This window comes from Shewanella psychrophila, from assembly GCF_002005305.1.
GTDB classification, from domain to species: Bacteria; Pseudomonadota; Gammaproteobacteria; order Enterobacterales; family Shewanellaceae; genus Shewanella; species Shewanella psychrophila.
In genome coordinates, this window is the sequence record NZ_CP014782.1 from 3,690,974 (window position 1) to 4,613,719 (window position 922,746).

At 44.0% G+C, this 922,746-nt stretch carries 795 protein-coding genes, 14 tRNA genes, 6 rRNA genes, 1 other RNA gene and 21 pseudogenes (2 of these 837 only partly in view); 350 read left to right on the top strand and 487 right to left on the bottom strand.

Annotation, left to right across the window (positions count from 1 at the left end; genetic code table 11):
• Positions 1–1,137, top strand: partial view of a S9 family peptidase gene (locus tag sps_RS15820; protein ID WP_077753403.1) — the 3' portion only. 930 nt of this gene lie to the left of the window's left edge; the window shows 1,137 of its 2,067 coding nt (coding positions 931–2,067); its start codon lies beyond the left edge, outside the window; the stop codon is at positions 1,135–1,137.
• A 48-nt stretch (positions 1,138–1,185) separates the two neighbouring features.
• Here the strand turns inward: sps_RS15820 and nhaC are convergent, their stop codons facing one another.
• Complete coding sequence (gene nhaC / locus sps_RS15825) at positions 1,186–2,679, bottom strand: Na+/H+ antiporter NhaC (protein WP_179948377.1); 1,494 nt, start codon at positions 2,677–2,679, stop codon at positions 1,186–1,188.
• Between the two features lie 219 nt (positions 2,680–2,898).
• Positions 2,899–5,274 (bottom strand): aminotransferase class III-fold pyridoxal phosphate-dependent enzyme, encoded by a 2,376-nt coding sequence (locus tag sps_RS15830; RefSeq protein WP_237157853.1) that lies wholly within the window; start codon positions 5,272–5,274, stop codon positions 2,899–2,901.
• A 151-nt stretch (positions 5,275–5,425) separates the two neighbouring features.
• Between sps_RS15830 and sps_RS15835 the strand changes: the two genes are divergently transcribed.
• The 3 genes from sps_RS15835 to sps_RS15845 all read left to right on the top strand — a co-directional run bounded on the left by sps_RS15835 (position 5,426) and on the right by sps_RS15845 (position 8,548).
• Positions 5,426–6,532 carry a saccharopine dehydrogenase gene (locus sps_RS15835; protein WP_077753406.1) on the top strand — a complete coding sequence of 369 codons (1,107 nt, stop codon included), beginning with the start codon at positions 5,426–5,428 and terminating at the stop codon, positions 6,530–6,532.
• A 24-nt stretch (positions 6,533–6,556) separates the two neighbouring features.
• On the top strand, positions 6,557–7,717 hold the full coding sequence (locus sps_RS15840) for a saccharopine dehydrogenase family protein (RefSeq protein ID WP_077753407.1): 1,161 nt from the start codon (positions 6,557–6,559) through the stop codon (positions 7,715–7,717).
• Positions 7,718–7,969: 252 nt separating this feature from the next.
• A complete protein-coding gene (locus sps_RS15845) occupies positions 7,970–8,548 on the top strand; it encodes a nucleoside triphosphate pyrophosphohydrolase family protein (protein WP_077753408.1) in 579 nt (192 codons plus the stop codon).
• Between the two features lie 377 nt (positions 8,549–8,925).
• Here sps_RS15845 and sps_RS15850 read toward each other — a convergent pair whose 3' ends face one another.
• From sps_RS15850 to cyaB, 4 genes are all read right to left on the bottom strand, one after another.
• Entirely contained in the window at positions 8,926–9,471 is a 546-nt protein-coding gene (locus tag sps_RS15850; protein WP_077753409.1) for a porin family protein, read from the bottom strand.
• Positions 9,472–10,446: 975 nt separating this feature from the next.
• On the bottom strand, positions 10,447–11,214 hold the full coding sequence (locus sps_RS15855) for a ParA family protein (RefSeq protein WP_169915787.1): 768 nt from the start codon (positions 11,212–11,214) through the stop codon (positions 10,447–10,449).
• A 283-nt stretch (positions 11,215–11,497) separates the two neighbouring features.
• Positions 11,498–12,559, bottom strand: a complete 1,062-nt coding sequence (locus sps_RS15860) for an NAD(P)H-dependent flavin oxidoreductase (protein ID WP_169915789.1) — start codon at positions 12,557–12,559, stop codon at positions 11,498–11,500.
• Positions 12,560–12,595: 36 nt separating this feature from the next.
• Positions 12,596–13,144: a class IV adenylate cyclase gene (cyaB, locus tag sps_RS15865; protein ID WP_077753411.1), complete on the bottom strand. Its 549-nt coding sequence runs from the start codon at positions 13,142–13,144 to the stop codon at positions 12,596–12,598.
• A 356-nt stretch (positions 13,145–13,500) separates the two neighbouring features.
• Here cyaB and sps_RS15870 point away from each other — a divergent pair, with 356 nt between their 5' ends.
• Positions 13,501–14,220 (top strand): hypothetical protein, encoded by a 720-nt coding sequence (locus tag sps_RS15870; protein ID WP_077753412.1) that lies wholly within the window; start codon positions 13,501–13,503, stop codon positions 14,218–14,220.
• Between the two features lie 205 nt (positions 14,221–14,425).
• On the opposite strand, the gene sps_RS15875 is transcribed toward sps_RS15870, so the two are convergent.
• The 4 genes from sps_RS15875 to sps_RS15890 form a co-directional block, all read right to left on the bottom strand.
• Positions 14,426–15,052 carry a glutathione S-transferase family protein gene (locus sps_RS15875; RefSeq protein WP_077753413.1) on the bottom strand — a complete coding sequence of 209 codons (627 nt, stop codon included), beginning with the start codon at positions 15,050–15,052 and terminating at the stop codon, positions 14,426–14,428.
• 11 nt (positions 15,053–15,063) lie between these two features.
• The gene (locus sps_RS15880; protein WP_077753414.1) at positions 15,064–15,744 is read right to left on the bottom strand and encodes a type 1 glutamine amidotransferase domain-containing protein; all 681 of its coding nucleotides are present in this window, start codon (positions 15,742–15,744) and stop codon (positions 15,064–15,066) included.
• A gap of 103 nt (positions 15,745–15,847) precedes the next feature.
• Complete coding sequence (locus tag sps_RS15885) at positions 15,848–17,005, bottom strand: iron-containing alcohol dehydrogenase (RefSeq protein WP_077753415.1); 1,158 nt, start codon at positions 17,003–17,005, stop codon at positions 15,848–15,850.
• A gap of 148 nt (positions 17,006–17,153) precedes the next feature.
• On the bottom strand, positions 17,154–17,756 hold the full coding sequence (locus sps_RS15890) for a TetR/AcrR family transcriptional regulator (RefSeq protein WP_077753416.1): 603 nt from the start codon (positions 17,754–17,756) through the stop codon (positions 17,154–17,156).
• Positions 17,757–18,447: 691 nt separating this feature from the next.
• On the opposite strand from sps_RS15890, the gene sps_RS15895 reads away from it, so the two are divergent.
• The 7 genes from sps_RS15895 (at position 18,448) to sps_RS15925 (ending at position 25,330) form a co-directional block, all read left to right on the top strand.
• Positions 18,448–18,798 carry a phasin family protein gene (locus sps_RS15895; protein WP_077753417.1) on the top strand — a complete coding sequence of 117 codons (351 nt, stop codon included), beginning with the start codon at positions 18,448–18,450 and terminating at the stop codon, positions 18,796–18,798.
• A 54-nt stretch (positions 18,799–18,852) separates the two neighbouring features.
• Entirely contained in the window at positions 18,853–20,628 is a 1,776-nt protein-coding gene (phaC, locus tag sps_RS15900) for a class I poly(R)-hydroxyalkanoic acid synthase (protein ID WP_077753418.1), read from the top strand.
• The gene (locus sps_RS15905) at positions 20,618–21,022 is read left to right on the top strand and encodes a MaoC family dehydratase (protein WP_077753419.1); all 405 of its coding nucleotides are present in this window, start codon (positions 20,618–20,620) and stop codon (positions 21,020–21,022) included. Before phaC ends, sps_RS15905 begins: the two co-directional genes overlap by 11 nt.
• Before the next feature lie 202 nt (positions 21,023–21,224).
• On the top strand, positions 21,225–22,748 hold the full coding sequence (locus tag sps_RS15910; RefSeq protein ID WP_077753420.1) for a YifB family Mg chelatase-like AAA ATPase: 1,524 nt from the start codon (positions 21,225–21,227) through the stop codon (positions 22,746–22,748).
• Positions 22,749–22,884: 136 nt separating this feature from the next.
• The gene (locus tag sps_RS15915; protein WP_077753421.1) at positions 22,885–23,790 is read left to right on the top strand and encodes an acyltransferase; all 906 of its coding nucleotides are present in this window, start codon (positions 22,885–22,887) and stop codon (positions 23,788–23,790) included.
• 7 nt (positions 23,791–23,797) lie between these two features.
• The gene (locus sps_RS15920) at positions 23,798–24,724 is read left to right on the top strand and encodes an acyltransferase (RefSeq protein WP_077753422.1); all 927 of its coding nucleotides are present in this window, start codon (positions 23,798–23,800) and stop codon (positions 24,722–24,724) included.
• Between the two features lie 195 nt (positions 24,725–24,919).
• Positions 24,920–25,330: a hypothetical protein gene (locus sps_RS15925; protein WP_077753423.1), complete on the top strand. Its 411-nt coding sequence runs from the start codon at positions 24,920–24,922 to the stop codon at positions 25,328–25,330.
• 81 nt (positions 25,331–25,411) lie between these two features.
• Here sps_RS15925 and sps_RS15930 read toward each other — a convergent pair whose 3' ends face one another.
• Both sps_RS15930 and sps_RS15935 read right to left on the bottom strand, forming a co-directional pair.
• Complete coding sequence (locus tag sps_RS15930) at positions 25,412–26,500, bottom strand: branched-chain amino acid aminotransferase (protein ID WP_077753424.1); 1,089 nt, start codon at positions 26,498–26,500, stop codon at positions 25,412–25,414.
• Positions 26,501–26,621: 121 nt separating this feature from the next.
• Positions 26,622–27,983: an esterase/lipase family protein gene (locus sps_RS15935; RefSeq protein ID WP_077753425.1), complete on the bottom strand. Its 1,362-nt coding sequence runs from the start codon at positions 27,981–27,983 to the stop codon at positions 26,622–26,624.
• A gap of 225 nt (positions 27,984–28,208) precedes the next feature.
• On the opposite strand from sps_RS15935, the gene sps_RS28215 reads away from it, so the two are divergent.
• From sps_RS28215 to sps_RS15955, 5 genes are all read left to right on the top strand, one after another.
• The gene (locus tag sps_RS28215) at positions 28,209–28,373 is read left to right on the top strand and encodes a hypothetical protein (RefSeq protein ID WP_179948378.1); all 165 of its coding nucleotides are present in this window, start codon (positions 28,209–28,211) and stop codon (positions 28,371–28,373) included.
• A 257-nt stretch (positions 28,374–28,630) separates the two neighbouring features.
• Positions 28,631–29,221, top strand: coding sequence for an outer membrane beta-barrel protein (locus sps_RS15940; RefSeq protein ID WP_077753426.1), 591 nt, complete (start codon positions 28,631–28,633; stop codon positions 29,219–29,221).
• Positions 29,222–29,576: 355 nt separating this feature from the next.
• Positions 29,577–30,152, top strand: a complete 576-nt coding sequence (locus tag sps_RS15945) for an outer membrane beta-barrel protein (RefSeq protein WP_077753427.1) — start codon at positions 29,577–29,579, stop codon at positions 30,150–30,152.
• A gap of 186 nt (positions 30,153–30,338) precedes the next feature.
• Positions 30,339–30,599 carry a Rho-binding antiterminator gene (locus sps_RS15950; RefSeq protein ID WP_077753428.1) on the top strand — a complete coding sequence of 87 codons (261 nt, stop codon included), beginning with the start codon at positions 30,339–30,341 and terminating at the stop codon, positions 30,597–30,599.
• Between the two features lie 276 nt (positions 30,600–30,875).
• Positions 30,876–31,079 (top strand): cell division protein ZapB, encoded by a 204-nt coding sequence (locus sps_RS15955; protein ID WP_077753429.1) that lies wholly within the window; start codon positions 30,876–30,878, stop codon positions 31,077–31,079.
• A 48-nt stretch (positions 31,080–31,127) separates the two neighbouring features.
• On the opposite strand, the gene sps_RS15960 is transcribed toward sps_RS15955, so the two are convergent.
• The 6 genes from sps_RS15960 to sps_RS15985 form a co-directional block, all read right to left on the bottom strand.
• Positions 31,128–31,340, bottom strand: a complete 213-nt coding sequence (locus tag sps_RS15960) for a DUF1107 domain-containing protein (RefSeq protein ID WP_077753430.1) — start codon at positions 31,338–31,340, stop codon at positions 31,128–31,130.
• 751 nt (positions 31,341–32,091) lie between these two features.
• Positions 32,092–32,703: a thiol:disulfide interchange protein DsbA/DsbL gene (locus sps_RS15965; RefSeq protein ID WP_077753431.1), complete on the bottom strand. Its 612-nt coding sequence runs from the start codon at positions 32,701–32,703 to the stop codon at positions 32,092–32,094.
• Positions 32,704–32,838: 135 nt separating this feature from the next.
• On the bottom strand, positions 32,839–33,843 hold the full coding sequence (locus sps_RS15970; protein ID WP_077753432.1) for a serine/threonine protein kinase: 1,005 nt from the start codon (positions 33,841–33,843) through the stop codon (positions 32,839–32,841).
• Entirely contained in the window at positions 33,840–34,133 is a 294-nt protein-coding gene (locus sps_RS15975) for a DUF3630 family protein (RefSeq protein ID WP_077753433.1), read from the bottom strand. The genes sps_RS15970 and sps_RS15975 overlap by 4 nt, the downstream gene beginning before the upstream one ends.
• Positions 34,134–34,263: 130 nt before the next feature.
• Complete coding sequence (locus sps_RS15980) at positions 34,264–34,563, bottom strand: hypothetical protein (protein WP_077753434.1); 300 nt, start codon at positions 34,561–34,563, stop codon at positions 34,264–34,266.
• A 101-nt stretch (positions 34,564–34,664) separates the two neighbouring features.
• Positions 34,665–35,546 carry a hypothetical protein gene (locus tag sps_RS15985; protein ID WP_077753435.1) on the bottom strand — a complete coding sequence of 294 codons (882 nt, stop codon included), beginning with the start codon at positions 35,544–35,546 and terminating at the stop codon, positions 34,665–34,667.
• A 340-nt stretch (positions 35,547–35,886) separates the two neighbouring features.
• Here sps_RS15985 and sps_RS15990 point away from each other — a divergent pair, with 340 nt between their 5' ends.
• The 4 genes from sps_RS15990 to sps_RS16005 all read left to right on the top strand — a co-directional run bounded on the left by sps_RS15990 (position 35,887) and on the right by sps_RS16005 (position 40,475).
• A complete protein-coding gene (locus sps_RS15990) occupies positions 35,887–36,282 on the top strand; it encodes a nitrous oxide-stimulated promoter family protein (RefSeq protein WP_077753436.1) in 396 nt (131 codons plus the stop codon).
• A gap of 371 nt (positions 36,283–36,653) precedes the next feature.
• Positions 36,654–37,568 (top strand): hypothetical protein, encoded by a 915-nt coding sequence (locus tag sps_RS15995; protein ID WP_077753437.1) that lies wholly within the window; start codon positions 36,654–36,656, stop codon positions 37,566–37,568.
• A 111-nt stretch (positions 37,569–37,679) separates the two neighbouring features.
• Positions 37,680–39,743, top strand: coding sequence for a S9 family peptidase (locus sps_RS16000; protein ID WP_077753438.1), 2,064 nt, complete (start codon positions 37,680–37,682; stop codon positions 39,741–39,743).
• 165 nt (positions 39,744–39,908) lie between these two features.
• Complete coding sequence (locus sps_RS16005) at positions 39,909–40,475, top strand: lipid-binding SYLF domain-containing protein (protein WP_077753439.1); 567 nt, start codon at positions 39,909–39,911, stop codon at positions 40,473–40,475.
• A gap of 426 nt (positions 40,476–40,901) precedes the next feature.
• On the opposite strand, the gene sps_RS16010 is transcribed toward sps_RS16005, so the two are convergent.
• Entirely contained in the window at positions 40,902–41,429 is a 528-nt protein-coding gene (locus tag sps_RS16010; RefSeq protein ID WP_077753440.1) for a DEAD/DEAH box helicase family protein, read from the bottom strand.
• Between the two features lie 282 nt (positions 41,430–41,711).
• On the opposite strand from sps_RS16010, the gene sps_RS28520 reads away from it, so the two are divergent.
• A complete protein-coding gene (locus sps_RS28520) occupies positions 41,712–41,864 on the top strand; it encodes a hypothetical protein (protein WP_169915791.1) in 153 nt (50 codons plus the stop codon).
• 22 nt (positions 41,865–41,886) lie between these two features.
• Here sps_RS28520 and sps_RS16015 read toward each other — a convergent pair whose 3' ends face one another.
• Positions 41,887–42,477, bottom strand: coding sequence for a hypothetical protein (locus tag sps_RS16015; protein ID WP_077753441.1), 591 nt, complete (start codon positions 42,475–42,477; stop codon positions 41,887–41,889).
• Between the two features lie 96 nt (positions 42,478–42,573).
• Positions 42,574–43,491: a LysR family transcriptional regulator gene (locus sps_RS16020; RefSeq protein WP_237157854.1), complete on the bottom strand. Its 918-nt coding sequence runs from the start codon at positions 43,489–43,491 to the stop codon at positions 42,574–42,576.
• A gap of 89 nt (positions 43,492–43,580) precedes the next feature.
• On the opposite strand from sps_RS16020, the gene sps_RS16025 reads away from it, so the two are divergent.
• Entirely contained in the window at positions 43,581–44,522 is a 942-nt protein-coding gene (locus sps_RS16025) for a cysteine hydrolase family protein (protein ID WP_077753442.1), read from the top strand.
• Here sps_RS16025 and sps_RS16030 read toward each other — a convergent pair.
• From sps_RS16030 to sps_RS16040, 3 genes are all read right to left on the bottom strand, one after another.
• Positions 44,519–44,866 carry a YkvA family protein gene (locus sps_RS16030; protein WP_077753443.1) on the bottom strand — a complete coding sequence of 116 codons (348 nt, stop codon included), beginning with the start codon at positions 44,864–44,866 and terminating at the stop codon, positions 44,519–44,521. The genes sps_RS16025 and sps_RS16030 overlap by 4 nt on opposite strands.
• A gap of 83 nt (positions 44,867–44,949) precedes the next feature.
• Entirely contained in the window at positions 44,950–47,250 is a 2,301-nt protein-coding gene (locus sps_RS16035; protein ID WP_077753444.1) for a YgiQ family radical SAM protein, read from the bottom strand.
• A 248-nt stretch (positions 47,251–47,498) separates the two neighbouring features.
• Positions 47,499–47,912: an MAPEG family protein gene (locus tag sps_RS16040; protein ID WP_077753445.1), complete on the bottom strand. Its 414-nt coding sequence runs from the start codon at positions 47,910–47,912 to the stop codon at positions 47,499–47,501.
• A gap of 161 nt (positions 47,913–48,073) precedes the next feature.
• Between sps_RS16040 and sps_RS16045 the strand changes: the two genes are divergently transcribed.
• Positions 48,074–49,294: a threonine/serine exporter family protein gene (locus sps_RS16045; RefSeq protein WP_077753446.1), complete on the top strand. Its 1,221-nt coding sequence runs from the start codon at positions 48,074–48,076 to the stop codon at positions 49,292–49,294.
• Between the two features lie 386 nt (positions 49,295–49,680).
• On the top strand, positions 49,681–51,270 hold the full coding sequence (locus sps_RS16050) for a BamA/TamA family outer membrane protein (RefSeq protein WP_077755725.1): 1,590 nt from the start codon (positions 49,681–49,683) through the stop codon (positions 51,268–51,270).
• Positions 51,271–51,445: 175 nt separating this feature from the next.
• Here sps_RS16050 and sps_RS16055 read toward each other — a convergent pair whose 3' ends face one another.
• Positions 51,446–51,892, bottom strand: a complete 447-nt coding sequence (locus sps_RS16055; protein ID WP_077753447.1) for a hypothetical protein — start codon at positions 51,890–51,892, stop codon at positions 51,446–51,448.
• A gap of 388 nt (positions 51,893–52,280) precedes the next feature.
• Between sps_RS16055 and sps_RS16060 the strand changes: the two genes are divergently transcribed.
• Complete coding sequence (locus tag sps_RS16060) at positions 52,281–53,720, top strand: mannose-1-phosphate guanylyltransferase/mannose-6-phosphate isomerase (RefSeq protein WP_077753448.1); 1,440 nt, start codon at positions 52,281–52,283, stop codon at positions 53,718–53,720.
• A 126-nt stretch (positions 53,721–53,846) separates the two neighbouring features.
• Positions 53,847–55,289 (top strand): phosphomannomutase, encoded by a 1,443-nt coding sequence (locus sps_RS16065; RefSeq protein ID WP_077753449.1) that lies wholly within the window; start codon positions 53,847–53,849, stop codon positions 55,287–55,289.
• A gap of 306 nt (positions 55,290–55,595) precedes the next feature.
• Here sps_RS16065 and rrf (sps_RS16070) read toward each other — a convergent pair.
• The 7 genes from rrf (sps_RS16070) to sps_RS16100 form a co-directional block, all read right to left on the bottom strand.
• A 5S ribosomal RNA gene (gene rrf / locus sps_RS16070) occupies positions 55,596–55,711 on the bottom strand.
• Positions 55,712–55,937: 226 nt separating this feature from the next.
• A 23S ribosomal RNA gene (locus sps_RS16075) occupies positions 55,938–58,842 on the bottom strand.
• 350 nt (positions 58,843–59,192) lie between these two features.
• Positions 59,193–59,268 (bottom strand) — tRNA-Ala (locus sps_RS16080).
• A gap of 137 nt (positions 59,269–59,405) precedes the next feature.
• Positions 59,406–59,482, bottom strand: a tRNA-Ile gene (locus tag sps_RS16085).
• A gap of 88 nt (positions 59,483–59,570) precedes the next feature.
• Positions 59,571–61,115, bottom strand: a 16S ribosomal RNA gene (locus tag sps_RS16090).
• Together the 16S, 23S and 5S rRNA genes with 2 tRNA genes alongside form the textbook arrangement of a ribosomal RNA operon.
• Before the next feature lie 698 nt (positions 61,116–61,813).
• A complete protein-coding gene (gene secA, locus sps_RS16095; protein ID WP_077753450.1) occupies positions 61,814–64,537 on the bottom strand; it encodes a preprotein translocase subunit SecA in 2,724 nt (907 codons plus the stop codon).
• A 60-nt stretch (positions 64,538–64,597) separates the two neighbouring features.
• Complete coding sequence (locus sps_RS16100; RefSeq protein ID WP_077753451.1) at positions 64,598–65,497, bottom strand: M23 family metallopeptidase; 900 nt, start codon at positions 65,495–65,497, stop codon at positions 64,598–64,600.
• A gap of 27 nt (positions 65,498–65,524) precedes the next feature.
• Between sps_RS16100 and sps_RS16105 the strand changes: the two genes are divergently transcribed.
• On the top strand, positions 65,525–65,977 hold the full coding sequence (locus sps_RS16105; RefSeq protein WP_077753452.1) for a DUF721 domain-containing protein: 453 nt from the start codon (positions 65,525–65,527) through the stop codon (positions 65,975–65,977).
• Between the two features lie 9 nt (positions 65,978–65,986).
• Here the strand turns inward: sps_RS16105 and lpxC are convergent, their stop codons facing one another.
• The 15 genes from lpxC to mraZ all read right to left on the bottom strand — a co-directional run bounded on the left by lpxC (position 65,987) and on the right by mraZ (position 83,145).
• Positions 65,987–66,907 carry a UDP-3-O-acyl-N-acetylglucosamine deacetylase gene (gene lpxC, locus sps_RS16110; protein ID WP_077753453.1) on the bottom strand — a complete coding sequence of 307 codons (921 nt, stop codon included), beginning with the start codon at positions 66,905–66,907 and terminating at the stop codon, positions 65,987–65,989.
• Between the two features lie 168 nt (positions 66,908–67,075).
• The gene (ftsZ, locus tag sps_RS16115) at positions 67,076–68,248 is read right to left on the bottom strand and encodes a cell division protein FtsZ (protein ID WP_077753454.1); all 1,173 of its coding nucleotides are present in this window, start codon (positions 68,246–68,248) and stop codon (positions 67,076–67,078) included.
• A 74-nt stretch (positions 68,249–68,322) separates the two neighbouring features.
• Complete coding sequence (gene ftsA, locus sps_RS16120; protein ID WP_077753455.1) at positions 68,323–69,558, bottom strand: cell division protein FtsA; 1,236 nt, start codon at positions 69,556–69,558, stop codon at positions 68,323–68,325.
• The gene (locus sps_RS16125; protein ID WP_149027291.1) at positions 69,558–70,325 is read right to left on the bottom strand and encodes a cell division protein FtsQ/DivIB; all 768 of its coding nucleotides are present in this window, start codon (positions 70,323–70,325) and stop codon (positions 69,558–69,560) included. The genes ftsA and sps_RS16125 overlap by 1 nt, the downstream gene beginning before the upstream one ends.
• Before the next feature lie 128 nt (positions 70,326–70,453).
• Positions 70,454–71,923, bottom strand: a complete 1,470-nt coding sequence (gene murC, locus sps_RS16130) for a UDP-N-acetylmuramate--L-alanine ligase (protein WP_077753456.1) — start codon at positions 71,921–71,923, stop codon at positions 70,454–70,456.
• Position 71,924: 1 nt separating this feature from the next.
• The gene (gene murG / locus sps_RS16135; protein ID WP_077753457.1) at positions 71,925–73,022 is read right to left on the bottom strand and encodes an undecaprenyldiphospho-muramoylpentapeptide beta-N-acetylglucosaminyltransferase; all 1,098 of its coding nucleotides are present in this window, start codon (positions 73,020–73,022) and stop codon (positions 71,925–71,927) included.
• Positions 73,019–74,236 (bottom strand): cell division protein FtsW, encoded by a 1,218-nt coding sequence (gene ftsW, locus sps_RS16140; protein WP_077753458.1) that lies wholly within the window; start codon positions 74,234–74,236, stop codon positions 73,019–73,021. The genes murG and ftsW overlap by 4 nt, the downstream gene beginning before the upstream one ends.
• A complete protein-coding gene (gene murD / locus sps_RS16145; protein WP_077753459.1) occupies positions 74,229–75,578 on the bottom strand; it encodes a UDP-N-acetylmuramoyl-L-alanine--D-glutamate ligase in 1,350 nt (449 codons plus the stop codon). Before murD ends, ftsW begins: the two co-directional genes overlap by 8 nt.
• Positions 75,579–75,584: 6 nt before the next feature.
• Positions 75,585–76,667 (bottom strand): phospho-N-acetylmuramoyl-pentapeptide-transferase, encoded by a 1,083-nt coding sequence (mraY, locus tag sps_RS16150; protein WP_077753460.1) that lies wholly within the window; start codon positions 76,665–76,667, stop codon positions 75,585–75,587.
• Complete coding sequence (locus sps_RS16155) at positions 76,667–78,034, bottom strand: UDP-N-acetylmuramoyl-tripeptide--D-alanyl-D-alanine ligase (RefSeq protein ID WP_077753461.1); 1,368 nt, start codon at positions 78,032–78,034, stop codon at positions 76,667–76,669. The genes mraY and sps_RS16155 overlap by 1 nt, the downstream gene beginning before the upstream one ends.
• Positions 78,031–79,509 (bottom strand): UDP-N-acetylmuramoyl-L-alanyl-D-glutamate--2,6-diaminopimelate ligase, encoded by a 1,479-nt coding sequence (gene murE / locus sps_RS16160; RefSeq protein WP_179948379.1) that lies wholly within the window; start codon positions 79,507–79,509, stop codon positions 78,031–78,033. The genes sps_RS16155 and murE overlap by 4 nt, the downstream gene beginning before the upstream one ends.
• Complete coding sequence (locus sps_RS16165; protein WP_077753463.1) at positions 79,509–81,251, bottom strand: peptidoglycan D,D-transpeptidase FtsI family protein; 1,743 nt, start codon at positions 81,249–81,251, stop codon at positions 79,509–79,511. The genes murE and sps_RS16165 overlap by 1 nt, the downstream gene beginning before the upstream one ends.
• Before the next feature lie 77 nt (positions 81,252–81,328).
• Entirely contained in the window at positions 81,329–81,643 is a 315-nt protein-coding gene (ftsL, locus tag sps_RS16170) for a cell division protein FtsL (protein ID WP_077753464.1), read from the bottom strand.
• Positions 81,644–81,713: 70 nt separating this feature from the next.
• Complete coding sequence (rsmH, locus tag sps_RS16175; protein WP_077753465.1) at positions 81,714–82,655, bottom strand: 16S rRNA (cytosine(1402)-N(4))-methyltransferase RsmH; 942 nt, start codon at positions 82,653–82,655, stop codon at positions 81,714–81,716.
• 31 nt (positions 82,656–82,686) lie between these two features.
• Entirely contained in the window at positions 82,687–83,145 is a 459-nt protein-coding gene (gene mraZ / locus sps_RS16180) for a division/cell wall cluster transcriptional repressor MraZ (RefSeq protein WP_077753466.1), read from the bottom strand.
• Between the two features lie 490 nt (positions 83,146–83,635).
• On the opposite strand from mraZ, the gene sps_RS16185 reads away from it, so the two are divergent.
• Positions 83,636–83,938, top strand: a complete 303-nt coding sequence (locus sps_RS16185; protein WP_077753467.1) for a hypothetical protein — start codon at positions 83,636–83,638, stop codon at positions 83,936–83,938.
• 33 nt (positions 83,939–83,971) lie between these two features.
• Here sps_RS16185 and glpK read toward each other — a convergent pair whose 3' ends face one another.
• From glpK to leuA, 7 genes are all read right to left on the bottom strand, one after another.
• Positions 83,972–85,465, bottom strand: coding sequence for a glycerol kinase GlpK (gene glpK, locus sps_RS16190; protein ID WP_077753468.1), 1,494 nt, complete (start codon positions 85,463–85,465; stop codon positions 83,972–83,974).
• 55 nt (positions 85,466–85,520) lie between these two features.
• Positions 85,521–86,030 (bottom strand): nuclear transport factor 2 family protein, encoded by a 510-nt coding sequence (locus tag sps_RS16195; protein ID WP_077753469.1) that lies wholly within the window; start codon positions 86,028–86,030, stop codon positions 85,521–85,523.
• A gap of 301 nt (positions 86,031–86,331) precedes the next feature.
• Entirely contained in the window at positions 86,332–87,684 is a 1,353-nt protein-coding gene (locus tag sps_RS16200) for an outer membrane protein transport protein (RefSeq protein ID WP_077755726.1), read from the bottom strand.
• 515 nt (positions 87,685–88,199) lie between these two features.
• Positions 88,200–88,805, bottom strand: coding sequence for a 3-isopropylmalate dehydratase small subunit (gene leuD, locus sps_RS16205; protein ID WP_077753470.1), 606 nt, complete (start codon positions 88,803–88,805; stop codon positions 88,200–88,202).
• 11 nt (positions 88,806–88,816) lie between these two features.
• Positions 88,817–90,217, bottom strand: coding sequence for a 3-isopropylmalate dehydratase large subunit (leuC, locus tag sps_RS16210; protein WP_077753471.1), 1,401 nt, complete (start codon positions 90,215–90,217; stop codon positions 88,817–88,819).
• Between the two features lie 88 nt (positions 90,218–90,305).
• Positions 90,306–91,400, bottom strand: coding sequence for a 3-isopropylmalate dehydrogenase (leuB, locus tag sps_RS16215; RefSeq protein WP_077753472.1), 1,095 nt, complete (start codon positions 91,398–91,400; stop codon positions 90,306–90,308).
• 53 nt (positions 91,401–91,453) lie between these two features.
• On the bottom strand, positions 91,454–93,025 hold the full coding sequence (leuA, locus tag sps_RS16220; protein ID WP_077753473.1) for a 2-isopropylmalate synthase: 1,572 nt from the start codon (positions 93,023–93,025) through the stop codon (positions 91,454–91,456).
• 515 nt (positions 93,026–93,540) lie between these two features.
• Between leuA and sps_RS16225 the strand changes: the two genes are divergently transcribed.
• Positions 93,541–95,292, top strand: coding sequence for a histidine kinase (locus tag sps_RS16225; protein WP_077753474.1), 1,752 nt, complete (start codon positions 93,541–93,543; stop codon positions 95,290–95,292).
• Positions 95,293–95,396: 104 nt separating this feature from the next.
• Here the strand turns inward: sps_RS16225 and recQ are convergent, their stop codons facing one another.
• Positions 95,397–97,223, bottom strand: coding sequence for a DNA helicase RecQ (gene recQ, locus sps_RS16230; protein WP_237157855.1), 1,827 nt, complete (start codon positions 97,221–97,223; stop codon positions 95,397–95,399).
• A gap of 170 nt (positions 97,224–97,393) precedes the next feature.
• On the opposite strand from recQ, the gene sps_RS16235 reads away from it, so the two are divergent.
• Positions 97,394–97,858, top strand: coding sequence for a thioesterase family protein (locus sps_RS16235; RefSeq protein WP_077753476.1), 465 nt, complete (start codon positions 97,394–97,396; stop codon positions 97,856–97,858).
• Between the two features lie 215 nt (positions 97,859–98,073).
• A complete protein-coding gene (rarD, locus tag sps_RS16240) occupies positions 98,074–98,958 on the top strand; it encodes an EamA family transporter RarD (protein ID WP_077753477.1) in 885 nt (294 codons plus the stop codon).
• A 78-nt stretch (positions 98,959–99,036) separates the two neighbouring features.
• Here rarD and sps_RS16245 read toward each other — a convergent pair whose 3' ends face one another.
• Entirely contained in the window at positions 99,037–101,439 is a 2,403-nt protein-coding gene (locus tag sps_RS16245; RefSeq protein ID WP_077753478.1) for a TonB-dependent receptor, read from the bottom strand.
• Positions 101,440–101,545: 106 nt separating this feature from the next.
• Positions 101,546–102,859, bottom strand: coding sequence for a hypothetical protein (locus sps_RS16250; protein WP_237157856.1), 1,314 nt, complete (start codon positions 102,857–102,859; stop codon positions 101,546–101,548).
• 165 nt (positions 102,860–103,024) lie between these two features.
• On the opposite strand from sps_RS16250, the gene sps_RS16255 reads away from it, so the two are divergent.
• Entirely contained in the window at positions 103,025–103,735 is a 711-nt protein-coding gene (locus tag sps_RS16255; protein ID WP_077753480.1) for a Crp/Fnr family transcriptional regulator, read from the top strand.
• A 57-nt stretch (positions 103,736–103,792) separates the two neighbouring features.
• Here sps_RS16255 and argA read toward each other — a convergent pair whose 3' ends face one another.
• The 4 genes from argA to radC all read right to left on the bottom strand — a co-directional run bounded on the left by argA (position 103,793) and on the right by radC (position 106,640).
• Positions 103,793–105,112: an amino-acid N-acetyltransferase gene (gene argA / locus sps_RS16260; RefSeq protein ID WP_077755727.1), complete on the bottom strand. Its 1,320-nt coding sequence runs from the start codon at positions 105,110–105,112 to the stop codon at positions 103,793–103,795.
• A 306-nt stretch (positions 105,113–105,418) separates the two neighbouring features.
• Complete coding sequence (rpmG, locus tag sps_RS16265; protein ID WP_013053319.1) at positions 105,419–105,592, bottom strand: 50S ribosomal protein L33; 174 nt, start codon at positions 105,590–105,592, stop codon at positions 105,419–105,421.
• A 6-nt stretch (positions 105,593–105,598) separates the two neighbouring features.
• Positions 105,599–105,835 (bottom strand): 50S ribosomal protein L28, encoded by a 237-nt coding sequence (gene rpmB / locus sps_RS16270; RefSeq protein WP_077753481.1) that lies wholly within the window; start codon positions 105,833–105,835, stop codon positions 105,599–105,601.
• 127 nt (positions 105,836–105,962) lie between these two features.
• Complete coding sequence (gene radC, locus sps_RS16275; protein ID WP_077753482.1) at positions 105,963–106,640, bottom strand: RadC family protein; 678 nt, start codon at positions 106,638–106,640, stop codon at positions 105,963–105,965.
• Positions 106,641–106,806: 166 nt separating this feature from the next.
• Between radC and coaBC the strand changes: the two genes are divergently transcribed.
• From coaBC to folE, 5 genes are all read left to right on the top strand, one after another.
• Positions 106,807–108,036 (top strand): bifunctional phosphopantothenoylcysteine decarboxylase/phosphopantothenate--cysteine ligase CoaBC, encoded by a 1,230-nt coding sequence (gene coaBC, locus sps_RS16280; RefSeq protein WP_077753483.1) that lies wholly within the window; start codon positions 106,807–106,809, stop codon positions 108,034–108,036.
• Complete coding sequence (gene dut / locus sps_RS16285) at positions 108,033–108,491, top strand: dUTP diphosphatase (protein WP_077753484.1); 459 nt, start codon at positions 108,033–108,035, stop codon at positions 108,489–108,491. The genes coaBC and dut overlap by 4 nt, the downstream gene beginning before the upstream one ends.
• A gap of 133 nt (positions 108,492–108,624) precedes the next feature.
• The gene (gene slmA, locus sps_RS16290) at positions 108,625–109,218 is read left to right on the top strand and encodes a nucleoid occlusion factor SlmA (protein ID WP_077753485.1); all 594 of its coding nucleotides are present in this window, start codon (positions 108,625–108,627) and stop codon (positions 109,216–109,218) included.
• Between the two features lie 451 nt (positions 109,219–109,669).
• A complete protein-coding gene (locus sps_RS16295) occupies positions 109,670–111,634 on the top strand; it encodes an alpha/beta hydrolase family protein (protein WP_077753486.1) in 1,965 nt (654 codons plus the stop codon).
• Between the two features lie 226 nt (positions 111,635–111,860).
• Positions 111,861–112,520: a GTP cyclohydrolase I FolE gene (folE, locus tag sps_RS16300; RefSeq protein WP_077753487.1), complete on the top strand. Its 660-nt coding sequence runs from the start codon at positions 111,861–111,863 to the stop codon at positions 112,518–112,520.
• A gap of 174 nt (positions 112,521–112,694) precedes the next feature.
• Here the strand turns inward: folE and pyrE are convergent, their stop codons facing one another.
• Together pyrE and rph are read right to left on the bottom strand one after the other, a co-directional pair.
• Positions 112,695–113,336: an orotate phosphoribosyltransferase gene (gene pyrE, locus sps_RS16305; RefSeq protein ID WP_077753488.1), complete on the bottom strand. Its 642-nt coding sequence runs from the start codon at positions 113,334–113,336 to the stop codon at positions 112,695–112,697.
• Between the two features lie 94 nt (positions 113,337–113,430).
• Positions 113,431–114,144: a ribonuclease PH gene (rph, locus tag sps_RS16310; protein ID WP_077753489.1), complete on the bottom strand. Its 714-nt coding sequence runs from the start codon at positions 114,142–114,144 to the stop codon at positions 113,431–113,433.
• A 179-nt stretch (positions 114,145–114,323) separates the two neighbouring features.
• Between rph and sps_RS16315 the strand changes: the two genes are divergently transcribed.
• Positions 114,324–115,187: a YicC/YloC family endoribonuclease gene (locus sps_RS16315; protein WP_077753490.1), complete on the top strand. Its 864-nt coding sequence runs from the start codon at positions 114,324–114,326 to the stop codon at positions 115,185–115,187.
• A gap of 145 nt (positions 115,188–115,332) precedes the next feature.
• Here sps_RS16315 and sps_RS16320 read toward each other — a convergent pair whose 3' ends face one another.
• On the bottom strand, positions 115,333–116,058 hold the full coding sequence (locus sps_RS16320) for an amino acid adenylation (protein WP_237157857.1): 726 nt from the start codon (positions 116,056–116,058) through the stop codon (positions 115,333–115,335).
• 134 nt (positions 116,059–116,192) lie between these two features.
• Between sps_RS16320 and sps_RS16325 the strand changes: the two genes are divergently transcribed.
• The 3 genes from sps_RS16325 to sps_RS16335 all read left to right on the top strand — a co-directional run bounded on the left by sps_RS16325 (position 116,193) and on the right by sps_RS16335 (position 120,494).
• Entirely contained in the window at positions 116,193–116,516 is a 324-nt protein-coding gene (locus sps_RS16325; RefSeq protein ID WP_077753491.1) for an ERCC4 domain-containing protein, read from the top strand.
• Between the two features lie 271 nt (positions 116,517–116,787).
• Entirely contained in the window at positions 116,788–119,637 is a 2,850-nt protein-coding gene (locus sps_RS16330; protein ID WP_077753492.1) for a hypothetical protein, read from the top strand.
• 155 nt (positions 119,638–119,792) lie between these two features.
• Positions 119,793–120,494 (top strand): SOS response-associated peptidase family protein, encoded by a 702-nt coding sequence (locus sps_RS16335; protein ID WP_077753493.1) that lies wholly within the window; start codon positions 119,793–119,795, stop codon positions 120,492–120,494.
• A gap of 4 nt (positions 120,495–120,498) precedes the next feature.
• Here the strand turns inward: sps_RS16335 and sps_RS16340 are convergent, their stop codons facing one another.
• The 3 genes from sps_RS16340 to sps_RS16350 form a co-directional block, all read right to left on the bottom strand.
• Positions 120,499–121,566, bottom strand: a complete 1,068-nt coding sequence (locus sps_RS16340; RefSeq protein ID WP_077753494.1) for a phosphotransferase enzyme family protein — start codon at positions 121,564–121,566, stop codon at positions 120,499–120,501.
• Positions 121,563–122,534 carry an NTP transferase domain-containing protein gene (locus sps_RS16345; RefSeq protein ID WP_077753495.1) on the bottom strand — a complete coding sequence of 324 codons (972 nt, stop codon included), beginning with the start codon at positions 122,532–122,534 and terminating at the stop codon, positions 121,563–121,565. Before sps_RS16345 ends, sps_RS16340 begins: the two co-directional genes overlap by 4 nt.
• Before the next feature lie 88 nt (positions 122,535–122,622).
• Positions 122,623–123,711: a DUF805 domain-containing protein gene (locus tag sps_RS16350; protein WP_077753496.1), complete on the bottom strand. Its 1,089-nt coding sequence runs from the start codon at positions 123,709–123,711 to the stop codon at positions 122,623–122,625.
• A 339-nt stretch (positions 123,712–124,050) separates the two neighbouring features.
• On the opposite strand from sps_RS16350, the gene gmk reads away from it, so the two are divergent.
• The 31 genes from gmk to sps_RS16510 all read left to right on the top strand — a co-directional run bounded on the left by gmk (position 124,051) and on the right by sps_RS16510 (position 155,697).
• Entirely contained in the window at positions 124,051–124,674 is a 624-nt protein-coding gene (gmk, locus tag sps_RS16355) for a guanylate kinase (RefSeq protein ID WP_077753497.1), read from the top strand.
• A gap of 56 nt (positions 124,675–124,730) precedes the next feature.
• Positions 124,731–125,015 (top strand): DNA-directed RNA polymerase subunit omega, encoded by a 285-nt coding sequence (gene rpoZ / locus sps_RS16360; RefSeq protein ID WP_012004474.1) that lies wholly within the window; start codon positions 124,731–124,733, stop codon positions 125,013–125,015.
• A 13-nt stretch (positions 125,016–125,028) separates the two neighbouring features.
• Entirely contained in the window at positions 125,029–127,134 is a 2,106-nt protein-coding gene (spoT, locus tag sps_RS16365; protein WP_077753498.1) for a bifunctional GTP diphosphokinase/guanosine-3',5'-bis pyrophosphate 3'-pyrophosphohydrolase, read from the top strand.
• A gap of 32 nt (positions 127,135–127,166) precedes the next feature.
• Positions 127,167–127,550, top strand: coding sequence for a RidA family protein (locus sps_RS16370; protein ID WP_077753499.1), 384 nt, complete (start codon positions 127,167–127,169; stop codon positions 127,548–127,550).
• A gap of 67 nt (positions 127,551–127,617) precedes the next feature.
• Entirely contained in the window at positions 127,618–128,316 is a 699-nt protein-coding gene (trmH, locus tag sps_RS16375; protein ID WP_077753500.1) for a tRNA (guanosine(18)-2'-O)-methyltransferase TrmH, read from the top strand.
• Between the two features lie 876 nt (positions 128,317–129,192).
• Complete coding sequence (locus sps_RS16385; RefSeq protein ID WP_077753502.1) at positions 129,193–130,851, top strand: AMP-binding protein; 1,659 nt, start codon at positions 129,193–129,195, stop codon at positions 130,849–130,851.
• A 191-nt stretch (positions 130,852–131,042) separates the two neighbouring features.
• Complete coding sequence (locus sps_RS16390) at positions 131,043–131,975, top strand: calcium/sodium antiporter (protein WP_077753503.1); 933 nt, start codon at positions 131,043–131,045, stop codon at positions 131,973–131,975.
• 149 nt (positions 131,976–132,124) lie between these two features.
• Positions 132,125–132,823: a hypothetical protein gene (locus tag sps_RS16395; protein ID WP_077753504.1), complete on the top strand. Its 699-nt coding sequence runs from the start codon at positions 132,125–132,127 to the stop codon at positions 132,821–132,823.
• Between the two features lie 56 nt (positions 132,824–132,879).
• Positions 132,880–133,977, top strand: coding sequence for a sensor histidine kinase (locus tag sps_RS16400; RefSeq protein ID WP_077753505.1), 1,098 nt, complete (start codon positions 132,880–132,882; stop codon positions 133,975–133,977).
• Between the two features lie 14 nt (positions 133,978–133,991).
• On the top strand, positions 133,992–134,591 hold the full coding sequence (locus tag sps_RS16405; protein WP_077753506.1) for a response regulator transcription factor: 600 nt from the start codon (positions 133,992–133,994) through the stop codon (positions 134,589–134,591).
• Between the two features lie 117 nt (positions 134,592–134,708).
• Positions 134,709–136,784, top strand: a complete 2,076-nt coding sequence (gene recG / locus sps_RS16410) for an ATP-dependent DNA helicase RecG (protein WP_077755729.1) — start codon at positions 134,709–134,711, stop codon at positions 136,782–136,784.
• A 139-nt stretch (positions 136,785–136,923) separates the two neighbouring features.
• Positions 136,924–137,778, top strand: a complete 855-nt coding sequence (locus tag sps_RS16415; protein WP_077753507.1) for a DUF3014 domain-containing protein — start codon at positions 136,924–136,926, stop codon at positions 137,776–137,778.
• Between the two features lie 227 nt (positions 137,779–138,005).
• Positions 138,006–138,722, top strand: a complete 717-nt coding sequence (locus tag sps_RS16420; protein WP_077753508.1) for a beta-ketoacyl synthase chain length factor — start codon at positions 138,006–138,008, stop codon at positions 138,720–138,722.
• Between the two features lies 1 nt (position 138,723).
• Complete coding sequence (locus sps_RS16425) at positions 138,724–139,521, top strand: lysophospholipid acyltransferase family protein (protein WP_237158123.1); 798 nt, start codon at positions 138,724–138,726, stop codon at positions 139,519–139,521.
• Complete coding sequence (locus sps_RS16430; RefSeq protein WP_077753510.1) at positions 139,508–139,762, top strand: phosphopantetheine-binding protein; 255 nt, start codon at positions 139,508–139,510, stop codon at positions 139,760–139,762. Before sps_RS16425 ends, sps_RS16430 begins: the two co-directional genes overlap by 14 nt.
• A gap of 8 nt (positions 139,763–139,770) precedes the next feature.
• Positions 139,771–140,019, top strand: a complete 249-nt coding sequence (locus sps_RS16435; protein ID WP_077753511.1) for an acyl carrier protein — start codon at positions 139,771–139,773, stop codon at positions 140,017–140,019.
• A complete protein-coding gene (locus sps_RS16440; RefSeq protein ID WP_077753512.1) occupies positions 140,019–140,567 on the top strand; it encodes a COG4648 family protein in 549 nt (182 codons plus the stop codon). The genes sps_RS16435 and sps_RS16440 overlap by 1 nt, the downstream gene beginning before the upstream one ends.
• Positions 140,564–141,928 carry an AMP-binding protein gene (locus sps_RS16445; protein ID WP_077753513.1) on the top strand — a complete coding sequence of 455 codons (1,365 nt, stop codon included), beginning with the start codon at positions 140,564–140,566 and terminating at the stop codon, positions 141,926–141,928. The genes sps_RS16440 and sps_RS16445 overlap by 4 nt, the downstream gene beginning before the upstream one ends.
• Positions 141,921–142,298, top strand: coding sequence for an ApeI family dehydratase (locus tag sps_RS16450; RefSeq protein WP_077753514.1), 378 nt, complete (start codon positions 141,921–141,923; stop codon positions 142,296–142,298). The genes sps_RS16445 and sps_RS16450 overlap by 8 nt, the downstream gene beginning before the upstream one ends.
• Positions 142,298–144,013: a glycosyltransferase family 2 protein gene (locus sps_RS16455; protein ID WP_077753515.1), complete on the top strand. Its 1,716-nt coding sequence runs from the start codon at positions 142,298–142,300 to the stop codon at positions 144,011–144,013. The genes sps_RS16450 and sps_RS16455 overlap by 1 nt, the downstream gene beginning before the upstream one ends.
• Positions 144,014–145,576, top strand: a complete 1,563-nt coding sequence (locus sps_RS16460; RefSeq protein WP_077753516.1) for an HAL/PAL/TAL family ammonia-lyase — start codon at positions 144,014–144,016, stop codon at positions 145,574–145,576.
• On the top strand, positions 145,573–146,070 hold the full coding sequence (locus sps_RS16465; protein WP_077753517.1) for an acyl-CoA thioesterase: 498 nt from the start codon (positions 145,573–145,575) through the stop codon (positions 146,068–146,070). The genes sps_RS16460 and sps_RS16465 overlap by 4 nt, the downstream gene beginning before the upstream one ends.
• Complete coding sequence (locus tag sps_RS16470; protein ID WP_077753518.1) at positions 146,067–146,876, top strand: outer membrane lipoprotein carrier protein LolA; 810 nt, start codon at positions 146,067–146,069, stop codon at positions 146,874–146,876. Before sps_RS16465 ends, sps_RS16470 begins: the two co-directional genes overlap by 4 nt.
• A complete protein-coding gene (locus tag sps_RS16475; protein WP_077753519.1) occupies positions 146,873–149,269 on the top strand; it encodes an MMPL family transporter in 2,397 nt (798 codons plus the stop codon). The genes sps_RS16470 and sps_RS16475 overlap by 4 nt, the downstream gene beginning before the upstream one ends.
• Positions 149,269–150,531 (top strand): NAD(P)/FAD-dependent oxidoreductase, encoded by a 1,263-nt coding sequence (locus tag sps_RS16480; protein WP_077753520.1) that lies wholly within the window; start codon positions 149,269–149,271, stop codon positions 150,529–150,531. The genes sps_RS16475 and sps_RS16480 overlap by 1 nt, the downstream gene beginning before the upstream one ends.
• A 10-nt stretch (positions 150,532–150,541) precedes the next feature.
• Positions 150,542–151,207 (top strand): DUF3261 domain-containing protein, encoded by a 666-nt coding sequence (locus sps_RS16485; RefSeq protein ID WP_077753521.1) that lies wholly within the window; start codon positions 150,542–150,544, stop codon positions 151,205–151,207.
• Between the two features lie 55 nt (positions 151,208–151,262).
• Positions 151,263–152,474 (top strand): beta-ketoacyl-[acyl-carrier-protein] synthase family protein, encoded by a 1,212-nt coding sequence (locus sps_RS16490; protein ID WP_077753522.1) that lies wholly within the window; start codon positions 151,263–151,265, stop codon positions 152,472–152,474.
• Complete coding sequence (locus sps_RS16495; protein WP_237157858.1) at positions 152,474–152,974, top strand: hotdog family protein; 501 nt, start codon at positions 152,474–152,476, stop codon at positions 152,972–152,974. The genes sps_RS16490 and sps_RS16495 overlap by 1 nt, the downstream gene beginning before the upstream one ends.
• A complete protein-coding gene (locus tag sps_RS16500) occupies positions 152,971–153,705 on the top strand; it encodes a 3-ketoacyl-ACP reductase FabG2 (protein ID WP_077753523.1) in 735 nt (244 codons plus the stop codon). Before sps_RS16495 ends, sps_RS16500 begins: the two co-directional genes overlap by 4 nt.
• Positions 153,705–154,940: a beta-ketoacyl-ACP synthase gene (locus tag sps_RS16505; protein ID WP_077753524.1), complete on the top strand. Its 1,236-nt coding sequence runs from the start codon at positions 153,705–153,707 to the stop codon at positions 154,938–154,940. Before sps_RS16500 ends, sps_RS16505 begins: the two co-directional genes overlap by 1 nt.
• Before the next feature lie 13 nt (positions 154,941–154,953).
• Positions 154,954–155,697 carry a hypothetical protein gene (locus sps_RS16510; protein WP_077753525.1) on the top strand — a complete coding sequence of 248 codons (744 nt, stop codon included), beginning with the start codon at positions 154,954–154,956 and terminating at the stop codon, positions 155,695–155,697.
• Between the two features lie 72 nt (positions 155,698–155,769).
• Here the strand turns inward: sps_RS16510 and sps_RS16515 are convergent, their stop codons facing one another.
• The gene (locus tag sps_RS16515) at positions 155,770–156,363 is read right to left on the bottom strand and encodes an FMN-dependent NADH-azoreductase (RefSeq protein ID WP_077753526.1); all 594 of its coding nucleotides are present in this window, start codon (positions 156,361–156,363) and stop codon (positions 155,770–155,772) included.
• A gap of 366 nt (positions 156,364–156,729) precedes the next feature.
• On the opposite strand from sps_RS16515, the gene sps_RS16520 reads away from it, so the two are divergent.
• The gene (locus sps_RS16520; RefSeq protein WP_077753527.1) at positions 156,730–157,323 is read left to right on the top strand and encodes a 2OG-Fe(II) oxygenase; all 594 of its coding nucleotides are present in this window, start codon (positions 156,730–156,732) and stop codon (positions 157,321–157,323) included.
• A 33-nt stretch (positions 157,324–157,356) separates the two neighbouring features.
• Here the strand turns inward: sps_RS16520 and sps_RS16525 are convergent, their stop codons facing one another.
• The 5 genes from sps_RS16525 to sps_RS16545 all read right to left on the bottom strand — a co-directional run bounded on the left by sps_RS16525 (position 157,357) and on the right by sps_RS16545 (position 160,844).
• Positions 157,357–157,806 (bottom strand): thioesterase domain-containing protein, encoded by a 450-nt coding sequence (locus sps_RS16525; RefSeq protein WP_077755731.1) that lies wholly within the window; start codon positions 157,804–157,806, stop codon positions 157,357–157,359.
• A gap of 65 nt (positions 157,807–157,871) precedes the next feature.
• On the bottom strand, positions 157,872–158,309 hold the full coding sequence (gene dtd / locus sps_RS16530; protein ID WP_077753528.1) for a D-aminoacyl-tRNA deacylase: 438 nt from the start codon (positions 158,307–158,309) through the stop codon (positions 157,872–157,874).
• Positions 158,310–158,373: 64 nt separating this feature from the next.
• Positions 158,374–158,943 carry a hypothetical protein gene (locus tag sps_RS16535; RefSeq protein ID WP_077753529.1) on the bottom strand — a complete coding sequence of 190 codons (570 nt, stop codon included), beginning with the start codon at positions 158,941–158,943 and terminating at the stop codon, positions 158,374–158,376.
• Positions 158,944–159,891, bottom strand: a complete 948-nt coding sequence (locus sps_RS16540) for an alpha/beta fold hydrolase (protein ID WP_077753530.1) — start codon at positions 159,889–159,891, stop codon at positions 158,944–158,946.
• Positions 159,888–160,844: a virulence factor BrkB family protein gene (locus sps_RS16545; protein WP_237158124.1), complete on the bottom strand. Its 957-nt coding sequence runs from the start codon at positions 160,842–160,844 to the stop codon at positions 159,888–159,890. Before sps_RS16545 ends, sps_RS16540 begins: the two co-directional genes overlap by 4 nt.
• Before the next feature lie 162 nt (positions 160,845–161,006).
• Between sps_RS16545 and sps_RS16550 the strand changes: the two genes are divergently transcribed.
• From sps_RS16550 to sps_RS16560, 3 genes are all read left to right on the top strand, one after another.
• Positions 161,007–161,228: a hypothetical protein gene (locus sps_RS16550; RefSeq protein WP_077753532.1), complete on the top strand. Its 222-nt coding sequence runs from the start codon at positions 161,007–161,009 to the stop codon at positions 161,226–161,228.
• A gap of 53 nt (positions 161,229–161,281) precedes the next feature.
• Positions 161,282–161,929 (top strand): DUF2959 domain-containing protein, encoded by a 648-nt coding sequence (locus sps_RS16555; protein WP_077753533.1) that lies wholly within the window; start codon positions 161,282–161,284, stop codon positions 161,927–161,929.
• Between the two features lie 249 nt (positions 161,930–162,178).
• On the top strand, positions 162,179–163,393 hold the full coding sequence (locus tag sps_RS16560; RefSeq protein ID WP_077753534.1) for a 4Fe-4S binding protein: 1,215 nt from the start codon (positions 162,179–162,181) through the stop codon (positions 163,391–163,393).
• Between the two features lie 502 nt (positions 163,394–163,895).
• Here the strand turns inward: sps_RS16560 and typA are convergent.
• Complete coding sequence (gene typA / locus sps_RS16565; RefSeq protein WP_077753535.1) at positions 163,896–165,725, bottom strand: translational GTPase TypA; 1,830 nt, start codon at positions 165,723–165,725, stop codon at positions 163,896–163,898.
• Between the two features lie 357 nt (positions 165,726–166,082).
• Between typA and glnA the strand changes: the two genes are divergently transcribed.
• From glnA to glnG, 6 genes are all read left to right on the top strand, one after another.
• Entirely contained in the window at positions 166,083–167,492 is a 1,410-nt protein-coding gene (gene glnA, locus sps_RS16570) for a glutamate--ammonia ligase (protein WP_077753536.1), read from the top strand.
• Between the two features lie 208 nt (positions 167,493–167,700).
• Positions 167,701–169,893, top strand: a complete 2,193-nt coding sequence (locus tag sps_RS16575) for a carbohydrate-binding family V/XII (RefSeq protein ID WP_237157859.1) — start codon at positions 167,701–167,703, stop codon at positions 169,891–169,893.
• Positions 169,894–170,057: 164 nt separating this feature from the next.
• Entirely contained in the window at positions 170,058–171,287 is a 1,230-nt protein-coding gene (locus sps_RS16580) for a dicarboxylate/amino acid:cation symporter (protein WP_077753538.1), read from the top strand.
• An 89-nt stretch (positions 171,288–171,376) separates the two neighbouring features.
• Complete coding sequence (locus sps_RS16585; RefSeq protein ID WP_077753539.1) at positions 171,377–171,916, top strand: DUF4124 domain-containing protein; 540 nt, start codon at positions 171,377–171,379, stop codon at positions 171,914–171,916.
• Between the two features lie 119 nt (positions 171,917–172,035).
• Positions 172,036–173,079 carry a nitrogen regulation protein NR(II) gene (gene glnL / locus sps_RS16590; RefSeq protein WP_077753540.1) on the top strand — a complete coding sequence of 348 codons (1,044 nt, stop codon included), beginning with the start codon at positions 172,036–172,038 and terminating at the stop codon, positions 173,077–173,079.
• Positions 173,080–173,149: 70 nt separating this feature from the next.
• The gene (gene glnG / locus sps_RS16595; RefSeq protein WP_077753541.1) at positions 173,150–174,559 is read left to right on the top strand and encodes a nitrogen regulation protein NR(I); all 1,410 of its coding nucleotides are present in this window, start codon (positions 173,150–173,152) and stop codon (positions 174,557–174,559) included.
• A 66-nt stretch (positions 174,560–174,625) separates the two neighbouring features.
• On the opposite strand, the gene sps_RS16600 is transcribed toward glnG, so the two are convergent.
• Positions 174,626–175,531, bottom strand: coding sequence for a LysR family transcriptional regulator (locus tag sps_RS16600; RefSeq protein WP_077753542.1), 906 nt, complete (start codon positions 175,529–175,531; stop codon positions 174,626–174,628).
• 221 nt (positions 175,532–175,752) lie between these two features.
• On the opposite strand from sps_RS16600, the gene sps_RS28220 reads away from it, so the two are divergent.
• The gene (locus sps_RS28220) at positions 175,753–175,962 is read left to right on the top strand and encodes a hypothetical protein (RefSeq protein WP_149027294.1); all 210 of its coding nucleotides are present in this window, start codon (positions 175,753–175,755) and stop codon (positions 175,960–175,962) included.
• A gap of 58 nt (positions 175,963–176,020) precedes the next feature.
• Positions 176,021–176,512 (top strand): chorismate--pyruvate lyase family protein, encoded by a 492-nt coding sequence (locus sps_RS16605; protein ID WP_077753543.1) that lies wholly within the window; start codon positions 176,021–176,023, stop codon positions 176,510–176,512.
• Here the strand turns inward: sps_RS16605 and sps_RS16610 are convergent.
• The 12 genes and pseudogenes from sps_RS16610 to gmhB form a co-directional block, all read right to left on the bottom strand.
• Positions 176,513–177,535 (bottom strand): annotated as a pseudogene (locus sps_RS16610) (IS630 family transposase).
• Between the two features lie 259 nt (positions 177,536–177,794).
• Positions 177,795–178,827 (bottom strand): IS630 family transposase gene (locus tag sps_RS16615; protein ID WP_169915688.1). Its coding sequence is split into 2 segments (ribosomal slippage): positions 177,795–178,362 and positions 178,361–178,827, totalling 1,035 coding nucleotides; the frame shifts between segments, so codons are not numbered across the junction.
• Between the two features lie 267 nt (positions 178,828–179,094).
• Positions 179,095–179,210: ribosomal RNA gene (gene rrf, locus sps_RS16620) — 5S ribosomal RNA — on the bottom strand.
• Between the two features lie 189 nt (positions 179,211–179,399).
• Positions 179,400–182,304 (bottom strand): 23S ribosomal RNA (locus tag sps_RS16625).
• 370 nt (positions 182,305–182,674) lie between these two features.
• Positions 182,675–182,750 (bottom strand) — tRNA-Ala (locus sps_RS16630).
• Positions 182,751–182,887: 137 nt separating this feature from the next.
• A tRNA-Ile gene (locus tag sps_RS16635) sits at positions 182,888–182,964 on the bottom strand.
• A gap of 250 nt (positions 182,965–183,214) precedes the next feature.
• A 16S ribosomal RNA gene (locus sps_RS16640) occupies positions 183,215–184,759 on the bottom strand.
• A gap of 509 nt (positions 184,760–185,268) precedes the next feature.
• The gene (locus sps_RS16645; protein WP_218919597.1) at positions 185,269–185,817 is read right to left on the bottom strand and encodes an OmpA family protein; all 549 of its coding nucleotides are present in this window, start codon (positions 185,815–185,817) and stop codon (positions 185,269–185,271) included.
• Between the two features lie 9 nt (positions 185,818–185,826).
• On the bottom strand, positions 185,827–186,009 hold the full coding sequence (locus tag sps_RS28890) for a hypothetical protein (RefSeq protein WP_237157860.1): 183 nt from the start codon (positions 186,007–186,009) through the stop codon (positions 185,827–185,829).
• Positions 185,988–189,413 (bottom strand): hypothetical protein, encoded by a 3,426-nt coding sequence (locus sps_RS16650; RefSeq protein ID WP_237157861.1) that lies wholly within the window; start codon positions 189,411–189,413, stop codon positions 185,988–185,990. Before sps_RS16650 ends, sps_RS28890 begins: the two co-directional genes overlap by 22 nt.
• 126 nt (positions 189,414–189,539) lie before the next feature.
• Positions 189,540–201,644 (bottom strand): DUF11 domain-containing protein, encoded by a 12,105-nt coding sequence (locus sps_RS16655; RefSeq protein ID WP_169915794.1) that lies wholly within the window; start codon positions 201,642–201,644, stop codon positions 189,540–189,542.
• A gap of 1,104 nt (positions 201,645–202,748) precedes the next feature.
• Complete coding sequence (gene gmhB, locus sps_RS16660; protein ID WP_077753545.1) at positions 202,749–203,300, bottom strand: D-glycero-beta-D-manno-heptose 1,7-bisphosphate 7-phosphatase; 552 nt, start codon at positions 203,298–203,300, stop codon at positions 202,749–202,751.
• 259 nt (positions 203,301–203,559) lie between these two features.
• Between gmhB and sps_RS16665 the strand changes: the two genes are divergently transcribed.
• Positions 203,560–204,876 carry an aminopeptidase P N-terminal domain-containing protein gene (locus tag sps_RS16665; protein WP_077753546.1) on the top strand — a complete coding sequence of 439 codons (1,317 nt, stop codon included), beginning with the start codon at positions 203,560–203,562 and terminating at the stop codon, positions 204,874–204,876.
• Positions 204,877–205,137: 261 nt separating this feature from the next.
• Here the strand turns inward: sps_RS16665 and sps_RS16670 are convergent, their stop codons facing one another.
• The gene (locus tag sps_RS16670; RefSeq protein WP_077753547.1) at positions 205,138–205,638 is read right to left on the bottom strand and encodes a class I SAM-dependent methyltransferase; all 501 of its coding nucleotides are present in this window, start codon (positions 205,636–205,638) and stop codon (positions 205,138–205,140) included.
• Positions 205,639–205,725: 87 nt separating this feature from the next.
• Between sps_RS16670 and sps_RS16675 the strand changes: the two genes are divergently transcribed.
• The 4 genes from sps_RS16675 (at position 205,726) to sps_RS16690 (ending at position 211,941) form a co-directional block, all read left to right on the top strand.
• Positions 205,726–206,853, top strand: coding sequence for an ISAs1 family transposase (locus tag sps_RS16675; RefSeq protein ID WP_077751231.1), 1,128 nt, complete (start codon positions 205,726–205,728; stop codon positions 206,851–206,853).
• 742 nt (positions 206,854–207,595) lie between these two features.
• On the top strand, positions 207,596–208,024 hold the full coding sequence (locus sps_RS16680; RefSeq protein ID WP_077753548.1) for a CesT family type III secretion system chaperone: 429 nt from the start codon (positions 207,596–207,598) through the stop codon (positions 208,022–208,024).
• Complete coding sequence (locus sps_RS16685) at positions 208,021–210,591, top strand: hypothetical protein (protein ID WP_077753549.1); 2,571 nt, start codon at positions 208,021–208,023, stop codon at positions 210,589–210,591. The genes sps_RS16680 and sps_RS16685 overlap by 4 nt, the downstream gene beginning before the upstream one ends.
• A 207-nt stretch (positions 210,592–210,798) precedes the next feature.
• Positions 210,799–211,941, top strand: a complete 1,143-nt coding sequence (locus sps_RS16690) for an IS4 family transposase (RefSeq protein ID WP_077751384.1) — start codon at positions 210,799–210,801, stop codon at positions 211,939–211,941.
• A 108-nt stretch (positions 211,942–212,049) separates the two neighbouring features.
• Here sps_RS16690 and sps_RS16695 read toward each other — a convergent pair whose 3' ends face one another.
• Both sps_RS16695 and sps_RS16700 read right to left on the bottom strand, forming a co-directional pair.
• Positions 212,050–212,415, bottom strand: a complete 366-nt coding sequence (locus tag sps_RS16695) for a VOC family protein (protein WP_077753550.1) — start codon at positions 212,413–212,415, stop codon at positions 212,050–212,052.
• Positions 212,416–212,527: 112 nt separating this feature from the next.
• The gene (locus sps_RS16700) at positions 212,528–212,968 is read right to left on the bottom strand and encodes a low molecular weight protein tyrosine phosphatase family protein (protein ID WP_237157862.1); all 441 of its coding nucleotides are present in this window, start codon (positions 212,966–212,968) and stop codon (positions 212,528–212,530) included.
• Between the two features lie 298 nt (positions 212,969–213,266).
• Between sps_RS16700 and sps_RS16705 the strand changes: the two are divergent.
• A pseudogene (locus sps_RS16705) lies at positions 213,267–213,434 on the top strand (IS4 family transposase); the annotation flags it as partial.
• Between the two features lie 637 nt (positions 213,435–214,071).
• Here sps_RS16705 and sps_RS16715 read toward each other — a convergent pair.
• Entirely contained in the window at positions 214,072–214,437 is a 366-nt protein-coding gene (locus sps_RS16715; RefSeq protein WP_077753552.1) for a hypothetical protein, read from the bottom strand.
• Between the two features lie 386 nt (positions 214,438–214,823).
• Between sps_RS16715 and sps_RS16720 the strand changes: the two genes are divergently transcribed.
• Complete coding sequence (locus sps_RS16720) at positions 214,824–215,096, top strand: hypothetical protein (RefSeq protein ID WP_077753553.1); 273 nt, start codon at positions 214,824–214,826, stop codon at positions 215,094–215,096.
• A 212-nt stretch (positions 215,097–215,308) separates the two neighbouring features.
• Here the strand turns inward: sps_RS16720 and sps_RS16725 are convergent, their stop codons facing one another.
• Positions 215,309–215,896, bottom strand: coding sequence for a class I SAM-dependent DNA methyltransferase (locus sps_RS16725; protein ID WP_077753554.1), 588 nt, complete (start codon positions 215,894–215,896; stop codon positions 215,309–215,311).
• Between the two features lie 169 nt (positions 215,897–216,065).
• Between sps_RS16725 and sps_RS16730 the strand changes: the two are divergent.
• The 4 genes and pseudogenes from sps_RS16730 to sps_RS16740 all read left to right on the top strand — a co-directional run.
• Positions 216,066–216,308: pseudogene (locus tag sps_RS16730) on the top strand (IS110 family transposase); the annotation flags it as partial.
• A gap of 756 nt (positions 216,309–217,064) precedes the next feature.
• Positions 217,065–217,253: pseudogene (locus sps_RS29075) on the top strand (phage integrase N-terminal SAM-like domain-containing protein); the annotation flags it as partial.
• Positions 217,245–217,880: a tyrosine-type recombinase/integrase gene (locus tag sps_RS16735; protein ID WP_237158126.1), complete on the top strand. Its 636-nt coding sequence runs from the start codon at positions 217,245–217,247 to the stop codon at positions 217,878–217,880. The pseudogene sps_RS29075 and the gene sps_RS16735, both read left to right, overlap by 9 nt.
• Positions 217,877–218,989 (top strand): IS91 family transposase, encoded by a 1,113-nt coding sequence (locus sps_RS16740; RefSeq protein ID WP_077753555.1) that lies wholly within the window; start codon positions 217,877–217,879, stop codon positions 218,987–218,989. Before sps_RS16735 ends, sps_RS16740 begins: the two co-directional genes overlap by 4 nt.
• A gap of 269 nt (positions 218,990–219,258) precedes the next feature.
• Here sps_RS16740 and sps_RS16745 read toward each other — a convergent pair whose 3' ends face one another.
• Complete coding sequence (locus sps_RS16745; protein WP_077753556.1) at positions 219,259–219,654, bottom strand: hypothetical protein; 396 nt, start codon at positions 219,652–219,654, stop codon at positions 219,259–219,261.
• Positions 219,655–220,272: 618 nt separating this feature from the next.
• Between sps_RS16745 and ltrA the strand changes: the two genes are divergently transcribed.
• Positions 220,273–221,613, top strand: coding sequence for a group II intron reverse transcriptase/maturase (gene ltrA / locus sps_RS16750; RefSeq protein WP_077753557.1), 1,341 nt, complete (start codon positions 220,273–220,275; stop codon positions 221,611–221,613).
• 129 nt (positions 221,614–221,742) lie between these two features.
• Here the strand turns inward: ltrA and sps_RS16755 are convergent, their stop codons facing one another.
• Complete coding sequence (locus sps_RS16755) at positions 221,743–222,066, bottom strand: barstar family protein (protein ID WP_077755734.1); 324 nt, start codon at positions 222,064–222,066, stop codon at positions 221,743–221,745.
• Positions 222,067–222,396: 330 nt separating this feature from the next.
• Between sps_RS16755 and sps_RS16760 the strand changes: the two genes are divergently transcribed.
• Positions 222,397–223,353, top strand: a complete 957-nt coding sequence (locus tag sps_RS16760) for an integron integrase (RefSeq protein WP_077753558.1) — start codon at positions 222,397–222,399, stop codon at positions 223,351–223,353.
• 342 nt (positions 223,354–223,695) lie between these two features.
• Here the strand turns inward: sps_RS16760 and sps_RS16765 are convergent, their stop codons facing one another.
• On the bottom strand, positions 223,696–224,961 hold the full coding sequence (locus sps_RS16765) for an NAD(P)/FAD-dependent oxidoreductase (protein ID WP_077753559.1): 1,266 nt from the start codon (positions 224,959–224,961) through the stop codon (positions 223,696–223,698).
• Between the two features lie 33 nt (positions 224,962–224,994).
• Positions 224,995–226,035, bottom strand: coding sequence for a proline racemase family protein (locus tag sps_RS16770; RefSeq protein ID WP_077753560.1), 1,041 nt, complete (start codon positions 226,033–226,035; stop codon positions 224,995–224,997).
• Positions 226,036–226,237: 202 nt separating this feature from the next.
• On the opposite strand from sps_RS16770, the gene sps_RS16775 reads away from it, so the two are divergent.
• The 6 genes and pseudogenes from sps_RS16775 to sps_RS16805 all read left to right on the top strand — a co-directional run bounded on the left by sps_RS16775 (position 226,238) and on the right by sps_RS16805 (position 233,198).
• Positions 226,238–227,152 (top strand): dihydrodipicolinate synthase family protein, encoded by a 915-nt coding sequence (locus sps_RS16775; RefSeq protein WP_077753561.1) that lies wholly within the window; start codon positions 226,238–226,240, stop codon positions 227,150–227,152.
• A gap of 137 nt (positions 227,153–227,289) precedes the next feature.
• Positions 227,290–228,291 (top strand): 4-hydroxyproline epimerase, encoded by a 1,002-nt coding sequence (locus sps_RS16780; protein WP_077753562.1) that lies wholly within the window; start codon positions 227,290–227,292, stop codon positions 228,289–228,291.
• A 66-nt stretch (positions 228,292–228,357) separates the two neighbouring features.
• Positions 228,358–229,923 carry an aldehyde dehydrogenase (NADP(+)) gene (locus sps_RS16785; protein ID WP_077753563.1) on the top strand — a complete coding sequence of 522 codons (1,566 nt, stop codon included), beginning with the start codon at positions 228,358–228,360 and terminating at the stop codon, positions 229,921–229,923.
• Positions 229,924–230,040: 117 nt separating this feature from the next.
• Positions 230,041–230,712 (top strand): GntR family transcriptional regulator, encoded by a 672-nt coding sequence (locus tag sps_RS16790; protein ID WP_077753564.1) that lies wholly within the window; start codon positions 230,041–230,043, stop codon positions 230,710–230,712.
• A 93-nt stretch (positions 230,713–230,805) separates the two neighbouring features.
• Positions 230,806–231,870, top strand: coding sequence for a ketoacyl-ACP synthase III (locus sps_RS16795; RefSeq protein ID WP_077755735.1), 1,065 nt, complete (start codon positions 230,806–230,808; stop codon positions 231,868–231,870).
• Positions 231,871–232,191: 321 nt separating this feature from the next.
• Positions 232,192–233,198 (top strand): annotated as a pseudogene (locus tag sps_RS16805) (IS630 family transposase).
• 11 nt (positions 233,199–233,209) lie between these two features.
• Here sps_RS16805 and sps_RS16810 read toward each other — a convergent pair.
• Positions 233,210–233,609: pseudogene (locus tag sps_RS16810) on the bottom strand (IS6 family transposase); the annotation flags it as partial.
• A gap of 116 nt (positions 233,610–233,725) precedes the next feature.
• Positions 233,726–235,066, bottom strand: coding sequence for a sphingomyelin phosphodiesterase (locus sps_RS16815; protein WP_077753566.1), 1,341 nt, complete (start codon positions 235,064–235,066; stop codon positions 233,726–233,728).
• 468 nt (positions 235,067–235,534) lie between these two features.
• Here sps_RS16815 and sps_RS16820 point away from each other — a divergent pair, with 468 nt between their 5' ends.
• Positions 235,535–237,394: a M4 family metallopeptidase gene (locus sps_RS16820; protein WP_077753567.1), complete on the top strand. Its 1,860-nt coding sequence runs from the start codon at positions 235,535–235,537 to the stop codon at positions 237,392–237,394.
• Between the two features lie 203 nt (positions 237,395–237,597).
• On the opposite strand, the pseudogene sps_RS16825 reads toward sps_RS16820, so the two are convergent.
• The 4 genes and pseudogenes from sps_RS16825 to sps_RS16840 all read right to left on the bottom strand — a co-directional run bounded on the left by sps_RS16825 (position 237,598) and on the right by sps_RS16840 (position 241,251).
• Positions 237,598–238,480: pseudogene (locus sps_RS16825) on the bottom strand (IS5 family transposase).
• A gap of 216 nt (positions 238,481–238,696) precedes the next feature.
• Complete coding sequence (locus sps_RS16830) at positions 238,697–239,665, bottom strand: hypothetical protein (RefSeq protein ID WP_077753568.1); 969 nt, start codon at positions 239,663–239,665, stop codon at positions 238,697–238,699.
• Between the two features lie 363 nt (positions 239,666–240,028).
• Positions 240,029–240,463, bottom strand: coding sequence for an META domain-containing protein (locus sps_RS16835; protein WP_169915796.1), 435 nt, complete (start codon positions 240,461–240,463; stop codon positions 240,029–240,031).
• Between the two features lie 35 nt (positions 240,464–240,498).
• Positions 240,499–241,251: a hypothetical protein gene (locus sps_RS16840; RefSeq protein ID WP_179948381.1), complete on the bottom strand. Its 753-nt coding sequence runs from the start codon at positions 241,249–241,251 to the stop codon at positions 240,499–240,501.
• A 246-nt stretch (positions 241,252–241,497) separates the two neighbouring features.
• Here sps_RS16840 and sps_RS16845 point away from each other — a divergent pair.
• Positions 241,498–242,643: pseudogene (locus tag sps_RS16845) on the top strand (IS3 family transposase).
• Between the two features lie 17 nt (positions 242,644–242,660).
• Here sps_RS16845 and sps_RS16850 read toward each other — a convergent pair.
• The 17 genes and pseudogenes from sps_RS16850 to sps_RS16930 form a co-directional block, all read right to left on the bottom strand.
• A pseudogene (locus tag sps_RS16850) lies at positions 242,661–243,635 on the bottom strand (IS256 family transposase); the annotation flags it as partial.
• 144 nt (positions 243,636–243,779) lie between these two features.
• Positions 243,780–243,959 carry a hypothetical protein gene (locus sps_RS16855; protein WP_077753570.1) on the bottom strand — a complete coding sequence of 60 codons (180 nt, stop codon included), beginning with the start codon at positions 243,957–243,959 and terminating at the stop codon, positions 243,780–243,782.
• Positions 243,960–244,439: 480 nt separating this feature from the next.
• Entirely contained in the window at positions 244,440–246,470 is a 2,031-nt protein-coding gene (locus tag sps_RS16860) for a PhoX family protein (RefSeq protein WP_077755737.1), read from the bottom strand.
• Between the two features lie 282 nt (positions 246,471–246,752).
• Positions 246,753–247,742 carry an XdhC family protein gene (locus sps_RS16865; protein ID WP_077753571.1) on the bottom strand — a complete coding sequence of 330 codons (990 nt, stop codon included), beginning with the start codon at positions 247,740–247,742 and terminating at the stop codon, positions 246,753–246,755.
• On the bottom strand, positions 247,729–248,961 hold the full coding sequence (locus tag sps_RS16870; protein WP_077753572.1) for a c-type cytochrome: 1,233 nt from the start codon (positions 248,959–248,961) through the stop codon (positions 247,729–247,731). The genes sps_RS16865 and sps_RS16870 overlap by 14 nt, the downstream gene beginning before the upstream one ends.
• A complete protein-coding gene (locus tag sps_RS16875) occupies positions 248,958–249,491 on the bottom strand; it encodes a (2Fe-2S)-binding protein (RefSeq protein ID WP_077753573.1) in 534 nt (177 codons plus the stop codon). The genes sps_RS16870 and sps_RS16875 overlap by 4 nt, the downstream gene beginning before the upstream one ends.
• Positions 249,488–252,328: a xanthine dehydrogenase family protein molybdopterin-binding subunit gene (locus tag sps_RS16880; RefSeq protein ID WP_077753574.1), complete on the bottom strand. Its 2,841-nt coding sequence runs from the start codon at positions 252,326–252,328 to the stop codon at positions 249,488–249,490. The genes sps_RS16875 and sps_RS16880 overlap by 4 nt, the downstream gene beginning before the upstream one ends.
• A gap of 439 nt (positions 252,329–252,767) precedes the next feature.
• Positions 252,768–254,168, bottom strand: a complete 1,401-nt coding sequence (pntB, locus tag sps_RS16885; protein ID WP_077753575.1) for a Re/Si-specific NAD(P)(+) transhydrogenase subunit beta — start codon at positions 254,166–254,168, stop codon at positions 252,768–252,770.
• A 14-nt stretch (positions 254,169–254,182) separates the two neighbouring features.
• On the bottom strand, positions 254,183–255,730 hold the full coding sequence (locus tag sps_RS16890; protein ID WP_077753576.1) for a Re/Si-specific NAD(P)(+) transhydrogenase subunit alpha: 1,548 nt from the start codon (positions 255,728–255,730) through the stop codon (positions 254,183–254,185).
• A 426-nt stretch (positions 255,731–256,156) separates the two neighbouring features.
• The gene (locus sps_RS16895; RefSeq protein WP_077753577.1) at positions 256,157–256,738 is read right to left on the bottom strand and encodes a DUF778 domain-containing protein; all 582 of its coding nucleotides are present in this window, start codon (positions 256,736–256,738) and stop codon (positions 256,157–256,159) included.
• Positions 256,739–256,842: 104 nt separating this feature from the next.
• Positions 256,843–257,526: an exonuclease domain-containing protein gene (locus tag sps_RS16900; protein WP_077753578.1), complete on the bottom strand. Its 684-nt coding sequence runs from the start codon at positions 257,524–257,526 to the stop codon at positions 256,843–256,845.
• 137 nt (positions 257,527–257,663) lie between these two features.
• Complete coding sequence (locus tag sps_RS16905) at positions 257,664–259,511, bottom strand: DUF294 nucleotidyltransferase-like domain-containing protein (protein WP_077753579.1); 1,848 nt, start codon at positions 259,509–259,511, stop codon at positions 257,664–257,666.
• 95 nt (positions 259,512–259,606) lie between these two features.
• On the bottom strand, positions 259,607–260,476 hold the full coding sequence (locus sps_RS16910; RefSeq protein ID WP_237158127.1) for a tetratricopeptide repeat protein: 870 nt from the start codon (positions 260,474–260,476) through the stop codon (positions 259,607–259,609).
• 31 nt (positions 260,477–260,507) lie between these two features.
• Positions 260,508–263,930 (bottom strand): DNRLRE domain-containing protein, encoded by a 3,423-nt coding sequence (locus sps_RS16915; RefSeq protein WP_169915798.1) that lies wholly within the window; start codon positions 263,928–263,930, stop codon positions 260,508–260,510.
• Positions 263,931–264,224: 294 nt separating this feature from the next.
• On the bottom strand, positions 264,225–266,018 hold the full coding sequence (locus sps_RS16920; RefSeq protein ID WP_237157863.1) for an amidohydrolase: 1,794 nt from the start codon (positions 266,016–266,018) through the stop codon (positions 264,225–264,227).
• Between the two features lie 409 nt (positions 266,019–266,427).
• Positions 266,428–268,146: a sodium:solute symporter family protein gene (locus tag sps_RS16925; protein WP_077753581.1), complete on the bottom strand. Its 1,719-nt coding sequence runs from the start codon at positions 268,144–268,146 to the stop codon at positions 266,428–266,430.
• Between the two features lie 27 nt (positions 268,147–268,173).
• Positions 268,174–268,440, bottom strand: a complete 267-nt coding sequence (locus tag sps_RS16930; protein WP_005502042.1) for a DUF4212 domain-containing protein — start codon at positions 268,438–268,440, stop codon at positions 268,174–268,176.
• Between the two features lie 651 nt (positions 268,441–269,091).
• Here sps_RS16930 and sps_RS16935 point away from each other — a divergent pair.
• Both sps_RS16935 and sps_RS16940 read left to right on the top strand, forming a co-directional pair.
• Entirely contained in the window at positions 269,092–270,123 is a 1,032-nt protein-coding gene (locus sps_RS16935) for a hypothetical protein (RefSeq protein WP_077753582.1), read from the top strand.
• Positions 270,124–270,494: 371 nt separating this feature from the next.
• Positions 270,495–271,361 (top strand): hypothetical protein, encoded by an 867-nt coding sequence (locus tag sps_RS16940; RefSeq protein ID WP_077753583.1) that lies wholly within the window; start codon positions 270,495–270,497, stop codon positions 271,359–271,361.
• 263 nt (positions 271,362–271,624) lie between these two features.
• Here the strand turns inward: sps_RS16940 and sps_RS16945 are convergent, their stop codons facing one another.
• From sps_RS16945 to sps_RS17115, 35 genes are all read right to left on the bottom strand, one after another.
• Positions 271,625–274,126 (bottom strand): host specificity factor TipJ family phage tail protein, encoded by a 2,502-nt coding sequence (locus sps_RS16945; protein WP_077753584.1) that lies wholly within the window; start codon positions 274,124–274,126, stop codon positions 271,625–271,627.
• Positions 274,123–274,530, bottom strand: coding sequence for a hypothetical protein (locus sps_RS16950; protein ID WP_077753585.1), 408 nt, complete (start codon positions 274,528–274,530; stop codon positions 274,123–274,125). The genes sps_RS16945 and sps_RS16950 overlap by 4 nt, the downstream gene beginning before the upstream one ends.
• Entirely contained in the window at positions 274,530–277,541 is a 3,012-nt protein-coding gene (locus tag sps_RS16955) for a DUF1833 family protein (protein WP_077753586.1), read from the bottom strand. The genes sps_RS16950 and sps_RS16955 overlap by 1 nt, the downstream gene beginning before the upstream one ends.
• A complete protein-coding gene (locus sps_RS16960) occupies positions 277,541–277,912 on the bottom strand; it encodes a hypothetical protein (protein WP_077753587.1) in 372 nt (123 codons plus the stop codon). Before sps_RS16960 ends, sps_RS16955 begins: the two co-directional genes overlap by 1 nt.
• The gene (locus sps_RS16965) at positions 277,905–280,817 is read right to left on the bottom strand and encodes a tape measure protein (protein ID WP_077753588.1); all 2,913 of its coding nucleotides are present in this window, start codon (positions 280,815–280,817) and stop codon (positions 277,905–277,907) included. The genes sps_RS16960 and sps_RS16965 overlap by 8 nt, the downstream gene beginning before the upstream one ends.
• A 2-nt stretch (positions 280,818–280,819) precedes the next feature.
• Complete coding sequence (locus tag sps_RS16970; RefSeq protein WP_077753589.1) at positions 280,820–281,155, bottom strand: hypothetical protein; 336 nt, start codon at positions 281,153–281,155, stop codon at positions 280,820–280,822.
• Between the two features lie 5 nt (positions 281,156–281,160).
• Positions 281,161–281,493: a hypothetical protein gene (locus sps_RS16975; RefSeq protein ID WP_077753590.1), complete on the bottom strand. Its 333-nt coding sequence runs from the start codon at positions 281,491–281,493 to the stop codon at positions 281,161–281,163.
• A 63-nt stretch (positions 281,494–281,556) separates the two neighbouring features.
• Positions 281,557–282,462, bottom strand: a complete 906-nt coding sequence (locus tag sps_RS16980) for a phage tail tube protein (RefSeq protein ID WP_077753591.1) — start codon at positions 282,460–282,462, stop codon at positions 281,557–281,559.
• Between the two features lie 14 nt (positions 282,463–282,476).
• Entirely contained in the window at positions 282,477–282,893 is a 417-nt protein-coding gene (locus tag sps_RS16985) for a phage tail terminator protein (protein ID WP_077753592.1), read from the bottom strand.
• On the bottom strand, positions 282,893–283,330 hold the full coding sequence (locus sps_RS16990) for a gp436 family protein (protein ID WP_077753593.1): 438 nt from the start codon (positions 283,328–283,330) through the stop codon (positions 282,893–282,895). Before sps_RS16990 ends, sps_RS16985 begins: the two co-directional genes overlap by 1 nt.
• Positions 283,330–283,851: an HI1506-related protein gene (locus sps_RS16995; protein WP_077753594.1), complete on the bottom strand. Its 522-nt coding sequence runs from the start codon at positions 283,849–283,851 to the stop codon at positions 283,330–283,332. The genes sps_RS16990 and sps_RS16995 overlap by 1 nt, the downstream gene beginning before the upstream one ends.
• 77 nt (positions 283,852–283,928) lie before the next feature.
• Positions 283,929–284,822: a Mu-like prophage major head subunit gpT family protein gene (locus sps_RS17000; protein ID WP_077753595.1), complete on the bottom strand. Its 894-nt coding sequence runs from the start codon at positions 284,820–284,822 to the stop codon at positions 283,929–283,931.
• Positions 284,823–284,875: 53 nt separating this feature from the next.
• Positions 284,876–285,271, bottom strand: a complete 396-nt coding sequence (locus sps_RS17005; protein WP_077753596.1) for a hypothetical protein — start codon at positions 285,269–285,271, stop codon at positions 284,876–284,878.
• A complete protein-coding gene (locus tag sps_RS17010; protein WP_077753597.1) occupies positions 285,265–286,527 on the bottom strand; it encodes a phage protease in 1,263 nt (420 codons plus the stop codon). Before sps_RS17010 ends, sps_RS17005 begins: the two co-directional genes overlap by 7 nt.
• A 52-nt stretch (positions 286,528–286,579) precedes the next feature.
• Entirely contained in the window at positions 286,580–287,461 is an 882-nt protein-coding gene (locus sps_RS17015) for an AbiTii domain-containing protein (protein WP_077753598.1), read from the bottom strand.
• A 269-nt stretch (positions 287,462–287,730) separates the two neighbouring features.
• The gene (locus tag sps_RS17020) at positions 287,731–288,648 is read right to left on the bottom strand and encodes a hypothetical protein (RefSeq protein ID WP_077753599.1); all 918 of its coding nucleotides are present in this window, start codon (positions 288,646–288,648) and stop codon (positions 287,731–287,733) included.
• Between the two features lie 103 nt (positions 288,649–288,751).
• The gene (locus sps_RS17025) at positions 288,752–289,117 is read right to left on the bottom strand and encodes a hypothetical protein (protein ID WP_077753600.1); all 366 of its coding nucleotides are present in this window, start codon (positions 289,115–289,117) and stop codon (positions 288,752–288,754) included.
• Between the two features lie 43 nt (positions 289,118–289,160).
• The gene (locus sps_RS17030; protein WP_077753601.1) at positions 289,161–289,562 is read right to left on the bottom strand and encodes a hypothetical protein; all 402 of its coding nucleotides are present in this window, start codon (positions 289,560–289,562) and stop codon (positions 289,161–289,163) included.
• A 2-nt stretch (positions 289,563–289,564) separates the two neighbouring features.
• Positions 289,565–289,756 carry a hypothetical protein gene (locus tag sps_RS17035; RefSeq protein ID WP_077753602.1) on the bottom strand — a complete coding sequence of 64 codons (192 nt, stop codon included), beginning with the start codon at positions 289,754–289,756 and terminating at the stop codon, positions 289,565–289,567.
• Positions 289,757–289,949: 193 nt separating this feature from the next.
• On the bottom strand, positions 289,950–290,414 hold the full coding sequence (locus sps_RS17040; protein WP_077753603.1) for a phage virion morphogenesis protein: 465 nt from the start codon (positions 290,412–290,414) through the stop codon (positions 289,950–289,952).
• Positions 290,414–290,686: a hypothetical protein gene (locus tag sps_RS17045; protein WP_077753604.1), complete on the bottom strand. Its 273-nt coding sequence runs from the start codon at positions 290,684–290,686 to the stop codon at positions 290,414–290,416. Before sps_RS17045 ends, sps_RS17040 begins: the two co-directional genes overlap by 1 nt.
• Entirely contained in the window at positions 290,679–292,121 is a 1,443-nt protein-coding gene (locus sps_RS17050; RefSeq protein ID WP_077753605.1) for a phage minor head protein, read from the bottom strand. The genes sps_RS17045 and sps_RS17050 overlap by 8 nt, the downstream gene beginning before the upstream one ends.
• A 2-nt stretch (positions 292,122–292,123) precedes the next feature.
• Positions 292,124–293,779, bottom strand: coding sequence for a DUF935 domain-containing protein (locus sps_RS17055; protein ID WP_077753606.1), 1,656 nt, complete (start codon positions 293,777–293,779; stop codon positions 292,124–292,126).
• 2 nt (positions 293,780–293,781) lie between these two features.
• The gene (locus tag sps_RS17060; RefSeq protein WP_077753607.1) at positions 293,782–295,359 is read right to left on the bottom strand and encodes a terminase large subunit domain-containing protein; all 1,578 of its coding nucleotides are present in this window, start codon (positions 295,357–295,359) and stop codon (positions 293,782–293,784) included.
• A complete protein-coding gene (locus sps_RS17065; protein WP_077753608.1) occupies positions 295,359–295,925 on the bottom strand; it encodes a DUF3486 family protein in 567 nt (188 codons plus the stop codon). The genes sps_RS17060 and sps_RS17065 overlap by 1 nt, the downstream gene beginning before the upstream one ends.
• A gap of 2 nt (positions 295,926–295,927) precedes the next feature.
• Positions 295,928–296,224: a VpaChn25_0724 family phage protein gene (locus tag sps_RS17070; protein WP_077753609.1), complete on the bottom strand. Its 297-nt coding sequence runs from the start codon at positions 296,222–296,224 to the stop codon at positions 295,928–295,930.
• Positions 296,225–296,554, bottom strand: a complete 330-nt coding sequence (locus tag sps_RS17075; protein WP_077753610.1) for a DUF2730 family protein — start codon at positions 296,552–296,554, stop codon at positions 296,225–296,227. It lies immediately after the preceding gene.
• Complete coding sequence (locus sps_RS17080) at positions 296,547–296,777, bottom strand: TraR/DksA C4-type zinc finger protein (RefSeq protein WP_077753611.1); 231 nt, start codon at positions 296,775–296,777, stop codon at positions 296,547–296,549. The genes sps_RS17075 and sps_RS17080 overlap by 8 nt, the downstream gene beginning before the upstream one ends.
• Positions 296,774–297,373 carry a hypothetical protein gene (locus tag sps_RS17085; RefSeq protein WP_077753612.1) on the bottom strand — a complete coding sequence of 200 codons (600 nt, stop codon included), beginning with the start codon at positions 297,371–297,373 and terminating at the stop codon, positions 296,774–296,776. The genes sps_RS17080 and sps_RS17085 overlap by 4 nt, the downstream gene beginning before the upstream one ends.
• Positions 297,370–297,648: a hypothetical protein gene (locus tag sps_RS17090; protein ID WP_077753613.1), complete on the bottom strand. Its 279-nt coding sequence runs from the start codon at positions 297,646–297,648 to the stop codon at positions 297,370–297,372. The genes sps_RS17085 and sps_RS17090 overlap by 4 nt, the downstream gene beginning before the upstream one ends.
• Entirely contained in the window at positions 297,645–298,229 is a 585-nt protein-coding gene (locus sps_RS17095; RefSeq protein WP_077753614.1) for a glycoside hydrolase family 108 protein, read from the bottom strand. Before sps_RS17095 ends, sps_RS17090 begins: the two co-directional genes overlap by 4 nt.
• A gap of 187 nt (positions 298,230–298,416) precedes the next feature.
• A complete protein-coding gene (locus sps_RS17100; protein ID WP_077753615.1) occupies positions 298,417–298,914 on the bottom strand; it encodes a hypothetical protein in 498 nt (165 codons plus the stop codon).
• A gap of 5 nt (positions 298,915–298,919) precedes the next feature.
• Positions 298,920–299,678, bottom strand: a complete 759-nt coding sequence (locus sps_RS17105) for an Imm49 family immunity protein (protein ID WP_077753616.1) — start codon at positions 299,676–299,678, stop codon at positions 298,920–298,922.
• Between the two features lie 92 nt (positions 299,679–299,770).
• Entirely contained in the window at positions 299,771–300,436 is a 666-nt protein-coding gene (locus sps_RS17110) for a GAD-like domain-containing protein (RefSeq protein ID WP_077753617.1), read from the bottom strand.
• 1 nt (position 300,437) lies between these two features.
• Positions 300,438–302,474 (bottom strand): polymorphic toxin type 15 domain-containing protein, encoded by a 2,037-nt coding sequence (locus sps_RS17115; RefSeq protein WP_077753618.1) that lies wholly within the window; start codon positions 302,472–302,474, stop codon positions 300,438–300,440.
• A 54-nt stretch (positions 302,475–302,528) separates the two neighbouring features.
• On the opposite strand from sps_RS17115, the gene sps_RS17120 reads away from it, so the two are divergent.
• The gene (locus sps_RS17120; RefSeq protein ID WP_077753619.1) at positions 302,529–302,708 is read left to right on the top strand and encodes a hypothetical protein; all 180 of its coding nucleotides are present in this window, start codon (positions 302,529–302,531) and stop codon (positions 302,706–302,708) included.
• A gap of 55 nt (positions 302,709–302,763) precedes the next feature.
• Here the strand turns inward: sps_RS17120 and sps_RS17125 are convergent, their stop codons facing one another.
• The 8 genes from sps_RS17125 to sps_RS17165 form a co-directional block, all read right to left on the bottom strand.
• Complete coding sequence (locus sps_RS17125) at positions 302,764–303,192, bottom strand: Mor transcription activator family protein (protein WP_077753620.1); 429 nt, start codon at positions 303,190–303,192, stop codon at positions 302,764–302,766.
• Complete coding sequence (locus sps_RS17130; RefSeq protein ID WP_077753621.1) at positions 303,182–303,814, bottom strand: gp16 family protein; 633 nt, start codon at positions 303,812–303,814, stop codon at positions 303,182–303,184. Before sps_RS17130 ends, sps_RS17125 begins: the two co-directional genes overlap by 11 nt.
• A 56-nt stretch (positions 303,815–303,870) precedes the next feature.
• Positions 303,871–304,494, bottom strand: coding sequence for a DUF3164 family protein (locus sps_RS17135; RefSeq protein WP_077753622.1), 624 nt, complete (start codon positions 304,492–304,494; stop codon positions 303,871–303,873).
• Between the two features lie 193 nt (positions 304,495–304,687).
• Complete coding sequence (locus sps_RS17145) at positions 304,688–305,245, bottom strand: helix-turn-helix domain-containing protein (protein ID WP_149027297.1); 558 nt, start codon at positions 305,243–305,245, stop codon at positions 304,688–304,690.
• A complete protein-coding gene (locus sps_RS28230; protein WP_149027298.1) occupies positions 305,235–305,534 on the bottom strand; it encodes a hypothetical protein in 300 nt (99 codons plus the stop codon). The genes sps_RS17145 and sps_RS28230 overlap by 11 nt, the downstream gene beginning before the upstream one ends.
• Positions 305,535–305,865: 331 nt before the next feature.
• Positions 305,866–306,594 (bottom strand): AAA family ATPase, encoded by a 729-nt coding sequence (locus tag sps_RS17155; RefSeq protein ID WP_077753626.1) that lies wholly within the window; start codon positions 306,592–306,594, stop codon positions 305,866–305,868.
• Positions 306,595–306,670: 76 nt separating this feature from the next.
• Positions 306,671–308,893 (bottom strand): DDE-type integrase/transposase/recombinase, encoded by a 2,223-nt coding sequence (locus sps_RS17160; protein ID WP_077753627.1) that lies wholly within the window; start codon positions 308,891–308,893, stop codon positions 306,671–306,673.
• Positions 308,886–309,113, bottom strand: a complete 228-nt coding sequence (locus tag sps_RS17165; protein WP_077753628.1) for a helix-turn-helix domain-containing protein — start codon at positions 309,111–309,113, stop codon at positions 308,886–308,888. Before sps_RS17165 ends, sps_RS17160 begins: the two co-directional genes overlap by 8 nt.
• Before the next feature lie 191 nt (positions 309,114–309,304).
• On the opposite strand from sps_RS17165, the gene sps_RS17170 reads away from it, so the two are divergent.
• The 5 genes from sps_RS17170 to sps_RS17190 all read left to right on the top strand — a co-directional run bounded on the left by sps_RS17170 (position 309,305) and on the right by sps_RS17190 (position 312,934).
• A complete protein-coding gene (locus sps_RS17170; protein ID WP_149027299.1) occupies positions 309,305–310,039 on the top strand; it encodes an XRE family transcriptional regulator in 735 nt (244 codons plus the stop codon).
• Between the two features lie 360 nt (positions 310,040–310,399).
• Positions 310,400–310,660: a hypothetical protein gene (locus sps_RS17175; protein ID WP_077753630.1), complete on the top strand. Its 261-nt coding sequence runs from the start codon at positions 310,400–310,402 to the stop codon at positions 310,658–310,660.
• 106 nt (positions 310,661–310,766) lie between these two features.
• Entirely contained in the window at positions 310,767–311,879 is a 1,113-nt protein-coding gene (locus tag sps_RS17180) for a hypothetical protein (RefSeq protein ID WP_077753631.1), read from the top strand.
• A complete protein-coding gene (locus sps_RS17185) occupies positions 311,857–312,264 on the top strand; it encodes a hypothetical protein (protein ID WP_077753632.1) in 408 nt (135 codons plus the stop codon). Before sps_RS17180 ends, sps_RS17185 begins: the two co-directional genes overlap by 23 nt.
• Positions 312,254–312,934: a hypothetical protein gene (locus sps_RS17190; RefSeq protein WP_149027300.1), complete on the top strand. Its 681-nt coding sequence runs from the start codon at positions 312,254–312,256 to the stop codon at positions 312,932–312,934. The genes sps_RS17185 and sps_RS17190 overlap by 11 nt, the downstream gene beginning before the upstream one ends.
• A 263-nt stretch (positions 312,935–313,197) precedes the next feature.
• Here the strand turns inward: sps_RS17190 and sps_RS17195 are convergent, their stop codons facing one another.
• A complete protein-coding gene (locus tag sps_RS17195) occupies positions 313,198–314,061 on the bottom strand; it encodes a host specificity factor TipJ family phage tail protein (RefSeq protein WP_335695450.1) in 864 nt (287 codons plus the stop codon).
• Between the two features lie 315 nt (positions 314,062–314,376).
• Here sps_RS17195 and sps_RS17200 point away from each other — a divergent pair.
• The 3 genes and pseudogenes from sps_RS17200 to sps_RS17205 all read left to right on the top strand — a co-directional run bounded on the left by sps_RS17200 (position 314,377) and on the right by sps_RS17205 (position 316,277).
• Positions 314,377–315,555 (top strand): annotated as a pseudogene (locus sps_RS17200) (IS3 family transposase).
• A gap of 9 nt (positions 315,556–315,564) precedes the next feature.
• Positions 315,565–315,688 (top strand): annotated as a pseudogene (locus tag sps_RS28235) (DDE-type integrase/transposase/recombinase); the annotation flags it as partial.
• Between the two features lie 64 nt (positions 315,689–315,752).
• On the top strand, positions 315,753–316,277 hold the full coding sequence (locus tag sps_RS17205) for a hypothetical protein (protein ID WP_077753635.1): 525 nt from the start codon (positions 315,753–315,755) through the stop codon (positions 316,275–316,277).
• 1,140 nt (positions 316,278–317,417) lie between these two features.
• On the opposite strand, the gene sps_RS17210 is transcribed toward sps_RS17205, so the two are convergent.
• The 5 genes from sps_RS17210 to sps_RS28900 all read right to left on the bottom strand — a co-directional run bounded on the left by sps_RS17210 (position 317,418) and on the right by sps_RS28900 (position 320,594).
• Positions 317,418–318,092 carry a GAD-like domain-containing protein gene (locus tag sps_RS17210; protein ID WP_077753636.1) on the bottom strand — a complete coding sequence of 225 codons (675 nt, stop codon included), beginning with the start codon at positions 318,090–318,092 and terminating at the stop codon, positions 317,418–317,420.
• A 4-nt stretch (positions 318,093–318,096) separates the two neighbouring features.
• Complete coding sequence (locus tag sps_RS17215; protein WP_077753637.1) at positions 318,097–318,660, bottom strand: polymorphic toxin type 15 domain-containing protein; 564 nt, start codon at positions 318,658–318,660, stop codon at positions 318,097–318,099.
• A gap of 98 nt (positions 318,661–318,758) precedes the next feature.
• Positions 318,759–319,694 (bottom strand): hypothetical protein, encoded by a 936-nt coding sequence (locus sps_RS17220; RefSeq protein ID WP_077753638.1) that lies wholly within the window; start codon positions 319,692–319,694, stop codon positions 318,759–318,761.
• A gap of 116 nt (positions 319,695–319,810) precedes the next feature.
• The gene (locus tag sps_RS17225; RefSeq protein ID WP_077753639.1) at positions 319,811–320,185 is read right to left on the bottom strand and encodes a hypothetical protein; all 375 of its coding nucleotides are present in this window, start codon (positions 320,183–320,185) and stop codon (positions 319,811–319,813) included.
• A 259-nt stretch (positions 320,186–320,444) separates the two neighbouring features.
• Positions 320,445–320,594 (bottom strand): Mor transcription activator family protein, encoded by a 150-nt coding sequence (locus tag sps_RS28900; protein WP_335695451.1) that lies wholly within the window; start codon positions 320,592–320,594, stop codon positions 320,445–320,447.
• Between the two features lie 230 nt (positions 320,595–320,824).
• Between sps_RS28900 and sps_RS17235 the strand changes: the two genes are divergently transcribed.
• Positions 320,825–321,244, top strand: a complete 420-nt coding sequence (locus tag sps_RS17235) for a GNAT family N-acetyltransferase (RefSeq protein WP_077753640.1) — start codon at positions 320,825–320,827, stop codon at positions 321,242–321,244.
• Positions 321,245–321,747: 503 nt separating this feature from the next.
• Here sps_RS17235 and sps_RS17240 read toward each other — a convergent pair.
• The 3 genes from sps_RS17240 to sps_RS17255 form a co-directional block, all read right to left on the bottom strand.
• Complete coding sequence (locus sps_RS17240) at positions 321,748–322,461, bottom strand: SDR family NAD(P)-dependent oxidoreductase (protein WP_077753641.1); 714 nt, start codon at positions 322,459–322,461, stop codon at positions 321,748–321,750.
• Between the two features lie 194 nt (positions 322,462–322,655).
• Positions 322,656–322,979, bottom strand: a complete 324-nt coding sequence (locus sps_RS17245) for a DUF2845 domain-containing protein (protein WP_077753642.1) — start codon at positions 322,977–322,979, stop codon at positions 322,656–322,658.
• Positions 322,980–323,438: 459 nt separating this feature from the next.
• A complete protein-coding gene (locus sps_RS17255) occupies positions 323,439–323,954 on the bottom strand; it encodes a chemotaxis protein CheW (protein WP_169915800.1) in 516 nt (171 codons plus the stop codon).
• A gap of 124 nt (positions 323,955–324,078) precedes the next feature.
• On the opposite strand from sps_RS17255, the gene sps_RS17260 reads away from it, so the two are divergent.
• On the top strand, positions 324,079–324,258 hold the full coding sequence (locus sps_RS17260) for a hypothetical protein (RefSeq protein ID WP_077753645.1): 180 nt from the start codon (positions 324,079–324,081) through the stop codon (positions 324,256–324,258).
• A gap of 135 nt (positions 324,259–324,393) precedes the next feature.
• Here sps_RS17260 and sps_RS28525 read toward each other — a convergent pair whose 3' ends face one another.
• A complete protein-coding gene (locus sps_RS28525) occupies positions 324,394–324,570 on the bottom strand; it encodes a hypothetical protein (protein ID WP_169915802.1) in 177 nt (58 codons plus the stop codon).
• A gap of 762 nt (positions 324,571–325,332) precedes the next feature.
• Here sps_RS28525 and tpx point away from each other — a divergent pair.
• Positions 325,333–325,842, top strand: coding sequence for a thiol peroxidase (gene tpx, locus sps_RS17270; protein WP_077753647.1), 510 nt, complete (start codon positions 325,333–325,335; stop codon positions 325,840–325,842).
• Positions 325,843–326,083: 241 nt separating this feature from the next.
• Positions 326,084–326,494, top strand: coding sequence for a response regulator (locus tag sps_RS17275; RefSeq protein ID WP_077753648.1), 411 nt, complete (start codon positions 326,084–326,086; stop codon positions 326,492–326,494).
• 127 nt (positions 326,495–326,621) lie between these two features.
• Here sps_RS17275 and sps_RS17280 read toward each other — a convergent pair whose 3' ends face one another.
• Positions 326,622–327,161, bottom strand: coding sequence for an isochorismatase family protein (locus sps_RS17280; protein ID WP_077753649.1), 540 nt, complete (start codon positions 327,159–327,161; stop codon positions 326,622–326,624).
• Positions 327,162–327,560: 399 nt separating this feature from the next.
• Here sps_RS17280 and sps_RS17285 point away from each other — a divergent pair, with 399 nt between their 5' ends.
• Both sps_RS17285 and sps_RS17290 read left to right on the top strand, forming a co-directional pair.
• Positions 327,561–328,604 (top strand): ethylbenzene dehydrogenase-related protein, encoded by a 1,044-nt coding sequence (locus sps_RS17285; RefSeq protein ID WP_077753650.1) that lies wholly within the window; start codon positions 327,561–327,563, stop codon positions 328,602–328,604.
• 63 nt (positions 328,605–328,667) lie between these two features.
• The gene (locus sps_RS17290; protein WP_077753651.1) at positions 328,668–330,344 is read left to right on the top strand and encodes an NADPH oxidase family protein; all 1,677 of its coding nucleotides are present in this window, start codon (positions 328,668–328,670) and stop codon (positions 330,342–330,344) included.
• A gap of 96 nt (positions 330,345–330,440) precedes the next feature.
• Here sps_RS17290 and sps_RS17295 read toward each other — a convergent pair whose 3' ends face one another.
• The 10 genes from sps_RS17295 to sps_RS17340 all read right to left on the bottom strand — a co-directional run bounded on the left by sps_RS17295 (position 330,441) and on the right by sps_RS17340 (position 344,031).
• Positions 330,441–331,289 (bottom strand): MBL fold metallo-hydrolase, encoded by an 849-nt coding sequence (locus sps_RS17295; protein ID WP_335695432.1) that lies wholly within the window; start codon positions 331,287–331,289, stop codon positions 330,441–330,443.
• An 83-nt stretch (positions 331,290–331,372) separates the two neighbouring features.
• Positions 331,373–331,813 (bottom strand): GFA family protein, encoded by a 441-nt coding sequence (locus sps_RS17300; protein WP_335695433.1) that lies wholly within the window; start codon positions 331,811–331,813, stop codon positions 331,373–331,375.
• Positions 331,814–331,966: 153 nt separating this feature from the next.
• Positions 331,967–332,506, bottom strand: coding sequence for an AAA family ATPase (locus sps_RS17305; RefSeq protein WP_077753654.1), 540 nt, complete (start codon positions 332,504–332,506; stop codon positions 331,967–331,969).
• Between the two features lie 608 nt (positions 332,507–333,114).
• Positions 333,115–333,732 carry a thiol:disulfide interchange protein DsbA/DsbL gene (locus tag sps_RS17310; protein WP_077753655.1) on the bottom strand — a complete coding sequence of 206 codons (618 nt, stop codon included), beginning with the start codon at positions 333,730–333,732 and terminating at the stop codon, positions 333,115–333,117.
• 105 nt (positions 333,733–333,837) lie between these two features.
• Entirely contained in the window at positions 333,838–334,713 is an 876-nt protein-coding gene (locus sps_RS17315) for an SDR family oxidoreductase (RefSeq protein ID WP_077753656.1), read from the bottom strand.
• A gap of 66 nt (positions 334,714–334,779) precedes the next feature.
• Positions 334,780–335,982, bottom strand: coding sequence for an HD-GYP domain-containing protein (locus sps_RS17320; RefSeq protein ID WP_077755740.1), 1,203 nt, complete (start codon positions 335,980–335,982; stop codon positions 334,780–334,782).
• 728 nt (positions 335,983–336,710) lie between these two features.
• On the bottom strand, positions 336,711–337,223 hold the full coding sequence (locus tag sps_RS17325) for a DUF2919 domain-containing protein (RefSeq protein ID WP_077753657.1): 513 nt from the start codon (positions 337,221–337,223) through the stop codon (positions 336,711–336,713).
• Between the two features lie 141 nt (positions 337,224–337,364).
• Positions 337,365–339,413, bottom strand: a complete 2,049-nt coding sequence (ligA, locus tag sps_RS17330; protein WP_077753658.1) for an NAD-dependent DNA ligase LigA — start codon at positions 339,411–339,413, stop codon at positions 337,365–337,367.
• A 72-nt stretch (positions 339,414–339,485) separates the two neighbouring features.
• Complete coding sequence (gene zipA, locus sps_RS17335; RefSeq protein ID WP_077753659.1) at positions 339,486–340,598, bottom strand: cell division protein ZipA; 1,113 nt, start codon at positions 340,596–340,598, stop codon at positions 339,486–339,488.
• 22 nt (positions 340,599–340,620) lie between these two features.
• Entirely contained in the window at positions 340,621–344,031 is a 3,411-nt protein-coding gene (locus sps_RS17340; RefSeq protein ID WP_077753660.1) for a chromosome segregation protein SMC, read from the bottom strand.
• Positions 344,032–344,243: 212 nt separating this feature from the next.
• Here sps_RS17340 and cysZ point away from each other — a divergent pair, with 212 nt between their 5' ends.
• Entirely contained in the window at positions 344,244–345,020 is a 777-nt protein-coding gene (cysZ, locus tag sps_RS17345) for a sulfate transporter CysZ (RefSeq protein ID WP_077753661.1), read from the top strand.
• 481 nt (positions 345,021–345,501) lie between these two features.
• Here the strand turns inward: cysZ and sps_RS17350 are convergent, their stop codons facing one another.
• The 3 genes from sps_RS17350 to sps_RS28910 all read right to left on the bottom strand — a co-directional run bounded on the left by sps_RS17350 (position 345,502) and on the right by sps_RS28910 (position 347,014).
• Complete coding sequence (locus tag sps_RS17350; RefSeq protein ID WP_237158130.1) at positions 345,502–345,978, bottom strand: NAD(P)H-binding protein; 477 nt, start codon at positions 345,976–345,978, stop codon at positions 345,502–345,504.
• A complete protein-coding gene (locus tag sps_RS28905; RefSeq protein ID WP_237157864.1) occupies positions 345,929–346,132 on the bottom strand; it encodes an SDR family NAD(P)-dependent oxidoreductase in 204 nt (67 codons plus the stop codon). The genes sps_RS17350 and sps_RS28905 overlap by 50 nt, the downstream gene beginning before the upstream one ends.
• A gap of 354 nt (positions 346,133–346,486) precedes the next feature.
• Positions 346,487–347,014, bottom strand: a complete 528-nt coding sequence (locus tag sps_RS28910) for a hypothetical protein (protein ID WP_237157865.1) — start codon at positions 347,012–347,014, stop codon at positions 346,487–346,489.
• 864 nt (positions 347,015–347,878) lie between these two features.
• On the opposite strand from sps_RS28910, the gene sps_RS17360 reads away from it, so the two are divergent.
• Complete coding sequence (locus sps_RS17360; protein WP_077753662.1) at positions 347,879–348,478, top strand: DUF2913 family protein; 600 nt, start codon at positions 347,879–347,881, stop codon at positions 348,476–348,478.
• Positions 348,479–348,650: 172 nt separating this feature from the next.
• Here sps_RS17360 and sps_RS17365 read toward each other — a convergent pair whose 3' ends face one another.
• The 5 genes from sps_RS17365 to sps_RS17385 form a co-directional block, all read right to left on the bottom strand.
• Complete coding sequence (locus tag sps_RS17365; RefSeq protein ID WP_077753663.1) at positions 348,651–350,708, bottom strand: M4 family metallopeptidase; 2,058 nt, start codon at positions 350,706–350,708, stop codon at positions 348,651–348,653.
• A 226-nt stretch (positions 350,709–350,934) separates the two neighbouring features.
• The gene (locus tag sps_RS17370; protein WP_169915803.1) at positions 350,935–351,756 is read right to left on the bottom strand and encodes a PepSY domain-containing protein; all 822 of its coding nucleotides are present in this window, start codon (positions 351,754–351,756) and stop codon (positions 350,935–350,937) included.
• Positions 351,757–352,216: 460 nt separating this feature from the next.
• On the bottom strand, positions 352,217–352,795 hold the full coding sequence (gene lpcA, locus sps_RS17375; protein ID WP_077753665.1) for a D-sedoheptulose 7-phosphate isomerase: 579 nt from the start codon (positions 352,793–352,795) through the stop codon (positions 352,217–352,219).
• A 220-nt stretch (positions 352,796–353,015) separates the two neighbouring features.
• Positions 353,016–353,369, bottom strand: coding sequence for a YkgJ family cysteine cluster protein (locus sps_RS17380; protein WP_077753666.1), 354 nt, complete (start codon positions 353,367–353,369; stop codon positions 353,016–353,018).
• 231 nt (positions 353,370–353,600) lie between these two features.
• Entirely contained in the window at positions 353,601–354,494 is an 894-nt protein-coding gene (locus tag sps_RS17385; protein WP_077753667.1) for an EamA family transporter, read from the bottom strand.
• Between the two features lie 124 nt (positions 354,495–354,618).
• Between sps_RS17385 and sps_RS17390 the strand changes: the two genes are divergently transcribed.
• Positions 354,619–355,077, top strand: coding sequence for an Lrp/AsnC family transcriptional regulator (locus sps_RS17390; protein ID WP_077753668.1), 459 nt, complete (start codon positions 354,619–354,621; stop codon positions 355,075–355,077).
• Positions 355,078–355,130: 53 nt separating this feature from the next.
• On the opposite strand, the gene sps_RS17395 is transcribed toward sps_RS17390, so the two are convergent.
• From sps_RS17395 to sps_RS29080, 6 genes are all read right to left on the bottom strand, one after another.
• Positions 355,131–355,994, bottom strand: a complete 864-nt coding sequence (locus sps_RS17395; protein ID WP_077753669.1) for a DMT family transporter — start codon at positions 355,992–355,994, stop codon at positions 355,131–355,133.
• A 2-nt stretch (positions 355,995–355,996) separates the two neighbouring features.
• Entirely contained in the window at positions 355,997–356,464 is a 468-nt protein-coding gene (locus tag sps_RS17400) for a GNAT family N-acetyltransferase (RefSeq protein ID WP_077753670.1), read from the bottom strand.
• 59 nt (positions 356,465–356,523) lie between these two features.
• Positions 356,524–357,066: a Crp/Fnr family transcriptional regulator gene (locus sps_RS17405; protein ID WP_077753671.1), complete on the bottom strand. Its 543-nt coding sequence runs from the start codon at positions 357,064–357,066 to the stop codon at positions 356,524–356,526.
• Positions 357,067–357,238: 172 nt separating this feature from the next.
• Positions 357,239–357,529 (bottom strand): hypothetical protein, encoded by a 291-nt coding sequence (locus tag sps_RS17410; protein WP_077753672.1) that lies wholly within the window; start codon positions 357,527–357,529, stop codon positions 357,239–357,241.
• Between the two features lie 213 nt (positions 357,530–357,742).
• Positions 357,743–359,929 (bottom strand): OsmC domain/YcaO domain-containing protein, encoded by a 2,187-nt coding sequence (locus sps_RS17415; RefSeq protein WP_077753673.1) that lies wholly within the window; start codon positions 359,927–359,929, stop codon positions 357,743–357,745.
• Positions 359,930–360,228: 299 nt separating this feature from the next.
• Complete coding sequence (locus sps_RS29080; protein WP_257788635.1) at positions 360,229–360,354, bottom strand: hypothetical protein; 126 nt, start codon at positions 360,352–360,354, stop codon at positions 360,229–360,231.
• 57 nt (positions 360,355–360,411) lie between these two features.
• Between sps_RS29080 and sps_RS17425 the strand changes: the two genes are divergently transcribed.
• The 7 genes from sps_RS17425 (at position 360,412) to sps_RS17455 (ending at position 367,744) form a co-directional block, all read left to right on the top strand.
• A complete protein-coding gene (locus tag sps_RS17425; RefSeq protein WP_169915623.1) occupies positions 360,412–360,669 on the top strand; it encodes a hypothetical protein in 258 nt (85 codons plus the stop codon).
• A 494-nt stretch (positions 360,670–361,163) separates the two neighbouring features.
• Positions 361,164–361,769, top strand: a complete 606-nt coding sequence (betI, locus tag sps_RS17430) for a transcriptional regulator BetI (protein WP_077753674.1) — start codon at positions 361,164–361,166, stop codon at positions 361,767–361,769.
• A complete protein-coding gene (gene betB / locus sps_RS17435; protein ID WP_077753675.1) occupies positions 361,760–363,223 on the top strand; it encodes a betaine-aldehyde dehydrogenase in 1,464 nt (487 codons plus the stop codon). The genes betI and betB overlap by 10 nt, the downstream gene beginning before the upstream one ends.
• A gap of 9 nt (positions 363,224–363,232) precedes the next feature.
• Positions 363,233–364,927, top strand: a complete 1,695-nt coding sequence (betA, locus tag sps_RS17440; protein ID WP_237157867.1) for a choline dehydrogenase — start codon at positions 363,233–363,235, stop codon at positions 364,925–364,927.
• Between the two features lie 245 nt (positions 364,928–365,172).
• A complete protein-coding gene (locus tag sps_RS17445) occupies positions 365,173–366,390 on the top strand; it encodes a choline transporter (RefSeq protein ID WP_077753677.1) in 1,218 nt (405 codons plus the stop codon).
• Between the two features lie 29 nt (positions 366,391–366,419).
• Positions 366,420–367,124 carry a TorF family putative porin gene (locus sps_RS17450; RefSeq protein ID WP_077753678.1) on the top strand — a complete coding sequence of 235 codons (705 nt, stop codon included), beginning with the start codon at positions 366,420–366,422 and terminating at the stop codon, positions 367,122–367,124.
• Between the two features lie 143 nt (positions 367,125–367,267).
• Positions 367,268–367,744 carry a MarR family winged helix-turn-helix transcriptional regulator gene (locus sps_RS17455; RefSeq protein ID WP_077753679.1) on the top strand — a complete coding sequence of 159 codons (477 nt, stop codon included), beginning with the start codon at positions 367,268–367,270 and terminating at the stop codon, positions 367,742–367,744.
• A gap of 16 nt (positions 367,745–367,760) precedes the next feature.
• Here sps_RS17455 and sps_RS17460 read toward each other — a convergent pair whose 3' ends face one another.
• Positions 367,761–369,002 (bottom strand): diguanylate cyclase, encoded by a 1,242-nt coding sequence (locus tag sps_RS17460; protein WP_077753680.1) that lies wholly within the window; start codon positions 369,000–369,002, stop codon positions 367,761–367,763.
• A 292-nt stretch (positions 369,003–369,294) separates the two neighbouring features.
• Positions 369,295–370,506, bottom strand: coding sequence for an RDD family protein (locus sps_RS17465; RefSeq protein ID WP_077753681.1), 1,212 nt, complete (start codon positions 370,504–370,506; stop codon positions 369,295–369,297).
• A 313-nt stretch (positions 370,507–370,819) separates the two neighbouring features.
• Here sps_RS17465 and cysK point away from each other — a divergent pair, with 313 nt between their 5' ends.
• The gene (gene cysK, locus sps_RS17470; protein WP_077755742.1) at positions 370,820–371,788 is read left to right on the top strand and encodes a cysteine synthase A; all 969 of its coding nucleotides are present in this window, start codon (positions 370,820–370,822) and stop codon (positions 371,786–371,788) included.
• A gap of 61 nt (positions 371,789–371,849) precedes the next feature.
• Here the strand turns inward: cysK and sps_RS17475 are convergent, their stop codons facing one another.
• The gene (locus tag sps_RS17475) at positions 371,850–372,542 is read right to left on the bottom strand and encodes a TetR/AcrR family transcriptional regulator (protein ID WP_077753682.1); all 693 of its coding nucleotides are present in this window, start codon (positions 372,540–372,542) and stop codon (positions 371,850–371,852) included.
• Between the two features lie 285 nt (positions 372,543–372,827).
• On the opposite strand from sps_RS17475, the gene sps_RS17480 reads away from it, so the two are divergent.
• The 17 genes from sps_RS17480 (at position 372,828) to sps_RS17560 (ending at position 394,463) form a co-directional block, all read left to right on the top strand.
• On the top strand, positions 372,828–373,259 hold the full coding sequence (locus sps_RS17480) for a CBS domain-containing protein (protein ID WP_077753683.1): 432 nt from the start codon (positions 372,828–372,830) through the stop codon (positions 373,257–373,259).
• A 239-nt stretch (positions 373,260–373,498) separates the two neighbouring features.
• Positions 373,499–373,870, top strand: coding sequence for an NADH-quinone oxidoreductase subunit A (locus sps_RS17485; RefSeq protein WP_077753684.1), 372 nt, complete (start codon positions 373,499–373,501; stop codon positions 373,868–373,870).
• Positions 373,870–374,526 (top strand): NuoB/complex I 20 kDa subunit family protein, encoded by a 657-nt coding sequence (locus sps_RS17490; protein WP_077753685.1) that lies wholly within the window; start codon positions 373,870–373,872, stop codon positions 374,524–374,526. Before sps_RS17485 ends, sps_RS17490 begins: the two co-directional genes overlap by 1 nt.
• Before the next feature lie 2 nt (positions 374,527–374,528).
• Positions 374,529–376,319: an NADH-quinone oxidoreductase subunit C/D gene (gene nuoC, locus sps_RS17495; RefSeq protein WP_077753686.1), complete on the top strand. Its 1,791-nt coding sequence runs from the start codon at positions 374,529–374,531 to the stop codon at positions 376,317–376,319.
• Between the two features lie 7 nt (positions 376,320–376,326).
• Positions 376,327–377,058: an NADH-quinone oxidoreductase subunit NuoE gene (nuoE, locus tag sps_RS17500; protein ID WP_237157868.1), complete on the top strand. Its 732-nt coding sequence runs from the start codon at positions 376,327–376,329 to the stop codon at positions 377,056–377,058.
• Positions 377,055–378,425, top strand: a complete 1,371-nt coding sequence (gene nuoF, locus sps_RS17505) for an NADH-quinone oxidoreductase subunit NuoF (RefSeq protein ID WP_077753687.1) — start codon at positions 377,055–377,057, stop codon at positions 378,423–378,425. The genes nuoE and nuoF overlap by 4 nt, the downstream gene beginning before the upstream one ends.
• Positions 378,425–381,382, top strand: a complete 2,958-nt coding sequence (gene nuoG, locus sps_RS17510) for an NADH-quinone oxidoreductase subunit NuoG (protein ID WP_077753688.1) — start codon at positions 378,425–378,427, stop codon at positions 381,380–381,382. The genes nuoF and nuoG overlap by 1 nt, the downstream gene beginning before the upstream one ends.
• Positions 381,366–382,322, top strand: a complete 957-nt coding sequence (gene nuoH, locus sps_RS17515) for an NADH-quinone oxidoreductase subunit NuoH (protein ID WP_077753689.1) — start codon at positions 381,366–381,368, stop codon at positions 382,320–382,322. Before nuoG ends, nuoH begins: the two co-directional genes overlap by 17 nt.
• Positions 382,323–382,336: 14 nt before the next feature.
• Entirely contained in the window at positions 382,337–382,852 is a 516-nt protein-coding gene (gene nuoI, locus sps_RS17520) for an NADH-quinone oxidoreductase subunit NuoI (protein WP_077753690.1), read from the top strand.
• Positions 382,849–383,484, top strand: coding sequence for an NADH-quinone oxidoreductase subunit J family protein (locus sps_RS17525; protein WP_077753691.1), 636 nt, complete (start codon positions 382,849–382,851; stop codon positions 383,482–383,484). The genes nuoI and sps_RS17525 overlap by 4 nt, the downstream gene beginning before the upstream one ends.
• Positions 383,481–383,783, top strand: coding sequence for an NADH-quinone oxidoreductase subunit NuoK (gene nuoK, locus sps_RS17530; RefSeq protein WP_077753692.1), 303 nt, complete (start codon positions 383,481–383,483; stop codon positions 383,781–383,783). The genes sps_RS17525 and nuoK overlap by 4 nt, the downstream gene beginning before the upstream one ends.
• Position 383,784: 1 nt before the next feature.
• Positions 383,785–385,674, top strand: a complete 1,890-nt coding sequence (gene nuoL, locus sps_RS17535) for an NADH-quinone oxidoreductase subunit L (protein ID WP_237157869.1) — start codon at positions 383,785–383,787, stop codon at positions 385,672–385,674.
• Positions 385,671–387,275, top strand: a complete 1,605-nt coding sequence (locus tag sps_RS17540) for a complex I subunit 4 family protein (protein ID WP_077753693.1) — start codon at positions 385,671–385,673, stop codon at positions 387,273–387,275. The genes nuoL and sps_RS17540 overlap by 4 nt, the downstream gene beginning before the upstream one ends.
• Complete coding sequence (locus sps_RS17545; protein WP_077753694.1) at positions 387,272–388,744, top strand: NADH-quinone oxidoreductase subunit N; 1,473 nt, start codon at positions 387,272–387,274, stop codon at positions 388,742–388,744. Before sps_RS17540 ends, sps_RS17545 begins: the two co-directional genes overlap by 4 nt.
• 145 nt (positions 388,745–388,889) lie before the next feature.
• Positions 388,890–389,963 (top strand): methyltransferase, encoded by a 1,074-nt coding sequence (locus tag sps_RS17550; protein WP_077753695.1) that lies wholly within the window; start codon positions 388,890–388,892, stop codon positions 389,961–389,963.
• Positions 389,964–390,108: 145 nt separating this feature from the next.
• The gene (locus tag sps_RS17555; RefSeq protein WP_077753696.1) at positions 390,109–391,095 is read left to right on the top strand and encodes a TDT family transporter; all 987 of its coding nucleotides are present in this window, start codon (positions 390,109–390,111) and stop codon (positions 391,093–391,095) included.
• 677 nt (positions 391,096–391,772) lie between these two features.
• Entirely contained in the window at positions 391,773–394,463 is a 2,691-nt protein-coding gene (locus sps_RS17560) for a TonB-dependent receptor domain-containing protein (RefSeq protein WP_077753697.1), read from the top strand.
• 90 nt (positions 394,464–394,553) lie between these two features.
• Here sps_RS17560 and yfcC read toward each other — a convergent pair whose 3' ends face one another.
• A complete protein-coding gene (gene yfcC, locus sps_RS17565; RefSeq protein ID WP_077753698.1) occupies positions 394,554–396,092 on the bottom strand; it encodes a putative basic amino acid antiporter YfcC in 1,539 nt (512 codons plus the stop codon).
• Positions 396,093–396,828: 736 nt separating this feature from the next.
• Between yfcC and focA the strand changes: the two genes are divergently transcribed.
• The 3 genes from focA (at position 396,829) to pflA (ending at position 400,856) form a co-directional block, all read left to right on the top strand.
• Positions 396,829–397,710, top strand: a complete 882-nt coding sequence (focA, locus tag sps_RS17570; protein ID WP_077753699.1) for a formate transporter FocA — start codon at positions 396,829–396,831, stop codon at positions 397,708–397,710.
• A 24-nt stretch (positions 397,711–397,734) separates the two neighbouring features.
• Positions 397,735–400,017 (top strand): formate C-acetyltransferase, encoded by a 2,283-nt coding sequence (gene pflB, locus sps_RS17575; protein WP_077753700.1) that lies wholly within the window; start codon positions 397,735–397,737, stop codon positions 400,015–400,017.
• Between the two features lie 98 nt (positions 400,018–400,115).
• The gene (pflA, locus tag sps_RS17580; RefSeq protein WP_077753701.1) at positions 400,116–400,856 is read left to right on the top strand and encodes a pyruvate formate lyase 1-activating protein; all 741 of its coding nucleotides are present in this window, start codon (positions 400,116–400,118) and stop codon (positions 400,854–400,856) included.
• A 39-nt stretch (positions 400,857–400,895) separates the two neighbouring features.
• On the opposite strand, the gene yfbV is transcribed toward pflA, so the two are convergent.
• Positions 400,896–401,339 carry a terminus macrodomain insulation protein YfbV gene (gene yfbV, locus sps_RS17585; RefSeq protein ID WP_077753702.1) on the bottom strand — a complete coding sequence of 148 codons (444 nt, stop codon included), beginning with the start codon at positions 401,337–401,339 and terminating at the stop codon, positions 400,896–400,898.
• Between the two features lie 17 nt (positions 401,340–401,356).
• Between yfbV and sps_RS28530 the strand changes: the two genes are divergently transcribed.
• The 4 genes from sps_RS28530 (at position 401,357) to sps_RS17600 (ending at position 405,790) form a co-directional block, all read left to right on the top strand.
• Complete coding sequence (locus sps_RS28530; RefSeq protein ID WP_169915815.1) at positions 401,357–401,506, top strand: hypothetical protein; 150 nt, start codon at positions 401,357–401,359, stop codon at positions 401,504–401,506.
• A 25-nt stretch (positions 401,507–401,531) separates the two neighbouring features.
• On the top strand, positions 401,532–402,728 hold the full coding sequence (gene ackA / locus sps_RS17590) for an acetate kinase (RefSeq protein WP_077753703.1): 1,197 nt from the start codon (positions 401,532–401,534) through the stop codon (positions 402,726–402,728).
• A gap of 125 nt (positions 402,729–402,853) precedes the next feature.
• Positions 402,854–405,001, top strand: coding sequence for a phosphate acetyltransferase (gene pta / locus sps_RS17595; protein ID WP_077755745.1), 2,148 nt, complete (start codon positions 402,854–402,856; stop codon positions 404,999–405,001).
• 366 nt (positions 405,002–405,367) lie between these two features.
• Complete coding sequence (locus tag sps_RS17600; protein ID WP_077753704.1) at positions 405,368–405,790, top strand: hypothetical protein; 423 nt, start codon at positions 405,368–405,370, stop codon at positions 405,788–405,790.
• A gap of 97 nt (positions 405,791–405,887) precedes the next feature.
• On the opposite strand, the gene sps_RS29085 is transcribed toward sps_RS17600, so the two are convergent.
• Complete coding sequence (locus tag sps_RS29085) at positions 405,888–406,022, bottom strand: hypothetical protein (protein WP_257788636.1); 135 nt, start codon at positions 406,020–406,022, stop codon at positions 405,888–405,890.
• 326 nt (positions 406,023–406,348) lie between these two features.
• Between sps_RS29085 and sps_RS17605 the strand changes: the two genes are divergently transcribed.
• On the top strand, positions 406,349–406,573 hold the full coding sequence (locus sps_RS17605; protein ID WP_077753705.1) for a hypothetical protein: 225 nt from the start codon (positions 406,349–406,351) through the stop codon (positions 406,571–406,573).
• A gap of 100 nt (positions 406,574–406,673) precedes the next feature.
• Here sps_RS17605 and sps_RS17610 read toward each other — a convergent pair whose 3' ends face one another.
• Together sps_RS17610 and sps_RS17615 are read right to left on the bottom strand one after the other, a co-directional pair.
• On the bottom strand, positions 406,674–407,588 hold the full coding sequence (locus sps_RS17610; protein WP_077753706.1) for a class I SAM-dependent methyltransferase: 915 nt from the start codon (positions 407,586–407,588) through the stop codon (positions 406,674–406,676).
• Between the two features lie 85 nt (positions 407,589–407,673).
• Positions 407,674–408,753, bottom strand: a complete 1,080-nt coding sequence (locus tag sps_RS17615; RefSeq protein WP_077753707.1) for an AI-2E family transporter — start codon at positions 408,751–408,753, stop codon at positions 407,674–407,676.
• Between the two features lie 95 nt (positions 408,754–408,848).
• Here sps_RS17615 and folX point away from each other — a divergent pair, with 95 nt between their 5' ends.
• Both folX and sps_RS17625 read left to right on the top strand, forming a co-directional pair.
• On the top strand, positions 408,849–409,223 hold the full coding sequence (folX, locus tag sps_RS17620; protein WP_077753708.1) for a dihydroneopterin triphosphate 2'-epimerase: 375 nt from the start codon (positions 408,849–408,851) through the stop codon (positions 409,221–409,223).
• A gap of 222 nt (positions 409,224–409,445) precedes the next feature.
• Entirely contained in the window at positions 409,446–410,360 is a 915-nt protein-coding gene (locus sps_RS17625) for a TIGR01777 family oxidoreductase (RefSeq protein ID WP_077753709.1), read from the top strand.
• Between the two features lie 45 nt (positions 410,361–410,405).
• Here sps_RS17625 and sps_RS17630 read toward each other — a convergent pair whose 3' ends face one another.
• The 3 genes from sps_RS17630 to sps_RS17640 form a co-directional block, all read right to left on the bottom strand.
• The gene (locus tag sps_RS17630; protein ID WP_077753710.1) at positions 410,406–411,059 is read right to left on the bottom strand and encodes an START domain-containing protein; all 654 of its coding nucleotides are present in this window, start codon (positions 411,057–411,059) and stop codon (positions 410,406–410,408) included.
• Positions 411,060–411,260: 201 nt separating this feature from the next.
• Positions 411,261–413,714, bottom strand: coding sequence for an ABC transporter permease (locus sps_RS17635; protein ID WP_077753711.1), 2,454 nt, complete (start codon positions 413,712–413,714; stop codon positions 411,261–411,263).
• Positions 413,714–414,466, bottom strand: coding sequence for an ABC transporter ATP-binding protein (locus tag sps_RS17640; protein ID WP_077753712.1), 753 nt, complete (start codon positions 414,464–414,466; stop codon positions 413,714–413,716). Before sps_RS17640 ends, sps_RS17635 begins: the two co-directional genes overlap by 1 nt.
• Here sps_RS17640 and sps_RS17645 point away from each other — a divergent pair.
• From sps_RS17645 to sps_RS17665, 5 genes are all read left to right on the top strand, one after another.
• Positions 414,444–415,085 (top strand): arylesterase, encoded by a 642-nt coding sequence (locus tag sps_RS17645; protein ID WP_418346670.1) that lies wholly within the window; start codon positions 414,444–414,446, stop codon positions 415,083–415,085. The genes sps_RS17640 and sps_RS17645 overlap by 23 nt on opposite strands.
• A 194-nt stretch (positions 415,086–415,279) precedes the next feature.
• The gene (locus sps_RS17650) at positions 415,280–416,398 is read left to right on the top strand and encodes a DUF481 domain-containing protein (protein ID WP_077753713.1); all 1,119 of its coding nucleotides are present in this window, start codon (positions 415,280–415,282) and stop codon (positions 416,396–416,398) included.
• A 212-nt stretch (positions 416,399–416,610) separates the two neighbouring features.
• Positions 416,611–418,407, top strand: coding sequence for a two-component system response regulator (locus sps_RS17655; RefSeq protein WP_077753714.1), 1,797 nt, complete (start codon positions 416,611–416,613; stop codon positions 418,405–418,407).
• A 347-nt stretch (positions 418,408–418,754) separates the two neighbouring features.
• On the top strand, positions 418,755–421,394 hold the full coding sequence (locus sps_RS17660; RefSeq protein ID WP_077753715.1) for a parallel beta-helix domain-containing protein: 2,640 nt from the start codon (positions 418,755–418,757) through the stop codon (positions 421,392–421,394).
• Positions 421,395–421,510: 116 nt separating this feature from the next.
• The gene (locus tag sps_RS17665; RefSeq protein ID WP_077753716.1) at positions 421,511–422,713 is read left to right on the top strand and encodes an SO2930 family diheme c-type cytochrome; all 1,203 of its coding nucleotides are present in this window, start codon (positions 421,511–421,513) and stop codon (positions 422,711–422,713) included.
• A 64-nt stretch (positions 422,714–422,777) separates the two neighbouring features.
• On the opposite strand, the gene sps_RS17670 is transcribed toward sps_RS17665, so the two are convergent.
• From sps_RS17670 to trmJ, 13 genes are all read right to left on the bottom strand, one after another.
• Positions 422,778–423,803: an AraC family transcriptional regulator gene (locus tag sps_RS17670; RefSeq protein WP_169915817.1), complete on the bottom strand. Its 1,026-nt coding sequence runs from the start codon at positions 423,801–423,803 to the stop codon at positions 422,778–422,780.
• A gap of 191 nt (positions 423,804–423,994) precedes the next feature.
• Positions 423,995–426,679: a TonB-dependent receptor gene (locus sps_RS17675; protein ID WP_077753717.1), complete on the bottom strand. Its 2,685-nt coding sequence runs from the start codon at positions 426,677–426,679 to the stop codon at positions 423,995–423,997.
• 852 nt (positions 426,680–427,531) lie between these two features.
• Entirely contained in the window at positions 427,532–427,963 is a 432-nt protein-coding gene (gene ndk / locus sps_RS17680) for a nucleoside-diphosphate kinase (RefSeq protein ID WP_077753718.1), read from the bottom strand.
• A 187-nt stretch (positions 427,964–428,150) separates the two neighbouring features.
• Positions 428,151–428,348 (bottom strand): Fe-S cluster assembly protein IscX, encoded by a 198-nt coding sequence (gene iscX, locus sps_RS17685; protein ID WP_077753719.1) that lies wholly within the window; start codon positions 428,346–428,348, stop codon positions 428,151–428,153.
• Between the two features lie 131 nt (positions 428,349–428,479).
• Positions 428,480–428,818 carry an ISC system 2Fe-2S type ferredoxin gene (gene fdx, locus sps_RS17690; protein WP_077753720.1) on the bottom strand — a complete coding sequence of 113 codons (339 nt, stop codon included), beginning with the start codon at positions 428,816–428,818 and terminating at the stop codon, positions 428,480–428,482.
• Between the two features lie 41 nt (positions 428,819–428,859).
• Positions 428,860–430,722 (bottom strand): Fe-S protein assembly chaperone HscA, encoded by a 1,863-nt coding sequence (hscA, locus tag sps_RS17695; protein WP_077753721.1) that lies wholly within the window; start codon positions 430,720–430,722, stop codon positions 428,860–428,862.
• A 66-nt stretch (positions 430,723–430,788) separates the two neighbouring features.
• Positions 430,789–431,313 (bottom strand): co-chaperone HscB, encoded by a 525-nt coding sequence (hscB, locus tag sps_RS17700; protein ID WP_077753722.1) that lies wholly within the window; start codon positions 431,311–431,313, stop codon positions 430,789–430,791.
• 20 nt (positions 431,314–431,333) lie between these two features.
• On the bottom strand, positions 431,334–431,657 hold the full coding sequence (gene iscA / locus sps_RS17705) for an iron-sulfur cluster assembly protein IscA (RefSeq protein WP_077753723.1): 324 nt from the start codon (positions 431,655–431,657) through the stop codon (positions 431,334–431,336).
• A gap of 14 nt (positions 431,658–431,671) precedes the next feature.
• On the bottom strand, positions 431,672–432,055 hold the full coding sequence (iscU, locus tag sps_RS17710) for a Fe-S cluster assembly scaffold IscU (RefSeq protein WP_077753724.1): 384 nt from the start codon (positions 432,053–432,055) through the stop codon (positions 431,672–431,674).
• A 37-nt stretch (positions 432,056–432,092) separates the two neighbouring features.
• Positions 432,093–433,307 (bottom strand): IscS subfamily cysteine desulfurase, encoded by a 1,215-nt coding sequence (locus sps_RS17715; protein WP_077753725.1) that lies wholly within the window; start codon positions 433,305–433,307, stop codon positions 432,093–432,095.
• A gap of 75 nt (positions 433,308–433,382) precedes the next feature.
• Entirely contained in the window at positions 433,383–433,844 is a 462-nt protein-coding gene (gene iscR / locus sps_RS17720; protein WP_077755748.1) for a Fe-S cluster assembly transcriptional regulator IscR, read from the bottom strand.
• Between the two features lie 194 nt (positions 433,845–434,038).
• Positions 434,039–434,860, bottom strand: a complete 822-nt coding sequence (gene cysE / locus sps_RS17725) for a serine O-acetyltransferase (protein WP_077753726.1) — start codon at positions 434,858–434,860, stop codon at positions 434,039–434,041.
• Between the two features lie 11 nt (positions 434,861–434,871).
• Positions 434,872–435,636, bottom strand: coding sequence for a tRNA (cytosine(32)/uridine(32)-2'-O)-methyltransferase TrmJ (gene trmJ, locus sps_RS17730; RefSeq protein ID WP_077753727.1), 765 nt, complete (start codon positions 435,634–435,636; stop codon positions 434,872–434,874).
• 154 nt (positions 435,637–435,790) lie between these two features.
• Here trmJ and suhB point away from each other — a divergent pair, with 154 nt between their 5' ends.
• The 5 genes from suhB (at position 435,791) to sps_RS17755 (ending at position 438,819) form a co-directional block, all read left to right on the top strand.
• The gene (gene suhB / locus sps_RS17735) at positions 435,791–436,594 is read left to right on the top strand and encodes an inositol-1-monophosphatase (RefSeq protein WP_077753728.1); all 804 of its coding nucleotides are present in this window, start codon (positions 435,791–435,793) and stop codon (positions 436,592–436,594) included.
• Positions 436,595–436,806: 212 nt separating this feature from the next.
• Positions 436,807–437,208: a phosphate-starvation-inducible protein PsiE gene (locus tag sps_RS17740; protein ID WP_077753729.1), complete on the top strand. Its 402-nt coding sequence runs from the start codon at positions 436,807–436,809 to the stop codon at positions 437,206–437,208.
• 180 nt (positions 437,209–437,388) lie between these two features.
• Entirely contained in the window at positions 437,389–437,691 is a 303-nt protein-coding gene (locus tag sps_RS17745) for a PilZ domain-containing protein (RefSeq protein ID WP_077753730.1), read from the top strand.
• A gap of 125 nt (positions 437,692–437,816) precedes the next feature.
• Complete coding sequence (locus sps_RS17750; RefSeq protein WP_077753731.1) at positions 437,817–438,485, top strand: AAA family ATPase; 669 nt, start codon at positions 437,817–437,819, stop codon at positions 438,483–438,485.
• Positions 438,472–438,819 (top strand): replication protein RepA, encoded by a 348-nt coding sequence (locus sps_RS17755; RefSeq protein ID WP_077753732.1) that lies wholly within the window; start codon positions 438,472–438,474, stop codon positions 438,817–438,819. The genes sps_RS17750 and sps_RS17755 overlap by 14 nt, the downstream gene beginning before the upstream one ends.
• A gap of 189 nt (positions 438,820–439,008) precedes the next feature.
• Here sps_RS17755 and sps_RS17760 read toward each other — a convergent pair whose 3' ends face one another.
• The 9 genes from sps_RS17760 to sps_RS28535 form a co-directional block, all read right to left on the bottom strand.
• Positions 439,009–439,554 carry a YaeQ family protein gene (locus sps_RS17760; protein ID WP_077755749.1) on the bottom strand — a complete coding sequence of 182 codons (546 nt, stop codon included), beginning with the start codon at positions 439,552–439,554 and terminating at the stop codon, positions 439,009–439,011.
• 103 nt (positions 439,555–439,657) lie between these two features.
• The gene (locus sps_RS17765; protein WP_077753733.1) at positions 439,658–440,569 is read right to left on the bottom strand and encodes a precorrin-2 dehydrogenase/sirohydrochlorin ferrochelatase family protein; all 912 of its coding nucleotides are present in this window, start codon (positions 440,567–440,569) and stop codon (positions 439,658–439,660) included.
• Positions 440,570–440,730: 161 nt separating this feature from the next.
• Positions 440,731–441,048 (bottom strand): putative signal transducing protein, encoded by a 318-nt coding sequence (locus sps_RS17770; protein WP_077753734.1) that lies wholly within the window; start codon positions 441,046–441,048, stop codon positions 440,731–440,733.
• Between the two features lie 262 nt (positions 441,049–441,310).
• On the bottom strand, positions 441,311–442,258 hold the full coding sequence (gene secF / locus sps_RS17775) for a protein translocase subunit SecF (RefSeq protein ID WP_077753735.1): 948 nt from the start codon (positions 442,256–442,258) through the stop codon (positions 441,311–441,313).
• 12 nt (positions 442,259–442,270) lie between these two features.
• A complete protein-coding gene (gene secD, locus sps_RS17780; RefSeq protein ID WP_077753736.1) occupies positions 442,271–444,121 on the bottom strand; it encodes a protein translocase subunit SecD in 1,851 nt (616 codons plus the stop codon).
• 17 nt (positions 444,122–444,138) lie between these two features.
• Positions 444,139–444,465, bottom strand: a complete 327-nt coding sequence (gene yajC / locus sps_RS17785; protein ID WP_077753737.1) for a preprotein translocase subunit YajC — start codon at positions 444,463–444,465, stop codon at positions 444,139–444,141.
• A gap of 32 nt (positions 444,466–444,497) precedes the next feature.
• Entirely contained in the window at positions 444,498–445,622 is a 1,125-nt protein-coding gene (tgt, locus tag sps_RS17790) for a tRNA guanosine(34) transglycosylase Tgt (protein WP_077753738.1), read from the bottom strand.
• A gap of 199 nt (positions 445,623–445,821) precedes the next feature.
• Positions 445,822–446,859 carry a tRNA preQ1(34) S-adenosylmethionine ribosyltransferase-isomerase QueA gene (gene queA, locus sps_RS17795; protein ID WP_077753739.1) on the bottom strand — a complete coding sequence of 346 codons (1,038 nt, stop codon included), beginning with the start codon at positions 446,857–446,859 and terminating at the stop codon, positions 445,822–445,824.
• A 64-nt stretch (positions 446,860–446,923) separates the two neighbouring features.
• A complete protein-coding gene (locus tag sps_RS28535; RefSeq protein WP_169915820.1) occupies positions 446,924–447,082 on the bottom strand; it encodes a hypothetical protein in 159 nt (52 codons plus the stop codon).
• A 166-nt stretch (positions 447,083–447,248) separates the two neighbouring features.
• On the opposite strand from sps_RS28535, the gene sps_RS17800 reads away from it, so the two are divergent.
• Together sps_RS17800 and sps_RS17805 are read left to right on the top strand one after the other, a co-directional pair.
• Entirely contained in the window at positions 447,249–447,842 is a 594-nt protein-coding gene (locus sps_RS17800; RefSeq protein ID WP_077753740.1) for an acyl carrier protein phosphodiesterase, read from the top strand.
• Between the two features lie 93 nt (positions 447,843–447,935).
• Complete coding sequence (locus sps_RS17805; RefSeq protein ID WP_077753741.1) at positions 447,936–448,628, top strand: pseudouridine synthase; 693 nt, start codon at positions 447,936–447,938, stop codon at positions 448,626–448,628.
• A 77-nt stretch (positions 448,629–448,705) separates the two neighbouring features.
• On the opposite strand, the gene sps_RS17810 is transcribed toward sps_RS17805, so the two are convergent.
• Complete coding sequence (locus sps_RS17810) at positions 448,706–449,107, bottom strand: hypothetical protein (protein ID WP_077753742.1); 402 nt, start codon at positions 449,105–449,107, stop codon at positions 448,706–448,708.
• Positions 449,108–449,503: 396 nt separating this feature from the next.
• Between sps_RS17810 and sps_RS17815 the strand changes: the two genes are divergently transcribed.
• From sps_RS17815 to sps_RS17895, 17 genes are all read left to right on the top strand, one after another.
• A complete protein-coding gene (locus sps_RS17815) occupies positions 449,504–450,556 on the top strand; it encodes an acyltransferase family protein (protein ID WP_077753743.1) in 1,053 nt (350 codons plus the stop codon).
• A 114-nt stretch (positions 450,557–450,670) separates the two neighbouring features.
• Positions 450,671–451,951 (top strand): glycosyltransferase family 4 protein, encoded by a 1,281-nt coding sequence (locus sps_RS17820; protein ID WP_077753744.1) that lies wholly within the window; start codon positions 450,671–450,673, stop codon positions 451,949–451,951.
• Positions 451,938–453,119, top strand: a complete 1,182-nt coding sequence (locus sps_RS17825; RefSeq protein WP_077753745.1) for a hypothetical protein — start codon at positions 451,938–451,940, stop codon at positions 453,117–453,119. Before sps_RS17820 ends, sps_RS17825 begins: the two co-directional genes overlap by 14 nt.
• The gene (locus sps_RS17830) at positions 453,116–453,964 is read left to right on the top strand and encodes a polysaccharide deacetylase family protein (protein ID WP_077753746.1); all 849 of its coding nucleotides are present in this window, start codon (positions 453,116–453,118) and stop codon (positions 453,962–453,964) included. The genes sps_RS17825 and sps_RS17830 overlap by 4 nt, the downstream gene beginning before the upstream one ends.
• Positions 453,957–455,054, top strand: a complete 1,098-nt coding sequence (locus tag sps_RS17835) for a glycosyltransferase family 2 protein (RefSeq protein ID WP_237157870.1) — start codon at positions 453,957–453,959, stop codon at positions 455,052–455,054. The genes sps_RS17830 and sps_RS17835 overlap by 8 nt, the downstream gene beginning before the upstream one ends.
• 242 nt (positions 455,055–455,296) lie before the next feature.
• Entirely contained in the window at positions 455,297–456,559 is a 1,263-nt protein-coding gene (locus sps_RS17840; protein ID WP_237157871.1) for a glycosyltransferase family 4 protein, read from the top strand.
• A gap of 68 nt (positions 456,560–456,627) precedes the next feature.
• On the top strand, positions 456,628–457,779 hold the full coding sequence (locus sps_RS17845) for a glycosyltransferase family 4 protein (RefSeq protein WP_237157872.1): 1,152 nt from the start codon (positions 456,628–456,630) through the stop codon (positions 457,777–457,779).
• A 56-nt stretch (positions 457,780–457,835) separates the two neighbouring features.
• Complete coding sequence (locus tag sps_RS17850; RefSeq protein WP_077753748.1) at positions 457,836–459,056, top strand: glycosyltransferase; 1,221 nt, start codon at positions 457,836–457,838, stop codon at positions 459,054–459,056.
• Entirely contained in the window at positions 459,049–460,191 is a 1,143-nt protein-coding gene (locus sps_RS17855) for an alkaline phosphatase family protein (protein ID WP_077753749.1), read from the top strand. The genes sps_RS17850 and sps_RS17855 overlap by 8 nt, the downstream gene beginning before the upstream one ends.
• Positions 460,175–462,172, top strand: a complete 1,998-nt coding sequence (locus tag sps_RS17860; protein ID WP_077753750.1) for an exopolysaccharide transport family protein — start codon at positions 460,175–460,177, stop codon at positions 462,170–462,172. The genes sps_RS17855 and sps_RS17860 overlap by 17 nt, the downstream gene beginning before the upstream one ends.
• Positions 462,165–463,238: a polysaccharide biosynthesis/export family protein gene (locus sps_RS17865; RefSeq protein WP_077753751.1), complete on the top strand. Its 1,074-nt coding sequence runs from the start codon at positions 462,165–462,167 to the stop codon at positions 463,236–463,238. The genes sps_RS17860 and sps_RS17865 overlap by 8 nt, the downstream gene beginning before the upstream one ends.
• Positions 463,239–463,334: 96 nt before the next feature.
• The gene (locus sps_RS17870) at positions 463,335–464,690 is read left to right on the top strand and encodes an O-antigen ligase family protein (protein WP_077753752.1); all 1,356 of its coding nucleotides are present in this window, start codon (positions 463,335–463,337) and stop codon (positions 464,688–464,690) included.
• Complete coding sequence (locus sps_RS17875) at positions 464,662–465,069, top strand: hypothetical protein (protein ID WP_077753753.1); 408 nt, start codon at positions 464,662–464,664, stop codon at positions 465,067–465,069. Before sps_RS17870 ends, sps_RS17875 begins: the two co-directional genes overlap by 29 nt.
• Positions 465,066–466,259, top strand: a complete 1,194-nt coding sequence (locus sps_RS17880) for a glycosyltransferase family 4 protein (RefSeq protein ID WP_077753754.1) — start codon at positions 465,066–465,068, stop codon at positions 466,257–466,259. The genes sps_RS17875 and sps_RS17880 overlap by 4 nt, the downstream gene beginning before the upstream one ends.
• Positions 466,238–467,773: a lipopolysaccharide biosynthesis protein gene (locus sps_RS17885; protein ID WP_077753755.1), complete on the top strand. Its 1,536-nt coding sequence runs from the start codon at positions 466,238–466,240 to the stop codon at positions 467,771–467,773. Before sps_RS17880 ends, sps_RS17885 begins: the two co-directional genes overlap by 22 nt.
• Positions 467,774–467,851: 78 nt before the next feature.
• Positions 467,852–469,084, top strand: coding sequence for a glycosyltransferase family 4 protein (locus sps_RS17890; protein ID WP_077753756.1), 1,233 nt, complete (start codon positions 467,852–467,854; stop codon positions 469,082–469,084).
• The gene (locus tag sps_RS17895; RefSeq protein WP_077753757.1) at positions 469,081–469,857 is read left to right on the top strand and encodes an OmpA family protein; all 777 of its coding nucleotides are present in this window, start codon (positions 469,081–469,083) and stop codon (positions 469,855–469,857) included. Before sps_RS17890 ends, sps_RS17895 begins: the two co-directional genes overlap by 4 nt.
• A 36-nt stretch (positions 469,858–469,893) precedes the next feature.
• Here sps_RS17895 and sstT read toward each other — a convergent pair whose 3' ends face one another.
• From sstT to sps_RS17930, 7 genes are all read right to left on the bottom strand, one after another.
• On the bottom strand, positions 469,894–471,123 hold the full coding sequence (gene sstT, locus sps_RS17900; RefSeq protein WP_077753758.1) for a serine/threonine transporter SstT: 1,230 nt from the start codon (positions 471,121–471,123) through the stop codon (positions 469,894–469,896).
• Between the two features lie 187 nt (positions 471,124–471,310).
• Entirely contained in the window at positions 471,311–472,207 is an 897-nt protein-coding gene (locus sps_RS17905) for a chemotaxis protein CheV (protein WP_077753759.1), read from the bottom strand.
• A 92-nt stretch (positions 472,208–472,299) separates the two neighbouring features.
• The gene (locus sps_RS17910; RefSeq protein ID WP_149027302.1) at positions 472,300–473,826 is read right to left on the bottom strand and encodes a phospholipase D family protein; all 1,527 of its coding nucleotides are present in this window, start codon (positions 473,824–473,826) and stop codon (positions 472,300–472,302) included.
• A 35-nt stretch (positions 473,827–473,861) separates the two neighbouring features.
• Positions 473,862–474,332 (bottom strand): phosphatase domain-containing protein, encoded by a 471-nt coding sequence (locus sps_RS17915; RefSeq protein WP_077753760.1) that lies wholly within the window; start codon positions 474,330–474,332, stop codon positions 473,862–473,864.
• 139 nt (positions 474,333–474,471) lie between these two features.
• The gene (locus tag sps_RS17920; RefSeq protein WP_077753761.1) at positions 474,472–475,767 is read right to left on the bottom strand and encodes a DEAD/DEAH box helicase; all 1,296 of its coding nucleotides are present in this window, start codon (positions 475,765–475,767) and stop codon (positions 474,472–474,474) included.
• Positions 475,768–475,922: 155 nt separating this feature from the next.
• A complete protein-coding gene (locus tag sps_RS17925) occupies positions 475,923–476,486 on the bottom strand; it encodes a methylated-DNA--[protein]-cysteine S-methyltransferase (RefSeq protein WP_418346671.1) in 564 nt (187 codons plus the stop codon).
• Positions 476,483–478,015 carry a DNA-3-methyladenine glycosylase 2 family protein gene (locus sps_RS17930; protein ID WP_077753763.1) on the bottom strand — a complete coding sequence of 511 codons (1,533 nt, stop codon included), beginning with the start codon at positions 478,013–478,015 and terminating at the stop codon, positions 476,483–476,485. Before sps_RS17930 ends, sps_RS17925 begins: the two co-directional genes overlap by 4 nt.
• A gap of 168 nt (positions 478,016–478,183) precedes the next feature.
• Here sps_RS17930 and sps_RS17935 point away from each other — a divergent pair, with 168 nt between their 5' ends.
• On the top strand, positions 478,184–480,013 hold the full coding sequence (locus tag sps_RS17935; RefSeq protein WP_077753764.1) for an ABC transporter ATP-binding protein: 1,830 nt from the start codon (positions 478,184–478,186) through the stop codon (positions 480,011–480,013).
• Positions 480,014–480,174: 161 nt separating this feature from the next.
• A pseudogene (locus sps_RS17940) lies at positions 480,175–481,099 on the top strand (IS982 family transposase).
• On the opposite strand, the gene sps_RS17945 reads toward sps_RS17940, so the two are convergent.
• The 8 genes from sps_RS17945 to gltX form a co-directional block, all read right to left on the bottom strand.
• A protein-coding gene (locus sps_RS17945; protein WP_169915688.1) for an IS630 family transposase occupies positions 481,041–482,073 on the bottom strand; the annotation gives its coding sequence in 2 pieces (ribosomal slippage) (positions 481,041–481,608 and positions 481,607–482,073; 1,035 coding nt in all). The pseudogene sps_RS17940 and the gene sps_RS17945 sit on opposite strands and share 59 nt — an antisense overlap.
• 307 nt (positions 482,074–482,380) lie before the next feature.
• Positions 482,381–482,456, bottom strand: a tRNA-Ala gene (locus tag sps_RS17950).
• 39 nt (positions 482,457–482,495) lie between these two features.
• A tRNA-Glu gene (locus sps_RS17955) sits at positions 482,496–482,571 on the bottom strand.
• Positions 482,572–482,721: 150 nt separating this feature from the next.
• Positions 482,722–482,797 (bottom strand) — tRNA-Glu (locus sps_RS17960).
• Positions 482,798–482,934: 137 nt separating this feature from the next.
• A tRNA-Glu gene (locus tag sps_RS17965) sits at positions 482,935–483,010 on the bottom strand.
• A gap of 138 nt (positions 483,011–483,148) precedes the next feature.
• Positions 483,149–483,224, bottom strand: a tRNA-Glu gene (locus tag sps_RS17970).
• 151 nt (positions 483,225–483,375) lie between these two features.
• Positions 483,376–483,451, bottom strand: a tRNA-Ala gene (locus sps_RS17975).
• A gap of 110 nt (positions 483,452–483,561) precedes the next feature.
• Positions 483,562–484,971, bottom strand: coding sequence for a glutamate--tRNA ligase (gltX, locus tag sps_RS17980; RefSeq protein WP_077753765.1), 1,410 nt, complete (start codon positions 484,969–484,971; stop codon positions 483,562–483,564).
• A 569-nt stretch (positions 484,972–485,540) separates the two neighbouring features.
• Here gltX and sps_RS17985 point away from each other — a divergent pair.
• From sps_RS17985 to sps_RS18030, 10 genes are all read left to right on the top strand, one after another.
• Positions 485,541–485,616, top strand: a tRNA-Val gene (locus tag sps_RS17985).
• Between the two features lie 46 nt (positions 485,617–485,662).
• Positions 485,663–485,738 (top strand) — tRNA-Val (locus sps_RS17990).
• Between the two features lie 48 nt (positions 485,739–485,786).
• A tRNA-Val gene (locus tag sps_RS17995) sits at positions 485,787–485,862 on the top strand.
• Between the two features lie 208 nt (positions 485,863–486,070).
• A complete protein-coding gene (locus sps_RS18000) occupies positions 486,071–486,298 on the top strand; it encodes a hypothetical protein (RefSeq protein WP_077753766.1) in 228 nt (75 codons plus the stop codon).
• A 99-nt stretch (positions 486,299–486,397) separates the two neighbouring features.
• Positions 486,398–487,669, top strand: coding sequence for an MFS transporter (locus sps_RS18005; RefSeq protein WP_077755752.1), 1,272 nt, complete (start codon positions 486,398–486,400; stop codon positions 487,667–487,669).
• A 248-nt stretch (positions 487,670–487,917) separates the two neighbouring features.
• Complete coding sequence (locus sps_RS18010) at positions 487,918–488,949, top strand: TRAP transporter substrate-binding protein (RefSeq protein ID WP_077753767.1); 1,032 nt, start codon at positions 487,918–487,920, stop codon at positions 488,947–488,949.
• Positions 488,950–489,052: 103 nt separating this feature from the next.
• Complete coding sequence (locus sps_RS18015; protein WP_077753768.1) at positions 489,053–489,721, top strand: TRAP transporter small permease; 669 nt, start codon at positions 489,053–489,055, stop codon at positions 489,719–489,721.
• A complete protein-coding gene (locus tag sps_RS18020; protein ID WP_077753769.1) occupies positions 489,721–491,118 on the top strand; it encodes a TRAP transporter large permease in 1,398 nt (465 codons plus the stop codon). Before sps_RS18015 ends, sps_RS18020 begins: the two co-directional genes overlap by 1 nt.
• A 134-nt stretch (positions 491,119–491,252) precedes the next feature.
• Positions 491,253–493,058 (top strand): sensor histidine kinase, encoded by a 1,806-nt coding sequence (locus tag sps_RS18025; RefSeq protein WP_077753770.1) that lies wholly within the window; start codon positions 491,253–491,255, stop codon positions 493,056–493,058.
• 16 nt (positions 493,059–493,074) lie between these two features.
• Complete coding sequence (locus sps_RS18030; protein ID WP_077753771.1) at positions 493,075–494,454, top strand: sigma-54-dependent transcriptional regulator; 1,380 nt, start codon at positions 493,075–493,077, stop codon at positions 494,452–494,454.
• A gap of 36 nt (positions 494,455–494,490) precedes the next feature.
• On the opposite strand, the gene sps_RS18035 is transcribed toward sps_RS18030, so the two are convergent.
• A complete protein-coding gene (locus sps_RS18035) occupies positions 494,491–495,729 on the bottom strand; it encodes an MFS transporter (RefSeq protein WP_077753772.1) in 1,239 nt (412 codons plus the stop codon).
• 97 nt (positions 495,730–495,826) lie between these two features.
• On the opposite strand from sps_RS18035, the gene sps_RS18040 reads away from it, so the two are divergent.
• Positions 495,827–496,714, top strand: a complete 888-nt coding sequence (locus sps_RS18040) for a LysR family transcriptional regulator (protein WP_077753773.1) — start codon at positions 495,827–495,829, stop codon at positions 496,712–496,714.
• 90 nt (positions 496,715–496,804) lie between these two features.
• On the top strand, positions 496,805–497,146 hold the full coding sequence (locus sps_RS18045) for an FKBP-type peptidyl-prolyl cis-trans isomerase (RefSeq protein WP_077753774.1): 342 nt from the start codon (positions 496,805–496,807) through the stop codon (positions 497,144–497,146).
• Between the two features lie 133 nt (positions 497,147–497,279).
• Here the strand turns inward: sps_RS18045 and maiA are convergent, their stop codons facing one another.
• The 5 genes from maiA to phhA form a co-directional block, all read right to left on the bottom strand.
• Positions 497,280–497,933 carry a maleylacetoacetate isomerase gene (maiA, locus tag sps_RS18050; protein ID WP_077755753.1) on the bottom strand — a complete coding sequence of 218 codons (654 nt, stop codon included), beginning with the start codon at positions 497,931–497,933 and terminating at the stop codon, positions 497,280–497,282.
• 85 nt (positions 497,934–498,018) lie between these two features.
• Positions 498,019–499,005, bottom strand: coding sequence for a fumarylacetoacetate hydrolase family protein (locus sps_RS18055; protein WP_077753775.1), 987 nt, complete (start codon positions 499,003–499,005; stop codon positions 498,019–498,021).
• Between the two features lie 535 nt (positions 499,006–499,540).
• Positions 499,541–501,079 (bottom strand): transcriptional regulator TyrR, encoded by a 1,539-nt coding sequence (gene tyrR / locus sps_RS18060; protein ID WP_077755754.1) that lies wholly within the window; start codon positions 501,077–501,079, stop codon positions 499,541–499,543.
• Between the two features lie 222 nt (positions 501,080–501,301).
• On the bottom strand, positions 501,302–501,640 hold the full coding sequence (locus tag sps_RS18065; RefSeq protein WP_077753776.1) for a 4a-hydroxytetrahydrobiopterin dehydratase: 339 nt from the start codon (positions 501,638–501,640) through the stop codon (positions 501,302–501,304).
• 126 nt (positions 501,641–501,766) lie between these two features.
• On the bottom strand, positions 501,767–502,564 hold the full coding sequence (phhA, locus tag sps_RS18070) for a phenylalanine 4-monooxygenase (protein WP_077753777.1): 798 nt from the start codon (positions 502,562–502,564) through the stop codon (positions 501,767–501,769).
• 364 nt (positions 502,565–502,928) lie between these two features.
• Between phhA and galU the strand changes: the two genes are divergently transcribed.
• The 4 genes from galU (at position 502,929) to sps_RS18090 (ending at position 505,990) form a co-directional block, all read left to right on the top strand.
• On the top strand, positions 502,929–503,852 hold the full coding sequence (galU, locus tag sps_RS18075) for a UTP--glucose-1-phosphate uridylyltransferase GalU (protein ID WP_077753778.1): 924 nt from the start codon (positions 502,929–502,931) through the stop codon (positions 503,850–503,852).
• The gene (gene galE / locus sps_RS18080; RefSeq protein WP_077753779.1) at positions 503,849–504,862 is read left to right on the top strand and encodes a UDP-glucose 4-epimerase GalE; all 1,014 of its coding nucleotides are present in this window, start codon (positions 503,849–503,851) and stop codon (positions 504,860–504,862) included. The genes galU and galE overlap by 4 nt, the downstream gene beginning before the upstream one ends.
• An 87-nt stretch (positions 504,863–504,949) precedes the next feature.
• Positions 504,950–505,435 (top strand): ferredoxin-type protein NapF, encoded by a 486-nt coding sequence (gene napF, locus sps_RS18085; protein ID WP_077753780.1) that lies wholly within the window; start codon positions 504,950–504,952, stop codon positions 505,433–505,435.
• A gap of 135 nt (positions 505,436–505,570) precedes the next feature.
• Positions 505,571–505,990, top strand: coding sequence for a bactofilin family protein (locus tag sps_RS18090; RefSeq protein WP_077753781.1), 420 nt, complete (start codon positions 505,571–505,573; stop codon positions 505,988–505,990).
• Positions 505,991–506,045: 55 nt separating this feature from the next.
• Here the strand turns inward: sps_RS18090 and sps_RS18095 are convergent, their stop codons facing one another.
• From sps_RS18095 to sps_RS29240, 5 genes are all read right to left on the bottom strand, one after another.
• Positions 506,046–506,723 carry a DUF2982 domain-containing protein gene (locus sps_RS18095; protein ID WP_077753782.1) on the bottom strand — a complete coding sequence of 226 codons (678 nt, stop codon included), beginning with the start codon at positions 506,721–506,723 and terminating at the stop codon, positions 506,046–506,048.
• 323 nt (positions 506,724–507,046) lie between these two features.
• Complete coding sequence (locus tag sps_RS18100) at positions 507,047–507,817, bottom strand: YdcF family protein (protein WP_077753783.1); 771 nt, start codon at positions 507,815–507,817, stop codon at positions 507,047–507,049.
• Between the two features lie 76 nt (positions 507,818–507,893).
• Entirely contained in the window at positions 507,894–508,784 is an 891-nt protein-coding gene (gene mak / locus sps_RS18105) for a fructokinase (protein WP_077755755.1), read from the bottom strand.
• Positions 508,785–509,205: 421 nt separating this feature from the next.
• Positions 509,206–509,796, bottom strand: coding sequence for a putative glycoside hydrolase (locus sps_RS29235; RefSeq protein WP_237157873.1), 591 nt, complete (start codon positions 509,794–509,796; stop codon positions 509,206–509,208).
• 20 nt (positions 509,797–509,816) lie between these two features.
• Positions 509,817–510,635 (bottom strand): glycoside hydrolase family 3 protein, encoded by an 819-nt coding sequence (locus sps_RS29240; protein WP_418346673.1) that lies wholly within the window; start codon positions 510,633–510,635, stop codon positions 509,817–509,819.
• 144 nt (positions 510,636–510,779) lie between these two features.
• On the opposite strand from sps_RS29240, the pseudogene sps_RS28930 reads away from it, so the two are divergent.
• The 8 genes and pseudogenes from sps_RS28930 (at position 510,780) to sps_RS18130 (ending at position 516,040) form a co-directional block, all read left to right on the top strand.
• Positions 510,780–511,162 (top strand): annotated as a pseudogene (locus sps_RS28930) (MFS transporter).
• 2 nt (positions 511,163–511,164) lie between these two features.
• Complete coding sequence (locus sps_RS28935; RefSeq protein WP_237157874.1) at positions 511,165–511,407, top strand: hypothetical protein; 243 nt, start codon at positions 511,165–511,167, stop codon at positions 511,405–511,407.
• Positions 511,407–511,850 (top strand): annotated as a pseudogene (locus sps_RS29045) (MFS transporter); the annotation flags it as partial. The gene sps_RS28935 and the pseudogene sps_RS29045, both read left to right, overlap by 1 nt.
• Positions 511,851–511,962: 112 nt before the next feature.
• A complete protein-coding gene (locus sps_RS29050) occupies positions 511,963–512,157 on the top strand; it encodes a hypothetical protein (protein WP_250638022.1) in 195 nt (64 codons plus the stop codon).
• A 286-nt stretch (positions 512,158–512,443) separates the two neighbouring features.
• Entirely contained in the window at positions 512,444–513,451 is a 1,008-nt protein-coding gene (locus sps_RS18120; RefSeq protein ID WP_077753784.1) for a LacI family DNA-binding transcriptional regulator, read from the top strand.
• Between the two features lie 421 nt (positions 513,452–513,872).
• A pseudogene (locus sps_RS29090) lies at positions 513,873–514,064 on the top strand (tryptophan 7-halogenase); the annotation flags it as partial.
• A 24-nt stretch (positions 514,065–514,088) separates the two neighbouring features.
• The gene (locus sps_RS29095) at positions 514,089–514,337 is read left to right on the top strand and encodes a tryptophan 7-halogenase (RefSeq protein ID WP_257788648.1); all 249 of its coding nucleotides are present in this window, start codon (positions 514,089–514,091) and stop codon (positions 514,335–514,337) included.
• A gap of 248 nt (positions 514,338–514,585) precedes the next feature.
• Positions 514,586–516,040, top strand: a complete 1,455-nt coding sequence (locus sps_RS18130; RefSeq protein ID WP_077753785.1) for a capsule assembly Wzi family protein — start codon at positions 514,586–514,588, stop codon at positions 516,038–516,040.
• A gap of 187 nt (positions 516,041–516,227) precedes the next feature.
• Here sps_RS18130 and sps_RS18135 read toward each other — a convergent pair whose 3' ends face one another.
• From sps_RS18135 to sps_RS18150, 4 genes are all read right to left on the bottom strand, one after another.
• Entirely contained in the window at positions 516,228–516,968 is a 741-nt protein-coding gene (locus tag sps_RS18135; protein WP_077753786.1) for a phosphatase, read from the bottom strand.
• A gap of 68 nt (positions 516,969–517,036) precedes the next feature.
• Positions 517,037–518,539: a sigma-54-dependent transcriptional regulator gene (locus tag sps_RS18140; RefSeq protein ID WP_077753787.1), complete on the bottom strand. Its 1,503-nt coding sequence runs from the start codon at positions 518,537–518,539 to the stop codon at positions 517,037–517,039.
• Between the two features lie 137 nt (positions 518,540–518,676).
• A complete protein-coding gene (locus sps_RS18145; RefSeq protein WP_077753788.1) occupies positions 518,677–522,213 on the bottom strand; it encodes a PAS domain S-box protein in 3,537 nt (1,178 codons plus the stop codon).
• Between the two features lie 42 nt (positions 522,214–522,255).
• Positions 522,256–523,134: a phosphate/phosphite/phosphonate ABC transporter substrate-binding protein gene (locus tag sps_RS18150; protein ID WP_077753789.1), complete on the bottom strand. Its 879-nt coding sequence runs from the start codon at positions 523,132–523,134 to the stop codon at positions 522,256–522,258.
• A gap of 339 nt (positions 523,135–523,473) precedes the next feature.
• Between sps_RS18150 and sps_RS18155 the strand changes: the two genes are divergently transcribed.
• From sps_RS18155 to sps_RS18195, 9 genes are all read left to right on the top strand, one after another.
• Positions 523,474–524,754, top strand: coding sequence for a PP2C family protein-serine/threonine phosphatase (locus tag sps_RS18155; RefSeq protein ID WP_077755756.1), 1,281 nt, complete (start codon positions 523,474–523,476; stop codon positions 524,752–524,754).
• Positions 524,755–524,886: 132 nt separating this feature from the next.
• Positions 524,887–525,276 (top strand): ATP-binding protein, encoded by a 390-nt coding sequence (locus sps_RS18160; protein WP_077753790.1) that lies wholly within the window; start codon positions 524,887–524,889, stop codon positions 525,274–525,276.
• A 591-nt stretch (positions 525,277–525,867) separates the two neighbouring features.
• Entirely contained in the window at positions 525,868–526,209 is a 342-nt protein-coding gene (locus sps_RS18165) for an STAS domain-containing protein (protein WP_077753791.1), read from the top strand.
• A 78-nt stretch (positions 526,210–526,287) separates the two neighbouring features.
• Positions 526,288–526,503 (top strand): hypothetical protein, encoded by a 216-nt coding sequence (locus sps_RS18170; RefSeq protein ID WP_077753792.1) that lies wholly within the window; start codon positions 526,288–526,290, stop codon positions 526,501–526,503.
• 270 nt (positions 526,504–526,773) lie between these two features.
• A complete protein-coding gene (locus sps_RS18175; RefSeq protein WP_077755757.1) occupies positions 526,774–528,357 on the top strand; it encodes an oligosaccharide flippase family protein in 1,584 nt (527 codons plus the stop codon).
• Complete coding sequence (locus tag sps_RS18180) at positions 528,347–529,390, top strand: glycosyltransferase family 2 protein (RefSeq protein ID WP_077753793.1); 1,044 nt, start codon at positions 528,347–528,349, stop codon at positions 529,388–529,390. Before sps_RS18175 ends, sps_RS18180 begins: the two co-directional genes overlap by 11 nt.
• A 290-nt stretch (positions 529,391–529,680) precedes the next feature.
• On the top strand, positions 529,681–531,804 hold the full coding sequence (locus tag sps_RS18185; RefSeq protein ID WP_077755758.1) for a WecB/TagA/CpsF family glycosyltransferase: 2,124 nt from the start codon (positions 529,681–529,683) through the stop codon (positions 531,802–531,804).
• Between the two features lie 185 nt (positions 531,805–531,989).
• On the top strand, positions 531,990–533,408 hold the full coding sequence (locus sps_RS18190) for a nucleotidyltransferase family protein (protein WP_077753794.1): 1,419 nt from the start codon (positions 531,990–531,992) through the stop codon (positions 533,406–533,408).
• A gap of 32 nt (positions 533,409–533,440) precedes the next feature.
• Positions 533,441–534,808 (top strand): CDP-glycerol glycerophosphotransferase family protein, encoded by a 1,368-nt coding sequence (locus sps_RS18195; protein WP_077753795.1) that lies wholly within the window; start codon positions 533,441–533,443, stop codon positions 534,806–534,808.
• Between the two features lie 119 nt (positions 534,809–534,927).
• Here the strand turns inward: sps_RS18195 and rfbA (sps_RS18200) are convergent, their stop codons facing one another.
• Positions 534,928–535,818, bottom strand: a complete 891-nt coding sequence (gene rfbA / locus sps_RS18200; protein WP_077753796.1) for a glucose-1-phosphate thymidylyltransferase RfbA — start codon at positions 535,816–535,818, stop codon at positions 534,928–534,930.
• Between the two features lie 269 nt (positions 535,819–536,087).
• On the opposite strand from rfbA (sps_RS18200), the gene sps_RS18205 reads away from it, so the two are divergent.
• Entirely contained in the window at positions 536,088–536,543 is a 456-nt protein-coding gene (locus sps_RS18205) for an REP-associated tyrosine transposase (RefSeq protein ID WP_077753797.1), read from the top strand.
• Positions 536,544–536,675: 132 nt separating this feature from the next.
• Here sps_RS18205 and sps_RS18210 read toward each other — a convergent pair whose 3' ends face one another.
• The 13 genes from sps_RS18210 to sps_RS18275 all read right to left on the bottom strand — a co-directional run bounded on the left by sps_RS18210 (position 536,676) and on the right by sps_RS18275 (position 559,918).
• Positions 536,676–537,632, bottom strand: coding sequence for a DHHA1 domain-containing protein (locus tag sps_RS18210; protein WP_077753798.1), 957 nt, complete (start codon positions 537,630–537,632; stop codon positions 536,676–536,678).
• Positions 537,633–537,871: 239 nt separating this feature from the next.
• Positions 537,872–538,534 carry an adenylyl-sulfate kinase gene (cysC, locus tag sps_RS18215; RefSeq protein WP_237157878.1) on the bottom strand — a complete coding sequence of 221 codons (663 nt, stop codon included), beginning with the start codon at positions 538,532–538,534 and terminating at the stop codon, positions 537,872–537,874.
• Positions 538,535–538,879: 345 nt separating this feature from the next.
• Positions 538,880–540,607 carry an SLC13 family permease gene (locus sps_RS18220; protein ID WP_077753800.1) on the bottom strand — a complete coding sequence of 576 codons (1,728 nt, stop codon included), beginning with the start codon at positions 540,605–540,607 and terminating at the stop codon, positions 538,880–538,882.
• 114 nt (positions 540,608–540,721) lie between these two features.
• Positions 540,722–542,155 (bottom strand): sulfate adenylyltransferase subunit CysN, encoded by a 1,434-nt coding sequence (cysN, locus tag sps_RS18225; protein WP_077753801.1) that lies wholly within the window; start codon positions 542,153–542,155, stop codon positions 540,722–540,724.
• A gap of 76 nt (positions 542,156–542,231) precedes the next feature.
• Entirely contained in the window at positions 542,232–542,579 is a 348-nt protein-coding gene (locus sps_RS18230; protein WP_077753802.1) for a four helix bundle protein, read from the bottom strand.
• 186 nt (positions 542,580–542,765) lie between these two features.
• Positions 542,766–543,671 carry a sulfate adenylyltransferase subunit CysD gene (gene cysD / locus sps_RS18235; protein ID WP_077753803.1) on the bottom strand — a complete coding sequence of 302 codons (906 nt, stop codon included), beginning with the start codon at positions 543,669–543,671 and terminating at the stop codon, positions 542,766–542,768.
• A 484-nt stretch (positions 543,672–544,155) separates the two neighbouring features.
• A complete protein-coding gene (locus tag sps_RS18240; RefSeq protein WP_077753804.1) occupies positions 544,156–546,093 on the bottom strand; it encodes a polysaccharide biosynthesis protein in 1,938 nt (645 codons plus the stop codon).
• Positions 546,094–546,336: 243 nt separating this feature from the next.
• A complete protein-coding gene (locus tag sps_RS18245) occupies positions 546,337–548,754 on the bottom strand; it encodes a thioredoxin domain-containing protein (protein WP_169915822.1) in 2,418 nt (805 codons plus the stop codon).
• A 655-nt stretch (positions 548,755–549,409) separates the two neighbouring features.
• Complete coding sequence (locus sps_RS18255) at positions 549,410–552,628, bottom strand: CRTAC1 family protein (RefSeq protein WP_077753806.1); 3,219 nt, start codon at positions 552,626–552,628, stop codon at positions 549,410–549,412.
• 430 nt (positions 552,629–553,058) lie between these two features.
• Positions 553,059–557,408 (bottom strand): Ig-like domain-containing protein, encoded by a 4,350-nt coding sequence (locus sps_RS18260; protein WP_077753807.1) that lies wholly within the window; start codon positions 557,406–557,408, stop codon positions 553,059–553,061.
• Positions 557,409–557,410: 2 nt separating this feature from the next.
• Entirely contained in the window at positions 557,411–558,553 is a 1,143-nt protein-coding gene (locus tag sps_RS18265) for an IS4 family transposase (RefSeq protein WP_077751384.1), read from the bottom strand.
• 35 nt (positions 558,554–558,588) lie between these two features.
• Positions 558,589–559,158, bottom strand: coding sequence for a DUF7933 domain-containing protein (locus sps_RS18270; protein WP_077753808.1), 570 nt, complete (start codon positions 559,156–559,158; stop codon positions 558,589–558,591).
• Positions 559,159–559,180: 22 nt separating this feature from the next.
• Positions 559,181–559,918: a DUF7933 domain-containing protein gene (locus tag sps_RS18275; RefSeq protein ID WP_077753809.1), complete on the bottom strand. Its 738-nt coding sequence runs from the start codon at positions 559,916–559,918 to the stop codon at positions 559,181–559,183.
• A 374-nt stretch (positions 559,919–560,292) separates the two neighbouring features.
• Here sps_RS18275 and sps_RS18280 point away from each other — a divergent pair, with 374 nt between their 5' ends.
• Positions 560,293–560,802 (top strand): hypothetical protein, encoded by a 510-nt coding sequence (locus sps_RS18280; protein WP_077753810.1) that lies wholly within the window; start codon positions 560,293–560,295, stop codon positions 560,800–560,802.
• A gap of 44 nt (positions 560,803–560,846) precedes the next feature.
• The gene (locus sps_RS18285) at positions 560,847–562,223 is read left to right on the top strand and encodes a tail fiber domain-containing protein (protein WP_077753811.1); all 1,377 of its coding nucleotides are present in this window, start codon (positions 560,847–560,849) and stop codon (positions 562,221–562,223) included.
• A gap of 53 nt (positions 562,224–562,276) precedes the next feature.
• Here sps_RS18285 and sps_RS18290 read toward each other — a convergent pair whose 3' ends face one another.
• The 34 genes from sps_RS18290 to rfaH all read right to left on the bottom strand — a co-directional run bounded on the left by sps_RS18290 (position 562,277) and on the right by rfaH (position 597,083).
• Positions 562,277–563,464, bottom strand: coding sequence for a DegT/DnrJ/EryC1/StrS family aminotransferase (locus tag sps_RS18290; RefSeq protein ID WP_077753812.1), 1,188 nt, complete (start codon positions 563,462–563,464; stop codon positions 562,277–562,279).
• A 10-nt stretch (positions 563,465–563,474) separates the two neighbouring features.
• Positions 563,475–564,107: an acetyltransferase gene (locus sps_RS18295; RefSeq protein WP_149027426.1), complete on the bottom strand. Its 633-nt coding sequence runs from the start codon at positions 564,105–564,107 to the stop codon at positions 563,475–563,477.
• Complete coding sequence (locus tag sps_RS18300; protein WP_335695434.1) at positions 564,094–564,594, bottom strand: sugar transferase; 501 nt, start codon at positions 564,592–564,594, stop codon at positions 564,094–564,096. Before sps_RS18300 ends, sps_RS18295 begins: the two co-directional genes overlap by 14 nt.
• A 108-nt stretch (positions 564,595–564,702) precedes the next feature.
• Positions 564,703–565,854, bottom strand: coding sequence for a glycosyltransferase (locus tag sps_RS18305; RefSeq protein ID WP_077753813.1), 1,152 nt, complete (start codon positions 565,852–565,854; stop codon positions 564,703–564,705).
• Between the two features lie 39 nt (positions 565,855–565,893).
• The gene (locus sps_RS18310) at positions 565,894–566,847 is read right to left on the bottom strand and encodes an NAD-dependent epimerase/dehydratase family protein (protein ID WP_077753814.1); all 954 of its coding nucleotides are present in this window, start codon (positions 566,845–566,847) and stop codon (positions 565,894–565,896) included.
• The gene (locus sps_RS18315) at positions 566,844–567,860 is read right to left on the bottom strand and encodes a hypothetical protein (RefSeq protein WP_077753815.1); all 1,017 of its coding nucleotides are present in this window, start codon (positions 567,858–567,860) and stop codon (positions 566,844–566,846) included. The genes sps_RS18310 and sps_RS18315 overlap by 4 nt, the downstream gene beginning before the upstream one ends.
• A gap of 87 nt (positions 567,861–567,947) precedes the next feature.
• A complete protein-coding gene (locus tag sps_RS18320) occupies positions 567,948–568,751 on the bottom strand; it encodes a glycosyltransferase family 2 protein (protein ID WP_077753816.1) in 804 nt (267 codons plus the stop codon).
• The gene (locus tag sps_RS18325; protein WP_077753817.1) at positions 568,748–569,677 is read right to left on the bottom strand and encodes an NAD-dependent epimerase/dehydratase family protein; all 930 of its coding nucleotides are present in this window, start codon (positions 569,675–569,677) and stop codon (positions 568,748–568,750) included. The genes sps_RS18320 and sps_RS18325 overlap by 4 nt, the downstream gene beginning before the upstream one ends.
• Position 569,678: 1 nt before the next feature.
• On the bottom strand, positions 569,679–570,110 hold the full coding sequence (locus tag sps_RS18330) for a dTDP-4-dehydrorhamnose 3,5-epimerase (RefSeq protein WP_077753818.1): 432 nt from the start codon (positions 570,108–570,110) through the stop codon (positions 569,679–569,681).
• 1 nt (position 570,111) lies between these two features.
• Positions 570,112–571,239: a CDP-glucose 4,6-dehydratase gene (rfbG, locus tag sps_RS18335; RefSeq protein ID WP_237157879.1), complete on the bottom strand. Its 1,128-nt coding sequence runs from the start codon at positions 571,237–571,239 to the stop codon at positions 570,112–570,114.
• Positions 571,214–571,984: a glucose-1-phosphate cytidylyltransferase gene (gene rfbF / locus sps_RS18340; protein WP_077753820.1), complete on the bottom strand. Its 771-nt coding sequence runs from the start codon at positions 571,982–571,984 to the stop codon at positions 571,214–571,216. Before rfbF ends, rfbG begins: the two co-directional genes overlap by 26 nt.
• A gap of 20 nt (positions 571,985–572,004) precedes the next feature.
• Positions 572,005–573,231, bottom strand: coding sequence for a glycosyltransferase family 4 protein (locus tag sps_RS18345; RefSeq protein WP_149027304.1), 1,227 nt, complete (start codon positions 573,229–573,231; stop codon positions 572,005–572,007).
• Complete coding sequence (locus sps_RS18350; RefSeq protein WP_077753822.1) at positions 573,228–574,331, bottom strand: DegT/DnrJ/EryC1/StrS family aminotransferase; 1,104 nt, start codon at positions 574,329–574,331, stop codon at positions 573,228–573,230. The genes sps_RS18345 and sps_RS18350 overlap by 4 nt, the downstream gene beginning before the upstream one ends.
• A gap of 2 nt (positions 574,332–574,333) precedes the next feature.
• Positions 574,334–574,795, bottom strand: a complete 462-nt coding sequence (locus sps_RS18355) for an acyltransferase (protein WP_077753823.1) — start codon at positions 574,793–574,795, stop codon at positions 574,334–574,336.
• Positions 574,792–575,193: a sugar 3,4-ketoisomerase gene (locus sps_RS18360; RefSeq protein ID WP_077753824.1), complete on the bottom strand. Its 402-nt coding sequence runs from the start codon at positions 575,191–575,193 to the stop codon at positions 574,792–574,794. Before sps_RS18360 ends, sps_RS18355 begins: the two co-directional genes overlap by 4 nt.
• Positions 575,190–576,137, bottom strand: a complete 948-nt coding sequence (gene rfbA, locus sps_RS18365) for a glucose-1-phosphate thymidylyltransferase RfbA (protein ID WP_077753825.1) — start codon at positions 576,135–576,137, stop codon at positions 575,190–575,192. The genes sps_RS18360 and rfbA (sps_RS18365) overlap by 4 nt, the downstream gene beginning before the upstream one ends.
• A 329-nt stretch (positions 576,138–576,466) precedes the next feature.
• A complete protein-coding gene (locus tag sps_RS18370) occupies positions 576,467–577,612 on the bottom strand; it encodes a hypothetical protein (RefSeq protein WP_077753826.1) in 1,146 nt (381 codons plus the stop codon).
• A 77-nt stretch (positions 577,613–577,689) separates the two neighbouring features.
• Positions 577,690–579,195 carry a lipopolysaccharide biosynthesis protein gene (locus sps_RS18375; RefSeq protein WP_218919598.1) on the bottom strand — a complete coding sequence of 502 codons (1,506 nt, stop codon included), beginning with the start codon at positions 579,193–579,195 and terminating at the stop codon, positions 577,690–577,692.
• Positions 579,192–579,743, bottom strand: a complete 552-nt coding sequence (locus sps_RS18380; RefSeq protein ID WP_077753827.1) for an acyltransferase — start codon at positions 579,741–579,743, stop codon at positions 579,192–579,194. The genes sps_RS18375 and sps_RS18380 overlap by 4 nt, the downstream gene beginning before the upstream one ends.
• A 2-nt stretch (positions 579,744–579,745) precedes the next feature.
• Complete coding sequence (gene rfbB / locus sps_RS18385; RefSeq protein ID WP_149027305.1) at positions 579,746–580,825, bottom strand: dTDP-glucose 4,6-dehydratase; 1,080 nt, start codon at positions 580,823–580,825, stop codon at positions 579,746–579,748.
• 9 nt (positions 580,826–580,834) lie between these two features.
• Positions 580,835–581,605, bottom strand: a complete 771-nt coding sequence (locus sps_RS18390; RefSeq protein ID WP_077753829.1) for an oxidoreductase — start codon at positions 581,603–581,605, stop codon at positions 580,835–580,837.
• Entirely contained in the window at positions 581,605–582,294 is a 690-nt protein-coding gene (locus sps_RS18395; RefSeq protein WP_077753830.1) for an acylneuraminate cytidylyltransferase family protein, read from the bottom strand. Before sps_RS18395 ends, sps_RS18390 begins: the two co-directional genes overlap by 1 nt.
• A gap of 1 nt (position 582,295) precedes the next feature.
• Positions 582,296–583,273: a Gfo/Idh/MocA family protein gene (locus sps_RS18400; RefSeq protein ID WP_077753831.1), complete on the bottom strand. Its 978-nt coding sequence runs from the start codon at positions 583,271–583,273 to the stop codon at positions 582,296–582,298.
• A gap of 2 nt (positions 583,274–583,275) precedes the next feature.
• A complete protein-coding gene (locus sps_RS18405; RefSeq protein ID WP_077753832.1) occupies positions 583,276–584,337 on the bottom strand; it encodes a nucleotidyltransferase family protein in 1,062 nt (353 codons plus the stop codon).
• Positions 584,330–585,262 carry a methionyl-tRNA formyltransferase gene (locus tag sps_RS18410; protein ID WP_077753833.1) on the bottom strand — a complete coding sequence of 311 codons (933 nt, stop codon included), beginning with the start codon at positions 585,260–585,262 and terminating at the stop codon, positions 584,330–584,332. The genes sps_RS18405 and sps_RS18410 overlap by 8 nt, the downstream gene beginning before the upstream one ends.
• Complete coding sequence (gene neuB, locus sps_RS18415) at positions 585,262–586,329, bottom strand: N-acetylneuraminate synthase (RefSeq protein WP_077753834.1); 1,068 nt, start codon at positions 586,327–586,329, stop codon at positions 585,262–585,264. Before neuB ends, sps_RS18410 begins: the two co-directional genes overlap by 1 nt.
• Positions 586,326–586,994: a PIG-L deacetylase family protein gene (locus sps_RS18420; protein ID WP_077753835.1), complete on the bottom strand. Its 669-nt coding sequence runs from the start codon at positions 586,992–586,994 to the stop codon at positions 586,326–586,328. Before sps_RS18420 ends, neuB begins: the two co-directional genes overlap by 4 nt.
• Positions 586,991–587,878 (bottom strand): formyltransferase family protein, encoded by an 888-nt coding sequence (locus sps_RS18425; protein ID WP_077753836.1) that lies wholly within the window; start codon positions 587,876–587,878, stop codon positions 586,991–586,993. Before sps_RS18425 ends, sps_RS18420 begins: the two co-directional genes overlap by 4 nt.
• 10 nt (positions 587,879–587,888) lie before the next feature.
• Complete coding sequence (neuC, locus tag sps_RS18430; RefSeq protein ID WP_077753837.1) at positions 587,889–589,049, bottom strand: UDP-N-acetylglucosamine 2-epimerase; 1,161 nt, start codon at positions 589,047–589,049, stop codon at positions 587,889–587,891.
• Entirely contained in the window at positions 589,046–590,197 is a 1,152-nt protein-coding gene (locus tag sps_RS18435) for a LegC family aminotransferase (protein WP_077753838.1), read from the bottom strand. Before sps_RS18435 ends, neuC begins: the two co-directional genes overlap by 4 nt.
• Before the next feature lie 68 nt (positions 590,198–590,265).
• Positions 590,266–591,456 (bottom strand): UDP-N-acetylglucosamine 4,6-dehydratase, encoded by a 1,191-nt coding sequence (locus tag sps_RS18440; RefSeq protein ID WP_077753839.1) that lies wholly within the window; start codon positions 591,454–591,456, stop codon positions 590,266–590,268.
• A 263-nt stretch (positions 591,457–591,719) separates the two neighbouring features.
• The gene (locus sps_RS18445) at positions 591,720–592,679 is read right to left on the bottom strand and encodes a Wzz/FepE/Etk N-terminal domain-containing protein (RefSeq protein ID WP_077753840.1); all 960 of its coding nucleotides are present in this window, start codon (positions 592,677–592,679) and stop codon (positions 591,720–591,722) included.
• 138 nt (positions 592,680–592,817) lie between these two features.
• The gene (locus sps_RS18450) at positions 592,818–595,577 is read right to left on the bottom strand and encodes an SLBB domain-containing protein (RefSeq protein WP_077753841.1); all 2,760 of its coding nucleotides are present in this window, start codon (positions 595,575–595,577) and stop codon (positions 592,818–592,820) included.
• A 963-nt stretch (positions 595,578–596,540) separates the two neighbouring features.
• Positions 596,541–597,083 (bottom strand): transcription/translation regulatory transformer protein RfaH, encoded by a 543-nt coding sequence (gene rfaH, locus sps_RS18455; RefSeq protein WP_077753842.1) that lies wholly within the window; start codon positions 597,081–597,083, stop codon positions 596,541–596,543.
• Positions 597,084–597,660: 577 nt separating this feature from the next.
• On the opposite strand from rfaH, the gene sps_RS18465 reads away from it, so the two are divergent.
• Complete coding sequence (locus sps_RS18465) at positions 597,661–599,244, top strand: MBL fold metallo-hydrolase RNA specificity domain-containing protein (protein WP_077753844.1); 1,584 nt, start codon at positions 597,661–597,663, stop codon at positions 599,242–599,244.
• A gap of 612 nt (positions 599,245–599,856) precedes the next feature.
• Entirely contained in the window at positions 599,857–601,335 is a 1,479-nt protein-coding gene (locus sps_RS18470) for a peptide MFS transporter (RefSeq protein ID WP_077753845.1), read from the top strand.
• A 788-nt stretch (positions 601,336–602,123) separates the two neighbouring features.
• On the opposite strand, the gene sps_RS18475 is transcribed toward sps_RS18470, so the two are convergent.
• Both sps_RS18475 and sps_RS18480 read right to left on the bottom strand, forming a co-directional pair.
• Positions 602,124–603,227, bottom strand: coding sequence for a response regulator (locus sps_RS18475; protein ID WP_077753846.1), 1,104 nt, complete (start codon positions 603,225–603,227; stop codon positions 602,124–602,126).
• A gap of 66 nt (positions 603,228–603,293) precedes the next feature.
• Entirely contained in the window at positions 603,294–604,214 is a 921-nt protein-coding gene (locus tag sps_RS18480) for an MlaA family lipoprotein (protein WP_149027306.1), read from the bottom strand.
• Between the two features lie 376 nt (positions 604,215–604,590).
• Here sps_RS18480 and sps_RS18485 point away from each other — a divergent pair, with 376 nt between their 5' ends.
• Both sps_RS18485 and sps_RS18490 read left to right on the top strand, forming a co-directional pair.
• A complete protein-coding gene (locus tag sps_RS18485) occupies positions 604,591–606,723 on the top strand; it encodes a hypothetical protein (protein ID WP_077753847.1) in 2,133 nt (710 codons plus the stop codon).
• Between the two features lie 142 nt (positions 606,724–606,865).
• Positions 606,866–607,210, top strand: coding sequence for an EscU/YscU/HrcU family type III secretion system export apparatus switch protein (locus sps_RS18490; protein ID WP_077753848.1), 345 nt, complete (start codon positions 606,866–606,868; stop codon positions 607,208–607,210).
• A gap of 43 nt (positions 607,211–607,253) precedes the next feature.
• On the opposite strand, the gene sps_RS18495 is transcribed toward sps_RS18490, so the two are convergent.
• The 52 genes from sps_RS18495 to sps_RS18750 form a co-directional block, all read right to left on the bottom strand.
• Positions 607,254–607,658, bottom strand: coding sequence for a DUF2802 domain-containing protein (locus tag sps_RS18495; RefSeq protein WP_077753849.1), 405 nt, complete (start codon positions 607,656–607,658; stop codon positions 607,254–607,256).
• A 92-nt stretch (positions 607,659–607,750) separates the two neighbouring features.
• Complete coding sequence (locus sps_RS18500; RefSeq protein ID WP_077753850.1) at positions 607,751–608,242, bottom strand: chemotaxis protein CheW; 492 nt, start codon at positions 608,240–608,242, stop codon at positions 607,751–607,753.
• 7 nt (positions 608,243–608,249) lie between these two features.
• On the bottom strand, positions 608,250–609,251 hold the full coding sequence (locus sps_RS18505; RefSeq protein WP_077753851.1) for a chemotaxis protein CheW: 1,002 nt from the start codon (positions 609,249–609,251) through the stop codon (positions 608,250–608,252).
• Positions 609,235–610,026 carry a ParA family protein gene (locus sps_RS18510; RefSeq protein WP_077753852.1) on the bottom strand — a complete coding sequence of 264 codons (792 nt, stop codon included), beginning with the start codon at positions 610,024–610,026 and terminating at the stop codon, positions 609,235–609,237. Before sps_RS18510 ends, sps_RS18505 begins: the two co-directional genes overlap by 17 nt.
• Positions 610,027–610,059: 33 nt before the next feature.
• On the bottom strand, positions 610,060–610,731 hold the full coding sequence (locus tag sps_RS18515) for a hypothetical protein (RefSeq protein ID WP_077753853.1): 672 nt from the start codon (positions 610,729–610,731) through the stop codon (positions 610,060–610,062).
• Positions 610,724–611,842, bottom strand: coding sequence for a protein-glutamate methylesterase/protein-glutamine glutaminase (locus tag sps_RS18520; RefSeq protein ID WP_077753854.1), 1,119 nt, complete (start codon positions 611,840–611,842; stop codon positions 610,724–610,726). Before sps_RS18520 ends, sps_RS18515 begins: the two co-directional genes overlap by 8 nt.
• Before the next feature lie 26 nt (positions 611,843–611,868).
• Positions 611,869–614,040 carry a chemotaxis protein CheA gene (locus tag sps_RS18525; RefSeq protein ID WP_077753855.1) on the bottom strand — a complete coding sequence of 724 codons (2,172 nt, stop codon included), beginning with the start codon at positions 614,038–614,040 and terminating at the stop codon, positions 611,869–611,871.
• Between the two features lie 15 nt (positions 614,041–614,055).
• Complete coding sequence (locus tag sps_RS18530) at positions 614,056–614,793, bottom strand: protein phosphatase CheZ (protein WP_077753856.1); 738 nt, start codon at positions 614,791–614,793, stop codon at positions 614,056–614,058.
• Between the two features lie 13 nt (positions 614,794–614,806).
• Positions 614,807–615,190, bottom strand: a complete 384-nt coding sequence (gene cheY, locus sps_RS18535) for a chemotaxis response regulator CheY (RefSeq protein ID WP_012324268.1) — start codon at positions 615,188–615,190, stop codon at positions 614,807–614,809.
• 41 nt (positions 615,191–615,231) lie between these two features.
• Positions 615,232–615,951, bottom strand: a complete 720-nt coding sequence (locus sps_RS18540) for an RNA polymerase sigma factor FliA (protein WP_077753857.1) — start codon at positions 615,949–615,951, stop codon at positions 615,232–615,234.
• Positions 615,944–616,825 carry a MinD/ParA family protein gene (locus tag sps_RS18545; RefSeq protein ID WP_077755762.1) on the bottom strand — a complete coding sequence of 294 codons (882 nt, stop codon included), beginning with the start codon at positions 616,823–616,825 and terminating at the stop codon, positions 615,944–615,946. Before sps_RS18545 ends, sps_RS18540 begins: the two co-directional genes overlap by 8 nt.
• A gap of 4 nt (positions 616,826–616,829) precedes the next feature.
• Complete coding sequence (gene flhF, locus sps_RS18550; RefSeq protein ID WP_077753858.1) at positions 616,830–618,224, bottom strand: flagellar biosynthesis protein FlhF; 1,395 nt, start codon at positions 618,222–618,224, stop codon at positions 616,830–616,832.
• An 11-nt stretch (positions 618,225–618,235) separates the two neighbouring features.
• On the bottom strand, positions 618,236–620,335 hold the full coding sequence (gene flhA, locus sps_RS18555) for a flagellar biosynthesis protein FlhA (protein ID WP_077753859.1): 2,100 nt from the start codon (positions 620,333–620,335) through the stop codon (positions 618,236–618,238).
• Positions 620,336–620,624: 289 nt separating this feature from the next.
• Positions 620,625–621,758: a flagellar biosynthesis protein FlhB gene (flhB, locus tag sps_RS18560; RefSeq protein WP_077753860.1), complete on the bottom strand. Its 1,134-nt coding sequence runs from the start codon at positions 621,756–621,758 to the stop codon at positions 620,625–620,627.
• 48 nt (positions 621,759–621,806) lie between these two features.
• Positions 621,807–622,604, bottom strand: coding sequence for a flagellar biosynthetic protein FliR (gene fliR, locus sps_RS18565; protein ID WP_077753861.1), 798 nt, complete (start codon positions 622,602–622,604; stop codon positions 621,807–621,809).
• 5 nt (positions 622,605–622,609) lie between these two features.
• Complete coding sequence (locus tag sps_RS28540; RefSeq protein ID WP_077753862.1) at positions 622,610–622,828, bottom strand: hypothetical protein; 219 nt, start codon at positions 622,826–622,828, stop codon at positions 622,610–622,612.
• Positions 622,829–622,839: 11 nt separating this feature from the next.
• A complete protein-coding gene (locus sps_RS18575) occupies positions 622,840–623,109 on the bottom strand; it encodes a flagellar biosynthetic protein FliQ (protein WP_077753863.1) in 270 nt (89 codons plus the stop codon).
• Positions 623,110–623,117: 8 nt separating this feature from the next.
• Positions 623,118–623,864, bottom strand: a complete 747-nt coding sequence (gene fliP / locus sps_RS18580) for a flagellar type III secretion system pore protein FliP (protein WP_077753864.1) — start codon at positions 623,862–623,864, stop codon at positions 623,118–623,120.
• A 2-nt stretch (positions 623,865–623,866) separates the two neighbouring features.
• The gene (gene fliO, locus sps_RS18585) at positions 623,867–624,238 is read right to left on the bottom strand and encodes a flagellar biosynthetic protein FliO (protein ID WP_077753865.1); all 372 of its coding nucleotides are present in this window, start codon (positions 624,236–624,238) and stop codon (positions 623,867–623,869) included.
• 7 nt (positions 624,239–624,245) lie between these two features.
• Entirely contained in the window at positions 624,246–624,629 is a 384-nt protein-coding gene (gene fliN, locus sps_RS18590) for a flagellar motor switch protein FliN (protein WP_077753866.1), read from the bottom strand.
• Between the two features lie 68 nt (positions 624,630–624,697).
• Complete coding sequence (gene fliM, locus sps_RS18595; protein ID WP_077753867.1) at positions 624,698–625,732, bottom strand: flagellar motor switch protein FliM; 1,035 nt, start codon at positions 625,730–625,732, stop codon at positions 624,698–624,700.
• A gap of 116 nt (positions 625,733–625,848) precedes the next feature.
• Positions 625,849–626,370: a flagellar basal body-associated protein FliL gene (gene fliL, locus sps_RS18600; protein ID WP_077753868.1), complete on the bottom strand. Its 522-nt coding sequence runs from the start codon at positions 626,368–626,370 to the stop codon at positions 625,849–625,851.
• 104 nt (positions 626,371–626,474) lie between these two features.
• On the bottom strand, positions 626,475–628,073 hold the full coding sequence (locus tag sps_RS18605; RefSeq protein WP_237157880.1) for a flagellar hook-length control protein FliK: 1,599 nt from the start codon (positions 628,071–628,073) through the stop codon (positions 626,475–626,477).
• A 203-nt stretch (positions 628,074–628,276) separates the two neighbouring features.
• A complete protein-coding gene (gene fliJ / locus sps_RS18610) occupies positions 628,277–628,723 on the bottom strand; it encodes a flagellar export protein FliJ (RefSeq protein ID WP_077753870.1) in 447 nt (148 codons plus the stop codon).
• A 41-nt stretch (positions 628,724–628,764) separates the two neighbouring features.
• A complete protein-coding gene (gene fliI / locus sps_RS18615) occupies positions 628,765–630,105 on the bottom strand; it encodes a flagellar protein export ATPase FliI (RefSeq protein ID WP_077753871.1) in 1,341 nt (446 codons plus the stop codon).
• Positions 630,074–631,108 carry a flagellar assembly protein FliH gene (fliH, locus tag sps_RS18620; RefSeq protein ID WP_077753872.1) on the bottom strand — a complete coding sequence of 345 codons (1,035 nt, stop codon included), beginning with the start codon at positions 631,106–631,108 and terminating at the stop codon, positions 630,074–630,076. The genes fliI and fliH overlap by 32 nt, the downstream gene beginning before the upstream one ends.
• Entirely contained in the window at positions 631,108–632,145 is a 1,038-nt protein-coding gene (gene fliG, locus sps_RS18625) for a flagellar motor switch protein FliG (protein ID WP_077753873.1), read from the bottom strand. The genes fliH and fliG overlap by 1 nt, the downstream gene beginning before the upstream one ends.
• Positions 632,135–633,838, bottom strand: a complete 1,704-nt coding sequence (fliF, locus tag sps_RS18630; RefSeq protein WP_077753874.1) for a flagellar basal-body MS-ring/collar protein FliF — start codon at positions 633,836–633,838, stop codon at positions 632,135–632,137. Before fliF ends, fliG begins: the two co-directional genes overlap by 11 nt.
• A 71-nt stretch (positions 633,839–633,909) precedes the next feature.
• Entirely contained in the window at positions 633,910–634,254 is a 345-nt protein-coding gene (fliE, locus tag sps_RS18635) for a flagellar hook-basal body complex protein FliE (RefSeq protein ID WP_077753875.1), read from the bottom strand.
• A 253-nt stretch (positions 634,255–634,507) separates the two neighbouring features.
• On the bottom strand, positions 634,508–635,869 hold the full coding sequence (locus tag sps_RS18640; RefSeq protein WP_077753876.1) for a sigma-54-dependent transcriptional regulator: 1,362 nt from the start codon (positions 635,867–635,869) through the stop codon (positions 634,508–634,510).
• Positions 635,862–636,983 carry a sensor histidine kinase gene (locus sps_RS18645; RefSeq protein WP_149027308.1) on the bottom strand — a complete coding sequence of 374 codons (1,122 nt, stop codon included), beginning with the start codon at positions 636,981–636,983 and terminating at the stop codon, positions 635,862–635,864. The genes sps_RS18640 and sps_RS18645 overlap by 8 nt, the downstream gene beginning before the upstream one ends.
• A gap of 241 nt (positions 636,984–637,224) precedes the next feature.
• Entirely contained in the window at positions 637,225–638,658 is a 1,434-nt protein-coding gene (locus sps_RS18650; RefSeq protein ID WP_077753877.1) for a sigma-54 dependent transcriptional regulator, read from the bottom strand.
• A 287-nt stretch (positions 638,659–638,945) separates the two neighbouring features.
• Positions 638,946–639,356, bottom strand: coding sequence for a flagellar export chaperone FliS (gene fliS / locus sps_RS18655; RefSeq protein WP_077753878.1), 411 nt, complete (start codon positions 639,354–639,356; stop codon positions 638,946–638,948).
• 6 nt (positions 639,357–639,362) lie between these two features.
• Positions 639,363–639,683, bottom strand: a complete 321-nt coding sequence (locus sps_RS18660) for a flagella biosynthesis chaperone for FliD, FliT (RefSeq protein WP_077753879.1) — start codon at positions 639,681–639,683, stop codon at positions 639,363–639,365.
• A 58-nt stretch (positions 639,684–639,741) separates the two neighbouring features.
• On the bottom strand, positions 639,742–641,103 hold the full coding sequence (fliD, locus tag sps_RS18665; RefSeq protein WP_077753880.1) for a flagellar filament capping protein FliD: 1,362 nt from the start codon (positions 641,101–641,103) through the stop codon (positions 639,742–639,744).
• Positions 641,104–641,173: 70 nt separating this feature from the next.
• A complete protein-coding gene (locus sps_RS18670) occupies positions 641,174–641,560 on the bottom strand; it encodes a flagellar protein FlaG (RefSeq protein ID WP_077753881.1) in 387 nt (128 codons plus the stop codon).
• Positions 641,561–641,798: 238 nt separating this feature from the next.
• A complete protein-coding gene (locus sps_RS18675; RefSeq protein ID WP_077753882.1) occupies positions 641,799–643,241 on the bottom strand; it encodes a flagellin in 1,443 nt (480 codons plus the stop codon).
• Positions 643,242–643,642: 401 nt separating this feature from the next.
• The gene (locus sps_RS18680) at positions 643,643–645,100 is read right to left on the bottom strand and encodes a flagellin (RefSeq protein ID WP_077753883.1); all 1,458 of its coding nucleotides are present in this window, start codon (positions 645,098–645,100) and stop codon (positions 643,643–643,645) included.
• 133 nt (positions 645,101–645,233) lie between these two features.
• Entirely contained in the window at positions 645,234–646,448 is a 1,215-nt protein-coding gene (gene flgL, locus sps_RS18685) for a flagellar hook-associated protein FlgL (protein WP_077753884.1), read from the bottom strand.
• An 11-nt stretch (positions 646,449–646,459) separates the two neighbouring features.
• Complete coding sequence (gene flgK, locus sps_RS18690) at positions 646,460–648,376, bottom strand: flagellar hook-associated protein FlgK (protein ID WP_077753885.1); 1,917 nt, start codon at positions 648,374–648,376, stop codon at positions 646,460–646,462.
• A gap of 100 nt (positions 648,377–648,476) precedes the next feature.
• A complete protein-coding gene (gene flgJ, locus sps_RS18695; RefSeq protein ID WP_077753886.1) occupies positions 648,477–649,484 on the bottom strand; it encodes a flagellar assembly peptidoglycan hydrolase FlgJ in 1,008 nt (335 codons plus the stop codon).
• Positions 649,485–649,694: 210 nt separating this feature from the next.
• A complete protein-coding gene (locus sps_RS18700; RefSeq protein WP_077753887.1) occupies positions 649,695–650,786 on the bottom strand; it encodes a flagellar basal body P-ring protein FlgI in 1,092 nt (363 codons plus the stop codon).
• 40 nt (positions 650,787–650,826) lie between these two features.
• On the bottom strand, positions 650,827–651,513 hold the full coding sequence (flgH, locus tag sps_RS18705) for a flagellar basal body L-ring protein FlgH (protein WP_077753888.1): 687 nt from the start codon (positions 651,511–651,513) through the stop codon (positions 650,827–650,829).
• Positions 651,514–651,521: 8 nt separating this feature from the next.
• Positions 651,522–652,310 carry a flagellar basal-body rod protein FlgG gene (gene flgG / locus sps_RS18710; protein ID WP_077753889.1) on the bottom strand — a complete coding sequence of 263 codons (789 nt, stop codon included), beginning with the start codon at positions 652,308–652,310 and terminating at the stop codon, positions 651,522–651,524.
• Positions 652,311–652,320: 10 nt separating this feature from the next.
• On the bottom strand, positions 652,321–653,064 hold the full coding sequence (flgF, locus tag sps_RS18715; protein ID WP_077753890.1) for a flagellar basal-body rod protein FlgF: 744 nt from the start codon (positions 653,062–653,064) through the stop codon (positions 652,321–652,323).
• A 185-nt stretch (positions 653,065–653,249) separates the two neighbouring features.
• Entirely contained in the window at positions 653,250–654,617 is a 1,368-nt protein-coding gene (flgE, locus tag sps_RS18720; protein WP_077753891.1) for a flagellar hook protein FlgE, read from the bottom strand.
• A 221-nt stretch (positions 654,618–654,838) separates the two neighbouring features.
• On the bottom strand, positions 654,839–656,203 hold the full coding sequence (flgE, locus tag sps_RS18725) for a flagellar hook protein FlgE (RefSeq protein WP_077753892.1): 1,365 nt from the start codon (positions 656,201–656,203) through the stop codon (positions 654,839–654,841).
• 196 nt (positions 656,204–656,399) lie between these two features.
• Positions 656,400–657,215: a flagellar hook assembly protein FlgD gene (gene flgD, locus sps_RS18730; protein ID WP_077753893.1), complete on the bottom strand. Its 816-nt coding sequence runs from the start codon at positions 657,213–657,215 to the stop codon at positions 656,400–656,402.
• Positions 657,216–657,228: 13 nt separating this feature from the next.
• Positions 657,229–657,645, bottom strand: coding sequence for a flagellar basal body rod protein FlgC (gene flgC / locus sps_RS18735; protein WP_077753894.1), 417 nt, complete (start codon positions 657,643–657,645; stop codon positions 657,229–657,231).
• Positions 657,646–657,647: 2 nt separating this feature from the next.
• Positions 657,648–658,046 (bottom strand): flagellar basal body rod protein FlgB, encoded by a 399-nt coding sequence (gene flgB, locus sps_RS18740; RefSeq protein WP_077753895.1) that lies wholly within the window; start codon positions 658,044–658,046, stop codon positions 657,648–657,650.
• Positions 658,047–658,370: 324 nt separating this feature from the next.
• Positions 658,371–659,210: a CheR family methyltransferase gene (locus sps_RS18745; protein WP_179948423.1), complete on the bottom strand. Its 840-nt coding sequence runs from the start codon at positions 659,208–659,210 to the stop codon at positions 658,371–658,373.
• Between the two features lie 130 nt (positions 659,211–659,340).
• On the bottom strand, positions 659,341–660,261 hold the full coding sequence (locus sps_RS18750; RefSeq protein ID WP_077753897.1) for a chemotaxis protein CheV: 921 nt from the start codon (positions 660,259–660,261) through the stop codon (positions 659,341–659,343).
• A 222-nt stretch (positions 660,262–660,483) separates the two neighbouring features.
• Here sps_RS18750 and flgA point away from each other — a divergent pair, with 222 nt between their 5' ends.
• The 3 genes from flgA to sps_RS18765 all read left to right on the top strand — a co-directional run bounded on the left by flgA (position 660,484) and on the right by sps_RS18765 (position 662,026).
• Positions 660,484–661,188: a flagellar basal body P-ring formation chaperone FlgA gene (gene flgA, locus sps_RS18755; protein WP_077753898.1), complete on the top strand. Its 705-nt coding sequence runs from the start codon at positions 660,484–660,486 to the stop codon at positions 661,186–661,188.
• Between the two features lie 84 nt (positions 661,189–661,272).
• Positions 661,273–661,593 (top strand): flagellar biosynthesis anti-sigma factor FlgM, encoded by a 321-nt coding sequence (gene flgM / locus sps_RS18760; protein ID WP_077753899.1) that lies wholly within the window; start codon positions 661,273–661,275, stop codon positions 661,591–661,593.
• Positions 661,594–661,600: 7 nt separating this feature from the next.
• Positions 661,601–662,026, top strand: a complete 426-nt coding sequence (locus sps_RS18765; protein WP_077753900.1) for a flagella synthesis protein FlgN — start codon at positions 661,601–661,603, stop codon at positions 662,024–662,026.
• Between the two features lie 345 nt (positions 662,027–662,371).
• On the opposite strand, the gene sps_RS18770 is transcribed toward sps_RS18765, so the two are convergent.
• Together sps_RS18770 and sps_RS18775 are read right to left on the bottom strand one after the other, a co-directional pair.
• Positions 662,372–662,818 carry an LPP20 family lipoprotein gene (locus sps_RS18770; protein WP_077753901.1) on the bottom strand — a complete coding sequence of 149 codons (447 nt, stop codon included), beginning with the start codon at positions 662,816–662,818 and terminating at the stop codon, positions 662,372–662,374.
• Positions 662,815–663,444: a FlgO family outer membrane protein gene (locus sps_RS18775; protein WP_077753902.1), complete on the bottom strand. Its 630-nt coding sequence runs from the start codon at positions 663,442–663,444 to the stop codon at positions 662,815–662,817. Before sps_RS18775 ends, sps_RS18770 begins: the two co-directional genes overlap by 4 nt.
• A 523-nt stretch (positions 663,445–663,967) precedes the next feature.
• Here sps_RS18775 and sps_RS18780 point away from each other — a divergent pair.
• From sps_RS18780 to sps_RS18795, 4 genes are all read left to right on the top strand, one after another.
• A complete protein-coding gene (locus sps_RS18780) occupies positions 663,968–665,128 on the top strand; it encodes a flagellar assembly protein FlgT (RefSeq protein WP_077753903.1) in 1,161 nt (386 codons plus the stop codon).
• 109 nt (positions 665,129–665,237) lie between these two features.
• Positions 665,238–665,313: transfer RNA gene (locus tag sps_RS18785), tRNA-Arg, on the top strand.
• 509 nt (positions 665,314–665,822) lie between these two features.
• Positions 665,823–666,302 carry a DUF2947 domain-containing protein gene (locus sps_RS18790; RefSeq protein ID WP_077753904.1) on the top strand — a complete coding sequence of 160 codons (480 nt, stop codon included), beginning with the start codon at positions 665,823–665,825 and terminating at the stop codon, positions 666,300–666,302.
• Between the two features lie 110 nt (positions 666,303–666,412).
• Positions 666,413–666,982 carry a chalcone isomerase family protein gene (locus sps_RS18795; RefSeq protein ID WP_077753905.1) on the top strand — a complete coding sequence of 190 codons (570 nt, stop codon included), beginning with the start codon at positions 666,413–666,415 and terminating at the stop codon, positions 666,980–666,982.
• A gap of 101 nt (positions 666,983–667,083) precedes the next feature.
• Here sps_RS18795 and sps_RS18800 read toward each other — a convergent pair whose 3' ends face one another.
• Together sps_RS18800 and sps_RS18805 are read right to left on the bottom strand one after the other, a co-directional pair.
• Positions 667,084–667,989 carry a DUF6268 family outer membrane beta-barrel protein gene (locus sps_RS18800; RefSeq protein ID WP_077753906.1) on the bottom strand — a complete coding sequence of 302 codons (906 nt, stop codon included), beginning with the start codon at positions 667,987–667,989 and terminating at the stop codon, positions 667,084–667,086.
• Positions 667,990–668,070: 81 nt separating this feature from the next.
• Positions 668,071–668,703, bottom strand: a complete 633-nt coding sequence (locus tag sps_RS18805) for a TetR/AcrR family transcriptional regulator (RefSeq protein WP_077753907.1) — start codon at positions 668,701–668,703, stop codon at positions 668,071–668,073.
• A gap of 144 nt (positions 668,704–668,847) precedes the next feature.
• On the opposite strand from sps_RS18805, the gene sps_RS18810 reads away from it, so the two are divergent.
• From sps_RS18810 to sps_RS18825, 4 genes are all read left to right on the top strand, one after another.
• Positions 668,848–669,978 carry an efflux RND transporter periplasmic adaptor subunit gene (locus sps_RS18810; RefSeq protein WP_077753908.1) on the top strand — a complete coding sequence of 377 codons (1,131 nt, stop codon included), beginning with the start codon at positions 668,848–668,850 and terminating at the stop codon, positions 669,976–669,978.
• A gap of 5 nt (positions 669,979–669,983) precedes the next feature.
• On the top strand, positions 669,984–673,073 hold the full coding sequence (locus sps_RS18815) for an efflux RND transporter permease subunit (protein WP_077753909.1): 3,090 nt from the start codon (positions 669,984–669,986) through the stop codon (positions 673,071–673,073).
• Positions 673,074–673,321: 248 nt separating this feature from the next.
• Complete coding sequence (locus sps_RS18820) at positions 673,322–675,325, top strand: methyl-accepting chemotaxis protein (RefSeq protein WP_077753910.1); 2,004 nt, start codon at positions 673,322–673,324, stop codon at positions 675,323–675,325.
• A 135-nt stretch (positions 675,326–675,460) separates the two neighbouring features.
• Positions 675,461–675,730: a TfoX/Sxy family DNA transformation protein gene (locus sps_RS18825; protein ID WP_218919599.1), complete on the top strand. Its 270-nt coding sequence runs from the start codon at positions 675,461–675,463 to the stop codon at positions 675,728–675,730.
• Positions 675,731–675,811: 81 nt separating this feature from the next.
• Here sps_RS18825 and cydX read toward each other — a convergent pair whose 3' ends face one another.
• From cydX to purL, 4 genes are all read right to left on the bottom strand, one after another.
• Entirely contained in the window at positions 675,812–675,928 is a 117-nt protein-coding gene (gene cydX, locus sps_RS18830; RefSeq protein ID WP_077753912.1) for a cytochrome bd-I oxidase subunit CydX, read from the bottom strand.
• Positions 675,929–675,943: 15 nt separating this feature from the next.
• A complete protein-coding gene (gene cydB, locus sps_RS18835) occupies positions 675,944–677,083 on the bottom strand; it encodes a cytochrome d ubiquinol oxidase subunit II (RefSeq protein WP_077753913.1) in 1,140 nt (379 codons plus the stop codon).
• Positions 677,084–677,096: 13 nt separating this feature from the next.
• Positions 677,097–678,653, bottom strand: coding sequence for a cytochrome ubiquinol oxidase subunit I (locus sps_RS18840; protein ID WP_077753914.1), 1,557 nt, complete (start codon positions 678,651–678,653; stop codon positions 677,097–677,099).
• Between the two features lie 1,272 nt (positions 678,654–679,925).
• Positions 679,926–683,807, bottom strand: a complete 3,882-nt coding sequence (gene purL / locus sps_RS18845; protein WP_077753915.1) for a phosphoribosylformylglycinamidine synthase — start codon at positions 683,805–683,807, stop codon at positions 679,926–679,928.
• 313 nt (positions 683,808–684,120) lie between these two features.
• Here purL and mltF point away from each other — a divergent pair, with 313 nt between their 5' ends.
• Entirely contained in the window at positions 684,121–685,563 is a 1,443-nt protein-coding gene (gene mltF / locus sps_RS18850) for a membrane-bound lytic murein transglycosylase MltF (RefSeq protein ID WP_077753916.1), read from the top strand.
• 252 nt (positions 685,564–685,815) lie between these two features.
• On the opposite strand, the gene tadA is transcribed toward mltF, so the two are convergent.
• The 3 genes from tadA to guaB form a co-directional block, all read right to left on the bottom strand.
• On the bottom strand, positions 685,816–686,370 hold the full coding sequence (gene tadA, locus sps_RS18855; protein ID WP_077755764.1) for a tRNA adenosine(34) deaminase TadA: 555 nt from the start codon (positions 686,368–686,370) through the stop codon (positions 685,816–685,818).
• Between the two features lie 80 nt (positions 686,371–686,450).
• Complete coding sequence (gene guaA / locus sps_RS18860) at positions 686,451–688,028, bottom strand: glutamine-hydrolyzing GMP synthase (protein WP_077753917.1); 1,578 nt, start codon at positions 688,026–688,028, stop codon at positions 686,451–686,453.
• 143 nt (positions 688,029–688,171) lie between these two features.
• Positions 688,172–689,644 (bottom strand): IMP dehydrogenase, encoded by a 1,473-nt coding sequence (guaB, locus tag sps_RS18865; protein WP_077753918.1) that lies wholly within the window; start codon positions 689,642–689,644, stop codon positions 688,172–688,174.
• Between the two features lie 118 nt (positions 689,645–689,762).
• On the opposite strand from guaB, the gene xseA reads away from it, so the two are divergent.
• Complete coding sequence (gene xseA / locus sps_RS18870) at positions 689,763–691,091, top strand: exodeoxyribonuclease VII large subunit (protein ID WP_077753919.1); 1,329 nt, start codon at positions 689,763–689,765, stop codon at positions 691,089–691,091.
• 304 nt (positions 691,092–691,395) lie between these two features.
• Here xseA and sps_RS18880 read toward each other — a convergent pair whose 3' ends face one another.
• The 9 genes from sps_RS18880 to rlmN all read right to left on the bottom strand — a co-directional run bounded on the left by sps_RS18880 (position 691,396) and on the right by rlmN (position 701,676).
• Positions 691,396–691,836, bottom strand: coding sequence for an anthrone oxygenase family protein (locus tag sps_RS18880; protein WP_077753921.1), 441 nt, complete (start codon positions 691,834–691,836; stop codon positions 691,396–691,398).
• A gap of 821 nt (positions 691,837–692,657) precedes the next feature.
• Positions 692,658–694,130, bottom strand: a complete 1,473-nt coding sequence (gene der, locus sps_RS18885; RefSeq protein ID WP_077753922.1) for a ribosome biogenesis GTPase Der — start codon at positions 694,128–694,130, stop codon at positions 692,658–692,660.
• Positions 694,131–694,307: 177 nt separating this feature from the next.
• Positions 694,308–695,495 carry an outer membrane protein assembly factor BamB gene (bamB, locus tag sps_RS18890; RefSeq protein WP_077753923.1) on the bottom strand — a complete coding sequence of 396 codons (1,188 nt, stop codon included), beginning with the start codon at positions 695,493–695,495 and terminating at the stop codon, positions 694,308–694,310.
• A gap of 10 nt (positions 695,496–695,505) precedes the next feature.
• Positions 695,506–696,126 (bottom strand): tetratricopeptide repeat protein, encoded by a 621-nt coding sequence (locus sps_RS18895; RefSeq protein WP_077753924.1) that lies wholly within the window; start codon positions 696,124–696,126, stop codon positions 695,506–695,508.
• A 13-nt stretch (positions 696,127–696,139) separates the two neighbouring features.
• On the bottom strand, positions 696,140–697,414 hold the full coding sequence (hisS, locus tag sps_RS18900; protein WP_077753925.1) for a histidine--tRNA ligase: 1,275 nt from the start codon (positions 697,412–697,414) through the stop codon (positions 696,140–696,142).
• Between the two features lie 162 nt (positions 697,415–697,576).
• The gene (gene ispG / locus sps_RS18905) at positions 697,577–698,689 is read right to left on the bottom strand and encodes a flavodoxin-dependent (E)-4-hydroxy-3-methylbut-2-enyl-diphosphate synthase (RefSeq protein WP_077753926.1); all 1,113 of its coding nucleotides are present in this window, start codon (positions 698,687–698,689) and stop codon (positions 697,577–697,579) included.
• Positions 698,690–698,735: 46 nt separating this feature from the next.
• Positions 698,736–699,734 carry a RodZ domain-containing protein gene (locus sps_RS18910; RefSeq protein ID WP_077753927.1) on the bottom strand — a complete coding sequence of 333 codons (999 nt, stop codon included), beginning with the start codon at positions 699,732–699,734 and terminating at the stop codon, positions 698,736–698,738.
• Positions 699,734–700,522: a type IV pilus biogenesis/stability protein PilW gene (gene pilW / locus sps_RS18915; protein WP_149027309.1), complete on the bottom strand. Its 789-nt coding sequence runs from the start codon at positions 700,520–700,522 to the stop codon at positions 699,734–699,736. The genes sps_RS18910 and pilW overlap by 1 nt, the downstream gene beginning before the upstream one ends.
• A 32-nt stretch (positions 700,523–700,554) precedes the next feature.
• Positions 700,555–701,676, bottom strand: coding sequence for a dual-specificity RNA methyltransferase RlmN (gene rlmN, locus sps_RS18920; protein ID WP_077753928.1), 1,122 nt, complete (start codon positions 701,674–701,676; stop codon positions 700,555–700,557).
• Between the two features lie 401 nt (positions 701,677–702,077).
• Between rlmN and sps_RS18925 the strand changes: the two genes are divergently transcribed.
• Positions 702,078–703,175: a CNNM domain-containing protein gene (locus sps_RS18925; protein ID WP_077753929.1), complete on the top strand. Its 1,098-nt coding sequence runs from the start codon at positions 702,078–702,080 to the stop codon at positions 703,173–703,175.
• Between the two features lie 115 nt (positions 703,176–703,290).
• Positions 703,291–705,039 (top strand): bifunctional metallophosphatase/5'-nucleotidase, encoded by a 1,749-nt coding sequence (locus sps_RS18930; protein ID WP_077753930.1) that lies wholly within the window; start codon positions 703,291–703,293, stop codon positions 705,037–705,039.
• A gap of 103 nt (positions 705,040–705,142) precedes the next feature.
• On the opposite strand, the gene sps_RS18935 is transcribed toward sps_RS18930, so the two are convergent.
• The 3 genes from sps_RS18935 to sps_RS18945 all read right to left on the bottom strand — a co-directional run bounded on the left by sps_RS18935 (position 705,143) and on the right by sps_RS18945 (position 706,454).
• Entirely contained in the window at positions 705,143–705,640 is a 498-nt protein-coding gene (locus sps_RS18935; RefSeq protein ID WP_077753931.1) for a GNAT family N-acetyltransferase, read from the bottom strand.
• Between the two features lie 138 nt (positions 705,641–705,778).
• Positions 705,779–706,081 (bottom strand): NrfJ, encoded by a 303-nt coding sequence (locus sps_RS18940; RefSeq protein ID WP_077753932.1) that lies wholly within the window; start codon positions 706,079–706,081, stop codon positions 705,779–705,781.
• A gap of 151 nt (positions 706,082–706,232) precedes the next feature.
• Positions 706,233–706,454 carry a DUF3820 family protein gene (locus sps_RS18945; protein ID WP_077753933.1) on the bottom strand — a complete coding sequence of 74 codons (222 nt, stop codon included), beginning with the start codon at positions 706,452–706,454 and terminating at the stop codon, positions 706,233–706,235.
• Positions 706,455–707,064: 610 nt separating this feature from the next.
• On the opposite strand from sps_RS18945, the gene sps_RS18950 reads away from it, so the two are divergent.
• The 5 genes and pseudogenes from sps_RS18950 to sps_RS18975 all read left to right on the top strand — a co-directional run.
• Positions 707,065–707,817, top strand: a complete 753-nt coding sequence (locus sps_RS18950) for an AAA family ATPase (RefSeq protein WP_077753934.1) — start codon at positions 707,065–707,067, stop codon at positions 707,815–707,817.
• A complete protein-coding gene (locus sps_RS18955; protein WP_077753935.1) occupies positions 707,777–708,265 on the top strand; it encodes a CopG family transcriptional regulator in 489 nt (162 codons plus the stop codon). Before sps_RS18950 ends, sps_RS18955 begins: the two co-directional genes overlap by 41 nt.
• 179 nt (positions 708,266–708,444) lie before the next feature.
• A complete protein-coding gene (locus sps_RS18960; protein ID WP_077753936.1) occupies positions 708,445–709,269 on the top strand; it encodes a M90 family metallopeptidase in 825 nt (274 codons plus the stop codon).
• Positions 709,270–709,608: 339 nt separating this feature from the next.
• On the top strand, positions 709,609–709,848 hold the full coding sequence (locus tag sps_RS18970; protein WP_237158132.1) for a nuclear transport factor 2 family protein: 240 nt from the start codon (positions 709,609–709,611) through the stop codon (positions 709,846–709,848).
• A gap of 412 nt (positions 709,849–710,260) precedes the next feature.
• A pseudogene (locus sps_RS18975) lies at positions 710,261–710,377 on the top strand (nuclear transport factor 2 family protein); the annotation flags it as partial.
• A gap of 68 nt (positions 710,378–710,445) precedes the next feature.
• Here sps_RS18975 and sps_RS18980 read toward each other — a convergent pair.
• The 5 genes and pseudogenes from sps_RS18980 to sps_RS19005 form a co-directional block, all read right to left on the bottom strand.
• On the bottom strand, positions 710,446–711,849 hold the full coding sequence (locus tag sps_RS18980) for an HDOD domain-containing protein (protein WP_237158133.1): 1,404 nt from the start codon (positions 711,847–711,849) through the stop codon (positions 710,446–710,448).
• A 528-nt stretch (positions 711,850–712,377) separates the two neighbouring features.
• A pseudogene (locus tag sps_RS18985) lies at positions 712,378–713,619 on the bottom strand (malate synthase); the annotation flags it as partial.
• Between the two features lie 1,197 nt (positions 713,620–714,816).
• Entirely contained in the window at positions 714,817–716,661 is a 1,845-nt protein-coding gene (locus tag sps_RS18995) for a tetratricopeptide repeat-containing diguanylate cyclase (RefSeq protein WP_237157881.1), read from the bottom strand.
• A 54-nt stretch (positions 716,662–716,715) separates the two neighbouring features.
• Entirely contained in the window at positions 716,716–716,925 is a 210-nt protein-coding gene (locus sps_RS19000) for a hypothetical protein (protein WP_077753940.1), read from the bottom strand.
• Between the two features lie 125 nt (positions 716,926–717,050).
• Entirely contained in the window at positions 717,051–717,872 is an 822-nt protein-coding gene (locus sps_RS19005) for an SAM-dependent methyltransferase (protein ID WP_077753941.1), read from the bottom strand.
• Between the two features lie 480 nt (positions 717,873–718,352).
• Between sps_RS19005 and sps_RS19010 the strand changes: the two genes are divergently transcribed.
• Positions 718,353–718,856, top strand: a complete 504-nt coding sequence (locus sps_RS19010; protein ID WP_077753942.1) for an outer membrane protein assembly factor BamE — start codon at positions 718,353–718,355, stop codon at positions 718,854–718,856.
• 60 nt (positions 718,857–718,916) lie between these two features.
• Here the strand turns inward: sps_RS19010 and sps_RS19015 are convergent, their stop codons facing one another.
• On the bottom strand, positions 718,917–719,249 hold the full coding sequence (locus sps_RS19015) for an RnfH family protein (RefSeq protein ID WP_077753943.1): 333 nt from the start codon (positions 719,247–719,249) through the stop codon (positions 718,917–718,919).
• A 77-nt stretch (positions 719,250–719,326) separates the two neighbouring features.
• Positions 719,327–719,758 (bottom strand): SRPBCC family protein, encoded by a 432-nt coding sequence (locus sps_RS19020; RefSeq protein WP_077753944.1) that lies wholly within the window; start codon positions 719,756–719,758, stop codon positions 719,327–719,329.
• A 300-nt stretch (positions 719,759–720,058) separates the two neighbouring features.
• Between sps_RS19020 and smpB the strand changes: the two genes are divergently transcribed.
• Both smpB and ssrA read left to right on the top strand, forming a co-directional pair.
• The gene (gene smpB, locus sps_RS19025) at positions 720,059–720,556 is read left to right on the top strand and encodes an SsrA-binding protein SmpB (protein ID WP_013050634.1); all 498 of its coding nucleotides are present in this window, start codon (positions 720,059–720,061) and stop codon (positions 720,554–720,556) included.
• Between the two features lie 167 nt (positions 720,557–720,723).
• Positions 720,724–721,078, top strand: a transfer-messenger RNA (tmRNA) gene (gene ssrA, locus sps_RS19030).
• A gap of 95 nt (positions 721,079–721,173) precedes the next feature.
• Here ssrA and sps_RS19035 read toward each other — a convergent pair.
• The 5 genes from sps_RS19035 to sps_RS19055 all read right to left on the bottom strand — a co-directional run bounded on the left by sps_RS19035 (position 721,174) and on the right by sps_RS19055 (position 724,153).
• Positions 721,174–722,242, bottom strand: a protein-coding gene (locus sps_RS19035; RefSeq protein ID WP_169915824.1) for an IS630 family transposase whose coding sequence is annotated in 2 segments (ribosomal slippage) — positions 721,174–721,747 and positions 721,746–722,242 — 1,071 coding nt in all. Because the reading frame shifts where the segments join, the coding sequence is not laid out codon by codon here.
• Between the two features lie 6 nt (positions 722,243–722,248).
• The gene (locus sps_RS29245; RefSeq protein ID WP_077755768.1) at positions 722,249–722,377 is read right to left on the bottom strand and encodes a winged helix-turn-helix domain-containing protein; all 129 of its coding nucleotides are present in this window, start codon (positions 722,375–722,377) and stop codon (positions 722,249–722,251) included.
• Complete coding sequence (locus sps_RS19045) at positions 722,367–722,636, bottom strand: hypothetical protein (protein WP_077753945.1); 270 nt, start codon at positions 722,634–722,636, stop codon at positions 722,367–722,369. Before sps_RS19045 ends, sps_RS29245 begins: the two co-directional genes overlap by 11 nt.
• Positions 722,637–722,819: 183 nt before the next feature.
• Positions 722,820–723,008 carry a hypothetical protein gene (locus sps_RS19050; RefSeq protein WP_077753946.1) on the bottom strand — a complete coding sequence of 63 codons (189 nt, stop codon included), beginning with the start codon at positions 723,006–723,008 and terminating at the stop codon, positions 722,820–722,822.
• A gap of 2 nt (positions 723,009–723,010) precedes the next feature.
• The gene (locus tag sps_RS19055) at positions 723,011–724,153 is read right to left on the bottom strand and encodes an IS4 family transposase (RefSeq protein WP_077751384.1); all 1,143 of its coding nucleotides are present in this window, start codon (positions 724,151–724,153) and stop codon (positions 723,011–723,013) included.
• Positions 724,154–724,270: 117 nt separating this feature from the next.
• On the opposite strand from sps_RS19055, the gene sps_RS19060 reads away from it, so the two are divergent.
• Entirely contained in the window at positions 724,271–724,807 is a 537-nt protein-coding gene (locus sps_RS19060; RefSeq protein WP_077753947.1) for an IS6 family transposase, read from the top strand.
• Positions 724,808–724,961: 154 nt separating this feature from the next.
• Here the strand turns inward: sps_RS19060 and sps_RS19065 are convergent, their stop codons facing one another.
• The 7 genes from sps_RS19065 to sps_RS19095 all read right to left on the bottom strand — a co-directional run bounded on the left by sps_RS19065 (position 724,962) and on the right by sps_RS19095 (position 735,396).
• Entirely contained in the window at positions 724,962–726,725 is a 1,764-nt protein-coding gene (locus tag sps_RS19065; protein ID WP_077753948.1) for a leucine-rich repeat domain-containing protein, read from the bottom strand.
• A 341-nt stretch (positions 726,726–727,066) separates the two neighbouring features.
• Positions 727,067–727,324 (bottom strand): PAAR domain-containing protein, encoded by a 258-nt coding sequence (locus tag sps_RS19070; RefSeq protein WP_237157882.1) that lies wholly within the window; start codon positions 727,322–727,324, stop codon positions 727,067–727,069.
• A gap of 64 nt (positions 727,325–727,388) precedes the next feature.
• Positions 727,389–728,342, bottom strand: coding sequence for a DUF6708 domain-containing protein (locus sps_RS19075; RefSeq protein WP_077753949.1), 954 nt, complete (start codon positions 728,340–728,342; stop codon positions 727,389–727,391).
• A gap of 34 nt (positions 728,343–728,376) precedes the next feature.
• On the bottom strand, positions 728,377–731,640 hold the full coding sequence (locus sps_RS19080) for a LysM peptidoglycan-binding domain-containing protein (RefSeq protein WP_077753950.1): 3,264 nt from the start codon (positions 731,638–731,640) through the stop codon (positions 728,377–728,379).
• Positions 731,637–732,575 carry a DUF4123 domain-containing protein gene (locus sps_RS19085; RefSeq protein WP_077753951.1) on the bottom strand — a complete coding sequence of 313 codons (939 nt, stop codon included), beginning with the start codon at positions 732,573–732,575 and terminating at the stop codon, positions 731,637–731,639. The genes sps_RS19080 and sps_RS19085 overlap by 4 nt, the downstream gene beginning before the upstream one ends.
• A complete protein-coding gene (locus sps_RS19090) occupies positions 732,572–734,674 on the bottom strand; it encodes a type VI secretion system Vgr family protein (RefSeq protein WP_077753952.1) in 2,103 nt (700 codons plus the stop codon). Before sps_RS19090 ends, sps_RS19085 begins: the two co-directional genes overlap by 4 nt.
• A 203-nt stretch (positions 734,675–734,877) precedes the next feature.
• Positions 734,878–735,396: an Hcp family type VI secretion system effector gene (locus sps_RS19095; RefSeq protein ID WP_077753953.1), complete on the bottom strand. Its 519-nt coding sequence runs from the start codon at positions 735,394–735,396 to the stop codon at positions 734,878–734,880.
• Between the two features lie 112 nt (positions 735,397–735,508).
• Between sps_RS19095 and sps_RS19100 the strand changes: the two genes are divergently transcribed.
• Positions 735,509–735,712: a hypothetical protein gene (locus sps_RS19100; RefSeq protein WP_077753954.1), complete on the top strand. Its 204-nt coding sequence runs from the start codon at positions 735,509–735,511 to the stop codon at positions 735,710–735,712.
• Positions 735,713–735,819: 107 nt separating this feature from the next.
• On the opposite strand, the gene sps_RS19105 is transcribed toward sps_RS19100, so the two are convergent.
• The 7 genes from sps_RS19105 to pyrB all read right to left on the bottom strand — a co-directional run bounded on the left by sps_RS19105 (position 735,820) and on the right by pyrB (position 741,340).
• A complete protein-coding gene (locus sps_RS19105) occupies positions 735,820–736,170 on the bottom strand; it encodes a hypothetical protein (protein WP_077753955.1) in 351 nt (116 codons plus the stop codon).
• 522 nt (positions 736,171–736,692) lie between these two features.
• Positions 736,693–737,145 (bottom strand): lytic transglycosylase domain-containing protein, encoded by a 453-nt coding sequence (locus sps_RS29250; protein WP_218919667.1) that lies wholly within the window; start codon positions 737,143–737,145, stop codon positions 736,693–736,695.
• Positions 737,130–737,411, bottom strand: coding sequence for a Tc toxin subunit A (locus sps_RS19115; RefSeq protein WP_169915826.1), 282 nt, complete (start codon positions 737,409–737,411; stop codon positions 737,130–737,132). The genes sps_RS29250 and sps_RS19115 overlap by 16 nt, the downstream gene beginning before the upstream one ends.
• Before the next feature lie 341 nt (positions 737,412–737,752).
• On the bottom strand, positions 737,753–738,241 hold the full coding sequence (locus tag sps_RS19120; RefSeq protein ID WP_218919600.1) for a lytic transglycosylase domain-containing protein: 489 nt from the start codon (positions 738,239–738,241) through the stop codon (positions 737,753–737,755).
• Positions 738,242–738,463: 222 nt separating this feature from the next.
• A complete protein-coding gene (locus sps_RS19125; protein ID WP_077753959.1) occupies positions 738,464–739,231 on the bottom strand; it encodes an outer membrane protein OmpK in 768 nt (255 codons plus the stop codon).
• A 718-nt stretch (positions 739,232–739,949) separates the two neighbouring features.
• The gene (gene pyrI, locus sps_RS19130) at positions 739,950–740,408 is read right to left on the bottom strand and encodes an aspartate carbamoyltransferase regulatory subunit (protein WP_077753960.1); all 459 of its coding nucleotides are present in this window, start codon (positions 740,406–740,408) and stop codon (positions 739,950–739,952) included.
• Positions 740,408–741,340 (bottom strand): aspartate carbamoyltransferase, encoded by a 933-nt coding sequence (gene pyrB, locus sps_RS19135; protein WP_077753961.1) that lies wholly within the window; start codon positions 741,338–741,340, stop codon positions 740,408–740,410. The genes pyrI and pyrB overlap by 1 nt, the downstream gene beginning before the upstream one ends.
• A gap of 824 nt (positions 741,341–742,164) precedes the next feature.
• Between pyrB and sps_RS19140 the strand changes: the two genes are divergently transcribed.
• Positions 742,165–742,725: a CBS domain-containing protein gene (locus sps_RS19140; protein ID WP_077753962.1), complete on the top strand. Its 561-nt coding sequence runs from the start codon at positions 742,165–742,167 to the stop codon at positions 742,723–742,725.
• 72 nt (positions 742,726–742,797) lie between these two features.
• Here the strand turns inward: sps_RS19140 and sps_RS19145 are convergent, their stop codons facing one another.
• Together sps_RS19145 and ohr are read right to left on the bottom strand one after the other, a co-directional pair.
• Entirely contained in the window at positions 742,798–743,160 is a 363-nt protein-coding gene (locus sps_RS19145; RefSeq protein WP_077753963.1) for a DoxX family protein, read from the bottom strand.
• Positions 743,161–743,282: 122 nt separating this feature from the next.
• On the bottom strand, positions 743,283–743,705 hold the full coding sequence (gene ohr / locus sps_RS19150; RefSeq protein ID WP_077755769.1) for an organic hydroperoxide reductase Ohr: 423 nt from the start codon (positions 743,703–743,705) through the stop codon (positions 743,283–743,285).
• A 303-nt stretch (positions 743,706–744,008) separates the two neighbouring features.
• Here ohr and sps_RS19155 point away from each other — a divergent pair, with 303 nt between their 5' ends.
• On the top strand, positions 744,009–744,485 hold the full coding sequence (locus tag sps_RS19155; RefSeq protein ID WP_077753964.1) for a hypothetical protein: 477 nt from the start codon (positions 744,009–744,011) through the stop codon (positions 744,483–744,485).
• A 236-nt stretch (positions 744,486–744,721) separates the two neighbouring features.
• Complete coding sequence (locus sps_RS19160; protein WP_077753965.1) at positions 744,722–745,732, top strand: lipid A deacylase LpxR family protein; 1,011 nt, start codon at positions 744,722–744,724, stop codon at positions 745,730–745,732.
• Between the two features lie 127 nt (positions 745,733–745,859).
• Here sps_RS19160 and sps_RS19165 read toward each other — a convergent pair whose 3' ends face one another.
• The 6 genes from sps_RS19165 to sps_RS19190 all read right to left on the bottom strand — a co-directional run bounded on the left by sps_RS19165 (position 745,860) and on the right by sps_RS19190 (position 755,545).
• On the bottom strand, positions 745,860–747,014 hold the full coding sequence (locus sps_RS19165) for a response regulator (RefSeq protein ID WP_237157883.1): 1,155 nt from the start codon (positions 747,012–747,014) through the stop codon (positions 745,860–745,862).
• A 28-nt stretch (positions 747,015–747,042) separates the two neighbouring features.
• The gene (locus sps_RS19170; RefSeq protein ID WP_077753967.1) at positions 747,043–747,963 is read right to left on the bottom strand and encodes a diguanylate cyclase; all 921 of its coding nucleotides are present in this window, start codon (positions 747,961–747,963) and stop codon (positions 747,043–747,045) included.
• The gene (locus tag sps_RS19175) at positions 747,956–752,410 is read right to left on the bottom strand and encodes a response regulator (protein WP_237157884.1); all 4,455 of its coding nucleotides are present in this window, start codon (positions 752,408–752,410) and stop codon (positions 747,956–747,958) included. The genes sps_RS19170 and sps_RS19175 overlap by 8 nt, the downstream gene beginning before the upstream one ends.
• Positions 752,411–752,423: 13 nt before the next feature.
• The gene (locus sps_RS19180) at positions 752,424–753,575 is read right to left on the bottom strand and encodes an ABC transporter substrate-binding protein (protein ID WP_077753969.1); all 1,152 of its coding nucleotides are present in this window, start codon (positions 753,573–753,575) and stop codon (positions 752,424–752,426) included.
• A gap of 507 nt (positions 753,576–754,082) precedes the next feature.
• Entirely contained in the window at positions 754,083–754,757 is a 675-nt protein-coding gene (locus sps_RS19185; protein ID WP_077755770.1) for an outer membrane beta-barrel protein, read from the bottom strand.
• Between the two features lie 422 nt (positions 754,758–755,179).
• Positions 755,180–755,545 carry a hypothetical protein gene (locus sps_RS19190; RefSeq protein ID WP_077753970.1) on the bottom strand — a complete coding sequence of 122 codons (366 nt, stop codon included), beginning with the start codon at positions 755,543–755,545 and terminating at the stop codon, positions 755,180–755,182.
• Between the two features lie 153 nt (positions 755,546–755,698).
• Between sps_RS19190 and sps_RS19195 the strand changes: the two genes are divergently transcribed.
• The 4 genes from sps_RS19195 to sps_RS19210 all read left to right on the top strand — a co-directional run bounded on the left by sps_RS19195 (position 755,699) and on the right by sps_RS19210 (position 759,639).
• On the top strand, positions 755,699–756,352 hold the full coding sequence (locus sps_RS19195; protein WP_077753971.1) for a hypothetical protein: 654 nt from the start codon (positions 755,699–755,701) through the stop codon (positions 756,350–756,352).
• Positions 756,353–756,557: 205 nt separating this feature from the next.
• Complete coding sequence (locus sps_RS19200; RefSeq protein WP_077753972.1) at positions 756,558–758,699, top strand: LruC domain-containing protein; 2,142 nt, start codon at positions 756,558–756,560, stop codon at positions 758,697–758,699.
• A 49-nt stretch (positions 758,700–758,748) separates the two neighbouring features.
• Positions 758,749–759,240: a hypothetical protein gene (locus tag sps_RS19205; RefSeq protein ID WP_077753973.1), complete on the top strand. Its 492-nt coding sequence runs from the start codon at positions 758,749–758,751 to the stop codon at positions 759,238–759,240.
• 171 nt (positions 759,241–759,411) lie between these two features.
• Entirely contained in the window at positions 759,412–759,639 is a 228-nt protein-coding gene (locus sps_RS19210) for a hypothetical protein (RefSeq protein WP_077753974.1), read from the top strand.
• Between the two features lie 65 nt (positions 759,640–759,704).
• Here the strand turns inward: sps_RS19210 and sps_RS19215 are convergent, their stop codons facing one another.
• The 3 genes from sps_RS19215 to sps_RS19225 form a co-directional block, all read right to left on the bottom strand.
• The gene (locus tag sps_RS19215; protein WP_077753975.1) at positions 759,705–761,345 is read right to left on the bottom strand and encodes a PepSY-associated TM helix domain-containing protein; all 1,641 of its coding nucleotides are present in this window, start codon (positions 761,343–761,345) and stop codon (positions 759,705–759,707) included.
• An 83-nt stretch (positions 761,346–761,428) separates the two neighbouring features.
• Positions 761,429–761,680 (bottom strand): hypothetical protein, encoded by a 252-nt coding sequence (locus sps_RS19220; protein WP_077753976.1) that lies wholly within the window; start codon positions 761,678–761,680, stop codon positions 761,429–761,431.
• Positions 761,670–761,993, bottom strand: coding sequence for a hypothetical protein (locus tag sps_RS19225; RefSeq protein WP_077753977.1), 324 nt, complete (start codon positions 761,991–761,993; stop codon positions 761,670–761,672). Before sps_RS19225 ends, sps_RS19220 begins: the two co-directional genes overlap by 11 nt.
• Before the next feature lie 234 nt (positions 761,994–762,227).
• Between sps_RS19225 and sps_RS19230 the strand changes: the two genes are divergently transcribed.
• Positions 762,228–764,546 carry a TonB-dependent receptor gene (locus sps_RS19230; protein ID WP_237157885.1) on the top strand — a complete coding sequence of 773 codons (2,319 nt, stop codon included), beginning with the start codon at positions 762,228–762,230 and terminating at the stop codon, positions 764,544–764,546.
• Positions 764,547–764,872: 326 nt separating this feature from the next.
• Entirely contained in the window at positions 764,873–765,352 is a 480-nt protein-coding gene (locus sps_RS28675) for a hypothetical protein (protein WP_179948382.1), read from the top strand.
• Here sps_RS28675 and sps_RS19240 read toward each other — a convergent pair.
• Entirely contained in the window at positions 765,298–766,425 is a 1,128-nt protein-coding gene (locus tag sps_RS19240; protein WP_077751231.1) for an ISAs1 family transposase, read from the bottom strand. The genes sps_RS28675 and sps_RS19240 overlap by 55 nt on opposite strands.
• A 229-nt stretch (positions 766,426–766,654) precedes the next feature.
• Here sps_RS19240 and sps_RS19245 point away from each other — a divergent pair, with 229 nt between their 5' ends.
• Positions 766,655–766,852, top strand: coding sequence for a hypothetical protein (locus tag sps_RS19245; RefSeq protein WP_418346677.1), 198 nt, complete (start codon positions 766,655–766,657; stop codon positions 766,850–766,852).
• A gap of 74 nt (positions 766,853–766,926) precedes the next feature.
• Here sps_RS19245 and sps_RS19250 read toward each other — a convergent pair whose 3' ends face one another.
• Entirely contained in the window at positions 766,927–768,384 is a 1,458-nt protein-coding gene (locus sps_RS19250) for a sensor domain-containing diguanylate cyclase (RefSeq protein WP_169915839.1), read from the bottom strand.
• 451 nt (positions 768,385–768,835) lie between these two features.
• Here sps_RS19250 and sps_RS19255 point away from each other — a divergent pair, with 451 nt between their 5' ends.
• Positions 768,836–771,073, top strand: coding sequence for an acyl-CoA dehydrogenase (locus tag sps_RS19255; protein ID WP_077753981.1), 2,238 nt, complete (start codon positions 768,836–768,838; stop codon positions 771,071–771,073).
• A gap of 267 nt (positions 771,074–771,340) precedes the next feature.
• Positions 771,341–771,664 carry a YecR family lipoprotein gene (yecR, locus tag sps_RS19260; RefSeq protein WP_077753982.1) on the top strand — a complete coding sequence of 108 codons (324 nt, stop codon included), beginning with the start codon at positions 771,341–771,343 and terminating at the stop codon, positions 771,662–771,664.
• 13 nt (positions 771,665–771,677) lie between these two features.
• Here the strand turns inward: yecR and sps_RS19265 are convergent, their stop codons facing one another.
• On the bottom strand, positions 771,678–772,682 hold the full coding sequence (locus sps_RS19265; protein WP_077753983.1) for a sensor domain-containing diguanylate cyclase: 1,005 nt from the start codon (positions 772,680–772,682) through the stop codon (positions 771,678–771,680).
• Positions 772,683–772,877: 195 nt separating this feature from the next.
• On the opposite strand from sps_RS19265, the gene sps_RS19270 reads away from it, so the two are divergent.
• The gene (locus sps_RS19270; protein WP_077753984.1) at positions 772,878–773,297 is read left to right on the top strand and encodes a VOC family protein; all 420 of its coding nucleotides are present in this window, start codon (positions 772,878–772,880) and stop codon (positions 773,295–773,297) included.
• An 85-nt stretch (positions 773,298–773,382) separates the two neighbouring features.
• Here sps_RS19270 and sps_RS19275 read toward each other — a convergent pair whose 3' ends face one another.
• Positions 773,383–773,733 carry a winged helix-turn-helix transcriptional regulator gene (locus sps_RS19275; protein ID WP_077753985.1) on the bottom strand — a complete coding sequence of 117 codons (351 nt, stop codon included), beginning with the start codon at positions 773,731–773,733 and terminating at the stop codon, positions 773,383–773,385.
• Positions 773,734–773,916: 183 nt separating this feature from the next.
• On the opposite strand from sps_RS19275, the gene sps_RS19280 reads away from it, so the two are divergent.
• The 4 genes from sps_RS19280 (at position 773,917) to sps_RS19295 (ending at position 778,421) form a co-directional block, all read left to right on the top strand.
• Complete coding sequence (locus tag sps_RS19280; protein ID WP_077755771.1) at positions 773,917–774,684, top strand: SDR family NAD(P)-dependent oxidoreductase; 768 nt, start codon at positions 773,917–773,919, stop codon at positions 774,682–774,684.
• A gap of 61 nt (positions 774,685–774,745) precedes the next feature.
• Complete coding sequence (locus sps_RS19285; protein ID WP_077753986.1) at positions 774,746–775,417, top strand: cupin domain-containing protein; 672 nt, start codon at positions 774,746–774,748, stop codon at positions 775,415–775,417.
• A gap of 400 nt (positions 775,418–775,817) precedes the next feature.
• Positions 775,818–776,966, top strand: coding sequence for a ribosome small subunit-dependent GTPase A (gene rsgA / locus sps_RS19290; protein WP_077753987.1), 1,149 nt, complete (start codon positions 775,818–775,820; stop codon positions 776,964–776,966).
• Positions 776,967–777,143: 177 nt separating this feature from the next.
• A complete protein-coding gene (locus tag sps_RS19295; protein ID WP_077753988.1) occupies positions 777,144–778,421 on the top strand; it encodes a BamA/TamA family outer membrane protein in 1,278 nt (425 codons plus the stop codon).
• Between the two features lie 65 nt (positions 778,422–778,486).
• On the opposite strand, the gene sps_RS19300 is transcribed toward sps_RS19295, so the two are convergent.
• Positions 778,487–778,735 (bottom strand): hypothetical protein, encoded by a 249-nt coding sequence (locus sps_RS19300; RefSeq protein WP_077753989.1) that lies wholly within the window; start codon positions 778,733–778,735, stop codon positions 778,487–778,489.
• A gap of 385 nt (positions 778,736–779,120) precedes the next feature.
• On the opposite strand from sps_RS19300, the gene sps_RS19305 reads away from it, so the two are divergent.
• Entirely contained in the window at positions 779,121–779,522 is a 402-nt protein-coding gene (locus sps_RS19305) for a hypothetical protein (RefSeq protein WP_077753990.1), read from the top strand.
• Between the two features lie 2 nt (positions 779,523–779,524).
• On the opposite strand, the gene rsmS is transcribed toward sps_RS19305, so the two are convergent.
• The gene (rsmS, locus tag sps_RS19310) at positions 779,525–779,740 is read right to left on the bottom strand and encodes a pleiotropic regulatory protein RsmS (protein ID WP_077753991.1); all 216 of its coding nucleotides are present in this window, start codon (positions 779,738–779,740) and stop codon (positions 779,525–779,527) included.
• A gap of 332 nt (positions 779,741–780,072) precedes the next feature.
• Between rsmS and sps_RS19315 the strand changes: the two genes are divergently transcribed.
• The 5 genes from sps_RS19315 (at position 780,073) to sps_RS19335 (ending at position 782,815) form a co-directional block, all read left to right on the top strand.
• On the top strand, positions 780,073–780,324 hold the full coding sequence (locus sps_RS19315) for a hypothetical protein (RefSeq protein WP_077753992.1): 252 nt from the start codon (positions 780,073–780,075) through the stop codon (positions 780,322–780,324).
• Between the two features lie 189 nt (positions 780,325–780,513).
• Positions 780,514–780,828, top strand: a complete 315-nt coding sequence (locus tag sps_RS19320; protein WP_077753993.1) for a hypothetical protein — start codon at positions 780,514–780,516, stop codon at positions 780,826–780,828.
• Positions 780,829–780,998: 170 nt separating this feature from the next.
• The gene (locus sps_RS19325; protein ID WP_077753994.1) at positions 780,999–781,718 is read left to right on the top strand and encodes a tRNA (adenine(22)-N(1))-methyltransferase; all 720 of its coding nucleotides are present in this window, start codon (positions 780,999–781,001) and stop codon (positions 781,716–781,718) included.
• Positions 781,706–782,221 (top strand): NUDIX domain-containing protein, encoded by a 516-nt coding sequence (locus tag sps_RS19330; protein WP_077753995.1) that lies wholly within the window; start codon positions 781,706–781,708, stop codon positions 782,219–782,221. Before sps_RS19325 ends, sps_RS19330 begins: the two co-directional genes overlap by 13 nt.
• Before the next feature lie 144 nt (positions 782,222–782,365).
• A complete protein-coding gene (locus sps_RS19335) occupies positions 782,366–782,815 on the top strand; it encodes a universal stress protein (RefSeq protein ID WP_077753996.1) in 450 nt (149 codons plus the stop codon).
• A 93-nt stretch (positions 782,816–782,908) separates the two neighbouring features.
• On the opposite strand, the gene gltS is transcribed toward sps_RS19335, so the two are convergent.
• The 3 genes from gltS to sps_RS19350 form a co-directional block, all read right to left on the bottom strand.
• The gene (gltS, locus tag sps_RS19340; RefSeq protein ID WP_077753997.1) at positions 782,909–784,138 is read right to left on the bottom strand and encodes a sodium/glutamate symporter; all 1,230 of its coding nucleotides are present in this window, start codon (positions 784,136–784,138) and stop codon (positions 782,909–782,911) included.
• Positions 784,139–784,331: 193 nt separating this feature from the next.
• Positions 784,332–784,760 carry a hypothetical protein gene (locus tag sps_RS19345; RefSeq protein WP_237157886.1) on the bottom strand — a complete coding sequence of 143 codons (429 nt, stop codon included), beginning with the start codon at positions 784,758–784,760 and terminating at the stop codon, positions 784,332–784,334.
• A 36-nt stretch (positions 784,761–784,796) separates the two neighbouring features.
• Complete coding sequence (locus sps_RS19350; protein ID WP_077755773.1) at positions 784,797–785,249, bottom strand: DUF3291 domain-containing protein; 453 nt, start codon at positions 785,247–785,249, stop codon at positions 784,797–784,799.
• Between the two features lie 202 nt (positions 785,250–785,451).
• Between sps_RS19350 and sps_RS19355 the strand changes: the two genes are divergently transcribed.
• The gene (locus sps_RS19355; protein ID WP_077753998.1) at positions 785,452–786,552 is read left to right on the top strand and encodes a GGDEF domain-containing protein; all 1,101 of its coding nucleotides are present in this window, start codon (positions 785,452–785,454) and stop codon (positions 786,550–786,552) included.
• A gap of 476 nt (positions 786,553–787,028) precedes the next feature.
• Here the strand turns inward: sps_RS19355 and sps_RS19360 are convergent, their stop codons facing one another.
• Positions 787,029–788,318, bottom strand: coding sequence for a dicarboxylate/amino acid:cation symporter (locus sps_RS19360; protein WP_077753999.1), 1,290 nt, complete (start codon positions 788,316–788,318; stop codon positions 787,029–787,031).
• 610 nt (positions 788,319–788,928) lie between these two features.
• Here sps_RS19360 and sps_RS19370 point away from each other — a divergent pair.
• On the top strand, positions 788,929–790,170 hold the full coding sequence (locus tag sps_RS19370) for a dicarboxylate/amino acid:cation symporter (protein WP_077754000.1): 1,242 nt from the start codon (positions 788,929–788,931) through the stop codon (positions 790,168–790,170).
• Between the two features lie 125 nt (positions 790,171–790,295).
• Here the strand turns inward: sps_RS19370 and sps_RS19375 are convergent, their stop codons facing one another.
• The 3 genes from sps_RS19375 to sps_RS19385 form a co-directional block, all read right to left on the bottom strand.
• A complete protein-coding gene (locus tag sps_RS19375) occupies positions 790,296–790,754 on the bottom strand; it encodes a YaiI/YqxD family protein (RefSeq protein WP_077754001.1) in 459 nt (152 codons plus the stop codon).
• Positions 790,755–790,863: 109 nt separating this feature from the next.
• Positions 790,864–791,403 (bottom strand): hypothetical protein, encoded by a 540-nt coding sequence (locus sps_RS19380; protein WP_077754002.1) that lies wholly within the window; start codon positions 791,401–791,403, stop codon positions 790,864–790,866.
• Positions 791,388–792,152 (bottom strand): winged helix-turn-helix domain-containing protein, encoded by a 765-nt coding sequence (locus sps_RS19385; protein WP_169915841.1) that lies wholly within the window; start codon positions 792,150–792,152, stop codon positions 791,388–791,390. Before sps_RS19385 ends, sps_RS19380 begins: the two co-directional genes overlap by 16 nt.
• A gap of 526 nt (positions 792,153–792,678) precedes the next feature.
• Between sps_RS19385 and sps_RS19390 the strand changes: the two genes are divergently transcribed.
• Together sps_RS19390 and sps_RS19395 are read left to right on the top strand one after the other, a co-directional pair.
• Positions 792,679–793,083, top strand: coding sequence for a response regulator (locus sps_RS19390; RefSeq protein ID WP_077754004.1), 405 nt, complete (start codon positions 792,679–792,681; stop codon positions 793,081–793,083).
• A gap of 296 nt (positions 793,084–793,379) precedes the next feature.
• A complete protein-coding gene (locus sps_RS19395; protein ID WP_169915843.1) occupies positions 793,380–796,088 on the top strand; it encodes an ATP-binding protein in 2,709 nt (902 codons plus the stop codon).
• Between the two features lie 92 nt (positions 796,089–796,180).
• Here the strand turns inward: sps_RS19395 and sps_RS28945 are convergent.
• Positions 796,181–796,770, bottom strand: a pseudogene (locus sps_RS28945) (IS66 family transposase); the annotation flags it as partial.
• A 128-nt stretch (positions 796,771–796,898) separates the two neighbouring features.
• Here sps_RS28945 and sps_RS19410 point away from each other — a divergent pair.
• Together sps_RS19410 and sps_RS19420 are read left to right on the top strand one after the other, a co-directional pair.
• The gene (locus sps_RS19410) at positions 796,899–797,441 is read left to right on the top strand and encodes a hypothetical protein (protein ID WP_077754007.1); all 543 of its coding nucleotides are present in this window, start codon (positions 796,899–796,901) and stop codon (positions 797,439–797,441) included.
• A gap of 244 nt (positions 797,442–797,685) precedes the next feature.
• A complete protein-coding gene (locus sps_RS19420; protein WP_077754009.1) occupies positions 797,686–798,219 on the top strand; it encodes a hypothetical protein in 534 nt (177 codons plus the stop codon).
• Positions 798,220–798,348: 129 nt separating this feature from the next.
• Here sps_RS19420 and tnpA (sps_RS19425) read toward each other — a convergent pair whose 3' ends face one another.
• On the bottom strand, positions 798,349–798,666 hold the full coding sequence (gene tnpA, locus sps_RS19425; protein WP_077754010.1) for an IS66 family insertion sequence element accessory protein TnpA: 318 nt from the start codon (positions 798,664–798,666) through the stop codon (positions 798,349–798,351).
• 77 nt (positions 798,667–798,743) lie between these two features.
• On the opposite strand from tnpA (sps_RS19425), the pseudogene sps_RS28250 reads away from it, so the two are divergent.
• A pseudogene (locus sps_RS28250) lies at positions 798,744–799,178 on the top strand (transposase); the annotation flags it as partial.
• Between the two features lie 127 nt (positions 799,179–799,305).
• Positions 799,306–799,464 (top strand): DUF3012 domain-containing protein, encoded by a 159-nt coding sequence (locus tag sps_RS19430; RefSeq protein WP_077754011.1) that lies wholly within the window; start codon positions 799,306–799,308, stop codon positions 799,462–799,464.
• Positions 799,465–800,140: 676 nt separating this feature from the next.
• On the opposite strand, the gene sps_RS19440 is transcribed toward sps_RS19430, so the two are convergent.
• Positions 800,141–801,514, bottom strand: a complete 1,374-nt coding sequence (locus sps_RS19440; RefSeq protein WP_077754013.1) for an agmatine deiminase family protein — start codon at positions 801,512–801,514, stop codon at positions 800,141–800,143.
• A 281-nt stretch (positions 801,515–801,795) separates the two neighbouring features.
• Here sps_RS19440 and sps_RS19445 point away from each other — a divergent pair, with 281 nt between their 5' ends.
• The 3 genes from sps_RS19445 (at position 801,796) to sps_RS19455 (ending at position 805,439) form a co-directional block, all read left to right on the top strand.
• Positions 801,796–803,193 (top strand): aminotransferase class III-fold pyridoxal phosphate-dependent enzyme, encoded by a 1,398-nt coding sequence (locus sps_RS19445; RefSeq protein ID WP_077754014.1) that lies wholly within the window; start codon positions 801,796–801,798, stop codon positions 803,191–803,193.
• Complete coding sequence (locus sps_RS19450) at positions 803,186–804,661, top strand: Na+/H+ antiporter NhaC family protein (protein WP_077754015.1); 1,476 nt, start codon at positions 803,186–803,188, stop codon at positions 804,659–804,661. Before sps_RS19445 ends, sps_RS19450 begins: the two co-directional genes overlap by 8 nt.
• 76 nt (positions 804,662–804,737) lie before the next feature.
• Positions 804,738–805,439 (top strand): TorF family putative porin, encoded by a 702-nt coding sequence (locus sps_RS19455; RefSeq protein ID WP_077754016.1) that lies wholly within the window; start codon positions 804,738–804,740, stop codon positions 805,437–805,439.
• A gap of 379 nt (positions 805,440–805,818) precedes the next feature.
• Here the strand turns inward: sps_RS19455 and sps_RS19460 are convergent, their stop codons facing one another.
• The gene (locus sps_RS19460) at positions 805,819–807,324 is read right to left on the bottom strand and encodes an aldehyde dehydrogenase family protein (RefSeq protein ID WP_077754017.1); all 1,506 of its coding nucleotides are present in this window, start codon (positions 807,322–807,324) and stop codon (positions 805,819–805,821) included.
• A gap of 113 nt (positions 807,325–807,437) precedes the next feature.
• Complete coding sequence (locus sps_RS19465; RefSeq protein ID WP_077754018.1) at positions 807,438–808,667, bottom strand: M20 family metallo-hydrolase; 1,230 nt, start codon at positions 808,665–808,667, stop codon at positions 807,438–807,440.
• Between the two features lie 277 nt (positions 808,668–808,944).
• Here sps_RS19465 and sps_RS19470 point away from each other — a divergent pair, with 277 nt between their 5' ends.
• Complete coding sequence (locus tag sps_RS19470) at positions 808,945–809,826, top strand: helix-turn-helix transcriptional regulator (RefSeq protein ID WP_077754019.1); 882 nt, start codon at positions 808,945–808,947, stop codon at positions 809,824–809,826.
• 74 nt (positions 809,827–809,900) lie between these two features.
• Here the strand turns inward: sps_RS19470 and sps_RS19475 are convergent, their stop codons facing one another.
• Complete coding sequence (locus sps_RS19475; RefSeq protein ID WP_077754020.1) at positions 809,901–810,110, bottom strand: hypothetical protein; 210 nt, start codon at positions 810,108–810,110, stop codon at positions 809,901–809,903.
• Between the two features lie 27 nt (positions 810,111–810,137).
• Between sps_RS19475 and sps_RS19480 the strand changes: the two genes are divergently transcribed.
• Complete coding sequence (locus sps_RS19480; RefSeq protein WP_077751384.1) at positions 810,138–811,280, top strand: IS4 family transposase; 1,143 nt, start codon at positions 810,138–810,140, stop codon at positions 811,278–811,280.
• A 455-nt stretch (positions 811,281–811,735) separates the two neighbouring features.
• On the opposite strand, the gene sps_RS19490 is transcribed toward sps_RS19480, so the two are convergent.
• Positions 811,736–813,604 (bottom strand): methyl-accepting chemotaxis protein, encoded by a 1,869-nt coding sequence (locus sps_RS19490; protein WP_077754022.1) that lies wholly within the window; start codon positions 813,602–813,604, stop codon positions 811,736–811,738.
• Positions 813,605–815,084: 1,480 nt separating this feature from the next.
• Here sps_RS19490 and aceB point away from each other — a divergent pair.
• The 3 genes from aceB to sps_RS19510 all read left to right on the top strand — a co-directional run bounded on the left by aceB (position 815,085) and on the right by sps_RS19510 (position 819,199).
• Positions 815,085–816,728: a malate synthase A gene (gene aceB, locus sps_RS19500; protein ID WP_077754023.1), complete on the top strand. Its 1,644-nt coding sequence runs from the start codon at positions 815,085–815,087 to the stop codon at positions 816,726–816,728.
• Between the two features lie 231 nt (positions 816,729–816,959).
• A complete protein-coding gene (locus tag sps_RS19505; RefSeq protein WP_077754024.1) occupies positions 816,960–817,718 on the top strand; it encodes a GntR family transcriptional regulator in 759 nt (252 codons plus the stop codon).
• A 179-nt stretch (positions 817,719–817,897) separates the two neighbouring features.
• Positions 817,898–819,199 (top strand): IS4 family transposase, encoded by a 1,302-nt coding sequence (locus sps_RS19510; RefSeq protein WP_077754025.1) that lies wholly within the window; start codon positions 817,898–817,900, stop codon positions 819,197–819,199.
• A gap of 83 nt (positions 819,200–819,282) precedes the next feature.
• On the opposite strand, the gene uraD is transcribed toward sps_RS19510, so the two are convergent.
• Both uraD and puuE read right to left on the bottom strand, forming a co-directional pair.
• A complete protein-coding gene (gene uraD, locus sps_RS19515; protein WP_077754026.1) occupies positions 819,283–819,798 on the bottom strand; it encodes a 2-oxo-4-hydroxy-4-carboxy-5-ureidoimidazoline decarboxylase in 516 nt (171 codons plus the stop codon).
• A 2-nt stretch (positions 819,799–819,800) separates the two neighbouring features.
• The gene (puuE, locus tag sps_RS19520; RefSeq protein ID WP_077754027.1) at positions 819,801–820,724 is read right to left on the bottom strand and encodes an allantoinase PuuE; all 924 of its coding nucleotides are present in this window, start codon (positions 820,722–820,724) and stop codon (positions 819,801–819,803) included.
• Between the two features lie 503 nt (positions 820,725–821,227).
• On the opposite strand from puuE, the gene sps_RS19525 reads away from it, so the two are divergent.
• From sps_RS19525 to sps_RS19550, 6 genes are all read left to right on the top strand, one after another.
• Positions 821,228–822,592, top strand: a complete 1,365-nt coding sequence (locus tag sps_RS19525) for an 8-oxoguanine deaminase (protein WP_077754028.1) — start codon at positions 821,228–821,230, stop codon at positions 822,590–822,592.
• 269 nt (positions 822,593–822,861) lie between these two features.
• Positions 822,862–823,395 carry a hypothetical protein gene (locus sps_RS19530; RefSeq protein WP_077754029.1) on the top strand — a complete coding sequence of 178 codons (534 nt, stop codon included), beginning with the start codon at positions 822,862–822,864 and terminating at the stop codon, positions 823,393–823,395.
• A 334-nt stretch (positions 823,396–823,729) separates the two neighbouring features.
• A complete protein-coding gene (locus sps_RS19535; protein WP_077754030.1) occupies positions 823,730–824,077 on the top strand; it encodes a hypothetical protein in 348 nt (115 codons plus the stop codon).
• A gap of 238 nt (positions 824,078–824,315) precedes the next feature.
• Positions 824,316–824,855, top strand: a complete 540-nt coding sequence (locus tag sps_RS19540; RefSeq protein ID WP_077754031.1) for a hypothetical protein — start codon at positions 824,316–824,318, stop codon at positions 824,853–824,855.
• Positions 824,856–825,143: 288 nt separating this feature from the next.
• Entirely contained in the window at positions 825,144–825,689 is a 546-nt protein-coding gene (locus sps_RS19545; protein ID WP_077754032.1) for a hypothetical protein, read from the top strand.
• 231 nt (positions 825,690–825,920) lie between these two features.
• Positions 825,921–826,457 (top strand): hypothetical protein, encoded by a 537-nt coding sequence (locus sps_RS19550; RefSeq protein ID WP_077754033.1) that lies wholly within the window; start codon positions 825,921–825,923, stop codon positions 826,455–826,457.
• Positions 826,458–826,886: 429 nt separating this feature from the next.
• Here the strand turns inward: sps_RS19550 and sps_RS28950 are convergent.
• A pseudogene (locus sps_RS28950) lies at positions 826,887–827,540 on the bottom strand (transposase); the annotation flags it as partial.
• A 269-nt stretch (positions 827,541–827,809) separates the two neighbouring features.
• Here sps_RS28950 and sps_RS19560 point away from each other — a divergent pair.
• From sps_RS19560 to sps_RS19595, 7 genes are all read left to right on the top strand, one after another.
• On the top strand, positions 827,810–828,337 hold the full coding sequence (locus sps_RS19560; RefSeq protein WP_077754034.1) for a hypothetical protein: 528 nt from the start codon (positions 827,810–827,812) through the stop codon (positions 828,335–828,337).
• 355 nt (positions 828,338–828,692) lie between these two features.
• Positions 828,693–829,232: a hypothetical protein gene (locus sps_RS19565; protein WP_149027312.1), complete on the top strand. Its 540-nt coding sequence runs from the start codon at positions 828,693–828,695 to the stop codon at positions 829,230–829,232.
• Between the two features lie 252 nt (positions 829,233–829,484).
• On the top strand, positions 829,485–830,018 hold the full coding sequence (locus sps_RS19570; protein ID WP_077754036.1) for a hypothetical protein: 534 nt from the start codon (positions 829,485–829,487) through the stop codon (positions 830,016–830,018).
• Positions 830,019–830,268: 250 nt separating this feature from the next.
• Positions 830,269–830,808: a hypothetical protein gene (locus tag sps_RS19575; RefSeq protein ID WP_077754037.1), complete on the top strand. Its 540-nt coding sequence runs from the start codon at positions 830,269–830,271 to the stop codon at positions 830,806–830,808.
• Between the two features lie 304 nt (positions 830,809–831,112).
• A complete protein-coding gene (locus sps_RS19580; RefSeq protein WP_077754038.1) occupies positions 831,113–831,649 on the top strand; it encodes a hypothetical protein in 537 nt (178 codons plus the stop codon).
• A gap of 335 nt (positions 831,650–831,984) precedes the next feature.
• Positions 831,985–832,416, top strand: coding sequence for a hypothetical protein (locus sps_RS19585; RefSeq protein ID WP_077754039.1), 432 nt, complete (start codon positions 831,985–831,987; stop codon positions 832,414–832,416).
• Between the two features lie 665 nt (positions 832,417–833,081).
• Positions 833,082–833,402: a hypothetical protein gene (locus sps_RS19595; RefSeq protein ID WP_077754041.1), complete on the top strand. Its 321-nt coding sequence runs from the start codon at positions 833,082–833,084 to the stop codon at positions 833,400–833,402.
• A 225-nt stretch (positions 833,403–833,627) separates the two neighbouring features.
• Here sps_RS19595 and sps_RS19600 read toward each other — a convergent pair whose 3' ends face one another.
• The 5 genes from sps_RS19600 to sps_RS19620 are packed head-to-tail and all read right to left on the bottom strand — an operon-like array spanning position 833,628 to position 839,572.
• A complete protein-coding gene (locus tag sps_RS19600) occupies positions 833,628–834,569 on the bottom strand; it encodes a porin family protein (RefSeq protein WP_077754042.1) in 942 nt (313 codons plus the stop codon).
• Position 834,570: 1 nt separating this feature from the next.
• Complete coding sequence (locus tag sps_RS19605; protein WP_077754043.1) at positions 834,571–835,590, bottom strand: hypothetical protein; 1,020 nt, start codon at positions 835,588–835,590, stop codon at positions 834,571–834,573.
• Positions 835,577–836,308 (bottom strand): fimbrial biogenesis chaperone, encoded by a 732-nt coding sequence (locus sps_RS19610; RefSeq protein ID WP_077754044.1) that lies wholly within the window; start codon positions 836,306–836,308, stop codon positions 835,577–835,579. Before sps_RS19610 ends, sps_RS19605 begins: the two co-directional genes overlap by 14 nt.
• Entirely contained in the window at positions 836,301–839,099 is a 2,799-nt protein-coding gene (locus sps_RS19615) for a TcfC E-set like domain-containing protein (protein ID WP_077754045.1), read from the bottom strand. Before sps_RS19615 ends, sps_RS19610 begins: the two co-directional genes overlap by 8 nt.
• Positions 839,096–839,572: a hypothetical protein gene (locus sps_RS19620; protein WP_077754046.1), complete on the bottom strand. Its 477-nt coding sequence runs from the start codon at positions 839,570–839,572 to the stop codon at positions 839,096–839,098. Before sps_RS19620 ends, sps_RS19615 begins: the two co-directional genes overlap by 4 nt.
• Positions 839,573–840,640: 1,068 nt before the next feature.
• Here sps_RS19620 and sps_RS19625 point away from each other — a divergent pair.
• Positions 840,641–841,033 (top strand): Hpt domain-containing protein, encoded by a 393-nt coding sequence (locus sps_RS19625; RefSeq protein WP_077754047.1) that lies wholly within the window; start codon positions 840,641–840,643, stop codon positions 841,031–841,033.
• Positions 841,034–841,483: 450 nt separating this feature from the next.
• Positions 841,484–842,191: a response regulator transcription factor gene (locus tag sps_RS19630; RefSeq protein WP_077754048.1), complete on the top strand. Its 708-nt coding sequence runs from the start codon at positions 841,484–841,486 to the stop codon at positions 842,189–842,191.
• A 185-nt stretch (positions 842,192–842,376) separates the two neighbouring features.
• Here the strand turns inward: sps_RS19630 and sps_RS19635 are convergent, their stop codons facing one another.
• Positions 842,377–843,294: an IS5 family transposase gene (locus sps_RS19635; protein ID WP_077752481.1), complete on the bottom strand. Its 918-nt coding sequence runs from the start codon at positions 843,292–843,294 to the stop codon at positions 842,377–842,379.
• A 262-nt stretch (positions 843,295–843,556) separates the two neighbouring features.
• Between sps_RS19635 and sps_RS19640 the strand changes: the two genes are divergently transcribed.
• The 5 genes from sps_RS19640 to sps_RS19660 all read left to right on the top strand — a co-directional run bounded on the left by sps_RS19640 (position 843,557) and on the right by sps_RS19660 (position 848,621).
• Entirely contained in the window at positions 843,557–844,294 is a 738-nt protein-coding gene (locus tag sps_RS19640) for a sulfite exporter TauE/SafE family protein (RefSeq protein WP_077755775.1), read from the top strand.
• 111 nt (positions 844,295–844,405) lie between these two features.
• Positions 844,406–845,425, top strand: coding sequence for a D-cysteine desulfhydrase family protein (locus sps_RS19645; RefSeq protein WP_077754049.1), 1,020 nt, complete (start codon positions 844,406–844,408; stop codon positions 845,423–845,425).
• 26 nt (positions 845,426–845,451) lie between these two features.
• Positions 845,452–846,906 (top strand): Na+/H+ antiporter NhaC family protein, encoded by a 1,455-nt coding sequence (locus sps_RS19650; RefSeq protein WP_077754050.1) that lies wholly within the window; start codon positions 845,452–845,454, stop codon positions 846,904–846,906.
• 22 nt (positions 846,907–846,928) lie between these two features.
• Positions 846,929–847,312: a Rid family detoxifying hydrolase gene (locus sps_RS19655; protein ID WP_077755776.1), complete on the top strand. Its 384-nt coding sequence runs from the start codon at positions 846,929–846,931 to the stop codon at positions 847,310–847,312.
• 403 nt (positions 847,313–847,715) lie between these two features.
• Entirely contained in the window at positions 847,716–848,621 is a 906-nt protein-coding gene (locus sps_RS19660) for a LysR family transcriptional regulator (RefSeq protein ID WP_077754051.1), read from the top strand.
• A gap of 18 nt (positions 848,622–848,639) precedes the next feature.
• On the opposite strand, the gene sps_RS19665 is transcribed toward sps_RS19660, so the two are convergent.
• The 3 genes from sps_RS19665 to sps_RS19675 all read right to left on the bottom strand — a co-directional run bounded on the left by sps_RS19665 (position 848,640) and on the right by sps_RS19675 (position 852,243).
• Complete coding sequence (locus tag sps_RS19665) at positions 848,640–849,845, bottom strand: hypothetical protein (protein WP_077754052.1); 1,206 nt, start codon at positions 849,843–849,845, stop codon at positions 848,640–848,642.
• Positions 849,846–850,323: 478 nt separating this feature from the next.
• A complete protein-coding gene (locus sps_RS19670) occupies positions 850,324–850,797 on the bottom strand; it encodes a DUF924 family protein (protein WP_077754053.1) in 474 nt (157 codons plus the stop codon).
• A gap of 564 nt (positions 850,798–851,361) precedes the next feature.
• Positions 851,362–852,243 carry a LysR family transcriptional regulator gene (locus sps_RS19675; protein ID WP_077754054.1) on the bottom strand — a complete coding sequence of 294 codons (882 nt, stop codon included), beginning with the start codon at positions 852,241–852,243 and terminating at the stop codon, positions 851,362–851,364.
• Positions 852,244–852,508: 265 nt separating this feature from the next.
• Between sps_RS19675 and sps_RS19680 the strand changes: the two genes are divergently transcribed.
• The 6 genes from sps_RS19680 to sps_RS19705 all read left to right on the top strand — a co-directional run bounded on the left by sps_RS19680 (position 852,509) and on the right by sps_RS19705 (position 859,932).
• Positions 852,509–852,907, top strand: a complete 399-nt coding sequence (locus tag sps_RS19680) for a RidA family protein (protein ID WP_077754055.1) — start codon at positions 852,509–852,511, stop codon at positions 852,905–852,907.
• A gap of 172 nt (positions 852,908–853,079) precedes the next feature.
• Complete coding sequence (locus sps_RS19685) at positions 853,080–854,528, top strand: aldehyde dehydrogenase family protein (RefSeq protein WP_077754056.1); 1,449 nt, start codon at positions 853,080–853,082, stop codon at positions 854,526–854,528.
• Positions 854,529–854,538: 10 nt separating this feature from the next.
• Positions 854,539–855,531 carry a membrane dipeptidase gene (locus sps_RS19690; protein WP_077754057.1) on the top strand — a complete coding sequence of 331 codons (993 nt, stop codon included), beginning with the start codon at positions 854,539–854,541 and terminating at the stop codon, positions 855,529–855,531.
• A 249-nt stretch (positions 855,532–855,780) separates the two neighbouring features.
• Positions 855,781–857,349, top strand: a complete 1,569-nt coding sequence (locus sps_RS19695) for a BCCT family transporter (RefSeq protein ID WP_077754058.1) — start codon at positions 855,781–855,783, stop codon at positions 857,347–857,349.
• Between the two features lie 75 nt (positions 857,350–857,424).
• The gene (locus tag sps_RS19700; protein WP_237157887.1) at positions 857,425–859,188 is read left to right on the top strand and encodes a hypothetical protein; all 1,764 of its coding nucleotides are present in this window, start codon (positions 857,425–857,427) and stop codon (positions 859,186–859,188) included.
• A gap of 3 nt (positions 859,189–859,191) precedes the next feature.
• The gene (locus tag sps_RS19705) at positions 859,192–859,932 is read left to right on the top strand and encodes a DUF3726 domain-containing protein (protein WP_077754059.1); all 741 of its coding nucleotides are present in this window, start codon (positions 859,192–859,194) and stop codon (positions 859,930–859,932) included.
• 74 nt (positions 859,933–860,006) lie between these two features.
• On the opposite strand, the gene sps_RS19710 is transcribed toward sps_RS19705, so the two are convergent.
• The 8 genes from sps_RS19710 to sps_RS19745 form a co-directional block, all read right to left on the bottom strand.
• Positions 860,007–860,360 carry a type VI secretion system contractile sheath small subunit gene (locus sps_RS19710; RefSeq protein ID WP_077754060.1) on the bottom strand — a complete coding sequence of 118 codons (354 nt, stop codon included), beginning with the start codon at positions 860,358–860,360 and terminating at the stop codon, positions 860,007–860,009.
• Between the two features lie 15 nt (positions 860,361–860,375).
• Positions 860,376–861,047, bottom strand: a complete 672-nt coding sequence (locus sps_RS19715; protein ID WP_169915847.1) for a hypothetical protein — start codon at positions 861,045–861,047, stop codon at positions 860,376–860,378.
• A 169-nt stretch (positions 861,048–861,216) separates the two neighbouring features.
• Entirely contained in the window at positions 861,217–861,759 is a 543-nt protein-coding gene (locus tag sps_RS19720) for a hypothetical protein (RefSeq protein WP_077754062.1), read from the bottom strand.
• On the bottom strand, positions 861,744–862,508 hold the full coding sequence (locus sps_RS19725; RefSeq protein ID WP_077754063.1) for a winged helix-turn-helix domain-containing protein: 765 nt from the start codon (positions 862,506–862,508) through the stop codon (positions 861,744–861,746). Before sps_RS19725 ends, sps_RS19720 begins: the two co-directional genes overlap by 16 nt.
• 406 nt (positions 862,509–862,914) lie before the next feature.
• Positions 862,915–863,784, bottom strand: coding sequence for an EAL domain-containing protein (locus sps_RS19730; protein ID WP_169915849.1), 870 nt, complete (start codon positions 863,782–863,784; stop codon positions 862,915–862,917).
• A gap of 258 nt (positions 863,785–864,042) precedes the next feature.
• Positions 864,043–867,447 carry an Ig-like domain-containing protein gene (locus tag sps_RS19735; RefSeq protein WP_169915851.1) on the bottom strand — a complete coding sequence of 1,135 codons (3,405 nt, stop codon included), beginning with the start codon at positions 867,445–867,447 and terminating at the stop codon, positions 864,043–864,045.
• A 383-nt stretch (positions 867,448–867,830) separates the two neighbouring features.
• Positions 867,831–868,877 (bottom strand): OmpA family protein, encoded by a 1,047-nt coding sequence (locus sps_RS19740; RefSeq protein WP_077754066.1) that lies wholly within the window; start codon positions 868,875–868,877, stop codon positions 867,831–867,833.
• 421 nt (positions 868,878–869,298) lie between these two features.
• Positions 869,299–869,568: a hypothetical protein gene (locus sps_RS19745; protein WP_077754067.1), complete on the bottom strand. Its 270-nt coding sequence runs from the start codon at positions 869,566–869,568 to the stop codon at positions 869,299–869,301.
• A 766-nt stretch (positions 869,569–870,334) separates the two neighbouring features.
• Between sps_RS19745 and sps_RS19750 the strand changes: the two genes are divergently transcribed.
• The gene (locus sps_RS19750) at positions 870,335–873,049 is read left to right on the top strand and encodes a TonB-dependent receptor (protein ID WP_077754068.1); all 2,715 of its coding nucleotides are present in this window, start codon (positions 870,335–870,337) and stop codon (positions 873,047–873,049) included.
• 448 nt (positions 873,050–873,497) lie between these two features.
• Here the strand turns inward: sps_RS19750 and sps_RS19755 are convergent, their stop codons facing one another.
• The 3 genes from sps_RS19755 to sps_RS19765 are packed head-to-tail and all read right to left on the bottom strand — an operon-like array spanning position 873,498 to position 874,165.
• A complete protein-coding gene (locus sps_RS19755; RefSeq protein WP_149027314.1) occupies positions 873,498–873,731 on the bottom strand; it encodes a hypothetical protein in 234 nt (77 codons plus the stop codon).
• Positions 873,732–873,738: 7 nt separating this feature from the next.
• A complete protein-coding gene (locus tag sps_RS19760) occupies positions 873,739–873,978 on the bottom strand; it encodes a hypothetical protein (protein WP_077754070.1) in 240 nt (79 codons plus the stop codon).
• Positions 873,968–874,165 carry a hypothetical protein gene (locus tag sps_RS19765; RefSeq protein WP_077754071.1) on the bottom strand — a complete coding sequence of 66 codons (198 nt, stop codon included), beginning with the start codon at positions 874,163–874,165 and terminating at the stop codon, positions 873,968–873,970. Before sps_RS19765 ends, sps_RS19760 begins: the two co-directional genes overlap by 11 nt.
• A 321-nt stretch (positions 874,166–874,486) precedes the next feature.
• Between sps_RS19765 and sps_RS19770 the strand changes: the two genes are divergently transcribed.
• Positions 874,487–875,452, top strand: coding sequence for a hypothetical protein (locus sps_RS19770; RefSeq protein ID WP_077754072.1), 966 nt, complete (start codon positions 874,487–874,489; stop codon positions 875,450–875,452).
• Positions 875,453–875,530: 78 nt separating this feature from the next.
• Here sps_RS19770 and sps_RS19775 read toward each other — a convergent pair whose 3' ends face one another.
• Entirely contained in the window at positions 875,531–875,791 is a 261-nt protein-coding gene (locus tag sps_RS19775) for a hypothetical protein (RefSeq protein ID WP_077754073.1), read from the bottom strand.
• 391 nt (positions 875,792–876,182) lie between these two features.
• Here sps_RS19775 and sps_RS19780 point away from each other — a divergent pair, with 391 nt between their 5' ends.
• Positions 876,183–876,812, top strand: a complete 630-nt coding sequence (locus sps_RS19780) for a response regulator transcription factor (protein ID WP_077754074.1) — start codon at positions 876,183–876,185, stop codon at positions 876,810–876,812.
• A 30-nt stretch (positions 876,813–876,842) separates the two neighbouring features.
• On the opposite strand, the gene tnpC is transcribed toward sps_RS19780, so the two are convergent.
• The 3 genes from tnpC to tnpA (sps_RS19795) are packed head-to-tail and all read right to left on the bottom strand — an operon-like array spanning position 876,843 to position 879,067.
• On the bottom strand, positions 876,843–878,405 hold the full coding sequence (gene tnpC / locus sps_RS19785; RefSeq protein WP_077754075.1) for an IS66 family transposase: 1,563 nt from the start codon (positions 878,403–878,405) through the stop codon (positions 876,843–876,845).
• 27 nt (positions 878,406–878,432) lie between these two features.
• Positions 878,433–878,777 carry an IS66 family insertion sequence element accessory protein TnpB gene (tnpB, locus tag sps_RS19790; protein ID WP_077751064.1) on the bottom strand — a complete coding sequence of 115 codons (345 nt, stop codon included), beginning with the start codon at positions 878,775–878,777 and terminating at the stop codon, positions 878,433–878,435.
• Positions 878,777–879,067, bottom strand: coding sequence for an IS66 family insertion sequence element accessory protein TnpA (gene tnpA, locus sps_RS19795; protein WP_077751527.1), 291 nt, complete (start codon positions 879,065–879,067; stop codon positions 878,777–878,779). Before tnpA (sps_RS19795) ends, tnpB begins: the two co-directional genes overlap by 1 nt.
• A 44-nt stretch (positions 879,068–879,111) precedes the next feature.
• Between tnpA (sps_RS19795) and sps_RS29100 the strand changes: the two genes are divergently transcribed.
• A complete protein-coding gene (locus sps_RS29100; RefSeq protein ID WP_257788637.1) occupies positions 879,112–879,234 on the top strand; it encodes a hypothetical protein in 123 nt (40 codons plus the stop codon).
• Between the two features lie 169 nt (positions 879,235–879,403).
• Here the strand turns inward: sps_RS29100 and sps_RS19800 are convergent, their stop codons facing one another.
• Together sps_RS19800 and sps_RS19805 are read right to left on the bottom strand one after the other, a co-directional pair.
• Complete coding sequence (locus sps_RS19800; protein ID WP_077751066.1) at positions 879,404–880,612, bottom strand: IS256 family transposase; 1,209 nt, start codon at positions 880,610–880,612, stop codon at positions 879,404–879,406.
• 45 nt (positions 880,613–880,657) lie between these two features.
• The gene (locus sps_RS19805) at positions 880,658–882,505 is read right to left on the bottom strand and encodes an aryl-sulfate sulfotransferase (protein WP_077754076.1); all 1,848 of its coding nucleotides are present in this window, start codon (positions 882,503–882,505) and stop codon (positions 880,658–880,660) included.
• Positions 882,506–882,811: 306 nt separating this feature from the next.
• Between sps_RS19805 and sps_RS19810 the strand changes: the two genes are divergently transcribed.
• Genes sps_RS19810 through sps_RS29105 form a run of 3 tightly spaced genes read left to right on the top strand, consistent with a single transcriptional unit; the run spans position 882,812 to position 884,036 of the window.
• Entirely contained in the window at positions 882,812–883,567 is a 756-nt protein-coding gene (locus sps_RS19810) for an outer membrane protein OmpK (RefSeq protein WP_077754077.1), read from the top strand.
• 22 nt (positions 883,568–883,589) lie between these two features.
• Entirely contained in the window at positions 883,590–883,865 is a 276-nt protein-coding gene (locus sps_RS19815) for a sulfatase-like hydrolase/transferase (RefSeq protein ID WP_077754078.1), read from the top strand.
• A 48-nt stretch (positions 883,866–883,913) separates the two neighbouring features.
• Entirely contained in the window at positions 883,914–884,036 is a 123-nt protein-coding gene (locus sps_RS29105) for a hypothetical protein (RefSeq protein ID WP_257788637.1), read from the top strand.
• A 169-nt stretch (positions 884,037–884,205) separates the two neighbouring features.
• Here the strand turns inward: sps_RS29105 and sps_RS19820 are convergent, their stop codons facing one another.
• Complete coding sequence (locus tag sps_RS19820; RefSeq protein WP_077751066.1) at positions 884,206–885,414, bottom strand: IS256 family transposase; 1,209 nt, start codon at positions 885,412–885,414, stop codon at positions 884,206–884,208.
• 45 nt (positions 885,415–885,459) lie between these two features.
• A complete protein-coding gene (locus sps_RS19825) occupies positions 885,460–887,307 on the bottom strand; it encodes an aryl-sulfate sulfotransferase (RefSeq protein ID WP_077754076.1) in 1,848 nt (615 codons plus the stop codon).
• A 306-nt stretch (positions 887,308–887,613) separates the two neighbouring features.
• Here sps_RS19825 and sps_RS19830 point away from each other — a divergent pair, with 306 nt between their 5' ends.
• From sps_RS19830 to sps_RS19880, 11 genes are all read left to right on the top strand, one after another.
• On the top strand, positions 887,614–888,369 hold the full coding sequence (locus tag sps_RS19830; RefSeq protein ID WP_077754077.1) for an outer membrane protein OmpK: 756 nt from the start codon (positions 887,614–887,616) through the stop codon (positions 888,367–888,369).
• A gap of 22 nt (positions 888,370–888,391) precedes the next feature.
• Complete coding sequence (locus tag sps_RS19835; RefSeq protein WP_149027315.1) at positions 888,392–889,855, top strand: sulfatase family protein; 1,464 nt, start codon at positions 888,392–888,394, stop codon at positions 889,853–889,855.
• Between the two features lie 356 nt (positions 889,856–890,211).
• Positions 890,212–891,108 (top strand): SPASM domain-containing protein, encoded by an 897-nt coding sequence (locus sps_RS19840; protein ID WP_218919668.1) that lies wholly within the window; start codon positions 890,212–890,214, stop codon positions 891,106–891,108.
• A 164-nt stretch (positions 891,109–891,272) separates the two neighbouring features.
• Entirely contained in the window at positions 891,273–892,061 is a 789-nt protein-coding gene (locus sps_RS19845; protein WP_077754079.1) for a DsbA family protein, read from the top strand.
• Positions 892,062–892,609: 548 nt separating this feature from the next.
• Positions 892,610–893,584, top strand: a complete 975-nt coding sequence (locus tag sps_RS19850) for a SphA family protein (protein WP_237157888.1) — start codon at positions 892,610–892,612, stop codon at positions 893,582–893,584.
• Positions 893,585–893,664: 80 nt separating this feature from the next.
• On the top strand, positions 893,665–894,462 hold the full coding sequence (locus sps_RS19855; protein WP_149027316.1) for a hypothetical protein: 798 nt from the start codon (positions 893,665–893,667) through the stop codon (positions 894,460–894,462).
• Positions 894,463–894,600: 138 nt separating this feature from the next.
• Entirely contained in the window at positions 894,601–896,193 is a 1,593-nt protein-coding gene (locus sps_RS19860; RefSeq protein WP_077754080.1) for an arylsulfatase, read from the top strand.
• A gap of 53 nt (positions 896,194–896,246) precedes the next feature.
• A complete protein-coding gene (locus sps_RS19865; RefSeq protein ID WP_077754081.1) occupies positions 896,247–896,660 on the top strand; it encodes a DUF6491 family protein in 414 nt (137 codons plus the stop codon).
• 34 nt (positions 896,661–896,694) lie between these two features.
• Positions 896,695–898,605 carry a DUF3604 domain-containing protein gene (locus sps_RS19870; RefSeq protein WP_237157889.1) on the top strand — a complete coding sequence of 637 codons (1,911 nt, stop codon included), beginning with the start codon at positions 896,695–896,697 and terminating at the stop codon, positions 898,603–898,605.
• 110 nt (positions 898,606–898,715) lie between these two features.
• Positions 898,716–899,639 (top strand): peptidyl-prolyl cis-trans isomerase, encoded by a 924-nt coding sequence (locus tag sps_RS19875; protein WP_077754082.1) that lies wholly within the window; start codon positions 898,716–898,718, stop codon positions 899,637–899,639.
• 1 nt (position 899,640) lies between these two features.
• Positions 899,641–900,711 (top strand): HupE/UreJ family protein, encoded by a 1,071-nt coding sequence (locus tag sps_RS19880; protein WP_077754083.1) that lies wholly within the window; start codon positions 899,641–899,643, stop codon positions 900,709–900,711.
• Between the two features lie 107 nt (positions 900,712–900,818).
• Here the strand turns inward: sps_RS19880 and sps_RS19885 are convergent, their stop codons facing one another.
• The 6 genes from sps_RS19885 to sps_RS19910 form a co-directional block, all read right to left on the bottom strand.
• The gene (locus sps_RS19885) at positions 900,819–903,029 is read right to left on the bottom strand and encodes a multiheme c-type cytochrome (RefSeq protein ID WP_169915853.1); all 2,211 of its coding nucleotides are present in this window, start codon (positions 903,027–903,029) and stop codon (positions 900,819–900,821) included.
• 146 nt (positions 903,030–903,175) lie between these two features.
• Positions 903,176–903,754: a PhnA domain-containing protein gene (locus sps_RS19890; protein ID WP_077754085.1), complete on the bottom strand. Its 579-nt coding sequence runs from the start codon at positions 903,752–903,754 to the stop codon at positions 903,176–903,178.
• Positions 903,755–903,897: 143 nt separating this feature from the next.
• Positions 903,898–904,485 (bottom strand): glycine zipper domain-containing protein, encoded by a 588-nt coding sequence (locus tag sps_RS19895; protein ID WP_077754086.1) that lies wholly within the window; start codon positions 904,483–904,485, stop codon positions 903,898–903,900.
• Between the two features lie 252 nt (positions 904,486–904,737).
• Positions 904,738–905,667, bottom strand: coding sequence for a LysR family transcriptional regulator (locus sps_RS19900; RefSeq protein ID WP_169915855.1), 930 nt, complete (start codon positions 905,665–905,667; stop codon positions 904,738–904,740).
• 189 nt (positions 905,668–905,856) lie between these two features.
• Complete coding sequence (locus sps_RS19905; protein WP_077754088.1) at positions 905,857–906,210, bottom strand: group I truncated hemoglobin; 354 nt, start codon at positions 906,208–906,210, stop codon at positions 905,857–905,859.
• A gap of 219 nt (positions 906,211–906,429) precedes the next feature.
• Positions 906,430–906,606 carry a carbon storage regulator gene (locus tag sps_RS19910; protein WP_077754089.1) on the bottom strand — a complete coding sequence of 59 codons (177 nt, stop codon included), beginning with the start codon at positions 906,604–906,606 and terminating at the stop codon, positions 906,430–906,432.
• Between the two features lie 222 nt (positions 906,607–906,828).
• Here sps_RS19910 and sps_RS19915 point away from each other — a divergent pair.
• From sps_RS19915 to sps_RS19925, 3 genes and pseudogenes are all read left to right on the top strand, one after another.
• A pseudogene (locus sps_RS19915) lies at positions 906,829–907,245 on the top strand (LuxR C-terminal-related transcriptional regulator); the annotation flags it as partial.
• Positions 907,246–907,489: 244 nt separating this feature from the next.
• Positions 907,490–908,113 carry an NAD(P)H-dependent oxidoreductase gene (locus sps_RS19920; RefSeq protein ID WP_077755782.1) on the top strand — a complete coding sequence of 208 codons (624 nt, stop codon included), beginning with the start codon at positions 907,490–907,492 and terminating at the stop codon, positions 908,111–908,113.
• 23 nt (positions 908,114–908,136) lie between these two features.
• Positions 908,137–910,062, top strand: coding sequence for a monovalent cation:proton antiporter-2 (CPA2) family protein (locus tag sps_RS19925; protein ID WP_077754091.1), 1,926 nt, complete (start codon positions 908,137–908,139; stop codon positions 910,060–910,062).
• Between the two features lie 71 nt (positions 910,063–910,133).
• Here the strand turns inward: sps_RS19925 and sps_RS19930 are convergent, their stop codons facing one another.
• A complete protein-coding gene (locus sps_RS19930; protein ID WP_077754092.1) occupies positions 910,134–911,042 on the bottom strand; it encodes a LysR family transcriptional regulator in 909 nt (302 codons plus the stop codon).
• A 101-nt stretch (positions 911,043–911,143) separates the two neighbouring features.
• Between sps_RS19930 and sps_RS19935 the strand changes: the two genes are divergently transcribed.
• Positions 911,144–912,277 (top strand): alkene reductase, encoded by a 1,134-nt coding sequence (locus sps_RS19935; RefSeq protein ID WP_077754093.1) that lies wholly within the window; start codon positions 911,144–911,146, stop codon positions 912,275–912,277.
• 69 nt (positions 912,278–912,346) lie between these two features.
• Here the strand turns inward: sps_RS19935 and sps_RS19940 are convergent, their stop codons facing one another.
• Positions 912,347–913,255 carry a substrate-binding periplasmic protein gene (locus tag sps_RS19940; protein ID WP_149027317.1) on the bottom strand — a complete coding sequence of 303 codons (909 nt, stop codon included), beginning with the start codon at positions 913,253–913,255 and terminating at the stop codon, positions 912,347–912,349.
• 150 nt (positions 913,256–913,405) lie between these two features.
• Between sps_RS19940 and sps_RS28550 the strand changes: the two genes are divergently transcribed.
• The gene (locus sps_RS28550; RefSeq protein WP_169915626.1) at positions 913,406–913,579 is read left to right on the top strand and encodes a hypothetical protein; all 174 of its coding nucleotides are present in this window, start codon (positions 913,406–913,408) and stop codon (positions 913,577–913,579) included.
• 242 nt (positions 913,580–913,821) lie between these two features.
• Here the strand turns inward: sps_RS28550 and hpf are convergent, their stop codons facing one another.
• Positions 913,822–914,178: a ribosome hibernation-promoting factor, HPF/YfiA family gene (gene hpf / locus sps_RS19945; RefSeq protein ID WP_077754095.1), complete on the bottom strand. Its 357-nt coding sequence runs from the start codon at positions 914,176–914,178 to the stop codon at positions 913,822–913,824.
• Between the two features lie 690 nt (positions 914,179–914,868).
• Here hpf and sps_RS19950 point away from each other — a divergent pair.
• The 5 genes from sps_RS19950 to sps_RS19970 all read left to right on the top strand — a co-directional run bounded on the left by sps_RS19950 (position 914,869) and on the right by sps_RS19970 (position 918,628).
• On the top strand, positions 914,869–915,153 hold the full coding sequence (locus tag sps_RS19950) for a hypothetical protein (RefSeq protein WP_237157891.1): 285 nt from the start codon (positions 914,869–914,871) through the stop codon (positions 915,151–915,153).
• Between the two features lie 121 nt (positions 915,154–915,274).
• Positions 915,275–916,933, top strand: coding sequence for a PepSY-associated TM helix domain-containing protein (locus sps_RS19955; protein ID WP_077754097.1), 1,659 nt, complete (start codon positions 915,275–915,277; stop codon positions 916,931–916,933).
• Positions 916,933–917,298, top strand: a complete 366-nt coding sequence (locus sps_RS19960) for a DUF3325 domain-containing protein (protein ID WP_169915857.1) — start codon at positions 916,933–916,935, stop codon at positions 917,296–917,298. Before sps_RS19955 ends, sps_RS19960 begins: the two co-directional genes overlap by 1 nt.
• Before the next feature lie 125 nt (positions 917,299–917,423).
• Positions 917,424–917,924, top strand: a complete 501-nt coding sequence (locus sps_RS19965) for a hypothetical protein (protein ID WP_077754099.1) — start codon at positions 917,424–917,426, stop codon at positions 917,922–917,924.
• A gap of 260 nt (positions 917,925–918,184) precedes the next feature.
• Entirely contained in the window at positions 918,185–918,628 is a 444-nt protein-coding gene (locus sps_RS19970) for an OsmC family protein (protein WP_077754100.1), read from the top strand.
• An 81-nt stretch (positions 918,629–918,709) separates the two neighbouring features.
• On the opposite strand, the gene sps_RS19975 is transcribed toward sps_RS19970, so the two are convergent.
• The 4 genes from sps_RS19975 to sps_RS19995 all read right to left on the bottom strand — a co-directional run.
• Positions 918,710–919,807 (bottom strand): AI-2E family transporter, encoded by a 1,098-nt coding sequence (locus tag sps_RS19975; protein ID WP_077754101.1) that lies wholly within the window; start codon positions 919,805–919,807, stop codon positions 918,710–918,712.
• A gap of 102 nt (positions 919,808–919,909) precedes the next feature.
• The gene (locus tag sps_RS19980) at positions 919,910–920,500 is read right to left on the bottom strand and encodes a lipid-binding SYLF domain-containing protein (protein ID WP_077754102.1); all 591 of its coding nucleotides are present in this window, start codon (positions 920,498–920,500) and stop codon (positions 919,910–919,912) included.
• Positions 920,501–920,985: 485 nt separating this feature from the next.
• The gene (locus tag sps_RS19990) at positions 920,986–921,990 is read right to left on the bottom strand and encodes a helix-turn-helix domain-containing protein (protein WP_077754104.1); all 1,005 of its coding nucleotides are present in this window, start codon (positions 921,988–921,990) and stop codon (positions 920,986–920,988) included.
• Between the two features lie 70 nt (positions 921,991–922,060).
• Positions 922,061–922,746: the 3' portion of an outer membrane protein gene (locus sps_RS19995; protein ID WP_077754105.1), read on the bottom strand. It continues 190 nt past the right edge of the window; 686 of the gene's 876 nt are visible here — the last part of the coding sequence; its start codon lies off the right edge, out of view; it ends in the stop codon at positions 922,061–922,063.

Below are 922,746 nucleotides of genomic sequence, written 5' to 3' on the forward strand. Positions count from 1 at the left end.
CCACTTGCCGTCTCCTATTATGGCGGTCGCCTGCGCACTTATCCGCTGGATAAGACCTTTGCCAGCAACTGGAAAAAAATTAACGACCACTTCACTCAAGATATCGAGATAACCATCACCGACAGAAACGAGAAAACCGGCCTGTGGCAGCTACATACCGCCAGCGATGTCGATATGGGCAGCGACTACCGCTTCGATGCCAATACTGGACTGGTGAGCCTTTTGCTTGAACAAGAAGCATCGATTAATCCTGAGCTACTATCAAAACGTCAGTCCATCACTTACCAGGCACGAGACGGCGTCAACATACAAGCCTACCTGACCCTGCCAAAGGGTCAGAGTAAAAACCTGCCAACGATTATTCTTCCCCATGGCGGCCCCTGGGCCCGTGATTACTGGACACTCAGCTCAGGTTACTTCAGTCCCATCGCCCAGCTGCTAGCAAACCGAGGCTACGCCGTACTGCAACCAAATTTCCGCGCATCGACGGGCTTTGGTAAACGTTTCCTCAACTTAGGCAATAAGAACTGGGGGACGGGTAGCATGCAGGACGATTTAACCGATGGTGCACACTACCTTATCGACCAAGGCATTGCCGATAAACAAAGGTTAGGCATCATGGGGGCATCTTACGGTGGCTATGCGGCCCTTGCTGGCGCGACCTTTACCCCTGATCTTTATCAGGCAGTGATCTCCTATGTTGGGCCTTCGAGTCTTATCACCTTACTCGAATCATTCCCGCCACGCTTTCGTCCATACCTTGGACAGTTTTACAGCGCGGTAGGCGACCCAGAAATAGCAGCCGATAGAGAAGATATGCTGGCACGTTCACCCATCAAGTTCGTCGATCGCATCAAGGCACCGCTAATGCTAGTGCAAGGGGCTAATGATCCCAGAGTCACCCAGCTTGAATCCGATAATATTGCTCGAGTGATGTATAAGCAAAACCTACCCGTTGAATATATTCTGGCAAAAGATGAAGGTCATGGATTTAGGAAGCGTGAAAATAAGCTGGCCTATATCGTCGCAATGGAGCAGTTCTTCGCTGAGCACTTAGGCGGACGAGTGGATAACAAGGTCACCCCCTCACTCGCCAATCACCTGGACACGCTAAAAGTTGATGTGAGCCAGTTATAATACTCGTTAGGTCCTAGATCCCTAGGTTCTAGGACCTAAGCACCTTGTTTACGCACTCACCTCTTCGAGATCAGGCATATCTTCAAGTTTCTCTATCTTAAAGTTGAAGTAGGCATAAGTGCCACTCACTAAGGGGCAGACTAAATTAAAGAAGGCGTAAGGTAGGTAAGCTATGGTGGCGACACCTAATGTACTGGCCATGTATGCACCACAGGTATTCCATGGCACCAGTGGGCTGGTGATAGTAGCCGAATCTTCCAAGGCACGGCTCAGATTTACCGCAGCCAGACCGCGCTTAGTGTACTCCACCTTCAACATACGCCCCGGCAAGATGATGGCAATAAACTGATCTGCAGTGATCAGGTTAGCACCAATACAGGTCGCCAGAGTCGTGATGATTAAACTACCGCTGGATGTCACTAATCCGAGAATACTCTGCAAGATACGCTTGAGCAGTCCCGTGACCTCCATGATCCCGCCAAATGCCATGGCACAGAGGATTAACCATACAGTATTGGTCATCTGGCTCATGCCACCTCGGCTAAGTAGGCTATCGAGCACTTCATCACCTGTGTTGGCTACATAACCATTGAACATGGCAGTCCAGATCCCTTTCACCATAGCCACAATTGGAGGCAAACTATCGTCATTAACGAAGGCTATGATGCTATCGAACTGGAATAACGCTGCGCAAGCTGCTCCTGCAATAGTGCCAAGAATAACAGTAGGAAATGCCGGCATCTTCTTATAAGCCAACACCAATACCACCAACAGAGGTAACAGGAGGTGAACGCCAGGATTAAACTGAGTTTGCAATAAATCCATGGTCAATTGCAGATCACCTGCCTGTCCGCTGGCCTCACTGGTGAAACCTAAGATCAGGAAACATATCATGGCGATGATGATGCTCGGTACCGTGGTCCATACCATGTGGCGAATATGGCTAAATATATCGGTTCCCGCTACCGCAGGTGCCAGATTAGTGGTATCGGACATGGGCGACATCTTATCGCCAAAATAGGCACCACTGATAATGGCACCGGCGGTGATCTCCACACTCAGCCCCATAGCTGCAGCAACACCAACCAAAGCAATACCCAGAGTACCCGCCACAGTCCAGGAACTACCGATACTTAAGGCAACTACGGCACACAAGAGACAGGATGCGGCATAGAAATATTCAGGATTGAGCACCAACATGCCGTAATAGATCATGGTCGGCACTGTGCCTGCGAGTATCCAGGTGCCGATCAGTGAGCCCACGGCAAATAAGATCAACAAGGCGCCGGTAGACACGCCAACACTCTTGACGATACCCGCTTCCATCTCCTTCCAGCTATAGCCATTCTTTACCCCAATAACCAGGGCGATACAGGCTGCCATGATAAGGGCTATCTGGTTCGCACCATAAGAGCTATCAGACGAATATAGGTAAACCGCACTGGCCAACATGAGCACCAGGGCAAAGATGGGAATGAGGGCGTCGAGCAGGCTGGGAAGCTTGTGTTTGTTTGACTGGGGAGCTGATGTCGAAGTCATCATTTGTTCCTTGTGGTTATGTATTCTCAGGCCCAACTAGATCGATAAACGAATACCATTCATCCGATGGCTTATTCTTAGCTAGGGCGAACATCCTTACATAAAATTAACAACGAGATCTAGATCACATTAGGAGTGGATGTGAGTCCAAGCCAGGTTCCCCAGGCTGAACTCCCGTACTAATAGACTATAAATTCAATTCGAACGTGACATCCCAACTATTTATGCATTTATTTGGGATAATCCTTGGAGCAACTGCTCGATAAAATAATCGACATTATCTTTATTAAAAACCATTGGCGGCTTAATCTTCAGCACATTATTGAAGGGGCCGTCGAGACTGAGCAAGATATTACGCGACTTAAACCACTCGATTAAGGCTTTCGCCTCTTGGGTCGCCGGGGTCAAGTTTGCATCCTTCACCAGCTCCACACCGATAAATAAACCTAAGCCCCTCACGTCGCCTATGATGTCAAACGTTTCTTGTAACTTAACCAGACACCTCTGCATATAACCGCCGGTATCTCTGGCATTGTGCATCAGCTTGTCCTTATCTATGGTATCGAGTACCGCCTTGCCGATAGCGCATGAAACCGGATTACCTCCGAAGGTATTGAAGTACTCCATACCAGTCACGAAAGCCTCGGCAATCTCTTTAGTGGTCACGACAGCCGCCATGGGATGACCATTACCGATAGGCTTGCCTAAGGTGACAATATCCGGCACCACACCTTGGGTCTCAAACGCCCACCAATGTGAGCCCACACGACCGAAACCCACCTGCACCTCATCGGCAATACACACACCACCGACGGCGCGCACCGCCCGATAAACAGAGTCGAGATAACCGTTAGGCATGACCACGTTGCCGCCAACCCCCTGCAAAGACTCACAGATATAACCGCCTAACTGCTTGCCCTCTTGTTGTAACTGACTAATTGCCCGCTGCACCGAATCTGCATAGGCTCGGCCAGACTCGGTTGACATGCCCTTATAAGGGCCGCGATAGGGATCAGGCATAGGCACAATATGGATATGATCCGCCGCTCCTTCGCCCCCAGCACCATTAAACTTGTAGGGACTTATCTCGATCGCCTTGTTGGTATTACCGTGATAAGCACCATCGACCACCAGCAGTTCATCGGATTGCGTCTTGCAGCGCATCAAGCGCATGGCAAGCTCGTTGGCTTCACTGCCGGAGTTAACGAACATGACCACAGAAAGTGACTCGGGGAAGGTATCCAGCAAGGCCTGGCTGTAATCGAGAATATTGTCATTGAGATAACGGGTATTGGTGTTAAGTCTGGCCATCTGCGCCTGCCCTGCCGCGACCACAGATGGATGACAGTGACCCACATGACAAACATTGTTGACCATGTCTAAGTAAGCAATATTGTTCTCATCCAGCAGAAACTGCCCCTGGCCACGCTCTATGATCAAAGGTTGCTCATAGGAGACACTCAAGGTCTTAAACAAGCGCTCAGCTCTCTGGCTAAGAATGTCTCTATGTCGCTCAGATGAAACATTGCCAGCCAAGCCGCCTGTGTCTGACCCGAACTCTTGTGTCAGACACAGGCGTTGCAGCCCGAAGCCAACACTTTTAGCATCCAGTTTAAGCAAGCTACTGATAGCAGCCCAGGCAGGTTTAGCCGTCACCAAAAGGTATTCATTATCTGGATCGGCCAAAATGGCTTCGGAAGAGTTACACACACTGACCGCTAAGCGCGCGGCAATAAGCGGTAGTAAGACCCAGAGCTCCGCGCCATTAAGCGGGCGCTCTTGGTGATAGGCCAAGGTAATGGCTTTGATGATCGCCATTGGCGAGTCAGAACCTAAGATGGCGTAGGCACAGGCGATGGCAAGCTCGTTAATCTGGTGGCTATGCACCATGTCACCAAAATCTATCAAGCCTATGACCTCGGCATCCCGACTACCATTGGAGAGCAACAGATTATAGTCATTCACATCATTGTGAATCACTCCCTGTGGCAGCTCAGCCATAAAAGGGATCACCTGTTGTTCGAACCCAGACAGAATCTTTAACACCTGCTGCCGCTGGCCGAGATCTGTGATTAACCCCATCTTAGATTCAATCACTGATTTCGCATGCTTGAGATCCCAGTCGAAATACCTTGAGGCAGCGCTATGGGAGAAACCTTGCAGACTAACATCTAGCTTAGCTAATAAGGTGCCAAGCTGGCTGTGATGATGACAGCCTAAGGCTTTATGCTCACAGTAAAATACACCAGGCACATAACTGAGCAGACGCAACTGTCTCATTCTGCCGTATTGGTCTTTTAAGGGCGTTATCTCATGACCAGAGCGACTTTTGATCACCTCAGGTAGCAAGTAAGGCTGTAAGTCTTGCCCGTTAAGATAATTCATCACCGCATTTTGCATATCCAACTCGGCCAAAGGCTCGTCCGCGCTGGCAATCTTGAGAATAAAACGCTTCCCTAGTGTATCCGTAAGCTGAAAATTGAGATCCACATAACCGGGCAGTGCTTTCACCTCTGCTGTGATCTCGAAATGTTCCCGCACCAACTCCTGCACTCTAGATGGTGAATATTCAACGACCTTAGTTTTCAACTCTTGCATTGCCATTCTGCCTCTGGTTTCTTCACTTAAGCTGTGATGTTAATCTTGTGTAAATATGGATATTGTATACACTAACTATTTTTCAATAGCAATTTATCGAGTAGTCTCTAACGAGAGATAAACTCCAGAGACTTGTAGGAGAACCTGCGGTATGAATAAACCCCATATTTGGTTACGTGCGGAATCTAAACCTTTAGAAGAGCGCATTGCCCTGACACCCGATGTCGCCCAAAAGCTTTTAGCAGCGGGTTTCAAGGTCACCGTCGAAGCGTCTTCCTTAAGTGCCATTCCGGCTCAAGCCTACCAAGAAATAGGTTGCGATGTCGTGCCGGCCCATAGCTGGCAACAAGCTCCTGCAGACACCATCATCTTGGGACTCAAGGAACTCAGTGAAGATAACTGGCCTCTGGTGCATCGTCATATTCACTTCGCTCATGTCTACAAAGAGCAACAAGGTTGGCAAGATGTGCTGCGTCGCTTCAAGACTGGTGAAGGTGAGCTATACGATCTGGAATATCTGGTGGATGACAATAATCGCCGTGTGGCCGCCTTTGGTTACTGGGCAGGATTTGCAGGGGCCGCCGTGGCGCTCAAGGCATTCGGTAAACGTCAGCAAGATACTCAGTTAAACTCCTCAGCACAACAAGGCCAGTCCGTACTGGAAAAGTTAACTTCGATGCCAAGCAAGCAGGCTCTGGTCGATGATGTGGCAAACTCATTAAGCCAGTTAACACGCCCGCCTAAGGTATTAGTGATTGGTGCTAAGGGCCGAAGCGGCTGCGGCGCCGTCGAAATAGCCAAATGTGTAGGCGCCGAGGTTACCGAGTGGGACATGGCAGAAACTAAAATAGGCGGCCCCTTCGAAGATATTTTAGATTTTGACATATTAGTCAACTGCGTCTTCGTTCAACAAGCCCTACCGCCGTTTATTACCCTGCCCATGCTCGAGACCAACGACATACACCCACGGCGTCTGACAATTATCTGCGATGTCAGCTGCGATCCATACGGCACTTATAACCCCTTGCCTATCTACTCAAGCTGTACCACTTTTGATAAGCCGTGCCTGCGTATCATAGAGGGGGATAATCCTGTCGACTTGATTGCCATAGATCACTTACCTTCACTGTTACCGGTCGAGAGCAGTGAAGACTTTTGTCAGCAACTCTTGCCACACCTATTACAGCTGGACGATCTCAATCGAGGCGTCTGGCAAAAAGCCAATCAAATATTTACCGATAAGCTCAGTCAGATATAACGACTAAATTAAGAGATAATAAACATGCAAACAGTTCATTGGTTAGGTGCAGGACTCTCGTCACTGCCAGGTATCAAAAAAGTCGCCCAATCGGGTCAACAACTCATTCTGTGGAACCGCACCTTAGCTAAGGCTGACCAAGCGGTTGCCAGCTTAGGTATTAACGTCCCCACCAAACAGTTAGATTGGCTTGCTCTGGAAACCGAAGTTAACTCGGGCGATCTGGTCATCTCCATGTTACCCGGTACTCTACATGTACAAGTCGCCGAGCTGTGTCTTGGGCAGAAGGCTCATTTTATCTCCAGCAGCTACGTTTCCCCTGAAATGCAGGCCTTACACGATAAAGCCAAGAGCCTAGAACTCAGCTTCGTTAACGAAGTAGGGCTAGACCCAGGACTCGATCATCTGTTAGCCCACGCCTTGATCGCCGAATATCAGGCATCGGACAAATTCCATAAGCAAAACCAGCACAGCTTCCGCTCTTTCTGTGGTGGCTTCCCGAAAGTAGCCAACGATTTCAGATATAAGTTTTCCTGGTCACCACTGGGCGTACTTAAAGCCCTCAAGTCTCCGGCGCAATGGACCCAAGACGGCGAAGTAAAGCGTACCGAGAAGCCTTGGCTGGCCCTGTCAGATTTCGATATGCACATGAGTGATGCCAGTCTGGAGACCTTTCAGGCCTATCCAAACCGAGACTCTATTCCATTTCAGCAGCAATATGGCTTTGCAAGCGACTGGAGCATTCAGGAATTTGTTCGCGGTACACTGCGCCTCAATGGTTGGTCAGACGCCTGGAGTGAGCTGTTTATCGAAGTCGACAATGCTGTCGGTGATGCTGGCATGGCACGTTTAGCCGAGCTGAGTGACGGACTCTGGGACAAGCACCAATACGACGAAGGTGAAGCCGATCGTGTAGTGCTGTCGGTTGAATTAGAAGTCAAAGATCCACAAGGCGAGCAGACAATCTGGCACTCGAGTTACGGTGTAGATGAAGCTGGGGACGAGCGTGGCTCGGCCATGGCCCGCCTGGTTTCTCTCACTGTGGCCATTGCCATCGAATCCTTAGTCGCTGGTGAGCTGGCTATTGGTGTCTCTCCTGCCCCACATGATGAGAAGACAGTGACTCGATGGCTTAACGAGCTGGATAAGATGAATGAGAAAGTGTTCCGTCATCAACTGGTCTAATATTCCTGTCTCGCCATAGAATAAGTCCAGAAGGGGAGCTTCGGCTCCCCTTCTTCCAAGCAAGGCAAAGCTAAACTAAACCTTTGTCATTCGGTAATTTTTATTTTTTATTTCCCTCCGCTGTTAATTATCTACCGCAAGCATCGAACTCATGCGCTTTATTTTGCTCTGCCATTAAATTAGAATCACTGCAATTCGAGTTATCTCAACTCAACCCTCATTACAGAAAGCTCAGGCTTCAAGGCAGAATCAATGAAACTTACCGCACTCACTCAGCCACTCTACGATCACCTTTATGGTGACATCTTACAGTTTCGTTCTACTTTCGATTTGCCAAGCGAAGACGAGAGCACGCTGGACGACAAGGCTGACACATTGCACACCTCATTGGCCATCGAAGAGTTAACCGAACTTGCCGAAGCTGACAGCCGCATGGAACAAGCCGATGCTATCGTCGATTCTGTCTATGTCTTAATGGGTCGTCTAGTTCACCTTGGTGCGACTCAGGTCAACGACCGCATGGAAATCAGCTACGTCATCGACCTGCTGTTACACGTAGCCAAAAACCGTGAAATCGATTTCATCACCTGTTGGGATGAAGTTCACTCAAGCAACATGAGCAAGGTTTGCCGCAACGAGAAAGAACTTGAAGAGACTATCGAGTTTTACGCTAAGCAAGGCGTCGAGATCGTCGGCAGCACCAAGGGCGACTTCATTATCGCTAAGTGCGCTAAAGATGTAGATATGGCGGGTAAAATCGTACGTCAGGGGAAGGTGCTTAAGTCGGTTTACTATCGACCAGCCGATCTGGCAAAGCTAGTTAAAGCTTAATCGTTAATTTTTTTGGTTCCTTGATGTCTGGTGGTTTACCTCTTCGTAGATAGCTCATTGCATATCATCAGCCCTAAACTTTAAAGCACTTCGTTTGAAGTGCTTTTTTGTTTTCAATTTTTACAGTATTTATATTTGGCTACTGAGTTGAAAACCAGAACTTCATTTTGCTCTATTGCTTGCCACAGGCCTAATGTGCAAACACTTCTGCGACACGCCGCAAGCACGCTCCCTGTGGGCTCTGCGACAGCGTCCTTGCTGTCGAAGGTCACAGCCGCGTTTACACCAGATTATTCACCTCTTCGAACAGAGTTATCAAGGTACGTTCTGATACAATAATTAAAATGACAAACCGGACTTAATTTAATAACCCCCCCCTAAAAGTAATAAACCAAATTAGCTTGAAAACTATCAGCTTCTAAACCATATCCATCAAATTTATTATCATAACTTTTTTGCCATTCGACCTCTAAGTGTAATGGTCGTCCATCATTGACTGATAGTCCCAATCCATAAACAATATCTTCATCAGATTCAGATAAGCCAGAAACACTCAACTTAGAAGTACCATAACCAAATAAAACATATGGTTTGAAATATTGGGCTATAAGATACCCTCCTCGAATAAGCGCATTAAACTGATGATCAACTTCAACATTAACACCACCTATATCTTCATCGGATAGATTACTGTAACCTCTTGCTTCAACTGAAAAATAGTCGTTAAATTGATATCCTAATAAAATCCCAAGCATATTATTGCTGATATCAACGCTCCCTAGATTATCTACACTCAATTCAACATTAATTCTTGATACTCCGAGACCTACATACATTCCTTTTGTTTCAGTTGCATTAGCAATATTTACAAGTAGATACATTCCACATGTTATTGCAGCAATCCCTGCTTTTCCTTTAATCATTTTATGATCCTCATTTATCACTACTTTTTTAAAATAGGATAAAACAAAGGAATATCAAGTATTGATAACAGAATGTTACAAGAAGAAGGTGTTAGTATGATTAGAATACAAAAGCCAGAAAATAAGGACCAATAAATCTTTGTACATAAAAATCAAAACCTATCTATTAATACACGGTTAAACCTCTCTGATATCCAGCAAGCTCGATCATTCCCCGTTGGAAGGTGAATATGGCGTAGCCATAAGCAATGAACGAGAAGCATCGATTCAGGAAGTAGAGCGGAAGCAGGATGCCAGAGTCGAAGAGCTTCGCAAACTCTTCTAAACCAAAGTCACATAAACCTCACACTATGTCAGGCTAGCTTTCGTACTCTTCATTATGAGAGTGGACGCCCCATCGGAAGCGTTAGCTATTTTCAAGGAAGACCGAAGGTTTACAACTTCGCCGGGGCGTCACGGTGGATGCAGGGGCGAAGGTCATAATAATGACCTTTCTGAGCGAGAGCTCTGGTGAATATGGCACAGCCATGGCTAATGAACGAGAAGCATGGAAGCTGAACTGGCACTTGTATATGGATATATTTTGGCGAACTGGCTCTTAGACAGGATGTTGTTGATGAGGACAGTCCTCCTTGGTCGGGTGTGGGTGGTAAACCCACGACTTTAGTTGTTAGACGAAGTCTAATTATAAAACTCAAGCGTAGCTTGGTCATCTAAGGCCACTTGCCAACTTTGGAGCGGGAACAAAGCAAATCCTCCCACGACTTTTATTATTAGACGAAGTCTAATAATAAAAGTCAAGCGCAGCTTGGTCATCTAAGGCAACTTGCCAACTTTGGGGATATCAAAGTAGATACAATCACGACTTTAGTTGTTAGACGAAGTCTAATTATAAAACTCAAGCGCAGCTTGGTCATCTAATACCAAATACCCTTCGCCAGCTTTGGGGATATCAAAGCTCATAAACAGCTTGGTTTATTCTGTTACCCAGCGACTTACCTTGCTCCATAACTTCTTATCTAAATTCGAGTTTAGATGGGCTTTATTACTTGAAGCAGCCTTGTCTTGGACTTGCTTATTTGTCGAAAAAGCGCCGAAGAAATCGAATTGTTCGATATAAGCAATATCGGCACTCATGTAGCCTAATATGTCGAAATTGAGGTGGGAGAATACTTTATTGAATAAGATAAACTGATTGGAAGATAGGCAACGGGTGGCGATCAAGGCGATAGGAGATCTGCGCTGCTTGTATATGGGGTGTTGAGTCAGTTTCTGGATAAAATTCAGAGCCGCATGAATATCGATAGAAGTGGGCTGGATGGGAATAATGATCTTCTGCGCTAAGGTTAGATAGCGGCCTAGTTCATCATGGTTAAAACTTGATGGCGTATCGATTACGGTGACATCGGTCTCTTTTAACACTCTGACCACCAGAGAGAAAAATCGCCCACGTTGGAATTGAAACCTAGTCGCCCGCAACTCATCTTGCCCACTCCCCCAATGAAACGCCGTTTGCTGCACATCGAGATCTATGATTTCTACCTTTTTACTTTGGTTAAGCAGTTGCCGGCACAGCGCCATGGTAAAAGTCGATTTCCCACAACCACCTTTACTATTTAACACCAGTAATTTAGTCGACATGGAGTTTTGATAGGCCACTTCAACGGGCTTACTTAACTTAGGTGTTTTGGCAATGGTTGCCTGGCTTAGAATATTGTCCATAGCGAAGTTAGCAGGTGGCATACTTACTCCGACCTTTGACTCATGTGTACGAACAGTTGAACTCATATATTCCGCCTATAAATTTACCAAACAAAGGTATTGGCAAGTCGTAAACGAAATTCCAAATAGCAGGTACTGATTAACTTGCTGGAAATGCTTACCTAACCCTACCCGGTCGAGGATCAGGAGTGACTCAATGTCATTAGATTAGAGCGACTCTGAATTAGTAGAAATAAAGTATATGACTCAAATTTAAACAAAGGAGTGATAACTAATTAGCTATCAAAGCTCAAGCGCAGCTTGGTTATCTAGTACCAAGCCCTCTGGCTAATTCCAAAGTGAGTTCCACTGCTGATATCTCTTTGCAGCCACTCGTGTTTTGTCCACACCATAACGGGGAGAAGTCGCTGGAACCTTGGGCTTCAGCAGCTTGTCTAATGGCGGTTATTGCCGTGGCGGCATGGGGGAATTCGGGGGCAAGTTCGCTTATGGGACCAAGCTCTTGTATCACCCGGTTGACGATGCCACGGGCTGGTTTGCCGGAAAACAGGTTGGTGATAACAGTTTTGTGTGAGCGATTACTCTTAATGGCTTGTCTGTGTAGCACACTGGTATTGGTTTCATCACACAGCAGATAAGCGGTGCCGACTTGTACCGCCGCCGCGCCGAGTGAGAGTGCGGCGCTTACACCTTTGGCATCACTGATACCGCCTGTCGCTATTACTGGCAAGCTGACCCGTGCCAGAATTTGTTGTAGCAGCGAGTAGGTACTCACTTGCAAACCTAGTTCCGCAGACAGGAACATGCCCCTATGACCACCAGCCTCTATACCTTGGGCTATGATGGCGTCGGCGCCATTGGCTTCGAGCCAGAGCGCTTCCTCTAGCGTCGTCGCCGTGCTCAATACCGTCGCGCCCCAAGCTTTTACCCGTGCAAGTAGGGCTTTTTCTGGCAGACCGAAGTGGAAACTCACCACTTGAGGTCGAAACTCCTCCAAGATATCCGCTACTACGTCACTAAAGGGTTGGCGGCTAGGTCCCTTGGGTAAGGCATTACTGTCGATGGAGCTGTCGATGGCATATTCGCTGAAATACGGCGCTAAGGTCCTGCGCCATATTACATCTCGCTCGGCATTAAATTCGGGTTGATGATGGCTGAAAAAGTTCACATTGATGGGAGCTTGAGTGTGAGACTGAATACGGCTCAATTCTGCCCTTAAGGCATCATGACTTAGCATGGCACAAGGGATGGACCCCAGTCCGCCCACGGAAGATACTGCCAATGCCAGTTCACTGTTCTGAACTCCGGCCATCGGAGCCTGAATGATAGGTAAATCTACACCCAATAACTCTTGTACTCGCATCATGTCTCTACTCCATTGCAACCACATATATGAATTAACTCAAGTAACCAGTTCCGCTTGAAGCTCTCGATATGAACGCACTTCCAGCTGCTCAGGAGATAATCCCAGTTCTTTCCCTAGAGACAAGAGCTGCTGTCGATAGTCTTCCAACATGGATTCATCATCTGTCATAATGGCAAGCTCAGCAAAATCCCCAAGGCCTTCAAGCCTATCAAGGGTGACGTGAAATTCCCCGAGAAAATAGATACTGCGCAGTTTCTTCAACTCTAGGCACTGGCGATACCCCATGGTCTTTAGCATACTTCTGGCCTTTACTGCATCATTGATATTTACTGCTTCACAACGGTCAGCTTCCGGCCCTTTGACTATCCATAACATGATACCGGAGGGCTGAATTTCACGGATACAGACAGATTTATTTTGGCTCGCTAACATAAGATCCGGCAGATCGAAGTAAGTATCATGCTCCAGATTATCTTCATGCATCACTTCTGGGGTCATAGCAGCTAATGCCTTGATAAATCCTGCTCTATTATTCAATCGATACTTGAGTTCAACTTCATATCTACCTTCGAAATGTTTGTTCATTAAATGCGACTTCTTATATTCCTGAGAAGCTCAAATATTACTCCCTTAGATAACAAAAAGCATCAGGCAAAATCAGAGATTAAAAACTGCCATGCGGTACATTTTTGGCGTTCATAAGCGGCTCGTCAGAATTGTACCACCACGTCAGATATTTGTTCATTTTCCATTATAAATCAAATAGATCAGAAAATTAGCGACTGTTTTTCGACCTCTAAAAGTAATTGATTCATAAGTGCTTGAAACACATGAACGCCATCCCTAACTGGTGTAGTTAATGCTTCAAATCCAGTGAAGTTCTTGCTTGCAGTTCAGGCCTAATATCTTGGCTGAGCGGGTCGAGCAAAGAGGGAAAGCATATGAATACTACTCATAATAGGGCTCAGTCTTGCCCATGGATCTTAAATGCGAACAATTGGATTAAACAAGATAAGAGGACCGAAACAAAATCACTAAGGCATAAAAGCCCACAAGCCAAAAAGCGACCGCTAAGATCCTCCTGTCTGGTATTCTTTTGCTGCATCTTGGTTTGGCAATATCAAGCCAAGGCCGACGATACAGCGCCACAAGAATGGCAAGATGTCTCTGTAAATAACCCTGCACTCCATAGCCAATATCCAGCCTCAGATATCAATAGCTATGCTCAGCCCATCTCAATAAAACACATACAAGATCCACAATGGCAGTTGCTGTTCGAGAGCCTGACTCTGGGAGGTGAATATCTGTTGTTTCAGCACACACTTCATTATCTCGACAAGCCAAGCGATCTGAGGCGACAGATTACAGCGTCTCATCAGTATCTGGGATGGGGAGCAAAGATCGGCAAGAGTATTGAGCTAGCGCCAAGACTCTCAGCATTTTTCCATACGGGTGCGTTTAACTGGAGCCGAGATCATGACTCAAGCTCGACTCATCGAGAGCTTTCCCATAGCCAAGACACTGGTACTTCGCCCTATGCAGGAGTGGAGCTCACTTACCTATTATCACCTTCATCAGCGATTCAATTTAAATGTGATCATTTCGAACTGGAAGATATTCCCATAGATAGAATTCAAATTCATTTTAGCCATCAGTTTTAACGTTCTGCTGTTGTTAATCGCTATTACTAATAGCTTTATTCATGGTTCTTACTAATGGCTCTTACTAATGGGTTTTAAGAATAGCTCTGGTTATCTAATTTAATATAATAAAAATGAGTGAACCTGATTAAGGCCTAATGTTCACTCTAGATTAAACAAGCTCAATCTAATTAGCTTGTTTAATCTGCTTCATAGACAGGCGTTATTATGCCGAAGCATCGAGTTCGGCTTCAATATCAACCGATTTTAACCAGTTGGGATGCTGGCTTAATAGTGCTCCATATCGCTCGATATGAGGATACTGGCCTAACTCGCCATTGTTTTGCACTATTTCAACGATAAAGGACATCATGATATCCGCACCACTGAGCTTGCCACCGACTAAATAGGTTTTATCTTCGAGAATATCATTGAAATAACTCAGCACCTTCTCCACTTCGGTCTTGGCATAGCCTTCGAGAAAGTTAGTGTTGCAGCCATCTTTTTCGACGAACATACGCAACAATAAAGGTAAAATTGCCGAGCTCTCGGCGAAGTGAAGCCATTGCAGATAATCGATGTGATCTTGGCTATCACGAATCGGTGCTAACCTATCGGCCGCGAAACGCTCGATAAGATACTCGGTAATCGCACCAGACTCGGCGATAACCTTACCGTCGAACTCGATGACTGGAGACTTGCCTAGAGCGTGGATCTGCTTAAGCTCAGGCGGCGCTAAAAATGTCTGGCTGTCACGTTGATAGCTTTTAATCTCATAAGCCTGACCCAACTCTTCGAGTAACCAGATGATACGCTTAGAACGCGACTTATTCAGATGGTGTAAAGTGATCATAATGTGCTTCCTTAGCGGTTAAGTTGCGCCATCATGGCATGGGCTACCGCATCTGATGATGCCGGGTTTTGACCTGTGATCAAGTTATCGTCGCTGACAACAAAACTTGCCCAATCATCGCCCTTCACATAAGTGCCGCCCTTTTGTTGCAGCATATCTTCCACTAAGAAAGGCACGATATCAGTCAACTGCACCGCATCTTCTTCTGAGTTACTGAACCCGGTCACTTGTTTGCCATCCACTAACGGCTTGCCATCGGCTCCTTTAGGATGCAGTAGCGCCGCCGGTGCATGACATACTAAGCCAAGTGTCTTACCTGATTGATGAAAGGCTTCAATCAACGCGATAGAATCCCTATCTTCGGCCAAATCCCATAATGGGCCATGACCACCGGGATAAAATACCGCGTCATAATCGTCGGCATCGATAGTATTTAGTACTCGAGTATTAGCCAGTAGCGCTTGAGATTCTGAGTCTTTGGCGAATCTATCTGTCGCCGCCGTTTGAAAATCGGCTTCATCACTCTTAGGATCCAGAGGCGGCTGACCGCCTAACGGAGAGGCCAATGTGATCCTGTGGCCCTTATCTTTAAATGCATAGAAGGGCGCGGCAAACTCTTCTAACCAAAAGCCTGTCTTAAGGCCGGTATCGCCAAGTTTATCGTGAGAGGTCAGTACTATAAGAATGTTCATTTTCGATCCTTAATATTCAAAAAGTAATCTCATACCGAAAGGTATGTAGTCGTTTGCCGAGCTAATAAGCCGCACTGTACGGCTTGAAATTCATTCAATCAGGTTAAAGCGCTAAGGTTAAGATATCGCGACTCATGGCGAGGTCGATATTTTCATGTTCACCCAGTGCCACCATGCCGTGCTCTTCTAATTGCCCAATGACGACATCGATATCTTGTTTGCCTAAGTCGTAGTCTGATAGTCGGGTCGGGATCCCCATGGCCTCGAAGAAGTCGCGGGTCTTAGTGATAGCCAGCTCTATTTTTTCATCATCGCTACCTTGATCTACATGCCACACACGATGGGCAAACTGGAGTAGCTTTTCACGCTTAGCCTCTTTTGTCAGCGTCAGCAAGGAAGGCAGAATGACCGCCAAGGTACGAGCATGATCCATGTCATAAAGGGCCGTGAGCTCATGACCTATCATATGTGTCGCCCAATCATGGGGAACACCGCTACCTATGGTGCCGTTGAGCGCCGTCGTGGCGACCCACATCAAGTTGGCACGAATGTCATAGTCATCAGGATTAACTAATACCTGAGGACCTAGCTCTATAAGCGTCTGCAGCAAGCCTTCGGCTATTCTGTCCTGAACTGCGGCATTCACCGGGTATGTCAGGTATTGCTCGGTGATGTGCACGAAGGCATCGACGACGCCGTTAGCCACCTGACGCTCGGGTAAGGTAAAGGTTTTAGTCGGATCCAATACCGAAAACTGCGGGTACACAAGATCGTTACGAAACGGCAGTTTGGCCTTGAGAGATTTACGGGTCACCACGCTGGCATTGTTCATCTCGCTGCCGGTTGCTGGCAGGGTTAACACTGTACCGAAAGGCATGGCCTGAGTGACATTAGCCCCCCAATTAAGCAAGATATCCCAAGGCTCGCCGTCAAAAACTGCCGCGGCTGCGACAAACTTGGTGCCATCAATGACTGAGCCGCCGCCCACTGCCAATAAGAAGTCTATCTGCTCGGTTTTGACCACCTCGACCGCCTGCATCAAGGTCTCATAGGTGGGGTTAGGCTCAATTCCACCAAACTCAAGCAGTTCACGTTGACCCAACGCCTGCTTAACTTCATCTAAGGTGCCTGTTTTTCGAGCACTGCTACCGCCAAATAGTACTAAGACTTTGGCATCTTGTGGGACTAACTTATCCAGCTCACTAATTTTCCCCTCACCAAAGCTGATGCGGGTCGGGTTGTAGTAGTCAAAATTAAACATGGCATTGCCTCACATTAATCATATTATTTGAACTGTCTATCTAAAAACCAATAAGATAAAAAATAGACCAGTCGGCTAGTGTTTATTGAAAAAAATCCCCGCGCACCTTAGCCAGACACGCGGGAGTCTTAATTTATTCTTTTACTAACTAAGCCTTCGATATTGGCTGCAGAACCGACTTAGTTGTTTCTATCGCCCTATCTAGGGCATCTGGGCTATGGCCTAGCTTGTTCATTAAACTGGCACCTAACCACATGTGATACAACATTTCGGCTGTTGATTGTGGATCTCGCTCCGCAATGGAGCCATCTTCGACACCCGCAGTAATACAAGCAGTCAGGCGCTGAATCACACCGGCAGAGCCTTTGAGTAACGCCAAGCGCATGGCCTCTGAAAGATCGGCCACTTCCGCACTGAGTTTGACCACCAGGCACTTCTGATCGATACAGCCTTGGGTCTGTGCAGTCAGCCATCTCTGCCAGTACGTCATCAAGCGGTCATAACCGTTCAGGCTAGTATTACCAAACAAGGTATCTAGATCAGACTTATAACCTTCGAAGTATCCCTGAATAAGCGCTTCACCAAATTGCTCTTTCGATTTGAAATAGTGATAAAAGGAGCCCTTAGGCACTTCTGCCGCTTGCAGCAATTGCGAGAGTCCCACACAGGAAAAACCCTTGGCAACGATCAGCTTGTAGCCAACGTCGAGAATATGCTGACGAGTGGATTGTGTTGGAGATTCTGTTTTCATGGGAAACGAGTCTACGGCAAACTAGACCAGTCGTCTAGTAATTCTTTTTTGTCCTAGCTAAGCTAGTGATCCGCTCACGTTTCGAAATAGTTTACTTGTTTAACTAATCCCAGATATTACAGCCGCAATATATTGGAGAATAAGGAAGAAAACGTTTAAGTCTAGTCCAAATTTATTCACTCATAATATTCACTAATATAAGTCTAATTTTACTCGTTAAATTTTAATAAATTGACTTTAATTGAGTTAATTATCTTTATTCATTCAAACATCAAAGGCGTTACATTTGTAATTAATAGATTAAAACTTAGGACAATAAGATATAAAACAGATAAGAACCGAAAAACAAATATAACTATTTATGACTGATTCAAATATTTACATTGTTTTTTAAATTATAATTTCAAACAAAAGCAAAACAAACTAATCTCCTCAACACTAGGTACATTAAGAGTTCCTTAACAACTTCTGCCAATGTTTTAAATCAAATGATGACTTTCTTGTTAATAACTTAAATTAACTAGACAAATAAAGTAATGACATTGTCATTTTTGCTTGTCAGTATCGACACATAAGCTATTCAAACAGTTGTTTAAAGATCTATTTTTACAGCTTGTTTTAATTTCGCTTATAAATGGGATATCGGCTAATGGGCCAAAGACGAAGTAGATTAACAGTGGAGATAAAAGTTATGAATCAGGAAATGTTTAAATCTTTTAATGACCAACTACAGCAAGTATTTGCCCCTTTTAACCAGTTCAACCAATTAGTCGCAGAAAACATCGAGCAGCTATCACGTCTTCAGCTTGAAAGCCTGAAGGCTTACAGCACCATAGGCAATGAGCAGGTCAAGAGCGCGACATCTATTACAGATGGACAGAGCCTGGCGACTCATGGGTCTAAGCAGCTTGAATTGATCACTAAGGTGAGCCAACAACTGATGGAAGATAGTCAGAAATTTAGCCAAGTTGGCCAAACTTTCAAGCAAGCTGCCGATCAGTTTGTCAATGAAAGCGTGAAAGCGGCTAAACCTGCAAAGTAATCGCGTGCGGCCTCAAGGGCCGCTTTTGCAGGTACCTTATTCAGGAAAATGCTCATGACTAATCAATCCCCATTTCACCATGTATTCGATCAACTCCTTAAAATGAACCAGCAATTTCTACAACCGCTGCAATCTCAATCACCGACTCAAAAAGCCCTGCTAGAAAATCAGACTCAGGATTGGGCCTCTCTGATGAAATCTTTCAGCAACCAGCCAATGACACACCTTGAGCAACAGATGCAGTGGTGGCAGCAACAGATGGAACTGTTTAATAGCTGTGTGACAGGAGCCTGCTCAGATCAGGATGCCGATGCTAAACCCGATCGACGCTTCAGTGACCCAGCATGGAGTGAGAATGCCTTTCACAATTACATTAAACAAAGTTACCTACTGGCCTGTAAAAATATAGAAGCGGCTGTTGCTTCTGCCGATGATCTTGACGACCCGACTCGACATAGAGTCGAATTTTTTACCCGCCAGTTTCTTAATGCCATGGCACCAACAAACTTCGTCACGACTAATCCTGAGATCCTCAAATTAACCTTAGACACTAATGGAGAGAATCTCATTAAGGGCTTTGAGCAACTGAGCAAAGATTTATCTCAGAGTGCCGATACCCTGAACATTAGAATGACAGATAAGAACGCATTCAGGTTAGGTGATAATATTGCAGCCACCCCGGGCAAGGTTGTATTTACCAACGAATTGTTCGAGCTGATCCAATATCAGCCAACCACCGAGTCAGTTTACAAGCGTCCGTTACTTATCGTCCCGCCATTCGTTAACAAGTACTACATCATGGATCTACGAGCATCACGTTCCTATATTCGTTGGTTGGTTGCCCAGGGCCACACTGTATTTTGTATGTCCTGGATAAATCCAAATGCCGAGATGGCTGCAACGGGTTATGAAAACTATGTGCTACAAGGCGTAATACCCGCACTGGATGCCATCGAAAAACAAACCGGCGAGCGTGAAGTTAACGGTATCGGCTATTGCATTGGTGGCACCTTGCTGACCACAACCATGGCTTACTTAGCAGCTAAACGGACTAAACAGAGAATTAAGTCTGCGACCTTGCTCACTACCATACTCGATTTCTCTCAACCCGGAGAGTTGGGCGTGTTTATCAATGACCAGATGATAAGTGCCATCGAAGCTCAGAATGAGAGTAAAGGCTATATGGACGGTCGCCAGATGGCTGTTTCCTTTAGCCTGCTAAGAGAAAATGCCCTGTACTGGAACTACTACATCACCAATTACCTTAAAGGTGAGAGCCCGATGGCTTTCGATTTACTCTTCTGGAATAGCGATAACACCAATATTACAGCGGCCTGCCATAACCAGATGTTGAGGCAGTTCTACCTCAATAATGAACTATGTGAAAAGGGTAAATTCAAGGTGGGAAATGTCGCCATAGATCTGAAAAAGGTCAATGCCCCCGTGTATTTCATGTCGGCTATCGAAGATCATATCGCATTATGGCAAGGCACTTATCAAGGCAATCACCTGCTCGGTGGCGATAGCACCTTCGTTCTGGGTGAGAGTGGCCATATTGCCGGCCCGATGAATCACCCTGATGCTAACAAATACGGTTTCTGGACCAATGAAGACACCAAGCTTGATGCCCGAGATTGGCTAAGTACCGCCGACAAAAATGACGGTTCTTGGTGGCCCCACTGGCAAACCTGGGCCGATGCACGCAACTTCGGTGAGCGTATCGCGCCACGCACTCTGGAAGGCGAATTGGACGCGCCTGGCACCTATGTCAGGCAAGGTATTGCAGACGTCATAAAGACAGCGAAAGAGGAGGCATCAGTTGAAGATTAAAATCGGCGATAGCGAGAGTATTAAAAAAACACTTTCAGCAGAACATGTGGCCACCTTTGCCGCCTTGGTTGAGGACTATAATCCTGTGCATCTCGATGCAGAATATGCGGCGACGACTCAATTTGGCAGACCCATAGTCCATGGAAAGCTAGCATCAAGCCTGATATCTGGCTTGTTAGCCAGTAAACTTCCCGGTGCCGGATGCATCTACTTAGGCCAAACATTGAAATTCACTAAGCCAATATTTGTCGGTGAATCTGTGACAGCCAGAGTGACTGTGACCCACATCCGTGAAGATAAGCCCATAGTGACCCTACTCACCGAGGTCTTTAACCAGCAAATGGAGTTAACCATCACAGGTGAAGCTACTGTGAGGCTAGCTCAAGCTGTTTAATACATAAGACATGTGAATAGCAGTCTCAATTATTGCTATTCACTCTCTCCTTTTAATATCCCACTACTTGAGCGCCGTAAACCTTCTTTAAGCCTAGTCAATAATCTTTAATTCTACGTTTACCTGCTACACTCATTCTAAGAGTTAAAATATTGATTAACAGCTAAAACTATAGCTAGTAACTAAACAAAAGGATTTGTTTATGGCCATTGCCTGTGTCGCAACCAGAGCTAACAAAGGAGTCGATGCCCCTCCCGTTACCGTCGAAGTTCATCTCAGCAATGGATTGCCCGCGTTTAATCTCGTAGGCCTGCCGGAGACTTCGGTCAAGGAAGCGAAAGAGCGCGTTCGCAGCGCTATTATCAATGCTGGGTTTGAGTTCCCCATGCGCCGCATCACAGTGAATCTAGCCCCAGCCGATCTCCCCAAACAGGGTGGACGCTACGATCTCCCCATCGCTATAGGTATTCTGGCTGCATCGGAACAAGTCCCAAAAAATGCACTAAAAGAACATGAATTTGTTGGCGAACTTGCGCTTTCAGGTCACATCAGACACTGCCAGGGACTATTGCCCGTCATAGTAGAAGCAAGGCAACAGAATACACCTTTAGTGATCCCACTGGATAATCGTGATGACGCTGAACTTGTGGGTTTCAATAAGGTCTATTTTGCTTCGCATTTACAGGGATTGAGCGAATACCTCCATGGGCAATCACAGCTGCCTGGTATCGAACCAAGCCTGGAGTGGATCGATACAAATCAAGTAGATACCGGGCTTTGCTTTAGTGACGTCATAGGACAATACCAGGCCAAGCTAGGCTTAGAAATTGCCGCTGCTGGCAACCATAACGTAATGCTTCTTGGGCCTCCTGGAACAGGCAAGAGCATGCTTGCAAGTCGTTTGATGCAGCTACTGCCACCACTGAATTACGATGAGGCTCTAGAGGTCGCTACATTACACTCGGTAGCAGGCCAAGTTATCGAGCCTAAATCCTTTTACAAACGTCCCTTTCGTAATCCTCATCACACCAGCTCGGCGGTCTCTTTGGTTGGCGGCGGCAGTAATCCCAAGCCTGGTGAGATCTCATTAGCTCATCGCGGTGTACTATTTCTCGATGAAGTGGTCGAATTTCCGAGAAAAGTTCTCGATTGCCTGCGAGAGCCAATGGAGACTGGTGAAGTTGTTATCTCCCGCGCCGCAGCTAAGCTTAAATTCTCTAGTCGCTTTCAACTAATAGCGGCGATGAATCCGAGTCCATGTGGCGACATTGATAATGCCAGAGCAACGCCAGATCAGATACAAAAATACCTGTCTCGTTTATCAGGCCCCTTCTTAGACAGGTTCGATCTCACCATAGAGGTCCCTCGCCTCCCGGCCGGCGCCTTGACCAAATCTGAGCCCTCCACAGAAACCAGTGAATCCATAGCACTGCGAGTTAGCATTGCAAGAGAGTTACAACTGGCACGTGCGGGCGTACTCAATAGTGATTTAACGGGTAAACAACTTAAGGAATTAGGTAACTTTAAACAGGCCGACCTGCTTTTTCTGGAACAGAGCGTCAACAAGTTAGGTTTATCGGTAAGAAGCTACCATCGCTTACAGAGAGTCGCACGCACCATTGCCGACTTGAATCAAAGTCATGCCGTCGAACGCAAACACATAGCTCAAGCCTTGGGCTACAGAGCCATGGATCGACTGTTAAACAGCTTAAAGACGCAATACTAACCTCGACCAAACTTCGAAGATACTTTCATTTATAGCTATAAGTTATTGTGAAAATTTATGCTATCTGCCACATCGAGATTGAGCAAATGGTCTACTGAGAGTAATATAAGTCTCCAATTTTGTCGGGGGATGTTAAGTGGGTAGAGTTTTGTCATTAATCAGAGGCAGTCTGGCATTCGTGTGCTGGCTAGTGAATACTATTTTTTGGGTACTTCCCATTATCATTTTTAGCCCGATTAAACTCATACCGATCCCGGCAGTCAGAACCGCTTGCTCTAGCTTATTAGACAGTTGTGCCACCAGCTGGATCACAATTAACGGTGTTATAGAACGTATCTTTCACCCGGTAAAAGTACATATTCACAGTAATGCAGAACTCTCACCTAAGGAATGGTACATGGTTATCGCCAATCACCAATCTTGGGTCGATATCGTCATTTTGCAGCGAGTACTGAACCGTAAAATCCCTTTCTTGAAGTTTTTCCTCAAGAAGGAGCTGATCTTTGTACCATTTTTGGGGTTAGCCTGGTGGGCACTGGATTTTCCTTTCATGCGCCGTTACAGCACGGCTCAGCTTAGGAAGAATCCTAAGCTGAGAGGAAAAGATATCGAGATCACCCGTAAGGCCTGCGCAAAGTTTAAGTCAAAACCTGTCAGCGTGATGAATTTTGTCGAAGGTACGCGCTTTAAAGCCGACAAGCATAGACAACAAAATTCACAGTTTAAGCACCTGCTCAAACCTAAAGCCGGCGGCCTGGCATTTGCCCTCTCAGCTATGGGGGAGCATATTCACAAGCTGGTGGATGTCTCCATCTATTACCCAGAAAAAGTACCTAGTTACTGGGATTACATCAGTGGACAAGTAAAAGAAGTGCATGTGCATATCAATGTGTCAGAGATCCCTGCGGCGATGCGCGGTGACTATATGAAAGACCGTGAGTTTAAAATTGCTTTCCAGGAGCAGCTAAACCAACTTTGGCTAAAGAAAGATCAGACCCTTGAGCTACTTGCCCAAGAAAAAACCGTAAACCAAAAGGTGTGACCCCAAGATGTTAAATTTTTTACCTGGTTCAGTGCTCTATTTTATGAGCTCACTCCTATTAATGATCAATACAACCCTATGGGCAGGATTGATCAGTCTTGGTGGGATCGTTAAGTTACTGGTGCCTTTTACTGCGGGACGCAACTTACTCACTAAGATCATGAATCGCTTTATGTGGGCCTGGGCCACTTGCAACGGCGGCATTCTCTATTTGCTTGCCGACATAGAGTGGGACATAGAAGGGCTGGATAATCTGGATGAAAATGCCTGGTATCTACTCATCAGTAATCATCTCAGTGGCTTCGATATCGCAGCGCAAACTTATGTACTGCGAAATCACATCCCTATGCTTAAGTTTTTCCTGAAAAGAGAGTTAATGTATATCCCCTTTTTAGGACTAGGCTGTTGGGCTCTCGACATGCCATTTATGAGCCGAACCAGCCCAGCAAAATTAAAGAAGAATCCCAAGCTTAAAGGCAAAGATCTTATCTCTACCAGACGTGCCTGTGAGAAATTTAAGACCATGCCCACCTCTATCATCAACTATGTCGAAGGTAGCCGATTCACCAAAGAGAAGCATAGACGTCAAGACTCTCCTTACCGATACCTGTTACGCCCCAAGGCTGGCGGTATTGCGTTTACCCTATCGGCCATGGGCGAGCAGTTTACCAACTTACTTAACGTCACTGTGGTCTATCCAGAGGCAAAAGACGATCCTCTGTCGGATGTCATGCATGGTAAAATCAAGAAGATCGTCGTGAGAGTTCAGGTACTTCCGGTTCCTGAAGTAGATAACAAACGCTACTTTTCTGAACCTCAATGCCGAGTCGATTTCCAGCGTTGGTTAAATCAAATCTGGGAAGAAAAAGATGAGCAGATTCACCAGCTAATGATTAAACACGGTGCAGTAGAGGCTGACTCAAGTAACAAATAACCCTAATAAATGGAAGTGGCTCCTGCCGCTTCCATTTAATTTATACCACTTTCCCGCCTGCTATTACCTCTGCTTAAAATACAAACAAATTAATCAGCTAATTAATTCTTAACTGGATTTGTTACTAAAAAGTTAATACCTTATATTACTGTCTGCTGAATGTCTCAACTAGGCAAAAATATAAGAAGAAGAATAATGAATATACTAAATTTATCAGGGAAGAATTTGTCACACTGGCTTAAAAGTATTTTAGTCAGTGTGACCGTACTGCTCACAGGATGTAGCTGCTTATCTACACCCGTTTCAAAACCTTCCCAGACCCTTCATGTAAGTGTGTCTGAACTAAGTCAATATTGGATAGTTAAAGATGGCGTACTGGACTGGTCGATGTTATTCCAAGATCAAATAATTACAGGTGACTTCACCGCTAAATTCACGATCAACTCACAGGGAGAAATACAGCTTATGGATCTCATGCAGATTTCAGCCAGTTTCAAAGCCGACGAGCTTCAACTCGAAATCTTTTCCCGTCAGAGTTTTATCGCAACCAAGGACAACTATTCAAGCCAGGCTGTGTCAGTCACCGCACGAGTCATGCTGAACTAATACCTATCGGGATAAAGGTGGGCACAAAAAAGCGCTGTAAAGCGCCTTTTCAATCTTGTAGATTTGTCAGTGATTAAGTTTTTAAGTCACTCGGTTTACCAACTGCATCCAACCTTTGGGGCCTTCAATCTTACCCTTCTGAATGTCGGTCAATGCTTGATATATACGACGAGTATTTGCACCAACCTGGCCATCACCCACAGTAACGACACGGTTATCTTCGAAGATGTAAGAGCCAACTGGTGATACAACAGCGGCGGTACCAAAACCACCAGCCTCAATGATCTCGCCGGATTCGATATCTGCAATAAACTGATCCAGCATCACAGTCTCTTGGCGAACTTCACAGCCCAGTAGGTCACCGAGCTCAAGAATAGACTCAGAGGTGATCGACTTGAGAATCGTATCGGTAAACGTAGGAATAATCACAGTGCCAGCTTTCAGCACGTGAAAGTGATTCATCGCGCCCACTTCTTCAATCTGCTTGTTGCTGGCATCTAAATACAAGACCTGAGCCGCACCATATTCGGCAGCAGCCTTGCCCGCTTTCAATGAGGCAGCATAGTTACCCGCAGCTTTCGATGCTCCGGTACCACCTGAAACAGCCCTGTGAAAACGTTCGCTGATCAATAAACGAATCGCCTTATCGAACCCATCTGAATAATAAGGACCACTTGGGCTCAGGATCACACAGAATGTGTACTCTTCACTCGGGCTCACCGACAATCTATCTTCAGTTGCAAAGATAAACGGACGAATATAGAGACAGGCATCTTCCTGCATCGGGAACCAGAGCCTATCAACATCGATAAGCGCGTTAATGCCGGCCAACTGCAACTCTTCAGGCATAGCCGGTATACAAAGAATATCGGCAGAACGATTGAGACGCTCGGCATTTTTATTCAGACGAAAGGTATAGATCTCGTCGTCATCGTGTCTGAATGCTTTAGCACCTTCAAACACAGATTGGCCGTAGTGCAGGGCGATGGCACCAGGTGCTACTTGGAAAGGCCCGTAAGGCACAACTCTTGGGTCTCGCCACTCCCCGTCGCGATAATCCATTAAAAACATGTGATCGGTTCTGAGATTTCCGAAGCCCACATTTTCTTTAGGCTCGAACTGTTCAGTACGGCGCTCAGACGCAGATTTTAAATTATAGTTTATTTGCATTGCATACCACCTTGATTACTGAATAAGCAGCCTATGGATGAGAGGCAGTAAAGTCAAGCAGAATGGGGCTTACCTTTAAAATCTACATGCATCAAATATGTAAACTTAAAACGCCCATGAATCACTTAGGCAGCTTATAACCTTTTAGAGAATCAAATGGGCGAACATCATCAGTATTAATTAAGGTAAAAGTCTCTTGATGTATGTGACGTCTCAACACAATATCAACGAGTGTCGTCTGATCTGGCTTAATTAACAGGCCCACCTGATTGGATTCGCAGTGATATTCGGCAGTTTGATAATAGCTGAAACCCTTATCTGGCCGAGGAACAATTTTAAAACCAATTTTCCCCTCGGACACAGACAGTAGCTTATTGGTATCCAGATAAAGCGTAATACAATTGCCATTTTGACTATTCTTTTGCTTATCCAGCATAAAGCCCTTTGGTAACTGTCCTGGACTAAAGTCTGGACCACTGAGTAGGTATAGATCAAAATCGGTCACCTTATGGCCAAGTTCATCGGTAACCCGCACTACTAATATGCTGTGGCGCTGCTTTTTCTTTACCTTGTCCGTACGCAGTACCATAGCCTTAGATACTGCAGCATATTGACTGCTATTTCCAACAGATAAACACTCGAGTATCGAAGAGACCGCCCTCTTCTTACTGGCATTTTTTCGTGTCACCGATGCCATAATCCCCATGATATTTTGGCTATGACTGGCTCTTGAGATTATCTCGAAAGCACACTTCTGGACAGGTACTTTATGCTCGGCCAGAGTCAGCCTACTCACGCAATCACCTTCGACCCCCATACAAGTTAGCTCGATCTCTTGCGTTAAGTTTATATAAGTGAAGTTCATATTCGCCGCGGCACTTCTCACCACACCATCAGAGCCTGGCTCAGCCGTATAGCTATTCATATAGTCATACAAGCTAGGGTCTATAGCCTCACCAGTGAGCACAAAGGGGAAAATGCCAGCTTCACTAAAACCATGTCTTAGCCAGTTAAGATTCAATGCATGTTGGCCATCACTGCCTAACTCAAGCCAATCGAGCACTCTCTTACCCGGCTCAACACCGTCAAACCAGGCCTTGAGTCTACTGACTCTGGATTTACCAATCTGAGCTAATGCCGAGCCGTGATTAGCTGGAGCCAACATGATCAAGTGATTAAGCGGAACATTGATCAAGCTATTTCCGTAATAGCGTTCAAGCCAAGTACGGATCACAGGTCCACCTGTAGAATGTGTGATCACAGAGAACTTATCATCACCCAGCTCTATAAGACGCGCCGCTTCGAAGGCAATTGAAATATCTTCTAACGTCACCTCATCGTTGAAACTGATATAGCGACCAAGATGAATATGTTGGATATCTAGCTTAAGTTCAGGCCTTGCTAGCTTAGCTAAGGCTTGGGGCAATTCACCATAGGTATCAGTGCTAGTCACACTCCAACCATGAACAAAAACCAGCTTCATCACAACCTCAATTAAGTTTATATTTCAGATAGTTAATATATCAATCTTGGGAGTAAAAACAAGCTGATATATTTTCCTTTGAGCTTTATAAAAAGTACAGATTTCCCACAAGCCACACGGGAACACCAAGCTAGCTAATACTAATTTAATGTTCAGTTAAGGTTCAGCCCAGTTCACTTACTATGCCCCCACAACAAGACCCGTACCCACAATAAGAGCACTTTTATGAACAACAAGATGAATAAAAAAACCTTAGTTTTAGCGGCTGTGATCACATCCGCATTTGCAATGCCTTCTATGGCCGCCGATTGGTTTGTTGGTGGTGTTGGTGCACAACAAAATGGTTATAAACAGGAACTCACTCCTTCACTTGGACCAACTTTAAACTGACTTGATGAATACTTAATCACAATTTATTTACGCTTCTCATTATTCATTTTAAAACATGAAAATTATTATAAACAACACATTTTAGATTAAATATTCTAAAATCAAATCCATACAAAAATATAATTAAGGAACAAGCCCTTATACTTGTTCATTATTAACTCAACCCTCTTATTCCATTCAGTTAATGTTCAGACTAACCAAACTAGTATGCGCCCGTCGAAAATCGAAACATATTAATGTCTGAGTGAGAGTAATTTATGAAAACCCAATCTTTAGTATTAGCAGCAGCAATCGCAACAATTATGTCAGCCCCAACGATAGCAACCGAATGGTTTGTCGGTGGCGCGTATGGCGTACAGGAAGATAAGTCTACAAAAAACGTTCAAGTAGAATCGACTAAGCCGGAAAAGCCAGCCAGTAGCACTACGCAATATAGTTATGACAAAGATAGATTATACCAGCTACGCGGTGGTGCATATCTCAACGATAACAATCGAGTCTATGGTACCTATTCTTACTATTCTGACTACAGCTCAAGACAGCAAAGTTTCTTAGTTTCTTATGATTATTTAATAGGCTTAAATGCTAGCAAAAGCCTAAACTGGTTTGTTGGTGCAACAGCAGGTGTTAACCACTTTAGTCCAAAAACAGATGAGCTGAACGCTAAGAATCACTTCACATGGGGCGGTCAAACAGGTCTTATGTATAAGATCACCAATAACATAAGCACTGAGATCGGCTACCGTTACCTTAAGCAAGAACAAAATTTGTCTACAAACAAAAACGAACCAACATATAACTTAGACAATAGCCAGCAAGTCTATCTTGCCGTCGACTACCGTTTCTAACTCTGAAAGCACATTGTTAAAGCCCCTTATGGGGCTTTTTTCGTTTATCAATAATCCAAAAAATCAATGTGATATAAAGTTTAATTAAAGTTCTTAATAAAAAGAAAAATATTCAAAACAAAAATGCATAACGACACTTAAACAAATACCAAGGTAATCAGCAATATAGAGTCGTACGACTAAAGGATGATTGATTATTCCATTACTTCATGAATCTAAATATAGATATTCCATTCAGTTATCGTTCAGACACATCAGACTAGTATGCCCTCAACGAAAACCAAGAGACTGAAATAACAGCTTAGCTTTCAACCATAAGCGTTTCAGTCACAATAAATCAGAGAGTGAGAACACAATGAAAACCAAATCTTTAGTATTAGCAGCAGTAATCGCTACAGCAATTTCAGCCCCAACTATGGCTGCAGACTGGTTCGTCGGTGGCGCAGTTGGTTATCAGCAGGACACCTATAAGTCAAAAGAAACTGAATCAGGTAAGACTACGTCAGAGAAGTTTAAAGAGAAAGATATGAGCTACCAGCTGCGTGCCGGTACTTATCTTAATGACAACAACCGTGTTTACGGTACTTACTCATACAACTCAGATGACTTTGCAAAACAGCAGAGCTTTCTGGCGTCATATGATTACCTAATCGGCCTAGACGCTGGTAACAAACTTAACTGGTTTGTTGGTGCTACTGCAGGTATGACTCACACTAGTCCAGATGCTAAAGAGCTAAGTTCAGAAAACACTTTTGTATGGGGTGGTCAAACAGGTCTGATGTACAAGATCAGCGATAAACTAAGCACTGAAATCGGTTACCGTTACCTAAAGCAAGACTATGATTTAAAGTCTTCTGATGATGCTGGCTCAACTCAGTTCTCACTCAACGATACTCAGCAAGTTTACTTAGGTGTTGACTACCGTTTCTAAGCGACTAGTTAAGCAAAAAAGCCCCATTTGGGGCTTTTTTGCTTTTATGCCGGAACATCTGCACCAACCTCTATTCAAATAACTCATTAATTTCCTCTTGAGAAGACAAACACTATCCGTCATCCTAATTTAGATCTAAGCTATCAAGTTCCTTGCTATTCTGATTGATATTACGGAGAGATCCCCATGAGCACATACAAGATATTAGATTGCGGCATTCATGATCACTTGGAGCTCGCTTGCATAAGATCTTATCCGCTTTCCCTAGAACTAAAAGACCAAAAGTCTGTGACGGGAACGCCGCTAAATATAGAAACGCGACAAGACAAGAGTGAATACCTAATACTGCAACAAGAACTGGAAACAATCTCGATAAGACTCGATCAAATCATCGCTTTCACGCCACTGACTCAAAATGCCAGCTTCGGTAGAATCATAGTGAAATAGATATAGCTCAAGCGTTAATCTCGACTTATAGAAACTCGACTAATAACAGCATAGAAGCTAACAAAAGCACTTTGATAGAGTCTATTACCCGCAAAAAATCTAGCTCTATCTAGTTAAAATATAGCTATTTCACTAACGCTTAAGCAACAAGTACAATAAAAAGCCATTTTCTTTCAATTTTCAGCGACTTTTTCCATCATTCAGCATAATTAACTATTCACTACAGTACCTGCACTGATAGAATAATCGCACCATCCAGAAACTATTAGGACTCCCATGAGCCTTGAACTACTGTCCAAGCTGGAGACAAAAATCCAAGCAGCACTTGAAACTATCGAGCTATTGAAAATGGAGCTTGAAGAAGAGAAGCAGAGAGGCGTTAGCCTTATTGAACAAAATCAGCAGCTGAGCCAAGATCTTAATTCTTGGAACGAAAAAGTCACTGGACTCGTTGGTTTACTCAATGAAGAGGTGAGCTAGTACAGAGAATCAGCTCCTCTGCACTGGTTTTATAGCATAAGCGAAGATTTAAGCCATCTTCGCTTCGCTAGTTTGAGCCTCAATCAATTCATTAAGCTCTATAATTGCTTGTTTTACTTGCGGTAAGCTCTTCCTTGGTAATAAAAACCTCCCTTTCTCAAACTCTAAACGACCTAGATCTTTTACCCAGATCACTCCAGATAAAAAAATACGCGCATGTTTCACGATAAGCTTTGGTGCATACACAGGAAAAACTCTCACATGGCCTCCTTGTTATAACTATTCACTAACTACCAACCGCTTTTTAATTTGTTTGGATTCGACTCTGAGTTGGACAGATGTTTTACCATGAGAGTTTCATTAATAAATGTTTTTTTTGTAAAGAATTGAAACAGTATCCATAACGGTAAAACTTTTTCTTGTCTATCATAGCTATAGCCAGTAAATATTTTTAATTGTCGCTTGCCAATAAATTGACACCCTGCTAGATTAGAATGGTTACTCAGGGTAAAACTGAGCCCTATGGCTCGATGACCGTATTTCTTGCGACCAGGAAATACGGTTTTTTTTATGCCTTAAAAAGGAAGTATAAGGCTGCTGGGATACTTTTGCTGAAAGATTTAAAACATTCGAAGCTATAAATATTACATACGCTAATTGGCATTTATCCTTCCTTAGAGCTCCCCTCAAGCCAAGCATAGGCACAAACGACTAACTCTTTATTACGACTCTTTATAACGAGGAATCCTGACACAACGTCGATTAATAGCCTGACCCACACGGACTTAAATGTTCCTGACATTTCCCATATCCATATGGGTCTGAAGTGGGAATGCCACAATGATGCCGGGAGCATCTACGGCCCGTGAGCAAGCGACATAACTCTTTATTACAAGCAGCCTGACACAAAGCCAGTTGTTTACCATCCATGGTCGACCGGCATAAGTGTTCCAGACACAAAAAAGGAGCCGTTAGGCTCCTTTAGGAAAAACTCATAACTGCTGAAATACGCTTATTTCATTGAAGTCAGGTAGTAGGCGATATCGAGCAGCTCATCATAAGACTTGATAGCGCCGGTTTCGACACGGTATTTACCGTTAACCACTAGGGATGGTACGCCAGAGATTTTAGCATTTTCCGTGGCTCGCTTCATCTGTGACATCTGAGCGCTGACCATAAATGAATCTGCTGCGGCATCGAAATCTTTACCTTCTACGCCATTAGCGATAAATAGCTTACGCACATCATCACGGCTAGTGAAGTGTTCCTTCTTCTCATGTATAGCAGCGAAAATTGCCTTCTCTATCTTATCTTCCACTTTTAGCTGATGAGCAACAGCAAAGGCACGGGACATCTCGACACCCATCTCTCTACCTATGAAGTCCACATGATTCTGCTTAAATACTACACCTTCGGGAAGGTTAGCCTTAATTTTAGGCACTTCGGTTTTAGAGAAGTTATAGCAGTGGCCACAATAGAATGAGAAAAACTCGGTAATTTCTGGTTTAGCCGTCGCAGGTCCCTGGTTGATCACTGTGTAGTGAACACCTTCTTTATAATCTACAGCCATGGCAGCCATAGGTGCCATTAATAAAGCTATGGCAATCAATAATGCTTTTTTCATGATGATTCCTTTTTTGCGTGTTACGCAGCGTGATCTTAATAATTTGGAGAATAACATAATGTTCTTTCGAGTGTATCTCAAGGACATTAGTTCATTTTTCTGTTACAAAATGAGAGTTCAAACAACTAACTAGCCTCAATACCCTGGGAGCAAACTCAGTGCTGGCTCATCCAGGATTGCCAATTGCTCCTTAAACGAAAGGATTTGCTGCTCCCAATATCTCTCCTCTGCATACCAGGGAAAATTCATCGGAAATGCTGGGTCTTCCCAACGACGACTAAGCCAAGCATTGTAGTGCAACATGCGCATGGCTCTCAAAGGTTCAATCAACTTTAGCTCTTTAGCATCAAACTCACAGAACTCTTCGTATGCTTCCAGCAAGATCTCTAACTGAAGTTGCTTCTGAGAAGCATCACCAGTGATCATCATCCAAAGATCTTGAATGGCAGGTCCCGTACGTGCATCATCCAAGTCGACAAATCCTGGGCCATCTGGAGTCCACAAGATATTGCCCGGATGAAGATCCCCATGCAAACGTATATGCTTGGGATTCTGCTGACTCCATATCTCCTTGGATTTATCTAACACCTGTTCGACAATAGTGAAATAGGGTAACACTAAGGATGATGGTACATGTCCCGATTCCTTCAACCAAAGCAGAGACTCATCCCCTAGCACTTGTGGGTTTACGAGATCCCTATGGGCAAACTGCCCTTGCTTCGAGTATTGATGGATGCGCCCAATGAAGCGACCCGTAGCCTCTAACTGCTCTAAGTTATCCACCTCAAATGCACGACCGCCAATGGAAGGAAACAAGGCAAACCTAAAACCTCGATACTCATGTAATGAGCGACCATCGATGATAATCGGTGTAGCAATGGGTATCTCTTCATCGAATAACGCCTGAGAAAAGTCGTGCTCTTCCTGGATCTGAGCATTACTCCAACGCTCTGGACGATAGAATTTCACCACATAGCGTACGCCGTTATCACAACGGAACTGATAAACGCGATTCTCATAGCTATTGAGTGCTAACAATCCTGTTTCTGGAAAAATATCTAAGCTTTCGATTGCATCTAAGATCAAATCTGGGGTTAATGCCTGATAATGAAAGCCTGAACCTGTTTGAGCTAAACTCATAATAGCCTCCTCAACAAGCTCGCTAAATACTCGAGTACCTCTACCTCATCTTCACGCTCAACACCGAGCCAGCAGATATCAGCATAAAACTCGTAATTAAGTTGTATATGGGTACCTTCAAATGTGAGTAACCATTGATGTCTATCGGCTCCATCATGACGCTCTATAACCCTGGCATCCATGGCCGCCGCTAGCGGCTCAGCAAATAGATGAAACTGTTCAAAATCGATTTTGGCTTGTATAGACAAGCTTTTAGCCACTGGATCTAGTTGTAATGATTCTAACTTCATTAATATTGTCTCTATAAAAACCTATGATAGCTACTCAATAAATAGACTCAAAAGATTGGAAAAATATAAGGTTTCAGCCTCAAAATAGAAGCCAGTTAACTGTTCCCAACACTGTTAAACAATAACTTGATTAGAATGCCACCTTATCTATAAATTCCTTGCAACTTAATGCTTTACCTTTGGTTGTGACGCATTGTAGACCACATTGATAGCGACCCTTTCCTGAACCACTAACCTTAACCATGCCTGCGCCCTTCATCAGGCACTGCTCTACTTCGGCGTAATAGCCTGAGATGTTTTCACTCTGCGCTGCGCCCTGAGGGATCTCAGTTGTGTCGGCATAATAGAATAAGGTCCACTCAGGGCTTTGTGTACAAGCGGTCAAAGATGAGAACAAGAGACCCAACAAAACTAGCTTACGAAATCCCATAACAACTCCATAAATGCCCTTAAAGGTTAAAAAGAGCCAATAAAAAAGGCGAAACTCAGTTCGCCTATTTTACACTTGTTATACCCGTTTGGGTAAATGAGTTATTTCAATGATTTGGCTTTAGCCTTCTCAATGCGTGTTATACGCCCTTCGAAGCCAGTTACAGTGCCATCGCTCAATCCGTACTCTGCTGCTTTACGACAAACCGCTATAGCACTATCAAACTCACCGCAATCATTAAGTAGAGTAGATAAGTGCATAAAACCTATACCTTTATGTGATGATGGAGAATCAATCACAGAAAACAGTGACAAATAGTATGGCGATAAAGCAGCGCCATACTCTCTATATTGGTCTTGTTTACGCTGCTTATAACACTCGGCAATAGCTCCGAGTAACCCGGCATGCTTTATCGTATTATCCGATGCACCACGGTATTCAGATAACGCCTGAGTCAACTTCGCATTTGCCCAAGACTCATCGGTAACCGCAACCGTAGCAACTTCTGGCTCTGGCTCTGGCTCTGGCTCTGGCTCTGGCTCTGGCTCTGCAGTAAGTTTAACCTCTGATTGTGAACCTGCTAGCTCAGACTCGGTTAATTCTTCTTTTAGCTCTTCTGTAAACTTCTCTTCGGCCGCAGGAGTATCTTTGGTCTCGAAAGTTAACCCTTCATCTACTGGCTTAGCCATTTCAATGACTTCAGACTCGGCTTTCTCAACTGTTTGCTCAGCCACTTTCTCTTCAGCAACGAGGTCTTCAACCTTAGAGTCAACAGTAATTTCAGGCGCTATGGCATCTGAAATATAAGCTTCTTGAGCCGAGTCAACATCGGCCCCCTGGGTCTCATCAGCCTTAGGTTCATCGAAGATCTCTTTCTCAACAGGCATGCTGCTTTGATCTTGTTCATCTTCTGCCAGTCTCTTAGCACGTTTGTACAGATAAATGCCTAAAGCAACTAGCAAAATAATCGCTATATATTTCATTGTCGTCCACCAGTGATTGACTTCAGCCTTTTGTCAGGCTTCATATTCCCTATCCATGTACAGATAGTAACCGATATTATTAATTCATTCTCTTGCTATAAATCAAGTATTTATATCTCTTTTTAGATATTTTTCTTAATTTGCAGTCCCTAGCCACTATTCTGGCAGTAATTTATCTTTATTTACACCCCGACTCAGATGAAAAATAATTAAAGTGGCAAGGTAATAACACAGAATTTTGTGCGCCCCTTCATAGTTTAGATGACTCACTTTGAGACTCACACGAATCAAGCGATATAATAAACGAGCAAACGACTAAGGTACTGTTAGGGGATTGAATATGGCAAATTCAGCGCTGCTAAGCGGCAAATTACTTCGCGAATATCAGACCATCGCCGCCATGGTAGAAATATATTGTAAAGCCCATAAGCATAATGCCATGCCCGTTTCAGAGTGCCAAGAGTGTCAGAAGTTTCTCACCTACGCCCGCACTAAGCTTGACCGTTGTCCATACGGACAAGATAAGCCAACCTGTAATAAGTGTCCGGTTCATTGCTACAAGCCCCATATGAAGGAGAAAGCGAGAGAAATAATGGTGTTTTCGGGCCCAAAGATGTTACTCCCCCATCCAATTATGGCCATACGCCACTTACTGTCGGGTAGAACTCCAGTTACTGGCAAGCCACCAGCCAATCAATCAAACCGCCATCTTAGAAAGCAAAGGGACGCTCAATAGTTGGGAGAAACCACTTACCAATGACTAAGGACTCGAGTTAACTAAACTCGATAAAGATAGATATCAATTCTTAATTCGTCACCTCTCCCCAAGAATCTAGCTCGGCTAGCCCCACATAACGCAGAACAATAGATTTAATATTCAACTCTCAAATTGATTATGTCGCCTTTAAATCTTCAGTCAGTACCAGAAAGTAAGCCCTAATCGATAAAATTACTTAATCGTCACTATTAGCCAATGTTATGCATCATTAATCAAAGTTTATATATACTTATAATCTTGTGGCATCTATGTTTCAAACTCTATAGCTTGATGATTATTTACCCTGTTTATCTTGCTCTTGCCTCCTATAGAGATGACAATGAATTGTTATGAATGAATTTAGCAGCTTTTTCTCACAGAGTTATTGGTGGTTATCACTGCTAGGTGGTCTTCACTGTATCCTTCTGGGTCTCTATATCCGTTATATATATCGGGAGGGCAATGGTAACCACAAGCTTCTAGGTAGCATATTCAGCTTAATGGCACTGTATTTCTTCACCGGAATGCTAAATCGAGATAACTCTCCGGTACCGATCCATCTCGTTTTTACGCTCATTATCCCGGTTTACTTTCTCCTGATGCCTCTGCTGTACCTCTATTGCTATAGAAGCTTGCATAATATTAAACGATCCATCCGTTTCTCCAGACATTTTTATCTTGCGCTTTTCGTTGCCCTAGTGGTCGTCATAACATCTCTATTGAACAAGAATTTCGCCCCAGATGTCAGCTTTGTTGAGCTTAGTAATGCATCAAAAATTCATCAGGTAAATACGTTAGGCGCATTATTGCCTGGCTTGCTCAGCATACAAACCTGTATCTATTTCATTCTGATCATCCGCATGCTCAAGAAGTACCGCGGCAGGACACATAAAGCACATCAAGAGAGTTTAAGGGACATTAAGTTTCGTTGGTTACTGGTACTCACCTTTGCCATGATGGCAAATTGGCTTATACGTACAGTCTTGGTCATATTACCCTTCTACCTGGGAGACCAGATCTCCGAGTTCACCCAAGCTTTTACTCGATTAACTCTGTTACTGACCATATATGTACTGGCTCTCTATGGATTACAACAGATCACCAGAGCCGCCTATCTAAGAGGACGCCTCACCTTAACGACAAACTCAAGCGCTGCAAAAAACAAGGCCAGTACTCAGCTACTCAATTCAGAGGAGCTCAACTACCTACAACAGTTGTTAAAAGAAGAGTCACAAATGGACAAAGGCAGTAACCAAGCCAACTAAGTTGAATAAAAATATCAACACTTTTTAACTCTCTTCATTTAAGCCCACGATGTTTTACGCTATTGTGACTGCCATAAAAAATAATTAAAAGCAGCTATATAAGGGATCAAGATGGGAAAGGCATATCCGACTTTTAAGCTTGCAGTGATTACTGCGGGCCTCCTATTAACCACATCATATTCTATGGCATCTGACCGTAACCATCAGATCACCACAGATGATTTCTTCGATATCGGCGGCATGAGCAGTGTACAGCTCAGCCCTGACGGCAAACGTGCCCTCTGGCTTGAGTCTCGCTGGGACAAAGAGTTAGATAAATCTCAAAAAGATCTTTGGGCAGTCAATACCAAGACCCGTCAGACAACACGGCTCACCTTTACTAATGAGAGCGAGTCTAGCCCGCAATGGAGTCCTGATGGTGCTTACATCTATTATTTAGGCAAGATTTCCCATGAAGATAAGAAAGCTCCCTTCAACGGCAAGAAGCAAGTTTTCAGAATAAGTCACAATGGTGGTGAAGCAGTACCTATGACCAAGGAGGTCGAAGGAGTCAGCGCCTTCTCCGTGAGCAGTGATGGCAATAGCCTCTACTTTCTGACGAGCAAAACCATTAAAGATAAAGATCTATGGGCAGGCATGCGCGCTAGCCATGATAAACCAGAATATGCCCATGGTGAGCGTAAGACCAACCCGCTTTATAAGCTCGACTTGCAGCATTTCAAACAGCAACTCTTGTTAGACGATGACAAGGTAGTATGGCAATTCAGCATCAATAGCGACGGCAGTAAGATAGCGCGTATTACCACATCAGATAACGAGCTGGTTAACCTTGAAGGTTGGTCTGATATAGAGATATATGACACCAAGAGCAAGACCAGTAAGGTGTTAGAAGACACAGCCTGGCGTAAACAAGCCCCATCTGCCTACGGCTGGCTACTCGGCTTAGATTGGCATAGTGACAATCAACAACTCGCATTTAGAATCGACTTCGATGGTCATCCCGGCAAACTCTTCGTCAGCAATACGGAGAAAGACTCATTACTTGAGATCACTCGCCCCGATGATGTGACCTTAAGTTCAGCCAATATTCAATGGCGTCCCAATAGTGACGAGATCTGTTATCGCGGCGCCGATCATGCCCGTGTAAAGCTGTTCTGTAGCGAGGTAGAAGATGGGGAACAGGGCGATACACGTACAGTGATTAAAGGAGATCTGGTCATTGGAAGTTATAGTTTCAGCCATAACGGCAAGAAGCTCGCTTTCAGCCACAATGGACTGGATCACTTCTATGATCTGTTTATTGCCGATGCCGATAGCAAGCGGTCTAAATATAAGCGCATGACAAATATCAACCCTCAGGTCGATAGCTGGATATTGCCACAGATCCAGATAGTAAAATGGCAAGCACCAGACGGCACGAACGTCGAAGGGATATTAGATCTCCCCGCCGGATACAAGAAAAAAGACGGCCCTCTACCGTTAATCGTGCAGATCCACGGCGGGCCGACATCAGCCACACCCTATGCACTGCAACACAGATCTTATGGGCGCTCAACATTTACCGCGAAAGGCTGGGCACTACTGTCACCAAACTACCGTGGTTCTACCGGCTACGGTGATAAGTTCCTGACAGATTTAGTTGGCAAGGAGCATGATATCGAAGTCAAAGATATCATGGCCGGTGTCGACCAGCTGATTACCGATGGCATTGTCGATGGCGATAAGATGGCCGTGATGGGCTGGAGTAACGGTGGCTACCTTACCAACGCCATCATCAGCACTAATACCCGCTTCAAGGCGGCTAGCTCAGGCGCAGGTGTTTTCGACCAACGTTTGCAATGGATGCTGGAAGATACCCCGGGTCATGTGGTCAACTTTATGGAAGGCCTGCCTTGGGAAAAGCCAGATGCTTACACTCATGGCTCTTCACTGACTTATGCGGATAAGATAAAGACGCCGACGCTGATCCACATAGGAGAAAATGATCAACGCGTACCTGCTGGTCATGCTCAAGGACTCTATCGTGCCCTCAAGCACTACCTGAATGTACCTGTAGAACTCATAGTCTATCCGGGTGAAGGCCATGGGTTGAGCAAGTATCAGCATAGGAAAGCCAAGATGGAATGGGATCAGAAGTGGTTCGAACACTATGTTCTAAACCAGGCTATCGACTAAAACTTCAAGGCTAAAGCTAGCGATAAAATGTGAGTTTTTAGCCTGAACATAAGCTGACAAGCAAGGATAAAAGCGCCCTTTAATGGCGCTTTTATCCTTTATGCCATTCTATTTATCACAATAGCTGGGTATGGTATTAGCATATTTTTTGAAAAGGAGTCAAAAGTGAAAAAATTCATTTCTATCATTGCAACTTCATGCGCGCTTATCGCTAGCCTTATCATGTCTCCAGTCGCCCTAGCCGATGAAAGCTATGCAGAGACGGTCGCCAACTTCAAACAGGCTAATGATACTCATAAGTTTTTCGATAACGCCTATGGATATGCCATCTTCCCAACAGTTGGGAAAGGCGGCTTCGGCATCGGTGCTGCGTATGGTAAAGGCCGTGTATTTAAAGGCAATGGCTACGCAGGTGATACTAGCCTGACTCAGATATCCCTAGGGTTCCAGATTGGTGGTCAAGCCTATAGTGAGATCATCTTCTTCAAAGATGCTAAAGCCTACAATGAGTTTACCAGCGGTAGCTTCGAATTTGGTGCTCAGGCATCGGCTGTAGCCATCACCATAGGCGCTAACGCTCAGGCCGGCACAACCGGAAACTCAAGTAGTGCAGGAAAGTCAGCAGCTAAGGCCTCATACATTAATGGTATGGCTGTTTATACTCTGGCTAAGGGCGGCTTGATGTTTGAAGCAGCACTTGCAGGGCAATCATTTACCTTCGAAGATAAGTAAACAAGAAAAACCTAGGGCCTTGTCGGATAACAAGTTTCAAATATCTTTTAGATTAGGTTCATTAGGCTTTGTTGTTATTGGATTAGTTTGCTAAATACCATAGCGTCATCGGTGTTTATTGCTTGCAGCAGGCTTAGTGACACGCCGCAAGCACAGTCCCTGTTGGCTCTGCCGTGACACCCCTGTCACGGAAGGTCACAGCCGCGTTTACACCTGAGTGTTTATCTCTTCGATTGGATTTTTCGGTTCGTGGCTCACTTCTAAGCATAAACGCGCTAGAAGTGTGGCTTTAGCCATTGATGCCTTTATTAGGAAAAATATGGCAATTAGATACACTCCACTAAGCTGTCAAAAACATATAGCTATAATTTTGCGAAACAAAAGTACCATGTGTTGGAGGTCAGTTTGAGTGCTTAGTTATGCGATTTACCCAACGTGAGCGACTATCTTACGAGCAACTTCTGCTGGGGACATATTGGTATTATCCAGCGAAATAGCATTTGAGTGCTTTATCCCAATAAACTTCATTTCGTTCAGTAAACTGAACATCTTTTCTGGACAAGACAATTTATGTGATAACAGCCGCTCTTCTGATATAGAGCGCTGTAGCAAAGCCTCATGGCTAGGGCTTAAGTGGATTGGGTAAATATCAATACCATTTTGTTCGAAAAATTTTAGATATTTATTAATTTCAGCAGCATCACTTTCATAGCAAGTCATGTACGTCATAGCTAGGTGTGTAACACCAATTTCTTTAGCTTTTACCAGCACAGTTCTACGAATTTCATTTGTAAAATTGAAGAAGTCTTTCTCACCGAATTCATTGTAAATAGACAGGCTTAGATCTACAGCAAGGTGATTATGGAACAACTTATATTCAAAATATTCATTTAGGTATTTGGCGACCGTCAGTTTCCCTGCCGCTGGCGCACCATGAAGCCAAATTAATTTCATTTACTACAATCCTTATTTTCAACCACCCAAACGCATAACATTTATATAGTGCACATGCGCTTATATTTGTAAAAACGTGCATGCACAATTATTAAATTTACTATTTAAACTCTATCTTAGCAAAGCTGTTGATTAATAAGCACTCTATCAAGGTTAATTTTGAAAACGAGCATGTCAAATCAAAAAAATTGCTTATAAGTTTAGGCAGGGAGTTACCGTTAAGCACAAATCGAAGAGGTAGATAACCCAGTGTAGATACGGCTGGGAGCTTCGATTTCAGGGATGAAATCGCAGAGCCTCCATGGACGGACTTGTGGCGTCTCCCAGAAGTATCTGCAGATTAATCCACTGCAGGTGATAGATAACAATGAAAGAACGGCTTTCAAACACACCACCCAATACTCATTCCACGAGCAGTTAAAACAAAAAATGTAACCAGTCTTCATTCAAAAGCTAACTATTCGTGTCCCCATGGCGCTGGCGGCAAAGAAACTGGCTTACTCAAGTCGAAATCGACTCTGAAATCACGCTCTTCACGGGTCAAACGGTAGGTAAACTCTTCTGGCTCAATGTACATATGCCACACATTTGTTATTGAGACATTTAAACCATTTTCTCTGAAGTTATTGATCGAATATGCATCGACAGGAAAAGACTGATCGGTAGCACTTCCCATATCCGCTGTCATGCCACCATACATGGTTACCTTGTCTTCACTGCCATCTTTATGGCGATGATCATGTGCTAAATGCAGGCCATATTGAGTCTTAGTGATCACCCAGGTACGTGAATGGTCATCACCCACATGAAACGGTACTTTAAGCTCAGTCTCGCTGCACTCACGTACATGCATGATGAGTTTCTTGCCACTGAAAGCTGAATCGGCAGAGTTACCGGCAGTAATTGTTCCCTCAAAAGCCTTACCACAATGGGCTGCAATACTATCGAAGAAGGCGTCCTGTTCAGATGTAGTGGCTAGAGCTGGCAAGGCAATCAGTGAAGTGCTAGTTAACAAAAGCGCAAGCTGTGAGTATTTTGTTGTTTTCATTATTATCTCCATCAATTTGTGCTAGACAGCCTAACATAACGAGATAAATTTTAACTTAAGGGCTCTTTTCTTCGGTGATCAACCATTAATAGCCCATCATTTAATTCTCATCTTATGCTGCTGCTGAAATTCCAACTTTAACCGTTCGACAAAACGACGCATAACCAGAGGGAGCTGCTTTTGATAAGAGTGCAGCGCATAGACGACACGCACCTCTCCTTCAAACTCAGGTAATATCCGCTGTAACATGCCGGCTTCTAATTCATCTTGCACGAAGATTGACGGTATCAGGCCTATTCCAACTCCAGACTTAACGCTGTTAATTGCGCTGATGGAGGTATTAACTCTCAAACTCTGATCACTGGTATAACTTATCTCAGTCCCTTGCTTTGCCTTTAATGTCGCCCCGTTTTGCCAAGGTAAGATCACCAGAGTTTGCTCGCTCAAGTGCTCGGATCGTATCTCACCAACTCGAGCTAAATAGCGCGGAGAAGCCACCAAGATACTATCTAACTTTCCTATCGGTATGGCTTGATAATTACTGTCTTTCTGTGGCCCCACTGAGATGGCAATATCTAGCTTATGCTCCAATAAATCCAGCCGTTCATCGGTAAAAACTAGCTCTGGGGTCAACTTAGGATATTCGCTACAAAGCTCTGCCACTATGGGCGTCACCAAGCTAGTTTCAAAAGCATGGGGCGCCGTGATTGACACTCGACCTGTAGGAACATGCTCGAGAGATTGCATCTCATCTAAAGTCGCCGATAACAGATCTACCAGCTGCTCACTGCGTTTAGCCAGTTTTTTCCCTGCAGCAGTGAGATTGAGCTGGCGAGTGCTGCGGTTCAGTAGGCGGACCCCGAGCCCGGTTTCAAGCTGACTCACATACTGACTCACAGCAGACTTGGTATGGCCTAATGCTTCGGCAGCCGCAGTAAAGGAGCCTCGATTGACGACCTCATCAAACACTAACATCTGATAGCTCAGCCGCCTTTGTTCATTTTTAATGAACATTAAGTTCACCTTCAGGCTAATTATTATAAATTAAAAACACAATAGACTGGTTTGCATAGGGACACAAGCCAACCATAGAGAGAAATAAGATGACTCAATCAATACGCCAATCCGTAATGCAAGCTAGCCGTGAGTGGATAGCAGATTTCAATCGTGGCGACACCCAAGCCTGTATCGGCCGCTATTTCCCCGAAGCTAAGATGCAGGTCTCGCCCTTCGGTCGTTTCGACGGTCTCGAGGCCATCGCCCAATTCTGGCTAGGTTTTGCCGAAAGTAAGCCTGGAGAACTCGTATATAGAAATGTTGAGATCAAGGTGCTCAACGATAAACAAGCTATCCTATCTGCCAACTGGTCGATGAATATCGCCAGCGGCTTTATCAGTAAAGAACTATGGACCTTGGCCCACGATGGCCAATGGTATCTGGAAGAAGATGATTTCAGTGTACTCACTCAGCTTGAGGCGCCATTAGCCAAAGAGCAACGCACCGCACTGGTATTAGTCGACTTACAAAATGACTACTTTCAAGGTGGACGCTTTGAGCTAGAAAGCCCAATTGGGAGCACCCTGAAAGCAAAAAGTTTGCTATCTCATTTTAGAGCTAAACAGCTACCCGTGATTCATATTCAGCATATATTCGAAGATGAAAATGCGCCCTTCTTTGCCCCAAATACCACAGGCATAGAGATAGAAAGCAGTGTCTCACCGATTGAGGGTGAGCCTGTGATAGTTAAACATCAGATAGATAGCTTTATCGACACGGCTCTGGAGCAGACTTTGGTTGAATTAGGCATTAATAAGCTGATTATCGTCGGCGCTATGGCGCAGGCCTGCGTGCAGACAATCTGTCGCAGTGCAGTTAATAAGGGCTATCAGTGCGAAGTCATCGAAGATGGAATTGCCGCACCGTCATTAGAATACGGCGAACATAGCTTCAGTGGGGCACAAATAGTCGCGGCCAACCTGCTATCCCTCACCTTCGGCGGAGCGCAGATAAAGACCAGCCAGGCCTGGTTAATCGAAAATAGTTAATCAAACCAGGCGGCTGACTTTTCTGCCGCCTGACTTTTTACCGAATCATCAATATACATACTCACCATAGCAAGCGCTGCAGCCAGAGCACCTAAATCATCTGAGAAGCCAACCACTGGCGTTAAGTCAGGAATAGCATCGATAGGCGCGATAAAATAGGCTAATGCACCGAAGATCACAGTCTTGGCCCACTTAGGCGTGTCTGGTCGCTGGGCCGCATAGTAAAGACATAAAGCCTTATCTATTACCTCCATGCCAGCTTTTTTGGCAAACAGTTTTACCTTGTGCCAGAAGCCTTCATCACTATAACCATCAGCTTCACTATGGTTTGAATTATCAGACATCATTTACTCTTAAATACAAATAAGGGAATATCCATGATATTCCCTTATTTCAGCTTATTTAGCTAGAACAGACTCGAGGCGAGCTATCTTTGATGCTTAGGTGTGGTACCCCAGACATTCTTTTTCGCCGGACGTTTCTTCTGGCTATTGGCACTACTCCCTTGCGTACCTGATGCCTTCCCGTCCTGATTCTTTGAAGAGCTGCCAGTCTTGCCCTTAGGCTTCCTGTCGGCAAATTGATCTTCCGAGAAGCGGGTAAAGGCCTTCTTGCCATCGGAAGAGGCATTACTGTTAGCTTTCTTAGCACCGTCCTTCCCCTTGTTACGCATGGCTTCACGTTCATGACGGGACTCGGTCGGAACCAGACAGCTGGGGCTATTACCTATAAGCTCCTCTCTACCCATCTCAATTAGGGCTTCGCGGATCATAGGCCAACCAGCTTCATCATGATACCGCAGCAGTGCCTTGTGTAATTTTCGCTGACGGCCCTTCTTCGGCACAGTCACCTGTTCACTGGTGTGTTTTACATTTTTCAGTGAATTCAGTCCGGTATGATAAATGGTGGTCGCATTTGCCATCGGAGATGGATAGAAGTTCTGCACCTGATCTAGCTTGAACTTCTCACCTTTAAGCCATAGCGCCAGGTTGACCATATCTTCATTGGTCGTTCCCGGATGTGCCGAGATAAAGTAAGGGATAAGATACTGCTTCTTACCTGCTTCCTTGGAGTATTTGTCGAACAACTCCTTAAACTTTTCATAGGTGCCCATGCCCGGCTTCATCATCTTATTAAGCGGGCCATCCTCGGTATGCTCTGGAGCAATTTTAAGGTAGCCACCAACATGGTGAGTCGCCAGCTCTTTTACGTAGCGTGGATCTTCAGATGCCAGATCATAACGAACCCCGGACGCAATCAAGATTTTCTTAATGCCTGGCACATCTCGCGCCGCGCGGTACAGATCGATCGTCGGCTGATGATCGGTATCCATATGGCCACAAATGTCAGGGAAAATACAAGAGATACGACGACAGGTCTTCTCGGCTTTCTCACTCTTACAGCCTAAGTGATACATGTTAGCCGTAGGGCCACCTAAGTCTGAAATTACTCCGGTAAAACCTGGCACCTTGTCCTGAATATCTTTAATCTCCTTCACAATAGACTCTTGTGAACGGCTTTGGATTATACGTCCTTCGTGTTCGGTGATAGAACAGAATGAACAGCCACCGAAACAACCACGCATGATGTTAATCGAGGTCTTAATCATATCATAGGCAGGGATCTTCTCACTGCCATAAGATGGATGAGGTACTCTCTGATAAGAGAGACCAAAAACACCATCCATCTCTTCGGTGCTTAGCGGCCAAGCAGGAGGATTTATCCAGATGGCTCGCTCGGCATGACGCTGAAATAGCGCACGGGCACAGCCCGGGTTCTGTTCCTGGTGCAAAATTCTAGACGCATGAGCATAAAGATATTTATCGCCAGAGACTTTTTCATAGCTAGGTAGCAGGACATAGGTCTTCTCCCAAGGTTTTGGCCTCGGAGCCTGTACGCTAATCGCTTTAGGAGCTTCGTTATCAAAAATTTTCACATCCGACGGACCGGAGAGGTTTTTACAACCCACATCATCGGCGCCGTAGGGATTAGGAATAGGGTCAATCTTATGCAGCTGATCTATCTTACGTGAATCCATGCCCTTCCATTCGGCGAGTGGCTCTTTACGTATCACTGTGGTACCACGAATATCGTGCAGTTCTGCTATCGACTCACCCGCAGCCAATCTATGGGAGATCTCAACCAGAGGGCGCTCAGCATTACCATAAGCCAGAATATCTGCTTTCGCGTCTAAGATCACACTGCGGCGGACCTTATCAGACCAATAATCGTAGTGAGCCATGCGGCGCAAACTAGCTTCTATACCACCTATGACAACAGGCACTTGCTTGTAAGCTTCCTTACACCTCTGGGTATAGACTGTTACGGCGCGATCGGGGCGCTTACCCCCTATATTTCCAGCTGTATAGGCATCATCATGACGCATGCGACGCTCGGCGGTATAACGGTTGATCATCGAGTCCATGTTGCCCGAAGTCACTCCGAAATAGAGATTCGGCTTACCCAGTTTCATGAAGTCTTCTTTATTAGACCAGTCAGGTTGAGAGATAATACCGACCCTGAAACCTTGAGACTCGAGCATACGGCCAATCACTGCCATACCGAAGCTAGGATGATCCACATAGGCATCGCCTGTGACTATGATGATGTCGCAGGTATCCCAGCCTAATTTCTTCATCTCTTTACGAGACATTGGCAAGAAAGGCGCTGCCTTAGTTTGCTCTGGACGATATTTAGGATAAGTAAAGAGGGTGGATTCAACTTGCATGAGTAATAGAGCCTAGCTGTCTAACGGTGAAAATAGAATATTCGCGCCCACTAACGGGACGCGGAGTATAGCAGGGGACACGCCATCTAGGCGAACAAAAAACAAACAAAAGTAAAGAAAAGCTAACTTAAGGTAGAAATATTTATGTAACCCTAAAAGCCGTAAGGATATAGACAAGCTCAGTATTTTACTCATGAACTTGCCCTTTTATTATGGATATTTCGGCTAATAGCTTACATACCCTTTAACTAAACCAAGTAACCCATTGAGTCCAGAACAAAGTGAGTGATATTAAAAATGGCTAAGATCAAAATGACTGACCAACTGAGTAGCCCGCCCCAGAACCGCCCAAGATGATAACCACCTTTGCCTTGGGTCAAGCCAACTGCATGTAAGATACGACCTATGATCCAGACGATTCCGAGCAGGTGTAGATAGATGCCAGAGAGATCGTTCAATTCCGCCAGCAGCAGTAAGATCATAGCAATAGGCGCATTCTCAACTAAGTTAGCATGAACTCGGGTCGCGAGCTCAAGCGCTTTATTGTCTGCACTACCTAGGCCTATCTTATGTTTGCGGCGTAACTTGACTACCCGCATGGCCAATGCCACCACTAATATCGCCGTTAAACTGATATACAGACCCGAAATAACCACAGACATATGTCATCCTTTTACTTGCACTATTGATTTTAATAAACCAGCATTACAACTAATTGAACCTAAGTAAATATTTTCCAGTCGATTAACCTTTTTTCCACAAATTAGGTTAATATGCGCTCGCCTGAAGACCCCAATATCTAAATCACAAATGGACCTCGCTAGTGGACAACGAAGAATTTCTTGAGAAACGACGTTTTATCATCAAGTTAGGAAAATCGTTACATAAATTCGGTACGCCAGCTTATCGGCTAGAAGCCCATCTGCAAGCCGTTTCAAATCTACTCGGGCTAGAGGGATACTTTCTGATATCCCCCACAGCCATGACATTTGTGCTGCAACACGATACCGATCAAGAGTATAATCATGTCGCACGCGTCAACCCCGGCGAGTTAGACCTTGGCTCTTTGGCTCGTACCGACGAGCTCGTCGAAGAGCTGGTTTCAGGTAAACGCACCCTAACTGAAGCTTTGGAACGTCTAGAAGAGATAGCCAACAAGCCTAATCCTTACAGCAATAAGCTCACTTTACTTGCATTTGGCAGCTCCGCAGGAGCCTTTGCTATGTTAATGGGCACCAGTTGGAGTGATGTATTCTGGTCTGCACTACTGGGCTTAATGGTTTATGGTTTGGTTTACCGTGCCGAGCATTCCAAACGTATGGCCGAGATGCTTGAACCCTTAGCGGCCATTCTCTGTGCCATATCAGCCACTGCTATCTCCCATTTCGACCCAAGTATTAATATTCCCGTGGTGATCCTCTCGGGCATCATCATCTTTATCCCCGGACTTGCGCTGACATTAGGCATGGCTGAGCTTGCCGCCAGAGATCTTATTTCAGGTACCGCACGCATCATGGATGCCTTCATGTTGCTGTTTAAACTCTATTTCGGCGTGATATTGGGCATGGTTGTCGGCTCAGCTATCTTCGGCGATGCCATTAGTTTCGAGCCAGCCCCTTTACCTAAATGGGCTATTTGGTCAGCTGTTCCGATTCTTTCTATGGCATTGGTTATTATCTTTAAAGCCCGCATGAAGGATGCTCCTTGGGGAATACTCGCCGGTATAGTCGCATTCTTCTCATCCATGCTAGGCGGCATCTACCTCGGGGATTCCATTGGTATATTCATCGGTGCATTCGCCGTTGGTGTCTATTCCAATTTATTTGCTCGATGGATGAAGGCACCGGCTTCTATCGCCCTGCTGCAAGGCATAGTGATCTTAGTACCCGGCAGTAAAACTTACATCGGGCTCAACACGCTTATCTTAGGTGAAACCATGCTTAATCAATCACACATAGGCACCCAGGTTTTTCTGATCTTTATGTCGCTAATCGCCGGACTCATTTTCGCCAACGTCGCAGTCCCTCCACGAAGAACGCTCTAGAAATCTGTCGCCACTGATTCCTAACCATACTCAGCGTTAAAAACAACATTTAGCGCTGATAAATTCCAGTCATAAGTTCCAGCCCCAAGCTCAGGTTCTACCCAGCATCTATGCCGATTACACATGGATTACTCACCATTTTAACTATGTAAAATCACCCACATATTTTATCTTTAGCCTTGACTAACTCCTATCTGGCGTGTGTTATTAACTTGTAGCCCAAAAATTTAATTTAGGATATTCAAACACACTCAAACAATATAAAAGGCTTCTATATGATGAGATACACGTCTAATTTATCTCTGTTTATTCTCTGCGTTATGGCCAGCATGCCTAGCAGAGGAGACGATTCGACGTTAACTGAAACATCATCAGATGAACCTTCTATGCTGACTGACGGCGAAGCTTTTGAACGAGAGGACACCAGCCCCAAACTCACCCAGAAGAAGCTTATTCGAAAAATTGTGGTCTCCAGTAATCCTATCTTCGATGAGTCAGATCCCGATGCCTTTTTTATCCATCGCTGGGCTAATTACCTGCATATCAATACCCGTGAAGCCACCATTATCAATAAATTAAGCTTAGCGACCGGCGACAGAATCACCCAAAAAAATCTCGATGAGGCTCAACGTCTATTGAGATATGAGCCCTACATACGCGATGCAAAAGTTAGCTTGGTAGAAAAAGCACCCGATTCCGATATTACCGAAGAGGGAGATACACTCCTGGTAGAGACTTGGGATAACTGGTCGCTGTTACCGACTCTTAGCCTGAGTCATAGCGGCGGAGAGAGTAAGTACTCCATAGGCATTAAAGAAGATAACTTACTTGGCTACGGTATACGTACCCGGGTTAAGTACAAATCTGACGCCGATAGAAGCGGCTATAAAATCTCACTGGAAGCACCACTGGATAGTTTTATCAAGCACTCAAAAGTCGCCTTCAACTATCAAGATAATAGCGACGGAGAGGCGACACAGTTTTACTTCAACAAACCCTTTTATACCTTAGATACCCAAGACATGTATTCGGCCATGTACAGCGATGATCTCAGGGTCGATACCCTTAGACAAAATGGCATCGACATCAACGAGTTTGAACAGCAACATGACTTTAATAACGTGATGTATGGATGGCAGGTGAGTAAGAGCGACAACTCTCGAACTCGCATTATCACTGGTATCACCCAAGATAAAAGCCAATTTGCCAACGTTGAGCAATATCCCGACTCAGCTCTCCCCCAAGACAGGGACTTTCTCTATCCCTGGCTCGCCTATGAGTTTTTGCAAGATGACTTCAAGGTGCTAAACAATATCCACCTCATCAACTATAACGAAGACTTTAATCTAGGTTGGCACCATTACTTTAAATTAGGCCTAGAGACCCAAGATATTTCTGACAGCAGCCCGGTTGGATACCACCTGAACTGGAAAACCACTCGTGGCTATCAGGCCGATACAGAGCTTCTCCTACTGGGCTTTGACGGTGAAGGAGCATTTTCTACCAGCCAAAAAGACTTCTACAAGGTAAACTTGAGCGCGGAATACTTCCATCAGATAAGTCCTAAATGGACGGCTTACGTTAAGACTAGGCTAAGTAAATCTAGGAATAACTATCTAGATAAAACCTTTGCCTTAGGTGACGACACGGGTATACGTGGCTACCCTAACGATTACCAACATGGTGATAACCAATGGTTATTTACCACAGAGATCCGCAACTACCCAAATATTAACTTATATCAACTCGCCGAACTCGGCTGGGCTGCTTTTGTCGATGTAGGTCAGGCCTATGGCGGGCCCGATGAAAATAATGAAATATCGGGTCCAATAGGAAGCATAGGAGTAGGCGCGAGAATCTATTCATCTCGCTCGAGTTACGGCAATGTGGCCCACATAGACTTCAGCTTCCCTTTCACCTCAGGCGTAGAGGTTAACAGCTGGGAATGGCGCTTTCAGGTAAGAAACCGATTTTAAAGAAAATGTATAAAGGCTCATCATCTGGCAAGCTATGTTCCATACTCCACTAAAATAATTTAGTTCATTCACAATATCTTAGCCTCATCGCCAACTACTACCTCAGGCAGAAGTGAGTGTGAACTTCTGTTTGCCGAAAAACCTAATCTGTTAACCTTCTGAAGAGATAATAAAATTAAAATCCAGTTTGTTCGATTGCCTCGGACCATACCGAGCGGGCATCTTTTAGCAATAAGCCATCGGAAGTGGCATCATTAAGAAAAGACCTCGATAGATTTACTTTCATAAACACGCTGAGATTATTTTTATAGTAGGTGCTCAACTCTACCTCAAGACCCTGATACAACTCCGCATCACTTGAGATATCGGCAACATAATCACCGGTATAGAAATCATTATCGAAAATCGTCAAAGTTCGCTCAGACATATCTTTAGCATTCAACTCATGGATCAGCTTATTTTTGACTCGAATTGTATCCTCATTCAATAGAGAAAGGTGTCCATTTCCTTCAACGTTGACAGGCTTATATAAATAGAAACCAGCATCAGCTCTAAGAGTAAAATACCTCAATTCATTAAACTCTAGCGTATTGGCTGAGTCGGCCGAAAAACGCTGAAACATATTCACCTCCTCGGACTCGAATACATGATCATGGATAATCACCTTAGACGCCGACTCTTAACTTGAATCAGACACACAACCTATGACAGCAAGAGCAAGAATATAGACCAGTAAACACTTATTCATTGGGGACCGATTAGAAAACCAAGGTGTCATTACTTTACCCATAAAATAAAGCATATGTAGACCCCTATATTATTCATTTCTAATTAATATAAACTTAAAGCTGAGTGAACCGAACGGTACATTAATCACTACGGCTTCTCACTTAATAAGATATTAAGTGAGAAAAATGAAAATAATCATGCAAAAAAAAAATGTTACAACTATAATAAATTTAACATGTGACTCTAATTAAACAGATTTAATTGTTATTTTCGGAGAAAAAATGATTTTACCTGTAATAATGGCTGGCGGAGCAGGATCACGACTCTGGCCCATGTCGCGACAGATGTTCCCCAAACAATTTCTAAGCTTAAGCGGTGATAGCTCTATGCTGCAAAGCACGGCTATGCGCCTTCAGGGGATCGAACATGCCCCAGCCATGGTGATCTGTAATGAAGAGCATAGATTTTCGGTAGCTGAGCAGTTTCGAGCCAACAAAATACCCAATAGCGGGATTATTCTAGAGCCTGTAGGGCGTAACACGGCTCCGGCGATTGCCCTTGCAGCATTAATGGCTGTTAGAAATAATAATGACCCCTTATTGTTGGTATTAGCTGCCGATCACCTAATTAAAAATGAACAAGCCTTTCGTCAGTCAGTTAAAACGGCCACAGAGTTTGCTCAGGCAGGTAAGCTGGTTACTTTCGGTATTGTGCCTACAGCACCTGAAACAGGCTATGGCTACATAAAACGCGGTGAGACCTGCGGGAACGGCGAAGGCTATTGTGTCGCTGAGTTTGTGGAGAAACCCAACCTAATAACGGCTCAAACCTATCTGGATAACAAAAACTACTATTGGAACAGTGGAATGTTCCTTTTTAAAGCCAGTCGTTATTTAGACGAGCTTAAGACTCACTGCCCAGAGATCTATGCCGCATGCGAACAGGCTATCTCCAATACAGCACAAGACCTCGACTTCTTACGGGTGGATAAGGCCGCCTTTGAAGCATGCCCGGATAATTCTATCGATTACGCAGTGATGGAGCCTCTGTGCAGTACTAAGGGCTCGGATAAAGTTGTGGTCGTTCCTATGGATTGCGGATGGAGTGACGTAGGTAGCTGGTCTGCACTTTGGGAAGTGAAGGATAAGGACAGTAACGGCAATGCCTTCCAGGGCGATGTGATTAGCATAGATACCAGTAACTCCTATGTTCATGCTACCGATAAACTAGTAGCAACCATAGGATTAGAAGATGTGATAATCGTTGAAACAAAAGATGCAATCTTAGTTTCAAAACAGACAGAAGTTCAGCAAGTAAAAAAAATTGTTGAACAATTAAAAGAAAATCGGCGCAGTGAATGGCAGCACCACCGTGAAGTATATCGCCCCTGGGGCAAATATGACTCCATAGACTATGGTGAGCGTTTTCAGGTGAAACATATCACGGTAAACCCAGGCGCAAAGCTCTCTGTTCAGATGCATCACCATAGAGCCGAACATTGGATCGTTGTTTCCGGCACAGCAAAAGTAACCAACGGTGAACAACAAATCTTATTGACTGAAAACCAGTCCACATACATACCCATTGGCACTATCCACTCACTTGAAAACCCGGGTAAAATCCCGTTGGAACTTATCGAAGTGCAATCAGGTTCCTATCTTGGTGAAGATGATATTGTACGCCTTGAGGATCGCTACGGTCGCAAAGATGAGCAAGTGTAGATATCAGGTTTATCTAGCATCAATATTTGAACATCGAAGACTGAAGCTAAATAGCCTTATTTACCATGCCGATATAGTCTTGTTATTTTCGTTGCGGAGCGAACACTCCCATCTATAGGATTTTAGATGTTATTAAGTTCAGATGTGATTAAGACTAGTGGTATAGCCTTCGGCACCAGCGGTGCTCGTGGGCTAGTCTCTCTGTTTACCAATGAGGTTTGTGCAGCTTTTACCCATGCATTTGTCGCTATTCAGCTGAAAAACTCCAATATCAAGCATGTTGCCATCGCAATGGATAACCGCCCAAGTAGTTTTCGAATGGCGATGGCCTGTGCCAAGGCGTTAGAACAGCTGGGAATCGAAGCTATCTATTATGGAGTACTCCCCACTCCCGCACTAGCATATACAGCCATGCAAGATAATATGCCTTGTATCATGGTTACTGGAAGTCACATCCCATTTGACCGTAACGGCTTAAAATTTTATCTCCCTGATGGAGAGATCAGTAAGTCTGATGAACAAGAGATACTATGTACTAAGGCAGAATTTTCTCCCATAGATGACATCCCCAACCTTGCTGTTAATCCGCGTGCTGCCAGGCTTTATATTCAACGTTACACATCATTGTTCGATACTTCGTTTCTCGCAGGCAAGCGCATTGGTATTTATGAACACTCCAGCTCGGGGCGTGATTTATATTTTGAGATATTCTCGGCCCTGGGGGCCGAGATTATCTCTTTAGAACGAAGCGATAAATTTGTACCAATCGATACAGAGGCTGTATCCGATGAGGACATAGCAAAAGCTCAACTCTGGTCTGAGCAATATTCTCTCGATGCCATATTCTCTACCGATGGTGATGGCGACCGCCCTCTCGTTGCCGATGAGAATGGCACTTGGCTACGAGGTGATATTTTAGGCTTGATCTGTGCTAATGCACTGCATATTAAAGCGCTCGCAATACCAGTAAATAGCAATACGGCCATAGAAAGCAGCGCATATTTCTCCCATGTGAAGCGAACAAAAATTGGTTCACCCTATGTCATTGCTGAATTTTCTGCTCTGGCAAAAAACTATGAAACAATTGCAGGCTTTGAAGCTAATGGGGGCTTCTTGTTAGGCAGCGATGTAAGATTCGAGCAACATACAATTAAAGCACTGCCAACTCGAGATGCCGTCTTACCTACATTAATGCTATTTTCAGGATCTAAGCATGACACTATTTCAGCCTTAGTCGACTCCCTCCCCAAAAGAGTGACATACAGCGACCGTATAAAAAACTTCGCCACGGATCGTAGCCAAATCATTCTGAGCCTAGGCCAAGAAAAACCGAACCAGCTACTCAAGGCCTTAGGATTTAAAGAAGTATTAATTCGAAGCCTTGATTACACCGATGGTTTACGAATGACGCTCAAAGACAGCAGAATTATTCACCTACGCCCCTCAGGAAATGCCCCCGAACTCAGGTGTTACGCCGAGGCTGATTCCGTATACATGGCAAAATCTATAGTAAACAAATGCTTAGACAAGATCACAGTCGATGGATTTATAGATCTCTTATCCCAATAAACTTATATCGATTAGCGCCTTAAAATGACCTACTCGATCCACGAAGTGGGCACATGGGGGTGAAATTACGACGCTTTGAATACGCAGTATTCAGCCCTAATTGAACGCGGAGAAACTTCGTTTCGTAGCGGGAGAGCCCGCTCAGCGACGCGGCGACATCGGGAGTCGCCATTGCACGTACGTGCTTAAGTGGATAAGCCACCTGTTATCAGCACAGGTAAATTCGAGGCGTAAAGTTAATAATTTTACAAAGCCCCAGACGCAAAAAAGCCACCTTATTCAGGTGGCTTCTCTACTTAATTAGGCGCCTGGAAATGACCTACTCTCACATGGGGAGACCCCACACTACCATCGGCGCAATTGTGTTTCACTTCTGAGTTCGAGATGGGGTCAGGTGGGGCCACAATGCTATGGTTTCCAGACTAATTTGGCGATTACTTTCAGCTTTTAAAAAAAGCTAAAGGTAAAAGAATTTAGAAAGCTGGCTATTCAGAAATCATCTAAATAGCGTTAAATAATTGGGTCTAGTACACGGATGCACTCTATGTCATAAATACAGAAGCATTTTATGACCAACTTAAATCAAGTTCGTATTCTTTTGTGCTTGTAAAGTAATCAACATTAACGCTACAAACCCATCTGGGTTGTATGGTTAAGCCTCACGAGTCATTAGTACAGGTTAGCTCAACGCCTCACAACGCTTACACACCCTGCCTATCAACGTCCTAGTCTCGAACGGCTCTTTAGAGGAATTAAATTCCTAGGGATGACTCATCTTAGGACTCGCTTCCCGCTTAGATGCTTTCAGCGGTTATCGATTCCGAACGTAGCTACCGGGCAATGCTATTGGCATAACAACCCGAACACCAGCGGTTCGTCCACTCCGGTCCTCTCGTACTAGGAGCAGCTTCCTTCAATCATCCAACGCCCACGGCAGATAGGGACCGAACTGTCTCACGACGTTCTGAACCCAGCTCGCGTACCACTTTAAATGGCGAACAGCCATACCCTTGGGACCGACTTCAGCCCCAGGATGTGATGAGCCGACATCGAGGTGCCAAACACCGCCGTCGATATGAACTCTTGGGCGGTATCAGCCTGTTATCCCCGGCGTACCTTTTATCCGTTGAGCGATGGCCCTTCCATACAGAACCACCGGATCACTATGACCTACTTTCGTACCTGCTCGACGTGTATGTCTCGCAGTTAAGCTGGCTTATGCCATTGCACTAACCGTACGATGTCCGACCGTACTTAGCCAACCTTCGTGCTCCTCCGTTACTCTTTGGGAGGAGACCGCCCCAGTCAAACTACCCACCAGGCACTGTCCTCAACCCCGATTCAGGGGCCAGAGTTAGAACATCAAAACTACAAGGGTGGTATTTCAAGGTTGACTCCATCAGAACTAGCGTCCCAACTTCAAAGTCTCCCACCTATCCTACACATGTAGGTTCAATGTTCAGTGCCAAGCTATAGTAAAGGTGCACGGGGTCTTTCCGTCTAGCCGCGGGTATACGGCATCTTCACCGCAATTTCAACTTCACTGAGTCTCGGCTGGAGACAGCGTGGCCATCATTACGCCATTCGTGCAGGTCGGAACTTACCCGACAAGGAATTTCGCTACCTTAGGACCGTTATAGTTACGGCCGCCGTTTACCGGGGCTTCGATCATGAGCTTCTCCGAAGATAACCCAATCAATTAACCTTCCGGCACCGGGCAGGCGTCATACCGTATACTTCCTCTTGCGAGTTTGCACAGTACTGTGTTTTTGATAAACAGTTGCAGCCACCTGGTATCTGCGACTGCCAGCAGCTTAAGGAGCAAGTCCCATCACCGCCGGCAGCGTACCTTCTCCCGAAGTTACGGTACCATTTTGCCTAGTTCCTTCAGCCGAGTTCTCTCAAGCGCCTTGGTATTCTCTACCCAACCACCTGTGTCGGTTTGGGGTACGATTCCTACTAACCTGAAGCTTAGAAGATTTTCCTGGAAGCATGGCATCAACTACTTCAACCCCTTAGGGTCTCGTCATCAGTCCTCAGTCTTGCAATTTAATGCGTATTCCCGGATTTGCCTAAGAATACAACCTACAACCTTAAACGCGGACAACCAACGCCGCGCTAGCCTAGCCTTCTCCGTCTCTCCATCGCAGTTAGCAGAAGTACAGGAATATTAACCTGTTTCCCATCGATTACGCCTTTCGGCCTCACCTTAGGGGTCGACTTACCCTGCCCTGATTAACATTGGACAGGAAACCTTGGTCTTTCGGCGAGGGAGTTTTTCACTCCCTTTATCGTTACTCATGTCAGCATTCGCACTTCTGATACCTCCAGGATGGGTTACCCCTTTCCCTTCAACGGCTTACAGAACGCTCCTCTACCGCACTAGTGCAAGCACTAGTACCCATAGCTTCGGTGTATTGCTTAGCCCCGTTAAATCTTCCGCGCAGGCCGACTCGACTAGTGAGCTATTACGCTTTCTTTAAAAGATGGCTGCTTCTAAGCCAACTTCCTAGCTGTCTAAGCCTTCCCACATCGTTTCCCACTTAGCAATAACTTTGGGACCTTAGCTGATGGTCTGGGTTGTTTCCCTTTTCACGACGGACGTTAGCACCCGCCGTGTGTCTCCCGAGTAGTACTCATTGGTATTCGGAGTTTGCAAAGGGTTGGTAAGTCGGGATGACCCCCTAGCCTTAACAGTGCTCTACCCCCAATGGTATTCGCTCGAGGCGCTACCTAAATAGCTTTCGAGGAGAACCAGATATCTCCCGGTTTGATTGGCCTTTCACCCCCATCCACAAGTCATCCGCTCATTTTTCAACATAAGTCGGTTCGGTCCTCCAGTTGATGTTACTCAACCTTCAACCTGCCCATGGATAGATCACCGGGTTTCGGGTCTACACCTTGCAACTAAACGCGCAGTTAACACTCGGTTTCCCTACGGCTCCGCTATTCGCTTAACCTCGCTACAAAATGTAAGTCGCTGACCCATTATACAAAAGGTACGCAGTCACGGTCTCAAGAACCGCTCCCACTGCTTGTACGTATACGGTTTCAGGTTCTATTTCACTCCCCTCACAGGGGTTCTTTTCGCCTTTCCCTCACGGTACTGGTTCACTATCGGTCAGTCAGGAGTATTTAGCCTTGGAGGATGGTCCCCCCATGTTCAGACAAGATGTCACGTGTCCCGTCCTACTCGTTTTCATCTATAGTTAGTTTTCATGTACGGGGCTATCACCCTGTGCCGCTGAGCTTTCCAACTCATTCCACTAACACCCTATAGACTTAAGGGCTAATCCCCGTTCGCTCGCCGCTACTAGGGGAATCTCGGTTGATTTCTTTTCCTCCGGGTACTTAGATGTTTCAGTTCCCCGGGTTTGCCTCACATACCTATGTATTCAGTATGTGATACTCACTTATGTGAGTGGGTTTCCCCATTCGGACATCGTTAGCTCAAATGCTTGTTACTAGCTCGCCAACGCTTTTCGCAAGTTACTACGTCCTTCATCGCCTCTGACTGCCAAGGCATCCACCGTATACGCTTAGTCACTTAACCATACAACCCACATAGGACTGTATCGCAACTAATGGTGTTTACTTTCGCCAAAAGAATACTCATGACTCAATCGTTAAAGACCTTTTCTTACAAGAATCTATAATGAATGAGTCGGCACTTGATTTAAGTGTTTGAGAACTCAATTATTTATTTTTCGCGCTAATGCTATTAACCACTGCTATCACTTCATCTTACGACGTCGCTTTCACAATAGTCCCTTTCGCATTAACACTATCAGCTTTCCAAATTTTTAAAGAACGGGCTTAAAAAAGCCAAAGATAAATTTTGCATTTATCTTTGGCATCTCTATCCAATGCATGACTTACTATTTCAGCAAAAAAGTAAGTAAATGGTGGAGCTATGCGGGATCGAACCGCAGACCTCCTGCGTGCAAGGCAGGCGCTCTCCCAGCTGAGCTATAGCCCCATTTACATGCAGTCAAACAAATATACGTTAATACCAAACAATTTTGGCAAAGCCAAATCGTAATCTAATCAAGGCAAATTAATGCGACGTTTAGTGAACTAAACGAGTATTAATTTAACGCAGAGTAGATAAAGATTTGGTGGGTCAGAGTGGACTTGAACCACCGACCTCACCCTTATCAGGGGTGCGCTCTAACCAGCTGAGCTACAGACCCAACGTATTTTTGCTCTTTCTTTCTATCAAGTAATCTGTGTAGACACTCAGCGCACTTTACATGCTCAGAGTTGAGTTAGTCGTATAGGTAAGGAGGTGATCCAGCCCCAGGTTCCCCTAGGGCTACCTTGTTACGACTTCACCCCAGTCATGAACCACACCGTGGTAAACGCCCTCCCCGAAAGGTTAAGCTATCTACTTCTGGTGCAGCCCACTCCCATGGTGTGACGGGCGGTGTGTACAAGGCCCGGGAACGTATTCACCGTAGCATTCTGATCTACGATTACTAGCGATTCCGACTTCACGGAGTCGAGTTGCAGACTCCGATCCGGACTACGACCGGCTTTGTGGGATTAGCTTGACCTCGCGGCTTTGCGACCCTCTGTACCGACCATTGTAGCACGTGTGTAGCCCTACTCGTAAGGGCCATGATGACTTGACGTCGTCCCCACCTTCCTCCGGTTTATCACCGGCAGTCTCCCTAAAGTTCCCACCATTACGTGCTGGCAAATAAGGATAAGGGTTGCGCTCGTTGCGGGACTTAACCCAACATTTCACAACACGAGCTGACGACAGCCATGCAGCACCTGTCTCACAGTTCCCGAAGGCACCAATCCATCTCTGGAAAGTTCTGTGGATGTCAAGAGTAGGTAAGGTTCTTCGCGTTGCATCGAATTAAACCACATGCTCCACCGCTTGTGCGGGCCCCCGTCAATTCATTTGAGTTTTAACCTTGCGGCCGTACTCCCCAGGCGGTCTACTTAATGCGTTAGCTTGAGAACCCAGTGTTCAAGACACCAAATTCCGAGTAGACATCGTTTACGGCGTGGACTACCAGGGTATCTAATCCTGTTTGCTCCCCACGCTTTCGTACCTGAGCGTCAGTCTTTGTCCAGGGGGCCGCCTTCGCCACCGGTATTCCTTCAGATCTCTACGCATTTCACCGCTACACCTGAAATTCTACCCCCCTCTACAAGACTCTAGTTTGCCAGTTCAAAATGCAATTCCCAGGTTGAGCCCGGGGCTTTCACATCTTGCTTAACAAACCGCCTGCGTACGCTTTACGCCCAGTAATTCCGATTAACGCTTGCACCCCTCGTATTACCGCGGCTGCTGGCACGAAGTTAGCCGGTGCTTCTTCTGCGAGTAACGTCACAGCTATAGTTTATTAAACTACAACCTTTCCTCCTCGCTGAAAGTGCTTTACAACCCGAAGGCCTTCTTCACACACGCGGCATGGCTGCATCAGGCTTTCGCCCATTGTGCAATATTCCCCACTGCTGCCTCCCGTAGGAGTCTGGACCGTGTCTCAGTTCCAGTGTGGCTGATCATCCTCTCAGACCAGCTAGGGATCGTTGCCTTGGTAAGCCATTACCTTACCAACTAGCTAATCCCACCTAGGTACATCCAATCGCGAAAGGCCCGAAGGTCCCCTCCTTTCCCCCGTAGGGCGTATGCGGTATTAGCAGTCGTTTCCAACTGTTATCCCCCTCGACTGGGCAGTTCCCTAGGCATTACTCACCCGTCCGCCGCTCGACAGCAAAGGTGCAAGCACCTTCCTGTTTCCGCTCGACTTGCATGTGTTAGGCCTGCCGCCAGCGTTCAATCTGAGCCATGATCAAACTCTTCAATTAAAGTTCTTTTGATGCACTTACTTTCGAAAATGACATCGGCTCAATGAATTATACTGTTTAATGAATCTTGCGATTCATAAGTTTACATATTGCTATGGCCACTCCAGTTACTCTTAAAAAGAGCTTCATCGAGTTAAATTTTTGACTGCTTCGTGAGAAGCAGTTTCGAATAACTCAACACCTGTGAGTGTCCACACAGATTACTTGATAAATTGTTAAAGAGCGTTGCATCATTCTTTCAGATGCCGCCGTGACGCTAGGTCGTTGGCTTGAGGAGGCGTATTCTACACTTCCCGTTGTTGGCGTCAAGGGCTTTTTTAAAAAGAATTTCAATCATTAAAAATGATTAAATCCTTAGCTCACTTGCTACCCTGACTCGACTATTTTATATAACCCATCTTACTTAACTTAATGTTTAGTAGGACTGGTTTGCCGTGTCAGTGGATGCGCATTATAGGGAGTATGAGAATGATCGCAAGCGGTTTTATGAATAAAAATGATCTTTTTTAAATCTTTTCTTATAGTCACAACTAAACCACTGCTTACCCCCAGATTTATCCACAGAACACCTATTGTAGGTCATTAATCCATCAATGCCTTGCGATTTAAAGCCAAAACGGTAATTGATAAGCACCTTACATAAAAAAACCACTCAAGTGAGTGGTTTTAAAAATAGTATAGATAGCTTCTAGTGCATATTAAGAGAGCTTTCCATGACACGCTTTGTATTTACGGCCAGAACCACATGGGCAAGGATCATTACGACCAACCTTAGCACCTTCACGTACTGTTGGAGTGTGTGCAGCTAAATCTTGTGCTTCTTCAGCTCCCACTAACGCTTCAGCGGCAGCATGCTGATAATCGCGGCGTATTTTAGCTTCTTCTTGACGTCGACGTTCTTCCATCTCATCAACATCAGATTGTGCCTGTACTTGCACCTTTGACATAACGCTGATCACATCGTGCTTCAATGACTCTAGCATCTCTTGAAACAGCTCGAAAGATTCACGCTTATATTCCTGCTTAGGATTTTTCTGCGCATAACCACGTAGGTGGATACCTTGACGTAGATGATCCATCGCTGCCAAATGCTCTTTCCAGAGTCCATCTAGAGTTTGCAGCATGACAGCTTTTTCAAACTGACGCAGGACCGATGCACCGACCATCTCTTCTTTTGCTTGATACGCCTTCACCCAAGTATCTACTATTCTCTCGCGTAGTGTCTCTTCGTGAAGATCATCTTCCTTATCTAGCCAGTCTTGTATTGGCATTTTTAGCGCATATTCTTGCTCTAAACGCTTTTCGAGACCAGCAATATCCCACAACTCTTCTACTGACTGAGGCGGAACATAGTGATCGACTAGGCCATTGACAACATCGGCTTGGATATTAACGATAGTATCTTGAATATCATCGGCATCCATTAGCTCATTACGCTGAGCATAAACCACCTGACGTTGGTCATTGGCGACGTCATCAAACTCCAGGAGTTGCTTACGTATATCGAAGTTTCTGGCTTCTACTTTACGTTGAGCATTCTCAATAGCCCTTGATACCCAAGGATGCTCAATCGCTTCGCCTTGCTCCATACCAAGCTTCTTCATCATTGAAGAAACACGCTCAGAAGCAAAAATACGCATTAAACTATCTTCCATTGATAGATAAAAACGCGAAGAACCAGCATCACCTTGTCGACCCGAACGTCCACGCAGCTGATTATCTATACGACGTGACTCATGGCGCTCGGTACCTAAGATATGCAATCCACCGGCATCAACGACTTCATCGTGGCGTACTTGCCAATCTGCCTTAATCTTAGCTTTCTGTTCTGACGTTGGATTCTCAATTGCCTCGATCTCCATCGCCCAGTTACCACCTAGTACAATATCTGTACCACGACCCGCCATATTGGTAGCGATGGTAACGGCTCCCTTCCTTCCCGCCTGAGCAACAATATCGGCTTCACGCTCATGAAACTTGGCATTCAAGACTTCATGGGAAATCTTCTCTTTCTGCATCAAGCGAGCCAAGAGCTCAGATTGTTCGATAGAGACAGTACCCACAAGAACGGGTTGCCCACGTTCGCGACATCCCTGAATATCTTCGACTATTGCAGCGTATTTTTCATCTGGAGTCAGATAAACCAGATCGGCATTATCTTTTCGAACCATAGGTCTGTTTGTCGGGATAACGACTGTATCTAAACCATAAATATGTTGGAACTCGAATGCTTCTGTGTCGGCGGTACCTGTCATACCCGCAAGCTTTTCATATTGACGGAAGAAGTTCTGGAAAGTAATTGAAGCCAGCGTCTGGTTTTCATTCTGGATATTGACGCCTTCTTTGGCTTCAACGGCCTGGTGAAGACCTTCTGACCAGCGACGACCCGGCATAGTACGCCCGGTATGCTCATCGACAATGACGACTTCATTATCCTGAACGATATAGTCGACATCTCTTTCAAAGAGCGTGTGAGCACGAAGCGCAGCATTAACATGGTGCACTAATGAAATATTCGCCGCCGAATAGAGAGATTCGCCTTCTGACAGCATACCTCGCTCGATAAGCAGAACTTCAACTTTCTCCTGACCTCTCTCGGTCATGTGTACTTGTTTAGCTTTCTCGTCGATAGAATAATCTCCATCGCCGATCACCTCTTCCGTATCTTCTTTATCCTGACGGACAAGCTGTGGAATGAGAGTATTTATTTTAGTATATAGAGCCGAGCTATCTTCAGCTGCACCAGAGATAATCAGTGGCGTTCTCGCTTCATCGATAAGAATCGAATCGACCTCATCAATTAGAGCGTAATGAAGTGGACGTTGAACACGTTCTTGAGGTGAAAACGCCATATTGTCACGCAAATAGTCGAAGCCAAATTCATTGTTGGTTCCGTAAGTAATATCTGAGTTATATGCGTCTTTCTTCTCTTGCTGTCCTAAACCGGCAACGTTGATACCAACAGTTAAGCCTAGAAATTCAAAAAGTGGACGGTTGTTTTCAGCATCACGACGGGCGAGGTAATCGTTGACCGTAATGACATGAACACCTTTACCAGTTAATCCATTCAAATACGCAGGCAGTGTCGCCGTCAAGGTTTTACCTTCACCAGTACGCATCTCAGCAATACGGTTACTATCGAGAACCATGCCACCAAGCATCTGTACATCAAAATGACGCATTTCGAATACACGCTTAGATGCCTCACGAACTGCGGCAAATGCTTCCGGTAAAACATTATCTAATGTTTCACCCTTATCTAAACGTTCACGAAAAGTCGAGGTTTTCCCCTTTAACTCTTCATCAGTTAACTTTTCATAATCTTCTTCGAGCGCATTTATCTCAGTGACAACCTTGCTAAGAGATTTAAGTGTGCGATCGTTACGACTACCAAATAATTTTGTCAGTATTTTACCAAACATCTGAACCACTTTTTATGTTGTTGGCCTAGTCCCTGTCGAGTCTGAAAGCCGATTATTAAGTTAACTTGCTTTGCGGTAGACAAACTTCTGCGGATCTATCTGTTGCCCACCCCGCAACACTTCGTAATGCACATGAGGTCCAGTCGAACGACCAGTACTCCCCATAAGTGCGATACTTTCGCCTTTGGCGACGACATCACCCACAGTTACTGACAGAGATTTATTATGTCCATAGCGAGTTCGCAGACCATTACCATGATCTATTTCCACTAACTCACCATAACCAAACATTTTTCCTGCCCAAGTGATCACTCCTGCTGCAGTTGCAACCACATTGGTGCCCTCTTTGCCGGCGAAATCGATACCTTTATGTATCGTTCTCCGCCCACTAAAAGGGTCATTACGTAAACCGTAGGGCGACGATAACCAACCTTTACGGATGGGACGCCCAGATATATAACGCTCTTCATCTATATGGAGATTAGATGAGACAGTTTCAAGTATTGAAAGTTGAGCATTATTATTATCTATTCGTGACACTAACTTATCCATATCCAGAATAAGTTGATCGAGTTCAATGTTGGCACCCAAATTACTCAGGCCACCAACACCGACTTCGGAAGAGAAATCAAATTGATCTTCTAATTGATTATTCTTAGCGATTTGCAGACCAAGAGCTTCAAGGCGAGTGACCTTAGCTTGCATACGGGCAACGTGTGTTACCAGCATGGCTAATTGCGACTCAGTAGCCCCTTTAAGCTCGATAAGTTCGTTTTTTTGCTCTTCACGAGCAACACGTTCATTATCGGTATTAGTCTGCTGTTGCTGAATTTGTTTGGCACTGTGCTGATACAGGCCTGTTCCGGCTGCGATCAGCAAAACGGGCAATAATAGCCAACGTTTACCTGGCTGCCATCTTGTGGCGCCATTTCGACCTTGAATAAAAACTGTTACACTCATAGCCTAATTAAGCCATTTTATTATCATATGAAAAAGCCCCCACAGGACTTAAGCCAATTACTGCATCAGCAAGGGGAGTTCCCCAATATAGCTGAAAAAGCAGAACTTCTGTTGCACTTGAATCATTACGTAAAACAAGTGCTGACTGGTCCAGTGTCACAGCAACTCAAAGTTGCCAATCTCCGTCAGGGTGTTCTAGTTATTGAAACGACAACTGCTGCATGGGCTGCAAGAATAAACTTCCAAAAAGCCAAAATGTTACAACAGCTACAAGCCGAAACGTTACCTATGCTGTCCGCTATCGAAGTTAAAGTCAACCCGAGTCTGTTTTTGTATGCAACAAAACCCAAAACAAATAACAACAAAATCAGTAAAACCGCTGCACAACACATAGAGGCTTTAGCTGAACATACGGAAGGATCTTTGGGGATAAAACTAAAACGGCTGGCTGCTTTAGCCAGCCGTTCAAGGCAGTCTTAGTTCACTTAATTACGCAAACACTGCGCCACTAGGAACTGAAAAACTCACTGGCGCTTCATCTTCTTTCTCGAAGCTAACTAACTCCCAGGCATCCTGCTGAGCCAATAAAGCACGTACCAGTTGATTATTTAGCGCATGCCCGGTCTTGTATGCGCAAAACTTACCAACGATGGCATAGCCTGCAACATACAAATCACCAAATGCATCTAAAATTTTATGCTTAACAAATTCGTCCTCATAACGCAGGCCATCGGGGTTGAGGACTTTATATTCGTCAAGCACTACAGCATTTTCCATGCTGCCGCCTAACGCTAAATTATTAGCACGTAAATACTCAATATCACGCATAAACCCGAAGGTTCTCGCCCTACTGATATCACGAATAAAGGCTGAAGATGAGAAGTCCATTACCATATGCTGCTGACTACGGGCTATTTCCGGGTGATCAAAGTCGATAGCAAAATCTATTTTGAAACCTTTATAAGGCTTTAACTCTACCCATTTATCACCGTCTTCGACGCGTATGTTTTTCTTGATTTTTAAATATTTCTTTGGTGCGGCTTGCTCTTGAATTCCTACGGATTGTAATAAGAAAACAAATGGACTAGCACTACCATCCATAATCGGGATTTCAGGCGCATCGACTTCAATGACGGCATTATCTATACCCAGTCCCGCAAGCGCTGCAAACAGGTGCTCAATAGTTGATATACGGATGCCATCGTCATTTACCAGTGCCGTACACATAGTGGTTTCACGGACAAGTTCAGCCTTGGCAGGGATCGAAACTGCTGGCTCCAAGTCTGTTCGCACAAGTACGATACCCGAATTAACTGGCGCAGGCTTGATGCTCAAAGTCACCTTATTGCCGGAATGCAATCCGACTCCGGTAGTTTTTACCATTTCTTTAACAGTTCTTTGAAAAATCATAGTCTTACCTGTATCTATCAACAAAAAAAGCACTCAACCTATCCCCCTGAATCACTAGAAACAGGCGTGGCTGGTCGGATATGCTAACATATCTTTGCAAATTAACCAAAATTCACCTGCACAAACGTGAGTGAAATTTAATTAGTACCACTCTATATCATCGACAGCCTAATCGGCCTGCTTACGTAAGAAAGCTGGAATATCTAAGTAATCAGTTTCATTCTTTAGTGCTGGAGCCGGTGCAGTCTGTGCTACTGGAACCACATTACCGCTAACCATAGGCTGAACAAAATCTTCACCTTGGGGCTCAATACGCACTTCCGGTGTCACAACAGGCTCTGGACGAGGCGTAGGCTTAGTAACCAATTGGATATCCGGCTTCTTCTCTGCACCTATACCTGTAGCAACAACAGTTACACGTAACTCGTCACTCATTTCAGGATCGATAACCGCGCCTACAACTACGGTAGCATTATCTGAAGCATAAGCCTTGACGTGGTTACCCACAGTCTCAAACTCTTCTATGCTCATATCCATACCCGCTGTAATATTAACCAATACACCACGGGCACCAGCCAAATCGATGTCTTCCAATAATGGACTGGCGACAGCAGCTTCGGCGGCTTCCTCGGCGCGGTCTTCACCACTCGCAACACCTGTACCCATCATGGCGTTACCCATTTCAGACATCACAGTCTTCACATCGGCGAAATCGACGTTAATCAGACCCGGACGAGTGATGAGCTCTGCAATACCTTGAACAGCACCAAGAAGCACATTGTTTGCTGCAGCAAACGCATCCAATAAAGATGTGCCACGACCCAAAACTTTAAGCAATTTTTCGTTAGGGATAGTGATCAGTGAATCCACATGCTTAGCCAGCTCTTCGATACCTTGATCGGCATAAGCCATACGTTTTTTGCCTTCGAAAGGAAATGGCTTAGTCACTACGGCAACCGTTAATATTCCTTCTTCTTTTGCTATTTCTGCAACTACAGGTGCAGCTCCAGTTCCCGTTCCACCACCCATTCCCGCAGCAATAAAGATCATGTCAGAGCCCTTAAGAGCACTTCTAATATTTTCTCTATCTTCTTCTGCGGCCAAGCGGCCTATTTCAGGATTAGCTCCAGCGCCTAAACCCTTAGTGACATCACGTCCTAATTGAATAGTTGTTCCTGCAGCCGACTTTCTCAGTGCTTGGGCATCCGTATTAGTAGCAACAAACTCAACACCTTCGATGTTGTGCTTAACCATATGCTCTACTGCGTTTCCGCCACCACCACCGACACCGATGACCTTGATCACCGCTTCATCTGTATGACTATCCATGATCTCAAACATGGTCTTTTCTCCGTTTTGCCTGCGTTATATATGAAATACCAAATCAAAAACTTAGTTAATGTACTTATTTGATATTAAAACTCACCTTTAAACCAACTTTGAACCCGATTCCAAAGACTGGTTACCCCTTGTCGTTCTGGACGCTCGAACTGACGCTCAAACACCCTTCTTGCTCCGTAGTGTAACAAGCCAATTCCTGTTGAATATATGGGCTCATCAACATATTCGAATAAGCCTTTCACAGGTAATGGCGTCGCCACTCTTACTGGCATACCAAATGTGGCTTCAGCCACATCCACTGCCCCCTCGATGGAAGATGTTCCACCAGTGAGAACGATACCCGCTGCAACCTGATCTTCGAGACCAGAATCCCTCAATTCTTTCAGCACCAACTCAAACAACTCTTGATATCTAGGCTCAACCACTTCTGCCAAGGTATGTCTCGACATAGTTCGAGACGGACGCCCCCCTACAGATGGGACCTCTATGCTGTCTTCACGACTTACCATTGCGCTTCTAGCGCTAGCGTATTGAACCTTTATCTGCTCAGCATGAGCCAGAGGTGTACGGAAAATCTTGGCGATATCATTAGTCACCTGATTCCCCGCTACAGGTATAACTGCACAATGCCTTAATGCACCATTGGTATATACTGTGATATCGGTTGTACCACCGCCTATATCAACCAAACAGACCCCTAGGTCTTTTTCATCATTGGTCAATACCGAGTCGGCCGAAGCAATCGCCGAGAACACGAGATCATCGACCTTAAGACCACAACGCTCGACACTCTTAGTAATATTCTTCGCCATATCATTGGCACAAGTGACGATATGAACCTTAGCTTCCATACGCATACCTGACATGCCTATAGGACTCTTAATTCCATCCTGAACATCGATGGCGTACTCTTGTGGTAACACATGCAAGATGCGACGTTCGGTCGGTATTTTCACCGAACGTGCCGTATGGATAACATTATCGACATCGTCCTGGGTGACTTCTTCATCATTGATTGACACCATGCCATTTTCATTCTGACATGCGATATGCTTTCCTGAGATGCCCAAGTAGACAGAGGAGACCTGACAATCGGCCATCAGTTCAGCTTGATCTAAGGCTCGCTGGACACTGCGCACAATTGAATCAAGATCATTCACGCCGCCTTTATCCATGCCTCTGGATTGATGGGTCCCTAAGCCGACGACACTGATCTCACCATCGGGCAGCACTTCACCTATAATCACAGCAACTTTTGACGTTCCTATGTCCAATCCAACGATCAGATTTCTATCTTGATTCTTGGTCATTATTTACTGGCTCTCTTCTGTGCGTTAACCCAACCCACGGCTAATCCGGTGTCGTAGCGCAAATCTACCTTAGCAACATCTTTATCTTGCTTAATCAACGTCGGATACACGTTTATAAATCTTTGTATCCTCGCCATTTTATCTTCTCTACCTAGCTCAAGCGTGATCCCACTCGCTAGGACACCATGCCATGCATGTCTTGGGCTCAAACTTAACCCCTCTAAGTCAAAACCATTAATCTTCAGTAATTCACTCACTTGTCGATACGTGGTCAACACGAGCTTAGACTGACCTTCAGGACCGGCTAATCTTGGCAAGGGACCTATATCCTCTTTTTGAGGAGCATCAAACACTTCTCCAAGCTGGTTAAGCCAGGCATCACCATTCCAATGGGCGACCACATGCTGTTCAACTAAGTAAACTCTCAATTTCGCAGGCCATTCACGCCTCACTGACGCCTGATAAACCCAAGGCAATGCCTCTAATGCTTCCTGAACTTGGTTCACGTCTGCAGAAAAAAAACTTCTCTGCATCAAGTCCTGCAAGGCCGCCTGTATCTCCGCATCTGAGGTATGAGTTCTCTCCCCCTTAATGGCAACGGCTTCAATAGGTAAGGCGTCTGCATCATGAAGTATTAAATTCAACTTCCAGGCAGCCATAGATAAACCTATGAGCACAAGAAAAAGAAATATCAGCCCAAAACAGAGGTACCAATCCATCTGCGACAGCTTAGCCTTCCAACGGCTACCTACTTCAGCCCAAGACACAAGTATTCCACCTCATCTCTTCCTGCTGTAAATACCTTTCATCAGTACACCAAGGAAAACCGGTCATTATATAGACCTTATGCTCAGGGTCAAAACCTCTAATTTCTTCAATGGCATAGAGTGTAAAATCACATACCCTCCGCATCTAAAGCGGCAGTATCAAAACCTAAGTTCGTTTGGGAAATTAACTTTGATAGGGCACCGATATTGCCAGCTCCCTGAGTCAGCAACAAATCATCACCCTGCAGTACATCCGGCAATACGCTTAGCAAAGAATCTGCTCCAGCAACAAAAATAGGATCTAGCTGCCCACGTTGGCGAATGGAGCGACATAATGCCCGACTATCGGCTCCCGGTACAGGAGCTTCTCCAGCCGCATAAACATCAAGCAAGATTAAACAATCTACTTGAGATAGCACCTCTACAAAATCATCATAAAGATCTCGGGTGCGGCTATATCTATGTGGTTGATATATCATTACAAGACGCTTATCGGGCCAGCCCGATTTTGCCGCTTTTATTGTCGCAGCGACTTCGCTAGGATGGTGACCATAATCATCGACGAACATCACCTCACCTTTATCAGTAGCGAAGCTACCTAGTTGCTGAAAACGTCTTCCTATTCCCTGAAACTCAGCCAAGGCGCCTACAATGGCCTCATCTTCTATCTCATCTTCGGTGGCTACCGCGATCGCTGCCAGAGCGTTGAGTACATTATGCTCACCGGGCAAGTTCACTATCACAGCGATGTCTTCAACCCCCTCTCGTCTGAGTGTGAAGTGACTACTATAACCCTGCTGAACAAAATTCAATGCCTGAATATCCGCATCTTCACTAAAGCCATAGGTCACAATCTTTCGGCCTACATTGGGCAGCAGCTCACGGATAACCGGATCGTCGATACACATCACAGCAACGCCATAAAATGGCAAGTTATGCAAAAAATCCATGAAGGTGGATTTTAGTTTCTCAAAGTCGCCGCCATAGGTGTCCATATGATCAGCTTCAATGTTTGTCACCACACTAACCATGGGTTGAAGATGCAAGAAACTCGCATCACTCTCATCGGCCTCGGCGATCAAATAACGACTGCGGCCTAACCTCGCATTGGTTCCTGCACTATTGAGTAGGCCACCGATCACGAAAGTGGGATCTCGGTCGGCTTGAGCATAAACACTCGCTATCAAGCTAGTTGTCGTTGTCTTACCGTGGGTACCCGCAACGGCAACCCCGTGACGATAGCGCATTAACTCAGCCAACATCTCTGCACGCTGAACAACGGGTATTCTCAATTTTTTTGCCGCGACTAGCTCAGGGTTTTCACTATCAATGGCTGTCGATACCACCACAACATCTGCGTCATGAACTTGCTCGGCTTGATGACCAATATAAATTTGAGCGCCTAAAGCTCTCAGCCTTTCAGTAACAGCATTCTCGGCAATATCAGAACCGGATAAGCGATAACCCTCATTGACCAGAACTTCGGCTATTCCACCCATGCCCGCACCACCTATACCGACGAAATAGATATGCTTAACTCGTCTCATCTCAGGAATGATGCTTCTTAACTGTGAATATTTTTCTTTGCTCTTACTCATCTCAATCCTTCTGCGCCAAATCGATGCAAACCTCAGCCACTTTTTCTGTGGCATCAATGACAGCGACATCTTTAGCTCTTTCGCCCATACGACAGAGTTCAGCCCTGTCTGAGGCTAATATCTGTAATTTACCTATTAGTTTATCGGCATCCAAAATTGCCTGAGGCAGTAAAAAAGCACCACCGGCATTCACCAATACTTGGGCATTTTTTGTCTGATGATCGTCTACTGCATGTGGGTAAGGCACTAAAATGCTTGGTAAGCCAACGGCGGCTACTTCAGATACAGTCAGAGCTCCAGCCCGGCAGAGCACCACATCAGCCCAACGATAGGCCGCTTCCATGTCGTCGATAAACTCGGCGACAATGACGCTTCCATCTTGACCTTGATGTTGGTACTCACCTTTCACCGATGACAAATTGCCTTTACCCACTTGATGCCACACCGTTATGGAATGAGTCTTGCTCACAGCATCTGTCACCCCAGGCATAAGATCATTAAACACTTTTGCCCCTAAACTTCCGCCAACGACTAGTACTTTTAACGCATCTTCGACGCAGCCTTCTTCTGCAGACAGGCCTAACTCGACTAATTCTTTACGTATCGGGTTGCCCACGACCTGAGCCGATACTTGATCGAAGGTATCTTCGAAGGCACACAATACCTTGCTTGCAATACGAGACAGCAACTTGTTTGTCATCCCAGGGATTGCATTTTGTTCATGTAAAACTAAAGGGATTCCCATTAGTCTTGCTGCGATCCCACCAGGCCCACTGGCAAATCCGCCCATACCTAAAACCACATCCGGCTTAAACTCTTTTATAACTTCTCTCGCTTGCATCACCGAGCGCATCACCTTAAATGGCGCGGCTAACTTACGCAGTAGTCCGTTTCCTCTGACACCTTTAATATCGATAAAATCAATATCAAAGCCATGCTGAGGTACTAGACGGGCCTCCATACGTTCTGCAGTACCTAGCCATCTCACCTTCCAGCCTTTCTGACTTAGATACTTGGCAACCGCTAACGCAGGAAAAACATGACCACCAGTACCGCCTGCCATGATTAAAATACGTTTATCTGCGGAGACATTTTTCATGAATTAATTTTTCCTTGTACAGCCTGAATACAACTTAACCGTCGCTCATGATCGATGCGGATCAATATCATGGCAGCCGCCGTCATAACCCAGAGGCTACTGCCCCCATAGCTGATAAATGGCAAGGTCAAGCCCTTGGTCGGTAACATACCTATACTTGCCCCCACATTCACAACAGTCTGAAAACAGATCCAGATCCCGATGGAATACGCGAGGTAACCTTCGAAGGCCTTATCTATCTCAAGACATAAATTGCCTAACCTGATCGCTCTTAACGCGACGAAGAGCAGCACAGATAAGACTAAAATAATGCCCACAAAACCTAGCTCTTCACCAATTACAGCAAAAATAAAATCCGTATGTGCTTCTGGTAGGTACTCTAACTTCTGAATACTGTTTCCTAAACCTTGCCCGAACCAATCCCCACGACCATAGGCCATCAAAGACTGAGTTAACTGATAACCGCTACCAAACGGATCTTGCCAAGGGTCTAAAAAAGATGTCACTCGGCGCATTCGATATGGCTCCAGTAATACCAAGGCCACAAACGCCAATACTCCAGTCAAAATCAGTGCAAAGAAATCAAATAGCCGAGCTCCAGCCAAAAATAGCAGGCCTACAGTACCCACAAACAAGACGACAACTGTGCCTAAATCGGGTTGCATCAAGATAAGAAATGCATATACGGCAAAAACAGCAATAGGCTTATAGAAACCCTTGGCATTTTCTCTAATTTCTTCATGGCGCCTAACCAGGTAACCGGACATATAAATAGCAAATGCAAACTTAGCCAGTTCAGCTACCTGTATTCTAATTGGCCCGAACGATAACCAACGCTTAGCCCCGTTCACTGTTGTCCCCACTAGCAAAACCGCGACCAACATGATGCCAACGACAAGCAGGAGCATAGGGCTATACTTTTGCCAGGTACTCATCTCTATCTGTAGAACCACGACCGAAATGATGACGCAGCCAATAAGATACACAATATGTCTGACAACAAAGTGAAATGGATTACCAGTCAGGCTCTGTGCCTCTGGCATAGAGGCCGACATCACCATCACAAAACCAAAGCTTATCAATGAGAAAATAGAGAACAACAAGGCTCGGTCATACAACTGCATGCCGGGAGCTTCATTGTCTTTAAACAAGTTGGGCCAACGCCATGTGACAGACGAGCCGAACAAGTTAAGTTGCCTCTCTTGGCTAGACATCTACAATAGCCTCGGGAGCTATAGTTTCAGTGCTTAATGCCTGTACCTGTTGACGGAAATCATCACCTCTCGCCATAAAACTCTTATACATGTCCAGACTCGCACAAGCCGGTGACAATAAAACAATATCGCCAGCCGTTGCCAAACAGGCAGCTTGCTTGACCGCATCTGCCATAGAATTGACTCTTTTCGAGTGTTCTTTTAGTGCCGCTATTTCATCGCCATCTTTACCCAATGTGATCAGATGAGCAACTTTGTCTAATACAGCTTCCAATGGACTAAAGTCCGCCCCTTTGCCATCCCCGCCGGCAATCAGAATAATGTCACCTAAATGCTCACTCAAGCCTTCCAACGCCGCAACCGTAGCACCGACATTGGTCGCCTTTGAGTCGTTGACGTAAGAAACGGCTGCAATATTTGCCACTAATTCACATCGATGGGCCAAACCGGTAAAATGCTTCGCCACCTCGATCATCGACTCTTTTTCTATTCCGGCATGATAAGCCAGAGCCATGGCGGCTATTAAATTGGCATGATTATGACTACCGACTATCGCAACATCTTGCAATGAGACAATCTCGGTTGTCCCATGGACTATCTTTCCATCCTTAACGCCCCACTCATCATTTATGGGTGACGATAGACCAAAGCTATTTTGGTTCATTGGGTCATTAGGTTGAGTCAAAGGGTCTTCACGATTAAACAAGGCGCTCTTGCTCTGATCGTAAAGGGACAACTTAGCTTGTCGGTAAGCCTCTAGATCGCTATAACGATCCATATGGTCTTCACTGATATTTAAGCAAGTCGCCGAAATACAGTTCAAACTATGAGTTGTCTCTAATTGAAAACTAGAGAGCTCGAGTATATAAAGATCGATTGGTCTCTGTAGTAGATCAAGAACAGGAATACCTATGTTGCCACCCATCGCATAATTAAGACCTGCGGCTTTGGCCATCTCACCCACTAATGTAGTAACCGTTGACTTGCCATTTGAGCCAGTAATCCCTATGACACAAGGATTCCTATCTTTGATCGCTCTAGCAAACAACTCGACATCACCAATAACCTCAATATCCATGTCTATGGCAGCACGAAGCTCAGGTGTGTCTATGGCTATGCCTGGACTAACCACTATTTGACTGGCCTGCACCAGATAACGGCAATCGAAGCCGCCTGTAATCAAGTTCACCTCAGGAAATTCGAGCGCGAGCTGCTCGGCTCCGGGAGGTTGCTCACGACTGTCCATCACCAGAGGTTTAATGCCCTGCTGGCACAAATAGCGCACAACCGAGAGCCCTGTGGCTCCCAATCCTAAAACTAAGTGCGAATTGTGCTGTTCCATAATCAATTACCTTAACTTCAGCGTGGCAAGGCCAAGCAGAACCAAGAACAGTGAAATAATCCAGAATCTAACTATCACTCTGGGCTCGGGCCAACCTTTCAGTTCATAATGATGATGAATAGGTGCCATACGGAAGATTCGCTGACCTCGAAGTTTGTATGATCCGACCTGTAAAATAACCGAAACAGTTTCCATCACGAACACACCGCCCATGATGACCAATAATATTTCTTGACGTACCAAGACTGCTATTGCTCCCAACGCAGCCCCAAGAGCAAGGGATCCAACATCTCCCATGAAGACCTGTGCGGGGTAAGTGTTAAACCAGAGGAACCCAAGCCCTGCACCCACAATCGCAGTACAAACGATCACTAATTCGCCAGCACCAGGCAGATAAGGAATATGCAAATAGTTAGCAAACTGCACGTGACCAGACAGATAGGCAATCAGGGCAAATGCTGCCGCAACCATGACCGTAGGCATGATGGCCAAACCATCTAATCCGTCAGTTAAATTCACCGCGTTACTCGAGCCCACTATGGTGAAATAGGCCAAAACGATGAAGAAAGCCCCCATTTGCGGCATAATATCTTTGAAGAATGGCACCACGAGTTGGGTTTCACCCACAGTATCCGCAGATGCATAGAGGTAAAATGCGATGACTATGGCTGCTATTGACTGCAAAATATATTTCCACCTAGCTATCAACCCCTTGGTGTCTTTACGAACCACTTTACGATAGTCATCGATGAAACCTATAAGACCAAAGGTCGCCAGTACGAATAGCACGACCCAAACATACCGACTGCCCAGATCGCCCCAAAGCAGGACACTGATAAAGATACCAGCCAAGATCAGAATACCGCCCATAGTTGGCGTGCCACGCTTACTAAAGTGTGATTCTGGTCCATCATTGCGCACAACCTGCCCAATTTGTAGCGTTTGTAGACGCTCGATCATCTTCGGTCCCCACCAAAGACTAAAAATCAACGCGGTCATCAGGCCTAAGATAGCTCTGAAAGTGACATAAGAAAAAACGTTAAACCCAGAATAAAACTGAGTTAAATACTCCGCCAGATAGACCAGCATTAAACAAACTCCCCGCGCCCGTAGGCAAGTATTAAAGCTTCGACCACGCGCTCCATTCTGGCGCTACGTGATCCTTTGACCAAAACAGTTACATTACCTTGTAATTGCTTAATATTTTTTATTAAACCTTCTACCAAGAGCTCGAGGCGAATATAGCCATCGACCCCGAAGGCACGACTCGCATTAGCACTGAGTTCACCTAAGGTAAACAGTGATTCTAGGCCTCTTTGTTTTGCTAGTTCGCCTAGCTCAGTGTGCAAAAGGCACGCATTGTCGCCCAATTCTCCCAAATCACCCAGCACTAAACAGCGATGACCTTCAATTTTTTGAAGCCAATCAACTGCGGCGGTAACTGAAGCTGGGTTTGCGTTATAGCTATCATCGATCACACGAACCCGCCCCAATTGAGTGGGCAGCATTCTACCTTTGACAGGCTCCAGAAGTGACAAGCCTAATTTTATTTCATCTAGGGTTAATCCAAATGATAAGCAGATGGCCGTAGCGGCTAGGGCATTACTCACCTGGTGACGCCCTGATAGCGGCAAGGCTATCAAAACCACTTCTTGCAAGTAACTCAATTTGAAGCGATAACAGCCCATAAGATCGGCTTCAAGATCCGATGCCTGAATATCTGCCTCAGCCTCAACTCCAAATGTCAGCCGAGTAAAATCAGCTGATGCTGATAACATGACTGACGCGAATTGATCGTCTGCATTGATAACTGCAGTTCCAGCCTGTGATAAATGATTGAATATTTCAGACTTGGCACTGGCAACGCCTTCAAGGGAACCAAAGCCCTCCAAGTGCGCCGAAGCCACATTGTTGACTAAGGCCACATCAGGCTTGACCAAAGAAGAGGTGTGGTCTATCTCTCCCTTGTGATTAGCGCCTAACTCGAACACGCCAAATTCATCATCAGCCTCTAGGCGTAAGAGTGTCAAAGGCACGCCTATTTCATTATTGAAATTTCCTGCGGTATACAACACCTTGTGCCTTTGAGATAAGATGGTTGCCACCATCTCCTTAACGCTGGTCTTGCCATTCGACCCTGTTAACGCAACGGATTTAGGCTGGATAAGCTCTTTTATGTGAGCCCCAAGTTCTCCCATCGCCTTCTGGGTATCTTTAACGATCAGTTGCGCGATATTCAATGGCAATTCGTGCTCGACCAACAGAGCCGTCGCCCCATTTTCCACTGCCGTGCTAGCAAAATCATGTCCATCGAATTTGTCGCCTTTCAAGGCGACAAACAGAGTTTGCTCTGGGATAGCCCGGCTGTCACTGGAAACATGATGAATTTCACCGTCGGCGCCCACTAGCCTAGCATTCAAGCGTTGACATATATCCGACAAGTTCAATGGGATCATATCTGCTCCCCCGCCAGTGATTTCGCTAATGCTCTCTCATCATAATCCAAGCGTTTACCAGCTATTTCCTGATAGGTTTCATGTCCTTTCCCCGCCAACAAGATAAGATCCCCTGGTTTTGCTAAGGCGACAACTTGTCTGATGGCTTTCTCCCGGTTCACTTGGGTTAACGCCCGTTCAGGGGATTTCAAACCCGCTAATATTTCCTCTATGATGACTTCGGGAGATTCACTCCTGGCATTATCGCTGGTGACCATTACGTTATCGGCGTAGTGTTCGGCTGCTTGGGCCATCAGTGGCCTTTTACCCTTATCACGATCGCCTCCACAGCCAAATAAACACCATAACTGACCTTCACAATGGCCTCGCAACGCCTTTAGAGCTTGTTCTATAGCATCCGGGGTATGTGCATAATCGACCACTATGGTCACACCATTTGTTGTGGTAAACCGTTCCATCCTTCCCTCAACAGGTTTAAGTTGAGGCACCGAGGCCACCATGGCCTGCATATCATAACCAATCAGATACAAGGCACCCAAGGCGGCGATTAAATTGGAGAGATTGAAAGAGCCTAGCAGGGGTGATGCCAACTTAGCCTGCCCGTCGGGCCAGACTAACGTAGCTGTAACACCTTGATGGTGTTGATGGTTATCTTGGGTGAATATACTTGCCGTATCGGCATGTGCCGAACAGATACTGAAGCCTAAGTACTTAGCCGATTGAGCCTCAAAGAGCCACTGACGTCCAACTTCATCATCGAGATTGATCAGGCTGTTTTGCAAGGATGGAAACTGGAATAACTTTTTCTTTGCATCGCCATAAGCCAGCATAGTGCCGTGGTAATCTAAATGATCTCGACTCAAATTAGTAAAAACGGCGACATCGAATGGCACCGCTTCAATACGTCCTTGAATAAGCCCATGACTGGATACTTCCATGGCACACAAGTCTGCACCCGCCAGATTAAAAGCTTGTAACTGGGCCGAAATAGTAATGGGATCGGCCGTGGTATTGCCACTGTCGACTAAGTCTCCCCATAAACCGTTGCCTAAGGTGCCCATCAAGGAAGCTTGCTTGCCCAGAAATGCTACTAGCTGAGCCATCAATTGAGTGATGGATGTCTTGCCATTAGTCCCTGTAATACCGACGAGCTTAAGTCTATGGGCACCTAATGGATATGCTTGTGCCCCGATTGCCGACAACTTCTGGTTTAACTGAAAAAATAGCACCTGAGGTGAGTCAGCTTGCTCAATTTTGAGCTGACCATGTTCAGTAGGCTCGTCAGTATGGACTAAGGCTGCTATCGCCCCTTTCTCAAATGCAGCATGAACAAACTTTCTGCCGTCGACGAGATGCCCCGGAACCGCAATAAACAGATCCCCGCCAGCAATAGCTCTGCTGTCTAATGATATGTTATTAAACGATTCCGCCCCAGAGTAATGCAGCCAAGGCGCTAAAAGATCACTTAAACGCATTATTCTGTTCTCCTGACATGGCTCTCTAGGCGCACTTTTTCTTTCGATGTAATAGGCTCCACATTCAGCATTTGTAATGCACCAGACATCACCTTAGCAAATGCAGGTCCAGCCACATCGCCACCATAATATTTGTCCCCTTTTGGCTCATTCACCACCACAGCAATCGCGAGCCTGGGATTATGCACGGGAGCAACTCCGGCGAACAGAGCAACATAGTCTTCACCATAGCCACCGGCAACGGCTTTTCGTGCTGTACCTGTCTTGCCCGCAACTGGATATCCTTCGATATGAGCTTTTCTGGCTGTGCCACCAGCCTCAGTCACACCTATCAGCATCTCCATGACATGCTGTGCAACTTCAGGAGAGATGACCTGAACGCCTTCAGGTTTCTTCTTGAGCTTCAAGATAGATGACGGATACAAGACACCTTTACCGCCCAACATGGCATACATTCTTGCTATCTGTAACGGAGTCACTGTGAGGGCATAACCAAAAGAAAGAGTCGCTCGTTCAAACTCAGACCAACGCCTACGGTCATGGAGTAAACCTGTACTCTCTCCCGCAAGATTTATACCCGAATAATTACCTAAGCCCATGGCCTGGTAATACCCTAATAGTTCCTGCACAGGCATTGATAGGGCAATCTTGGTCATACCAACGTTACTGGAATGAACCAATACTTCACCTAAGGAAAGGTCGCCATAGTTCCTACCGTCACGCACGATCTTACCGCCAATCCGAATGCGTCCCGGTGAGGTCTTAAAGATCTGATCCTTATCTATGGTACCCGCCTCTAACGCAGCAGCCACCACGAAAGGCTTAATCGTTGAGCCCGGCTCATATGCATCAGTTAGCGCACGATTACGCATGCGATAACTCTGTAAGTTGTCTCTGGAATTAGGGTTATAAGATGGGGTATTCGCCATAGCCAATACTTCACCGGTATTCACATCGATAACGACTATTGAGGCGGAGGTAGCCTGATTAATCTCAGTGACACGCTTGATCTCACGATAGGCTAATTGTTGAATACGTTGATCTATACTCAGCACTAAGTCGTTCGGACTCTCACCTTCTTGCACCATGTCCAGGCGCTCAACAACATGCCCATCTCTGGATTTACGTACTTTCTGTTTCGAAGGTGTGCCCGTCAACCAGTCGTTATAGGTGTTTTCAATCCCCTCGATACCAACATCATCTATGTTGGTAATGCCAATTATTTGGGCTGAGATTTCGCTGGTAGGGTAATATCTACGTGACTCGGCTTTAAGATATATCCCAGGCAATTTGAGTTTCTTGATGTAATCGGCAACAGCTGGGGTCACTTGACGTTTTAAGTAAGTGAAACGTCGCTTGGGATTTGATTGAACTCGACTTAAAATTTTATCTTCTGGCTCATGTAGTACATCGGCTAATGCCTCCCAAAGACGCATATCGGCAAAACCATTTTTATCAAAAACAACTTTAGGATCGGCATACACGGCTTTCACAGGTACACTTACAGCCAACATTTCACCGTTACGATCGGTAATGAGTCCCCGCTGAACCTCTCTGCTGGTTGTTCTTAAACTGCGCATATCGCTTTCATGGCGCAACTTTTCAGGTTCGATGATCTGAATATATGCGGCTCGACCAATCAAACTGGTGAATAACAGGCAGACGAACCCCACCACTACGTATAAACGCCAGTGAATGAGCTGTGGTTTTTGCTTCCTTTTAGCCTGCTTATTCTTCCTCATGATGCTTTTGTTATCACCTCTCCTTGATTGTTTTTAGCTATGAATTTTAAACTTTCAATATATAAACGCGATTATCATCACGGTATCCTTACCACGACCTCTTCCTTAGGCAATGGCCGACTCATGCCTAACTTTTTACTCGCAATCCGGGTAATTCGACTATGTTCAGACTGAGATTGCTCTTCGAGTAATAGATTTCGCCATTCGATATCTAGCCTATCTCTTTCCTGCCACATCTGATCCCATTGGCTGATATATTTACGGCTCACATGGCTTGTATATACAATGGTGATCGCATTACCAACCACAGCCGCCGCAAGCAACAATATCCACTTATGATGCCAAAGATCGAGTAAGACTATTCGGGTCAGGTTTAATTGAGCTTGCCCCACTTCAGACCTCCCTGCCACGCACACTTATATCCAATGAGTCAGCTGCTAGCATTTGCTTCCACACCCATTATTAATACTCTAACCTCTCTGCGACTCGCAAAACTGAGCTACGGGCTCTCTTGTTCATTTCAATCTCTTCGGCAGAAGGCTTAGTCGCCTTACCAACCCCTCTCAATAAGCGTGTTTTATTGAGTTCAGCCTCTGTTATCGGCAAACCATGGGGAACACTTTTCCCCTGGCTATGACGACGGATAAAACGCTTCACCATTCTGTCTTCAAGAGAATGGAAACTGATCACCGATAAACGTCCCTGAGGTGCCAATACTGCCAGCGCCCCCTCTAAAGCCTGATCGATCTGTTCTAATTCACTATTTATGTAAATGCGTATTGCCTGAAATACTCGTGTGGCTGGATGTTTATTTCGCTCTTTACTCTTACAGATCCTAGCGATAAGATCCGCCAGTTCCTTGGTCCTCAAAAAAGGAGTCTTATCACGATCTGCCGCAATACATCGCGCGATATGACGAGAATTTTTCTCTTCACCGTAAGTCTTAAATACCCATGCCATATCTTCGATTTCGGCACGAGCGATCCAGTCAGCAGCTGTTTCCCCCTGAGAGTTATCCATACGCATGTCCAGTGGACCATCTCTTAAAAAACTAAATCCACGCTCGGCATCATCAAGTTGAGGTGATGACACACCAAAATCGAGCAACACACCATCGATCTTGCCTTTCAAGCCAAGATCTTCAACATAATGAGCCAACTGACCAAAGCCACCATGCACTATGCTGAATCTTGTATCGTCGGCAAACTGCTTAGCAGCCTCTATGGCTTGTGGATCTCTGTCTATGGCAATTAAACGGCCATTCTCACCTAAGTGCTTCAACACTTCACGAGAATGCCCGCCTCGGCCAAAGGTGCCATCGATATAGATGCCATCTTGTTTTATGTTCAGGCCTGCAACCGTCTCAGAAAGCAGTACCGATAAATGTGAAAATTCTTGGCTCATTAGTATCTTCTATCTATTTTTACGTCACTGTTCACAGTGAAAAATCAGCAAGACGTTCATTGTTGGCGAACTCTTCGCTACGAATCGTCTCTCGGCTTTGCTCTATCTGTTGCTGCCATGCAGCCTCATCCCAGAGCTCAAATTTGTTTAACTGCCCTACTAACATTGCGTGTTTATCTAAATTCGCATATTGACGTAACGGCATAGGAAGTAATAACCTACCGTTACCATCTAGCTCACACTCGTGTGCATAGCCTAATAGCAATCTTTTCATCGCTCGTTCAGAAGCTTGGGTATCGGAAAGCAGGAGTAACTTTGCTTCGATCTTGCTCCATTCATCTAACGGATATAGCAAAAGACAAGGTGATTGAAAATCAACAGTGATCACTAACAGACCATCATAATCGGCACGTAATGGCTCGCGGTAGCGCTTAGGAATAGCGATCCGGCCTTTTGTATCAAGGTTTATAGCACTCGCACCACGAAACACGTTAGCTTGTCCTTGCTGTCAGTAAATGATCCACTTATATCCACAAATTCCCACAACTGTTAATTCTAGAGACAGAACACAAGACTTGTCAAGAGCACCATCTATTTAAAAATCCAGTACTCAAGCGGGTTAGCAGCATGTTTCAAAAATGATTGAGTTAACGAAACTAGATGGGGAAAAGTGGATCTAAATCTCTAAAGAGTAGGAAAAACAGACAGAAGAGGTGTCAAAAGTCGAATACAAGAGATGAAAAGTGGAAGAAAATCCCAGAAATATTCAACTCTACTTGGCAATAGAAAGTTCCAATTCGATTTTCTGATTTCTAATTACATCACATTCTCGCCAAAATGCTCATGAGTTAAGAAGCTCAGATAAACAAAGATTAATCATTGTTCAATCTTATAAGAGCAACTATTAACACTTAAGCATGACTAAATATCGAGCATAAACTGCCGATATAACTAAGTAGGAGCACTTAACAGGAGATATTATGGTTGGTTTAGATAGCCTTTATGCCATGCTGGCACGCCCCGTTCAGCCAAGCATTAAACGCAAACGCTTAATTGTCGAGGAAGCTGATACTAGCGCGAGTATTGCTGCCGATGATCATGAAACTCCACAGTCGCACCAGCCACTTGGTCTTGATAGAAGGCAATCGCCGGAAGATAGACGCGAAGGTGTATTTCGTAGCGATCGCCGTAGTGCTCCAGAAACTGAAACAGGAGACGACACAAACCTAGCCGAGGAAGAGGCGGTTAACTCACCACTCCCCAGAATTGATATCGATATTTAATCAGCCCCAAAAGCTAATAACACATCATTTCAGCTAGGCCTTATTTGAGGTAACTTGAGAAACAGCCTCTTTCCAGCCGAGATAAAGACTCTCTCTTGCCTCTGCTGAAATTCTAGGGCTAAAGGATTTATCTAAGCTAGCTTTATGTTTCAACTCAGCTGTAGACTGCCAAAAACCCACTGCTAAGCCTGCCAGAAAGGCGGCTCCCATTGCCGTCGTTTCGGTGACCATGGGGCGCTGCACTTCTACGTTGGTGATGTCTGCCTGAAACTGCATTAAAAAGTCATTAGCAACTGCGCCACCATCTACCTTAAGCTGTTTTAACATGACTCCACTGTCTCTGGTCATCGCCTGAAGAAGATCGCGACTCTGATATGCAATAGCCTCCAGTGCGGCTCTGATAATATGATTTCGATTGGAGCCTCGTGTTAAACCGACCAAGGCACCACGAGCATTAGGCTCCCAATAAGGCGCGCCTAAACCAACAAAGGCCGGAACTAAATAAACACCATTGGTATCTTCTACTTTGGAAGCGAAGTATTCGGTATCTTGAGCATCGCGAATCAACCCAAGCTCATCTCTGAGCCATTGAATCGTCGCTCCGCCCATAAACACGGCTCCCTCCAAGGCATAATTAACTTCTCCTTTGGCACCTATAGCTATAGTCGTTAGCAAACCATGTTTAGACTGCACAGCCTGTTTGCCTGTATTCATCAGCAAAAAGCAACCTGTACCATAGGTATTTTTGGCCATGCCCTCATCGATACAGAGCTGGCCAAATAAGGCGGACTGCTGATCACCAGCAATACCAGCAATGTCTATCTTCCCGCCTTCCCCTGCAATCCTTGTCTTACCATAAATACAAGTAGAGGGCTTAACTTCGGGTAATAAGGAACCAGGTATATTGAGTGCTTTGAGTAACTTTTGATCCCATTCCTGGGTATGAATATTGAATAGTAAGGTACGGCTAGCATTAGTAGGATCAGTTACATGAACCTTGCCCTCAGTCAACTTCCATACCAACCAGGTATCGATAGTGCCGAACAGGAGATCACCTTTTTCCGCTCGAGCTCTCACGCCAGGCACATTATCTAATATCCACATTATCTTAGTGCCCGAAAAATAGGGATCTAAGAGAAGCCCGGTAGATTCACGTACATAATCTTCTAGGCCTTGTGACTTGAGCTCATCACAGATACTACTGCTACGGCGGCATTGCCAGACAATGGCGTTATAAACCGGCTTGCCTGTGTTTTTATCCCATATTACCGTAGTTTCACGTTGATTGGTTATGCCAATGGCAGCCACTTCATCACTGTGAATATCGGCTCTGGCGAGCACCTCGATCAAGGTGGAACTTTGGGATGCCCATATTTCCATAGGATCATGCTCGACCCAGCCCGCTTGAGGGTACACTTGAGTAAATTCGCGCTGAGACATGGCAACAATATTGGCATCACGATCAAATACGATAGCTCTTGAGCTTGTGGTCCCCTGATCTAACGCAATCACATATTTCTTGGTCACAACTTTTTCCTATTCTTGGCTACTATTTCTCAATCACCAGCAATAACCATCTTAGTTATTGCTGAGTCTCCTGTAGCACTCCTATTTCAGGTTCCACATTTTTAGCAGGCGTAGCCTCTTCAACATTAGCTTCAACTTCCGTGTCATCACAGTCATGAGCAGGCAGATACCAAAACTCGGCTAACTTGCCATTTTTAATATGGAAATTCCCGATGCTGCACTGGCTAAGCTGCTCACCATCATTGTCCCAAGTCACCCTTTCGACAGTACTGACATAATGACCCGAATCAATCATCTTAAGAATTGTGGCATTAGCATCTTTCAATGTCTCAAAGTAATCCGCCATAGCGGCCGCAAACTCTTCCTGACTTGAGGTTTCGACTTCAACCTTGGTCCCAGTAACATGCATCCAGCGAACATCATCAGTCGTGTATTGCACCATCTGTTTGACATCATGGGTGTTATAGGCAGCGATGAACCCTTCGACAATCTCGCTAGCAGTCTGATTGGCCATTGCGGTAAAGGGAAGTAAAGACAGGGTCGCCGCAAGTAGATAGGGCTTCATATCACACCTCTTGTTTGGTAGTTGCCGATCTAAAATAGATCACTGATTAAGTTCATCGTATTAGATGAATATAATCTTATGAAGTTCATTTTACTAACAAAATATAGACAATTCCTCGAACCTCTTCAATACGTAAATCCCGCCATGATGAATATATGTAGGCAACAGAGGATAAAGTTAGATTTTATTAAGCGCATTTCACTTATACCAATTGGTATTATTTAAACTGTCTAAAACCTGTGACAAAAACAGAAATGCCTCACATGAGTGAGGCATTTACCAAGTTATACAAACTGAACATTTAGAGCTTATAGCTTAATTGCATGCCCACTAACCAAACATCACCAACAGCTTCACCGTCGAAACTCACCTGAGCCAGATCCATCAAATTCATCGACTCGTTAATCGGTGCATCACCGTAAGCTTTAATATAAGTCAGGGCAAAATCCACAGTCAGATTTTCAGAAACCTGATAACCAGCACCTGCACTGAGCCACAAACGATCAGAATCCGGAATTGTCATGGTGCGATATTCATCATCCACTGCGGTATTATCGTAGGCTATACCCGTACGTAAGAGCCATTCATTATTTAATTGATATGTAGAGCCCAGTGCGAAGCGCCAGTTATCCTTAAAGTTCTCTTCTTTAACCAGATCAGACTCGAGTCCACCAACAGGCTTCACGTCACCAGGGAAATAAGCAACCAACTCATCGAAGACACTCCATTGCGTCCAGTTAACACTAGCATGCATAGCCCAGTTATCACTGAGTTGATGATATGAAGCCAGCTCAGCAAATGCCGGTAACTCCAGAGGCAAGTTTCCTTTAATATTGACATCTTGCCCACCGGTATAGAGTAGACCTGAAGCCGAACCCTCAAGTTCCAGTTCAACACCACTGTGATAAGCGAAACCCAGACGATGTGCTGGATTTATCTGCCAACTGGCACCTAACTTCCAACCATAGCCAATATCATCACCTTCCATGCTCTTTAGACTCGTTCCACCAGCGGGTAATGCCGCTGCAACCTCATCTGGTAGTGCTGGGTGAGCTTTTAAGCCATCTATCCAACCAGGAGCCGATGCGCCGATATTCCCCTCGCCATAAACGACTCTCAGACCAGCACCGACGCTGAATTCTTGATTGATCTTATATGCAATATTAGGATTAAATTCAACAGTAGTGACCGAAGTCTCGCTGCCGAAGATGGCCGCCGCGTGATCGGCCGGTAACTCAGTTGTCAGACCATAATTAGAGTTAACCGCCACTCCCCAGGTCCAACTATCGTTAATCTGACTAGAAAAATAAAAATTAGGCACCACTGCATTATCAGCAACATCTATGGCATCGGCATTCATAGTCATCGACTGTGAACCAAATAACGGAGAAGCGATGGAGACATCACCAGTCACATCCACATTTGGCATTACATATATACCACCAGCTGAGAAACTCGTCCCTTCCAAGTAGGTCAACATAGCAGGATTACGTGCTTGAGTGGATGTATTATCGGCCATAGCCGCTTCACCGGCAAAAGCACGACCCTGACCAGTGGCCGAGTATTCAGCTAACTGAAATCCAGCCGCCTGTACATGAGATACACTTCCCAGGAGCACTGCTGTCACGGCTAGAGATATTATGCGCTTGTTCATCATCTTAGTTCTTATTCCTATAATTATTATCTTTCTTAATCGAGACCAGAATTAGAGTAATAGCTCAACTTTAGGATCTGGAGTGTACTAACGCAGAATATCTTTGCAAGCAAGAGAGATAATTCAGAGTAATTAACTAGAAAATTGTTTTCACACAATATTTATTCAGATGAAATGGCTATTTAAAACAGTCTGTAAGTCAATCGTGACGAGTTGGTGTTAACACTGGATAAGGAAGACGCGAGGGTAAAAATAAAAAATAACAATAAAAATCAATAGCTAATATAATTAAAAATGACTTACACACGTTAGCTTAAATAGAGTGAAGCAAGCAGTTAAAATCACTAGTAAAAATAACAAAATCTTGATTTAGTTCACGGAAAAAACAAAACAGCATACTTTTCAACAACATAAAGAAAACGTGTTATGACTTATAAACAAAAGCCGGATAAACGCTTGTTCATCCGACTCTGAATTTTTAACACATTAGTACAAATGTACGCTTAAAAAGTGTATTACGCCTTCCAGCTTGGAAGTTTTGCTTCATAAGCCGCAATCTGATTGACATAACCTAAAGTCAAACCAATGGCATCCAAGCCATTCAGCAAATTATGTCTGGCAGAAGCTGCGATCTCAAAGCTAAACTTAGCACCTGATGGCGAAGTCACAGTTAGGGCTTCGAGATCGACTGTGATTTCTGCGCCTTCTTGTGCCTCGACTTCATCCATCAACTGTTGTACTTCAATGTCAGTCAAACGAACCGGAAGTAAGCCGTTGTTGATAGAGTTGCCGTAGAAGATATCGGCAAAGCTTGGCGCGATAATGGCGCGTAAACCAAAATCGGCTAACGCCCAAGGTGCATGTTCGCGACTAGAACCACAACCGAAATTTTCCTTAGAGATAAGAATCGAAGCGCCCTTATATCTCGGGTAATTGAGGCTAAATTCAGGATTTGGCTGATCACCAGCCTCATCGAGATAACGCCAATCATGGAATAGGTGTACTCCAAAGCCATCTCGAGTGATCTTAGATAAGAACTGCTTCGGGATGATCTGATCGGTATCGACGTTAGCACTATCGATCATAACCGAAAGCCCAGTGTGTGAGGTAAATGGATTCATGACTGGTGCTCCTAATAAGGTTTGCGAATATCGACGAAATGTCCAGCAATAGCCGCTGCAGCGGCCATAGCCGGACTCACTAGATGGGTTCTACTGCCTCGTCCCTGACGTCCTTCGAAATTACGATTACTGGTTGAAGCGCAGCGATCGCCAGCCTCTAAACGATCATCGTTCATCGCTAAGCACATAGAGCAGCCAGGTAGACGCCACTCGAATCCCGCTTCGATAAAAATCTTATCCAAGCCTTCGGCTTCAGCCTGCTCCTTCACTAGGCCAGAGCCTGGTACCACAATCGCAATAACACCTTCGGAAACCTTCCGCCCTTTTGCCTGTTCAGCCGCTGAGCGTAAATCTTCGATACGGGAGTTAGTACATGAACCGATAAAGGCCTTATTGATGCTCACATCTGTCATACGAGTCCCTGCAGCAAGCGCCACATACTCGAGCGCTTTTTCGATACTATGCCTAACCGTAGAGTTTTGCTCATTGGCAGGATTTGGCACGACACCGTCGATGGCAACCACCTGACCCGGATTTGTTCCCCACGTGAGCTGAGGCGCAATATCACCAGCTTCTAATTCAACTGTCGCGTCAAAAATCGCTTCTTCATCGGTTTTTAGTTCAGCCCAATCTGCTACAGCTTGATCCCAAGCTTCGCCCTTAGGCGCAAACTCCCGGCCTTTCATGTATTCGGCTGTGGTTGCATCCGGCGCAATCATACCCGCCTTAGCACCCATCTCAATAGCCATATTACACACTGTCATACGACCCTCCATGGTTAAGGCTTCTATAGCCTCACCACAGAACTCGACAACGAAACCTGTGCCGCCATCCATACCAATCTTGCCTATAATGGCAAGCACGATATCTTTGGCTGTAATCCCGGGAGCCACATGACCACGAACCTCTATCTTCATGGTTTTAGCTTTTAACTGGCGTAAAGTTTGCGTCGCCATCACGTGCTCAACTTCTGATGTACCTATGCCGAACGCAAGTGCGCCAAATGCACCGTGCGTTGCAGTATGAGAGTCACCACAGACTATGACGGCGCCGGGTAAGGTGATACCTAACTCTGGCCCCATCACATGTACAATACCTTGGTTCTTATGATGTATATCATAGAGGCGTACACCAAACTCTTTGCAGTTATCCTGTAGAGTTTCTACCTGGATTCGAGCCATAGGACTCAAAGCATCCAGGCTTGCACTCTTAGTCGACGTGTTGTGATCCATAGTGGCGAAGGTCTTCTCTGGCGCACGCATTTTGCGTCCCGCGGCCTTCAAACCACTGAATGCCTGAGGTGATGTCACCTCATGAACCAGATGTCTGTCTACATAAATAAGCGGCGCTTCGCCTTCGTTCTCAACGACGATATGAGCATCCCATACCTTCTCGTATAACGTCTTAGCCATGATCTACACCTCCCCTGCAATTAATGCAATAACCGAGACAGCAAGACCATCCCTCATGTCATGTTCATACAAAGTCTTAGCCATCTTCTTAAACCCCCTCTGTAACAGCTTGGGCGATATAATCACCCATCTGGCTTGTAGACTTAGCATTACTACGCTCGCTTGCAGGCAGTAATTCACCGGTTAAGTAGCCATCGCTAAGCGCTTTACCCACCGCGGCTTCTATTGCCAGTGCGGCATCTTCGAGTTTTAGGCTATGTCGCAGAAGTAAAGCAGCTGAAAGAATCTGTGCCACTGGGTTAGCGATTCCCTGACCGGCGATATCCGGCGCACTACCACCAGCAGGCTCATACATACCGAAGCCTTCGCTGTTCATGCTAATTGATGACAGCAGACCCATAGAGCCAGTCAACATGGCAATCTCATCCGAAACAATATCGCCAAACAGGTTAGAACAGAGCATGACATCGAATTCATTTGGACGACGTAGCAGCTGCATGGTGGCGTTATCGATATAGATATGTTCGAGTTCTACATCCGGGTAATCTTTAGCAACTTCTTCGACCACTTCACGCCAAAGTACACTACAAGCCAGAACATTAGCTTTATCGACTGAAGTCACCTTCTTGCGGCGACCTTGGGCTGATTCGAAGGCGATCTTAGCTATACGCCTGATCTCCTTACGGCTATATCTCATGGTATCGAATGCTTCTTCATTCTCACCTTCGCCCTGACGACCCTTGGGCTTACCGAAATAGATACCACCTGTTAATTCACGCACACAGAGAATATCAAAACCTTTCTCTGAGATATCGCTTCGTAGTGGAGACATATGCTCGAGGCCCATATGTAATTTAGCCGGACGCATATTGCAAAAAAGCTCAAAATGCCCACGAAGAGGCAATAGCGCACCACGCTCCGGTTGATCGTTTGGTGGCAAGTGCTCCCACTTTGGACCGCCGACAGAGCCAAACAATACGGCATCGGCCGCCTCACAACCTTTCAGAGTCGACTCAGGCAGAGGGCAACCATGATTATCGATGGCGGCACCACCAACATCATATTCACTATATTCAATTGATAGATCGAAACGTTTCTCGATCGCCGCCAACACCTTACGTGCCTCGGCCATCACTTCGGGTCCAATTCCATCTCCGGCTAATACAGCTACTTGATAACTCATACGACACACACTCCAACTCTTTAATTTTACTATTCGAATAATTAATAACTTTCTTATACGCCGCCTAACTCGCTACGTTTTTGCTGAATCTTCTCTTTGCAATCGGCAACCTTGTCTGCACGCCAAGTCAGGTTCATCACGTGTATCAGCGCCTGAACCGAGGCTTCGACGACATCGGTCGCCAATCCGACTCCATGGAAGCTCTGCTGCTGGTAATTAGCCTCGATATCGACCTGTCCCAGAGCATCTTGCCCCTCACCTTTGGCACTTAGCTTATAGCTAGTAATATTCACTTCACACTGGCTGGCACGGGCGATGGCATTATAGGCGGCATCCACCGGGCCATTACCCGTGGCAGCTTCAGTGACAGTCTTACCATCAATTTCAACTTTAACCGTCGCAGTTGCATTGCCTTGGGTAGAATCAGAATGAACCACCAGCTGCTGCAATTTATAATGCGCTTCCTCATCGGCCTGAGCCTCAATGAATACTAAGGCTTCAAGATCATAATCAAATACCTGCCCCTTCTTGTCTGCCAGCTCTAGGAAGGAGGTATACAAGGTATCCATATCGTAATCGCTCTCTCCATAACCCATCTCAGACATGCGATGCTTGATCACGTGACGTCCAGAGCGCGAAGTCATATTCAGATTATTACGTGGTAAGCCTATGCTCTCTGGCGTCATGATTTCATAGGTATTCTGTGATTTAAGCATGCCATCTTGGTGAATACCCGATGAATGAGTAAATGCATTTGCACCAACGATCGCCTTATTAGCCTGTACCGGCATGTTACACAGCTGGCTAACTAAGCTAGAGGTACGGTGGATCTCTTTAGCATTGATTCCTGTCTCAAAACCCAAAGACGATTTACGGGTCGACAAGATCATGGCGATCTCTTCCAGTGAACAGTTACCCGCTCGCTCGCCGATGCCATTGACCGTACACTCAATCTGGCGCGCACCGTGTTGCACCGCAGTGATAGAGTTGGCAACAGATAAACCTAAGTCATCATGACAGTGAACCGAGATCACCGCCTGATCTATATTAGGAACCCGGTTAAACAGGGTTTCTATGATGGAACCGAATTCACTCGGAACGGTATAACCCACGGTATCAGGAATATTAATTGTCCTGGCACCCGCTTTAATCGCCTCTTCGACCATGCGACACAAGTTATCAATTGGCGTACGACCCGCATCTTCACAGGAAAACTCAACATCGTCAGTAAATCGACGAGCATATTTAACTGCGCCAACCGCCATCTCTAATACCTGATCGAAAGAGCGTTTCAGCTTACTTTCAACATGTATGGTCGAAGTAGAGATGAAAGTGTGGATACGGAACTGCTCGGCAACCGAAAGCGATTGCGCCGCTGCATCGATATCTTTTTCCAAGGCGCGGGATAAAGCACACACTCGGCTATTTTTTATCGTACGGGCTATGGTCTGAACAGACTTAAAATCTCCCGGAGACGAAACAGGAAAACCTACTTCCATCACGTCAACACCCAGTCGTTCCAAAGATAGCGCTATCTGTAGCTTTTCCTTAACCGTTAAGCTTGCCGCCAAGGCTTGTTCACCATCACGTAGGGTCGTATCAAAAATAATCACTCGGTTAGACATCTGGTTTCTCCGTGGAAGACCTAATTATTATTTGCGCTTAAAAACAAAAAACCCCGCGTTTGTTAGCGCGGGGTTTGTGAATGCTGTGTCTCTATCGAGTGTGCAACACTACATCCTCCGCGCAGGATCTGCGAGAATGAGAATGAGGAGGTTGAGTAATGCACGTTTTATATTCATCAGTCTTATTTATTCAGTGTGCATAATTAATTATGCAGCAATTTAATACTCGGTTTTGACGTTAGTCTCGTAAAGAACGCTTAATTTTTAACGTGTGGCGGCCCCAGTGTCAACCCCATTCTTTTCATTTTAGCCTGATTAGACCAGAGCAAACGTCTTTGAGCTCTGACTATCTTTTAATTAATCCTATAATCTGCAGCCATTTAGCTAAGATATCTCGATAAAAAACCGAATTTGAAACAAATAGTTCTAAATCATACTCTGCTGTTTTTTAATGCATCAAATTCGTTATAATAACCGCCACATGGATTTCGAATAAGTAAACGGAGCTTAACCTAATGATCTTTCGTATCGTAGTGCTTTGCCTCACGTTCTGGCTAGCGCCAACTTGGGCAAACACACAAGATAAACTCGATACGATCGACAGACTCCTTTATCAATATCCAACTCAAGCCCTCAATAAGATAAATACCCTAGAAAGCATTACCTCTCCCATCAAGCTTACCGAGGCTGATAAATTGAGGCTCTCGCTACTTAGATGTGAAGCCTTTCTGCAATTAGGTGAAAACGAGGCGGCCATCAATATTGCCCGCATGAGCGAAGCCAAGGCGAAGATCCTCAAACTAGATCAAGCACGCCCCTACTTTCTTAACTGCATGGCTGCCGCATTCAGTAACTATGGTGATTATCGACAGGCATTACCCATACTAGATAGCTCGATAATGCTATCCAGAGAGCTTGAACAACCTCAGTCTTTAGTAAATGGGTTGAGACTTAGAGGCGTAATAGATACTCAGATTGACAGCTACAGTAGCGCATTCGAAGATCTTGGTTTAGCCAGCGATATCTATTCTGACACCCAATTTCAGGCAGTAAATTGGGTACTCCCCCCAAAAATCAGTATCACACTCGCCATAAGCCAACTGCTAGCCAAAAACAGTGAGTTTAAACCAGCCTACCAATTATTAGAAAAGGCGATCGCCAGAGATGACCCCATAGGTAAGGTCAGACTCACAGCCAGTATACAAGTGGCAAAAATGGCTCAACTTAACCGTGCCATATCCAGTGATCAACTCATTAGAGAAGCAAAAAAATTATTACCAGAACTCGAAACGGCTTTCGAGCTTGCCGTGAGTTACAAGGACATTGCTCAGCTGGAATATAGAAGAGAAAATTACACTCAAGCTATTCAGCTATTAGAGATCAGTTTAAGTACCTTTATTAAACAAAAAAGCACCATAGAAAAATTACGTACCCAACGCCTACTTGCCGAAGTACTACTGACAAGCGGCAATCAAGTGCAAGCCATGCCCCTAATGAACCAAGCCATAGCAACGGGTCTACAAACCTCTAAATATCATGAATTAGTACTTTGTTATCAGGTATTGAGTAACTATTACCTTCATCTCGGAAATTTCGAACAGGCTTATCATTATCAGGTTCTCAAATTCGGTGCTGCAGAAAATGCCTATAACTTCATCAAGGATACGCGTTTACAGCAATTAAACACTCGATTGAGTCGACAACAAGTGGCAAGTTCGGTCATGGATAAACACAGGCCCATACAAGCCAGTCAAACTCAGTTTAAGAGTGAATATGTGTTACTTACTCTCTTCATTCTCGCGGCTCTTATGACTATAAGACAGAAACGTAAATCAACTAAATTCGCTCAAGCTCCCAAAACCACTAGCTCACCCGAACATAGAATAGACAAACTGATCAGTCACAGTAAACTTGTCGGCTTCCCCTTGAGTCTTATCCTTATCGATTCCAGACATATATTTCATGGCGATAAGCCTCTACTACAAACAAGACTGGAAAACCTACTCAGAGAACAGGATATAATCACCACGACTATCGACGAGGAGGTGATGATCTTGCTACCCCATACACAGGAGAAAGGCACCTTAAAGATCATCGAACAGATAAGAGAAGTGATGCAGCCACTACAGCAAGGAAATCGAGCTAATATTGGCTACTCAAAATTACAACAGCAGGACAGTCTAAAGACGTTAATAAAGCGGGCTAAGGTTAAACAATTAACTTTGAAGAGCAAAAAGCAAACACATGTGACCACCGAAACAGTTTAACTCGTGCTCGACCTCTCTGCAGTTAATCTCTCCTAGCTATCAGCTAGCAAGTTAACAATCTTATGAAGATAACTCACCATCGAAACAGCTTAGCTCATGCTTTCCTAACTATCAGCTAGATAGTTCGCTATCTCATCGAGGAAGTCACCACCGAAACGGCTTAACTTACGTTCACCGACCCCGTTAACTGCCAGCATTTCCCCCGGGCTTGTAGGCGTCATAGCCGCCATCTCGGCCAGAGTCGCATCGTTGAATACCAGATAAGGAGGCACATCCAGCTCTTCAGCCAAGCGTCTGCGTAGCATCTTCAGTCTGGCAAATAACTTACGATCGTAATTCAATGGCGCACGAGTACTGCCGCTACGACGCTTAGTCGTAGTTTGCAGTATGATTCTCGGCTCGGCGAGTAATAACTCCACCTCACCTTTCAGCACAGCTCTCGCCGAAGGGTTCAACTTGACCGAGGATCCCCGGGTAATATCTTGACTGGCAAAGCCTAAATGAATTATCTGCCTGATAATACTCAGCCAATATTCATGACTCTTATCTTTGCCTATTCCCCAAGTTGATAATTTGTCATGGCCGCGGTCCAAGACATTGGCGGCCTTAGAGCCTCGTAGCACCTCGATCATGTGATTGATACCGAAGCCTTGCTTCAAGCGATAGATGCTTGAGAGCACCTTCTGCGCATCTTGAATTCCATTATATCGTTTAGGCGGGTCCAAGCAGATATCACAGTTACCGCAGGGCTCTTCGGCACTCTCATCAAAATAGTGCAGCAACACCTGACGACGGCAAGTCTGCGCCTCGGCAAAGGCAGCCATAGTGTTGAGCTTATGCAATTCTACCTGCTGTTGTGGGCCTGGCTCAGATTGCTCAATCAAGTGGCGCACCCGGCCAATATCTGCAGGATCAAATAGCATTAAGGCCTCAGAATCTAAGCCATCACGTCCGGCGCGCCCCGTTTCCTGATAATATGACTCCACGCTCTTGGGAATATCATAATGCACCACGTAACGAACGTTGGACTTATTTATGCCCATGCCAAATGCCACGGTTGCCACCACGATATCGAGTTGATCTTTCAGGAAGCGGTCTTGAACATCGGCTCTCTCCTCCTGAGTCCTGCCTGCATGATAAGAGTCGGCATTATGACCCTGAAGCCTCAGACGCTCCGCAACCTCATCGACCCGTCTGCGACTGCCACAATAGATGATGCCACTGGTGCCATTTTGGGCTGTCACGAACTGACGCAACTGATTAGCAGCATTGAGTTTCTCGGCGACTGTATAGCGAATATTCGGACGATCGAAACTGGTAAGCAAAGAGAAAGGAGTAATGGTCAGACGCTGACAGATATCCTGCCTGGTAGCCTGATCTGCAGTGGCCGTCAGTGCCATGATAGGCACATGGGGAAAATATTGTCTCAGCCTGCCTAACGCCGCATACTCGGGCCTAAAATCATGGCCCCATTGAGAGATACAGTGGGCCTCATCTATGGCGAAAAGTGAAATATGCAGTTCATGTAGACGGTCTATAAAACTGGCTTGTAGCAAGCGCTCGGGAGAGACATAGAGCAGCTTTAGTTCTCCGCTGTGCATCTCCCTAAGAATTCTGGCACTCTCTGCCCCTGCCTGAGATGAATTTAGATATCCGGCATTAACTCCCATCTGTTGCAGACTATCGACCTGATCTTTCATCAGAGAGATCAACGGTGAAACCACTATGGTCAAGCCAGGCATCTGCAATGCAGGCAATTGATAACACAGGCTCTTACCACCACCAGTCGGCATAATCACCAGGCAATCGACACCGGCACAGATCTGTTCTACCACCTCCCGCTGGCCCTTTCTGAAGGTGCGATAACCGAATACCGACTGCAGGCTCGAAGAAAGTGGATCTGATTGAGGTTGCGGCGTCACTTGGTCCATGGGCATCGGAGGTGAGAAATAGGGTCGACCATTCTAATAAAGCTTACGCCTCTTGTCTCTCATGATCGGCCAATGTTTGAGAATAATCTTGCATACCAAGGTAAATAAGCGATAGATTAATTGCTCTAATAATAAACAACAATAGATACTTACCCTATAAAAGGATGCTTATGACCAACCCAGTGCAAGCCGAAATTCTTAAGAGAGTGGCCGAAGTGTTCGATAAACAAGTGCCGTTTCATAACCTCTTGGGTATGAACATCAAGCGTTATGATATCGACGGCGTCGAAGTTAGCGTCAATATGAAGCCAGATCTTATCGGCAACATCCACCAGCAGATCCTCCATGGCGGCGTCACTGCCACTGTACTCGATGTTGTCGGTGGACTGACCGCCTTCTCAGGTTTAGTCGCCAGTCGAGACGACTGGAGCGTAGAAGAACTACAGAGCCGCCTGCAAACTTTAGGTACCATAGATCTCAGAATTGATTACCTCAGACCCGGCAGAGGCGAGATATTTACCGGTACCGGCACAGTGATCCGCGCCGGAAATCGCGTGTCTGTTTGCCGAATGGAGCTGCATAATGAGCGCGGCGATCACATCGCCTTCGGCACGGGTACTTACATGGTCGGCTAAGGCTAGTAGAGGAAACAACTTCAGAACACGGCGATCACAAGCTTTACTTGCCACAGCTGTGTTTGCTTATGCCTCGCTTATTTCCGAGTGTCAGCTTTACTTTCCTAGTGTCACTCTCATGAGACAGGCAAGAAACGGTTAGTCACAGCTTTAACCTTGAGGCTGTAAGGCTTGAGGAATACAATGAGGCACTTTCTCATTTTGTAGTTCTATTCATGCTCGATTCTGAATACCGCAAAGGCATAGTCTTTGCTATTTGTGCTTATACTCTCTGGGGTTTTGCGCCACTCTATTTCAAGTTGCTTGGACAGGTTTCTGCAACCGAAATTTTAATCCACCGGGTGATCTGGTCATTTGTGTTTGTCACTATACTCATGACGGCATTCGGTGGTTTCTCTCGCCTCAGACAAGTGCTGAAGCGGCCGAGACAGCTCTTGGTGTTAGCCTTAACCTCAATCTTGATCGCCGCTAACTGGCTACTGTTTATCTGGGCCATCAATAATGACCATATGTTAGATGCCAGCTTAGGTTATTTCATCAATCCACTGGTGAATGTCATGTTAGGCATGGTCTTTCTGGGCGAACGCCTGAGGAAACTGCAATGGTTTGCAGTCGCCCTAGCCGCTAGCGGCGTTATGGTGCAGCTGATTTCTTTTGGCTCAATTCCCTTGGTATCTTTGGGCCTTGCCTGCTCATTTGGCCTCTATGGTCTGTTACGCAAGAAGGTCAATGTCGATGCCAAGACAGGCCTGTTAGTCGAAACAGCCATTTTGTTTCCGATTGCGCTCATCTACCTGTTTGCCAACGTGGGCGGCTCATTAACCAACATGATGACCAACGAAGTGTCACTCAACCTACTGCTCTTAGCGGCGGGCATAGTGACCACCATCCCCTTACTCTGTTTCGCCGCTGCAGCGGTGAGGATCCCGCTATCTGTACTAGGCTTCATCCAATATCTCGGCCCTAGTATCATGTTTATCTTAGCTATCAGCCTCTATGGCGAATCATTCGATCTGGAGAAAGGAGTCACCTTCCTGTTTATCTGGGGAGCCTTGGTCATATTCACCATAGACATGTTCTACAAACGCAAGAAAAAGTAATCGACAAACTCACCATAAAAAAGCCCCTACTTCTTATTTTAAAGATAGGGGCTTTGTTGGTTTTATAACCGATACGATCTACTCAAATTTATAGCTAAATTGCAGAGTCGCACTGCGTCCAGGCTCGGTATAAACCACGTAACCTCCTGGGGTAAACGGCATATCATAGGAACTATTAATGGTGATCTCGTCACTTAGGTTTTTCAGTATCAAACCCAATTGCCAATCAGAATCCGTATTAATCAAGGCTATCTGCGCATTGTATTTAGCAAATGCTTCCTGCTCGGTATAGGGATTAAGATCTGCGTTAGTAAAGTAACTGGATTTAAATACCGTCTCCGCCATCAGTCGAATATCATAATCACTACTCAACTCGGTGCGGTATTCGAGCCAGGTACTACCAGATACTTTAGGCGACAGAGCATTTTTCTGGCCTGACAGATCACAAGAACTGCCATTAGCCTCCACCAGATCCGAGGTTTGGCTCAAGCTGCTAAAACACTTGGCACCGGTAAACTCATCCCAACTGAAATCGAGTAAGCCTAAGCTTCCCGACCATAACCAATCGTCGGCAAACGCCCAACGACCATCCAGCTCTAGACCATAAGATGTTGCCTTAGCCCCATTTTCCACATAGAAACCTGTGCTGCCATCGAAGGTCGACGTCTGTAAGTCACTGAACTCCATATAAAACAACGCCAAATTAAGATCTGCGGCTCCATCGTCTAAGGTGAGTTTACTGCCCAACTCATAGGACAGCACAGATTCATCTTCAAATTCAAAGTTCTCCGGTAGGTTTGCTCTGGCATCGAATCCGCCTGATTTCGCTCCTTTGGCCACGCTGGCATAGAACATGGCATCATCAATTTGATATTTTACCGAGAGCGCTGGAGTAAAACTCTCTTCAGTGCGCTGAGCGCTAATACTATGATCCTCACCTGTACGGTAGATGGGATTAGCAATATTTTGGGTATTACTGCCCAGCAACAAGGGATCCAAATAGGGATAATCAGGGCCTAACATCAGGCTATAGGCGGTTCCGGATATCCCTGCTAAACCGAAGTTATCCAGTGCTCCTTGTAATGCTGGCGGCGATATCAAGGGCACCTGTGAGATGGGGTCCCCGGATAGGAGGTCCATAAGCATTAAATCCCGGCTACCGTCTTTCTCTTCATGGGTATATCTAAGTCCCAGGCTGACACTCCACTGTTCATCCAAGTTCCAATCGAACTTACCGAACGCACTCATCACTTCAGACTGAGTTCGAAAATTTCTCACCCCATCAAACTGCAGTGCATAAGCTAGAAAGTGCTCATCATAGGTGAGATCTGAATCTTGATAGTAGGCGCCTAAGATATAATTGAAGCGCTCATTTCCCGGCGACATCAGCCTCAACTCCTGACTGAATTGGCTGTACTCCTCATCGCTGACACTGCGAAACAGGAGTGGCCTAGGAGTTCGGTCACCATCATTTGAGGTATCCACCTCATAGGACTGCCATCCGCTAATGGCGCTTAGAGTGTGCTCACCCAGTTCATACTCGATCTTCAAGGTCTGATGACTGGCAGTGAACTCCCCCCCCTCTATCTCTCCGATTACCGGCGTGGTCTTAGATGACGTTAAGCTGACGCCATAATCCCCTAGGCTAGCAGCAAGAGCGGGATTGGCAGCGGCCAATGCCGGCTCTAATATCCCCTTGGTATTACTGTCGCCAGTGAACTCGTCCTTATCCTGTTGCAGCTTGAGATCTATACTCAGCTTATCTGTAGGCTGCCAGGCCAAAGACAATCTTCCCAGCAGCGTCTCATGCTGAACTTCTGACTCATCTGTGACGATGTTCTTCATGTAGCCATCACTGTCCACAGCCCTGAAAGCGAAACGTGCCTGCAAATTATCGGCTAAGGGGCCGGAGACAGCGCCTTCGAACGTCAAACCATCATAGGTCATGTCATAGCTGGTATTGAGATAGCCACTGAAGTAATCCGTTGGTGACGCTGTAGTAAGATTAAGCGCGCCAGCCGTGGTGTTCATGCCGAACAAAGTTCCCTGAGGGCCACGCAGCACCTCCACCATCTCCAGATCGAGAAAGGTGCTGCGCATCAGATGCCCACGACCACGATAGATGCCATCTACATAGGTGCCCACTGTCTGCTCGAAGCCCTGATTAGGCCCAGACCCCAGGCCGCGCATATAGATATTAAAGCCTTGACCCGATTGACTGACACTGAAGTTACCGATCCGGCTCGACAACTCTTCTGTGTTGCTGATGTTCATGTTCTCCAAGGCTTCACGATTGATGGTCGCCACCGACAAAGGCACATCTTTCACACTCTCGGTACGCTTTTGGGCCGTGACTGTGATCACCTCCAGTTGACGAGTATTCTCTTGCTCTTTCTCGCGAGTCTCATCCTCTGCTAACGCCAGCATAGGCGTCGAGAACATACTGCCGATAAGCAGTTTAGTTATTATGTTTAATTGCATAGTCCACTCTCTTATTTTATTTGTTGGATTACGCAGATGAATACGACTTTATTCCATCTGGTTTAGGACCTTGGCCCGCACTCCCCTGCGGGCCAGACTTAAGCGATTAAATACAGGGAAAAACAGCCTCGAACATAGAAGGCATCATGTAACGGGACTTAGGAAAATATTCCTTCATCACGCTCTGCTCATCACCTGGTTTAAGGATCTTCTGTACTGCATGGGGGAAATCTGGAGAGGCGAGTAAGTTACGAATTTGTACCACAGCCATATCTTCATCACCCAAGCCATCTCCATCCGCCGCCATTTCTAACCAGGCGATACCACACTGACGCTTAGCATTACGAGGCCTGTCTTCCTCACGTGAAACCACTATGGTGTAGTAGCCCTTGGCATCCAGAGGTACCTCCTCATCGAACAGACAATCGGTTACCCGTGTATTGGCGAAACTCTGATTAGAACAGATGGACCAATATCTCAGATCGGCATCTTGCTGCTGGCGAGCACCATAGAAAGACTTAGTGACCTTAGGCATCTTGGCGCGAATGACCAATACCTTGCCAAATTTACGGTTCACTATGGTACGGATATAATTGTTATCCAGATTCGGATAGAAGCCTCCCTCAGAACGACGGCCAGCGGTAATTTTTTTACCCGAATACATGGACAGTAAAAACTCTCTATCGTATTGGATATACCAACTCGCCGGATTACTGGCCGGCCAGGTAGCAGGTTTATCAGGCTGATCCCTGAGCGCAACATATTGCTCTGCAGGAATATTGAGTGCCGTAGGATCGATGCGCAGAGGCTGACCGACATTCAAGCTTTCACAGGCTTGCTGGCCTTTTAAGGTCTTACCATTACTCAAAGTTAATATCGGCTCGGGTAGAGGGACACCGCCAGTTATAGATGTCTTTTCATCAGGCAGATAAATACGATAGATCAACAGCTGCTGATCTTTCTTATAGGTAGGCGCATAGATGCTCTTACGCACCACATTGCGTTGCATCACCCCTCGCTCTATCTCCGGCGGCATTCCTGTCTGTACAGCGATACGATAACTGCGTTTTTCGGCTTGACGGTCGGCGCCAGCCTGATAGGGGTTCGTATTATTCAATTTAGGAGCCACCAGATAATCGGCCACCGAATCCATTGGTCGCCCTCCCTCGTCATAGCTGATCAATGACTGGTAGCGTGCATGAGCAAACTCACCGTCGATCTGCAGCTTAGCGCCTTCAGGAATGGTGAAGGTCGCCGCCCAATAGAAGACATTGGCATCGGGATAGGCCACATTGATATAGGGATCGGCACTAAAAGGGCCTCGATTCCAGAAACAGGTACGTGGGCCACCCACATCGGATGTGGGTTTCTCATAATCTAAGGCCTGTGCCTTTACTTGAGGCAAAGCCTGAACCGGCAAGCTACAGATACCCAGAAAAAAAACAGATACCCATTTAAGGCGATGCGTGTTTATTATATTAGTTATTGCGTAATTCATCATTCTCCCCAGCGGAAATGAAACAGAAGTGTTACCTTTCCGTAAACGTATGTAGCTTATTAACCTAGTCGATATAGAGAGGGGCAATTGTCGCCAAATAGACAATCTCAGATAAAAGTCACCGATGACCAGCTTAAAATTTTTCTGAACTGCTCGGAGGTCTTTAATGCCTGTGATAGCGAAGATATCGATTTTATCTTGAGTCAAATCAAGACCTATCATTATGATAATGAAACGGTTATTGCTCACCGGGAAGATGTTGGAGATCAGATTAGGTTTGTGATTAAGGGCAGCTTAAACATAGTCGCCACGAGTTTAGACGGTAAAGAGGTGAGGTTTCCCCCCATAGGGCCTAATCGATGGGTCGGCTGGATCTCCTGTTTCGATATTCAAGCCCTGTCCCATGACTGGGTAGCGACATCCAACTCAGACATACTAGTCATTCCAGGTACAGCCATACGAAAGTTGTGCACCAAAAATCCCGACTTATATCCCAAAATAATGGCAGAAATTAACCGTCAATTTAAGTTACTCATGAGCTGGACCGAGTTTGTCTCACTCCACTCTCTCAGCGCCAGAGCCTGTATGCTGATCCATATTTTGGCACAGATCAGTGCAACGCCTATGGATAACAAGCCCGGCTGGTTACAAGTCGATGTCACCCAGGAGCACTTAGCCTCTTTCTTGAACCTGTCACGTCAAACGGCTAATAAACTGCTTGTGGGATTAGAGAAAGATGGCTTTATCAACATAGGATATCGAAAAATCCTCATTAACACGGCCTATCTCAATCGTTAGTCGCAGCAAAGCCAGCCATAAAAAAATGCCGACACCTCTTCATTCAGACTGACTAGTTCAAAGCTCTAAAGCAAGAATCTTGGATTTTCTTTGGTAGTTATACAACTGCTTCTTCTTATCGGGCAAGGTTTCCACATCGACAATATCGAAACCATGCTCCAAGAACCAGTGGATGCTGCGAGTGGTCAAGGCAAATAGCTTGGAATAGCCCCTGACCTTAGCCTGACCGATAATATTTTTCAGTAGTATGCTACCTCGATCAGCATCTCTGTATTCAGGATGCACCACCAAACAGGCAAACTCGCCGGCGTTATCTTCCTCGAACGGGTAAAAGGCCGCGCAGCCTATGACCAGATTATCGCGCTCAATAAGCATAAACTGTTCGATCTCCATCTCCAACTGCTCACGAGAACGACGAACTAGTATGCCCTTCTGCTCTAATGGACGGATCAGATCTAAGATCCCACCTATATCGCCAATACCGGCACGGCGCAAACGCTCGGCGCTCTCTGTGACAATTTGAGTGCCTATGCCATCTCTGGAAAATAGCTCCTGCAGCAAGGCGCCATCATCCAGATAGCTAACGAAGTGACACCGAGAGACACCATTGCGACAGGCATCGATACTGGCTTTAAGAAAGGCTTTAGTACCTAAGCACATACTTGAGCCTAAATCTAAATCGTTCAAGATGGTTTGTGCATCATTTGGCATCAACTCGGCCAACACCTGACCAGTGCTATCCAAGATACCTTTCTGTGAGCTAAAACCTATCATCTTATCGGCTTTTAGCTTCACCGCGATCTGAGTGGCCACCTCTTCGGCAGTCAGATTAAAACTCTCTCCCGTGACAGATGCTGCAACTGGGCCGAGTAGCACGATACCATTACTCTCCAGCTGGCCCTTGAGGCCTTGCACATCGATACGTCTGACCTTACCACTCAGGCAATAATCGACACCATCATCAATGCCTAATGGCTGTGCGATGACGAAGTTCCCACTCACCACATTAATCTGCGCACCTTGCATTGGAGTATTACTCAGGCTCATGGAGAGTCTGGCGGTAATATCCAGTTGCAGTCCACCCACAACTTGTTTAATCACTTTAAAGGCATCTTCGTCAGTGATCCGTACGCCATTGTAGTACTCTGGCAAAATAGCTTTATCCGCTAAAGCCTCATCAATTTGTGGCCTGGCACCATGCACCAGAACAATCTTAATCCCCAGACTATGCAATAGGGCGATATCATTAATGATCGATCGAAATTGTTTATTGGCTAACGCCTCGCCTCCAAGCATCACAACAAAGGTTTTGCCTCTATGAGAGTTGACATAGGAAGCTGAGTGACGAAATCCATCAACGAGTTCAGTGGTACGCACGAATATATTCTCACTTTTATTCATTTATGCAAAACAAACGGCCACAGCCCTAGGCTGTAACAAACATAATATTGCATTTTAATGCAAAATAAAAGCATTTATATTTAAATAAGGGGTGTTAGAACAGATAGAATAACCGAGATATAACAAAGAAAAGATGAGTTAGTATAAGAAAATCAAAAAATGAATTTTTATACTCAGAGTAGAATGATACTTAAGCTTTGTGACAACTCATCGTTCAGGTCAAATTTATAGCAAAAAAAAGCCCCTGAATCAGGGGCTTTTTTAGAAGTTAACAACAAGTTATTACTTGATTTTAGCTTCTTTGTACATAACGTGCTTACGGATAACGGGATCAAATTTCTTGATTTCCATCTTTTCAGGCATGTTACGTTTGTTCTTTTCAGTCGTGTAGAAATGACCAGTCTTAGCGCTAGAAACTAGCTTGATCTTCTCACGATTACCTTTAGATTTAGCCATGGTTTATTATACCTTCTCGCCGCGGGCACGAAGTTCAGCAATAACTACTTCAATACCTTTCTTATCGACAATACGCATACCTTTAGTAGAGATACGTAGCTTAACGAAACGCTTTTCGCCTTCTAACCAAAAACGGTGGTTTTGTAGGTTAGGTAAAAAACGACGACGCGTCGAATTTTTAGCGTGCGAGCGGTTGTTACCAACCATTGGTCGCTTGCCAGTTACTTGGCATACTCTTGACATGTCAATCTTCTCCAAAACAAAATATTTAACGCTCGAGCATTAATGCACCTCGAACACGGCCGTCGCCTGAGGCACACAACAGAGGGCGCATTTTATACAGGATCTAAAAGCAAAGATCAAGGAATAGTTAGTCTATCCATCCCCGCTCTGCAAATGAAACTATCTCGCGATCGCCTACAACCATATGGTCTAACAAGGAAACATCTATGGTTGCCAAGGCACACTTCAATCGCTCAGTTATTCGCCTATCGGCCTGACTTGGCTCCGCAACTCCCGATGGGTGGTTGTGGCAGACAATCACGGCCGCAGCTTTTTTCTCAAGCACCAGACACACCACATCACGTGGATAGACTGACGCAGAATCTATGGTGCCACGGAATAATTCAACAAACTGAATAACTCTATGCTGACTGTCCAACAACAAAATGGCAAACACTTCATAGGCACGATCCCGTAATTGTCTCATTAAATAGTCTCGAGTTAAATCAGGATCACTCAATATTTTGCCTCTTTTTAACTTTTCTGCCGAAATCCGGGTACTCAACTCGGCCGCAGCCTGAAGTTGAGCAAACTTTACCGGCCCCATACCAGGCAATTTACAGACCTCCTGCTGAGACGCCTTCAGTAGCCCCCTGAGTCCGCCGAACTCTGCAATTAGATTCCTGGCTAATTGAACGGCACTTAATCCTTGCAAGCCATTCCTAAGGACAACAGCTAGAAGCTCTGAATCGGATAACTGACTCGCTCCATGGCTCAAAAGTTTATCCCGCGGCCCCTCACCTAATGGCCAATCTTTGATCCCCATCACCCCTCCTTGCGTGATTTTAAACTTATGCTGAGTATGGTCGAGTTTTCTAAAACTTGTATCCTCCACCTCCTAAGGTTTGTGATATCTTAGGCGGCAATTCAATTTAGCGACTGCATTGTTTCTCATCAACAATCTTTATGAGCCACAGTCTATGAGCAAAAGTATGAGCCAAAGTAATAATCCAAGTCAGACCAATAAAAATATCCTCCTCGCTATAGGCGGCGGAATAGCAGCCTATAAATCTGCCGACCTTGTCCGACGTCTCAAAGAGCGTGGCTTCGACGTACGTGTTGTGATGAGCCAGAGCGCGAAGGAATTTATCACCCCGCTGACCTTACAAGCCTTATCTGGATATCCCGTTGCATCGGACTTACTCGATACTGCGGCTGAAGCGGCCATGGGACACATTGAGCTTGCTCGTTGGGCGGATCTTGTCATTGTCGCTCCAGCGACTGCCAACCTTATCGCTCGAATAAATGCTGGTATGGCCGATGAGCTTATTACTACCACTTGCTTAGCTACCGAAGCCCCTGTGATACTCTGCCCAGCGATGAATCAGCAGATGTATCGCAATCAGGCGACGCAAGATAATTTGGCTAACTTATCCAAACGTGGTCTGAAAATATGGGGACCCGCATCAGGCAGCCAGGCTTGTGGTGAAGTTGGCCCGGGACGCATGCTCGAACCTTTGGATATAGCTGCTCTGGCAATGCAATTTTTTGCACCAAAATTACTTGCGGGTCACTCAATACTGCTAACGGCAGGACCAACACGGGAAGCGATCGATCCTGTGCGTTATATCTCCAATCAAAGCTCTGGAAAGATGGGCTTTGCCTTAGCCAAGGCAGCCGCCGACATGGGCGCCGAGGTCACCTTAGTCTCCGGGCCTGTCAACCTGACAACGCCTGTAGGAGTCAAGCGAGTCGATGTCATATCCACACAAGACATGCTAGAGGCAGTTATGAGGCGAGTCGACAGTCACGATATATTCATCGGCTGTGCAGCCGTCGCCGATTATCGTGTTACTGAAATAGCCAATGAAAAAATAAAAAAATCTTCAACTGATATGCAACTTGCCTTGGTAAGAAATCCTGATATCTTAGCCACCGTTGCCAGCCATAACCCCAGACCGTTTACCTTAGGCTTTGCCGCCGAGACCCAAGATGTCGAACGCTACGCTAAAGACAAACTAGTGCGTAAGAAACTCGATATGATAGCCGCTAATGATGTGTCTAATCCTGAGTTGGGTTTCAATGCCGACAACAATGCACTCAAGGTCATTTGGGCCAAGGGCCAAGAAGATCTTCCGGCAACCGATAAACAGACCTTGGCTATTCAACTACTCGGCATAGTCGCCGAACGAATCGCCATTTTAAAAGATGACAAGAAATGAAAACACCCATAGAAGTTAAAATCCTCGATTCACGTATTGGTTCTGAATATCCCCTCCCTGCCTACGCAACGCCAGGCAGTGCAGGCATGGACCTTAGGGCTATGATTGAAACAAGTATGATCGTCGAGCCGGGTGAAACTAGCTTAATTCCAACCGGTATTTCGATACATGTTGCCGATCCTGGACTTGCGGCGATGATTTTACCGCGCTCGGGTCTGGGTCATAAACATGGAATCGTACTTGGAAATTTAGTCGGGTTGATAGACTCCGACTACCAGGGGCCGCTTATGGTCTCTTGCTGGAACAGAAGCTGTGAACCTTTTACCTTAGAGATAGGTGACAGGTTAGCCCAATTGGTATTTGTTCCGGTCATACAAGCCGAATTTAAGCTTGTCGATGAATTTGATAATTCAAGTCGTGGCGAAGGTGGCTTTGGCCACTCAGGTACCAAATAGAAAAACTCCCTTTAGCTATTTATTAGCTAACTGAGTGTGATCAATAAGAGTGACATTCACTTACCCAAGACCCATTCAAAGGTAAGTGAAGATATCACCTAGCTCCTGTCGTATTCGAGTGAAGGAAAACTAAATGGCTGTAAGCCCTAAAATTAATCGCCGCGAACATATTCTCCAATGTCTAGCCACCATGCTAGAAACCAATCCAGGACAAAGAATAACCACAGCCAAGCTCGCCGCCGAAGTTGGTGTTTCTGAGGCGGCCTTATATCGTCATTTTCCGAGCAAAGCGCGCATGTTTGAGGGCTTGATCGATTTTATCGAAGAGTCTCTGCTTTCACGCATTAACCTCATCATGGATGAAGAAAAAGACACCATGAAACGCTGCCAGTTATTGCTGCAATTACTGCTGATTTTCTCCGAGCGTAACCCGGGGATCTCACGGGTACTTAACGGTGATGCTCTACTAGGTGAGAATGAACGTTTACGCAGTCGTGTTAGTCAGATATTTTCCAAGATAGAGACTCACCTAAAACAAATTTTACGTGAGAAAACCCTACGTGAAGGCAAAGGATTCAATATAGATGAGGCTATTTTAGCCAATCTTTTACTCGCCGTCGCCGAAGGTCGAATTGCCCAGTTTGTTCGCAGCGAGTTCAAGCAAAAACCGACTCAGCACTTCGACCAACAGTGGATATTTATCCAGCAGCAACTATTACAAAGTTAAGCTCATATACCCTATAGCAGCCTGTAGTAAAGGCTGCTCGCCCAAATAAAATTGAATTGCAGATCCTCATCGTTTACTTTACCCTCCCCACTTAACGAATTCGTAAAAACCTACATCATTACATAACAATAGTATCTCTATAAAACTAATTAGCTGGTTTAGTTTTACCTAGGGCATATACGAAAATTAATAGAAACATGTAACAAGGATGTCTCAATGAAACTAATTAGTTGTTTTAGTTTTACCTAGGGATATATACGTAAAATGAATAGAAACATGTAACACGGATGTCTCAATGAAACTAATTAGTTGTTTTAGTTTTACCTAGGGCATATACGAAAATTAATAGAAACATGTAACACGGATGTCTCAATGAAACTAATTAGTTGTTTTAGTTTTACCTAGGGATATATACGTAAAATAAATAGAAACTTGTAACAAGGATGTCTCAATGAAACTAATTAAGTGGTTTAGTTTGTCCTGCCTATTGCTAAATAGCCTAATAGTCCAAGCTCAAACAAACGATCTCATTGCCAAATTTAGCCGTTCCACCGAATACTCTAATGTCAAAATATCCCCTAATGGAGAATATCTTAGTGTCTTGACCTCAAAAGAGGGAAAGAAAATGCTAATGATATTAGACGCCATCTCCAAGAAACCAACGCACGTGATTCATTTTCCCGGAAATGCTCAAGTTGGCAACTACGAATGGGTCAATCATGAGCGCATCGTTTTACAAAAAGAATACCTGAAAGGTTGGAAAGATCACCCACAATACTACGGCGAACTGATGGCTGTAAATGCCGATGGTTCCCAAGCTAAATACCTTTTTGGCTATAAAGGTGGTGAAATGCAAACGGGATCTAGGCTGAAAAAAAATACCCCCATTCGTGCCACAGCTTATATCTTAGACCCCTTGCCTAAAGATGAACGCTTTATGCTAGTTCAAGCACTGCCTTGGGGCTCAGGGGGAAGTAATACGGCAGAAAACCGACAAAGGGTCTATAAAGTTGATGTGTATAAGGGCACCCGTAAAAAAATTACCACATCCCCTATTCCTTATGCCAGATTCCTCAATGACGATGAGGGCAAGGTCCACTTTGTCAGTGGTACAAGAGATTACATTAGCTCCACACTGTTTTATCGACAAGATAGTAAATGGGTAGATACAGATAAACTCAATCTAAACCTGAGCCAGATGAGCCCTATCGCTTTTGGCGAAAATAGCGACAGTGTTTATGTTGTAGGCAGTGAAAATGGCAAACCTAAAGGCGTGTATCTTGTCAGCATTAAGACGGGCACAAAAAAACTAATAAGCCAAGATAAAATTGTCGACCCGAGCAACATCTGGCTTAATAAGATAAGTAAAAAACTCTACGCCGTTGAGTATGAAAATGGCTATCCGACCTATGAGTTTGTCGATAAAAAAGATACACACGCTAAATATGTTAAGCAGTTACTCGCTTCATTACCGGGACATCAGATCCATCTGGTCAGTGAAACTAACGATGGCAGCCAGTTTATAATCAAAGCATTTAACGATAGGAATCCAGGAGATTACTATCTGTTCAACAGCAAAATGGTAAAGCTTGAGTATCTTGTTTCTCAAAAAAAATGGCTTGACCCAGAGTTGATGGCAGAGGTTAAACCTATCACTTTCACCAGCCGAGACGGCAAGCAGATCCATGGCTACCTCACTCTACCCAACAACAAGGAAGCCAAGGATTTACCTCTGGTCGTCAATCCACATGGCGGTCCACATGGGCCGAGGGATTGGTGGGGATTCGACACGCAAAATCAACTAATAGCCAGCCAAGGTGCAGCCGTACTTCAGGTCAACTTTAGAGGCTCAGGTGGCTACGGAGACAGCTTTGAATATGCTGGTCACCAAAAGTGGGGAACAGAGATCCAGTATGACATCATAGATGCCACTCGCTATGTCATCGAACAGGGATATGTCGACAAAGAACGGATCTGTATCGTCGGCGGAAGCTTCGGCGGATACTCGGCATTACAAAGCTCTATTATCGAACCCGACCTATTTAAGTGTGCCATTGGTTTCGCTGGAGTCTATGATCTTGAACTTATGTTTGAAGAGGGGGATGTTCAGGGACGAAAGGCCGGAAGAAAATACCTAACAGAAGTGCTTGGCACCGACGAAGCAACTCTAGCTAAGATGTCTCCAAGCCATAATGTCAATAAACTCAAAGTTAAATTGTTATTAGTGCACGGAGGGGAAGACGAGCGCGCTCCTATAGAGCAGCTTGAGTCACTTGAAGATGCACTGAAAGAAATCAACTACCCCTATGAAAAGTTGATTATGGATGATGAGGGGCACGGTTTCTATAATGATGAACACCAAGAGAAATATTACAAACTTATGATGGCTTTCCTAGAAACTAATCTCAAACTGTAATAGTTAATTAACACCTCATGCCGATTGGTTCAATCGGCTTTTTTGCTATTCCCACACAGTTTCAGGGTATAATTTATCGTCGATTCAGGGTATCCTCCACGTCCGTTTGTTATTCTAATATAATGCTAACTAGCCCATGGCTTTTAGCTAGATGAAATTAACACTCGATATTTACAACCATAAAAACGTATCGGAAATAACCACTATCTGGATAGTGGAGGAAACTATGACATCGAAAGAAGCACAGCTCAGTGAGTCAGCACTACAAGTTCAGACGGCATTATTAGCCCGAGGACTCGAGACACCTATGCTACCTTCAGAATTCAGCGCAGAGGAACGTAAGGAGAGGATCGAACATCATATGCGCGAGATCTTAACCTTGATGTCTCTGGATCTTACCGATGACAGTTTGGTCGATACCCCACGTCGAATCGCCAAGATGTATGTGGATGAAATATTTTCCGGCTTAGATTACGCCAACTTTCCTAAGATCACCGTCATCGAAAATAAGATGGGCTTCGATGAAATGGTTAAAGTCAAAGATATCAGCCTAACCAGTACCTGTGAGCATCATCTGGTCACCATAGATGGTTTCGCAACCGTGGCTTATCTGCCACGTAAGAACATCATAGGTCTATCTAAGATTAACCGTATCGTACGCTTCTTTGCCCAACGGCCCCAGGTGCAAGAACGCCTCACTCAACAGGTGTTAGTAGCTTTACAGACTCTGCTTGAGACAAAAGATGTGGCGGTGAAGATGGATGCGGTGCATTACTGCGTTAAGTCTCGTGGCATCATGGATTCCACCAGCTCGACGACGACCACCGCACTAGGTGGCATATTTAAGTCAAATCCCGCGACTCGCGCAGAATTCTTAAGTAATTAAATAGAGCAGATTCGAGAGCGAGCCTTCGGCTCTTCTAGAACGGGGCAAGCTGCTACGAGAGACTGCAAACAAAAAAGCAAAAGCCAAACTTAAGGCTTTTGCTTTTTCTAGAAGCGAACTTGTGAGCGCCCTCGAAGTGAGCGTGCGAACGCTCTAGCACTCTAAGCTTATCTTCTATATCCCGTACTGATCACGATAAGCACTAACCGAAGCCAACTGCGCTTCCATGCCCGGCTTTTCAGATAAGTAGTTGATCAGATCGCCAAGCTTGATGATTGAAATGATCTCACAGCCAAAGTCACGTTCAACTTCCTGAATCGCAGATAGCTCACCCTTGCCTTTCTCTTGACGGTCCAGAGCAATTAACACACCTGCTAGCGTCGCTTCATGGGCCTGAATGATCTCCATGGACTCACGAATTGCAGTGCCCGCAGTGATCACATCATCGACTAGCATGACACGACCTTTCAGCTCGCTACCCACTAGGCTGCCGCCTTCACCGTGCTGTTTCTTCTCTTTACGGTTGAAGCAATATGGCATATCGATATCATGATGCTCACATAGGGCTACAGCCGTCGTCGTCGCAATAGGAATGCCTTTATAAGCTGGACCAAATAACAGATCATGCTCAATCCCTGAATCGACTAAAGCGGTCGCGTAAAAACGACCCAGACGTGCTAGATCGCGCCCAGTATTAAACAGACCAGCATTGAAGAAATAAGGACTAACACGACCAGATTTAAGTGTAAACTCACCAAATCTCAATACCTGACGCTCTAGGGCAAATTCGATAAACTCACGTTGATAGGCTTTCACACTCTCTCCTCAATTGACTAGTTTAATATTACTTTTATTAGTTAGGGTATTCAAAAAAGGACCCATCAGGGTCCTTTTTATGTTTAAAACAATTTTAGCTCAATGCCGCTTTCTGTACATCGACTATTTCACGAATGCCGTGCTTAGCCAGCTCTAGCATACTAAGCAACTCTTCATGGCTAAATGGCTCACCTTCGGCAGTGCCTTGGACTTCGATCATCTTACCGGTTTCTGTCATCACTACGTTCATATCGGTTTCAGCTTCGCTGTCTTCCAAATACTCTAAATCACAGATTGGCTCACCTTTATAAATACCAACACTGACTGCAGCGATAAGGAACTTAAGTGGGTTTGTCTTTAAAATACCTTTGCCACGCGCCCAGTTTAATGAATCAACCAAAGCAACACAGGCACCAGTAATCGCAGCAGTACGTGTACCACCATCGGCCTGAATAACATCACAATCGATGACGATAGTGTTCTCACCTAATGCTTTCATATCGACAGCTGCACGCAATGAGCGACCGATAAGGCGTTGGATCTCCTGTGTACGGCCAGACTGCTTACCACGAGCCGCCTCACGATTCATGCGGCTATGAGTAGAACGTGGCAACATGCCGTATTCAGCGGTAACCCAACCTTGACCTTTTCCCTTAAGGAAACGAGGGACACCCTCTTCGAAGCTCGCAGTACAGAGTACTTTAGTATCACCAAACTCGACTAAAACAGAACCTTCAGCATGAGCGGTAAATTGGCGAGTGATTGTCACTGGACGAGATTGAGCTGGCGTTCTATCACTAGGGCGCATAAGAATTTCCTGTATTGATTAATCGATAGGCGATTTTGGGTGGATATTATAGGGATTTGTGACCAAGGATGCCATGTTATTTGCCGATAATAGGTAAAGCCAAGACGCACTACTTTGAACCTAGCTGGCTTAGGTCTATAATCCTCGATCACATTCACGGTTAAACAATTGGAAAAACCATGATTCAAAGCATGACAGCCTACGCACGTATCGAGCATAAAGCAGACTGGGGCAATGCCTCCTGGGAGATCCGCTCAGTCAATCAACGCTACCTAGAGACCTATCTACGTCTACCTGAGCATTTCCGTAGTCTCGAACCTATCTTACGAGATAGACTACGTAAACGTTTAAACCGTGGGAAAATCGAAGTTAATCTCAGATACGATCTTGCCGACAACAAGAACAACGAACTTCAGCTAAACCAAGATCTTGCTAAGCAGCTGGTCAACGCAGCCAACTGGGTCAAACAGGAAGCCGGTCAAGGCGAACTCAATCTGGTCGACATCCTCAAATGGCCTGGTGTAATGTCCGGTTCAGAGCAAGATATGGACTCCCTAGGTAAAGAATTGCTTGTCGCTTTCGATAGTGCCATCGATCAATTTATCGAAGCCCGTGGCCGTGAAGGCTCAGCCATCAACACAATGCTACAGACCCGTCTCGATGCCATCATCGCCCAAGTCGCTATCGTACGTGAACATATGCCCACAGTGATGCAATGGCAACGTGACAAGCTGACCAACCGTCTAGCCGAGATCACTGGTGAACTGGATCCGGCTCGTCTAGAACAAGAGATGGTTATCCTAGCGCAAAAAATGGATGTCGCCGAAGAGATGGACAGACTCGACGCCCACGTTGCAGAAACTCAGCGCATCCTCAAGAAAGGTGGTGCACAAGGCCGCCGTTTAGACTTTATGATGCAGGAATTTAACCGCGAATCTAATACACTAGCCTCTAAGTCTATCAGTGCAGAAGTGACTGCTGCCGCAGTAGAGCTTAAAGTGCTGATTGAGCAAATGCGCGAGCAGATCCAGAACGTAGAGTAATGTTTTTAGCGGTTTAACCCTGCTAATAAAAACCATCAAAGCCCCGTATTTACGGGGCTTTGATTTTCAGGGGAAAATACTGCCTCAGCTAACAAGCACCCTAGCCTAAGAATCTTGTGCAGCATTTCTTCCTTGTAACAGCTAGCTACTTCAACACCCTTAACACAGGATTTTGTGGATAAGGGCAAGGGAAATCCCCCGGTTTGACATTAACGTAATCGTGGGTGCTTATCCCACTAGCAAAGCGATATAGGACATCATCGACAAAGCGTTCGACTGGAATAAACTGATGTTTCTTACTGCATTGACCACTGGTTTTTCTAGGTTGCTGATTGATAAACATGCTCAGCTCCCACGCCTCATCACTGTCAAAGTGGCTCGGGTTATTGTCATCAAACAATGAATGTAAGTCGTGCTGTACCTCAGTAATATGGGCACCGATACTGAGATCAAGATTTCGAAAGCGCTTCACCTTGGTATTCTCGAAGTAGTGCTCTATATTATCGAGCATCTGCATACCATCATCATCGTTTTGAATGACCCCTTCAGCTCGCAACCAGCCAATGGCATGTAATTTCCAGTGATTATAAAAGTCTTGCTGTAACTGAGCCCAATCAGGCCTCAAAGGATAGTGGAGCATCATGCAGTAGCGGCTATGGGACTCCATAAATACCACCAACCAACTGCCATCATCATAGGGTTGCCACTGACGGCCCGACAAGTGAATAACCTGCCCCTGCCAGCTAACTCGATTGGCATTGGTGCTAATCGGCTGCACCCCGGGGTTATTGCTATCGGCGTCAGTTATTCGCTCAAGAGGCTGCTTAAGCATTTTACACATGTGGTTGGACAGACTTAAAAACAGTGCCATCAAGGTCACTCAGATTAACTCGTTAGATGTTCATAATGTTATCACCTTTATCAGGCAGCTCTGCTAAATCAAGTTTCCTTATTCATATTTAGGCTAAGCTCAACAATAGTCGATGGATTGATAAAGTATTCAGGATGAATAAACCGCTAATTGAGATCGCTTATGATGATAGAGAGCATGCTGAGATATTGCTCAAACAACTCACACTCCACACAGATGTTCACCTGATAAGAAAACGTCTAAAACTCGGTGATTATCAGATAAACAACTGGCTTATAGAAAGAAAAACACTCCCAGACCTTGCCCTATCACTCTGCAATGGCAGGCTATTTTCTCAGATCTATAGATTATCTAAAAGCTCCAGTAATACAGCACTAATTACCGATTTTTTTGCTAATGGATCTCTTAAGCGAAATATCTTCTCAATTGAATCTTTTCTCCTATATCTCGTTATTTAGACTCAAATTTACAATCAAACCAGCACATAGGAGTTAAGCCTCTATCGGACTAGCCCGATGCAAAACCTAGTCAAAGTCCACTTCCGATTGTTGGCGCTATCGGCCTTCAAGCACTACCTTTAATTTAGCTATCAATTCTAATAAAAAGCCGATCTTCATTCCCATCGGCAACGCGCTCATAGCGACGGCTTGCTTCATTGCAAGTCAGAGATGCACACGTCTGATTTCAACGGATATTGACCTATCCCATCTAGATCAATGGAGCGACTTGATGAATATAAAAAAATTACTCTTAATCTCTTTAGCCAGTTCTGTCCTTAGTGCCTGTGGCGGCAGTGACAGCGAACCCAATCCCACCATTCCCGAACCTGCCGCTATAACTAAAACCGGTAAAGTTGCCGATGGATATTTAGTGGGTGCTACGGTTTGTTTAGATCTGAATCTTAACAAAGTCTGTGACCCTGATGAACCCAGTACAACGAGTACCGCCGGTGGGGATTTCACTATTACAGATGCAACACAAGCACAAATAGACAACTTCCCCTTGCTGGTCGAAGTCACTGTTGGCGTCGTCGACGAAGATACAGGAGAGGCGATCACTCAGCCCTATACCATGTCAGCCCCCGTGGGCTATGAATTTGTCAGTCCTTTGACCACCATGGTACAAAATGAGGTCGAACAAGGCAGTGAACTTAGCGATGCTGAGGCAAGTCTCCAAAGCTTACTGGGAACAAGCATAGATCTCACTCAGGATTATGTTGCCCAGCAGCTCAATGATGAGCTTGGGAGCGATGAACAAGCAGAATATGAACGCTTACATCATATTGCACAGGTGACAGCTCAGATCATCGCCAACAACTTCGCAGCAGTTCAAGATGCTGCCGACACGGCTGGTATTAGTGTCGATGATGTGGTCGGTTTGATTGTCGATCAGATCATCGATGCACTAGAGGTCATCGTCAATGAAGTTGAATTTATCCAAGAACAAGGCGGTGAGTTTGACCCAGATGATGTTTTGGAGTCAGAAGAAGTTACTGATGCCAGCACTGTACCAACCGAGAATTTAGAAGATCAGGTTGCAATCAGAGACGCGGAAGCTCAAGCGGCCGCAGCCAACCTAACTGAATTAGTTTCAACCGACGGTATCAATATCTTCGAAGGCGGTTTTCATGGCGACATGATTGACCTCAGATATGCCACGATCTTATATGATCCCGATACGCAAACCACTACCGAAACCCGCTTCAAGTTAGTTGAAGGAGCATTTGTTGCTGACGAATCCAGCCGAGACAATGAAGATTTAATCCTTACAGAACAAGGCTGGGTTATCGGTAGTGATAACTTTGCCATTGGTGATCTCAACGATGATGGCAGTATAACTTTAGTTAATAATGATCTGCCCATACTCAGTGAAACTCTCACTGCAGAACAATTATCTGTTTCAGGACTGAATATTAAGCTATTTCTCGAGGAAAATAATGGCGAACTTTGGCATAAGGCTTTACCTGAAGAAACGCCTTTCAGTGAAGACGCTGAAGCATTCAAACTGAGCTTTAGTAACACCAATGATATCTACTCTATCTTCAATTGGAATGATTGTGAGCCAGAGCATATGGTCGAAGGCATGTGTAACAGTGTCTGGGCCCATACTGCAGTCAGTGAGATGGATGGACCAGCCATTACCTTGGATAGTTTAATATCAGCGACAGCCTCAGATGGCATGGTCGAAACTATTGTAGGTCCTCATGTCGCTTGGGATGGCAATCGTTCAGTGATTGCAGAAATGCTAGCTGATGGAACCGTTAACTTCTACAAAATCGAGTGGCAAGCCGAGAGCGACTCTGGAGAAGTTGTCAATATAGCCAGCTTGATTGCAACAAGTCGCTGGAGTGAAGCCACAGTCCATGGAGAAAGATTATTCCTGCTAACCATGCCGGAAGTTATCCAAGATTTTGGACACAATGATGACCAAGATAATGTACTGCTACTAGTAGAATATCAAGGCGCTGTTCGTCGTGGTGAGTTTGCTGAAGCAGGACAAGAGTTTGATGACGATGAATGGGTCTACAATTTAATAGCTAAAACCGACATCTTAGAAAATCTCGATCTCACTTTACTGCAGAATATCACTCCGCCTGAGCCGGATCACAGCGATTTTGTATGTCGTGACGGTGATTCGGATTGGGATGAAGTCAACGATCGCCCTAAAGAAGGAACAACTCGATCTTTTGCAGAATACTCGGCTCTCGTCGTTAACTGCCGCGATGGTGAAGCCCTCTCCTTTGCCACCGATGTCATAGCCAATCATAGATTGAAGAGTTACGACTCAGACGGCAACATAGAAACTATTTTTGTATTCAACACCGATGGCACGGGTAGCATAACTGAACACGACGTCGAACCTGCCGTGGTTGAAGATTTCCATTGGGACGTCAATACATCGGGAGAGCTCATCATAGAGATGGGAAATTCGGCGGGGACCAATGATGTGAGAGCCGTGATCAACTTGATCAGGCAAGATGGCGACCACTATTCGATTAAAGGCTTTGTCGAAGATATAGCCTGGTCACCTATGGATGGCACCATCGGAGAGGTCTGGAGTGAAAAGTTAACTTTGTTTCCACTCGAACAACCCACTACCAACATTGTAGTGTGTACTCAGGGCGACTCTGACTGGAACGATGCAAGCGATCAACCCGTACTCGATACGTTACGCTCCATGGCTGAATATGAAGAGTTTGTCGCAGCCTGTGGTGAAGGAGAAGCCTTATCCTTTGTCGCAGATGTACTAGCCGACCACAGACTAAAAAGTTTCGATGAGAACGGAGCCATTGAAACCACATTAGCCTTTAACGCTAATGGTACAGGCTTGTTAACAGACCATGAAGGTGAACAAGACGTCATGGAAGAGTTTGATTGGGTGGTAAATGCCAACGGTCAAATTATCATTGAAATAACAAACTCCCAAGGCACTAACGACCAAAGAGTCGCCATTAACTTAATCATGCAAGATGGTGATCACTTCTCGGTTAAGGGCTTCACCGAAGATATCGAATGGTCACCTATGGACGGCACCGCTGGCGAAGTCTGGAGTGGCAAATTACAGCTATTCACCCTTTAATTGTCCAAAACACTCGCTCAGAAACGTCAGTAACTGTTACGACCTAAACTTAGAACCGAATTACTATGATTCGGTTCTTTTTTTGCATAGACAAAAATACAGTTTATCTGTAATTATGATCCTGATATCGAAACAAATTATTTATAGAGAAACGTATGTGCGGCAGACTCAATTTCATCGACGATCTTTTCATGAGAACGCTAATGCATGATCTGTCTATCGCTAATCCAAATGAGATGCAATTTAGTCGATTCAAAATGCCCACCAACGACATAAGCATAGTCCGTGAAATTGACGGCATCAGACAGTTGAAAACCGCTACCTGGTGGCTGTTACAAGAGACTAGCTATGATGGATTTAAACCTAGCTCGTTCACCTCGTTTAATACTCGCTATGACAAACTAAATCAACAGGGTTCGGCAGGCTATCTCTCCTATAAAGAAAGCAGATGTGTAGTCTTAGCCAAAGGGTTTGGCGAGACAGAGAAGCTAGGGGGAAGTACAAAATATTATGATTTTATCGCCCAAGATTCGGCGCTGACATTAGGGGGCCTTTACCGTGAATGGCACCACCCCAAAACGGGAGAATATCGCGTGTCCTGCTCGATAATAACCAACCCGCCCCATCCTGATATGATGCAATATCACAGCAAAGCCAGCCCACTCATATTACCCCAAGACTCTCACCTGCTCGATGCTTGGCTCGACAAGAGCAATCATCAAACAGATATGTTTTCGGAGCTACTCAAGCCAGCATTGAGGCATGATTTTCTGGTACAAGAGATACAGAAACCGAGCAGCTATAACAAGATGGGGGAAGCCGTGCTGCTTCGCCCCAATGACACATTTTTCAGCTAAAAACTTATTTGAAATAAGTTTTTAGCTGAACCTCTTGCTCAAGCAGGCTTTTGTAGAGGGTGAATTGATTCGCCGCACGCTCAAGATTATGGTTTTCATGGTGAATATTGAAATACACATCGCCATTAAGATGATCGGTCAGAAAGCGCACCCCAATCATCAAACAGATCACACGGGCACCAAGCCACAAGCTGGCCTTCTCATCTTGGGTCAGTACAGTGTTTAATTCACTCAAGTAACCACGGCAAATAGCCGCAAAGATAGATTCGCGGACATGGACATTCTCAAGAGATGTAGAATCTTCCTCTTCCGGCGAAGTGAAAGTTCTCACCATGTCACCGAAGTCATACATGAGATGCCCTTTCATGCAGGTATCCAAATCTATAATAGCCAAACTGCTCATATCACGCTTATCGTAGAGCATATTGTTGATTTTAGTGTCGTTATGGCAGGTTCGAAGTGGCAATATTGGCGAAACTTCAGCAAGCTCTTGTAAAATGTCCTGCTGAGAGAATACGAAATCGACCCAGTCCTGGCAGGTTTCCAGCTTATGATATTCATCAATTTTTACCGCTGCCTTAAGTTGGTCTATTCGTCCGGGAAGATGATGAAACTGAGGGATAACATCCTCAAGCTGAGTCGCATCGAGATCGCTCAATGCCGATGAAAAATGCCCAAATGCCTTGGCAGCAGAGAAGGCTTCATCTTCACAACTCACCACATCTATGCTGTGGCTATGGGGAAGATAGTTGATGGCACGCCAAAAACCTTGCTCACCAAGATCCACCGCCAGCAGACCTTTATCGGTACGCACTGGCTTAACAATCTTGAGCACATAGTCACTGGTCTTACGCTTTTTTTCTAAGTGTTCAGAAACTTTTTGGGCATTCTCGACCAAGGCGTTCGGGGTCTTAAATACCTGAGTATTGATCCCCTGTAGAACGAGCTCACCATCACTCCAACGGACTAGGAAGGTATCATTTATATGACCATTTCCCAGAGGTGAAACTTTGGCATCGCTGGTCCGAATACCAAAATAGGGCAGCACAGACTGCCTGACAAAATCGATCACTCAATAACTCCATTTCTCTTATTATGTAAAACTCCTGAGAGCTTTTCTTTCACCCACGCTACGTCCTGAGGGTAGGTGACCCCGAACCAAGGCTCTTGCGCCGTTGCCACTCGGATCTGCTTCTTTGCCTTGCTATCGCTCTCTACATCTTGATGATGTGTGGTATCCATATGCTGCTGTACAACACTTGGCAGATAACACTCAGATTTAGCCTCTAAACCATGCTCTAAGATGAATAGATTTAATTCAGATTCTATTACGGAAAATATATCTGCAGAAAATCCCCAACAGGTCATTGATACAGGTGAAGTACTGTTTAGCTCTCGACGCGTCCCATCAAATTCGCCCGTTAAACCCTGATGCTCCCGGCGAATATCGGTCCACTCGGCCACTCCTTTTAATATCCCTTGCTCTACCTGGCATACACCTCGATTAACTCCCCCATGATCAGACAGGGTCAAACTCAGTGGATAGGCCACGAGCATCCAATCATCCGACTCAGATATCAAGCCTTTGGCAAGCAACTTAAATGCACTATCACCATAATAATCATCGGCATTGATGACCGCCATTTGACCTTGAACCTGATGGCGGGCAGTCCAAAGTGCATGAGCCGTCCCCCAAGGTTTTAGTCTATGGTTGAAATTTTGGACCTTTGCTAATGCGGCATCAGGCAGATCACTCATCCGCTGATAGCAGAAGCCATATTTGAAACTTGATGACACTTTTGGCTTGATACGCTCTTCAAATAAACGCTCAAGCTGAGGCTCTAACTCGGGGCGAATTACTAAGACCACCTGAGTAAACCCAGCCTGATAAGCCGATAGAGTGGACAATTCCAGCATGGTCTCGCCATTAGGACCTAAGCTAGCTAGCTGCTTATCGCCACCGAATCGACTACCAAGCCCTGCCGCCATAATGACCAAGGTCAAAGGCGTACTCTCGTCACGAATTAATTCAACTGCCATATACGAAATTTCTAAATATTAAAATGCAAGGTATACCGTAAACCCAGCTCAACCGAGCAGTGTAAAGACTAAGTGACATTTTTTCCAGCTATAAATAGGGGATAAAAGCGGCGTTTTTAGACAATGCCGACTGACTCCCCTTGAGGCTGAAATCATAGCCGCATAGCTTGATGCTGCCACGCATTGCGATATCTGAGATTATCCCTTGAGTATCTAATGGTGAAAAACGCGCCTCGATGGACGTATCTGGCATATATTTCACCAGCATAGGTCGATAATTACTGCCATCGTTAAAGCTCAAATTGGCACAGCTACTATCGCCCTGTGCCGATGCTAGGGACCAGATCTCGCCCTCTGCCCCCTCCTCCCCTAACCAGCTAATTATCAAAACATCATTTTCCAGCAGCACGCTAAATCCGTCGGGGATCTTAGCCTCTTCTCTAATCGATGCAGATACCTGTTCTGATGCACCTTGGGCAAGTTCGCTTGTAGGCTCATCATCAGACGGTAATGCCTCCAACAGGCCTCCTATAAGCACTAAAACGACCAAACCTGCCGCGACACTTAACAATAATTTTTGATTATGCTTAGCCCAATTCCTCCACTGCCTCAGTGCCATCGAATTAGCAAATCCCTGGCGAGAGGATGTCTGCCATTGATTATTTTCCTCTTCAATCACGCCTTCAGATGCACGAGTCTCTTCAGCGCTATACACATCACCATCTGAAACGCCCCCGTGACTGCCTAAACTAGGTTCAACCCGTCTAAGATTAACTCTCGATGCAGGTATGACTGCAGGCCCTACATAGCCTTGATGATAGGACTTAACTTTACCAACCGGGGAGAGTTTGGCAAAGAACAGGCTGAGTAAAACGGCGATAATAAATATGATGACGGATAGTGTCAGGCTAGTTGCATAGACTAGTGTGATTGAAAAAAGAAATAGCGGGATTAAAACTAGGCCGGCATACCAATTGGGTCGCGCCACATCACGTATCCTTCTATAGGCACTCAAACCAAGAACCGGAGCGAGTAAACAGCCTAATACTAAGAGGACAGCACTTTGACCAAAGAGCACAAAACCAAGTAGTAAGGTAAAGTATACAGAGGCACTAATTACCGCAAATCTGACACCGTTATCTAGGCCCTTGAAGCAAAAAAGTGATTGATATTGCATGGAAAAAACACCTAATAAAATTGATTACTCTCACCCCTATGAGTTAAGAGTAAAAACGAAACGACCAGTAGGTCTCATATCCCATAGGCGTAATACACCCTAAATGATCAATTTAACCGCATACAGACTAACCAATTTATAGCTCAAAGTCAGTGTCAGCTTGAATAAAGCGGGCAAAGTGGGCATTAAATTTGTTTCACTTATCATGTTTACTCAAAAAACGTTAAACGGATTCAGATTAAACTGCCACTAGCGCCGCAGATGTAGTCGAGCGTATAATGTACGGCTTCCCGATGCTCGGGAGCCACATTTCGTTTTAAATTTTTGGATGCTTAGCTCATGACCGCACGCGGAAATCTATTTATCGTATCGGCGCCCAGCGGCGCAGGTAAATCCTCTCTCATTTCGGCACTATTACAAGATAAGCCTGCCGACAAGCAGGTTTCAGTGTCGCATACGACCCGTAAACCTCGTCCTGGCGAGGTTAATGCTCAGCACTATCATTTCGTGACCACCGAAGAATTTAAAGCCTTAATCGCCGAGAATGCTTTTTTCGAGTGGGCCGAGGTGTTTGGCAATTACTATGGCACATCACGAAAAGTAATCGAGCAAACCTTGACCGATGGCATAGATGTCTTTCTCGATATCGACTGGCAAGGGGCGCAACAGGTCAAGAAAGTGATGCCAGAGGCCATTGGGATATTTATTCTTCCTCCTTCTAGAGCTGAATTAGAAAAGCGCCTAACGGGTCGTGGCCAGGACAGCAGCGAAGTCATTTCCGGCCGTATGGCTCAAGCAGCATCAGAGATCTCTCATTATGGTGAGTATGACTTCATCATCATTAATGACGAGTTCAACACAGCTTTAAGCGATTTAGTCGCAATTATCCGCAGCCAACGCCTAACAGGTGCTGGCCAAATTCATGCACAAAATGATATGATTAAAGATCTGTTGGCAGACTAGCTGTCATCATGTACAATTTTGCGTCATTTTTTCATCCTAACACTGGAGTTCCACACATGGCTCGCGTAACTGTAGAAGACGCCGTAAACCAAATCGGCAACCGTTTTGATATGATCCTGGTTGCAGCGCGTCGTGCTCGCCAAATCGCTGTGCAGGGCAAAGACCCTATGGTTGAAGAAGAGAACGACAAGCCTACCGTTATCGCACTTCGCGAAATCGAATTAGGTCTAGTTACTGCTGACACTTTGGATGCCGATGAGCGCCAAACTGTTCGTGAACGCGAAGCAGCAGAAATTGCTGCTGTTGCTGCGATTGCCGAAGGTCGCAACAACGTAATATAAGGAGTACAACCACTTGTATCTGTTTGAAGGTCTCAAAGAGTCTGCATCAAGTTATTTAGAACCTGATCAGGTAGCATTACTCAAGCAGGCCTATCAGGTGGCGCGTGATGCCCATGAAGGTCAAATGCGCACAAGTGGTGAACCCTATATCACACACCCGGTTGCGGTCGCCCGCATCCTGGCCGATATGCGTCTCGATCATGAGACGCTTATGGCCGCCCTCCTGCACGACACTATCGAAGATACTCCGGTAACCAAAGATGAACTCGCCGAGATTTTCAGTGAATCCATCGCCGAACTGGTGGAAGGTGTCTCCAAACTTGATAAGCTAAAATTTCGCGACAAGAAAGAGGCTCAGGCCGAAAACTTCCGCAAAATGATGATGGCCATGACTCAAGATATCCGAGTTATCCTAATCAAGTTAGCCGATCGAACCCACAATATGCGTACCCTAGGAGCCTTAAGGCCCGATAAGCGTCGCCGTATTGCACGGGAAACCCTGGAAATTTACGCACCGATTGCCAACCGTCTCGGTATTCATAATATCAAGATAGAGCTGGAAGACTTAGGCTTCCAAGCTTACTACCCTATGCGCTACCGCGTATTAAAAGAAGTAGTGAAAGCCGCTCGTGGTAACCGTAAAGAGTTAATCCAGAGCATTGAAGCCGCGGTACGTACTCGCCTCGAAGATACCAAGATCCCAGGTACCGTTAAAGGTCGAGAGAAAAACCTCTATTCCATCTACAACAAGATGCAGAGTAAAGAACTTCAATTCCAAGAAGTCATGGATATCTACGCATTTCGCATCGTCGTCGATTCCATAGATACCTGTTATCGAGTCATGGGCGCCATGCATGGCCTTTACAAGCCTCGCCCGGGCCGTTTCAAAGATTATATTGCCATTCCAAAAGCCAATGGCTATCAGTCGTTACATACCTCGTTATTTGGTCCCCACGGTGTACCGGTCGAAATACAGATACGTACCGAAGATATGGATCAGATGGCTGATAAAGGGGTTGCGGCTCACTGGATCTATAAGAAAGGCAGCTCAGCAGATCAAGGCACAACGACACAAGTTCGTGCCCGTAAGTGGATGCAGAGCCTACTCGAACTGCAGCAGAGTGCCAGCACCTCATTCGAATTTGTTGAAAACTTCAAGACCGAGCTCTTCCCGGAAGAGATCTACGTATTTACCCCTGAAGGTCGCATCCTCGAACTTCCGGTTGGCGCTACTCCAGTCGATTTTGCCTATGAAGTTCATACCGACGTGGGTAACACCTGTGTCGGCGCTCGTGTTAACCGTCAGGCCTACCCCTTGAGTCAACCACTGATCTCGGGGCAGACTATCGAGATCATCACGGCCAAAGGTGCCAGACCTAATGCAGCCTGGCTTAACTTCGTAGTGACCGGCAAGGCGCGCGCTAAGATCCGTCAAATACTCAAGAGCCTCACCGAAGACGATGCGGTGATCTTAGGTAAGCGCCTGCTCAACCATGCATTAGGCGACACAAAACTAGATTCCATCGACCCAGCGCAGATAGATAGAGTCGTTAATGATACTAAGCATAATACCTTAGATGAATTGCTGGCCGATATTGGCCTAGGCAATGCCATGAGCATAGTGATCGCTCAGAGATTAGTTGGCGATAAGGTAGTACCTCAGGAACATAATGACTCCCACATGATGCCAATTCGTGGCGCCGAGGGAATGCTAGTCACCTTCGCCAACTGTTGTCGCCCCATCCCGGGTGATGCTGTTATTGCCCACGTAAGTCCAGGAAAAGGCTTGGTGGTACATATGGAAAGCTGTGCCAATATCCGCGGCTATCAAGGTGAACCAGATAAATATATCCCTGTGCAATGGGATAACGCCGAAGGCGTCGAGTTCCAAGCAAATCTACGTGTAGAGATAGTGAACCATCAAGGTGCACTGGCTAAGATCACCTCGATTGTTGCCGCCGAAGGTGCCAATATTCACAACTTGAGTACCGAAGAGCGTGATGGAAGAGTCTTCCTGATCAATCTGAGGATCTCAGTCAAAGACCGAATTCATTTAGCAAACGTGATGCGACGTATCAGGGTACTACCTGAAGTACTCAGAACATCCCGTAATCGATAAATAACTTATCAAGACTAACTAGAGAGAGCGTTATGGCAGAAAAAATCATCATAGCAACCGATAAGGCACCACAGGCAATCGGCACTTATTCTCAAGCTGTTAAAGTTGGCAGCACTGTCTATCTGTCTGGTCAGATCCCGCTCAATCCAGAGACTATGCAAATGGTTAGCGATGAATTTTCGGCTCAAGTGGTTCAGGTCTTCGAAAACTTAACCGCTGTCTGTGAAGCCGCAGGCGGTTCTCTGAGTGATATAGTGAAACTCAATATCTTCATGACAGATTTAAGCAACTTCGCCACGGTCAACGAAATAATGGAACTTTACTTCTCTCAGCCTTACCCGGCTCGTGCAGCTATTGGCGTAAAGCAACTACCGAAAGACTCACTTGTCGAGATGGATGGAGTGATGGAGATTTAATCTCTGTTCATTCTCTATCAGGGCGCTTCGGCGCCCTTTTGTATTTTTATCGTTTAAGAAGATCCCTATGAGCCCAGAACGTTTTGCACGTATCAACGAAATGTTGGATAACCGCCAACCAGATCTCACTCTCTGCCTAGATAGGGTTCATAAGACCAATAATATAGCAGCCGTGATCCGTACAGCTGATGCCGTAGGCATTCATCAAGTTCATGCGGTATGGCCAGATATAGAGATGCGAGTCTCGGGTAATACAGCTTCCGGTAGCCAGCAATGGGTGAAAACGATTAAGCATTATCATATGGATGATGCTCAGCAGGCGTTTCGCGCTCAGGGAATGCAGATCTTAGCTACCAACTTCTCGGAAGATGCCGTCGATTTTCGTGAAATCGATTATACCCGTCCCACTGCGATTATCTTAGGCAATGAACATGATGGTGTGAGTCTCGAAGGAATAGCGGCAGCAGATCAGCAGATCATCATTCCCATGATAGGCATGGTGCAATCACTCAATGTCTCGGTAGCATCTGCACTCATCATGTATGAGGCTCAGCGCCAACGACAAGCCGCTGGCATGTATGGCAGCCGCAAGCTAGATGATGATTACTGTCAGATAAAACTATTTGAACAAGGCCACCCCATCTATGCCAAAGCCTGTAAGCGCAAGAATATTCCTTATCCTGCCGTTGATGAACAAGGTCAAATTGCCGCCGACGACATTTGGTGGGAGAAAATGCGCGCACCAGATTTTCATGCAGCTGTTTGAGCTGCCCTAAACTAAAAACTAGCTCACTTGTCGGATAACAAGGTTGCTTAAATATCTTTTAGGGTTGGGTTCATTGGGCTGAATGGGTACTTGCTACTATGCTAAGTACCATAGCTTCATGTTTACCTAGCACCTGCCGTGGGCTTAAGTGCAAACACTTCTGTAACACGCCGCAAGCACAGTCCCTGTGGGCTCTACCAAAACATCTGACCGCCACGGATGGTGGAAATGCCGAAAAATGTAGGGAACATTTTCGGCCCTGTTTTGGAAACCCACTGCCGCATCTACATCGGGTTATTCCTCTCTTCGATTTAAGCGTTTTTGACTCGTAACTCATATTTGTACATTAGTGAGCGAGAGTACTCGCCCTAACTCAAAAGATATTAAAAAACTAAACAAAAGCGATTCACCAAGGAGGGCACGGAGAAAGGCAACAGCTAAAGTTTTTGAATACCTCAATCTTTACCTCCGTGTTCTCCGTGGAAGCGTAGCGCTTCGTGGTGATACTTCTATTTTGAATAAGGGGATATTAGGCATGGGCAAAGTTATGCATGTCTATCATATCTTTAATGCTGAGTTCAACATAAAAAAGTACACATGCCTCGCCGGCCAGGCGGTAGATTGCAATGAAGGGTCGACCTTCAAACCCACTTCCAAATATAAAACCAGCCGAATGAAACAAGCAAAAATGTAATCAGCCTTCATTCGAAGACTTGCACTGATTTGTATATATTTATCTCACACTTATTCAAACTGTTTGTCATAGATCACAATTTTCGCCATACTCAAATTAATACCGACAGCAAACACAAGCCTTATAAAAACAAAAGTTTGCCGATTCGAATGGAATTAATAATCACATGTATGGAGTTGCCGATGGAATCACAGATCAAAACACCTGTAGAGATGCTCGACCATTGGGTCGACACCCTAGGTGACTCGACCTACCTGAGACAACCGATCAATGGTCAGTACCAAGATTTTAGTTGGCGTGAAGTACAACAAAAAATGCAGCAGCTTGCCGGCGCGATGAGACATTTGGGTCTAAAGCCTGGCGATAAAGTCGCCGTGCTCTCTAAAAACTGTGCCGAATGGTTTATTACCGATCTTGCCCTGATGCATGGCGGCTATATTAGTGTGCCCATTTACCCAACGGCCAACGCGGATACCATACGTTACGTGTTGGAGCACAGTGAAGCCAAGGCCATTATTATCGGTAAGCTAGATTATTGGGCCGATCAAGAAGCCGGAGTTGGCGGCGATCTCTTAAGAATGGCCATGCCCTACGACACTATGCCAGCTCAATACAAATGGGAAAGCTTACTGCAACTTGGTGAGCCCTTACTCGATGCCCCTTTTGCCACCCCAGAGCAAATAATGACACTGATCTACACTTCAGGCTCCACAGGCAAGCCTAAGGGTGCCATTCAGACTTTCGCCAGCTATGCCTGGACTTGTAAGGCTGTGGTAAGGGATCTTAAAACTGGTGTCAACGACAGATTAATCTCTTACCTGCCTCTTGCCCACATTACTGAGCGCGTGGCAATGGAAGGCTCTTCTTTCTACTCTGGTAGCAGTGTTGCCTTCGTCGAGAGCCTGGATAGCTTCGTTACCGATGTTCAACGTGCCAGGCCAACGGTATTTTTCTCCGTCCCCAGACTCTGGAGCCTATTCCAGCAAAATATTATCGGCAAGATCGGCAACAGTAAGCTGAACTTCCTGCTGAAATTGCCTATCATCAACGGCATCATTAAGAAGAAGATCCATTCAGGCCTAGGTTTGGAGCATTGTCGCCTGCTGGGATCGGGCTCCGCGCCAATTCCCCCTTCACTTATTCAGTGGTATCACAGCATAGGCCTCAATATCAGTGAAGCTTGGGGCATGACAGAAAACAGTGCCTACTCCATCATCAACTATCCATTCGATGCCAGTAAAATAGGCACAGTCGGCCGCGCCGTCGAAGGTTGCCTAATCAAGCAAACCGACAGCGGTGAGCTCTTGGTAAAAAGCCCGGGCTTGATGACAGGTTACTATAAGCAAGATGAGCTGAGCGCCACCTCATTCGATGAAGAAGGCTACTTCCTCACCGGAGACCTCTGCTCCATCGACGGCGATGGTTGCGTATCAATAACCGGTAGGGTCAAGGATAACTTTAAGACTTCGAAAGGTAAGTATGTTGCCCCCGTACCCATCGAGCGTAAATTGGCACAAGATCCTCATATTGAGCTACTGTGTGTCATCGGTTCAGGGCTCCCCCACCCCATTGCTTTGGTGCAACTATCTGAAGGCGCTTACCTGCAGCCAAGAGAAGAGGTTCGTAGCTCACTAAAGGCAACGCTAGATAGCATCAACCCCAACCTTGAATCCCATGAAACAGTTGATGCCATCATAGTCGTCAAGGACGCTTGGGATGTCGATAATGATGTACTGACTCCGACACTGAAAATTAAACGTCATGTGCTGGAAAAAAGATTCACTGACAAGATCGACGGCATACGTGGCGGCAAGATACGTTGGGAAGATGAAATAGACTAGCTCTCACCATTTTCACTACATATAAAAGATACTAATAAAGCACGCACTAAGCGTGCTTTATTATGTTTAACCACCCTAAACTGTAACGTATAAAAACATTAATGACATAATATGACGTTAATGTTTGCCTTATGGTGAAAAAACTTTAAGCTAGCTAATCGAAAATTTACAACAGGATAATTAGAACTAAGATGTTAATCGCTCTATATATCATAGGTGGCTTCGTGATCCTCACCTTAGGTGCCGAAGCTTTAGTACGAGGCGCTAGCGCCATCGCCCTCAGATTAGGCATTACCCCTCTGATTATCGGCCTGACCATAGTCGCCTTCGGTACCAGCGCTCCCGAACTAGCCGTAAGTTTAAAATCTGCCTTGGCTGGCAACAGCGGCATAGCGCTGGGCAACGTCATAGGTTCGAACATCGCCAACATAGGGCTCATCCTGGCAATAACCGCCCTTATACGTCCAATTCAAGTAAAATCCCAGATGGTCAAGCGTGATATCCCCATCATGATCGCCGCCTCCATGCTCTTCTGGGGCTTACTGCTCGATGGCGATCTTAGCTTCTGGGATGGTGCCCTACTAACCAGCTTATTAGTGGGCTACCTCAGCTTCAGCTATATCAGCTCACGTAACGGTGGTGACAGCGAAGAGATTGATGATAGCCCTCAAAAACCTATGCTTTCTGTGTTGTTTATTATCATAGGGATCGCCATGCTCGTCGGCGGCGGAATATTATTCGTCGATGGCGCCGTAGATCTCGCCAAGACATTTGGAATTAGCGAAGTCATTATTGGCTTAACCATAGTCGCCATAGGTACCAGCATGCCTGAGCTAGTCACTTCAATTGTGGCTGCACGCAAAGGAGAGAGTGACATAGCCATAGGCAACATAGTCGGCTCTAACTTGTTTAATATTCTAGGCATCTTAGGTGTAACCGCCCTAGTTCATCCTATTGCCGCCGCCGGTATTCAGAACTTCGACTTTATCGTCATGTTAGCTCTATCCCTGCTTGTGCTGCCATTCGCCTGGACGGGATTCAGGATAGGCCGCCGCGAAGGCGCAATACTGTTAACCTCTTATCTCAGCTATATCGGCTATCTGGTCGTTCAGGCCTCAGCTTAATATTCAGCTAATCTACACTCAGTAAATAAGATCATGGTGACAAATGTCATCATGATCTTATGACCTTTGTGTCTGCAAATTTCTTCCGATCTCTTTGATACTAGTCCTGTACCAATACAGGGACTTTATTCATTCTCAAGGAGATCACCATGAAAACTATTTTACGATTAAACAGCCTTAGCGGCATATTGGCACTCTGTAGCCAAATGGTTATGGCCACCGATATCGAACAGATCGATGCGGCTGCTAACAGGATGAATCTAGAACAGCTACACACCTTAAGTCAGCAAAGCCAAGATTATGTTCAAGCATATGCAAATTACCGCCTCGCTATCAGCGCCAACATACTCGGCCAACCAGTAGTTGCTAGTGCAGCATTAAACAGTGCTCAAACAGATCTTGAAGCATTAAATCAAGTTTCATCCAATGCTGAAAACCTTGCACTACTTGCATCCGTTTACGGCATGCAGATAGGCTTTAACCCATTAAAAGCCAGTGTCTATGGTACTAAATTTGGCTTAACACTTTCCCAAGCTCAAACACTAGAGCCCAATAACCCTAGAGTCATGCTCATCGAAGCGATATCGGCCTTTAATACACCGCCAGCCTATGGTGGCAGCATAGAAAATGCTATTAGCTTAAGCAGCAAGGCTATTGATCTATTTGCGAATCCTTGCGATAACATCTGTTGGGGCCTCGCCGAGGCGTATACATGGCGAGGGCTGGCAAAACAGAGTAATGGAGATAGACAAGGTGCGATAGACGATTGGCACGAAGCGGTTAATATACAGCCTGATTACGGCTGGGCTCACTTCTTACTCGAGCAAGACAAGGATGCAAGTCAGTAACCCAAATAAAGCTGCTTAGTGATGAGCCGAGCGGCCTTATCTCAAAGGAAAGAGTTATGAATAATCTTAATACTATCGTCGATTCAGAGAAGCGTTCACTCGAAGATAAGCTCGCCTGGGTTTACCTGATAAACCTAATTTTCTATTTGATCCCTCTGTTCATAGGTAGCAAGCCTATATGGCAAATAGTCATAAGCCTAATAACCCTGCTCCCCTTCATTTATTGTTATTTTTGGGCATATCGCAGCCCGAAAAAGAAAGCAATCTATCCCATTTTGGCCATGATAGCTCTGGGCATCGCAATTACTCCGATCAATACCGGATCCCTTTCTCTATTTACATTCGCCGGCTTCTTCATTGGTTTCAACTATTCACTGAGAACGGCTTTTATCAGTCTGATAGGCTTTGTCTCACTGCTTGCTGCGATCACTTTTATACTGGAAATGAATCATTATAACTTTATCACTTACGGTGGACTGCTAATCGCCGGAGTGGGCTTATTCGGCGTCGCCGAGCGAAAGCGTGTCGAAGCTCATTGTCGTGCACAAAAGAGTAAGGCTGAAATAAGTCAGTTGGCCACCATGTTGGAGCGAGAGCGTATCGCAAGAGATCTCCATGACATTATGGGTCACAATCTATCCAGCATCTCCTTGAAGGCAGAGTTAGCCGCAAAGCTCTTAGACAAAAACCAGATTGAGCAAGCCAAGCTGCAACTAAGAGAACTAAACGAAATAGCCCGAGACAGCTTGAGTCAGGTACGGCAAACTGTCTCGGGCTACAAACATAAAGGCTTGAGTTCCAGCGTGATGCACCTCTGCCAGACTTTGCGAGACAAAGGTTTGAGTGTGAGTCTGGAAGGAGATATTCCCCAGCTCAATCCTAAACTTGAAACTCAAGTTATTTTAAGCCTTACTGAGCTCTGCAATAATGTGATCCGACATAGTCAGGCCGATCATTGCAGCCTTACTTTTAGCACTTCAGCTGATGAACTCACCATAAGCATCACTGATAACGGTAAAACAGCGAAAATTATTGAAGGCAATGGTTTGAAGGGCATAAGAGAACGATTAAAAGGCTTCCAGGGTAAGCTTGATTATATGATTAATCAGCAATGTCGATTCACCATCACGCTTCCACCTCAGAAAATATCATAAGGAGTCACTCGGGGATGAAAATTTTATTGGCAGAAGATCAGGCAATGATCAGAGGCGCACTGGCTGCACTTTTAAGCTTAGATGGTGAATTTGAAATCACTCAGGCTTGTGACGGAAATGAAGCCCTATCTCTACTCAAAGCCAACCGCTATGATCTTCTGCTAACTGATATTGAAATGCCGGGATTAACCGGGCTTGAACTGGCTAAATGGTGTCAAAGGCAAGACTCTCCCACCAAGGTCATTATTCTCACCACCTTCGGCAGAGCTGGTTATATCAAACGCGCCATCGAATCTGGTGCCGGAGGCTTCTTGCTCAAAGATGCCCCCTCTGACAGCCTTATTCATGCAATAAAACAAGTGATGGCAGGTAAACGGGTTATCGATCCTGAGCTTGCTGTCATGGCCATAGGTGATGAGATTGATCCTCTCAATGACAAGGAGCGTCGTGCACTTCGTTTAGCCGGAGAGGGGAAAACAACGGCCGAAATAGCCACTAATCTCTTCATCGCCGAGGGCACGGTACGCAATTACCTCTCGGAAGCGATCGGCAAACTTAACGCAAGCAATAGAATCGATGCAGCCCGCATTGCAAGACAAAAAGGCTGGTTGTAAAGGGTAAAATCAGCCCTAACGTTGCCATCATGCATTTATCTGATAGTATATGTATATAAATACAGTGCTTGAGTGTTTCGCTCAGATAACATTCAATTGATAAAATGGGTATTTGGCTTGAAGAGACTCGATCTTGTTCCTGTCACAGATCTTAAGGGTGTTGCCAAGAAGATGGCCGAACGCTTAGCTAAGCTCGGCATAAATACGGTACAAGATCTACTATTCCACTTGCCACTAAGGTATGAAGATCGCACTCAAATTTATCCCATAGCCTCACTCTATCCAGGCAGTTATGGCACCATAGAAGCCGTGATTCACTCCAGTCAGATCATTCAAGGGCGTAAGCGCATGATGACCTGTACAGTTAGAGATGAAACAGGTTACTTAACCCTTAGATTTTTTAATTTTTCGGTGGCACAGAAAAATGGCTTAGCCAATGGTACAAGTATCAGGGCCTACGGTGAAATTAGGCGCGGTAAGCATCAATCAGAGATCATTCACCCCGAATATAAACTCATTCATGGAGATAGCGATCTCGTTATGAGTGATACCTTGACGCCTGTGTACCCAACTACTGAAGGATTAAAACAGGCCAGTTGGATAAAGCTGACAGATCAAGCCTTGACCATGCTCGACGAGGGTGGCTTACAGGAATTACTCCCGCCTCAGCTTCAACCGAGTAATCTGAGTCTCAAAGCAGCCTTACAGCTATTACATAGGCCCAATAATCAGGTTTCCCTGTTCGATCTGGAGCAAGGTCACCACCCGGCACAACAACGCTTGATCCAAGAGGAGCTCCTAGCCCATAACCTGAGCATGCTCAAATTGCGCCAACGCAGCAATCGAGATAATGCTGTGAGCCTGGCCGCAACGGGTAAGCTACTCAATCCCTTCCTGAAAGCACTGCCATTTAACCCCACAGGAGCGCAGCAAAGAGTCGGCGTTGAAATCTGCAGCGATCTCGAAAAGAGTTCACCTATGATGCGTCTGGTTCAGGGTGATGTTGGCTCCGGGAAGACATTAGTGGCGGCCTTAGCAGCATTGCAGGCCATAGAAAATGGCTATCAGGTAGCTATGATGGCCCCAACAGAATTGTTAGCCGAGCAACATGCCGAGAACTTCGCCCTCTGGTTTGAGCCCCTCGGGCTAAAAGTCGGCTGGCTAGCCGGTAAACTTAAAGGCAAAGCCAGAGCACAATCTTTGCAGGATATTGAGTCTGGGGAGGCGAATATCGTTATCGGCACCCATGCGATTTTTCAAGAGCAAGTGATCTTTAATAATCTCGCCCTGATAATTATCGATGAACAGCATAGATTTGGCGTACACCAGCGACTTGAACTCAGAGAGAAAGGCATCAGCCAGGGCTTTCACCCCCATCAGTTGATCATGACTGCAACGCCGATTCCGCGCACCTTAGCCATGACAGCCTATGCCGACCTCGATACCTCAGTGATCGATGAACTTCCCCCAGGACGAACCCCGGTGACGACCGTAGCTGTTGCCGATATGAGGCGCAATGAAGTCATAGAACGAGTCCGCCATGCTACCACTCATGATAGCAGGCAGACCTACTGGGTTTGCACCTTGATCGAAGAGTCTGAAGCACTAGAATGCCAGGCGGCAGAAGATACCGCCGCAGAACTGACATTGGCACTGCCTGAGCTCAAGATAGGTCTGGTTCATGGACGTATGAAGTCCACCGAAAAACAGGCCATCATGGCCGAGTTCAAGTCAGGCGAATTGAACCTACTGGTAGCCACCACAGTCATAGAAGTGGGGGTTGATGTTCCCAATGCCAGCCTGATGATCATAGAAAATCCGGAACGTTTAGGTCTGGCTCAACTACATCAACTCAGGGGGCGGGTCGGTCGAGGCGCCATCGCCAGTCACTGCGTACTCATGTACAAGGCTCCTTTGTCACCGACAGCAACCAAGCGATTGGGGGTACTCAGGAACAGCAACGATGGCTTCATCATAGCCCAGAAGGATCTGGAGATAAGGGGCCCGGGTGAAGTGTTAGGAACCAAGCAGACTGGCATTGCCGATATGAAAATTGCCGATTTGGTTCGAGATCAGGCACTTATCCCCCATATTCAAAAACTAGCCATACATATCATGGAGCAGGTCCCGGAAAATGTCGATAGCATAGTGCAACGTTGGCTAGGTGATCGAGACCAATACGTACAGGCATAAATAATTAATTATTCTTTAATTCAGCCGACATCTATAGACATAGCTGCTAAATTTTGCAAAATGGAGAAGCCCCCTTTTTGGTATTTCACCTTAGAGCTGTCACCTCCTGTAACCGAGTCGTATATACAAAGGGTATTACATGCAAGTCAATCAAGAAGATAGAATCGCGCCAAAAGAAAAGTCGGTGAATACCAATACCTTAGCTATTGTAGCCGTAGCAGTTGCAGCTATAGTCTCAGGAGGTGCCTATTATTATTTTAAGGTCGGTGAACCAGAGCCCTTGCCTGTTCGAGTGGTAGATATCACTCCAGAAGAGCCTTTGGTAGCGGTTGTGGATATTCCTGAACCTGTGATTGAAGAAATCATAGAGCCTGAAGTCATTGAAACTGAACCACAAGCTCAAATAGAGCCAATTCCTACGTTAAGCAACAGCGATGGTTATGTTCATCAAAAAACAGTCGAGATTGCCGATGGTATGAAGATCGAGCCACTATTAGTGGAGAAAGATCTGGTTAGACATTTCGTGGTCTTTGTCGATAACTTAGCCCAAGGTGAACTGGCACGAAAAGTGAGCCCACTAAAGGCCCCCGACAGAGTCTTCACCGTTTCTGACATCACCAACAAGACATATCTTAATCCCGACAGTTATCACAGATATGATCTGTACGCCAATTTCATCGCTAACTTGAATGAACAGCAACTCGCTACAACCTACAAGGAGTTAACCCCCTTGCTCGGAGAAGCATTCGAGGAGTTAGGCTATGGTGAGATGAGCTTCAATCAGAGAATGCTCGAAGCCATAGATATTATGCTGGCGGCACCTGTCATAGAGCAGCCAATTGAATTAGATGGCGTCAGTGTAAACTATCAATTTGTCGATCCTAAGCTTGAAGCACTACCCAATGCACAGAAGCTCTTGGTTCGCATGGGTCCGGAAAACGCCAAGAAAGTGAAAGCCGCATTGCGTAAACTAAAAAAGTATTTAGCAGGCTAGCCTCTCCAGACCAACCCGTTGCATAAGCTGCGGGTTTAATACCAATCGTCACAAACCTATACATTTCAACAACACCTGTGTCTCAAAACACTTCATCATCCCAGTTAATCTAGTGTAGAATAATGCCTCAATGGCAACTCGCTTGCCGACCCGAGAAATGACCAACTCATCCATTTTTTTAACTGGTTGTATTCTCAGTCTTTATTAGTCGTATCAGAGGCAGTCAGTTGCAGTTAAGATTTAGCATTTGTTCTTGGGGAGCCTGGTCCCCCCAGCATCAGCAGCCCCAAGATTGGCAGCATTGGCGAAGTACCAATACTCACCAAAACTCCTCCCTGGCTGACACCCCAAAATTAGCTCGAGTCCCTGCGATGCAGCGACGACGTTATAGCGCCTTGACTAAGATGCAACTTGAGGCCGCCTTTCAGGCCGATGCACCACATTCATGCCGCACAATTTTTGCCTCTAGGCACGGAGAGTTGCATCGCACCATAGGCTTACTCAATAACATAGTAAAAGCAGAACCTCTTTCACCACTGGCCTTTAGTCAATCTGTACATAATACGGCAAGTGGTATTTACAGCATACTGACGGATAATCGAGCACCATCGACTTCGATTGCCGCGGGTGAAGAAAGCTTGCCACAAGCACTTATCGAAGCATATGCTCAGCTAAATGAAGACCCAACGCCTGTATTGCTTGTCTTCGGCGATCAGCCTGTACCTGAAATATATACAGATTTTGTTGATGAGCTCGACCTTCCTCTCTCTCTTGCATTAGTTATTGAAAGGTGTGATGAGTCATCTACCAAGCCGCAATTGACACTCAGCCAAGCGCGAGAAGGTAACAATATTAGTTATGGTGAGCTAGTGCACAGCTTGTCTGTTGCCAGACCTATAGCTGGTAACTTATGTCATTATCATTGGGAACTCAGCTTTGACTGATATGCCAGCAGTCAGGCTGACGGGATTAGCCTATGTTCCCAGGTGGATAGGCGGCGTCAGTTGCTATATCACCTTCGGTATCGGCGGACTACTAAGCTCGTTAACTATATTGCCTATATTAAGGTTTTGGCCAGGTACAAAGTTAGAGCGCATCCGCCGTGTACAAAAAGCGGTACACATCATGTTTCGCGGCTTTGTTTATATGCTGACTTGTACAGGTGTCATCAAAGTTAGTCCAGATAATATAGCTCGCCTCTCCTCGGCTAAAGGTAGAGTCGTGATTGTCAATCATCCAACTCTAGTCGATGTAGTGGTGTTAATCAGTTTAATGCCCAATGCGGGCTGTATCGTTAAACAAGGGATCTGGCGTAATCCTTTTATGCGTGGGGTTGTCGCCTGTGCTGGCTATATACCCAATCGCGGCGCAGAATTGCTACTCGAAGACTGTAGGCATGTACTAAAAAGCGGGACCAATTTAATTATTTTCCCTGAAGGCACACGTACAGTTCTAGGCACAAGCGTCAACAGCTTTGCCAGAGGCGCCGCCAATATTGCACTGAGAACCAAGACAGATTTATTACCTGTGGTTCTTCGTACCAATGCACCGGGCTTGAGCAAACAAGAAGCCTGGTATGAAATACCCCGTCGCACCATAGGAATGCGAGTCGAAGTAGGCGAAACCATCGACCATATCAGGTATGATGCGATTGCTGGTGGCGATGCGAAAATGGCACGTCAACTTACACGGGATCTGGAAGATTACTTTAAGACGAACTTAGAACATAATGAAACTACATAACGAAATAAAACAATTAATCATAGAATGCTTGGATCTTGAAGATGTCACCATCGATGATATCGAATCCGAGGCGGCGCTTTTTGGTGAAGGTCTGGGGTTAGACTCAATCGATGCCCTGGAGCTTGGTTTAGCGATTAAGAAGCAGTTCGATGTCAAAATTGAAGCCAATTCAGATGCTACTAAGGCACATTTTTATAGTGTGGCAAGTCTGGCCAGCTTTATCGAATCACAGCAAGCTTAGGAGAGATTATGCAAAGCCGTGAACAAATTCTGCAAGTCCTAACTCGCATCTTAGTCGATGAATTCGAGATAGATGAAGCGGATATCTCACCAACAGCTTCCCTGTATGAAGAGCTTGATCTGGACAGTATTGATGCTGTCGACCTAGTCATCAAACTGCAACAAATGACAGGCAAAAAAATCAAGCCTGAAGAGTTTAAAGCCGTGCGTACCGTGGACGATGTAGTTTCTGCCATCGAAGGGCTCGTCAAAGATTAATGCGGTTATTCTTGCAAATAGTCACAGGTATTCTGTTACTAGGATACCCATTAGCAGTCTATTTTGGACTCAACTATTTGCCTACAGGCACCATAGCTATGGTGCTTTGCTTCATCTTAGTCACGAGATTATTGATTCAGAAGCAACAAGTCAAAGCCATGATCTTGCCTATCATAGTGGGCATAGGCTTAACGGCGGCGAGTTTTATTGCCAAACGCCATGACTGGTTGCTCTATTATCCTGTAGTCATAAACCTCAGTATGCTGATGCTATTTGCTTACTCGCTTAGGTTAGGCCCCAGCATGATAGAGAGGCTGGCAAGATTAAAGGAACCCGAACTTCCGGACGAGGCGATTCCTTACCTGAAAAAAGTCACCCTAATTTGGTGTGGCTTATTTGTTTTTAATGGGTCAGTGGCTTTATACACGGCACACTACGCCTCATTAGAGATCTGGACACTTTATAACGGGCTCATCGCCTATCTGCTTATCGGTTCGCTACTGGGTGGCGAGTGGTTGTATAGAACTATTTGGTTGAATAAGTCATGACAGAATTACTCAAAACTTGGTTATCCAAGGGGCCTTCGAGCCAACAGCTTATCAGTTTTAATCATCATGATATTATCACTGGCGGTGCATTCACCAACCAGGTTGCGAGTGTACATCTGCAGCTGAGTCAATCCACTTGCCGGCGTTGGTTATTGGCCTGCGAGTCTAGTGACCTTTTTGCGGTCGGATTATGTGCCGCATTGCTCGCCGGAAAAGAGATAATCTTACCTGCCAACACCCAAGCAGGTAGCTTGAGTGAGTTAACCCATGAATTTGATGGCGTTATTTCAGATAAGGCTTTATGTGAAGGTAAAGCCTTCGTCATGCTTAAGAAAGAGCTCTCATCCGCTACAAGCCAATGGCCGACTAGTGAGAAATGGGGCGAGCTGGTGCTATACACCTCAGGAAGTAGCGGTCAACCCAAAGCTGTCCGTAAGTCACTGGCTCAATTAGACGCGGAAGTGACAGTATTGGAGCATACATTTGCCAAGCACTTGCCCCAATGTAGCGTGGTGTCTACGGTTTCACATCAACATATCTACGGTCTATTATTCAAGATCCTGTGGCCTTTGGCCGCCAGCCGTCCCTTCTTGAGTGATATCATCGAATATCCTGAGACCCTGACCTACTACACGAGTCTGTTTCCTAACCTGTGCCTCATCAGCAGCCCGGCTCAGTTATCCCGCTTACCTGAGTCTCTCGACAACGAGAAGCAAGTGAGATCACCCAGCCTAGTCTTCAGTTCCGGCGGTCCGCTGAATTTCGAGGCAGCCCAAGGTATCGCTCATTGTTATGGGCGCCAGCCCATCGAAGTGTTTGGTAGCACCGAAACCGGTGGTATTGGCTATCGACGCCAGATAAGAAAAGATCAGCCTTGGCAAGCTTTTACCAATGTTGAAATTTCACAAGACCCCAAAGATGGCGCTCTCACAGTCAAATCTCCTTACCTGGAAAACCAGAACTGGCTTAGATGTGAAGACAAGATCGCACTCATCGAGCCGGGTCTGTTTCGACTTGAAGGCCGCCTCGATCGTATCATCAAGATCGAAGAGAAACGTGTCTCTTTGGTGCAGATGGAGACATTACTCGAGAGTCACCCTCTCGTCAGTCATGCCGCCTTGGTTATGCTGAGTCAGCCGCGTATTCAGCTAGGTGCAGTGATTGAACTATCTGAGCATGGCAAGACTCACCTCGAAAGTGAAGGTAAGCTGAGCCTGAACAATTTACTCAAGGCCCAGCTGTTGACCCAGTTTGAGCGAGTGACCTTACCCAGACGTTGGCGTTACCCGGCTCTGCTCCCCGTCGATAAACAGGGGAAACGAGTGCAGTCACAGTTAACCGAGTTATTCGACCATGATTAAATCCAGCTTGCCTCAGATCCTATCCAAGGACAGTAGTGGCGATGCCATCCTATTTCGCCTCTTCATAGCCGCAAACTTACCATTTTTTAATGGTCACTTTCCCGAACAAGCGGTGCTTCCAGGCGTGACTCAACTGGATTGGGCGATTTGTTTAGGTTGCCAGCATTTCGGCTACCCGCACAATATCGCCACCTTAGAGGTGCTCAAGTTTCAACAATTGATGTTACCTGACTCTGAAGTGACGCTGGAGATCAGTGAAAACAAGGCAAAAACCAAGTTAATTTTCAGTTATTTCGATGGCGAGAAGCGCTTCGCATCGGGCCGCCTTGCACTCGCCACAGAATCAACACATATTAGTGAGGCTAGCTGATGCAATTTGCATTAGTCATCCCCAATTACAACCATGTTGTCGCCATCGAGGAAACCCTCGAGAAGCTGGCACATCTTAATCTGCCTTGCTATTTAATCAACGATGGCAGCGATGATGCCACTCGCCACCTGCTGACATCTCTGGCCAACCGATATACTTGGGTCACCTTATTACACCACCCCTTTAATCGAGGTAAAGGCGCCGCAGTGACTACAGGGTTGAGGGCCGCCTATAAGGATGGCTACAGCCATGCATTACAGATAGATGCCGATGGCCAACATAATTTAGACGATATTCCGGCCATGCTAGCTCGAGCCGAAGAAAGCCCAAAGGCACTCATATCCGGCTTGCCTCAATACGATGAGTCAATGCCTTCGATCCGATTCTATGCCCGCTACCTCACTCATTTTTGGGTATGGATTGAAACCTTAAGTTTCGATATCCAGGATTCCATGTGCGGTTTTCGTGTTTATCCTCTAGCGGCAACCGAGCAGCTTTTTCTCACCTCAGCATTAGGTGAACGAATGGATTTCGATATAGAAATCATGGTTCGTTTACACTGGCAAGGCGTACAGATCATTCATCTGCCTACCCGAGTCATCTATCCCGAAGACGGCATCAGCCATTTTCAGGGGTTATGGGACAATTTACGCATTTCAGGTATGCATACCCGCCTTTTCTTTGGCATGATCAGGCGCTTACCTCGCAAGATGATGGCTAGCGGAACTCAAGCTCAATCAGACTCTCACTGGTCCAGCATAGGCGAACGAGGCAGTTACTGGGGCATTAAGTTGCTTGCATCTAGCTATAAGTTAGGTGGCCACTGGCTTTGCCGCGCCATCATGTATCCGGTGATCTTGTATTTCTTCCTCACCGGACGCAACGCGAGAAAGGCCTCCCTCGAATTTCTAAACAGAGTCAAAGCATTCGATCCTGAGCACCCTCAATTACAGGGAGACTTGGGATGGAAGCACGGCCTTGAACATTTCTTTGGCTTTGGCAATGCGGCCCTAGATCGCATCGATGCCTGGTGCGACCGTATCCAGCTCAGCCAGGTAGAATTTCCTAATCGAGCTCTGCTTGCAGATCAGCTAGAAGCTGGTCAGGGAGCCGTCTTACTGGTATCTCACTTAGGTAATTTAGAGCTGTGCCGCGCGTTATCGGTTCACCAGAAAAAGGTGAAAGTTAACGTCATGGTATTAACAGACAATGCCGAGAACTTTAACCGGGTACTGAAACAATTGAACCCGGATAGTTCGATTAATCTGATACAAGTCACCGAACTCGGACCTAGCACTTCTATGTTGCTGCAGCAGAAAATAGAAGACGGTGAGCTAGTCGTCATAGCCGGAGACAGGACCTCGTCTAACACCCAAGGGCGGGTTATATATGCCCCCTTCATGGGAAAACCGGCTCCTTTTCCTCAGGGACCTTTTATTCTTGCCGGCCTGCTCGATTGCCCTGTCTACCTAATGTTTTGCTTACGGGAACAGGGCCGCTATGTGGTCCATCTGGAAACATTTTCAAATACACTTAAAGGCCCTAGAAAAGGCCGCATGCAAAGGCTCGAAGAAGCCGTCAATCACTACAGCGCACGACTCGAATATTTTGCACGGCGAGAACCCTTGCAATGGTTTAATTTTTTTGATTTTTGGCGTAACGATGACGATATTCAACGCGCCAACTCTCAGGGTAAAGATAGGACAGATAAATAGATGACTCAGAATAATCAACCAAACCCAACGGACATGATTGTTCAATTTGGTCACAGGGCATTAACCCTGGAAGATGTGGTGGCTGTAGCCAAGGGCGCCAAGGCAAAATTAAAAAATACGGGTGATTATCAGACCTATATTCAGAAGGGTGCTCTCTTCATTGACAGCCTGCTCAAAGAAGAAGGCGTCGTCTATGGCGTAACAACAGGCTATGGTGACTCCTGTACTGTCACAGTCGGGCTAGATCTGGTTCACGAACTGCCCTTGCACCTTTCTCGCTTCCACGGATGTGGACTCGGTGAGATCCTGAGCCCAGTACAGGCTAGAGCCGTTATGGCCTGTCGCCTCAGTTCTCTGGCCATTGGAAAGTCTGGCGTGACCTATGAGCTGCTGCAGCGCATAGAGACGCTACTCAACTTAAATATTATTCCCGTGATCCCCGAAGAAGGCTCAGTCGGGGCCAGTGGCGATCTCACCCCCTTATCTTATCTTGCCGCCGTGATTGTGGGTGAGCGCGACGTGATCTACCAAGGCGTACGTCAGCCTACCGCCGATGTCTATGCCAAACTTAACATCACGCCATTGAAGCTGCGCCCCAAAGAGGGATTAGCCTTGATGAACGGCACCGCAGTTATGACGGCACTGGCTTGCCTGGCTTTTGACAGGGGTCAGTACCTTTGTCGCCTGGCCAGTCGACTCACGGCCATGGCTTCCCTCACTTTGAAGGGTAACTCGAATCATTTCGACGATATTTTATTTGCTGCTAAGCCTCATCCTGGACAAAACCAGATAGCTGCCTGGATCCGCTCCGATCTCAATCACCATGAGCATCCGCGCAATTCAGACAGGCTTCAGGACAGATACTCAATTCGCTGCGCTCCCCATATCATAGGGGTAATGCAAGATGCATTACCTTTCATGCGCCAGTTTATTGAAACCGAACTTAACAGTGCCAACGACAACCCGATTGTCGATGCCGAGGGTGAACACATACTCCATGGTGGTCACTTCTACGGCGGTCATATTGCCTTCGTTATGGACTCGATGAAGAACACTGTCGCCAATATCGCCGATCTTATCGATCGTCAGATGGCTCTGGTCATGGATCCTAAGTTCAACAACGGTCTTCCTGCTAATTTATCTGCGGCAACCGGAGCCAGACGCTCCATAAACCATGGCTTCAAGGCCGTACAGATAGGCGTATCAGCCTGGACAGCCGAAGCCCTGAAAAATACCATGCCAGCCAGCGTATTTTCCCGCTCCACCGAATGTCACAACCAGGACAAGGTAAGCATGGGAACCATAGCCGCGCGAGATTGCATGCGTGTATTACAATTGACCGAGCAAGTCGCAGCAGCAGCTCTGCTGGCCATGACTCAAGGGATCAATTTACGTATCTCACAGGATGAGCTGTGCCACTCTTCACTCACGCCTTCGGTGGCAAAAACCTTAGATCAGGTCAAAGCCGATTTTGAACTGTTAACCGAAGATAGGCCATTAGAGTCGGTGCTTAGGCAAACAGTAGATAAGATCCAAGCCGGTGTGTGGGAAGTCTGTTCATGACTCCAACATCCAACAAGTCCATCTTAACCACAGAGCTGGAAATTTTGATCCCCTTTCATGATGTCGACTCCATGGGGATCACCTGGCATGGTAACTATCTGCGTTATTTCGAGATGGCGAGGTGTCAACTGCTGGATCTGTTCGGATATGGCTATCGTGAAATGCTGGCCTCGGGTTATTCCTGGCCTATCGTAGATCTACAGATAAAATATGTACAATCTAGCACCTTCGATCAAAAAGTGAAGGTGCTAGCCTCCCTAGTCGAGTGGGAAAACCGCTTGAAGATCAATTATCAAGTCAGAGATCTAGCCACCAATAAACGTCTCACTAAAGGCTATACTATCCAAGCCGCCGTAGACAATAACAATGAGCTGTGCTTCGTGACCCCCACCGTATTCAGGCAGAAGCTAGCCCAGCTAATTCCCAGCATTGCAATCGATAGCACTAAAGCTGGGAATCTTGAAGCTAAGTGTACAGCGGGGAAAAGTCTATGATAGGCGCTTATTCCAGAATATCAGGCGGATTAACCCTGGCACTATTGCTACTATCGGCGGTGTTACTCACACTGATATCCAGCAGGCCTACCTTGGCCAATACAGATGAAATTGGTGTAAATAGTGCACAAAAAGCCAATTTTGAGGCCCTATTTCAATCTGAGGTTAACAATCAAGAGATAGAGAAGCTCAGCAACAGACTCGAATTGAGCCAACATGCCAAGGGAAAGTTTACCCAATATCGTAATCTCAAGGTGCTTAAGAAACCTTTGATTAGCAATGGCAGTTTTATATTCGATGCCCAACTTGGTCTGGTCTGGAGCCAAGAGACTCCCTTCAAGTCCACCTTGATACTCAAGGATGACGCATTAATTCAAATTGATAGTTCGGGTAAAAAACAAGTCTCTCAGACTAGTGGGAATCAAGGAGCTGGCGCTCTGGCGCAGACCTTGCCAACCTTGCTCAAGGCTCTACTCGGTGGAAAACTGCAAACCTTAGATGAACACTTTAGCTTTTATCTGTTAGCACCGGAGCCACAGGCATCTTGGACACTTGGCTTGATCCCCAAAGATTCTTTGATGCTAAAAGCCATTCCACAATTGATATTAGAAGGCACAGATCAGGTCTCGGCCCTTACACTCGTCAGCGCTAATGGAGACACAAGCAGAATTGAGTTCGAGGAGATCACAAATGACCCCCTTGCTTCAGAGGAATTAGACATACTCGCGCCTAACTTAATTCAGAAACAAGGTAAGGCTTCCCAAGGTCTCACCGAGCCAGAACTTAAACCTAAGCAAGCATCATGATCGATAAGCTCGCCACTCTGCTGGGCCAATATTCAGCAAAATTAAAGTTCTCTATCTGGCTCACCATGATCTCCCTCATTGTGGTTATCGGCTTCTCACTCTGGCAAGGTGGCGCTCGAGTTCAGAGTGATATTTTGGCCATGTTGCCAAATATTCAGGAAGATCCTCTCACAGATATCGCCCTGTCACGGGTAGAAGAACAGCTTTCAAACTCCATCTATCTTGGTTTTGTTGCCGATAACCAGACTCAAGCCATCCAAGCTGCACAGCAGGTGATTACGGAGCTCAATGAACACGGTCAAGGCATCTTTGTCGATATAAAGAGCGCCGACATCAATCAGGCCGAGTCCCTCAATAACTACTATTTTCCCCATAGATTTAACCTGTTAACGCCAGCTCAGGCTCAAACACTAGAGAACGGCAAGCTTGATAGCTTAATAGGACAAGCTCAGCAGCAACTCTACAACGCATTCAGCTACGCAACCAGCGGCCTGTTAGCCAAGGATCCCTTGCTACTCTATCCGCAAAACCTTCAAGCACTCGCTCCCAAACAAGCATTGGAGGTCCATCAAGGTATTTTGATTGCCACACTTCCAGTAGATGATTCAAAGGGAAAAGTGGCTGCTATAGTCATGGCAAAAGGTGTCGGCAGCGCCTTCAGCCCTAAGATACAGGAGCAGCAAATATCGGTACTCACTCAGGCATTTGAGCAGGTAAGGTTACAAGATACAGATATAGAGATACTCAGAGCTGGCGCACTTTTCCATGCTGCTGCCGCAACCCAACTTGCTAAGAGTGAAGTCACTAGTTTAGGCCTAGCCTCACTCATAGGTGTGTGTCTATTAGTCTGGCTGGCATTTCGTTCCTTGATGCCACTGACCATAGCCTTACTGACCATATCCACTAGCATGTTAGTCGCCGTAGTCATGACCACCTGGGTGTTTTCCGAACTGCATCTGCTGACACTTGTCTTCGGCACCAGCTTAATAGGCATAGCCATCGACTATAGCTTTCATTTCTATTGTGAGCGCTTAAATAAGCCTGATGTCAGCGCAGCCCAAGTGATCCAACACATATTTCCCGCGATCACTCTGGCGCTTATCACCAGTGTTTTAGCCTACTCCAGCATAGGTTTTGCACCATTTCCAGGCATGCAACAGGTCGCTGTGTTCTGTGCCTCAGGCCTCATATCGGCCTATATCACCTTAGTACTTGCCTATCCATTATTGGCGTCGGGCACCTTGCCTAAGGGCGAGAAACAGCTCAAATTAGCAGAAATATATCTACATAGAGTCGACACTCTGCTGGTAAAGCTTCCGCCTAAAGGCTTGAGCTTAATCGTTATCATCTGTTTATCACTATCTAGCTTCGGCATACTGAGACTGACAAGCGATGATGATATCCGCAATCTGCAGCAGAGCCCACCAGAGGTGCAAGTACAAGAGAATGCATTGAGATCTCTGCTCAGTGGCGGTACTGACAATCAATTTCTGTTAGTCAGGGCCAATAGCGAGCAAGCTTTGTTACAGCGCTTAGAGGACCTAGCGCCCAGGCTAAACAATGCCGTTAAGCAACAGCTAATTGGTAACTCATTCAGCCTGAGTAATTATCTCCCTAGCCAAGATAGGCAAGAAAGAAACTATCGGCTTCAGGCTGAGATTTATCAGCAGAAGCTAAGTCATATTATAGACAGTCTGGGGATGGATGAAGAACTAGCCCCTGAGCTTAAACAGGCTTACCTGACAGCCGAGGGGCAATATATCGATGCCAGCACCTTCTTAAATTCGCAAGCAGGGAAGCTCTTCGCCCCCTTATGGATCGCACCTGGGGATGACCAAAAGCAATTCGGGGCCATTGTCTTACTCGGCGGCATCTCAGACATAGATAAACTCAGGCACTATATTGCGGATCTTAGCGATGTGCAGCTGGTCGATAAGGTCGGTGATATATCTAAGGTCATGGGCAAGTATCGTCAGTTGACCTTGATACTTCTGGCCGTTGCCATGCTCGCTGCGACACTGATTTTTTCCAGCCGTTTCAGTATGAAATTAGCCAGTCTGGTCGTTGCCGTACCGGCATTATCTGCGATTTTCACCTTAGCCACACTCGGATTAATGGGTACCTCATTGACCCTCTTCCATGCATTGGCGCTAATCTTGGTTTTCGGCATTGGTGTAGATTACAGTGTGTTCTTCGCCGAATCTAAACAACAGAGTAGAGGCGTCATGATGGCTGTGTTTATGTCGGCCAGCTCTACGATACTCGCATTTGGCTTACTGGCATTTAGCAGTACGCCGGCAATACACTTTTTTGGATTAACCCTACTGATAGGGATAGGTTTCACCTTTATGCTCTCTCCCTTTATTCAAACTTTTACAAGGACTTCTAAGTAATGCAAGCACCCCATTCAAACCCAGGCATACCAGCAAATTACGACGTTGCGATTATCGGTGCCGGTCCATCGGGTAGCATTGCCGCCAGTCTGCTCCACCAGCAAGGAAAGCGAGTCATAGTCATAGAAAAACAAGATTTCCCTCGCTTCTCTATTGGTGAAAGCCTATTACCAGCCTGCATGAGAGTCATAGAAGAAGCCAACATGCTAGAAGCAGTTAACGAGGCTGGTTTTCAGTTTAAAAGTGGTGCCGCATTCAGCTCTAAAGGAAAATATACCAACTTCGATTTCACCGATAAATTTTCCGATGGCCCTGGTACTACGTTTCAAGTAGAGCGTGCTAGTTTCGATAAATTATTGGCAGATACGGCGGAGTCCCAAGGGGTAGAGATCCGTTTCGGTGAATCGGTTCAAGACATAGATCTGACTCAAGACCCAATACTAACGATCAAAAATCGGGAAGGCGAAGTCTATTGCATTCAGGCCAAATACCTCCTAGATGCCAGTGGATTTGGCCGAGTGCTACCTAAACTACTGGATCTGGAGAAACCCTCTTGTCTACCAAGCCGCACTGCGGTGTTTACCCACATTCAAGATAATATAGACCCAGTTGCTCTGGAGAATATCCATTTCGATCGTAATAAAATTCTCATCAGTGTTCATCCAGAAAATAAAGATATCTGGTACTGGTTGATCCCTTTAAGTGACAGCAGGTGTTCATTAGGCGTTGTAGCCGAGCCACATCTCTTGGGGGATGCCCAAGCAGATCTCCAGACAGTGCTCATGGGGATGATAAAACAGGAACCTAACTTACACAGACTCTTGGCCAATGCCGAGGTAGTAAGGGAATGCTCACTGCTCAAGGGATATTCCGCTAATGTCACCACCCTTGCCACCGACAAATTTGCCTTATTAGGCAATGCCGGAGAGTTTCTAGACCCCGTTTTTTCTTCTGGGGTAACTATCGCTATGCAATCAGCCTCAATGGCGGCTAAATGTGTCGTCAGACAACTCAATGGTGAAGAACTTGACTGGGATATCGAATATGCAACCCCCCTCATGCGCGGCGTCGATACCTTTAGAACCTATGTCGAAGCTTGGTATGATGGCCGCTTTCAGGAGGTCATATTTTTCGACGCTCCCGATAATAAGATCAAGCAGATGATCTGCTCCATCTTAGCCGGATACGCCTGGGATGAGACCAACCCCTTCGTGAGTGAATCTGAGCGCCGCTTAAACATGATTGTCGAATTATGCAGATAAAGGTTTCGCCATGAATTCATTGACCTTGCTTACAAGCCTTAAACACAAACTAAAGACTGTGATAGCCATGAGTGCCATTATCCCCTTGGCATTTATCTTGTCTGCCTGCAGTCAGACTTTTCAGAGACAAACTTGTGTCGCACTGGCCAAAGAGGTGAATTATTGTCTAGCGCCTATTCCCTTAGACGAGACAAACCAGACCTGGGTACGCTCTGCAACACAAAAAGCTGGCATTAAGGTCGACGCAGCGCAACATGAGCTGATGACACAAGTGGAGATTGATGCCAATGAACTTACCTTAGTCGGACTAGCTCCCTTGGGTCAGGCACTATTTACCTTGATCTATGACGGTAATACACTCACCAGTGAGCAGAGTGTTTTATTGGGGGGCGAGTTCAAGGCCGAGTATTTGCTTGCTCTTATTCAGTTGATATATTGGCCCGAAGACACTGTAAATACTCATTTACAAGGGGCTAAACTAACCTCAAGTGATTGTGGTGCGTCTAGGTGCAGAAAAATATATGCTATTGGTTCCAACCCGAGCATAAATGTAAACACGAGGACTCAGAATGACAGTATTGTGAATATCGAGTACAGTCATGATGACCCGTGGCAGGCAGAAATAGATCTGAAGATACCGCAAGCTAAATTTGAGTTAACACTCACACCAATTTAGCCCATCGATATTTTCCATGGCCCACATTATCAAAGAGTTAAGATAGATAGAGACAATGACTAAAATAGCCATCTCACACTTAGGCTTGTGTACGCCTCTGGGCAAGACTGCTGAAACCGTACTATCCCGACTCTCGAGGGGAGATATCGGCGCGATGAAGACTCGAACAGATCTCATCCCCGATGCCGAGACCTTAGTAGGAGAAGTCACGTTCAGCCTGCCTATGATACCCGAACATTTGGCCAGCTATGACTGCCGCAACAATCGGCTACTCCTGTGTGCAGCAGAGCAGATTACCAACAGAGTAACCCAAGCAATAGCAGACTGGGGCCCTCAAAGAATAGGGATTGTCATAGGCACCAGTACATCCGGGATCGGAGAAGGTGAAGAAGCCCTAAAGATAAGATCACAAACTCACGCATTTCCTGAAAAATATCTATACTCCCAGCAAGAGTTAGGCAACAGCAGTGACTTTTTACGTCACTATTTCAACATTTCCGGCCCTTGTTACACAGTATCCACCGCCTGTTCATCCAGCGCTAAAGTCTTTGCCAGTGCAAGACGCCTACTGCAAGCCGACCTGTGCGATCTGGTGATCGTCGGCGGTGGCGACAGCCTATGCAAATTGACACTGAATGGCTTTAGCTCTCTGGAATCTGTCTCTAAAGGTCATTGCCTGCCCTTCAGTACAAACCGCGATGGCATCAACATAGGTGAAGGCGCAGCCCTTTTTACTCTGGAAAAGCTAACCGCTGACGACAGCTGCAGCGTGATCTTAGCAGGTATTGGCGAGTCCAGTGACGCCCACCATATCTCGGCACCGCACCCCGAGGGGCGTGGCGCCATAGCGGCCATTCAAGCTGCGCTGGAAGATGCCAATCTATCAGCAGAAGACATAGACTACATCAACCTACATGGCACGGCGACACGGAAAAATGATGCCATGGAGAGCAGAGCCATTAAGCAGATATTCGGCTCGACACCTCCGCCTTGTAGCTCCACCAAGCCAATTACTGGCCATACCTTAGGTGCCGCTGGCGCCATAGAGGCAGCATTTTGTTATCTGCTAGTGAGTCAGGAAAATAGCCGACAAACCTTGCCACCTCAGATATGGGACGGCGTCCAAGATCCACAAGATCCCTCGCTTCCCTTAGTCAGCCAAGGCCAGACTGCTGAAGTTAACTTTTTGATGAGCAACTCCTTCGCCTTCGGTGGGAGTAATGCCAGCCTCATACTCGCCAGAAATCAGCGAGGGGAAGATAGATAATGAGCCCGAAACACATGTCCCCCCAAGTACTATCTCAAATGGCGATTGCCGATGTGATCCCCCATAGAGATCCTATGATCTTGATCGATCGCCTCATCAGCCACGAAACCGACAGCCTGTTGACCCAAGTGGATATCGATGAGCTCAGTCCTTATTTCGATACAGAACTCAACGGGGTACCAAATTACGTAGGTATCGAATATATGGCTCAAAGCATTGCAGCCCTAGCCGGAGTGGAAGCTAAATCCCGTGGCGATATTATCCGCGTCGGTTTCTTGCTTGGCACACGTAAGCTTCAGATGCACATACCACACTACCAACTAGGGAAGAGTTACCAGACTCGAGTCACAAGACTGTATCAAGAAGAGTCTGGGCTGGCGGTGTTCGATTGTCAGATATTTCATCAAGAAACCTTAGTCGCTACAGCGAATGTGAATGTATTTCAGCCTCAGGATATTAAAAATTATATATCTGAGAGCAAGCAGGAAGATCAAAAATGAACAACGAAAACAGAAGAGTACTGATCACCGGTTCTAGTCGCGGCATAGGTAAAGCTATTGCCTTACAGTTGGCTGAAGCCGGATTCGATATCGCCCTGCACTTTCACAGCAATGTTGAAGCGGCCGAGCAAACTAAGCGCGAGCTTAGTGCTCTGGGGGTCTCAGTTTCTTGCCTGCAGTTTGATATCGCCCATCGCGAGCAAGTCAAAGCCGCCATCACAGCCGATATCGAGCAACATGGCGCCTATTATGGCGTAATACTCAATGCGGGGATCAATTGCGATACCGCATTTCCTGCCATGACTGAAAATGAATGGGATAAGGTAGTACATACCAACTTAGATGGTTTCTACAATGTGATTCATCCTACCATAATGCCGATGATCCAAACCCGACAAGGCGGCCGAATCATCACTATGGCGTCTGTATCTGGTATCGCAGGTAACAGAGGTCAGGTCAATTACAGCGCCTCTAAAGCTGGCATTATAGGCGCGACTAAGGCTCTGTCTCTTGAGGTGGCTAAACGTAAGATCACCGTAAACTGCATAGCTCCAGGGCTCATAGAGACAGATATGGTGGCAGATTTCCCCAAAGATATGGTCAAGGATATCGTGCCGATGCGACGCATGGGAAAACCTGCTGAAATCGCTGGATTAGCTAAGTTTTTGATGTCTGAGGACGCTGGCTACATCACCAGGCAAGTTATCTCGGTCAACGGAGGCATGATCTAATGTCCAGACGTGTAGTGATCACTGGCATAGGTGGGATATCCTGCCTAGGCCAAGACTGGCCTACTATCGCCAGAAATTTAAAAGCCCAGAAAAACTGCGTGGTTCGCTTCGATGAATGGGACAGATATGATGGTCTCAACACCCGATTAGCGGCTCCAGTGACAGATTTCGAGAAACCAGCACACTACTCGCGTAAGAAGATTCGCTCCATGGGACGCGTCTCTTTAATGGCAACTAGAGCCAGTGAACTCGCCCTTATAGATGCAAACTTACTCGATGACCCGGTTGTTAGCTCCGGCGCCATGGGGGTAGCCTATGGTTCATCTACAGGCAGTACAGATCCTCTCATAGCTTTCGGCGATATGCTCAGGGATGGTGACATGTCAGGCATCACCGCCACCAGCTACATTCGCATGATGGCCCATACTACTGCTGTCAACGTGGGAGTATTCTTCGGGCTCAAAGGCCGGGTGCACACCACCAGCAGCGCTTGCACCTCAGGTAGCCAGGGCATAGGTTATGCCTATGAAGCAATAAAGTATGCCCAGCAAGACCTGATGCTCGCCGGCGGTGGCGAAGAGCTATGTGCCACCGAAGCCGTCGTCTTCGATACTCTGTTTGCCACCAGTACCAAGAATGACTCTCCTAAGTTTAGTCCTAGCCCCTTCGATAAGCAGCGTGATGGCCTAGTGATAGGTGAAGGTGCCTGTACCTTAGTGCTCGAAGAGCTAGAACATGCTCAGTCAAGAGGCGCTAAAATATATGCAGAGATCGTAGGCTTCGGTACTAATTCTGATGGCCTACATGTGACTCAGCCCAATGCGATGACCATGGAAACCGCCATCAGACACGCCTTGAAAAATGCCCAATTACCGCCTGATGCCATCGGCTATGTCAACGCCCACGGTACTGCGACAGATAGAGGTGATATCGCAGAGACTCAGGCCACCAGCTCAGTATTCGGCCCTAATATGCCAATCTCATCTCTCAAGAGCTACACCGGCCATACCTTAGGTGCTTGCGGTGCACTAGAGGCTTGGGTGAGCATTGAAATGATGAATGAAGGCTGGTTCGCTCCCACATTAAATTTGACCGAAATCGATCCCGATTGTGGTGAGCTGGACTATATCAAAGACGAGATCCGCCAAATAGAGACTAATTATGTCATGAGTAATAACTTCGCCTTCGGCGGAATTAACACTTCATTGATATTCAAACGATGGAACACAAAATAGCAAGGGAGCCCCAATGAAAGCATTATTATTGATCATCGGCTTAAGCTTAAGCCTCTTAAGTCCAAGTTTAATGGCAAAACCATTGACTGAAGCCCAATATATCGAGGTATTTCATGGTGAAGATATTCAGAAGCAGAAAGACGCGCTTGCTAGCTTAGTGATGGCAGGTATATCGGACCCTAAGATCTATGACAAAATCGAAGAAAACCTGCAAAAGTCACTGCCATTGGCCGTCGATCGTCACACCATAGATTACAGTGCCTGGTTATTAAAAGGTCTGGCCTATTCAGGCAATGAGAAATATGTAGCCACTTTTAATGCGGTCATCGCGGGTGAATATCACAGTAAATTACAAAAGTACGCTAGAAAGTCAGTCAAGATCTTAGATCAATACAAGATCTGGGCACCGATATTAAGTGATAGAAGCCACTATGATGGCAAGTTCGACCAGCGTAGCAATGTTCTCGCTAATGCCCTGAGAAGTGATGAATTACAGCTAAAACTCGATGCGGCAAAACGTGTTATCAATCAAAGTATTTATAGTGAGCAGATCATTGAAGTGCTCAACGAAGAGCTTAAAGATACCCGACTGCTGAAACATGAAAAGCAGTCTATTCAAGCTTATGCCTATATGGCTAAAGCCTTAGCCAGCACAGGTAATGAGAAATATAAACCTACTATAGAGCAGTTGGCGCAAGACAGTAGCGAGAAGAAACTGCGTACATATGCCTCGAAATACTTAAAAAAATACTATTAATGCCAGTAACTAAAACCAATACTTATAAATGCAGAAGGCGCCCTGAGGCGCCTTTTTTACAAAAGATTGATATTATGCCGCAATAGCACTCAATGCGGCTTTTGCTTCACTCATGCCTTTCTCTGTCGCCTCAGGGCCCATACTCAGCGCTTCGCCATAAACTGTTTCAACATCTTCTATGCCGATAAAACCTAGCACAGTCTTCAAATAAGGCACAACATGATCCGCCGAACTGTCCTTATGTACACCGCCTCGAGTAGTGATCACTATGGCGCGCTTACCCGTGATGAGTCCCTGTGGGCCATTCTCGGTATAGGTAAAACTCACACCAGCTCGTGCCACAAGGTCAATCCAGTTTTTAAGCTGAGTCGGAATAGAGAAGTTATACATAGGAGCTGCGATCACTATAGTGTCGTGATCTTTAAGCTCTTCAATCAGCTTATTTGATAGACTTAGCACCTCTTGCTGACGCTGAGAAAGATCATCTCCACCTTGCAAACCCATGGCAATTTCACCATCGAGAACCGGCACAGGTTCAGCCGCCAAATCACGAACTGTGATATCGGCTCCCTGTTCTGTCCAATGTTGACTCAAGTGTTCAATCAACTGACCCGACTGCGAGTAGCCACCTAAGATGCTCGATTTCAATATTAAAACTTTAGACATAATAAACTCCACGCTATTCAGTGATTGAGAAATCATCTCTCAATTCGATGAAGCTAGTTTAATAAACGATAAAAAAGAATAAAAGCGGATAAAATCTATCAAAACATCCTAAAAAGTAGAACTGTTTCAGTAGGCTTGTGTTTCAACCTTTGGATGGAAGATGAATTTTGATTATAAATAATCGATATAATGTCAGCCGATATAAGTATCCAGCTTAAGATATACATCATAGAAAAATGTGTCGGTTTTAAGGTAAGATCAGGTATTAGCTCGACGCTTTTAAACCCACGCTAGAGCCATTACTAATAGTTATTGATAAGAGTAATTTATATCGATGAGTAACTTGTTTATTTTAGAAGAGAAATTATGACTCCAGTTTCAACTTACGAACACATCATAGATGAATTAGCTAGCAAGGACTATGTGGTGGTCGATGGCCTGATTGAGGCTGAGATATTATCCGAGTTGAAAGCTGAACTCCTCAAAAAGCACACAGAGGAAGAGTTAAAACGTGCCGAAATCGGCAATGGTGCCAACAGTTCAGTCAATGACCTTATCCGCTCTGATAAAATCTCTTGGATCGACACCGATTCCAAGATCCCCTGTGAACAAGCTTACTATCAGGCAGTAAACGCCTTTTATACCTACCTTAATCAAGCCTGTTTTACCGGAATTTCAGATTTTGAGTTTCATTATGCCTGCTATGAAAAAGGCACCTTTTACCAGAAGCACATAGATCGCTTTAAGAATGACTCGAACCGAAAGTTTTCTTTTATCACTTACCTTAATGACTCGTGGCAACATGGGGATGGTGGAGAACTAAAGCTACATCTCGATGATGAAGTCATCGAGGTTGAACCAAGATTTGGCAAGACTGTCATCTTCAAGAGCCATCTTATCGAACACGAAGTGGTGGAAAATCATAGACAAAGGTTTAGTGTGACGGGTTGGCTTAAATAAAGGCACGGGGTTCCGCGTTAGCTAGATTTCGCCTCACCCCGGTGTGCTCACCTTAGGTTTGCTTATGTAGAGCCCTTCAAATGTCGCACAACATGAGTCACCGCAATAGAGTTTGACCTCCAGCTTTACCTTAAGTCGACGCCCCTTAGATAACACTGACATATCGGTATCTGGCCAACTCACCTTAGCCACAGGCGCAGTCTCTATGGGAGCAAGGTATCTGACCTTAGCATCGACCAAAACGATATCACCCTGTAAATCGGCAAGAGACTGCTGTAACCACACCATACCCCACCCTGTGAGCGTCATCAGCGTATAGATACTGCCAGCAAACATGGTTTGATGCAGATTAATATTAGGCTCGAGTGGCGCCGTGACCCGAAATTCCTTATCGGAATATGCCACTGGCATGATCTTCATAAACCCACTAACAGGAATAGTTCTATACCAGGTCTGCTGTAACTCAGACAAAAGCTTGTCTATGTTTTCCTGCTTATCTGAGTTTTTCTGCGTACCACATTTATTTGAATTAGCCACCGAAGCCTAGCCTATACAGTAAGGTTAAAAGTAACAGGGCCATCATTGACTAAGCTAACCTGCATATCGGCAGCAAACTCACCGGTCTGAGTCGTCACGCCTTTAGACTCACAGAATGCGATAAACTCTTCATATAAAGCTTTCGCCTGCTCCGGCGTTCCCGCCCCGGAGAAGCTAGGCCTCAAGCCACGTCCTGTATCAGCAGCAAGAGTAAATTGAGAGACCACCAGCAAGGAACCTCCCACCTGCTGAAGATTTAGATTCATCTTGCCATTCTCATCGGAAAAGACACGATAGCTCATCACTTTAGTGGCCAATTTTTCCATTTTAGCCGTGTCATCTTCACGCTCGACACCAAGCAGTACCAATAAGCCTTTATCGATTGCGCCAATAGTTTCACCATCGACATCGACTTTAGCCTGTTTTACACGTTGAATTAGGGCTATCACGTTTCTATTTACTCTTATTTAGAAGGGCTTAGGAACTAGAACCTAGACCCTAGGAACTTTTTAATCACAAAGACTGAGATTGCTGCATTACTGGGATCGGCTTAATAAGCTGCTCCGAGCCCTTAGGAAGGGAGTGACCAACCTGACGTAAGCCTTCATCAGTCCACAACATGAACCTTCTGATCTCTTCCAACTCTATGGTATTGACGAAGGTTGCAGCCCCTTGCACCTGAATCACTGCGCCATTTTCTCTAAGAGTGAACTTAGCGAAGTTGAGCTTATGGTTGAGGGTACCGATTAGAATAAGCAACTCTCTGCTGCCTCTAAGTTTGGGATGGACTGCATAGAAGCGATTCATCATGATGCGATCGATACCATTTGGGTTAATGCTTGGCTGCAGCAAAAACTGATTATCATCAAACTGCAGGGCGATCCTGTTTGGACTCGCCATAGTCGCAAGATAATTCTTATGAATTAGCGCCTCAAACAAGGTTTTCGTGGCCTCTTCATTGGTCATTCCGCCCAAGGTAACACTCTCGGGTGCCACAACAGCAGTCAAAGCGCCATCGCTAGATTCCGTCGCCGCACAGGCACTCAAAGTAATAGCTAAGCCAGCGATTATCAATTTTTTCATTTATCTATTTTCCTTCATATTATTTGCCATTTCCCGTATGGCATAGACGACTTCGTGAAACATCTTATCATCGGCTAATCCATGATACCCACTTTTAATCACAGAGTAATTTATGGTGTCATTGCCACACTGAGTTAAGAAGTTTTCGACGATTTGAGTGGGACAGACCCAATCCATCTCACCCTGTAAGATAAGGGTTCGAGCCTGAATCCCTGCTGATATGTCTCGCATTAATGAATAAGCACCAAAATATTGATGGCTCGCATAGTGGAGTTCTATTTCCGCCAAGCTCTTACTGGTACTTTCGTCCCCAGGAAATAACTCAGAAGCAGGCATAGCAAGCGCCGACTCCCACGCCACCCAAGCATGGGTATACTGATGACGAATATCGGCATCATTGTCATTCAGTCCAATCCGATATGTTTCAAATAGCTGCTCGACATTAGAACAAAAAGGCGCAACAGCTGTGAATGCCAAATACTCATCAGTGAAAAGATTGGCAGCACCTTTATTCGAATACAGCCAATTTGTTCCATCCTCGCTGGGGATAAACAGCCCCCAGTATATTTGAGACAATACCCTGTCAGGGTACAAGCCGCTATAGAGCATGCCTAAGGTGGCACCAAAGGAGCCACCAACTAAACACCAAGCTGAAATTCCTAACCATGAACGTACTTTTTCCAGATCTTTGAGCAGCTCTAGTAAATTATTTTTATCTAACGACCCCAGAGGCTTAGATCGCCCGGCTCCTCGCTGGTCTAACATCAGCACATGACAGTTATCACCATCAAATAGAGATAATTCGTCACTCATACAACCCGCACCGGGCCCACCATGAAGATATAAAACAGGGACGCCGTCCGGATCGCCGTATTGTGTCAGATGAAGTTGGTGCCCATCACCCACATCTAGCCAATCCCGGCGAATAAACGTGGGTAAGGACGTCATAGCTTGGTCACTTTCTCTGTCGATACCTCTTCTAGATTATCTTCAACTTTTTGTTCGTCCTTCTTCTCAGTCTCAGCTTCTAAGCCATCACAGCTGTAGGAAATGTGGGCCTTTGGCGCATCTTTACTCGGTGCTGCCCCCCATGATTCCCCTGAGGCTGCTGGCTGCTTCTTATCGAGGTATTCTGGCAAGGCAGCCGTTATTTCGGCACCTATCAAGACAATCATCCAGGAAAGGTATACCCAGATGAACAGGATTGGAATAGTCGCCAACGCACCATAAATCGCCTCATAACTGGGGAACTTGGTAAGATAAAAGGCAAAGCCCTTTTTGCCAAACTCGAACAATAGCGCGGCAGCAATCGCCCCCAACAGGGCATGAAAAAATTTAACCTTAGTATTGGGCACAACCATATAGATGAGCAGGAAAGTAGCGACCGAAAAAAACATAGGTAAACGTTCCACCAGCAAGGGAACAACCCCTGAAAGGTCTGCGCCATTGAATACCTTGAGAGACACTACATAAGACGTCGCAACCAGGCTCGCTCCCATTAACACGGGTCCAAGTGTCAACACCATCCAATACATGGAAAATGACACCACCATGGAACGCTTCTCCGTGGTGCGCCAGATACTGTTGAGAGACTTATCGATGTTAGATATCAGCATAATAGCCACAACCATCAATGCCGCAATACCAACAGCAGTTCCTTTGGAAGCATTATCTACAAATTCATTGATATAAACCTGAACGCTATCACCGGCAGAAGGCAGGAAATTATCATAGATAAAGCTTTCTATCTGCCCCCTAATCCCACTAAACACAGGAAAGGCTGACAGCATGGACATGGTCACTGCAACCATAGGCACCAAGGACAATAGGGTCACATAGGCAAGATGCCCCGCTCGAATATTTATCTGATCTTCCGCTAATCTCTGTTTTAGATGTACCATGAAGTGCCAAATGCTTAGCCCCAAGGTACGAAAATCTGTTCCATCTATCTTATTTATCACTGCGGTCTCTTGATTGTGTTGATTTAAGGAGTTGGTATTAAATACGTATATTCGTACAATAAAGCTTATAACCTAAGATTTACAAGTGTAAGGAATAAATAGATGTCACAACAAGGCTCGGCAGGCAACGTGATTGCCGCTATCGCAAGCTTCTTCTTTCCCGGCTTAGGGCAATTGGTACAGGGAAGAATCATGGCAGCATTACTTTTCTGTATAATAACTATTGTAGGCTATGCCATGTGGTGGCTGATCTTTCCCGCAATCATAGGCGGTATTGCTCATCTATGGAGCATCATTGACGCCGCAAGATTCAAAGCCGATTAAGCATTTATATTCGGTCGAACTTAGTTTCCAGCTATGGACAAGGACAATCCAAAATGAAGAAATACTTATCAATTGCCATCATGGCCACCAGCTTACTCCTGACTGGCTGTCAGAGTGCTTATTACGGTGCCATGGAGAAAGTGGGTTATCACAAGCGTGACATCATGGTCGATCGAGTAGAGGATGCCAGAGAGTCTCAAGAAGATGCTCAGAAGCAATTTAGTTCGGCACTCGAAGAGATGCAGGCCCTACTTAACCACGATGGTGGCGATCTGGAGACTGCCTATAACAAGGCCAAAGATGAATACGAATCCTCTCAAGATGCAGCCGATGATGTCAGTAATCGCATCGAAAAAGTAGAAGATGTGGCTGATGCCCTGTTCGATGAATGGCAAACCGAGATAGGTGAAATAAGCAAGGCCAGCCTACGCCGCAGCAGTGAGAGTAAATTACGTGAGACTCAGCGTTCATACGAGCAGTTAGTGCGCACCATGAAGCGCGCCGAAAGCAAAATGGGCCCAGTGCTAACAGCAATGAAAGACAACATGCTCTATCTAAAGCATAACTTAAATGCCCAGGCAATCGGTGCCATCAAGGGGGAGTTTGCCAGCCTACAGACCGATATCTCAGGTTTAATTAAAGAGATGAATAAGTCTATCGAAGAGTCCAACAAGTTTATTGCTTCTATTGAAGGAAACTAGCTCTTAGACCACTAACAAAATTACGCCCTGCACATGTATGTTCGGGGCTTTTTTATCGCTTTCGCTCTTCCCTACCCCAGATATAAATATGCACAAGCCATGCAATCATGAGTTTGTGATACAGCTCCTAGCTTAGCCTCAAACACCAGCTGTTATTTAGAGGTGACACACAAAAGCATTTTATGTGAAGAACTTACCTCCACCTTAAGCCTCTGATTGATACAAATTGTCACTCATATCAGAGACCTTATGACCTTTATTGAATCATTAACCTTAATGCTCGCCCTCGCCTATAGCGCAAGCCTACTTTATTGGAGTGGGAAGAAATCGGGAGCATTTGCCACTATCATTCTGGCTATTGGTGCCTGTATAAGCTCTCTGTATTGGCCATTGATGCTCGCGAGTGCTATCGCCGCATCATCTATCTTCTTGCTAACTAAATTTAAACCTGAGCTTGCCAGAGGTGAGCAGAGGATAAATACCCTGCGAGATTCAACTCAACATCTACTGGCACTGTCTATGCTGTTAGTCGGGGTTCAATTTGCGATAAACACTGCATTATTGAAAGCTGGGATCACGCCTTGGCTAATGAGGCCTGATGTCGGCGATGCATTTCTACCCATTGCCGGAGGCATAGAGCTCAAGGCTATTCTGACTCTAGGCCTATGGGATCAGACTCATCCAGCAGCAGCCGTGATGTTAGCCGTGGTCTTGCTGACCGGACTGCTATGCAAGCGTGCCTTCTGCGGCTGGGCCTGTCCCTTGGGACTCGCGGGAGAATACCTGTATAAACTGAGAAAACGTTTCATTAAGGATGAGATGCTACCTCCCGCCTGGTTAGACTGGCCCCTTCGTATGCTCAAATATCTACTGTTGGCCGCACTGATTTACATTATTGTTGGCATGCCAAGCCAGTCGATACCTCATTACCTCAGCGGCAACTATCACAAGATAGCCGACCTCAAGATGGGTCTATTCTTCATCACCCCTGGCTTAGTGACTTTAATCTGCTTCAGCGTCATCTTAGGGCTCGCTACATGGCGACGTCAGGGCTTCTGCCGATACATCTGCCCTTATGGCGCCCTATTAGGTTTAATCAGCTTTCTAAGCCCATTTAAAATAAGAAGGAGTACACAGCACTGCCTGATCGAGTCAAAGGGAATGAACTGTGACAAATGTACACGTGCCTGTCCCGCGAATATCTCAGTCCACACACTGAAGCACATTCGCTCAGATGAATGCCAGGCATGCATGCGCTGCATATCGGCCTGCCCCAAGAAAGAGGCTCTACACTTCAGTACACGCAATGGGATTAAGCTATCCGCAAGAGGATTAACCATAATGCTGTTACTCATTATGTTCCTTATCCCACTAGGCGCCTATGTTGGCGGGTTTTGGCACAGCCAAACTTTGGATGCTGATCGTATCTACTTGATACAGCATTTGAAGTCTATTGGACATTGATTCATTGGCCTTCGAATGAAGGCTGATTTCATTTTCTATGTTTGTACATCTGGCTTAGTTGGTATTGGGGAATGGGTTTGAAGGTCGAACCTTCACTGTAACCTAGACATAATGAAGCCAATCCAATTCCGCTTGGCCTAATTTGAGGCCAACACAATCCCCCTCCTAGTACATCCTGTACTCCGGAGATAAGTACATCTAACCGCCATGATCTATGATATTCCCTATACCATTTAGACATTTCCCATATCCCATATCCCTATGGGTCAAACGGTGCGAATGCCAATAAATGACGACTAAATGGATTTAGGAGCTAGAGTAACGCATGGAACGGTTACCGAATGGATCATTGATGGCCCTATACAAATACCAGTACTTGTCCATCCCTGGGTACTGGCATAATGTTCCCGACATAAAAAAGCCCTGAACATTTGCATGTTCAGGGCTTTTCTTACGAAATTCGAAACCTTACGTTTCGATTAACGTAACCAACTCGAAGAGATTACTTACGGTTGTGACGCTTACGCTCGTTCTCACTCAAGTAACGCTTACGAACACGAATGTTCAGCGGCGTGACTTCTACTAGCTCATCATCATCGATGAACTCAAGCGCTTGCTCAAGTGTCATGTCAATATGTGGAGTCAGTACTTGTGCTTCATCGGTACCCGATGCACGCATGTTAGTTAGCTGCTTACCTTTCAAACAGTTAACTGTTAAGTCATTTGCACGAGCGTGAAGACCAACAACTTGACCTTCATAAACTTCTGCAGCGTGAGTAATAAACAGACGACCACGAGCTTGAAGGTTAAACAATGCGAATGTCAGTGCTTTACCAGTTGCGTTAGAGATCAATACGCCACGAGCACGTTGACCAATATCGCCGCCTTTCACTGGACCGTAATGGTCGAATGAATGGTAAATAAGACCAGAACCTGAAGTAGCTGTCATGAAATCAGTTTGGAAACCAATCAAGCCACGGCTTGGGATAATGAAATCGATACGTACACGACCCTTACCATCCATTTGCATGTCTTTCATGTCACCCTTACGGATACCAAGCTTCTCGATAACGCTACCTTGATGCTCTTCTTCAACGTCAACAGTCAAGTTTTCGAACGGCTCACACATCTCGCCATCGATCTCTTTAACAATAACCTCTGGACGAGAAACTGCTAGCTCGTAACCTTCACGACGCATGTTTTCGATCAGAATTGACAGGTGAAGTTCACCACGACCTGAAACACGGAAACGATCCGGGCTTTCAGTCTCTTCAACACGCAATGCAACGTTGTGAACTAATTCCTGCTGCAGACGCTCAAGGATGTTACGTGAAGTTACGTATTTACCTTCTTTACCAGCGAATGGAGAGGTGTTGACCTGGAAGGTCATAGTTAGCGTTGGCTCATCAACAGATAGCGGCGGTAACGCCTCAACGTTAGTTGTTGCACAGATAGTGTCAGAAATTAACAGCTGACCAAGACCAGTAATAGCAACAATATCGCCTGCGTTTGCAATATCAACTTCGTGACGATCCAGACCCATGTAACCTAATACTTGGCCCATTTTACCGTTACGCTTCTTACCATCAGCACCAATAATAGTGACCTGCTGGTTAGTCTTAACGCTACCACGCTTGATACGTCCAATACCGATAACACCCACGTATGAGTTGTAATCGATTTGTGAGATCTGCATTTGGAAATCACCTTCAGCATCAGCATCAGGTGAAGAAACTTTCTCGACGATAGTCTCGAACAGTGGCGTCATGTCGCCTTCAGTGATTTCAGGGTCTAAACCGGCGAAACCATTCAATGCTGAAGCATAGACGATTGGGAAATCCAACTGCTCATCGGTAGCACCTAAGTTGTCGAACAGATCGAAAACTTGATCAATAACCCAATCAGGACGCGCGCCAGGACGGTCAATCTTGTTGATAACAACAATAGGCTTAAGGCCTAGGGCGAAAGCTTTCTTAGTTACGAAGCGAGTCTGCGGCATTGGACCGTCGACTGCATCAACAAGAAGCAATACTGAATCAACCATAGAAAGAACGCGCTCAACTTCACCACCGAAATCGGCGTGACCAGGAGTATCCACGATGTTGATACGGTAATCATTCCACTTGATGGCAGTGTTCTTTGCAAGAATCGTGATTCCACGTTCCTTTTCAAGATCGTTTGAATCCATCACCCGCTCAGTGGCTTCTCCTCGGGTCTCAAGGGTTCCAGACTGCGCCAGCAACTTGTCTACCAGGGTAGTTTTACCATGGTCAACGTGTGCAATAATGGCGATGTTACGTAAATTCTCTAACACTGATAAACCTCTTACCATCTATATATTGTGGGATATTTGAAACAGCCTTAATAATAGCTGTTGCAATAAAAAACGTGTCATTCTACTCTAGCCGAGGGCTCTCGCACAGGATTATTTTTTAGTCAGCTATGAATAGTATGTTTTGACCGCCTTCGCACCATCATGGTGTTCGCACCAAGATCGATCGCTTAGCGCACCATTACAGTGCAAATGTTCATATCTACGTGCGGCCTGTTGTTTCTGTTTTCTTAAAAATCATAACCTTACGCTTTTGGCACGAGTCTCGCTTATTAAAAGTCAGAATCGCATAAATAGCGCTAAATAGATGTTTAGAAATAAATAAGGCTTAGCCTTTACCCTACTCGGAGACTTAGAATGTCAGCTGAATCAGTTTTACAACAACTCGAAGAATTAGAAGTTAAGTTTGTTGATCTACGCTTTACCGATACCCGTGGTAAAGAACAGCACGTTTCAATCCCTTCGCATCAGGTCGATGCAGACTTTTTTGAAGACGGCAAGATGTTCGATGGCTCATCTATCTCAGGCTGGAAGGGCATCAACGAATCAGACATGGTATTAATGCCTGATCCTGAAAGCTTCGTATTAGATCCTTTCACAGCCGAGACTACTGCCAACATTCGTTGTGACATCCTTAACCCTGGCACTATGACAGGTTATAACCGTGATCCACGCTCTATCGCTAAGAAAGCCGAAGAGTACCTGCTTTCTACCGGCATAGCAGACACAGTATTGATCGGTCCTGAGCCTGAGTTCTTCCTGTTTGATGACGTTAAATACGGCGCCGACATGTCAGGTTGTTTCTACAAGGTCGATGCCGAAGAAGCTGCCTGGAACTCAGGAACTAGCTATGAAGGTGGTAACACGGGTCACCGTCCAAGCGTTAAAGGCGGTTACTTCCCTGTAGCACCGGTCGACTCTTCACAAGACATACGCTCAGCCATGTGTCTGGTTCTCGAAGAGATGGGACAGGTCGTTGAAGCACATCACCACGAAGTAGCAACTGCCGGTCAAAACGAGATCGCAACTCGCTTCAACACGCTAACACTCAAGGCCGATGAAGTTCAGGTACTTAAGTATGTCGTACATAACGTGGCTCACGCTTATGGTAAGACAGCTACCTTTATGCCTAAACCAATCGTTGGTGACAATGGTAGCGGCATGCACGTTCACCAGTCTCTAGCCAAAGATGGTGTAAACCTATTCGCCGGTGACAAGTACGGTGGATTGAGTGAAATGGCCATCTACTATATCGGTGGTATCATCAAGCATGCTCGTGCGATTAACGCTTTTGCTAACCCAGCCACAAACTCGTACAAGCGTCTCATCCCACACTTCGAAGCCCCTGTAATGCTGGCATACTCTGCGGCTAACCGCTCAGCTTCGATCCGTATACCTTTGGTTCCAAGCCCTAAGGGACGTCGTATCGAACTAAGATTCGGTGACCCTATGGCTAACCCATATTTGGCATTCTCTGCAATGCTTATGGCAGGCCTTGACGGAATTCAAAACAAGATCCACCCAGGTGAAGCCATGGACAAAGATCTTTATGATCTTCCGCCAGAAGAAGCGGCTGAAATCCCAACAGTAGCAACTTCACTTGAGAATGCACTCGAGTGTCTAGATACGGATCGTGAATTCCTAACTCGCGGCGACGTATTCAGCAACGATTTCATCGACTCATATATCACGCTTAAGTCTGAAGATGTTGAGCGTGTTAATCAGACAACTCACCCAGTTGAATTCGAGCTTTATTACAGCTTGTAATCTCAATGCTGTGTCCGTGGCCGTAAGTTAATCAGCCACTATTTTAAAGCCCTAAACATTGTTTAGGGCTTTTTCTTATCCTTTCCCCCTTCAGTTTCTCGACTTATCGGTTCATAAAAAATATTAAATGACCTAGAAACAATTAAAATCGCGGTTAAATTGAGCAACTATGTTAGCTTGTGATCAGGATCAGATAGAAGGGACAGTCATGTCTGCAAAAAAATCAGCTCGTTTACCTGCTATATTCACCACCCTTATTCTCCTGTTAATGGGGACATTCAATGCCAATGCCAACACCATAAAATGGCCTCAGGAGGTAACAGCCGAAGAAGGCACTGTGGTTGTCTATCAACCTCAACCCGAATCATTTTCCGGTAACATCCTCCAGGGTCGAGCGGCAATGTCACTCGAACTAATCAATAAAGAAGAGCCCATATTTGGTGCTTTTTGGTTTAGTGCCCGTATCGATACCGATAATGACAGTGCTACAGTCCGGGACGTAAGAGTCACTCGAGTCAAATGGCCTGATTCGACGGACACTGATGAACAAAGGTTTACCCAAGTAGTAGAAAAAGCACTGGCAACAAGTAGCTTCGAAATATCTATGGAGCGCCTCTCTGCCAGTCTTGCCAATGCCAAACAGGAAAAGAAAAGCCTGCAAGCCATCAAAAATGATGCTCCCAATATTCTTTTCCGTCAGCAACTCAGTGTTCTACTATCCTATGATGGTCGCCCTCAATTTAGGGAAATAGAAAATAGTCCCTATGAACGCGCGTTAAATACCCCTTTCGCTGTAGCTCGCAGTACTAAGACTAAGAAAGTTTACCTCAGTAGCGGTACATTCTGGTATGTCGCAGACAACCCAATGGGACCATGGCAAGTAACAGAGTACCCACCTGAAGATTTGGTGAAGATGATACCGACATCCGATCAGGTAAACTCTAATGTCAGCGGCGCTCCGGCTGTGATAGCTGTCGATAAACCCAGCGAACTCGTGGCAACCGACGGTAAACCTGAGTGGAAGAGCCTAACTCAGGGCAAATTACTCTATGTGAGTAATACTGAGACGGCATGGATAAGAGAGACTGCCACTGGCGACATGTACTTACTCCTCTCCGGACGCTGGTTTAAAGCCAAGAAAGAGGCTGGTCCCTGGACATTTGTCCGTGGCGATAAACTCCCAGCGAGTTTTAATGACATTCCACCAGAATCAGATATCGGCGGCTTGAGAGTCTCCGTTGCAGGCACATCAGAAGCCAACCAGGCAATGCTCGATGCACAGATCCCACAAACTGCGGCCATTAAACGTAGCGAAGCAAAACTTAATGTTGAATATGATGGCGAGCCTAAATTCGAATCAATTCCCGGTACCCAAGTCGCTTACGCTGTAAACACAGGTAGTCAGGTACTAAATATTAACGGCCAATATTACGCAGTCGACAACGGAGTTTGGTTCACAGCTAGCTCGGCGAAAGGTCCCTGGAAAGTGGCAGACAAGGTTCCCACAGAAGAATTAGCTAAGATCCCTCCCAGCTCACCAGTCTATAACACCACTTATGTAGAAATATATGATTCCACACCAGAAGTCGTTTACGTAGGGTACACCCCTGGCTATATGTGGTCCTATCCCTATTACGGTGTGCCAGTTTACGGTACTGGCTGGTATTACCCACCTTATTGGGGTCGATACTATTATCCTCGTCCACCGACCTGGGGGCTTCACGTTGGCTACAACCCATGGACAGGATGGAATGTCGGCGTCAGTTGGAGCAATGGTTTCTTTAGCGTAGGTGTAGGCTGGAATGCAGGTTGGGGTAACCACTATTATCCAGGTCGCTGCTGTGGCGGTTATTACGGTGGCGGCAATCGCCGACCAGTGGTTATTAATACAGGCGACATCAATATTGGCAATAGCGTCAGCATAGGTAACCGAACCAATATCTCCAATAAGCTAGTTAAGAATAACAATATCTCCAATAAGCTAGTTAAGAATAACAATATCTCAGCCAACCGTGTGGGTAATAACAACCTCTATAATCGCCCAGAGAATCGTAAGCGTAATGCTGATTCAGTTAAGCTCAATAATAGGTTTAAGCAAGCGACTCATAATACCAATCGTGCCAACGATGTCTTTGCTGACAAGAATGGCAATCTGGCTCGAGATAACAAGGGACAATGGCAGAGCCGTGACAGAGGCAGTTGGACTCCCACACCTGAGACACGCCAGAAAATCGATAATGGATTAAGTAATCGGGACATCAACATGCCTACGACTATGCCAACCAGGCCCAATAATATGAATCGTGAGATAAATACTCGCCATTTAGATCGAGAGGGACTAAATCGTTCTCGCAATGCCCGCCAACACGGCATGGCTAGGGAAGGCAGGAGAGGACGTTAGTAGTAAGCTGATACTGAGTAAGAAAACAGGCCTGTAATTTACAGGCCTGTTTTCTTACTGCATTCACTCATTAGATGAGTTGACACTCAGATACGGCTTATATAGCTTTGACTCTCTGGGTCATGGTGCTTCTATGATCTAACATAAAATTAATGGACCTATGTATGTGGCAAAAAATTGAACCCTATCGCTCCTCCATCATTTTGCTTTCAGCGCTGCTTATCGGTGGTTGTGTAGGGGTCTTAGCCCCCGATTTTGCCCTTAAACTCAGACCTATAGGGCAAATTTTCCTTAACCTGCTATTTATGATAATTGTGCCACTCGTCGCCATCAGCGTGACCTCTTCTATTGCACGCATGACTGATTTAAAAAAACTCGGCACTATCTTGGTCACCATATTGCTAGTATCGATTGTAATGGCAATTATTCCAGCTCTATCCATTGTAGGGCTAGCACTGGCTTATGATCCGGCTCAAGGCGTCATATTGGATCTTCATCAGAGCGTCGAAACAGGCTCAGGCAGCATGGATTTTGTTGGATTGCTTACCACTAATGATTTTGTAGGCTTATTATCAAAATCCAACATTTTAGCCCTCATCATTATGTCGGTGATTTCAGGCATTGCTATTGGTCAATCGGGTGAAGATGGAGTGAAAGTCTCTCGTATGCTCGACAGCCTTAATACTGTCATCATGAAGATAGTTTCAATTCTTATGGTAGCAGCCCCCGTCGGCTTAGGCGCCTACTTTGCCTCGACGATGGCAAGTCAGGATACCCATTTACTCAGCACCTTTGCTCGCGCTATCGGCCTATTTTTTATCGCTGCTATCGCTTATTTCACCTTAGGTTCAACTTTTTATGCCTGGCTTGGTGGTGGCCTCAAGGGGGTTAGTCAGTTCTGGAAACATGCTATCGAACCTTCGGTAACCGCTTTGGGCACCAGCTCTTCTCTGGCCAGTCTCCCGGTCAATATCCGTGCTGCAGGTAAGATGGGGATCAGAGAGGAAATAGCCGATATCTGTTTGCCGCTACTGGTCAATTTAAATAAGGGTGGAGCGTCGATGACGACCGCACTTAAGATTGTCTTCATTTATTCACTGCTTGGCTTAGAGTTCACCCCAGATGTATTTGCCATTACGATTTTGATTTCAGTTCTATCTGCCTTTGTCATAGGTGGCGTACCCGGTGGCGCCTTCTTAGGTGAGATTTTTATTGTCACAACACTTGGTTTACCTATCGAAGTCATTCCCATTTTAGTGATAATCGGCGCAGTAACCGATGGTCCGGCGACCTTAATCAACGTGATCCATGACCTCAATGCGACACAGATCGTCGAGCGCATTAATGGTAAGCGATACGGTAAAAACTTAGCTGAAATGCACACTAGCGATTAATTTTTATCGCTTAGAACATTTACTCATGATTTTTTACTGAAAAAAAGCTAACCTTGAAAAGCATACAAATATGTAACAAAGGAACTTTTATGCGCCTCTACTTTGCTATTCCCCTGCTTTTTTTCACCATAGCAGCCCAAGCCACAGTTTATAAGTGGGTCGATAAAGATGGGAAGATACATTATTCGGATAAACCCATTGAAAACTCTGAAGCTGTCGAGTTCAAGAGTAATACTCAAAACCAGATACAGTTAAATACGCCTAAGGCTCCGCCTAGCAATGACGATCAGAAGTCATTGACTGAATATAATTTGAGTATCACCTCCCCAGCCGAGGAAGAGACCATTCGGAATAACGAAGGCAAGCTCACCATTATGGCCAGGATTTCCCCGGATTTGGAGGCTAAACACGTATTGGTACTTCTGATGGATGGAGCCGTTGTTGGTACTCCACAAACTAGTCCAATATTTAGCCTTAAAGATATCGACAGAGGCGAACATAATTTTGTGATCAAGGCTGTTGCTCAAAACGGCAAACAACTTGCATCAACACCTCCAAGAAAGATATTCCTTCACAGGGCTATTGTAACTCGCCAAGCAACTCCGACACCTTTCAATGGTGGAAACTAAAAAAGGCGTTTATTTTAGATAGTTAGCCTATATGGATATATAAACCACTCAGTGAAGGGTATTGCACAGCGCACCAAAATGGTGCACTGTGATGGTGCATCAATTTGCTGGGAGCCCTAATGGATCTGAAACACCTGTTCAATAACCTTATTACTGCAGTCATGGTCATAGATGTAGATCTCAGGCTATGCTATTCCAATGCGGCCGCAGAGCAGCTACTGGGCGTCAGCAGTCATCGTTTAACTGAGCATTCTCTAGCTGATAACTTTCAAGTCTTAGGCGTAAGTACACACTTACTCAGCAGTGCAATCAGGGATAATCAAGGGTTAACCGTCAACACCGCACCTTTAGTGACACTGGATAATCAACATCATACTGTAGATATTACCTTGACCCCGCTAGAGCATGAGCAAGGTTTAGGCCTGCTCGAGTTAAGACAGGTAGATCAGCAACGCCGAATTCATCAGCAATTGACTCTAGATGCACAACAGCAAGCCGCACAGTATCTAGTACGTAATTTGGCACACGAAATAAAAAATCCATTAGGTGGACTTAGAGGAGCAGCCCAACTACTTTCTCGCGAGTTACATGATCCCGAATTAAATGAATTCACCGATATGATCATCGAACAAGCTGATAGATTAAGAAATCTGGTCGATCGATTGCTAGGTCCGCAGAAACCCACCCAACATACACAACAAAATATTCATGAAGTAATCCAAAAAGTGCTTAAACTTGTCACCATGGCACTGCCGGAAAACATCCAATTCCAACAAGACTACGATCCTTCGATACCGGACATAGATATGGATCCGGAGCAGTTACAGCAAGCTGTGCTCAATATTGTTCAAAATGCAGTTCAGGCGTTAGAAGGAGTAGGCGGTAATATAACCATAAGGACACGCACCCAACACCAAGTCACTATTGGTACTCTCAGGCATAAAATCGTGATTGGCTTGTCTGTTATCGACAATGGTCCGGGTATAAAACCTGAACTCATGGATACTTTATTTTACCCTATGGTGACTGGTAGGGATCAGGGATCTGGTTTAGGTTTGTCCATAGCCCATAACTTTGCCCGGTTACATGGCGGAAGAATAGATTGCCAGTCGAAACCTGGAGAAACCGATTTTACAATTTTACTGCCAATAAAAACTAAATAAATGACGTGGTAAAAAACGAAAACAAGCACGACACTAATAAAAGTTTGAATATCATCACGGGAGAGGCAGCATGACGGAGCAAGTTTGGGTACTCGATGACGACAGTTCGATTCGTTGGGTCGTAGAAAGAGCATTAAAAAGTGCGAAGATCTCCTCAGCAAGCTTTGCAGCTGCAGAGTCTCTATGGGAAGCGCTGGAACTGTCACAACCTAAGGTGATTATTTCAGATATACGCATGCCTGGTACGGATGGACTCACTCTATTAGAGAGACTTCAAACTCATTACCCTAATATTCCAGTCATCATAATGACCGCTCATTCAGACCTAGATAGCGCGGTGAGTGCATATCAGGCAGGGGCTTTCGAATATTTACCTAAACCATTCGATATCGATGAGGCCATAGCACTCGTCGAACGAGCGTTAACTCACTCCACAGACCAAGCTACAAATACAGTTGAAGAGATACAAGTTAAAGCCCCTGAAATTATTGGGGAAGCACCAGCTATGCAGGAAGTCTTTCGTGCTATTGGTCGCTTATCACGATCTTCTATTAGCGTACTCATCAATGGGCAGTCAGGTACAGGTAAAGAACTAGTCGCCAGCGCTCTGCACAAGCATAGCCCGCGAAAAGATAAACCCTTTATCGCTATAAATATGGCGGCCATACCCAAAGATCTCATTGAATCAGAGCTCTTTGGCCATGAAAAAGGTGCATTTACCGGTGCGGCGGGTGTGAGGCAGGGTCGATTCGAGCAATCTAATGGCGGTACACTCTTTCTCGATGAAATTGGTGATATGCCTCTAGACGTACAAACTCGATTACTCAGAGTGTTAGCAGATGGCCAGTTTTATCGTGTCGGCGGTCACTCCCCGGTACAAGTCGATGTGAGAATAATAGCCGCTACCCATCAAGATTTGGAACTATTAGTGCAAAAGGGAGGCTTCAGAGAAGATCTTTATCATAGACTCAATGTCATTAAGGTACACCTTCCCCCGCTATCGCAACGAAGAGAGGACATACCACAACTCGCTAGGCATTTTCTTTCATCGGCCGCTAAAGAGATAGCCGTTGAACCTAAAGTATTGACCTCAGAGACAGCCGAAAAACTCTCAGAGCTACCTTGGCCGGGTAATGTGCGTCAACTTGAAAATACTTGTCGTTGGCTCATGGTTATGGCATCGGGACAAGAGATATTACCTCAAGATCTTCCACCGGAACTACTCAAAGAGCAGAGCCAAGCTAGGAGTCAATCATCCGAAGACCCATCAAATTGGCAAGAGTCATTGAAGCTTTGGATTGATGAGCGGCTCGGCGCAGGTGAGAGCAATCTTCTCACCGAAGTCCAACCCGCATTCGAACGAATTTTACTGGAAACGGCGTTAGCTCACACCAACGGTCATAAACAAGAAGCCGCCAAGCGCCTAGGCTGGGGACGCAACACACTCACTAGAAAGCTCAAAGAGCTCTCGATGGATTAACCCGATTGCTATTAGACGTATTAAGTGGCTGGATAAACTCCAGCTGCTACTTACATACCCATCATTTTACTCTGTCAGGTATTTTTGGGTAATTTCATCCATAAAAGACAACATAGCCTTTAATCTGGGAGAAAGAGAAGCTTTGCTGGGGTAGACAGCATAGATATCCACTTCAGGAGTGACTTTGAGTTCAGCTGCTATCCTGACAAGCCGTTTTTCAGCAAGCAAACGCCGACAGTAAATATCCGGTAGCAATGAAACTCCAGCACCATTGACTACCGTATCGCGCACCATAAGCACATCCTCAAGCTCACTAGCCATAGGAAAGACCACTGGATATTCAATGCCTCCTGCACTGATTAAACAGAAACTCGATGGGTAATTTTCCTGATCATGATAATAGCGGACATGTCTCTGTAATTCTTCCCAATCGACATCAAGTAGCTCTGGATGCTCCCCCAGATAATCCGGGGAGCACATCCAACAAAGTTGAATATTCGCCAAACGCTTCGCATAAAAACCAGAAGGTGCCAAGGGACCTAACTGGATAGCTAGGTCCAGCTTATCCTCAAACAGGTTTGGCGTATGGGACATAGTACGTACCCTCAAACGAATATCTGGATAACGCTCAACAAAATTTGCCAGATTGGAGGCCATCACCTCACGGGAAAAAGCAAGGGTGACCGCCAGGTTGAGCTCACCAACCAGGCCTTTAGAGCTAACTTCATTACCAACGCCTTCAATTCTTTCCAGCAAAGGTTTTAGCTGCTTATACAAGTATTCACCGTCACTAGTCAGCCGAAGGTGACGGCTATTTCGTTCGAACAAGCGAATAGCAAGTCTAGCTTCCAGTCTAGTTATAGCTCGGCTAACGCTAGACTTTTGCATATTAGCCCCAAGTGCAGCTTTTGAAATACTCTGATGTTCAGCAACGGCGATAAAAAGGGGAAGGTCATTCAGATTCCAGTCCATATATGCTCTCTTAAGTTCGACTAGTAGACATTTTAAGTGATGATCTGATGTAACTCTAATTTCGTATGGTGAGCGGAATTACCCAGCCTATCTAATGACCCTATCAAAATACCTCAATTAAAAAGTGTAATAAGGCAACTCTGTGTTGCGTTATCGCCACTGGCTGGCTAGTAAAAAAATCATAATAATATCTTCCCAATATGTTCCCAAAGGATTAAGTCATGCGAAGTGAGAGACAGAGCAGTAGTGGTCTTACAAAATATAAACGGCTACACGCTAAGCACGCCGCAAAATGTAACCTCTGTCACGACTGGGGAGGCGGTGCCAGCCACCTTGATCCCCCCTTCTCTTATCTGTATAGCCTGGTTACTGCTCTGTTCTGCATTAGTCATATGACAAATGCAGAACAAAACTTATACCAATCGATATAAAGGTGTGGCCACTTTCTTATACTGATTGGTATTAAGACAAAATAATGGAGAAATATTTATGAAATTACAACCAACCGAAGGATCTGTGCCCACTTATATAAAGTACTCAGGATCATTAACCCGAGTTTTTAAGGAGCATTGCAGCAAGTTTCATATCAACCAGCAGGAGCAAGGGCTGTTTGCCCCTCACAACTACTACCGTGAAAGCCTATTAATGAATGACCTATCGCCACTAGTATGGGCTCGCTCTTGCCTAGTATCCCGCCATTCGGCAACCATAAAAACCTTCACGACTCTAAAACAGGGATCATTAGGGGAGAACTTGTTGTTTACCGAACAACAGATAGAACGAAGTAAATATCAATTTTACCTCGTGAGCCAATGGGATACGGATCTTGTAAAGCTATTAAAAAATGAGCTTCTCTATGCACGTCTTTCCTATTTTAACTGGGATGGCCAGTCTCTCTCATTATTTGAGCTATTCCTCCCCGAAGCTCATCGCATCTTGAACCAACAGAAAGTACTTACGAAGTTATACCAATCGGTATAATCATCTGGTCAGATTTATCCATGGACGATTGCACAGATTTTTTACCGTATCGGTATCACTAATAAAGCTATTCCATACCTGTGAGCATTGCTCGACAATACCCTTATAATTAGCAAAACAGCGATTGGCTAAGTGGCGTTGCCTCATCCAGCCCCAAACTTGTTCAATCGGGTTGAGTTCTGGTGAGTAGGGAGGAGTTTGATCATCGTCAGATTATCAAACTCATTATCTAGATCATTACTATGCCAGCCTGCAGCGTCCATGATCACGACGGCATGACGATCTGCAGGGGTCGCTTGAGAGATAAATGTCAGGTGTTGGTGCTATCCACCCACGGAGTGATAAGTGCCTCCGTATTACCATTAGCCGGACATACAGCACCGAAAACATAGGCGTATTCAAACTGTTGCTGCCGAACAACTCTTGGACGACTTCCTTTTTTGGCCCACAAGCGTGTCGTTGTATTTTGTTGACCTATCCTAGCTTCATCCTGAAACCAGACATCTACTTGAGATAAAGCGATATGGCCTGGGATGTTAAGGATCGTTTCCAGGCGGAAGTTTTTAAAAGCTTCTTGTGCTACTAACGATTGTTTTGGGTGCTTTGAGCGACTAGTTATCCATGAAAAGCCAAGCATTTTTAATACTCTATAGATGCTTGATAGCTCATAACGAATGCCAAAATGCTTAAAAATATATTCATTAATGTCATGAGCAGATAACCTCCCGCCTGTTTCTGAGAGACTACGAGCTTCAATAAATACCGAAAGTTGCCTAGATTGAGCAGCACTCAAGGCGGGAGGTCGACCAGCGATGTTTTATGCTCAAGCCCAACCAAGCCTCGTTCCAAGAAATCACTCACCCACTTATTTATACTGGTACGGCTTACCTTAAGTATATTGCTTATCTCAGAGCGATTATGACCTTCACTGAAGTGAGCTAATGCTAAAAGACGGATCCGCTTTTGTGCATTGTTCTCTCGGCGTGCCAGACATCGAGAATCAGTCGTTTGAAGCTTTTCCATATGCAGCTATCCCTAAAATTTACTAGCCACATTAGATCACATCTTTATATCGATTGATATGAAAGAAGACCCTGACCGCCAGGGATGGCCAAAATGCCGTTAATGCATGGATGCAATTAACCGCCATACTGCGTTAGCAGCTTTGGGCTGCATGTGAAGTAGATATTTTCGCGGAGCGTGTATACGAAAAAAGCCCGTTGCGTTAGCAACGGGCTCTATCGACTCTCTTTACGAGAAATTATACCATTCCATCTTAACATTAAGTCATTATTGCCCAGTCCCTTCGGCATAGTGACACCACTCTTTTTGTATCACTAATGAAACAGTTCCAAGCAATCGAACAGGCATCCACTATATCCTCGTAACCTTTGAAACTGCGATTAGCAAGGTGATGTTGTCGTAACCAACTCCATACTTGTTCTATTGGGTTTAGCTCTGGTGAGTACGGAGGTAACTTGATGATACTTAGATTATTAAATTCATCCGCTATATCATCGGTATGCCAACCTGCACCATCCATCACAACAACAGCATGTCGACCAGCCTTTGTTCTTTGGGATATCAGTGATAGATGTTGACGCATAATGTCCTTACTTAGGTATGGCGTAATTATCGCTTCAGTCTCTCCTGTTTGTGGGCAAACAGCACCAAAGAAATGGACATATTCAAATTGCTGCTGACGCACAGCTCTTGGACGCGTCCCTTTTCTCGCCCACAAGCGTGTCGTACTATTTTGTTGACCAAATCGAGCCTCATCCTGAAACCAAATATCTACCCGTTCAAGCGCCACACTACCAGGGATGTTAAGGATCGTTTCCAGTTGGAACTTTTTTAAAAGCCATTTGGGCTTCAGGTGATTGCTTTGGATGCTTAGAACGACTAGTTATCCAGCTAAAACTTAACTGTTCCAGTAGTTTGTAAATCGCATTCGGGTGGTAGTCGACATTAAAGCGTAGCTGAATATATTTTAGGATAGCGTCACCTGTCAGTCTGCCTCCAGAGGAACTTATGCTTTGTTCTTCTATATATGCACTTAGTTGCTGCTTTTGGCTTGAGGTGAGGTAGCTATCACGGCCCTTATTCTTTTTGGCATCTAATCCTTTGGGGCCGCTCGCAAGATATTTTGCTACCCAGGCGTTAACACTGCCACGGGCTACTTTTAGTCTCTCGGCGACATCTGTTCGGCTATGCCCCTCTAGGAATAAGGCTACTGCCAGTAATCGGATCCGTTTACGCGGCTCTTTTTCTGCTCTAGATAAGATTAAAATCTCTTCAGCGGTATAGTTTTTCAAACGGAGATACGGGTTATTTGCGATACCTATATTAGATCACAACTCATTACTGATTGGTATAATTGAACGCGGAGAAACTTCGTTTCGTAGCGGGAGAGCCCGCTCAGCGACGCGGCGACATCGGGAGTCGCCATTGCACGTACGTGCTTAAGTGGATAAGCCACCTGCCTACATTGACATTCGATATAGGAAATTGGATCTATATTTAAAAAATACCCAGACGCAAAAAAGCCACCTTATTCAGGTGGCTTCTCTACTTAATTAGGCGCCTGGAAATGACCTACTCTCACATGGGGAGACCCCACACTACCATCGGCGCAATTGTGTTTCACTTCTGAGTTCGAGATGGGGTCAGGTGGGGCCACAATGCTATGGTTTCCAGACTAATTTGGTAAATTTGAAAAGCTGGCTATTCAGAAATCATCTAAATAGCGTTAAATAATTGGGTCTAGTACACGGATGTACTCTATGTCATAAATACAGAAGCATTTTATGACCAACTTAAATCAAGTTCGTATTCTTTTGTGCTTGTAAAGTAATCAACATTAACGCTACAAACCCATCTGGGTTGTATGGTTAAGCCTCACGAGTCATTAGTACAGGTTAGCTCAACGCCTCACAACGCTTACACACCCTGCCTATCAACGTCCTAGTCTCGAACGGCTCTTTAGAGGAATTAAATTCCTAGGGATGACTCATCTTAGGACTCGCTTCCCGCTTAGATGCTTTCAGCGGTTATCGATTCCGAACGTAGCTACCGGGCAATGCTATTGGCATAACAACCCGAACACCAGCGGTTCGTCCACTCCGGTCCTCTCGTACTAGGAGCAGCTTCCTTCAATCATCCAACGCCCACGGCAGATAGGGACCGAACTGTCTCACGACGTTCTGAACCCAGCTCGCGTACCACTTTAAATGGCGAACAGCCATACCCTTGGGACCGACTTCAGCCCCAGGATGTGATGAGCCGACATCGAGGTGCCAAACACCGCCGTCGATATGAACTCTTGGGCGGTATCAGCCTGTTATCCCCGGCGTACCTTTTATCCGTTGAGCGATGGCCCTTCCATACAGAACCACCGGATCACTATGACCTACTTTCGTACCTGCTCGACGTGTATGTCTCGCAGTTAAGCTGGCTTATGCCATTGCACTAACCGTACGATGTCCGACCGTACTTAGCCAACCTTCGTGCTCCTCCGTTACTCTTTGGGAGGAGACCGCCCCAGTCAAACTACCCACCAGGCACTGTCCTCAACCCCGATTCAGGGGCCAGAGTTAGAACATCAAAACTACAAGGGTGGTATTTCAAGGTTGACTCCATCAGAACTAGCGTCCCAACTTCAAAGTCTCCCACCTATCCTACACATGTAGGTTCAATGTTCAGTGCCAAGCTATAGTAAAGGTGCACGGGGTCTTTCCGTCTAGCCGCGGGTATACGGCATCTTCACCGCAATTTCAACTTCACTGAGTCTCGGCTGGAGACAGCGTGGCCATCATTACGCCATTCGTGCAGGTCGGAACTTACCCGACAAGGAATTTCGCTACCTTAGGACCGTTATAGTTACGGCCGCCGTTTACCGGGGCTTCGATCATGAGCTTCTCCGAAGATAACCCAATCAATTAACCTTCCGGCACCGGGCAGGCGTCATACCGTATACTTCCTCTTGCGAGTTTGCACAGTACTGTGTTTTTGATAAACAGTTGCAGCCACCTGGTATCTGCGACTGCCAGCAGCTTAAGGAGCAAGTCCCATCACCGCCGGCAGCGTACCTTCTCCCGAAGTTACGGTACCATTTTGCCTAGTTCCTTCAGCCGAGTTCTCTCAAGCGCCTTGGTATTCTCTACCCAACCACCTGTGTCGGTTTGGGGTACGATTCCTACTAACCTGAAGCTTAGAAGATTTTCCTGGAAGCATGGCATCAACTACTTCAACCCCTTAGGGTCTCGTCATCAGTCCTCAGTCTTGCAATTTAATGCGTATTCCCGGATTTGCCTAAGAATACAACCTACAACCTTAAACGCGGACAACCAACGCCGCGCTAGCCTAGCCTTCTCCGTCTCTCCATCGCAGTTAGCAGAAGTACAGGAATATTAACCTGTTTCCCATCGATTACGCCTTTCGGCCTCACCTTAGGGGTCGACTTACCCTGCCCTGATTAACATTGGACAGGAAACCTTGGTCTTTCGGCGAGGGAGTTTTTCACTCCCTTTATCGTTACTCATGTCAGCATTCGCACTTCTGATACCTCCAGCGTGGGTTACCCCTTCACCTTCAACGGCTTACAGAACGCTCCTCTACCGCACTAGTGCAAGCACTAGTACCCATAGCTTCGGTGTATTGCTTAGCCCCGTTAAATCTTCCGCGCAGGCCGACTCGACTAGTGAGCTATTACGCTTTCTTTAAAAGATGGCTGCTTCTAAGCCAACTTCCTAGCTGTCTAAGCCTTCCCACATCGTTTCCCACTTAGCAATAACTTTGGGACCTTAGCTGATGGTCTGGGTTGTTTCCCTTTTCACGACGGACGTTAGCACCCGCCGTGTGTCTCCCGAGTAGTACTCATTGGTATTCGGAGTTTGCAAAGGGTTGGTAAGTCGGGATGACCCCCTAGCCTTAACAGTGCTCTACCCCCAATGGTATTCGCTCGAGGCGCTACCTAAATAGCTTTCGAGGAGAACCAGATATCTCCCGGTTTGATTGGCCTTTCACCCCCATCCACAAGTCATCCGCTCATTTTTCAACATAAGTCGGTTCGGTCCTCCAGTTGATGTTACTCAACCTTCAACCTGCCCATGGATAGATCACCGGGTTTCGGGTCTACACCTTGCAACTAAACGCGCAGTTAACACTCGGTTTCCCTACGGCTCCGCTATTCGCTTAACCTCGCTACAAAATGTAAGTCGCTGACCCATTATACAAAAGGTACGCAGTCACGGTCTCAAGAACCGCTCCCACTGCTTGTACGTATACGGTTTCAGGTTCTATTTCACTCCCCTCACAGGGGTTCTTTTCGCCTTTCCCTCACGGTACTGGTTCACTATCGGTCAGTCAGGAGTATTTAGCCTTGGAGGATGGTCCCCCCATGTTCAGACAAGATGTCACGTGTCCCGTCCTACTCGTTTTCATCTATAGTTAGTTTTCATGTACGGGGCTATCACCCTGTGCCGCTGAGCTTTCCAACTCATTCCACTAACACCCTATAGACTTAAGGGCTAATCCCCGTTCGCTCGCCGCTACTAGGGGAATCTCGGTTGATTTCTTTTCCTCCGGGTACTTAGATGTTTCAGTTCCCCGGGTTTGCCTCACATACCTATGTATTCAGTATGTGATACTCACTTATGTGAGTGGGTTTCCCCATTCGGACATCGTTAGCTCAAATGCTTGTTACTAGCTCGCCAACGCTTTTCGCAAGTTACTACGTCCTTCATCGCCTCTGACTGCCAAGGCATCCACCGTATACGCTTAGTCACTTAACCATACAACCCACATAAGTTTAAAACTCATATAAATTACATTGCAACTAATGGTGTTTACTTTCGCCAAAAGAATACTCATGACTCAATCGTTAAAGAAATAAATCTATAATGAATGAGTCGGCACTTGATTTAAGTGTTTGAGAACTCAATTATTTATTTTTCGCGCTAATGCTATTAACCACTGCTATCACTTCATCTTACGACGTCGCTTTCACAATAGTCCCTTTCGCATTAACACTATCAGCTTTCCAAATTTTTAAAGAGCGGGCTTAAAAAAAGCCAAAGATAAATATTAATTTATCTTTGGCATCTCTATCCATGTGCATGCACTTATATTTAAAGATGTTTAACATCCTTAAGCAAAAGTAAATGGTGGAGCTATGCGGGATCGAACCGCAGACCTCCTGCGTGCAAGGCAGGCGCTCTCCCAGCTGAGCTATAGCCCCATTTACATGCAGTTGAGAAACAATCAAGATATCCAATGAAAACATTGGCGAAGCCAAATCGAATTTAGACAAGACGACTTGTTGCGACGTTTAGTTCACTAAACGAGTAACAAGTTAACGCAGTATAAACAAAGATTTGGTGGGTCAGAGTGGACTTGAACCACCGACCTCACCCTTATCAGGGGTGCGCTCTAACCAGCTGAGCTACAGACCCATTCTTTTGATCTTTTAATCCTTTCTCATCGTTACTTTCTTCGTTTCTCAGTCATGTACTAGAGCACACTCCCTAGAGACTCATCAAGTGCCTTGATTAAGAATCAAAATTCTCAAAAATACCTTTCGATATATTTCTCTTTCTTCTATCAAGTAATTAGTGTGAACACTCAAGCACACGGATGTGCTGTGTGTAAGAAATGCACGGATGCAATTTCTTACCAAACCAAATATTGAGTTAGTCGTATAGGTAAGGAGGTGATCCAGCCCCAGGTTCCCCTAGGGCTACCTTGTTACGACTTCACCCCAGTCATGAACCACACCGTGGTAAACGCCCTCCCCGAAAGGTTAAGCTATCTACTTCTGGTGCAGCCCACTCCCATGGTGTGACGGGCGGTGTGTACAAGGCCCGGGAACGTATTCACCGTAGCATTCTGATCTACGATTACTAGCGATTCCGACTTCACGGAGTCGAGTTGCAGACTCCGATCCGGACTACGACCGGCTTTGTGGGATTAGCTTGACCTCGCGGCTTTGCGACCCTCTGTACCGACCATTGTAGCACGTGTGTAGCCCTACTCGTAAGGGCCATGATGACTTGACGTCGTCCCCACCTTCCTCCGGTTTATCACCGGCAGTCTCCCTAAAGTTCCCACCATTACGTGCTGGCAAATAAGGATAAGGGTTGCGCTCGTTGCGGGACTTAACCCAACATTTCACAACACGAGCTGACGACAGCCATGCAGCACCTGTCTCACAGTTCCCGAAGGCACCAATCCATCTCTGGAAAGTTCTGTGGATGTCAAGAGTAGGTAAGGTTCTTCGCGTTGCATCGAATTAAACCACATGCTCCACCGCTTGTGCGGGCCCCCGTCAATTCATTTGAGTTTTAACCTTGCGGCCGTACTCCCCAGGCGGTCTACTTAATGCGTTAGCTTGAGAACCCAGTGTTCAAGACACCAAATTCCGAGTAGACATCGTTTACGGCGTGGACTACCAGGGTATCTAATCCTGTTTGCTCCCCACGCTTTCGTACCTGAGCGTCAGTCTTTGTCCAGGGGGCCGCCTTCGCCACCGGTATTCCTTCAGATCTCTACGCATTTCACCGCTACACCTGAAATTCTACCCCCCTCTACAAGACTCTAGTTTGCCAGTTCAAAATGCAATTCCCAGGTTGAGCCCGGGGCTTTCACATCTTGCTTAACAAACCGCCTGCGTACGCTTTACGCCCAGTAATTCCGATTAACGCTTGCACCCCTCGTATTACCGCGGCTGCTGGCACGAAGTTAGCCGGTGCTTCTTCTGCGAGTAACGTCACAGCTATAGTTTATTAAACTACAACCTTTCCTCCTCGCTGAAAGTGCTTTACAACCCGAAGGCCTTCTTCACACACGCGGCATGGCTGCATCAGGCTTTCGCCCATTGTGCAATATTCCCCACTGCTGCCTCCCGTAGGAGTCTGGACCGTGTCTCAGTTCCAGTGTGGCTGATCATCCTCTCAGACCAGCTAGGGATCGTTGCCTTGGTAAGCCATTACCTTACCAACTAGCTAATCCCACCTAGGTACATCCAATCGCGAAAGGCCCGAAGGTCCCCTCCTTTCCCCCGTAGGGCGTATGCGGTATTAGCAGTCGTTTCCAACTGTTATCCCCCTCGACTGGGCAGTTCCCTAGGCATTACTCACCCGTCCGCCGCTCGACAGCAAAGGTGCAAGCACCTTCCTGTTTCCGCTCGACTTGCATGTGTTAGGCCTGCCGCCAGCGTTCAATCTGAGCCATGATCAAACTCTTCAATTAAAGTTTTTTGATGCACTCCCTTTCGAAAATGACATCGGCTCAATGAATTATACTGTTTATATAAGTGATCCGAACTAAGTTCGAATCTATGAACACTCATTCATTGAGTAATATTTTGATTGCCGACATTCCGAAGAACAGAAGACAATTTCGAATAACTCAATACCTGTGAGTGTCCACACAGATTACTTGATAAATTGTTAAAGAGCTTTGCACTAATAAAATATGTTTAGAAGATTGCTCTTCTATCATTTACTTACCGTGCTACCGTGACGCTTGGTCATTGGCTTGGGTTGCGTATTCTACTGATCCCGGCTTTATCGTCAACCCCTTAAATGAGATTGTTTTATAAAAACAACTCAAACGCTCACATATCAAACAATACGCACAAATTCCGCACGGTTCTGACAGATAACTCTATTGATAACCTCTTTGCAAACCCCGCGACTACGTCAATAAAACATCAGTTACACGCGACGCGTTACTGAATTCAACCAAGATAAAGCGCTTTATCTCTCGGTAAATATCACCAAGGCTCTCCTGTTCAGTGCGTTAGCCTCTAAACTGTGAGACTCAATAATGGGTTGTAGTTCACCAAAATGCTCTACTGAAAACTCATAGTGTACAGGCGTTAAGTATTCTTGAAGATAATTTTGAATAATCAGGGCTCTTTGCATGGAGAGATTTTCATTATAAACATCGCTGCCTTGATAGTCGGTATGCCCCTTAATCACTAACCTCCCCTCAAGTGAGCTTACCTGACGGATCAGTTTATCTAGCTCTATCTTATCTTCAGCCGTGAGTAAACTCGAATCAAAGTCAAAATGGGAAATTAGCGAGATAAATACCTTCTTATTTGGCGGCAATATCTGTTTAATCTCAGTCACAATTTCAGATATTAGAAACTTATCTACCTTGATCCCCGCAAACTTATCAGTGTTTTCATCGCTCACATAGGTCTGAGTGGAGCAAGCGACCAGAGTCAGGCTAGTTACCAGTACCACAGCAGCTTTATTTATTAATGCTGTCGACATTAAATGCTTGAATACGAACATCATGGACCCTCCTTAGATCTTACCGATAAGATTGATAAACACGCCCTGTGCGTCATAATCATCTTCATGAACCAGATCATCTTCAAAAGATGAGAAGTTATAACCCACCCCGATCTTAACGTTATCACTGAGGTGCTTATTCAGTGACAGCAAAGCACCATGCTCCAAATTATCTAGGGAATCATCTGCTTCCAATGATATTCCCCGGTCACATTCCAGTCCTTCATCACAGAGTAAGATGCCGAGAGCCCAGTCAGATAGATGTCAGATTCAGTGGGGAATAATTCGCCGGATTCACGTTCAAACTGCTCTAATTTGTGCTTATAGGCAAACTTGGCACCGAGATCAATTTTTGCATTGAGAGAATAGATACCTTCCGCTTCTATAATGTGACTCTCTTCATCGGTATAGGAGATATCCCTATCTAAACTGTCAAAATCCACCAGATAGGTATACCTGCTCAAGAAGTTCAACTTATCGTTATAGACAGGGCGATAGGCCAAACCCACATAACTTTCGATAAACTTAGCAACTTGCTCCTTCGTCGTCTTATTCTTAGTGCGGGAATAATTCACCTTTGCGTACAAGGTATATTCATCGGTAAGATGATGGGTATAGTGGTTGGTTGTCACATACTGCTCTATCTCCTCCTCGCCTTTATCGATGCGGTATTCAAACTTAGTCCCCAGCTGATAGTTATCCCGATTGAAATCAATATACACTGTATAGCCAGTACGTTTAACATCGGCTTCATCACGATAATCTATATAACCTTGCTGGTAACCTATACCCGCACGGATGTCTTGGTTCACATCATAATCAAGGCCGGTGGAGTCAATCCGGCCTTTGCCATTATTCTCATCGACAAACTTATTCTCCAAATAGCCATCCAGGTTAGTTGTCAGGCTGGCCCTCTGGCCTATGATGATATTATTGCTGTCTTCATAGTCATCTTGCACTAACGTCACGTAGGTGGAATGCTCATCATTGATATCATAATTAATTGTCGCCTGAGCTGAGTCGCCGCGATCACCTGTGGTGTACTCTCCTAACAGTGACAAGTCTTGAGTGATCTTGGCCTCACCACCTATTGAAGCACTGTCATTTTGATCGAAGCTGTCGCTACTCTCTATAGTTTTCTGTGCCTTGATATAAACATTGTTACTGTCATCAAACACATATTCGAGGCGGGCACCGAGCAGGCTGCCATCACTCTTCTCATCATTCTGATTCAGCTCCTGGATCTGTTGGCCGGCAATACCGACCTTGATATGATCAGTGAGCATAACCTGAGCTTCGAGCTTAACATCTTGAGTATCAGTGACCTTTTTGCCCGTTAGCTCTATCTCCTCTATCGTTTGGAAACTGGCCAGTAGTTGCGAATCTTCACCCGTTTGTAACCTTAACTCTGTGCCCAGAGACACCTGAGCTAAGTCATCACTCTGACTGGCATAAGAGTATCCTGCGTCCTTGTCTTTATACCAGACACTCAAATCGTTACCCACAGCCCCAAAGATTTCCGGCATAACATCATATAAATTCGCAACGCCGGATATCGAGATGGCATCGCCCTCACGTGTCTGACCGACCCGGCTTATCTCTTCGAATGTCAGGCCACCGTCATCGGAGACGAAATTGCTGTCAGCCTGAGTGCCTTCACTGTGACTAAACTCCGCCTTTAAAAAGCTGCCTTCGGTGAGTTTAAGGGTCAAGTCCGCCGAACTCAGCTGATAATCCTGGTTTTCTTTCTCCTCCTGCACATAACTGGCACCGATGCCGATATGATCGTTAACCCAGCCTTTTGCCCTTCCCCCCATGGCCATCTTATCCAGCGCCTCCGATCCTCTGGGAATATATTCATAATCCACAACCAAGTAGTTTTTCAGATCCCCTGAGGGTGTATCGGAAATCACGCTACCGAAGCTGTCACCAGCAATAGCCGACAGGGGGCGAGTCAGGAGTATTCGTCCTTGATAGGCATCAAACTCATAATCACGCCCTTCTTGAAGTATCACCTCGTTGACGATTCGGTTGTTGCGGTCATCCATCTGACGCACCACCACCTTGTCACTGCCCGGGAGTACCTCGCCGTGGCGCAGGAAATAGAGGCTCAGGCCTGTGCTGCGAAACTCATCATGGGAATACAAGCTATCGGCCTGGGAAGCAAAGCCAACCAGATTTAACCTGTCATCGCCAAATTCTGTGGTGCTTCGTGTACGGTAATTTCCTCTGAAACCATAGAGGCTACGATTATACTGCGCATTCTCGGTACCCGAGATCCCGGTATTGTAATTACCCCACATGACATTGGATTTATCGTATTGCAGATCCAGATAGACCTTACCTTTGGTATTGACCACCTTCTGAATATTGGCATTGTCACCATAGTTACCGTAATAAAGCTCATCGTCGTCGAGAATATCGAAAACCGTCGTGGTATCCGCGGCAAAGGGATTCTTAAACATGTCTTTGAGCGTCTGATCTTTAGTATCCACATGGGCGACCACTCTTAGCTTGTCACCAAACTTACCTTCACCGAAATAGGCCAGACGCCCGCGATTATAGATATCTCCTTGGTATTGATCGTCAACGCCCAACACCTCTTTATTGCCCGACACACGATTTTTACCTATATACAGATCAGCCAGAGCCGTCTGGGCATAATAGGTATCGGGGATCCGTACAAACAGTTGATAATTTCTCTCATGACCATCGTCATATTTCACTTTAACCGGAAACATATAGGCATCAGCTGGCAAGTACTGTTCGACATAGAGGCGATTATCTTCGATGGCATATTCATCTTCGCCAATAAAGACGCGATCGACTCCCTTGAGGCCTGTGCCCATCAGTTTTGCCATGCCGGCCGAGGTAGGAATATTATGGCGCAGTAATTTTGCTACGCCGTAGCTGCGTGAGCCTTTATCTGGATCGTTGTCGCCAGTGTTATCACCAGCATTAACTTGCTGATGATCAAACTTTTCCATCTCCACCCCTTGTGAGGCGCGAATAAGATCGGTCACCCCTATGGAGGTCACATCCATATTGCCATCCTTGTCCCACAACTTTAGTCGGAAAAGGAGTTGCTGCCCCTTTTTCATCTCGTAGGGAATATCAGTAACGCCATCCCACTGGAGATCGAATTCATTACTTAAGGTTTCACCGGTTAATACCTTGAGTGGCTCGCTCAGGTGAATGTCCTTACCGCGATACACCTCAAGCTGCCAACGCTTGATGTAGTAGCTATAATTAGTCACCAGGTTGAAACTGACCTTATCGCTAATCTTACCCTGTTCAACTTCAATGGCATCGCTGACAGACAACTCGAGTACCGGATCAACCTTGGTGATGTCACGACTGGCCCAGATAGCCCCTTCATCCAGATAGATACGCGAGTTATCACTCTGCTCATGTATGGTTTGTTTTAACTCTGTGGACTCAGATAACATCAGCTCCAGAGCCTGATCATCGAGCTGTGTTTGACTCGCCAACGCTTGGATTTGTGGAGATTGACTGTCCGGCTCGACTCCCGCTTTCACCATCAAGGGCAGGCAGGTGATGATCATTAACGATAAATGATTTAATTTAAACTTTTTCACGCATATATTCCTTTAGCTTTCCACCCACAAACTCGGCAGGCTTCCAAGCCTAAATCTGAGGCGTTTGGCAACCACAAAGGGCCGATGGAAGTGATCCCATCGGCACGTTTGATCTTGGGTGGTGACTTAATCCGTATGTTGGCTTTTGGTGGCTAATGCCATTGAGTCAGGAGCTGCTGTGGCCTTAAGAGTGGCTGTCTGCACGCTGAAGTTAAACTTGGCTAATCCGTTAGACGAAATACGTTTCACCTTAGGGTTCTCGCTTATCACTTTCATACCTGTGGGTAGTGAATCGCTATCGAGTTTTACTAGGAAGTTGCGACCTGTCTTATCTGTGACCCACTGATCCGGCACATGGTAGCGACCAAACTCATCTGTCTCTATCTTGATCCCTTCGGTGGTGATCAGGCGTGCCCCCGGAATACCGTCTTCATACACACCTATGTTATCTATGATTATCTCCCACAAATAACGCGGCTCTAGCGCCTTGACGCGATACAAGTTGCGGGTGACATTGATAACCTCGGCCGACAATCCGCTTTTTACGTCTCCGCTAAGGTTACGAGTCACTTCCCCCAGAGACGAAAACTCAATGCGCGTCCCTTCTCCACTGGTGAGGATCAACGGGAATGAGTCAGGCGTTGTGGTCTGGAAACGGATCACTGTAAGATGAGACTCATCTAAAGTTCGGTTTCGCGACTGACCCATCAACTTATCAATTTCGATCCCAGATTGGATAGACGACAACACCTTAGCGCTTGAGTCGTCAGAGGTTTTATCCAGATCACCGACAGAGATATCTTTAACGGACTCAAACTTATCCATCAGCTTTAACCGGGTCGAGTCGGCCACATAAATGCCTATTGGCAAGTCTGCCAGCACCTTGATGTCGAATGCGCCTGCATCTGCTTGATAACCATCACCGTTAATGTCCTCGAACACCTTGCCTATGATTGATGCGGTATCAAAAAGTTTATCGGCCTGTATTTCTACCATTGCAGTGGCGAGTTCAGAGACACTGACACCCTTGATCTTAGCCTGAGCTGTGTTGATATATTTACCGAATGTCACCCCGACCGAGACCTTGAGAAGGTAACGGATCCTTAACTTCTCGAAGGGTTCGAAATCGACATTGGCAAACCTGAGTTGACCAGACAGTGTGGGTTGTTTAATGAGGCTCACATCATCTTGAGTATCGAACTTGCCATCAATACCACTAAGCGTCATCTCTGTGGTATCTAGCTGATAGCGGAAACCCGCAGGCAACTTATCGAAAACAGCCACATCCTTAAAGTAGGATTCATTATCGTTATCAAGGATAATTTCATACTCGATAACATCGCCCACCTGAGCCGTGTTTTTAGAAGCTTGTTTAGTAATTTTAAGCTCGCCCTGATTGTCAGGGATTTTCTTGATATGTGTAGTCGCCTCATCTTGAGTCACTGTGCCATTTTGCTCGGTCACCACTAAGATGTTGGTCACATCATCATCTAGGTGATTGGCAATGGTGGCGCTGATCACCAGCTCAATACGGTTTCTGCTCTTGGACTTAAAGTTTCTCTGAATATTCAGGTTCTGCTTATTGAGTTGATCCCCTTTAAGAGTAAACTGGTCAACCACACTGCTACCCTCATACTCAGTTCCCGCGATACGCCAATCGGTGAACACATCAATTCCCTTTGGACTACTCAGACCGGCAATATCATCAAACAAGGTGACTAAGGGGGCATTACCCTCACCAATATTGACCGCACTCAAGTGATAGATAACTTGGGTATCACTGTCGATATAACTGGCTTTCTCCACCGTTTTATCCACCACCATCTTGGCACCGACCGGCGGCAGGTTCAGAGACGATAATCTGTCAGCATCCCCCACTCCCTCGATATTCTGACGAACCTTGACCCCTTTATGATAGGTCGAGTCGAGGAAGAAGCCGTACACGTCTATGTTGGACAACATATCCTGATCGACAGTGGTTGTGATGGTGAAATCCACGCTGCCACCGGGGGAAATATTGAGCTTAGTGGCGATATCTTTATTATCGGTAAATTCACCCGAAGTGGTGTTATTGCCACTAGTAGTCGCACTTATCGTCCAACTGTCGAATGCCAATCCCTTTTCTTGCTCGATCCATGTGCCCGTAGATTGAGCAAAACGCGTCAATAGATAGACATCTTTCGCTACCCCCAGACCATCATTTCTCAGCACCAAATGATATTCCACCGGCTCGCCAGGGACATAATACTCTGCACGGGTAAACAGCTCTCCCACAACATGGGCCACAGCAGTAGGTACCAGATTGCTTTCTATGTCGCTGCCATCGACTAGGGCGATGTTTTGAATATCTCCCACCGCATTCTCGCTCACAATGCCGCTGACATTGAAGATGATCTCTCTGCCCGGCGCGACATCCACCTCATATTCACTGTCAGAAATGGGTTTTGCACTGCTAGCCTGACCAACCTGGCTCGGGGTAAAGCTCAAGCTTCCAGGAACAAATGCCGATCCCAGAGTGGAATCAGCGTACTCTACCTGTATCGTCGACATGTCATCAGACACTAAAGTATCGAAGATATAGTTATTAGAGGTGTTCTTCATCGTCAGAGTGAAGTTCAGAGTCTCGCCGGGTACATATTCCGTTTCGACACTGACTTTTTCCGACTCAAGCACAGCGACATCGGGCTCAATGATTACATTTGACTGCTGATGAACCCCATCGAAGTTGAGGTCTGCCGTGTTACTTATCTCGCCAACGGCATCGTCACGCACTAGTGCATCTATGGTAAAGACTAAAGTATCTCGCGGCGCCAGATCGATCATGGCCTCGATATTCGTATTTTTTGCGCCATCACTTCTTAAGCGTGATTGGCTCACCACACTGGTATTACTATCACCGGATTGGTAACGAGATTCCCATGAGCTAAACGCCCTCGCCTCGACGCCATCGATAGTCATCACCTTAATCTCATTGAGTGTATCCTTGAGACTGAGCTGATGAGCGAAGGCATCGGTTTGGTTGGTTAATGTCAGGTGATAGGTCACCTTACCACCGTCTTGGTAAACGGGAGACTCGACCGTTTTTTTCAGGGTAACACTCGCCTTAGAAGGAATGGATAATGCCACATCATTTATGTCATTGGCCGACGCTTCGTTGAGTACTTCTCCCAGCGCCGTATCTTTAAGCTGCGCCTTAATGACAAAGATCAGCGTACTCTTAGGGGCAATATCGGCATTGGCCACTAATACATCACCATCAATTGTCATCTGCACCAATTCATCACAGCTATCGTGAGTCACCTCCAGAGTACCGGGCACAAACGCTTGCCCCTCGAGACCACCAGCAAGACTGGTATTGATACCAGCAATGGCATCTTGGACCTGCACATCATTAGCCCAACCTGAACCTCTGTTTTCGACCACTAAGGTGTAAGTCAGAAGATCGCCGGGGAAATAGTTTTCCTTATCTACCGACTTGGTGAAGATAAGCTCGACATCCTCGGGTAATATACTCACGCCAGCAGTTTGATCGCCCGCCGTGACCGTATTTGTCACCTCTCCCAGAACGGAAGACTTCATCTTAGCAGTCAAGGTAAACACGACTTGGCTATGGGGTGCTATATCCAGACGTGCACTGAGTTTATTGGGCTCATTATTCAGCTCAATAAGTTCAGGTTTACTGGTATGGCTAACCACGAGGCTGGCGTCGACAAATGGCGTCTCCATCTCTCCACCAGCAAGCTCAGTGGTGATAACATTGAGATCATCTTCAAGCTGGACATCATGAGCCCAGGCATCACCGGCATTGATAAGCGTTACCGTATACACCACGTCTTCATCCACCAAGTAGGTAGGTTTAGAGACCGTTTTGCTCAGGCTAAGAATAGGATTAGCCACAGGGGTGATCGCTACATCTGAGGTTTTACCATCGGCAGATGCCTGGTTCGTTATCTGACCCAGTACAGTGTCGACCAGCAAGGCTCTGATGGTGAAAGTCAGCTTACTCATGGGCGCAATATCGGCACTGGCTTGGAGCTTATTATCAGCCGCCGACATAGTGACGAGTGCAGGCCTGCCATCATGCTCTACCGCCATAGAATCCGGCACAAATGCCAAACCTTGAATACCACCGGCAAGCAGAGTCGTTATCCCGGACATGTCATCTAAGATGCTGACATCGTTGGCCCAGGCCTCCGTTTCATTGCTCACCGTCACCCGATAGGTCACCATTCCACCCGGTGTGTACCTGACATGATTGACGGTTTTCTCTATCTCCACCTCACTCAGAACTGGAGTCATCTTTGCCTCGGCCGCATTACCATCGGCGAAAGCAATATTGATTATCTCTCCCAATACTGTGCTATTAAGCGTGGCGTGAATGGTGAACTTCACCTCAGACTTAGGCGCAATATCGACTTGAGCCGTTAGCTTATTATCTAAGATTTTCATCTCGATGAGATTGGGCTTACTGTCACTGGTCACACTCAGGCTATCTTCAACAAATGCAGCAGAAGTCACGCCACTGGCATGCTCTGTGGTTATCTCACCTATGTCATCGGACACCTGAACATCATTAGTCCAGGTATCGCCGCTATTTTTTACCGTGACGGTATAGGTCACCAACTCTCCGGGCAGATAGATTGGGTTATTGGCCAGTTTAGTTATCTGCACTTTAGGCGCAGCTTGGGGAATGATCACAGCCGTGGCAGTTTGATCGCCAACCTCGGCACTGTTTGTCACTTCTCCTAAAATAGTGTCTTGTAACTTAGCCTCGAGGATGAAGCTCACTTCACTCATGGGGGCGATATCCAGAGTGGCATTGAGGCGATTATCCTTAACCTGCATCTTCACCAATTCAGCGGTACTGGTATGGGTCGCCGTTAACGTGCCGGGCACAAATGCATTGACCATGGCGCCGCCCGCCTCTTCGGTCATGATACCGGCCAGATCGTCAACTAATTCCACATCGTTTGCCCAGGTCTGGCTGCTATTAGCCACAGTAACCGTATAGGTGATGAGTTCACCGGGCATATAATTGGGCTTATGGACGGTTTTGGTTAACTTCACCTCGGCCACTTGTGGCACAATCGCGATTTCAGAGCTAAGCTCGTTAGCCTTGGCTACATTGACTATCTCTCCCAAAGCCGTGTCCTTAACCTTGGCGCTGAAATGAATATTAATGATCTGATGCGGAGCGATATCGGCAGTGCCAATCAGCTTATTCCCCTCTGCTTTAATCTCACCCAATTCCCCAGGTACAACGGGAATCGACACCACAGAGTCCAGCACCAGACTCGAAGGAGCAAATGCCTTATCGGTAACAGCGCCAGCCAGTTCGGTATCAATATCTGACAACAAATCAGATAACTTCACATCGTTTAGCCAACCGTCACCGCGGTTCTCTAGTTTGATGTTATAGCCGACCATGCTCCCAGGCAGATAAGTGGGATTATCTGCGGTTTTCAAGATGAGCAACTGGCCTTCAACGGGGGTGTAAATCGCGTCGTCCATGTAAATATTGTTACCCTGAGTAACCTGGGACATGTTGTCTATGTCGCCTAATATCTCTTCTTTAACTGTGCCAAATAACTGCAAGGTCACAGAGTCGCCAGGGTGGATATTGAACTCGTTGAAATAGCCTTCACTATTATTGAGCTCCTTACCGGCAATAATCGTACTCAGGCTGGAACTGCTTGTTACCGTTACCCTGTCCCACTTGTCGAATACCCGTACCTTATCAGTGCTTCCCGCGGCCCAAGCTCTGGTTTTATCAAGAAGATTGGCCAACTGAGTATTGAGGGCATAACCTGAACCAATATTCTTGATAATGACTTCAAAACCTATGCTCTCTCCCGGTGCATAGACGGCGGGCGTCTTGATGGGATGTTCATCTAAGGTGATTTTTGCCGGCAAGGGTTTGATGTTGCCTTCGATAAGCTCAAAGTCTTTGCCGTCTATCCTTGCGGTATTGGTAAATTCCCCCACAGCGTTCTCGACAACCTTGGCGCTGATATCGAAAATAATACTGGTATTGACTGGCGTCGTTGACGAATCTCTGGCGGCAATTCTTACTTCGCTATTGAGCTGATCCGGCGTACCTAAACTAGCGGGTATCGTTGAATTAATCTTATCGCCAACCACTCTGGCACTCATCACGATATCTGTCAGTGCGGGCTCCATGGTGCCATTGGCCGTCATAACCATGATGGCATTCAGATCATCTTCTACCGCCACGATGGCGATGGAATCTGAGGTGTTGGTGATCTCAATTTGAAACCTCACCTCGCTTCCTGGCGTATAATTCGGGGTATCTGTATGCTTGCTTGAGGTGATACTCATCACCCCGGGATTGAGATCCACATGGGCAACATCCACATCGTTGGCAAACAGACGATTGCGCACTAAACCTGTTACATCACCTGCCACCTTGCCTGAAACAATAAAGGCCAAGGTTTCCCCCGGCGCGATATCCGCATGTGCATTAAGAGGTACATTGCCACTGATATCACCGCTCACAACGGACAGACCTGGGGTAGATTCAAGTTCTACCGCCCACAGAGAGAAGGCCGTCTGGCCATCGGCCGAGACGATTTTATCGATAGGATCAGTGATGATCACATCATGGGCAAAACCTTCACCACTATTACTCACCCAAACCCGATATTGCACCTCACCTTTTGGCGCATATTCGGTTTTACTGCTGCCATCGGCCGAGGTCTTGATCACCTCCTTGCCGTAGGTCAACTTAGGCGCAAAAGGCGGAATCGTATCTGTAGTATCGGTTTTGCCGTCCACCACCAGATGGTTGCTATCTATGTCACCAGTCGCCGTATCTTTGATAGTCACGATGATGCGAATTGTTATCTCATCTAATGGTCCGATATCTGTGATGAAGTCGATATCCGTATCGGCTGAATTCGTTGGTAGCTGAGTATCGACACGACCATCGCTACCGGCTGTGGTTTCATATTCGACATGCCAACGAGAAAACGCCTGGCCACGGCTGCCACCGGCAAGCAAAGTCGAAATATCGCCGATCTTATCTTTAATAGCCACATCGTTAGCCCAAGCATTGTGCTTATTGTGGATCTTGATGGTATATACCAGCTCATCCCCTGGACGATAATGACTATTGGCCTGATAAGGTCTGCCACCAATGCTGGTGATCACCTTGCTGTAACTAATATCTTTTACCTGAGCCTTAAGCTTAGCGGCCTTAGTCTGGCCACTCGCTGTCACACTATTCTTGACCTCGCCCAATACCCCATAATCCAACTTAGCCTCGACGCTGAACTCGATAGCGTCATTGGGCGCCAGATCAAAATCTGTGTCGATATCGACCTTGCTACCATCAATGAAACTGCCGATATTAGTGACCCGGCCCGCGGTATAACGAGCCGCTACCTGCCACTCCCTAAACGGCTGCGCCTTAGGCGATGAGCCAGCGGGGATGGTGTCCTCCGCAATTTGAGATTTAATATGCTTGAGTAAGTCTTTAACATGCACATCATAAAGTGTGCCCCAGCCCTTGTTTTCCAACTTAATCTTGTAAAAGACCTCATCTTCAGGCCTGTAATCGCTCTTGGGACTGGTGAACTGTGCGTCAGAAAAAGCCTGTTTAGTCAGGGTGAATTTAGCCCCTTGCATCACAGATACTTCACTGGTTTTAGTGGTTCTTCCGGCGGTCACACTGTTATGAAACTCACCGACAACCTCTTGATTTATCTTGGCTGAAATGTAGTATTCGACATAACCATCGACACCGATATCCACTGGAGTATCGATATTTTCACTGGCACTGAACACACCATAATGGGACACTGGACCGCCATCGGTTCTGGCCTGAATAGTCCAACTTTCAAACGCCGAGCCAGTGCTGCCGTCGAACCAAGTGGCCTTAACGCCTGCAAGATCATCCACAAGCTTTAATAACTTTATGTTACCTTTACCACTGCTCTCCACCCGTATTTTGTAGCCCACATAACCACCGGGGGTGTATCCTTCCCCGCTTAGCTTGTTGTGTTCTGCATCGTAATACCCTATGACTTGCTTACTGACCTTATAGTTTTCTGTACTCTGGGAATGACTGACACTGGTGCTATCGTTACTGACTTTAAGTACATTGGTTATCTCGCCTTCAGCCCTGTCTATGACTTTGGCGTTTACGGTGTAAACAATCTCACCGCCGATGGGTAAGTTAATCTCGGTATCAAGATCGGTATTGTTACTATAGGTACCAGCATAGTAATACTTTTCAAACTCAGGCTTAGCCCCGGTTGATGGGTTAGCCGCAATTGGTTTTTCCTTAATCTTAGTGAAAGACCAAATCTGATAGGCCTTCACCGAACGTCCCTTGATATCATCGACCATCACCTGACTCAGCAGGTCCTGCACTTTTATACCCAGAGCATGGCCCTTACCTGTGTTCTTAATTGACAGGCGATAGATAAGAGGTTGACCGGCTTGGTAGTTTTTATTATCGGACTCTTTACTGTAATCCCAGTTAGGTTGAAAGGGCTTAACCACGAGATCGCCATTGGTGATATCACCGGCGGCATCGTCACGAACCACACCCGTGATGGTGTATACCACCTTGTCCCCAGGGCCGACATCTATCCAGGTATCTAAGTTCTTGTTGCCTTCCACCTGACCGTCTAATGTACCGTCCGTAGTGCCCTCGCCATTAAGGCTGGTTTTACTGACAGCCACACTAAACTGACCATTAAAGGGATGACCTTGAGTGTGTTTACCCTCTTTATCTATCAAATCAACGCTCAAGTTTTCCAGCTCATCCTGAATATGAATATTGTTGTAATAACCAGTATGAGAACTTGCGGTGATCTTATAGGTGATGGTATCCCCGGGCTTATATTGAGCCGGAGACACTTCACGCATCACATCACCACCTGAGGCGGCTCTGTGATTTTCCGCCGAGGCACAACCGGCATCATCACCATTGTGCCGAAATAGACACACACGGTTAGTCACTGTCTCATCGACGACATTATCTTTGATGATAGCTTCTATGGTGTAAACCTTAGAAGTATTAGGTTGCAGCGTAATCACCTCGTCGAGATCGGCACTGGTGCTGTTTCTGGCTAAGGTTTTGGTGGTTGACTTGATGGTCCAACTCTCAAAAGGACTGCCCTGAATATCGGCAAACTGGTTGTTTTTATTATTCGCCAGGGTCGACTCTATGGTGGACATCTCATCGAACACACGTAGGTTTTCAATCACGGTGTCGGTATTATTTCTTACCGTGATGGTATAAGTCTGTACTTTCCCCGGCACATAATGCAGTGGTGATGACTCTTTGTGTATATCGACACTTGGTTTATCCGGGTCGGTAATGGGGAAGATATCCGCCGACGACTCGCTGTCTCTATTATCCAGAGGCTCGTGAACTTTAACCGTATTCGTCACCTGACCGTCTATGTTATTCACCACGACTCCGGCTATGATGAAGACAATTTTCCCCCCAGGCGCGATATCCACCTTAGTATCAATATTTTGATTATTTTGGATCTTCTTACCCACGATCCTAGTGCCAATGCCATGGGACTCGGCGACCACAGTCCATTTGTCGAACAGACCAAGGGCGGCAATATCATCTTTTACATCGGTATTGTTGGCATATCCCGCGCCGATATTTTTAACGGTGATCGTATATGAAACATGATCTCCGGGCTGATAGTTAGTCTTTGAAACCTGCTTATCTACCACTATATTAGGTAACCTGTAGCCAGTTTCTGCCGATGAGGTTTCAGTATTATCTAAGGTGACTTTATTAATGATCCGTCCCCAGACTATGTGGTCCTGAGTACGTGGAGGTATTTTAGCCTCGATGACATAGGTGAGTTTGCCACCCGCAGCAAGACTGAACCTTGTATCTAAGTTGACATCTTTTAAACCCGAAGTTGGTATACCAGTGTCTTGATTGGGTCTGGCGTCGGTGAAAGCTGTGATGGTCCATGACTCGAATGCTGGAGCCATCGTCCCCTTCTCATGCAGCAATTCGGCCTCAATATTGACAATATCATCGAATATCGGAATATCTTTGGCATAACCGGCAATATCGGCATTGCTTATTTCTATGGTGTACCTAAGAGAGTCATCACCTTCACTGTAGTGAATTTTATCCACGGTTTTAGACACGGATAGATCGTACTTGAAAGGTTCAGCACCTACATCTGAATAGGCATTACCATCGACCGTGACTTTATTTCTCACTATGCCTGAGATGGTGTTCTTAGTGGTGGCCACTATGGTGTAGGTGATGGTATCGCCGGGAAACACATTAGCATGAGTATTGAGATCACGATCTCTCTTAATGGATGCGTCTATATCCGGGTTGCTCTTGGTTGATATCGCGCCGCTGCTATCGGTGACACTAGGAGTAATTGTCCAAGTCGTAAATGCCGAACCCGTGACACCATCAGCGGTGATGGTCGAAAGCGCATCGACCACTGGTACATTATGCAGATAACCTTTCCCCGAGTTTTTAATGGTGATGGTGTAGGTCAAGTCGCTGCTGGGAGAAAACTCGCGTTGATCCACCAGTTTCTTCACTTCAACCTTACCGTCTGGCATGTTGATGCCAGAACCGTCTTCGGGAACCGTATCATCACAGCTAGGGTTATCCATTATGGTTCCGATAGCTTGGGGATTCACTAAAGCATCGAGTCGATAAACCACCTTGCCTTTAGGGGCTAAATCTAACACCAGATCGATATCCCCCGTCTGCTCGGCGCCAAAGAGGAAACTGCCGGGATCGCTGCCCTCCTCTTCGACACGCTTCACACTAAGCTTCCACTTCTCAAACGCAGCCCCTGTGCTACCGTCCACAAGTTCTGTAGTAGTACAGGTCGAAAGTTTATCGACTATGCGGATATTATCCGCAAATTGAGTGGCATTGGTGTTACTCACCTCGATGCTGTAACTCACCCAATCCCCTGGCATATATTCGGTACCATCTGGTGACTTGTGAGCAGTGAAATCTGTGATGGTGTTCAGCGCGGTAACTGTAGTACTCGCCGTTTTCTTGTCGCCTGTATCCGAGGTCGCCGAGGCGATATTTTCAATATCTGATATGGCAACTGCCTTAGATATAGCACTGATGGTATAAGTCACTGACTCATTCGGGTAGAGGCTGATCAGATCATTAAGATCCTCATCCACCGAAGTCCCCCCTGAAGTCATAAGCTCTGAGGCACTGTGGTCCCCAAGCTGCTGCACCTCAATCTGCCAGGTCTTAAATGGACTGCCGGCAATGTTCTGCTGTTGATATTCACTTAAACCATTATTGGCGAGTTCGACAACAATAGCCCCTATGCTGTCTTTAATCCGGTAATGATGAGCTATACCTAGGCCTGTATTGTCGACTTTAACCGTATAGTTAAGTGTATCTCCGACCTGATAGTCAGCGGTTGGGCTCACCTGCTTGGTGATGACCACATTAGCTTCTGCAGGCTTAATGAGGATCAGGTTAGAACGTTGCAACTCATCATGGGCCGTGATCTCGGCGTAATTAAGAATATCTCCCACTAATGTGTCTGAGACTGTGGCGGTTATTCGATATTCGACCCAACCAGCCTTTGCGATAACAACATCCTTAGCCTGTAGATCCGGACCATGAGCATCAAATGTTCCTCCACTGGATCCCTTACCTTGAGTCGTCGCCGTGATGCTGTCGATTGAACTAAAAGCCGCGACTGTATTGCCCAGCATGTCTTCAGCTGTAATGCCGGATAATTTATCCTCCACAAGAGCATTGCGGATCTTCCATTGACCAGTGTTACTCACCTTGATGGTAAAACTAACCTGACCACCGGGCGAATAGAGCAAACTGTCTGCGCTCTTGCTAATCTCGAGCTGATAAAGCGCCCTCGGAATCGAGACTAAATTGGATTCTAGGGAAAGAAAGCTTGATGCTAATTGAGCAGCCACTTCTATCTCTTTGGCTACTGCAGGGCTCACCTTAGCCTCTATATGGTAAGTCACCATTCCGCCTTCGGTTAACACGACCTCTTTCGCCGTCAAGTTACCATGAGGATTAAAGTCCCCAACTTGAGACCCCAGCGTTGCCGTCGCTTCAACAGACATACTAGTAAAGGCATTAACCAGTTTACCATCTTTGTCTAAGGCCTTGATATCGAGCAGCCCGGCCGTAACCGACAGCCCCTTCACTAACTTGCCTCCGTTATTCGTGATGACTAAGTCATAACTCAGCATTTGCTCATTATCATAAACCTTGTGATTACTTATTAGGTTTATTGATATTGACTCACTCGCACATGCCTGTGTGGGCATAAAAGCGAGAGAGATAAGAAGTGAGCTTAAAAGTAAGCACCAGGTCCTTGAAAACATAATAAAGGCAGCCGTTAAATAATATAACAATCCCAAATGTTAAAAACACAGGAAATTATAAGTAGGAAGTATTGGATAGGTTAATTATTTAAATAGAATCAATCAAACAAGCAGAATACAAAACAGTTTCAAATAACATCCACATCGATAAAGTAAAGAGACTAAGGTCACATTTTAAATTAGTTGAACCACTCATAGTTAATGCTTAGTTACTAAATTGATACGCGTGAACAACACAAGGCTTTGGTAATTAGTTTTTCCGATTAGCAGTAATCGGCCACACCGATTAAGCGAAAAGTGATAATAACCAGGGAAAATGCAGAGGCACAAACAGAAACACAACAACCCATAGCGTTTGTACACAACCAGCCACACAGGAAGATCCACTTACGCAACATCCATCGATAAACAACAGAAAAACCACTCTTAAAATTTACATGAAGGCAGGCTAATGATTATCCAATCAAAAGGTGAACGCACTATATCTTGTTGATAATTTAAAACTCTGAGACGCTTATAACAACCAGAATACGACACTTTAATATAACCTACTGATTTACCCACTAATATAGATAAATATATAAATGTTAAATAACCAAACCCAATAATGGTTATTTAACTGAATAATTAATATTTAACTAATAAACCACACAAGGTATAAAATAAACAAATAACCTTAATCACTACGAGTAATGAAAGGCTTTTATCATCATTTACTCAATATGAGAATAACTAGACTAGCGTCTAAATTAATATATTTGATATCAGAATGGGCGTGTTCATAAAACAACCAACATGCATGAAATGCCACTCGGTATAAATGTAGGTTACTTTATACATTTTAAGAATCAGATAAGTACAGAGTAAGAGGTGGGCTAATAATACAGAGGTATAGCGATTTTGTTTATTAAAAGCCCAGTAGCTAGCTATAAAGGGTAACAGCTAGATCCACTTTCTATAGAAGGAAAATTAAAGGCTCTTAAGATAGCCAGGCACTTGAGCAATGGAATCGAGTACCACGCTTGCGGCGGCTATAGCTTCATCTGTTACCGACTTTCCGGTGCGGACCAATATGCGGGTGGGGATACCCGCTGCTTGAGCCGCCAACATGTCATCTCGCTTGTCTCCCACCATGACTGACTGGCTGAGATCGATTTTAAGAAACTTGGCTGCGGTCAACATCATGCCAGGTTTCGGTTTGCGACAATCGCAATCTTGCTTGTAATCACCTACGCCCTTCTCTGCATGATGGGGGCAATAATAGATGCCATCGAGCTCGACGCCTTTATCGACAAAATTCCAATCCATCCATTCTGTTAGGGTATGAAACTGATCTTCACTATACATACCACGCGCAATACCAGATTGGTTGGTTACCACCGCCAGCTTATATCCCATCTCTTTAAGAGAACGGCACGCATCGAATACGCCTTCAACGTACTCGAAATCATCAACCTGATGCACATAACCATGGTCTATATTGATCACACCGTCTCTGTCTAAAAAAACTGCTGGGCTCACGTGTTTAACTCCTAAGTCTGATTACTGACATTATCCCATCCATTGAAGCAGATTGCACCGCGAAGTTATCGATTTATCTTAAGAACATTTAAAATGAATAAAATATACAAACGTGATAGCTTTAGCATTATGTCGATACTCGGGAACAGCCCCATAAAACTCAAAATACACGGCTGACTCAAGTAACCACCAATGACGGTTAAATGTGAGCTTATCGCAAGCCTAATTCACATAAACACCAATGAAGAGAGCCAGTATAATGCCCTGTGATCTATACCAAACAAGAAGAAAAGCCCTGTTTGAACAACTCCCCAAAGGCAGTTTTGTCATCCTTGCCGGCTATCAGCAGAAAGTTCGTAGTAAGAACATCAAGTACCATTTCAGACAAGACAACGACTTTCTATACCTAACAGGCTTCAATGAACCCGATGCAGTGGCCCTACTCCGCACCGATAAGAGTAAAGCTTCAGGCTTTACATACAGCTTATTTTGCCGCCCTAAGGATAAGGCTCAGGAAGTGAGTTTCGGCGAGCGCGCCGGTATCGATGGAGCCATAACAGATTTCAACGCCGACGAAGCTTATGATATTGCTGAGCTTGAGCCCGTACTTCTATCGCAACTTGCATCGCAGCAACACATTTTTATTGGCGATGAGCTTGGCCGCTTCTCGGGTCGGGTCATAGATTGGATGAATCATCAACGTAACACCGCCTCATTCGATACCATCAAGCATCATCTCAGCCTGACACCTTTGGCCAAAATCATTCATCCAATGAGAGTAATAAAAAGCCTAGACGAGATCACTAAGATCAAGGCCGCAGTCAAAGCTTCTACCGACGGTCACAAAGCCGTCATACAAGCCTGTAAACCTGGGATTAACGAAGCTGAACTCGCCGCCACCTTCAATTTCATTGTCGCTAAACATGGCGCTACCGATGTGGCCTACCCCAATATTGTCGCCTCGGGCAACAATGCCTGCTGCCTGCATTATGAAGAAAACTGTTGCACAGTCGAAGATGGACAAATATTGCTTATCGATGCGGGGGCCGAACTCGATCACTATGCATCGGATATCACTCGCAGTTACCCGGTCAACGGCAAGTTCACCGCCGAACAAAAAGCCATCTATCAGCTGGTATTAAGCGCTTTAGATGCCGCCATTGAGAGAGTAAAGCCTGGTGCGAGCTGGAATAGCCTCCATGAAACCTGCATGGAAGTGATGGCTAAAGGCCTGTTGGAGCTTGGATTATTGAATGGCAACATAGATGACATCATGGAAAATGAAACCTATAAGCGTTTCACAGTACATAAAACCGGCCACTGGCTTGGCATGGACGTCCATGACGTAGGGCCCTATCACGATGCTGATGGTTATTGGCGCAAGCTTGAAACTGGAATGACGTTTACCATAGAACCTGGGATCTATATTCCACTATCAGCAACTGATGTACCTGCAGCGTACCGAGGCATGGGCATACGTATCGAAGATGACATTCTTGTGACGCAAACAGGACGTGAAAATCTATCAGCGGGCGTGCCACGAACAATCACAGACATCGAAGCAATCATGTCGTGAGCACATGGATGTGAAAGAACCACTTTTAGCACAAACACTTCTGTGACACGGCGCCCTATCTTTTAAATGAATGGGTGCCTATAGCCTCTACGACATTATCACTGATGTCGAAGGTCACAACCGCGTTCACACCTGTTCTTGTTTCGAGAAAGTTGCTTCTTCGATTTTAGTTTTACTGATTAGTCATTCGCTTCTGGTCATAACCGAGAAACACTCGGCAAACTGCAATGCCGAGTGTAATAAATTGTGTTGATGCATTCGTTATATTTTTTTACCAGAAAACAAAGCTACACAGCCTACCACTTCAACTTTTACATCGACAAAATGTTCATTGAGTGACTTTCTCAGGGTATCAAGATCATCATTTTGATTACTAAATATTCCTTTTTTATTATAAATTCCCATTAACTTTTTAGCGAAAAAATTCTTGTCTGTGCCTTGGCCTAAAATGGTACTGCCAAACAAGACCCCGTCATGATTCATAAGGCTTTTCAAATGTTGAAAGGTCACTCCTTTTTGAGATATGTCACCAGGTAAACAATGAAGTAAATAGTTAACGCTAATGGAGTCAAATTTTTCAATATCTAATTCCAATGGTTCTAGCACATCCCCACAGTAAATTTCAGGCTTAAAACCATTAATTGCTTTTGACGCTGTATCGAGACTATTTTCATTTAAATCCAACAAAGCAATGCGCTTTGTTGTTTCAGGTAAAAAATTCTTGAGATAATATCCAGAGCCAACCCCAACATCCAGGGTCAGATCGTGAACGTTATTTGAGCCGTTTCAGCAAAATATTGACCTGATCAAGTGCTTGTGATCTTATACTCCTTTTTAAGGAGTCTCATTATGTATATTGAATCATTCAAAGAGCATTTTGGCGCGATTGACGACCACCGCCAAAGTGCAAAAATCACCTATCCATTGTTCGATATATTGTTCGGTTCTCTTTGCGCTGTTATTGCAGGTTCGAATGGTTGGTTCGATATCCGAGAATACATTCTTGGTCACCACCATTGGTTCAAAACGCAAAAAATGTTTACAGGCGGGATCCCTACTGACGATACAATTGCTAGAACAATTTCTGTGATTAATCCTGATAGTTTTAACGAGTGTTTTCTAGCATGGATGCAATCGGTTCACCAGCTAACTAATGGGGAAGTCATTGCGATTGATGGAAAAACGCTACGCGGCTCATATAATCGTGATGACCGAAACAGCACTATTCATATGATAAGTGCTTATGCTTCAGCAAATAAGCTGGTACTTGGTCAATTAAAATCAGACCAAAAAAGTAATGAAATTACGGCAATCCCAGAGCTTTTAAAAATGCTAGATCTACGCGGAGCGCTAGTGACAATCGATGCTATGGGCTGTCAAACGGCTATTGCTAAAGCGATCATCGACAAAGGTGGTGATTACCTACTGGCTGTAAAAAGCAATCAAGGCCACTTAGCTAAAGCGGTAAATCAAGCTTTTAGTCAGCATCGTTCAGCAGGCTTAAGTAATGATGATTTCAATATAGAAACAGGCCATGGCCGTATTGAAAATCGAACGTGCTATGTTTTAAATTCGGCTGAACTCGAAGGTGATTTCTCACGCTGGGAAGCACTCAAATGCATTGTTATGGTTGAAAGTTTTAGGGCGGTTAAAGGTAAGGCGATAAGCCTTGAATATCGTTACTATATTAGTTCGAAAGAGTTATCAGCAGAGCAAGCCTTAAGTGCTACTCGTGAACATTGGGGTATCGAGTCAATGCACTGGGTCTTGGATGTCAACATGAACGAAGATACATGCCAGATATACAAAAATAACGGCGCTGAAAATCTAGCTTACTTGAGGCATATGGCTCTCAACATGCTTAGAAAAGAACCGACCAAACTCAGCATCGTTGGTAAACAAAAGCGCTGCTTAATGAATCCTCAACATCTAGAGAAAGTTTTACTCGCTGGATTATGTAGCTCGACTAAAAAATAAACACTCATGCGGTCGCCCTGCCCCAACATCTAAATGATTAGATGATACTAGTTTTGAAAATTGATCACTAATCAATCGAGTTGGACATTTCCAAAAGTAATGATTTGATACACCCAAAACCCAGAAATCGTATATTGAGAGTACATTCTTTGAGTAAACAGCTTGTCCAGCGATTGTAGCTTCTTTATTCATTTTAATTTCATATAGTACAGATTATTAGGCCTTAATTTATACCAAAAAATGAAGAAGGCAAATCTTACCAGAGATAAAAATAGCAATATCTAAACTCATGCCACCCATTGCTAATCTCCCCCTGCTAAATGTAATATCTTAGCTTCAATCCAACCATGCCCAAACAAACAATACCCCTCTTAAAAATCAATAACTAACAAAATACCGACTGGTCTAATTTTTCTACTACAGCCATGGTAGAAAGCTGTGTTTTCAACACTTATTTGAATACTTCGTGGTCTGGGCATACCAAGCTCCGACAGTAAGTAGCAATCAAAACTTAGTTGGAGAGGAAAAGTTTAACCATTAGCCTTGAACAACTTGACTCAACTACAAAAAAATCCGCTCAAAAACAATGATGTACAAAGAAGCAGTATGGCTTTAGTTTCAAATTTTATTAGTGGTCCAATCACTTTCTAAAAAGTGTCGCTTTTTTTTGATATATCTAATCTTCCAGCTCTATTATCGTTACCTTTATTGACCAATAATCAACAGTTAACAGAGGGATCGTATGGATAGCAAAATTGAAGAGTGGTTAAAAGATATCAACCCTGATTTTTCTATAAATGATGGTGTCTGTAACATCATACAAAAAGATTTAAACATTGAGTTTAGTTTATATTTTGTAAGTGAAAATCATCAATTAACTGTAATAGGCCCATTTCATAATATCAACGATGGTCATTTCAAAGTGTTGCTGGAGCGAGCGTTAATTGATAACGCAAATGCGAAAAAGATGGAAGGTTGTTGGATAAGTTTAATTGACAACAATCTTGTTTTATCCCATTCCAGGGATATGAGTTCTTTAGATCAGATTGGCTTCACTAATTTGATGAATCATTTTGCTTCAAAAATTGACCTGCTAAAAAAAGATTACAGCTCACAAAATCAAGTAGGTGAGACCATTAATTTGCATACTTTAATAGGTACATTGGCATGAAAGTAACGTCGAATAATATGGTGACAAATGTTAATAACAGTACCAATACTGATATTAACTCAGCGTCATTCACCGCTTCTGGAAATCAAATAGGATCATTATCCCAGAATGCTGTAAACAAAGATTTGAAAAACTTGGCTTCAGATTTAAATCTCAAGTTTTCAGCGGCCGAGGTTCCAGTAAGAGATAATTCGGTGCCAATAATGAACGGTACCGCATTAACACCAGAGAACATAAAAGATATACGGCATCAATGGGAGCAATTATTGGTGTCGCATAAGCTCGACACAAGCAAATTTGAAGATCACCACTTAAGTAATTTTACCCATGGTCAGTTCACCAATATGCCCAGTTATGATCACACTGGGCCGAACACGGTGATCAAGTCCTCCAACTTGTTTGAAAAATATCAAATTGACATTAAGGATCAGCTTCAAATTCCTCAAACTGACGACACATCAGGGATAGGAAAGCTCTTCAACTTCCTGAGAGATGCTGACCGGACATACACGGGACTGCGTCTCGACAAGTCTGGCACGACAGTAAAAATTGTTCACTATGGTACAGATGAATATCCTGCATTGAGAACATCAGAAGAGAAGCTGATGGAACCAGCGCTATCGGACACTTTTCTGAAATTTAATCAACAAGAGAAAGCTGATTTTTTTCGCTTAGGATCTTTCCTCAAGACGCTTGAAAAAATCGGTATCAATGCAGAAACCACGGATCAGGAAGTGGTCAAAAAACTGCAAAACTACACTAATACAGGCTCGCATTTTGAGTACCCCAATGCCCCATCAGACATCAATACACGCCTGAAAAACAAAGAGACTAGGCTCTTAGCCGATGAAAAAATTCTGGTTACGCACAAAGGCATTTCGTTAGCTTTTGACACTCAAAAACCAATGAATCTGAAGCAAGATTTAATGAGTGAAAAGTACAGTATCAATAACTTTGATACTGTCGACGACTCTGAATTACTCACCAAGCAACATCAACAGGAAGTTGAGAAATTTTGTGAAAAGCTTCTAAACAGCGAAGGCCGAATTTTAATGACTGGATACGCTATTGCTGGGTTTGGTGATCTCGTGAACTTCCAGATGCTCTATAAGACAATTACGTCCAAGCATCCTGAGTTAAAAGAGCGTATCGACGCTTATGCGCATTTTTACCGGTACTCTATTGCCAACAGCACACTAGACAAGTTGCTCGATAAGGACATTAAAGTTATTACGCACCATAACGCTAATCGCCAATGGGATCCCAATTACAGCTATCAGTTGGTCTCGGAAATAGCCAAAGACCACAAAGCAAAATTTGAAATTCAATATAATGTGGGCTCTGTTTTCCAATCCGTATCCAAAGACGAAAACGTGTTAAGAGTAGGCGAAATTGGAGGAATGGCTGGAGTGAGCATGGTGGATGATGCTTACTTCACCGGTTTATCTCGCGGCGCTATAGGTTTTGGCATTCCCAATGCTAACGTGGATGCTAACCAGCAGGAAATCAAAGATGTACTCTCGGGTATTATCCAGCATACTCTCGGCCAAACACAAACCCCCTCCAATGACGCCTCATTTGATTCAATTATCAAAGAGCGTTTCGCTTTGATGATGGCTCGTGAAAATTCCCAGGTGATTAACCAGCGACAGTTTTACCGTTACGATGACGTCCATGAAGGTCAGAATTTAAGCGTAGGGAAGCGGGTTTTGGCTGATATTCTTAAAGCAATGACAGAGCAAGCGAACGTCGACATACCCATCATTTTAGCAACAGGAAAAATCGAAGCGTTATCGGAGCAGGCAAGTGAAGCAGGTCTGGAGCTCACACCAAAAGCAAGCTTTAACGTGAGTGGGAGTGACTACAAACAATTCCATTTAAAAACACAGTCCGGAAAGGAAGCTGTGATCGTTCAAGGTTTTTTCAACAACACTCTCGTCAACGCCATTATGAAACATGCAGATATCCCATCAGTATATTCCGGTGAAGGGTCTATGAACGAAGGACTGTCATTTGGGGGCAAAGGCTTCATGATCCCGTTTTACGACTATCAGGTGACTACACTCATCGAATCGGCTGGCATCGCTAATAAGCTCGAGTTAGATACCTTTAGTATGCAATTAGAGGGAAACGACCTGGGCTTTCGGTACGATCCAAACAAAGTGGTTCAACTTATATCTGACAACCAGCCCCTGTATGATTCCTGTGAAAAATACGATTTACTGAAACTGAAAGTGGGAGAACAATCCCCGCAAATGTACCTAGTGACAGGTAAATCAGATAAAGGAATGCATATTAAGAAACTGGATAAAACAGAGATTGATTTTCAGATCACCCGTCCTCTTGAGCAGGACTCAAAACCAGAACTCCAGACTTCACAGGCTAACGCTACCATTTATAAATTAGAAGACTGGGCAAAAGAGTGGGCAAAACTGATTTATGATAGAAACTCTTCACAGCTCGATCTGAATAAGCTTGGTCAGCAAACTCCAGCCATGCTTCAAGAGGAAAAACAAAAGCGAGCAAATTGGTTCGATCTCTTTAATTTAAAAACCTCAATAAACTAGTTTATAAGATAACCATTACTGTTTACTGGCCAGAGTGTAATTTGAGCATGCACTCTGGGAAACCAAAGAATGGTCATCATTACCTGTATCAGAAAGCCTGTATCAAAAAGCCAGTTGTCATCTTAAGCATCCCCTCATAATAACCAGAGGCAGCAAGGCTTCCAGAGTATAATAAGCCAAATCACTCTATGTTCTAAAATTTATAACATGATAAATAAAGCCCTTATTCATAATCACATCGATGAACTCTTTGGCCATGACATGCATGCTAAAAGGGTCACCTCACTTGCTAATGCCGCTCACGGAGTGATTGAAAAGGGGTCACTCGCTATTCATGCCATTGGCGCTGGCTTAGCCCAAGCCAATAAACTTAAGCGTAAGTCTGCTATTAAACAAGTAGACCGATTACTCAGTAATACAAAGTTAAACGTCTGGCAATTACTGGACTCCTGGGGGCCTTATATTATCGGTGCACGCAAAGAGATAGTGGTCTCTCTCGATTGGACTGAATTTGATTCAGACGACCATTCAACCATCGTACTGAGTATGCAAACAACCCATGGACGTAACACGCCACTGCTATGGAAAACCCATCGTAAACATGCTTTAAAAGGTAATAGAAACAACCATGAAGATGAGTTGTTGGTTAAGTTAAGGTCGATCGTTGCAGAGGATGTTAAAGTGACAATTGTTGCTGATAGAGGCTTTAGTGATACGGCACTATTTAACTTCATTGAACATGAGCTGGGTTTTGACTTCATCATTAGAATTAAGGCTAATATCAAAGTCACCGATGCGGTAGGAGAGCTGTTTCCAGTAAAGGACTGGCTATTACCCAGCGGCATAACAAGAACCCTTAAGGACGTTCAAATAACGGGTAATAAGCAAGCAGTCGCTCGGGTCATTTGCACCAAGAAAAAAGGCATGAAAGAAGCTTGGTATTTAGCATCAAGTCGACGTGACCTAGTGAGTAGCAAGATGTTGACTTTATATGGGAAACGTTGGGGGATAGAGACGACTTTTCGTGACATTAAAGACTATCGTTTTGGCATGGGGATGAGTGCCACCTACACGCGTTCCCCGGTACGTAGAGACCGGTTGTTTTTGCTAAGCGCCTTGGCGATAGGCTTGCTGACGCTACTAGGAAAAGCGGGCGAGGATGCTGACTTGGAAAAGACAATAAAGGCAAATACCAGTAAAACTCGCTCATACTCTCTGTTTCGCCAAGGTTGTATTTACTATGAACTGTTACCCACGATGCGAGAAGAGTGGGCAGAACCTCTAATGGATAATTTTTATCGTTACCTTAAAAACCAGCCTATTTACCGTTCAATTTTCGGGATTATTTAAAATTGAAAAATGAGGGGATCTCTAAGAGTTGTCATACTAAATTCAATGATTAGAGATAGTGCATGTGGAACCCAAAATTGAATTAGCTCTTAAGGTTTGACACCATAGTCACTTGTTAGGTGAAAATTCCATTAGTTCATTTACGATCCCTGATGGGTCTTTAAAAGCTGCATAGCGACCCCACCTATTTTCATTAGGTGATTTATGTACAAAAACAACACCTTTTGATTTTAACTCGTTAATTTTTTCATCCAAATTACTAACAGTAAGCACCAATGATGAATTTGAATTATATCCGTGCTCATAGTTTGTTGCTTCCATTGTTCCTTGAAACATGAACACATTATGTGAGCCACTTTTAAGCTTTAAACTGTCTTCGTGTTCCTCAACAATATTTAGACCAAGAATATCAACATAGAAATATCTCGAAACAATGAGGTTGTGAACGACTAATAAAGTTGATGGATTCTCCATAGAGGCTTAATTTCCTTTTCACCTAACGCTGACGTATGGGGATTTTAGGTACGTTTTGGCCGAAACGACCTGCGACTAAAATTCCTTATGACGTACTTGTTAGGGCAGACATCTAGGCAATACCTAGGTAGCTACCCACTGATTGTTTCATTATTTCTACGAGTTCTTTATCCATGTATTGATATTCATCAGGAATATCTAATACTTGAATATCTTTATAATCAAGTATTCTTGTAAACTCAGCCTTAAGACGGCTTTTATGTTTTTCTTCCATCACAAATATAATGTCAGCCCACTGAATGTCTTTGGCATTCACTGTTCTCTTTGCACGTGGGCTTGTACCAGCCGATCTAACATTTAGCTCGGGATTTTTTCTCCAAACCTGCTCACCAGTTGGGCTTCGCCATTGATTTCGGCTACATATAAAGAGGATATTTTTCACTTTATGTTCCTCAAGAGGCATTTCATCATCTAGTTTTTGTCTCAATGTTCTTGGTGGGTAGTCAATCCCCAATTGTTTTGCTCGCTTTAGTTTTTCAGAGCTAATATACATCACTTCCAGTTATTTTCTGGAACAAATTGCTTCTCAATATAACCTTCTTCTTTGATCTTTCTGCATTTTTTCTTTGCCTGTCTCCAAGCTTTATTTCGATTGTTGTCCATTTTAATTCCTCAACAAATTATCGGGTTCAGCAGCCGCTGATAATACGATGAGTTTAAATTTGGAGCTTAAAGTTCCTAACGCCTCATTCTAGGGAATCTCTAGATAATTTCTTTTTTTCAAAAGCTAGACACATATGATGCGATTTGATCTAATCAATTTCGCCAAAAACAAACCAGATAACAACACCATGCGCGATATTAAGATACTACATCAATCACTTGCAAATCAATGCACTCAAATTCACAAGAAACGTCTTAATTCTCTTATGGTTGCAACTGAATCCCTACTCGATGGTAATCAACTATCGCTGACTCAGTTAGACCGCAACATTCAAGGTAAAGTGAGGGCTAAGCACTTAGGCTAGGGAAGGAAGTTAGAAAGCGGAAAAACAACAAGATCACAGAGCAACATTTGCATCGGACAATGGTAATAAACTAAGAAAGTTCACTGTGCTGGAATGCATCAATTATGAGGGCCCACCAGCGTCCAGATAATGGACCATAACACTCAGTGCGTAGGTCCAGCCGCGTTTCTCGTAGTGATAATTCATTGACTTGGTAGTTAAGTGTTTTGTGCCGTTTTGCCAATGAGTTCCAATCGTCTTCGTTACGCAGATAAACTAATAGCGAAAGATGCTCCATTTTATTTGGATACGGAACGGCTATCATACCCTCTGTATAGCAACGATTATTTTGAGTAGTTAGAGATAATATTAGTTAGCACAACGTTCGCAATTTCCTTCGCTTGACTCCCCATCGAAGATCAAACCTGCAACCAAGTCTTCTCCGTCAGGAGCTTACTCTAAGAAAGTAGCTATAAAGGGTGGAGCAAGCTCACCAAAAAGTCCATTCTGGGCATATTGCATTAACTTTTTATAGTACTCTGTTCTATTAGACACTAGCACTCTGCTAATAAGTAAACCAAGTGCTGGCGAGCGATTTTCGCAGCAAAAGGCATGGACAGCCTTGATGAAGGCTGAATTCAGCAGCTTGTTATACGCACCTCTCGTATTGAATAGACTGATAGTGACTTACTTTACCATTTACCAATACTTCAACAACGCAATAAAAACTGTCGTGGGAGGGGGCATAGATTGTTGCATAAACAACCTTGTTAGATGGAAGCTTAAACCGTCCTACTGACTGTGCCCTTGCCGCTTTATAAGATGCTCCACCTTGTACTAAAATTGGTTTAAGCAAATACCTTTTGCCGTATCTAATTTCGTCAGGTTCTAATCCAAAATCAAATTTTAATAATTGAAATAGAAAAAAACCTAACATCAAAACAAAGACCACGAGTATCAACGTCAAGCGAACTTTTGTTTTAGTTTTTAACCTTACTCTATATGGCTGATTCATAAAGCGTATAACGCCTCACTTAGGAACAAATACCGCAGGCTAAAATTCAGGGACACAGCGACTGGAAGCCTGCGAGTATTTGCCCCAGAGTGTGCTTCGCGCGGCCTATCCTTATTTGTTAGGTTTTTCTGCAAGTTTAAGTTGATGAACTAAAGTCATAAACACAAATAAAGTCATAAACTGGGCTACAGAATATGCATGTGGTACGCCGAACTCAAACAAGATAGGGCCTAATATCTTAAAATGAAAGACTATCATCGGAATAAAGCCAATTAGGGAGTACTTTATGTTCATAGAGTGCTTTAATCTTTCTTTGCAACATGGGCATGTCTTTATCCTGCCAAAAGAAAAATTCACTTTTGAAAAATACTTGATGGTTCCATTGCATGATGGACAATACATACTACTTCCTTGTGACGCCTAACACCGCCAACAATCATGGAGTTGTCACCGCGATTGCTGCGACCATTGCAAGAAACGCGACAGCTGACGGAGTCGGCTTGCTTAGCCTCGAATATGTGGCATACATACGCCTAGGCTTGAACATAGCTAATGCTGAAACCACCATACCAAAAACTAACATAAAAGTAGTTAAATTTGGAGTCCGATCCCGAACAGAAAAATACTCACTCAGCCATGCAGGAAAGAAAAATGAGTAAGGAAGATAAAGCACAATAAAAATAATCCATGCAATATACTCTCAAACTATTGTCCCTCTGATATTCTTTCGGGCAGCAATGTTTACTCTAGTAATATAAAAACATAGATTATGATGCCAAATGTGAAAAGTAAAATATCGCCTCCTTTTGACACACAACGCCACTGTCAACTGTCGGAGTCGGCAGTTGCTGGAGATCAGAATAGACGCCTGTTATGCATTGCTTGCAACTCCCATTAACACTTGCATTGTGCCTTTTTCACTTGTTAGCGAAAACTCTTCTGCAACACGTATCAGTGAAAGACCTACATTTGAATAGGCATTTGTAATTATTTCATTGGTAAAACCAAAATCATCATCCTCATGACTTCGCTTCCAATCCCACTGGATAAATATACCGCCTTCCTTTAAAAGAAGCTTAAGGTCGGATAATATTTTCTCGTAATCAGGAACAAAAGCACAAACAGATGACGCAACAATTAAATCAAAACCAGGCTTAAAAATAGGATTCTCATTGATCGAGTTTCTTGAAATTTCCCATGATAGTGAATTTACATTATGGATATTCTTATTCTTTAACACTTCAATCATTTTTGGTGATGAATCTATAGCAACTACTGAAGATGCTACACGAGCTATTTTTTCTGTTAGTTGTCCAGTTCCACAGCCAAAGTCTAAAACATTTAAACCTTCTAGACTTATAAATTCACACAGTGAATCAAAAGCTATTTTTGAATACTCGATTACATCGGAATTTGAATCCCAACCATCAGCGTAATCATCCCAACTATCACTCATCATATTTTCCTATTCTTGAAACCGTTCACAACTGCATAGACATAATGACTCCCCGCGAGGTGCTAGCCTCCAAGTTCGTGGGTTAGTCCAAAATAGTTAAATTGTCCACCAGAGCCATACTGTATTTGTGACCATACAATATTACAAAGGAGGCTAGCATGGAAAACATAGCATAATTTTTATTGGTTTAGACACTCATAAAGAGTTTATTGAAATTGCCTATGCTGAAGATGGACGAGAGCATAGCCCTGTACACCTAGGCAGAGTTCCCAGCAACAAGGCTCAACTGCGTAAACTTGCTCGACAATTCGAGTCTAAATACCCTCAAGCAACACTACACTTTGTCTATGAAGCGGGGCCTTGTGGCTACTGGGCCTATCGATTTTTAACTAACTTAGAGCACCTCTGTGATGTCGCTATCAAAGGCTAATACAACGAGGTAAGCACTACAATGTTATCGTCACAGCCATAGCAAGAGAGATGATCGCATTTATCTGGGCAATATCCAGAGAGGTCATGCTCAGTCCAGTAGATCCCAAACAGAGAATCGCAAGGATGCCAGCATGAGCTAGATCTTGATAGCAGTGATAAAAGAGTTATCACAAGTTTAGAGTTAATGCATCGGGTCAAGCATCGGAAATAGTACAAATACCGACGGCGTTAGGCTGGCCACTTTTGCGAGAAAGTAGCTCCTCGTTCATAGACTGAAGTTAGGTACCACGTCGAAAAAAGTAAGGTTGGCGCTGCACACCTTAGGGTGAGTAATCCACTGATATCAGTATGAAAACCGACGAATATACTTGCTTCATCTGGTGTATTAACTCATCTAACTATGAGTAATGGTGCTAAATAAAATGGCAGGGATCGGTATGTTTAACTTGACGTGGGGAGTCATACCAACGCCTCGTTAAGAAACAAATAATTGTTGGCTAAAATAAGCGACGCAGGAGCAAAAGCCAACTGTTATTTGTCCTGCTTGAACGATTTGTTGAACGAAGCCGCTGTGCGGCAGAAGAGATAACAAGCCTCTTTGCTCTACCATCCTAAATACTTTCTAGAGGCGATCAATTTTGATCGCTAACCTAGGAGTATTGTCATGAACACACCTGAACAGCAACGCTTTGATTCTCTTTATGAACAACATCTTACCAACTAAACACTACAAGGCAAGCGACCTGCAACTATCGATGCTTATAGCCGTGCGGTACGGCGCATTGCCGCCTTCTTTGACCGCTGCCCTGACAACCTTTCAACCGATGATCTGAAACGTTACTTTGCTCAGCTGATTGAGTCACACTCATGGAGCACCGTTAAGCTCGACCGTAACGGTTTGCAGTTTTTCTATCGATATGTGCTTAACCAAAACTGGGAGTGGCTCAACATCGTTAAGCCACCACAGGTCAACCGACTGCCCGATATCCTAACCCCAACTGAAGTAGCCATCGTTATAAGTCTCACACATAAGTTGCGATATCAGGTCTTTTTTCTGACCATATACAGTATGGGTTTGCGCCTCGGTGAGGCCATTTCATTGCAAGTAGGTGATGTGGATTCACAGATAATGCAGGTACATATTCGTAATGCTAAAGGCGGTAAGGACAGGTTAATCCCTCTACCACAACGCACCTTACTAGCTTTGAGATATTACTGGCAAACTCATCGTCATCCACGCCTAATGTTTCCTGGTAAAGACGGTAAACCGGATTCGATGATAGATAAAGGGGGTATTCAGAAGGCGCTTAAACGAGTCATTGCTGAGTGCAACATTCATAAATCAATCAGCCCACACAACTTACGCCACAGCTATGCCACGCACCTGCTGGAACAAGGGCTGGATTTACGCTCCGTTCAGAGTTTACTTGGCCACAACAGCCTTAATACCACCGCCAGATATACACGCCTTACTCAAATTACTCGTAAAAATACGGTCGAGGCGATTAATCAGCTGACTGATGATTTAGCCCTGAAGTGGGAGTGTAATGTATGACGTTCATCGACATTTTACGTGACCACCTTGATGAGTTTAATCAGGCTTTTGATCAACAAATCACAACCACGATGCGGCAAGCCATTTTCGCCATGCTCAGTTGTCGTACCCATACTGAGCGAACCAGTCAGTGGGCGTGTCAGAGTTGTACTCATACTGCTGACTTCCCCCTCTCTTGTGGTCATCGAAGTTGCCCACAATGCCAACATAACACCACGGAAGGTTGGCTTAATAAACAGCAGGCTAAACTGCTTCCCGTCGAATACTATATGGTCACTTTTACGCTGCCTTTTGAGCTACGTGTCATTGCTAAACACAAGCCAGAGTCGATGTATCAAGCCATGTTTTCAGTTGCTGCCAGCGTGCTAAAAGAGTTCGCCAAAAACTCAAAACAACTAGGTGGAGAGATTGGTTTTACAGGTGTACTGCATACCCACAGTCGGCGGCGTGACTTTCATCCTCATATTCACTTCATCATCCCAGCAGGCAGCTTCGATAAGGACAAAAAACAGTGGCAAAAAGGCAAAGGTAAATACCTGTTTAACAGTTTTAACCTCGCCAAAGTATGGAGAGCACGATTGCTGGAAAAGCTAACCGGTGAGCTGAATGGCAAGCTTCCTGAAGCCAGCCCAAAGAAGTGGGTTGTTGACTGCCAACACGTTGGCAAAGGGCTTCCAGCGCTTAAATACCTGTCGCGCTATCTTTATCGTGGGGTGTTACCTGATAACAACATCATCAGCGATATCGATGGCCAAGTCAGTTTTGAGTATCAAGATAGCCAAACAAAAACGACCAAAGTACGCACCTTACCAGCGGCTAAGTTTCTGTACTTGGTATTACAACATGTGTTGCCAAGGGGGTTGCGGCGAGTTCGAGACTACGGGTTACTCAGAGGAAGTGCTGCCAAGCTGCGGCAACGCATACGCTTGATGCTGGCTGTTGCAGGAACGGTATTTGAGCCGCTCAAAAAAGCCACCAAAACCAAAGCCATACGACCTTGCCTCTGCTGCAAACAGCCGATGAAATTTATGGGAGTACATGGGAATAAGCATGCACGACCGACAAGCTTTATCATGCAGGAAACAAGGGAACCTAACGCCACTGTTTAAGTGGAAGACAGATAAAGTTAAGGCTTAAGGTACAGAGCAAGTCACAAATGAGGAGGTGTTAAGATATTAATATTATTAAGCAATTCAATTAGCTAGCAATGCTAAGGGATCGCTGTGACTAGTTAAAAGTGTCACTTAAGATAATCCACCAAAACCAGAGTGAACTCTCGCGCCACTATTTACTATATAAAGGTATCACTCAGACTTGTTCAACACTTGGGATAAGGACGCGGCTGCGCGCGGCCTATCCTTATTTGTTATGTGCCTGATTACTTATGGCGCCCTTGATGATCCCATAAAATAAATTTTTGGTTAATTGAACACCCCATAGCATCAATTAATTCTTTATTATTGAATTCAGGAAGAGTTTGTAAACGAGTGAGTAATTCATTTACCCCAGTAGCTTCGCTTGGGTAAGTAATAAATTTTTCATCGGTAGCTAAATGCCACCAAACATCTTCAACAAAGGGACCTTCATCTGTCGTTTCAAGTAACACTCCTACAAGAGAGCTCCACGCAATTGATTCAGGTTCTTTTTCTGGCCAGTGAACCCATACATTTAAATCATCAAACCAGACCTTAACGGCTGCATAGGGACTTGTGATTTTCTTTGCAGATTCGTTAGTCTTTTCACGCTTGAATAGGTTAAAAAAACGATTGAACAAAATACAACTCCTTGGCACATAACGCCTTGCTAAGCGGATAAAAATGGTTGGTTAAAATCGCGAAGCGATAACCAACTGTTTTTATTCCGTTTAAGCAACTTGTGTACGCCCAGCATGGGCATGAACTAATGAGGTGAAAGTCCTCTGTAGGAAGGTCACCGTTAAATAACGTGCTGTTATTAAACGTTAACTACTAGCGAATGGCAAGGGCTTATCCGCGAGGCTTGGTCTGAAGGAAGCCGCTAGCAAATTTGCGAGCTGATGAACAAGAACATCATATGAGGCGTAGGCTAGAGGTGAGTTGGCACAAGACGACGAAACCACGTGATCTAATGGCCACCGTAAATGATGCAGCAGTGCAAAGAAAGTTCATGTTCTTATCTGGGGAGATCTGTCTAACCCGCGATCGGTCATTAACCAGTAAGGCTCTGGTTTATAAGTGCCTTGGCTTTTCAACTTCATCGATTGAAAGGAGCGAACCAGATGAAAACCGATAGCGCATGACGGGGCAACTCGGCATGTGATTAAGCAGAAGTCAGCAGACGGCATAGTAGCCCAACGCCCATCGTAATGGTTGGGATATGGTGAAGGCCTGAACATTTAGAAGAAGGAGGAGTCTTGTCAAACTTGTCGATACCCACTACGTCGCCAGACGATTACTATCAGCAGCGTATTGACTTGCAACCTGCCTTCAACAGCGATCTATTTCATCAATTACTCGAACCTGAAAATCTACACCGAGCTTGGCGGCAAGTTAAAGCAAATAAAGGCGCGGCAGGCATCGATGGCATGACCATCGAAGCTTTCCCGCTCTGGATGCAACAAGGCGGCTGGCAACGGTGTAAAACTCAACTTGAGCAGGGTGAGTATCAACCCTCAGCGGTCAGACGCGTGGAGATCGATAAACCCGATGGCGGTAAACGTAAATTGGGGATCCCTAACGTCATTGACCGGGTGATACAACAGGCTATTGCTCAAATACTCACTCCGCTGTTTGACCCATTCTTCTCGGCTAACAGCTTTGGCTTTAGGCCGAACAGAAATGCCAAACAAGCGGTACTGCAAGTAAGGGATATCATCAAACAGAAACGCAAATTTGCCGTTGATGTTGATCTGTCTAAGTTCTTTGATCGAGTTAATCATGATCTCTTGATGACTCAGCTGAGGAACAAGGTGCAGGATAAGCGTCTGTTGGCGCTTATTGGTAAATACTTACGTGCAGGTGTGATGGTCAATGACCAGTTTGAAGCCAGTTTCGAAGGCGTGCCTCAAGGTGGTCCACTCTCGCCATTATTATCAAACATTATGTTGGATAGTCTGGATAAAGAGCTGGAAAGCCGAGGGCATCAATTCGCCCGCTACGCGGACGACTTTATCATCTTGGTTAAATCCATTCGAGCGGGTGAACGGGTACTCATGAGCATTACTCGCTACCTTGCCACTAAGCTAAAACTGGTTGTTAATGAACAGAAAAGCCAAGTGGTTAAGGTAGGTCAAAGCAAGTTCCTAGGGTTTACATTTAACCGAGGAAAGATCCAGTGGCACACTAAAACGTTGCATGTTTTCAAACAAAAGATGAGACGACTTACAAACCGAAATTGGGGCGTGAGTATGGGTTATCAGCTGTTTAAAGTGCGGCAATACATGCAAGGCTGGCTCAACTACTTTGGCATCGCTAACGCTTATCAAGGGTGTGTCGACTTAGACCATTGGATCCGCCGTCGCGTACGTATGTGCTACTGGCGCCAGTGGCGAAAACCACGAACTAAGGTGCAAAACTTACTTAAACGTGGCGTCAGGATCCAAGCTGCTGTTGCATGTGGGATCACAAGTAAAGGCCCATGGCGAAGTTCGAAAACACCAGGGATACAGCAAGCATTGAGTAATGATTATCTTAAGAGAGCAGGACTATATTCACTGAGAGATGGATGGATCGCAGTTCATTATTGTAATAAATAACTAACCAGAGAGTTTAGGTTAGGCGTTCTAAGTGAACCGCCCTGTGCGGAGCCGCATGCAGGGTGGTGTGGGGGCTGGAGGCTAGACACCTCCGGCTACCCGATTAGCACTTCTCTCACCATTAACTTACTATTCATCCTCGAATTCTATACCTTCTCCCGAGGGACTATCTTGATAAAATATGACCTGTCGTTCTGGAAATTCATTTTCATAGTCTTTCAGACACTTTACAAACCCATGATGAACCTCAGGGAGAAAACTCTTTAAAGCAGCCATTCCTTCAACTTTTAATTTCCTAGGCATAGCTAATTGATCATCATCAGTGATGCAGTCCCAGAAAGCATCTAGGTTAAAACCATAGTAGCCAGGAAAATTAAGTTTCTTGGCCACATACTCATGGAATGTTTCTTCATCCATGATTCCTGACATATCTATGAGTAATTCTTCATTCATCGTATTGAGTGCTAACAGTATATTAGGCTGAATTCCGAATAAGAACATACAGCCAAGTTGTTTTTATGTTAACAAGTTAACCCAAAACAATCACAAGTTCAATGCCTTACGAAGTTAGAGTCTGCAATTTCGCTAACACCTCTTATGGTGAAAACCAGAATTTGCTTATTTGTGATGTGTTTCGATTTAACTGTAAGGGATACTTGCCTGTAAACAGTTGCTTAGCAGCTCTTAGCTTTAGAGAGCCTTCCTTTTCCCCCCATAATAGTGGCGAAAATGTACAACTACCATTATAACTGTATAAATAAACAGTGATCGTGAGGTGAGGCTATGTCATCAGCTTTTATAGAGTCGATTCGGCAGGTGTTAAGGACTAAACATTACAGTTTAAGAACTGAGAAAAGTTATCTGTATTGGGTACGTTACTTCATTAGGTTTCATCAGTATATGCATCCAAAGAATATGCAAGGCTGTCATATCGAGCAATTTCTTACGTTTCTTGGGAGTGATCGTGGTGTCAGCGCAGCAACACAAAACCAAGCATTGTGTGCATTAGTATTTATGTTCAAACATGTACTCTGTATGGAGTTTGAAGGTTTAAAGTATGGCTATGCCAAAAAACCAAAGAACTTACCAACAGTATTGACTCCTAAAGAAGTGTCATCAGTATTAGCAAGCCTTACCAACCCGTATTGGCTAGTGACTTCAATATTATATGGTTGTGGTCTAAGACTACGGGAGGCTTTAACTCTAAGGGTTCAAAATGTGAATATTGATGAACAGTCTCTGTTCATTTTTAGGGGGAAAGGGGCAAAAGACCGATATACACTGTTACCTCAACAACTTAATCAGCCATTGCAGCAACAAATACAATGGGTAAAGCAGATTCATGAGAAAGACTTAAGCAATGGAAATGGCCACACTTCGGTCCCTTCTGCTTTGCATAGAAAGTACAGAGCAGTATTAAAAGACTTAAGTTGGCAATACCTGTTTCCATCAACAACCACTTGCTGCCACCCCATTGACGGGTATATTTGTCGGCATCATATTCATGAATCAAGTTTTTCGAAAAACCTGAGAAAGGCAGTGGTGAAAAGTAGTGTTAAAAAAAGAGTGACAGCCCACACATTCCGTCATTCATTTGCCACGCAACTGTTGGCTCAAGGCAGTGATATTCGAACCGTTCAAGAACTATTAGGGCATAAAGATCTGCGGACGACAGAGATATACACACATGTGCTTGGTCAAAATAGAGCAGGGACAATAAGCCCATTTGATCGTTTATGAGATAAGTGAAATTCTGGGTCAGGTCTTGTATTTTTCCCCTCACATGAGCATAAATCGAAGAAATAAACTTATCTTGTAAATCAGCCAGTGTAGATACGGCTGCGAGCTTCCAAAACACAGATGTTTTGGCAGAGCTCACAAGGATGTGCTTGCGGCGACTCGTAGAAGTATCCGCACAATCCTCGCCGGGCAGGCGTTAGGTTACAATGAAAGGGCGACCTTCAAATTACTACTCCAGAACAAAGTAGCAAAATGCCCCCAAACAATGTATTAAGACTTCATTCGAAGACAAGTAAACTTTATTGAAAAAGCCTGACTTCTCGAGGCTAAATGCAAGCAGAGCTAGCTAAACCTGTCGATGCGATAATCACTCAGATCAATTGCAGTCTGCTTACCTGACATCTCTTGGCTGACCAGCTTAGCGGTAATGCCTGACCAGGTTAGTCCTAGGTGCTGATGACCAAAAGAGAAGAACACATTTTTATGTTTTTCACTGCGCCCAAGCACCGGAAGACTATCGGGCATCGAAGGTCTGAACCCCATCCAGCGCTCACCATCTGCGGCTGTTGCCTCGGCAAATAACTCAGGTAGCAAGGCCTTGCCGTGTGGAAACAAACAATCGGCGCGAGCTTCGACTAACGGCGCCTTAAGCCCTCCGAATTCCACCGTACCCGCGAGCCGCGTACCATCTAACATAGGAGTGATGATAAATTTACGATTGTAAGAAGCGACTGGGCGAGAGAGTGTGCTCTTGTGCGGCATCATCAGATGATATCCACGCTCAGTTTCCAGCGGCACACGGTAACCTAGCTGTTTGGCAAAAGGCTTAGACCAGGCACCTGAAGCAATGAGCAATTTTTTTGACTCTATTGACTCACCTGAACTAAGACGCAGTGAAACATTATCTTCATCGGCAGAGGAAGCAATTATCTCACTAACTTCATCGGTGAGCAGCTCCCCACCCAAAGCAACAAACTTATCGGCGAAGGCTTTACATAAGCCATAGGGGTCACTGGTGTGGCCGACATGAGTAAAATATAAGCCATGGGTAATAGTGCCACTCAGGCAAGGTTCGAGTCGTCTGACTTCATCCCCGGTTAGCAGTCTTACTTTCACCCCAGCGTTAGCATAGTGATCATATTCCTTGGTGACCTCCTCAATGGGTGTACTTTCGAATACCAGCAAGCTGCCATTGAGTATCATTAGCTCAGTGCAATCACAAAAATCGGTTAATTCATTCAAAGCTCCAATCGAGCTTTGATTCAATCGCTTGATCGCCTGACTGTTATGCGCCCTTTTACCTGGCAGCATATTGGCTAAAAATCGCATAAACCAAGGCAAGGCTTTCAAAAAATATTTAGGCTGGATGCGAAATGGCCCTAGAGGATCGAGCAACATACCTGGCAACTTAGGTAGCATGCCTGGGTCGGCTAAGGGAAACACCTGCTCTGTGGCAAAATGTCCGGCATTACCTTTAGATGCGCCGGCCGCTATTCCCTCTTTATCTACAATGCTCACTTTAAAGCCGGCTCGTTGCAGCTCAATCCCGGTCGCTAAGCCTATAATCCCAGCGCCTACGATAGTTACACTATTTGTGTTATCACTCATTTCTTATCACCGTGTCTGTTAAGCAAGCATGGTCTAACGCAACATAAAGCCGTTTTGAAACTGATCATCGGGATCTATGATGAACTGGTGTCGACCGGTAATATATGAACGACCTGAGACTTGTGGGATCACAGCTTGCTTGCCAAAAAACTCTGTTTCATTGGTGGCACTGACAATCATCCTACCATCGACAATACTCTCTATCATCAGCTCTTGTTTAAGCTCCACCTCCCCCTTGGCATATAGAAGCGCTATACGGCCGGCGACCCCAGTGCCAGTAGGCGACCTGTCGACCTCGCCATCGGCAAAAATACACACATGGCGAGAGTGGGCCTGCTTGTCGGTGACTTTTTTAGAGGTGAAGATGGTGCCATAGAGAAAACTTAAATCTTCTTCAATAGGATGCACTAATAGATGTGTAGCCATCACAGCTTGCTTGATACGCCGACCCATATCGATGAGTTGCGCTACATTGTCTTGACCACATGAGATCCCATGGGCATCTGCATCCACATAGGCATAATAAGCACCGCCAAAACCTATATCATAGTTAACCCTGCCGAATCCTTCGACCATCACAGTGCAAGCTAAAGACTCGGCCCAGGAATCAACATTTAGGAAACTCGCATGTATTTTTCCTTGGCTATCTCGACTCGCTTTAGCTGTAATGAGTCCAGCGGGTGCATCTATTTTAATCATTCTGGACTCAGCTCCCAAAAATATCGCCTCAGTTTCACAAGCCACCTTAACTAAAGCCAAGATGCCATGACCACACATGCTGCTATAACCTTCATTATGTAAAAACAAGACGCCGAAATCGGCTCCTTCCGTTACAGGCCGCGTAATAAGCGCGCCATACATATCCGCATGCCCTCTTGGTTCATGCATCAACAAGGTACGGTACCTGTCCAGATGGCGAGTTACATATTGACGCATCTCAAGTATGGTTTCTCCTTCTATCTCGGGATAACCTGAGGTAATGATCCTCAGAGGCTCACCTTCTGTGTGGGCATCGATTGTTATGAATTGTTGACAGTTTTCTAATAATTCGGCGGGGAGGTGATTCAAATGCATGGCTACTCCTTCCTTATAATTTGTATGCAATATATAGTATTTGATAACAACAAAGATAATTAAAATCTCACAGGGGCTTTTATTCCCCAAGAAATTGTATACAATATACTATAACTTTTCGGAACAAGCCAAATTAGAATACGTTTTTCCGGTTAATTACATCTTTTATATAAAGCATAACTAGCGCATAGAGGTCCTAAACATGAAAGTAAATTGGCAAGGTGTTTTCCCAGCAATCTCGACACAATTTAACGATGACGGTTCAATTAACTATGAATCAAATGCCCGCATGCTCGAAGATCTCATCAGAGATGGTATCGACGGCATCATCGCTTTAGGCACTATTGGTGAAAACGCTTCACTCAGCCCACAAGAAAAGCGCGACTTTATCAAGCACACAGTAGAAACCGTTAAAGGCCGTATCTTGGTGCTATCAGGTTGTACTGAAAACACAGCTGAACAAGCCTGTCTCTATGCTCAAGATGTTGAAAAACTTGGCGTAGACGGTCTAATGCTATTGCCTGCTATGGTTTACCGCGGCACCGACCGTGAAGTTGTGGCTCATTATCAGACAGTGGCTCGCTCGACTCAGCTACCTATCATGATTTACAACAACCCCGTTAGTTATGGCATAGACATCAGCTTAGAAATGACAGCGATTCTTGCAGAAGAAGAAAATATCGTTGCCATTAAAGAATCAACAACCGATACACGTCGCTTAACTGAGCTACAAAGCCGCTTCGGCGAACGTTTCAGCATCCTTTGTGGCGTCGATGATATCGCCTTGGAAAGCATCTTATTGGGCGCAACGGGTTGGATCTCTGGCCTGACTAACGTATTCCCACGTGAGTCGGTGACTCTATTTAAACTGGCACGTGCCGGTCGCATCGAAGAAGCACGCGAGATCTACCGCTGGTTCATGCCGCTACTCAGATTAGACACGATTCCAACGTTAGTGCAGTGCATCAAGTTTGCCGAACAGATACTTGAACGTGGTAATGAGAATGTCCGCATGCCACGCATGACCTTGATTGGTGATGAGCGCGCCTATGTTGAAAAAGTAATTAAAGAAGCGATGGACTCACGCATCAATCTAGACAAGTACAACCTAGATTAATTTTCGCACTCGTACTCATACGACTAAAAATCGTTAAATATCGATGACCCCTGGTGACTTTGATTGACTCAAATCAAAGTCACCATTATCAAATAAGAATTAAGGGTCTAGATTGAAGGAAACGGAGTAAAGTATAGATGTTAAAAGGCACTTACTTTTGCGTCGATGCTCATACATGTGGAAACCCTGTACGCTTGGTCACCAGTGGCCATCCGGATCTTCAGGGAAGCACAATGAGCGAAAAACGCCAGCACTTTCTCAAAGAATATGATTGGATCCGTAAAGGCTTGATGTTCGAACCAAGAGGCCACGATATGATGTCGGGGGCTTTTTTGTATCCGCCATGCAGTGATAACGCCGACGCGTCAATCTTGTTTATCGAAACCAGTGGCTGCCTGCCCATGTGTGGACACGGCACCATAGGCACTATCACAGCGGCTATAGAATCCGGCTTGTTAATGGCAAAAGAGCCTGGGAAGCTCATCATAGATGTGCCCGCTGGACAGATAAATATCGAATATCAGCAAACCAGTGAGAAAGTCGATTGGGTCAAGATCTACAATGTCCCCGCATACCTTGCCCATCAAGATGTGATCTTAGATATTCCGGAGCTTGGCCCACTCAAGATCGATGTCTCATACGGCGGTAACTATTATGTCATCGTCGAACCACAAGCCAATTTCCCCGGATTAAGACAATGGACCGCCGCCGATATTCTCAGGTGGAGCCCCATCGTCCGCCAAATAGCCCATGAGCAGTTAGCTTGTGTACATCCTGACGATCCAACCGTCTCTGGCGTCTCCCATGTTTTATGGACAGGCGAAACCATCAGTGAAGGATCAGATGGGGCCAATGCGGTGTTTTATGGCGACAAGGCCATAGACAGATCCCCTTGCGGGACCGGCACCAGTGCTCGCTTAGCTCAACTGTATGCCAAGGGTAAATTAAACGTTGGCGACAAATATACCCACGAGAGCATCATAGGCAGTCAATTTGTCGGCTGCATCGAATCGTCCACTTTCGTTGGGGGATACAGAGGGATCATGCCAAGTATCCAGGGCTGGGCCAGAATCACCGGCCAAAACTCAATAACCATAGATGACAGTGACCCATACGCCTTTGGCTTTCAAGTTACTTAACCTCATAACTTAAGATCAGTTTGTTTCTGGATACATATCTAAGGAGCAAACCTAATAGGGAACAATATGACAGACTCAGTTACTGCAAAAATTACTGGCCAACATTTTATCAACGGCGCATGGACTGGTGAAGCGAATGCATTTAATAGCTTAGATCCCGTCGAAAATGCCAAGCTAGACTGGCAATTTGCCAGTGCGAGTCAACGCGATATCGATAATGCGGCTAAATCGGCCAAATCGGCATTTGTCCAATACAGAGCCAAAACACCCGCTCAAAGGGCCGACTTTCTCGATGCCATCGCAAATGAGCTAGAAGCTGGCATAGAGGCAATCACCTATGCCGCTAACCGTGAATCTGGTTTGCCTATGGCACGGGTTCAAGGCGAAACAGGCAGAACCTGTAATCAACTAAGGTTATTCGCAGGCACATTGCGTGAGCCACTGGAGCCAAAGTTTGTCGATTTAGCCAATCCTGACCGTGCCCCACTGCCAAAAGCCGACACTCGCCTAAGCGTGCTGCCCATAGGTCCTGTTGCCGTTTTTGGTGCATCAAACTTTCCACTGGCATTTTCAACCGCAGGTGGTGATACGGCATCGGCGTTAGCTGCAGGTTGTCCGGTGATCGTTAAAGGCCACCCTGCTCACCCTGCCACCAGTGAACTCGTCACCCGCGCCATAGAAAAAGCCATTATTGCCTGTGATATGCCAGCTGGCGTATTTAGCTTAGTGCAAGGCGCCGCGCCGCAAGTCTCCACAGACTTAGTGACCCACAGTGCCATTAAAGCCGTGGGCTTTACCGGTTCACTCAGGGTGGGGCGTATTTTGGCAGATCTGTGCGCCGCGCGCGGCGAGCCGATCCCTTTTTATGGCGAGTTAGGCTCAACTAATCCACAATTTTTGCTTAATAGCATGTTGTCTGCAAACGCTGAGCAGATGGCACAGACTCAGGTTCAGTCAATGATGATGGGCCATGGTCAGTTTTGTACTAGCCCAGGTGTCGTTGTGGCGGTAAAAGGTTCAGCACTCAACCGATATATCGCCACCATGGCAGAAAACATAGCAGCACTACCAGCGTCAGCCATGCTGACTCCAGGCATTGCCGCGACCTATCAAGCCCAAGTTGAGGCTTTGCTTAAAGACACCAGTGTAGAGTTAGTTGCACAAGGTCAATCGGCACAAGCAAGTCATTTAACCAAGCCAACTGCTGTACGAGTCAATGCAGATGATTACCTGACAACACCTGAACTACAGCAGGAGGTCTTTGGTCCCTGTGCAGTGATTGTTGAATGTGATGATGAAGCACAAATGCTCAACATTGCCACAGAATTGGAAGGTCAACTCACGGCAACCATTCACGGCCATGAAGCTGAGCTAGCGGAAAATCAGCAGCTGATAGAAGCAGTAGCGTTTAACGTAGGTCGTATCATCTTTAATCAGATGCCAACGGGCGTCGAGGTCTGTCATTCGATGAATCACGGTGGGCCATACCCTGCGAGCACAGATAGCCGCACAACTTCTGTAGGCAGTCAGGCCATGAAGCGCTTCGAGCGTCCAATTTGTTATCAGAATATGCCAGCATCATTGCTTCCCGATGAGCTAAAAAGCAGTTCTTCTAAAATAATCAGCTTTTAATCCTGCTTGAAATGTGGAAATAAATAAAGGGAAACACAGTTTCCCTTTATTTTAACCTGCTTTAGCGGTAATCTTAGACGGATAAAATAGAATAACGAACAGATAAAAACGGGAACTATGAGCCGATCTACACCAATTATCCATAAAACACGAACGCAAGTCGTTGTTGAGGTGCTTAGGGAAAAAATTCTTTCTGGTGATATCGCTGCCGGTGAACCCCTTCGTCAAAGTGCGCTAGCCGATGAATTAAATGTTAGTCGCATCCCAGTTCGTGAAGCCCTATTGCAACTTGAAGCCGAAGGTTTAGTCAAATTCGAGGCTCATAAAGGTGCAACGGCCACAGAGCTTTCTGTTGACCAAGTCACAGAGTTATTCGAGCTTAGAGCCCTGATTGAAACCGATCTTCTGGCTAAAGCTATTCCCAATTTGCGAGATGAGCACCTGCTTCAAGCTGAAAAAGTACTCGATGAACTCGAATCAGCATTCAAAGAAGAAGATGCTGTAGCAAGTTGGAGCGAACTCAACACCCAATTCCATACTTGCCTGTATCAGGCTGCCGATCGTCCACACACGCTAGAAGTGGTTCACGGACTCAATACTAATTGTGACCGTTACATCCGTTTACAGCTCTTGCTTGCTGGGGGTATTCCCCGTGCAGCACAAGACCACCGTGATCTGCTTACCTACTGTAGAAACAAAGATACAGACAAGGCTATCGAGCTTTTACGCGAGCACATTCTGCATGCGGCTGAAGCAATACGCGATCTAGTTGCCCAACAAGTGGAATGAGTCACAATTGGTAAGCTTAAGATACACTAAGCTTGTTAATTATGTTTGATGAGGCAGAGCTCAGGTTCTGCCTTTTTATTTGAGAGAAAGCACATGCAGTACGCCACGATCACTGGTTGGGGAAAATGCGTTCCACCAGCCACATTAACAAACCACGACCTATCCACTTTCATCGAGACTTCAGATGAGTGGATCAAATCACGTACCGGCATTAGCCAACGTCATATCAGTCATGTAAACACCTCTGAACTGGCTTCAGTTGCTGCGCAACGTGCACTTGCCGCTGCCGGTATAGAGGGCAGCGAGCTTGATATGATCATTCTTGCTACCGCCAGCCCAGATACCTTGATACCAAATATTGCCTCCACTGTTCAAGCCAATGTTGGCGCGACATGTGCAGCTTTTGATATCAATGCCGCATGTAGTGGCTTCTTGTACGGTGTAGGTTTAGGTAGTTCTCAAATCAAGAGCGGCCAATGTAAGAAAGTACTGGTTATCGGTGCTGAGCGCTTATCATTCTATTTAGATTGGTCACGTCGTGATACCGCCGTACTTTTCGGTGATGGCGCAGGAGCTGTTGTGTTAGAGGCTACTGATGAAGAAATCGGTGTTTTAGGCTACGAGCTGAGCAACGATCCAGCCGGACGCGACATACTCAAGTCACAATTTGGTACGGCTATGGACAGATTCGAAGCCTCCTCATTGGACTTCTACATTGAATTTAATGGCCAAGAAATCTTCAAACGTGCCATCGCAGGCATGGGTAAGTTAAGTACTAAGGTGCTTGAGAAGTGTGAGATATCTAAAGATGATATCGACTGGGTTATTCCTCATCAGGCCAACGAGCGTATTATCGATACCCTCATCAACCGCATGAAGATCCCGAAAGAGAAAGCCATTGTAAACATAGCTAACTATGGTAATACCTCTGCGGCAACCATACCTATCGCTATCTGTGATGCTTTAGAACAAGGCAAGATCAAGCCTGGCCAGACGATTCTCTCTTGTGCCTTCGGTGCTGGACTTACCTCGGCAGCCGCGCTAATCAAATGGGGTGACAGAGTCACACCTATCAATGAAAGCGATGCAGAATTGCCGCCCTGTGATAAAACAGGTATCGAGCTGGTAAGCAAAGCCGTTAAGCACTTCTGTGACTAACCGCTAACTTAGCCATCAGCAAGGCTTCAACGAAAAAAACCAGCCTAGGCTGGTTTTTTTGTACTGGGATGTAGGCTTTTTGGACGCGGGCTCGAGCCCCGCCGCCTCCAATTACAACAAAGGCTAACCCTTTGTCACATCTAGTGTCCACCGATTGACCATCCCGCTTTTTTACAGTCCACAATATCGATTTTAAAAGAGCCATAAGCCTCTAATGGCGACAGCGCACAGCCATGACTTCAAAAGGCACGATTCAATGTTATACCAATCGGTATAAAGACGTGATCTAATTTGGCTAGTTAATTTTAGAGATAGCTGCATATGGAAAAGCTTAAAACGACTGATTTTCGATGTCTGGCACGCCGGGAGAGCAATGCACAAAAGCGGATCCGTCTTTTAGCCTTAGCTCACTTCAGTGAAGGTCATAATCGCTCTGAGATAAGCAATATACTTAAAGGTAAGCCGTACCAGTATAGCTAAGTGGGTGAGTGATTTCTTGGAACGAGGCTTGGTTGGGCTTGAGCACAAAACATCGCCTGGTCGACCTCCCGCCTTGAGTGCTGCTCAATGTAGGCAACTTTAGGTATTTATTGAAGCTCGTAGTCTCTCAGAAACAGGCGGGAGGTTACCAGCTCATGACATTAATGAATATCTTTTTAAGAATTTTGGCATTCGTTATGAGCTATCAAGCATCTATAGAGTATTAAAAAGGCATGGCTTTTCATCTCAAAGCACCCAAAACAATCGTTAGCAGCACAAGAAGCATTGAAAAATTCCGCCTGGAAACGATCCTTCACATCTCTGGCCATATCGCTTTATCTCAAGTAGATGTCTGGTTTCAGGATGAAGCTAGGATAGGTAACAAAATACAACGACAAGTTTGTGGGCAAAAAAAGGAAGTTGTCCAAGAGTTGTTCGGCAGCAACAGTTTGTATATGCCTATGTTTTCGGTACTGTATGTCCGGCTAATGGTAATACGGAGGCACTTATCACTCCGTGGGTGGATAAAGGGATAATGCACCAACACCTCAAGCGACCCCTGCAGATCGTCATGCCGTAGTGATCATGACGGTGCAGGCTGGTATAGTAAGGAGCTAGATAATGAGTTTGATAATCTGACGATGATCAAACTCCCTCCCTACTCACCAGAACTCAACCCGATTGAACAAATTTGGGGCTGGATGAGGCAACGCCACTTAGTCAATCGCTGTTTTGCTAATGATGAGGATATTGTCGAGCAATGCTCACAAGCATTGAATAGCTTTATTAGTGACACCGATACGGTAAAAAATCTGTGCAATCGTCCATGGATAAATCTAACCAGATGATTATACCAATTGGTGTTAGGTTGTTTGTTAAGCGTGTACGGCTTCATGCAACGTTTAAGAAAAAGATAGGCTGAATGTCTATTTCGTTTTTTTTAAAATAAAAATCCAACGTTTCCCCTCGCTTATTAATAGCGCGGTACAGGTAAAACCATTGGCCTTTCACTTTGACGTAGGTTTCATTAAGTTGCCAGGATGAGTCTTTGCAGATGAACTGATACCGACGAAGCTTCTTACGTAGTGTAGGGCTATGCTCGATGAACCATCGATAGAGTGTAGTGCGATGCATGGATATTTCCCGCTCAGATAGCATGTCACAGAGGCTGGCATAACTCATTGGGGTGGATCCATACCAACGAACCAAAGGATCACTTCAGCAGCAAAGTGTTTCCATTTAAATTCAGGGTTATTCATGCTGTGACGACTCTATGAAGTAACGGGTATATTTACCAATATCTTCTATTTTTGCCCCCCCAACTCTTGTATTGAGGATGTGCTCCAGTCTAGCGATATAAAGACTTACTATACAATTAAAAGTCAAGCAATCCACTAACACTAAAATGATCTGATAAGTGCCATTTACCCCATATTTCATTGTCAACATATTGTACCAGCGATACTGTATTTGTATTTCGAATTAATTTTCGATGTCTTGCACTAACAAAAACATAATCCAGATATTCAGATGTTGCCCCTCCTGAAAATCTTTGGCCAGCATATTGATTTATACCGGGTTCAAAAGTGGCACCTATATATCCTAAATAATAAGGTTCATCGACTTCAAGCACTCTTAGCATCATCTGGTATTCCAATGGAGAGCCATTTTTATCAATGTTAAAATCCCCTATATAAATTACAGCTTCATCGTCTGGTATATTTTTTGTCAACATAAAAGCACGCATTAGGATAAGCTGAATTCGTCGTAACCTTTTTGCTGAATTAGTAGAAAATGAAGCTAGATGGGTATTAAAAACATGGTATATTTCACCGTTTTTATTAATTTTAGTATAAACAACTCCCTTATCAGCATAACAATCGGTACCTGAACAAGATTCAAATACTACTGAATCGCTTTCCAAAATTGGATAATGACTCAATGTCACTATTCCCCCGTCATACAAATTAATATTATCACCATGAATCACACCACTGGAATGAAAATATTCCATTTCTAGCTCATCAAATAAATTTTCTCTAGATCCAGAAAAAGCCTCTTGTAACGCTAGTACATCATAGCCTGAAAGATTATGGGGAAGATGACTTACACGTGCTTCAATATCTGATGAGACAGCAGGTATCATCCATAAATTATAACTTGCTATACTCAGAGTAGTATTTTTTACTTCCGAATCATTGACATAATGATCAGCAATTACAAATTCAACGTCATAAAAATTTGAGGTATACAATGCTTTCACTCCATACTGATTATGATCACCGTCTATACCATAATCGTGAATAACATATGCCTGGTAATTATTAATCATGGTTTGATTTTTGAAACCATATTCAATTGATGACCCTGTTGGATTCCCTACAATTTGTAGATGCGGTTTGGGTTCATCCTGATCAACTGTCCACTCTCCAGATTCATTCTGACGAGAAATTTCAAAATAATAGTTATAAATCCCTCCGGTCTTTAGACCATAGTAACGATTAAATTCAGCAATTAAGATCCTGCTATATGGCTGTACATCATAGGAGTGAGTATTAAATTGATTCCCTTCATTAATGATTCGATTAGATTCATAACTGAACATTATTTTTATTGGTTGATCTGTTCTATTACTAAAAAACACTGAGGTAGCTAACGAATTAGCAGAAAATAATGTAAACATAAAAAATACAGCTAAGTTAATGTATTGTCTCATTTATTTAAACCTTACCTTGTAATTATAATCTGACACCGAGTTACAATCGAAACGTTTAGGTTACATATTAAAGCCAGTATTTAACACAAATTATGCTTATAAAAAAACTACCCTTACAGACAGGTACCCTGTCTGGTTTAATACAGGAAAGAAATATAACTCATCAACTTCCCTGGCCTGCAAGTATCTGAATTCGGCTTGTTTTTACTTCTCTCATTTCATATCTGTTATTTGAATGTAAATCGACATACTATATTTCCGTGTCAATGTGAACGACACCTATACAGCCATGAACTGAGCTAGCTGATAACATAAAGCTCCATTCACTATTCGGTTCATTTTGAGTGTACTTTTATAGAACAGATAAAATATAAATTTTTATTATAACTGCCTGAATGGGCAGATACTAAAAGCTTTTATTCACTGTACTCTGACATTTAAATAACCACAACAATAGAGAGTTAGGTGATGAACCTACATAATAAATTTAAAGTGTTAATATACTTCTGTGCCATTCTACTATCAGCAGAAATCCAAGCTGCAAATATAGTAAACCTTGAATATTATCAGAATAATTCTGGTAAGTTAGAATTACTTGAATCATCATTGCCTTTAGAAGCACACAGTTATTTAGAGTTAGTTACCACTAAGATACTTCCAGACAAATCAATTAAAATGAAATACATTCAAAAATATAATGATGTATATATAAAAAACTCCATAGTTACTGTTTCCGTGACTGATAACAGTCACAATTATAATGAGATATCAGGCAACATTGTTAATCAACTTGATGGTGACCTACCTAATAAAAATGATATATTAACAATTGAAAACATCAAATCTAATGTCATAGCATCAAAGGAACTAACTCCGTCAGAAATTCAATCATTAAATGTTAAACTGTTAATTGAAGTCGATGGGGGTAATGCTGGTTACATTTATAAAATCAATTACTTAACTATCACTCCTGAAATACATCGCCCATTTATTATTTATGATGCTAGTTCGGGAGAACTTTTACGAGAATGGGATGCAATTAATAATATTAAAACAACTTCAACCGTCAACGCACACGGTATCGGAGGTAACAAAAAGACAGGGGTGTATACTTACGGTGTTGATTACCCTACATTAAAAGTATTTAAAGAGGGTGAGCTATGTCGATTGGAAAATGATAATGTTCGTACTGTTGACATGGAACATAGTTGGTCTTTAAAGAACAATGGCCGTGTTTTTAATTATCAATGTAGCGATACTTTTAATACTAATAATAACCGTTATATAAATGGTGCTTACTCGGCAATGAATGATGCGCATTACTTTGGTGGTGTTGTTTATAAAATGTATAAACAATGGGCAAACACTGCACCACTGCCATTTAAACTAATCATGCGGGTTCACTTTGGTCAAGAGTTCGAAAATGCATTTTGGGATGGAAAAGCTATGACATTTGGCGATGGGGAAAATGAATTTTACCCATTGGTAGATATTAATGTTAGTGCTCATGAAATAAGTCATGGCTTTACTGAGACAAACTCAAACCTTGAATATGTAAATCAATCAGGTGGAATTAATGAAGCTTTCTCTGATATTGCAGGTGAAGCAGCAGAATATTTCATGAAAAATAAAGTAGACTGGGCCGTAGGCTCTGACATATTTAAAGGTGAAGGTGCCTTACGATATTTCGATAATCCTACAAAGGATGGACATTCTATTGAACACGTAGATTCTTATACTGATGGAATGAATGTTCATCTAAGCAGTGGTATATTTAATAAAGCATTTTATTTGCTTGTAAATCAGCATCAGTGGTCGATAGTAAATGCATTCCAAGTATTTACACTAGCTAATCAGATCTATTGGAATGAAAATTCAACATTTGACTATGCAGCTTGTGGTGTTAAACGAGCAGCGAAAGACTTAAGTCTTGATCAACGTGCAGTTATAGATGCATTTTACCAAGTTGGAGTGAATGCTATATGCCCTATTTCTGCATCAGTGAAAGTATTGGAATCAGATGTTCCTGAGAATGAAATTGATGGTAAAAAAAATGAAGATTTCTATTTTTCTATTACAGTGCCGGAAGGGGTGAGCAAACTAGATATTAACCTTAATCGTTTGTCGGGAAGTAGTTATAACGATGCCGATCTTTATGTAAGCTACGACGAAAAACCCACATCAATCAAAGCTGATTGCAGCTCTCGCGGCTCATCGAGTGAAGAATCATGTTTTATTACAGCCCCAAAAGCAGGTATTTATCTAATTCTTGTACATGGTTACTTTGATTTTGAAGGATATTCTTTGATTGCATCAATACAAAGTTGATACTCTCCCGACAGACATGATGGGATTCTTGATCCTTGATAAGTAGATGTATATATCACAAGATCAGCACATTATTAAAGTACTGTGCTGATTTTACAATCAACTCCCATGCAAGAATTTGGAAGGTTACGTGCAATGAGTTGATCCTACAGATATTGTGGTCAAATCCAACCGGACACCTTACTTTGCAATTTTGATCGGTATTAAATCCCCCGAGCGTAATATGCAGCCTGTTTCCTCACTGCCATTCCTAGTCCTATGACTTTGTTCATAGCCTTTACACCTACCAGCGCTTCACCTACTTGAGCATTATAATTTCGTAGGCTAAATTTCGGACTAATTAGTTGCTTATATCGGTACAGCGCTGTTTCAGATAGTGACCGTAAGTGATAGTCATTTTCCTTCTTCCATTGCGCTAATTCATTATTCTTCAGGGCTCTCATTGCCTCATTCCGAGGATGCCTATCCTCCTAAAATCCAGCACTGCTTCTTGGTGGGATAGTTGGTTTTCAACCTTCACGCTGAATGAGTTTGTGACACGCCTTGGTATCGTATGTGCCATCAGCAGAAACTTATTTAATCTGTCTTCTTAACGGTTTGAGTAATGCGGGTAACACTTCATTATCGGCAACGTTAACCAGAGAGATTTCTGCTGCCACGACTTCATGCGTATTAGCATCTACTGCAAGGTGCTACTTACGCCAAGTACGACGCTTTTCTTTACCATGCTTTCGAGTCTTCCATTCTCCCTCGCCGTAAACTTTGAGGCCCGTTGAATCAATCACGACATGCGCCACTGAGCCATCACTCGGTGAGCGATATTTGATATTTACGCTCTTGGAACGTTTACTAATGCAGCTATAGCTTGGTGAAGTTAGTGGCACATCCATAAGCTGGAAAATCGAGGTAGTGAAACCTTCTAGTGCTCTCAGTGATAAGTTGAATACACCTTTAACAACCAATGCAGTTTCAATAGCAACATCAGAGTAAATTACCCGCGACCACGGCGACCGTGATGTTCAGAGCAACACCAAGAGCTAATGGCGTGCTCATCAATCCAAATGTCAAGGACCCTCGATTAATCAATGCCTTGTTCTACTGAGACCAATTGGTCATTTTACGCTTAGATTTACCCATCTTGCTGTTTACCCATAACGACCTTGGGTGATCAGATCACACGAACAGCAAAAGGTTCATTCGATTTAGGAAACAAGGCCAAATGAGACTATACAACCGGTCAAGGTAATTGTCGCTATATAGATGAAGTCATGGCTTTCATCATCATAGATCTAGCAATGGCTATCAAATAAAAAATCCTTTAAGGTTTTCAACCATATATAACTTCCAATATTCGCCTTCTTTTTTGAGCAAAATCACTTCGTGTTGCTTAACACTGTGGCCCTGTAGGTCCTCTCGTGTCTCGACAACAATGTACTTTATATCTTGATACTCAAAATCGTTAAGTACTTTCAAATAGGAAGAATTGATCGTATTCGAACCCTGAACCTTTTCCATAATACGAAGAAATGTGTTCATAAATTCTTCGTCAGTCATCATCGCAATTTCTTCAATGGTTACATCAGTACCAAACGCAATATTTTTTATAAAAATGACATTTTGACTATTTTTATCAAGCCCTTGTTCGAACAGCGCTTTCAGCTCTCGAATAGAGTCAGTGTGATAAAAATTTGCTGACTGATCAAAGCCCACCTTACTGATGAAATCTAAGTATTGAGTCACAAACACCGCCGGCTCTTGGGACAAGACTAACTCCCCTTGAATCACAACACGGACATCTTCAATAATAGCAAATGATGAGCTGTAAGGTGTAAATGTCATGTTTTTATCAGCTAACCAATTACGATAAACCCAAGAAGACTCATCGAAGCAATGCTCTGACATCTCATCTAATGCTACTCTATCCCCAATGGTCGTATTATATGCCTTTTCCCCTTCTGAATTGGTAGAATAAGTATAAACAAGTACACCAGACTGTGCGGAACCTTCCTTATAACTGACTTCACTAAACGTTGTTTTTATACAAACTCTTTCAATACTTCCTAGAGCAATTGGTAATTCTGCAAAGGCTTCAGCTTGTTCAGATAAATAACCATAAGTAAAGTTAAAATGGTCAAAATCAGGTGCTTGATACAAATTTGGTTCTTGTATAAACGTTGGTAATCCACTTTTTACATTAGGTAAGATAGTTATCGTATTACAGATTGCTGACGTGGAAAAAAACAACATTGATATTGGTATTAATTTATTCATTACGCTCTCCTTAAGATGAAAGCGGAATATATTTTATAATAAGTTTAATTTCAAGGGGGTAAAATAAATAAAACAGGTCTATACTAATTTCATTCAAAAACATTAGTATGTTAACAATCATAATTAATGCATTTATGGAGGGGGTGGTCTGTAGATGTATTGAACTCATACTTAATCTATCCCAAAAGTTCAACGAATATCGATTAACCAACTCTTTGTTGTATTGAGACCTAAGGGGGATTTTCTCCTTAGCTCTCCCAATTTTTGGATTACCACATTGGGAGGGCTGATCACACAAGCTTTAAAGGTTCAGTGGATTTAGAAAACAAGGCCCTCTACTCTCCTCCCCCTATTATTGAGTATTTAGTTGCTTTCGCTGATTTTATTGTAAGTTAGCACATTTTCACTCTCTTGGATTATCAATTGCTTTTCATCGTCTTGGTATGAAATGTTAGCACCACTTTTTAGAGTATTTAAAATCAACAGTTCTTGTAACTCACGTGTTCCAGCACAGTCCATTCTGGTGGTACTGACAGGATCAATTTCCCAAAAGTCTTGGTCAAACCAAGTAATGGTTGAGAACAGGTGATTACAACCCGTTCGGGCAAACATATTTTCTGCCGTAATATAAAGATATGCCTGATGATATGGGAGAATATCATTGATTTTAACAAGTTTCCAAGCGCCAATCACTTCTTCGTGAAGCGGAGGTAGTGGCGAACGTTCAGCGATAGCGACTGATGAAAATACAAAAATAGATAAAAAGAGTGTGAAGGCTGACAAAGATAATTTTTTCATTAGGTTACTCATAAATAATAGAAGCAAGAAAGAAGTTACCAACGGGTAAACTTGATAGAGACGGCTTGACCAAAACCAAAGCCTATGCCTCCCGCTTTAAGGTCAAAGATCTCGCCTTTTTTTCGGTCCCATACTTTGACTTCGTGATAAAATAAGCCACTAAAGTAATGGCCTTTAGTATCGAGTAGCTCGACTTGCTTTCCTTTTTCTAGTTGATCGAAATAGGTTTCATCAATATAAGATGATCCCGAAAATACGGGGACTGTGGCTATTCCGGCGAACTGTATAACCAACTCACCATAATTGCCAACAGCACAAGCAATAACTACTGCAGCACCGCCGCAGGTAGTGACACGATATTGTCGACCTGAGTCGGTTTCGAAAGCCCTTTTATAAACCATTCGCCCAAACACATTATCAATTTGAATGTGAATAGCTTCAGGCTGCGTTGCTCCCGTAATTTCCATCAATCGAGGTTGCTCTCCCTTAACGTTTGGTATCAACATGCTTTCTGTCATGAAGCGTTGTTCGGGAGTCATGATCTTAAAGCTAATACGATCGCCTCTTGTGTAAGTAATAAGATCTGAGAGAGAGTTAGGATTACTCATAACTAAACCCTCAATATCATTCCATTGCCCCCCATTAATGGAATATGAAGCCGTCATTTCCTGCTTCTTATTCTCATTGGAGAATTCTAAGCTGTTTTTTAAAAAAATAGACGAACCTATTGCAGAATTTGAGATGAACAAGGACAAGTATAATAAAATAACTTTTTCTTTTGTTGCCATAATTAGATCTTCATGTTGTTTTCTGTAGTGCTAATACAAGTAGCAAATGGAATGATAGGTGAGGATGAAATAGTGACAACCTACCCTAAAAATCAAACATACCGCAAAACTGAACCTTTAAATAACTGTCCAAAAGTATGGGATGAGTATCAACTTAATAATAAAAACATTGAAGCATAGTGATAAGTCCCTAGAACAGTAAACACTTCATAGAGTTATAATAAACCAAAAAACATGAGGTGTTACATGCGCGGAAAACGATATCCTGAAGAGTTTAAAACCGAAGCTGTTAAGCAGGTCACTGAGAGTGGTCATCAAATCGCCGTGTGGCAGAAAGATTAGGCATCACTCCCAAAAGTCTGCACAACTGGATTAACAAATTTGATAAGCCAGAAAAGCAACACATTACTATTGATAATCAGCAAGACGAAATACCTAAACTTAAGGCAGAACTACGCAAAACAATATATTAGAATATATGTTGCATTGACCGATTGAGTCTACAGACGTGTACTTTGCAAGCGAGTCAAAGAAAAGTACACGTTCATAAAGTCTAGGCTCAAGCAGTATCCAGTGAAAACCTTATGCGAACACTTGATGTCCACCGAAGTGGTTTCTATGCCTGGCTGAAAGAACCTCAGAGTCGTAGAGTTACTGAAGATCAGCGGTTGCTGGGTAAGATTAAACAGTTTTGGCTGGAAAGCGGCTGTGTATATGGCTACCGAAATATCACTTGGACCTTAAAGACAATGGTGAGACTGTTGGTAAGAATCGTATGAGAAAGGCTGAAATTAAGGCTGTGTGAGGCTATAAGCGCAACCCAAACTTTGGTGGAGTGATGTTAGCCATACAGCAGCTAGCACGTTAAATAGAGGCTTTGACGTCGCTGAACCCAACAAGGTTTGGGTGACCGATTTTACTTATATTCACACTCATGAAGGCTGGCTTTATCTCACTGTTGTGATCGACCTGTTCTCACGACAACTTTTCGGTTGGACAATAAAAATCACAGCTAGGACTGACCTAGTTATTGATGCACTACTGATGGCTGTATGGAGGCGAACACCAACAGAAAAGGTGCTCATACATTCCGATCAAGGTGTGCAATATTCCTGCTCAGATTGGCGTAGTTTTCTTAAAGATCACAATCTTGAAGCCAGTATGAGTCGAAGAGGAAATTGTCATGATAATGCTGTAGCTGAGAGTTTCTTCTCGCTGCTGAAGAAAGACAGGGTAAAGCGAAAAGTCTACAACACCAGAGATGAAGCACGTTCTGAAATATTTAACTATATCGAATATTTCTATAATTCAGTGCGGCATCATGGTAGTAATAACGGACTGTCTCCGATGAAATTCGAGAGGCGGTATTATGAGAAGCTAGAAAGTGTCTAGAAAACTTGGGCTTACCAGTCATCATTTGGAAAGAGCTTACGATTCTTGATTGCTTTCCTGATCACACTGTTTAATGACTCGATAGCATTGGTTGTATAGATGGCTTTCCGGATGTCTTGAGGGGAATTAAATTGCGTATTAAGATTAGCCCAGTGCCTGTGCCAGGATACTGGGATATTTAGCGTCCTATTGCTCTCCAAAACGTTCTAAATTAAGCAACACTTCCTCTTTGGTAAATCCTCTTTAAATCAGTTGTCACCGCCTTGTTATCTTTGTACGGCACAAACTTCATCGAGTTTCGAACCATTATAGACGATGCAAAGCTGAATTTGAGTGTTTGGGAACACGGTATTTATGGCATCTGGAAAACCTTTTAGACCGTCAATACAGGCGATGAGGATTTCTTTGAGCTCACGATTTTGAAGTTCTGTCAGCACATTTAACCAAAACTTAGCGCCCTTGTTCTCAGCTATCCACATGCCAAGCAACTCTTTATGGCCTTCGAGGCTAACACCAAGTGCGAGGAAAATAGCTTTGTTGATGACCTTACTGTTCTCCCTGATTTTAACCAAAATACAGTCAAGGTAAACGATAGGATACACAGGTTCTAGCGGACGAGATTGCCATTCGACGACACGCTCGAGGACTGAGTTAGTGACGCGAGAAATTCGCGTTGGTGATATCTCTGCGCCATACATCTCATCAAAGGTATCGACAATATCTCGTGTCGTCATTCCTTTCGCATAAAGATGTAAAATTATGTCATCCATCGAGGTGAAGCAGCTTTGGTTCTTTTTAACCATCTCAGGCTCAAAGCTACCATTTCGGTCACGGGGAGTGTCTAACTCGAAGCATCCATCTTCGGTCTTTATTTGTTTGTAGGAGTGGCCATTGCGGTTATTACCAGCCGCGACCTTCTCGTTTTTTTGATAGCCTAAGTGATGATCGAGTTCAGCATTCAATGCGGCCTCAACAGTGACTTTGGTAAGCATACGGCGTTGTACAAGGACTTCTCTAATAAAGAAATATCCCCGCCTGTCAGAGTCAGAACCAAGGGATATCAATCGGCATCTAGCTCCTAGTTTCCTAGCTCTTAAAACTAATGTTAAACGGAACTAATGCCTAAAAGATGAAGGTTAGTTATAACCGCGCACATAGTTCCAGGTCACATCGTCACTCATGTTAGCTTCGATATTATAAGCTTGGTATTCTTTCTTAATGGCACTCACCATTGAAAACTCACCAAAGCCTTCTATCTGGTCATTCAGGTGATTATTTTGATCGTTCTTTAACACTACTTTTTTTGAATTATTCATAATACATCCTCATTAATACTAATACTTTCACAACTAGGTCAGCTTAAGGAAGATTTAGCGCTTCGCTCTTATACCAATAAATAATAGGTACTAAATAATTCCAACTGATAAAATAATTAGACAATAAACTCAGCCATTGTTAAATATGTAACATTAAAACTTAAGTTTGAACACAATAAAACTTAAGTACTAACAGCAGTGAGTGCCTAACCAACATTACACCATCGTATAAAATATTCAACAGTCAATTTAATCAATTTGTATCGAGAATGTAGTTTGAGTGGGGCTTTAGGGCTTAGCTCTGGTGATAATGGGACGAATGAGAATGTACTGATATGAATGTTCCGAAGGACAATCAGGCAGTGGCTAGATGCCACCACCTAAAAGTTTAACTGTTTACTGCTATCAATTAACTAATTAGCTTAGATCTAAGCTGTGAGATAGCCGCTTGATATGCGCTATAAGTTTCATTCTGGTGTACTAAACGCCAATCTCACCACCATCATCTTTGCGAATGATCACTGTAGCAGAGCGAGGGCGGACCACCTCTCCTTGCGGAGTTTCTGCAGTGGCATCCATACTATAGGGCCAATTGCCTGGGTGCTGAACATTCAAGAAACAGTTTTTCTGATCTGGGGTAAAAGTGAGACCCGTTATCTCACACCCGTTAGGGCCGACAAAGAAACGTCGTAATTCACTTTGATTATCGCCATGGATGATGTCAGCCTTGCCGTCCTTATCAACCAGTTGAGTGGGAATAACCGCCAGCATCTGATCGTTGGTCTTATCTTTAACTTCCATCGCTCCGCTATTATCCGTTTGTACCCAAAGTATGCCACGGGCATCGAACGCTAAACCGTCGGGGCAGGCGAATTCATTCGATTCGGTTAAGCCAGATAAATTCACGCCATCAGCGCCGTCGGAGGGAGCACCAAATACAAATATATCCCAGTTAAACTCATTGCTCGCTTCACTGTCGTTCCAACGAATAATATGACCAAACTTATTATCCACTCTAGGATTGGCAACATTGGTTTCATCACGCTTAGTATTATTGGTCAGTGTCAGGTAAACGGTGCCGCTAATGGGGTCTACTGTAGTCCACTCGGGGCGATCCATTGGAGTTGCGCCAACTAAGTCTGCCGCCCCTGCTGTATTAAGAATGATCTCAGCCAATGAGCTAAAGTGATCACCGAGGGTACCACCTGCTTTAGTTTCACCATCCAAGGTTAACGCTAACCAATGGCCCATACCATCTTCACTAAAACGCGCCACATACAAGGTGCCTTTATCCATGTACTTAGCCCCGACGGTTAATCTATCACTGCGGTCGGCATCGGCAGGATCCCACACGGCTTCAGAGACAAACTTGTAGATGTATTCGAAACGCGCATCATGGCCCGAATAGAAACTGATGGGCTTGCCCTCCTCCACCTTGCCATAAGCACAACCTTCGTGGCGGAAACGCCCCAGAGCGGTACGTTTAACGGCAACAGATTGTGGGTCATGAGGATCAATCTCGACAATATAGCCGTAACCATTGGCTTCATTTCTGTAATCTTCCAGCGAATTAGTCCCAGTTGGGGTGACATTAAAACGCGCAAACTCGCTTTCTTGCTCACTCTCATCACCAGCAAGATCTTCCCAGCCATAGCGACCACCACTGGTTGAAATACCAATTCTCTGTTGTTGCTCAGATAGCTCACCTGTATTGACAAAATATCCTGGCCAGTTTTCTTCACAGGTCAAATAAGTGCCCCATGGCGTAAACCCATTACCACAGTTGTTAGATGTGCCTCGAGTGCTCTCACCAGTTGGTGAGAACGGCGTTATCAGTTCGCTATGACCTGACAAAGGTCCGGCAATCATCATCTCAGTTGCAGCGGTATAACGACGGTTGTACTCATCGTTTTTTATCACCTGCCAACTACCATCAATAAGCTGAACACGAACAACACTGATACCATGTGCGTTGATCTCTTTTCTGATCTCTTCGGCGCTGTTTCTTAAACCAGAGCTAGGATCGGAGCTTGGCCCATTAGGGTGCAGTGCAGCTGGCTGAATATACTCATGGTTGATACACAACAAGCCATCGGTTGACGATTCATTTAGCGGATAAAAATACATACCATCATGATTTTGACCGACCGAGTTAGCTTGATCTAAGGCTGTATTACTGCCATCACTCTGCCATTCTTGAGCCATATCATTAAGTGGTGTGCCCCAAGGAGCTAACACCTGAGCCGAGTATCCATTAGCAACCACAACACTGTCTTTCTTAGCACAGGCGATGGAATCGAAGCCTAATTTAAGATCAGGTATTGGATCAGGCTTAGTATCATTGCTGCTGAAACAGCCTGTGAGTCCGACACCACTAAAGAGTGAAAATCCGGCGGCGCCTAAGCCCGTTTTTAACATGCTTCTTCTCGAAATATGTTTATCTAAGACATCTGAAAAGGTTTCATTATTGCTTTTGTTATACACAGTTCCATCGTGGGTTGCTTTACTCATAATATCCTCAGTACGACTAATTGCTGACATATTCTGAGCTGAACTCTAATGAGAGTAAGTGACACTAACATGACGGAAAAAGAACATATTTATGACATGAAACCAATTGGCATAATAAAAATATGCGCTCTTAGTGATCGTAATGATATGAAATAAGTTTTAAATAAAGCAGTACCCTATTACTGGGAATAATAAAAATGCCGACCTTGTAGGTCGGCATTGATTCGGCTAACTATCATTAACCGCTCTAGTGTTAGATAGAAACAGCTAAATCGATATGAACTAAACACCAGACTTAGCTAATTTAATGCCATTACGTTTAGCAATCACCTCGGCCATGATTGAAATGGCAATTTCAACGGGCGTTTTACTGCCTATGTCTAAGCCTATGGGCGCATGCAAACGTGAGATATCCTGCTCACTGTATTCACCGATACGCTTTAAGCGTTCAATCCGCGTCGCCGTGGTGCGTTTTGACCCCATGGCACCGATATAGAATGCATCCGACTCAAACGCCGCCATCAAGCCTAAATCATCAACTCTGGGATCGTGTGCTAAGGCAAGAACCACCGAACAGGAATTAACATTCTGCTCGACAAATTGATCCGGTGATTGCCAACTCACATCCACTCCGCCACTGCCTGAGGTATATTCCCAGTCGCCAGCAAGCTCTTTACGAATATCACATATCTTAACTGTGTACCCAGCAAGACGAGCGAGTTGAGCCACATGCTGGCTCACTAGGCTTATCCCCAATAACAAGACACTCCAAGCTTGGCTGTAGTGCAATGATACTAAGTTACCTTCCACTAGCACGGCTTGGTTTGAAGATAGATCTTCAGGTTCAATTCGGCTCAAACCAGACATCAGATTGACCCGGCGGCAATAGCTTCGGCTCGATTGCTCCGCCTTGTACCAAACTGACATCTGATTTATCGATTCTTGACTCGGCTCCAACTTCTCAATCAGCAGACGGATAGTGCCACCGCAAGGTAGCTCGAATACACTGCCCTCTTCGTTATGGTGTTTGCCATAGTCAAACAAGCAAGCAGGTGCAGTAAATTCACCTTGATTAATCATCTTAAGGAATGCCTCTTCGAGACAACCTCCAGAGATAGAACCCGCCCGTGACTTACCGTCGGTCGCAAACAAGGCACCTATGGGTCTTGGTGCAGACCCATAGGTGCTCACAACGGTACAAAGCCATACCTGACGACGCTCAGTAAGCCAGCCCGATACGGTCTCTAATACCGAGATATCAGTGAGCTGCATCGGCAATGCTATCCTCAATTTTATCTACCCACTCCTGAACCTGAGACTCAGTTAAATCCGATGGCTGCTTAGTCCATACCTTACGTATGTAGTTAGTCAGCTCGGTTAACTGCTTCACATTCAATGTGTCACGATAAGACGGCATGGCATAGAAACCATGGGTATGGCTGTATCTCTGCTCCTCTACGCCATTAAGCATCACAGACAAGGTATTGATTGGAATCGCCTTATCTATGGTGGCATTGGCAATCAATGCCGGACTGACATTCGGCTTGCCTTCACCATTGATACCATGGCAACCGGCGCAATACCCTTTATAGAGATCGTAACCAGGATCTGATTTGTCATGGCCATTAAAGGTATCGCTCTTTGCCGCCACTTCACCATCGTTATCCAATAAATAGCTAGTTACAGCCGACATATCGTCCTTGGTTAGATGGCTAAAACTGTGAAAAACCACCGGATACATGCCCGCAAACACGGTGCCTTTTCTCGAATAGCCTTTACGCAGCACATCGTCGAGATCTTGCTTAGTCCAGCCCTGACGGTTTAGCTCTTTCGGAGTAATATCCGACGCCTCGGCTCCACCGATAAGCTCGCCCTCAAAGTGTCTGGACTGATCCATGGCGAACATGACATCTCTTGGGGTATGACACTCACCGCAGTGGCCTAGGCCATTGACGATGTAACTGCCTCGATTCCACTTTTCACTCTTATCAGCATTAGCCTCGAAAACCTTCGAGTCATGATTAACTAAATTCCAGGCCTTGAGTCCCATACGGATATTAGTTGGGAACATGAGATCATTGTCCCTGTTTTCCTGTTTCACCGGTTTAGTGCTCATAAAATAGCGATACAGGGCCTCAATATCATGATCTTTCAGTAGGTGATAAGAGGTGTAAGGCATAGCTGGATAGAGGTTTCCCTTAGGGGCTATACCATCACGCATGGCATCAGTGAAATCTTCTAGGCTGTAATGACCTATACCAAACTCTTCATCTGAGCTGATATTGGTGGAATAGACGATGCCAAATGGGGTGGTAAATGGCAGACCGCCACCATTGGCCTGACCCTCATCGATAGTATGGCATGCGGTACAGTCACCAAGTTTCGCAAGATACTTTCCCTGCTCGACCAGCTCATTTTCCGTGGCATTAGCTGTCAGTGGTAAGGCCAAAAACAGAGCCGATAATTTAAGTAGATTAACATTCATCTTCATGGGCGAGTGAGTCCTTCTGTCGATAAGATTAACTCTTTCACTGCCTTGTAGTACTTAACATACCCAGTACAGCGACACACGTGATCGCCTAAGGCTTTCTCGATAACGGTTTCAATCTCATTCACACGAATTGGCATCAGTTTTAATTTCTCAACCAAAACTGTTGTCTCATTGACGAAACCTGAGGTACACCAACCACACTGGAAAGAGAAGTTCTCAATAAAGGTTTCCTGTACAGGAGACAGCTTGATGATCTCACCAAACTCATTTTCCTTGGCATGACCTTCAATGGTTCTGATCTTCTTACCATTGAATCTCGACACCCCATTAATACAGGTACGTACGGATTCACTGGTGCCATCTTCGTTATCGACGATCACAGTACAGGCATGACAAACACCTACCCCACAACCAAATTTAGTCCCCGTCATATTCAGATGTTCATGAAGAAATTCGATCATCATGACATCGTCACTGGTCTCAATTGGACCTATGGCTTTGTTGTTAATACTCAGTGCAATTGTACTCATGATAATGCCTTCTTAATCTCTTTCTTACTGATAGGTAGATGATAAAAACGTGTCCCTATTGCCTGATAGACTGCTTCCACAATAGCCGGAACGATAGGGATCATCACCACCTCCGCCATGCCCTTGGTCGGATCTGACTCCGACAACGGCGGCAATATGGTATGGGTTAAATTCCACACTCCCACATGCTTAGCTAAGGGAACCTGATAACGGTTGAGGTTCCAGGTACCATTACCCGCGCCTTCTTCACCCAATGGCAGGTACTCATGCAGCGCATGGCCCAGCCCCATTACCAAGCCACCTTCAATCTGGCCTTCGACTAACTTCTCAACGATAACCCGGCCACATTCCAGCCAAGTATGGGTGGCTAATACTTCCACCTCACCACTGCCTTCTTGCACGGCAATTTCACATAGGGTGGCGCACGGCGCATAGTAAGTTACCATGGCATGATTCATGCTCGTGGTTGGGTAGTTAACTCGAGTTCTGTCGAGTAAGTGATAACCTGTATCCCCCATCAAGGCTTGCTTGCTTTCATTGGCACCACTGCCGTATTGAAGCGCTAAGGCATCGATAGACAATTTGTTGCTCTTACCTTCGATGACAAACTCACTCTCGGCCCAAGACCAGCGATTAAATGCGTGAACCATCACTCCCGTCACGAGTCCCATGGTGTGGGCTTTATGAGCAAGAATATCGATAGACAATGGCGGGTAACCTGCCGCCGTTAACTTACCGTCAACCCAATGGGCATTTTTAATGTCGGTAAAGTCAGGAGTCGCATGGTCATTATTGAAAAATTTCGTTCGCCAGATCTCAATTGCAGCTGGCCATAAGCCTTGTTCGAACACGATTTTAGCCGCAATACTTGTGGTGTGACTCTGGAAATAAGATGATTGAGATGCCGAAGAGGCCATCGCGATAGACGGCGTCCAGCGAGGATCTTTCTGCATCTCATCTTGCTTATCTTGGGAGATAAAATAGGGAGAGTCGGTCTCTTTGAGCTTCATCACATCCCAAAGCGTGATCTCTCCGAGGAAGACTTCATCGGCCATGTTACCCAAATGCTGTTGAACCAGTGTGCCTTGAGAAGTATCGGTGCCGGTTCCCATCTCCATAGAAGCCAAACGAACAACAATCTTGCCTTCTTTAGTGATAGAAACTTGGGTCGAAGGTGCATTGGCCCCGGTGCCATAATCTTTGGTGACTATGCCAAAGCCTACGCCATATTTTTTACCCGGATTCTTCGCTTCAAACTGCTGTTTTTTCTGTTCGCGATTAACCCAGATATCATGCTTACGAGCCAGCTCCAACATCTCCTGGTAACGCATTGCCCCATTAGGAATGGCGCCCTGAGTATTACGATAACCAGGCTGCATGATATTGGCGAGCCTGAGATCGAAGGGGTCGACATTGAGTTTCTCGGCCGACTCATTGACCATCATTTCCATGGATGACATCGACTGCAAGGTGCCATAACCTCGCATGGAACCACAGTCTGGATTTTGCGAAGGATGGGCCACGGCAGTGATATCATTTTGCGGCAGGTAATACACGCCTTGCAGTGCACTAGCCCCCACCATAGTCACTGAACCGGTAAAGTTTAAGCGTCCACCGCCATCAATCACCATGTCTGAAATTAATGTTTTAAATTTAAGGGTTTTCTTATCGATGGCCAGCTTATGGTGCATCTTAAACGGATGACGCTTCAACCCCGCCTGAAATTGCTCGAATCTATCGTTAGCGATATGTACAGGCTTATCACTGAGCAGGGATGCCATCAGACCATAATAAGGAAATATAGAGTGATCTTTTGCACCGAAGCCGCCGCCAATGAAGGGAGAATGTACCACTAACTTAGTGATCTGCCCCTTATATTGACTATGTTCAATCATCTCACCGGCTTGCAAATAAAAATCATGGGGAGATTGAATGGTTAGCACAGTATGTAGGGTGCCGCTGGTGCGATCGAACCAGCCATTAAATGCCTCAGGCTCCATCATCATGGGCTCGATAGACTGAGTCTGATAATCTTGCTCGAAGATAAACCAATCTTCTTCGTCCATCTTTTTCGCCATTTGATCGGCATAATAAATGGCGCGCTGACCCGTTGAACCGGATTTATTACCATCTGTCGGCCAGACCGCCTGATGATCGACATAATCAGGGAAAAATAGCCCGTCGCTCAAGGTGCTGTAGTTATCCACGCCATTGGCACCATTTTCACCTTCAGAGCGGACGATACGCCAACTGGCCAAGGGATCTTTGCTTGCTGTGGTTAATGGCGTTTTCTCACCATAAATTATGGCACTATCACTAAACTGTAATCTGGTTTTAGCGGCTTTAAAGGAAGCAAAATTATTGAAAATCAACAGGGCCACGGCGTGACCTAAATAATCAGGCGTTTGTCCTTTGGCTAGCAGCATCTTATCGCCGAAAAAGCCCGGTAATTTAATGCCCGCATCCTTCAGCGTTGCCGATGTGATAACTTGGCTTGGCTTAGCATTTACAGGGATGGCCGAAAGGTCGATGCCTTCGAAGCGGTGATCCGCCTTATTAGCACGTAGAATAAAGCCATAGTGCTGAGTATCGGGCCAGCCATCCATGTCCATGGCGCGATAATCGCGGCCATAAATCTTCTGGCCGGTGACTTTAGCCACGCCATCTAGGCGAAACTTAGGCTTCCCCGCCCCTTTCCACTGCTCCATCAACTCATCAGAAACTATTGCCGCCTTAGCCTTGCCTGCATTAAACAACATAGGCGCACTGTACACGGCGACTCCGCCCACCACACACTGCTTAATAAACGAGCGACGTGAAAGATCGAATCTAGACATAGTCTTTCCTTTTGTATTTATTTTTTTCAGGCACGCCTAATCCATCGAGTTAACTAAAAGAAGTAAATTCGGAAAAGTCTTTAATCGGAAAAGTTCATCATGAAGCTGACGGTTAATTTTCTATAGGATTGGCATAGTACATACTCGTGCTTAACACTAGGAATCTAAGTTAGAAAACGCCGAGTACCAAGTAAGTATATTGATATAAATCACATTTACCAGTAAAAACACGGCATGAAACAGACGTGATTAACTCGATCGGAATAGATTATATCTATTGAGTATTGATTTAAATCAACTTTTTAAGGTTCAGTTAATAAAAGAAATTGTAAATTTTATTGCAATAAAAAAAGCCAGTCATCTCTGACTGGCTTATATCGATTCACACTTAGGTTAGTGTTTGAACATATGCGCTTATGCTAATTTATGCTAATTTATGCTAGATACTGGCTAAAATCTTAGAGACAGTTTCCTTAGCATCGCCAAATAACATCTCAGTGTTATCTTTGAAAAATAGTGGGTTCTGGACCCCGGCATAACCGGTCGCCATAGAACGCTTGAAAACCACGACATTATCGGCGTTCCACACTTCGAGTACCGGCATACCCGCAATCGGACTGCCAGGCTCTTTCGCTGCAGGGTTGACCGTATCGTTCGCTCCGATAACCAGTACAACATCGGTATTGGCGAAATCATCATTAATCTCATCCATTTCCATCACTATGTCGTAAGGCAGTTTTGCTTCAGCCAACAAGACATTCATGTGACCAGGAAGACGGCCCGCAACCGGATGAATAGCGAAACGCACCTGCACACCTCGGTCTCGCAATTTCTTGGTTATTTCAGCAACTGGGTATTGAGCCTGAGCCACCGCCATGCCATAACCCGGTGCGATGATAACGCTGCGTGCATTTTTCAGCATCTCAGCCACATCTTCAGCCTGTGTTTCACGATGCTCACCTTGCTCACCATCGCCGATAACAACAGTGCCACCTTCGGCACCGAAACCACCTAAGATCACTGAGATAAATGAGCGGTTCATAGCTCTACACATGATATAAGACAGAATCGCACCCGAGCTACCCACTAATGCACCAGTAATGATCAGCAGATCGTTACCTAGCATGAAACCAGCTGAAGCCGCCGCCCAACCCGAGTATGAGTTAAGCATGGAAACAACCACTGGCATATCGGCGCCACCGATAGCAGAAACCAAGTTATAACCAAATACAAACGAGATAGCCGTCATGATAACTAAGGCTGTAATAGCATCAGTCTGCATGTAGTAAATACCAAGAGTCACAGATGCAACTAGCATGGCAAGGTTAAGCCAATGAGCGCCAGGCAAGGCTTTAGGGGTACTCTTTACTAAGCCACGAAGTTTAGCAAAGGCAACGATTGAACCGGTAAAGGTAACCCCCCCGATAAAGATCCCTAAGAAGACTTCCACGTCGTGAATGGTCTTAGCCACAGAGTCAATGTGCCCCGTAACAGCATCCATCAAGGCGCCGTGATCTAAAGCGCTCGAGAAGCCTACTAATACAGCGGCCAGTCCCACGAAACTGTGTAAGATAGCCACAAGCTCTGGCATCTCAGTCATCTCGACTTTTAGTGCCAGACGGATACCGATCACAGCACCTATAGCCATGGCACCGGTGACAATCCAACTATTATCACCAATTTGAGTACTGGCAAGTGTTGCAACAATCGCCACCACCATACCTATGATACCCAAAAGGTTACCGCGCTGTGCGGTTTCTTGTTTACTTAAGCCTGCGAGACTAAAGATAAACAAGACTGCTGCGATAAGATATGCAGCACTTAATAATCCTATAGACATATTGATCTTTTCCCTTAGTCTTTACGGAACATTTTCAGCATACGCTGAGTGACGGTGAAACCACCGGCAATGTTAATTGAGGCGATCAATATCGCAATCCCCGACAATACCAAAACAGCAGTATTGTCACTGTTCATCTGCACCAGAGCGCCCACAACAATAATGCCACTAATGGCATTGGTTACACTCATTAGAGGCGTATGCAATGAATGACTCACGTTCCATACCACGTAGTAACCCACGACGCAGGAGAGCACAAACACACTGAAATGCTGAATGAAATCAATTGGTGCCGAATTGGCAATCAAGCCAAACAGACCCGCAGCGACGAGGGCAAGCCCAGGTTTAATCCACGGATTCTTAGGCTTAGGTTCAACCACTTCGGTAGCAGCTTCTTCTACCTTAGCTTTGGGCTGAGCACTGACTTGAATCACTGGCGGTGGGAATGTGATTTCCCCTTCCTTCACAGCTGTCAAACCTCGGATAACCTCATCATCGAAATTAATCTCATAGTTACCGTCTTTCTCAGGCACCATGATTTTAAGTAAATTAACTAAGTTAGTACCGTATAGCTGACTGGCTTGAGTCGGCAGTCGACGGGAAAGCTCGGTATAACCGATAATGGTCACATCGTTAACCACTGCCACTTCACCCGGTACAGTCAATTCGCAGTTACCGCCATTGGCCGCCGCAAGATCGACAATCACACTGCCTGGCTTCATTAAGCCAACCATATCTTCTAAAATAAGTTTCGGCGCAGGCTTACCAGGTATCAATGCTGTCGTGATGATAATGTCGACATCTCTAGCCTGTTGACGGAACAGCTCCATCTCTGCATCGATAAATGCCTTACTCATCACCTTGGCATAACCGTCACCAGAACCAGATTCCTCTTCGAAATCCAGCTCCAAAAATTCGGCGCCCATGGAATTAATTTGCTCTTTCACCTCGGGACGAGTATCGAAGGCTCGCACTATGGCACCTAAGCTCCCCGCCGCGCCTAAGGCTGAAAGACCGGCGACACCGGCACCGATAATCAAGACTTTTGCCGGCGGCACTTTACCCGCCGCCGTGATTTGCCCGGTGAAGAAACGTCCAAAATGGTTGGCGGCTTCGATAACGGCACGATAACCATCGACATTGGCTAAAGAACTACGAGCATCGAGAGATTGAGCACGTGAAATACGTGGCACCATATCCATAGCAAGTAGATTAATACCTTTAGCCTTGAATTTTTCCAATAGGTCCGGGTTCTGAGCTGGCCATACAAAACTTGCCACTGTCGCACCGGCTTTTAATAGATCGGCCTCGTCAACACCCGTATCACTATTGATAGTCGGCGCATTCACTTTCAGTATGAGATCGGCTTGAAATGCATCTTCAAGGCTAACAATCTCGGCGCCAGCTTCTTGATACGCTTCATCTTTGAAGTTTGCTTGTGCTCCGGCACCGCTTTGTACAACAACACTGAAGCCTAATTTCTTAAGCTGTATCACAGTGGCTGGTGTCGCGGCTACCCGGCTCTCCTGCGCGAGGATCTCCCTTGGTATTCCGATTTTCATAGTGTCTTCCTGGTGTCGATAGTGATGTATTCTAATGCAGATCCCTAAGATATAAACTCAGTCACGCAATAGCGATTATTTTTAGTTCGTTTAGGTATAACAAAACAACGTATAGGGTCAAAGCACAATTAAGCATGTTGCTAAATGTTCACAAAACCAATCAACAATACCAAGATATTTGCGTTGTGGGTCAATAAAATTTGAGAATTGGGGCTGAGGTCAATTAAATTTTTGATAATCTATGATGGTGTGGGGCTGTCAATCGCATTCGGATATTAGTTATTTACAATAGTTATCAAATTCATCCGAATAAAAAGCGGAAATCTTACTGAATTCTTCACTCAATAGTTAACATGGGCTTAAACCAACTAGAGTTTTAACTCTATTGTTCTGATTTTTGAACAATGTGAGACTAAAATTGCATGATCACGTATTGAATACAGCTTCATCCCAATAGATACTCTGTCCGAAATGGATTGACAGGCGTTTGTTAAGATCATTAAAGCTAGGTAATGACTCCTCCATACCACTTAAGCAGGACCAGACGAAACGATGACAATTGTTATCGAATAAATCATATTCTCGGTAGGTAAAAATAGCTTGCTCAGCTTTGATTAACGCATCTTCATCTACCAGAGGCCGATGATCATGGCTGCAAGCGATATAGATCTTACTGCCAGTTCGACCCGCTAAGAAACGTTTGGTGGATACCGCGCGGATGAGACCATTACCGTGAAGTTCAATCAAGGTATGATCATCGAGCCAGATCCCAGTATGCTCAATCACGCCATAGACAAAGCAGCAGATAATCGTTCCGGGCAAAGGCTTAACACGCTTATGACCTGCTTGCCAAAGACTTGGATGAAGACCCACGTGCTTATTTTTCCCCTCGGGAACCGGTACAGTACCGCTGCGTCTCTTCTGCTCCAATTGATGACGCTTCTCTCTTTCATTGGCCAAAAATACGGCGCCCAGAGCACTCCCTACCAGGAGAAGAGGTAAAGCCATATCACACCCTCTTAGATAACAAACTTATCTCCGAGATTAGTCAGTTAGGTCAAAGATGTGAATATGAACTTTGTAAGTATGTTTGTGTTTTAAGTTGCTCAGTATTATTTAATTGCGAGTAGCTCGGCAACCGTTAACGACTCTCCCTGGCCAATAGCTGCAATCTGAGCGAGCAACAACTCACCACATGCTAATGCATCGACCAAGGCATTATGGGCGGCGTAAACAGGTAGACCGTATCGAGTGCGACAGGCACCGAGTCTCAAGGAGCCCTCTTTTAATACATCATGCTTTCTCAGCAAGCGTTTGCGCTCAACGGCTAATGTATCTATCGCAAGCAGTTTAACCGGCTCTCCCATTGTATTAGTCATGGCATTTTGTAGGAATGTTATATCCAGAGGTGCATGATGAGCCACCAGCACCTTACCTTGGGTCTTTTCAACAAACCAGGCAATCGCTTGATCTATCTCTATAGCATCTTCTAGATGGTTATCTAAAATACCGTGGATAGCCGCACTTTGACCGACACCACCCTCAACTTTGATTAACTTCTGCTCCGCCTTATCGAGCATCAGCAGGTTATTTTCAATGGGAATTAAGCCGATACTGAGAATTTGATCATGATTTGGGTCCAGTCCTGTCATTTCCAAATCCAGTGCAATTAGCTGAGTTTGACTGATATCTTGAGCTATCACGGACATTAACCCGCGATGATATAGTCTCATCACTTCCGAGCGACAACGAAAGGCACGCCAACATAACTTAGATTTAAGCAGCTGAGATATCACGATTTAGAAGCTCCAAGGGAATTTAAGTTTAATACCAAGTTGAACATCATGGACAACCTTATAAACCAGCTTAGAAGCTCCGGGGAAATTGAAGCTTAATACCACATTGAACATCATGAACAACCTTATGAACCAGCTTAAAAGCTCCGGGTAAATTTAAGTTTAATACCAGATTGAGCATCATGAACCACCTTGAAGGCATCCCTAAGCTGATGCCTAACCAGAGAAGAGAGGTGCTGGGGCTTAAGGTAGTTAGTGATCTCCTGTGAGTGCTTATCTTGATAACCTTGATTAGATAAGCGCATATGGGCGATAAATTCGTGGGCATCGGCCAGATTAAGGGCATCTTTGCGATTAATGATATTGAGATCCATCAACTGACGGATCCTTTTCGCTGTGTTCACCTCCTTGATCCCAGCCGATAAGGCGTAGACCCTGGCAATATCATTGATAAGTGCATTGCCCTTATGCTTCAAATCTATACCCTTGACCTCACGGCCATCTCTTTCTAAAACAAATTTTTTAAAGAATCCCAAGGGCGGCGATTCAGTCAAAGCATTACCTGCCATCCCCGCAAGAAAAATATCATTGCCCTTGGTATTGGCCAGCACGGTATCTTGCAGGCTATCAAATAGTGAGCTTGGGCCGTAGACAGAACGCATATCGAAGAAAATACTGGCATGCATTAGCGCCTTGGGCTCAGGGGTATTGACCCAAGTTTCAAATTTATGCTGCCACTGCTTCAAAGTAAGACGCCACAGGGGATTTTGCGCCATGATGTCTCCAGGGCAATAAACATAGCCACAGCTATCCAAACCAGCGCAGACCGACTTAGACAAGGCGTCAAAGTAGGCCGACGCCGTTTCATCGGGTTCATAAGCGAGTAATAGGCCGTTATCTTGATCGGAACAAGCTGCTTGATCTTGTCGTCCCTGAGATCCGAATGCCAACCAACAAAAAGCCATAGGTGCTTCACCCAGTAACTGCTGATTCAACACAATGAGGCGTCGGGTCAGCGCATCCGTCACCGAGGTCAAAACCCGGCCAATCTCCTCGGCCCTGGCATCGGCACTGATCAAGTTTTGCAGTAATAAGGGGATCTGTTTACTCACGCTAATCAAACTTTCAACTGTGTGCTGTCTCTCTATTTCACCGATAAGCAGCAAGGGTTGAGAGCTTTGACCACGTAATATATCTGTGCTGGTGAGGATCCCAATTGGGATCTCCTCATCCACTATGGGCAGGTGATGAATGCTGTGCTCGCTCATAAGCAGCATGGCTTCAAATACCAAGGAGCTCGATGTCAGCGTCTTTGGCCGAGTCGTCATCGCCTGATGCACTGGTAAATGACCGTCTAGCCCTTCAGCCAATACGCGATTTCTCAAGTCTCTGTCGGTCAAGATCCCCACCAGCTGATGATTATCGATGATCAATACCGAAGAGACCCGAGCCAGTCTCATTTTTTGCGCCGCTTCACCCACAGTAGAATGGCTATCGATCACCACAGGGTGCTTCGACATCAAGGTGTTTACCCGACTCGTGGTTGCCAGATCTTTTGCCTTAAACCGGCCTTGATGACGTAAACGTTTCGCGAAGGCGCGATTGAAGAAGCGATCGAAATGGCGATTTTCACTGCGCAGGTAATTGAACGTATCTGGATCTAAATGGTAAACCAGGCCATCTTCTAATATTTGTACCCTATTACTGACCTTTTCACCGGATAGCAGCGAAAGAAAACCAAAGTAGTCTCCCTCACCTAGCCTATCGACTAACTCGCCACCATCATCTCGCACCTCAAATGCGCCGCTGCGCACGATATAAAGCTGGGGATGGGTTTCATCTAAAGGAACTATCGCCGAGGCCTTACTGTAATAACCAACGGTTAAGCTTTTACAACAACGCTCGAGGGCGGCGGCTTTTAGAGTATCAAACGGCGCTTGGGCCTTAATAAACTGAGATATTGGCTGTAGTTCACTTGCATCCATAGACTGTCACCAGAAAAACAGAAAGAGACTGATAACAAAACTATACCCAGCTCAACCAGATAAAGGTATTCGACCAATGGCGACAATGAGTGGTTTTATTGGGTATTTAATTTAGCTTCTAGCTGACTTTTTAAATCCTGTACTGCTGGGGTTAAGCGGCGATGTTCAGGCATTTGGTTTATTTTACTTAAACCATGTTGATAAGCAGTTTCGGCATCAAAATATTGCTTGGACTCTTGATAGATATCCCCTTTCTTAAGTTGCCAACGAGGTAAACTGTTCACTTCATGGGGTAACTGCTCGATAACCCTCAATGCCTCTTCGGGCTTACCTTGTTCAAGATAGCTGTCGACTAACAAGTCAACTAAGCTCACGATAGGGCCTAGCTGATTAACACCTTCATTGAGCCCCTCTATGACGATATCCTGCCCAACTTTGCCTATCTGATCTGCCATATTCGCACGTTCTATATATTGATCTGGGGTGGGTCTAGATAACAGACTCATGAAAATATCCATCTCATCGACGGCGGCTCTGTATTCATCAAGCTCTATATAAGTGCGTGCCAGATCGAGCCTGGCCGATTTATAACTGGGATCGAGTTCTATCACCTTAGAGAGTAACTTATAGGCCTCATCCGGCATCCCGGACTGCAGCCGCATTCTTCCCATGTAATACCAGATATCGATACGCAAGTTAGCATCGTCAGTGCTAGCCATGGCGCTTTGAAAATCTTGCCATGCTAAGCCCCAATGATGATTCTCACTATGGAGTTCGCCACGTTGCAGTAATAGATGGGCAATATTTGTCTGTGAGGCTAATTGGGCATTCAAGTTAGGGGCAAGCAAGTCATTGATATGCTGTACCCGAACATCGAGCTGGGCATGGGCACCCACAAGTGCAGAGCAAAACAGGCTGTAACTGAGACATAAGCTAACTAGTATCTTCATCACTAATATTTTCATCAACTAATTTTCATTACTTAAGTTTTCATCATTAAGGCACTGTCACTGAGTTTGAGGTCATTACGCCATCAAAGCTATCTGAGCCTCGCTCAATATCAGTCACTGTAAAAAAGAACATATCACCGCTCAGTGCCGACTGCTTAGTCAACTTCAAGATAAGGGCGCCATCTCCTGAAGTTGTCCCAGAATCCGCCAGCTTTGTTCCATCGGTTAAGGTCCATTCTCCACTCACCAAGGCTTGGGGCCCGCCGTTGCCAGAATCATCTTTCACACTCACCAGAGCGCTAACATCATAAGTTCGCCCTTTTCTCTTAAGGGACAAAGACACGTCATCGGCACCTAATTCTGTAGGAGGAGAAATCATCGTTGTCACAGTAATTTCTTGTGACCAAGCAGATTCATCCACGCCATCACTTGCCGTAACACTGTAGTAATAAGTAGTATTTAAGCTAATCGCACTGTCTTGATAGCTGGTTATTGATGATTGCCCTAAGAGGCTATAGCCACTGCCTGAGCTATGCGAGCGGTAAACATAATAATGTGTCCCTTGACTCACAGCGTTCCAACTAAGCGATATCTGACTGCCATCGAAACTAGCAGTAAAACCAGTTGGCGTACTCAGGCCATCGCAAGGACTAGTGTCAACGCCAATACAGTCACTGGTCTCAACATTGTCACTCTCTTGATAACTGTATCCAGCTAGGCTCACTGAGTTTATCGAGAAGATAAATTGCCCGCTGCTGTTCTTGTTAACATTAGTTGAGCCAAAACTCACCTTCCCCTCACCCGTTGTCACACCAGACACAGATAAATTAGACAGAGCCGACCAAGTGCCCGATACACTAGCATTGTTAACTGGTATGCCCAAAGCATCTTCCACTAGCACTTCGGCCCTCGCCCTGAGTTTCTTTTTATTCACAGATTCTATCGCCATCCCAATGTCTTCCACATGCAGTGAAGCCGTCACAGCTTGAGTGGTAATCTCCAATCCAGTGCTTGGCGTGGACTCATTATTAGCGGCATCGAACGCGATGATTTTATAAATGTAATGGGTTGCAGGCGTTAAGCTGCTGTCATTAAAGTTGGTCATCGTCGATGTAGCAAGCATCACATCATCACGGAAAACTTTATATCCGGTAACGGCCACGTTATCGCTCGCCGCATCCCACGAAATAGACGCTGTGTCGGTAGCCACCGACATCAACAACAGATTTTCAACTTGAGTGGGTGGCGCAGTGTCGCCTTCGGGCTCTGGAAGTGAATAAACCAAGGTCAGTTTAGGATGAAAGTTGCTCGACTCTCTCGAATAAAAGTCGGCGCCATCGCTGGAGGCAGTATTGGTTATGATAAACCCATGATTACTCGATGAGCCATCGACCCAAGACTCGATCATATCTGTAGCCGCTTCATTTAAATTGACGGTATATAGCCCGATTCCAGGGCTAATCGAAGCAAGAGAAACCACGGAGCGATCTCCAGTCCCTTGTCCACCGGCAAGCTCCCAAGCCTTACCAGCATCGTACTGTAGCCAACTCACTTCGGCTTCGGTCCAAGGCACGGAAAGTGCAAAAATGTTATAGCTGCTGGATGTTGGATTAAACACATCTAAGGTTATTGCCGCTGACTCGATATTGGCATTGGCAGGGATCACATCGATATCCCATCTCAGTAGCGTCGACAGGTCGTTACCGTTGCCATCATCACCGTCGATATAAAGATTGGTGTTTGCACCATAACGACTTGTGATATTCAGTTCGCTGATATAAGCATCACGAGTGCCGCTGTAGCTGAGTTCAGGGCTAACACCATCCTGAAACGCTATGGTGATCAAGTTGATATAGGTAAATTCCTGCTGAGTATTGGCGGCAATAGTATTAAGAGAAATGTCTTGAATACCATTGATGACCAAGGTGTAGACTTGTGACGGCACCAGAGCCGATGTCGTCAAGGTCACTTGTCGCTGATTGGCACTCAATTGCGCCGATATAACACTCGCCCCGCGATCCAGTTGGTAATGGGAAATATCAGCCGCGCTGACTTGGGTCAGATTTTCAGAGAAATTCAGTTTCACCGTCGTAGAATCGATTGCCTGAATCGATGTCACTGTAGGGGGTAAGACATCCGGCCCTTTAGTCAGGGTAAACTCATCCTGAACGACATTGGTATTATCAATAAAAGTGGCCGTCAGCTCATTATCCTGAACCTCTAAAATAACCGAGCCAAGCAAATTGATAGAGGCATACATGGCAGGATGATTGAGCGCACCGCCTGAGATCTTGCCCGAGCTGCCAGCAACCACATACACGGCGCCATTATTGGCTTGCTGGATCTGAGCCGTTTTTTGATAGCTGCCATCGCCCGCTTTATTCCCATCACCGGCGTCTAACTGCATCCCTTGAGTGAAGCTAGATGAATGACCATAGTGACTGTCGATAAGGTATGAACGCTCATAGGAATGGCTATGACCAGACAACACAAGATCGACGCCATAGGATTCCAGAATTGGCAGTGCATTTTCGCGCATTTCGATTAAACGGCTTTCAGAATCTGAATCATGGGAGCCTTTGGTATATGGCGGGTGATGCCAATAAGCCACAATCCAAGGCTGACTGGTGGCCTCGAGATCGTTAACCAGCCAAGTTAACATGGCGCCGCTACTCGACCTGTCTGTCTCATAGGACTCTAAACAAACAAAGTGGATCTGACCATAATCGAACGAGTAGTAGGCTTCGGTGCCCGATGGTACACCACCTGCCTCAGCGTTTGTTGGTAAGGTAAAAATATCATAGTAAGGCCCTTCCTGGCTTGCAGAGTCTGCGGTGGCACCATCGTGGTTACCCAAAGTAGACCAGAGCGGAGATTGCTTTAACAATTCAGGATATATATCAAAAACGGCCGCCTGATACTCACTGTCAGTGCCCGTAGAGTAGGCATTGTCCCCCAACATGAGCCATAGATCCGTATAACTGCTGCCAGTTCGGGCTTTATAGGCATCCCGTACGGCCCTAGCATTGCTATTGGCCGTTCCCGAGTCACCTATGATCCAAACCCGAGTCAATGCAGTGCTACCAACACTTGGCGAGGTATAAAAGAAGTGTGTGCTATCGCCACCTGTGAGTACGTCGCCTTGATTGTCGAGAACGGCGTAATAGTAGCGAGTATTAGGCGTGAGGCCGCTAAGGGTCACACTGTGTGTGGCTTCATTCAGCCCCGTAGCGCTATCGGCTAAATTACTGAGCTCAGTACCGTATTTGACAACCGATGGCCCGGTAATATCCGTCCTCCATTTGACCGTCATACTGTGCTCAGTACCGAGCTGAAGATAAGGGCCTCGGGTTAGTGTCTCTGCCATCACGGCAGATGTGAAGCAGATAAGCAGTACGAAGAGGCACATTATGCCATTGGCGTAATGCCTGTTAACAATAGGCGGAGCAGACAAAAATAGGCCAAACATACCACACCACCAAATTTTGTAGGCTTGTCGCGCTTTACTTTCAGCTATAAACGGGGCAAGCGCCATGTTCAATGTGGTAAGTATATGCCTTAATACCTGACTGTGCCTGAGCTTGCGGGGATGTAAAGATATGAAACAATCACATGAGAGTGGGTAGTTTTAACTATAATGCGGAGCTATTCGTTGGAAACTAAAAAGAAAAAGAGCGAAACCAAAATCGATTTCACTCTTTTTTGTCACAGCCCATTCTTTTTCAAATTGTTCTTTTTAAAAAGAGGCTAAACCCCAGCAGGATTAATGTTTCAGGTTAGCGGCCTTATTGATATTAAAATCGCCGTGAAAAACCGTGCCTAAGATAGCGATATCTTTAATCGCCATGGGATCAATTTTAAGTGGGTTGGCTTTCAATATCGTAAAATTAGCCGTCTTCCCCTCTTCGATGGAGCCTATCTTGGTCTCCAAGTTTAGGGTTCTCGCCGCAGTGATAGTGATCGCCTTCATCGCCGTGTATGCATCAATACGTTGATCCTGAGAAACTTTGCGGTTGTTAGCTGTCACTCTATTTACCGCAGTCCAGGCTAATGTCAGCGGCTCAACCGGGGCCATGGCAAAGTCTGAATGGAAAGACACAGGTATTTTCCTGTCTACTAACTTTTTCACAGCGACCAGAGAGTCAGCCCGCTCGGGACCGAGTCCATCTGTCGCATACTTATCCGCTAACGCCCATAAATAGAAGGGATTAACCGAAGCCTCCATGCCCAAGCTCTTCATCTCATCGGCTTGCTTATCGGTAAAATAGCCCATGTGATGTAAGGTAAAGCGATGATCTTTTCTCGGATAGGCTTGCTGATCCAGCGAGTTAAAGTCCAATACCTGCTGTATGCCTAAGTCACCATTGGAGTGAACATGAATTTTATAATCATTTTTCCAATACAGACTCAGCTGGTCTTGAAACAGATCTAGAGGTGTCATCCATTCGCCATGATGGCCATCAGGGTAACCGTCCTCCATCTGCATCAGCAGCGAATAGATGGCGCCATCGGCAAACAGTTTTACCTGCTTGGGCAAGAACTCGATATTCTCTGTGTTGTATTTAGCTGGCAGAGTCTCCATTACCGCCATCGCCTTACTGTTATCATTACCCGCCATGGCATAAAGCTGAGTCCCATTGGGGATCAGGTAAACATCATAGGGAGGCTTCTTGTCCATCTCACTCTTGAGTAATCCATACTCCATCTTAAAATCTGAACTTGGAAAGCCTGGCTCGGCAATGGTGGTGATCCCGTTTTGCTGAACAAGTTGAGTCATTTTCGACAACCCACGCTTATAGGAATCAGGATCGAGCAAGAATGGACCAATTTTTGGTACCAGCGCTAGCCAGCCACCCTCATAAAAATGCCCTTCTTCCCAATTGACTTGCGGGTTACCTTTAAAGTCTTCTTCAGTAATACCGAATAACTCTATGGCTTTATCGTTTAAAAATATTTCATGGAATGAACGATGAATAATGGCCACTGGTTTATCTGGAGACAAGCGATTAAGGATCCCTCTATTAAGGGAGCCATGCCATAACTGATGATAACCCCAGGCAAAGAATATCTTACCGGCTTTAGCGTTTTCGTTAATCGATTCAGCCAACCTTTTTTGGTAGGCTTCTGGGGTCTGTACCCCTTTCTTAACACCTGTAGGTAACACCCAATCATGAGGAGCGATCACCTCATTTGGCAACATAAGCGCTGCTATAGAAGGATGAAGATGAGGCTCGATAAAACCAGGCATTAGGGTATTGCCCTTAAGGTCATGAAGCTCGGCCTTACCTTCGAAACGCTTGAACGCTTCGGCCTTAGTGCCAACAAAGATAATTCTCCCTTCACGCTCGACCACGGCCTCAGCGTATTCAGGCTTATCTCCATTCATGGTCAGTATGTCACCGCCGAAGAAAATAGTCTGATGGAGCTCATAGGGTAAGGTAACAGCGGCTTGCTGTTCACTGGTCGCTTGTTGAGTCGCTTTTGGAGATGCATCATCCTGATTGTTGCAGCCAGATATGGCCATAACCATGACTAATGCCAATATGCTTTTATACATAAGTGTCTTCCCTTACGTTTGATAACTTCTGATTTGAGCAAGAATAACCTCGCCTCTATCCTAGCAGTATCCTTACTCACTATTTGGCCCTTTACATAAGATCTGCTATTAGCTTCTTCCCGTAACCTTAGGAAAGTTATAACGAAACATAAGCAGCACCTTAAGTAAAGCGGCCGATATATTAGCACCGCATACCTGTGCTGTAGAGCATCACGGTTCAAAATTGAGTGGCCGATCAAAATTTGTTTTTAAGTCGTGCAAGGAAATAGAACTTAAATGTGCCAATAAAAAAGAGCGCCTAAGCGCTCTTTTCATTTATGTCGATACCAGCTCTAGATACTAAAATCACATACCAAAGTCAGAAACCAGAGTCAGAAACCAGAGTCATCTAAGTCATAGAGACATCCGACTAGTGGTCTTGAGCCTCACCCGCTCCCTTAGGGAAACGAATTGACTCAACCATGTTAACCACATCTTGCGGTACCGCTGTCGTTACCTTACTGACAGCGAAGGCCACTGCGAAGTTAATCATCATACCTAGCATACCGATACCTTCAGGAGATATCCCTAGGAACCAATGATCCGCATTGTTGATCTCAGGGTTTACGAACTTGAAGAATGCGATATAGCCAGCGGTAAATAACAGACCAACAACCATACCTGTGATTGCACCTTCCTTGTTCATGGTCTTAGAGAAAATACCCATGATGATTGCAGGGAAGAGTGACGATGCCGCGAGTCCGAAGGCGATAGCAACGACTGCTGCGACAAATCCAGGTGGATTGATGCCGAAGTAACCTGCCATCACAATACCCAGCGCCGCGGCGATACGTGCAAACATCAATTCCTTCTTATCTGAGATATCCGGCATCAGGTTCTTCTTGAGTAAATCATGAGACACCGATGTAGAGATAACCAACAAGAGACCCGCAGATGTTGATAACGCAGCGGCTAGACCACCGGCAGCAACCAATGCGATAACCCAAGCAGGTAAGTTAGCAATTTCAGGTGTCGCGAGAACCATAATGTCTCGGTCAATCTTCATCTCGCTTTCAGGACCCTTAGCATAATAAATTTTGCCATCTTGGTTTTTATCATCCCACTCAATCAGACCTGTCTTTTCCCAGTTCTTAATCCACTCGGGAGCCGTTTCATAGGCAACACCTGTAGATTCTGGGCCATTTATCGTTTCAATCATATTCACACGAGAGAAGGCCGCGAGTGCAGGAATCGTCGTATACATAATGGCGATGAAAACAAGCGCCCAACCCGCTGATACTCGTGCATCTTTCACTCTAGGCACGGTAAAGAAGCGTACTATCACGTGTGGCAGACCCGCTGTACCAAACATCAGAGCGCCGGTAATGAAGAACACATCGATCATGCTCTTAGAGCCTTCGGTATACTGCCCAAAGCCAAGCTCTGTGGATAACCCATCGAGTTTATCTAGCAGATATACCCCAGTGCCATTACCCGCAGCATCGATGAGCTCTGCGCCGAAACCAATTTGAGGAATAATATGACCCGTCATCATCACAGAGATGAAGATAGCCGGAACCATAAAGGCGAAGATGAGTACACAGTATTGTGCGACCTGAGTGTAGGTAATACCTTTCATACCACCGAGTACGGCATAGAAGAAGACCACCGCCATACCTATGTAAACGCCGGTTTCAACTTCGACCTCGAGGAAGCGAGAGAACACCACGCCCACACCACGCATTTGACCCGCGATATAAGTGAAACAGATGAAGATGGCACACACAACTGCCACAGTACGCGCAGCTTGTGAGTAGTATCGGTCACCGATAAAGTCTGGCACGGTAAACTTACCAAACTTTCTTAGATAAGGCGCCATACACAATGCCAGCAGTACGTAGCCGCCAGTCCAACCCATAAGGTAAACAGAGCCATCATAGCCGGTAAATGACACTATACCCGCGAGGGAAATAAACGAGGCTGCCGACATCCAATCTGCCGCCGTTGCCATGCCGTTCATCACAGGGTGAACACCACCACCTGCAACATAGAATTCTTTTGTCGAACCGGCTCTCGCCCAAATCGCGATTCCGATATAAAGGGCGAATGTTACGCCCACAATCAAATAAGTTAACGTTTGTACGTCCATCTCATGGCTCCTTATCTTGGTCTAGTATTAGTCTTCGTGAACATTGTATTTTTTATCTAATGCATTGGCTTTCGCCACATAGACAAAAATCAGCGCTACGAACACATACATGGCACCTTGTTGTGCAAACCAGAATCCCAACTTGAATCCCATAAAATGAATTTCATTCAGTACATCCACTAGTAAAATGCCGCATCCAAAAGATACTGCAGCCCATATAGCTAATAATTTAAGTACTAGGCGTAAATTCTCGCGCCAATATCCCTCTGCCTTGTCGTTGCTTTCAAAACTCATAGCGACTCCCCTGTGCTGATTTTTTATTTAAAGTCACAGTTAATCTATCAAGGCAGAGCACAACAACAATCGCGACCTTAGTCTAACGCCAACGGCAACCAAGTAAGTAAAATTAAAAAATAAGATTTAAAACATACAGATACAGATTAACGTCAACGTCAACCTTATGCCATTGCAAGGCTAAACCTTAGACTAAGGTAGGAGAGTTTTTGTTTGAAATTTGTAGCGCGTCGCGAGGTTTGGCAAAACATTTCACTCGGTTTGGCAAATGAGAGCTTATCTCATCTAAATAATTACCAGTTCACATGGTTTGGCAAAACATTCTAGCTGCAGCGTTTGGCGAGGTTCTGAAAGGTACATAAAGTGAATATCTTGCTTGTCACAAGTCCTATTAACGTTCAAATATTAAAAATAGGCCCGAGTATCAGGATGGATTTAAACCATCTTTAAATCGAGTTTAATCCCCCTGTTGATTCAGATTAAAGTGATCACTCTAAGCCTTTTTCCCCTCTTTATGAGTTACAAACTATTGCCAATGGTGAAAATATATCTAATGATAGAAACCAAATTGCAGTTGGTTGGTTCTCAAAAAACAGCACCACTACAACTGAATAACTAATAGCGGCTTTTTTATCTAAAAAGTAGGAATAAATGGATCTACTCAAGGACAGACAAAAGAGCACTTACGAGTGGTTTAAGAAACGAATTTTCGAACTAAAGAAAGAAGCCCAATCAAGTGGGGGGAGGATAGTTCGCGAAGATATATGGCGTTGCGAATACTATAGAAATCCATACTTACTCCTTGAAGAAGATGAGACGATTCAAGAAAGGTTAGCGGATGTATTTACAAATAGCCTCGATATTGGCGCTAATGGCAAGATAAGCGTGACACCGATGATTGATAATGATGCCAGATTCGGTCGACTTTTAATTGAGTTGATCGAAGAAACCAATTGGAGAGGTATTTTAAAGGAAGGGTCTATAGGATATGCATCAGAGCAATTGAACGCATACTATTCCAATGGGATGCCTTTGGGCGTAAAAATGTTTGATAAATTGACCATTGAGCCTGAAAATTGCCTTTTAAAGTTCTCTAAAAAGCAATATGTCGAAGATATGCTTAAATATGGACGATTTAGAATTTCTCCTGCGTCTTATTATTCAAAAGGCAGCCATATCAAGGCAATAAAAGATTTAGAGACGGTGAGAAGCTACAGGCTAAAAGCGATTAGCGAAATACTTAAGGGTGAAAGTCATTTTGAGTTTCAAGGCCTTAGAAACCCAATAATCAATGGAGTCGTGCCAATAGAATTTGTAATGGGAGACTATTACATGTTCTGTACTTGCAATGAAGTCAGCAGAAGAATGCCAACAGACTTTGAGTCTGATGCAGTCCTTATAATAAAAGATAAAGTTGAGTTTATTAATAGACTTAAAGATGAGCTTTTAATTAGCTTCCCTGATTGGGAGTTTCTCGAAAGTGATGTGTACTATTATGACCCCTATAATGATACGATTAAAGATAAGGATCAGGAATTTTATAAACATTTTTCCTATGCATACCAGAAGGAACATCGCTGTATAATTAGGCCAAAAGTAAAGAACAGTGCAGCGGTTAATCTAGACGCTTTTTCTATTGAAATAGGGTCTATTAGCGATATTGCTGAAGTAATAATCGTCTGAATGAGAAATGATCCCCCCCCCTCACAAAATCCAACAACCCAGTAACATATGGTGTTCATCTCAAGTTAGGAACGTTACCACATATTAAGATAGGCATAAATTCTATAGTCAATAGTTCCTATTTAGATTAAATACCCTAATTCATTTATATCCAGGTACATCTTAGAACGATCACTTTAAGATGTATTACATCATTATGAGTGAGTTAGGGTAAATGCCTCAACTCATTTTACCTGTTGATTTACCGAGAGTTTTTTGTTGGTTTTTCATTTAACTCTATAAACTTACATACAGAATGCAATTGTGATTTGATAATGAAGCTAAATCAAAGTATATATGTAACATATTGATTATCATGGAAGGGATCTAACGTGCGTGTATATAACTCTGATACTGGCTCAAATCACAACATTCAAATTCTCAAGCACTTAAGCTTAACTCCGATAGCAGCCGCAGGGCGGATTGAAGGAATGTTCGCACACCAAGAAAACTGTTCTTTGAAACCGGATTTTTCGGTAGATGTTTTTGACAGGCTTGGTAATGTTATCAATACAAAATCCTTAAAGCAGTATATTGAAGAGTTTTGTTGTCATGCAAGTAAATTTTCTATATCTGAGTACTTGTTAGATGTGAACCGGCCTTTACGACTAATTGATTTATGGGAAGATGATCCGATTGGAAGTGGGGGACCAAAGGTTATCGATAGTGACCAGCTATCACTATCAGAGAAATTAGAAGTTCGAGCATTGTTTGATCCTTTCACAGATGTTATCTACCCTCCCCATATTTTCAATGTAATGTCTAAAAATGATATAAAAGGTATTATGAAGGGCTACACTAACAATAGGTTATTCACTGAAGAGTATAGAAAACGAAAAGCACGTTCTAAAGCAATCAATGAAGACTTCAAAGAAGCTAAATATCAGGAAATAGTTTGGTTAGATTATACTTTAAAACTAAAACAATGGGCATTAGATAGAGGTTATGATTCTTTTGTATATTCAAATATAAAGGAAGGTAGTGGGGAGGATACTTATGTAACACTGCTACCTAACCAGTTAAGTAAAATAAATAACTCTTTATTTTTCAATGAAGAGAAATATCTAACAGAAATGCCCCCTGTGATTAAAAGCATAATAACTAGATTACACTCTAAGCCTATTGTAACTAATCGAACACATGAGTTTGTTTACAGTATCTTATGGGGGCAAAAAGATCCAATGCCATTTTGGGAGTAATTTATGGTCAATCAAAACTACCATTAGATCGTGAATTAGCTATAGAGAAAGTAGCTAACAAATAACTATGTGGATTCCGTAACTCTCGGCATTTAATGGAATCAAGTGCGCTTTGCTAGTTTTACATTGCGCACAACCTAGAAGGCACTTATTCCGTATTTGATTACATATTTTCTCTAACTGCCAAGAGTCATTTTCAGAGCTTGCACTCTAATCCATTTCTGTCCCGAAAAGTGTTAAAGCAATAGCTAAGAACACTGGTGCTATGTAGGTGGTTCGTTATTATCATCTGCATACACCCGTTCATCATAACCCGATGCCACTAATGAGACCTTTTCAGTCCCTGCGGGCTGCATGGTGTTTATCAAAGCTTTTGTTTCAATGTTATCCAGTACGCCAAAGCGGTATAGCACGTCATCTTGACTGCCCTGTGAGATGGGGAACGGCGGTAGACTGGATAACACAAACTCTCTATCTGAGCCGCCTTGATACACCTCCACTGGCCCCCAAGGAGAACCATCTGGTGCCCTTAAAACCGTGTAGTGTTTCTCTCCTGGTATCCACTCGATAATTCCAGACAGCAAGGCGACATTATCGTGGCTATCAAAGTTCACTATACGCCCCTGAAAGTCATCCTCATCTGCAATGCCTACACACGACAGGCGTTCACAGTTAAAGCCATCGAGCTCAGTATCAAACAGATAAGTGATACGTCGATATTTATACTCTCTGCGTTTGCGCATGCCATAGCGCCATGCTTCTCGCCTTTCCGTTATTCCAAATGCACGTACCTTTTTAGGCTTAGTACCAGAGTCACCAGGTAATGAACACAAGACCGTTGATGACTTCCAGGTCGTACTGTCCATGTACTCAACTTCAACACTATCAAACTCATCATCAATGATAAGCTCTTCGCGCACTCTAAGTGGCGACAGCATGTTATCTGGTTGAAACATCTGCTCCACCACCCGATTAGCATCATCCCTTACAGGCCTCAACTTGCCCCACTCGATACTGGGTATCGCAAACCCCACGTCTAACATACGTTTTGCGGCATCGATAAAGGTCAGTTGGTTATCAAATACCCCATCAAAGTACTGCCGACGGGACGCACAGATATCATTGAGGTACTGCAACCGAGAATGGTCTAAATCGGTGAGGTAATCTAAATTTGACGTGCTAAGCAGATGCACCAGGGCGTTAACTGGATTTCGGGTTTTATCCGTCACAAAGCTGCCATCAGGCTGCATAGTCGGTATCACCCGTGTGCCTATACCACTCACCTTGGTTGAGGCCGCTGCCGACAAAGCAGAAGAGGCTTTAAGCTTCATCAGTAAGCAGGTGTCGTGTGGGTAGTTCACGGGAGACTGCACTTCTGAACGCAGCCCCACCCACATCAAATCATCATGCGCTTTTAAATCATCGAGCTTACTGGTTACCAGTGACAATCTGACCTCTGCCCGCATATCGACCTGCATATCAATACGCTGACTAAACCCCAGTTGGTCAAGCGTCTTGTCGGTATGCGTAAACATAGCGGCTTGCCACGCATCAGCACTGCTAATCGCGCGCCATTCAACCCGAAACGTCACGGTTAACTCATCAATTGAACCTCTATCGTTAAGCTTCCCTAATCCACGGGGAAACTTATAATCAATCCAGATGTAGCGAGCTGATTTACCACTCTTACTGGCAGCAAACGGCCCTGATTTTCTGCCATCAACGGAGCCCGTTAAATTCACTTGAGAAAAGGCGATTAGTCCACTGCCAACAAACCCAGTCCAACTGGGGTCATCGATGCCATCAGTATCGAGTTTATTCAACACCAGCACGCGGCGATTATCATTGACCGAGACAATGCTGTAGAAACCATTGTCGTTTGTGCTGCCCTCTATTTCGATATTCGAGCCACTGGTAAAGGTCACCGGCCATTGTTGTGATATTTCTCGCTCAATAGGCTCGCTGCCTCCGATTAACTCCTGTTTAATCAGCCGTAAACTGCTGGTTGAAGCGGGTTTTAAAAACTTATTAAAGCTCGACGCCACCCCAATCACTAACCCAGCCACCTCAATCTCAACCTCACCATTGGCCACTTCCGGTGCCGTATACATGATTTGATGCGCTGGATGAGCCGTTAAATCAGAACCTGGGGGCGCGATTAAATACTGGCAATCGATACCTAGACGATCCGCTTCCGTTTCAGCAATGTAGATAAGCTTATCATTGGGGTAATTGAGCTTATCTGGATGGTCAAAATCGATATTCCCCCCGCCCACACACATCAACAGCAGCAACCATTGCTCATTATCCTCAAAGGTTTTATAAGGAGGCGCGATTAAATCGGGGATCACTTTATGCCGCCCTAATAACTCAGGGACAGCGCCATTGATCCTGACTCGATTGCCTTGAGAGTTGATATCGTAAATAGAGGAGCCTTTCGGCGTCGTGCTGTTGTACGTATCGGGGATATTGTTCATGCTGTAGATTGCACTGCCAACCGCAAGCACAGCCACCACCGCATAAAAGATAGTAATAGGCTCTTTAGGCTCGATCACCACTTCCACCATATCGCCGTCATTAAGTCGACACGCAGACCAATGCTCAAACGACAGGGGCTTATCATTAACAAAGACCATAAATTGATCGCGTTCAAGCGATGAGCAATACCCCTCTAACGTACTTAAGAGTGTGCTCGACTGCTCAACCCCATAAGATGAGTACACGCTTTTATCTAGCTTATTGGGGTACACGATTAACGATATCATTGCCAAAATTCCAGTTGCTGCTGTTGATGTAAAAACAACGGGAGCGGCGTCATTAAGCCCCCAGTTTTCTCGCCAGTGTGAAGCACGACCAGTTGGTTGTTCTCGCTAACCTCGACCACGATTCCAAGGTGCACACAAACACCCTGCTGCAGACAAGCCACCAAGCACCCATCAGCCGCCGTATTCGTGCGCCTTAACGTGGTCGTTTCAGCGCGGTAGGCTTTGGTGAGTTGACGTTTATTGGCTGCTAAAATGGTGTCAAACATAGACAGCTCTGAATAGTGATAATGTGTTTGAGCCACATACCGCGCCAGGCCATAACAATCCCAGCCGTTCATATCTCGCCCACCATCAACATAAGGCACGGTGCGGTAACGAAGTAAGCTACTATATGCAACCGCCATTACAGATAATCCAAGCCGGGGTAATCCGACGCGGTATAGATTCTTGCGGGCCACTTTTTATTGATAAACTCAATTTTCCAGCCACACACTAGCGTGATCACCCCCTCTTTTTTCTCATAACTTTTGGCGGTTAATCGCAGCTCCGGTGCAGCAGGGCCGGATTGATAGCCAGAGCTGGTGTATAAACGCAATATCACTTCAATTTTGTCGCCTGCCTCCTTAATGACCCTTAAGCTTCGCGAGACCTCGCCATTCACATTGGGCACCGCAATATTCAACGTGCTATTGCCTTCACCCACTTTCGGGAATTGGATCTCAATACCTGCCGCGTGATATTCAATCAGATTGCCTTGGTGATCTTTTGCCGTCAGCGCGTCAAAGCCGCGCACTAAGTACACCTTCCCTGGCGGATGACCTTCAACTTTAAGGGTGGGACTGCTCATTTCAACGGTGTAATAAATACTCTCTCCCGTGGGGGCACTGGCATACACTTGAGCCAATTGATTCGCCACGGTCAGCCCATTTAACGCCCTGAAAAAATCTTTAGGATAGGACTCACCCTGGTGCTGATAAATTGCGCCTGTTGTTGCCTCAGGGATGTATTCAAAACGGCGAATTTTCATGTACTGCGAACGCCAAGGGGCCCCTCTTCCGGCCCAGTGAGTATTGGCGGAGGGAAACCACATTCCCAGCCATAATCGCTGCGGCATAAAAGGAACATGACTCTCCACCCGCTTAACCAGCACATCATCAATGAAAAACTCAACATAGGGTGAGCCATCATCAAGCATCCATTTGATGCCAAATTTATGATATTCATCATCGGTCACATTGACCCCATGATTAACCCATTCATCGGTATATTCAGACCAGTAAGCCGGATCGTTAACGGCGCTGTAATTCGGATCATAAGTTGGGACATCATTATTGACCACGTCCCAATTGCGTAGCTCACCATGCCAGGTATTAAATCGCCCATTGGTGTAACTCACAATTTCGGTATCCGGATCGGTTTTTAATGCGGTAGGCAGTTCAATATCAATCTCATGGTTTCTCACCAGGTAAAAACCCGCTTCTTCCGTTCCAGATTGATGCAGACCATCCTCAACCATGCTGTCAAACAAGGGATGTCCGGCATAACCTTCTTCATAATGGAATAACCAAAAAGCACTGCAAACACCTGACAACGGCGGCAGCTTCGCTTCAATGATGAATTCACCTGGACCGAAATAGCTGCGTGACACCAGACAGCCCCCAACCCGCGTTTTACGCTCGATGCTCTCTCCCAATTTACTCACGCCATAAACGGCCCCCGTGTAGTCATCCCCATTGGCGGTGATCACGACTTCACCATCGATAGCATTCAGTGACACATTTTGTTGTACTATCCCGCCATTGTCGCCGCCCCAGGCTTTATGACCTGCCATCCACCTTGAGAGTACGGCATTGTGATCGGTAAACTCTTCGACTAAATGGTCGCTCGGATCACTGAGTACCGCCAATGACGTCACGGTAAAGGGTAAAACAGGCGACTCACCACCAAGCGCTATGACGGTGAGGTGATACGGGCCAGGTGCCACTCTCGGCACAGTGAGTTCGATACTGTCACTGCGAGCTTTAAGCACTACCGCGCTATGCGCTGTCACCTCCCCCGTCGCTAAGTTTTTCATCTTAATGATTTGATGCAACGCAGGTCTGATGCAGTAAGGGGTTTCACCTTCAGGCAATGGGATATTGCGCACACAAAAATCACGAATGTAGCCATCAAAATAGGTCATGCCATGGAGGAATTTCGACGTGCTGGGCGTATTAACATTGGCTGGCTGGGCAAGCCAGGTAGTTGATGAGGTTCGCACCGAAACATGGCCACTGGGGGAAGTGCCCACCGCAAAGACCACATCGCCTTGAATGGTGCCGTTTGCAAAAGGTTTACCGATACTCACACCATTAATAAAATACTCAAGCGCGCCATGATCACTGTCATAAATGATCCCGCAGCTGCCCCCAGCAGGAAACGCTGAGCCCCAAGGGGTTCCCCCACCAATTTGTTGAGCGAACTTGTGCCCATTATTGGTACCCACCGCCCAACCTGTCACCCCAATGGCCACATCCAATGAGCTACCCACAGGGGCTACGCCAGGATAAGCCGCACCCGAATCATGATAGGAAAACTCCATATACCAGCGCCCTGTATTGGGCTTAATGACGTCATAAAGATGCGCAGAGCGATAGCCACCACTCGGTTTACTGATAGAAAATCCATCTGGGGTAATTGAAAACTCACCGTGAGTATGTGATGTTTTGAAAAACGATGGCACTGTGGCCAGCTCAGACACTTCCCCTTGTCCAAGGTAAATGGCTTTGCTTTCATCAGGCCGAAAGTCGCTCACCGCTTGCTGTGTTGTGTCGTTAAATCCAGCTAATGTTTGCACTGTTAAATACATCACACCGCTAACGCGTTTCATTTCGACACCCAGCCAGGTGCCCTTCGATACACTGGAGACATCAACCTCTGCCGCTGATGAATAGTGCCCATGGCGAAAGCGAAGGCTGTCGCCATCAACGGGATTAGGCACATAGAGTAAACTCACCCCATACAGGCCAGTACCCGCGCCCATGATGGCCACGGGATGTGTGGGAATAACAGGCAAATAGCATTTCAGATACAGATAATAATCTTGATCTCCCTTAACACCGACCAGCCCTTGAAGATCTAATGCGCCACTGCCAAACACTGCAGTACGCAATGACGTCTGCTGTGATGCAACAAACTTGACGGCGGCGACCCCAGCGACACCCGATATTTTGGGCTTCACATCACTGGGTTTGAGCGCCGCATAGTTATTGAACACATCCGAGGTACTGTATTTCAATTGATAAAATGCGTAACGCCTATCCGTCGGAATGTAGGCCACCGACAAAAATGCACCAGCGATCTTAAAGTCAGATTGATCTGGCGTACCCGAATACAAGTTTGAATAATTGATGGTTGGCGTCGGAAATAAAGCCATTAAGTGATCTCCTTGGTTCGGTCACGCACTTCTAATACTCCAGTAAATGTCCAAAAGCGGCCATCGGACTTGACGGTGTCAGTCGGATTAACAATGAAGCGCCCACTTAACTTAACGAGCCCTTTGACCAATCGCAGTGGGTACACATTAAACTCTCCTCGGCTGGCATTGGCGTCTATCCACTGTTCAAATTCGATGGCCATGAGACGGGGCATGAAAAATGACACGCTAAATTGCGTCGGCGTACAGGCATACAAGGTTCTAGCACGCTGATAACCAGACACCATTTTGCTCATGCGAATACGAGGGGCTCTCACCAATTTATAATCGGAGGCCAGGGGTGGCGGAAAATGTGAAGGGTAATCAGCCATTGCGTTGTAACCCGTAGCTTTGCTCTAGCACTTGCGCTGTTTCAGCTCTTTCTAAAATGTTAGCCACCCAAATATTAATCACGTCCTGGCCACTGAGCCCTTTGCTTTGCTCAACGCTGCCCGCCTTACTGGCATCCTCTATCAACTTAACCATCACTTGTACGCCCGCCCCTTTTCCACCCTTGCCCCCATCAGCTGACGTACTCAAGGCATTCATAAGGGTTTGTTGTTGCTTGCGGGTATACACCGTCTCCCCGCCATCGAGAAGATAGGTACCTTCACGGGGAATGGTACCGCCGCCATGAAATTGGCCGATGATGGTGGGGATCAAAGCCATCGCCGCCATCATTGCGGCCATGCCGACAGTGGCGCTGCTTCCGAATGTGGCGATTGATGAGGTTGCGGCGGCTGGAGCCATTGATGCGGTAATAGAGGCACCTGTCGCGGCGGCAGTCGTAGTTGCTGTCGCTGAGGTACTGGCCATAATGCCCTTATCAATAGCCGCCATCGCCAGCTTCTTAATGCTCACCTCCACTAAGCCTGACACCACACTTTTAATCGCTCCCTTAGCAATGCCCTTCATCGCATCACCAAAGTTTTCCGATTCAAAAAGTGCATCTGCAGTTGCAGAGCCAATACCGGAAGCAAACCGATCGAAAGTCTCTGACCACATCGCATCAAACTGGGTTGAAATGCCGCCATTGATCTCACCCATGGCAGTAGCATGACGACGCTGCTCAGCCTCAATCAATAGGTTTATCTGATTACGCTTTAATGCTTCTGACTCAGGGGTATTGGCCAGCTCATCATTCAAGATCCCCATATTGTCGTCATGAGTTTGAGACTCTGAATAACGAGGATCTAAATTCCCCCGCAGATTATCAAACTCACTCGGGCCCTCTGAGGCGAGTGCGTATTCTTCCTTAAGTGCACTGAGCAAGGCTTTACGTTTTTCTAACGGCACATTGGCTTGTTCAAAATACGTTTTTAACAACCGCTCCTTTTCGGCCATCTCATTACTGGCCGCAGCCAGTGGATCGAGTACCTTAAGCAGCTCACTCAGTTGCTTTTTCTGCTCAGCTGCCGCGCTGGTGTTTGCCTTGGTGGCATCCAATGCTTTAGCTGCTTGTAATATCCTGGCATTCACCACCGGATCGAGTTTTTTAAGGCTGCCGAACTCAATTTCATAGCGCACTTTAGCCGCTTCACTCACTTCCCCATAAAGCTGCTTTTGCTTAGTTAACCTGTCCAGCAGCTGTTGCTGGGCTTTATCAACCTTCTTTTTGCCCTTTATCGTGGTGGGCTGTTTATCCATGCTTGGTAAACCTTGCTCAAACAGCGCTTGCTGCGCCGCACTCGCTTCAGTCAACTTGTCGGTTAATTCACTGGCTTTTGTTTTCAAAACATCAAGTTTAACCCGTGATTGCAGCTCACCTGGTGTACCTCTCAACAACAAAGAATGACGATTGACCCGCTCTATTTCAGCATTGGTTTTAATTAATTCACTGCGCCAGGCTTTCATCTGAGTGGAGAGCTTACTGACTTTGATTTGACGCTCTTGCTGGCTGAGCGCCTTAAATTGACCATTAAGCTTTGCAACTTCGTCCGCCAAATTTAAGACCGGCTCTTTTGCCCCATCAGCCTGCATAGCAAAGTAAGCAATCCCTGCCGCGGCCATCATCACCACACCCACAGGCCCGCCCGCTAAACTCATCACACCATTCATGGCGCGAGTCGCAATCGTGGCTCGATTCGTCGCGGTAGTGAGCGCCGTTCTCGCTGTCGTTAACCGCGCTTCAGCCACAACAGCCTGTCCCGACGTTAATACACCTTTACGTTGTGCCATCGCTTTTTGAAGCTCAGCTTGAGCCTCACTGATGGCGGCAGCCCTCGCCACACCATCAGCGTGCGCTTTACTCAGTGAAGCGGTCGCCCCGCTCACCGCTGCCGCGCTGGCACGGCCCATGGCAATAACCAACGCGCCGCCGAGTACATCAATAAGCAACTCGGCATTGTCCGTTGACCACATTAAACCTTCAGTCAAAGTGGATAAAACGGGGGTTAAACTGGAATTAATCGGGGTTTCAAAAGCGACGATGAGCTGCTGATAGGCATTTTTCATGTCGCGAGTCTGGGCGCTGATGTTCGCGGCGGTCGCAGCAGCTGCCCCATCGTATTCACTCAGCGCCTTGATGAGATTGTTACGCAAGAAATCAGCCGTGACTTTGCCGTCGAGCACCATTTGACGAAAGCCGCCTGCGGGTAAACTTGCAGCTCTGTCCATCTTATTAAGCAGACCAGGCATAGGTTCAACCAGTTGATTTAACTCTTCGGCGCGAACGATGGGCGATGCCAGTGCTTGGGACAGGCCATACATAGATTGGCCTAACTGAACAGAGCTCGCTCCAAGCGCCGATTGGGCATTACTCATGCCTTCTAATATCGTGCGAGCTTGAATTTGGGTGACTAAGCCTGAGTCTTGCAGGTTTAACAGCGCCGCATAATTATCCGCTAATGGGATAAGCTCTTTGTGATGTTCACGTGTTATCCGCATCAAGTATTCTTCATTGGCGGCGTAAGCTGCAGTCGAGCCAGACAAGCTCTGCAGACGGGTACGGATATCTTGAAAGGCGGCTAAGTCCTGAGTGATTTTTTTGCCCAGGTTAATCGCAGACAATCCAGCGAATGCGCCAGCAGCATACTGACTCAGACGCTGTAGTGATTTGCCTGCCACATCGCCCTGGCGTTGCACCTTCGATAAGCCTTGAGCGGCTTTATTGCCAGACAACTGGGTGTGATTCAAGCGGGTATTTAAGTCAGAGACCACAGACGTGGCCCCCTTAACGGTACCTATCAACTGTTTGCCATCTGCGGTTAAGGTCAACGCTAGTTTTAAATCACCCATGATTACCCTACTTTGTCATTAAAAATGGTGGTCACCGTATGCGCGATAAGCCTGAGTTTTTGATAATCTTGCTTGCTGTACGCTGTGCCACTCAATTCACTGTCCGCTTTCACAGCCAATACATCTAAGCCGTTACATATCGCAATACCAGGGCCATAGCTGTAACGCATCAAATCTTGCACCTGCAGCCACCACGTCACCGCCACTTGATGTTCATCCCAAAACTCAAACAGCTCCTCTGAGATCGTGTTGGCCTTAATACCCAACAAGGCCATTTCCTCATCGAATTGGCGCTGCTCAGCCTGAGAAATAGGCGTACGGATATAGAGCCCCCGCACCCCTTCTATGAGTTTTTTCTTGCAGCCTCACCAGAGTTAGCCGCGCGATAGGCATGCAACAGCGCATCGGTAAATGGCGCATGTTGATAGAGGGCTGCACGGTTATCGGGGGTGTCGGCTAATGGCTGCTTATCACTTCCAGCGATGCCATCAAATCCCGCTAAGATGGCATCGAAGAGCTGGTGATCACCTTTACTGAGTTCGGTCATGTAGTCATCAACAGGTAGCAGATTAAGATCGAGGCTGATTTCTATCTCCTCCACCTTGCCGCCATCAAGTGACACCTTTATGGTGGCTGGCCAGTGTTTAACGAGACGCTTAGGGGTAAATGTGAACATGTCATTCCTTAGTTTTTAACTACAACAATGAAGTAGAGCTGTTAGGGGTTAGCCCAATGAGGCTTATTTACTGATAAGCAAATCAACATTACTCAAAGGACGAATGGGAAGTTCATAGGTAAGCGTGCCATCTTGGTCGCCATACTCCGCTCGTCCCAACTGCAGCTGAGCGGTTTTCCACAGCACCTGATTAGTAGCAACACCATGTGATAATTCAAAAGTAACCACATGAGTATTGGCCGCAAAAGGATCGAAGCTAATCAAAGAGGCGGCTTCAAATACCAACTTACCGCTAGGCGCGTAGTCAGTGATCAACACCTCTTCATGACCCACATACTCCTGATGTATCACATCATTAGCCTGATCATATTCGAAGCTGATCAACTTGATGGCACTGCCACCTAAAGTACAGGCTGAGTTAGCCGCCCCCACCTTAAGCGGTGTTTGCCAGGCACTGAAATCCGTGGCAGGAAGGACTGCCGATGTCACAGGCACAAACAGGCCAGTAAAAGTGAACATGATTTTGGGAAACTCTTTGGCTTTCGCTTCTAATTTAAAGCTGCCTCTCGCCCCGACTAATGCGTGCAGCGTGCCATCCATATAGAAATAGAAGGTGATAGAGTCAGCCCCATCTTCATCAATGGCTTGCTCAACACTGTCCGCTTTAACCGTCGCTTTTCGCAAACACGCCCCTAACAGCTTGTCATAGGCCGCAGGCGTCACCGCGGTTCCTGAGCCAGCCCAATCGACCCCGAACTCTAATGTCACATAGGTTTCAGTCTCAATTTCAGCGCTATTTCCTAAGTTGCCATCGTCATATTCCAGGGCAGTGTTCTCACCAGCCAGCGGCGTAATTTTCACCTCGCGGCCCAATACCGCCACACTGGGCTCAGTGGCCGCAATGGCATCGACGCCGTAAGTCAGCTCTTTGGCAAAGACCAGGGCTTTTTTAGCAAATTTACGAGCCATGTTATTCTCCTGCGTTAATTCGCATCTTCTGTATATTCGGTGATGAATCGGTCAAGCCAGGCAACATAATGGCTGCCAATTTTGAGTAAGCTGCCACCGGCTAATGCCAGAGGCTCTGCCTCCAGGTGAGGTCGCCAACCAAACAAGCGCTGACGTACTCGCTCTCTAATGGGCGTTAAACTGGGTTGCAGGCCATTAATACTGGCCATCACCACGACAACGCCCAGCTCCAATTGCACCGTCTGCAGATAAGGGCCTGTCCCACGCACATCAGGCGTAGCCCGCTCTGACATCTCAATGACATACAGTTTAGGCAGTCGCCTTGGCGTCTTATCATCCAGCTCAGAAAGCTTAAGTAGCCCCTCCACTTCCAACCATGGCGCACCAGTCGGTGTCAGCTGAGTGATGAGTGGCGTGACTAAGTCGAGCATCAGATAAAGCCTGTTGATTGGCGACGATTAAACACCGCACCATCACTCTCAATGGCGGGCAAGTCATTACTGACAGGGCTTTCACCTTGAGTGGTGATGCCAAGGGTTATCTTCCCTGCTGCGACCATTTCCAAGAATCGCACCGCATCATCAAAGCGCTTACTGACTTGCTCACTCGCACCGTTGTCATACAAACCATAACGAGCGATGTCACAACACAGACGCTCTAACATTGCAGGTGGCGTGACTAACGGCAGTGTGTAACGTCCAGCCAAGTAGCCATTGATGAGTGCGGTGGCATCGTTAAGTGCCACATCAAGCACACTGGCCACTATTCCACCCGCCAAGCCATCTCGGTCGGTGAGCGAGATAAGCTCATTTTCACCGAACCTGGCAATCATCTGCGCACCGGTGGCATAGACATTAATGGCAGGCATTACTGCGCGTCCTGGCTAGCGGCTTGTGTGGCTTTAAAGTCGCTCCACAAGCTGTCTCTTTCACTGGCAGAAACAGGCGTATTCATCAACTTGCTCAGCACATCACATTGAGGTTTACCGTCTCCGGTGAAGTGCTCTTTATTGTCAGGCTCCAGCTCAAGTATCGCCTCGGCAAAGTTCAGCACCTTCACCGCTTGGGTCTCAGTATCACTTATACCCAGGCTGTCACCGACCAAGGGCCCTTCACCCAACAGTGCTTTATCCGCTTGCGTGTCCACATTTTTAACCGCGTTTGCATTGAGCGTGATAGATGCCTGCGGAGCGTCGGCCTCCACGAACGTGAGCTTAAGCCTTGGGTCATCGTTAAGCTGCGCAAGCTGTGACTCACTAAAGTCATCGGCGTTAAACTTGTTTTCACCTTTACAGAAGCCGACACCTGCACGCCTATAACCGTGATGTGCAAGACAGGTAATGACAGCAAGACGAAGCCTGTTCGTGCCAGTAGAACTTGATATAGCCATTTCATGGATTCTCCAGTTAAAGAAGGTTCGGGGCTATGCCTTAATCGCTAGGGCATAGCAATTGAAGCGCTCGTTATCTATGCGAGCCAGGGCACCACAAGAATGTCGACGGCGTTGTACAGTGAGTTAGTTCCACCACCAGCCAATTCACGCACCTTGAATATCTCTTCGGCTGCTGACTCATGACTTGGGCCAACAACCAGCAATTTAGGCATCACGTTCAGTGGACGACCTTCATCGCTTTTAAGGCTCTTCATCGCTGTGCGCGCCGCCTTAAAATTGGCTCCATTGAGCGTGGCCTTAGAGCCGAACGCCAGCTGCCACAAACCAAAACCAGCATTGACACGGGCATCGACGCCATAGCGATATTCATCACGCATAAACACGCTTTCATCATCGTCTTTGGTCATCGACTTGATGTCGTACTGACGGCGGCGCTGGAACATAAGCGGCTTGATGGGACGGTTTACATCGAGCAGGAACCAGGCATCACCGCCCCCTGCCTGCATATTACTGACAGACTTAATGCCGTTATCTTCATTACCCACCGGATGGTCGGTATCGAAGAAATTCTGTTTGTCGTAACACAAGCTGTTAAAGCCTGCGGCGAGTAAGGTATAAACCAGCTCATCGGGATGAGTGGCCGCGGCGTAGCCCATCTCCTCAAACAGTGGCGTATACACACCATAGGTATCGTCATCGATGTCATCGCGAGGAATGGCCACACTTGATTCAAACTTCTTGTTCTTCACGCTGTAGTCATGCAACGCCAGGCTTTTAAGTTGACGGTCACCCAACCATTCACGCATACGAGGGAACTGGCCAAGCCAGGCATAAGTGGTGGTACTGGTGGTTGATGGCACAAGAGTCGCCACCTTACTCCACAACGGAGTCGTGTCTTTTAACCCCTTATTAAAGGAGGTTTTAATGGCGGTAAATAGCGCCGCAAGATTGGCTTTATTGATGATCATGATTTCGCTCCTAACGAATAAATGGGCTAATGGTTTACGAGTGAAGCGTATGGCTAAACGATATCGACCCAGACTCCGGTAACATCTACATCGATAATATTGCCGAGCATCGAGCGTGTGCCACCACCATCACTGTCAGCCACGGTTTCGTCATCAACCACGTAAGCAGAACTTCCAATATCTGCGCGAGTGATTGAGGCGTCATTGATGAAACGGTGACAGCCATTAACGCTAGGCACCGACTCAGCACCAGCAATACCCTGGGTGTTATCCACTTGTACTCTGGCTACGCCGCGCGGGGTTAAGCCTGTGGCAGTTTGTCCAGCAACGGCATTACCCGCAGCGTCGAGCATCACAATGGCTCCGGCATAAATCAGCACGGTAGCTGCCATAGGATCGTGATGGTCATGATTAGCACGAGTTGGGGTCGCTCTATCTTGAGTTAGCATGAGGCATCTTCCTCCTTCATTGAGGCGGTAAACTCACTCACCGAGAGGCCCATGTTTTTACATACCGCTAATTGCTCAGTGCTAAGTTGTTCATCACCTTCGCCAGGCTTTTGCTTGCCTTGGGTTTGTGGTGTTTTGAGTGCTGCAATCGCGGGACGAGCTTCGAGCATGGCTTTCAGTGCGGCGACGCCTTGTTGCTTGCCAAAGCTAGTGAGGTAGTCAGTCTCAGCTTCAAGCACCTTGTCGGCGTTATCTTTAAGCAGCTGCTCAACAGAGCCTTTTTCATTGCCCGCCTTGAGCGCGACCATCGCGGTGACGGTGGCATCATAAGTGGCCTTAGGCACATACTTGCTCAAGTCCACTTCACCGCTCTTGTGATTAGCGCCACCAGCTTTAAGCGCAACAACCGAGGCGTTAGCTGTATTGAGTTCAGTCTCCAACGTGCCCGACTTATCAGCCTTGGTTTTTAGGGCCGCAATAGCCGTTTTGGCATTATCCGTGGCTGTTTTAAGGGCGGCTTCACTTAAGTCACTGGGCTCATCGATGCCCAGCAAGCCAAGCAGCACCTTTAATGCTTCATTCATGGGAGGATTTCCTTTTGTTGATTGAGATGTTGTTAATGAGTGAGCAGGGTTGGCGGGATTGGAGTGTGCACAGGCTTTAAGCGCCCCTTGTTTTAGTGCAGCAATGGCTTTCATGCCATCGAGCGCGGGGTCATTGGTCAAAGCAACATGAAGCAGCGCCAAAGGGCGGCCTGATTGAGCGTCATAGCTAAAAACAGCGGAGGTATAGCGATACTCTTTATTGGCAATGAATTGTGCCGCAGCAGAAGTCCAATCGACATTAAGTGCAAATAGCCCTTCACCAGGCACATATTCCAGCTCATTGAACCAACCTGCAGCGGGTGCAGGCTTACCGTTCATGTCGCTGTTTAGGGTTTGGTGTTCATAATCAAAATGAAAGTCATTGGTGCGCTCGGCTGCATTGGCTTGAATATTGGTAAAGGACAGAGCATCCATTTGCCACTTGCCACCAGGGACTTCGGAGGGGCGACCATCTTTGGCCGCAAACAGACCATCAGGCAGCAACTGCACACGAGAGGTGTTGTTATTGTTGTTAATGTCGAGTTGGAGCTGAGAGACCTCGCCATCGAACGCAAAAGTCAGTACTGCGACAGCATCACCGTCAGCAGTTGACTGAACATGATCAGCTGACAGTGCAGCGATAGCGTTGGATGAGCGGTTTAATGTTTTCATAGCCCCATGATGCGGGGCTATTGGCTAGGTTAGGATTGGAAAGGTTTCGGGATTATGGTGCTATATTCGGGATTCCATAATATCCTTTTATAGTTTCAGTAAGTAAACCCGCAGCGGTACCGACAGCCACTCCCCAACTACCTTGAGCAGCCTTACTTATCATTCTACCAATCCAGTTGTTAACTTTCTCTCCGAAACCTTCATTTTCTAAAATAGGACCATCAACATCAAAAGCTTCTTTCAAAGCATCAATGTCAGATTCGTCCACTTTATTTTCTATCAAAATATCTCTTAGAGAATCAAAGTCCCCTTCAATTCCATTTGAAAATGATTGCTTAACATTACTATCATTAACGTCCCCAAGAATCCCTTGAAAGTTACCATGTACAGTGATTACCATCCCCTGAGCCTTTTCCTTTTCTTTACTATTAAATGACATTCCCTCTCCTAAAATCCCCTTTTGCTCTAAGTGAGTGGTGAAATCCAGTATTTGATTTCTGATAGAATCTAATAATGCTTGAATTCGATTCAATGGTATTCGGAAAAAGTATTCACATTGATTCCTATACAGCTCTCTAAAAGCCTGTTGTAGATCTGGTGGCAAATTGACGTATGTAAAGCCACCTTTATATTTTAATGTAGCCTCGATCTCTGCTATTGACTGCCTCATTGGAATGGTATCAATGTCATTTAATAGCTCCTGAGGTAACTCGACCGGAACGTAACCTCTGCTTTGAACCCTTGCACAAATTTGTCCGTAAACTTGTCTGTAATCAGGAGTATCTAGTTCTTTATAGCCATTCAGCTCACTTTCAATCCACAATTTATCTAAAGCTAGCTTCTGTGTAACAAGCATTGCTTTACGAGCGAGTGACTTTAATGGAACATTTTCATCTACGCACTCTTTCTGTAATTCTAAGACTAATGATCCCATAACTGTCTTTGATCCATATTTATACACCTAAGTGCAGCGTAACCTAGTTTAAATCCCGTTTAAATCTTCCTGAAATCGTTTAACCACTTTTGCGGAGTACAATAGATAGGTTCAACACTTAAGTAGCTTAAAATCAATCTGAGAGATTTGACTACATAAAGCAACTTAGCCTCTAACTCATTAATTTTTGATTAAGGAAGATATGACAATTGGATAGATGGTAATGCCAAGCGCAGCACTTTATCCCGCTTGCACTTTTAGTTAGGGTTTTAGCTCGGTACTTTAGCAAGAAACTCATCAAAAACTAACCTGCCTTTATCTAAGTTATCATTAAAAATATCCAGATAATCCTCTGATGATATCTCCATCTCAAGCTCATTTCTAACAGCAAGAATTATTGGAGGTAACAAGGCAGATATCTCGAAAAAGTTAACCATGCACTTTCTAGTGAAATCTATATGCTCAGGTCCTTGGCGCTCCCACAGTTCCGCAATGGTCTTTGTATGTTTTTCAATTTTTTCTTGCTCAAAATCAACCTGCCAATTGATGGCCTTCCATGTCCCAGTATCCTGATTTAATTGTAAATTTAGATTTTTCATTAATTCAATATATCGATCAATTTCCTGCTGCGCCTTGAATTTTAGCCGCTCTACCTCTTCTATTGCTTCTTTCCTTTTTAGGAGTGTTGATCGTTCCAGCATTAAATCTAAAGTCTTTGTTCCAATCGCAGCCATAAATACAGTTGTCGCTCGAACAGTTTCTTTTGTTCCAACAATATGAATTTTAGCCATTATTCCAGAATCTCCAACCATGTTCTTGGTGATTTCTTCATTCGGTATATTAAGATCAAAAAAACTACAAATCATGTTTTGACTGCGTGTCAAGGCTTCAGAGGCTCCAAGATATACCTCTTTCTTTATCGATTTTTCTCTTTCAATGCTAGCTAATTGTTGCTGGTTATCACTTCGTACCTCTTCAAGTATTTTGGCATATCCAATTTTGACAGTCTCCACTTGCTCGGTAATTCCGGAAATATCTTCTTTGGTTGCGAGGTTCTTAGCTTTTTCTGTTAGATAAGAAGGAATGTATGACTTAATGAAGAAGTAAATGATCCCGCCGCCGAGAACAGCGCCTACGCCAAGGCTTCCTAGTAGTGAAATCAATTCTTTAATTTCCGCTATATCCATGATTATTATGTGAACCTAATGCCCGGCACAGCGACTTGCAAAACTGGCGCGTAATTTGGTACAAATTGCGGGACAGTTTTGCAAGTCCGACTGCTGCCGCTGATTATGCTTTGCCCTGTGGATAAATTATAGGTATTGAAAACTTAAGCCTACTCTCCGATTTACTTTGGCTTGTAGTTTCTGCACTAGCGCCAATACCAATAGAGGCAATTGATATCTTGGCTCCACCTCCAGCTTTCTCACCTTCTTGAGCTTGTACAGCTATGTCAAAGTCAATCTTTTGTACAAGCTTCCTTTCTTCATGTACCGCTTTAGTGCTTTGTCTTCCGTATGCCTGAGACTCTTCTGAATTTACTTGAATTGAGCCAGGGTTCACGATTGCTTCTGAGTCAGCCAATTCTTTATTTGCTTCTTCAATGGCAAAACAAATTTCAGTGATGCTTGTTTTAATAAAATCTTTTAGTTCCATAGCGAAATTCTCCATTTTGCATAACGCCCCTATGATAGCCTTGTTACGTGCTACTAAACTCGATTGCTGAATATACATACATAAACAAACCTGAATAACCAAGTAAGACGAAACAATGCTTAGCCCAAAATAATATTAATGCTGGCCAGTTAAAACATGGTGGCGCTGTCACCAAGGCGTCTTGAGCCACTCCTTGCTTTTCTTTCAAACGATGAAAAGCGTCCCAAATTGCAGACGCAAGAATATAATGCAAAAGGTCACATGCTAAGCAAGCAATTAGAAATAATGTAGGCCAAAGAAGTTCAAGTGGTAATACTATTGTTTCACTAACTTTACCATTAAAAATCCATATCAAAGCTATACCAGCAAAAGCTGCTTGTCTTGTGACAGTGCTAGATGAGCCGCTAAAGTCGTAGTAACTCTGCTTATAATCAGAGAGTTTCATGACTATTTTTTCTCGTTTCTAGGGCTTCTAGGACCTGTACTTGTAGTATCTTTATTAACATGTACATTATCATCTGGTCGAATGATCTTTTTTCGTTCATCTCCTTGACTGCGGCCTTTATCCCCGCCTTTAATCAAGCCTCCTGAACCACCTTTATTCGAGCCTCCTGAACCACCTTTATTTCTATCTGTCATTGCTATTTCTCCTTAGTTTTAAAACACATAACCTTTGTATAGTACGCATGCGAACTTATTAAACCTATCATTTAAATCAACACTAGCGTAAGCATCTGAGATTACAGGTTAAAATCTTTGCTAACAAGTGAAATAGCTCACAGTTCAACCAAACCCTTACTTGATATCACCGCTTAAAATGCGTTTGAGAGAGTTAAAGTGCTTTCGCCAGATGATGCTGCAGTATGTCGATGACCTCTGCTCGCTCAAACGGGGCGATGCCTAAAAAGGGTCTGGCGGGAATGTCTTGATTGGGCATCATACTAAAGGGGCTGGTGATGCCGCCGAACTGCTGCATGGCGGCATATTCTTCGTTACTGCCCAGTGTAAGTTGATTGCGCCCCAGCTGATAATGAATACTGGATGCTAAGGTACCTGACTCGGTAAGAATGCGGTCGGTGCGCTGCTTACGTTCAAGAGTTGTGCTACTCAATTCAGCCCAGGGCGAACCATCGGGGGCTTGTTGTTCGATAAAGCGCTGCTGAGTGGATTTAAGCAAGTACTCGCCGATGTCACCAAGTGAAGGTGTTAAATTTCCGCTTTGCTTGAGCAGGCTATTAAGGGCTTTGGTTATCGCTGTGCGGCCCTTAGCTTCGACCTTGATATGAGTGCCAGCCATTACTTGGGTTTTCCAATGGATTGCTCTCCATCGGCAGCGGCTATCTCCTCAAGTGGTGTGATGACATGAAGGCTTTCCCATACCTCACCAAACAGCTCCAATTCACGGCCTTTAGCTTGCTGTTGTAATGTATCTATTTGCTGCTGTTTTTCACTATAACTTAGCGCTACATCGTTAACTACGCCCAAGGCTTCATCAACCAAAGGGGTTAGCAACCCTTGCTGTGGGTCTGCATCGGCTCTGGCGAGCATTGCAGCTAAGGTCTTATCCATTATTAGCTCCATTAGCGATAGCTTGTTCAACTAGCTTATCAAAATAGTTGGCAATATCTGCATTAAATTCTGCCAAGGCATTACGGTTTAATAGCCAAGCAGCAAAGTGTTCGGCATGCCATTCGGCTGAGTTAGTCCCGCCATAGCGGGTCAGTCCTTGAAATGCAGGAGCCGATGGGCCACCTGCTTTATAATGCACTTGATGGCCTAACTCGTGTAACCAAGTCACAATTGTTCCGCTGTGACCTTTACTCTCACCATAGGTTCTAACGATATGCGACATTGAAAACTCAGGTTTCCCACGCTTGTAAAATTCATGAGCTAAGGCAACCAGTTGACGCAGCTCGTTTACATCCACTTTAGACAACTTTGTGGTGCTAGCGACTTTTACCACAACATGGTCAAAGTGCTTTGAGGTAAAGCCTCGGGTGTTTTTATAACCTCTTATAGCATAGAGATATCTTGGGCTGAATTCACTCGGTTTAAGATATCCTTGAACTGCTTGCTGAATATCTTTGGCCCCTTTGTTATAGAGCCCCATTTCAGCCTGTTTAACAAAGACACTTCTAATATCGTGGATGTTAAGGAACTCACCCAATTTAGCGACCTGCGGAGCTGAGCTCGTTGTTGAAAAAGCCCTGAGGACTTGATTAAGGCCATCGACATTGACACCTTTAACGGTACTAAAGGCTGTAGAAACCAGACGCTCTGGTGCTTGATAAACCGGGGCCTTTTTCTCAGCGAGCTGTTGTTGCTTAGCCTGATTAGCGTCTCGCATAGGAATATAATCAAAGCCTGGATCGATCCCCTTAGGCACTTGATGCACTTCACCCGTTGTTTTGTCTTCCCACTCTCGCATGCCATCGTTCGGTGTGGCAGTAGTGGTTAAGCCCTTCCGTTCAAGCTCTGACTGACTCACACCATAGATACGGCACTTGCAGCCCCAACCATTTTGCGGGAAGTGAGTTTGCCACCAAGCATCTGACTTAGGCAATAAGGTACCATGCCACTTAAGATGCATCTCTCGGGGATAGCGACTATCACCATGGGCATAGCGCCAATACTCGAACTGCTGCAGCTGCTCATAGCGGCCAGCGTTATAGCTTTGACGCATGTTGGTATCAAAAATTACCTTAGCCCGCCAGCTCGCCTTCCCCGTATGCTCCCAGCCGTGTTTGGCGACAATATGATTAAACTCTTTTTTAAACCAGGTAAGCGACTTGCCATCAGCGATAGCAGCATCCACCGCGCGCCTAAAGTCATTAAGCAAGTCATCTTTCATTGCCCCAGCGACACTAAAGCCAGAGTTATGGCCATGCCGCCAAAGCTCCGTCCAGGACTCGGTAGGCACGTTCAGCTTATTACGAAAGAAGCTTATCTGCTGTTCGAATGGCAATGAGCCATAGCGGGCACTATTGACCTCTTTATCAGCCATAACTAGCTCCCACTTAGCACATCATGTTGACCCGCTAAATCTGCGGCGACTAAGGCCAGCTGCAGTATTTCACTGGCCTCATCGATACTGAGATCTAACTTGTTCAAACTAACTTGCAACGCTTCTAGTGATTCTGCACTTTCAACGAGTTGACGCACTTCATCGGTGAAGCCTTCGAGAATGGGCGACATGTCACTGGCAAGACGTTCGCTCATTTCATCTACATCATCGGCTTCTAGCTTCACTTTCTCGCTTTGGGATTTAAGCGCCACGATGCGCTTGATGGCCATCCGCTTTAGCTTGGCTTGTGGCTCTTCAAACTCAGCCTCTTTACTCGTAGGTTGAGCGGCTTGCTTTATCAGCACTATTTCGCCTTTTTGTGCCACGGGGATCTGTAATTTGTCCTGGGCCCACTGCTGAGGAATAGCAAAGCCAATGTCGACCAATTTAGGCAATGACTCGGCATACCCCTTGAGGTCTTCAGCCTCTACTATGTTAAACACCAGGCGCGGGCTACGGTTAGGCGTGCGATAGCTTTTACCATTGAGCATGTACATCGGCAGCACTAAATCGCGACTTAAGGTGTTACCTATCTGCTTAAGATCTGAATCCCGTAGCTCCTGGCGAACTTCGTTATGCACATTACCTAGCGCGTTAGTCGAGCTTTTACCGTCTGCCTGACTGGTTAAGGTGCCCCCCAAAATAGCCTTAGAGACAGTTTTCTCCATCAGGGATATCATGTACTCAAACGGGTCTTTATTGCCTTTGGCTGCCTCTTTAAAGTCGATGTCCATGCCTTTGGGGATGATGCCCCCAGCGTTATGGCCAATGCTCATCACCGCACGCAGCAGCGTCGCTTTCTCTGTTTTATCCGCTCCGGTTGGGTATTTACCCAGGCGCAGCGGCAAGCCGTAGATCTCTAAAAATTCAGCGAGATCGCGCACGCCGTAGTTTTTGAACAAGAACGGCCAGGCAAGTACTCGGGCTAAGCCATTGCGGCCCAGATAACCCGACTTAGTCTTATGTACGTGACTTACCCAGCCAAAAGGCTGCAAGGCTGCGCCATTGAGGGTGTTATCACGCAGCCGCAGTTCGTTACGGTCGACAACCTCTTTGCTATTGGCGTCATCATTAGCTTGGCCCGTCATAAACCAACTGGGATCTTTAAAATTAAACGCTTCTGGTAGCCAAAGTGTGCCCTGTTGCTGCCAGACTATTTCGCTGTTTGAAAATCCTTTTAAAATAGCGTCACTCATATCAAAGATGAGATCGTCTAATATCTGCATATCTTCAAGCTGCTCAGTCAACATCTCGCCATCTTTAATCTCGGCTGCAGAGGCATTACGTGGCGGCACTATCTGCCATTCAACATCCAACAAGGCACGGCGACGCTTTTGCAGCTCTGAGAAGATGTGACCGTCTTTCTCCTCCATGTCCTCGGCCAGCTCGCACTGAGCAATAAGATCACCTTGTTCCGCCAAGCTCAATATTCGAGCCAGCTTAGCCGGTGTTAACCCACGACTCGGGTGTTGGGCATAATGGCTATGAAGATGCGCTAGCTTGGCATTGTCGGTTTGTGATTTCTTAAGCCCTTTCACACTAAAGCGGGTACCGTTTCTATCTGTTTCAACCGCCTTGTCACTCTTTGTTATAGCCATGATTAATAAGTTCCTCGATCAAAGCTGTGATAATCATCATTAGAGTCATCCTCATCGCTGCCTTTACCGGGGATTGCGGTAAATTCAATCACGCCCCCTTCCATCCAGCTGGCTCTTATGCCCATAGCTAGCGCCACGGCAAAATCACCATGACGCTGCTGCCCTGTGGTCGCGCTCTTGTCTGAGCCTTTATCTATTTTTGGGGTGCCGTTGGTGACCTTGATTTTGGCCATGTCATCGAGAATGTCCTGATGGCGGGGAATAGTGAGGTTTAAATCTTCAAATTCAGCCTTAAGCTTGGGCATCCACTCGCGGTACCAAGCCTCACTTAACATCACTTGCTCGACCATCTCGGTGCCATAGCGGAACATCGCCGCCTCGGCCAGATAGCCACCGTTACCCGTGGCATCGAATGCCATGCCCTGGAGGCGAGGTAAGTTGTCACAGATGTAGAACAAAATCTCCCGCTGAGCGTCATAGGTCAACTTGGCCAGCTCCACCACAAACGGGGTGCGTTTACTCAAATCGGGCGCGATCTCTAAGGGCAAAAACACCGACAGATCGCCCTTGCGGGCAAAATCCTCACCAAAGGCATGGTTCCAGAGCGGGTTTAGCTTCTCCAGGTACGGCTTAATCTGCTCACACCATTCTTTGACCTGAATGTTGCGGTGAGCCTCTGACCAGGTCTCAAAGTCTTTAGGCGCTTCAAGGGTGATAATAGGGATGGAGTTGTCTTTAACCATCGCCTCTTCGATGAGCACCCGCTTAATGTAAGTACCGCCCCCTTGTTTGGGCACGCAACTGTATTCCTCTAACGCATCTTCTTCACAGGCGGTGGCCTTGAGTAGCCCAGCTTTCCAGGAGTCCTCTAACGCCTGGCTCCACTCAATTTTACGAATTTGGCAGATACGCTTATACAGCCCCTCGTGACAGGCATCGTCGAGGGTGATGCGATGCACGCTGTAATCTTTCTTACCCGCACGGCTATCATTAATCAGCTCATTAAATTGATTGTCTGTGCCATTATGGGTACTGATGAGGCGCACCTTAGCGCCCCACATGGTGAGTGCTAATGCCGCCTTGAGCACTTCACCTAAGCGATCGTGGAACGCGGCCTCATCGATGGTGACGTTACCCTGCATACCACGCAGGTTGCTTGGGTTAGATGACAGCGCCTGAATTTTATAACCTGAGTCGAAATAGATGGCGAAGGTAAGAATGTCCTTATCGCCATCCTCGTCGCGGAAGATCTCCTCTTGAATTTCACCCGCAGCCTTATTAAACGCCTTGGCCCACATGGCTGCAGCATCGATAAACTCCCGCGCCATCTCCTTGTTAGAGCCAACATAGTAATGGTTGGTACCACCCGCATTGCGCGCAACTGCAGCGGTGAGTACCCCATCGGCAGCTTCTGCCCAGGTCAGGCCTGTACGGCGAGACTTTTCGGCAATTTTGAGCTGTGACTCGTCGGCTATCCAGCGTTTCTGGTATGGCAGTAACACCTCGGTCGGATCAAACTGGGCCATCTCTTGCTGTATAGCCTCGGCTGACGGTTGAATGACTCGCTGCGCGTGAGTCATCAGACTATCCCCAATATTTCACGCTTAATAGACTCGACGGCCTTGGCGGTGAGTCCAGCCTGTGAGGCAACTTTCACTGCAGCGTTCGCCGCTTCTTCAGCAAACACCTTGCGGATCTCTTTCTCGCGCTTGTGGCTGGCCATAGCGGCAGATTCGAGACGCTGAACCGCTAACATGGCATCTTTGATCATGCCGACATCTGCGGTTTCGCCGTCTTCGTTAAGCAAGGCTTTAAACAGCTGGCTGCGAGCCATCTCAAGAATGAGCTTGGTCACTTCGCCCGTGGGTTTATCGCCAAGCTCGGCTGTCCATACCTGGGTGATCTCACGCATTTCACGCAGGCTCTTGCCCACGGCTTCCATCTTGCTGGCATAGCGGTTCAAACCAGCGCGGGAAAGTTGTTGCTCTTCGGGCAGACCTGCAGCCTCAATCAGCACATTGATCTCATCGAGCAACTCCATCTGGGTAATGGAGCCATCACGCAAACCTGTGTCGAGTTTCTTACGGATCCCATCGGGCAGAAGATCAACTTTAGAACGACGGCCTCTTGTTGCGGTATCGCTCATGTCTACTCCCCCGCTCTGGGGCGCTTGATGCCAGGAACAACAGCACGACCATTAGCAACATCTTCGCCTCTAGCGGTGAGCACCGCTTTTTGAGTGCTGCCCACTTTATCTAGCGTGACTAAATCTTGTTCGGCGAGCCATGCTAATTGCGTTCGCAGACCGTCACGACTGATATCCAGTCCATAGGCATTGAGCCCGTCCTGCAGGATAGACTCATTAAGGTCAAAGCCTGGGACTTCACCGAGTAAGCGTAAAATCACCAGCCGCTGGTGCTCGTTCATTATTTGTTTAAGCGCCATTTAATCGTTCCTTAATTCGTTTTCGAGTAACAGATCTGTTTTACGCTCCAGACGGCTAATCCCCTCCTGGGTCGCGTTAATCGTTTCAGCCAGACCACTAAGCGTCTTATCGAGCCGATGTACTTCTTCCTTGGTGGGCATGTGCTTCATGTCGGCCTTGACGTATTCCATGCTGTGACCAAGCGTGATCACTTTTTGCTTAAGCTCTTTGTGCTCTGCACGGGTAACGAAGCGCGTGGATAACCAAGCCAGTACGCCAACAAATGCGAAGTAAACCAGCGCAGAGAGCCATTTGAAATTGGTGTTGATGAAGCTAAAAACATCATCCATGGCGCTGTTTCTCTGTGAGGCTTTGACAGTCAATGCAACGTACTGCCTCAGGCACGTATCGAAGTCGTTCGAGAGAAATCACAACACCACACCCCAAACAATGACGCTGACCACCTAGCTCGAAGGCTTGTTCACTTTGATGGCTGTTACGCTGTTGTTTGGCCAGTGCATCATCTCGGTAGCGCTGCTCTAACTCACTGGCACGATCAAACTGGTCGCTCATTGACCGACTCCTTTATTAGATAAGTTTTTACTGAACATGCCCTGTTGGTGATTCATCATCAGACTCTTATCCTGACTTCCTTTAGATGAGCCAAACCAGAAATTTAATATCTGCGGAATCGCAGCGGTCAATACACCAATCACGGTGCTGAGCATGCCAAACAACAAAGGATTGATTTCAACACCTTGTGAGCCATTAACGGCCCCCGCATTAACGGCAAAGTAGGCCAACAAGCCTGTAATAGTGAAGTACCCCAATACAAACAGAGCCGATAACAGGATTTGCGGCCAACTGTTTTGCTGGAATAACTCACGTGCATCGGCCCTATCCTGGTACTCCAGATCTTGCTCTTTAATGTTGAGCTCTTTGAGCTGCACCTTGAGTCCAGCATCGATATTACGCAGAGCAATGAGTTGCTCAGGAGTCGCGTTTTTTATCTGTTTAGCCAGTACCTCTGGCTCACTCTCGTCGCTGCCCAATGCCAGCTGCACCGCGGAAATAGCCAAGGCAGCAAACGGGCCACCGATGATCTTGCCTGCCAACGGCGCAATCGCGGATATGGTTTTTCCTAGATCAAAGTCATCAAACCAGCTCATGGGTGGCTCCTTAGCATTTGGTGGATCTCGTTGAGGGATTGCCTAGCGATGTCAGCCGTAGAGGTAGAGCTAATTGCCCGCAGCTTTAGCCGCTGCGCCTGTATATCGACCAGACTCACACTGTTCCAACCCTGGATAAATTGGCTCTGCCAGGTGGTATCGTGACTGTAGAGGGGGCAAGCTTGGAGGCTGATGCAGTCATCAATACGTTGCGTCTCAGCAACAAGACGCTGTTCGCGCCCCGCTTGATAGCGTTCAAGTTGGCGACGATTCATGCTGCCTCTCTCGATTGCCATCCCTTCCAGCTATAGCGATTGGCAGCTTGATAGATTGCCAGTTGCAGCTTAGTGAGGCGATGCATCCAACCTAATAAGAATGTTGCCTGGCTAAGATCTTTCATTACAATGCGGGCATATTTACGTCCACGTCGAGCCAAATACAACGTCAATAAGTCATTGTGATTATGACGGTCGATAGCCGCCAAAGTATTAGGCCCAAGAATGCCATCAGGCTTGGCCTTTATCGCACGTTGCAACATCTCAATAGCCATGCGTGCCCCATGGTTTACCGCAGCATCAAACACGGCAATGGCTAATACATTTGACAGCTCATCACATCGACACACACACCAATAATCTCGGTGGTAGATACGTTTGGCTTTATCAATGGTAAGCGTATTGAAATCAAGATTCGGATAAGCGCGGCGACTGAGACCAAATAGCGTTTCACCACCTCGGTCGGCAACATGATTGGAGTGACCACCTTCAGCGGATAATATCCATTTGAAGGCCAGTTGATATGTCTGACTTAAACGCTGATTAAGTGTTGAGACTTTGAATGTTTGACGGTGAGCCATAAAAAAACCGAGACAAGGAACATAGGCTCATTGTCTCGGTTTCGGGTGTTTGACAGGATTGGAAAGGTTTCGGGATTAGAATGCCGCACAGACAACATTAAATGAAGACCAGGCTATTAAGCTCCGTGTTGCTTCAATGTGATGCTAACCATAGAAGCCATATCGGCAATTAAATTCAAATGTAGAGTTAATCTTCTATCAATACCACCACCGCTTTGTTCTGTGCGGCAGCATCTCGGAAAGTCACAAAATATTTGTCGCGTACCATCTCATAAGCCTGTGGTTCCAGTTCACCGGCTTTGGCCTCCACCATACCGACAACCGCTTGTGCATCGGGTGTCGTAATATCAAGATCAATATTCACTGCCATGGCGCTAGATAAATCTTTCACCATGTCGGTAGGGAAAAAGCCAAACTGACCACTAATATCGGCATCTGGACTGATAAGCTTATGAGGGTAGAAATTAAAGCTGCACATCGGTAATAAATGGCTATTACCCGCTAATGCATCCCACATTTCAAGAGCTGGCATAAAACCGCGGATATTCAGCTCTAGGGTTTGCCAACGGATCGCCTCCTCATCGACGATTTCGAGTAAGGTTTGGTATGTCGACTCATCATCCCCTGCGATCTGTGTCGGGAAAGCGGCCTCATCAATCAACAACAGGTGAATTAAACTACTCATATTGCTTAAGCATCCTTAGCAATTAAAAATAAAGGTAAATACAGTGACTGAGTGCTACAAGACCATCGATGTAAGTCTTGTCCAAGTTTTGCCATGGTAAGGGCATTTAAACACATGAAACCCTGTTCCATCTCTTTTAAGTCACCGAACTTACATTGCTCAGTATGCCAAGCAATGGCCTTATCTATACTGGCTTGCCACTTTACTTGATCGCCATCAACCAGTGCCTGGATAGCTTCAATTAGCGGCAGAATATACTGTAAAACGTCTTTGTCTTTTGCTGTATGGGCTGCAGTTAACGCGGCATCTAACAGTGGGGCACTGGGTAATATTCCCGTGCCAATCTTTAGCAATAAATGGTCGTATAAATAACACGCGTGATTGATGATTTGATTATCGGGTAACGACCACTCACTGTTTTGCAATTTCTCTAATAACTCAGAGGAGCCAAACAAGAGCACAATGTTCATCTCTTGCTGAATGGTCCAATCCACTTTCTGGGTTTTTAATTGAGGATCGAAGCCTCGTAAAAAAGCAAAGGGGGCCGCTTGTTGAAAATACGGTTTTACCTTTTCATACTCTTCGAGTACATAATGAGCATAAGCTAGATTGATATATTTCCCTGCCACAACAAAAGTGGCTTGCTGCCTAGAGCCAATATCACGGCTTGTATCTTGTATATGAGGAATTCTTTTTGCTAACACCATTGGCGCACGCCTAAAAAGACGGTCAAAATCAATTTCTGCTTTATTGAGTTTTAACATAATTATCCTTTCAAAAGAGGTTGTAATCAATCCGAAGTCACTACGCCATAAATGCTCGCCTAAGAAGGTTTAAACATACGCTTTCAATCAGCTTAGTTATGTAGTGCATTCGACATAGCAACAATGTCAGCCATAACCGTCTTTTCACCGAGATCGGCTAAGAATGACAGATGTTCAATAACCTTAACTTTCTGTAAATTTTCTAACTTAGGTGCACCACCTATTGCCAGCGCAGGAACAAAGCCATACATCTCATCAGCTTCTAGTGGGCCAAGTCGCACCATGGCTCGATCAAAAAGAGGGTTATCATCTAGGTCCTCTTCTTCTACTTCATCTTTAGAGCAAGTTGAAAAAAATAGGTCAATGGTTAAATCTCCCCCTCTTTCTTGCAAATCAGCAGTTTTGTCAGTCGGAAATATCATACTATAACAAGGATTTATATCGAGGCATGGACCGGTCTTTTCTCCCCAAATTAATAAACGCCCAAAAGCTCCACGTGCAATCACATAATAATTATCCTTCCCAACGAATGGCGTCCTGGCCAACCATTCCTCTAAAATTTCGGCGTAATCATTAGGGTTTACTATCCAGAAAATTCCTTCACCCCACCCACAAAAGCCATATTCATGCCAGTATTCCAATAAACGATTGGGGAGTTTTTCTCTATATTCTTCTACAATCGTTGAAGTTACTGAGCTTGCTTTAATTGCTGGACCAAAACCTTCAAAGTTATAAAAGTTATCAAAATATTTATTCATATTACTTACACCTATGTAGATCTACGTTCATTTTGGTATCTGGCCCATATTCAGCCAAAGCTTTTTTTGCTTCGACATCCATGATTCCCACGCGGCTAGCTGATTCTCCTCCTTTTGTGTTCCACTGTGAACCGATAGACTTATTGACACTAGCATCACCGAGATCGAGTGTTATGTCCTTTCCTTTGATGTCTTTACCATCAAAGCCTCCAGCAACCATATCAGGGTTATGCAATGCATTTAGGGTTTTCATATCAGCAAGAGTTAGTTCAGTTGCCTTATCTAAAGCATCTTGTCCCAACATCCCCTCTTTTTGCAGTTGGTCTTTATATTTTTTTACTAATTTCTTCTTAAAATCCTTCCTTGCCTTTTCTTGAGCTGGCCCAGTCCCTATACGCCCAATGTCATTATATGCAGCTCGATTATCTATGTATTGCTGCACAGTCATACTATTTAAGCCATCTTGTTGGCCCTTCAACTGTCTGTCATATTCGGTTGCATCACCCTTCTTATTCTGTTTGAAGCAGGCGACATTATGCCTAGGCGCAACGACAAACTTAGCTTTTTTGTCATCAGGTATTTTATCTGACTTGCTTCTATCCAGAGAAAGTTCATTCTCTTTCTTATAAGGGGTAATGTCATGGTGGTTATTGATTTTTTTCAGCGATTGAGAAATATCTGTCACTATCTCAATCGTGGCCTCAAGGGCTTTGCCGCCTTTTCGGCTGGCCGTTGCTGCAATTAAGATAGCCGCGGCCACCGGGCCACCAGCACCACCGGCTAATGTACCTACTGCAGTACCGCCTGTAACCACCGCGGTATCCATGCCCATCTGTGTCACTTGATAGGCCGACAGCTCTGCGAGCTTATCTTCAGGGAGAGCGGCCAAAATACGCACTGGAAGACTGGCGAGCATCTCACGACTCGTTGGATCGCTCAATAGCAAAATCAATGTTTCCATCGACTTGTTGGCTTGTTTAAACCGTTGATCACCTCTGACTTCCCACTGCTTGAATTTGGCTTCTAACTCTTTGATGTCACCTGTACTAATAGCATCTATCAGTACCGTGATATCAATATCAGCCACCTCCATCAACTCACCAAATTCCCCTAAATTGGGTAGATACTCATTGAATCCGTTGGTCGCCCCTTGTTTTGTTGACTTGGCCAGTCCCCATAACTGAGACAATGAGGTGCGGTTATTGAAAGCATCACTTTGTGCTTTTAATCCAGCTAGCTTTTCATCCACTGCGGATCTGAAAGACTCTGACAGGGCAACTATTTCGGTCTGCTTGTCATTGGGGTCTGGTTGGTTTTTAAGGACTTGCTGTGCGACTTGAGTCGCAGTGTCATCCAGAGCCCTGTTAAGTTGTTGGTATTGCGCCTCCAGGGCTGACTCAGCTTCGGCTTTTTCAGCTTCATCACCGAACATAACTTGCGCAGGGTAATTAGGCCCCCCTTCGACCATGGCCCAGCCTTTTTCACTGAGCACGCCTTTGATGACCGTATTGCCAGGGTCGCTAAAAATGACGCTATAGGGCACATTACTGGCATAGGTCTTTTCACTGTCATCGTAACAAAGCTCAAGTTCTAGCTTAGGCGGTGGCTTAGCAAAGTTATCACTAATGAGAGCTGGCTTAGGTTTATTTTGCGCCTCCTTTATTCGCGATGTGTCAGCGATATAATCCAGAGGCGGCGAAGGGTGTAGGTTGCCATTATTATTGGCAGTATAGAGTGAGCTACTGCCTGCTGACTCAAAGCGCCGGGTTAGCTGTGACAGTGTTTGAGCACTGATACCATTACCGTATGATGAATTAGCAAGGGGATGGCCTTGTTCCATGGCAAAAGCTGGCGAGGTGGGTGTATCACTGAGCACTACGCTCTCACCTTGTTCCAAATCGCTTTTTACTTTGTCCAGTGAGCGGCCTGAAGGGGTAATGGCCTGCCAATCACTGTCGCTAAGGCTGGATAAATCTGACTCAATGAGTGCCGCATCATGCAGCATTAATGAATCAACTGAGGCTAAACGTATCGACATACTGCGTGACTTCCTGTTACTGCATGGTAAATCGTTCTATATAGAATTCTCAGCATGCAGCAAAAAACGCACCAAGATTGTATCTTCAGCGTTTATCTGGATTTCAGTGTTGAATTGGGTGCTGCTGGGCAAGATATGGCCCAGCATCGAGCAAGAAGTTGCCCAGCGGGCAAGAAATGGCCCAGCTATTTTGAAAGGATTGGTGACTCGATATTTTATGCTCTTTTACTCTAACCAAATTTGAGGCATTAACCTGCTAGCGCCTCAATTCGAGTTTTTACTAATAGCATCAAAACAACCTTCTCTGCTTCCTCGCCACAAACGCCGCCCTCTGCTCAGCGATAATTTGACTCACGCGGCGTTCGGTGAGGCCGTAGTCACGGGATAGCTGCTCTAAGTTGTTACCTTTGAACTCACGCCAAATACGGATATCACGCAGGGCATCTTTGAGGCGCTCGCCATTAGGAATATAAAGGTCTCGGCCACCAAGATAAGTACTTAAGGTGGTGGCTAAGGCTTCGCTAATAACCATAGCATTACCGACCTTTTGACCCTCTAAAGTAATTCGCATTAGCTCACAAATGCTTTGTAGGGTCGATGGCCAGCGCTTGATATAGTCTGAACGCTCGTCAGGTTTGAGTGTTTGCAGGGTTTCCAGTGCTTGTTCAAGCTCAAAAGCATTGCTATGAATTAAATCCATTTGTTCTTTATGCATCATCTTGTTCACAAGATAGCCCTCCGTTGGCTTGAGTTAGATATAGCTTAACGATATCGTTGTAACTGACTAATTGACCACCTTGAATTAGTGCTGACTCGCTGTCTTTTAGACGTTGAATCAACACACGCTTATGCCAGTTTTTAAGACTTTCGAGTACACGATTAGCCATGCTGTCAGTCAGCCAGGCTGTACTATCAACGCCCTTACCACTTCCTTCACTACCCTGCCCAGCCTTAGCTCCCTTCGTTATTCGCCGAACATAGGCATCTAATGCCGTTTCGCTACCGTCGTGAACGATATTGTGCTGGCTCATGATTATCCAGACTGCACGAATTTTATCGATTTTTGGCACCTTACTCTGACCTGATGCAGGGCTTAAACGCCCTTTAAACTGGCTTTTACTGCGCTTTGATATCGGTTTAAACCCCTTTTGTTTGAAGCCTGCTAACGCTTGCTCGAGTTCTGGTAGGTTCATGGCACGTAATGAGTCTTTACCAGTACTGGCTTTGAGCATGCTTCTATAAAGCTGTTCATCCAGATTTAAGTTCGATTTGGCGACATTAATCAGGGTAATGAGTCGTTTTTTGTGGCTTTTATTAAGCGCTGGTACATTTGGATTCATACAGCCTCCTGGCTAAACTGCGGGCGATAACGGATATTACAGCCCGCGGTCGTTGACTAAAGTGAACTAATATCCATGGAAAGCTGGCTGTATTTTCCACTTGGCATACGCTCATACAGACGTAAATATTCGCTAGTGCCAGTGATTTGAATCGCATCGGCAATCGCATCCATGGCTTGCTGCCAAGTAGTATCCTCGATGTCGAGTTGACGCAGACTCAGCACCTGATTGACGTTAATTCGTCCCTGTTGGTCGACGCGGAACGCATGCTCCACCATGGCCATTAATCGCGTGTCAGCGCCACCTGACCAGGAGTGGATGCACTCATCTATCAGCGCTTTAGCAGTTTGGATGCGTTCGTCAAACACCCGGTGCTCTCCTACCGCTCGGCGAATCTGGTATTGTCCATCAAAGCTAGTTAGCGAAACATTGCCTTTACTGCCGCCAAATTTGACGCCATATTCACTAGCACTTAAATCAACAAAGTCGATGATTTGCCCCATAGTGGCCAACTTAAAATCCAGCATCGCCTGACGTAGAACTTTGGCAGCTTTAACTATGTCACTCACAACATCATCACGTACTTTGTCTATAGGCTTTATCTGTTCCTCTGGCACTAAATGTCCTGACGCATTTTGACGAAATCCTACAGGAGTAGTTTGTGTGGTTTGGTTGTTCATCTACTTATCCTCATTCCAACGAATACAAAATCCAGCGAATTGCACTGCATTGCAGCAACAGCGTATCCCTTTTATGTTTTCTATAATCTCAACTGCACGTTGTTGAAAATCTTTGCTTGGTTTGTCTATAGTGATCACCTTGTCCTGTATACGAAGTACCTTCATATTTTTAAGACACAAGGCACTGACAACGTTACTTTTCGAATTTTTCATTTTCTTTCCTTGCCTCAACAGTTGCCTGCAGTTGAATGAGTTTGTTGTATCTAAGCTCCATGGCTTTGAGTTCTTGTTTAAGCAACTCACACAGTTGCCTGACGCCCCCGTTGTCAGTAACAGATTGACGTTCTAATCGGCTATATACCGCATCTGCGCTATAGCGTTTAGGTGTTGACGCATCTGTATTTACAGTCATGGCAATACGCTTAAACTGCTTTTTTATTGGCAAGACAGAGTGCTCACAACCACTTCTACAAGCTCGGTATAGCCTTAATCGGATCGGATTACTGGTTGAAGTATTTCCCTGGTACTTGTCACATTGATGCATAGGGATATCGCCTAAAATGGGACAATGCACCATACGGTTCATATAGGCTCCTTCGACAAGCTTCTGCATCCGTTCCAAATCACCTGGGTATTTGTCATTAATTAGCTGACTCACTACTGTTTTCGATACCCCAAGCTCTTTACCAACATCCTCTTGCCCATGAGCAGCAGCCTGCTCTTTGAGAATTTGCTGCCATTTATTCATCATTTTCATCCTTGAATGGGTAGAAAGTTTGCTTGTTTTGATCCCACATTCCACCCCGCTGAGTCTTGGGGTACAAACGGCCAAGATCTATTGCTAACCGAAATTTCACACATGATTTTCCCGTCGCATTTGTGGTTCGAGTAACCCGTCTGACTAAGCCACTCTTTTCTAAATGCCATACATAGTTGTTTATTAGTGATTCAGATGCATCGGTCGTCGTTTTTAACAAAGTGACGGTAAACACCCGATGGATTCTGATGGCATTCCATAGCTGTTGAGAACGCGTCGACATTTTTCTTCTTCTCGGGCTCTTTCTTACCTTTGGTTGATCAACTGTTAGTAACTGACGTTCGATACAAGCCCGATAGATGTACCCTTTGTCTTTTGCTCTTCTCTCAATAATTTCAATGGCATTCTTCCTTAATAATGTTCTCGTCAAACCTACAATCTGATTAGTTTTAACGTTGAGTAACTGTGCAATTTCTTTGCACGTAAAAGAAGTTTTGTTACACATCAACCCCCACGCTTGATGCGTTACACTCCTGTTGTTCCCTAGGGTAGCCATACTTCTATCCTTTACTCTTCTTATTGGATTAGCGCACTGATAACAGCCTCTTTAATCGTTAGCGTCGGCCATGGTTAAGGAATAGCTGCCCGTCGCCCCACAACTCTTTATCGATATAATCTTTCTCATTGGTCAGGGCAAAACGCTCAATTTTCTCTAGCGCAATGAGTATCCGTCTGACCTCCCCACCACTGCGCACCCGAATGAAATCCAACAGGTCTTCGCCTACCTTTATTCCCTGCTCTAATAGTTCACAGGCAAACATGCTGACGTCTTCATTATCTGCAGGCATAAACTCCACCCATTCGCTAATTCGATTGAACAACTGCTTACGGTGACTAATGCGGCGGGCAATCTCTTCCATACCGATAAGGACAACAGGTAATTCGGTGGCATCGTATAAGTCTCGAATGGTTTCCATGGTCTTAGCCTGCCCGATAATGTGATCCGCCTCATCGACGAACAGGGCTATCTGCTGCTCATTCATGGTATTGGTGATGAAATCCACCGATTTACGCAGTGGGTACATAGGCTCTGAACCTAGCTCCTTCATGACTCGGGCAAGAAATGAACTAGGGGTATCTGTGGCATAACAACGCACATAAACGGGAAGATTCCCCATCGCGGTAAGCTGGTTAAACATATAGGTGACTGTTGTGGTCTTGCCGAAACCACTGGCCCCATGAATAAGCCCAATGCCAGGGGTGATCTCGCTTCTACTTTGCAGATTGGAGAACATATCTTGGGTGCGTAGTACGTTTTTTACTTCTACTGTTTTATGTTTCATAATGTCTTTCCTTGGAGTTAGCTTTGGTTTTACTTGGGTTTAATCTGGCATTAACCAGGGTTTATAGGTTGAGCAGCTATTTCACTTGCTGGTGAGGCTGCTTAGCCTGTTTTAAAATCTTGTCTAGTCGATTACGCTGCAACGCGTTATTCAGTCGATACTTCCTCAACCATTTTTGCTCTGTTTCATTGAGTTCACGGTTAAGCGAGTCTGCTGTGAGCATCGCTGCTTTCTCATGATCACTACGTACAATATGACTCTCCTGCACAGCCTGACTTTCTCGTCGCATTTGCATTGCCTCACGTTGGCGCTCGATGGCCATGAGTTCTGTTTCACTCAGTTGATTTTGTTTCTGTATAACGGCATTGCTTAGGCCATGAATGGCTGCATTGGTGTGACTGGCGGTCTGTTCGAAGTGAGTAAGAGTGGCGCGATAGGCTTTCTTTTGTGCCAATTCGTCAGCATAAAGAGTGTTAATGCCAAACTCTTCCTGCAACCGTTTGGCTGTTTTACGAAAGGTGGCAAGCTCTTTCTGAGTCTGCTTACGACGCTCACGGAAGGCCACAGGAGAGATCCCTTTATTGACCAAATCCATGTTGACGGCGTCGACATATTCTTGCCAGCTATCTTCGGGGTAAAGCGTGGCGCGACCAATATCATTAGGGTCGATAAACACCCTCACCTGTTGACGTTGCCACTGAACTTCCATTAGCTCCGGTGCGGTATATTTAACACCACCGGCTTTGATATAGCCGCGAGTGACTTTGGCTGTGCCAATAAAGTTAAGCAGGGTGTCGAGTACATGCGGATTAGTGATCAATCGTTTTTGATAACCGGACTCTGCATAAAGCTCAAATGGTGTTTTAGCTAAAGTGTCATGTTCAACATGGTGATAGTCGAACTCTAGGTAGTCATTCAATACCTGCTGCAATTGCACAGGAGTAAGGGCCAACTGTAGTCTTTCGGCCTCGACTTTCTTCTTGCCTTGGCCAATACGCTTGGCAAAGTTATGCATCGCTTCAATCTGCTGCCTATCGTTGACGCTATGACCGATGTAACCTGGCATCTTTTCCATTAATACACGGCTCATGGTGCCAAAGAACCGCTCGATAAATGGTTTTTCCCAACCTGAAAATGCAGCCGCTTTAGAGATCTTTAAATCCAACATATTGAAGATGGTGGTCGTTCGCTTTGATACGTAGTCGCTACCGTTATCGGTGCGCATGATCGCCCCTTCTTCGGGTATTCCCCATTCAAGCAACGTTTTACGAAGCAATAAGCAGATAGCCTCACTATTAGAGGTGGGTGATACGATTAATTGAACCCGATGTGTGTAGGCATCTATCACCGCTACAACACTATGGCGGGTGAGTTTTCCATTAACGTTAAGCTCAATATCAGTGGGAGTTGAGTCGAACTCCCACACCTGATTAGGGCCATCAATCTGCGGGTACATGGTGGAAAATAGCGGACGGTATTTGTCTGTGTATTTCGTGGGGTTAACTGTATAAGCCAATGCAACTTCATGCTTTTCAGCATAAGCGATAAGCCAGCGCTTAAATGAACTGATAGAGGGAATTTCCCAGCCATACTTATCGGCGCGGATCTTAGCCATACCTCTTACAGCTTTGGCTTGATTAATCATGTGTGGCTTACTGGTGACCAACGCCAATAAGAATTCACCCAAGCATGGTTGTTCATCAATTTTGGACTGTTTGACTGCTTTATACTGCGCAGATAGTCCGATTATCCCTTGCTTACTATAAGCTTTAGACCAGCGATAAAGAGTTCTTTCAGCAGCTTGTTTAACGTGAGTACGAACATCTTCATCGGGTAAAATGAGATCTGAATTAAAGCCTTTAACAAAAGCATTAATACCTTCCGCTTTATTACCAACATCAATATACGGTGCAATGAATTGCTCAAAGCTATTAATCACTCTTTCGCGTGCTTTGGCTTTTGCCTGCTTAGTTTCATTCAGACACATAAACAGCGCCATTCCCTGACTTTTCAGATCAATGCGAGCTTGTCTGCACTGTACACCTTTGACCTCAACCTTTTTTATCGCTGACTTGGCAGCTACAATTATAGGATCATAGCTACCTTCTACTTGCTTAGCCTTTATATAAGCTTGAGTTTCGATAGGAAGTGAATCGATATGGTATTCATTGCCTTTGCCAACAATTTTTTTACGAGATAGGTAATTTTCTCTTATGCATTTCTCTCTAGTTCGCCTATCTGTACTGGGGAATCCTGGTAGATCAGCAAGCTCTTTTGGTGTGTACCATTGCTTACTCATTTTCTTCCCCCAACAGATCAACACCTATCGTTTTACTAAGATCTGCAACAATCTGACGAGATAGGGGTCTTTTTGGTTTACGCTTCATATTGGGCGCAAAAGCTTTTATACAATCTAAGACCGTACGAGGATGATAACCATGCTCAATCCCCCATGCGCGACAGCTCATTCCCTGGGCTCTTAACGCCGCATGTATGTGATTTGCATTGTCTATTTTCATAATATATTTCCATGTTATGATTACTAGTCGCGCATTTGGCAAGTAGCCATGTGCGCGATAAAGCAATCATAGATCGAGAAATAGTAAGCGATCAAGTCCTTTTTGATGCGACCTTTGCTTACTTTTTCTCTCAGACTTAGAATCTTAAAATAAAAGAATATAAAACAATGACATATGGAGATTCGGACTCTATGAAAAAAAATGAGACGCCTCGTCCTTTTCCAGAAAAGGGAATAGGACGCTTTAGTGAGCGACTTGTTACTCTTATAGGAGAGGAAAGCGTGCGTTCTTTTGGTCGCAGGGTTGAAATTAGTGATGGTACATTGCGGAAATATCTACAGCACAATACTGAACCATCACTCTCTAGACTGGTAAGAATTGCTCATGAATGTGGAGTTACAATTGAATGGCTAGCCACAGGCCAAGGACCAATGCACCCTATTGATGAACCAAGTTCGAGTGAAATAGTATGCAATTACACTCATATTGATGTCGCAGAGTTTAATGAAGAATTCACTCTTATTCCTGGCTATCACGTCAATGTAAGTACTGGACATGGAGTACTGGCAGATGAACACCCAATAAAACGTCACTTAGCATTCAGAAAGAAATGGCTGACATATAGGAAATTTGAAAGTTGTAAGCTCGCGGTCGTTTTTGCTAAAGGTGACTCCATGGAACCAACCATTCATAGCAATAATTCGTTACTCGTGGATATGGCTGATACTAAGCTTACTGATGGCTCTATTTTTGTATTGCGGCTGGGAGATGACTTATATGCAAAGCGCCTGCAAAAACGGTTTGATGGTGGAATAGAGCTTCTCAGCGATAACAAAGAATACAAAGATCAGATTGTGAAGTCTGATGAAATCGACACCTTACAAATTTTAGGTAAAGTAGTATGGGTTGGAAAAGACATCTATTAAATAGGTGTCTCTTGCCAAACTCTGTGACTCAAGATTATATCAACCCGCTTTTTGCCAAATTCAATGAAACTTCGATTCCCCTGCAAGATTAAAGCTAAACTTGCTTTAATCCCCCGTTAAACCAGAGTTTTCCCACCAGATTTCATCAAATCCCGTCTAATTCCGGTTTAATCCTTTATTGCCATACCTAACGACTGGTTACAATTTGTTTGTTTTTTGTTATGAGTATTTAAAAACTGCCATAAAAAACAGCAATCATTGACATAGGTCATGAAATAAAAAGCTTCCGTATTTTAAAGTAAATTAGTATTGTTACTTTCTAAACTATGGAAAGTTACTGACTTTAAAACAAGGATGCATATGAGTATTTGTAATAGCAGACATAGACACGACCCCACATTTGAAACACTCCCTCTCGACCAAGGTGGCGCTGGCAGGCATAGATGCTGCGGATGTGCCTACGAACGAGGCTATGACCTTGGCTTGCAAAGAGAAGAACTATTAAACATTGATATTGAATCCCTTCCAGAAAGCCAAGCAGGCACAGTCAGACATAGAAGTCCACACGCTGCTTTTGCAATGGGCTATCAAGATGGTATAGCGGCTTCTTACATGAGTTAATTAAGCAACTAGGCAACAAAAATAACCATTTAATAAAAATGGATAACTGTCTCTATATATGTGACAATTTTACTGAATTAGCTATCTTTTTACACAGGCGCTGTCAATGACTCAAATCACCAATGCGAAGAATCTTGCAAGTTCATTAATTCAACGAATGGCATGGGAGTCGCAGTGTAAGCCATTATTAAAATCATATGGAGTAGCTATAAGCCTTGGCGCGCAAGCAACTAAATTAAAGTTATTCAATGAATTTGATAAAAGCGAACTATATGCCCAAAAATTCATAAAAAATCTTCACGATCATTACTTGGATGTGCTCTATTCTGGCGACTGTACATTGCAAATGTTTAAAGAAGAAAAATCAAAATTCAACGCTCTTTATGAATCTGTCACCGCAATTACTCCAGCCAAGACAATAGCTACTAAGTTCTTTCCATTTGTTGTTGCTACAGACGACCTAAGTACCTTAAGTGAAAGCACCGAGTTGACTTTTAGAATTGTTCATAATGGAAAGTTGTATTTATTCTTTTCGACCAATAGAACCATTACTGAGCGCACAAGTATCAACCCAAAATTATTAAGAGAAAGTGATGACGTAACTAAATTCTTGCAAAAGTACTCATCCATAACAGCTTTTACTGATATACCTCGTCAATACCTTGATATGGTGTGCTTAAACCCTGAAGATTGCACAATTGAATTTCGCCTAGATACATCCTCTGCTGTTGCATTTAAAGATATCGAGAAATTGTTTGCAGAGCTTAGAGTTGCATTCCGAGATTTACTTCCACCTTCCCAGAAGCCCAACATGCTCAAGCAGCCTATAAACTTTTTCCCTTTAATAGACAGCCTTTATACAAACAAAAGCTGTAGAGTGTGCGAGCTTAGCTTTATATCAGCCGACGGTTATGTCCACTCAGAGCGAGATAGGAATAAAACAGATAATGGCGATATCAGGATGGGGGAGTTCCACATCGGAGGGGTGGACAAGTGTGAAATAACACCTTATAAAATATCTACTAGATGGCATTCTAGTTTTAATTCTAAATTAAAATATGATTACGAGCTTTCTTTGAACTCTACCTTTAGGGAGCTTAGCAAGCTGGATGAGAAATTTTTAGGTTACGCGGTTATTACTTCATGCCCTTCAATCTCAGATATGGAAAAAATACTAAACCTACTGAAGACACAAGATGAATTATCTAAAGTTAGTTGATACAGCCAAAAAGGACTGGGAATCCAGACCTAATCTTGCAGAAGCTTGCGAGAGGCTTATCAATGCCGTTCACGAAATGGCACCTAACAAGTTTAGGCATATGACTTTTTCCTATATCAAGAACCTTTCTGGTGTAGAGCTAGAATCTACCGACGTAGTGCTTGTTACGCAGTATCTCTGTGGCGACAGAATAAGATTATTTGATGCGGGCTTTGAATATATTACTGATGAAGAAAACTTCATTTTAGATGATGATAATAGCCATTTTGCAATGACTGAAAATGCTATTTCACACCCTATATCTGGCGATGTTATTCATAACGTAAAAAGTGATGTTTACATGTTTTTTACCCTTGCGAAAAATGAACCTGATAATGAGTCCTAAGATGCTTTCATTAGAAAAATTCTCCATTGAGCAGCTTGAAGGACTAGAGGACTCCGTACCTGAAATAGCAGGGTTTCCTAGTCGATTTATGGCAGGGAAGCATGGCTATGAAACTTGGATCGCAAGGCTATATCAAGATGTCGATAATATTATAAAAAACCGCATATATCCGTCTGCATCATATCGACAAAATGACCCAGAAGACCGATACAATGTCGATATCGCGGGCTTCCTTTCCCAAATAGGGTATCAAGCATCTCACGACAAATGGATAAATGGGCACCCAGACATCTATGTCGAAAGCTCTCGTGGATTTAAGTGGATTGCTGAATCAAAATTACACAGCGATTACGGCACCCTTCTTAGTGGTTTCAAACAGTTGTGCGAAAGGTATTCATCAGGGTTCGTTGGGCAGAACCATGGCGCAATATTGATAATCACAAAAAATATCAGCATCAAAAGCCTCATGGATACTTGGAAAGAAAGACTTTCTAATGATGAGGATTACAAAAAGAAAAAGGTTATAGTTGATAATTGCCAGATGGATGAGCTTTGCTTTATATCTAAGCACGAACACACCGTTACAGGCGAAAGCTTTACAGTCAGACATCTTCCTATAAGTATCCTATGTAAACCAACAGATAAAAGCGCGCTTGCTAGAAAAAAATGATGGATCATCTGCTTAGCCCGTGATCCTGTGCATAGAAGCTAAGCCATCACTCGACCTTCAAGCTCTCACAATTTAACGACTCCCGAAATACTTAAGAAAACTCTAGAACTAGTGATTACTTTGACTAGATAAAGGGGCGGAGTGAATTAAGGATTTCAAATAAACTAAGATACTTTTTCTAATCAATGCCAGCTTAATTAAACTCAATAACCTAACGCATTTATGTCCAAAAACATGCTAGAGCAATAGCTATCAAACTGGTGCTATGTAGATGGTTCGTTATTATCATCTGCATATACCCGTTCATCATAACCCGATGCCACTAATGAGACCTTTTCAGTCCCTGCGGGCTGCATGGTGTTTATCAAGGCTTTCGTCTCTATGTTATCCAGTATGCCAAAACGGTATAGCACGTCATCCTGGCTGCCCTGAGAGATGGGGAACGGCGGTAAACTTGATAGCACAAACTCCCTATCTGAGCCGCCTTGATACACTTCAACTGGCCCCCAAGGGGAACCATCTGGTGCCCTTAAAACCGTATAATGTTTATCTCCTGGTATCCACTCGATAATTCCAGACAGCAAGGCGACATTATCGTGGCTATCAAAATTCACAATACGCCCCTGAAAGTCATCTTCATCAGCAATGCCTACGCACGACAGGTGTTCGCAGTTAAAGCCATCAAGCTCCGTATCAAACAGATAAGTGATACGTCGATATTTATACTCTCTGCGCTTGCGCATACCATAGCGCCATGCTTCTCGCCTCTCCGTTATCCCAAATGCACGTACCTTTTTAGGCTTGGTACCTGAGTCGCCAGGCAATGAACACAAGACCGTTGATGACTTCCAGGTCGTACTGTCCATGTACTCCACTTCAACACTATCAAACTCATCATCGATGATAAGCTCTTCGCGTACCCGAAGTGGAGATAACATGTTATCCGGTTGAAACATCTGCTCCACGACTCGATTAGCATCATCCCTTACCGGCCTTAGCTTACCCCACTCGATACTGGGTATCGCAAACCCCACATCTAGCATACGTTTTGCTGCATCGATAAAGGTCAATTGATTATCAAATACCCCATCAAAATACTGCCGACGGGAAGCACAGATATCATTGATGTAGCGATCTCTAAAGTAGAGTAATTCTTAATATTCGGGAATATCCATTGAAAGATTTTACGTTGTTGGATTTAATTTTTATATATAACTGCCCAAGCGTACAGCTATATTTAATGCGTGTTTTTTTGTTTTATACATACTTAATCTTACATTTTATTATTGCTCAATGATCATGAAATAGAAGAATTCTTTCTGAGCGTAATATTAATTTTGATCATTCAACCTTAAATCGTTAGGTGATTTGTAGTGGCACACTAAATTTGGCCACCTGATTAGAGGTGATATCATCACTTCACTATTAAAGCAGGTGAGACAATGACAAAGAAATCTAGACCCACATATAGCGCAGAGTTTCGACTTGAAGCGGCGCAGCTAGTTGTTGACCAAAACTATTCAGTGACTGAAGCGGCCAAGGTCATGGGCGTGAGCAAATCAGGAATGGATAAGTGGGTTAGACAGCTTAAACAGGAGCGTAAAGGGCTCTCCCCTAAAGCCTCTCCAATGACACACGAGCAGATTGAAATCCGTGAGCTAAAGAAGAAAATTGACCGTCTCGAGGAGCACAATACTATTTTAAAAAAGGCTACAGCTCTCTTGATGTCAGACTCCCTGAACAGTTCTCGTTAGTCGAGAAGCTCAAGCAGAGCCATACAGTAAAGCGTATTTGTGAAGTGTTCGGGCTTCATCGCAGTAGCTATAAGTATTGGTGTGGCCGCGTGAAAAATATTTCACCAGGAAGAGTTAAATTATACAGCCTAGTGAGAGAAGCCCACGCTGCTAGTAACGGCTCTGCGGGCGCTAGGAGCATCGCTGAGATAGTGACAGCTAAAGGCACTAGCTTAAGCCGTTATCGAGCGAGTAAGCTAATGAAACAGCTCGGGTTAGTGAGTTGCCAACTTCCTAAGCATAGCTATAAAAGAGCGGACAGCGAGCATGTTGAAATACCCAACCATTTGTCGCGTCAGTTTCAAGTCACTGAGCCGAATCAAGTGTGGTGTGGCGACGTGACTTATATCTGGACAGGTAATCGATGGGCTTACTTAGCAGTGGTTATTGACTTGTTTGCTCGAAAGGCAATTGGCTGGTCAATGTCATTTTCACCAGATAGTACCTTAACGGGAAAAGCGTTATCAATGGCTTTTGAGTCAAGAGGAAGACCGCAGGCACTGATGTTTCATAGCGACCAAGGTTGTCACTATACCAGTCGACAATATCGTCAACTACTTTGGCGATACCAAATAAAACAGAGTTTAAGCCGTCGAGGAAACTGCTGGGATCAATGCACCTATGGAGCGATTCTTTAGAAGCTTAAAGACTGAATGGGTCCCCTCTACGGGCTACAGCAGCTTCACTGAAGCCAAGGCATCAATCATTAACTATATAGTTGGATACTATAGCCAAGTCAGACCACATCAATATAACGGTGGCTTGACACCAAATGAATCAGAAAGAAGGTTCTGCCTTACGTATAAAACCGTGGCCAAAAAAGGTTGACCACTACAGATCGAATATGCCCCGATGCTTGACGTGAATTTTAGAGAAAGAAAGCGTAAAGTACGCTGACTCATGGCGTATGGATGAAACCTACACAAAAGTTAAAGGTCGATGGGTTTACTACTATAGAGCTGCCACATACCGTTAACCATGACACTTAATTTAATAAAACACTAATACAAGGTTGTTTGTTTTCGATGAAAAAATTACTTATTGGATTAATGCTACTGCCTCTTTCTACTCCGGCTTTAGCATGGATGGATCTCAAGTTTAACCACTCACCTAATAATAGTTTTGAGGGGAACTCTAGATACACTTTACTTTGCCCTTATCCAACTAATAACCACACCCCAGTTTGTAGTACTTCCGAGTTTAAATCTGGGAGAGTTAATTGGAACCCTCTTGATGGGAAAGAGTATTCTCGGTATATAATAAAAGATGATGATGAATTCAAGATCGCATACCTTGATATGCGAGATACAAAACAGAGATGCACAAAAGGAAATCATTCGGGATGGACCTGGAATATTAACGTCAGCACAGCTGGAAAAAATGTCGATTTTTGTGCAGTTTTACCAGGTGCGGGGACTGGAACACCGATGACTCACTTGGTAGCTGATCGCGAGGACGGAACACTCGTCATTAAAATGTATAGCGATTTCACTTCAGAAAATATGATTCGTATTCGAGTTCCAGAATTAGATGCTTACGCTCTGCCTTAATATATAGCCGTTATTAAGAGTGGAAAACTCTATGTAATAAGCGGTCGTTGTTTAGATATAAAGTTTCAGCTGCAGAAACCGCTCGTGTTATTCTCTATTTGCGGTTAATGTCGTAGGCGATTTGGTTCCCTCAGGAACATTTTCTGAGGGACTCTAAAGCACGTAGGTTCGTAATACGTGTAATAAGGTGTCACTTCACTATTTTAAAAATAGCTAATAATGGCACAGTTAAAAAAACGAACGTTTTACTAAGCTTACAGATATAGATTAAAACTCACGAAGTCTTGGCTCTCTTTATCTCAAAAACACTTCTTAAAAATCAAAATTTCAATAACTCATCTAACTGTTGATTTTTAAGATATTATCACCCTGTATAATTCAAAGTGACACTTGGTTACACGTATTACGAACAGGGGCCTAGGAGAGACGCCAAAGGCACTCAAGAAGAAACGCGAGCCCCGCCCGCCCTGCGAAGTACAGCATTGAAGTCAATGGCTAAACCATCACCTGGACGGGACAAAGCCGGATGCCAATCGTCTTTAAAAAACACGATGAAGGCTTTGAGCTTAAGGATTTACTCATCTAATAAAACGTTTTCATGCCAGTTTTGTGAAGATTTGATGAAGTTACCCACAGATTTAGTGGATAACCTTTGTACAAGTCTAACCTGTGCAAGTCAGAGATTTTGTCAAGGTTATGAGAGGATTAAGCTCAATATTTTAAAGCACTATTCTCGTGTAAATAAATATAATCCAGGCTTACGCCAGAATATTCCTACATCGACAAGGCAGTCATCACATCCAGCCTTATTGGCTCTGATTTTTTTTGCTTTTTTTTTCCTGAAAACGACTTTGTGTTATCGAATTAGCACTCTTGCAGCGCTTCTGTCCGCGGCCAAGAAAGAAGACGGGGCAGCCATATCTTTTGTGTTTTAACACATCTCTCTTGTTCAAAGTAGAAATGAATATGGATGTCTTGGATAATTTGTTGGTTAATTTGTTAGTTAATTTTGACGATGAGCCATAAAAAAACCGAGACAAGGAACATAGGCTCATTGTCTCGGTTTCGGGTGTTTGACAGGATTGGAAAGGTTTCGGGATTAGAACGCCGCACAGACAACATGAAATGAAGACCTGGCTATTAAGCTCCGTGTTGCTTCAATGTGCTGCTAACCATAGAAGCCATATCAATGACTTCCATATCACCCATATCGGCAATTAAATTCAGATGAACAAAGATGTTCTCTTTAGAGATATCTTTTATTGTTTTATTACCGCCCATAAACAAGAAGGGGTTGAAGGCAAACAACTCATCTTCAGCCAGTGCGCCATGCGCTTTTAATGCCGATTCAAACATAGGCTTACCGTTTTCACCTTGGGTATTTTCATTCTTCGGTTTCGTAAAGGCAAAAAACAATTCAATACATTTATTCGCTTCACCCTTAGCAATATTAGAGGCGCAGCCTTGCCCAGTGCTCACCCAATGATTCATTGGTGTGATGTCTAATGAATCCCCTGTGTTCTCTCCCCAGAGGTACAGGTCACCCCACGCATTACGAGCAATAACATGGTAAGTATCAAGATCAGGAAAGTCTGTTGGCTCTAAAAACCGCTCTAAGACATCATCATAATCAGCAGGATTCACAATCCAAAACAGTCCATCCATGTAACCTGAAAAACCTATCTCCTGCCAATATTCCAGTAATCTATCGGGAAGAATCCCGTGATATTTTTCAACTTCAGATATCGTCGGAAAACGTTGGCTTGTAGGTTGGCCAAACTTCTCAATGAAATATTCAAAATTATCATCTAACATAAACTTACTTCCTTACAGAGCAGCGCTCTAATTGTATGTTAAGTTTGGCATCTGGCCCGTAGTGTTTAGCTGCTGCTTCAACTTGTTCATCCATTAATTGAACCCGTGATTTACCTTGCCGCGATTTTGATTCGCTGCTCCATTGAGGTCCGATAGAAGAGTTTACACTGGAGTTACCCATTCTTTTGACTTTATCTGCACCGCCAGCGGACATATCCGGGTCATGTAATGCCGCTAAATTCGACATAATTTCATCGGCACGCTTAACCGAAAGCTTTTCAGCCTCTCTTGGTGACATTTTATCTTGATATGATTTCTCTAGAGACGCTTCTAATTTCTTACTAAATTTAGCCCTAAAATCTGCCTGCGCAGGCCCAGTACCTTCACGTTTCATATCCTTAAAACGTTTGCGATTTGCCTGGTATTCTCCAATCGTCAAGTCATTGAGCCCATTCTCTTGATGCTTTAATTGTCTGGCGTAATGGCCTTCTAGTTTCTTTGGGTCACCTTTAAAATTCTTTTTAATTTGATTGCCTGGCTTAAAACAAGGTGCTTTATAAGGTTTCATTCGTACTAACGCAGGATGGACACTGTTACTGCTATCATTTTTATCTTTTTCTCTTAAGTTTAGGTTTGGTGTAGTCGTTGAACTCCGATTACCCAGCGTCAGTTTATTCTCTTTCTTATAAGGGGTAATGTCATGCTGATTATTGATTTTTTCAGCGATTGAGAAATATCTGTCACTATCTCAATCGTGGCCTCAAGGGCTTTGCCGCCTTTTCGGCTGGCCGTTACTGCAATTAAGATAGCCGCGGCCACCGGGCCACCAGCACCACCGGCTAATGTGCCTACTGCAGTACCGCCTGTAACCACCGCGGTATCCATGCCCATCTGTGTCACTTGATAGGCCGACAGCTCTGCGAGCTTATCTTCAGGGAGAGCGGCCAAAATACGCACTGGAAGACTGGCGAGCATCTCACGACTCGTTGGATCGCTCAATAGCAAAATCAACGTTTCCATCGACTTGTTGGCTTGTTTAAACCTTTGATCACCTCTGACTTCCCACTGCTTAAATTTGGCTTCTAACTCTTTGATGTCACCTGTACTAATAGCATCTATCAGTACCGTGATATCAATATCAGCCACCTCCATCAACTCACCAAATTCCCCTAAATTGGGTAGATACTCATTGAATCCGTTGCTCGCCCCTTGTTTTGTTGACTTGGCCAGTCCCCATAACTGAGACAGTGAAGTGCGGTTATTGAAAGCATCACTTTGTGCTTTTAATCCAGCTAGCTTTTCATCCACTGCGGATCTGAAAGACTCAGAGAGTGCAACTATTTCGGTCTGCTTGTCATTGGGGTCTGGTTGGTTTTTAAGGACTTGCTGTGCGACTTGAGTCGCAGTGTCATCCAGAGCGCTGTTAAGTTGTTGGTATTGCACCTCCAGGGCTGACTCAGCTTCGGCTTTTTCAGCTTCATCACCGAACATAACTTGCGCAGGGTAATTAGGCCCCCCTTCGACCATGGCCCAGCCTTTTTCACTGAGCACGCCTTTGATGACGGTATTGCCAGGGTCGCTAAAAATGACGCTATAGGGCACATTACTGGCATAGGTCTTTTCACTGTCATCGTAACAAAGCTCAAGTTCTAGCTTAGGCGGTGGCTTAGCAAAGTTATCACTAATGAGAGCTGGCTTAGGTTTACTTTGCGCCTCCTTTATTCGCGATGTGTCAGCGATATACTCCAGAGGCGGCGAAGGGTGTAGGTTGCCATTATGGCAGTATAGAGTGAGCTACTGCCTGCTGACTCAAAGCGCCGGGTTAGCTGTGACAGTGTTTGAGCACTGATACCATTACCGTATGATGAATTAGCAAGGGGATGGCCTTGTTCCATGGCAAAAGCTGGCGAGGTGGGTGTATCACTGAGCACTACGCTCTCACCTTGTTCCAAATCGCTTTTTACTTTGTCCAGTGAGCGGCCTGAAGGGATAATGGCCTGCCAATCACTGTCGCTAAGGCTGGATAAATCTGACTCAATGAGTGCCGCATCATGCAGCATTAATGAATCAACTGAGGCTAAACGTATCGACATACTGCGTGACTTCCTGTTACTGCATGGTAAATCGTTCTATATAGAATTCTCAGCATGCAGCAAAAAACGCACCAAGATTGTATCTTCAGCGTTTATCTGGATTTCAGTGTTGAATTGGGTGCTGCTGGGCAAGAAATGGCCCAGCTATTTTGAAAGGATTGGTGACTCGATATTTTATGCTCTTTTACTCTAGCAGAATTTGAGGCATTAACCTGCTAGCGCCTCACTTCAGCCTCAATTCGAGTTTTTACTAATAGCATCAAAACAACCTCCTCTGCTTCCTCGCCACAAACGCCGCCCTCTGCTCAGCGATAATTTGACTCACGCGGCGTTCGGTGAGGCCGTAGTCACGGGATAGCTGCTCTAAGTTGTTACCTTTGAATTCACGCCAAATACGGATATCACGCAGGGCATCCTTGAGGCGTTCACCATTGGGAAAAGGTCTCGACCACCAAGATAAGTACTTAAGGTGGTGGCTAAGGCTTCGCTGATAACCAGAGCATTCCCGTCACTGCAAAGTTTAATGCCGTAAGCTAGGAGTTAATGTTATCGCCAACACGCTGTTATTTAATTGCTTATAGTATTATTTAACAATCCATGGCACATTTAATGTTGGTTAATTAGAAGGAGTTCGAGTTAATGAGTTCAAAAGATTATACGACTAGATTTGACAGTCCTTTGGTGAAGGAGTTCTGTGCATTACGCTCACAGGTTGGCTGGGGGGATACGAACCTGGAAATGGCGCAGAAAAGCCTAAACAATTCTTTATTTCATGTGGGGGTCATGCACTGCAATCAGTTGGTAGCAATGGGACGTATAGTCGGAGATGGTGCTATGTACTTTTATGTACAAGATGTTGTCGTACACCCTGAATATCAAGGGCAAGGGCTTGGAAGTATAGTCATGGAACATTTAGAAAAGTACTTGTCTCAAGCAGCTTATAAAGGTTCAACAGTAGCTCTACTGTCAGCAAAAGGAAAAGAAGTGTTTTATGAGCGTTTTGGCTATACTCAACGGCCAAGTGATCACTTTGGTAATGGTATGAGTAAATTCCTTTAGACTCCAACCTCACTCAGTGTGATAAACGTTATGGTTAGCTTCTTTACTTTAAAATTTAACTGCCATCCATTTTTCAATAAATGATATTCAGCTTTCTCCAATATCCATCATTACCGTAATACGAACCACATATCTTAGAGCTTTAGATCTAGCTAGTTTTTGTCCACAAACGTGGTAAAGCAATATCTATTGAATTGTGAACACCAAGGGACTTTGTGCTACGTAGGTGGTTCATTATTATCTGCATAACTCGTTCATCATAACCAGATGCCACCAATGAAACCCTTTCAGTCCCATCTGGCTGCATGGTGTTTATCAAGGCTTTCATCTCGATGTTATCAAGGGTTCCAAAACGATATAAAACGTCATCTTGACAGCCCTGAGAGATGGAGAACGGCGGTAAACCGGATAGTACAAACTCCCTATCTAAGCCATCTTGGATAATCTTTATTAAAGCGTAATAAGAGGCATTGTTTAACTGTTTTATATCACTTTAAAACCAACTATCGAGCACTATAACCACCATCGATTGGAATATCTACACCAGTTAAAAATGATGTATCTGATTCTATGATAAATTTAATGTATTGAGCAATCTCATCGGGGGAAGAAACCCTTTTGACTGGATGAATTTCCGCGATATTTTCCTCTCCAACTCTTCTCTTTAATAGAGTCAAAAAATTTGTATCTACGGCTCCAGGTGACAATGTATTTATTTGAATATTTCTTTCTGCATATTCTATCGCAAGAGATTTAGAGAGTGCGACTATCGCAGCCTTTGAAGCTGAATAGGCGGAACTGCCTGCTAAACCGCATTGAGCCAAAACAGATGCTATGTTTACAATTCGACCACCGCCAATAGAATTCATCATATCAATTTCATTCATCATCATCAGCGTAGTTCCGCGAAAATTGATATTCATGACTTTGTCAAAGTCTCCAATTTCTGTGGCTGAAAATGGGATATTTGGGCCAGGTATACCTGCAGCATTTACCGCATGGCTAATATTAATTTGTTTTGCTTTTAAATCATCAAAAACTGCTTTAACCTCTACTTCATTGGAAATATCACACTGGTAGGTCAAAACACCCATCTCTGCGAATCCGATTACCTCCTTATCCACCAAGATTATATTTGAATATATGTCTTTATTTATCGCTTGATAAGTTGACTTTCCGATTCCGTTTGCAGCACCACTAATTAAAATACTCTTCATAACCCCTCATAAAATCCATAACTAAGAAAGTAAAACATACTAAAAAACTAACTAAAATTTAGTTGATTAAGACTTAAACCCTTGGAGTTTAGACTAAAATTAAATATCAATGTGGACTTTTTGGAAGAAGTGAACCTAAGATAGCCGAGAAAGTAATACATATGTTATAGATAGCATCATTAATAGCCAAACAGTTAAAAACGCTCATATTGTTTCGAAGTAATTGATACAACTTTATTATTTTCAATTGTTACAACAACAAGGTAGAAACCGCCAATAGAGCCTTTTAGCTTATAAGTTAACACTTCCCGCTTTACTGAATCACCATCTTGACCCTTGTCTATTGCTACTTTTTCTACATCTGCAGAAATTGGTGAACCTGCGAGCATTATGATTTCAGATTTACTTTTACCTATAGTTAACAGCTTGCCATTTTCTAGGCGGAAACTGCTATTGGCATTTGCAACCAAAGAGAAAAACAAAGTAAATAAAATTATTGATAAATTCAATTTTTTCATAAAGTTACTCTATACCTAAAATGTTTACAACGTCCAAATAATGGACAATAAATGACTTACCCACATATGGATGGACAAAAACAAACTATTTATTCATTTCGTTTGATATTGTCTAGTAAGTTTAGCAAGTTAATTACTACAGTTAAATATCATTTCATTACCAAAACTAGGTTTATTTTACACAAACCCAACCTAAATACTCTTCTGAGCTTACAGGCGTTTCATTTAAAAAAATTCCTGACTCCTATGATTGCAACAGAGTCCCTGCTCGATAGTAATGAGCTGTCACGGACTCTGTTAGGCCACAACATTTAAGGAGAAGTGAAGGCTGAACACATCGATAGCCTAGATATTTATAACAATATTTCAGCTTTGTGAGTTGATAAACGTAAACCTAGTTTCGGCATGTAATTGGCGGTCGATTAAATGAAGCCATTTTCAGAAAAATCTAACCTGGATTCAGCATGTCAGAGTTTCGTAATCGACGAGTTCAGCCAGTATTATCTCAAGATCTATAATGAAAACAGGATCGATTCTCCCCATTCTTTCGACGTTCATAATGGTAGATATCCCGGTTAAGTATTTATCGGAATGAACAACCTTAGATATCGATGAGATATCCTGTCTAGATATTTCAGCAACACTCAAAAACTCACCGACCTTAAACCCCTGAACACTGCCATTATACTCAGTGATGATCATATTATTTTCATGCTCACCAATGACATCCCTATACCCCATCAAACCTCTGAGGTCGATCGCCGAAATCGATGTGCCACGTATACTAGCTTCAACGTTGATGCAGCGATGTGGCGTCCGCAGAGCTCTAAACAGAGGTTGCCTAACAACTTCTCTGACTTTTTGAGTATCTATACCAAAAATTTGTGTCGCATTTAGCCTAAACAATAACAGTTCCAATTCGTTCTCACGAACTGATTGAGTGCGCTTAGCGAAAGTATTAAGTACTTTTTCCATATTTATACTCCAAATATAATAGCGAGCCCTTTCGTTACACATTTCAACTGAAAAAAAAGATTAACGTAACTAGCCTTACGGACAGCTACACGAACAGAAAATTGAAACTAAGAAAGGGTTGGGAGTGGGTATATTAGGGGGAAATGAAGAAATTCGGACGGCTGGTACTGGCTCAATTTATAATGAACCAGCCCTAAAAGAAGAAGTGATTAAAGCGCTTAGCCAGCTTGAAAATACTGGCAGTCTTGAAAAAAGTGCCCTTGTCATTTACCCAATATTCACAGTAGCTCGTCAGTTCTTGTAATGTATATCATTAACTATGCCGTCTAAATTTTTCCTTACCCATAATGACTTACCAAATAATTTCTTACCAAAAACAAATTTTAAGCTATTACTCCTGCCCTATCATCTACTTCGCAACTGAGTCGATAAAAGAGTTTTACTCGACATTCTCACTAGCTATATTTTTGACATTGAGGATTGCTCTAAGTGGGGTAAAACCCATGATAAAATACTCCTTCCAATCAGCCAAAGACTCCCAGCCTTCAGCAGAATCAGAATCAGAATGTTTTTCGATCAATCGCTTCACACTAGCTCTCCAAATCAGATACTTCATCTTTTGCTCCTATTTTACAACCACCACAAACTAAATGAGATACAACAAATACCTGTAAACCTGATTAACGTGTAATGTTAAATGGCTCGATATCAAAACCTCTACAAATTAAAAACTAACCGATACTTACTTTTACCACTGGTATATTACAAAATAATTTTACGTTCACAAGTAATATTTAAAAACTAGAACATACTCAATGCACATATGATTTTCATTGCTTCCCCCTAACTAACCCCCCTTTTAAAATATTATCAAGATTTTGATGATAAACATCCATTTACAACGAAGAACAAACAAGGGAATTAACATTGGCGCATCAAATGAATCCAAGTGTCACAATAAACTTTTGATTGACACCTCTTCCTCTTAGGTATTAATTTAGATATAGATTTTATTTAGACATTGTCATTTAAAATTTATACAAAAGCAGATGGTGGATTACTTTATTTATTATTGAAAGGAGTTTTTATGGATAAAGATTCACAAGAGTCAGTATATTGTTCTGCTTGCTTTCGTATCGTTCCCAACGGAAGGCGTGTTTGCCTTAATTGCTCTGAGCCGCTTCTACCAGATAAGGTAACAACTGAGCATAGAAAAACAAGAATTCAATGGTTGTTCAGGTTTGGGGTGGCCTTATTGATAACTGCATACTTATTCGATGAAGCTATGGTATTTTTCGGGTTTTCATCATGAACGCTCAATATATTAAAAATTAAGCTATTTGTTTGATGTTATATAACTTCACTAAGGAACCTTACTATGCAGCAAACAAAACTCTACGGGGATAAAATCAGTGTTTCCGGAACTTTTCCAAAAGCTGGTACTCAGGCCCCTGAATTCTCTTTGTGCACCATTGACCTAGAGGAGATTAATCTCAGCAGTTTTGCAGGGAAAAAACTGCTGTTAAACATTTTTTTAAGCGTAGATACGCCCGTCTGTGCGACTTCGGTTCAAAAATTTAATGAACAAGTTAACGATGATACCGTCGTATTGTGTATCTCTGCGGACTTACCCTTTTCCGCCTCGCGGTTTTGTATTTCTCAAGGTTTTGAAAATATAACAATGGCCTCTTTTTTCCGCTCTCCTGAATTTACTGAAGATTACGGTGTTAATCTTAACCAAGGCCGATTTAAAGGACTGGCTAGCCGTGCCGTTATTGTTATTAATGAAGAGGGGTTAGTGTGTTATAGCGAATTAGTCAAAGACATCAGCCGAGAACCCAACTATACGGGAGCGTTATCAGCTCTGGCGAACATTAATTTCTACTAGTCCACCCAAAAAGATTGGTTGATGATGAAACAAGGAGTTGTTAGATAATTCAATATCCAGAAAGTATTTAGTTTATTTAACAGTATGTAATACAAGAATTTTTATTCACCATAGGATAGCTAACATACCTGACAAAAAAAGACTATCTAGATAAGATAACGACTTTGGTAGTATTCTGTTAATGTGATGGCACAACTAATTATACTCCCACGTTCTGAGAACAGTTAAAAATAAGGAATTCATGATGAGAATTTTGATTGCTGATGATGACCCAGTAGGTATTGAAGTTAACAAAAGGCTCATATATTCTTATGTTAATTTTAATTCAATCAATAACGCCTACATAAAAACTGTATCAAACGGGTATGAAGCTGTTGATAGTTTCAGGGAGTCTCTCATAGCTAGGGAACCTTTTGATTTAATTATGCTAGATCGCGGAATGCCATGTTTTAACGGAGAATATGCATTAAACAAAATACGCCAATTAGAGCAGCGTTCAAACTATAGAGTAAAGCCCTGCCATATCATTATCGTGACATCCAGAAGTCCAAGCGGAGATATCTTAACCATCTCAAATCATTGTGACTCATACCTTTTGAAACCAATTTCAGTCCCCGCTATTTACAAAATACTAGCTAATCAGACTGAGTAAAAACCAGTTTATGTGGCACTTTCGCAGCTATGTCTTAAGATTTAGCTGTATCTCTATCAACTCCAAGCAGGAATTATGACGAGTTAAAAGTGTTTATTTTAATGATGATAGCCGCTTTAAAAACTAACTATTTAATTAAAGTGAGTATTTTTTTAAATTCCACCGCTCGACAATCCTTCACTAATTCATATAAGCACATTTCTACCCCCGAAACATCGATACCTCGATTAACTAGCTTAGTTATTGCTAAATTTTTGTTAGCGAACGTACGTGAAGAAACACTGTCACAGACTAATTGCACTTTAAAACCGAGTTGTTGCAGGTGCAAAGCTGTTTGATAAACACAAATATGTGCTTCAATACCACAAATAAGCCATGTATCTACATTTGCTTTGCGTACCGCTTCCATAAACTGAGGCTCTTCGCAGGCGTCAAAAGTAAACTTGGAAATAGGGCTTTGATCTGCTAACAAGATACTTAGTTCATCTACTGTCGAACCAAGTTTATCTGGATTTTGTTCAAGCCAAATTATGGGCAAACCAAGAACTTCTGCGCCTTTAATCAGCTTTTCACAATTTGAAACCACAGCTTCACTGTCATGAACTAACCCAGCCAATTTCCCTTGTATGTCGGTGATAATAAGCCCTGTATTTTCTTTGCTTAACATACAATTCCTCCTTAAATTTTAACCTTATAACCCAGTTTAAAGCGGCTAGAAATAATTGGCTAGGCTTGGTACCCACGAATATGGAACAAAGCCATATATGGTCACAAGGAAATTGGATAATCGATACTACCCCCTCTCAATAATAACAATTGAACTTGTCGCACCAGTGTTGCACCCTTGTTAACTTAAATCTAACCCTTCAGTTTCAACCTTGATCAACACAGGTGTAACCAGTTGTTTTAAAAACAATCATAGCCATATCCTTACTTATTTAAAGTACGCAACCCGCCAGATTCGTTAACATTATATTAAAGAGTACCCCTTTCGCACTATTGATAATTAAACTCATTACCATTAACATCTCGTTTTTTTAAATTGACCAAGACAAAGGTTAGTAAAATGAACAACACGTCAACATTGATAAAAGCAATAGGATTTAGCATATGGGCTAGTAATGCCTGCGCCGCAGCAATGATATTAGAATCCAAGCCAATTGCAGAATCGATTAAACTCGATGGTCTGCAGGAGTCCGTTTGGGATCGAGCCAAGGTATTAAATGTTGAGGTCAACGAAACACCTTACAAACCAAGCAATGGTTATGATGGTATAAGCGAAACCCAAGTCGAAGTGCGTTCCGTATATGATGCAAAACATATTTACTTCCTTCTACGTTATGCCGATCCAACAAAAAGTTTAGCGCGTTTTCCTTGGGTCAAACAAGAAGATGGCAGCTGGAAACAGATGATTAAGAAAGATCAGACCGGCCATGACAATACCTATTACGAAGATAAAGTGGCACTCATTTGGAATATTAATCAAAGGGGGTTCGCTAAAAAAGGCTGTGCTAAATCTTGTCACCTTCCTGAAGATGGATTGCTAGACGGCATTAATGATACTTCTGCAGGTCGCCATTACACTAACCCAGGTGAAACACTCGATATGTGGCATTGGAAAAGTGCCCGTACCAATGTGGTATTTAATATGGATGACCAATATATCAACTCCGACCGTAGTGAAAGCAAATCATGGGGTCGTCACGGCGATACCAATACGGGAGGGGGTTACAAAAATAACCGTAATGCCGATAAAACAGGCCCCGCTTACATGAATACACTTTCCAGCAACGAACATAAATACTGGATATTAGATTCCATGCAAACCAAGTTTGTCGATACCTTTAAACCAGGTGATGTCATTGGTGGTGTTGTGGCTAAAGCTTATACGGGTTCTCGCGCCGACATTACTGCCAAGGGTGACTGGAAAGACGGTTACTGGACACTAGAAATCAAACGTTTACTCATCACAACGGGTGAGAAAGCTAATGAGCAAGATGTACAGTTTACTGATTTATCTAAAAGTTATGCTTTTGGCTTAACGATATTTGATAACAGCCAAATCAATCACCTGTTCCACAAAAGAGCAATCAAGCTGAAGTTTAAATAACATAAATAGCTTTAAGCGCCTGCATGGGCGCTGTTTATTTTCTAACTGCAGTGGAATAAAACCATGTTTATTACTGGGGTAAAACCCGCCCCAACAAGCGAGAAACAACGCTTTTTAAAAGCATTAATGCATCGCTTATACTTTGTGACTAGCTTAAAATTCTGGTTGGCCATAGTCGCGCTAATAGGTTTGCTGGCTTGCATGACTTATCAGTTTTTCTTGGGCTACAGTTACGAGTCAAACGAAACCACCAATGAATACTTACGCTTTGCCCGAGCCAGTAGTTACGCCATTTTAGTGCTATTAGCTGTGTTAACTCTGCCCGTCATGCGTAATAGCATTACTTTTATTCGATCTAAATCCATTGCCAAATATTTGCCTCTGAATAAAAATCGTAGATTACACCATTACCTCGCCCATTTATTGATCTTGCTGGTTTGCATTCATGCCAGTCAATACTTGTTTTACTACGACAGTTTAGAACCTGACTTTGCCGATATCTTGTTAGCTAAGGAAAGTGATTTGGTCCGTAGCATGCAAACCACTATGTATGAATTTGTTAGTGAAGATGAGTCGATAGATCTCGTGGCCAATTGGATAACACAGGGCGCCAGTCATGATCGTTACTTATCCGAGATTAAGCCCCTTTTAAAGGAAGACTGTACTTGCTGCCACAGTAAGGGCTCATCCCAAACCTGGGCAGTACCAGATCTGAGCTTAACTCAATATAATGAAGTATTACGCTGGACCGACTCGGGACTCGCATCCAAGCAACTTAAAATCAATATCAGCGGCTTGTTAATGTTTATAATTATCCTATTGATTTGGGTGATGGCCCTGGACGTGATACGCAAAAGGGTCTTCCACCATTTTCAAAAAATTCACCGCTTAGCTTACTTAATAGTGATGTTACTGTTACTGCATTTACCGCTTAATAGCGCTTGGTTAGTACCCGCTTTAGTGCTGTTAGTATTAGAAATTTACCAGTCTCGTTATCGCAATGTCTATAGAAACTGTCCGGCACAAATCACCCCCTTGGACAAAGACGTGGTGAGGTTAACCATTAACAGACCCGAGCGCTTTATCATCAAGGTCGGATATTATGTACTGATCCGTATTCCTGGTATTAATAAACACGAATGGCATCCTTTTTCATTGACTGGACCGCGTCCGTCGGAGCTGCAACTGGTGCTCAAAATTCGCTTATTAGGCGATTGGACCAAACAATTAGCGGAACAAGCAGAGCAATTAAATAGTGTCGATGTAAGAGGACCCTTTGCCAGCCCGGCAACGATGACTCAGCACAGCCAACACTGTTGGTTGATGGCAGCCGGTATTGGTATCACCCCTTTTTTAGGCATACTACGCCAACACGCATTACATACTAAGCAAAATAAACAGATCCAAGTCTTGTGGGTGCTCAAAGAACGACAGCTATTAGATTGGTTAAAGCCATTAATAGTGTCGATGGCGCAACAACATAGACTCAAGTGCAATATCCAGCTGTACTTGACCTGCGATATTGGGTCCATACAGTTACCCGACTGGTGTCATCACCTGCCGGATAATGTATCTATCAAATTGACGACTGGGCGACCTAACTGGTCTGAAATTAGCGCGCAGATGGGTGACTATGATATTAAACCCGACTGTTACAGCTGTGGACCTAAGTCCTTTAGCAAACAAGTCGCGCGTTTATGTCGTCGCCATAAGTTAGGTTTTATAGAAGAGCAATTCTAAATCTATGTTCAATGTATAAAAAAGGGCGTTGGCTTCAGATTGAAGAGTCTTGAAGTCAATTTTTGATTAGTCGCCCCTTGCTAAGTCACATAAACGTTAAATGCTCACACTACGCCCTGTTGGAAAGTATTCAAGACGGTCACCGAGCACGCCTTTGAGTATTGCGTACGCTTTCAACCCCGTACAATGACCAGTATATAGCTTATCAATGGGGTAACTGAGTAATGCTTCACCAATTGACACTATGTCTTCTTTACTGCCTCCGATGCTGTTAAATAGAGGAAGGCCTACCAGATGAAAACCACCCACCACGGCTTTGATACGCATATTTGGAAATAACTGCACTGTGGTCTCAACCATATTAAGCACGCCACTATGAGCACAGCCGGTAAAGATAATTAAGCCGTCATGCTCTTTCACTATCAGTAGTAACTCATGTTCGAATGTATCTGAGTCACAATCATCCCCTTTTTTAGTAAACAGATACTTATTTCCCTCGGGCCGTGGGTATTTATTACTGATTTCAGTGACGATGAAAATGTCAGGGTATATTTCCGTAAACGTGTTGATAAACTTGAATCGTTGAGGCGATTGGCTAAACATGTTTTTATTGAAGCTGACATTACTTCTGAAACCAAAAGCCTTAAAGATATATTCAGTGTCTTCACAGTCTCGAAAATATACTGGGGCTTCAGAATTACGTGCAAGAAAATGTGTCACACCATTACAGTGATCATGATGACGATGTGATATCACAGCTGCATCGATATCTTGAATATTGATGTTAAGTAATTCGGCATTGTCACAAAAAACTTGGCTATTGCCTGCATCAAACAATAATTGTTTACCCATTGTTGCGGCATGGAAGGATAAGCCTCGTTCAACAGTAAGATCGGCTCTATTATCGAGCCGGGTATTTTCAACTAAAGCTGTCAGTTGCATCATATTCCTCTGTCATAAATTATCTCTGAGTATTCCCCTCCCCCAGTGAGAGGTAACACCGTAGCATCAATTTCTTGCGTGTTGACTTAGGTAGAGGGAATAACTCCCTTTTCATATGAGATAATCCCTTTGGGTAATAAATACCAGCTGGGATTTTCACTGACAAAAATATGCATAGTTGGTGCAAAACTCGTGTCTACTGAAGCGCCTACAGGCTTCATTTTTAACTTAATAATATCAGGGCTCTGGGGGTTATAGTGATAAATTCTTGTTCCGCATTGAGGGCAAAATTTAGCTCTATTCTCATTGCCACTCTCAGCTATACGGCTCCATTCCTTCATTTCACCAGTAAACTGGATAGTATGCTGTGGCACGACCGCTGTAACACTAAAGGGACTAGTTGACAGCTTTTGGCATTCCTGGCAGTGACAAGCTATGACTTTTTGAGGTGGGACAGCTAACTCATAACTGACCTGGCCACATTGACAAGAAGCGCTAACCGGGTATTGCATATAGACTCTCTCCATTACCAGTGAACGCTAACTGTAGCGATGTCACAGTGTAAAATATTGGCTGGGATGATGTTTGAAGCAGCGTACCACTTAGCACTCTACCTCTGCAAAACCTAACACAACCCTATGTGCAACATCGGGTTAAATAACGTAAACTTTACTTACCGACTAATCATGATTAGTCAATTTTAAAATAAATGTTAACCGCTCAACCACTGAAGTTTTTGGCACCTCGATCAAGCTATAACCGAACTCTTGGTAGGCGCTGACCATATGTTCGTAGGTAGTCATAGCCTCTTCAAATTCCTGCTTACGCTCCGTATCATTCGAATAAATGGCTTCCCAGGGGGGGAAAATAAAAACATTGGGATTGTATCTCAGTGTTTGACAGCCATTGATTAATTTTTCAGATACCGTCAACTTCTCTAGTGTAGAGTAACCATAGGAGTCAACAATACCGCGATCAAAAAACACCCGATGAGTGGAATTTTGATAATGATGATGAGCTAGCATTTCTTGCCGCACCATTTCATCACGAAATGCCAATTTGTTATTCCAGGGTAATGCAGCGCCCTTTTGAGCCACTTGAGACAGGATCACTTGTCGTCCCACTTCATTCGTGCAAAGAAACCCAGAATCCATCAACGCATTTATCACACTTGTTTTTCCAGAACCTGGGCCACCGGTGAACACAATGAAATTATTCACATCTATCTCCACTTGTTGAAAAAATTAAAGTAGTAACAAAAGTTATTGTTAAACCGATTAAGCACGAACAACTTAAAATACCACGCGTTGCTTGCCCTACTCCCTAGATTTCAGCAATAACAAAAGCCCCCAAGCCAATTCCATTTTTAACGCAAAACCCATAGATTGATGAGTACATGACGTCAACTTTGAAGAAGCCTACAACTTCATCATCAAACTTGATCACATGAAGGTGAATCGTATCGCTAGCCTCAGCAAGGAACTCTTCAGCTGTACCTGTAAACTCCAGCTGTTCTTCCGCTAAAGTTACTTTAGCAATGCTTTAACATGCGAACTTGTTAGTTTTTCAATTGTAATCATTTTTACCTCAGTAATTATTAATACATAACGCTTTATACCGATTGCTATCAAACCTTAATCGAAGAGAGAACATAGCCCAGTACAGACGCCGCTGCGAGTTTCAAGATGAGAATGAGAATGACGATGAGATACTCTTCGAACGAGAGGCGGGCTGGCATTAGGTATTGGTTCAGGTATGACCTTCAATACCTGAACCAACACCTTTTGAATCATAGCCAAAATGCAAGCTAATTGGTTTTATCGGCTGCTTAGAGGCTAGACAGGTAATTAACCAGTTCAGCCAACTCTTCTGGCGTCCTGGATTTAGAACCTATGAGATATTGACCATTAACCAAGAGTGAAGGAACCCCACGGATCCCAGCTAATTGAGCTTGAGTATCATAATTAGAGATGGTTAATTTTGCATCCACCGAATTCATCGCTTCTTCCACTGCATTTGCATCGGCTCCTTGCTTAACGAAGAAGTCCTTTAGCTGTTCGGGTCTGGTAAAGGGCCCCTCTTTTTCGTGAATACGCTTAAAAAGGTTGCCATGAACTTGGCGGGTCATCTTAAGTTTTTGTGCAAGATAATACGCTTCTTGGCTTAAAATCCAGCTTGGGCGACCCGCGCCTACGGGAGTTCGCTCAAAATCAATTTTATCGCCGAGGAGCTCGACCGTTTCTTCGAAAATAGGATCTTGGCGATAACAGTGTGGACAGTTATAGGAAAAAAACTCCCTCACTATTGGTGATGTCACCTCTGGGATCCCTCTCACTTGCACGTAATCTACGCCCTCGACAAAGTCCTTTGCTTCGACACTATCGCTTATAACAAAACTCGCCATGACGATAAATAAGGCTGTAAACGACCACTTAAAAACACCCATTACATCTCCTTAACTCTTTATAAAATCTAACTATAAAATCTAGCTATGATATTTAAGTACAAGCTCTAGCGAGAAAGCAAGTTACAAGACTAACAGTAAATCTAATCAGCACTTACCCAACATGTCTAAAGGTGAGTCATGGCGATAATGAAAGCCTAACTCCTTGGTTATCTTACTACCATCTATAATTTTTTCGACTTGAGGCTCAGTCCCAAAAGTCGGTGCCTCTAATGACAAATGCTCAGCCGCTCGCCTATAAAAATCAGCTCGTCCTGGATGACCCGAGGCGCAGAGATTATAGACAGGCGATATTGTTTCACTAGACAGCAAACTGGAAACAGCGCCGATACAATCATCGAGATGGACTAAATTGACCGCTGCATCGGGCCCGGACAAGTCTTTCTTTCCCGCAAGAAAACGTCCTGGATGCCTAGCGGGCCCAATCAGCCCCGAGAACCTGAGCACGCAGGTAGGATAATCTTTTGAGAATAGGCTTTCGGCCTGAAGTAAAATGTCGCTCGATGGAGAGTGAGGCGAAGCATCACTCTCCATCATTGACTCTCCCGTAGCTGGATAAACTCCGGTGGTACTGATGAATATGACTCGCTGGTATGCATGGTTGGCCATCAACGACTTAAGATATTCCAGTCGATTGAGATAAGCATGGGGAAGCTTTCTTATGGAGGGAGGTATATTGATCACTAGGGCATCGGTATGCAGAGATGCTTTTAACTCTGATTTGAAGCTTGATTGTAACGCTTCACCATTCTCAGATAACTGATCGGCTTCGAGACATTGACCATTAAACTCATGATTATCGAGATCTAAGCTAAAACCCTGGATGCCATCTATTTGCAGCTTATTGGCAGCCTCACACTCTCTCTTACTGCCACTGACTTGATAGCCCAGTTTGACAAGATGTTTAGCTAAGGGGAGACCGAACCAGCCACAACCGACAATACTCACTGTGTTAATCTTCAAGCTGTAAACCTATAGTTGAAATCGACTCATCACATCATAGAGTGAACGCAGCAGATTAACTAGTGGCTAACTTGGCACACCACTGAAATAAAAACTGATCCCCATATCGGCCTGCAACGCTCTCATTGCGCCTTCCGATAACTCCTCTAGCTTTAATACCTTCTCGATGAATACTTCTTCCTTAATCAAAAACCGTAAAGCCGCTTCACTGCCATCGGGTTTACAAGCCCAAACTTGGGGTTGCTTAACCTCTTTGGTGGTCATCATCACCTTACCCACAGACTTGTCTGTTAATTCGACTATGGTGCCAGGTGGGTATATTCCCAATATTTTCACCAATACGGCTATTAAAGCCTCGGAATGTTTTCCGGCGCGATTCTTAAACAGGTAACCTAAAGCGACTTGAGGAGAGCGGACACTTTCGGTCCAAAGTTGTCTGTCATAATCATTAGCCAGACTCACAACTTGAGTCACCATGGGTATCTTATTACCTTTGAGACCATCTGGATAACCAGTACCGTCGATAAACTCATGATGATGAAGCACAATATTTAATACAGCTTGATCATATAGTCCTGATTTATTCAACATGTCATAACCGAAATTCGGATGCATTTTCATAAAATTGGCTTCGTGATCGGTCAGAGTCCCTTTCTTACGGCGAATAATATCTGGGACTTTTAATTTACCAATATCGTGATACAAGCAGCCTAAGGCAATATCTCGCATATCAGATTTCGACATATCCATCGCCTTGGCAATCATCAAGGCGACGACGGCGACTGAAATTCCATGTTGTGTCACGCTAGCATCCGACTCCCCAGCACTCACCAAGGCTAAAAATGGCGTGTCGATTTCCAACATATTGTCCAACATCTCTTCGACTAATGTCACCGAACTGCGATAGGCGCCTTCTGGATCGCTGCCTATTTTACTGAAAGCCGCTCGACTCTCATTCACACATTGAACAAATCTCTGTTGGCTGAGGCGAAGCGATTTACGTATAAGAGACTTAAGATCCACCTCTTTTACCACTTCTTCAACGACTTCCTCGACGACCTCTTCAACCTCTTCGGGCATTAGCTCTTGTCCGGATAACAAGATCACATAGGGAACCCCTAGACTTTTAATCAGTTCTATTTGCGCTTCTTCTTTAATTTCGACACGATTAAACAGGAAAGGATGATTCTTCCACGAGAGAGGTAACTTAACAGTGAGCCCTATTTGTAACTTGGATAGGGGTAGATGTATCTCTTCGGCTTTAGCCACCCAATAAAACTCCTTTGCAACGTCCTTCATGACCAAGTGTTCCAGTTAAATGGTCAGACCCCATTTCAGTCCCAACTAACAAGTTAAGTATAATACTTTTACTGAAAACCCACTGAACTTAATGACATAACTATAGAGCAATAACTAAAAACCTTAAGTAATTAATGGAAAAAAATTGTAAAAAAATGCGGTAAATCACGGCTAGGTCCAACTTATGACCCAAAGTTTACGTGAATACTAGTTAATTACACCAAGCGACATCACTTTAGCCCCCTATTACAGAGTAAATCACAGCTAATTCAATCTGCTAACACTCAAGCAAAGAACAAGGTTTCACATTAGTTGAAGACTATAGAGCGTGAACGGCTTATAAGCATAGGAAATAACTTATAACAAATAAAGAACAAATAAACCACAACCCAAACATTGTATACAATATTCTTCATGCTATAGTTAATTCGTTCTTTAGGAACATGTGGACACCCCGAACACATCGACTTAAAGAGTGTTGCTGTCAATTGTCCTTAATGTCAGAGCTAGTATCTAATCATGCTGTCACTTGCTGTTGAGAGTAAGGTAATAGATTTGACAAGGTATTTGTTAACATTCCTGGATCGAAATACAGTTTAGTAGTCTGTACTTCTTCTCTTACTGAATAGTAAAAGTAAAAGATCTTTAGGCGCTGCCCATGCAGCGCCATTTTTTTGCTTAAATTTTACAGATTGAACTTATTTGGAGGTTTTTACTGCTAATTCAGGCTTACTCACCTGGTCATCCTCGTCATTATTCCAGTCCGCAAAATAATGGGTTAATCGCTTGGACTTAAACAGATAAATCAGACTCCAGAATAACAGCAAACCATCCAGCCCTGTACTCCAGCTATAGAGGTAATGAGAGTTAATCGTTCGCTCGAATAGCAAGGCCCCGTCTATGACCAGCAGTAAGAGCAAGATCCACTTGAGTTGAGCAAACACGGGTCTGAGCCAATGAGGTTTGCGTTTACGCTCGGCGATAACGACACCATAGATGAGTAAAGCACCAAAGCCTGCCACTAACGCCATGATGAAATCTGACTTCTGTGGATAAAACATAGCGACCAAAGCAGCCCTATCACTGGCTTGTGTCAATGATGCGATAAAGATACACCAACCACGAGCAATAAAAATTAATATGAAGTATAAATACAAGGGAGGCTTGATATGGCCCTTATCATCGAGCCAGGTAATATTACTGAAGTTCACGCTTTACCTATTGTGGTCTTTTAGAATGTCCTAACACTGATATGGTGCCAAATAAGCCTTTTTCAATGGCCTACCGATAAAGCATAAAAAACGCCATCAGAGATGGCGTTTAAAATTATGGGTGAAACCTAACAGGTATTTTTATCCACCAAGCACGGCAAGCAAGCCTTCCTCGTCCAGTATCTTGATACCTAAGTCCTGCGCCTTAGTCAGTTTAGAACCAGCCGCTTCACCTGCTACTAAACAGTCAGTATTTTTAGACACACTCCCCGCAACCTTAGCGCCCAACGCCTGCAATTGAGCCTTAGCATCGTTACGATTCAGTTGCGTCAAAGTGCCAGTCAACACCCAAGTCTGTCCCTTCAGCGATAACGCCTCTTCCGCTACTTCTTCGATAGCGGGCCAGTTCACCCCAGCTTCGATAAGCTTATCAACGACCTCTAGATTATGAGGTTGCGCGAAGAAGTGAGTTAAATGCTGAGCCACGATAGTACCGACATCATCGACCTTGATAAACTCCTCTGCATTCGCCCCTTTAAGCTTATCTAAGCTCTTAAAGTAATTAGCTAAGTTAGCCGCAGTAGCTTCACCTACTTCTCTTATTCCCAGCCCGTAGAGGAACCGAGCAAAGCTAGTTTGCTTGGCGACTTCGATGGCGGCAACTAAATTAGTCGCCGATTTAAGCCCCATTCTATCGAGCATGGTGATTGCCGAAGCCGATAGCTTAAACAGATCGGCTGGACTCTCTACTAACTCCTTATCGATAAGCTGCTCGACAACCTTGTCTCCCATACCATCGATATCTAAGGCTTTACGAGAAGCAAAATGCTTGATGGCTTCTTTACGCTGAGCTTCGCAAAACAGTCCACCAGTACAACGGGCAACCGCCTCACCTTCGATGCGCTCGACTAAACTGTCACACACGGGGCATGTTTTGGGAAATTCAATCTCACTGGCATCATCGGGGCGTTTCTCGGCCACGATAGCTACGATCTGCGGGATCACATCGCCGGCGCGGCGAACGATCACGGTATCTTTAATTTTAACGCCCAGTCTGGCGATCTCATCGGCGTTATGTAACGTCGCATTCGATACAGTGACTCCACCGACAAAGATTGGCTTCAATCTGGCTACAGGTGTCACGGCGCCAGTACGACCAACTTGGAAGTCGACCCCTTCGAGTAAGGTCATCTCCTCTTGTGCCGGAAACTTAAAGGCTGTTGCCCATCTTGGTGCTTTAGCAACAAAACCTAGCTTGAGTTGCTGAGTAATATCGTCGACCTTAATCACTACGCCATCGATTTCATAGGCCAATGCACTGCGACGAACCATGATATCGGTGTAATAAGCGATAACCTCGCTGACGCTAGCACATTGCTTCACCTCGGCGCTCACAGGAAAGCCCCAAGATTTAAGTTGCATCAACTGACCATAATGATGATCGGCCAATTCCCAGGTTTCAGGTTCTACCACACCTAAGGCATAGGCATAGAAACCCAGCGCTCTGCTGGCGGTGATCTTACTGTCTAATTGGCGCAAGCTGCCCGCTGCTGCGTTACGTGGATTAACGAACTCTTTCTCGCCCTTGGCTCTGGCTCGCTCATTGAGTGAGTCGAACGCTTGCTTGGGCATGATCACTTCACCGCGCACTTCCAATAGTGGCGGAAAGTTATCGCCGCGTAGCTTCATTGGAATAGAGCGTATGGTTCGCACATTCTCAGTGATGTCTTCACCAGTTTTACCGTCGCCCCGTGTCGCTGCACGCTCATACACACCGTCACGATATAAAATACTCACAGCCAAACCATCGAGTTTGGGCTCGCAGCAAAATGTCGGCGCAGTTGCGGTTTTGTCATGAATTCGATTATAGAAGGCTTCAAATTCTTCATCGTTAAAGACATTATCCAGACTGAGCATAGGTTTAAGATGTGCTATCTGATTAAACTTAGCCAGGGGCACACCACCCACTCTTTGGGTCGGTGAATCCGGAAAACAGTATTCAGGATGATCAGTTTCCAGCACTGCTAACTGTTTAAGCAGGCGATCATATTCAGCATCCGGAATACTGGGAGCATCATCCACATAATAACGATAATTATGGCCGTTAAGGGTATCGGTAAGCTCGGCTATCTCTTGAGCGACAGCTTGAGTATTTAGTGGAGTATCATCTTGCATCTTGTCATTTTGCATATGTAGGTCCAGATAAGCATGAGAAAGGCCGCGTTCGCGGCCTTTCTAAAATCAATGAGTCTGCAGGTTTGTTTAGGGCAATTGAATTCGAATACGCTGCAGGTAGCTTTGTTTAGTCGTCTCGCTCCAAGCATCACGACCGCCATCGAGCACTTGACCACCTAAGTCATCGGCGAGTTGATGGGCAGAATTAAGCATAATCGAGAAATTCATCAGAGGGTCGCCATAACAAGGTAGCGTCATAAATAACACCACACCTTCTGTGCTGAACTGTTCCATTTCATCTGGGTTGAAAATACCAGGTTTCACCATGTTCGCCAGTGAAAATAGCACCTTGCCTGTGCCCGCATTGTCTTCATGGCGATGGAAAATACTCATATCACCAAACTTAAAGTTAAGTGTTAGCAAGCTAGGTAACAAGTCTGCACCATTTAGAGCATGACCTTCACCGGCAACAACATGCAACACCAACACATCTCTTGGCTCGGCTAACGTCTCAGTGTTTTGCTGGCTCTTTGGTTCAACCTTAGCCTGAGGCTCTGGTTCAACCTTAGTTTGAGGCTTAGGTGCCACCTTTCTTCTAGGCTCAGTAACGGGCGTAGCATAAATAGGTGATGCAGTTTCAACTTCAGTCTCTAACTGAGCACTACCGGTCTCAAACTTAGTACTTCCAGCCTCAAACTTAGTATCGGTCTCAAACAGAGAACTTTGAGCTGGCGCCGCTTCCTGCCCAAGCCCTAGCTCCATTTGATTAAGATCGTCAGATTCCTGAGTTTGACCAGATAATACTGGCTCTTGTCTCTGACGGCTCATCTTCTGTTTCGGCTGATCTGACAACGAAAAGTCACTCTCGCTCTCAATTGCCATCTCGACCTCAGTTTGGCCCAATGACTCAGTTGCAGTACTGAATTTGGGATCACTGTTTATCGAGTCAGAAACACTCGGATCTGTTAGAGCTTCGTCGTCTTCACTCTGTTCGCTTTTACGGATCCTGACTTCACCAATTCCATCGGCATCGAAACCTTGAGAGTCCCTGCTTGCGGACTGATCTTTATAAAACCCGGACATGGGGTTGTCTTTTAATGATTTAGGTTGTTGTTTTCTAATGGACCAAAAACCATGCACAAGTACGGCGATAATAGCTATTGCGCCTAAAACGAATAATACAAGTTGCAAATTTTCCATTGGGTACCCTGTCTTTCCTATGTTATCCAGCGTCGGCAAGTGCCACCGCTTCATCAATATCTACAGCAACTATGCGTGAAACTCCAGGTTCATGCATAGTAACTCCTATCAGTTGGTCAGCCAGTTCCATGGTGATCTTGTTATGACTGATAAAAATAAATTGCACACTCTGAGACATCTCTTTCACTAATCGACAGAATCTATCGACATTGGCGTCATCCAGAGGGGCATCAACTTCATCTAACATACAAAATGGTGCTGGATTTAGCCTAAAAATCGCAAACACCAATGATAATGCGGTTAACGCTTTTTCTCCACCAGAAAGAAGGTGGATCGTACTATTCTTTTTCCCTGGCGGCCTGGCCATAATCGTTACTCCGGTCTCGAGTAGATCATCATGGGTCAGAGCCAACTCGGCGCTGCCGCCGCCAAAGACTTTAGGAAACAACAAACCTAAGTCTTTATTGACCTTATCGAAGGTATCTTTAAAGCGACTCTTGGTTTCCTTATCTATCTTACGGATCGCCTCTTCCAGGCTGGTCAATGCCGAGGTTAAATCCGCATCTTGGCTATCTAAATAGTTCTTACGTTCACTTTGCTGCTCATATTCTTCGATAGCGGCCAAGTTAATAGCACCTAGATGAATAATTCGCGCTCGGATCCTCTCTAACTCTCGTTGGCGAGCCTGAGAGGTCTTATTCAAGTCCAGCGAAGATTTAACTTGTTCGAGCTCAATATCTTGCTCTTTGAGCTGCATCAGCTGACTATCGGCCTGACCTTTCAAACCTTCGCGACGTAACTTTAACGTGCTGATTGACTGAGTCAAGTTTTCTGTCTTTCCAAGCTGTTGTTTTTTCGTTATTCCTGCGCTATCACTCGATTCTTGCAATTGAGTCTGCTGCCCACGAAGCGAAGCCAACTCGGTCTGCTTTATCTGCTGCTCCGCCAATGCCTGACTTAACTGTTCTTTTAAGCTGCTCAGTCGACCATCTTCGCTGGTTATATTTCGTTCAACAAGCTGATGTTCAAGCGCGGATTGAGCTAAGGCCAGCTCTTCGATACGAATTCGTTGCTGATTGATAGACTGCTCATTGAGTGCCTGCTTAGTGGTTAATGTCTGGCAAATTTGGCTCAGCTGGCGATCGTCTTGTTGCGCTAGCTTATATTTATCTTTACAGGCACCAACCAAATTGACTTGTTCATCGAGCACATGAACCAACTTAGTTTGCGCTTGCTCACCTAGAGATAGGCTAGATTTTGCATCATCCAAGCTAGCAAGAATATTCACCTCGTCATCTTGTTGCTTGTTAAGCAGGACTTTTAGGCGAGCAAGCTCAGAGGTAAGCTGTTCGTTACGACGGTTTCGATCTTGGTTTCGCTGTTTGTCCGCTTCTATCTGCACGCTCAAGCTAGCAATGGAAACATTGAGCTTTTGTAGCGTCTCAATACCCGATGACAGCTCTATTTTTAACGGCTTGATATTGGCGTCTAAGTCATGACCCTGACGATTGAGATCACTGAGTAAGGCCTCGCTATCATCAATGCTGAGCTCTAACGCTTCTTGCTCACGTTTAAGCTGAACCAGGGAACCTGAATCTGTGCCCTTCTTGATCACGAAGCCTCTACCTAACAGATAGCCATCCGCGGTCACTATGCGTTCGTGGTCACTAATCTCGGCAACTTGCTCTATAGCTTGCTCCAGATTATCGGACCATTGAACCTGACTCAACCAAGGTGAAAGGTTCGCATTACTGCTCACCCCATGCCACTCTCGATGTACTAGGCCTTCAAAACCAAGCTCATCATGCTCAACACCCGCAGGCATTTTCAATAAACCGTCGAATATCAGCTCTACCGCTTTCTCCCAACCAGGCTGAACATCAATAAGCTGCCACAAGGCTTTAACCCCCTCTTGACTCGCGTCATCGGGCAGTAACTTAGTGACTAAAGCCAATCGGCCCCGCTCTTCGGCAAGAGATTGACCCAGAGCTTCCTGTTTAGCCTTGAGGTTAACTTGGTTTTGTAGAAAATTAGTCAGCTTCTCGTCGAGTTCATCATTGATCTCGCTTCGCTCCATGGCATCGATTTGCCATTGAGTCAGCCGGGAAAGGTTTTCTTGCCCAACCTCGGCCGCTTCTTGTTCCAGGAGCCCGACAGATTCTTGCTCAACCTTGGTAAGCTGAGCCCTTGTCTGCTCCAACATGACGCCCTGATGTGACAATTTCCCCCTTGAGACTTCATGAGCCAAACGATAGGAGGATACTTTTTCTTTGTGTTCAGATAGCTTAGCTCTTGATTCACTAGCCTTAAGCTCATGCTCGCTCAAATCGCTGGTGACACGAATCAAAGACGAATGAGTCAGTTCGAGTTGAGGCTGCTTGAGGGCCAAGTCATCCCTCAATGTCTGCTGAGTGATCTCATCGACAGATAATTTGTCTTTATGTTGCTTGAGTTTATGGACGATACCCGCAATACGTTGTTCAACATGGGAGTCTTGCTGCTGACGATGCTTAAGATCTTGCTCCAGTTTCGCTATTTGAGTGCCCGAGAGATAAAAAGACTCAACCCGCTTTTGCTCTTCGCCATCGAGTTCCACCAGCTGCACGTTGAGCTGGGTTAACTCGAGTTCGGTGCGCTCTTTCTCGGCCTCGACTTCAGCTTTAGCTAACTCGAGACGGTTCACATCTAGTGTCAGCCTCTGGGTTTGATCGGTTAACTCTAAATAGCGACTGACAAATAACTCTGAGTCTAACTGACGTTCTGATTGCTTCAGTTCACGGTATTGTTTCGCCGCCGTGGCTTGCTCAGCTAATTTATCCAGCTGGCGACCCAGCTCAGTTCGAATATCACCGAGACGCTCTAAGTTCTCTCTGGTATGACGAATGCGATTTTCGGTTTCACGTCGGCGCTCTTTATAACGAGAGATCCCCGCCGCTTCTTCGATAAACACTCGCAGTTCTTGAGGCTTAGACTCGATTAACCTTGATATGGTCCCCTGCTCGATAATGGCATAGCTTCTCGGGCCAAGACCCGTGCCCATAAAGAGATCGGTAATGTCTTTACGACGACACTTCTGCCCATTTAAAAAATAGCTGGAGTCCCCGTCACGGCTAACCTGACGTTTAACCGCAATTTCCTGATAACTGGAATATTCACCCGTTAATCTGCCATCTAAATTCTCAAAGTTCAGCTCGACACTGGCCACAGAAACGGGGCGGCGAGCCGTGGAGCCATTGAAGATAACATCGGCCATTGAGTCGCCACGTAGATGTTTAGCCGAGCTTTCGCCTAACACCCAACGTACGGCATCTATGATATTGGATTTACCACAACCATTTGGGCCTATGATGGCACTTAAGGGATTGAGAAAGGGGATCTTAGTTGAATCGACAAACGACTTAAATCCAGCAAGTTTTATCTGTTTGAGTCTCATGATGCCAGTTAGGTCGTTTCCGGTAAGAATAAACTAAATTTAATTTTACCGAACAGAGCTTGTTTAGAGTTGATTTTCTGGGGCTACTTTACCAAAACGGACAGGTTTTTGTAACGTTTTTATTGGGACAAGCGCCATTTACTGCTTGTCTTCACTCTGTCGGTGGAACACAATCTCGTTAAGTTTACATGGAACGGCTATCGAATCTATTTATGAATCCCAAAACAAACCAAGCAACAACGAAGAGTGGAGTGAACTACTTCCTCGATGGATTTAGTCTAATAAAGACTAAAGGGCTGAGACGCTTTGTGTTTATTCCCTTGATGATTAACTTAGTCATTTTTGCCAGTGTCATCTATTTTGCCATAGGTCAGTTAGAAAGCGCCTTCGCATGGGTATCGGGACAACTACCTGAGTACCTTAGTTGGCTCAACTTTATCCTCTGGCCTCTGGCCGTGATCACCTTACTGGTGGTGCTGTCTTTTCTGTTCAGCTCCGTAATGAACTGGATTGCTGCGCCTTTTAATGGCTTGCTCGCCGAAAAGGTCGAACAACACCTCACAGGCAAAGATCTCAATACTGGTACAACCGTAGACTTGATTAAAGACCTGCCTCGGATCTTGGGACGAGAATGGATAAAACTTAAATACTACCTGCCCAGAGCCATCATCTGCCTGATCTTGTTTTGGATACCCTTTGTCGGCCAAACCTTTGCCCCCATCATCTGGTTCCTTTTCAGTGCCTGGATGATGGCGATACAGTATTGTGATTATCCCTTCGATAATCACAAGGTCCCCTTTCCCGACATGAAATTTGCCCTCAATCAGACCAAGGGAACAAGTTTTAGCTTCGGCGCAGCCGTGACCCTCTTTTCAATGATCCCCATCGTTAACTTTATTGTGATGCCAGTGGCTATCTGTGGCGCAACAGCCATGTGGGTAGATAAGTACCGTGAAGCCTATAAACACCCAGAAATTGCGCCTGAGTAACGTCTCCGGTTAACGTTTTTATTAGATTGGCTTCATTTAACTGTTTTGTACTTGGTTAGTTTGCTCAGCACCAAAGCTTCATTGGTGTTTATTGCTTGCATCAGGTGCTGTAAATGGATTTACGAATGTCATTATCACATGGACGTGAATGAACGGTCTTAAGTGAAAACGCTTCTGCGACACGGTGAATTTGGCATAGCCAAGTCCATATTAAAGGCAAGGATATCATTCAAGCACGGGCTTTGCCGTGACATCCATGTCACGGAAGATCACTGCCGCGTTTACACCAGCTATGGCTTCGAAAAAGGTGCTTCTTCGATTTGAATTTATTGAAAACCACTCACTTTTGGACAGAAATGATTTAAGTCTACAAGTGTACGTAAATAGAAAAACTGTTAAATACCGCCCTTTTAGGAGATATTAACTGGCTACTTTCTGGTACATCTTGATTAAGGGGATGCTTTTCTCCTTAAGACTTTCTTTAGTCGGTTGCAGTAGGGTCAACACACTGGTAAATCTCACCAACAGATGACGATTCTAATAATTTATGCGTTAATCTTGCAACTTCAGCTCGTGTTATCACGCCATGAACTTCCACTTCTTGTGACAGTTCTCCGTTATTTGTCATTGCGCCATCTAATAAACCGCCGGGACGTAAAATAGTAAAATTTAAGCTACTGCTTTTGAGCCACGCCTCAGCGAGTGATTTTTCCCTTACAGCACTACCAAAACCTTGTTTTGCACGCTCAGATAAGTATTTCCATGAGTCGCCACAACCCAGTGATGTAACTAAGAGAAAGCGAGAGTGGGAATACTTTTCTAATGCATTAATAAGATTACGGTGCCCAATATAATCAACAGGGATGTCAGCGCGAAAGCTTCCCATAGTAGAAATGTTTATCACATCTCTAGGTAGCTGACTGACAGCATTTGTCAACTTGATTGCTGTTTGTTGCATCACATGAAATAGCCGTCAACTGGTATTCTGCGATCTTAGTATTCTTATCAGGGTTTCTTGCAATAGCGATTACGTTAACACCTTTTTGATGATAGTAATCAACCATTGCAGCACCAAGCCCACTAGCTGCTCCCCATATAGCGATATTTTTCATAATATTAATCCATGCCGTTAGAGATGATAATAGTTAGTAGTAATGTATGTGGTTTTACATCCTCATATTACGCGATTGCTGTTGCAAAATATAACGTTCTGACTTATCCCCCCCTAAACACCTTCGCTGCACATTTTATATTTAGCTGCCGCTATATCACGCTCATCGGAAAAACTCGCCCCAACTTGAATCGGCAATATGTCTAATCAAGGATAATCATTTAGTTACACATCCAACATAAGCAACTTTCATTCAGTATCACCAAAAATAAGATCTTTTAATTGCTATAACAGCATTTTAGCAAACGAATCATTGCCATTTAACATGGCTAAATTGAGCCTATTTTCATAATGATTAAACCTTCGATAAACTATTTTTTAAAATTTTTGCCATTGTATTACCAGACTTTGGTTTATGGGGTTCTTTTAAATGTATTACATCGACTGAATCAGAAGTAAATTCAAAAGCCCTACCAAAACCTCTAAAATACAATCCGCCAATAGGTTTTAATGCAAAAACTTTAAAATCTGTAACATCCATAAGCCCAGAGGCAAATGTACCAAGATGCTTTTCAAATAACCACCTTAATCCATCCTCCTTCTCTAACACTTTGGGTTTACAGAGTATTGTTACTCTTTTACGAGAAAATAGATTTTGCTTTACAGTGCACTCACCAACGACAATGACAGAGAGATCACTCCCTGACTCATAATATTTTGTTTGCTTGGCAATCTTAGTCGACAATATATAAAAATGTCCCTCATGGTAAAAAGTTGGATGAGTACAAATAAACGGTTGATGTGTTTCATGATCGAATATGGACGAGGTAATCTCTGCCGCACTTTTCATTAAACCTTCTATGTCACTTTTTATATCACTCATTACCACCTCCTTTTTATTTACTTAAAGTATGGTTTTATCAGCTTTATTTAAATTTAAAAGTGACACTAATCACACTCTAATATACACGTTCGGAATATTATATTTATTGTATACAAATATATTATCAAGCAGCGGGGCCAATTATTAACAATTGATGTACGTTAATGCATTAAGTAGGCTTTAAATACGTGATCATTAAGAATCCAAAACATGACCTTGCCACCTCACCTGTAAGCAATACAGCTACAAAACTAAACAGCGTGTCGGAATCACTAAAAATTGCTTCCCACTTCAAGTCATTGGTTTAGCCCCTTAATAATAGAGTCGATATTGATGAATATAAAAAAAGAAAACCCGCTAATTGATGGGGGAAATTAGCGGGTTGGAGTCACTGAAAAACTAAATAGAAATCTAACTTTCCATACTAGAATGAATGATTGACTGATGACGAACAACTCCCCTAAAAGTCAGTTGACGAAAATGAAATCTAGATAGTTAGTCGGTAAGAAATTAAGGCAAAAAAAACCGCTAAGTAGGGTCAGCAACTTAGCGGTCAAAAGATAGCAATATTTGTAAATGAGTAACGTAAAAAAGCAAGGGGAATGCCTTTCCTTCCCCACTAGAATGAAGGATAGAGTAATACTGAGCAACTCTCCCAATGGTCAGTTGACATAGAGACGAAATCACCTGTTATAATCACGGTCAACCCGACGTAATATTTGCAGCTAGTTACTTGATATAAATCATATTTATCAATATAAAGGCAAAGTATTCAAGTGTTATTCTGGGACAGTTAAACTGTGACATGGTCCATTGAAAGGATAAAGTCCAGTCTAGTTTTTAATCTAACTATTAGGTGTTTTTTTGAATGAACTTCCTTACCAGGACATAATAAAGAACCTGGTTGATAACTCGCTATTGCATCTCTATATCTCTGTTGCTGAAACATCTCGTTTAGTACCTGTTTATAAGCGTAATGAAATATTGGTGCGTCACCTAAAACCGATGCTCAAGGATAGTCGTTATCGGAGGATCAAGAATGAGCTACGAAGATTACTGTCTACAGGTCGCAGTGCTAAGGGGGATTTAGAAGCGCAATTGATAAACGTGCGGGAGTTAGCGCATCGAGTTGAACTGGATGCGACTGGTGCACAGAAGCTATTTAAATTGCTTGAAACCTTGAGGTATGAACAAGGGCTGAATAGCCGGATTGTCAATGAGTCAGAAAAGAGGATACCTGGTTTTATCTACATGCTGCGAGATCACATCGATAATGGATTCAATGAAGCTGGAGAGCAAGTCGCTCCAATGTCGCTGTTTTTAGAGTCGGATAAGATGAGTGGGCTTGTAGAGACCATTGAGAAAACCAGATTATTTAGTACAGAAATCAAACAGAACGATGAAGATGAGAAGCAAGGGCATTTATTACTGCACCCAAGCATTAGCTCTGTTGCTGTGACTTAACGGTGCGTTGGAGATAACGAGCTAAAACATCAGTTCTGGCTCGTTATTGAGATTATGCCAACAGCAGGAAATGCAGATGATTATTCCCATTTTTGTTAATCAAGAGGGAATAAGCACAAATATCAATGGCAAGCTTTGAGTATTTGGGATGACTTCTGTTTACTATAGGCTGTTAATCGCAGCCCCCTATTAAACGCCAAGCGAACATACCATCATAATCCCAATTAATATCGGGTCTTAACTCTCCACTATGCGCCCAATGTGCTTGGTATATAAACCCTCGATAATTGACAAAATCGTCACTATAATAAAAATGCATTGGAGACCAAAGGTATTCACCCCTGCAGTATTGACTTTCATCAGATGAGTCCCGCTCATAATACGCGATCAGCGTAACGTCGTCATAATCAGTAAAGCTGTACAACATAACGTTATAAATACCGCTTACAGGATGAGTGAACTGACACTCCTCGTTACTATCATAGCCCGCAGAAAGGCAGTCAAAGTCAGTGTCACTGGCTTGCTGATTATATTTCACATACAAATCAATATCACTCGCTCCACCTTGCGTTGAAAAAGTCAGCTTAGTGGCGGCTTCTGGCAAATTAAAGGTGAAATGACGCTGTTGGTGTTGCTGCCCAGTGAGAGTTACAGGGCGGCCATTTATCAAGATTTCACTATCATCATTTGGATCTTTCCCCGGATTGTCGGCATCGCATTGAGTTGTTGTTACTCCCACCATGCTGAAAGCATGGCTGACGTCAGTTTGGCTAAATTCCTTATCAGCTGCTGCCCTACAGACGCCATCAGCTCCAGACTGGTACGTTGATCTTGGGGTCCAATAAAGACGGTTGGCAATGACAAACAGCTCAAAAGCCTTTTTAATATTCCAACCTTCAGAAGTGGCTAGATGATAAAATGCTTTATTGAACACTCCAGAGGTTAGATGTGGATCCATCCCGTCATAATACTGACTAGCAGATTCAATGGACATACCATCTTTTGCTGGGGAATCGAGATAGCGCATCGCACCACTGTACTTCATGACATGCTCCCCCATTTTCCAATTAAAGGTCCCATGCATGTAATAACCCAGCGCAGCCGCCGCTATATCAGAAAAAGATTCGTTCATCCCCCCCGATTGATTATAATATTCTAAGCCAGAATTTTGCTCTGTAAAGCCATGACTAACCTCATGAGAAACGACATCCCAGGTCGTCAGCGGGTACATACTCTGCCCCCCATCGCCAAAGGTCATTTGTTGACCGTCCCAAAATGCATTGGCATAGTTATAACCATAGTGGACTCGCATCTTCAACTTCATATTAATCGGACGAAGACCGAACCACTCTTGGTACATATTAAATACCTGCTGCCCAAAGTAGTGTGCATCATTCAAGGGAGAATAAGCCCCATTCACTTCGTCATTGTCGTTATTTGGACAGTTAAATTGATGTATCACTCCACCATATTGATTGTGATACATGTTGTAGGTGACAACATCGGTAGAATCCATTCGACACTGTTCATCGGTGATCAATGAGCCGTACTTTCCGCCGTTACCAAAATAATACTTACCGCTTTTTTGATTACCCCCCGGCCCGCCGGCAAGTTTAAATGTCATGCCTTCCCACTGTCGTAATATGTCCCCATTATTGGCATCAATAATTTTAAATGGCCGTGATATCGAGTTGCCATAGCTGACAAAAGAAGTGATATAGACCAGTCTTGCCTTATCATTTTCATCCAGATATATCCGGAGAACAGCCTGTTCATTGTCAACGCTGACCGGACCCAGCGCCTGCGGTAGATCTGACTTTGCGATAGTCAGCGCATGGCTAGTACTCATTAACGGTATCGATGAGGGGAGATCTAGGCCTATTGCCCTGATAAATTGCCCGCTAACACCGGTATAGAAACCTATAGTGTTTTTTTCAACAACCAGAGACTCTCCATAGATTGGGATCCCCTTATACAACTGTTGATAGCGCACTTTCATCCTGTTCCCTGACATAGCCATTTCTGCAACAGGTCTAATCGAATCTTCTTGCTTTAAAGCCAGTACTTGATTCAAATCTTTTATAGGGATGGACGCTGATGAACTATCGAACATCACAGTATCATCAAGTTTCACCTTATCAAGGTCAAATCTCTCTGCTGCATATAATGTAAACGAAGATAATGCGGTAAAAATACCCGCTGCCCATAGTATTGTGTGTCGTATCATCATAACTTCCTTTTTGATGTTGTACGTTTATTTTATTATGGTTGTATTTATTCAATATAATTAATATGCAATCATGACAATATCGAAAATCAATAATAAATTAGCATAATGGAACAAGGCGGTGTGAAGTGGTCAATTATCGAACACCATAAAGAGATAATCGATTAATTCTTTAGTGACTGACCAGAAGCTAATAACTGAACTCGATATTTAAACTAGTGAATAGCTACTATTCCATTACTTTGACAGCACACTTATGTGCCTTGCTATAGCGTTCTAATATCACAGCATAACGAATTCGACTCTTCTCGTAATTAACTCTACTGTCTTCGTTATTATCATCGTTATAATTTCTAGTGGCTTCGAGAAGTACGGGGTAATAGTTAAATGACTCTTCAAAAAATGCATTTAACACAGCTAAAGTTCTTGAACGTAAAATTTTCATGTCTAGATTTTCGTCAATAGCGCACGATGTAGTAATATGCGTTAAGCCATCCCAGTTATCTAATACTTCTCCGGTATCTGCATTAATATAAAAGAAAGGACGACTGGGTCCGGTGATATCGGTAAAAAAACTTATTTGATAAGCCAGATAGGCCGTTAAATCGCTGTCAATATAAATAGTTAGCTTATTATGTTTATTTTCAATGATGGCATTTGTATCATCAACTATCCCAAGGTGGCGTAAGGCAATATCGAATGCAGCACTTCCTGTTAAAAATGGGTCTGTACTTATTAAATCCTGCTCTATACCTTGAATATAGCCACCTGAAATTCTGACTATATTACTCCCTATTGCTTGTTTTGATACGACATGAGCAGCATACACAGGGATGCTTTTATAAAACTCCTGATGACGGTTGACTTTTACACCATCGACTTCAAGAGCAAGCGTAGAGATAAAAGAATAATCATCGTTTAAATTTAGCAATGACATTATACTCATTGATTCTTTTATTTTAAATATTGAGTCATTAATTTCTATTCTCTCAGCCGAGAAAACAGAACTGATAAAGCCTACGTAGAACACAATAGCAAGTATTAATTTCATATAATCACTTTTCAAAAAAAACAACAAATACATTTAGTTTCATCCGAACCCATAATAAATACAGGCTTGTTGAGCTAATATATTAATATCCATATTAACAATGTAAACCTGACTAAGAGTACAGTTATATAACCTGTATAGGTTTTCAGTTTATTTATCATTGCTTAATTATTACGTTCACCTCACACATTTAAACAATCACGACCTAATGGTTAACTCAGAGTTATTTTTGGCTGCATGGTTCAAGGCGGATGAGCGAGGGAATGGTGCTCCCTTTTGAATTAATTCAACACCGAAGTCGGCAATGCGGTAAAAGGAGAATGATAGGAACTTTTAGTCAGCTTGAAGATACTGACAACGGCTGGAGGTTGTCGTCGTAGCTTCTCAAGATGCTCACAAAAACGTGCGAGCACCTTGCAATGTTAACTTATGCCTTTACAACTATCTTTAGGGCTACTTTCTAACCAGCCATTTTCTTTTCAATTAAATAGATTAAAATATGGATAATCTTAATATGCACTTCTTGAATTCTATCAGCAAAACCAAAATGAGGAACGCGGATCTCAATATCTGCTAACCCCGCCATTTTACCGCCATCCTTACCGGTTAGGGCGATAATAGAAATCCCCTTATTTTTGGCTACTTCAATCGCTTTTAAAATATTAGCCGAGTTACCACTGGTTGATAGGCAAAATAATACATCCCCCCTACGTCCCACACCTTCTAAATAACGTGCAAAAATATACTCATAACCATAATCATTTCCCACGCAGGAGATATGACTTGGATCGGAAATGGCAATCGCCGGGTATGAAGGTCGATGTTCGCGATAACGCCCGGTTAACTCTTCGGAAAAGTGCATGGCATCGCAGTGTGATCCGCCATTACCACAGGCAAGTACCTTACCTTCTTTTTTAAATGAATTTGCTAATAACGTAGCGGCTGTTTCAATGTTTTGTAAGTTTTTTTCATCCGCTAAAAAATCTTGTAATACTTTTTCAGCTTCTAATAATTCATCTTTGATAATTGATAAGTTCATAAAATATCTTCTTAATACTGGGTAACAAAAAATATGGTTGAAATTCATGCGGTGCTAGCTAACTCAATTAATAATCCAGTTATCAGAAATCATGAATTGAACTTTCAGCCAGCTTGAAGGTATTGCAACATCAAGAAAAATACCGTCGTCATTTATCAAAAAATGCTCACACTAACTTGTGAGCATCTTGCTGTAGTAGTTTGAGTGTCTTGTTTATTGCTTACACCAACACTTGCCGTGTGTTTGCGATGTAGTGATGGATCTGACGTTCAGTTTTCGAGTCAATCATTTCTTCAGGTCGACAACTATTTGGGCAAGGCATATTCGGTGTTGTGCCAAACACACGGCAAATTAACGGTCGCTCCTCATACACCTCACAACCATTAGGTCCTAGATGTACACAGTTCCACTCATCTAATGCGGCTTCATGTTCTGCATCCGTTTTCACTGGCAGGCGCGACATTTCTTCCGAAGAGGTTGTGACCGGTCCACAACAATCGTGACAACCCTTCACACATTCGAACGACGGAATACGCTCACGCAGAATCGCGATTATCTCTCGATTATTGTTCATTCATACCTATTGTGCAGTTCGCGAGCGTTATAGCTCTGTCCCTAACTCTTGTGCAGTTCGCGATCATTATAGCTCTATACCTAATCCACTAAAAGTGGCCCATGCCTTTAAATTTACAGCAAACTAATCGCAGTAGAACTGCCCAATACAGAGTCGCCCTCGAAATCAGCCCATACATGCCCCTATTTATACGGCGTTATGGGATGTAAGTGCAGTTTATTTAGTCGTGGCTCACCCATAACCTTTTATATTCTTTAGCCGTTTAATACTGGGTATTGGCGACATCACAGCGCCTATAGATGCTGTGACTATGGTGGCAAGGCCGAGAAGTTGGAGAGTGGTAAGCTGCTCACCTAACACAAAGAAACCAACCGCCGCCCCCACAACAGGCTCGCCACTGGTTAACACGCCATAGGTTTTTGTCGGCAAATGCCGTAACGCTTTCATCTCCAAGATAAGCGGGATCACACTCGACAAGAGCGCCACTGCAGCAATGAGCATCAGCACGTTCCAATCAATGATACTAAAGGATAATGCTTCAAATCCAACGGGAAAAACAAGTATCGACGCGACAATTAACCCTAAAGCCGGAGCCTTAGATCCATGTCGCCTGCCGGCTTTTTTTCCAGCAATGACATAAGCCCCCCAAAAGGCGCCAGCGACCAAGGCATAGAGCACTCCTCTTGTGTCGAGATTAGTCACACTGGCTGGAGTCGGCAACAAAAGAGTGATCCCAACAACCACTAAGGCTACCCAAATAACATCAGAGCGTTTGCGTGAATATACGATAGAGACACTGAGCGGTCCCAGCAACTCAATAGCGAGCGCCATGCCAATGGGTATTGTCTCTATTGCCAGATAGAAAAACAAATTCATTCCTGCGATCATGCCACCATAAACTACGACAGAGCCGATATTGTCCCGGGTTAATTGCACCTCCCAGGCCCGTAAAACACAAGTGAGGAACACGGCTGACATAATGAAGCGTATCGCGGTCACACTGGCGGGATCGATATAGGAAAACATCGATTTTGCTAAGGCCGCCCCAGCCGTTAGCGAGATCATTGCTAGAGCAACGGCCGTGACCGACAGTGCTGTTTCTTTGTTGATTAGTTGACCCTTCATAATTTTTACTTTTATCACCCAATAAGAATGATAAATTTTATCAACTAAATAGCGCAACCCCTGTCATTCTTGAACTTATAATGATAATTTTTATCACCAATCCTACGAAAGAGAACTTGAACTTATGGATGTTATTGATCTAAAAATCCTCGAGCAGCTACAAATTGACACGAAAGTCTCAATGGGCGAATTAGCCCACAAAATCGGTCTCTCAGAACCCGCTTGTTATCGCCGGGTAAGACTGCTGCGTAAAAGTGGTGTTATAGAGCGAGAGATTGCAGTCGTCAAACCCAAGAACATGGGCTGGCCGTTGAGCATGATGGTGATGATCACCTTAGAAAGGGATCACAGTTCGATATTAAACCAGTTTTTAACCCGAATTAACAAAGAGCCTGAAGTCTTAGATTCCTGGTACGTGACGGGAGACTTTGACTTAATCTTGCGGGTAGTAGCAAAAGACATGGAAGCATACGATGAATTCACGACCAGGGTGTTGCATAAAGATGATTCGGTGAAAGTGTTTCAAACGCAAGTGGTGATGAGACACGCTAAGGTAAACGGCCCTATTCCTGCTTCGCTTTAACAGGGAAGCGCAACACCCAGCCAAAATACCTTAATGTATCGCTTACTGAATGTTTATTGCCGCTTCCCCTGCCATCCCTGCAGTACTATTGGCAATATGATCAGCAAGATACCAATCGTTGTATACATATCTAGAGATTCGTTAAACAAGTAATAGCCAAAAACTGCGGCAAATATCAGGCCGCTGTATTCGGCAATAACCGCGGCACTGGCGTCGGCTTGTCGAAATGCGAGCACCACGCAGCCCTGATAAATACCTACGGTAATAGCGGCGCATATACCGAGTATCAACAGTTCCTGAAATTGTTGGCCACCCATAGGTTGCCAGGTAGACATTGCCAGCAAGCTAGTTACCGGCAGCGCGCACAAATTAGTCCACATCATGACGCTCGCCACCGAAATGGTCTTGGGTAGTTTAACCACTAATAAATTGAATCCTGTGATGGTCATTGCCACCACGAAAGCCACCAGTGCCGCCCATTGCAACTGATCCGGACGTAAGGCTATCATCACGCCAATAAAACCAATCACAGCATTGATTATGCGCTGACGCCGTACCTCCTCTTTAAGCCATAGGAAAGCAGCTAACACGGTTAATAATGGCGCTGCATAGAAAATCACATTAGCAGTGGCAAGACTCAAGTGTAATAACGCGAAAAGTGTACAACTGGCCCCAATAATGCCTAAGTGAGCTCTCATCAGGTGAATTTTGAGTGCACCAGGACGGCGTTGAGCAGGCCCCTGTGACCACCAAAATGGAAACACCAACATAAGTGTCGCCACCTGGCGTAACCACAGATATTGAAAAACCGTATTTTCATTACCTAAGGCCTTAACGACGACATCGGTAAGCGTGGCGAAGAGGTTTCCCAAAACCAACAAGGCCATAGCCATCAGCAGTCCGCTAGCGCATTTCATTACTAGGTTGTAAGCTGTTGTGGCACTCTGACCATGGCCACATGATTGATACCGTCTTCCAGATAGACACCGGAGACGGTGACAAACCCCTGGCGACCATAATAAGCCTGCAGATGTTCCTGGGCAGAGATCTTGATCCCTAGGTCTGCATCTTGGGATAAACAAAGTGCGACGCCTTGCTCTAACAGCTGATGCCCAGCCCCTTGACCGCGTACGGCATCACTGGTGACGACCCGCCCAATACTTTGGTGTTGCGGATAAGACACGCCTGTTGGCAGCATCCGTAAATAGGCCGCTAAACGGCCCTCGTGATAGCCCAGCAGATGTCTGGCTCCTGGGTGACGGTCTTTATCATCGAGATCTTGGTAGTAACAGGTCTGTTCGACCACAAAGACTTCACTGCGCAGCTGCAGCAGCTCATACAGTTCATCTGTGGTCAGTTCTTTAAAGCTCTTGGTTATAAAATGCATGGTTATCCTTCCTCGTTAATGGCTAAAGTCTACGAGGAGCGGCCATGGGGCTCATTAACTTATGTTAAGTTAAGGCGTTTTTTTATGCGGCTGTAACTAATAGGAGTCATCGCCAGATAGGAAGCTATCTGATAGTCCTTGATACGGTGCAGTAGGAAATCATAATCACGGTGAAAGGCAAACACTCGTTGCTCGGGTGTTTTTAATAGCAAAAAGGCTTCTTTGCGTTCTTTAATCAACAGATGCTGCTCCAACTGCTGACGGTGATAATCGGCCCATTGGTGCTCTTGGACAGTCAATGTTCGATAGGCGGCTATCGATAGGCGCAACAAGTTACAGGGTTCAAGCGCTACTACACTATAAGGCAAAGGCTCATTACCGAGTAGGCTACGCATGCCATATATAACGTCCCCTTGCCAATAGAATTCTTTACAAAATTCTTTCCCCTCTGCGGTAACAAAATATGCGCACAACAAGCCCTGTTCAAGCCAATAGACATGTGTGGTCTTGTCACCACAATTAAACAGTTGTCGACCTTTAGCTAACCGGCACGAGTTAGAGTGGCCACTTCTTTCAAGTAAGAGCCTGAACTGTTCCGTCATCCCCTGCACTTTGTTTCCCTGACTTTAACTGGCTGTAGGCGGATTTTCACTTGAATAGACCTTACTTATTAATGGAAAGTGCGATGACTGCAACCATAACAAGCAGCAGTAAGGAAAATCAAATATCCCCCCTGATTTCTGCAACCTGGATTCTCTTACGTATAACGAGAATTCAGGCTAGAGAGTCTAGAACTGGATAAGTATCAAATTCAACTCTTTCATAGGTTCCTTCATCGAGTTTGATGGTATGAAACTCTGGCTCTCCATCGTCGTTAATAAAGTTCATTTCAACCCATGTATAGTCAAACTCATCTATTAGCCATACTTTCCACAATAAATGTGATTCAATTAATCGCTGATAAATTTGATAGATCCTAAACAGCTCACACCCATGGTCATTAGAGGCTTGCTTCAAATCCTCAGGAAGAAGCGTAACTTTGACTAAATAATCAATTCTTTTCATTCATAATTCTCTGTGTCATTTCCCTTGCACTCATTGAAAACCTATTGAACTTTTGGGATAGAAGAAGCAAAGCGAATAAGATCAAGCAATCTTGAGATGTGGTTGCAACCAGCCGCGACAAGGATGTCACGACCAAACTTACAAATACCAAGATGCTAACAAGCCCATCAGAGGATGGACTTGTTAGCATCTAGCATTAAACATTTTAACCCATTAATTAGATGCACTCGCCTTGCGGGCTTGATGAAGTTTTTTGTAGCTTTCAATCAGCCTTAGGTGCGGCTCTATGCCCTCTAGCTTCATGCTAGTCTTTGTCAGCCCAAAGAACTTAACTTCACCAGTGACTGAGCCAACGACACTATCCATGGTGTCTTCACCGAACATTCTATTGAAGTTATGAATATAATGTTCGAGTTCCAACTCTTCATCTAAGCTAACCTCAAGCACAGCATGTACAGCTTGATAGAACAAGCCGCGTTCAACGGTATTATCGTTATACTGCAGGAATTCGCCAACAAGCTCCATAGCGTCTTCAAGTTCGCCCAAGGCAAGGTAAATCAGGATCTTGAGTTCAATAATAGTTAACTGGCCCCAAGGAGTATTTTCATCAAATACAATGCCAATCAAGGTCGGAATATCAGTTTGGTTATCTAATTGACTCTCTTCGAGACGCTCTGCCAGACTGGCCAGCTCGTCATCAGTTAACGAATGCAGGTTTAAGATATCTTCGCGATAATTGAGAGCTTTATTGGTGTTATCCCAAATAAGATCTTCTACCGGGTACACTTCTGAGTAGTCCGGCACTAAAATACGACAGACAGAGGCACCGAGCTGATCAAATTCAGCAATGTAAGCCTCTTTGCCTATATCTTTTAATATGCCAAACAAGCTCTCTGATTCTTCTTGGTTAGTGCCTGAGAAGTCCCACTCACAAAACGCATAGTCATGGTTGCTACTGAAGAAGCGCCAGGAAATAACCCCGGTAGAATCGATAAAGTGATCGACAAAGTTTTCAGGTTCAGTGACCGTCATACTATCGAAGGTGGGTTTTGGTACGTCGTTTAGCCCTTCAAAGCTGCGACCTTGTAATAACTCGGTCAGACTACGCTCTAGCGCCACTTCTAAACTAGGATGAGCACCAAAAGAGGCAAATACCCCACCCGTTCTCGGGTTCATCAAGGTGACACACATAACCGGAAATTGGCCACCAAGGGACGCATCTTTAATCACAACAGGAAAGCCCTGTGCTTCTAGACCTTTTATGCCCGCTAGGATACTGGGATATTTTTCCAACACATCCATGGGGACGTCCGGCAAGATAATTTCTTGTTCAATGATCTGTCTTTTAACCGCTCGCTCAAAAATTTCGGATAAGCATTGCACTTGGGCTTCTTGCAGGTTGTTACCCGCGCTCATACCGTTACTCAAGAACAGATTTTCGATCAAGTTCGACGGAAAATACGCTGTTTTACCGTCAGAATAACGAACATAAGGAATAGCGCATATACCACGATCAAGCATACCTGAGTTGGTATCGATGAGGTTTGAACCAGATAGTTCACCGTCTGAATTATAAATGTCTAAGCAGTAGTCATCTAAAATGCCAGTGGGTAGTGCGTCATCTTCTTCTAACTGAAACCACTTTTCATTGGGATAATGAACAAACTCACTGTTTGCTATATCTTCACCGAAAAATTGATCGTTATAGAAGAAATTGCAATTTAGGCGCTCGATAAATTCACCAAGTGCCGAGCAAAGCGCGCTTTCTTTGGTTGCGCCTTTACCATTGGTGAAACACATAGGAGATGCTGCATCGCGAATATGCAAGGACCACACATTGGGTACTATATTGCGCCACGAAGATATCTCAATTTTCATGCCCAAGTCCGCTAACATGCCCGTCATGTTCGAGATGGTTTGTTCCAGTGGCAGATCTTTGCCCAAAATAAAGGTGCTCGCATCGCCATCGGGTTGTCCCATCAACATAGCATTAGCATCTTGGTCGAGATTTTCAACGGTTTCAATTTTAAATTCAGGCTCTGTTTGTACCACCTTTTTAACGGTACAGCGGTCTATCGAACGTAAGATGCCTTCTTTATGCTTCTCTGAAATATCATCAGGAAGCTCTACCTGAATTTGAAAAATCTGGTTATAACGATCTTCGGGATCGACAATATTATTTTGTGACAGTCTGATGTTATCCGTTGGAATATCACGCGCTTTACAATACACCTTTACAAAGTAGGCCGCACAAAGCGCTGACGATGCTAAGAAATAATCAAAAGGGCTTGGCGCTGAACCATCACCTTTGTAGCGGATAGGCTGGTCAGCTGTGACGGTAAAATCATCAAACTTTGCTTCCAGCCTAAGATTGTCGAGAAAATTAACTTTGATTTCCATTGAATATATCCAGAATCGTGCGTTGCCAATCGGCGAGGTTATCTTAATTGCGTAGAATTATCGGTGTTTTTAACCCAATAGTCTTGGGTTAATTGCGTAAACGGGCTAAATAGGGGCGCTTAGAGTCAAACTTAGCCACAGCTAGGGGCATAAATATGTGATATTTGAATTAAATAACACATATTTTTGAATAGGCCATCTAACAAATACTTGCTCTTGAGATGCCCTGCCCCTGTTGAACGTATCTTATGCTAATAGTGCATAAAGGGACTCCCCATAACAGTGGAGTCCCAATTTCATTATTGTCGGCGTAATCGCTCAATAAGCTGACTGACAAAGACAAAGAATACAGGAACAAATATAACAGCTAAAATGGTACCGCTAAACATGCCGCCTAATACACCTGTACCAATTGAGTTTTGCACCTCTGAGCTTGGCCCACTGGCGATATACAGAAGTATTATGCAGCCAACTTAACGGAAGTGCGCGTCAGTTGGTACTTCAACTTCATTCGCACCTCCAGTATCTATACAGATATCCAGCACGACCCAAGTTTATATCTCTACAGCACACCGAAAGAAAGTGAGCAAAGCCTGGGCACTGAGATCCTCTACGGATACGGATACGGATACAAACTCAACCCACAAAGTGTGTTTTATCTGGGTTACTCAGACGGTGTGCAGTCAAACGTCAATATCGACTCTCTGAAACGAGATGAGCAAACCTCATACAAGACATGAAACTCAGTTATGCTTGGCTATTCTAACTTATGACTTATGGGTTTATTTGTGTACAAGTAAGCGAGCTGCTTTCCCAGCTAAAGGACACCGATTTAAGTGCCCCCTGCTTTGGGTGTCCTTGCAGGAACAATTCTCACCTTATAATTTAATTTCTATCCCAGTAAAAAGAACTTCCATCCAAAAGAAATTAAACCGTTAATAGATTTTTTAATTGACTAATTTTAAAGCTAACGCTTGACAAAAGTTAGGGTTGAAACTAATTTCCGAAAAAATATCAAAGTATTTTTCGACATTAACACCTCAGATTCAACATAGCGTTTACTCAAGAATAAACAAAACCTTACAACCCAGGACTTTCTAAATCCAAAGTAAAAAAAAATCTGTGACTGAGTTCTCGCTTTGGAATTTAATTTGATAGTTACAGCTCTAACCATTAGAGTTGTAATTAATTGAACGTTCAATTAATTAGTTAAAACACGGAAATTCGCTTTTTTATGCCCAGGCCGCCAATGAAAGCTGTGAGACAACAGCAGCTAATCGACGCAACTTTAATCTCAGTTGAACGTCATGGTTTACACCACACCACAATTAACACTATCAGCGATCTAGCCGGCACATCATCCGGACTAATTAGTCACTATTTTGGTGGTAAACAAGGTCTGATCGAAGCGACGCTCAAGCATCTTCTCGACGAGCTTAAACAGGCCTTATTGAGCCGTACCTCAGGTAAAAAGCTGACCTCACTAGAGCGTCTACTTATGATTGTCGAAGCCAATTTTACCGAGTTTCAACGTTCAACCCCAGCCACTAAGACCTGGTTAAGCTTCTGGTCCCAGGCGGTGCATGAACCAGGGTTAGCCAGGCTTCAACACATCAACAACCAACGTCTGTATAGCAATTTGCTATTTTCCTTTAAGCAATTACTTCCTGATATTGAGGCGATAACCGCTTCAAAACAGACTGCGGCTATGATTGACGGGTTTTGGCTACGAAGTGCATTGAGTGCATCCCCTGAGAAAGAATTCGAGCAAGCCCAATTATTATGTAAAGCCTTTATTGAGGCTGTAATCATCCAGCATGGAGAACATCAATGTCATTAGTTGTTTATCAAAATTATGTCCACGGACAATCTCTCTCCAATGACACAGGTGAAACCTTCGAAGTCATTAATCCGGCTACCGGAAAAGTCAGTTATTTAGTTGAAGTCGCTGATGAAAAGATTCAAAAAGCGGCCATGGAAAGTGCCAAATCAGGCTTTGCCATCTGGTCTAAGATGACCCCGATGGAACGTAGCCGCATTCTATTAAAAGCCGTAGCGATTTTACGTGACCGCAATGACGAGCTTGCCGCTATCGAAGTACAAGACACAGGTAAGCCTTGGCAGGAAGCGTCTGTAGTCGACGTGGTCACTGGAGCCGATTCCATCGAGTTTTTTGCCGGTCTTGCTCCAAGTATCGAAGGCAATCAGCAACAAGTTGGCGATGATTTCTATTACACCCGTCGTGAGCCATTAGGGATCTGTGCCGGTATAGGCGCATGGAACTATCCTTTGCAGATAGCCTGCTGGAAATCAGCACCGGCACTAGCCTGCGGTAATGTCATGATTTTTAAACCCTCAGAAGAGACGCCCCAAGGGGCACTTAAGCTGGCTGAAGTCTTCACTCAGGCAGGCGTACCCGATGGCGTATTTAACGTCGTTCAAGGTGATGGCCGAGTCGGCGCTTGGCTGACAGCCCATGAGGATATAGCCAAGGTGTCTTTCACCGGAGAAGTGGGTACAGGTAAAAAAGTGATGGCCGCTGCAGCGGGCTCACTAAAAGAAGTGACCATGGAGCTTGGTGGTAAGTCACCTCTGATCATCTTCAATGATGCTGATGTCGACAATGCGGTATCTGCAGCCATGTTAGGTAACTTCTACACTCAAGGTGAAGTCTGTACTAACGGCACTCGGGTATTTGTCCAAGAAGAGATTTATCCACGCTTTATCGAAAAGCTACTTGAGCGCACGCAAAATAATATGGTTTGCGGTGATCCCATGGATCCTGCCACGAATTTTGGCGCACTTATTTCCAAGAGCCATCAAGCAAAAGTGCTCGAATATATCGAGATAGGCAAGGCAGAAGGCGCGCACTTGCTTACGGGCGGCCAAGCTTTACAACCAGGAAATGCCCCCAATGGTTTCTTCGTCGCCCCAACTATCTTTACTCAGTGCACCGACGAGATGACCTTGAGTAAAGAAGAAATCTTCGGTCCTGTGATGTCGGTACTGACCTTTACTGATGAAGACGAGGTGATCAAACGCGCCAACGATACCCGTTTGGGCTTAGCCGCTGGTGTCTTTACCCAAGATATCACCCGTGCCCATCGCGTTATCCATCAACTCGAAGCTGGTATTTGCTGGATAAATGCCTATGGCGCCTCTCCTGCTGAGATGCCAGTTGGCGGATACAAGATGTCAGGCATTGGTCGTGAAAACGGCAGTGAGACCTTGAAAGCCTATACTCAAATTAAAGCTGTGTATGTTGGTATGCAGTCACTGGAAAGCCCGTTTTAAGATATGAATATGACAAATACTCAGACACAAAAACAATCCGAATACGATTACATCATAGTTGGCGCAGGCAGTGCGGGTTGTGTACTAGCCAACCGACTGTCGGAAAACCCGGCGAACAAGGTACTCTTATTAGAAACGGGAGGCAGTGATAGAAGCATCTTTATCCAGATGCCGACAGCCCTGTCGATCCCGATGAACAGTGCCAAATATGCATGGCAATTTGAGACTGAGGCCGAGCCTCACCTGGACAATCGCCGCATGCATTGTCCACGCGGAAAAGTATTAGGCGGCTCCTCTTCTATCAATGGCATGGTCTATGTGAGAGGTCATGCCCGTGATTTCGATGAGTGGCAGCAAAGCGGCGCAAAAGATTGGGATTATGCCCATTGCTTGCCCTACTTCAAGAAAGCCGAAAGCTGGGCCTTTGGCGAGAATGAGTACCGTGGTGATGCGGGACCTCTGGCGGTCAATAACGGCAATAATATGAAGAACCCTTTATATCAGGCCTTCGTGGATGCGGGTGTCGATGCCGGATATTTAGCAACAGCAGATTATAACGGTGCTCAGCAGGAAGGCTTTGGCCCTATGCATATGACCATCAAAAATGGCGTTCGTTGGTCTACAGCCAATGCATACCTGAGACCGGCCATGAAGCGCAGTAATCTGACTGTGGTCACCTATGCTCTGGTACATAAGGTCTTATTCCAAGGTAAAAAAGCGGTCGGTGTTCGTTATGAGCGCAAAGGCAAGACAATTGATATCGAATGCAACAATGAAGTGGTCCTCAGTGCGGGTTCTATCGGCTCGCCTCACATTTTGCAGTTATCCGGTATTGGTGAGGCAGATACGCTAGCCAAGGCAGGTATTGAGCAGGTCCATGAATTACCTGGTGTTGGTGAAAATCTACAAGATCATCTCGAGTTTTATTTTCAGTTTAAGTGTCTTAAGCCCATTTCACTCAATGGCAAACTCGATCCACTGAATAAACTGTTTATCGGTACCCGCTGGATCTTAAACAAGTCTGGCTTGGGCGCGACAAACCACTTCGAGTCTTGTGGCTTTATTCGTTCCAAACCAGGCCTTGAATGGCCAGATCTGCAATATCACTTCCTGCCAGCAGCCATGCGTTATGACGGTAAAGAGGCTTTTGCGGGGCACGGTTTCCAGGTTCATATCGGTCACAACAAGCCAAAGAGTCGCGGTGCAGTCAAGGTCGTATCCAGCGATCCCCACACGGCTCCTAGTATTCAATTTAACTATTTATCTCACCAAGATGATATTGAAGGCTTCCGCGCTTGTGTACGTTTAACCCGAGAAGTCATTAATCAGCCTGGACTAGATGAGTACCGCGGCGAAGAGATCCAGCCAGGAATTTCGGTTCAAACCGATGCAGAGATTGATACCTTCGTTAGAAGTTCGGTCGAGAGCGCATACCACCCTTCATGTTCATGCAAGATGGGCGAAGATGCCATGGCTGTAGTGGACTCAGAAACCAGAGTACATGGTATCCAAGGGCTTAGGGTAGTTGATTCATCGATTTTCCCCACTATTCCCAATGGCAATCTAAACTCACCCACAATCATGGTGGCCGAGCGCGCAGCCGATCTTATTTTAGGCAATGCGACTCTGACAGCAAGTACGGCCCCCGTTACCTTAGCCAGTGATTGGCAACAGAAACAAAGGCTAAACCCGCCGAAAAGATAATACGTCTGAAGCCTTGTTAATTCGAGGCATGAAATGAGGACACCAGGTTTAAGGTCAACCTGAGCCATATAGGCTAAATGGCCCCATTAACGCCAAGTTCAATTTATCAATCCTTAAACTTTGTCGCATCGATGTTTAAGGCTTGGGGAATTCTTACAAGCTTAATATCTTGTTCCTTGGCATTCTTAGAATAATAAAAGGACTAAAACTATGTTTTACCAGAATATTAAGACAGGAGAACTATAATGACGACCTGGCTTTCTATCGGGATACTATTTACCTTCGCCGCCATCGCCTTTGTGATTTATCGTTGGGGTAATTTGGAATGTATCGGCGTCACCCCCGTTCGCACCTTCACTTTTATCGCTATACTTTTCACCTCAGGGCTTGATGTGGGACTCATCATGTTCCCGCTCACCGAATTTGCCGGATATGCAGATGTGACAGCTAGCCCTGAATACGGTTTTAGTAATCCTCTAGCAATCGAGTTTGGCTTCTGGGCATTTCTGATCTGGGCATTTTATTTCTTAACTTGCTTCTATTTCTGTGTGATAGAGCCAAGAGTAAAATTCTTTGAGATCCCGCTGATAAAGTTTATCAATAACTTGGTTATTATCGGTACCTGTGCCTTTACCGCTTACCTTTTACTGACTAACTTACCTTGGTATCTGCCTGGAATAGGCGACGGTGAAACGATTGTCAGCAGTTTCTATCTGATTGTTTTCGCAGTTATTGCCACAGCCGTTTATTCCAGTACCAGCATTCGTTACGTTCGAACCCTGAGCTTAGCCAGCACTTGGATGTTCTTAGGCTTGATCGTGATCATGTGGGCTGGCGCCTTCTTATCGGACGGCTCCGGTGTCGGCGAGTTTATCACGACCTTTGCTATGATCGGCGATTACTTCGGCAACCTACATCACTTTGTATTACCTATGAATGATTACCATGAATTCTACCTATTTTGGTGGTTTGCCTGGAGCATCATGATTGGTCAATTTACCTCACGTTTTGTGGGCGGAATGAAGACCTATCAAGTGTTGATTGCCATGATGGTGTTCCCCTCTATCCCCATCGCAGTTTGGTTTACAGTTCTTTACTACTACAGCGCCAACGAAATCGCGACCACTGGTTTTTATAACTTAGCTATGGTCATGGTGGGTATCACCTTTGTAGTCAATTCGCTGGATTCTCTCATCCGACTCTATACAGACAATCTAAACTTAACTGTGCAGCGTTTCGGTAAGACCAAGTACATCATTGGCAATATAGTGCTTATGAGTGGATTAACCTTGCTGTTCCAACTGGATTTCTTGCAAATACAGTGGGTAGGTGCGGTAGCAATCGGTCTGATTTTGGCTTGCTTCGGTTATATTTTAGCGAAGAAATATAAGCAAGTGGCAACCATCGAACAGTCACCTAAAGAAAACAAGATTGATTTTACTAAAATTGAATTAGCTAACTAATAAGCTGAAAATAAAACAAAGAGAAGATGATGAACAATACAATAAAAAAGCTAGCATTACTGGGATTAATAGCCTTACCTACAACGGCAATGGCAGGCATAAGCTCTACCATCACTGCGGTATCTGATTACACCTTCAACGGTGTGAGCCAGACAGATAATGGCCCAGCCTTACAGGCCAGCCTGGACTATGCAGCTGATTCAGGTTGGTATGTTGGCACTTGGGCCTCAAATGTCGACTTTGGCTCAGAGGACGATACCTGGTTAGAGTTAGATTTCTATGGCGGTAAGTTCTTCCAACTGACACAAAGTGTGTCTCTGGATGCCGGTATCGCTTATTACACCTATCATGGTGACTCAGGCTCAGATGAATACCAGTACCCAGAGCTATACACTAAGTTTGGTTATGCTTCATCAATCGGACAGAGTGAACTTAACTTCTGGTATTCATGGGATTATTTTGGTACTGATGCGGGTCATTACATCATGATGGCGGCGCATACCTTTACGATTGCAGAAGGTCATGATATTCGAGTGGTTTTCGACCGTTCAACCTCTCTCGATGAAGATAAGTATGCATGGCATGACGATAAGGCTTACAACCATTTCCGCGCCGAATATATGACAAGCTGGAAAGGTTTCGACTTTAATCTCGCAGTAGAAGACACCAGCATGGACACTGATATCAGTGATACCCGAGCGGTATTGTCTGTAGCGCGAACCTTTGGATTCTAACTAATACCCATCAGTATAAGCTTTGCTAAGCTAGGTATTCGTCCATAAAACATGCAGAATAACGCCTAAACGTTATTCTGCATTTTTGTTACGTGAGTCTCATTGAATATTCTGTTATTGTGCTCAAAAATGAGGGGAGGATTATGGAAAAGTACGAACAACTATTAATTTCACTGCGCCGGGTTATTCGGGCCATTGATATACATTCCCGTCAACTGAATAAGCAATCGGGATTAACCGGACCTCAGCTCATGGTCATGCAGAACATTGCCCAACTGGATGCCCCTCTCGTCAAAGAGATCGCCCAAAAAGTTGCCCTGAGCCCTGCCACTGTGACTACGATTATCGATAGACTCGAAAGTCGTAAATTAGTGTTCAGAACTCGCAGTGAAACCGATAAACGCAAAGTTCATTTGTCATTGAGTGAAGCCGGACAAGCATTATTGAGCAACTCACCCAAACCCCTTCAAGAGCATTTTATTACCCGTTATCAAAACCTCGAAGGGTGGGAACAGAGCCAACTACTATCGGCCGTAGAACGTATCGCCTCGATGATGGATGCTCAGGAGCTAGATGCAGCTCCTGTGTTATTAGTTGGACAGATTCAAGCCGAAGAGTAAAATGAAATCAATTAACCTAGGCTTCAATACACACTAAGTTTCGGCCAGATTCTTTGGCATCATAAAGAGCCTTATCGGCTCTTTGAATAAGTGCATCCAAGCTATCATCCGCAAGCCCGGCAATACCTGTACTCACAGTGATGAACATATCCCCTTTCGACGTGGCGATAGGCTTCATCTCCAGTTGAGAGCGAAACTTATCCATCAAGGCAAACGCTTTCTCTTCATTCAAACCTTTAAACGCAACGGTGAATTCCTCGCCACCAAATCGGTATACGGTAAAGTGTTGACCGAAGAAATGCTTCAAGCGTGCAGCAAATTCGACTAACACCTCGTCACCCACATCGTGGCCATGGGTATCATTGACTCTCTTAAAGAAATCGATATCCAGTAAGGCAACCGTTAGCGCTCCCTGCTTCTGCTTAATGTGTTCAACTTGCTCTTCGAAGAGCCCGAAAAAATATCGGCGGTTATACACGCCGGTTAAATAATCCAAGTTAGCTTGATCCCACAACTTACGGATCATATCCAGAGAGTCCAGAGTATTAAGTACCCGGCAGTGAAACTCTTCATGAACAAAGGGTTTTTTCAGAAAGTCATTTGCACCATTTTTAATAAATCGTGCAGATAAACTCTCATCCGAGTCACTGGAAAGACCGATAATCGCTAACTCTTCTCTGCTGAACTTTTCTCTGACCTTCAAGATGAGGCCAAAGCCATCCAAGCCTGGCATATTGTAGTCGGTGATAAGCAGTTGAACATCTGGTTGGCTCTGTAATATATCCCAGGCTGAGTTACCATCATCGGCTTCTATGACTTGGTAGAGGTGTTGCTCGAGTAAACTTCTGACAAACTTACGGCTCACCACAGAATCATCGGCAACCAACACTTTGACGTCTATGTTACGTTGAAGTCGGCGAACTAAGCGAACGACATATTCATAACTGAAGCGATTTTCTTTTAAGATATAATCGACTATACCGAGTTGTAATAAGCGCTTTCGCTGCTCTGAATCCAAGCTTCCGGTGAGCACGATACAAGGGGTCTTTTTTGACAAAACCAGCCTGACAATTTCGCCTTCTTGGGCATCGGGCAGATTCAAGTCGGTGATCGCCACAAAATATTCATTCTGTTCTAATAGCAATTTTGCCGACGCTAGATCCACCGCAAAGTCGACTTCACAGTCTAACTCCTGAGCAATAAGATGCTGTAAAATACGGGACACAACTTTACTGTCCTCTACGACTAAAATACGCAATCTTTTCTCCTAAAACTTATAATTTATTTTATTTCTAATCTAATGACTTAATTATTTTTCTCATCGGTCTCATCACCTCTATTTCTCTGATGAGACTGTTTCCTGACGAGGGTTTCGTTGCTCTTTTTATAGCAATGGTAACGTTTCTAATTATGCCAAACATTTATCTGAGCCGAATATTTTTTATCGCATCTATTAAAGGTAGCACTTAAGCTCTATTTGCCACAAAAGATTTACCTGACTAGTATCGATTATTTTGTACAATCACTGTCTCATCCACCGTTATCGGTAATTATTGAGTGCTTTTAGTCGCTTGTACCGAGGTTGAATGAGTAGACTCACTATCATGGACAGGAGTTGTTTTGGCCTTCTTGAGGTCAATCACGACCGTTGCCGAAATTTTATCTTGTATTGCCTGCCTGTTAGCGTCCCAAAAAATCTGTAGGAATCCGAGTAGTCCGGTCGCAAATCCAGCGCCATAGCCACCATAACGGCCAAATGCATCCCAAAGGGAGAGTTTAGTGCCATCAAGTTGAATGACTCTGATCCCCAGTAGTTTCTTCCCCAAAGTTTGTCCGTCAAACCAAGCTGTGAATACGGTGAAATAAAAAGCTGCCCAACCAAATCCCAGACCTAAGTCATTAAGTATCCCTTTTGCCCAAGAAATTAAGCTGTAGCCGTCAGCTTCATCATCTTCTTTGTCAAATTCTTGTAACTGGCTCTTCTCCGGTAGCTTGAGCTCTTGTGCCCCCTGAGTTGTGGTCAGAGTTTTATCAGCAGCTGAAGGTTCAGCTCCCTGTGACGCTAGCAATTCAACCTCATTAGTGGCGCGAATCTCATGTAGATTATTTTTTCCGAGTTTATTTAGCTCATTCAATTCTGCCAGTTCTTGTGCTATTGCTTGCTTAAGTTTTACCTTGTCAACGTTCGATAATGATATATCGTCTATGGCATCATTGAGTATCGACGCTTGTTCAGAAAATGGCAGTTGCGATGCTCTCAGTGCAGGCACTAACTCATTTAGTTCAGTCTCGGCACAATCTAAACTAACACAACTGCTAAAACGTATGATATTAGGCACATAGCCAATAAGCTGACCCACAGTTTCCATTGTCACAGGCGGCGCGGAAAAGCCCGAGTTAATATTGACATCATCATCGGCTGAGGAGAGGAAGCCTCCTAGTGTCACCCAAAGCATCATCACCAACATGGCGAGATACAGGCCCCACTTAAACAATTTACCCAGTTCACGACTCTTTCTTTGGATCAGTAGGGTCAAACCAACAAATAAGATAAATACTAAGCCTGCCTGCTCAGCAAGCACAGAGATCAGCAAGCCGTCAACCATCATGGCTAAGCCTCGCTTCATCGGGGTCGCTAACGGGGTATAGAGCACCTGAGGGGCGATCTCGAAGGCAAAAGGAGTGACAATTGTCTTGGGATCGGTCTTTGGATCCATTTGCGAGACGTATTCGTATTTTTTTTCAGGAGTTGTGCTTGTCATAGCTATCCGTTGTTATTATTTTTATAGTCTATTCAGCTATTCACTTATAGACCGGTGACTATATGAAAAAGAGATTTATACCCAGAACCCGTAAAATACTCTATATTCAAACATCATAGATTTAATAGCCGATATATGCAGGAATAAAGCTTAGATACAATAGGTTAACACTTTTAACCATCATCCAACTCAAGGTTTAATACTAGATACATGATGTTTAATAACTAAATGGAATAACGAAGAACAAACAATCACTTCTATTGCCGCTAAAGGCGATTATTATTAGCTTGGATATTCAATGGAGCAGCAAACAATGAGCAAAATTTTCGAAGATAATTCTTATACCATAGGTAACACCCCTCTTGTTCGCCTAAAACGTGTGAGCAAAGGCAATGTTTTAGCCAAAGTAGAAGCCAGAAACCCAAGCTTTAGCGTTAAGTGCCGCATTGGTGCAAATATGATTTGGGATGCTGAGAAGAAAGGTTTGCTGACTCAAGATAAAGAGCTGATTGAGCCAACATCGGGGAATACAGGCATCGCCTTGGCTTATGTTGCTGCCGCTCGCGGTTATAAACTAACTCTAACCATGCCTAATACCATGAGTTTAGAGCGCCGTAAGCTGCTAAAAGCCTTGGGAGCAAATTTAGTCCTTACCGAAGGCGCTAAAGGCATGAAGGGCGCAATTGATAAGGCCGAAGAAATTCGCCAATCAGCGCCTGAAAAATACGTTTTACTGCAGCAGTTTGATAACCCAGCTAACCCGGAGATCCATGAGAAAACAACGGGCCCTGAGATCTGGAATGACACCGACGGTGAAGTCGATGTCATCGTTGCGGGTGTTGGCACTGGCGGTACCATCACTGGAGTAAGCCGTTACATTAAGAATGCTAAGGGTAAAGCAATCACTTCTGTCGCAGTCGAGCCAGCTGATTCACCGGTTATCGCCCAAACGCTTGCGGGTCAAACAGTACAACCTGGGCCACATAAGATCCAAGGTATCGGTGCAGGCTTCATTCCAGGTAACTTAGATCTGGAAATGATTGACCGCGTCGAAGCCGTGACAAATGAAGAGTCAATCGAAATGGCTCAACGTTTGATGAAAGAGGAAGGTATTTTAGTGGGGATTTCTTCCGGTGCAGCGGTTGTAGCCGCAAATCGCATTGCCGCGCTTCCTGAATTTGAAGGCAAGAATATTGTCGTAATTCTTCCATCAGCAGCCGAGCGTTATCTCTCTTCAGTCTTATTCCAAGGCGAATTCTCTGACGCTGAAAACGTTCAGTAATAGCCACTGACACTGGAATTTAAAAACCGGATCTAATGTCCGGTTTTTTTATGTCTCTCGGTTAAGAAAGAATACCTTTGATAATATTTCGAATTGCCGAGCTAATTATTATTTCAAACTCAGGTCCAGACTCACCATTATCGTTTCGAACTATAGATTGATATTCCAACAGCTTGATTAAGCCTAAAACTTGGTAGGCATCAGCCAAAGAACTGCTCGAACCCAACTGATCGAAAAAGCCTTGAATAGTCGACAGTAAAGACTCATCTAATCGGTTTATGGCACTGGCGAGTTGTTTATTCCTGAGCGCTTCTTCATGAAAGGCCACCTCCAATATACGATCGTCTCTGTTGAACACTTGCTCTCGGATATGAGCACAGATAAATTGCGTTAAGTTGCTCACTAACAATTCTGTGTACTCGCTAACATTATATGTATCTTCGCCAGCTCCCAGGCTCACATTGCTGAGCTGTTTGAGTAGCTCGAAGCTCCGAGTTTCCAGTTCCTTATTCATCCATAAGGTTTTTTCAGCAAAATAGGTCAATGAATCACTGATAAGATCTTTGATGTCTTTAAAATAATAAGTAGTAGATGCTAAAGGCACGTCGGCCTCTTTCGCCACTGCACGGTGGCGGACACCACGAATCCCCTCTCTGACAATAAGCCTTAAAGTGGCTTCTAAAATAACCAATCGCCTCGCCTCGCCGTCACTTCGGCTTGTTTGACGTCCCACGTAAGTTAATGGATGAGTCATATTCAATCCCTTGGTTATACAGACAGTCTAAAATGCCAGTATCACTTTAAAAATGAGCCACTAAGTTTAATTTTTCCCATTATACCGATTTAAATCACTGGAAAAATTGCTTTGGTATTTGTTTTTTATTCTTTTTTTTTGTTTATCTAACAAAACAAGGAATTCCGTCTAATCTTATAACAATAGAACATATTTCACATGCTTAAGCAGTGCACATATTAACTTAACATTAAGTTAACTTAATATGACAGGCAGGATCACTCAGTTGCAATAAGGGAGCGAGTTATGGAGTCGATTAAAATTGCTGACTACATGAATAGACATCCGGTTACATTTACAGAGCACATGCCCATTGCAGAGGCAGTTGAACTCTTCCTGCATAACAAACAAATTGGTGGACCCGTTATTGATGAAAATAGAAAGGTCATAGGCTTTCTATCTGAGCAAGACTGCTTAATCAAGATGCTAGAAGCCACCTACCTCAATGAAAATCATTATGCTGTAGGAGATGTAATGCACGGCGATCCTCTTACTGTGAAAAAGGAATCTTCTGTACTGGATCTCGCTCAACAGATGACTCATCACAAGCCTAAAATCTACCCTATTGTTGATGAAGCAGATAAATTAATTGGCGTGATTAATCGCTCTGCCGTATTAAAAGCCTTAGACGATCACTTAAAAGCCATGTATGAGCGTGGACATACCCGATTAGTTTAGTGATGTTCAAAAACGATAATCTTGGCTAAATCAGGCTGAATGGTCAGCAGACCCTCTTAGCTCATCAATGAAGCCAAGTGTTCCAATCTCGAAACACAAGTAACTCATTAGAATAAAAATATAATATTGTAGACTCTTTTTTTGAACTCTTTTTTTTAGACTATGCTTTACCACAACTAAGGCATTGCCTCGAAAATTAAGTTTTTTGGGATAAGAAACAAAGAATAAGGCGCTGAGCTATGGTATCTGCGAGTTTTATTTTCTATGTTTTCGCAATAATCATCGTCACCATGACGATGATTATCGTGTCTCATGCCTTGAACCCCAGAGGCCATAAGAGAACCAACGCCTACCCTTATGAATCAGGTATCGTCCCCGTCGGTAATACCGACATTCGCTGGAACGTGAACTACTTCTTAATTGCCATCTCCTTTGTCATTTTCGACATCGAAGCCGTATTTCTCTACCTCTGGTCATTGGTGGTAGTAGAAACAAGTTGGCCCGGTTTTCTTACTGCAACAGTGTTTATCTTAGCCCTATTCATTGCCCTGATTTATGAGATTAAACAAGGCGCCTTCGATTGGGGCATAGCTAGAGAAGGAGATTCTTGATGCGTTGGCAACTGACAAAACCTAATCGCGACGACATTGAGACAATTCCAACTGCCTCAATGAGCATGCAAGAGGTGGTAGAGAAGAACATCTTGGTTACCCGTTTAGAAGACCTAGTCGCTTGGGGCCGAAGTAACTCCTTATGGCCGTTTAATTTCGGATTATCATGCTGTTATGTCGAGATGGCCACCTCTTTCACCAGCCGTCATGACATTGCCAGATTCGGCTCAGAAGTCATACGAGCGACACCAAGAGAAGCCGACTTAATTGTTATATCCGGTACCGTTTTTCTTAAGATGGCCCCGGTTATCAAACATTTATACGATCAGATGTTAGAACCCAAATGGGTGATCAGCATGGGCTCTTGTGCCAATTCAGGCGGTATGTATGACGTCTACAGCGTGGTACAAGGCGCAGACAAATTCCTCCCTATAGACCTCTATGTCCCCGGTTGCCCCCCAAGACCCGAAGCCTTGATGTATGGACTGACTTTACTACAAGAAGCGATAAAGAATGGCGATCCCAGACAGAGGAGACCATTAAATCGTGTCATCACACCACAAGAGATAGAATCCTTTGCCTGCCGTAACCTGCGAGATGAAAAGCATGCCTTAAGAGTCAGCAGCGACAAACTCACGCCGCCAGACAGGGTATAAAGATGACAATTATGACGAAGGAGATGTCGGCGATACCTACAGGGGCTCATAAGCAAGCGCTGACATTGTCCATGCTCCCTGAGCTTGAGCAACTCCTTGGAAACAATGCTATAAAGCAGCACACTGCCGACCACATTCTCACCCTATGGATAGATAAACATCAGCTAATCCCCGCATTAAATCTACTCAAATCGATTCCCGAACCGTTCAATTTCCTGTTCGATCTCTACGCCATCGACGAGCGTCTTAGATTAGACAAAGCCCTACTGCCGGCGAAAGAGTTCACCTTGGTGTATCAACTCCTATCGATAGAGAGAAACCAAGATATTCGCCTCAAGGTAGCACTTGAAGATAATGAACATCAAGTCAGTATCAACTCAATCTGGCCCTCGGCGAATTGGTATGAGCGCGAAGCTTGGGATCTGTTCGGAATCGTCTTCGATGCTCATCCTAATCTATGCCGGATCTTGTTGCCGCCAACCTACCAGGGCCACCCCCTTCGTAAGGAATTTCCCTGCCGCGCCACCGAGACAGAGCCATTCACTCTAGATGATGAAAAGCTAGCAAGAGAGCAAGATGCGCTGAGGTTTAACCCTAAAGAGTGGGGAATGGATGAAAGCAGTGGCGATAATGATTATCTATTTCTCAATTTGGGGCCGAACCATCCCAGCGTACATGGAGTATTTAGAATAGCCCTACAGCTCGATGGCGAGCAGATTAAAAACTCTGTTCCAGACATAGGTTATCACCATCGCGGCGCAGAAAAAATCGCCGAGCGCCAGACCTGGCACGGCTTTATTCCCTATACGGACAGAATTGACTATTTGGGTGGAGTGATGAATAACTTCCCCTATATCTTGGCCATAGAACAACTGGCTGATATTCGCGTCTCTGAACGGGTGAAATGCATCAGAGTCATGTTGGCCGAATGCTTTCGCATATTGAGCCATATGCTTTTTTTCGGCACATTTGCCCAAGATGTCGGCCAGCTCTCTCCCATCTTTTACCTGTTTATCGACAGGGAAAAGCTCTTCAGCATCATAGAGGCCATCACAGGTGCTCGAATGCACCCTAGCTGGTTTCGTATTGGCGGCGTAGCTCAAGACTTGCCCCAAGGCTGGCATATCATGATGCAGGAGTTTGTCGATTACTTCCCGGCTAAGCTAGATGAATATGAAATCATGGTAATGCAAAACAGCATACTCAAAAACCGCGCCGTGGGCATAGGCAAGTACGACACCCAACAGGCCATCGAATGGAACATCTCCGGAGTGGGCATAAGAGCCACAGGTCTTGAATGGGATCTTAGAAAATCCCGCCCCTATTCGGGCTATGAAAACTATCAGTTCGACATTCCAACGGCCCACAATGGCGATGCTTATGACCGCTGCCAGCTACGAGTCGATGAGATGAGACAAAGCATAAAGATCATTCAACAATGTATAGATCATATGCCACAGGGAAATTATAAAGCAGATCACCCATTAACAACGCCACCAAGAAGCGGCAAGAGCAAGCAAGATATTGAAACCTTGATCCAACACTTTATGAATGTGAGTTGGGGAGGCGTGATGCCAAAGGGGGAATCAAGTTTCGCCATTGAAGCCACCAAGGGCATCAATGCTTACACCCTGATATCTGACGGTACCAGCTCCAGTTATCGCACTCGGATCCGCACTCCCTCTTTTCCCCATTTGCAGATGATACCCTCGATGGCAAAGGGGTTAATGGTGGCTGATTTGATTGTGATTTTAGCCAGTATCGATTTTGTTATGGCCGACGTGGATAGGTAGGGCTGATATGACACAGAGTTATGAGCAGCTATTAAGGATCTCCATACAGGAAGTCATGTCGGGTGACCTTCCCTCTAACGGAGACGCTTCAGCCGATGATCAGACAAGCAGTCGAACCCAGCCAACATCCGCTACGCCGGAGAAGCCAGCAGTTCCGGATGATTTTCCGAGCAATATATCTCAGTCAAATTCGGCTCCAGTCGCCACCAGCTCAGAGACTTTAACTAAGGTTCGAGACAAGCAAGTCGACGAATACTCATCCCAACTAAGCCCATGTGAAACACAACAGCTCGATAAGCTATTGGTATCGGCGCCATATCCAGCAGCAGTTTCCATCGATGCACTCAAGGTAATCCAAGCTCGCCGGGGCTGGGTGAGTGATGCCAGTTTATCTCTGCTATCTGCTTATATTAAAGTGACAATCGCTGAGCTTGACTCTGTCGCCACTTTCTACAATCTGATCTTCAGACAAGCCGTTGGCGAGATAGTACTACACCCCTGTGATGGGATAAGTTGCGACTTGATGGGAGGTATAGAGGTACGCGCAGCCATTAGCCAAAGATTACATATCAATCCAGGTGAAACTACGCCGGATAACCACTTCACTCTCATACCTCTTCCATGCCTTGGGGCATGTGATAAAGCGCCGGTAATGATAGCGGCAAAGCGAGTCCACCAGCACCTAACCGTCAGTAAAATAGCCAAGTTAATCGATGGACTAGAGGAGAATAGCAAATGAGTGCTCCTCAAAACCCCTTGACTCGTTTCATTACCGATAAGCCTAATTGCTGGCAACTATCTGAATATCAAAGCCATGGCGGATACGATGGGTTTACCCGGGCTATGGAAATGAGTCCAGATGAGCTGCTAGACACCATCAAACAGTCTAATCTAAGGGGCCGGGGTGGAGCAGGATTTCCAACCGGACTCAAATGGAGCTTTGTGCCTCGCGGAGAAGCTGCTCCAACGGAAAAATACTTGATAGTCAACGCTGATGAGATGGAGCCCGGCGCATTTAAAGACCGCTGGCTACTAGAACAAACACCCCACCAGATCATCGAAGGGCTATTAATCGGCGGTTTAACCTTAGGCGCGACTCAAGGTTATATCTTCCTTCGAGGTGACTATTATCTAGCCGAGGAAAGGCTGCAACAGGCGATAGATGAGTGTCGAAAACAGCATTTATTAGGCCATGGCATCTTAAAAAACAGCAATACAGGACACGCATTTAATTTTGATATTCACATCCATTCCAGTGCCGGACGTTATATTTGCGGTGAAGAAACTGCGCTGATCAACGCCATGGAGGGCAAGCGGGCGACTCCAAGAGCTAAACCCCCCTTCCCTCAAGTGGCCGGTCTCTGGGGAAAACCCACCATAGTCAACAATGTTGAGACATTTTGTAATCTGCCCCACATCATCAATTTCGGTAGTGACTGGTTTAAAGCCCTCGGCAAGGAGCAAGATGCGGGCACTAAAATCTTTGGCGTCAGCGGCAGAGTAAAACGCCCAGGATTATGGGAGCTTCCCATGGGCACATCTATCAGGGAGATCATCGAACGCCATGCTGGAGGAATGTCCGATGGCTATCGGCTCAAGGGCTTACTTCCCGGCGGCGGCTCCACGGATTTTCTCCTCGAAGAGCATTTAGATACCCCCATGGATTACGACGCGATCGGTAAGTTAGGCAGCCGTATGGGAACCGGCACCATCATCATTTTGGATGATCAATATTGCCCCGTTTCTATGGTACTCAACCTGGTACGTTTCTTCGCTCAGGAATCTTGTGGCTGGTGTACACCTTGCAGAGATGGTCTGCCCTGGGCCGTATCCTTACTCGAAAAAATTGAGCGCGGAGAAGGCGAGCTTAAGGATATTGAGCAACTTGAAGAGCTGTGCAACTTCGCCGCGCCCGGTAACACCTTTTGTGCACTCGCCCCTGGCGCGGTCGAACCACTGCAGAGCGCACTCAAGTATTTCAGGCAAGACTTTGAGGCACATATCAATCATCAATGCTGCCCTTATCATGGCGATGTAGCCACAGGGATAACTGCCACAGCTAAGGCACACAACCCATTAAATACTAATCAAGTCGAGGTGAAGTGATGAATAATCTAACCACTGAGACAGATTTAGTTAGCATCATTATCGATAACAAGGCCTACCATGTAGCGCCAAATGAAAACCTACTGCAAACCTGTCTGACACTTGGATTAGACCTGCCCTATTTCTGCTGGCATTCTGAGCTTGGCTCCGTGGGCGCCTGCAGACAATGTGCGGTAAAGCAGTATCAAAACGATGAGGACAAGCTAGGTCGTTTAGTCATGGCATGTATGACACCTGTATCTGATGGCATGATCATCTCGATGCAAGATACTCAATCAACAACATTCAGACAAACCAATATCGAAGCCATCATGACCCAGCACCCCCACGACTGCCCTGTATGCGAGGAGGGGGGAAATTGTCACTTGCAAGATATGACCGCCATCAGTGGACATATCAACCGACGTTATACAGGCAAAAAACGCACTCATCTGAATCAATATCTAGGCCCCATGCTCAATCACGAAATGAACCGTTGTATCGGATGTTATCGTTGCGTTCGCTTCTATCGGGATTACTGTGGTGGAGATGATTTCAATGTGTTTGGTTCTAAAAGCCACCTCTATTTTGGCCGGGCAGCGTCTGGTGCTCTTAAAAATAACTTCTCAGGTAACTTAGCTGAGGTTTGCCCGACAGGGGTGTTTACCGATAAACCTTTTTCCGAGCACTACATACGTAAATGGGATCTACAAACCGCGCCAACTATCTGCCCCCACTGCAGCCTGGGCTGCAACATAACGGTAAGTGAACGAGACCAGAAAGTCCGTAGGATCACCAATCGCAGGCATGATGAGATCAACGGTCATTTTCTATGTAATCTAGGCTTGTTTGGTTATGAGCATGCCAATCACAGTGAGCGACTCGATGCGCCCTTGATGCGTAATAACGCCGTCAAGTGCTCCGTGGCTCTGCCCACAGGTGATGCTAAGAAGCAACTTGCTAAACTCCTCTCCCCAGAACGTATCAATACCCAGACTCTCCCTAAATGCATTGCCATTGGATCCGCAAGAACACATTTGGAAAATAATGCGGCGCTGATGAAACTCGTGGGGCAGGACAACTTTTATCTAGGCGTACCAGACCATGAAGTGCAGATGCTGCACATGCTGTGTAGTGCTTATAAGAACAATAGAGTCAGCCCATTTTCCATCAAACAGGCCCAAGCTTGCGGTGCCGCCTTAATTATCAACGAAGACATAAGCCACACAGCGCCGAGACTCGCTCTTGCCATCAGGCAGATGAGCCGTAACTTAGGCATTAAAAATGCTGAGAAATTAGGCCTAGCCGATTGGCAAGATGGCCCGGTTAGGAATATTGCGCAAAATAACCGCTCTCCCCTAGCGATTATCGCCAGCGACACCTGTCAATTGTCGGCTCTGGCAACTGAGAAAATCATCACTTCACCCGATGAGCAAGTTATTCTGATCCAAGAGATACAGAGTCTGTTATCTCGCAAAGTTGACGAAACTAAAAGCCTTAATGACACTTCCGAGAATGTTGAGGGCATATCAAAAATACTTGACGTTTCAATACCTAACTTAGATAAAAATATACAAGCTCATCCAAATACTGCGCCCTACTCAGCCTCGGCCCAAGGCATAGTCGATGCACTAATGTCTGTCGATTGCCCCATAATTATTGCAGGCCTCCAGAGTCAAGACCCGGCTCTTTTAGACGCCAGCCTTAATATTGCAAGCTTGCTTAAACAACTAAAGCCGAAGGCTGGCTTTTATGGTGTGACAAAGCAGGTAAACGATCTTCATTTCGGCCTGCTCATCAAGGAAGATGAAGATAAGTATCAGGGTATCGACTCCTTCATCGACAGAATAATAGGTCAGGAGGGAGGAGATTCCCCCCATAAAACCCCCGATACCTTAATCATTTTAGAGACAGATTTGTATCGCTATGTGGAAGCCAAACGACTAGAAACCCTATTCGATACAGTTGATAATATTATCGTCATAGATCAATTGTTAACCCCTACCGCTCAAATGGCAGATCTTTTATTACCGGCTAGCTCCTTTGCCGAATCCCAAGGATGTTATCTAAGCTCGGAAGGAAGATTGCAGCATGGGTTCGCCACAATATCCGCAATAAACCAACGCATGATGCCTTGGGTATGGCTAGCTGAGCTGACGGATTTACACAATCCAGCTCAACTCCATCATTGGTTATCTCAGCAAATACCAATACTGGCTCCAATCGAGAGCTTTTCTAATCTCGCTCATATCAATCTAGGTTCCCAATTTCGTATCGCTGGTCAACCGAGACGAGCCAGTGCCAGAACCGCAATACATGCCGTTAGTGATGTTAAAGAGCAGATGCCAATATCAGAGTCAGACACACCTTTTGTTCAGACCATGGAAGGAGTAGAGGGATTTCGTCAGACTCAGGTACAGATGATCACAGTCTTGCCCGCTAATGCCTGGTCCCCTAAATGGAACTCAGATCAGGGAGCCAATCGTTCCGGAAAGACCAGCAATAAGAGTCATTCACCTTGGATCTTAGGGATCAAGATTTTTTCTCACGCCTCACTAACTAGCAAACAAAACAGCCAAAGCGATATTGAACAAATCAACGACAAAGAGCCAATAAAACCCAAACCAAATCAAGGAATAGACAGTAATCCAGAGATAACTAGCGCAGGTGTCCGCTTAGTACCTTCGGCTAACCTTTATGCAGATTTTGAGCTGACACGCTATTCATCATCGATACAGTTCATGAGTCCGGAATCAAATCTGAAGGTTCACCCCAGTCTCGCTGCTTCATTGAAACTCACCGAAGGACAAGAAGCCCTGATCCAAGGTGAACATAGCGCCGCCCGGCTCATGTGTAAACTCGATAAAAATATGTCTCCCGATGTTGCATTGGTACCCAACCCGTTATTCACCTTATTGGGTCAGCGAGCCAAGATAATCTCACTCAAGAAAAAGGGGGAGCATGATGACGCTCTATGAGGTATTACTGATCCCCAGCTGCATTTTGCTGCTATTGCTACTGTGTGCAGCTTGGTCAACCTGGCTCGAAAGACGGCTGCTCGGTGTTTGGCAAGATAGATTGGGACCCAATCGTGTTGGCCCCATGGGGCTGTTGCAAGTGGTTGCCGACATGATAAAAATCTTCACCAAGGAGGATTGGGTCCCCCCTTTTGCAGATAAAGCTCTGTTTATCATAGCGCCCATGATTTTGATGATAATGACCTTACTCGGGTTCGCCATCATACCTTTTTCTCCTAATATTCAGATAGCACACTTCGATAATGCCCTGTTGTTTATCCTGGCCCTAAGCTCACTGTCTGTTTATAGCATCATGCTCGCAGGCTTCTCCTCCAACAGCAAATATGCCCTATTGGGGGCAATGCGCACCGCGGCTCAGATGCTCTCCTATGAGGTATTTATGGGACTGGCTCTGATGGGAGTCGTCATCATCACAGGTAGCTTTAGCCTTAACGAGATTGTCGCGGCTCAAGAACATTACTGGTTTATTCTGAGTCAGCCCCTTGGTTTTGTGCTGTTTCTTATCGCGGGCGTGGCAGAGAGTCATCGCGCTCCTTTCGATCTCCCCGAGGCCGAGACTGAGATAGTGGCAGGGTTTCATACCGAGTATTCCAGCATGAAATTTGGCATGTTCTTCATTGGCGAATATCTGGGGGTCATCTTTGTCTCTGCGCTCATTACCACGCTCTATTTCGGTGGCTGGCAAGGGCCTGTGTTGCCACCGATTATCTGGTTCCTGTTAAAAACCGGTTTGTTCGTGGTGTTCTTCATTCTGCTTAGAGCCGCCATTCCTAGACCCAGATACGATCAACTGATGCGGCTCGGTTGGGCAGTATTATTACCTCTCACTTTACTCAACCTGCTGTTAACCGCTCTGTGGCAGTTAACACTTGGTTTCTAACAGGAGAGTGGATCATGCTTAGTCAAATAAAAACCTTAATCACCATCTTAAAACATACCTTCACCCCAGCCGATACGGTGCAGTATCCGGAGCAGAAACCCTATCTTTCTCCCAGGTATCGAGGCCGCATCGTACTGACTCGGGATCCAGATGGTGAAGAGCGTTGCGTCGCCTGCAATCTCTGCTCAGTCGCTTGCCCCGTCGATTGTATCTCGGTGGAAAAAACCGAGAAGCCCGATGGACGCTGGGAGGCTAAAACCTTCACCATCAACTTTTCCCGCTGCATCATGTGTGGTTTCTGCGAAGAAGCCTGTCCGACCCACGCAATTCAGCTCACTCCGGACTTTGAGATGGCGGAATATGACAGGCAGAACTTAGTCTATGAAAAACATCACCTACTCATTTCAGGCCCAGGAAAGTATCACGAATACAATTTCTACAAGGTTAGTGGTAAGGCAATAACGGGCAAAGCAAAAGGTGAGGCCATCGACGAGCAGGCTCCCATAAATGTCAGGAGCCTGTTGCCATGATTGACATTATATTTTTCATCACTGCTGCCACCGCCATCATATCGGCACTTCTTACTGTCAGTTCCCATAACGTGGTGCATGCCCTGCTCTATCTGGTCACTATGATGTTAGCTATCGCGTTGATTTTCTTCCTGCTGGGCTCACCTTTTGCCGCTGCACTACAGGTTATTGTTTATGCTGGCGCCATCATGGTGCTGTTCGTATTTGTCACTATGATGCTCCACCAAGGCAAGCGTAGCTTGGCCGCGGAGCGGCAATTGTTTAACCCTAAGGTAGCTAAAGGCCCTCTGATATTGTCCGCATTGTTAGTCATAGAGCTCACCGTGCTTTCCTTAGGTTCTGTAGGCTTACATCAAGAGGCTCTTATCGACCCATTGTCGGTTAAACAGCTAGCTATACAGCTTTTTGGCTCTTATCGGGTATTGGTTGTATTAGCGGCCATCTTATTGCTGGCCGCACTTATCAGTGCTATCCATATCACCAAACAAAGCAGCAAACCCCATTCAACCTCAGACGCGAACACTGATGCCGAAGTTGACATGACAGCTAACTTAATTACTAGCCAATTAACCCCGGCTGAAATTGAACCTAGCCAGTCACAGACGAGTAAAGCCCGAGGTAAACCCAGATGATAGAGATCACTTGGATACTGGTATTAAGTGGCACACTGTTTGCTATTGGTCTGTTTGGCTTGCTCAGTCGTCGAAACTTACTCTTTATGCTGATATCCCTGGAGATAATGCTTAATGGTGTAGCCCTGATTTTTGTCGCTGCCTCAAGTCTCCATGGCAATGTCGATGGGCAGCTCATGTATCTATTTATCCTCACTCTGGCCGCCTCAGAAGTCGCTGTTGGCCTGGCTTTAGTTATACATATTTATAGACAACAGCAAGATCTTGATGTCGATAAACTCACTAAGCTGAAGGGATAACATGAATACTCTCTTTATGAATAGCCTGTTGATGACAATCCCTCTGCTTCCTCTGTGCAGCGCGGTGATGCTAATCTTATTTCAACCAAATGTTCTGTGGGCAAGAATACTTGGTGTTAGCTCAGTCAGTCTGGCAGCGCTATTAGCTATCACACTCAATATACAAGTCTGGGAGCATGAGTTATTTATCATTCAGGCATCCTTTGGAGAATGGCTGAATATTAACACTTCAGAATTAGCTTCCTTAGCGCAGGCTTCACAAGATGTAAGCTCCATAAACCTGAATTTTGGCCTGTACTTAGATCCTTTATCTTTAGTGATGATCACCATCATCTGCTGTATCGGCACCCTTATCCATATATATTCAGCAAGCTATATGATCCCAGATACAGATCAATGTCGCTTCTTCGCCTACTTAAACCTATTTGTATCCTCTATGCTCATTCTGGTACTTGCCGACAATTTGGTGCTCCTCTATCTGGGATGGGAGGGTGTGGGCCTGTGTAGCTACCTCTTAATTGGTTTTTGGTATCAAAAAACTGACAATAACAGTGCCGCTAATAAAGCTTTTATCATCACCCGCATCGGCGACACAGCCATGTTAATTGGTATTATTTTACTGTTTTATCAATTCGATACCTTAAATATTCAGCAAATACAGCAACAATCTCAAGCATTACTGCAGCTTAATACCGCGGGAGAGAGTCAATTAATTGCACTCTCATGTTTACTGTTATTTGCTGGCGCTGCGGGAAAGTCGGCGCAGATGCCATTACACTCCTGGTTACCCGATGCCATGGCTGGCCCGACTCCGGTAAGTGCGCTCATTCATGCGGCGACTATGGTGACTGCCGGTGTCTACTTGATCGCAAGAAACGACACCCTTTACCAACTCGCCCCTCAGGTACTACTTTTTATCGCCATCATTGGATTACTAACCGTGCTGCTTGGCGCAACTTCGGCACTGTTTCAAACGGATCTTAAGCGCATATTGGCTTACTCAACCATCAGTCAGCTTGGTTATATGTTCCTAGCCTTAGGTGTAGGCGCAGCATCGACGGCCATCTTTCATCTGATGACCCATGCATTTTTCAAGGCCCTGCTGTTTCTCAGCGCTGGGGCATTAATCTATTGCATGAACCATGAGCAAGACATAATGAAGATGGGCGGTCTGGGAAAGAAACTCCCTTTACTAACACTCAGCTTTGCCATAGGTTGTGCCGCCCTGGCCTCTTTACCTATGACATCGGGGTTCTTCAGTAAGGAGTTAATTTTAGAACAGCTGGCAGCGGCTGAGCGACCACTCCTGTGGTGGGGAGCCTTGTTAGGCGCATTTTTTACTGCGCTGTATAGTGCAAAGTTATTTTTTATCATTTTTTTGGGAAAACTCGGTCATTCGCCCAGCCATAAAACCCCAAAGGTTATGGGAGCAGTCCTCATCGTCTTGATGATGCTATCCTTACTCGGCGGGGTTCAACCCCAAGGGGTGATACACCTGTTTGGCGAGTTAACCGATAGTTCATCTTCAATGCTGACACCAATCGAGCATTGGTTACCTATTCTAGTGCCGTTAATCGGTGTGCTCTTAGCTTGGTTTCTGTTCGGTCAAACAAGAGAAGATGAACGAGCCAATAATCTTATTTTAAGCCGTTTTATGCGTGCAGGCTGGGGCTTCGATACTTTATTCAATATCGTTTTTGTCGCACCTTTTAAAAAACTCACCTTCCTCAACCGCCACGACATCATAGATACGAGCTTTCGTGTACTCGAGAAAGTTAGCTATCGCCTCCATTTGATGTTTAATCGACTGCAAACAGGGCAACTAAGAAGCTACAGCGCTAGCCTGATCCTGTTCAGCATCTTAGCCATCGCTTGGGGAGTCATAAGATGATGTTATTCTTATTAGTCTTAATTCCACTCTTTGGTGGAATGATTGCATGGTACAGCCAAACCTTTAATTCAAAGCTGCCACGAAGAATATCCCTATTCACACTTCTAGCCAGCTTGGCTTATATCAGCATTCTGGCATTAACGAGTCCACTTCCTCGAAGCAGTCAATGGCTTTTCGATGAAAGCCATGTGTGGATTGACAGACTTAACATCACGGCTCATTTTTCTATGGATGGCCTTAGCCTGATCTTGATATTACTGACCTTATTGATAGGCCTAGCCGCACTATCTTCAGCCTGGAGCGAGATTGAAAAACATCAGGGATTTTTTTACTTCAATTTTCTATGGACCTTAGCCGGGATCATTGGCGTATTTCTGGCGATGGACCTCTTGCTTTTCTTCGTCTTCTGGGAGGTGATGTTAGTCCCCATGTACTTTCTTATTGCCATTTGGGGACATGAAAACCGTCGATATGCGGCTTTAAAGTTCTTTCTGTTTACCCAAGCAGGTGGATTATTGATGCTGCTGAGCATCATAGCCTTAGTGGTGTTTCATTATCAGGAAACCGGCCAGCTTAGCTTCGACTATCATGTGTTAATACTTGCGCCCATTACCTCCCCGATGGCCATTTGGATCAGTTTAGGTTTTATTATCGCTTTTCTGGTCAAGCTGCCCGCTTTTCCTTTTCATCCCTGGTTACCCGACGCCCACACACAAGCCCCCACTCCGGCGAGTATCATACTGGCGGCGATACTATTAAAAACAGGCGGTTATGGCATCATCCGGTTTGTACTCCCCCTGTTTCCCGATGCGGTACACTTTTGGTCGCCGCTTATGATGACGCTCGCCGTGGCGAGTATCATCTACGGTGCCTTGATGGCATTTTCTCAGCATGACTTGAAACGCATCGTGGCCTATTCGAGTGTGAGTCATATGGGTTTCGTACTGCTAGGTTGTTTTAGCCTGAACATGATTGCACTTCAGGGTGCCGTAATGCAGATGCTGGCTCACGGCCTGAGCAGTGCGGCACTATTTATGTTAGTTGGCCTGATACAACAAAGATTTCATACCCGAGATCTGCATCAATTTGCTGGCTTATGGCGGTATTTACCTCAGTTGAGCGCCATGGGACTCTTTTTCGCCATCGCTTCACTAGGTATGCCGGGGTTGGGTAATTTTATTGGGGAGTTTCTTATACTTGTCGGCAGCTTAGAACAGCATGCTAACTTTGCCGTACTTGCCTCCTTGGGCTTGATACTAGGCGCAGTGTATTCCTTACGCATGATCCAGAAAAGTTTCTTCGGGCCTTTTCGAGCCAAAGACTCAGATCCATCCCGTCCAGTTCCCACCATGGAAGTACAATCAAACTTAGCATCTATGTCTACAGATGACACAGCTAGCACCGAAGTCCCTGAATACAAAAAAACACCAGAACACCCAACTCCATATCCTGATCTGAGCCTAAAAGAGAAGTTGACACTAATGTCGATCGCGGCGGGCTTAGTCCTTTTAGGACTCCACCCTCAACCACTATTGGATATGCTAGAACAGCCATTAACTCAAGTGTTAACACTTTACGCCATTGCAGGAAGTGCATTATGAACATTCACTACCTTCCGGCCAGTATATTATTGGCTACTATTTTAATCTTACTGTTGAGTATTGCTTTAAAACGATCGCACATTCATGCTTTTGTGATCACAGGTGCTGGTTTGATTGCTGCTTGTCTGGCTCAAGTCTCCTTAATTGAAGCCCCTGCCATGTCTGAGCTACTATTTATTTTTACCCCGATAAATGTCTTTATTTCTGCCGGGTTATTAGCCATCTTAGTCTTTCTCTGGTCTCAACTTTATCATTGGCTGGATAAATCAGGTAACACCAATGAAGAGTATTACCTGCTGTTATTGATGGCGACTCTTGGTGCTGTGTCCATGATTGTCAGTCAACATTTCGCCAGCTTCTTTTTATCCTTAGAGCTAATGAGTCTCTCTTTCGTTGGGCTTATCGCCTATTCAAGAAACATCCCGAATAGTCAGGAAGCGGGCGTTAAGTATCTGGTGTTATCCGCCAGCGCTTCGGCTTTAATACTCATGGGTGTCGCCCTTATATATCTGCAAACGGGAAGCCTGACATTCGACGCCTTGTCTACAAACAGCCTGCAACAGCTAACAAGTTTCCCTCTGAAACAAGATATTTATGAGTATGATCCTACTCGATTAAATTCGCTAAATTTAACCACGACCGGTATGATTTTTATTCTCATAGGCCTTTGTTTCAAACTGTCTCTGGTACCTTGTCATCTGTGGGTCGCGGATATTTTTGAAGGAGCCCCCCTGCCTACTACGGCCCTCTTGGCTATCGTCTCCAAACTAGCGTCCTTTATCGTGTTATGGAGAATGTTCAGTTATGGCGAATGGCAAACAAACAGCACAATTTTAGACATCATTGCCCTGATCGCAGTCACATCTATGCTCATCGGTAACTTGTTAGCACTCCAACAAGATAGACTGTTAAGAATATTGGCCTTCTCCTCTATCTCTCATTTTGGTTACTTGCTGATTATTTTGTTATTGCTCCAGACTAATGCCAGCCTGCTTAAAGATATAAGTTTTAACCTTGAGGCGATGATTTTTTATTTACTTGCCTATATGATCACCTTAACGGGGACTTTCTCTGTTTTGATGCAACTGGAAAACAACACCTCAATCACTCAGATAACCGGGCTATTCTGGCGGCAACCATTACAGGCAACAAGTTTAAGTGTGCTCATGCTGTCGTTAGCCGGAATACCACTTACCATAGGCTTTATGGGGAAATTCTACCTAGTCACTGCAACCATCTCTGGCCAGCTTTGGTGGCCAATGGGCTTCTTGGTAATTGCCAGTGTAATAGGGCTATATTTCTATCTTAGGATCATCATGGCCATGCTAGCTAAAGCTGACACCTCCTCAGTCCCCTCTAAATTAGGCATGAAAGACAGACTTACCTCTTGGTTCATTATTGTAACTGTCATAGGCATCGGAACTTTTCCCAGCTTATTTTCTGAGATGCTCAAGGCAGTCACTCACTAACAGACTTTTAAACCTTGATGGCAAATATAAACTTACTCACAAGTTCGTAAAATTTAACCTAATCATGGGGAAATCATACTGTTATTTTCACATAGCGTGATAGAGTGATTTGCGTTTTACTTATATAACAGAGCCCAAGATTATTATGCCTTTTTATCAATCTCCACAGGATATCAGTGCTTTCGATGCTAAATTTGAAGCACAAAAAATCGCTTTCGCTCCCATCAGCTTTCAAGTTGCACGCTGTTTACTAAAGTTTGGCATATTAGAGCAGATAGATGCCGCGGGTAAATCAGGCTGTTTACTCGAAGAAATTCAACTGAGCACTCAGTTATCCGAATACGCCGTGAGTGTATTACTGGATATGGGCCTAAGCATGAGACTGATTTGGAATAAAGATGAATACTATCATATAGATAAAATAGGTAACTTCTTATTGAATGACGATATGGCCAAGGTTAATCTAAACTTTGTCCATGATGTCTGCTACCAAGGTCTATTTGAGTTAGAGGCGTCACTCGTCGAAGGGAAGCCAAAGGGATTATCAGTATTCGGGGACTGGGACACTATCTACCCCACTCTCAGTGAGCTACCCGAGAAAGTAAAACAGAGTTGGTTCGAGTTCGATCACTACTATTCAGATCATGCTTTTGGCCAACTGCTACCACTAATATTTAAAAGCGATCCTAAACATATCATCGATGTTGGTGGTAATACAGGTAAATGGGCTTTGGCATGTACTGGCTACAACAGTGACGTAAATGTCACTATTATGGATCTTCCAGGTCAACTCAATGTCGCATTAAAAAATGCAGCAGATAAAGGTGTAGCCAGCCGGGTTAATGGATTTGAATGCAATCTTTTAGACCAGTCACAAGCTTTCTGTCCCGAGGGCGACCTATACTGGATGAGCCAATTTTTAGATTGCTTCTCTAAGGCGCAAATTTTAAGCATTCTGCAAAGAACTGCCCAGAGTATGACGACGCAGAGTGAACTATGCATTTTAGAAACTTACTGGGACAGACAACCGTTCGAAGCAGGCGCGTACTGCGTCAATGCCACGTCTATTTACTTCACTGCCATGGCCAATGGCGACAGTAGGATGTACCACTCTAAAGATATGCTAAAACTTATCTCGCAAGCAGGCCTGTATGTCGATGAAGATATCGACGATATTGGGCTGGGGCATACCTTGCTTCGTTGTAAACTGAAGCCTTAATACTAATCAGTATTGAAAGCTAGAAATCAGTAGCTAGGTTTCTACCGATTAAATTAAATTGAATGCATGAGTAAATAGAATCAAATATTTTTAAGCGTTCTATTCCCTTAACATTAAGTCATCACTTAATTACTAGGGAATAGAAATGAAATCTACTCTTAAACAGCTCTCTAATAGCGCCTCACGTTTACCTAGCCCTATGGCGGGCTTAGCACTCGCTATTGCGAGCCTAGGTTGGGCATGGGAAAGCATGTTGCCAACTATGGACGGTCGCGGTCAAACAATAAGCGCAGCTATTGCGGCCATTTTGCTGGCAAGCCTCGTCATCAAATTTGTACTTCATCCAAGAATTTTAAAAGAAGAGCTCACCCATCCAGTGATTGGCAGCGTGATCCCAACTTTTGCCATGGCACTTATGGTTATATCCAATTCCATTGGTCAATACTCAGCATCTACAGGTCAAATAATCTGGTTACTTGCCATACTCATCCACCTTGTATTTTTGAGTATGTTCGTTTTCTATAGAGCAATAGATTTTAAATTGGAGCATATGGTGCCAAGCTGGTTTGTACCACCTATTGGGATAATAGTCGCAGCCGTCAGCTTCCCGAGTAATGCAGACACAGCCACTCAGAACCTTCAATGGATTGCCAACGGCACATTAAACTTCGGTATGTTGTGTTACCTAATAATGCTACCAATCATGCTATATCGTTTGATATTTTGTGCCCCTATCGCCGATGCGGCTAAACCAACCATCGCCATATTAGCTGCTCCAGCTAGCTTATCTTTGGCTGGTTACCTAACTATCAGTAGCCAACCTTCAATTGTTGTTGTCGCACTGCTACTAAGTATTGCAATCTTGATGACATCGGTTATCTACTTGGCCTTCTTTCATCTACTAAGACTCCCCTTCTCACCTGGGTATGCAGCATTTACCTTCCCCATGGTCATAGGGGCGACAGCGCTATTTAAAACCTACTACTGGCTAACTGAGACCTATGGAACCAATCAATTCACCCATTTTATCGAGCAAGCCGCTAAGGGAGAACTGTTTATTGCAACGGCAGTGGTCATATATGTCGCATATCGTTATTTATCTCATTACAGTCCTAATGGATGGAAAGCATAAATAGAGTAGTAGTATCAAAGAAAACAATTTTTGATCCTTTATCAGTACACTAAGTGAGTATTTATCCCAGCCATCAGCTTATGTTGGCTGACCTCAACCCCTTACATTTTTATTTTGCCAATAATAAAAACAACACATTAAAATTATTTACAAGTACATCAAACGTGTAAAATCGCTTGTATTTTAAACAAATAAAATTCAAAAAAGGAGAGTGAAAAAAGTGATCGGAATCACAATATGACTACAATTGTTTCAACTGAACACTTTTTATCTTATCTTTTAATTAAATAGATGTTAAAGATTTAACAACCTGAAACATGCAGGCGAGCGTACACAAATTAAACCAGAACAATAAATAGCCAAATAATAATAATCCGCTCACAATTACCACTCAACATATTGATTAACATATTCACACCAACACGAGATGTTAAGTTGAGCGGCTAAGTGTGTTATTAAAACGTAACGGGCAGAGTTAACCCCCTTCACTTACACACTATTGCAGATGTTACCACTACGTGCTTATATCCCACCTCTAGCAACATTGTTTAGTATTCGCCTAGCCTTATTAACAAGCGTACACATTGCTGTATTCGTTGCTATATAAAAACCAAACACCAAAATAAAAATTAAACACCAAATTATTAATAAACATAATAAGTGTCAGGGAGAACAAAATGCTGCCAAACTCAAAAATGGCTAAAGCTGTGCGTTTTGCATTAATTAGTGGTGCTGCAACTGCCGCATTAACTGCGCCAGCTGTATTCGCTGCAAGTGAAGATGAATCAGTAGAAAGAATTCAAGTAACGGGCTCACGTATTAAGCGTACCGACATGGAAACGGCTACGCCTATTACCGTATTAAGTGCCGATGATATGGCTAAACAAGGTTTTACCAATATTCAAGATGCACTTCAGAGCCTAACCTCCACTACAAGTGCAATGACAGGCCAATCGGTTCACGGTTTCACACCTGCTGCATCTTCAATCAGCTTACGAAATGCAGGTGCTAACCGCACCTTGACACTGATCAATGGTAAGCGTCTAAATCAGTATCCTAAGCCTGCTAACGGAACTGACAACTTCGTCGATACTGCCAACCTTCCAATGGAAGCCGTAGCACGTATCGAAGTATTAAAATCTGGTGGCTCAGCCATATACGGCGCCGATGCTGTCGGTGGTGTGATCAACATCATCTTGAAAAAAGATTTCGAGGGCGTAGCACTTAAGTATCGCCATGGCGATACTTTTGAAGGTGGTGGAGGAAGTGATCGTATCGCACTATCTCTAGGCGCATCATCGGATCGCGGCAACGTATCTACCTTTATCGAGTTCACTAATACTGAACAGCTAAAGGCGACGGATCGTGAAAACTTCGGTCTTCACACAGATAAAGTTCCTTATAGTGATTTTTCTAATTACAGTTCATATGGCGCTCGTATAGCTGGCGGAACTGGTGCTCGCCAACTGACTCCAGATGAATGTACTGCCGGTGGCTTCTTTTGGGATGCTGGCAATACACGTTGTGGTTTTGACCGCTCACAATGGCGCGATCTAGAGCCGGAACGCACTCGTTTTATCAGCTCTACTAACTTCAACTATGAACTGTCAGACGATGTGAGCTTTGTCGGTCGCCTAGACTTTGCAGAAGCAAAATCGACTACTCGTATCGAGCCTATGGCAATCAACGATTACGACGTAACAGTTGATGGCAGCAATGTTACGGTTTCATCTGGTGATCTAACGAAAACGTTTAACAACAAAACTACAGTTTTAGGCGGTGATTTCGCTAACGCTGAAGATGGCAAATACTACTATGTTCGCCGTTTGCACGAATTTGGTAACCGTACAGGCGAAACTAAGACCCGTAATTACTTCTTCACGGCAGGCCTTGAAGGCGTAGTCTTCGAAGATTATAACTGGGATGCGTCTGTAAACTATGGTCGTACAAACGTTGATGTTTTCCGTGGCGGTTACGCAACTGTTGGCGGTATGTTCGACTACATCACAGCCGGTGAAAATGGCAACTCTTTGCTGAAAAACATTTCATCTGAAGATGTTGAAGCCGCTTCATATACACCATTTGAACGTGCACAGTCGACGCAGAAAAATGTACAAGCAAACATTACTGGTAGCGCTTTCGACATGCCAGCTGGTGAAGCCCTATTCGCATTTGGCGCCGAGTACACAGAGCAAGATTACCAGAGCGAATCTGATTCTGAATCAGCTAAAGGTAACATCCTTACAACTGGAGGTTCATCAGGAGCAGGCGATCGTTCATACTGGGCAACTTATGCAGAACTAAGCATGCCTGTATTGGACCAGCTAACTGTCGATGTCGCAGTACGTTACGATGAATACAGTGATTTCGGTGGTAATGTTTCTCCACAGATCACCGTTCAATATCGTCCAATGGATGAGTTGTTAATCCGTGCATCGGCAACAAGCGTATTCCGCGCACCTGATATGCATCGTGTCTATGGTGATGCAACTAAAGGCTTCAACCAAGTTATTGACTTTAAACAGTGTCAAGCTATGGGAGGAACCCCTGCTCAGCCTAATTCAGATCCTAAGATCAACGAGATCTGTAACGAACTTCATATCGATACCACAACGGGTGCTAATAAAGATCTGGAAGCCGAAACGGGTTACACAGCCAATATCGGTGCGGTTTGGGGTGGCGATTCACTCAATGCTTCATTTGATTTATGGGAGTGGAAGCTGGATGATATGGTGAGTGATATCAGCACAAGTAAAGCCGCTCGTGAATATGATACATATGAAGATATGCTCACGCGTGACGCAGATGGGACCATCACTCATATCAACGCAGTCGCAATGAACTTAGCCTACCAAAAAGTACGTGGTATTGATTTTACAGCAGGCTATGGCTGGGATCTAAATGACCTAGGTGAGTTTAAGTTAAATTTCCAGGGCACATACATTCTTCTATCTGAGGGTCAGACAGATCCTACTGCAGATATAGATGATGATATCGATGATGGTGGTTTACCTCAGTACCGTGCAAACTTGATACTTGGTTACTACATCGAAGATTTTGAAACAACATTAGGTGCTTATCACACCGCACGTATGCACGGTGTTTCTTACAAATCATTTAAGAAGTCTGCGACAGATGCTGGTGAAGCGTTTGACGAAAGCGCTCATGAAGTTGCCTCTATGACTAAGTGGAACCTTACCGCAGGCTACAACATCACTGATGCCATCAAGGTTCAGGCTGGTGTGATTAACTTGTTTGATGCAGGTCCTAACTTCGACCCAACAGATAGTTCATGGCCTCATTATCCACGTGGCGTTTATAACGCTCGCGGTCGTGAGTTCTTCTTAGAAGGTGAAGTAAAGTTTTAAATCATTTAACTCAGTTAATATGATTTTAAACATAAAAACGGCATCATTTGATGCCGTTTTTCTATTAAGCTATCTAATATCATACTGGCTTTAACTAAAGCCTAAATAGTGTGCCCCCACGACCACTAAACTTGATACAACAAACAATCCAAGCATAAAGCGCCAGATAAACTTAAGCCAGTCTCCCCAATCAACCCTGCAAACACCTAAGGTTGCCATCAAGGATGCCGATGTCGGTACCAAGACATTTGTAAAGCCATCCCCCAGCTGAAAAGCAAGTACGGATACCTGTCTAGTCACACCTACAATATCGGCCAATGGCGCCATTAAAGGCATAGTCAGAGCTGCCTGTCCCGATCCAGAAGTCACGAAGAAATTAAACACCGACTGAAACAGCAACATGAACCAGGCTGAAAGCGCATTAGGTAATTGGCCGATAACGTTTCCGGCACTGTTTAAAATAGAATTAAGTACGCTAGGCTCAGTTGGGCCTCCGCCGCCGAGCAAGATAAGAATGCCTGAAGCACAGCCGACTAACACAGCCGGTTCCAACATAGTGGCTGCGCCTTGCTTAAAGCTAGTCGCCACATTATTGATTGTCATGCCGTTCAGCTTAAACATCACACCAATCGCGCCTATCACTATACCCATAGTAAAAAACTGGCTAGCGATCTCGGGAATAAACCAGGCCTGAGTCACCACGCCCCAGATAACCCAAGCGACAGTTGCTACAATCGCCAGTAGCACTAAGATATCTCCGATATTAAAACGACTATCTAAACTAGCCTTACTCTGGTTCTCTCTAAAATAAGCATCCGAGTGGTAACTATGGGACAGCGAAGGCGTCTGTTTGATTTTCTTAGCATAGCTCATAGTGAATGCTAGCCCCATCAGGGTGAATCCAGCCCACATGATAACCCTCATACCCGAACCAGACAGTACGGGGATCCCGGCTATTCCTTGTGCGATTGCGACACTAAATGGGTTCATCCAGGAACTGGCAAACCCTATCTGCGTCGCCACATAGGTCACCATCACAGTCGTTATGCCATCGTAGCCAAGTCTTATCATCAGAGGACAGATAATTATCGCGAAGGCAATAGCTTCCTCTCCCATGCCGAACACGGCACCACCGAGGGAAAACAAACTGAATATCGCAGGAATAAACAACATCTCATTGCCGCGGGTCTTATCGATAAGCCTTAAGATGCCGTTATCTATGGTGCCTGTAGCCATCACGACCCCGAAGGAGCCACCGATCACTAACATAAACATGATGACACCGATGGCGCTGCCCCATTTAGAGCCAGATACAAGCCCTTCAAAGGCAAAATTGAAAAATCCTGCGCCGCCATTACCCTCGAATAAGGCCACGGGTTGCAGCTTAGGATCGCCTTGATCGTCTAGGCTATATTGAAATGAATTTGGATCGACAACCACTCGAGACTTTTCAACACCATCGGCTACATAGCTAACCTCCAGTGTATCGAAGGCCCCGATAGGGACAAAGTAGGTCAATAATGCCGCGGCTAAGGCCACGAAGAAGATAATGACTAAGGTGTCAGGCATCTGCCATGTGGAAATACGTTTAGCGCTTTGTTCTTTACCGAGGGAGCTAGTCTGGTCCATATCTACTGCCATTTATTCTTATAATATGGCCGCAATATAAACTAAATTAACACTTGCCTCAAAGCGATAACACAAAGAAGCATTTTTCAAGATTAAAATTATAAGCCCATTATCGAATTATCATTGTCACTACCGCCAGCCGACAGTGAAAGTAGTCCGCTAACGAGCAACTTTTTGCAACACTCTTATTGCCAATAAGATTATTAGGGGAAAACTCGAGGCGCAACCTAACAAGTCGATCTTACTGACAATTAACAAAGAAAACCTTCATATTAATTACTGTTTACCATAAGACGAGTGATCGTCAAAAGATGTCAAGCAATTTACGTGCCTAAAACATCCCTTTACTAGGCACACCTATACAATTGTTACCTTGCTCGCAAATCTAAACAATCCAAGCAGGAAGCCGATGACAATCAGTGTTGTTAGTTTCAGTCCGTGCTAAAATCTTTACGGTAAATTGGTCTTACCATTTAAAAATAAAGATAAGTCATGCAGCATTTATCTCAGGTAAGACGCATACAGCAGTGGTCTCATAAAGTGTAAACGAATTACAGTTTTAACCAATTTAGCTCCAAAAATTGACCAAGGTCACGAAATATAATTACAAAATTTTTATACTAGCTATATCAGGAACCTCTTTACACAAGTAAAGGTTCCTTAAACTAACAATCAAATTTATATTAGATTAATTATCTAAAATAGCTTCACAGCAAAGGCATAGGTAAAAGCAAAAATGAATAATAATCCAAGCCCATTTGATGCTAGCACACCAGCCACAACAGCTAAGAAAGTTGAAGATGCTGCAGTCGTTAAGGTCAATCGCGACACAATATCAACGTTACTACTTGCTGCTACTGCTGGTGTTTTTATCGGTTTGGCATTTGTGTTCTATGTTGTCGTTACTGCAGGTGGTAGCGCCCTTCCTTACGGGCTCAATAAACTCATTGGCGGCTTATGTTTCAGCCTTGGACTAATGCTTGTGGTTATCTTAGGTGGTGAGTTATTCACTTCAACAGTCTTAACCATTACAGCCAGAGCAAGTAAACGAGTGTCCACCAAAGCCTTAATGCGCAACTGGGGCTTAGTTTATTTAGGTAATTTCATCGGTGCCATGGTGCTTGTGGGCTTGATGATCAGCGCTAAGCATTATGAAGCGGGACATGGGCTAATTGGCCTAGGTTACTTACAGACAGCGCAAGCTAAAATGCACCACACATTCGGACAAGCCTTTGCCTTAGGTATTATGTGTAATGTCATGGTCTGCCTCGCCGTTTGGATGGCCTATGCAGGCCGTACCGTCACTGACAAATTGCTTGCTGTTGTATTACCCGTCGCCATGTTTGTCGCCGCAGGTTTTGAGCACTGCATCGCTAACATGTTTCTTATTCCCATGGCCATTTTTACTAAGCAAGTTGCAACACCCGATTTTTGGGCAAACGCTGGTATAGACCCTAGTCAGTTTGCTGATTTAACTTGGAGTCAATTTATACTCCACAATCTCGTCCCGGTCACTTTAGGTAATATTGTGGGCGGCGCTATTTTCGTAGGACTCACTTATTGGTTTGTTTATCGCCGCCCCGCACTTGCGAAGGCACACAACGATAACCAAGCTTAATTCTTAACAGAAGGTATTTGCGCTATGACCGAAAAAACTGAACAATTTGCCAACGCATGGGAAGGATTCACCGCCGGCGATTGGAAATCTCAAGTCAATGTTCGTGACTTTATACAGACTAACTACACCCCTTATGAAGGCAATGAGTCATTTCTAGCCGAAGCGACCGAAGCGACCACCAAGCTTTGGGACAAGGTGATGGTTGGGATCAAGCAAGAAAATCAGACTCATGCACCTGTGGATTTTGATACCGACAAGGTATCGACCATCACTTCCCATGAAGCCGGTTATATCGAGCAAGAACTCGAAACCATTGTAGGCCTTCAAACAGAAGCACCGCTTAAGCGTGCCATGTTGCCTAACGGTGGTATTCGTATGGTAGAAGGCTCATGCAAAGCATACGATCGCGTACTGAACCCAGAAATTAAATATGTTTACTCTGAGCTTCGTAAGACTCACAACCAAGGTGTGTTCGATATTTACACCCCAGAAATCATGGGTTGTCGTAAATCAGGTATTCTGACCGGTTTACCCGACGCCTACGGCCGTGGCCGTATCATCGGTGATTACCGCCGTATTGCCCTTTATGGCATCGATTATCTGCTGGAAGACAAGTTCGCCCAATTCGGCTCCTTACAAGAGCGTTTCGAAACCGGTGAAGACTTAAGTGCTACCATGCAACTTCGCGAAGAAATTGCCGAGCAGCACAAAGCCTTAGGTCAGATGAAACAAATGGCTGCCAGTTATGGTTTTGATATATCTAAGCCTGCAAGCAATGCTAAAGAAGCGATTCAATGGACTTACTTCGGTTATCTAGCCGCAGTGAAGAGCCAAAACGGTGCCGCCATGTCTCTTGGCCGTACTTCAAGCTTCCTCGATATATTCATCGAACGTGACCTTAAAAATGGCACCTTGACTGAGCAGCAAGCTCAGGAAATGGTAGATCATTTCGTCATGAAGCTACGTATGGTTCGTTTCCTACGTACGCCAGAATACGATGAGTTATTCTCAGGTGATCCCATCTGGGCCACAGAATCGATTGCCGGTATGGGTCTAGATGGCCGAACCCTGGTCACTAAATCCAGCTTCCGTTTCTTGCATACTCTGTACAACATGGGTGCGAGTCCAGAGCCGAACATCACAGTACTATGGTCTGATAAACTACCCTTAGACTTCAAGAAATACTGTGCTAAGGTCTCTATCGACACTAGCTCTATCCAGTATGAGAATGATGACCTTATGCGTCCGGACTTCGAGTCAGATGACTACGCCATCGCCTGTTGTGTCAGCCCTATGGTTATCGGTAAGCATATGCAGTTCTTTGGTGCTCGTGCTAACTTGGCCAAGACTATGCTTTATGCCATCAATGGTGGTGTAGATGAGAAGCTTAAGACCCAAATAGGTCCTAAGTCTGATGCTATCACATCAGAAGTGTTAGATTTTGATGATGTTATGGGCCGTTTGGATACCATGATGGACTGGCTAGCCACTCAATATGTGTCTGCACTCAACGCAATCCACTTCATGCATGACAAATACTCCTATGAAGCAGCCCTCATGGCACTTCATGACCGTGATGTACGCCGTACTATGGCATGCGGTATCGCAGGTTTATCTATCGCCGCCGATTCACTGTCTGCGATTAAGTACGCTAAAGTTAAGCCTATTCGTGACGAAAATGGTATCGCCGTCGATTTCGACATCCAAGGTGATTATCCTAAATTCGGCAATAACGACGCACGAGTCGATGACTTAGCCAGTGATCTGGTCGAACGTTTCATGGCGAAAATTCGTCACATGAAGATGTACCGCAACGCCATACCTACTCAGTCAATCCTGACCATCACCTCTAATGTGGTTTATGGTAAGAAGACAGGTACTACACCTGACGGACGTCCAGCAGGTGCACCATTTGCACCGGGTGCTAACCCTATGCATGGCCGTGATGAGAAAGGCGCCGTAGCTTCTCTGACTTCAGTAGCTAAACTGCCATTTGCCCATGCACAAGATGGGATCTCATATACCTTCTCTATCGTACCCAATGCACTGGGTAAAGATGAAGATGGGCGACGTACTAACCTTGCAGCACTAATGGACGGCTACTTTTCTCATAATGAGTCACGTGAGGGTGGTCAACATCTGAATGTTAACGTGATGAATCGTGAAATGCTTGAAGATGCCATAGTCAATCCGGACAAGTACCCTCAACTCACTATCCGAGTTTCAGGCTATGCTGTACGCTTCAACGCCTTAACACCTGAGCAGCAGCAAGACGTTATAACACGTACCTTTACTAAGGGAATGTAATGAGCTTATCTTCTCTAGATAAGTCCTAGTTAACGTAAATAGAGTCAGGCTGTAATCACATGATTTTCAGCCTGACTTAGCAAAATTAAGGAGAAACAATGACAGTAAAAGGTCGGATCCACTCACTGGAATCCTTTGGTACCGTAGATGGGCCAGGCATAAGGTTTATCACGTTTATGCAAGGTTGTTTGATGCGTTGCCAATACTGTCATAATCGCGATACCTGGGATCTTCATGGTGGACGAGAAGTCGAAGTAAAAGAACTCATGGAACAGATTATCAGCTATCGCCCCTTTCTCGAGGCCAGCGGAGGAGGTGTGACCGCCAGTGGCGGCGAAGCCATATTGCAGGCGGAATTTGTCTCTGCCCTGTTCGCAGAATGTAAGCAAGAGGGTATTCACACTTGTCTGGATACCAACGGATTTGTACGCAAATATACGCCTATCATAGATGAACTACTCGACAATACCGATCTGGTTCTGCTCGATATTAAACATATAGACGATCAAAGACACATCGACCTGACACAGGTCAGCAACCACCGCACCTTAGAGTTCGCACAGTATCTGAATAAAAAACAACAAAAAACTTGGATACGTTATGTGGTTGTCGGTGGTTTTACCGATGATATCCCTGCGGCGCAACGCCTGGCCGACTTCCTCAAACCAATGACTAATATTGAAAAAGTGGAGCTACTGCCCTATCACGAGCTAGGAAAACACAAATGGGAAGCCATGGGGGAAACCTATCAACTCGATAATATTTCACCACCATCGAGTGAAACCATGGAACAGATTAAAAAGGTCTTTGTAGACGCTGGGATCAAGGCCATTTACTAGCAGTAATTAAAGATATTCGTTTCGGTTATAGCAATAAAATTAAAGCTCTTCCCAATAAGTATTATCTAATCGTTCAAATGCTGCCTTTAATAAAAGTGCCATATCGAGATAACAGGCTCTTGGACCAAGGGGACTATGCTTGACTCCCATACTCGATAATTTCGCGGTCAGTTGATCGCACCAATCGAGTAAAGACAGAGGTAAGGGGTGGCGAGCACGCCAACCAAGCCAAAGCAGACCTTGAACGGGTAGGCTAAGAAAAAACAGGGCAATAGTGATTGCTTGGGGCAAGAAAGTCCAACCATGGATATAGACTTGACTCGTAGCAGCCAAGAGAGCAAGCACTGGCATCAAGGTCACCGCGAGCTGAGTCGCCCTGATAACCCGATATTCGGGAAAGTAAAAACTAAGTTGTCTGACCATAGGCCAAGTCTTCATATATCGACGACCATCGCCCAGAGTTTTGATAACTTGAATGCTCAACTAAGACACCTATTTATATGGATACTGCTTTTACCATAGCACATGCTGCAATAGAGCCCCAAGGCCTTGCGATAGCTAAATCAGTAGTTCCTGGCTCCGACATCGGAGCACTTCTAGCGACTTCGGCTATTATTGCCAATGAAGTCATATTGTTCAGTGATAAATAATCACAGCATTACAAAAGGTTTAAACATGTCAAACAAACTGGTATTGGTACTTAATTGCGGTAGCTCGTCATTAAAATTTGCGGTTATCGACGCCTCTACGGGCGATGACCAGATCTCAGGTCTTGCTGAATGTTTTGGACTAGAAGACTCTCGTATCAAGTGGAAAGTCAAAGGTGAGAAGCAAGCTGCCAACCTAGGCGCGTTCACTGCTCACCGTGAGGCGGTAGAATATATCGTCAAGAATATCTTAAGTGCTCACCCGCAAATTGCTGAGCAAATCAAGGCTATCGGCCATCGAGTAGTACATGGCGGTGAGAAATTCACTCATTCAGTCATCATAGACGAGTCAGTAGTCCAAGGCATCGAAGACTGTGCCGCCTTAGCTCCACTGCATAACCCGGCTCACTTGATAGGTATTCGTGCCGCTCAATCCGCCTTCCCGGGTCTGCCTCAGGTTGCCGTGTTCGATACCGCTTTCCACCAAACCATGCCGGAGAAGGCCTTTATCTATGCCCTTCCCTATAAGCTATATCGTGAAAACAGCATACGTCGTTATGGTATGCATGGTACCAGCCACCTGTTTGTCAGCCGTGAAGCGGCTAAGGCCATCGGCAAGAATCTTGAAGAGACCAATGTCATCTGTGCTCACTTAGGCAACGGAGCTTCGGTCACAGCCATCAAAGGCGGCAAGAGTGTCGATACGTCAATGGGACTCACCCCTCTGGAAGGCTTAGTCATGGGTACACGTTGTGGCGATATCGACCCATCCATCATACATCACCTTGTCAGCCGTCTCGGTTACACCTTAGATGAAGTAAACAACCTGATGAACAAGCAAAGTGGTTTACTGGGGATCTCTGAACTGACCAATGATTGTCGCGGCATCGAAGAAGGCTATCAACAAGGTCATAAAGGCGCCACCTTGGCACTGGATATCTTCTGCTATCGCTTAGCGAAATACATCGCTTCTTATACTGTGCCTCTCGGTCGTCTGGACGCCTTGGTATTCACCGGTGGCATAGGTGAAAACTCAGATCTTATCCGAGCTAAGGTGCTTGACCTGTTACAAATCTTCAACTTCGAGCTTGATGATGAACGCAATAAGGCGGCACGTTTTGGTAAGCAAGGTCAGATAACCACAGACAAGAGCCCTATCGCCTTAGTCATCCCAACCAACGAGGAGTGGGTCATCGCAGAAGATGCCATGAGCCTGCTTAAGTAAATTAATACATGTCGGCTTGAAGCGATATTTCTGTTTCGAGCCTGCTATACAAGTCATTGAGTAAGCTAAAGTTTGGCATGAATAGATTTAACATTATGCCATTCAAGCGTCACCAAGAGGTCTTTATGTCTCGCAATATTATGTTAATCCCCATAGGTACAGGTGTAGGTCTCACCTCTATCAGTTTAGGTTTAGTTCGTGCTTTTGAGCATCACGGAGTGAAAGTTCGCTTCTTCAAGCCTATCGCTCAACAGCGCCCACAAGACTCTGGTCCAGAACGTTCAACCACAGTACTGAGCAAGTCTCCAACGGTTAATCCACTCGAACCTTTCGAGATGGAACACGCTGAAAACTTAGTTCGCGGCGATAAAATCGATGTATTGATGGAGCAGATCATCGCTCGCGTCAGTGAATTTACCGATGAGACCGAGACCCTAGTCGTAGAAGGTCTGGTACAAACCCGTAATCATCCTTTCTCCGGCGACGTTAACTATGCTGTCGCTAAAGCGCTAGATGCCGATGTCATCTTCGTTGCCACCCCTGGCAACGAGAGCGCCACGGCCTTGATGAATCGTTTAGAGATAGCCCATAATTCTTGGGGCGGAAAGAAGAACAAACGCATTATAGGCGCCATAATCAATAAGATTGGTGCCCCGGTCGATGAGGAAGGACGCACACGTCCTGATCTTTCTGAAGTTTTCGATCATCAGGAAATCCAAAGACCCGATGCGGCAAACATGTTCCAACTACCGGGTAAGAGCGCACTGCGCATTTTAGGCAGCGTGCCCTATAACCTGGATCTGGTTGCACCTCGCGCTTCCGATCTTGCCAAGCACCTTAGGGCTAAGATAATCAATGCAGGTGATATGCACACTCGTCGTCTGCGTAAAGTTACCTTCTGTGCCCGCAGTATTCCCAACATGGTCACTCACATAAAGACTGACTCCTTGCTTGTCACATCAGGCGATCGCTCAGATGTTATCGTCGCCGCTTGTCTGGCCTCGATGAATGGCATCAAGGTCGGCGCCCTACTACTCACAGGTAATTATGAGCCAGAGCCAGAGATAATGGCACTATGTGAACAAGCCTTTGAAACCGGACTACCGGTATTTCTTATCGACAGCAATACCTGGCAGACATCGCTCAACATCCAGCGCTTCGATCACGAAGTACCAGTGGACGACGCAGTGCGCATCGAAGAGGTTCAGGAGTTCGTGGCCAGTCATATCGATCAGCATTGGATCGAGTCAGCCACCAAGAACTCTCCTCGTGAGCACCGCCTATCTCCACCAGCATTCAGATATAAGCTTACCGAGCTGGCGAGAGCTGCACGTCGTACCGTAGTGCTACCTGAAGGTAATGAGCCACGCACTATCGAGGCCGCCAGTATCTGCGCCGAACGAGGAATCGCTAAGTGTATCCTTCTTGGTCATAGGGAAGAGATTGAACGCATTGCAAGCCAACAAGGTGTGACCTTAGGCGAAGGTGTCGAGATTATCGAGCCAGAAACTGTCCGTGAACGTTATGTGGAGCCTATGCTGGATCTACGTCGTCACAAAGGACTCACTGAAGTCGTTGCTCGTGAGCAGCTGGAAGATAACATGGTCCTAGGCACCATGATGGTCGCCCAAAATGAAGTCGATGGTATCGTCTCTGGTGCGATTAATACTACAGCCCATACTATACGTCCTCCTTTGCAGCTGATTAAGACCGCTCCTGGCGCGAGCCTCGTCTCCTCTATCTTCTTCATGCTGATGCCGGATCAGGTATTAGTCTATGGAGATTGTGCCATCAATCCGGATCCTAATGCAGAGCAACTTGCCGATATCGCCATCCAGTCTGCAGAATCAGCTGCCGCATTCGGCATCGAACCGAGAGTCGCTATGATCAGCTATTCTACCGGCAGCTCTGGCACTGGCTCAGATGTGGATAAAGTCCGCGAAGCGACTCGGATTGCCAAGGAGAAGCGTCCTGACCTTATCATTGACGGTCCACTGCAATACGATGCGGCTGTTATGCCAAATGTAGCCCAGTCTAAGGCACCTAACAGCCCAGTAGCAGGTAAGGCAACGGTATTTGTATTCCCAGACCTCAATACCGGTAATACAACCTACAAGGCGGTACAGAGAAGTGCCGATCTGATCAGCATAGGTCCAATGCTTCAGGGCATGCGTAAACCGGTCAATGATCTATCTCGTGGTGCTCTTGTAGACGACATCGTCTATACCATCGCCCTGACGGCGATTCAAGCATCACAAGGTGATCAAGCTTAAATCAAGTCTATCGACTAAGGTTTAAAACAAAAAACCTCTCTAGCCTGTGGCTCGAGAGGTTTTTTTAGATAAGGAGATAAATAAAGCCAATCAGATACCGAAAAATCATTCGAAACGGCAATATGTCACTTTTTAACCAGCACTTTAAGTCCATATTAAACATAGACTTAAAAGTTATGCATCTAGTCTTCAACACACTTGTCCACAGATTCTGTGGATAACCAGTAAAAGTTATTCATTCAGATATGACGGAATAACGCTTCTCTGTCAAGAATTAAAATAGTGATTTAAGCAACAGCCTTGCCTTGCAGCAGCAGAATAGCGATACTGGCTAAAACTATACTCGAGCCATAAAAATTGACCTATATGAAAGTTATCGCCCTACTTAGTCTCCTTTTTCTTGCCGGCTGCAGTCAAGATAGCGCGCCGACCCGAACACCTGAACAGGTTTCTCTCGGCTTCTTTCACGCCATCTATGTGGAGCGAGATGTTAACAAGGCCAAGCAATTTGTTAGTGACCCCATGAAAGAGGTCCTCAGCCACTACTACATTGCTTCGGCGGTACAGAGACACGTCCTCAACCTATCCATGACTGAAGTCACCATGGAGATCGAAGAGATAGATATCGACTTCTTCAGAAAGTTCACCGACGACGTTACCGTTATCGTGAAGATGCAAGGGCTTAAAGGAGGAAGAACCTGGATAGACGATAGAACCATTCGACTACACAAGATCGGCTCAAAATGGGAAATTATTGAAGTCTTACCTGAGAAAGGCAATCTGAACTAGAAGATTGAGCAGAAAACCAGACAAAAAAATAGCAAGCTAAGCTTGCTATTTTTATTCCAGCGAACGCTAGATTAACTCTCGAATTGAGGATTGTTCCTTAATCCAAAAACGCATCTTCATCCTTCTCTACGGGTAAAGACTCCATCACTTCATCTTGTACTTGGTAGTATGCGCTTTCGTATTCTTGAACTTCCATAACAACTCCGGATCCAGTTTGTAAGGTCTGAGGCATGTCATTACTTTGATGACATTTTGCCATGATAGGAAGTGGCAGATGCTCTACTTACTTCTTGACTTAATTATATCAGGCATCCACCAGCAATTACATAAAACTTTCAGTTTAGTTTCATTCGAAAGCCTAATTTAGTGACAAACTCGCTAAAACCAATCAAAAAACGTTATATGAGGTGAAAGACTTTCACGTCATTATACGTTTGAGACCTAAGAGAGAGGTTTTTACAGCCAAAAAATCTAGGGTTCAATCCTCGAAGTGCTATCAATTAAAGATACCTATAAATATTTATGGGAACGTCGTTGAGTTTTATGGAGGGCGATAAGATGAATGCGCTTGTTGAATTTGAAGCTGGAAGACTCGTTGACCTGTTTGGTCAAGGTGACACGCTCAACATATTCATGTTTATGGACATGATGAATATGCCAATTGATGTCCAGGACAGACTCTTCTCTGAGATATCCGCCTTAAAATACATAGATAAAGCCAAAGTAGAACATATCATCGAATCTCATGGTCAATCTACAATACATGAACGACTCAGCTATTGATGTTTAGCCTCGAGTCGTTAGTTTTCGGACACCTGCTATTCTTCTAGAAAAATCACACACCAGTTCTAAATTCAACTTGGTGTGTGATTCCCTATGCGATTTACCCGTTTTTACGCCTATATTTGAGCACCTTCAGCGCTTTATCTATACTAATGTCTGCAAAAATGCCTGGATTCGCCAGCAGCTCAACAAATTCTAAACTTGGGCTAAACTCTTCAACTTGATTCTTCAAAAAGTCGATACTCAACTCCGGCGCATTTAGACACAATAATACTTCACCATCGGACGTTAATAATTCAGGCAAACGTTTCAACAGTCTCGAGTAATCCTTAGTCGCGACAAAACTGCCTTTCTGGTTACTTGGTGGATCGGCAATGATCATCTCGTAAGGACCAAGTTTGGTTAACTTACCCCAAGACTTAAAAATATCATGGCCGAAAAAGCGTGCACCAACCGAAAATCCATTGAGGAGATGATTCTGCTTGCCAATCGATAATGCTCCCTTGCTCATATCGATATTAACGACACTGTCACAACCACCTTGCAGTGCGGCCACTGAAAATGCACAGGTATATGAGAAGAGGTTGAGTACTTTTTTCCCTTGGGCATGTTCCCTCACCCATTGGCGGCCATTTTTCATATCGAGAAACAGTCCATGATTCTGCCCTTTTAACAGGTGAACATGGTATTTAGCGCCATTTTCGACAACAGTATGCTTCTCAGGAACATCCCCCTCTATCAAATCGGTTTGTGTACACCCACCGCTGCGATACTGATAAACAAGGTTTAGCGCTTCGCAGCCTTTAAGGGCATGCCACCTCTGTTTAATCAATTCAACTGTTACATCTAAGGAATCAGACTCTAAGGGCTTAAAACTCGTTAACAGCAGTACAGGCGGATACCAATCCAGACAGATGTGTTCAGCTCCCGGATATAAGCCACCTCGACCATGAAACAGGCGATTAACCTCCTCCCCCAGAGTCATCTTATTTAATTCATCAAAAAATAATTGCATTTCACTCACTTGTCGAAATTTATTTCTCTATAAAACAACAAAGCCACGTATAGGTGGCTTTGTTAGTACTCGAGTCTCGCCGGTATTAAACGGTCTGAGACATATCTTCTTTCTCGTTATCGCTAGGCTTAATCTCATCAACATCATCGGCCAACAATATCGCTAGCCATCTTCCTCCCTGACTCGACTCTAGGGCGATTTTTACAATCATGGTCAAGGGTACCGATAATAACATGCCTACCGAACCTAATAACCAGCCCCAAAAAATTAATGACAAGAAAACGACCAAGGTAGAAAGGCCTAAACCTTTGCCCATATATCTAGGTTCTACTGCGTTCCCCATGACCATATTCGTGCCTAAATAGAGCAGAGCGGTGGCGCCCGCTGCTGCAGGGCCGAGTTGAATAAATGCTAATAACACAGAAGGAATGGCGGCGATAATTGAACCTATATTGGGAATGTAATTAAACAGGAAGGCAATGACTCCCCATAAAAGCGCATAATCCACCCCGATAATTGCCAGGCCAAAACCAACAATCACACCTGTCGCTAGGCTCACCAGTGTCTTAATCACCATGTACTGATTGACCGAGTGCAAAAACTTATCTATCTGCTGCATTCTCATCTCTGGATCATCCAGAGCAAAATGTAGCTTCTTAGGTAAAGTCTGAGACTCAAACAGCATAAACACCACAGTAAGAATGATTAAAAACAGATTAGCCATCACGCCACCGACACCCGTGAGCATATTGGTGGTCATGGAGAGCGCGATACCTGGATCGAAATAAGCCAAGATCTGTTCTTTAGTGATGATGATATTGAATGTCTGTAGCTTTTGAACAATCCAACCAAACTGCTCCACAAGCTGATCTCGGTAGTGAGGTAACTGATTAGAAAACTCGTTGATAGAGCTACCGACTATTTGCGCTAACCACAGCCCCATCATGACAATAAACACCATCAAGAGGAGAACGGCCAAAGATCTGGGCACTTTAAATCGTGTCATTCCGGTGATAACCGGATTACAGATCACGGCGATGAATGCCGAAAGCACAAATGGTACAACAATAGGGCTTGCCGCCTTAATTCCGGCTAAGATCACGACGATAAATGCCATGATCGCGAACCCTTTATATGCAACTGATTGGGTATCAATTCTTGGCATATGAATTTAATCCTTCATGATTAACTAATAGATTGATAGGCTTAATAATAGATAACTCTTAATAAAAATAATTTTAGCATGGAGCAATGACTAGTATGAAACCAGAAATCGCCATCATCCGCATTAAAAATCTACGACTTAGGACGTTTATCGGTATCAAGGATGACGAAATCCAAAACAAACAAGATATCTTAATCAATGCTGAAATCCATTACTGTGCTAATAAGGCTCGCAACAGTGATAATATGGAAGACGCGCTGAATTATCGCACAATCACCAAAAAAATCATTGAATTAGTTGAACATAATCGATTTAATTTATTAGAGAACCTTACGAGTCAGGTGCTCAACATCGCCAGCGATCACTCTTGGGTCGATTTTGCAAATGTCGAAATAGACAAGCCTCACGCCCTTCGCTTCGCAGATTCAGTGTCTCTCTCCCTCTGTTACAGTAAAAATAACAAGATCTAGCATCAAGAGTGATACTAACCTGATGATTGGGACCAGTTTATCCCATATTGATGAACAAGAACCTGACATCTCAGGTTCTTGATTTCATCCCCAACATACTGTCACGTCAGAGTTTACACAGATTATCCAGCCCTCTGGCTGAACAAAGCCTGAGTTAAGCAAAACAAATCACTCTGCTACAATAGAAACTATGACTAATTTCATCCTTAGAAAAGCTGAATCATGAAAATATTGATCACAGGTGCCACAGGGTTCATTGGCCACCAGCTTGTCAGAGTCCTGAGTCATGAAAATAAACTGACTATTTTAACCCGCTCTCCCGCTTCAGCTCATCACCAACTCGGTGCTGAACATCAATATCTGGGGAATTTAGCTTCTTTATCAGACTTTAACGAATTTGATGCCGTGATTAACCTTGCGGGTGAACCCATTGCTAATAAACGTTGGTCAGAAAAACAAAAACAATTGATTTGCCAGAGTCGATGGGATATTACGTCTCGTATTGCTGAATTAATTACAGCCAGTGATAACCCACCTCAGGTATTAGTAAGCGCTTCTGCCATAGGTATCTATGGTCAGCAAGGCGCTCAGGTAATCGATGAATCTTATGTGTTAACGTCACTCGATGAAAGAACCACTAATGATTTCCCCTTAAGAGTTTGCTCTCACTGGGAGGAGCTTGCCCAATCCGCTCAATCTGACAGCACCAGAGTCTGTATCATTCGTACTGGATTGGTACTCGGTCTATCTGGCGGTGCACTAGCCAAAATGCTCTTACCATTTAAGCTTGGTTTAGGAGGCCCCATAGGAACAGGCCAGCAAGGGATGAGTTGGATACATCAAGACGATCAAATTAATTTAATCATGTTTTTACTGGATCAGGAAAAATGCCAAGGGATCTTTAATGCCACTGCCCCAACTCCCGTCAGTAATTACAAGTTTTCTAAGTTACTAGGACAAGCACTCTCTCGCCCTGCATTAATGCCTTTGCCTGCCATCATGTTGCAATTGTTACTGGGTGAGATGTCAGAGTTGTTAACACAAGGCCAGTATGTACTTCCCACCAGAGCAGAGGAAGCTGGATTTAAATTTAAATACCCCGAGTTAAAGCAGGCATTTGCTTCTCTCATAGATTGAGTTCGATTCTAAAACTCCAAGGCATCCAAAAAGGTAAGTGTAAGACTATTGCCAATTCAGATCTTGAGCCCTAGCCTCTATGGCCCATAAGATATCATACAAGCCACTAGTATTAGCGCTATTAGCAAGCCAAGCTGGAATACTGCCTCCTAAATCTGTATATAGCCAATACGTTGCCTGGGTACGTCCATCTTCCCTTGCTGTAAGAGACCAGCTGCCATCACAGATTAACAAACGCACTATGCCCTTTATGGGTTTAGGTCCGAACTGGTTCTTCTGGGTCCAATATCGATAATATCGTCCCTTTTCAGTATCCACTTCGTTGACCACCAGTAAGGTATAATCTCTTTGGCTCACAAGGGGCGGATTAATCCTGTGGTAAACATAAGCTCGATCCATTCCCTCCTGCTTGACTACCTTTATTTCATCCATATAAGGCAAGAATTTAGTGTAATGTTCAACTCGGGTAAGTGTTCGCCAAACCCTTTCGATTGGTGCATCGATTACCGCCTCAAGTTTCACCTCTTTGATCGAGGTACCCGGCACTTCTCGGGTCCAAACGACAGCTTGGCCTCTTGTCGACGCTTTATCCCAAGTATCCCCAGGGGCTGCTTGTACCCTTTGCACTTCGGCATAGATCTCAGAAGGGGAAAAAACACCAAGGATAAATAACGAGAAACACAGTTTCAGAAAGGCCATACTATGAATTCTAGGCTCACAATTGGATATCATTACAGTGAGTATAGATCTAGCTCCTCAATTGCAGAAACCAACCGAATAAAAGCAAGCTTATAAATGACTAATACCTATTGGTATCAGTTAAACAACCTAAGGCTTCTCCTCGGAAAATGAATAAAATGGCGAAGCCTTACAGCTTCGCCTTCGGTGGAAAAATGAACTCTAACCTGCTTTGAGCAGTTCACCACAGGATTTATTCAACAATTGTCGACAACGCCATACTCCCAATAGCGCAACCGTAATCGCACCACACAGAGGCGCCATTCCCCACCAAGGCCAGTGCATATAAATATTCAACTCAAACACCTGAGTCTTGAGCAAGTAGAGAATAAACTCGGCGACAATCACAGCTAACAGCCCGGCTATGGTGCCCAATAAAGCAAATTCTAGTCCGGTGGCCATGCGTAATAGCCAGCCCGATGCGCCAAAAGTTCGTAACACCGCCAACTCTCTTTGTCTGGTCGCCATGCCCGCCTCAGTTTGCGCTATCATTACCAGGCTACTGGCCAAAACCACCAGCACTAACACTAAGGTAAGCGACAGGGAAACCTGATCGACTATCTGCCGCAACTGCTTGATCATGGTGCCCACATCTATGATGGAAACAGTAGGGAACTGCTTAATGATGTCCAGAATGACCTCAGGCTTATTATCATCGAGATAAAAACTCGCCATCGATGTATAGGAAAAATTCGCCAGGGATTCCTTGGTGAAAATCATAAAGAAATTGGGCTGTAACGTCTCCCAGTGCACCGCGCGAATACTGCCAACCTTAACGACTAAGGTCTGGTTATCTATGACGTAGGTCAGGCTATCACCAATCTTAAGATCTAACCGCTCCGCGACGCCCGACTCAACCGACACCTCATCGGGATTGACATTAAATTCCCCTTCTAAAATTTCGTTATTTGGTGGCACACTGTCTCGCCAAGTGAGATTGAGTTCACGTGAGATCCCTTGCCTGCCCTCGACACCAGCCTCGACCTGCTCTGATGTGAGAAACTTCTCGCCATTCACCGCCGTTAATCTGCCTCTGATAACAGGATAAATATCTGTGGTTTTAACTGTATTTTCTACCAGATAGCTCTCTAAGGGCTTAGCCTCATCGGGAGCTATGTTGACGAGAAAGTAATTGGGGGCATTTTCGGGTAGCTGCTTTTGCCATTCATTGAGTAAGTCTTGCCTCAAGGCGAAGATGGTCAACAATAACACCAGAGCGCTACTGAAACCGACGAGCTGAATGGCATTCTGTTTAGCCCTGCGTCTCAGGCCCGCAAGGGCTAATTGCAATGGGTTAGTGGTTTTCATGCCCACACTATGACCCATACGGATCATGAAGAAACCTAACACGCTCAAAAGCAGACCCAGCAAGAGTACACCGGCGACAACCGTCAGAGTCAAAACCAAACTACCTGAATAGAGATACCCCAGCAGCGCCATGGCTGTCAGGCTCAATAAAAGATGAAGCCACATCCCCAGTTGTAGCCCCTCTAACTGACGCTGTAGCACCCGCAATGGCGGAATAGACAATAACCGCATTAAGGGGTAGGCCGAGAACATAAAGGCGCTGATAAAGCCCGTCGCGAGACCCAGTAATATTGGTCTGGTGAATGGCGGAGAATAGGCGGAGATCTCAGGCGGCAAGAAAGAATTTATAGCCATATCTAAAACAAAACCGCCAAGTAAGCCCAGCACGACTCCAAGTAGGGTCACCAACAGTAAATGCATGCCAAACAAGGTACGGATCTGCTTACCCGAAGCACCAAAAGTCTTGAGCATGGCAACGACATCATAATGACGTTGACAATATCGCTGGGCGGCAATGCCAATAGCTGCGCAGGCCAGCGCAATACCCAATAGACTGGCTAGCAAGAGGAAACGTTCCGCTCGTTTAACGGCATCGGCAATGGGAGAGTCGCCGGTTTGCACATCAATCCAGCGCTGGCTGCTATTGAGTAGCGGTTTCACATAAGTTTCGAACCGTTTAAGTTGAGTCCCATCACCGGTAAATTGCGCCAGGTAAGTCACCCGACTACCAGGCTGGATCACACCCGTTCCGGCCACATCAGCCATGCGCATCAAGACCACGGGAGAAGAAGCAAAAGGATTAAACCCCGCATCGGGTAATCGAGATATCTCCTCAGTCAAAGAAAACTGGGCATTACCTAGTTCTATGGATTTAGGATAACTCAGCAAGCCCCCCAAACGAGTCTCAAACCAAATTTCTCCTACGCCTGGTAAGGGATCACTGCTATCAGAGTTAAGCTCAACTTCCCCTTTGAGGGGATACCCTTGATCCACTGCACGGACTGTGACTAATTGAAACTTATCTTTAGCAAACACCATAGAATTAAACTGTAAACTGGAGACTCGCTCCAAGCCTATCTCATCGGCTTTGGCCAGAATCGCTTCATCAATCTTAGTCGGTGAATTGATGATCCTATCTGCGGCGATAAATTTTGATGCTTGGCCATTGATAGCCAGTTGTAATCGCTCACTGACTCGTGCTAATCCTGTCACAGATAGCACAGCCAGTGTAATCGCCAAGACGATAAGCAGTAATTGCCCCTGCAAGAGTTCTCGTTTAAACAAACGCCACGCCAGACTCATCTCCATTAACTCGCCTCCGCCTTAACTGGCTCACTATCCGCCTTGACCACCGATGGCTGAGTGGCATCTAAATGCTTTTTTCGAGCCTCACTTAGCTCACCCGAGTCCATCAACAATTGACGCTCACATCGCTTAGCTAACACCAAGTCATGAGTCACTAGCACCAGTGTCGTCGAACTCTCACGATTAAGTTCAAACAACATATCAGCCACCTTTTTACTATTAGCAGCATCTAGGTTGCCTGTGGGCTCATCGGCAAATAACACCTTTGGCTCACAAATAAATGCTCTGGCGATTGCGACACGTTGCTGCTCTCCTCCAGAGAGCTGATTGGGAAAATGGTTCAGTCTATGACTTAACCCCACTCTCTCTAACATGGCCTTAGCCTTCTCCTTGGCCTTAGATATTCCTGCTAACTCGGCGGGTAGCATGACATTTTCCAAGGCATTGAGTGTATCGACTAGCATAAATGACTGAAAAATAAAGCTGACTTTCTGCTTTCGCATTGCCGCCTTCTTCTCTTCATCTAAATTTTGTATGGCAATGCCGTCTAAGATGATCTCACCGGAGCTAGGAGAGTCCAACGCCGCTAGTAAGCCAAGCAAGGTCGACTTACCTGAGCCCGATGGCCCAAGAATGGCGATACTTTCTCCATGCTTGACATCCATATTGATGCCGTTGAGGATAGTAAGCTCTCCCTCTTGGGTAGCCACTGACTTAACGAGATTTTTTACTGTGATAGCACTGATATCTGACATAAAACCCTTCTATTCCATCTTGCTTAGACGCTTGCTGACTCTGCTGACCTTAACCTGCCTATTCACTAGCATTCAAGTATCTGCTGCCCCTATATTAATCCTAGGAGATAGCTTAAGTGCAAGCTATGGGATCGATGAAGATAAAGGTTGGGTCAATTTGTTAAGCGCTAAACTACCGGAACATGAAATAATAAATGGTTCTGTTAGCGGTGAAACCACAGCAGGCGGATTACGTAGACTCCCCGCCCTGCTTGAATCAGGTAAACCTAAGCTCGTCTTAATCGAATTAGGTGGTAATGATGGATTACGTGGATTTACTCCTCAACAACTGAAAGAAAATCTTACAAAAATAATCATGTTATCCAAAGAAACCCATGCACATGTGCTCTTGAGTGAAGTCATGGTCCCACCAAATTATGGACCCAGATATGCGCGGATGTTTGCCGATGTCTATAACCAGTTGGCCGAGGAGCATGAAATAACCCTTATGCCCTTCTTCATGAAAGATATCGCCATCTATCCCGAATTGATGCAAAGAGACGGGATCCATCCTAATGCTCAGGCACAGGAACAAATTGCCGAATTCGTGCAGCCTTGGGTGACAAAAAGTTTTCAATAAGTCATCCCATCCATCTGGCCCCATCGAAATTCGAGCCCCAATTTCAAGCACAGCTTTAAGCTTTCAGCTATTAAAGACTAAAACTGTGTTCCACCTCCCGAAAAAGTAATAAACTCGGCAGAAAATTGCCGCTTAATAGCGTTTTATATAGAATAAGCAAATATTTAGAATTAGTTTATTCAGGGAGCTGGCTTATGAAGAGCCCATTCAATACCATCACGTTCTGTATCAGTGCAGCGGGCTTATGCCTACCGTTAATTTTCAGCACTAGTGCACTTGCCACCAGTCCCTTAAAGCCTCAAATAGTGCAGCTAAATCCAGACGATTTATCCCCACCTGTTGATGCAGATTTTGATTGGATACAGCTAAGCTCTAATGAACTCCTTAAAGGTGAAGTTAAAAACCTTTATGATGACAAATTAGAGTTTGAGAGTGATGAACTCGATACTTTATACATCGACTGGGATGACATTAAGGTTCTTCAGAGCCACAGTATCGTCAGCGTTGGCTTTACCGACCTTACTACGCGTACAGGTAAATTGCTCATTAAAGAGGGCAAGACTTTTATTGATGACGTTGAGTTTGACCGCACTCAAATCATGACGATTATCGCTGGTGAGCAAACAGAAGCGAACTACTGGTCGAGCAAAATATCCCTAGGTGCAAATCTACGTTCAGGTAATACAGATCAAGTCGATTATAGCGCCATAGCTAATGCACTCCGTCGCACTACAGAGTCTAGATATAATCTTGATTATATAGGCAACTACTCGAAAACAGATGGTGATAACACTATCAATAATCACCGTATTAACACCAATTTTGACTGGTACTTATCTAAGCAGTTCTATTTACGTCCTATCTTCGCAGAAATTTATATCGACCCTTTTCTTAACTATGAATACAAGGCTACGGTCGGTTTCGGTATCGGTTACGACATTATTGATTCATCCAAAACGAACTGGAGCGTCAGTGGCGGTCCTGCATACACTTATACTAAGTTTGATGATGTTTTAGAGGGTCAAAATGAGAGTGAAACCAGTGCAGCACTAGTGATTGAAACCGTTTTTGATACTGAGATCACAGATGATATTGACTTCAATACACTCTATCGAGTTAACTATGGTAGTGATGCATCTGGCGGGTATACTCACCATGCATTAGCCGGCTTCTCTATCGAACTGACCGATATGTTTGATTTAGATCTTTCTTTAGTCTGGGATCACATCAACCAACCACAGCAAAATGCCGATATGAGCTTCCCTAAGCAAAATGACTATCAGTTCATTATCGGTTTCGGTATCGACATTTAATACCTAGATGACATAAGGGATAATCACTCACTATCCAGGCCGCAATGCGGTCTTTTTTATGCCAAGCAGTTATCACAGAGTCACAGATTAGACTTTTTAGTCTTGTGAACAGGCATACAGCGAGGGGATCTTGCTAAACATACGCCCCTTAGCTATCTTCAAATGAGTCCATATTCCAATTCGTTTTACCTTATCAAAAAAAGGACTTTTTGATGAAAAATCAAGATAAAACACTAAACATATTGTTAGTTGAAGATAATCGCGCCATGAGCGCGGTTATTATAGAGCTTTTATCTCATACGCAATTATCATTATCGATCACCAGTACTGACACAGGGCAAGGCGCATTGGAGAAACTCAAAGCCAACCGATTCGACTGTGTGTTACTGGACTATGAACTCCCCGACTATAACGCTAATGAAGTCCTGAAACGTCTCCAAAACAAGCAGCTTCTTAGTATGCCTATCATCGTATTGACGGGTCACTCCCAAGAGAAGTTAGCTAATGATGTATTAGCCTTAGGGGCGATAGATTTCATCACTAAAGCCGAATGTTCACCCGAAAAACTCAATCGTGCAATCACCTATGCTATCTCACGAAATCAATTCAGGATCAGCCAAGCTAATGAAGAGAAGGCACAGATCAGCCAGCTGTTAGATACAGCCACAGCTGAGACAAACCACCTACTAAATTATGATCGGCTCACAGACCTACCCAATCGGGAGCTGTTTAAAGCCTATTTGAATAAAAGCATTGCCCGGGCTTGTCGACACCAACTCAATGTATGTCTACTCTATATCGATCTAGATAACTTCAAATGTATCAATGACTCCTTAGGTCATGACTTAGGTGATAAGGCATTAATCGCTTTCTGCCACAGATTGCAATCTATCATCAGGAGTAACGATGCCCTTTGCCGAGTAGGTGAAGATGAGTTCGCTATCTACCTCGACTTTATAGAGAATGCATCTGATACTGCAATTGTTGCCGAAAAAATAATTAGACTCACCACCATACCTGTGAAGATAGATAACCACGAAATTTATCTTTATTGCAGTATTGGTATCTGCTACCACAGTCAATTCACCGGAAACAGCGAAACTTTACTCAGCAATGCCCAAACCGCCATGCTATCGGTCAAAAAAAATGGCAAAAACAACTTTATTTATTTCTCTCATGAGATGACAACCAAGGCTCAGAAGCGATTATATCTAGAGCAGGAAATCAGACTAGCCCTAGCTAATGATGATTTTCATATGGTCTATCAACCCAAAGTAGATGTAAAAACTCAGAGAGTCACAGGTGCAGAAGCGCTGATCAGATGGCACCATCCTAAAAACGGCGTAATACCACCAAACGAGTTTATTCCAGTTGCCGAACAGAGCGATCTGATCCTAAAGCTCGATAGCTATATACTAGACAAGGTCATTAATCAGATCAGCCAATGGCAAGAAGAGGGTCTTGAAGTCCCGGTGATCTCAGTCAACATCCCAAGCCGAGAATTTCAGCGAGGCGATCTGGTTTCCTGCGTTCAAGGTACCTTAAGAAAATATCAGGTGGTTGGTAATAAACTCGAAATAGAGATAACTGAACGCTTGTTAATGGAGCGCTGTGAAGAAAATATAAAAATACTCAATCACCTCAAAGATCTCGATATTCATATCTCCGTCGATGATTTCGGTACTGGCTATTCGTCCCTAAGCTATTTAGTGCAATTTCCCTGTGACGTGTTAAAAATCGACAAGTCGTTTATCGACCAACTGCCTCAGAGCAAGGACAACTGTAAAATTGTCGAAGCAATCATCATGCTGGCCCATAAACTGGGAAAGCGAGTGGTAGCTGAAGGCGTGGAAACAGAAGTGCAATATCAATATTTATCTTCACTTGGCTGTGACCAGATTCAGGGGTATTATTTTGATAAACCTCTTAATATAAAAGATTTTTCAATTAAACTAGATAAGATTAAATTTAAGGATTTTGCTAACATCTCTCAGATTAAAGCCTGCTAAATCTAATTTTATCTACTAGATAGGTCCCTAGCCTTTTCCCCAGAGATGCAACTATCTAAATAAAGCTCATCTATGTTTTTATACGGGTTACCTTGATAGAAGGAGCCAGTTACAAATATCTACAGGTTAGCGTGAAAACAATAAATTAAATCCAATCCGACTCCTGCGTTTAGTTTCGTCATGCTTCACCCTGTTTTATATAGATAAAATATTAAACACCTGTTTGACACTCCCACAACAATCTTTGACAATGAAATGTTATGAACTTGTTGGCCGGATTTCACATTGCATATATGGTACGTCAGTGCAAGCTAGGGAAGGAATAATAAAAATAAGCAGGAGACGCTATGTTCAACAACAAACCATCTTGGTTAATCCCAACATTAGTAGCCAGTGCCGTCGCGCTAAGTATCGCTGGTTGTTCATCGGATGATGACGATCCCATTGTCGAAGATGATAAAGGCACTGTTATGCCAAGCCCAGATCCATCACCCAGTTTCCCAGAAAATGCAATCATGATTGAGGATGGAGAGAACCTCACCATCCGTATTCAGGAAGCGCTGATCAATGCGCAAACCAACGATGTGATTGTACTGCCTAAAGGGAATTTCAAGATAGCATCGACCCTGCTGTTCGATGGCGATGTAGACGGTGACGGCACCTATGCTAAAAATATCACCATCATGGGATACGGTATGGATGAAACCGTATTAGACTTCTCTGAATCTGTTTCCGGCGATGGTATTTTCGTCCAGAATGCCGTCAATATCATCATTCAAGATATGTCGGTCAATGAAGCCAAAAACAACGGCATCAAACTTAAAAACACTAACGGCATTATCTTACGTCGACTCGCTACCGTGTGGGAAGGCGAATTAGATGAAGGCAATGGAGCCTACGGCCTCTACCCTGTCGAATGTGAAAACATCCTCATCGAAGACAGCTATGTACGAGGCAGTGCCGATGCTGGTATCTACGTCGGCCAGTCTCAATACATAGTGGTAAGAAACAATATCGCCAAAGAAAACGTGGCCGGTATTGAAATTGAAAACTCAAAATACGCCGATGTATACGGCAACGAAGCCATGGGTAACACAGGTGGTATCCTAGTCTTCGACTTACCAATCAACAACCATAGGTACGGATCCAGTGTCCGAATTTTCAACAACAAGATCTATGATAACAACACCAAGAACTTTGCCAATGCCTCGGCAAATCCGGCTGGTGTTCATATTGTTCCACCCGGAACCGGTATGATTATTTTGTCCACCGATGATGTCGAGATCTTCAACAACGAAATAACTAACCACGATACTATGGCAGTAACCATATCCAGCTTCTTTATTGCCGAGCCTGATATGGGCGCTTTTGTGGCCAACTATGGCCAGGAAAATCAGCCTATCGAAGATGGTTGGAGGCCCACACCAAGAAACATCTACCTTCATGATAATGTGATAACAGGTTATGGTAAGAAACCCAACGGTTACCTAATCGACGATATCATCAAGGCTTATCTGTTCACCCATGGCCAATTCCCAGGTGTACTCTATGACGGCTTAGGTGAGATGTTGTCAAACAACGGCACCGCGGCTTATTTAGGCCTACAAGAAATGCCATTTTCCACAGATGGCAGTGATGATGTCTGTGCCAGTAATAATGGTGATGTGTCGATAGGTCGCCTCTACGCCAACGACAATACAGACATGAATATCGCTGATGTCTTGTTTGAGCCGACACAAACCGATCTATTGAAATGTGCTCAGGTCAGCCTACCGGTTCATACGGTAACATTTGGTGATGAAATATTTGGTTGTGGCGTCGATGATGATGTCGCCGGTTGTGACGGTGGCATCCTAATCGGTGGCGGCGGAAGCATAGGTGAGGGTGAAGGTGGTTTAGTCGGTGACGGTGATCTGACGTTGTGTGAAACAACCGGCTCTGAGGTCAACTGGGATGCGTTGCTGGGTGCCAATTGCCCTAAACTATCTGATTACAATTTGTTTGCCGATACGAAAGATCCCTCTACAGGCGCAAACTCATCTGGCATGCCCTACGATATGAACACGCAACTATTTACCGATTACTCAAGTAAATATCGTTTTGTGTTTGTCCCTGAAGGAAAAGTAGCGAATTACTCGTCTCAGGAAAGCATGGACTTCCCGGTAGGGACAGTGATCAGTAAAACCTTCGCATTACCGGCTAATACCAGTCAACGTGGTATCGAAAATGAGGACATGGTCGAAACCCGTTTGCTTATTCGTCGTGAAACTGGCTGGACAGCCCTACCCTACGTGTATAACTCCGAGCAATCTGATGCTGTACTGGCCAAGGCCGGAGCCATTCAAGGTAAGCAGATAGTCCATAACGGTGAAACCTTAGATTTCGATTACGTCGTTCCCAGCATGAACAACTGTAAGCAATGTCATCAGTTCAAGCCCGATGCCGACAGTCCAGCGGTCTTCGTACCAATTGGTCCTAAGGCGCGTCACTTGAATAAAGATTATGCCTATGCAGATGGTGCCATGAACCAGTTACTCAAGTGGCAGTCAGTTGGCATACTCCAAGGTGTTCCCGATGTGGCGACTATCGATACTGTGCCGGCATATTCAGATGGCGATGAAATTGGGTTAGCTTCATTAACCGATGAGCAGCTGATGGACACGGCCAAAGGCTATCTGGATGTGAACTGTGCCCATTGTCATCGCCCCGAGGGCAACGCTTCCAACACCGGCCTCACACTGGAATATTGGAGACCCTACGCTGACGGTCACGGTACCTGTAAATCTCCTGTCGCCTATGGCGGTGGAGAGCTAGGTTACGATATTGTACCAACAGCTCCGGAAAGCTCTATCCTACATTTCAGAATGGAGACTAATCTTCCCGGGGATCGCATGCCTGAGATTGGCCGGGGTCTTTCACACGGTGAAGGTGTTGCGCTTATCCATGAATGGATCAAAAGGCTTCCTGTAGCGACTTGCTCACCGTAACCACTGAGTTAACCAGTATAAGCAGTTACTCAAACAAGGCCGGCTAACCCCGGCTTTTTCTTTAATACCAATCTATTTAACTCCACCCTCTCACCATCAAAATTATAGGTGCTGCTATGCGAAGCTCAAGTCTGCTATTATTGATCATCACACTGATAACTGCCTGTGGCGGCTCAGACAATGACTCTAGTGCCCAACAAGACCCAGTTACAGAGGTACCTGCCACACCGACTCCCCCCTCACCAACATCAATTTGTGAGCTTGGCACCAGTACAATTAATTGGGATGCCCTGTTAACTGAAAATTGCGATAACTTGGCCCAATATGGACTATTTATTGATCCGAGTACCCCAACATCGAGCCCTGCTTCCCCAGGGATCTTGTACCACCTTTCGACCCAGTTATTTACTAACTACGCCAACAAGCACAGGTTTGTCTTCATTCCACAAGGTAAACAGGCCAGCTTTCATCCCAGTGAAGCCTTCGATTTCCCCATAGGCACTGTATTGACTAAGACCTTTTCCATGCCCTATGACACTCAAGTCAGCGGCGCCGAAAATGAAGTATTGATAGAAACTAGATTGTTGATCCGAAGAGAAACGGGCTGGACGACCTTGACCTATCTTTGGCAAGACGGCAAAGCGACTCTCATTCAAGCTGGCGCCGACATCCCTCATAGCGTAAACCATCAAGGCAAGACAGAAACCTTTGATTATCATGTTCCCAGCCGCGCAGAATGTAAGCTATGCCACCAATTAAATCGCGACGAGAGTAGCCTTATCAGTCCCATAGGACTCAAAGCCCACCTGCTCAATCACGATATTGACTACCGAGGTCAAACCGTTAATCAATTAACTCTGTGGCAGAACCTCTTCATGCTGACAGGCTTACCAAATGCGGATGACATTGCCAGCGGGATTGCGACAGAGATAACTCATGCGCCTAATCTGTTCGATACCGACGCCAATCTTACTCTTAGGGTGAAAGGTTACTTAGATATCAACTGCGCCCACTGTCACAGAGCCGAAGGCTTTGCCAGTATTTCAGGACTCAGATTAGGGTTTAATATCGACCACACAAGCTACCAATACGGCATATGCAAACAGCCACCAGGCTGGGATGGTGGCGCTAAGGGGTTATCTTACGATATTGTCCCGGGTGATGGTGAGCACTCCATAATTGCTTACAGACAAGAGCTCAGCGAACCTAAAGACAGGATGCCGCCCTTGGGTCGAAGCTTAAGTCACACCGAAGCGGTAGAAATCATAAAAAGCTGGATAGATACTCTACCTCCATCCTTAGGCAACTGCCAATGGTAGGCTAGAGGCTGAATCCTAGTGACTAGAATCTAGGATTTTTCATAGTTCATAGTTCATAGTGAATTTAAATAAGCTTCTCATTCAGACGCAAAAAATGACCGGGGGGGTGACCCAGCCAATGTTTAAAGCTTTGCCGAAAATGGCTGACTTCCCCATACCCCATCACTTCGGCTATCTCATCTATGCTCTTGTGGCCCGATAAGATCAAACTTATGGCAGCCTGACAGCGAACCTGATCAACTAATTTCTGATAGCTGGTACCTGATTGTGAGATTCTACGACGTAAAGTTCGACTACTGATGTTCTGACTCGTTGCCATCTGATCCATATTTGGACAATCTGGAAAAGACTGACGCAACTCGTCGAGCAACACTTGGATATAGGAAATTTGCTGGTTTGAAGTCGTATTAGTATTACTGGTGTCGAAACAATAAGTCACAGGAAGTGACAGATATTTATGATCTATCGTCCATTCATTAAATTCAGCCCCAAATATCACCTCAGCACCAGTAACCGAAGATAAGAACTCGGCGTCTCTTTGTGTTTCAGTCAAAAATATTTTATCGGCTAAAATGGCTTGGCCCGCCAAACCTTTACCTACTGTTAGCAAACCACAAACGCTGTGCTGAAACTGACATGAGTAACGTTCAGATTTGATTTTTCCCGTGTTAAGCCAACGAACATGCAATTTTCCATCTTCGTTACTGACTAAGGTATCGGTAAAACTGCCAACCAGCTCAGGATGCGTCAGTACAAACTGCAGACACTCACCTATGGTCTCACAACGATTAAAAAAGCTCAGTAAGAAGTCTAAATCTTCCACCGAATATTGATGACCCACTTTGGCCCCGATTTCGGCGTCGTGAGTCGTTGTCTGCAGAAACTCCATGGCGAAATCAGCTTGCCATACGTAGATGACCTGCTGATGTGCTAATTCTTGCTCACCGACTCCAATTTGAGAGCACAATAGTTCAACCACCTCTTCACCATAGTGCTGACGGAGATAAGCCAGAACATTGCGTAATTGGTAAGCTGGGTAGGACTGATCCCCCACCATCATGTTCTGCTTATAACTCTGAGCCTGCTTCATCCACAACCTGCTTCTTTTTATTATCTTGAGCCATTTTGTATAAGAATTAACGTCTGTTGAAAAGACATTTTTGCGGGTTTCACGAATAAAATCGGGTATATGTTAAAAAGTTACGTCAAAAGGCGACATAAATTAAACATAAAAAAACCTCCGACAAGCGGAGGTTTTGAGGTTAAATCTAATTTAATAGACTAGAATTTTTGGTTAAGACGTAAGAAGTAAGTTCTACCTAACACATCATATAATCCGGTATCTGCATCACGATAATCACGATACTCAGCGAAGTCATTTGGCGCTTCTTCGTCAAATAGGTTATTTACACCCAGAGTTAATGAACCATTCCAGTCATGATAGTAACTTACCTGTACATTATGCTTGAAATAATCAGGACGATCAGCATACTCATAACCCGTGCCAGTTCTGCCATAGTATTCATTGGTAAAATCAGCATCTTGAGCACCAATATACACTGTGTTCCATGCAGCTTGGAAATTATCACCCTCCCAGGAGACCATAAAGTTACCACGTAAGTCAGGTCTGCCAACTTCTCCAACCCAATCAACCGTTTCAGCATCTGGCTTTTGCTGCTCTTCAAAAGACAAAATCTTAGTCATCTCAACTTTAAATCTGAAATCACCAACGCCAGTCTCTAAATTGTAACCTGTCACAAAATCAATACCTGAAGTATTAACACTTGCTAAATTTCGATACTGGCTGTGAATCGTCTCAATTTTTCCATCAGCTCCACGTTTAATATATTCTGAACCACCGTTTTCACTTTCTTCTTTTACAAGGTCAGCAACGTCAACAATTTCTATCTTGTTATCATATTTGATGCTGTAGTAAGAAAGCTCAATGTTCCATGCATCTGTTGCATTCCACACTCCGCCCAATGTAAATGAGTTACCTTCTTCGGCTTCTAAGTCAGGGTTACCACCGTATAGTGTCTTGTGCTGTTGAGTAGAACGACAGTAATTTGCATCTGTATTATCATCACACCAAACAGTATCCATTGTACTTTCGAAACTTAATGCCTCAGAAGCAAACATTTCCCCCATGTTAGGCGCACGGAATGAATCACCGTAACTCGCACGAAGTAGTAACGAATCAACTGGACGCCAGCTTAACCCTAATTTAGGAACGACTGCATCAAATGTCGACTCTTGGTTACCATTATTGGTATTACCATTTTGCTCGTAACGCTCATATCTTAATGCTGCAGACAGATCGAAATTTGCAGGTAATCCAACTTGAAACTCAGCATACGCAGCTTGGCGGGTACGCTCTGCATCAACATCATCGCCACCAGAACCACCTGAGATAATCCCAGCTGCAGATTCAGGATCACTTACCTGAGAGAAATTAATCATCTCGTACTCTAGACCACCGACAGCAGCAACAACCACGCTGTCACCTTCAAACAAAGTACTAGATATGAGTCCGTCAAATTGAGTGCTATCGAATTTACCTTGATAGACGCCAGTATGAGCAGCTTTACCGTAAAGATCAGTCATTTGAGCATTCCAATCTTCGTAACTCATTCCTGTTGTATTAAATACATCATAGTTACCAGTATCGATTTCACTTTGAACAATACTGTCATTAATTAAGTTATAATTAAAAGAGTTAGTCGTCGATGAAGAGTGCTGAGCATTTATCTCCCAATCAATACCATTACCCACATCACTAAACCCAACAAAACCACCCAAAATATCAAAGTTATTGCCTTCTGTTAGCGTATCTCGCTCACCTATCTGAACAGATCGCATATAGAGGGTCATATCAGTACCTGTTGGGTTATTAGGGTTATCAGCCCCCATCACAGGATAGTTAGTAGACACAGGCGTAGCGGCATAACGAGTATTTGTTTCAGTTAACGACGCAGAGCCTCTCCCCCTGAACTGGATGTTCTCTGTAACTTCATAATCAAAAGTGGTCATGAAAGAGTTTCTAGTTACATCGCCAAATAACTTAGTCACTTCACCATAACTATAACCACAACGGCCATTATTTTCTCCATCATGCCAATCAGTGACATTCTCTGTCTGATCACACATGTCTGAGTTGGTATAGAAGTCATAAATAGCTTTGCCATTCTCATCAAGTTTACCAGTATCATAATAACCATTAGGAACTGAACTGAATGAGCTATATCCTTCATAGTTAGGATCATCTAATGCCCAAATATCTTTATCCATCACAGATTTAGTGTCGTAATATTCATAAGTGAATGTCACATTACCTTTATCTGTGTTGTAGCCTGCAGCAAGTGAGAAACGATTTGCATCGCCGCCATCTACACTTGGCTGCTCTGTACTAAAATCAATTGAAACACCTTGAAAATCTTTTTTAGTGATAATGTTAATAACACCAGCAACGGCGTCTGAACCGTATACAGCTGATGCACCATCGCGAAGAATTTCAATACGTTCAACAATTGCCATAGGGATCTGAGAAGTATCAGCCGTTGCACCTGAGCTTGAACTTGTACCCGGCATACGACGACCATCTAATAATATTAATGTCGCCGAAGATCCAAGACCACGAAGGTTAACACTGCTGGTAGCACTACTGCCGGCACCATAACCTGACATACCGCGCCATGAACCAAAACTGTTTATCGCCGAATTATTCAATACATCAGCAACCGTCTTTTCGCCTGTCATGGCAATATCAGCTGCACTGATAATCGTTACTGGAGATGATGTTTCCATATCAACTTGTTTAATACGCGAACCAGTAACAGAAATTCGTTCTACTTTTGCACCATCATTTTGCTCTTCAGCAAACGCTAAGCCAGAAAATGCAACACTTGTTGTTGCTGCGGCAAATAAACCTACGCGTACTGCTTTTGCTGTTAAGGTCATTGAGTTCATATATTCTCCCTCATCATTTAGACATTAATTAATAATTGAACGATTAATAATGGCACCGTGATAATAATTATTATTTTATTGTTTATAATTTTTATAAAACTGTAGTTCAACAGTTAACACCTTCGAGTTAAATACTGTTGAAATACGTCATTTAAGTCAACTTTAATTACAACCAAACAACTTAAATGATAATAATTGATACATTTAAAAATGTGAGACATATTAAAAAAACCAAAAGCAAAAAGAAAAAACAGTTAAAAACATAACCTTATAATCACTTTGTAGCGCCAAATGAATGAGATCAATATTGTTATAAATAAACACACAAGGCAGATACATATTGAAATTTATGTGAGCATTATTTTAAATAAGTTAATTAAATAACTATACTTAAAATATGAAGAATAATATAAAACAACTAAATGACAATTTAATAAGAACTATAACTATAAACCTCACCTTAAAACGAAATAAAATAAGTATAACAGTCCATTCTTCGAGATTTAAAACTATGAGGTGATACTGAAACCCCACAACCAGACAGGAAACAATTTAGAAACATACTTGAATGAGTTTAGTTAGCTTGTAAGAGTGAGATTTCGCGCAAAGTAAGGTCAACCAAACAATACGAACAATAAAAACAAGTTATTAACAACTGAGAAGGGGTTTAACTTAGGAGAAAATGGAATTACGAGCGAGAGTAAAAGCGACATTATCTTGCAACATCAATCGATATGAGCCAGTGTCCCGTAAGCAACACTCTACTGCTCTAGAGGCTATGAGGCGAGTATCAAAATACGGACAATAAAAAAGGAGCCATAAGGCTCCCTTTCAACTTTACTCAGCGTCGAATTAACGAGTGCGTGGGCAAAGTTCTTCAGCGCTGAAGAAGTAAGCCACTTCACGCTCAGCAGAAGCAACAGAATCAGAACCGTGAGCAGCGTTCTCATCGATGCTTTCAGCGAAATCAGCACGGATAGTACCAGGTGCAGCGTCAGCTGGGTTAGTAGCACCTAAGATGTCACGGTGAGCTAGAACTGCGTTCTCGCCTTCAAGAGTCTGAACCATGATAGGACCAGAAGTCATGAATGCTACTAGAGCACCAAAGAAAGGACGCTCGCTGTGCTCGGCGTAGAAGCCTTCAGCTTGCTCTTTACTTAGGTGAACCATTTTAGAAGCGATGATTTTCAGGCCAGCAGTTTCAAAACGGTTGTAGATAGCGCCAATGTTATTTTTTGCAACAGCATCGGGCTTAATGATAGAAAAAGTACGTTCGATAGCCATGAGAAGCTTCCTTCATAATAAACAGGTTTTAATTTTCGCGCGGATTATACGAAATTTGACACCAAAAACCTACCTTTATAGGCCAGGGAATGTAATATTGCGTTAACTTTATTCTGCTTCATCATTATTCAAGGCCGAACTAAACCAAAACACTAAGGATTTCGATGCAAAAATAGACAACTAGCCCTCACTTCTCAGCTATCCAGCAGGTTTGAACGGCTTCCAGTATGCGCTCATTACAATGTTCTGGATCATCTTCGAAAGAGTCCAGTGCTAAGATCCATTCTCTCAAATCGGTGAATCTGATTGTTTCTGGATCAATTTCCGGATACATTTCCAACAAGTCTAAGGCAATATCGAGTGAGTCTATCCACTTTAATGGCATATCCTGCCCCTCGGGGATAAATTGTGATGACTAGAGTATAGCTGGCATCTCACCCCATAAAAAAGCCAGTCTCAGAGACTGGCTTAACTATCTTCGATTACTGTCTAGTAGACACAAGTTGCGTGTTCAGACTAGTTAGCCTCACTTACCATATTCACTGTGTACTTAGGAATATCGACAACAAGATCACATTCTGGCACTTTCGTCTGGCAGGATAAGCGGCTCTCAGGCTCGAGTCCCCAAGCTTTATCTAACATGTCATCTTCGAGCTCATCGCTTTCTTCTAACTCATCGAATCCTTCACGAACGATCACGTGGCAAGTTGTGCATGCACACACTTTCTCACATGCATGCTCGATATTAATGCCATTTTTCAATGCAACATTAAGTACTGTTTCACCAACATTAGCTTCAACGACTGCACCATCTGGACACAGCTCTTCATGGGGTAGAAATACAATTTGTGGCATCTTTTTTACCTATTGATTACCGATTAATCTATTGATTTTTATCAAATACTGTCAACCGATTGGCCTGTAAGAGCCAAACGGATAGAGTTATCCATACGCTTAGATGCAAAATCTTGCGTACAAGCATCTAATGTCTCGATGGCTGTTTCAATGGCATCGGTGTCGTCCTGAGCAGCAACCTGAGCAAGCTCAGCCATACTCTTCTCGATAGTGACACGTTCGTCTTCAGATAACAGCTTTGCATCCTTTCTTAACGCCGCAGTCAGGGTCTCTAATACTCGAGCAGCCTCGACTTGTTGTTCTGCCAGCATGCGCCTCATGATGTCTTCCTTAGCATTGGCCATGGAATCTTTGAGCATGGCGCCAATCTCTACATCCGATAAACCAAATGAAGGTTTAACCTGAATGCTGGATTTTACTTCGGTAGACTTTTCCATCGCTGTGACACTGAGTAAGCCATCTGCATCGACCTGAAACGTCACTCGAATGTGAGCAGCACCAGCAGCCATAGGTGGTATGCCTTTCAAGGTGAATCTTGCCAAAGAACGGCAATCATCAACCAATTCGCGTTCACCTTGGACCACATGGAAAGCCATCGCGGTCTGACCATCTTTAAACGTAGTAAATTCTTGTGCCTTCGCGACAGGGATGGTGGTATTTCGAGATACCACCTTTTCCACGAGTCCCCCCATGGTCTCAATACCCAGAGACAGAGGCAAGACATCCAACAGCAGCAGATCTGACTCAGGTTTATTACCTACCAATATATCCGCTTGAATAGCAGCGCCAATGGCGACGACTCTATCTGGGTCTATGGATGTCAGCGGCGACTTGCCAAAAAAGTCAGCGACGAGTTCTCGAACCATAGGTACCCGAGTCGAACCGCCTACCATGGCAATTTCAAGCACTTCACCGGCTTTAATCCCTGCATCACGCAGAGATCGGCGACAACTGCCAATGGTTTTCTTCACCAATTTACTGATTAATGATTCAAACAAGTCTCTGGTGATCTTGTGCTGTAATTGACGACCATCTTCTAAGATCAGTGAAGCAGTGGCCTCAGTATCTTGGGTCAACAGCTCCTTGATCCGTCTCGCTTCAATAAGCAATTGTCGACTGATATTCGCCGAAGGAGCAATCAGCTGCCATTCATTTAAAAGATAATGATGCAAGAGGTGATCGAAGTCATCTCCCCCAAGCGCCGAGTCTCCCCCGGTGGCTAACACTTCAAACACGCCTTTATTCAGGCGTAATATAGAGATATCAAAAGTACCACCACCCAAGTCATAAACGGCAATCACACCTTCTTGGCCCGAATCCAGGCCATAGGCTATCGCCGCAGCCGTTGGCTCATTTAATAAGCGTAAAACCTTAACTCCTAATAAACCTGCTGCGTCTTTGGTTCCCTGACGTTGAGCATCATCAAAATAGGCAGGTACAGTGATCACTACCCCTTCGAGAGCGCCACCTAAGGTTTTTTCAGCGCGCGAAATCAGTGGTTTTAATATTTCAGCCGAAATCTGCAGCGGATTAACCTGACCTTGCTTAGTCACAAACAGAGGAAGGCCATTTTCACTGGCTTCAAATTGATAAGGAAGGTCTTGGCTGCCAGATTGAATATCACTGAGGCTACGCCCCATAAAACGTTTGACAGAGATAATGGTATTTTGCGGGTCTTGTGCCGAATAAGATTCAGCTTCGACACCGACTTGGATATTATCCTCGGTATAACGTACAACCGAAGGCAACGAGTGTCTCGATTGCTCATCGACCAAAGTATCAGCTACGCCACTGCGAACCGCGGCCACTAACGAATTTGTTGTACCTAAGTCGATTCCAACTGCCAACCTATGCTGGTGTGGTACTGTGCTCTGTCCAGGCTCTGCGATCTGCAAAAGGGCCATAAAATTCCAACCTAAATATTAGCCACTGCGAAAGGATAGCTAATCGAATAAAAGAGTCAAAAATAGCTAGTCAAACTGCGCATCTTCGATACGTTCCAGCTCAACTTGTAATTTTGCCATAAATTTCAATTTACGGATAAGATCTGCTGCGGATGCGAGATCCGACTCAGAATGACTGAGTAACAAGCCAGCTAAATCCTGGCTGATACAGTTCGCATACTCGGTAAAAGAATCATAAAGCTCGGCAATCATAGCATCAGGATCTTCACTATGAGCAATATCTTCTAACGACTCACGCCATTCCATCTGCTGCATAAGAAACTGCGTATCTTTTACCGTTGTCGACTCATGGCTAAGATCTATGCCTGCAAGTGCCAAAATATGCTCGGCTCTCAACAGGGGGTCTTTCAAAGTCGAGAAACCATCGTTAACCTGAGCGGTTCGTTGAACGGCGATACGTTTATCTTGTTCGCTGGAATTAGCAAACTTATCGGGATGAACCGCCCGTTGCAGTTCGTGATAACGTTCTGCAAGAAGGGCAGTGTCAATGTCATAGGAGGGCGTGAAACTAAACAACTCAAAATAGTTCATGGCTTTATTCTTTCGGCTAATTAGACTGTGAAGCTTTCGCCACAACCACATTCACCTTTTGCATTAGGGTTATTAAACTGAAAACCTTCATTGAGCCCTTCTTTGACAAAATCCAGCTCTATGCCCTGAAGATAGATGAAGCTTTTTGCATCGATAATGATTTTGACATCTGCGACTTCGTAGACTTCATCATCGTCATTCAATTCATCGACAAACTCGATGACATAAACCATGCCTGAACATCCGGAGGTTTTAAGCCCCAGACGTAAACCAATCCCCTTGCCACGATTGCTCAGAAAGCTTTGAACACGTTCTGCAGCGGCAGGAGTCATTGTAATAGCCATCTTAACTCCGGAAGTTACTTAGCTTGCTTTGACTTATAATCATCGATTGCAGCTTTAATGGCATCTTCAGCCAAGATAGAGCAATGAATCTTTACAGGAGGTAATGCAAGCTCTTCAGCAATGTCGGTATTTTTAATGGCTGCAGCTTCTTCGATAGACTTGCCTTTGACCCACTCGGTGATCAGAGAGCTAGATGCGATGGCACTGCCACAACCATAAGTCTTAAACTTAGCATCTTCAATCATGCCCTTGTCATCAATTTTAAGTTGTAACTTCATTACATCGCCACAGGCAGGTGCGCCGACCATGCCAGTCACAACTGATGGGTCATTTTTATCAAAAGAACCTACGTTACGTGGGTTTTCATAATGATCGATTACTTTTTCGCTATAAGCCATGATACTACTCCAAAATCTTTATCCGTTGATGTGCGACTTAGTGGTGTGCCCACTCAACCGTGTCCAAATCAATACCATCTTTAAACATCTCCCAAAGTGGAGACATCTCTCTCAAGTCATCGATGGACTTATTAATTGTTTCGATAGCGTGATCTATCTCTTCTTCGGTGGTAAAACGACCGATAGAGAAACGAATCGAGCTATGAGCCATCTCATCATTCAAACCAAGCGCACGTAAAACATAACTTGGCTCCAGACTGGCTGAAGTACACGCTGAGCCAGATGACACAGCAAGATCTTTCAATGCCATCATCAAGGACTCACCTTCAACGAAGTTAAAGCTTACGTTGAGGCTACCGCAATAACGCTGTTCTTTATCGCCATTGATATACGTTTCTTCGATATGCTTAACACCATCCCACAATCTATCGCGTAGAGTTCTAATACGCGCATTGTCAGATGTCATATCGGCTTTAGCGATGGCTGCAGCCTCACCCATACCCACAATTTGATGGGTAGCTAATGTACCACTGCGCATTCCACGTTCATGTCCGCCACCGTGCATTGTCGCTTCGAGGCGAATACGTGGCTTACGGCTCACGTATAGAGCACCGATACCTTTAGGTCCGTACATCTTGTGGGCAGAAATTGACAGCAAATCAACTTTAGTCTTCTGCACATCAATAGGTAACTTGCCAGCACTCTGGGCTGCGTCCACATGAAATACGATCTTCTTGCTTCGACAAAGTTCACCTATTGCATCGATATCATGAATGACACCAATTTCATTGTTAATCTGCATAATGCTGAGAAGGATGGTATCGTCACGCATAGCCGCTTCGATGCGTTCTATGGGAATAATTCCATTTGCATCAGGTTCAAGATAAGTAACTTCGAAACCTTCACGCTCTAACTGACGGCAAGTATCTAGTACCGCTTTATGTTCAGTTTTACTGGTGATGATGTGCTTACCTTTCTTATGATAGAAATGAGCGACACCTTTAATAGCCAGATTATCTGACTCGGTAGCGCCTGAGGTAAATACAATTTCACGAGGATCGGCATTGATCAGGTCAGCGACTTGATTTCGAGCAATATCAACTGCTTCTTCAGCCTGCCACCCATAACGATGGGAGCGAGACGCAGGGTTACCAAAATTGCCGTCCATAGTCATGCACTGCATCATTTTCTCTGCAACACGTGGATCAACCGGCGTTGTCGCGGCATAATCTAGATAGATAGGAAGCTTCATCACACACTCCGTACAGCGTAGCCTCAAAGGAGGCAAAACTAAGTACAAAAAATAATATAAAAATACAAAGTTAACTTATAACGTTACTCTTTGTTCCTGTTGCATTGCGTCTTGCTTCACTGAAATGAATTGAACATCACGTTTATTCATTAATCCAGCAAGACTGATCCCATTTAAGAAATCTGAAATTTGTTTGCTCAAGTCACCCCATAAAGAATGCGTGAGACAACGGGTGCCATTCTGGCAATTTCCCTGGCCTTGGCACCTTGTCGCATCCACCGATTCGTCGACGGCGCGAACGACCATACCGACAGAGATATCCACAGCATCAGCACCTAAACGGTAACCTCCGCCAGGTCCTCTGACACTAGAAACGAGTCCATGTTTTCTTAGTTTTGCGAAAAGTTGTTCGAGGTAAGAAAGAGATATCCCTTGACGCTCAGAAATATCGGCTAAAGGTACAGGTCCTGATGTAGAGTGCATAGCAACATCTAACATAGCAGTGACTGCATACCTGCCTTTCGAGGTAAGTTTCATAGCGACCATGGCTCCCAATAATGCATAGGGGAATTCAAACATACCTGAGTAATTTAGTCAAGTATTAAACCCAGTAAAACAGTCAAGTATTAATGAATTTGTTTCACTTAATAATACCCTTCAATTTGACTGGGGTATTTAACCCGTTTATGTCTCAATATTCAATCAATGATTTGGATTTCTGTCACTAAGAATCAGATAATGGGATCAAACTCATTAATTGCCTTCTCACGTTGCTTTGCCGCGGCCAATTCCACGTCGCTAAAATCTTCTACGTCAAGTTCAGGGAGTTTATCGGTACACACACTTCCCCCCATGCTTTGAACCGCTTGACAGACTTCTTGAACTTTTGAGTCCATCAGATGCATGTGGTCTAGCATCTGGCCAATGGCATTCGCTACCGGATCTGGGTTATCGGGAGAAACGGCGTAAGCATCGAAACCATATTTCTTGGCCATTTCGCTACGTCTTTTACTCTGTTCTTTATTGCCAGCATTAGCCGTTGAAACGATGCGACCAGGTATGCCAACGACAGTGGTATCTTTAGGAACATCTTTTACCACAACAGAATTAGAGCCCACACGCGCACCATCGTTCATGGTGATCGGGCCTAACACCTGAGCACCGGCACCGATCACCACATTATTACCCAGCGTAGGATGACGCTTACCTGCTTGCCAAGTTGTACCACCTAGCGTTACCCCATGATATAACGTGCAATCATCACCGATTTCAGCGGTTTCTCCAATCACTACACCCATACCATGATCGATAAAGAAACGATCGCCTATGGTGGCACCAGGGTGTATCTCTACCCCCGTTAACCATCGAGAAAAAGTAGATAAACAACGCGGAAACAGACGCCAATTTCGCCTCCAAAGCTTATTACTTACCCTATGGATCCAGATAGCCTGCATCCCAGGATAATTCAATAATATCTCCAAGGTTCCGTGAGCAGCAGGATCACGATGATAGATAGAGTTAATATCATCTTTTAATCGAGCAATAACTCCCATGGATCTATTCCTTATGCTTGTTTGTCGTCTTCCGATACCATCTTCTTATCTATCGAAGTCAACATGCCCCGTAAGATATTCATCTCTTGTCTCTCTAACTTGGCACGACTAAACAAACGACGCAATTTTGTCATCACCTGACCAGGGTGCTGCTTAACGATAAATCCAGTGCCTAACAAGGTTGATTCCAAGTGCTCAAAGAAGTTTTCACGTTCCTTAGCAAAAGGATACTCTAGCTTTTCCTCAACATAATCTGCTGGACGGCCTTTCTGAAACTCGCGCTTCTCATGCTCTAAATGCGCAACACGCGCCTCGTAGCAGATAATCTGCACAGCTTGAGCGAGATTCAATGAGGTATATTCAGGGTTAGCCGGAATAGCCACATGATAATTGCACTTCTGCAGTTCTTCATTGCTCAAACCGTTATTTTCACGACCAAATACGATTGCAACTGGACCATCGAGTGCCGAGGCGACTAACTTTTCCCCAGCTTCTCTCGGTTCAAGCATAGGCCAGTCTAAAGTACGGCTACGCGCACTGGTAGCGATAACCAGGCTACAATCGGCAATGGCTTCGGCAACGCTATCCACTGTCACCGCATGTTTTAATATATCAGATGCGCCAGCTGCCAGCGCTACCGAGTGGCCATCTGGTTCGACCCTAGGTTCTGCTAAATATAAAGTTGAGAGCCCCATGGTTTTCATTGCACGGGCGGTAGAGCCAATATTACCAGGGTGAGAGGTGCCGACGAGTACTACGCGAATGTTGCTGAGCATGAAACTACTTAATTTTGATGATTAAACAATTAGCAGATATTAACACAATCGACTTTATTTGCTTAATACAAAAATCGGTATTTGATATATTCACTTGTTAGCGTATACTACGCCCCGATTATTATATCTGTTCTTTAACATCCAGGGGATTGCAATGCATCCGATGCAGACTATTGCCGTGCGCGCCGCTCGCGCCGCCGGCCAAACGATTATACGTGCTTTTGCTGAACTCGATAAAGTCGAAGTAACAGCGAAAGGAATGAATGACTACGTGACTAACGTAGACATAGAAGCTGAAGCCGCCATTACATATCAGATCCGTAAGTCTTACCCAGATCACACCATTATTTGTGAGGAAGGTGGCGAGAACAAAGGCGAGAACAAAGATTACATTTGGATCATTGACCCTCTGGATGGCACTAACAACTTTGTTAGAGGCATCCCTCACTTCGCAGTATCTATTGCCCTTCAATATAAAGGCAAGACTGAAGTCGCTGTCGTTTATGACCCAATCCGTGATGAGCTCTTTAGTGCCGTTCGTGGTAAAGGTGCTAAATTCAATGATTTCCGTATGCGCGTATCTAAGCATAATGACCTTAAGGACACTATCTTAGCGACTGGCTTCCCATTCAAAGCCAAGCAGCATACTGAAACTTACATGAAGATTTTCAGCTCATTGTTCACTCAATGTGCCGATATGCGCCGTGCAGGTTCTGCAGCTTTAGATCTTGCTTATGTCGCTGCAGGTCGAGTGGATGGTTTCTTCGAAATCGGCCTCAAGCCTTGGGACATCGCTGCAGGCGATCTCATCGTACGTGAAGCTGGCGGTACAGTTACAGACTTAGCAGGTAATCACGGCTATATGACTTCGGGTAACATCATAGCTGGTGCTCCGAAAACAACATCTGCCATAGTGAAAACTGCTCGCCCCTTACTGAGTGAAGCACTAAAACGCTAATCTAGTGCTTCGAAAGAACAGATTAAAAAGCCATCTCAATGATGGTTTTTTTGTTTCTGAAACTCGTCATCTCTTTTGAGAGCACCTCGAACAAACATTAGTTTCTTATCAATTTCCCTGCGTATACCTATAATGTGAATTGCGTCACATAGATAAATTAGCAGAGTGCTGAAATCTTGATACCATGAAAAAAACATTTACTAGAGGCCTCTATGGGAAAGCTATACAGTCAATATGGATCAAAAAGCCTTAAAGCTGTCGAACATTTCGTACTCATTATCATTGCTATCGCGACCATTGTCGCCATAGGCCAAGAAATAGTCCATATCATCTCAAACGCCAGAGTAGACTTAGCCGATCTATTATTGTTATTTATCTATTTAGAAGTCCTGGCTATGGTAGCTAATTATGCTGAGTCAGGAAAACTACCGATACGCATGCCAATTTATATCGCAATTGTGGCCTTGGCTCGGTATCTAATATTAGACATGAAAGCCATGGATGATTGGCGAATTATGACCATAGCGCTATCCACTCTCGTCCTTGCATTAACCGTTATTATTATTCGCTGGGGTCAGCTCAAGCTTCCTTATCCACGTTTAGAAGATAAATAATCGCTTTTCACTCGCTTTGCTCACCTTGGATCCATAGATAAAAAATTAGGTGAGCAAACTCTTCTATCCCGTCATAACTATCTACTTCTACCCATTCAATATCCGCGAACTTTGTTTTTAGAACAAAAAATATGCTACTTTTAAAGAGCTTATTTTTCATTCCGCATAAGGGATTTTTTGATGCAAGATAATACTGAAGACTTAGATGAACGACGTACCTCCTTCAGAGTCGACTTGGAAGCCGAACGTATTCTTTTGGCTTGGCAAGATGAAAACGGCCAAGAACAAACTGATGATGGGATCTGCATCGACCTAGCAAGACACGGTGTACTAATTGAATATAAAATGAATTTTAAAGTGGGTGAGCTTCTCGCCATCACCTTTAATCCAGATAATGATAAAAGGCATATGGTAAAAGGACAGGTCTGTCGAACCATCACCTGTAACCCTAAAAGCTTCCATATCGCAATTCAACTCATCTAAGCGTTAACTCCTGTGAAACCCTATGTATTGAGAAGGAATTGTCGGCAGGAATCTATAGTGTGTTCTATACTTAACGCATTTAAGAATCAAAGATAATCGGTGCTGAAAGACATGGAGATACTTTTATGATCTTGCTTGTGGGCGGAGAAAAAGGTGGAGCAGGGAAAAGCTGTATGGCCCAAAACCTAGCTGTTCATATCACACAGAAATACCAAGCAAATGTATTGATGATAGATTGTGACCCACAGCGTACCACGTCAGATTGGATACAGGCTCGTAATGAAGATCCAGACCTTCCAACCATCAATTGCATTCAACTTTACGGAAAAATCCGTAACGATCTCTTGAGTCAAGATAAACACTTCGATTATGTCATCGTCGATTGTGGCGGCCAAGATAATTTAGCTATGCGCGCAGCCATGTCTGTAGCAACTTATGTGGTACTTCCACTACGACCCAAACGTAGAGATTTAAAAACCTTACCCCATATGGAAGATATGCTAAGTACCTGTAAGATGGTCAACCCAAAAATGGTGGCAACCATAGTCATGACTCAATGCCCCTCTCTACCCAGCCAATTTAAAAGAATCCTCGAAGCAAAAGAAGTCGTGGAATCATTTGGCTTACGTGTATTAAATTCAGTGACCTTCAACAGAAATATTTACGATGATAGTGAAGAACTTGGATCCTCTGTCATTGAAATTGAACCCGATGGCAAAGCCGCTGCAGAGATTCGAGCAATTGCAGATGAACTTTTTGCTATAGAACCAGAAAATTGCTATGAGCTTAACTGATCTTAAAAGACGAAAGAAGAAAACACCTCAAGCCCAAGTTTCAATTGAGGACTTTATCGAAGATGCTAATAACTACGCCTTCGGTCAACCTAGCGTCGTCAGTAAAAGTAGAAAAAAACTAAGCAAAATTAAACATAAAGGCTTAGATAAACATTCAACCAAAATTTATAAACATGCGACTTTCTCCCTCACCGAAGATGCAATAGGGATATTGGACAGAATATCTGCCGATAAGAAAATAGCTAAATCAAGGCTTATCCGAATTTTGATTCATGAGTTTTCAGTAAAAAGTGAAAATGAGCAAAGTGCGATTATCGAGTTTAGTGATGACTAGAGGCTGACATTCCACACCTTCAATAATACAATAACCTTTCCCTTTTTATCCAGTGGTCTTGGCAACAAGACTATGCTGTTCGCAACCTTAGGTGCAGATTTAGCCTGGCTAACCATTTTATTCAGCCGAAAGTATAAATAAAAAAGCCAGTCTATGACTGGCTAATTTACATCAATTTAAGAATGAAGATTAAACACTAAGCTTCAGTATCTCAGGAGTAAACTGAACACTACCTAGATCACTGGATAACCAAATTTCCCCATCACTTATATTATATTGAAGCTCCATATTACGAGTGACCAAATCTCCCATCTGCTTCACGGCCTCTTCAGGAACATTCCAGACTTTAAGGTTTTTATAACGTTCTAATGCTTTCTCATTTTGTTGCCACCATATAGGTACAGCTCGCCCTCCATAAGCAAATAACTGTACTTGCTTAGACCGCCCACTGGCTTTTCTTAACCATTTTTCATCACTCTGACCAAACTCAATCCAAAGCTCTATATCGCCAACTAGCGACTTTTCCCAAAGTTCTGGTTCATCTTCTACGCAAAGCCCTTTACTGAACTCTAGTGACTCACTTGCATTCATTGCGAAAGCAAGTAAACGGATCATCATGCGGGAATCGGTTTCCGAAGGGTGTTGAGCCAATGTCAGCTGATGATCGTGATAATAGCCTCGATCCATATCGGCTATTTGCAGAGTGACTTTATATACCGTAGCTTTTGGTGCCATAACTTCTAGTTCTCTCATTTAATTGGCACTAGTGTAACTCAATTTCTCTACCTAATGAGACATGTCTAGTTTAATTCTATGAATAAGCTTATCTAATAAAACCTTAAATTTTCCCGGCCCTCAGGTGTTTCGCCATGGGGAAATGGGCTTTAAGTTGGTTAACAGTTTCTTTATCCCCATACACGAGACAACGTTGACCACCTTGGTATAGTTTACTCAGCTCACTCAGACTGGGTAACTTCCCTCGTTCAGCATCTCGTCTGACAAATTCATTGAGAGTCAGAGGCAGCGCTTCAAGGCTAAATATATGATCGAGCTTCTGCATTAACGGCATTGCGGCTATGGGTAACAAAGAGGTTTGAGTCTCATCATCGACAAGCAAGATCTCACCGCCTGTCGACAAACCTTGGAACCCATTATCGTAGTGAACAGAAGTATCATCATCAAACTTATCACCATTGGCTCTAAAGAAATCCTCCCAAAATAGTTTTCTTTGCTTAAACTCAGGCAGTCTTTGCTGTACTTCTTTGCGCTTCGTCGCCACAAAATCAAATAGAGGCGAGAGCGACTGAGGTAACCAGGACTCAAGTCTCGCCCTCAGCTCTCTTGCAAAAACAGGTGCAGCACCGGCTGTACTTATCGCAATCTGAAGACGGCCTCGATCGACTATCGATGGAGTGATAAACCGGCACAAATCGGGACTATCAACAACATTCACCCAGATCCCACGTTCATCGGCAATACTCGCGAACTTTGCATTAAGCCTGTCATCAGCAGTCGCGAGATAAACGAGATCGACCCCATTGATATCATCAGGGGTCACGCCGCGCTTAACGAGCGTAATACGGCCTTGCTGGCCACACTTAGACACCTCTGCAGAGATATCTGTTGCAATAACCAGAATCTCAGCATCTGTTCTGGCCAGCAACTCTAATTTTCGGCTGGCCACATCACCTGCGCCCACCAACAAGACTTTAAGCTTGGATGTATCAACAAATAAGGGAAAGTACTGCATTAAAGATCAATTCCTAATCCGGTATTTATGGGAATAGTATCAGAACTTAAGCCACCAATGAATTAAGGAATTTGAGTAATACCATTAACGATCATTGATGTGCGGCAAAGCCCACGGTAAAGAAGCTGTAGCAAAGAGAATCTAATCAAAAGTATAACTATTTAGTTGTGAAGCTCACTTCTCTCACGACCACACCGCCAACACAACTCAAAACTAACCTCATTCATTTCTTGGCACTTTATGCAGCGCCATGGAGGCCCTTCGGCGTTAATAGATTCCAGTTGAGCTTTAGCAAGCTCATATTTCGACTCCGATACCCAAAGCTCCACATTTTGCAGATCAACTGGCAGCTCACCTATTCCACCGAGTAAAGCTTCACCACGAAGCTCTACTTCTATGCCACTTGTTTCTAACAGACCTTTCCACGTATGGGCTTGTAATAAATTACCGCCCGCAACCATTCTACTGCGCTCTTCCATGTTATTCCCTACAACTATTGCTCTTCTGGCAAATTTCAGGTGTGATAAATATGTTAACTAAAACATGAGTGCCAACATCCTACTGCTAAATTAGCGAGTCTGTCGAGGGCAAATGCGGCCAAGCCGGATAACAAAAGAAAATTCTGTTATTGCAGCTTGGAACATTCTTGTTTTATCAAACCCAAACATGCCTCTTATCTATTTAATCATGGCAATAAAAAACCACCCGAAGGTGGTTTTATTATCAATACTCAATAATCGCTTATGGCGTTAGTGGGTCTTGATCAGCACCTTCTTTTTCAATCTCAACAGGCATCATATGCTCGCGATTTATCCCGAGCTTAACCGCTAAGAAACTCGCCACATAAATAGATGAGAAAGTACCAACGAAGATCCCCATCAAGAGTGCCGTTGCAAACCCGTGGATCATGGTGCCGCCCTTAAGGAACAAAGCGATGACCACAACCAAAGTAGTACCCGTTGTAATAATAGTACGACTCATGGTCTGAGTGATTGAGGTGTTAACAATCTCCTCTGGTCCGCCCTTACGCATCTTAAGGAAGTTTTCACGGATACGGTCAAATACAACAATAGTATCGTTGAGTGAGTAACCAACAACCGTCAAGACACCAGCCAATACAGTAAGATCAAAATCTAATTGGAACAATGAGAACACACCTAAGGTGATAATCACATCGTGTGCCAGTGCAGCAACGGAGCCAAGTGCTAAGCGCCACTCGAATCGAAAGGACACATAAATCAAGATACAGATCAGTGCAACTAATACAGCGAGTCCACCCTGCTCTGCTAGCTCTTGACCAATTTGAGGTCCAACCATCTCCACACGCTTCTGGATAACTTTCGGATCGAGTTTAGTCGCCGCCGCCATCACTTGCTCGACTTGAGTTTCACTCTTCACGCCCTCTTTAACAGGAAGACGCGTGATCACATCACGACTCGAACCAAAGTGTTGTACCACGACGCCTTCAGTTTCTTCACTGCTGAGTTCCGCGCGGAGTGCCTGGAGGTCTGCAGTCGATGAGAACTCGAGTTCAACAACGGTTCCGCCGGTAAAGTCTAATCCCCAGTTAATGCCTTTGGTCGCTAATGATGTTAGCGAACCAATGACTAAAATCAGAGACAGAATACTGATTGGCACTGCATGACGCAGAAAGTTGACCGTGCCTTTTATCGATAAAACCTGAAACATAATCAACTTTCCTTATATAGACAGTTTCTTAACGCGCTTACCACCCCAAACAGCGTTAACTATTGAGCGGGTTCCCACGATAGCGGTGAACATTGAGGTCGCAATACCTATCATCAAGGTGACTGCGAAACCCTTCACTGCACCAGTACCAACGGAGAACAAGATAAGTGCTGTCATAAAGGTGGTAATATTTGCATCGGCAATGGTAGAAAACGCATTAGCATAACCTTCATGAATTGCCTGCTGTACGCTACGGCCGTTTCTTAGCTCTTCGCGGATGCGCTCATAGATCAACACGTTGCCATCGACAGCCATACCTACGGTCAAGACCATACCAGCGATACCCGGCAGTGTAAGTACAGCTCCCGGGATCATAGACATCACACCGACAACCATCACTAAGTTTGCCGTTAACGCCAGATTAGCAATCAGACCAAAGCCACGGTAATAGACAAGCATAAAGATAAGCACAACTGCCATACCCCAGATCATCGCCTGTACACCGTTTTGAACGTTCTCAGCACCTAAGCTTGGACCAATAGTACGCTCTTCAACGATAACAACTGGAGCAATCAAGGCACCGGCACGAAGAAGTAACGCTAAGTTTTGAGCTTCAGTGTGATCAAGACCTGTGATAACAAAGTTACGTCCCAGACGCGCTTGAATCGTTGCGACTGAAATGACTTCCTCTATCTTCTCCAACTTGATACTGCCATCCGGATTTTTAGCACCATTATCTTTATACTCGATGAATAAAGTGGCCATTGGCTTACCAATGTTATCTTTAGTGACATTCGAGAAGATTGATCCACCTTTGGAATCTAAATTGATGCTTACCTGAGGACGGCTATATTCGTCGAAACTTGGCTGTGCCCCTTGGATATGGGTACCAGACAACATGACTTCTTTATAAAGCGCAACCTTACCTCCTTGACGACGATCGTAAATCTGCGAGTTGGGAGAGACACGACCACTGGCAATAGCGGCAGCATCGGCTTTCTCATCAACCATGCGAAATTCAATCGATGCCGTAGCACCCAGAATTTTCTTGGCGCGAGCCGTATCCTGAACACCGGGTAACTGAACGATAATACGCTCCGCACCTTGACGTTGTACCACAGGCTCAGCAACACCCAACTCATTCACTCGATTACGAATCGTGGTGATGTTTTGCTGTAGTGCTTCTTCTTTTACCTGTTTGAGATAGTTTTCACTGAGGTTGGCAATTAAGAAGTAGTTTCCACCCGATGAGATATCGGTGAATACCATGTCATTGCCACGAGATTTAAGGAAACGCTCAGCCTTAGCTAAGTTATCGGCATCACGGAATTTAATCTCTATGCCTCTAGCACTGTCACGTATTCCCGCATAGCGAATTCTTTCACCACGCAGGTCAGTTCTGAAATCGGCCATCTTAGATTCGGTCATCTTACGGACCGCTTCGCCCATCTTCACTTCCATCAAGAAATGAACACCGCCTCGAAGATCCAGACCTAACTTCATTGGCGTACCGCCCATAGACTCCAGCCACTCAGGAGTCGCTGGTGCTAAGTTTAAGGCGACGGTGTATTTGTCACCCAGCGCAGTAGCTATCGCTTCTTTGGCGAGCAACTGTTGATCGCCGTCCATCACACGAACAAGCAGTTGGCCATTTTCAAGCTCTGAACGCTTTATCGCAATATTCTTACTGGTAAGAACATCGTTGACTGTTGACTGAGTAGCCACAGTCACCTCGGCTCCACGAGTGGCAACTACCTGAACCGCATAGTCTTCACCGAAGAGATTCGGAATTGCATAGAAAAAACCTACAAAGATGATGCAAGCCACCATCAAGTTTTTCCACATTGGGTATTTATTTAACACACCATCGCCCTCTTGGCTTAAAGTGACTTAATAGAGCCTTTAGGCAATACGGCCGCTATGTAATCCTTTTTAATTGTAATTTCAGATGTCTCATTGATTGTCAGTAACACATAATCATTCTCGTCACTGATTTTAGCAATCTTACCTAAAATACCACCGCTGGTGAGAATCTCATCACCCTTACTCAATGAACCCATTAAGTTTTTGTGCTCTTTGACGCGCTTAGACTGCGGGCGGAAAATCATGAAATAGAAGATCAGGCCGAATATAACCAGCATGAAAATTAACTCCATGGTGCCACCAGTTGCTGGGGCATCTGCAGCGTACGCATTTGAAATGAACATAGTTCTCTCTTCTTATTTAGCAGTAGTTAAAATTAATCGGATAATTTAGGAACTTCACGACCTTGACTGGTATAGAACTCCTCAACGAAGGCGTCTAATGTACCCGTCTCGATTGCACCGCGCAAACCTTCCATCAACCTTTGGTAATACCTAAGGTTATGTATGGTGTTTAAACGAGCACCTAAAATTTCATTACAACGATCTAAATGGTAAAGATATGCCCGTGAATAATTCTTACAGGTATAGCAATCACATTTAGCATCGAGTGTGGCAGTATCATCACGATGACGCGCGTTGCGTATCTTAATTACACCTTCACTGGTAAACAGATGACCATTTCGAGCATTACGTGTTGGCATCACACAATCAAACATGTCGACACCACGACGTACACCTTCAACGAGATCTTCTGGCTTACCGACCCCCATCAAGTAACGAGGTTTATCAGTAGGGATTTGAGGACAGACATGCTCTAAAATACGATGCATATCTTCTTTAGGCTCACCCACTGCCAAACCGCCGACGGCATAGCCGTCAAAACCTATATCGACTAACCCATTTAAGCTCTCATCGCGCAGGTCTTCATAGACTCCACCTTGAATGATGCCAAACAGAGAGTTAGGATTTTCTAATTTATCAAATTCATCACGTGAGCGTTGAGCCCAACGCAGTGACATCTGCATCGATTTGCGTGCTTCATCTTCAGTTGCCGGATACGGTGTACATTCATCGAAAATCATGACCACATCACTACCCAGAGAGTTCTGGATCTGCATGGATTTTTCCGGATCCAGAAAAATCTTCTCACCATTAATAGGTGAACGGAAATGTACACCTTCTTCGGTGATCTTACGAATATCACCTAAACTGAATACTTGGAATCCGCCTGAATCCGTTAAAATAGGACCTTGCCAGTTCATGAAGTCATGCAGATCACCATGCTTACGCATGATTTCTTCACCCGGACGCAGCCATAAATGGAATGTATTACCTAACAGGATATCGGCGCCAGTTTCGCGCACCTCTTCTGGTGTCATGCCTTTTACAGTGCCATAAGTGCCCACTGGCATGAATGCTGGAGTCTCTACAGTGCCACGTTCAAAAATCAAACGGCCGCGTCTGGCTCGCCCATCGGTTGTATCTAATTCAAATTTCATGATTTAACCTCGCCAGATAAACAGTCTGACTCACAATAGCCTGAACAGGGCTGAAATACCCTGTGCATGCTAACACTAAGACTAAAGATAAGGGCAAACAGCTGAGTATCAACCCTGTATCCTCAAAATATGTACAAAAAGAGTAGAAAAAAATACCCACCTCATCTGATGGGCGGGTATTTTAAAACAATTTTCAAGATTAGTTAGCTTTTTTAGTCACAAACATGGCGTCGCCATAGCTAAAGAAGCGGTATTTTTGAGCAATCGCGTGCTGATAGGCGTTTTTTACCTCATCGAAGCCGGCAAAAGCACTGAGCAACATGATTAAAGTCGACTCAGGAAGATGAAAGTTTGTCACCATGGCATCGACAACTTGGAACTCATATCCGGGATAGATAAAGATATCGGTGTCACTGCAAAATGCTTTCAATTCACCAACACTTGCTTTAGCGGCACCCTCTAATGAACGAACTGATGTCGTGCCAACGGCAATTACACGTTTTCCATTCGCCTTAGTCTGTATGACTTTGTCGACAACCTCTTGAGTGACTTCGGCCCACTCAGAATGCATCTTATGTTCGAGGATATTATCAACTTTGACTGGCTGAAAGGTTCCGGCTCCAACATGCAGTGTCACAAAGGCGGTATCGACACCTTTATCAGACAATGCCTTTAACATAGCATCATCGAAGTGTAGTCCTGCCGTTGGTGCGGCTACTGCCCCAGGGCTCTCATTGTAAACGGTCTGATAACGCTCTTTATCTGCATCTTCATCGGGGCGATCGATATAGGGAGGCAAAGGCATATGCCCAACCTCTTCTAGCACTTCGAGTATGGTTTTGTCCGATTGCAACTTAAGTTCAAACAAGGCATCGTGACGGGCAAGCATGACCATCTCATAGCCACCGTCTAAACAGACGATGGAATCGACTTTAGGGGATTTCGAACATCGAACATGAGCCAATATGCTTTTATCATCTAACATACGCTCGACTAACAGCTCCAGTTTGCCACCGCTCTGCTTCTTACCAAATAGCCGCGCCGGGATTACTCGAGTGTTATTAAACACCATAAGATCGCCAGGATTAACCATATTGAGAATATCGGTGAACTGCTTGTCTGTGACCTGACCAGTATTACCCTCTAGAGAGAGTAGTCTCGAAGAGGTACGTTCGGAGGTTGGATATCGAGCAATAAGCTCGTTGGGGAGTTCAAAAGAAAAATCGGTCACACGCATTGTTAGTCTCTGCTTAGCATAAATCCGGCGCTAGTCTATTAACAGAGACCGATAAGATCAAGGATCAGTTGCCGCTTTTACTATCTTCGAGGTTGCTGGAGTGCTCATCAATATCAAAATCTTCCTTTCGATAGCTATGCTGCTCGTAAGGAATATCTATTTGTACACGCTTTCGCTGAGCTTGCTCTTTCTTTGAAAACACTTTAGATAACCAGTTCCACATCTTCCTTGACCCTTAAACCGATAATTGATGAGAATATAATCAAAACGATGCACATCCTTAAGAAATCGCTCTAAAACCAATTTAAACTGGAGAAAAACTATCTTAGCATCTGAGCCCATGATAACGTGAAACTAGAGTTATCACCAAGAAAATTAACAAAAACGTCATGAACTTCCTTGCACATCTACATCTTGCCGATAATAGTAAAACCAGTCTCGCAGCTAACCTTGCCGGCGATTTTGCCAAAGGCAATATAGACAATTTTCCTAAACACCTACAGCAAGGTATCTGGATGCATAGACAAATTGACCAGCTCACAGACAGTCATGAACTAACTAAAGAGTTAGTGGGTCTATTTCCCAAAAATTTAACCAGAGCAGCCCCTATTATTGTCGATTTAGCATTCGACCATATGCTGGCTAAATATTGGGATGAATATCACCATCTCACACTTCAACAATTTGCCGAAAATGCTTATGACGCCATAGATGTATGTGAACACTTGCCTGAAAAGCTAAAGCTACTAGCGCCAAAGATCCGCGGCGAAAATTGGCTTACGGCATATAAGAGCAAAAAAGGTCTCCATCAGACCATTAACTCTGTCGCTAAGCGACTCTCGAAGCCGGAAATTTTCCAAGGAGCTATTCAAGCAGTAGACAAACTGGATATTGAGATTGAGATTGCATTTAGAACCTTTTACCCACAACTGATGGCCTACAGCAAGGTTTGGGCTCGTAAGACACCGTCGGAATATTTATAACGGGCTTTAGTATCATAAATTCCAGCAAAAGTCAGGCTTAGTAATTCTCAACTTGATCTGTTTTTGCTAGAATTCGCCGCTAAAGGAGAACTCATGCAGATATTCACTTACGCCCCCCCTTCAGTCCCTTGGTTAGATATACGATATCGAGACAGAGATATACTTGTTATCAACAAACCATCAGGTCTACTCTCTAACCCTGGTCGTGCAGAAAATACCTATGATTGCGCGCTTACCCGTTTACTGCAGAGATATCCTGAAACCATACTGGTACACCGTCTCGATTGTGCGACTTCAGGCATTATGGTTTTTGCGTTAAATAAGAAGGCAGAGTCTAATATTAAGACTCAATTTCAGAATAGAATGAGTAAAAAAACCTACATCGCAGAGGTCAGCGGATTATTAATCCAAGATCAAGGCGTGATAGAGCTCGCCATGAAAGCCGATAAAACCAGGCCTCCACTGCAAGTAATAGCCGAAGACGGTAAGCCCTCAAAAACCTATTTCAAGGTATTAGAGCGAAGAGAAGACAGTACTTTGGTAGAATTAAAACCCGTAACAGGAAGGACCCATCAACTCAGATTACATATGTTGGCTTTAGGTCATCCAATTTTAGGCGATGACTTCTATGGTGAGCCGGATGTAATTGCGGCATCAAATAGGCTCAAATTACATGCAATGACATTGAGCATTAGCCATCCCTTTTCGGGCAAAGAGATAACATTCAAGAGCTTTCACCCTTTCGATAAAACTGAATCCGAGAAGAATATCTCAGAGTACTGCTAGTTTAAGATAGGCATCGGCAAGACTCCTTCACACTGATGCCTTCTTATAATATGTCTAAACCAACTTATTTTGTCGAATTATGCCGCGATAGCCGTATAAAAACACTCAGTTGAATTACATAATTGCAGCGTATTATCGTTTGAAAGTAAGAAATACTCACCAAAAATATTCCCACCTTTATCTTCAAGTTTTAAGCCTTTATCGGTTTGAGTACACATCATGATATCTAAACTATGACAGCCATCACCTGACCAGATCTCTAAATAAATTTTGTCGTCCTGCCTATAAAGAGTTAACGTGTTTGAAGTGCCATCACGCCCATCAATCCATCGACCAATGACCTCACGGACATCTAAGTCTTTATCTTGCCAACCTAAGCGTTTACGCTTATCCACTACTGACATTTTAATCACCTTGAGTAATTCTCTGCTTTCTTCTGGGCGATCTGGGTATTGCATGGCTTCAACCATAGAACTCATTTTCAATTAACTCCATTGAAACTAGACATGTTAACTACTTGTGTACACTCCGAGTTAAGCTGACATTAAATTGTCACAAGTCACTTTAACTCAGTTTAGCTCAATAACTGTATTAAAGTGTAACCCATTTGTACAATAAAAATGCGATCTAAATCACTTTTTATGCACAATTTGACTAATCTGAAGGGATCAATCTTATTCATTCGAGTTAAGCACCTCACACGTACATCCTATGAGTGATAGGAAGGCAAACCAATAAGTATGATTTTCACCCAGTAAATACTTTTAGACTACACTTGCCCTAAATAGCCAATCGACGGACAAACTTGATAACCAAAACACTGAGCCCACTCTTTAGAAGTTGAATAGGTATAAAACATAAGGGAGCACTACCCTATGAATTACACTGATTACCTCAATCAAAAAAGGTACTTATGCCTCGACGGCTTACGTTGCCTGAGTATTCTGGCCGTCATATGGCATCATGCAGGCTATCCCTATTGGGATCACATATATCTGGCTAGTCAGGGGTTTCATGGGGTGACACTATTTTTTGTGATCAGTGGATTCTTAATCACTTCTCTGCTCCTTAAAGAAAAAAGGACCAAGGGTCAAATTGACCTTAAACATTTTTATATCCGACGAACACTGCGAATTTTTCCACTTTATTATTGTGTATTACTTATTTACATTCTTCTGGTATTTGTCTTAGAGTCAGGCACTCCTGCCGGAACTGCTTTTCTAGATAATCTGAAATATTTCGCCACTTATACTTCTAACGTATTTGTTCCATTTATTGCAGGCGATCGAATTATATTCTTCTTCGCTTGGTCTCTGGCTGCAGAAGAGCAGTTCTATCTTATCTGGCCAACCATTGAACGTATGTTGGTACCTATAATATCTATCCCCTTGCTAATTTTGATTATTATCGCCAGCACCTACTTACATTACACAGGTATTAACAGCGAAAATTTGTTCTTTAAAGCCTTGGAGATCATTGCAATTCCGATCTGTATTGGTGTTGTATTAGCCCATGCATTAGCTAACAAGAAGTGTTACCAGTTTATCGCACCGTTAATTACAAGACCTGGAGCCAGTCTTATCTTTCTCATCGCGACGTTTGCCTCGCTGGCAATAAATGGAGTTCCATTGATTCTGGTGTATATATTGATGGCGTTACTCATTGCTTCATGTGTCACCAGTCCCCGACCAATAATTAGTCCCCTGTTTGAACATTATGTTGCCAAGAAGATAGGGCAAATTAGCTATGGTATGTACTTGCTACATATGTTGGCATATAACCTGGTGGCAAAAATAGTCACTCATTTAAATATAGATTATTGGCCTATCACATTCTCAGCCACTATCGCTTTGACCACTTTGCTCGGCTTAAGCAGTTTCTACCTCTTCGAACGGCATTTCTTGAAACTGAAAAAAAACTTCAGCTGAACGAGTTACACCAATTAACCTGATGGTTCCAAGCGAGCACCTCCTTCAAATCTGATGTCTTGGCAAGCTACATGCAGTAATTCAGTATCCCTAAAGAGAAAAAGGATAACTGGTATGCAAAAGGCAAATTATGCAGCAACTCACTCGCATAGTCGTATGCAGAATACAAATACCCATGAATTACATGTTATCTGGATTAATAAACATGCGGATTTTGTCGGCGGAGCAGAACGCTATATCCACGATACCGTTAAGGCATTGACAGAGAAAGGAATTAAATCGACACTATTATATCAGCTAGACGGAGCCATTCACCCTAGATTTACCCATGTATTTGATAGTGCCTATCCGATCACAGACCTTAAATCACAATTAAAAAATCATCCAGCCAATATCATATACCTCCATCAGATAGATCATGTACAAGATCTAGAAACTTGCATTCAAAGTGGTATTCCCAGTGTTCGTTTTTATCACGACCATAAACTTTTCTGCCTTAGGGAACACAAATACACCACCATAGGCCTCAACACTTGCCAACGCAGAACAGGACCAGCCTGTTATACCTGCCTGGGGTTTATTGGTAGAAATGCTCAACATAAATTAACGGTCAATCGACTGGGAAATTTGGGTGCACAGCAAAACACTAATCAGAAATTAGCCGGGTTTATTGTTGGATCTCAATATATGTCACGGGTGCTAAAACAGCATAATTTCGAGGTTGCTAAGACCCATATCATTCCGCTTTTTACAAGCTTTAACACCAAATTTATCAAGCCCTCTTTGCCCAGAAACTCGCACCAGTTGCTCTACGTTGGCAGTTTATCTCGAGGAAAAGGAGTCGATGTCTTGTTACGTGCAATAGCCAGTGTAGATGAGCAGACTCACTTACTCATCTGCGGAGAAGGTCCTCAAAAAGAAGAGTTACAGCAACTCAGTAAAAAGCTTGGAATTAGAACCAGAGTAGAGTTTAAGGGCCATTGTGACACTGAAACATTAGCCAAATACTACCAACAAGTATCGGCGCTGGTGATCCCATCTCGCACCCCTGAAACATTTTGTTTAACTGGTATTGAAGCACTCTCCCACGCCTGCCCCGTAATCGCAACAAGCGTTGGTGGTATACCCGAATGGTTACAAGATGGCATAAATGGTCGTCTCGTAAACAGCAATAATATTTGTGCACTTAGCGGCGCGATTCGGGAGCTACTTTCACACCCTAAAACAACTCAGAATCATGCATTGCTTGCCCAGCAGCGCATTATTGAGCAATACAGTATAGATACTCATCTATGCCAGCTGATTCAAATGTTTAATCACGTGCTGAAGAAGAGTTCAAGCCACTCAATAACGGCAACTTCAATGACAGAGGGAGACTGCCATGTTAACCATTAGCAACGTCACATTACTACAAGATCCTTCAGCTGAAGCCTTTTGCCAGCAAGTATTAGCACAAGTGTGCGATACCGTCATGAAGTACTTGGAAAAAAGCCAGCTTTGCGCCTTAGTCCTGTTAGGCGGGTATGGTCGTGGCGAAGGAGGGTTAATCCCCCACCCAGTCAGTGGTCAGCTCTATCCACATAATAATTTCGATCTGTTACTGATCTTTAACAAGCAGACAAATGCAGACTCACAGCTAAAAGAATCCATCAATCAAGCATTGCAGCCTATTCGCCAACAGGCAGGATTGGGCATTGATATATCTTTTACCACCCAAGCGAAAATGCGTAATGCACCTTGTCGTGTGATTTGGTATGACATGCGCCACGGTCACCGAACCTTACTAGGAGATATCGATTTCGTCCCCTCATTAACCCAACATACGGTTTCAAGTATCCCAGCTTGGGATGCTAGAAACCTCTTGATTAACAGAGGGTCTCTGTTGCTTATCAATCGATTTCTGTTGGCTCAAAACGACCCCGAACCTTATCGCGCCACCATCATTAAGCACACCATGAAAGCGATCATTGGCTATGGTGATGCGCTATTGTTTTCTCTGGGGAAATACCATTGGTCTTATGCAGAAAAGCAGCAGCGTATGGCAAATGAAACCAGTGTCGAGCCAGAATTCAAACAGCTCTACCTTCAGGCAATGAGTTTTCGCTTCTCCCCCAGCTATGCCCGATATCAGAATATCAACTTGGCATCTTGGAACGAATCGATAATAACAAGCTTACAGCCTGTCCATCTGCGTTGTGAACGCCTGCGCCTTAACAAACCAGACCTTACCTGGACAAGCTACTTAACATACGCGGCTGATGATGCCTTTTGGAATAATAGCAACCAGCTTAGATGTCTGCTGAAACGCGGTTTAGACAGACTAATGACCACTGGCCATCCCATTTTCGAAGAGCCTTCTCCCTGGGCTTACCAAGCCTTGACTCAAACTGAAAAACTCCCGCTATGCTTCCCCTATGTGCTTTATCGCCAAGGCAAGCAAGCAGAAAACACTGCCGATATCCTGACCCGACGCTACCTTAAAAACTGGCAGGACTTTATGGATGCTAACTTAAGTAACCTACTGGACGGCTTCGGCTTATCTTTAGAGGAGGTCAACTTATGATTTACCTCAGTGCAGATATTCATCACGCCAGTTTACGAACGGGCAATCAAGCCCATTGTGATATCTCAGAGCTAGCCACTGCAAGGCTATTTATCAGGCGTATCGAACAGGCACAAGTTAAGCTAACTTGTTTTTTTACTGGTCGCTGTTTCGTCGAAGAATGGAGCGATACACGAGTGCTATGCATGAGTGACTGGGTTGAAATTGGCGGTCATACCTGGAGTGGTTTCACCCCTGAAATCTGGCACCGAATATCTAACAAGTTTTGTGGGAGTTATAACGGCCCACACTGGTATCAATATTTAGATACCCTACGCACCATCAAGATCATCGAAAAAAAGACCGGTAAGCGGATAACCTGCTGGCGAAACCATATGTATATGCACGGTCCCCATACCGACAGAGTATTGAGCCAATTAGGAATAAAACTTTGCTCCGATGGCGTAAAGCGCAACAATTTCAGTCCCCAAGAATCCAAGTACGGCGTTCACAATTACCCTATCAATATCATTCCAGATCATGAGCACCTCTACCATGCTGAGCGCACGCCTACCTGGGTCGAAAATTGGCAAAAACGTTACTCGTGGTCAGATGATTTTGGCAGCGAAAGTTACTATATCCGGGAGTGGACCGAACTGGTGTTAAGTCAGCTGAAAAGCTGTGAAGATCAGGGACGCGATGCCAACCTATTGATCCACCCCATCACCATGTACTTGTGCGACAAGTTTCAATGCTTCGACAAAATACTCGACTACATAACCACACAAGAGACGGCTTGGCTAAGTGACGCAATCCCTGCCACTCAATCCTCACAAGAGCGCATAGAGGAGACTTCACATGCCTAAACAATATCACAAGACTGTATCGAAAAGACTTCCTGTGCCTGAGGCCATTTCAAAAGACTCTATGAAGGAGACTTCTCATGTCGAATCAAGTTCACTGGAGTGCATAGAGAAGAACTCCTTAGCTGAATCCAGTTCACAAGAGCACATAGAGGAGAGTTCCTTGCCTGAAGCCGCCTCACAAAGTCAAGATAAGGCCACAAAAAAAATAGCCATCATCATGCGCTCAAAAAACTCGGCTTGGGTCATTGCCAATACACTTGCGGCACTCAATTCGCAAGATTTCCAAGATTATGAACTGATTCTGGTTGACTCAGGATCGACAGATGCAACGCTAGAGATCGCTAGCTTCTATGATTGCCGACTCATTGAGATTGAACCTGGTGATTACTATCCAGGTAAAGTACTTAACCAGGCCATTGAACAATGCCAGGCTGAGGTTGTGGTTTTTTTGAACTCCGACGCCGTATTACTGAGGGACGACTCCCTCACTAATTTACTCGACGCATTCAATGATCCCGACATAGTCGCAGCATTTGGGCGGCAAATCCCCCGCCCTGAAGCTCATCTATGGGTGAAACGTGACTATGCCACCAGCTTTCCAGCAACAGGCAATCCTCCCAGCTGGATCACGCTATCTTTGCCCTTTGCTGCCATTCGCCGTCAACATTGGCAACAACACCCTTTCTATCAGGATGCCTGGGCTTCGGAAGATACCGAATGGGGACACTGGGCGCAAACGAGTGGATACAAATTAGCCTATGTACCCCAAGCATTACTGATGCACTCTCATAATTACACCTTAAAACAAGTGTACGGTCGGCGCTATGTGGAAGGAGAAGCCGATGCATTTATCTATCATAAGAAACACAAACTAACCTCAGCTATCTCCGGTTTTGCCAAAGGTTTGCTACGGGACTGTTTTCAACACATGATCACTAGAGACTTAAGAGGGCTACTGTTCACTCCCAGCCGTCTATTTGTCTATCACTGGGCATACTATGCAGGTCTCCGCTGGGGTAACACCCGGATCCGTCAGCAAATCAAAAACGATTCCACAGGGCAACGAGCAGTATTATCACGATACCAGTGATTGCAATCTTTAATGACTACCATAGTGAGTTGCATTATGCCAAAGCAACTCCCCTCCCTGCTCCTTACTTACCAAGATTAAAGCCATACTAATTAAATCAGTTGGTTACCTATATAAATGTAGATTTATGTACTTGGTCTCAATATTGCTTTATTAACTATTTAGCCAGCTCCCCTGAGAGGCAGGTACTTCCTGAAAATGAGGAGATGGCAACATTGATTAAGGTATATCAGGGATCCTATATGAGAAATCGTGAAAGATATCCTATCGCTCAAGTCATGCGTAGATTCCATTTGAAAGAATGGGGCGGTATGGAAGCTGCGGTTTGGAATACTAGCCAAGGCTTAAAGTTACATCACCACATAAATAGCCATATTCTGTGTACACAAGCACTCAATCGAGTCCCGGCAGAGCTTCTAGAAAACATCCCAATTGAGCGTTTTCGTTATCACTATCCCTACTTAGGTTTAACTAAAGAAAAGAAACTCAAACTGGATAAGAAAGGGGGTAACCCCTACTCTTTTTCCCTGAGCCAGAGATTATTGACCGGTGAGTTTCGCTTGTATCATTGCCACACTATGCAACGTATGGCTGCCATGGTGAGATATGCAGCTAGACGGCGGGGGTTACCCTACATTATCTCCTTACATGGCGGTCAATTTACAGTTCCTCAAACCGAAATAGACAGCCTGATAAAACCGCTGGAAAAAACCCTTAATGCAGGTAAGGCTATCGATCTACTTTTACAAGCTCATAAAGTACTTTCCGATGCCAGTGGCATTATCTGTATTGGTTACAATGAATACCTTAAAACCCGAATTCAATTTCCGCAAAAGCCTGTGATTTACTTACCCAATGGAGTGAATTCAAATCATTTCTCAACGCCATCTAGCCTAAATGTTCATCAACATCTAGGTATACCCAAGGAGCGAAATCTGCTGTTATCTATCGGGCGTATCGACAGTCAAAAAAATCAGCTAATGCTGGTCGACTTACTAAATCGATTGCATGACAAGGGAGAAAACCAGTACCAATTGATATTGGCCGGCCCAGTGATCCAGTCAAGCTACCTGAGTCAAATACTGAGTAGAATTAAACACTATAGGCTGCAAGCCTATGTCACCATCATTCCTGGCATTGAGCCGGATCATGAGTTGCTACCGGCATTATATCAACAATCGTCCTGTTTCTTACTTGCTTCAACTCATGAACCTTTCGGTATCGTTGTATTGGAAGCATGGAGTGCTGGTTTACCTATCGTTGCCAGTCGTGTTGGCAGCTTAGTTCATCTGATCAGACACAACCAAGATGGTTTACTTTTTAATCCAGATAACCTGGACTCACTGCAAGCGAACATCAGTAAAATTTTAACCTCACCATCGTTTGCCAAAAAATTGAGCAAACGGGGCCTAGCTAGGGTAGCAAGCGAATACTGTTGGCCCCAAGTCGTTTCCCGTTTACAGGCATTTTATCAAACCGTAGAAAACTGGCATTACAGTCAGTAGCGAATAGCTCAGGAGGGAGACTCACCCTTGTCAGTCTCCCTATATAAATAGTAAAGAGAGGGATGGATATGCGTCTTCTATTTAGTGCTTGTGGCTTTGATTGTGGGCAATCAGGTATTTCTCAATACATGCAAAATGTGGTGACTGAGTTACTTAAATTGCATCATGTTACCGTGATAATCAATAACAGTGACCATAGATACTGGCCCATCGAGCACCCCAGGCAAACCCTCGAGGTCCTCCCCTGGTACTTAAACAAGCCTATTATCAATATGGTTTATCACACTTGGTTGCTGCCTTGGCAGCTCAAGAAACAACTTAAGACCACCCAGTATGACGCCCTCATTTTACCGGCAGCTAACCGTCGTGTCTTGAGTCATTATCCCTTACCTACTGTTGCCACCTTTCACGATCTGTCCCAATGCCATATCGCCAACAAGTACGGCTTTCTTCGTATGCACTACATACGCCATCTGATCCCTAAATTTCTGCAGCCAAGAGCGAGTCCCCATCGCCCTCATCTCATCGCCGTTAGTGACAATACCCGCAAAGATATGGAAACGTTTCTTCATATCCCGGCAGAAAATATCTGTGTGCTACACAATGGTTATGATAAGAGTCAGTTCAATACGCAACAACCTAAAGACTACATCCAACGATTACAACGCCTCAATCTCAAACCCGGTTACCTGCTATATGTCTCTCGTATCGAGCATCCGGGCAAGAATCATATCGGCTTGCTCCAAGCATATGAGAAGCTGCCCCAGCAGATACGTCACAAACACCCGCTGGTGCTCGTGGGTAGTGCCTGGTCCGGTGCAGAAGTCGTGTTTAAACGTATTGCCGACTCTCCAGCAGCTAACTCAATTAAAGTGCTAGGATTTGTAGATAGCAAGGATCTCCCCACCCTCTATCACGGAGCTGTGACCACTGTGATGCCCTCGCTTTATGAAGGGTTCGGGATCCCACTCGTTGAGGCGATGGCTTGCGCAACACCTGTGACTTGCTCTAATCGAGGAGCGATGCCGGAAGTTGTGGGAGAAGCGGCCCTTTGTTTCGATCCAGAAAGTCCAACAAGTATCGCCCAATGCCTAGGACAGATACTCACACAGCCGTCATTTCAACAACACCTCATCCAGCAGGGTCTCCAGCGGGTAACAGCCTTCGACTGGGGAATTCACACCACACTGTTACTCAAAACGTTAAAAAAAAATATATAAAAACAAACAAATCTGCTTAACAAGCCCTCAAAAATAATCGAGGCAAGGAGATCATCATGAAGGTACTTTTTGTAACACCTTACATCCCCTACCCCCTTAACAGCGGGACCCATCAGCGCGTATTTAATTTACTTAAAGCTGTATGCTGTGAACATGAAGTGGTTTTTTTTAGCCTTACCCATAGTGATGAAGAGCTCTCACGAGCCAAAGAATTACAGTCACTCTTGCCATTTAGTCAGTTCCACACTGAACCCATAAAATTAAAAGCTTGGCGCACCCTGTCAAAACGCTTGTTTGACCCCGTACCCGATACCTTACATCACTGGTTTGATATTGAGATCTGTCACGCACTCAAGGCGCTAGTTCAATCACATTCATTTGATTTGGTGCACTGTAGTGATATCTGTATGACTCAGTATTTTCAGGAAATGGACGTTCAATGCCCACTGATTAACGACCATAGTAGGATAGATAGCGAATACCAATTAGAACAACTGCCCTACCTACGAGGCTGGAAAAGGCGTTTGTCAGCAAGAGAGAATATTGTTAAAACCCGGAGTTTTGAGAAGCGATTAAGTACACAGTTTCCTCTACATGTGGTGTGTTCGAGGGAAGACAAAGATTATCTGATGAGACACCAGCAACTCGATACGCCTCCATTGGTATTAGAAAATGGATTTGACAGTGACTATTTTTACCCACAACAAAAACCCATTAATAACAGTCCAACCTTAGTCTTTACCGGTACCATGGACTACGAGCCTAATCTGGACGGCATGCGCTGGTTTATACAGGATATTTGGCCCAAAGTATTGGCAAAACTCCCTAACGCTCGGTTGATGATCGTTGGCACTAAGCCAACGGTAGAAGTTTACAGTTGGCAAAATGGTAAGCAAGTTGTAGTTACAGGGGAGGTCGCCGATATTCGTCCCTACTATGCCATGGCAGATGTTTATATTTGTCCTTTGCGCATAGGCGGGGGGACACGACTAAAACTCGTAGAAGCATTGGCAATGGAACGGCCAGTAGTCAGCACTCGGGTCGGTGCACAAGGCTTAGCATTATGCGATCAGCAACATATTTGCTACGCCGACAATGCATCCCAATTTGCGAATAGTATTTTAAATACCCTATCTGACTTAGAATTTTCACTTAAAATATCAAAGCAAGGCGCTGATCTTGTGAGGGAAAAGTATAGCTGGAAAGATTTGGCACGGCGATTGATTGGGTATTATCAGGAGCATACAAAAAACAGCTGGAGCTATTCCAATGACTAATAAAATCACTATTCTTACATTTATTGATGCATTTGGCTGGGAGATCTACCAGAGATACGGATTTCTTGATGGGATCATTGAAGATGCCCACCCGCTACAAACTACCTTCGGTTTTTCCTCCGGAGCCGACCCCTCTATACTCACGGGTCGCTTTCCGGATGAACATACCCATTGGTCTTGCTTTAATTACAACCCAGAGGAATCTCCATTTAAACCCTTTAAATACCTGGCACATTTACCCAGTGCCATTTTCGACCGTGGCCGTGTGCGCCATTGGCTGAGTAAGGCTATGGCCAAGGTCTATGGCTACACAGGTTATTTCGAGATGTACTCAGTCCCCTTTGCCCATCTGCCCTATTTTGATTATCTGGAAAAACGCGACTATTTCGTCCCTGGCGGCATCATGGCTACAGATACGATATTCGACTGGTGTGTCAACCAAGACGTTCCCTATTACTGTTCGAACTGGCGTCATAGTGAACAAGAAATTCTGGCCAGTAACCGCCAAGAAATCGAAAAAGGTGAGACCCGGTTTAACTATGTCTACCTTCCCCGTCTTGATGGCATCATGCATCAACATGGCACTAAACATCCAGCCGTTGAAAAGCAGATCAACTGGCTAGACCAACAGATCCGTTCTCTGTATGAGCTGGCACAGAATCGATACGATGAAGTCTCGCTCTACATCATTTCCGATCATGGCATGAAGGATGTCACCGGAGATATCAACCTAATCCCAGATATCCAGGCAACTGGGCTGGAATACGGCAAAGATTATGTTGCCATGTACGACTCTACCATGGCGCGCTTTTGGTTTATGCAGCCGGATGCGGAAGCCATCATTCGTCGGGTACTCGAACAACAGACCCACGGCGCTATCGTCGAAGACGATGAACTAAAGAAAATGCATGTGTATTTTGAGGATCATAGATTTGGTGAACTCTTTTTCTTGATGGAGCCGGGTATGCTCATCACCCCCTGTTATATGGGACTTAAATCCATTCCTGGCATGCATGGCTATCACCCAGAGGACAAAGACTCTTACGCCATGATCGCTGCTAATAAACCCATCACTGCAAACGTGAAAAGTATCACAGATATTCGCGGGATCATTGAGCATGAACTCCGCATCTGAGTTGTCTTCCCTCGAGGATGATCAAACTGAAACGGGCGGTCTTAAGATCGATCTGGAGCTGCTTTGGTCGCAAGTTAAAGGCAAAATATGGTTACCATTTCTGGTGGCCATATTGTGTGGTGCCACGACTTTAATTTTGACTAAGTATTTTATAAAAGATAGCTGGAAAGCCAACACCATCATCATCCGCCATCAAAAGAATATGTCGTCACAAGCTGACATCCCCTACCTCTATCTACAAATTGACTTCAACACCATAATGCAAACGATATTGGTTAGGGATCACCTGCTTAGGGTTATCGAACGATTGGATCTCCCCCTTACGCCCGAAGACTTGTACAAAAACATCATTATCAGCCGGGGAAATCGCTCAGATATTATCAATATCGCCGCTGTCTGGCACCAACCAGAAATGGCTGTCAAGATGTCGGACACAGTCAGTGCCGTCTTTCTTGAATCCTATTCCAGCGTACAAAATTCTGCAGCACAAAAGGTCAATTCATACTTCCTCAATGAGCTGTCAACCAGCCGTAAATCACTCATTGCAGCCCAGCTAGCTGAGTCCAACTTCAGGCAGAAACACAACCTGTTGTCATTTGAGGATCAGATGGCATCGAACTACCAAAAAATACAGACATTAGAAATTAAATACATCGAAAGCCAGGTTGCTACAGACGAAAAAAGAGCCAAGCTGCAAGCAACAATCTCAAAACTCACCACTATTCCAAAGGAAATCCCACTGGAAACCATGGTTGAAGGTGCCGCTTTGAACCGTATCAATGGGCTACGTGAGAACCTACAACTGCTCAAACTTAAATACACCTCGCAAAATCCTAAGGTCATGGCTATGGAACAAAAAATAGCAACCTTACAGAGTAATTCCGATAACACCTCTGTGACCAGCCAAGCCAGTACAAAAATCTATGGTCAAAATCCGCTTTATCTGGAGTTAGAGTTGGAGAAGATCCATTATGAATTTGACCTTTATGTCTCAGATCAGTCATTGGCCGGTTATCGCTTAGGCATTAATAATACCAAAGACAGTTTGAAGCGACTAAGTGCCCTAAGGCAAGAACATCAGCGCCATCAGGACCAAATGATTGAATACCGCAATTTGGTCAACACGTTGGAAGGGCGAGTCACCGACTCGAAACTGGCTTTAGAGTCGAATATCAGTGACTTTGAAATCATCGAAAACGCGCTGCCTCCAAAATACCCTGAACGTTCATATCGCAAGCTTATTGCCGTCACTGCTAGTGTGTTTGGCTTTACCGTTAGCGCACTGATACTGATCGCCAGAGTCCTTTTTGATCCAAGAGTAAAAACCCGTAATGACCTAGATCCTAAACGTTTAATAGGTGTTCTCCCCGACAAAGATAGTATCGAAGAGTGCCACTATTACAGTGCATTTCAGAGCTTATTTAGCAACCTTGAGCAGCTTCGAAGTGAGAGCGAAACTCAAAGTAAACTGATCACCTTAAGCAGTACCCACGAACATGAAGGCAAGTCCACCATTGCCCATGCACTCACTGATTTCTACCTGCGCCAGGGAAAGCGCGTGCTGTATATTGAGTCTGTTGAAGAAAGCGACGGCGTCGATGAAGCCGTACTCAATCCCTTTATCTACGGAAAACAGTCTCAATGGCAACCCCTCAATATTGCCGAGAGAATCGATCATGCTTACTTCGTTTATGATCAAGACATTTATTTAAATTATCTGGATAAAACCACTTTCGATGTAACTATCGACACAATCTCTCAGGACTATGATGTGGTCATTTGGGAACTCTTTCCTGCCCAGCGCCATTTGCAACTTTACAGCGTGATCAACAACTCCCCTGCCGCCATTCTGTTAATAGCAAAAAGCCTATTTACACGAAAAGATAGCCTCAACCAGGTAATCAACTATTTGAGCGAGAAGAAAATTAAGCCTATAGGGATCTTACTCACCCAAGTACCTAAGGACATCTACCATGCATAATTTTATCCTGTTCATTAGATTGCTTGCACTGTCTCTTTTGTTATCCAGCTGCGCCAGCCTGGATAAAACTAGCCCCCCGCCCCTCGAATTACCTTTAGTACTACAAAAAATTGCGGACGTGGAGACCCTAGACGAGCCTGCACATATTTCCCAGCAGCGCTTAGAGCAAGAGCTAACCAACTTACATCAGGTGAAACCCGGTACTTATGAAATTTCAGCTGGGGATAAATTTAATATTTTCGTTTATGGTGAGCCAGATTTAAATACTAAACAGGCGATAGTCAAACTCGATGGTAGCCTGACTTTTAAACTCATTGGTGATGTACAAGTTGCGGGGAAAACCGTCCCTCAGGCCACAGCCTTAATGGAGAGAAAATTACAACGTTATATTCTTTTTCCTAAGGTAACTCTGATGCCCTACGACATGCGTAGTGCGTCCATCACCATCATAGGTAAAGTCATTCATCCGGGCGTATATTACTTCGATGGCTCACTCAGAGCCGCCGAAGCCATTGGCCTGGCAGGCGGGTTCTCCACAGGTATTTTTGACGACAATACCATCGAATTAGCAGATCTAGAGCACTCCTATATTCAGCGAGGGGAATATTTGTTACCGGTTGATTTAACCAAGCTTATTCGTAAAGGTAACATGCATCACAATGTCCCTTTAGTAGACGGGGATTACGTTTACATTGCTTCCTCTATGAGCCAAGAGGTGTTTATCACGGGTGAAGTCAATAAGCCTAGCTATTATGGCTACAGTGAACGTATGACCTTAGCGCGTCTGGTATCCAGAGCACAGGGTTTACTTCTTTCTGCCAACAGTCACGTACTGGTGATCCGCGGAAACATCAAGCACCCTCTGGTTTATAAAGTCAACATTGACAAGATTCTTAACGGAGAAACACGTGACTTTTTGATCCAACCCAACGATTTAGTCTATGTCCCCAAGAGTATGATCGGCTCGTGGAATTCTTTTCTCACTCAGTTAATGCCGACGCTGGAAACCATGCTGACAGGCTTATTACTCGAACGCGGAGTACACGACTTTCAAAGTCGTAATTAAGGAAAGCAGACATGACTAAGGTTAGTTTGTTTATCCTCAACACATCTTTTCCTGACGATGGCATGAGCCAAGGTCATCATAAACAGGAGAAGAGACATGACTGAGTTTAAGTATCTCATCTTCTTCATGACCTTGATAATAGGTGTGCCTCTAGGTTACCTCTGCTGCCAGCATTCTAAAACCTGCGAAAAACTGGTGTTCTTTCTGGTGATATTTTTTACCTGCGACATGGTCGATATCAACTTTGTCTCCATGGAGACTTACCGTGGCACCACCAGAGGATTCGAGTTCGGTATGGTGGATATTTCATTGTATATTTTACTGAGTTTAGTGCTTAAACGCAGGCATGAATTACCCATTGACTGGTTTCCCATGGGTTCGAGCCTGTACCTGCTGTATTTTCTGTTTAGTCTGGCATCCATCATCAATGCCGATGTAGGTATCTATTCCGCCTTCGAAATACTCAAGATGTGCCGCATGTACGTCTACTTCTGGACCATTGCAAATTACCTGAGAAATGAGCAGCAATTACAGTGGCTGATGACCACCATCGGCGCCATTATCATCTATATATTTTTCTCCGTCATGAAACAAAAATATTTGCTCGGCATGTTCCAATGTAAGGGCCCCTTTCCCCACCAAAACTCACTGGTGATGTACGTTTCAGTATTTGGTGCCATGGCCCATGCCTATCTGCTCAATGTCCCGGGGAGTCGAAGTTGGTTTTGGTTTACCATCTTTGGGATGTCCTCTATTTGTATACTCGCCACCCTATCACGAGCTGGCCTTGCCCTATTTATTCTCAATAGCCTGATGGTTTTTACCATCTCATTATTAAGCAAACAGAAAAGTCCCAAGATCAGAAAGCGCCGCTTGCTGTTACTCATCATCTTGCCTCTCGCGGCTACTTTGGTGCTAGGTAAGGCCTATGACACCATACTAGAACGGATCACATCCGCCCCGGAAGAATCAAAAATAGTGAGGGTTCAACTCGCCAAAGCAGCGCTTAATATGGCCAATGACAAAGTCCTTGGTGTCGGCTTAAATAACTTCGGCCATAAAATCAATCCTCCTTATTCCTATTCATCGCATATCCCCATGGTCGACGAAAATGATCCCGATGAAAAACATGGCCTAGTGGAAACCGTTTATTTAATGGTTGCAGCTGAAACGGGCTGGTTAAATCTAATTATTTTTATCAGCTTTCTACTCTTCTTCTATACCAAAAACATAAAAAATTACTTTCGATTAAAAGGCTCACAAAGCCGCTTTATCTGCATTGCATTGATTGCTTCACTGACCTGTATCTACCTGCAATCAACCTTAGAGTGGGTTCTGAAACAGACCAATAACTTTTATCAACTGATGTTGGTCTTTGCACTTATTGCAACCATGGACCGAATGATCCAAACAGGAGAACTCAATGGCCAAGCCAAGCGAAAGAGATGCTAATTATTTTTATCAGCAGCTTTCTTCCGGTGTCGAAGCCGGTTTATCTCGAGAGCAACGTCAGGAATTTCTGAGAGTATTAAACCGAGCAGTTTCCGTACCCAGTCAAAAACTGCTCTCACTCCAGCTCAGCTTCTGGTTTTTCCGCCATTTCTACCTGGTGATTTACTGGGGGATCGACTCTCGCGCCAGAGAGCGTACCAGCGCCGTCCCTATCGTCAGCGGCTTGCTCGCCAACGGCAGCATTATTCTTTCTAAAGGAATATTTATTGTCCTGGCCAGCTTAATAACCCTCTGGGTTGCATACGAAGTCAAGTCAATGCTCGGGATCGACCTGTTTAAGAACTTTCATCTTGTCGATTTAATTAGGTCATTACTATGAAAAAACTCAATATCTTGATTATCAGTAACTACTACCCACCTTTCCACATTGGCGGTTATGAACTTGCCTGTAGAGATACAGTGGAATACTTAACCAATAAAGGGCACCGGGTAACGGTACTCACAGGGAATAAAGGCATTACCGCTCAATCGAACACTCAGCCAACGGGAGCCGTCCACCGGGAACTCACTTATATTGATTATGACAACCCAGGTTATCGGCAACGAGTCAAAGTTGAAACTGACAACTACCAGATCTGCCAGCATTATATTAATCAAGTGTCACCCGACCTTATCTATCTGTGGAATCAGCAGTACCTGTCTTTAGCTCCATCACTTGCCAGCCAACATAGCGGCATTGCGAAACTCTATGAAATTGGTGACTTTTGGCCCGCCGCTTATATTCGCCCAGGCTTTATCAATGCCCTAAAACGAAAAGTAAAACCTTGGTTACCGGGCCTGATTGGTGGAAGGTTCGATTTTGGCCCCTGTATCGCTTGCTCCCACTGGGTGGGCAAAGCCATTAAAGAACAGCTCAACGCCAGAAATGTACAAGTCATACACAATGGTACTCAACTGGACGCAGAGCCTCAAAGAAACAAAAAACCTCCCACATCTTTTCTGTTTTGTGGACGACTATGTCAAATCAAGGGGATTGAACAAAGCCTACAGGCATTTAAATTGCTGTTAGTTAAATATCCAAACAACCAGCTTAACCTAACCTGTATTGGTCCAATAGAGGACAATTACAAGCAGGTTATCGAACAGATGATCCATAACGCCCATTTAGATGAGCATGTACAAATGTTACCTGCCACAGACGATATGAAGCATGTTTATCGACAACACGATGTCTTACTGATGCCAACCTTGATGCCAGAACCGTTTGGCCTGGTCATCATTGAAGCTATGGCCAATGGCGTGGCAGTCATCGCCAGTAATCGTTACGGGCCTGCCGAAATAATTAATAACGATAATCTGGGCATTCTGATCAACCCAGAGGATCCCATAGCCATAGCAGATGCCATGGCACAGCTTATCGACGACCCTGACCGTTATCATGAGATAACTAAAGCCGGCTATCGCCATGTCAACACGCACTTTCGCCTGGAAATGGTCAAAGAGAGAGTGGAACAAGTTCTGCTACACACCGTAGAGGAGCATGCGCAATGCCTCACTCTAAACAGTTAATAAAATTAACAGCCTCAAACTATCTGGCCACAGTCATCAAGTTTATAGTCATGATCTACCTGACCCGGGAGATGTTTCTACAGTTACCCAAGGAGTCCTATGGCTTTTGGGCCTTACTTTGGTCCATATTTGGCTACTCTGTACTACTGGATCTGGGTTTTGGCGTCGCATTACAAAAAAAAACCAGTGAAGTAATTGAGCATCAAGATTGGGATAGCTATAACCGCACTGCGTCCACATTATTCGGAACCTATTTTCTATTAGGCTTTGTTATCGTCCTACTAACCTGCCTGAGTGCACCATTTCTGCATTTACTCTTTGTGTTTGAACCGGAAACTCAGACTCTCTACACCCAATGCTTTCTTTTTTTTGGTATTGGTACCGGTCTCATCTTCCCTTTTGGGATCTTTATGGAGGTATTACGCGGTGCTTTGTGTATGCAAATTAGAAATCGTATCGAGGTTCTCAGAGATATAGCCAATTGCATTGCGTTGGTGATAGCCTTGAGAATGAATGCCGATATCCGCGTGCTAGCCATTATCGTCATCGCCAGCCAATGTTTGGCAAATATAGCCATGTATATCGCCGCAAAACGTGCTTTGCCTCAACTGCGACTCTCCTGGCGTTTATACAGTCCGACTAAAATGGTCGAGCTGATGAGCTTCTCGCTCTGCGCCTATGTGATTACCATTAGTAATTTGATTGTTTTCAGAACCGACCAAATTGTCATCTCAGCCTTAGCGGGTGTAGGCCTAGTAGCCTACTACCACGTAACCACTCGTTTAGCCGAGATTTTCCGCTTACTCTGCTCACAAATACATGACGTGCTAGCCCCTATGTCTTCAAGCTTTAACGCACAACAAGATAAACAGGCGCTACGACAACTCTTACTCCGTAGTCAACGTTTTGTTTGTCTTATCGTAGTCTTGCTCATTGTGCCTGCATGGTTTTTTGTGGAAGATCTGCTGCGGATTTGGCTCGAGCTTAATAATCAACAAACACTATGGTGTGCACGGATCTTATTGCTAAATATCGCAATTCTGGTTATTTATCGCAATACCACCAATCAAATTTTACTCATGTGCGGTTACCAAAAACCTTTGATGTGGATTGGAATAACCGAATGCCTGGCTAACCTGATATTAAGCTGCTTACTGATACAGCATCTGGGTATTATGGGTGTGGCTTTGGGCACGCTCATTCCAAATACTGTATTAGCCATCTTCGTCAGCATTCCAATGACAAGGAAATTTACACAAATATCAATTTGGCAGATCTACAAGCCACTGGTTATCGCCAGCCTTGCCGTTGGTTTGCCCTTCGCGTCAGGACTACTTTTATTTGAGCAAGTGACAGAAGGTTATAACTCACTCTTCCATATCATTGCTGTCTGCGTGATAAGTGCGATCCCGGCACTCCTTTTTGCCTACAAATCTTATCTGTCCACCAGTGAGCGCCATCAATTGAAACACATAATAAGTTCTTTGGTTCCCAGGCGGCAGCTTAAATTGTAAATCCAGCCAATACCTGACTAGTATTTAATAAACAGTTAGATGAGTAAGTTTTCAACATACGCTTTTTGGAGAAGGGATATGACGAAAGGAACCATTATCAACATACCACGTAGATTTGTAAAAGATGAATGGGGCGGCACCGAAACTGTGATAACTGAAACTGCACATCAGCTTAAGGCTATCGGTTACCAACTTGAAAGCGTCACCACGTTAGCCTTATCAGACAATAAACAAGAGTCTATTTTCGGTATTCCAGTCAAACGTTTTGGTTACAGTTATACACGCTTGGGCCTATCAAAAAAACACAAGCTTCTATTGGACAAACGTGGCGGTAATATGTTTTCTCTCCCCCTGTTCTTTTACCTGCTATTTGGCAAGAAAACCAGAGTCCTCCACCTGCATACAATGGGGAGATTGGGAGCTATAGCCCGCATAGCCGCTCGACTTAAAGGAATTCCCTATGTAGTCAGTATTCATGGCGGCTATTTGGGGCTACCCAAAGAACAATTGGACGATATGATGCTGCCACTAAAAGGCAGTTTTAACTGGGGTAAGCCCTTAGATCTTCTGCTACAAAGCGCGAAAGTGATAGATGGCGCAGACGCCGTTATTTGCGTAGGAGAAAACGAGCGGGAAAAGATAGCGGCTAAATATCCCGAAAAAAAAGTCGTCTTTCTACCCAATGGCGTAGATCAGCAAAGATTTTCCTCGGGTGACGCAACGGCATTTACAGAGAAGTACCATTTCGCTAAAACCGATAAAATAATCTTGTGTGTCAGTAGCTTTACCCCACAAAAAAACCAAGAGACTTTACTCAGGGCCTTCGCCAAAACACACAAGCAATCCCCTGATTTAAAGCTAGTACTCATTGGCGTTATCTATGATCAGGACTACTTCGACCTTTTAGCACGCCTAACTATAGAGCTAGGGGTTGATGAGGATGTTCGCTTTGTCTGTAACTTAAAATTCGATGATCCAAGCTTAGCCAATGCCTATGCCGCCGCAGAGCTCTTTGTGCTGCCTAGCCTCTATGAACCTTTCGGGATTGTGGTACTCGAAGCTTGGGCATCGGGTACACCCGCCCTCTGTGGCAATGTCGGAGGCTTACCCTCTTTCGTAAGAAATGGTGAAAATGGCTTATTCTTTGATGTTGAATCAGTTGACAGTCTTTATCAGAATATGACCGACATTTTACAAGATAGGAAACGCTATAATCACCTCCAAAATCATGCCCTTAAAGCAGTCGAAACATACTCATGGCAGGCCATAACCAAACGACTGGCAAGCTTGTATGAAGAAGTTTCATCATGAAACATCTGTTGATGCTGATATTTATGCTTACTGCGGCCTGTGCGCAACTTGACTCGGGAGAGGTGCCCAAAGGCAGTGAAAGCAAACTCTTGACCATCAACACCAAACCAACCGAGGCTGCAATTTATAAAGACGGTCATTATATAGGTCATTCACCGCTACGCGTCTGGCTCTGGCACGGTGCCCCCAGCAACAGCCAAATTATCGCGCTGCCGCTGTACCAACATCAGTTCATCCAGGTAAAGAGCTTACGAATTCCGACAATTCCAACTCAGCTGACTTTTTATATGACTGAGCCAAGCGAGCATCAATATGATTTTTTAAATAACCCTACACAAAGTCAACAAGAACAGCAGCCTAGCCAGCACTTAAAACGTTTACAGCTGTTTTTTGAATTCGACCAGGCTCAACTAACTATCGCTGAAATAGCGCGACTTACTCATTGGTTAGGCCAGCTTAACACCGCCCCCTACCGCATAGAGCTGCACGCTTATGCCGATGAAACAGGCTCACAAGAGTACAATAAAGCCTTGAGCTATCGACGAGCACTCGCTATTAAGCAATATTTGCAAGACTTAGCTATCAAGCCTGAAGAGCTATTGGTCATTCATCACGGAGAGCGTGTGTCTCTTAATCGGGAGCTGCGATTGTCTAAACAGGGTGATCGCATGGTTGAGTTACTGGTGTTCTATCTAGATCATGATACGAAGGATAGCCCAGTGAATAATACAGAGGCTAATACATCAGATAATAAAAAAGCTCCAGGGCTTTAGCACCCAGGAGCTTGCAAAATTCAGCACTAGTCTGATTTAGCTAGTCTGATTCTGTTTCATTTCCGCGGCTTCACAAGCTGCAGCGGTAAAGAGCACATCGGTTGAGCTATTCAAGCCAGTCTCAGCAGAGTCCTGAATAACACCGATAATAAAGCCCACAGCTACCACTTGCATGGCCACATCATTTGAAATACCAAATAAGCTACAAGCCAAAGGAATAAGCAATAAAGACCCCCCAGTCACACCAGATGCACCACAGGCTGAAACTGCCGCTACCACACTCAAAAGAATCGCTGTTAGCATATCAACCTGAATACCCATGGTGTGAACCGCCGCTAAGGTTAATACAGTGATAGTAATAGCAGCGCCGCCCATATTAATAGTGGCACCTAAGGGGATTGATACTGAGTAGGTATCTTCATGGAGCTTTAACTTCTCACATAGCGCCATGTTGACCGGAATATTTGCCGCACTCGAGCGTGTAAAGAAGGCCGTAACTCCGCTCTCGCGTAAACAGGTAAAGACCAGCGGATAGGGATTACGACGGATCTTGACAAACACTATGATAGGGTTCACCACAAGCGCAATAATTGCCATAGAACCAAGTAATACAGCTAACAGCTGGGCATAACCTGCGATAGCAGAGAAGCCTGTTTCAGCAAATGTCGCCGCTACTAGTCCGAAAATACCGATAGGCGCCAAACGTATGATGAATCGTACCATCTCAGAGATACCATGGCTCACATCAGAAAATACTTGTTTGGTTGAATCACTGGCGTGATGCAGAGCCAAGCCTAAACCGACGCCCCATGCCAAAATGCCAATATAGTTACCAGTCATCAGGGCATTAACAGGATTGTCCACCAGTTTGAATAGCAAGGTATGGATCACCTCACCGATCCCTTCTGGAGGATTAGCGCCTTCAGCACCGGTTGCCAACACTAAATTAATAGGGAAAGCGAAGCTCATCAATACTGCGGTTAGTGCTGCAGCGAAAGTACCAAAGAGATACAAGACCACTATGGGTTTCATATTAGTCTTCGCATTCTTCTTTTGATTGGCAATAGAAGCCGCAACTAAGATAAATACTAAAATTGGTGCAATGGCTTTCAAAGCACCAACGAAGAGACCACCTAAAAAGGCAACACTTTGGGCGGCACTTTCTGAAAACGTCGCCACTAAGATACCGGCGATAATTCCAAATAATATTTGCAGCACTAGGCTGCCGTTAACAATTTTTGCTAACAGAGATCGAGTTTCATTCATTGAGAGACCTGTCATTATTATATTTTATTTTTATATCAATCAGGCTGCATAGGTTTTGACAAACCTTAATTGCACCTGAATGTTATTCCTTCATTGGGAGTTGTATCTAAACAGCCTTCTCATGTCTAGTAATACAGCATTAAACGCTGACTATATTACCCTCTGGTAGCATAATGGCAACAGAATACTAAACATTAGCATTCTGTTGCTCTGCTCCTCTTAGCATGGCGCTAATCAACTCATGGGCATCAAATTTAGTTAACGCTTCATTAGCGCCGACTTGATGGGCCTGACTCACACTAATTTCACTGGACAATGAAGTATGCAAGATGATGTAAGCTTGGGCTAAAGCTGGTGTGTTTTTGACTTCAAACGCCAGCTCATATCCATCTAAACCCGGCATTTCAATATCACTCACCAGCAGTTGTATCGGCATGCCATCTTTGGCAGCCTGTTCCATGATGGCTAAGGCTTCTCGCCCATCCGGGGTGACTTGATAGGGAATATTGATACTGTCCAAAGCATCGGATAACTGTTTACGCGCGACTTTTGAGTCATCAACTAACAATATATTAAGAGGCTTCAGTTTTTCACGTTGAACATCGGTCAAAATAGCTCTAGTTGTTTCAGGGCTAGGTGGGAAAACTTTAGAGAGAAGTAGCTCGACATCGAGTAGCTGAACTAACTTATTTTCAAACTTGGTAACCCCGGTCAAATAAGCATTTTTACCTAAATTATTTGGAGGAGACTCGATATCCCGCCAGTTACATTCAATGATCTTATCTATGGCGCGAACAAGAAAACCTATGACCATACGTTGGCAGTCAGTGATAATAATATAGCTTTTCGACAATTCTTCTTGGGCTATGGGCGCATAGCCAACAGCGGATGCCATATCAATGATAGGTATGGTATTTCCTCTGATAGTGGCAGCCCCCATGATGGTTGGATGAGACTGAGGAATAGCACTGAGAGGCGTATAAGGGACAAGCTCACGGATCTTAAGTGTACCCAGCGCAAAAAGTTGTGTCTGTGACAGACGAAAAAGCAATAAGCCTTGTGATTGACTGGCCTTACTCTTCATTAGCGTACCGAATTGAGAATAAAATAATGGGTTAAGTCTAATCTATCATAGTGCAAAAAGGATGACACCAATCAAAATAACCGCGATGAATTCTAAAGCTGTGACTCCAAAGGAAACAAGGCAATCAGATCAGCCATAAACTTACGCCAAAACCCTGCATCAGGCTCGGCATAAATAACACGATTCTTCTCTTCGTCTATCCAAATCAGCTCTCCACCTTCTAATGCCAACTGATAGGTAGAATCGGCTAGACCCTCTTCCACACCAACAACCACAGCATTTGCAAAGATGGCGTTATGAAACATGATGCCCATTTCGGTATTAATATGGGCAGATCTTGGATCGAAGTTAAAAGAGCCTACAAAAATTGACTTCCTATCTAAGACAAACGTTTTCGCATGTAAACTGGAGCGAGAACTCCCAGACCAAGAGGAAGGCTTATTAAGGGGATCAACTTTTACTTCATATATCTTAATACCAGCCTTTAATAATGGTTGCCGATACCCTTGATAGCCGGCATGAACAGCAAGCACATCAGTAGCTGCAAGGCTGTTTGTAATGATAGTAATATCCAGACCTGCATTAGCTGACTGAACTAAACTTCTTGTCCCTGCTTTTGTTGGCACAAAATAGGGGGAGACAATCAAGACTTCTTTTTGAGCGCCAGACAGAAATCGAGACAAATCCGACAATAGCCATTCTTGTTGTAACTGATTTTTCGCTTTCTCGGGAGGATCATAGACAACCTCACTTTTCCCCCAATGCCAAATGAGTCGGTTCTCCTGAATTTGTTGTAAAAGCTGACTCAGTTTCAAACGTCCCACATATTGATTTGATTCAAAAGCTTCACGCTCGAGCTCTAATAAACTGCCTAACCTTTCAAGCTCATCATCAGCAGCAGTAACATTATTCGTTAAGCTGGCAATTGGAAAGCTAGTATCCGCATTCCAATATCTATCGAATTGGGTGGATACCTTCTCCACGGCCTCTCCGATAACCATTAAGTCAAAATCACCAAAGTCTACATCCTCATTATTTGAGAAGTACTCATTACCAATGTTTCTTCCCCCAACAATCGTCGCCGAATTATCAACCGTAAGAGATTTATTATGCATACGGCGATTCATTCTGGAAAAACCAGTAATGAACTCCAGCCCCCGAAAACGGCGGAAAAATGAAGGATTAAACAGACGAACATCAATGTTGCGGTGACTCGCTAAATTCAACAACCCTTGATCTAGGTTTTTACTGGTAAGGTCGTCGAGTAGAATTCGAATCCTAACACCGCGCTCAGCCGCATCCAGCACATGCCAAATCAGTAGCTTACCCGCATCATCATTGCGGTAAATATAATATTGGAGATCGATACTCGTATTAGCTGATTTAATCAGTGCTAATCTGGCAATAAAAGCATCTAGACCATTAATTAAAGGAATGGCCCCAGTTTGCTCAGGATGTTCACTGACTTGTGGCCCAACGTGTATGGCCAAGGGGGAGTCGTCTGCGGGAAGCAGACGGTAACTTGTTTTTTTATCAGCTAACTCGGGGACACTGCTACAAGCAGACAACAGAAAAAATAAAACTGAAACTAGCCTCAAATACAGTTTATTTTTCGCCATCCTAGCTCCTGTTACCCAACTCGTTTATTTATTGTTTAATCTTGTAATGCATAGAGCACATCGAATGCAAATTGATCCCATCCCTCGGCACTAAAAGCGATGTCCCTGACTGCACGAACCTGACTAACAGCATGTAGCGGAGCCGCACCGTTTTCCATCAAGTAATAAGCCATAATTAATGCCGTTCTATCTTTTCCAGAACGACAATGGATCAAGACTGGGACATTGTTTTCTTCGCATTCACGAATGAAAGCTAATGCCTTCGGTAGCTGCTCCACACACAGATCCAAATCTTCTTCTTTGGGGGGGATGTTACTTGAAAATGGAATACAGGCATAAGATAAGTCTGCATCAATAAAGGCTTGGGGATCACATTTTTCACCACCATTAACAGACAGCACAGCACCTATACCCGCACTCTTTATTTCATTTAAATCCCACGCTTCCTTGTTAGGTCCACTGCGTCCAGCAATTTTGTCTTCAACTAACCAAAATAGATGCTGCATAACCTTTTACCACTCTTTATTTACGTTGAAATATGACGGCACGTCTACTGCTGCAACTCACTTGAATAAATTACTACAGTAAGTTCAAAACAGTAACCGCACCGTTAACTAAATATGAATTAGCTAGCCATTAAGACTGCTACTTTTTCGTCCAGAGTTCAGCATTCGCTTTAGGTAACTTCTTGCGTTTTTTCTTACCCATTCCTTCTGGGGCTGCCATAGGTTTAATCTCTCTTGAGGGACAATCTAAAGGCGCCTCCTCATCGGCTTCGAAGCCTTCAACTTGTTCGCGATCTAACCTGAGCTTATTCTTTTTCTCGATGAGTTTAAAATGCTGATATTCATCATGAGAGATAAGTGATAGTGCCAGTCCAGCCTCACCTGCACGACCACTTCGACCTATACGGTGCATATAATCAACTGGGCTTCTCGGCAGTTCGTAATTAATCACCACAGGTAGCTTGTCGATATCGATACCACGAGCAGCGATATCGGTGGCGATTAACACATGGGTCTCACCACTTTTAAACGCCTCGAGCACCTTAGTTCTCGCACCTTGTGATTTATCACTGTGAAATATCTGTGCTGCAACTCCAGCCTTGGCCAATTTTTGCTCGAGTCGATTACAGGTATTTTTCGCACTGGCAAACACTAAAACTTGTCGCCAATCATTCTCTTTAATGAGATGCGCTAGCAAGGCTGTCTTACGATTTCGGTTAACCGTATACACCTGCTGTTTAATGGTCGATGTTTCCTCAGTCTGGATCTGAACTTCGACTGGAGTCGATAATAGTCTATCGGTAAGGATTTTGACTTCTTCAGGAAATGTCGCTGAAAACAACAAGGTTTGTTTATGTTTAGGCAGTAAAGCAAGTACTTGATTCAATTCTTCAGTGAATCCGAGACTCAACATACGATCCGCTTCATCAAGCACTAATGTTTTTACGTCGTCAAGCTTAATGGCGTTACTGGAAATCAGATCGAGTAACCGACCAGGAGTCGCAACGAGAACATCGGCGCCACCTCTCATGGCTAACATTTGGGTATTAGCCGACACACCACCAAATACAGCCTCTATTTTCAATCTAGGCTTAATTAATTGTCCGTAGCTCTTAAAGCTCTCAGCAACCTGTTGAGCAAGTTCTCGGGTTGGGACTAAAACAAGGCCACTGACCTGGTTTCCTTTAGAAGCCTTGGCGCTACTCTTCGCTAGTTTCTGCAACATAGGTAAAGCAAAAGCGGCTGTTTTACCTGAGCCTGTAATAGCACCAGCCAGTAAATCTCTGCCCGTTAAAACGGCCGGAATTGTTTTCCCTTGAACTAACGTGGGATTGAGATACTCGAGTAAGGTTAAACGTTTTAGCAGTTCAGGGATTAACCCAAGTTGTTCGAATGTAATTTCAGGTTTTGCTTGTGAGGGGTCTACTTGGGTCATAAGGATGAACAGATCCGTAAAAAGGAGGCAATATTAAATATGGTTCATATTCTACGCTAGATCAGCAGGGAAAGCTTTTATTTTGATTTTTACGATTGGGGCCCTTTGCCACGAAAACCTATGAGACAATTTAATGCAGAAAAGGACTCATAAAGTTAATCATTAAATGAGCTAAAAGCCTGATAGCTTTCCAATTTGAGTAGGGACTTTTTCATCTCAAGGCCATAAGCATAGCCAGTTAAGCTGCCATTTTTTCCTATCACTCTATGGCATGGAATGATAATAGCAATGGAGTTAGCCCCATTCGCAGCCCCAACGGCTCTCACGGCTTTAGGTCTGTTTATCTTGTTGGCAATATCGGCATAACTACAGGTACAGCCATAATCTAGCGCTAACAAGGCCTGCCACACCTCTCTTTGAAACTCGGTTCCCGTGGGCGCTAAAGACACTGAAAAGTGTTGTCGCTGACCTGCAAAATACTCTTTTAGCTCACATTCAGCTTGAGTTAAATAGATAAAGGCTTGTTGATTTAACTCTGTTAGTTCACTTGTCTCTAATTTGGCATTGACTAAGCTCAGATGTGATAAACCAAATTGATTCGCCCTAATATAAATCTCACCCACCTGAGTCGTTACCGTTTTAGCCATGATGGTTTCGGCGGAAATAGGCCATTCTTTATCGACATAGGCAAATACAGGGGCATCAGTTAATTGCTTCATGCTAAGTTCCATAATTGAAAAGTTAAATAGCTGCCCCAGGGAGACACTTGCTCGGTGAGCGTGTTGGTTAGCTCACTATAATCGAGTCGAATTGAGCAGTCGTCTGCTTGCTCATCCTGAGTAACGTTTTCTATGCCTTGTTGATACAGGCCTAATACCTTTTTCTTAACCACTAGATCGGAACACAATAGGACATCCGGGTCACTTAGGCCACGCATCTTGGCATAGGCAAGCGTCCAGGGACCTATACCTTTGATAGATAACCAGGTATCGACATAGCCATCAGGATTCTCACTCACAAATTTCCCTAATGCTTTTAGCGCCATTTTCCTCGCTCCAGGCATTTTGAGCTCATCGAGTGAGGCTTCAGCAATTGCTGTTGGCGTAGGAAAAAGGACAACTTGCTTACCTGAAATAGTCACATTCTCACCATAGGCTTTAACCAGAGTGTTTAACAGTTTAGTAGCTTGTATAATACTCACCTGCTGACCCAGTACAGCACGACAACCCGCTTCAAAAACAGACCAGGTGCCGGGTAACCTTAACCCACGGATCATATTGTGAGTCATAATAGCTGTCGAACCTAAAACAGTTTCAATCTTGTCCATATCTGCATCCAGATCTAACAGCCTACGGATCTGCATGGTAATATCTTTTAAACTAGCGAGGTGATCACTAGAGGCCAGATAAATATTGATCTTAAATCCATTTTTTTCTACTCGATGAATTGCCTCAAAATACCCTTTCGTTTCACCAAACTGGAAGCTTCTCCCATAACCATCCCCGCATACTTCCCACTCCATATTCGCGACCATACGCTGTCGATAAAATGCCATCTGACGAGTCCAGTTCAATGGCGGCCTATAGGTGAAAAACAGGGACAGCATCACACCATCTGTTATTAATTCAAGCTTGTCATTCCCCTTCCCAACCTCAGCACTTTTCTGATTCGTTTTTCTCAAGGCGGTAGGCGTGAGTTTTAACGTATGTTTAAATGACTCATTAAATCGCCTGACACTGTTAAACCCTGATGCAAACGCAATCTGAGTGACACTTAAATTCGTCTGATGCAGAAGCTGCTTAGCGAACATTAAATCACGAAATTGGGCATACTTTTTAGGAGACGTACCAAAGTTGTCACTAAAAAGCTGCCTGAGATAGCGGCTGGAAATGCCCAACCTGTCAGATAATACTTCAATGCCTACCCCATCACTTCCAGAAAGCACGCCCCCCTCTATCAGGGCAAGTGCCCGCTCTAACGTCGTGCGAGTACCTTTCCAAGCATTGGAATCAGGTGCGCTGTCGGGCCGGCAACGCAGACAAGGTCTTAGCCCTGCACTAGACGCACTGACAGCTGAATCAAAATAGCGAACATTCTCCTCCTTCGGCGCCACAGCAGGACAAATTGGCCGACAGAAGATACCGGTTGTAAGCACCCCGATAAAAAATTTCCCGTCGAAACGTGGATCACGGGACAACCTGGCTTTTCTACAAGATTCGTTGGATAACTGGGGCAAGACATTCGACATATTTGTGCTAACTATAAAAGGAAAACCTTAAAGGCACCTTACTGAATAAAAGCGGTACGAACTAGCGGAAAACGGAACTGAATACAAAAAAGGCAAAGTTAAGTCAAAGTGATCTATTTACGATATGCTAGCAACAGATATAATTAATTCATTATTATTGAGTAACAGATGTTTAAACGATTTGAGTCATGGGTTGACCCCCTCTCCTCAGCGGAACCCGAGCAGCCTCCTCAGGGGATATATGCTTTTTGCCGCCATTACACCAAAGGGTTCGAACGCCCGCTGATACTAATGTCCATCCTTACCGCCATTCTAGCCATATTAGAAGTCTCATTATTTGGCTTCATGGGCCAACTTGTCGACTTATTGATTGCTAATGATCCTGAGACCTTGTTTGAGAATGAAGGCCTCAAGCTGATCGGGATGACGGTGTTAGTCTTAGTGGTGATACCTTCATTAGTCTTATTACATGCACTGATAGTTTATCAAGGACTCCTTGGTAACTACCCTATGTCCATCAGGTGGTTAGCCCATAGGTATTTACTGAAACAAAGCGTTTCTTTTTATCAAAATGATTTTGCGGGTCGTATAGCCACTAAAGTGATGCAAACTTCGTTAGCAGTCAGGGAAACCGTAACGAAACTGTTGGATGTGCTTGTATACATCTTAGTTTACTTCACTTCTATGCTAGTTATGATCGCCAATGCAGATCTACGCTTAATGCTACCTATGTTGATCTGGTTAGGTTTGTATATCTGCCTTCAATTGAGGTTTTTACCTCAATTGAAGAAAGTTTCGACCGAACAGGCCGATGCGCGTTCAAATATGACTGGTCGCATAGTCGACAGCTATACCAATATCACCACCGTGAAGCTGTTTTCACACACTCAGAAAGAAGCCGAATACGCACAAGGCAGCATGAAGACGTTTCTAAATACCGTGTATCGGCAGATGAGACTCGTCACAGGTATCAATGTCAGTGTTCAAATCATCAACTACCTACTCGCATTTGCCATCGCAGCCGTGTCAATTTGGTTATGGACAACGAGTGCCATCACAGTCGGAGCGATCGCCATAGCCATCAGTCTCGCCTTAAGATTAAATGGTATGTCCCAGTGGATCATGTGGGAAATAAGTTCCTTGTTCGAAAATATAGGGACTGTTGCCGATGGTATGAACACCTTGTCTAAACCGACTGAGATACAAGATCTAAAAGACGCACCTAAGATCAGTGTCGAAAAAGGCGCCATCGACTTTACTGAAGTCAGCTTTCACTATGGTGAAAGTAGCGGTGTGATAGAACTACTGAACTTAAAGATAAAAGCAGGTGAAAAAGTCGGGCTAGTAGGTCGCTCTGGCGCTGGAAAGTCAACATTAGTCAACTTGCTGATGCGCTTCTATGATGTTGAAAAAGGGACAATCGAAATCGACAAACAGAACATCAAGCATGTTCAACAGGACTCTCTACGTGCCAACATAGGCATGGTCACGCAAGATACGTCATTGCTACACAGATCAATTCGTGAAAATATTCTCTATGGTAAACCCGATGCCAGCGATGAGGAGCTGATGAGTGCAATCAAGAGTGCACAGGCCTATGACTTTATCCACACCTTGACGGACCCAGAAGGTAATCTTGGATTAGATGCTCAAGTTGGTGAACGAGGTGTCAAACTTTCAGGCGGTCAGAGACAACGCATCGCCATTGCACGAGTGCTTCTCAAAAATGCACCTATCTTGCTACTTGATGAGGCGACTTCGGCATTAGACTCGGAAGTAGAAGCCGCGATACAAGAAAGCTTATACCAACTAATGGAAGGCAAGACAGTGATTGCCATTGCCCATAGGCTCTCTACCATAGCCGCTATGGATAGATTAATTGTCTTAGATGAAGGCAATATTGTTGAAGAAGGAACCCACCAAGAACTGATAAATAATGGCGGTATCTATGCTCAACTATGGGCACACCAGACTGGTGGCTTCTTAGGCCTAGATTAATAGCGAACGATAGTGAAAATAAGCCATCATTCAGATGGCTTATTTATGCTTTTCATTCCGTAAACTCTTGATTAACCTGAACTCGGGATAAGAAATTGAACTAATAGCCCTCTTTGTGATCAGATCTTTCGACCAAGATTAATCAATCACGCAGAGGGCATATGGATAATTTAGTGGATGTATTTTGTGATGTCGATGATTTTTGTTCTGTTTTTATTCCTCAATGGGAACAACAATGTCTAACTGATGGAACTCGCAAACGTAAACGCTCCAGTAGAATGGCTATGAGCGAAATAATGACAATAATCATAGCTTTCCATATATCTCATCATCGTGACTTTAAAAACTTCTACACCGGATATTTGGCTCGTTTCTTTAAATCCGAATTTCCCAACTTACTTAGCTACACCCGATTTCTTGAAGTGATGCCCAGCGCAATGGTCCCACTATGCAGTTACTTTTCCTCTCTAAAAAGCGAGCCTACAGGCATAGAGTTCGTTGATTCAACCAGCATTAAGGTCTGCCACAACTTACGAATTCCAAGGCACAAAACCTTATCAGGCTTAGCCAGTCGAGGAAAAGGTACCATGGGGTGGTTCTATGGATTCAAACTTCATCTCATTGTGAATCATCAAGGCGGTATTGTTGCGGCAAAAATAACACCTGCAAATGTACATGACACAAAACCGGTTAAAGAGATGGTAGTTGACTCAATGGACAAACTTTATGCAGATAAAGGGTATATCAGTAAAGCACTGGCCAGTGACTTATTAGAACGCGGGGTAACCATTATTAATAACGTGCGTAAGAACATGAAAGTAAAAGCGTTATCATTGTGGGATAGAGCGATGCTCTCTAGACATTTTATCATAGAGACAATTAACGACCAGTTAAAAAACATCTCTCAAATTGAGCATACAAGACATCGAAGTGTGCATGGTTTTATGCTTAATATGATTGGGTTTAGTGGCTTATCAACTCAAAGAGCGTAAGCCACAACTTAATATAATACCATTCCATCTTAACATTAAGTCATTATTGCCCAGTCCCTTCGGCATAGTGACACCACTCTTTTTGTATCACTAATGAAACAGTTCCAAGCAATCGAACAGGCATCCACTATATCCTCGTAACCTTTGAAACTGCGATTAGCAAGGTGATGTTGTCGTAACCAACTCCATACTTGTTCTATTGGGTTTAGCTCTGGTGAGTACGGAGGTAACTTGATGATACTTAGATTATTAAATTCATCCGCTATATCATCGGTATGCCAACCTGCACCATCCATCACAACAACAGCATGTCGACCAGCCTTTGTTCTTTGGGATATCAGTGATAGATGTTGACGCATAATGTCCTTACTTAGGTATGGCGTAATTATCGCTTCAGTCTCTCCTGTTTGTGGGCAAACAGCACCAAAGAAATGGACATATTCAAATTGCTGCTGACGCACAGCTCTTGGACGCGTCCCTTTTCTCGCCCACAAGCGTGTCGTACTATTTTGTTGACCAAATCGAGCCTCATCCTGAAACCAAATATCTACCCGTTCAAGCGCCACACTACCAGGGATGTTAAGGATCGTTTCCAGTTGGAACTTTTTTAAAAGCCATTTGGGCTTCAGGTGATTGCTTTGGATGCTTAGAACGACTAGTTATCCAGCTAAAACTTAACTGTTCCAGTAGTTTGTAAATCGCATTCGGGTGGTAGTCGACATTAAAGCGTAGCTGAATATATTTTAGGATAGCGTCACCTGTCAGTCTGCCTCCAGAGGAACTTATGCTTTGTTCTTCTATATATGCACTTAGTTGCTGCTTTTGGCTTGAGGTGAGGTAGCTATCACGGCCCTTATTCTTTTTGGCATCTAATCCTTTGGGGCCGCTCGCAAGATATTTTGCTACCCAGGCGTTAACACTGCCACGGGCTACTTTTAGTCTCTCGGCGACATCTGTTCGGCTATGCCCCTCTAGGAATAAGGCTACTGCCAGTAATCGGATCCGTTTACGCGGCTCTTTTTCTGCTCTAGATAAGATTAAAATCTCTTCAGCGGTATAGTTTTTCAAACGGAGATACGGGTTATTTGCGATACCTATATTAGATCACAACTCATTACTGATTGGTATAACAACGGCTGAATTCAACTCGATTGTAGTAATTCGTTAAACCGATCTGGGGTTGATTATCTAATGCCCAATCGTAGAAACTCTGATCATTAAGCGGGTTTAAAGTGCCTAGGATGAATAATACCAATCGGTATAAGAAAATGGTAAGGCTAGTGAAAAGGAGCGAGTAAAGATCAGATACAAAAAAACCACCTTTCAGTGGTTTAGATGTCTGCCCTAATCTATTCAGATAAAAGCAAGATATAGATGGTGGAGCCTAGCGGGATCGAACCGCTGACCTCAACACTGCCAGTGTTGCGCTCTCCCAGCTGAGCTAAGGCCCCATTTCATGCACTGGAATATAAGCATGAAACTTTGAAAATTGGTATCCCCAAGGGGATTCGAACCCCTGTTACCGCCGTGAAAGGGCGGTGTCCTAGGCCTCTAGACGATGGGGACCCGGACTTTTATTGTTTAGACTCTATAAATAAAGAGCTTATAGGCTAATACTCAAAGGCGTGAGTAAGAGCGGTACATGTCGATTCACTGGCTCGTTAAAGAGTGAGTCTTTTCACATTTAACCGAATAAACATCAGTTAAAAAGAAATGTGGTATCCCCAAGGGGATTCGAACCCCTGTTACCGCCGTGAAAGGGCGGTGTCCTAGGCCTCTAGACGATGGGGACCCGGACTTTTATTCTTTAAACTCTATAAATAAAGAGCTTATAGGCTAATACTCAAAGGCGTGAGTAAGAGCGGTACATTTTACCCAAACTGGGTGCCTTTCAAATCATTCAGGCAAAAAGCCAAATAACTGAAAGATTGGTATCCCCAAGGGGATTCGAACCCCTGTTACCGCCGTGAAAGGGCGGTGTCCTAGGCCTCTAGACGATGGGGACCCGGACTTTTATTGTTTAGACTCTATAAATAAAGAGCTTATAGGCTAATACTCAAAGGCGTGAATAAGAGCGGTACATTTTACCCAAACTGGGTGCCTTTCAAATCATTCAGGCAAAAAGCCAAATAACTGAAAAGATTGGTATCCCCAAGGGGATTCGAACCCCTGTTACCGCCGTGAAAGGGCGGTGTCCTAGGCCTCTAGACGATGGGGACCCGGACATTTATTCTTTAAACTCTATAAATAAAGAGTTGCCTATAAGTTTGAAGCCGAAGGCTATGGATTCAAACTTAACCTACTCAATCCTACTAGACTCTAGGGTAGGTTCTTATTGTTTAGACTCTATTAAGAAAAGAGTTCGTTAGATGGTGGAGCCTAGCGGGATCGAACCGCTGACCTCAACACTGCCAGTGTTGCGCTCTCCCAGCTGAGCTAAGGCCCCTCACTAACGATAAAACTACACTTTCGAGTGTGCTACTAAGCTTTTGCTTCGTTGTGTCTCAAGTGCGTGGCGCATTCTATGCAGCACACCCAAAAGTGTCAACTCGTTTTTTAGGAATTTATTCTATTTGCTACAAATTCAATCGCTTTGGAGATTCTTTGCTCGCAACGAGCCTTTCCAACCAAGAATAAGGTCAAATCAACAGCAGGAGACATCCCAGCTCCCGTGACGGCAACACGTAAAGGCATACCGACTTTACCCATTCCTACTTCTAATTCAGCAGCTGTATCTTCAATTGTTTGATGGATTCCTTCTAAGGTCCACTCATTTAACTCAGTCAATTTCTTTTGAACTAGTTGCAGAGGCTCCATAGCGACCCCTCTAAGGTGCTTTTTAGCCGCTGTTGCATCAAAGTCGTCAAAATCTTCAAAAAAGTAACGACTCGATGTCGCCATCTCCTTCAATGTTTTTGCACGTTCCGCTAAAGCAGTGACGACATCAGATAACACAGGACCATTACTGGTATCGATACTTTGATCTGTCATATGCCATTCTAATTGCTTAGCAACATATTCAGGAGCAAGCTCCTTTATATAGTGTTGGTTTAACCAGATCAGCTTTTCGGTATTAAATGCTGAAGCAGCCTTATTGATATCTTCAAGCTTAAAGAGTTGCTTCATCTCATCGAGAGAGAAGATTTCTTGATCGCCATGTGACCAACCTAAACGCACTAAATAGTTAAGCAGTGCTTCTGGCAAGTAACCATCATCACGATATTGCATGACACCAACAGCACCATGACGCTTAGAAAGCTTGGCACCATCATCACCTAAAATCATAGCTACGTGTGCATATTCAGGAATCGGAGCACCTAATGCTTTTAGAATGTTGATTTGACGAGGAGTGTTATTAATATGGTCTTCACCTCGAACGACACACGTAATCCCCATATCCCAATCATCAACTACGACACAGAAGTTATAAGTAGGCGTTCCCTCAGTACGAGCGATAATAAGATCATCTAGTTCTGAGTTAGCGATTTCAATTCGACCACGAACATGATCATCGAAAACTACACTGCCCTCAGTTGGATTTTTAAATCGGATAACAAAAGGCTCATCTGTATTACGCGGAGCCAGATCCCGACAACAACCATCGTACTTTTGACTCTCGCCATTAGCGGCCTGTTCTTCACGCATTTTCTCGATGCGCTCACGAGAACAGTAACATTTATAAGCACTGCCCTTATCTAACATCTGAGCAATAATTTCATTGTATCGGTCGAAACGTTTTGTCTGGTAATAAGGTCCCTGATCCCAATTAAGCCCTAGCCACTCCATTCCATCAAGAATTGCCTCGCATGCTTCCGGTGTTGAACGTTCAATGTCAGTATCTTCGATGCGAAGAACAAACTCACCGCTATTGGCACGAGCATATAGCCATGAATAAAGAGCAGTACGAGCACCACCAACATGTAAAAAACCGGTAGGGCTTGGAGCAAAACGCGTCTTAGTTGTCATAATGGACACTAACCTATATAGAAAAGTCTAAATTCTAGACTGTACCAATGAATGTGGCGCATATTCTAACAGCCAAATAGCCTTAGGGAAATTGCCAATGCTAAGAACCTTACCCGCACCTCGTTTAGATCGCCATTAACTCGCTCAGTGCTTTATTTGGACCTAGCACTACTAGCACCAAATATAGACTTTGGGTAAATGCACAATTGAGGAATTAGCTTAGCTATTTTCCATCATAAAAATAGCAGCATTCGATTCAATGAGTTTTCACTTCATCTCTATCAACACGAATATCTAACGTTCATCGTTTATCTAATTCCCCCCTTAGGCATTTAAAGCTCAACATAGACATGCTCAGTCTGTATTTGGGCTTATATATGAACACTCGAATCTTTATTTCTAGTTAGAAACGATCCAACAGCTATTGATTTGAATGATTTATCCTCATCTCAAGCCTGCTTTGGATAACAATGCACCAGTCAGTGTAAAATAACACCGGACACGCGTTTTTATCTAAAAAACCGTTGACACTAAATCGTTCCCCCCTATAATACGGCCCCACACAGCGAGGTCGATTAGCTCAGCTGGGAGAGCACCTCCCTTACAAGGAGGGGGTCACTGGTTCGAGCCCAGTATCGACCACCATATTTCTGTTTTTCTTGAAATACACTGTGTTATAAAGAAAGTCCCAGGTCGATTAGCTCAGCTGGGAGAGCACCTCCCTTACAAGGAGGGGGTCACTGGTTCGAGCCCAGTATCGACCACCATTTTCTTGGTTCAGACTAAGAAAATACACAGTAAAATTGAAAGTCCCAGGTCGATTAGCTCAGCTGGGAGAGCACCTCCCTTACAAGGAGGGGGTCACTGGTTCGAGCCCAGTATCGACCACCATTTCAATCCCCTAAGTAACAAACCACTTCAACATTATCTCAATTAATAAAATCATTTAGACTCTAACTCCATAGCAAACTTCGATGACCTTTATTTATCGAATAACGCAGCTAGTCGCTATAACATTTCCCAATATGAAAGTCATTACAGCCCCATTCTACCTGTGTTCAACTATTCTTCAGATATAACATAAATTGAGATCTATCCTATGGCAGATGTCAGTCAATCCGCCTCCCTGAGCAGCATAGCAGCTTACCTTAAGCTCACTCATGATTGTGATGAAGCAACTGCACTAGTTGAAGCGAAAGAAGTCATGCAAAATCTCGTGAGCATGAGACAGAAAGGGTTTATCACTGGTTGGTATTTCGATGAACATGGTCACTTGGAATTACTCCCGAGTGACGCTATCTCCAAACGAATTAATCCAGAAAAATAACGAGCGACAGTTCCTCCCCCAGATTAAGTAAACATTAAACTTTACTTAATCTATTTTTGGTGCAATAGTAAAATGACTTTCAGCAAAGAAGCTATCTATATGAGTCAATTTCAGGAAAGCCAGGCCCGTTTACAACCGATAACTTCGGACTCAAAAAATGAGAAACGAAACGGCAATAAAATCCTATCCATAACCCTATTGGTCACCTTGATCAGTGTTGCCGGCATAGCCCTACCCTATCCAATCTTGGCCCCGCTGTTTGCTGAAGGAACCTCACCACTGACCCAATTCTTAAATCTACCTTCTGAGCTGCTCTTAGGCATAGTATTAGGTATCTACCCACTAGGAATTATCATAGGGAGTAGCGTTATTGGTGCTATCTCAGATAATTACGGCCGTAAAAGATTACTGACTCTAACGCTATTGGGCAGCGCTGTAGGATATAGTTTAACGGCTATTGCCGCCGTTTCTGAGAACTTTCTACTTTTCTGTCTCGCCCGCTTACTCACAGGCTTATGTGAAGGCAATATCTCCATTGCCCGTGCAATTGCCGCCGACCTGCACCCCATCATAGACAAGACGCGTAGTTTTTCTCTAATAAGCTCTATGGGATATGGCGGCTACCTACTCGGCCCCTTAGCTGGGGGATACCTCATTATGGCTGGTATAGATATGGTATTTTGGGTGGCAGCACTCGCCTGCCTGATCTGCGCTCTAATCAGCCATTCTTTACTGCCTAAGAGCTTAAATAAACGCGACAAACATGCGGAAACAGGATCAAGCCTTTCTCTGTTATCTCAGCCAGATTTGAGGCGTTTCTTCCTGCTCTACCTTTTCTTGACCATGGGCGTCAATCTTTACTATGAGTATTATCCCCTACACTTGGTAAGAGAGTTTGGCTATCTTCCTGTCGATATCAGCTGGGCAACCGTATTTCTGACTACATGTATGATATTAACGAGTATTTTTATTAATCCCATCATACAAAAGAAGCTAGATCACCCTCATGCTGGCCTAATGGGAATACTCATTTTCGGCTCAGCCCTTGCCGCTTTACCCTTTATGGTCAGTCAGGCTTATCTGATCACATTTGCCTTAATGGGAGCCGGTATCGCCATTTACAACGGCTTTCTCCCCTCTTACCTTTCACATTCCTATGAGAACCGGGCTCAAGGCAAACTCATGGGTATGTTAGTAACCATTTTCTGTCTGGGTAACTTGCTCGCAGCCTTAATTGGCGGGTTGGTTTCTATGTTTGATGTGAAGTGGGCACTACTCTTGGGGTCATCAATTACCTTCACGGCAGGCATCATCTTCTATCATGGACACTTTAAGGCAAAGATTTGGCCTTTTGTTGAAAAGCAAGCATAACTCCTCCCTAAACATCTATCTCTAACACAAACTAATGGGTGGCCTACCACCCATTAGTTACTTGATTTTGTGCAGTTCATCACACATATAAAACTCTCATCCCCCAAAGCGAAACCTATAACACCTTGATAACCTGTTGATTACCGAACCGCTTCATTGTTGGCGTATACCTTGCAATTCATTATATGAAACTTCTCAGGGAAACTGAGCCGTATCCCACCAATAAAATGAAATTAAAGGGAAAACAGATGACAATCAAGATACCAAGTCAGTCAAGCACCAAACTACAACCACTAAAAATACTCTCTAGCCTGATCACAGTCGCGGGCCTGCTAGTGAGTAGCATTAATGCTCTGGCGGCCCCCGTAGAGATAAAGTTCTCTCACGTGGTGGCAGAAAATACCCCAAAAGGTCAAATGGCACTCAAGTTCAAGGAGCTGGTTGAACAAAGATTACCCGGTGAATACCAGGTAAATGTCTTCCCTAACTCTCAACTATTTGGCGACAATAACGAAATATCAGCCCTGCTACTGGATGATATTCAGTTTGTTGCTCCCTCTCTGTCTAAATTCGAGCGATATACCAAAAAACTACAGATCTTCGATCTGCCCTTTCTGTTTGAAAATATGGATTCAGTTGACCGCTTCCAGCAGAGTGATTCGGGCCTGAAACTGCTTAATGCCATGAAGCGAAAGGGCATAGTGGGATTAGGATACTTACATAATGGCATGAAACAATTCTCAGCCAGCAGCCCACTGGTAGTCCCATCGGATGCCAATGGCAAGAAATTTAGGATCATGGCATCAGATGTATTAGCCGCACAATTTCAAATTTTAAACGCCATTCCGGTGAAAAAACCCTTCTCGGAAGTATTTACCTTGCTGCAAACACGTGCAATTGATGGACAAGAGAATACTTGGTCTAACATCTACTCTAAAAAATTCTATGAGGTTCAAGGGTATATCACAGAAAGCAACCATGGAGTTCTCGACTACATGGTGGTCACCTCTGACAGCTTCTGGAAAAGCTTACCCAATGACAAGCGTGAAATTATCAAGTCTTCACTCGATGAAGCGATAGCCTTTGGTAACAAAATTGCCGCGGCGAAAGTCAAAAAAGACAGGGAGGCTATTATCACCTCTAAACGTTCCGACGTTATCGAATTAACCCCTCAGCAGAGAAGTCTTTGGGTAGAATCCATGAAGCCAGTTTGGGCCCAATTTGAGGCTAAAATTGGTAAAGACCTGATCCAAGCAGCCATCGAGTCAAACCGACAATAGTTCGAACAAGCTGTAAATGAAAACAAAAATAAAATGAATGAAGGCGGCTCTATGCGAATCTATCACCAGAGCCGCGCTATAACATTTTGGGAGCAAGGCTGTAATGAATCGTTTATTTTCTCATTTTGAGGAGGGATTTCTAAATCTGTTAATCACTTCGATGACTCTACTGGTGTTTATTGAGGTGATAGCACGTTTTTTCTTCAACACCGGGTTTCTGTGGATACAGGAGCTAACACTCACTATCTGTGCCTGGTTTGTCCTCTTTGGCATGTCATATGGCGTAAAAGTAGGTGCCCACATAGGTGTAGATGCTTTCGTGACTAAGCTTCCCAAGGGAGGAAGAAAACTAGCCGGCTTGATTGCCACCACCATATGTCTTATTTACTGCATCATGTTTCTTAAAGGCAGCTGGGATTACCTACTTAAAATGTATGAAGTTGGGATCCCCATGGAAGACCTTAACTTGCCTAGCCTACTCATCCAAAACCTAGACCCGGACTTCGCTTGGGACACCTTACGCATAGACATAGAAGAGCCTGCCGTGCCTCTGTGGCTATCCCAAAGTATTTTAATATTGGGTTTCGGATTACTTTTTTTGCGTTTTAGTGAACTCTTTATCGCCATTGCAACAAACAAGGCCGATGGTTTTACCTTAGCTGATGAGGCCGAAGATAGCATGCACCTTGCAGACACGGTCAAGGAGGCGCTAGGGCTAGATCAAGACAAACAAGATAAGCCTCTAAATCCTAATAATAAGGATGAAAAATAATGACCATAGCAACCCTATTCATCACCTTGCTCATCTGTATGATGTTGGGCATGCCTATTGCTATCGCACTTGGCTTTTCCAGCATGTTAACCATATTACTTTTCTCTGACGATTCATTGGCTTCGGTAGCATTGAAACTCTATGAATCCACATCAGAACATTATACCTTACTCGCTATCCCCTTCTTCATTCTGTCATCGGCCTTTCTATCAACTGGTGGCGTTGCTAGACGGATCATCGACTTTGCCATGGACAGTGTAGGTCATATACGTGGCGGCTTAGCTATGGCCTCAGTCATGGCTTGTATGTTGTTTGCCGCCGTCTCAGGTTCTTCACCAGCAACCGTTGCCGCCATCGGCTCTATCGTTATCGTCGGTATGGTTCGCGCTGGCTACCCAGAGAAATTTGCCGCAGGGGTTATCACCACATCGGGCACCTTAGGGATACTCATTCCCCCCTCTATCGTCATGTTGGTCTATTCTGCTGCTACCGAGGTCTCTGCTGCTCGAATGTTTATGGCAGGTCTTATTCCAGGTCTGATGATGGGACTGTTACTCATGCTGGCCATCTACATCGTTGCCAGAGTCAAAAAATTACCTTCCAGACCCTTTCCGGGTATAGGGACCTTGGCATTATCTGGTTCTAAGGCCATGGGGGGATTAGCACTCATCATCATCGTACTTGGCTCTATTTACGGCGGTGTAGCAAGCCCGACCGAAGCCGCTGCAGTGGCCTGTGTTTACGCCTATTTTATCGCAGTGTTTGGATATAGAGACATAGGACCGTTGAAAAATGTGGCCTGGAAGAATAACCGGGAATCGATACTGGCCGCGGCGCTGCGAAATATTGGTCATATGCTACTTGCAGTGTTCAAAACACCTGGAGACTCGGAGATCCATCAGGTGGTCAGAGACGGTGCTAAGGTCAGTATCATGCTACTATTCATCATTGCCAATGCGATGTTATTTGCCCATGTGCTGACCACTGAACGTATCCCTCACATCATTGCAGAAGCAATAATAGGCATGGGACTACCGCCCTGGGGGTTTCTGATCATAGTGAACTTACTCCTGCTCGCTGCGGGTAACTTCATGGAGCCGTCGGCCATCTTACTTATCATGGCACCCATCTTGTTCCCTATTGCCACCCAACTCGGCATAGATCCCATTCATTTAGGCATCATCATGGTGGTCAATATGGAGATAGGCATGCTCACCCCTCCGGTTGGACTCAATTTGTTTGTGACAGCTGGAATAACCGGGAAAAGCATGGGATGGGTCATTCAGTCTTGTGCACCTTGGTTGCTGCTTCTGCTCTTCTTCCTGATGTTGATCACCTATGTGCCACAGATCTCTCTCTTCCTGCCGGAGTACATAGATAAACTCAATGGCTATTAAGAAGCTAAAAGTCATTTATTTTTGAATTTATTAAAGGTTTAAAGCGAGTCTCACCGAGAGTATAGTTAATGAGCAAAATTAAAAAGCTGACTCGGTCAGACTCGCTATGTTTTCACTAGGATGTGTATAGCTCTATGTCGTTTTCACTAAGAACAAAAAAAAATATTCTGCTCGCTATCATGCTCCTCGGCGGACTTGCCATCACATTAAAGGCTACCCATTGGTTCTATTTAGAACAAGGTTATCAGGACACTGCCGAGCGTTCTAAACAACAAATGACCGAATTGGTCAACTTTCTCGATGGCTCACTTTCCCGCTATGAAAGTATTCCTCATGTACTGTCAACTAACCCTTTATTAAGGAATGCCTTATTAAATCAACAAGACGGTAAGAGCATACAAAGTCTTAACCTGTATTTAGAAGAAATCAAGCACATTACCGAGTCGCTGGATATCTATCTTGTCGATGCATCAGGCGTTTCAATAGCCGCTAGTAATTGGCAGAAAAGTTATTCATTTATTGGCCAAGACTTCTCCTTCAGGCCTTACTATCAGCAAGCCATTTCCGGTCAACTTGGCAGATACTATGCGGTAGGAACCACTTCGAACAAACGCGGTTTTTATTTTTCCTACCCAATCTATGAGCAACTGGACATCTTAGGAGTTATCGTCGTTAAGCTCGATATCACAGAAATAGAACAACAAAGCACGGGGATCGCGCGAGCCGGTGGTTATGAGTTTGCCATAACCGATCCGGATAATATTATTTTTCTCTCCAGCATAAATCACTGGCGCTTACGTTCATTGACCCCCCTGGATCAATCGAGACAATATGCTATCCATGCCTCAAAACGCTATGCCAGCAGAGTCATTAACGAGTTAACTCTCAGTCCGTCTTACGATGCAAGCGCCACCGATGAGCACAACCTTTATGCTTTTAGCTCGCTTAAAGGCCAATTTGATTATATGGAGACTCATAAAGCCATGGTTAAAGCTGGCTGGAGCGTGCATATCATGGCGCCATTAACCACCATATATCAGTCACTTCCCCTGTTGATGACCCTCTATGGTTCACTCTACCTTCTGCTCGCTTTAGCAGCGCTGTTCGGCTACGAGAGGCGTAAAAATCTATTCAGGATCCAACAAGCTAACGATCTGTTGGAGCAAAGAGTACTGGCCAGAACTCAAGATTTGCAAGCCAGTAATCTGAAACTCAGTGAAACCCAGGATGAGTTAATCCAGGCCGCTAAACTCACTGTTATAGGTAACCTATCGGCGAGCATCAATCACGAAATAAACCAACCCCTCGCAGCGATCAAAAGTTATGCACAAAACACTAAAACCATGATCTCAAGAAACCAGACTAAGATGGTGGCAGACAACATCAATACCATCATATCTCTCACCGACAGGCTCGCCGTTATCGTGGGCCAATTTAAGAGTTTCACCCGTAAGAGCCAGTCCAGAGACAGTGCTACTGATATCAACCTGTGTGTTCAAGATGCACTTACCATCATAAAACCAGAGATAGACAAGCAAGGAGTTGAACTCCTCTATCAACCCGATGAAATAAGCGGTGAAGTCTGGGCTGACAACGTTAGGTTACAACAGGTGCTGGTAAACTTAATGAGCAATGCTATCGTCGCCATGCAGCGCAGTGTACCTAAACGACTCAGCTTAACCTTGACGCTTGAAAATCAGCTATGCATCAAGATTCAAGACACTGGTTCTGGGATACAAGAAAGCCAGATGGAGAAGATTTTTGAACCCTTCTTTACCACGAGTGATCGCCAGGGTCTTGGGCTAGGCCTGTCCATATCTAGACGAATAATCGACTCAATGCAAGGCAGTATCAGGGTCTCCAATGCACAAACCGGTGGTGCAATTTTCGAAATCACCCTGCCAGTTTATAACAGCAGCAGAGCAGACCCAGATGAATAATATGGAGACTCATTCAATGAGCAAGAATATCCGAACTAACTTTAGCAACTTCAGCGTTATTGTTGTCGACGACGAGCCCTATATAGCCTCCGCTCTGGTACAACTTTTTGAGTTGGAAGGTATCTCTGCAATGGCAAGCAGCGACCCAAAATCGATACTCAATGACATCGAATATGACTGGCCTGGAGTGCTCATCAGTGATGTGAACATGCCGACACTGGACGGCATATCTCTTATGCAAAGCCTTATCGCAAAAGATAATGCCCTTCCCATCATTCTCCTCACAGGTTTCGGTGATATCGCCATGGCCGTCTCAGCATTAAAGCAAGGCGCCTATGATTTTCTTGAAAAACCCTTTAACAATGAACATATTCTGGATGTGGTAAAGCGTGCTCTGGAAAAGAGAAATTTAACTTTAGAGAACCGAAAGCTGAAACGAGAACTGGAATCTCATAGCCTTCCGGGGCCGAGAATTTTAGGCTATAGCCCGGGGATCAAGCAGATGTTGCATACATTACACCAAGTTATTGATATGCCCGCAGATGTGTTAATAGAGGGGGAAACCGGAACGGGAAAAGAACTGGTTGCAAGATATTTGCATGATCACAGTATCCGCCATAAAGCTAATTTTGTGGCCATCAATTGCGGCGCTATCCCAGAAACTATCATAGAGAGCGAACTATTTGGCGCTCAATCCGGGGCCTTCACTGGTGCCGACAAGACCCGTATAGGTAAATTTGAATATGCCAACGGCGGCACTCTATTTCTCGATGAGATAGAGAGTACCCCCATGTCACTGCAGATAAAGCTTTTACGTGTCTTAGAGGATAGGAAAATTGAACGATTAGGTTCAAACAAGAGTATAGCGCTAGACATCAGGGTGATAGCCGCCACTAAGGTTGATCTTAACGCCTTATGCAAAACGGGTGAATTCAGGCAAGATCTTCTCTATCGACTGAATCTAGTCACAGTACCCATTCCAGCCCTCCGAGAGAGACGGGAGGACATCCCCCTGCTCTTTCTTCATTTTTCCCGCGTCGCCTCGTCACGATACCACAAGGCTCTTATCGCACTGGATCCAGTGCAAACTGCGCAACTCTCCTCTCACGATTGGCCCGGTAATGTTAGAGAGCTGAGAAATCTTGCCGAGCGCTACGTACTGTTGGGTGGTGAAGCCGCCTTCGCCTCCGCCACAAATACCTCAACTAAGCTCAATGGTGCCATGTCATTACAGCAAAGAGTCGAATTTTTCGAGCGCCTCTTGATAGAGGAGGCCCTGAGCCACAATAAAGGCAGTATCAAGCTCACCATGGAGCAACTGGATCTCCCCCGTAAAACCTTGTATGACAAGATGCAAAAATACAGTCTGGATAGGAAGCACTTTATCCAGCAATAAAATGAATACGATCATACCAATAGTTAACCATAAAAGTTAGCTATTGGTAGCATGGGCAGGTAACACCGAAGGCTCATATTTAGTCAAACTAATTAATAGCAGACTCAAGACCGCCATCACCAAGCTTGAGCCCAACACCACACCTTCCCAGCCCCACTGATGCCAAAATGGCATCAGCAAAGGCCCCCCCAATGCGGCTCCCAGGTAATAACTACACAGATAAAGAGACGTTGCCTTAGCTCGATGACGCTTTGCCCTATGAGTGACCCAGGCATTACAACCACTGTGGATAAAGAAAAAGCCAAATGCTGTCATCAGGAAGCCCAAGCTGATAAACACACCTGTATCGACTAAGGTCATCAAGGATCCTAAGAACATCAGCAACAAAGATAATCGAAACAGAGTCCTGCGTCCGAAGCGCTTAATCCAACCGCCGGAATGGTAAGACGCCCAGGTACCACTAAGATAACAAAGGAAAATGAGAGTCACCTCGAAGCGGCCCCAATTAAACGGCGCCGACATCAGGTGGAGTTGAATAAAACTGAATTGATTCACCATGACTAGAAAGGCCAGGCCACCAACCAGATAGATCTGTCTGAGCTTAGCATCACGCAGATGCACCAAGAATCCATTAAGATCCTTAGCCCTGAATATCCTCAGTCTCGCTTTGCTCCTGTCTAAATTTTTTATTTTTGTCGTATTGGGTAACAGGTTATGTACCAAGAGCACACCTGCTATCGAGATAAGTAAGATAACAAAAATCACCTGGTGCCAATGCAAGTGTAATGACAGAGCACCGCCGATTAAACGGCCGGAGATCCCACCGATACTGTTCGCGGCAATATAGACGCCCCCCGCCTTTAACATGGACGCTTGGCTCAACTCGTCCTTAAAATAGGCCATGGCAATGGCGGGAACTGCCGCTAGCAAGACCCCTTGCAGTAGTCGTAAGAGCACCAGAGATGGAAAATCGCTCACAAAAATCATCATGACATCGGTCAATAACAGCAGATATAAGCTGATCATCAAGGGCGTCTTGCGCCCGATTCTGTCAGATAGTAAGGCATAAAATAGCAGTGAAAACGCCATGGCAAAGCTAGTAACCGAGAGTAATAAAGTCGAGTGACTGATATCAACATCGAAAGTCTCGGCAATCAAAGGCAAGATACCTTGCACTAAATAAAGGTTTATATAGATGACGACCGAGGCAATAGATAAGCCCCAAATAAGCCTTACCTCTTTGTTTTTATTATTTATGTTATCAGTTAAATACATAGGGCCAAGTTAGTCTTCGAACTCCATAGACATAGGTTAGCATCGACGATAACATAACTATAATAGATTAAAGCAATCGAAGTCATTGATTTTTGTTATGGATATACGACAACTTAAACATCTGGATGCCCTGGTAAAAACAGCCAGCTTCACTAAAGCGGCGCAGAGTCTGAATATGGCCCAGCCGGCCTTAAGTCAGAGCATCAAACGCCTTGAGACATCCTTAGGTGTCACCTTAGTGAACAGGGCTAGCTCAGGAAAAGGCGGCAACAAACAGCTCAGTCTCACCGCAGAAGGCAAAGCATTGCATCAGCATGCCCTGTTGATCATCAAGCAGCTGAAGCAGGCCGAGGCACACATCAAGTCAATGGCCAACTTAACCAAGGGAGAAGTCAGGATCGGTGTACCGGGTATGCTTGGCTCCTTCTACCTCCCTTCACGATTGATGGCATTTCGCCATCAATACCCAGACCTAAAACTATCTCTGTTCGAAGGCGGCACCCGGGATTCGCTCAAGATGCTTGCCCGTGAAGAGGTGGATATCGCCATCATTACCGCCCAAGATCTTAGCCCGGAATTTGACAGCCACCTGTTGCTAAGGGAGCAGATGGTGGTTGCCATGGGATCGGAGCACCCACTGGCAGAACAGGCAAGCATTAACTTAGAAGCTTTCTTCGAGCATGAGCTGGTGATGTTCAAACCCGGATATTTTCATCGGGAGTGGATGTTAACCCAAGCTAAATCCCTGGGACTCAGGGCCAATATTGCCTTCGAGACCAATCTTATCAACCTCATTAAACAGGTAGTATCACAAGGCTTTGCCATCACCAGCGTGCTGGAGATGGTGATCAGCGACAAGGATGATATTCTGGCTAAACCCTTTCAGCCCCAGGTGTTTCTCGATCTGCATATCGCCTGGAAGAGACAGCGGCCTATCAGCCAGGCAGACAGAGCCTTCGTCGATTTTTTGATGAAAAACAGGTGATCCTTAGTTTAAATTTATGGCCGTGATAAGATCGTCACAACATAGTCCTGAAAAACATTTATACCGATTGGTATTAACTGAGACAAACAGATGAATGATGAATTACAAGTAACAGACATAGAGATTGGCGACGGCAAAGAATTGGTCAAAGGCGCGTTGATCACCACACAATATGAAGGTTTTTTGCAAGACGGGACTAAATTTGATTCTTCCTACGATAAGGGCAAGGCATTCCAATGTGTCATAGGCACTGGCCGAGTGATCAAGGGCTGGGATATCGGTTTAATGGGGATGAAGGTCGGCGGGAAGCGTAAATTATTCGTCCCAGCTCATCTCGCCTATGGAGAGCGTAAAATAGGCGCTATGATCCCAGCCAACTCTGATCTGTCTTTCGAGATTGAGCTATTAGAAGTACTCACTCGGGATGACTAAAGCTTATAAATAACTATGCATAAGAGTCAGTTCCGCCTGACTCTTATATCGACCCTTTATATCAAATTCTTACGATCAAACTAGTACCAGTAAGCACTTTTTAAAATCTCATCGGCCAACTGATGAGCCTCAGCTAAACCGCATCAAATTGATTCTCTGGCATGGCTTGGATAAATGCATCCAGTTGATTACAGTTTTCGGTGATACGTAAAATATTAGGGTACTCAGTCAAATCCACTTTGAACCTATGAGCGTTATATACCTGTGGAATCAAACAGAGGTCTACTAAGGTCACACTGTCACCGAAGCAGAATCGTCCGGCATGCTTTTCCAGTTGTTTTTCCAATGCGCTGAAGCCCTCATGTATCCAGTGATGATACCAAGCAGATTTAGTTTCATCGGTTACCCCAAGTTCACCAGCCAAATACTGTAACACCTTAAGATTGTTAAGGGGGTGGATTTCACAAGCGATAGACAACGCAAGCGCGCGAACTTGTGCCTTAGGCTTGAGATCTGCAGGAAGCAAAGCAATCTGTGGATAGCACTCTTCCAAATACTCGAGAATCGCCATAGATTGAGATAATACGAACTCATCGCCACCCTCATCTATATCTACTAAGGTCGGCACTAACTCCTGAGGATTTAGCTTGCCATAATCGGTCTTATGCTGCTCACCGCCACCTTTTACCAGATGCACAGATAACAAGTCAGCATCGAGTTCTTTTAGATTCAAGGCAATCCTTACCCTATATGCGGCGCTCGAGCGCCAGTATCCGTATAGTTTCAACATAGTATGTCCTTAAAAAACCTAGACTTAAAAAAACGGGGCTAATCCAATTGAATTAGCCCCGTTCTATAAAATATTTTAAAAATTAGCCTTTATACTCGACAACTTGCTGATCAATTGAACCGAAAATAGTCTGCTCATTATCATCGAGCATCTCGATACGCACCCGATCGCCAAACTTCATAAATGAGGTCGATGGTTTACCATCGGCAATGGTTTCTAACATGCGCGTCTCGGCCAGACAGCTGGAACCCGCAGAACGGTCATAGTTTGAGATGGTCCCTGAACCTATGATGGCACCAGCACCTAATGGTCTGGTCATAGCTACATGAGACACCAACTGGCTGAAGTTAAATGTCATGTCGACACCAGCATTAGGGCGACCGAATAACTCACTGTTTAAATGAGTGATAAGTGGCAAATGTACTTTCGAATCTTCCCAGCGAGCCCCTAGCTCATCAGGTGTCACCGCAACGGGAGAGAAACTGCTCGATGGCTTAGCCTGGAAGAAACCAAAGCCTTTCGCCAACTCACCAGGGATCAAGTTACGCAGAGATACATCATTCACTAACATCAGCAGCTTAATGTGCTTCTGCGCAGAATCAGCTGACACCCCCATAGGTACATCATCGGTAATAACCGCAATTTCGGACTCGAAATCAATGCCCCACTCTTCACTCGCCAAAGGAATATCGGCTTTAGGCCCGATAAAGCAATCTGAGCCACCTTGATAGACCAAAGGATTGGTCCAGAATGTCTCCGGCATTTCAGCACCACGAGCCTTACGAACCAGCTCAACGTGATTAACATAAGCACTGCCATCGGCCCATTGAAAAGCACGAGGCAGAGGGGATAAACACTTAGCTTCATCGAAATCGACGGCATTATCGATCAAGCCATCGTTTAACGCTTCATATAGCTCTTGCAGTTGTGGCTGCAGCAGCTCCCAGGCATCGATTAACTGCTGCATCGTATGAGCAATTGCAGGCACAGCCACAGTTTTAGAAAGATCTTTACTCACCAACATCAACTGGCCATCACGACGACCATTGTTATAACTGGCTAACTTCATACCCGCTCCTATCCTAAATCTGCATCCGACTGAGTTCTGATATCAGTTGAGTGTCATGTCTATTGCAATAATGGCTATTATAATACCATTCCATATAAGTATCTGGTCAATTCAGAGACTCTCAGTTTTTCAATTCAAGGCGTATCGATGAGGAAATGGTATTCCCTTTTTAAGTCAATGTAACACCTAAGTGGAAACACTGAGAGCCTCACGCTGTGCCGCTGATGTTTAAAGCAAAGGGCAAAGCCTTTTATGCTTACGTTGAATGTTCTCGATATAGAATAACTATTAGCTTCAAACATTCACCTTGCCTACTGTGCTTTGAACTCCCGCTGCATCAGTAGATACTTACTCGGAATGGTATAAGTACCTTAAGCATAGCCAGATAGGAATAGCGTGACCTAAATCACATGATCCCCAACAAGCCCTTATTTCGTAAAGATATAATTACACTCATTATATCCAGCTAAAATAGGGGCTTTCCACCGAAAATACGATGAAAAACCCGTCAGTCTGTGGCAATAAGCTTTTACATCTATTTTTGCTTGCTAATCTTATATTCTCTGAGCTTATTGGCGATGGCAGTGTGTGAAACACCCAACTTCTTAGCAAGTTGACGCGTGCTTGGGTATGCCGGATAAAGTCGTCTTAATAGGCTGGATTCAAACTGTTTCATTGCCTGATCTAAGCTTCCCTCAAATTGATGGTCAAAATAACCGAATCCTTCCGCATAGGAGGGTAATTTCAGGTGCTCCACCGATAACTCAGCAGAGCCATCCCACATAGACACAGCCCTAAAGATGGCATTCTTAAGCTGACGGACATTTCCCGGCCAAGCATAATTGAGTAGGTGCTCACGGCATTGAGCCGAAATACGCCTAATTGGAATAGACAGCTGTTGGCTGTAATGCTCGAGGAACATCTCTGTAAGTGGGATAACATCAACCTTACGCTCACGCAATGAAGGCATGTGAAAACTCAATACATGAATTCGATAATAGAGATCTTCTCTAAACTCACCAGTCTGACACAACTCGGCCAGATTCTTCTGAGTCGAGCAGATGATCCTGACATCGGCTCTCACTTCATTGTCTTCGCCTAACCGCCTGAATGTTCCGTCCTGGAGTAAGCGTAGCAGCTTAACCTGTGCCGATTTAGACATCTCGGCAATCTCATCGAGAAAAACAGTGCCCCCCTTGCCCTCCTCAAAGAAGCCTCTCTTCACCACAGTGCCGTTACTGACGAAACCAAACAATTCCTCTTCGGCGGCGCTATCCGGCAGGGCCGCACAATTGATGGCGATAAAAGGATGCTCTCTGCGCATACTGGCATCGTGACATGCTCTGGCCATCAACTCCTTGCCCGTCCCCGTCTCCCCGGTGATCAACAGAGGTGCATCAAGCTGAGCCATACGACGTGCCTGTACCAGCACCTCTTTCATTTTGTCACTGGTCACAAGAACGTTCTCAAAACCCACTGTTTGACTCTGCAAGGCATTAAACTGTTTACCCACACGTGCCGGTGATTTCAATGACACGACGGCACCAGCAAGAATACTCTTATCACTCTCATCGGGCAGATAGATAGGTAGCATCTCGGCAAGATATTCGTTCTGGCCTATATTAACTCGGGTCGCCTGGGCCAGCACTAAGCTCTCACTGAGCCAGCGACTAAAGTTAAAACCCTGAACCCAGTGATTGAGCGGTTCATCTATTATTTCATGTTCAGCCATACCCACCGTCATGAGTGCAGATTCATTCACGATCCGTACCCGACCTTTCACGTCGATTGAAAAAACTGAATCGGGCAAGGTTTTAAGCAAGGTTTTTAAGGCGTAATGCTCTTGCTCCGATGGCATAAAGGAAACGGTGCGAACATCATGCACCCCTTCAACTTTTCTGATCAGGGGCAATAATTCGCTGAGCACATCGAAATTGACTTCAGCGAACTGAAGGTAGAGAAAACCTTGGTTACTGGCATCTATCGCGATAAGGTTAATGCCGTAACCTTCTAAAATCATCAAAATGTCTTTGGCCAGACCGACACGGTCCAAGCAACATACTTCGAGGCGCATACTGTCAAATTTCCCTTTATTAATAGTATCGTTATTGGGATAACTCACAAATAACAAGCCGTCCATTTCAAATTTGGAACTCGGCTCTTAGCAGTTCATCAAAGGCTTATACGTTAGAAGGTTATGATAAATGTGGCAAGTCTTGTTTACAGTACGAGAGGATGTTTTGAATAATTCGAGCAGGTTAATAAGTCTAACCTGCTGATTTTATATAGTTAAGTGTTAACCTAATAACTGGTCGGTCTTGGCTGCCATGATGAAGTCGTTCTTATGCAGTCCCTTGATTGAATGGGACCACCAAGTCACAGTGACCTTGCCCCACTCGGTTAAGATCCCTGGATGATGAAATTCAGCTTCAGCCAGCTCCGCCAACTCATTGGTGAATACCATGGCAAGCTTAAAATTTTTGAACTTGTAAACGCGCTCTAACTGCATCACGCCATCACGTACTTCGACACCCCAATCGGGGATCATTCTTATAAGCTCCGCAAGTTCACTGTCAGAGACTTTAGGCGCATCGGCCTGACAGGCTTCACATTTCATTTCCGATAACTTAGACATTATTCTTCCTTAGATTTTGCATATTTATTATTTAAATATCGGCGGTGTTCAACAGCCGACAAACTTCAATGACCACTAGTCACACTTTATCCATCTAATGCAGATAAATATAGCTTTAAACCATGATTAACTGGCTTTAGACTTTGGCTCATATAGGGGAGCAAACAAGCCTAGCTTTTTGGCTTCGGCTACGGCACCCATGATATCCATCTCAACGATTTCATCGAGAAACGATAGGCCATCGACGGCGTAATAGACAGGTTGCATAATATCGATGCGATAAGGTGTTCTTAATACGTCCACAAGGTTAAAAGGTTTAATCTGTGGCTCAGCTCCCATCGCATATAAGGTTTCTCCCGGTGAACTCAATATACCACCACCATAGATAGACAAGGAATCATCTCGATTGCGGATCAGACCAAACTCGACGGTAAACCAGTACAAACGAGCCAGTAATACCCTGTCCTCCTTGCTCGCTGCTAAACCTAACTTTCCATAGGCATGTGAAAATTTGGCAAAAGATTCGTTGGTCAACAGGGGACAATGACCAAACACCTCATGGAAAATGTCAGGCTCTCTTAAATAATCAAATTCATCTTTACTGCGAATGAAGGTTGCTACAGGAAACTCGCGGTTAGCCAATAGCTCAAAGAAGCGCTCGAAAGAGATCAATGCAGGCACGGCAGCCGTTTTCCAGCCCGTCATACTCAACAATACCTTATCGATATTCTGAAGCTGTGGAATGTTATTGGCCGACAAGCCAAGATCTATCAGACCTTGCTGATACTCGTTGCAGGCATATTCAGATAAATTTCCCTGCTGTCTCACATACAAGGCTTGCCAAGTGTCATGCTCTACTTGAGGGTAATCTATGTGGCCATCGGCATCCGGTAACCGAGCCACATACTCTGTATTTTTACTCATGTCTTTTTATATTACTCATTATGGTTCTCTTATTCATACTCGATCAATCTGGCTTTTTTGTTAACTCCCTCACAGTTTATTCTTTGCCTAAACCCACACCACCTTCGTAATCTTTTTGTTACAGCGAAAGTGATAAATGTCATAAACGACTAGAAATAATAGCATTTACCCGTACCTTTAACTTTACGAAATAATGTATAAGCACACTATCTCCCCTAAGTAGGCTATTAATATGGCTTTTCCTTGTCAGTTTATTAAAATAGAACAATCAGACTGTAATTATCACCAACTAAACTCGTGATAAGCGACTAAACTCAGCACGTTGAGCTGAATTGGCTACCGAATTAGGCCACTAAGGAAAGAAATGAAACAAGCGCAAATACGTAAAGCTGTGATCCCTGTTGCCGGACTAGGGACAAGGATGCTTCCTGCGACTAAGGCCATTCCAAAAGAGATGCTGCCAGTGGTCGATAAGCCGCTAATTCAATATGTTGTTAATGAAGCCATTGCCGCAGGTATCAATGAAATAGTCCTAGTTACCCATGCCAGCAAAAATCCTATTGAAAACCATTTCGATACCAGTTTCGAACTCGAAGCCCAGCTAGAGAAGCGCGTGAAACGCCAACTATTGACCGAAGTGCAGTCCATCTGCCCACCTGACGTAACAGTGATAAGTGTAAGGCAGGCACAGGCGAAAGGTTTAGGCCATGCTATCTTATGTGCGAAGCCTGTGATCGGAGATGAACCCTTTGCCGTGCTGCTACCCGATGTTATCGTCGATGAAGCCAGCTGCAACCTCAGTCAAGACAATTTGGCTGAAATGGTGAGGTTATTTAACTCTACCTGTATCGGCCAAATCATGGTTGAAGGTGTGCCCTTAGAGCAAGTCAATCAATACGGTATCGCCGACGTCAATGGCAATCAGTTAAAACCCGGTGATTCAGCACCTTTAGCTCAGCTGGTAGAAAAACCAAGCATAGAAAAGGCTCCTTCAAACCTTGCTGTCGTCGGGCGTTACATCTTACCTGCAGATATTTGGCCCTTACTGGCCAAGACTCCCGCTGGTGCGGGGGATGAGATTCAGCTCACCGATGCCATCGCCATGATGATGGAAAAGCAGACGGTAAACGCCTACTACATGAAGGGAAAGAGCCACGATTGTGGTAACAAGCTGGGATACATGCAGGCCAACATAGAGCATGCCCTGCGCCACAAAGATATAGGTCAAGACTTTACACAGTACCTAATCAATTTAGTCACAGAATTAAACGAGGATAAACAGGCATGACCATATTAGTCACAGGTGGCGCGGGTTATATCGGCAGCCATACAGTGGTAGAGCTATTAAATACGGGACAAGATGTGGTTATCGTCGATAACTTAGCTAACTCGAATATCGAAGCCTTACATAGAGTCGAAGAGATCACTGGTAAATCTGTCACCTTTTATCAAGGTGATGTGCTCAATAAAGCCTTCCTACAGAAGGTGTTTAGCGATCATCAAATCCAATCAGTAATCCATTTCGCCGGTCTTAAAGCCGTTGGTGAATCGGTGGCCCAGCCATTACGCTATTATGAAAACAATGTCACCGGCACTTTAGTGCTTTGCGAAGTCATGGCGGCTAACAATGTCAAAAATATAGTCTTTAGCTCATCGGCCACTGTTTACGGTGATCCTGCCAGCTTGCCTATCACCGAAGACTTTCCTACAGGTGCAACTAACCCCTATGGTCAGTCCAAGCTAATGGTCGAGCATATATTACAAGATTTGCATCATTCAGATCCAAGCTGGAACATAGCCATACTAAGGTATTTTAACCCAGTAGGAGCCCATAAGAGTGGCCGCATTGGTGAAGATCCTAACGATATTCCTAATAACCTGATGCCATTTATCGCTCAGGTAGCAGTGGGGAAACGTGATAAACTCAGCGTGTTCGGTGATGATTATGACACCCATGACGGTACCGGCGTTCGTGACTATATTCATGTGGTCGACTTAGCCATAGGTCATCTACGGGCTTTAGAGAAACTCAAAGCTCAGTCTGGCTTGGTAACCTATAATTTAGGCACAGGCCAAGGCTACAGCGTCATCGATATGGTGAAAGCCTTTGAAAAAGCCTGCGGTAAGCCCATCAAGTATCAAATTGTCCCACGCCGTCCGGGTGATATTGCCGCTTGTTATGCGGATCCAGACAAAGCCCAGAACGAGCTTAACTGGAAAGCGACACATAGCCTGGAAGACATGGCCAGTAGCAGCTGGCACTGGCAGTCGAGTAATCCTAACGGCTATGGACAATAGATAGGTTCTAGGTTCTAGGTTCTAGGTTCTAGGTTCTAGGTTCTAGGTTCTAGAACCTTAGCTTTTCACTCAATTAAGCAGTAGCAAATGAGCAATATTAATCAGAGTCGTCGACGCATTTTTAGTCGAAAAAAATCCAACGCCATACGGCCACCATGGAGTAAAACAGATATCGAATTTACCGATATCTGTTCCCGCTGTGATAAATGTATTAAAGCTTGTGAGACACAGATTATTTTTCGGGGAGATGGTGGCTTTCCTGAGATTAATTTTGCCGATGACGAGTGTACCTTCTGTAAGAAGTGCGCTGAGGTTTGCCCCGAACCATTGTTTATCGATACCGAGCAAGCCCCCTGGGAATTAAAGGCTATAGTTCAGGAATCTTGTCTAGCTTATAAGGGAGTCTGGTGCCAAAGTTGTAAAGATGCCTGCGATGAGCGGGCCATTAGCTTTAATCCCGCCATCGGCCAGGCCCCAAAACCTCAGATAAACACAGAACTGTGCACTGGCTGTGGCGCCTGCGCAGCCCCTTGCCCCACAAATGCCATCAACTTACTCTCCCTTGACCAATAAACAGAGTAATAGCTCTAGCCAATTAAGACAAGGCACAGCCAAAAAAATGACATTTTAGTGCCAAATATTAGTGGTTTGTTTACTGCGGGTTTAAGGTTAATATCAGCTTATTCATGATCTAGTTAGTAGAGCATTATGTTCGGAAATAAGAAAAGCAATACAGGACTCACCTTCGTAGCTCAAGGCACTAAACTCTCTGGCGAGAGTCACTTTGCTGGAGAAGCCCTCATAGGTGGCGAAATGTACGGAAAGGTGAGTTCAACGGGAAAAATCACCATAGAAACTGATGGTTATGTTGACGGAGAACTGAACTGCGACGAATTGAAAGTCTCGGGTAACTTCAAGGGTAAACTTAAGTGTAAAAAACTCAATATCACCAGCACTGGTACCGTTGAAGGTGAAATAGCCTGTGAGTCTATGGAGATATTTGAAGGAGGTCAGTTTATCGGTATGCGTGTGAGAGAAGATATCGCCTTATTGAACACTGTCTCACGAGACGAAAACAGTCACGTTGAACCTAAATCAGATATTCAAGGTGAGCTGCAAGCAAATTAACCAGCGGAAAACATAGTTTCTGGCGCCTTCCTTGGCGCCTCATCAAGCCATATGCTTACTCTTGGCTCTGTCTTATCGTTAATAGGTATTCTCTGAGCAATTTAACAAACTCATCTGCGGGTCTGTCCAGACAGTCTATGGGAACATAAATATGGAAGCCCAAATTCTTACTCAACATTTCGCATCTATGTCCGAACATTGCCAGTACACCTCTGTAACGCTCTTCATTGACCATTAATGGGGTAAACTCCGAGTTCATATAGGCTTCCAACTCCATTAGGTCTTCATCTAGGGTCACTGCAGACATCAGCAATGGTCGCTGTTCGGTTAGCAGGCCAGTGGCGAGTCGACCTGGGATCATATCCAGCACAGGATTGATTTTCTTGAGCTTGATGCCAATATAGGGTAATTGGATAGACTCAAAACCATCCAGTCCACGGGGAATATCTATCCTCTGTACATTCTCCCAATCAAGAAAAATACTGCCGCGTCTGTGGTGATACTTAAGCCCTTGTTGGTTAAGCTCTAGGCTAACTTCAGGTTCGAGAATTTTGGACACCCCAAGTACCAGAGATATCACCCCTAATGAGAAGCAGAGCATACCTGGGGCAAACATGGTTGTAGAGGACAAGAATAAACTTATGCCTATTGTCAGGGCGATTGCGCCGACTAAGGTCAAAGTCCTGCTGTTACGCTTAAATTTCGAGTTAATCTGTACTACTTCAATATCCAAGATTTATCCTAAAAGATCTATTTGCTGCTATGGGGTTTCAATTTCAAGTTTATCTGTGCTGCTTTTATATCCAACCGTTATCCTAAAAGATCTATTTGCTGCTATTGGGTTTCAATTTCAAGTTTATCTATGCTGCTTTTATATCCAACCGTTATCCTAAAAGATCTATTTGCTGCTATTGGGTTTCAATTTCAAGTTTATCTATGCTGCTTTTATATCCAAGATTTATCCTAAAAGATCTATTTGCTGCTATTGGGTTTCAATTTCAAGTTTATCTGTGCTGCTTTTATATCCAACCGTTATCCTAAAAGATCTATTTGCTGCTATTGGGTTTCAATGTCGAGTTGTTCTGTAGCTCTTTCATATTTAAGTCTAAACCAAAGCCTGCCCACATATTCATGAATGGCCCGCTGAGATGAGAGTAAGTTATTAGCATCGAGCTGCCACCAATAACCTTGTCTAGCAATAAAGTCTGTAGGGGCGGCTTCAGGGCTCAACCCCTGACTGTGAAAGATAGCCATAGACCTTGCCATATGGGTCGCGGAAGTAACGAGTCTAAATGGATAGTTACCCACATCCCATTTAAGATATTGGGCTTCTTCTATGGTGTCTTTGGCTAATGGGAAGGTGATGATACGATCTTTAGGGATCCCTAGCTGCATGGCGGCCTCGGCCATCACTTGAGCGTGGGGTGTTTTTGAGACGCTTCCTCCCCAGCCACTAACAATCAAAATACAATCTTTGCCCAATTTATACTGGCGTACCCCTTCGGTTAATCTAGCCAAGGCCGTAGTCGATAGCTTGTGAACAGCAGCTCCAGATACTCCATCATCATGGCCACTGCCCAGCACCATGACTAAACAGCCGGCACCTATAGCTTGGTTATTGACTTGGTATTGCTCTTCAAGAGAAGTAGTGAGTAGATTGCTCCCCACAGAGCTACTCAGAAAGGCCAGAATAACAACTGCAACGGCCAATACAGAACGAACCAGTTTACGGTTTCTCAGCATCACGATGCAAAATAGCAATAATAGAACAACCAAAGGAATTGGCATAAAGAGTTGTGAGATTGCTTTTTTAAGCCAAAACATCATGTTGCTAGCCCAGTGAACCTAATTTCGGGCTAGTCTAACATAAGTTTTTATCTCTGTAGCTTAAGTGACATGGGGATTACCACAACCAAGCAGCACCTCGCACACCAGATGAGCAACCATATAGGTTCTGCACCACAGGGGTACGACACTCGCCACCAACCACATATTTTACTAACACTTGGGGTAATTTAGGGTAAATGGCATCTATGTTGGACATGCCTCCCCCCAATACGACTACATCTGGGTCTAAGGAATTGATCACATGGGCAAGTGATCTGGCCAACCTGTCTACATAGCGATCAAATGCTGCCACGGCCCGAATATCACCGGCATCGACCAGTTCCATGATTTCAGAACCTTTGGTCACATTACCTCCGGCTAGATTGAAGTCACGCACAAAGCCAGTGCCAGAAATGAAGGTCTCGATGCAGTCATGATTACCACAAAAACATGAAGTGGAATTAAACTCCTCTTTAGACATCCATGGCAATGGATTATGGCCCCATTCCCCACATATCCCATTACCGCCACTGTGAACGCGGCCATTGATGGCGATCCCTCCTCCACAACCTGTTCCTATAATGACGCCAAACACCACACCTTTGCCAGCGCCTGCACCATCGACAGCTTCAGAGACGGCGAAACAGTTAGCATCATTAGCGACCCTAACTTCACGACCCAAACGTTGACCTAAATCGATGTCCAGAGGCTTGCCATTAATCCAAGTTGAATTTGCATTCTTAACTAAGCCTGAAAAGGGCGAGATAACACCAGGTATCCCAACACCGACACTTCCCGTCATGCCCAATGTCGCCTCAGCTTCCCCCACTAGGCTCACTATGGTATCAAGCGTCGCCTCGTACTCTCTAGGTGTGGGCAAACGTTTCCTAAAAAGCTCTTTTCCCTCAGTATTCAAGGCTACCAGCTCTATTTTGGTTCCACCAAGATCTACGCCCATTCGCAACATCTGTCTTACTCCACTATCGACTCTTAATAATTTTGACTTTTTAGCCTGACTGACACTCTCAACTTCTGTTCTAAGCATAACCAGTATGCCTGTAAACCTTTGAGATACTTAATAACATTTTCATCATAGTACATCGAAAAGGTACTAGTTAACCTCATCTATACCCGCCAGATTAATTTAAGCCGCAAGTTAAAGATAGTCACCTTAATGTACTGCAATCGTATTCACCACTAACGAAGCATAAATTGAGATTCCTGTTTCGGGTACAATCTCGAGTAATCACGCCCAATCAGAAAAAAATTAGCACTTTTTATCCTAGGGATAAATCCATGTGCCCTCGCTCCAACCTCAAAAAGTCGTTAATAAAGAAATCCATTTCTTCGGCACACAAGCAACTTAGGAAAACGTAAGTCGCTTCAATTTAATGACAAGACACATCCGCAATCTTGCCCTTTAAAGGCTCGATACTAATATTGGAAAAGACCAAATTTAACTTCCCACTGCTGGACAAAGAAAATGAAGCACTCACCTGCTCAAGATCCAGTCCGGCCTGAGTAAAACATACAAGCTCAACGGTAAGCGTCTGCCACAGCTTAGGCTCTATTGAAATAACGGAACCTTGAAACCTTTTCATATCGACAGCCGACTGATTAACTAAGATCACCTCCCCTTTACCCTGGCCATTGAAAACGAGCTGGCAGGCATCCTCCTGTACATCCTTATCATGGGTTTGATATTCAACAAACTCACTGCTCTGCAAGCTGCTCAGAACAGGCTCCCTAATCCCCTTACTGCCAATCATTAACTGCCAAGGCGCCTTAACTGAACCATCAAAAATTGTCATTGTATTGGTTAGCATTATTTTCCTATCAAGCTTTTCAGACAAAGCAGAGCTCAATGGATCAACCTCTCCATAACTAAGCCCATAACCATAAGGGAATAAAGGTGCATACTCACTATCAAAGCGATTGACCTTAGTCTGCTGAGCAGTGGCTGGCCATGAATATGACAACTTGCCCACCATGTCATAATTCACACTGCATCGAGATTGGAAAACTGGACTTGTGTAATACCATCGCCTTCGTTGCCTGGCAACCAAGCCACCACAAACCCATCAGATGCATTAAGCTCAGTATTAACCCAGAGGGGTCTCCCCGTTAAAAACACAGAGACCACAGTAATGCCTTGGGCCTTAAGCCGCTTTAACAGGGCCAAATCATGCTTAGTTCCCGCTTGAAATTCGAGATGCTCGACATCTCCTACTCCCTCGGCGTAGGGTTCTTCTCCAAACACCACAATAGCCACAGCGGGTTTATGGCTGTATTCACCGTTCACAATCAGCTCAACCTGGCCACCCTCCGCATTAACAGTATCGGCAATCCCTTGATAGATAGAGCTGCCTCCAGGGAAATCTGCGTTACTGTTGTTGGTTCCCTGCCAGGTAATACTCCAGCCACCGGCTTGTTTACCTATGTTATCTGCACCATCACCAGCAACTAAAACACTCAGCTTAGGCGATAAGGGCAAAATATTACTTTGGTTTTTAAGCATAACCAGAGACTCACGCACCGCTTGCCTGGCAATATCTCGGTGTGCTTTAGCACCAATCAAGGCCGTTTTACCCGATAGTACTCGCTTGGCTGGGCTAGGTTTATCAAACAAACCCGCTCGTAGTTTGACTCTGAGAATTCGGCTCACAATATCATCGATGCGCGAAGTCAGGATCTCACCGCTTCTCACCTGCTCTAAGATATTTTCATACAGAGGCTTCCAAGCAGCTGTCGGCACCATAAAGATATCGAGTCCGGCATTAGCCGCCTGAGCACAACTTTCATTGCTACAACCGGGCACTTGTCCGTGACCATTCCAGTCCCCCTACCACTAAACCATCAAAGCCCATGCGTTCTTTCAGTACTTGGGTCAAAAGATAGTGATTGCCATGGTTTTTGACTCCATTCCAACTTAGTGTGGCGTGGCGCCTTGGCATATTTAGCCGTGTTTTATACTGACACCTTTGGTTTAACCGCAGCGGCAGCGGCCATGCTGTTTTTAGTCGTCCGTCTATCCTATGGGGTTAACGACATCATCATGGGGATGATTGCTGACCGAACATCCACGCGATGGGGGAAGTTCCAACCCTGGAATTTAATATCCACGCCTTTTCTGGCACTGTTTATGGTCTTATGTTTCACCACTCCAGATTGAGTGACCAAAATAAACTGATCTATGCCTATATCACTTACATAGGTTTAACCTTGGCTTATACTCTCAATAATGTCCCCTACTCCGCATTAATGGGCGTAATGACTGCCAGTGATACCGAGCGTACCAGCCTTTCAGGGTTCAGGTTGGCGGGGGCCTTTGGCGGGGTCTGTTAGTCATGGGTTTTTACCTGATCTCGTTGCCTATTTCGGTGCCGGTGATGACTCAAATGGTTATCACCTTTGCTACCACCAAGGAGCGCGTGACTCCTGCAGTCAATGAGTCCAGTGATCTTTCCATCGAACTTAACGATCTGTGTAAAAACTTACCTTTCATTATATTGCCCCTGCTTGCAACCACGCTATTTTTTACTACCGCAACTGTTATAGCAGTACTTTCTTCTTTGTTATTATGGCTATGATGTGGTTTGTCATTAAACGGCTCATCAATCAAGACACAAAAAATTTATCCAGAACCCAAAGAGATATGGTGGATCTACTGACCAACAAGCCTTGGATAATATTACTCAGCATGGGCTTTCTTACCATGATGTTTAATGGCATCAAATATGGGGTAATTGCTTACTACTTTAAATATCAGGTCGGCAATGAACTCATGGTCGGTCAATATTTTATCGCACTGCTGTTAGTGTCAATTCTCGGCGCCCTGTCTACTGGCTACCTTTCTAAAAAATGGGGCAAACAAAACCTATTCATCACATCACTTCTGCTTAGTGGTCTATTAACATCTGCGCTCTACTGGGTACCTAATGGCAATATTACCGCCATCTTCATATTAGGCTGCTAAGCTGAATTTTTTGCCGCTATGATGCCAACGCTATTCTTTTCTATGCTGGGAGATTCCGCCGATTATTCTGAATGGAAAAACGGTCGTCGAGCGACGGGGTTAATCTATTCCGCCGGCACCTTTTATTCAAAAAACCGGCAGTGGATTTGCCGGAGCAGTCGTTTTGGCTGTGTTAGCAAGTTATGGATACGATGGCATGGATCAATCCACCATAAAAGCTTCATTACCAGGTATGCAACTGTTAATGAGCTGGATCCCTGCTGGCTTTGCCTTTGCGGGCGTTATTTTAATGCTGTTCTACCCGTTGGGCTGTAAACAAAACCAAGAGATTGGCGAAGAGCTTGCTAAACGTAGCAAGCTTTAGCTCCTGCTTAACTTTATAAAAATGCAGGGTAACCGCTATACATGTTCACAGCTAAAGAAAAGATGACCAACGACCTTGGGAAATGTAATACAAGCTGAAGCAACCCCAAATGGAGCTGAATGCTCAGACCCATGAGTAAACAGTCAGAGCCATCCAAAGCTTACATAATAACGTTAAACTGAAACAAAAATAGCTAAAATCTTTGGTAAATCTGTAGCGTAAAGAATAAGATAGCGTCAGCGCTTTATACGTTATACCAATCGATATAAGCACAATAAGGAAGAGTATGGCAACCATTTATGATGTCTCTGTGCTAGCTGGAGTGTCGCTAGCGACAGTATCCAGAGTGATGAACAAAAATACAAAAGTCAGTGAAAAAACCGAAAAAAAAGTGCTCGATGCCATGGAAGAACTTGGCTACAGGCCAAACTCTATCGCACAATCACTGGCCTCAAATCGTTCTAATAGTGTCGGCGTTTTAGTATCAGAGCTTCATGGTCCCTTCTATGGCGCCATGATGAGTGGAATAGAAGCCGAGCTGAGAACATCAAAGAAACATGTCATCATAGCTGCCGGACACAGCGACGAACAAAGCGAAAAAGAGAGCATTGAATTTCTCATCGACCGTCGCTGTGATGCACTAATACTTCACGTAGAAGCCGTTTCAGATGAATACCTAATCGAGTTAAGTAAAGGCTCAATGCCTATCGTACTTATCAACCGATATATTCCGGCTCTCAAAGATAACTGCATCTTCTTAGATAACCAGCTAGGGGGGTATTTAGCGACCAAAGCCATCCTCGACTCAGGGCATAAGTCTTTAGCCTATATTTCAGGACCTATGTGGAAGCTTGATACCCAAGCGCGTTTAAAGGGTCACAAGCAAGCCTTGGACGAATCTGGGATTGAATTTAATCCATCACTGATGTTTGAAGGGAATTACCTTGAAACTGGTGGTCGTCAAGGCTTTAAGGCTCTCAAAGCCGGAAGTATTGAATTTACAGCTCTGGTATGCGCTAACGATGAAACCGCAGCAGGTGCCATGGATGCAGCAAGGCTGATGCAAGTAAATATACCTGCAGACATATCAATCATAGGTTTTGATAACATCATTCTGGCTAATTACATCCACCCCAAATTAACCACAATTGATTACCCGATAGGGGAAATGGGCCATATGGCCGCGCGTTGGATCTTAAAAAACACCTATAAGAACATGTCTCTTAATATCAAAAACATGTTTGAACCAGCCTTGGTTCACAGAAATTCCATTAAGATAATAGAGCCTAGATAGTGTAATAAACGAGAATCATAAAATGATTTCTTGCCTGCCCTACCTATGTAAAGTCGGTGTACTACACTCACCGACTTAATCCCTGCAACACACTCATTAAGTGAACTTCAATTCCCAATTATCCCACAAGACAAATTTCAACACGTTTTTTCTCATCCTCTTATTTAAAAGGCAAATTTTCTCAAGCAGTCATTTTCATTGCCATACCGATTACTAATCCAACGTTTACCAACAGAAAGAACACAAACTATCCAATAAACAGGTTTCACCACGTTTTTTCTCATCCTCTTATTTAATAGGCAAATTTTCTCAAGCAGTCATTTTCATTGCCATACCGATTACTAATCCAACGTTTACCAACAGAAAGAACACAAACTATCCAATAAACAGGTTTCACCACTAGTAATCACAAACAGAAAAATCCGCCGAGCCCAGACATTATACTCAATCCATGGCCAGAGACTCAGGCTGGCAATGGCGCATATCTCTGCAACATAGGGTGGGAAATGGCTTGGTCTACTGCAGCCGATTCATATCCGATGAAGATGCCATCGCTAGTCTGATGGATAATTTAGAGTCTGCTGTGATCACTGAGCCAAGAGTATTCAAATATAAAACAGGGTCTCATCGTATCGAGCTGTTTAAAGACACAGCCTGTGTTTTCCTGACTGAAACCGAACTATTTCGTATCGATTTTTGGACTCAGGTCATGCTAGGCCAAGGTATCATGCCAAAGCACTATCATCGGATAGTCGATAATATGAATGATACTGAGCTAAAACGATTTCTTGCAAGCCTTAAGCAGATGGTTGATAAACAAGTCACTCAGATGCCCTCTCATCAAGACTTTATCGATCAATACTGCAAATCCCCCCAGCTTGCCTGACGGAAATATCTCAAGAGGACAAATGAGTCCTTAAGTAAACCGATAAATACATTCAGGCATGCCTTTATGGTACACCTGCTTAACATCACACCCCAAAAACAAACAAATTTAAAGCCCCCACCACATCGAATTAATAAATGTAAAAAAAGGTCGATACAGAAATTAATTTTTCCCCTAATATTCAGCTCAATATTGTCATGAAGTACTAAAATCCCTTAGAATCCCCGTCAATGACATAAGGGATCACAATGAAACTCAAAATATTATCTGGATTACTACTTCTTACATGTTCATCGGCGCAAGCCGCCTGGTGGGTTGAGCCTGATGATCTTGCTCTAAGAGCGGATATTCAATTGCTAGCCGACACAGGTATTATTCTGCAACCTGTAACGACCTACCCTTTGATGTGGGCTGGACTAAAGCAAGATATGGATAAGGCTGAAATTGAAACGTTATCATCCATGCAGGCCAACGCTTATGACCGTGTCATGGCCGCCTATAACAAAGATCATCAAAGCTTTAATGCCGAAGTTAAGCTTGCTGCGGCAACAGATAATGCCCGCTTTCTAGGGTTTGGCCATGATTACCGTGACAAAGGCGAAACCACAGTCAATGCCGAAGTCACCAAAGACTGGTTTAGCGGCCGAATTTCAGCCAGTTATCATTACGACCCAATCGATGGTAACAGCGCACGTTTGGACAACAGTTTCGCCGCAGTCATGTTAGGCAACTGGATTGTTAGCGCCGGTGCCCAGCAAAAGTACTGGGGACCAGGCTGGGACACAGGCTTGATTCAAACGACTAACGCCAGACCTATGCCGGGGGTCACCTTTAGTCGTAACAACAGCGAAGCCTTTGAAACACCTTGGCTGAACTGGATAGGCCCATGGACCTTCACCACCAGCTTTAGTCAGATGGAAAGCGACCGTCATGTGCCAGATACTCAACATTGGGGTGCTCGCGGCACACTCAGACCCATCTCTAAGTTAGAAGTTGGCTTCTCCTGGACCATGCAGTGGGGCGGTGAAGGAGAAGGAAATAGTCTCAGCGATTGGTGGGATGCTCTAGGCCAGGGAGGTCAAACTGAAAATGGTGAAGGGAACATGCTAGCTGGTTACGATTTCCGTTGGTCAGATACCGCTTTCGGTATCCCCTACGGTATTTACTACGAGCGTACCCATGAAGATTACCACAATGGTAAGAACAAGCTGATCAATGCCGCTAATATGGGCGGTGTTGACTTTGTTTTAACCGATATCAATACTCGGATCTTTATCGAGTATGCCGACACAGCCGTCTCTTGTGGCGTTGATGACAAGATTTACAACTGCATGTATGAGCACACCTTTTATAAAGATGGCTACCGCTACTATGGTAAAAGCTTGGGCAGCACCTATGACAATGACTCACGTACATTGGTTATTGGGGGGATCACCCAACTGGGTGGTGGGCAAAGTATCACCAACAAGCTGAGATACCTAAAACTCAATTTCGATGGCACAGACACCTCAAATCCTGAAGGCGGAAATCCGGTATCTCCAGGAGAATATGAGCGCATGTATCAGTTCGACACCAGCTATCACAGACCCTTCTATGAAGGTACGCTAAAAGTTGGTGGCACCTTAGGTTATAGCGAATATATGACCAGCGGTGGTGATGACTGGGATACGACGGTGTACGCAGCCTGGGAAAGAAGTTTTTAATAGAAGTTCCTAGGACCAGAGACACTCGGCATGTGAGTTAATTGACGTCAGCGTCCCCGGTAGAATAAAAGTGACTGAGCGCTCGTGCCAGTCACTTTCTTATATCTAATAGGGCACAGCTCATCGAATAGACATTGCCTTATTAGCTTTATAAAACCTAGAGCCTCTTTCCTAGGATCTTTCTTGATTAAAGCTCAGCAAAATCATCCAGGGTCTTATGCCCTCTTTTAGAAAGAAATGTCAGCAGCGCCTCCGGACTTCGATTCAACAGTCGATCGCAGGGAAACTCCGCTTCCTCTATAATTTCCAGCGCTTGTGAGAACTCGCCTAAACTAAAGGCAACATGAGAATCTGAGCCCATCACTAACAAGCCACCAGCATCTCGAACGGCTTTTGCTATTGCGACACAGTTAGCCTCACTGCCTTTTCGCGACATCTTAAACGAAGAATTATTGATTTCGAGTGCAACATTAGATTTGGCTGCTGCGGCGGCCACCGCGTTGATATCGATAGGGTAAGCCGGGTTCCCCGGATGAGTAATGATATCCACGTTGCCACTTTCGATGGTATTTATCAGTGCTTGGGTGTGAGTTTGCTTATCTGAGGGCGTAAAAACGGGTTCGTGAAACCCGGCCAGCACAATATCTAACGCTTGTAGGTAATCCCCAAAGTAGTCAATTTCTCCCGCATCATTTTTAATATTCGCCTCTATACCTCTTAAAATACCAACGCCATCTAGTATCCTGGGCAGCACTCTAATATTAACAAAATGCCAGAAATGAGGAGCATCGGCCATATCCGGACCATGATCGGTTATCGCAAATAACCGCAAACCTTTCTCCTTCGCCACAGCGATGTAATCATGAATCGTACTATAAGCATGAGTAGAGGCGATGGTGTGAGCATGAGTGTCAACAAGGTACTTCATAAAGGCTCTTCTTGTACTTTAGATTAAAATATCAATACACAAGATTCTACGTTTTATCATCACTTAGCCTAACTTTCAGAAACTACGCCTTGTAGTTCATCCCATCCCTGACGCTTTCGGTAAATCGTCGAGGCACTGATGTCTAACATGGCCGCCGCCTTAGGTACATTACCATTACACTGCTCTATGGCCGCCTCAATTGTCTGCTTTTCTGACAGCCAGAGTGGAATGATTGCCTCAGCTTTATCTTTTCCTAAGTCTGCTGATTGCAGGTTTTTACTGCTGAGCTGCTCATCAATAGCGAGTGACTCACCGCTATTGATTGCCGAAGTCTGATTAGCACTCGCGATGGAGATTATCGGCTTGATTTGAGGTTGGCCGCTGCCCGAGTCTGGTTTAAATAATGCAGGTAACATCGACTCATCTACAATATCGGAAGAGTTAAGTACCACAATCTGTCTGATAATATTTTGCAATTGACGGACATTACCCGGCCAATTATAGGTCTGTAGGACTTTCTTCGCCTCAATACTGAAACTTTTAAACTGCTTACCCTCTTCGGCGTTATATTCTTTTAAGAATTTTTGAGCGAGTAACAGCACATCTTTTCCCCGCCCTCTTAACGCAGGTAACTCAATAGGGATCACATGTAATCGATAAAATAGATCTTCTCTAAACCTACCCGCTTTCACTTCATCCCAAGGGATCCGGTTAGTCGCACTGACAAAGCGCACATCGACTTTCTCCTCCTTGGTTCCACCAACCCTTTGAAAGATCCCCGTTTGGATAAATCGTAGAAACTTGCTTTGAAGCTCAAGCTCCATCTCGCATACTTCATCTAAAAAAAGGGTTCCTCCATGGGCTCGAGTTGCTGCGCCATCACGGTTAGCAATGGCTCCGGTAAACGCGCCCTTGGTATGGCCAAATATCTCACTTTCTATCAAGTCTTTAGGAATTGAGGCACAGTTGAGTGCGATAAATGGCTTATCACGACGATTGCCTGCGTGATGAATGGCCTGAGCGCAGACCTCTTTACCTGTGCCACTTTCTCCTATAATAAAAGCCGAAGCCTTACTATTGGCGACGCAATCTATGGTTTTATATACCGTTTGCATCGCAAGGGATTCACCGATAAAGCCCATGTAATTAGCCTTAGGTAAGCTATTTTCGTAATTGGCGACTAAATTGACCAACTGCCTCTGTTTCAGCGCATTACGGACTGTGATGGAGAGACGTTTAGCATCGAATGGCTTAATAATAAAATCGAAGGCACCAGATTTCATAGACTCGACGGCAAGATCTATAGTCCCATGGGCGGTTATCATGATCACTGTCGTATCAGGATATTGAGTTTGAACTTTCTGCAGTATATCCATGCCAGACATGTCGGGTAACTTGATATCCAGTACCAGTAAATCGGGCTGCCAAATCGTCAGTTCAGTTAACGCATCTTCCCCATGATTAACATGGGTAACTTTCGCTCCTTCGCTGCGGAGGTACTCGGTATACAATGCCCCCAGCGACATGCTGTCTTCAACAAGTAAAACGGTAAATGAGTGCTTAATTTCCATATATTCTTTACCTATTTTCTATACTTCTGGCTGACCCATATTCCTATCAATAATCTGGACCATAAGTAAGCGATTATGCTTCTACAGTGAGACATCTAACAGTAGACTTCAAAGTTCGACAGTCTAGTCGGCCAAACCTAAGCAGCGAAGCGCTCCCTAAAGGCTTTTATGGTCTGCTCTCCAATCTCTTGTACTTCTAGCATATAGGACTCGACCTCTTGTTTATCTTTATCTCGGGCACTTTTTTCTAGGCATTTAGCCACTTCATAAAGGGCTTGTGCGCCAAAGCTTCCAGAGCTACTTTTTAAGGTATGAGCCTGATCATCAATCTCGTTAAAATTCATCGATAGTCTTAATAATTCTAACTTCTCTAAACGCTCGTGGGTCTCTTGAAGATAGACACTGAACATGCCTTCCATTGACTCTTGTCCAAGGGCATCAACCAACTCTGACAGCACCAGCTCGTCGAATAACCTGTCCGAAAGGACCGCTTCATTATCTATCACATTTGGGCCATCTGTTTTCGCATTCATGATATCGTCTATCGTGGATTCTTTAATCAAGCTTAATTCCTGAACAGTCGCTTCACAAGGTTTATGACTGTTTTTCCCCTTTGCTAGAGTATGTTTACTTTGCAGGTCAACGACATCTGAGGAGGGAAGCCACTTATTGATAGCCTTCACCAGCTCAACTTGATTAACGGGTTTCGCCACAAAGTCTTTCATCCCTGCATCGAGGCAGGACTCGACGTCTTCTTTCGATACATTGGCCGTCATGGCTAATATCACAGTGTCAGGCTGAGCGAGTAAAATCTCTCGCGTCGCTTCAACGCCGTCCATCTCAGGCATACGCATATCCATTAATATCAAGCCATAGTTATGTTCGGCTGACATTTTAACGGCCTCTTTTCCGTTATGGGCAAATTCAACTTCGAACCCAGATTTAGCTAACATGGCTCCGGCGATTACTCGATTTGAGGGACTGTCCTCGGCCAATAATAGACGTTTATTCCTCAATGTCAGCTCAGGCAATAAAGTCTCGATCTTTTTGGTATCAAATTCATCCTGACTTTCACCACTAAGCAGGCCTAACAGCATCTCTCTACTCAAGGGTTTATTGATCACTTGCTCTAAACCGAGATCGGCCATGACCACGGGCATTTCAGGACTTAATCCCGACATCAAGGCGGCAATTAAGCCATCTTTGAATAGAAAGTCTCGCTTAAATTGATTCGATAAATTTAAGCTCAACTGAGATAAGCTAGTGTCATCAATCAATATAAGGTTAAACCTGCCTTTCACTTCATCTATTTTAAAGATGTCCGTCAATTGGCTCACATTAACGGTCTGCACCCCATATTGGCTGTACTGTTTTCTCACCAGATGAGAAAAAGTCTTATCGGGGTGAACCAGTAGTACTCTGGCATGAGCAGGAATATGGGTAAGATAATTGCCTCTTTGTTCTTCTAGCTGTAAACGTACATCGAACCTGAAGCAACTGCCATGACCCAGACGGCTGCTCAGCTCTATCTCTCCGCCCATCATGATGATTAACTCGGAACAAATGGCTAAACCTAATCCGGTGCCTTTATAGTTGGTATTATGCTGATCATGAACCTGACTAAACTCTTGAAACAATTTCTTTTGAGCCGGAAGGCTAATACCAATGCCTTCATCTGTGACGGCACAATGCAGTTGCACCTCCTGGTGATGGCTGTCAGGGATCCACATCTCCACAGAGACACAGCCACCACTGGAGAATTTAATCGCATTATCCACAAGATTATGTAGTACCTGACGCAATCGTTGGGCGTCGCCCTTGACGAGATCCGGTACATTTCGATTAATAAATGTCGCTAAGTTGACGCCTTTCTCATTGGCTTTAGGCGCTAAAATCTGCATCACCTGAGCCACCATTTTAGCTGGCGAGAAACTCATGTTTTCCAACACCATCTGTCCGGCTTCAATTTTTGAAAAATCTAGAATATCGTTGATGGTACTCAGTAGTGCAGTACCGGCTTCTTTAGCCGTATGCGCGTATATTCGTTGGTCTTTATTCAGTTTAGAGTCTAGCATCAGTTCCACTCCACCTAATACGGCGTTCAGTGGAGAACGAATTTCATGACTCATAGTCGCCAGAAATCTAGATTTAGCCTTACTGCCTATTTCAGCCTGCTCTTTAGCTTGCTTTAACTCAGTCTCATACTGCATACGTTCTGAAACATCGTGTAAAAAAGCAGTAAGTAAGATCTCATCGCCGAGTTGTACCGGGATCATCTTCATCTCAACTGGAAAGTTAGTGCCATCAGCCCGAATAGACATAAGCTCTACGCTCTTCTTTATCGCTGGACCACAGCCAGTCTTCCTGAACGTCTCCAGCCCTTCCTTGAAAGCCTTTCTCTCGATATCGACAAAAATCAGATCCTCTAAAATCTCGCCTAGAGCCTGTTCACGACTATGGCCAAACAAATGACTGGCCGCATCATTAAACTCTTGAATACGCCCTGTGATATCTATGGTAATTAATGCATCTTGGCTCGCCTCAAGCGTCGCAAGCAATATAGACTCTGTCCGTTTAGCCTCGGCCTCTTTTCGTTTAATATCACTTAAGTCTTTCACTAAGCCCAGTAACATGACGTCGCCATCAATCAACATCTTAGAGACAGACAGATCGATGGGAAACAGCTTACCATTCTTGTGTTGTGCCACCAGCTCCCTTCCCCTGCCTTGTAGCACCCCTCTTTTAGAGTTAATAAAACTCATCAGGAAATCATTTTGCATGTGTCGTTCGTGACTGGGCATGAAAATGGATACGTTCTGTCCAATCAAGTCATTCTTGTCATAACCAAAAAGATGACCGACGGCGGGATTAACCTGAACGATGATCCCCTTGGTGTCTATGATGATAAACCCATCTACGGCGGCTTCTAAAATAGTACTGAGGCGAATATTGGCGCTCTCAAGTTCTTGAGCATTCTTCTCAATTTTTTCAATCATACGATTGAATGCCTGGGTAGTTTGACCTATTTCATCGTCGGTATTAACAGGAATTTGAATTCCGGTTTCCCCCTTGAGTATTCTTTTAGATGCCCGTTTTAGTTCACTCAAATTCTTGGTCAAGTAACTGCCCAATAGCCAGGAAAAAAGCGCAACCAATAACATCTCTAGCCCCGCAATCGAACTAAAACGCGTTGTGGCTCGGGCTAAAAACTGATCGAACTCATCGATACTGACTCCCAGTTCAACACGACCGAACACAAATCCAGACTCAATAATGTCGGCCTTCACATCAAGCACACCGTCTTCTATGTCAACAAACCCGCCACCCACATAAACTAGCGCCTCTTCATCGCTGACTGGCTTTTGATCACCAGCTGAGCTTAGCACCGGCTCTCCCGCTCTTACGAGCAAGTCATTACGATCATAAATTTCCACATACAAGACTTGAGTATTCACGAGTAGCTCGTTCGACAACTCCTGCAAGGTGGACACATCGGTGCTTATCACCGCATCTTTAGCCGCCGCAGCAAATAGCGCCACGACTGAACGTGCGCGTTTTTCAATCTCTGCCTGATTGGAACTCTTGAGATAATCGACACTGGTATAAACCAGCAGCATCAAGAGCACGCCCTCGATTAACGCGATACCTAATACCGTTTTTAATCTAAACGTCATTAGTAACCTCCCTACTATCAGCAAGCAATAATGAACCCATTCTTATTCATCATTCGTTTCTAAGGGCTTAGGAAAATCACCTAAGCCTAAGGCTCTCACATCATTCCAGTCACTACTCTTGGCGGCTTCAAAAGGTCTAAATCCCAGCCCTTCCAGTAGTAGAGTTCCTTCTTGAGTCGATGAGAATTGAGAGAAGTTTCTAACTAATTCTCCTCTCACTTCCATGGGGACTCTTGGATGAATAGCCACGGCATGGGGAGTGTACCCAGGTGTTTCCCAGAGCACGCGCAACTGCTTGGTCACCTCTTTATCCATTGTTTTAAAAGTTCTTTTAACCCCTCCTCCACCAGCCACTAACCCTTGGGCTACGGCGAGATAAACAGAATCATGTGAGCCAACATACTTTATTTGATTATTAATTCCCTTTATCTTCAAGTTAGCTCGAGGCAACACACTCGCGGCAAAAGCAGCGGGAGCCGGGAAGGCCAATAACTGTCCATCGAGATCTGACAGAGACTGAGCTTTAGCACTTTTCTTAACGACAATAATCCCTTTTAATTTTTTACCTTTCTCTTTTACCAGCGCCAGATAACCGGGTGATTCATTAAACACGGTAAAGTGGTAGGGGTTCATATAAGCAATATCGTACTCCCCCTTAGCCAAGCGCTTCTCAAACGTGGGAATATCGGGAGCTGTCGCAAATTGCAATTGATAATTTGCATTTTGCGACAAGGCTACGAGTAAGGGAGACCACTTTCTTGCCAGCATACTAGCGGCTTGTTGGGGAACCACGCCAAATGTGAGAATTGAAGGTTCGTTAACTGTGTGTTTTGTATCAGATGCTTGCGCCGTGATAACACCACAAAAAAACAAGGCTAAGACGAGGGACAGATGAGTGTTGAGCCATTGTGATATTTTCATTATGTGTATCCTTACCAGTGACAATCCTAAATACTGGAGCAAAGCCTATGCCAAATCTCAGCGGGCTTAGTCACAATCAATTAGGCCCACACCAATAAATTCGGCAACAACATCCTTTTCTCACTAAAAAACAACCTGTTAACACAATATGAATCACATTTTTGCATTTTGCAATTAATACCTGCTCAGATACATTTAAATCATCACCACAAGAATACTTTATAACTATTAACAACAAGATAGGATTATGCCCCTGACAATGGCACAAAGATTGCCTTTTAATTTGATATCACATATTAGGTAATGAGCCTGCTTATGACTTCAAATGCAACACATGGAATGTCCACTACTGCAATCCAGTTTAGATTAGACACACTTTCAGTCCTACTGGTTGAAGATACTCAGAGCGAGCGATACTTTATTGCCAATTTGCTACAAAGCATGGGAATGGACGTTTCTAGCTGTGCTAGCGGTGAAGAAGCTATCGAGTTATATCAAAGCCACATGCCCGATATCGTGATCAGTGACTGGAGAATGCCAGGCTTGACTGGTCCCCAGTTATGCCAACAACTTAAGAAAGAGGCATTACCGCCTTACATTATCTTGCTAACGGCTAACAATCAGGCAAAACACATGGTAGAAGGCATTGAGTCCGGTGCCGATGACTTTCTCACCAAACCTTTTATACCTAGCATATTAAAAGTGAGGCTATTAGCCGCGGCGCGCATCGTCAAGATGCAACAACACCTGAGCGATAAGAACATGGCGCTCAACAGCGCTCTGTCCAAAGAGCAAGCCTATTTAGCACAGGTTCAAGCAGATCTAGATAGCGCCGCCAGACTACAGGGCTCGTTACTGCCGGCATCGAGCCAACTCATCAATCAATGGAGTCTAGCAGCCAGATTCCAACCCGCCCAAGACCTAGCTGGCGACATATTTCAATGCTTTAACATCGATGATTCTCATCTGGGTTTCTATCTGCTCGATGTCACCGGTCACGGTATCGCAGCCTCTATGCAAAGTTTTACATTAGCTCAGAGGCTCAGCAGTAAAAGTTGTCACTGGGACAGCTTAGACCCTGCATTAATTGTGACTGAGCTTAATGCAGATTTTGAAGATCCTGAAAATGCCGGGCGGTTCGCCACATTGATTCTTGGAATAGCCAATACTGACAGTGGCCAAGTGAGAATTACCATTGCAGGGCACCCACAGCCAATCTTGCTTGATAAAAATAGCGCCACCATGATGAGCCTGGATTCAGGCATTCCCCTGGGTATAGATAGTCAATATCAATACCAGTACAACTCATTCTTCTTGCGCAGTGAGCAGCATCTGATGCTCTACTCAGACGGTTTATATGAGTGCCAACATCCTACTTATGGCGAGTTTGGCCAACAGAGACTACTCAAGACCTGCTCTGATGCACACCAACTATCACCAGAAGAGCTGTTGCACCATCTCAGTCACGCCATCGAACTCTGGCAGCAAAATACCCCCCAAGATGATATCTCAATGATGATAATTTCCACCTCGAACTTAGATACAACAGCAATGAATGCCTCTCTGCATCACTCTGATAATAAAATGAATTTACAGGCGGCTCCTAGGTCTCTTCCCTGACATGAATAAGGAAAAAAGAAAAGGTTATCAATATGAATCGATCATGAGTCCGCTATATCAACAAACCTTGAAACATGATTTTAACCCGAATATTACGATATAAAAAAGTTAGCCCAGCTAGTTGGAGGCGATATGAACAGCATACAATTAAATCTATCTCAAAAAATCTGGAGCAGTAAGCTATTATGTGCCGAGCTCGAGCAATTTTTACAACAAAACAGCGTGCGTACCCAGCAGAGGTTTAAAGTCATCACCTGCATTCTTGAGGCATTATCCAATGTCTTAGAACACACCGACAGCCATTTGGAACAGATAGTGGTGATCTTACATTGCGATCAAGAGATCATCACCATAGATTTGCTCGACAACTCCCCCTACACCCCCATCGACGATCAGGTCGATTGTCCCTCTCCATTCTCACTCTCAGGAAGAGGATTATGGATAATACAAAACTGGATGGATCAGATGAGATTCCAAGCCTCTGTGGCAGGCACACATCTCAGATTGAGCCTGTTACGATAATCTCCTGTAGGAGGGTCTTTAGGCTCTTGGGTCTATTCTCTCGCGGCTAAAGCCGCTCCTACAGCTGACAATCTCAGCGTCATCTGACCGCCATGGAGGGCCGAAATGCCGTTTATGCTAGGAGCAATAACCGGCCATTTCCTGTAGGAGGGTGCTTTAACCCCGAGGCTTTAATGATGCGTTCTTTTCTGTAGCCCGAAGCTTTGTTGGTGTGTTCTCTCGCGGCTGAAGCCGCTCCTACAACTGACAATCAAGCCGCCCTTGCCATACCAACGTAGCGTCATCTCTGCTCCATCCAGCATAACGTCACCTTTCCTGTAGAAGGGCGCTTTAGCCCCGAACCTTTAACTATGTATTATTTCGCGGCTGAACCCGCTCCTACAAAGGTCTTTAGATCCGAAGCTTTTTAGAGGCCCAGCTTTGCAAATTGCAAGGCAAATCATAAAGGAACAAAGTATGTTTTTTTCATATTGATCTTTATCCAAGAACCTTAAATCAATAAATTCAATGAATTAAAAGTTGGCCTAACTTGTGCTTGATTAATTATTACGTATCGATAATAAACAAGATGATTCTTTTAAGGAGCTAGATATGAAGTTCTCTCCCTTGGCACTCGAAAACGCATGCTTAGTTACCTTACCTAAAGAGATGATAATGGCTCAGACGCCTACACTAAGAGCCGCTATTTCTCGTCAAATTGAAACTGGCAGTACCAAGCTGGTGATGGATCTACATCAAGTGGAATATATTGACTCCAGTGGCCTGTCTATTCTTGTCTCGGCACATAAGCTCACCCAGAAACATTCAGGAGAGGTGATTCTGCTCTCCCCTTCTGCTGGCGTACGCGCCCTAATCGAGCTCACGCGCTTGCATCATGTGTTCACGATCTTCGAAGATCGTGATGCAGCAATCGAACATATCTGTGATCTCTGATTGAGGGAAAATTGCGGCATACACTGACGGTGAATAAAGGTTAAGACTAAAGAATAATAGAATATCTAGGAGCTAATTATGGAAGAATTAGATAGCGATACCCTCAAGAGGCTCGGTGTATTTCTCTTGCTAAACCTAGCAGCATTAGTCAGCTTAGTCATGATCGATAATGAAGATAGAAATCTGTGTAATAACAAAAGTGACACAGTAATAAGTCAGCAAAGTTCCACCGAGTCGAACACTAGAACCTGTCTCTACTATGGTGGGCGTGTCCTTCATGAGAGACAAAGATAGGCCATTACTGAATGGCTCATATCATCAAGAAAAGCCTAAGTTCATTCGCATTTTGCAAAAATAATCAGATCAAAGCAGCGAAAATAGTAAATCTTTGCAAACAGCGAAATTTGATCAACTAAAAAACAATAGTTAAGCCGGCAATAACAACAAAATATAAATGCAATATCAAAGTATTAGGTAAAATCCCAACAGCTGGCACTGTTTATGTATAACTCTTCATAGGAACCCTATTTAGGTTTAATGTATATCAATGTTGAGGAGAGCTTGATGCCGGTACTTGATAATGCCCAACAGGGAACCAGAGGTGGATTCACCGAGAGTTTGCTCTCCATTGGCTCTGCACAAGTGCTGGGACGGATTATTAGATTTTCCTCTAGTATCATCTTGGCTCATCTGCTTACACCTGAAGTATTCGGTGAAGTCGCCATCATACTTGCCTGCTTTGAACTCATCAGTGCACTGATTGGGCGTATGACTTCATTACCTTTGCTAAAAATGGACGATATAACCTACCATTCTGCCCTACCTGTCGCGAATAAGATAAATTGGTTCGCCGCGATTATTGCTTTTGTTGCCATGAGCTTACTCAGCTGGCCTCTCTCATTCTCCCATCAGGATTCAACGTTAATCCCGCCTATGATACTCATGGCAACAAGCTATTTGTTGCTTCCCTTGGGCATGCTTCATGCGACATCAAACCTAAGGACAAACGAGATACGAGTCGTCGGTCAAGCCATACTGTGGCAGACCATAGGCGATGGTGTACTCACAGCCAGCTTAGCTTTGCTCGGTTTGGGGATCTGGGCCATTATCATACCTAAGGTAGTAGGGATCCTGATATGGGTCGGGATCCACAGGTATCATAACCCCTTAGTATATGGCTCAGACTCTCAGCATCCTCCTGCCGAGCACTTTTATTCCCCTAATAGCGCTCTCAATTCACGCTCAGAAATAGAGACAAGCAGAGTGTCACATCAGGTGGCTAGCCTCAAACAAATAAAGGACGATACTAGGCAAGCCGATATAAAGAATCTTGCTATAAGTATCAAACTCATCGCCAGCTTAAGGGATACTGAAGAGATAAAAAAAATCACGCATAAACTCACTCAGCGCCATCCCCCCATAAATGAGATGCTACATTTGGGTGCTCATGCTGGCTTATATGATTTAAGTATCGCCCTAAGGAACAACATAGATTACTTGCTTGTGGGGTATTTTCTCGGGCTAGAAGTACTTGGGATTTACTTTTTTGCCTTAACCGCCAGTTTAGGGCTCTGTACTGCAATAGCACCGGGATATTCCAGTGAGATAAAACCCAATGACCACATTAATAGGCATAGTGATAGATACATTAGCACCCAGAGTGAAATAAGAAATCGTTACTGGCACTCCCTTTCACAAGTCCTCAAAATCACAGTTCCGATAATAGTGCTACAACTTGTATTTGCACCTTTCTACCTGCCTTTTGTATATGGCGAGCATTGGATTGAGGCCGGAGCATTTCCCATATTTATTCTATTTAGCTTATGCGGTCTTATCAGGCCTTATGCTATAGCTGCCAGCCAGCTATTGGTCAGTATAGATATGCAACGAATCGACCTTAAATTCAATATGGGTTTCACCTTGCTGTTAGCCCTCACTATTGGTTTTTTCAGCCAGTGGGGATTGAAAGAAGTGGCCTTAGGCGTCTTCCTCATTCAACTTTTTACCTCACTGGCTTTAACTTGCTACGTTCACTCTTATGTTCTCAAATCGAGTACAAACAGCAGCAAGTTAGACAATAAACAAACACCTCATGTGAATAAAAAAAATTCAAAAGCATTTGAACAGGAGCTTCCCCATGACGCCTAGAGTCTCAGTCATTATGCCTGTCTACAATGTGCAACACTTCGTCAAGAGTGCCATTCATTCCGTATTACTGCAGTCATTTACCAACTTTGAGCTTATTCTGGTGAATGACGGTTCGACAGATAAGAGTTTAGAAGTCTGTCGTTCTATACATGATCACAGAATTCGCATCGTTAATCACACTCAAAATAAAGGCTTAGCCGCTGCAAGAAACACTGGTATTCGCCACTCAATAGGCAGGTATATCGCCTTTCTCAATTCAGATGATATGTGGCATCCGGATAAACTCAAGATGCATGTCAAACACCTGAGTCAATCACCTAAGGTGGGGATCAGTTTTTCTCGCTCAAGCTTTATGAGCCATAAAGGCAGATTAATTCACTTTTATCAGATGCCTCAGCTAACCGGGATAACAGCGGCCCATCTCTTGTGTCGAAACCCAGTAGGCAATGGATCCGCTGCCGTTATCCGTCGTGAAACACTCAACGACATTCGTTTCCAGGCCCTAAATCATAGCGAAAATTATTCTTGTTACTTCGACGAGCGGTTTCGTCAATCTGAAGACATAGAATGTTGGCTCAGAATTATGGCGACGACTGAGTGGAAGATGGAAGGTATCCCCGCTCCCCTTACTTTTTATCGACTCAGCCAACAAGGCGTATCATCAAACATCATGAAACAGCTCGCCTCTTGGGAGATGATGATAGATAAAGCGAAGCAATTCGCACCAAAATTGTTAAAACGACATGAACAGGATGCAAGAGCTTACCAACTCAGGTATCTCGCGAGACAAGCAATACGAAATGGTCAGGGTAAAAATGCGATTAAACTGATGAATAGAGCCTTGATGATCTCTCCATCAATATTAATGGATGAAACCAGCAGAACTTGCATCACCCTAACCGCAGCTTACCTGCTCTGGCTACTGCCTTCAGCCCTTTATAAAGTCTTTGAACATATCGGCCAATATTTTATGGGCCATGCTCAAAAGGTCCGAATAAGTAAAGATGGGGTTAAATCATCTTTAATATCATAATTTTCTCAATAACTATCTCCACAAACTTACCTATCTTCAAAGCGCTTTGCGCATTGCAAGCCCTCAATGCAAACTGCCACACTTCATTCTTACCACTGAAGTGAAGCAGGATGAATCCCCTGTAATCAACTGTAAATTAAGACTTTTAAAATATGGCCTGACCTATGCATTATCTAAGTAAATCAACATAGCCACATCAATTGATAGTGGGCCATGTGATTAAGACTCAGGCTGTGTACTTATCTAACACACTTAGAAAAGAGCCAAAATTAAAGCTTAAGGTAGAAATCATGCTCTCAGAGACACGAATTGAAACTGAAAGTACCAGTGACAACGCCATTAGGGCGGTCGATATCTCGATGGCTTTATTACTCATTTTGGCGGCAGCCCCAGTACTAATACTGAAATACCTCTATCGCAGGTGTCGATATGGCGCAGCCATTGAGCGAATTCATATCTATGGTGCCAGAGGAAAACCGATAGGCTTATATCAATTTACTGGAGAAGGGATTTGCTGCCAGTGGCCTTACTTAATCAACTTGTTAAAAGGAGATCTATCACTGGTAGGTAGCGAGATAACATTTAATTTCACATCACATACGGCTATAACACCAGAAAAAGAAACACAACAAATCCAAATTACAACATCACAGATAAAACCAGGGATACTGACTTTTAAGCAGATGCACCAAAGGGTCGGCCTCAATTTTGAAAGCCAAAACCCAGAAGTGTACAAGGCACAGAAAAACCCTATCAATTACTTGTTAGCAGCATTAAGGATTTTACTTACTGGCATTTTTTCCAGTTATAAAACTAATAATGCCGTGGCTCAAATCCCTCTGCTTGGCCTTAAGCTAGATAACCTGACTATGGATGAGTTGCTTGAAAATATTACTCAACACGCATTAAACCACCAACGAGGAAAACTCAATCCTCTCTCGGTAGATAAGCCCATTGGCGTGCTTCAATATGCATTCGTCAATGCCGATTGTCTCAACATAAGTGCTAAAGACCCTAGCTACCTAAGATGCTTACGCACGAGTTGTCATAAGGTGTTTGCCGATGGCTCTGGAATACGTTTGGCGAGCCAGTGGAAGGGGTACTCACCAAAAGATAACCTTAATGGTACAGATATGTTTCCTAGGTTATGTGAGCAGTTATCAAAAAAGGGGCTATCGCTTTTTCTTCTCGGTGGAGAAGCTGGAGTCGCCGCTAAAACCGCTGTAAATATGCAGAGAAAACTCCCTAATTTACAGATAGCAGGTACACACCATGGTTTTTTAAACACGCCTAAACTTAATCAGGCGGTGATAGATCAAATCAATGACTCTGGTGCCAGTATATTACTTGTGGCCATGGGAGCCCCTAAACAGGAGATCTGGCTTGAGTCCCATCAAGCAAAACTCGACATTGCCATAGGAATAGGAGTCGGCGGATTATTCGATTTTTATTCAGGAAACATCAAACGAGCCCCATTATGGGTGAGGCAATTGGGTATGGAGTGGATATGCCGACTCGCCGAGGAACCCGTAAGAATGTGGAAGCGCTACATCTTAGGTAATCCCCTCTTCTTGTGCCGTGTTTGTCTCGATATTTTTAGCGCCAAGCAGAGTAAATCTGATCCAATCAAGGGGCAAGTAAGTAAGCCAGACTTAGTCTGTGAAGCTCAGAGATATTCACAGACTAAGTCTGATACCAGATTTGAGTCTGTAGAAACACCAATAAGCAATAAACTCCTCAACCTTACAGATAACCAAGTCCAAAATCGTCAAGCATTAAACCGCTGTAGACGTAAACGAGTACTAGCAAGAATGAGCTCAAGTTTAAAGCGAGGAGTCGACTTAATCGGCGCCTCAACACTTCTCATCTTGTTACTTCCCCTGCTTGTCATCATCTCGGTACTTATACGCCTTGAATCTAAAGGGCCGATAATTTTTAGTCAGCAAAGAGCAGGGAAAGATAATGCCCTCTTTACCATGTGGAAGTTTCGTTCCATGTATCAGAATGCAGAATGCCGCCTCAACAGACTGCAATCCGCCAACGAGATGCCTGGAGGCATCCTGTTTAAGATGAAGAAAGATCCCAGAATCACCTTAGTTGGCAGGTTGATCAGAAAAATGTCTATCGATGAACTCCCCCAGCTGTGGAATGTCATCTGCGGAGACATGTCATTAGTGGGTCCAAGGCCCGCACTGGAGTCTGAAGTTAAACAGTATAGCCTCCACGACAGAAAACGATTAAGCGTAAAGCCAGGTATCACCTGTATTTGGCAAGTCAGTGGCCGGTCCGATATTCCCTTCGAGCAACAGGTTGAACTCGATATTGACTATATCTATAAACAATCATTTTTAACCGATATCTGGCTACTCATTAAAACCATACCCGCTGTCATTTGGGCCCGCGGCGCCTATTAGTAGCCATATGATAGAGAAAGCAAAGATAGTAGCCATATGATAGAGAAAGCAAAGATTGAAGTTGATAGCACTGTAATAAAAGTGAATAAGTATGCGAGTGAAGAAAGGTCATAAATTAGAACATAAATAAAGCACGAGTATGACAGTCAACTGGTAACACAGACTTTTATTCGGGAGCGTAGCAAATGCAAGCCATTATTTTCGCAAATAGATCTGGCAATGAATTAGCCCCTCTAAATAGCCATTACTGCCCGGCCCTGCTCCCCATTGGGAATAAGGCAGTGATCGAATATACCTTAGAGGACATCATCAAATCAGGTATAACCAAAATAAAGTTAGTTGTCTCCTCTCAAGCTACAGAGATTGAACAGTATCTAGGTCAAGGTGAGAGGTGGGGCCTAGAAATTGATTACTTTTTAAGCAAACCAGAGGAAGAGACAGGCCTAATTTTAAAACGTTTAGCACTATCTTGCGATGAAAGTCTTCTACTCGTACGGGGTGACATATTTCGTTCGCCTTGTATTAGCCAATTTATCGATTTTTCCATGGATTTCTCTAATGACTTTGTTCAAGCAAAAATGGATAATCAAAATGCAGGCATGATGCTACTTCCCGCAGCACTTCCCTATATTGCCGACATAGACTGGCCCTTTTCTCCACACTTTGACAGTACTAGCGTAGTGACACTCGTTCTGCATGGACGCTGCTTTATGCTGGATAGCTTTCGCTCTTACATGGATGCGAATTTGAGCTTAGCGACTAACGTGCTTCCATCACTCTCTCCATCGGAACGCAGTTACATATCAGCCAATCCACAGCAAGATTTTTATGTTGGCGCTAAAGCTCATACAGGGCTGTTAAATGAACAAAATGGCTGGGGGATCATAGGAAAAAATAGCAGAATAGAAGATAAGGTGCAGCTGAATGAGTGCATAGTGATCGGCAGTAACTGCCTGATCGACAAAGAGTCTGTGATAGAGAACAGCCTCATCTTGCCTAATACCTATGTTGGTGAAAGATTAGAAGTCAAAAACAGTATCCTATGCAAAAACTTGCTGATCAATCTTCAGAACTCTGGGGTTATTCTGATAAATGATCAGGCATTGATCGGTGCAAACGAGAGCCTGGCTAAACCTGATGAGAATAAAACCAGCTCTATAACCAAAGGCCTGTTATTCATTTTACTGGTATCGAGTTTGCCCCTATGGCCCTTCTTGACGTTATATTCATCCATGAGAAATGCCTTAATGAAACAAGCTGAGCATTCAACTATCTCTGACACCTTTATCGATAATCTAGGTCAGACGTTTCAGGCCTGGAGATGGAACATTCCCGGAGCCATCACCGCCAGATTACCTCAGTTGTATCATGTGTTAACCGGTAGGTTAGATCTTTTTGGCGACTCCCCGGAAGCAAGATACGCCACAGGAAAAGAGCTGCGCCGCCTGGGCGTATTAGGACCAGTACAGTTACTTCTAGACAATACAGCTCCCGAGGAGGAGCGACAATTGTTAGAACTCGAATTCGATGCAGATCTCAGAGCCACAAAATATCTACACTTGCTCTGGCGTGCTTTCGAGTACAGATATAATTCTAGGTTCTAGGTTCTAGGTTCTACAATAATTGGAGAATCCTGATGAAGAAGATTATCTTTTTACTATTAAGAAAAGCCATTTATTACGCTTCAGGGCTGTGCCCAAGAACCAATAAGGCCGTAATGGGATGCTACCAAGACAAGTTTGCCGATAATGCCAAATACCTTTACCTTCACTGGCAAAATACTGATTTTATCCAGACAATTTGGATAAGTGGTGACAAGGAGCTAGTGAGTCAACTCAGAGATGATGGCTTTGAAGCTTATTCTCGCAGAAGCATACAAGGAATAGTCCACTGCTTAACTGCTAAGTACTATTTCTACAGCGGATACATAGGTGACATTAGCCAGTATTTGGCCAAAGGCGCCGTTAAGATCAATCTCTGGCATGGCTCGCCACTCAAGAAAATAGAATTCGATATCACCTCGGGGCCCCTAGCAACGACTTACCAGATAACCGACTTTAAAACTAAAATCTTCAACTCCATAAAGTATCATCAGACGTATATCAAACCCGATATCATGTTCAGCCCCAGCCCAGTGATGGATGCGCTATTCTCATCGGCCTTTAGGCTGCCCATGTCACAAATCCATAGAAGCGGAAACCCAAGAACAGACTACTACAGGCGTTATCCAGATAAAAAGCAGTCTATTTCTCAAATATTTAACCACCAATATAGTCAAGTTATTCTCTACCGCCCAACTTGGATAGACTCCCCTCATGATGCAAAGAGAAGTATTGAGAAAGAGACTGAGCAAAGCACAGAGAAGAACATAAGTTCAAGCAAGCGATACATAGGAGGATTCGACTGGCAATCACTCTCGACTCAGTTAAAAGATAATAATCAGCTGTTTCTGATCCGCTTTCATCCTAACCAGGCCCACTTGGCTAAACGACTTAAAAACTATCCCAACATCATAGATATTTCTCATTGGCAGGACATTTATAATATCTTTCATGAAATAGACCTCTTGATCACAGATGAGTCATCTCTGTGTATCGACTTTCTGCTCTATCAAACACCCACTATTTTTTATACCAGCTCTGATGTAAGAAAAGACAAAACGTCAAAAACAGCAGCTTCCTCTTCAACAAAACCTTCAATACTAAAAACAGAAACAGAAAAGAATCATATAAAAAACGACCACTATGACTATGTAGACAACTTGCCCCTGTTTGGAATAGGGCATTCAAAAACTGTAGACAAGTTTGAAGACTTGCTAATAAAGCTTAGGTGCAGTGACAGCTTCTATATCTCAGCCCATGTGAGCCATGAATACAAACAATTAACGCAATTATTCTGGCCTGAACAAGCCTGTGACGCCTTCGATACTATCGAGCTACAGATAGGAAAAATATCGAATAAAACCAAGGTGAGCCAAGAAAAATACAGAACTAGCCCTACATAAAGATTAATAAACAAATTCAAATTGTTAGTCATTTCACCGTAGGAGCGCGCTTTAGCCGCGATGCTTTGTCTCGCTAATTATTCTCGGGCCTGAAGACCCTCCTACAAAACAAGCCAGCCCTACATAGGTATTTTAAGCAAACCTAAGAGGTACTCACCATAACCACTATTGAGCAAGGGTTTAGCAAGCTCTCTCAACTGGGCATCATCAATCAGACCTAGACGGTAAGCGACCTCCTCTGGGCAGTTAATCTTGAGCCCTTGTCGCTTTTCTATGGCTGAAATAAATTGAGTCGCTTCGGCAAAAGCATCGGGAGTTCCAGTATCAAGCCAGGCCGTTCCTCTGCCCAGTATATTCACTTTTAAATCGCCAGAAATTAAGTACATATTAACCAGATCGACAATTTCGAGCTCGCCTCGGCCGGAAGGATTAATTTGCTTAGCAAAATCAGAGGCTCTATTATCAAAAAAATACAATCCGGGCATGGCATACTTAGATTGAGGCTTAGCTGGTTTCTCCTCAATCGAGAGTGCACGCCCACAATCATCGAAGCTAATCACGCCGTAATCTTGTGGATTTGACACGTGATAAGCAAACACAGTAGTCCCTATATCAGCAGCGCCGGATTCATTAGCGCAAGTTTGGCTCAATAGCGGAGTTAACGAGTCACCATAGAAGAGGTTATCGCCTAAAATTAAAGCACTAGGGCCTCCATCGAGAAAGTCTTCCGCTATGATTAACGCTTCGGCAAGCCCATTGGGGTCAGCTTGCTCAGCATAGTGCAGCGATATCCCCCATTGAGTGCCATCTTGCAATAAGGCACGAAACAGAGGCAAGTCTGCCGGTCTACAAATCAGTAGAACCTCTCTTACCCCAGCCTGCATCAGAGTCGAAATAGGATAATAAATCACAGGCTTATCATAAATTGGTAGTAACTGCTTACTCACAACCTGAGTCATAGGAAACAACCTAGACCCGGTACCACCAGCTAAAATAATGCCTTTTCTCATATTTGACTTACATCTCAATAATTAACATAAAAAAGAAATTATATATTAACACCCCCCAGGAGCGTGTTTTAGCCATGATCCCTTGTCTCGTTGCCCTCCCGCTTGAAACCGATCCTACATAAATGATGGTGCTGCACCTATATTAAAAAGATCAGCACAAAAATCAAATCTACACAGTTCGACTAAGCCATACATACCGTAGGAGCGCGCTTTAGCCGCAATTTTCTTCTAAAATTATAAAATCGATTTAAATCAGAACAAGGCTAATTATGGAACATGGAAGAAACTTGAGGCTCGGAAGATACAGTAGCGAAAATAACGTCTACTTCGTTACGACCAATACCCACCAAAGAGAACCATTGTTTAATGATTTTGGCAGTGCTCGAATCGTCATTAACAATTTGAGATTGTCTGATGATCAAAAAATAACGTCAATCATTGGTTATACCCTGATGCCAGATCACCTACACTGGCTTTTTAGGCTCAATAATGTCAATGATCTAAGTCATGCCGTAGGGAAAATAAAAGGTCGAAGTGCAAAACAGATCAATACTCATATACAACGAAATATTAAAGTGTGGCAATCAGGGTTTTACGATCATTGCTTGAAGCAAGATGAAGAAATAAAGGAAGTGATGAGGTACATCGTTGCTAATCTATTACGCGCTAATTTAGTAGACAACATTGGCAATTACTCACATTGGAATTGCATATATTTACCCTAGAACCGGCTGCAGCCGCAATGCATCTTATTAATTCTTCTCGGGGCTGAAGCCTCTCCTACACTAAGGCCAATACAACCCATTACACCAACACAGGTCGATTAATCCACAGCCTCCCCACACACCGAATGCTGTTTATGCATAAAAATCTTCTACCGCTTTAATGAATCTATTCAGGTCTGCTTTAGCCAATGCATTGATCCCTGCGGCTGCGGCCCTGCCGCCGCCCGTGTCAAATTGGCTACAGATATCACCAGCTCCTTGCTTATTATTTAATGGTGCCCGTAAAGACACGGTATAAGTGCCATCATTATTATCGGTTAACACCCCATGGGCAGAGTCAGGCTTTTGATTAGCCAGATAGTTACCGTAAACGCCGCTAACGCGTCTCGCCCAAGCACGATCGGGTAATTCAAAAACAGATAAAGTTGCGCTACGATGGCAAGACTCTATAGCCAATGCATTATCCATGTCTTGTGTATATGCGCTTTGAAGCTGGTAGAAAGGCGAATCAACATCGGCTATCACATCAAAAGGATTGGGATACTTAAGCAAGGCTAGATACAGTTCTGCGGGATGAAAATGCAGGTCTTGAGTTTTGCTGCCGTAACCATTGTAATTAATCATGGTCCCAAGTTCATTAAGCTGCTCAGCTTGAGACTTAGACAAACCAGCTTGTTCGGCTAATTTATCAGCCTTAGCAATAAGGTTATCACCAAAAGCTGCCGTAATTGCCCAAAGATGGAACTGCCCACCTAAAACTTTATCGATAATCAGTGCCGTACAGGTATTGGCATCTAAATCGATATGATCCTGCAAGTTCTCATGCTTAGGAATATCACCGCACCTATGGTGATCGGCATAATACACAATCGCACCAACTTCGAGAGCGCGTAAGAGAACATCTCGATTTTTCTCCATTGAGATATCGAGTACCGTAAGTCTGTCTCCAGATTTCGCAGGCACATTTTCCAGTAGCTGGATGTCACGTTTGACGCCTGTCACTAACTCACTCTCAATCGGGTTCGCCAATCTAAGTTGCAACAAGGCGATGATGCCATCTGCATCACCGTTAAAGATATCGTAATTCATGAAAGCTCTAGTTTAAGTTTTAAGTTTTAAGTTTTAAGTTTTAAGTTTTAAGTTTTAAGTTTTAAGTTTTAAGTTTTAAGTTACGCGATTGATATAAAACCAAAAATTTAAAAATCTACAACGATTCTTAGTTCTTTTAGTCTTTTACTCGAGACTCATAACTTTCTTAGCTCTGTCTTGTACTCGAAACTACGCTATCGAGACTTTCTTAGCTCAATCTTTAGCTCGAAACGGATTCATCATAACTCGAGTAAATATCCACTGCCTTTAAGATAATCGATCACCTGCTTCGCGCAAGCTTCTACTGACTGTTCTGCAGTCTTAACATGCACTTCAGGGTTCACTGGTATCTCATAGGCTGAATCTATGCCGGTAAAGTTTTTAATCTCCCCTGCGCGGGCTTTCTTGTATAAACCTTTTGGGTCTCTTAGCTCACATATCTCAATCGGCGTGTCGATAAAGACCTCGACAAACTCCCCTTCCTGTAACTGATTTCTCACCAGTTCTCTATCTACAAGGAAAGGTGAGATAAATGCTGTTGAAACCAGCTGACCGGCATCGACAAACAATTTAGAGACTTCACCTATACGGCGAATATTCTCGACTCTATCTTCATCTGAAAAGCCTAAATCACCATTCAAGCCATGACGAACATTATCACCATCTAACAAATAGGTTTTACAGCCGATATCATGGAGCATCTTATCAACTGCATTAGCCACTGTAGATTTTCCCGAGCCACTTAGGCCAGTAAACCAAAGCACCCCAGGACGATGGCCATTACTAGCTACTCGCTCAACATGGGACACACTAGCTTGATGCCAAATAACATCTGAAGATTTGTCCCCTTCACTCTCTATTTCCTGATAAGGCGACGCTGCTATTTTCGATAATAATGACATAAAAAAATCCATAAGTTAGTTTCGAGCTACGAGCTACGAGCTACGAGCTACGAGCTACGAGCTACGAGCTACGAGCTACGAGCTACGAGCTACGAGCTACGAGCTACGAGCTACGAGCTACGAGCTACGAGCTACGAGCTACGAGCTACGAGCTACGAGCTACGAGCTACGAGCTACGAGCTACGAGCTACGCATGATATAGAACCAAAAATTTAAATGACAACAATGATTTTCTATTTTTTAATCTTTTACTCGAGACTCGTAACTTTCTTAGCTCTGTCTTGAACTCGAAACTACGCTATCGAGACTTTATTAGCTCTGTCTTGTACTCGCAACTGCCCTAGATTAAAACGGGAAAAATACAGGTACAGCCATTAGTACTATGACCCCATAGGTCAAGCTCACTGGCAGCCCAACTCTTACAAAGTCGATGATTCGATAATGTCCGGCGTTATACACCATCAAGTTAGTCTGGTAGCCATAGGGGCTGATAAAACTGCCACTCGCTGCAAATGCAACAGTCATGACAAAAGGTAAGATATCCACACCAAAGCCTAAAGCGATACTGTAAGCAATAGGAAACATTAACGCAGCGGCAGCATTATTGGTAATAAGCTCTGTCATCAGCCAGGTTGCGACGTAAACCAATATCAAAGCAAAATAGAGATGATCTTTATCCGTTACGCTATTGACCCACTGGGCCACTAAATCGGCGACGCCATTATTAACTAATGCATGTGAAAGCAAGATAGCCGTTGAAACAATGAGCCAAATATCTACAGGGAAACGCCTCACCACTTCATTTACGTTGAGACATTTACTAAAAATAAGCACGCCAAGGAGCAATAACATGCCTTGTAGCATCTCTATAACACCCGATGCAGCAAGCGCTATCGTCAATAAAAACCCACCGATAGATAGCCATGCTTTTGCACCATTGATGCGAATTTCAGGCTCAACACCACTGATAACGATGAAGTTTTTACTGATATTTCGACGGGTCTTAAAATCTTCACCTACGGCTAAGACTAAAAAGTCTCCCGCTCTAATTACCACTTCACCCAGCTTACCTGAAATTTCCTCCCCGTCACGACGAATCGCAACGACAGCAGCATCGAACAAGGCCCGAAAGCCAGAGCCTTTGAGTGTCTTACCGAGCAGTACACTTTCTTGCTTCACCACAACTTCGGTTAAATTTGAGTCCAGTAGGCCATTTTTCTCGGCAAACATCTCCAAACCAGAAAACTGACTCAACTGCATCATCTTAGTGATATCACCACTGAAAATAAGTCTGTCATTAAGCAGCAGTACTTCTGTCGGTGTCACTGGGCTTATCAAGCGTCCATCCCGAACAACTTCGACCAGAAACAGTGATTCGAGATGCCTAAGACCATTATCTTCGACCGAGCGGCCAATGAGCTCAGATCCTGCGACAACTTTAGCATCAATAAAATAGCCTTTGGAACAGGTTTCTTTATGCTCGATGTCAGGCAACCAGCGAGAAGCCAGTCTCAACACTAAACCGCAGCCTAAAACCAGCATGATTCCTACAGCCGTAAACGAGAAGAAACTTAACGACTTCCCTGCTGCATTGATATAAAGACTGTTAACGATCAAGTTGGTTGATGTGCCTATTAGGGTGAGTGTTCCCCCTAAGATAGCCGCATAGGAGAGAGGCAATAACAGTTTGCTGGCAAAGTGATGCGGATTATTTCGAATTGGCGATAGCAAGGTGGCAACCACGGCTGTGTTATTAAGCATGGCCGAGCTTAGCGCTGTAATGCCGAAGAGTCTCATCCAGGTAGAGTTGTAATTACTCACAATCACCTTTGAGGCGATCACCCTGAGCAAGCGAGTCTTCTCCAAGGCGAAGGAGCATAAGATCAATAGAACCAAAGTCACCAAACCTGGGTTGGACATGCTTGAGAGCAGTTGCTCTCGAGAGACTAAATTGAGTCCAACCAAGGCTAACAGAGCCACACCAAACACCACGGCTGGACGGCTCTGAAAACGAATAAGTCCCGCGATGGTCGCGACAAATATTCCTATGGTAAAATATGCATCTAGAGACATAGATTCCTAATAGCTATTAAGCTGCGTGGTAATTTTAAGCAACAAGTCATGGTCTACATAACAACTTACAACTTTCTCAGCTCTGTCATTAACTTAGAGCTTAAAACTAAGCCATTAGCCTTTAGTAATATCCTTAGCGCCCCAATGTGGGAAATGCTTACGGACCAAGGCATTCATCTCTAATTCAAATTCTGAATAACTATGCTTCGCCAACTGATTAGACGAATCACTCTTGGAAGAAAGTGCCTCGGTAGGGTTACGGATCATACCAGCGCCCACTGTTACGTTTGTCAGGCGATCTATGATTATAAAAGCGCCGGTCGCTCGGTTAATACCGTAGGCATCGAATTGAATTGGTGCTGTCACTGCAAAATTACAATTACCGATCTCATTGAGTTCCAATTGCCCTGCCGCTTGCTTCTCGAGGGTATTGACATCGACTCGATAATTAATAGCATCGGCATAGCCGTAAACAGATTTACTGCCGACTTTAATGGCATACTCACGGTCAACACACAGAGGCTCTTCAGTCATCCAAACCACGTCAGCTTCGAAGTTACTCAGTGAAAAAGGCTTATCGTGGGGGCGGACTAACATATCACCACGGCTCACATCTATCTCATCTTCCAGAGTCAAGGTAACCGCTTCACCAGCGGAAGCTTTCTCCAACTCACCATCAAAGGTCACGATTGACTTTATACGGGTCTCTTTATTCGATGGTAAGGCCACTACGGTATCGCCAACTCGGACTTCGCCCGAAGCTAGTGTTCCGCAAAAACCACGAAAGTCCAGATTAGGTCGATTAACATATTGAACCTGAAAACGCAGAGAATCACTCTTATCTTGCTCAACAGAAACGGTATTGAGCAACTTGAGTAAGGTAGACCCTGGATACCAGCTCATATTCGCGCTTTCGTTTACTACGTTATCGCCCTTCAACGCCGAGATAGGCACAAACCTAACATCAGAGAACGACAAATCTTTAGCAAATTCACGGTACTCTTTCTTAATTTTCTGGTAAACGGCTTGATCGTAATCCACCGCATCCATCTTATTGATGGCAATGATGACGTGCTTAATACCTAATTGAGAGCAGATAAAGCTGTGGCGACGAGTTTGAACTTGGACTCCATGGCGGGCATCGATCAATATAATCGCTAAATCACAGGTTGAAGCTCCTGTAGCCATATTGCGTGTATACTGCTCATGACCCGGTGTATCGGCAATGATAAACTTGCGCTGTTCAGTAGTGAAATAACGATAAGCCACATCAATGGTAATACCTTGCTCTCGCTCAGACTGCAGTCCATCAACTAAAAGCGCTAAGTCAAATGACTCATCAGTAGTATTAAAACGCTTTGAATCTTTCTCAATAGCCGCCATCTGATCTTCGAAGATCATCTTACTATCGAACAACAGGCGTCCGATCAAAGTAGACTTGCCATCATCGACACTGCCACAAGTTAGCACTCGCAACATATCTTTGTTTTCATGGACTTTTAGATACTCTTCAATATCTGAAGCAATCAAATTCGAACTTGTGGTCATCTCTGTGTTCCTTATCTATGAGCTTCGAGCTTCGAGCTTCGAGCTTCGAAAAGCTTGCTCACTGTTGAATCAATGTTCAATATTTTTTTCTGAGAGTTTTAATGAAACTCCCAAGCATTTTGCTAATTTGTTCACATTCACTGGCTAATACGGAAGATTCATTACTGGAAATATACTGAATTTCTTCTGCGATCATGATTTGAGTCTTGAGTTCACCAATAGAACCTTTAGCGATACTTAAGAACCTGGCTTTTTCTCTGTCAGACTCCCTTTCCATACCTTCTGCAATATTACTTGGTACCGATAAACCTGAACGACATATTTGATCTTTAAAACCGAAGTCACGAGATTCAGAAAACAATCTATATATCCGAACGCTCAGAGAAAAACTTCGTTGCCAAACTTCAAGTTGTTCATATTTCATCTAGGCCTCCTTGCCTTACTAGCTACGGTTGATAAAGAGCCTAAAATTTAAAAATCAACAACGGTTCATATTTCTTTTTAACCTGTTACTCGCAGCTCTCTTAGCTCTATCTTTAGCTCGGAGCTGCTTATCGAAGCTCGATACTTTCTTTGCTGTTGCTTTAACTCGTAGCTGTCTGGCCTTCGGCTAGAAATACCCTTCCATCTTCTTCTTTTCCATAGACCCAGAAGAATCATTGTCTATCACTCGCCCCTGACGCTCTGAGGTAGTGCATAGCAGCATCTCTTGAATGATCTCAGGTAAGGTGGTGGCTTCAGACTCGACTGCACCTGTAAGTGGATAGCAACCTAAAGTTCTGAATCTAACCATCTTCTCTTGAACCACATCGCCTTCTTCAATGGGCATACGCTCATCATCGACCATGATTAACGTGCCATCACGTTCAACTACAGGGCGAGGCTTAGCAAGGTAAAGCGATGGGATTTCAATACCTTCTAGATAGATATATTGCCAAATATCGAGCTCAGTCCAATTCGATAATGGAAAAACACGAATACTCTCGCCCTTATCAACTTTACCGTTATAGATATTCCACAGCTCAGGTCGCTGATTCTTAGGATCCCATCGATGCTTACTATCACGGAAAGAATAGACACGCTCTTTAGCACGAGATTTTTCCTCGTCACGGCGAGCACCACCGAAAGCGGCATCGAATCCATGCATGTCCAGTGCCTGCTTGAGGCCTTCGGTTTTCATGATGTCAGTATGCTTAGCACTACCATGGGTGAACGGGCCAACACCCATCTCGATACCTCTAGGGTTCTTGTGGACAATCAGCTCGAAGCCATGCTTCTTTGCCATCTTGTCCCTAAACTCAATCATCTCCTTGAACTTCCAGTTCGTGTCGACATGCATCAAAGGAAATGGAATCTTCCCAGGATAAAACGCCTTACGAGCCAGATGCAGTAATACAGATGAGTCCTTACCGACAGAGTAGAGCATCACAGGGTTATCAAATTCAGCGGCCACTTCACGCATAATTTGAATCGATTCAGCTTCAAGCTGTTTAAGATGAGTTAGATGTATAGACATATCGGCTTCCGCGTAAACCCTAATCAAACCTAGTTAACAACCACTATCAATTTAATGTGCCGGTAACCAGAAAAATTTAACTTAAGAAGATAATAACAGCACAGAAAAGAATTAGAAGTTATAAACAGGATTTATCTATATCAAAATGAAATATGAAGTGCAGAAACGATTTCAATTAATAGCAGGACTAGTAAAGAAGTTTTAAAGCAAAGATGACACTTCGCAGCAGAAACAAACAAGGTATTGAAAGCAAAGACGGCGGCTAAATCAGGAAAAGCTATGACGACACTTAGCTAAATAAGCGGAAACGGTTTAATGTGTAAACCCGTCAGAATTTGTAGGAGCGGTTTCAACCGCGAGAGAACAACACCAAAGCCTCGAGCCTAAAGACCCTTCTACATAACTGCAATAAACTAAAAAGCCCATTCTAAATAAATAGAAACGGGCTTTAATTTTTTAACTTACAAGTTATAGCTAAAAAAATTTAGGATACTAGAGAAACCACTTTGTTGTTTTTCTCAACGATTACTTCATTCTTCACCTTCCAAACAAGATCACAAATTCCATCTGTTGGATTGAAACCTGTTGGGGCTTTGAGTAAGATATCTCTGATTAATTCATGATTAAATTCATGACATGCCATATCAAGTTTACTTAGAATTAGCTCTAACTCTTCCCAAGAAAGATAAGCTTCATTTGCAGTCATGATTCTCTCATGATCTGTGCCAGTTACATCATCACCAATCAATAACTCTTCGTAGAGCTTTTCACCTGGCCTTAGGCCAGTAAAGTCAATCTCTATATCACCAGCGGGGTTAATAGTATCTCTAACTTCAAAACCACTTAGTCGAATCATCTTAGTTGCCAAGTCAATAATTTTAACCGATTCGCCCATATCGAGAACAAACACGTCCCCACCTTTTCCCATTGCACCAGCTTGTATCACTAACTGAGATGCTTCAGGGATAGTCATAAAGAAACGAGTAATTTCAGGATGTGTAACAGTGACGGGGCCACCAGCAGCTATCTGCTTTCTAAACAAAGGAACAACAGAACCAGATGAACCTAACACATTACCAAAACGTACCATACAGAAGCGTGTAGAGTGATTCTCTTTAGCTAGCGCCTGCAAAGACAGCTCAGCCAGTCGCTTAGTTGTCCCCATAACGTTTGTGGGCCTCACAGCCTTATCTGTTGAAATCAGCACAAATGTCTCTACTTTAGCCGCAATTGCAGCTCTAGCGGTATACATGGTGCCAAATACATTGTTGCGTACTCCCTCGACAACATTATGCTCAACTAACGGCACGTGTTTGTAAGCTGCTGCATGGTAAACAGTCTGAACTTTAAAAGACTCCATAACTGCGAGAACACGATTCTCACGTTGCACAGAGCCAAGCATGGGTAAGATCTCAACATCTAACCCACCTTCTAAAGCTGTAGTTGAGAGTTCTTTTTCGATTGAATAGAGACCAAACTCAGATAACTCGAATAAAACAAGTTTCTTAGGTTTTTGTTTTAGAATTTGACGACATAGCTCGGATCCAATAGAACCACCAGCCCCTGTCACCATAACAATTTTGTCGAAAATATTGTCAGAAAGTAGGTCTTGTCTAGGTGCTACAGCATCACGACCAAGAAGGTCATCAATCTCAACTTCTTTTATATCACTATAGAGTTTATTACCACTGACTAGGTCTGCCATAGCTGGAAGCGTTAACACTTGAACCGCTAGCGGTTCTAACGACAAAAGTATTTCTTGTCTACGTAAACGTGAAGCACTAGGAATAGCTAAAAGAACTTTAGTCGCTTGTTTCTGCTTAATCAGCTTTCTCATTATCGAAGGAGAATGAACATGAACACCCTGAATAACACTCCCATGAGTTGATTTGTCATCATCGACAAAGGCGAATGGATAATACTCATGACTTTGTACAAGAGCTGTAACCAATTGGCGGCCGCTTACACCCGCACCATAAATAATGACAGGCTCACCTTCTCGCTTCATGCCTGAACCAACAATGGAGCGAATGGCTCCTCTTGAGCCCCCTATCAACACTAGAGAAAATGCTGCATAGATAATAGGAACAGTTCTTGGAAGATCGAGATTTGCAAAATAGGAGATAAACACCAAACTGATAGTTGAAATAACAACCCCAATAAGTATTGCAGTTAAGGCTTGAAGACTCAGGTACCTCAAGACAGCTCGATATAATCCCAATTTCACAAAAGCTAAAATGCTAATAGGGCAAGCAAGTGCGATCAAAAACCAATAGTCTGTATTAGTAAGAGAGTCAACAGTATCTGTACGCACCATGACCGCTAGCCAAAATGAAAAAGCTAAGCACACAGTATCAATAGCAACGCTAACGAGGCGTTTATAGGTACGATCTAAAGAAAAAATAACTTGCAAAAAATCCATTTCCCGCTCCGAACTAAAAAGGCTCAACATATCAAATACAACTCAAATTTTGATCTAATAGGACATCAATGAAGAATAATAGCATAAAATATTAAGTTCACTTCAGTTTAGAGAACATTCCAAGCAAGTTTCGACACAGAACAACCAGCACCCAACACAATAGTCACATCATAGCTACATAACATGAGCTTTGACTTTATCTGTACTTTTAATCAATTAAGCCAAACATTCATTTTGAGAAAATTACAAATTCAGTTTTATGGTTTCTGGCAACAGACAAAGTTGATCTGAGCAAGCTTGGATTCTAATATCAATAGACTTGAGCTCTTTCTGCAGCTCCCCCTCTTGGATTACTCCTCCTTCTAGAAAGATTTCAAATCTGCCTTCATAAAGTGCAAGCTTACTATCACTAAAACCAAGTTTTCGAATTCTAGGTTCTGGATATCGAATATCTGTATCAGTTTGTGAATCTGCAACATCTCGATCTAACTTAACCGTTGTGGGAATAAACCGACTCTTTGAAACAGAATTAGCATTAACATGCCATCCATTTTCCATAGTAAAAGTGACTTTAATAACACCACCATGACTCACTTCGTTCGGTTTACTATTTAAATTAGGTTCACTATAGAATGCTTTTATCCGTCCATGTCCTTTGGCGAAAATAGCATGATTTAACCTTGCAGGGCTCAGACTGTCGGCCACACTACTGACGAAGCTATAATGTTTAAACATTTCAATAGGAAGGTGACTATGGTTTTTAGTGAACCTACCGATTAATTTTTTATAAACTGGACTCTGTGAATATAGTTCCCCTAAGGCTAATGCTTCATATACCGATGTATAGACTGAAGATTGCTCTCCATCAGTGTTCAAATTAGTGATCTTTGCATATAGACTTTTACCATCATGCTCACCATTTTCATCAAAATGAATCATCATTTGTTCTAGTAACCAATTTCCCCTAGTGGCTGCTGAACTATCGTGTAAAGCGCTAGTCGTCATAATAGATGTCTCACTCTCGTCTATGCTCTCACCTACACTCTCAACGACACGATTGCCATCACTCTGAGCATAAAACTTACGCTTACTCTCATCATCTTTTTCGGTCTGCCAAGGCTGATAGAAAGCCAGCCTAAACTGAGCTTTTGCAAACAAAGCATAATCTTCCATCTGTGGCGGAATAGATGCTCGCCCTAGGAATACTATTCGATATAGTTCTCCATCAAGTTTTGCAGCTTGCCAAAGTGACTCAAGCAAGCTGATGCTATTTTCCAGATATTCTGCTTTATCTGTTACCTCAAAAGCATCAAGTAGCGCAATCGCATAACGGCTGTTCCAACTGACAATGACTTTCTCATCAAGTTCTGGTTTTACTTTTTGCTTACGATATTTTTTTAACTCCTGATAACTGGTCAATTCACGCCAATCGGAATCTAATGAATCAAGTGATATTAAGTAATTCTGAACATTTTCATTTTGGATATCATGGGTGAACCTATTTACAACTTTAAATCCAGCTACATTGACTGTGCCTGAGTCTAACGGAGTTTCGCTAAAGTGATAATACTTACCCTCTTGTCCTTCTGAGATAGCCGATACTGCCGAAGAATAACCTGAATCATTCTTCAGCCACAGCTCAACCCAATCAATGGTTTGCTCCATTGCGATACGGTAATGCTGCTTACCTGTAATACCGTAAGCTTTTGCTAACAGAGTTATCATATTCGCTTGGGTATAGAGCATCTTCTCAAAGTGAGGGGTCTTCCACTCACTGTCCACGGTATAGCGATGAAAACTACCATCAATTGCATCAAATACCGGGCTTAACAAGATCTCTGATAGCTGATTTTCTACTGCTTTTAAATAAGCTTCATTACCTGTTCTCAAATACTCATCGAGTAAGCCAAGTTGCCAGATTTCTCGAAAAAATCGCGGTTCGCCGGGACGTTGTTCATTGAGTAAAGCCTGATAAACCGACTGATGTTGCTTAGGTAATAATTTTCGCCAGTCGCTTTTTGAAAGCGGATTTGTCTCTGGATTAGAAGTAGGAAGTGGATCAGGATTTACTGTGGCCTCTATTCTACTCGCCAGACTAAATATAGCTTTTGGTTGCTTCTGCCATCGCTTAGCAAGTCCTTGGATCACCTTAGTAAACTTATCTTTATTAAGATAAGAGTCAATCCAAACTATCTTCCCTTCTGGCGTCAATATCACATTGAGAGGCCAGCCAGCCTCACCTTTCAATAATTCCAAAGCGGATTTAAAACGCTCATCCACCAGCGGCCACTGCTCTCTATCGACTTTAATACTGATATAAGACTGATTAAGAATATCTGCGATGTCAGTATTAGCAAAACTCTCTTCTGCCATCACATGGCACCAGTGGCAAGTAGAATAGCCAATAGAGACAAAGACAAGTTTGTCACCGCTTTTAAAATCAGACTCAAAACTAGGCTGCCACTCAATCCAGTCAACGGGCTGTAGAGAGTGACTGAGCAGATAGGGAGAATCAGAATTGATTAAGTTATTAATATACTTAGGCGTAAATATATGTGAACTAACAATTTTGCGATTAACGAGCCAGGGCTTACGCGCCTTAAAGACGGCAAGTAATTCATCATTGAAAGACCCTGCATTATTTGCGCTCGCAGGCTGCAAACTAGCTTGGCTCGTGCTAATAAAGAATATGAATGATAAAAGGAGGAGCCTAGTATGCATCAGAGGGTCTCTTGATTACTTATTGTGAGTTTCGAAAAGCATGTGTGTTCTTGAATCTGCGGTCAACTATAAACAGCCTAATAGCTCAGCCACACATTTAGATTATGTCTTCATAACCAGTCATTCCGGCGAAGGCCGGAATCCATTCTGTTAACAAATCAAAAGCTGGATCCTGAAACAAGTTCAGGATGACATCTTAAAAAAGCTACGAGCTACGAGCTACGAGCTACGAGCTACGAGCTACGAGCTACGAGCTACGAGCTACGAGCTACGAGCTACGAGCTACGAGCTACGAGCTACGAGCTACGAGCTACGAGCTACGAGCTACGAGCTACGAGCTACGAGCTACGAGCTACGAGCTACGAGCTACGAGCTACGAGCTACGAGCTACGAGCTACGAGCTACGAGCTACGAGCTACGAGCTACGAGCTACGAGCTACGCATGATATAGAACCAAAAATTTAAATGACAACAATGATTTTCTATTTTTTAATCTTTTACTCGAGACTCGTAACTTTCTTAGCTCTGTCTTGTACTCGAAACTACGCTATCGAGACTTTCTCAGCACTATCTTTAACCCGAAACAACTCCTAACCTACCTCTTCGGATAGCGAACCGTATAACTTTGATTGGCTTTCACATTGCTAATACTCTGCCTGATGCCATTAGGCCAAATCACCATAAGGTTTGCCGAAGTCGCTTTTCCTAAACCTATATGTTGCTGCTTGGGGTGTACCGACATATAGCCCTGACTACCACTTACTTGACGCCATGAGTAACCATCATTTTCATAGCCCACAATAATTTGTGCCCCGATGCCATCCAGATTAACGCCATGTTTGGATGATCCCTGCAAGGTTATTTTGATCCAGTTATTATTGAGCTTCTGCGCCTGATTCTCGAATAACTGCGCCGTGTCATGATAGTTATTCACTACGACATCTAAGTCACCATCATTATCAAAATCCAGGTAGGAGGCCGATCGCGAATTAGCAATCATGTCCAAGCCACTTAACGCTGAAACATTCGATAGTTTTCCACTGCTGTTGAGGAAAAACACATTACTGGCTTTAGCTGCATCCGGAAAATTAACCGCTAAGCTTTCGCCTGTCATAGGGTCGTTGTAATAAGGATTTTCAGTGGAGTAGACATAATAATCATTCATGCCATTGAGCACGTAGAGATCATCATCCCCGTCATTATCTACATCTAAAAAGTCAGCATCCCATGCCCAACCTGTTGACGAAAAACCTCGGCCAACCAAGTCACTGTGCTGATATTTGATGACGCCGTTATCGGCAAAAGTAGACAGAAACAGGTCATTGCCTTCGACGACTCGCATATTCGCTAATTTATCTGGATTAAACTCGGCGCTGGTATCCTCGCTTGGCGTGACATATTTCTGATCTTTATTCATGGTCACAATATTCGACACATAGATATCCGCGATACCGTCACGGTTAAGGTCGCTTAAACTCAAGTTCATGGTATATGACGGCTTATCTGTGCCTAGCTTGGCAGCATAATCAACAAAACCCTTGCCTTGTTGATTGATGTAATAAGCATTTACCCCAAAGTCATTACCTACGATGAGGTCTTGCCAACCATCCATATTCAAGTCGGTATGGGTTACCGCTTGGCCCCACCCAGAGTTGTTGGCACCTAGGGCATCTTTTGCCTGTTCAAATTTGAAACCACCTTTATTGATAAATAGTACATTAACGCCACCATTGTCATTACGACGTTTTAGAGTTGGCAACTCGCCCTTGAGGTAATTACCGAAGTATTCGATGTAAATATCGAGTAAACCATCGTTGTTCACATCGAACGTCGTTGCAGGACCGCCAACAAGGCCCGCACCACCTAGTGAAGCTATTGCAGTAACTTCGGTAAACTTTGCCTCTCCATCATTACGATATACCCGGTGAGCTTCATCGACATAAGTGATCACTATGTCTTGGTCGCCGTCGTTATCAAAATCGGCTATTAAAGGCTGGCGAGGCTCACCCGCTGTGTCTTCTGAGCCTTTTCTCTTACTGTCATTATCCAAACCAGCCGAAACCGTAATATCTTCGAAGTGGCCTCCTTTATTCAAGAAGAGCTTGTTACCAAGGCCACTCAGAATAAGGATATCGGTTAATCCATCATTGTTTATGTCCTCAGCTGCAACACCACCGCCACCAAATGCTGGAGGAATAGTGATTATGCCCGTTTCAGAACTCTTACTCAGATAGCTTCGTAGCTGACGGCTTAACCAATCTGATGAGCGATGTTCGGCTTTAAAACCTTGCTTGTCTGTCACATTAATAAAATAACGAGTCTGAGGCGTATCGCCACCATTACCACCGGCAGAGATAATGCCTGTTTTTGCAAGCTTCTGAGGCTGATAGTTATGGTATTTTTGTAAGTCAGACATGATTTTTTCATAGCTCAGCGCCACAAGCTCAGAGCTAAGCATCTCTTGCTTTAACCGTTTACCTTCAATGCCCGCATTTCTAAGCAGCAGAACACCATAGTGAGCGATCGCTTCACTGAGAAGCTCAGCAGCAAAAGGATCAGCTTCAATTTTGACTAGCGATTTGGCATCTAACAGTGCCTCTTTAAAATATAACCAATGTAGGCCTGAATCTCTGAATGAGTCCATATCGTAAGATTCTATGATGACTTGCTTATCCTTCGGGTAATTAGGATAAAAAATCACATCTTCATATTCATTAATGCTATGGGGAAGCAAACTTTGCACCGACGCTGCGACATCAGATTCTTTAATTGTTGAGCCATTACTGACTCGAGCCTGAGCATCGAGATAAAGCGTGCCAGAGAATGCAATCATTGCTTCTGTGAAATATTGTTTGAATGCAGCCTTTTTAGCTGGGTCTTTAGGTAAAGCGAGTTTCGCAAAATACACTTGAAGATTACGTGCGAAAAGGGTTTGATTGACCTCATTATATTGCTCGAAGGCCGCAATTTTCTGCTCTATCAAGGGCAGTAATAAGCCTGATTTAGCCGCTTTAGATGATGAACTATTTGCAGTCCCTACATTTTCTGACGACTCCAAAGACGGGAAAATAACACCCCAACTTTGGGTAATCATCTTCGCCGAAACTTCATAACTATCCACTTCTCTAGCAAGAGAATCTGCTCGTTTTAACAGTGACAAGGTGACTAGATCCACTTTTTCAGTGATAGCTTTGGCCGCATCATCACTGAGTTCAGGAAGTTCGATGTCAAAATCAAGCAACACATCTTGCTGCACGGCTAACATGGCTCTCAATGTATAAGCAATCGAACCATAATGCTGTTGATCACGACTGTTAATTTCTGTAGTGACGCCATTAGTACTTACAGACCAGTAAGACTGGTTAACATCAGGAAGACCTTGTTTTAGTTGTTTTAGCTCGGTTTGAAATAGAAGTTCACTTGCTTCATTGACTTGAGAGAGTGAGAGTTGACTGGCATCGAGATGAAGACTCGCAGCTTTTTGCCAGATAGCACGTACAAGCCTTTTTTGCAGTTCAGTTTTAGCATATCTGGCGTTTGTAGATAGGGGAGTGCCATAAATAAGGCCTTCGAGACGAGTTGCTGTAGCGTGGCATTTAGGGTCTTTAACCGACTCTAATTTCCCCATCAGTTTTAATATACCATCATCTAACTGACTGATATCAACTTGATCAATGGCATAAGCATTTGTTGCCATACCAGATGATATTAGCACTACGCCTAACAACACAGCTTTGATACTGACGGCAAGTTTTCGTACTGGATTATGACTAAAGCCCAAACTAGAATGAATTCCATTGCTTATACTGCGCATATACAACTCCCTTTTGTCGTTACCTTCTCCTTAAACAACGATAAACAGCAGGAGTGGCCGACATATTTTTATTAAATATTTATCAACTTCAAGATATCAAAAAAACAACATGCATACCAACAAGTCTACAACCTCGGAACTAAAGCGCCCTCCTACAACATGCAAGACTATGTAAGACCGGCTTTAGCCGGGAGGAAACTATCAAATGGACAAGAGACATATCTCAAGCCTCGGGGCTAAAGCGCCCTCCTACAATATGCAAACCTATGTAGGACCAGCTTTAGCCGGGAGGAAGCTATCAAATGGACAAGAGACATATCCCAAGCCTCGGGGCTAAAGCGCCCTCCTACAATATGTAAACCTATGTAGGACAGGCTTTAGCAGGGAGGAATAATCAACATGCCCAAAAGATATATCCTAAGCCTTGGGGCTAAAGCGCCCTCCTACAAGGATAAACTCTTCTATATGCAAGCATCGTTAGCAAACAGAAAATAGCCCAAGCCTGCATACTACCGCTACTGCTTTCACTATCATTCTTCCCCTGAACATCTAAAGTAAGCTTAACCGTGTCATTATGTTCATTGGTATCGGATTCAAGTCGCTCAACGGTCGCAATAATCGAAAACTCGCCAACAGACTTAGGTGTGATCCACAACTCAATTTTTTTACGAGTTCCACCAGCTATCTCACCCAAGTTACAAACATACTCACCATCTTGGCCAACACAATTACCTGGTATATTAGAAAGTTCAAAACGAGTTCCGACACTGATTGATACACTGACTTCTGTAGCTATAGCTCCTGAAAGGTTACCGATGCTGAACATGACGGGCGAAGCCACATCAACCTGAGGGAAGTTGGGGCCATCAGCAAAAATAGACACATCCGTTTCTTGTAAACCAAAGCCACCATCCAAGCTTAAGTACCAAAGTGACACCCCATTTTGGCTATCGAATGTCACTATATCTAAGTCACCATCGTTATCTAAATCGAGTAACGCAATGCCCTTAAGGGAGTTAGATACAATAACGGCTTCATCAACACGAATATCATTCAATCCGTAATAATGCCAAATACTAACCCCTTGCGGAGTAACAAAGAAAATCTCGCTGACTCCATCATCATTGACGTCTGCTACAAGAATATCGAGCGCGTTAGGAAACTTGACATTGCTAACTTCATAATCAAGTTCAAAGACGCTTTTTATCAGTTGCCAAGTCGAATCACTATAAATAAAAGCATCCTTCAAGCCATCGTTATCTATGTCAGTAGTAATGAATTTTTCTACAGCTTGAGAGAGACTAATGACTGGAGTTGACATCCAAGTTCCCTCTTCCTGACTAACGAGCACAGGGAGGCTCGAATTTCCTGCTACTACAAGGCTAACATCTGTATCTGTCTCAATAAGTGTTATGGCCGTTATCCCGGTATCAGCTAGAACTGGGGCAGCGGCTGGCGCTTGTGAGTTATCACTTACTTTAGCATTTTTTTCTCCCTGTATAGCAGAACTGCCATTGAGCGATGCCAGCTCAAATGCATTGACTAACTCGACATTAAACTCACTAGTCCCGAGACCTGAATAAATAGCAATGTTGACTTGCGAAATACCAGCAAGAACAAGCTCTATAGTGTCATCTTGACCAAAGTCTGTAGCCAAAATAAAGTCAGCCTTTACTGCATCAAGCACAATGGATGACTCGATACCTAGCTCACTATTAAGTAAATAAGCCATGCTATTAGCCGATGCTCCTCCGGCAGTGATGATGTCGATGACATCGTCCCCATTAACATCTGCAAGCAATATAGCTTTAACATCTTGAAGCATATCTAGGTTGGACTTTAGCGTGAGGGAACCCGCACCATCATTAGTGTAGATAGTAATGGTCATAGCCGATGCGTCAAAGGCTAACATATCCACAAAGCCATCACCGTCAACATCTGCGGTTACACCCACTTCTGTAGGAGTGGCAGACAAGAGCACACCAGGAACTTGCGACAATATATTTGCAAGTAAAAGGTTAGCGCTATCGTTAACTGGCCCAGAGATATTACTCGCTGTAAGAGTCAGATTAGCATCCGCGAAACCTGACTCAATGGAATTAACTGAGAAAGTAAAGATAGATTCATGACTTGCATTAACATCGAGTTTATCACCGAGCACACACTCGATTGACGTGTCTCCCTCTTGGCAAAACTCCGGCAAACTCACGATAGTAAGTACGTCTGCGATAACTATCTCAAAGCTAACATCATTGGCATCTGCAAGGCCTAAGTTAGTGATCCCTACGACCAAGTTCACTTCCTGACTTTGAGTCGCGGGAGCAGGAGAGAAATAGATATTAGTATTTATGCTTGGAGAGTAGTTAAGATTATAAGTAACTGAGTAGGTGGAGCCGACATTTCCATTGCCGAGTAAATCATTCGCCACATCAGCAGCGAGCGTCAGTGTCACAAGGGCTTGTTCAATTGGCGTCACCAATACGCTATAACTAGTCGTATTTTGAGCCGAGAATTCAGAAAGTGTAGCGTTGGTATATTGAATGTCTTCTAAGGCAAAACCTGTAACATCTTCACTAAAAGTAAATGTGGCAGTAAAAGGAGCCGCTGTTTCATTGACTGGCCCAGAAATAACCACAGTTGGCAGCACATCATCGAAAGCATAACTTAACGTATTAGACACAGTATTGCCGTTACCTGCGGTGTCGGTCGCAGCACCTGCAGCCACTGAAACCGAAACATCGACTTCGCCTGAAGCCTCGACTTGCACCGAGTAGCTAGCAGAGTTAATCACCTGAAAATCAGCCAAACTTGCATTCACGACACTTATATCATCGACAGTAAAACCTGTGACATTTTCATCAAATACAATATCGACAGCAAAAGATCCAGTTTGTCCGCCATTTGGCCCGGATAAAACCACATTGGGTTTAATCGCATCGACGACAAATGTGCTACTAGGCCCGGCCGACGGCGCTAAGTTAGTGCTAAATCGAGCGGTGCCTTCAGCAATAGTTATACCTAATTTTCCTTGCCCCGAAATATTTTGAATTGTGACAATGGCTGTTGTTGTGTCACCATTTGTCACCACAATTTCACCCTGCGCCGTATCAGTTGAATTAAGTGTGATAGCCTGTGTATCGAGGTTAACCTGCTCTGCATCGAAATAACTTATGGTATAAGTTACTGGCCCTGTACCGGCTAATGATGATGAAGGAGCACTGATAACTAAGCTAGGAGTTGGCACTAATGGCGTCGTTTGGTATTCAAACTCGACGTCAACAGCAGCCGTATTAGTCACTGTCGCATCGAGAGCATCAATTGCAACGCCCGCTGCAATTGATAAAGTTACCACCCCATCGGCAATAGGAGTGACAACCACACTATAGTTGCTTCCAGAACCACTAAAACCGGATAACGTGCCGTTGATAGCTGTGATATCCGATTGAATAAAATCAGTCACATCATCTGAAAAATTGATAGTCATATTGACTGAGGTATTCGATGTAGGACTGGTGACATCAACGCTTGAAGCAACTGTGATCTCGTTAACACTGATGCTATCTATTGCGGGGCTGATAAACATAACCCCACCTATGGTTGCCATTAAGGTACTTGAGGCTGTGGTATATGAATTAGCTAAAGTTCCTGCCGGGAAGTTGACTGTTACGGTTAAAGCACATTGAGAGCCCGCACTCACTTCAACGCCTGACACCATTAGCATAGTCGTACCAGTGGCAGAACTTGAAGCACCACAAAAATTAGACTGAGCAACTGAAGTCACGCTTGCACCGACATTAAGCTTTGAAAAATCTTCAGAAAATTGTATAGCTGTAGCGTCACCAGCTCCCGCTACGTTAGTTATCAGGTAAGTCAGGTCGACATCTGCACCACTGGCACCCACTCTGATTGATTCAACATCAACTGAACCAATATTAAAGCTTTTAGTAAAGCTCAAGCCACTGACACTCAAATCAGTGCTGTTTACACTGTTACTGACGTTATTACCATTTACTTGCGCACTGATAACCGAACTTGTAAAGGTAACATCACCCACGGTATCTGCCGGCAGTTGTACCGAAACTGAGAAGTCACAAGTATCGGCCGCAGCAAGAGTGCCTCCTGTAAACGTGAGCATGCCTGTTCCACTGATACTAGAACCCGAACCACAGATATCCCCACTAGGTAAACCTGTTGCCACCATACCTGTCATTACTGCGTCTAGGTCTAATGTAAAACCAATAGCAGTGGCAGAATCCGAAGATGCAAAATCATGCTGAAGCGAGAAGTTGATCACTCCCGCGCTGCCAGGTAGAACCGTGGTGTCGACAAACGAGAAGCTCAATGAAGGTGCTGTATCAATAATCACGCTTTCGCTTGCAGACGGAGACCCACTCGAGATTAACTGCGAATTTATAGTCGACAATATTGTGCCAACTGACACATTGTAATTTCCTGCAGCCAAACTCGTTGGCAGAGACAGCAACACATCAAATGTACAGCTGTCACCGGCGGCAAGACCCGCGCTGGATACTGAAACATCCGTAATTGTTGGTGGATTCTCTGAGTCGACAACAGGATTAAAGAGTGAGCCTACGCCACAGTCACCCGTCACTGGTAGCGTATCGACTGATATTCCACCGATTGAACTTACATTTAGACTAAATGAAATATCACTTGCAGCATTAACGGTATCTAGGTTCGTTAACACATGACGTAAAGTGACCGTACCTCCTGCGGTAAGGAAAGGCTCAACAACCTTAGAGATCCCCTCATTTTTCAATTTTAAATAATCCCGAAAATTGAACGGTAAATAGGCTGGTTTTTAAGGTAACGATAAAAATTATCCATTAGAGGTTCTGCCCACTCTTCTCGCATCGTGGGTAACAGTTCATAGTAAATACAACCTTGGCGAAACAGAGAGTATGAGCGAGTTTTACTGGTATTTGCCTTTATTGTCTTTTCCAAGTCAGCATCCTCGCCCGCTTTTCCTAGTAGCGTCAGCAAGCCTATCGCCAAGGCGCTTAGCAAAAACAACCGGTCTCTACGTACCGGGGAACGCGTGTAGGTGGCACTCATCCCCATGCCAAAACGATAGTCTTTAATGTCACGAAAAGTCGTCTCTATCCCCCAACGTTTCCCATATAAAGTCAACATCTTGCTACTCACTAGGTCACGTCGACTTGATGCTAAATACCAAGCTTCTTTCATGCCTTTTTTCTTGGTGCAAATGACCCGAGCGACTGCTTGCTTATTACCCGTTATTTGAACGTCCTTAAGGGTTCTTGTTATGCCGCTGGGTAATAGCCAGTCCTTTACTGGAAACAGCTCTCCTACCGCATCGGTGACTTTGATATTAGCCTTAATTCTAATGATGAAGTCAAAACCCAGCTCATGTTCAATGAAGTTAAATAGTGCCGTATCACTAAAGCCTCTATCAGCAACAATTGTCACTTTAACATCCTCTGCAACGATCGACCTTAACTTAACCAACAACTCATCTTCATGGTTGTTTCTATTACCTTTTAAAGCATGTTTACGATGGGTTTTCCATAGCAGTGGCGTGTTACGTCCATGGGTTGTTTGCATACTCAGTACGATGGTTGAATGGTCGTCTGAATCAAATTCAGTCCAATCGAGAGAGACCACTATCTCTTTGCGTGCACCGATAATATAAGGCCCCCAGGAGTCCAGTAATTGCCAGACGTTTAACTTTGTATTACTGAGTAATCGGTCTACTTGTTTAATAGCAGACTTACGCTTAAGTTTATTGGCTTGGGCTAAGCCAGCGCCAATGGCATGAATAGCGAGTGACCCCTTTTCAATCACTCCGTGAGCGGCATTAGCAAGTGAGGTGACCCTTTTAGCATGCATGTCATGGCCAAAGAGTTCATCGATGTGATTATGAATAAGGGCTTTATTTATCATGTTATAAATTTTAGAACATAGAGTGATTTGGCTTATTATACTCTGGAAGCCTTGCTGCCTCTGGTTATTATGAGGGGATGCTTAAGCTCAACAACACTAACAGTGAGACTCGGAGCATTTGAAACCACCAGAGAGTTACTCACGTCAGTATAATTTGTAGTGCTACTGTCCAAGGTCGCTGAGATGCTAGTTGCCGTATTGGTATAAGCACCTTGTGGCGCATTACTAGGAATCGTAACTGGCACAGAGAAACTACAACTCGCTTCCGTAGCGAGTGTGCCACCAGTCAAAGTAATACTACCGTTTCCCGAGATGCTCGAACCCGAACCACAAATATCATTTAAAGGCAGCCCCGTTGCAACAAGTCCCGCAAGCGCTGCATTGAGATTATCTGAAAAGGTTATATCTGTAGCAGAAAAATTTCGGTCGAAGTTGGTGATGGTGAAATCTAAGGTGCCTGTACTCGAACCTGGTACTGCAGTGAGAGGGTTGAAATTAACATTCAAAAATTCACGCTGTACCTCGAAAGAAGCACCTACTTTTCCGGAATACACTAGTGAAGGGTTTACAAAAAAACTGATATTTCCCCAAATCAAATCAATCATGCCAGCTGTATTAGAGACAATATCAATAGAGGCAGTACAAGCAGCTTCTGAAGCAAGCGTTATACCAGAGAGAAATTGAATTAGCACCTGCTGGTTCAGCAAGCGAAACACCACCACAATCGCTGCTAAAATTGGCAATGGGCGCAATAACTATTCTACTGGGTAAATTAATAGCCGCTGTGCCTGACATTATAGTGCTGCCAGTATTAGTAAAAGCATAGTTTATAGTGTTAACAGCACCCACAGATATAACCGGAGAAGCCAGAGATACGCCGAGAGTAAAAAGAGTGGCGTCGACGGTTAATGTGGTTGATATATTAGTTCCGGCTCCTAAGCTTGAGTTCAAACCGGAGGTGAGAGTTGCGCCAGTTGCGGTTGCAGTTACGTTAAACTGTAAAATACAGCTTGCTCCGGCTGCGAGACGGTAATTACTCGCTGAAAATAAAGATGCACCGGCAACTGCGCTATAACTGCCATCCAGACAAGTCGTGAGATCGCCCACTTGCTCTGCAATTAAATGATTTGCCGGCAATGTTGCAGTAAAAGCAATATCTGTTGCTGAACTCGCAGACGTATTAGTTAAGGTATAAGTTAAAGTACTCAAATGACCTGATGCAATAGTAGGAGTACTAAACGCCCCAGATAAAGTCAGATCTGTACCAGCCGCATGGCTAACCTTTGCGATCAACAACAGTGAAATATAAAAAACCAAATAAACAGCATTTAAAAGACACTTCTTCTGCTTGGAGGTGTTTTTCATTGTAATTCCTTTTATATATCTCTTATTAGCGCAACAAATGAACGTAGTTAAATATAATTACAAAATAACTATACACATAATGATAACACTTGAACAAATTATTGTTAGCCCCTTCTTGAAGTTTTAATATGGTCAACTAAATTTTATCCAAAACTAAGCAGCATTAACGAGAAAATAATAAATAACGATAAATATCAATCAGATATACCCACCCAAGGATAAATAAACTTATGTTTTTATCAATAAAAATACAAACAGTAATTAGTTCAAAATAAACATCTGGTCAAACCTTTGACGCTTACCTACACATTTTCACTGCCTATTGTTATCATTAGGTTAAAATTAACTCATTATTTCAATATGCAGGTGAGAAAATGATGATTGCATATAAAAAACCGCTTCTAATAGTCCTTTGTATTTCTAGTTCATTGAGTTTCTCAATCAATGCCAAACAGATAGTTGCGAGTGGTTCTCAATTAGAAGTGAGCGCTTTAAGCACTGAAAATAAATTTGATGAAGCCATTGTGACAATCACAGGCCCTAACGGTTTTGAAAAACAGATAAGAGTAGACGCTAACAATAGTGAACTTGATATAGAGCAACTTGGCATAGTCAAAGACGGCAATTACAGCTATCAAGTTGAATATAGCCAATGGGGTGAGGTTGAAATAGTTAATGACCGTAAGACTGGTAGGCAGGGAGCAACCCGAAACTTGGGAAAAGTTGAGACCAAGTCTGGATACTTCAATGTCAGAGACAGTGAGTTTGTTCAGGAAGCAGATTACGAAGGGGAGCAGGGGCAGGAAACAAAAGCGGACCAGATGCTTGAGCAAATAGTTGATAAGAATAATTTTGAAATCGTGGACGAGCAGTTAGCCAAGTAACTTGGCTATTCCTTACTAAACTTGAAATAGCAAGGGTAATAACAATGAATAAAAATATGAGTATTAGTATGAAAACAACTTTAAGAGTACTGCCACTTAGCTTAGCTATATCAATGGTAATGGCTACATCGGTCCACGCAGACCAAGTAATACTCGATGATCTGATCGTCGATGGCAGTAATTGTGTAGGCATGGACTGTGTAAATGGTGAGTCATTTGGTTTCGATACTCTACGCCTAAAAGAAAATAACTTACGTATCAAGTTTATTGATACGAGTTCAACTTCAAGCTTTCCATCTAATGATTGGCAGATAACCGCCAATGACAGTGCTAATGGCGGTGCAAACAAATTCTCTATTGATGATATAGATGGCGGCAGAACACCATTTACACTCGAGGCAGGTGCGCCAAGTCATTCACTGTACGTCGATGATGGTGGGCGATTGGGTTTAGGGACAAATACCCCAGTAGTAGACGTACATATAAAATCAGGTAACACCCCTACCCTAAGGCTAGAACAGGATGGCAGCTCCGGCTTCACCCCACAAACCTGGGATGTAGCTGGTAACGAAGCTAACTTTTTTATACGTGACGCAACCAATGGTTCGACACTGCCATTTAGAATATTTCCAGGAGCGCCATCTAGTGCATTATCAATAGCTGCTGATGGTGATGTGGGAATTGGAACAACCTCTCCGGTAGGGAGGTTTGATGTCAAAAACCAAGGAAATAACAGAACAATATTGTCTTTATCTGACGCTGGAGACCTGGGCATAGGTAATGGTTCTGCAGCACTTTACTATGGGGTTCAGGCAAATCTAGACATAAAAGGGGAAGCAAATGATAGCACCATGTTTGGAATGACTACTCAATTAGATTCTCGTAATAGTTCTATTGCTTTCTTAGGAGAAAATACTGTCCGAAAATGGCTATTAAGTTCTAGAAATAGTTCAGATGCAGGAAGAAGTGCAACCGATGATAGGTTTGCTATTTCTAATGGCGCCTCAAGTGAAGTATTCACAGTTCATCAAAATGGTAGCGTTTACTTTGGTGATAGCCCTTCAAGCTTAAACAATAATACAACACATGCTATAGATACTTCGACAGGAGCTCACTTGACGATAGGTGGTGTTTGGACAAACGCTTCAAGTCGTGAACTAAAAGATAAAATTACAAGCATATCTATTGACGCAGCAGTCACTGCTTTGAAGCAGCTTAAGCCTGTTACGTACATTTATAAAGCAGAGCCTTCGGAAACATATGCAGGATTTATATCAGAAGATGTTCCTGAGCTGGTAGCAACAAATGATAGAAAAAGCCTAGCGTCAATGGATATCATTGCAGTCCTAACTAGAGTTGTACAAAACCAGAATGAAAAAATTGATATATTAAATAATAAACTAGAAATGTTAGGGAAGTAATAAATAGTGTCTCTAAACTCAGCAAGTAGCGACATTTAGAGACACTAGCTTTCTCAAGAGGTTATCGAAGATTCAACTATTACATTCCTAACTATTTTTGAGATGACTTTCATTTCGGACTCAGTCAAAGTTGGATGTACTAAAAACATTAGACTTGTTTCTCCTAAAGCAACAGCATTTTTTAACAGATTTTGTGGTAACCAATTTTTCCCTTCGAATGCTTTTTCGAGGTATACTTCAGAGCAACTACCTTGAAATATAGGTACTCCTAATTCAGTACACTTATGAATAATCTTATCTCTATTCCAACTAACCTTGAGTTTGTCAGTATTAATAAACATATATTGCTTGTAATAGGCATGTTGAACATATTGAGGAACCACCACGCTTCGAATAGCAGGTAAATCCTCTAGTGCAGCAGCAATAATATTAGCGTTTCGATTTCGTAACAATGTCCACTCTTTCATACGCTTCAACTGCACTAACCCAATACAAGCTTGAATCTCAGTCATTCGCCAGTTTGTTCCAAATGAGTCATGTAACCAGCGAAACCCTGGTTTATGATCTGATTTGGAATTATAAATCTTATCAAAGTTTTTCCCGTGGTCTTTATAAGACCACATTTTTTCCCAAAGCACTTTGCTATTTGTGGTTACCATCCCGCCTTCGCCACCAGTAGTCATTATTTTGTCCTGACAAAATGACCAAGCACCAATATGTCCAATACTACCAACGCTTCTACCTTTATATCGAGCACCATGTGCCTGAGCGCAATCTTCAATGACATAAAAGCCATGCTTGCGAGACAACTCCATTATTTGCTCCATTTCTGCAGGCATACCAGCCAAATGAACAACTATAATAGCTTTAGTATTTGGCGTTAATACGGACTCTATCGAGGAAGCTTCGATATTTTGACTATTCAAATCGACATCAGCGAAAATAGGTACTGCACCAGTAGTTACAATAGAAGAAGCCGTAGCGAGAAAGGTCCTTGGGGTTGTAATAACTTCATCTCCCTCCCCAATATCAAGTGCTTTTAAAGCTAAATCTAAAGCTACTGTACCGTTGGCTAGTGTAATAGCAAATTTACTATCTGCCCACGCAGCGAACTCTTTTTCAAATTCGCGACATATATTTCCTGTCCAATAATTAACTTTATTTGAGTACAGAACTTCACTTACAGCCTTAACCTCTTCTTCAGTATATGAGGGCCAAGGTGAGAACTTAGTATTTAACACAAAAAATATCCTATTCTAAATCGATTGGTTTTGCGGGACTACCTATAACGGTCAAATTGGCAGCTATATTACTTAAGACGGTCGAACCTGCACCAACAATCACATTCCTACCAATATCAACATTTTGTTTGATTGATGAGCCAATACCTATCCACGTATTATTCCCAACGGACACTCCTCCCGCGAAGTTAGCACCAGGGCTTATGTGGACGCCATCATTAATGAAGCAGTCATGATCCACTGAAGAGCTTGTATTGATTATACATCCATCACCTATTGTACAATTAGGGTTAATAACTGCGTTAGCCATAACCACAGTTCCCCCACCTACTTTTGAATATTGACTGACGATGGCAGACGGGTGTACTAGTGCCATGCTGGTAGCCCCAGCCTCTTTCAACAGACTGACCTTTGTTGACCGAATATAGTTGTCACCGATAGCGATAATAACATTATCATAGTGAGTTAATGACTGAATGAGCAGTTCCCAGCCTCCTATGACCGGCAACCTATTGACAAATTTAATGCGATCAAACCTATCATCATAAAAATGAATTGTTGAATACCCACAAAGCTCAGCAATTTCCGCGACAACCATTCCATGTCCACTGGCTCCAAATATCGCACAACTATTCAATATCATGTCCTCTAAATGGTTCAATCGTTGCGTGTCCCTTAGCACTTATACCTTCTTTCACAAAAACTTTTCTTACAGTTTTAAATAGGATTTTTAAATCGAAAATGAAATTATGATTTTCAACGTACCATACATCAAGTTCAAATTTTTCACTCCAACTTATTGCATTCCTGCCGTTCACTTGAGCCCATCCAGTAATGCCAGGCTTAACGTTATGCCTCTTAGCTTCTCGTTCGTTATATAAAGGTAAGTACTCTATTAATAAAGGTCTTGGGCCAACCAAACTCATATTACCAATCAAGACATTCCATAAACCAGGAAGCTCGTCTAAACTGGAATGTCTTAACTTATTGCCGAAAGGAGTTAACCTTTGTTCATCAGGCAAAGAACAACCATTTATGTCCCGGTCTTCTTTCATTGTTTTGAATTTATACATTTTAAAAGGGTGACTATTTAACCCTGGTCTAACTTGAGAAAAAAAAATCACTACCACCTAGTTTGACTTTAACCATAATGGTTACAACAAGTAAAACAGGTGAAAGAATTAACAAACAAAATAGTGCCGTTATAAAATCAAATACTCTTTTCATTTTCTAAATCTCTAAATCTCTAAATCTCTAAATTCATCATTGAACACTTTAGCCAAAGCTTCACTAAGTATTGTATTATCAAATTTATCTACAGCTCTTTTTCTAGCAGCGTTCCCCATTAAAACTCTTTTTTTATCATCATTTATAATAACATGTAATGATTGCGCCAAAGAGTAAAAGTCATTAACAGGTACTAGAACTCCAGTTAAATCATCAACAATGGCATCCGACAAACCATAAATATTACTACCGACACATGGAATTCCGCATGCTGCGGCTTCTATAACAACAGTACCAAACCCTTCTCTATGACTGGGTAAACACAAAACGTCCGAAACTTGCATTAACTCCTCGGGATTTATTGTAAATGGCACAAAAACAACATTTTTAGACAATAAACCTAGAGAACTGAGGAGACCCCCCTTCATGTTCTCTTCATCTGGACCAACAACTAAAAGATATAAATTAGATGAACTTTTATAAGCAACCTTAAAGGCTTCTATGAGTTCAGAAATACCTTTATCTTTGTTAAGCCTTCCAATAAAAAGAATGACTTTAGCGTGAAGAGGAATATTTAATTCGTTAAGAACTCTTTCTCGAGAAGTTAGAGAAGGAATAAACCTATTCGTATCCACACCACTAATGGATCCAGATCCTAAAACTTTACTCCCCAGTATGGATACCACCCCCTCATTAAGAAGAAAGTCACGTTGACTATGACTATCAATTAATGAAACGGTTGTGCATCGAGCTATAACCTTATCAAATGACTTCAATAAATTTCTATATATGCCAGTTTTATTCGCCCATACTTGACCTGTAAATGTGTGTATACGTATCTTTGAACCAACAAACTTACCAGCCAACATAGATATTAAACCGGCCTTAGGTGTTACGGAGTAAATAGCACTAAAACGTTCACGATGAAAAAGTTTAATTAGATGAAATAGAGCCTTAAGGTCACTGATTAAAGATATTTTTCGTACAATAGCAACATTATATAGCTTGACCTCTTCCGGCAAATTAAGGTTGCCTGAAAAGCCACCAAAGTTAGCAATAACAGAAACGTTATAGCACTTTGATAACTCACATATATGATTGATTAAAAATGAATTTACAGTCATTGGGCTGGAAACGACAACAGCAATAGATTTATTACACATAGAACCTACATTAATTGAACAGTAAGAAAAGGTTAACACTTAAGATTTTAAATTTAAACCTGAATCCTTTGATAAAAAATCGGCAATTCCATCTTCTATGGCAATGCAAGGTTTATAGCTGAGTTGTAGGATAATTTTATCATTTTCATAGGTCACATTTGAAGTCAATGCGGAAATCCTTGACTTTGTTAATGGAAATCGTGACCAATTTCTAAAAAGCTGACTCACCAATGTTACTAACCTTTTATTCAAGGTAAATACCCTACCACGTTTCATATAAAATTTTGAAATCAAGCTAACAAAGTCGGTAAGTAGCATGTTGTCTGATATAATATAATCTTCTCGATCTGAAGATTGTAACTGGCCACACAAAAAAAGACTTTCCACGACATTATCAACATGTACATAGTTCACTCTGTAGTCTCTAGGGTTTCCGATGTAAAAAAACATCCCGGACTGAACCATTTTAATAAGAGACCGCAACGATTCATTAGGCATCTCACAACCGAAGACGTTAGAAGGCCTAACGATAGAAAAGGCAATATTATTTAAAATACAGTAATCTTTCACAATAATCTCGGCATTAGCCTTAGTTACTTCATAAGTTCCATGAGGTTGAAATAACTCATTTTCAGTAATATGAGCCATATGTTTAGGACCATAAACACCAACACTGCTTAACTGTACCCATTTAGTACCAGTTCCTTTTAACTGCTCTAACATGCTCCGTACAGAATTGACATGCAGATCTTCCATCTTACTTTCATCTTTGATTTCTCCAGCACAGTTAAAAACAACATCGTACTTAGAAAAATCAATCATAGAAACAGGACTACTAATTAAATCAAAGACAATAAACTTTACTCTTTCATCCAATTTGTTAAGCGCTTTCCCGCCTCTTGTGATCGCTGTTACGCTCAAATTTTCAATGAGTAATCTTTCTACCAACTTTTGGCCAATAAAACCCGTAGCCCCCAACACCAAAGCTTTCATTTTAACACCTCAACATAATTAGAATTGACCGACTTACGAGACATGAGATACCCTAACAATATCTGACCAGGTAGAAAAAATATTACAGGGTAATGAAAAGTCGCAACTAGTATCACAATAATAGGAATAGCAGTGCTTCTGGTGATTTTAGAAAGTATATAACCAATTAAGATGCAAAAAGACAATAATCCATAGCCTAACACGAAGTATAACCAAGCAAAATCGCCACCATACCCTTCAGCTAAAGAATCAATATTACCAAAAATATAATCCACAATCGTAAACCCGGTAAAATGAGACATAAACTGTTGCCTTTTAAACTCTATTAAGATTTCAACATAGCCAGAGTTAAATTTCAGCCCTAAGGAGTCAATGATCCCCAGCACTTCCTGATGAAATGCACCAATAAGAATAATAACTAATGGTAATAACAACACAAAGAACTTAAAAAGTCTCAGAAAGAAATAAGTTAGCAAGCTGAAAAACCCACTCCCAGATGCGAATAACAACATACATCCAATGAAAGCTGACTTTTGAATACGAGACAGCACATACATACTCATCAAAACAACAAGTAAACTGCTAGCGACCGACGCATTCCCACCGAATGAATACGGCCTTTGATATCCACCAATGTTAAAATGACTGTGCGCTGAAGCATCTGGAAAATTAGGTAACATTTGTGCTGGTAAAATGGTATTGATTAATATAGCTTCCATAGGGATAATCATCAGCAGAAATAACATAATTGCCTTTACAGGTAATTCACCCTCTACTTTAAAAAATAGATAGAAAACAATAAAACCAAAATAGAATCTAAAAGTTGTGATAGATAAGACTGGATCACCAATAAGTATATTAACAATCAGATTGGAAAATATATAAGCAATAAATAAAACATCAAAAAGACTGAATTTAGCGAATACACCTTTTAATATACAAATATAACTAATCATTCCAAGTGGACTAAAAAAAACACCAAAAAAACCCAACAAAACAAACTTATTAAACATAATTCTCTCGAAATAAATTTGGTACAAGTTTCATATTAGCCCCGACAAATATAATTAATAGCAAAATTAAATAGTACCCAAAATATTTTATATATCTCTATTAAGTAAAAGGCGAAAAAATCTTAACAGATGAGAAATTAAAACTATGCCTAAGTATTTCCCATTTGATAAAAGCAAAAACTTTGATGATGCCAAAAGCGATTTAATTAAAAACCTAGATTTACCGCCTTTACTTCCTAAAGATGCCGAGAAAACACGATATCTGACAAGAGCATCTCCTAAATGGCAAAATTTGCAGTCTTGTTTATTCAGCAACTGTAACCATAAAAAATAATCTTCAACTGTCACCAAGTCAATATCTTCGGAAAACCTAAGCGAACCAATAAATTGACGTTCGACGATGACAGAGGATGTCGTTATCGTATTCCTAACTAACATAGATTTTACACCATAACTTTTCTTATCTTCATTAGGTTTTTTTAAGTTAGATTTTAGCGGTACCCCATACTGATCAATATTACATGTCGATGTTGATAAGAAATTATAACTTTCAGACATCATTAAATCTATTTGAAGCTGTAATTTATTTTCCTCCCATATGTCATCGGAGTCAAGAAACGCGATGTAATCACCTTTTGAAGATTCAATACCAAGATTACGAGGATGCGCAGGTCCGCCTGAATTGTTCATTGTTTGAATTACTGATATATTACTAAATTTGTGACTGTACTCATTCACCACACTTAAACTTTCATCAGTAGAACAATTATCAACAATTACAATTTCAAAGTTTTTATAGCTTTGATTAATTATTGATTCAACTGTTTCTGTAATAAAGTCTGCACAGTTATATAATGGTACAACCACACTTACCAATGGATTATTGCTCATTTCTTATTACCAAGTAGTGTAAATATACTTAATGCTTCTTTAGAAAATTTATTTTTAAATTCGAAGTCTACAAAGGAAGTCAATTTACTATTCGAAACCATTAGATTATTAGCGCTTGAAAAGTCATCTTCATTAAAAGTCACATCTATTTTATTTCCAGAAAACTCATAGTATGCATCTTGAACATAGGAAGCGAGCTCTCTCAAAGAATATATAGCTCCGGAAGATAAATTATAAATACTATTTAAAGGTAATTTCTCGTATTGTTCCTTACTGATGATGTCTACAACATCTCCCATCCAGATAAAGTCTCTCTTACCTTTCCCGTTACTAGTGAGTTTTATATTATTATTTTCTACGGCTTGACGACAAAAATCATTAAAAATGAGATACCACTTATCTGTTTGATCATCCGCAGGACAACCGTAACTATTAGTTAATCTAAAAATTAAATAATTCAGGCCGTTTGTTCTAGAGTGTTTTTCTATATATTTTTCAGCAAAATAATGCGTTAACCCATAATCATTTTTAGGTTCTACTTCAGTACGCTCTGTTATTTCCCCCTCAGACAAGCCATACACATGAAAAGTACTGAAATAAATTAACTTACCCACACCATTAATTGATAAGGCCTGACATAGATATTCAGTTCCTAGTGAGTTGATAAGCAGAGCATCTTTTGAATAACCAGATTTGAAATGTTCGTTATAACTAGCGGCATGAATACACAAATCAAAATATTCATCTATAACAGATTCTATCTGCATCAAACTTGTAATATCAGCCTTCAAAAAATGATAATTAGGATGAACAATGACTACTTTTTCGCTTCTTCCTAACACACAGACTTTATGACCGAGCGAAAGGTAATGCTTTGTAATCCACAAACCTAAATTTCCAAGACCGCCAGTTATAAGTACATCCATACTAATTCCAGTTGTAATTAATTTGCTCTAGAGGGCAATTGACGCTCTCTGAGGGGTCATGCTCAATACTCGCAATATTTAGTAACAAATTTTGTCCTATTTGCATTCCCTGAAAAGAAACCCACAACCCAGGCGCAATAGTTAAACGAGAGTAGTTTTTAATACCTAGTGTAATTTCAAAGAACTGCTGAAATGTACTTGAATGAAAGCGGTCATCATATATCACAAACCTGATACTTCCAACAGGCACGATTAAGCTCAGCACCATTTCATTATGCTTTTTCCAACCTTTAATATCACCATGATTAACGTTAGAAAAATATGCCTCGCCGAAAGAAACATATGACTCATCAGTAGATTTCAAACCATGATAAATATCACCTTTATCATTGGGAATCTTACGTAATGGCTCAACATTTACTCCTTCTATCATACTATTTACACCATACTAATTTTCTTTTGTTAGCTATTTCTTGATAATCTTTAATTTGTTTAGAAGTGAACTCACTCATATTTTCTTTACCTTGATAAAATAGGTAATACCACTCACTAACAAATTTAATACATTGTTCATAGTTCAAGCTGGCTTCCCACTTCAAATTGAAAAGTGCTTTATCGCAGTTAAGCTTTAATAAACCAGCCTCATGAAATGGTATATTGTCGGTAATATCATATGCTTGATTAATATTATCAAAATCCCAATGTTCGCTAAGATCAGTTAAAAGATCTTTAACAGTATGATTTTGTTCGGAACGAGGACCAAAATTATACTGTTCACCATGATTTGACTTTTGTGTTTCAAGTCCTTGCCCTAGTGCAAGATAACCACTTAAAGGCTCTAATACATGCTGCCAAGGGCGTGTAGCGTCTGGACACCTTATTTCTACCTTATCACCACTATTCCAGGCTCTCATACAATCAGCAACAATACGATCGACAGCCCAATCACCGCCACCAATTACGTTGCCCGCTCGACCTGTGGCAATTCTTACATTACCTTCAGCAGTCGGGAAAAATGATTTTTGGTAGGCATGAAATATAACTTCGGCAGCACCTTTAGAACCACTGTATATATCGCGCCCCCCAACGGGATCAGTCTCCTTATAGCCCCAGACCCACTCGACATTTTCGTAACACTTGTCGCTTGTTATAATAACAGCATTACATCTGTGATTAAGCTTCCTCAATACTTCAAGAATATTAGCAGTGCCCATGACGTTCGAGGATATAGTTTCGAGCGGATCATGGTAAGAAAGTGACACTATAGGCTGAGCAGCTAAGTGGAATAAAAAGTCAGGCTTATAAGAATTAATAATATTTGAAATAATATCTAAGTCTCGAACATCTGCAATATGATGCTCAATTTTAGTGTCTAGCTCCAAAACTTCAAACATAGATGGTTGAGAAGGGATATCTTTTGATATACCACAAACATCCGCACCTAAATCTAATAGCCAAGATGTCAACCATGTTCCTTTAAAACCAGTATGACCGGTTACTAGTACTTTTTTGCCTTTATATACGTTACCAAACATATTACCAACTCTTCCATTTTGCTTCATTAGAGTCAAACATTTCGTTCAACTTTTGTTTATCATTTAGTGAATCCATGCACTTCCAAAATCCATAGTGTTTATAAGACATTAACTCGCCGTCTGTTGCTAAACTCTGAAGAGGTTCTTGTTCAAAAACAGTTTTATCACCACTCTGAATATAATCTAAAACTTTAGGTTCACAAACAAAAAAACCACCGTTGATCCAATGTCCATCACCCTTTGGCTTTTCAAGAAAATTGGTTATTTGATCTCCTTCAAGCTCTAATGCACCAAATCTTCCTTCTGGCTGTACTGAAGTCATCGTAATAGCCTTGCCATGGCTTTTATGAAAATCTACCAATGACAAAATATCTATATCTGATACACCATCACCATAAGTTAGCATAAAAGGCTCATCACCGATTATTTCTTTAGCTCGCTTTATTCGCCCACCAGTCATAGTATGCAAACCAGTATCGATTAATGTAACAGTCCAAGGTTCTGAAGTGTTTTTATTAATTTTCATCTCGTTAGTTGATAAATCGATAGTCACATCACTTTGGTGCAGAAAATAATTAGCAAAGTACTCTTTTATATAATAGCCTTTATAACCCAGCAAGATCACAAAGTCATTATATCCATGTTGAGAATACATTTTCATAATATGCCAAAGGATTGGCTTCCCACCAATATCAACCATTGGCTTTGGTCGAATATCAGTTTCTTCACTTAATCTTGTTCCAAAACCACCTGCTAACAATAATACTTTCATATAAACCCTATGATTGAAATTTAAAAAAGAATAAAACCTGACGAATCTACTTTGTTTTTATTTAATACATTGGCAATCAATTTAGTTATGAAGTCTGCATCTGAAAGTCTATATTTTAACAGCGTTCCAATGGTTAAGCTAGAGTTGGACAGTATATCGGGGATTTTATCGGATATACGATAAGAATGATTATTTAAGCAGTAGTTAAAGCTCTTCTCAGAGACAGTTAGACCATCATGAATAATCTCATTAAAAATTTTATAAAGGTTACAACTATTAGAGAAAAATTTAGGTGCATTAATTTCAGAACCGACTATGTAACCAGTATTCTCATGTAAGAAATGAAATTGGTAATATTTTGATATTTTAGAATAAGAATAATCTAAACAAACAGTAGGAAGTCCAATTGAAGCACTATCTAACGCACTAGTACCCATGCCAAAAGCTAAGTGCTTGTCCTTAAATAGATTTGTTAATTCATTAAAGGAGACGTTGTCAATGCAAGAATAAATTAGATTCTGACATTTACGAAGGTACGAATCAACAATTTTTTTATCCCTTCCTCTGCCGACTATAGTTAAATGTATCTTGTGTTCTTTGTAAGCTTCAAGCTGTGAAATTGTATAAAGTAGTATTTGTAATTTAAACCCCTCAATTCTCCCAACCCATATACATTTAATAACTTCACTTTTTGAAACCTTATAATTTTTAATTTTATTTGGATAAGAAACATTGTTGATAATGGGAAGTAACAAGTTGTTTTCTATATTTATATCTAGTAATCTTTCTGTATTTTTTAAATTTTCCATATCCATAAAATAAATAGCTTTATTCTCTATGAATAACTTGGTTTGAGTTTTTAGCTTCTTTTTCCTGTAATGATTTAAAAGGTTAATAACTTTTAAGACCATTCCTACCAAACCTGTTTTCTTCCCCCCTATATTAGGATTGAGATTATCAGGATGAAGGTTCCACAAGAACACCCTTGTTTTTATATCAAATTTATCAATAAATGGAATTCGCCACAAAGCGCAAGATTGAACAACCAAGATTGTATCTGGGGGAAGCATTTCTGGACTGTCATATGGTATGAATTTGCAATTTTCAGGTATCTTACTATGCATATAGCCGCCATTTAAATCCATAATAAAAATATTATGTGTTTGAGATAAATATGAAGCCAATCTTAAGAACAGAATCGAAACACCGCTTATTGTTGGATAAGGACTATAAAATGCGATGTTCATATATTAAACAGATTAACAGCATTAACAACAGCAGTGATATCAGACTCAACCATAGTCGGCCCTAATGGTAAACTTAAAACTTCTTGATGTATTTTTTCCGTCTTAGGTAAGCTTAAACTATTCAATCCTTTATATGCTTGTTGCTTATGGGGGGGAACTGGGTAATGAATTAGAGTTTGAATTCCTTGTTTCTGCAGATAGCTCTGTAGCGATTCTCTATTCGCACACATTACAACAAAAAGATGCCAAACGTGAGTATCTTCATTTTTTGACGCAGGTAACTTGACTAAAGGGTTCGTTATTTCATTTAGATAACGTTCTGAAATATGTCTACGCTGTCTAATTTCTGCGTCAAGATAAGGTAGTTTCACATTTAGCATAGCGGCTTGAATTTCATCTAAGCGACTATTAACTCCTCGATAAATATTTTCATATTTTTTCTCTGAACCATAATTCCCAAGTGATCTGATAGCTTTTGCAAGCTCTGCACTATTAGTAGTTACTGCTCCAGCATCACCTAAAGCCCCCAAATTCTTACCTGGATAAAAGCTAAATGCACCAGCATCACCCCAATTACCTGCATTTTTGCCATTTATTTTTGCACCATGTGCTTGAGCACAATCTTCCAATACTAACAAATTATGTTTATGCGCGATTTCCATTATTTCTGGCATTGGCGACATTTGGCCATATAAATGCACAGGCAATAATACTTTGGTTTTTGCTGTTATCGCTTTTTCAACTAGATGTGGAGATAAGTTAAACGTATATTCATCTGGTTCTACCAATACTGGTTTTAAGTTATTCACCGTAATAGCCAAAATAGAAGCTATATAAGTGTTTGCTTGAACAATGACTTCATCACCATCTTCTAGTTTACCAAGTTCTTTCCAAGCTCTTAATGTAAGTGTTAATGCATCCAAACCATTTGCTACACCAATACAACACTTCGTTCCACAATAACTTGCAAATTGACTCTCGAATGACTCTAATTCCTTCCCCATCAAATACCAGCCTGAGTCGATCACTCTAGAACACGCCTGTTTCAACTCCTCTGCATATTGTGCATTTATTTCTTTTAAGTTCAAAAATGAAATCATTGTTATTTCTCAATATATTTTAGAATCTTTGCAGGGTTCCCAACAACTACGGCATAATCAGGCACGTCCTTTGTAACAACAGCGCCCGCACCCACCATACAATTCTGACCAAGGACTATCCCAGGCAAAATCGTTGAGTTTGCTCCAAGTGAAGCACCATTTTTTATAACCGTTTTTAAAAACATTTCGGGATATTGTTTTGAGCGAGGTGTTTTATCGTTTGTAAATGCAACGCAAGGACCTATAAAAACATTATCCTCAATAGTAATTCCATCCCAAATATACACACCAGATTTAACCGTGACATTGTCACCAATAGTTACATCATTTTCAATCAATGTATGGGCGCAAATATTACATCCTTTACCTATAACAGCTTTTGGAAGAATAACACTATACTGCCAAATACTAGTACCTTCTCCAATATTAGTTGAAAGTACGTCACTTAGCTTATGAATTTTCATTTTAAAGTTAACCCTAAGAAATTGCCATAATCACGAATATAATCTGCTTCATCATAATAATCACTTGCTATAACCAATAAAACACAATCATCACTAAAGTCGTGCATTTCATGCCATTGCATTTTATCTATGAGCATTCCATTAGTTGGGCTATCCAATACACATTCTTGCCTTTCACTACCGTCATCCAGAATAAATTTGCAGTAACCACTGATGCATACAGCAACTTGTCTCAATTCTTTATGGGCATGAAAACCTCTCGCAACACCAGTCTGAGTCCCCGAAATGAAATATACGCGTTTAATCTCGAACGGGATTTCTTTGTTTCCTTCAAGTGCAACTAGACCACCACGTTCATCACCTAATGATTTGAAATTGATAATATTAATTAAACTCATTTACTACCCTTAATTAGCTCTACTAAATAGCGACCATAACTATTTTTCATCATCGGTTCCGCTAATTCTTTGATTTGTTGTACGGTTAACCAATTATTATTAAATGCAATTTCTTCTAAACAAGCTATTTTGTAACCTTGGCGTCTCTCAATTGTTTCAACAAACATGGCTGAGTCTAATAAGGTTTCATGAGTCCCCGTATCTAACCAGGCAAACCCTCGACCAAGGAGCTCTACTTCTAACAAACCTTTCTCTAAATAGGCTTGGTTAATACTAGATATTTCTAATTCACCTCTGTCGGATGGCTGTATATTTTTCGCAATATCAACCACACTGTTATCGTAGAAATACAAACCAGTAACCGCAAAATTAGATTTTGGATTTGTCGGCTTCTCTTCAATTGAAAGTGCTTTCATATTTTCATCAAAATCCACAACACCAAAGCGTTCAGGATCTTGTACTTGATAACCAAAAACAGTTGCTCCAACATTTTTTTCAGCGGCTTTTTTTAACATTGGAGAAAAGCCTTGCCCCCAGAAAAGGTTATCACCTAAGACTAAACAGACTGGATCATCACCAATAAACTCTTCACCAATAATAAAAGCCTGCGCCAAACCATCAGGACTTTCTTGGATTTCATATGTTAAATTAATACCAAAATCACTACCGTCGCCTAATAACCTTATAAAACTTGCATTATCCTCTGGGGTAGTGATAACTAGAATATCATTTATACCCGCAAGCATCAAAACAGATAAAGGGTAGTAAATCATTGGTTTGTCATAAACTGGTAAGAGCTGTTTTGAAACACCTTTAGTAATAGGGTAAAGCCTTGTCCCAGATCCTCCTGCTAACACAATACCTTTGTAACAGGTTGAAGTATCGGTGGTAATTTGAGTTAAAGAAGTGTTTTCACATTCATTAGTTATATCTTTTTTTTTCATCACTTTGCAATATATTTCCTATCTTATAAAACTGCATTGACATTTTATCAAAAAATCATGTAAAACACAGATCCAAAATAATTTAATTAATCGACACATTAATTTTCAATGTGTCATCGGAAAAATCGTGTAACTCACTAAAATCTGATTTATCTTTCCTATTTATTTCAAGTATCTCACTAAATTAGCAAGCAACGATTATTCGCTCTTGTTTATAAGAAGTATCTTGCACATATGTTAGTCATCAATATTTTGTAATTCAATTTGTTTACAACTTTGTTTTATTATGCAGGTAAAAGGCACTCTAACTCAATACAGTTATACACTAATTAGTGTTCTGAAACTCGATTGATATATTCATAAATAACGTCTGCAATAATTGGTTTTTGTTCTGGTTGATTAGAAACATATTTTTTTATATACTCATCATAGAATATATCTTTTATTTCGAATTCTAAATTTAATTTATCAATATGGTCATTTGAGTTAAATTCATTGCATGACAATTCGCTTATAAAGCCATCACAGGAACCAAGATCATAGCCATTGTCAGTCAAAATTTTATCTTTTATTATTAATAATGGCTTTCGGAAAAAAGCAACAGTATGAATAGTAGTGCTATTATGAGTTATACAAAGCTTAGCATTTGGAATATATTGACTTGTATCTTTGCTAATTACTTCCCAACCTTCCCAAATTTCAATATATCTGCTGTCATTAATGATTCTAGGGTGCAGAGAAACAATCACTTTAAATCCATATTTACTCTCTATAGAGCGAACAATTGATTTCATTCGAGTGTAATATTCAACAGCAAAACGACTGATATCATACCCGTTTTTCAAAGTGTCAGTATGAAATGGGATTGCTTGATCAATCCATAATATGTAATTGTTGTTTACGATCGGTTTATTTTTTACGTAAAGTAATGAATAGATATCAAATGGTTGAGCTTCAAGAATCTCTGTTCTCTGATTTATACCAGGGTGGTTATTAGAAGATAAATATCCAGCTCTTTGAACAAAGTAATATGGATAGTGTTTATAAATATATTTTCCATATAGTTTTGAAGCTATTTTTCTTATAATCTGAGGTCGTTTAAGTTTTTTTATTATAAAATCAAGTTTCCCATGTGTGTTATTGAATTTACGAGGGATCGCTCCTAAGGTCTGTAAACCTATATACTTACTTTTACTAAATAACATAGAATGCAAAGTAGGTGTCAACACTGCCCCACAAAGTACAACATCTTTCGCGCTAATCTCTTCAAGTTTATTTTTGTAGTCTTTAATTGTATGGCATATTGATATATTATTGCTGTACTTATGTTTAATGACATCGTTTTTCTCATTCCACATGATATCACCAACATCAATAGCTTCAACATCAATTCCTTTTTGTGCTAATTCAAATAGCCCATATCTGATATAGTCATTCTCAGTAATTCTACATACACTAAAAAACCAAAATTTCATTTTACTTCCTTCTCCAATTAAAATTCCACAAGGAAAATGGAACATTTTTCACGACTAGGCATACCTAAGAAAAAAGGCTAAAAATTATAAAGCTTCTTTTTCACATTAGTTAATAATGCCATTATTTGCGGCTTATTGACTCCAAAGACTGCAGGGAATATAAATATGTTTAATATGACAAGAGCGGAATAAAGCACACCAGTCACTATAAAATTAATTCCTACGTGATTGTCTATGTTAATAGCGGTCGACGAAATGTAAGCACAAACAGAAAAAAACAAGATAGTATAAATTTGATGAGATAAGAAATTAATAAATTTTAATTTTAATTTTTTAACATTGAAATATAGCTGTAGGTTAACACTCAAAAATTGCGTAATGACCATCTTATAAGCAAAACCAACAGCCGCTAATTCCAATTTATATATAAATAGATAACTAAAGATCAAGCCAACAAAAGAAGAGACTAATCCGATATTTCTATACTTTATTGTATCTCCTGTAGCAAAAAACAGTGCTGCATTAATTTGTCCATAAGTTTGATGTAAAGGATAAAATGCAATTATTACAAGCACAAAACAAACATCTTTAAATCGTTCATCAGTAAATATAGCTAACAAACTTTCAGCTTCAAAGGCAATAAATACACTAAAATAGGCTGCTACAGCATAGAGTAAAGGGACATAACGTTCAAACAGCCTACTAATTTCTTGTAAATCATTCTCAGCAAATGATTTTGAAAACTCACGAGTTATGACAGGAGTCATTGCACTTGTAAATAAAAAACACATTGCAGCTATAGAGTATGCCAAACCATAATAACCAGTTTGAACTGAACCACTTGTTTTTTGCAACAACCAAATATCAAAAATTCCAATACTTATAGCAATGATATTAAACAAAAATATGGGTGAACAGAATAGATAGAATTCAGAAATTATTTTTTTATAATCTGTTGTACTAGAAAAAGTAGATCTTATGATTATCTTTCTTTTGCCAAACAAAATTGTCAACACACAAATGAATGAAAATAAAGATAAAAAATGAAAGTAATAATAAATAGATAAGTCGAAAGACAAAAAATCAATAATATATAACAGGACTCCAAGCATTAAGAGCTTGTGCATGATTTTAATAATTTCTACAGATACGGTTAAAGCATATGCATCTGATATTTTTATATAAACTTGTGTCAACCAAGTGAGAAAGCAAAACCAAAGCCCCAAGTAAATATAGTCATCAGGTATACCAGTTAATAAAGACTGCGAATACCCTAGCTTTTCAATGAGAAATACAGATATGAAAAGAATGAATAATAATATCAATGAAAAAATGGAATAAGCTTTTATTAATTCCCTTCTATCATTATCTGCAGAGAGTTTTGTAAAAAAAGCCGTCGATGTACTTGCATCTAAAAAAGAAACAACTTGATTAAAAAATTGTTGTAAGAAGGTAAAATGTCCATACGTTACAGGACCTAATGCTTTTGGTACAATTGCAATTAGAAAAGCATTAATGATACCTGTAATGATATTTGCTAATAACTTTATTGCATACCGTTTTTTTAAGCTATCTGTTTTCATGCTAACAGCTTAATTAACTTTGCAGGATTACCTGCAACTAATGCTCTATCTGCTACATTTTTAGTCACTAAGCTGCCGGCACCAACAACTGCGTTTTTTCCTATAGTTACACCGGGCAACACTATCACATTAGCACCTAACCAACAGCCCTCCTTTAGAATCACTGTCTTCGGTTCACTATGACCTTGCTTGATTAGATTTACGCCTGGCATGTCGAAACGATGATTACCGGTATAAATGTGCACACCGGAGCCTAGCATAACATCATCATTGATCACTACAGAGCCTTCATCCCCAGGTCTTGGGTCGGCAAATATCATAGTATGAGGGCGAATGATCACATTACTGCCGATATGAATTTTTGAACAAGTTATAGCATATGCACCAGGTCTAAATTGAGAACTGCTTGAAAAGGACTTAAATTTCTTAAAACATAGCTGCTGCATTGTTGTTGAAAAATACAAGCGCCAATGTGTAAATAGACAATCAGGGCCTAACCTGTCACTTTTGACGTCAAACTTATACTTCTTATACAATTCTCTAATCATAATTATTCAATTAAACCGGCCGATGAATTACCTAAACGCTCTCTCTTATAGGTCCCTTCTTGTGCTCTTTTACACCACTCAAGATTATTTAGGTACCAAGTAACTGTTTTTTTCAAGCCAGTTTCAAAAGTTTCTGTCGGTTTCCAATTTAATTCTCTTTGGATTTTGGAAGCATCAATGGCATAACGTACATCATGCCCTGGTCTATCAGAGACATAGACAATAAGGTCTTGATAGGCTTCAATACCCTCGGGTTTTTTAGGCAATAACACATTAAGTATTGAACAAATAGTTTTGACAACGTCAATATTAGTCTTTTCATTGTGACCACCAATATTATATGTGTCTCCAACCTTGCCTTCAGTCAATACTTTATATAGTGCTCTGGCATGATCTTCAACGAATAACCAATCTCGTATCTGCAACCCATTACCATACACAGGGAGTGATTTACCATCCAAAGCATTAAGAATGACTAAAGGAATGAGTTTCTCAGGAAAATGGTAGGGACCATAATTATTAGAGCAGTTAGTCACTACAATTGGAAAACCATACGTACGATACCAAGCACGGACAAGGTGATCACTGGAGGCCTTTGAAGCTGAGTATGGACTTGAAGGTTCGTAAGGAGTCGTCTCAGTAAACAGCAGATCAGTACCTTCAAGATCGCCGAACACTTCATCAGTTGAAATATGATGAAAACGAAAGTTTTCTTTTTCATCATTAGTTAGCTTATTCCAGTAAGCACGTGCGACTTCAAGAAGAATATAAGTGCCAACTATATTCGTTTCGATGAATGCTGCTGGCCCATCAATAGAACGATCCACGTGCGACTCAGCAGCTAAATGCATCACAGCATTAGGTTTGTGTTCTTCGAAAACCCTTTCCAGTTCATGCTTATCGCAGATATCTACTTGTTCAAATACATAACGCTCACTAGCGTCGATCTCCTGGAGAGACTCCAAATTACCTGCATAAGTAAGTTTATCCACATTTATCACTGAGTCACTTGTGTTATTTAGAATATTTCTAATAACAGCGGACCCTATAAAACCTGCACCACCAGTAACTAATATTTTCATTATAATCGCCTACAAGCTAAATCCATCATCAACAACAATATTTTGTCCGGTAACAAACTTCGAGTTTTCAGATAAAAGGAATAATATCGAACCAATTAACTCATCGACTTTTAGCATTCCTTCACCATGAGTATTTTCTCTATAGGCACTAAGGAAGGCTTCTGGTTGATGGTCGAAAATTCCTCCGGGACTGACACTATTGACGCGGAATTTACTGTCGTTTACATATGCAGCTGCATATTTATTAAGATGAAGTAAAGCTGATTTAATTGCCGCGTATTCTACAGGCATAGTCATTGGAGTATTTTTGTAGATCTCAAATTTTGGTGCAACAACACCATAAATAGAAGATATGTTTACTAGCGAAAAAGGCGCTTGATGTTCTTTGAAATATGATGCACATTGCTGAGTAAATAAGAATGCACTACCTAGGTGCAAAGCTAAATTTTCATTGAAACTTTGTAGCGATACGTCAAAGAAGTGAGCACCGTATGTTTTGTTGCGCGGGTAGGTACTGTTTACAGCACCTGTAATCCCATTTTTCTCAGCAAAAAACATCTTTACTTCTGCTTCATTAGTAACATCCAATTCCACCAATGATAAATTCGCATCATTGAGTTCAACTTGCTGACACTCCAACTTCTCACACATCAAATCGACGTTGATATCAGCAGCAATGACTTGGGCACCTTGAGCTAAAGCATGTTTTACTATTTTCGCACCAAGAAGACCGCCAGCGCCAGCGATCAGTATCTTTTGTTCATTAAGTAAATTTTTCATTATTGTTCACCATTCAAAATTGCTTCGGCCAATCGAAAGTCATAAATATCATCAATATCTACTGCACGAGCCTTAGGCACTTCGATACTGGTCACTTTACCGGAAAAAAGTCCATAGTTGCCTAATACAAATTGCGGAGTAGAGGCATACACCACCGTTGTAATATCAAATATCTCAGGGGCATCTTGGCGACGAGTCACATCCGCCTCAGACTTATTGACTAGTTCTACCAGACCGTCTTGAGTTTTTTTTATCATATTGAAATATGGACTACGACTCGCAGGTGTAACAGAAATACAGATATCAGCATCGACTTTCATTCGCTGCTCAATCGCCGCTTCCACATCAATGACACCTCTTAGTGGACTTGTTGCTGGTAAACTAATAAAACCGTCAAATTCTCCGTAATGCTCTTCAACCCACTCAACAGAATGACGCCAAGAGAGCCACTCTGGGCTAGTATCGGTTGCGAGTTCCACTGGTCTTTCAATTAAAATTGCTCCGGATTCGACCGCAACTTTAGATATTCCAGAATCATCTGTTGAAACAAATACTTTATCGATTGATGGTGAGGCGAGAGCTGTGTCAATTGAATATTGCAATAACGGCTTACCCGCTAATGGTTTAATATTTTTCCCAGGTAGACCCTTTGAGCCTCCTCGAGCAAAAATGAATGCAAAATTTTTCATTTTATTTCTCTTTTTTACAGGCTTGCTGTTTAATCTTATGAATCAAATCAACTGTTGATGTCGCTTCTATGACCTCTGTGCAGCTATGTTGCTTACCCTCAATCATCCGAACAAAATCAGATATCATTGCTAAATACATCTGGTTCTTATCCCACTCTGGTTCACTATAAAGAACAGTTATTTCTGTTGCTGTAGTCAAGATAAGTTGATTCTTAATCAAGTCCCAGTCAATGCGCCCTTCGCTACCGACAAAACTACATTGCCTGTACGCTTTACGTTGTAAAAAGTCCAAGTGAATGCTCGCTACGGCATTTGAATCTGTCAAAACTAAGATATCAGCCATATCTTCAACTTCTAAGCCCAGCTCTTCGGATGTGCGTAAAATGGCATGCTGCAGGCTTAGAGGTCCTAGCAACCATTTAGCGTAATCCAATTCATGACTGAGCTCAAAAAGCGCTCCGCCACCTAAACTTTTATTGGCTGAAACACAATCTCGAAAATCTTTATTCGGTCGCCAATCTGGAAGGTATTGACCAATCTCAATGTGGGCATTATATAAAGCTCCAAGCTTACCTGTTTCTAACAGTACTTTCAGTTTCTGTCCAGATGGTAGATATCGAAGGCAATAACCTATCGCGACGGGAGTAGCATGTAACTTAATGGCTTGCTGAATCGCATTAGCATCTTCAATTGTTGTCGTAACCGGCTTTTCAATCAGTGTCGGAATTCCTGCTTCGATTAAAGGAATCGAATGCAGAGCATGAAAAGGTGCCGGAGAAGCCACAATGACTAATTCTACTTGTGCTTTTATTAACTCTTCAACATTACTCGCTATGACATCACAATCACTGATTTTATCATTTGGAATACGTCCACTAGCGGACATTGCGAACAATTCTGTATTTGGAAATAATATCTTCAAATTACGACGATGACGGATTGCAATATTGCCTAAACCAATGACCGCAACTCTATTCATAATTATTCGAGCCCCAAGGCATGAATGTCAGCTTGAGCACGATTAAAATCATCCATTCTGCCTATATCGAGCCAATATTCGTGAATAGGAAACATTAATATATTATCTCTTTCTACCATATGTTTTTCTAGCAAAGTCGGCATATCAATTCGCTGATTCTTAGGTACTGACAGAATCACTCGAGGTGACAGCACATAAATTCCCGCGTTGACAAAGAAACGTTGAATCGGTTTTTCAACCATACTAGTGATCTTGTTGCCCTCACCATTTACCACTCCATAAGGAATTTGGTAATCGTACTCCCTTACACACATTGTGGCATCAGCATCATTTTCCACATGAAATTCAAGTAATCGTTGAAAATCAACCTTGGTCAACACATCGCCGTTTATCATAATCAATGGTAAAGACTGAGGTAGATCCTCAGGAAGTAATCCTAACGCACCGCCAGTACCTAAAGGAGAGTACTCATGAACATAAGTGATGTTAACACCGAGCTGTGACCCATCTTTAAAGTGCTCCCTTATTTGTTCAGGCATATAGTGCGTTGATATATAAAAATTAGAAAATCCTGCTTTGATAAAACTACGGACCACTGTTTCCAAGATTGGTTTGTTACCAATTTTTAACATTGGCTTCGGGCAATTATCAGTAAGCGGTTTGAGTCTTGTTCCAAACCCACCAGCCATTATAAAAACAGGGTTTTTATATATTGGACTATCGGTTAACTCATCATGAAGTGAAGATAAGCCAACTACTTTACCTTTAGAAATAATAGGCACAGATAAGATATCTCGCTTATTCATCTCCTCGATCAACGTCTGCTTATCCGTACCAGATTCACAAGTAAAAGGGTTAATATTCATAACACCACTAACTGCAGCATCAAGTGATATACCTTTTAAAATCCCTCTACGGATGTCACCATCTGATACAATGCCTAAAAGCTCTCTGTACTTATTAATCACCAAAGCAATACGAATAGCATTGTCATCTATTACTTGAAGTGCATTCTGAATCGACGTTTCAGGTTGTATAGAAACTTTTTCCCAATTTTTATTCACAATACGCCCTTTTGTTAATTCGTGTACCTATTTTAAATTTAGGAGTATAGGGAGCGGATAGCTTTCCATCTAAAACATCACTGACACATGTAATCAAAATTGTAGAATCACCAACTTTAACAACGGAACCATTTAAATTCCGACCAACGACTTCTCCAGTTGTAGCTATATAACTTGGAGCTTCAGGAATTAATTCTACTCTTTCAATTGCGTACTCATGGCTTCCAATAAAGAAGCGACCACAAGGACCAGGCTTTGATATAGCACGTACAAAATTGAAAATGCGTTTAGCTTCCCAGTTAAAATCAACTAATTCATCACCGAATGTCCGTATACCAAAGTAAGTTCCTACGGGATGGATGTCTTCCTGCTTAACTCTTTCAACATCATCATGAGAGATTTTCAATACTGCAGAATGTAAAATATTTGCGCACTCTATTACCGCTCTATTTAAAAGTGATTGATAGTTGTCTTTTTTAGAAATAGAGTACATTCTCTGCTCTACAATATCTCCAGTATCAATTCCTTCATCGACATAATGAACAGTAATACCGAAAGAATGTTCACCGTTTATTAAAACCCAATTCAGTGGGTTACGTCCCCTATAAAATGGTAATGCGCCAGCATGGCAGTTAACAAACCCCTTAGGTGCATAATCAATGATTTCTTTTTTTAAAATCTGGTTAAAAGACATTGATACTAGTAAGTCTGGTTCAAAATTTTCCATTACAGACAAAAAATCTTCTGTATTTACATTTCTAGTCGGAAGATAAGGCACATCCAACTTTATGGCCCAATCTTTTAGAACTGGATCTTGGAGATCAAATCGTGGAACTATAAATACAATCTCTAAGCCAGCAGTTTTTGAAATCAACTCTAAAGCCTTATGAGACCATGGTCCATCAGCAAAATATCCAATTTTCATTATACTAACTCATCCATATTGTATTCTTTAATTGCAGCGGTATTTAACATCTCCCAATAGTCAAAAGGACTTTGTCCTGTTCCTGGTCTTTTTATAGTAAGATTTTCTAGTGAAAAAAACTCACCTTTCATGACCGTTTTAGATACAACTAGGCTTTTCCTAACCACATCTATATTTTTTACTTCCGAGACTGTAGGGCCTTTGATGCTACTACCTAATGCAACCTCGACTTGTCGAATAGCTGATACCATTGCAGTAAGTTCTATAGGGTTCAATGAGGCCTTATGATCAGGTCCATCCATCGACTTATCCAATGTAAAGTGCTTTTCAATTAAAACAGCCCCTCTAGCAACCGCGGCTATTGGGATAGTAATACCTTCGCTATGATCTGAATACCCCGCAGGTAATTGAAATGCTTGTGCTAAAGTATCCATTGCTTTTAAATTAATTTCATTAAAAGGAGCAGGATATTCAGTTGTACAATGCAAAATAGTAACCTTTTCGGTTAAGAGTTTTTGGCCTTCGCTCGAAGCATAAGCTTCCTGAAAAGCTTTTTTGCAAGGTTGAACGCTTACTTCATTTATTAATCCAAACGCGAGTACGCCTAATGCAAGTTCTACTTCTGAAAGTGTTGCCATACCCGTAGATACAATAAGGTCACAACCCGTTTGTGCATGCTCAAGTAATAAAGGAGCATTAGTTATTTCACCAGACGGTAATTTGAGCGTTTTTAAACCCAAATCATTCACTAGGAAGTGCAGGCTCTCTGAATCAAATGCCGTCGAAAGAAACTGAATACCTAATTCATCGCAATAGTTTATTAGCTCTTTATGCATAGCATATGGAAGTTCTAATCTTTTTAACATCTCTAATTGTGACTCTTTTCTCTTAGTATTCGTCACCTGATAATCGGCTTGTTCAGCATTAGAAGATGCAAGATTTTTTGCTTTAAACGTTTGAAATTTAACTATATCAGCACCAGCACTATGTGCAGCTTTGATTAGCTCAAATGCAAGCTTTTTGCTACCATTATGATTTACACCAGCCTCGGCGATAATTAATGTCATAAAAGTTCCTTTATTAATATGAATGCTTCAGATGCTTGAGAGTTACTTTGCGAACCGCGGACATATGCAAGCGACTCAACCGCTTTACGCGAACGAGGAAATGGGAATTCCTGAACTTCAGACTCAAATGTTTCAAGAATTTCTAATTTTTTATCTAAATAATTACTAATATCTACATATACATTTGGTTTAAAACCACCATCTTCTGGTTTTAAACCAAAATCTGTTTCTGATATGGTTTCATATGCCAACACTCTCTTGACAAAGGGGTATCGAAACGACTTTGTTGTTGACATTACAGCGTCAAACACAATTTCATGATCACTATGGGCATCATTACGATAAACCGTAAATACTTGTTCTGGTTTAACTCTATGCATTACATTGCTGATAGAAGAAATGATATCCCCAATAGGTCTAGTGTCTAAACGTGCTGCAGGGAAATTTAATTGATGAACACCTGAAAACGAATAAGCTTCGGTAACGATTTTAATTTCTTGGTTTCGTTTAGTTCTTTGCTCTTGTGTAAAGCCAGCTTCGTCCGTTAAACCGGTAATCAGTAACCAATGTACTTCATATCCATTATCTATCAATTTTAGTATGGTCCCACCACAACCCAAAGTCTCATCATCAGCATGAGGGGCTACGACTAATACTCTTTTCATAAATAATTTCCTTCCTCAATATCAACAATGTCAATACTTTCTAACCAAATCGCATCTTGACCTGAAGCTTTAACTAAAATGTTATTATTTCTCTTTTCTAACACTTTTCCTGACTCTATATTCTTTTCAAACCCACCATATATAGGAGTGCTACTAATGATCATGATGTATCTGCCATTAAAAACAAACTCAGCACCAGGATATGGAGGAGCTAAAGCGCGAATTAAATTATGAATGGCTTCAGCTGACATGCGAAAATCAATAAGACCATCTATTCGACTTCTTTTTCTCCAGTAGGTCGCTTGAGAATTATCTTGCTCTAGGAAGTTTGCAGTACTATTCGCCAGTTCAACTGTAAATTTTTCAATTTGTTTTTTTGATACTCTTAAAATTTTCTCATAGAGCTTTTTAGCATCATCCGTATCTTGAATTAATATATTTTCTTGACTCAGAATTGGCCCAGAGTCAGCACCAATATCCATTTTGAAAAACGTCGATGCAGTTTCTTCTAACCCTAAAGCAAGTGCCCAAATTATTGGATGGCGACCTCTATTTTTGGGAAGCTTAGCGGGGTGAAAACCAATAACGCCTAGCGGAGGAAGAGCCAGTAGCTCTTCACTAAGTAGATAGCTCCAACCTATGCAATAGATTACATCGACATTATAGCGTCGCAAGAATTCTATAGAGAGTCCTCTTTCTTTTGGGTTCTCAAAGTGAAAAGGAATTTTACTAGATTTGCAAATTTTAGATAGATCAGCAAAGTCTGTGTTAATTGTAGACTTCTCCCGAGTAACAACCGCACAGACTTCAACATCATTAATGTCTAAAAGAGTTTCAAGAGCCATAAGACTCGTTTGCACGCAACCAATAAAACCAATACGCATAATTTAACTCCTACTTAATATCATAGAATTTTTTATAAACCAAACCAGATGTGGGGTGATTTAATATAACATCTAAGATTCTTTCAGAACTACTTCCATTGCCGTATGGGTTTTTTGCTAATTTACACTTTTGTCTAAATTCTTCTGATTGTGCTAATTGTAATGCGCCCAAGATTGATATTTTATCACCATTGCAGCTAATTACTGTTTCACCTGCTATCCGCCCTTTTTGGCGTTCCCCAATATTTATTGTAGGTATATTAAAAGTTGGGGCTTCTATTAAACCACTAGACGAATTACCAATAACTAAGTCACAGTGTTTTAAAACACTCAAATACCGAAGTTGGCCTAAAGATTGAACAAGTAAAACACGTTCTGGAATCTCACTTTTAAATTCATCTAAAATAGTGATCAAGGCTCGACCATGTGTATCTGCATTTGGATAAGTAATAACAAAATTGTGGTTAGGATAATTTCGAAGCGCTGACAGGAGTCGTTTTAGATCATCAACGGCTCCATCTTTACTTAAAGTTACGGGATGATAAGTTACTACCATATAAGGTTGTAGAGTTAAATCAAATTTGATCGACTTAGATAATTCATCTAATTCAAGTAAACTAAGAGATTTAATACTGTCGATACCTGGAGCACCGAAGTTATACACCCGCTCAGGAAGTTCGCCTAACTGAATCACTCTCTGTCTGTAATCCTCTGTAGTTGTAAAGTGCAAGTGAGACATTTTCGTCATAGAATGCCGAACAGCCTCGTCAATAAGACCTTCGGTTATTTCACCGCCATGTATATGTGCAATTGGAATTTGTGCAACCATAGCTGCCTGGCAAACTGCCATTGATTCAAATCTGTCACCTAAAACAACCAATAAATCAGGTTTCGTTCTTTCTAGTGTATCAGCCGCGCAAATAAGAGCTAATCCCATAGATTTTGAAATACCAACAGGTGTATCAGAAGACAGTAGAAACTCCATTTTTTCCGCAATTGGAAAGCCGTCTTTCTCAATTTGGTGTATTGTTTTTCCGAACTCAGGTGAAAGATGCATTCCCCCAACTAAAAGTTGCAGCTCTGCCTCTATAGATTCATTAAGTCCTTTAATTACCCAATATAAAAGACCGTACTCAGCTCTTGTACCGGTAAATACTGCGATTCGTTTCATACTGTTATCTCTATGGGTGAGCTAGGTAAATTAACTAGATGTGCTTCAATATATTCTGACTGCGAAAGATCACCACGTGGTGCATCTTTGAACATAGGTAAACGGTGCATCAGCTGCCAAATAGGACGGGTCATAACTCCTGCATCGTTTGTTTGCTTAAGTAACTCATCGCGCATCTTTGCAGACGGACAGATCACGGCATTAAGCCAATAATTTGATTGGGCGTATTTAGGTTCAACAACAAACTGAAGATCGCTGCGAGCGAAATAATCTTGATAATGCTCAGCCAGAATACGTTTTTGAGTTAAATACAACTCTAGCACTTCCATCTGAGCACAGCCTAAAGCAGCATTTAAGTTTGGCATTCGATAGTTAAAGCCTGCTTCATCGTGATAGAATTCATAAGGATGCGGAACTTTCGCAGTAGTCGTAACATGTTTAGTATGCGCACCAAGTTCAGCCGTTTTACACAACACTATACCACCGCCCCCCGTAGTTATGATCTTATTACCGTTAAAACTCACAGCGCCAAAATTACCTAAAGTTCCGGTATGCTTTCCTTTATAGAAAGAACCCAAGCTTTCAGCAGCATCTTCTACTAATACAATGTTCCATTTTTTGCAAACTGAAATAAGTTCATCCATTTCTACTGGGTGACCAAAAGTGTGCATTGGCACCACGGCACGAATTGGACGTTGAGTACCTTTATGAATGCAGCCTGTTTCCGATACTTGGGCATGTTCGGTCAAATATGCATCCACGGCTTTAGGACATAAGCCAATGCTTACTGGTGATACATCGACAAAGATTGGTTCGGCCCCCATATGATATAAAGCATTACAAGTTGCAACGAATGTGAGCGCTTGAGTAATCACAAAATCACCATACTTTACGCCAGCCATATAAAGCGCAGCATGTAGTGCAGCAGTCCCATTCACAGTTGCAACAGCTTGCGCTGTCCCTGTATACGCCTCGATTTTTTGCTCGAATTTATCTACAAACTTACCGACACTAGAGACAAATGTACTTTGAATTGTCTCTAAAACTAACTGCTGTTCACTACCCGAAAAGGTGGGCGTATGTAACGGGATAAAATCGCTTGTTTGGTATATATCGCGAACAAATTCAACAATCGTTGCTTGGCTCATTACTCGTCTCTCTACTCAGTTAGAACTTTTATATTGTGATTTACTTCTGTTTTCCCGCCCTCTGCTGATTACATTTTATTGTCGAGGTACTTACCCGTTTCTTTGTGTCCAAAATCAGGGATCATAGTAAAAAATAGTTTCACGATATCCTCTTTGCTCCACTCTAGTGTCGATTTCATTTGACCTATCTGCAACTCAAATAGCTCAAGAAGTTCTTGCTGATATATCAGCTCATTTTTGATAATACCTAAGTTATCAAAACGCGCCATATCAAGTGTTTCTTTATCAGTAAAGAATTCTTCAAAATCTTTTTCACCTGTCGTATCACTTGAAGTGAATAGACAAGGCCACTTACCCTGCGCTGGTAGCGTTTTTGCTAATTCACGAGCTTCATCCTCACTTTCACATAGATGGGCCTCGAACCCACGTTGCTTTAAATACTTAACCGCAATATCAGCAAAAGAGATAAGGTGTAGCGCTTCACTCAACTTAGGAAAAAAAATATCGCGATTTTCACCGAAAATACACGACATCAAGCACAATTCACCCGATTCTTGAGGAGTCACAAAATAACGCTTAATATCATTTGGGGCAACTATGGGTTGGCCCTTCTGAATACGCTGATTGAATCCATGTAAAAGTGAGCCGTCAGAGAAGGCAACGTTAGCAAAACGAGCAGTAGAAATAGCTATATGCTCACTCTTGCGCATCAGAAACATTTCCATGATACGCTTTGAAGCCCCCATCATGTTGACAGGATTTGCCGCCTTATCCGTCGAAACACAGAAATATTTCTTTACCCCTGCATCAATCGACTGTTGGATGGTTTTATCAGTGTTAAATATATTTACATCAATCATACGCATCAAAGTAAATGGATCTTTTTCGCTTCGCACATGTTTAAGTGCTGAAAGATTCAACACATAGTCATACTGACCATCAGCTTTGATAAAAGCATCGTATTCTATTGAGCCAATATCTAGGGCAAAAGTCTGAAAATCACCATTAATGTAACCAAATGAACTACGAATATCACGAACCAGTTCAACCATGTTATTTTCACTGATATCAACTACGTGAAGTTTTTGTGGGTTACGCTTAAATATCTCTTTAGTTACAGCCTGACCAATTGAGCCCGCACCACCTAAAACCAGGAATCGAGACTGTGATACTGTATGGTTCATTTCTTCATTATATTCGCTTATGTCTGATACGAATAATTCTTTATCACGTCCAATTAATGGCAATATACTGCTCATATTCTTCAATTCCTAATTCGATTTTATTGAATCCGTGCGCTCTTACACCTCAGCATTTAATTACCCACTGAGACACTTTCTATCCGTTTTGATATAATGGCATCTTCACTATCTGAACTGGTTTCACTATTTTTGTTAAACAGTCACAATAGGCATGCCAGAAGAACTTAGGTTAACATTATCCAGAACACTCTTCTTACCGTTAAAATAAACTTGTAAAACTTCATAGTGCTAATATAAATTTTGGGGTAAAGGACTTAACCCTATTTTTTTACAAAATGTCTTATAAGAACAAGCATTACAGCTAACATGCCGCCAAGCAATGTACCTAGTACACATATAAGCGCTCGTTTAGGCCCAGCTTTTGCCTCCGGGACTAGTGCTGGATCAATTGTCTTAAATACATATTCATCACGTACTTCAGCAAACATAATGGTTTTTGTTTGCTCTTCAATTAGCTGATAAAGAATTGTGCGAATGTCAGCCACATTTGTTAGTGCGATCTGTTTAGTCAAAAATTCGCTGCTACGGGTAGCTTCTGTAACATCTCGTTCTTTCATTGCTTGATTTATGTCTTCTATCAGCCAAATCGCCCATTGTTGGGCAACTGCAGGTGATAAATGTTCGACAGTTACTGTGACCATTCCAGTTTCTTTCACTGAGTCAACAGAGATGGCCTTAACGAACACTTTATATGCTTCTTGCATAGAGGGTTCTGGTTTAAACGGGGCTTTAACTTTACGAAGCCATGTTTTAGTTTCTGGACTATATAACTCCTCATTGTAAGTGATCGTGTTGTCACTCATGTTCCATTTATCGACTGCCATCAAATCGGGAAGGATATTGTGCCTCGTTATAAATTGGCTGGTAAATTGACGAGACTTCATCACTTCTATGGCCATTTGAGTTTTATCAACTCCCCCGCCACCGCCTAGGTTGATACCAGCCATACTGGCAAGACCACCAAACTGTCCAGCTAAGGCACTTAAACCACCGCCTTGCTCTTCACTAGCAGGGGCTAACAGCGCTTCTGATTTGTATATGTTGGGCTGATTAACGGCATAGATAACTGAGCCAATAGCGAAGACTGCAGTGATTGCTATGATTAGCCACTTGCCTTGCCAGATGACAGCGAATAGTTCGCGGAGATCAATTTCATCATCAACTGAATGTTGATGAGGAAATTTAGCGTCATACAGAGGTTCAGGTATTTGTTTAGTCATATTTTAATTTGTTATTACTTTAGTCTGTTATTTTGAGTAAAGCGTTAAGAAATACTCAAAACATAAATGGATTCCGGCCTTCACCGGAATGATATGAAAATCATTGCGCTCAGTATTGAAAGATTACTTTATACTGTTTTATAGATTTGCAACAGTAGCGAATGTGACTGCTGTATTAGCTAGAATTTGGGTAACTTGAGTCCAAAGAGATAGGTTATCTTTGTACTCAGTATCTAGCGGAACGATAATAGTATCACCAGGTTGGAGGTCATCTTCATTACTGAACCACATTGAGTTGCTTGGTATCATAACCGATCCGTTCGCCTTGATAACATAGGTTCTATCATCATCGGCACGTTCTCTTACTCCGCCAGACATTGCAAGATACTGCTCTAAGGTTAACCCTTTCTTATATCTATGAGTCGCAGCATGTTGTACCTCGCCCATCACCGCAATGGTCTGCTTAGTCGATGGGATGTATAAAACATCAGAGTCTTCAAGCTGTAAATCGGCTTGTTCAATTCCGATTGAAATGGCAGAAAGATCTACAACTAAGCGTCCAACGGCTTTGATATTTTCTAAATCATTCAACATCATCTGTGCATCTGCATAATTAACAACATTACCGTCTTTAGACACACCACGAGTAGCAATGTCACGACGAAGTTGATCAGCAAGCTTTTTGATCTCTAACTGCTCTTGCAAGCGTACAGATTCACGCACAAATACCGATGATGGAAGATATGCGTATTCAGTAAAGCCACCGGCGCGTTTCAGCACATCTTTAAGTGATTCACCGCGACGTATGTTATAAACACCTGGGAATCTTACTTCGCCACGAATCTCTACGGTTTTGTTCTCTTGCCACTCAGGCGTGGTCATGACAGTTAAGATGTCACGTCCCTTCAATAAAACGTTAGCAGCTACATTTCCTTGAATAGCACTTTTCAGATCAATATTTGCATGATTAATACTTGAACCAGTGTTATCTGTAAGTGTGCTGGTAAGTTCTGCTCTGGATGTATAGGCGCCTTCTTTGAGCCCGCCGCCAGCCTTGATAAGATCATTAACTCTGGCATTAACCGCTAAAGGATATATTCCCGGATGTCGCACTTTACCATTTACGGCAACAACCTTGACTCCTTTACCCGCACGTCCTTGACTACTTAGCTTCATGACTACCGGATAGAGAAGCTCTCCTCTATTCATCACTCCACTTAGCTTAATTAAGTCTTTATCATCAAACAGGTTAATCAACATCTTGTTGACTTCACCAATGATTGCTGAAGTTTGATCGTCTTCAGGAGCCTCTTTATCAATGACCACACCGCCTAATTCACTGCGTTGTTCTAAGCCTTGTTTTTGCAACTGCGAGAAGCCAGCGTTAAAAATATCATTGCCAATGAGGGAGTCACCAGCCAGTTCAGCCACCTTTTCGACTCGCTCTTTTACGAGTTTATTCAGCTCATAACGGTTTTGAGCTTCGTCACTAAAGTTAAAGAAAATAACCTTATCTCGAGACTTTAATAAAAGATCATCAGAAGGTGTTTTATCACTAATAGCGAGACTTGGTGCAAACTGATGAACTTCTACATCACCATAATCATTTATCTCACGAACAATAATAGCGTAATCAAGATCTGCCGAGGCTTGTAGATCCCCCCATATTGAAGGAACTAAATCACTTATTTTTTGACCTTGGTACCATTGATACTTACCAGGACGAACTACCGCACCGATAACTGTGATGGCATTCTCGTACTGACTCGATGCACTCTTAATTCGGACAACATCTCCTGATCGAGCTTTAGCAGCTTTTCCGCTGTCAGTGGTTAAATCTAGGTTCGTGACCGTTTTTAGGCCTTTGCTATTGAATCGCTCAACACTACTACTTCTAGGATAGGCCCCAGGTTTAAGGCCTGCGGCCATGGAGATAATATCTCCTATTGTTTCATGCTTTTTCAACTCATAAATAGCGGGTCTTCTAACTTCACCAGTTACACTAACAAGCCCACCAACAGATGGGATAAATACAACATCACCAGAACGAAGACGTTTATCTCCTGAAGCGTCCCCTCTCATGAGCAAATCGTAAAGATCCATGGTGCCTATCAACTTACCATTACGTTTTAGCTGAATGTTACGTAACGAGCCAATCTCGTTGACACCACCAGATACAAACAAAGCTTGTGTAATAGTCGATAAACTTGAAACAGTATATGAACCAGGTTTGTATGCGTCGCCTGCCACAAATATTCGAATAGAACGTAACTCACCCATAGTGATATTAGATTCAATACCTATCATCTGCTGCTTGATTCGGGTTGTTAACTGTTCTTTGAGCTGCTCGAAGTTTAAGCCTGCAACATTTATGGGCCCTAACTCAGGAAACTGAATGACACCTTCTCTATTGATAACCAAGTCGTACTCTTTGTTGTCCTTACCATAGAGCTGAACTTTAATATTATCTCCCGGACCCACCATATATTCACTTGGTACAGGCACGTCAGATACCGGTGCAAAGGTTGTAGGCTCTCCCTGAAACAGGTCATAACCAAAACGCTTTAATTCCGCTTTTGCCTTATCTTCATCAAAATTGAGCTTGGCTTTTTTATCTTTATCACTTTTTTCATCAAAGATTGGTTTACCGTTTTCATCAAACTGCTGTCTTTCATTGACTAGTTGAGGATTTTCAAGCTTAGGCTGTTGGTTAGAACCACCAGTTATCATCGATGGATCAATACCATATTGCTTAGCGAGTCTTTGCTGCTCTGAAGCTGGAAGTTGCTTGAACTGTTCCATCATCTGCGGAGACGGCATTACTGCTTGCGCCTGTGTGCTCAACAAAACTAGTGCACTTATCCCTGCAATGATTATTTTTTTGGTTTTGTGTAACACCCGGTGTTCTCCATGAAAGAAATGTGATTTAAAGCAAATAGTTAGAATCGATAAGTTGTAAGTTGCAAGTTGCAAGTTAAAACATAAATATTTTCATTTAGACACGCTACCGCCCATGGATTGCGGCTTCCAAAGTGCCCTACGCCTTAGCGTAAATTCATATTTTGTACTGAATGGTGACCTTAAGAAAACAAAGTTAACTTGCTTAAATTTACTTTGAAGTTCTTATACTCCACTGCTCATAATTTATAAGTAGACACTGACCGCGCTCAGCCATCCCACCTCTACAAGCTAATTTATAGCTTCATTTATATGCTTCTTACTGCGTTCAGACTTAGGTAGAAACAGAATCAAATGAAGCGACGTATTGTACTCGATTTTTTATTTTATTGCTGCTCATTATTACTGCATGCATTTTTCAGGGCAGAACTTAACTCCTTATAAACGGTTAAGTTACATTCAATCACTAGATCAGCAATAAAAAACAACGCCCCATACACATGCTACAGGCGGGTTATGATTGTATAAATTTAGTTTAACCTTCTAAAATAACTAGGTTAAATGGTACCTATGGCAGATCTCTTACAACAAAAAGGGAGGAAGACTGAGAAGACGCTACGCTGGTGAAGCGAAGAGGATGGCTGCGCCTGAGAGAACGGGGATAGGGCTAGAGAGAAAATGACACTTCGCAGATGGATAAACCAAAAACGGCAATAAAAACAAAGAGACGCCGATGCCAGTTATAGCCAAGAAGGTCGAAAAGCTGAGACGACAGCGTAGCCTACTAAATCCAAGATGACGCTACGCTGTAGAAGAAAAAAGGCTGACCATGCCTAGTTTCATTGTAGGAGTGACTTTAGCCGCGATTGATTCGATATTATTTGATATAGCGATTCAAAAGCTTCGGTGCTGATTAGAGCCTAGATGGAAAATGCTTCGGGGCTAAAGCCCCCCTACACATCCTTAAATAGGTTTGATGCTTTTTTGAGGGACTGTTACTCGCTTTTGTTGACCCATTATTTCGAATAATACATGGCAACGTTTATCGCCATTTTTCTCTTCAAAGATACCTTCTAGTTCTGCGAACGGGCCTTCGGTGAAGCGTATTTTCTCGCCTTGTGCAAATTCAAATTCGGGAGCCTGTAATTCTTCAGTTTCTTTCCCTTCGGCCCTGTATTCAGGTAGTAGCTCGGCTAGCAGTTTATGCTCACGCATCTTGATACTATGAATAATGTTGTCATCGACTGTAGTCATTAACTCTTTGCAGCCTACGATACGTCCAACACCGCGGGTTGAATGTATACGGGCAACACTGGTTACTTGTGGATCAAAATAAATGAACAAGTAACCAGGGAATAACGGTATACGTTTGACTGTGACTTGCCCTTTAACCCTTTTCTCTTCACCAATTGTCGGTAGATAAGTTTCTATTTCTTGTAGGGTGAGGTTATGTACGGCTCTTGCTTCACCGCGGGGCTTACAATAAAGGAGGTACCAAGCTTTCATTTACTCTTACTCTAATCTGACTACACAAATGTATCTGTGCATAAATCCTTACACTTATAAAAATGGTAGCAGAATTGTATTTAGAGTAAAAGGGAAAAGCGAAGATGATGGAGTAAAACTAGGACGATGCGATGCTGGGGAAACAAAGATGATGGCTGCGCCTGCTGAAGCTGAGACGGTATTAAAGCAGGGACGAGGGAGTAGAGTTAAGGTGCGTGACCAGTTAAAACTGAGATGACGCTGCGCTGGTAATGCGAAAATGCGAAAATGAGAAAATGAGAAAAGATTCGGGGCTAAAGCCCCCTCCTACATCCAACAAAGGATGTGATGCTTGTGGGGCAGAAAACAAAGAGGACGGGGTAGCATGATGTTATCCGTCAGCATGAAGGCCGTTTCGTGAGCGAAGCGTTCCATAGTCACACAGCGTCTTAACGTAGGAGCGGCTTTAACCGCGATAGTCAGATGAAGGTGAGAGTTAGGCAGATATATGGAACGATGCTAATAGGGTTCTAATTTGTAATGCTTGTATTTTTTCAGCTACAGTTAGCTTCATTACTGATAATACAAGGAAGGTATTATGTCCGATTTTCAAAATGTGGGTATCATTCATCATGGCGCTGTTGATGGAGTAACGGGTTCTTGTCATCAATTAAATATCAATTCAAATTCTGCTTTGTTAGTCGATTGTGGTCTGTTTCAAGGCGCAGAAACGGCTGGTAAGGCCAATGCAACTACATTAGAGATCAATTTTGACATCACTAATCTAATAGCTCTGCTAGTGACTCATTGTCATATCGACCATGTCGGCCGTATCCCCTACCTGCTTGCAGCAGGATTTAATCAGCCTATCTATGCCACTACCGCAACTGCTGCGCTGTTACCCATAGTGATCGCAGATGCGCTAAAAGTTGGTGTTACTAAGAATAAACGTCTTATCGATCTTTATCTTAATAAATTACAGCAACTGATCATTCCTATTGAATATAATTCTTGGTTTCCCTTACCAGTTAAGCCAGAAGCATTGGCAAGCTTAGAGCATACTCATTCAAGCTTTAATACAGCTAAAGCTAAATTTAAGCCTGCCGGACATATCTTAGGTTCAGCTTATGTTGAGATAGAGCTAAGCAACCTAAACATTAACCCTCTTAGCGATAAAGATAAAACCAATAAACTAGCCAGCATTCCAATAAATACAGAAGTTAATTGCCGAACTTACAGTCATAGTAGTGACCAAGCTCGTCGGATGGATAAACATAAAATCGTGTTCTCTGGTGATCTAGGTGCGACCTATACACCACTACTTGCTAGCCCTAAGAGTCCTTACCGTGCTGATACCTTGATCATTGAATCCACTTATGGTGACAAAAACCATGAAAGTCGTCAGAAACGCACTCATTGCTTAAGAAAAGTAATTGAAAAAGCGGTATCCAACAATGGAGTTGTGCTAATTCCGGCTTTCAGTATTGGCCGTACTCAGGAGCTGCTTTATGAACTTGAGCAGATAATTCATCAAAAGAGCAAACATCCTATCTGGTCACAAATTGAGATAATTGTTGATTCGCCGCTGGCCGCCAAATTTACTGAACAATATATTCAATTTAAACGCCTATGGGACAATGAAGCTAAAAAGAAACTTAACTTAAATCGTCACCCTCTTGATTTCGAGCAGTTGTATACGGTCGATACTCATGAGGAACACCTAAGCACAATAAACTATCTAGCTAACCGAAATAAGCCAGCGATAGTGATTGCAGCGAGTGGCATGTGTAGTGGTGGTAGAATTATGAATTACCTTGAAAAGTTTCTGCCTAAATCTACTGCAGATGTAATTTTCGTTGGCTATCAGGCTAAAGGCACTCCAGGTAGAGAGATACAAACATACGGCCCGCAGGGCGGTTATGTTTATATTAATAGTGACAAAATAGATATAAATGCAGGGATACACACCATAAGTGGCTATTCAGCCCACGCTGATCAACATAACCTCATCAATTTCGTGAAACGTATGCACCATAAACCCAGACACATTCGTATCGTCCATGGTGATGAAGATGCCAAACATGCTTTAGCCGCCAAGTATCGAAAATTGCTTCCCGAAGCAGAAGTAGTAATAGGGAGAGCAGAGATGATGGCTGCACCTAGGGGATCAAAGACGGGGTAAAGCTAAGATCACGCGGTGCTGGTAAGGCTAAGAGGACTGCGCAGCCTGCAAGAACTAAGACGATATTGAGAGCAGAGATGATGGCTGCGCCTGAAGGAGCAAAGACGGGATAAAGCTAAGATGACGCGGTGCTGGTAAAGCAGAGAAGATAGTGAAAGCAAAGATGATGCTTCGCTGGTAAGGCTAAGAGGACGGTGCGGCCTGCAAGAACTAAGACGATGCCAGCGTCTATTGGAGCTGGGACGGGGGAAAGAATTTGTATTTCAAAAGAGCTTCGGGCCAGAGGCCTAGCTAAATTTTAATGTTTAGCCTGCTTCTCACCTTTACACAGTAGCCTGCCTAAATACTCAGCATTCAAGCCTTCAAAATTGACATTTGCAATCATAAAAAGGTATATAAGGTGGGTTTCGTAGAATTTATAGCTCCAAATATTAAAATATAACAATAGTCTGTAACTAATTTGTTGTTAACCATCACAGGTAAACCACAATTTATCATAAGCTTAACTTGGTATCGCCGCGCGAAGTTACAAGACTGTAAAATAAAGCAATAACAATTTTTCTGTGGTGACAATTGTCCTACAGGCAATCACAAGCGAAGGTGGAAGACTTAATGAGCGTAGCAAAACCCCAAGGGACGATGCTCGGGCATCCAAAGGGATTGTTCCTGTTGTTTACAACAGAGTTATGGGAACGATTCAGTTATTACGCAATGCGTGCCATTTTGGTACTATATTTGGTAGATAAAGTTCAATCTGAAGGTGGTCATGGTTTAGGTTGGTCAAGTGCCGACGCAATATCTCTCTATGGTACTTTCACCGGTTTAGTCTATTTAACTCCCCTCATCGGTGGCTGGTTAGCCGATACCTACCTAGGTCAACGTCGCTCCATCATGATTGGTGGTGCTTTAATGGCAATAGGTCAATTTACTCTAGCCGCACCACACAGCTGGATGCCTGGCTCTGAAATACTCTTTTTCTATATTGGTCTAGGTACGCTAATTATAGGTAACGGCCTGTTTAAGCCAAACATCTCTACTATGGTAGGCGACCTATATGAAGAAGGCGATCATCGTCGTGATGGTGCATTCACTATCTTCTACATGGGTATCAACGTAGGTGCATTCCTTTCTGGTATTATCGTAGGCTCAGTAGTCAGCGCCTATGACGGTAACTTCCAAATGGGCTTCCTTTGTGCTGGTATCGGTATGGTCTTCTCTTTGATCATTCAGTTTTTCTTCGCACAACGTTTACTCGGTGATATAGGTAAATACCCGGCAGCTAAGCTTGAGAAAGAAAGAGCCGCTGCAGCTGGTAAAAATGACGCCAAGAAAGAACCTTTAACTAAGATTGAACGTGATCGCATTAAGGTGATCATGGTCATGGGTCTGTTCACTATCATCTTCTGGGCTGGTTTCGAACAAGCCGGTGGTTTGATGAACTTATTCACCAACGACTTTACCGACCGTATGATTGGTGGCTGGGAAGTACCAACAACTTGGTTCCAGTCTCTTAACGCTATGTTCATCGTTATCTTCGCGCCAGTTATCGCATCTATCTGGATCCGTTTAGGCAAGAACGAGCCTAACTCTCCAGTTAAGTTTGCCCTTGGTCTTGTTCTGCTAGGTATTGGTTTCCTATTTATGATAGGTGCAGTACTTGAAATGGGCGGAAACCCTGACGCTAAGTCAAGCATGTGGTGGTTAGTCGGTGCATACTTCTTCCACACTATGGGCGAGCTTTGTTTATCTCCTATCGGTCTTTCTATGGTGACTAAGCTTGCTCCGCTACGTATCGCATCGCTTATGATGGGCGCATGGTTCCTATTCGTTGCTGCTGCAAACAAGATAGGCGGCTTCGTAGGTTCATTCATCGGACACGGTGGACCAAAAGAAGAGCAACTTGCTAACGCTATGTCTATCTTCGCCGGTATCGCAATCACATCGGCTATATCAGGTATCGTTCTCTACTTTATGGCTGACAAGCTAGTAAGTTGGATGCACGGAGCCGAAGGCCATCATGTTCATACTGAAGAGGAAGCACTCGAGGAAGAGATGGCTATCACTGCAGACCATGAAGGGATAAAACATTAATTCGCTTTTAACCTGATAAAAGATTGATATAAACGCCCTTTGAGAAATCAACGGGCGTTTTTGTTTTATGATAGTAGACGGACTGCGGCCTTGGCGGCGTTGCCTGGAAAAGCACTGACGGTATTGAAGCGAAGACGACACCAACAAGTTGGCTAGAAAAGTAAATACGACACTTGCTTCGCAAGCTGTTCGAAGCCCATCATACTCTTTTCTGGAAGAGGGTCTCTAAACACGAAGCTTTGTTGGTGTGTTCTCTCGCGGCTAAAGCCGCTCATACAACGAATACAAGCTGCCCTTGATCTTCTAACGAAGCATCAAATCAGCCCAACCAGCCCAGCGTCATTTAAGCCCCAACAGCGCAGCGTCATTTAAGCCCCACCAGCGCAGCGTCATTTAAGCCCCACCAGCGCAGCGTCATCTAAGCCCCACCAGCGCAGCGTCATCTAAGCCCCACCAGCGCAGCGTCATCTAAGCCCCACCAGCGCAGCGTCATCTCAGCTCAGCATCATCTCAGCTCAGCATCATCTCAGCTCCATCAGCGCAGCATCATCTAAGCCCTACCAGCGCAGCATCATCTCAACTCCACCAGCGCAGCGTCATCTAAGCCCCACCAGCGCAGCGTCATCTCAGCTCCACCAGCGCAGCGTCATCTAAGCCCCACCAGCACAGCGTCATCTAAGCCCTACCAGCGCAGCATCATCTCAGCCCTACCAGCGCAGCATCATCTCAGCCCTACCAGCGCAGCGTCATCTAAGTCCCACCAACGTAGCGTCCGCCTAGGATCTTGTTTAGAACGATACCTGCATATATCCACCGGTGGGAATTTCGGTGTCGTAGGCCAAGCCGTGGAATTGATTATCTAATAGCATTTGCTTATGTTCGGGTTTACTTGAGGCAATGCAGAGCTGCTCTCCGGGCATTAAAGTACGGAACTGGGCACTAGGGTGTCCCCAATTCAGAATACCTAACTGGAGAGAGTCAGGAAGGGCTAAGGGGGTTAATCCTTGTTGATTTCGAATGTAACAGCGAAGACCATTACCCGCCTGGGCAATCGATGCTCTGTATTGAGTCAGCTCGACGACAACATAGACAATGTCGATACAGATATCTAAGCCGGACTTCGTCATACGCTCGTTAAGATAACTCAGCATATTGTATGGCTCGATGATCGCTTGGGTCGTACCATTTCGATATAGCTTCAACTTTTGGTTAACGAAGCTCTTGAGCAGGACACTGGCAAATGCCGCCCGATTGTCTTGGGGATGAAAATGGGCCATATACATCACCAGGTGATTATCGCCGACATTCACAGTATCGATGAAGTAAGCGCTAACCTCGTCGGATTTATATAAACTGTAGTCCACTTTCGCGGTTAAATAATTTATCTGAGAGGGAGGGAACAATTGCTGTTGTACGCTCTTGGCAGCTTGTTCGTTTTGCTCTAATAGCGCCAAATTATCCTGCAATTCTTGATAGGATAACTCTTCCAAATCTTCTAAATGTACTTCTTTAGAAACATTAGATTCTAAGCATTGCTTGATGGCATTTTCAATCAGAAATAAATCAGATACTGGTTTGACCAGGTAATCACTGGCGCCCAAACGTAATGCTTCGACTACGTCGGCCATCACTTGATTGCCAGATATCACTATAGAGGGGGTGTCAGGGTTGAGCTCAGACATCTTTTTCAACATGTCCAAGCCTCCCATAATAGGCATGCTCAGATCGGCAAGCACTATATCGAATGCAAACTGCTTAAATTTATCGAGCCCCTGCTCACCATCATTCGCCTCAATAACCTTAGCTCCTCTACTGCTGAGAAAGGTGGCAACAATTCGGCGAAAAACAGGGTCGTCTTCGACAAGTAATATAACTAACTCTTCTAGCGCCATCTATGGTCCTTTTAGAAGGCTCTGGCTACTATACCTAGTAGAAACTAGTAGTTACTAAGTCTTCTTTTAATCTAACTCCTGCATATATTCATCGAGCAAATCATCTTCATCTTGATCCACCGGAACATCCCCATCATACACTTTATAATCCATATGTTGGAAATAAGCTTCTTTGACGAAAGTATATGGATCCAATGCATTATCGACTAAGCGTTCTTGATCAATTGCAGCGGCTCTTGTATGCAGGTTTTTCAGTCCCCATTTTACCAATGACTGCCACATTGTAAGCTCTGATAATGGAAAGTATAGATCATCGACCCAGTCTGAGGCGAGCTCACGGGTCACATAAGGCCCAAGAAAGGGAGCCATAAAATACGGACCGTTAGGAACTCCATAATAACCAAGTACTTCATTGAAGTCGTCTTGTTTACGCGGCAGCCCAATCATATCGGCCACATCGATAACGCCTAACAAGCCTAATGTAGTATTGATAGTAAAACGGCCACCGGCATTGGCAGCCCACCCCCATTTACCTTGTAGTGTGTTATTCACTAAGGCGTTGGGTTCTTCGAAATTTAAGACAAAATTATTGATACCTGTTTTTACCGGTCTTGGTACATAATCATTGTAGCCATGAGCAACCGGACGATAAAAGTATCGGTCCATAAACAGATAGTTAAAGTCCCACATGGCACGGTTAAACCCTTCAAGTGGATCTCTGTCATCAATATAAAGAACGGCGACCTGATCTTCTTGCTCTTGTGCTGTTTGAATCTTTTCTGCTTGGGCTGGAGCTAGCTCCTGACTATGCGATACTTGTTGCGCCTGTTCTTGCTCTGATAGCTCTTGAGACAGGTTTACTGTTAATATCTCATGTTGAGAATTCTTGCCTTGCTCGGTGACTGATTCGGTAGCAAACACTAATCCATTAATTCCGTAATTCAGACCGAGTGCTACTACGACCGATGCTATCCATTTTAACTTCATATTTCTCTCTTCGATAATGCAACTGAATCCTTTTCAGCTACTACAACAGACACTTTTTTAAAATTTTTATTAGCACTTTCACATTGCAATTCTGACTGAAAATCATAACTTTTAATCTAGAACTCGGTCAATTAATCGTTTTTAAGTCACACTGTCTGTATCAGCTTGATATCGTCAGCTTCAACATAAAGCTAAAGACACATTAAAAAATGTCGATAACCAGATGTAGTCGGTAAAAATTTCTACACCTGTTACTAACTAGACTTGTGAGTATGATTTTAGTTACAAGAGCGCTAAGGATACTTAGCAATAAAAATAGATCAAACTTAAATTCAAAAAAAGTGTAAATTTTAATGATAAATTTTGGGAGCTCTCGATGTCAGACCCATTAAGCTCAGTATCTAAATCTGGGGCGGCGCCGTCTAAAACACAAGTAGACAATAAACAAGCTCAAGCAACACAGGGCTCATCGCTCCCCCAGGCTTCAAATCAAGAAGTCCGAGATCCTAAAGCACTCAACTCAGACCTACTGAAACTGAATACACTAAAACAAGAAGCACTAAGCCCAGAGGCACTAAACCGTGAGCCTCCAAAAATATCATCCACTACTCAAGCAAATGTAAAATTAACGACACCGACAGCAGAAGTACAAAGTCTAGCTCTTAAACCTGCCACAATACAATTTTCATCTAAAACGGATCAGCTCTCAATAGATGGAAGCAGATATTTAGTCTCTTTTTCATCGATAACAAATAGACAAGTTGCCGCTGCCGCAACCAGTTACCAGCTAGTCGCCAGCCAACAAGTTTTAAACTTAGCATCTGCAGTTACCACAAATACAGCCACGATTTCTGGCTCTATGGTTATCGATAGTAAACTAACGGCGAATCCAGAATATGGGCTTTCTCAGAATAACATTAAAAGCATATTACTCGCTCTGGGAAAATCGGTTAGCACCCCCCTACCGGTAGCATTAAAGCAACGTTTGAATCAAGAAGGCATAGATCTCCAGCAGATGAAAGCCTTGAGCAGCAGACCTCAAGGCTATCCATTACCTATGACTCAGTTAAGTCATAACAAGCTTATATTTTCGAATGGTACCAGTGTGCCTCTCTCAAACATGACGTTATCTGAAGTTGCCAATAACGCTCAATTAAATCAAGCCAAACCCAAGCAGTTAAGTGTCATACCAAGCATTCATTTTCAAAACAAACATTGGTTACTGAGACTCACCCCTGTCATCGATGAACTTCAAGTAAAATTAACCCCTGAAGTTTCGAACACTTCAATAACGCAAGGTAAAGGGGAGCAAATAATGCTCGCCAAGCCTGAAATTGGCAATATCTATACTCAGCTGTTCAAAGTGTTAAGCCAAGCTCCAATGGACAATGTGCAAGGAGCCGGTAAGTCGGCATTAACTACGGAGTTGCAAGCTGAGCTAAAGAGTAACCACTCGCAGACATTACCGATATCTAGCAGTAAAGAGCAGAAAACGGCGCAAGCCTCTGACGAGACAACAAACAAACAACTAAGTAAAGAGGCAGGAAGAGTAGCCTTGAATAAAGCTATTCATAAAACTATAGACCTGAGCAGTCCAATTTCAGATCCCAGCCTAAAAACAGGTAAAGCAGAGACTAATACACTGTTGCAAAGCAAACAAAACACCATGATGGCGTCGATTCAGAAAACCTACGGAAAATTCAGCGACAAACTGGCAACACCTGAGCTTACAACTAATTCTGCAAATAGCTTATTAGCTAACTTAACCAAGCTCCTGCCGCAGCTGAGACCCTTATCCCTCAATGCCTTAGCTTTACCCAGTACCGTAAAAGATGAACTCACAGGAATAGCGAGTTTTCACATACCTGTAAATCCCCTATCTCTTTCTGCTAGCCCCTTGTCTCACATGAGTTCCATCGGCCTTCTTTTTCAATTACTCCTTGGGGTTAAGTCTAGTAATGCCTCTGGGAATACTGACAAACTCAGTGGGTCGGCACAGAAATATTTGCAGAAGCTACAAGCTCAATTCGGTGGAAGCTCCTCACTACTCAACTTATTAGACAAAGCTGGAACAACAGAGGCACTGGGTAAACTCTTCTCGAATTTAAGCCTTTATTCCCAGGCAAGTAGTGACACAAGTACTCAGGTAAATTGGTATTTCACCCTCCCCTATTCACTCAATCAACATCAAGAGGAGTTAGAAGGGCATTTTAGTAAAGACAAAGAAGATGACGATGAGCCTAAGATGAATACCTGGCGTCTTCAACTTAAATTCAACTTAACCAAGGGGCCATTATTAATACAAGCTCAGGTTACAGATAACAAAATAAGCATGACCTTCAATGGAAGTAACGGCACACTCTTAAAAAAGATAGATGCGCTATTACCACCATTAATGAATAAGTTATCTGATATTGGCTTCACGCCAGATAAGGTCGAGACTAAGCAGGCTAAAGTACCCGCAAGCTTGCTACCGGGTGAGCATTTTTTAGTTAAGATCAAAGCATAATGAACAGATATCACTGCGCTCCCGGCCAAAGCTGGGTCGACATTGGACATATGTATTGGATGATAAATTTGTAGGAGCGGCTTCAGCCGCGATATTTTGAAAACGATATTAAGCAGATAATGAAACTGGAATCGAAATAGAAATGAATGACGATAATGAAAAACAACTAGAGAATAGTGCAGCTCAAGCCAAAAATGAACAAGAAGCAGTAGCTTTGAGTTATGACGGCCAGAAAGCTCCTGTGATCACCGCCACAGGTAAGGGAGCTGTCGCCGATGAGATAATTGCACTAGCCAAAGAAGCTGGCGTACATATCCATAAAGATGCGCATTTGAGCGATTTTTTACAGCGCTTGGAACTCGGCGAAGAGATCCCTAAAGAACTATATCTTCTAATCGCCGAACTGATCGCATTTGCATATACATTGGATGGTAAATTTCCCGAGCAATGGAACAACATGCATCAGAAGATTGTGGAAGAGGTTTAAAAAAGTTCCTAGGTTCTAGATCCTAGGAACCAAGAACTTATTATTACCCTTTTCCATGTAATCGAATGATAAGCTCAGCTTCTGCTTTGGGCAGCTCACATTCTTGAATCAATTCATCGATGCTGGCACCTAAATCAACCATCTTCATCGCTCTTGAATAGAGTCTAGCCTGAGGGTCTTGTTGATTCACCTCATCAAGCCTAGCATCTTGTTTAGATGTGCGTTTTTCAAGCTCTAACATTCGACGCCCAACACCGATTGTGCCACTTCTTAACTCTTGTAATTCACGTTTGACGGTTTCACGCTGACGATCACTTTCTTTTATAAGCAAGGTCAAAGCTTCAACTTTTACACGCAACTTAGTGGTTTGCTTTTGCTGATACAAAACAAGGCCAAGGCAAGCGATTACGTATACTAAAGCCGCAATTAAAATTCCATCACTGATCATGTACGAGACTCTTAAATGAAGGTAGGAGGTTCCTAATTCCCAGAAATTAGGAATTAGGAATTAGGAATTAGGAATTAGGAAGATAATAGAGCTTAAACTTGTGACACTTCCATCCACTCTTCATCTGATAGCAGTTTGTCGAGATCAACCAGAATGAGTAATTCATTATCTCGGTTACTCACGCCTTGTATAAACTTAGCACTCTCTTCTGTTCCGACATTTGGAGCACTATCTATTTCAGAGCCGCGTAAATAAACTACTTCTGCCACACTGTCGACTAGAATACCGATAACTTGTTTCTCGGCTTCAATGATCACGATTCGGGTAGAATCATCAACATCGGACGAAGCCAATCCAAAACGTGAACGGGTATCGATCACTGTGACGACATTACCTCTAAGGTTGATGATACCAAGTACATAATGAGGCGCTCCAGGAACAGGTGCAATCTCGGTATATCTCAACACTTCCTGAACCTGCATCACATTGATACCGTATGTCTCGTTATCGAGTCTAAAGGTTACCCACTGCAACACTTCGTCATCTTTATTTACTGCTATTGCTACACTATTTGCGTCTGACATATCTACCTCAACCAACAGGGTCTTGACTACTTAAACCTGAATTTAATAATTCTATAAGTGCATGTACATGTAAAATGCCACACATCTGCTCTCTTACCACTCCAGCCAACCAAGGGCGCTTACCCGCATTACTTCGCCAATTGACCGCTGATTTGTTAATTTTTACCGCATTGACCAAGGATTCACAAGTCAATCCCCAGTTACTGTCTTCTAATAATACAACATATTGATAATTTACGGTTTCAGCTAATGCACTATCATACTTTTCCGGCATTACCCAGGCACAAGTATCGACGACATTCAGCTGTGACCCTCGGTGAGCTTGAACACCTTTATACCAATCGGGTCGACCCATAATATGATTGACCCGCTCTAGCTTTACAATTCCACCTAAACTAACCAAGGGCACAGCTAATGTTAATCCAGCTACTTTAAAGAATAGTACCTGAAACTCATCATCGAGGGTTTCCAGCAGATCTTTTGTTACTTTAGGCGGTATCACTGCCACCATCTGCTGAATATCTACTTCCTGATTAATCTGAGACGCTATTTTAGTCTCTGGTTTAGAGACTGTTTTAGAGACTGTTTTAATCTCAGCTTTAACTTTGGGTTCAACTTGTGCTTTAACTTTTACTGAAACTGGTGCTTTAACTTTAGTCTTAAAAACAGGCGCCAGTAACTGCTCCAAGGCCTGTTTATCAAGCTGTGGCTCAATATCTTTCAGCTTATGCTGAGTTAATATTGACACTGTACCACTCGATTCTGCGACTGGAGCTATGCTAGGAACAAGCTCTTCTTGGCGAAGATCATTCATTCGCTCTTTACTAAGTTGCCTTGTTTCCTTGGTATTAACTTTACCTTGCCGAGCAGAAACCGAGACAGATTTGACTTCGGTGTCATTGGAGACAAGCTTTGCGATAACCCCTTGTTCACTCTCAACTTGCTCTTCAACTTCTGCGAGCAAAATATTGAAATAATCGGATACGGCTTCATCAACTAAGCTTGACATGAGATAACGCCCCAGCAAGCAGATAGTCGAGTAACCTTTCATACGCTTTTACGCCACGGCTATGGGCAGCGTAATGTGATGCAGGAAGATGGGCCAAACTGGCATCCCTAAATTTAGTATCTATTGGAACAACATCCGGCCATAAGTGTTCACCATACTCTTCACCTAAATGTTGAAGCGCCGAAGAGGAAGCTCTGGTACGTCTATCGTACATGGTCGGGACTACGGTAAAACTGTATTTGGTTTTCTTAGAACGTCCCATCAAGAGCATGGTTTTTATCATGCGATCCAGTCCCTTGATAGCAAGAAACTCAGTCTGTACCGGGACAATAATATGTTCACTTGCCGCGAGAGCATTGACCATTAACACCCCTAATACAGGGGGGCAATCGATCAAGGCAATGTCATAATCTTCTTTTACCAGATCTAAGGTTTTCTTTAAGATGAGTCCCATACCTTCCTGGTGCCCGAGGGAACGGTCTAATGTCGCTAACGCCATGGTTGACGGAAGGAGTTCGATCCCTTCAACGGCAGTGGAGACAATATGTTTTTTTACTAACTCTGCACTTAACTCTTTATGGGCTAAGAAGACATTATAGAGAGAACCGAGTACTTCCTCAGAATCAATGCCTAAGTAATAACCCAATGAAGCATGAGGATCGGTATCTATCATCAACACGCGTTTGCCACGCTTGGCGAGAGAACCGGCCAGACTTGCAACCGTAGTCGTTTTACCAACCCCACCCTTTTGGTTTGCTATTGTCCAGACTTTCAAAAAGATCCCCTAACAGTTACTGATAACGACATTCTAGTTATTCTCTCGCGTCGTCACTCTAATGCCGCCATGAGGTAGACTGATAACCTTAACTCCATCTTCATCGACTGATAGTGTCGACCCTTTGGGCAAAGTTTCGGCAAGATTCGATAACGTCTCACTGGGCTCATCTAAGCTTAAATCATTCGCGATCAAACTAATAGCCTGTTCGTCTTGCTCATGTAGATGCTTGTGAGTCCCATCACCTGATTTAGCTCTCTGCTCCAAAAACACAGACTCCGAAGGCATTTGTTCTAAAGGCCTCAGCGCCGAAGGCACTTGCTCCAATGATTTTGACGCTGACAACTGAGTATTGTCATCAGATCCTAACGCGAGTGGGGAGGCGACTGGACTATTCACTTGGGCGTTTGTGCTGTTAACGCCAGGACCCACTTCCAATGTCACTTTTTCACCTTGCTTGACCTGAGAAAGTAGTGCCTGAGTCGCTTCCGGGTGCTGCGCCATCCAACTTGCAAGGGCTTGTGCTTGCTCATCGGGGACCATAAGTAGCACCTGACTTTGTTGTAAACGCTCAATTTCTAATAATAAAAGTTCATTCTTATGGCGAATGTCCAGATAAAGTGAACTTGAAATAAACACACCGATTGTAAGCAAAGAAATAATCAAAACAGAGGAAGTGCTTAACTTCCTCTGTGACTTAGCCATTACCGGACTCTCGAAGAATTGAATCAGCCATATCTTCTAGACCAATCGACTGAGTAGACAGGCCCGCCGCTGTAACCGCTTGTGGCATACCATAGACCACGCAGCTCGCCTCATCTTGAGCCCAGATAGTTGCACCTGCGCTCTTGAGCATACGAGCACCTTCTCTGCCGTCGGCACCCATGCCTGTTAACACCACGGCTAACGTGTCTCGACCGGCAATTTTTGATGCTGAGGCAAAAGTAATATCAACACTCGGCTTATAATTCATATCGGCACTGCCAGCGAGCACTTTAAGCCTGCCATGAGCGCCCCCTCTTTCTAACATCATCTGCATGCCGCCAGGTGCAAGATAAGCCGTACCAGGTTTCAATTGATCTCCCGATTGCGCTTCTTTTACTTCAATCTGACATAAGCCGTTCAATCTACTAGCGAATGCAGGGGTAAATGCTGCCGGCATATGCTGGATCAGCAAGATGGGATGAGGATAGTTAGCCGGTAATTTAGTCAAAATTTTCTGCAAAGCAACTGGGCCACCTGTCGAAGTGCCTATCAGTAACAGTTTATATTTCTTACCCGATGCACGTACAAGAGCAGAACCTCTTAGGTTTGTTGTATCTCTGACGCTTCTAGGGGATGAAGACACACCAGTAGTCAACTTAGCTTTCGTGCTAGAAGAACTCGGTGCACTTGAGCGTGCTATCGGTTTGTATAAACGCCGACGACCTAAGGCTTTAATTCGTTGCTGCAGTAATACAATTGCATCATCTTTATTGGTCGCGATATCTTCGAAACGTTTAGGCAAGAAATCTAATGCCCCGGCTTCTAAGGCATCTAGGGTCGCTTTCGCGCCATCATGGGTTAACGATGAAAACATCAGAATTGGCGTCGGTGTCTTGGCCATTATCTCACGTACTGCGGTGATTCCATCCATGACGGGCATCTCTATATCCATAGTGATGACTTGAGGCTTAAGCTCTGCAGCTAACTTAACAGCCTCGGCGCCGTTCACTGCGGTACCTATCACCTCTAAATCAGGATCTTTAGTCACTATTTCACTGACTCTTCGACGAAAAAAACTAGAGTCGTCGACTACGAGAACTTTAATGCCCATTCCAATTCCTATACCGCTTATTTTATTTATTTTCTAGCGTAATGCTTAAGTAAGCCAGGTACATCTAAAATCAATGCAATACCACCATCTGATGTGATGGTAGCCCCAGCCATACCAGGTGTGCCATGCAACATGGTACCAAGAGGCTTGATCACGACTTCCTCCTGGCCAATCAATGAATCCACAACGAAACCTATCTGTTTGGTACCTAACTGGACAATAACAACATGTCCATTAGCCTTATCACCATGCTTCATACTAGATGGCACTCGACTCAACCAGTGCTCTAGATAAAAGAGTGGAACCGCCTTATCTCGCACGATAACAGTCAATTGGCCGTCGACGATATTGGTCTTGGTCAAGTCGAGATGGAATATCTCACTGACACTCGACAATGGTAATGCAAACACTTGAGTAGCCACTTCAACCATCAAGGTGGGCATGATGGCTAAGGTCAGCGGAACTTTAATCTCTAATACTGTCCCTTTACCCTTTAATGAATCGATATGAATCGTCCCGTTCAGCTGAGCAATACGGGTTTTAACTACGTCCATACCAACACCACGGCCAGAAATATCAGAAATCTCGACTTTAGTGGAAAATCCAGGGGCGAAGATGAGGTTATAAGCCTCTAGATCTGACATCCTAGCGGCTCCTTCCTCATCGAGTACACCACGACTAACAGCGATTTCTTTGAGTTTCTGAGGATCCATGCCAGCGCCATCATCCTCAATTTTGAGCAAGATATGGTCACCTTCTTGGCTCGCCGAGAGGGTTATCGTACCGGTTCTGGATTTACCCGTCGCCTCACGTTCGGCAGGCATCTCAATACCATGATCCACTGAGTTTCTCACTAAGTGAACCAAAGGATCGGCTAACGCCTCAACTAAATTCTTATCTAAATCTGTGTCTTCACCTATCATGGTGAGAGTAATATCTTTATTCAAGCTGCGGGCAAGGTCTCTCACTACACGTGGGAAACGACCAAAAACTTTCTTGATCGGTTGCATGCGGGTCTTCATGACTGCGCCCTGCAGATCTGCCGTAACTAAGTCAAGGTTAGCTAATGCTTTAGACATCTCTTCATCATCTCGAGAGATACCTAAGCTGAGTAAGCGGTTACGTACTAACACGAGTTCGCCAACCATATTCATGATTTCATCGAGTCTGGCAGTATCGACACGTACCGTTGTTTCAGCCTGAGGCATGTTAGCGGGTGCCGATTTTGCAACTGCTTTCTTCTCTTGCGCAACAGGTTTTGGTGCGGCTTTCGCCGCTACTGGACTGGCAACTGCAGCCGCTGGCACAGATGGCTTGGCAGCAGGTTTAGGGGCCGTATCTCCAACGCCTGGTCCTCCACCCGAACCATGAAGTTCATCGAGCAGCTTTTCAAATTCGTCATCAGATATATCATCAGAATCAACTGCAGGTGGAGCATCTACAGCTGCTGCACTGGATGATTCCTCCTTAAATTGTCCTGATCCATGTAATTCATCGAGTAAAGACTCGAATTCATCATCGGTAATGTCATCGGGTTGGCCCGGTGCTGGGGCGCTAACTTCAGCTTGTTTAGTTACAGCTGGGCCTTTGCCACCGCCATGTAATGCATCTAGCAGTGCCTCGAACTCGTCATCATTGATCTCATCTATCCCACCTTCACCGGCGATACTCGATGTTGGCTGAGGAGCCGTATCAAACAATTCGATACCAGAATCGTCCGCAAGCGGCGTCTCATCGAATAGTTCAATTGAAGCGTCACCTGACGTATCTGCAACAGGCTCAGCCGCACCAGCTTCACTTGGAAGTGGAGAACCTGAGCTCAATAACTTCAAGTTAGTGAGTAAGATAGGATCTGCAGGCTCTTGTTGGTTACCGGCCTGAGTCTGAGCAAACATAGCGTTGATGGCATCAACTGCATGTAAAATAATATCCATCAACTCGGCAGAAACATGTCGTTTGCCAGTACGCAGCAAATCGAAAGTGTTTTCTGCTTCATGGCAAACATCGACCATTGGAGTCAAACTAAGAAATCCCGCTCCACCTTTTACGGTGTGGAATCCTCGAAAAATGGCATTAAGCAACTCCGAGTCTTCAGGGTTATTTTCTAACGTGACTAACTGTTCAGATAAAAGCTCTAAAATCTCACCGGCTTCGATCAAAAAGTCTTGCAGTATCTCTTCATCAACATCGAATGACATTAATATGACTCCTAATTAAAACCCTAAACTCGATAGCAGATCATCAACTTCATCTTGCCCTGTGACGACATCGTCACGTTGTTCAGCGTTCATGATTGGCCCTTCGGCTTCGACACTGCTATCGACAATTGTCGGATTTTCACTGACGGGTTGTTCACCAAATACCGTCAACATCGAGACTAAATTATTTTCAACTTCACGAACCAGATCGATAACCCTTTTTATCATCTGCCCGGTTAAATCCTGAAAATCTTGGGCGAGTAAGATTTGGTTTAACAGATCTTTCAAACGAATAGAATCTAATTCACTGCGCTCGACAAATTGTTGAACGTCGTGACACAAGGTTTTAAATTCGCTCAGTTCAATTTCACGTCTCATAAGACGATCCCAAGTGGGTTTAACCGATTGGATATTGGTCGTGAGTGCGTTAGCTAAAGGTAAACATTCTTCAACGGCATCCATGGTTTTATTAGCGGCTTGTTCTGTCATATCTATGACATAATTTAGCCGCTCTTTGGCATCCGGGATCTCAGTGCTTGCAAGCTCAACCAGTCGATCATCAACCTGAAAATCAACGATCGCGCTATGTAGCTGACGAGTGAGCCTGCCAACCTCATCAAAAAGTTCCTTTTGAATAGGCGCAGCAATATCTCTGATTAAATCATCAGCGAGTGACTGCTCGTCTTGAGACAGCAATTCTACAAGTTTATTTGCCTGCTCTAACGAAATGAGCCCTGAAGTATTCGCCTGCATATCACAACCTTGGTTAACCGAGTCGTTCAAAGATTTTGTCTAACTTCTCTTTCAATGTCGCTGCCGTAAATGGCTTGACAACATAGCCATTTACCCCGGCTTGAGCCGCGGCGATGATCTGTTCCCTCTTAGCCTCTGCTGTTACCATCAACACAGGGATATTTTTTAATTCGTCATCAGCACGAATCGCTTTTAACAGATCGATTCCTTGCATACCCGGCATATTCCAGTCGGTCACAACAAAATCAAAATCTCCTTTCTGTAACATAGGTAGTGCTGTCGAACCGTCATCAGCTTCTTGAGTATTGTTAAAACCCAAGTCTCTTAACAAGTTCTTGATGATACGTCTCATTGTTGAGAAATCGTCAACAACGAGAATCTTCATATTCTTGTCCAAAGTTTCCTCCGCGGAGCTCTTAATTATTGCTCATGTAATCGTTATTTTTTTGTCCAATGCTTAAGTTTAGCTTTTAGTCTGAGCATTGCCTGACTTAAAATCTGGCTAACCCGTGACTCACTAACCTCAAGAATGGCCCCAATCTCTTTTAAATTTAAAGCTTCATCATAGTAAAGCGACAAAACTAGTCCATCTCTTTCAGGCAATAACTTAATTGCTGCAACCAATGCAGAATGAAATTCATCTTCTGCAATCGATTCATAGGTATCGTCATTAACCCCATCCTCGTGGCTAATAACATCGACCGATACACCTAAATCTTCAATCCCTATTACTTTTCCTACTGAAACATCATTTAAAATATGATGATATTGATCTAAGGTCATGTCCAGTCTCTGGGCTATCTCGGCATCTTTCGCATCTCTGCCAAGCTCCTGCTCAAGCTCATCGATAACCTGGGCGACCCGTCTCTGGTTTCTGTGCACCGATCTCGGCACCCAATCTCCACGACGTATCTCATCAAGCATAGACCCACGGATTCGAATACCCGCAAAAGTCTCAAACTTAGCCCCCTTGTTACCGTCAAACTTTGACGAAGCTTCTAGTAACCCCATCATGCCTGCTTGCAGTAAATCGTCTAATTGCACCGATGCAGGTAAACGAGCGAGCAAATGGTGAGCTATTTTTTTTACAAGCGGTGCGTATTGTTCAACGATTAAAGTTTTATTATCTAAACGAGTATACGCAGAGGCTTTACTCACTCGCTCTATCCTCTTGATACTCTGGTCGCTGCACTAAACGCTCAACAAAGAACTCTAGATGACCTCCTGGTTGCTGCGGTATAGGCCAACTAATGATCTTATTCGCTAAACCATGGTAAGCAATCGTTGCTGGCGATTTAGGATACGCTTCAACAATTAATTTCTGCTTACGTACCGACTTTCGCAAGTTCTCATCAAATGGGATTGTAGCCACTAATTCAAGTGCGACATCCAAAAAACGATCGGTAACTTTACTAAGCTTAGCAAAGAGTTCCATCCCTTCCCGTAAACTTCTTACCATATTGGCGACTATTTTAAAGCGGAAGACGCCATGTTCCCTGCTGAGTATCTTAATTAGCGCATAAGCATCTGTTATTGATGTAGGTTCATCACAAACCACAACGAGTACATCCTGAGAGGCTCTGGAGAAGCTTAATACCATATCGGAAATCCCCGCAGCAGTATCGACGATGAGTATGTCGAATTGCGTTCGCATCTCACTGAATGCCCGGATTAACCCAGCATGTTGTGCTGCTGATAGTTCAACCATAGCTTGTGTACCCGAAGTTGCAGGAATAATTCCTATCCCTTTAGGGCCTCGCACTATGATATCGTCCAGATCGGTATCACCGGATAAGACATGGGATAAGTTACGTTCGGCGCGAAGGCCAAGCATAACATCCACGTTTGCCAGACCTAAGTCGGCATCCAGCACCAGTACACGCTTACCTTTTTCGGCTAACGCAACGGCGGTATTGATAGAAACACTGGTTTTACCCACGCCTCCCTTACCACCCGATACGGCTATTACTTTTACTTTTTCGTTATAAGGTTGATTCATCATACGTAAACCACTTGCTTGATCCCGACTCATTGTTTTACTCAAATGCATAGGCCCTTTCATCTGACCTTTCACTATTGCTGACTGCTGGTTTATTATCTAACACCGATAGCGCTTTGTTTGCTAGCGCGAATGTATCGGCCACTTGCATATCTTCTGGAACTCTTTGTCCATCAGTAACATAACTTAATGGTAACCCACTTTGTATCAAAACACTCAATGCGGGAGCTAAGGAAACTGATTCATCCAATTTCGTCAATATCGCACCAGATAATGGGATACGTTTAAATTGTGTCACCGCTTCTTCTAAAACTCTTCTCTGACCTGTAGATGACAGTACCAGATAACTGCGAATAGGTAATCTGCTATTTGCAGCTAAATTATCAAGTTGCTGGAATAAGCGCATGTCTCTTTGACCCATTCCAGCTGTATCTATCAATACTAGCTTGCGATTACGGAACTGATACAGTATTTGTTCCAACTCATTGAGATCATGAGCCTGCTTAACCGGACATCCCATTATTTTGCCATAGGTTGCCAATTGCTCAAAGGCTCCAATGCGATAATGATCGGTTGTGATCAAGGCTACGTGCTCTGCGCCGTGATGTGCTGCATACCTCGCGGCTAGTTTAGCTAGCGTTGTTGTTTTTCCAACCCCAGTTGGTCCAACAAATGCCACTACACCACCTTGGCGTACTATATCATCACCTTGATTATCCAACATATTGGCCAAACTACGAGGCAATGCTCTAACTAGATCTGCTGGTGTATAATGTTCACTCAATTCAGACAGTTTTTTTGCCACTGTAGGTGAAAACTCAACATCCAGTAATTTACTTTCTAACATGGCACCTACGGGATCCACCCTGCTTTTCTGCTCATGCATCAAAGCAGTGACCTGATGGGTCAACAAACTTCTCAAAGACGCCAGCTCTTCACGCATCATCTCAAGCTCAGGGCTAGCTTTCCCCTTCGTCTCATGTGAAGACTTATTTGCAAAGTTTTGCATATCCGGTGGCGACGACTTGGTTTTCGATTGAGGTGCCTGCAAGCCTTTAGCCCATTCAGGCATGTCTAATTCTTCACTGGTATGCTGAGAAACTTGCTGCTCAACCCGACTCTGTTGCCGCTCTAGCAATGCCTGTAGCGAATCGGCCGCAGGCGCCGGCTTGGCTCTGGCTTCAGAGCGAACAGGTCGCTTTAGCCCCAGCGAGATTTTCTCTTCAGCCAAATCCATGAAAGTGGGAGCCGAAGCCGGCTTTTCTGCCATTAGGGCCTTTGGTTTCGGCTCATCGTAATCCACGGCTGCGACGATCTCTATCCCACCAGTGACCTTTTTGTTCGACATAATCACGGCATCTGATCCTAAGGTATCTTTAACCTGAGCCAATGCCGTACGCATATCTTTTGCTAAGAAACGTTTAATTTTCACTTATATGCCCTCTACTGACCCACAGCAGAAACAATTCTGATTTGCTTCTCATCGGGAACTTCCTGATAGGAAATCACCCTTAGGTTAGGAATCGTGTGCTTTACAAATCGAGAGAGAGTCGAACGTAACATGCCCGATGTGAGTAATATAGCAGGTTGCCCCACCATCTCTTGCCTTTGTGATGCATCTTCTAAAGATTTTTGCATCCGCTCAGCCAAGCTAGGTTCGATGTTTGGCCCCTCTCCTCCCGTCGCTTGCATTGATTGATGCAACATTTGTTCCAACTCTGGCGCCAAAGTAATGACGGGGATCTCGGTTTCGGGTCCGCTGATTTCTTGGATTATCATTCGTTTTAGAGAGATACGAACCGCAGCAGTCAATACTTCGGTGTCGGCACTCTTGGGACCATATTCAAGCAATGTCTGTACTATTGTCTTAAGATCGCGAATCGAAACACCTTCGTTGAGCAAGTTTTGCATGACTTTGACAACGGTGCCCAAGGACATAACATCCGGTATAAAACCATCGACTAACTTAGGCGAATGTTTACCTAGCATATCCATAAGCTGCTGAACTTCCTCGTAACCGAGAAGCTTAGCCGCATTATTGGTCAATAGCTGACTCAAGTGAGTGGCCACTACCGTTGCAGCATCGACCACGGTATAACCTAAGGTTTGCGCATGCTCTCTCATCTCTGGAGCTATCCAAACCGCTTCTAAGCCAAAGGCTGGGTCTTTCGTCTCTATGCCATCGAGTTTGCCGTATACCTGGCCCGGATTGATGGCCAGTTCACAATCATGTCTTATCTCGGCTTCACCGGATGCCACTCCCATCAAGGAGATGCGATAGGTATTTGGAGAGAGATCTAAGTTGTCACGAATATGTACAGCTGGCACCAGAAAACCAAGCTCTTGGGAAAGCTTTGTACGCACCCCCTTTATCCTGCCAAGCAACTCGCCGCCCTGGCCTTTATCGACCAAAGGAATAAGCCGATATCCTACTTCTAACCCTATGGTATCTACATGCTGAACATCATCCCAGCTAAGCTCCTTAGGTTTGGCGGCTCCCTTATCTGCAGCAGGTTTTTTCGCAAGCTCCAGGGATTCCTCACGCTCCTTCGTTTGTTTTCTATATAAGAAATAAGCCACTGTGCCTACGACTAATGCCAATGAAATGAAGGCAAAGTGTGGCATGCCAGGGACAATCCCCATGATAAATAAGACACCAGCTGCGATGGCTATTGACTTAGGATTGTCAAGCATTTGAGACATCATCATCTGTCCCATATCACCGGACTCGTTTTGACGAGTCACCATCAATGCTGCAGCAATCGAGAGTAAAAGACCCGGGATCTGAGCGACCAGTCCATCACCTATGGTTAACAGAGTATAGATTTCGACGGCAGAGGAAAAATCCAGTCCATGCTGCACCATACCGATAACGAATCCGCCCAGAATATTAATCACCATGATCATGATCCCAGCAATTGCATCGCCTTTAACAAATTTAGATGCACCATCCATTGCCCCGTAAAAATCGGCTTCCTTGGTGACCTCGGCGCGTCTATCTCTCGCTTGATCTTGGTTTAATACTCCGGCATTCAAATCCGCATCGATAGCCATTTGCTTACCAGGCATGGCATCCAAGGTAAAGCGAGCACTAACTTCTGATATACGACCAGCACCTTTAGTCACTACGGCGAAGTTAATGATAATAAGGATTAAAAACACTACCAGACCGACGGCATAATTACCGCCAATCACAACAGATCCAAAAGACTCGATCACTTTACCGGCGGCATCACCGCCGTTATGGCCCTCAAGCAAAACCACTCGAGTCGATGCAACATTCAGGGCTAGGCGCAATAAAGTCGCAATGAGCAATACGCTGGGGAAAGCGGCAAAATCTAATGGTCTATCGGTATAGATAGCCACAAGCAGCACGACTAAGGCCAAGGCTATGTTAAATGAGAACAGTATATCCAGCAGGAATGGCGGCATAGGCAATACAATCATGCCTAACGCAGCGAGAACAAACAAAGGTGTTCCTATGCCTTTAAAACTCGAAGGTTTTACTTGTTTCAGTTGACCGAGTCTTGCTCTAACATCCATTCAAAAAATCCAAACTTTTGACATCTAGCTCTAGTAAAGCAATTTTTGAGCCAAGTAGTGGAAATAATTTCCGTCATAAATAACTAGGTTATCAATATGGTTTTATTTTTATAAGTCAGCACTATACCGTTAGACTGACGTTAAATGAATGCTTCATGATTTAACTGAATAAATTTACAGCAAAAATAGATTATAATAGTCACATCGGCTCAATTTTACCGATAAAATCGACTCAGGGACTTGAGCTGAACTCAGCAGACTAAGTACTGTGCCAAAATACTCGACAAGCTTAATACTTTAAATCCTCCGGTATGGGCTGTTTAACAGGAATAGCCGTAGGTCTTCGGCCTCCATGTTGCTGATATTGACGTAACTGAAATACATAAGCTAATACTTGAGCAACGGCAGTAAATAGTCCCTCAGGGATCTCTTGATCTATTTTGGTTGTATGATAGATAGCTCTAGCTAAAGGGGGCGCTGAGATAATGGCGATGTCATGTGCTCTTGCAATTTCTCTAATCTTAAAAGCAACTTCATCAACACCTTTTGCCAGCACATAGGGCGCCGTCGACTTCATAGCATCGTATTTCACCGCTACAGCATAGTGCTCTGGATTAACAACGATAACATCGGCACTGGGGACTTCTGACATCATGCGTTTCTGAGCTAACTCCCTTTGCATCTGTCTTATGCGACCTTTGACCTCAGGCTTACCCTCGGTGTCCTTATATTCATCTTTTACTTCCTGCTTAGTCATCTTGAGTTGTTTATTGTGATTCCAAACCTGGAATGGGACATCAATAATCACGATGAGTAATGTTGACGAGCACAGCAAGATGAACATCCAGACTAATAGGTCAAGCGCACGGTATACATTCCCAGGAAGATGATCCCGAGATAAAGCCAAAATTTCATTAAAAAAGAAGCTCAAAAGAAAATATGCGGATAATGCGACAACCAAAAATTTGGCAATACCTTTGGTTAATTCCACAATGGCCTGTACGCCAAACATTCTTTTAAACCCTTTCATAGGATTCATTTTCTCGGTTTTCGGCATAAATGCCTTGGTAGAGAAGCTGATCCCGCCTAAGACGATATTGCCGATAAAGGCCACTAAAGCGATGACTAACATCAGGCTAGCCATGGGAAAGGCCAGCTCTCGTCCTATCATGCTCCAAACCAAGAGCATCTGATTTGTGTCGAATACTTGCTCCCTGTCCATAGTGAACATGGTAGTCATTATGGTGACTAAACTAGCGGCAATACTTGGGCCGACCATAGCAAAGCCAACCGCTGCCGACACTAAAACAGCTGATGTTCCCAGTTCTTTAGAGCGGGCAACCTGACCTTTCTCCCGTGCTTGTTCTAATCGCCTAGGGGTAGCCTCTTCGGTTTTTTCCTGGCTACTGTCATTTTCAGCCATGAACTAGCACTCCCTTAGGTCAGCTCTGCAAGCGCTTAAGCTGAGACATCAAAATGTTCCATCAGTATTACACTGAAGCTTCACGAGATCACATAGCAACAACTGAGCTGACGTCCACACTTCACCAAAGTGCTCCATTATCGGAGTCAAGGTTAGCCACAAGATCACTAAACCACTGACCATGGTCACAGGAAAGCCTATGGCAAAAATATTCAGTTGGGGTGAAGCTCGAGTCATGACACCGAATGACAGGTTTATCAGCAATAGCGCAACGATAGGCGTGATGGACATGGTCAATGCCGCGCCAAACATATACCCCCCCCACTCAGCCAACATTCTATAACTTGTGATACTCAGACCTTGATCCGAAACGGGAATCGTCTCAAAGCTCATCACTAGCATACGTATCATGACCAAATGACCATCGACAGCGAGAAAGATCATGGTGGTTAACAGCAAAAATAAGTTACCGATCACTGGAGTTTGTTGACCGGAAGATGGATCTACCATAGAGGCAAAACCTAAACTGGTCTGCATACCTATGATTTGGCCTGTGAGAACAAAGGTTTGCATCACAAGCAAAGTAACGAATCCCATAGCGATGCCAATCAGAAGCTGTTGCAAAGTGATAAAAATCGCAGACGCCGCAAATAGTTCTACATTCTCCACAGGGGGTAAAACTGGCGCGATGGCAAAAGTTATCGCCATCGATAACAAGGCTCTGACTCTGACAGGTGTGGTATTAGCCCCGAACACGGCCATCACCATAAACATACTAGACACCCTGAACAGAGGCCACATGTAAGAGGCTATCGTGTCCATGAGGGTCGCCATTAGAATATCCATCTGGGCTAACCTACTGGAGTCATCAAGTTAATCACTCGAGTCATATTAATCACCCGAGTCAAGTTAATCACTCGAGTCATATTAATCACTCGAGTCATATTAATCACCCGAGTCATATTAATCACTCGAATCATATTAATCACCCGAATCAAGTTAATCACTCGGATCAAATTAATCACTCGAGTCATATTAATCACCCGAGTCAAGTTAATCACTCGAAACATATTGTTCCTCGTCACCCTATGACCTGGGGGATCATATTGACCATCTGTAAGAAGAATTCCATCATGGTTTGAATTAAGGTGTGGCCGAGAAACATCAGAGCAAACAATGTCGTCAATAAACGAGGAAGAAAACTTAGGGTTTGTTCGTTAATTGAGGTTGCCGCTTGAAATACCGCCACCACTAACCCGATCACGAGTCCTGGCACGATAATCAACGACACTATGGTCACTATGACTGAGAGGGCCTCCCGGAAGATATCAACCAATGACTCAGGATTCATAAACCCACCTAGATACCGAAGCTATTTGCAAGAGTACCCATCACCAGGCTCCAGCCATCGACAAGCACAAACAACATGATTTTAAAAGGGAGTGAGACGATCATGGGAGATAACATCATCATACCCATAGCCATTAAAATACTAGCCACCACAAGATCCAATACTAAGAAAGGCACGAATAACATAAACCCAATCTGAAACGCAGTCTTTAACTCACTGGTAATAAATGAAGGAATTAACACGCTCATAGGGACATCTTCGGGCGAATTAATATTCTGATATCCCGAAATTTCGATGAATGTGTCGAGATCTGTTACCCGAGTTTGGGCTAACATAAAAGTCTTGATCGGCTCTTTTCCAATATTGAAAGCCTGCTCAATATTCATGGTTTCTGCAATATAAGGTTTAACGGCTTCGTCATATATTTTGTCGAAAACAGGCGCCATGATAAAGAATGTCATGAACATACTGATGCCAATAAGCACTTGATTTGACGGCGTCTGCTGTAAGCCAATTGCTTGTCTAAGAATCGACAATACCACTATGATACGCGTAAATGAGGTGAGCATGATAATCATGGCTGGCAGAAAACTCATTGCCGTCATTAACAGCAATATCTGCATAGTCACAGAATACTGAGTTCCACCATCAGGAGTCGTGGTCACAGTCAAGGCAGGTAATACACCATCAACGGCGAATGCCGCTGGTGAGAGTAGCAACAACCCCAAGATGAGTGAAAGTGATAGTCGCTTCATATTTATGTCGTCTTTGCTTGGCGTAATCGCTCAGCAAAAGACTCAGTCTCTATGCTGATGGGGGTATCTAATTTATCTATTACCTGTATTTGCTGAGCTGTCACACCGAGTAAATATTGCTGGCCACCCACCTCGAGTAATACCACCTTCTCTTTCTGCCCCAATGGCATCACAGCCAAAGTCTTTAATACACTGTGGTTAGATGGCGCTAGATTTAATCGTTTGACGATATATGCCAGCACAAAAATGATGGCGAGCACAACGATTAACCCACCTAACATATTGGTCATTGTCGTAATTGCCGATCCTTTCTCTGCGGTTGATGCGACGGTGGGGGAAGCTGCCAATCCACTTGCGAATAACGTGTTAATCATATCTACCCTATTTTAACTTCTTAATACGCTCGGTTTGGCTAATGACATCAGTCAAGCGTATACCGAATTTATCATTGACAACAACCACTTCACCATGGGCAATCAAGGTGCCATTAACCATCACATCCAGAGGCTCACCGGCAACACGATCTAATTCCACTACCGAGCCTTGGTTGAGTTGTAATAAGTTACGAATACTGATGAAGCTACGACCAACTTCCATGGATATTGTCACAGGAATATCCATGATGGTATCGAGTTTCGCTGCATCTTCGGCTGTTAAAGGTTGGCTTTCATCTGTCAGCTCATCAAGTTCGACAGCCTCAGCTTCCTCTATCGCTTGTTCGGCCATTGCTTCAGCCCAATCATCACCTGTATCTTCTGTACTCATTGTCTTTACCTTAACTACTTAATTCAGTTTACTATCTTAACAAGCTACTTCCTTAGTTAAGATAGGATTTATAAATCAGAAATGTCTTTAGCTTTAGCCTTACTCTTACGCGTCACTAAGTTCAATTCAGATTTGACGGTTTCCGGCCGTGGGATTTTTTCGGAGACTCGCAAGGCTAAATTGTCTCTAGTCTTACCCAACTTACACCTATAAGTGGGTAGATCCTCGACACGTAAGACAATATGTTCAGGCAGATCAACTGGAATAATGTCGCCAATTTGAAACTCCATCACATCTTTGAGGGTGATCTCTTGATCTACTATGGTTGCGTCTATGCCGACCTTGATATCCATGATCTCGTCTTTCAGTGCCTGGGACCAGCGCATATCCGTATCTTGGGTATCACTCTGTACACCAGCATCGAGTAGCTCACGTATTGGCTCAATCATGGAATACGGCAAGGTAATGTGGAAATCTCCACCGCCGCCATCCACTTCGATATGAAAAGAACTAATTACCACGACTTCCGTTGGGCTGACAATGTTTGCCATTGCTGGGTTGACCTCGGAATCAAGGTACTCAAACTCGACATCCATCACAGGAGCCCAAGCATCTTTATAATCTTCGAAGATGATTTTTAGCAATAATTGAACGATACGTCTTTCCGTTGGAGTGAATTCACGACCTTCAATTTTGGCATGAAAACGTCCATCGCCACCAAAGAAGTTATCCACTAAAATGAAGACTAATCTTGCCTCCATGGTGATGAGCCCCGTTCCTTTTAGCGGGCTAAATCTCACCATATTCAGACTGGTCGGAACAAACAGAGTGTGAACATATTCGCCGAATTTGAGCATTTGCACGCCATTAATGGAAACTTCAGCCGCTCGGCGCATCATATTAAACATACTGATGCGCAAGTGTCTGGCAAACCTTTCGTTCACTATCTCTAAGGTCGGCATTCTTCCGCGAACAATACGATCTTGAGAAGAAAAATCATAGGAGCGAGCATCAATCTCGCCCTCTTCAACTTCATCTTCATCAACGTCATCTACACCGTGTAGTAACGCATCAATTTCGTCTTGGCTTAATAGATCACTCACAATAATGCCTTTATTAAACAAAAATAGGGAAACGAGCTAACTCATACAAGCGCGGCTTGAAACCTCGTTAGCATAAATCAAAAACTAAAAAATTAATCTTGGATTGTTCTCATGCACTACTGCATGACGAAACCAGTAAACAGGACTTTCTCAACGACTTTACGCCCTGTCACAGGTTGTAGCGTATTCTGAACATTGAGTAAGGCCAATTGACGCATCTCGTCTTTACCGGCAAGGGTGCTTAACTTTTGAACATCGGCACTACTAAATGTCGTCAGTAGTGCATCTTCAATCAAGGGGATGTGTTTCTTAATTAATACATCATCGTCAGAGCCGCGCACCATCAACTGAACTTTAATCTCTACCAACCTGGCACGATTCGCCCCCGGCAAGTTAAACAGGAATGGCCTAGGCATCCCCACATAGAAAGCCTCACCTACATTCATAGGCTCTTGAGTTTCTTCGGTGCCATCAGTATTTTCACTGTTTGCAGTGCTATCGCTTGCCCCCATGAAAAACCACAAGGCCCCGGCTATAATTAGCACTAATACGAGTCCGACAACACCGAAGACAATCAGTTTTTTCTTACTTTTCGGGTCTTCATTTTCTTCAAGTTCTAAGGATTCTTCTTCGGCCATTTCATTTCCCTTTAGGCTTAAGTCTGATGCAATCTTGTTATAATAGACCAAGGGTTAATGTCTTTTTACCCATCAAGGATCTAATTTTGCTATAGACTACCTTCTTATGCGTAATAATCTATACCTGAACGATAACTAGATGCCTGATTTGAGCTTAATAGTGACTCATCTGCAGATATTTCATCCAGTTCAGAGTCATAACCCTCTTGTGAATGCTCCGAATGACCCGTTTCACCTTGATCTTTTCCCGAATCACGTTGAGAAACTTGGCTATCAGAGAGTTGCAAGCCTTGTTCAGCTAATAATTCCTTCAATCTAGGTAATGCTTGCTCAACTATGTCTCTGGTCTGATGCTGGGCAACTTGAAAGTGCACTTGAGTCTGATCACCCTGGACTTGAATTCTAATCATTAATGACCCCAGTTCAGGGGGGTCTAACCTGATTTCAGCATGTTGGATCCCTTGACTCACCATAGTCACTAGCTGTTGCTTCATCACTGGAGAGAAACGCTGGATCATTTCCTGCATCTGGCTCTGAGTGTCATTATTCTGTCTTAAAACCAACTGAAACTGGGGGATTTCTGATTTACTCTGTGATGTTGAGCCTATTTGCAACCCTGATAAGGTTTTGATGTCAGTATTAGACGTGGATGACGTGTCACTTAGCGTAGTCCCCCCATCTAAACTGGATTTCAAGGGATTGAGCTGTACCGATAACTCAGCCCCTTTAAGCTGTTGCTCAGCCTTAGTCATCGCTTCAACAGGAAGCTTTGTACTCCCCTGATCTATTTGATTTTCCGTACGGGTTAACACATCATTCCCTGCACCTTGATGGGTCAAGTTAACCTTACCTATATCCTTGAATCCGACCGATTTATCAGAGGTTTCCGCTTCAGACAATGGCAAGTTATTTGTTGACTGTATAAGGCCTGCACTTCGGCTTTCATGGCCTTTACGGATCTCCCCTCCAACCACAGCAGAGCCCACGCTCACAGTCTGGGAGTCTGAACTTGTCACCGTGGAAATTAATTGAATCAATTTTTCAGGGGGTAAAAATGCTAATTCCGCCTCAGATAAACCTGACTCTAGTACTAGCTTATCAATAAGGTTTTTATCCAGAGGAACCTGAGTATCAGGATTTATGAGTAAGGTCTCTAACTCGACATTTGATACTGTCTGGGATTGCTCGGTCCCAACAATATCGGCTATTACTTCATCTGCTTGTATTGTCTCTTGCGCGGGAAAATTGAGTTCTGTATTTTCAGCACCATCCACCACACTCAGTAAATAGTCGTCTAATGTGGGATCACTTGTCGTTTTTTCACTGCCTTCCAACGGCAAACTATCGCCGCTGTTGTCTAGGTTAGTATTTGCCTCTAACTGACTGGCCAAATTTATCTGGGCTAAAACATGATCAACATTGCTTACAGCATCATCGACAGCTTGGGGGTCACCCTCTAGCGCAGCCTCATCCCTCTCTACATTAGCCTGTGAGCTTTCTGTAGCAGACATCTTTTCAACATTAGCATTTTTAGCTCGATTTGACTCTCTAGCTTGAGTGTTCGCTTGTTCTAATGCCGAAGAAAAGTCATTACTTTCAGATGATTGGGCACGACTTTTATCACCTTGTTTTATCCCGCCTACAGATAAGTTATCGGATACATTGTCTTTATTCGTTAAGAGTATATTTGTCATTTTCTGCATGAAGCCTCCAACAAGGCTGATAGTCAATAAACATAAGAGCTATTTTTTAGAAATCAAAGATGCTAGAACTATATCGTTAAACTGTGTTGTCAAAATAGTGGCCTAAAATCAAATACCCACAACTCATTCAATAGAGCATGCAATAAAAGCGCCAATATTGGTCACTTTATTGGGGAAGTATACTGCATCGACATAACGTCATATCAGCGCACTTTTTTCCTATAGAACTGCTGTGATGCAAACTCATCCACCATTTTTTGTTCTAGCCTCAATTCCGCTTCCCTAGCCTTCAGCGCTTTATGCTCTAACAGCAACTCAACAGCCTTACGTTTTTGTTGTTTCTCTTGCCAGTACTGCTGCCTGTGTTCTCTTTGATTATCGGCTTCGGTGACTGAAGTAACCTGCTTGGTGATTGCTTCATCTACTTGGCGTACAAATTGATGAAATTGGTGATAATAACTGGCACTGATATTCTTACCATGATGGCTCTCCATCTGTTTCATATAATCTAAGCGATAGTTTCGCAAAGCCTCAAGTTGGCTTAGGCACTTTTGAAGTGCGAGTTGAGCTGACTTTAATTGCAACGCCGCCTGCTCCTCTGCCTCGCTAGTCAGTTTCAATACAGTAAGAAGAGGGTCATGCTTAGCCATTTATACTCCAGAAAAAGAAGGTCCTAGAAACTAGAAACTGATCATACCTTACACTGCGCACTCAACTGAGAAAGCATAAGATGACTTGAATCAAAACTAAGTGCTTCCTTCATCGTTTGCCTTAAAAATGCGTTCATCGCGGGTTGAAGCCGTATTGCATTATCAATTCTTGGGTCGCTGCCCTGAGTATATGCCCCAATAGAGATCAGATCTTTGTTCTGTTGAAATAGGGAATAGACTTGTTTTACTCGCCTCATTGACTCCAGATGCTCAGTATTAATCACCATAGGGGCAACACGGCTAATCGAGGCTTCGACATCGATGGCGGGGTAATGACCTGAGTCGGCTAATGATCTCGACAAGACTATGTGCCCATCTAAGATTGCTCTGGCCGCATCAGCAATGGGATCCTGAAGATCATCCCCTTCAGTTAATACAGTATAAAACGCTGTGATAGAGCCCTGACCCGGACCACCATTTCCTGCTCTTTCGACCAATTTGGGTAACTTAGCAAACACCGAAGGCGGATAACCTTTGGTTGCTGGAGGTTCACCGACCGCCAGTGCTATTTCTCGCTGAGCTTGGGCATAACGGGTTAGGCTATCCATGAGAAGCAATACGTTATAGCCCAAATCTCTAAAATATTCAGCAATTCGCGTCGACGTTTCACAGGCTCGAAGACGCATAAGTGGAGAAGTATCGGCGGGAGCCGCTACCACAACAGACCGTGCACGTCCCTCTTCCCCCAAGATTTCTTCGATAAACTCTTTAACTTCACGGCCACGCTCTCCGACTAACCCAACCACTATGATGTCGGCAGTAGTCCCTCGCGTCATCATACCCAGCAGCACACTTTTACCCACACCAGAACCAGCAAAGAGCCCCATCCGCTGGCCTTTACCGACGGTTAGCATGGCATTGATCGCCCTAACGCCGACATCTAAAGGCTCAGTGATCGCTCTGCGAGCTAAGGGGTTGATAGAAGGTGAATGTCTCGGTGCTTTTTGATCGGTTTGTAATCGGCCTAAACTGTCTAAGGGTTGACCATTACCATCGAGTACACGCCCCAGTAATGCCAGTCCCACATTGAGTCCAGTTTGCTCACCTAAGGGGGTGACCCTAGCGCCGGGTAAAACACCTCTTAACTCTTCTATAGGCATTAAATAGAGAAGCTCATCGTCGAAACCTATCACTTCGGCCACCAAGTCCCCTGCCAAGGTTTCTATGCTACAAAGACTCCCTATCGGGGCTCGACAGCCTGTAGCTTCGAGCGTTAGCCCTACCACCCGAATCAACTGTCCACTGGCCTCGGGCACAAATGGATAAACCTTATCATGCTGCAGTCTGATTTTAGTCAGTAGCTGGCTTTGGCGGTTGCTCATCTTGTTTTACGCCTTCTGAATCTCTAGGTGCTGACACATTTTCTTCATGAGTACTAAGTATCTCTTTTTGTGCACTAGGCTCACTCTCCACATCACTAGACTCTACATCGCCTGATGACGTCAGTTCCCCGAGTTGCCCTTCTATTTCATCAATTACATTCTGCTGAATTTCATGGCTAGTGTGAGATGATAAGCCCTGCTGTTGCTGCTCTTGTGATTGATTGAGATGTTGAAGATGATGGTTCATCTCCTCAAGCACTGTGCTTATCCTCTGTTCCAGTCGCATATCGACACTACTTCGATGACTGTTAATGACACAATCACCAGGTGACAAGCTTGGGTCTGCTTCCAATTCCCATCGGTTTTTTTCCAATTGATTAGCACTATAGAGTTCTTGAACCAATTGGTGATCATCCGGATGTAAACGAATAGTGATCCCTTGCTCCTTCAATGGGAGTGAATCAACACCTTGCCTCAGTGCTGCCAATATGTGCTCAGGGTGAGTTTTCAACTCGTGACCAATAACGGCGCGGGTTAATTTCATCGTCAGGGAGAGTAACTCTTGTTCAATCTCGGTATCTAACAGGGCTAAGGGCTTTTCAAATTGTTCCAGCAAGGACTCAAATCGTGAAATTAAGACTTTAGCTTTCTCTACACCTTCGCTGTGACCCTGCTCAGCCCCCTGTTTCAGGCCCTCTTCATGGCCCTGTTTCAACCCCTCTAGTCGGCCGCTTTCTACCCCGGTCTGAAAACCTTCTTCTTTTCCCTGAGCAAAGCCTTCTTGCTCGGCTTGCTCACGAATTTCTTCTATTTCAGTTAATGTCGGCGGCAAAAAAGATTGGGGTTCATCTACATCGGCTTTATATTCCCCTGTACGACCGAACAAGTTTGAGACACCTTCGGGAGTTGCAACTGTTACATCGGGGATTTGCCAATGTGTGAACTCAACCTCAGAACGACTCGATTCCCCCTCTGCCGGCTTACCTTCACAGTCTGTTTTCATTATAAGAACTCTTCACCGCCACCACCGCCTAACATAATCTCACCACTATCACTTAAACGCCTAGCAATAGATAAGATCTCTTTTTGAGCGACTTCAACTTCACTTATCCTGATTGGCCCCATGGCTTCTAAGTCATCATTTAACAACTCAGCCGCTCGCTTAGACATATTACCCAAAATCTTATCTTTGAGTGCATCATCGGCGCCCTTGAGTGCCTTCATCAGAACATCTTGTTGAATTTCGCGAAGCAGCACTTGAATACCTACGTCATCCACGTCAATCAGATTCTCAAAGACAAACATCAGATCTTGTATCTGTTGCGCCATCTCTTCATCTGACTCTCTCATGGTCTCCATGAGCTGACTCTCAACATTGGTGTCCAGATAGTTCATAATACCAGCTGCAGCTTTTAAACCGCCCATCTTAGCAGCCTGAGCACCGCCTTGACCTGCAAACTGTTTCTCCATGATATCGTTTAATTCCTGGAGTGCCGCGGGTTGAACCTCTTCTAAATTTGCGATGCGCATCATAAGGTCAAGACGTGTATTCTCAGGAGACTGGGCAAAAATTTCTGCCGCCTGATCGGGTTCCAGATAGGAAAGCACGATAGTTTGGATCTGCGGGTGCTCATTTTGTATGATGGTCGCCACTTGACGAGGATCCATCCACTTGAGTGAATCCAATCCTTTAGCACCGCTACCCATGATGATCTGTTCGATTAAATTACCGGCCTTATCTTCACCTAGCGCCGCCGTTAAGGCCTTTCGAACAAACTCTTCACTGTTAAAGCCAATAGATGAGTACTTTTGAACTTCATCAAGAAATAGCTTATGTACACCTACGACTTTTTCCTGACCAAAATCATCCATGGCTGCCATCACCATGCCAACCTTTTGAACTTGCTTTGGCTCCAGGTGTTTTAAAATTGACGCAGCGTCCGCTTCACTTAGGCTCAAAAGTAATATTGCCGTTTTTTCAGTGCCAGTTAGCTCGTCTACATTACCGGCTTTAGCTTCATTATCTGATTTATTGCTCATCTGCTTGTAACCAACCTTTTACTACCTGGGTAGATAACTCAGGTTCATTTGCGACCAACGCTCTAATTGCTTTAATCATATCATCATCTTTATGAAGATCCGGTATCAAAATCGAACCGTCATCTGCATAACTGTATTCGGCTTCAGGGCGGTTGAGCATTCCCAAGGTATCCGATGCAAATTGATCTTCGATTTCAGCCAGTTCATCACCAAATTTTGGCTCATCGGGAATATTGATACTATCTGGATAGATAAGGCGCTTCAGCATAGGTCTTACGATAAATAAAATTAAGGCAAGAATGATTAAGCCACCCATGCCCAGCTTGAGCGCTCGCCAGAACCATGGCTGTTCCCATAGCTCTGGAGCCGGTGCTTCTTCGATAAGCTGATCCATGAAGGGAACAGTAACCACTTCAAGCACATCACCACGTTGAGTACTGAAACCTACAGCCCCCTCTAACAAACGGCGAATATTCGCTAACTCTTGTTCGGTTCGCGGTACTCGATTAATTTGACCATCTTCCCCGGCAGCCCCAGTTTTAAAGTCCACGGCAACAGACACACTGACACGTCTTACCGTACCAACTTGCTGCCTAGTATGGCTGATGGTGGTATCGAGTTCGAAATTTCTGGTGGCTTCTCTGTGAGATGAACCACGACTTGCAGAATCTGACTCAGCTTCTGCATTTAACGCATCCTGTGGAATATCACTCTCCATAGGAGGCTGATTCGACAAGGCGCCAGGGATCCCCGATGTACTGCCACCACCAGAGTCGTTCTCAACTGTCATTTCACTTCTAAGGGCGGGGAGATCTGGGTTGTAACGCTTCGCAGTTTGCTCGACCGCGGTGAAGTCCATCGTAACATCGACTTGAGAGGTGAAATTTTCAGGCCCTAGTATCGGCATGAGAATCGATTGAACCTTAGTCCTGTATTCCACCTCTTTTTGTAGTACTAACTCTTGCTCTCTTCGCGCTCTTGCCGAGACCGCATCTTGGCTACCTGAGTTTAATAATCGACCATTTGAATCTGTCACGGTCACACGAGTAGGGATTAAGCCTTGAACGGCCGAAGCCACGATATCAACGACTGCATCAACTTCTTCTTGTCCAAGCCCACCTCGACGAACGTTGAGTACCACAGTTGCACTGGGCTTAGCACGGTTTCTTGAGAAGACATTCTCTTTGGGAATAGCCAAAATAACTTTAGCTCTACTGACACTTCTAAGCTCTTCAATAGCCCTGGCTAAATTCAACTCTTGACTATGCTTGAGCCTTGCTTGCTCCATTCGCTGGCTCACGCCAAAACCACTATCTTGACTCAGGTAATCATTTTGGTTCGAGGCACCATCGATCCCCTCCCGGCTCAACATCAACTTAACATCTTGATACTTATCTTCAGGCACCTTGATAACATCTACATCGATCTGATACTTAATTTTGTTTTTATCTAAGGCGTCCAATACCTTTACCATCTCTTGGGTATCCATTTTCCCAAGGGGTCTGTATTCCGGCTCTTGAGCCCATAACATGATAAATACAGCCAATGCCAAACAGATCGCAAGCGCGAGTATCATGGTGACTTGGCGCAGCATATCAACCCCGCCAAACGTACTGCCGCCGGATTTATTTTCTTCTTGGACTCCACCCGCCAGCTGATCGCTTGCCAATGTAGACTCAGAACCTACTACCATGTCTGTGCTCAAAATTGTTACCCGTTTATTCTATTAATTATCGTATGTAATGCTTAGCATGTGAGTCGAAACTAGACTGGCATGCTCATAATCTCTTTATACGCTTCAACTAGCTTATTTCTAACCTGCACGGTGGCTTCAAACGCGACACTGGCCTTCTCTCTGGCGATGACGGTATCAGAAAGTGTCACTCTGGTATCCCCCATATCCAAGCGTGTGGCCAATGAACCAGAATTAGCTTGAAGCTCGCCAACGGTGCCGATAGCCTGGGACAGAAGCTGACTAAAATCGCTCCCTGAGGTATTACTAACTTGCTGAGTAATAGGTGAACTGAAACCGGAATTGAATCCAGAAGGCTTGATTTCACCACTAAGAGACTGCATCTCTTGTAATAATGAGTTGGCTCCAATCTGCATATCTTTCTCCCCATCGTCTTGACGAATACTCTAAGTGACGAATAGTTGACGAACTTAACTGTTAGATATTATTATGCAAAAAATCTGCCAAGTGGCTTGCAAATAGAAAAGGAGGGAGAGGAATAGGCCGATATAGTCCATCTAGTAACAAGTAACCAAAGCATCACAGCTGGATTAACAGTACTTCAAAGAGTTATTTATAAATAGAGGGGAGTTCCTAGGACCAGTGGTCTCGGACCTAGGAAAGTGTTCGTTATGCAGGGATCTCTATGCCCATATCTCTCATTTTTGCCATCTTGTATCTTAAGGTTCTGGCACTGATCCCCAGCTTTTCGGCTACGAGTTTCCTACTGCCCTGACACATGTTCAGCGTTTCAAGAATGATCACATGTTCCTGTGCCTTAAGCTCATCACCTAATGCATCGAGTTCGGCAGGTTTATTCGATGAGTGTAATGGGTGCTCTACAGGCCCTTGACTAATGTGGACTTCCTGAGTATCGAGAATAATATCAGAGCCGACAATAAATTCACCATTAGTCAAGATCAAGGCTCGCTGTATCACATTATCTAGCTCTCTCACATTTCCAGGCCATCTATGGGTCAGCAAACGTCTACAGGCTGTTTCATCCAGACTAGGAAGCTCTAATAGCCCAGATTTAGCACCGTGACGAGCCAAGAGATGACGTGCCAGAGGCAAAATATCTGCTGGTCTCTGACTTAGTGATGGCCAAGTGAGCGGAAAGACATTAATTCGATAATAGAGATCTTCACGAAACTTCCCTGACGCAACAACAGCTTTCAGATCGCGATTTGACGTTGCTAGCACCCTGATATTTAACTTTATGCTTTTACGTCCTCCGAGCCGTTCAACCTCCCTTTCCTGTAATACTCTTAACAATTTTGCTTGTAGGCTTAAATCCATCTCGGTAATTTCATCGAGTAATAAAGTACCTCCTTGTGCCTGCTCGAACTTACCAGGGCAAGCTTGATATGCACCAGTAAAGGACCCCTTCTCGTATCCAAACAAGGTAGCTTCCAACATATTTTCGGGTATCGCAGCACAGTTTATCGCGATAAATGGCCCATTATCACGACTACTATTTTGATGAATATATCTGGCCAGTACCTCTTTACCCGAGCCACTGGGTCCCATTATCATTACCGAAGCATCTGATGAAGCTACCTTTTCGGCAAGCTTTAGCAAGGCAAGGCTCTTTTCATCAGCGACAATCGGCATGTTCTGAGCTATCTTAGGTTTCAGATATCGAGAGACTTGGTTCAGCAACACCTCGGGAGCAAATGGTTTGGCTAAATAATCTACCGCACCAAGTTTTATAGCGTTGACGGCATTATCTATGGTGGCATAAGCAGTCATCAGTAAAACAGGAACTTGAGCTTGATTCTGTTGAAGATAGTTAAGTAAACCTATGCCGCCTATGCCTTCCATCTGTACATCGCTGATGACCAGATCGAAAGATTCAATCTTGAGTTTAATAATCGCATCTTCAGCCGAGCAAACATCGACACATTCATATTGCGCCAGCAACAGTGTGTCCAGCAGTGCTTCCCTGAGTGAATGATCGTCTTCAACCAGTAATAGTTTACCTTCAGACATGATCTACGCCCTCTACAGTTGATACTGAATGAGTCACAGAAATCGCTGAACCAGACTGTACCGCCGAATTTTTTAATTTGGGAAAGTATAATGATGCCTTACAACCTTTGCCCTTTTCACAGCGCAATTGAATTTTCCCACCATGATTGGCTACTACAGATTGAACAACAGCAAGACCCAGACCAGTTCCCTGTTGCTTAGTGGTAAAGAAAGGCTCGAGTACTTGCTGTTGCATCTCTTTGTCTAAGCCTTTGCCGTTATCAGTGACGTGGATCTGGATCTGAGACTCAGTTTCACAGCCTCTTAGCTCGACCAGAGTCGCCCCAGCTTCAATGCTATTGATCACCAAATTATTAATCGCGGAGCTTAACGCGCCGGAATTGGCCAGAAACTCGTTTATAGAATCGTCGACTCGTATTAATTTACACAGATGTTGCTCAGCAATGGGTTCACAATTGGCCGTTACCTTGTCTAAAATAGTTGAAACCTGATGAGCCTCCCCCTGATCTTGCCCTCTTCCTTTAGCCATCAACAACATGTCATTGACCTGATGTTCTAGTTCATTGAGTCTATCGACGAGTTTAGTTTGGAAGCGAGTTCTCGATTGAGCCGATATTTTCGGACTTGCCAGATTAGAGGCGTACAGGAGTGCAGCGGTTAACGGCGTTCTCACTTGATGTGCAAGTGTTGCGACCATTTTACCTAATGCCGACAAACGCTGTAGGTGTGATAGATTCTTCTGTAGTAAGCGAGTTTCGGTGAGATCGGTGAGCACTATGAGTTGACCCGGCTCAGGAGTTAAGGGGGTAATAGCCAGCTTTACTCTACGACCATTCTTAAGCGAGACTTCGTGACCATCATCATCTTGAGGAGAAAATGCACGATTAATGATCTGCAGCCATTTAAGCCCCTCTAAGGGTAGGCCTAACAGCTCTACAGCAACTGGATTTGCATCGGTGACTAGTCCATCACCATTGATAATAATTATCCCCGATGGCATAGCCTGCAGAATATGCTCCATACGATTCGACATATTGGCAGCTGGTGCCGTATCCAGCCATTTAGGTGGATCTTGGTTCAAACGATTAAATTGTAATTGGGGACTTACGGACATATAGACTCCGTCAAAAAATTGTTGCTAACGGGGTACATGCACGAAATAGGCCAAATGATAAAGGGGGTGGGTTCCTAGGCTATATTAGGTTCACAAGCTCACTTAAAAATAATAGCTAAGATGATAGACAAGCTAATAGACGCCAGTAAGACTGGCGATTTGGAAATAAGGGGTATGGCGCTAGTTCCTAGGAAACTAGGCACTAACTACTGACTACTGACTAGGAATTAGATACTTCTACTTAATCCTTACCCATACCGTACTTACGCATTTTCTCGACTAAGGTTGTACGCCTGATCCCCAACATTTCTGCTGCGCGGGCAACAACATTATCTTGCTGCTCGAGTGCCTGCCTGATCATATCTATCTCAAGCTCAGCAAGAAGATCTTTCAAGTTAACCCCTTCAGGAGGAAGTTCACTTGGAAAACGAGTTTCGGGGATCTCTATGGACTCTTCATCACTGAAGATTGCAGCTAAGGCATCACGTTCTAGCTCCTCCTCACTGACCTCTACACAGTATTCTGGCACATCAATATGACGATACTTGTGGGGTAAATCATTAACATCGACTAAGCCACCAGGGTAAAGAATAGTAAGTCGCTCGACTAAGTTGGAAAGCTCTCTGACATTCCCGGCCCATTGATGCTCTTTCAGGGACTCGATAGCTCGCTGAGTAAACCTTACCTTGCCACGGCCTTCATTGTAGACCCGGCTCACCAGCTCTTGTAAAAGTAAGGGTATATCATCTTTTCTTTCACATAATGCAGGCATTTCTATGGGGAATACATTTAATCGGTAATAGAGATCTTCCCTAAATGCCCCTTCGGAGATCATTACCTCTAAGTCTCTGTGGGTCGCCGCTACAACACGAACATCGGCCTTAATAGGTTTACTGCCTCCAACACGTTCAAACACTCGCTCTTGGAGTACACGAAGGAGTTTAACCTGCATCTGCAATGGCATATCGCCAATTTCATCTAAAAAGAGGGTTCCCTTTTCAGCAAGCTCAAAGCGACCCTTTCTGGCACTGATAGCACCGGTAAATGAGCCCTTCTCATGGCCGAAAAGTTCACTCTCTAAAAGCTCAGCGGGAATTGCACCACAGTTAACCGGAATGAAGGGGCCATCGCGTCTATCAGAAATATAATGAATATTTCTTGCAACAACCTCTTTACCAGTACCGGACTGACCCAGCACTAAGACAGTAGCGTCAGAAGAGGCTACTTGCCCAATCAAATGCCTGACTTGTGCAATCCCTTCACTTCGACCAACCATGCTTCTAAAAAGCTTAGTTTGATTAACACTGGTAGGAGTTTCAGGACGCCTCACCTGACCAAAAACCTGACAGAAGTGCAGTAATTCAGTTAATTGAGGGTAATTTAGGGGTTCTTCAACATAGCCAAGTATATTGGAGGCATTTACGCCGTCCTGCTCGCCTAGCAGTAAAATCGGCTGCCAAGGCAATTTCCCGGCAAGGGATTGAAATAACTCTTTAGACTGTGAGTCAGCAGCGATAACCAAGGCCCGGTAACGAGTACTTTGTAGTCGCAGTTCAAGTTTATCGATTGCGACTAACTCAACTTGCTCACCCAAAAACTCAAATACACATGATAAGCGATTCATTCGCTCAGACTGATTACCGACAAGTAGAATTCGTTGATCTGTTTGCATCATTAAAAAAGCCGTAAAGCGCTCGTTATTATTCGCATTAATTATTAGTGTTTTTTGCTTAAAAGCGATGTAGTGTTTCCATTACAAATTTGAACAAAATCACTACCATGAGGAATAGTGTATTATCAGCAAGCTATTAGCAAGTCTCTGATGCATTTATTGCTTAACTGGATAGATATTCATTGAACTTATTTGATTCTAGCTGAAAAATCCAACGAAACCATAATGATTTGTCAAATAATTGACTGCGGCCAATTATTTGGGGCTACGCGCCCCGAATAAAAATAGAATTAAACAGCCTCGGTATGAGAGACGATATGATGTTGTTCTACGGGGATTGCATCCCAGCCCTCTTTAATAGTTCTCAATATCTCACTGACATCATCTAACGCTTGAATGTCATTATTAATATTGGCTTCAGAGAGGCGGCGTAACATAAAATCATACAAAGCACTCACATTACCGATCATCTCTCCACCAGCATCCATATTCAGACTGCTGTTGAGACCATTAATGATACCTATGGCCTTACCTATGTTAAGTCCTTTGGTTGCAAGATCGTTATTTCCTATCGCATAGCGACTCTGGGCAATGCGTTGTAACGCTCCTTCAAACATCATCTGAATAATTCTATGAGGTGAAGCTACCGCGATTTCGTTATCTAATGATACTTTACGGTATGACTGTAATGACCTTCTCATAAAAACCTACCTATTTGAATCTATAGTCTTATATACGTTAATTTGACGTTGGCTTTTTTTGCCACTGTGTAACAAATCTTGCCTATGCCTCATGACTTTACTAGCTTGTAACTTATATTTCTGGGTCAGGGTTAACTGCTGCTCCAGATACTCTCTGTCATCAAATTCATTATCTGCAACCAGTAACTCGAGCAAATGTTGACGCTGACCTAATAAACCATGCAAGTCTGACACCAACTTATCACCTGTATCGTCATTTACATCAATTTCATCGAGATGAAGTAAACTTAAAGATAATGCTTCGTTTACTCTATTCAGTTCTTTCATTGAGCCTTCTCTTCGACAATAAGCTAAAAGTCATCACAAGTTTAATCAATATAAAATGCTAAGTTTTCTTCACCACACCAGGCAGAGAATCTAACCTTGATTGCAACATGCTGCTTTGAGCATTTAACTGCCCTACTATGGCATCCATAGCATTAAATTGCTTAAATAGCCTATCTTCATAAGCCTTCATTTTCAAAGCCAGTCGTTCTCTGCTTTCCTGTATTCGCACTAATTGGTTATCTAGCGTCTCATCACGGCCATCAAGAATACCACCGGTTTGAACATACCCATCAACCAAACTATCCAGACTCGAGGCCAGCCCCGTATCTTCTGTACTGAAAAGCTCTTTTATCTGATCAAAGTTTGATGTTAGCGCTTCATCAAGCTTGTCACCATCGACTTCTAATAAACCAGTACGAGTTGTGGTAACGCCAATTGAGCCTAAGGTAATATTACCATCAGATGTACTATAGACGCCCGATAGCGCTCCTCTTAATTGGCTTTGTATGGTTCGAATTATCGAGTCGCCTTGTAGTATTCCGGCTTGCTTCGTATCAGGATCATAACTCGACATTTCCTGCACAGTCGTCATTAACTCATTATAGGAATCTACTAGCGCATTAATCCCTGTTTTAACAGTTCCAGTATTAAGTTCAATATCGAGCTGTGTGGTCTTAGTTGCGTCGGCTTCTTTAAGTGTTAGAGTCGTTCCAGCAATAGCATCTGTTACAGTATTAGAACTAGAGGTAATAGTTAAGCCGTCGACCTTTATTATTGAATCCTGAGCAGCTTGGACCTCAGTCATAGTGAAGGTATCGGCAAGTGGTGTTCCGGGTCCCACATCTGTTGCGGTGACACTGATTTGATTGTCTAAGCCTGTACTGGTCGATGTGAGTACCAGTTTTGCACCGTCATCGTCATTAATAATCGTTGCCGTGATACCAACATTATCTTCGGCGCTGTTTATCTTCTCAACTAAGGATGTCAGGGAGTCGGTGGCATCAGCAGCAATATCAAAGCTACTTCCGTCGACGGTAAAACTTAGCGTTCCCTCACCGATAGCTGCCTCGGCATCAGCCGAGGCTACCGTGCTCTTTTTTTGACTTTGAGCTAATTGTTCAACCGTCAAACTATAGCTGCCCGCAATAGCCGTTTCATCGACTGTAGCGCTTAAAAAGTCGTTGTCGGAAAGCTTAACTTTATTACTGATAAAAGATTCAGGCTTTGAGAGAAAAGCTAAGTTTGTCTGAAACTCAGACATAGCACTCTTGAGTGCCCCGATAGCAGAAATTTCAGCATTAACCTTGCCTTCATCTGCATTAAATTGGGCCTGTTTTGGCGTACTCTCGGCACCAACTAGCGCAGAGACTATACCATTGATATCCATTCCTGAACCGATACCGACTGCTGTTAACCCCATGGGAACCTCTATCACTCATCCTGAAAGCTATAAGCTAAACAGTGGAAAATAAACTAACGTCAAAAAATCATCATGCTTCTGTTTTCATCAGCATGCCTGAAACTTCAAACAATTTTTGTGCCAACTCTAATGCTTCTTCGGTAGGGATCTGACGAATCGTCTCCCCTGAGTCCATATCCATCACATTTACTACAGAAACCCCAGAACTATCATCGACCCTAAATGCTAGGCCTTTCTTCATCATAGACATGGTATCACTAAGTTCAGCAACCGCTTCCTGTAACTTTTCAGGATTATCTTCCTTGTTCGCCTTTGAGGCTTCACTGCCTTCCTCAATGGCTTTCACTAAGGCTCTTGCTTCGACTTCACTGGCCTCTGGAGTCGTCGCTTTCAGCGGGACTACCACTTCACTCTTAACACTTGTGGCATTCGATGGATTCACTAAATTAATATTCATCGCCTTTAACCTCCTCTCATTTTTAAATCCCTTTCCTAAATCCATTTCAAATTGATTTACAAAACTGATTTACAAAACTGATTTACAAAACTGATTTACAAAACTGATTTTTACATTTGCTATAAACAAAAGGGAAGATTCAAAACTGAATCTCCCCTTCCTTGGTTACTCTATTGAGTTCCAGCTATAACCCTATCTATTACTTACTATAGCTTTTACTCATGCACTAAAGTAACGATTAAAGTAGAGATAATGCGACTTGTGGTAACTGGTTAGCCTGAGCAAGCATTGCTGATGATGTCTGAGACAGAATCTGCTGCTTAGTCATCTCTGCCGTTTCTTTAGCGAAATCGACATCTTGAATTCGGCTTCGTGCATCGGCTACGTTAGTCTGAACATTACTTAAGTTACTAATAGTAAAGTTCATACGGTTTTGTATCGCACCTAAATCGGCACGATTTGAGTCGATACCGGCAATCGCGCCATCGATAAGAGCAATTGCATTTTGTGCACCTGATGCAGTGCCTATATCTACCGTATTTACACCTGCAAACACACCTGTTAATTCTGTAGTAATTTCAGCACTAATACCTGCTGCAACAGTAAAACTATCAGGTGAACTCATTGTTATTGCACCTGATGCAACAAATGTAGTACCAGCATTAGTCAAAGTACTCGTGGCTGATGCTGTACCATCGGCAGCTTGATTAATAAGGGTCATACCACCAGCAGCATTACCTGCTTCTGTGAAGTTAATATCGGCACCAGTAGAGCTAGAGATTGTTAATGTGCCGTTATCTATTTTAGCGGTTACACCTGTTTCACCAGACACATCATTAATCGCCGTAGCAAGATCCGTATTATTAGTAATACCAGTCAAATCTACCGCTGATGTACTAGAACCGTCATCTACATTCATAACCAAGGAAACATCATATGCAGCGGTTAAATTAGCTACAATATTTGTCTCCGCAGTGGCTTTGACACCCGTGCCAGCTTGGTTAATTGCCGCAGCAACCTCAGTTGCTGTATCATTAGCGACAGTGACTACATTGGTTGTGCTGGTACCTTGAGTGATAGTCATAGTACCACCGGCCGAGCCGTTAGTTCCCGCAGCAGCAGCCACTAAATTACCACCAAATATAGTACCAGGCGCATCACTCTGATAAGCACCGATATTCGTCGCAGCAACAGATTTCAATGACACGTCGATAGTCTCATTAGCTTCTGAACCCACCTGGAAAGACTGCGTACCGTAAGAACCATCAAGCAGCTTTTGTCCACCAAATGAGGTGGTCTCTGCGATACGCGTTAACTCAGATTGCAATGAGTTAATCTCTTTCTGCATAGCTGCACGATCATCCGAAGAGTTTGAACCGTTAGCCGATTGCAGTGACAAGTCACGCATACGTTGAAGAATGTTAGTCGACTCCCCCATGGCGCCTTCTGCGGTTTGTGCGATAGAGATACCATCGTTAGCGTTACGCATGGCGACGTCAAGACCGTTAATCTGACTCGTCATACGATTCGAAATCTGCAGACCCGCCGCATCATCCTTTGCACTGTTAATACGAAGACCTGATGCCAATCGCTCCATCGAAGTACTTAAATGACTCTGGGAACTATTAAGGTTGCTCTGAGCCTTCATTGATGTGACGTTCGTGTTTACTGAAATAGCCATAATTTGTTCCTCTTAATACCTGACTGTAGACTGTGCCTGTCTGCGTTAAGCCAGGCGGATCTGTTCGGTTACAATGTATTTAACGGCAGCCCCATTTTTTACTTTAGAAATTTTTTAAAAAATATTGTGCATAGTGTTAAGAAGACGCTAACAAAGGGCAGAAGATGAAAGCTGTAGTAAGTTGTAAGTGGCGAGCTAAAGACAAGGCAAAGAAAGAGGTGAGTTTCGAGACAATATCAAAAGAAAAGGAAGCCTGAGAAGCTATATGCTTATTCGTAGCTCGCAGCTCAAGCTTGATTCCCAAAACAAAAACCACCTAACTCGATAAAGAATTAGGTGGTTTATAATTCTAGGGTTAGGTGCTACAACCTAAGTACTAGAGTATTCTATGCTGCCTGCTATTACCCTAGTAAGGATAGTGCTACCTGAGGTAATTGGTTTGCCTGTGCAAGCATAGCAGATGACGTCTGAGATAAGATCTGCTGCTTGGTCATCTCAGCTGTTTCCAAGGCAAAATCCACATCTTGGATACGACTACGAGCATCAGACACATTACTCCTTACATTGTCCAGATTACTGATGGTGAAGCTCATACGGTTTTGTATCGCACCTAAATCGGCACGAGAACTATCGATACTTGCAATAGCACCATCAATAATATCAATGGCAGACTGAGCACCTGAAGCTGAAGAAACATCCACCGTATTAACACCGGTGAATACACTGGTAGTTTCACCAGTCAATTCAGCCGCTAAGCCAGCACCACCATCGGTAATAGTGTAATTAGCAGAAGCTGTTAACGTCACAGAACCAGCAGCCGTTGCAACCACACCTGCGGCAGTCACGTTAGTTGCAGCAGATAAGGTGCCATCACCGGAAACATTTTGAAGCGCCAAAGCACCTGTAGTATTTGCCGCTAGCGAGGTGAAGTTAATATCGGCACCGTTAGCACTTTTTATTGTTAATATGCCATTATCTAATTGGGCTGAAACACCAGTTTCCCCCGAAACATCATTAATCGCAGTAGCAAGATCTGCATTATTCGTTATGCCCGTTAAATTTAGTGATGAAGTACTACTGCCATCGTCAACATTCATAATCAATGAATTATCAAACACAGCGGTCAAATCAGCTTGAATCGTCGTCTCTGCTGAAGCAGTCACGCCTGAACCCGCTTGGTTAATTTTTGCAACAAGCTCGGCCGCAGTGTCACTCGCAGCTGTAACCACATTTGTTGCATTAGTACCTTGAGTAATCGTTAAGGTATCTGCTGCCGCGCCATTTGCACCAGCAGCCGTACCAACAAGAGCACCACCAAATAAGGTACCTGCTGCATCACTTTGATATGCACCAATATTAGTTGCAGCTACCGATTTCAACGACACTGCTATGGTTTCATTGGCTTCAGCACCCACTTGAAATGATTGTGTGCCGTAGGAACCATCAAGTAACTTTTGTCCACCAAATGAGGTCGTTTCTGCGATACGCGTTAGCTCGGCTTGTAGCGAGTTAACTTCTTTCTGCATAGCTGCACGATCCTCACTAGAATTTGAACCATTAGCCGACTGCAGTGACAAGTCACGCATACGTTGCAAAATGTTAGTTGACTCGTTCATCGCGCCTTCTGCGGTTTGTGCGATTGAGATACCATCATTGGCATTACGCATGGCGACACCGATACCATTAATCTGACTGGTCATACGGTTAGATATCTGCAAACCCGCAGCATCATCTTTAGCACTGTTAATGCGTAAACCAGAAGACAGACGTTCCATTGAAGTACTTAAATCACCCTGAGAGCGGTTAAGATTACTCTGTGCTTTCATCGATGTTACGTTTGTATTAACTGAAATAGCCATCTTGAGTTCCTCTTTAAGTTGTACTGCCAAGGCTCAAGCCTGGCTATAATTGTTAACTTTTAAAATTCATGTTTCGAATATTCGGTCTTAGTCCCTTAAGACTGTCGACTGTATTCAATCTTGTTGATTACCTTTATATGTAATCAAATAATGTGGTCGAGTTAACTCTACTAAACAGAGTCGAAACTGCATTTAGCGCCAATTGCTGTTTTTCAAACTCACTAATTGCTGAGGCGTAATCTAAATCTTCTAACAATGACAAGGCTGAACTATTAACTAGTTTCTCATCCGTATGGTCCGATTTATAACTCTCAACCCGCTTTAAATCATTGCCGGCGATGCCCCTGTCAAAATCTATCTGCCTTGTACCACTAACGATATTATCCAATAACTGTGCCAACTCAGCTCCACCCTGAGGCGTGTTAACCTTATTAGGATCTTCTAGGAGGGTTATCGCCTGATTAATCGTGTCGAATATACTGACTTCGGTTTGCGGGGACATGGTGAAAGAATCCCCTGCTGCGGGGGTTCCATCGATTTTCACTTCGATACCATTAAAACTTACTGGGTTAGTCGGGTCGAAATTAGGCACCACAACTTGAGATGTGGCTGCTGAATCGAAAACCTCTAAGTTAACACCACCAGCTCCATTATCTGTGAAAGTGAAGGTATATCCCTCAGGAGCCACTGGTACATGGGCACCAGGAGTAACAATATTGGCACTTTCAACATTAAATTCACCAACTTGGGCTGGCAGATAATTGACACTAAAGTCACCTAAAGCATTTGCCGCGTTCATAAAGACACTATCACCCGGCAAGTTTGTGCCGACTGTGACTCCGGATGCCACAACTGATTGCCTCACACCACTGTCACCGCTATAGACTATGTTGCCTGCAGCATCGAAGGCGAAAGGCTGGGTCGATGTTTGATTACCAGCAAAGAGATAATTGCCGGACTCATCTTTTGAGTTAGCTATCGAGAGCAGCTCATCCAGGCTCGACCTCATTTCGTTGGCAATCGTCACTCGGTCGGTATCCGTCAAGGTACCATTTACAGCTCTTAATACTTGGTCTTTGATCGAACTCGCTAAGCTTTCTGCGCTGCCCAGCTTACTCTCAGCTACCGCTAAGTGACCCGTAGCATAATCTATGTTTTTGATAAACTGATCGACTAGGGCATTTTGCTGGTACAAGTTGTCGATACCAATGGCAGCAACGGGATCGTCTCCAGCGGTATTGACTCTTTTACCGGAAGATAACTGTTCCATGATATTACTGGTTGCAGACTGTCTATCGAGCACACTGTTGATATTTTGGTTGAACATCTGTGCGGTTGAGATTCTCATATCAGCCTCCTTTATCTAACCGAGTTAAATAGCGTGTCAAAGATTTCATTGGCCGTGGTCATTATCCGCGCCGATGCCTGATAGGCCTGTTGAAAACGGATCAGATTGGCCGCCTCTTCATCTAAATTCACCCCGGACTCACTCTGTACTCGGTTATAGGCCTGTAGATAAACAGACTGCGCCGTGCCAGCGGCAATGTCGGCCGCTTTTGCTTTGCCACCCACGCTTAATTTGGTGCCTTGATACACATCACTCAAAGTCAAAGCGCCAGTGTTCATCAGCTTGGCTTCACTCAATTTAGCCATGGCGACAGCGTTGGTGTTATCACCCGGTGCAAATGAAAGATCGAAGGTAAATCTATCCGTCGCACCAGCCGTTGTGGCAACATCGAAGGTAAAACCATGTGCACTAATTGAAGGTGGAACATAAGCTGCTGGCGCACCTAGTGATGTGCCGTTGGCATCGAAGACTTCAAACATACTAGTCGTGGTATTGATCTCGAAGGTCAGCTCAGAACCCGTGACAGGAAAATTGGCATTGGTGCGATCATCTATGCTCACCATCTCTACTTGAGTGTTACCAGAATTAGCCACATCGGCGGTGATTTTAGGTGCAGCTGCAGCAATTCCCCTACCGTCGGTCATCACTACCGAAATACCCGCTGCAGCACCTGAAGAAGGACGGATCTCAAACTTATCACCATCGGCTAAAATGCCAGAATCTATGTGTATGGTGAAACCATTAGCGCCATCTAATTGAGTGCCATTTAAAGTTAACGGAGTGACAGCACCAGTTACTCCGTCTTTTAATTCATAGGTTGCCGGGGCGGTATACTTCAACTCGAAACTATTGCCGGACAAGAGGCCGACATCATCAATATTGACTCTTAGATTAGCCGTACCAGTATTTGAACCAAAACCACCCACTCGCCCAACCGACATGGTCGGATCGTTAATATCTTTAAAAATATTCTGGCCCATCTCACCATCAAGGTCGAAACCTTGGGCATTGGCCTGATTGAATGCATCTGCGACACCTAAGCTGAGTTGACCTAACTCCAGCTCAGCAGGCACGAGGGTTTCATCACGAAATTCGAATAGTGCCCCTAACTGACCACCCATCTTTATCGGATCAATGACCTGACCCTGACTGCCGATATTGGCGACGACTCTCAGCTCATCCGGATGAGGGTCACCCGCTGTGGTACCAAGGGACATTGATACCTCACCAGAAACCAACATCACAGCGCCGCCTAACATTATGCTTTTAGCACCGGTGTCCAGTGGAATAACATTGACCTGTGCGTATTGGCTGAGCTCCTGAATAAGTGCATCTTGTCTATCTAACAGTTGGGCATCTTCACCCTGAGACTTCATCAACTCTTGGTTTACTTGGCCCAGTTCCTTACTGATTTCGTTGATACGGTCAGTAATACCTGCGATTTGATCATTGGTCTGTTTCATCTGACCATCTAAATGGGATTGCATCTGGTTTAGGCTATCCGCCAATTGGCCTGCTGAGCCTAAAACTGTGCCACGCATCCCCATATCATCGGGTAGGTCGGCTAAGCTATTTATACCTGCAAAAAAGTCATTCAGGCTCTGTGGTATGGATTTGCCAATTTGTGAAAACAGTTGATCGAGTTCACTCATCTTAGTTTGAGTTGTCTGCGCTTCACTGACACCAGTTTGACCAATCCTCAGCTCACGAGCGGCATATTCGTTATAGATGCGTTTTACGTCTGAAATATAAGTTCCTGCACCATAAAAATTATCCCCCATACGCTGGGATTCCAAGCTGGACTGTTCGGCTACTTGCCTGTGGTATCCCTGAGTATTAGCGTTAGCTATATTATTACTGGTCACAGCAAGCTGCGCCTGAGAAGCCAAGACACCGGTGCGGGCAATATTTAAAAGATCCATAGACATTACACACGACTCCTATCTAATTGCTGCACTTTTTGCTGCGCACTTTTCTGCACACTCAGAAGCGAAAAGGAAAACTCAGATATCTTACAAATCAAAATCATTACCTTGCTCCCAGAGACGGCAGACTAAAATCTGGCTTAATAGATTCCATCACCTTAATCACTTTATCTGCGTAGTTAGGATCCGTTGCATAGCCGGCATTCTGTAAGGCTTTGATAAATTCGTTGGGATTTGCGACTTTCTTCATCGCATCTTGATACCTTGGCCCTTCAGAAATAAAGCTGACGAAGTCATCAAAACTTTGCTTTATGTCTTCGTAGACACGAAAATCGGCTTTTTGCTGTACCGCAACGCCTTGTTCAAACTCCAGCGTACTGACTAGAGCCTTATCACCCTGCCAACGCTTATCCGCTTTAATGTTAAAAAGGTTGTTGCTAGATTCGCCATGAGCCCCTTTTATCATTTTCTGACCCCAGCCTGTTTCCAAAGCCGATTGTGCAATCAAAACTTCAGGCTTAGTGCCTAAAGCCTGTGCTGCTTTTTCTGCGTGGGGATAGAGTTTAGCGATAAAATCATCTCTGTCGGTGAAGGTCATTTCCGCTTGCCTCACTTCAGATGGCAAACTCTTGCCTGTCAAAATACTGTCTAAAGGATTCATGGGCTTGATATCTGAATTAGCCGTTGCATTCATGGTTTCATCAGATATAACTGCTCGGTTCATCACCTGAGATTTGATAGATGCTTGAGATAAGTCTGATTGCATATCTCCTCTAAGCACTGATGCAGGTGTGACATTGCTGGTTTCCGGAGAAAGCTGCTGAATCATCAAATCGGCAAGACCTAACATGCCCTTGTCTGATAAGTTGACAGACATCTGCTGATCATGCATTTGCTCATAAAACTTAGTGTATTCGCTGTTCATCGGGCTATCGGATTCAAAAACCGCATTGGCAGCGCGCATGCTTTTCATCAGCATCTGCACAAAGATCCCTTCAAATTGTTGCGCAACCTCCTTCAAAGCAGCCTTATCATCTTTCTGGGCTTTGGCTCTTAACGAGTCAAGGCCTCCGATGTCCAAAAAGTGTGATGAATTTGACAGCTTTTCCATAAGAGTTCCCGGTTGTGCCGACAATAAACAGACGGTATTTCTTTTACATAGCAAGGCACATGCCAGATCATAGATGGATCGGGTTTTAATATAGAAAAATCAAATAAAATAAGGGGAATAGCTTATTCGTGAGAAGAGCTAAGAGCCCGGGATCAGGCCCTAATAAATCAGTTTAAAAGAATCAGAGGTAAGCAAAGTCTAGTCATAGAATTAGATGATGATGAGTTCACCATGTAGCGCTCCAGCCACTTTTAGGGCTTCGAGAATAGCCAGTACATCAGAGGGAGCCGCGCCCACTAAGTTAACCGCCCTAACGAGCTCGTCGAGTGTGGTGCCTGGATTAAACATAAACATGCGCCTGTCTGACTCATTGACATCAATCGTACTGTCTGTGGTTACAACAGTTTGTCCACCAGCTAAAGGATTAGGCTGTGATACCTGAGTCGCTTCGGCAATTGTAACGGTTAAACCGCCGTGGGTTACAGCTGCTGGTAATAGACGTACATCGCTGCCCACCACTATGGTTCCGGTACGTGAGTTAACAATAACCTTGGCTGATTCTGATGCGGGTTCAACCTGAATATTCTCTAACGTTGCCAGAAAAGACACTCGTTGGGACACATCTCTAGGCGCACTAACCTGTACTGATGCAGCATCCAGAGGCCTTGCCATTCCAGGGCCCAACAACTCATTAATAGCATCGGCTAATCGTTTAGCCGTTGAGAAATCGGCACGGCGAAGGTTAAATGTGAGGTAATCGCCAGTAGAGAAAGGCGTGGCAACAGTACGCTCAACAATAGCGCCATTTGGAATTCGACCTACCGTAGGTGTATTTTGAATGACTTTAGAACCATCTAAGCCTTCTGCGCTAAAACCACTGACCACCATGCTGCCTTGTGCAATGGCGTAGACATTACCATCGACTCCCTTAAGGAAGGTCTGAATTAAGGTTCCGCCGCGCAAACTCTTGGCTTCGCCCAGACTCGATACTGTGACGTCTAGGGTTTGTCCTGGTTTAATAAAGGGGGGCATATCCGCATGAACCGCGACAACGGCAATATTCTTAATTTTGGGTCTGAAATTATCAGGCAGATTAATGCCGAAGTTTTTCAGCATTGTCTTAAACGTCTGCTCCGTATAACGCGTCTTTTCACCCGTGCCTGGCAGACCGACAACCATGCCATAACCTATAAGTTGGTTATGGCGCACACCTTGGACATTTGCAATATCTTTTATTCTTTGTGCCTGGCTTGGGCCAGCGACAAAAATCAGTAGTAAAAGATAGATAAATTTATATTTCATAGTGTTAATTCCTTAATTACGACTAGGTCCCATGACAGCTTTAGAAAGGCCACCAACTCCCCATAAAGAATGAACTTAACCAGCCAACCTTTTGTACATCGGCAAAAGTGCCTGTGCCGCTGTATTGAATACGTGCATTCGCAACTCTTGGTGAGTCAATAGTGTTGTCCGGGCGTATATCTTGTGAACGTACTACCCCAGTTAAACGAACAAACTCATCACCGTTGTTGATGCTTATCCATTTCTCTCCGCGAATGACTAGGTTGCCATTATTGAGAACCTGCATCACGTTGGCCGAAATACTGCCGCTCAAGCTATTACTCTGATCGGCATCTGATTCACGCTTGGTATTCATGCTGTCCTTGTATCTCAGATCCAAGGGTTGTCCACCTATGGTGATATTGCCACCGCCGGCATAGATGGGATCGAGTGTTAAGTCAGTCCCCTTCTTAATCTCATTACTGGCACTTTTTGTCGCTTGAGTCTGCTCCATCAAAATAACCGTGATGATATCGCCAACTTTAAGCGCCTTAATATCGGAATAGAGGCTAGATGCCTGACTGTCCTGATACATGGAACCTGTAGCGGCAATCTTAGTTGGCGGCGCTTCAGGATACACAGGAGCATAATAGGGGTCGTCAGGAATAGGCTTTTGATTGCTGGTCGAATTACACCCACTCAACAAGAAACCAAGTAATAACGTCAAAAATAAATAATGCTTACTCATTCTTGCCTCTACAGATTCTGATTCACGTAGGACAGCATCTGATCAACGGCCGAAATTACCTTTGAATTCATTTCATAAATTCGCTGACTTTCGATGAGGTTAACCAGTTCTTCGGTCACGTTAACGTTTGACGTCTCTAGTGCACCTTGTCGAATGGCTCCCATACCATCGAGTGAAGCCGTTCCCTGAATTGGCGTGCCACTGGCACCCGTTTCTAGGTATAAATTTTGTCCCATGGGATCTAACCCGCTCGGATTGATAAAATCAGACATACTCAACTGACCCACAACTTGGTTTTCAGCCGTACCAGGCGTCTTAACCGATACTTCGCCTTCGGCAGACACGGTAATACTCGTCGCATTCTCCGGGATGGTTATTGCTGGCTGAACCACGTAGCCCGAGCCAGGTGTGACTATTTGCCCTGTATCATCTAAAGTAAACTGACCATTGCGAGTATAGGCCGCAGTGCCATCGGGGAGTTGTATCTCGAAAAATCCCGGACCTTCAACCATCAAATCCAGAGAGTTATCAGTTGTCAGCATATTCCCTTGGGTAAACACCTTTTGGGTCGCTACAACCTTAGTACCTGCACCGATATTTAAACCATTGGGTAACTTGGTATTTGACGCACTGATACCACCAGCTTGATTAACCGTTTGATAGAGGAGATCTTCAAAAACCGCACGGCTCTTCTTGAATCCAACTGTGCTCGCGTTAGCCACGTTGTTAGAGATCACCGCAATATCTGTTTGCTGAGCATCTAAGCCTGTCTTACTAATCCATAACGCGGGATGCATAATATTACTCCTAGCTAATACGCATTAATGAAGAGGAGGCTTTGTCCATCTCTTCTGCTGTTTTCATCATCTTGACCTGCATCTCAAACTGACGCTGTATATCAATCAGTGACACCATTTCATCGACAGCGTTCACATTACTGCCTTCCACAGCACCACTCTCTATTGCAATGAAAGGATCTGCAGGGGCATTCTCACCAGATATCAATCTGAAAAGACCATCCTCCCCTCGCATTAAATTCTGATTGCCAGGATTGACTAACTTGATACGACCAACTTCTTCAATCACTTCCGCCGTCGAACCTAGGGGTCTGACAGAGATAATCCCATCTTGAGCTATCTCTACTTTCTCGATAGGCAGTGGCAGCACAATAGGACCTGCATCGCCCATTATGGGGTTTCCCCGGTCATTACGCAGTAAGCCAGTAGTGTCAAAACTTAAACTGCCGGAGCGAGTATAGGCCTCGCCACCATCGGCGCTCTGCACTGCAATCCAGCCATCTCCCTTAACGGCTATGTCCAGATCTCTTCCTGTGGTCTTAATAGGTCCCGCAGTAAAATCAGCCGATGGGCTCTCAGTCATGGCAAATACGCGTGTTGGTAACCCTTCACCAAATGCTTGCATCGAACGTGCTTGCTCCATATCCGCTTTGAAACCATCGGTATTGGCATTGGCTAAGTTGTTTGCGCGTACAGCCAGCGAATTCATATTCTGCTTTGCGCCACTCATGGCAACATAGAGTAATTTATCCACTGGTTTCCTCCGTCAATCATTTGTTTATTACTTGCTGTATAACAAACAAAAGCAAACATCATGCCAGAATAGAAACAATTTATTGGCGCTTGAGAAAAGGATAAAGAGTAAAAGTAGGCAAGAAGGCGGAAAGACATTGCCGAACGGCAATGCCTCGACAGCTCCACTAAAAGAGAATATGCAGATTAACGGATCTGCAAAATAGTCTGTTGCAAGGTGTTATTGACTTCCAATGTTCTCGAGTTTGCTTGGAAGTTGCGTTGCGCAGAGATAAGATCCACCAGCTCAGTAGTCAAGTCTACATTCGACTGCTCTAACGCAGATGAACGTATACTGCCGAAAGTACCACTATTGGCCTCGCCAGCAAGTGCTTGCCCCGAGTCTTGGCTAGCCTTCCAGGAAGTGTTCCCCACTTGAGTCAATCCTTGCTCGTTGGCAAAACGCGCCAGTGCCACCCTAGCAAGAGCGACTGTCGAACCATTACTGTAACTAGCGTTAACTAAACCATCGGCACCAACTTCGACATTAGTTAGACGACCCACAGTAGTGCCATCCTGATTCAACTCAGTGACTTCGAACGTCGAGGCATATTGAGTCGGATTATTAAAGTCTATAGTCAAAGTTTGCGTGCCATCTGTACCAGGCCCCAGCACACTGGCCCCACCAACCCCTAATTGTTCTGTTTTAATTGTGGCAGGATCACTGCCTGTATATGACCCAATATCATTAAACTTAATCACCGCACCTTTCCAACCACTGGCAGTAACCGCTGTTCCCGTTGAATCGGCAATCCCGTTAGCAGGAACTGTAGTATCTTTTCCATATGTTCCTGCTGCGCCATCCACGTCAACTTGTTTGCCATCCACCGCGTAATAGGCTACCCAATTACTCTCACCGGTATAAGCCGCATTCGGTGGACGCACGAAATAGGTCGTCATGATATGCGGCTCACCCAAGGAGTCATACATGGTCACCGCAGTAGAGTTATTATAGGTGTCACGATCGTTGGGATCGAACAAAGCTGGATCTAATGCAGCATCACCTGCATTTAAGTTCATCTGTATATCAATGTTTTCTGTCATTTGCGGGCTGCCAGCTGTATCAGGAATCGCAACGGGCTTAGTCGTAGTTAAACTGACAGATGTTGAGTTCCCATCCTTATCCACTGGAAAGGTTTGCAAATAGTTTCCCTGAGAATCAACTAAATAGTTACTTGAATCTACTTTGAATGCACCGGCACGTGTAAAGGATTGATCCTTTCCATTGATATCCGATGAGGTCACAAAAAAGCCACCACCATTAATGGCCATATCCAGCGCATTATTTGTAAACTGCATGCTCCCTTGGTGAAATTGCTGCGCAACTTGGCTCGTTGTCGCCCCACCACCAACGGCTGTTTTACTATTAGAAAAAATGGAGTTTGCATACACATCTGCAAACTCTGCACGAGACTCTTTAAAACCTATACTATTTACGTTGGCTATGTTGTTCGCTGTTGTGTTTAGATCTTTTTGAGCAGCAGCAATTCCACTCAATGCGATATTAAATGACATGATTTACCTATATTCAATCGATTACAACAGGTGGAATGCTAAATACCACCAAAATTCAATTCATAACAACAGGCAATGAAAGTAACTCCCATCGGTGTTCAAATTATTACGTTTCTTGTTTAAGAATATCTTTCCAGATTTAACTAGTTTGCTAATAATAAAATTGCGTAAAGGCATTGCCGAGTGGCAATGCCTTTACGCAATGAAAAATAATAAGCAGATTATCTGATCTGCAAAATAGTCTGTTGCAAGGTATTATTGACTTCCAGTGTTCTAGAGTTAGCCTGGAAGTTTCGTTGAGCAGAAATTAAATCCACCAGCTCTGTAGTCAAGTCCACATTCGATTGCTCTAATGCAGATGAGCGAATACTACCGAAGGTACCGCTATTGGCCTCACCTGCCAGTGCCAATCCCGAGTCCAGACTGGCCTTCCAAGAAGTGTTACCCACTTGGGTCAAGCCTTGTTCATTGGCAAAACGTGCCAGCGCGACTCGAGCCAAAGCCACTGTAGAGCCATTACTGTAACTGGCATTAATCAAACCATCGGCGCCGACTTCAACATTGGTTAGACGACCAACCGTGGTACCATCCTGACTTAACTCAGTCACTTCGAACGTTGAGGCATATTGAGTTGGATTATTAAAGTCTATGGTAAGAGTTTGGGTGCCATCAGTACCGGGACCCAACACTCCTGCACCACCAACCCCAAGCTGCACAGTTGTGATGATGGCAGGATCGGTTGTTGTATGGGCACCTGTATCATTAAACTTAATTACGGATCCTTCCCAACCACCAGCAGTTACTGCCGGAGTACCTATAACATCTGCCACACCATTGCCAGTAGTATCTTGATCGTAAGTACCTGCAGCACCTGCTAAATCAACTTGCAGGCCATCCACTGCATAAAAGGCTACCCAGTTACTCTCACCGGTATAAGCTGCATTAGGAGGACGTACAAAATAGGTCGTCATAATGTGCGGCTCACCTAAGGAATCATACATAGTCACCGCAGTGGAATTGTTATAGGTATCACGATCGTTGGGATCGAACAAAGCAGGGTCTAAAGTAGAATCTGCGGCATTAAGGTTCATCTGAATGCCAATATTTTCCGTCTTCTGGGGACTACCTGCAGTATCAGGGATCCTAACGGGCTTAGTCGTGGTTAAGCTGACTGAAGTCGAATTCCCATCTTTGTCGACAGGAAATGTCTGTAGATAATTTCCTTGTGAGTCAACTAGATAGTCTGAAGAATTAACTTTAAATGCGCCCGCTCGTGTAAAGGAATGGTCTTGAGCTTCAAGCTCTGACGAAGTCACGAAGAATCCACCACCATTGATTGCCATATCCAGTGCATTATTAGTGAATTGTAAACTACCTTGGTGAAATTGCTGAGCAACCTGACTAGTGGTTGCACCACCACCGACTGCCGTTTTACTATTAGCAAAGATAGAATTCGCGTATACATCGGCGAACTCAGCACGGGATTCTTTAAAGCCGATGCTATTCACATTGGCTATATTATTGGCCGTGGTATTTAGATCTTTCTGCGCAGCTGCGATGCCACTCAATGCAATGTTAAACGACATAATTCACCTCGATTCATTATTTCAGCCAATGTAACCACCATCGACATTCAATTCATAACTGCAGGCAAGAACATATTCACCCAGTTAAAATTCATTATTTCAGCTGATGGAATCCACCATCGACATTCAATTCATTATTTCGGTCAATGTAACTAACACTGACATTCAATTCAGTACAGCAAGCCTAGAAGCAAGATCACACCTCAGAAACCGCCAATACGTCACCGAGTTTAATGCCACCGATACCCCGTAAATTCAAGATAGAACCTGTAGACGCTGTACCCAATGAGACACTGGTAACATGAGCATAAGTAGAGACTGCCAGCTCTTCACTCTGGCCATCGACTCTGCCGCTGGCTTTAATCGAGTAAGTGCCGCTTGGCATCGCCTCACCATTTTTGTCCAAGCCATCCCAGGACACATCGACATTACCGCCTTGGCTTCCATCAAGCTCAAAAGTAGTGACCAGTTGCCCTTTCTCATCTTCGATACGTACCACTATGGTCTCGATAGACTCAGGCGTACTCACCACTCCTTTAAGCACGGGGTCTTCCGCTGAAAGGTGACCTGTATCAGATGGGATCAATACTTTCTGGCCCACAAGCCCTGATGCTTGTAATGCCTGACTAGAAGTCATCACTGTATTAAGATTGACAATCTCATCATTGAGATTGCTAATACCATCAACGGTAGAAAATGCGGCCATTTGGGCAATCATCTGATCGTTATCGACAGGTTTAAATGGATCTTGCATCGACAGTTGTTGACTCAAGAGAGAGAAAAAATCCTCTTGAGTCAGCTCTTGATTATTTGCCTCCGGTATTGAATTCTCTTCAGGCAGACGAATGGCGTCAAGAAACGGATTTCCCGTTGATGTCTGCTCTGTAGACTGCGTGGCAGCCGATTGCACTGCACCGGATGTGGCTTGTTTTGACGGCGCAACTGACTGAGTCGACGTTTGAGACTGTCCACTAAGTGGCTGTGCATTATTAAGTGGGTTGATGAGGCTCACTTCTTACCTCCTATTATTTGCCAATTCTTAGTGTTTGCTGAAGCATAGATTTAGCCGCTTCAGCCACCTGAACATTCATTTGGTATGATCTGGATGCCGAAATCATATTAGCCATCTCTTCCATCACATTGACGTTAGGTTTATAGATAAAACCATCCCCGTCCGCCATTGGGTGATTGGGGGAATACTCTTTCAACAAGGGCGCATCACTTTCTACAATGCCCTTAACTGCAACTGATTGTGACGATTGCTGTTGATGGCTGGCTTTAGCCATTTCGGCTTCAAAAATGGGGTGACGAGCACGGTAGGTCTTATCAACACTACTTGAAACAGAATCGGCATTGGCAAGGTTACTTGCTGTGGTATTCAATCTTACTGATTGAGCCGACATGCCAGAGCCTGCAACATTAAAAATATTAAATAGACTCATAATTAATCTCCCCTTAATGCTTTCTTCATACCAGAAAACTTACCGTCAAGAAAACCGAGTGACATCTGATATTCGAGTGCATTTTGCATAAATTCTGACTGTTCCTTTTGCATATCAACCGTATTTCCATCACCGGTATCAGGTTGATTTGGCACTCTATATCCATAACTTTGTTGTGATAATGCTTCCAAATCAAAATGTCGACTATCGCTACGGCTCATAGCCAAACCACCTTGCCTGCTGGTTGCCGCTTGTAATGCCTTATCAAAGTCGACATCACGAGCCTTATAATGAGGAGTATCGGCATTGGCAATATTAGATGAGATAACTTCAGCACGTTGGGCTCTGATACCTAATGTGTATTGATGCACACCCAATGCATTATCAAAATTAATCGCCATAAAATTGCCTCCTGAACTCGATGTTATAAATAAAGCAATAGTCGTGCCATAAAGATGCATGGATTGAGTCTAAAAAATACTAGGCTCCTAGACACTCCAAAGCGCACATCAAAGACGTCCGAAACCTAACAAGTTCAAACTTGGTCGCCCATTTGAGACCAAATACTTTTATCTTGATGTGAGTTTTGCTCGAGGAAGCCTCGAAGAGCCTGAGACATGGCGTCTCAGTAGAGGTAGATGGGTATTGGTTAGCCGTATAAGGAAGGCAATGATATCGAACAGAAGGTGTCAGCCCATGTAGCCGGCACTAAGTGCCGTCCATGGTTAAATTTTCTTCTGATAATAGATGCCAGGGTTACATCTGATCATATCAAATTCTTCGGTTAACCCTGCGATGGACTCAGAAGCGCCAAGAAAAAGTATGCCCTTCGGGTTCAAAGCGGCAGCAAATTGCCGCAATATTTTTGCTTTTGCCTCCGGCGCAAAGTAGATCAACACGTTGCGGCAGAAAATAATGTCGAACTTACCGAGTAAGGTATAACTCTCAAGCAGATTATGGGCTCTGAAGTTAACAAATTTCTTCACGTTGTCTTTAATCACCATAGTTCCGGATGTCGTAGGATCAAAAAACTGACGCTTTCTCTGATCTGACAATCCTCGGCCTAAGGCTAAATTATCGTATTCACCATTTTTACACTTTTCTAGCATAGAGGGTGACAAGTCTGTGGCTAATATTGACGCGCTACCTGGTAAGGTACCAGGTCGCTTCTGTTGGTATTCCAAAATCGTCATGCTCAACGAATAGGGTTCTTGTCCCGACGAACAAGCCGCCGACCAAATTTTAAGAGGCCGACCCAATTTGGAATATTCAGGTAAGAGTGCATTCGATAGAAGCTCGAAAGGATAACGATCTCTGAACCACAAAGTTTCATTGGTCGTCATAGCATCGATCACTGCCGCCCTAAGCTGACGCTCTGTGGGCTTCATCGAATGCCTAACGACTTCAGTAAGTGATGGAAGGTTGTACTTGCCCATCAAAGGCGCCAACCTACTACGCACAAGATACTGCTTATTATCGCCCAGCACTATACCGCTGTGTTGCTCCAGAAAAAGTCTAAATTGTGTATATTCGGTTTCAGCGAGTGATTTATTCGGCACCTTGATATCCTAATATCAAAAAAACAGCTATAACGATCTAACTAAACTCAACGAGATTCAATTCGAGCGCAGTTTTATACACGAGCGAGTCACAAGAAACAAGCTTAATATACCCTATACGCTCTACTAATAATCATTATAGACTCAAATGCTTATTTACAGCAGCAGCAAGTTCATCTGGATTAAATTTAGCAATAAAATCATTTGCTCCAACCTTCTCAACCATAGCTTGGTTAAATACCCCGCTCAAAGACGTGTGCAGCACCACTTTAATATTCTTTAGCTTAGGATTGTCTCTAATCTCTGCTGTTAAGGTGTAGCCGTCCATTTCAGGCATCTCAATATCTGAGATAATTAATGGGATCTCGGTTGACACATCGTCCATCTCGGCACCGATGGCCTTCAACTTTTCCAGAGCTTCTCTTCCATCTTTGGCTGTATCTATCTGCAGACCTAATGATACCAATGCCCTAATAATCTGTTTACGAGCCACGGCCGAATCATCAATGACCATGATATGGAAATGTTTTTCTCTATCTATGGTTAACAGTTCATCGACTTCTTGACTGATCTCGGTTTTAACCGGTGAAATCTCATCAAGTATCTTCTCAACATCGAGTATTTCTACAAGCTCCCCTTCAATCTCTGTCACAGCCGTGAGATATGAGAACTTTCCAGCTCCTTTTGGCGGTGGCAATATCGCTTCCCAGTTCATATTGATGATCCGCTCTACCGAACATACCAAGAAGCCTTGAACACTCCTGTTGTACTCAGAAATAATGATAAAACAACCATCGATACTTTCAACTGGTCTCCCCCCTGTCGCTGCACTCAAATCGATGACTGAAATCGTTTGACCACGAATATGGGCGACCCCTTTCACAAAAGAGTTTAACTTAGGAAGGCTGGTAAGAGGAGGACATTGCAGTACCTCTTTCACTTTAAAAACATTGATGCCGTATCTTTGACGACCATTAAGTTTAAATAACAATAACTCTAAACGGTTCTGACCGACTAACTGTGTTCGTTTATTCACTGACTCAAGAATACTTGACATAATCCGCTTGCCTTGTCGTCTTTTAAATGTCACCAAATACTCATAACTTTACGAGTACTAGGCATACTAATTGCTTACTTACTTATAAGTGTTAAATATCTCACAACTTGACCCTTTATAGTCAAGTTTATGGCGCCTTAAATTTATTTTTGAGAAAGGCGAATTTTTCGGTCACTAAGAAAGTATAGGTGTAATCTAGCTCATCAAGCTAGTCTATTCATTATGAAAGTAAAATATGTCCTCTTTTCTTTGATATTCTTGTCAAATCACGCTTTAAGCACACAAGCTGCGAGTGTGCCCTCTTTATCGGCCATATCCCAATTAGCGATAGGGGCAGTCGAAAAAAAAATAGATGTCGCATCACATGCAAGAGTAAACATTACCCCACAAAGTCTGGACACACGACTTAAGCCACCCTCATGTTTCCCACCGATAACAGCGGAATTGGCCAGTAACAGAGCGATTAAACGCAACAACACGGTAAAAATAACCTGTAAAAGTCCACAACTTCAATACCCTTGGCAAATATTCATCTCCGTAAGAGTCGACATTCTTTACCCGGTTGTTGTTGCCAGAGCAACGTTGGGTCCAGGGGATTTAATTGCTAAAGGCGACATTGTCGTCAAGTATGTAGAGCAAACTCTTTTGCGGGGCCAGCAATTCAATACTCTGGACGAGGTTGTTGGTACCAGAGTAAAAAGAAGAATGGCGCCCGACCAACCTATATTCAGTAATAACCTTTGTTTCGTCTGCAAAGGAGATTCAGTCTCCATTTTTGCCCGCACAGATAATTTTGAGATAAAAACCGTCGGAGAAGCGCTGCAGGATGGTAATTTAGGTGATAGAATTCGTATTAAGAACACCTATTCAAATAAACGTGTAGATGCAAGAGTCATAGATGTAGGCAAAGTAGAGGTCAGAATGTAATTTTGCTTAAATTTAATTAAAGCTCAGGATATCACTGCCGATATACCATTATGTTCTTTTATTTTTTAATTGTTGGAGCCAAATATGGCTATTGAAATGAAGCAAGTAAACACTGCAGTAAACACTCACATTGGAAAGTCTCCTGCACATAAAAGCAGTGAAAAAACCAATGATGATTCCGTCAACTCTTTGAGCACACCACCTAAGAGTGACTCCGTCTCTTTGACTGCTCAGGCTCAAAAACTACAAAGTACTCAAGCCAAAATGACAGATATTCCGGAAATTAATGAACAAAAAGTTCAAGAAATAAAACTGGCAATCGCAGAAGGTCGCTATAAAATTGATCCTGAAAAACTGGCGACTAACATCGCTCAGTTTGAAAATGATCTAAAGGGAATGAGCTAGTAACATTATGAGCCAGATAAACGACATCATCGAACTTCAGTTCGAGCTACTTAATAAGCTAAAAGTAATCATCAAAGATGAGAAAGCTGCGCTGATCAATCAAGATGCAGATCTTCTACTTTCGTTGGCGAACGCCAAGGCAGGATTACTCGATGAGCTAAAAAGCAAAGATGAAGCTTTATCCCTACATGCTGATAAAGCCTTACTTACCAGCGATGTACACTTATCAGCTCGAGTGACATCGGTCAAAACCCTGCTGGATGAATGTAAGCAACTGAATAGTGAAAACTCCAGCCTTATAGAGCTTCATATCGCAAGTATGAATCGCTTCTCTCAGGCACTGCAAGTTAGCCGAAACTCAGCGAGCTTGACTTATAATGACAAAGGTAAGACCTCGTCAACATCTACCTTGGGGAATGATATACAAGCTTAACGTTCCACCTGAGACCCTCAGTCATCGTTCCCCTCTAACGCTAATAAGCCACTCCAACGGCAAAACTCATCTCAATCAATAGCCAGTAAAATGCAACAGCCAATGGCGAGGATGTAGCTGTCACTCCCACACACAGCCCCCCTAAACAGTAGTATCATCAAGAAGGACACTGTTCGTCAAAGAGTGAATTCACTGGAGATGCATTGTCTGAAAAGCCATAAACGAGCTAGGAAGCTAGAAAGTCATGAACGAAGTCGGGGAAAAGTAAAAGGCTCTTGGAGAATAGATAAAAGAGTCAAAAACAGAAAACCTACTTATCTTCTGTCTTGTGACCAATGGGAAAGCTTAAAAGTAAGTGATCTCTTTTATCTTTTGCGGTCTATTTTGCTGCTGATACAAAGCCCATACTACAGAAAAATCTAACTCGAGCTCAGTCACATAGTGCTCGCCGGCAGGGTAACTCTTTACCACCTTAGCGCCACGTATCACACCAGATACCGATGCTTGAATGCTATCGCTTGATAACATCCAATCGTTTACATTGCTCGTTGCTGACAACTGCTGGCCATAGACTTGTTCGGCTAATTCTCTGTATGCGGCAATTTTCGAAGCTTGCATTGCCATCACCACTTTTTGTGCTTGAGTCTCTGCAGGCTGGGTATCTAATGGCGCATAGCCTATTGCCGTTAGATTTGGAAAGCTATCAGGGGCCTGAGTTTCCCACTCAATGTATCTATCCTGTGACGCACAGCCTGAGATAAACAGTAAAGATAGGATTATCCATTTTTTCATTGTGCACCACCTATAACTTGAACTTGCTGCAATCCTCCAACGGGATCTCGATATAACAGACCATCTTTTGAAGTGATTTTCTCGGATGCTTTCAGGTATCCAGGCAATTCGTTGATATTAAACGCTCCCTGTGATGCAGAAACTACACGATTATTAGTAATGTTAACTATTCTGGAATTAACCACCAGCCCGGTAGTATTCATGCTCAGAGTCGATACAACGACATGTTCAACGGCAATCCCTGAAGGTAATTGCTTCCAATCACGAGTCAATAGGAAGTCCCCTTGAGGAGTCACCCTGATGTTGTCACCAACGTTAATATCAACTAAGTTAAACTCGCGCGCATGTAAGGCAGCAATTAAACCTTGTTGTAACTGTAGCCCTACTGCATTTGTCTCATTAAACGAGTCTAACAACACAGGAGTGGCCACCAACAGAGGTTGATCGCTCCCTAGCTCATCATTTTGCTCAACAAGCTCACTGACTATCTGCTCAGACAAATGGTTGATTGCCGATGTTGACGGCAATTGATTGCCCTGACTCAGGTTATATTTTGCCTGCCCTTCACCGCTATTCGCACACGCACTCAAGAGTAACGCTGCAGTAAACACTAGTGCTTTACGCATATTTAATTCCTGGATAAACACTCAATCTCAATTTTCTGACTTTCCAAAGCTGTGATCTCCCTAGTCAGCCGACACAGCGTTAACTTATGTGCCATAAAACTGTTCGGGGCGATCGATGATCTCTGATAAAGTTTAAAGCAAATCTTAAGCCAGCTTGGTCTAAAATAGAAAATACGAGTAGATATTTGTTTTGCTTAATAGGTGTTTATCGGCTCAAGATTACAAAGCTTAAGCTAAGATATTGCTCACTGGACAAGATATAAACAACACCAGCCGAGCACAGGTTCTTAATCGACTGATGGCATGTTAATTGCTGCTCTACTTTGGTATAGCTTGATATAGCTGAATATAGTTAGTTATCGTCACTATAAGTCTGAAAATAGGCAGGTTGAGTCGATTAGGTGTCAGAAATTCGGCACTAATCATATAAAATCTCAATTCCTAAGCCTCAATATTGAAGCACGTTATTGAAGTCCGTAGTGTGCTTAAAAACGCATCATAGATTTAGAAGTGGACATCTTACATGAAAATTATCGCTGTAATAATTTGGATTGGTTTAATCGCTTTTACCTCAAGTGCCGAAGCTGCATGGGTTGTAGTCAAAGGTCAGGCAAATATTGTCGACGGGAACATAAGCAAAGCCAGAGAAGATGCATTAGAGCAGGCATTGACCTATGCCACACTCAAGAATGGCGCGAATTTCACCAGTAGCCAAAAAGTCCTTAACGGACAACTGGTTCAAGACAGCTTTTCGCTCGTTAATCAGGCCCAGGCCAGCAGAGTTGAGTTAATCAACGAACTCGTTGAAGGCGAAAAGCTCACTGTCACACTACGTGTCGATGTCATGGAGTCCCAAGGCTCACAATGTGACAGCCAACAGCTAAAAGCCGCAATACTGGTTCCTCAGTTTTTGATCCAGGACAGGGCTCAATTACGCTACGGCAACATCGGATTATTTGAGAAAGACCTGTCCCAAAGACTCGGTGATGCACTGGAAGCCCAGTCACTGACCAGTTTTGTTCATATTCACGCCAACGAGCGTTTAGATGTTGAACAAGAACTTGTCGACATACGAGGCTATCGTCTTCCCAGTTGGCTCAGCGAAATAACCGATAGTCAATATGTACTCCTGCCTGAAATTATCGATATATCGACCGATCCTGCCGAAAGCCAAATGTTGGGCCTGTGGCACAGTGATCCCATTCGCCAATTTCGGATCAGGCTATCCCTATACCATGGCATAAGTGGAGAACAGATATGGAGCGATTCATATACCAGCTCCTCTCCCTGGGAGTTTGAACGACAAGAAACTGTCCCCTCGAATCATCAAAGGTTCTGGGCTTCAGCCTATGGAAAAAGCATCGATAAGGTCTTAACCAATGTCGTAGAAGACATAGATAGCGCATTAAGTTGCCGCCCAGTATTAGGACAAGTCGTCGCTAGACAGCATGACAGAGTCATTTTAAACCTAGGCCGCCGCCACGGCATCCAAGTCGGCGATAAGTTTCAGTTAATACTGCAACAAAACATCAATGACCGTTTCGATAAAATGCGGGCTATTGCAGGGAAAAGCCGTGCTGAGATAAAAATTGATCAAGTCACCGAAAAAACAGCAACGGCGATATTAGTCGATAAGAACGCCTCTTATAACGTCCAAATTAACGACCTTGCGATAAAAATGTAGCCATAATCCTGAGTTATTGAGTTAAATTGCATGATAAACAAGCAACTGAACTCAATAGCTTTTCATCGCCTCTTTTCATCGAGGCGAAAACCAGTATAATCACAGGCGTCTCCTTATAGCTCAACAGGATAGAGCAGTCGCCTCCTAAGCGATCGATCGGGGTTCGAGTCCCTGTGGGGAGACCATATTTACCTCAAGTGTTAACTAACACTTGTTGAGCAGTTTTTTTCTAATACACCCTCCTTCAATGTACTTTTTTATTTTTATTGAGTAAGACTACTTCATAGTAACCTATCGCTTGCAGCGAGCTTATGTGCAGATACTTCTTCGGGGCGTTATAAAGCCATCCCTAGCCGCTTAACGAAAAATCCTGTTTCCAATACCCTCAGCCGCAACTACACTGGTAAATTTCATCTTTGTAATTCAACTTTAAATGTGGAATTTAGACCCTTAAACTTCAGTCTCAAATAAGTGCGTAGTGGTAAGGTCTAGCCTCCTCTATTCAATACCTATATCTAGCTATAACCAATTAGCTCACTGGTGCGCCACAAGTGCCCAATATCAGTCAATCGCCTTCATAAAAACCATAATTTTCCTCTCGATCTTAGAAGCGATGTAATAATAGTGTTCAAGTCTGTATAATCCCACGATTCACATTAACTAATTCTGACCATAGATGGGTCTGGAGAGTCGTTTGGCACATACCTACATCCCCCTAGAGCAATACCAACGTAAATGGATCTTTAACCATAAAGATCTACCTGTGACCGATGAAGATAAAGCGTTTATCAAACCGCTGGATCAGAAAGGGGCGATGGAAGTTTGGAACAAATGGATCAGTAATCGTAGTAGCAGAACAGAACAGTTCTCTAAAGGCGACTGGGCCGCGAAAGACAAAGCTTGGCTTGAAACCGATGACTGGCAGATCGCCTGGGACAGTGAAGAACCAGCACTACCTGAGATGTTTGCCGCCCATTTCGATTGGGCCGATGATACCCTGGTCTATTTCTGTTATGAGAAGTACCAGGTAATCGAGACTCGTTGGGATGTGTTTGTTCGCAATTGGAAATGTTTTCTTTTCTTCGATGACGGACCACTGCTAATATCCCCTAAACAAAAACAAGCAGCACTCATCCATCAAAGTGGTCAATATCAAATTGGTCATAGAGGTTAATGCTTTTATTTTAACTTTAGTGCTAGCTTTTGTTTTAACTCTAGCTCTGACTTTAGTTTTAACTTGGGCTCGCCCCATTGCTAAATTAACAAGTAAATAAGAGGTTTTTTATGAAGTCCCTCAGTCGCACGTTAAGTCAATTGGCATTTGCCAGTGTAATAGCTTCAAGCAGCGTACAAGCTGTTGAGATCTCAGGTGTTAAAGTCCCTGAACAGATTGTCGTTGCCGATACTCAGCTTCAACTTAATGGCGCTGGCGTTCGGAGTAAGTTTTTTATCGACCTTTATGTGGGTAGCTTGTACTTGCCTGCTGCTTCTACAGATATCACATCTATTCTCGATGCGAGTGATGCTGCGGTTCGTTTGAATATCACCTCGGGAATGATCACCTCAGATAAGATGCGTGATGCCATCATAGACGGTTTCGATGATGCGACCGACGGCAATACTAAAGCAATCCAAGCTCAGATGGATGCTTTTATGGCGCTGTTTAGTGATGAGATTAAAGAGGGTGATCAGTTTACCTTAGCAACCAGTAAGGCAAATGGTGTTACCGCTTATAAAAATGGCGTTGCCCAAGATACCATCGAAGGCGAAGCATTTAGACAAGCATTACTCAAAATTTGGTTAGGCGACAGTCCTGCTCAAAATAGCCTTAAGAAGGCCATGCTTGGCGACTAGTTAGCCAGATATAGTAACAATATAGACGCAAATTGATTTGCGTCTATATTGTTAACTTGCACTCAAAGCTTTTCTGTAAACCTGTCCGTCAAACATTAGCTTCAAAACTTATACTCGGCAGCTAACGCAAACGCCACCTGATTATCTAGTGTTTCAACCAGTTCTGGTTCACTCAGCTCCATCTCTCCATTGAAGTAATAACCTGCGTAGGCATTCAGATTAGTCGAAGGATTAATCGACCAACCAGCCCTAAGAAAGCTGACTAACTCATCGATTTCCACTGTGACATCTTCATCTTGGATGAGAAACCTTTGTGTCCGTTTAGAGGTGCCAAGCCCGATATCAAAGCTCGGACTCACTTGATAAGTCAGCTCTAGGCCTGCCGGTCCACTGAACCCGGCTGAAAAGGGATTACCTAATCTCAAGTTATCATTGATCTGCCAGCGTACAGCAAGATAGGGCACTGTGCGAACCTCAGAAATATCATTGAGATAAGCCACACCAAAACCTAGCATATTGCCATTATCAAAACGGTACATTCCCGTCGCAACGACACCATAACTCATGGCATCACTACTAGAGATATTATCAACATCGGCATAAGCATATTGAAGTTTAGGTGCCATCATAAACATCCAGTGCTTATCGTGTCTGTACATCACAGAGAGTCCTGCACTATAACGGGTTAAATCGCTCCAGGGGTTAACTGCGCCATCAAACATAGGTTGCTTCATATGCTGCCAGTCATAATCGAGAGCGGCATAACTCAAGTCAAAACCCAGAGTCCAATGTTTATTTAGAGGTTGCTTGAATTTGGCATCGAAGAGCCAGGTATCACGTTGAAGCGTTTGCTCTCCAGCTCCGACATCTGCTTCACCAGTTGAGATTTTAGAGGCGCTGATACTAAATGGAGAGTATTGCTTAGCGCTTTCATCTGCAGCTAAGGCCATAGACGTTAAAAAACATACAAAAAAATAAACTGAACCCAAGAAAGATTGTTTAATCATGCTAATCCCTTTAGCTGACAGCTGTTACTGTCGACGTTAAATATCCTGAATTGACTTAATTCACTGCGAACAAGATTAGTATTACTGATGATCGGAGCGATAAGCTCTTAAAAACATGCTAATGCACCCTGTTAAATAGCTAACACGTCCCTCGACCAGATTATCTGCGTTCAACCCTAACTCTAACTTTAACCTCATCTCACCGTACATCATCAGACAGAGGCGAACGGCGCAGCTTCGACAATCGTCAAATTGGTAAACACCTAACTTCTGCACATCTTCAAAATAGCCGGTCAATAAGCTAAGTAAGTGTTGAGGACCAGCATCGAAAAAAAGTGCCGATATACCTGGATGGGTCTCAGACTGAGCCACACAGGTGGTAAATACTGTCAGCGCTTCAGGGCTGACAATCAACTCACCGAAATACTCGGCAAAGCAGCTCAGGGCTAATTCTGGCTGACTGGGATCGGTAAACACATCTTCAGCCAAGCGCTGAACCACACACCGTGACTCTATTGATGCGACAAACAACTCATCTTTGCTACCAAAGTGAGAATACACCGTCTGCTTCGAGACACCGGCTAACTTTGCAACCTCGTCCATACTGGTATTAGGAAAGCCTTGACCACAAAAAAGCTCGATGGCCGCTTCGAGTATTTGCAGACGTTTCTGCTCACTACGACTTAAATTTACATCTGGATTAACCGATTCCATGCACGGGCCTCTTTTAACAAGGTTTTTATATTTTAGACACATTTAATCACAAAGTAGACTAGACAGTCCAGTTTTTAGTAAATAGACTAGACAGTCTAGTTTAACTATTTTGTAACTCCAGATTAACCAAGGAAGCGTGTCAGGATGAGTATTTCAACAGCCGTCTCAAACTCGAGAGTTTCAATAAGCCTATTGTTTACCATTTTTCTTGCCGCTTGTCAGGGTGAAGTAACCCAACATGCGGCAGAACCAATAGTGCAAACAGTGACTACTGCCACATTAACCCTCTCACCCTCTTATCATCATACTCAAGAGTTTACCGGTACGATTAAGGCCGGCAATACCACAGGAATTGGATTCGAGTTAGCGGGGAAAATTAAACTCATTGCAGTAGACAGCGGCGACTCGGTTCAGCTCGGCCAATTACTGGCTCAGCTTGACACTCGACTGCTCGAAGCTGAGCGTGATGAGCTCAATGCCAGCGTGTTACAAAATAGCGCAGATTTGGATCTGGCAAAGAGTACCTTAAGCAGAAGCTTGGAGCTAAAAAAACAAGGGTATGCCTCGGAGCAGACACTCGATGAACTCAAAGGCCAGCTCAATAGCTTGATTGCAGCTCAGAAAAGACTCAAGGCTGCCGTATATGCTAATGCCCTGAGAATAGAAAAATCATCACTCCTCGCACCTTTCGATGGTGTGATAAGCAAAAGAAGCAGCAACTTAGGCGAAGTCATTAAGTTAGGAAGCGCCATCTTCACCTTAGTCGAGAACAACAACCCTCAAGCCATCGTCGGAGTACCGGTTAATGTGGCGCAACACATGAGTCCTAAACAAAAAATATCACTGCGGGTAGCGAATACCCATTATTGGGCTCATATCGAAGGCATCGGCGCCGAAGTTAATTCAGTGACCCGAACCGTACCGGTACGCCTTTCTTTACCGAAAGACTCAAAGGTACTCAATGGTGAGATAGCCTATTTGGCCTATGAGAAAGAGATCAATCAAGCGGGATTCTGGGTACCAATTTCGGCGCTGACCGATGGAGTTAGAGGACTTTGGAATCTGTATGTGCTGAGTTCAGATCGAAACCAAAATAATCGTGAGACCTTCAATATTGAGCGAAGGGACATAGAGATCCTCTATACCAAGAGTGAGATGGCCTTCATTCGAGGGGCGGTTCATGTAGATGAGGCTTATATTGATCGAGGCCTGCATAAGTTGGTGGTAGGACAAAGTGTCAAACCCACATCGACATCTGCCACGGCTGCGAGGTAAATAAGATGGTTAAAGCTTTAGTAGAGAATGGACGCTTAGCAAGCTTATTTATCGCCCTCTTGATTGTGGCTGGCTTAGGTGCAATATCCAGCTTGCCGCGAATGGAAGATCCCGATATTACCAACCGCTTTGCCTCGGTAATAACACAATATCCTGGGGCGTCAGCCGAGCGAGTCGAGGCCTTAGTTACCGAAGTATTGGAGAATCGCCTACGCAGGTTAGAAGAGCTGAAGTTGATCCAATCCACATCCAGGCCAGGCATTTCAGTTATTCAACTGGAACTTAAAGACAGTGTACAGGATACAGATCCAGTCTGGTCCAGGGCGAGAGATCTCATCGCCGATGCCAGGCAGGTTTTACCTGCGCCAGCACAAAATGCGCTTCTTGACGATCAAATTGGTTATGCCAGTACCGCCATTTTAGGACTGGTTTGGAAAGGCGGCGGTGAAATTCGTACCGATATGCTCAACCGTTACGCTAAGGAGTTACAGAGTAAACTTAGGCTGTTCAGCGGTACAGATTTCGTCAAGCTTTATGGTGCCCCTACTGAAGAGGTATTGGTACAACTCGATGGTAACAAGGTCAATCAGCTTAATCTCACGCCCGCATCCATAGCTAATATTCTCAGTAAGGCCGATACTAAAGTGTCTGCCGGAGAGATTAATAACAATAACTTCAGGGCCTTGATTGAAGTATCCGGTGAATTGGATTCACTCTCGAGGATCCGCCGAGTCCCGTTGAAAGTAGATGAACAGGGTCAGATTATCCGCTTAGGCGATATCGCGACCATCAAGAAGCAAGCTAAAACTCCGGAAAACTCCATAGCCCTAATAGAGCAAGAGCAGGGGGTGATGGTGGCGGCCCGCATGCTCAATAATACCCGGGTGGATCTCTGGTTGGCGAAAGTCAGAGTTGAAGTCGAAGCGATGCAGGCATCGGTTCCGGCCAATATCGAGATCCAATGGCTATTCGATCAAGAGGGTTATACCAGTGACAGACTCGGCGGGCTAGTAGGCAGCTTGCTCTTAGGTTTCCTCATTATTCTAGTGGTCTTGATGCTGACCTTAGGTTTACGCAATGCCCTCATCGTATCACTATCTCTGCCCCTTACCGCGCTATTTACCTTAACTTGCATGAAATACATAGGCCTGCCTATCCATCAGATGTCTGTTACCGGTCTGGTGGTTGCGCTGGGGATCATGGTTGATAATGCCATCGTCATCGTCGATGCCATCGCCCAGCGAAGACAGCAAGGTTTATCCAGAATCGAGGCGGTCAGTGCGACACTCAAGCATCTTTGGTTACCTCTGGCAGGTTCTACCATCACCACCATGCTCGCCTTCGCTCCTATCGTTCTTATGCCCGGTGCAGCTGGAGAGTTTGTCGGGGGCATTGCCATCTCAGTCATGTTTGCACTGCTGGGATCATACATCATCTCCCACACTCTAATAGCCGGTTTAGCGGGTCGTTTCGGTGTCGATGGGCATCAAGACAAATGGTATCAAAGAGGCATACAATTACCACAAGTTAGCAAGCTGTTTAGCGCTTCTCTGACCCTGGCACTCAAGCGCCCTCTTCTATCTGGCTTATTGATTGGTATCTTACCTATCACAGGCTTCATTGCTTCAGGCCAGATGACAGAGCAATTCTTCCCGCCGTCAGACCGGGATATGTTCCAAATTGAAGTCTATCTTCCCCCCCATTCGAGCGTGGCAAGCACGCGTCATCTCGTTGAACAAATGGATCGACAACTAAGAGACACATCGGGTGTGACCCGCATAGATTGGGTTATAGGCGGCAATACGCCTTCATTCTATTACAATCTGCTTCAACGCCAGCAAGGCGCGAGTAATTACGCTCAGGCTATGGTCAAAGTCGAGGATTTTGACACCGCTAATCGCCTCATACCTCAACTGCAACAATCTTTAGATCTCGCCAACCCAGAAGCACAGATTTTGGTCAGGAAGTTAGAGCAAGGGCCGCCCTTCAACGCCCCGGTGGAGCTTAGAGTATTTGGCCCCAACCTAGATCAACTCAGACTAATTGGCGATGAAGTTAGGCGCATCTTAAGCGATACCCCAGATGTAATACACACCCGGGCGACTTTGAGCGCTGGAGCACCCAAGGTATGGTTTCAGGTCAATGAAGATGCCAGCTTGATGAGTGGCCTCAACTTAACTGAGATAGCCGAGCAGATCCAAATGGCCACTACCGGTATCAATGGCGGTAGCATCTTAGAGCAAACAGAATCGATACCAGTGAGAGTCAGGCTACAAGACAGTACTCGGGAGCAGCAGACTAAACTTTCTGAGATCAACCTGGTATCCACATCTGGTGCAGGAATCCCCTTATCTGCCCTCGCCGAAAGCCAGATCCAAGTCAGCCGCGGCGCGATTCCTCGCCGAGATGGGCAGAGGGTCAATACTATAGAAGCTTATATTGTCAGCGGCGTGCTGCCTCAACAGGTACTCGATGATGCTAAGACGCGGATAGATGGACTTACCTTACCTGCTGGCTATCATATCGAAGTCGGTGGTGAGAGTGCTAAACGAAATGAGGCCGTAGGTAACCTTCTGTCTAATTTAGTGTTAGTCGTCACCTTGCTGCTAGCAACCGTTGTGTTGTCATTTAACTCATTTAGGCTAACGGCCATCATTTTATTCAGTGCGATGCAGTCGGCAGGGCTTGGTTTACTGGCTGTCTACTTGTTCGGTTACCCCTTTGGCTTCACCGTAATAATAGGTTTACTAGGCTTGATGGGGTTAGCCATCAATGCGGCTATCGTTATCCTGGCCGAACTTGAAGATCAAAGTGATTCCAGACAAGGCAATATAGACACCATAGTCAAGGTGGTATCTGGCTGTGGTCGTCATATCGGCTCCACGACAATCACGACCATAGGAGGCTTTCTGCCCTTAATTATTGCCGGTGGTGGATTTTGGCCCCCCTTCGCCATCGCGATTGCCGGTGGTACCTTGCTCACGACTTTGCTCTCGCTAATTTGGGTACCAACCATGTATAAACTAGTGATGAGGTCTGAAAAAGTAACTGACGCTAATAAACAAGATAAGGAGCTTATAGCCAGTCAAAGCTAACCGATACAAGAGACATCTGAGGAGCAGACAAATCTGCTCCTCAGATATATCTCCTGTTCCCCCAATAGCCTCCCCCCTCATATGGTCCCCGTTTAGCCTCTCTTCATACCTGCATTAATACTGATTGGTATAAAAAATGAAAATATAACCGAGATCACACCTATTCATGTCGCTTTTAGACCTATATCAATTCATTGATTGTTAATGTGATTTAGATTATGGGCACCATAATAAGAGTAGACCTCAACATGAATTATAAGAACTGGCCAATTGCGAAACAAATAGGGACATTAGCATTAATATTGACGGTAGTGGTATTCGGAATATTAAGTAGTATCTCCTACCTCACAGCCGCCAATGTGTTGGAAGAAAAAGGGATCAGTGCCATGCAAGCACAAATGCATGGCACTTCAGACTTGATAGAGCTGCAGTACAGTAACCTGCTTGCTCTGGCGAGACGTAACGCCGATGTTTTACGGGCCATGTACCCGGGCCAGTTTAGAAAACCAGATAAAACCGTTCGCGTATTAGGAAAAATTACACCTGCACTGGCCCACGAAAGAGAGCAGATAAATGCCTCTAAGAGTAAGGTCGACCGTTACTCTAATCTCACCGGAGGCAACGCCACTGTATTTGTCCTCGATGGTGATGATTTTTTGCGGATCTCGACTTCACTGAAGAAATCCGATGGTAAACGCGCCTTAGGTACGTATCTAGGCAAGAAGCATCCGGGATATTCACGCTTGATCAAGGGTGAAGAGTATGAAGGTTATGCCAAGTTATTTGGCAGAGACTATATGACAGTTTATCGCCCCATTAAAAATATCCAAGGCGAAGTCATAGGTATTTTATATATAGGTTTCGACATCACAGAGTCATTGACTGAGCTTGAACGCTCCATGAATCAACTAAAACTCGAAGAGTCCGGTTATTTCATGCTTATTCGGGAAAGTGATCAATCTATCGTCACCCACCCACACTATGAAGTCGGCACAAAAGTATCTGCTGACCTATTAAATGGCCTGACCATGACTCAAGCCCTCACTCATAATAGCTCATGGGAATATACCAATTCACAAAACCAGGCCATGTATGCCTATAGCCTTAAGATCCCTGGCTGGAACTGGGAGCTTGTGGGCATAGCAAAGATGAGTGAACTGAATGAAGAGAGCCTTAAATTACTCAGCATTAACGCCATGGTGGCAGGTGTGGGAATCATAGTGATCACCTTCCTACTCTCTTTGGTATTGGTCAGAACCTTGAAACCTTTACAAGTATTGCAGCAACAACTGGATTTACTGGGAAAAGGAGAGCTAAACCAGGACTTTGCCAAGCCAAACTTAAACAGTAAAAATGAAGTCGATAAGATAACTATAAGTACCTCGCAGATGGCTGATGGTTTAAAAGAATTGATATTGGCGCTGCAAAGATCTGTGGGTACCCTCGAGCTTCAGGCCTCACATGCTCAGCAAACCGCACGACTCAACGGTGAGGAAGCTCAGTCTCTGATGACACAGACAGATCAAATAGCCACAGCCATCGAAGAGATGTCGATGTCAATCAAAGATGTAGCCAGCCATGCCAGTGAAGGAGCGTCCAAGAGCCAACAAGTTGACGTGGCGTCCCGGGAAGGACATGGACAACTCAGCCTAGTGGTTCAAGGTCTGGCCAAGCTCAGCCAACAACTCAACTCCAGTCATGTCAGTGTCGAAAATGTCACTAAAGAAAGTGTGGCCATCAGCAAGGTGACCGAAGTCATCAATGGTATCGCCGAGCAGACTAACTTGCTGGCACTTAATGCCGCCATCGAGGCCGCTAGAGCCGGAGAGCAAGGCAGAGGGTTTGCCGTAGTCGCCGATGAAGTACGCACCTTGGCCCAGAGAACACAAGCTTCTATCTCGGAGATAGAACTGACAATCAATCAACTCCAGTCTCAAGTGAAAACCACAGCAGACCAGATGGCACAGAGCCAGCAACTGGGCGTATCGTCGGCAACTCAAGGTGAAGAAGCCAGTGGTCAACTCAATCAAATAACTAACAGCATAGGAGAGCTCGCCATTGCCTCGAGCAGTATAGCCAGTGCTACAGAACAGCAGAGCGCCGTTGCAGAGGAGATCACTCGCAATTTACATCAAATCACAGAACTTGCCCGAGACGGTGAGCAAAGAGCCGGCAAGACCGTCGATTCAGCCATGGAGTTGTCGAATATTGCTACCGAAATAAAGCAACAAATCAGCATATTTAGGACGTAAATAAGATACTAGATGATAGCTAGAGCGAGTGACGAGAAAACAGTAAGGAACGCTTCCCTCCTGCCACTTCTCGTGACACGTGAAGCCAAACCTGCCAGTATCTTTACTCCCATGTAAATTCAACAAGGCTCAATAGTGAATGTCGACAAGCTACCTGGCTTAGGCCCAAAATCTACGCTTTGGCTAAATAAAATAGATATAGTAACTAAAGATGATCTTGAAAAAGTGGGCCCAGTCTTGACTATGATCCGACTCGAACGTGAGGGATTCAATCCTGGGTTAAATATGCTCTATGCCCTTGTTGGTGCAGTGGAAGGAATTCATTGGCAGGAAGTGGCCCGGTCAAGAAAAGCGGAATTAGTACTCGCTCTCGACTCAGCGAGAGAATTAGATAAGCTCTCATAAAGTTCTAGGTTCTGCAAAAATGAAAAGCCCCGTCCTTTCTCAAGGGCGGGGCTTTTTAGTATCGACTAGAGCGATAAATGATTAATCTTTCTGCTCTGTATCTCTGTCCATGTTTTCCGTATTCTCAAGCCAAAGCGCGTTGATGATACCGAATGAACACGCCAGCAATACTCCGAGTATCCAAGCAAAATACCACATAGAATAAACTCCTTATTAGTAAAGTGACGTCTTATTGTCTTCGATGAAACCGCGAGATAAACGACCGAACATCTTATAATAGGTATAGATAGTATATGAGAGCACTATCGGTACGAAGATGATAGCGGCCCATGTCATCACCGTCAGAGACGTTTCACTCGCCGTGGCGTCCCACATGGTCAGGCTCATATTCGGTACCAGTGAAGATGGCATAACGAATGGGAACATGGCCGTACCACAAGTCAAGATCACCGAAGCGATGGCAATTGAGCTAAACAAGAAGGCGAAACCTGAGCGGTTTAATCGACTCGATAGCAAAACAAGTAATGGCATAGCTAAGCCCAATATAGGGAACAGCATAGTCACAGGATACTTGTCATAGTTGGCCAACCAAGCACCGACTTCTACCACAACCGTCTTATGAGTCGGATCCGATACACCGTAAGTGTCTATGGCCGAGGTGATCACATAACCATCAATGCCATTGGCTAACCAGAAACCTGCAGCGCCAAAGAAGACGAATAGCAATACCGATAATACCTGAGCCGCATTGGCTGCGCGCACTCTCAGCTCGTCTTCAGTCTTCATCTGCAGCCAAGTCGCGCCCTGCAACATAAACATGCTGACGCACACTAGGCCGGCGAGTATGCCAAAGGGATTCAGCAGGCCGAAGAAACCGCCGTGATAAGTAGCACGCAGGTATTCATCGAAATCGAACGGTACACCTTGGAGCAAGTTGCCGAAGGCGACACCTATGATCAGCGGTGGCACGAAGCTCCCCACAAATAGCGCCTTATCCCAAGCCTTACGCCATCTTGGATCTTCTATTTTTGAGCGATAGGTGAAACCGACAGGCCTTAGGTACAAGGCAAACAGCACTAACATCATGGCCACGTAGAAGCCCGAGAAGGACACGGCATACACCATAGGCCAAGCGGCGAACAAAGCGCCAGCGGCTGTGATCAACCATGTCTGGTTGCCTTCCCAGTGAGGCGCTACGGTATTAATCATGACTCGACGATCGGTGTCATCTTTACCTAAGATAGGTAACAGGACACCAACGCCCATATCGAAACCATCGGTGACGGCGAAGCCGATAAAGAGCACACCTATCAGCGCCCACCAGATGAATCTTAGCATTTCATAATCAAACATAATCTGCTCCCCCTTAGGCTTCTAAGTTTTCGAAGTGATAACGGCCCGTATGCAGGCAACTAGGCCCCTGGCGTACGAATTTGAGCATCAGATAAACTTCAATCACTAATAACACTGTATAGAAAATAGTAATTGAGATGATGCTAAACCAGAGGTCACCAACGCTCACGCTGGACGCTGACATAAAGGTCGGCAGTATTTCTGAGATGGTCCAAGGCTGTCGTCCATGCTCGGCCACAAACCAGCCACACTCGATGGCAATCCAGGGTAGAGGCAGGCTGTAAAGCGCCGCCTTCAGCACCCAGGGCTTCTCGGCTATTTGATGACGTGTGCTCTGCCAAAATGCGGCAGCGAACACCAGCAGCATAAACATGCCACAAGCCACCATGACCCTGAATGTCCAGAAAATAGGCGCTACGTTCGGAATAGAATCCTTAGCTGCGGCGACAATCTGCTCCTCGGTGGCATCAACCACATTGTTGGTAAAGCGCTTAAGTAAGAAGCCATAGCCTAAATCAACTTTAGCCTCTTCGAATGCGGCGCGCAGCTCGGGCGATTCATCGCCTCCACGCAGCTTGGTTAACATCGCGTAGGCCTTCATGCCGTTGCGAATGCGAACCTCATGTTGCGCGATAAGGTCGGTTAAGCCCACTACTTGTCCATCTAAAGAGCGTGTGGCTATTATTCCCATAAGGTACGGAATTTGGATGGCATGATCGTTTTCCATGGTCTCCTGGTTAGGGATAGCAAAGGCAGTAAAGGCAGCCGGAGCGGGCTCTGTGTGCCACTCGGCCTCAATAGCGGCCAGTTTAACCTGCTGCGCCTCACCCACAGTATAACCAGACTCGTCACCTAGGACGATAACAGACAGGATTGAGGCCATACCGAAACTGGCGGCAATGGCAAACGAGCGACGAGCAAACGGCAAGTCACGCTTCTTGAGGATATAGTAAGCACTGATAGACAGAACGAACATGGCGCCGGCAACATAACCCGAGGCGACAGTATGAACAAATTTCACCTGGGCAACTGGGTTAAATAGAACCTCTCCCCAATTGGTCATCTCCATTCGCATGGTTTCATAGTTAAATACCGATCCCACTGGGTTCTGCATCCAACCGTTGGCAATCAAGATCCACATCGCCGACATGTTTGAACCGAAGGCGACTAACCAGGTAACCGCCAAATGCTGACGCTTACTAAACCTTTCCCAGCCGAAGAAGAACATACCCACCAAAGTGGCTTCCAGGAAGAAGGCCATCAGTCCTTCAATTGCCAGTGGCGCCCCAAAAATATCCCCCACATAGTGAGAGTAATATGACCAGTTGGTACCAAACTGGAACTCCATAGCGAGTCCGGTAGCTACGCCTAAAGCAAAGTTAATACCGAACAACTTACCCCAAAACTTGGTCATATCTTTATAGATCTGTTTATCAGTCATCACATAGAGTGACTCCATGATAGCCAGCAAGAAAGCTAGGCCCAAAGTTAAGGGAACAAACAAGAAGTGATACATCGCTGTCATCGCAAATTGAAAGCGCGAGAGGTCAACAACTTCTTCTAAAATCATTAGTGACTCCTTAGGTGGTGCAACCACCTATTATGATTAGATCCCCATCAATCATAATAGATGCCTATTGAGGAATTTTATTTTAAGCCTTTTACGCGCTCAGCGGCGGTAAAGAGAGGCTAAATATCGTTTTTTACAAAATGTTCGAAATAAGCACAATAATGTTCTAATCAAGCGTATTCCATGACCAAGCTCACAACAAAATATATATTTGCGGTAAGTGTATGGGTAAAAAATAACAAATTAGAAGCTAAATCTTTATTATCAAAAACTTAACCAAAGCACAGACTATTCTCACCGTTGTTTTATACCATTCAAATTTGATTCAAATCAATCAATCACTAGGGTTAACATGGGTTTTGTGGCTAAGGACACAGTTCACTACACGACTCGATTGACCAATGCTTAATACCATGCTAGGAAGTTAGTCGTATCAGTGATAAACCAGCATTTCAGCCGCTTACAATAAATTTTAAAATAAATACCGATAAAATCAAAACAAATACCAGTAAACATCAAAATAATTTACAACTCTAAAGCCAACAAAAAAACATAAGTAAGTGTTTTAAATTAACTTATTAAGAATACGCTCTGTAACCCCCTCTAAAAAACCTACAAATAGATTAGTTTTAGTAATGCCAAACTGTAATTTTTCTCGTTTGATGAATTATCTATACAAGAATAATATACGTCTTGTGCTCAGGAGCGACTAATGTAATCCGGTGAAGTAGCCCGGCTAGTCACACTCCGCTCACATAACCCTTTAACTGTGTGGAGATACCATTATGAAAAAATTATTGAATCGTTTAGCAAACAACTACAAGCGTGTTTTTGTTGAACTTTATACTGCTAGAGAACTTTAAACTTCCACTGCAGTAAACAGATTTGCTTGAAGTTTTGTTAGCGCAAAACGACCACCTAGTTGATTCAGCTAGGTGGTTTTTTCATTTCTAAGCCTATCAAAAACCACAGTTTACACATCTTAGCCAACACCTAATCAAGTAATCTCTTATATACTAGTTGAGTCTCTTACTAATCGCTAGCCCTCCAATTACACTCTTACCTACTGATCTACAGCTAACGAGGTATTTATCACTGTTTAGTACATCCTAACTCTCTAATACTCTCCTAACTCTCTATTTAGTAGTGAATAAATGATAAGATTTTTTCCATAAAAAAAGAGCATCGAAACTTTCGATACTCTTTTTCACTAGATTAATTTAAGTTGAAGCTAAAAACTCAAGCTAACTTTAGACTTTGCTAAACATTAGCTTAACCCAACTTTACTCGCGCGTTTCTGAACATTCTCATCCAAGGGCTATCTTCACCCCAACTATCAGGATGCCATGAGTTTGCCACGGTTCTAAATACACGCTCAGGATGTGGCATCATGATGGTCACACGACCATCAGTGCTACAAATACCAGATAACGCATTTGGCGAGCCGTTAGGGTTCTGTGGGTAATGGCTAGCGATCTCCCCTTTACCATTCACATATCTAAGGGCTACCGTACCAGAAGCTTCGGCTAATGCCATGGCTTCAGGCGTTGCAAACTCGGCGCGACCTTCACCATGTGATACCGCTATTGGCATACGAGAGCCTTGCATGCCCTCCAAGAAGATAGATGGACTTTTTTGTATTTCCACCAGACTAACCCTAGCTTCGAAACGCTCCGAACGGTTGCGTACAAAACGAGGCCAATGCTCAGTACCAGGAATAATCTCTTTCAATGTAGATAACATCTGACAACCGTTACATACACCCAGAGATAAACTGTCTTCACGCTCAAAGAACTGAGTGAACTGCTCACGGGCACGGGCATTGAACAAGATTGACTTAGCCCAGCCCTCCCCGGCTCCCAGCACATCACCATAAGAGAAACCACCACAAGCCGCTAAGCCCTGAAATTCATCTAAGGTTACACGGCCACTGAGAATATCACTCATGTGAACATCACGACTCTCAAATCCAGCCCTGTCGAAAGCAGCAGCCATCTCAAGGTGTGAATTAACCCCTTGCTCACGCAAGATAGCCATCTTAGGTGCAACACCTTTTAAGATAAATGGCGCGGCAACATCTTCACTTAGGTCAAATTTAAGATCCACAGTCAAGCCTGGCTCGTTTACATCTTGCTTAAGCTTAAACTCTTCATCGGCACACTCAGGGTTATCTCTCAATGATTGCATCTTGTGCGTCGTTTCGGCCCAGATAGTCCTCAGCTCAGTGCGAGGTTCGACCAGTATCTGTCTATCGCCATCATTGATAGTAATAGTATCGTCAGAGGTTAAACGGCCGATAACATGACAGGCAACACCTGCACTATTGAACTGAGCAATTATAGCTTCACTTTGTGCACTGCTAACTTGAATGACACCACCAAGCTCCTCATTAAAGAGTCGCTCAATATCGGTGCCGTCTACATCTTCAAGGTCGATATTAAGACCTGTGTTACCCGCAAAGGCCATCTCAACCAAGGTAGTAAATAAACCACCATCGCTGCGATCATGATAGGCAATAACATCGCGCTGGGCGACTAGAGGCTGTATTACTTCGAAGAAACCACGAAGTAAGCTTGAGTCTTTCAGATCCGGCGCTGTATCACCAAGCTCACTATAAACCTGAGCAAGACATGAACCACCTAGACGGTTATTACCCGCACTTAGGTCAAGAAGAAGTAACTCTGTCTCACCTTTATCGGTGCGAAGCTCAGGCGTCACTGTGTTTCGGATATCCTGCACAGCACCGAACGCAGTAATGACCAGTGACATAGGAGAGGTCACCGATTTATCGACGCCCTGATCTTCCCATGCAGTCTTCATGGACATAGAGTCTTTACCAACGGGAATAGTCAGGTCAAGCTCAGGACACAGCTCCTCACCAATGGCTTTAACGGCTTCATAGAGGCCAGCATCTTCACCCGGATGACCCGCTGCGGACATCCAGTTGGCAGAAAGCTTGATACGTTTAAATGAACCAATATCGGTACCGGCGATATTCATGATTGATTCGGCAACGGCCATACGCGCCGATGCGCCAAAGTCCAATAGTGCAAGCGGAGTACGCTCACCCAGAGACATGGCTTCACCGGTATACGAATCGAAACTCGCTGCAGTCACAGCGCAATCGGCAACTGGGATCTGCCAAGGACCGACCATCTGGTCACGATTAACAAGGCCTGTCACACTTCTATCACCGATAGTGATAAGGAAGGTCTTCTCGGCAACAGTTGGTAGTCTAAGGATGCGGCGAACAGCCTCTTTTATTTCAATCTTACTTTGATCGACTGCCGGAGACTCGGCCTTAGCACTGATCACATCACGGCTCATCTTAGGTGCTTTACCTAATAAGACCTCCAGTGGAAGATCGATAGGCTTATCACCAAAGTGCTCATCACTCAGTGATAGGTGACGTTCTTCTGTTGCCACGCCGACGACAGAGTAAGGTGCACGTTCACGCTCACAGATAGCAGTAAAAGTCGCGAGGTCTTCTGGTGCGACAGACATCACGTAACGTTCTTGAGACTCGTTACACCAGATCTCAAGTGGGCTCATACCAGGCTCATCCGATGGCACATCTCTTAATTCAAACTTACCACCACGCTCGCCATCGTTGACCAGCTCAGGGAAAGCATTAGACAAACCACCCGCTCCCACGTCGTGAATAAATTGGATCGGGTTGTTATCCCCCATTTGCCAACAACGGTCGATAACTTCCTGACAACGACGCTCCATCTCAGGGTTTTCACGCTGAACCGAAGCAAAATCGAGATCTTCGTTCGACTCACCAGATGTCATCGAAGAAGCTGCACCACCTCCAAGTCCGATATTCATCGCAGGGCCACCCAGTACAATCAGCTTAGCGCCGACGGTGATTTCACCTTTCTGTACATGTTCACCACGAATGTTGCCCAGACCACCGGCAAGCATGATTGGCTTATGGTAACCGCGCACTTCAACACCATTATGGCTGCTGACTTCCTGCTCATAAGTACGGAAATAACCCAGTAGTGCAGGACGGCCAAATTCATTGTTAAATGCGGCGCCGCCCAATGGGCCTTCGGTCATGATATCCAGAGCAGTTACGATACGATCAGGTTTACCATAATCGGCTTCCCAAGGCTGAACGAAACCCGGGATCTGAAGGTTCGATACGCTAAAGCCAGTCAAACCGGCTTTTGGCTTAGAGCCACGACCTGTCGCCCCTTCATCACGGATCTCACCGCCAGAACCTGTCGCAGCACCTGGATATGGGCTGATAGCCGTTGGGTGATTATGGGTTTCGACCTTCATTAGGATATGCATAGGCTCGGTGTGGTAACTATATACACCGTCATCTTCAGGGAAGAAGCGACCCGCGGTATAGCCTTCCATCACGGCGGCATTGTCTTTATAGGCAGAAAGTACACCATCCGGAGTCACCGCGAAGGTATTCTTAATCATCTTGAACAAAGATTTTGGCTGAACTTCGCCATCGATTGTCCAATCTGCATTGAAAATTTTATGACGACAATGTTCAGAGTTTGCCTGGGCGAACATCATCAACTCGACATCATTTGGATTACGGCCCAATTTGACGAAGTTTTCGACTAAGTAATCGATCTCATCATTGGCTAAAGCAAGTCCAAGTTGAGTGTTGGCAAGCTCCAGGGCACTGCGGCCTTCACCTAAGATATCAACACTGTTTACAACCGAAGGTTCGGTACGGACAAAAAGCACTGCCGCCTTTTCGAAACCAGTGAGAATGACTTCAACCATACGATCATGCAAGAGTGCAGTTAGTGACACCTCTTGCTCGGTCGTTAGTCCATCAGATTCTACATAGTAAGCAATACCGCGCTCTAATCGCTTAACTTTATTGAGACCACAGTTATGAGCAATATCAGTAGCCTTAGAAGACCAAGGAGAAATTGTACCAGGGCGTGGTGTGACAAAATGAAGTGTGCCTTGTGGCGCATGGGCTTCGATAGCCGGGCCATAGGTTAGGAGTTTTGCAAGTTGCTGGGTCTCGCTCTCGTCGAGGGACTCAGTTAAATCTGCTAAATGTACGTACTCAGCATAGATGCCAGAAACAGGAAGCGCAGCAGTTTCACAAGCTTCCATTAACTTTTGAACTCTAAACGCTGATAAAGCTGGGGCTCCGCGGATGATCTCCATCACGTCATTTCACCTTATATATTATAATTGCAGGGTCAGAACTGGCGACATTATAGGGAAATATGAGAAACAAAGCACCCGTAGTTACTGGAGAAAACAGTGTTTCCTATAACGAAAAGTGGCTCAGTATGAATTTTGTACTGAGCCGAGCGCCAAACAGGATCTAATCAAGAAAATCGCTCATAATCTTAACTAATACTTTTCCTTTTCGTGAACATTATTCGTACAGAAATGCTGTTTTTATTCAGTTCGCGAGCGATATGATATAATCACCCGCTGTGTCCATGAAAACTACTAGATAATTTAACCATAAATGAAAAAAATTCTGTTTGTTTTACTTACGCTTACCTTACTGGCTGCCTGCCAGAAAGTGGCTGTGGAACAAGCTGAATTAGTGCCTGAGTCTGCAGCTAAAACAAAATTAAATGTAGGCACACTCTATGGTTCACAAATTTTCGTCACTACAGGACAAGGTGAAGCAGGTTTTGACTATGAGATGGCATCACGTTTCGCCGATTTTCTCGAACTCGATTTAGAGATGAAGCCTTACCCCAACATAGGTGAGCTTTACACAGCACTTGATAGTGGGGAAATCGATTTTATTGCGGCCGGTCTTGCAGACACACAAACTCGACGTGAGAAGTATCGTTTAGGTCCTCCCCTCTATCGTGTTAATCAAGTTTTAGTTTATAAACAAGGCACAAAGGTGCCTAAAGATATTTCTCAATTAGACGAAAATATCACTGTCATCACAGACTCATCTTTTGTTGAAACCCTGTCTCAGCTACAAAAACTGTACCCAGATCTCCTTTGGGATCAGGAAAAAGATAAAGACAGCGAAGAGTTGATGGGCATGATTGCCAGAGGCGAGATAACTTATACTATCGCCGACTCGACGACATTCGACATCAACCGCCGTTTTATGCCTGAACTAAGAGCCGGGCCCGTCTTAAGAGAAAAACAAGCGATTGTCTGGTTACTGCCACCAAATAATAGCGACCGCTTAATGAGTGACTTGCTAACGTTTTGGCACAATGAGAAACGCAGTGGCACCTTAGCCCATCTCAATGAGAAATATTTTGCCCATGTGAAACGCTTCGATTATGTCGATACCCGCGCATTTTTACGTGCAATCGATAATAAGCTACCAAGATATAAGGACAAGTTCCAATTTTATGCAGGTGGTATAGATTGGCGTAAGCTTGCCGCAACCGCTTATCAAGAATCTCACTGGAACCCTAACGCTCGCTCTCCCACAGGCGTCCGGGGATTGATGATGTTAACCTTGCCTACGGCAAAGCAGGTCGGTATTGAAAACAGACTGGATCCAGAACAAAGCATCAAGGGAGGTGCTAAGTACCTCAATGATATTTTAAACCGCTTGCCAGACTCAATTCCGGAAAATCAGCGCATGTGGTTTGCTTTAGCTTCTTATAATATCGGCTATGGACATGTGGAAGATGCGCGCAAGCTCGCCGAGTCTATGGGACTCAACCCCAGTGCATGGCGAGATCTAAAAGAAGTGCTTCCATTACTGCAGAAACGTAAATACTATAAGCGTACCCGCTATGGCTATGCCCGCGGTAACGAGGCTGTCCATTATGTTGACAGCATTCGCCGCTACTACGATACCTTAGTCTGGGTAGATAATCAGAACCAAATGATAGAAGATGAGAAAGCCAGAGCCGAAGAGACTCAGGTTGTCGATCTACCCAATAAAGAAAATAGTGAACTATCGGGCGCACAACCTCAGTAAACTAATCAGTTAGGCTAAACCCTGACACTGGAATGCTTGCAGTAGTACTAATAAAGATTGAGGGAAATATAATGAAAAAAGCAAAAATGAAATTTAGCTCAAACAGACGAAGAACACAGAAAAAAACCAAACACCTACGAACCTTAAGCCGTCAGAAGATGTTCTTCTCGTTTATCCAGCCAGTTGACTAATTAAAGGTGGGTGCCCTTAATCTAAACGGACAAACACCTAAGCTTATATCTCCAGAGATGACTATTTCTCAGCCTCTAGGTTCTTCTCTAACTTCTTTAGTGCTTTTTTCTCTCTACGTCGACGTCTAAAAAATTGACTTAATTGTTCACTGCATTCATCAGCTAGCACCCCTTCGCTAACTTGTAGCTGATGATTAAATGCCGGGTGTCTCACCAAATCGATAACCGTTCCGGCTGCCCCCGTTTTCTCATCTCTTGCCCCAAAAACGAGACGTTCAATACGAGAATGAACCATAGCTCCCGCGCACATGGCGCAAGGCTCTAAGGTGACATAGAGAGTAGTGTCCAATAGACGATAGTTCTCAATCACCTTTCCAGCCTGACGTAAGCACTGCATCTCGGCATGAGCGGAAGGATCATGTAGCCCAATACAGTAATTGAAACCGGCACTGACAACCTCGCCACCTTTCACTAACACGGCCCCAACCGGCACCTCACCGACTGCTTCGGCTTTACGGGCCATCTCCATCGCCATTGACATAAAGTGTTTATCTAACGCCAACTGCGAAGCATTTTCATCAGGTTGCACTTGGGAGTCTTTTTTCTGCTCAAACAAGGGGATTTCCACCATTTAACAATCAAAAAAGGCGCCGAAGCGCCTTTTCTATTTTACACCTAAGTGCACTTAAGCGTTAATTATTCCCACTCGATAGTCGCAGGCGGCTTGCCCGAGATATCGTAAACAACCCGTGAGATACCATCAATTTCATTGATGATACGGTTAGACACTAAGCCTAAGAAGTCATAGGGAAGATGAGCCCAATTTGCCGTCATGAAATCTATGGTCTCGACAGCACGTAATGAAACCACCCAGTCATATTTACGGCCATCCCCCATCACACCAACAGAGCGTACAGGGAGGAACACTGTAAATGCCTGGCTCACCTTGTTGTAAAGGTCAGCTTTATGCAGCTCTTCGATGAAGATGGCATCGGCGAGACGTAGCAGATCACAGTACTCTTTCTTCACTTCACCCAATACGCGAACACCTAAACCAGGTCCAGGGAATGGATGACGATAAAGCATGTCGTATGGCAAACCAAGCTCTAAACCTATCTTACGCACTTCATCTTTAAACAGTTCACGAAGTGGCTCAACTAGACCTAGCTCCATATCATCAGGCAAGCCGCCTACGTTATGGTGTGACTTGATCACATGAGCTTTACCTGTGGCACTACCCGCTGACTCAATCACATCAGGATAAATGGTGCCCTGTGCCAGCCATTTTGCGTTGGCACACTTCTTAGACTCTTCATCGAAAATCTCGACAAACACACGGCCGATGATCTTGCGCTTAGCTTCAGGATCGGCCTCACCTTCCATTGAATCGAGGAAACGGTTTTCAGCATTCACATGAACAATATTCAGTCCGAAGTGATCGCCAAACATGTCCATCACTTGCTCGGCTTCATTGAGACGCAGCAAACCGTTGTCGACGAATACACATGTCAGCTTGTCACCAATAGCGCGGTGCAGCAACATGGCAACGACCGATGAGTCGACGCCGCCAGAAAGGCCTAGGATAACTTCGTCATTACCTATCTGCTGCTTAAGCTTAGCGACCGCATCTTCTATGATAGAAGCAGACTTCCAATTTGCGTCACAGTTACAGATCTCTAGCGCGAAGTGTTCAAGCATGCGCTTGCCCTGACGAGTATGAGTCACCTCTGGGTGAAACTGCACTCCATAGAACTTTTTCTCTTCGTTTGCCATGGCAGCGAATGGACAAGTATCAGTTTTGGCAACGGTAACGAATCCTTCAGGGATTTCGGATACTTTATCACCGTGGCTCATCCACACATCAAGAAGTGGCTTGCCTGTTTCACTGATTGCATCTTCTATGCTCTTAAATAATGCGGATTCAGTTTGAACTTCTACCTGAGCATAGCCAAATTCGCCTTCACCTACACCTTGAATAACCTTGCCACCAAGCTGCTCAGACATGGTCTGCATGCCGTAGCAGATCCCCAGTACAGGAACACCAGCATTGAAGACATACTCAGGGGCACGAGGTGAGTCATTTGCAGTCACGCTCTCAGGGCCACCGGCCAGGATAATACCATTTGGAGCAAAACCTTTAATTTGCTCTTCACTCACATCCCAGGCCCATAGTTCACAGTAAACGCCTATCTCACGAATGCGGCGGGCGATAAGTTGTGTGTACTGAGATCCAAAATCTAAGATCAGTATCTTATGCTCATGAATATTGTTCATGGGGAACCTTTATTTCTTTGTCTAATTTGTCGGTATCAATCTTAATTTAACACTAGTTAAGTAAACTAAGACCGGTATAAATGGGGATATTAAAAATAGGCGGCTCATTGCCGCCCATTTTAAACAATTCTTAGCAAGCTAAGTTATGAACCTGGGCTGTAATTCGGCGCTTCTTTGCTGATGGTCACATCATGAACATGAGACTCACCCATGCCGGCCGAAGTGATCTTCACAAACTCGGCTTTTTCATTTAGCTCTTTGATGGTCGCGCAGCCAGTCAAGCCCATGCATGAGCGCAGACCGCCCATATGCTGGTGAATGATCTCTTTAAGCTTACCTTTATAAGCAACTCGACCTTCGATACCTTCGGGCACTAGCTTATCGGCAGCATTGTCGCTCTGGAAGTAACGATCCGATGAACCTTGTGTTTGGTTCATAGCCCCCAAAGAGCCCATACCTCGGTATGACTTATAGGCACGACCATTATGTAGTTCAGTCTCACCCGGCGCTTCATCGGTACCGGCAAACATTGAGCCTGCCATGATACAAGATGCACCCGCGGCTAAAGCTTTGGCCAAATCACCTGAGAAGCGGATACCGCCATCGGCAATGACCGGGATATCTAAGTGCTTAACGGCTTCTGCTGCATCGGAAACGGCTGTGATCTGAGGCACACCGACACCGGTAACGATACGAGTAGTACAAATAGAACCAGGGCCAATACCTACCTTAACTGCGTTAACTCCGGCTTCAACCAGTGCAAGTGCACCTTCGGCCGTTGCCACGTTGCCGCCAACAATCTGCAGTTCAGGATATTTAGCACGAGTGTCACGAATACGCTGAAGAACTCCTTCTGAATGTCCGTGAGATGAATCGATAAGCAAAACGTCAACACCGGCAATCACTAATGCATCGACACGCTCTTCGTTACCCGGACCGGCACCGACGGCTGCGCCGACGCGTAGTCGACCTAGCTCATCTTTACAGGCATTGGGTTTCTGTTCGGCTTTTTGGAAGTCTTTTACTGTGATCAAGCCCTTGAGCTTAAAGTTACCGTCGACAACCAGCACTTTCTCAACTCTATGAGAGTGCATTAATTTCTGCACTTCATCCAGCTTAGTACCTTCAGATACAGTAACCAGACGATCTTTAGGTGTCATCACCTGACTTACGGTACGGCTCCAGTCGGTGATGAAACGCACGTCACGGCCTGTGATGATTCCAACAAGCTCATTGGCATCATCGACAACGGGATAACCGGCAAAACCATTCTTCAGGGTCAGTATCTTAAGATCGGCCAAGGTAGTAGTAGGCGTTACAGTCACTGGTTGTTGAACGATACCAGCTTCGTAAATCTTAACTTTACGGACTTCTTCGGCCTGTTGCTCGATAGTCATATTTTTATGAATAAAACCAAGACCACCTTCCTGTGCAATGGCAATAGCCAAACGAGCTTCAGTCACGGTATCCATGGCTGCAGACACTATAGGGGTGTTAAGTTCTATTTTATTTGTCAGACGAGTCTTGAGAACAGCGGTATTAGGGAGTACGGTCGAGTGTGCAGGAACAAGTAACACATCATCAAAAGTGAGTGCTTCTTTCTTTAAACGTAGCATGGCAACATCTCCCAAATAGAGTAAGTTTCGAGTGAAATATTGCGGCGAGATTATACCTTGCATATTGGCCTTGGTAAATGGAAAATAGTAAAAAAGTACAGTTAGCCGCAAAATCCCTATGAAAATGCCAAAAAATAATGTTTATACCGTTTCACGCCTCAATGGCGAAGTTCGCCAACTTCTGGAAGGTGAACTGGGCAAAATATGGCTTAATGCCGAAATTTCAAACTTCGCGGCCCCAGGTTCCGGCCACTGGTACCTGACTCTCAAAGATAACCAGGCCCAAATTCGCTCAGCCATGTTCAAGGGCCGTAACCGCTCGGTGACCTTCAAGCCAATAAATGGTCAACAGGTACTGGTTAAGGGATCCATCAGTGTCTATGAACCCAGAGGCGACTACCAACTCATCATAGAATCTATGCTCCCCGCCGGCGACGGTCTGCTAGCCCAGCAATATGAAGCACTCAAGATGAAGCTGGCAGCCGAAGGCTTATTTGCTGCGGACACAAAACGCCCTATCCCATCTAATATTCAGAAGATAGGCGTCATCACCTCGGCAACGGGCGCAGCACTCAAAGATGTACTCCATGTATTAGCCAGGCGTGACCCCTCTATAGAAGTCGTGATCTATCCGACACAAGTTCAGGGCGACCCTGCGGCTAAGCTTATCTGCAACGCTATAGCAATTGCCAATGCCAGGCAGGAAGTCGATGTTCTTTTGCTGACTCGAGGCGGGGGTTCTCTCGAAGATCTCTGGTGCTTCAACAGCGAAGATCTCGCCCACGCCATTTATAACAGCGCCCTACCGATTATATCTGCAGTAGGCCACGAAATAGATACCACCATCAGCGATTATGTCGCCGATGTTAGAGCGCCCACGCCATCAGCTGGCGCCGAATTACTCTCTAAAGATGCCGAAAATAAGGGTGAGAAACTCGAGCTGTTTATTTCAAGGCTTAAACAGAGCTGGCAGCATTATGAGCTGAAAACTAGCAGTCGAATGAATACCTTAACCCATCGCCTGCAACGACAAGACCCCAAACGCCGCCTGCAGCAATACGGCCAGAGTTTCGATGAGATGCAATTTAGACTCGATGCAGCAATGGAAAAGAAACTGGCAAGTCTTACTCTCAAACAACAAGAGTTGAGCCATCGACTAAACCAACAATCGCCAGCAAACAAGCTCGAATTAGAAAGCCAAAGATTGAATTATTTAACCACAAGACTTAAAGACACCATCAAAGAGAAGTTAGCTAGCAGTGAGAAAAGCCTAAGTGTCAGTGCCCACCAGTTACAGACTGTGAGCCCGTTGGCCACACTGAGCCGAGGTTACAGTATTACTCAAGATAACAACGGCAAGGTGCTCCTTAATGCCTCAGACGTTAACGTCGGAGATATGCTAACGACTCGATTACTCGAAGGTGAGGTTCAATCAAAAGTAGTGTAACCACGTTAAAGTTGATTTTGGGTGAGAACTCGAATCACTTGTGTGAGAAGCTGTACTTCAATATCTTTTGCTAGGTTGACTAGGTTGCTTTGATATTTAGTTAACCTGCAAAGACGGTGATATGGGGCTCTCTCTCATTCACAGAAGCAATCCCATTATCGTCTTTACGACAACATCACTACCGAGAGCCTTCACACCTAATCAAGGTTTTAAGAAAGTTATCTCTTCGATTGAGCTGGTTAGATTACCTAACCAGCTTCTAGTAAGTGAACCATTTACTGACGGCGATTTACGATCAGATTAGTTAATTATTCTGACCTACAGCTGCAAATAAATACACCAAAAATGCTCCCCCACTTACTATTGTTCGTAGCCAATGTTTTGGCCCCCAACGTGAAAGCAAGTTTTGAGTATTTTCGGATTCAGGGTCATTTTCGGGCGCTAAGAGTATATCGTTGATAGGCTTGATAAGGATCAGCGTTATCGGCACCACTGAAATTAGCATCAGACTGCCTACAAGCCATAATACTCCCATGCCATTTAACCAAGCTAAGACACCTGCAATAAAGCCAAACAATGCTAGTGCTATCTGTAATGGGGCCGCACGCTTGTACATAGGTGGGAAAAATCGCCCACCAACTGAAACTCCAGCCTCTAAGGCTGCAGGATGTTGAGCTAGAGAAATATAAAGTGCGGCTCCATAAAAAGTACCGCAGCAAAATAAAGCAATAATTTGAATTATCATTATCAAAGTCCTTTGATGTTTAAATAGTGTTTACAAACAATTCCCAGTTATTTTCGAGGTTGTAAAGTGCCCACTTGCTGTAAATTTACCTAACAAGCAAAGAGTTACTCGTGAGTCTATCGCCATTATCAATTATATTTATTAAGACAGCCTTAGCGTACTCACTGCAAAAGTGACTTAATGTAGCCATTTTACACATTTTTGGAAAACCTCACTTAAACGGCTTAGCCAAGGAAATGACAGACGAAGTTAAAAAGAATCAAGTGTAGATGCGGCTGCGAGCTTCCATAACATGGCCGAATATGTTCCATACATTTTTCGGCATTTCCACCATCCGTGGCCGTCAGATGTTTTGGTAGAGCCTCCATGGACGGATTCACGGCGTTTCCCAGAAGTATCAGCTCATCCCCCGCAGGGAAGCGCTAGATAACCATTAAGGTAAGAGTTAACAGTCACTTCCGAATACCAACTCAGCCAGAGCTAAATCAGAAAATGTATTAAGCTTTCATTCGAAGGCATCAAAGTCCCTATACAAATCCCCTCCTTCACCATCCATGGCGATCACGGATAAGCATGTCCATATGCAAATCCCCTCCTTCACCATCCATGGCAATCACGGATAAGCATGTCCATATGCAAATCCCCTCCTTCACCATCCATGGCAATCACGGATAAGCATGTCCATATGCAAATCCCCTCCTTCACCATCCATGGCGATCACGGATAAGCATGTCCATATGCAAAAAAAGCCAGTTAAAATGAATTAACTGGCTTCTTCGATAAAATAAGATTTTTAGAAACGATAAACTAGTCTCTAAAACTTATTTCTTATCGTTATCTCTGATGTGACTCATCATACGCTTACGACGGCGTTCCTGACTCACGGTGAGTTTCTTCGTATTCATGCCTTCAAACGGATTCGCACCATCCTGGAAGCGCACCTGGATAGGTGTGCCCATGACTTTCAACGAACGACGGTAGTAGTTCATCATATAACGCTTGTAGGAATCCGGCAGTTTCTTCACCTGATTACCATGAACCACTACAATTGGTGGGTTGTAGCCACCGGCATGGGCATATTTAAGCTTAACACGGCGACCATTCACTAATGGCGGCTGGTGATCATCCTGCGCCATCTGCATGATGCGTGTCAGCATAGACGTACTTACGCGGCGCGTGGCACTGTCATAAGCTTCTTCGACTGACTCATAAAGGTGACCGACACCGGTACCATGAAGTGCTGAGATAAAGTGAATGCGGGCAAAATCGATAAAGCCCAAACGACGATCCAACTCACTCTTGACTCTGTCTTTAATCTCTTGATCGATACCATCCCACTTGTTGACGGCGATCACCAAAGCACGACCAGCGTTTAGGGCAAAACCTAATAGACCGAGATCTTGCTCCGCGATACCTTCACGAGCATCGATGATCAAGAGCACTACGTTACAGTCTTCGACCGCTTTAAGTGTCTTAATAACAGAGAATTTCTCGACAGTTTCATGGACTTTACTGCGACGGCGAACACCGGCAGTATCGATAAGCACGTATTCACGTCCTTCTCGTTCCATAGGAATATAGATACTGTCTCGGGTGGTTCCCGGCGAGTCATACACGACCACACGCTCTTCACCTAAGATGCGGTTAATCAAGGTAGACTTACCTACGTTGGGCTTACCGATAATCGCAAGCTTGATAGGCAGATCTTGAAGACGCTTCTGCTCAGCCTCAGCTTCTTCTTCAGAGTATTCTCTCTCTTCAACCTCTATATTTCCATCATCATCGCGATTAAGGCCAAGCGCTTCGGCATAAGGTGCCAGGGCATACTCGATCATGTTGGTCACGCCACGGCCTTGTGAGGCCGCCATCTGATAAACCTCTCCTAGGCCTAAGGCCCAGAACTCGGCACAAGCAGAATCGGCATCGATACCATCAACCTTGTTAGCCACCACGAAAGTCGTCTTTTCTCGTCGACGCAGATGCTCAGCAATCGCCTGATCCGCAGCGGTTAAACCGGCTCTGGCATCGGTGAGGAAAAGCACCACATCGGCTTCTTCAATCGCGGCTAAGGACTGTTCGGCCATATGAACTTCTATGCCCTCTTCGGTACCATCGATACCACCAGTATCAACCACGATAAACTCATAACCAGACAGGTGAGCGCGACCATATTTACGATCCCGAGTTAGCCCAGGAAAGTCGGCCACCAAAGCATCTCTGGTACGCGTAAGGCGATTAAACAGGGTCGACTTACCGACATTGGGTCGCCCAACAAGGGCCACAACTGGAATCATTTTTTTGCCTCTAATCTACTGTTTTCAAATCTATAAAATATCAATACTCGGATCTTGACCTATTTAAGACTGGCTCAAGCCGATACTACATCTTGCTTATTGTGTTTAATATAAGGTACTTAACACAAAAAGCCCCCAGAACGACTTCCGGGGGCTAAATATCAATTCAGATAAAGCTTACGGAAGCGTTATTCTAGCAACTTTTCCCGCACGAGTCTGAACATAAATGCTATCACCGACAATCAAGGGCTGGCTGTACAAACCAGAGTCATCCACCTCGATACGGCCAACAAGTGTTCCCGTAGACTTATCTATAAAGTGTAGATAACCTTCGAAGTCACCGACAACAATATAATCTTTAAATACGGCTGCCGAGGTTAAGTTACGGTTAGTTAACTCAGTATTACTCCAAGTCTCTAAACCATTTCGCCTATCTACAGAGTAGATGCGACTATAATCGTCCACAAGGAAAAGACTCACACCTGAGCTAGCTAATTCATGGAAGCTAGAGTACTTACGTGACCAAACTATCCGTCCAGTCCTCAACTCCATGGAGACTAAGTTACCGTTAAAGCTTACAGCATATAAGTTTTCACCTATGATCAATGGCTGCATATCTACATCGGCCATACGGGTAAACTCGTTACCCCCTTTTGGCGTATAGATAGACTGTTCCCAAGCGGCCTGACCATTGTTCTTAATCACCACGGCTATCTTACCATCGGCTGTACCGACGAAGAAACCACCGGCTTCATAGGTAGCAGAACCTGTACCACGCAGGGTCAATGTCGGCAGCTTAGACTCATAAGTCCACAGCTTTTCTCCATCGTCAACTTTAAAAGCTTCCAAGGTACCTGAGCTTGTGCTGACTACGACAACATCTTCAGCTACCGTAGGCGCTGAGAGTAACTCTCCACTGGCTATGGCAGACCATACTTTTTCACCGGTTTCTGCGTCTAAGGCACCGAGTAGGCCACTTTCGCCACCGATAAAGACCTTGTCTCTCGCAGCAGTAACTCCGGCGGCTAGCTTAGCGCCCTTGTTCTTAGCCAAGATATTATCTTTAAATGCAGAGCTGAAATTCCTACTCCAAACCTTATCCCCTGTCACTTCATCGAAAGCAACAACTTCACCATATCGATCAGCAACGAAAAGCTTGTCGTATCTGGCTGCTGGGCGAAGGCGAGAATAATAGTCACCGACACCACTACCAACACTCGTACTCCAGCTTATTTCAGGAAATACGCTGGCTTCAATTTCGGGTAACGGACTTATCGGCTCTTCTTCAACATCACTAGATGAACAGGCAGATAACAAGCCAATACTCAGACTACATGCGACTAGTGTTTTGCACCAAGACTTCATGGACGTTTCCTTATGCCTTGTTCAAATTATCTAGCTTCATCTGCAGTGCAGGGCTTGCACTCGTTCCACCATTGTTAACCGCAGCCTGATAAGCCGCTTTAGCCAGCTCTTCATCCCCTTTACGCACAAGGAAATCACCTTTTAGCTCATCTCTCTGAGCCGTAAAAGCAGGATCTGAGACCTGTTCTAACGTCGTGATAGCCGTTGCGATTTGGCCTTGTTCCGCTTGAACACGCGCTAAACGCATGGTTGCTACCATGACTAAACCTTTATCGGGCGCAGAGGCAACAACGCTTTTCAGTGTGGTTTCCGCTTTTTCGAGGTCACCGGCTTCAACAGCTGCTTTAGCGACGATAAGCTCAAGCAGTGACTGATAACCTTTCTGGCTGTGATCTTTGGCAAAATTTTCTGCCGCAGCTAACATCCCGGTATCGGATATATTGCCAGCTCTTACCGCCTGAAAGGCTTCAGATGCCGACTCGGCCTGTGCAAGTTTGTGATCGGAATAATAGTTCCAGCCAAATAAACCACCTAGACCAACCACGGCACCCACAACAATAGAAGAGCCATAATCTTTCCAGAACTGTTTGATAGCATCTACTTGTTGTTCTTCTGTGCTATAAATTTCCACGTTATCTTCCTCTTTAAATCAGTTCTGCTATATAAGTTGCCAATCCGTCACGGGCAACTAATGCTTGTTCTTTCTTTTCACGCAGATATTTAACCGCTACTTGGTTATTGGCCAATTCATCTTCACCGATAACTAAGGCAATGAATGCACCACTCTTATCTGCACGTTTCATCTGTTTCTTAAAGTTTCCACCACCGCAATGGCTCATCACTCTCAAACTTGGTAACTCGGTGCGAAGTGCCTGAGCAATTTTAATCGCTTCGACTTTACTTGCATCGCCCATGGCGGTGACATACACATCGACAGTAGCCGGAATATCATGAGTAAGCTCAAGCGTCTCTAACATCAAGACGATACGCTCTAACCCCATAGCAAAGCCAACTGCTGGTGTATCTTTACCACCAAGTTGCTCGACAAGACCGTCATAACGACCACCCGCGAGTACGGTGCCCTGAGACCCCAGACTAGTGGTAACCCACTCAAAAACAGTACGATTGTAATAATCTAAACCACGCACTAAACGTGGATTAATGACGTATTTGATGCCAACTGCGTCTAAGAGTTCACATAAATGTGAAAAATGTGTACGCGTTTCCTCACCGAGGAAGTTCATTAACTCCGGCGCATCGACCAAAAGCGCCTGTACATCAGGGTTCTTAGTGTCTAAAACGCGCAGTGGGTTGGTATACATACGGCGCTGACTTTCTTCATCCAGCAGCTCTTTAAACAGCTCAAGGTAAGCAATAAGCGCTTCACGATAAGCGGCACGCTCAGCAGGATCACCTAAAGTATTGAGTTCCAGAGTCACATGTTCTGTGATGCCCAGTTTCTCCCATAGGCGAGCAGATAACATCAATACTTCCGCATCGACATCCGCTGAGCCCATACCATAAACCTCGACACCAAACTGATTAAATTGACGGTAACGTCCTTTCTGAGGTCGTTCATGTCTAAACATAGGACCCATATACCAGAGGCGTTGCTCTTGGTTATACAACAAACCGTGTTCATTACCCGCACGTACCGTTGACGCTGTGCCTTCTGGACGCAAGGTTAAGCAGTCACCGTTTCTGTCATCGAAGGTATACATCTCTTTTTCGACAATATCGGTGACTTCACCAATCGAACGTTTAAAAAGGTCAGTACTCTCAACGATTGGAGTACGGATCTCACTATAACCATAGGCACTCACGGTTTCACGGAGTACGGCTTCTAGTTTTTGCCATAGAGGGCTTTGGGTTGGCAGAATGTCATTCATTCCACGAATCGCTTGGATCTGTTTTGCCACGATATAGACTCGTCCGATTTAGCTATAAAAATTAAAAACGCCCCGCAGTATATCTTGCAGGGCAGTATTATCAAACTCAAAAATGTTAATTTGCAAACAGTTCCAAACAAAAAAGCAGACTCAACAAGAAACTATGTTGTATCTGCTTAATCGAAGAAGCTATTAGCTGAGATCTTTGGCTGGAATTCTCTCGTTGATCATAGAAGCTTTGGCTCTAATCTTGGCTTCCAGTGAATCGACTATGTTGTCATTGTCGAAACGCTCTTTCTGTCTAACACCGTCATCGAAATAACCACTCTTACGGTTGCCGCCTGTCAGGCCGATATCTGATACCAGAGCTTCACCAGGCCCATTCACAACACAACCTATGATAGAGACATCCATAGGCGTGACAATATCTTCTAAACGTCGCTCTAGTTCATTGACAGTCGAGATAACATCGAACTCTTGCCGAGAGCATGATGGACATGCAATGAAGTTGATACCGCGAGAACGGATACGTAAAGATTTTAAAATATCGAAACCAACCTTAATCTCCTCGACAGGATCGGCAGCCAATGAGATACGCAAGGTATCACCGATACCTTCGGCTAGTAGCATACCCAAGCCTACGGCAGATTTAACTGAGCCCGCTCTGGCGCCACCGGCTTCGGTGATCCCCAAGTGCAGAGGTTGTACAATCTGTTTAGCGAGCAAACGGTAGGCTTCAACAGCTAAGAATACATCGGAAGCTTTTACACTGACTTTAAATTGGTCAAAGTTGAGTCTATCTAAGATGTCCACATGGCGCATGGCTGATTCGAGCAAGGCTGCCGGCGTCGGTTCCTTGTACTTATCCATCAAGTCTTTTTCTAACGAACCACCATTGATACCTATTCGAATAGGTATATTCTTGTCCCGCGCACATTCGACAACACTGCGAATACGCTCTTCGTTACCAATATTGCCGGGGTTAATACGCAGGCAATCTACACCATATTCAGCCACCTGAAGGGCAATACGATAATCGAAATGAATATCGGCGATCAAAGGAATATTGGTCTGCTGCTTAATCAACTTAAACGCTTCGGCAGCATCCATAGTAGGAACGGAAACACGCACAATATCGGCACCGACTTTTTCAAGAGCACGGATCTGAGCCACTGTGGCTGCGACATCTGTCGTACGCGTATTGGTCATCGACTGAACGGCTATAGGTGCACCATCACCAATGGGCACATCTCCAACATAGATACGGGTAGAAGCACGTCTTTTGATCGGGTTTTCGTTGTACATCTTATTTACTCTATATCCTGTTGCCGCCAGCAGCGACAAACATATTTTATCTGGCTAAAGGTAACGTTAAACGAGCCACTCGCCCACTGGGGAAGTCGGCGAGGCTTACGGCTTCACCATTGAGCTTAATATTTACAGCCTGTGGGGCACCTAAGGTCAATTTAAATGGCGCTTCACCGGAAATGCTCAGTTGACTGCCCGCTTTTTTCAGATCGTTAACCAGTACTTTACCCGCCGCATCAGTGACGTTGATCCAGCAATCGGCGGACAAGTTTAAAGTGAGTGCCGACTCAACTCCCTTGATAACTGGCTGAGTCATTGACTCAGCCAGAGCATCGACTTCAATCTCATTATCATTCAGCGCGGAAGCAGGCAAAGAAATGCTCTCACTGTTCTCAAATGCAGATGTTTCTATTGAGGCCTTGTTTTCGCTTAAGTTATCATTTGAGCTTTCACTTAAATCATCACTGAGGTTTTCGATGCCGGTATTAGCATTACTAGTGCCCGAATCAAAATCGGTCTCATCAGCGCTGGATGTACCGTCAGGCTCTTTCTCTGAGGCCGCTATCTCTTCGACGGTTGGCTGAGAAAAATCGATAGCCGAGAGTGTATCCGATTTCTGTACCCACCAAAGCACTAAAAGAGCCAATAAAATAAGGGCTATCAAGTAAGTGACAAACGTCAACCTGCCATCGCGTGCCTGACGCGTCGTTTTCCGGGAAAAGCTTTGCATTTGTGGATCTGGATCTTGGGGGACTTGGATAATTAAGCAGCGCTTAATTGCCTCTTCATCAGCTTGGACTATGCGGGCAAAGTTCTTTACATAACCTTTTACGTAAGTGGGGGATGCAATTTGGTCAAACTCATCTGCCTCTATATCCTCGACGATACAAGGTCTAAGATGCAGTTGCTCGGCAATATCAGCAACACTGGCTCCCATCTTTTCACGGGATTGTCTTAACAGCGACCCTATCGTTTCGCTATCGGGTGTGTCTTGGTGAGTATCTGCTTCATCCTTTAGCATATCGATTTTTTTATTTGTCATTATTGCATACTAGCTCGATATTGTTTGGCCTCAAGCGACGCAGGAAATTTAGCGAGAAGTAAAATACCAAATTTCCTTGCTGCATCGTGATTATTGAGGCCTTGCTCAATTGTTATTCCCAACGTCAAACTCTCGGCTGACTCAGCAACGACTCTGTGATAACGAACAAGTTGAGCGCGTGCTTTAAGATAGTCGCCTGTATCAACGTCGATCTCGGTTAATTCAATTAAAGATACTTGTCTTCTTGGGTCGTATTTTAGCGCCATCCCAAAATATTTTTGCGCTTTATCTAAATTTCCCGCCTTACGGCTACAGATCCCTAAATTTTCATAGCTAGCGGCGGCTCGAGTGTATTGAGGCAATTTTATCGCCTTAAGAAACACCTCTTCTGATTCCACATATTTTTTCTGCTGACAGAGAAAAACCCCGAAGTTGTTCATGCCATCGCCAGTTGCATCAATGCTATTGATAGACTTACGGTAATAGGTCTCGGCCATATCCAACTCACCTACCGACTGGTAGAAATAGGCCATTGAGACATTAACGGCCTCTATATTCGGTGCATATTCGAGCGCTTTATTCAAATTAAACTTAGCTTGAGCGCTATTGCCCTTCTGTAAATACGTAAGACCTAGTTGTGCCCGCTGTTTCGCTGCCGCAATACTGTCAAACGACATTTCGGCAACAGGCGTGTCTGTCCCTGTGTATACTCGCTCAGACACACAACCTGTCAACAAACTTGAGGACAAGATGAGTAATGGGGTAAGTCTTAGCAATTCTTGCATCATTAGCAAGCCTATCTACCTAAATATTCAGAGAGTTAGTTTATTGTGACTGATATTTGACTCTCTTGCATGCGTTTTTTCGTTAAACGCTTGGTTCTATCTCTAATATCCCCAGCTAACTGGCCACAAGCGGCATCGATATCGTCTCCACGGGTCTTTCTCACTATGACCGTGAGGCCATATTCCATCAAGACTTTAGAGAAGCGATCGATACGGGAATTAGAAGAACGACCGTATGGAGAGCCAGGATAAGGATTAAAAGGAATTAAGTTAATTTTACACGGTGTGTCTTTCATCAGTTTAGCCAACTCATGAGCCTGATCTGTGCTGTCATTAATATGATCTAACATCACGTACTCAACAGTAACCCGACCACGGTTAGCATTAGACTTGGCAATATAGCGACGAATTCCGGCTAAGAACTCTTCTAGAGGATACTTTTTGTTGACCGGAACCAAAACGTCACGTAATTCATCAGTTGCCGCATGGATACTGACCGCAAGAGCAACATCTATCTCATCACCGAGCTTATCCAAAGCGGGAACAACACCTGAAGTAGACAAGGTCACACGTCGTTTAGACAAACTAAAGCCGAAATCATCTAGCATGATATCCATAGCTGGGATCACGTTTTTAAGATTCAACAGGGGTTCACCCATGCCCATCATGACAACGTTAGTGATCGGACGTTCGCCGGTTTCTTTAACGAAACCGATAAAGTCGGCGACACGCCACACTTGACCGATTATTTCAGAGACGGTCAAATTACGGTTGAAGCCTTGCTGAGCGGTCGAACAGAAGGTGCACTCTAACGCACAGCCCACCTGAGACGACACACAAAGTGTGGCTCTATCGCCTTCGGGGATATACACGGTCTCGACTTCTTGACCATCACCCACATTAATGGCAAATTTGATGGTGCCATCATCTGACTTCTGATAACTGGAAATTTCAGGCGCCTTAATTTCGCAGCGCGCGGCGAGTTTAGCCCTCAGAGCCTTGTTGATATTAGTCATAAGTTCAAAATCACTGACACCAAAATGATAAATCCACTTCATCAGCTGATCTGCACGGAACGGCTTTTCACCCATTTCGGTAAATAATGCTCTCAATCCTTTACGATCCAGATTCAATAAATTGATCTTCTTTTCACTCATTTCGACTAACCTCAACGCTTAACTGATCTAATACCTGTCACAGGGCGGCGAATTATACAGATTTGTGTGTATATTAGCTAGGGGCCACTGACCTTTCATGCTTGCTTTAGTAGCCAGTTGTTGGCCATTGGCCTTTTGCTGAGTTCCTTAAGGCTGAGCCTGTGAGCTGTAGCTATTCACGCCAACGCCTTATGCCTTGCCCAAGCTTGTGCATCTATGCAGTTGTGCATAAACAAGAGACACTACAACGCTGTTATCGACTCCGATAAATCTCACAGCACGTGGCAATCAAACCAACACCAAACATTAACCTAGATGGTACATTGGTTTGCCTTGAAGTGGGTGGGGGTTATGATAGAATTCATTTGGGCTAATATCGGTCCGTCAATGTAAATCCCTAAATGATCACCCTCATTACTATTGTAGCTGTCGCTATCGGAGTCTCCTTCCTTTGTAGTGTCTTCGAAGCTGTTCTGCTTTCAGTCACGCCTAGCTATATTGCAAATTTATCTCAATCCAATCCGGAAGCCGCTAAACGACTCGGACGTCAGAAAGAAAATGTAGAGTCGCCTCTGGTTTCAATTCTGACCCTCAACACCATAGCCCATACGGTAGGTGCCGCAGTCGCAGGTGCCCAGGCAGCAAAAGTATTTGGTGATGACATGCTCGGTGTGTTCTCTGCTGTGCTGACCTTCTTAATTTTGTTCTTCTCGGAGATCATTCCTAAGACCCTTGGTGCAAATCATTGGCGTAAGCTGGCCCCGAGTGTTTCGGTTGCCCTCTTGTGGATGGAGCGTTTAACTAAACCTCTTATTTGGATGTCCAGTCAGGTCACCCACTTACTTGGTAAAGGTGATGACGGCCAGTATATCCGTCAAGAAATGAGTGCAATGGCTAAGATTGGCCATGAATCAGGTGAACTTGACGAACAAGAATCAAAAATTTTGACCCAGATGTTGTCGGTGAAAGAGATGCCAGTGACCGCGATAATGACTCCGAGGACCGTTATGTTTAGCTTACCGTCCTCGATGTCAAAAGAGGAGTTTGCATTACATCACAAGGGCACACCGTTTACCCGCATTCCTATCTTCGATAAAGACCCCGATGATGTCATAGGTTTTATCAATCGAAACGATATCTTGCTGGCTGAGCGTAAGACCCCTCAAGCGCCTATCGGTAATTTGAAGCGTAACTTGGTTATCGTCCCTGAAACCGCTAAAATTTTGCCCCTGTTTCAGCTATTGATTAAGCGTAATACTAAGATCGCCATGGTCGTCAATGAATACGGTACTGGCGAAGGTATTGTGACCCTTGAAGACATTATTGAATCCCTGTTGGGACTTGAGATAGTCGACAGTAATGACCCGGTTACTGACATGCAGCAACTCGCACGTAAGTTATGGGAGAAACGTATGACAGATAAAGGCATACGCCTGTCTGATGACGGTGAGTTCGACTCTTACCTGCAGACGCCTAAGAATGAATCAGCTAAAAAATAGCCTGAGTGAATAACGCTTAGTTACATAAAGCAAAAAGGGAAACACAAGTTTCCCTTTTTGCTCTCACACATTCGGTGATACTATCCTTCTCCGAATGGAAGACTGAACAGACGCAATGCCCCACAAATACACGCTAAAACTTGCCCACATCAATGACACTCACTCTCACTTCGATGCTAGCCGCGTAAAATTCTCATTAACACATGCCGGTAAGCAATTCGATGTATACAGTCACACTGGCGGTTACGCACGTATTGGGCATCAAATAAATCAAGCAAGAACCCAGGCGGTAAAGGAAAAGCAAGAGTTTATCTTCCTCCATGGCGGTGATAGCTTTCAGGGAACCCTGTATTTTCGCCAGTTTAAGGGCGTGGCTAATGCCCATCTGCTGAACCAGCTCAAACCCGATGCCATGGTGCTTGGCAATCATGAAATAGACGCGGGTAACGCCCCGGTATTAGCCTTTCTCAATAATATCCAATTCCCACTGCTAGCCGGTAATATGGATCTGAGTCGAGAAGATAGTAGTAAGGAAAGCCCCATGAGCGGCCATCCTAACCTGCTCGACTATGATAGTCAGACAGGCAGAGCAAGAGTGTTAATAAAACAGATCCAAGATAAGCCTCTAGCGATTGTCGGTATCACGTTAGATCAGATGGCGCAGATCGCACGGCCAGATCCAGACACCTATTTTATCGATGCTATTGAGACCACAAGAAAAACCATTAAACATCTTAAGTCCCAAGGCATTGACCATATCATAGTGCTGAGTCATCTTGGATTGGATCAAGATAGGCTACTTGCCGACACTGTAGATAGCATAAGCCTTATCGTAGGCGGCCATACCCACACATTGCAGGGTGATTTCAAACCACTAGGTTTAAGCGCAACCTCTTATGGTGAACGAGTCAACAACACACCGATACTGCATGCGGGTAAACACGCCGAAACCTTAGGTCTAGCCGACATAGAGTTCGACGCTAATGGCCAAGTCACTCGCCTCCAAGGCCACAACTATTTCATGCTGGATCAGCAATTTATTCTCGAGTCGGCTCAAGGTGTCTTACCTGAGGATTTTACAGCTATCCGTAGCCAGCTTGGACAACACCCAGGGATTCTGTGGCATCAGGAAGATCCACATATAACCCAGATAATTGCCACGGAGTATCGCCCAGCAATCGCCGCACTAGACAAGCAGGTATTGGGATTCCTGCCTAGGGATCTCATTCATACCCGCTTACCAAGTAAGGCCTTGCCCCACGGCAGTGAAATTGCTCCATGGGTCTGTAAAAGCATCTATCATGAGGCAAAAAACTTACACCCAAGCGTCGATTTCGCCCTGCATAATGCCGGCGGCGTACGCCAATCTTTAAGCAAGGGCGACTTAACCTTAGCCGATGTCATTGGCCGCTTGTTACCTTTCGATCTTCCTTTAGTGAAATATAGGATCATGGGGCTATATCTATTCGAAGCACTCGAATCGGCAATTAATTCAGCGACCAACAACAGCGTAACTGGTACAGGTGCAGGCAGTTTCCCTTATACCTATGGACTCAAATATTGCTACGACGGCAGAAAGCCATTAGGACAACGTATTCTGGCACTAGATATAATGTGTTCGCTTAGCCCACTAGAGAAATGGATAACGGTAGATAAAGAGCAATATTATGTCGGAGTATCTTCGGCCTACACGGCCTCGGGGAAAGAGGGATATCATCCATTGCTAAAAGCCCAGTGGCAACGACCTATCGAGGACCTGACTCTTCCCAATGCCTTTATTCGCTTTCTAAAAAGAGAGCAAACTCTAGAGCAGGAATTATCGCCTCAGGTGATGTATACCAGTCACAGGGTTGTGAAACGCTAACAGCGCCTTAAACAGGCATGAATTAAAGCTACCTAAAGCAGGCCTCAGCCTGCTTAGGAGTATGCATCATAGGCCTCTACTCGAGATTATTTGTCCAGATAATTCATAATGGTTTACTCATTAAAAAACCCATGATCACCTGTCCGAGTTTCTCCTGATAACTTCTATGATGTTGCTTAAAACCATAAGACAGAAAGACGCCCTTAGACAGGAGAGATGCATCGACGCTCAACTCTGAGTATCCTTGCTCTCTAGCCCACAATTCAAGAACTTCATAGAGTTTTCGCGCTAATCCTTTTCCTTGATGTTCTGGATGCACATACAAACTGTCGATATAACCCCGGCTATGATACGTCGTCTCTAGATTAATAAATCCACAACACTTAGGCTTCCCCTCTACTATCTGGTTCCTATCGACCACAATCCAAGATTTAGAATGCAACAAGCGTTTATGCCAATGATAGGAAGATCTCGGTTTAGCAGACCAGGCTGCCTTGTTTTCGGCACTGTAGCACTCATCATCAATTGCATGAATGGCCTCATGGAAGATTTGACTAACGCTATTAGCATAGGCTGCCTGATAGGCAATAACTGAGTACATTAGCTAAGAACTGATATCCAAAAGATATCCGTATTTTGCATCATGATTAGAATAAGATAAATATAAAAATGGTGGCGATCACCTAAGTAATCAAACCACCATCCTAAAAATAAAGAGTCATTAACTTGGTTAAGTTATTTACTTCTTATCAATACGTCCTACGAAAAGCAGTTCTTCGAAGGTGCGATCTAATGACTTACTGGTAAAATCATTCATCCACATCTGCTCTTGAACAACAACCTTATCGCCCTTATTAACTTCAATTTGAGGTCCAGCAGCCCAGAAAGTCTTATCGGACTCTTTAATCTGAACATAAGTGTAGCCACCACCATTCATGGTGTCTAATACTGTGCCTTCATGTACTATGCCTGCAGCCCATGCGCTTGAAATACCTAATGCGAGTGTGGCAACTGCTGCCAACTTTATTAACTTAGCTATCATTGCTGGTTCCTTATTTTCAACGTTATGGCGTCATTAAAACATGGAGAAAATAATAAATCTCTAATGCAAATCACGAAATTCGCTTCCAAAGTACAAGTTTTAGATCAAGGTCTCACAATCGAACAATCTCTCGAATTCTAGGGAACTTAAATCACCGACGCGATTTATCCAGAAGAGGCTGTAACATGCCTTCTAAACCGTTGAGTTTAATTTCATACATTAAGGCCAACTGCTCACCTAACTTACCTTCAGGAAAACCTTTAGAGTGAAACCACACTAAATACGGCTCTGGCAACTCAAGCAGCTTCCTCCCGGCATACTTACCAAATGGCATCTTCTGATTAATTGCATCGAGTAGCATCTGTTCATTCATCTTTGAGCCCGACTCATCTTAGAAAATAGCTCTGCAGGATAGCGAACAGATTGTAAATCACAAGGGAATAACACGCCTTTGTTATAAAAGGCACGTATCAAAGATACTTCTGTGAAATTATCACCCCCTAGAAGTACTAAACAACCATAACAAATTCGAATAACAAATTAGCATTTATTCATTATAGGAATATAAAACTTCACTAACGCTTGCATAAGTATGCAGGCATTGACGACATTCATACGTCAAGGAGTACTAAAACCCAACCAGCCAATATAACTTACTGATAACATAGTGCTATATCCACGCATAGTTAGTCACCTAATACCCTGTCAAAATCCAGTCGAACTAACTGTTCTGTCAAAAATGTGTCGCGGCCTTCTCTTTTTAAAAATACTATAAAACGTCAAAAAATCATGATGTTGACGACGTTTTAATAAGCCACTAAATTAACATTAACACCAGCAGTACCAAGTAAGCAGAAACGCTATCTATTACTTCAATTTAAAACAAACTCTATAAAAGTTGGCGTAACATTGGCACTCAGTGACACAGATGTAAGAAATTTTAGGTGACTAATTTTAGGTGACTAAAGTATAAGGGGATTAAAATGATCATATTAGTCGGAGGCGAGAAAGGAGGTAGTGGCAAAAGCTGCTTAGCTCAAAATATCGCTGTATTTTTAACTGCCGAGTGTGGTGCATCTATCATCATGGTTGACTGCGATCCACAGCGCACCACGTCTGATTGGATCCAAGCACGAAACAATAACCCGGATCTCCCCAGCATCAACTGTGTGCAACTCTATGGAAAGATACGCAATGACTTGCTCAGCTTAGAGCAACACTATGACTTAGTGATAGTCGATTGTGGCGGACAAGATAATTTGGCCCTACGTGCCACCATGTCGGTCGCCTCACATGTACTTATGCCACTTCGTCCCAAACGCCGTGATTTGAAAACCGTGAGCCATATGGATGACATAGTCGCGACCTGTATGATGATCAATCCCAAGATGCGAGCCTCTTTTGTGATCACTCAGTGCCCGAGCCTGCCTAATCAGGCAAACCGTATCTTCGAAGCCAAAGACGTGTGCCGTACCTATGATATCAATGTACTTGATGCCATTACCTATAGCCGAAACATTTATGATGACAGTGAAGAGTCCGGACTATCTGTGATTGAGATCGAGCCCAAGGGTAAAGCAGCAGATGAGATGCGCGGTATCGCTTGTGAAATGCTGCAAGCCAAGAATGCAACCGAAATTCGGAATCGTATCGCTACAACACATATGAACAAGATGAATTCCATGAGAGGTGAGTATGGGTCTAGCCGATCTCAAGAAAAACTCTACGCAGTCTAACTCTAGCATCAATAAGCAGAGACCCATGCAGATGTCTCTCGATGCCCTGATTGATGATTTTATCGATGATGCCAGCTTGTATGCGGCGGGTCACAGTAGCAGTGAACCAACCATGGAAGATATCATGGATTTAGCATCTAGATTTACAGTACCAGATTCGGTTCCTACGAAGCCCAAAGCTACACGGCCTGCACATAGAGAGCCAAAATCGTCGCAAACAAAGGGACAAAGAAATCGTGATCAAGCAGTACTCAAGATAAGTAAAGGTGATGAACCCTACAGGAAAGCCACTTTTACCTTGAGCGAATCTGCTATCTCTCATCTTGCTGAGATAGCCAGTGGCTGTGATATCGCTAAATCTAAACTCATACGTTTTCTCATTGAGCATCATTATTCACTCAATGAAGAAGAACGTAAACAGAAGGAATCTTGCATCATAGTCGATTAGTTACAATCTCTACCCGTTTCTCCCAACCTTAGCTGACAGCTTGCTTTTCCCAAAGAGTACTTTCCGGGCTGTCAGCATTTTTTTTATTCCATTATTTTTCTTTAATCTCAATTCATGATTGAAAATCAAACTCTTCACCCTTATTTAATATATTAGGAACAGATAAATATAAGGTAATTATGATCGCCATCTTTCTCGTTAGCTTAATTGCATCGGCCGCCATCGGCTGGATTGTATCACGCAACTGGCGTACTGCTCGCCGTCGCCAACACATTGCTCAGCAGCCCTTCCCTAAAGCATGGCGAGAGATCCTCAAGAGGCGTATGCCCTACTTTCGGTCTCTCCCAACGGATCTTCAATTACAACTCAAAAAGCATATTCAAGTCTTCCTGTCTGAAAAAGAATTTGTCGGCTGCGATGGCATCATTATCGATGATGAGATGCGTGTTACCATCGCGGCTCAGGCCTGCCTACTGTTACTGAATAGACCTACCGACTTCTATCCAAACCTTAAACAAATCTTAGTCTATCCATCAGTATTTTTTGTCAATAACCAAGAACACAGAAGCGGCGGCGTTGTGAGTGACCGTCAACGTATTTTGTCCGGTGAATCCTGGCAAAATGGCAAGGTTATCTTGTCTTGGCAGACGGCTCAAGCCGATGCAGCCAACCCGGTGGATGGCAGCAATGTGGTCATACATGAGTTTGCTCATCAACTGGACCAAGAAGATGGCAACGCTAACGGCGCGCCGATATTGGACAGAATGAGTGATTACTCTGCCTGGTCGACAATACTCAGTCATGAGTTTGATATTCTGCAACGCAGCGCCGAGCAAGATATCCCTTCACTCTTTAGCTATTATGGTGCTACTAACCCGGCCGAATTTTTTGCGGTGATCACTGAGGTGTTCTTCGAGCGACCCGATGAATTCTATAGATATCACAAAGAACTCTATCAAGAGCTGAGCCTGTTTTTTAAATTAGACCCGGTAAACTGGCATTGAACCAAAGTGGTAAGTTTTAAGCTAATAGCCCTCGTCATTCCGGCATGCTTTTGGCCGGAATTTAACTTTAATCTGATAAGATTAAAACAGAAGTCCGAATAATAAAACTTGAATAATAAAAGCTAAAATAATAACAAAGAGGTCACCATGGCAAGGCTAGCAAACACACATGGCCAAACTAAGGATCACAATAGACCTATTTCGGTATCGTTAGCTAACGCATTATTTAAAACATGGGTTATAGCATTAACCGTCATTGCCAGTTTTACCTTGGTAACAGTACAAGCTATGCAGCACAAACCACGAATCAAGCAGCTCCTCAGTTAACAAAAAGACAACATCAGTAAATCTTTCCCTAAAGCGGCAGCATTATTAAACAAACTACACCAAGCAGCGACACAAGCCGATTGGGACTCCTATTTCAGTTTATATTTACCTGAAGCGGTATTTATCGGCACCGATGCCACTGAGCGTTGGAGCACCCCAGAATTTGAAGGCTATGCCAGGCCAACCGATGGCTGGGAGTACACACCTAAAAACAGTGTGTTTATGTCAGTGAAGACCCAAAAAATGATCTAGTATTGATGTTCGATGAGCTTCTCGACAGTGCCTCTTACGGCCATATACCAATTCCATTAAATTTATGATTAATTCAGAGCTCCCTCAGGGCTTTAATTCACGGCGCATTGTTAGGAAATGGTTATTCCCTTTTGAGGCAATGCAACACAAAAGTAGAAGTCCTGATAAGCTCACGTAGTGCGGCTTTAAAAACACTTTATGCTGCGCAAGTGGCTTTCGATATACGACCGCATGGATGCAGGAGGTAGAGCAACGCAGGAGCTTGTTGCCGAGAATAACTGTTAGCTTCAATTCCCTTATAGCCACACGGATGTGGCGAATGTCTATATTGCAGGAGCAGATATAGCCCTTGCCTACAGCGTTTTTAACTCCCGCTGAATGATCTCTTATTTAATGGAACTGGTATTACGAAACAGGCACTCTCATCAAGACAGATAAAGGCTGGAAAATTGCTCAGTATCACCTCAGTTTCCCCATCCCCAATGAGATAGCTAAAGAAATAACAATAAGGATAAAAGCAGAGAAGTAGATAAAAGAAGGTTCGAGGTACTAGGGCTAGAAGCTAGAAGCTAGGAGCTAGGAACTCGAAGCTCAAGCCTAATGCCCCATGGATGCGGAGAGGCAGACATTAGCAAGTTGTGCGAAATGGGTGAAATTTTCAAACTCGACCTGAGTCAATTTACGCTCAGAAGTCGCGCGATCCGCATAAATCATACCTATCACTTTTTGCTCTATCACCAATGGGGAAATCATAAACCCCGTGGCTGATGTTTTACTCTTCAGATCTGGGTCCATATACAGTCGCCACTTAGGCGAACTTGGATCATCTACGAACATAGCTTGTTTGAGTTCGATACTGTCACAAAATAAGCATTGAGGTTGTTCCAGAGCGATAATAAATTCGGTCTTCATACTCTCGGCCCCCTCCCCTAATACAATGCGTGGTTGCAACCGCTTACGATTAGGAGATAACAATAAAACACCACAGCGATCTACACCCACTCCATCTAACAGCCCCTCTAAAGTGGTGGTGATCACCTGATTAAAATCGGCTTTTTTTATGGCACAATCCGTGAGTTCACGTAGCTTCTTCATCTGTAGGTTCATGTTCGGCATACGAACCAAAGGGGCATTGCTCTCAGCTATCAGATCTTTCTTTAGATGTATGGGGTTGGGTAGATGTTCTATAAGCACCTTAGCCCCATAAGCTTCGGCTAATTTTTTTGTAGCGTTACTGCAACGAGCCATACGAAGTTTTAGCTCATCTATCTCGATACCTAACATACTGGCAGCTTGCTTTAGCCTAAGCTGAAGTTCCTCTGGAGGCGGATTTTCCAGTGCCAAGAGTTCACTGATCTGATTGGCCAGATAAATACTGCGGATCTCAGGAGTACGTTCATCGGGATTACTCAGAGATTTGAGTAACACATCTCCCAAGCCCCAGCTACGAGCGATCCCCAGAGAGAGCTTATTGAAAGATGTACCTAGCATCTCACGAATGATGACTTTCTCTTCTTTGTTGTCACTACTCTGATCCATAGCCGCATCGAGTGCTATCGCCTCATCACAGCCTGTACTCCAAAAAGCGCTTTCGCCTAAATGATACAGTAAGGATGCAATAAACACTTCCTCCTGTAATTCTTCATCATGATCTCTGAGCATCATCTTGGCGAGCATGGCCGCCTGAAAAGCACGGGCCATTAACTTAATAAGTCTTTGATATACAGGCTCAGACAAGCCTTCTGATTCTAACAAACTACTGAGTAATTTGGCGGTAATACAGATATTACGTATGGTATCGAAACCTAGCACAACAGTGGCACGACTCACGGTCGTCACCTGGCTCTGGCCTTTATTGTAAGTAGCACTATTTGCCACCCTTAATATTCGAGAGGTCAGTGCATTATCGTGCATCACGCTCTTCCCGAGTAACCCCAAGGAAGACACGTCGTCTTTTGCCAGCTTCTCCAGTGTTTTAACCGTAGAGCATAATGCTGGCATCTCCTGATCGCTGATGCGCTTTGTCCAGTAATCGACTCCCTTCGATTTAACCTGAGATTGACTCTGAGTTTGGGAATTCAAATCGTTCTCTTATAATTTATTGCTTATACGACATTGAGTTAAGCTTCTACTTAGCTCTAACTTTGCCTACAAATAAAGTATAGGCATAAAAACTTATAACATACTTAATACAATTAATATCAATAAACATAGACTAGATTAAATAAAAGGCATTAAAGGTCTAATTTGTAATCAATTAGCTCGTATCAAACCATGATATCGATCTAATACTTGGTCTCAGGATGGGAGATTTGAAAATAAAAATTAACAACAGGAATAAAAACAAACAAAATATCAGCAAAAAAATGCGGCCCAATTGAGCCGCAAACACAAGCAAACATTGTCGTAGCAATGTTATTCTTAAACCATACTCGGCTTTCATTAAACTAGAATGAAAAACCCATACAGCACGTAGGAGTACTGCATGGGGGACAACGGCTGCAAAGCAGCAAACTGAAATAGTTAGATTCCCTTATAGCAGCTAAGTAATTCTTCAGCCCGTATCGGACCATCGACATCACGGGTTATGTGTAATTGATTCTTCTGTCCAGTACCTAAGTATTGATTGAAGGTCTCCATGGCTGTATCGGCTAAACTTGGATCTGCCACCAAAGTACCATCGTGTCCATTACGAGCTTCTAGCTCCTTATCTGCACGAACTTTTTGCAATGAGGTTTGACTCAATTGTTGATCTTTCGCTGGAGTAAACGCCGCCATACCGCCCATGGCAAGTGCGCCTCGCCTATGGCTAACCTTAATTAATAGACGTGAATAAGCACTTTGAAATACTTTATTTATGGTCACAGTCTGTCTATCTGTCAGTACCTGTTCGCTATGATTCTCAAGCGTCTTTCTATCACTAGTAACATAATCCCAACGGACACAGTTGAGTGCAACTATGTTCGAACGTAATTCAAATAAAACCTCTTCCATCTCGAACACCGCAGGCAAGGTCTCTATCAGACAAGTACATTTAATCGTGCCCGGCTGTAGACAGAAACGCTCTTCGACATAGGCAAAAATCTTAGCCCACCAACGCGCTTCAAGATGACACTCGAGTTTTGGGATAGAGAAATAGGGGCCACTTCCTTTATTCAGTAACTGACGATAGTTATTGTAAAAATAGAGGGCGAAATCAAATAGAGAAGCAGGAATACTTAGCCCATTAAACTCAACATGCTTCTCTGTTAAGTGCAGACCACGGACGCCACATATCAAGACAGCCGGAGCATCTTCAAGCCCATAGTGCTTTGCGGTTATAAGATCTGTATATTCGATGTCACCAGTCACAGCGTCGCGCAGATTAATCTGCCCTTCGACGACTTTAGTCCAAGTGGGGGCTAAAGAATCTTCGAAATCAGCCATAAATACTTTCGCATTGGCATTAAGGGCATTAATGACCATCTTACGCTCGACGGGACCCGTTATTTCCACCCTTCTGTCTTGTAAATCTGCAGGGATCCCACGGATCTGCCAACTGGCCTTTCTAACCGATTCTGTATGAGGTAAGAAATCAGGCAGCTTACCGGCATCAATTTCCATCTGCCTATGTGAACGCTGCTCGAGTAATTTAGGGACATCTGCAGCAAATTGCTGGCACAACACATTTAATAGACTCAGAGCACCTTGACTAAAAACGGCTTCCTGACCATCAACATGTTTTCCTATGATCTTAAGGCCTTTTCTTGAGCCTAGTGTGTTATCAGACAAATTATCCAGTTCATTATTAGATTCAGCATCTCGTTTGCTACCAGCAGAGCTAGCATTATGGTCAGAAGAAACTGAAAAAGAGACCGATCTACCGTTTGCCCTAAGCTCTGGTGCTGCCGCCGATAGGGCTTGCAAAGGCTCACCCACATCAACACTTCTAAACTGAGGTTCACGTTGGGCCATACTCAATACTTCTTGTGTCATTCTACGCTTCCTCTTTCAGTGCTATTTAGCGATGCATTCGCAGTGCTTCGCCTACTTCAATCTCGAATCTATTTACATGATCACACCTGAACAACAGCTGAGACGTTCGGCTCGCTTCAATGACTCACGATCTGAATGCTACAGCTTGATTTTGAACAAAACCTACTAACAAAACCTGAGATTTGCAATGACAAGGCAATACAAGCTAAGGCCATTGATTAAATAGAAACTAAGAGAAATCACAAATGACCACATCATAAAAATAAACACAAGCAATTGAAAACAAAGCAAAATAATACAAATTAAAAACAAGGTAAAATTGAAGTCAGTAAGTTGTCAGACAAATTGACCAGAGACCTTACGCGGTAATTCATTACGTAATAATATTTCACAAGGTAACAATAACGGTACATCAGCGATAATTTATCCAGAAAATGCTCACAAGCCCTTACGTTTGGTACTTCCCCATGGGTAAAACCTTAATACTAATAGATTTCAATAGCTTATCAATCACAGCGAAAAAGCCGAATTGAAACGATTGTTTTAATTTAACGTTGACGAAAACGTCAACAAAGAAAGTGAGGCGGTAATAAGGTGATAACAAGGTGATAGCAATCGCTAGTATATGTTTATCGATCAACATAAGAAAAAACATTGGTTAAATCAGAAAAAACTTAAAAAAATATAGTAAAAACATCAGAAACAATAAGATTGATTATGGAAAGGAGACTAGAAAACGATCTCCTAGTAAGAGCCAGGAGGTACAAGGCCTCAGATGTGTAAAGCTAGAATAATGCAGGAGTAATTACCAAGGGAACATGTATGACTAGGGTACTAAATATTGGAATGGGCCCCCAAGAAAAACTGAATAGATTGAGGTGATAGTGTCTCAACGCCCTATCTCCTTAAATCAGATTTTCTATCTAAGACTCTAAGGTTTGATCCTCTAAATCGTCAAACAGAGCTATCAGCATGAGTCGCGACATTAAGCCGCTATCTCAGTGCCATCTTACTCTTTTGATAACCAGATCGACTCAGCTCAATCTCAGGCTTATAAAGCGTGACACAGTTCCGACCAAGCTCTTTAGAATGATACATGGCGATATCGGCTCTGTGCAGCAAGGGATCTAAACTCAAGTCATCTTCACTACTCGTCGATACTCCAAAGCTTGCAGTGATATCAAAGGTGTGGCCAGAAAACCTGGTCTCTATCGATTGAATAAGGCCACGATACTCTTCAGCCATGACATTCGCTTTCATTTCGTCTGTACCAGGTAAGAAAAGGGCAAACTCTTCACCACCGAAGCGTGCAAAAATATCATCGCTTCGACTGGCTTTATTGATCACTTCCGCCACCTTCTTTAAGACCCAATCTCCGGTACCATGACCAAAATTATCATTGATGCGTTTAAAGTAATCGAGATCGAACATGATGACACTAAACATTCCTCTTTTCGAGGCAGTCTTAATATAACTGTTTTCGGCAATGTTCTGGGCAGTACCGCGATTAAAAATCCCCGTTAAAGCATCATGCTGAGCCAACTGCTTGTATTTACGCTTCTGCATTGTCATCACCACAGCGAAGATAGCCAATAAGACTAAGCTACCGACAATAAGCGTATTCATCATCCGTTCATTGCTTCGTTGTGATTCATTTAAAGCAGCTTTAGCCGTATACAGTTCACGGTCTTTATTGAGATAACGGATTTGGCGTTCTTTTTCAAGATAATCGAGCTTCGTCGTCTCAAAGGCAATAATCTTACTTTGGGTTGCACCTAAGATTTCTGAATAACGTTCTTGATAGAGTTTTAAGTACTTTAGTGCTTGATCACTATGACCTAACTGTTCACTAATCTCTGCTAGTGGCTTATATATTTTAGACAGTAATTGACTATCAGTAGTAGTTAACCCTATAGCTAATGCTTTCTTGAGCCACTCAACTCCAAGACGAGGTTGATCATTCTTAGTTTCAATTTTAGCTAATAATAAGTAAGCCTCAGCAATATCGAGAGGATAAGGAATCGATGATGATAACGCTAATGCATTATTTATTAACCCCTTAGCCTTTAAAAAAGACTCCCTATTAATGAGAATCTTTGCTTGGCCTAGAGCTGCGCTAGCCATGATCATTTTTTCATTCGCTACTTCACAGGATTCAAAAGCATTACGATACAAAACTTCAATCTCTGACCAGCGACTGGACGAGGTTTCATAAACACCAGAAAAACTCTCAGCATAATAGAATGCCACAAAACATTTATGTCGAGGCGAAGCTATGTGATCGAACTTATCATAAAGAATATTGGCATAATTCAGCGCTTCCTGCTTCATCTTCACTTCGCCAAATAATTCAATCGCCAACCTATAGCCAGATACTTCACTTTCAATGTCATCAATATCACCTAATAGGGGTAGCAGCTCCTGTAGTGTTTGAAGAGACAGGGAAAATTGATTATTAAATGAGTATGCATTGGCCAGCAAACCAAGCATTCTTGTTCGATAGAACAAGAACTGAGTGGAGGGAATAACTTTCAAGTGAAAAACTAAAAAATCAATTGCCTCTTCAACCTTACCATTCATAGCTAAAGAATGTGCTTGAAGCAATATAGTTCGGTACTTTTGCTCTTCACTCATTTCCTCGGATATTGAGTCTATTTCTTTGAGTGAATCTACAATAAACTGAGGGTTTTGAGTTCTCTTCCCCTCCATTTCCGTCAACATATGATCCAGTTCATCTAACTCTAAACTTTCAACTGGTAACGGAAAAGCGAAAACTAACACAGAAAATAGCAGAATTTGTCTAAACGAGTGGCTTAATTTTATTAGCAATATATTCAAGAGGTAATGTCCTAAAGGGAATATCAAAAAAGCCACTTCCAATGATCTTTATATTTATTTATCAGAGGTAAAAACATGTTTACTAAAAGTTCTCTTATCACCAGTCACATCAGTCAAGCTCTTCTCATCACCTGAACGCATAGCAGCTTTCTCTTTATCATTCAGACCAGCCTTTTGCATCACCTCCTCAGGATTATCAAGATACTTAGCCTTTAACTTTGCATCTGAACTTAGATTTTCTAACAGGTCATTTAACTTTGACATTAACTCGGTCCTTTTATGTAATTACGGTACTATTTATTTCTTGTCTATAACGATACTGCACAGCTATCTAATTTTTTCTTTAGCATTAATCTTTAAAAACTTACGATTAAAGTAGTAAACATCGCTTAACCTAAGTCAGCTTCGCTGATGCCTAATTTGGCTAAAATCTCATGATTGACTTCAAGCCCTCTCGATGGAGGAATAAGCATGGTACTGATAGCACTTAACTGTGCGAAAGGCAGATTTTTCAGGGGTAATTTGTCAATTCTAGGCTCTTGTATAGGTAGAGTTGCTGCTTCATAGAGGATAATTTCATGATCGAGTGGATACCATTCATTCAGCTGCTCCACCAAGACTTGCAGGCGATCAGATGAAGTATGAAACTCGGTCAAGGTGTGCTCACCTGCAATACCTATCTGCCACAATAAAAGATGAGTAGTTGGGTTCGGTGTATGTTTGTAGAACATAAATTGACTGGCTTCAAAACTCTGATGGCCAGAATGACCAGGATCGATACCCAAGTCTGCCCAAAGACAAGCTTCAGCCGAAATACCCGGCTCCATCATAGCGCTGTAGCCCTCTTCCCTTGCCAACTCAATGGCAAAGTGAGATACACAGGCAAATACCCCAGGATGGCCATAGAGTGCACAAACGACTTTTTTACCGTCGCGAACCACATTTAGAATGGCTTGTACCATCTGATCATAAGTATCACGACGGCTCTTAATTTCGCCACCTTGAGCATAGTAAGTTTGCAGGCTGCGAACATCACTATTGAGAGTTTCCAGCCAACGCTGTGCAAACCCGTCTGGTACTAAGGAAAACACCACATCGGCATTTTCTATGTAACTTTTGCTAAGGACACTTATCTGACCGGCCAAATTTAGACCGGTTCCGACACAAACTAGGCTACCTTGGTGACATGAACTATTGTGTAGCGTAGTCATTAATTAAGTTCTCTAGGACAGACTATTCATCAGCAACATATTCTCATAACTTTTATGTTACTTTGCAAGTGCTTATTGCTAAGAAAACAAACTTAAGTAAATTAATATGTTGCACCTCAAGTTAGCAGTTAAAAAAACCAAATCCGGTACATTTGTTATTATTTTATAGAGTTTTCAATCTAAAGAGCCCTAACTTGCCTGCAGCCCGCTATTACTAAACTAAAGTGTCCAACATTGAGGTACACTTTTACGCCTGATCTTTAGCAAGTTTTTTACACGCCATTTTTACACACGAGTAAGACTAATAAACCTAAAATGCTATCGATTCTGAACCAATCATAAAGATGATGGTCGAATCAGGCGGTCTTACCAAGAGATTGGCACGACTCAAATTAACGGAATAATGTTTCATCAACTCTTGTCACAGTAGCTTGTGCTTGGGTATGATGACCGATAGATTTTTATGAAGTAGCGTATTCAATGACAATTAAAAAGAAGAGTCTTACCCTTTTGGGCGCCGCTGCGCTCTCGTTATCAGTAACAGGATGTAGCGTATTTGACTGGCTGATCTATAAGCCAGATATTCCACAAGGTAACTACATGGAAACTCAGCAGGTAGAGAAGCTACGTATTGAGATGACCAAGGAGCAAGTTGAATACATACTTGGCAGACCGGTTTTACGTGACAGTTTTGCCGACGATACTTGGTATTACGTGTATCACTATAAAAGTGGACGTGATGCCAGCATCATACACAAAGAACTGATAATTCACTTTGATAATGACATGCTGACGAAAGTAGTCGGTGATTACGATCTTGCAGAAGATTTTGATACACCACTAGATCAGAGCCGTCTTCCTGATGCGCCTATGCTAGGAGCAGAAAACAGTGAAGAGCCGCTGATTCCGGAGCAGCGTCCCGATACTAAGCCATTAGTAGAAGAGAATGATCCTGAATCTCAAGCAGAAAAGAAGTTTGAATAGTACATGAATTAAGTCGATGAGTTCCTAGTCTCTGGATCTAGGAGCTCATTCAATTGTTCTCTATATTTTTCCCCCCGTGATCTTATTTATTCGGCCTTCCTCTTTAGCTTTTTCGGCACGACGACGTCGCACATCTTTCGGATCGGCAATCAAGGGACGATAGATCTCTACCCTCTGCCCTGGCACTAAGACTTCGTTATGCTTAACTGCCCGGCTAAAGATCCCCAGCTTGACCGCTTCAAGGTCTATTTCAGGAAAATAGGTAGTCATGCCACTCAGTTCGACCGCTTCAATACAGCTAGTGCCAGGCGCCACTTTTATCTGAATACGTTTTTGCTGTGTGGGTAAGGCATAGATGACCTCAACCGCAAAATGTTCCTGCTCTATGTTCATCAATTTATCTCTTTCAATATGGATCAAGCTAGAAGCACTTAGTTGAATCTAAAAAGCCCGTATCTCATAGCTGGCGACTAACGATAGATCACTTTCGCTCTGCCAGTAAACGCCGTCACCATAGACGACATCAACTCTTTAAACACCTTACCAAAAGCCAGCTCAACGATGGAGCTAGAGAACTCGAAGCTTAATTCGAAATCTATCTTGCAGGCATCTTCTGTTAATTCAGTGAAACGCCACTCGCCAAGCAAATGCTTGAAAGGGCCATTTTCTAGAGAAAGCTGAATACTCTTGCCCGGTATGACTTGATTACGGGTAGTGAAGGTTTTACTAATACCAGCTTTAGATACATCGACGGAGGCAAGCATCGTCTCACCGTCAAATTCGAGCACCTTGCCACCGACACAACCGGGCAAAAACTCTTTATAGGATTCAACATCATTGACGATTTCATACATCTGCATTGCGCTAAAGCGCACTAACACACTGCGGGATAATTGGGGCATTCTACTCTTTACCTGAAACAGTTTATCTCAACAACTTGATTAAACCAGTTACCGAAGACAATCACCAAAACAAACGCTAAAGATGATCACTAATGGCAGGATTTTAACACGATCAGAGAAAAACGCATATTTACCTCTCTATAAAGTGAAACACTTAAAAAGCACAGCTTACCTAATTGTCCCATTAAGCAGGCTTTATTGTTCAATAATCACGCAAACCCTCTCTATTCTGCAGAAATGTTTGAATAATTCGTTAGCAGCAATTCCAAAAAATTTGTCCCTGCGTATAATAGCCAGCCTATGGCTAAGAAAAACGCAAAAAATTCAAAAAACTCCTCCGCATCGATTGCACGTAATAAACGCGCAACCTTCGACTATAAATTCGAAGAGAAGATGGAAGCAGGTCTGTCCCTTATGGGATGGGAAGTTAAGTCTATTCGTATGGGCAAGGTTAACTTGTCTGAAAGCTATGTGTTTATGAGAGACGGCGAAGCCTTTCTCTTCGGTTGTACCATAGCGCCATTGAATACCGCATCCACCCATGTCGTCTGTGATCCGATGCGCTCACGTAAACTTCTGCTCAAACGTAAAGAGCTAGATAAGTTACAAGGGCTCGTCGATCGCAAAGGCTACTCTATCGTACCCATCTCTATGTACTGGCAGAAAGGTGCCTGGGTAAAAATCGAGATAGGTCTAGGTAAAGGTAAAAAAGAACACGATAAGCGTGACGATACAAAAGATCGTGAATGGCAGATTGAAAAAGCTCGAACAATGAAAAAAGCCGTACGTGGTGAATAGCTAAGTAAGTTGTAAGCTTAGAAGCTGTAAGCTGTAAGCGCCGACGAACAAATGAGCAATCACACAATAAAATAGAGTGAAACGTACGGATAACGAACAAACGATATAACGAGTTGCAAAACACGCTTGGTAATCCAGTGGCAACGCGTTACAATCGAATTGTACTTGGGGGCGATTCTGGATTCGACAAGATTCTCGAAACCCTGGGAGCATGCCGAGGGGCGGTTGGCCTCGTAAAAAGCCGCACTGTTATAGTTGCTAACGACTCTAACTACTCTCTAGCAGCTTAGGCTAGCTAGCCATCTTGCCGAAACTTCTCAAATGGGTTTGGTTTATAGATGGTCATCTTACATTTGATAGCGAGGGAACCACGTTCAGGGGTGAACCGCGAAATAGTACTGAACTCGCCAATTGCAATCCTGTCTTTCGGAGTGTACTTGGTTAACCAAAAGAGAGACTAAGCATGTAGCGCCTTGGATGTAGGCTTTTTGGACGCGGGTTCGAGCCCCGCCGCCTCCACCAATTATTAAGAAAGGCCAACCTTAACGGGTTGGCCTTTTTTTATTGTTTAAATTCAACCTGTTATGCAATATTCCCTCCCCTTATACCATTCCATCTTAACATGTAGTCATCATCGCCCTGTCTCTTCGGCATAGTGACATCACTTTTTTTGTATCACTAATGAAGCTGTTCCAAGCAAGCGAACAGGCATCCACTATATCTTCGTAACCTTTGAAACTGCGATTAGCAAGGTGATGTTGTCGTAACCAACTCCATACTTGTTCTATTGGGTTTAACTCTGGTGAGTACGGAGGTAACTTGATGATACTTAAATTATTAAATTCATCCGCTATGTCATCGGTATGCCAACCAGCACCATCCATCACCACAACAGCATGTCGACCAGGCTTTGTTCTTTGCGATATCAAAGATAGATGTTGACGCATAATGTCCTTGCTTAGGTATGGCGTAATTATCGCTTCTGTCTCTCCTGTTTGCGGGCAAACTGCTCCAAAGAAATGGACATATTCAAATTGCTGCTGACGAACCGCTCTTGGACGTGACCCTTTTCTTGCCCATAAGCGTGTCGTGCTGTTTTGTTGTCCAAAACGAGCTTCATCCTGAAACCAAATGTCGACCCGATCAAGGCCTACACTACCAGGAATGTTAAGGATCGTTTCCAGTTGAAACTTTTTTAAAAGCCATTTGGGCTTCAGGTGATTGCTTTGGATGCTTAGAGCGGCTAGTTATCCAACTAAAACTTAACTGTTCCAGTAGTTTGTAAATTGCATTCGGGTGGTAGTTGACATTAAAGCGCAGCTGAATATATTTTTGGATAGCGTCACCTGTCAGTCTGCCTCCTGGGGAACTCATGCTTTGTTCTTCTATATATGTACTTAGTTGCTGCTTTTGGCTTGAGGTGAGATAGCTATCACGGCCCTTATTCTTTTTGGCATCTAGTCCTTTGGGGCCGCTCGCAAGATATTTTGCTACCCAGGCGTTAATACTGCCACGGGCTACTTTTAGTCTCTCGGCGACATCTGTTCGGCTATGCCCCTCTAGGAATAAGGCCACTGCCAGTAATCGGATACGTTTACGGGGATCTTTTTCAGCTCTAGATAAAGCCAAGATCTCTTCTGCTGTGTAGTTTTTCAAAGCAAGGTACGAGTTATTGATGGTGACCATATTAGATCACAACTCATTACTGATTGGTATTATCCAACTAAAACTTAACTGTTCCAGTAGTTTGTAAATCGCATTCGGGTAGTAGTCGACATTAAAGCGTAGCTGAATATATTTTTGGATAGCGTCACCTGTCAGTCTGCCTCAAGGGGAACTCATACTTTGTTCTTCTATATATGTACTTAGTTGCTGCTTTTGGCTTGAGGTGAGATAGCTTGGCATCTAGTCCTCTGGGGCCGCTCACAAGATATTTTGCAACACTACCACGGGCTACTTTTAGTCTCTCGGCGACATCTGTTCGGCTATGCCCCTCTAGGAATAAGGCTACTGCCAGTAATCGCGGCTCTTTTTCTGCTCTAGATAAGACTAAGATTTCTTCAGCGGTATAGTTTTTCAAACGGGAATATTGATTATTTACGATACCTATATTAGATCACAACTCATTACTGATCGGTATTATTCAGCGTAAAACTCTTCCAAAATAACCATTTACTCATCGTTTCTCAATGGCGAAAAATGGCCGAATGGCGGCAAAGTGGCGACAGCGCACAGCCATGGCTTCAAAAGACACGATTCAATGTTACTCCAGATAACTGGCGATTTTGGCTTTACACAGACGTTCTGTGAGCGCTTGCAGGTAGGCCACTCGCTCACCTAACCATTCGAGTTCTTCGAGGGTGATCGCATAGCTGGGTTTATAGTGCGGATTCTGTCGCAAATAGCAGTGATAGTTTATGATTTTGCCCTTAGAGATCCCCTCATTTTTCAATTTTAAATAATCCCGAAAATTGAACGGTAAATAGGCTGGTTTTTAAGGTAACGATAAAAATTATCCATTAGAGGTTCTGCCCACTCTTCTCGCATCGTGGGTAACAGTTCATAGTAAATACAACCTTGGCGAAACAGAGAGTATGAGCGAGTTTTACTGGTATTTGCCTTTATTGTCTTTTCCAAGTCAGCATCCTCGCCCGCTTTTCCTAGTAGCGTCAGCAAGCCTATCGCCAAGGCGCTTAGCAAAAACAACCGGTCTCTACGTACCGGGGAACGCGTGTAGGTGGCACTCATCCCCATGCCAAAACGATAGTCTTTAATGTCACGAAAAGTCGTCTCTATCCCCCAACGTTTCCCATATAAAGTCAACATCTTGCTACTCACTAGGTCACGTCGACTTGATGCTAAATACCAAGCTTCTTTCATGCCTTTTTTCTTGGTGCAAATGACCCGAGCGACTGCTTGCTTATTACCCGTTATTTGAACGTCCTTAAGGGTTCTTGTTATGCCGCTGGGTAATAGCCAGTCCTTTACTGGAAACAGCTCTCCTACCGCATCGGTGACTTTGATATTAGCCTTAATTCTAATGATGAAGTCAAAACCCAGCTCATGTTCAATGAAGTTAAATAGTGCCGTATCACTAAAGCCTCTATCAGCAACAATTGTCACTTTAACATCCTCTGCAACGATCGACCTTAACTTAACCAACAACTCATCTTCATGGTTGTTTCTATTACCTTTTAAAGCATGTTTACGATGGGTTTTCCATAGCAGTGGCGTGTTACGTCCATGGGTTGTTTGCATACTCAGTACGATGGTTGAATGGTCGTCTGAATCAAATTCAGTCCAATCGAGAGAGACCACTATCTCTTTGCGTGCACCGATAATATAAGGCCCCCAGGAGTCCAGTAATTGCCAGACGTTTAACTTTGTATTACTGAGTAATCGGTCTACTTGTTTAATAGCAGACTTACGCTTAAGTTTATTGGCTTGGGCTAAGCCAGCGCCAATGGCATGAATAGCGAGTGACCCCTTTTCAATCACTCCGTGAGCGGCATTAGCAAGTGAGGTGACCCTTTTAGCATGCATGTCATGGCCAAAGAGTTCATCGATGTGATTATGAATAAGGGCTTTATTTATCATGTTATAAATTTTAGAACATAGAGTGATTTGGCTTATTATACTCTGGAAGCCTTGCTGCCTCTGGTTATTATGAGGGGATGCTTAAGGATTTTGCCCCCCTCTTCATGATTTTGGTTTATGAAACTCAATTTCTCTGGTCGGCATTATCCGCAAGATATTATCATGCGGGCGCTTCGTTATTACCTGGCCTACAAACTCAGTTACCGAGAAATTGAGGAGATATTCTCTGAGCGGAATATCCATTTTGACCACTCAACCTTGAATCGTTGGGTTATCAAGTATGCCCCTATGTTTAGGCGAAGAAAGCGTCGAGTATCCGGTTCGTGGCGGATGGATGAGACCTATATTAAGGTGAAAGGGAAATGGGTTTACTATTATCGAGCCGTGGATAAATTCAGCGCTATTATTGATTTTTATTTGAGTGAAACCCGTGATGAGCCAGCGGCACGGGCATTTTTCAATAAAGCCATCAACCAACATGGTTTACCTGAAAAGGTTGTCATTGATAAAAGTGGTGCGAATGCCGCAGCATTAGATACCATCAATATTTGTCTTTGGCTGTCTGGACATATGCTGTTTATGATTGAGGTTTTGGCTGGAAGTCTTGGAAAGGGGCTGAATCGACCTTGGCGGGTGTTGAGCTTTGGTCCATGATTAAGCAAGGACAAATGGACACTACTGAAATGATGACACCATGGGAACCATTTTATTCTTTGGCGGCCTAATTGTATCTGAGAGATACTGTGCCCTCAAATTATAGCGGCGAGATCTCAGTTTGCGACAGAACCGAAAAACTTGTGATAGCTTATTATTCAACAGCCTCCCTTAATTTGCAATTACCAATGAAATATTGAATTTTATCTTTAGAGAAGTCACTGAATATTTTTAGATTGCTCATAGTTCCAAAACTCCGTAAACATATTTGTTCCAAATGAGGCAATTCATAGAGGTGAAGCTCTTCCAGCTCTGTGTGGAGTAGCATAATCCTTTTTAACGACGCCATGTTTTTTATCGTTTGAACTTTAATCCCAGTATTTGAAAGAATGAGCTCTACCAATTTTGGCAGTGGTTTCATTTTTAATTCAGTCAGAGAAAACCCATATAATTTAATGTACTCTAGCGAAGGCAGTTGTGATAAGTAAATCTCCCCTAACTTATCACTATCAAGTATAAAACTTTGTAATTTTGGTAAAGGAGGAATTGTTAGAGCTTTTAATCCAAGTTTTTGCAAGTTAATGGTTTCAATATTTGTTCCAGAAGGCAGCACTAGCTTTGAAATAGTATACGCCCTGCTTTTAATATCCAGATACTTAATATTTTTAAGGCTAGACAAATCTAACTCTCCACTCTTTATACTCAGATCGAGCAGCATTAATGATGTTATAGACTTCATCTTAGATAAGTTTAATCTATTCAAATAAATGGGATTTTGGCAGTAAATAGATACTATTTCCAAGAAATAAGAATGTTCACCATTATTAGTAATGCATTGGAGAAACGCGTTATTAGTTATCGCGTCATCTATTCTTGGCAGTGGGTTGTTTTTTAAAGAGAAATACTCCAACTCAGGAAGTTCATCAAAGGTAAACGACTCAAATAGATTATCCTTAATATTCATTGCAGTAATCTTTGACTGGGGTGGAAATTTAATACTATTTAGTTGGTTATGTGAAACGTCCAGCTGTCGAAGTTCTGTTAATGTATTGGTATCTAACGATATTAATTGATTATAGCTTACATCTAACACTTTCAATTTTGGTAAATCTTTAACTAAAAGTGTATTGAGTTTATTGTTATTCAGGAATACTACTTGAAGATTCTCTAATCCAATCAGAGAGAGTTCCATAAGTTTTGACTTGATAACTGATAACGTTTCTAATTGATTAATGTCCTTTAGTTGCAAAACTTCTAATCCCCTGACATCAATTTCCAATTCATTGAGGAGTGGAGCTTCAACGTCTAGAGTAAGATTTATATGGCTCTGAAACTGCCCATATGAATATATCCGAATAAATTTAACATTGTCATGCTTTATTGATAATGTAAATTCAGTATTATCCGGTAAAGAGTCAATAATAAGCTGTTCGAGTTTCGGGAATTGACTCTCTAAGCTTATTTTAGTTAAAAAATCCTCTGTTAACATAGCCCCGAACTCTAAATGTTCTAGGTGCTCTAGGTCGCCAAACTTAAGCGATTCTACCAGCATTGCTCCTATGTTGATGTACTGTAATTTTTTGTTTGCACTCAAATCTAGATTTTGTATCTCATTTAGGTGTAAATCAATATAGGACAGTTGGTTGAAGTACTTTATCTCGTCGACATGTTTAATATCCATATTCGGACAATCAAGCCGAGTGATCTCTTCAACATTGTCAATACCCGTGTTTAAAACACACTCCATAAACCGAGTATCAGAAAAGCGTATATTAGATACCTTTTCAGGAGCAGGAGTTGTACACCCCATTAGAAATGAGCATAAAACCACCCCCATTACAGACTTAATACTATGATGTTTCAAAATAATAATCCTATGTTCTGTCGCTCTGTTTCCCTGCCGTAGTCCGATAGGCATACCTAGCATCCTAGCCATGGAGTAAGCCCAAATAACATCCGTTTGATAAGCGAGTCAATCAACGCCTGCCCGTTATAAAGCGTTACCTTGTCATCATCTGCCACTTCAATTCCAGAGAGAGCAAAATGAATCGCGTAAAACATTCCCCTCAGCTAAGGAGGCCTAATACAATGCATGCTATTAGTAAGGAATTTGCCAAACATAAGGGCACGAAGCGAATAAAGGCAAATTTCTTATAGATCAACTCGTGTCGATACGGCTTATCCCTAGCAGCTAAGAGATAGGTAACAATGAAGATATGGCGCTCAGACAATGGAATTATGTTGCGTCATTCTCATTTGCTAACCGATGTTGCTACTACCGCCACCGATTAATGTTCCACCACGATTAATGGCATCCCCACTGCGGGCTGCGGGTATGCCATCGATAAGTACACAGGATGAGCCCGCAGCAATTTTACGCGGAAGTGTTGGGTGATTAGGTTTATCATGAGGTGTTAGATCAACACCAGCTCTCGCTAATGCGATGCTGTCCGCCTTCACCGTGGGGGATGCGGAGATCACTGGTGTTGGTGATTGCTGTGGGTGGAAAGTCTTCATGCTCACCGCCCATATCACCGAGTTTCACAGCGTTACCCTTCACTATTTCCTTGTAATAACCCAGTTAATGCCAATTGCACTTTTCTCCGGTCCATTCATGGACCTCCTTGGGCCATCTGCGTCGTAATGGCCCCAGCCAAAGGGCAAAGTGGGCTGGCTTAAAGAAAAAAAGCACTGGAACAACAGTAAGGTAACTAATTAACCCGCCTATAAAACCATCTTCACGAATGAGTTGGTGATTAAAACCTGGCACTCTGGGCTTTTCACTAATCTCATACCAGAACGGTGTGTCCCCAGTCATATAACGTCGCACATACTCCCAATAGCCATAAATGGGAGCGTGATAGGTCATGTTATTAACTAAAGGCAGACGCGTGTGTTTTTGCCCGCTTAAGTCTTTATTGACCGCGTGTTTAGGGTTCAGCCAGAGTACCAACTCATAGCCATCTTTTAAGTGACCGTAGCCCATATGAGACTTGGCAACAATGACCGACATTTCACATTCATACCAGGGGATACGGTAGAGGACTTTTTTGTGCCAAACATACACCTCCTGATTGGTTTTATGAAAACGTACTGGTGTCGCAATCGGCCTGAATAGTTCACCAAAAGTAATTACTATGAGTGTTGACAAAACGACCCAGTCCAGCCAGTTAATCTCATCAGCAACATTGCCGGCAACTCTGACTGTCCAAAATACCGCGAGATAGATCAACCCTAACAATATCGACAACCCCAAACCTTTGCCTCTGGAAGTGACCGAATGAACGCGCATATCCAAATAATTTTCATGGCCACCTGCTGAAAAAGTTTCAAAGAACTCTCCTAGGTCCTCACCTTCCTTATTTTTATAAACCAAATCTATACGCTTGTTAGCGGGTTGCAAAGGGTCTTCTTGAATCAGGCGACCAAAGGTATAGTTATTTGCTGCATTATCCGTGGTAAAAAAATGCGGCTGATAACCAGCATCTTCAGGCCCTATCCAGTGGCCTGGGCCAACTTGCTTAATATCACTCATCCTGTGTGCTCTTCTTGTTCGTCGTTTAATTCACTTAACTTAATTCACTTAGCATTGGCTCATTTGGGCTTGATTCACTGAGCTTGAATTCATTGAGCTCAGCTTCCGAGCGAAATAAACCAAGGAGTTTATTATTATCATCTATCTCAATATGACGATATTTGAGAATGACCGGATAACCTGCCGGTCCATGGTAGTCTAATGCCAGTGTAAAACCGATGTAGTCCTGATTGAGCGCACGCTCATCGACGTTTAATGACACTTGCGCCGTGGTGCTATTTAATAGCTCAATTTTCCCGTCCAGTTTATTGGTTTTCCAACGGTTAGAGTGCGTATCAGAGACTAACAAATCCTGCTTGTGATGCTCTGTAACGCCCTGCATATGTAGACTCACATCACTAGTGAGCGGAATAAAGCCTGGCAATACAATGTCTAAGTCAAAATAACTATACTGATTATCCCGACGATAATTTCGTATTATCGGCATTGGCTTAAACAGGAAGTCACAAAATGCCTTCATCTCCTGATGAATGCTTCGAACCATCTCTTTGGTCTGTATTGTTTGTTGATAAAAACCTAACCGCTCAGACATCATACCCGTGTCGAGGTCTGGTGCGTAGCGGTACTCACCGTTCCCCCAAAAAGACTTTTTCAGCATAAGCTGAGTTTCACTGTCAACAAAGCAGGCCCGCAGTATCTCCACACTTAATGCCGCAATACCCAATACCACCGCCATAACCGCTGCCACAGGTGCTCCCACTGGAAACAGTGCTGCTAAGGCAAACATCACCGCGGCGCTGTTCAGCAGTAATGAAGTACCGGAGAGTGCCATCGCCCAGCCATTTTGCCCACTTTTATTATCGGTATTAAGCTGATAACCGCTGCCCATCACGCCCAATACCGCCCCAATCACAGGCAAGGATTTGAACGAACCTTTAACCAGAGTCGTCACCCCTTTACCCAGTTTTTCAGCTTGCTCAATTAACTTGTTGTTCAATACATCAATTTGTTCAAGCTTGAGCTTCACTGCCGTAGACAAGCCCTTACCTAAATACTCCGCCCCTTGGGTTTCCATGTATTTGGTGAACACCAACTTACTGCCAGACTGACCAAAACGGGTTCCGGCAAAATGGTCTATGGCCGCAAAAGAGCTATTGACTACCGCGATATAGGCATTGAAAGTAATATAAACAGACTTGATCACTCCCCTTGTCTTTTCCAACTCTGAAGAGACCTGAAAGGCGTTATACACTTGCACTGCCCAGAACATGCCTATCACTCCATGCATCCGCGGTCGTGTAAAACTGCTTTCCGTAGCGCGGTACGCTTTCATCAACCGGGTGTTATCATCTAACATGCCGTTACCTATCATCTGTTTAGCCCAGAATCGTGAATGGGCTTCCAAATAACGGGCGACTTTCCCTTGCTGAGCTGTATTGGTTGTTGTGGCTTGTTCAAGGTCATACAACACAATGGCCTGTTTAAGGCTGAACTGTTTCTTCGGTGACTGTGCGCTATTGTTGGTTACCACGGCTACGGTCGCCGCATGGCTGGCTTCGACATCATAAAGTACATCGGCAAAACGGGCTTTTACCTTGCTGTATTGATAGCCGTAACGCGAGACCATGGCAGTGTGAACGGCTTCCCAGGTTATTGGTTGGTTATCAGCGATACTGCGCTGTGCCACCCGTCCAGCCACTGATTGTACAATAACATCGGTGGAGTCCGTTGCTGGTAACTGCTGACTCTCATACAGGGCTGAGCGCGATTGCGCAATCGCATCCAGATTAGGACCATTGCGGGTATCGCTAAAGGTTTTCAGCCATTTGGACCCTGCTAGAATGGTTTTCTGTACAAAGCCCACCGACAATAAAACATGCGCAGCAACCCCAGCATCCGCCCCCTCTTGTGGCTCACCTTCTGTCTGCGAGAATAAATAGTCGATCCATTTTTCACGCAGTGCCACCCCTTGGTCTGTTGCATCAATGTTATTCACCATGGCCGCAACCAGAGATTCTTTGAGCTTCATCTGGTCAACTTGCGCATCATCGAGCCATGACAAGGCTAAATCCAAATGTTCATCATCGAGCCAGGCAATCCAATCATCGGCCAGTGCATCCAAATCATTTTTAAACCCGGGAATGGCTTGTTCATAGTCCGCCAGATATTGGTCCATCTCTTCGGTATGAAGGTACTTTTCCAGTCCTTCTTTAGCCGATTGGCTCACATCTTGACGCCTTTTTTCGATGTCCTCTTCAGAATAAGGCGTGCTATATCCTTCACGGTGATTGACGTATTCCGTCGGCACACGGGTCTGCGCGATACTCATCTCTTTATCGATGATACTTCGCGTCAATGTCGCCATATGGTGAGGATGTTGCGCACTACTGACTGATTGCATCACGATTTCGTAGGCTGCGGAAAACTCTCTGCACAGATCTGTCGTAATGCCGACGGCATCGACCAGACATACTGCGTAATGATTATCGGGGGTTTGCGCCTGATAAGGCACCATGACACCATTAATGTCTGAGACGGGTTCGAGTGTGGGTATGGTCCACTTCAGCGTCGACTCATGGGTTTGAATTTCCGCTAACAGGTTTTGCAAGTCATAGAGTGGTCTGGTATCAGGTGCGCTGCCTTTGGCCGCTTGCGAGAAGTCGATACCCTGACCCATATCGGCGATCATATCTGGGTTAGCCGTAAGATTACTCAAGTGACTTTCAGCCAAAGGCGCAATGGTTAACCACAGGGTTGCCACAGCACCCCGCTTTTGCTTAATGATTGGCAGAGCCGCCATCACCTCTGAAGGTGGCTCTCCAAATACGCAACGTGCATCTTGAGCAATGGCGGCTTTGTACAGCACTTCGAGCAGGTAACCTTCCTGTTCGTTGTAGAGGTAAACCGTGTGGTCAATCAGCTCCCTGGCAATGTACTTGTGCTGTGACAGTGTGGGCATACTCACACCCATTGTCAGCGTGTCAGCCAACTGAAGCGGACTGTCAGCTTCGGCCACACCATAACGCATTGGTTTCACCGTAAACCACTCATCACGTAGTGGGCAGTCTTCCACTACGCTATCAACTGGCTTAGTACTGGCGATGATGGCCGCATTGGTGGCTGGATCACTCGTGCCAGAAACCAGTACTGCATCGTCGGGAATAGTGATGACCTCCCCGGCCTGAATGACATCAGGATCCGTAATGTGCATGTTGGCTTTTTCCAGCGCTTTTTGCGTGATGCCATTGGCTCTGGCGATCCCTGAAAGTGTCTCGCCCGAGCGGATAGTGTAATTCATGATAATACCTTCACAGGGGAGCGTGGATTAAGAACAAAAGAGATAGACATAAAGTTGGCTTGCCTTAACCGCCCTGACAGAGGTTGTGTGTGGTCAAGCAGGCAAGTCCTGACTTCCGGGTAACGCGTGTTACTGTCTAACACGTTTCCTAATCGGCAGAACACATTCAAATAATAGGTGGCTAGTTGCTCATCGACGCTGCCCAACGTGTGCAATTCATTGAGCCGCTCCACAATGAACTGATGGGTGTCAGCTTCGGTCGCTAATCGTTTAGCGGGAAAAAATAATTGTAGGTGCGGCATGAGCCGCCGCGCGCTGTAGTACAGTGAGGCCTGACTTAACCCTAGCCACTCATTATCGGTAAATACCGCGTTATCAAGCGGCTTTTCGACGATTTGCTGAGTTTGAGTTTGTTCAGTTTGGTTGAATTGAATTTGGCTTATTTGCCAGTAATGCTGCTGTATCGGCTCGGGCAGCCATAAAGTTTGCATCGGTCCTAACCATGCGCTCAGTTTGATGTCATCGGTACTGCTTAATAAGTGCTGCATGATAACCGGATCATACAAGCGGCTGAGTGCGCCTTCTAGTCCGCTATGCTCGCAAGCGATCAATACTTTCCAGTGCGCTTCGAGCACTGAAAAATCAGCATCTGAGGCAAATACTACTCCGTATCGATAAGCAGCAAGGGACTGAGACTGAACCCACGTCTCCAGCGCAGGAAAATAACCAACGAGATACGGGCCGACATCCGCCACATTTTCCCAGCGGGTCCCCAGCAATAAGGCCCTATATTCCACGGCCACTGAATGTTGATGAGCCAATAACACCAGCTGTTTTTCCAGCTCAGGCAGAAGCGCACCATCTAATACCAACCAACGTGGCATGGAATTCTCTTCAAGAGAAGGGAGTTGCGATGTGGATGAAAACCGGTTCATGATGCCGCCTCTTCACAGGCAACACAGACTGGTTTGCCCTTGATGGCGGCCTCTATTAGGCTTTTCCGTTGTTGTTCAACATTGATAGCAGGGAGCGCTATCGACGTTGCGCCGGGAAGCTGTACCACTTCTCCCTGAGCCAGTACCGCGGCCTCAACTTGACCAGGCAGCGAAGCCAATGCCCCGGTATAACCACTGCCTGAGCCTGCACTACCGCCTGAGTTTAGATTAACTGCAGGCCCAACTAAATGCACGCCCGCGGGGTCTATCTTAACGAAACTGCCACCCACTTTAAGCGTAAGCTCAGCCCCCGCCTCAATCACCACCTTAGTGCCCGCTTTAAGGTGCACTTCGGTGCCGGCTTCCAATATCGATTTTTTAGCCACTTTCTGCTGTAGACTGCCATCGATATTGAGGCTGACATCTTGCTTGACCACAGTGCGGCTCTCTCCCTCAACGGTAAGGTGGTCATTAGCCTTGATGCGGGTAAAGCGTTCATTTTCAATGTCCAGATGGGCATCGTGTTTGATGTTCGTACTCTGGTCGTTTTCAACTAAGGTGTTCATGTCCTTCTGGGCATGGATATATATCTCTTCCTTGTCAGCCTCATCTTCGAAGCGCAGTTCGTTACTGCCTTCGCCCTTATGGGTTTGGGTCTTCAATACGGTACGGGTTTTATTAGCAGGCAGCGGATAAGGCACCTGATTGGTACTGTGAAAAGTGCGACCTGTAATGATGGGCTGGTCTGGGTCGCCCTCTAAGAAACTGACAATCACTTCATGACCGATTCTGGGAATGGCCATCATGCCATACCGACCACCGGCCCAGCCTTGGCTAACACGCACCCAGCAGCTGGAATTATCATCGCTATAGCCATAGCGGTCCCAGGGAAATTGTACTTTTACTCGGCCAAACTCATCACAGAAAATCTCTTCATCTTTGGGACCTACCACAGTTGCAGCTTGGGGGCCTGTGACCAAAGGTTTTGCATTAGGCTCTGCTTGCCAGGGCGCATTGCCGAGGATAGCGGTAAATGTGTTGCCATAGGTGGTGACAGCTTGAGTATTAGCCTCTTCCGCCGCCGCGCCTTGTTCCCCTTTGTGGGTAACGGTCACCATGAGCCAGTCACGATTTAGCGCTGCATCTCCCTCTTTGTTTAAATCAGGGTGCTCCATCAGGTCAAACTTACTGCCACTGATAACCTGCATGATGTTGCTTTTACCGACCCCGAGCTGCGCATCTCGGCGCAGGTACTCTTGATGAACTTGCGTGAACGGTATACCACTTTCATCGTCTTTATAGCGCCCGGGGTAATCAAAGTGTTCGTAATCTTGTCGCTGAAAATCTAATGACTTACCCGTACTGGTTTGCAGGAAGCTGTATTGGGGCTTCTTGAAGCTGTTATCTTTGAGCGTGACGCTGGCAGGCTTGATTTGGTGCTGGTAGCTAAATGAGCTAACAAATGGCACTTCTGCAGCGCCGCCATTGACCGCGTTGTAGGGGAATGGCGCGTCTAAATGAGGCTGCTTAGTGGTGCTGTCACTGAACACCAGCGTGTGACTCTTCTCACTGTGCTGAAAGTAATAAAACAAGCCCACTTCTGCTGCTAAGCGGGAGATAAAGTCGAAATCAGTTTCCCGATACTGGACGCAATATTCACGCACCTGCGACTCAAATCGGGCATCACAACTGAATGCATAATCCTTAATCCCCATCTCAGTGAGGAGCGTCGCGATAATACTCAGCACGCTCTTTTGCTGGAATATACGACTATTTTGCCTGAGCTTTAATCTCGACAGCGCTGGCACTAAGGTGATGTGATATTGAGTATGATGATGGCCCGTATCAGCTTTACTGAATTGACTGACGATGCCGTGTACCTGACGTTGCAGCGAACCCGCTTGATACCAGGTGAGCAACCCCGTCTGGTCGACAATAGACTCAGGCGTCAAATCATCCAGTCGGCTCAGCAACGTGAGCTTGACCTCAAAGGGTGATGATAACCCCTCTTTAAAATCAAACGCTAACACCTCAAAGCTGTCATCACTCACACTTTCGGCGCTAAAGTGGTAACGCAATCCATTTCCAACAGCAATCATCGCAACATCCTAATGCAATTAAAGGGGTGCTCCCCTTCCAAAGGACCAACAAAAGAAGGGGAGCGTGTCGACCTGCTATACATATGGAGTTACAGGTCGACGGGTGTTCGGCGCCATTTGAAAGAAGTCAAACAGCGCGAAACGTATCTGCCCATAGGCTCAGGGTGCCGAGCCTGTGGGCAAATCAGGGCTGAAGCTAAATCTTATGCTTCAATTGGCTTGCGCCAATCATCAGCACCTGATGTACCTGAAGTATGGTGGTCCCAATCAATCTTGCGATACGCCATAGACACTGTAAGCAGCTGAGTAAAGTCTGCTTTATTACTGTCCTGGCAGTGCGGCATGTGACACTTAATATCGATGATGGTGGCGCCTTCGAGCTTAGTGCTGAAGAAATGCTCTTGCTTACCCTCAATCGAGGTGCGGTACCACTTGAGCTCCACTTCTGAGATTTTCTCACCTGACGCCAGCGCGTTGTACATCATCGGCACGGCTTTATTTAGCGCCACGGTAAACTCAAACGGCTTATGGATACGCTGGCCAGAAGGTTGACCTGATTGCGGGTCTGTAGGCACGGTCACTATGTGACTAAATTCTTGAACCAGCATTTCATCTTCATGACCTTCGACGAAAATGTCACCGACTGAATCGGCCGTGAAAGCGCCTGCAGTAATGTGTCCCTGGGTTTGTCCTTTGATGGAGATATAACATGGAGTTGGCATTAATTATTCCTTTTATTAACAGTTGATTAACGAGCGTTAATTGTAACCACCCGCCAATAAAGCAAGCACTGTGCCAATTGCATAACCCGATGAATTTAAAGAGCTCAGGAAAGTGAAGGATGTTGAGCTGGGCAATAAGTGGCCCAGAGCCGAGCAAGATCTTGCCCAGCGGGCAATAAATGGCCCAGCAATGCAGATGCGTATTTGGCTGAAATACGGTAAAAAACAGCAGATGTTTCAGAAATGTAAGAAACTAAACGAGAGGCTAACGCCGAAAAACGGGACTAAGTACGTGTATCAAGGCGGACTAGTGTAGACAGAAACGATACTGTTTTTCCACCGCGATAATTTGCGTATAACAAAGTCAGATAACAGTCGACTCTGCTTAGAAAAGATCACTGATAGCCTCACGACTTTATACGTCTATTTAACTCCATTCAATATTTGCGCAATCTTATACTCAGCCTTTTCGATCACGTCTTTATGCTTGGCACTCGCCTTATTCAAATCAACGCCTCCCTCATTGAAGGTCTGATAATGAACCAGACTTGAGGTGTACTGGTTCTTCACTACATAAGTCAGAATGGTCTCCATTAACTCACGCGTTGATAACCCTTCATCATTATCTGAGTGCGCTAAAAGACGCAATGCAAACAACGTTAACTCCCTCACAGCCTCCGCATCACTGCTCAGATTTTTACTATTTTTGTAGTTCACCACGTTTGAATACAACTCAGGGGAACAAGTCACCTGGATCACTTGATTTCTAGCCATCACAAGACACTCCCTTCACTCAAACGTCCAATACAGGTGTATTGCACCGCCGAAATGACAATGAGAATCGAGCAATACACATGTATTGCACTTGTTTTTGGAGTATTGCACAGGCAATACGCCAAAACAACAAACGAAGAATAAACAGTAACTTGCAAACACTCTCTACATGCAATACATATGCAATACACTTAACGCCAGCCCGCGCCACAAGCGGATCTAATACGATCGTATTGGACGGACAATACACGTGCAATACACTTTGACCAAAATTTAAAACGGATCTTCAAAAAAATTACCCACTAACCATAAAAAACTTTAAACCACTAAAAATCAGTAGGTTATAAACGCAAGCACACATTGTAAATGACTTGTCATTTCTGCGTGGGGTGTGGTCCTCATCTCGACGTAAAATTAACCATTCAATGACTGATGGCTCATAAATCAATTTAGGCGATTTTTTTGCTCAGTATGAACAGATAGCCTTCAGATTGGCGTTTGAAATCATGTTTTTGGGAAGGACTATGTAGACCGATTGAGGGTGGCCAGCGCGGCTTTTATTTTTCGAATATAAGTCAATCGTCGCGTAAGGGTCTTAGCACTAAACCCGGCATTGTAGGCGCCAACACTATTCCAGTTATAACCATGAGTCGAAAAATTTTGAGACAGTACCCAAGCACCAATATTAACGTTGTTGCACGCATCTGATAATAGGTTGTCTTTGTTAACACCGAACGGACTTAAGCGAAAAAACCAATGTGAATTTATTTGTATCAATCCATAATCAATGCTGGTTGTTTTACTTTGTGAGTTTCTATTAATATTAATGGCGTGTGATTGATAATCACTTTCGACTTTAGCAATGGCGCCTAATAGTTTGGAGTTAGCATGATAATAAAAATCCGCCTCACCAAAACAAAACGCGCTGCGTTTAATGAGGTAATAACCGTTAGTAATATCTATTTTTGCAACAATCCCAAATTGGTGGCTCGGTCATAAATTTCACCTGCACTACCATCCAGCTTACGATCATAGCGGCGAATAAAACGTGATCTGGAAAGACGAGTAATATCAAATATAGAGGTCTGCCCTAAACTGGCTAAGGTATCTAGAAAATGCGCATCCTCGATGAGCTGTTCTGCGGAGGGAGTAGGTCCGTTGGAAGCGTTCAGGGATGAACGTTTTAATAAAGAAGATGCTGGTATATTGGAGTCTTGCTCTTTGGTATCAGTAATACTCATGTTACACATCCCTTTATATTGAATGATGAAATACTAAATTCAAGGTTGCTAGGCCTAAGACTTTCGTCAATAGCTTGGCCGCAAGTAGCAAATTTTTATCAGTGTTGAATTGATTTAAATGTTAACTGTGACTTTATCGCTATGTGGTTCTACTGAGTTACTCTGGAACTTGAGACAGGCTTGCACTCTAGTGAGTCATGAGAACCTGCTTCGTATGAGGTACATTTTAATCAGAAAAATAGTGGAGGTAACTGACGGTTCAGGCAGTTGACAGTATACATGCGGTACGGGGATTCTTTTTGCTTAGTGTGAACAGATAGCCTGTAGATTGGCGTTTGAAATCACGTTTTTGGGAAGGAGTAGTTAGGCTGATTGAGGGTAGCTAGTGCGGCTTTGATTTTTCGAATATAAGTCAATCGTCGCGTGAGGGTCTTGGCACTAAACCCGGCATTGTAGGCGCCAACACTATTCCAGTTATAACCATGAGTCGAAAAATTTTGAGACTGCACCCAGGCACCAATATGAACGTTGTAGCACGCATCTGATAATAGGTTGTCTTTATTAACACCGAACGGACTTAAGCGAGAAAACCAATGTGAATTTATTTGCATCAATCCATAATCAGTGCTGATCGTTTTACCTTTTGAATTTCTATTAATATTAATGGCGTGTGATTGATAATCACTTTCGACTTTAGCAATGGCGCTTAATAATTTGGGGTTAACATGATAATAGATCCCTGCCTCATCAAAACAAAACGCATGCGCGTTTAATGAAGTGAGTGCGGTCAGTACTATCAGTTTTTTCATAGACGCAAAAATAAAGGCCACCAGGGCCTTTATCGTACCAGCTAAATTTGTCCATTTACATTATCGACGAATATTCACTTGCCAGTCACCTAGGCATTTTTTCCATAGACCTGCTGCTTCACAGCGGCTTTGTGTTATCGAGTTCTTACTCTTCTGCAGCGCCTCAATACGCTTCACTTTGTAGTGGCGCAGTAAATTTGGCCACCTGGTTAGAGTCTGTCTTGTCCTGGGTTAAATTAACACTTATAGATGATACTTAAGCAGGAGCGAGAAGGCACTTTGGTCAACTTCAAGACCCGGAATACCATTGGGTATGCCATACTTATTCTTCCAGTAATCATATTCGACACCGACATAAAATTGGCCACTCTTGCCATTGATCGCGGCACCTAAATCATACTTAAGTTGTGGATTAATGTGCAGCATAGGCTCATAAGAATCTTCAGACGGACTAAATACCCAGTCAATAAAGCCATCGAACACTATGCCTGTGTCACCAAAGTCGATTCTCCAGGCAGGGGTTAGCTGCCAACCATCACTGGCACCTAGTTCTCCCGCAGAATTACTCAATTCGGTGCGCTGATAGACGTTCACATTCAAGTAGCTAAAACCAGGCACATCCCAATCTGAACCTATACCATAGAGAATGGTACTTGCCGCAGCAGAACCTTGTTCATATTGCAGTGCAAGAGACAGATCGGTTAAGGGGCCAAAACCAATTTTGCTATCAAACATCTTACTCGCACTGAAGCGAGTACCATACTCACCATAGTTAGCGTAATTACTATCACTTGGCTCACCATTGAAGTAAATAAAGTCTTGGAATGCGAACCAATCACCGTATTTCCATCCACCAGCAGTTTCTAGCGTAATCGTGGTTTGCTCCGCAGGGTCAACTTCGAAATTATCACCGTAAAGACCTGTCACACTGAAATCAGACCAGTGAACTAAGCTTTCAGCGAATGCTGTTGGGCTTGCTAGTAATGCTACAAATATCCATTTATTGTTCATAATCCTCACCTGTAATTGACGAACTTATTATTTTTTTAAGTGTTTAAGCTTTTGTAGAGTAACTCTTTATATAATGACTCAGTTTTAAAACAGAGCAAGCCTAATACTAAATTGCACAACCGCCAACATAAAATCAACTAAGCTAATGGTAATAATACCAATCGGTATAAGAAAGTGGTCAACTCAGAGTTATTTTTGGCTGTATAATTCAAGGCGAATGAGTGAGGCCCTTTTGAACTTATTCAACACAGAAGTAGGCTGCCAAGAATACTCCTGAAAGGCGAGTTTTAGCACTTCCGATACGGCGTTAACGAGCTTAAACGTATAATAACCATCTCCTCACTCGTTGCTAGCAACACGGATGTTGTGAATGTCATTTATGCAGGAGCAATTAATGACCTTGTCTTTTCCGCCTGAAGCCGACTCGATTTAAGCACCAGGCACCGCGTCAACAAACTTACGCCAGTAATCATGATTGAGTTCGTTTTCGTTTTTTATGATTGCTGGCTAATTTATTCTGCTGTCGATGCAAGGCTTGACGGGGGCATAGCGACTTAGATTGTAATCTCTGGAAGATAAGTGGCCTAATAAGGCAAAAAATAAAGGGAGAGGTTTGACTGAAACGCGCTATCAAAATAATAAAAAGGGCTATCACTTTGATAGTGATAGCCCAAGCTGGATAAGCTTAACCCAGATAAATGATTTCACCTCAACGCTTCTAGTGAAACTCGCGGAACACTCCGGAAATAAATGACTTCTCACAGTAATGACACTTCAACTTAACCCCGATGCTCTCTTGCTTGATATTAAAGCGGCTGTCGACTGGCTCATTATGGCTGATACAGTTGCTGTTAGGGCAGGTCAACACTCCTGAGATGCGCTCAGGGATAGCAACTTTAAACTTGTCCACCACTTCAAATTTTTCGATCACATTGATAGTAGCTTTAGGCGCGAACAGGGCTAACTGGTTAGCTTGGTTTTGATCGAATACCGTATGCTCTATCTTAATCAAGTCTTTAAAATCACCGCTTCTGGTCGGCAAATTTAACCCTATAGTAAGACGCTGCTCTCCCTTGGATAATTCAAAGAACTTCAAGATCTTAATCCCTTGCCCGGGCGCAATATGGTCGATAACAGTTCCATTTTCAATGGCTTCAACTTGTAGCTGCTTCTTCATTACTTATCTCCATATTCGTTGGTCAGCACTAAGGCAAGTAGCGCTTGACGGGCATATACGCCATTTTCAGCCTGCTGAAAGTAATAGGCATAAGGTGTGTGGTCTACATCTGTGGTTATCTCATCGACCCTTGGCAATGGGTGTAATACCTTAAGATTATCTTTCACTCCCTCCAACATCTTAGCGCTCAAGATAAAACTGGATTTCAAATGCTGATATTCAGTTTCATCGAAACGTTCCTTTTGCACCCGAGTCATATACAAGATATCTAAATTATCGACCACTCCATCTAAGGTGTCGTGCAAAGTAAACTGACAACCTTTGTCATTAAGCTCATCGATAATGTAATCAGGCATCGACAAGGCAGAGGGAGCAATAAAGTGGAACTCGCAATCAAACAGAGATAACGCCTGAGTCAGAGAATGTACTGTGCGGCCATATTTAAGATCACCCACGAAGGCCACCTGCAGCTTATCTAAGGTGCCTTGGGTCTCATATATACTGAACAGATCGAGTAAAGTTTGAGTCGGGTGCTGATTCGATCCATCTCCTCCATTGATCACCGGAACCGATGAAAATTCACTGGCAAGACGAGCAGCTCCCTCTTGATTGTGGCGCATAAAAAACGCGTCGCAATAGGTTGAAATAACCTTTACTGAATCGGCTAACGTTTCACCTTTTTTGCCCAAGGAGGTATTACCACTATCAGGGAAACCAATAATGTTTCCCCCTAGCCTATGTACCGCAGTCTCGAAAGATAGCCGAGTTCGCGTTGAGGCTTCAAAGAAACAACTAGCGATGACCCGATTTTTCAACAGGTCAGGATTAGGGTTTTGCTTTAGTTTATTGGCAGTAGAAACAATAAGTTCTAATTCAGAACGAGAGAGGTCGGAGATAGAGATTATATTTTTATTATATAAGGGGTTACTCATTCTTGCAGTGTCCTTTTCCGATGATGAAATCGGACGGGAATTATACGCCTTTTCAGTGAATGAGTATATAGATATACACTCATTCACCTAAGGTATGACCCTATATTTTCCAGCTATCGACATAAAAAAGCCTGCGAGTATGCAGGCCAGTCTAATCAAAGTAAAAATAGGTGAAAAGCGCGTCGGGGGCTAGCTCATACTTACACACTTACACAGGGTTGTGCTATATCCCTCGCTAACCGCGCTGTAAGCCCAGAAACTAACACGGTTGCTACTCATAGACATGACATCAAAACTTACAAATCCAATCACTACCTATGATACGCCTTTCACTATTGAGTATAGTCAATATTTGGTCGATATTGTGTTTCATGGACCAAAAATATTAGTTATTACGTGATTAACAAAGTATCTCTACAAAGAAGCCACTTTCCCGAATTTCAATATCTGTAACAACGACTATGTCTCATATGAGTCCGACCATAAAATATCAAAGTAAAACTGGTATATAAAGCTTACTACAGCTGCATGTTAACTATAGGTATTTTGGGTTTATCAAGCTAAAACCTCAAGGTTGTTACATAAATTAACAATGACCATCAATAAGTTACATAAATTAATTGTGATTAATGTGATTGACCCGCTTGCGTTATCTAAATTAACTTGGTAGGGCGAAGACTTACTTCTGTAACTCAGATGCTAGATGGCCCTTTCGCCTAACTGCTGATCATCTCGATAATCATGTAGCCATCCGCACCCTTGCAGAAGTCTAGGTCCCCCCTACAGACCTAAGCCTAGACCTTAGCAGTTTAAGGAATCATAAAATGAGAAATTTAGAACTATTCAGTACCGCCTCAATCGATCATCTTCTCTGGTCATCAGATGAAGATATTACCAAATTGAGCTCACCAGCCTTGTCTATCTTCACAGACTTCGATCATTCACAGCCTATGGTCATCGACTCATCGACTCATGCACTCGAGGCTTTAGAAATCATGAGCAAAACCCATGGGTATATGCGTCTCGTTGTAGATAAAAACAATGGCTTCTTAGGCGTCATCACTAAACACCGACTTCTTCACAGAAAAATGGTCAAACTCGCGAACAAGTTTGGATCGAGTTTGGAAGAGCTCTTAGTTACCGACATGATGATCCCAAGAGATAAGTTATTGGCGCTAGATTATGAGCAGATCACCACCGCGAGTGTCAGCGATGTAGTCAGGGCTTTGCAACAAAATGGCTTACATCATATTTTGGTGGTTGATCATCAACAGCATCACATCAGAGGTTTAATTTCTGCCAATGATGTGGCACGAAAGCTTAGGGTACCCATTGATATTGAGCAGCCACCTTCATTTATGCATATTTTCAAAACTGCCATCTAATATCAATTTGTATCGGGCTAACTAGATCCTTTATACCAGGGTCTAGTTAGCCTTAACTTGTCTTTCACTGGCTCATGAATAGCCAGCTAAAACCAACAAACCAGCAAGAATACCAAGATTTTTGATGAAATTCTGCATCTCATGGGCTCCCTCGATACCTGTATAATTCCAGAAGTCATGTAAGCTGAAGTTGATAATAACCACGAGTGCAGCAAGCATTAGTGACACAGCTTGTGTGTATCGATTGGCCATTAATGCCAGGGCAGCGAGTATCTCGAACGCTCCAGCCGCTGCCAGTAATAAGGGGATCGATACCATATTATGCTCAGCCATCAGTGCCACATGCATGTCCCAGCTAACAAATTTCATGATCCCAGGTAACAAAAAGTAGAGGGCTAACAATACTCTACCGCTAGTGATTAATGCTAGATTCATAACTATTATTTTCCACTCCTAATAATATCGTGACTCTGTCGATGGCATTTGCTCTTGTTAACAACAAGAGCTTTTACTTTAGTAATACCAAAGAATATAAGCTAACCGCTTATTAGGAGTCGTTATATCAAGCGGCCATTGACCGTCAGAGCCACATCAATATTACCTCTGACTGCATTTGAGTAAGGGCATACCTGATGTGCAGCCTTGACTAATTGCTCAGCCTGCTCTTGGGGTAAGTCAAGTGTCACTGATAGTGCTGCAGTTAATCCAAAACCACCCTCCTCTCTTACACCAATCGCGATTGTCGCCGTAACAGGGGCTTGGGTTAATGCGAGCTTAGTTTCCCGTGCAACGTGCAAAATAGCATTAGAGAAACAGGCACTGTAACCAGCTGCAAAAAGTTGCTCGGGATTCGTCGACTCACCGCTGCCCCCCATCTCTTTGGGATAACTGAGTGATAGGCTTAACTTGCCATCATCTGTTTCTACATTGCCATTACGACCTGCACTCGCTGTTGCTTTTGTTTGATAAATTGCTTTCATGATCAGTCTCTCTTCCTCTATTAGCTCTCTAATATGAGTGCTGTGATTATAAGTAGTCATTAGTACTCGGATTTACATTTCAGTTCATGCACTCAAATTAGATTGCGCACAACTCAAGTTAGAGCAACTCTAACACCCATTTAAATGCCACGCAAGTATATTGCGCGCAATTCAATATTAGGTTTTACCTTACTAAAAATAAAAAGTAACGGGACGCTGTTTTATTAAGCGAGCTTATTCAGTAATAGTTAAGCAAACAGGCGTTAACATGCTCAGGTATTCGACTCATTTCTGGAGATAATTATGATCAAACCTATCTTAAGTTTAGGCTTACTAGGGTTAGGCTTATTGGTGTTATCCGATGGTATCTTTGCTGGTGAGATCGGCAGGGGTGACTGGACTCATCAAACAAACTCGGATGATGCAGCCGTAATAGCCACTTATGGCTATCAGAAAATGAAGGTAATTGATTCTGGTCAGGGTAAGGCTTCAGTCGTTTTTACTAATGTTAACGACCGTGAATATTGTGGTGGTCAAGACGCCCTGTTTAGCCCCATTGATGCCAATATCAATATAGAACTAGAAATGAACAGTCGGCTAACAACCATAGCAGTTCCCGCCTTAATTGGCTGCGATGATGGCGTGTCTTTCGCCCAAATAAAAAAAACAGAAAGCATGCAGTTAATTACTATGATGTACGATGCCGACAGAGTATTTTTTCATGAACAAAGCTACTCATTAGATGGGTTTGAAAGAGCGGTAAAGAAGGTCATAGATTAAATCGTTTTTATCTCAATCGCGGCTAATGCAGACAAGATAAACATTGGCTAATACAAAGCGTCACATTTATTTGATTGTTCTAAGTGACCGCCTTTGTTTATGCTTTTCCTCTAGTCATGTTCAAGCCTGTGTTACTCACATTTGAAGTGATCGCACACTTAACCTGGCAAATATAGTCCAGTGCCTTTTAAGGAGAACATTGGCAAATGAAAATCCCTTTCAGCTAGGAGTACAATTTGTCCTGTCCACTTTCTCGTTCCAATGTATTCGCTTCAGGTTTAACAGCGAGTCTACTACTGGGAATTCCAGTCGCTCATGCAGGCCAATGGCATATCCAACTCGACAATGACATCATCTTTGGCGATGATGGCAACTATACCAATGCCATCATTTTCGGCTGGGAAAGCCAAGTCCTTAGCGACCTGTCTAATGCTCCAGTACCCGCTCAATGGCTTGGAACGCTTACCTTTTCACAAACCGATGCTGAGCATGCATGGGGCTGGAAAGTCAGCCAGCAGATGTGGACACCAGGCTTGATTGAAGTCGCTGCACCACAAGTCGAGGATAGACCTTATGCTGGCTATTTGGCATTTGAAGGTCATACGGCGAGCTATTCACCCAGATTAGTCCAAAAGAACTGGCTCTCATTGGGGGTTGTTGGTCCGGCATCAGCAAATGAGCAAGTTCAATCCTTCGTGCATAAGGTCACTGGCTCATCCACTCCTCAAGGGTGGCAATATCAAGTCGAAAATCAAGTGACAATGCAGGCGGCCTACGAGGTCGATGCCCTTATCAGTAGAGGTTCAGCATTTGATAGCCGCTTTTTAGGCGATACCCAATGGGATGTCAGTGGTTTTAGCCACAGTCAACTTGGCAACTTCAGGAGCCAAGCTGATTTAGGTTTGACCTTGCGTTGGGGCACCGACCTGGCCAATTCATTCGGACGTTTGAGTCAACATGCAGGTCAGTACGGTAATTTTTCTGCCACGACCAAAAGCAGCAGTTTCATCGTCTATAGCCGAGCCTATCTAGGCTACCGCTTCAACGATCTCACCCTCGAGGGCTCTCTCCCCTATGATTCACAAGTCGAGCTCGAAAGTAGACAAGCAGGCATTAATACCGGCATTATCTGGGCCCAACCAGACTGGTCTATTGCATGGACATTTAATACCTATACCAAGGAATATCAGAGCGATACAGACAAGTGGCACGGCTATGGCTCGTTAGTGGTCAGTTGGAACTTATAAGAAAGAGCTAACTAAAATAAAAAATGATGATAAATAGCTTAATAGGAGAAAAGTTAGCCTTATAGGATTTCAATAAGGCTAACCTAACGACTGAGATAGGTGAGATAGGTGAGATAGGTGAGATAACTTAAGATAAATCGCTTTCAGTCGGCTCATTAAGTGTATTGAAGAAGTCATACAAGCTTTCGAGAATAGCGCCAAGCTCACTGCTTACTACTTGAGTCTGACCTTGAGTCTCTTGCAATTGCAAGGATGTCTGATCTGCCAAAGCCATCAATTTTTTCTCTTGATCTTCCTCTAACCCCAGACCAAACAACATGCCTTCTAATTCGGAAACCATGCCATGCATGATGCCTTGAGAACTTTTATCGTGTTCGAATAGACGGACACTGGTTCTTTTTATCTGTTCTTCCGCCACCGAGATGACTTGAGTAAAGATCTGCTGGCGTTGCTCGAGCATCACATTACGAGTCTTGATGTTAGCGAGTTGTGCATCGGCTATATCCATCAATACCGCTAGATGGTCTCTAAAGCGACCACAGCGCTTCTCGTCATCTAGGGGCATATCTTTGATCAGTAGCACTATATGTGGATCTCGAATGACAGTGCGGATCCCGACACTGAGAATTCGCTCATTATGAACCACAAACCGAGATAAGACTTTTGCCTCTATGCTCTCTTCATCACAGCCAATATAGGCGATTGAACCGGTATCGACCCGAGCCACTGAGTTCATGCCAAAACTAGAAAGAATATTGCTCATAGCACAGCCAACTTCTTCCGCATTCTTGATCGATTGCACATCTTTGATGAACTGAACCACTTGCCCGAGCTCACTACTGACTGTCATCGCCTCCATGGCAATACTCACGGCCTCGGTCGCACTCGCCTTAGCAGCACTCATTTTCTGACGCTGCTTCAGGCAATTAGCCACCTTAGCAAATAAGATTTCAGGCTCGACAGGCTTAATAATATAGTCATCGGCGCCAGCTTCATATCCGGCAAGACGCTCTTCATATGAGTCTAAACCCGATACAAAAATAATAGGTAAACTCTCGGATGGATACTCTTTCCTAAGCTGAACGCAAGCCTCAAACCCTGAAATTCCAGGCATGTCGACATCCAGTAAGATGAGATCGGGCATTGTCTTTGACACCTCGACGAGGCACATATCGCCGGAGTCCACTTCTGCCACACAGTAGTCATTTTCAAGCATAGCCCTAAGCATCAAGCGGCAATCAGCAGTATCATCAACAACTAGAATATTGATATTTTTTCTCATGATTAATCCCATGACATAAATGAATGAATCACACTATTTTTTTGTCTAAATGAGGCTCAACATATACATTTTCAGCAGCCACCACTCGATTGCGTCCCAGCTCTTTAGCCTGATAGACCGCCGCATCGGCACGGGACAACAATTCGACAAATGTTTGCTCCTGCTTCATTAACTCTGCAACGCCAAAACTCGCAGTAACTTCTATCCCCATTGGTGCTAAAGCTTCAATTTTTGCTCTTAATAACTCGGCTTTCTCGATAGCTGAGTTGAGGGAGCAATGTTCCAGTAGCACCACAAATTCCTCGCCACCGAATCGAGCCACCACATCTTCCCTTCGATTACCTTCTTTAAGTATTTCGGCTATTGCCTTAAGTACTTGATCGCCAGCATGGTGGCCGAATTGATCATTAATATGTTTGAAAAAATCGATATCTATCATCAGCAGCGACAGCTCGTTACCATGCCTATCAACATGGGCCAATTTATTCGCTGCAGATTCGATTAAGAAGTGGCGATTATACAGTTGAGTCAATTGATCGTGCATCGCCATATTACGAAGGGCATCACTTTGATATTTGAGCTTTATCTGAGTCGAAACCCTAGCAGTCACTATCGCGGGGCGAATAGGTTTAGCGATATAATCGACCGCCCCAAGCTGCAAGCCAAATTCCTCATCTTCATCTGAATTTCGACCAGTGACAAAAATAATCGGAATATTTTTGGTATTGGGGTTATCTTTAAGCTGGCGGCAAACTTCATAACCATCCATCTCAGGCATGATGACATCCAACAAAATCAGATCTGGAAAGGGTGGATTTTGTGCGAGTTCAAGGCAACGTTGACCATTCATGGCAATCTTCAATCGATACTGATGCTTTAAACAGCCGACTAACAACTGAATATTGGTTCGCGTATCATCGACCAGTAGAATCGTTGCCTTTTCAGCCATTGACTATCCCCTTAGATGAACTGGAATCACTATCGACAAGATAAATAGAGAGGTCACTCAAGCACACACAGGCTTGCTCATGTTCGAAATCCGCCAGCAGTTGCAATAAGAGATCAAACTTCTTCTGTAGCTCGACTCGTTCACTGACTTTTTTAAGGTGAGCAAAATCCTCTACATCTATATAGCTACCTTCAGCGAGTTTTTCAGAGATATCCGCTAAACTGTCTGAAATCATCTGGTCACTTGCATAGCTCAGTGGGATCTCTTCTCCCTGAGGTTCATCGTGCTGTTTCACCACTGAGATCAGCTCTTCATATCGACTCTTTAACTCGGGGAGCTCGGCTCGAATTCTATCTAGGTCATGATCTTTTGCCGCTTGTTCTACCCTTGCTGCACATTCTTGAAGTTGGCTACCGCTTAAATTTGCAACGACACCTTTTATTGTATGAGAGATTTGACGTAATTGATCTAAATCACCAGCTTCATTGGCCTCAAACAGGGACACGATACGCTTAGGCATATCCTCTATAAACAGATTCACTATGGCATTAAACAAAGACTCTTTACCCATGGAACGCTTTAATAGTGCCTCTTTATCCCAAATCGCCTTATCGACTTTAATGGACTCTTTAACTGGCTTATGTTCCTCAATATTTATAGCTGGCACTGGGTCCGTTTCAGTGTCAGCTATTGCGCAGATATCAGAATCAGATGCCTTACTAGACGCATCCGGATCAGAGCCCCCTAAATTGAGATTTGTTTCATCAGACTCAGATTGAGGGAGCCAGTGAATCAACCTGTCGAGTAACTTATCCGGATCTATGGGTTTGGGCAAATAATCATTCATCCCTGCATCTATGCACTTCTCTCTGTCTCCCATCATGGCATTCGCCGTCATAGCGACAATAGCGATGTCCTTATTCTCTTCTCCCGCGTTGCCACCGCGGATCTCACTCGTGGCCTGATAACCATCCATCTCTGGCATCAGACAATCCATCAAGACGAGGGAGAAAGGCATATCGACTGCATTCTTCAGCCTATTTACTGCTTGTAAACCATTCTCGGCGACGACCACATTTAAGTTAAAATCTTCTAAAATCCCCACAGCCACCAATTGATTGACATAGTTATCCTCAACTAGGAGGACACGCATATCATCGGGCCATCTAGGTATTTTGGACTCTTCAGCCTGATGTAGCGCCTGAAGATAATGATGAGTCACCAAAGGCCGAGCATTTTGGAGTGCCTCACCGCCTTCGGCGACGACGTTGAGTGCATCGAATAGATCTGAGGTAGTAGTGGGTTTAGGGAAGTAACCACTGAACCCTAGTTTCGCGAAGAAACTGGCATCTCCCATCTGAGACATAGAGGTCATCATCACCAACTTGATTTGAGAAAATCTGGGATCGGCTTTTAATTTCTGTCCAAGCTCAGCGCCATCCATCTCCGCCATCTGCATGTCTAAGAAGGCAACGTCTAATTTAGGACTATCAGACTCTGTATCTCTTTGAGCACATATATCCAGAGCCTCCTGGCCACTACAAGCTTCAATTACTGTCGCCCCCCATAGCTCAAGTTGTTCTCTAATCACTTCACGATTAGTGGCATTGTCATCGACCACCAGCAAGGTAAGCTGGTTGATATCGACCTTAGGGATCACTAAAGTCGATTTCTGACTCCTGCCCAGTAAAACCTTAAATTCGAAACAACTTCCTACGCCATAGACACTGCTAACAGAAACATCCCCCCCCATCAGAAGCGATATCTTCTGTACTATGGCGAGTCCTAGGCCCGTACCGCCATATTTTCGGGTGGTTGATGCATCTACCTGACTAAATGAATTAAATAAGCTATCAATTTTATCCGCGGGGATGCCTATCCCAGTATCTGACACAGAGCAAGTTAACCACCATTGTCCCTCATTTGCAGGCGTTAGCTCAGCCCTAACTACCACCTCACCTTGTTTCGTAAACTTAATCGCATTACCAGTTAGATTAGTGATCGCCTGACGCAGCCTACTAGGGTCTCCGGTAACCATAGATTGTTCGACCCCTTTAAGATCTAAAATCAGTTCCAGATTTTTATCCTGAGCCTGATGAGCAATACCTTCGGCAAAGTCGCCTAACAATCCTCTCAAGTTGAAATCAATCTGTTCCAACTCCAATTTACCAGCATCGATTTTTGAATAATCTAATATATCGTTAATAAGAGAAAGCAAAGATTGCGCACTGGACTGAGCGATATTGACCCGGCGGTTTTGATAATCAGTTAACTTAGAGTTAGATAACAGACCCAACATGCCTATGACACCATTCATGGGGGTGCGGATTTCGTGGCTCATGCTAGCTAAAAATTCACTCTTCGCCTTGGTGGCGAGTTCGGCCTCCTCTTTCGCTAATAACAGGGCATTTTGGCTTTCCGTTCGCTCGGTGATATCCCTAAAACTCCAGACACGACCAAAATACTCACCGTCGATTTCCATGGGGGAGGAGGCACGCTCGAAGACACGCCCATCAATAAACGAGATGGTATCAAATGCCTCTAAATCCCGATCCTCATAAATTTCTTCGATTCGTTTAAGGAAGATTTCAGGCTCTTTTAACTGCACCCTAATTTGCTTTAGTATGACTCTGTCATTAACCCCTTTATCGAGTAACTCTTTGGCCACTCCCCAGAGGTGTGAAAACTGGCTATTAGTTCTTAAAATCTCCCCATCACTACTGGTCACCAAGATACCATTATCTGTCGACTCTAGTGTGGCATTCATCAGAGCCAACGCTTCTTTGACCTCCAACTCATTACGCTTTCTTTTTGTGATATCGGCTCGAATAGCGATATAGCTCTTAGGCTGATTTCTGGCATCTTTTAGGGCCATGATGGTGGTATCGACCCAATAGATCTCACCACGCTTATTGCGATTACAGATCTCACCATGCCACACCTTGCCTTTAGACACAGTCCGATACATTCCAGAAAAAAATTCCATAGGATGGAAGCCCGAGTTAAGGATGCGATGATTCTGACCCACTAATTCGTTGACTTTATAACCACTGATCTCGGCAAATTTTTCATTGGCATAAGTGATGGTTCCTTTCAAATCAGTCACTGCAACGATGGCATGCTGATCTAAGGCGAATTTCTGCTCCTCCAAAGAGTCCAGCGCCTCCATAACCTGACTATTAGCCTTTATCAGTGCCTCTTCATGACGCGCTTTAGCATCAAGCATATGGTTAAAAGCATTGGCTAACAGGCCAATTTCATTCTCTCCTTTGACATCGACCCGAGTCAGGTCTTCCCCTGCGGCAACTTTACGACTGGCATCAGCCAACTTAATAACAGGTCGGGTGATCTTTCGAGCAATAAAGACCGAGGCAAGAAACACCCCCATCGCGGTGAGCAACACTAATAAGAGGGTGACTTTTCTCAACCAGTTACTAGCTTGTAACGTCTCCTCACTATCTATCTCACTGATCAATAGCCACTCTATGTTGGCAAGCTGAACCGTATGGTAAAGCCCAATGACCTCTTTGCCAGAAGGGCCAATATATTCATAGGCAATACTCTTTTTACCATTAGCGCCATCATTAGCGCCATCATTAGCCCCTCTCCCCTGCCAGGCTATAAAGGGACGAGTATTAATTTTTCTCTGTAATACTTGCTCCCAATTTTCTTTTATTGGCGTTCTGAGAATCCCATCTTGGCCAATGATGTAATGAGTTAGAGAACTAGAATCTGATATTGTCGAGTGCAGCATATTCAATATTTTGTCGAACTTTAATTCGATAACATAGGCTCCGATAGGACCACCAAATTCATCGAGAACGGGAGCTGAAATAAAACCTGTTATTTGACCTTGGCTCAATGGGCTCCTTTCCAGACCAGAAAAGTGAGCCAGACCTGAGTCCATGGTCACTTTTAAACTCTGAGTAAACTGGGAGTCCACTAAATTGGCCGAGAAGACATTTTTTCCTTTAGCATCACTACTGACTACGGAATAAAGAATGTCACCATCAAGATCAATCAAGAATATATCGCTGATATAATCATACTGACGACTTAATACGATAAGGTCATTTTGCAGTCCATCGACTCGCTTGGTCCAATCGTAACTAGTGACATATTCATTCGCAGGTTTACCGCTGGATCCTTTCCCTTCAGAAAGAGAATTCAAGATTAATCCCGCATTGATAGATTCGGCTTCGACGTTAAGATCCACCATACGATAATTAAACCAGCTCTCGATGGACTGGACACTCAGCAACGAAGACTGAGTAAGCTCTTCCTCGGCGGCATCGACTAAGCTTTGCTTGGCCTGTTGATAACTGAACCAGGCAACAATAGTCAGAGGTAGCAAGGATAAAATCAAGAACCACATTGTCAGGTTAAAGCTCAACGAGCTTAACTTGTTTACATCTTTCATCGGCGCTTGTGTGAATTCATGTTCCATTGGATCTCTCACTCTAGCGATTCAATTGCACCTGGCTCATTCCGGCTAAGTCATTGCGGCTAAAATCTTCATCTGCAAAGTCTTCTATATCGATAGCATTTTTTATGATGCCTCCCTCAACCGCCAGATCCATGATTAATTTCAGACCGGGTTTATCCACATTCAGATTTTGATAATTAATCACTCTCAAATCGGGATCAAGACTCGCAATAATGGCATCTCGGGTATGGGCAGGTATATGCTTACGCACTAATTTAACAATCTCTTCCAGCGCTTCTCCCCCTTGAGCACGAGCAATCTCGATATCCTCTCCGGCCTTATGAATATAATCCATCACTTCATGAACAGCCCGACGCTTATCTTTAATCGCACTATCGGTCGCCAAGGCGATGCATTCCACATGACCATGCTCCCACGGCATCACATCTTTTGAATACCAGGCCACATGGCCAAAACCTCCAGTTTCAACCACATCGGCCCAAGGTAAAGACTGCTCAAAAGCGGCAGCTTGGGCTCTATTGCTCTTGCTCTTAATAAAACTGGGTGATTTAGGCGGCGCGACGGCAATCGCCAGCACATCAGTGTCTGAATTTGGCGTTAAACTCATGGTGAGTCCATGCTCTTTTAAATAGCGATATAGCACAACGGTATGGGTCGCCAAAAGATGAGGCATGCCGATTTCGGTTGCACGGCCCGTGGACTCGAATACTTGCTTCAATGCCTTGGCGACCTTGTCATCGGGTTTTCTTTCATGCCTCACTGCTGAAAGCTTGACCTGTTCATTTAGCAGGTCATTTATTGCCAATGCATTTCCATCTCGATGCATCAAGCCTATCCATCTAAAATGCGGTTTTTCGCTGAACATGTCCATCGCCAAAGGGCTCATCACATAAGCCATATCAACCTCTCCGGATTGAAAATACGCACGCAATAGATCCCAGTTTTTCATCTGTTCTATCTGATAATCGGCGTATTTCATCTGTTCACGATAGCGTTCATAAGCCACAATCGATGCGTAATGATCAGCGAGAGGAATGTACAATGCCTTTATCACTTTTTTATCGGCACCATGGGCGCTAGCTGAGACAGCTAAGACAAAAAATAGTGTAATAACAAATGCTAAATAGGTAATAAATCGATGCGGCGAACGAACACTAGCTGACATGCGTCTCTCCTTGACCCGTGATGATAAGCAACTGCATAGCAGTACTCACTGAGCTTAGTAGAGCATCGTCAGCTTTTCACTAAGAGAGAAGAAATAAACACACAATGAAGCTTACGCTAAGTCCTTACATTAAGTAAGGTAATGCTTGTTTGTGAACTTGCTTATGAACTCACTTATGGATGAGTTATCTGTGAGTTCGAGTTGGGTTAAATATATGGAGAGCATGCGGTGTAAACATCGAGTTAACTAACAACCGCTATCGATAGCAACGGCTTGGGTTTCTTTTCCTTGAATAAGCGCCTTACTGTAAACCAGTGTATTACCGCTTGATACAGCGCCTTTTAACCCCTGCAAAACAGAAAGATGAGCATTGTGTTTAGTGCTATTTGATACTTCATTTATCAATGAAGTTAATAAACAGCTGACATCCTACAATGCGTATCATTAACAGGTACAAAAAAGACCACCGATTAAGGTGACCTTCTATAAATCAATTAACTAACAACCTTAGAAACGGTAGCCGACAGTGAACATCACTGCACCAAAGTCTCTGTTTGACACAGCCTTCTTAGCTCGTGTAATAGCTTCTGACTTACTCTCATTATCATTATAGCCATGAGCAGATATATTCATGTCACGCTTACCATCCTGGAAAGTGTAATGAAGGTTAAAGTTAAGACCGCTGTTCATATAATAACCAACACCTACCATAGGGCTGTATTCATAATTACTAGTCCCAGTAATACCAAGACCCGCTTTGTGGCCAGCATTACCACCTTGGTTAATTTCACTCAAGTTAACGCCCATACTACGACTGTACTTAGATAGCTCAACGCCCGCTTTAACAGCTAAGTGACCGGCACCTAAATCGAACTGATAGCCAACGTATAAAGAGTGAGCCTTAAACTTGTCATTGTCGTAGGTATTTATATTCAGAGCAGAATCATGGATCTCTGTATCGAAGAAAGCATAATTTGAACTGGTTTCATTCTTATCACCTGTATAGGTATAACCAAAAATGAAGTCGCTATAACCAGCTTCTAGCCCTAATGCTAAGTTTGTACCCGATGCTTTGCTATGCGATGCCCCTACCAAAGGGTTGATAGTGAACTCGCTGGCATTAGCCGTTGCTGAAAGGGCTATCATAGATGTTAAAGCGCATGCTACTACTAGTTTTTTCATGGTTAAATCTCTCATATTTCTCTCTGACTGAGGTGTTGTTTTTCAAAAACCAATACCGCTTCCATTCCACTTGCTCTCTCACATGTAACCTCCATTACATATTCTATGAGTGAACCCCGTATCGATTAAGTTGCAGGCATAATATCGACAACCAAAAAACCAGACTTCATTAAGAAAATTGATAACCCATAGAGAACATAGATAGTGTTGAAAAGTTCGAGGAACAAAAACCGCATTAAAACGATTAATGGCTATGACAGTGAGGAGCCATCCTTGGCGTCAGAGAGTCCATAAACTTTGCTTCTCTATGCTGTTGCATTATCTACTGATTACTTTTCTTGGCTCACTTCACTTAATAAAATGGCTAAATAGGTTCACTAGCATCAATAGCTATTAGTACATATTATCCATAGTGAGGCCTGTCATTTAATCCGCACGATATCCATTTCCGCACAGCAAAGTCCCGCCACTTGAAATACATTCACTTTACTCGTTATCTTATGAGGAAGATGAGATTGCAGATATTGGTTAGTCACTTGACTAGCCAACTCTTCAGTTAACCTCATTTGATTATCATCATTAATGCACGCTAGCAGCCGTTTCTTCCCTGCAAGGGGCTGCATAAAGGAAAAAGTCGCTCCTCGATACTCAACATGAGTGGCATAGGAGAAATCTAATTTGTAGTGTCGCTGAGCCTGGATTGCTAATGCATTAGTTCCTGCACTACATGCACTTAGCAAGCTGAGTATCGAGACGAAACCAACAAGTTTCATCTTTAAATTTGTCATATTCTTCAACCTTAACTATCGAAATTTTTAGTGAAACTCTTAATGAAACTCTGCATCACCTCCTATCACTAATAAACGTATCGACACCTAGTAATGACTAGTGAACATTATTGAAGGTAATATATAAGCATTGAGAAATGACAAGAGATCACTATGACAACGACACTTTCGGAAAAAGCTAAAGCGGAGCTAGGCAGCTTAATGGTTAACACGACTGAATTAGTCGATCTTTTGTCACTACTGCCAAAAGAGCACTTGAATGAATACCCTCTATTACAAAAAGAGATTTTCAGTAAGCATCCTAAAGTCAAAGGTTACAACAAGGCATTAAAAGAAAAACGCTTTACTAAAGAAGAGTATCGAGACCGAATTTTTGCCCGGCTGGATATCTTTGCTTATGAAATGGCAGTAGCCATGAACACCGACTACCTTATCGACCGAGTCATGTTAATCGTCGGCTCTGAGATAGACAGAATCGATGATCTTGAGATTAATGAGATAGGTGCAGATGTCTTACAAAGGATCTTACTAGAACTCAGTACCCAGGTGAGAAAACAGGTCCAGCCGAAAGCCGACCATCCTTTCTTAGCCGAACGTGGCAGAATCGATCATACATTCTGGCGTCACGCAGACAAGGCATTCGATGCTTTTGAAGAAGGATACACGACTCAGGCGGCTCTGGATGCTTGGTGCCAACTCAATCTCCACACTCGCTGCCCTCAAAGCTTTATCCGCTGGCTTAAAACCCATGAGGATCCAAGAGAGATCAACGAGTGGAATGAGTATGTCGGCCAATCCTCTAAGTAATCCCTTTATGTATATCATGGATAGTCGTATTTTTCGATTATCCTCCATACAACATTCTGAAGGCCACTTTTTAAATTATGCAATGTGACTCGCGCATTGCGAATCACAGTTACAAATAAAAAATAATATATTTAAAATCAAAATGTTACTCTGTGGCACGACTCATGCAGTTCATAGTAAAACACGTTTCATATAGGGACAAACTATGAAATACATAACTCCTCTCTTTCTCCTTGCTGTTTCATCTCTCATTGCTTTCGATAGCATTTCAGCTGAGTTTGAGACATGTCCGACTCAGGCTTTCATCATACAAACGCCTTCATCTGTTCCCGTTGCATACGGAGTCGAATTGGCAACAGGGAGCTATGTGGTACTGTCAAACGACATGAATCGCCTTGCCTCCTATAACGGCGTTGGATTTAATTATCACGATAACTATATCTATGGCTGGGACTATGAAGCTAGTACCTTAGGTAAAACTGGTGATGACTATGTGATTAATGCTCTGACCATGACTAAAGATGCCGCTTCCACTGCTGCAGGCAACTTCTTTGTTGGTGATATAGCCATTCATGAGAATGTCTGGTACGGATATAGAAAAAACAAGGGACTATTCAAAGTCCCCTTAGATGATCCAAATAACTACGCAATGACGCTAGTTTCCGGAAGTACAGCTAACGCGACCTATAACATCACCGACTTTGCCTTTCATCCAAGCGATGGATATATCTACGCCGTCACTAATGGCTATAATGCCAGTCTGCTACGCATCGACCCATTTGACGCCTCCGCCACAAACTTGGGGGTGGTGGTCGTCTCAACGGGTTCAAAATTCACCTTTGGCGCACAATTCTTCGACCCCGACGGTGTGCTTTACCTGAGCAATAATAGCAACGGTAAGATCTATCGCCTCAATGTTAATGAGTCAAATCCCATTGCCGATATATTTGCCTACGGCCCTTCATCATCGAGTAATGATGGTGCCCGGTGCGCCTTGGCTGAAGTGCCTGTTGGCGAAAATGTTGATTTTGGTGATGCGCCAGATTCCTATGGCACTTATATGACTTCTAATGGCGCCAGACACTCCATCATAGATGACTTCTATTTAGGTGCCAGTGTCGACGGTGAAGCTAGTGGTTACCCTACTCCTTTGTCAGATGATGATAGTGACGGTATGGATGATGAAGATGGCATTAGCTTCCCTACTGGTTTTGAAGTAGGTGAATCCGCCGTAATTCTTGCCACCGCAACGGGCAGTGGCGGTTTCCTCAATGCTTGGTTTGACTGGAATCGAGATGGTATTTTTGACAGTGACGAGCAGGCTATCACAGGGCATGCCCTTTCCCCCGGCAGTAACAATGTCAATTTAGATGTACCTACATGGGGAAAAACAGGTCAAACATGGGCTAGATTTCGCTTCAGTAGCCTGGCCGACATTGGCCCTACTGGGGGAGCCGGAGATGGGGAGGTCGAAGACTATCAAATCAGCACAACTGAAACTGGTGTGACCATTAACTACTACCCATCATCTTCAACTTTCACCTCAATAGTTTTTGAAGATCTCTACCCAACCCGAGAAGATTACGACATGAATGATGTGATTTTCCATTTAAGGCTCATTGAATATGTCAAATATGATCAAGTCAGACGAGTAGAGTTTGTAGCTAAACTCGCAGCAGCAGGCGCTTTTTATCACAACGGATTTGCCATTCAATTACCGGGCATCGCGATGAGTAACATCAAGGAAAATACCATTGAATGGAGTATTGACGGTGTTGCACAGAGTGCTTCTCCGCTGGAAAGCGGTCAAACTTATGGCGTACTTATACTTGCCCAAGACCTTTGGGATTATATTACTCTCACTACTGGGTGCGAGTTTCTTCGTTCAGAATCGGGCTGCGGAACTAGCTATCGCACCACTTGGAATATGACTATCCCCTTTGTGAATGCGGTGCCAGAATCCCAGATGCCAGACTTTCCCTATGACCCTTTTATCTTTGCTACCCCAGAAAGTGATCATGGACAAGCAGCAAAGGAACCCACTGGTGAGCATCCCGGACGAAAACTTGAGATTCATCTGAAAAATAAAGCACCTACAGATAAATTCGATACGGCCTATTTTGGCTTCAGAGAAGACAGATCCGATCCAAATCAAGGGCTCTATTTTCTTAATGAAAATGGTATGGGTTGGGCACTAGAGGTACCTACCAGCTGGAAACACCCACTAGAAAGGCTACGTTTAGATGCGTGCTATCCAGAGTTTATCGATTTCGCAGCAGATAACAGCGGCAATACTAATCCCTCTTGGTATCTTACCCCTATTTCGGCACTCGTTTTCCAGGACTAACGTTAACTTGCCCTGAACAATACCCTTGAATATGGGAAAGGAGATGAATATGAAAAACTTAAAAAAAATGACGAATATAAAACGCTATTTATTGCTGTTAACTTTCAGCATCCTGCCTGCTTGTGGAGGTGGAGGAGATGAAGGTTCAACAACAGAAACCAGCACCCCGCCTCCAGTAACTCCACCACCAGCGACATCTACTCCGGAGCCAACCTCATTAGATGATCTCGTTATTGACCCTCACAATGTCATGCAGAGCGTTTTCCAACTTGTCATCGATATCAGTATCGACTCAAGCAAACGAGCCTATTTCTCATTGTGCGATGAATTTAATGGCAGTAATAACACTTACTCGGTGAACTTTGATTCCTGCCAATTCAGGGGGCCACTGGATGAAGGAAAACTCTCTACCGAGATCAAAGTAGCGAATCATCAGGATAAATTGATTGCCGTTCTCTGGTTTTATGATGACAAGGAGCCACAATTTCAAGTTTGGCAATATGACACTGGGCTTGAGCAGCAGCTGTTGAAGATCAATTAATCGACTCGATTGGGCGAAACATATTCATTGAATATCGAGTTGGCAGAGGAACTGATTCGAAAGTAAAGTACTAATACCTGTGGATATACGGTCACTCCACTAGCATCAATAATGAGGTTTTATGAGCCTCGATAGTGAATCATGCCCTCAAGTTTATAAATGAGGCTCCCCATGAAAAAATATTTGTTCACCATTCTGTTTGTTAGTTTTTGTTCAAATGCTCTGTTAGATACACAGGTTGAAGCATTGACTCAAAACGATTGTATTACTCTGTCGAAAAAAGACTTTAACTACAACGCGGCATTCTACGGCATGGACGGAGCCAGACTGATGCAGCAAACTACACTCAAGCGATGCCAAGCCGAGCAAGCTGCTGAGACATACCTCAATATTGACTAGCGCTTTTGATTCAAGCTAAAACCTGACTGAGATGAAGCCAGTCAGGTTCACCTCATGCAGTAACATTATCTTTGAATTAAGGGTTCGTCGGCTAAATTCCCATTCGATTCTAAACTAATATCAGCGTCTACATCTGAGCCAGAACTTGCAGTCGGATCCGAATCATACACATCAAGATTTTGCTTACTAAACAAAGAAAAAGCGACAGTGACAAACAGTATCACGGTGATCGCCAAACCAACCTGCACCCCTGCAACGGCCAAAAAACCCGCATTTAATGCTGTCGTTATTTGTTCATGAAAAAGCACCCAGTCTGCTAAAATGGTGGTTAGTAAGATAAATGCCGTAGCAATGAGAGAGATAAACAGCATCTTTCGTTTATCAGACACAAACCAAGCCAGCACCAGATAGAGTCCAAGGCTCACCACGAAACTGGTCATCATCAATTCGTCTCGCCCAGCCACTCCAAGGGGCAGTATTCGTTCAAATAAGAATGCCATAGCCGTGGCTAATATGACTCCCATGGTCGAGCCCAAAGTCATACTATTAACCAATGCGATACTTTTAGCTGATGCCTGTCTCTGTTGCAATCGTTTCTCGACCCAGAGTAGATTGCCACTGACGATAAGCACACATACGCCCATGCCAAGTAACAAATAGATCAGCCTAAGATCCGTGCCCGCATAATCACCAAAGTGCAGCGTGGCAAGTACAATTCTCCCGGTTGTCATCGTATTCGGCGTCTCTGGAGCCCTTGAGAACAAGGTTTCGCCGCCATCTAAGGCAAACACCTGCTCCACAGGACTGACAAATTTACCATCTTCACTGCCGAAAATGTGCAACAGTGCACTACTATCACCAAAGTTATAGGCGCGAATGACTCTCGGTGGCTGACCAAAGGCTTCAATATGCTGAGCCACTAAAGTATCAACTTCAGCGCTGGTATTGAGCGGCGTATCCAGCCACTCTGGCATCTGTTGGGTATAACCAGCATCATTGAGTAATGCTTGTTGATCTCCCTTATAAAGCACTAAGGCGAACGCGATTTGATAGATGATAACTAAGTTGAATATCAAACCTGTGATGGCATACATCAAGGTAAAAGGCAGGGTCATCACACCGATGACATTATGCATGGTCAGCCACTGATCCCGCTTGCCCTCCTGAGTTCGATAGAGAAAGAACTGCCTGATCAACTTTCTGGCATGGATAAAGATCCCCGACACCAGTGCGAAAAATAAAAATAGAGTAACAAAACCTATAATATAACCGCCATTAGGAATATTAAGATTGTAATGCAACTGGTAGATAAAATCGGCCAAATAGAAGTCATCAATATTTGCCACAATTTCACCAGACACTGGATCCATCAAGAGTGACACATAATCGATATCCGTCGTCGCATCTTCGGGTAGGACGATATCCACATAGACTTTGTAGAAAGGCATCTCGGCAATGGGTGACACTAGCGTCAAATGCTCCTTGGCATTGAAAGGACGATCCTTAATTGCCAATGTCATTACCTCACTAGGAGACAACACTTCGCCTTGAGCGGGTGTATGATGTGGCAACACAGACCAAAGGTATATTTCACTGCGAAATAAGCTTATCGCCCCCATAAAAAACACGATAAACAACAAGCCTGAGATAATTAATCCCAGCCAACTGTGAGCCTGAGTTAAATGCTTTAAAAAATTTTTATTCATAATGACTTATGTTCAATGACCTAACATTTAATGAGTAGGTTTAATGAGTTATTTACTTGACTTCAGTCTAGGTCGAGCGCAATTCAACTGAAGAAAAACAGAGTGTTAAAGCCAACCGATACCAGCAGTAAGCCCCCACAACGTCGCCATGCATGCCAGCCTGAATCACTGGCATAACACCAAACCATGGCACTCACCCAAAGTGGAAAAGCCATCAATAATCCGAGGAATAACCGGGTATCGACTTCAAGTGGTAGTAGATGATTAAGATTCAACATGACCGAAATCGAGATAAGACAGCCGCCAAATATTGCGGCAAAGGTTTTAGGCCACATGTTGACCTCCCAGTTGAACCACAGCGAGCCAGAAGATCAAGTTGAAACAGCTGAAAGGAACAAGCTTGGCTTTAATATGTCCCAGCTGTAACACCAAGCTAAGCCAGATCAACATGGTAAACGCCAATACCATCAGCGCCGATGCTATGGGGTTATAGCTAGCCATTAACAACCAAGTACAGGCCATTAGGCAGGTAATAAAAACAGATATTGAAAAGAACTTCATCAAAGGTTTAGCCAATAAACTTTGATGCTTACTGGACAAAAATGCGATTAAACATCCAATCCAGAGTACGACAATCGTTACACTCATCTTAACACATGCAAATAGTTATCATTTAGATAACAGGTGAGCCTACCACCTTTCACAAAGTTTTCAGCAAAATTTACATTACAAGCTGCACATCTGTGGCCTGGCAGTCGATACAAGCCATATTAGTGTAAATGCTCTTGCCTCAAGGTATTAACCCCGTGGTAACATCCGTCGCGATTTTTTTAATAATAATTCTCATTCGTATAACTACGTACCGAAATGCAGACAGGACCGATGATGAAACACAACCCAATTACACTCGCTATTCGCACCAGCATACTCTGCTCACTCATACTTCCAGCCATAGCTAATGCCAATGACCAAACCATTGAAAGAATCATGGTGACAGGGCAAAAGGTCGACAGAACACTGCAAGAGACCACGGCCAGTGTCGCAGTGATCACCAGCAAGCAGATAGAAGAACAAAATATCAACGATTTCTATGATGCACTCGAGCGTACCCCGAACGTTAACGGTGACCTTCGCAATGGCTTCAGCATACGTGGCATCGATGCCTATAACGTTTCAGGTGGCGGCTCCAGCAATTTAGCCTCCCTGTATATCGATGGTGCAGTCATGCCCTATGATGTGATTCGTCAAGGCGGTTTCTCTACTTGGGATGTCAGCCAGATTGAGATCCTTCGTGGGCCTCAATCGACCCTTCAGGGACGTAACTCACTGGCCGGCGCCATCATAATGCGTACGATCGATCCGAGTTTCGAATGGGGAGGCAAAGCCAGACTCGGTGTTGGTGAATACGGCCAAAGGGAATATGCCGCCGCCATAGGTGGTGAGGTTATTGAAGATGAGCTTGCCTTCAGAGCCAGTGCCGATAAAAATGATTTTGACGGTTATATCGACAATACTTTCACTGGAGTGCCTGCGGATCACAATAATAATGAAACCTACCGCATTAAGCTCAAATATCAGCCATCGAATTTACAAGAGTTTTATGCTCAAATCGGCTACACCAAGAGTAAAACAAACCTAGGCATACGAGGTACCAGTACCCTAGCGACTGACGGTAGCCTGTTAACGGATCCTTTCGCTCACAGAGAAGTGTCTCTCGATCAAGCCAGTTTCACCTTCACCGATGTCAATATCTACACTTTAGAACTCAACTACGACATCAACGACAATTTGACTGCGTCCGCTGTCAGCACCTACTCCACAGTCGATGCAGGGTTTAGCTGGGATGATGATGGAACCTCAGAGCCTACGGCTGCTCGATTTTGGGATAACCAAGATGATACCTTCAGTCAAGAAGTTAAATTGGTCATCGACACAGAAAAATTATCGGGTGTTGTTGGCGCCTTCTACTCCGATCAGGAGACTGAGACCAAATCCCATGGTCAGAGATATCTGAGCTTTCAGCGTCTGGGGGTACCAACACTATTAGTTACTCCACCAGAAAATGGTGGTTTAGGTCTACCACAATCTCTTGCTGACATGCTATTAGGCCTATATGCCGATGTGGATCCTGTGCTCATCTATAATGAAGCCATAACCAAGCAAAACGTCACAAATATCGCCCTGTTTGCCGATGCCGTTTATAAGATAAATGACCGTTGGGACATCTTTGCTGGTTTCCGTTTCGATCGCGAAAAACAGGACAATGAAGCCGATGGAGATGTAGCTATCACCAATGCTCACTTGATGCCAGATCCAAGCAACTCAGCATTTGACCCTATGACCAGAGCCCTGATCACAGGGATCAATGCAAAACTGCTAAGCATGGCGGACAGCGCTTCAGGAATCGAGCCCTTGGTTGATGCCTCTTTCAATGCCTTTTTGCCAAAACTCGGTGTCAGTTATCACTGGAGCACTGACATCACCACCAGCTTTACCGTACAGCAAGGTTATCGCTCCGGTGGTGTTGGCACTAACACAGCAAAAAGTACCACGCACACCTTCGATCCCGAATATACCTGGAACTATGAGCTGGCATTTCGCTCGGTCTGGCTAGAGGGCAGTTTAAGTGCCAATGCCAATATCTTCTATGTAGACTGGCAAGATCAACAGGTAGAAGTGCAGTTCTCGGGGAACAGATATGACAGTGAAACCCGTAATGCCGGTAGCTCTACCGTCCAAGGTTTCGAAGCTGAACTCTTCTACCAAATAGACAGTGACTGGAGCCTCTATGGCGGCGTGGGTTATGCAAATACTGAGTTTGAAGAATTTAAAATTGTACTGCCTACCGTCACTTACGACCTATCTGGTCGCAGCTTCGAAGATGCCCCCGAATGGACGGCTAACTTAGGTTCCACCTACCGCAGTGATTCTGGTATTTTCGCTAACCTAAATGTCAGCTATGCCGGTGAATCATCTGGCATCAATAACCCTAAAGCCGCCGGACTCGATTACGATCCAATGAACGATGAAAGGATATTAGTCAACGCACGTGTCGGCTATGAATGGGATAACTTCTCTATCTATGCCTTAGGCACAAATATCTTCGACAATGAATATGTATCATTAGTAGATGTCGGCTATGATTTCCAAACATTGAGCACACCAAGACAACTGACTCTAAGAGTTGAGGCACAATTCTAATTTAGGCGGATCACTTTACACTCAACATCATTGCGCTTTTATATAGAAACAAAAATGCAGTCTAAGGGCTGCATTACCACTATTCTGATCAGACAAAGATACTTAGTGGCAGACCACAATATTGACACTCGGACGATTAGAAAAGCTTTAACTAAGTAATTGTTTTTAATTACAATCAACAACTAAAGGCCACTGACTAACAAACATAGAAGTCATGACTAGCAGCATGCATATCACCCTTATCTGAAAGTAAGATAACTCAATACATAAGACGTTTAAGGTCTACACTTTGATTAATAGATTTTTCGATAATCAGCTAATTGCCCATGAATCGAATCAATAAGTTGATGACCATTTTATCCGTGCTTTTGGGATTGCTATCAAGTAAGGGGATAGCAGCAGATTTTGATTTTGTTTCCATTGAAAAGCTAATTGAACAAGAAGTCGGGAGAGTTATTATTCCCAAAGTTTATAGCAAGCTGGGTATAGAGATCACTATCACACCAATGCCGGGAAAGCGTGCACAACAGATGGCTAACTCAGGAAGCAAAGACGGTGAGATAATGAGGATATACAGTTATGGCAATGAAACGCCAAATACCATCCGCGTACCAACCCCTTATTATTATTTAGAGACTATGGCGTTTATCAAACAAGGCAGTGATGTTGTCATCAATAGCAGAAAAGATTTACACAATTATCGACTTGCTAAAGTCAGAGGTGTTAAGCATCAGGGCGACCGCATGAGTGTTTATTTTTTAGTCGAGCTACATAATCCAGCGAGTAAAACTTTCTCTAGATGTTGAGGATTCATTAAGCAGCGCTTTTGTTTACCAACGATGCTGAGTTTGGTCGGTTCTTTTCTAAGCATGTTGAGAGCCATATGCCTCAAGTAAGCTAGATTTTCAGCGCCGTTATTTTTGTATATCTGGCATGTATCTTCGTTCATGTTGACATCCAAGACCCAGTGCATTGACTCGATACCCCAATGTTCACGAGTAGCACTTAAGGCTTGCTCTGCTGATAACTCTTTCGAACTAATATAGTAACGATATTCAAGGCTTATCGCCTTACCTTTAACCGCCCTAAAACTTTCAACCATAACAATGCATTTGAGTGCTTCCCAGCGTGAGAAATCACCTTCGAGTTCAGCCGAATTTAAAACATAGCACGTTCGATTTTCAATACGACCATGGCCTGTTTCTATATTGAAATCATCATTACTTAAGCCTGCTGAACGATGCTGACTAAAAGCTTGATTTACCGCTTTAGCTAAGTGGCCTTGATTGCTTTTTACAGCCAGTAGGTAATCACCACCTTTGTCGATGATCGCTTTAGCAATAGCCGTTTGACAGCCCATAGCATCGATTGTCACTAGCGCTCCGCGTAGATCTAGCATTTTTAAAAGCTCTGGGATTGCCGTAATTTCATTACTTTTTTGGTCTGATTTTAATTGACCAAGTACCAGCTTATTTGCTGAAGCATAAGCACTTATCATATGAATAGTGCTGTTTCGGTCATCACGATTATATGAGCCGCGTAGCGTTTTTCCATCAATCGCAATGACTTCCCCATTAGTTAGCTGGTGAACCGATTGCATCCATGCTAGAAAACACTCGTTAAAACTATCAGGATTAATCACAGAAATTGTTCTAGCAATTGTATCGTCAGTAGGGATCCCGCCTGTAAACATTTTTTGCGTTTTGAACCAATGGTGGTGACCAAGAATGTATTCTCGGATATCGAACCAACCATTCGAACCTGCAATAACAGCGCAAAGAGAACCGAACAATATATCGAACAATGGATAGGTGATTTTTGCACTTTGGCGGTGGTCGTCAATCGCGCCAAAATGCTCTTTGAATGATTCAATATACATAATGAGACTCCTTAAAAAGGAGTATAAGATCACAAGCACTTGATCAGGTCAATATTTTGCTGAAACGGCTCAAATAACGTTCACGATCTGACCCTGTGTTAAGCATACCAACAATATTACCCTTAATATGGTGAATGTTCATGACGTTGATAGCACTGAGCAGATGATGCGATTTCTGAACTCTGGCCATGTTGACGTGGCGCTGACGAACACGATAGACGGAGTACATATGATTGAAAAACTAGGATTAGACAAGATTCAACCTTTAGATACACCTTTAGCGGTCCTCGAGCTTTACCACTACATACATAAAAGTCACATCCACTTAGTCCCTAAAGTTGATGCTGTGATAAAACAGATGACATTATCAGGGGAGATGCAACATTTAATCGAGAAATCTGAACGTGAGGTGATTGAACACAAGTAAGGCGCTGCGTGCTGAGACATTTCTCTTTATGAAAACAAGATTAATACCGATTAGTACAATTTAATCATCGCGAATTAAACATCACCACGGACACAATTGCGACCATCTGACTTCGCCTGATAGAGGCGTCTATCCGCTTCTGATATCACAGATTTTATTGAATCTTCTGAGTTAGTGAACATGGCGACCCCCATAGAGATTGTCACAGTAACCATTTCTTTAGAGCTTAACTTGACCTCCTTTTTTGCGACTGCGAGGCGTAGTTTTTCTGCAATCAATAGCGTTTCTTCCTGAGTACTGTCGGGGCACACAATACAAAACTCTTCCCCTCCATACCTGCACACTATGTCAGCAATTCGGGTATTTTTTTTCAATTCCTTAGCAACTTCTTTGAGCACATCATCTCCGGCATCATGACCATAGCTATCGTTAAAACTCTTAAAATGATCAATATCGCCCATTATTATGCCTATTTGCGATTTATTTCTCATCCCAAGAGCGACCAATTGCTCCAAAGATTCAAACAAATAGCGACGATTAAATAGCCCCGTTAACGTGTCTTTAATTGCTTGTTGCCGCAAACTGTATCTCAGTTCTATATTGGCAATGGCAAGACCTACCCTTTTTGCAATCGCATTAGTTAGCAATAAGTCACTATAAGGAAATTCCTTTTTTAGAATATGCATGACACCAATGGCTTCACCTAAAGCCATCAAGGGAATACACAATGATGCTTTATTTCCTTGCTCGATAGCCAAATGAGAAAAATGCTCACAATATATCTGTGTATCATTGTGATCCGATTGATGACTATGACCTTTTCTTAATGCCCAGCACTGCTCTGGTTTAAATTCAGTCACACCTTGCCATTCCTCGCCCCAAAACATGATGAATTCCAGCTTATTTCTTGAAGACTTGTAAATAGAGATAGCGCCTGAAGAATTTGGTAATAACCTAGGAGTCACTTGTTTAACGACACTTCCAGCCTCACTTAATTCGGAGCAGGCTCCTAGCATAGAATCTAATTCATGCAGCAGCTCAATATCATGAATGCCCGAATCTATTTTGCTTTTTAAGTCCAGCCTGTCTTGTTCTACAGATCGGGCAATCCACCTTGATGAAATAAAGCTTAACAAGATTAAAGTTAACATGCTGACAATAGCGATTGAGGCTAATGCCAACCTTAGCTTGATCACTTCATAATAAATGGTGCTATCAGGCAGGGAAGCCCTAGCATAATAACCCGATGTCCCTCCCCCTACCTTTAAGCTTCTATAGATTGCGACATAAATATATTCTTCGTTTAATGTTCGACTAAAATGTCTTGAAATACCTATTCCAGTCACTTGCGCCAGCTGTATTTCAGGCCTGTTTAGGTGGTTATCCAGTATAGGAACTTGATCTATGGGGATCATAGAATCCCCCATAACCTTGCCACTGTCATCGATAAAGGTGATGCGGGCATCGGATGCTAAACTTAAATGCTTAGCCACTCGATCCACGGTACTGAGAGTGAGAGGACTATTTAACAAAACAAGACTTTCCATTGCTGATTTAGCTAACCATGTGAGCTCTAGTTCAACCCTTTGATGAAGCTCATCCCTAAGCTGATAATCGATTAACAATAGGCTCAGCGTACTCACGATAAAGACTATCGTGAGTGGTAAAAAAATGATTCTATTTGTCAGGTTCAATAGGCACCTAGTGTTCAACATAAGCTGATTTAAAGGTAGCACATTGCCTCTAATTTAAGCCTTGAATATAACAACAAGCCACGTACTCAGTCTTATAGATTAACACTCAGAATAACAAAAAATATTTAACTTGAGCATACAGGTGTAAGCCGATGAAAATATTAACTATAACTATCGATCCTCGAAACCAAATCAAACGAACGTTTAAATTACTTGTTTGGAGTTATTGATCTAAGTCTGGTTTTATGTAGTAATGTGATCTGAATTTCTGGTCGGATGAGCGAAGAAGATGAGCATAAGAACCCAATTAAAAAAAATAATGCCGAGTATTTCTACCACAGAGCAAGAGGCACTCGATGCAGGCGATGTATGGTTAGAAGGCTCGATCTTCCAAGGCAAACCTGACTTCTCAGCCCTGAGAGACATTCCGGTAGCTAAATTGAGCGCCGATGAACAGGCCTTCCTCGATGGTCCTGTGACCACTTTAATAGAGATGATTGATGACTTTGCTATCCAGGGTGATAAACATATACCGGATCACATTCTCAGCTACCTCAAACAGAACAAATTTTTCTCACTGATCATTCCAAAATCCTATGGCGGACTCGAATTTAGCCCTTACGCTAACTCAACCATAGTCGCCACTATATCGGCCAAGAGCTCAGCCGTTGCCGTTACCGTCATGGTGCCTAACTCCTTGGGCCCTGGCGAGCTATTGATGCATTATGGTACCGGTGAGCAAAGAGACTACTGGCTACCGCGCCTGGCTAATGGCCAGGAGATCCCCTGCTTTGCCTTAACCAGCCCAGAAGCTGGCTCTGATGCCGGTGGTATTCCGGATGTGGGCACTGTCACTGTGGGTGAGTTCGAAGGTAAGCAAGTACTTGGTCTCTCAATCACCTGGGATAAGCGCTATATCACCTTAGCGCCTATTGCCACAGTACTTGGACTGGCCTTCAAAGTTCAAGATCCAAAGGGTCTGCTTGGCGGTAAAGAAAACCTTGGCATCACCTGTGCGCTGATCCCTAAATCTCACCCAGGGGTGCAGCTAGGTAACCGTCACGATCCTATGGGCGTTAACTTCTATAACGGCACCACACGGGGCGAAAATGTATTTATCCCTATGGATTTCATCATAGGTGGACAGGCTAACATTGGTCGTGGCTGGGCTATGCTTGTTGCGTGTCTTGGTGCAGGCCGTGGCATCTCTTTGCCTGCCCTTGGCGCAGCGGTGAGCCATTGCTCATTCAAATCTTCGGCAGAATATGCCGCCGTGCGTGAGCAATTTGGATTATCTATTGGCAAGTTTGAAGGTATTCAAGAGAAGTTAGCTGACATTGCCGGTAAGACTTATCTACAGGAATCAATGCGCGTGCTAACCACAGAAGGGCTTGGCATAGGCCTTAAGCCTTCGGTGGTTACTGCAATCGCCAAATATCATATGACCGAACTTGGCCGAGACATTCTCAACTCAGCCATGGACATTCAAGCTGGTAAGGCCATTCAACGTGGTCCACAAAATACCTTAGCCTCGGCTTATGTTGCCCAACCTATCGCTATCACAGTCGAAGGCGCTAACATTCTTACCCGTAACCTGATGATCTTCGGACAAGGTGTGATGCGTTGTCACCCTCACATGCAAAGCATGGTTGAAGCGATTCACAGCGATCATAAGAATGCCGATAAGGTCTTTAACAGCATATTCCGGAAAACCATAGCCTATAGCGTGGGCAACAGTTTGCGTGCATTCCGTTTGGGCCTACTGCCATTTACGGCTCAATCGAACTCGAAGCTAGCAGAAGTCGCAATATACGAGAAGTCAGTCAACAAGCTGGCTTCGAAGCTGGCGGTATACGCCGATTTCTCTCTGCTAGTACTTGGCGGAAAACTCAAGCAAGCCGAGATGCTTTCGGCGCGCTTGGGTGATGTGATGAGTTACCTGTATGCCGCTATGGCGTCGATTCGTTATTACGAACAAAAACTACCAAGCGAGCAAAGAGCACAAGCAGCGCCTTATTTTCATTACGCCACTCGCTGGTCTCTGTGTAAGGCAGAAGAAGCCTTGCTTGCCTTTCTGGAGAACTTCCCGTCATCGCCGGTACGTAAATTGATGCGTGCATTAACGGTGACTTACTCTGCTAAAATGCCGAAGGTGAATGATAATTTAGTCAGAGAACTTGCCGAGCAGGCCCAGCTCAATACCGAGTTCAAGAAGAACCTGACTCACTTAATTAAGCCTGTTGTCGGTGATGGTAACTACATCAACGAACAAGCCTATCTGGCTAAGATGGATTGCCTCGAGTTACTGGCTAAGGTCAAGAAAGGACTTAAGGCTCGTGCATTCAGATCAGGCACGCGCTTCCCTATCACACTCGATAATGCCCTGACCGCTAAGGTCATCAACGCTACCGAGCATAAACAATTGCTGGATTACAACCTTAAACGTGAGCGTGCGATCCGCGTCGATGAGTTCGATTTTAATATGAACTTAATTAGTGATAAAGCTGAGCTTAAGATAGCTAACTGAGTTTAGTTTTCACAATACAACGAAGAGATGCAGCCACCTGGCTGCATTTTTTATGCCCTCCACTTAAAGAAAACCTGTTTCCATCATGTTATCGAGCACAGAGATACGGTTACATCTGATGGAATTTAGAGCGTGAAGCTCTATATTGATGAACTTTGATTGTCATTTTAATCAGGCTTCAATTATGATTTCGCACCAGAGAATTACTCCTTTCAATTGCCTTTAATATCAATCGATATAATAGGACTGCTTCCCAAGGAAAATCAGATGCAGACTCATATCAAGCGGCTAATATTCATCTCAGTCATAGCTGTCACACTTTCTGGATGTACTTCAATGAAAACCATGGAAGCCACGGGCGGTAGCCTAGCCGATGGGGTCATTGAACTCTCCTACACCCGAAGCCCAAGTGAAACATCCCTATTCGATGAACAAGATGCCTTAAAGACAGCAACAAAAAGATGTAAAGCGTGGGGGTTCAAAAAAGCAGATGCTTTTAGTGGCGAACAAACCAGCTGCCGGGATCAGATTGGCTCAAGATGTGATGTCTATCTGGTCACCAAAAAATATCAATGTGTAGGTAAAAGCTAGACGAGTAAAAGAGTTAATTAACCTGTTGGGTGAATTTAAATGTCTGGGGATCATGGTTTAGCCAAAAGGCGTAATCATGTTTTCCCCTTTGCTTCACTTGATACATAGCCCTATCAGCATGCTCACAAGTCGCAATAAATTGATCACTGCAATCAAATAGACTAATGCCGATACTTAACCCTAGTTTGATCTCGCAAGAACCTATATGAACGGGTCTATGATAGTGTTCCAATATGCTTTTAGCTAACTTAACCAGTAGGTCTTTATTGACCGCGCTATGCAATATAACGAACTCATCTCCTCCAAAGCGAGCAAGCTTTGCTACGTCTCCCGCCTTATTTTTAAGAGTCTGTGCCACATCCATCAACACTTGATCGCCGAATCGATGACCATGCTTATCGTTAACTTGTTTGAAACTGTCGAGATCGATGAAGAAAAGTGCCCCCCCCATGCTTGGCTGACATTGTTGTTGAGTATAGAATGCTTGCTCCAGCGCCTTACGATTGAGCAGATGGGTGAGAGGGTCACAGTGAGCCAGCCTGGCTAAATCAAGTTCGTAGCACTTCTCTTGGGTTATATCGATATGAGTCCCCATCATACGAACAGGCCGTCCTTCATCATATTCGACGATACGGCCTCTATCTGAAACCCAACTTACGCCGCCATTTTTATGCAACATCCTATGGACGGCCTGATAGGACTCGGCTTTACCCGATACATGGTCTTCAAAAGCGGCGATGACCCAATCTCTGTCTTCCGGGTGAAGTTTTCCTTTCCAACTGTCCACATGAGCCGACAACTCTTGCTCTGTATAGCCCAATAAGTGTCCCCACTCACGATTAAAGATCGTGAGCTTGCCACTAGGAATATGCTGCTGCCACAAACACAAACCAGTGCCATCTAAAGCAGCGGTCAGTTTTTCCTCGACACTTAGTTTCTGTCTGGTTAGCTCGATATTTTCTTCTTGTAGCGCCTTTATCTGCTCTTGTAATTGCTTGATGGTTTTATCTGCGCACATCTCCCTTGCATCCCTGACATATTTTCTTATGGTCCTACAGCTGAGCTTAACGGAATAGCCTTCTGTAATAAAGAGTGAGTCGCACTTAAGCTATCGCGAAGACAGACAAACAGAAATACCACCAAAAGCAATAGTGATGACTAGTGAATGAGATCGCCAGATACTGGCATACCATACTCTCTAATTAAGCATATTATGAACTTTAACTGGCAAGAACTGCACACTCGAGATTTCAATGCTTCGGTCACTTTTTACGCCAACACCTTCGATTGCGATATTCGCGTCGTTCCCGGCAGAAATGGACAACGCTACGGACTGATTATCCCTACGGGTTCGGTTAAACCCGTAGCAGGGATCTTTGAGACTGGCTCCATTATAGAGTCGGAGCCGAAGCAAGAGTCGGAGCCGAAGCAAGAGTCGGATTCTGCAATAGAGTCTGGCTGGATAGGCTATGTCACAGTGGCGAAGCTAAGCTCATCAGTTAAATCTGCACTGGATAACGGCGCAATTGAACTCGAATCTTTCGAGATCCCCTATATAGGTGTTGTTTCAATCTTGAAAGATCCAGCCGGACAAAAAATCAGCCTCATTGAATATACAGCCACCAATAGATAACTATACCCAGTGAATTCGGGCCAACTGTCGATTTAATAGTTCATTACCCTTCCAGTGGTCCGATTTATCCCTAGATAGATGAGTATTATTGCGCCTCTATCTCTTGTTGCAGCTCTTTAAGCGCATCCAATATCGTCATAAATTTATTTCCGAAAGGCGTCACGTGATACTCCACACGCGGTGGGATCTCCGGATAGCTAATTTTCTCTAAGATCCCAAATTCGACATTGCGCTTTAAACATTGATTAAGCACCTTAGTGGTTAATCCTTCAACATGGCGCACCATCTCACCCGGACGATTGATATCTTGCTCCAAAAGCTGAAACACGGTCAGAGACCATTTACAGCCGACTATGGTTTCGACCATACGCGTGCTTTCACTGGGGCTTGTTACTCGATGCCGCATAACTGAAATTTCTTTTTCTTTTAAAGTCATAAAGATATACCAAAAAGTACCTAGCGAACCTATTTGTACTTACTTTTTTAATCTGTGAATGAGCCATAAGATTATCACATCAAACGGCTAAAAATGCCGACGAAATAAGTAATCAACTAATAACGGCAAGGATTCATTATGACGACTACAGAGACAAACTCTTCAAACACTATTTCTTCAAATATGGTTTTTTCACATTCTGGCATCGCGCTTATTATAGGTGGCTCGAGTGGGATGGGCTTCGAATCGGCCAAACAACTAGTAAAGGCCAATATTAAAGTGGTTATTGTCGGCAACAATGCCGCTAAACTAGAGAGTGCCGTTGCCGAGCTCAGTGCATTTGGTAAGGTATCAGGAATACAAGCCGATCTTTATCAAGCCAGCCATGTTCAACGCATCATAGATTTTATTGAGTTACCTTCAATCAAGGTAAGTTATCTGGTCAATGCAGCCGGATACTTCAACCCTAAACCTTTCATTGAGCACAGTGAGAGCGATTATGAAATCTATATGGGACTAAACAAGTCTACTTTTGTCATCTCTCAAGCCGTGGCTAAAAATATGATGAAAAATGGCGGAGGTAATATAGTCAACATTGGCTCCATGTGGGCAAAACAAGCAATCAAGGCAACGCCATCTTCTGCCTATTCTATGGCCAAAGCCGGGCTACATGCCTTGACACAACATATGGCGATGGAACTGGCTGAGACTAATATTAGGGTCAATGCCGTTTCTCCTGCCGTGGTCAAAACGCCTATTTACCAGGCCTTTATTGAGCCTGAGCAGATGGATGAGGCCTTAGCGGGCTTTGATGGCTTCCATCCTATCGGCAGAATAGGCACAGCTACAGACATTGCCAGTACCATTAACTTTTTGCTTTCAGATGCATCCAGTTGGGTAACTGGAGCCATCTGGGATATCGATGGCGGCGTGATGGCTGGACGTAATTAAGCCTGTTTCGAGTTTCGGGCAGAGTAATCATAAGCACTTCGGGAGCAACAGGGCCTTAGATATGAATCCTTTATTAACTACAAATCTGAATATGGATTTTTCACAGCGAGTCGTTATCGACAGCAATGAAATGAACTGGCTTCCCAGCCCCCTTGAGGGAGTCACCCGTAAGCCTCTGGCAAGGGAGAACCAAGAAAGCGGACATGCCACCAGCATAGTAAGATACCAAGCTGGTTCACATTTCCGCGCTCACAGTCACCCAAAAGGTAAAGAGATATTTGTCTTAGCAGGCATTTTTTCCGATGAAACGGGTGACTACCCGGCAGGGACTTACATTCGTAATCCACCTGGCAGCAAGCATAGCCCGTTTAGCACAAATGGCTGCACACTTTTTGTCAAACTCAACCAGTTTGATATGCAAGATACTCAGCAAGTGAGGGTCTATACCGAAACACAGCCATGGCAGCAAGGTATCGGAGGGCTCGAGGTCATGTCACTCCATGATTTTGAAGGCCAGCACACGGCGTTGGTGAAATGGCCTGCCAATGAGGTTTTTCAGCCACATAGACACTTTGGCGGCGAAGAAATATTGGTATTATCGGGACAGTTTGAAGATGAACACGGCAGATACCCACTAAACACTTGGATACGCAGCCCACACCAGAGTGAACATCATCCCTTTGTGAAACAGGAAACGGTTATTTTAGTCAAGGTAGGACATCTGCCAACGTAAAACAAAGTGGAGTAAAATATGGAACGAGTAGCTAGTGGAACCTAGCTACTTTTGCTATTATTTAGCTCACTTTTAAATCGAATGCCTAAGCAGGAAGTTCGATTGACGCTAATACTAGTTACCGACTCATAGAGATAGGAGATTAATTGATGATTGTTACAGGTTTTAACTGGGCAACAAGCCTTCTTACTTAAGCTGTTAAAGATGGCTAAGCTACTCTTGCTTAGCGCTTTATAAATAGCTGTTCATTTAGATAAGGCCCGCTGCCCGGTTGCATTTAGCATTACAACTCGCGACTTTTCGCTGCTAGTAATGCATGACACCGGGATCTCAGATATACCTAAGGTTAGTTGACGATCCCCTGATCCAATCAGTTCAGGCGCTTTGCGCTGGGATAAAAATGAAAAAACACCATAAATTCTCAATAATAAAATCTACATCAAACTCAACTTCTAGCCCAAGTGCTGACTCAAGTGCGAGTAGAGCTGCCAACTTCATAACAAATCGAGACCAGTCAAGTGAGTCACTCACTCGATTAGGTTGGCGTTCTTTTTTTGCGCAACAAGTTGCTGGAGAAAACATCACTGAACTAAAGTTCGCTAAAGTGATGGCCTGTCACCGAAACCAATTCGAGCTGGAAACAAGTACAAACACCTTAACGCTCCCAATCACAAACCAGATGGCAGATATTACTATCGGAGACTGGTTAGTGCTTAATGATGACAACAGTTTTCGGCAACGCCTTGAACGTCTCTCATTATTTAGCCGCAAGGCTCCGGGAAGCAAGGTTCAGACTCAGCTCATTGCGGCCAATGTCGATACGGTATTTATCGTCTCATCCTTGAACAAGGACTTCAATTTAAGCCGTATAGAACGCTATCTCGCCTTAGCCAATGAAGCCGAAGTCACCCCAGTATTTGTCCTCACTAAAGCCGATCTTTGCGATGATACTCAAGTTTACATTAAGCAAATATTGGGTATCGCTCCGCTGGCTATGGTAGAGACAGTCAATGCACTAGCGCGAGAAAGTGTACAACCTCTGTATGCTTATTGCGCTCTAGGACAGACAGTGGCAGTTATGGGCTCATCTGGAGTTGGAAAATCAACACTGATCAATAGCTTGATCGGGGCTCAGGCACAGTTAACCTCAAATATTCGAGAAGATGATAGCAAGGGGCGTCACACAACAACGGGGCGCACACTACATCAACTGAATTCTGGAGGCCTGCTCTTAGATACACCGGGTATGCGGGAATTACAACTTGCTGATTGTGAGCAAGGCGTCGCTGACACCTTTGAAGAAATAATCTCTTTAGCACGGCAATGCAGGTTTGCTGATTGTCATCACCAATCAGAGCCTGGATGTGCGGTGCAAACGGCGTTAACCAATGGAGAGCTAGAATATCGCCGTTTAGCCAGCTACCAAAAGTTACTCCGGGAGCAGGCATTAAATACGGCGAGTTTAGCCCAAAAGCGCGCTAAAGATCGTAACCTAACCAAGTTCCATCGCTCGATACAAGATGGGGCCAGAAGGCTTAAGGGAAAGTAATTTTTCAGTCAACATGACGAGTGAACACAAGCTACAAGGGCGCTTTCACAATCGCCCTTGTAGCTTATATTACTTAGTATTATTTCATAAAAACAATCAAGGACAAGAAACAAGCAGTTACTAAAATACAACAAACTGCTAACCTATGGGTCATCACGGTGAATCAGGAAGATGATAATGCAGCCAGCTAAGGTATTTAGCGCAGCGCTAAAAAGAAGAATGAAAATACTCTCCTTAAGCAGTGTCGTATTTTACGGTTGTACCGTTTCTTTACCTGGCTTAGCTCAAGAGAATAATGACTCACTCTCGGATGAGACTCTCCCGCCTCAAAGCATCAACCCAAAACTTCAAACCGCCAGTGAGACTCATCAAAGCACCAGTACAGGCTCTTATGGCGTTAACAATATCATTCCAGAATGGTCCCCAGATCTGCGTGAAGAAGACACAAGGTTGAAGGCCCATAAAGGCGATTTCGTCGCCGTTCCTATTCCCATCGCCGATCCAACTATTGGTACCGGGCTCGTCATCGCTGGCGCCTATTATTATAGCCAGACGGCAGCAGAAAGAGCCGTTCAACCCGCATCGACCACACAAGCGGTAGCGGCTTACACTGATAATGACAGTTATGCCTATGGGCTAATGCAGCAAAACTACTGGGATGAAGATAACTGGCGGTTTACCGGGACTGCCGCCTATGTCGCACTAAAACTGACTCTATTAGACAGTAAATACACTCAAAGTGGCAAAGGCTTGGACTGGAATATTAAGGGCAACCTGCTTAAAGGACAGTTACTTCGCAGCGTCGGCGATAATTGGTTTGTCGGCGGACAAGTACGACTGATTGATAACGAACAAACATTTTCTAGCAGCGGTGAAGGCCAAAATATCGAAGGCAATACTGAAGATGAATTAGGTAAGGCGAAAGCCAACGGCGCCGGCGTATTAGTACAGTTCGACAGCAGAGATAATCAAACCAATGCTTATTCTGGACAGCGTTTCGAGTTCGATGCCATGTTTAACGATGAGTTTTTTGGCAGCAGTAATACCTACCAATCCTATCAGGCTCGATATCGCTACTATTACCACTTACTCGACCCCCTAGTGTTGGCATTTGAAGCCAGAGGGTGTGCAAAATACGGCAATGCCCCACTTTGGGATTATTGTACAGTAGGACTGCGCGGTTTCTCGGCTACCAAATACCTTAATAAAGCCTCCTCATCAGGGCAAATAGAAGCACGTTGGAAGGTCTATGGTGACTTCGGCGTCGTTGGATTTGTCGGTGGGGGTTATGATTCTAACGTACTGTCTAAGCTATGGGATGATGATATGATCCGCAGCTACGGGGCCGGCATTCGTTATATGGTGCTCGACTCTCAGCGGATCAATTTACGACTCGACTACGCCCGTTCAGGGGATAATGATGCCATATACGTATCCGTAGCAGAATCTTTTTAGGCCAAAAAAGATCCTAAGGACGAGTGTCTAGATGCTAGTAAGGAGTCTTGTCTATATCCGAATTTTTACCCCATCAGATTTACCGTTTGTTTACACAATTGCTTGAGCTTTCCCCATAGGCTTAGCCTTGCTACAGGCTTTTGGTTAGAGGATAAACGTTGCCGATACAGCTCTCGACTATCACGGTTCTCCTGAGCGCGATTAGCCACTTGTGCGAAATGTTTACGTTGCGCCAGTGTCATGCTGGCCATAAAGCTTCTAAAAGGGGTTTTAGGTATTTGAGCACTAAGATTTGTCTTGGGTGTGCCGCACATAATCCCTCCAATATACAAGGAGCCTTCGCTTAATCAATGGTAATAAGCCGCTTAGTTAAATAGACGAGAAAAAACGTTAGTATATTTCCTGACCAACTGGATTTTCTCGATTCCTCAGATGTTTCCTAAGAGATCCACCATCATTATTTTGCCATTTTTCGCCCTATTACTGACAGATTGAAAGCAAAGTACTCACTATTTTATTCCATTAAAGATAAATCATAATAAAGTTTATTTATCATAAATTTCAATAAATTATCATTAACTAGGTTCCTAGCCAATTAAGCCTTAATTCGATTGAAATAGAAAGGAGATTTCAATAACCTTTCCCCATCGATGGCGACTGTACCTATAGGTACATGCCCATTCAATTTAAAGGTGAAACATGAAATCAGTTATATCTATTATCGGCCTGTTAGCATTAGTGACAATAACCAGCTCAACGGCAATTGCTGCACCTCAAGTCGGCGTCATGATTGGTAGTGACTCTGGAATCAATGCTAAATTTGGTGATATTAAGCTAGGAGTGGCGTTAGATAATTTTTCAATCACAGCAGACAAGATGATCAACTTTAACAATCCCCACTTCTATTATGGTTTTGGCGGTAAAATTGCCGAGATAAACTCAAGTAAACACGATCTAAAGTTAGGTGCAAGAGCCATATTCGGCGCGCAAACCTCAGTAGAAAAATTCACCTTCTTCCTTGAGGCTCAGCCTATTCTTTACATTATCGATGATGTCAAAGTCGAGTTAGAAGCCATCGCGGGAGTTCGCTATCAGTTCTAGGGTCACTCAACTTTGTCTAATTTAGACATAAGATCGGCTTTAACTATTTCAATAGCCGATAACGCGACTTGCGCGTCAATTTTGTTACTTTCGAAGAGGTAGATAAGATCCACAGCCAGTTTAATGTCGTCCGCGGCAGTATCCAGAGAAGAGGTTCCTTCTTGTTCTACTGTATTTGGGGGTACTTTGTCTGATTCGGTTTTGTTTAGCTTGGACATCTTGTCATCTGAAGTTTATCGAATACTAGTTAACTGCTATTGTAGATATTTCTTATCTTAGTCACAAGCTTGCAAGTAGTGGCTCCTGACCGTTTATGGTCAGAATAAATATCAAGATTAGTCTGCGAGTCCAAAGAATTGACTTTACCCACTCATTGCTCAACTTGAGAAGCATGAAATGTACCGACTGAACTCACGTTTACTTTACTTCATAGCTTAATAACGGAAGAGAAGCACTTATCCATGAGATTAAGTCTTTAGTGTTGGCTCCAGCAAAGATATACTCGACAATAGATAACAAAGATAACCAACCTATTAGTAGATGGCGGATAATGAGCGAAACTAGCCCAGGAAAGACACAGAAACTCGATTTTTCAGCAATTAACAAGACCACAACCAAATCGTTTAACGCACAGAAGAACTTGATTAAACGTCTCTTCAAAGGCAACACTGTCTTGTGTGAAACCTGTAAGCAGCCTCTCAACCTCATAGTGCCGACTGAAAAGCAACAGACGGGAAAATATGGGGTCTTCTGTAAGAAAGGTTGCACCGATATTGAGTTAGAGCTAGAGATGGTACTCTAAAGAGCCACCAAGACTTTCCCTTCTTTGCTATAAGTGGGCTTAATACGCTAGTATCGAGCCCAAATCGACTGTCGGCACCACCAACGACTCATTTACTGCCTTTTCTAACTATCACTCCCCCCTATAAAATCGACTAGAAATCAAGCCCTAGAGACAATACTCCGACCTAAAATAAATATGAGTATAGTCATGAGGTTCACGCTCTTTTTGATCTTCGTTCTGGCGTCGATTATCGGGTTCTCTGAGACCCAGTCCAGCTCTATTCAGTCTAAAGTAACCCAAGGGAATGCAGCTCAAGCTTCTTTAATCAAAAATAGGAGCATCGACAATATTCAAGAGCCAAATCATATGACATCCCCTCATATCGAGGGCTTACCCGATGAAGTTTTAGAGGCCTATCTTCAAGCGAACAAAATGTCTGATGACATCAAAGAGCATGCTCATCCCAAAGAGGCCTCTATCAATCGTGTACTAAACCTTCTCGATATCATCAGATTAATGTAAATAGGCCTCGAAACTTTTTTAATAACCAGTTTAATAACAGGTTTAATACTTAGTTCATCAAATGGTTACCACAGCCATAGTGCTCCTAAGTTTAATGGTTTTCACATTAGCTTATAAAAACCATAGATTTCACGGTAGAATGCGCGATTAATTCCGAACCTGAGTATTCAGTGAAGTTAAGCCAACGCTTAAACCAGATAGATAAGATGATAGACAGGGAATACGACCACATTTGGGATTGCTGTTGCGATCATGGTTTTTTAGGCGCACAACTCCTAAAACGCAATGCCGCCAAGACCATCCACTTTGTCGATGTGGTTGCCGACTTAATGCTAGTGCTTGAGTCTAAGTTACAGCGATTTCTGCCCGACAATATGCAATCTGACCAACAAACGATGCCCAAATGGAAGGTTCACTGTATCGATGTCGCCATGCTCCCTCTGACGCAATACAAGAATAACGACACTCATCTGATCATCATTGCCGGTATCGGCGGCGATTTGCTTATCGAGCTAGTCAGCCAAATCTTGGCGAACCACCCAGACAAACACCTGGAATTTATCCTCTGCCCGGTACATCACAACTACAAGGTGAGAAGTCAAGTCTCTAAACACAAACTTGGGTTACTTCATGAGTGTTTAATCAAAGAGAACAAGCGTTTCTACGAAATCATGCATCTATCAACCCAAAGCTCCACACCTGTTTCCCATGTTGGGTCACAAATGTGGGATCTTGCCAGAGACGATGATAGAGACTACCTGACTAAGACATTAGAACACTATCGACGCATGCAGCAATACTCACCAGCAAACCATGTCGACATTGAGCAGATTATTTCACAATATCAAGCTGTAAATAAATTAAACAGAGAAGATTTATGCGCCATTTAAGAACCACAACTCACCCTGAACTGAGTTCACTAGAAGGGAACATTTTCCATCGAAAAGCTGCCCGCGGCATTATTTTAGACGGTGAGAACATACTCATGCTCTATACGGAGCGATATCATGATTACAGTATTCCCGGTGGAGGGATAGATACAGGTGAAGCCATCGAAACAGGGCTTCTTCGAGAGCTTGAGGAAGAAACCGGCGCTCAGCATATCGAAGTGATGAGCGAATTTGGCTTATACGAAGAGTTCAGACCTTGGTACAAGGAGGATTTCGACATAATGCATATGGAGTCATACTGCTACCTATGTAATATTCACCCAGAGCTAGGTGAAACGAAACTTGAAGCCCATGAGATCCAAAATGGCATGACCCCTGTTTGGATCAATATTCATGAAGCAATAAGACACAACGAGCACACCATAGCCAGCAGCCCCAAAAAAGGCATGTCTATCGAACGAGAGACTTACCTGCTTAAGCTTATCGTCGAAGAGCTGTTATAAGCACTTTTAGATACCCCCAGACAGTAAGATTTATTTATCCTATGCCTCAGTAATCCTCAATATTATTAATTCAACAGAGGTTTATGATTGCTTCATCAGGCTTAACAGAAGTTAAGCGCTAGTAAATAAAATAGGCAGGTTGGGATGAATTATAAACATATACTGTTGTGTGTAGCATTGAATAAAGACAGCGGAGAAATCTTAGCAAAAGCGGCTAATATTGCCAGACAGAATCAGGCGTTACTGAGTCTACTGCATATCGACCTGGACATTCCCCACAGCTATGAGGGGATGCTAGGCAGCGATTATAAAGAGCAGGAGAGTATCGTCAGAGAAGAATCTCTTACTTCGATGGCTAAGCTTATCGACTCCCTCAATATTGACGTAAGACATCACTATCCCATCCACCAGCACATCATAAATTCAGGCGATCTCGACTTTGAGATCCTCGACAATATCGACAAGCATGACATAGACCTACTGATCATGGGTCACCATAAAGTGAACTTTCTCACTCAATTTTTGCTTTCACCCACTGAACCCCTTATGCGCAACATGCCCTGCGACTTGATGTTCTTAAAACTGGACAGTTAAACTCACAGCTTTCTTCCCGGCTCGTTAAATAGAGAAGTCAGAAATTAAAAAAGGAGCCAGAGCTCCTTTTTATTATCAATGAACTGTCCCGTTCTAGAAGTTCACAAACAGATTGATGATCATCGCATTGACGATATCGATAAAGAAACCACATACCAAAGGCACAATAATGAAGGCTCTATGAGCCGCACCATATTGCTGAGATACCGCCGTCATATTCACAATTGCCGTGGCCGTCGAACCTAAGGTTACCCCACCAAAACCGGAACAGATAACAGCCGCCTCATAATCCTTGCCCATCAGTCTAAACACAATAAATACAGTGAATAGAATCGACAGCAATACCTGCAATGTCATCACCACCGAGATATAAGCCAGACTGCCTTCGAGCTCCCAAATTTTCAGGCTCATCAAGGCCATGGTTAAGAACATACCCAAACAGATATCTTGAATAAGTGATAAGCCCCTAGAAGCATCCTCTACATAACTTCTGTCTTTCCCTTTGTCACGATTGAGATAAGCTCTACCTATATTGCCGATAATAATACCCGCTAACAGACAGGCAACAAACATAGGCAGCTTAAGCCCAGCTTCTTGTAATCCCAGGTCAATAAAGTAACCAATAATGAGTGTCACGTTTAACCATAACCAGGCGCGTAATACCCCAAAATAATCGACTTGAATATGCTTACTATTATTTTTATGGCTAGCGCCAATATCTAAATTTGTATCCAGATTAGGCTTCACATTATGGCGTTTCATCAAATAGGCGGCAATTGGACCACCAATCACACAAGCAGCAATAAGGCCTAATGTATTTGATGCTATGCCTAGTTCACTGGCATTGGCTATGCCTAACTCCTCGACAAAGGTGGGTGTCCAGGCCATGGCCGTACCCACACCACCAATAAGGGAGATAGAACCCGACATCAACCCCGCTTTAGGATCTAATCCAAACAGCGTCGCGACACTGACCCCCATAAAGTTTTGCAAGAAGATAAATACGCTGGAAAGGACTAACAATATCAGCAGCGGCTTGCCGCCTTTCAGCAAGGTAACAATATCGGCCTTAAGCCCTATACCGGCAAAGAAATAGAGCAGTAGAATATCCCGGACATCCAGATTAAATTCAATCTGGATGTCAAAAGCATAATAGAGTACCCCGACAATAGTCGCACAAGCAAAACCTCCGACAACGGGCTCTGGAATACTGTACTTTCGCAACAACTCATAGCGAGAGATGATCGTTTTACCAATAAATAGCGCAATAATGGCTAGAGTAAACGACACAAAATCTTTAATTTCAACGATCTGGGGTTCCATCTATTTCTCTTCCTCCAAAAAACTCTTCGGCATTTTACATTAAATTAACACTCAATAAAAAGAGCATCCTGAGTAAGGGCATAAATATAGAGAAAGAAGACTGAATTAGAGTTGAATCAAAAGATAAAAAGCTGATTTCTCAGCTTTCTAAGCCTTTAAATACTGTCATAGACATGAAAAATCAGCATAAGCGTTATTGACGCGTATAGATCTGTAAGATGGGGGTTTTATGATTGCCAAATGAGAGTGTCATTGAGATGCTTTCTCCTCGTTTAAACTTCTGCTTATAACCATGGGGAGAAATACGCCTGCCATCCCCCATAAGCGCCATAATCTGTTCACTTTTAAAGATTCGGCTACCCGATGATTGATTCTCTAGGGTCACCACGGCGCGGCGGTCGCCTTTTTCATTACTCATCAACACGTAATTGACCACAATAAAGTCGCTAATTTTGGGCTCAACATCACCATCATTGGTGAAGTTAAGCTCAACATTCTCAGACACTATACGGTCGACATTAAAAACATCACTCAGGTTGTCGTCAGGGTTGTTAGCGGAAAAACTACTAAAACTGATCAAGGAGGTGATCAGTAAAAGGCTTGTTGTTAATTTACGGCTCAAAAGAACCTCCTGTTTATGATGAAATAGCAAAATTTATTATACATTTTCCTCTAAAGCTTTATCGCCTTTATGCTTAAAGCTAAAGGCATAAGCTGACTCACCATGTTCTCTTAGATGCATGAGTCGCTGCTTCCCCTCTTCAATATCAGGTCGATAACCTTCAGGCACCCACCAGAGCACGTAATTAGCTTGCTCTAGCCTATCGAACCATTCACTTTTCCGTTTTAAAAACCGAATATGATGCGTCTTAAAGATAAAGCCTTTGAGTGCTTCAACGGACTCCCACACCGACATGTTCACGATAATCGAAGGATCATCGAAAGCTTGAATACTGGTTGCATCGCCACTTTCATCTTGCAATCGCCACACAAACCCTTGGCTTGATTCGGCAATGGCATTAATGGGGTCTAAGTTATCGACAAACTCTTTCATTAAAGGTTCATCCATTGCCGCTTTGGTACGGGCAATATTTAATTGGGCTAACTGCATTTTCTCTGACATTAAACTTCCCTTTTAAAGCAAAATTTGTGATAGACCAATCACAGGTAATAAACCTAAATTGAGGTTATCTGACTCTACCTTAATTTTCCTTATGCTTAAACAAACCAAACTGTGCGCTAGCACAAAGACAAGCCCGTCTCTGTTCCCTACAATCTTCCGCGGATAATAATTTATAGATTTGGTTAGAAATATGGGTTCTTTTCAGTGGGATAGCCACTACATTACCGGATTAAGTGATGTCGATGAACAACATCATAAACTCGTGAGTTTAATTAACCGCTTCGGTCGCCAGATAGTCAGAGATGAACTCGTACTACAAGATATCCAGGCTGTGCTCGGTGAGTTATGGGACTACACTCAGCACCACTTTTCAGATGAAGAAGTGTTGATGAAGCAAAAAGGTGTCGATCCACGCCATATCAAAGAACAAGTCAAAGACCATCAATACTTCCTCAATGAGATCCTGACAAACCAATCAAGAATATCAGCTCAAGATAAACAATCACTAAAAGCTTTACTAAAGTTTCTCACCCACTGGCTTGCCTTCCACATTCTAGGGGCAGATCAAAATATGGCTAAGCAGATTGCGGCGATAGATTCAGGAGTGTCACCAGCACTCGCCTATGAGAAGGCTGAAATACAAGCTGGTAATGCAACCAGTCCCTTACTTACAGCCTTACATGGTTTATTTGAACAGGTATGTGAGCAAAATCAGCAATTAAAACGTGTTAATCAATCTTTGGATCAAAAGGTAATAGCGCGAACTCAAGCGCTTATAGATGCTAATAACCATTTAGAAAAACTCTCAAACACAGACTCTTTAACTGGAATTTTTAATCGCCGTTACGCCATGGAAAAACTCGACCTGCTTTGGTTTAAGTCACGCAGCGAACAGCAATCCTTAGCGTGTATTCTAATTGACATCGACGACTTTAAATCTGTGAACGATACTTACGGCCATGATGCGGGAGATAAAGTGCTATGCGAATTAGCTCGGAAAATAACCCATAGTCTGAGAACCGATGACCTATGCTGTCGTCTTGGTGGAGATGAATTTATTGTTATCAGCCCAGGTACCGACATCTCCGGTATCAAACACTTAGCCAAGCAGATCCAAAACAAGGTCGCTGATATGAAAGTCCCGCTGGGCGCGCATCATTGGTTAGCCAGTATCAGTGTGGGGATAGCTGTTCAATCTGAATCTATGTATCACTATCATGAATTAATAAAGCAAGCCGATAATGCGCTATATCAATCCAAAGCAACAAACTCAGGCATTTTCACAAAGTAAGTTAATCATTGCCAGGTTCAGTGATCTCGTGCTCTTGCTCAGGAGCTAGGTAATCACCAAGTATCTCTTTATGTGCACTGGAGCTTAAAGTGGATCTAATCATTGTCAGGTTCAGTGACCTCGTGCTCTTGCTCAGGAGCTAGGTAATCACCAAGCATCTCTTTATGTGCACTGGAGCTAAAGTGGATCTAATCATTGTCAGGTTCAGTGACCTCGTGCTCTTGCTCATGAGCTAGGTAATCACCAAGTATCTCTTTATGATGCATTGGAGCTAAAGTGGATCTAATCATTGTCAGGTTCAGTGATCTCGTGCTCTTGCTCAGGAGCTAGGTAATCACCAAGTATCTCTTTATGTGCACTGGAGCTTAAAGTGGATCTAATCATTGTCAGGTTCAGTGATCTCGTGCTCTTGCTCTTGCTCAGGAGCTAGGTAATCACCAAGTATCTCTTTATGTGCACTGGAGCTTAAAGTGGATCTAATCATTGTCAGGTTCAGTGACTTCGTGCTCTTGCTCAGGAGAGAGCACCCAAGACTCTCCCTCGGTTCGCGCGATAATCACAGTGCCGCACGCGTCGCTATAGACATTGACTGCGGTTCGCAGCATATCCAAGATCCTGTCTGTAACCAAGAGTAGACCTATCGCCTCGAGGGGGAGGCCTATAGCGGCTAAAATCACAGTAATAGCGACTAAGCTTGCCGCCGGGATCCCTGCGACTCCGATAGAGGTTAATAGCGCCACCAGCACTATGGTGAACTGAGTCACGATTCCGAGTTCTAGCCCGTAAGCCTGAGCAATAAACATGGCCGCGACACACTCATACAAGGCTGTGCCGTCCATGTTCACCGTTGCGCCTAAGGGCAAGACAAAACTGGCAGTCTTATGTGAAACTCCGGCGCGCTTTTTTACACACTCCATAGTCAAAGGCAAGGTCGCAGATGATGAAGCGGTAGAGAATGCCATCAACATGGCTGGCGACATCACAGATAACTGCTTTAGCGGGCTCACTCCCCCTACAAATTTAAGCAAGAGAGGTAAAGCCACAAAGGCGTGCAGTGCTAATGCCGTTATCACAGTCAACAAAAAAACCAGCATGGGAGCGAAGGCATCGAAGCCTGTGGCACTCACTGTTTTAGCGATTAATGCAAAGATACCGATAGGGGCAAACTTAAGAACAAATTGAGTAATTAGCACCATAGTCTTTGACACGCCCTTCCAAAAGTCTCGTAGCACCTCTCCCCTGCGCCCCTCTACTCGCCCCATAAAGAAGCCAAACAGCAAACTAAAGAATATTAACCCTAACATCTGCCCCTCTGCTGCCGCAGAGACTATGTTGGTCGGGATCATGCGGATAAAAATTTCAATCAAATCTTTACTACCACGACCTTCGACTTGCATCAGGGTCGACTCGAGCTCGGCGCTATCGGCGTGAAGGTTTAATATCTCACCCGCAGGCGCACCATCAATAATGCCTGGAGTTGTGATATTAACAACTGTGAGTCCAATCAAGATGGCGATAAGGCTCGTCGTGGCGTAATAACCAAGTGTTTTAAGCCCCAAACGACCCAGGTTATCTCCCTGATTTAGGCTAGCCATACTGGAAATGATCGATGCCATAATGAGTGGGACAATCACCATCTTTAACCCATTGAGAAACAGGGTACCGAAGAAGCCATAGACTTGGTAAATTTGACTATTAGCAGGCGTAATTAAGCCAACAAAGATGGCTATAACAATCGCTATCATTATCTGCCAATGAAGTTTCATCAATTACACCTCAACGAATAAACATGGTAACTCCACTACAAATACTAGTAAAACACAGAAGAATTATCTAAATAAGGCTATAAATCTGCATCCTGAACTGACAATTATCAATTTTGTTTCTGAAAAGTTAATTAACTCCACACCCTGTACACTTCACGTACACCAGACGTTAGGGCCAGTAGAACACGGCGTTATCGCCTTAAGTGAAACAGGTTAAAATCAACTCTAATTACCCTGGTAGGGCTTGTTAGCACCTTGTATATAACCGAGTATTTTTAGTACAAATACCAATCGGTATAAAGGTATGGTCACTCAGCGAGAATTTACCGCTTCTGAGACAAGGCAACGGGTGAGGAACATAGTTATTCTACGTTTAAGCCCGTTAACGCCGTATCAGAAGTGATAAAACTCGCCTTTCAGGAGTGTTTTTGGCGGCCTACTTCTGTGTTGAATGAGTTCAAAAGGGATCACCATTCCCTCACTCATTCGCCTTGAATTATGCAGCCAAAAATAACTCTGAACTGACCACTTTCTTATATCGATTGGTATAAGAACGGAAGTAATCCTCTATGGAAGGAGTAATCATAATTAAAATTGAAGGTGCAGACTTATGTTCAAATCTCTATCATCCCGTATCTTTGTCGGCTTATTTGCCGGCCTGATATTAGGTACAATCATTCAGTATGGTTTTGCTGGCAATAGCTTTGCCAACACCACCTTAATCGATATCGCATCAGGTGCTGGCAGCATGTTTGTCCAGCTCATCATGATGTTGGTCGTCCCGTTGGTTTTTTTCAGTATCGTTACCGGTATTGCCGAACTTCGCGATCTCAAATCTTTCGGCCGTCTGGGCAGCAAGACCTTCGGACTATATCTCGTCAATACGGCGGTTGCGATTATCGTCTCAATTGGTTTAGCCATGTGGATCGCACCGGGTGCGGGGATGAATCTAGTAGGCGATCAAAATGCCAGCCTGACATCGACTGAGCTTCCGGGCTTTATCGACATGATAGTCAACATAATCCCAAGCAATCCCATTCAGGCATTCACTTCGGGTAACATGCTGCAGATCATCTTTATGGCGTTGCTAACAGGCGGTATCGTTAAAGCTTTGGGAAATGAAGTACAGCCTGTGGTGACCTTTTTCCAGCTAGGTAACAAGATCATGCTAAAGATGATCACCGTTGTGATGAGCATTGCACCTATCGGTGTATTCGCCCTCATGGTTAAACTCGGTGCGACCTTCGAACCTGATGCCTTCTTGAGTGTATTTAGTTATATGGCGGTCATCGTCGGTCTACTGGCATTCTGGGCACTTGTGGTATACCCGGTCATTATCGGCATGACCACCAATATCTCAGCATCAGAGTTTCGCCGTAAGACTCGTGAGCAATTCCTGTTCGCACTGTCTACAGCCAGTTCAAATGCCACTATTCCGGTCACCATGCGTACCCTTACTGAAAAACTCGGTGTAGCAGGTTTCGGCGTACCTATGGGCGCAACCATGAACATGAGTGGTGTGGCTATTTATATCACAGTTGCAGCCTTCTTCGTCGGTAACGCCTTCGGCACCCCCATCACTATGGATCAAATCCCTGTGCTGGCCTTCAGTGTGTTCCTGCTTTCAATCGGCGCCGGTGGAGTTCCTGGTGGCGGTATCGTCATGATAGGCGTGCTCATTCACCAAATGGGGCTACCAGTTGAAGCGATTGCTTTGGTAGCAGCCCTTGACCGTATCATCGACATGTTCTGTACCAGTACTAACGTGGTGGGTGATTCAGCGGTAGTCACTATGGTCGACCACAGCGAAAAACTAGAAGAAGCTAAGCTAGGCGATCCAGTTAAGGCTTAAGCTATAAGCTATAAGCTATAAGCTATAAGCTAAGAATAAAACAAAGACACCAAATGGCGCCTTTGTTTTATTAATCCCATCCCAGAGTGAAAGGTGGACAGCTAGATAAATTAAGCAAAGCAGAATTAAAGAGCGGGCTTATGATGCTTAGTGATAAACTTATCGAGCTGATTGGCGAACGCCTGACGCTCACTCTGGCCAAGCACTGCCGGGCCGCCTGTTTGCACGCCACTGGCTCGCATGGTATCCATAAAATCACGCATATTCAGAATAGCCTTAATATTTTGCTCGGTATAAAGCTCGCCACGGGGATTTAGCGCCACGCCGCCTTTATCGATCACTTCAGATGCCAAGGGAATATCCGCGGTGATCACTAAGTCGCCGGCATCGAGCCGCTTAACGATTTCATCATCGGCCACATCAAAACCCGAAGAGACGGTCACCATCTTAATAAAACGTGACGGCGGCACACGCATCGAATGGTTCGCCACCAGCGTCACTTCAACTTTAGCTCTATCTGCAGCTCTAAACAGCGTCTCTTTTATTACACCGGGACAAGCATCGGCATCAACCCAAATTTTCATATTCTTCCAATTACTCTAATCAACCAGTTAAATACATTTTAATAGTCAACTCAACTTAAAAAACAATCAAGCTAACAGGATGTGAAAAGAACAAGGTATTCTGTAATAACTAATCTCGGTGAAAGATTATTTGATCTTGACTCAAACTATTTAATACAAAAGCACCATCTTCATACCAAAATATAACTTGATGTTCTGAAAAATTCCTCTTAATTATATTTCCAGAAAGATCAAGAATAAATTCATTATTAGTCCCACTCTCAACAGGCTTTAACTCGAGCATGTCATCAGACACAAAGTTTAATTCGTCACCATCAACGATCCAACTGCCAGAGCCACTTATGCTATAATTCATTTCATTTTCAATTTTTTCATCCCCTTGTAAAAAACTGACATTATAGCTTAGAGAGTATGTGCCATCATCATGAAATACTAACTTGCCATCAAAATTAGCAAGCACATCAGTATCAAATTGACTCAACATTGACTGGTCATTGTTCAGATAAATTTTATCTTGAAAACTCCATACTCCATCGAGTAAGCGATTAGAGTGAATAAAGCTTCGTCCAGAAGTCAGGCTGATGAAAGACAAAATAAAGATTAAAGCAAAAACTAAAAAAAACTTACGATTAGTTAAAAAGTACGACATTCATTATCCTCCAAGGTTTTTGTTGAACTTAAATAAATCTTGAAGGAGAAGCTGGTGAGGTTTTGATCGAGAAAAAGCAATGATATTGACCTTTTATCTCTGGCGGAAACTAAAACCTTGCTTATTTTTTTTGGATATTTGTCTAATACATAATGGAGACACTTTTCGATAACCGGAGATAACTCTTTGCTCACATCGGCATCTTTATACATGATCAAGTCTACGTTATCTAGCGTAATATCGGTATAAGGTTGAACATTCATTTCTGGAGCATGCTCGGTAAGAAAAGATGACAAAAGGAGTGCAAACAGCACACCAAAAAAGATGGCACCAAACATCTTAATCACTGCTGGTTTGCGATAAAAACGTCCACTGGATTCAGCCTTAGCATCCTCTGAAATCTCAGTGATCACTATGCCCGGCGTCAGCATGTAGCCCATTTTAGTAACGGTTTTTATGTAAGCCTGTTCTTTGACATTGTCATCAAGCACCTTTCTCAGCAAAGACACGGTCTGATTGACACTGGTTTCATCGACAACTAAACCACGTTTGAGCCAGACTTCCTCCAATATTTGCTCTCGGGAAATCACATCCCCCCTATGAGAAATTAAAAGGCTCAGGAGCCTGGATTCATTGAGTCCAAGTTCGATAACCTTGTCATTTGAAGTATCGGTTAACTGATCTGTTTTGGCGTTAAACACATACCGACCACCGACGCCATAAATCTCGGCAACAGCTTTCTCTTTCACAAATTTAGCTCCATTCCATGGTATCAATTAATAAATACACCAAATTTCTTAAAACTCCCGAGAACTAGACAAATTAAAGGCCTAGTACACACTATTGAACAAGTGTATCAAGGCTACACTAATACTCAACGACAAACGTTACACTTACGAAACATTATGGCGTAAAAATTTAAGTATAATGGCTAAGATCTCACTTTTCCGTAGCGGATGAGTTGATTTTATATAATTATTAAAATTTAACATATGTTGAAGTTCAGCACACACCTCGAAGATAAATAGACACCAACGATTAAGCCATTGATTTAACTGCAAGTAAAACACCTCACCCTATCAATAAATATAACATGAATACATTTATATCGATTTTAAATGATTCACACCTAAATCAGTTTTCCCCAAGTATGCTGAAAACAACAGATAAGCAAACTATAAGTAATTTAAGTGGATTTAGCTCCATCTGATTGCATCTATAGATGTAAATACATCGAGACGACTTAGGTATAGAAAAGCTAAAACGAGGAAAATTATGTTGGACAATATTAAAAATGCACCGAGCCTGAATGGCTTCAATGTTTTGCTGGTCGATGACGTTAACATCAACCTAGTATTGGGTAAAAGACTATTAACTAAGTTAGGCGTCAATGTCGACATTGCAGACTCAGGAGCCCAGTGTCTAGAGAAAATGAATCTAAATGACTATCACCTGATTTTACTCGATATACAAATGGAGCCTATGACAGGCCTTGAGACAATGGCTAGAATACGGAAACAAGCGCGTTGGAACCAAGTTTCGATAGTGGCTGTTTCCTCCTCACTCACTGAAGAAGTCATCAGCCAATGTAGAGCATTCTCCGTCGAACAATTTTTGAAACGGCCCTTTCTCAAAGCCGATCTGGAAGCTGTTTTATCTTCTGTGGCCAAAAAAGGTTGACCACTACATAACGACATTTTAATAAAGGACACTTTAATATGGACTCGCGTAGCCAAAAACGATTACTAACCAGTAGGATAAAAGTCAGGAAAATATCATTTAGATTTAACGTCCTGATTTTAACGCTTTTTTTGGTGGGCATCATTGGAGGCAGTGTGTTAGCGAATCTTAGCTATCATATCGATGACTATATTACTGTCGATAGAGCGACCACGGCTTTAGATAAAGCGCGTTTAACTGAATTAGTCTACGGCCGTGATGGCAGCATCTTATCAGCAAGCAAGATCCAGAAAAATATGGACCAAATACTTAAAAGTATCGATCGAAAAGACCTTGGAGTTTACTTTTTAGATCCTGAAAATGGAGAGAGTCCATTTATTAACGCATTAAACAAATACGAAAGTAATTTTGAGTTATTTGTTGGAAAGCAGGAACAATTCAACCAAAGAAAAGCAAAGGTAACACATTCAGCTAGCCAGTTGACATCTCAATTAATTAAACTCACGCAATATCAAGAGAAACATATTGAAGCGGGTGTAAAAAAAATAAATGAACTTAGAAGTATCGTTGATAGAAAGTATAAACTAGTCATTATATCAACAGACACCAGAGTAAAGGCTCAGCAAGTGATGAGTCTTATACGTCATTATAACAGTGATAAATTTCAACAACAGGCACTGCTAGAGCTAACTAATCACATCAAACAAACACTATCAATTAACCATTTAAATACAGATGAAAAAGTGCTATTCGAAAGTGCTAAGCAGGCTGCTGTTGACCTGCACATGCTAGTTTCATTGCAAGCACCACATTCTTTAAAAACAAAGAAGCAGTATATGGACGCAGGCCTAAGCTTTATCGCAGCAGCAAATAAACTTGATAATAGAGAGCATGAAAAACTTAACAAATTTCAAGCTGAGAGTTGGAGGATTCAAACGTCGATAATTAACCGAGTAAAAATACTAAAAAATGTTAATCTATTAACTCAAGACATAAACCAGCTATGGCAAGATGAAGATGATTTTTTCTCTTCATTTAGTGACACTAGATTTTCGTCCTATCCAGAAGTAACCAATCAATTATCGAACACAGAACAACAAACTAAAACGTTAAATACTCTCTTATTGGAGGATGATGAAAAACAATTGATGTCAGCAATCATTGACATGTTGCAACAGCACAGAATTGATTTTAAGGCATCCATAAGCAAGGCAAAAACAATAATTAAGATTAAAGAGGATATGCATAGTGCGGCATTGATTGCAGATCAGTATTTAACATCTATGTTGGATAAAGAGTCGCAAGATATAAAAGAGGCAAATAAAATAACAATCAATATGTGGGGACTATGGGCACTATTTTTCATCTCATTAATCATACTCTTAATCTTAGTCCGCCGCTCACATAACGAAATAGTCGATCTTACACAGGACCTAAATCAGGCAATCACAGATGCTGAGAAGGCTAAAGAAGCGAAATCTTTTTTCCTTGCTAATATGAGTCATGAGATCCGTACTCCAATGAATGCCATCATAGGCATGACAGATCTGGCCCTACAGACAAACCTAAACTCAGAGACAACATCTTATATCAATGATGCTAATCAATCGGCAAAATTATTACTTGGGATTATCGATGACATATTGGATTTTTCAAAAATAGAAGCCAATAAATTAACATTGGAAGAAATCAATTTCGATATCAGAAAGGTCATCAAAGATTTCGATGTCGTTATCCGCAACAGAGCACAAGAATCCAGCTTAGCCCTGCAGATCAATATTGACGAAAACGTACCCAAACTTTTAAAAGGTGATCCATTACGCTTGTATCAGATCTTACTCAACTTGGGCAGTAACGCAGTCAAGTTCACTTCTAAAGGTAGCGTGACCCTAAGTGTCAGTATGCTCAAAAAAACCAGTTCACCAGAAAACATAGGCTTACAGTTCAAGGTACGGGACACGGGAATTGGCATGAGCAAGCAAGAAACAGCAAACCTGTTCCAGTCATTTACTCAGGCTGACTCCTCCACATCACGTACTTTTGGCGGCACAGGACTTGGCTTAGTCATTAGTCGACAACTGGTCGAGTCCATGGGAGGAAACATTAGCATCGAAAGTGAAAAAGGCGTAGGCACCACGTTTAAAGTTCGCGTTTATTTTAAACCTCCTAGTTCCGATAATTTATCCATGATCTCTGATGACGCCCTCAATACAGATCCTGGCATCATGTCTAAGAATATAGCCTCGCTTATCGATAAAAAAATATTATTGGCAGAAGATAATGAAACAAACCAGAGATTGATAAAAGCACTATTCTTGAAAAAAGGGATCGAAATCACCATAGTTAATAACGGGCTTGAAGCCGTAAATCTATTAGAAAAAAAGACATTCGATGCGGTATTAATGGATTGCCAAATGCCGATATTAGATGGTTACCATGCCACTCAAAGAATAAGAAACGAGCTCAATTTACAAGATCTACCAATCATAGCACTCACGGCAAATATCATGTACGAAGATCGTCAAAAGGCGTTCGCTTACGGAATGAATGATGTGATAGGTAAACCATTAGATTTTGAGAAACTAATAGCCACATTAGTTAAGCATATAGAAATAGTGGGTGAAAATGTTGAGTTAGCAAAACCGAATCCGGAACAGCCGGAAATAAAGAACATCCAGAATAAACCTATTCTAGATGTAAATGTTGGATTACAAATTACCGATCATGATGATGACCTGTATGCCGAACTACTCGGCTATTTTATTGAGAACTACGCTACTCTAGCTCCTTTGGCAAACTATCCAACCCCAAGCGAAATCAAGAATTACCTGCATGAGTTGAAAGGGGTGGCATCAAATATAGGGGCGGTTGCACTCGCAGATATTTGTTCAAAATACGAACACGCACCCTCGAGCTTAAATAACCAGCAAATGAATGAAATTACAACATTATCAGATAAAACCAACCAGAAAATAGCCAGATATTTAAAAGAAGGTAAACTGTAAATGTTCTTTCAAGAATATGTAATCTGGTCTACTCGCTCCGGACACCTTGATTGTGGATAATAAGATAATCGTATCCGTCCGGCGAACTACACCTAGCTTAGTTTTATATTCCAAGGCATCAAGTGATCTAGGCTTTCAGGCTTGAGTGACAACTGCTCGAGGCAGTAAATTAGATAATCAAAGGGCATGAGCTCGTTAGCTTTGGCTGTTTCGATAATACTGTAGAACACCGCGCTAGCCTGAGCGCCAGAGGCTGTATTGGAGGACATCCAATTCTTTCTCCTTATCACAAAGGGTTTAACGGCACGCTCTGCGCGATTGTTATCGATAGAGAGTTGCCCGTCTTCGGTATAACGCATCAGTTTGGCCACTGGTTTAATGTATAGCTAATGGCTTCACCCAGTTTTGCCTTGGGTGAGATACGCATGACCGCTTTATCCAGCCACTCCTCGAGCGTGTTGAGTAAAGGGACGGTGACCTCTTGTCTTTGTTGGTATTTTTCAGCTACGGGTTGACCTTTAAGCTTTATCTCAAGGCGGTAGAGTTTCTTGATGTGGTTGATGCCTCAGTCACTGCTGCCGACCTTACCTTTGACCTGGACTCGCTGCGCTTCCACGAACTTTCTTCTGGCATGTGCTCGGCAGCCGACTAAGGTCGCCTTGCTCTGGGCGCAGCCCTGAAACCATCACAGTGCAGGTGGCGTATGCGCGTGGCCTTTCGAGATGGAAACCCTTAGGAAACATTCCCCACATCAACCTTGGTAAAATGTACTTGAATTTAGAATGCGTATACAAAAACTTAGGATTAAAAATGAAAAACATATTTAAAATCGCAACCATCAGCGCGCTAGTGATGCTATCAGCAAACGCCATGGCAGAAGACGCCAACCAAGACTTTACCTGGACAGGCACCGTACCTGCAGCAAGTGCAGGCACAGGGATTAAAATCAAAGCCACGGGTAGCGGCACCGCACTCGACGCGGGCGTGTTCGATCTGGTAAAAACTGCAGACAACTCTAACAACCCTGCTTACGGGTTTTTCGATATAACCTCGCCCAGCCTGCTTTCTTTCGACGTGGTTACCGATGATGCCAGCGAAGACCATGTTGATTACTACTACACCATGACCAGCTTCCTGTACACCAACAGCGCCGGCACTTCTGACGGGATGATTCAAGGGGCCTTCGACGGGGTAGACCTGACAGCTGACGGCGTATCTTTGCAGCAAGACGTGAAAACTACAACAGCAGCAACCGCGTCGACCGACCTCACCCTGACCGGAAATGGTTTGTTTCAATACGGTGATGAGTACACAATCACCGCAACCATGCTGATTACCGACCAAGCTCTCTAGCTGTCTAAATCTACACTTAAATTCAAACCCAAGGCGGGCTCGACCAATCGGGCTCCGTCTTTAATTGTGCCCCCACCGCAAACCGCCACACCCCTTGCTTTACCACTCGCAATCCAACAAACCCAAAGCCACCCCCTCGAAAACGGAAACCCCCAAGAAACACACAAAGCGTCTAACACCGGCATGATAAACATTAGATTTAGGACGTATTAACAAAAACACCACTTATCACTTAGGATTGAAAATGAAAAACATATTTAAAATCGCAACCATCAGCGCGCTAGCGATGTTATCAGCAAACGCCATGGCAGAAGACGCCAACCAAGACTTCACCTGGACAGGCACCGTACCCGAAGCAAACGCAGGCGCAGGGATTAAAATCATAGCCACAGGTAGCGGCACTGCACTCGACGCGGGCGTGTTCACCTTAACAAAAACTGCAGACTATTCGGACCCAACTTATGGGTGGTTCGATATCACCTCACCCAGCCTTTTGTCTTTTGACGTGGTTACAGATGACGCTAGCGAAGACCATGTTGATTACTACTACACTATGACCAGTTTCGGATACGCCTACGGCACTACCAGTAGCACCATTGGGGGCTTGGTCGGTGGCGTAGACCTGACAGCTGACGGCACCCCTTTAGCTCTAGATGTGAAAACTACAGCAGCGGCAACCGCGTCGACCAACCTCACCTTGACCGGAAATGGTGTGTTTAAATACAGTGAAGAGTACGCAATCACCGCAACCATGCTAATTACCGACCAAGCCCTCTAAGTCTACACTTAAATTCAAACCCAAGGCGAGGCTCGATGAATCGAGCTCGCCTTCTTTTTCTGCTTCAACTTATCACCCTCAATAACTGTCAGAACAAGCCCTGTAAGCCATCTGTGATGTGAATTCATTTTATTTAGGCTCATACTGACCTAACCAGCGTGGGTCTGTATTGACCGGAAGCGTCAATGACATCACGCCCACGGCCAGATTAATCACCGCCACTTCTGGTGGTGGCTCTATCGCTAATGCCTCTGCTTTGGGCGTGAGTATTACAAAGGTTGAATGGAATGCTTCCTTAGCCTTCATCAAGTCGCTTCTCTTGCGGCTAAAGGTTTTAACCACAAGGTGATGCTGGGAACAAAAATCAACAATCGTTAATTTGCTTTGTTTGTGAAGCTCTATGAGCTTCAGCCATTTTTCTAGTGTCTTATGTTTACGCGAGGCCATCTCAGTTACTCGGAAAGTATCGGTAACAAAGACTCTACCCGCTAACCCGACCGAGGGTTAGGCGGTGTTCATCACACGCTTACCGTACTGGCAGTAAAGAGCCTTGATTACTCGCAACCAACTTGCCACCTGAAACATTTACCGCCTCTAAAGTTACTCAGTTATATGCCAAGCGCATGCAGATATAAAAGACATTTCGGAACTTAAAAGTCCTCAATATGGCATGGGGATTAAGCATTGCAAGAGTCGATGCCCTAGAAGATTAGATGTTCTATTACTTATCGCTATGCTGGCTGAAATTGTACTTTGGCCCATCGGTATCATCGCTAAACACCTAGGCTGGCAACGTCATTTCCAAACGAATACTATCCGGCATAGGCCTGTACTATCGGTCGTAAGGCTGGGAAGGAAGTTAAAAAGCGGAAAAACCACAAGTTCAAAAATCAACACCTACACTGGGAAGTATTTGAAGATATTAAAAAGTTCACTGTGCTGGGATACCTCAATTATGAGCCCCCAGCACCTTATCAAGGAAGGACGACTAGCACTGCGAAAAATGCTAAAACACTGATGATACCAAGAGCTGATTTTTAAATGATAAATTCCGTCAAAGTAAATCACCTTAAAACTGGAATCATCATGAAAAAAACAATCGGTATTATCTTAGCCTTATCTCTCCTATCTGGCTGTGCCCCTGAAATTGGCAGTAAAGAATGGTGCGCAAGCATAAAAGAGAAGCCTAAAGCTGATTGGACTATAAAAGAAGGCAAAGAGTTCGCTAGCAACTGCATTTTCTAAGAGTCAGCAAACAACCTAAGTCGTATATATTCGGCTTAGGTTCAGCTCTGATCACCCTTACCTGATTATTGATAATATCCCTAGGAAGTAAAATTGATCACGACTATCTTCGAATCGAGCGACTGGCTTCAGTATGAACGCCTCTTAGTTATTTTAACTAGCTTGTTTATTATCTGTTCGATTTTTAACTATCGAAACACAAAAAAATTTCCCTGGAAGATACTGAGTTTAACAGCCATAGCCGCGTCAACCTTGATCACAAGTCGAATTTCAGCACTAGAGTTTAATAGCATGCTAGCGGACCTAAGAAACATTGAAGTCATTAATGGTCTATTTCACCACGGAGAGTATCGTTTCACTGACATAGCCAGCGATAGCATAGATTATCGTGAGATCAGACTAAACGACAGAATGATTAAACTGTATCATTCAGGCTATATGTACAGTTCCAGATGCTACCGAAAATTCTTCAGTTCTAACAACATAGCAGAGAGTAGCAATTTGCGCATGCACATATATTGGTTTGAACATAATTATATTTTTAATGAAAAAAATCATAAGTTGAAAACCCCCTGTATTTTAAAAATAGAACAGAGAACTTAATCAATTCAGGAGAATGACTCACCAAACTAGTTGATGAGTCATTCATTTTCATCTGTTCCTATATACTAAAGGCCTAGGCTGGTTGATGCTGGGTGACACAGTGTATCCCCCCTCCCGCGTAATTTAATGCATCAGCATCTATCTGAACGACTTTATGCTTCGGATAAGCTTGACTGAGTACTCTCTTGGCCTCAGCGTCTTTCTTTGGGCTGTTATAGCTTGGCGCTATGATCGTATTATTGGTGACCAAATAATTCGCGTAGCTTGCCGCTTTCACGACTTGAATTGGCTTACCCTTTGGGAATGCCACTGCATGTGTGGGATAAGTATATGACTCTAGGTACTTATACATATCTTGATCCGGCTGTACTTCTATATACTCGAGATCGGGTACGGGAAGCTCAATAATATTAAATGGATTGCCGTCCTGATCTTTCGCAGCAGACAAGGTACGATGTGCATGTTGAAGTCGTGCATAGTTGACTCCATGAATAGGGTCACTAGCCGCTTCTTCGGCTGTTGGCATGGTCAGAATGATATCAGTTTCGTTAGCAAATCTCGCACATTCGTCCGTATGACCTCCCACGGTTTGCGGGCCATACAAGAAGAGGGTTTCAGTTGCAGATACCGCATAGGGTAACGGCCCCCAGAAAGCTAACGGGTCTTCATAAACCCCGGAATTGAGCCAAATCACATTAGTCACACCTAACGCACTCTCTAATTTAGCCGTAATTTCATCCTCAGATAAGTTGGGGTTGCGATCAAATTCCACGTCTCTACAGACGATAAGCGTCCCCTTGCCGTTGGGTATTCTGTCTCCCCCCTCACTCACCAGAGACGTCTGATAATATTCATTAGCCGAGAATTCTTCCAGTTTCGATACTTCGAAGGGGAGTTTGGTCATCGCGACGGACGTTGCATCCTCCGTCGTCGAATAACCCCATTGATTCTGAGTAAAACCAGATATGGCTGTCTTTCCAGTTTTACGATTCTTCAAGAAAACCGGGCCAAAATCACGCTGCCAGATATCCACCTGATCGACATAAACATAATTGAGGAAGCGGCTCGAATCAATCTCATAATCCTGGTCTTTGAACCAAGCCTTAATGGCTAATTCACCTGCTAAATTTGTACACATGAGTTGAACCGTAACGCTCTCCTGTACCAAAGCTTGAATGATATTCGCAATGGCAAATTTAGTGTCGAGTTTGGGATCGGTATACCATTGAAATGTAGGCCAACCAAGCCAGACAGCCTTCTGCTTTTCAAACTCACCGGGAATGATAAACCCGTCACTGTTAGGTGATTTTTCTGTATCGGATAATGACTTAGCGGCTTGAGCACTCCCGGATATAACCAAGGAAGATAAGCCAGAGGCAAATAGGGTGGTACCACCGGTAATAACCGCGGCAGATTTTAATAGGTCACGTCTGGATTGTTTAAACATATATAGTCCTAAATTTAATTTTAATCGTTATTATTAGTAAATGTATTTCTATGACTTCTAATTACATTAGATCAATTCAAATATGGATATTTGTATCACTAAGTTTTCAAATCGTTATCGCCGCTTATACGACTCCCTCTCCTCAAACAAAACACTTCTAAAACATACCACTCAATATTTAATGGTTTACTGGGTTCATGACAATAACCCCTCGGGGGTATTGCTCACATCACGCAGAACTTGTTTATTAGAGGTACATCAACAAAGAGACAGGTGATAATGTGACCGATTCAATTAAGACAAATAAAGTATGGCAGCAAGATAAAAATCATTTTATTCATCCATATACAGACTTTTCTACTTTCCATGAAGAGGGTAGCCAGGTAATAACTAAGGCTAAGGGGAATTTTGTTAGTGACTCACAAGGGAACACATTTTTAGACGGTATCGCTGGCCTATGGTGCGTTAACATAGGTCATGGCCGTGAAGATATGGCAGATGCTATCTATAAGCAGATCACTCAAATGCAATATTTTAATCCCTTCGGCCACTCCACCAATGCACCAGCCGCTGAATTAGCCGCAGAGATAGCCAAGAGAACCCCAGGTGACCTCAATCATGTATTTTTCACCTCGGGCGGTTCTGTCTCCAACGACTCAGCCTTTAGAATAATCCATTACTACAATAACTTACGCGGCAAGACCACTAAGAAGAAAATAATCTCTCGTGATAGTGCGTACCATGGTTCAACGTATTTCGCAGCGAACCTTACCGGGATACAAGCCACCAAGAGCAGCTTCGACTCCTTAGGCGATGAGCTCATCAGTTATGTCTCAGCCGCCGATATGTATCGACGCCCGATAGGTGCAGAGCAGCTAACCGAAGATGAATACGCTTGTTTTCTTGCTAATGAACTCGAGAATCATATTTTGCGCTTGGGTGCCGATAATGTTGCTGCTTTTATTCTCGAACCTGTGATGGGTGCAGGCGGCGTCTTGGTCGCCCCTAAGGGTTATCACAAGAAATGTGCCGACATATGCCGTAAGTATGATGTATTAATCGTCGCCGATGAAGTTGTCACGGCTTTTGGACGTCTGGGACAATGGTTTAGCAGTGAAGCCGTGTTTGATTTTGTGCCTGATGTATTAATCACCGCCAAAGGCATTAACTCAGGCTACATCCCCCTAGGTGCAACGATTATATCAGCAGACATCTATCGGGTTATCAGTCAGCCTCAGTGTGAAGGCGGTGTCTTCTCCATGGGCTTCACCTACAGTGGACATGCCACAGCTTGCGCCGCAGCACTGAAGAATTTTGAGATCCTTGAACAGGAATCTCTGTTTGATAATGTCAATAAATTGGGACCTTACCTGCAGCAAACGGCCAGCGAGATGCTACTCACAAACTCAATTGTTGGTGATGTGCGTGGTACAGGCTTTATGTTGGCCATTGATTTAGTATCGAACAAACAAACGAAAGAAAGACTGTATCTGGCCCAGCAAGTGTTCGAGAAATGCCTCGAAAAAGGCTTAATCATTCGTCCAGTTGGCAATGTCATCGTTATATCCCCACCACTCACATTAACCAGAGATAATATAGACAGCTTAATTTCAAAATTGAAAGAAGCCATAGATGAAGTGTCATCAGAAATGATCCTCGGGGATAATATTGATGCCTAACGATAATGCAATGCCTCTACCAAGCAGCAACAAGCTATCAAAAAAAATCGGCTATTTGTTAGGTTTTGCGACTCTCGTTATCTTATTTATCTATATTGGCCAAAACCACGTCCAGGGAGAAAGTTTTGGCTGGCTAAGCATATTGCCAACTTGTGTTGTCTTGGGCATTGCATTTACAACGCACCGCTCGGCCGAACCCTTAGTTATCGGCACCGTTGCAGGCCTTATCATGCTCAACCCAGGTGAAACGGTTCCAGGCATCGTTAAGGTCACCCAAGCCGTTCTGGTAGATCCAACCATAGCCTGGATCATTTTGGTCTGTGGCTTAATGGGTGGCTTGATAGCCTTACTCGAAACTGGTGGCAGTATATTCAACTTTAGCCGAGTCTTGCTCAACAAGGTAAAGAGCAAAGAGCAAACCATGCTGATCACCTTCTGTCTGGGAATCCTAATTTTCATCGATGATTATTTAAATGCCTTGGCAATATCGACATCCATGAAGCTGCTTACCGACAAGTACAAGATCTCGAGGGAGAAGCTTGCCTACTTGGTTGACTCTACCGCGGCGCCAGTATGCATATTGGTGCCTTTCTCCACCTGGGCGGTATTTTTTGGCTCCCTACTGGAATCCAACGGCATAGCCGAATCAGGTCAAGGACTGGCAATCTATATCGATGCCATTCCTTATATGGCTTATGGTTGGGCAACCTTAGCTGTGGTCTTTCTGGTCGCTATCCGCAAACTGCCGGATCTTGGTCCCATGAAGGCTGCAGAACTAAGAGCCCAAGCAGGACAGCCCAAACCTGATGGGGTCGATGAAATAGATCTTGAACTCGTACAGGACAAGCAGACCTCAGATCTGATGGGAGTGATTAACTTTTTACTGCCTATGATTGTTTTGGTCATCGCCAGCTGGCTTTACGGCATAGACTTACTTGCCGGTGTCATAGTGGCGATAACCTTCACTATTGCCCTGTATTGGCTGCAAAACATCTTATCTATAACCAAGATGTTCGATTCCATGTTTAAGGGATTCAAGGTGATGTTGGTTCCCCTGGCAACGGTGATCGGTGGTTTTATGCTTAAAAATGTCAATGACCAACTGGGATTGACTCAACATGTCATCGACACGATAGTGCCACATATATCACCCGCTATCTTCCCAGCGGTTATATTTTTGGTACTCACGGCCATGGTTTTTGCTACGGCGTCAATCTGGGGATTATTTGCCGTCGCCATGCCAATCGTCTTCCCTGTCGCCATCGCAATAGGAACGCCTATGCCTATCATAATCGGCGCCTTACTCTCGGCTGCCGCCGCGGGTAGCCATTCTTGTTTCTTCAGTGACTCCACCGTGCTTTCAGCTCAGGGAAGCGGCTGTACCCCCATTCAACATGCCAGGACTCAGCTGCCTTATACCTTAATAGGCATTGCTATCACGGCCATCTTCTTCTTAATCATTGCTTAGTAAGATTTAAGTAACAACCAGGGGAGACTTGTCCTCTCCCCTTCTATTTTCACAATCCCCCCGAAAATGAGGTGTTATGCACAGATCTAATTTATTTATGGCAAGCTTAATGTCATTAAGCTTTTTCCCCGTAATGGCTACCGAACTATCAGCAAATATCGGAGCAGCTTCTGATTATCGTTGGCGCGGACAATCATTAAATGCCGGCGACCCGGCCCTACAAGCAGGGATAGATGCCGACTTCAACAATGGCCTCTTCGTCGGGGCTTGGGCATCAAATCTGAATTACGGCGGTGATGAGAATGTCGAGACTGACTTTTGGTTAGGATACTCAAATAGTTTATCCGCAGATATCGATTACAACGTGAGCCTAATCAGCTATCAATATCCTGGCTCACATGATGTTTCAGGATTTGAAGAGTTGCTTTTGGGCTTATCTGGTTATGGAGTCGACGTCAGTTATTACTTTACCAATGACATGTCGGGTTTAGGTAATACCAGCCATTACATCAGTCTTGATTACAGTTACCAAATAATGGAGAAATACAGTGTAGACCTACATGCAGGCAGAAACTGGGGAAGCTACTGGAGCAATTGGGATATTGGCGCCTATACCGACATGTCCGTCGGACTATCGACCCGAGTCATGGGGATAGACCTATCCCTAGCCTACTTATTTAATGACATAAACACCGAGATGAAACTTGATAGTGGCGTGTTTAGAAACGATAACCACCTGCTATTCTCCGTCAACAAGTCGTTTGATTTTCGTCTTTAATCTCATAAGTCATAAGTCATAAGTCATAAGTCATAAGTCATAAGTCATAAGTCATAAGTCATAAGTCATAAGTCATAAGTCATAAGTCATAAGTCATAAGTCATAAGTCATAAGTCATAAGTCATAAGTCATAAGTCATAAGTCATAAGTCATAAGTCATAAGTCATAAGTCATAAGTCATAAGTCATAAGTCAGCCAAGAATAAGCATAGGAACTATTAATAGCACGAACAAAATAAGATTTGGTTTCACTTAAAGCTTAGAGCTTAAAACTCACAGCTCGAAAGGTTAACTACTAACCTTTCGAACCTTTCAAGCCTTTTTCTAATAACGTACTGTTAACTATGGCTCGATTTAATCGCTATAGTTAATCGTTATAGTTAATCGTTATAGTTAATCCACACTGTCTTAGTCTCGAGAAACAGGTCCAATTGCTCTTTGCCCTGCTCACGTCCGAAGCCAGACTGCTTCACTCCACCAAACGGCATAGACGCATCCACAAGATGATGGGTATTGACCCAGACGATACCCACCTCGAGACTATCGATCATCTGATGAACAAGTTTAATATTATCTGACCAGATACTGGCAGCAAGCCCGAATGGCGTATCGTTAGCTAACTCAATGACCTCCTCCAATGTATCGAATGATTGTGCCACCAGCACAGGGCCAAATATCTCTTCGCGGACTATGGTCATCTCATGGTGAGTATCGGCAAACACGGTCGGCTTAACAAAGTATCCAGCGCCTTGCCAGTCACATCCTCCAGCCAGTAATCTGGCCCCCTCTTCGATACCAGTTTTGATAAAATCCTGAACTCGTTCTTGCTGTACACGTGAAATCAGTGGCCCCATATCAATCTTACTGTCCATTCCATGGGTGAGAGTCATATCATTTGCTATCTCACTGACTCGTTGAATAAATTGTTCGTAAATCCCAGACTGAACATAGAGACGAGAACCCGCGACGCATACCTGGCCATGATTGAAGAAAATCGCGCTGGCCGCTCCCTGAGCCGCCTTCTCGATATCGGCATCATTAAATACAATAACCGGAGATTTACCCCCTAGCTCCAACGACACCCTAGTCACATTCTCCATCGCCGCTTTACCAATCATCTTGCCTACTGGTGTCGAGCCTGTGAATGCAATTTTATTAATGCCGGAATGGGATGTTAGTGCCGAACCAGCGACATTTCCAAGGCCAGTAACCACATTAAGCACACCTGTAGGCAATCCTGCTTCGATGCCTATTTCAGCAAGTAACAGGGCTGTCAAAGAGGTATTTTCCGCAGGCTTTAATATTATGCTGCAACCCGTAGCCAATGCTGGTGCTATTTTCCATGCCGCCATAGATAAGGGGAAGTTCCAGGGAACAATCGCCCCCACCACGCCTATGGGAACCTTCTTGGTATAGGTAGAATGTAAACCAGGCACAGACACAGTTTGAGTTGTCCCCTCGATCTTGGTCGCCCACCCCGCCATATAGCGAAAAAACTTGATCGTCGACTCCACATCGACATGACGGGCTATCTCAACAGATTTGCCATTATCGAGAGACTCAAGCATGGCAAAGTCATCAGCGTGACACTCGATTAAGTCGGCAAACTTCAAAATGATCTGTTGACGCTCGTAGGGCAACATAGAAGACCACACTTTAAAGCCAGCTTGAGCCGCTGTTACTGCCTTATCTATGTCATGCTTATCCGCCGCAGGAATCCTTGCCAGTAACTCACCACTTGAAGGCTCGAAAACATCGATTGTCTCCCCTGAACTGGCGGCAAAAAACTGCCCACCGATACACATCTTAAGATCGGTACTGAGGTATCTCTGCACGGTGTCACTGACTGGTACATCATTTAAAATACTGAGTGATAATTGCGACATAAAAGGGTTCCAAATATTCATGGGCTGCTCTGCTCACTCATATGACTTAATTATGAGTGAGGTAAGATCTTGCCAATAATTGATAATATGATTGATAATATGATTGATAGACACTAAACAGCCTGGGATAAGATGGCATTGAGCAAGACGTCGGCCCCCTTCCCCACATCTGTAGGAGATGCATACTCGGCTTCGTTATGGCTCAAACCATCGCGACATGGAATAAAAATCATGCTGGTATTCACGACTCGAGCCAGATTAACCGCATCATGACCGGCGCCGCTCACCATAACCTTGTTGCTGTAGCCTAAGTCATCGACAGCCTGCTGCACCGAAGCGATACAGGCTTCTGAAAATTCGACACCTGGAGCATGCCAGCTCTGCTTGAGCTGAAATTCTAAATCTAAACTGCCACAACTCTGTGAAATGATCTGCTCGCTCTTCTCTAACATATCAAGATAGGTGGCAAGATCCGGATGACGAATATCCATAGTGAGCATCAACTTGCCCGGTACGGTGTTGGGGGAAGCGGGTTCGACATCGATAATGCCGAAAGTAATGCGGCTATCTGGGGCATATTCCTCAGCCAATTGATAAAGCTTGGGTAGAAAAAGAGATAATGCCATCATGGGATCGCGCCTAGACGACATGGGCGTCGGACCAGCGTGCGCCTCCTGACCCCAAACGGAAATATTATGCCGACTCATATGCTGAGCCCCTTTAACGACCCCAATAGTTAACTGCTCATGCTCCAGAATCGGCCCTTGCTCTATGTGTAATTCGAAGGCGGCTTTAATCGGAAAGTACCTAGCAGATACCTGACCTTTCTGTCCTAAGCGGATAAGTTCATCTTCGACTCTGGCATGATTGTCAAAAGCCTGAAGATCATAAGCTTGTTGTAATGGCATTGACTGAGTCCACACAGCCGACCCCATCATGGCACAATCGAAACGACAACCCTCTTCATTGGTCCACACAACCAGCTCAATGGGATGCAGGGTATCGATTTCTTTCTCAGTCAAGGTGTGTAACACCTCTAACCCTGCTAGAACGCCATATACCCCATCAAACTTGCCTCCACTGGGCTGGGTATCAAGGTGGCTGCCAACGAGTATGACTGGCAACTGTGGAGACTGACCCTCCCGACGAATAAACAGGTTACCAATTTCATCATAGTGATGACTGCAACCAATCTCACTGGCCCACTCTATAAGTAGAGCCCTGCCCATACTATCCAAATCCGTTAACGCTTGCCTGTTACAGCCGCCGTTCGGTGTCGCGCCTAGTTTGGCCATCTCCATCAAACGAGACCAGAGTCGCTTGTGATTTGTTTTTTCCGTCATCTTCTTTTCCTTTTAAACCGATAGCTTTAGCCAGATAAAGAGAAACCATATAAAAATGTCAAAAGAAGGTTTCAACTAATACCAATCGCTACAAGATTAATTTAGCGAGATCAATGACGGAATAACCCTGTAGGGGTATTGATAACAGGATAATTATTTCGATAGAAATGACGGTTTAAATGGCACAAGAGCAAGGGGAAATTTCAGCTTAAAACTTATTCGACAGATTAATTTAAAGCCAGTATTGTGGTTGAACTATGTTTGACAGGAATACATTTTGAACAAGAATAATTATAACAATATTCAAACTGAATTTGATTGGCAGCACATATTGCCTAAACTAATTTCTAAAATGGGCAGCAAAGATTTCCTTGGTGATTTATCAGAGATACTGCAATCCATATCTCCCTATGGTAGCAGTGTCGTGTTTGGCTATTTTAAAGCCTCATCGCCAATTTTACTCTATAGCGACCTGTCCGATAGGGAGCAACACTCGACCTTAGAAATGTACCTCCGCGGTGGCTATCTGCTGGATCCTTACTACGCCGCTATTCAACAAGGTGTCCCTGAAGGCATTTATCAATTAACCGAACTGGCCCCCGACGATTTTTTTCAGACTGAATATTATTTAAACTACTATCAAGCCACAGGGCTTAAAGACGAGCAAGGCGTGATCATCCATCTATCCGATGAGGTGTCAGTGGTCATCTCATTGGGCCTGCGAGATGATTTCACGGAAGACATAGATGAGCCTTTTCAAGCAGTCGAGCCAATAAAATTCATCTTGCTCGAATTAATCAAAAAACACTTTCAGCTATACGATTTACAGTCACTGATAACCGACCAACAATCGACAAAAGACAAAAAATTTAGCAATAACCTCAACAAAGCCTTCAACAACTTTGGTCGAGAGGTGCTGAGTGAACGAGAGCGTGAAATTGTGCTGTTTATTTTGAAAGGTTACTCCAGTAAAGCTATCGCAAAATCACTGGATATCAGCCTGGAAACGGTAAAGGTTCATCGAAAAAAAATCCATAGCAAGCTAAATATCAGCTCACAGGCCGAGCTATTCTCCTTGTTTATCGTATCTTTACCTATGCTGGACAAAGATGCCGATGCCGATCCACTCGCTTTGTACCTCAGCAAGTTTGAAGATTAAACTCCGCTAAATTTTTACAAAAGATGCTCTACTTGGCAGAGCATCATGATTTAATTCTAGATATCTAATTCATACTAGTCGTTATCTACAATAACCGTTTCAGCAACAATACGGTCCTCGAGATTACCCGCTACCCATGCAGTGAAATAAAAGATTTCATCAGCCTCTTGAGTATCATCATCAACACTATAGTAAGTAATAATAACCTCACTCACCCCTGCTGGTCTTAAGCATCCCCTCATAATAACCAGAGGCAGCAAGGCTTCCAGAGTATAATAAGCCAAATCACTCTATGTTCTAAAATTTATAACATGATAAATAAAGCCCTTATTCATAATCACATCGATGAACTCTTTGGCCATGACATGCATGCTAAAAGGGTCACCTCACTTGCTAATGCCGCTCACGGAGTGATTGAAAAGGGGTCACTCGCTATTCATGCCATTGGCGCTGGCTTAGCCCAAGCCAATAAACTTAAGCGTAAGTCTGCTATTAAACAAGTAGACCGATTACTCAGTAATACAAAGTTAAACGTCTGGCAATTACTGGACTCCTGGGGGCCTTATATTATCGGTGCACGCAAAGAGATAGTGGTCTCTCTCGATTGGACTGAATTTGATTCAGACGACCATTCAACCATCGTACTGAGTATGCAAACAACCCATGGACGTAACACGCCACTGCTATGGAAAACCCATCGTAAACATGCTTTAAAAGGTAATAGAAACAACCATGAAGATGAGTTGTTGGTTAAGTTAAGGTCGATCGTTGCAGAGGATGTTAAAGTGACAATTGTTGCTGATAGAGGCTTTAGTGATACGGCACTATTTAACTTCATTGAACATGAGCTGGGTTTTGACTTCATCATTAGAATTAAGGCTAATATCAAAGTCACCGATGCGGTAGGAGAGCTGTTTCCAGTAAAGGACTGGCTATTACCCAGCGGCATAACAAGAACCCTTAAGGACGTTCAAATAACGGGTAATAAGCAAGCAGTCGCTCGGGTCATTTGCACCAAGAAAAAAGGCATGAAAGAAGCTTGGTATTTAGCATCAAGTCGACGTGACCTAGTGAGTAGCAAGATGTTGACTTTATATGGGAAACGTTGGGGGATAGAGACGACTTTTCGTGACATTAAAGACTATCGTTTTGGCATGGGGATGAGTGCCACCTACACGCGTTCCCCGGTACGTAGAGACCGGTTGTTTTTGCTAAGCGCCTTGGCGATAGGCTTGCTGACGCTACTAGGAAAAGCGGGCGAGGATGCTGACTTGGAAAAGACAATAAAGGCAAATACCAGTAAAACTCGCTCATACTCTCTGTTTCGCCAAGGTTGTATTTACTATGAACTGTTACCCACGATGCGAGAAGAGTGGGCAGAACCTCTAATGGATAATTTTTATCGTTACCTTAAAAACCAGCCTATTTACCGTTCAATTTTCGGGATTATTTAAAATTGAAAAATGAGGGGATCTCTAAGCCTGCTGGTATATTTAGTATCTTAAAATTAAATAAATTGACATCATATTGATATGTTCGTGACGCATCGGTATATATCAACTCAACATCGGCATGAAGATCAACCCATACTTGCGCACTATTAGTGAGAAGTTGTATACCTAAACCTGTATTACGATATGTAGCACTATCAAATATCACATGGCTTGTATTAAAATCACCTTCAATAATGGTTTGCTTATCAGCGGCCGTTAGTGATAGTCATCATCTTTGAGGGCTCTCACAGCCTAGTTTCAAGGACGACCACCCGCTCGAAATCGGCATTAGGAACATGATTTTGTCAAGTTAGGTTCAAAGAACGTCTCAATTACTATGCAAATAATTGAGATCGCGAGGGCTTAGGTGCCCCCGCGATTAAGAGTTAATGACTCACTTTGCTATGATCAATGTGTTATACGATGAATTTATTCAAAATATCAACTTGTTGTTGCACTATTGTCACTTGATTCTGCATTTCGCTTGTGGATTGTAGTGCTCGTCCTGACACTTCCTCAGAGATATTCCGTATATTAACGGTATTGATGTTTATTTCTCCAGCGACTTGACTCTGCTGCTCGGCAGCAGAAGCAATTTGTAAGTTCATATCATTGATTTCAAGAATGGCACTGCGAATTTTATTCAGTGCTTGATCCGCTTCATTGGCTTTTTCTACAGTTTCAGCGGCCAATATTTTACTTTGATTCATCACACTGGTTGCTTGGCTCGCCCCATCTTGCAGATGTTCAATCATATGACGAATTTCTGTTGTGGACTCTTGAGTACGCTGAGCTAAGATTCTAACTTCATCTGCTACCACAGCAAAACCACGACCAGATGCGCCTGCTCGAGCCGCTTCGATGGCAGCATTGAGTGCTAATAAGTTAGTTTGATCGGCGATACCGGTAATGACTGATACTATGGATTCAATGTTGTTGGTGGAATGAGTCAGCTCTTGCACCACAATCACCGCTTGATCTATGTGGCCTGATAACGAGTCGATAGCACCGGTGGTTTCGTTTATTACTTTAACACCATCGGTAGCTGCGGCATCGGCTTGTTGAGCCGAGATTGAAGCATTTTGCGCATTACCTGCTACATCGGATGAGGTTGTTGCCATCTCTTCCATCGCGGTGGCCAACTGTTCTACTTCCGCCAGTTGAGTAGCGATGTCAGAGGAGGAAAGTTCTGAGTCTTTGGCTGTTTTTTCAGTGCTGATGTGAATTTCATCACTCAGATCTTTGGTTTGAGTAATGAGGTTTCGCAACTTTTCAGTAAAAAGATTGAAATTAGCAGCCAATGCAGAAAATTCTTCATCACTATTAATGTCTAAATGGCGGGTTAAATCGCCTTGCCCGGAAGCTGCATCTTCCATAGCATGATTTAAAAGCGTGAGTGGTGTCATGAGTTTTTTTATTGTAAATATAAGAACAAGGATAGCAAGCACAACGGCAATCATAGTAAAAATAGCAGATGCGTTTCTTAGTTCGCTAATAGTTTGATGTGACTTATCGTAGTCAATAATGGTACCAACGTACCAGTCTTGAGACACAAGTGGAGCAAAAGTGACGTAGGATTGCTTGCCGTTTACATCGACGAGTTGAGTTGAGGCCTCGATCTTGGTATCACCAAGGAAGCTGCTTATATTTTTGCCTAATAAATTGCTATCAGGATGAAGGATGATATTTCCATTGGCCTCGACCAAAAAAGCATATCCGGTACCAAATAGTGACACTTGATCAATTATTTTATTTAACGTAGATAAGCTGACATCAAAAAAAATTGCACCAAAGAAACGACCATTGTCTAAAAGTGGGGAACCAACAGAGATTATCGAATCTTGTGTTTTGTCATCGATGTAAGGAGTCGTAATAATGGTTTTCCCTGTAACTTTTGCACCTTTATACCATGGTCGATTACGAGGTTCGTACTCAGGGCCTGGATGCCAACTAGGATCATTACTGATAACTGAACCATCAGATTCCATGCCTACACCGACAGTTATATATGAGTCTTTTATTTTTTGTTCCGTGATGATTGATATAGCATTTTGTGGTGAATAATTTTTGGTAATGAGCTCGCTCGTGTAGTCAGCTATGCTGATTTTTTCATTTAAATGAGCATCTACCGTCTGTATTAATCCTGAGATAATTTCATTAGTACTTCTTTGAATGATATTCTCAAGTTGGCTGTTGACCTGCCTTGATTGCCAGATTGACATGATGCTCATAGAGGCAAAGATGATAATGGATGAGGTTATTACAACCTTGGAGCTAAATTTCATAATATGGTCCTGATGGTATCTGTTTGGATGATAGACTTTACAATTCAATATATTTAGAGTTCTCTGGCTAAAAGAACGGTTTGTCACCACGCCCCTCTGTCACTTTTACTATCGCTGCTTTGTAGCCAAAAGTCGGTTTTAGACTTCTTTCAGCCCTCTCCTTAATAGGCAAGAAACTCTTATCTATAAGGGTATTTTCATAAGCGGATAAGGTTATTCGAGCCTCATGAAACCTTTATATCACTTGCTTAGCAGGGAATTGTTTCGTTTTTGTACGTCTCAAGGGGCTCTATTGCACAAATAGTTGATTTAACTGAGCTACTCTTTTTTTAGACGAGATCTCTCATAGAGTTCTCTGATTAGAAGCAAGGCTTACCGCCATCTTCTCCTGTCCCACTTGCTATAATCAGGCTTGTAGTGGTTCACTAAATTTGGCCACCTAATTAGAGGTGATATCATCACTTCTGTATTTATGAAGGTGACACAATGACCAAAAAGTCTAGGCCCACATTTAGCGCTGTATTTCGACTTGAGGCAGAGCCGTTAGTTGTTGACCCGAATTACTCAGTAACTGAAGCAGCTAAAGTAATGGGCGTAAGAAAATCTGGATGGATAAATGGGTTCGATAGCTTAAGCAAGAGCGTATGTTGCTTCTCCTAAAACTGCCCGATGACCCTAGAGCAGATTGAAATTCGTGAGCCAAATAAGAAAATTGACCGCCTTGGGAGAAACATCATCATCCTAAAAAGGGCTACAACTCTCTTGATATCAGACTCCCTGTGTTGCTGCTTTGTTGGTAGCAGCAGGTGTTAATCCCTTAGAAACTTCTTCAGGTAAAAATAGCGCCATAAATTAAACCGTGGAGACTCAAGAGAAGCCAATAATGCGTGATGTTCTGTAGCATTGATTAGGATGAGAAGTGACGCTCTAGCGAGAGCTATATACAGAGGAAAGAACTATAGAAGGACTATCGGTTAAAGAAATTCAGCGATGTTTGAAACGATATATTGTCAGAGAATTATTTCCGATTATATGCCGAAATCTAGCTAATTATTAACGGGTGTAGACATCGGAGCGTCAAGGCACCAACGGAGCATTTCTACGTCAGCTTTAATTACTTTAAGATTACCTCACGAGTCGACATAAAAACAAAGAAGCATTGGTCTTGTACCAATCAGTATTAAAGTAGCAAAACTCGTTTATGTCCACCTATAAAACGTAAGCATCGCCAATGAACAATTTAAACAGCGGCTAAAATCCCAAACATCAGAATAAATAAAAACACAAATAACCCTTAAAAACAATAAGATAAGTACATCAACAATGAGGTGTATTGATTCTTACTCTGGATTACCTAATGCCCCTCAACAATGCAAGCTTATTTTACCTACAAAATAACGACACATACAGATGGAATAAAAACAGATAATGTGTACAATTTATACCTCAATTGTACCCAACATTGCTTTGGTGGTGAAAAATGAATTCTGAGACGATTTTAGAAAAACAAGGCTCTGTGTGTATCGACGTTATCGGCACCAAAAAGAATACCGAATACGCTCATATACTTTCTAAGGATGCCTGCAAATTCTTAAGTGCACTAGTAACCCAATTCGCTGCGCGCCGTGATGAGCTATTGGACTTACGCGAAGTAAGGCAAGCCGAGTTTGATGGCGGCGCACTGCCTGGTTTTCGACAAGACACTCAACGGATCCGTGACGATAAAAGCTGGAAGGTCTCGTCCATTCCTGGCCCACTACAAGATCGTCGAGTCGAAATCACCGGGCCCGTCGATAGAAAAATGGTCATTAACGCCTTAAATTCCGATGCAAAAGTGTTTATGTGTTGTTTTGAAGATGCATCAGCCCCTTCATGGGACAATATGATCAATGGTCAGATCAACCTGCGAGATGCTAACAACAGGAGCATCAGCTATTACGATATGGACAAAAACAAGCATTACCAGCTCAATGATGATCCCGCTCTACTCATTGCACGCCCCCGAGGCATACACCTACCCGAGGAGCACATCCATTATAACGGCCGTGCCATTCCTGGTTGTTTGATGGATTTTGCACTTTACTTCTTCCATAATTATCAGACTCGTGCAAAACAAGGTCTGGGGGTGTATTACTACATACCTAAACTCGAAAGTATGGAAGAAGCCCAGTGGTGGGATGATATTTTCAGCTTTACCGAAGCCTATTTCGGCGTCAGTACAGGCACGATTCGAGCAACGATATTGATCGAAACGCTACCGGCTGTGTTCCAAATGGATGAGATCTTGTACGCGATGCGTGACCATATTGTTGCGATGAATTGTGGTCGATGGGATTACATTTTCAGCTACATAAAAACCTTAAAAAATCATCCCGACCGCATCCTACCCGACCGCCATGAAGTCGGTATGGATAAGGCATTTCTCAATGCATACAGCCAACTATTGGTGCGTACTTGTCACCAAAGAGGTGCACTGGCTATGGGTGGCATGTCTGCCTTTATTCCAAATAATGATCCCCAGATAATGCAAAATGTACTCGATAAGGTGGTAGAGGATAAGCGGCGGGAATCTAAAAACGGACACGACGGCACCTGGGTCGCTCATCCACACTTAGTGGCCACTGCGATGGATGTGTTTAACCAGCATCTTAAAGGTAAAGTAAACCAATTAGGTTTTGACTCTAGCGCCGTAGATGAAGTTAGCGCAGCACGCTTACTTGAGCCGTGTTCAGGCGGGCGTAACCAGGCTGGCGTGCGCAAAAACATCCGTATTGCGCTCTATTACATCGAGGCGTGGATCCAAGGAGTCGGCTGCGTGCCTATCTATGGCCTAATGGAAGATGCCGCAACCGCCGAGATCTCACGTGCGAGTATCTGGCAGTGGATCCATCATGGGGTGAAATTGGATGATGGACAAGTCTTCACCACAGCGCTATTTCGTACTTGGCTAACGCAGGAGCTGGACACCATCAAGGCTGAAGTCGGCGAAGCACGATTCGATAAGGGTCGGTTCCTTGAAACGGCTCGCCTCTTCGATGAGATATCGACGTCTGCCGAATTTGCGCCTTTCTTAACCTTGCCCAGCTATCCCTTACTATTAGGCGAGAACCTAAATCAGAAATAGGACAAAGATGAGTCGCAATGCCGACTTATCACTAGGCTTTATCACCTGACTCTTAGCTACTGGCTCTTAACAAGTAGAAAGGGAGCCAGGTGGCAAAGCCTGTAAACATGATTGCTCATTTAACCCTTTGCTATTTATCTTCACTTTGCTCCCGCCGACAAATGCAGTAAAATTAACTGCAAACGTATAATCACCGGCATTTCATCCTCTATTAAAGAGTCTGGTAACCTAATGACAAGTCCCCTTAAACCGGCACAAGTGAAACCCAAATCTAAGCTTGCTAATCAGACCTTGGATGACATCGTATACTGCCATATTTTTGATGCGATTCTAGAGCAGCGCCTACCGCCTAATACTAAGCTCAACGAAGAAGTGCTGAGCGACATATTTGATGTCAGCCGCACTATGGTGCGCCGCGCCTTGCTGCGATTATCTCTGGAGCAAGTTGTCGTCATCAGGCCCAACCGAGGTGCTATTGTTGCCGCTCCAACGGTAGAGGAAGCCAAGCAGATCTTCAAAGCCCGTGAAATCATGGAGTTGGCAATTACTGAGCTGGCAGTTGAACACGCCACCGCCGAACAGATAAAACAAGTTCGTCAGCTTGTCGCTGATGAGCTAAATGCTTTCGAGAAAGGCGACTTTGGTAGTGGTATCCGTTTATCCGGTGAGTTTCACTTACAACTTGCAGTAATGGCCAACAATACGCCCCTGTTTAACTTCCAACGCAGTCTTGTCTCACAGACATCTCTATTGATTGCTCAATATGAAGTGGGTAACCACATAAACTGCTCTCTGGATGAGCACACTGGGCTATTGGATGCCATTGAGGCTGGTGACAAAGACAAAGCCCTTTCTCTGATGCAGGAACATTTAAACCATATTCGCTCAAAACTAAATCTCGATGGTGAGCCTGTGTCTAAAGATCTGCATGTGGTGTTTTCCAGCTTCAACAATAAACACACAGGCAAGGCTAAGAGCAACAAGGGCTAGGGCTAAAGTTTAGATTCAGGCTTAGATTTAACTTAATGTAGATTCTGTCAGACTCACTATTGATAGAAATAAAAAAGGCCTCAAAGGCTAATGCCGATCATTTAGTGATTTATCGATCGGTTGACTGATCTTCTAGATGCTTCAGAATCCGAGTCCTATCTCTAGGTCTCGGATTTTTTATGCTAGTTTCCCAAGCTTTTGACATGATCAACCAACTCAAGCCCCATCAAGTTGAAACCCTCGCAGATTTACTCCCTCTGGAGTTGATAGAGGAAGCGTATTCATTAACTGAAACAGTCACGATTAGAAAACGTAAATTAACACTAGAGTCAATGGCTTGGCTTATTATTGGAATGGCTATCTATAATGATAAGTCGATGGCTCACATCATTAACATGCTCGATATCGTTGATAGAGAGGGCAAGCCATTTGTTGCTCCGAGCGCATTAACTCAACGACGAAAAAATCTCGGTGAAGCGGCAATGAAAGCTCTGTTTGAGTGCACTCAAGCTCACTGGAATCGTGAAGCTCTACATCCAAACTGGAATGGACTGACGTTACTGGGAGTCGATGGTGTAGTCTGGCGGGCGGAAGATACTCCCGATAATGCAGAAGCCTTTTCTCGACAAAAAGAGACTCAATATCCTCAAGTTCGTATGGTCTGCCAAATGGAATTGAGTAGCCATCTTATTACCGCCAGTGCTTTCGATGATTACGCCGTTAATGAGATGATTTTGGCCGAAAAGCTTATCGACTCCACACCGGATCATAGTCTGACATTGTTTGATCGAGGCTTTTATTCTCTAGGGCTACTTTATCAGTGGCAATCCACAGGTAACGAGCGACACTGGCTAATTCCGTTGAAAAAAAATGTCCAATATGAAGTGCTCCGCAGCTTGGGGCGCAACGATAAAATCGTTCAATTAAAAAGTAATCCACATGCCAGAAAACGATGGCCTGAGCTGCCTTATGAGCTGGAAGTTCGGCTGATAAGTCGAAAGATTAATGGCAAGGAATACTCGGTTTTGACATCAATGATAGATCCCATGCGTTATCCCGTTGCAGACATAGCTGACTTATACGTGCATCGATGGGAAATAGAATTAGGTTATCGAGAGCAAAAACAATACATGCTAGGTAATCGTTTAACGTTGAGAAGTCGACTGCCAGAGCTTGTAAAACAGGAGTTGTGGGGGATCTTACTCACCTACAATCTAGTGCGTTATCAGATGGTGAAAATGTGTCATCAACTCAAAGGGGATTATCTCCCTTATCAGTTGAGTTTTAATGGTTCTTTGGCTCATATTTTGAGGCTATTAGTGGGTTTGCCCTACTCGACACCAGGTGCAATTCCTCGTCAGCTTAAATATTTCTATGAAATGGCTGAAAGCCTGATTTTAGAGCCCCGACGAACTCGGTCTTTTCCTAGAACGGTCAAGCGCAGACCACAGAAATATGCCAGAAATAAAAAATGCCAGTAAGCTTAACTTACCGGCATTAGCCTCAAAGGCCTTTTTTATTATGACGTGCTCGAACCATGACAAGCGCACTTTCAAACGGTGATTTACATCTCCTGCAATCGAAACAGGGCTATCTTATTTATCTCAGTCAAAGCGGTACTGAATTCAGTTTCACTGTCATTATCTAAGCGCGTTTCGAACGACTCGAGGATTTGATGGCGATTCGCCCCTTTCACAGCCTTGATAAAAGGAAAGTTAAAACGACTCAGGTAGAGCTGGTTAAAATGTGTAAAGCGCTCAAACTCCTCTGCCGAACATAGGTCTATGCCCGCACCGGCTTGCTCCGAAGTCGATGCATGGGTCAACTCACCATTAATTGCTGCGCGTCCCGCAAGATCCGGGTGTGCATTGATCAAGGCTAATTGCTTACTCTTGTCAGCTGCCAGCAGCGTATCGGCCATACGCTGGTGCATAATATTGATGTTGTCTTCATTGCCGGATAAGCCGGCATCAAACACCCACTCTGCTACCCAAGGACTGTGTTCATACACATCTTTGAAGTGTGCCACAAATTCGCTTCGGTTCATTTTAGTGGGCTGACAATGTGAAAAGTGCGCCATGGTTACGCCTCCTTCATGCTTGGATGTGGATGATGCTGGTGCCAGTGTTTAGCAATATCGATACGGCGACACAGCCATACCTTGTCATGTTGCTTGACGTACTCGAGGAAGCGCTTGAGTGCAGCGATGCGCCCGGGTCGACCGATCAGGCGGCAATGTAAACCTATCGACATCATCTTAGGCGCCGTCGCTCCCTCTTCATATAAGGTGTCGAAGGAATCTTTTAAGTACTGATAAAACTGCTCACCCGAATTGAAGCCTTGCACAGTAGCAAAACGCATGTCATTGACGTCTAAGGTATAAGGGATCACTAGCTGCGGCTTGGGTCCCTCTTCATGCCAGTATGGCAGATCATCATCATAAGCATCTGAGTCATAGAGGAAACCGCCCTCTTCGGCCACAATTTTGCGTGTGTTGGGCCCAGTGCGCCCCGTATACCAGCCCAGTGGACGCTCACCTGTAATGCGCTCGATGATCTCAATCGCCTTATGCATATGATCCCGTTCTTCGGCATAATCCATATGTCGATAATCTATCCAGCGGTAACCGTGACTACAGATCTCATGTTTATCTTCCATCATGGCTCTCGCCACGTCCGGGTGACGCTCTAAGGCCATAGCAACGGCAAAAACAGTCAGCGGAATATCGAACTGCTTAAACAGACGCAGCACGCGCCAAACGCCGGCCCGGCTGCCGTATTCATAAACAGACTCCATACTCATATGGCGCTCACCCACATAAGGCTGTGCGCCGGGAAGCTCAGATAAAAAAGCTTCGGATTCTGAATCACCGTGTAACACACAACGCTCACCTCCCTCCTCATAATTGAGCACAAAGGAGACAGCAACACGCGCCTCTCCAGGCCAATGTGGGTGTGGAGGGACTGCGCCATAACCAATTAAGTTACGCGGATACTCATTATTCATTGAAGGACTCCTTATCTAACTTGATTGGTTAATTTTGTACCACGGATTGTACAAAATCAATAGATAAAATGTGTACAAAGAAACGAAATCAATAGTTAGAAACTAAATCGCAATGATTTATATAGAATAATCAATAACTAAAGAACAAACAACACAGTGCCCTTTAATGGTCACTGCACATTAATGGAACAAAAAAGCAAGCTACTAGACTTTACTATTAGGCCTAATTGTGTACATAGTTATGGTAACAAGTGAACAATGAATCGATAAATCGATAAATCTACAATTTGAGCTGGCCTTAGATGGCCATGGAATAGCTAACATCTTTCACTCAGGACTTGCTACTGAAGGCTGCTTGATATGGCCCTCCCAGAGAACAAAGACGAAGATAAATATAAGCTAAACCCATGTGAACAGCGGCAGAATACAAAACAGAATAAACACTAAAATAACAACAGATAAGCCCACTCTGACTGAGCTGGAGCCGGGCTAAGGAAGCATCAATGGAAACAGTATGGCTTAAAAACCCTCTCGCCATCTACACAGGCACAGATGAAGATGCCCGCGGTGGTGTAGTGGTAAGTGGCACTAAGATTATCGAAATAATAAAACAGGGAGCCGAACCCACCCAGAGAGTAGATGTTGTAGTGGATGCCAGCCAACATGTAGTTCTCCCAGGGTTAATTAATGCTCATCATCATTTCTATCAGACCCTGACACGTGCCTACCCCGACGCGCTCAATAAAGAGTTATTTCACTGGCTCAAGACCCTGTACCCCGTTTGGGCTGGGTTAGATGAGGAAATGATGAGCCTGGCTACCGAGGTCGCATTAGTCGAGATGATGATGTCAGGCTGTACTACGGCATCGGATCATCACTACTTGATCCCCACCGGCTTAGAACATGCCATAGATCTGCAAGTCGAGGTTGCCAATAAGCTGGATATGCGAGCTATTTTAACCCGCGGCTCAATGAGTCTTGGCGAAGATGACGGCGGCTTACCGCCACGCAATACCATTCAAACCGAACAGATCATAGTCGATGACAGCTTGCGTTTAATTCGTGAGTACCATCAGCGTGATGATGGTGCCATGATACAAATTGCTCTGGCTCCCTGCTCTCCCTTCTCGGTCACCACAGACCTTATGCGAGAAACGGCGCGCATCGCCAAAAATGAAAACGTCATGGTTCACACACACCTGTGTGAAACCATAGACGAGCAAGACTTCTGCCTCGAGCGCTTCGGCTATCGTCCGGTGGATTATCTCGAAGAGGTCGGCTGGTTAAATCAGCGCACTTGGTTGGCCCACGGTATTCACTTTAACGACGAAGAAATCAAACGTCTTGGTAAGGCACAAATTGGGATCAGTCACTGCCCAACATCCAATATGATGTTGGCCTCGGGCATATGTCGAAACAAGGAACTGGAAGCGGCAGGCGTAAAAGTCGGACTCGGCGTCGATGGTTCCGCCTCTAACGACGGCTCTAACATGATAGGCGAAGTTCGCATGGCCCTGTATCTACAGCGTCTGCGTTATGGCTCCGCCGATGTCACTCACTTTGACGCACTGAGATGGGCGACCCAAGGCTCGGCTCGCGCCATGGGCCGTGACGACATAGGCACCTTAGCCGTAGGCAAGCAAGCCGATATCGCCATGTTCAAACTCGATGAAATCCGCTTCTCTGGCTCCCACGATCCCCTGGCAGCGCTCATACTGTGCGGCGCACATAGTGCCGACAGAGTCATGATAGCCGGCAAGTGGCGTGTCCATGACGGCCAAGTTATCGGACTAGATCTGGAGCGACTCCTGTATAAACACCGCAACGCCGCCAAGCGCCTAGCAGAAAAAGCACTGGCACTAGGCTAGCTGGTTTATAGCGAATCTCGTTATAACCAAACTAGTGATAGCAAAGCTCGAGATCAACAGCAGTACAGCCGACGCATTTCTACTTTGAACAAGAAAATTGCGTCGGCCCTCTTTAACCGTGCCATATATGGACGCCCCAATCCGTGATACCAAAGGCCAGAAAAACACCCGCGAAACAAAAACCCTCAAGAAACATGCACCACATCAACCTTGGCGATAATAAATATCGCATTAAAAAATGCGTTAATAAATCATACTCAGGGGTCAAAATGAAAAACCTATTTAAAATCGCAACCATCAGCGCACTAGTCATGCTATCGGCGAATGCTATGGCAGAAGATGCCAACCAAGACTTCACCTGGACAGGCACCGTGCCAGCAGCAAGCGCAGGCGCGGGGATTAAAATCATAGCCACAGGTAGCGGCACCGCGCTCGACGCGGGCGTGTTCTCCTTAACAAAAACTGCAGACTACTCCCCAACTGCTGGTTACTTCGATATCACCTCGGCCAGCCTGCTTTCTTTCGACGTGGTTACCGATGACGCCAGTGAAGACCATGTTGATTATTACTACACCTTAACCAGCTCTACTTACACCTACGACGCAACTACTCGTGACGTCGATGTGCAGAGCAGTAGCACTGTAGGACTAACAGCTGACGGCGCACCTTTACAGCTAGATACAAAAACCACAACAGCAGCAATCACATCAACCACCCTTAGCTTGACCGGAAATCACCTGTTCATGTACGGTGATGAATACGTGTTCCAGTCAACCATGCTCATTACCGACCAAGCCATCTAACCCCTGAGCCCACGCTTAAATTCAAACCCAAGGCGGGCTCAGCTAACTAAGCCCGCCCGTAATTACACTCCCACCCCTACCGCAAACCACCACCCCTCGATTTACCACCCGCAAGCCAATAAACCAAAAGCCCAAAAAAAGCGGAAACCCGCAGAAAACACTAAACACCACAAACATCAGGCAAAATTCAGCCCCAGGGTGGACCAAATCAAATAATCATTAAGGAATGAAGATGGGAAACCTATTTAAAATTACAACCATCAGCGCGCCAGTCACGTTATCGGCGAGCATCATGACCGAAGGCGCCACTCAAGACCTTGCTTAGGCAGGTACCGTGCCTGCAGCAAGCGCAGGCGCAAGGATTAAAATCATAGCCACAGGCGGCGGCACCGCGCTCGACGCGGGCCAATTCACCCTAACAAAAACTGCAGATATTACCTTATCTCATGGGGCGTTCGATATAACCTCAGCCAGCCCACTTTCTTTTGACGTGGCTACCGATGACGCCAGTGAAGACCATGTTGATTATTACTACACCTTAACCAGCTCCGCTTACGCCTACAGCGGAGGTAGCTTTAACACTTTCAACGCCCCGGTAGGCCTGACGGCTGACCCCCCTTTTTTTTGCAGGATAATGTTAAAACGACAACCCCAGCGACCACATCAACCACCCTTAGCCTGACCGGAGTTACAAATTTCGCGTACGGTATCGAATACACGCTCCAGGCAACCATGCTAATTACCGACCAGGCTATCTAGCCTATTTTTTGCCTTTATCGCCACCTATAACCGCAAGCCAATAAACCAGAAAGCAATGCATCAAAAACAGAAACCCCCAAGAAACATACAGCACATCTGACATTGGCATAATAACTATCACATTTAGGATGTATCAATAAAACTATCACTTAGGATTAAAAATGAAAAACATATTTAAAATCACAACTGTCAGCGCGTTAGTCATGTTATCGGCGAACGCCATGGCGGTAGACGCCACTCAAGACTTTACCTGGACAGGTACAGTACCAGCAGACGTAACTAGCGGAATTAAAATTAAAGACCTCAGTAGCTCTACCACACTAGATTCCGGCGTATTCGAGCTAACTAAGGTGGATGATTTCAGCACTGGTAAGGGTAAATTCAATATCGTCTCGCCCAGCATATTGTCTTTTGACGTGGTTACCGATGACGCCAGCGAGAACCATGTCGATTACTACTACACTTTGACTGATTTTGTGTACAGCTCTAGCGACGGCCTCGCCAACGGCGCTAATATATCCTCCGTATACCTGACAGGGGTAGACCTTATGGCTGATGGCGCCCCTTTACAGGAAGACGTTAAAAGCCCGGTCGCGGCAACATCACCAACCGACCTCACGCTGGACGGATACGGCACATTCTCATACGGTGTTGAGTACTCAATCCAGGCAACCATGCTAATTACCGACCAGGCTATCTAGCCCTCTAAATCTACACTTAAATTGAAACCCAAGGCGGAGCCCAACCAATTGAGCCCGCCTTTTCGGCTCACCACCGAGAGCCCACCGTTAAAATACCAACAACAGCCACCGCTGCCTTACCTCTTTTCTTGCTTTTATTACCACCCACAACCGCAATTCAGTAAACCAAAAGTCACCCCCTCGAAAACAGAAACCCTCAAGAAACATACAAAGCACCCAGCATTGACATAATAAATATTACATTTAGAAGATTTTAATAAAGCTATCACTTATCACTTAGGAATGAAGATGAAAAACACGTTTAAACTCGCAACTATCAGCGCGCTAGTTATGCTATCGGCGAACGTCATGGCTGAAGATGCCACTCAAGACTTTACCTGGGCAGGCACCGTGCCAGCAGCAGGTGCGACTGACGGCATTAAAGTGATCAGAACAGGCGCGACGGAGTTTGATGCGGGGGTGTTCACCCTAAGCAATCCGGAAGTTTACGGCACCTCCGGTGACTACCTATGGTATGATATAGCCTCACCCAACACGCTATCTTTCGATGTGGTCACCGATAACGCTAGCGAGGACCATGTTGATTACTACTACACCCTGACAAGCTTTGCGTATAGCAGGCGCGCGTTAGACTCCCTCAAAGAGGTAACCAAGAACCAGGCGCAAAATGCGTGGGACCTGATAGCTAATGGCGCCACTTTAGAAAAAGAAGTCAAAACAACGGTACCAGCAACCGCGCCGACCAACCTCAGCATAGGCGGGCGCGGCATATACGTACCTGGCGAGGAGCACACATTCCAAGCAACGCTGCTCATTACCGACCTGGCTATCTAGCACTCAAAGCCTAGGTTAAACCCAAGGCGGGCTCGATTAATTGGGCTCGCCTTGGGTAATACTCAACACCCACCGCAAGCTGCCACACCCCTTTACCTTGCCAACCAACCAAAAGCCCCTCGAAAACGGAAACCCGCAGGAAACATCCCCCCCCCCCCCATAGCTTTAATATAATAAATATCACGCTCAGGATGTATCAATAAAGCCACCACTTATCAATCAGGATTAAAAATGAAAAACATATTTAAAATCGCAACCATCAGCGCGCTAGTTATGCTATCGGCTAATGCCATGGCTGAAGATGCCACTCAAGACTTTACCTGGACAGGTACAGTGCCAGCAGCAGATGCAACCGGCGGAATTAAAATCAAAGACCTCAGCAGCGGCGCTACATTCGACGCGGGCACGTTCACCCTAACAAAAGTCACAGACCGTACCGCAGATATCGGGATATTCAACATAACCTCAGCCAGCACACTTTCCTTTGATGTGGTTACCGATGACGCTAACGAAGACCATGTCGATTACTATTACACCCTGACCAGCTACCTAGCCCACAGGTCAGGCCGGGCAGGCACTCTTTATGATGCGACCTTCAATGCATCGCTGACTGCTAACGGCACCCCCCTGCAGGAAGGTATGAAAACCACGACACCAGCAACCGCGCCGACCAACCTCACCCTGGCCAACGCGGGTGAAAGGGAGTATTTGTATGGTGATGAATACACAATTCAAGCCACACTGCTAATCACTGACCAGGCTATCTAGCGCCCTAAATCCAGACTAAAACCTAAATTCAAATCCAAGGCGGAGCCCACGAATTGAGCCCGCCTTTAATAACACCCAACTCCCACCGCAAACTACCAGGCTCCTTTACCTTACCACCCACAATTCAATAAACCAGAAGCCACCCCCTCGAAAGCAGAAACCCTCACACTTAACCGTGCCACCCATGATATAAAATCACCAAGCAACTAGGTGAACGCATTATGTCAATTCGACTGCCTTAGCCTTAAAAATACTGATTTTGAAGGGGGAATTTAAGTTTAACTAGAATCACTACTGAAACCCCTTGCTCAACCGGATATCAAGGCAGCAGAATCTAATCCACTTAGAAATGGGATTAGATTACTTTGAATAGGAATGTAAGGGTAATTAGCTAGCTAATAAATGCAGGCATGATCGACTGTAGTGCCGCCTTCTCTTGATGCTGGTGAAATCTGACGTTTCGGCTGCTTTAGCTATTTGCACCCAAATAGGCCTATCTATCCATGAAATAATGGTCAACATAAGTCATACAGGCCAATATCGCAGCTTCATCTAGTAATGCTTGGCTCTTTATAAAACAAGTAGGTGCAACGCCCTTCCCAGAATCGTCCTGTACAATTATCCTCTCTATTGGCCCTACGCGCGATAGGCTCATTCAGCGCCCTCAACTCTTTATTGGCAAGAGTCAGCTGATGTCACCGAGTCTGCATCTGTAGTCGGCTATCGAATGTTTTAACTGTGCAATTTCAACACTCTCTATGATTTCACCTTTAACAAACTTTTGCGTGATATCAGTCCCTTTAAACAACCGGTGCCAGCGCTCTACAACCTCCTTGTCCGACAGCATATTGGCTTGGTAGATATCAACACTCAACACAACATGCACATAGTTAGACATCACTGCATAGGCTACTATATCAATAGAAAACACCTCTGACAGCTTCAGTAACTGAGCTTCAGCCCAGCCCAGCCACGCCTATGGTCACAGTTCTTTCCGGAAAATTTATCATCACCGCAGAGAAAAGCGCGTCTTATCACGCGCGAACAGCAATGATATACTGGAGTGTCTTCTAAACTCACCAAACTTCACCTTGAACGGGGCATAGCAACCTCTCACCACAACTCAACACCTAAAGCTTAGTTAAACAAGCCTGCATACGCCAACTAACATGTGTGGCACCGTTAATCACCCCGTCTTTTCCTTACCTTTTCTTACCAGTCGTAACTCGTATCCTAATAAACCAAACCCCACCCCGCGAAAACAGAAACCCTCAAGAAACAAAAAAACCACAAGCGACAGGTATTCTTCAACTCCAGGGTGGACCCAATTAAAAAATCATTAAGGAATGAAGATGAAAAACCTATTTAAAATCGCAACCATCAGCGCGCTAGTTGCGTTATCGGCGAATGCCATGGCAGAAGATGCCAACCAAGACTTTACCTGGACAGGTACAGTGCCAGCAGCAGATGCAGGCACAGGGATTAAAATCAAAGACCTCACCAGCGGCACCACGTTCGACGCCGGCGCGTTCACCCTGACCAAGACAGCAGAACACAGCAGCCCTGAGGTAGGGTATTTCGAGATAGCTTCAGCCAACACACTGTCTTTCGACGTGGTTACCGATGACGCTAACGAAGACCATGTCGATTATTACTACACCATGACAAACATTTCGTTCAAAAGGGGGGAGATAGGTACTTCTCCGGTCATGTTTAAGATAACACCGACAGCTAACGGCCTCCCCTTGCAGCTAGATGTAAAAAGCGCAGCAGCGTCCGCGCCGACTGACCTGACACTGACCAGCGGCACCGGCCCTTACTACTACGGTCAACAGTACTCATACCAGGTAACCATGTTAATTACCGACCAGGCTATCTAGCACTCAAAGTCTAGGTTAAGACCTAAATTCAAACCCAAGGCAGAGCTCGACGAATCGAGCCCTGCCTTTCGCCCCCCCCCCAAAAAAAACTCATCACTCGAGAAATCACCACTAAAAACATCAACAGCAGCCACCGCTATCCAGCCTATTTTTTTGCCTTTGTTGCCACCTATAACCGCAAGCCAACAGACTAGAAAGTAGCACCTAGAAAGTAGAAACTAACAGGAAACATACCCCTCTCATAACCTAGGCATAATAAATGTTCAAATTTAAGATGCATCAAAAAACTATCACTTATCACTTATCACTTATCACTTATCACTTATCACTTATCACTTATCACTTAGGATTAAAAATGAAAAACATATTTAAAATCGCAACCATCAGCGCGCTAGTGATGTTATCGGCAAACGCCATGGCGGAAGACGCCAGCCAAGACTTTACCTGGACAGGTACCGTACCAGCAGCAAGCGCAGGCGCAGGCGCAGGGATTAAAATCATAGCCACAGGTAGCGGCACCGCACTCGACGCGGGCATATTCAGTCTGACCAAGACGGGAGATTACGACGCGGAAGCCGGGAAGTTTGACATAAGCTCGGCCAGCCTACTTTCTTTTGACGTGGTTACCGATGATGCTAGCGAGGACCATGTTGATTACTACTACACCATGACCAGTTTCTCATACACCTACAGAGGCTTCACTTTTTACGCGCCTAAGGGGACCCTCGAGACTATAGACCTAACAGCTGACGGCACCCCTCTACAGCTCGACACAAAAACCACAACAGCAGCAACCGCGTCGACCATCCTCACCCTGACCGGAAATGGTGCATTTGTATACGGTGATGAGTACGCAATCACCGCAACCATGCTGATCACCGACCAGGCTATCTAACGCTCGAAATCTAGGTTAAGACCTAAATTCAAACCCAAGGCAGAGCTCGACGAATCGAGCCCCGCCTTTAATCATACTCCCACCGCAAACTGCCACACCCTTTGCTTTACCACTCGCAACCCAATAAACCCAAAGCCACCCCCTCGAAAACGGACCCCCCCCAAGAAACACACAGAGCGTCTAACACTGGCATGATAAACATTAGATTTAGGATATATTAACAAAACCATCACTTATCGCTTAGGATTAAAAATGAAAAACATATTTAAAATCGCAACCATCAGCGCATTAGTCATGCTATCGGCGAACGCCACGGCGGAAGAAGCCAACCAAGACTTTACCTGGACAGGTACTGTACCAGCAGCAAACGCAGGCACAGGGATTAAAATTAAAGACCTCACCAGCGGCGCCACAATCGACGCAGGTAATTTCACCCTAGTCAAAGCGGGAGGTTACAACACGCTGAAGGGCTATTTCGATATAGTCACAGCCAGCACACTGTCTTTCGATGTGGTTACCGATGATGCTAGCGAGGACCATGTCGATTATTACTTCACCTTAACCCAACTTCAAGTAGGCAGTACAGGGGCATTCAGAAATGTAGACGGCACCATCTACGGCGACATAGACCTGGCGGCTAATGGCATCCCTTTACTGAAAGATAAAAAAACCACAACTGCAGCAACTGCAGCGACCGACCTCACCGTGTCCGGAGGCGCCCTCTACTTTTACGGCGATAATGCCATGATCATAGCAACCATGCTCATTACCGATCAAGCTATCTAGCGCTCAAAATCCGGGTTAAGACCTAAATTCAAATCCAAGGCGAGGCTCGACGAATCGAGTTCCGCCTTTAATTATACTCCCACCGCAAACTGCCACATCCTTTGCTTTACCACCCGCAATCCAACAGACAAAAAGTAACCTTTCGAAAAAATACCCGCAGGAAACATACCCCCCCCCACAGCCTTAAAATAATAAACATTAGATTTTAGGATGCATTAACAAAACCATCACTTATCACTTAGGATTAAAAATGAAAAACATATTTAAAATCGCAACCATCAGCGCGCTAGTCATGTTATCGGCAAACACCATGGCTGAAGATGCTAACCAAGACTTTACCTGGACAGGCACCGTACCCGCAGCAGGCGCAGGCACTGGGATTAAAATCATAAGCGCAGGTAGCGGCGCCGCATTCGACGCGGGCGAGTTCACCCTCACAAAAGTCTCAGATGACACAGGTTCAGCCGGGATGTTCGCTATAACCTCGGCCAACACACTTTCTTTCGACGTGGTTAGAGATGATGCCAGCGAAGAGCATGTCGATTACTACTACACCCTGACCAACTTCCTAGCCGTCTCTTCGCATAACCCAAGTAATTTTTTTAACGCGAACAACAGGTCATCATTGACCGCTAACGGCATCCCTCTACAGAAAGATATAAAAACCACGACAGCAGCAACCACATTGACCAACCTCACCCTTACCCAAAAGGGGGTCAGCAGTCAATATGCTTATGGTACAGAGTTCACATTCCGAGCAACCTTACTCATTACCGACCAAGCCATCTAGCGCTCAAAGCTTAGGTTAAGACCTAAGTTAAAATCCAAGGCGGGGCTCGACTAATTGAGCCCGCCTTTAATTATACTCAACCCCCACCGCAAACTGCCACACCCTTTGCTTTACCACCCGCAATCCAATAAACCAAAAGCCAAGCTCTCGAAAGTAGAAACCCTCAGGAAACATGCCCCTCTCATAGCCTCGGCATAATAAGGATTGCATTTAGAATGCGTTAATAAAACTATCACTTATCACTTATCACTTATCACTTATCACTTATCACTTATCACTTATCACTTATCACTTAGGATTAAAAATGAAAAACCTATTTAAAATCGCAACCATCAGCGCGCTAGTTGCGTTATCGGCGAATGCCATGGCAGAAGATGCCAACCAAGACTTTACCTGGACAGGTACCGTACCCGCAGCAAGCGCAGGCGCGGGGATTAAAATCATAGCCACAGGTAGCAGCACCGCGCTCGACGCGGGCCAATTCACCCTAACAAAAACTGCAGACCGCAACTCAGCTACTGGTTACTTCGATATCACCTCGGCCAGCACATTGTCTTTTGACGTGGTTACCGATGACGCCAGTGAAGACCATGTCGATTATTACTACACTATGACCAACTTCACATACACCAACAGCTCAAACACTTACCCCGTCTCCGGCGACGGCTTCTTCAGCAGCGTAGACCTGACGGCTGACGGCGCACCTTTACAGCAAGACAAAAAAACCACAACAGCAGCAACCACATCAACCACTCTTAGCTTGACCGGAAATAAACTTTTCACTTACGATGAAGAGTACGTGTTCCAGGCAACCATGCTCATTACCGACCAGGCCATCTAACCCTCCAACCTACACTTAAATTCAAACCCAAGGCGGGCTCAGCTAACTGAGCCCGCCCGTAATTACACTCCCACCCCTACCGCAAACCGCCACCCCTCGACTTACCACCCGCAAGCCAATAAACCAAAAGCCCAAAAAAAAGCGGAAACCCGCAGAAAACACTAAACACCACAAACATCAGGCAAAATTCAACTCCAGGGTGGACCAAGTTAAATAATCATTAAGGAATGAAGATGGGAAACCTATTTAAAATTACAACCATCAGCGCGCCAGTCACGTTATCGGCGAACATCATGACCGAAGGCGCCACTCAAGACCCTGCTTAGGCAGGTACCGTGCCTGCAGCAAGCGCAGGCGCGAGGATTAAAATCATAGCCACAGGTAGCGGCGCCGCGCTCGACGCGGGCGTGTTCTCCTTAACAAAAACTGCAGACTACACCTCAGCTATTGGTTACTTCGATATCACCTCAGCCAGCCCACTTTCTTTCGACGTGGTTACCGATGACGCCAGTGAAGACCATGTTGATTACTACTACACCATGACCAATTTCACATACACCTACCTCTCAACTACTCGTGACGTCAGTGGGCAGAGCCTCAGCACCGCAGAACTGACAGCTGACGGCGCACCTTTACAGCTAGGCACAAAAACCACAACAGCAGCAATCACATCAACCACCCTTAGCTTGACCGGAAATCACCCATTCACTTACGGTGATGAATACGCGTTCCAGGCAACCATGCCCATTACCGACCAAGCTATCTAGCGACCGAAATCCAGGTTAAGACCTGGATTCAAACCCAAACCCAAACCCAAGGTGGAGCTCGACTAATTGGGCCCGCCTTTCAACTGACAACCAAGAGCTCACAGTTGAAAAATCAACAACCACCGCAACTTCACCTCTATACTTTGCCTTTACGACCACCTATAACCGCAACCCAACAAACCAAAGGCAACCCACCCAAAAAAGGATACCCGCAGGAAACATCCCCCCCCCTATTTTTTGCATCAGCTTATGACCCTGTCCTCCGCTGAATTCATTGTATTTAGGCCCACCGACACTATCTTCTACGCAGATCTCAGGCTTCGACACACCATCCTCGGCACTAACTTCGTTCTTCGACAACGCCCTGCAGTGCAACCCACAACAGCGGTCACATCTATTCCCGCCAGTTTTTTTTGCGCAGCAAGATAGAAAAACCTGAACGATTGCCCCCACTTCCTCCGCTCTCCCTTTTTTTAAAAGCTGGAACAATTAAAAAAATAAATAATCACACTAAGCCACCAACAAGAAAAAGAAAATACATACTCGTCAAATAAATGCCACCATATTTATGTATCTTAAGCGTATCTAAAATTTTGTTTATGAATTATAAATAGATCGATAGCGACAAGTAATGTTGAATTAAACGAATAACTTATGGGTGAACTATGAAAAATATTATTCTACTAATAGCCGTTTTTTTTATCGCGGTGGCACAGGGCGATAACAGTAAGCAAGTTGTTTTTCAATGGACCGGTAAGGTTCCAATGGCTGATGAATGGCATTCAAAACCCCTAGATATCACGGAGCAAGCTTGGCAAAAAGGATTAAACCTAGACACTAGATTTATCACCAGTAAAAATCAGGCCGAAATCACCAGACACATAATGACAAGTTTAGAGCAGGGGATTGATAAGGATAGGTTTACGCTAGTTGGCTACCACGCAAGTGCCAAAACCTATAAGTTGATCATTGAACCCAAAATATGAATACACATAAATTATTTATAAGTCGATGATTATAACCCTTAATTAATTCATATATAAATAAGAGCGGAAACAGACTTATACAGCTTGGTATTAGACTAGCGCTATAAATCAGGTAAAAGTCACAAAATAAAAATCAGGCAATAAAAAACCGGCCAATAACTGACGTCATTGACCGGTTTTACTGCAAGCTAGATATAAGCTAGACATAATCTTAATATTGAAACTTTATTTAACAGGTAGGTTTAGCTTCTCTTTCGGATAAATGTACTTGTTGTTATCTATTCTGGTTTTAATCCAAGGGTTGAGCTCAGTCAAAGCATCGAGTGTTATGCAGTGTTCATGAGCAATGAGAGTTAACCAAGCCCCCTTTACAATCACATGAGTCTCAAGATTCGCCGCATTTAAGTCTGCTGCCCCTTGCGCATTTAACACAGATTTACAGCCTTGATAGTCATTAAACCTCTTCGCTAAATGACAGTTATTAGGCTCATACACCTGACCGATATTATCCAAATCAGACATGGCTATGGTGGTTCTGCACGTTTCAGCTGAAACCAATGGCAAAGCCACGACTGGAGCCTTAACGACGGCAGCAGGCTGAGTCACGATAGGAACTGGCTCATCAGAGAAGTCATAGTTAGACACATGCTGGTACTTTTTTGACTGACCAAACAAGTATTGCACGCCTATGGCTAAAGTATAACTGTCGCCGCGCGCTTCACTTATTGGCTGTTGATACCAGCGATAACCTAAGTTCACTTCCCAGGATGGGGTCACCTGATACTTAACACCTAACCCAGCAAACAGACCATCTCCTTCATCGCGATAACCCAGCTCAGAGTACAAAGCATAGCCTTCCCCTAAGGAAAACTTTGGTCGCATAAAGGCTTCGACAGCCTCAGAATTGGCCACACCGTCATGTAAACTACTCACGGCTACGCCTAAATCTAGATACTGATTGAGACGGTAGCCGGTACCGGCGCGCCAATACAGATTGCTCTCTTCAGCTTCTTTACTTAGACCTAGGCCAGCAGTGCCTTCGATAAACCAGCCACGAACCTGCTGAGCTGGACCGCTGTCATTTGAGCTCATATCATTCTGGGCTAACGCCTGAGATGCGAGCCCACCCAAACTCACAAGCAGCAGTGCTGCTAAGCTATTATTCATATTATACATCCGGTTCAAAAATTAGGGTAAATGTATCGCTATAACTGCCAACCGTGAGCGGGTCTAGATCAACCGGTCCAAACTCCACATCTATCTTGAAATTGATAGAATTCACGTCAGCGCCAGACACTTTCGAACTCGGGTTCTTGACGGTGCCATTTTCAACCAGAAGTACATTGCTACACTCAGTGCATTTTATTGTATAGGGGATCTTTGCTTGGGACGGACCAATAAGTTCATAATCTCTACCCCGGGAGGCTTTTAAATTCACATTGATGCCATTACTGAAATAGCCTGTTGCTGTTACGTCGAAACTTGTCTTGGCTGACACATCGTTAGTACTGCTGCCATACACTGTTGCCATAGCCGAATCACCGCTCAGAGTAACCGATGTCAGATAGGTTGGTGTATGATCTATCACCAATTCAAAGGCCTGACTGTCGGTGAACTGCGTCATATTTTCGCCAAGGTAATACTTGTAGAACTGACTCAATGACACACTGCCATGGTAAATACCTTTAGGTTGCAGATCAAAAAACCGAGTTAAGTCGGCATCAGTGATACTAAATATCGGCCGGATAGAGGCATAAGGGCTCACCAAGGCAGACGTGGTTAATGTATTAGTAAAAAGACAATTCGATTCGCCTTGAATACTGGCTATGGGCGGATTCCATTCGCTAGTGCCGCAGGAACCAGACACACTGGCCCCTAAGGACGCCGCCGCAGACCCTGTATTGTATTCAAAGCCACTGAAATGTATTGGCAAATTGATGTCCGTTCCACCAAGGCTCATCACTATGCTGGTTGGTGGCGGAGAGGCGAATGTTCCGGGTATCCATTTATCAGTAGGTGTTAACCCCGGGGTTTGGGTCCAGTTAGAAGGCACCAAGTCACCACCAGAAATGACGGTAGCATTGTCCCAACGAGCCACCCCAGCAGTGAAATCTAAATTCACGGTCGAAGACCAAGCGTTAGATCCCACAAGCAGCAGACTCATTAACAGCAGATTAACCTTTTTCATTGTTGGCTTCCCTGATCACTACACGGGTGTCTTTTAATTTTTTATCTGTGGTGCTGACATTTAATTCAAGACTCCCATTATTCATCTCAGGCTTAAGCTCCATGATGAAACGGCGACCAGCCAACACTTTTATATCTTTGTTACAAGTATCATTAAAATCATCTTTACAGGCACTGACACTGACATTCAGAAAAGTGTTGCCCTTGTTATAAACCTCGAGCTGATTATCCACATAGCGAGTTGAATAATTGAGCTTATCGGACTTAGCCGGAACGACAAAAATAGGAGCGAAACCTATGGCCATTTGCATGGCATTATCGGGCCGTTGGCCTTTGTCAAAATAGGGCGTCGGTACCACGGCAAGCTGAAATACACGGTCGGTGTCGCTGGCACAGTCCGGCAAACAGTTGAGTGATAGCGTAAAGTCTTTCTCAAACCCCGGCTTTATCATTGAACGTGCAGGTCGCACTGTGAGTGCCCATTGCTCGATATTGTCTCTGGTATAGGGTGTTTTGACGATCTCACCATCGACCATGGTCAGTTCAGTAATGCCTATATTGAGAAATAACTTCTTATCGTCTGTATTAGTGACGGTAAATACACCTTCACTGTTTGCATCGGCAACACGAAACATGGAGTCAATCTGAATCGCTTCGGCTGTTTGTATACTGATAAATAGGCCAAAAACGGCAGTTAAAATATGTTTGATATTAGGCATCGTTACCTTCCTGATTGTCTAAAAGAGTAAGCAAGTCCAATTCGCTGTCTTTAATTAATACATAAGCGTCAAGCTCTTGTAGCAGCTGACGTTTTTCTGATGTTAAGTGAATGTCTGTCACATAAATGTACTGCTTCCCGGCGACACTAACGCTGGTAAATGCAATGTTTTGATTGTTAAGACGCGCAATGATGTTTTCAGCATCTTTACCTAAGGTAAACTGTCCCAAATAGACTAATGTTTCCTCTTTGCTATCCCCCTGTAACAGGTGGGAGGATTTATCCCACTTATCTCGGCCATCTTGCTCCAGTCCAGGCAAACAGAAACCTTTGAGAACTTTTCTCTTAGCGTCATTAGCTTTGCCTTCGTAGATACAAAGTCCTTTACGTGAGAGCAAGCGGAAATCGGCATTCTTATGATAATTGACCCTGAACACACCATCATCAGACAGAGGCTCAGCACTTATACAAGCATCTCCCAAACACTGCACTGAGGATATGGGATTACCAAAAATGTCATCCAGCACCAATATTTGGCTTGCTAACTCAGTCACGGCCGCAGCAACATTAAAAACTGTGCCCGGATAGGTAAATTTGTGAACACGATTACGCTTAAGTTCAACATTTTGACCTGATGCATCGAAATCAAAATCAAATGCCGAATACTCTTGTAATGCCAACAGAGACGCACTGTCTGATACGTTCACCCTTCGGCTATAGCGTCCGTCTTTACTCAGGCCAAGCTTTAGCTTTGGAGAAAAATCTTCATCTTGTGTCGAGGCAACAACATGAGCATAACTGCGTGAATTATCTCTAGTGAACGACAGCCCATTAGACGACAAGACTTGAGTGCTACTAAAACCACCAGTCAATGTCTTCTCGCCTCTATCATTGGTGTAGCCGTAACTGTTGGCGGTGAAATAATCGGTATCTGTTGACGCGGTTGCCGACAAGTCCCCCATGACAGTATTATCAGAAAAAACTTGAGCACCAGCGGAGACATTACTGCGCCAATGATCACCTTTAAAATCGCCCCTGAGGTAGTTAACATTGCGATCGAAACCATCCTGATTAACATACACACTACTCTGGGCTGAGATGCCGCTGTCTCCGAACGGCATGGTCCAGCTTAGAGATATGCGAGAATCGTCATCAATAGAGCCATTATCTTTATAGCTAGCATTAACATTCAAGGTACCCAGATCAAAGCTTTTAGTTAAGCCTCCGGACAGGGACCAAGAGTCAGACTGTGTTTCTATCACTGCGCTTGACACTTTAACCACGTCATTAGAGGTATAATATGAAGCCCGCAGGTAGGCATTAGCCCCAATAAGCTGACCCGAAATGCCGACGCCAATATCTTCGAAACTGCGCAGGCCATAAAGGTGACTGGACATGCGATATTCGGTGTTTTGCGCATCATACTCATAACGACGATAATCCATAAACATCCCTGAATATGACAAACTGCCTCGTTGATAGAAGTCTTCAGCATTTAAAAAGCTACCATGAACGAAATCGAAACTCAGCTGTTCGCTGAAGTTATAACTACCACCTAGCTGCAGATATTGTTCATCGGTTCCTATGGTTGCCGAGCCACCAAAGAGTAACGCTTCGGTAAATCTGTAGGTGCTACTTGCCTTGACGATGTTACGATCATAATTGTTGTAATCAGCCATTAAGGAATCTACGCTGATGGGCCCATCCCCTAAGTCATAATCCCCCAAACGCCCCGCACCAAAGACATAATCAAATTCACCCACTGGGATTGAAAATTGATTATTGTTCACAACCTGACGGCGCTCTGTAAGCACTGTACTGCCAGAAACTTTGAGGATAATAGTAATTTCATACACCCCCTTCGGCAGATTTTCATAACTCAGAAACTGTTGTCCCTCACTTACAACTTGGCTCAAAATCAGCCGGTCGCCACGGTAAACCTCTAGTTGACCTAGCTGAGGCGCATAGTAATAAATACGCTGATGGCTCTCGGGGCTCCCCTTAATCAGATTTCTACTGGAACCGATAAAGGCTCCATCCAAATTCATTCTGGCACCAGTATTAAAAAGGTCTGTAGAGTTAAACGACAGGTTATAGCGACTACGGCCCACCTGCAGAGTATTTCCGGCGAAATCGACAGTATAAAGACCGGTATAAAGATCAAACTCATTACCTGGGGTTTTATATTGAGTATCGAAAGTGAGATAACCAAGAGGCAAACCGATTGTGGTGTAGTTGGACATGGAGCCACTATTTTGGCCATCGAAATCGGTATAACCATAGAGGCGAGCCGAGTTAATGAGTGCATTACTCTCACTAAAAGCGCTCTGATACTCAACTTCTGTCTTTTCGGCTTTCACCGACGTAGACGGCACAAAAATCCGCAGCTGTCCGTAATCAAAATCAAACACATAACCTGCACTGTTAACTTGTGGCGAGACCAGACAACGGGCTAATTTTCCCGTACAGGCGTCATCTGTAGTAACCCCAGCGACCAACTGCTTAAGAATGCCGTCAACTGCAGCGGGGGTTATCTGACTCTCTAACAAATAACTTTTCAGCTCATTGTAGGCGTTGCTATCTGCATTAACCCTAAAAACTTCATAACTGGCTAGGCCCTTAATGAGAGTACCGTCACCAGACCCTACAACAGTTACGTTGATTTGTTGCGGGGTCTCATCGAAAAAATCAGAGAACTCACCGGGAAAATAATCCGTCTGTGCTAAGGCACTGGCAACACTACTGAGTGCCAATGGCAGCGCAATCAATAAACGGGCGTTTAGATGCTTCATATTGCCAACCTCGCAAAGACGTTCAGACTTCCACTACATTCCTGCTGACTAGCGATTTGTGTTAGTTCTGGAAAAACAAGTGTGAATTTATGGTGACGAGTGCTCAGACCAGACTCAAAAGACATAGAAGGACTCACATCTTCAACACCGAAAGAAGCATCATCAAGTAAGGTTTCGACAGTTAATGGAGAGCCATTACACAAGTGTTCTGACTCCATTAGCTCAATCACGTAATCGTCGGTACTCATTGGGCTGGAAATAGTAAAGCCTATATCCAGATTGCTAAAACTTTGACTATTTGCATCATAAGAAGCAAAGTATGAAGTGCTATCTCCTTCGATTGATAGCTCTGATGAATGACTCTCTTTCTCAATAATGACAGACACATTAACTTCTTTTGTTATGGGGTCGAGCCCAGCACTTGCCGAGGCCGAAAAGAAGACAAAAGAGCAAACTATTAATATTGCGTACATATAAATTACGACCTCTTGAACTTGACAAAATTCATGCAAACTAACTAAGAAACCAGATCATTGACTTCTAGCTCAAAATAAAACCGACTATAAAAAGTTTAAATAATTAAAACCCTTACCTAATTTAATAACTAAATAGTTAAGTAAACTGCGCAATTATCTTTCTATTTAAAATCAATAATCTTACCAGTGAAGGCATTTTTGTAAGTGTTAAAACTGACTACACTCCTCCCCCTTTTGGCCTTAAGTTTCATTGTGTTTTAGATAATATACTGTTAATAAAAACCGTTTGTTCCATGAATGTATCTTGCACTCTTGTTTTTCTGGCGCCTTGGCTTCACTGCTATAGATAGGATGAGAACGCAAGTGAGTTTCGAACAAAGTTATCAATTTAACTTAAGAGTGAAATTGCTAACAAACCATCTGTTTTAGAGAGGAGTCGACTGAAAATCGACATTTTTGCCCTACACTTATGTAAGTGGCAAGTTCTTCGTCAATCAGCTTTAATCAGTTCTCCACGATTCGAGTCTTACCTTTAATCAAACCTGAAATAGTCACTGCACTGTGGCAGGGAAGAAATGAAAGCCCTCGAGATTATGTCAAGGCCCATATGGTACTGGTAACCATATGAGTGGCGTCGTGAACCGCAACAATGCCTTGAGACATGAGCTATATTTAAATTATAAACCGATAGCCAATAGCAATGTTTCATTCATGTATTCAGTAGTTTCGATAGGACTTATATGCAGGAAGCACCTACTTGTCTTGATAGCTTTGCTACTGAAGAATTGAGCACACTGTTTCTTCTTTTATACCTTTAACCAACGTAAACTTACTCACATGTTACTTTAGGGGTACATAATAGATAAGTACATGTGTTCATATGTACTAGATTAATCTCATAATGAAGCGCATTATTATTGAATGGGTTACATTTGACTGACTATTATTTTACTGAAAAGTTTATAATTGTTTTAGTTAATAGCTGACTTTTATATTCTATAATTTAGAAAATCGTTTCTTTACAGAAGGGATATTTCAAGAACAATTTCATATGGTAATTAACTAATGCAAATACCTGAAAAACCCGAAATACCCGAAATACCCGAGGAATTAACGCGATTCTGGAATGATGTTTGTGACCGGGATCTACAATTTGCAATAGAGATATGTGCTCAATATGAGGAGTATATAGATACTCAGATAAACTTATTGAAAGCGTTAATTTGTGACGATTCCCATGTTAAATCGAATAAGCAAGACTTACAGTTTACCGAAGAGATACTGCATAGACTCACCGGCAGTCTTGCCCTGTTAGGTTTTGATCTCCAGAGTCATTATTTGCATTCGTTAGAAAAGCAATTTATCAACAAAACAGCCTCATTAGACCGAGCCACCTTTGATAATATCCACAGTCAAGTGAGTGAAGTTTCGACTCTCATTAGGCAACATTGCCACTAGACTCACATTAGACAATATAGCAAGTAAGACAGCCTTGGCTAGTATATTAAGCCAAGGCTAAAAACAACATACTGAATTGAAGCATCACAACACCATTTACCGCCAGTGTCACAAATTTCCCCACGCTAGTTTCAAGCCTATCTAGGTTAAAATACGTCTAATGCCTCTATAAAATCTTATAAATCAGATAATAGGATCGCGAATAACAACCGCAACCAATTGTATCTTAAGGGTTTTGTTTTGCCTGGCATATTTCACATTTCTTTACTACCTTAAAAGCGATACCTACGTCAAACTTCAAATAAATCTGATGCTTGGTTAGCTAGCCTTAACCAATAGCCTCAATTGTGATTGCAATTTTTTGATAGCCTCAGTAAATAGTCTATCGGAACAGAATGGCAAACGAGATAACAATTGAGACAATAAAATAGCTTTGAAGGAATTTATTCAATGAACACTAAGACTTTGCTGATAGTTGAGGACGATCTATTTACCTCACGTCTAATTAAAACATTTTTCGAACGTAAGGGTTTCATTGTACATCAAGCCTATGACACCGGCGGCGCCTATATGTATGCCACGGAAAAACGCCCGGACTTGATCATTCTCGATATTCAATTACCGTCAGACTCTGGGGTCTCCATCTTCAATACACTAAAAAACATTCACCCTTGCCCCATTGTCTTTTACACCTCAATATCCACAGAAAATATGGAAATTAAAGCAATAGAGATAGGCGGTGACGACTATGTCAACAAACAGCGGGGGATGAAGGTGCTGCACTCCAGAGTCGTCCGCTTGATTGAAAAGAGTGCGACCAAGGATACAGAGGCATTAACTCCTTTGATAGAGATCAATAATATTCGTCTTAATTCCGAATTGAATCAATGTCAGATAGGAGATATGTTGATTGAACTGCAAAAGAAAGAGAGCACACTATTAAGCTTTTTAATGCTACATAAAAATACTTTGGTCAATAGGGATGAGTTATCTTTTATATTAAATGGATACTCCCATGATGGTTGGAGCCGAAGTATCGACTTAATAGTATGTAGGATCAGAAAAAAATTACGCCAGGCTAATATCCCAGAGTCAGCAATTAAGACACTTCGAGGAAAAGGATATAGCTTAGTGGAGAGTAATTTCAAAGCTGCATAGCAAGTTATTAAACTTGCTAAACCATTGTCTATACATTAAATATTAAACCATAAAAACATGGATGTTTAGCTAGATATTACCAATCACTTTAAACACTTCATTTAAATCTTTTACATTCTTACATTTAATGGCGTTGTTGATCAAATCCTCGCTATAGATGCAGCTACTCCAAGGGTTTGAGCTAACTAGGCAGGCTGTTTCCTAACTGGCATTCCTAGTCTTATGACTTTGTTCATTGCCTTTACACCTGCCAGCGCTTCACCTACTTGAGCATTATAATCTCGTAGGCTAAGTTTCGGACTAATTAGTTGCTTATATCGGTACATTGCTGTTTCAGATAGCGACCGTAAGTGATAGTCATTTTCCTTCTTCCATTGCGCTAACTCATTATTTTTGAGGGCTCTCACTGCCTCGTTTCGAGGATGCCCATCCTCCCAAAACCCAGCACTGCTTCTTGGTGGGATAGTTGGTTTGCAACCTTTACGCTGAAGTAGTTTGTGACACGCTTTGGTGTCGTATGCTCCATCAGCAGAAACTTGTTTAATTTGTCTTCTTAACGGCTTGATTAATGTGGGTAACACTTCATTATCAGCAACGTTAACCAGAGTGACTTCTGCTGCTACGACTTCATGCGTATTCGCATCTACTGCGAGGTGTAACTTACGCCAGGTACGACGCTTTTCTTTACCATGCTTTCGAGTCTTCCATTCTCCCTCGCCGTAAACTTTGAGGCCCGTTGAATCAATCACTACATGTGCCACAGAGCCACGACTCGGTGAGCGATATTTGATATTTACGGTCTTGGCACGTTTGCTAATGCAGCTATAGCTTGGTGAGGTTAGTGGCACATCCATAAGCTGGAAAACCGAGGTAGTGAAACCTTCTAGTGCTCTCAGTGATAAGTTGAATACACCTTTAACAACCAATGCAGTTTCAATAGCAACATCAGAGTAAATATACCCACGGCCACGGCGGCCGTGATGTTCAGAGCAACACCAAGAGCTAATGGCGTGCTCATCAATCCAAAAGGTCAAGGACCCTCGATTAATCAATGCCTTATTGTACTGAGACCAATTGGTCATTTTACGCTTAGCTTTACCCATCTTGATGTTTCCAATAACCACATTGGAAGATCAGATCACATAAGCTGCAAAAGGTTCAATCGATTTAGGAAACAAGGCCACATTTAATACCTAGCGGATACTCTAAAAACATAACCCCTATGACTAGAGCTCGCTAAATACAATAAATCAAACATTTATTGACTGCATAACATTAATGTATACCCGCAAAAAGAATAATGATTTGTCATAAACGGTGATGTTATTGAATATAGACATTAACGTTATTAATGATTTATATCTTATGAGTATATTACTACTTCTATTTGTTACTTTTATCGCAGCTAGCCTACAAGCCGCTACAGGGTTTGGCTTTGGCATCGTGGCTGTATCGGCTTTCTTGATCTTATTAAAATCGACTGCCGCTGTGCAGATTGTCATTATTCTCACCTTGGCCATGTCGGTGATCCACTGGCTAAAGGTTCGCTCTCTCGCCCCTAAGTTCTTAGTAAAACAACTGATTATAGGCTGTTTCATCGGTTACCCGATAGGCGTAATGCTCTTCTACTTGGCGGATATTGACACATTAAAATTTGCCGTGGCCATTCTTATCCTATTGATGGCAGTTCAAAATTTAATAGAGCGATTTCGTAACCGTAATGACGAAGCCATGTTCCTACCAATGAACCAAAAGCTATGTGCTTTTGTTGGCACCATTTCTGGCACCATGGCCAGTGCCTTGGCTATGCCTGGGCCTGCGGTTGTGAGCTATTTAACCCAATGTGAACTCGATAAAAATGCCATCCGGGCGACTGTTATCACCACTTCCACCGTTTCTTATTCTGTGTCGCTTATTCTGCAATTCTCATTTGTAGGCATAAAGACTCAAACCTGGGAGTCATCCCTCATGCTATTGCCTATGGTATTTGCCGGCCTTTTCTTCGGCGAGTACATATCAAAATTTATCAATCCAAAATTATTCAAGAACATTACTTTATTCGTACTCGTCGCAAGCGGAATAAACATCTTAGCCACCTTGTAATAGAGGCTATTCCCTTCCAGCAAGTGACTAATTCTAGAAAAACGTTCTAAAAACAAACGCTAAAATACACATTAACTCAATAAAGAAAACTCAAAAAAAGAGGTTGGAAATATGATAACTAGCAAGTTTACCAAGGCACATTTGGCTCACCTACCCACTCCATTTGAATTGATGCCCAACATGACCAAGAAGTTTAAGGGTCCGAACTTATATATCAAACGAGATGATGCCACAGGCCTAGCTTTTGGCGGTAATAAGGTTCGCCAGTTGGAATATTATGTCGGCCATGCCATGGATCAAAATGCCGATGCCCTACTTACTACCGGAGCGGTACAGTCTAACCATGTTCGTCAAACTGTGGCTGCCGCTCGAAAGATGGGCTGGCACGTAGAAGTGCAGCTGGAACACAGAGTCGATACTCACGCTAAAGAGTATTCAGAAAGCGGCAACCCATACCTGAATAAGCTTATGGGCGCAGTAATACACAATTTTGATGTAGGTGAAGATGAACTCGGCGCAGATAAAGCCATGTATGACCGGGCAGAAGAACTAAAAGTACAAGGATATAATCCTTATGTGATCCCCCTCAGTGCCACGGATAAGACACCATGGGGCTCCCTAGGGTACGTGGAATGTATAGAGGAGCTCTGTCATCAAGCCAGCGAAAGTAAAACTCAGATAGACGCTATCATTTTAGGTTCAGGATCGGCCAACACTCACGCTGGCGTGTTAGCAGGCTTAATCGCCTTGGACATGAATATCCCAGTTTATGGCTTCTGTGTACGTCGTGATGGGATTGCTCAAACTGAACGCGTCGAAATAAAAACACGCAAGGTACTCACTCTTTTGGGCATAGACGAAACTAAGTTAACCCCAGGTATGGTGATGTGTGCTGATTGGGTGCTTGCTCCTGGTTACGGTCTACCATCGAGCGAGGTTGTCGATGCCATTCACACCACGGCTTTCGAAGAAGGCATATTGCTAGATCCTACCTATACGGGTAAGGCAATGGCAGGAATGCTCGGCATGATTAAAGACGGTAAGTTTAACGATAACGACAATATCGTGTTCCTCCATACCGGCGGGACTCCCTCCCTGTTCGGCTACCCCGAACTTGTTGCCGGTAAATAGCCACCAAAAAAAGAAGAGGAAAAACTATGTCTACACATAATCAATTCCCTAAACTTGAATTTTATGTTGGCAAGATAGGCGGGATCATTCCCCTATTTGCCATGGTCACCTTGATGCTTATCCTCACAGCCTACGGCATGGGAGGCCCTAAAGGCGCTTGGGCTCCAGGATTTATTGCGATTTTACTCGGTCTGTTGCTGGTAAAGAATAAAGGCGATTATTGCCAATCGATTCTCGCAGGAATTGCCAACAAAACCGGAGTTGTCGTCATTACGGCTTGGATGTTTGCCGCCGTGCTCGGGGCGTTGATGAAAGCCGGTGGTTTAGTCGATGGCATCTTATGGTTTGGGTTATCTACCGGTATTCATGGCAGTGTATTTCTGGTGGTGGTATTTTTCTCCACCGCGATATTTGCCTCAGGTACAGGTTCTTCAAACGGGGCTAATTTAGCCCTAGCCCCCATCTTATTTCCTGCCGCTGTCATGTTAGGCGCCGATCCAGTTTGGGCGGCATTAGCCCTCTTATCCGGCGCCGTATTTGGTGACAATGTCGCACCGATATCGGATGTGACGATTGTAGGCTGTGCGACTCAAAATGCCGATCTGGGGCAAACCGTTAAGGAGCGATTTCCACTGGCCGTCACCGCAGGCATTATCTCACTCGGCATATTCATTATCTTTGGCGCAAGTGGCGAAAATGCGTTAGATGTGAACACCATAGATCTCGATGGCCTTGAGCCAAGTAATTTACTGATGTTAATCGCGGTTGCCGTGGTCATCATCACAGCATTGAAGGGGCGTCACCTCATTGAAGCCTTAGGTTACGGCATCATCACAGCTATGGTGGTCGGGGTATCTTTGGGGAGATACGATATTTCAGATCTATTCCATATTCCCGCCACCCGCGGCGATAGCAGTGGTTTGATTGAATCAGCCATTAGCGGTGTGACAGGCGCGGTGATGTTTGTATTGCTGCTGCTGGGGATCATCAGAATTTTCATGGACTCGGGCTTAATGGACTGCATACTAAAATTCATCATGAAAAATTTAGGCGACAGTGTCATAAAGAGTGAGTTGATCATCTTCTTCTCTACTGCAGCTTCTTCACTATTAGTTAGCGCTAACGCGCCATCGCAACTCCTTGTTGGACCGACAATCGTTCGCCCTATAGGAGAAAAGCAGGGAGTGAGTCCTGAACGTCGCAGTAACTTGATGTCAGCAGCGGTATGTTCAATCTTCTATATGATGCCTTGGTGCCTAGCCGTCATGGTGTGGTATTCCTCGATAGAGACCGCAGCGTTGAATTCAAACCTCCCCGTCCCTTCGGCCGCCATTAGTTTTGTCGCTCCCTACCCTTGGGCACTGTTTCTGGTGTTTATGTTTTCGATCCTCACCGGCTGGCAACGTAAAACAGTGGCAATTGAAGAGGTCAATGATGACAACCTCAACACAGTAAATTCAAAATCAGAAGCTAGTACATAATTGAAGGAAAAAGGAAATGAGTATGACACGCAGATTAAACACAGAGTTAGCCCCAGCAGCTATAGGCCCCTACGTACAAGGTGTAGTCACTGACGCTTTTGTGATAACGTCAGGGCAACTGCCTATAGATCCAGCCACTGGGAGTATGCCCGAAGAGGTCGCCGCTCAGACCCGCCAGTCCCTGGCCAATGTTAAAGCCGTAATAGAAGAATCAGGACTGAATGTTGCAAATATCTTTAAAACAACGGTATTTGTAAAAGATCTTAATGATTTTGCCTTAGTGAACCAGGCTTATCAGGAGTTCTTCGATACACACGATGCGCCTTATCCTGCTCGCTCTTGTGTGGAAGTGGCTCGCTTACCAAAAGATGCCTTAGTTGAAATCGAGGCCATGGCAGGAAACTAGCGATCTGTTCAACATGTAATACCATTCCGAGTAAGTATCTGATCATTCAGCGGGAGTTCAAAGCGCTGTAGGCAAGGCGAATGTTTGAAGCTAATAGTTATTCTCGGCAACAAGCTCCTGCGTTGCTCTACCTCCTGCATCCATGCTTTCGTATATCGAGAACATTCAACGTAGCATAAAGGGCTTTGCCCTTTGCTTTAAGCATCAGCCGCACTGCGTGAGGCTCTCAGTGTTTCCACTTCTGTGTTGCATTGACTTAAAAGGGAATAGCCATTTCCTCATCAATGCGCCTTGAATTGAAAAAACTGAGAGTCTTTGAACTGACCAGATACTTATATGGAATGGTATAATAAGGCGGTTTTTACCGCCTTTTTTTTCGCTCAATATTACTGAGAGAGTCTCTATGTCATCAGATAGTAAGCTCAACCCACGCCAGATTGAGGCATTTCAAAAATTCATGTTAACTGGCAGTGTCACTAATGCGGCTTCATTGATGCATGTCTCTCAACCAGCCGTCAGTAGATTGTTAGCCGATCTTGAGAAACAACTTGGTTTCAAACTCTTTGTCAGGAGTCATAATAAGTTAGAGATAACGCCAGAAGCTCACCTGTTTTATCAAGATGTAGAACGTCTGTTTACTGGTTTAGATAGCTTAAGTCGCTCCGCAGCAGCGATAGTAAATAACAATAGGGGAAAATTGAGGATCGGTGCTATGCCTGTGTGTTCCGACAGTTTTCTTCATGATGTGGTTGCAGATTTTGCCATCTCTCATCCCCAAATAAGGATCGAATTAGAAACAGCCCCGAGAAACCAGCTTATCGAGATGGTGTTAGATAGAAAGGTAGATGTGGCTATCATAGCCGATGTAGATATAGATGATGAGGATTTTGATTGTTGGGAACTCTATCAACAAAAAGCCAGAGTATTTCTGCCTCAAGGTCATCCACTCGCTAACAGAGATTCTTTAACGCCTAAAGACCTGCAAGATGAGAGATTTATGACACTGAGCTATGGCAGTCCGTTCAGAACTCGCGTGGAAAATTTATTTATCGGCCAAGGGATAAAACGCAATATTGTTTTTGAGGCTAGATCGCAGCACCTGTTACTTCAACTGGTAAAAAGAGGTGTCGGTATTGCCATTCTCGACCCCTTTATTTTACTCGCCGACGATAGAGGTATTGTCACACTCCCCTTGGAACCAACGGCACAATGGAGCTATTTTTTGGTTCAAGCCAGAGTGCCACAGCAAAGTGCGTTGGCTAACGCTTTCAGATCATCTCTACTCGCCTATATGAAAAAGCTTAAATAATAAGCTTTAATATAGGTATTAGAAACGATACATGAGCTTAGTCCTTAAGTCCGTCATGCTTCTGGCATCGTTATCAAAACTCATCACTGAATAATCTAGCATGGCCGACAATTGCTTTAGAGATTCAAATTGATAACTCAGATTTAAGGTATGTTCCGTCATCCCGCCCTCTTCGTCTAGGGGATTAAAGTTCGTCCATCTATATTTTACCTTTACCGAGTCAATCTGATAAGCGACACCGAGTTGTAATGAATGACTTCCGGCCTCAAAGCCTGTATCACCAGAGGTTTTAGTGGTTGTGGTGAAATTGGCATAGGCATTGTTGCCCAGGCCATGAAGCACCTTGCCATCCTCGTTGGTCTTGTTATAACCAGTAAACAAGTCGAGGTTATCTATTAATTCAACCCCCAGTTTTACCCCCAACATATCTGAATCCTGCCCAAGATTATTATCGTGGTAAACCGTCTTATAATATTGCCCACCGATATAAGGCTTAAAACGAGTATCTAACTTATAGAAGATGTCTGCATAGCCCATAAACGCTATTCCTTGGGTCTCCACCAGATGTACCTGTACTTTAGTATTAGCCATCGACCTGTTACTCATATACAAGCTATACATTCCATGGTCACCAATATCAAGAAACTCACCTGGTTTGCCTTTAGCATCTACTTTAGACTCAGTGAAGGGAGCTGTAGATTTGAAATCGGTTCTAGCTTGATATCGGTCTATTTTACCGGCAACAATGACAGTTTGAGGCAATGAACGATCGGTGACCAAGTATGCTTCGTATGACTCAGTAATACTTTGAGCCGATGAGCCGCCGAGCAGTGGCATGGCTAAGTATTGCCTACCAAAACTGACACTGGTATTACCAATGCCATAACCAAGATATGCTTCAGATAACACGGCACCATCGGCACTCATAGATGTTTTATAAGCATCATCAAAGTCATCTATCCAAGTTACATCTACAACTTGGAGAGAGCTACTGAGGCTAAAGCCATGGAAGTCACCAGATACTAATTTGAACTCTCCTCCATTAGTCCAAATTGAGCTATCTTGCTTGCCTGAGCTATCAGAGAAGTCTTGGGCAAAATACAGTGATTTAATTTGTCCACTCACCTTAGCGTCATTAATAGCATCGGCGATGGCATTCGATGCAAATGACTTAGGTGAAAAAATAATTGAAATAGCAAGTGTAAGGTAGAGTTTCTTATTCATAGTTATTACTCTTTTTAACAATCAAAGACACAAAGTTAACAAGTGCCATTGTCAGCAATGACGTATATTTCGACAAATAATTGTTTGTTTAACGAGCATGACTAAATGTTATCCAGAATAAATACACTGAACTTACGTAAGTAAACAACTGATATGATAAGTTTAATTAAATGGAAATAATTTCAATATAAGGCTCCAATGGATAGAGCGAATCTGTTATCAATAGGTGAATTGACTATGTTTGAAGATTTGTTCTCATCTAAGAACATTTCAGATACTAATAAATCTGATATTATTCTACAAATAGAACCCTGATATTTGGTTAGTAGAAAATGATAAGTTGTATCTGTTTGCTGATAAAACTGTAAAATCAGGCCGGATTAAAGGCTCAGGCTTAATAGAGTCAGATAAGAACTGGTCTGAATAAAAAAGTGTAATTTAATACTTTTATCAGTTAATAATACCTATTATTTAAATCTCATGCCATAGGTTGTAACCCATGGCAATCACTCAGTATTAAGGCTTTCTTATACCAGATATTCCAAGCATGCTTATCATCTCCCTGTGCGTGGGATTGCATTCCCCTAAGCAGGAGTAATAGTAACCTATGATCTTCAGCTCTTGCAGAGTAATACAAGGGATCATAGAAGCAGCGACGCTGAACAAACTCTAACTGAGTATCGAACCCTTTCTCTATACCACTGATACAAAGCGCCCTGCCTCTTTGGTGGAAATAGCTATAATCATCACTCAGCAAGAATGCAACCGGCCCCAGGATTAATATCAGTGCTAAACTCCCCAATGGACTTTTTTGCCACTGATCCAGTTGCCCGGCTCTCGCCTGCTCCAGTAATTCGAACCAGTCCAGCTTGACCTCATTAGAAAGCATATAAATTTCGACTCCCTTGCCTTTACTGTATTGGCTGAACCACTGCCTCAAAAAATTATTCATCTTATTACTCTTATTAATTAATAATAGATTACTTACTCTAACCACTAACAATAAAAACCTTCTATAAAATAAAATTGCTTTTATGTCTAAATGACATATACACCATTCCCGAGCCAAGAAATGTATCCGCAACGTACAGATAGAGCCGTTAATTATAGGCACGAAATTATTTAACCAACTTAAAAATCACGATAGGATACACTACAGAAACACAATACCAGGTGCGAACAATAAACAAACAGACTAAATTATAATTTCAAATCAATGGATTCTTAAGTGAGTAGATGATGGAATATTTTGAACTATTTATGATTTATGCAGGTGTTTTTTCTGCCGGAGGTTTATCAACCTTTCTGATAATATCTTGGATTGTCTCTTCTTCTAAGAGAGATGCTAATCCATATAGTAACTAAATCTAGTTAACTAATTAAAGCTATATGACCTTGGCTCTTAATCCCCCTAACCATTTGTTAAGAGCCTTTTTTATACCTTTATACTTCAGAATGTTAAAAACATTAATATAATAAACAGAATATTTAATAAAACGCTTATTCTGTCCTCCCTCTATTTTTCAGGTATTAACTCCTTAATGCACAAATTATAAAATATCATTGCCTGAGGCGAACTATGACGATCCTTTAGCCTGAATATACCAATCTGTCTCTCGACCAGAGGAGCCAATAAGGGGATCCAACACAGTGAAGGGACATTTTGAGGAAAAGCTAACCTTGGCAGAGTTGTCACACCGATCCCAAGTTCAAGCACTGAAAACAGTGAAGTGATGTTCTCTACGCTGTAGAGGGCATTTTGAGTAAGTGGACTGGCACTGCTGGCTTCTAATAGCTTACAGGTCCCATTATTGATGAAGGGGTAGCGACTTATCTCCTGCCAAGTGACGCCTTTTTTCTGTTGCGCTAACGGGTGTTCTTTTAGGCAGACCAGTCCTAGAGGATCTAACAATAGCGGGGTGAAATCGACTCTGGTATGACTGATGTTAAGGCAATTCCCCAAGGCGAGATCCACTTCACCCGCCAGTAACCTTCTCTCGACCCCAATAGCATTGTCATCGATAAGTGACACCTTTACCTTGGGGTGTCCACGAGTAAATTTAGCCAATACCTTAGGGATAATTTTAGCGGCAACCGAAGGGACACTGGCAATACGCAGCTCGCCTAGCTCACCCGCGGCAGCGGCGCTAAAGTCATAGGTTAATGCACGATATTGACTGAGAAACAGAATAACCTTAGGCAGACAGATCTCACCGAAAGGGGTCAATCTAGCCTTATGACCAGTTTCGAACAGAGGTTGGCCTAGAGTGCGTTCCAGCTCCTTTATCGAAGTGGAAAGAGCGGCCTGGGAGCGGTTCGCTCTCGAGGATGCAGCCCGAAATCCCCCCTCCTCGACCACCAGAGAAAAATGCTTTAGCTGCTGCAACTTAATATCCATTGGCTATTTTATTCCTCTTATTTGAGCTCTCATGTTGATGCTGTTTAATGAACGCTGTTGTTATCAACCCCGCTAAGGTTTTTTAATCGCTAATAGCACTAGATTGATAAGTATTATTTATTTTATGAATAAAAAAAAGCATTTTATGTATCACTTCCTCCATCAAAAGTTGATAAGTAAAATTTATCAATTGGAAAAAATTAACCGTTAGCCTTATCGAAAATCATGTGCAATATTTGAACTCACACATAATTATTGATTCTTGATGAGTAATAAATCCATGGCCAAGACTAAACAAGCAGTGCCCACATCACTTTTCGCTTCGACCGCTCCGTTAGAGTGGGCCATCACAGCTAACGGCACCCTGTATACCGCGCAAATACCTATCGATAACCAAGGTATTGTGGTTGAAGGTGGAATTGAAGCTCAAACCCGGCAGACACTGGATAACCTAGTGCATACCTTGGACTGCGCAGACGTTGATACCGATGCCGTATTGCAAGTGATGATCTATGTAACAAATGCGAGTTATCTACCTAAGGTCAATGCCATTTATGCTGAGTACTTTAAGGCCCCCTTCCCTAATCGTGCAGCCCTTGTGGTTGCCGGTTTAGCCAGAAAAGAGATGCTGGTCGAACTGGTTGTGTATGCGGCGGTTTCATAAGCCTAGGCCATTGTGCTTGCCCTTTAAAGCCAGAAAAGCAAGCTGGTTTAACTGCTTGTGTATGCGACTTTTCATAAGTCCATAATCCCTAGCACCTAGCACCTAGCACCTAGCACCTAGCACCTAGCACCTAGCTATTTTCCAGAATGTAAGTAAAAGAAAAGGATTAATAATGAATTTCAATACAGAACAAGCTATCTATATCGGCGGTGAATGGCAGGGAGGAATATCGACCATTACCAATATTAACCCGTCTGATCTATCCCAAGATTTAGGTCAATTTTCTCAGGCCAGTCGCCAACAGGTAGACCAAGCTATCTCGGCGGCGAGACAAGCCCAACCTATCTGGGAAAAAACACCATTGGAGCAAAAACAAAAAGCCCTGCAAGCCATAGGTGATGAGCTAATAGCTCGTTGTGATGAACTCGGCACCTTGCTGTCGAAAGAGGAAGGTAAACCTTTTGCCGAAGGCAGAGGTGAAGTCTATCGGTCTGGCCAGTTCTTCCATTATTTCGCCGCTGAAGTCCTGAGACAGATGGGCGATCTCGCCGACTCGGTCAGACCGGGCGTATCTGTGGAAGTCAGCCGAGAAGCCGTGGGAGTGGTGGCTATTATCTCTCCCTGGAACTTTCCCGTTGCCACCGCCGCCTGGAAAATCGCCCCTGCATTAGCTTTTGGCAACAGTGTGATTTGGAAACCCGCTAACCTGACACCGGCGAGCGCCGTCGCATTGGCAGATATCATTCATCGTCAGGACTTACCCGCCGGCACCTTTAACTTGGTGCTAGGCAGTGGCAGTGAGGTCGGCGACGCCTTAATCCATTCTGATAAAATTGACGCGGTAAGCTTTACCGGCTCGGTAGATACCGGCCGTAAGATAGCCACAGCCACGGCAGCTAACTTTGTTAAGTGCCAGCTGGAGATGGGCAGCAAGAATGCCTTAGTCATTGCCGATGACGCCGATATTAATATTGCTGTCGAGGCGACTATCGCCGGTTCCTATTCGGGGGCGGGTCAAAAGTGCACCGCCTCATCTCGCTTAGTGGTATTAGAGAGTATCCATGACAAATATGTCGATGCCTTGATTAAACGCATGAGTCAATTGAAAGTCGGACACGCCTTAGAAAAAGACGTTTTCATGGGCCCTGTGGTCGATGATAAACAGCTGGCAGCCAATTTTGACTGGATTGATAAGGCCCACCACCACGGCGCCGACCTCGCCTTCGGGGGACAAAGATTAGCGCTGGAGCATGAAGGCTATTATATGTCGCCAACCTTACTGCTTAATACGAAAAATGATTGGGACTTGAATCAGGAGGAAGTGTTCGCTCCCTTAGCCAGCGTCATCAAGGTCAAAGACCTCGATGAAGCCATAGCCACAGTCAATGACACACGATTCGGCTTAACCGCCGGCATCATTACCCAGAGTCTACGCAGTAGCGCCCTGTTTAAACAGCAAGCACAGACCGGGTGCGTCATGGTGAATTTACCCACCGCGGGCACAGATTATCATGTGCCATTTGGTGGACGTAAGCAGTCGAGCTTTGGCCCCAGAGAGCAAGGTCAATACGCTAAAGAATTTTATACCGTTATCAAAACGGCTTACCAGCGCCCTTATTAAGGAGCTCGCCATGTATCAAGATCAAATCATCATAGATGGTCTGCAATACTGTCACTGGAACCGAGATTACTTCAAGTCTCTCAGAGACAGTGGCATCACAGCTGTCCATGCCACCTTGGCTTACCACGAGAATGCTAGGGAAACCTTGAGCCAATTTGCTAAGTGGGATCAGCACTTCGAAAATAATAAGGATCTCATCATGCCGATCCTCGAAGTGGAAGATATCTATCAGGCTAAAGCCAGCGGTAGAGTCGGCATATTTTTGGGGGCACAAAACTGTTCCCCCATAGATGACGAGATTGGCTTAATTGGGGTAATGCGCAAGCAAGGCCTGCTCATCATGCAGCTCACCTATAACAATCAAAGCCTGTTGGCCAGCGGTTGTTATGAGGCAACAGACAGTGGTGTGACCCGCTTCGGTCGACAGGCCATTGCCGAGATGAACCGTGTCGGCATGATAATCGACATGTCCCACAGCGCAGAAGAGTCGACACTGCAAGCCATTGACCTCTCTTCACGGCCCATCTGCATCAGTCATGCTAACCCGGCTTTTGCTCATAGCGCCCTGCGCAATAAATCTACCCGGGTAATTAAGGCACTCGCCGAACGCGGCGGCCTGATAGGTTTTAGCCTATATCCCTTCCATCTTCCGGGCGGCAGTCAATGTAGCTTGAGCACCTTCTGTCAGATGGTCGCCGACACCGCCGAGATTATTGGAGTCGAGCACCTCAGCATAGGCAGCGACCTTTGCCTTAACCAGCCAAAACAGGTGCTGGAGTGGATGAGAAATGGCCGTTGGTCTAAGAAAATGGATTATGGCGAAGGATCGGCCAGCAATACAGGTTGGCCCGCGGCACTGCCCTGGTTTAACGCCAGCCAAGGGATGGAAAACATCTATAGTGGCTTAGTCGAACAGGGGTTCTCCCTTGAAGATACCCAAAAGATATTGGGCGGAAATTGGTTGAATTTCCTTCGGGAGGGATTGGTCCTCGAAGGGGTTTAGATTTAGGCTTAATTTTAGGACTTGGGGCTTAGGATTAGAACCTAGGAGTTAGATCAAAAGCCAAAAAGTCATAGATGAACTGAATTCTCCTATGGCTTCTTGGATAACTTCAGAGAAGAACGCCCTATTAGAGGAAATAAAGACAGAGACAGAAATATACATGTGCTGCCCTGAATAACCTATAACTCAAAACCGGGCAGCTTAAAAGGATTTAGCCACTGGCAAGTCCAATAACCTGTGGAGCAAAATATGTCTGATGCAATCAATACCGCAAACGCGGAGATTTCAACAGCAAGGCAATCAACAAATAAACATAAAGATCTCAATTTAGATAAACCCGTACTCTGGCTAAGTGGTGGCTTTATCGCCCTATTTGTCGCCATTGCATTGTTCGACGATACGCTGCTTGCCAAGATCGTTGATGTGGGGTTTAACTGGTCGGTGATGATCTTCGGCCCCTATTGGCAGGTGCTTCTTTTACTCACTTTCCTTATAAGCCTGGCTCTTGCGGCAGGCAGAACTGGCCATGTAGTACTCGGGGGCTTAAATAAACCTGAGATGGACGGTTTTCGCTGGTTATCGATAATCCTGTGTACTCTATTGGCCGGTGGGGGGGTATTTTGGGCCGCTGCCGAGCCAATTGCTCACTTTGTCAGCTCGCCGCCAGTGTTTGCCAGTACTGATGATGTTAAACAAATTGCCATCAATGCTTTGTCACAATCTTTCATGCACTGGGGCTTTTTGGCCTGGGCCATACTCGGCAGTCTGACTTCAATCGTACTGATGCACCTGCATTATGATAAAGGCCTGCCCCTTAAGCCACGCACCTTATTGTATCCACTTTTGGGTGAGCGAGCACTTCATGGCATAACCGGCACTCTGATCGATACCACGAGTATTATCGCCGTCGCGGCTGGGACTATTGGGCCCATAGGCTTTCTTGGGCTTCAGGTCAGCTATGCCCTCAACGCTTTATTTGGCTTGCCGGACTCCTATGCTACCCAGCTTGTGATCATCTTATTAGCTATCGGTATGTATACCCTATCGGCTCTGAGTGGCGTCAATCGCGGTATTCAGTTTTTGAGTCGATGTAACATCATACTGGCCATAGGCTTGATGATTTACATTCTAATATTTGGTGATACTAGCTTCATTATCAACGGTTACTTGCAAGGCGTTGGCTCCATGCTGAACAACTTTTTCCCTATGGCAACCTATCGAGGTGATGAGGCCTGGTTAAGTTGGTGGACCGTGTTCTTTTGGGGGTGGTTTCTGGGATATGGCCCCATGATGGCAATCTTTATCGCCCGTATCTCTCGTGGCCGAACTATCCGCCAATTGGTGTGCGCCGTCAGTATTATAGCCCCCTTAATCACTTGCTTCTGGTTTACCGTGGTTGGCGGCTCAGGCCTGGCATTCGAGATAAGTAATCCGGGATCTGTCAGTGCTGCCTTCGAAGGCTTTAATCTGCCCGCGTCACTGTTAGCTATCACTCAGCAGCTTCCGTACCCGACGGTTATATCCATCTTGTTCTTGCTGCTCACCGCCATTTTTATCATCACCACTGGTGACTCCATGACCTACACCATCAGTGTGGTGATCAGCGGAAACAGTGAACCCAGCACGGCGATTCGCGCGTTTTGGGGGATCATGATGGGGATCTCCGCCTTAATATTAATCTCAATGGGTTCTGGCGGGATCACGGCTTTGCAATCGTTTATTGTGATAACAGCTGTACCGGTCTCCCTCATCCTGCTGCCCTCATTGTGGAATGCGCCAAAACTAGCCATAGAAATGGCCAAGACCCAAGGTTTTTAACCATAATTCGAGCCTGTCAACAGGCTGAAGCTATTAATAAATGAATAAGAAGTGAATAACACTCAAGGATTCAACATGATAAATAATTTAGGCTCAACAAATCTGATGGATAACGGGACATTAAGAGAACCGGACATTGTGATGAACCCGAATCGTTTGGGCGCCATGCACCAGAGTCGATTGAGCTTCGTACGTAGCTTAGTGCGCCGTATGGCACGACAAAAATGGAACATATCCCAGTCTGAATGGGCTCTTGATGAGCAAGGATTCGGTCATGTGGTATACCGTATCGACACCTTAGATAATCATTATCACCTGCTGATTTTCTCAGATGAAATAGCCAATGATGAGCGTAACGATCGCGTTATTGCCGAGAAGTGGGATATCACCTTCGCACTCGTCCATGGGGATGTCGACTCTGGCTTATTTGCCAGGCTTAAGGACAATGTGCCACTACAAGAAGCCGGTAGAAATTGCAGTCAGGTATTAGTGCTAGCAAGAGCCAACAAGAGTATGCGGGTGTTCGAACATCTGGTGGACTCGCTTTCATCTGGAGTTCAGCCCCAGCGGGACATACTGGCTAGTGTCGGTTATATTTTGCGTACTACGGCGGTATATGGCAACGGTAAATTTGGTATCGCAGATTTTGAAATTCTCAAACAGAATCTAGATTTCGAATTGTCATTCAGTGCTCAGATGTGCGCAGTATATGTATTGCGACAATTCAGTCTGGACTGGGTACATTATCTGGCTAAGCAGCGTGGCGGCAATCAAGCCGTCGAGTTAATTAAGCCGCTGCAAAGATATTTAGGTGTCGGTAATGCCACAGGCTTGGGCATGGTGCCTTACCTGATCAATCATCCAAAGATCATAGACAGGTGGCTATCTCAGCGGGAATATGCCATAGCAACAACATCATCCCAGCCACTGACACAAGAGAAAAACACCAGCTTAGTAAAGCTATTAAAGCGCGCCGTTATTCATTTGCAACAAGTGATCACCATAGATACCAATCAGCAGGAGAAAAACAGACTAAGTGTCCAGGAACTCGATACCGTGATTTCAGGGTTAACCCAAGAGCAGTTTCACCAGTGGCGGACACTTATCCAAGACACACAGAGTTACAGTTATGAATCTCAAGAAATCGTCATCACCTGCATGCTGGAGCTGTACCCAGATCTAATCGATAAATATGAATTGACCATGAATGCCGATGAAGCTTTGTGTCTCAGATCAGGTTTGCTTATCGAAGAGATTTTGCAAATATTACAACATCGCTATCGCTGGGCACTAGATATTGATTTTTCATTGGCTAAAAATAGTCACTGGTTCTGGTATCGCTCTAAAGATAAAGAGGAGCCCAGAATGGGCGTCAGGGGAGTAGAAGCAGGAGATGAGCAAGAGATGAGCCTAGATATAGCCAGACAAGTCTCACGCTTACACCAAGCATTAATCAATAAGCCAGCATCGATGCCGATTAGTGAGTTCTTAATAGCGCAGCCCCAACATCGCAGCATCACCCGCCGAGTCTGGACTATGACTCAATGTCCCATGGGGGACATACAGGTTAACCTGTTAGATAAAGGGACACTCCCTATGGATCTATTGCGCTGTAAGTTAGCCATGTTCGGCGCCACTAAGTTTGATCCTCGCTCGGACCGTTGGGTGAGAGTGACGCTATTCCAAGGAGCGCCCATGAGTGATGAGTTACACACAGATGAGTGGCTGTTTCCCGTTTACCCCGAAGAATCCTTACTTCAAAGTCATCTCCCAAATCAGCTGCCACAAAACAATGCCATTCCAGGCTCTCCCCTAACAACAAATCCGGATGAGGCATAAACGATGATTCAGGTATCTCATAATGAATTAGTGACACTCTGCACTAAGGCCTTTATCAGCTTACATAAAAACTGTGGCGAAGCCGACGTAATAGCCAACATGGTGGCAGATCTGGAGATGGTGGGTCTGGATGGCATCAAGCACTTTATCAAGGCGCTAGACTTTCTGGCCGGAGACCTCGATTCCCCGGTTAAGGTCGATATCTTATCAGAGCAAATACTGAGTGCAGACCTTAAGGGCTGCAGTATCTTATGTCATCTCCCCACGTTACTTGATTACAGTTTAGATCAGCTCACAGATCATCAAACCGTTACCTTACAAATCAGCCACTGTCACAACCGTTGGCTCGCCTTTGGTGAGCTGATAAAGCTTGCTAAGAATGGCTTATCAATAAAGGCAAGCTGGAATAATGGCCCAGAGTCAATACAGCTAGTGTACATACTCGATGCTGGCCAGAGCTTACCCGAGCTTTACCTGACTCGACAAAAAGCCGATGACCAACACTCACTATCAATAGAAATCAGCCGGCAGTCCATCACTCATCCGTTAGGAGGTGATATGACGCACCACATCACATCATCGATACAGGCAGAAAGTAAACGCAAGGCATGGAAACAAGGTATATCGGTGAGCCGGGAAGATTGGGACACCATCAAGTCGGTCGCCAGCACCATTTTAGTCGAATCTAATGCCGTTTCTCTGCGGGGCGCTGGAGCGGATCATCAGCTGCTAATCAGCGAATAAAACACTCAGCTTAGAGGTGAGGTTCCTCTCCTCTAAGTTTGTTGTAACCCTTAGGGAAAAGACTGTTTCGCTTGCTATTGGAGATGAGGAATTAACCTCATCTCACTGAGTAATTCATTGCGGGAGCTTTCTGACGATAAGTACTCTTGTAAACGTTTGCTGAACTCATTGACATTGCCCTTGGGACTCTTTAAATCGATCAAAGCTTGCTGCAACTCGATAAAATGCTGCAAGCTAAAAGTCAAAGAATCAGATCCATCAAAATCAATGTCACTATCAACTTCCATTGGCTCCGCTATCTTCTCTTCACTGGATAAGCGGTTAATCACTAAGCTGATACTGGTTAGCCAGTTTTCAATCAACACTTGCAGGTTTTCAACATAAAGTGCGTTGTTCACATTGAATTTTTCAACATTAATACCTTGCATACATTTCTCCAATTGTTACGCTCCAGCTAAAATAGTTTTAGCTTTTTTACTTTTAACAAAATGACCTTGATATCCATAGATACGTGACTTATCTAATGATTTAAGATGATCCATAATCTCCACTGCTTCAACTATCACCTTGAGTCCATTTAAAACAAGTTCAGAGTGAATAAACTCAACCAGAATATCCATCCCATCATCAGTGTTCGGCATGGACAATTTTACAAAATCATACAGATGACTCTTAAGCTCAGAGTCTCTGAAATCTTGTGCTAGATAATTAAAGTCATTGGCTGCCAGTAATATATCGTTTTCTTTAAGGAATAACAGTCCTTGCAATACTCTAGGACAACGCTTACATGGATTGGCGTTCGTTAAGCCTACAACTAGGTTACCGCCAAGATGACGTAGAAGAATTGACAACTCTCTTATCTGATTAAGCCCACGCACATCACACAAACTAGCCCTTTCAATATTGACAAATATCAGTGTATGTTTTTCATTGAAAATCGAACCATTACTATTTATGACTATTTTTTTCACGATACCAAGCAATTGATTAAGTGTTTTACCAGTATTAAATTCATTAAGATGTTGCTGATGAACTTTCTGACTCAGTACCAACATCATCTCGGTAGCTATGGCAACGCCATTATGATTAACAATAGGATAAGAGTTAAACTTCAAGCTCATGTCAGAATGATGTAAATTAAAGCAAGGATTATGAACTACTGAATTTAAAATAAAGCATTTATTTAGCAAAAGAACCTCACTAACCTCAGAATAAAAACTAACAACAAACGAGTTCTAGCATAAAACCTTAATGTTCTACAAAAACCAGATCCAGAGTATAAAACTAAGTCCCATCCGATCGATTGAATATAATTTGCGACTGATTTATATTATTCAAAACAAAGGTATCTCCTCTAACCCAAGTTATTTGTTGTCCTTCACCGAAGGTTCTATTCAACACATTAATAGCCAAATTAACAAAAAACTCTTCATCGCTACCTGATACCATAGGTTTCAATGTCTGAAAGTTTTCAAAATGAAAATTTACAATGTCTTTTTCAACATCCCATACTCCATTCAGGTTAACTTCATTATTCACATTGGTAATTTTATTTTTGTCCAACTCTTTTACTTCAACCCGAAAAGTAACCGTGTAATGATTAACATTGTAAAATCTCAACCTACCTTTAAGCACTCCCTGAATATTCCCTCCAAAATCAACCAGATAATCATCCGTGTTATTGACATAATGCCTCACATCAAAAACCCAATCATTATCATTTAAAATTAGAGCGTTTTTTCCACTTAGACCGACACAAAAGTAACTTACCACTGAGAAAAAAATGATAAAAAATACTATAATCAGTAGCTTCAAATGACCTGGCATAAGTTATCTTCCAGTGGTATACCCTTGTTAACTTTTACTGCTAGAGAGAAATCCACGCCATTATCTAGCATAAATAATATGGTAAATGAGTATTTTTTTTTAGCGGAAACAATTACGCTAGTTATCTCTGCCAGGTTCTCATCAACATTGATTAAGATGCACTTTTCGATGAGAGTTGAGAGCTCATTGTCAATTTTGTTGTTTTTATATTTAAGTATTTCAATACCATCGATTGCAACCTTATTATAATCTATCAATCGCCCATTAAAGCCCTCACCTTGTTTTATCCCGCCGTAAACAGACAAAGATACAAGTAGGGAAAACAGTGCAGCATTGAGGCCAAAAATAATGGGTCTTTGATTAACATATTTGATAAATGAAGAAGATGTTCTTTCGGCATCAACACTCTCGACCTTTATACCGGAAGTAAGCTTGTAGCCCATTTTTGTCACAGTTTTAATTATTTTTTGATCTTTAACATTGTCCCCCAAAAACTTACGTAAAAGGGAAACCGTTTGATTCACACTGGTTTCATCTACCACTAATCCGCGTTGATTCCACACCTCTTCTAAGATCTGCTCACGAGTAACAACCTCACCATTACTAGAGATCAACACGGCTAACAACCTGGATTCGTTCAATCCAAGCTCAGTTATGGTGTTATCTTCCTTATCTGTCAACTGATGAGTTTTAACATTGAATAGGTATCTCTGACCTATTTTGTAAGTAATATCATTCTCACTATTCATGGTAATTTACATCTACACTGGTCCCGCAGAATCGCGAATAAACACTCAATAAGTTATAAAACAAAAATTTAGCCATTGAATGATATATCTCTTACAGCAACAAAATGTATCAAGAATGTATCATCTCTGTATTATTATAATTAATAACTTGAATTCAGATGAGAGGAAAGGTGTGACTAAATAGGGGGAAACAGAAAGTCGAAGCCGGTAATAAATGGTAAGGTACGAAACTCACCTATTGGCTAGAGATTGATGTTTAAATTCGTATAGTAAGTGAAAATTGAAGATGTAAGCCTGGACGACATATTGACGTTTAAATCTGAAATTAGCGTTGGTTTATTTTTGTATAATGCAGTTAAACTTGCCCCTTTTCTGCCAAGCCACTCCGTGGCTAAATTGACAATCACTATTTAGCACTTTGCCAATCAATAAACTCCGTGGCAGGCATAGGTTGGCCGTATACATAACCTTGAATGGCCTTCACTCCACGCCTATTAAGGTAAGTAACTTGATTCAGACTTTCTACTCCTTCGGCGACAATATCCAATTTTAAGCTCTTAGCTAAACCAATGATTGAATCTAATACTGATGTATCTTTGTTTTCTGTTATGGTATCGATGAATATTTTATCTAATTTTAGTGAGCTAAGTGCCAATTCTTGAAGATAGAGAAAGCAACCATAACCAGTACCTGCGTCGTCTAAGCTGGCAGTTATACCAAGTTGATAGAAATCTTCAAGGTATGATCGAGCCCCTGGCAGATCGTTGATTTCCAATCGTTCGGTGATCTCAAGCTTGATCTGATTCCCATTGATCACGCCTCGCTCGACATAGTCTTGAATAAACTTAAATAGACGTCTCGACTTCAAATGTTCCGGAACTATGTTAATACTTAAATATTTGTCACTATCAGACCAGCCTAATTGATTAAAATTATCGAATGTTTTAGATAAAAACTGTTCTGTGATCTCTATAATTAATCCAGATTTCTCTGCATAATTGATAAACTCATAAGGAGACGCGATTAGCCCATTATCCTTGACGAGTCTCACCAACACTTCAGCCCCTAAAACATGACCAGTATGACTGTCAATGATGGGTTGATAGAAGGGCACGAAAGCCTCTCTGGACAGGCCATTCAAGATCATACTCTCTTCAATATTCACCTTTTCTTTAGAGTAAAAAACTTTCTTGAAATCAGTGTAATTTAGTTTAGAGAATCTCTCAAACAATGAGTCAAGACTCAGCTTACCGCTGTAACTTAAAATATTTTGCATATGCTCTCGCTCAAGCTCGAATAATGATAAGGAAATGCTAAGTGCTATACACAAAATGAGACAGTACCCACAGCATTTATTTTGAAAGTTTATAAAATCCGCCAGCTTCAATTGTTTCACAAAGGTACACATAGAGCTGTGCAGACTATCCCTGTAACACTGACTCTCAATATTATTCCCTAGTGTAGGTGGTGAAAAAAACAAAAAACCAGTTAGGCAGGCTAACTGGTTTTTATTTTTTAACTTTATTTAATGGTCTTAAGGCGTGCTGCTCTCCAGAATCACCGTTTGCGGTGCAACCTCGTTAGGTGCCGTCCCCAGATAGCCCCAGCTCACCACTGAGCCATCTTCTTTGATCGCAGTGAAGCCACCACTAGTGAAAGACACCTCTAGCACGCCGCTATTTAGCTTAGCTTGAGTCTCGGCATCGATAACACCACCATAACGAGTATCCCCCCAAGCCACTACGGAACCATCCTCTTTGAGTGCCGCAAAAGCTGTACTACTCGAAAACACCTCGACCACATCGCTGCCTAGCTTAGCTTGAGTCTCGGCATCGATAGCACCACCATTAGCGCTATTCCCCCAAGCCACCACTGAACGATCACCAGTGAACTCATCGACTTTGATTGCGGCAAAGGCACTATTAGTTGAAAACACCTCGATCACACCCCTAGTGAGCTGAGCGGCAACCGCACTGCTATCACCGCCATTACCAGCAGCCCCCCAGGCAACCACAGAGCCATCCTTTTTAAGTGCCGCGAAGGCCTGCAAAGTCGAAAACACCTCAACCACATCGCTACCTAACTTAGTTTCAGTCTCGGCATTGATAACACCACCATAACTAGCACTCCCCCAGGCCACCACTGAGCGCTCATCAGTGTGTTCATCGATTTTGAGCGCAGCAAAGGCATACCAATTAGAAAAAACCTCGACCACATCGTTGCCTAGCTTAGTTTCAGTCTCGGCATCGATATTCCCACCGGACGAGCTCTTCCCCCAAGCCACCACAGAGCCATCAGATTTTAGCCCAGCAAAAGAAGTACCAGTTGAAGATACCTCGACCACACCACTAGTGAGCTGAGCCGCAACCGGACTGCTGTCACCACCAAAAGCAGCATCCCCCCAAACCACCACAGCGCCACCTTTTTTGAGTGCCACAATAGCTTTGTCAGTGGACAACACCTCTAGCACGCCGCTATCTAGCTTAGCTTGAGTCTCGGCATCGGGCTTACCACCATAATTAGGATGCCCCCATATCACCAGCGAGCCATCCTCTTTCAGCGCGGCAAAAACATAATCATTTGAAAACACCTCTAGCACACCGCTAGTAAGCTGAGCAGCAACCGTACTGCTGTCACCGCCATTACCAGCATCTCCCCAAGTCACCACTGAGCCATCATCTTTTAACGCAGCAATGGCTAATTTTGCTGGAAACACCTCAAGCACACCACTACTGAGCTCAGCTGCCACCGCACTGCTGTCACCACCGAAAGAAGCATTCCCCCAAGTCACCACCGAGCCGTCGTTTTTTAAAGCGGAAAGTGATTGGAGAGAACCAAATATCTGTGTCACCCGCAGGGATTTAACCGTTTGGAACCCTTGGGTTTCCATGCCGTAATCATTATATGCCGTAACATCTACACGGACGCTTTTGTTGACATCGGCCTCGGTCAACACATAAGTAGGCTCCGTTGATACCGTTAACCCACCCACCGACCAGCGGTATTCATGTGACGCACTGTCACAATCGCTGCAAGTGATGTCGCTTTGCAAGGCCTGGCCGGCAATCCAATCACCGGTAATAGACAGCGAGCTGATGCTCGGCGCTACTGGCTCACTTATCGTCACCGTCACCACACCTTGAGCGACGTTATCATTAGCATCCACCACGCTGTAGACAAAACGGTCGGTACCATACTGCCCCGCTGTTGGCGTGTAGGTTATTGTGCTTGCATCGGCATTTATCGCCGCAGCCCCTAACGTGGCACCCGCAACCGTGCTCAATGTCAGCGACGCGCCCGCCTCACTGCTACTAATTGCACTGGCTAAGCCAATCACCACCTCAGTCTCCGGCGCAGTGGTAGCCACCACATTCTGCGCAGTAATCGCATTAGCTGAGCTAGACACGATAGAGAGAGTATTTGAGGTTTCATTCATCCCATCGCTGACCGTGTACCGTATGTAGTCTGTGCCGACAAAACCATTGGCCGAATAAGTGACATTTAAACCATCAAAGCTCAAACTGGCCGGCGCTGTCGCCGCAGCTATGCTCACTATGCTGACAGTATCACCATCGACATCGCCCACATAACTTGATAAATCAATGGTTTTGACTTCATTACTGAGGGTACTTTCCAACGCAAGCGAGGCCGTTGGCACATTATTCGGAGTAATTTCAATCGTCACCGTGTTCTGCGCAAAGCCACCCTTGCCATCGGTCACCACGTAAGTAAAGGTGTCCGTACCGACAAAGCCGTTTGCATCATATTCTATGCTCAACGGATTATTGACATCAATACTTGCCACACCTTGCGCCGATAAGACCGAAACCAGGCTCAAGTTATCACCGTTCACATCAGACACATGACCACTGACATCTATCGACGTCTGCGCAGTTAAGTTAAATACACCCGCATCTATCGCACTCGCCACCGGCGCCGTATTCGGTGTCTGTGCATCCGATACCGTTACATTCACCGCACCAAGGGCATAACCTTCGTTGCCATCGCTAATCACGTAGCTGAAATCTTCCACGCCCACGAAACCATTCGGCTCATAGTGTAAGCTGGTCGCTGAAGTCTGGGTAACACGCCCTTCGGCGCCAATAACACGGGTCAACGACAGCGCATCACCATCGGTATCGCCGATTAACCCCAGGGCGACCAAGTCAAGGTCTATCCCGGTTGCAGAGTCAGTATTTTGCAGCAGGTCTTTAGCCGTCGGCCATTGATTGGCTTTGACAGGGTTAGCATCGCTGACCGTAACCAGAATATCCCCCATCGCGTAACCACCACGACCATCGGTTATCGCATACACCCCATGGTCCACACCCACATAACCGTTAGGCACATAGTTAACATTCAGACCATCAAACGAAAACTCACCCACGCCGCCTTTAATCACCAACAATTCCAACGCGTCATTATCTGCATCGGCAATCAAGGTGCTCAAATCGACGCTCACCGCGCTGGCGCTGTCGGTAGTTAACGCCACATTTTGTGCGCTAGGCTGCAGGTTATCAGCCACTGCCGCATCATTAATCGCAATGAATATCTGTGACGTGGCCGTCTTGCCATCAGCCGTTACACTGTAATCAATCACTTCAACACCCGATTGCGCCGAGGTAAACACAAAAGAATGTGCCTCAGCATTGCTGATGTCGCCTAAACCATGGGTTAGGCTTGAATCAGTTAAAGACCAGTCCTGTGTAGCAAAATCAACACCGGAAGACACATCAATAACCAGAGTCTCACCGCTTTGCATGCTGTAATTTATCGGCATGACAGTTAAAGACGCCACCGGCGGCGGCGAAGTTGGGGCCACCGGCGTCAGTGGCTTCACCGGGCCCGATGTTTTGGTATCATCTGAGTCACTGCCACAAGCCGTTAACGACAACGCAGAAATGATGGCCAGAGGCAGAGATAATTTAGTAAAGTTCATTGTTTTATACTCCATACTCACAAATTAAATTCAAACATGGCATAGCGACATCCCCCGGTTAAAGTCGATGCGGTAAACGCAGGGGGCTTAGGAGCTATGCTGATGGAATGAATTTTAACCACCACCCAAAAAGTATTGTTTCAAAATTGTATCTTCACCGATGTCTGTGATGTTTAGCTGGGGTCATGACTGATGAGTCATGCGTTACTCTTTTAATCTTTAACACGCACCCTTGCTGCCAAAAACAAAAAACCAGTTAGACAGGCTAACTGGTTTTGATGGTTAAACGGTCTGTAAAGGTTTTAAGGCGCGCTACTCTCCAGAATCACCGTTTGCGGTGCAACCTCGTCCTCGTGTTTCATATTTTCCTATACAGCTTTAGCTTATAGTGAGCTAATGAGTACTTGTTTCTTGGTCGTTAGCTCTACCACAACATTTCTCTCTAGTGCGCGAGACTGAGTCTTATTAGCACCAGATGCTTCCTCACCAATTGCTTGCTTACTCAGGTCACCAACTTCCAGACCAGAATCCAAAAGGTAGTTAGCAACAGCTTCAACACGCTGCTCAGATAGCTTCATGTTATAGCTTGCAGAGCCTCGATTATCAGCCTGACCAACTAACACGATAGAGTCATCAGTTGAGTTTTTAGACTCTCTGACAATCTTATCCAACTTACGCTTGCCTGTTGAACTTAGCTCAGATGAGTCAAAACCAAATAGAATAGTCACTTCTTCTTTTTCTACTTTAGTCTGATACTTTGGTTCTACTTTGGGTTCAACTTTTGCTTCTATCACAGGCTTAGTTTCAGTGATGAGCTGCGGGGCTGGCTCAGATTCGATACCAAAGCGATAGGTTAGCTGGAGACCTATGGTCTGCGCGTCCATATCAACTGTGTTCCACGCGGTTTCATTCACGTCGGCAAATCTACGGTATTTAGCTGAGACAGCTAATGCATCTGTGATGTTATAACCAAGACCAATACCGAAGTATGCAGCAGTATCGGTTGCGCTGACATATTGACCCTGACCCATTTCATGGGCTAAATGATATTGATAAGCACCTATTTCACCTGTAGCAAACCATTTATCATCTAAAGGAAGCGTACCGACTAAGCCTAAAGTGAAACCATCGACATCGATTGCTTCACTACCGTCGGTGCTACCACCCCATAGATGAGTATCATCATCGGTACCTAGATTTTGCCAGCCAGCCTCAATCGCAAAATATTTGTTTAGCTGATAACCAACCAAGGCATTCCATGCAAGGTCGCTGTCATCTTGCAGATGACTTGTAGCATCTACAGACTGATAATTATTTTGACCAATACCGGCACCGATATACCAAGAATTGTCTACATTTGCAGCGCTAGCACCAAACGAGAAAGCCGCAATGACGAGTGTACCGATCAAAGTTTTATTAAAGTTTTGCATTAAACATCATACTCCATATATTTTTATCATTTTTAAATCGGTTGCGTTACTCGGTTGTGATAGTTAATAAATGACAGAATGACATTAGCAATTAACGGCACAATCCAAAGTAATCTAGTTCCAATTTCTGAGCGGTATTGTAGAGTTAAACACGAACCACAGCAAAAGCATAACCAACTGATAACAAAGGGATTCATGTTTATTTATAACGATTTATAATTTTATATATGACAGTCAAAGTACGGGGTACGGTAAAAAGACTAGAAAACTAGGAAGTAGTGATATTGAGAGTTTTAGCCATGCACTATTTATTGAATAAGAACCCGAGCCCTTACACTGTAAAAGGATAATAACGCCCTTGCTACAGCGTCAGACTCCTTCATTTTGGAGTCTGACGTTAGGAACTATGCCTAGGAGATAGTTAATCTTGAAAGGGAGAAGGTGCGCCCTCAGCACACATGATAAGTTCAATATTATCGAAAAGTTGAGATATCCACTGAAAGAAAGGATACTTAAGGAACAAAAAGTCAATTTCGACTGCCGAATACTTATCTCTTAATTTATAATATTCGGGTATCCAAAATTCAACATTATTAAGTACTTCACATGTCCAAATCTCAATATCTGAATAAAGTTCAAAATAATCATTGATCATCTGAACTTGTAATAGATCTTGCTCACTAATATTCATGTTACACACCAAGAATTGGGTTAGGATAAATTAGGCAGATGCTTGAGATTTCAAGTGATGGCATTACTGGAGTAATGACCCTGTTTGCTAATTAACAGATCTTATTCTGTAACAAACACGAGGCTAATTATGTATTACAGATAATCTCAAGCATCTGTCTTCAATATAACAGTGACTTAGTTGGTTAATGTTTCGAGCCTGTTTCAGGAATTTTATTAAACTCACGTAAGCCTTTACATTCAGGCTTAAGGTTTAGATTGGGGTACTATTTTTTCTTTATCAAAAAAATCACAAACAATAGTAACGCAGCGCCTACAGTCGCCGCGACAACACCTGTTCTAAATAGAGTAGTAACACTTCTATACTCATAAATTCTCCAACATTGGTGTGAGTTTGAAATTTGAGGTCAATAATTTTATCGAATGTTTAGGGAAAGAACATAACTTCCATTTCATGCTTACATACAGACCCACATAATGAGCAGTAATTTTCCAGTTTAACTATGTATGGAGGACCTAGTTTCATCATAGCCTCCCTAAACGCTCGTACACATTATTCATCAAGTCAGTGACGCCCATGTTTCACCAATATTTCAATTTCGCTTCTAAAGCATGTAGATAAAGCTATATACCTGACAGATAAAACCCTGTGGATACAATATACCACAATCCCAAATGCACTATTCCTTCGTAACGAATTTGTTAAGACCCTATTAACGTTATATATCAAAACTCCAATAATCTAACAAACAATAAGAAGGGATTAGATGAACAGACTAAATCGGATAAAGGTTAGTTATTTATCAGGATTGATAGCACTCAACCTAGGGATGTCAGCGAATGTTAATGCCACAGAAGGTTCACAGGCAGAAGCCAATTCTGACATAGAAGTAATCGCAGTTACCGGGATCAGAGGGAGTCTGATAAAGTCCAAGGATATCAAGAAAGGATCTGACAGTGTTGTCGATGCGATCACCTCGGAAGATATAGGTAAATTCCCCGATCAAAACGTCGCCGAATCACTACAAAGAATCACCGGCGTATCCATCGACAGATCCGGTGGCGAAGGCCAGTCGATCACAGTCAGAGGACTCGGGCCTGAGTTTAATACCACCCTGATAAACAAGAGAACCATGGCGACGACCAGTGGTGGACGTTCTTTTAACTTCGATATTTTAGCTTCTGAACTCATCAGCGGCGCCGAGGTATATAAGACTCAGTCGGCTAACCTACAGGAAGGCGCTATCGGTGCAACGGTCAATATCACCACCTTTAAACCTTTAGCCATTCCCGGATTTAAGGCCACGGGCAGTGTTAAAGCCGTGTATGACGAGATGAGCGGCACTACCAGCCCACAATTCTCAGGGCTCATCAGTAATACTTTTGATGATGAGAAGTTCGGTGTGCTGTTATCCTTGGCTCATAGTCAAAGAGACAGCCGCTACGATGAAGCCAATACCGCTTATTACGAACGAACCGATCTAACACTAAACGACGGGCGCACGTTTGATGATGTCTATATGCCGCAGAATTATGATCAAATAGCGCAAACTGAGTCCCGTGAGCGCACAGGAGGTAATCTGGTATTTCAATACGCGCCCATGGATAACCTGACCTTCACGCTCGATGCACTCTATTCAAAGTATGATGTCGATTACAGGCAAGATATCCTCGCCCATTGGTTCGAAGAGAATAAGCTCACCGATGTCACTCTGGATAACAACCGCACTGTGGTACAGCTGTCCATGGGTAATGGCAGTCACAGTGATTTCATGGTGCGACAATCGCAAACAGAGAACCAGCTAAAGGCCTTTGGTTTTAATGCGGACTGGGACTTAAATGACACTATCAACTTAGCCGCCGACATTTCATACTCCCAGGCCTCTTCGGATCCATTAGCTGGCATGACTGATACCGTCGCCGCGCGCCCCGGGGATTATAGCTACGACAGAAGCTCAGGTGCCCTACGACCTTCAATCATCTTCAATACCAATAACTCATCCAATGGCTTAACAGCAGGTTGGGGCGATAGATCTGGTACCCAAATCGATGATGAAGTCTTAGAAGTTAAACTCGATGGTGAATGGATAGTCGATAGTGGTGCATTGGCAACAATTAACTTCGGTGTGCTCTACTCAGACAGAACCTTCGGCAGCACAGACTATAGTACAAAATGGCCGGTACCTGTCATATGGGGTGATAACAGCTCACCTGTTTATTTAGATCCAAATCTGTTCAGTCATTTCGATGCCGATGGCTTCTTATCCGGAGGCGACGGTGCATCGGCTCAAAACTGGCTCACATTTAACTCTGAGGCCTGGTTCGACTACGTCACATCCGATGAAGTGATGGCGCAGCTCGACGACCCTGCAGCAAGCCATGCTTTACTGGACCAATACGGTACACAGATGTATGCCTCACCGACGGCCTATGAAGTCAATGAAACGCTCAATGCCTTGTACGCCGATTTTCATTTCGACGGCTACCTCTATGACATGCCATGGAAAGTCGTTACAGGCATACGTTACGTAGAAACGACCAGTAAATCTAAAGGAAATCAGATCGCGTTACTAGATCTGGTGTCTGCGCCTAATGAAGACGGAGTCGTACGTGCAGTAGAATCTGAAGATTACTTACCCGTAGAAGCAAGCAATAGTTACGATAACTGGCTACCTAGCCTAAATGCCAATATCGAAGTGATCGAGGATTTTATCGTGCGCGTGGCGTATTCTAAGAGCATCACCCGTCCCGAACTCGATGAGATGTCGCCCCTGTCTAGCTATAGCGGTGGACACCTTAATAGCTTAAAGGGCAAAGGCGCTAACCCCTTGTTGATGCCATTCACCAGTAATAACTATGATCTCTCTCTAGAGTGGTATTACCAGGAGGGCAGTTATGCGTCTGTAGCCGCCTTTAGGAAAGATATCTCTGGATATTTGGAAACCGAAGAAATACAGGAAGTGGTGAGCGTTCCCAGTGGCGATTACGACTATAAAATGACCCGTCCAGTAAACCAGAATGATGCTCAGATAACGGGTTACGAGTTTGCCATACAGCACATGTTTACCAGCCTGCCAGAGCCTCTAGATAGATTAGGTTTTATCGCTAACATGACCATAGTCGATAGCGATTCGAGTTCTTCAACCTCTGGAGATCCCCTGCCTTTGGTTGGCCTTGGTGATTCACAGAACTTGATCTTATTCTATGAGAAAGACGCGGTTCAATTCCGTATCGCCTACAACAATCGCTCGAGATTCATGCAGTCTAAGCCTTTGTCATGGCGCGGCGCCCATTATGTAGAAGATTATGCCCAGGTGGATATCAGCGGTAGCTATGATTTCAACGAAAACTTAACCCTATTTATAGAAGGGATCAATATTACCAATGAGTTAACCGTGAAGACGGCTGAATACTCGAATCAGGTATTAAAAGTCACAGAAACCGGCCCAAGATATTCATTAGGCATTAGAGGAGTATTCTAGCGCCAAGTAGGCTCTACGCTTAGTTAGTGACGGAGTGATTAGATGACTAAATGAGTCAATAATAAATGCAGCAGGAAACTTAAGCTTCCTGCTGCACTTTCATCTATTTATCTTCCTCCCCCATGTTAAGTCCCTTGTGATCCCTCTTATTGCTTTTAAAAGCGCTTATGCATCTCTTATTCAGAAGACAGACTTCAAAATCTTCGGCTAAACTCTTTACGGCCTAAATCCTCAATAGCTAAACCATATGAAACTACGTTAGTTTTTAAAGAGAAATTTATCGCACAGGGTAATGTATAGAGATGATTGCAGGCGTTTGACGAGTCGTGTTTTAGATAATGAGGAAATCTGCTGAATACGCTAAAGTATTAGAGAACAGCAACAACTCGGGATCTAGTCGCTAGAGATAGGAGAGCTAGCTGTTAGTAAATAAAGAGGCTAAGCCTCTTTATTTACTAACGACCTTCTTGTTTCTTAACTGTCCAAGCAACCGCTTAAAAAGGATGATAGTCTCTTTTTCCAGCTGGTTGATTGTCGCAATGGGATCGTAAACTTCAGGATGGGTTAAATACCAAAACTCTCCAATCTGAGAAAAAACATAACGACTTGGCTCAAGACTCAGGACACAGGTATTTACACAGTGTTGTTCATTGATCAGAAAGCAATATTGGCAATGCTTCATAGTATTCTCACTCGTCTTCATGATTCAGCAGAGAGATAACTTCTCCCTCTTCGAGATCTAATGCGCAGCTCAATGCCCGCAGTTCCATTCGCACCTCAATGTCATGACGAACCGTGCGCAGCTTGATATCGGCCTTATTTTTTGGCTTTGTCTTGGATCTCGACTTTTCCTTCACTCCTGATTCAATAGGATCGGCATGTTCTTTACTATAATTAAAGGGGGTGATCCTCTGACTTTCATTTGTCATGTATCCGCCTAGACTCAGTGAAGACTTTTGCTTCATCTAGACTCTTAAAATGCTCAAAAATCTTTTTACGCCCCTTAGACTGAATAATCTTACTCTCACATACTTCAAGCATCCATAACCAACGGCTGACACTGGACTGTGTGCACTCATGATCTATCGCACAGGAATTAGCAAATAAAAATGGCATAGTAGGCTCTTTAATTATCGAGAAAAATGACAAAAGCATGTAAAAAAAGCTCTTAACAATATTGAGAAGAGCGACAGTTTTACAAGCATCTTGAAAAGTCCATTAAGACTGGAAGAATTATCGCCGATAAGTTCAATCACTTTGTTTCATTAAAGTTACTCAACAGCTCCTTTTCCTTCGCCAATTCACTAAGCATAATTTTTAATAGCCCTATAGCAAATTTCAATTATATTTATATGGAAATGAGATACCTATATGATTTTCATATGGACTATTATCAAGACAGAGTGGGCTTACAGTCAGTAGCAAGGGATATATATTTTGATTCACAATCACTTTGGCATAGGTTTATGCCTATTAAACAGCTTTATTTTACTGTCAGGGTTAACAGTATCGCAACCTATAAAGGCCGATGAACCCGGTTTAATACAAGAAGATATGCGAGACTTTAAAAAGAGTGATATCGAATTTCTACGTAGCCATTCATACGTCCCCTCTTTTCCTCTTGCAACAATTGGAGTCAGAAACTACACCTCTTTTGAACTTGAAGGCGATGGTGTCACTCAGGCCAGCTTCGAACTGGAACAACTCTATCTATCTGCTGGCTTGCCTATATTAATGGACAAAAAAGACGCACTCGCTATAGGAGGGTATTTATCTCATAATTATTTCTCTTCGAAAGATGCCAAGTACCCATCCTTTCATGTTAACTCAGTGGGAATACCGCTAGCCTGGCTGAGACAAGTAAACCCGAACTGGCAAACCGCGGCCTTTGTTATGCCTATGGCCAATAAAAGTTCACTAGATAATTCAGATTGGAGTTGGCAGACACTCGGCGGCCTATTTGGTCGCTATGTTCAGAGCGAAACATTATGGTGGGCATTTGGCTTTTACCTCGATGTGGGTGGCAGTGAAAACACCTATCTACCCTACCTAGGTGCCTCTTGGGAAGTTAATGAGCATTGGAGTATCAATGCCATGTTACCTTGGCCCTCTGTCCTTTATGCCCCTGATGACAATTGGTTATTCACTCTGGGCGCTTCACCCTCTGGAACGTCTTGGGAAATAGATAATAAATCAGGTGAAGCCAACATCAATTTTGATGCATGGGATTTTGGTTTGACTCTTGAACGTAGAATAGTCAATAACGTGTGGATATCACTTAATGGAGGTCTAGGAGGGATTCGAGGTCTCAGGGTTTCTGGAAGTCAAATACACGGCATAGACACTCAGGTCTCATCCAGTGGATATATAGGCCTAAATTTGAACTATAGACCTGAGCTTTAAACCTAGACTAAAGCTAAAGCTGTAAATGATAAATAAACACTCGCCATTATTCATTCGCGGGTTTGAAACATGCCATGCTTAGTGAACACTCGATGGCTGTGCCAACAAATCAACCTCCATGCCCTCAAGCATAATCGATACCCGTTTAAATCCAAGGTATCTCTTATATAAGCTCACTATATCCTTAGCCGGATACTTTTTCTTCAACAGAAAGTAATCCGGTACCCAGAGCTGCACCATTCTCAGTTCTTCCAGTGATAAATAACCTTGATCAATGAAAGGTAAGAAGACTTCATTCACTAGCCTGATTTTTACAAAATCAACATGCTCGATACTCAAGGAACACCTCTATAAGATTAAACTAATCAGCCTAATAATCAGGCTAATCTTTAACCGTCAGATTTACATTGTTAACCCACACTATGTGTATCCTTAACGTATCAAGCTAGCAGTCAGGCGCTCTCGAGACAAGTGGGAAAACTCCATATGCTCAATTATCGATTTCTTCCAAGTAGCCTCAAGTTCATGGTTCCCAAAAGATAATTGCCACATAAATTAATATAATACCTATAAATTCTCGGCTTTTATTCCACTTAAGCATTTGTATCTTAAGTGTTTCACGCTGACCTTTTTCCAACGAGAAAATTCACATCTATTTACTTTATTCACACCAATTCCTCACCCAAAATGATTCCTATAGCAAGAACGCAATAACTTAGGAGTAAACATTATGAAAGCGAAATCGATACTGATAGTTGAAGATGACTTGTTTACCTCACGCCTTATTAGCAGCTTCTTTGAGCGTAAAGGTTTCATCACATATCAAGCCTACGACTCTGGTGCCGCATTCATGTATGCAGCAGATAAAAATCTAGATGTGATCATTTTAGACGTGACTCTTCCCACAGATTCTGGTGTATCTATTGTCCAAAAACTCAAGAGCATTAGTCCATGCCCTGTCATTTTTTATTCATCGGTTACCACCGAAGAGATGGAAATTAAAGCGCTAGAGACGGGAGGAGATGACTTTATCAATAAACAACGTGGTCTGAATGTACTTTATGCTCGAATTGATCGCCTGTTATCCAAAGATGCTGTAGAAAATGAAACTACGAGCTCAACAGTCTCCATCAATAACATCTTACTCGATGCAGAACTCAGTCAATGTGATATAGGTGGAAAAATCATCGAACTGCAGAAGAAAGAAAGTAAAGTGCTTAACTTTCTAATGCTACATAAGAACAGTCTAGTCAATAGAGATGAAATCTCATATGTCCTAAACGGATACGCCTACGATGGCTGGAGCAGAAGCATTGATTTAATCATCTGTCGGCTGCGTAAAAAGCTAAAAGCAGCGTAACCGATCAATATAGGACGGTATTGCAGGAGATTAAGAAGTCTGCATCAAATCTGATGTGAGTGGGTTGTCGGCAAATTTCGTCTTCCACACTCGCGGCGTGAGTTCTTCAACTTTCGAAGCTGGCTGCTGGCTGACGCGTTGCAGGACATCGACGAGGTAAGTGTAAGGATTAATCCCTTGCAGACGGCAGGTAACCAGTAAACTTTGCAGCATCCCCAACTGCTCCGCCCCCAGTTCGGTCCAGCAAAATAGATAATTTTTCCTTCCCATGGGTATGACTCGTAAAGCTCGCTCCAAGTGATTGGTATCGATAGGCACAGCTGGGTAACTCAAGAAGACCTTAAGTTCTGTTTTTCTATCAAGTGCATAACTAAGGGCCTTGCTTAACGGGTTGCTCGGTAAAATCTCTGGGCGTTGCCGTTGGTCATAGAGCCATTTGAAGAAGCTATCGACGATGGGCTCACTCCACTTTTGCCGATAAGCGAGGATTTCATCGCTGTAGGTCAGGTTATCGCGGATGTGTTTTTCGATTTTGTAGAGCTCGGCGATTTGCTTTAAGGCCTCTTTAGCCAATTCCGGCTCCATGAGTAAAGATTTATCGAAGTAGCGCCTAGTATGAGCCCAACAGGTGGCATGGATGATGTTCGCTTCGTTATCACGATTAAGTGCTTTTATCACATTGGTATAAGCCTGGTAACCATCACTGAGCAGTACACCGGTAAAACCTGTTAACTGTTCCTTGGCGTGCTTAGCTCCACGGCTTGATGACCAGGTGAAGGCGACTTCATCATCTTCACCGTAGATGGGCCAAAAGTAAGTCTGTTTCATCCTACCTTTCGCTTTACGCCCTGCTTTCATCGGTACTTCATCCATGGCCAGTGTAGAGCTGGTGAGGATATGCTGTAGCTGAGCTCGGTAGATAGGCGTTAACAGTTCGATGCCCCGTTTTACCCAGTTAATGAGAGTAGCCCGGCTGACCTGAACGCCGCTATCAAGCATTTTTTGGTGCTGGCGATACAAGGGTAAATGATAGACTCCCTTGTCGACCATGATGCCGGCGATAACAGAGACATCAGCAAAACACCCGTCGAGCACGTTATCGGGTGCAGGTTGTACGCTAAGGCAATGCTCAGTTTTGTGACGGACGACGGAACGCTTGTAGATAAGAATGGTGTAGCTGCCCGGCTGTTGAGCCAAGCGATGAGTCTCTTTATAACCGATAACCTCATACTGCTCAGCATCGTCACCTTCTAGCTCTGGCGCCTTAAGTTCAATAACCTTAGTAGGTACCGTGTCATCAAAGCGCAAGCCGGTGTCATTCACTTCATTGCCGGTGCGTTTTTTTGCTGAGCGGGTATAGGATATCTGTTGCTTGTCTTCAGGCTCTTGCTCCCCAGACTCAAGGCGGTCAAATAAGACTTCTTGATTGGGATTATCCTCTAACAGCTTTTCAGACTTGCGGCCAAATAACTGGCGCTTAAACCAGTCGAGTTGCTGTTGCAGCGTGAGCACTTTTTCAGACAGCTCAGAATTTTGAGCGTTTAGCTGCTCAATTTCTTGTGATAACGAAGCTGTCTGGATAGTTGTTTTCATGGCTGATATTATATCAAAAACAGCCAGTTATAACGAACTAAACCGTTTGTTTTTCACTTGTTTTTGCCAATTAATGCCTTCGATGAGGCACTGTAGTTGAGTCCAGGTGAGATTGATTTTATCCCCGTTACCCTCAACGTGATGAAAGCGGCCTAACTCAAGCCGCTTACTCCACAAACAGTATCCTCCGCGACTGAAATACAGCACCTTCATCATGGTCTGCTTGCGATTAATGAACACAAACAGCTCACCACTCATGGGAGAAGCGTGGAGTTGGTGCTTAGCTAATACGATTAAGCCATCAAACTGCTTGCGCATGTCCACGGGTTTGGCATACAACCATATGCGTAAATCCGGACTGGGCAATAACATCAGTATCGTAGTCGTAAAATGACATCACCAGGGAGCACAAGCTCAATGTTCCAGTTTGGTTTTGGGTCAGGTAACACGGGAAGCTTATCTTGCTTAGCGGGCTCAAGCGCTATCCAGTCGGCTTCGGTAGCCTGGATTTCTGGAGGAACCGTTAACTGCTGGCGCCAACGATTGAAAGAAGAAGTTGAAATGTTCTCCTGATGACAGAAGTCCTGCATAGATAAAGGCGTTGTGCACCACTTGTCCAGGAGGGTAGATTTTTGAGCGTCGGTGAGATGAGGTTTAGCCATGAGCATTCTCAGTATTAGGTTTACCCTGAGAGTAGCCACATCAAATGATCTTAGGAAGACGTCCTATATTGATCGGTTACAAAGCAGCAAACATCCCTGAAGGTGCCATAAAGAGTTTACGTGGCAAAGGTTATAGCCTGATTGAGCAGGAGTTCATTGCGGCTTAATGTTTTGTTATCTGGATTTGAAGGGGCACGACTCAATAGTGCCACCTTCAGGACTTTACAAGCAGCTGTCACATAATCAAAATTATGAGTTACTCATACAAGTCTTTTTTGATAACAAAGAAATTACTCATATCTAGACCCTGTAGCAGATTCTGTGTAACTACCTAAATTATATATAGTCTGCTATTCGATCTTCAAATTCAATAATAAAACGATTGAGTGCTGGTTTCCAGTTTCTTATCGGCATGGTCCACTTCTTCGAAGCTTGCATAATCGCCAAGTAAACGACTTTCTTCGCTGAGTCATCATTTGGGAAGAGCTTACGATTCTTGATTGCTTTCCTAATCACACTGTTTAATGACTCGATAGCATTAGTTGTATAGATGGCTTTCCGGATGTCTTGAGGGTAATTAAATAGCGTATTAAGATTAGTCCAGTGCCTGTGCCAGGATGCTGAGATACTAGGATATTTAGCGTCCCATTGCTCGCCAAAACGTTCCAAATTAAGCAACGCTTCCTCTTCGGTCACTGACTGGTAAATCCTCTTTAAATCAGCTGTCACCGCCTTGTAATCTTTGTACGGCACAAACTTCATCGAGTTTCGAACCATATGGACGATGCAGAGCTGGATTTGAGTGTTTGGGAACACGGTATTTATGGCATCAGGAAAACCTTTTAGACCGTCAATGCAGGCGATGAGGATATCTTTGAGTCCACGATTTTGAAGCTCTGTCAGTACATTTAACCAAAACTTAGCGCCCTCGTTCTCTGCTATCCACATGCCAAGTAACTCTTTATGGCCTTCGAGGTTAACGCCAAGCGCGAGGAAAATAGCTTTGTTGATGACCTTACTGTTCTCCCTGATTTTAACCACAATACAGTCAAGGTAAACGATAGGATACACGGGTTCTAGCGGACGAGATTGCCATTCGACGACACGCTCAAGGACTGAGTTAGTGACGCGAGAAATTAGCGTTGGTGATATCTCTGCGCCATACATCTCATCAAAGGTATCGACAATATCTCGTGTCGTCATTCCTTTCGCATAAAGATGTAAAATTTTGTCATCCATCGAGGTGAAGCGGCTTTGGTTCTTTTTAACAATCTCAGGCTCAAAGCTACCATTTCGGTCACGGGGAGTGTCTAACTCGAAGCATCCATCTTCGGTCTTTATTTGTTTGTGGGAGTAGCCATTGCGGTTATTACCAGCCGCGACCTTCTCGTTTTTTTGATAGCCTAAGTGATGATCGAGTTCAGCATTTAATGCGGCCTCAACAGTGACTTTGGTTAGCATAGCCCTAAAGTCATTTAAATCGGCTTCGGTTTTAATGCCTTTAGCGGCTTGTTTAGCGAATGCTTCTAGTTCTTTTTTATTCATACTCTACCTTCCATTGACCCACATAGGGTACTGATTGAAAGGTAGTTACACAAAATTATTTACAGGCTCCATATCTATCCGCCATGTATTGCCTTCACCATCATCAGGAGTCTTAACTCGGCCCGACGTAGCCACTAATTCAAATAGTTTGTTATATGAACCATCCTCATTCTGCTGCACTTCTACGAATATAGGACGACTCTCACTCGTATATGGATCTACATCTGGATCCAAAGGACCTGTACCTGAATCAAGTTCTGTAGGTATACCATTACCATCAACCATAGCACCACCAGAGTTGATTAGCATGTTTCCGTTTATAGGGTCTCTAAAAACGTTACCTACGTATGACGAGTAGAAAATACCGCCGAGTTCTTTACCCCACTCAGCATCTTTACTAATGGTCATTTTCGATAAGTCGATAGTGAACTCTACGTAACGACCCCAATTGTCAGCGGCCACTAGCTGTAAATCAGGATCGTATGAACGATAATTACCATCATCAAACATGGCAAGTCTAACAATACCCTTCACACTACTTGGTAGAGGTGTAACTCCATGTTGGCCCCAAGTCCAGAACTCTTTATCCGCCTTATCAATATCAGCAGTATCTTCTAGATTATAAAGAGCCGTACCATCTGCATCTACAGGCGTTAACAAGTATTGCTCTAACTCTGTAGACCACTCATGATGGGAACCCGCTATAAAACTAATAGTCGCATCAGCATTGTCTTGTGGAGTAATACCAACAAAAACATTTTGATTACGTAAAGAAGCGATGATAAGGTCCTGAGTAGCATCATTATAGGCTGCATTTAAATGAGCCCAGTCGTTACGATTGTCACCATCACCATTAATAATGGTAGGCGCCCGATTACTATCTAATAATTTTGAAAAGTCATAATAGTTAACTTCAGTACCAGTAGCTCGGTCTATAATGGATACACCATCTTCACGAGTTAATTCAGCACCATCATTATAGTCTGACTTCTCAGATGGTAGTAAAAGTTGCGAACTATCTCCATCAACGAGTATGGTCGTATGGTGTGCTTCATATTGCATATTAGTTACGCTATAAACGCGACCCATGATATCCCACTCGTAGATTGTCTTGTTAGTCGCTGGACTACTAACAGTCACATTATCAACAACGGTTGAACCATTGGATACATAACGACCATCGCCAACTAGGTTAAAGTTAAACGATGGAATGACGTCATTAGTTAATGCCCAACGCACATCTCCATTATTATCTAGACCGTAGTGACCACGCCCATAGTACGAGGTCATGTAGATCCCATCACTACGTTTACTGAAATCGGAGTCTGAATATTTAACATCAAAGATCGGCGTACCAGAAATCACATACTCACCATCAACCATTTCGGCATCAGTTGGTGCCAAAGGCTCTGTTTGCAGATGGTAAACATAAGTATAAGAAAACGGTGTATTTTCATCACTTTCCTTTACAGTAATCGTATTAAGTGTATCTGGTTCAAGACCAGAAACAACGAGTAAGTTGGCACCGGTATCGGGTGTATAAACATGACTTAAAGTTATAGGTACTGTTGAGTTTTTAGAAGTTACAGATACCTCAAATGACTTACTTGTATCTTCGTTCCAAAAACCAACATATGCGCTCAATGGCGCAGTCCCATATGGATTTAAAGTAACAATAGGCTTTACTCCTAGTGTGTTATTACTCGTTATATCACCTAGTAATCCATCATAAATGTCCTTATGCGCCTTAACAACGGCATTAGTAACGTCAACCCCCTGTTCAGGTAAAACACGCGGCTCACCGTTATAAGCGAATGTCGCTGTTGTTGATAACGCACCGACTGTGAATATGGCAGCCAAGCTTACTGACTTAAATAAATTTAACTTACTCATTTATACATCCTTAACAATAAGAATAAACAAAAAACAAATTACTTTAACAACATTTAACACCTCACCAGATCTAATAAAAACCATTAGATACCTTAATGAAACATATTTGTTTTACAGCATTAAACAAGAACCTGAAATAACCAAAGCGTTTCAGCAATGTATCCTCATAGTGTGAAATAACAACGCAAACCAGAGGTAGTGACAACATCTGTAACCTTAAAGAAACAATAAGGGGGTAACTAAAAGGTTAAAAAAGTGTTTCATTTAAAAGAATAAGTTATCAGCAACAACAAGGCAGTAGCATTTATGAGGTCTAATTTAATTATAAAAATATTATTTTTATATTTACTGTTCGTAACAAACTCTCAAGCTGTTGAGCTTAAATATACATTCGGCTCTATAAAAACGGGTTATGCCAACTGGGATATTGGCGCTGTAGATACAGACCGTGGGGACTTATGGAAACTAGTCGGTGATTTCGGTGCAGTGTTTGATAAAGGAGAGTTATATTCATTCTATGAATATAATAAATTCGATCATGGCGTAGACAACCGAAATGTATCATTTATGGCCAGTGGTCATTATCGTTTAAATGACTCTGATTTCACCATATTTGGCAAGGCATATGCCAATTTAGACAACAAATGGGGAGACGAACTAAATACCATGATAGGTATGGGGTATTTAGGCTTTCAAAACAAACAATTCTTCTTCAAACCTTTCATTAGCATACATGAATTATCCTCTGATTATCAGTCTCCGGCAACCGGAAATTCAGCTAATGGTTTCAATGGTTATGTACTCGGTTGGACCTCTGCGTTCTTCTTTAAGCTGTCAGAATACAACTTCACCCTTTCAAATTGGAATGAATTTGAAATAGACCGCAATGAAGCTTATTCGGAACAACAATACGGAAATTTTGGAATCAATGGTGGTTTAACCCTTAACTGGAAAATGAATATGTCTATGAGCCTAGGAGTGACATATCGTTATTTCCAAAATAAGCTCAGTTATGAAGGGTACGGCGACCAAATGATTTTTCTATTTGGGTATCACTTCTAAACTCGATAAAAAAGAGATAAACATGAAATTTAAAAAATCATTAATTACAACTTTAGTCGGCATGTCACTTCTGGGAGGAAATATAGCCCTTGCTGAGGAACAGCCAAATCTCGTTATATTTTACGTAGACGATCTTGGTTATGGTGACTTAGCCAATTACGGGCACCCGATATTAAAGACACCTAACATCGACAAGTTAGCGGCTGCTGGGATCAAATACACCCAGTATTACTCACCAGCTCCACTTTGCTCGCCCTCTAGAGCAGGCATGCTCACAGGTCGAACAGATGAGGTTTAGCCATGAGCATTCTCAGTATTAGGTTTACCCTGAGAGTAGCCACATCAAATGATCTTAGGAAGACGTCCTATATTGATCGGTTACAAAGCAGCAAACATCCCTGAAGGTGCCATAAAGAGTTTACGTGGCAAAGGTTATAGCCTGATTGAGCAGGAGTTCATTGCGGCTTAATGTTTTGTTATCTGGATTTGAAGGGGCACGACTCAATAGTGCCACCTTCAGGACTTTACAAGCAGCTGTCACATAATCAAAATTATGAGTTACTCATACAAGTCTTTTTTGATAACAAAGAAATTACTCATATCTAGACCCTGTAGCAGATTCTGTGTAACTACCTAAATTATATATAGTCTGCTATTCGATCTTCAAATTCAATAATAAAACGATTGAGTGCTGGTTTCCAGTTTCTTATCGGCATGGTCCACTTCTTCGAAGCTTGCATAATCGCCAAGTAAACGACTTTCTTCGCTGAGTCATCATTTGGGAAGAGCTTACGATTCTTGATTGCTTTCCTAATCACACTGTTTAATGACTCGATAGCATTAGTTGTATAGATGGCTTTCCGGATGTCTTGAGGGTAATTAAATAGCGTATTAAGATTAGTCCAGTGCCTGTGCCAGGATGCTGAGATACTAGGATATTTAGCGTCCCATTGCTCGCCAAAACGTTCCAAATTAAGCAACGCTTCCTCTTCGGTCACTGACTGGTAAATCCTCTTTAAATCAGCTGTCACCGCCTTGTAATCTTTGTACGGCACAAACTTCATCGAGTTTCGAACCATATGGACGATGCAGAGCTGGATTTGAGTGTTTGGGAACACGGTATTTATGGCATCAGGAAAACCTTTTAGACCGTCAATGCAGGCGATGAGGATATCTTTGAGTCCACGATTTTGAAGCTCTGTCAGTACATTTAACCAAAACTTAGCGCCCTCGTTCTCTGCTATCCACATGCCAAGTAACTCTTTATGGCCTTCGAGGTTAACGCCAAGCGCGAGGAAAATAGCTTTGTTGATGACCTTACTGTTCTCCCTGATTTTAACCACAATACAGTCAAGGTAAACGATAGGATACACGGGTTCTAGCGGACGAGATTGCCATTCGACGACACGCTCAAGGACTGAGTTAGTGACGCGAGAAATTAGCGTTGGTGATATCTCTGCGCCATACATCTCATCAAAGGTATCGACAATATCTCGTGTCGTCATTCCTTTCGCATAAAGATGTAAAATTTTGTCATCCATCGAGGTGAAGCGGCTTTGGTTCTTTTTAACAATCTCAGGCTCAAAGCTACCATTTCGGTCACGGGGAGTGTCTAACTCGAAGCATCCATCTTCGGTCTTTATTTGTTTGTGGGAGTAGCCATTGCGGTTATTACCAGCCGCGACCTTCTCGTTTTTTTGATAGCCTAAGTGATGATCGAGTTCAGCATTTAATGCGGCCTCAACAGTGACTTTGGTTAGCATAGCCCTAAAGTCATTTAAATCGGCTTCGGTTTTAATGCCTTTAGCGGCTTGTTTAGCGAATGCTTCTAGTTCTTTTTTATTCATACTCTACCTTCCATTGACCCACATAGGGTACTGATTGAAAGGTAGTTACACAAAATTATTTACAGGCTCCATATCTATCCGCCATGTATTGCCTTCACCATCATCAGGAGTCTTAACTCGGCCCGACGTAGCCACTAATTCAAATAGTTTGTTATATGAACCATCCTCATTCTGCTGCACTTCTACGAATATAGGACGACTCTCACTCGTATATGGATCTACATCTGGATCCAAAGGACCTGTACCTGAATCAAGTTCTGTAGGTATACCATTACCATCAACCATAGCACCACCAGAGTTGATTAGCATGTTTCCGTTTATAGGGTCTCTAAAAACGTTACCTACGTATGACGAGTAGAAAATACCGCCGAGTTCTTTACCCCACTCAGCATCTTTACTAATGGTCATTTTCGATAAGTCGATAGTGAACTCTACGTAACGACCCCAATTGTCAGCGGCCACTAGCTGTAAATCAGGATCGTATGAACGATAATTACCATCATCAAACATGGCAAGTCTAACAATACCCTTCACACTACTTGGTAGAGGTGTAACTCCATGTTGGCCCCAAGTCCAGAACTCTTTATCCGCCTTATCAATATCAGCAGTATCTTCTAGATTATAAAGAGCCGTACCATCTGCATCTACAGGCGTTAACAAGTATTGCTCTAACTCTGTAGACCACTCATGATGGGAACCCGCTATAAAACTAATAGTCGCATCAGCATTGTCTTGTGGAGTAATACCAACAAAAACATTTTGATTACGTAAAGAAGCGATGATAAGGTCCTGAGTAGCATCATTATAGGCTGCATTTAAATGAGCCCAGTCGTTACGATTGTCACCATCACCATTAATAATGGTAGGCGCCCGATTACTATCTAATAATTTTGAAAAGTCATAATAGTTAACTTCAGTACCAGTAGCTCGGTCTATAATGGATACACCATCTTCACGAGTTAATTCAGCACCATCATTATAGTCTGACTTCTCAGATGGTAGTAAAAGTTGCGAACTATCTCCATCAACGAGTATGGTCGTATGGTGTGCTTCATATTGCATATTAGTTACGCTATAAACGCGACCCATGATATCCCACTCGTAGATTGTCTTGTTAGTCGCTGGACTACTAACAGTCACATTATCAACAACGGTTGAACCATTGGATACATAACGACCATCGCCAACTAGGTTAAAGTTAAACGATGGAATGACGTCATTAGTTAATGCCCAACGCACATCTCCATTATTATCTAGACCGTAGTGACCACGCCCATAGTACGAGGTCATGTAGATCCCATCACTACGTTTACTGAAATCGGAGTCTGAATATTTAACATCAAAGATCGGCGTACCAGAAATCACATACTCACCATCAACCATTTCGGCATCAGTTGGTGCCAAAGGCTCTGTTTGCAGATGGTAAACATAAGTATAAGAAAACGGTGTATTTTCATCACTTTCCTTTACAGTAATCGTATTAAGTGTATCTGGTTCAAGACCAGAAACAACGAGTAAGTTGGCACCGGTATCGGGTGTATAAACATGACTTAAAGTTATAGGTACTGTTGAGTTTTTAGAAGTTACAGATACCTCAAATGACTTACTTGTATCTTCGTTCCAAAAACCAACATATGCGCTCAATGGCGCAGTCCCATATGGATTTAAAGTAACAATAGGCTTTACTCCTAGTGTGTTATTACTCGTTATATCACCTAGTAATCCATCATAAATGTCCTTATGCGCCTTAACAACGGCATTAGTAACGTCAACCCCCTGTTCAGGTAAAACACGCGGCTCACCGTTATAAGCGAATGTCGCTGTTGTTGATAACGCACCGACTGTGAATATGGCAGCCAAGCTTACTGACTTAAATAAATTTAACTTACTCATTTATACATCCTTAACAATAAGAATAAACAAAAAACAAATTACTTTAACAACATTTAACACCTCACCAGATCTAATAAAAACCATTAGATACCTTAATGAAACATATTTGTTTTACAGCATTAAACAAGAACCTGAAATAACCAAAGCGTTTCAGCAATGTATCCTCATAGTGTGAAATAACAACGCAAACCAGAGGTAGTGACAACATCTGTAACCTTAAAGAAACAATAAGGGGGTAACTAAAAGGTTAAAAAAGTGTTTCATTTAAAAGAATAAGTTATCAGCAACAACAAGGCAGTAGCATTTATGAGGTCTAATTTAATTATAAAAATATTATTTTTATATTTACTGTTCGTAACAAACTCTCAAGCTGTTGAGCTTAAATATACATTCGGCTCTATAAAAACGGGTTATGCCAACTGGGATATTGGCGCTGTAGATACAGACCGTGGGGACTTATGGAAACTAGTCGGTGATTTCGGTGCAGTGTTTGATAAAGGAGAGTTATATTCATTCTATGAATATAATAAATTCGATCATGGCGTAGACAACCGAAATGTATCATTTATGGCCAGTGGTCATTATCGTTTAAATGACTCTGATTTCACCATATTTGGCAAGGCATATGCCAATTTAGACAACAAATGGGGAGACGAACTAAATACCATGATAGGTATGGGGTATTTAGGCTTTCAAAACAAACAATTCTTCTTCAAACCTTTCATTAGCATACATGAATTATCCTCTGATTATCAGTCTCCGGCAACCGGAAATTCAGCTAATGGTTTCAATGGTTATGTACTCGGTTGGACCTCTGCGTTCTTCTTTAAGCTGTCAGAATACAACTTCACCCTTTCAAATTGGAATGAATTTGAAATAGACCGCAATGAAGCTTATTCGGAACAACAATACGGAAATTTTGGAATCAATGGTGGTTTAACCCTTAACTGGAAAATGAATATGTCTATGAGCCTAGGAGTGACATATCGTTATTTCCAAAATAAGCTCAGTTATGAAGGGTACGGCGACCAAATGATTTTTCTATTTGGGTATCACTTCTAAACTCGATAAAAAAGAGATAAACATGAAATTTAAAAAATCATTAATTACAACTTTAGTCGGCATGTCACTTCTGGGAGGAAATATAGCCCTTGCTGAGGAACAGCCAAATCTCGTTATATTTTACGTAGACGATCTTGGTTATGGTGACTTAGCCAATTACGGGCACCCGATATTAAAGACACCTAACATCGACAAGTTAGCGGCTGCTGGGATCAAATACACCCAGTATTACTCACCAGCTCCACTTTGCTCGCCCTCTAGAGCAGGCATGCTCACAGGTCGAACCCCATATAGAACAGGAATTAGATCTTGGATCCCCCATGGCAAAAACATACACCTTGGTGAAAATGAAATCACTATCGCAAATATATTGCAAGACAAGGGCTACGACACTGCGATCATGGGAAAGGTGCACCTTAATGGTGGAATAGAAATGAAAGATCATCCTCAAGTCGATGATATGGGCTTTGAGTATAGTTTTATCATTCCAGGCGCCTTCGCCGATAATCAAAAAGTAAAAAACGCTAAGCCACAAAATGGTTTCAGAAACGGCAAATTGTATCCTGATAACTTTTGGCGTAATGGTAAAGCTGTAGGGACCACATCTAAGTTTAGTGCCGAACTCGTCACCGATGAGGTAGTTGGTTACTTGGATAAACAGAAAGGAAAGCAGCCTTTCTTTTTGTACATTCCCTATTCTGAAGTACATACTCCAATAGCCTCACCAGACAGAATTTTGAACATGTATTCAGACTATCGTTCTGATTTTGCAAAGAAGAATCCAGATGCTTTCTATTTTGATTGGAAAAACCTCCCCTATCGAGGACAAGGTGAATATTATGCCAATGTCACTTTTATGGATGAGCAATTAGGCCGGGTTGTAGATAAAATTAAGCAGATGGGTGAGGAAGATAACACCATCATTATTTTTACCAGTGACAATGGTCCTGTGACTCGGGAGGCAAGAAAGCCATGGGAACTCAATATGGCTGGAGAAACAGGAGGTTTCCGCGGCCGAAAAGATAACCTTCTTGAGGGTGGGATACGTGTTCCAGCCATCTTCAAATACAAATCCATAGAAGCAGGGCAAATTTCGAATGAGCCAGTCTATGGGTTAGATATCCTACCTACATTGTCGCAATTGATGCATTTTGATCTCCCTTCAGATAGAACACTCGATGGCCAGTCTATTGTCCCTACATTCTCAGGTAAAACACTAGAAAGAAAGAAGCCAATGATTTGGACTATTGACATGCCTTTTCAAGATGATGCAGTTAATGAATGGGCAATACGTGACGGCGATTGGAAACTGATCTTAGACCGAGATGAGCAGCCCAAGTACTTATTTAACTTAAAAGATGATAAATACGAAGTTTGGAACCAAGTCGGTAAACAAGATGAAATACAGAAATCATTAATGGAAAAATTCGAAGCTTACAAGAAAGATATCGAAACTGACTCCATTATGGAAAAAAGAAAAAGCTAAAGATCAAACACCTCCTACTGATTAGGAGGGTTTTTTATTTGAGATTTTAAAATGAATAATTCCCTTCCCAAAAGTTGCCATGTAATGGCTAAGCCATCAGGTTCAACTTGTAATTTAGATTGCACCTATTGTTTTTATTTGGAAAAAGAACAGCTATATCCAGATAGAAAACTGGATTGGAAGATGGAGATCTCCACTCTTAAATAGTTCATTAAACAACAAATTGATGCCCAACATGGAACAGAGGTTGTGATAGCTTGGCAAGGTGGTGAGCCTACATTATTAGGATTGGATTATTTTGAAATGGCTATGCTTTTTGTAAAAAATACGCAAAAGGAAAGAGCGTTAGCCACACAATGCAAACTAATGGAATACTACTCGACAATGCTTGGTGTTTATTCTTCAAAAAGCATGATTTTCTGATCGGCATATCTATAGATGGAACAGCAGAGATGCATGATAAGTACCGTCTCACGCGTTCAGGAAAACCGACTCATGCAAGAGTGCTAAGAGCCATTTTATTACTGCAAGAACATCAAGTTGAATTTAACACTCTAGCCGTAGTAAGTGATTACAACGTTAAATCCCCTTTGAAACTTTATAATTACTTAAAATCGATTGGCAGCAATAATATCCAATTTATCCCTCTCGTTGAACGCTTATCTAATCAAGAAGATGAAAATGGCTTGTATCTAGTCAGCCCCATGTCGAACTTAGAGTCAACAGTGTCCTCCTGGTCTGTCAAATCAATAGAATTCGGCAAGTTTCTCGCAGAGATATTCACCGAATGGGTGAAACACGATATTGGCACTGTCTATATACAAACTTTTGAACAAGCGTTCGCCGCATGGGCAAAAATGCCGGCTATTATTTGCGTTTTTGCACAGCGCTGTGGCAGTAATTTTGCCTTGGAAGCAAACGGCGATCACTACGTATACCCTGAATACAAATTAGGCAATATTCATGAAACGAGTATTAAGGCAATGAATGAGTCTTCGCTTAACCACTTATTTGGAAGTGATAAATGCTCATCACTGACTAAAAAATGCCAACAATGCGAGTTTAAATTTGCCTGCCACGGAGGTTGCCCCAAGCATAGGTTTTCCGTCAATGAAAACGGCGAGCCTGGTCATAATTACCTTTGTAGTGCATATGAGATATTTTTCAGATCCAGTAATAAAAACCTGAAGCTAATGTCGAACCTATGGGAAAAAGGTCACTCACCAATGCTGATAAAAGAAATACTGAAATAATAGAAATAGGATAAAGAGCCCTAAACCTATTGTGTAGGGCCGAGTAAGCGATTCTTCTAACTAAGATGATCAAAAATTAACTGTTATAGCTGCAAGATTAACTTTATTTTGATTGGACAGATATCGCTTCGACTTTTTGAAGACTCAATCATTAAGGTTAAAAAATGAAACAAGTCCTGATCCCTATATTTATTGCACTTGCACTAAGCGGCTGCGACAGCAATAAATTAGATTTATCTAATCTAAATCCAGAACAGAAGGAACAATTAGGTCAAATAGCCAGTGACTACTTAGTCCAGCACCCAGAATTTCTGATTCAAGCATCAGAGAAATTAAATCAGAAAAAGCAAGCTGCATTAGATAAACAGTCGATTGAAACAGCGAAAGTGATGGCGACACAATTAACTCAAGACGCAAAAACGCCATTTATAGGCCCTAAAGATGCACAAGTCAGTGTGATTGAGTTCTTTGATTATCAGTGTGTATTTTGTTCAAAAATCGCCCCTGAGGTGAAACAACTTATTGAAGAAAATGCCGATGTGAAATTTGTCTTTAAGGAGACCCCTATATTTTCCAGACGCTGGGCGCCATCGGGTTATGCAGCACAAATGGGGCAATGGATTTTCGAGCAAAAAGGAAGTAAAGCCTACGCCACCTTCCATGACAATGTTTTTGCTACCGGAAAAAATGAAGGCAAGCTAACAGAAACCGATATTAACACTCAAGCAGAAAAGGCGGGTGTGCTAGTTGCCGACTTCAAGCTAAATGATCAAGGTACTGACAGTATCAAAGCTAACTTCCAACTGTTTTCGCACCTTGGCTTTCAAGGAACGCCAGCCCTTATCGTAATGCCATCGGCCAATCCAACAATAGAAAACATCAAGATCATCAAAGGCTTTGACCCTGAGGGACTGAAAGCGGCTATTGAAGAGGTAAAAAACAAAATCTCTTAATCCTTGCTAAGCCTGCTAGCGTCCACTGGCAGGCTTATACTATTCGTCCGAGGAGCTATCACCAGGCGGAGCCAGCCTGCAGATAGTAGGTATCACTTTCTGGCCCTCTGGCGTAATCAATGCCCATATAAAATCCGTATTTTCTAACCTACTGATAGCCAAAGCCACCGCCTTTCGCTATCTGAGTCTCACTTTCTCTAAGCTCTTGGGTATCTTGACCCACTTTCCCTGCATCAATAACTTGACTAAAAAATCATCTGCTCAACTAAATTTATCCTCCAAAAAAATCAGTAAAAATCAAATCCATTTATACATAATTAATCCAATTAACTCGCCAAAAACGAGAATGAATTCACTTTAACTCACCAACAAAAGCTGCTAGCTTACAACTAGAAACACCAAGGAAACAATAACCCAACATTCTTTAGTTCTACAGACATATATGTGCTTTATCAAAAGCTCAACCCGATAAAAACAGCTCTGTTGGCAATATATCATGCCGGATATGGCATTAAGTTAGATAAGTCGAAATTAAGACAGGGAATCTCATGAGTATTCGAACACACTCAAACAACATTATCAGTCGTTTTATGCTATTCACTACGATAGCCTGCTCATCCTCAGTTCACGCCGAAGAAGGCGGCAGCGGCCACTATATGCCAGGTTCTATGGCTTCCTCTATTGACGGGGTCCCGGCAACTGAAACTGTCATTGCCCGTATCAATTACCTCACCTATTCGGGCAGCTTCGACAAAGATGTTGTAGTACCTATTGCCGGGCTTGCAGCAACCGAAGTCGATGTCGAATCTCAGGCTCTTGGCCTTACCTTGCTGTGGCGCCCACCGATTGAGTTTGCAGAGGGCTGGAGTTATGCCATGAGCACAACTATCCCCTATGTCACTATAGATGTCACCGCCAGCGTCAGCGACGTAAGTAAGAGCGTTGGTGCAAAAAAATCGAGTAGCGACTCTGGTATTGGCGATATCATCTTGATGCCGCTCATGCTCAACTACACCATAACCCCAGAGCTTAATACTAACTTTCGCATCAGTGCCTATGCACCGACTGGCGACTACGAAGTTGGTAGGCTAGCCAATACAGGTAAAAACTTCTGGAGTTTCGAGCCCACGGCATCACTGATTTATTTGAACCCGAGAACCGGTAGAGAATTTTCCACTTTCGGCGGTATCACCTTTAACCAGACCAACAGCGCCACCGATTACAAGTCAGGTGATCAGGCACATATCGAGTCAACTTTCATTCAACACCTGCCCATGTTCGGCGGTGTGGCAGGATTTGGCACAACCGCCTATTGGTATCAGCAGATCTCAGGTGATAGTGGCAGCGGCGCCAAATACGGCGATTTCAAGGCACGCAGCATAGGTGGCGGGCCAACCCTCTTCTATTCGGCCAAAACGGGCAATACCGATATTGTCGCAGAGCTCAAGTGGCTGCACGAGTTCGACACTAACAGGCGAGCCAAAGGCGATACCATCTTCTTCAAGATCTTAGCTAAATTTTGATCGAATGATGTCAATTAACATCACTCGATGACGTTTACCTTTGAACTGAATAAGCTATGTAATGGGCAGGAATTGTAAATATGGATTTTAGAAAATATGTGGCCATCACTTTTTTAGCCATGAGTCCTCTGGTTTTGCTATCACCGGCTCAGGCAGAGCAATCATTGGAGCAGGCAGCAGACGATCCCACCGCCAGCTTAATGTCCTTACAACTATCAGACTGGTACACCCAAAGTTATCATAACCTTGATAGCAAGAGTTCAAGTGATAGTGCCAATAATTTTGTACTGCGCTCCGCCATGCCTTTTAAAATAGGCCAACAATCCCACATCATGCGAATCACTGCCCCCATCATTACTTCCAGTCCTTTTCAAGACACTGGCTTGTCCGATATTACCCTGTTTGATCTGGCCACCTTCGACATAGAATGGGGACGTTGGGCCGTAGGTGCCGTCGCCCTACTACCAACTGGTGGCGAACACAGAGGGGCAGAGAAATGGGGCGCTGGTCCAGCCATAGGTTTTACGGTACACGAGAGTCATCTTTTATGGGGACTCTTCAATCAAAACATCTTCACCCTAGCCGGAGAAAATAACCGAGAAGATGTTAACGTGAGTATTCTGCAACCTCTGGTTAGTGTTTCTATAGGTGGAGGCTGGTCCGTGGGGGTATCAGAGATGACAGCAACCTATGACTGGGAGCAAGGTGAGTGGAGTAGTCTGCCACTGGGATTTAAGGTCGCTAAGCTGCATAAGTTTGGCAAACTGCCGGTACAGTTTAATGCCCAATACGAGTATAACTTTGCCGACAATGCCCTTAGTAGCCCAGAGGCAACAATCCGCTTGACGGCCAAGCTGATATTTCCATCAATCTTGTAATTGTCGCTTCGCCGACAGATAAATGACAGTTAATGAAGCAGTCTTGAACGATGTTTAGAATGTATTGAACGATGTTTAAAAAAAGTTGAACGATATCGAAACGAATTAATGGAATACACTATTAACAGGGAAAGATACATGAACAAGCCAGCCAGAATCCTGCTGCCCATGATGGCATTAAGCTGCTTCTCGATACCGTCTATGGTTTCGGCTGAAGCCGTATCGGCGCTCAGTGACGCCAAAAAGTTTAAGGAAAATATGGAGGCAGCGGTGCCTCGCCCTGAGCAGCAGAAACAAGCCGACACCAAACTCGCCACCCTAAAGCAGAAAACAGGCAAACGCCCCAATGTACTCATCCTGATGGTGGATGATTTAGGCTATGGTGATGTTGGCGCCTTCGGTGGCGGAGTGGCCATAGGTGCTGCAACCCCTAATATCGATGCGCTGGCTCAGGGCGGACTCAAGCTTACCTCTACCTATTCGCAGACTACCTGCACCCCGACTCGGTCGGCGATGATCACCGGAAGACTCCCAGTCAGAACTGGACTCTATCGTCCTATTTTAGCTGGGGATAAACTCACCGCTAACCCTTGGGACGATGAAATCACTTCAGCCAAGCTGATGAGTGATGCAGGTTATGAAACTATATTGACCGGTAAATGGCACGTGGGTGAAGCCGTGGGCATGCGTCCACAAGATGTCGGTTTCGATGAGTTCTATGGTTATTACCGTGCCCAGAAGGAGTACGTTCAGGCCTACGATAAGCGTCGTTATCCAGACTTAGTGCTGGATAAAGAAAAATTCGCGAAATATCAATCCATTGAGCAGAGCCAAGGTCTAGTTCACGGCTTTAAGAATGGAAAAACCAAAGATCTAACTCCCATCAGAAGCATAGACGATATGGCCAATGCCGACCGTATGCTCAAGGAGTTTACCGTTAAGAAAATTAAAACATTGGCGAAGGGAAATAAGCCTTTTTATCTGCAACATTCTTTCATGAAGACCCATGCGGATAATCATCCGCCCAAGGCTTTTGAAGGCGCCAGTGCCAGCAAGTATGCCTTCAAGGATGCCGTGGTGGAAGTCGATGCCTATGTGGGCGAAATTGTCGAGGCTCTACGTGAATCTGGACAGCTGGAAAACACCTTAATCTTCTTTACCTCAGATAACGGCCCACAGAGCGATAGCTGGCCAGATGCAGGTTACACCCCATTTCGCGGCGGAAAAGGTACTGGTTGGGACGGCGCAGTGCGCATTCCCGGCATCGCCTACTGGAAGGGCATGATTAAACCCGGACAAGTCAGCGATGGTCTGTTTGATTTAATGGATATCTTTAACACTTCGGTCGCCCTAGCTGGTGTTTTGGATAAGGTCCCCAGTGACAAATATATCGATGGCATAGATCAGACTGCATTTTTATTAGCCGATAACGGCCAATCTATGCGTGACAAGGTGTTTATCTGGAGCCAGAAGGACTTTCTCGCCATGCGCATGAACGAGTATAAGATCCATTTCAAGGTGATCACCACAGACTCACAGTTTCTCAATATCGATATGGCGACCATCAAGGATATTGGCTTGGCACCTTGGTTATTTAACCTGTATATCGACCCCAAGGAGCAATACCCAGTAGGACACAGACGCAATGCCTGGCTTGGTTCCATGGGCGCCGAGTCTAAGGCCCACGCCGCAACATTTAAGCAGTATCCACCCAAAGATGTTGGCTTATAACTTTACAGATTTATGTACTTAATATTAGTGGAACAAAACTTTGAGGATCGAATATGAAATACCTAACACTTATCTTGATATCGCTCTCCTTGCTACTCACTGGCTGCGCCAGCACCGAAGAGTCACAAGCCAAGGCGGCTCAATATGTGTTCCCGGATCTCGAAGAGGTTAACGCTATCGATAACTTCAGGATGGATGGCTGGAGCAATGTAGATAACCGCTCTGTGATTGTCGACAGCAGACCAAGAGAGTCTTATTTGCTGATCTTAGATGGTCCAAATAATCAGTTAAAGTTTGCCCAGGCACTCTTGGTCACTTCAACCATGGGTAAAGTAGAAGCAGGGTTCGACTCTGTGTCAACGGCAGCTGAACCTAAGCTTAAATATCGCATCAAACAGATCTACCGCCTGAAAGATAAGGCTCAGAAAGAAGAGATAAAAGACCGCATCAGTAACTTTAAACATTAATTTCAATTTGTCTAAAAACTAAGGGAATAGCCAGATGAACAAGTCTATTTTGATGCCAACATTGTTAGGCATGACTATCGCCGCGACCTTGAGTGCCTGCTCGCCTCAAAAGAATGAAGAGGCACCAGCCAAGAGCGCCTCCGAGCAATCGACCCAAACAGCTGTTAATCAAGAGGCCAAACAAGATACAAGCGGCACTGACCAGTCAGTGGCCGTCAATCCTACTAAGGATGTGTATTTTGGTGAAACCCATATGCACACGGCCTTCTCCCTAGATGCTTATCTGGGCGGTACACGCTTAACCCATGAAGATGCCTACCGCTATGCTCAGGGCGAAACCGTTAACCTGATGGGCCGCGAGCTTAAACGTCATCGTCCTTTAGACTTCATCGCCGTAACCGATCACGCCGAATACATAGGTGAGATGTATACCAACTTGACCGAGGGCGCCGAAGGACACGATCAAGAATTACTTAAAGAGCTACGGGCCATGACAGATATCAAGGATCGCGAATCCTGGTTTATGAAATATGTGATATCCAGCAACCGTGGTGCGAATCCTGCTCACCCCCCCTTCTTCACCGGTCCCGAGTCGGTCAAGAGTGCCTGGAAAATCATGCAGGAAACGGCAGACAAGTATAATCAACCAGGAAAATTCACCGCATTAAAAGCCTTCGAGTGGAGCGGCGCTCCCGGAGGCGGTAACTTGCACAGAAATGTGATATTTCGTGACGCTCAGGTACCCGATGCCCCCATCAGCTATATCGATACTAACCGCGAAGATGGTCTGTGGCAGTGGATGTCCCAACAAGAATCCAAAGGCATGAAGCTGCTGGCAATTCCCCATAACTCTAACGCCAGTAAAGGCATGATGTTCCCCAGTGTCGATGCAGAGGGCAAGCCTATCGACCTTGAATATGCCCAAACCCGTCAACATTTCGAGCCTTTGATGGAGATGATGCAAGTTAAAGGCAACTCTGAGGTTCACAGACAGTTCTGGCCTGAAGATGAATTTGCCGATTTTGAGAATGCCGATTCGATTCAGAAATCCAGTGGCCGAACCTTCCACAAGAAAGACTTCGTTCGTGAAGGGCTAAAAATGGGACTCGCTTATGAGCAATCCCTCGGCGTGAATCCGTTTAAATACGGCACTATTGGCGGCACAGATAATCATAATGGCCTGCCTTCCGCTGTTGCTGAAGACAGCTTTATCGGCGCCCATGGAGAAGACGACGGCAGCATAGATGCGCGCCGGACCGGAGCCGTTGTCGGTTGGATCGATGGCAAAGATCTCAGTATTGGAACCTTAGCCGGTGTCTGGGCAACTCAGAACACTCGTAGCGGTTTATGGGATGCGATGAAGAGCCGTGAGACATACTCAACGACAGGACCGCGCATCAAGGTGCGTTTCTTCGGCGGCGTAGAACTTCCCGCAAATCCTAAGAATGGTCAAGAGATGGTTCAGCAGGGCTACGACCTCGGCGTCCCTATGGGCAGCGATCTTCCTTCGATTGGCTCTGCACCAACCTTTACAGTCCACGCAATGAAAGATCCCGACGGCGCTAACCTCGACCGGGTACAGATAATCAAGGGATGGGTCGATGCTAAGGGCGACACACATGAAAAAATTATCGATGTAGTCTGGTCAGATAAACGTAAGAAGGGTGAAGATGGCAAGCTTATACCAGTTGGCAACACAGTCGATCTGACAACGGCTAAATACACCAATACCATAGGCGCTACCGCTCTCATTGGCAGTTGGACCGACACTGAGTTTAATCCGGAGCAACATGCTTTTTATTACACCCGAGTCATAGAGATCCCAACACCTCGTTGGACTACCTATGATGCGGTAAGAAACAAGCTGCCTCTGCTAGATGATGTGCAAGCCAGCATTCAGGAGCGCGCCTGGACATCACCTATTTGGTATAAACCTGCGGGATAAGTTCAGCTTGAATTGCCTTAGTTTAAGTACGTATTTGCTAGCTTAAACTAAGGCCCATAAACCATTTTATATTCTATCTTGCCCCCGGCACTAGGTTTTAAAGGTGTACTATGCCACTAATATTTAAAAAATTTATTCGTGATCCCTTCGCTCATTTTATGCTAATCGGCGCCGCTTTGTTCGGCCTCTACGCCTTAGTGAATGATAATGAAGAAGCGGCGCCCAATCGCATCATCATCTCAGAAGCCGATATCCAAAGAACCACAAGCCAATGGCAGCAAAAATGGCATCGTCTCCCATCAGAATCAGAGTTACTCAAGGTCATTGAACGACAGATTCGCGAGGAGATTTATTACCGTGAAGCCTTGGCCTTAGATCTGGGCCGTGAAGACCCAATTATTCGTAGACGCCTTGCAGAGAAAATGGAGTTTATCGCTAACGATCTACTTATCCCCACTGAACCATCCGATGAAGAGTTAACCGCATATCTAGCCGCTAACCCGGACAAGTTTCTTTCCCCGGTTCGTTTGAGCTTTTCTCACATATTTTTCAGCGCCGATAACCTAAGTAGTGAGAGCCTATTAAACCAAAAGTCACTGCTCGCCCGCCTCAATGAGTTGCCAACCCAACCAGTACCCTCAGGCTTAGGCGACAGTTTCAATGGCAAGCAGCACTACCAACAGATTGCAGATTATCAAGTCGCCAGAATATTTGGTCGTCAGTTCAAGGAAGCAGTCGTCACTTTGCCTGTTGGTCAATGGCTTGGGCCCATCGAGTCTGGCTATGGCCGACATCTGATAAGAGTCGATGACCACATAGATGGCCAACTTCCGCCATTGAGGGAGATACGGAGTAAAGTCTTATCCTATTGGCGAACTGAGCAACAGAAAAAAAGTAATCACTCACTTTACGCCAAGCTAAAAGAAAATTACCAGATAGTGATTATGAGTAAGCCCTCACAAATGCTTAAGAAGAGTGTCGCCAGCGAATCTCAGGCTCCAAAAGAGTCACTAGAGACGGTTAATAGGGGCTGACATGAATAATCTTCACTCTTTCCCCCTGATAGGTAAATTGATTGGTTGGAGCAAACCGTACTTAACGACCCTGCTTTTGGCAATTCCTCTGATTATGCATGCATCAATAGTAGAGGCTGATGAGATAAGACCTGCCTATTTGGAGTTGACCCAGCTCGATAACACCTCCTTCAAGATCACCTGGAAGCTCCCCAGAAAAGAGACTCGAGTACTAAAGTTAAGCCCTGAGTTTCCAGACAATTGTACTAAGCTGGAACGCATTCACAGGGTTCACACAGCGTCGGCCGACATCAGCCACTGGTCAATTCAATGTGATGGCGGCCTAGCTGACAAAACTGTCTCAATTCCTGAACTTGCCAACACCACCACAGATATTCTGATCCGGGTGCAGCACTTAAATGGCGCGACCCAGATGGCCAGATTGACTCCGGTGAACACCAGCTTCGTCATTGAATCTGCTGCCGAATCTTCTAATGCCGAGGTCATCAAGGTCTATACCTTACTCGGCATCGAGCATATTTTGCTTGGTTTTGACCACCTGCTGTTCGTGTTCGCCCTACTGCTCATTATCAAAGACAGGCGCAGACTCATAGGCGCGATAACAGCCTTCACCTTGGCCCACAGCATCACTTTGGCCTTAGCCTCACTAGGGATCGCCAGCATAGCCTTACCGCCGGTTGAAGCCGTTATTGCCCTGAGTATCTTGTTTTTAGCCGTGGAGATCATTCATGGCCAGAAGGGAAAGGTAGGCATAGCCGAACGCTCTCCTTGGATGGTGGCTTTTATCTTCGGTCTGCTCCATGGTTTTGGCTTCGCCGGCGCGTTGGCTGAGATAGGCTTACCGCAAAATGCTATCCCCCTTGCCCTGCTATTTTTTAATGTCGGTGTCGAACTAGGACAACTGGCCTTCGTGGCAGCGGTCTTGATTGCCGGCGGAATAAGTCTGAGATGGGTAAACTTGGGGTGGATTAGCCCTCACTCACGCTCTCAAGCCTTGACCTTAATGGCCTATGGCATTGGTGGACTGTCTGCATTCTGGGTAATAGAGAGAACGGTCAGCTTTTGGGCCTAATGCCTGTATCTTAGCGCTACGATTATATTTTTAACTGTATTTTTACCTTTGCTTGTCGATAAAGGGCTTATCTATATAAGCCCTTTAATTTACCTCATCGATTGACCTCATCTTAAGCTATTTAGCACAGCCTTAACTTGAGGCTGGGCACCGTGTTCAGTTATCCAATCTCTCAGAAAGACCTTAGCCTCTTGCCGATTATTGAGTTTATCTAAGCCTAAGGCATAGGTAATGGCATAGTGCCCATTAACTGGGTCCAATTCACTGGCTGTTAATAACCAATTCAGCGCCGCGGCATAATCCCTGTCGCGTACATACCAGAGCCCCATAGAATAGTTGGCGGCGGCCGAGCCAGGGAATCGTTTTAACGTCTGTTTTAACATGGCAAGGCTTTGTTTTTCACGCCCAAGCAGACGATACAGATCGGCAAGATTCAGTCCGGCGCTCTCGAACCTAGGCGATATTTTCAGTGCTTGCAGATAAGCCTGTTCTGCCAATACATAATTCTGGCGTTCGAAATAGAACAGGCCTAGTAATACCTGGCTCTCGGGAGCACTGGCATTAAACTTCGCCGACTCGATAAACTCATCAAACATAGTTAAAATCAGGTTTGCCTGAGCCTTGGGCAACTGTTCTAAAGGCAGGCTCGCCAATTGACGGGCAATCTCAACCCGCACCGACTTACTGCTTTGTTCGAGATGATTTAATAACAACCGAGCTTTAAGATCTATAGGCAAAGCGTCCATAGAGCGTACAGCTCCTAAACGCACCAAAGGATCCGCGTCCAGTAACAGAGCTTGTGTCGCCTTCAGGCTGTCTGCATTATGAAACTTACCATGGCGCAATATCGCGCTTCCCCTCGCTATCCCCACTTGCCCTGAATCCAAGGCTATTTGTAACAGCGCAGTCGAGGCATTGATTTCTCCACTTTCGGCATCGAAAAAAGCCTCGGCAAAGTCATGCTTACTCGGCTGCTTACCTCTGGCCTTATTCCAATTATCAATGGTCTTCTGAGCCCATGAGTTAGACTTGTCACTATGACATTGGCTGCAGGCATTGGGTGCACCAATGCGAGCAGCTAAGGCTGGACGGGGGATCCTAAAACTGTGATCTTGCCTGCCATCGACGCCCATATATGTGGTAGTTGGCATATGACAACTGACACATTCAGCACCCTCTCCTTCATGGTGATGATGCTCAAGCTGATCGAATACGCTTGGATTATGACACTGAGTGCAGAGTACATTGCCCTCAGCTTTCAGGCTTAAACTATGGGGATTATGGCAGTTGCTGCAGGTGACGCCCGCGGCTTGCATCTTACTCTGCAGAAAAGATCCCCAGACGAAAACCTCTTCACGCATCTGGCCATCGGCATAATAAAGCGGGCTTTGTAATAGAGAGAGTAAATGGTCATCATTATAGTCATGGCCGGGGTTCGACAATTGCAGCGGTGTGCGTCTCGAATGGCAAGCTGCGCAAGTCTCTTTTTGCCGCTGGGCTATAGGGCCACTACGGGTAAAAGTTTGATAAATATCACTACTACCCGATTTACTATCCGCTATATGCCCCCATTTAGCGAGATTATTAATGGACTGGGGAAAGCCTTTATTCAGTAAAGTCTTGGTTTTTTTACCCGGTTTTTCCGCCCATTTCAGGTGTTGCTCACCCGAACCATGGCAGGCTTCACAGCCAACATTGATTTCAAACCATTGAGTATTGAAGCTGTTGTTTTCAGGTTCATAATTAACCTCTAGTCCGGTAGAGTGGCAACCAGCGCAGCGACTGTTCCAGTTGAACATACTGCCAGTCCAGTGCAAAGGATCATTATGATCGATGGCCTCAAGTTCTGGCTCATCCACACCATGAAGCTGCTCCGGATACAGGTGATACCAGCGCTGTCCTCCCTCCTCCTTGCTACGCGTGTCCCAGATTATGCTCAATACTTGTTTGGCACCGTTAGGGAAATCAATCAGATATTGCTGTAATGGATAGACGCCGAAGGTATAGCCGATATGAAACTCTTGTAACTTGCCCTCGGCATTGTCTGTGGTGACATAAAACTTACCACCTCGACGGTAAAAACGTGAGGTCACGCCGTTGTAGGTAAATTGACTATTATTGAAATCACCTAAAACACTGGTTTGTGTGGCAACAGACATAGCTAAATAGTGATGGCTCGTTTGCCACTGGCGATATTGCTCGCTATGACAAGTCTGACAGCTAGCACTACCCACTAAGCTTGGCGAGCCATCTGCAGCCATCACGAACGGACATATGAATGTAGACAGCAGCAAAAGTCCAAGTAAAGCGATGCTCATGTGTAATACCAACTTCATTAAATAAGCTTATATACAATCACTTATAACACAGTCAAGGCTGATAACGTATTTTACGCTCACAAAAAAGCCACCGTCAATTCGCAATAACGGTGGCTTAAAATCCAAATATTTGCTGAGGAAGAGGGTTACTCTTCGCCTGCAGGCACTTTCTTAACGAAGCAAGTTAGAATAACGATACGGGTACCGCTAACGCGCCCTTCGATGTGCTCAGGATTGTTTGTCAGCGAGATACCACGGACCGTAGTACCACGCTTTGCGGTAAAGGTGGTGCCTTTAACGTTAAGATCTTTAATGATCACCACGTTATCACCAGCTTCGAGAATAGCGCCGTTACTGTCTTTATGAGGGATAAAATCTTCATCAACCTCTTCGATGCCGGCTTCGCCCCATGCCAGCATGTCGTCATCGAGATAGAGCATATCCAGTAAATCACGCGCCCATGCTTCTTCATTCAGCTGCTTAAGCATACGGTAAGCCATCACTTGAACGGCTGGAACTTGGCTCCACATGCTGTCATTGAGACAACGCCAGTGATTCATGTCTATGGTGCTGCGATCTTGGATTTGACCAGTACAAGTGTCACAGATCATGATACGCGCATCGCCGTATCCTTTTGAGTCCGGAAGCTCATAGGACGCTAGCTTTGACTCGCTAGCACACAGTTCACACTTGCTGTCGCAGCGCTTTAATAGTTCTCTAGTCATCTCGATCTCTTAAATCAAACATATACACAATAATGGGCGGCACTATAGCACAGAGTCCCAAAGTGAAAAAGTGAGTGAGGTCGATGCTTAGAGGCTACGCATATTCTTAGCGGCATCGACTACAAACTGACTCAAGATATACGCTATTTGACGCTGTAGCCTTTAGCTTCGAGACAAGCCGAGCTAGCCTTATAGTAATTATCAGTACCCTGAGTATTAGCAAGCTGAGTTTGCTGATCTGCGGCCGCTTGTGCCTGAGCCTGTTGTTGAACCGCTTGTTGCTGCGCTTGTGCTTGTTGCTCAGCAGCTTGAGTATTTGAACGTCTGCTCTGACGGCGTCCAGCAACGGCACCTACAGCAGCACCTGTTGCCGCCGCATCGCTGCGGTCATCATCCCCTACCTCGGCAATGATGGCCCCAGCCGCCGCACCAGCCATGGCGCCGCGCATTCCCGACCCTCTATCAGATCCCTGCTCTACTGGCTGTGAAGGCGTTATCGGTGCTGTATATGCTACGACTTGAGCGACCTGAGGGTTTTCAGGATCAAAACCCGTCTCCTCAATAGCCCAGACATGACAGCTCTGCTTATCAAGGTTCTGTTGCTCCTTACTTTGGCCATTTTCAGGAAAGATATACTGCTCCGCGTTAATTGCCGTAGAAAAACAAAGTGCAAAGCCTGAGAGTGCTAATGCTGAAAGCATCATTGACGATGTACGTAAAATATATTTCATAAGGGGTTCCATATAAAAGAGAAAGCTCATGACAACAAAAAATGAACCTGAAAATGAAACGTCGAAGTCAACGCCTGTATAGTTATTACAGTCTGTAAAGCGCTCAAACTGTTATAGGGGATGAGCCGCACAAAGCTTGCCGCTCATCAGATAGGAGAGATAATAGACAGAAACAAGGAAGACAAAAACAGCAACAAAAGAAACAAAGGGTTCCACATACCAGAACTAAGGCAGACAGGCTAGGCTCTTCGGCTAGATTAGGAATCGTGTTGCAGCAGGGAGCGTTGCACTTGGCATATCAGAATTTTCAAGTTCAGCAACGGCGAAATCGATAAAACGGCGTACAACTAGCGGCATAAATTGATTGCTACGGTACATAATCCAACTGTGTAGTTGATACACTACTATTTCTTCACATAGGGGGATCAATTTATTGTGACTCACCAGTAACTCACCTAAATGGACAGGCAGTGCAGCGATACCTAAACCAGACACACATGCATCAATCAAGACTTGTACATCATTAGTCACTAATACAGTGTCGAGCTTCTTAGGATCAAAATCAGGCTCTAAACTATGCTTAAATATTTTTCCATTTGGCAGGCGAGTTTGAATATACTTGTGCCCATCAAGCTGTGAAAGCTGCTTAGGTACCTGCCCCTCCTCAAAAAAGGAAGGTGCAGCATAGAGTTTTATTTTAGCGGTTTTAATTCGTCTGGCTATCAAACTACTATCTTCAAGCTCTTCACCAAAACTAAATCCGATATCAATATGCTGTTGAGAGAGGTTAAGTTCCTCATTAGTAGTGATCAACTCCGCCTTAACTTTGGGGTATTTAGCCATAAATTGATAAACGGTATTAGCCAGCAACAGTGAATGGGCATTAGCGACCATCTGTACTCTTAATTCGCCAGAAACCTCCTTGGTAGGCTCAGCCAGATCAATTAAGGTTTGCTCAAGCTCTGCCAACAAAGATTTAGATTTTTGATAAAAGACCTGCCCCTGCTCAGTTAAGCGCATTGATTTAGGCTCACGAGTGAAGAGTTTGGCACCAATCTCTAACTCCAGCGCTTTGATTCGGCGACTAATATTCGACTTAGCAAGATCTAAGGTATCCGAAGTTTTGATTAGACTGCCGCTCTCTACGACTTGTTGAAACAACTTAATATCTTCTGTTTTCAAACTCCCGCCTGATCTCATCATGCAGAAACACTAGAGGGCTTACGTTACTTCATGTTCCTAAAAACTGACAGTTAAATTTAATGTGTTCTGTATTATGAAACACTCTAACTAAGGAGTCGTATCTATGTATTAGAGACAAAAAACGCAGCCAATCGCTGCGTTTTATAGGACTAATCATACAAAAAGGGATCACTTTCCAATAATCTCTCCTTTAAGTGAATAGGCAATCATCAAGAGCTCCTGCTTTTCCTGCTCCCCAACCTCGTTCTTATCCAGAGCAACCATGATGTCATCTATTACAGCCAGGTATTCGACCTCGTTGATATTCATGCATCGATGGGCTTCTGGCATAGATTTTCCCGTGTAGTCTTGTGGACCACCAGTGCCGGCACACAAAAATTCGGTCACCACCTTGATCACCCGATCTCTGTCACTGTCTTGATAACGACTGGCCACTGTTGGGTTTGTCGCATGGGTATCGAATATATCCGCCGCTATCCCTGCGATTTTTTGCTCCCCTCCAAGACGTTCATAAAGACTCATAACATACCTCGTATCCTTTAAACTTAAAGACCCATTAAGTCTAGTAGAAACGAATATGAGTGGGCAAAAACTCTTAGTGTTTTATGATTGCAGCGGAATATCTGACGACAATTAGTCATCATAAATAAGCTAACTCAAAATAACGGGATTATTCATCAATACTGATTCAATGAACGGGTCTAGTTTATCCAAAACGGGAAAGAAAACTTAAGGTCCAGTTCACTCACCTAGCTCCAAGATCTCGCTTCGGTAAATATCAACCGACCCATCGGCAACGATGCCTATGCGGTTATCTGAATAAACGTTTATCTCAATATCTTGAAGTTGCTGGCCGTTTTCATCGTATATATTGGTGATCGTGATCGATGAGTTGGGTTTTCTAGTGAGAATGAGCATAGAACCTCCATGTCCGAATATAACTCCCTGAGCAATACACTCACTAGGTTTAGCAATGAAGTTAACTTTTAGCAAATTGAGAGTTGGCAAAATGAATCAAGTTGCATAATAAAATTCCATTTTTTATATTTTAGCTTGATAAAAAGATTCTGAGTAACAATTAATTAAACGAAGCAGCCGTGAAACCCTAAAGGCAATACCCTCGCCATCAGATCCTCAGGTAACCTAGTCCCAGTCACAATGCTTACTACATTCGATGATAATGAGCTCTTGATGGCTAGTATCACCCATGGCGCCAATGGCTTCCTACTGAAAGATGTCTCATTAGATAAGTTAATCTCCGCCATAACTAAGGTTGCTAGCGGCGGCTACCTGATAGAGGCCAATATTCTGCAACAGCTATCGAACAGTCATCAAGAACAGCTCACCGTAGGAAGCCTAAGCGAAATAAAAATAACTAGCCGTGAATCAGAGATCCTCACCCTGATGGCCGGAGGTTTTTCCAATAAAGAAATAGCCGCGGCGGTTTTCCTCGCCGAAGGCACAGTAAAAAATCACATCTCCAACATCTTACTCAAACTCGAAAGCAGAGATCGCACCCAAGCCGTATTAAAAGCCCTACGGCTCGCCCTAATATAGCCCCCCTTTTAATAGGCCATCCATAATAAATCTATGCTAAAAGTAGTATTGCACTTCTACTTTGAACAAGGGAGTATCAAAAGCCTGCCAGTTAAGATGGATGTCTGATTAAGAGGGGCGTATAAGTGCTGGCGATAGCCAAGATAAACGTATGAGTTATGTTGCAGTGTTAACTTGTGATAACTTATTTGAGAGTGTCTGTACTCTCTTTTCACAGAGCCATCACCCCTCACAAGGACAAGTTATGCCAGAGGAAATAAAAAAAATCTTAGTGCTGTTCGCCCATCCATCTCAGGAACGTTCCGAAGTCAACAAGCTGCTGTTCAAGGCCAGTCAAGAACACAGTGATGTCACCACCATCGACCTTTACCGTGAATACCCGACTTTTCACATCAATATTGATAGAGAGCAACAGCGTTTACTCGACCACGATGTGATCATTTTTCTATTTCCTCTACATTGGTACTCAACGCCCGCTATCCTGAAACAATGGCAAGATCTGGTGCTCGAATATGGATTCGCCTATGGCGCAGGTGGCACGGCGTTAAAGGGCAAAACCTTTTTCTGTGCCACCACGGCCGGCGGCAATGAAAAAGCCTATCAGGATGATGGCTATAATCACTTCACCATTCGAGAACTGCTATGTCCCATAGAGCAAACCGCCAACTTAACCGGTATGCACTATTTGGCTCCCTTCGTGCTTTTTAGCAGCCGTAATGCCAACGAAGAGGGAAGAATTCCCGGCCACATTGACACATTTAATACTTTGCTAACCTCATTAGCCGCAAACACTCTGGATTTGTCTCACGCCGCCTCCTTGCCCGTACTTAATCAGGCATTTACGCAAGAGACACAAGAAACACACTAGCCTAAGGACAAGGTAACTCATTTATGACAGCGTATTTTATTCAAGCCTTTATCTACCTCTGCGCCGCCGTGATTGCCGTGCCTCTGGCCAAACGCCTAGGGCTCGGCTCTGTGCTGGGTTATCTCATTGCTGGTGTGGTGATAGGTCCCATAGTCGGTCTGGTCGGCAGCGAAACTAACACATTGCAGCATTTCGCCGAATTCGGCGTGGTGATGATGCTCTTCTTAGTGGGTCTCGAGCTCGAGCCGCGCATGCTGTGGGATATGCGTAATAAACTCATGGGGCTTGGCGGACTACAAGTAGGTGTAACTACGGCGGTTATCATGGCCGTTGGGATCTACTTTGGCCTAGGCTGGAGTGTCGCCTTCACGGTTGGTCTCATCTTCGCCCTGTCATCCACCGCTATCGTGCTACAAACGTTCAGCGAGAAAAATCTCTCCAAGACTGAAGGGGGTAAGAATGCCTTTTCGGTGCTGCTGTTTCAGGATATTGCCGTGATCCCCATGCTGGCACTTATCCCATTGCTTGCGCTGCCGGAGCTGGTGGAAAAAGCTCAGGCCCTCGTTGGCCAAGCCGCCGAGCACCATGAGGAGCTATCACTGGTCGCAGGACTTCCAGGCTGGGCCTACGGCATAACAGTATTGCTCGCCATCGCTGCGGTCGTCGTTGGCGGCCACTATCTGAGCCGCCCACTGTTTCGCTACGTCGCTAGCTCAGGATTGAGAGAGATATTCACCGCCACCGCACTTATGTTAGTCATAGGCATCGCGGCCCTGATGAGCTTAGTCGGCCTCTCTCCTGCTCTTGGTACCTTTTTAGCCGGTGTCGTGCTGGCAAACAGCGAGTTCCGCCACGAGCTAGAGTCCAATATCGAACCCTTCAAGGGACTATTACTAGGATTATTTTTTATCACAGTGGGCGCTGGCATCGACTTTGGTGTGCTCGCCAGTAACGTAGGCCCTGTCCTCGGCATCACCGCCGGCGTTATGTTGATCAAAGCCGCAGTATTGTTCTTGCTTGCCATGATATTTAGGATAAAGAATAGCGACCGCTGGCTATTTGCTTTGAGCCTGGCTCAAGCCGGTGAGTTTGGCTTCGTACTCCTGAGCTACACGGTACAAAATCATGTTATTCCTGCAGAACTCGCCCAGATGCTCTCCCTGGTCGTCGCCCTGTCCATGTTCCTCACTCCAGGCTTGTTTATCTTGTTCGACAAGGTGATTTTACCCAGATATGAAGTGAATGAAAACAAACCCGAAGCCGATGAGATCACCGAAAAAGGCGCAGTAATAATCGCCGGTGTGGGCCGTTTTGGTCAGATGGTCAATCGTTTCCTTGTCGCCAATAAAATCAAGACAGTGGTGCTGGATCAATCTGTCGATCAGGTGGCAAACTTAAGAAAAATCAATGTCAAAAGCTTCTACGGAGACGCCACCCAGCCGGATCTACTCCACACAGCAGGCATAGAGGATGCCAGCATGTTGGTCATAGCCATAGACAACAATGAGCGCGCAGTGGAACTGACCAAATACATCAAGCACACCTATCCTAAGGTGATGATTTTTGCCCGCGCCTTCGATAGAGGGCATCACTTCGAGCTTAAGCATGCGGGCGCCGATTTCATCGTCAGCGAAACCTATCACTCGGCACTGGAGCTAGGCAAAGAGGCATTGATTGCCTTAGGAGTGCACCCCTTCAAGGCTGAGCAGAAGAAGGCCACTTTGCGTGAACTCGAGCTTTGCTATAAAGACTCACTCTATGAGATGTGGAAGAAAAACAGTGAAGACAGTAAGTACAGTACACACTTCAGAGAGCTGTTTATCGAGTTAGAAACAGCCATAGCAAAAGCGATGAAAAGTGAACATCTGGATGAACAAGCCAGAGTTGAGCGTGGCTGGACCCCGCCCCCTAAAGATTACGAAAAACGTATGAATAAGAACGAGGAATGAGATTCTAGGTTCTAGGAACTTAAGCCTTGTGCTATCCCTCCACTATCATCCCACACAGCCAAGGTGACCGACTAACCGGTCACCTTAAGCCGTTCCGATAGAAAGTCCACGAATACCTTAACCCGGTTCACCGCCTTACTCTCCTTGCTGTAAACCGCGAAAATACCGTTATCGAACGTGGTGGATGTCACCTCAAAATCCGGCAGCAGCTGTATCAATGCACCCGACTCTATTTCTGATTGTATGCCCCATACAGGCTGGATGATGATCCCCGCGCCATCGAGGGCACACTGTTTCAAAATATCGGCATTATTACTGGTCAGCACGCTGTCTTTCAGTGGAATACGATAAGATCTGCCCTGCTTTCTCAGGGTCCAGCTGTGATAGGGAGTTGAGAAGTTGAATGACAACATGGCATGGTCTCGCAGATCTTCGGGCTTGGTCACCTTTGCATGTCTGGCCAGGTAATCGGGAGAAGCCGCCATGGCAAAACTGTGGGGGCCCAATCGCCTGGCAATAAGGTTAGAGTCTTTGAGTCGGCTCAGTCGCACCGCCACATCAAATCCCTCCTCCACCAACTTGGTCATGCCATCATCGCACTGCATCACCACCCTGAGATCCGGATACATGGCGAGAAACTCAGGTAACAGGGGAGCTAGGTGCAGCTGACTGAACCACCAGGGCACAGATACTTTCAATGTTCCATGGGGACTGACACTGTCGGCGCTGAGCTCGGCAGCCAAACTTTCCATCTCCATGATCAAACCGCTGGCACGCCCATAGAGTATCTCCCCCGCGGGTGAAAGCTGAACGTGCCGTGTGGTACGAGTAAACAGAGACACATTCAACTGGCTCTCCAGCTGAGCAATCTGACGCGACACCGATGAATTCGCCATATTGAGCTTTCGAGCCGCCTTAGCGAAGCTGCTGGCCTCGGCAACAGCCATAAAACTTCTTAGATTAGGGAGTTTATCCAGCATATTATTTCGATTATTCGAATAGTTATTTCGAAGTTTAGTTATTTTTCAGCATCAATAGAAGACTTATATTAGCCCAATAACAGAGTAATCAAGGCTAACTTATGAAATATCCCGCACTATTTGACACCACAACACTAGGCTCACTCACCTTAGAAAATCGCATCGTGCTACCGCCACTGACCCGGTCCCGCAGCAGTCAACCCGGTAACATAGCCAACGAACTGATGGCGCAATATTACAGTCAAAGAGCAGGCGCTGGCTTTATGATCACCGAAGGTACTCAGATAGAGCCCAGAGGCCAGGGGTATGCCTGGACTCCTGGTATTCACTCCCCCGAGCAAGTCGAAGGCTGGCGTAAGGTGACCCAAGCCATACATGATCGAGGCAAGGTTATTTTCGCCCAGCTCTGGCATGTGGGCCGAGTGTCCCATACGAGTTTACAGCCGGGAAATGCCGCGCCAATTGCCCCCTCTGCGGGTAAGGCTGACACGGTCAGCGTATTTATCGAAACAGGGCCTGGAGAAGGGGCATTAGCAGAGCCTTCTCATGCCCGCGCACTCACCACTCTCGAGGTTAAGGAGCTGGTTCAGCTCTACAAACAGGCCGCAATCAACGCCAAAGAGGCAGGATTTGATGGCATAGAGATCCACAGTGCCAATGGTTATCTGGTAAACCAGTTTATCTCAGACAAGAGTAACTTCAGGGAAGATGAATACGGCGGTTCGTTAGAGAATCGACTCCGTTTCTTGAAGGAGATTGTCGAGGCCGTTACCCAAGTTTTCAGCCCAGAGAGAGTCGGAGTACGTTTCGCGCCAATGTTCGAGACCACACAAGAAGATCGTATCTATCTTGGCCTGTTAGAAGATGATCCCCATACCACCTATGTAACGGCAATCAAGATGCTGGAACAAGCTAGATTAGGTTATCTGTCTCTTGCCGAAGCCGACTGGGACAATGCACCTGAGCTTCCCGACAGTTTCAGGCTGGCGGTCAGAGATAGCTTTTCCGGACTCATCATCTACGCTGGACGCTACACACCTGAGCGTGGTCAAAGAGTGTTGGAGAAGAACTGGGGTGACTTGATTGCCTTCGGTCGTCCCTTCATCGCCAACCCGGACTTGCCTGAGCGGATCCGCCATGATCTTCCCCTTAATGCTGTAGATCCTATCACCATGTATGGCGGCACTGAGTTGGGTTACACCGATTACCCGACTCTAGATGGAGCTATTGTGTAACCGCATTCTTGTCGTCTCTGAATGTTAATAACTGAGCTTGGTGTCTTAAAAACTAAACTCAGTTTACTTCTAACATGGAAGGCTCCACTTCGCCGTCCACATGGAAGGCTCCACTTCGCCGTCCATAAGAGAAAACTCCCTATCGGCCTGAGTTAAGTATTCTTGCATCAGGCCATCAGATCTCATGGTTTTTAGCACCTCAGCGATTAATCCCGCCAGCTTGTTATGGCGCTTGTGCAGATAACCAAAATTATCAAAAGTCTCTAGTCTACCGACCATGTTAATCTTGGCATCACTAAACTCATCACGTTTTAATATGGGAATAATTCTAAATTCGGCACCGATATATATGTCTATCCTATCGTGTATGAGGCGTTTCAACCCATGTAGAGGATAGGTGGCGATGGTCAATTTATCGGAAGGCACCAGCGCCGACAAACGTTTCTCTGTGATGAAAATCCCACGACGATACTCGACTCGATAAGACGTATCCTTGAGATCGGTCCAGCTAGTCAGTTTGATATCGGCGCGATGGGAGAAAGCACTGAAATGAGTCGAGACAATTGGCTCTTCGATACGAACCAGATTATTAAACTTTTCACCATAATCGGCGACCCTTGCCGCTTCACCATCGACCCTGCCAGAATTGGCCATCATACTTGCCCGCGACGGTGGATAGACCTTGTAGTGAAAAGGAATATTCAGTCGCCTGAACACTTCGATATAGATAAGTTCAACCCATCTGAAGTTAACGTCAGACTTAGGGTCGCCGATAAAGGCCAAGGTCATGCCTTCATTAGTGACTCCGACATCATTTTCAACACCTCTTTCAACATCGGCTTCGGTGTCTCTTTTTAGATCTGAGTTCGCTTCAGTCCGAGGAGCTTCTATCGCATCAGCCATCGCATTTGTCATCACAGGCGTAATCCCGCCAAAGAGTATGACGTTTAAAAAAAGTAGTCTTGCGCATGTCGACATCACCACACCCACTGCAGTACAGTCACTGGTCCATGGCTTAACTATAGCCGCTGGTGTTTAAGCGTATTAAAATATGAATCAAGTTATATGAAAAAGGCCTAACCAATACGGCTAAGCCTTATATTCTAGTCATCATTACCACGCGAGGTAATGAGCTGTATCGCAAGCAACTTCACTATACTCGAACAAAACCCTTATAAGGTTGAGTTAGATAAGCTCAAACATATCCAAGTGTATGGCACAGTATTCGAAGGTAAGCTGTTTCCGATTAAGCATAAGGAGCCGGTTGCCCACCTGTCAGTCTTATATAACTTGTTAGCCTAAATGCAAAAAAGCCATCTAGATGATGGCTTTCTTCTTACCTTTAGTCCTTAGAGAGGAGCGTTATACTAGCTTCATCTCTTGTACCAGCTCATGAGCTATTTCTGCAGCATTGTTGCTTACAGGCTTTCTGAGCATAAGAAGCCGGTTGCCCACGTGTCAGTCTTATATAACTTGTTAGCCTAAATGCAAAAAAGCCATCTAGATGATGGCTTTCTTCTTACCTTTAGTCCTAGAGAGGAGCGTTATACTAGCTTCATCTCTTGTACCAGCTCATGAGCTATTTCAGGCGTAGTACTTACTGGTTTCTCATGCTTATCTGCTTTTAGCTGACCCTTACGGTGCTTGAGCGCTGCCTCGAGCTTCTTCTTGGCAATCGCAATAGCCGGATACATGACATCTTTTGTCCCCGATGCAGAGATTCGACTACCTTCATAATTAGTGCGCAGCTCAACCTGAAACTCGCCATGCTCTTTAGAGATGGTGACATCTAACGAGATGAGTGTCGGGAAATGAGTGGCTATCTTGGAAAACTTTTCGTTCAAATGTTCTTTGATTGAATCTGTAACATCTACGTGGTGACCAGAAAGATTTATTTTCATAGGTTTTCCTTTTAAGAATTACTTCAATAATAGAACTGGGGTCTCAGAATGAAAACTCAAGGGTTCATATAAAACTTTTTCGGCTTTTACATTTTCCACTGACTTTCATTTGAGGATTGGCTCACTCATCAAGCCCCGGGCTCTATATCCACTCTAACAATTGCCATAACAATTACCATTCCAGATTAAGAACCGATTATGATGAAAGTGACGCTGAGCGGCGATTACGGCCAACTAACTATGCGTTCATGTATGCTTGGTGTCTCATCATTTTCAATTCCAAACTAGCTGTCTTAATATTTACTCCTGATGCGAAACAAATGCAAGCCTCGGTTATATTCAATGTCTAAAATAAAGACAAAACTAAGATAAACGTCATAAAAATAGACAAAACGTTGATATTTTTATCACTCGAAAGACTGATAATTAACCAGCAGAGATTAAGCATAAACCATACGCGCTCCCAGTGATGATTAATTTTTATTCACACCGAATCATTTCCGTCACCTGCAACAAAAATGAGAAGCAGTTCCCACAATGTAAATTTACATGTAAATGAGAATGAAAATAGTTACCAGATTTATCCTCCTGATGTAAAATCGTGCCCACCACTTTGATGTACCTGTTTAATAACAGGATAAAACGGACTGCCAAGTAGTGACTCACTCTCACGTTACCAAGTTAACTTTTATGGAAAAAGTTAGTTTATATCGCCCCAAGCATGGCGCACTGATCTCCAGAGTACTGGCTGCGATATTTGGCGGTTATCTGGTTGCGGCCAATGTATGTGGCTTTATTGCTGCTTTACTGCCACTTCCAGCTGTTGATGCGACTTTAGTGGCAACCATGCTTGCATTCGCTATCTACGCCGTCAGTGGGATGCGAGCTTTTAGTTTACAGTCGCCAATGCGAGCCTGTTTAGAGCCTTTAATCATGAGTGCTTGCCTATACGCAGCGACTCAAATGATGAGTTAACACCAGTAACAGGCTTATTCAAATAATAAAAATAACACTCATTTACCACATTAACTTACGACTTTGTTAGTCACATGACCGAAGCAAGGTTAAATGCGTTTTTATCGTTTTAGGTAACCTAATGAAAGATTCTTTTTTTCGCTCCATGACCTGGCTCCATACTTGGGTCGGCCTGCTAGTCTGCTGGGTACTTCTCATCGTCTTCTTTGCTGGCAGCATGAGTTATTTCCGTCACGAGATATCACTGTGGACGAAACCTGAGTTACATTCTGGGACATTTCAGCACTACCAAGCTAGTGAACTCAGCAAACAGTTAGCTTCAGGGCAAGCATTCTTAAACGAACATGCCGATAATGTCAGAGACTGGCGTATCTACCTGCCAACTGAGCGCAGACCCTATCTTAGTTATGGCTGGCAAACTCAGCCAGAAACCGGACAACGCCGCGGTGAGTTTCATGAATTGATCGTTAAACCCGATAGTGAGGAGATGATTAGTGAAGTACGTGAGTCTAAAGGCGGTAACTTTTTCTATCGGTTACATTTTGACCTTCATTATATGCCAGCCAAATTTGCCCGTTGGATAGTAGGCTTCTGTACCATGTTTATGCTTATCGCCTTAATCAGCGGGATAGTGATCCATAAGCGTATCTTTAAGGACTTCTTCAGTTTCAGGCGCAATAAGGGCAGTCGTTCCTGGCTTGATGCCCACAATGTCAGCTCTGTAATGGCACTCCCCTATCACTTGATGATCACCTATACCGGTCTTATCACCTTGATGTTTATGTATATGCCTTGGGGTGTATTGACGAATTACGACGGCGATAACCGTGCCTTTCGTGCTGAGTTAAACCCATCCAGGGTGCAAACCAAGCCTAGCGGGCTAGATGCAGAACTTATTTCTGCATCTAGCTTATTACCACAAGTAAAACGTTACTGGGGAGAAGCACCAATCAAACAAGTGGTGATTACTGCGCCCCATGACAGCAATAGCCGTATCAGCTTCTATAGAAACAATGAACAACTTGTCACCGACAAACGCACTCAAATCGTGTTTAGTGGAGTCACAGGCGAGCTAATTACCATGTCACCTTTGGAAGAGTCTGCGACTCATGCAACTTACGACACCTTAATGTCATTACATACGGCTAGATTTGCCGACTTTAGCCTACGCGCATTCTTCTTTTTCTGTGGTTTGCTAGGATGCGCCATGATAGCGACAGGTGCACTACTCTGGGCGGTAAAGATACGCCAAAAGCAGCTAAAACAGATTAAACAAGGTGAACCAGTGAGTCTCGGTCTGCGATTAGTAGAAGGGCTAAACCTTACCTTTATTGCTGGACTCCCCTTAGCGACATCGGTTTTCTTTTACGCCAACCGCATACTGCCCTCAGGCATACCAAATAGAGCACAATGGGAAGTCGATTGCTTCTTTTTCACCCTAGCTCTAGTGGGACTAATAGCCTGCTTTAACCGTACACTGGCTAGTTGGCGTTTAGTCCTCGCCCTTGGCGCTTTTGGCTTTATGACCATACCTCTACTCAACGCCTTAACTTCTCCAAGCAATATTATCGATAATATTGTCAGCGGGCAGTGGACCTTAGTGGGTTTCGACCTCTTATCTTTCTTCTTAGGCTTAGGTTTATTTTTTGTCGTCAAAAGACTTAATGCTTCAAGTAAGCCAATGCCTGCGGCAACCAAGAAAAATACAGCGGAGTCTCAGAGAAAAAGCAGGGATAGAGAAAATCCTCTTACAACTAAAGTGAAGGGAGGAGCCCAATAATGATCTCTAATCTAATGATATTGAGTATATTGTGGATCAGTTATATCGCATTTGGCTGCTTAGCATTGGCCATGTTCTCTAATTTCAGGAGCACCTTCAAAAAAGCTCCTACAGCCGGACAAAGCAGGTGCTTATATTGGACTGGTTGGTTGATGCTTGGCTTAAGCTATTACTTGAGTGTCGCCAAACAAGGCATGGTTTATGGCAGTATATTCTTTACCGGGATAATTGCTGTCGCTGGGTTATTAGTAATACTCACCCTAAGTTACCGTGCTAAGTCTCTGCCCATTTTTATGGCCACGGGACTAATACCAATTGTATTAGTATGTGATCAATTCAGAGCTATCCCAGGGCTTTCAATTTAAGGCGCATTGTCGAAGAAATGGTTATTCCCTTTTAAGATAATGCTACGCATAAGTGATGGTGTTCAGCCATCATTCAGGTTAATTATTGTACAATCTGTGCCTATTCACAAAATAGTGAGACAGATATGCAAGTTAATTCAACTAATCAGTATGCCACAAGCGCATCCGCCGTTATTCAACCAGCCTCGAATCGAGTATCAACGGCTGCATATCAGGCCGAAGTTGTCGCAGCTAAACCTCTGCCAAATATCACTGATTCAATCACGCTTTCAGCACAGGCAATGGCCCTATCCAAGCAGCCACAAACGCCTTTAAATGAAGCCATACCGATAACACCCACTCGGCCTACTCTGCCTAATTCTGGTGACAATTCAAATGTTCATCAAGGAGACAAAGTAGACGAGTATATTGAGTACCGTAAGGCTGTGGCCCAATATCAGATATATTCTGATATGGAAAGCATAGCGACAGGTAACGGCAATGGTATGTCACCAGCGACAGCTTATTACCTGTCGAATAACGATGGTGCACGTGAGGCCGTAGCGGACTCCATGGTTCAGCAGGAAGAAATCTCAATTATGCAAACCTATGTAGAGACGACTCAGAGCATAAATGAGCAGGCCTAATACTTTATTGGTGGCTCCAACGGTTACAGTTAAAGGGCTATCTTTGAAAGGCTATAATAGATAATGGGAATTCAAGCTTAGTCAGTGTCTCCTACCTGACACTTTTGCTTTTTTCCTCATTCCCTCCTCCCTGCCCCCCTCATGTCTCGCCTAACTTCCTCCAGACCTTTACGACCCCAAACGCCATAAAAACCAATTGGTAAACATTGTAATTATGCTAATCTGCTGACATTACAACTAATAACACCTAGGAAATTAATATGGCTTTCACCTTGAAAGTGGACTGGGAATCAGATAACCGCCCCATAGCCGACGGAGATTTTTGTCGTGATCACAGGATCCACTTTGGCAGCGGCCAAATAATACAAGCATCATCGGCTCCAGAATACAAAGGCTGCGATACCAAGATAAACCCTGAAGAGCAGCTACTGGGAGCCCTTAGCTCATGTCATATGCTGACTTTTCTTACTATCGCTCACCTTAAACGACTAAAGGTTTTGAGCTATAAGGATACCGCGACAGCTGAACTGGGAAAAAATGAGATGGGAAAAATCGCCATCACAAAAATCATATTGAAACCTGTCGTTATCTTCGATAACGGCTTGGAAGTAAATCTTGAAGTATTAGCTAAAATTCATGAAAAAGCCCATGCGAACTGCTTTATTGCCAACAGTTTATCTGCCGAGATTGAAGTCCTCTACTGAATATTAAAAAGCCCCAATGAAAGGGGCTAATAAGATGTGCATAATGAGACGAATGCTAACCTCATACTTGCTATCTTGTCATCACAGCTCAGGGGCATCTTCACTGACAGTACTTGGCTCATTGTCTATCCAGGCAATAAACAATTTATAGCCCAGCCCCATCACTACCGCGCCAACAAACAAGCCGACAATTCCCGACATCATCATGCCACCGATCGCACCTAGTAAAATAACAAGCATAGGAATATCGACACCACGGCCCATCAACATAGGCTTAAGAAAGGCATCACTTGCACTGACTAGGATGGCCCACACCATAAACATAATAGCGACCGACGAGCTTTCCACTGAAAAAACATACGCTATGATAGGAGCCAAAACTAATATTGGCGGAAGTTGCACTATGGCTAAAATCAGCACGGCTAACATCCAGATCCCGGTAGCAGGTACACCGACTAAACCCATGCCGATCCCGGAAAGAATTGACTGGATAAATGCAACGCCTATCACGCCTTGAACCACACTACGAACAGTGGCAACCGACAAGGCTGAAAACTCTGCCCCATAAGAGCCTGCAAGTCTAATCGCTACCTTGTGGCACACTTCGCTGGCTCCTTTAGTATTGGTAATAAATACACCACCAATAATAATGGAGATAACAAACTGCAATATCGTCATGCCGAAACCACCTAAGGCTGCGGCGCCTTTAGCGGCAAAACTTTTAATTTCTTCGCGGTAAGTTTTAATGACATTATCTAAGTTAGTCGATGATTTATCCCAGAAGCTATACAACTTATCGCCAATCAAAGGCAAATCGGCAACGGACTCTTTAGGAGGAGGAATGACGAAAGTCCCCTCCTGAATCTCCCCAATAAAGTCTTGGGTACCGCTGACCAGAGCACCTGAAAACAGAAATGCCGGGATCAGTAGTAAGGCTAAAGACAACACTGTCACCAAGGCACTGGATCGTCCTAAACTCAATCCACTTTTCTTCGATAGTTTCGCGACTAAGGGAAACAGAGTTATCGCGATTATCCCCCCCCAGACAATGGGCATAATGAAAGGTTTTATAATCTCGAAACACCAGATCACCACCATAAAAATCACGGCGATTTTTATGGCAGCATCTACGGCATGTTTAGTGAACCAATGTGGACTATCGCTATTTTGAGCACTCATGTTAGCTCCAATAATTTTATTCGGGGTGTTAATAAAAAGTAGCACTGAATTTAAAACTATATTAAAGAAGGATGACTATCAATAAGCTAGGTGAAATAAGAATTATCCCTCTTTCTCAATAAAATCATCGCTGAAATCTGTCTCCCAATACTTATAAGCTTGGACTGTTGCTTGGGCCGCCGCCCCCATCAAGTTGACCTGATAGGTTTTCACCCCTTTTACATCCACCGATTGATTGGCTGAGGCTTGATCGCCACTTCCTTCATACTCGGCACTGGCCTCCGCCTGAGCCTGACCTTCGAACCCCGCCTCCTTAAAACGATTCAAGGCATCATGATTCATAAATACCTGTACAAAGGCCACCTGCTTCCAGCCTATACCAGCACCGACCCCACCCGTTGCAAAACGGTAATATGAAATGGATCCCTTTTCATTAAGTACACACACTCCGCCCCCTGTTGAGAGCGCGAAAAGATAGCTGTTACTGCCTGTACAAGTCACAAAAGCCACCGAATTAGCCACCGCTGTTTTCGCTCCTTTATGCTCAGAGTAAACTTCTTGCAGCGCCGCATTGGTTTCTTTACGCGCATTGGATTTTTTAGATTCAGGGGTATTACCAGTCGCACACCCCACTAATATCAGCGGAGTAACGATAGTGGCAGCTTTAACTAAACGAGTAAGATTAAATGTCATAATGCACCTTATATAACGGATTGAAAAATGTGCGAAATATACTGCATCATGCACATATGTATTTTAGAATGTTAGCCTGCGGTTAATACTGGCCCTGGCATCTAAAAATAGTTACCACTTCATGTCAGTCAGGGGGAGCACTCACTATTTTTCAGGAATAAATAACATCTCAATGATTACCTTATTAAGGCTCGGTACTCCCTAATAACCTTTCTAACACTCTTCCACCAGCCAAACATTACGGCCCCGAAAAAGGAAAAAAACACCAGTTCCCCCCACATCACTCCCGCAAATAAGGCGGTTAACGTGCCAGAAAGTACCCAGAGGATAGAGAATATAATGATGATAATAGCCAGTCCCATGACGCCTCCGACAGATAAGATAGAACGAGTATAAATTGATGCTATCTGACTTAGTTACCTTTTGATGCCAAGTAACTGAGTTGTATTTAGCTAAGAGATGATGGTTTCTCATGCAATTGAAATCTATAGGTTTTTACGATATGCACGTGGCGAGTGCCCCGTCATTCGTTTAAAAGCCCTAGAAAAATGGGCAACATCAGAATAACCCAATGTCGATGAGATACGGGTAACTGGTATCGTTCTATCTAACACCAAGTCAATCGCTTGTGCTTGTATCAGCTCTTCAACAATCTCCGAATAGCTCACCTTTTCAGCGGCTAACCGACGCTGTAACGTTCTTACACTCATATTAAGTACGATAGCCGCTTGAGTAATAGGTAGGCGCCCAATACTGATGTAGGGAATGATAGCTTTCCTGAAAGTCGCTAAAAAAGCCGAAGGGGCAACAGCTGGAACTTGGTGTTTCTTTTGGCTCCAGCCAAGCTTATGCTTCACTTTCTGCTCAAGCTCCGCATCCGTTAAGCATATAGCGCAAACAGAGCGTTCAGTGTAAAACTGGGCTCGTTTGAGTAAAAGTGCGTCTTTAAGAGCTTGGGGATGATTATATCGCATCACTACATCTGTAGGCGCCCAATCACTGCGAGTAAGACCACGAATAAGTTCCACCATAAAGATCAGTGCGAACTGTTCAGCAAGGTGATGGCTGTGCTCTAAGCTCTGCCTTCTGTCGCGGATAAACCAGTTCTTTCCTGCTAAATGACGAAGTTGAATATGAGTGTGGGTTGTTTCGGTGTGCACAAAATCAATGAAAGTATGAAGCGCGTCCTTTAATGTAGAGTCTTGTTTTATTCGAGCTATATACCTTGGAATAAATACATTTCTGCAAGCATACCAGATTAACTCTCCATACTTCTTTTGTCCTGCTTTTTCAAAAATGAGCTCAAGCAGATTAATCACCGGCGCCTCAGGGACAAAGTCATACTCTGTTTCTAATATATTCTCAGGTAGCCCAGCCATAGAAATCAGCGGATAGATATCTCTGTCTAACGTTCTTAATAGATTAACAAGCGTAGCGGTATATTCAGCGTTGAAAAGAGGAACAATCTGAGCTGAACTGGTAGGTGGCATTTAGCGCTCCATTGACTCCAAGGACGATGCATTTTAGCCAGCGATAAGGCTAAACTTAAGATGTTATAGATTAAAACTCATAAGATAGTGTCAGCATGGGTCCATGAAAGCCATAATGAATATTGGTAGTAGTATAATCACCATCGATATCGGCGGACACTTTGTAATATTTATAAGATAAGTCTGCAGCAAACTTACCTTCGAAGTTATATTCGATTCCCCCACTGAGATCGATCAACTCACCCTTTATATTATCTATTTTTATATAAAAATACTGAGCGTGGCCAGTAATACTCCAGCTATCGGTAAACTGATAATGAGCCAGTAAACCAATATCCGGCAACGGCGCTGTCACATCGGTAAACACCACAGTATCGGGAGCGATATCTATGATACTGCAATTTTCATCCAAACAAGCCCCTATCTCACCTTCAAAGCCAAGTTCTAACCACATAACATGTAAACCGGCGGTAAAAATGAGATCCCATGTCTCATCCTTATAAAAATCATAGCCATAACCTATGCGAGCGATATCGACATTAAAGGTTGTGGTGATTTCAGCGCCCAGTTGAATCGAATAAGTCTCATCAATATCCGGATCGGGATGGTCAAACTCGTAGGGTACTGTGATATTAGTATTAGTTGCATCGCGATGAAGTCGTTTCCAATCGAAATAAATACCATGCTGGGCATTGAACCAATAAGCCAGTTCGAGGAAAGGGAGAAATTCACTTTCCACCAGCTCTAAATCTGTTT

Bases quoted from the DNA above. Each gene is read 5' to 3' on its own strand.
- nhaC (WP_179948377.1), bottom strand. From the start codon at position 2,679: ATGATGACTTCGACATCAGCTCCCCAGTCAAACAAACACAAGCTTCCC.
- sps_RS15830 (WP_237157853.1), bottom strand. From the start codon at position 5,274: ATGCAAGAGTTGAAAACTAAGGTCGTTGAATATTCACCATCTAGAGTG.
- sps_RS15835 (WP_077753406.1), top strand. From the start codon at position 5,426: ATGAATAAACCCCATATTTGGTTACGTGCGGAATCTAAACCTTTAGAA.
- sps_RS15840 (WP_077753407.1), top strand. From the start codon at position 6,557: ATGCAAACAGTTCATTGGTTAGGTGCAGGACTCTCGTCACTGCCAGGT.
- sps_RS15845 (WP_077753408.1), top strand. From the start codon at position 7,970: ATGAAACTTACCGCACTCACTCAGCCACTCTACGATCACCTTTATGGT.
- sps_RS15850 (WP_077753409.1), bottom strand. From the start codon at position 9,471: ATGATTAAAGGAAAAGCAGGGATTGCTGCAATAACATGTGGAATGTAT.
- sps_RS15855 (WP_169915787.1), bottom strand. From the start codon at position 11,214: ATGCCACCTGCTAACTTCGCTATGGACAATATTCTAAGCCAGGCAACC.
- sps_RS15860 (WP_169915789.1), bottom strand. From the start codon at position 12,559: ATGATGCGAGTACAAGAGTTATTGGGTGTAGATTTACCTATCATTCAG.
- cyaB (WP_077753411.1), bottom strand. From the start codon at position 13,144: ATGAACAAACATTTCGAAGGTAGATATGAAGTTGAACTCAAGTATCGA.
- sps_RS15870 (WP_077753412.1), top strand. From the start codon at position 13,501: ATGAATACTACTCATAATAGGGCTCAGTCTTGCCCATGGATCTTAAAT.
- sps_RS15875 (WP_077753413.1), bottom strand. From the start codon at position 15,052: ATGATCACTTTACACCATCTGAATAAGTCGCGTTCTAAGCGTATCATC.
- sps_RS15880 (WP_077753414.1), bottom strand. From the start codon at position 15,744: ATGAACATTCTTATAGTACTGACCTCTCACGATAAACTTGGCGATACC.
- sps_RS15885 (WP_077753415.1), bottom strand. From the start codon at position 17,005: ATGTTTAATTTTGACTACTACAACCCGACCCGCATCAGCTTTGGTGAG.
- sps_RS15890 (WP_077753416.1), bottom strand. From the start codon at position 17,756: ATGAAAACAGAATCTCCAACACAATCCACTCGTCAGCATATTCTCGAC.
- sps_RS15895 (WP_077753417.1), top strand. From the start codon at position 18,448: ATGAATCAGGAAATGTTTAAATCTTTTAATGACCAACTACAGCAAGTA.
- phaC (WP_077753418.1), top strand. From the start codon at position 18,853: ATGACTAATCAATCCCCATTTCACCATGTATTCGATCAACTCCTTAAA.
- sps_RS15910 (WP_077753420.1), top strand. From the start codon at position 21,225: ATGGCCATTGCCTGTGTCGCAACCAGAGCTAACAAAGGAGTCGATGCC.
- sps_RS15920 (WP_077753422.1), top strand. From the start codon at position 23,798: ATGTTAAATTTTTTACCTGGTTCAGTGCTCTATTTTATGAGCTCACTC.
- sps_RS15925 (WP_077753423.1), top strand. From the start codon at position 24,920: ATGAATATACTAAATTTATCAGGGAAGAATTTGTCACACTGGCTTAAA.
- sps_RS15930 (WP_077753424.1), bottom strand. From the start codon at position 26,500: ATGCAAATAAACTATAATTTAAAATCTGCGTCTGAGCGCCGTACTGAA.
- sps_RS15935 (WP_077753425.1), bottom strand. From the start codon at position 27,983: ATGAAGCTGGTTTTTGTTCATGGTTGGAGTGTGACTAGCACTGATACC.
- sps_RS28215 (WP_179948378.1), top strand. From the start codon at position 28,209: ATGAACAACAAGATGAATAAAAAAACCTTAGTTTTAGCGGCTGTGATC.
- sps_RS15940 (WP_077753426.1), top strand. From the start codon at position 28,631: ATGAAAACCCAATCTTTAGTATTAGCAGCAGCAATCGCAACAATTATG.
- sps_RS15945 (WP_077753427.1), top strand. From the start codon at position 29,577: ATGAAAACCAAATCTTTAGTATTAGCAGCAGTAATCGCTACAGCAATT.
- sps_RS15950 (WP_077753428.1), top strand. From the start codon at position 30,339: ATGAGCACATACAAGATATTAGATTGCGGCATTCATGATCACTTGGAG.
- sps_RS15955 (WP_077753429.1), top strand. From the start codon at position 30,876: ATGAGCCTTGAACTACTGTCCAAGCTGGAGACAAAAATCCAAGCAGCA.
- sps_RS15965 (WP_077753431.1), bottom strand. From the start codon at position 32,703: ATGAAAAAAGCATTATTGATTGCCATAGCTTTATTAATGGCACCTATG.
- sps_RS15970 (WP_077753432.1), bottom strand. From the start codon at position 33,843: ATGAGTTTAGCTCAAACAGGTTCAGGCTTTCATTATCAGGCATTAACC.
- sps_RS15975 (WP_077753433.1), bottom strand. From the start codon at position 34,133: ATGAAGTTAGAATCATTACAACTAGATCCAGTGGCTAAAAGCTTGTCT.
- sps_RS15980 (WP_077753434.1), bottom strand. From the start codon at position 34,563: ATGGGATTTCGTAAGCTAGTTTTGTTGGGTCTCTTGTTCTCATCTTTG.
- sps_RS15985 (WP_077753435.1), bottom strand. From the start codon at position 35,546: ATGAAATATATAGCGATTATTTTGCTAGTTGCTTTAGGCATTTATCTG.
- sps_RS15990 (WP_077753436.1), top strand. From the start codon at position 35,887: ATGGCAAATTCAGCGCTGCTAAGCGGCAAATTACTTCGCGAATATCAG.
- sps_RS15995 (WP_077753437.1), top strand. From the start codon at position 36,654: ATGAATGAATTTAGCAGCTTTTTCTCACAGAGTTATTGGTGGTTATCA.
- sps_RS16000 (WP_077753438.1), top strand. From the start codon at position 37,680: ATGGGAAAGGCATATCCGACTTTTAAGCTTGCAGTGATTACTGCGGGC.
- sps_RS16010 (WP_077753440.1), bottom strand. From the start codon at position 41,429: ATGAAATTAATTTGGCTTCATGGTGCGCCAGCGGCAGGGAAACTGACG.
- sps_RS28520 (WP_169915791.1), top strand. From the start codon at position 41,712: ATGAAATCGCAGAGCCTCCATGGACGGACTTGTGGCGTCTCCCAGAAG.
- sps_RS16015 (WP_077753441.1), bottom strand. From the start codon at position 42,477: ATGAAAACAACAAAATACTCACAGCTTGCGCTTTTGTTAACTAGCACT.
- sps_RS16020 (WP_237157854.1), bottom strand. From the start codon at position 43,491: ATGTTCATTAAAAATGAACAAAGGCGGCTGAGCTATCAGATGTTAGTG.
- sps_RS16025 (WP_077753442.1), top strand. From the start codon at position 43,581: ATGACTCAATCAATACGCCAATCCGTAATGCAAGCTAGCCGTGAGTGG.
- sps_RS16030 (WP_077753443.1), bottom strand. From the start codon at position 44,866: ATGTCTGATAATTCAAACCATAGTGAAGCTGATGGTTATAGTGATGAA.
- sps_RS16035 (WP_077753444.1), bottom strand. From the start codon at position 47,250: ATGCAAGTTGAATCCACCCTCTTTACTTATCCTAAATATCGTCCAGAG.
- sps_RS16040 (WP_077753445.1), bottom strand. From the start codon at position 47,912: ATGTCTGTGGTTATTTCGGGTCTGTATATCAGTTTAACGGCGATATTA.
- sps_RS16050 (WP_077755725.1), top strand. From the start codon at position 49,681: ATGCTGACTGACGGCGAAGCTTTTGAACGAGAGGACACCAGCCCCAAA.
- sps_RS16055 (WP_077753447.1), bottom strand. From the start codon at position 51,892: ATGTTTCAGCGTTTTTCGGCCGACTCAGCCAATACGCTAGAGTTTAAT.
- sps_RS16060 (WP_077753448.1), top strand. From the start codon at position 52,281: ATGATTTTACCTGTAATAATGGCTGGCGGAGCAGGATCACGACTCTGG.
- sps_RS16065 (WP_077753449.1), top strand. From the start codon at position 53,847: ATGTTATTAAGTTCAGATGTGATTAAGACTAGTGGTATAGCCTTCGGC.
- secA (WP_077753450.1), bottom strand. From the start codon at position 64,537: ATGTTTGGTAAAATACTGACAAAATTATTTGGTAGTCGTAACGATCGC.
- sps_RS16100 (WP_077753451.1), bottom strand. From the start codon at position 65,497: ATGAGTGTAACAGTTTTTATTCAAGGTCGAAATGGCGCCACAAGATGG.
- sps_RS16105 (WP_077753452.1), top strand. From the start codon at position 65,525: ATGAAAAAGCCCCCACAGGACTTAAGCCAATTACTGCATCAGCAAGGG.
- lpxC (WP_077753453.1), bottom strand. From the start codon at position 66,907: ATGATTTTTCAAAGAACTGTTAAAGAAATGGTAAAAACTACCGGAGTC.
- ftsZ (WP_077753454.1), bottom strand. From the start codon at position 68,248: ATGTTTGAGATCATGGATAGTCATACAGATGAAGCGGTGATCAAGGTC.
- ftsA (WP_077753455.1), bottom strand. From the start codon at position 69,558: ATGACCAAGAATCAAGATAGAAATCTGATCGTTGGATTGGACATAGGA.
- murC (WP_077753456.1), bottom strand. From the start codon at position 71,923: ATGAGTAAGAGCAAAGAAAAATATTCACAGTTAAGAAGCATCATTCCT.
- murG (WP_077753457.1), bottom strand. From the start codon at position 73,022: ATGAAAAATGTCTCCGCAGATAAACGTATTTTAATCATGGCAGGCGGT.
- ftsW (WP_077753458.1), bottom strand. From the start codon at position 74,236: ATGTCTAGCCAAGAGAGGCAACTTAACTTGTTCGGCTCGTCTGTCACA.
- murD (WP_077753459.1), bottom strand. From the start codon at position 75,578: ATGGAACAGCACAATTCGCACTTAGTTTTAGGATTGGGAGCCACAGGG.
- mraY (WP_077753460.1), bottom strand. From the start codon at position 76,667: ATGCTGGTCTATCTGGCGGAGTATTTAACTCAGTTTTATTCTGGGTTT.
- sps_RS16155 (WP_077753461.1), bottom strand. From the start codon at position 78,034: ATGATCCCATTGAACTTGTCGGATATATGTCAACGCTTGAATGCTAGG.
- murE (WP_179948379.1), bottom strand. From the start codon at position 79,509: ATGCGTTTAAGTGATCTTTTAGCGCCTTGGCTGCATTACTCTGGGGCG.
- sps_RS16165 (WP_077753463.1), bottom strand. From the start codon at position 81,251: ATGAGGAAGAATAAGCAGGCTAAAAGGAAGCAAAAACCACAGCTCATT.
- rsmH (WP_077753465.1), bottom strand. From the start codon at position 82,655: ATGAGCCAAGAATTTTCACATTTATCGGTACTGCTTTCTGAGACGGTT.
- sps_RS16185 (WP_077753467.1), top strand. From the start codon at position 83,636: ATGGTTGGTTTAGATAGCCTTTATGCCATGCTGGCACGCCCCGTTCAG.
- sps_RS16195 (WP_077753469.1), bottom strand. From the start codon at position 86,030: ATGAAGCCCTATCTACTTGCGGCGACCCTGTCTTTACTTCCCTTTACC.
- sps_RS16200 (WP_077755726.1), bottom strand. From the start codon at position 87,684: ATGAACAAGCGCATAATATCTCTAGCCGTGACAGCAGTGCTCCTGGGA.
- leuD (WP_077753470.1), bottom strand. From the start codon at position 88,805: ATGAATCCATTTACCTCACACACTGGGCTTTCGGTTATGATCGATAGT.
- leuC (WP_077753471.1), bottom strand. From the start codon at position 90,217: ATGGCTAAGACGTTATACGAGAAGGTATGGGATGCTCATATCGTCGTT.
- leuB (WP_077753472.1), bottom strand. From the start codon at position 91,400: ATGAGTTATCAAGTAGCTGTATTAGCCGGAGATGGAATTGGACCCGAA.
- leuA (WP_077753473.1), bottom strand. From the start codon at position 93,025: ATGTCTAACCGAGTGATTATTTTTGATACGACCCTACGTGATGGTGAA.
- sps_RS16225 (WP_077753474.1), top strand. From the start codon at position 93,541: ATGATCTTTCGTATCGTAGTGCTTTGCCTCACGTTCTGGCTAGCGCCA.
- recQ (WP_237157855.1), bottom strand. From the start codon at position 97,223: ATGGACCAAGTGACGCCGCAACCTCAATCAGATCCACTTTCTTCGAGC.
- sps_RS16235 (WP_077753476.1), top strand. From the start codon at position 97,394: ATGACCAACCCAGTGCAAGCCGAAATTCTTAAGAGAGTGGCCGAAGTG.
- rarD (WP_077753477.1), top strand. From the start codon at position 98,074: ATGCTCGATTCTGAATACCGCAAAGGCATAGTCTTTGCTATTTGTGCT.
- sps_RS16245 (WP_077753478.1), bottom strand. From the start codon at position 101,439: ATGCAATTAAACATAATAACTAAACTGCTTATCGGCAGTATGTTCTCG.
- rpmG (WP_013053319.1), bottom strand. From the start codon at position 105,592: ATGGCTAAATCTAAAGGTAATCGTGAGAAGATCAAGCTAGTTTCTAGC.
- rpmB (WP_077753481.1), bottom strand. From the start codon at position 105,835: ATGTCAAGAGTATGCCAAGTAACTGGCAAGCGACCAATGGTTGGTAAC.
- radC (WP_077753482.1), bottom strand. From the start codon at position 106,640: ATGGGGATCAAAGATTGGCCATTAGGTGAGGGGCCGCGGGATAAACTT.
- coaBC (WP_077753483.1), top strand. From the start codon at position 106,807: ATGAGCCAAAGTAATAATCCAAGTCAGACCAATAAAAATATCCTCCTC.
- dut (WP_077753484.1), top strand. From the start codon at position 108,033: ATGAAAACACCCATAGAAGTTAAAATCCTCGATTCACGTATTGGTTCT.
- slmA (WP_077753485.1), top strand. From the start codon at position 108,625: ATGGCTGTAAGCCCTAAAATTAATCGCCGCGAACATATTCTCCAATGT.
- sps_RS16295 (WP_077753486.1), top strand. From the start codon at position 109,670: ATGAAACTAATTAAGTGGTTTAGTTTGTCCTGCCTATTGCTAAATAGC.
- folE (WP_077753487.1), top strand. From the start codon at position 111,861: ATGACATCGAAAGAAGCACAGCTCAGTGAGTCAGCACTACAAGTTCAG.
- rph (WP_077753489.1), bottom strand. From the start codon at position 114,144: ATGCGCCCTAGTGATAGAACGCCAGCTCAATCTCGTCCAGTGACAATC.
- sps_RS16315 (WP_077753490.1), top strand. From the start codon at position 114,324: ATGATTCAAAGCATGACAGCCTACGCACGTATCGAGCATAAAGCAGAC.
- sps_RS16320 (WP_237157857.1), bottom strand. From the start codon at position 116,058: ATGGCACTGTTTTTAAGTCTGTCCAACCACATGTGTAAAATGCTTAAG.
- sps_RS16325 (WP_077753491.1), top strand. From the start codon at position 116,193: ATGAATAAACCGCTAATTGAGATCGCTTATGATGATAGAGAGCATGCT.
- sps_RS16330 (WP_077753492.1), top strand. From the start codon at position 116,788: ATGAATATAAAAAAATTACTCTTAATCTCTTTAGCCAGTTCTGTCCTT.
- sps_RS16335 (WP_077753493.1), top strand. From the start codon at position 119,793: ATGTGCGGCAGACTCAATTTCATCGACGATCTTTTCATGAGAACGCTA.
- sps_RS16345 (WP_077753495.1), bottom strand. From the start codon at position 122,534: ATGGCAGTTGAATTAATTCGTGACGAGAGTACGCCTTTGACCTTGGTC.
- sps_RS16350 (WP_077753496.1), bottom strand. From the start codon at position 123,711: ATGCAATATCAATCACTTTTTTGCTTCAAGGGCCTAGATAACGGTGTC.
- gmk (WP_077753497.1), top strand. From the start codon at position 124,051: ATGACCGCACGCGGAAATCTATTTATCGTATCGGCGCCCAGCGGCGCA.
- rpoZ (WP_012004474.1), top strand. From the start codon at position 124,731: ATGGCTCGCGTAACTGTAGAAGACGCCGTAAACCAAATCGGCAACCGT.
- sps_RS16370 (WP_077753499.1), top strand. From the start codon at position 127,167: ATGGCAGAAAAAATCATCATAGCAACCGATAAGGCACCACAGGCAATC.
- trmH (WP_077753500.1), top strand. From the start codon at position 127,618: ATGAGCCCAGAACGTTTTGCACGTATCAACGAAATGTTGGATAACCGC.
- sps_RS16385 (WP_077753502.1), top strand. From the start codon at position 129,193: ATGGAATCACAGATCAAAACACCTGTAGAGATGCTCGACCATTGGGTC.
- sps_RS16390 (WP_077753503.1), top strand. From the start codon at position 131,043: ATGTTAATCGCTCTATATATCATAGGTGGCTTCGTGATCCTCACCTTA.
- sps_RS16395 (WP_077753504.1), top strand. From the start codon at position 132,125: ATGAAAACTATTTTACGATTAAACAGCCTTAGCGGCATATTGGCACTC.
- sps_RS16400 (WP_077753505.1), top strand. From the start codon at position 132,880: ATGAATAATCTTAATACTATCGTCGATTCAGAGAAGCGTTCACTCGAA.
- sps_RS16405 (WP_077753506.1), top strand. From the start codon at position 133,992: ATGAAAATTTTATTGGCAGAAGATCAGGCAATGATCAGAGGCGCACTG.
- sps_RS16415 (WP_077753507.1), top strand. From the start codon at position 136,924: ATGCAAGTCAATCAAGAAGATAGAATCGCGCCAAAAGAAAAGTCGGTG.
- sps_RS16425 (WP_237158123.1), top strand. From the start codon at position 138,724: ATGCCAGCAGTCAGGCTGACGGGATTAGCCTATGTTCCCAGGTGGATA.
- sps_RS16430 (WP_077753510.1), top strand. From the start codon at position 139,508: ATGAAACTACATAACGAAATAAAACAATTAATCATAGAATGCTTGGAT.
- sps_RS16435 (WP_077753511.1), top strand. From the start codon at position 139,771: ATGCAAAGCCGTGAACAAATTCTGCAAGTCCTAACTCGCATCTTAGTC.
- sps_RS16440 (WP_077753512.1), top strand. From the start codon at position 140,019: ATGCGGTTATTCTTGCAAATAGTCACAGGTATTCTGTTACTAGGATAC.
- sps_RS16445 (WP_077753513.1), top strand. From the start codon at position 140,564: ATGACAGAATTACTCAAAACTTGGTTATCCAAGGGGCCTTCGAGCCAA.
- sps_RS16450 (WP_077753514.1), top strand. From the start codon at position 141,921: ATGATTAAATCCAGCTTGCCTCAGATCCTATCCAAGGACAGTAGTGGC.
- sps_RS16455 (WP_077753515.1), top strand. From the start codon at position 142,298: ATGCAATTTGCATTAGTCATCCCCAATTACAACCATGTTGTCGCCATC.
- sps_RS16460 (WP_077753516.1), top strand. From the start codon at position 144,014: ATGACTCAGAATAATCAACCAAACCCAACGGACATGATTGTTCAATTT.
- sps_RS16465 (WP_077753517.1), top strand. From the start codon at position 145,573: ATGACTCCAACATCCAACAAGTCCATCTTAACCACAGAGCTGGAAATT.
- sps_RS16470 (WP_077753518.1), top strand. From the start codon at position 146,067: ATGATAGGCGCTTATTCCAGAATATCAGGCGGATTAACCCTGGCACTA.
- sps_RS16475 (WP_077753519.1), top strand. From the start codon at position 146,873: ATGATCGATAAGCTCGCCACTCTGCTGGGCCAATATTCAGCAAAATTA.
- sps_RS16480 (WP_077753520.1), top strand. From the start codon at position 149,269: ATGCAAGCACCCCATTCAAACCCAGGCATACCAGCAAATTACGACGTT.
- sps_RS16485 (WP_077753521.1), top strand. From the start codon at position 150,542: ATGAATTCATTGACCTTGCTTACAAGCCTTAAACACAAACTAAAGACT.
- sps_RS16490 (WP_077753522.1), top strand. From the start codon at position 151,263: ATGACTAAAATAGCCATCTCACACTTAGGCTTGTGTACGCCTCTGGGC.
- sps_RS16495 (WP_237157858.1), top strand. From the start codon at position 152,474: ATGAGCCCGAAACACATGTCCCCCCAAGTACTATCTCAAATGGCGATT.
- sps_RS16500 (WP_077753523.1), top strand. From the start codon at position 152,971: ATGAACAACGAAAACAGAAGAGTACTGATCACCGGTTCTAGTCGCGGC.
- sps_RS16505 (WP_077753524.1), top strand. From the start codon at position 153,705: ATGTCCAGACGTGTAGTGATCACTGGCATAGGTGGGATATCCTGCCTA.
- sps_RS16510 (WP_077753525.1), top strand. From the start codon at position 154,954: ATGAAAGCATTATTATTGATCATCGGCTTAAGCTTAAGCCTCTTAAGT.
- sps_RS16515 (WP_077753526.1), bottom strand. From the start codon at position 156,363: ATGTCTAAAGTTTTAATATTGAAATCGAGCATCTTAGGTGGCTACTCG.
- sps_RS16520 (WP_077753527.1), top strand. From the start codon at position 156,730: ATGACTCCAGTTTCAACTTACGAACACATCATAGATGAATTAGCTAGC.
- sps_RS16535 (WP_077753529.1), bottom strand. From the start codon at position 158,943: ATGAAAAAATTGATAATCGCTGGCTTAGCTATTACTTTGAGTGCCTGT.
- sps_RS16540 (WP_077753530.1), bottom strand. From the start codon at position 159,891: ATGACGTCCTTACCCACGTTTATTCGCCGGGATTGGCTAGATGTGGGT.
- sps_RS16545 (WP_237158124.1), bottom strand. From the start codon at position 160,844: ATGGTACATCTAAAACAGAGATTAGCGGAAGATCAGATAAATATTCGA.
- sps_RS16550 (WP_077753532.1), top strand. From the start codon at position 161,007: ATGTCACAACAAGGCTCGGCAGGCAACGTGATTGCCGCTATCGCAAGC.
- sps_RS16555 (WP_077753533.1), top strand. From the start codon at position 161,282: ATGAAGAAATACTTATCAATTGCCATCATGGCCACCAGCTTACTCCTG.
- sps_RS16560 (WP_077753534.1), top strand. From the start codon at position 162,179: ATGACCTTTATTGAATCATTAACCTTAATGCTCGCCCTCGCCTATAGC.
- typA (WP_077753535.1), bottom strand. From the start codon at position 165,725: ATGGTAAGAGGTTTATCAGTGTTAGAGAATTTACGTAACATCGCCATT.
- glnA (WP_077753536.1), top strand. From the start codon at position 166,083: ATGTCAGCTGAATCAGTTTTACAACAACTCGAAGAATTAGAAGTTAAG.
- sps_RS16575 (WP_237157859.1), top strand. From the start codon at position 167,701: ATGTCTGCAAAAAAATCAGCTCGTTTACCTGCTATATTCACCACCCTT.
- sps_RS16580 (WP_077753538.1), top strand. From the start codon at position 170,058: ATGTGGCAAAAAATTGAACCCTATCGCTCCTCCATCATTTTGCTTTCA.
- sps_RS16585 (WP_077753539.1), top strand. From the start codon at position 171,377: ATGCGCCTCTACTTTGCTATTCCCCTGCTTTTTTTCACCATAGCAGCC.
- glnL (WP_077753540.1), top strand. From the start codon at position 172,036: ATGGATCTGAAACACCTGTTCAATAACCTTATTACTGCAGTCATGGTC.
- glnG (WP_077753541.1), top strand. From the start codon at position 173,150: ATGACGGAGCAAGTTTGGGTACTCGATGACGACAGTTCGATTCGTTGG.
- sps_RS16600 (WP_077753542.1), bottom strand. From the start codon at position 175,531: ATGGACTGGAATCTGAATGACCTTCCCCTTTTTATCGCCGTTGCTGAA.
- sps_RS28220 (WP_149027294.1), top strand. From the start codon at position 175,753: ATGCGAAGTGAGAGACAGAGCAGTAGTGGTCTTACAAAATATAAACGG.
- sps_RS16605 (WP_077753543.1), top strand. From the start codon at position 176,021: ATGAAATTACAACCAACCGAAGGATCTGTGCCCACTTATATAAAGTAC.
- sps_RS16645 (WP_218919597.1), bottom strand. From the start codon at position 185,817: ATGATGTTCGTATTCAAGCATTTAATGTCGACAGCATTAATAAATAAA.
- sps_RS16655 (WP_169915794.1), bottom strand. From the start codon at position 201,644: ATGCTGAGTTATGACTTAGTCATCACGAATAACGGAGGCAAGTTAGTG.
- sps_RS16665 (WP_077753546.1), top strand. From the start codon at position 203,560: ATGCCCTGTGATCTATACCAAACAAGAAGAAAAGCCCTGTTTGAACAA.
- sps_RS16675 (WP_077751231.1), top strand. From the start codon at position 205,726: ATGTATATTGAATCATTCAAAGAGCATTTTGGCGCGATTGACGACCAC.
- sps_RS16680 (WP_077753548.1), top strand. From the start codon at position 207,596: ATGGATAGCAAAATTGAAGAGTGGTTAAAAGATATCAACCCTGATTTT.
- sps_RS16685 (WP_077753549.1), top strand. From the start codon at position 208,021: ATGAAAGTAACGTCGAATAATATGGTGACAAATGTTAATAACAGTACC.
- sps_RS16690 (WP_077751384.1), top strand. From the start codon at position 210,799: ATGATAAATAAAGCCCTTATTCATAATCACATCGATGAACTCTTTGGC.
- sps_RS16695 (WP_077753550.1), bottom strand. From the start codon at position 212,415: ATGGAGAATCCATCAACTTTATTAGTCGTTCACAACCTCATTGTTTCG.
- sps_RS16700 (WP_237157862.1), bottom strand. From the start codon at position 212,968: ATGTATATTAGCTCTGAAAAACTAAAGCGAGCAAAACAATTGGGGATT.
- sps_RS16715 (WP_077753552.1), bottom strand. From the start codon at position 214,437: ATGAATCAGCCATATAGAGTAAGGTTAAAAACTAAAACAAAAGTTCGC.
- sps_RS16720 (WP_077753553.1), top strand. From the start codon at position 214,824: ATGATGGACAATACATACTACTTCCTTGTGACGCCTAACACCGCCAAC.
- sps_RS16725 (WP_077753554.1), bottom strand. From the start codon at position 215,896: ATGATGAGTGATAGTTGGGATGATTACGCTGATGGTTGGGATTCAAAT.
- sps_RS16740 (WP_077753555.1), top strand. From the start codon at position 217,877: ATGACGTTCATCGACATTTTACGTGACCACCTTGATGAGTTTAATCAG.
- sps_RS16755 (WP_077755734.1), bottom strand. From the start codon at position 222,066: ATGAATGAAGAATTACTCATAGATATGTCAGGAATCATGGATGAAGAA.
- sps_RS16760 (WP_077753558.1), top strand. From the start codon at position 222,397: ATGTCATCAGCTTTTATAGAGTCGATTCGGCAGGTGTTAAGGACTAAA.
- sps_RS16765 (WP_077753559.1), bottom strand. From the start codon at position 224,961: ATGAGTGATAACACAAATAGTGTAACTATCGTAGGCGCTGGGATTATA.
- sps_RS16770 (WP_077753560.1), bottom strand. From the start codon at position 226,035: ATGCATTTGAATCACCTCCCCGCCGAATTATTAGAAAACTGTCAACAA.
- sps_RS16775 (WP_077753561.1), top strand. From the start codon at position 226,238: ATGAAAGTAAATTGGCAAGGTGTTTTCCCAGCAATCTCGACACAATTT.
- sps_RS16780 (WP_077753562.1), top strand. From the start codon at position 227,290: ATGTTAAAAGGCACTTACTTTTGCGTCGATGCTCATACATGTGGAAAC.
- sps_RS16785 (WP_077753563.1), top strand. From the start codon at position 228,358: ATGACAGACTCAGTTACTGCAAAAATTACTGGCCAACATTTTATCAAC.
- sps_RS16790 (WP_077753564.1), top strand. From the start codon at position 230,041: ATGAGCCGATCTACACCAATTATCCATAAAACACGAACGCAAGTCGTT.
- sps_RS16795 (WP_077755735.1), top strand. From the start codon at position 230,806: ATGCAGTACGCCACGATCACTGGTTGGGGAAAATGCGTTCCACCAGCC.
- sps_RS16815 (WP_077753566.1), bottom strand. From the start codon at position 235,066: ATGAGACAATACATTAACTTAGCTGTATTTTTTATGTTTACATTATTT.
- sps_RS16820 (WP_077753567.1), top strand. From the start codon at position 235,535: ATGAACCTACATAATAAATTTAAAGTGTTAATATACTTCTGTGCCATT.
- sps_RS16830 (WP_077753568.1), bottom strand. From the start codon at position 239,665: ATGAATAAATTAATACCAATATCAATGTTGTTTTTTTCCACGTCAGCA.
- sps_RS16835 (WP_169915796.1), bottom strand. From the start codon at position 240,463: ATGAAAAAATTATCTTTGTCAGCCTTCACACTCTTTTTATCTATTTTT.
- sps_RS16840 (WP_179948381.1), bottom strand. From the start codon at position 241,251: ATGGCAACAAAAGAAAAAGTTATTTTATTATACTTGTCCTTGTTCATC.
- sps_RS16855 (WP_077753570.1), bottom strand. From the start codon at position 243,959: ATGAATAATTCAAAAAAAGTAGTGTTAAAGAACGATCAAAATAATCAC.
- sps_RS16860 (WP_077755737.1), bottom strand. From the start codon at position 246,470: ATGAGTAAAGCAACCCACGATGGAACTGTGTATAACAAAAGCAATAAT.
- sps_RS16865 (WP_077753571.1), bottom strand. From the start codon at position 247,742: ATGCAGCTCACTGATATCTCGGTATTAGAGACCGTATCGGGCTGGCTT.
- sps_RS16870 (WP_077753572.1), bottom strand. From the start codon at position 248,961: ATGAAGATGAATGTTAATCTACTTAAATTATCGGCTCTGTTTTTGGCC.
- sps_RS16875 (WP_077753573.1), bottom strand. From the start codon at position 249,491: ATGAGTACAATTGCACTGAGTATTAACAACAAAGCCATAGGTCCAATT.
- sps_RS16880 (WP_077753574.1), bottom strand. From the start codon at position 252,328: ATGTCTAGATTCGATCTTTCACGTCGCTCGTTTATTAAGCAGTGTGTG.
- pntB (WP_077753575.1), bottom strand. From the start codon at position 254,168: ATGTCTATAGGATTATTAAGTGCTGCATATCTTATCGCAGCAGTCTTG.
- sps_RS16890 (WP_077753576.1), bottom strand. From the start codon at position 255,730: ATGAAAATCGGAATACCAAGGGAGATCCTCGCGCAGGAGAGCCGGGTA.
- sps_RS16895 (WP_077753577.1), bottom strand. From the start codon at position 256,738: ATGGCTTTACCTCTTCTCCTGGTAGGGAGTGCTCTGGGCGCCGTATTT.
- sps_RS16905 (WP_077753579.1), bottom strand. From the start codon at position 259,511: ATGGATGCAAGTGAACTACAGCCAATATCTCAGTTTATTAAGGCCCAA.
- sps_RS16910 (WP_237158127.1), bottom strand. From the start codon at position 260,476: ATGAAAATATTAGTGATGAAGATACTAGTTAGCTTATGTCTCAGTTAC.
- sps_RS16915 (WP_169915798.1), bottom strand. From the start codon at position 263,930: ATGTTTGGCCTATTTTTGTCTGCTCCGCCTATTGTTAACAGGCATTAC.
- sps_RS16920 (WP_237157863.1), bottom strand. From the start codon at position 266,018: ATGTATAAAAGCATATTGGCATTAGTCATGGTTATGGCCATATCTGGC.
- sps_RS16925 (WP_077753581.1), bottom strand. From the start codon at position 268,146: ATGGACGTACAAACGTTAACTTATTTGATTGTGGGCGTAACATTCGCC.
- sps_RS16930 (WP_005502042.1), bottom strand. From the start codon at position 268,440: ATGAGTTTTGAAAGCAACGACAAGGCAGAGGGATATTGGCGCGAGAAT.
- sps_RS16935 (WP_077753582.1), top strand. From the start codon at position 269,092: ATGGATCTACTCAAGGACAGACAAAAGAGCACTTACGAGTGGTTTAAG.
- sps_RS16945 (WP_077753584.1), bottom strand. From the start codon at position 274,126: ATGATATCGTTAATCGTGTACCCCAATAAGCTAGATAAAAGCGTGTAC.
- sps_RS16950 (WP_077753585.1), bottom strand. From the start codon at position 274,530: ATGGCGGTTGCATATAGTAGCTTACTTCGTTACCGCACCGTGCCTTAT.
- sps_RS16955 (WP_077753586.1), bottom strand. From the start codon at position 277,541: ATGGCTTTATTTCCGACGCCAACCATCAATTATTCAAACTTGTATTCG.
- sps_RS16960 (WP_077753587.1), bottom strand. From the start codon at position 277,912: ATGGCTGATTACCCTTCACATTTTCCGCCACCCCTGGCCTCCGATTAT.
- sps_RS16965 (WP_077753588.1), bottom strand. From the start codon at position 280,817: ATGGGTGATTTAAAACTAGCGTTGACCTTAACCGCAGATGGCAAACAG.
- sps_RS16975 (WP_077753590.1), bottom strand. From the start codon at position 281,493: ATGTTCACATTTACCCCTAAGCGTCTCGTTAAACACTGGCCAGCCACC.
- sps_RS16980 (WP_077753591.1), bottom strand. From the start codon at position 282,462: ATGGCTCGTAAATTTGCTAAAAAAGCCCTGGTCTTTGCCAAAGAGCTG.
- sps_RS16985 (WP_077753592.1), bottom strand. From the start codon at position 282,893: ATGCTCGACTTAGTCACGCCACTCATCACTCAGCTGACACCGACTGGT.
- sps_RS16990 (WP_077753593.1), bottom strand. From the start codon at position 283,330: ATGCCTGCCATTAATGTCTATGCCACCGGTGCGCAGATGATTGCCAGG.
- sps_RS16995 (WP_077753594.1), bottom strand. From the start codon at position 283,851: ATGGCTATATCAAGTTCTACTGGCACGAACAGGCTTCGTCTTGCTGTC.
- sps_RS17000 (WP_077753595.1), bottom strand. From the start codon at position 284,822: ATGATCATCAATAAAGCCAATCTTGCGGCGCTATTTACCGCCATTAAA.
- sps_RS17005 (WP_077753596.1), bottom strand. From the start codon at position 285,271: ATGCTAACTCAAGATAGAGCGACCCCAACTCGTGCTAATCATGACCAT.
- sps_RS17010 (WP_077753597.1), bottom strand. From the start codon at position 286,527: ATGAAAACATTAAACCGCTCATCCAACGCTATCGCTGCACTGTCAGCT.
- sps_RS17015 (WP_077753598.1), bottom strand. From the start codon at position 287,461: ATGGGATCATTAGTCTTAGAATTACAGAAAGAGTGCGTAGATGAAAAT.
- sps_RS17020 (WP_077753599.1), bottom strand. From the start codon at position 288,648: ATGGATATAGCGGAAATTAAAGAATTGATTTCACTACTAGGAAGCCTT.
- sps_RS17025 (WP_077753600.1), bottom strand. From the start codon at position 289,117: ATGGAACTAAAAGATTTTATTAAAACAAGCATCACTGAAATTTGTTTT.
- sps_RS17030 (WP_077753601.1), bottom strand. From the start codon at position 289,562: ATGAAACTCTCTGATTATAAGCAGAGTTACTACGACTTTAGCGGCTCA.
- sps_RS17035 (WP_077753602.1), bottom strand. From the start codon at position 289,756: ATGACAGATAGAAATAAAGGTGGTTCAGGAGGCTCGAATAAAGGTGGT.
- sps_RS17040 (WP_077753603.1), bottom strand. From the start codon at position 290,414: ATGGCTGGCACTCATATCAAGGTCGAAGCTAAGGGCCGCACAGCGATA.
- sps_RS17045 (WP_077753604.1), bottom strand. From the start codon at position 290,686: ATGGATAAGACCTTAGCTGCAATGCTCGCCAGAGCCGATGCAGACCCA.
- sps_RS17050 (WP_077753605.1), bottom strand. From the start codon at position 292,121: ATGGCTGATAAAGAGGTCAATAGTGCCCGCTATGGCTCATTGCCATTC.
- sps_RS17055 (WP_077753606.1), bottom strand. From the start codon at position 293,779: ATGGCTATAACAAAGAGTGACAAGGCGGTTGAAACAGATAGAAACGGT.
- sps_RS17060 (WP_077753607.1), bottom strand. From the start codon at position 295,359: ATGACTCACGCGCAGCGAGTCATTCAACCGTCAGCCGAGGCTATACAG.
- sps_RS17065 (WP_077753608.1), bottom strand. From the start codon at position 295,925: ATGAGCGATACCGCAACAAGAGGCCGTCGTTCTAAAGTTGATCTTCTG.
- sps_RS17070 (WP_077753609.1), bottom strand. From the start codon at position 296,224: ATGGCGCTTAAACAAATAATGAACGAGCACCAGCGGCTGGTGATTTTA.
- sps_RS17075 (WP_077753610.1), bottom strand. From the start codon at position 296,554: ATGGATGATGTTTTTAGCTTCATCAACACCAATTTCAAATGGCTCTCT.
- sps_RS17080 (WP_077753611.1), bottom strand. From the start codon at position 296,777: ATGAGCGACCAGTTTGATCGTGCCAGTGAGTTAGAGCAGCGCTACCGA.
- sps_RS17085 (WP_077753612.1), bottom strand. From the start codon at position 297,373: ATGAGCTGGTTTGATGACTTTGATCTAGGAAAAACCATATCCGCGATT.
- sps_RS17090 (WP_077753613.1), bottom strand. From the start codon at position 297,648: ATGAATCGTCGCCAACTTGAACGCTATCAAGCGGGGCGCGAACAGCGT.
- sps_RS17095 (WP_077753614.1), bottom strand. From the start codon at position 298,229: ATGGCTCACCGTCAAACATTCAAAGTCTCAACACTTAATCAGCGTTTA.
- sps_RS17100 (WP_077753615.1), bottom strand. From the start codon at position 298,914: ATGAGTAGTTTAATTCACCTGTTGTTGATTGATGAGGCCGCTTTCCCG.
- sps_RS17105 (WP_077753616.1), bottom strand. From the start codon at position 299,678: ATGTTAAAACTCAATAAAGCAGAAATTGATTTTGACCGTCTTTTTAGG.
- sps_RS17110 (WP_077753617.1), bottom strand. From the start codon at position 300,436: ATGAATAAATATTTTGATAACTTTTATAACTTTGAAGGTTTTGGTCCA.
- sps_RS17115 (WP_077753618.1), bottom strand. From the start codon at position 302,474: ATGTCGATACGTTTAGCCTCAGTTGATTCATTAATGCTGCATGATGCG.
- sps_RS17120 (WP_077753619.1), top strand. From the start codon at position 302,529: ATGCAGCAAAAAACGCACCAAGATTGTATCTTCAGCGTTTATCTGGAT.
- sps_RS17125 (WP_077753620.1), bottom strand. From the start codon at position 303,192: ATGATGCATAAAGAACAAATGGATTTAATTCATAGCAATGCTTTTGAG.
- sps_RS17130 (WP_077753621.1), bottom strand. From the start codon at position 303,814: ATGAATCCAAATGTACCAGCGCTTAATAAAAGCCACAAAAAACGACTC.
- sps_RS17135 (WP_077753622.1), bottom strand. From the start codon at position 304,494: ATGAACAACCAAACCACACAAACTACTCCTGTAGGATTTCGTCAAAAT.
- sps_RS17145 (WP_149027297.1), bottom strand. From the start codon at position 305,245: ATGATGAATAAATGGCAGCAAATTCTCAAAGAGCAGGCTGCTGCTCAT.
- sps_RS28230 (WP_149027298.1), bottom strand. From the start codon at position 305,534: ATGTCGACGCGTTCTCAACAGCTATGGAATGCCATCAGAATCCATCGG.
- sps_RS17155 (WP_077753626.1), bottom strand. From the start codon at position 306,594: ATGAAACATAAAACAGTAGAAGTAAAAAACGTACTACGCACCCAAGAT.
- sps_RS17160 (WP_077753627.1), bottom strand. From the start codon at position 308,893: ATGAGTAAGCAATGGTACACACCAAAAGAGCTTGCTGATCTACCAGGA.
- sps_RS17165 (WP_077753628.1), bottom strand. From the start codon at position 309,113: ATGAAAATAGACAATGCAAATCACATACATGCGGCGTTAAGAGCCCAG.
- sps_RS17170 (WP_149027299.1), top strand. From the start codon at position 309,305: ATGAAAAAAAATGAGACGCCTCGTCCTTTTCCAGAAAAGGGAATAGGA.
- sps_RS17175 (WP_077753630.1), top strand. From the start codon at position 310,400: ATGAGTATTTGTAATAGCAGACATAGACACGACCCCACATTTGAAACA.
- sps_RS17180 (WP_077753631.1), top strand. From the start codon at position 310,767: ATGACTCAAATCACCAATGCGAAGAATCTTGCAAGTTCATTAATTCAA.
- sps_RS17185 (WP_077753632.1), top strand. From the start codon at position 311,857: ATGAATTATCTAAAGTTAGTTGATACAGCCAAAAAGGACTGGGAATCC.
- sps_RS17190 (WP_149027300.1), top strand. From the start codon at position 312,254: ATGAGTCCTAAGATGCTTTCATTAGAAAAATTCTCCATTGAGCAGCTT.
- sps_RS17205 (WP_077753635.1), top strand. From the start codon at position 315,753: ATGAAAAAATTACTTATTGGATTAATGCTACTGCCTCTTTCTACTCCG.
- sps_RS17210 (WP_077753636.1), bottom strand. From the start codon at position 318,092: ATGTTAGATGATAATTTTGAATATTTCATTGAGAAGTTTGGCCAACCT.
- sps_RS17215 (WP_077753637.1), bottom strand. From the start codon at position 318,660: ATGAAACCTTATAAAGCACCTTGTTTTAAGCCAGGCAATCAAATTAAA.
- sps_RS17225 (WP_077753639.1), bottom strand. From the start codon at position 320,185: ATGTCGATACGTTTAGCCTCAGTTGATTCATTAATGCTGCATGATGCG.
- sps_RS17235 (WP_077753640.1), top strand. From the start codon at position 320,825: ATGAGTTCAAAAGATTATACGACTAGATTTGACAGTCCTTTGGTGAAG.
- sps_RS17240 (WP_077753641.1), bottom strand. From the start codon at position 322,461: ATGAAGAGTATTTTAATTAGTGGTGCTGCAAACGGAATCGGAAAGTCA.
- sps_RS17245 (WP_077753642.1), bottom strand. From the start codon at position 322,979: ATGAAAAAATTGAATTTATCAATAATTTTATTTACTTTGTTTTTCTCT.
- sps_RS17255 (WP_169915800.1), bottom strand. From the start codon at position 323,954: ATGGAAAAAGTACTTAATACTTTCGCTAAGCGCACTCAATCAGTTCGT.
- sps_RS28525 (WP_169915802.1), bottom strand. From the start codon at position 324,570: ATGAAGTATCTGATTTGGAGAGCTAGTGTGAAGCGATTGATCGAAAAA.
- tpx (WP_077753647.1), top strand. From the start codon at position 325,333: ATGCAGCAAACAAAACTCTACGGGGATAAAATCAGTGTTTCCGGAACT.
- sps_RS17275 (WP_077753648.1), top strand. From the start codon at position 326,084: ATGATGAGAATTTTGATTGCTGATGATGACCCAGTAGGTATTGAAGTT.
- sps_RS17280 (WP_077753649.1), bottom strand. From the start codon at position 327,161: ATGTTAAGCAAAGAAAATACAGGGCTTATTATCACCGACATACAAGGG.
- sps_RS17285 (WP_077753650.1), top strand. From the start codon at position 327,561: ATGAACAACACGTCAACATTGATAAAAGCAATAGGATTTAGCATATGG.
- sps_RS17290 (WP_077753651.1), top strand. From the start codon at position 328,668: ATGTTTATTACTGGGGTAAAACCCGCCCCAACAAGCGAGAAACAACGC.
- sps_RS17295 (WP_335695432.1), bottom strand. From the start codon at position 331,289: ATGATGCAACTGACAGCTTTAGTTGAAAATACCCGGCTCGATAATAGA.
- sps_RS17300 (WP_335695433.1), bottom strand. From the start codon at position 331,813: ATGGAGAGAGTCTATATGCAATACCCGGTTAGCGCTTCTTGTCAATGT.
- sps_RS17310 (WP_077753655.1), bottom strand. From the start codon at position 333,732: ATGGGTGTTTTTAAGTGGTCGTTTACAGCCTTATTTATCGTCATGGCG.
- ligA (WP_077753658.1), bottom strand. From the start codon at position 339,413: ATGCAAAATGACAAGATGCAAGATGATACTCCACTAAATACTCAAGCT.
- zipA (WP_077753659.1), bottom strand. From the start codon at position 340,598: ATGGAAAATTTGCAACTTGTATTATTCGTTTTAGGCGCAATAGCTATT.
- sps_RS17340 (WP_077753660.1), bottom strand. From the start codon at position 344,031: ATGAGACTCAAACAGATAAAACTTGCTGGATTTAAGTCGTTTGTCGAT.
- cysZ (WP_077753661.1), top strand. From the start codon at position 344,244: ATGAATCCCAAAACAAACCAAGCAACAACGAAGAGTGGAGTGAACTAC.
- sps_RS17350 (WP_237158130.1), bottom strand. From the start codon at position 345,978: ATGCAACAAACAGCAATCAAGTTGACAAATGCTGTCAGTCAGCTACCT.
- sps_RS28905 (WP_237157864.1), bottom strand. From the start codon at position 346,132: ATGAAAAATATCGCTATATGGGGAGCAGCTAGTGGGCTTGGTGCTGCA.
- sps_RS28910 (WP_237157865.1), bottom strand. From the start codon at position 347,014: ATGAGTGATATAAAAAGTGACATAGAAGGTTTAATGAAAAGTGCGGCA.
- sps_RS17365 (WP_077753663.1), bottom strand. From the start codon at position 350,708: ATGATGATACGACACACAATACTATGGGCAGCGGGTATTTTTACCGCA.
- sps_RS17370 (WP_169915803.1), bottom strand. From the start codon at position 351,756: ATGAAATTAATACTTGCTATTGTGTTCTACGTAGGCTTTATCAGTTCT.
- lpcA (WP_077753665.1), bottom strand. From the start codon at position 352,795: ATGAACTTATCAATTATCAAAGATGAATTATTAGAAGCTGAAAAAGTA.
- sps_RS17380 (WP_077753666.1), bottom strand. From the start codon at position 353,369: ATGAACAATAATCGAGAGATAATCGCGATTCTGCGTGAGCGTATTCCG.
- sps_RS17385 (WP_077753667.1), bottom strand. From the start codon at position 354,494: ATGAAGGGTCAACTAATCAACAAAGAAACAGCACTGTCGGTCACGGCC.
- sps_RS17390 (WP_077753668.1), top strand. From the start codon at position 354,619: ATGGATGTTATTGATCTAAAAATCCTCGAGCAGCTACAAATTGACACG.
- sps_RS17395 (WP_077753669.1), bottom strand. From the start codon at position 355,994: ATGAAATGCGCTAGCGGACTGCTGATGGCTATGGCCTTGTTGGTTTTG.
- sps_RS17400 (WP_077753670.1), bottom strand. From the start codon at position 356,464: ATGCATTTTATAACCAAGAGCTTTAAAGAACTGACCACAGATGAACTG.
- sps_RS17405 (WP_077753671.1), bottom strand. From the start codon at position 357,066: ATGACGGAACAGTTCAGGCTCTTACTTGAAAGAAGTGGCCACTCTAAC.
- sps_RS17410 (WP_077753672.1), bottom strand. From the start codon at position 357,529: ATGAAAAGAATTGATTATTTAGTCAAAGTTACGCTTCTTCCTGAGGAT.
- sps_RS17415 (WP_077753673.1), bottom strand. From the start codon at position 359,929: ATGGAAATCAAAGTTAATTTTCTCGACAATCTTAGGCTGGAAGCAAAG.
- betI (WP_077753674.1), top strand. From the start codon at position 361,164: ATGCCCAGGCCGCCAATGAAAGCTGTGAGACAACAGCAGCTAATCGAC.
- betB (WP_077753675.1), top strand. From the start codon at position 361,760: ATGTCATTAGTTGTTTATCAAAATTATGTCCACGGACAATCTCTCTCC.
- betA (WP_237157867.1), top strand. From the start codon at position 363,233: ATGACAAATACTCAGACACAAAAACAATCCGAATACGATTACATCATA.
- sps_RS17445 (WP_077753677.1), top strand. From the start codon at position 365,173: ATGACGACCTGGCTTTCTATCGGGATACTATTTACCTTCGCCGCCATC.
- sps_RS17450 (WP_077753678.1), top strand. From the start codon at position 366,420: ATGAACAATACAATAAAAAAGCTAGCATTACTGGGATTAATAGCCTTA.
- sps_RS17455 (WP_077753679.1), top strand. From the start codon at position 367,268: ATGGAAAAGTACGAACAACTATTAATTTCACTGCGCCGGGTTATTCGG.
- sps_RS17465 (WP_077753681.1), bottom strand. From the start codon at position 370,506: ATGACAAGCACAACTCCTGAAAAAAAATACGAATACGTCTCGCAAATG.
- cysK (WP_077755742.1), top strand. From the start codon at position 370,820: ATGAGCAAAATTTTCGAAGATAATTCTTATACCATAGGTAACACCCCT.
- sps_RS17475 (WP_077753682.1), bottom strand. From the start codon at position 372,542: ATGACTCATCCATTAACTTACGTGGGACGTCAAACAAGCCGAAGTGAC.
- sps_RS17480 (WP_077753683.1), top strand. From the start codon at position 372,828: ATGGAGTCGATTAAAATTGCTGACTACATGAATAGACATCCGGTTACA.
- sps_RS17485 (WP_077753684.1), top strand. From the start codon at position 373,499: ATGGTATCTGCGAGTTTTATTTTCTATGTTTTCGCAATAATCATCGTC.
- sps_RS17490 (WP_077753685.1), top strand. From the start codon at position 373,870: ATGCGTTGGCAACTGACAAAACCTAATCGCGACGACATTGAGACAATT.
- nuoC (WP_077753686.1), top strand. From the start codon at position 374,529: ATGACAATTATGACGAAGGAGATGTCGGCGATACCTACAGGGGCTCAT.
- nuoE (WP_237157868.1), top strand. From the start codon at position 376,327: ATGACACAGAGTTATGAGCAGCTATTAAGGATCTCCATACAGGAAGTC.
- nuoF (WP_077753687.1), top strand. From the start codon at position 377,055: ATGAGTGCTCCTCAAAACCCCTTGACTCGTTTCATTACCGATAAGCCT.
- nuoG (WP_077753688.1), top strand. From the start codon at position 378,425: ATGAATAATCTAACCACTGAGACAGATTTAGTTAGCATCATTATCGAT.
- nuoH (WP_077753689.1), top strand. From the start codon at position 381,366: ATGATGACGCTCTATGAGGTATTACTGATCCCCAGCTGCATTTTGCTG.
- nuoI (WP_077753690.1), top strand. From the start codon at position 382,337: ATGCTTAGTCAAATAAAAACCTTAATCACCATCTTAAAACATACCTTC.
- sps_RS17525 (WP_077753691.1), top strand. From the start codon at position 382,849: ATGATTGACATTATATTTTTCATCACTGCTGCCACCGCCATCATATCG.
- nuoK (WP_077753692.1), top strand. From the start codon at position 383,481: ATGATAGAGATCACTTGGATACTGGTATTAAGTGGCACACTGTTTGCT.
- nuoL (WP_237157869.1), top strand. From the start codon at position 383,785: ATGAATACTCTCTTTATGAATAGCCTGTTGATGACAATCCCTCTGCTT.
- sps_RS17540 (WP_077753693.1), top strand. From the start codon at position 385,671: ATGATGTTATTCTTATTAGTCTTAATTCCACTCTTTGGTGGAATGATT.
- sps_RS17545 (WP_077753694.1), top strand. From the start codon at position 387,272: ATGAACATTCACTACCTTCCGGCCAGTATATTATTGGCTACTATTTTA.
- sps_RS17550 (WP_077753695.1), top strand. From the start codon at position 388,890: ATGCCTTTTTATCAATCTCCACAGGATATCAGTGCTTTCGATGCTAAA.
- sps_RS17555 (WP_077753696.1), top strand. From the start codon at position 390,109: ATGAAATCTACTCTTAAACAGCTCTCTAATAGCGCCTCACGTTTACCT.
- sps_RS17560 (WP_077753697.1), top strand. From the start codon at position 391,773: ATGCTGCCAAACTCAAAAATGGCTAAAGCTGTGCGTTTTGCATTAATT.
- yfcC (WP_077753698.1), bottom strand. From the start codon at position 396,092: ATGGACCAGACTAGCTCCCTCGGTAAAGAACAAAGCGCTAAACGTATT.
- focA (WP_077753699.1), top strand. From the start codon at position 396,829: ATGAATAATAATCCAAGCCCATTTGATGCTAGCACACCAGCCACAACA.
- pflB (WP_077753700.1), top strand. From the start codon at position 397,735: ATGACCGAAAAAACTGAACAATTTGCCAACGCATGGGAAGGATTCACC.
- pflA (WP_077753701.1), top strand. From the start codon at position 400,116: ATGACAGTAAAAGGTCGGATCCACTCACTGGAATCCTTTGGTACCGTA.
- sps_RS28530 (WP_169915815.1), top strand. From the start codon at position 401,357: ATGGATACTGCTTTTACCATAGCACATGCTGCAATAGAGCCCCAAGGC.
- ackA (WP_077753703.1), top strand. From the start codon at position 401,532: ATGTCAAACAAACTGGTATTGGTACTTAATTGCGGTAGCTCGTCATTA.
- pta (WP_077755745.1), top strand. From the start codon at position 402,854: ATGTCTCGCAATATTATGTTAATCCCCATAGGTACAGGTGTAGGTCTC.
- sps_RS17600 (WP_077753704.1), top strand. From the start codon at position 405,368: ATGAAAGTTATCGCCCTACTTAGTCTCCTTTTTCTTGCCGGCTGCAGT.
- sps_RS29085 (WP_257788636.1), bottom strand. From the start codon at position 406,022: ATGCCTCAGACCTTACAAACTGGATCCGGAGTTGTTATGGAAGTTCAA.
- sps_RS17605 (WP_077753705.1), top strand. From the start codon at position 406,349: ATGAATGCGCTTGTTGAATTTGAAGCTGGAAGACTCGTTGACCTGTTT.
- sps_RS17610 (WP_077753706.1), bottom strand. From the start codon at position 407,588: ATGCAATTATTTTTTGATGAATTAAATAAGATGACTCTGGGGGAGGAG.
- sps_RS17615 (WP_077753707.1), bottom strand. From the start codon at position 408,753: ATGCCAAGAATTGATACCCAATCAGTTGCATATAAAGGGTTCGCGATC.
- folX (WP_077753708.1), top strand. From the start codon at position 408,849: ATGAAACCAGAAATCGCCATCATCCGCATTAAAAATCTACGACTTAGG.
- sps_RS17625 (WP_077753709.1), top strand. From the start codon at position 409,446: ATGAAAATATTGATCACAGGTGCCACAGGGTTCATTGGCCACCAGCTT.
- sps_RS17630 (WP_077753710.1), bottom strand. From the start codon at position 411,059: ATGGCCTTTCTGAAACTGTGTTTCTCGTTATTTATCCTTGGTGTTTTT.
- sps_RS17635 (WP_077753711.1), bottom strand. From the start codon at position 413,714: ATGGAGATGAGTCTGGCGTGGCGTTTGTTTAAACGAGAACTCTTGCAG.
- sps_RS17640 (WP_077753712.1), bottom strand. From the start codon at position 414,466: ATGTCAGATATCAGTGCTATCACAGTAAAAAATCTCGTTAAGTCAGTG.
- sps_RS17650 (WP_077753713.1), top strand. From the start codon at position 415,280: ATGAAGAGCCCATTCAATACCATCACGTTCTGTATCAGTGCAGCGGGC.
- sps_RS17655 (WP_077753714.1), top strand. From the start codon at position 416,611: ATGAAAAATCAAGATAAAACACTAAACATATTGTTAGTTGAAGATAAT.
- sps_RS17660 (WP_077753715.1), top strand. From the start codon at position 418,755: ATGTTCAACAACAAACCATCTTGGTTAATCCCAACATTAGTAGCCAGT.
- sps_RS17665 (WP_077753716.1), top strand. From the start codon at position 421,511: ATGCGAAGCTCAAGTCTGCTATTATTGATCATCACACTGATAACTGCC.
- sps_RS17670 (WP_169915817.1), bottom strand. From the start codon at position 423,803: ATGAAGCAGGCTCAGAGTTATAAGCAGAACATGATGGTGGGGGATCAG.
- sps_RS17675 (WP_077753717.1), bottom strand. From the start codon at position 426,679: ATGAACTCAATGACCTTAACAGCAAAAGCAGTACGCGTAGGTTTATTT.
- ndk (WP_077753718.1), bottom strand. From the start codon at position 427,963: ATGGCTATCGAACGTACTTTTTCTATCATTAAGCCCGATGCTGTTGCA.
- iscX (WP_077753719.1), bottom strand. From the start codon at position 428,348: ATGCCATTAAAGTGGATAGACTCACTCGATATTGCCTTAGACTTGTTG.
- fdx (WP_077753720.1), bottom strand. From the start codon at position 428,818: ATGCCACAAATTGTATTTCTACCCCATGAAGAGCTGTGTCCAGATGGT.
- hscA (WP_077753721.1), bottom strand. From the start codon at position 430,722: ATGGCCCTTTTGCAGATCGCAGAGCCTGGACAGAGCACAGTACCACAC.
- hscB (WP_077753722.1), bottom strand. From the start codon at position 431,313: ATGAACTATTTTGAGTTGTTTAGTTTCACGCCCTCCTATGACATTGAC.
- iscA (WP_077753723.1), bottom strand. From the start codon at position 431,657: ATGGCTATTACAATGACTCCTGCCGCTGCAGAACGTGTTCAAAGCTTT.
- iscU (WP_077753724.1), bottom strand. From the start codon at position 432,055: ATGGCTTATAGCGAAAAAGTAATCGATCATTATGAAAACCCACGTAAC.
- sps_RS17715 (WP_077753725.1), bottom strand. From the start codon at position 433,307: ATGAAGCTTCCTATCTATCTAGATTATGCCGCGACAACGCCGGTTGAT.
- iscR (WP_077755748.1), bottom strand. From the start codon at position 433,844: ATGAAACTTACCTCGAAAGGCAGGTATGCAGTCACTGCTATGTTAGAT.
- cysE (WP_077753726.1), bottom strand. From the start codon at position 434,860: ATGGGAGTTATTGCTCGATTAAAAGATGATATTAACTCTATCTATCAT.
- trmJ (WP_077753727.1), bottom strand. From the start codon at position 435,636: ATGCTCAGCAACATTCGCGTAGTACTCGTCGGCACCTCTCACCCTGGT.
- suhB (WP_077753728.1), top strand. From the start codon at position 435,791: ATGCATCCGATGCAGACTATTGCCGTGCGCGCCGCTCGCGCCGCCGGC.
- sps_RS17740 (WP_077753729.1), top strand. From the start codon at position 436,807: ATGGGAAAGCTATACAGTCAATATGGATCAAAAAGCCTTAAAGCTGTC.
- sps_RS17745 (WP_077753730.1), top strand. From the start codon at position 437,389: ATGCAAGATAATACTGAAGACTTAGATGAACGACGTACCTCCTTCAGA.
- sps_RS17750 (WP_077753731.1), top strand. From the start codon at position 437,817: ATGATCTTGCTTGTGGGCGGAGAAAAAGGTGGAGCAGGGAAAAGCTGT.
- sps_RS17755 (WP_077753732.1), top strand. From the start codon at position 438,472: ATGAGCTTAACTGATCTTAAAAGACGAAAGAAGAAAACACCTCAAGCC.
- sps_RS17760 (WP_077755749.1), bottom strand. From the start codon at position 439,554: ATGGCACCAAAAGCTACGGTATATAAAGTCACTCTGCAAATAGCCGAT.
- sps_RS17765 (WP_077753733.1), bottom strand. From the start codon at position 440,569: ATGCAGTACTTTCCCTTATTTGTTGATACATCCAAGCTTAAAGTCTTG.
- sps_RS17770 (WP_077753734.1), bottom strand. From the start codon at position 441,048: ATGGAAGAGCGCAGTAGAATGGTTGCGGGCGGTAATTTATTACAAGCC.
- secF (WP_077753735.1), bottom strand. From the start codon at position 442,258: ATGTTTCAGGTTTTATCGATAAAAGGCACGGTCAACTTTCTGCGTCAT.
- yajC (WP_077753737.1), bottom strand. From the start codon at position 444,465: ATGTTCATTTCAAATGCGTACGCTGCAGATGCCCCAGCAACTGGTGGC.
- tgt (WP_077753738.1), bottom strand. From the start codon at position 445,622: ATGAAATTTGAATTAGATACAACCGATGGGCGAGCCAGACGCGGCCGT.
- queA (WP_077753739.1), bottom strand. From the start codon at position 446,859: ATGCGTGTGACCGATTTTTCTTTTGAACTCCCCAACGAGCTTATTGCT.
- sps_RS28535 (WP_169915820.1), bottom strand. From the start codon at position 447,082: ATGTGGAACTGGTTATCTAAAGTGTTTTCAAAGAAAGAGCAAGCTCAG.
- sps_RS17800 (WP_077753740.1), top strand. From the start codon at position 447,249: ATGAACTTCCTTGCACATCTACATCTTGCCGATAATAGTAAAACCAGT.
- sps_RS17805 (WP_077753741.1), top strand. From the start codon at position 447,936: ATGCAGATATTCACTTACGCCCCCCCTTCAGTCCCTTGGTTAGATATA.
- sps_RS17810 (WP_077753742.1), bottom strand. From the start codon at position 449,107: ATGAGTTCTATGGTTGAAGCCATGCAATACCCAGATCGCCCAGAAGAA.
- sps_RS17815 (WP_077753743.1), top strand. From the start codon at position 449,504: ATGAATTACACTGATTACCTCAATCAAAAAAGGTACTTATGCCTCGAC.
- sps_RS17820 (WP_077753744.1), top strand. From the start codon at position 450,671: ATGCAAAAGGCAAATTATGCAGCAACTCACTCGCATAGTCGTATGCAG.
- sps_RS17825 (WP_077753745.1), top strand. From the start codon at position 451,938: ATGTTAACCATTAGCAACGTCACATTACTACAAGATCCTTCAGCTGAA.
- sps_RS17830 (WP_077753746.1), top strand. From the start codon at position 453,116: ATGATTTACCTCAGTGCAGATATTCATCACGCCAGTTTACGAACGGGC.
- sps_RS17835 (WP_237157870.1), top strand. From the start codon at position 453,957: ATGCCTAAACAATATCACAAGACTGTATCGAAAAGACTTCCTGTGCCT.
- sps_RS17840 (WP_237157871.1), top strand. From the start codon at position 455,297: ATGAGAAATCGTGAAAGATATCCTATCGCTCAAGTCATGCGTAGATTC.
- sps_RS17845 (WP_237157872.1), top strand. From the start codon at position 456,628: ATGCGTCTTCTATTTAGTGCTTGTGGCTTTGATTGTGGGCAATCAGGT.
- sps_RS17850 (WP_077753748.1), top strand. From the start codon at position 457,836: ATGAAGGTACTTTTTGTAACACCTTACATCCCCTACCCCCTTAACAGC.
- sps_RS17855 (WP_077753749.1), top strand. From the start codon at position 459,049: ATGACTAATAAAATCACTATTCTTACATTTATTGATGCATTTGGCTGG.
- sps_RS17860 (WP_077753750.1), top strand. From the start codon at position 460,175: ATGAACTCCGCATCTGAGTTGTCTTCCCTCGAGGATGATCAAACTGAA.
- sps_RS17865 (WP_077753751.1), top strand. From the start codon at position 462,165: ATGCATAATTTTATCCTGTTCATTAGATTGCTTGCACTGTCTCTTTTG.
- sps_RS17870 (WP_077753752.1), top strand. From the start codon at position 463,335: ATGACTGAGTTTAAGTATCTCATCTTCTTCATGACCTTGATAATAGGT.
- sps_RS17875 (WP_077753753.1), top strand. From the start codon at position 464,662: ATGGCCAAGCCAAGCGAAAGAGATGCTAATTATTTTTATCAGCAGCTT.
- sps_RS17880 (WP_077753754.1), top strand. From the start codon at position 465,066: ATGAAAAAACTCAATATCTTGATTATCAGTAACTACTACCCACCTTTC.
- sps_RS17885 (WP_077753755.1), top strand. From the start codon at position 466,238: ATGCCTCACTCTAAACAGTTAATAAAATTAACAGCCTCAAACTATCTG.
- sps_RS17890 (WP_077753756.1), top strand. From the start codon at position 467,852: ATGACGAAAGGAACCATTATCAACATACCACGTAGATTTGTAAAAGAT.
- sps_RS17895 (WP_077753757.1), top strand. From the start codon at position 469,081: ATGAAACATCTGTTGATGCTGATATTTATGCTTACTGCGGCCTGTGCG.
- sstT (WP_077753758.1), bottom strand. From the start codon at position 471,123: ATGAATGAAACTCGATCTCTGTTAGCAAAAATTGTTAACGGCAGCCTA.
- sps_RS17905 (WP_077753759.1), bottom strand. From the start codon at position 472,207: ATGAAGAGTAAGGCCAGTCAATCACAAGGCTTATTGCTTTTTCGTCTG.
- sps_RS17910 (WP_149027302.1), bottom strand. From the start codon at position 473,826: ATGGCGAAAAATAAACTGTATTTGAGGCTAGTTTCAGTTTTATTTTTT.
- sps_RS17915 (WP_077753760.1), bottom strand. From the start codon at position 474,332: ATGCAGCATCTATTTTGGTTAGTTGAAGACAAAATTGCTGGACGCAGT.
- sps_RS17920 (WP_077753761.1), bottom strand. From the start codon at position 475,767: ATGACCCAAGTAGACCCCTCACAAGCAAAACCTGAAATTACATTCGAA.
- sps_RS17925 (WP_418346671.1), bottom strand. From the start codon at position 476,486: ATGAAGCAATTAACTGATGCCCCTGTATTTGCCTATGTCGATAAAGAA.
- sps_RS17930 (WP_077753763.1), bottom strand. From the start codon at position 478,015: ATGTCGAATGTCTTGCCCCAGTTATCCAACGAATCTTGTAGAAAAGCC.
- sps_RS17935 (WP_077753764.1), top strand. From the start codon at position 478,184: ATGTTTAAACGATTTGAGTCATGGGTTGACCCCCTCTCCTCAGCGGAA.
- gltX (WP_077753765.1), bottom strand. From the start codon at position 484,971: ATGACAACTAAGACGCGTTTTGCTCCAAGCCCTACCGGTTTTTTACAT.
- sps_RS18000 (WP_077753766.1), top strand. From the start codon at position 486,071: ATGGCAGATGTCAGTCAATCCGCCTCCCTGAGCAGCATAGCAGCTTAC.
- sps_RS18005 (WP_077755752.1), top strand. From the start codon at position 486,398: ATGAGTCAATTTCAGGAAAGCCAGGCCCGTTTACAACCGATAACTTCG.
- sps_RS18010 (WP_077753767.1), top strand. From the start codon at position 487,918: ATGACAATCAAGATACCAAGTCAGTCAAGCACCAAACTACAACCACTA.
- sps_RS18015 (WP_077753768.1), top strand. From the start codon at position 489,053: ATGAATCGTTTATTTTCTCATTTTGAGGAGGGATTTCTAAATCTGTTA.
- sps_RS18020 (WP_077753769.1), top strand. From the start codon at position 489,721: ATGACCATAGCAACCCTATTCATCACCTTGCTCATCTGTATGATGTTG.
- sps_RS18025 (WP_077753770.1), top strand. From the start codon at position 491,253: ATGTCGTTTTCACTAAGAACAAAAAAAAATATTCTGCTCGCTATCATG.
- sps_RS18030 (WP_077753771.1), top strand. From the start codon at position 493,075: ATGAGCAAGAATATCCGAACTAACTTTAGCAACTTCAGCGTTATTGTT.
- sps_RS18035 (WP_077753772.1), bottom strand. From the start codon at position 495,729: ATGTATTTAACTGATAACATAAATAATAAAAACAAAGAGGTAAGGCTT.
- sps_RS18040 (WP_077753773.1), top strand. From the start codon at position 495,827: ATGGATATACGACAACTTAAACATCTGGATGCCCTGGTAAAAACAGCC.
- sps_RS18045 (WP_077753774.1), top strand. From the start codon at position 496,805: ATGAATGATGAATTACAAGTAACAGACATAGAGATTGGCGACGGCAAA.
- sps_RS18055 (WP_077753775.1), bottom strand. From the start codon at position 499,005: ATGAAGTTAGCCAGTTATAACAATGGTCGTCGTGATGGCCAGTTGATG.
- tyrR (WP_077755754.1), bottom strand. From the start codon at position 501,079: ATGCGCCTCGAAGTATGTTGCTTGGACCGTGTCGGTCTGGCCAAAGAC.
- sps_RS18065 (WP_077753776.1), bottom strand. From the start codon at position 501,640: ATGTCTAAGTTATCGGAAATGAAATGTGAAGCCTGTCAGGCCGATGCG.
- phhA (WP_077753777.1), bottom strand. From the start codon at position 502,564: ATGAGTAAAAATACAGAGTATGTGGCTCGGTTACCGGATGCCGATGGC.
- galU (WP_077753778.1), top strand. From the start codon at position 502,929: ATGAAACAAGCGCAAATACGTAAAGCTGTGATCCCTGTTGCCGGACTA.
- galE (WP_077753779.1), top strand. From the start codon at position 503,849: ATGACCATATTAGTCACAGGTGGCGCGGGTTATATCGGCAGCCATACA.
- napF (WP_077753780.1), top strand. From the start codon at position 504,950: ATGAGCAATATTAATCAGAGTCGTCGACGCATTTTTAGTCGAAAAAAA.
- sps_RS18090 (WP_077753781.1), top strand. From the start codon at position 505,571: ATGTTCGGAAATAAGAAAAGCAATACAGGACTCACCTTCGTAGCTCAA.
- sps_RS18100 (WP_077753783.1), bottom strand. From the start codon at position 507,817: ATGATGTTTTGGCTTAAAAAAGCAATCTCACAACTCTTTATGCCAATT.
- mak (WP_077755755.1), bottom strand. From the start codon at position 508,784: ATGTTGCGAATGGGCGTAGATCTTGGTGGAACCAAAATAGAGCTGGTA.
- sps_RS28935 (WP_237157874.1), top strand. From the start codon at position 511,165: ATGGGTTTTTACCTGATCTCGTTGCCTATTTCGGTGCCGGTGATGACT.
- sps_RS18120 (WP_077753784.1), top strand. From the start codon at position 512,444: ATGGCAACCATTTATGATGTCTCTGTGCTAGCTGGAGTGTCGCTAGCG.
- sps_RS18130 (WP_077753785.1), top strand. From the start codon at position 514,586: ATGAAACTCAAAATATTATCTGGATTACTACTTCTTACATGTTCATCG.
- sps_RS18135 (WP_077753786.1), bottom strand. From the start codon at position 516,968: ATGAAGTACCTTGTTGACACTCATGCTCACACCATCGCCTCTACTCAT.
- sps_RS18140 (WP_077753787.1), bottom strand. From the start codon at position 518,539: ATGGAAATTAAGCACTCATTTACCGTTTTACTTGTTGAAGACAGCATG.
- sps_RS18145 (WP_077753788.1), bottom strand. From the start codon at position 522,213: ATGACGTTTAGATTAAAAACGGTATTAGGTATCGCGTTAATCGAGGGC.
- sps_RS18150 (WP_077753789.1), bottom strand. From the start codon at position 523,134: ATGAAAATATCACAATGGCTCAACACTCATCTGTCCCTCGTCTTAGCC.
- sps_RS18155 (WP_077755756.1), top strand. From the start codon at position 523,474: ATGTCCACTACTGCAATCCAGTTTAGATTAGACACACTTTCAGTCCTA.
- sps_RS18160 (WP_077753790.1), top strand. From the start codon at position 524,887: ATGAACAGCATACAATTAAATCTATCTCAAAAAATCTGGAGCAGTAAG.
- sps_RS18165 (WP_077753791.1), top strand. From the start codon at position 525,868: ATGAAGTTCTCTCCCTTGGCACTCGAAAACGCATGCTTAGTTACCTTA.
- sps_RS18170 (WP_077753792.1), top strand. From the start codon at position 526,288: ATGGAAGAATTAGATAGCGATACCCTCAAGAGGCTCGGTGTATTTCTC.
- sps_RS18175 (WP_077755757.1), top strand. From the start codon at position 526,774: ATGCCGGTACTTGATAATGCCCAACAGGGAACCAGAGGTGGATTCACC.
- sps_RS18180 (WP_077753793.1), top strand. From the start codon at position 528,347: ATGACGCCTAGAGTCTCAGTCATTATGCCTGTCTACAATGTGCAACAC.
- sps_RS18185 (WP_077755758.1), top strand. From the start codon at position 529,681: ATGCTCTCAGAGACACGAATTGAAACTGAAAGTACCAGTGACAACGCC.
- sps_RS18190 (WP_077753794.1), top strand. From the start codon at position 531,990: ATGCAAGCCATTATTTTCGCAAATAGATCTGGCAATGAATTAGCCCCT.
- sps_RS18195 (WP_077753795.1), top strand. From the start codon at position 533,441: ATGAAGAAGATTATCTTTTTACTATTAAGAAAAGCCATTTATTACGCT.
- rfbA (WP_077753796.1), bottom strand. From the start codon at position 535,818: ATGAGAAAAGGCATTATTTTAGCTGGTGGTACCGGGTCTAGGTTGTTT.
- sps_RS18205 (WP_077753797.1), top strand. From the start codon at position 536,088: ATGGAACATGGAAGAAACTTGAGGCTCGGAAGATACAGTAGCGAAAAT.
- sps_RS18210 (WP_077753798.1), bottom strand. From the start codon at position 537,632: ATGAATTACGATATCTTTAACGGTGATGCAGATGGCATCATCGCCTTG.
- cysC (WP_237157878.1), bottom strand. From the start codon at position 538,534: ATGTCATTATTATCGAAAATAGCAGCGTCGCCTTATCAGGAAATAGAG.
- sps_RS18220 (WP_077753800.1), bottom strand. From the start codon at position 540,607: ATGTCTCTAGATGCATATTTTACCATAGGAATATTTGTCGCGACCATC.
- cysN (WP_077753801.1), bottom strand. From the start codon at position 542,155: ATGACCACAAGTTCGAATTTGATTGCTTCAGATATTGAAGAGTATCTA.
- sps_RS18230 (WP_077753802.1), bottom strand. From the start codon at position 542,579: ATGAAATATGAACAACTTGAAGTTTGGCAACGAAGTTTTTCTCTGAGC.
- cysD (WP_077753803.1), bottom strand. From the start codon at position 543,671: ATGTCTATACATCTAACTCATCTTAAACAGCTTGAAGCTGAATCGATT.
- sps_RS18240 (WP_077753804.1), bottom strand. From the start codon at position 546,093: ATGGATTTTTTGCAAGTTATTTTTTCTTTAGATCGTACCTATAAACGC.
- sps_RS18255 (WP_077753806.1), bottom strand. From the start codon at position 552,628: ATGCGCAGTATAAGCAATGGAATTCATTCTAGTTTGGGCTTTAGTCAT.
- sps_RS18265 (WP_077751384.1), bottom strand. From the start codon at position 558,553: ATGATAAATAAAGCCCTTATTCATAATCACATCGATGAACTCTTTGGC.
- sps_RS18270 (WP_077753808.1), bottom strand. From the start codon at position 559,158: ATGATTGATTTGATTTGGGGAAATATCAGTTTTTTTGTAAACCCTTCA.
- sps_RS18275 (WP_077753809.1), bottom strand. From the start codon at position 559,918: ATGAAAAACACCTCCAAGCAGAAGAAGTGTCTTTTAAATGCTGTTTAT.
- sps_RS18280 (WP_077753810.1), top strand. From the start codon at position 560,293: ATGATGATTGCATATAAAAAACCGCTTCTAATAGTCCTTTGTATTTCT.
- sps_RS18285 (WP_077753811.1), top strand. From the start codon at position 560,847: ATGAATAAAAATATGAGTATTAGTATGAAAACAACTTTAAGAGTACTG.
- sps_RS18295 (WP_149027426.1), bottom strand. From the start codon at position 564,107: ATGATATTGAATAGTTGTGCGATATTTGGAGCCAGTGGACATGGAATG.
- sps_RS18305 (WP_077753813.1), bottom strand. From the start codon at position 565,854: ATGTGTAATAAATCTATTGCTGTTGTCGTTTCCAGCCCAATGACTGTA.
- sps_RS18310 (WP_077753814.1), bottom strand. From the start codon at position 566,847: ATGAAAGCTTTGGTGTTGGGGGCTACGGGTTTTATTGGCCAAAAGTTG.
- sps_RS18315 (WP_077753815.1), bottom strand. From the start codon at position 567,860: ATGTTTAATAAGTTTGTTTTGTTGGGTTTTTTTGGTGTTTTTTTTAGT.
- sps_RS18320 (WP_077753816.1), bottom strand. From the start codon at position 568,751: ATGAGCAATAATCCATTGGTAAGTGTGGTTGTACCATTATATAACTGT.
- sps_RS18325 (WP_077753817.1), bottom strand. From the start codon at position 569,677: ATGGATGTACTTATAACTGGCGGTCTTGGAAATTTAGGTTTGTGGATT.
- sps_RS18330 (WP_077753818.1), bottom strand. From the start codon at position 570,110: ATGATAGAAGGAGTAAATGTTGAGCCATTACGTAAGATTCCCAATGAT.
- rfbG (WP_237157879.1), bottom strand. From the start codon at position 571,239: ATGAAGCAAAATGGAAGAGTTGGTAATATGTTTGGTAACGTATATAAA.
- rfbF (WP_077753820.1), bottom strand. From the start codon at position 571,984: ATGAAAGTATTATTGTTAGCAGGTGGTTTTGGAACAAGATTAAGTGAA.
- sps_RS18345 (WP_149027304.1), bottom strand. From the start codon at position 573,231: ATGAACATCGCATTTTATAGTCCTTATCCAACAATAAGCGGTGTTTCG.
- sps_RS18350 (WP_077753822.1), bottom strand. From the start codon at position 574,331: ATGATTTCATTTTTGAACTTAAAAGAAATAAATGCACAATATGCAGAG.
- sps_RS18355 (WP_077753823.1), bottom strand. From the start codon at position 574,795: ATGAAAATTCATAAGCTAAGTGACGTACTTTCAACTAATATTGGAGAA.
- sps_RS18360 (WP_077753824.1), bottom strand. From the start codon at position 575,193: ATGAGTTTAATTAATATTATCAATTTCAAATCATTAGGTGATGAACGT.
- rfbA (WP_077753825.1), bottom strand. From the start codon at position 576,137: ATGAAAAAAAAAGATATAACTAATGAATGTGAAAACACTTCTTTAACT.
- sps_RS18370 (WP_077753826.1), bottom strand. From the start codon at position 577,612: ATGAAATTTTGGTTTTTTAGTGTATGTAGAATTACTGAGAATGACTAT.
- sps_RS18375 (WP_218919598.1), bottom strand. From the start codon at position 579,195: ATGAAAACAGATAGCTTAAAAAAACGGTATGCAATAAAGTTATTAGCA.
- sps_RS18380 (WP_077753827.1), bottom strand. From the start codon at position 579,743: ATGATTAGAGAATTGTATAAGAAGTATAAGTTTGACGTCAAAAGTGAC.
- rfbB (WP_149027305.1), bottom strand. From the start codon at position 580,825: ATGAAAATATTAGTTACTGGTGGTGCAGGTTTTATAGGGTCCGCTGTT.
- sps_RS18390 (WP_077753829.1), bottom strand. From the start codon at position 581,605: ATGAAAAATTTACTTAATGAACAAAAGATACTGATCGCTGGCGCTGGC.
- sps_RS18395 (WP_077753830.1), bottom strand. From the start codon at position 582,294: ATGAAAAATTTTGCATTCATTTTTGCTCGAGGAGGCTCAAAGGGTCTA.
- sps_RS18400 (WP_077753831.1), bottom strand. From the start codon at position 583,273: ATGAATAGAGTTGCGGTCATTGGTTTAGGCAATATTGCAATCCGTCAT.
- sps_RS18410 (WP_077753833.1), bottom strand. From the start codon at position 585,262: ATGAAAATTGGATATTTTGCTGATGGACCATGGTCTCATAAGGCTTTA.
- neuB (WP_077753834.1), bottom strand. From the start codon at position 586,329: ATGACATTAATTATCGCCGAGGCTGGTGTAAATCATAATGGTAGCAAA.
- sps_RS18420 (WP_077753835.1), bottom strand. From the start codon at position 586,994: ATGAAAAGAGTATTAGTCGTAGCCCCTCATGCTGATGATGAGACTTTG.
- sps_RS18425 (WP_077753836.1), bottom strand. From the start codon at position 587,878: ATGCGTATTGGTTTTATTGGTTGCGTGCAAACGAGTCTTATGGCTCTT.
- neuC (WP_077753837.1), bottom strand. From the start codon at position 589,049: ATGAAACGAATCGCAGTATTTACCGGTACAAGAGCTGAGTACGGTCTT.
- sps_RS18435 (WP_077753838.1), bottom strand. From the start codon at position 590,197: ATGAGCCAAGCAACGATTGTTGAATTTGTTCGCGATATATACCAAACA.
- sps_RS18440 (WP_077753839.1), bottom strand. From the start codon at position 591,456: ATGAGCAGTATATTGCCATTAATTGGACGTGATAAAGAATTATTCGTA.
- sps_RS18445 (WP_077753840.1), bottom strand. From the start codon at position 592,679: ATGACTAAACAAATACCTGAACCTCTGTATGACGCTAAATTTCCTCAT.
- rfaH (WP_077753842.1), bottom strand. From the start codon at position 597,083: ATGAAAGCTTGGTACCTCCTTTATTGTAAGCCCCGCGGTGAAGCAAGA.
- sps_RS18465 (WP_077753844.1), top strand. From the start codon at position 597,661: ATGTCCGATTTTCAAAATGTGGGTATCATTCATCATGGCGCTGTTGAT.
- sps_RS18470 (WP_077753845.1), top strand. From the start codon at position 599,857: ATGAGCGTAGCAAAACCCCAAGGGACGATGCTCGGGCATCCAAAGGGA.
- sps_RS18475 (WP_077753846.1), bottom strand. From the start codon at position 603,227: ATGGCGCTAGAAGAGTTAGTTATATTACTTGTCGAAGACGACCCTGTT.
- sps_RS18480 (WP_149027306.1), bottom strand. From the start codon at position 604,214: ATGAAGTTAAAATGGATAGCATCGGTCGTAGTAGCACTCGGTCTGAAT.
- sps_RS18485 (WP_077753847.1), top strand. From the start codon at position 604,591: ATGTCAGACCCATTAAGCTCAGTATCTAAATCTGGGGCGGCGCCGTCT.
- sps_RS18490 (WP_077753848.1), top strand. From the start codon at position 606,866: ATGAATGACGATAATGAAAAACAACTAGAGAATAGTGCAGCTCAAGCC.
- sps_RS18495 (WP_077753849.1), bottom strand. From the start codon at position 607,658: ATGATCAGTGATGGAATTTTAATTGCGGCTTTAGTATACGTAATCGCT.
- sps_RS18500 (WP_077753850.1), bottom strand. From the start codon at position 608,242: ATGTCAGACGCAAATAGTGTAGCAATAGCAGTAAATAAAGATGACGAA.
- sps_RS18505 (WP_077753851.1), bottom strand. From the start codon at position 609,251: ATGTCAAGCTTAGTTGATGAAGCCGTATCCGATTATTTCAATATTTTG.
- sps_RS18515 (WP_077753853.1), bottom strand. From the start codon at position 610,731: ATGGCTAAGTCACAGAGGAAGTTAAGCACTTCCTCTGTTTTGATTATT.
- sps_RS18520 (WP_077753854.1), bottom strand. From the start codon at position 611,842: ATGGGCATTAAAGTTCTCGTAGTCGACGACTCTAGTTTTTTTCGTCGA.
- sps_RS18525 (WP_077753855.1), bottom strand. From the start codon at position 614,040: ATGTCATTCGATGTTGATGAAGAGATACTGCAAGACTTTTTGATCGAA.
- sps_RS18530 (WP_077753856.1), bottom strand. From the start codon at position 614,793: ATGCAGGCGAATACTTCAGGGCTCATTTCGTTAGAGCAGGCAAATAAA.
- sps_RS18545 (WP_077755762.1), bottom strand. From the start codon at position 616,825: ATGAGTCGGGATCAAGCAAGTGGTTTACGTATGATGAATCAACCTTAT.
- flhA (WP_077753859.1), bottom strand. From the start codon at position 620,335: ATGGATGTTAGAGCAAGACTCGGTCAACTGAAACAAGTAAAACCTTCG.
- flhB (WP_077753860.1), bottom strand. From the start codon at position 621,758: ATGGCTGAAAATGACAGTAGCCAGGAAAAAACCGAAGAGGCTACCCCT.
- fliR (WP_077753861.1), bottom strand. From the start codon at position 622,604: ATGGATATTCTAATGGCGACCCTCATGGACACGATAGCCTCTTACATG.
- sps_RS28540 (WP_077753862.1), bottom strand. From the start codon at position 622,828: ATGTTTCGAGTGATTAACTTGACTCGGGTGATTAATATGACTCGAGTG.
- sps_RS18575 (WP_077753863.1), bottom strand. From the start codon at position 623,109: ATGAATCCTGAGTCATTGGTTGATATCTTCCGGGAGGCCCTCTCAGTC.
- fliP (WP_077753864.1), bottom strand. From the start codon at position 623,864: ATGAAGCGACTATCACTTTCACTCATCTTGGGGTTGTTGCTACTCTCA.
- fliO (WP_077753865.1), bottom strand. From the start codon at position 624,238: ATGATTAACACGTTATTCGCAAGTGGATTGGCAGCTTCCCCCACCGTC.
- fliN (WP_077753866.1), bottom strand. From the start codon at position 624,629: ATGAGTACAGAAGATACAGGTGATGATTGGGCTGAAGCAATGGCCGAA.
- fliL (WP_077753868.1), bottom strand. From the start codon at position 626,370: ATGGCCGAAGAAGAATCCTTAGAACTTGAAGAAAATGAAGACCCGAAA.
- sps_RS18605 (WP_237157880.1), bottom strand. From the start codon at position 628,073: ATGCAGAAAATGACAAATATACTCTTAACGAATAAAGACAATGTATCC.
- fliJ (WP_077753870.1), bottom strand. From the start codon at position 628,723: ATGGCTAAGCATGACCCTCTTCTTACTGTATTGAAACTGACTAGCGAG.
- fliI (WP_077753871.1), bottom strand. From the start codon at position 630,105: ATGAGCAACCGCCAAAGCCAGCTACTGACTAAAATCAGACTGCAGCAT.
- fliH (WP_077753872.1), bottom strand. From the start codon at position 631,108: ATGAAAACAGACTGTGAAGGTAAGCCGGCAGAGGGGGAATCGAGTCGT.
- fliG (WP_077753873.1), bottom strand. From the start codon at position 632,145: ATGAGCAATAAATCAGATAATGAAGCTAAAGCCGGTAATGTAGACGAG.
- fliF (WP_077753874.1), bottom strand. From the start codon at position 633,838: ATGGTAGTAGGTTCTGAGTCTACATTGGCAAGCGATCAGCTGGCGGGT.
- fliE (WP_077753875.1), bottom strand. From the start codon at position 634,254: ATGCAGATTGGAGCCAACTCATTATTACAAGAGATGCAGTCTCTTAGT.
- sps_RS18640 (WP_077753876.1), bottom strand. From the start codon at position 635,869: ATGTCTGAAGGTAAACTATTACTGGTTGAAGACGATCATTCACTCAGG.
- sps_RS18645 (WP_149027308.1), bottom strand. From the start codon at position 636,983: ATGTCCGTAAGTCCCCAATTACAATTTAATCGTTTGAACCAAGATCCA.
- sps_RS18650 (WP_077753877.1), bottom strand. From the start codon at position 638,658: ATGATGCAAACAGATCAACGAATTCTACTTGTCGGTAATCAGTCTGAG.
- fliS (WP_077753878.1), bottom strand. From the start codon at position 639,356: ATGAGAAGGTCATTACAGTCATACCGTAAAGTATCATTAGATAACGAA.
- sps_RS18660 (WP_077753879.1), bottom strand. From the start codon at position 639,683: ATGAAAGAACTGAATAGAGTAAACGAAGCATTATCTTTAAGTTTACTT.
- fliD (WP_077753880.1), bottom strand. From the start codon at position 641,103: ATGGGGTTAACAGCAGTCGGTATCGGTTCAGGAATGGATATCAATGGT.
- sps_RS18670 (WP_077753881.1), bottom strand. From the start codon at position 641,560: ATGAATATTAATTTAGTGAATCCATCGAATGCCACAAGTGTTAAGAGT.
- sps_RS18675 (WP_077753882.1), bottom strand. From the start codon at position 643,241: ATGGCTATTTCAGTAAACACGAACGTCACATCAATGAAGGCTCAGAGC.
- sps_RS18680 (WP_077753883.1), bottom strand. From the start codon at position 645,100: ATGGCTATTTCAGTTAATACAAACGTAACATCGATGAAAGCACAGAGT.
- flgL (WP_077753884.1), bottom strand. From the start codon at position 646,448: ATGAGAATCTCAACCGCACAGATGTTCAACCAAAATATCAACAGTGTG.
- flgK (WP_077753885.1), bottom strand. From the start codon at position 648,376: ATGTCTATGGATCTTTTAAATATTGCCCGCACCGGTGTCTTGGCTTCT.
- flgJ (WP_077753886.1), bottom strand. From the start codon at position 649,484: ATGGAAAAGCTGTCAAATTCATCACACTTTTTGGACATCGGAGGCCTT.
- sps_RS18700 (WP_077753887.1), bottom strand. From the start codon at position 650,786: ATGAAATATAAATTTATCTATCTTTTACTACTGATTTTTGTCGCTGGC.
- flgH (WP_077753888.1), bottom strand. From the start codon at position 651,513: ATGAGTAAGCATTATTTATTTTTGACGTTATTACTTGGTTTCTTGTTG.
- flgG (WP_077753889.1), bottom strand. From the start codon at position 652,310: ATGCATCCCGCGTTATGGATTAGTAAGACAGGCTTAGATGCTCAGCAA.
- flgE (WP_077753891.1), bottom strand. From the start codon at position 654,617: ATGTCATTTAATATCGCATTGAGTGGAATTGCTGCTGCTCAAAAAGAT.
- flgE (WP_077753892.1), bottom strand. From the start codon at position 656,203: ATGTCGTTTAACATTGCATTGAGTGGCATCGCAGCTGCGCAGAAAGAT.
- flgC (WP_077753894.1), bottom strand. From the start codon at position 657,645: ATGAGTCTATTTAATATTTTTAATGTTGCAGGCTCTGGCATGTCGGCT.
- flgB (WP_077753895.1), bottom strand. From the start codon at position 658,046: ATGGCGATTAATTTTGATAATGCATTGGGTGTGCATCAATACACATTA.
- sps_RS18750 (WP_077753897.1), bottom strand. From the start codon at position 660,261: ATGTCAAGTATTCTTGAGTCAGTGAATAAACGAACACAGTTAGTCGGT.
- flgA (WP_077753898.1), top strand. From the start codon at position 660,484: ATGAAAGTAAAATATGTCCTCTTTTCTTTGATATTCTTGTCAAATCAC.
- flgM (WP_077753899.1), top strand. From the start codon at position 661,273: ATGGCTATTGAAATGAAGCAAGTAAACACTGCAGTAAACACTCACATT.
- sps_RS18765 (WP_077753900.1), top strand. From the start codon at position 661,601: ATGAGCCAGATAAACGACATCATCGAACTTCAGTTCGAGCTACTTAAT.
- sps_RS18770 (WP_077753901.1), bottom strand. From the start codon at position 662,818: ATGAAAAAATGGATAATCCTATCTTTACTGTTTATCTCAGGCTGTGCG.
- sps_RS18775 (WP_077753902.1), bottom strand. From the start codon at position 663,444: ATGCGTAAAGCACTAGTGTTTACTGCAGCGTTACTCTTGAGTGCGTGT.
- sps_RS18780 (WP_077753903.1), top strand. From the start codon at position 663,968: ATGAAAATTATCGCTGTAATAATTTGGATTGGTTTAATCGCTTTTACC.
- sps_RS18795 (WP_077753905.1), top strand. From the start codon at position 666,413: ATGAAGTCCCTCAGTCGCACGTTAAGTCAATTGGCATTTGCCAGTGTA.
- sps_RS18800 (WP_077753906.1), bottom strand. From the start codon at position 667,989: ATGATTAAACAATCTTTCTTGGGTTCAGTTTATTTTTTTGTATGTTTT.
- sps_RS18805 (WP_077753907.1), bottom strand. From the start codon at position 668,703: ATGGAATCGGTTAATCCAGATGTAAATTTAAGTCGTAGTGAGCAGAAA.
- sps_RS18810 (WP_077753908.1), top strand. From the start codon at position 668,848: ATGAGTATTTCAACAGCCGTCTCAAACTCGAGAGTTTCAATAAGCCTA.
- sps_RS18815 (WP_077753909.1), top strand. From the start codon at position 669,984: ATGGTTAAAGCTTTAGTAGAGAATGGACGCTTAGCAAGCTTATTTATC.
- sps_RS18820 (WP_077753910.1), top strand. From the start codon at position 673,322: ATGAATTATAAGAACTGGCCAATTGCGAAACAAATAGGGACATTAGCA.
- cydX (WP_077753912.1), bottom strand. From the start codon at position 675,928: ATGTGGTATTTTGCTTGGATACTCGGAGTATTGCTGGCGTGTTCATTC.
- cydB (WP_077753913.1), bottom strand. From the start codon at position 677,083: ATGTTTGATTATGAAATGCTAAGATTCATCTGGTGGGCGCTGATAGGT.
- sps_RS18840 (WP_077753914.1), bottom strand. From the start codon at position 678,653: ATGATTTTAGAAGAAGTTGTTGACCTCTCGCGCTTTCAATTTGCGATG.
- purL (WP_077753915.1), bottom strand. From the start codon at position 683,807: ATGGAGATCATCCGCGGAGCCCCAGCTTTATCAGCGTTTAGAGTTCAA.
- mltF (WP_077753916.1), top strand. From the start codon at position 684,121: ATGAAAAAAATTCTGTTTGTTTTACTTACGCTTACCTTACTGGCTGCC.
- guaA (WP_077753917.1), bottom strand. From the start codon at position 688,028: ATGAACAATATTCATGAGCATAAGATACTGATCTTAGATTTTGGATCT.
- guaB (WP_077753918.1), bottom strand. From the start codon at position 689,644: ATGCTACGTTTAAAGAAAGAAGCACTCACTTTTGATGATGTGTTACTT.
- xseA (WP_077753919.1), top strand. From the start codon at position 689,763: ATGAAAATGCCAAAAAATAATGTTTATACCGTTTCACGCCTCAATGGC.
- sps_RS18880 (WP_077753921.1), bottom strand. From the start codon at position 691,836: ATGATAATTCAAATTATTGCTTTATTTTGCTGCGGTACTTTTTATGGA.
- der (WP_077753922.1), bottom strand. From the start codon at position 694,130: ATGATTCCAGTTGTGGCCCTTGTTGGGCGACCCAATGTCGGTAAGTCG.
- bamB (WP_077753923.1), bottom strand. From the start codon at position 695,495: ATGAAGTCTTGGTGCAAAACACTAGTCGCATGTAGTCTGAGTATTGGC.
- ispG (WP_077753926.1), bottom strand. From the start codon at position 698,689: ATGTACAACGAAAACCCGATCAAAAGACGTGCTTCTACCCGTATCTAT.
- sps_RS18910 (WP_077753927.1), bottom strand. From the start codon at position 699,734: ATGACAAATAAAAAAATCGATATGCTAAAGGATGAAGCAGATACTCAC.
- pilW (WP_149027309.1), bottom strand. From the start codon at position 700,522: ATGATGCAAGAATTGCTAAGACTTACCCCATTACTCATCTTGTCCTCA.
- rlmN (WP_077753928.1), bottom strand. From the start codon at position 701,676: ATGAGTGAAAAGAAGATCAATTTATTGAATCTGGATCGTAAAGGATTG.
- sps_RS18925 (WP_077753929.1), top strand. From the start codon at position 702,078: ATGATCACCCTCATTACTATTGTAGCTGTCGCTATCGGAGTCTCCTTC.
- sps_RS18930 (WP_077753930.1), top strand. From the start codon at position 703,291: ATGCCCCACAAATACACGCTAAAACTTGCCCACATCAATGACACTCAC.
- sps_RS18935 (WP_077753931.1), bottom strand. From the start codon at position 705,640: ATGTACTCAGTTATTGCCTATCAGGCAGCCTATGCTAATAGCGTTAGT.
- sps_RS18940 (WP_077753932.1), bottom strand. From the start codon at position 706,081: ATGATAGCTAAGTTAATAAAGTTGGCAGCAGTTGCCACACTCGCATTA.
- sps_RS18945 (WP_077753933.1), bottom strand. From the start codon at position 706,454: ATGAATGAACAGATGCTACTCGATGCAATTAATCAGAAGATGCCATTT.
- sps_RS18950 (WP_077753934.1), top strand. From the start codon at position 707,065: ATGATCATATTAGTCGGAGGCGAGAAAGGAGGTAGTGGCAAAAGCTGC.
- sps_RS18955 (WP_077753935.1), top strand. From the start codon at position 707,777: ATGGGTCTAGCCGATCTCAAGAAAAACTCTACGCAGTCTAACTCTAGC.
- sps_RS18960 (WP_077753936.1), top strand. From the start codon at position 708,445: ATGATCGCCATCTTTCTCGTTAGCTTAATTGCATCGGCCGCCATCGGC.
- sps_RS18980 (WP_237158133.1), bottom strand. From the start codon at position 711,849: ATGCCAGCATTATGCTCTACGGTTAAAACACTGGAGAAGCTGGCAAAA.
- sps_RS19000 (WP_077753940.1), bottom strand. From the start codon at position 716,925: ATGTCAAAGTTAAATGACCTGTTAGAAAATCTAAGTTCAGATGCAAAG.
- sps_RS19005 (WP_077753941.1), bottom strand. From the start codon at position 717,872: ATGACTACGCTACACAATAGTTCATGTCACCAAGGTAGCCTAGTTTGT.
- sps_RS19010 (WP_077753942.1), top strand. From the start codon at position 718,353: ATGACAATTAAAAAGAAGAGTCTTACCCTTTTGGGCGCCGCTGCGCTC.
- sps_RS19015 (WP_077753943.1), bottom strand. From the start codon at position 719,249: ATGAACATAGAGCAGGAACATTTTGCGGTTGAGGTCATCTATGCCTTA.
- sps_RS19020 (WP_077753944.1), bottom strand. From the start codon at position 719,758: ATGCCCCAATTATCCCGCAGTGTGTTAGTGCGCTTTAGCGCAATGCAG.
- smpB (WP_013050634.1), top strand. From the start codon at position 720,059: ATGGCTAAGAAAAACGCAAAAAATTCAAAAAACTCCTCCGCATCGATT.
- sps_RS19055 (WP_077751384.1), bottom strand. From the start codon at position 724,153: ATGATAAATAAAGCCCTTATTCATAATCACATCGATGAACTCTTTGGC.
- sps_RS19060 (WP_077753947.1), top strand. From the start codon at position 724,271: ATGAAACTCAATTTCTCTGGTCGGCATTATCCGCAAGATATTATCATG.
- sps_RS19065 (WP_077753948.1), bottom strand. From the start codon at position 726,725: ATGCCTATCGGACTACGGCAGGGAAACAGAGCGACAGAACATAGGATT.
- sps_RS19070 (WP_237157882.1), bottom strand. From the start codon at position 727,324: ATGAAGACTTTCCACCCACAGCAATCACCAACACCAGTGATCTCCGCA.
- sps_RS19075 (WP_077753949.1), bottom strand. From the start codon at position 728,342: ATGAGTGATATTAAGCAAGTTGGCCCAGGCCACTGGATAGGGCCTGAA.
- sps_RS19080 (WP_077753950.1), bottom strand. From the start codon at position 731,640: ATGAATTACACTATCCGCTCGGGCGAGACACTTTCAGGGATCGCCAGA.
- sps_RS19085 (WP_077753951.1), bottom strand. From the start codon at position 732,575: ATGAACCGGTTTTCATCCACATCGCAACTCCCTTCTCTTGAAGAGAAT.
- sps_RS19090 (WP_077753952.1), bottom strand. From the start codon at position 734,674: ATGATTGCTGTTGGAAATGGATTGCGTTACCACTTTAGCGCCGAAAGT.
- sps_RS19095 (WP_077753953.1), bottom strand. From the start codon at position 735,396: ATGCCAACTCCATGTTATATCTCCATCAAAGGACAAACCCAGGGACAC.
- sps_RS19105 (WP_077753955.1), bottom strand. From the start codon at position 736,170: ATGGCTAGAAATCAAGTGATCCAGGTGACTTGTTCCCCTGAGTTGTAT.
- sps_RS19115 (WP_169915826.1), bottom strand. From the start codon at position 737,411: ATGAGTATTACTGATACCAAAGAGCAAGACTCCAATATACCAGCATCT.
- sps_RS19125 (WP_077753959.1), bottom strand. From the start codon at position 739,231: ATGAACAATAAATGGATATTTGTAGCATTACTAGCAAGCCCAACAGCA.
- pyrI (WP_077753960.1), bottom strand. From the start codon at position 740,408: ATGAAGAAGCAGCTACAAGTTGAAGCCATTGAAAATGGAACTGTTATC.
- pyrB (WP_077753961.1), bottom strand. From the start codon at position 741,340: ATGAGTAACCCCTTATATAATAAAAATATAATCTCTATCTCCGACCTC.
- sps_RS19140 (WP_077753962.1), top strand. From the start codon at position 742,165: ATGAGAAATTTAGAACTATTCAGTACCGCCTCAATCGATCATCTTCTC.
- sps_RS19145 (WP_077753963.1), bottom strand. From the start codon at position 743,160: ATGAATCTAGCATTAATCACTAGCGGTAGAGTATTGTTAGCCCTCTAC.
- ohr (WP_077755769.1), bottom strand. From the start codon at position 743,705: ATGAAAGCAATTTATCAAACAAAAGCAACAGCGAGTGCAGGTCGTAAT.
- sps_RS19155 (WP_077753964.1), top strand. From the start codon at position 744,009: ATGATCAAACCTATCTTAAGTTTAGGCTTACTAGGGTTAGGCTTATTG.
- sps_RS19165 (WP_237157883.1), bottom strand. From the start codon at position 747,014: ATGAGAAAAAATATCAATATTCTAGTTGTTGATGATACTGCTGATTGC.
- sps_RS19170 (WP_077753967.1), bottom strand. From the start codon at position 747,963: ATGGCTGAAAAGGCAACGATTCTACTGGTCGATGATACGCGAACCAAT.
- sps_RS19175 (WP_237157884.1), bottom strand. From the start codon at position 752,410: ATGGAACATGAATTCACACAAGCGCCGATGAAAGATGTAAACAAGTTA.
- sps_RS19180 (WP_077753969.1), bottom strand. From the start codon at position 753,575: ATGTCAGCTAGTGTTCGTTCGCCGCATCGATTTATTACCTATTTAGCA.
- sps_RS19185 (WP_077755770.1), bottom strand. From the start codon at position 754,757: ATGAAAAAACTAGTAGTAGCATGCGCTTTAACATCTATGATAGCCCTT.
- sps_RS19190 (WP_077753970.1), bottom strand. From the start codon at position 755,545: ATGACAAATTTAAAGATGAAACTTGTTGGTTTCGTCTCGATACTCAGC.
- sps_RS19195 (WP_077753971.1), top strand. From the start codon at position 755,699: ATGACAACGACACTTTCGGAAAAAGCTAAAGCGGAGCTAGGCAGCTTA.
- sps_RS19200 (WP_077753972.1), top strand. From the start codon at position 756,558: ATGAAATACATAACTCCTCTCTTTCTCCTTGCTGTTTCATCTCTCATT.
- sps_RS19205 (WP_077753973.1), top strand. From the start codon at position 758,749: ATGAAAAACTTAAAAAAAATGACGAATATAAAACGCTATTTATTGCTG.
- sps_RS19210 (WP_077753974.1), top strand. From the start codon at position 759,412: ATGAAAAAATATTTGTTCACCATTCTGTTTGTTAGTTTTTGTTCAAAT.
- sps_RS19215 (WP_077753975.1), bottom strand. From the start codon at position 761,345: ATGAATAAAAATTTTTTAAAGCATTTAACTCAGGCTCACAGTTGGCTG.
- sps_RS19220 (WP_077753976.1), bottom strand. From the start codon at position 761,680: ATGTGGCCTAAAACCTTTGCCGCAATATTTGGCGGCTGTCTTATCTCG.
- sps_RS19225 (WP_077753977.1), bottom strand. From the start codon at position 761,993: ATGAGTGTAACGATTGTCGTACTCTGGATTGGATGTTTAATCGCATTT.
- sps_RS19230 (WP_237157885.1), top strand. From the start codon at position 762,228: ATGATGAAACACAACCCAATTACACTCGCTATTCGCACCAGCATACTC.
- sps_RS28675 (WP_179948382.1), top strand. From the start codon at position 764,873: ATGAATCGAATCAATAAGTTGATGACCATTTTATCCGTGCTTTTGGGA.
- sps_RS19240 (WP_077751231.1), bottom strand. From the start codon at position 766,425: ATGTATATTGAATCATTCAAAGAGCATTTTGGCGCGATTGACGACCAC.
- sps_RS19245 (WP_418346677.1), top strand. From the start codon at position 766,655: ATGATTGAAAAACTAGGATTAGACAAGATTCAACCTTTAGATACACCT.
- sps_RS19255 (WP_077753981.1), top strand. From the start codon at position 768,836: ATGAGCATAAGAACCCAATTAAAAAAAATAATGCCGAGTATTTCTACC.
- yecR (WP_077753982.1), top strand. From the start codon at position 771,341: ATGCAGACTCATATCAAGCGGCTAATATTCATCTCAGTCATAGCTGTC.
- sps_RS19265 (WP_077753983.1), bottom strand. From the start codon at position 772,682: ATGTGCGCAGATAAAACCATCAAGCAATTACAAGAGCAGATAAAGGCG.
- sps_RS19270 (WP_077753984.1), top strand. From the start codon at position 772,878: ATGAACTTTAACTGGCAAGAACTGCACACTCGAGATTTCAATGCTTCG.
- sps_RS19275 (WP_077753985.1), bottom strand. From the start codon at position 773,733: ATGACTTTAAAAGAAAAAGAAATTTCAGTTATGCGGCATCGAGTAACA.
- sps_RS19280 (WP_077755771.1), top strand. From the start codon at position 773,917: ATGGTTTTTTCACATTCTGGCATCGCGCTTATTATAGGTGGCTCGAGT.
- sps_RS19285 (WP_077753986.1), top strand. From the start codon at position 774,746: ATGAATCCTTTATTAACTACAAATCTGAATATGGATTTTTCACAGCGA.
- rsgA (WP_077753987.1), top strand. From the start codon at position 775,818: ATGAAAAAACACCATAAATTCTCAATAATAAAATCTACATCAAACTCA.
- sps_RS19295 (WP_077753988.1), top strand. From the start codon at position 777,144: ATGCAGCCAGCTAAGGTATTTAGCGCAGCGCTAAAAAGAAGAATGAAA.
- sps_RS19300 (WP_077753989.1), bottom strand. From the start codon at position 778,735: ATGTGCGGCACACCCAAGACAAATCTTAGTGCTCAAATACCTAAAACC.
- sps_RS19305 (WP_077753990.1), top strand. From the start codon at position 779,121: ATGAAATCAGTTATATCTATTATCGGCCTGTTAGCATTAGTGACAATA.
- rsmS (WP_077753991.1), bottom strand. From the start codon at position 779,740: ATGTCCAAGCTAAACAAAACCGAATCAGACAAAGTACCCCCAAATACA.
- sps_RS19315 (WP_077753992.1), top strand. From the start codon at position 780,073: ATGAGCGAAACTAGCCCAGGAAAGACACAGAAACTCGATTTTTCAGCA.
- sps_RS19320 (WP_077753993.1), top strand. From the start codon at position 780,514: ATGAGGTTCACGCTCTTTTTGATCTTCGTTCTGGCGTCGATTATCGGG.
- sps_RS19330 (WP_077753995.1), top strand. From the start codon at position 781,706: ATGCGCCATTTAAGAACCACAACTCACCCTGAACTGAGTTCACTAGAA.
- sps_RS19335 (WP_077753996.1), top strand. From the start codon at position 782,366: ATGAATTATAAACATATACTGTTGTGTGTAGCATTGAATAAAGACAGC.
- gltS (WP_077753997.1), bottom strand. From the start codon at position 784,138: ATGGAACCCCAGATCGTTGAAATTAAAGATTTTGTGTCGTTTACTCTA.
- sps_RS19350 (WP_077755773.1), bottom strand. From the start codon at position 785,249: ATGCAGTTAGCCCAATTAAATATTGCCCGTACCAAAGCGGCAATGGAT.
- sps_RS19355 (WP_077753998.1), top strand. From the start codon at position 785,452: ATGGGTTCTTTTCAGTGGGATAGCCACTACATTACCGGATTAAGTGAT.
- sps_RS19360 (WP_077753999.1), bottom strand. From the start codon at position 788,318: ATGAAACTTCATTGGCAGATAATGATAGCGATTGTTATAGCCATCTTT.
- sps_RS19370 (WP_077754000.1), top strand. From the start codon at position 788,929: ATGTTCAAATCTCTATCATCCCGTATCTTTGTCGGCTTATTTGCCGGC.
- sps_RS19375 (WP_077754001.1), bottom strand. From the start codon at position 790,754: ATGAAAATTTGGGTTGATGCCGATGCTTGTCCCGGTGTAATAAAAGAG.
- sps_RS19380 (WP_077754002.1), bottom strand. From the start codon at position 791,403: ATGTCGTACTTTTTAACTAATCGTAAGTTTTTTTTAGTTTTTGCTTTA.
- sps_RS19390 (WP_077754004.1), top strand. From the start codon at position 792,679: ATGTTGGACAATATTAAAAATGCACCGAGCCTGAATGGCTTCAATGTT.
- sps_RS19395 (WP_169915843.1), top strand. From the start codon at position 793,380: ATGGACCAAATACTTAAAAGTATCGATCGAAAAGACCTTGGAGTTTAC.
- sps_RS19410 (WP_077754007.1), top strand. From the start codon at position 796,899: ATGAAAAACATATTTAAAATCGCAACCATCAGCGCGCTAGTGATGCTA.
- sps_RS19420 (WP_077754009.1), top strand. From the start codon at position 797,686: ATGAAAAACATATTTAAAATCGCAACCATCAGCGCGCTAGCGATGTTA.
- tnpA (WP_077754010.1), bottom strand. From the start codon at position 798,666: ATGGCCTCGCGTAAACATAAGACACTAGAAAAATGGCTGAAGCTCATA.
- sps_RS19430 (WP_077754011.1), top strand. From the start codon at position 799,306: ATGAAAAAAACAATCGGTATTATCTTAGCCTTATCTCTCCTATCTGGC.
- sps_RS19440 (WP_077754013.1), bottom strand. From the start codon at position 801,514: ATGTTTAAACAATCCAGACGTGACCTATTAAAATCTGCCGCGGTTATT.
- sps_RS19450 (WP_077754015.1), top strand. From the start codon at position 803,186: ATGCCTAACGATAATGCAATGCCTCTACCAAGCAGCAACAAGCTATCA.
- sps_RS19455 (WP_077754016.1), top strand. From the start codon at position 804,738: ATGCACAGATCTAATTTATTTATGGCAAGCTTAATGTCATTAAGCTTT.
- sps_RS19460 (WP_077754017.1), bottom strand. From the start codon at position 807,324: ATGTCGCAATTATCACTCAGTATTTTAAATGATGTACCAGTCAGTGAC.
- sps_RS19465 (WP_077754018.1), bottom strand. From the start codon at position 808,667: ATGACGGAAAAAACAAATCACAAGCGACTCTGGTCTCGTTTGATGGAG.
- sps_RS19480 (WP_077751384.1), top strand. From the start codon at position 810,138: ATGATAAATAAAGCCCTTATTCATAATCACATCGATGAACTCTTTGGC.
- sps_RS19490 (WP_077754022.1), bottom strand. From the start codon at position 813,604: ATGAAATTTAGCTCCAAGGTTGTAATAACCTCATCCATTATCATCTTT.
- aceB (WP_077754023.1), top strand. From the start codon at position 815,085: ATGAATTCTGAGACGATTTTAGAAAAACAAGGCTCTGTGTGTATCGAC.
- sps_RS19505 (WP_077754024.1), top strand. From the start codon at position 816,960: ATGACAAGTCCCCTTAAACCGGCACAAGTGAAACCCAAATCTAAGCTT.
- sps_RS19510 (WP_077754025.1), top strand. From the start codon at position 817,898: ATGCTAGTTTCCCAAGCTTTTGACATGATCAACCAACTCAAGCCCCAT.
- uraD (WP_077754026.1), bottom strand. From the start codon at position 819,798: ATGGCGCACTTTTCACATTGTCAGCCCACTAAAATGAACCGAAGCGAA.
- puuE (WP_077754027.1), bottom strand. From the start codon at position 820,724: ATGAATAATGAGTATCCGCGTAACTTAATTGGTTATGGCGCAGTCCCT.
- sps_RS19525 (WP_077754028.1), top strand. From the start codon at position 821,228: ATGGAAACAGTATGGCTTAAAAACCCTCTCGCCATCTACACAGGCACA.
- sps_RS19530 (WP_077754029.1), top strand. From the start codon at position 822,862: ATGAAAAACCTATTTAAAATCGCAACCATCAGCGCACTAGTCATGCTA.
- sps_RS19540 (WP_077754031.1), top strand. From the start codon at position 824,316: ATGAAAAACATATTTAAAATCACAACTGTCAGCGCGTTAGTCATGTTA.
- sps_RS19545 (WP_077754032.1), top strand. From the start codon at position 825,144: ATGAAAAACACGTTTAAACTCGCAACTATCAGCGCGCTAGTTATGCTA.
- sps_RS19550 (WP_077754033.1), top strand. From the start codon at position 825,921: ATGAAAAACATATTTAAAATCGCAACCATCAGCGCGCTAGTTATGCTA.
- sps_RS19560 (WP_077754034.1), top strand. From the start codon at position 827,810: ATGAAAAACCTATTTAAAATCGCAACCATCAGCGCGCTAGTTGCGTTA.
- sps_RS19565 (WP_149027312.1), top strand. From the start codon at position 828,693: ATGAAAAACATATTTAAAATCGCAACCATCAGCGCGCTAGTGATGTTA.
- sps_RS19570 (WP_077754036.1), top strand. From the start codon at position 829,485: ATGAAAAACATATTTAAAATCGCAACCATCAGCGCATTAGTCATGCTA.
- sps_RS19575 (WP_077754037.1), top strand. From the start codon at position 830,269: ATGAAAAACATATTTAAAATCGCAACCATCAGCGCGCTAGTCATGTTA.
- sps_RS19580 (WP_077754038.1), top strand. From the start codon at position 831,113: ATGAAAAACCTATTTAAAATCGCAACCATCAGCGCGCTAGTTGCGTTA.
- sps_RS19595 (WP_077754041.1), top strand. From the start codon at position 833,082: ATGAAAAATATTATTCTACTAATAGCCGTTTTTTTTATCGCGGTGGCA.
- sps_RS19600 (WP_077754042.1), bottom strand. From the start codon at position 834,569: ATGAATAATAGCTTAGCAGCACTGCTGCTTGTGAGTTTGGGTGGGCTC.
- sps_RS19605 (WP_077754043.1), bottom strand. From the start codon at position 835,590: ATGAAAAAGGTTAATCTGCTGTTAATGAGTCTGCTGCTTGTGGGATCT.
- sps_RS19610 (WP_077754044.1), bottom strand. From the start codon at position 836,308: ATGCCTAATATCAAACATATTTTAACTGCCGTTTTTGGCCTATTTATC.
- sps_RS19615 (WP_077754045.1), bottom strand. From the start codon at position 839,099: ATGAAGCATCTAAACGCCCGTTTATTGATTGCGCTGCCATTGGCACTC.
- sps_RS19620 (WP_077754046.1), bottom strand. From the start codon at position 839,572: ATGTACGCAATATTAATAGTTTGCTCTTTTGTCTTCTTTTCGGCCTCG.
- sps_RS19625 (WP_077754047.1), top strand. From the start codon at position 840,641: ATGCAAATACCTGAAAAACCCGAAATACCCGAAATACCCGAGGAATTA.
- sps_RS19630 (WP_077754048.1), top strand. From the start codon at position 841,484: ATGAACACTAAGACTTTGCTGATAGTTGAGGACGATCTATTTACCTCA.
- sps_RS19635 (WP_077752481.1), bottom strand. From the start codon at position 843,294: ATGGGTAAAGCTAAGCGTAAAATGACCAATTGGTCTCAGTACAATAAG.
- sps_RS19640 (WP_077755775.1), top strand. From the start codon at position 843,557: ATGAGTATATTACTACTTCTATTTGTTACTTTTATCGCAGCTAGCCTA.
- sps_RS19645 (WP_077754049.1), top strand. From the start codon at position 844,406: ATGATAACTAGCAAGTTTACCAAGGCACATTTGGCTCACCTACCCACT.
- sps_RS19650 (WP_077754050.1), top strand. From the start codon at position 845,452: ATGTCTACACATAATCAATTCCCTAAACTTGAATTTTATGTTGGCAAG.
- sps_RS19655 (WP_077755776.1), top strand. From the start codon at position 846,929: ATGACACGCAGATTAAACACAGAGTTAGCCCCAGCAGCTATAGGCCCC.
- sps_RS19660 (WP_077754051.1), top strand. From the start codon at position 847,716: ATGTCATCAGATAGTAAGCTCAACCCACGCCAGATTGAGGCATTTCAA.
- sps_RS19665 (WP_077754052.1), bottom strand. From the start codon at position 849,845: ATGAATAAGAAACTCTACCTTACACTTGCTATTTCAATTATTTTTTCA.
- sps_RS19670 (WP_077754053.1), bottom strand. From the start codon at position 850,797: ATGAATAATTTTTTGAGGCAGTGGTTCAGCCAATACAGTAAAGGCAAG.
- sps_RS19675 (WP_077754054.1), bottom strand. From the start codon at position 852,243: ATGGATATTAAGTTGCAGCAGCTAAAGCATTTTTCTCTGGTGGTCGAG.
- sps_RS19680 (WP_077754055.1), top strand. From the start codon at position 852,509: ATGAGTAATAAATCCATGGCCAAGACTAAACAAGCAGTGCCCACATCA.
- sps_RS19685 (WP_077754056.1), top strand. From the start codon at position 853,080: ATGAATTTCAATACAGAACAAGCTATCTATATCGGCGGTGAATGGCAG.
- sps_RS19690 (WP_077754057.1), top strand. From the start codon at position 854,539: ATGTATCAAGATCAAATCATCATAGATGGTCTGCAATACTGTCACTGG.
- sps_RS19695 (WP_077754058.1), top strand. From the start codon at position 855,781: ATGTCTGATGCAATCAATACCGCAAACGCGGAGATTTCAACAGCAAGG.
- sps_RS19700 (WP_237157887.1), top strand. From the start codon at position 857,425: ATGATAAATAATTTAGGCTCAACAAATCTGATGGATAACGGGACATTA.
- sps_RS19705 (WP_077754059.1), top strand. From the start codon at position 859,192: ATGATTCAGGTATCTCATAATGAATTAGTGACACTCTGCACTAAGGCC.
- sps_RS19710 (WP_077754060.1), bottom strand. From the start codon at position 860,360: ATGCAAGGTATTAATGTTGAAAAATTCAATGTGAACAACGCACTTTAT.
- sps_RS19720 (WP_077754062.1), bottom strand. From the start codon at position 861,759: ATGCCAGGTCATTTGAAGCTACTGATTATAGTATTTTTTATCATTTTT.
- sps_RS19725 (WP_077754063.1), bottom strand. From the start codon at position 862,508: ATGAATAGTGAGAATGATATTACTTACAAAATAGGTCAGAGATACCTA.
- sps_RS19730 (WP_169915849.1), bottom strand. From the start codon at position 863,784: ATGCAAAATATTTTAAGTTACAGCGGTAAGCTGAGTCTTGACTCATTG.
- sps_RS19735 (WP_169915851.1), bottom strand. From the start codon at position 867,447: ATGAACTTTACTAAATTATCTCTGCCTCTGGCCATCATTTCTGCGTTG.
- sps_RS19740 (WP_077754066.1), bottom strand. From the start codon at position 868,877: ATGCAAAACTTTAATAAAACTTTGATCGGTACACTCGTCATTGCGGCT.
- sps_RS19745 (WP_077754067.1), bottom strand. From the start codon at position 869,568: ATGAATATTAGTGAGCAAGATCTATTACAAGTTCAGATGATCAATGAT.
- sps_RS19750 (WP_077754068.1), top strand. From the start codon at position 870,335: ATGAACAGACTAAATCGGATAAAGGTTAGTTATTTATCAGGATTGATA.
- sps_RS19755 (WP_149027314.1), bottom strand. From the start codon at position 873,731: ATGAAGCATTGCCAATATTGCTTTCTGATCAATGAACAACACTGTGTA.
- sps_RS19760 (WP_077754070.1), bottom strand. From the start codon at position 873,978: ATGACAAATGAAAGTCAGAGGATCACCCCCTTTAATTATAGTAAAGAA.
- sps_RS19765 (WP_077754071.1), bottom strand. From the start codon at position 874,165: ATGCCATTTTTATTTGCTAATTCCTGTGCGATAGATCATGAGTGCACA.
- sps_RS19780 (WP_077754074.1), top strand. From the start codon at position 876,183: ATGAAAGCGAAATCGATACTGATAGTTGAAGATGACTTGTTTACCTCA.
- tnpC (WP_077754075.1), bottom strand. From the start codon at position 878,405: ATGAAAACAACTATCCAGACAGCTTCGTTATCACAAGAAATTGAGCAG.
- tnpB (WP_077751064.1), bottom strand. From the start codon at position 878,777: ATGTTATTGCCCAGTCCGGATTTACGCATATGGTTGTATGCCAAACCC.
- tnpA (WP_077751527.1), bottom strand. From the start codon at position 879,067: ATGGCTAAACCTCATCTCACCGACGCTCAAAAATCTACCCTCCTGGAC.
- sps_RS29100 (WP_257788637.1), top strand. From the start codon at position 879,112: ATGATCTTAGGAAGACGTCCTATATTGATCGGTTACAAAGCAGCAAAC.
- sps_RS19800 (WP_077751066.1), bottom strand. From the start codon at position 880,612: ATGAATAAAAAAGAACTAGAAGCATTCGCTAAACAAGCCGCTAAAGGC.
- sps_RS19805 (WP_077754076.1), bottom strand. From the start codon at position 882,505: ATGAGTAAGTTAAATTTATTTAAGTCAGTAAGCTTGGCTGCCATATTC.
- sps_RS19810 (WP_077754077.1), top strand. From the start codon at position 882,812: ATGAGGTCTAATTTAATTATAAAAATATTATTTTTATATTTACTGTTC.
- sps_RS19815 (WP_077754078.1), top strand. From the start codon at position 883,590: ATGAAATTTAAAAAATCATTAATTACAACTTTAGTCGGCATGTCACTT.
- sps_RS29105 (WP_257788637.1), top strand. From the start codon at position 883,914: ATGATCTTAGGAAGACGTCCTATATTGATCGGTTACAAAGCAGCAAAC.
- sps_RS19820 (WP_077751066.1), bottom strand. From the start codon at position 885,414: ATGAATAAAAAAGAACTAGAAGCATTCGCTAAACAAGCCGCTAAAGGC.
- sps_RS19825 (WP_077754076.1), bottom strand. From the start codon at position 887,307: ATGAGTAAGTTAAATTTATTTAAGTCAGTAAGCTTGGCTGCCATATTC.
- sps_RS19830 (WP_077754077.1), top strand. From the start codon at position 887,614: ATGAGGTCTAATTTAATTATAAAAATATTATTTTTATATTTACTGTTC.
- sps_RS19835 (WP_149027315.1), top strand. From the start codon at position 888,392: ATGAAATTTAAAAAATCATTAATTACAACTTTAGTCGGCATGTCACTT.
- sps_RS19840 (WP_218919668.1), top strand. From the start codon at position 890,212: ATGCAAACTAATGGAATACTACTCGACAATGCTTGGTGTTTATTCTTC.
- sps_RS19845 (WP_077754079.1), top strand. From the start codon at position 891,273: ATGAAACAAGTCCTGATCCCTATATTTATTGCACTTGCACTAAGCGGC.
- sps_RS19850 (WP_237157888.1), top strand. From the start codon at position 892,610: ATGAGTATTCGAACACACTCAAACAACATTATCAGTCGTTTTATGCTA.
- sps_RS19855 (WP_149027316.1), top strand. From the start codon at position 893,665: ATGGATTTTAGAAAATATGTGGCCATCACTTTTTTAGCCATGAGTCCT.
- sps_RS19860 (WP_077754080.1), top strand. From the start codon at position 894,601: ATGAACAAGCCAGCCAGAATCCTGCTGCCCATGATGGCATTAAGCTGC.
- sps_RS19865 (WP_077754081.1), top strand. From the start codon at position 896,247: ATGAAATACCTAACACTTATCTTGATATCGCTCTCCTTGCTACTCACT.
- sps_RS19870 (WP_237157889.1), top strand. From the start codon at position 896,695: ATGAACAAGTCTATTTTGATGCCAACATTGTTAGGCATGACTATCGCC.
- sps_RS19875 (WP_077754082.1), top strand. From the start codon at position 898,716: ATGCCACTAATATTTAAAAAATTTATTCGTGATCCCTTCGCTCATTTT.
- sps_RS19880 (WP_077754083.1), top strand. From the start codon at position 899,641: ATGAATAATCTTCACTCTTTCCCCCTGATAGGTAAATTGATTGGTTGG.
- sps_RS19885 (WP_169915853.1), bottom strand. From the start codon at position 903,029: ATGAGCATCGCTTTACTTGGACTTTTGCTGCTGTCTACATTCATATGT.
- sps_RS19890 (WP_077754085.1), bottom strand. From the start codon at position 903,754: ATGACTAGAGAACTATTAAAGCGCTGCGACAGCAAGTGTGAACTGTGT.
- sps_RS19895 (WP_077754086.1), bottom strand. From the start codon at position 904,485: ATGAAATATATTTTACGTACATCGTCAATGATGCTTTCAGCATTAGCA.
- sps_RS19905 (WP_077754088.1), bottom strand. From the start codon at position 906,210: ATGAGTCTTTATGAACGTCTTGGAGGGGAGCAAAAAATCGCAGGGATA.
- sps_RS19910 (WP_077754089.1), bottom strand. From the start codon at position 906,606: ATGCTCATTCTCACTAGAAAACCCAACTCATCGATCACGATCACCAAT.
- sps_RS19920 (WP_077755782.1), top strand. From the start codon at position 907,490: ATGCCAGAGGAAATAAAAAAAATCTTAGTGCTGTTCGCCCATCCATCT.
- sps_RS19925 (WP_077754091.1), top strand. From the start codon at position 908,137: ATGACAGCGTATTTTATTCAAGCCTTTATCTACCTCTGCGCCGCCGTG.
- sps_RS19930 (WP_077754092.1), bottom strand. From the start codon at position 911,042: ATGCTGGATAAACTCCCTAATCTAAGAAGTTTTATGGCTGTTGCCGAG.
- sps_RS19935 (WP_077754093.1), top strand. From the start codon at position 911,144: ATGAAATATCCCGCACTATTTGACACCACAACACTAGGCTCACTCACC.
- sps_RS19940 (WP_149027317.1), bottom strand. From the start codon at position 913,255: ATGTCGACATGCGCAAGACTACTTTTTTTAAACGTCATACTCTTTGGC.
- sps_RS28550 (WP_169915626.1), top strand. From the start codon at position 913,406: ATGAGCTGTATCGCAAGCAACTTCACTATACTCGAACAAAACCCTTAT.
- hpf (WP_077754095.1), bottom strand. From the start codon at position 914,178: ATGAAAATAAATCTTTCTGGTCACCACGTAGATGTTACAGATTCAATC.
- sps_RS19950 (WP_237157891.1), top strand. From the start codon at position 914,869: ATGGAAAAAGTTAGTTTATATCGCCCCAAGCATGGCGCACTGATCTCC.
- sps_RS19955 (WP_077754097.1), top strand. From the start codon at position 915,275: ATGAAAGATTCTTTTTTTCGCTCCATGACCTGGCTCCATACTTGGGTC.
- sps_RS19960 (WP_169915857.1), top strand. From the start codon at position 916,933: ATGATCTCTAATCTAATGATATTGAGTATATTGTGGATCAGTTATATC.
- sps_RS19965 (WP_077754099.1), top strand. From the start codon at position 917,424: ATGCAAGTTAATTCAACTAATCAGTATGCCACAAGCGCATCCGCCGTT.
- sps_RS19970 (WP_077754100.1), top strand. From the start codon at position 918,185: ATGGCTTTCACCTTGAAAGTGGACTGGGAATCAGATAACCGCCCCATA.
- sps_RS19975 (WP_077754101.1), bottom strand. From the start codon at position 919,807: ATGAGTGCTCAAAATAGCGATAGTCCACATTGGTTCACTAAACATGCC.
- sps_RS19980 (WP_077754102.1), bottom strand. From the start codon at position 920,500: ATGACATTTAATCTTACTCGTTTAGTTAAAGCTGCCACTATCGTTACT.
- sps_RS19990 (WP_077754104.1), bottom strand. From the start codon at position 921,990: ATGCCACCTACCAGTTCAGCTCAGATTGTTCCTCTTTTCAACGCTGAA.